The following is a 920554-nucleotide window of genomic DNA, read 5'->3' as shown; positions in this document are numbered from 1 at the left end:
GGCCGCAACCAGGTCCGAGCGCTCCGGTGCGGCCGGCTTCGCCGAACGCATCGGCGGCCTGCTGGACGACTTCCTCGATTTTGCGCTCGGTGCACCGCACTTGTACTCCTTCATGATCACGGAGCGCCGAGAGCAGGCGCGGCGGTTCCCGGAGGACTTCCGCGAAGGAGCCTCTCCCACGTTCACCCCGGTCGTGCGCGCCGTCGAGGACGGGATGCGCGAGGGCTACTTGCGCGACGACGACCCCTTCGAGGTCACGATCGCGATCACGGCGCAGGCGCAGGGGTTGGTGCAGCTGTACTTCGGCGGGCGCATCGACCTGTCCGAGTCGGCTTTCCGCGATCTGTGCCGACGCACCATGTGGCGCACGATCGGCGGCCTTCGCCAGTGAGCGGGTCAAGGGTTCGCGACGGGTCGTGCCGAGTCTCGACGAACAGCATTCGGCGCCCATAGCGCGCGAATGGAGAATTCGATGAAATCTGGGGGAACAACACCATGCGCAGGCAGACCGCACCAACAGAGCAGCCCGTCCGGGCCGCGTCCACGGGAACCGGCGATGCGAGTGCTGACGAGTCCGGGCTCGCAACGACCGGTCGAAGACGTCGATGGGGCCGAGTCGCGGTCGTCGCTGCCGTCGTACTGGTCGTGCTGCTGGTCGGCGGGACCTTCGGGGCCGGTTGGTACGTCAGCAGCCAGCAGCTCGAACCGAACCACTTCAAGAAGGGGCCGTCTGGACTGGTGCTCGGTTTCGGCACCGCACGCGGCGAGCCGACGGTGCTGCTGAGCGCGGCGGAGGGGACCGGCAAGCCCGGTGTCCATGCGCTGACCTGGAACGGCGGCGCGACGATGGTCGGCGACGTCGTGTCGCGCTCAGCCGGGCGCGTGCAGCGCCGGTTGTTGGGGGTGCCACCGCCGGTGGACGTGCAGGTGTCGGTCAAGCCGAAGGTCTACCCCTCCGACCCGCGTTCGTTGCTCGGGTTCCCGGCTGCACAAGTCAGCGTGCCGACCGAGCTGGGCCCGGCCCCGGCTTGGTTCGTGCCTGCCACCGGCCCGGCCGCGTCCACGTGGGTGATCGCGGTGCACGGCCAGCACGGTGATCCGTCGACGGCGATGACCGGGGTTCCGGCGATGCACCGCCTCGGCCTGCCGGTGCTGGCGATCTCCTACCGCAACGACATCGGTGCCCCCGCTTCGCCGGACGGGTTGCTGCACCTCGGGCAGTCCGAGTGGCGCGACGTCGACGCCGCGATCACGCACGCGCGGAAGATGGGCGCGCAGCGGGCGGTCCTGGACGGAGCATCGATGGGTGCAGCCGCCGTGCTGCAAACCCTGAAGCACTCGGCGCAAGCGGACGCGGTCGCCTCGGTGGTGCTGGATGCGCCCGCCCTGGACTACGAAGCGACCGGCTATCACGTGGGCGAGCAGATGGGAGCGCCCGCACCGGTGATCGCGGCGGCGAGCAAGATCATGGAATGGCGGGCCGGACTGGACTTCGACGAGCTCGACACGCTCGACAACCCACCCGCGATCAGGCCGCCGACGCTGCTCGTCCACGGTTCGGCGGACGAAGAACACCCGGTGGCCGGTTCGCGCGAGCTCGCCGATTCCGGGCCGCGGAAGCGTTGGCCGATCCAGTACGAGGAATTCCCCGGTGCCGGGCACACGCAGAGCTGGAACATCGATCCGGAGCGCTACGACCGGGTGCTGACGGATTTCCTGCGCCGCACAGCACTTCGAGGTTGAGCCGGTTGCGGGTAGGCAGCCGGTCCGGAAGTGGTCGCCGAGCAGTGACGCCTTGGCGCCTTCCGGCCGGTACTGCGGTTCCCCGGGGAGCCGTCCCGGACACCTCGCTTCGGGAAGCCCGGGCTTCGAGGAGACACGCCCGGAACCGGGACGGGGGCCGGGCGAAATGAAGGGGGCGCGCGGTCCAACGGGGACAGCTCCCGTTGGACCGCGCGACAAACGTGCATCGCCGCGGGGCGCGACTCGGCCGGACCGGGATGGATAGGAGTCTCTTGTCGTTGGCCCCGCTGGGAAATGCGTAAGGTGCTGGACCCGAGCGGTGCCCGGCTCGCGGATCCACCGCGGCGAAGGGCTGGTGAAGATGCGGAACAAGGGGAGACGGCGGCCGCCGACCGGATTGGCGCGGTGGATGTTCCGGCTGCCGATTCAGCTGTACCGGCTGGGGCTGGGCCGAGTGCTCGGGTCGCGGTTCATGCTGCTGACCCACACCGGGCGCGTGACGGGACGGCAACGGCAGGTGGTGGTCGAAGTCGTCGGCGGTGGCCCGCACGAGGGCAGCTACTTCGCGTGTTCCGGCTACGGGGAAAAATCCGCCTGGTACCGGAACGTGCTCGCGCAGCCGCAGGTGCGCATCCAGGTCGGCGACCGCCGCATGATCGCGGACGCCGAGCCGCTCGGTCCGCAGCAGGCGTCCGAGGTGATGGCCCGGTACGCGGCCCGGAACCCGCGCGCGGCGCGGGCGCTGTGCCGGTTCATGGGCTTCGATGTGGACGGCGGTGACGCGGATTTCCGCGCCGTGGGCCGGGAACTTCCGTTCGTCCGGTTCACGCCGCGGCCGTGACCGGAGCTGCGCCGGTGCTCAGAAGTCGTGCACGGCGTGGACCGCGTGCGGTGCCTGCGGGTGGTATCTGCGCAGGTGCACCCGGCGGGTGAGCCGGATGAGCGGGCGGATCAGCATTTCGATGCTGCCCAGCACGAACAGCCAGGTTCCCGCGTAGGTCAGGGCATCGGAGAAGAAGAACAGGCTGCCCACGACGAACCAGGTGCCGATCAGCAGGTCGTTGATGATGCTGACGACTTCGTAGCGGCGGTGGATCACCAGCTCGTCGCGGCCGATGTGCAGGACAACGGTCCCGGCTCCGCCGTCGTCGGTCGAGGTGGAAATGATCGCCTTCCTTTCGCCTGCACGGACGTCCTCGGGGAGCACATCATTCGACGATGTGTCGCAGATAAGCGGCGGGGTTGTCGAGGTAGCGGCGCCAGTGCCCGACGAGTTCGAGTTCCTCCCAGCCGGTGCGGTGGAATCCGTCCTCGCTCACCTCGACGATGTCGGCTTCCGGGGTGGCGGCCAGGATCGGGGAGTGGGTCGCGCACACCACCTGCGCCCCGCTGCGGCCGAGCTCGTGCATGAGCCCGACCAGTTGCAGGCACGAGGTGAAGCTCAACGCGGCTTCGGGCTCGTCCAGCACGTAGAAGCCGGGCTTGTCGAACATCGACCGGAACACCGCCAGGAACCCCTCGCCGTGGGACAGCTGCGCGGTGTCCTCCTCCCAGTACCCGTGGACTCCGCCGAGCTTCTCGGTCATCTGGAACGCGGTTTCGGCGCGCAGGAAGAACCCTTGCTTCTTGGTGCGCGGGCCGCCCAGCATCCGTGCGGCCGCGGCGGTCTTGTCCAGCGCCAGTACCGCGCCGAGCGGGGTCTTGGCAGCATCCGGTCGCCCGCGCAGGGCGGCCAGCCTGCCGCCATAGGAGTCCAGGCCGAAGCCTTCCGCGATCGCCTCGACGAGCGTCGACTTGCCGGAGCCGTTGTCGCCGACCAGGAAAGTCACCGGCTTGTGGAAGTCCAGCCCGTGCTCGGCGAGTGCGGCCACGCACGGCACGGTGAACGGCCACCGGTCGCGCTGCGCGCGGTCGGGCTGGTTCGCCTCCCGGATGAAGGCGCGTTCGACGAACACGGGACTCCTCGACGTCGTTGGCAGCACACCCGTCCGTCGCACGGCCACCGGCATACGACCGGCGCGACGGGATGCACGAGCGGGCCGGGCCGAGGATCGCACGCCGTGGTCGGCCGGATGGCGAAGTGGGCGCGCAACTCGCGGACAGCGCCGGGAAAACACGCGCGGGCGGACCTTCCCGCGGCCGAGGTCGGGGGCCGGTCGTCGTGGCGGCAGCTGCGCGGGCGGAAGCGGCACCGGCCGATGCGGATACCGTGACGTGCCAAGATGGTCCTATGGCCGAGCACCCGAACGCCGCAGCGCCGCACCGCGTTTGGCGGGGCGTGGACGCGTCGCAACGGCAGGCGCGGCGACGTGCGCAGCTGGTGGCCGCCGGGTTCGCGTTGATGGGTGGCGACGGGTCGAAATCCGTCACGATGCGCGGAGTCTGCCGCGAGGCGGGGCTGACGGAGCGGTACTTCTACGAGAACTTCGGCAACCGCGAGCAGCTGCTGGTCGCCGTGCTGGACGAGACTGTCGAGCAGGCCCGCCAAGTGCTGCTGGACGCCGCCGAGCAGGCGTCTTCCCAGCAGCTCGACACGGTGCGGTACCTGGTGAGCGCGTTCACCGAGTTCGTCACCTCCGACCCGCGGCGAGGCCGGGTGCTGTTCGTGGAATCGCTGGCGGCGCCCGAGGTGGCCCAGCGGGGGCTGCGGCTCGTGGAGGAGTTCACGTCGACGATCGCGGAGCTCGTGCGCGGCGCGGAGCTCGGTGCTGCGCGGGCGGACGAGCAGGACGTGCGGCTCAACGCCTCCGCGATCTTCGGTGCGCTGGCGCACCTCTACCAGGCGTGGCTGGAAAAGCGCGTCGTCGTCTCGCGCGAGCGGTTCGTGGAGCACGTGGCCCAGGTGATCGAGAACGTGGGCGGCGCCGCTTCGCAGGTCGGCTGAGCCATCCGCTCAGCGACGCTTTATTGACAGAGCGTTAATAGCCGCGGATGCTCTCCGGGTGCGATGAGCAGCACTCGGCGAGCTGGTCGGGTCGACGCTCACGCCTCGGTTTCGCATGCCGGATTCCTGTTGTGCCAGCGGGGAAGTTGCCACCGAGCAATGTTGACTTCGACTGATGTCAGAAATACCGTTCGCGATGACGTCGGACTTCAGGCGAGGAGGCGGGCGATGGTCGACGCTGGATCAGCGGACGGCAGCGCCGAGCGTCAACAGCGCCGCGTGGTGATCATCGGCGCCGGGTTCGGCGGGCTGGGCACGGCCGCGATGCTCAAGCGCGCCGGGATCGACGACTTCGTCCTGCTCGAACGGGCCGCGGAAGTCGGCGGCACGTGGGCGGTCAACACCTACCCGGGCGCGCAGTGCGACATCCCGTCGATCCTGTACTCGTTCTCGTTCGCGCCGAACCCGGACTGGAGCCGGCTCTACCCGCTGCAGCCGGAGATCAAGGCGTACCTCAACCGCTGCGCCGAAGAATTCGGCCTGCGCCCGCACCTGCGGTTCGGGCACGAAGTGCTCGAGGCCGCCTGGGACGACGACGCGCAGCACTGGACCGTCGTGACCGACCGGGGAACCTGGCAGGCGCAGGTGCTCGTCGGCGCCACCGGCCCCTTCAGCGAACCTTCCGTGCCCGAGCTGCCGGGCTTGGAGAACTTCCGGGGCGCCGTGTTCCACTCCGCGGCCTGGGACCACGAGCACGACCTCACCGGCGAGCGCGTCGCGATGATCGGTACCGGTGCGTCCGGGGTGCAGATCATTCCGCAGGTGCAGCCGGTGGCTCGCGCGCTGAAGGTCTTCCAGCGCACGCCCACCTGGATCATGCCGCACCCGGACCGCCGCATGACGCGCTTCGAGCAGCGGCTGTTCCGGCGTTTTCCCGCCGTGCAACGGATCGCGCGGGAATGCTTCGACCTGTTGCAGGAAGCGCTGGTGCCGGGCTTCGTGCACCGGCCCCGGCTGCTCAAGGGCATGGAATGGGTCGCCCGCGCGCACCTGCGCCGCCAGGTCCGCGATCGTGAGCTGCGGGCCAAGCTGCAGCCGTCCTACTCCTTCGGCTGCAAGCGGCCCACGTTCTCCAACGCCTACTACCCGGCGTTGACGCAGCCAAACACCGAGGTGGTCACGTCCGGAATCCGGCAGGTGCGGGAGAACGGGATCGTCACCGCCGACGGAACGCTGCACGAACTCGACGCGATCGTGCTGGGCACCGGGTTCCGGATGACCGACAACCCCGTTTTCGACCGGGTGCGGGGAAAGCACGGCCGCAGCTTGAACGAGGTGTGGCAGGGCGATGCGCAGGCTTACCTGGGCACGACGATCAGCGGGTTCCCCAACTTCTTCTTCCTGCTCGGGCCGAACTCCGTCGTCTACACCTCGCAGGTCGTGACGATCGAGGCGCAGGTCAACTACATCCTGAGCTGCCTGCGCCAGCTCCAGCGGCAACGACTGTCCAGTATGGACGTCCGGCCGGAGGTGCAGCGGTCCTTCGCCGACGAGGTCGAGCACCGGCTGCGCGGCTCGGTGTGGAACACCGGCGGATGCAGCAGCTACTACCTCACCGAGGCGGGGCGCAACTTCGTGTTCTACCCGGGATTCAACCGGGGCTTCCGCGCCCGGACGCGCGAGGCCGAACTGGCCGACTACCACACACGCAGCGCTGACCGGGCGAACCGGCACAGCGCGATCCCCTCGCAGCGAAGGACGTCATGATGTTCCGATTTCCCCGCATCGGCAGGAATCCGGTCGTCGATCCGCGCGGCGCTCGGCGCTACACCGAGGAAGCGCACGTGATCACGCCACGCGACGTCGAGTTCTCGTGGGACGGGGTGCCGATGCACTACATCCCCGGAGAACCGCTGGCCACGCACGTCATCAACTTCATGCACCTGGTACTGCCCGAGGGCGAGCGGGCCATGTCCAAGGCGCTGTCCGAGTCGCTGCCGCTGATCGAAGACGCGCGGCTGCACGAGGAAGTCGTCGGCTTCATCGGGCAGGAGGCCACGCACGCGTCCTCGCACGAAGGCGCGCGGGCGCACTTGGCCTCGATCGGACTGGACACCGAGCCGATGACGCGGAAGCTGGAGTGGATGGTCGACCACGTGCTCGGCGAACGGGAGCTCAAGGGCCGCGCCGAACACGCGTGGCTGTGCGAACGGCTCGGGTTGTTCGCGGCGCTGGAGCACTACACCGCGGTGATAGGCGAGTGGTTGCTGCACGCGAAAGTGTTGGAGCGCAAGGGAATGCACCCGACGATGCTGGACCTCGTCCGCTGGCACGGCGCCGAGGAGGTCGAGCACCGCAACGTCGCCTTCGACGCGTTCATGTACGTCGACGGCAGCTACGCACGGCGGGTCCGCACGGCGCTGCTGGCGAGTTTCACGCTGCTGGTGCTGCTGCTGTCCTCGCTGAACTACCTGTTCAAGAAGGACCCGTCGAAGAACAAGGGCCGCTTCTGGTTCCTGCAACTGCTCAGCGCCATGCGCCGCGGTGTGGTCCCGAACATCATGCTGTTCCTGACCGAGATCCCGAAGTACCTCGACCCGCGCTTCCACCCCTCGCAGCTCGGCAGCATGGACGCCGCGGTGCGTTACCTGACCCGGTCCCCGGCAGCCAACGCCGGTGGCACGGCCTCGTAGCGGTAGGCGGATCATGACCACGAGCACGCAGCAAGACCGCCCCGGGTTCGAGCCTTCGTGGGTGTTGCGGGCGGTGGGCGGATTCAGCACCGCCTACCGGCACCTGTTCGCCGCGAGCAGTGCCGCACCGCTCCTTTCGCGGCCGAAACCGGTGCGCCGCAGCGGATTCGACCTCGATCTCGTCATCGATCGAATACGTCCGGAAACCGCCGACGTCGTCAGCGTGCGACTGTCCGATCCGGACGGTGGTGCGCTGCCGAGCTGGGTTCCGGGAGCGCACATCGACGTCTTCCTGCCTTCCGGGAAGCAGCGGCAGTACTCGCTGTGCGGCGATCCCGCCGACCGGTTCGGCTACCGGATCGCGGTCCGCAGGCTCGCCGACGGCCTGGGCGGGTCGCGCGAGGTGCACGACGAGCTCGAACCGGGCGACCGCATCACGATTCGCGGGCCGCGCAACGCTTTCCGGCTGGTCGATGCGGAGTCGTACCTGTTCGTCGCGGGCGGCATCGGGATCACTCCGATCCTGCCGATGGTGCGGGAGTGCCACCGGCGCGGCTCGCCGTGGCGGATGGTCTACCTCGGACGGTCCCGGGAGAGCCTGCCGTTCCTGGACGAGCTGGCCGGATACGGCAGCGGGGTGGTCGACGTCCGCCCGGACGACGAGCACGGGCCGCCGGACATCACGGCGATCCTGCCCGAGGCGTTACCCGGCGCGGCGGTCTACCTGTGCGGACCGGCGCCGCTGATGACCACCGCCCGCGACCTGCTGCGCGAGATCAACCCGAGCGGTTCCTTGCACACCGAGCGGTTCTCCCCGTTGCCGGTGCGCGACGGCGTCCCGTTCGCGGTGCGCCTCGCGCGCAGCGGGATCGACGTGCAGGTGCCGCCGGACGAGTCCGCGCTGGCCGCGATCCGCCGCGAGCTGCCGGGTGTGCCCTACTCGTGCCAGCAGGGCTTCTGCGGCTCCTGCAAGGTCCGGGTGCTCGCCGGGGAGGTGGAGCACCGGGACAGGCTGCTGCCGGACGACGAGCGCGCGGATTCGATGCTGATCTGCGTGTCGCGTTCGGCGGGCGAGCAGCTCACCATCGACCTCTGATCAGCCGCGCCGTGGAAGGACCGGTTCCGCATGACCCGCTGGTACCCGCTAGCCGAATCCGATGACGATTTCCTGTGCTACGCCGAATTCCGCTTCGCGCACACCGTGGAAGTGCCGGTCGCGGCCGAGCACGTGTGGGCGGCGTTCAGCGCCGATGACGCGCTGGTGTCGTTCTCCCGGTCGATCACCGCAGCGGAGTGGACCTCACCGCGGCCGTTCGGGGTCGGCACCACCCGGACGGTGACGGTCGGGCACGGTGCCGCGTCGCTGCGGGAGCGGTTTTACCGCTGGGACGGGGAATCGCGGATGACGTTCACAGTGGACGCGGCGAATCGGCCGGGCTTGCGGCGGTTCGCCGAGGACGTCGCGCTCGAACCGATCGCCGGGGGCACGCGGTTCACCTGGACCTTCGCGGTGGAGCCAGGGCCCGGGCTCGCTCCGGTGCTGGCGGCGTCCCGGCCGCTGCTGCTCAAAGCGACGCGGGGCTTCGCCGAAGGGGCCGCTCGCCGGGCGGAATCCGGTGCGCGGGGAGGTGCGCGATGACGAGCGGAACCGTTGAGCGAACGTCGGGAAGAGCCCGGCTTGCGGCGACTCTCCGCGATCTCGGCGTCCCGTTGCCCGGCGGAACCTGCTACGACGTCGCCGGCAAGGTCGTCGTGATCACCGGCGGAGCGGACGGGATCGGTTTCGCCCTCGCCCGGATCCTGCACGACGAGCGCGCCGTGGTCGCGCTGGTGGACGTGGACGGCGCTGCCCTGGCCGCCGCCGAGCGCGCGTTGGGCGGGCGACGAGTCCTGACCGCCGTCGCCGACGTCCGCGACCGCGCCGCGATGGACGCCGCCGTGCGCGAGATCGCAACGGAGGCCGGGGGCATCGACGTGATCGTCGCCAACGCAGGCGTGACGCCACCGCCCGCGACGCTGCGCCAGATCGACCCGGCCGACTTCGACCGCGTGGTGGACATCAACCTGACCGGCGCGTTCAACACCGTCCGCCCGGCGATCGACGAGGTCATCGCCCGCCGGGGACACGTGGTGGTGGTCTCGTCGGCGGCGGCGTTCTCGCCCGCGCTCGGAGGTGCCGCGTACGTGCTGAGCAAAGCGGCCGTCGAGCAGCTCGGCCGGATTCTGCGCCTGGAACTCGCCGGGCACGGTGCCACCGCGGGAGTCGCCTACTTCGGCATCGTGGACACCCGCCTCGCGCGGTCCACACTGGACGAAGATGAACTGGGTGCGGAGCTGAACTCGCGGCTGCCATGGCCGCTGCGCCGCCGCATCACGCCGCAGCGCGCGGCGCGCTCGGTCGCTCGCGGGATCGCCCGGCGGGCCGGCAGCACCACGGTTCCCCGCTCCTGGCAGCCGTGGGGGCTGCTGCGCGGGCTGTTGAACGTGCTCATCGACGGTCAGCTCGTCACCGACCGGCGCAGCCACGCGTTCATCCGCGACCTGGAGGCCAGGACCGACCGGCAGGCGGCGAACTCGCCCGCGGATTCGGGAAAACCGTCATGACCCTCCGCGCGGTGCGGGTGACCAGCGCTGCATGACCGTCCGGATGCCGATCGGCGGCCGAGTCTCGGTCCGCTCCCGCGCACTCGCGGCGGTGCTGCGCCGGACGCTGCGGCCCCTGATCGAGCGGGCTCCGATCACCGCGGACAGCGTGCGGCGCGTCCGGTCGATCACCGGTGAGCTGGGGCCGCTGCTCGGGCCCGCCCCGCGCGGAACGCGGGTGCACCGGGTGCCCGAAATCCGCGCGGACCTGGTCCGCACGGGACGCGGCGCGCGGCGGGTGATCCTCTACGCCCACGGTGGCGGATTCGTGCTGGGTTCGTCCAAGCTCTGGCGCGCGCAGGTCGCGCGGCTGTCGTCACTGTCCGGGGCGCCGGTGCTGTCGGTGGACTACCGGACCGTGCCGGAACACCGCATGCAAGACGGTGTCGAGGATCGCCTCGACGCGTACCGATGGCTGCTCGAGCGCGGGTATTCCGGCGATGACGTGGTGCTGGCCGGGGATTCGGCCGGTGCGAACCTGGCCTTCGCGGTCGCCCTGCGCGCGCGGGAGCGGGGGCTGCCGCGCCCGGCTGCGATCGCCGCGACGTCGCCATGGCTCGATCTCGCGGGCAGCGGCCCTTCCTACGAAGCGAACCGGCTGCTCGATCCGTACCTGCCCGCCAGGGCCGCCGCCGAGGTGGCGCGGATGTGCGCTCGACGCGGAGCTGACCGACCCGCTGCTGTCGCCCCGCTACGCCGCCTTGCACGGGCTGCCGCCCGCACTGATCCAGGTCGGCTCGATCGACCTGCTCCGCAGCGACGGTGAAGTGATGGCGCACCGGTTGGGAAAGGCGGGCGTGCCGTGTGAACTGCAGGTGTGGAACGGGCAGATGCACGCCTTCACCTTGCTGGCGGGTGTGCTCCCGGAGGCGCGAGCGGCGCTGCGCGAACTGGGCGCCTTCGCCGCGCGGTGCACCGACCGGCCGGGCTGACGGTTCGTCCTGCCGCTCAGCCGGGCTCCTGCGAGGCCACCACGTTCGGAAAGGTCGTGACGAGCACGTGCAGGATCACGTCGGTCAGCAGCACGTGCAGATCGCTGCGCGAAAGCGCCCCGCGCACCAGCCATTCCCGCGATGCGGCGCGGATCATGCTGCCGTAGGAGCGGATGATCGCCCGCAGCGTCTCGCGGTTCTCGACGACCTCGGTCATCATCGCCGCTTCCAGCACGCGGTCGGCGGCGATCTCGTCGCCTTCCGCGAGGATCTCCTCGACCTCCGGGTCACGTCCCATGGCTTCCGGGCCGATCGCGGTCAGCCACATCTCCTTGTTGCGCTCCACCACGTCCAGCCACCGATCCACGCTGATGGCCAGGCGCTGCTCCATGCTGGTTTTGGGCAGGTGCTCGGTCACCGTCGCCGGGATGACCATCATCTGCCGGATCACTTCCAGGTACAGCCCGCGCTTGCCGCCGAAGTAGTGGTTGATCAGGCCGCGGGCGACGCCCGCCTCGTCGGCGAGGTCGGCGGTGGAGATCGAGGAGTAGGTGCCCGCACCGAACACCCGCCGCGCGGCGGCGAGGATCTCCGCTTTGCGCGCTTCCGGATCGAGGCGCCTGCGTGGTGCCGAGGACCGCACACTCATGCGCACCACCTTATCTTCAGCGGGTCAACGGTCTCATCCGGAAACGGCGCGGAAGCCGTGAATATCCGCTGCGACGTGGGAATCGAGTTGTTGGCGATCCGCCAATCAGCGGCCGTGCCCGCCGGTCGGCGCGGGATCAACTCGCGCGGGTCGTGGGAGCACCCTGCTGGACCCAGGGCAGGTGACTCGGCAGATCGCGCCCGACGGTTCCGGGGAAGTTAGGGGCGCGGCGTTCCAGGAACGACGCCGCACCCTCCACCGCGTCCTCGTTCGCCGGCAGCCCCCCGATCAGCCGGGAGTCGATCCGCGCCGACGCAGAAGTCCTTGCCCTCGCCGGTGAACACGACGGCGCGGACGTCCTCGTCCCGGTCCGCGTGGTCGAACGCGTCGGCCAGCTCGTCGGCCATGCCGGCGGTGTGAGCGTTGCGGGCGCGCGGGCGGTTCAGCGAGATCGTGGCGACCGGGCCGGTGCGCGCGTAGCTGATCTCTTCGCAGTGCTCCACTGGCGCACTTCTTCTCTTGCGGCGGCAAGCGTAGCCAGTGGTGAAATATTGACAAGTTGTCAATAATGTACCAACGCTGGGTCGTTGCCGCGATCCGTTGCGGCCCAAGGAAGTTCGGCCGCTCCCATCGGCTGGCTCGGATCGGTGTCGAGGCGAGCGCCCGATGCAATGACAGCGCCAGAAGAGACGCTCAACGCGGCGTTGTGCGAGGACGGCTCGCCGACCTGAACAGCCGTTACCCGAACTCTATTGACAGTGCGGCAACGGATCGTGAGGGTGGCGCAGGTCATACGTGGTGCCGTCCTGCGCGGCCGCGGGGCGGCCCCGGCCAGGTGGTGGTGACGGCGAAGGCGAAGGGGCCTGCGATGAGATCACTGGTGGCTCTCCGGCGACGCCTGCTCGGGCTGACCTTCGTCGCGTTCGTGGTGCTGATCCCGATGCTGTGCATCGCCGTCTACCGCGGTGCCTTCAGCCGCGATTCCGAGGTCGTGCTGCGCGCCGGATCGCTCGGGAACCAGATCCTGCCGCAGTCCAACGTCAAGGTCCGCGGCATGATCGTGGGCCAAGTCCGCGAGGTCGTCCCGGTCCCCGGCGGCGCGCAGCTGCGATTGGCGATCGCCCCGGACAAGATCAGCCGGATTCCCGCGAACGTCTCGGCGCAGCTGTTGCCCAGCACCCTGTTCGGCGAGCGGTACGTCGCGCTGCGGCCACCCGCGGACGAGTCGTCGCGGCCGCTGACCGCCGGTGACGTCATCGAGCAGGACCGCTCGAAGGCGTCGGTCGAACTGCAGCAGGTGCTCGCCGACACGATGCCCGTGCTGCAGGCGGTTCGTCCGCAGGACCTCGCGGTCACGCTCAACGGACTGAGCCAGGCGCTGGACGGCCGCGGCAGATCGGTTGGCGAGACGATTTCGGAGCTGAACCGGTACGTGGCCGGGCTGAACCCGTCGCTGCCGCAACTGCAGCAGAACCTGCGCGAAGCAGTGGGTGTCGCCGAAACCTACGAGCAGGCGGCGCCGGACGTCCTCGAAGGGCTCGGCGAGCTGAGCAGCACGGCCCGGACGCTGGTCGAACAGCGCGCGAACCTCAGCGCGCTGACCGGGCAGCTCACCGCGACATCCGAGGACACGACCGGTTTCCTCCAGGACAACTCCGAGAACCTGATCCGGATGAACGCCTCGGCCCGTCCCACGCTCGACGTGCTGGCGAAGTACGCGCCCGAGTACCCGTGCGTGTTCGCGCAGAGCGCCGGGATCATCCCCGAGGTCAACCGGGTGTTCGGGGTGGGCACCGCGGAGCCGGGTGTGCACATCACGCTGGAGGTCGTGCCCAACCGGGGCAAGTACGTGCCCAGCGATGCCGCGGTCTACGGCGACGAGCGCGGGCCGCGTTGCTACCCGATGGTGCGGGCGCCCCAATATCCGCCGGACGGCCCGGTGCAGGACGGCGCGTCGTCGCCGCCGCCTGCGCGGACCGGGGATCAGGGTGTGCTGCCGAGTTCCGATGCTTCCTCGTCCGCGAACTCGGGGACTTCCGGGGGCGCCGCGCCGGAGCTCGGGGTCGCCAACTCGCCGGCGGAGCGCGAGCTGATCGCCGCGATCGCGGCACCCCCGCAGGGCGCGGATGTGCCGCCGTGGTCGAGCCTGCTGCTCGGCCCGTTGTTCCGCGGCACCGAGATCACCGCCCGCTGAACCACCGTTGACCGGAGCCTGTCAGCTATCGAGCAACGGCGCTCATGACCGTCCGGGGTTCGAGGCCGCCGAGGAGCAACGGTTCGGCTGCCGCTCGCAGACGGCGGCGGAACCCGCCTCGTGATGGTTCGCAGCGAGGCGGGCTCGGAGCCGCCGGGGTCAGGGCAGGGTGCGGATGGTCAGGCCCGCGGTGCGGAGCCGTTCGAGCAGGGCCGAACCCATGGCGGTGGCGGCGGTGACCTGTCCCGCGGTGCTCGGCAGGTCGTCGAAGGCCAGGCACAGCGCGGATTCGGCGAGCATCTTCGCGGTTTCGTCGTAGCCCGGGTCGCCGCCGGCGAACTCGGTCTGCACCTGCTGCCCGCCGGCTTCGCCGGTGAAGCGCACCGAGAACCACGACTTCGCGCGGTCTTGCTCGGCCGGGCCGGTGCCGGGGGCGCGGACGGTGGCCAGCGCACGCCGCGCGGGCGGAATCTGCGCGAGCAGCCCGAGGGCTCCGAGCCCGGCGATCCCGCCGACCAGTACGGGAAGCCGCTTGACCGCGGCGTATTGCCGGTAGGTGAAGTCCGGCCCGTACTCGGGCAGCGCGGCAGCCGAGCGGGCGACGATCCGCGGGTCGAGCGTGGGCATCGGCGCCAGCCACATGCCGCTTCCGTGGTCGCGGCGCGGCGATCCGAGGGGCGTGTGGATCCGCCGGTTCTCGGGGCGGGTCTCGACGCGGCGGCGCTGTTTCGCGGCGTCGGCCATCTGGCGCGGCCGGGACAGCGCCGTCAGCACCGATGCGTAGGTGCCGCCGGAGAAGGACGCGTTGGTCCGGACCTGGCCGGTGATGGTGACGGGTCGCTCGGCGGGCAGCTGCCGCACTGTGTGGTAAACGCCCAGGTCGTAGGGGATCGAGTCGAACCCGCAGGCGTGCACGATCCGGGCGCCGTTGCGCACGGCGGTCTCGTGGTGCCGCAGGTACATCCGGTCGACGAACTCCGGCTCGCCGGTCAGGTCGACGTAGTCGGTTCCCGCTGCGGCACATGCGGCGACCAGCGGCTCGCCGTACTGCACGTACGGCCCAACGGTGGTGATCAGCACCCGGGTGCTCTCGGCGAGCTTGCGCAGGCCGGCCTCGTCGGTGCTGTCGGCGTGCAGCAGCGGGAGGTCCGCGCAAGCGGGATTCCGTTCGCTGAGCCGTTTCCGCACGTCAGCCAACTTGTTCTCGTTGCGGCCCGCGAGCGCCCAGCGGCATCCCGGCGGCACGGCTCCGGCGAGATACTCGGCCGTGAGCTCACCGGCGAACCCGGTGGCGCCCAGCAGCACCACGTCGTAGCTGCGTTCACTCGTCATCCGCTGGAGATCCTTCCCGTTCCCGACCGCGCTAGTCCTCGCAGCAGTGATCGTAACGGCGTTATAGCGCCGGTCTCCATCCCACCGCCGCACCGGACCCAGGCCCCAGGACGAGCGGCGCTCCGACCCGCACAGCGCGCCGCGCTGGTCGTCCCGCATCACGGTGGACCCGACTGCACAGCGGCGGCTGCACTAGCAGGTGGCGGCGAAGTCGCCAGCCCGTACTTCGGCAAGGCAACGCACGACTTCGCCGCGCGCAACGAGCGCATCCGGCTGATCGAAGGGCCGGAGCTCAAGCACCTGCTCAAGGAGCACCTCGACCTCGACGTGGTCATCGGCGCGAAGATCCCGAACCGGAAGAACTGACCGATGCCGCGTCGTAGCTGGGAGCGCGGGCCCGGCCGCTCGCGCTGATCAGACCGGCGTGAGTTCGCTTTCGGTGAGGTCGGTGTTGGCGAGCAGGTACTCGATGACCTGTTGCGGTTGGGCGGCGCGGGTGAGTACGGCCATGTTTCCGGTTTCGGGCCAATAGTTGTCGACGAGGGCGACCTCGAAGCCGTTGGCCAGACCCAGCAGGCAGATTTCGCGGCCCTCGTCGGGGTCGTCGTCGAAGGTGTACCGGAGGCGTTGCATGGCATCGGTGACCGACAGCTTCAGCGCGGCTACCGGGGGCGCATCGGTCAAGTCGCTCCACCGGTAATGCGGTAGGGCCCGCAGCGGTGGTTCAGTCCAGGGCCGTTGACGATCCATCTCGGCGACCACTTTGGACAGAAACATGCGCAGCGTCTCGTCGCTGTGCGGCTGCGGGATGTTGGCTCCCAGGTCCGCACCGTTGGCCACGGCGTACGCGAACGCGTCGTACTGCTCCTGCTGGGTCAGCGTGACGTAAGGCTCGGCGAGGAACCGCTGAGCTTCGCGGGCGGCCAGCTCATCGGTGAGCTCCTCAGCGAACTGCACGCAGTAGACGAGGCCGTCGACCGGTCGGCGCCAGGATTCGCCGGGCATGGATCTCCTTGAGCTGTTCCGTGGCGGGCTTCGCAGGGGCCTCGATGTCGACGTCGGGACCGAATACCCCGACACCGAAGCCGACCTCGGCGAGGCTACTGCTGACCGCGGCGGCCGTCCGTGCTTACCCGACCGGCATGAGTTCGTTTTCGGTGAGGTTGGTGTTGGCGAGCAGGTAATCGATGACGTGCTGGGGCTCGGTGTCGTGAGTGAGTACGGCCATGGCACCGGTTTCGGGCCAATAGTTTGCGACAAGGACGATCTCGGTTCCGGAGACGAGGGCGAGCGGGCAGATGTCGCGGCCATCGTCGGGCGCAGGGCGGAAGGGCTGGCGGAGGCGCTCCTCGGCTTTGAGGGGCGACATCGTCAGTCTCGCGACTGGGGTAGCGTCGGTGAAGTCGCTCCAACGGTTCAGCGGAAGAGGCTGCAGTGGGGGCGGAGTCCAGGGCCGTTGACGGTCCATTTCAGTCAGTACCTTGGACATGAACTCACGCAGGTCCTCTTCGGAATGGCTGGAGGCGGCGAAGCGTCCGAGGTCGTTGCCATTGGTTACGGCGTAGGTGAGCGCGTCGTACTGCTGTTGCTGGGTGAGGATGTCGACGGGATCCGCGAGCAGCCGGTGCGCGTGGTGGGCGGCCAGTTGGTCGGTGAGTTCGTCGGCGAACTGGACGGCGTAGGCGAGGCCGTCGGCCGGCGGGCGCCAGAACTCGCTGTTGTGCATACGTTCCTCCGTGTCTCCATTGTCCGCTCGGTGGTGTTATGCGCGGTCGATGATCCTGACGTCGGCGTCGGGGTCGAATTTGGCCTTGCGGTCGTTGAACAAGTGGCGCATGAAGTTCATGGTGGCTTCCTTGCCGGGCCGGTAGTGGCCGCTCGCGTTGCTGACGAAGTGCACCACGCCGTCTTTGACACCGAGCTCGCCCGCAGCGGCCACCGGCTCGCCTGCGGCGAGGCTGGAATGGTGGAACCGGCCGAGTTCTTGGCGGTTGGAGGCGAAGATGTCGCCGTTCTTGTCCATGACGAAGATCGCCCGGGGGTCGTTCTGCGAGTGCAGCGACATGCCGGTGGAGGTGTCGAACAGCTCGCCCTCTTGGCGCAGCAGCCCGTCGTCGCCGACGGTCAGCAATTTCTCTTGGCGTTCGGCGGGGCTGAGGTACTTCACCGGTATCTCACGCGCGGGGCCGGGCAAGTGCTCACCGACGTACTCGTCGCGCATCGGAATGGTCTCGAACTTCCCGGCGGCGTCTCCGGCGCCTTCCGCGACGTCGTCGGCTGCGCGGGCTGCATCGTCGGCGCCGCCCGCGACCTTCTCGGCGGGTTTGAACACCGACAGGGCGCTCTTGCCGAGTTTGGCCAACCTGCCGATAGGTATGACCGTCAAGGCGGTGTCGACCATTATCGAGGTGAGGCTGCCTTCGCCGGTCGCGGCGTAGACGGCTGCGTCGATGCCCAGCGCCGCAACGCCGGTGGCCGCGCCCACCGCCAGGAAGGCGGCGCCGACGGCGTTGCCGACCACGGGAATGGCCTGCAATGCGAGTCCGATGACGGTGGCCGCGGCCGAGACGACCTTCAGTGCCGAAGAGACGCTCTTGAGCACGTCCTTGTGCTCGCGGACGAAGTCCCGGCCCTGGCCGATGAGGTCGTAACCGGCCGGAGGTTCCTGGAACCGCATCCCCTTGGCCGAGTTGATGACCTTGCAGCAGCTCTCGGTGGCCGCGGTCATCTCGGAACGCAGACTGGTGGCCTTGTGCACCAGGGCGTCCCATTCGCGCTGGGCCGCGGCCAGCTCGGCCGAGGCGCCCGGGGCGGCGGACCGGTGGTGGCTCTGCGGTGCCGTCGGCGCGGGCTGGTTGCGGGCCTGGGCGTCGGCGAGCGCCTGCTGGTGCTGCTGCATCGCCTGCTGCTGCGCCCGGGCGTGGTGCTGATCGGCCGCCTGGGCATCGGCCAGCGAGTTCTTGGCCGCCTGCAAGCGTTCCCAGGCTGCGGGGGCTTGGTCGGCGACCGGCCGCATCCCGCCCTGCAGATCGGTCAGCTGGGACGCGAAGCCACCCAGCGCGGTGGCGACCTTGGTGAACGCCTCGCCGGTCACCCGCAGGTGCGGCGGGATCTCCGAGTCGACCTTCTCCCGGAACTGGTCGGCCTCCGGCCCGACGAACTGGCCGGTGTCCATCCCGGTGACGCGGTCGGCCGCGGCGGACGAGTTCTGCCCGAAGCGGCGGTAGGCCGCTTGTGCGGTGCGGATCGCTTCGGGGGAGCCGCCCATCCGGAACAGGTGCGCCGGAAACTCGGTGGCCACAGTAGTTCTCCAGATCTTCGCCGGAAACCGACAGCAGGGGCTCGACTCGACTCCGGCGGCGCGCACCGCCTTGCGGAGTCCGAGGGGGCGCGCCGTTATCCGCCGACGCCGAGGACCGCGAGCACGATCACGACCGCCACCACCAGCCCGGCGAGCGCGAGCCCGCCCCAGATCGCCGGGGTGGGGCGGCGCAGATCCGCCGGGGCGTAGCGCGACCCGTGCAGCAGCGCGGCCTTGGTCTGGCCGGCTCGCAGCGCGTGCGCCTGCAGGACGATCTTGCTGCGTTGATCAACCATGCTCGGCCTCCCCGGACGGCGAGCGGCGCTGGACCAGGGTGCCGAAGCCGCGGGCGACTCCCGGTGCCGACGGCTTGTCGACGGCCACGAAACCATCCCCCGCGGAGTCGGCGGAGTCGCTGCCGGACTCGGCGGGCGCGTCCGGGGTAGCGGTGAGCACGCTGTGCGCCATCGCGCTGATGACCTCGTAGGTCACCCGCTCCATCTCCGGCTGCGCCGTCGCCGAGGACAGCAGCAGCATCCACGTCGTGCCCGGCACGGGAAGGAAGATCTGGTAGTTCTGCATGCTCACCCGAGTGCGGAACCCGGGCGGGATCAGCGAGGACCGGTCCTGGGCGAGGATCGCCGCCCCGGTCCGGGTCTCCAGCAGCGTGGTGTCCGCGTTCTCCGGCAGCATGTCGCGCACCTGGTCCAGCCCCGCGGGCTTGTCGCCGGTGTCGTGCCAGAGCAGGTGCACCCCGGCGGAGCCGAGTTCGCCGGTGGAGAGCTTGCCGAACTGCATCACGCACAGGATCGTTCCCGCGCGCTGCGACTCGGCGACGATGTGCTCGATCCAGCCGAACACGGTGCGGCGCTCGGCGGCGGGCAGCTTGCGGCCGCCGAACTTGAAGTCGATGAGGCGCTCGGCCGAGACCCGCCACGTGGCCGGAGCGGTGTCGACCATCGCCCAGTCGGACGGGATGCCCACCGACCATTCGAACGGCGGGTGCGAGCTGTCGTGGTTGAGCGTCAGCTCGGCCCCCGGGAGCGGCCCGGCCATACCTGCGTGCCCTTTCTGCTGGTCCGTTCGCCGCGCGTGGTCGGCGGGCTTGATCGCGTTACTGCTTGCCGCCGCGGAACTTGGTGGCCAGCTCGGAGTCGGTCTGCTGGGCCAGCTGCCCGATCTGCTTGGTGAGCTTGCCGGTCTCGCCGAGCTTGCTCTCCAGGTCGAGCAGGCTGGAGTTCCACTCGTCCTGGAAGCCCTCGATGGCGGAGATGATGTTCGCGTGGTCCTCGCCGTCGAGTCCTTCGACGTCCCGGGCACCGTGGTGGTCCTGCTTGAGTTCCTCGTTGAGCGTGTCCAGCTCGGTGCCGAGCTTGGTCAGCTGCTCGTACGGATACTGCACGTACGTCACGGATGCCTCCTCTCCAGCGGTGATCGCGCCGAGTGCCGCACTGTACTGTAGGGCACGGTCGGCCTCGTCCGAGGCGGTTTCGGGTGAGTTCGTCGCAACAGGACCGATTCCTTCCGATCGCGACTCGCTCGACCGCGATGAACACCTGCGCGCGCCGCCGGACGGCGCAGTCGCGTTGCTCCGTTCAGCTCAATCTGCGGTGTGCGGGTACTTGATTCCCGGCGCGTGCCCGAGACTCCGAAGGCGAGTGCGGGCTCGGTAGCATCCGGGCCGCATTCGACGGGGCGACGATTCGCCGGGGGAGGCGACGACATGCTGGGGAAGGTCGCCGCTCCGGTGCGGGCGACGAAAGGGTGACGATGGGACCACAGCAGTCAGGGCCGCCCCATCGGCCGGAGGGCCAGTGGCGTCCGGCCGCGGGCGATGCGGCCACCCGTCGCGCGCCGCCGCAGGACGACAAGCGCAATGCTCCGCCCAACGGAAACGGTGCAGGTGGCGGAAACGGCGCAGGCAATTCGGGACCGGCGGCTCAGCGGCAGCCACCGCGCAGGCAGCAGGGCCCCACGCCGCCGTCGGGGCGCCCGCAGTCCGGGCCACATGCGGCAGGTCCGCAGCAGCGGTCGCCCGCCGGGGCGCCCCCTCCGCAGCAGACCGGTCCGCATCCTGCCGTTCCTGCGCATCGCACCGGTTCCCAGCCCGCGGTGCCGCGCACCGGGCCGCAGCCGATTCCGCCGCAGCACACGGGTCCGCAACCGATCCAGCCGCACAGCGGCCCCCAGCCTGTGCAGCCGCACAGCGGCTCCCAACCTGTGCAGCCGCACACTGGCCCCCAACCGGTCCAGCCGCGCACGGGCCCGCAACCCGTGCAGCCACGAGTTCCGCGACCGGCGACGGGCCCGCAGCCGGTCCAGCCCGGACCCGCGCCGTCCACACCGGACAAGTCGGGTGCAGCGAAGAAGTCCGATGTGGACAAACCAGCTGGCCGCCGCGGTCCGGGGCTCCTGCGGTTGGCGGCGCGCGCCTGCCTGCCCGCGCTCACGGTCGATGTGGACCGCCACCGCGCGGACCGCCGAATCCTCACCGGCGCCGGGCTCTCGGCCTCGATCGCGGTGCTCGGGGTCGGCGACGCCGCCGCGCGCGGCCATGTTTCGGCGCTGGTGGCGCACGCGCTGGCGGCCTACCAGGGTTCGCGCGTGCTGGCCTTCGACGCCGACACGCGTTCCGGAGCGCTGCGCTCCCGGCTGACGGAGTCCACTCAGGACTCGCTCAACCCCGTGCTGGCCGGGCTCGGTGTCCGGCAACGCGGTCCCCGCCCGGACCAGCCGCCCACGCACCGGTGGGCGCGTTCGCGGCTGACGCCCGGCAGCGAGATCGCGCTGATCGCCGCCGACCCGGCATCGCCCGGTCCCGAGCTGGGCGGCGGTGAGTACGGCTTCGCGCTGCCTTCGCTGCGGCGCTGGTGGCCGCTGATCGTCACCGACCTGCCCGCGCCGAGCGCGGGCGGTGCGACCGAACGCGGAGTCGTCGACGCGGACCGGGTCGTGCTGGTGGCCGACCAGGACTCGGCGGATCCGGCGATGCTGCGCCAGGCGTGGCAGTGGCTCAGCGGACTGCTCGGCGCGCAACGCGCGGCCGAGCGCGTGCTGGTGGCCGAACCGGCGCGGGGGAATCGAGCGAAACCGCACCACCGCGGTCTCGTGGGCGATAACGTGGAGATCGTGCCCGTTCCCGGAATGCCTGCATCGGCGCCGAGCGGGCCGGTGCTGACCTCGGCGACGGAGCCGAGCGTGGCCGCGGCGCAGCACGTGGCCGCGCGGTGCCTGGCGCCGGTGGCCGATGCCGCGGCCGTCGCGGGCTCGGATGCGTAAGCCGCTCGTGCGTCCAGGAAAGGATGGGTTCTCCAGATGAGCACCAAGTTTTCGGTAACCAACAACGCCGTCGGGCAGGCCGCGAGCAAGCTCGACGACGACGCCGCGCAGCTCGAACAGCTCGCGCAGCGGCTGTCCTCGGCGCTGGAGGAACTCATGCCGCACTGGAAGGGCCAGGGCGCGACGGCGTTCCAGCAGCCGAAGGAGCAGATCACCCAGGGCGCCAAGCAGTGCGCCACTGCTGCCCGGGCGCTGCAGGGCAAGGTCGCCCAGGCCGGGCAGTCCTACCAGACCGGGGAGCAGGACCAGGCTTCCCAGATCAAGAGCCAGGCCGCCGGTATGGACCCGGCGAAGTTCAACTTCTGACCGGCGTACGCGACCGACCGGAGCAGACCTCGAGGGAGATGCGATGACCAGTGGCGTGTTCGGATACGACGAATCGGCCGGGCAGGAGGCCGCCCAGGCCGTGCAGGGCGTGCTGGGCGAGATGCAGGCGCTGATGGACAAGATGCGCGGGGACATGAACCAGACCACGGCCAACTGGGAGGGCGACGAGTCCGGCCAGTACCAGGGGATCATGGGTCAGTTCAATTCCGGTGCGCAGCAGGTCAGCGGCGGGATTGAGCAGATCAAGTCGATGATCACGGGCACGACCGACGCGGTCGGTTCGATGCGCGGTCAGGTCCGCAAGGCCCTCGGCAGCTGACCGGTCGCGCGCCGCCGCGAAAACCCAATAGGCACAACGAAAAACGGACCCCGCGACGGTTTCGCCGCGGGGTCCGTTCTCGCGTTCCGCCTCAGATCAGGCTCTGCACCCAGGTGATGCCGCCGGCGGCCACGAACGCCAGCGGCGGGATGGCGACGACCGCGAGCGTGTCGAGGACGTTGAGCACGCGGCGCATCCGGGCCGCGGTCACGTCGTCGAGGCTCGTGCGGGCGGCGACGAGCAGGACCGCGGTCAGCACGACGAGGATGCCCAGCGCCACCCACGGGCCGACCGCGGGCAGGTTGATCGTGATGCCCAGCGCGGTGACCACGACCCCGAACACCGCCGCCAGCAGCAGCGGCAGCACGTGCGCCGCACGGGAGAACAACCGCGCGCGCAGTGCGAAGGCGGCCGCGGCCAGGAACGCCAGCACCACCGCCAGCGGCTCACCGGTGGTCGCCAGGCCGAATTCCACGACGCTGAGCACCACCGCGACCCCGGCCACCAGGCCGACGAGGATCCGGTGACCGTGGTGCACCGACTCGGTGATCTGGCCCCGCGCGGGGGAATTGCCGTCCTCGTGCGCGCGGGCCAGCCGCACCAGCGAGGACTGGCTCACCGCGAGCTGCGGCGCCAGCCCGAGCGCGAACAAGCCGAGCACGAGCAGGATTCCGCACACGGTGACCATCGGCAGCCCCGCGAGCAGCGACACGGACCCGATCGCGCCGAGCGCGAGCAGCGTGCAACCGGCGGCCACCACCGCCTGGATCTTGTTGTCGCTGATGAAGAACAACGCCAGCCCGATGCCCGCGGTCGTCAGCGCCAGCATGACTTGGCCCGCCGGGCTCAGCTGCAGCCCGGCGCCCAGCGCATAGCCGATCATCGCCCAGGACGGGACCGGCGCGGTGAGCATCAGGGTGTTCTCGCGCGCGGCGAACATCGCGGCGAACCCGAGCAGCGCGCCGAGCCCGGCGAGGGTGAGCTGGCCGAGCCAGTCGAGCGGGGCGAACGCGGCGATGAGGCCGAAGGCCAGCACGAGCAGCGCGGCGATGTTGGTCAGGCCGCGCTGCCGGACGGGGCCGTCCCATTCGTCGATGTCGGTGTCGAGGACGCCTTTGGTCTCTTCGACGACGTCCTCGGCCAGCAAGGGGTGCGAGCGGCCCTGGGCGGGAACCAGCCACAGCTGCGCCCCGTCCACGATCTGCGCGTCGGACAACGACCGTTCCGGCGGAATCTCCTGGTTCCCGAACGGTTTCGAAAGCGTCCAGCGGCGCGGGTCGGTGTTGGCGCCGAGGAGGCTGAAGCTGCGCGCCAGATCCGGCAGGTGCTGGATGATCGGGTCCTGCGAAGGCAGCGGAACATCGACCCGGCGATTGCTCTCGGGCTCTACCACCGTGACGCGCGTCATCGGCACACTCATCGGCATCCCCAGGAATGTAGGCGATCGTGACGTGGCGAGTGATCCACGGTCGATAGGGTATAGCCCGCATTAGGGCTGGAGGGAGTCGCCGTGACACAACGCCTTGTTCATCGGCCGCCGCGGTTACCGGTACCGCGGGTGGAACTGGAACCGGTGCAGGTGGCCGCGCCGCTGACGCTGCCGGGGCGCGCCGCAGGCGGCGGTGCGGGCAGCACGGTGATGTCGATCCTGATGCCGGTGGTCGGCGGCGGAGTCATGGTCGCCTCGCTGGCCGCCCGCGGCAACGCCCTCATGCGCGTGGCCGCGGTGTGCCTGTTCGTGGTGATGCTGCTCGGCACGGTGGCGATGGTGATCCACCGCAATTCCGGCAAGAACAAGGAACTGCAGCAGCAGCGGCAGCGCTATTCCGAGCACATCGCGGAGATCCGCGAGGTCATCCGCACCGCCCGCGCCGAACAACGCGCGGCCGCCGAACACGTGCATCCGGAGCCGTTGGCGCTGATCGACGTGGTGCACAACCCCGAGCGGCGGTGGGAACGCAATCGGCAGGCTCCCGACTTCCTGCTGGCCCGGCTGGGATCGGGCACCGACGCGCTCTGGCGCCCGGTGGAAGTCGGCTCGGTCGGTACGCAGCTGGCCAACCCGGACCCGATCACCCAGGCCGAGGCCGCCATGGTCACCGGCAGGCTGGCGCAGCTGACGAACATGCCGCTCGCGGTGCCGTGGCACGGAACCGTGTCGGTCGTCGGGATGCCGGAGCTGACCCGCGCCGCGCTGCGCGCGATGGTCGCCCAGGTCGCCGCGCTGCACGCGCCGAACGAGGTGCAGCTGGCGTGGGCGGTCGGGCGCAACGTCATCGGCGAGTTCGACTGGATCAAGTGGCTGCCGCACACGATCGACAGCTCGCAGTGGGACGGCACCGCCCCGCGCCGCCTCGTCGCCGACACCGCCTCCGGCCTGGTGGGGATGCTTCGCGGCGAACTGGACCGGCGCCTCAACGCGGCCTCCACCCGCAGCTGGGGCCAGACCCCGACGGTGCGCGGCCCGCACCTGGTGGTCATCACCGATCAGGTCTCCGCGGGCAGCGCCGAACTCTTCGCCGACAGCGGCGGCGTTTCGCTGGCGGACATCAAGGTGTCGCAGGTGGTGCTGGTGCCGGACCGGCGGCTCGAACCCGCGCACGTCGACGTCCGCGTCACCGTGGACGGCGACGCCGCCAGCGTCGAAGACCTCCGCCCGACGCCGAATCCGCACGACCCTGCCCAGGCCGGGCAGGCGGAACAGCAACGGCTGGCCGGGGCGCGGGAGGGCACGCTCGATCACGTCAGCGTTCCGGTGATGACCAGGCTCGCCCGGGAACTGTCGCCCTACCGCCTGGTCGCCGACGCCAACCAGTCCATGTCGGCGGACACCGGCGGCGACCTGCGGTCCCTTTTGGACATCGCGGACGAGGCCACGTTCGACGTCGGCAAGGCGTGGGCACCGCGCACCGAGGGCGAGTTCCTCAAAGTTCCTTTCGCGGTGGGCGATTCCGGCCGCCCGATCACCCTCGACATCAAGGAGGCCGCGCAAGGCGGGATGGGACCGCACGGGCTGTGCGTGGGCGCCACCGGCTCCGGCAAGAGCGAGTTCCTGCGCACCCTCGTGCTCGCGCTGGCCATGACCCATCCGCCCGAGCGGCTGAACATGATCCTGGTGGACTACAAGGGCGGCGCGACCTTCGCCGGGCTCGGCGAGCTGCCGCACACCAGCGCCATGGTCTCGAACCTCTCCGACGACATCGGCCTGGTGGACCGGCTGCACGACGCGGTCCTCGGCGAGATGACGCGCAGGCAACGCATCCTCGCCGATGCGGGATCGCTGGCCAGCTTGGTGGAATACCAGGAGAAGCGGGAAGCGGGCGAGGACCTCGAACCGCTGCCGAACCTGTTCATCGTCATCGACGAGTTCGGTGAGCTGCTCACCGCGAAGCCGGACTTCGTCGAGCTGTTCCTGCAGCTCGGCCGCATCGGCCGTTCGCTGGGCCTGCACCTGCTGCTGGCCTCGCAGCGGCTGGAGGAAGGCAAGATCAAAGGGCTCGAGTCCTACCTCTCGTACCGGATCGGGCTGCGCACCTTCAACGAGCAGGAATCCCGCACGGTGCTCGGCGTCCCGGACGCGTACCACCTGCCCAGCGCGCCGGGCAACGGCTACCTCGGCGCCGAGCACGGCCTGAGCGAACGCTGGAAGGCGCTCTACGTCTCCGGCGACTACCAGGCCCCTTCCGGCGTGGAAAGCGCCCAGGAAACCCCGCGGCTGGCGCCGTTCACCCCGTACAACGAAGCCCAAGCCTGGCTGAACCAGCACGCGCACCTGCAGCCGAAGACCGCGAAGATCGACCGCGACAAGCGCACCGTCTCCGAACCGACCGTGCTCGACGTCGTCGTCCAGCGCGTTTCGCAGCAGCCCGGTGCTCGCGCCAGGCAGGTCTGGCTGCCGCCGCTGCCCGCGACGATGGCGCTGTCGGCAGCGATCGGCCGCGTCGAACCGGACCGCACCTACGGGCTGTCCGCGGTCGACCGGCGGTGGCACGGTTCGCTGGCGATCCCGATGGGCACCGTCGACATCCCCGCCGAGCAGCGCCAGGAACCGCTGGTCGCCGACCTCGCCGCCAGCGGCGGGCACCTGGCGATCCTCGGTTCGCCGCAGAGCGGCAAATCCACCGCGCTGCGCACCCTGATCCTCGGCGGCGCGCTGACCCACACGCCCAGCGATCTGGCGTTCTACTGCGTCGATTTCGGCGGCGGCACGCTCAACGGCCTCGACCGGCTGCCGAACGTCGCCGGGGTCGCCGACCGCTTGGCGCCCGACCGGGTGCGCCGCACCATCAGCGAGATCGCCACGCTGCTCGGCGAGCGCGAAGCCATCTTCGCCGACTACCGCCTGGATTCCGTGCAGGCGATGCGCGATCAGCACCGCGCTGGCAAGCTCCCGGAGCTCACCAGCGCGGACATCTGCCTGGTGATCGACGGGTACCTGGCGCTGCGGCAGGACTTCGAGGACCTGCTGGAGGTGGTGCACGACATCGCCTCCCGCGGTGCCGGCTTCGGGGTGCACGTCGTGGTCACCGCGGGCCGCTGGACCGACCTGCGGATGCAGATCCAGTCGGTCATCGCGAACAAGCTGGAGCTGCGCCTGAACGATCCGCTGGACACCACGGTCAAGCGCAAGCTCGCCGAGAACATCAAGGTTCCCGGCCGCTGCCTGACCGACCGCGGACTGACCGGGCACATCGCGCTGCCCCGCATCGACGGCCACGCCGATCCGGCGACCATCACCGCGGGCGTGCAGCACGCGGTCGACGAGGTCGTGCGGCATTGGAGCGGCCCGGTCGCGACGCCGGTGCGGATGCTGCCGGAGCGGCTGGACCACCGTTCCTTCGCCGAACGCGCACCCGACCGCAAGGTGCTGCGCCTCGGGGTGGACGAGACCGAGCTGCGGCCCACCACCGTCGACCTCTTCGGCGACGACCCGCACCTGCTCGTCTTCGGCGACACCCAGGCCGGCAAGACTTCGCTGCTGCGCCTGATCGTCGAGGACTTCACGAGCCGCTACGGCAGCGACGAGGTCGTGTTCGCGCTGTTCGACCCGCGGCGCAGCATGTTGGAGGGCATCGACGACGAATACCTCGGCGGCTACGCGCACAACACCGCCGTGGCCGGCGGGCTGGCCGAAGGCATGGCCGGAGAACTCGCGAAACGGCTCCCGCCGGAGGACGTCACCGTTGAGCAGTTGCGCACCCGTTCCTGGTGGCGCGGCCCGGAGATCGTGGCGCTGGTCGACGACTACGACCTGCTCACCACCGGCGGCGCGAACCCGTTGGCGCCGTTCCTGCCGTACCTACAGCAGTCCCGTGACATCGGGTTCCACGTGGTTCTGTGCCGTCGCTCCAGCGGCTCCAGCCGCTCGTTGTACGAGCCGTTCGTGCAGGGTGTGAAGGAGTCCGGGGCGGCCGGTCTGCTGCTGTCCGGCGACCGCAGCGAGGGGAAGATGTGGCCGGAGGTCTACTTCAGCCAGCAGCCCGCCGGCCGCGGCACTCTGGTGCGCCGCGGTCGCAAACCGCTGCTCGTGCAAACGGCGTACGTGCCGCGCTCGGACGAGGAACCGGCGACGCCGCCCGGCGGAACTGCTGTCCCGCAAGGCTGATCGGGCTGGTCCGGTTGCCCGCCGGGGTGGTTTTCCGCAAGCGGCCCCGGCGGGCCCGGGTGGTGTCGTACACTCGCGCTGATCTGTCGTGATCACGGCTGGTAGTCGCGGGTGAACGCTGCGCGCCGGGCTGTTGTTCGTGCCGGGTCGCCGTTCGCGCCGAGGTGTCGGTGCGGGCTGGTCGCGGGAGTGGGTCTCGTGCGGTGGGGGTTGCGGTGGCGGATTTTCCGGGGCACTTGTTCTCGTTGGGTGGTTCGCCGGAGGCGATCGCGGGTTCGGCTCGGCGGTACGACCGGTTCGGCGGGTCGGCGTCGCATGCGGCGGAGCGGATCACGGGCATGGACACTGGTCAGTTCCAGGGTCCGGAGGCGGAGCAGTTCCGGGAGAAGATCGATTCGGAGTTGCCGCCGGATCTGCGGGTGACGGGCACGGCGTTCAGCCAGGTCGGCTCGGCGTTGTCCCGGTTTTCCTCGCGGTTGTCCGAGCTTCAGGGGCGGATGCGGCCGTTGGCGCAGCAGGCGCCTGGGTTGTGGGAGCAGCTCAAGGCCAGCGAGGGCCGTGTGGAGCGGGCGCGGTCCGCCGACCGGGCTCATGCGGACAAGGTCCGCGACGAACAAGCCCATGCTCCGGCGGGGCGTCCGCCACCGCCCGCAGCGCCGTATGAGTCGGACGCGGGGGATGCGTCGGCGGCGTTGTCGTCGGCTCGGGTGGCGTGGCAGGACTGCGTGGACAAGGCCAACGGTCTGCGCACGGAGATGACCGCTGCGGCCCGGGAGTGCACGAATCGCATCAACGAGGCCAAGGGGATGCGGTTCAAAGAGCCCCCGGCCAGCTACGACCTCATCGGCCAGGGACAGGACTTCATCCGCGAGAACAAGGACGTGCTCAAGGAGATCTCCTCGGCGCTGAAGGTCGTCTCGGGCGCGCTCGCGGTCGTGGGTCTGGTGTTGCAGGCGATCCCGGTGGTCGGCAACGCCGTCGGCGGCGCCTTCCTCATCGCCGCCGGCATCACCGGCGGCGCCGCCCTGGCCATCGACGCCGGTATCTACGCAGCCACCGGCGAAGGCAGTTTGACGTCGATCTTGGTGGATACGGCGTTAACGGTCATACCGTTCGGCCGAGTCGCCAAGCTCGGCGGAAAGCTGGTCGGCGCCGGCGGGAAACTGGCCAGTGCGGCGAAGGGCGCGGCTGCGGGAGCGGGCCGGCTCGGGCGGCAGCTGGGGGCGAAAGCCAAGTCGGTGATGCCGTGGGGGAAGAAGTCGTTCCGGATCGATCCGATCGATGTGGACAGCGGCCGGATGCTGCTGTCGCAGACCGACGTCGAGCTCGACGGTGTCCTGCCCCTGGTGCTGGGGCGCACGCACGTGTCGTCGCATCGGCACGGGTTGTTCTTCGGACCGAGCTGGTCGTCCACATTGGACCAGCGGGTGGAGGCCGACGACGACGGCGTGTACTTCGCCTCCGAAGACGGGCTGACGGTGCCGTATCCGCATCCCGGGCCGGGCGCGGCGGTGCTGCCGGTGGTGGGTCCTCGGTGGCCGCTGGAACGCTCGGACGACGGTGCTTATCTGATCACTGATCCGGATCGCGGTCGCACGCTGCGGTTCGTGCAGTACGACGCGTGCTGGCTGCTGTCCTCGATCACCGACCGCAACGGCAATCGGATCGAGGTCTCCTACGACGACACGGGCCTGCCGCAGGAGATCCGCCACAGCGGTGGCTACCGCATCCGCGTCGAGACCAAGGACCGTTTGGTCACGGGCCTGTACCTGTGCGACGCCGACAACGGTGCGGACGTGGCGCTGATGCGCTACGGCTACCGCGACGAGCGGCTGACCGAAGTGGTCAACGAGTCCGGGCAGCCGCTGCGGTTCGACTACGACGCCGCGGGCCAGATCACCGGGTGGACCGACCGCAACGGCGTGCAATACCGCTACACCTACGACGCCGAGGGCAGGTGCGTGCGCACCGACGGCTCGGACGGCTTCCTGAGCGGCACGATCACCTACGACACCGACCACGGCATCACCTACGTGACCGACTCGCTCGGACACCGCACCGCCTACCACCTCAACCACTCCGGCCAGGTCGTCCGGGAGGTCGACCCGCTCGGAGCCGAAACGGTCTCCGAGTGGGACGAGTTCGACCTGCTGCTGTCCCGCATCGACCCGCTGGGCCGCACGACCAGCTACGAGTACGACGAGCGCGGCAACCTGACCACGCTGCGCCGCCCGGACGGCGGCCTGGTCCGGCTCGATTACAACGAGCTGCGCCAGCCGATCATCGTGACCGCTCCGGATGGCACGGTCTCGCACCGGGAGTACGACGCCCGCGGCAACCTCGCGCGCACTGTGGATCCGGCGGGCGCGGCCACGACGTACGACTACGACGAGCGAGGGCGCCTGCTTCGCGTCACCGACGCGCTGGGCAACACTCGCCGCGTCGACACCGATGCCGCGGGCTTGCCGACCGCGATCACCGACCCGCTCGGCGCCACGACGCGCTATGAGCGGGACGCGTTCGGTCGAGTCACCGCGCTGTCGGACCCGGTCGGCGGGGTGACCCGCCTGGGCTGGACCGTTGATGGCAAACCCGCCTGGCGGACCCTGCCGGACGGGGCGACCGAGCGGTGGCTCTACGACGCCGAAGGCAACCTGCACACCCACATCGACCCGCTCGGGCAACGCACGAGCACCGAGGTGACCCATTTCGACCTGCCCGCGGCCGAAGTCCGCCCTGACGGCACGCGCTTGGCGTTCGGCTACGACACCGAACTACGCCTGACCAGCGTCACCAACGAGCAGGGCTTGGTGTGGCGTTACCAGTACGACGTGGCCGGAAATCTGGTCGCTGAGCACGACTTCAACGGTCGGACGCTGCGCTACCGCCACGACCCGGCAGGCCAACTCGTCGAGCGCACCAACGGCGCAGGCGAGACCACCACCTTCACCCGCGACCTGCTGGGCCAGGTCACCGAACGCCGCAACAGCGATGCCGTCGCCACCTTCTGCTACGACCAAGCCGGACGACTGCGCGAAGCCACCAACCCGCACGCGCGGGTGCTCTTCGACCGCGACCCGCTGGGCCGGGTGCTGGCCGAAACCATCAACGACCGCACCCTGACCTCCACCTATGACGCGCTGGGCCGTCGCACCCGGCGAGTGACTCCGTCCGGCGCGGCAAGCGACTGGGACTACGACCCGAACGGCAACCCGACCGCGCTGCACACCGCAGGCCGCACCCTCCACTTCGAACACGACGCAGCCGGGCGGGAGATCCAGCGCTCGCTCGGCGGCGAAGCGGTCCTGGCCCAGGAATGGGGTCTCAACGACCAGCTCATCTCCCAAGCTCTGACCGGTCGCGACGGTCGACGTACCCAGCAGCGTGCCTACAGCTACCGCGCCGACGGGTTCCTCTCCCGCATCGAGGACCAACTTGGCGGTACCCGTACCTTCGACCTCGACCAGGTCGGGCGCGTGACCACGGTCCACGGCTCCGGCTGGACCGAGCGCTACGCCTACGACGCGGCGGGCAACATCACCGAGGGGACGTGGCCGGCACCCACCGACTCGCCCGACTCCGAAGCGCTCGGCAACCGCGAGTACAACGGCACCCTCATCCGCCGCGCGGGCAAAGTCCGCTACGAGCACGACGCCCAAGGCCGCATGACCCTGCGCCAGCAAAAACGCCTCTCCGAAAAGCCCGCCACCTGGCACTACACCTGGGACGCCGACGACCGCATGACCGGCGTCACCACCCCCGACGGCACCCGCTGGCACTACCACTACGACCCGCTCGGCCGCCGCATCGCCAAGCACCGCCTCGACGCCGATGATGAGGTCGTGGAGCAGCTCGACTTCGCTTGGGACGGCTCCGCCCTGGCCGAGCAGACCCGCGCGGGCGGTGTTTCCGAAGACGCTGACCGTGGTGATGCTCGGGCCACGGTTTGGGACTACGCACCCGGTAGCTTCCGCCCGCTGACCCAGCGCGAACGCCCCCCACTGCGCGACGCCTCCCAGCCGTGGATCGACGAACAATTCCACGCCATCATCACCGACCTCGTCGGAACCCCCACCGAACTCATCAACGACCAAGGCGACATCGCCTGGACGCACCGCACCACACTGTGGGGACAGAACCTCGGCGAATCCCGCACCGGAACGTCCACCCCACTACGCTTCCCCGGCCAATACGCCGACCCCGAAACCGGCCTCAACTACAACTACTTCCGGCACTACGACCCGGATACCGGGCGCTACACTTCAACGGACCCGCTTGGACTCGACGCGGGACCCAACCCGCACGTTTATGTCGCCAACCCTTCCGGTCTGATCGATCCGCTAGGACTGCAGAGTTGTACCGGAATCGGCCTCGAACAAGCATCGAGCTTGGCGTTCAAAGCAGCCGAAAAGCCCCATGAAATATTTATCAAAAATAAGCATCTGTCAGATTTTGGCGGCCGGTACCGAAAGTTCGACACCACTGATCCGCAAGTCGCGCAGCAATGGGTCGCTGACGGGCTGAAAACACCGGACGCCATCTTCAAGCCAAATCAGGGCGATCCGGATTCGTTTCAGGTGTTCGCTGACTTGGGCAGGTCGATCGGCACCAAGGGCGAGTCCACTGTTAAGGTCCTTGTAAACTCCGACGGGGAAGTGTTCAATGCGTTCCCGGTGAAGAATATATGATGGTGCTCTCATGCGGATGTCGTTCCGGAACCTGAATGCCGAAGATCTCCGAACGGACAGATGGGCCGAAGTGTTGGTGCATGTAGAGGCTGAGTTTCATGTGGTTGATGCGGGCTGCGTGGTTTACTCCGAGCCGTACTTCCCGGTGGTGGATTTGGCACATGCACTTGCTCTGTGGTCGAGGAGCGGAGCGGACGACCGAGAAAACTTCGAGTTTGAGTCGATGTCGTTTGATGAGCGCGGGGCCGTACGGATCGAAAGGCTCGACGACAGGTGGCGCGTGGGATCTGCTTTCGAGCCCGACAAGTGGAGCGGGCTGCATACGCTGCGCGAGGTGGACGATTGCGTCAGCTTGTTCATCGAAGAGTTGCATTCAGCCGGCTTGCGTCAGTTGAACATGCGTTTGGAGCATTATATTTGATTTTGCGTCGTGCTTTTGATTCGCTTTCCGTGTCTGCGCAACCGATCGTCTCGAATCTCGCTTCGTAAGCGAACGCTAGGGAGCGAAAATTCGCTTGCCAATCTGACTCGGTCTTGCAGGCTGAAGTCGGTACCTGCGGATGATGCTGATGAAAGAGACAGGGGAGTCGCTTGGTGCATGTCAGTGTGGCGTGTTTGAGCGTCCGTGCTCGCGGTCCCGTCGGAGGTTCATAATGGTGGCCAGAGTGTTTCCGATGTGGCCCTCCAATGGACGGCTGATCGGTCTCAAGGACATTCTCCGGCTTGTTGGCGATAATTGCTGGGAGTGGCGGATTCATGATCTGGAGGGCACTGGTTCGTTGCCGTATGGCATGTCTTGGGACGAGTTCGACGAGAAGGTCGATGCAGTGCCCTACGTGCTGGCATGGTCCGACTTGGTGAACCTTGCCGACGGATTGGTTCAGGTGACGAACGGGGAGATCCGAGCTATTTGCGCAGGCGAGGAAACGGCGAGGATTGCAGCGTTCGATAGCAGCGAGTGGACGGTTGACCTTCGGGTGAATGAAGTTTGCGACTTCGAGGACCGACTTGATCGGCTGCTGGCAGATGCCGCGTAGGTGTATGCGAAATTGGTGGCTCGGAGTGTGTTGGGCGGCGTTAGGTGTTAGCGCGCTGACAACTGCGGGTCAGCACGAAGGTCGGCACCGGGAAACGGAAGTCGAAAGTGCCGGTGGGTACGCCCACGGCGTCCGGTCCGCAAAGAATACACGCGCCTACAGTTTCGTCAGCGCGTCGCCTTTGTGCATGGCGACGTGGGATGTTTTGTCGCTCTTGATCTCGTACTGCGGGTCGTCCGGGCTGCAGCGGCGCGTGTGGCCCTTGTATTCGACGTCTTCGGTGTGCTTCTCGATGATGACGCCCGAGACGTAGCCCGCTTCGGAATTCCATTCGACGTGGTCGCCGACTGAGAATCGGGGTGCCATCTCGACTCCTTCCCGCGTGATCCTGCAGCGAGTATGTGCGGGTCGACGCCGGTGTGCACGGCTGCGGTCAGCGTGGCCTGGCCTGCACCGCGAGCTGCTTGGCGGCGACCATGGTCTTGGCGTCGAAGAACTCGCCGCCGACCACGTCGATGTGCTGGTAGTGGTCGAACAGCCGGTTCAGCGCCACCTTCGCCTCCAGGCGGGCGAGTGGGGCGCCGATGCAGAAGTGAATTCCCTTGCCGAAGGACAGGTGCTTGTTCGGCTTGCGGTGGATGTCCACTGTGTCCGGTGCGTCGAAATGGCTCGCGTCGCGGTTGGCCGAGGCCAGCCACGGGAGAACCATGTAGTCCTGCGGGATCGGCACCCCGCCGATGGACAGCTCCCGCGTAGTGCGCCTGCCGACCATGGGGAACGGCGACCGATAGCGCAGGAACTCCTCGACGGCCTGCGGGATGAGCTCCCGGTCCGCGCGCAGTTGCCCGGCGATCTCGGGGTGCTCGTTCATGATCTGGATGCTGTTGCCCAGCAGCGCGGTGGTGGTGATGTGGCCCGCGATGAGCAGCAGTCCGGCGAACCCGATGATCTCTCCGTCGGTCAGCGCCCGTCCATCCGCCTCCGCCGCGGTGAGTTGACTGGTCAGATCGTCGACAGGGGCCGCGCGGCGAGCGCGGATGTGCCCGAGCAGGTACTCGTTCAGTTCCCGCATGGTCGGCTCGACCTGTGCGCGGGTGCGCTCCAGCTGCTCTTGGCTGAAGTCCCCGGCCTGCTGGGACAGCAGCGTGTCCGCCCATTTCCGGAACAGCGGGCGGTCGTCGGTCGGGATGCCCAGCAGCTCCGCGATCACGATCACCGGTAACGGGTAGGCCAGCGCGTCGACCAGGTCGAACTCGGTGCCCGCTGCCGCGAGCAGTCCGTCGGTGACCTCGGTGATCCGCGGTTGCAGCCCCGCGATCACCTTGGGGGTGAACGCCCTGCTGACGAGCCCGCGCAGCCGGTCGTGCCGCGGAGGGTCGAGGTTGATGAAGTTGCCTTCGGCGAAGACGTCGCCCTGCGTGCTCCGGGGCGCGAGCTCGTTGAGATCGGAGGAGAAGTCGCCGGTCTCGGTCAGCGCGGTGTAGACCTCCGGATAGCCGAACAGCTGCACGGTGCGGTTGTCGTGATCGACCTGCACCGCGGCTTCCTCCCGCGCGGAGCGCAACCACTCGTGCAGACCTTCGAAGGTGGTGGACGGCCTGGTCATGTCGGTCACTTCTTTCCGGTCGGGTGGTGGACGGACGTCGATGCATTGTCCTCGCACCCAGGGGGGTCGCATCAGTCTTAGGCCAGCACTAGGCTGCACAACCTATAGGTTTCGTCCATCTAGCCGAGAACTCAGGTTGTGACTGATCGACAGCTGCCGCAGTGGGTCTCCAGCATCCGCGAACCCGTGTGGCACATCCCCGTGTCGGGCGGTGAAGTCCCGCATGCGCACTGCGGGTGCGAGGTGCACGGCCCGGTCCACGCCCTTCGTGCCGAGATGCCGCCCGACGACGGCCGCCGCATCTGTCAGGTCTGTGCGGCCCGGGCCGGTCTCGCTTCGCTCGACTACCTGCCGACGCGGCGTCGACCGGCCTTCATCCGGGCATTGAGCGTCGCCGACCCACAACACTGAGCTCGGACGGCCGCGAACCCACCGGCGGTCCGAGCGGCGCGTAACGTCCGAGGCGCCCGGGTAGGCCCGGTGCATGACATCCACCCACTGCTCGTGCGGCTCCGGCCGAGGGACGGCCGGAGCCGTCGGTTTCGGTGTGGCCCTCGGGGTGGTGACCACGGTCGGCATCACGCTCGGCCGCAAGGCGGCGACGCTGGCCAAGATCGGCAAGGGGCATTCCGCGAAGCATCGGGCCCTCGACCTGGCGGCGGGCGTGCTGCAGCCGAAGTATCCGCTGGAGGCGATGAGCACCTACCTCAACGGCTTCCACATGTACGCCGATGAAATGGGCAGGCAGGTGCAGGCGTCGCACTTCTGCGTCCACCTGCGCCACGACCTGCACCAGTGCGTCATCTTCGACCGCAACGCGCCCGATGCCCGGCTGATCGGTATCGAGTACATCATCGGCGAGGACCGCTTCCGCGAACTGCCCGAAGACGAGAAGCGGCTGTGGCACAGCCACGACTACGAGGTCAAGTCCGGCATCCTGGCCGCTCCGGGAATTCCGGACATCGCGGAGAAAACCTACTTCGAAGATCTGGTCAGAACCTACGGGAAGACGTTCCACACCTGGCAGTACGATCGCGACGACTTCCCGTACGGGATTCCGCAATTGATGATGGCGTTCACCGCGGACGGGCAGGCCGACGAGGCGTCGATCCGCGACCGCGATCGCGCGCTCGGCATCTCCGCGCCCGGCAAGCGGCGCAACCGGGCCGACATCCCGACGCCGCAGGTGGCGCCGGGCGCGAACTCCTGGGAAAGCGGCCGGAGCGTGCAGACCCGGCTCGACGAGGTCGACTTCGAGCGGTAGTGCGGACGAGCCGCCGGGTTTAGCCGAAGGTGCACCGGGAAGGCCGTTGGGGAGTGCACGGTCTGCTTGAGGAGGAATCGATGCCACGACAGACCTCTCGGCGGCAACGCCGCAATCCGCGCGAACAGGAGTGGAGCGACAAGGCCGACCGCCAGTACGAGCACGTTGAAGCTTCCCAGGAGCAGCGCGGCGCCAGCCGCGGTCGTGCCGAGGAAATCGCGGCGCGCACGGTGAACAAGCAGCGCGCCCGCAGCGGTGAGGCGAGCCGGCAGAGCAAGACCTCGATGGAGGACATCCCCGCTCCGCGTCGCGGCGGGATCCGCTCCGGCAACCGGTACGGCCCCGGCGGGCGCACCAAGGCCCAGCTCTACGCCGACGCCAAGGCGCGTGGCATCAAGGGCCGCTCGAAGATGACCAAGGCCCAGCTCGAAGAGCAGCTCGCGCGGGCGTGAAGTTCGTGGGAGAAGTCGCCGCGCGGACTCCTTCCGGGCCGCGCGGTACCGCTGGTTAGACCGAAGGACCGCGCGATAAACGTGGGTCCACATGCTCGCCGGGCTGGCAGTGCAAACCGAAATACCGGCTGGACGCCGGATTCCTTGAGTAGCGGCTCATCCGGACGAAATGAGATTCCCGGCCGGGAACAGCACGAACTTGCCGGTCCAACGGTTCTGGTATCTCGGTGACGACGAATCGGCCTAACCGGCCCTGCGCATTGCGGACGAGTTTCCGCTGGCCACGACACCGACCGCACCGGCGCCGGCGGCGGGTTTCGGCCGATGTGGTCCGGGTATCGCGATACTGAATGACGACTGTCGTCTCGGGCGATACGGGGTGCTGACATGGCGGAGTTGGTCTCCGACTACCTACTGCGTCGGTTGCGGGAGTGGGGCGTCGAGAAGGTTTTCTCGTACGCCGGTGACGGGATCAACGGGATCCTCGCCGCGTGGCAGCGCGCGGGCGACGATCCCCGGTTCATCCAGGCGCGGCACGAGGAACTGGCCGCCTTCGAGGCCGTCGGCTACGCGAAGTTCTCCGGGGAGACCGGGGTGTGCATCGCTACCGGAGGGCCCGGTGCGGTGCACCTGCTCAACGGCCTCTACGACGCGAAGCTCGACCACGTTCCCGTCGTGGCGATCGTGGGTCAGCAGGGCAGCACCTCGCTGGGCGGTTCCTACCAGCAGGAGATCGACCTGAAGTCGCTGTACAAGGACGTGGCCAGCGAGTACGTCCAAGAGGTGACGGCGCCGCAGCAGCTGCCGAACGTGCTGGACCGGGCGATGCGCACGGCTCGCGCCCGGCGCACCGTGACCGCTGTGATCATTCCCGGGGACATCCAGGACCTGGAGTACACCGCTCCGTCGCACGCGTTCAAGATGGTGCCCTCCAGCCTCGGCCTGTCGGACTCGGTCGTGACACCGGGGCGAGCCGACCTCGACCACGCCGCCGAGATCCTCAACTCCGGCGAGCGGGTGGCCATGATGATCGGTCAGGGCGCGCACGGCGCCGTCGACGAGGTGGTCGAGGTGGCCGACGTGCTGGGTGCCGGTGTCGCGAAGGCGTTGCTGGGCAAGGACGTGCTCTCGGACGAGCTGCCGTACGTCACCGGAGCGTCCGGGCTGCTGGGCACCCGGCCGTCCTGGGAGTTGATGCGGGACTGCGACACGCTGCTGATGGTGGGCGCGAGCTTCCCCTACAGCCAGTTCCTGCCCGAGTACGGCCAGGCCAGGGCGGTGCAGATCGACATCGACCCGACCATGATCGGGATGCGCTATCCCTTCGAGGTGAACCTGCTAGGAGACGCGCGAGCGACGCTGCGCGAGCTGCTCGCGCGGTTGCACCGCAAGCAGGACCGCTCCTGGCGCGAGCAGGTCGAGGGCACCGTGCGCAGCTGGCGCAACGTCATGGAACGGCGGGCGGGCGTCGAAGCCGACCCGATCAACCCGGAGCGGGTCTTCCACGAACTCTCCCCGCTGCTGCCGGACGACTCCATCCTGACCTCGGATTCGGGCTCTGCGGCGAACTGGTACGCCCGGCACCTGATGATCCGCGGCGACATGCGCGCCTCGCTGTCGGGCACGTTGGCGACCATGGGCCCGGGCGCTCCCTACGCGACCGGAGCCAAGTTCGCGCATCCCGATCGCCCGGTGTTCGCACTGGTCGGCGACGGGGCGATGCAGATGAACGGGATCAACGAGCTGATCACCATCGCGCACTACTGGCGGGACTGGGACGACCCGCGGGTGATCGTCGGGGTGCTCAACAACCGCGACCTCAACCAGGTCACCTGGGAGCTGCGAGCGATGAGCGGTTCGCCGCAGTTCCTGCCTTCCCAGCGGTTGCCGGACTTCGACTACGCCAAGTACGCCGAGAGCCTGGGGCTGCGCGGGATCAAGGTCGACGAGCCCGGCGACATCGAGGGCGCGTGGCGACGTGCGCTGCAAGCCGACCGGCCTTGCCTGGTCGAGTTCGTCACCGACCCGGCCGTGCCGCCGATCCCGCCGCAGGCGAACTGGGACCAGATGGAGAACGTCGCTTCGGCGCTGCTCAAGGGCGATCCCGAGGCGTGGTCGGTGGTCGCGGAAGGCGCCAAGTCCAAGGCCCAGGAGATCATGCCGGGCCGTTCGAGCGGGCGCTGAGCGAGCGGACGCGCGGTGCGCGGTCGCGCACCGCGCCGCCGGAGACCGCGCACGGCCTCGAGGTCTTGGGGCCGAGGAGGCGAAATGGTAGCGACCGGACTACCCGGCGTGCCGCGGGTCGACGTCACGGCACTGGAAGATGCGCTGCGGACCACTGTGGACGCCGAGGTCCGGTTCGACGCGGGCTCGCGGGGCGCTTACTCGACCGACGGGTCGAATTACCGGCAGGTCCCGATCGGTGTGGTCGTCCCGCGGTCGGTCGAGGCCGGAGCGCAGGCGGTGCGCGTGTGCCGGGAGCACGACGCGCCCGTGCTCTCCCGCGGCGGCGGCACGAGCCTCGGCGGGCAATGCGCGAACGTCGCGATCGTGATCGACTGGACGAAGTACTGCAACGGCGTGGTTTCGGTCGATCCGTCCGGATATAGCTGCGTGGTCGAGCCCGGCATCGTTTACGACGAGCTCAACCGCGCCCTCGGGCCGCACCGGGAGAAGTTCGGGCCCGCGCCGGCGACGCACAGCCACTGCACGATCGGCGGCATGATCGGCAACAACTCGTGCGGCGCGAGCGCCCAGAAGTACGGCAAGACCGTCGACAACGTCCGGCGGCTGGAGATCCTGACCTACGACGGGTTGCGGTGCTGGGTGGGTCCGCTGACCGAGCGCGAACTCGAGGCCGTCATCGCCGAAGGAGGCCGGCGGGGCGAGCTGCACCGGCGGCTCCGGGACGTCCGCGACCGCTACCGGAACGAGATTCTGCAGCGATATCCGGACATTCCGCGCCGGGTGTCCGGGTACAACCTCGACTCGCTGGTGACCGGGGACGGCTTCAACGTCGCCGCGCTGCTGGTGGGCAGCGAGGGAACGCTCGCGACGGTGCTGCACGCCGAGATCGACCTGGTCCCGACCGTGCCGTGCACCGCGATGCTCGTGCTCGGCTACGCCGATGTCGCCGCCGCTGCCGATCACGTGCCGACGCTGCTGTCGCTCAGCGACCCGTTGCAGCTCGAAGCGGTCGGTGGCGAGCTGACGCATTTCATCCGCGAACAAGGGATGTTCCCCGGATCGCTCGCGTCGCTGCCGGAAGGATCGAGCTGGCTGTTCGTCCAAACAGGAGGGAACTCCGCGGACGAGGCCGACCGGCAGGTGACGCGCGTGCTGGAGGGAATCGGCAAGTCCACTGAGGACGCCGACGTCGCGGTCTCCGACGATCCCGAGCGCGAGTCGCAGATGCTCAAGGCCCGGGAGGCCGGGCTCGGTGCCACCGCGAACCCGCCGGACATGCCGGAAAGCTGGGAAGGCTGGGAGGATTCCGCGGTCCATCCCGAGCGGCTGGGCGACTACCTGCGCGATCTGCTCGCGCTGTTCCGCGAGTTCGACTACGAGCGCCCCGCGCTGTACGGCCACTTCGGACACGGATGCGTGCACATCCGCATCCCGTTCCGGCTCAAGAGCGGGCCGGGCGTGGCCCACTTCCGCGAGTTCGTGCGGCGGGCCTCGCACCTGGTCGTGTCCTACGGCGGGTCGTTGTCCGGGGAGCACGGTGACGGCCAGGCCCGCGGCGAGATGCTCAGCATCATGTTCGGCGATCCGGTGGTGCGGGCGTTCGCCGAAGTCAAGAACATCTTCGACCCGGCCAACCGGATGAACCCGGGCAAGGTCATCGCGCCGTACCGGGTGGACGAGAACCTCCGCCTCGGGCCGGATTACCGGCCCGAGCACTCCTCGACGTTCCTCGGATATCCCGATGACGACGCGAGTTTCCACCAGGCGGTGATGCGTTGCGTCGGGATCGGCAACTGCCGCAGCACGACGGGCGGCGTGATGTGCCCGTCGTACCGGGCCACCGGCGAAGAGGAGCATTCCACGCGCGGGCGCGCGCGGTTGCTCTTCGAGATGATGCAGGGCCACAGCGATTCGCCGATCAGCGACGGGTGGCGTTCCGAGGCCGTCAATGACTCGCTCGACCTGTGCCTGGCCTGCAAGGGGTGCAAGTCGGACTGCCCGACCGGTGTCGACATGGCCAGCTACAAGGCGGAGTTCCTCGCGCAGCACTACCGGCACCGGCCACGTCCGGCCGTGCACTACTCGCTGGGCTGGCTTCCCGCGCTGGCACAGGCCGCGCAATGGGCGCCCGGACCGGTCAACGCCGCCTTGCACGCACCCGGTGCGGCCCGGCTCGGCAAACGGCTCGCGGGCGTGACGCCGGAACGGGAAGCACCTCGGTTCGCCAGGGCGTGCTTCCAGCAGCAGTGGCGCCACCGGGACTCCGCCGAGCCGCGCCCCGGTGATTCCGACGCGGTGGTGCTGTGGCCGGACACCTTCACCAACCACTTCGAGCCGTGGATCGCGCGGGCGGCGGTGGGAGTGCTGGAGAGCGCGGGATTCCGCGTGGCGGTGCCGACGAAGCCGGTCTGCTGCGGCTTGACGTGGATCTCGACCGGTCAGCTGGACACGGCCCGGCGGGTGCTGCGACGCACCCTCCGGCTGCTGCGCCCTTGGCTCGAGGCAGGAACACCCGTGGTCGGGCTGGAACCGTCCTGCACCGCGGTTTTCCGTTCCGACACCCGCGAAATCCTGCCGCACGACGAAGACGCGCAACGGCTGCGGTCCCAATACAGCACGCTCGCCGAAGCGTTGCGCGCGCACGCCTCGCAGGACTGGCGACCGCCCGAGGTCGGTGCGAGCGCGGTCGTGCAACCGCACTGCCACCAGCACGCGGTGCTCGGATTCGCCGCGGATACCGCGATTCTGCAGCGGGCGTCCGTCGACGCGAACGTGCTCGACTCCGGTTGTTGCGGCCTGGCCGGGAACTTCGGGTACGAGCAGGGGCACTACGACGTGTCGATGGCGTGCGCGGAGCACTCCCTGCTGCCCACCTTGCGCGAGACCGATGCGGACACGCTGGTGCTGGCCGACGGGTTCAGCTGCCGGACGCAGATCGCACACGGCGGCAACCGGCGGGCGTTGCATCTCGCCGAGGTCCTCAGCGGCGAGTCAACTCCTCGATGAGCTGATCAGGCGGTGTTCTGCGCGACGTCACCGCCGACCGGGCTCAGCACCGCGACCAGGAATCCGGAGTCCCGGGCGAGCGGGCGCAAGTCCCAAGTGGACAACTTGAGGTCGGTGCCGAGCCCCGCTGCCGCGGCGTCGGCGAAGAACTCGTCGAAGTCGTATCCCCGGCCCGCCCCGAATCCGACCGCGAGCCGCCCTTCGGCCGTGAGGTGTTCGCGGAAGTTCGCCAGGACGGCGCCACGCGTTCCCGGCGCCAGGAACGGCAGCACGTTCCCGGCGCACACGATCACGTCGAACGGCGCGGTGATGCCGTGCCCGCGCAGCTCGAGTTCGGACAGGTCGCCGACGATCCAGCGCGGCCCGGGATGGTCCTGCTCGGCAGCCGCGATCAGCGCGGCGTCGACGTCGACCCCGACGACGTCGTGACCGGCCGCGGCCAGCGCGGCTCCGACCCGGCCGGGTCCGCAACCCGCGTCGAGGATGCGCGCGCCGCGCGGGGCCATGGCGTCGACCAGGCGCGCTTCACCGGCGAGGTCGTTGCCCGCGCGAGCCATGCCGCGGAGCCGGTCGATGTACCAGGCGGAGTGCCCGGGGTCGGCGGCGACCTTCTGCATCCAAAGACTTTGCTCGGCCATGACTCCATTGTCCTGCACCTGGACCGAGGTCCGTTGCTGCGGTCGCGCGCGAGGCGCCGGCCCCCGCTCAGGTCAGCTTGATCTGCCGGTTGACGTCCTTGTAGAGCAGGTACCGGAACTTGCCCGGTCCGCCCGCGTAGCAAGCCTGCGGGCAGAAGGCGCGCAGCCACATGAAGTCTCCCGCCTCCACCTCCACCCAGTCGCCGTTGAGCCGGTACACGGCCTTGCCTTCGAGCACGTAGATCCCGTGCTCCATCACGTGCGTCTCGGTGAACGGGATGACCGCGCCCGGCTCGAAGGTGACGATGTTGACGTGCATGTCGTGGGCGAGGTCGTCCGGGTCCACGAACCGCGTCGTGGCCCATGCTCCGTTGGTGTCGGGCATCGGCGTGGGCTGGATGTCCTGCTCCTGGACCGCGAACGCCGCGGGCGCGTAGCCCTCGAGCGGTTCGTAGGCCTTGCGGACCCACTGGAAGCTGGCTCGCTCGCCGGAATCGTTGGCCACCGACCAGTCGGCCCCGGCCGGGATGTAGGCGTATCCACCGGGGGTGAGGTCGTGCCGGGCTCCCTCGATGACCAGCCGCAGCTCGCCGCCGAGCACGAACACGACGGATTCGACGCCGCGCTCCGGTTCCGGCCGGGTGCTGCCGCCTCCCGGCGACACCTCGACGACGTACTGCGCGAACGTCGTCGAGAACCCTTGGATCGGCTTGGCGAGGATCCACGCCCGAGTGCCGTTCCACCCGGGAAGGTTGCTGGTGACGATGTCGCGCAGCACGCCGCGCGGGATGACCGTGTACGCCTCGGTGACCAGTGCGCGGTCGGTGAGCATGGTGGATTGGGACGGCAGGCCGCCCTCGGGGGCGAAGTAGGTCGGCTGGCTCAAGTGATCCCTTCCTCGCTGGGGGCGGATGCGGCCGCGGAACACGGGATACGTTCACGTATACACAACGGGCGCCGGACGAGGATAGGCAAAAGCAGCCGACTGCGGAAGGCGTCACGCGTCGAACGCCGATGAGCGCGCAGCGCGTCCGCGGAGTCGCCGAGCCGGTTTCGGCGGCGCTGTTGACGGCGATCAGGACGGTCGCTACGGTCTTCCGCATCCCAGCCGTATACTTCCATATTGCGGAAGTTCACATCGCTCGGTGTCGTAGTGCCGCCGATCGCTCCGTCGTGCCCCGCGCGCCTCGTCGCCCGGAGTCGCATGGACCGCGAGAGCGTCGCCCGATCCTGACTCAGCGGAGAGTCCAAATGCGTCGAATGACCGCCGCCCCGGGGGCAGCGCAGAACTCGGAGGCGGCTCGATGACCGCCACCGACAACGAAGCGAGCTGCACCCCGAGTCCCCGGTTGTACAGCTACGACCTGGCCCCGACCAAGAAGGACGGGCGCCGCTGGGGCGCGTACAACGTCTTCACGCTCTGGGCCAACGACGTGCACAGCCTCGGCAACTACGCGTTCGCGATCGGGCTGTTCGCACTCGGGCTGAACGTGTGGGGAATCCTGGCCGCGTTCCTGCTCGCCTCGGTGCTGCTGTTCCTGCTGCTGACGCTGTCCGGCTACATGGGGCACAAGGCCGGTGTGCCGTTCCCGGTCATGAGCCGCATCGCGTTCGGGACGAAGGGTGCGCAGATCCCGGCCGCGGTCCGCGGAATCGTCGCCATCGCCTGGTTCGGCATCCAGACCTACCTCGCGTCCTCGGTGCTCAACACCCTCCTGGTGGCGATGTTCCCCGCACTGCGGAAGCTGGAAGCGCACACGGTGCTGGGGCTGTCGCTGCTCGGCTGGCTCACCTTCCTCGTGCTCTGGCTCGTCCAAGTGCTCATCGTCAGCTACGGGATGCACGTGATCCGCAGGTACATGGCGGTCGCGGCACCGACGACGCTGATCACGATGTTCGGCCTGGCGGTGTGGATGTTCGCCCGCGCGGACTGGTCCATTTCGCCGTCCACCGCCGAGCCGCTCACCGGGGCGGCGATGTGGCTGCAGGTCCTGCAGGGCGCCGCGCTCTGGGTCGTGATCTACGGGACGTTCGTGCTGAACTTCTGCGACTTCACGCGCTCGGCCAAGAGCCGCCGCTCGATCGTGGGTGGCAACCTGGTCGGCATCCCGGTGAACATGCTCTTCTTCGCCACCATCGTCGTGGTCCTCAGCGGAGCGCAGTTCAAGCTGAACGGGCGGGTGATCACCAGCCCCGCCGACATCGTCCAGACGATTCCGAACACGTTCCTGCTGGCGGCCGCGTCGGTCGCGCTGGTGCTGCTGACGATCGCGGTGAACCTGCTCGCCAACTTCGTCGCGCCGATCTACGTGCTGGTGAACCTTTTCCCGCGGCGGCTGAACTTCCGCCGGGCAGGGCTGGTGAGCGCCGTCATCGGCATCGTCATCCTGCCTTGGAACCTCTACGACAACCCGGTGGTGGTGAACTACTTCCTCGGCGGCCTCGGCGCGCTGCTCGGACCGCTGTTCGGCGTGATCATGGCGGACTACTGGCTGCTGCGCAGGACCCGGGTGAACGTCCCGGACCTCTACACCGAGCAAGCCCAGGGCGAGTACCACTACCGGCGCGGATACAACCCGAAGGCGGTGTGGGCGTTCGTCCCGTCCGCGGCGATCGCCGTCGTGCTCGCGCTGGTGCCCGCCTTCGGCGCCGCATCCGGGTTCTCGTGGTTCATCGGTGCGGCGCTCGGGGCCGTCATCTACGCCGCCATCGGTGACCGCGATCCTGACGGGCGGGACGTGGACGGCGAGTCGATCGCCGTCGCGGCCGAGTGAGCGGCCCCGGCACGGGACTTCGCGAAAGGTGAATCGTGCGCATTCTCATCGTCAACGTCAACACGACTCCGTCGATCACCGAATCGATCGGTGCGCAGGCCGCCGGTGCGGCGGCTCCCGGCACCGAGATCGTCCCGCTGACGCCGCCGTTCGGCGCGGAATCGGTGGAGGGCAACTACGAGAGCTACCTCGCGGCGGTCGCCGTGATGGAAGCCGTCCGGGCCTACCCGGAACCGTTCGACGCCGTCATCCAGGCCGGCTACGGCGAGCACGGCCGGGAAGGCCTGCAGGAGTTGCTCGAGGTCCCGGTCGTGGACATCACCGAGGCCGCCGCGAGCACCGCCCAGTTCGTCGGCCGCACCTACTCGGTGGTGACCAGCCTGGACCGCACCGTTCCACTGATCGAGGACCGGCTGGCCGCCGCAGGGCTGAACAGCCGGTGCGCTTCCGTGCGCGCGAGCGGTCTGCCGGTGCTGGAACTCGACCGCGATCCCCGGGCCGCCGTCGAAGCCATCGCCCAGGAGGCGGTGCGCGCGGTGCAGGACGACCGGGCCGAGGTCGTCTGCCTGGGCTGCGGCGGCATGTCGGGCCTGGCCGAGCGAGTGATCGAACGCACCGGAGTGCCGGTCGTCGACGGGGTCACCGCGGCGGTGACGACCGCCGAATCCCTCATCCGCCTCGGGCTGACGACCTCGAAGGTGCGCACCTACGCACCTCCGCGGCCCAAGACGATGACCAACTGGCCGCCGCGCTGAGGCTGAGCGCGGCCCGGCTGGGGGAGGCGGCGAGCAGGCACCTGTGACCGAGCGGGTCGGGCCGGCCGCGTTCTGCTGCGAGGCCGGTCCGAACGGGACGGTCCTGTACGGCCCGGCCGGGGACGGGCCTGGTAGACATCGGGCATGACCTCTAACGACGGTTCGGTCGAGCCCGTGACGGTGTTCGTCTCGGACGCCTTGCAAGCTCGCCTGGACACCTACCGGGACGAACGCCGCACCGCTACGTCCGTGGTGTTCGAGGCGATCGAGGCGTTGGGCGATCGGTTGCCGGACGTGGTGCACGCCGCTCGCGCGATGATCAACTCGCCATCGGCCCGGGAGATCCACTACCTCGGCTCCGGGCCGGTGCTGATCCGGGTCCGGCCGGACGCGGCCCAGGCGGCCGAGCTGGCCAGGTTGTCCGACGAGGTCGGAATGCCGGTCGCGGGCTGGCTGCCGCCGTTGCTCAACGCGCACCTGCCGGGGCGCAAGGAACCCGAGAACATGCCGTGGCTCGTCCCGGTGCAGCAGTAGGAACCGTTGCACGGCGCCGGAGCCGCCCGGCGCCCTCAGCCGCTCAGCGATGGCTCAGGCGCTGCGGGAGTGAAGTTCGATGATGGTGCTGGACCGCCTGGTCAACGTCCTGGGTGGCTACGGCGTGCGGTTGTGCTGCTGTCCGCTTTCCCGGTCGACCGAGCTGCGGGGCGTGGTCCTGCAGGATTGCGCGGACGACCGTCCGGTGACCGGCGACGTCTACCTCGCCGTTGGCGCCGAGTCCGAGCTGCAGGCGATCCGGCGGGCGCAGGCCGCGCGGGCTTGCGTGGTGCTCGTCCGCGGTAGCGCGGAGCTGACCGAGGAGACGGTCTCGGCCGCCGAGCTCGCGGGGCTCGCCGTGATGCTGGTCGATCCCGCGGTGTCCTGGAGCGAGCTGGCGGGCGTGGTCTACGGCCTGGTGCTCGAAGGCCGCGAGACCGAGTCGGGGCGGGGGCCCACCGACTTGTTCGCGCTGGCCGACAGCCTCGCCGATGCGGTCGACGGCGCGGTCGTCATCGAAGACCGGTTGTCGTCGCTGCTGGCCTATTCGAGTTCGCACCACCAGGCCGACCCCGCGCGGCTGGCGACCATCGTGGAACGCCAAGCTCCGGCGCGGCTGCGCGAGCTGTTCGAGGTGCGCGGAGTGTTCGCCCACCTCGCGGTCTCGGACGAGCCGTTGTTCGTCGAGCCGGATCCGGCGCAGGGGCTCACCGGCCGGATGGTGGTGGCGGTCCGCGCGAATCGGGAGTTGCTCGGTTCGGTGTGGGTGGACTGCGGCGAGCCGCTGACCGGCGTGCGGCGCATGGCCCTGATCGAGGGTGCCCGCACGGTGTCGCTGCACCTGCTGCGCTCGCGCGCGAGCGCGGACCTGGAGAGGCAGGTCGAGTCGGACCTGGTGATGCGGTTGCTGGAAGGCACCGCTGCGGCCGCCGCGCTGGTCGGCAGGCTCGGGTTGCCGCCGGGGCCGCTGCGGGTGATCGCGATCCGCCCGAATGTCCTCGAGGACCACTCCGGCCTGCTGCTGGCGTTCGACCGGGCGACCGCGGGCTTCGGCTGGTCGCGACCGGGCCGCAGCGCGTTGTCCGGCAACACCCTCTACACCGTGCTTTCCAGCGAGGACGTCGCGACCGCGCGGGCTTGGGTGGCCGCGTTGCGCCGGGTGCTGCCGGATCAGGTCAGCGTTTGGGCCGGGATCAGCGGGATGGCGTCGGCGGCGGAACTCTCCGCGGCGCGCCAGGAAGCCGAGGAGTGCTTGGCGCTGCACCAAAGTCGCTCGACCGATGCGCAACCGCGGGCGTACGACGAATCGTGGGACGAAATCCTGCTGCACCGGCTGCGCGCGGCGGCCGCTGCCGGGCGCACGCCTGCGCGCGGTCCGGTCGCCGAATTGCGCTCGTACGACCGCGAACACCGGACCGCGTACGTGGCGACGCTGGCCGCGTGGCTGGACGCCCAAGGCGAACTCGCCGAAGCGGGGGAGCGCCTCGGGGTGCACGCGAACACGGTGCGCTATCGACTGCGCAGGATGGCCGAGGTGACCGCGCTCGACCTGCAGGACCCGCGCAAGCGGCTGGCCATGATGATCGACTTGGCGGCCCACGAGGCCTGATGCGGCCCTGTGCGAAACCGAAAAAGACCGCACCGTGAGCTGTAGCTGACGAACAATGCTCCGGTGCGGGGCCTGGTCCATCCTGAGAGCAACGAAATCTCCGCAGCGGCCGCGGTCGCCTCGAGCGCAGCAACGGCCCGGTCGTGCGGCGCAGGCACGCTGGGATGCCCGGTGCCGTTCGATGCTCGCCGGGCACTGCGAGCGGCCGCTGCATCGGAACACTGGAGTGATCATGGCCGATACCCAGCGCGCCTGGCTGACACCGCAAGCGCACGAGCGGCTCAGCGCCGAGCTCGCCGACCTGCTCGCGCCGGGCAACGGCGACACCGGAACGGGCGAGGACGGCTCGATCCCGGCTCAGCAGGAGCGGAAAGGCCGGATCAGGCAGATCCAGCACCTGCTGGCCTCCGCCGTCGTCGGCGAGGCGCCGCCGGACGACGGCATCGCCGAGCCGGGCATGGTGCTCACCGTCCGCTACGACGACGCCGGAGATGTCGAAACTTTCCTGCTGGGCACCCGCGAAGCCGAGCTCAACGACCTGGAGGTCTACTCGCCGGCCTCGCCGCTGGGAACCGCGCTGGGCGGTGCCCGGCGCGGTGAGCAGCGCTCGTACCAGGTGCCGGACGGCACCACGGTGCAAGTGACGCTGCTCGACGCCGTGCCGTACGGACGGCATGTGGAGCAGTCGATAGCGCAGTGACGACCTTCGGCTGCAACGCGCTCATGCGACTGGTGAAAGCGCCGCTCGTCCGGAGGGGTCATGCCGATTTGCGGCGGACGGCGCGCAGGTCGAACGCGGAACGTCCGCGCGATCCCGCTACCGCTGACAATTCGCTGAACCGCCTCTCATGTGCGCTTCAGTCGAACGTAATGCAAGCCGGTGAAGCTGTTCGTGCTCGCTTGGTGAGCAAGCTGATTTCGCCGCGCTCGGCAGCGATGTCCGAGTGCGGCGCCGGCGAATCGGGAGAGAAGTCTTGTTGAAAGCGATGCATTACCACCTGCTCGCCGCGGTGCTGGTACTGGCGGGAACGGGCGCGATCCTCAACGATCTCGCCTTCAGCCCGCAGGATCCGTCCATCTGGAACGAGCTCGGCATCGGGTTGCTGGTGTTCGGCCTGGTGGTGGCGAACTACCAGCTGAGCACGCGACTCGCGGAGCATGGGAAGACCGGCCGGTCCGGGACCGCCCGGCGTCGGACCGTCCAGCCGCATATCCCCCAGCCGCGCCGCTAGCGCTTTCCGGCGGTGGAAAGCGCATTCGAAGTGGCGCCCGTGCCACATCGGCGCGGGCGCCACCGAACTCCGATTCGGTGCCGGGTGGTCGCTACTTCTTGCAGTCCCAGCCATGGTGGTCATGCCGGCGGTGGCCGCCCCAGCCATGGCCACCGCCCCAGTGGTGGCCGCCCCAGCCGTGGCCGTTGCCCCAGCGGTGATCGCTGCCGTGGTGGCGGTTGCCGATGGACACGAACACGTTCTTCACGTTGCTCATGGTGGACACCTTTCCGCATTGCGTCGAGGTTTCTTCCCCGGGCCGAAGCAACGACCCGCCACGAGGGAACCTGTGATGCTCCGGGTGCGCCCAGAGGACTTTCGCCTCTGATGCATACCGTGCTCGACCATCGAGCGGTTTCTCGTCCGTCCGAGGGTTTCCGGGCGCATGTCGAAATCTCGCTACGTTCGCGCTGACCGCCACCACGCCCGCCGCCCCTTCGTTCGTAGCGCGGACTCCCTGTCGACCTCGCGGACTCGCCCGATGATGCGGACCTGCTCGACTCCGGGTTCAGGCATGACCGCTCGTCGTCGAGCCAGGCTCTCCGCGGCCGTGCGGACGCGGTCGATACTCTCGCGGACGTGCCAGACGCGGAATGCCCGGATCGACGCGCAACAAGTCGATATCGCGCGCATCTGGCGCTGCGAGGAATCGTCCGTACCCGCCATTCGGCATCAAGCGAGGCCAAATCGTGAAGGAATTCGAGGTCGTTCCGGTCGATCGCGAGCCGGCTCCGGTGATCTTCCTGGTGACCGGTGTGCCCGGCAGCGGCAAGTCGACCGTTGCGCGCGCACTCGCCCAGCGGTTCGCGCTCGGGGCGCACGTCGAGGTGGACAAGTTGCAGGAGTTCATCGTCTCGGGCGGGCGCTGGCCGGGCCCGGAGCCGGAGGAGGAACCGGATCGGCAGCTGTTCCTGCGCGCGCGCAACGCGGCGCTGCTGTCGGACAGTTTCGCCGGTGCCGGAGTCGTGCCGGTGATCGACGACGTCGTGGTGCTCAAGCCCCACCTGGATTTCTACCGCGAGTCGGTGCGCACCCGGGATCTGAAGCTGGCCGTGCTGGCGCCGGATCCCGCGGTGGCCGGTGAGCGCAATCGCGGGCGGGACAAGGTCCTCGTCGAGGACTGGTCCTTTCTGGACGAGGCGATGCGCGGTCAGATTCCCGGTGAGGGCGTCTGGGTGGACAACGCCGCGCTGACGGTGGAGCAGACGGTGGACGAGATCCTCGGCCGCAGCGGGGTCGCTACCGCGTGAGCGGGTCCGGCCGGAGTGGGCCGCCTCCGGTCGTCACCGTTCGTTTCCAAGCAGTCGGCTAGCCACACGTTCGAGTGAGTGCGTGTCATCGCCCGCGGACCTGCCGGTCTCCCCCGGCCAACGCACCCGGACTGCAAGGGGGACCGTGCCGATGACACCGAGCGGACCGTACGAGGGCGAAGTGCTGCACCTGTGGCTGACCGGCCAGATCGTGCAACTGCTCGACCAAGCCGGTGGCGATCCGGACCAGGCGTGCGCGGGCTTCGACGAGCTCGTCGCGCGATGGGGGCCGACGCCGATGGCACGGGCACTGTCCGAAGCCACGCGCCTCTACGACGACACCGTCGCCCCTTCCCGCCGATAGGAACCCGGCGGTCGACGTAGGCGGCCCGCGGCCGGCTCCGCGCCGCCGGTGCCTCCGACCGGCAGAACGGGGCCGGGGCCGCCTATCGTCGGGGCAGTTCCAACGCTCGGCGGTCCCGGTGCCGATCGCGCGGCGGGTACCCGCAACGGGTGCGCCGTGCGCCGCCGGCCGGGACGAGCCGTCGAGCCGCGAGGTATTGGCGAGTGGTGCAGCGGGGGGAATCGCCGGACGGGGAGGGCAGCGCCTCCCCGGAATCCCGCCTGCGGTTGTCGATCGGGCGGCGCCCGCGGGACCTGCTGCGAGTGCTGGTCGCCGGAGCGCTGCTGACGCTGAGCGTGCTGCTGGCGCTGGTGCCCGCCAACCCCGTCGAACTCGCGATCCTGCGGCAGCTGCAGCGGATTCCCGCGGTGCCCGGCCCGTTCTGGGTCGCGTTGAGCTGGTGCGGGTCCTGGGTGGCCATCGCCGTGGTCGCGGCGGTCGCGCTGTACTTCAAGAAGATCCGGGCGGGGCTGCTGTGCGGCGCGGCAGGCGCGGTGACCTGGGGGCTCGCCGAGGTGATCCAGTTCGTCCTCGGCCCCCGCCCGGTTTCCGCCGTTCCCGCTCCGCCGCCCGGCAGCGTCCCGTTCCCCGCTACCGAGGTGGCGGTCGTGGTGGCGCTGACGGTGGTCACCGGCCCGTACCTGGGGAGCGTGGCGAGGCGGATCGGCGGGGTGCTCAGCGTCCTGGTCGTGGTGGCCGTTCTGCACCTCGGGCTCTACCTGCCGCTGGGCGCGGCCGGGGGAGCGCTGCTGGGGTGGGGCACCGGGACGTTGTTCCACGTCCTGGCGGGCGCGCCCGGGCGCAAGGTCTCCGAACGGGTCGTGCAGCGCGAGCTGGAGCTGGCCGGGTGCGCGCCCGAATCGATCGTCGCCCTGCGCTACCGGCTGTTCGAGCCGCGCGAATTCGCCGTGCGCACCGCCGGCGGCGACACCCTCCGGGTCAAATCCGTGCGGCGGATGCGCAGGCGGGCCGGGCTGCTGCACGGGTTCCGGCGCTGGAACGCCTCACCCGATGCGCAGGAAGAACCGCGGCTGTCCACACCGCACCACGAGACCGAGCACGAGGCGTACGTCGGGCTGCTCGCCGAACGCTCCGGGGTGCGCACTCCCGCGGTCGTGCAGGTCTGCGACGCGAAGTTCGCGCCACCGCTGCTGGTGCTGCGGCACGTGGACGGCCGCAGACTCCCGGACCTCCCGCGCTCGGAGATCGACGACGAACTGCTGGACGCGATCTGGACGCAGCTGACCCTGCTGGCAGACGCGGGCATCGCGCACCACGATCTGCGGGCGAAGAACTTCCTCGTGGACGGCGAGGACCGCCCGTGGCTGCTCGGTTTCACCTTCAGCCACGCAGGGGCGGACGCGGCGCACCGGGCTCAGGACCTCGCGGACGCCTTGGTCTCGCTGGCTTCGGTCGTCGGCGTCGAGCGCACGGTGTCCTCCGCGGTCCGCGTGCTGCCCGCCGAACGGCTCGAGGCGGCGCTGGAACAACTCGGGCCGCTGAACGTGCCCCGCCGGATCAGCGCGCAGGCCCCGAAGGGGCGCTACCGGCTGGCCGCGCTGCGCGAAACGCTCGCGGACCGCACCGGAGTCGCGGTTCCTGGCCTGCGGTCACCGGTGCGGCCGGGCACCGTGATCGGCCTCCTGCTGATCGCCGCGGGCATCTACCTGCTGCTGCCGGAACTGTCCGGGATGGGCCGGGTGCTGGACGCGTTGCGCCGCGCCCACTGGGCATGGCTGGCGGTCGCGGTGCTCACCGGGCTGCTGGCGACCCTCATGTCGTCGATCTCCATGCTCGGCTCCAGCCCGAACGCCCTGCCGTTCTGGCGCACCCTCGCGGTCCAGGTCGCCGCCGGTTTCACCGGGCGCACGACGCCGAGCGGCGCGGGCTTCTTCGCCATCAACGTCGTGTTCATGGAACGCCTCGGGTTCCGCCGCTCGCTGGCGGTGGGCGTCACGATGCTCAACCAGGCCGCTGTCGGCGCGGTCGCCTTCGTGATCTGCGTGATCGGCCTGTTCAGCGGCGGGTTGTCCCGGGTCGTGCAGAACCTGCGGATTCCGACGAGCGCCCTGTTCGTGGCGCTGGGAGTGCTGGTCGTCGCGGTCGGTGTCGTGTTCGGGATGCCTGCCGTGCGCAAGCGGATCGTCGGGTCCGCGGTGGAGGTCGCCCGCGAGCTGTTCGCGGTGCTGCGGCATCCGGTGCGGGCGGCGCTGCTGTTCGGCGGGTCGCTCGGCTACCTCGTGGTCTCCGGCGCAGGGCTGGCCGCGTGCCTGGCGGCTGTCTCCGCGGATTTCTCCTGGGTGTCGGCGATCGTCGTGTTCGTCATCGGCAACACCCTCGGTCACCTCGCGCCGTCGCCGGGTGGGCTCGGAGCGGTCGAAGCCGTGCTGATCGCGGGCCTCGGGGCGATCGGTGTCCCGCCGACCGCGGCGGTGACCGGCGTGCTCACCTCGCGGCTGCTGACCTACTGGCTGCCCGTGCTGCCCGGCATCGCCATGTTCCGCTACTTGCAGCACCGCCACACCATCTGAGCTCGCCGCCGAAAGTTCAGGCGAACGCCACCAGGTTCAGGCGAACGCCAGCGCGAGCACCCGGGGCAGCTCCGCTTCCAGGCGTGCGATCTCGTCGTCCCGCCCGCTGAGCGAATGCCGCAGCCCGGACTGGAAAACGCCGTCGAACACGGCGTAGGCGGTGCCGCTGGACATCACCGGTTGCGCACCGGAAAGCTCGGCGTAGCGGGTGATCACCCGCCAGATCATCTCTTCCCGCCGCTTGTCGATCTCGCGCACGTCCTCGCGGAAGGACGCCTCGAACAGGCTTTGATTGCGCAGGTCGTACCAGAGCCGGTGCAGCGGCGCGTCCGCGCGCAGCGTTTCCAGGAACTTGGCGATGAATCCGTCGCGCAGCTGCGCGGCGCTGGTGGCGTTGTCGATCACCTCGTCGTACCTGGTGACGCACACGGCCTCGTACTGCCGGACCGCCTGGGTGACCAGGTCCTGCTTGTCCGCGAAGTAGTAGTGCAGCACCCCGTGCGAGAACTCGGAGTTGTGCGCGATCTCCCGCAGGCTCGTCCGCGCGTAGCCGAGGTCGGCCAGCGTGTGCAACGTCGCGACGGCGAGTTCCCGGCGCCGCGCCTCGAACTTGTCGACCTGGCGGCGGGCGATCCGCTGCTGCTTCGTCTCAGTGACTTCCTCGGGGACTTCCTCGGGGGCTTCGGTCACGTCCTCGTCCTGTCGCCGGCTGCGGTGCGCGCGATGCGGCTGCCGTGAACAGTGTATCGGCAGGCGTACCGATCTTGCTTGACGACTGTCCAACGAATCCTTGACGGCTGTCAAAGACGCTGTCTACGGTGCGATCCACACCGCACGGCCGATCTCGCGAGCCGTGCACGCAGCGATCTCAACGAGGAGATTCGGATGACCAGTTATGCCCTGACCGGCCGAAAAGCCCTGGTTACCGGGGGTGCGCGCGGATTGGGCGCGGGCATGGCCGATGCGCTGGCCAAGGCGGGCGCCGACGTCGTGATCGGCGACGTGCTCGAGGACGAGGGCAAGCAGACCGCGCAGTCGCTGCGCGACGCGGGCGCCACCGCGGAGTTCGTCGAGCTGGACGTCACCGACGAGGCGAGCTGGACCGAGGCGGTCCAAGGCGTGGTCCGCGAGATCGGCGGGTTCGACGTACTGGTGAACAACGCCGGCGTGGAGATCACCAGCCTGATCGTCGATCTCGATCCGGCCGACGTGCGCAAGATGCTCGAGGTCAACGTGCTCGGCACCGCGCTCGGGGTCAAGCACGGATTCCGGGCCATGCGTCCCGGAGGCGCGGCCGGGCGCGGCGGCGCGGTGATCAACATCGCGTCGGTGGCCGCGACGATCGCCTTCCCCGGCATCTCGCTGTACTCGGCGACGAAGTCGGGCATCGACCGGCTCACCCGCGTCGCCGCCGCGGAGTCCGGCAAGCTCGGCTACGGCGTCCGCGTCAACAGCATCTTCCCCGGTCTCACACCTACCGCGATGGGCAATCAGCTCGCGGCGGACTGCGCCGCGGCCGGTCTGTTCCCGTCCCCGGAAGCGGCCGCGCAAGCCGTCGTGGAGCAGACCCCGCAGGGACGCCTCGGGCAGGTCGACGACATGGCCGACGCCGTGGTCTTCCTCGCCTCCGACGCCGCGAAGTTCATCACCGGTGCGGGGCTGCCGGTCGACGGCGGCATGGGCATGTGACCGGTTCCGCGAAGCGAGTTTCACATAAGGAGTGTTTAGGAAGCGGTTTGCGTACTCCCTACGCGGCGTCGGCGCTGTCCTCGCCAGAAGACGCCTGAGAACCCGCCGGTGTTCGGCCTGAGTCCTCGCGCACCGCAAGCGGCTGACGCCGCTTCTTAAAAGAACCCAGTACGGAAGGAAGTTTTTCGTGGCCACTGACAAGCGCGTTGTCGTCTACGGCGCATCCGGCTACACCGGGCGGCTGATCTGCGAGTACCTGCGCGAGTACAACATCCCGTTCCTGGCCGCGGGCCGGAACCACCAGCGCGTCGCCGACGCCGTCGCCGCGGTGCCCGGCATCGAGACCGTCGAGTACGAGGTCGCCGAGGTCGAGCACACCGCAGCGGCGCTGGCCGAGCGGTTCCGGGGTGCCTCGGTCGTGCTCAACACCGTCGGCCCCTTCGCCCGCTACGGGCACGAGGTCGCGCAGGCGTGCCTGGACATCGGCGCGCACTACACCGACACCAACGGCGAGCAGAACTGGATGATCGACGCCGAGCAGCGCTGGGGCGCCGAGTTCGCCGCGCGGGGGCTGCTGCTCACCCCGGGGCTGGCGCAGATGTACAGCATCGGCGAGATCGCGGCCAACATCTGCCTGGAAACGCCCGGCCTGGACACCCTCGACATCGAGGTGTTCTGGAAGGGCTATCCCACGGTCGCCTCGACCAACACGATCCTCACCAACGCGGCGTTCGCCGAGGCGTACTACCTCGAGCAGAACGAATACGCGGCCTGGCCCGCGGAGGGGTGGCCCACCGAGTTGTCCGTTCCCGGCCAGCACGAGCTCGGTCTCGCGTTGCCGTGGGGCGGCACCTCGCATCCGGTGTGGTTCAAGAACGATCCGCGAGTGGCCAACGTGCGCGCGCTCGGCGGCGTGTTCAACCGCCCGCTGATGCAGGCCGTCCCGCAGATCGTCAGCTCCGCGCTGCAGCAGATGGAAGGCCTGTCCACGGCGGAGAAGTACCGGGTCATCGATGCGACATCGGCCGAGGTGCGCAGTGAGATGCCGCCGCGGGAGAACCCGCGCATCAACACCTCGCTCGACTCGGTCTACGCCTCGGGGCCGCTGGGCCGCGCGCACTGCGTGATCCACGGCAACTGCAACTACAAGCAGACCGCCCTGATGAACGTGCACGCGGCCGCGGAACTGCTGCAGCAGCCGCCGCGCAAGACCGGGTTCGCCTCCAGCTGCCAGGCCTTCGGGCACCGGGAGCTGCTGGGCACGCTGCGCGCGTTCGGCTTGGTGCTCGAGCCGATTCTGGAAGTCCACCAGTGATCCGGGTGCGCCGGCCGCCACGCGTGCCGGCCGGCGCACCGGCGACCCCCGTTTCGAGGTAGCGATGCAGCTGGCCGACTACTTGGACAAGGGCGCCTCCCTCGGAGGCGATCAGCCCTGCTTGACGACCAACGGTGAAACGCGCACCTATGCGCAGGTGCAGCAGCTGTCCCGGCGGATCGCGGGGGCGCTGCAAGGCTCCGGGATCGGCGAAGGCGACCGGGTGGCGGTGTTGTCGGCGAACGACCCGCTCGCGCTCACCTGCGTGTTCGGCGTTTCCCGCGCGGGAGCGGTGTGGTGCCCGGTCAATCCGCGCAACGAGGCGGCCGAGAACCGGCAGCTGCTGGAGATGTTCGGCTGCCGCTGCCTGTTCTTCCAGCAGAAGTTCGCCCCGCTCGTGGAGCGGATCCGCGGCGAGCTGCCGGAGCTGACCACCCTGGTGTGCCTCGACGGCGAAGCCGACGGCGCCGAGAGCTTCGACGCGTGGGTCGAACGCCACCAGCGGCAGCCGGCCGCGGTCTCGCGCACCGGCGATCAGCTCGCCATGCTCGCGGGAACCGGTGGCACGACGGGGAGGCCGAAGGGCGTTCGGCTGACCGGCACCAACATGGCGACCGCGACCGCGATGACGCTGGTGAGCTACCCGTTCGGCGAACGGCCGCGGTACCTCGCGCTCGCGCCGCTGACCCATTCCGCGGGTGTGCTCACCTTCCCGATCATGGCGCTCGGCGGCGAAGTCGTCATCATGCCGAGCCCGGACCTGGGCGAGTTCCTGCGGCTCGTCGAGCGGCACCGCATCACGCACGCGTTCCTGCCGCCGACGGTGATCTACGGGTTGCTGGAGCACCCCGATCTCGATTCGGCGGACCTGGAGTCGCTGCGGTGCCTCTGGTACGGCGCCGCTCCCATGTCTCCGGCGCGCCTGCGGGAGGCGCTGAGCAGGATCGGGCCGGTGCTCGGGCAGCTGTTCGGCCAGACCGAGGCGCCGAACATGATCTCGACGCTCGCCCCGGCCGAGCACTTCCGCCCGGACGGGTCGATCGCCACCGAACGGCTCACTTCGGCGGGGCGCCCGACCCCGCTGACCCAGGTCGCCGTGCTGGACGCGGCCGGCACCCCGCTGTCGAGGGGCCAGCGGGGCGAGGTCGTGGTGCGCGGGCCGCTGGTCATGGCGGGTTACCACAACGATCCCGAGGCCACTGCGGAGGTGAGCGAGCACGGGTGGCACCACACCGGCGACATCGGCTACCTGGACGAGGACGGCTTCCTCTACATCGTCGACCGCGCCAAGGACATGATCATCACCGGTGGGTTCAACGTGTACTCGGCCGAGGTGGAGCAAGCGCTGCTGGCGCACCCCGCGGTGCAGGACGCCGCGGTGGTCGGCCTGCCCGACGAGAAGTGGGGCGAGCAGGTGACGGCGGTCGTGCAGCTGCGCGCCGCGCAGCAGGCGACGCCGCACGAGCTGACGGCTTTCGTCAAGGAACGTCTCGGCAGCGTGAAGGCGCCGAAGCGGCTCGACATCTGGCCGGACCTGCCGCGGTCGAAGATCGGGAAGGTGCTCAAGCCCGACATCAAGAGCAGGCTCGGATCGGGCGGCTGACCGCCGACGCCGATGACCGCTGCTGCGGAATCTCCAGCAGCCGGCGGGGAAAGGCGGCGAGACGCTTCGCCGCGCAGCGCACCGGTGCCGACGGTGCCGGTGCGCTCCCGGCCCGCTACGCGTCGACTGCGGCTTCGAGTTCCCGCAACCGCGGCAGCGCCCGCTCGGTGAGCTGCCGACCGCGGACGTCGTGGCTGACCGAGAGGCTGTCCTTCCACAGTGAACGCCCGGCCATCGCACCACCTGCACCGTTGTCGACCGCGACCTTGACCTGGCCGACGAACGTTTCGTGGTCTACTCCGGCCGACAGCACCGCCCACGGCACCCCGGCGGCGGCTTCGGTCACCGCGGCGCACGCCTCGGCCGAGCCCGGGTACTGCAGCTTCAGCACCTTCGCTCCGCACTCCACGGCCAGCCGCGCGCCATCGGCGACCAGCTTCGGGAACGCGGCCGCGTAGGCTTCGTCCGACTCGTCGTCGAGCTGGTAGGTGAGCAGCTCGACGATCAGCAGCACGCCCTCGTCCGCGCACTCCCGCACCAGGTCGCGAATCTGCTGCGCCACCAACGATTCCGGGCCCTGGCGGTCCGGGCGGGTGTAGAAGAGCATCTTCGCGACATCGCCACCGAGGTCGCGGACGCGGCGCGCCGTCACGCCGTCCACGTAGCGCGTGTGGCGCAAGCCCTCGACGGTCTCGTAGCCGGACGCGTCCATGCCGACGACCAGGCCGGTGTCCCGCGCGAGCGTGCCGTCGTCGACCACGCCGGGCAGCGCGACCTCGGCGTCGAGCAGGATGGCAGGCGCCCGGTTGGCGAGGAACCGGACGAGGTCGGCCTTGGCCTGCGCCAGCTCACCGGCGCTGATGCCGGCCTCCGGTGCGTCCTTCATCGCGGCCTTCATGCCGTTGCGCTGGTCGGCGGCGACGATCAGCATCCGGCCCGCCGGGGTGGAGATCGTCGCCAGGCCCCGGCGTTCGGGCGTCGTCAGTGCGTTCATCGGTGTTCCTCCTGCGTTGCGGGTTCGGGTGCGGTCGGCCCGGGGAGATCAGGTCGGAGTCCGCGGGCCGGGTCTTCAGGCCGGGGTGCTCAGGCCGCGCGATCAGCCGGAAGCAGGCGCGAGGCGATCCGGGCGGCGCCGAACGCGGTCTCCTGCGAGCGTTCGGATGCGGAGATCCGCGGCAGCACGCGTTCCCGGGCGCGGCGGACGCTGCGCATGTCCGCCCAGCCGCCGGTGAGCGTCGCCGAGCTCGCGGGCGGCAGCTCGCGGTCGATCGCGGCGATCAGCTCGCTGATCTCGTCGTTGCTGTGCCGCAGGACCGCGCCGAAGATCTCGGCGGGCGTCGCGCCGTCGGTGCGCACGGTCAGCGCGAGCTCGCCGTCGTCGTTGCGGGCACCGGAGACCGAGAGCCCGCCCGCTGGCAGCGCGCCCTCGTAGGGCAGGTGCATCACGGCGGCGTCGAGCCGGTCGCGGCCCGCCCGGTCGGTGATGCCGGAGGTCTCCAGCGCACGCCGCAGCAGCAGCCCGGTCTTCACCCCGGCGACCAGCACGTGCTTGCCCGGCACGACGTGCCGGACCTCGTTGATGAGGTGCCCGGCCAGGCGGGCGCGGGCGGCGTAGCCGAGCGGGGCGTCGACCACCCGCAGCAGGACCTCCGCAGTGCCCATCGACACGTGGTACTGATCCGGCCGGATGGCGCCGCCGGCCTCGGCCGCCACTAGGTGGTCGTGACCGGCCACGGTGATCCGCGCACCGGCGACGGCGGCCGGGAATCGGTCCGCGACCGCGCCGAGATCCGTGCCCGCGGGTTCGATCGGCAGCAGCAGCTCGCGCGAGGCACCGAGCTCGGCGAGCATCGCGTCCCACGGTTCGCCGGTGTCCTGGTCGAGTAAGCCGGTGCGCGAGGTCAGCGACGCCTCCAGCGACGGCCTGCCGCCCAGCACGGTGGCGGCGAACTCGGGCAGGTTCAGCCAGCGGTGCCCGTGCGGCCGCAGCCCGCCGTCGCGCAGGTGCGCGAGCTTGGCCGCCGATGTCTGCGCGCCGAGGGGTAGTCCGGTCCGCCCGGCGAACTCGGCGCGGATCGGTTCGGGCAACGCCCGCACCTGCTCCGCGCCGCGCGGGTCGAACCAGGCGAACGCGGGGGCCGCGGCTCGTCCCGCCGCGTCGAGCAGCACACCGCTTTCGCCCATGCCCGCGATCGCGATCGCCTCGATCCGGCGGCCGGTGAGCCGGTCGGCCGCGCCCCGGACCAGCCGGTGCAGGGCGGTGACCAACCGCTCGGCCGGGAGGTCGGCGGTCCCGCCGGGTCCTGGACGCCAGGGTGTCGGGATCTCCTCGAGCACGAGCTCGGTCCCGTCCTCGTCGACGACGAGCATCTTGATCCCGGTGCTGCCGAGGTCGACGCCCGCCACGAGCCTGCCGCCCATCCGCCCGTCCTTCCGTCCGCGCATGACTCCGGTGTCATGTACGACTATGTCACCGGTGACTTGAGTGGTTATCATCGGGACCATGACGTGCTGCTGTCAAACGGATCCGCCGTGGTGATCGCGGTCGCGGGCCCCGCCGGGAGCGGGAAGTCCACGCTCGGCCGGACGCTCGCCGAGGCGCTCCGGCTACCGCTGCTGGACCTCGACACGCTCAGCACGCCGCTGCTGGATCGCCTGCACGGGCCGGTTTTCGACGAGCACTGGCTCACGCATCCGCGCGCGGACGACATCCGCGCGGCGCGCTACGCGGCCCTGCGGGCGACCGCCGCCGAAGTGATCTCGACCGCAGGCTCCGCCGTCCTCGCCGCTCCGTTCACCGCGGAACTCACCGGCGGTCCGGAGTGGACAGAGCTGGTGCGGTCCGTCGCGCCCGCAGAACTGCACCTGGTCCACCTGCAAGGCGATCCGGAGCTGTTCGCGGCTCGGCGCGCAGGCCGCGGGGCCGACCGGGACGCGCACCGGCCCAGCACCGCCGCGCCACCGTCGCCCGCGGTACCGCACATCGCGATCGACGCGGAGCTTTCCCCGGCGCAGCAACGATTCCGCGTCCTGCGCGCGCTCGACCACCGAACGCCGGCGGACCCTGAGTGAGCCGCCTCCGTCAGCTCGCGGGCGGGAAGCAGGACTCGCGCTCGACCAGGCCGACCGGCAGCACCGTCTTGCGGCGGAACCGCCGGTTCGGGTGCTCCAGCCGGTCGAACACCCGCCGGGCCGCGTGCTCGCCGAGCAGCGCGGGGTCCTGGTCCACGACCGTCAGCGCGGGCGTGAGCAGGTCGGCCATCGGGAAGTCGCCGAAGCCGACGAAGGCGAAGCGGCGATCGCGCAGCACCGGAGCGAGCACCATGCTGCTGCGGGCGTTGGAGGAGAAGATCGCGGTCGGCGGCGTGGGCAGCGCGGCCAGCCGCTGCACGATCTCCGCCGCTCCCGCGCGGTCCAGCGCGCCGAAGACCTCGTAATCCTCGCGGCGCGGCAGGCCGTGCGCCTGGAGCGCGCCCCGATAGCCGAGCAGCCGGTTGCGGCTGGTCTGCACCTCGGCGATGTCGGCGACGAAGGCGATCCGCTCGTGTCCCCGCGCGATCAGGTGCTGCACCGCCAGGTGCGCGCCGCCCTTGTCGTCCTCCAGGAACGAGTCGGCGGCCACGCCGACCGGGGCGCGGTCGACGAACACGATGGGCAGTCGGTCGCGCCAGCGGGCCAGGTAGGAGTTGTCGGTGGCGACCGGCGCGATGACCAGCCCGCTCAGCGACTGCCCGAGCAATTGCTGCACGAGATCGCCTTCGCGCTGCGACCCGTCGCCGGTGCTCGTGACCACTGTGGACATGCCGTGTTCGACCGCGACCCGGTTGACCGACTCGGCGACGGCTCCGAAGAACGGGTCGAGCATGTCGGGCACGACCACGCCGACGACCGGGGCGCGTCCGGTGCGGAACGTGGTCGCCACGGCGTTCGGCACGTAGTTGAGCTCGCGCAGCGCCAGTTCGACGCGCGTGCGGGTCTCGGGCAGCACGTGCTCGTCGTCGTTGAACACGCGCGACACCGTTTTCGCGCTCACTCCGGCGAGTGCGGCGACGTCTCGCATCGTGGTCATGGAACGGGCCGGACCTTTCGACGGATCACCGTGCGGTGCGCACGGGGTGCTTCGGCGCGCAGTCTATCCGCGCTCGGCGGCCGCGGTGTCCGACGCCCGCATCCGGCCTCCGGTGCTCAGCGCCGCGTCCCACGAACACACCGCCGTGACACCGGTGACTAGATGAAGCTTGACATCGGTGACATGGAGACGTCTACTCTGCGCGGACGGCTGCCGGCGCGCAGCAGCCGTCCGCCGGGCGTCGCGGCCCGGCCGATCGGCGCCGCGGATCGTGCTGCGGCAGGGGCGAAACTTGGGAGTCATCACGGATGAACGACAACGCCGTCGTTGAGAACCGGCGCCGGAGCCGGGGCGCAGGGGCAACGGTGATCGCGGCCTTCGGCGGGCTGCTGTTCGGCTACGACACCGGAATCATCTCCGCTGCGCTGCTCTACCTCGGGCCGGAGTTCGGGCTCGGCGACCAGTCCAAGGAGGTCGTGGTCGCCTCGCTGCTGGTCGGCGCGATCATCGGCGTCGCGGCGGGCGGCGCGATCATGGATCGCGTCGGCAGGCGCCGCACCCTGCTCGGGGTGGCGGTGCTGTTCCTGGTCGGCGCGGTCGCGTCCGGGACCGCGGGCGCGCTCGCGGTCCTGCTGGTGGCCCGGGTGCTGCTCGGGCTCGCGATCGGTGCCGCGTCGGTCGCCGTGCCCGCCTACATCGCCGAGATCGCACCCGCCGAACAGCGCGGGCGGCTGGTCTCGGTGAACCAGTTGATGATCTCCTCCGGCATCCTGATCTCCTACGTGACCGGCTACGCGCTGGCCGATGCGCAGGCATGGCGCTGGATGCTCGCCGTGGCGGCGGTGCCCGCGCTGGTCATGCTGATCGCGCTGCCGATGCTGCCGGAAAGCCCGCGCTGGCTGGTCGCGCAAGGCCGGGAGGACGAGGCACGCGCAGTGCTCTCGCGCGGGCGCGCCCGCGGCGCGGTCGACGCCGAGATCGCCGAGATCACCGCCGCGATGCGCGCGGAGAGCCGCTACAGCTTCCGCGACCTGCTCGGTTCGCGGTTCCGCCCGGGCATCGTGCTGGGCGTCGGCGTGGCCGCCACCAACCAGCTCGTCGGGGTCAACGCCGTCACGTACTACACGCCGACACTGCTCACCGACTCCGGATTCGGCGCGTCGGCGGCCATTCTGTCGTCGGTGGGTCTCGGCATCGCCAACGTGGTGTTCACGTTCGCGGGTCTGATGCTGGTCGACCGGATCGGGCGGCGGCCGCTGGTGCTCGGTGGTACGGGGCTGGTCGTGCTGTCGCTCGTGGTGATCGGTGCGGTGTATGCGTTCACCGATCTGCAGGGCGGGTGGGCCGCGGTGCTGCTGGCGTTCCTGATGATCTACCAGGCGTCCTTCTCGGCCAGCCTGGGCTTGGCGATGTGGCTGGTCAACAGCGAGGTCTTCCCGACAGAAGTGCGCGGGAAGGCGGGCAGCGCGGGCTTGGCGACGCACTGGATCCTGAACCTGCTCATCTCGGTGACGGTGTTGACGACCATCAACGCGATCACCCCGAGCGGCCTGTTCTGGCTCTACGCGGCGCTGGGCGGGCTGGGCCTGCTGTTCCTGCACCGGCGGTTGCCGGAAACCCGCGGTCGCACGCTGGAGCAGGTCGACGCGCAGCTCAACGGACGGCAACCGGTCGCAGGCTGAGCACCTTCGCGGGGATGGAGGGCGCAGCAGTGGTAGCGATCGCGGCGATCGGGTAGTCCGCCGGTGACGGCACGCCCGAGCAGACGGACGCGAGAGCGAGGGAAGGCGCAGCATGACCAAACGCGACGAAGCCCGGATCGACAAGGCCTTGCAAGGGCTCGAATTCCCCGCCACGCATGAACAGCTGATCGAGTTCGCGACCGACCGCGGGGCGGGCACGGAAACGGTCACCGCGCTCCGGGCGCTACCCGCCGGCCGCTATGCCAACAAGGAAGAGGTCATCGAGGCGGTTCCCCAGGAACCGGAAGGCGACGCGCCGGGCGGCACCGCCCGCGGCTGACCGCAGCGGGTCACCGGCCGCGGGTTCCCTGCTGCGCGGGGGCGGATGCGGCGAGCGAGTACATCAGCGGCAGGCGGGCCGATCCGCCGGGATAGCGGAAGCGGGCGTCGTCGGCGACGAGCGCGGCGTAGCGCTGGAACGGGATCGTGTCGTGTTCGTGGACGAACTCGATCCGCAATCCGGCACCGGCGACGGCGCTGATGACGTCGCCGAGGGTGTGGTGCCACTCGGTGGCGGTGTTGTGCGTCGTCTCGGCCTCCCAATCGGCGTACGAGCCGGGGGAGTCGTAGGTGCGCGCGCCGCGGGCGAAGTAGTCGCGCGCGGCGGTCGTACCGCGCTCGTCGTCGAGCACGTCGGTCAGCGGGTGGAACTCGGCGAGGTAGAGCCGCCCGCCCGGGCGCAGCAGGTCGGCCGCGGTGCGGGCCCAGCGCTCGATGTCGGGCAGCCACATCAGCGCACCGTTGCCGGTGTAGACGACGTCGAACGCGTTCATCCCCAGCGCGTCGGCCGCGTCGTAGACGTCGGCGGCCACGAATCGGGCGCGTTGGCCGAGGCCGAGTTCGACCGCGAGACCGGTCGCGGTCTCGGTGGCCGGTGCGGAGAAGTCCACGCCGGCCACGCGAGCGCCGCGACGTGCCCAGGACAGCGTGTCCAGACCGATGTGGCACTGCAGGTGAACCAGGTCGAGACCGGTGACGTCGCCGAGTTCGTCGAGCTGGAACCGGTCGATGTCCTCGTCTCCGGCGCGGAACCCGTCGAGGTCGTAGAAGGAACTGGCGGCGTTGATCGGGACCCGCTCGTCCCAGTGCTGCCGGTTGGTCTCGACCTGGTCGGGTGTGCTGGCGCTCATGCGCGGACCGTACAACCGCGCCGGATCATGCCCGCAAGCGAATTCCGCGCCGGTGCTCAAGCGGTCGTCGAATCACGCCAGAACATCTGGGTGAGGCCGCTGACGGTGTTCTGCATCTGCTGCAGGGCCTCGGGGATGCGTGCGCGGCCGAAGCGGTTCCGCGGCCCGTTGAGGGTGAGGATCGCCAGCAGGGTGCCCGCGCTGTCCCGGATCGGGCTGGACACCGACAGGAGCTCGGGCTCGAGCTCGTTGTCGATGATGGCGAAGCCCTGCTCGTAGACCTGCTCGAGTTCCTTGAGCAGCGCTTCGCGGTCGGTGATGGTGTGCTCGGTGAACGCTTCGAGCTCGTCGGGGATGGTCCGGCGCAGCGTCTCGATCGGCTTCTCGGCCAGCAGTACTTTGCCGGTGGAGCTGGCGTGCATGGGGTAGTGCTGGCCGACCAGGTTGCGGGCCAGCACGCCGACGACGTGCGAGCCCGCGGCCTCGGCGACCAGGTCGAGCCCGTCCTGCGAGTTGGGGACCGACAGCGTCACGGACTCGTTGAAGTTGTCCGCCAGTTCCTGCAGCAGCGGCTGCGCGTGCGCGACGAGACCGGCGTACGGGTCGGCGCGGCGGCCGAGGCGGGCGAGTTCCCAGCCGAGGACGTAGTTGGTGTCCACGCGGTCGACGAGCCCGCCCTTTTCCAGGCTGTGGAGCAGCCGGAAAGCGGTCGGCCTGCTCAGCCCCGCGGCTTTCGCGAGCGTGGTGGCGGTGGCGCCGGTGCGCGGTTGGGCGGCCAGTTCGCGGAGCAAGCTGACGGCCTTGGTCACCGACTTGTTGGCCATCTCGGTCGGCTCGGGCGCGTCGCCCATCGCGTTCCCGCCTCCTGCTGGTTCGGGCCGCAGCCCTGGACCTCCGGTGCGCAGAACAGTTTAACAGGGGCGTTCACAAAGTGGACGCGATGTCCCGCGTCGCCGGTCCGAGGCGGCCGCGAAGCGGTGTTCGGCCGAGGTAGGGGCGACGTCGGTTCGGCCGCGTGCACAGCTCGTGCACGAGCGGGCACAGCTCCGCTCGCGCGGTCCTGTCCAGCGGCGCTGGTTGTTTCGGAACCTCCACATGGCGGTTTAGTTAGTGAACGTTCTGTTTGGAAACGGGCCAAGCGTGCCGTGGCGATCGGCTCTAGTCAATGCATCGAAGCAGGTTTGAACGCTTGAGGTCGATACATGATCCCTGGCGCTTTCTCGGTCGCTCTGTTCACATGATGAACTTTCACACCCGGTTGAGTTCCCGGCGCGGGGCGGTCGGCACCGTGTGACGGCACAGCACAAGCATCTCCCGCCCGGGACCGGTACAGGGGGCGCGGCCATCCCGCGGGCGTTTCACCAGGGAAGGAACCAGCTGGTGACCACAACCAACGCAGTCGCGGACACCGCGCGCAGCCAGCCGGACAGGAGACGGTTCCTGATCCGGCTGACCGTCGTCGTAGCGGGCGGCATGTTCATCGACGGCTACATCCTCGGCATCGTCGGCACCGTGATCAGCGCGATCACCACCGACCTGAACATGTCGGTGTACGGCGAGGGGCTGATCGGTGCGGCCGCGCTGATCGGCATCTTCGCGGGCGGTCCGCTGGGCGGCTGGCTCGCGGACAAGTTCGGCCGCAAACCGATGTTCACCCTCGACCTGGCCATGTTCGTGGCCTGCTCGGTGCTGCAGTTCTTCGTCGACTCGAGCTGGCAGCTGTTCGTGGTGCGGCTGCTGATGGGCGTCGCGATCGGCGCGGAGTACTCCATCGGCTGGCCGCTGATGGCCGAGTTCGCGCCCGCGCGGCTGCGCGGCCGGTGCCTGTCGTTCGCCGAAGTCGCCTGGTACGTCGGGTTCGTCGTGGCCTTCGTCGTGGGCTGGGTGCTCACGACCTCGTTCGGCGCCGACTGGCGGATCGTGCTCGGCACCAGCACGGTGCCCGCGGTGATCTTGCTCTTCGGCAGGCTGGGCCTGCCGGAGTCACCGCGCTGGCTGATGAACAAGGGACGCGTCGCCGAAGCCGAGCAGATCGCCGACACCTGGATCGAGGATCGCTCCGACATCACCACCGAGCAGCAGCGCCGCGGCACGTTCGGGATGCTGTTCTCGGCGCAGCACTGGCGCGCGACGGCGTTCATCTCGATCTTCTGGTTCTGCACCGTGACGCCGTACTTCGCCATCGCGACGTTCTCGGCCAGCGTGCTGGAGCAGTACGGTCTCGGCGAGGACGGCCTGGTCGGCGCCATCGGGGTCAACGGTGTCGCGCTGGCCGGTGTCGTCGTTTCGTGCCTGCTCATCGAGCGCATCGGGCGCCGCAAGCTGACGATCCCGCAGCAGTGGGTGTGCGCGGTCGTGCTGGTGGTCATCGCGCTGTGGGCGTCGGCGCCGCCGACGATCGTGCTGGGCTGCTTCTTGGTCTTCGCGTTCGCCAATGCGATGTGCACCGCGCTCACCGGCGTGTATCCGGGCGAAGTGCTCCCGACCGAAGTCCGCGGGATCGGAACCGGCTTCGCGACGGCGGTCAGCCGCGTCGGCGCGGCGATCGGCACGTTCCTGTTCCCGTGGTCCATGCAGGACCTCGGCGGCGCGGCGACGATGCTCATCGCCGCCGGGGTCTGCGTCGCCGGTGCGCTGGTCTCGCAGGTGCTGGCTCCGGAAACGACCGGGCGCACGCTGGGCGAGATCTCCACGGAACAGCAGTAGCCGCGGGAAGGTGGCGCCCGGTGCCGGGCGCCACCTTCCCGGAACGGTGAGCGCTCGCGATCAGTGCCCGGCGGCGACCGCCGGGCGGGGCGCGAGCTTGCTGCCTGGGTGGTCGTCGCGCAGCCGCACGGTTCCGGGGCCGTGCAGCTTTTCGCGCAGGGTCTTGCCCTCGTACTCGGTCCACATCGCCTCGCGGCGCTGCAGCTCGGGCACGACGAGCTCGGCGAAATCGGCGATGTCCTGGTACTTCACCGCGTGGCCGAGGTTGAAGCCGTCGATGCCGGTCTGCTCGACCCAGCTGATCAGCTCGTCGGCCACGGTCTGCGGGGAGCCGACGATGGTGGGCCCGCTGCCGCCGATACCGATGAATTCGGCGATGTCGCGCGGGGTCCACTCCTTGTCCGGGTCCATCCGCGAGAACAGGTCGACCATGGTCTGCCCGGCGTCGGTCTTGACGTGCCGCAGCGGCACGTCCGGATCGAACCGGGACATGTCCAGCGCGGTCCAGCCGCTGTAGCGGGCCATCGCGCCGGAGTAGCTCACGAGCTTGCGGTACCGCTCGTACTTGGCGTGCGCCTGCTCGTCGGTCGGGGCGACGACGACGTTGAGCATCTGCAGCACCCGCAGCGATCCCGGATCCCGCCCGGCCTCGGCGGCCTGCGAGCGCAGCGCTTCGACCTGCCGCTCGAGCGCGGTCTTGGACAGCGCGTTGACGAACACGCCCTCGGCGTGCGCGGCGGCCAGCGCGCGGCCCTTCGACGATCCGCCCGCCTGGAAGATCACCGGGGTGCGCTGCGGCGAGGGTTCGCAGAGCGCGAAGCCGGGCACGTCGAAGTACTTGCCGTGGTGGTCGATGTCGTGCACGCGCTGCGGATCGGCCCACGTGCAGCGGTCCTTGTCGCGGACGACGGCGCCGTCCTCCCAGGAGTTCTCCCAGAGCTTGTAGCAGACCTCGAGGTGCTCGGCGGCCACGTCGTAGCGCTCGTCGTGCGGGGTCAGCTGCCCGTTGCCGAGGTTGCGCGCGGCGCTACCGGCGTAGGAGGTCACCAGGTTCCAGCCGATGCGGCCGTCGGTGAGGTGGTCGAGGGTGCTGAACTTCCGGGCCAGCGCGTAGGGGTGCTCGTAGCTGGTGGACCCGGTCAGGCCGAACCCGAGGTGCTCGGTGGCCGCGGCCATCGCCGAGACGACCAGGGACGGGTCGTTGGCGGGCAGCTGCGCGCCGTCGGCGAGCGCGCCTGCCGGGCTGCCCTGGTAGACGTCGTGGTAGCCGAGGTTGTCGGCGAAGAACACCCCGTCGAACCGGGCCTGTTCCAGCAGCTCGGCGTATTTCGTCCAGTAGTGGACGTCGCCGTAGCGGTGGCCCTGGTCGTCGTCGTGCCGCCACAGCCCCGCGGAGAGGTGTGCCGGGCCCTGGAAGTCGAAGGCGAACAGCCGGATGCGGCGAGACGGCATCGTTTGCTCCTGTTTCCGAAAGTGAAGGGAAAAGGTGGTCTAGTGCGGCGAGGCAGCCGCGCGCGCTGAGCGGCCGCGGCCCGAAGTCCACAGTGGATGGTGCGCCGATGTTGGCGGCGCCATCGGCGAGCGCAGTGATCAGACTCGGAGCTCGCGGTATCCGCCGAGCCGGCCGCGGTGGAACACCAGCGGCTCGCCGCCACCGGCGTCCAGGCGGCGCACTTCGGCGAGCACGATCACGTGGTCGCCGCCTTCCAGCTCCTGCACGGTCCTGCAGTCGATCCAGGCGTGCGCCCCGGCGATCAGCGGGTTGCCGTCGGCGGATCCGTGCCAGTCCACCGCGGCGAACTTGTCGCCCTGCTTGCTCGACATCGCGCCGCAGACGTCGTGCTGGCCGTCGGCGAGCACGCTGGCGCTGAAGTAGCCGGCCGCGCGGATCTTCGGCCAGCTGCTCGACGTGGTCGCGACGCTGAAGCTGACCAGCGGCGGATCCAGCGACAGCGATTGGAAGGTGCCGACCACGAGACCGGCGGGACTTCCGGTGGCGGGTTCGCGTCCGGCCACGACGACGACGCCGGTGGGCAGATGTCCCATGACGTCCCGGAAATGACGTGGCTCGATCGTTGGAGACGGCAAGGTCATGAGCGTTCCTCCCAGTCCAGGCTGCTGGAACCAGAGATCGTTTCGCCAATCTTTCGTCTTTGTCTTGTCAGCGGCGAAGCCGCTGAGCAGCGACCATGCAAGCAACCGGCACCGCCGCGGGTTCTCAGCGGCTTCCTCGCGAGGACAGCGATTTCGCCGCGTAGGGTGCTACGTCAGAAATCGATCCCGCAGCGAGGAAGCCGCTGAGGTTCCGCTACCGGCACCGCTACGCAAATCCTCTCTAAGAGAATTCGCGTCGATTTCGCGCGCTACGCGGGTGCCGCTTTCGATGGCGCCGTCGATGAATCCGGCCCACACGTTGGCGACGTCGCTGCTCGCGAAGTGCAGGACGCCTTCGGCGCGCTGCTGCTCGGCGAAGTACCGGGTGAGCTGGCCGGGCTGCTGCATCAGCCAGGTCTCCCGGGAATGCGGGTCGGACATCCAGTCGTGTCCGGTGACTTCCAGGACCTCCAGGTCGTCGCGCCAGACGCGCAGCGCGGCGCGGACGGCGTCGATGTCGTGCGGGGAGATCCGGCCGGCGTCGGCGCCGAAGGACACCAGCACGGCGTCGTGCTCGCCGAGGAATTCGGTGCGCACGACCGAAAGCGGGTGCGCGGCCGATGAGTAGGCGAAGAACGGCTTGATCGGCCCGCGCACGCGGATCCAGACCTTCACCCCCTTCGACGCCGTGCCCTCGGTGGTCGCCGCGCGCTTCGCGCGGCTCAGCGCGGGCGAGACGTCGAGTTCGCCGAGGATGTTCTGCGGCAGCGTCAGCACCACCCGGCGCGCGTCGATCCGCTCTCCGGCGGCGGTGGTCAGCACGGCGCCGTGCGCGTCGTGCTCGATCCGGCGCACTTCGGTGGAAGTGCGGATGTCCGCGGTGGTGTCGGCGGCGATCGACTCGACCAGCCGGCGGGTACCGGCCGCGAGCCGGAACACCGCCGACGCCTCGTGCATCAGGTGCCAGGAACCGCCCGTCGCGGCGGTCCAGCGCAGCGCGCTGGTGAACGCCCCGTCTTGCAGCGGGGCGTTGAAGTGCCCCACCCAGGCAGCTTCGTTGGCGCGGTACTGCTCGACCGGCAAGTTCAGCTCGTCGAGCTTGTCCTGGACGCTGAAACCGTCGACGGAGTCCAATTCCCCCGCGGACAGCGGGGAATCCGGCCGCGGGATCCAGCGCATCGTCTGGTCCAGCAGCCCGCGCATCCCCGGGTCGATCAGCTCCATGAAGCCGTCCAGCGAGCCGGTGCGGACCTCGTCGCCCGCCAGCCAGTAGGCCTGCTCGGGACGCGGCCCGCGGGTGACCTCCAGGCCGTAGCGGGTGACCTCGGACCACGCGTGCGGCTGCAGCCAGTGCAGCCAAGTGCCGCCGATCTCCAGATCGCGGCCGAGCCGGTGGTCGGTCCAGACGCGGCCGCCGAGGCGGTCGCGGGCTTCGAGCACGGTGACCCGCAGGCCTTTCCGGCCGAGTTCGCGGGCGGTGATCAGGCCGGCGATCCCGGCACCGACCACTACGACGTCTGCTTGCTCGGTCACGTGAGAGCACTCCCTCGCAGTCTTACGGGGACCGGCTGATTGCGGACCGGCTGGGACTTGCTGCTGGCGCCGAACTCGTCCGGCCGGTCCGGTGATCCGCACGAAGCGGGTGCACGAGCGATGGCGGCGCACGATCAGGATGACTCGACAACGAACAGTTCGTTCAATATACGAACACTATGGCCGATATTGTGGGCACGCCCGTCGACGTCGTCAAGGGGCTCGGCGGGTGGATTTTCGTAGGGACGATGGGGAAATCCTTGACGATGTCCAGCACCAGTGCCACTATCCGTGAACGTAACGTTCATTAAGTGAACGTCTTGCTCGGTATGTCGTCCGACGGTTCAGCGCGCACTCGTGCCCGACGGCGTGCGCGCACCGAGAGATAAGCGCGTGCAGGAGAAGATCGATGCCCAGCTCGAGCATTGCCGAAGCCCTCGCCGCCCTCGCGGCAGGCGGAAAGGTCCTGGTCGTCGACGACGAGGACCGGGAGAACGAAGGCGACCTGATCATGGCCGCCGAGCACGCGAGCACCGCCGAGGTCGCCTTCTTCCTGGAGCACACCTCGGGATTCCTGTGCGTGGCACTCGACGAGCGGCGGGCCGCCGAGCTCGAACTGGACCTCATGGTCCCGGCGGGCGACGAAAGCCACGGCACCGCGTTCCTCGTCAGCGTCGACTACCGGCACGGCACGAGCACGGGCATCAGCGCGGGCGACCGCTCGGCGACCATCCGCGCGCTCGCCGACCCCCGGCTCGCGCCTGCCGAGCTGGCTCGGCCCGGTCATGTCCTGCCATTGCGCGCCAAGCCCGGCGGGGTGCTGGAGCGGGTCGGGCACACCGAGGCCGGAGTCGACCTGTGCCGCGCGGCGGGGCTCAGCGGCGCGGCGCTGCTGTGCGAGATCGTCACGCCCGACCGCGAGCGGATGATGCGCCGTCCGGAGCTGGACGGGCTCGCCGCCGAGCACGACATCCCGATGATCTCGATCGCCGCGCTGGTCGATTGGATGCGCGACGGGCGAGGTGTCCGCCGCACCGGTCAGGCTTCGATTCCCACCGATATCGGGGAATTCCGCGCGATCACCTTCCGGGAGACCGGCGGGGTGGAGCACCTCGCGCTGGCGATGGGCGAGGTCGGCGGCGAGGACGTGCTCGTGCGGCTGCACAGCGAATGCCTCACCGGCGACCTGCTCGGCTCGCTGCGGTGCGACTGCGGCGCGCAGCTGCGCATGGCGATGGAGTCGATCGCAGCCGCCGGGCGCGGCATCGTCGTGTACTTGCGGGGGCACGAAGGCCGGGGGATCGGCCTCGGGCACAAGCTGCGCGCCTACGAACTCCAGCAGTACCAAGGCATGGACACGCTGGAGGCGAACCGGGCGCTCGGGCTGCCGGTCGACAGCCGCGACTACGTCCCGGCGGCCCGCCTGCTCGCCGAACTCGGCGTCGGATCGGTGCGGCTGCTGACCAACAACCCGGACAAGTGCCGCGCACTCCTGGAATGCGGCATCGACGTGCGCGAACGGATCCCGGTCGAGGTGGCGCCGAACGAGCACAACACCCGCTACCTCGCCGCCAAACGCGACCGGATGGGCCATTTGCTCCAGCAGCTCGCCTGAGCCTCCCGCCGGGAGCCGTCGGCTTTGCTGGCCGGACTGAGCGGATCAGCGATCGGCCGCTGCCGCGTGCAACTCGAGTTCGAGCACGAGCCGCTGCGCCGGGTCGCCCAGGTCGAGCGCGAAGAGTTCCTGCGCGCGGCGGAGCCGCTGGCGCAGCGTGTTCTGGTGGATGTGCAGGTCCGCGCTGGCGGCGCCGACATCGCCGAAGCGCCGCAGGTAGCAGCGCAGGGTGGCGGCGAACGCGGTGGAATGATCGCGGTCGTGGCCGGTGATGCGCTCGCCGTCCCCGCTGCGCAACAGCGGCTCGGCGCGGACGGAATCGACGAGTCGCTTGTGGACGAGTTCCACGCGCAGCTCGTCGGTCGTGTAGTGCCGCGGTGCCGCTCCGGAATCGCGAAGGTGCCCGAGAGCCACACTTCGCCGGAGAGGTGGTCGGGCAGCGCTTCCTGCGGCACCTGCCTGCGGTCCGGCAGGTTGGAGTAGGCGACGATCGTCTGACCGGTGTCCATGATCGCGATCGCGCCACCGGTCGCGGCGGCCGCCGAATTCGCCAGCACGAACAGATCACCGCCTGCCGCGGGCGCGGCATCGCCGCCCGGGTGCGTTGCGAGCAGGGTGGACATCAGCCGTTGGACACTGCTCCACGGCACGCGGTCGTCGATCGACACGACCGTGACGCCAGCGCGCCGTGCCCGGCCGAGGAAGTCGGCAGGTGCTCGCTCCCGGGCCTTGATCACGAGGACGCCCCGGGAATCGCTCGCGATGCGAACGGCGGAATCGCTCTCCGCGGCATCGCCGGTGTTCAAGCCGACGCCGAGCAGCAGGTGCCCCGGTCCGCCCGCTTCTCCCGCGTGCCGGTCGAGCAGTTCGACCCCGCGCACCGCCACGGTGTCGTCGCCGCTGACCGAAACTTGGACCACGTCGTGACGCAGTGCGCTGACCAGGTCGGAAAGCGGCAGTACCGGGCTCATCGTCGCGCACGTCCTCGGGCGTTCGACCTGGCAATGTCGATCCCGACGTTATCCGAACATCGATGATGTCCGGATCTACGTTGTTCCTGCGCGCACCGCCGGGCATGTTGGTTTCTCGGAAATCGCGGGCGGATCCGCGGACGACTCCCGGTCTCGAAGGAGGCGGCGATGACCGCTGTGCATCCCGGAACGATGGCGACCAAACCGATGAGCGAGGCGGAGTGGCAGGCCCGAGTAGAGCTCGCCGCCTGCTACCGGATCTTCGACCACCTGGGCTGGGTGGAGATGATCTTCAACCACATCACCGCGCGAGTTCCCGGCGAGCCGGGACACCTGCTGATCAACCCGTTCGGGCTGATGTACCACGAGGTGACCGCTTCGAGCCTCGTCAAGATCGACCTGGACGGCAACGTCCTGTCCGAATCGGACTGGCCGATCAACGAGGCCGGGCTGCTGATCCACTCCGTCATCCACGCCAACCGCCCGGACGCGCACTGCATCATGCACACCCACACCACCGCGGGCACCGGCGTGGCATGTCAGCGCGACGGCCTCGACCCGGACAACTTCTATTCCGCGCAGCTGCGCGACATGGTGGCTCACCACGACTTCGAGGGCATCACGGTCGACCCGGAGGAGAAGCCGCGGCTGGTCGCCGATCTCGGCGAGCGGAGCCTGATGATCTTGCGGAACCACGGGCTGCTCGCGCTCGGGCCGACCGTCCCGGCCGCCTTCGCGGCGTTGTGGACCCTGCAGCGCGGATGCGAGATCCAGCTCGCCGCGCAATCGGGCGGCCGTGCGCTGACCCCGGTCACCGAGGAGGCCGCGATCAGGTCGACGCGGGAGTCCTTCCAGCTGGGCGACCGCACCGAATCGGGGCAGCGCCTGTTCGACGCACTGCGGCGCAAGATCGACCGGATCGACCCCGGCTACGCCTGCTGACACCGCCGCTTCGCCGGTTCAACGACGACCTGACGATCGGATCCACCATGCCCGAGACCACCGCCACCGGTCGCGCGGAGCACCGCAGAATCGCCATCGCCGCCGCAGCCGGGACCACCATCGAATGGTACGACTTCTTCATCTACGCCCTTTGCGCCGGTCTCGTCTTCAACACCCAGTACTTCGCGGAACTCGGCGGGGACGCGCTGCTCGTGTCTTTCGCGACCATCGGGATCAGTTTCGTGTTCCGGCCGTTGGGAGCCGCCGCGGCCGGGCATCTCGGTGACCGGATCGGCAGGCGCGGGACGCTCATCTTCACGCTGCTGCTGATGGGCGGCTCCACCACGCTGATCGGCGTAATCCCGCCCAGCAGTTCCATCGGTGTCGCCGCTCCGATTCTGCTGGTGCTGCTGCGCATTCTGCAGGGCGTTTCCGCGGGAGGCGAATGGGGCGGAGCGGCATTGCTGGCCGTCGAGCACGCGCCGCGGAATCGGCGCGGGCTGTTCGGCGCTTACCCGCAGCTCGGTGCGCCCGCGGGGCTGCTGCTGTCCAACGGCGTGCTCGCCGCGGTCAGCGCCGCGACCTCGCAACAGCAATTCCTCGCCTGGGGATGGCGGATCCCGTTCCTGCTCAGCGTCGTGCTGATCGCGGTCGGCTGGTTGATCAGGGTGAAAGTCGCCGAAAGTCCCGTGTTCCGGCAGCTCCAGGACTCCGGCGGCCGGTCGCGCAGTCCGCTGGTGGCGGTCGTCCGGCGCAACTTCCCGATGCTCGTCGCGGGAGCACTGCTGTTCGCCGCGAACAACGCCGCCGGGTACATGACGACCGGGGGATACGTGCAGAGCTACGCGGTCAACACGCTGCGCCTGCCGCAGTCGGCCGTGCTCCTGGCGGTCATGGCCGGCGCTGTCGTGTGGCTGGTGACCACCTTGCTCGCGGGATGGCTTTCGGATCGACTCGGCAGGCTGGCGGTGTACCGGATCGGGTTCGGCATCCAATTGGTGTGGATGTTCCCGTTCTTCGCCCTGCTCGATTCCGGGAACATCGCGCTGCTGTTCCTCGCGCTCGTGCTCTACAGCGTCGGCCTCGGGCTCACCTATGGCCCGCAGGCGGCGCTCAACTCCGAAATGTTCCCCGCCTCCGTCCGCTACAGCGGTATCGCGCTCACTTACGCGACCGGTGCGGTGCTCGGCGGTGCATTCGCGCCCATGATCGCGCAAGCGCTGCAGTCCAGCACCGGTACGGTGCATTCCGTCGGTGCCTACCTCGCCGCTGTCACAGTGGTCGGTCTCGTCGTGGCTTGCGTCCTGAAAGACCGCTCCGGCATCCCCCTCACCCAAGAACGGCACGACACCGGATCGCACTCCGCTCACCCGGGCGGTGCTCGCGGCGGTGACCGAGCTCCGTGACGGTCCTGTGTGGACGGTTCGCGCCGTGCGCCGGTAACCCATGGGCGGGCCCGGCGACACGGCCGAACGGGTTCCGCTCGCAACGTGATCTTGGCCCCGGTCCGGAGATCGTTCATAGTGGCGGAGCAGCCGCAGTCGCGCCGAATTCGTCGCCGGTGAACGGAGCGTGCCGCCATGGAATCCGCGATCCCCCCGCACTTGGCGGACGAACGGACGCGGCCGGAGCGCAAGTCGGGCGCGTTCCGACCGCCGTATCCTTCGTTCTCGGCACGGTTCGACCCGTCGGTGCAGCAGGTCGTCATGGCGTACTTCGGGGTGCAGCACTCCGGAGCGAAACCGCCTGCGGTGGCCGAGTCCGCGCTGGCGCGGCTGGCAGGCACGGCGGCTTCGGCGCATCGCGAGCGGGCCCGGTACGTCGATGCGGCCGGCTACCGCACCACGGTGGAGATCCGGTATTGGACCGACCCGGCGGAGTACTCCGCATGGCTGGCGGACAACGACTTCTGGACCGCGGGACCGGCGAGCGAGCAGGCCGGGTTCTTCCTGGAAGTCGTGCAACCGAGCGTGCGGCGGTTCGAGACGCTGTTCTCCAATGATCGCCCGGAAGGCATCGCCGTCGCCGGTGCCGGGCTCAGCGGCGAGATCCGGGAGCACGGGTACTGGGGCGGTGCGCGCGACCGGATGCCGCTGGCGCAGGCGGATCCGCTCGCGCCTTCCGGGACGGTCTCGGCCCGGCGCGACGGCGACCGCGTCACGGTGGTGCCGAACAGCAACGTGTGCCTGATCCGCTCGGGCCAGGAGTGGACCGAGACCGACGGCGACGAACGCCGGATGTACCTCGAGGAGGTCGAACCCGCGCTCCGGGCGGGCATGGACTTCCTCCGCGACGAGGGCCTGGCGATCGGCTGCTACGCGAACCGGTACGCGCGGGTGCTAGCCGAGGACGGCAGCGAGACGGACAAGAGCTTCGGCCTGAGCTGGTGGCGCAGCCTCGGACACCTCGAAACCTGGGCCGAATCCCACCCGACGCACCTGGCCATCTTCCGGGCGGCGCTGAAGTACCTGGCCGCGATGGGGCAGGCGGCGAGATTGCGGCTGTACCACGAGGTCACGGTCGCGGAGCCGTCCTGGACGAGGTTCGAATACGTGGGCTGCCACTCCAGGACGGGATTGTTGCGGGCTGAGTCGTGACCGCGAGCGTCGCCGTCGCGACGGGCGCGCGACCCGAGCGGGAACGTCAGTCTTCGACCGCGCTCAGGCTCTGCCCGTTGCTGCAGAAGTCCAGCCCCCAGCGCTGCTCGCAGACGTACATCGTGCCGATGTCGTGGCCGGCCTCGCCGCTGCGGGTCGTGTAGTAGGTGCACCCGTCTCCCGGGCCGGTCCGGTCGTAGTAGTGGTAGCCGTTCTCCGCGGCACCGCTGAAGTGCACGTAAACGGCATGGCCGTCGTCCTCCCGATCGCAGACCCGGAAGTGGTCGTGCTCGCGGTCGGAGAACTGCGCGAAATCCGCGCCCTGTTCCTTCTTGTAGTAGTAGTCGTGCCGGTCAGCCTGCTCGGCCGTGTCCTCGGTCGTGAGCTCGAACGTCGGACCCGCGGAACCGACGAGCGCCGCGCCGAGAACGATCATCGCCGCGGCTCCGCTGACCAGCGAAATCCGCTTGATCATTGTGTTTTCGCCCCAGTCGAAATGAGCTCCCCGCAGTGTCGAGCGCAAGCGGGAATCGTCGATTCGCCGCCCGCTCGAACTCGGCTTGCGGGGCAAAACGTTAGTGGTGCCGCTCGGCCCGGCCAATGTGCACGCCGATCGATTTCGCGGCCCGATCGTGCAAGGTGCTCAGCGGGCTCGGGCGGCGGTGATGTCCAACGCGTGGGCGACGTCGTGGATGCCCGTTCCGATGGTCAGCAGGTCCAGGCCCAACGCGGTTTCGGCGGCGAGCAGGTGCGCGCGAACCGTGTTGCGGCTGATGTTCAACCGGCGCGCGGCCTGCTGGGCGTCGGCGTTGGCGTCGATCCAGCCTTGCAGCGTGCGGCGGTGCCGGGCTTGCAGCGGCCGGAGCAGCGATTCGGCCCAGGCGAAGGCAGCTTCGACGCGCATCAGCTCGTCGAGTGCCTGCGGTCGGTCGTCCACGTCGACGTCGACGCTGGAACCGCTCAGGGCCAGCGCCAGGTTGACGGTGGCTCGGGCGCGGACGTCGTCGAGATCCAGTCCCAGCGCCCCAGGTGCGCGGCGACGGTGTTGCGGCTGAGCCCGAGCAACCGCGCTACACCGGATCGGGGCAGGGTCATCAGCAGCCGGGTGATGTCCGCGCTGGTCTTCGGAACCGAGTCCAGCGGCTGCAGCAGCGTGCGGGCCCAGTTGAGCGCGGCCCGCTGCGGAAGGACGCCTTCCAGCCGAGATCGCCCGTGGTGGGAGGCCACGCGCTCGGTGGTGGCGCGCGCGGCGGCCAACGCGTGGACGGCCTGGCCGTAGGCCGCGGCCGTCGCGCTGAGCGGCTGAACGGCGCTGATGCCCAGCGCATAACCGCGATTGTCGCGAACCAGGCTGCGCAACAGCTCTGCCGTTTCCTCGCCGCGGGGATCGCGCTGCGCTTCGTTCTCGGCGACCAGGCAGATCAAGTGCTCATCGATGACCGGGCACTGCACCATCAGATCGCTGCCGTGGAAACCGGCGGGATCCTGGTGGAGCGCCGGGATCCGGTCCCGGTCGGCTTGCGGGCAACGCAACAAGTAGATGCGCAGGCCGCCTGCTTCGAGCAGCGGTGGGACGGCACCGCTGTTCATCCGGCGGGCCAGCACCGGCTCTCCCGCCAGCAGCGCGTGCAGCACGCCCAACCGCACCTGACGTGCCTTGTCCTGGTAGCCCCGGTGGGCCAGGTCGCCGTCTTCGGCGCGGCGCAGCAAGGTGAGGACGCTGCCGACGTGCGAGGTCAGCGAGATCGTCTCCGGCGTGGGCTTGGAAACCCCGGCCACCACGAGAACCGGGCGCGGCTCGGACGACCCGAGCGCTTCGCAATGCACGTGCAGCCGTTCGGCCTCGGTCGCGGCCGAGGCCAGCTGTCCACCGGCCATGCGCGCGAGCAGCGGAGCGAGCGGGGACAACACCTCGTGCGGGAAGCCGGTGGTGGACGACCGGACCGTGGTCGCGTCCTGGACCAGTGCGACCTGGGCACTCGTCTGCCGGCGCAGCCAGTCGAGAACCTTGCCCACGGTGTCCTCGAATCTCGCCTGCCGCCGCACCTCGCGGAGCAACCCGGCCAAGTCCGCATCCGCCACGGCCGTGCACCTCCCCGTGCCGATCGTTCTCCGCGTTCAGAGCCGGTCGGCCGCGCCGCAGCCCTGCCCGCGAGCGTCCGGCGGCGCCGCCGATCGCGGGCACAATAGCCAAGTTTTGCGGGCGCAGGCGCCGGTATCGGGCTCGATTCGCACGCGAGTTGGCTGCATCACGGCTTTTGGAGCAGTAGTGGGAGTGGCGGCACCGCAGAGTTCACCGCCGTTCGTGGGAGGGCGTCGCGAATTCGGCGGAAAACCGGGAATTGCACCGGTGCGCGCATGAAACATCGCGGGTGGCCGTCGACCCGGATACGGCTGACCGGCGGCCTTCCCGCGATGCTGCTCGCGCCCTCAACGAGCGTTTCGCCTTTCGGCGTGGTCGATCCCGGGGCGCGGTGCGTTGTTCTTGTCGTGCGAGTGCGATCTCGGCGCGGCCGGGACCGCGGCAGTCACGCCGGCTGGTACGTCAGGCAGTCGACGATGTCCCGCTGCAGACCGACCGTGATGCCGGGTGCTTGGCATTCCAGGTCGACGTTGTGCTCGCAGTTGGACATCGTGCACGCGCCGACACGGCCGGTGGCGGACGGATCGCCGCCGCGCTCGGCCGCGGTGGTGAAGGTGTCGCACCGGGCGTCGGACTGCTGTCCCACGGTGATGGCCAGCGCGTGGCAGGTGTGGTTGTTGTTGTAGGCGCACTTCTCGGCGGTGCATTCGGTGACGGCGGGCATTTGCATGGGTTCCTCCTCGTGGTGGGATCCGCTCACTGTGCACCTGAGCGGGCGCAGCTGCGACATCAACTTCGCCCGTGGCAAATGACGGCCGGGTGCGCAGCGTGGGCGCGCACCCGCCCGGTGTCGATCCACAGTGGATGGCGAGTGTCCGGATAGCAGGACCCTTGTCGGGCAGTGCTTATTCGTGCTGCCCCACGGAATCGCCGATCAGCCAGAACATCGGCGGCCACAGGCCCACGAACAGCGCGCGGCGCTCCGCGTTGCCGCGCGCGCTCTGATCCACCGTCTTGGCCCGGATCCACAGCCCGATGCACAGCGCTATCGAACCCATCGACAGCAGGTGGAAATGATCGCTGCGAAGCCCCGAGCGGTGCAGCAGCTTCACCATCATGGCGCCTCCGCGGTGTTTCTCGCCGTCGCTGCGGGTACGTCGAAAAGCGTAGTGGCACTCCGCTCGAAGCACAGGGGCTCGAAGCACAGGGGCCCGAAGCACAGGGGCCTAAGCGCAGGGGCCCGAACTGCAGGGGCCGAAGCGCAGGGTTCCGGTGCCCAGGGTTCCGGTGCACAGGGAAGTGGGTCCAGCGTTGATGCGTTCGGGAACCTTGGTGGCGCGGTGGTTGCTCGGCACCGCGCTGGTGTCGTGGCGCTACCTGTGGCAGATCACGCCGCTGCACCGCAGCGAGTGCCTGGGCCGGGTGCCGGACGACACGCCCCCGCCGCTGCCTGCGGAGTTGCACGACGACCGCCTGCAGACCGCCGACGAGGGAGTGGGGTCGTTCTACCACCGCCGGTTCCGCGTGGAAATCCTCGACGCCGTGCTCGGACCCGGTGCGCTGATGCGGCGGGTGGCGGGCGAGTTCCAGCGGTTCGTGCCGTCCGAGGTGGTCGGTGTGCGCATCGGCGAGCAGGTCAGCGGCCCGCTCAAGGCCGGTGACGAACTGGTCGTGGAGATGCCGGGGCCGTGGGACGGCCCGGTCCGCGTGGTTCATGCCGCGGACACGTGCCTGCGGCTGGCGACGCTGCGGGGACATCTGGAGGCGGGCCAGGTCGAGTTCCACGCCGCGCGCGACGGCGACGTGCTCACCTTCGAGGTCCAAGCGTGGGCGCGCCCGAGCACGCGGCTGGTGCGGTGGCTCTACAGCAGCGTGCGCTTGGCCAAGGAAGTGCAGCTCAACATGTGGGTGCGCTGCTGCCGAGCCGCGGCGCGCGAAGCCGGTGGCCACCCGCGCAACGGAGTGGTGATCGAAACCCGGCAACTGCCCGAGGACGTCCGCGTCCAGCCGGACACCGCGTGAACTCGTTCGCCGACCCGCAGCAGGAACGTTCGCGGAAATTCCGGCCGTGCGAGCCGGAACGTCCGCCACGCCGTGGCCCTTGCCGCGGGCCGGCGGGGTTCAGCAACCGAGCACGAACGGATCGCGAGCGGCCGATTCGTCGGTGTTGATCCACCCGTCTTGAGCCGGGTGCACTCGCGGACCGCTTCGGTGCGGGGACGCTGTGCTTGAACCCGGCACGCGGCGGCTTCGGGGACATCGCGCGGAAGGTGTTCACCGTCCCGATGTCCAAAGTGGACGACAGCCGGTGCGCGCGGGCGAGGTAGCGGGTCCGGCCCCGGGCCGCCAGGCCGTAGGGGAGTCGTTGGCGAGTTTGACGGCAGTACCTGTGGACCCGTTCCGCGGCGAGAACCGCCGAGCGCCCGCTCAGCCGGAAGTAGTCAGTGGCGCGCGGGTCCGGCGGCGTTCGCCGCTGCACCCGCGCTCCCATGTGGACAGTGCGCTGCGCCGCTCCGCGGCGGGCTCACCGCTTCGGGGGCGCGGCGTCGAGCACGGCGCTGAGCAGTCCGGGGAAGCGTTCGTCGAGTTCCCGCTCGCGCAGCCGGCTGGGGCGCGCGGTGCCCGCCAGCCGGGTCGAGACGATGCCGCTCTCGCGCAGGATGTGCATGTGGTGCGAGACGGTGGAGACCTTGATCGGCACGTCCAGCGCCGAGCAGGTGGATTCCCCCGCGGTTCGCAGGCTGCGCACGATCTGCAGGCGCGCCGGCTCGGCCAGCGCCTGCAGCACGACCCCGACGTCCAACTGCGCGAGGTCCGGCTGCGGCAGCCAGACTTCCTCGGATTCCGCCCTTGCGATGTCCATTGCCTCTTACGATACCCGTCGAAGCAGTATTACGATTAGCTTCGTAATAGTCGACATTCTTCGGAAGAGGGGGAAGGGTGACCCAGAGCGTTGCGGAAGCAGGCACGCGCTGGCGCGCCCACGCGCTGGTCCTGGCGTTCGGCACGTTCGCGGTCGGCACCGACGCTTACGTGATCGCGGGCGTGCTGCCGGAACTCGCGCACTCGCTGGACATCGGGGTCGCCGCCGCGGGACAGCTGGTCACGGTCTTCGCGATCGGCTACGCGGTGCTGTCGCCGGTGCTGGCCGCGTTGACCTCGCACTGGTCGCGGCGCACCGTGCTGCTGACCGCGCTGGTGCTGTTCGCGCTCGGCAACGTCGCCACCGCGCTCGCGCCCGGCTACGGTGCGGTGCTCGCGGCCCGGTTGCTCGCGGCGGCCGGCGCGGCGATGTACACCCCGAACGCCGCGGCTACCGCTGCGGCGCTGGCCGGTGCGGCCAAGCGTGGGCAGGCCTTCTCGATCGTCAACGTCGGCTTGTCGTCGTCGCTGGTGCTCGGTGCCCCGCTGGGAACGGCGATCGGGGCGCTGTGGGGGTGGCGGGCCACCATGTGGTTCCTCACCGCGCTCGCGGTGCTGATCTCGCCGATCATCGCGTGGCGGCTGCCTTCGGTGCAGCTGCCCGCCGCGGCGGGCCTGCGGCAGCGGTTCGCGCCGCTGGGAGATCGCCGGGTGCTCGGTGCGCTGGCCATCACGGTGATCGCGTTCGTCGGCATCTTCATCCCGTACACCTACATCAGCGTGGTGTACGCGCCGGTGATCGAAGGCAGGCAGAACCTGCTGACCGTGCTGCTGCTGGTGTTCGGCGTCGCGGGAACCGTCGGGAACCTCACCGCGGGGCACGTCGCCGATCGGCAGGGGCCGCGCCGGGTCGTCGTCGCGGTCGCGGTCCTGCTGGCCGTGGTGTTCGGGATCGCCGTCGTGGCACGGGAATCGCTGTGGGCCGCCATTCCGGTGATCGTGGTCTCCGGCCTGTTGTCCTGGTCGGTGCTCAGCCCTCAGCAGCACCGGGTGGTGGCGCTGCGGCCGGAGGCGTCCGCGCTGGTCGTCTCGCTCAACGCGGCGGCGGTCTACCTCGGGGTGTCGCTGTCCGGCGTGCTCGGTGCGGCCGGGCTGAACCTGCTGGGGCAGGCTGCGCTGCCGCTGCTCGGTTCGGCGTTCCTGATCGTGGCCGCGCTGCTGACCCTGGCCACCGGCAGGCCCCGCGAGCCCGAGACCGCCCAGCCGTCCCCGAGCGCGTCGGCGACCGGCAGCTGAACCGCGTCGCGCTGGACTTCCGGAGACCGGGCACATCTGGCGTTCACCGAACCGGTGCAGCCGTTCCGAGCCGAGCAGGGCAGCCGCGGCGCCGGTCGCCTGATGTCCAACGGCGACCCGCGCTCCTCGGAGCCGTCAGTCCCGTTCCGCGTGGTCGTGCGTTGCGCGTCCCGGTTCGCCGACGTCGAGCCGTCAGCGAACCGGTGGGTCGATCTCGCGCACGCACCGGGAAGAGCCGCGCCGGATTCCGCCGTTCCGTAACTGGCCGCGAGCGCTGACCGGATCAGGCCGGTGGTGCGAGGACGACCGCGGAGTTGTGCCCGCCCAGGCCCAGCGACGCCTTGACGGTGAGTCCCGGCTCCGCGGGTGTGGGCCCGTCCAGCAGCCGCGGGTGGCCGGACGCGACCGCAGGTGGCGCCGGGATGAGCCCGTGCTCGTAGCCGAGGGCGGTCGCGCTGATCTCGACCGCGGAGGCAGCGCCCATGCAATGACCCGCGAGCGGCTTCACCGAGTAGATCCCGGCTTCGGGGGAGAACAGCTCGTCGAAGACGGCTGCCTCGGCGCGGTCGCACTGCGCGGTGCCGGGTCCGTGGGCGTTGAGGTAGGCGACGTCGGCCCCGCGGACGCCGGAGTTCTCCAGCGCCTCGGAGAAGCAGCGGCTCACCTCGGTGTGCCCCGGGTCGACGGAGGTGACGTGGTGGGCGTCGTGCGACATCGCGCCACCGAGCAGGTCGGCGTAGGGGCGCGGTGAGCGCTTCGACAGCACCATGCCGACCGAGGCCTCGCCGATCACGAATCCCCGGCTGCCTTCCTGGAAGGGCCGGCAGGCGTCGAGCGGTTCGGCGTCGGTGATCGCGACCCCGAGGCGGTTGAAGTGCAGCACGTGCTCGGGGGTGGCCATCAGGTCGGTGTTGATGAACACGACGTCGTCCACCACTCCCGCATCCAGCCAGGCCTTCGCGGTCAGCAGGCCCGAGTTGCCCGCCGCGCACATCGCGGAGATGTTCATCGCCGGACCGTGGAAGCCGAACTCCTGCATGAACGTCGACATCGGGGTCGAGGGCATGAGGCCGAGGTAGTCGCGCACCCGCGCGTCCGATTCCTTGGCCGTGTAGAAGTCGTTCCACAGGTCGGTGTCGCCGAGCACCGTCGCGTGCAGCAGGCCGACGCGCCGTCCGGGCTCCCAGCCGCGGCTTTCGGCGTCGCTGATCGCTTCCCGGGCGGCGCCGCGCATGGCCCTGGCGAAGCGGCTCGGCCCGTCCGCCTCGTCCCCGCCGTCCGGAACACCGGCTACCCAGGCCGTCTCGTCGCGGCCGGGGCCGTGGCCGCCGGTGCGGGTGGCGGCCGGCTTGCTGCCCGCCAAGCCGTCCCAGAGGGCTTGGCGGCCCCATCCGTAGCCGGTCACCGCTCCGATTCCGCTGATTCCGCAGTGCTGCACGCTCATCGCCCTCCTGTCGGCGAGTCCTCGCCCACCGGGTCGTCGGCGGGCATCGCGCCCGGGGACCGTCTCGACGTCGGGTCGAACCGTACGGTGCCCGGCCACTCGGCAGCGTGAAGAAAAAACCGCGAGATCACTACCAAATGTGCTCGTCGTCGCTCATTCATAAACCCACAAAGACTAAGATCGTTCTCCAGTGAACATCCGCTATCGCTGTATGTGTTCAAATTCGCGGTCTTCCCGGGTATTCCGAAGATCGGGCCCCGGCTGCTGCGGCCGGTTGGCGCAATGGAATCGTGGGAGCCCCTGGGCCGATCGGGGCAGGACGAGCGACTTGCGCAGTGCGCCAGTTCGTCGTGGACTCGGGGAGTGTCCAGCCGTGCCGGGATGTCCCCGAAGTCGCAACTGGACTGATCATGGAATTCGATCCGCGCGCGAGCCGGTCCCCGGACGATCTCGACCAGCAATTCCTCGATCTCGCGCTCGCCGTGCACAACGCGGTCGGCTGGTCGATCGAGCACGCAGGCGCGGACGTGGCGTGGATGCCGGGCATGGACGAGCTGCTGGGAATGGCCGGTCGCGCCGAGCGCGACGTGCAGGCCCGGTTGCTGGAACTGCTCGAACCCTTCCGGGCAGGCGCGGACACGACCGCCCGGGGACAGGAGCTCGACCTGGAGCACCAGGTCTCCGGCCCGGACGGGGAAGTCCGGGTGCTGCACTTCCACGCCCGCCCGACGGGCCGGTCCGGCGGGCTGATCGGGCTCGTCCGGGACATCACCGCGCTGCACCGGGACAGGCGGGCGCTGGCCGATCTCGCCGGGCGCTACCGGCTGCTGGTCGAACTCAGCCCGGACGTGATCCTGGTGCACCAGCACGAGATCATCAGGTACGCCAACACGGCCGCGCGCACCATCCTCGGCGCCGACTCCAGCGAACAGCTCGTCGGGCGCGACCTCACCGACATCGTCGCCCCGGCCACCATCCCGGAGATGCGCGAGCGGATCCGGTCGCTGACCTACCCCGGTGCCGCCACCGCGCGGTCGCAAGCCGACCTGCGGCGCCTCGACGGCGTCCCGGTACCGGTGGAACTGGTATCGGTGCTGACCAGCTGGGAAGGCGCACCGGCGCTGCAGGTCGTCGCCCGCGACGTCACCGCGCAGAAGGCGGCCGAGGCCGCGCTGCGCTACCAGGCGGCGCTGGTGCAGCACGTCAACGACGCGATCATCGCGACGGATCGCCAAGGGCTGGTCACCAGCTGGAACCCCGCTGCCGAGGAGGTCTACGGGGTGACCGCGCAGCAGGCGCTGGGCAGGCACGTCGCCGAACTCGTCGGCGCACCCCTGCAACCCGCCGAGGTGCTCGCCATCGGCGGCGCCACCGAGACCCGGCACCGGCACAGCGACGGCTCCGCGCTCGTGATCCGGCTGTCGGCGGCCGAGATGGGCTCCGGATACGTGCTCGTGTGCGGCGACGAAACCGCGCGGCGGCGCGCCGAGCAGGACTTCGCCACCGTGGTCGACACGCTCGACGAGGGCGTCATCGTGGTGGGCCCGGACGGGATCGTCGAATCGGCCAATCCCGCGGCCGGGCGGGTGCTGGGCGCGGACCTCTCGGCGATCGTCGGCTCGCCCATCGATCCCTGGCGCCTGTTCGACGAGACCGGGACCGAGCTGCGGCCGGGCGAGAAACCGTCCCGGACGACTCAGCGCACGGGGCGACCGCAGCGCTGGCGCGTGCTGCGCCTGGAGCGCCCGGACGGGCGCTGGGCTTGGCTGGCGATGAACTCCCGCCCGCTGAGCCCGCTGGAGAACCCGCCGCACCGGGTGGTCACCTCGTTCACCGACATCACCGAGGCCCGGGCCAACCGGGAACGCCTGGAGTACGAGGCCAACCACGACCCGCTGACCGGGCTTGCGAACCGCACGCGGGTCCTGCAGCACCTGGCAGGGCCGCGGGAGCCGCTGCCGCTGGCCATGCTGTTCCTGGACCTGGACAACTTCAAGCGCATCAACGACTCCCTCGGCCACGCCACGGGCGACGAGGTGCTGCGGGTCGTCGGGGAGCGGCTGGTGCGCACCGCGCCCGACGAGGCTCTGGTCGGCAGGCTCGGCGGCGACGAGTTCGTCGTAGTGCACGGCGAAGGCGATGAGGCGGTGCTCGGCGAATTCGGCGACCGGCTGCTGGCGACGCTCACCGAGCCGATCCACGTGCAGGGCAGGCGACTGCACGTCGCCGGGAGCATCGGGGTGGTGGTCTCCCGGCCGGGCGATGCGCGCGTCGCCCAGGACGTCCTGCGCGATGCGGATGTCGCGATGTACCAGGCCAAAACGCGCGGCGGCGCCCGGTGCGCGTTCTTCGGCGTGGAGTTGCGGGAACGCGTGCAGCGCAACATGGCGCTGGAACAGGATCTCCGCCACGCCGTGGAGCAGGACCAGCTCTGGGTCGCCTACCAGCCCATCGTCGATGCGGCCAGCGGGCGCACGGCGGTCGTGGAAGCGCTGCTGCGCTGGGCGCATCCGGTGCACGGGACGGTCTCGCCGGGCGAGTTCATCCCGCTGGCCGAGGAAAGCGACCTGATCGACCACATCGGCGCGCACATGCTTCGCGTGGCGGCCCGCCAACTCGCCGCCGAACGCCGCCGCCACCGGATCGACCTGCGGCTGAACGTGAACCTCTCACCCCGCCAGCTCGAAGACCACCGGCTTCCCGAGCTCGTGCGGCAGGCGCTGGCCGAGTCCGGCCTGCCCGCGCACGCGCTGTGCTTCGAGATCACCGAGCACGCGCTCATCCACGACCCGGATGCGGCGAACCGGATGCTCAACGGCCTGCGCGAGCTGGGCGTGCGGCTGGCCATCGACGACTTCGGCACCGGCAACTCCTCGCTGGCACAGCTGTGGCGGCTGCCGGTGGACACCCTCAAGATCGACCGGTCGTTCGTGACCGAACTCGGCGAGTCCGATCGGCTCGGGGTCATCGTCACCAGCATCGTCGCCATGGCGCACGCGGTCGGTCTGGAGGTGGTGGGCGAAGGCGTCGAGACGCCTCGCCAGCTCCAGCTGCTGCGCGAACTCGGCTGCGATCAGGTGCAGGGCTTCTACCTGGGCAAGCCCGCGCCGCTCGCGGAACTCCTGCCCTGATCCGCGGTCACGACAGGAACCGCCGCACGATGCGGTTGCCGAATCCGTAGCGCACCAGCGAGTCGAGGTTGCGGACCACGCTGGGCGTGTAGGGGTACCAGATGTTCTCCTTCTTCAGCGGCCAACGGCTCAGCAGCAGCGGCTGGGGGTGGGTGAACCCGCGCAACGCGTCGGTGCCGTTGACCTGCCCGAGACCGCTGTCCTTGCGGCCGCCGAACGGGGCTTCGGTCACGCCATAGATCACGGCCGCGTCGTTGTGCACCACCGAGCCGGTCGTCAGGCGCGCCGCGATGTCCCTGGCCTTCGCCGTGCTCTTGGTGAACACGCTCCCGCCGAGGCCGTACGCGGTGTCGTTGGCCCGGCGGACCGCTTCCTCGTCGTCGCGCACGCGCATGATGGCCGCCACCGGCCCGAAGGTCTCCTCCCGCATGATGTCCATGTCGTGCGCAGCGCCGACGACGACCGTGGGCTGGAAGTACAGGCCCTCCGCGGACCCGCGCTCGCCGCCGACGGCGATGGTGGCGCCCTTCTCCCCGGCGTCCCGGACGTGCCGGGTGACCACGTCGAGCTGCTTGTCCGAGAACAGCGGGCCCATGTCCTTGTCGCCTGCGCCGTAGCTGATCGCTGCCGCTTTTTCCCGCACCAGGCGGATGAATTCGTCGGCGACCTCGTCTGCCACGTAGATCCGCTCGACGCTGAGGCAGACCTGACCGGTGTTGAACATCGACAGGTACACCGCGCCGTTGGCGGCTCGCTCCAGATCGGCGTCCGCGCAGACGATCATCGCGTCCTTGCCGCCCAGCTCCAGGGTGCACGGGATGAGCCGCTGCGCGCTGCGCGCCGCGATGGTGCGCCCGGTGGGCACGCTGCCGGTGAACGAGATCTTGTCGACCTGGCCGTCGACCAGTGCGGCGCCGGTCTCACCGTCGCCGTGCACGACCTGCACCAGGTCCTCGGGAACGCCGGCCGCGTGCAGGATCCGCACCGCCCACTCGGCCGATCGCGGAGTCATCTCCGAGGGTTTGAGCACCACCCCGTTGCCCGCCAGCAGCGCTTGAACCACGGGATTCAGCGACAGCACGAAGGGCGCGTTCCACGGCGTGATCACGCCGACCACGCCGAGCGGCTGGTAGTGGATCCGCAGCTTCTTCAGCGGGCGGATGTAACCGTGCACCTTGCGGCGCTCGTCGCGCAGGTCCCGGTGCGCCCGGCTGCTCCAGTGGTTGAGGAAGTCGCAGGCGGGCACGATCTCGATCGCGAGCGCTTCGGCGCGCGGCTTGCCGGTCTCGGCCTGCAACGTCGCGATGATCTCGTCGCGGCGCGCGACCAGTTCGTCGACGGCCGAGCGAACGATCGCGGCGCGTTCCTTGACCGGGCGGGCCGCCCAAGCGGCCTGCGCCGCCCGCGCGCGGCTGATCGCGTGGTCGACGTCGTCCTTGCTGCTGATGTCGAGTTCGCCGACGCACTGCTGGTCCACCGGACTGTCCAGGCGCAGGCGCCGGTGCCCGTCGGGTGCGCTGGGGAGCGGGTTCACGATGGCCATCGGCTTGCCTCCGGGGACGGCGCGTGCGGGCGGGTTCCGCCGCACGCGAGCTGGAGCCGCCAGCGGCTGCTGGCCTATATAACAGGTTCTAATTCAGCAGCGGTGTTCGCTGCACGAGCGGCGTCGTGGCATATCCGCGGACTGTAGAGGCGCGGGTACGGCAGTGCAAGGCTCGTTTCGCGGTCGTCCGGGTTTTCCGGTTCGGTTCAGATCGCCGCCGGATCGCGGTGCGGAGCGCGCGCTGCCCATGGACAGTCGTTAGAACGAGTTCTACTCTTCGTCGGGAGATCGCGTCGCTGCACGCGGACCGACGGAGAAGGGCGCCAAGATGTCTCAGGCTGACTACGTCGTGGTGGGCGCCGGCAGCGCGGGCTGCGCGGTCGCGCGCAGGCTCGCCGAGAGCGGATCATCCGTGGTCCTGGTCGAAGCGGGGCCGCGCGATGACCGGGGCCCGCTGAAGAGCCTGCTGAGCATCCCGGGCGCCATCGCGCCGCTGCAGTCGACCCCGCAGCTCAAGAAGCACTTCGACTGGGGCTACAAGTCGGTTCCGCAATCCGACGCGTGGCAGCGGGTGATCCCGCAGACCCGCGGTCGCGTGCTCGGCGGGTCCAGCTCGGTAAACGGCATGCTGTTCGTGCGCGGCAACCGCAAGAACTACGACGACTGGGCGGCCGACGGCTGCAAGGGCTGGTCCTACGACGACGTGCTGCCCGCGTTCAAACGGCTCGAGGACTGGGAGGGCGGCGAGTCCGAGCTCCGCGGCGGCGGTGGTCCCATCCGGGTCCGGAAGGTCCGCGAGCTGACCGGCGCCGCACGCGACTTCATGGACGCCGCCACCAGCCGCCTCGGCGTGCCGCGGATCGACGACTACAACGGCGAAAGCCAGGAAGGCATCGCGCCGTTCCAGCTCAGCGCCGATCGCGGCGTGCGCTACTCGTCGTCCAAGGGCTACTTGCACGACGACCGGCCGGGCAACCTGGTGGTGCTCACCGACGCCACCGTCGCCAAGGTGGTCTTCAGCGGTTCGCGTGCGACCGGCATCGAGGTCGCCGACAAGCGCGGCGACAAGAAGGTGATCAGCGCAGGCCGCGAGGTGGTGCTGTCGGCGGGCGTGTTCGGCTCCCCGCAGATCCTGATGCTCTCGGGCATCGGTCCTGCCGAGCACCTGCGCTCCCACGGCATCGAACCGCGCTCGGAGCTGCCGGTCGGCGACAACCTCCACGATCACCTGTTCGTTCCGGTGTCGTTCCGGATGGACTCGGCGCTGCGCAAACCGACCGCCTCCTACTTCGCCCGCGGCCTGCTGCGGGAGTGGTTCCGGCCGGGCTCGGGATGGGCTGCGGGCTCGCAGTTCGAGGCGTCCGGTTTCGTGCGCACCTCCTACGCCGGTTCGGTGCCCGACTTGCAGCTGCTGAGCCTGTACTGGGTTTACCCGATCCCGAACCAGGACTCCGACAAGATGGTCCGCCCGCCCACCAGCAAACCCGGGCAGAGCGTGTTCCCCACGCTGATCTATCCGCAAAGCCGCGGGACCGTCCGGCTGGGCAGCGCCGACCCGAAGGCGGCACCGCTGATCGATCCCGCGTACCTGAAGGAGCCGCAGGACACCGAGGTGCTGCTGGAAGGCGTCCGGATGGTGCGGGAGACGATGGCGGGTGTCGGGGACAGCCAGGGCGAGATCGGGCCGGGCGAGCAATACCGCGACGAGCAGGAGATGCGCCGGGCACTGCCCAACTTCGTGCACAGCGTGTACCACCCCGTCGGCACCTGCCGGATGGGCGCGGACGAGCGGGCGGTGGTCGGCCCGGACCTGAAGGTCCGCGGCGTCGAGGGGCTGCGGGTCGCCGACGCCTCGGTCATCCCCTCCATCACGGGTGGCAACACGAACGCCCCGTCGATCATGATCGGCGAGCGTTGCGCCGAGGAGATCCTGAGCTGACGTCCGCCGCAGGCGCGCCGCCTGCCTCCGGAAACGCGAAAGTGCCCGGCCCCACGAGCGGGACCGGGCACTTTCGCGTCGGCAGCGGGTGGCTCAGCTGCTTTCGCCCGCAGGTGGGCCGGCCCCGCCGGGACCGGCCACCACGCTGTCGAACCCCTCAGCCGCCCTGCTCGTCAGCTGCCGAGCCCTTAGCCGCCGAGCGAGTGCAGCGCGTCGAGACCGCCCACACCGGAATCGATCTCCACTTGGTCGTGCTCGCCACCCGAGCACAACATGATCGGGTCGTCGTTGGTGACGTCCAGCGCCGGCGTCCCGATCCCGCCGCCGTCGATGCACTCGTGGAAGTCCACGGCCCCGGCGGCCCCGGCCGATCCGAGCATGGCCGCGCCGACGAAACCCGCGGTGACAAGGATTTTCTTCGTGGTGAGCACTGTCGTTCTCCCTCCCCTAGGCGTACGACACCGTGCATCGGCAGACTCCCGGACACCGGGCTCGTCCGCCCGCCGGAATTCCCGCCCGGGCGAAGGACGCTCACCCACATCGCTGTTCGTCCACGTCGGACCGCCCCGCGACGGCCAGGTCGCTCAGCGCCCGCGCACGGGAGCGCCCCACGCGGTCTGCTCGCGCAGCTGCCGCTTCAGCAGCTTGCCGCCGGGGTTGCGCGGGAGCGGTTCGGTGCGCACGTGGACGTACTGCGGGATCTTGAAGTCCGCGAGCGAGGCGGCGAGGTGGTCCAGCACCGCGGGCACCGAAAGCCGCTCGTCCTCGGACGCGGCTACGACGACGGCGCCCACCTTCTCGCCGAGCACGTCGTCCGGTACGCCCACCACCGCGGCGTCGGCCACACCGGGCGCGCTGGCCAGCGCGTTCTCCACTTCGACGGAGTACACGTTCTCGCCGCCGCGGTTGATCATGTCCTTCGCGCGGTCGACGACGTGCACCAGCCCGTCCTCGTCGATGCGGGCGAGGTCGCCGCTGTGCAACCAGGAACCGGCGAACGTGCGGCCGGTCGCCTCCGGCTTGTTCCAGTACCCGGCGACGACGTTCGGCCCGCGGATGAGCAGCTCGCCCACACCGGCGGAATCCGGCTCGTGCAGCGCCAGATCGACCACGGGCGCGGCGAAGCCGACGGAATCGGTGTGCTCGGTCGCCCACTCGTGCGGCAGGTAGGTCGCGATCGAGGACGTCTCGGTGAGCCCGAAGCCGTTGCCCACGCGGGCCTGCGGGAACGCCGCCTTGATGCGCTCCACCAGCGAGGGCGCGATCGGCGATCCGCCGTAGCCGACGCGGGTCACCGCTCGCACGTCGAAATCCGCGAAGTCGGGCTGGCTCAGCGCCAGCGCGTAGATCGCGGGCACGCTGGTGAGCACGTTGATCCGCTCGTCGACGATCGTGCGCAGGAACGGCCGCACGTGGAACGCGGGCAGCACCACGGTGGTGCCGCCCAGCGCGATCTGGACGAGCAACTGGGTGTTGCAGCCGGTGACGTGGAACAGCGGCACCGAGATCAGGTTCCGCTGCCGCGGGCCTTCCGCCCGGTCGATCCCGTGCACCCGCAGCACGGTCTCCACATTGGACAGGAAGTTCTCGTGGGTGGTCATCGCCCCCTTCGGGAAGCCCGTCGTGCCGCTGGTGTAGAAGATCGCCGCCAGCTCGTCGATCTGCAGGTCACCGGCCGCGTACGGCTCGCCGTCCGGCAGCGGGGCTTCCGGGCGCAGCACGGTTTTGGCGCCGGAGTCCGCCAGCACGTAGTCGATCTCGGGCTGGGCGAAGCGGATGTTCACCGGCACCGCGACCGCCCCGGCGAGTTGCGTGCCGAGGAAACCGAGCACCCAGCCGACTCCGGCGGGCAGCAGGTTGGCGACCCGGTCACCGCGCTCGACGCCTGCCGCGCGCAGCCCGCCGGCCACCCGCGCCGCCCGGTCCCAGAGCTGCTGGTAGGTCAGCCGCTCGCCGTCGACCTCGACGAGGGCTTCCTGGCCGGGATGGTCGCGGACGGTGGCGCGGAACATCTCCACGAGCGAGGAGGGGAGGCCCGCGTAGTGGGCCACGCCCTGCTCGTCGCGGAACGTGCCGGAGGTGTCGAATGGTGCGGCGCCGCGCGGATGCGGGTCGATCGTGGTCACCTGCCGCTCTCCTTCCCCGCCTGCTCCCGGTTTTCGCCCGTTTTCCGTGATCGCCCGTTCTCGGTCGTCCGTTCTTGATCGCGGGAGCGTCGGCGCGGGTCTCGCATCGGGATCGTGCGGAGTCGCTGGTCGGTCCGCCCCGTGCCGGGGCGTCCTCGCTGATGTGCAGGTCGTGCCAGCCGGTACCTCGGGGCGATTAGATTTCACCGCGCGGGTGGCGTCAAGGCGCCGACCCCGTTGATCGTTCCAGCGGCCGTTCGGGTGCGTCGCGTTGATGTTGTCGACACCGTCCGATGATCGATGGTTAAATATCCGTTTCAGCGTTCTGATGAGTTCGAGTGCGGGCGCGAGATCCCGTCGGCTACTGGGTCTCGTCGGCTACTGGGGTGGAGCCGAGTTCCTCGGCTATCGATGATCGAGCGGGAGTTCCACGCTCTGATCTTGCAAGTGTATCCGGCGAATCCGGCATTCCCGGCCCGGCTTTCTCGGTCCCGGCTTTCTCGGTCCCGGCTTTCTCGATCTCGGCCTGCTCGATCCGCGTACCGCTTTCGCCGAAGAATGGATCATCATGGCACAACTGCACACCAGTCCCGAATTCGAGGCGCTGTCCGCCCGGCTCGACGACATCGCGCCGCTGCTGCAGGAGCAGGCCGCGGCGAGCGAGGAACTCGGCCGCCTCACCGACGAGGTCGCCGCGGCGTTGTGGGGCAGTGGCGCGTTCCTGACCAGCATTCCGCGGGAGCTCGGCGGCTACGAGTTCGCGCCGCGCCAGATCATCGACACCGTCGCGCGGGTCGCTTACGCGGACGCCTCGGCGGGCTGGGTGTTCATGGCGCTGCAGATGCTCACCGGCACGACGGCGGGCTTGCTGGGCCCGGCCGCGGCAGCCGAGTTGTTCCCCGATGCCCGCAACGGGCGGCACGCATTGTTCGCCGGGCAGGGGACCAAAATGGGGGATGCGGTTCGGGTGGACGGCGGTCACCGGATCAGCGGGCACTGGCATTTCGCCTCGGGCGTTTCGATGGCCAGCCACATCCACACCTCGGCGCGGTGCGCGGAAACGGGCGAGGCGTTCATCTTCGCGCTGCCGCTGGAACAGGTGACGCTCATCGACAATTGGGATGTGCTGGGCCTGCGCGCCACCGCGAGCATCGATTACGTCTGCGAGGACGTGTTCGTGCCCGACACCCACTCGCACGGAATCGCGACCACGGACGCGCGCCACGGCGGCGCGCTCTACCGCGTCGGCCTGTTGAACATGGCCTGCATCATCCACACCGGCTGGGCGCTCGGAGTCGGCAGGCGGCTGCTGGACGAGCTGCGCGAACTGGCCGCGAAGAAGTCCGGTGCACCGGGCGCGACGGTGGACACCGACCACTTCTACGCGGAGTACGCGCAGGCGGAGGCGAAGCTTCGCGCGGCGCGCGCGTGGGCGATGGAAGTGTGGGCGGGCAACGAGGACGCGCTCGACCGCGGCGGGATGCTGTCCACGGAGCAGGAAACGCTCAGCCGGCTCGCGCTGAGCAACGCGACCTGGTCGGCGCACGCGGTCGGGCAGACCGTGTACAAGTGGTCCGGTACCGCCGGGTTGCGAAGCGGCTCGCTGCAACGCTTCTTCCGCGATCTGCACGCCGGTACGCAGCACGTCACTTCCGGACCGCTCGTGCTGCAGAACTGCGGCAAGTGGTTGTCCGGCCTCGCGCCAGAGGGCCGCTGGGTCTTCCTCGACCTGCAGGAGCAGGGGTGAGCGGGCCGGCGGCGAGCATTGAGCGGGACCACCGGCTTTCGCTTTCCGGGTACCGGCCGATTTTGAGCAGATCGGTCAAAATTCGCCGAGTGTGCGCCGAAAAGCGCAACGGACTGGTTCTCGCCGACTCACCTTTTCGAGATGCCCATTGCGAAAGTGGCGGATGTACGGACCGGAATGCTCGTGCCACTCTGTCCGGCACTGCCGGTACCAGGGCCATGGTCCCAAGACCGCTGCACCGGCTCCGTGCGGAAAGGAAGTCCACATGGGGGAGTCGCACGACCTTCGCGGGCCCGGTGCGGTGCGCCCCGCTCCGGAGGTGATCGGCGGGGACGGTGCCTTCCGGAACCGGGCCTTCCGGAACCGGGCCTTCCGGGACCGGATCTTCCGGAACCGCTGCTTCCGGCCCGCTCGGCCGATAGCATCGCCGCCTCGGCATCGCCGCGGTGGGGGTCCGCAACAGCGCCGTCCCGGCCAGGAACGCGCGGGTTTCCGGCTTCTTCCTGCGGCAGAAGGGAAATGGTCATGGTAAGTGGGGATGCTGCGGAGAGATCCGGCGCGCAGCGGCTCAGCGGCCCGGTGCTGGTGGTGCTCGCATCGGTCATCGCGGCCTTCGGCGGTTTGCTGTTCGGTTACGACACCGGCGTCGTGGCGGCTGCGCTGCCGTTCATCACCGACGCCTTCGCGCTCGACGACACGATGAAGCAGGTGGTGACCGCCTCGCTGCTGGCAGGCGCCGTGGTCGGGGTGATCGCGGGCGGGGCGTTGTCCGACCGCTTCGGACGCCGCACGACCCTGCTGGGCGTGACCGTGCTCTACGCGCTGGCCACGGCCGCTTCCGCGATCGCACCGGCGACCGGGTTCCTGATCGGCGCGCGGTTCTTCCTCGGCGTCGCGATCGGCATCTCGTCGCTGGTGGTGCCGACCTACATCGCGGAGATGTCGCCGCCGAAGAACCGGGGCGCGCTGGTGTCCCTGCACCAGTTCATGGTCACCGTGGGCATCCTGATCGCCTACCTCGTGGGGTACGGCCTGGCCGGGGAAGCCAGCGGCTGGCGGTGGATGATCGGCGTGGCCATCGCACCCGCGGTGCTGATGTTCCTGGGCGTGCTGATCCTGCCCGAGAGCCCGCGCTGGCTCGTCGCGAACGGGGAGCAGGAGCGCGCTCGCGGCGTGCTGGCGCGGACCCGTCCGGCGGAACGCGTCGCCGACGAGCTCGCGGAGATCATCGAGACCGTCCGGGAGGAGGGGCGGATCACCTACCGGGAACTGCTCGGCCCGCGCTTCCGGCGGTGGATCTCGGTGGGTGTCGTGGCCGCGGGCGCGAGCCAGGTCGTCGGCGTCAACGCGATCATCTACTACGTCCCGACGATCCTGGAGGACGTCGGCGGGTATGGGAAGACCACCGCCATCGGCGTCTCCGTGGCGGTGGGCATCGTCAACGTGCTGTTCACGATCCCCGCGCTGCTGTGGATCGACCGGATGGGCCGCAGGGTGTGGATCCTCGGCGGCACCGTGGTGATCATCGTGGCGCTGGCCGCGCTCGGGGTGGTCTTCCTGTTCCCGTTGCAGAGCACCGGGACGTTCGTCGCGCTGCTGATCGTGCTGATGGTTTACGAGTCGGCGTTCGCGTGCAGCCTCGGGATCGCGATCTGGCTGGTGAACAGCGAGATCTTCCCGAACAACGTGCGCGGCAAGGCGGCGTCGTTCGGGATCGTCACGCACTGGGGCCTGAACCTCGTCGTGTCGCTGACGGTGCTCACCCTGATCAACTCGATCGGCGCGTCCGGGGTGTTCTGGCTCTACGGCGTGCTGGGCGTGCTGTGCTTGGTCTACCTCTACCGGTGGCTGCCGGAGACGAAGAACCGCACGTTGGAGGAGATCGAAAACGATCTCACCAAGACCGGGTAGGCCCAGGCGGACTGACCGGGTCAGCGCTCGTTGCGGCCGGCGGCTGTCGAGCCGCCGGCCGCTTCTCGTCCGCACCGCCTTTCCGATCCGTTTCGAGCGCCGTAATGCCTGATTTCTCGCGGCATCGCGGTGCCGGACCGCTCCGGCAGGGCCGAAGGCGTGATGGTGCTGCTGCAGCCCGACGAGGCGCAGCGCTCCGCGATGGTCACCGGCAAGGAGAAGCTGCTCAGCGAGATCGACGCCCGCATCCTCGAAGGCGTCGCCGCCGGGGAGTCCACCGTGCAGCTGGCCGCCGAGCTCTACCTCAGCCGCGGCGGCGTCGAGTACCACGTGACCACCCTGCTGCGGAAGCTGAAGGTCACCAACCGGCCGGCGCTGGTGTCCAAGGGCTACTCGATGGGCATCCTGGACGTCGGCCAGTGGCCACCGCGGGTGCTGCCGGAATATGTGAAGTGATCCGGGTGTGCCCATTACGCAGGAGGGTGCGGATTCGTGAAGGCGCGTGAAGAGGCGACGAGGTTGTGGCGGCGGCTCGGGCGGACGTTGGGCGGACGGGCGCCGGACGACCAACAGCCTGCCGATGAGCCCGGACCCGCGCAGCGGGAGCAGGTGCCTTCCGCGCGCACCATCGACGGCTCCGCGGTGCGCAAGGTGATCATCGCTTGCGACGCGGGAATGGGCAGCAGCGCGTTGGTCGCCGCCCAGCTCTCCGAGCAGCTCGGACCGCACCGGGTGGCCGTCGTGCACGCGTCCGTCGGGGACCTCCCGGCGGACGCCGATCTGGTGCTGTGCCAGGAAACCCTGCTGGAGCGGGTGCGCAGGGAGGACATCGGCGGGGCGGTGCTGCTGGGTTTCCGCAGCTTCCTCGGCGACCCGGTTTTCGACGAGGTGGCGCAGGCGGTGCGGGACGGCGGCCGCCTTGGCGGCTGAGCACCGGCCGCCCCGCCCGCGCTGTCCGATTGCGGGTGCGCAACTGTTCGGCCTGCGGCACCGACCTGAAGATCCTGTCGAACAACCCGGACAAGCTCCCCGCGGCGATGAGCGATCCCGGCAAGATGGCGATCGCGGTCGAGGAAGTGCTGCGAGCCGCCAAGGCGGGCAGCTCGATGCTGCCGCGCTACGCCACCGACGACGTCGAGGTCGGCGGCGTGACCATGCGCGCAGGGGACCTGGTGCTGCTGGACTTCACGCTGTCCAACTTCGACGAGGAAGCCTTCGACCGCCCGGAGGAGTTCGACACCACCCGCGCGCCGAACCCGCACCTGACGTTCGGGCACGGCATCTGGCACTGCATCGGCGCACCGCTGGCGCGGGTGGAGCTGCAGACGGCGTTCACCACGCTGTTCCGGCGGCTGCCGGACCTGCAGGTCGGGGTGCCCGCCGACGAACTGCGCCACGAGTCCGGGCAGCTTTCCGCGGGACTGCTGGAACTTCCGGTGACCTGGTGACCGGGCCCGTCCTCGCTCCGCGGACGTCGTAGTCGCCGGTGGCACCGCCGGTAGTCTGATTCGCGGATCTCGGCGATGCTTCGGCGTGGTCGAGTCGGGAGGTCGTCCGAACAGGAGATTGCTGTGCAGGTCATCATCGTCGGAGCGGGGATCGGCGGGCTGACCGCGGCGCTGCGGCTGCACCAAGAAGGCATCGATTGCGTCGTCTACGAGCAGAGCGAGCAGAGCGGGGAGCTGGGCGTCGGGATCAACGCGTTGCCGCACGCGGTCAAAGAGCTCGCCGAACTCGGTCTGCTCGACTCGCTGGACGAGATCGGGGTCCGTACCCGCGACCTGTACTACGCGCACCGGCTGGGCCCGGTGATCCTGCGCAAGCCGTGCGGGCTGGACGCCGGATTCACGCTTCCCCAGTTCTGCCTGCACCGGGGCAGGTTGCAGGGCATGTTGCTGCGGGCGGTCCGGGAACGGCTCGGCGCTGACGCGGTGCGGACCGGGCACCGGCTGACCGGCTTCGACCAGGACGCGAGTGAAGTCCGGGCGCACTTCGACCGGCGCGGTGCCGCGCCGGTCACCGTGCGCGGCGACGTCCTGGTCGCCGCCGACGGAATCCACTCGGCCGCGCGGTCCATCCTGTTCCCCGCGGAAGGAGCGCCGCGGTGGAACGGCGTCCTGATGTGGCGCGGCGCCACCGACTGGCCGGAGTTCGACGGCGGTCGTTCGATGATCGTCGCCGGTGGCACCGCGGCCAAGCTGGTGATCTACCCGATCGCGGAGGGCCGCAGCGCGGGCACCAAGCTCACCAACTGGGCGGTCTGCATCCGCACCGGGCAACCCGGTGCTGCGCCGCCGGAGCGGCAGGACTGGGCCAGACCCGGCGACCGGCGAGAACTGGCCCGGCACGTCGAGCGGTTCTGCTCGCCCGCGGTCGACCACGCCGGACTGGTCGAGGCCACCGAGGAGATCTTCGAGTTCCCGATGTGCGACCGCGATCCGCTGCCCGCCTGGTCGCATGGGCGGGTGACGTTGCTGGGCGACGCCGCCCACCCGATGTATCCGATGGGCTCCAACGGCGCCGGTCAGGCGATCCTCGACGCCACCGCTCTCGGCGGGCACCTGGCGCGGTGCTCCGACCCCACCGAGGCGCTGCTGGCCTACCAGGACGATCGCCTGGCGGCCACCAGCGAGGTGGTGCTGCGCAACCGCGAAGGCGGACCGGAGAACGTCATCGACGAGGTCGAACGTCGTGCGCCGCAGGGCTTTTCGCACATCGACGAGGTGATCGACGCGGCGGAGCTCGAGGCAGTCGTGGCCGGCTACGCCCGGGCGTCGGGTTCCTCGCAGCAGCAGGTGAACGAGCCCGGTCGGTGACCTCCCGGGCGCCGCAGGCGCCTTTCGCCCGACCGGCGCCGCAGGCGCCTTGCGCCGAACCGGTCGCTCAGGCGCCCTCCACCGAACCGGGCGGCAGGAAGTCGACGTCGTGCTGCGCCGACACCCGGACCACCTCGGCCGGGTCTTCGAGGTCGTGCAGCTTGTCGAACAGCTCCGCGAGCCGTCCCGCCGGGCTCACCCAGAACAGTCCGCGGGCGATGTTCTCGCTGCGGTTGTAGTAGGCGTGCGGGAGGCCCTTCGGCATCAGCACGGTGTCGCCGGGGCCCGCGGTCTCCCACTCGCCGTCGAGGTAGAGCGTGAACACGCCCTCCAGGATGTAGATGTGCTCGTCCTGGGTCGGATGCACGTGTGGCGGTACGCCGGTGCCCGGCGGGTCCAGCGTCTCGAACGCGAAGCTCGATTCGCTGGCCGCCTTCATGGAATAGGTGTGGCCGAGCACGTTCCACACCTTGTTCCGCATGCCCTCCCGGGCCGGCGTGATCCCCTTCGGCAGGGGACCGAGCACGATTTCGTCGCCGGTCATCACACTTCCTGAGCCGATGGTTCGTCGGCTACGCACTCTGCGCCATTTCGTTGCCCGTGTACAGCCGCCAACGGGTGATCACGGGTGTGCTCCACCCGGCCGATTCGCCGTGGAAATTGCGCGGTGCGTGTTCCGCTCGAGGTGGCGGGTGCGTACATTGATCTACTCTGCATACGTAGTCAGGATGGTGGGAGCGGGATCATGGTGGTGTCCAGGCGATCGTTCATGCTCGGGACCGGTGCGGCGCTCACGGGTGTGGCGCTGGCTCCGCACTCGGCGGGAGCCGCGCGCGGAGCATCCGGTGTGGACGGTCCTTCGTGGCTGGCCGACACCGTGCTGTACCAGATCTATCCGCAGAGCTTCGCCGACACCGACGGCAGCGGCATCGGCGATCTGCGCGGCATCATCGAACACCTCGATCACCTGCAATGGCTGGGAATCGGCGCGATCTGGGTCAACCCGGTGTTCCCCTCACCGCTGACCGACGCCGGTTACGACATCGCCGATTACACCGGTGTGCATCCGCGCTACGGCGACGAGGACGACGTCGTCCGGCTGGTCGAAGCCGCGCGCAGCCGCGGCATCCGGGTGCTGTTCGACCTCGTGGCCGGCCACACGTCCGACCAGCACGGCTGGTTCCTCGACTCGCTGCACGACGACACCGATCACCGCTACGTCTGGGCCACACCGGACCAGTTGCCCGACGACGGCACGCTCCCGGAGGATTTCGTCGCCTCGCCGGGCCCGCGCGCAGGTGCGTTCCTCAAGAACTACTACGACACCCAGCCCGCGATCAACTACGGCTACGCGCGCATGAACCCGGACGAGCCGTGGCGCCAGCCGGTCGACGCCGAAGGTCCGATGCGCAACCGCGCCGCGATCCGCGAGGTCATGGATCACTGGCTGCGGCTGGGGATCTCCGGGTTCCGCTGCGACTTGGCCGCCACCTTGGTCAAGGACGACCCCGGCTGGGTCGAGACCGGCAAGCTGTGGGGCGAGCTCTGCGAGTGGGTTCGCAGGCACCACCCGGACGCCGTGCTGATCTCCGAATGGGGCGATCCGGCCACGTCGGTGCCCGCGGGTTTCGACGCCGACTTCTACCTGCCGGTCAACGGTCCGGGCGACGGCGCACCGTGGAAGTCGTTGTGGCACGAGAACCCGTACTTCGGCGCCGAGGGCACCGGCACCGCGAAGATCTTCGTGGACGCCTGGACCGAGGCGACCGGGGACATCGGTCGCGGCCGCATCATGCTGCCGACCGCCAACCACGACAGCGCGAACCGGCTCAACGACGGCGTCCGCACCCCGGAGGAACTTCCCGCCGCGTTCGCGTTCCTGCTGACCTGGCCGACGATTCCCGCGATGTACTACGGCGAGGAGATCGGCATGCGGATGATCGAGGGCCTGCCCGATGTCGAAGGCAGCGCCGGACGCCAGCGCAACCGCACGCCGATGCAGTGGAACGCCGGGCCCAACGCCGGGTTCTCCGAGGCACCCGCCGAGGACCTCTACATCCCGATCGACCCGGACCCGGACCGGCCGACCGTCGAAGCGCAGCGCCGCGATCCGGGCTCGCTGCTGCACTTCGTCCGGCGGCTGCTGGCGTTGCGCAAGCGGTACCCCGAACTCGGCACGCAGGCCGACGTGCGGGTGTTCTCGGACGGCTATCCGCTGACCTACCTGCGCGGCGACCGGTTCCTGGTCACCGTCAACCCGCGCCGCGACCCCGCGACGATCACCGTTGCGGACGGCCGCGTGCAGGACGCCAGGCCCGTCGAGGACAGCGGTGTCCGCCTGGACGGCGAAGCGATGACCGTACCGGGATTCGGCTACGCGATCCTCGATCTGAACGGCTGACCGGATTCGTTGTGGTGCGCCCGCACCGAATCTTGACGGTACGGGGGCCGCGGGCTAACCTCCGACGAACTTCATACGTATGCACAATGTCCACCGGCGTCGTGACCCCTGGAGATGCCCATGTCAGTCGGAATGCCGGGCCCGCCAGCCCCCGCCCTCGCGGCAGACCAGCAGCAGGCGCCGGCGAAGATCCGCCGAGCGGTGTACGCGGGCGGCGTCGGCAACTTCGTCGAGCAGTTCGACTACGGGCTCTACGGCTACATGGCGCCGATGCTGGCCTCGTCGTTCTTCCCGGGCGGCAACAGCGCGGCGACGGTGATGAGCACCTACGCGGTCCTCGCCGTCGCCTGCGTGTTCCGCCCCCTCGGCGGAACGCTCGTCGGCCGCTGGGGCGACCGCGTCGGCCGGAAGAAGGCTCTGCTGTGGACGATCGTCATGATGGGCGTGTCCACCGCGCTGATCGGCGCCCTGCCGACCTACCAGCAGGTCGGCTTCCTGGCACCGCTGCTGCTGGTGCTCATCCGGACCTTCCAGGGGATGATCTCCGGCGGTGAGTACGTCGGCGCGGTCGCGTTCATCATGGAGTGGGCGAAGCCGCACCAGCGCACCTACTACACCTCGTACGCCTCGAACAGCTGCTTCCTCGGCATCCTCGGCGGCGCGGGCGTCGCGGCGCTGGTCAGCACCGCGTTCGAGCAGCCGGTGCTGGAATCCTGGGGCTGGCGGATCCCGTTCCTCGCGGTGCTGCCGCTGTCGCTGCTCGGGTTGTGGCTGCGCAGCCGCATCGAGGAGACGCCGGAATTCATGCGCGAGACCGAAGGCGGCACGAACATCGTCAAGGCGCCGGTGCGCGAGGCGCTGCGCGAGCAGTGGCGCCCGATCCTGGTGTTCTGCGGAGCCTCGATCATGCTGGCGATCCTGTCCTACACCTGGGTCACCTACTACCCGGAGTACCTGACCAGCAATGTCGGGCTCACCCGCTCGCAGGCGCTGCTGTCCAACCTCATCTCGGTGGCCGTGCTGATGCCGCTGCTTCCGCTGGCGGGCAAGCTCTCGGACCGGATCGGCCGCAAGCCGATGCTGATCATCGGTGCGCTGGCGTGCATCTTCCTCGTCCCGCTGGCGTTCGCCATCGGCGAGCAGGGCAGCTTCACCGCCGCGGTCGGCAGCCAGCTCGTCTACATCGTCCCGGAGTTCTTCCTCACCGGGATCGTGACGACGTGTTCGGCCGAGCTGTTTGCGACCCGCACCAGGTTCAGCGCGAGCGCGATCGCCTACAACAGCTCGTTCTCGATCTTCATGGGTGTCACGCCGTTCATCGCGGCGTTGCTGGTCGACGGGTTCGGCACGATCTACGCGGTGTGGGCCTACCTCGCCGCGGCGGCGGTGCTGGCGCTGGTGGTGGTCACGGTGTTCATGAAGGAGACGTACCGCAGCGAGCTCGGCGCGAACAAGTTCGCCTGAACCGGCCCGTGACCGGTCATCCGCGGCGGGTGGCGGGAGGCGCGTGGGTTCCTCTGCGCACGAGTTCCGGTGCGAAAGCCACGCGCCGCGCGGGATCGCCCGCGTCACCGGAGAGGCGTTCGACGAGCAGCCGGGCGGCGGCCCTGGCCATCTCTTGGAGGTCGTAGCGGATCGTGGTGAGCGAGAAGGCCTCCCAGGACGCCATCGGCAGATCGTCGAAGCCCACCAGCGTGAGCTCATCGGGAATGCGGACGCCCGCCCGCAACGCGGCGTTGTAGGCGCCGATGGCCACCACATCGTTGCCGCAGAACACGGCCGTGAGGTCCGGATCAGCGGCGAGGAGTTCGGAAAGTCCGAGGTAGCCGGTGTCGAAGTCGTAGGAACCGCGGCGGATCCGGGTCGCGGGCAACGCGATGTCGGCCTCGGCGAGCGCGTCCACGAAACCGGCCTCGCGATCCCGGCCGGAGCTGGTGTCGGTCGAGCCGCCCAGCAGCGCGACCCTGCGGTGCCCGAGCGCGATCAGTTCCTCGGCGGCGAGCCTGCCGCCGCGCTCGTTGTCGACCACTGCCGAGTCGGCGCCGTCGCGCCCGTCGACCCGGTTGAGGAACACGAACGGGATCTGCTTGCGCCGCAGCGCATCGGGGAGCTCGGAGCCACTGGTCGCGGTCGTCAGCACCGCGCCGTCGATGGAGTGGTCGAGCAGTCCCTCGGTGGCCAAGGCGTCGTCGGAACGTTCCGCCAGCAGCATCATGCGGTAGCCGCAGCGCTCCAGCTCGTCGTGCAGCGGACCGATCAGGTGCGGGTAGAACGGATTGGTCAAGTCGCTGACCAGCACGCCGATCCGGCGAGTGGTGTGCGTGGACAGGCTCCTGCCTGCCTCGCTCGGCACGTAGTTGAGGACCTGCGCGGCGTGGCGGACGCGGTCCTGCGTCGCCGCGGAAACCCGCGGATCACCGCGCAGCGCGCGCGAGACCGTCGCCTGGGACACGCCCGCGAACCTGGCGACGTCGTGACTCGTGATCGACATGGAACCTCCTGGAATACGGAGTCTAGTCGGCGTCATCGGTCGAGCTCTTGCACGGTGTTCGGCCCGGTCAGCACCCGGTTGGTCATTGACCGCCGCTCCGCCGTTGCGGTAGTACATACGTATTCATAGTTTTTGGTCGGAGGGAGCGGGGATGCAGCAGCAGCCGGTACGGGTCAGCGAGGCCGAGAGCGCGCGGCGGACGATCCGGCGCAGCGATTTCGTGTCGTGCGACCAGGCGTTCATCGACTGCCGCACACCGGGTTCGCAGCGCAAGGAGAACTACGCGATGATCGGGCCCGGGGTGTCGCAGAACTCCAAGCAGGTCATCAACCTCCGCGAGCCGCACGGCTACAACATCGGCGCGGCCGCGATGCCGCAAGGGGTCACCAACAACCTGCACCTGCACTTCACCGCCGAGGTGTTCCTGTGCTTCCGCGGCGAGTACCTGCTGCGCTGGGGTGCTGACGGGGACGAGGGGGAGCTCGTTCTCCGCGAGGGGGACATCGCCTCGATCCCGACCTGGATCTTCCGCGGCTTCACCAACATCGGACCGGACGACGGCTGGCTGTTCACCTCGCTCGGCCACGACGAGACCGGCGGCATCATCTGGGGCCCCACCGTGTTGCGGGACGCCGCCGGGCACGGGTTGCACCTGAGTGAGGACGGTCGGCTGATCGACACGGTCGCCGGGGGCCAGCCGCCGGACGACGTCGAGCTGGTGCGCCCGATGGCCGAGTCGGACATCGCGCGGCTGCGATCGTTCTCCGCCGAGAAGATGCGGCGGCGCGTGGTGACGCAGGACGACCTGGAGTGGTGCTCGAGGCCGTTCCTGGATTCGGTGGTCACCGGCGGCGGTGCGGAACTGGCGCTGGTGGTCGGCTTCGGCATGACCGAGAACCTCGACCAGGAACCGCGGATCTACAACCCGCACGGGCACAACATCGCCTGGCTGCGCGCCGAACCCGGTGCCGGGATGCTCGGGCACCGCATCGAGCAAACGCAGGTGCTCATGGTCAAGGAGGGCCGCTGGGAGGTCACCCTCAACGACCACGAGCCGGTCGCGGTCCAGCTCGGCGAATGGGACATGCTCTCGGTGCCGCCCGGCGCGTGGCGCAGCATCCGGAACACCGGGGACGACACCGGCAAGCTCGTGGTGATCAATTCCGGGGATGGACGGGTGCGCCTCGACTGGGACGAGGAAGTGGTCAAGGCCGCCGCCGATGCCGGGTACTCCATCGACCACAACGGCTACGTCGCGCCGTACGCGCTCGTGCCGCGCGCTCGTGGCTGACACGGCCGTGCTGGTGCCCGGGATGCTCTGCGATTCCGGGCTGTGGGCCGGGGTCGAGTCGCGGCTGGAACTGCCGGTCGTGCACGCGGAGCTGGACCGCCCGAGCGTCACCGGCATGGCCGAGCACGTGCTGTCCAGTGTGGATGGTCGAGTCGTGCTCGTCGGTCTGAGCCTCGGGGCAATCGTCGGGTTCGAGATCGCGCGACTGGCCCCGGAGCGGGTAGCCGGGTTCGCCGCGCTGGCCACGAACGCCGCCGCGCCCAGACCGGAGCAGCACGAAGGGTGGCGGCAGGCCGACCGGCGCACCGAAGCCGGAGAATTCGCTGCGGTCGTCGAGGAAATCCTGCCGACCATGTACGCCGGGCAGCGGCCGTCGCCGGAGTTGGCGCGGGAATTCCGGGAGATGGCCGAGCGGATCGGCCCGCGACGGTTCCGCACCCAGCTGGCCGGCCAATCCACCCGGACCGACGCACGCGCTGTGCTGCGCACGATCAATGTTCCGTCCCTTGTGGCCTGCGGTACCGAGGACGCCTTGTGCCCACCGCGGATCCATCGCGAAATCGCCGACCACCTCGGCGACACCGAATTGCACGTGGTGCCCGCGGCCGGGCACCTGTTTCCGCTCGAAGCGCCCGATACGACCGCCGGATTGCTCAACGGGCTGATCCGGCGGTGCACTTCACCGATCCTGACCGAGGAGAACGACTTTGCCCGAAGTGTTGAAGCGCCCGGCGCCGCAGCCGACGGCGACCGATGACTCCGCTCCGCATGACGAGGCCTTGCGCGAACGGGTCCGCACGATCATCGAGGACGTCCGCGCCCGCGGTGACGAAGCGGTGCGCGAGCATTCGCAGCTTTTCGACGGATGGGCCCCGGAGTCGTTCCGGCTGAGGCCGGACGAGATCGAGCGGATCGTCGCCACGGTCGGCGAGCAGGCGCTGGCCGACATCCGGTTCGTGCAGTCGCAGGTTCGTGCTTTCGCCGAGCACCAACGGGAATCGATGTGCGACATCGAGGTCGAGACGCTGCCGGGGGTGCGGCTGGGACATCGGCACGTCCCGATCGACGCGGTGGGCGCGTACGTGCCCGGTGGCCGCTACCCGCTGACCGCTTCGGCGCACATGACGATCGTGACCGCAAAAGTCGCCGGAGTGCCGCGGGTCGCGGCGGCGACTCCGCCGATTCGCGGCGAGATTCCGGCGCCGACGATCGCCGCCATGCACCTGGCCGGGGCGGACGAGATCTACCTGCTCGGCGGTGTGCAGGCGGTGGCCGCGCTGGCCGCAGGTACCGAGTCGATCGGGCCGGTGGACCTGCTGGCCGGGCCGGGCAACGCCTACGTCGCCGAGGCCAAGCGCCAGCTCTTCGGCGAGGTAGGCATCGACCTGTTCGCCGGGCCGACCGAGATCCTCGTCATCGCCGACGAGCACGCAGATCCGTTCGTGGTCGCGGTGGACCTGCTCTCGCAGGCCGAGCACGGCCCGGACTCACCCGCGGTGCTGATCACCACTTCGGCGACGCTCGCCGATGCGGTCATCGCCCACGTCGACGAGCTCCTTCCCGGGATGCCGACCGCCGACTTCGCCGGGCCCGCGTGGCGCGACCACGGTGCGGTGGTCGTGGTCGACTCGGTGGACGAGGCGTACGCGCTCGCCGACACCTACGCCAGCGAGCACGTCCAGGTGCTGACCGCCCAGCCGCGGCGCGCGCTCGACCGGATGCGCAACTACGGGGCGCTGTTCCTCGGCGAAGGCACGTGCGTGTCCTACGGGGACAAGGTCATCGGGACCAACCACGTGCTGCCGACCAAGGGCGCCGCGCGCTACACCGGTGGGCTTTGGGTGGGGAAGTACCTGAAGACGGTGACTTACCAGGAAGTGACCGACCAGGCGGCGAGCGCACAGCTGGGCGAGGTGTGCGGCCGGGCCGCTCGGGTCGAGCTGTTCGAGGGCCATGCCCGCTCCGGCGATGTGCGTGCCGCGAAGTACGGCGAGACCGCGCTGGAATGGACCGATCATGCCCGAAGCTGAACCCGCCGAGCGCACCGCGTTGGTCACCGGCGGCGGCAACGGGCTCGGCCGGGCGATGTGCCACGCCCTCTCGGCCGCCGGAGCCCGGGTGATCGTCGTCGGCAGGACCCGATCGGCGCTGGACGAGACGGTGGCCGGGATGTCCGGCGAGGGCGTCGCGGTGAACTGCGACGTCGCTGATCCGGACGCCGTGGCGGCGCTCGCCGAGCAGCTGGCGGGCGAGCACGTGTCGATCTTGGTGAACAACGCGGGGGTCGCAGGCCCGGTCGCGCCGCTCACCGAGATCGACCCCACCGAGTGGGATGCGGTGTTCGCCGCCAACGTGCGCGGGACGTACCTGATGTGCCGCGCCTTCCTGCCCGCCATGACAGAGCGGGGCGCGGGCGACGTGGTCAACATCGCCTCGGTGTCCGGGAAGCGTCCGCTGGCCCGGCGCACGCCTTACTGCGCCTCGAAGGCGGCGGTGCTGGGGCTGACCACCACGCTGGCCGCCGAGGTCGGCCCGCTCGGCGTCGCGGTCAACGCGCTCTCGCCGGGCCCGGTCGAAGGGCCGCGGATGGCGCGGAACTTCCGGCTGGAGGCGGAAAGGACCGGAAGAACCGCCGAACAGGCGGAGGAGGAGTTCGTCTCGCGCGCTGCTCTCGGCCGCATGGTGACCGAGGACGAAGTGGGTGCGGCGCTGGTGGCGATGCTGCGGATGCCGGGGTTGTGCGCCGCCGACATCGATCTTTCCGCGGGGATGGTGGGCCGATGAAACTGAAGTCGAAGCTGCGCGCGGGTTCCCGGCTGCGCGGGGGAATCCTGCGCCTACCGGCGGAGATGCTCGTGGAGCTGTCCGGGATCGCGAACCTGGACTACGTGCTCGTCGACTGCGAGCACGGCCCGGACGATCTGGTGCCGCTGCAGCAGCACATCGCGCTCGCGCAGGCGCACGGCCTACCGGTGCTCGTGCGGGTCGGGCGCGCGGATCCGAACCAGGTGCTGCGGGTGCTGGACCTCGGAGCCGACGGCATCGTCGTCCCGCACGTGGAAAGTGCGCGGGAGGCCGAAGAAGTCGTCCGGTCCGCGCACTACCCGCCGCGCGGGGAGCGCGGTTTCGCGACCTACAGCAGAGCGGGCCGGTACGGTGCGGTGACCGCGACGGAGCACCTGCGCAACGCCGAGGACGTGCTGGTGGTGGCGATGGTGGAGACTGCGGCCGGTGTCGAGAACACCGCCGAAATCGTTGCGGTGGAAGGAATCGACGCGGTATGGGTCGGCCCGGCCGACCTGGCGGTGTCGCTCGGGGTGCCGCCCGGTGATCAAGCCGTGCACCGGGCGACGGCCGAGGTACACCGGCAGGCGCGGGATGCTGGTGCGGCTGTGATGGCCATCGTTTCGAGCGCCGAAGCGGGAGCGGCCGGCGACGCCGACTTAGTGGTCTACAACCTCGCGCACATCCTGCTGGGAACCTTCCGCGCCCTTGCGGCGACCGAGGACACCGGGTCGGGCTGAGGTGGCCGCTCCGCCGGCCGGTCGGGGTGGCGAATCACCTCGGTCCCGCGCGGAGTCGGGTTGGACGGCTCGGTGGTTCAGTCCCGCGCCACCGGGCCGTACAACTCCGGGCGGCGGTCGGCGAACAGGTCGGCGTGCTCGGTGAGCCGCTTGTCCCGCGAAGCGCGCAGATCCAGGTCGGCGCAGGCGATTCCTTCGGCGTCGGCCTCCGCGCGCATCCACCCGTCGGGACCGATGATCCCGGTGCCTTCGGTCCAGTCGGTGCCGCGTTCGCTCCCGCTGCGGTCGCAGCAGGCGATGGCGAGGTGGTTCACGCGTGCGGCCGCCATCGCGATGATCACCTCGGGTGCGCGTTCCCGTTCGGGTCGCGGCACCCGCGGCCAATTCGTCGGCGCGGCGAGCAATTCCGCCCCGTCGAGGGCCAGCCGCCGGGTCAGCTCCGGGAATTCGAGGTCGTAGCAGATCAGCACCCCGATCCTGCCGTGCGCGGTGTCGAGCACCGGTGGCGCTTCGGCGCCCGGGGTGAACAGCAGCCGCTCCTCGTCCCACAGGTGCGTTTTGCGGTAGACCGCGACGAGTTCCCCGCGATCCAGCACCGCCGCGCTGTTGTAGAGCCGCCCGTCGTCGCCGAGCTCGCAGAACCCGCCGATCACGACGGCTTCCGGCGCCGCCCGGCCCCACTCGGCGAGCAGCGGATCGCTCGGCCGCAACGCCGCCGGGGTCGCCTCCGCCACCGAGCTGAGCCGGTAGCCGGAGGTCGCCAGTTCCGGGAGCACGATCACCTCGGCTCCGCGCGCGGCCGCCCCGCGCACGGCCGCCACCGACAACTCGCGGTTGTACGGCGGGTCGGCCACGCGCGGAGCCAGCTGCGCGCACAGCACCCGGGTCATCGCGGCCGACATGGATGCCGTACCGGAGCGGAGGTGCTCATCCCAGCAACGCCGCGGGCTCGTCGGTCAGCAGCTGGGCGAGCACGTCGAACTCGTTGAACAACGACCACTCCTCGACGATGCGCCCGCCCGAGAAGTACAGCTGCGACATGCCCCACAGCTGCGCTCGGCGCCCGGTCGGTGCACCGTACAGGCCGTAGCCGCGGTGCGTTCCCGCGCCGGACCAGCGGACCGAGACGCTGAACCCGTCGGCTTCGTTGCCCATCCAGTACACCTCGTCCACCGATACCCCGAGGTCCGGGAAGGTCGCCAGCAGCGAACGCGCCATGCCCCGCACATCGGACCGGTTGCGTCCGGTGCGGTTCGTGGTGCCGTGCCAGCGGACCGCGTCGGCGTACACCCGGTCGAACATGCTCAGGTCGCGACGGTTGTAGACGTTGTGGAACAGCGCCCGCACCGTCTGCTCCACGTCGAACCGGGCGCTCGGCAGCGGCATCGACTTCGGTTTGCGCCCGCCGGTCAGCCGCAGCGGCTCGCTGAACTGGCGCGCGGTCAGCGGAGCGATCCCGCCCTCGTTGCCGTAGGTGCGTGCCGCCTCGACCACGTTCACGCCGAGCTGCTGCAGTTTTGCCGCGGTGTTGTAGAGGACCCATTCCTCGTAGATCTCGTTCTCCCGCACCACGCAGTTCGCCATCACCCAGGTGTCGAGCTTGCGCCCGGTCGGCGGGCCCCAGCGCCACGGTCCGGTGTGGTGGCCGATGTTGATGGCGCGGTGCGAGGTGACGAAGCCCTGGTCCTCGTCACCCGCCCAGATCACGTCGTCGGCGTAGTGCCTGCAGTCCGGGAAGGCGTTGATCGACTGCATGGTTCCGTCGACGAGCTGCTCGACGCCGTAGGAGTAGCCGTTGTCGCCGTGCAGCCTGCATCCGGGGCTGTAGGTGTCGTAGATGTACCCGACGTCCTGGTCTTCCCAGATGCGGTGGGTGATCCGGACGATGTAGTCGACGATGTCGGTGTAGGTGTCCTCGAAACCGCGCATCGGCTGGCGGCGTTCCCCGGGTACGCGCCGGGGCTCGTCCGCGCCGTGCCCGGAGTCGACCCGGATGGCGTGGTCGGTCGGCATCGTCCGCGCAGGCGGGTGCATCGTTCCCTCCGGGGAGCCGCCCCGCTGCGGTGCGGAGGCCGGGACGACCTCCGTGTTCGGCTGGTCGGACTTGCCGCTCATCTAGCGCGTTCCCTTCTGGTAGCGGGCGGTGCGGATGGTGGCGGTGGCGCGGTGCGCGGCCATCCGCTCGTAATCGGAGATCACGTCGACGGCATCGGCCAGCAAGGGCGTCGCCTGCTCGGCGATCCGCTGGTAAGTCAGCGGTTTGAGGAACCGCGACACCGACAGGCCCGCGCTGTGCTTGGCGCCGCCCGCGGTGGGCAGCACGTGGTTGGTCCCGGCCATCCCCTTGTCGGAATAGGCCACCGTGCTCCACGGGCCGAGGAAGATCGAGCCGTAGTTGTGCAGCGCCCGGTGGTAGTGCTCGTCGTCGGCGGTGTGCACTTCGAGGTGTTCCGGCGCGAGGTCGTCCATCAGCGCCACGGCCGTCTCGGCGTCCGCGGCCCAGGTCACCGACCCGTGATCGCGCCACGCCGGGCCGGCGATCTCCTTCGTGGCGAGGGTTTCGAGCTGCCGCTGCACCTGTTCGATCACGGCCTCGCCGAGCTGCTCGGACGTGGTCACCAGTGCCGCGGGGGAGTTCACCCCGTGCTCGGCCTGGCCGAGCAGGTCCGCGGCGACCAGTTCCGGGTCGGCGGTCTCGTCGGCGAGCACGGCGACCTCGGACGGCCCTGCGAGCAGGTCGATGCCGACGGTGCCGAACAGCTGCCGCTTCGCCTCGGCCACGAAGGCGTTGCCCGCTCCTACCAGCACGTCCACCGGACGTTCGCCGAGCAGGCCGAACGCCATCGCGGCGAGTGCCTGGACCCCGCCGAGCACGTAGACCCGGTCGGCGCCGGAGAGGTGCGCGGAGTAGAGCACCGCCGGGTCCGGCGTGCCGTCCGGGCCGGGCGGCACGCACGCCAGCACCGTCCGCACTCCGGCGACCTTGGGCACCCCGACGGTCATGAACGCGCCCGCGGTCAGCGGGAACCGCCCGGCTGGCAGGTACGCGCCGACCCGCTGCACCGGCACGTACCGGTGCCCGGTGATCAGGCCGGGAGCCAGCTCGGTCTCGAAGTCGGTCAGGTGCGCGCGTTGTGCGCGGGCGAAGGCGCTGGTCCGTTCGGCGCCGAGCTCCAACGCCGCGCGGTGGTCCGCGGCTAGCCGGTCGCCGCTGCGCCGGATCGCCGCCGCGTCGAGTTCGACTTCGGCGCCAGTCCAGCCGTCGAGCTCGCTCGCGTAGCGGAGCACGGCGTCCATGCCGTCGCGTTCGATCGCGGCGAGCATCTCCGAGACCCGCTGCATCACCGCCGGGTCGCGTTGTGCGGCAGGGCCCTCGTGCGCCGGTGTCTTGAGCGGTCGGTACGAGCTACCGAGTTCCCTGAGCAGGGAGGGTGCGAAGCGCATGGCGGCGACCTTACGAACGGGCAAAGCACAGGACAAGATGATCGAAGCCTGTGCTCGGCATAGGATTTCCTTGTGACACTGAAGCAGTTGCAGGCGTTCCTGCTCGCCGCCCGGACCGGCTCGTTCACCGCTGCGGCGGCGGCCATGGGGGTCGCTCAGGCGTCGGTCTCGGAGTTGATCCGCAAGCTCGAGGACGATCACGCCACCCCGCTGTTCACCAGGGGAGCCCGGCGGCTGGTGCTCACCGCCGCAGGCGAGACGCTGCTGCCGTTCGCCGAGCAGGCCACGGCCGCCGCCGACGGCGGTGCGCAAGCGCTGCGTTCGGTGCGTTCCCTGGACGGCGGGGTCGCCACCTTCGGGCTGCTGCGCAACGCCGGCTACTACCTGCTCTCCGACCTCGCGCAGCGCTTCCACGACCGCTATCCCGATGTGCGCATCCGGCTGATCGGGCTGAACTCCGTCGAGGTGGCGGCCGCCGTCGCGGCGGGAACCGTGGAGGCCGGGCTGGTCGTGCTGCCCATCGACGACGAAGGTCTCGAAGTGACCCCGCTGCTGCGGGACGAGGTGTGCTACGCCACCGCCGATCCGGCCCGTGCGGAAGAGCCGCTGCGGATCGAGGACCTCGCGCAGGCCAAGCTGATCCTCTACGACGCGCACTACGGCTGGGCCGACCCGACGCGCCGCCAGCTCGCCGATCGCGCTCAGCTCGCGGGACTTCGGCTCGATCCGTGGATCGAGGTTGAGCACGTGGAATCGGCGCTGTCACTGGTGCAGCGCGGCGTCGGCGACACCGTCCTCGCTCGCGCGGTGGCGAACAGCGCGATGTGCCCGCCGAATCTGCACATGGTGGGCTTCCACGAGCCGCTCCACGACACCATCGCACTCGTGCGCAGGCGCTCCACCACGCTTTCCCCGGCCACCCGCGAACTCGCCGACCTCGCCCGGCGAATGCTCCCGCACCATCCAGCTGCGGAGCGGTGAGCCGAATTCGTCCACAAAGGACTAACTGCGGTGCGGCGCGCCGCTTCCTGTGTGGTGCGTGGCGCTGCGATGGTGGGCGACCGGCCGCGGGGGCGAGGCGTGCGACGGATCGGTGGCGTCCGGATGGCTCGATGGCGATCAGCTGGGCGGCGATCAGCTGGGCGAATCGGAAGGGGTTCATGAACTCCATGCTCCGGAGTCGAACCCGTGTTCGCCATAGCTGGATCAGGTGATCTTAAGGTCCATTGTGGACGGATGAAAGTCCTTGCTGTGCAAAGCTGAATTCGCTCGAAAAGGTGTGAATCCAGGATCGGCGGACGATCAGTCCTGCCGCACGGTGATCGCCTGCGCCGGGCAGATCCGCTCCGCCTGCGCCACCTCCCCGGCGAAGTCGTCGCCGGGACGGCTCTCCAGCGCCGTGACGATGCCGTCGTCGTCCTGGTCGAACACGTCCGGCGCGGACAGCACGCACTGCCCGGCGCCCACGCACCTGCCCCGGTCCACGCTGATCTCCACGTGCCTTCCTCCTGCTCACGGGTCCAACGACGGCGCTCACCAGCGGACCGGCAGCGAGTGCAGCCCGAACAGCACGCCGTCGTACTTGAATGGCAGTTCCTCCACCGGCGCGGCCAGCCGCAGCCCGGGAATCCGCTCGAACAACGCCCGGTAGGCGGCCTCCATCTCGCCGCGCACCAGGTTCTGCCCGAGGCACTGGTGCACGCCGTAGCCGAACGCGACGTGGTGCCGCGCCGCCTGCTCGGGATCGAACCGGTGCGGGCAGCCGAAAGCCGCTTCGTCGTGGTTCGCGGCCGCCACCAGCGGCACGATGCCCTCGCCCGCCTCGATCCGCTGCCCGCTGATCTCCAGGTCCTCGGTCGCCACCCGCAGCGCCACCAGGTCGGCGACCGAGTGCAGCCGCAGCAGCTCCTCGACGATCCCGTCGGCGCCGACCCACTCGGGGTGCATGAGCAGGGTGAGCACGCCGAGCGCGATGTTGTTCGCGGTGGTCTCGTGCCCGGCGATGAGCAGCAGCATGGAGACCCCGGAAAGCTCCGCGGCCGAGAGGTTCCCGCCCGCCAGCAGCCTGCTGATCAGGTCCGCGCCCGGCCGCTTCGCCTTGATCTTGATGAGCCGGTTGAGGTAGCGCAGCAGCTCCTTGGTCGCGGTCTCCCGCTGCTGATCGGTGGCGGTCGTGCTGACCAGCACCCGGGTCTTGGCCTCGAAGAAGTCCCGATCGGCCGCCGGCACCCCGAGCAGGCTGGAGATCACCAGCGAGGGGACCGGCAGTGCGAAGTCGGCGACCAGGTCCGCGTCCGGCCCGGCCGCCAGCATCGCATCGACCCGCTCGTCGACGATCTCCTCGATCGCCGGGCGCAGCGCCCGGATGCGGCGCACCGAGAACTCGGGGATCAGGGTCTTGCGGAACCGGTCGTGCTGCGGCGGGTCCAGCGCCACGAACCACCCGGGCATCGTGTCCGGCGATGGCACCCCGCCGGTGCGGCCGAGCAGGCTGGGAAAGCCGTCGTGATCCGGATTCGAGCTGACCCGCGGGTCGGTGAGCACCGCGCGCACGTCCTCGTGCCGGGTCACCAGCCACACCACCGCGCCGGTGGGCAGCCGGGACCGGACCAGGCCGGGCTGTTCGCGGAACCGGGCGTACTCCTCGGGCGGGAAGGACGCTCCGGGACGGCGCAGCGGGAAATCGACCGGTGTGCTCGCAGTCGTCATGTCGGCACTTCCCTCGAGCGAGTTGATCGTGCGTGGAACTCGCGCACCTTGCCGACGACGTGCTCCTGGTCCTCGGCGGTGAGCCCGGTGTGGGTGGGCAGGTACAGGCCGTCCGCGGCGAACCGGCTGGCGTTGAGCTCGGACCAGCCCGGGTCGCGGTACATCGGCTGCCTGCTCATCGGCTTGAAGAAGACCCTGGTCTCGATGCCCTCCTCGGCGAGGAACGCGCGGAGCCCGTCGCGGTCGCGCGTGCGCAGGTCGTACATCCACAGCACGTCCCGCCGTGGCAGCAGGGTGATGCCGTCGATGTCGCGCAAGCCCTCGTCGTAGCGCTTCTCGATCTCGTTGCGCGCGGCCAGGATCTCGTCCAGCTGCTCGGTCTGGCCCAGCGCGATCGCGGCTTGCACCGCGGTCATGCGGAAGTTGTAGGCGAGTTTCTTGTGCAGGAAGCTGTGATCGCTGGTGAACGCCATCCCGCGCAGGTGCGCCAGCTGCGCGGCCAGTCGCTCGTCGTCGGTGAGGCAGATGCCGCCCTCACCGGCGGTTATGATCTTGTTGGCGAACAGCGAGAAGCAGGCGATGTCGCCGACCGGCCGCACGCCGTGCGCCTCGGCGGAATCCTCCACCACGCGCAGGTTGTACTCGTGGGCCAGCTCCAGGATCGGGTCCATCGCGCAGCGCCTGCCGTAGATGTGCACCGGCATGATCGCCTTGGTGCGCGGCGTGATCCGTTCCTCGATCCGGGTGACGTCGATGTTGAGGTCGTCGGCGCAGTCCACGAACACCGGAGTGGCGCCGGTGTAGCTGACCGCCCAGGCGCTCGCGATCATCGTGAACTCCGGGACGATCACTTCGTCGCCGGGCCCGATGCCCAGCGCCCGCAGCGCGAGGGTGAGCGCGGTGGTGCCGGACGAGCAGGCGACGCCGTGCGCGGTGGCGTTGTACTCGGCGAACGCCTCCTCGAAGCGCCGCACGAACGGTCCCTGCGAGGAGATCCAGCCGTCGCCGACGGCCTGCGTGGCGTAGGTGAGCTCGTTGCCGTTGAGCCAAGGTTTGGAGACCGGCTGGCTGATGGCCATCTCAGATCCTCGCCCGTTCCTCGTCGCGCAGCGCGGGTAGCTCGAGCAGGAGTTCCGCAGCGGCTTCGCGACCACCGGCGTTCCGCAGCAGTTGTCCGAAAACCTCCGCCCGTTCGGTGAAACCGCGCTCGTCGAGCACCGTGGTCAGCTTGTCCAGCACGTCCTCGACGTCGAAGGTCTCCGGGTGATCGAGGGTGCGGCTAACGCCGAAGTCGTGCCCGCGCACCGCCTGGTCGTCGCAGTCCACCCACAGTGGACGCACCACCAGCGGTTTGCCGAAGTGCAGGCCCTCGTGGAAACCGTTGCCGCCGGCGTGGGTGAAGAACAGCTTCACGTGCTGGTGGGCCAGCACGTCCAACTGGGACGGAACCCAGTCCTCCACCCGCAGGTTCTGCGGCAGCTCGTCCGGCAACAGGTGTTGCTGCTCGGCCGGGAGCTTCCACAGCACGTGCGTGCCGCGGTCGGCGAGACGGCGGACGACTTCCAGCAGTGCGCGCACCTGCTCGGCGGTGAGGCGGGTGATCGTGCCGAATCCCATGTAGACGACGGAATCCCGTTCATCCAGCCACTGCGCGAGTCCCTCGTCGTCCGGCGCCTGCGGCAGCGGCGGCACCATCGTGCCGACCAGCCGCATGTGCGCGGGCACCGGGAACGGGTAGTCCAGCTCGGGGATCGAGTAGCACAGCACCATCTCGGCGCGTTCGATGCGGGACATGAACCCGGCCGCGTCGCCGGAGATGCCGAGCGAGTCGCGGACCCGCTGGTCCTCCGCGGCCCGCTCGCGCAGCTGCTTGGTCATGAACATCGCCAGCGTGCGGAACTTGAAGACCCGGTTGGCGATCCGCTGCCGCAGCGTCATCGCGTGCGGCAGCCCGGAGTGCGGCACCGGGAAGTCCGGCCCGGTGTAGGACTTCGCGAACGGCACGTGCGAGGTGAGCACGTTGCTCGGCATGAACGGCACGCCGAGCGTGAACGGGATGCCCTTGGTGATCGCCAGCTCGTAGCCGAAGTTGCACATGCTCTCCACGACCATGAGCGCCGGCGCGATCTCGTCGACGGCCTCTTCCAGCGCGCGGTACTTGGAAACCCGCGCACGGGGAGAGAAAGTGTGCCGGATGACCGCGGCGTGCGCCCTGAACCGGGAGCGCTGGGTGACCTCGCGGTAGGTCTCGTCGTCCCACGTCACCGCCGACATCTCCGGCACCACGTCGCCGAGGGGGACGAAGTGCACCGGGGTGCCTACGCCCGCGGCCTCGACCTGCTCGCGCCGGTTGTCGTCGGTGGCGAAGTACAGGTCCTCGACGCCGTTGCGGGACAGTTCCTCGGCCAGCACGAGCAGCGGGTTGAGCAGCCCGCTCTCCGGATAGCTGACGAACAGCACGGGCCGCCGGGTCGACGCCATGAACTTGAGCCCTTCGCGAGTCGGTCGTCCCGGTGCGGGGGACGTTGGCTGGCGGGGACTTTCTCCCACACCGCAACGAGGAGAATCCCTAGTTCACCGGTCGCGTTCCCGTGCCGCTCTAGGGAAAAGTACAGCGCTCGCCTGCATACCGTCTGCCACGACCGCCCGACCCGAGGCCGAAGGTGGTGCAGCGCATGACGATTCCAGAGCACGACCCGATCGCGGTGGTGTCGATGGCGTGCCGGTTCCCCGGTGCCGTCGGCTCGCCGGAGGAGTTGTGGCGGCTTGTCACGTCCGACGACACCGCGATGTCGCCGCTTCCCGCGGATCGGGGTTGGGACGTGGCGCAGCTGCGCGCCGCCGGTGTGCCGGAGGAGGGCGGATTCCTCAGCGGTGCGGCGGATTTCGACGCCGGGTTCTTCGGGATCTCGCCGCGCGAGGCGCTGGCGATGGACCCGCAGCAGCGGCTGCTGCTGGAGGTCGGCTGGGAGGCGCTGGAGCGCGCCGGGATGGATCCGCTCGGGTTGCGCGGCAGCCGGACCGGCGTGTTCGCCGGGGTGAACGGGCAGGACTACGCGGTGGCGGCGGCAGACTCCGGCGACGACCTGTCCGGGCATTCGGTCGCCGGGTTCGCCCCCGCGGTGGTCTCCGGGAGGCTGGCTTACTTCCTGGGTCTGGAAGGTCCTTCGATCACTGTGGACACCGCGTCCTCGTCTTCGTTGGTGGCAGTGCATTCCGCCGTGCGCGCGCTGCGGTCGGGGGAGTGCGACATGGCGTTGGCGGCCGGTGTGACGGTCATGTCGACGCCCGCGGCGTTCGTGGGCTACACGCGGCAAGGTGGTCTCGCGCCGGATTCGCGGTGCAGGCCGTTCGCGGACGGTGCGTGCGGGACCGCGTGGTCCGAAGGCGTCGGTGCAGTGCTGCTGGAACCGTTGTCGCGTGCGCGCGCCAGTGGGCACGAGGTACTGGCGCTCATCCGTGGTTCGGCGGTGAACTCCGACGGTGCCTCGCACGGGCTCACCGCCCCGAGCGAGCACGCGCAGCAGGCCGTCATCCGCGCCGCGCTCGCCGACGCCGATCTGTCCACACAGGACGTGGACGCGCTGGAGGCGCACGGAACCGGGACGCGGCTGGGCGACCCGGTGGAGGCGTCCGCGGTGCTGGCTACCTACGGGCAGGACCGCGAGACGCCGCTGCTGATGGGATCGGTCAAGGGCCACATCGGACACGCGCAGGCGGCCGCCGGCATGGCCGGGTTGATCAAAACGGTGCTGGCGATGCGGCACGGAACGCTGCCGGGCATTCGCGGGGTGCAGGACGTGACGCGGGCGGTCGACTGGAGCGCGGGCGCGGTCGAGGTGCTCACCGCCGAAGCGCCGTGGCCCGGCGCGGATCGCCCCAAGCGCGCGGCGATCTCATCGTTCGGCATCAGCGGGACGAACGCGCACGTGATCCTCGAAGAGGGCGTCGCGAGCGCCGCATCGGCGGAACCGGTGCGGACCGTGCCCTCCGTCGTGCCGATCCCGGTGTCCGGCCGGATCGAGGCGGCGCTGGAGCAGCAGATCACCCGCGCGCGCGAGCTGGCCGAGCAGCACGCGGCGGCGGACCTGGGATTGTCGTGCGCGACCCGCCGGACCGCGTTCGAGCACCGTGCGGTGCTGCTGGCCGACGAGGGCGACGCGGTCGAAACCGCGCGCGGAGTCGTCGACGATGGGCGGCTCGCGGTGGTGTTCTCCGGGCAGGGAGCCCAGCGGCTCGGGATGGGCCGGGAGCTGCACGCGCGGTTCCCGGTGTTCGCCGACGCCCTGGACGAGGTTCTGCGCGCGGTCGACGAGCACGTGGGCGGTTCGCTGCGGGACGTGATCTGGGGCGCGGACGCCGCGGAGCTGGAGCGCACCGAGCACACCCAGCCCGCGCTGTTCGCGATCGAGGTCGCGCTGCACCGGCTCGCCGAATCCTGCGGTGTGCGGCCGGATCTGCTCGCCGGGCATTCCGTCGGTGAGATCACTGCGGCGCACGTTTCGGGTGCGCTGCCGCTCGCGGACGCCGCGGCTCTGGTGTGCGCGCGGGGACGGCTCATGCAGGCGTTGCCCGCCGGTGGCGCGATGGCGGCGGTGCAGGCGTGCGAGGAGGACGTGGCGCCGCTGCTGGGCGACGAACTCGGCCTCGCCGCGATCAACGGTCCGTACTCCGTCGTGGTCTCCGGCACGGAACGAGCTGTCGATGCCGCTATGCGGCACTGCGCTGAGCAGGGTCGCAAAACCACGAGGCTCAGCGTCTCGCACGCGTTCCACTCCCCGCTGATGGAGCCGATGCTGGCGGAGTTCCGCGAGGTGCTGCGCGGCCTGCGGTTCGGCGAACCGGCGGTGCCGGTGGTGTCCAACCTGACAGGCAAGCTCGCCGAGCCCGGCGAACTGGCCGATCCGGAGCACTGGGTCAGCCACGTCCGCGAGGCGGTGCGCTTCGCCGACGGCATCCGCGCGCTGCGTGCCGAAGGCGTGACGACGTTCCTGGAGATCGGCCCGGACGGGGTGCTTTCCGGAATGGTCCGCGAGTCGTTGGACGGCCCGGCGACCGTGGTTCCTGCGCTGCGCCGCGACCGCGGTGAGGAGTCCGCCTGGATCGGCGCGCTGGCGCGGCTGCACGTCACCGGCACCGGGGTCGACTGGAACGCGGTGTTCGCCGGGACCGGTGCCCGCCCGGTGGCGCTGCCCACCTATCCGTTCCAGCGCGAGCGCTACTGGCCGAGCCCTGCGGGCGCGCGGCCGCAGGTTCCCGGAGCCGCCGCCGAGCAGCAGATCGCAGAGCCCGGCCTGGCCGAACGGCTCGCCGAGCTCCCGGAACCCAAGCGCCTCCCGCACCTGCTCGACCTGGTGCGCGCCGAAGCCGCCACCGTGCTCGGCCACCGCACCACCGATGCGATCGGCCCGGAGCGGGTGTTCAAGGACGCCGGTTTCGAGTCGCTGACCGGAGTGGAGCTGCGCGACCGGCTCGCCGCCGCGACCGGGCTGGCGCTGCCCAGCTCGCTGGTGTTCGACCGGCCCACCCCGCGCGCGGTCGCGGAGCTGCTGCACGACGAGCTGGCGGTGCCCGCCGCGGATCCCTTGGACGAGCTGGACCACCAGGTCGAGCGGCTGCTCGCGGACGCGGACTTCGCGCAGCGGCAGGAGATCGCCGCCCGCCTGGACCGCGTCGCCGCGCGGGCCCGCAGCGAGGCGGGAGCCGACGCGGACATCGCGCAGGCGCCGCTGGAGGAGCTGCTCGACCTCATCGACGACGAGTTCGTCGCTTGACCCACCGATGTGAGGACGGACCGGTGCAGGAAGACCAGCAGGAGAAAGTCGTCGACTACCTGCGGCGGGTGACCGCCGATCTCCGGGCCGCGCGACGGCGCATCGAGCAGCTGGAGGGCCGGGCGCGGGAGCCGATCGCGGTGGTCGGCATGGCCTGCCGCTACCCGGGCGGGGTGCGCGGGCCGGAGGACCTGTGGGAACTGGTCGACTCCGGCGGCGACGCGATCTCCGCGCCGCCCGCCGACCGCGGATGGGACTTGGCCGAGCTGGCCGGCGAAAGCACGACGACCTCCGGCGGTTTCCTGGCCGGTGCGGCGGAGTTCGACGCCGGCTTCTTCGGCATCTCGCCGCGCGAGGCCGAGGCGATGGATCCGCAGCAGCGGCTGCTGCTGGAAGTCGGCTGGGAGGCCGTGGAGCACGCGGCGATCTCCCCGGACGCGCTGCGCGGCTCGCGGACCGGCGTGTTCGTCGGCGCCTACCACTGGGGCCGCTCCCAGTCGCGCGCCGATGAGCTGCAAGGCCACACGATGACCGGCACCGCCTCCAGCGTGCTGTCCGGCCGGGTGGCCTATGCGCTGGGGCTGCGCGGCCCGGCGCTGACCGTGGACACCGCGTGCTCGTCGTCGCTGGTGGCGCTGCACTTGGCGGCCCGGTCGCTGCGTGCGGGGGAGTGCTCGCTGGCGTTGGCGGGCGGCGTGACGGTGCTGTCCGATCCGTCGCTGTTCGTGGAGTTCTCCCGGCAGGGCGGGCTGTCGCCGGACGGGCGTTGCAAGGCGTTCGCGGCGGAGGCCGACGGGACCGGCTGGGCCGAGGGAACCGGCGTCGTGGCGCTGGAACGGCTCTCGGACGCGCAGGCGAACGGGCATCGGGTGCTGGCGGTGCTGCGCGGCACGGCGGTGAACTCGGACGGCGCGTCGAACGGGCTCACCGCACCGAACGGCCCCGCGCAGCAACGCGTGATCGAGGAGGCGCTGCGCGGCGCGGAGCTCGAACCGTCCGATGTGGACGCGGTGGAGGCGCACGGCACGGGGACCAAGCTCGGCGACCCCATCGAGGCGCAGGCACTGCTGGCGGCGTACGGGCAGGACCGGGACCGGCCGCTGCGGCTGGGATCGCTGAAGTCGAACATCGGCCACACCCAGGCCGCCGCCGGGATCGGCGGGCTCATCAAGATGGTGCAGGCGATGCGCCACGGCGCTCTGCCGAAGACGTTGCACGCCGAGCAGCCGACGCCGCACGTGGACTGGTCCTCCGGCGCCGTGCAGCTGCTGACCGAGCAGGTCGCGTGGCCGCGCGGAGAACGTCCGCGGCGTGCGGCGGTGTCCTCGTTCGGTGTGAGCGGCACCAACGCGCACGCTGTGCTGGAGGAGGCGCCCGGCGAGCAGGCCGATGAGGCCGAGCGCCACGACGGCCCGGTCGTACCGTGGGTGCTCTGCGCCCGCGGTGAACCAGCTCTGCGCGGACAGGCCGAGCGGCTGCTGCACGCCGCGCGCGAACTCGACCCACGGGACGTCGCGCACTCGCTGGTGCGCACGCGCGCGCGTTTCGAGAATCGCGCCGTGGTGCTCGGCGCGGATCGCGCGGAGCTGCTGTCCGCGCTCGGCGCGGCCGCGGCGGGCGAGCCGCACTCCGGCGTCGTGACCGGTGAGTCCGATGTGGACGGCAAGACGGTCATGATGTTCCCAGGCCAAGGGGCGAACTGGCCGGGCATGGGCGCCGAACTGCTGGACTCCAGCCCGGTTTTCGCCGCGCGCATCGCCGAGTGCGAGCGGGCGCTGCGGGAGCACGTCGACTGGTCGCTCACCGATGTGCTGCGCCGGGTTCCCGGCTCACCCGACCCGGAGCGAGCCGATGTCATGCAGCCCGCGGCGTTCGCGGTGCAACTCGCGCTGGCCCGGCTCTGGCGCGCGCACGGGGTGCTGCCGGACGCGGTCGTCGGCCATTCGCAGGGTGAGGTCGCCGCGGCCGTGGTCGCGGGCGCGTTGTCGCTGGAGGACGGCGCCCAGGTCGTCGCGCTGCGCGCACGGGCACTGGCCCGCCGGCTATCCGGTACCGGCGGAATGCTGTCGATCCCGTTGCCCGCCGCGGAGGTGGAGCGGCTGGTGGAGGGGCGCGGCGTCGTGCTCGGCTCGATCAACGGGCCGCGCGCGGTCGCGGTCTCCGGCGCGAACACCGCGTTGGACGAGCTGTTCACCGAGCTCACCGAAGCCGGAGTGCGGGTCAGGCGCATCGCCATCGATTACGCCTCGCACTCCGCGCAGGTGGAGGTGCTGCACGACGACCTGCTGGCGGACCTGGCCGGGATCGACCCGCGGACTCCGGAAGTCCCGTTCTTCTCCACGGTCACCGGCGAATGGGTCGAGACCGCGGCTTTCGACGCCGAGTACTGGTACCGGAACCTGCGCAGCGCGGTGCTGTTCGCCCCGGCGATCGATGCCCTGCTCGAGCAGCAGCACCGGGCATTCATCGAGGTCAGCCCGCACTCGGTGCTGGTCGGCGGCGTGCAGGAGCTCATCGAGCAGCGCGGCGTGTCCGGGGTCGCCACCGGCACGCTGCGTCGCGGCCACGGCGGGCCGCAGCGGTTCGCGAGCTCGGTCGCCGCGGCGTTCGTCCGCGGTGTGGACGTGGACTGGACGGCGTGCACCGGCGGACGGGTCGTGCGGCTGCCCACCTACGCGTTCCAGCACGAGCGGTTCTGGACCGAGCCGGTCCGGGCGACCGAGGTGGTGGACGCGGATTTCTGGAACGCGGTGGAACGCCGGGACCTCGCCGCGCTGAGCAGCGGGCTGGACGTCGACCGCGGTTCGCTGGAAGCGGTGCTGCCCGCGCTGTCGACCTGGCGGGAGCGGCAGTGCGCCGCCTCGGCCGCCGATGAGTGGCGTTACGAGACCTCTTGGCGCCCGCTGTCCGCCGAGGGGAGCGCGCTGACCGGGCCGTGGTTGCTGATCACCACCGAGGACGCCGACGACAACGACGTGTTCGCCGCGTTGTCCCGGCAAGGAGCCGAAGTGCGCCGGGTGCTGCTCGACGAGAGCTGCACTGATCGCGAGGTGCTGGCCGGGCGGCTGGCGGATGCGGGTGAGCCCGCCGGAATCGTCTCCGCGCTGGCCTTCGCCGAGCAGCCGGGGCGGACGCACCCGGAGATCCCGCTCGGCCTCGCGCTCACCGTCGTCCTGGTGCAGGCGCTCGGCGATGCCGGAATCGACGCCCCGGCCTGGGCGCTGACCCGGCAGGCCGTGCGCACCGGACCCGGTGCGGGACTGCCGAACCCGGTGCAGGCACAAGTGCAGGCCGTGGCCTGGACCGCGGCCCTGGAGCACCCGCAGCGCTGGGGCGGCACGATCGACCTGCCCGCGCAGCTGGACCGGCGCGGCGCCGGGCTGCTGGCTGCGGCGCTGCGCGGCCGGGGCGGCGAGGACCAGCTGGCGATCCGGACCGAGCTGTTCGGCCGCCGGATCGTGCGCGCCGCGCCGCAGCCGGTGCGCGACTGGACTCCGCGCGGCACCGCGCTGATCACCGGAGGGACCGGGGCGATCGCGCCGGACCTGGCGCGCTGGCTGGCCGGGCAGGGCGCGGAGCACATCGTGCTCACTTCGCGGCGCGGCCTGGACGCCGAAGGAATGCCGGAGCTGGTCGCCGAGCTCGCCGAGCGAGGCACCACCGCCACCGTCGAAGCCTGCGACGTCACCGACCGCGAGGCCGTGGCGGCGCTGCTCCACCGGCTGCGCGCCGAAGGCCACGAGATCCGCACCGTCGTGCACGCCGCGGTCGTCATCGACCTGCACACGATCGAGAGCACGACGCTCCAGGACTTCATCAGCACCGTGCACGCCAAGGTCACCGGCGCGCGGCACTTGGACGAGCTGCTGGACGATGACGTCGACGCCTTCGTGCTCTACTCCTCGATCGCGGGCATGTGGGGCAGCCGGGCGCACGCGGCCTACGCGGCGGGCAACGCCTACCTCTCCGCGCTCGCCGAGAACCGTCGTGCACGCGGGGCCACCGCGATGTCGCTGCACTGGGGCAAATGGCCGGACTCGCCGGAGCTGGCCGAAGCCGACCGGCACGGTGTGCGCCGGACCGGCCTGCGCGTCCTCGACCCGGAGGTGGCGTTCACCGGACTGAAGCGGGCGTTGGACGCCGACGCCGGGGTGCTCGCGCTGACCGATGTGGACTGGGCGCCGTACCACCAGATCTTCACCGCATCCCGGGAATCGCGGCTGTTCGACGAGATTCCGGAGATCCGGGCGGCCGCGCCGCAGCAGGAACCGGATGCCGGCGGCTTCGCCGCGAGGATCCGCGCGATGTCCGCCGACGAGCGGCGCCGGACCCTGCTGGAGCTGGTGCGCGGGCAGGCCGCCGCGGTGCTCGGGCACACCGGCAGTTCGCAACCGGCCGAGCGGCGGGCGTTCCGCGAGCTCGGCTTCGACTCGGTCACCGCGGTCGAACTGCGCAATCGGCTGGTGCGCGCGACCGGCCGGACGCTGCCTACGACCGCGGTGTTCGACCACCCGTCCCCGGCGGCGCTGGCGGAGTTCCTGGACGGCGAGATCTCCGGGTCGCAGCGGGCCGCGGTCGCCCGCGCCAGCGCCGACCCGGACGAGCCGATCGCGATCGTCGGCATGGGCTGCCGGTTCCCGGGCGGGGCCACCACGCCGGAGCAGCTGTGGCGGCTGCTGCTGGACGGCACCGACGTGACCTCGCAAATGCCCGCTGATCGCGGGTGGGACGCCGACGGGCTCTACGACCCGGACCCCGAGCGGGCGGGTCGCACCTACTCGGTTCGCGGCGGATTCCTGGACGATCCGGCCGGTTTCGACGCGGGGTTCTTCGGGATCTCGCCACGCGAGGCGCAGGCGATGGACCCGCAGCAGCGACTATTGCTGGAAACCGGCTGGGAGGCGCTGGAGCGCGCCGGTATCGCTCCCGAGCGGCTGCGTGGCAGCGCGACCGGCACCTTCATCGGTGCCAGCCACCAGGGCTACAGCGCCAGTGCGTTCGGCATCGGCGACGGCACCGAGGGGCAGTTCATCACCGGCGCGGCGGCCAGCGTGCTCTCCGGCCGGATCGCCTACCTGCTCGGGCTCGGCGGCCCGGCCGTCACGGTGGACACCGCCTGCTCGGCCTCGCTGGTCGCGCTGCACCTCGCGGCGCAGTCGCTGCGCAGCGGGGAGAGCGAGCTGGCGCTGGCCGGAGGCTCGACGGTGCTGTCCGGACCGCAGGACTTCCTCGGGTTCAGCAGGCTCGGCGCGCTGTCGGTGGACGGCCGGTGCAAGGCGTTCGCCGATGGCGCGGACGGGATGAGCCTGGCCGAGGGCGTCGGCGTGGTGGTGCTGGAGCGGCTGTCGGACGCGCGCCGCAACGGGCATCCGGTGCTGGCGGTGCTGCGCGGCTCGGCGACGAACCAGGACGGTGCCTCCAACGGCCTCACCGCGCCGAACGGTCCCGCGCAGCAGCGGGTCATCCGCCAGGCGATGGCGAACGCCGGGCTCGGTCCGTCCGATGTGGACGCCGTCGAAGCGCACGGCACCGGCACCGCGCTGGGCGATCCGATCGAGGCGCAGGCGTTGCAGGCGACCTACGGCACCGGCCGGGACGAGCCGCTGCGGCTGGGTTCGCTGAAGTCCAACATCGGCCACACGCAGGCCACCGCCGGTATCGCGGGAGTCATCAAGATGGTGCTGGCGCTGCGGAACGGCACGTTGCCGAAGACGCTGCACGCGGAGACGCCGTCGGCGCACGTCGACTGGTCCGGTGGCGAGCTCGAGCTGCTCACGGCAGCCAGGCAGTGGCCGGAGTCCGACCGGCCGCGGCGGGCGGCGGTCTCGGCGTTCGGCATCAGCGGCACCAACGCGCACGTGATCCTGGAGCAGGCGGTACCGGACGAGCAGGAGCAGGCGGGGCCGGCGAGCGGGATCGCGCCGGTGCACGAGGTGCTGCCGTGGGCGCTGTCCGCCCGGTCCGAGGCCGCGTTGCGCGAGCAGGCGAGGCGGCTGCCGCTCGATGCGGACCCCGCCGAGACAGGCTGGGCGCTGCTGACGACGCGCGGAACCTTCGAGCACCGCGCCGTCGTCCTCGGGGCAGGCGAACCCGTGGCAGGCGAACCCGACGAAGGCCGGGAAGAATTCCGCGGCGGTCTCGCGGCGCTCGCCGCGGGCGCCGGCGCGGGGAACCTGGTGCAGGGCACCGATTGCGGCGGCACCGGCCCGGTTTTCGTGTTCCCCGGCCAGGGTTCGCAGTGGCCGGGCATGGGCCGCGAACTGCTGGCCACCTCTGCGGTCTTCGCCGCGAAGATCGACGACTGCGAGCGGGCACTGGCGCCGTTCGTGGACTTCTCGCTGCGCGCGGTGCTCTCCGGCGAGGTGCCCGAGGACGTCGCGGAGCGCGTGGACGTGGTGCAGCCCGCGCTGTTCGCGATGATGGTCGCTCTCACCGAGGTCTGGCGCGCGCACGGCACCGAGCCGCGTGCCGTCATCGGCCACTCGCAGGGGGAGATCGCCGCCGCGCACGTCGCCGGAGCATTGTCCCTTGAGGACGCAGCACGCGTGGTCGCGTTGCGCAGCAAGGCTTTGCTGGCCTTGGCCGGGCAGGGCGGAATGGTCTCGCTGGCGACGTCCGCCGAGCGGGCCGTGGAGCTGATCGAGCCGCACGAGGGCCGGATCGCGCTCGCCGCGGTCAACGGCCCGTCCGCGGTCGTCGTCTCGGGCGAGCCGGATGCGCTGGCCACGCTGATCGCCGAGTGCGAGGGTCGCGCCGTGCGCGCCCGCACGGTCGCGGTGGACTACGCCTCGCACGGCCCGCACGTCGAGCAGGCCCGGGAAGAACTCGCCGACACGCTCGCAGCGATCAGTCCGCGGCCGGCGACCGTCCCGTTCTACTCCACGGTGACCGGCCAGCGCATCGACACCGCGGAACTCACCGCCGACTACTGGTACACGAACCTGCGGAACACCGTGCGCATGGAGGAGGCCACCCGGGCGCTGCTGGGCGACGGGCACCGGGTCTTCGTGGAGACCAGCGCGCACCCGGTGCTGGCGAACGCGATCTCCGAGACGGTGGACGAGTCCTGTCCGGACCCGACTGCCGTGCTGGGCACGCTGCGCCGTGACGACGGTGGGCCGCGACGGCTGCTGCTGTCCCTGGCCGAGGCGTGGACGCACGGCGCTCCGGTGGACCTCACGACGCTGTTCACCGGTGATCCCGGTGGTGTGGTGGAACTGCCGACCTACCCGTTCCAGCACCGGCGCTATTGGCTCACCCCGCGCAAACCTTCCGGTGGCGAGTTGGACGCGGAGTTCTGGGAGCTGGTCGAGCGCGGCGAGTCCGGCCCGCTGGCCGAGCGGCTGGGCGTGGACGGCGCGGCGCTCGACGAGGTACTGCCCGCGCTGGCCGGGTGGCGGGAGCGATCGCGGCATCGCTCGACAGTGGACGCGCTGCGCTACCGGATCGGCTGGAGCCGCTTCGACGCGCCCGAACCGGTCGCGGGCACCTGGCTCGTCGCGGTGCCGGATTCGCACGGCGGGCGGGTCGCCGAGTTGGTGGACGCGCTCGGCGAGGGCACCGTGGTGCTGCCGGTGGGCGCGCAGCATCGCGACGAACTTGCCCTCGAACTGCGGAAATCCACCGAGGACAAGGAGATCGCAGGCGTAGTTTCGCTGCTCAGCGCCGTGGAACCGGGCCAATCACCGATCCCCGCGCAGCTGTCCGGGCCGCTGCGGCTGGTGCAGGCCGCGCTGGACGCGGACCTGGACGTTCCATTGTGGATGGTCACGCGCGGAGCGGTCGCGGTGGGCGGTGCGGACGTGGACCCGGAGCAGGCCGCGCTGTGGGGCCTCGGCCGCGTGGTCGCGTTGGAGCACCCGCAGCGCTGGGGCGGCTTGATCGACCTGCCCGACGCGGTCGATCCGACCGCGCTGCGCTGCGCCCTCGCCGGACCCGAGGACCAAGTCGCGGTCCGCGCGGACGGGCTGCACGGCCGCAGGCTCCGGCGCGCGGCTGCCGCCGGACGCGCGGAGTTCCAAGCCCGCGGGACCGTGCTGATCACCGGCGGCACCGGCGGAGTCGGCGGGTTCGTCGCCCGCTGGGCGGTCGAGCGCGGCGCCGAGCACGTGGTGCTCACCAGCCGCCGCGGCCCGCAGGCGCCCGGTGCCGATGAGCTGCGCGCGCAGCTGGAGCACCTCGGCGCGAAGGTCACGATCACCGCCTGCGACGCCGGGGACCGCGCACAGATCGCCAATTTGCTGGACGGGGTCGCCGACCTCACCGCGGTCTTCCACGTGGCCGGTGTCTCCGCAGGTGACGGCCCGGTCGCCGAACTCACCGACGAGCAGCTGGCGACGCTGCTGCGTTCGAAGCGGGATGCCGCTCGCCACCTGGACGAGCTCACCCGCGACCGTCAGCTGGACGCCTTCGTGCTGTTCTCGTCCGGCGCAGCGGCGTGGGGCAGCGGGAACCAGCCCGGCTACGCCGCCGCGAACGCCTACCTGGACGGGCTGGCCGAGCGCCGCCGCGCAGCCGGGCTACCCGCGACCTCGATCGCCTGGGGCACTTGGGGTGCCGCGGGCATGGCCGCCGACGAGCAAGTGCGCGAGCGGCTGCGGCGCCAGGGCGTGGCGGCGATGCGCCCGCAGCAAGCGCTGGACGCCATGGGAGTGTCCATCATGGACGGGTCCGCGAGCGCGGTGGTCGCCGAGATGGACTGGGAGAAGTTCGCGCCCAGCTTCACCGCCACCCGTCCGAGCCCGCTGCTGGCCGAACTTCCCGAGGCCGCCGAGGCACCGGCCGACGAACCCGAGTCCGAGGGCGGACTCCGCGAGCAGCTCGCCGAACTGTCCGCGGCCGAACGCTCCCGCGCCCTGCTGGATGTCGTGCGGCGCGAAGCCGCCGCGACGCTGGGCCACGCCGAGGCCGCGGACGTCCCCGCCGCGCGAGCTTTCAAGGACGTCGGTTTCGACTCGGTCACCGCCGTGCAGCTGCGCAACCGGCTGCGCACCACGACCGGACTGCCGCTGCCCGCGGCCGTCGTGTTCGACCACCCCACTCCGACGGCATTGGCGCAGCTGCTGGACAACGAGCTGTTCGGCGGTCCCGCGGATGAGGCGGACGCGGACCCGGACGCGCGGCTGCGCGAGGCGATCGGTTCGATCCCGCCGAGCAGGCTGCGCCGGGCCGGACTGCTGGAAATGGTGCTGGCACTGGCCGACGACGCCGAGCCCGCCGGGGGAGCCGAAACCGCAACCGCGGGTGATTCCGGGAACACGGGCGATTCGGGGAGCACGGGCGACTCCGGGAGCGGGTCGGACGGCGGCTCGATCGACGACATGGACGCCGAGAGCCTGCTGCGGCTGGCCACCGGCGGGAGCGACTGAGCCCCGAGCGACCGGGCCGGCCCGGTTACCGGACGAGGCGCAACTGAGATCAACGCAGCGAGATTGAGGCTGAGAACGATGACCGGCGCGAACAACGAGTACGTGGAAGCGCTCCGCGCCTCGCTGAAGGAGACCGAGCGGCTGCGCGAGCAGAACCAGCGGCTCGGCGAGCAGAACCGGCGGCTGGTGTCCGCCTCGGTCGAGCCGATCGCGGTGGTGGGCATGGGCTGCCGGTTCCCCGGCGGCGTGGTCACCCCCGAGCAGCTGTGGGAACTGGTCGAGCAGGCCCGCGACGCCGTCGGCCCGTTCCCGGCGGACCGCGGGTGGGACCTCGAACGCCTCGCGGAAGGCGGCAGCCTGGCCCTCGAGGGCGGTTTCCTGGACGGAATGGCGGATTTCGACGCCGGATTCTTCGGGATCTCCCCGCGCGAGGCGGTCGCGATGGACCCGCAGCAGCGGCTGCTGCTGGAGACCGCGTGGGAAGCGCTGGAACGCGCGGGCATCGACCCGGTAGCGCTGCGCGGCTCCGAAACCGGCGTGTTCATGGGCACCACCGGCCAGGACTACGGCAAGGTCATCGAGGGCTCCGGCGAGGACGCCGCGGTGTACTCCACTACCGGGCACGCGGCTTGCGTGCTCTCCGGTCGGTTGTCCTACCTGTTCGGACTCGAAGGCCCGGCGATCACAGTGGACACCGGCTGCTCGTCATCACTTGTCGCGCTGCACCAGGCGGTCGGCGCGCTGCGGGCCGGGGAGTGCTCGCTCGCACTGACCGGCGGCGCTTCGGTGATGGCGACCTCCGGCCCGTTCGAGGCGTTCACCTCGCAGAACGGGCTGGCTGCGGACGGCCGCTGCAAGCCGTACTCGGACGCGGCCGACGGCACCGGCTGGGGCGAGGGCGCGGGCGTGCTCGTGCTGGAACGGCTCTCGGACGCGCAGCGCGGCGGGCACCCGGTGCTCGCGGTGGTGCGGGGTTCGGCGATCAACCAGGACGGCGCGTCGAACGGGCTCACCGCGCCGAACGGTCCCTCGCAGCAGCGGGTGATCCGGGCGGCGCTGCGCAACGCGAACCTGGAGGCGTCCGATGTGGACGCCGTCGAGGGGCACGGGACCGGTACCACGCTCGGCGATCCGATCGAGGCGCAGGCGTTGCTGGCGACCTACGGGCAGGATCGCACGGACCCGCTGCTGCTGGGATCGGTGAAGTCCAACATCGGGCACACCCAGGCGGCGGCCGGGATCGCGGGCGTCATCAAAATGGTGCTGGCGATGCGGCACGGCGTGCTGCCGAAGAGCCTGCACGCGGAAGCTCCTTCTTCCAATGTGGACTGGAACTCGGGTGCGCTGGATCTGCTCATCGAAGCCACGGCGTGGCCTGCGGTGGAGCGCGCGCGGCGCGCGGGAGTGTCGTCGTTCGGCATCAGCGGCACCAACGCGCACGTGATCCTGGAGCAGGCCCCGGAGGTCGCCGACGAACCACGCGAGCAGTCGGTGACGCCGGGTGTGGTCGCGCTGCCGATTTCCGCGCGCAGCCCGGAAGCGCTGGCGGAGCACGTGCGCCGCGTGCAGGACTTCGCCGAGCAGCACCCCGGAATTCCCGCGATCGACCTCGCCCGCACGCTCGCCGCGGCACGCTCGGAGTTCGAGCACCGGACCGTGCTGCTCGCCGACGATTTCGGCGAACTCGCGACTGGACAAGCGGCCGATGAGTGCCCGACCGGATTTGTCTTCTCCGGTCAGGGATCGCAGCGGCTCGGCATGGGCCGCGAACTCGCCGCCCGCTTCCCGGTCTTCGCCGAGGCGTTGGACTCGGTGTGCGCGGAACTCGACCCGCAACTGCCTCGTCCGCTGCGGGAAGTGATGTGGGGTGGCGACCCCGACCTGCTGGAGCGCACCGAGTTCACCCAGCCCGCATTGTTCGCGGTCGAGGTGGCGCTGTTCCGGCTCGTGGAATCTTGGGGAGTGCGGCCGGATTACCTGGCCGGGCACTCCATCGGCGAGATCGCCGCCGCGCACGTCTCGGGCGTGCTGTCGCTGCCCGACGCGGCGAAGCTGGTCGTGGCGCGCGGCCGCTTGATGCAGGAGTTGCCCGCGGGCGGTGCGATGCTCGCCGTGCAGTCCACCGAGGACGAGGCAGCAGAGTTGATCGCGGGCCGCTCGGACATCGGGATCGCCGCGATCAACGGGCCGCGGTCGATAGTGCTTTCCGGCGCCGCCGACTCGCTCGATGAGATCGCGGCAGGCACCGAGCGCAAAACGCGCCGCCTCGCCGTCAGCCACGCCTTCCACTCGCCGCTGATGCATCCGATGCTGGCGGATTTCCGTTCCGTCCTGGTCGGATTGTCCTTCAACGAACTGCAAATCCCGATCGTGTCCACCGTGTCCGGACGGGAAGCCGACCTCGCCGAGCCGGAATACTGGCTGCGCCACGCCTCCGAGCCCGTCCGCTTCGCCGACGCGATCGGCACGCTGCACCGGCACGGTGTGCGCGCGCTGCTGGAACTCGGACCGGACGGGGTGTGCACCGCGATGGCCGCGGACAACACCGACATCCCAGCCGCTGCGCTGCTGCGCAAGGACCGCGACGAGGAACGCGCAGCGATCGAGGCGCTGGCCCGGCTGCACGTGGCCGGGGTGGCGATCCGCTGGGAAGCGACGCTGGAAGGCAGCGGCGCGCGGATCGCCGACCTGCCGACCTACCCCTTCCAGCGCCGGCGGTATTGGCCGCGGAGTTCCCGCGCCGCGTTCGCCGCGGACTCCGAGCACCCGCTGCTCGGGCAACGGGCCGAGCTGGCAGGCGGCGAGCACGTGTTCTCCGCCGAGCTGTCGGCGCGCACCCAGCCCTGGCTGGCCGAGCACGTCGTCGGCGGCCGGATCCTGTTCCCCGGCACCGGTTTCGCCGAGATCGCGCTGCGCGCCGCGGACGAGACCGGCTGCGGGCACGTGGCGGAGCTGGCGCTGGCCGCGCCGCTCGTGCTGCCCGCCGAGGGCGGGGTCCGGTTGCAGGTCCGAGTTGCGGCCGAGGACGACGGCGGGCGCCGGGCGCTGGAGGTGTTCTCCCGCGCGGACGAGCTGGGCGAGTGGACCCGGCACGCGAGCGGCTTGCTCGGTGCGGGCGAACCGGCCGGGGTCGCCCTGCCCGAGTGGCCGCCCGCGGCCGCGGAAGTCGACCTCGACGGCTGCTACGAACGGCTGCGCGACATGGGCTTCGACTACGGCCCCGCGTTCCGCGGACTGCGACGCGCTTGGCGCGGCGACGGCGAAGTCTTCGCCGAGGTCGCGCTGCCCGAGGACGTCGACGCGACCGCGTTCGGTCTGCACCCGGCGCTGCTGGACGCCGCGCAGCACGCCGCCGCGTTCGCCGACCTCGGCCCGATCAGCCGCGGCGGGTTGCCGTTCGCCTGGGAAGGGGTCGCGCTGCACGCGCCCGGGGCCGCGACCGTGCGCGCGCGGATCTCGCGGGTCGACGACGACGCGGTGTCGGTGGTCGTGGCGGACGCGCTGGGGCAGCCGGTCGCGAGCTTCGATTCCCTGCTGGCGCGGGAAGTTCCCAGCTCGGAACTCTCCAGCGCGGCGTTGCTGCGCGACGCGTTGTTCCGTCCGGAGTGGACACCGGTGCAGACCGGTACCGCCCCGGAAGCGGTGGCGGTGGCGGAACCGATCTCGGCGGGTTCGGCGGACCCGCCCGGTCTCGCCGAGTCGCTGCGCGCAACCGGGGCCGACGTGCACCACCTGACAGCGCAGCAGATCGCGTCGCAGGCCATAGCAGGACAGAGAGACGTTGTCGCGCGGGACGCCGTGCAGAAGATCTTCGACGGCCTCGACCGGCTCGCCGAGCTCCCGCCCGCGGTGATCGTGCCGCTGAGCGGTGGTCCCGGCGCCGACGCCGCGCACGAACTCACCGCGACCGCTCTGAACCTGGTGCAGCGCTGGCTCGCCGAAGAACCGCCCGCTCGCCTGGTCTTCGCCACCCCGCCCGCGGCCACCGACCCGGGCGCCGCCGCGGTGCACGGCCTCGTCCGCGTCGCCGAGACCGAGAACCCCGGCCGGTTCGGGCTGCTCCAGCTCGACGACCCGAGCCCGCGCGCGATCGCGGCAGCGCTCACCACCGGCGAGCACGACCTGCTCGCGCGCGGCGAGGACGTGCTGGCCGCCCGACTGGCCCGCGGTTACGCCGCCGAGCCCGTCGAGTGGAGCTCCGAAGGCACGGTGCTGATCACCGGTGGCACCGGCGGCCTCGGCGGCGCGCTGGCCCGCCACCTGGTCGTCGAGCGCGGCGTCCGGCACCTGCTGCTGGTCAGCCGCAGCGGACCGGCCGCCGACGGCGCCGACGAGCTGGTGGACGAACTGGCCGAGTCCGGTGCTGAGGCGACTGTGCGCGCCTGCGACGTCACCGACCGCGCCGCGCTCGCCGAGCTGATCGCGCAGATCCCCGCCGAGCGTCCGCTGCGCGCGGTCGTGCACACCGCCGGGATCGTCGACGACGGCGTGCTGACCGCGCTGGACGGCGCGCGGCTGGACGCGGTGCTGCGCCCGAAAGCCGACGCCGCCTGGCACCTGCACGAACTCACCCGCGAGCACCGGCTCGACGCCTTCCTGCTGTTCTCATCGGCGGCCGCGTCCTTCGGCAGCGCCGGGCAGGGCAACTACGCCGCGGGCAACGCCTACCTGGACGCGCTCGCCGAGCACCGCCGCGCGGCCGGGCTGCCCGCGACTTCGCTGGCCTGGGGGCCGTGGAGCAGCGCAGTCGGCATGACCTCCGCGCTGAGCGAGGTCGATGCGCAACGAGTCGCCCGCGCCGGGATGCCGTCGCTGGAACCGGATCAGGCGCTCGCGCTGTTCGACGCCGCGATCGGCGGCGAGCCGGTGCAGCTGCCGATGCGCCTGGATCTCGCGTCGCTGCGTTCGGCCGGTGCGGTCGCGCCGCTGCTGCGCGGGCTGGTCCGTGCACCGGTTCGCCGGGCCGCCGCCCGGTCGGCGGCCGCGGACGATCTCACCGCCCGGCTGTCGGGGCTCGCCCCGGAGGAACGGCGCGAGTCCATTTTGGAACTGGTGCGCGGCCGGATCGCCGTGGTGCTCGGGCATTCCGGTGCCTCCGCGGTCCCGGCGGCGCGGCAGTTCCAGGACCTCGGGTTCGATTCGCTGACCGCGGTGGAGTTGCGCAACGGGCTCAACGCGGACACCGGCCTGCGGCTGGCCGCGACGCTCGTCTTCGACCACCCGACACCGACAGCGCTGGCCGAGCACCTGCACGGCGAACTGTTCGGACGGGAGTCGCACAGCGGGCGGGAAAACGCACGCGTGCCCACTTCGGACGATCCGGTAGTGGTGGTCGGCATGGCTTGCCGCTACCCGGGTGGGGTGAACTCGCCGGAAGACTTGTGGCGGCTGGTCGCCGAAGGCGGCGACGGCATCACCGAATTCCCCGCAAACCGCGGCTGGGAACTCGACCGCCTCTACGATCCCGACCCGGATGCGCCCGGAACCACCTACGTGCGCGAAGGCGGATTCCTGCACGACGCGGGCGAATTCGACCCGGCCCTGTTCGGCATGAGCCCCCGGGAAGCGCTGGCGACCGACTCGCAGCAGCGGTTGCTGCTGGAGACCTCGTGGGAAGCGCTGGAGCGCGCCGGGTTCGACCCGCTCGCGCTGCAGGGCAGCGCCACCGGAGTGTTCGCCGGGGTGATGTACAACGACTACGGCACGCTGCTGCCGGGCGCGGAATTCGAGGACTACCGCGGCAACGGCAGCGCGCCGAGCGTCGCATCCGGCCGCGTCGCATACACCTTCGGCCTCGAAGGCCCTGCGGTCACGGTCGACACCGCGTGCTCCTCGTCGCTGGTGGCGATGCATTGGGCGGCGCAAGCGCTGCGGTCCGGCGAGTGCTCGATGGCGCTGGCCGGCGGCGTGACGGTGATGTCCACGCCGAGCACCTTCGTCGACTTCTCCCGGCAGCGCGGCCTCGCCGCCGACGGGCGCTGCAAGGCGTTCTCGGATGCCGCGGACGGCGTCGGCTGGTCCGAGGGCGTCGGGATGCTGGTGCTGGAGCGGATGTCCGATGCGCAGCGCAACGGGCACGAGATCCTGGGCGTGCTGAAGGGCGGCGCGGTCAACCAGGACGGTGCCTCCAACGGGCTCACCGCTCCGAACGGTCCTTCGCAGCAGCGGGTGATCCGGCAGGCCCTCGCGAACTCCGGACTGTCCACTCAGGACGTCGATGTGGTGGAGGCGCACGGCACCGGAACCACGCTGGGCGATCCGATCGAGGCGCAGGCGATCCTCGCCACCTACGGGCAGGACCGGGAACAGCCGCTGCTGCTGGGGACGGTGAAGTCCAACATCGGGCACACCCAGGCCGCCGCCGGTGTCGCAGGCGTGATCAAAATGATCCTCGCGATGCGGCACGGGGAGGTGCCGCGCAGCCTGCACGCCGAAACCCCGTCCTCGCACGTCGATTGGACGGCCGGAGCCGTCGAGCCGCTGCCCGAGACGACCGCCTGGCCGTCACCGGGGCGCCCGCGTCGCGCCGGGGTGTCCTCGTTCGGCATCAGCGGCACCAACGCGCACGTGATCTTGGAGCACCCGCCCGTTTCCGAGCCGCCGCCGGAGTCCGAAGTGGATGGTGTGCTGCCCTGGGCGCTCTCCGGCCACACGCCGCAGGCGTTGCGGGCGCAGGCTGCGCGGCTGCTCTGGCACGTGCAGGCGAAGCCGGAACTCGCCCGCGGCGACGTCGGGTTTTCGCTGGCCACCACCCGCTCTGCGTTCGAGCACCGCGCGGTCGTCGCCGCCGGGGACCGGGACGAGGCGCTGCGCGGGCTGGCCGCGCTGACCACCGGCGAATCCGATCCGCTGGCGATCGAGGGCGAAGCGGTCGACGGGCGGCTCGGTGTGCTGTTCACCGGGCAGGGATCGCAACGTCTCGGCATGGGAAGTGAGCTGCACTCCCGCTTCGCGGTGTTCGCCGAAGCCTTCGACGCCGCGCTGGACGCCATGGACCCGCACGTTTCCGCGCCACTGCGGGAGATCATCTGGGGCGAGGACGCCGAACGGTTGGAGCGCACCGAGTTCGCCCAGCCCGCGCTGTTCGCGGTCGAGGTGGCGTTGTTCCGGCTCGTGGAATCTTGGGGTGTGCGGCCGGACTACTTGGCCGGGCACTCCGTCGGTGAGATCGCAGCCGCGCACGTCGCGGGCGTCTTGTCCCTTGCGGACGCCGCGAAGCTGGTCGGCGCGCGCGGGCGGCTGATGCAGGCGCTGCCCGAGGGCGGCGCGATGGTCGCCGTGCAGGCCACCGAAGAAGAGGTCGCTGGGCTGCTGCCCGGCAGCCAGGGTTCGCTGGCCGCCGTGAACGCCCCGGGCTCGGTCGTCATCTCGGGTGCCGAAGCCGAGGTCGAGGCGGTGCTGGCGCAGTTCGCCGACCGCCGGACCGCGCGGCTGCGCGTCTCGCACGCCTTCCACTCGCCGCTGATGGAACCGATGACGGCCGAGTTCGCCGCGGTGCTGGAAGACGTCGAATTCGCAACCCCGCGAATCCCGGTCGTGTCCACGGTGACCGGCACGATCAACGACGAGATCGCCACCGCGGAATACTGGGTCCGGCACGTGCGCGAGACCGTGCGGTTCGCCGACGGCGTGCAGGCGATGCACGACCTCGGCGTGCGCACGTTCCTCGAAATCGGCCCGGACACGGTGCTCGCCCCGCTCGCCGAACTGCCGGACTCGGCCGCTTTCGGGTTGCTGCGCAAGGACGAGTCGCAAGAGCGGACCGCGGTCGAGGCGCTGGCCCGGCTGCACGTGCGCGGCATTCCGCTGGACTGGTCTGCGGTGTTCGGCACCGCACGACGCGTCGCGCTGCCCACCTACGCCTTCCAGCACGAGCTGTTCTGGCCCAGCCCGGCCACCGGCACCGGTGACGCCGTTGCGCTCGGCGTGCGCGCGGCCGGGCATCCGCTGCTGGGCGGCGCGGTCGAACTGGCGGAGTCGGGCGAGGTGCTGCTCACCGGCCGGTTGTCGCGCAACTCCGTGCCGTGGCTGGCCGAGCACGCGGTGCGCGGCTCCGTGCTGCTGCCCGGCACCGCGTTCGTCGAGCTGCTGATCCGAGCCGGTGACGAGGTCGGCTGCGACCGGATCGCGGACCTGGCGCTGGCCGCGCCGCTCGAACTGCCCGCGGCCGCGCCGGTGCAACTGCAGGTCCGGCTGGGCGCGCCGGAGAACGGCCGCCGCAGCGCGGACGTGCACGCGCGTCCGGAAGGTGACCCCGACGAGCCGTGGATCCGGCACGCCACCGGGACTCTCACCACCGGTTCCGGCGCGCTGCGCATCGAGGCGGTCTCCGGCGCTGTCTCGTCCGGGGAGGCCTCCGGCGCTGTGCCATCCGGGGCGGTCTCCGACGCCGTGTCATCCGGGGCGGTCTCCGACGCCGTGCCACCCGGGGCCGCTTCCGGCGGCGTGTCGTCCGGGGCCGGAGGCGGCGGATTCGCGGAATGGCCCCCATCCGGCGCGCGGCCGATCGACCTGGAGGGCTGCTACCCGGCGTTCGCCGAGTCCGGCTTCGAGTACGGCCCGTCGTTCCAGGGCCTCACCGCCGCGTGGCGGCGCGGCGATGAGCTGTTCGCCGAGGTCGAGCTACCCGAACAGGCCAGCGCGGACGCCGCGAGCTACGGCCTGCACCCGGCGCTGTTCGACGCCGCGCTGCACGTGACTTCGCAGCTGGGCCGGGAGCCGGGAGTGCCGTTCTCCTGGGACGGTGTGTCGCTGCACGCCACGGGCGCGAGCGCGCTGCGGGTGCGGATCACCCCGGACGGCTCCGACGCGGTAGCACTGTCGCTCGCGGACCCCTCCGGTGCACCGGTGGCCACAGTGGACTCCCTCACGCTGCGCGAACCCACCAGTGCCGGCACGAAGCAGGACCCGCTGTACCGGCTGGAGTGGAACCCGATCCCCGACGAGGCACCACGTCCGTTTGAAGCCACTGTGGATGGTGACGGTTTCGGCCTCCGGCACGCGCTGCACGCCGCGGGCATCCACGACGGCCCCGACGTGGTACTCGTTCCTGTTGCGCTGCAAGGGAAATCCGTTCCGGACGGCGTGCGATCGCTCACCGCCGCGGTGTTGCGCAAGATTCAGGCCAAGCCGGACGGGCAGCGGCTCGTCTTCGTCACCCGGCGAGCCACCGACCCGGAATCCGCCGACTGGGCCGCCTCCGCCGTGTGGGGCTTGGTGCGCACTGCCGAGCGGGAGAACCCCGGTGCGTTCGGGCTGCTCGACCTGGCCGGTGACGCGCCCGATCCGGAACTGCTGGCCCGTGCGCTGAGCAGCGGCGAACCACAGCTGCGGATGCGCGACGGCGAACTCTCGGCCGCCCGGTTGACCCGCGTGCCGGAGACCGTCGAGCCCGCCCGCTGGCACCCCGCCGAGCTGGTGCTCATCACCGGCGGAACCGGCGGCCTCGGCGCGGAGGTCGCGCGGCACCTGGTCAACGAGCGCGGCGTGCGGCGGCTGCTGCTGGTCAGCCGCAGTGGCGGGGAAGCGCCCGGCGTGGTGCCGCTGGTCGCCGAACTCACCGCGATGGACGCCGATGTGCAGGTCGCGGCCTGCGACGTCGCGCAGCGCGCCGAGGTCGCCGACCTGCTCGCCCGGTACGACGTCGGTGCCGTGGTGCACGCGGCGGGGGTGCTCGACGACGGCGTGCTCGAAACGCTCACCGAGGACCGGTTGTCCGCGGTGCTGCGGCCGAAGGTCGACGCGGCCTGGCACTTGCACGAACTCGCCGGGGAGCTGTCGGCGTTCGTGCTGTTCTCCTCACTGGCCGGGACGCTCGGCTCGGCCGCTCAGGGCAATTACGCCGCCGCCAACGCCTTCCTGGACGCGCTGGCCGCGCATCGTCGCGCGACCGGCCTGCCTGCGGTTTCGCTGGCTTGGGGCCCGTGGGCGAATTCCGCCGGAATGACCGGGAATCTCAGCGGTTCCGAGCGGGATCGGATGGAGCGGGCCGGGCTGCCGCCGCTCGCGATCGAGCAGGGACTGCGCATGTTCGACCGGGCCACCGGCGCGGCGGACGCGGTCGTCGTGCCCGCCCGACTGGACTTGGGCGCGCTGCGGGAACAGGACGGGCTCCCGGCGGTGTTGCGCGGCTTGGTGCGCGGGCGCACCAGGCGCGCCGGCGCAGGTGGCGCGGTGTCGCGAGCACTGGCCGATCGGCTCGGTGGGCTGTCCGAAGCCGAGCGGGCCGCCACGCTGCTGCAACTGGTACGCGGTCGGATCGCGCAGGTGCTCGGCCACACCGACGGTGCGGAAGTGCCTGCGCGGCGCGCTTTCCAGGAACTCGGATTCGACTCGCTGACCGCGGTGGAGCTGCGCAACGGCCTCAACGCGGACACCGGGCTGCAGCTGCCCGCGACGGTCGTGTTCGACCACCCGAACGCCGAGGAGCTGGCCCGGCATCTCGCCGCGGAGCTGTTCGGCGAGACCGGCGTGGTGCCCGCCGACGCGCTCGCGCCGGTCGCCGACGACCCGGTCGTGATCGTGGGCATGTCCTGCCGCTACCCGGGCGGGGTGAGCTCGCCCGAGGACCTGTGGCGGCTGGTCGCCGAGGGCGGTGACGCGATCACGGAGTTCCCCGCCGACCGCGGCTGGCAGCTCGACGAGCTCTACCACCCGGACCCGGACCACCGCGGCACCTCCTACACCCGCCACGGCGGATTCCTGCGCGACGCGGCGGAATTCGACCCGGGCTTCTTCGGCATGAGCCCGCGGGAAGCGGTCGCCACCGACGCGCAGCAACGCCTGCTGCTGGAGGCCTCCTGGGAGGCGGTCGAGCGCGCCGGGATGGACCCGAGCGCGCTGCGCGGCAGCCGCACCGGCGTGTTCGCCGGGGTGATGTACAACGACTACGGCACGCTGCTCGGCGGCGAGGAGTTCGAGGGCTACCAGGGCAGCGGCAGCGCGGGCAGCGTCGCCTCCGGCCGGGTGTCCTACACGTTCGGCTTCGAGGGACCGGCGGTCACGGTGGACACCGCGTGCTCGTCGTCGCTGGTCGGGATGCACTTGGCCGCGCAGGCGCTGCGGGCGGGGGAGTGCTCGCTCGCGCTCGCCGGCGGCGTCGCGGTGATGTCCACGCCGAGCACGTTCGTCGAATTCTCCCGCCAGCGCGGGCTTTCCCCGGACGGCCGCTGCCGCTCGTTCTCGGCGGATGCGGACGGCGTCGGCTGGTCCGAGGGCGTCGGCATGGTCGTGCTGGAGCGAATGTCCGACGCTCAGCGCAACGGGCATCGCGTGCTGGCGGTGCTGCGCGGCTCGGCGGTGAACCAGGACGGTGCGTCGAACGGGCTCACCGCGCCGAACGGGCCGTCGCAGCAGCGGGTGATCCGGCAGGCGTTGGCGAGCGCTGGTCTGTCCACTAAGGACGTGGATGCGGTCGAAGCGCACGGAACCGGTACCACGCTGGGTGATCCGATCGAGGCGCAGGCGCTGCTGGCGACCTACGGGCAGGACCGGGACACGCCGCTCATGCTGGGCTCGGTGAAGTCCAACATCGGCCACGCGCAGGCCGCGGCCGGGGTGGCGGGCGTGATCAAGATGGTCATGGCCATGCGGCATGGTCAGCTCCCGCGCACGCTGCACTCCGACGAGCCTTCGCCGCACGTCGACTGGGAATCCGGGCAGGTGCGGCTGCTCGCCGAGCACGCCCCTTGGCCGGAGCCGATCCAGCGGCGCCGCGCCGGGGTCTCGTCGTTCGGCATCAGCGGCACCAACGCGCACCTGATCCTGGAACAGCCGGACCCGGAACCGGAGCGTGCGGAACCGCCATTTTCGGTGGTGCCGTGGGTGCTCTCGGCGCGTTCCGAGGAGGCGCTGCGGGACCAGGCCGCGCAGCTGGCCGCGCACCTCAGCGATGAGCACCCGGCGGACATCTCGCGCTCGCTCGGCGTCCGCGCCGATTTCGAGCACCGAGCGGCGGTGCTGACCGATTCCACAGCGGACGGTGCCGACCTGCTGCGTGCGCTGGCCTCCGGCGAAGCCTCGGGTGTTGTGCGCGGGCATGCCGTGGAAGGCGGGCTCGGTTTCGTGTTCGCCGGTCAGGGTGCGCAGCGGCTCGGCATGGGCCGGGAGTTGTACGGGCGGTTCCCGGTGTTTGCGGAGGCTTTCGACGCGGCGGCTGCGGCGGTGGATGCGCATTTGGCGTTGCCGTTGCGGGAGGTCGTGTGGGGTGGAGACGCGGAGTCGTTGAACCGCACGGAGTTCGCTCAGCCCGCGTTGTTCGTGCTGGAAGTCGCCCTGTTCCGGCTCGTCGAGTCGTTCGGCGCCCGCCCGGACTGCTTGGCGGGGCACTCCATCGGCGAGATCGCGGCCGCGCATGTGGCGGGTGTGTTCTCGTTGGAGGATGCGGCGAAGCTGGTGACCGCTCGGGGCCGGTTGATGCAGGCGTTGCCGGAAGGCGGCGCGATGGCCGCGATCCGCGCGACGGAAGCCGAGGTCGCCGAGCAGCTGGCAGGGCGCTCCGACATCGGTGTCGCCGCGGTCAACGGCCCGTGCTCGGTCGTCGTGTCCGGCGCGGAGGATGCGGTCGCCGCGATCGAGTCGCGGTTCGAGCGGACGACGCGGCTGCGCGTCTCGCACGCCTTCCACTCGCCCTTGATGCAGCCGATGCTGGACGAATTCCGGGATGCGATCGCCGGAATCGCCTTCTCTGACGCAGAAATCCCGGTAGTGTCCACTGTGACCGGTTCCGCGGCGGACCTCGCTGACCCCGAGCACTGGGTCGAGCACGTCCGCCGCCCCGTCCGTTTCGCCGATGCCGTCCGCGAGCTGGTGGGCCGGGGCGTGCGCAGCATCGCCGAGATCGGTCCGGACGGCTCACTGGCCGCGCTGGCCGCCGAATCGTCCGGAACCGAAGCTGCGGACGGGTCGGGAGCGCTGGACGACACTGCCGCGATCGCCCTGCTGCGCAAGGACATCGGCGAAGACCGCGCCGTGCTGACCGGCCTGGCCGAGTTGCACTCCCGCGGCGTCGACGTCGACTTCGCGCCGCTGCTGGCCGGGACGCGGCAGGTCGACCTGCCGACCTATCCGTTCCAGCACCGCCGCTTCTGGCCGGAACCGGGCGGCCGGGCCGGGAACGTCCGGGCGGCCGGGCTGTCCGCAGCCGAACACCCCTTGCTCGGCGCCACAGTGGAGCGTGCCGACCAAGGCGGATTCCTGCTCTCCGGCAGGCTTTCCACGCACACCCACCCGTGGCTGGCCGAGCACGTGGTGCGCGGTGCGGTCGTGGTTCCCGGTACCGCGCTGGCCGACATCGCGCTGCGGGCCGGGGACGAGGCCGGGTGCGAGCACGTCGAGGAGCTGACGCTGGCCGCCCCGCTGGTGCTGCCCGACGACGATCCGGTGCACGTGCAGGTGTGGGTGGACGCACCGGACGGCACCGGGCGGCGCGCCGTCGCGATCTACTCCCGACCGGAGAGCGCCGAAGGCGGCCAGTGGCGCCATAACGCGGCCGGGACGCTGGGAACCGCCGGAAACACCGATGTCGTACTCGGCAGTTGGCCGCCGGAAGCGGAGCCGATCGACCTCGACGGAGCCTACGACCGGCTCGCCGCGGCCGGATTCGAGTACGGCACGGCGTTCCGCGGGCTGCGTGCGCTGTGGCGAGCCGACGGCGCGGTCTACGCCGAGGTCGGGCTGCCGGAGGGCACCGCGACCGAAGGCTTCGGCGTGCACCCGGCGCTGCTCGATGCGGGTGTGCAGGCTGCGGCGTGGCTCGGTGACCTCCCGACGGGCGCGCTGCCGTTCTCCTGGCGGGGCATGTCCGTGCACGCCACCGGAGCCGAAGCCCTGCGCGTGAAGATCACGCGCGCGGCCGAGGACGCGGTGTCGATCGCCGCGGCCGACGCCGCTGTGTCGATCGCCGCGGCCGACGCCGCGGGAAATCCGGTCGTGTCCGTCGAATCCCTGCTGCTGCGGGCGGATTCCGGGCAGCAGAGCGCCGATGCGGACTCGCTGTACTGGCTGAACTGGACCGATGCCGAGCCCGCCGAGCCGGTGCCCTCGATCGCGGTCTTGGGCGAGTCCTTCGGTGACTGGCCGGTGCACGCCGACCTCGCCTCGATCAGCGAGGTACCGGAGGTCGTGCTCGTCCCGATCCCCGCGACCGGTCCCGAGCCGGCCCGGGTGCACGAGCTGACCGCCCACGTGCTCGGGCTGCTCCAGCAGTGGCAGCGCGACGACCGCTTCGCCGACGCACGGCTGGTGTTCGTCACGGAACCGCTCCGTCCCGCCGGGCAAGCCGATCCCGCCACCGCGGCGGTGTGGGGTCTGGTGCGGGCCGCGCTCGCCGAACACCCCGGCGCGTTCGGCCTCGTCGGCCTCGACGGCACCGCCGACTCCCTCGCCGCGCTGCCCGAGGCGCTGGGCACGCCCGAGCCGCAGCTCATCCGCGCAGGCTCCCGCAGCGTCGGGCGCTTGGCGCGGATCACCGAGCAGCCGCGGCGGGTCGACTGGGCCTCGTGCGGCCGCGTGCTCATCACCGGCGGCACCGGCGGTCTCGGCGGCGCGCTGGCCCGCCACCTCGTCACCGCGCACGGTGTCCGCGAGCTGCTGCTGGTCAGCCGCAGCGGCGCCGCGGCCGCGGGGGCGCCGGAGCTGCTGGACGAGCTCGCCGGGCTTTCCGGAGACGCCGACGTGCGCGTGGCAGCCTGCGACGTCGCCGACCGCGACGCGCTGCGCGACCTGCTGGCCGACAACCCCGTCGGCGCGGTCGTGCACACCGCCGGAATCCTCGACGACGGCGTGCTCGACTCGCTGGACCCCGAGCGGCTTTCCGCCGTGCTGCGGCCGAAGGTGGACGCCGCCTGGAACCTGCACGAACTCGCCGGCGACCTTGCCGAGTTCGTGCTGTTCTCCTCCCTGGCAGGCACATTCGGCGCCGCGGGCCAGGGCAACTACGCCGCCGCCAACGCCTACCTCGATGCCCTCGCCGAGCATCGGCGCGCCGAGGGCAAGCCCGCGGTGTCGCTGGCCTGGGGTCCGTGGGTGGAGACCGGTGGCATGACGGGCACGCTGTCCGAGGCCGACCGGCTCAGGCTCGCGCGCTCCGGCATCCCACCGCTGTCGCACCAGCAGGGCCTCGCGTTGTTCGACGCGGCGCTGCGCAGCGGGCAGGCCGCGCCGCTGCCGGTGCGGTTCGACTTCTCGGTGCTGCGGGGGCAGCGCGACGTGCCCGACCTGCTGCGCGGGCTGGTTCGCGCACCGGCCCGGCGGCGCGCGGCGAACGTGGGTGCCACGAGCACGCTCGGCGACCGCCTCACCGCGATGGGTGCGGACGAGCGCGCGGTGCATCTGCTGGAGCTGGTGCGCGGTCAGGCCGCCGCGGTCCTCGGCCACACCGATTCGTCCGAAGTGGACTCCGACCTGGCGTTTCAGAACCTCGGATTCGACTCGCTCACCGCAGTCGAGCTGCGCAACCGGATCGCCGAGCAGACCGGTTTGCGGCTGCCCGCCACGCTGGTCTTCGACCACCCGACGGCGACCGCGCTGAGCACCCACCTGCTCGCCGAAATCCTCGGCGAGCGGCCGGAAACCACGCCGCAGCACGTGGCGCGCGAGGACGCCGGGGACGACCCGATCGTCATCGTCGGCATGGCCTGCCGCTACCCGGGCGGAGTGTCTTCGCCCGATGAGTTCTGGCAGCTCATCTCGGAGGGCGCGGACGCGATCTCCGGTTTCCCGTCCGACCGCGGCTGGGATCTCGACGCGCTCTACGACCCGGACCCCGACGCCGTCGGCACGTCGACCACCCGGCACGGCGGATTCCTGCACGACGCGGCGGAATTCGACCCGGCCTTCTTCGGAATGAGCCCGCGGGAGGCGCTGACCACCGACCCGCAGCAGCGGCTGCTGCTGGAGATCACCTGGGAGGCCGTGGAGCGCGCGGGGATCGATCCGGGATCGCTGCGCGGCAGCCCGACCGGGGTCTTCGCGGGCGTGATGTACAACGACTACAGCGAAACGCTCTCCGCCGACGAGCACGGCGGCTACCAAGGGCACGGCAGCGCGGGCAGCATCGCCTCCGGCCGAGTGTCCTATACGTTCGGCTTCGAGGGGCCGGCGGTCACAGTGGACACCGCGTGTTCGTCTTCGCTGGTGGCGATGCATTGGGCGGCGCAAGCGCTGCGGTCCGGCGAGTGCTCGCTGGCCTTGGCGGGGGGTGTTACCGTGATGGCGACACCGGCGGCGTTCGTGGAGTTCTCCCGGCAGCGCGGTCTTTCCCCGGACGGGCGCTGCAAGGCGTTCTCGGATTCCGCGGACGGTGTCGGCTGGTCCGAAGGTGTCGGGATGCTCGCGTTGGAACGGTTGTCGGATGCGCGCCGGAACGGGCACGAGGTGCTGGCGGTGCTGCGCGGCAGTGCGGTCAACCAGGACGGCGCCTCCAACGGGCTCACGGCGCCGAACGGGCCGTCGCAGCAGCGGGTGATCCGACAGGCGTTGTCCAGCGCGGGATTGTCCACTCAGGACGTCGACGTGGTGGAGGCGCACGGCACCGGAACCAAGCTCGGTGACCCGATCGAGGCCCAGGCGCTGCTGGCCACTTACGGGCAGGATCGCTCGCAACCGCTGCTGCTGGGTTCGGTGAAGTCGAACATCGGGCACACCCAGGCCGCCGCCGGTGTCGCCGGAGTCATCAAGATGATCCTGGCGATGCGGCACGGACAGCTCCCGCGCACGTTGCACGCTGCCAGCCCGTCGTCCGAAGTGGACTGGTCTGCCGGAGCGGTCGAGCTGCTGGCCGAGTCCTCCGCATGGCCGGAGGTTGATCGCCCGCGCCGGGCCGGGGTCTCATCGTTCGGCATCAGTGGCACCAACGTGCACACGATCATCGAACAGGCGCCCGCGGTCGAGCGCCCGGATTCCGAGCCCGAACCGCGGCCCGCTGCGCTGGTCCTGTCCGCCCGAACCCCGGAAGCGCTGCGCGCGCAGGCCCTCCGGCTGGCCGAGCACCTGCGCGGACGCGATTCCGCCCTCGGTGACCTCGGCTTCTCGCTGGCGACCACCCGGTCGCTCTTCGAGCACCGCGCAGCCGTGCACGCGCAGGACTCGGAGCAGGCGGCTGAAGCACTGACCGCACTGGCCGGAGGAACACCACATCCGGCCGTGGTCGAAAGCGGCCGCGGGACGGGTGAACTCGCCGCGCTGTTCACCGGTCAGGGCGCGCAGCGGCTCGGGATGGGCCGGGAGTTGTACGGGCGGTTCTCGGTGTTCGCGGAGGCTTTCGACGCAGCGGCCGCGGCGGTGGACGCCCATTCGGCGCTGCCGTTGCGGGAAGTCGTGTGGGGCGAGGACGCGGAGCCGTTGAACCGCACGGAGTTCGCTCAGCCCGCGTTGTTCGTGCTGGAAGTGGCCCTGTTCCGGCTCACGGAGCACTGGGGCGTGCGCCCGGCCTACCTCGCCGGGCACTCCATCGGCGAGATCGCGGCCGCGCACGTGGCGGGCGTGCTGTCGCTCGCGGACGCCGCGAAGCTGGTGACAGCCCGGGGACGGTTGATGCAGGCGTTGCCCGGCGGTGGCGCGATGACCGCGATCCGCGCAACTGAAGCCGAGGTCGCCGAGCAACTGGCAGGATACTCGGACGTCGGCATCGCCGCGATCAACGGGCCGCAATCGACCGTGATCTCCGGACCTGCCGAAGCGGTCGAAGAGATCGCCGCCCATTTCGCCGAGCAGGTGCGCAAGACGACCGCGCTGCGCGTCTCGCATGCCTTCCACTCGCCGCTGATGGACCCGGTGCTGGCCGACTTCCGCGACGTTCTCGCCGAAATCTCTTTCCACGAGCCGGAAATACCGATTGTCTCCACAGTGACCGGTGACCGGATCGCGGAGCTGGACGCCGACTACTGGGTCGAGCACGTCCGGCGCGAGGTGCGGTTCGCCGACGGTGTCCGGCGGCTCGCCGAACTCGGCGCGGACACCTTCCTGGAGATCGGTCCGGATGCGGTGCTCACCTCGCTGGCTCGCGAATCCACCGATGGCGCACTGATCCCGCTGCTGCGCGCCGATGAGCCGGAGGAATCCGTCGCGCTGCACGCGGCCGGGCAACTGCACGCCCGCGGCGTGCGCCCGGACTGGCGGCGGATGCTTCCGGACGCCCGCCCGGTCGAGCTGCCCACCTACCCGTTCCAGCGCCGCCGGTTCTGGCCGGAAGCCCCAGTGCGCTCCGGCGACGTAACTGCCGCGGGTATGCGCGCGGCCGGGCACCCGCTGCTCGGGGCCGCGGTGGAACTCGCCGACTCGGACGGGTTGCTGTTCACGAGCAGGCTCTCGCGGCGCACGCATCCGTGGCTGGCCGAGCACGTGGTCTCGGGCGCGGTGCTGGTGCCGGGCACGGCGCTGCTGGAGTTGGCGCTGCGCGCCGGAGCGGAATCCGGACACCCGCAGGTGGAGGAGTTGACGCTCGCCGCGCCGCTCGTGCTGCCCGAGCGAGGCGGGGTGCAGCTCCAAGTCCATGCCTCGTCCGAGGAATCCGGTGCCCGCACGCTGACCGTCCACTCGCGACACGACGATGCGCAGGAATGGACGCTGCACGCCACCGGCACGCTCGTCGCCGAGACTGCTGCGGCGGACGAAGTCGCGTGGCCGCCGACCGGAACCCCGCTGGACGTCGAAGGATGCTACGAGCGCTTCGCCGACCTCGGCTTCGAGTACGGCCCGCTGTTCCAGGGCTTGCGCGCCGCGTGGCAGGACGGCGACGAGCTGTTCGCGGAGGTCGACCTGCCCGACGAGGTCGATGCCGGCCGCTACGGGTTGCACCCGGCGCTGCTGGACTCCGCGCTGCACGCGGCGATGCTCACCGATGCCGAAGGTGGTGTCCCGTTCACGTGGGAGGGCGTGTCGCTGCACGCCACCGGCGCATCCGCGCTGCGCGTGCGACTGCGCCGGGCCGGTGAGGCGCTGAGCATCGCGCTGGTGGACGGTTCCGGAAACCCGGTCGCCACCATCCGCTCGCTGCGCACCCGCAAGCAGCAACCGTTGCACGGCACCGACTCGCTCTACCGTCCGGAGTGGACAGCGCTGCCGCAGCAGCCGGATCGTGCCGCGGCGCCGATCCTGGCCGGGGCCGACCCGTTCGGACTGGCCGACGTGCTCAAGGCGGGCGGTGTGCAGGTCGACGTGCGCACCGCGCCATCGGACGTGGACGAGGACCGGACCGTGCTGTGCTCGCTGCACGGCGACGATTCACCGGAGTCCGCGCACGAGCTGACGAACCAGGTGCGCGCAGCGCTCCAGAACTGGAGCGGCCCCGGCAGGCTCGTGTTCGCGATGCGGGACGATCTCGCCGCCGCGACCGCGGCCGGTCTGGTGCGCACCGGGGAGTCGGAGAATCCGGGCAACTTCGGCCTTCTGCACCTCGGCGCCGACGTCGAAGCGGATGCGTTGCTGCGGGCGCTGTCCTGCACCGAACCGGAAGCGTCCATCGTGGACGGAAAGGTGCGAGTCCGCCGCCTCGTGCGGGAGACCGCCGCGGAGCCGGTGAGTTGGGACGGCACCGTTCTCATCACCGGCGGCACCGGTGGTCTCGGCCGCCTCCTCGCCCGGCACCTCGCCGAGCGAGGAGTGCCGCGGCTGCTGCTGGCCGGTCGCCGGGGGCCGGAGGCGGAGGGCGCGGCCGAACTCGTCGCCGAACTGCAAGAACTCGGCTCACAAGCGTCCATCGTGGCCTGCGACGCCGCCGATCGAGAGCAGCTGGACCGAGTGCTCGCGGACATCCCGGCCGAGTTCCCGCTGCGAGCCGTGGTGCACAGCGCCGGAGTGCTCGACGACGGTGTGCTCGGCTCGCTCGACGCGGAGCGGACCTCGGCCGTGCTGCGACCGAAGGTCGACGCCGCGTGGAACCTGCACGAGGCGACGAAGGCCCTGGAACTGGACGGGTTCGTGCTGTTCTCCTCGGCCGCCGGGCTGTTCGGCACGGCCGGGCAGGGCAACTACGCGGCCGCGAACTCCTACCTCGACGCCCTCGCGCGGCACCGGCGTGCAGCCGGATCGCCCGCCGTTTCGCTGGCGTGGGGCGCATGGGACCAGGGGATGCTCGGTGGGGAGGAGTCCGAACGCATGAGTCGCGCCGGAACTCCGCCGCTGTCCGCAGTGGACGGTCTCGCGCTGTTCGACGCCGCGGTCGGATCAGCCGAGCCGGTGCTCGCCCCGGTGCGGTTGGACTCGGCCGCGCTGCGGGCCCGGGACGAGGTCCCATGGCTGCTGCGCGGACTGGTCCGCACCCCGGCCCGGCGCACCGCGGCGGGCGGAGACGATTTGGCGCAACGGCTCACCGGGATGGACGCGGCCCAGCGACGCGAGGCCCTGCTGGAACTGGTGCGCAAGGACGTCGCCGCGGTCCTCGGACACTCCGCGGGCGAGCCCGGGGCTGACGAGCAATGGGCGGTCCGGCCCGACGATGAGTTCAAATCGCTCGGCTTCGACTCCCTCACCGCGGTCGAGTTCCGCAACCGCCTCGGCACAGCCACCGGTCTCCGGTTGCCCGCGACGCTGCTGTTCGACCACCCGACCCCCGCCGAGCTGGTCGAGCACCTGCTCGCCGAACTCGCACCGGAGCAGGACTCGGCGACCGCACTGCTGTCCGAATTGGACCGATTGCAGCGGGTCTTCGAGGGTGTGCGGGTGGACGAGCAGCTGCACGAGCAGGTCACCGGCCGGCTCGAAGTCCTCCGGTCGAAGTGGCTGTCGCTGCGCGGCGACGACCCGGCTCCGGAACAGGACTTCGACTTCGACGAAGCCACCGACGACGCCATGTTCGACATGCTCGACAACGAACTCGGGCTGTCCTGACCGGCGGGACGACCGTGCCGTCCCGCCTGGCGGTCCTCGGTCAGTCCGCGTCCCAGCCGTAGCGGAGTTCGTACCCGCTGCCCGGCATCTTCATGTCGTTCACCTCGACCACGCGATCGCCGCTCCACGCGATTCGGCGAACGTGCAGTAGCGGCCCGCGCGCCATGTCGAGGGACTGCCGCTCGAGATCGCCGGCCATCGCGGCCGACACGATCTCTTCATAGCGGGTGGCGCCGTAGCCGAGGTCTTCGAGACGGGCAAGCGCACCGCCGGGCCCGGTATCGACCTTCTCCAGCGGCGTTCCTTCGGTGATCCTCCGCGGAAGCCGCGACGTCGCCAACATGACCGGTTGCCCATCGGCACGCATCACGCGGTCGCGCACGCAGACCTCGTCGGCCGGTTCGATGCCGAAGATCTCGGCGAAGTCGGCGGCCGGCTCGAACCAGACCCGCACCGATGACGACGGGGTGAAGCCTTGCGCGGCTGCGTCACCGAGGAAGGCGCTCTCGTTGCGCTCCCGCCGGGACTTGCTCAACCGCTCGCGCGAGTCCAGGCGCCGGACCACGCGCGGCGGACTGACGAACACGCCGATGCCGTGGCGCATCTGAACCTTGCCCTCGTCGCGCAACGCCGCAAGCGCTTGGCGAATCGTGCTGCGACTGGCCTCGAACCGCGCTATGAGCTCAGGTTCGCTCGGCAGCCGATCGCCCGCCGTCAGCTGAGAGTCGATCTCTGCGCGCAGAACGTCCGCGATCTCCTTGTGCCTCGCTGCTGCGCTCATCGGTACCTCTCACACGTGGGATTTGTCGTGCGTCCCCAATCGTCTCACTCGTTTGGTACTTGCCCATCCCGGGCGGTCAACGTAACGTCTTACTCGTCACAGACGAGTAAGACGAGCAATCGGTGCGCGGCTGTTGCGCAGTAGCGCTCACGCGACATCGATGGAGGGGGTGAGCGGTGCTGATTAACGAAGTGGTGCGGGTCCGGTATCGGCTTGGCTTGGTCGGCGAAGCGCGGCGGACGGTGCACGTCGCGACGGCGACACCGGGTGAGCTGTATCGGACGTTGTGCGAGCTGGTAATGCGCGCCGACGACGTAGAGGTGTTCGACCGGCCAGCGGGGGCGCCGTGCATGTTCTGCACCAGGGCGCTTGCACTGGGATCTGAGTCATCGGCCGGTCAGTGCGATGAGGTCGTGTTCGGCAGCACAGGCTGGGAAATCGCGCGATGAACAAGGATTTGCTGAATCTCGCGGTGATCGGACAGCTGGTGCTGTTGGAGATCTTGGTGCGGTCGGCCTCGGGGCTGGGTGATTCGTGGTGAACCACTACGCCTGGATCACCTCGGAGTGGTGTTCGTGGTGGCACGTGGTCGGTTGCTCGGCGCGAGGGAATGTCATCGTCGCTGCCTGCGGTCACCCGTTGGTCGGCCGCATGTCCCGCGTGCTCGTCCAGGCTCTGCCCCAGGACACCCGAGAAATCTGCCAAGCCTGCCTGTTTACGACGTGGAACAGCGACGAATCAGGGCCCGGATCATCGCGGATCGTCCCGCAACGGCCGTCGGACTGGAAGTCCGGCACGGCCGCCTGACCCGGTCTGCCGCCGGTTTCCCGAGCCCGGTGGCAGACCGCGCCCCGCCGGTGGCTCGCGTTCCCCCGGCCGCGAGTCCCGGCGGGGCATCCAATCGAAGAAGATCTCGAGAGCAAGGCCACGACCACGGCCGATTACGCCGATGGGGAGCCGATTTCCCCGTGAGCCGACGAAAACCGGCCCGCCGCGTGCAGGAGGGCGCGGCGGGCCGGGGCGGGGGACGAGCGGGGTTACAGCGGCTTGCGGAAGCCTCGGACGGCGATGCCTGCGCTGACGGCGGTGACGGCGATGCTGATGAGCAGGGACGGGCCGATCAGGTAGGTGCCGTCCAGGCCCAGCGCGACGGCGCGGGAAGCGTCCACGGCGTAGGTGAGCGGGTTGATGCGGGCGACGAACTCCAGCCAGTCCGGCAGTTCCTCGATCGGGACGAACGCGCTGGAGATGAACATCAGCGGCACCATCACCAGCACGCTGATGTTCTGCATCGGCTCGGTGCGCCGCAAGCAGGCCCCCATCGCGAGGAACGCCCAGCTCAGCGCGGTGCCGACGGCGAGGGTGAGCAGCGCGGACAGCAGCGTCCCGCCGAATCCGCCCGCGGGGGAGTAGCCGAGCACCGCCCAGGCCAGCACCAGGATCAGCGCCACCTGGATAGCGCTGCGGATCAAGTCGGAGGCGCTGCGCGCCAGCAGCAGCGCGCTCGGGATGATCGGCATCGAGCGCAGCCGGGCGACGATGCCGTTGCGCAGGTCCTCCACCAGCCCGATTCCGGTTTGCGAAGACGTCTGCACGACGTGGTTGACCAGCACCGCGGGCAGCAGGAAATCGAGGTACTCGGTGCCCGCGGGCAGTTTCGCGGCGAGCGCGAAGTTGGTGAAGATCTGGGTGAACACGAACAGCGTCATCACCGGCTGGATCAGGCCGATCAGCACCAGCCCGGGATCGCCGGCGAACGCGCGCAGCGATCGCTCGGTGAGCACGGCTATCTGGGTTGCGACGGAGCTGCCGTTCCATCTCGGCGCGGTCGTCGCGCCCGCTGCAACCGGTGCGGTCGCGGTCATTGTCGCTCCACTGTGGTCGGAGAGGTGGTGGTTCGGGAAGTACCGCGCGTTCCCGGCCGGTCGGGTCAGCCCGCGGTGCGCCGCGCCAGCGCCAGGTACACGTCGTCCAGCGTCGGCTCGCCGAACGCGAGCTCGGCGACGTCCACTCCGGCCTCGTCGAGCACCCGGATCACCGCCGCGGTGTCCCGGGAAGCCTCGATCGGCGTGATGATCGCGGTGCCGTCCCGGCCCACCGACGGGTCCATTCCCGCTCGCCGCAGCGCCGCGCACCCGGCCTCCGGGTCGCCGCCGTGCGGCGGGACGACGGTCACGGTGCGCTGCCCGACGCGTGCTTTGAGCTCCGCGGCGGAGCCGCTGGCGACGATCCGCCCGGCCGAGAGCACCGTGATCGTGTCCGCCAGCCGATCGGCCTCGTCCAGGTATTGCGTGGTCAGCAGGACGGTGGTGCCCTCGGCGACCAGCCCGGAGACGATCTCCCACATGGCTCGCCTGCTGGTCGGGTCCAGCCCGGTGGTCGGCTCGTCCAGGAAGATCACTTCGGGATTGCCGACCAGCGAAGCCGCCAGGTCCAGGCGCCTGCGCATCCCGCCCGAGTAGGTCCTGGCCTGCCGTCCGGACGCCTCGGTCAGGTCGAACGCGGTGAGCAGCTCGTCGGCGCGCGCCTTGGCCCGCGAGGTGTCCGCGCCGAGCAACCGGGCCAGCATGGTCAGGTTCTCCCGCCCGCTGAGCCGCTCGTCGACCGCGGCGAACTGGCCGGTCAGCCCGATCCGCTTGCGCACCTCCTTCGGCTGCGCCGCCACGTCGAACCCGGCGACGCGGGCGGTGCCCGAACCGGCCGGCTGCATCGCGGTCAGGATGTTCACCAGCGTCGTCTTGCCCGCACCGTTGTGCCCGAGCAGGCCGAGCACGCTGCCCTTCGGCACCTGCAGGCTCACCGACTCCAGCGCGGGCACCGAGCCGAACCGCTTGCCCACGTCGACGGCTTCGATCATCACCGCGTCCGGTTCCGGATCGAGCGCGGATCGGACGGTGCGGGCGGTCGTGAACACGGTCATGGGTCGGATTCCCCGTTTCTCGTCGTGTGTCCCAGCAAACCGGGTCGCCGCGAGGTGCAGCATGGGACAGTCCGAGTCCCGCACCAAGGGGCTTAACACCGGAAGACTCGTGGTACGACCAGATCGGCGTTCGGAATCCGCCCACGACACTAGTGATTCTGCCATTTGCGGCGGAATACGATGCGGCCATGCGAGTGCTGTTCGCGGTTTCCCCGTGGCCGGGTCACTACTTCCCGATGGTTCCGCTGGGATGGGCGTTGCAGGCCGCCGGGCACGAAGTTCGGGTGCTGTGCAACGAGTCCGATGTGGACCCGGTTGCGCGGGCCGGGATGACGCCCGTGCCGCGGCTGGCGAGCCTGGACCTGCTGCGCGGGGCGCGGCTGATCAACCTGCTCACGGCATTGCGCGGCGGCTGGCCGTACCCGGAGCCGCCGCTGCACCCGGACACCGCGGAGCCGGTCGACTTCGCAACGTTCGATTTCGCGGCGTGGCACGAGAAATTACGTCCGGAGATGCTCGCGAACGCCACCCGCAGCACCGACGCGGCCGTGGCCTTCGCCCGTGAATGGCGGCCGCAGCTCGTGGTGCACGACATGGAGAGCTTGGAAGGGCCGCTGGTCGCGAAGATGACCGGCGCACCCGACGTGCTCCAGCTGTGGGGCCCGTTCGGCACAGCCGACGATTACGGCGAGGCGCCGGACGGGCACGCACCGGTGGATACCAGTGCCGCCTTCGAGCGTTACGGCCTCGGCGAGATGGGGTTCCACCACATCGATCACGTGCTGGACCCGTGCCCGCCGCAGCTGCGGCCGTCTTACGAAGCTGCGGCCGTTCCGAGTCGCTACATCCCGTACAACGGTCCGGGCAGCGTTCCGGGCGATATCCCGCCGTGCGGCGGGAAACCGCGGGTGTGCGTGGTGTGGGGCCGCTCGGCGACCCGCACGTTCGGGCCTGTTGTGAACAAGATGTCTCAGGTCGTTCAGGCCGCGAACGCGGCGGGCGCGGAGGTGCTGCTGCTTTCCTCACCCGCCGACGCCGCGGCGGCCGGACCGTTGCCGGACGGTGTGATCGTGCGCTCCGACGTGCCGCTGAGCTTGGTGTTGCCGGAATGCGCTGCGGTGGCGCATTACGGCGGCGGGGGAGTGAGCATGACCTCGCTGGTGGCCGGAGTGCCGCAGCTCGCATTGCCGTGCGGGTACGACCAGCCGGTGATGGCCGGGCGGTTCAGCGCGGCCGGTGCCGGGCTGGACATTCCGAACCACGCGGCGGAGGTCGACGGGCTCAAGGCCGCTTTCGGTCGCCTGCTGGAGGAATCGTCGTTCACCGAATCCGCCCGCGAGCTCGCCGCGGCGGCCGCATCGCTGCCCGCACCGTCCGATGTGGTCGGCAAGTTGGAAGCCCTGGCGCGCGACTGAACCCTCAACCGCTGAAGACGACGGCGTCTTGCACGAAAGCGCTCAGGTAGCGGTCCAGGAGATCGTCTAGGTAGCCCGTACCGAAGTCGTGCGCGGCGAACTCGGGCACCAGCCTGCGCAACTTCGCGGTGTCGACCACAGTGCGCTCCGGCGGTCGGGGCACGGTGCGGCGCTCGGCGCGGACGTCCATCCGGGATTCGATACCGTCCACGATGTCCGGGACCGCGATCGGGCGGCCGGACGCGATATTCAAGACGTCATTGCGGATTCCCCGCCGCAGCAACACATCGAGTGTCGGTGCAACGTGCCGAACGTCCAGCAGGTCCCGGTATGCGCCCGGCTGCACGGCCACCGCGCCGGAGAGAACTCCGCGGGTCAACGCGGGTAGCAGCTGGTCCGGCTGCTGACCGGCACCGACGAGGTGGGTGAGCCGCAGGATCAGGTAGGGCGCGCCGGACAGCGCGCACACCCGCTCCAGCGCGAGCTTGTGCCGCCCGTAGACGGTGCGCGGGAAGACCGGGCCGTCCTCGGTGCCCGGCGAGCCCTCCGCGCCGTAGACCCCGGAAGAGGCGGTGGACAGGAACACCGCGGTGCGCCGCTGCTTCCGGCATCGCCGCAGCACGTCCGCGACGAGCTCCGCTTCCCGGTCGAAAGCGGCGAAGTCGGTGCTGGCCGCCGTGGAGACCCCGGCAGCGATCACGGTGACGTCCGGGTAGCGCGCACCGAAGTGCGGCGCGAGATGGCGGGCGAGGAAGCCGCGGCCGACGATCTCCACTTCAGGCCGCCTCGACCCGCACGGCGCGCTCGCGCACCTCGTCCACCAGCGCGGCCAACGCGTCCGCAGCCGCCACCCAGCGCTTTTCCTCCGGCGTGCGCTGTTGCACGGCTTGCGCGAACGAGCCAAGCGAGGTGCGGAACTGGTGCGCCGGCGGCAGCACGATCTCCTCGGCGTGGTCCTGCTCCTCGATGCGCAGGACCGGCTGGTGCTGCGGCGGCGGGGTGAACGCCCGATCGAGGCCGAGCCACGCCGTGCCGCCCCAGAGCGCGTAGCGGGCTCGGTAGCTGTGCTCGAAGCCGAACTCGAGGTTGGCGAAGACCCCGGAGTCCGCGGTCAGCAACACGTTTCCGGCCACGTCGACATCGGACGAAGCATCCATTCGCAGCGTCGCGCCCACCAGCGACAGCGACGGCCCGAGCAGCAGCAGCGCCGCCCGCAACGGGTACACGCCGACGTCGAGCAACGCGCCGCCACCGAGTTCGGCGGAATACCGGATGTCCTCGCCGGGCAGCGGCGGAATGCCGAACGTCGCGGTAAAAGTCCGAAGCGGACCGATGCGTCCCTGGTCGAGCAGTCGGCGAACGTGGTCGTGCACGGGATGGTGCAGGAAGGCGAAATTCTCCCGCAGCACGAGGCGCTTCTCGTCCGCTAGCGCGGTCAGCTCGCGAGTTGCCGCCGCGCTGCCGGTCAGCGGTTTCTCGCACAGCACGTGCTTACCTGCGTCCAGCGCGCGCCGCGTCCACTCGTGGTGCAGCGAATTCGGCAGCGAGAGGTAGATCGCGTCGATGTCCGGATCGGACACCAGCGACTCGTAATCCGTCGCTGTGGCACCGAATTCGGCGGCGAAGCGTTCGGCCTTCTCCCTGGTTCGGCTGGCGACCGCGGTGGTGACCAGCTCCGGCACCTCCGCGGCCGCGGGCAGGCTCCGGCGCCGGGCGATCGCCGAGCATCCGAGCACACCCAGCCGAACCGGGCTCATGACAGCCCCCGCAAGCAAGCGATCAGGCTGCGCGCCTGCACGTTGACGTAGTGGCTGTGCTTGAGCAGCTCGGTGAGCTGGTGCAGCGTGAGCCACCGGAAGTCCGGCAGATCGTCCGCGGTGCAACCGGGTTCCACCTCGATGATCTGGTACCGGTTCCGGGCCTGGTGGAACCGGCCGCCTTCCTCGGACAGCTCGGTGTCGAACAGCACCCGCTCGGCGGGCCGGTGCAGCACCGCGTCCAGGAACGGTGGCCGGTAGTCCACGCCCAGCCGGTCGTAGTTCTCCGGGGTGCACTGCACGGTCGGTGCCAGCTCCACGACGTCGAGGTAACCGGGTTCGACCCTGGCGTTGACCAGTGCGTGCAGCACGCCGTCCACTCGTTTGACCAGCAGCGCCACCATGCCGATGCCGTGCGGGCGCAGCAACGGCTGGGTCCAGCCGGTCACCTCGCGGCTGTTCGAGCGCACGTCCACGGCCACGATGCTGAAGAAGTTGTGCTCGTCGTGCCGGATCTCGTCCGGGGTGCGGCGCCAGCCGCGGACCGCGCCGAGCGGGATCAGGTCGGCGCGGACCTGGTGCTCGGCGTGCTGCGCCGTGATCCAGCTGCGCACCTCGGAGGTGGTGTGCAGGCTGCCCGCGGCCGGATCGCCGGAGCCGGTCAGCGCGGCGCCCAACGAGTCCGAAGCGGACCCCTCGGCGGCCCCCTCGAACCCGCCGGGAAAGCAGGAAAGGACCGTCCGCGCGTCCATGTTCACCAGGTTCTCCTCGGCGAGCAGCGCGTGCAGCTGCCCGAGCGTGACCCAGCGGAAGTCTTCGTGCTCCGGCAGCGGCTCGCGCACCTCCACGACCATGTTCCGGTTGCGCTTGCGGTAGAACCACGAACCCTGCTCGGACTGCAGCACGTCGGCGAGCACGTTGCGCTCCGGCGCGTCCCGGAAGTGCTCCAGGTACGGCACCGCGTTGCCGTCGTGCACCCGCTGATAGTTGCTGCGGGTGGCCTGCACGGTCGGCGACAGCTGGACGCCGTTGACGTTGCCGGGCTCGGTTTTCGCCTGCATCAGGCAGTGCAGCACGCCATCGATCTCGCGCACCAGGATGCCGAGGATGCCGATCTCCGGCTGGTTGATGATCGGCTGGGTCCAGCCGGTCACCGGACCGTGATCGCTGCGCACCCGCAACCCCTGGATGCGGAAGAACCGCCCGGAGTCGTGCGCGAGGTCGGCGGTGGCGTCGTCGAAGCGCCACCTGTGCAGGTCCGCGAACGGGATCCGCTCGACGTGGTGCAGCTGCGCGGCGCCGCGCTCGGCGATCCACGCGCGCAGCCGCGGCATCGGCACCGCGGCGTCCTGCACGGTGCGGGCCGAGCGCGCCAGCCGGTGCGGCAGCGTCGTGTCCGGTTTGCGCAGCAAACCGGTTCCAGCCGGAGGCGGCATGGGATCTCCTCAGCGCGGTCGGTGCCGGGGACCCCATACCTATCGCGGAAAAAGTAGGCGAAACCCCAATCCGCGCGCCCAGGCCGGGCGGCCTCGAAATTCGCGGACGGACTGATCGACTTGCACTAGAGTGGCGTGCCGGAGCACGAGACGCACGGACGCTCAGGAGGGAACCGATGCACGCCAAAGCCCAGCGAGTCGCCGACACGTTGGAAAACCTCGGTGTCCGCACCGAGGTCCGCGAACTCGACAGCAGCACCCGGACTTCCCAGGACGCGGCGGACTCGATCGGCACCACCGTCTCGCAGATCGCGAAGAGCCTGCTGTTCCTCGCCGGAGAACAGCCGGTGCTGGTGATCGCCTCCGGCACGAACCGGGTTTCGGTCGACGCGGTCGGCGAGCTGCTCGACGCCGAGCTTACCCAGCCGGACGCCAAGACGGTGAAGAAGCGGACCGGCTACAGCGTCGGCGGGGTTCCTCCGGTCGCGCAGAACGAACCGGCCACCGTGGTCATCGACGAGGACCTGTTCCGGTACGAGGTCGTATGGGCCGCCGCGGGCACGCCGAACGCGGTGTTCTCGGTGACTCCGGACGAGCTGCGGCGGGTCACCGGCGGCACGGTCGCCAAGGTCGCCGGGTAGGTCGGCAGCGGTGCGATCAGCAGAACGGCGGAGGGCATGACCGGCGCGCACGACGACCGGGTCCGGGAGCAGTTCCGGCTGCAGGCAGGCACGTTCACCGACACCGGCTTCGCCACCAGCGGCCTGGACTGGATCGTCGACCAGCTCGATCCGCGGGAGGGCGAACAGGCGCTGGACGTGGCCTGCGGCGCCGGGCACCTCGGCCGCGCGCTCGCGCCGCGGCTCGGGCACGTCAGCGCGATCGACCTGACGCCCGAGATGCTGGCGCAAGGCGACCGGCTGGCGCGGGCCGAGGGACTGCGCAACATCACCTTCGCCCGCGGCGACGCGACGGCCCTGCCCTGGCTGGACGCCCAGTTCGACCTGGTGGCCTGCCGCATCTCGCTGCACCAGGTCGCCGACCCGGCGGCGGTCGTGCGCGAGATGGCCCGCGTGGCCCGCGAAGGCGGCCGGATCGGCATCACCGACATGGTCCTCGAAGCTCCGGAACTCGCCGCGGAGAACACCCGCGTGGAGCGGTTGCGCGATCCGAGCCACAACCGCACCCGCACGGTCGAAGAGATCCACCGGATGCTCACCGAAGCCGGGGCCACCGTGGTGTCCACGACGACCAGGGACAACCCGCTCGACGTCGAAGACTGGATGTCGCGCAGCGGCACTCCCGAGCAGGACCGCGCCGAGATCCACCGCACCTTCGACGCCGAACTCGCAGGCGGCACGCCGACGGGCCTGCGCCCGCAAGGCCCCGCGGGCGACCGCACCCTCACGCACGTCTGGGGAACCGTCGTCGCGACGCGGTAGATCCGCGGAGCCTCACACAGCCGGAACCCCACGGGCTTCCCGCCGGAGTCGGCGCGCTGGTTCCGGTTCGCGATGCTGGCGCCGGGCGGTCGCTGCGGGCGACTCGTGCGGGGCGCCGTTCATTCGCATGTGACCGTGCGACGAATCCGAATATTTGCCATGAATGCTGAATATTTGCGCGCTATCTGATCGTGCCGGGCGGAGTGCGCACAATTGCGGGAATCGCTCGTCGGTAGCAGTTGCAGGACGGAGTTTTGGGCTCGAAATTAACCGCAACGGAGCAGCGGTAGCCTTTTCCGGTGATGGTGGTGGACCTTTCACCATCATCTGGATAATATGAGGAAGCCAATTCGGCATTCCACGAAAATCCGGAAGGGAGTGTTTTCATGGAGCTCATGGACGAATTCGAGGAGATCACCACGAAGGACACCGAGGCGGTGCCGATCAGCTCCTCGTCCTCCTTCGCCGTCGACGAGTCGGGCGACGACGAGGAATGACGGGCGCACGCGGCTGACGCGGGTCGCCGCAATGCCAGGGCTCCGCAGGCCGGGTGCGAACTCGGCCTGCGGTCTCCGAAACGCGCCGGCTTCTGCTCGGCTGATCAGGGCGTTGGGCCCTGTTGCCGAGTCTGCAGCGGGTGCGCAATCGTGGGCATCCCCTGATTCGGCGCGGCACTGGAGTCCGCACGGCACCGGAGCACGGCACCCGAGTCCGCACAGCACCGGATGAGGTGAAGGATTGAGCACGTCGCATTCGTCGATGGTTCCGCGCGCCGATGTGCGCTTCCGCTGGCACGGGCGCTATTTGTACGTGTGCAGCAGCAGCGGCGCGCTGCGCGTTCCGGTCGCCGCCCGGGAAACGGCCCCGGAAGCGGCTGAAAGGGGAGCGGCTGAAAGGGGAGCGGCGGGACCGGAGGTGCCGCGGGCCGGCGCAACGGCGGAGGTGGCGTGGTGGGAACTCCCGGAAAGCACCCTCGCCGGGCTCGCCGAACGCGGCTTGATGGTGCCCGCCGATCAACCGCTGCGCAGGCACCTCTCCTACGAGCCTCCGCGCGCGCAAGCCGGAGCGGTGCGGGTGCTGGGCGACGATCAGCTGAGCATCTCGATCGCATCGTCCCTGCGGAACAACGGGGTCGCGACGACCTGCGACGCGGCGGCCCGCGACGGGACTGCCCGCGACGCTACGGGCCGCGACGGGACGGACGGCCGCCCCGCGCAGGCTTGGGTGCTTCCGCTCGTCGCGCCGGAGGACGACCTGCGGGCCGTGACCGAACGCGCGCTCGGGAACCGGGCACCGATCGTCGTTTTCGCCTGCACACCGCGGAAACTCCACACCGCGGTGCTGCGCCCGCCGAGCACGGCGTGCCCGCTGTGCGTGGTCCGGCGGATCCGCGCGAACTGGCCCGGCCAGGACATCGCCGACGCGCCGCTGGAACTCCTGCTCGGCACCTGCTCGGAGCCCGGCTGGCCCAGCCACGACGCCATGATCGGGCTGGTGGCGCACACCGTGTTGCGCGCGGTAGGTGCCGGTACCGGCGATGGTGGCGATGCGGCCGAACTCGTCGAACTGGACTTGGATTCCTGGGCGAGCACGCGGCATCCCGCTCTGCACCTGCCGGGGTGTCCCGCCTGCGCTCGCGAGGTGCGCACGCCGCCCCAGCAGGACGGAACGGCGCCCGCGCTCGCCGCGAGCTGGCAGCGGATGCAGCGCGCCATCGACCCGCTCACCGGCATCTTCGCCTCGGTTCAGGACCGGCGCCCGGAGGGTTCGGAAACGACGCTGGCCAACACCGTCGGCGGCACGGAGACGGGGTGGTTCTCCGCGGTCTCGGCGTGGACGGTGAGCGGCTCGGCCAAGCACGATCCGCTGGAAGCACGCGTGTGCGCGCTGGGCGAGGGGCTGGAGCGCTACGCGGCGGGCATCTACGACCCGGACGACTTCGTGCGCGGCTCGTTGTCGGAGCTGGGCGCCGCCGCGGTGGATCCGCGCGAGCTGCCGCTGGGTTCACCGGCGGAATACCGCTCGTTCCGGCGTTTCGCGCCCTACCACCCGGAGCTGGTGATCGACTGGGTCGTGGGAGTCGACCTGAGCACCGGGCAACCGCGCTACGTGCCTGCAGGCACCGTTTACGTGCCCTACAAGGCGCCGAACCGCCGCGAACGCCTGTTGAATTCGGTCTCCACCGGGCTGGCCGCGGGTAGTACCCGCGACCAGGCGCTTCGCGGCGGGCTGCTCGAAGTGGTCGAACGCGATGCCTTCGCGGTCTACTGGTACAACCGGCTCCGCGCGCCCAGCCTCGACCTGGACGGCCTCCCGCCGGGTGCGGTGCGCACCGTGGCGGAACGGATGCGGCTGCGCGGTATCGAGGTCATCGCCAAGGACATCACGACGGACCTCGGCATCCCGACGATCCTGCTGCAGGGGCGGCTGACGACTCCGGAACGGCCGATCGTCCTGCACTCCAGCCGATCCGCGCTGGACACCGGCGAAGCGCTGCTCGGCGCCTGCGAGGAACTGGAACTCGGGTTCTGCCAGATCGACGGCCTGTTCCGGACCCGCGCGGTGCCCGAGGACGGCGTCACGTTGGGGCACATGTGGGACTTCTACCTCTACTACTGCCGCGCGGACCGCGCCGAACTGCTGGACTGGACGCGCGAGGGGCCGCTGCAGCAGGTGCCGCCGTCCCGGCGACCGAGTGAGTCCGATGTGGACGAAATCGTGGCGCGGCTGGCCGCGGCCGGTCATCGGCCCGTCGCCGTGGACATCACGCCGATCGACGTCGCCGAGTGCGGGGTGAGCGTCGTCCGCAGCATCGTTCCGGGGCTGCAGCCGGTGGTCTTCTCCCAGAAGTTCCGGCATCTCGGCGGCCGCCGCGTGTTCGAGGCACCGGTGCGGATGGGCCTGCGCGAGCAGCCGCTCGGCGAGCAGGAGCTCAACCCGCTGCCGCTGCCGATGGCGTGAGGACCCATGCCCTGCACACCGGAGGCGCCGCGCGTCGAACACTCGCTGTGCCGCGCGAACGCCCCCTATCGGATCGAGGTCGGCGGGGCGCTGACCGGCGCGGGTTTGGTGCGCGACAAGCACGTTCTGACGGTGTGGAGCGACCGGAGGTGGACGCTGCGCCGCGGCGCGGCAGCACCCGGCGGCCCACCGGTCGCGCGCCGATACCCGCAGGCTCTGGCGGCTCCGGCGCTGGAAGACGCCCACGTGCACCTGCACCCGGGAATGGCGCTGCCGGACTTCGTGGCCTACGGCATCTGCCGAATCCGGGACCTCGGTTCGACCGCGGGCACCGAGCACCCCGTGCCCGCCGCCCGGCATTGCGGAGACCCGATACCGGAGGTCGTGCTGGGCGGCCCGCTGCTGGACCGCCCGGGAGAACCTCGGCTGGACATCGCGACCCGATGGGAAAAAGCCGAGGAGTTGCCCGGCGTCGTCGAGGCGGCAGCAGCGCGCGGAGCCTCTTGGATCAAGCTGTACGCGCAGTTCCCGGAAGAGCTGATCGCAGCCGTGGTGCGCCGGGCACACGCCCGGAACCTCCGGGTGGCCGTGCATCCGGCTCCTGGTGGCGCACCGGCCGCGTTGCGCGCCGGGGTCGACGAGATCGAGCACGTCGCATGTCTGGCACCTCGCGGTGACGGCCGCGGCGGCGCGCACGCCCTGCACCGGCGGTGGGCGCAACGGGACGGTGACTCGTGGCCGCAGCTTCCCGCAGGGACGAGGTTGTGCCCCACCTTGGTGGTGCAGCACCGGTTGGCCGTAGAAGCCGCGGATTCCTGGAGTTTCGCCGGTGCCGATCCCGCGACCGCGGCTTTCTGGCGGCGGATGCCGCTGATCTCGCAACCGTGGACCGAGCGGCAGCTGCACCACTGCCGTGCGGCGGGCACCGAGATGTCGGCCGTCGTGGCGCGCCTGGCCGGGGAAGGAGTCCGGCTGGTGCCCGGCAGCGACACACCCAACCCCGGCGTGCTGCCCGGCCGGGGACTGTGGGAGGAGATGAACCTGCTCGTCGAAGCGGGTCTGGCACCGCTCGAGGTGTTCTCGGCGGCCGCCGCAGGCGGCGAACCGGGCACTGCCGCGCTGGGTGCTTCCGGCGACGAGCCGGTGACCCTGCTGCCGCTGACCTCGTTCACCGCCTTCCAGGAACACCGCCGCTACCCGATCGGGCCGGTGGTAGCGACCCTGCTTCGCGGCTGCCTGTTCGTGCCGCGCCCGGACCCGTCCGGCGAACCACTGCGAGGACTGCGATGAACAGGCGCTACCGGCGCAACCCGGACTTGATCCTGGAATGGGGCAGCGAGCACGACGGCGTCGTGCTGGTCGATTCCCGCACACTGCGGCGATTCGCGGTCAAGCGGACGTTGCTCGGAGTGCTCAACCGGATGTCGGCACCCGTGCTGCCCGGCGAACTCGCCCTCGAAGACGGGGCGGCGCCCGGCCCGCAGGAGACCGAGGCGCTGCTGGCGCGGCTCGCGGAGGCGGGCATCGTCGAACCGGTCGACGATGCGCAGGTCGTGGACGACCCGCCGAACCCGACGCCCCCGGAACTCGCGGTGCACGCACTCGCCGCGCGGGGCGGCATCGCCCGCTCCCGCCTCGACGAAGTCGACATCCCACCGGCTCGGCTGCGCCACCGCGAAGCGTCCGAGGTGATCCCGCTGCCCGCCGGCGAAGGGGACAGCCGGCCGCTGCGCGAGCTGCTCCGGTCGCGCACGAGCATCCGCGACTTCGCCGAGACCCCGGTCGGTTCAGCGGAACTGGGCCGATTCCTGGGCGATTCGGCGCGCGTGCGCGGATGGCTCGGACCGGACCGGTTGCAGGCCACTCGACGGCCGAGCGCTTCCGGCGGCGGCAGGCACAGCCTGGAGATCTACGTCCTCGCGCGCGCCGTGGCGGATCTGCCGCCCGGTGCGTACCACTACGACCCGTTCGCGCATCAGCTCGCCAAGTTGCAGCCATGGGACGCGGAGCTGGACGACCTGCAGCATCGGCTCATCTGCCGCCCCACGCTCACCGAGCACCCGCCGCCGGTGAGCATCTACCTCGCCGCGTACCACCAGCGCGTGCGGTGGAAGTACGGCGGCATGACGCTGAGCCTCATCTACCGCGACACCGGCTGCCTGCTGCAGACGATGTACCTGGTCGCCACCGATCTCGGACTCGCCCCGTGCGCCACCGCAGCGGTCGAACCGCAAGCGAGTCCCGAATTCCTGCGCCCCTACCGGGAGGACGTCGTGCACGTGGCGAACTTCGCGTTGGGAAACCCCGCCGATTCCGCGCCGACGAGTCCGGATTTCCGGCCACTGAACGGAGCACGCCCATGAAGATCCGGGAAACCGCGTCGCCGGGAGATCGCGAGTCCGAGCAGGGGAGCGCGGCCACCGCCGATGCGGCCGCAGGCCGGGGGCAGCTGCTCACGCTGTGCTACGGCTACCTCGCCTCGCGGATGCTGCACGCGGCGGTCCGCCTCCGGATCCCGGACGCGCTTGCCGACGAGCAGCTCAGCGTCGACGAGCTCGCCGCGCAGACCGAGACCCGGCCCGACGCGCTGCACCGATTGCTGCGCGGGCTGGAGCACATCGGGATCGTCGCCGAAGCACGACCCGCTCGTTTCGCCCTCACCCCCACCGGCGACCAACTGCGCTGCGAGGGTCCGGTCGCCTCGATGATCGAGCTGTTCTGCGCCGAACCCGTCTGGCGGGCGTGGGAATCCTTGGAACAGACCGTGCGAACCGGCCAAACCGGGTTCGCGCGCGAGTTCGGCGTCGACTTCTACGACTACTGCGACCGGGATCCGGCGTTGGCGTCCGCTGTCCGCGACGGGCTGGGCCAGGAGACGCTGGCGGTGGCACCGGCGCTGGCCGATGCCGTCGACTTCGCCCGGTTCGGCACCGTCGTGGACGTCGGCGGCGGCAACGGCGCGCTGCTGAACGCCGTGCTCGCACGCAATCCCGGCATCCGGGGCGTTCTCGTGGACACCGCTGCCGGGTGCGGGGCTGCCGTGTTCGCGGACGCCGGGCAGCGCTGCGAGCGGGTCATCGGCGACTTCTTCGGCGAGCTCCCGGCAGGCGGGGACGCCTACCTGCTCAAAAGCGTCATCCAGGACTGGGCGGACCGGCCCGCGTCGCAGATCCTGCGGGCCTGCCGACGCGCGATGCGCCCGCACGCCCGGCTGCTGCTGGTCGAAAACCTCGGTGACGCCCGGCCGCCTGCGGAATCGGACGTGCCGCTGCGCGACCTCATCCTGCTGACCACGTCGGGCGGCCGGGTGCGCACGGAGCCGGAATTCGCCGAACTGCTGGCCCGCTCGGGATTCCGGCTCGTGTCCGCCACCGCCGTCGACCGCAGTTACCACGTGCTGGAAGCCGCCGTGGCGGATCTCCCGGCCGATCCGGGGTGAGGCCGGATCGCGCGGAAGTTCCGCGGCGCAGGCCGCCGAACCTGCGCCGCACGAAGCAACGGCCAGCGCTCAGCCCGCGAAGCGGCGGACGCTGTTGACCTGACCCATGTACTCGACCTCTTCGACCGTGACGTCCTGGCCCTCGGTCGGCGCGTGCACGATCTTGCCGCCGCCGATGTAGATCCCGTTGTGGCTGCCCGAGCTGTAGAAGAAGATCACGTCACCGGGCTTCATCTCGCTCTTGGAGACCTTCTCGCCCGCCTGCATCTGTGCCTTCGTGCCACTGGGCAGCGAAACACCGGCCTGCTGGTAGGACCACTGCACGAGCCCGGAGCAGTCGAACTGGCTCGGCCCCTTGGCGCCGAAGACGTACGGCGAGCCCTGCTTGCCCAGCGCGGCGTTGGCCGCCTGGATGGCGACGCCGGCACCGCCCAGCAGTCCGACGTTGCTGCTGCCGCCGGACATCGATTCCTGCTCCTGCGCGCTGAGGCTGTTGTACTGCTGCTTGACCTTGGCGACCTGGGCGTCCGCTTCGCCCTTCTTGGCCGCGATCTCACCTTCCAGCCGGGCCGCGTCGGCCTCCGCCTGCGTGGCGCGGTTGCGCGCGTCCTGGGCCTGCTGCTCGGCGCCTTCGGCGCGGTGCGTGGCGCCGGACAAGGTCTGCACTGCCTTGTTGTTGTCCTTGCCCAGCGCGTCCAACGCCGAGGCGCGATCCAGGAAGTCGTTCGGCGACTCGCTGACCAGCAGCGCCGAAAGCTTGCTCATCCGGGCGCCCTGGTAGGACGCGCTGACCAGGCCGTCGACCTGCTGGCGGAACCGCTCCTCCTCGGCGCGCGCCTGCTCGGCGACGCGGCCGGCCTGTTCGGCTTCCGCGTTCGCGCGGTTGAGGTCGTCCTGGCGCTTGGCGTGATCGTCCTGCGCGCCCTTGTACGCCTCGGTCAGTTCCTCGGCCTTGCGCCCCAGGTCCCTGAGCTGCTTCTGGGCTTCCGATGCGTTGCCTGGCGGCTGCGCGATCGCCTGCGGGGTGGACACGCCGACGGTGGTGACGACCACCGTGGCGGCCAGGGCACCGCCCATCGAGCGCTTCAATCGGGACGACGACACTGAACGCACAAGACTCCTTTGCTGCTCCCACCGCCTCATCGACCCCCGACCGTCCGAGGCGCTATGCCCGAATGGCACCGAACCGGCCACGGTCCAACCGATTCGGCTCGATTCGCGTCCGCCACCTAATCGGTGACCGATCATCGCGAAGCCGCGCACAGGCTACGCAAACCGGTACCGCACGGTCCACAAGTGGGGGGTGTCGTGCCGCACAAATCGAGCTTTTCCGCTCGTGCGAGGCGGTTGTGAAGTTGCGGTGAGATCGGCGAGCGGTGCGCGGGCGATCACATTGCGGGAAACATTGGCGACGTTGTGCGATCAGCGAGATCCTTCCGCGGTGTCGAAGTGCTCATTGAGCGCGGCAGTCGGCAGTCGCTTTCCGGTCGGCGCATGGCGGGTAACCGGCGTCGCGCAGCATTCCCAAGGCGGGTTCCGCGGCCATGTACTGCTTGAATTTCCCGAGCAACGAGTCGGGGGAGACCGGTTCCGCGGTGTAGAGCTGCTCCACGGTCCAGAAGCGGTAGCGCGGAACGTTGTCCGGTTCGGGACGGGTCGCGTCGATCGGCACGACGGTGAGGTTCGCGTCCTCGGCGACTTCCCGGCCCGCGGCGCCGGCGTCGGCGTAACCGATCGCCCCTGGAGTGGTCCCGACCCTGTTCAGCAGGGCTTCGGTGTCGGCGGCCTGGCAGTGCACCGGTGCGTCCTGCCGGGACAGTTCGCGGCTGTCGCACATCGGCAGCGGTCCGCTCGAAGTGCCCGGGGCGATCTTGCGCTCGAACGTGCGGCGGGTGCCGGAAGAATCGTCCCGGTCCACGATCTTGATCGGGCCGGGGGAACCGCCGGCCACCTGACTCCAGTCGGTCTTCTCGCCGGAGAAGATGGCCCGCAGGTCGGCGGTGCTGATCTCGTGCACCCCGGCCTCGTTGTTCACCACGATCGCGTAAGTCACCAGGGCGACCGGTGCCGGCGGTTCGGACGCGGCGGTGTCCGCGGCCCGGCCGTCGGAGAACACCGCCCGGTCCGGAGCCGAATCGCTCCGCGCATTGCGCAGCGCGTCGAGTCCGTCGATGCTGCTGGTCGGGGCGACGTTTATTTTCGCACCGCTGCAGTCCTTCTCGTACTCGTCGGCGATCTCTTCGACGATCGGCAGGAACGCGCTGGAGCCGGTGATCTGGACTTCGCCGCTCGCGCAATGCGCGGGTTCGCGGGTGATCACGCCGAACAGCGAAGTGCCGATCAACGCTCCGGTGAGCAGCACGCTCAGCCCCACCGCCAGCCGGGTCCAGGTCAAGCGCGGCTGCGCCTTATCGTCCTTGAACCAGCCGTTCTCGATGCGGCCGTCGACGCGGATCGTCTTGGTGATCTCGCCCGCCGGCGCGTCCTCGGGCTCCTGCAGTACCACGACGAGCTTGAACTTCTCGTTGCGCCGCAACGAGAGCCGGGTCAGCCGGACCCCGTGCCACTGCGGTCCCAGCTCGGTCGCCGGGGTCTGCTGCGCCGGTTCGATCGAGCTGGACAGGCGGCGGGCGAGCCAGTCCCGCAGGGCGCGCAGGTTGTTGCCCGGTTCCCGCGGCTGCTCCCGCCGGTTCGCGGCCTCCGGTGCCGTCTCGTCGGAGAAGAAGACCAGGTTGTTCTTGGCGCGCTGGTGCAGGTCGTCGGTGCTGGCCTCGGAGATCCGCGCGTCCCACACCACGCGGCGGCCGAAGGTGCACGAGATCGGCGTCTCGAAGTCCTTGCGCTCGATGTCGAAGCTGCCGACGTTGCGGATCCGGATGATGGCCACGCTCATCCGGTCCACAGTGGTGGTCAGGTGCCGCAGTCGCGGGTCCGCTTCGGTGGAGGCGATGTCCTGCGGGATCGGGTTCAGGCCGATCTTCGAGTTGTAGAGCACCCGGTAGTCGATGCGTTTGCGCCGGATGACGAACCGGTCCGCCAGCGGCGCGGTGATCGTGATCAGAATCGCGAGCGCGATCGCGAGCGGGGTGCCGGGTTCGGCGACGATGCCGCCGAGTCCTGCCCACACACTGCCCATGTCCGTCGTCTCCTCGTGCGGCCGGTCGGCGACTCGACACTAGGAGCGATCACGGTGCGCACCGGGCGGATACGTCTGCCGTTCATCCGCTCTTCACCGGACGTCGGGTTCGCGAGGCCGGTCGAGGCGCATCGGGGCGGTCGCACTGCGACCAACGGAGCAGTGCAGCTCCGGGGGCTCGCCGAAGGCTTTCCGGTGAGCGACTCGAACCGTTCAGCCTTCGGCTTTGTAGCCGACCGCGGCGCAGACGACGGACTCGTCCGCGGTGTTGAACAACTTCTTGCCCGTTCCGGGGCTCGCGTCCTCGGGATGCCATTCCGGGGCCCAGGCCATCCCGGGCTCGATCAGCTCGAAGTCGCCGAACAGCGCGCGGGTCTCGTCCCAGCTCCGCAGCCGGACGGGATTGGCGGTCTGGTCGTAGCGCTGCACCAGCTGCAGGTACTCCGCGGCCCGCTGCGGCTGCGCACCGTCCACAGTGGCGTGTGAGATCGCCAGGTACGACCCGGCGGGCAGCAGGTCGCGGTACTGGACGAGCGCCTGCTCGACCTCGTCGTCGTCCGGCACGAAGTGCAGCACCGCGATCATCAGCAAGGCGATCGGTTCCGCCGGATCGACCACACCGGTGGCGCGCACCTGCTTCCACAGCGACTTCGGGGAGCGCAGATCGGCCTGCACCACGGCGTGCCGTTCCGGGTCGCCGTGCTTGTCGAGCAAGCGCTGCGAGTGCGCCACCGCGACGGGTTCGTAGTCGACGTAGACCACCCGGCTGTCCGGGGCGACCTCGTCGGCCACGTGGTGCACGTTGCCGACCGTGGGCACGCCCGAGCCGAGGTCGACGAACTGCCGCACACCGCGACCGACCAGGTGCCGCACGATGCGGTGCAGCAGGTAGCGGTTGGCCAGCGCGACCGGCCGCACGATCGGGAACACCTCGAGGATCGTCTTGCCGAACTCGCGGTCGATCGCGTAGTTCGCCTTGCCGCCGAGGTACCAGTCGTACATTCGCGCAGCGCTCGGACGTTCGAGATCGATATCGCGTCCTCCCGTGCCGGCAGGTGTGTTCTCGGCCGCCATCAACGCTCCTCGCCGCCCGACTTGATCAACGAGCCGAGTGTATCTAGCCGCACCACCCTGGCTGAACCACCGCTTGATCGCGCCGGTGTCGAGCGCGTACCTGGAACGGGGTGCAGGGCTGCCCTTTCGGGCAACGGGTTGTGTCCGTCGACGGCTATCGATTCCGTGCCGTTTCTGCTGCCATGCGGGAAAGCCCTCTGGCGGAAGGTCTTGATCCGGGACGGAGACGGGCGGATGTACGCACACGAGCAGGATCCAGGACGGCGGGACGTGACGACCCGATCGGCACGGCGAAACCCGGTGGAGGGGTCGGCACCGGGACTGCTCGCACTGCAACGCCTGGTGGGTAATGCCGCAGTCGCCGGATTGGTGCAGCGCACCGCCGTCGATCGGGCACTGGGTTCTTCGGGTGCGCCGATGGCCGGGCATGTTCGCGCGGACATGGAAAAACGGCTCGGTGCGGATTTCTCCGATGTCCGCGTGCACACCGGATCGGAGGCGGCGAGCGCCGCGCATTCGGTGCAGGCGAGAGCCTTCACCGCGGGTTCGCACATCGTTTTCGGCCGAGGCCATTACGACACCACGTCCGCAGTGGGCAAGCACGTACTGGCACACGAGCTGGCGCACGTCGTGCAGCAGCGCACCGGGCCGGTCTCCGGGACCGACACCGGTGACGGGATGAAAGTTTCCGATCCGGGCGACCCGGACGAGCGCGCCGCCGAGGCCGACGCCACGCGGGCGATGCGCGGCGATCCGGCACCGGAACGGGACGCCCGGACGGCCGGGCCGAATAGCGGCGGACCAGATGTCCTCCAGCGCGCCGTCGGTGCCGAGCTGGAGGAGAACCATTGGCGCGTCAAGGATGAAGCGGGCAAGCCGGTCCCGAAAGGCACTGCGTTGGTGCACCGTCCGTACTTTCAGCTGCAGGCCGAGTTCGGCGGGGCGGAACAGTCCAACATCGAGATGGTGACCAACCCGCCGGGCGTGGTGAATCGCAACGAGTGGGACAAGATGCTGAAAGGAATGATCGCGCTCAAAGACGAATTGCTGAAGCAGCGTCGCCAGTTCTCCGCGGGTGTGCTGAAAGGTGGTGTGGACGAGTATCAGCTGCTGCCAGCGGGAATTTTCTCGCCGAGTGTGCAGGTGACCGCCGGGGTACCGCTCGCGGCGATGCACCAGCTGTTCACCGAATTGGAGGGACTCGGGGTCAAGATCACGCCCCGGGGTGATGTTCCGCAACAGCGACGTCCGGAAGGTGAAGCGCAGCGTCTCGGACCTGTCGTCGAACCGAGCAAGGATCTGCTCGGCTTCATAAACCTGCTGGACAGCTACCTGGAACAGGGTGCTGTGGACGCGAGGCGGACCTTTCCCAAGGGCGTGTTCCCCGTGCTGGCGCGCACCGATTTCGCGGCGATGTTCGGGATGTTGCCCGAGGCGGAACGGAACGCAATCGCGGCCGATGTGGACGCCTGGGTGCGGTTGGTGGCGGAACGACCCGAGCTCAAGGATCCACTGGAAGAGGATCGGCTGCTGAACCAATGGTTCGACGACCCGATGGACGACAGCCGAGCCATGGAGATCACCACCACCAGGACCGAGTGGCTGACGGAAATGGTTCCGCGCGACGGCCGCCCGGGACGGGATCTGCTGACCGCGCACGGCAAACTGGGCCCGGACGATGCGGGGCTCACCGACAGGGAGAAGGCCGAGCGACTCGCGGCCGAGGTGCGCCAGGACGTCAACCCGAAGCGCCGGGACGTCATCCCGAAGATCGGCGAGGGCGTCGGTCAACGCCCGTCGACCGAGCCGATCCCCATCCCGGAAGAAGGGCACGAGCTGCGAAAGCTGATCGACGAACTTCGTGAACTGTATGCCGGGATGGGGGCGCTCAAAACCAGGACGGACCAGGTGAAATACACCGGAGCCCGCTCCATGACTCCTGCGGCCATCGTCGAAATCAGGCAGACCGGGTCGGGGAAGTGGGAGCACCAGCTCGAAACGGTCTACCAAGCGGTCGAGCACGCCATCTCGACCGGTGGCACTTACACCAACGAACTGACCGATGAGCAGCAGCGCTTGCGCAGGAGTGGTGAGCAGGAGCGGAAAGCGGCGACGAAGTCGCTGGCACACCGGATCAAGATCCGCGTCAAGGCTCTCCTGCAAGCTGCCCGGCCGGACAAGGCCGGAAAGCGGCCGGCCGGGCGAAACGGCTGATCGCGCCGCGCTGCGCCGGTTCGTCGTTGCGCCCGAGGTGACGCGACCGCACCAGACGCGGTAACCGATCATCGTGCAAGCCGAAGGGCCGTCCCCGGGTGGGAACGGCCCTTCGGCTTGTGGTCGATCGGTCCCGGATCAGCCGGTGAAGTCCTGGAGGATCTTGGTGAACTCGTACGGCTGCTGGTCGATGCTGCTGCAGGTTGGGGAGACGCCGCCGCCGGGGCAGCTGCCGTTGTCCCGGCCGGCGGACCAGAACGACAGCAGCCCGATCTTGTTGGTGTTCGCCCACTCGACGAGCTGCCTGGCGTTGTCCTGGGTGAAGACGTTGCCGTTGTAGTTGCGCCCGATCATCGGCGTCACGCCCAGCTTCGCCTTCAGGTCGGCGTCGCTGAGGTCCGGCCAGATGCCCTTCATCTGCTTGAGCGTGCTCTCCGCGGCGGCGATCACCGCGTCGCCCCATGGCTTGCTGGAGCCGAACTCCATCGCCATCGGGTTCACGGTGACGTCGACGCCGTGCGCGGCCGCGCTCTGGAGCACCTGCAGCGAATACGGGTCCACGCCGGTTTCGTCGCCCTGCACGCGCAGCGTGTAGCTGACCTCGGTGCCGCGTTCGGCCTGCAGCTTGGCCAGCGCCTCGTTGACGGTGTCCTGCGGGATGTTCGCCTCGACGTCGACGTCGAGGTGGTTCGAGCCGGTGGCGTCGAGGATCTGCTTGTAGGCGCCGAGCAGTTCGTCGGCGGTGCCGCAGACGCTCTCCAGGTACGGGCCCATCGCGCCACCGGTGGCGACGGCGACTTCGCCGCCTTGCGCCCGCAGCTGCTCGATCTGGCCGAGGACGGCGGGATCGTCCAGCGCCTTCTCACCGCCCCACATCGGGGTGCATCCGGCGGCGCTGCCGAGCACGAACGCCAGCGTGAAGGTCTTCTGCCCGGTGGCTTCGGCGATCTCGGGCAGGGTGGGCTTTTCCTGCGTGACGTCTACGTACGGCGCGGTTTTCAGCGCAACGGGCTCGGGTGCGGCGGGTTCGGGTGCGGCGGCGCTCGCGCCCGCGGTCAGCGGGAGCAGCGTCCCGGCGGCGAGCACCGCGAACAGCTTGGTGAACAGTTTCATGCTGGTTCTCCGGGGAATCGCGGGTGGGGGATCACTAGTACTGCTGGATCACTGGTACCGAGAAACGATCTTGGTGAATTCGTAGGGCTGCTGCTCGACGCTGCTGCACTTGCCGTCCGCCCAGCCGACGGGCTCGGTGCAGACCCGGTCCCGGTTCATCGACCAGTACGACAGCCGCCCGATCCGGTGCTGCTCGGCGTAATCCACCAGCGCGCGGAAGGTGTCCTGGGTGAACAGCTCGCTGGGCTGGTCGGTGTGGCCGTTCATCAGGATCACGCCGGTGCGCGCGTAGGCGGCCGCGTCGTCGAACTCGGGGTGCAGTTCGCGCAGCTGGCGGTGGAAGGCTTCGGCCACCGAGATCGCGCTGTTGGCCATGTCGTTGCCCGGACCGCCGTAGTCGAAGTCCATGATCTTGAACAGGTCGATCTCGGCGCCCATGTCCTTGGCCCGCTGGATCTCCGCCTTGCCCGCCTCGTTGAGCCCGACGCTGGTCATCGGCAGCGTCAGCGTCACGTGCAGGTCGGGATTGCGCTGCTTGAGGGTCTTGACGGCCGCGAAGCGCTTGGTCTCCCCGGGCACGTCGCCGAGGTCGTCGCCTTCGATGTCCAGGTCGATGTGCGTCAGCCCGTACTTGTCGATCACCTGCTGGTAGGCGTCGGCCAGCGCCGCCGCGTCCGGGCAGGCGGCACCGAGCTCGATGCCGTTGTAGCCGCCGAACGACACCGACACGTCGCCGCCCGTCTGGCGCACCGCGTCGACCTTCGCCTTGACCGCGGTGTCCGCGGCGACCTCCTGGCCGGGCTTGCCGTCCCAGGTGGGGGTGCAGCTGCCTGCGCCGGGTGCGAGGACGAAGGCGAAGACGAAGTCCTTCTGCCCGCTGGCCCGCATCGCTTCGCCGATGTCCTGCGGGTCGCTGTCCAGCGGCATGTAGTACGGCGCGGTGCGCAGGTCGCCCGGTGCGGCGGGCGCTGCCGTGGCCGGTGCTGCCGTGGCGGGCGCTGCGGTGGCGGGCGCTGCGGTGGCGGGCGCTGCGGTGAACGGCAGTGCGAGCACGCCTGCCAGCAGCGCCGCCCAGTGGATCGGTCTGTTCCTCACGGAAGTGCTCCCGTCTCCCGGCCCGGCCCATCGGACCCGGCGGTGGTGCGGTGCGGAGCCTCCGGCGCGCGGCGCGTTCGGCGCGGCTCGTGCGCTGCGGGTCTCCGCTGCGGGCTGGCAGGAACTTAGGTGGACTAGACCACTGAGTCAATGGATCACGACCGCATCCGGGTGAAGGTTCGGCCACCCTCCGCAGCCCGGCCGTCCTTCCGCGGCGTCCCGCTGCGCCACTCGTCCGACCGGGCGAGGTCGCTACCCGCGGCGGCGCGCGAGTGCTAGATACACGGCCATGACCCGATCAGTTCTGCGGCGCCGGCTGCGGGGCGCGGCGCTCGCGGTGGTGATCGTGCTCGGGCCGCTCGCGGCACCGGCGCACGGCGCCGAAAACCCGGCTGCCGCGAGCCACCCCGCCGCGAGCCACCCAGCCCCGAGCCACCCCGCCGCGGACCAAGTCGCCGCGGGCCGGGCCGTCGGCGAGCGGCCGCCGGAAGTCGTCGCGCTGCGCGACATCGACCCGACGATCGCCCAGGAGATCCGGTACGCGGGGTGGCACAACTTCACCGGCGCGCCGGTGCCCGGTTACCCGCGAGCCCCCCTCGGTTACCCGCAAGCCCCCCTCAGTGACCCGCAAGCAGAGTGCCTGCTGACGAGGCAGGCGGCCGAAGCCCTGCACGCCGCGCAGCAACAGCTGGTGCGCAGCGGCCACGGCCTCAAGGTCTACGACTGCTACCGGCCGCAGCGGGCGGTGGACCACTTCGTGCGGTGGGCCGCGGACTCCCGCGACCAGCGGATGAAGGCGGAGTTCTACCCGGCGGTGGACAAATCACGGCTGTTCGCCGACGGCTACATCGACGAGAAATCGGGCCACAGCAGGGCGAGCACGGTCGACCTCACGTTGGTCCGGCTGCCCGCCGCGCCGCAACGCCCCTACTTCCCGGGCGAACCGCTGACGCCGTGCACGGCTGCGCCGCAGCAGCGATTCCCGGACAACGGCGTGGAAACCGGTACCGGTTTCGATTGCTTCGACCCGCTGGCGCACACCGCCGATCCGCGGGTGAGCGAGCTCGCCAAGGCAAATCGGCAGCGGCTCAGCACGACCATGGAATCCGTCGGCATGGCGAACTATCCCAACGAGTGGTGGCACTTCACCCTGGCTGCCGAGCCGTTCCCGGACACCTACTTCGACTTCCCGATCTCCCGCGGCTGACCGGCGGTGAACGGACGGCTGAAGCACGGGCGTGCGGACGGCCCGGTCGACGCGGAATGCGGTCACCGTGCGGGATCGTGGCCCCAATTCATCAGCGAATGGCGCCAAGTCGTGTTCGTGATGTCGCCGGAGGGGCGTTGTGCGAGGTGGCGATTGATGTAGGCGCGCACTCGCCGCATGTGCGCCAGGTCGTCGTCGGTGTACTCGGAACGGTTCTTGCGCAGCAGCGCGACGATGCGCCTGCCGGACTCGTGGCCCTTGGTCTCGCCGTCGCCGCCGGGTTGGCCCGCGTTCTTCGATTCAGCACGGGCCAGCCACTGTTCGAGCTCCTTCGGAGTCATGTTCACGAGCCGCTCGAAGTCGGTGGCGACGTCCTGCTGTTGCCGGTTCATCCGGGACACGCTCCCTGGTGGCTCAACCTCTGCGGGTGATCTTGTCTAGCTGGCGCAGCACGGTCTTGCGCGCTTTGTGCTCGCGCTCGTGCCGGAGTGCCTGCTGCGCCTCGGGCGCGGTCAGCTTCCGCGCGCGCTGGGCCGCCTCGCGCGCGGAGAGCGCGTCCAGCTCGGCGACCTTGCGCGCGGACTTAGCCGCCTGCGGGTTCGGCGAATGCTGCTCACCGCGCCGCGACCCGGCCCGCTTGGTCCGCTGCGCTTCCCGGCGCTCGTGCGGTGCGAGTTCTTCCCACGCCTGTTCCGGGAGGTAGCGCTCGGTCCGGCCGTCGTGGCGCGCGTTCGCCGAGCCCGACTCGGTCATCCAGCGCTGCTCGGTCCACTCGGCCAGGTCCTGCTGCTGCGCGGTCGGCCGCTGCGGGTGCCGGTAGCCGCCGCCGTGCTTCTCGTACTCCTGGGTGAGCAGCTGGCTCTTGCGCGCCGACCACTGTCCCGGCGCCCCGCCCTTGTCGGCGGCCTTGAGCTCTTCCTTCAGCCGCTCCCGAAGCTCGGGGTGGGTGTAGTCGGCTTCGTAGGTCTTGCGGTCCTTTGCCATGTTCCCGGATACCCACCTCGGGCCGTCGGGTTCACGTCTCGCGGACCCGCTTGCGGTGGCTGGTGTCGCAGAAGGGGTAGTCCCTGCTGCGGCGGCACGCGCAGATCGCCACGGTGAACCGGTCGGAGTCGACCTCCGTGCCGTCGTCCAGCACCAGCCGCACCGGCCCCTCCACCAGCACCGGGCCGTTGCGCACGAGCGTGACGCGGCGTCGTTGCCCGCCCTCCGGGACGGGGTGTCGTTGCCCGCCCGCCGGGGCGGTGCGTTCAGTCCGTCCGGTCCCCACGGATCACCACCAGCTCCTCTTCCCGCTGCCCGGGCATGATCAATCCCGAGTCCTCGAACGCGGTTGCCCGATCGTGCAGCACCGGCCCGAAACCCTGGTTCCGCCGATCCACGACGGCGGCTTTCAGATCCGCGCGGTGCAGGCGTTGCAAGGTCGCGTCCGGATCGGCGAGGGCGGAGTGCACCATCAGCAACGTTCCACCGCGCGCCAGCAGTTCCGGCGCACGATCGCAAATCCGGTCGACCAGCTTCCGGCCGTCCGGGCCGCCGTCCCATGCCCGAGCGCGACGGCGGTCGGGCGCGGAAGGCACGTACGGCGGGTTGGCCAGCACCAGGTCGAACCGCTCCGGGTAGTGCAGCACCAGCGCGTCCCCCCGCCGCACCCGAACCGGCATCAGCAGCGCGTTGAGCCAGGCGGTGACGACCGCCCGGGCGGACACGTCTACCGCCGTCACGCGCGCGGCCCCACCGCGGACGGCCGCGACCGCCAGCGCCCCGGTGCCGGTGCCCACGTCCAGCACGTTGCTACCCGGGTGGATGCCCGCCTCGTCCAGCGCGTCCGTCAGCAGTCGGGTGTCGCCTTGCGGGCGGTAGACACCCGGCGGTTCGAGCAACTGCATAGCTCACGGGGTACCTGCCTCCGCCGCCGCGGAAACCGGGTTTCGCCCGCCGGTGGGGTGGTTATGCCGTTGGCCGATTCGTGCCGGACGCGGCGGAAGGAGCTACGGATGCGGACGCTCGGCGGGGACGATTCCGCGGAGCCGGGCCGCACCGTCGGGGTCGAAGAGGAGTTCCTGCTGGCCGATGCGCACACCGGTGCCCCGGCGGCGCGCGCCGGGGCGGTGCTGGGCGCGACCGGCCGGGACCTCGCGGGCGGAACCGTGCTCCAGCCGGAACTGTTCAGCAGCCAGGTGGAAACGGCCAGCGGAGTCTGCACCGCGCTGTCCGAGCTGGACGCACAGCTGGTCGCCGCCCGCGAGCGGCTCGCCGCGGCCGCGCGGCCCGCCGATCTGCGAGTGCTGGCGGCGGGCACGCCACCGTTGCCCGGATCCGCTCGACCGGCCGTTTCCGCCGGGGACCGCTTCGAGCGGGTCGCGCGCACCTACCGCGCCGCCGTTGCCGACTACCAGGCGTGCGGCCTGCACGTGCACGTCGGCCTGGCGGACCGGGAGCTGGCGGTCGCCGTGCTCAACCACCTGCGTCCCTGGCTTCCCGCGCTGCTGGCGCTGTCGGTGAACTCGCCGCTGCACCTCGGTTCGGACACCGGGTACGGGAGCTGGCGGATGGTGCAGCAGTCCCGCTTCCCCGGTTCCGGCGTGCCGCCGCAGCTGCGCTCGGCCGCCGACCACGACGAGCAGATCGCGAAGCTGGTGGACTGCGGCGTGCTGGTCGACCCGGCCCAGTCGTTCTGGCTGGCGCGGCCGTCCCCGCACCTGCCGACGATCGAGTTCCGGGTGGCCGACACCGCGATCACCGCGCGGGAAGCGGTCGCGCAGGCCGCGCTGTGCCGCGCCCTCGTGCGCACCGCGCTCGGCGAACTGCGCGCCGGCCGGGAGGCTCCGCCGGTTCGCGACCAGTTCGCGCGGGCCGCGGTGTGGTGCGCGGCCCGCGACGGCCTCGCCGGTTACGGCGTCCACGTGTCGCGGGAATGCCGGGTGCCCGCGCCCGATCTGGTGTCCGAGCTGATCGAGCGAGCGGCGCCCGCGCTGGCCGAGACCGGCGACCTGCAACGGGTGCGTTCGGTCGTGAGCGAGCTGGTCCGGCACGGCACCGGCGCGCAACGCCAGCGGGCCGCGGCCGCGGCGGGCGTTCCGGAGCTGCTGGACCTGCTGGCCGCGGGCGCCGATTCCCGCACCGAACGAGGAGCGCACGCATGACGGTCATGACCGATGCCCCCGCACTGCCCACTCCGCGCGGCCCGCTGTCGGCGGCCGTCGTCGACGCGCTCGGGCAGCCCCCGCCCGGCCCGGTGCTGCCGCTGCTTCAGGCGCGCACCGCGGAGCCGTTCGGCGACGACTTCGCCCTCGCCCTGCACACTTGCTACGAGCTGCACTACCGCGGTTTCCGGGACTCCAGCCCGGAATGGGAGTGGGAGCCGGGACTGCTCGGTTTCCGCCGCGAGCTCGAGCGCACCTTCCTGGACGCGCTGCGCGCCGCCACCGGCGGGTCCGACGACGTCTCCGGCGTGCTGGACGACCTGCTGGTGGAACCGGTGCCGGGCAACGGCGTTTCGCACTTCCTGCGGGACGAGGGCGAATGGTGGCAGCTGTGCGAGTACTTCGCGCACCGCTCGATCTACCACCTCAAAGAGGCCGACCCGCACGCCTGGGTCATCCCGCGGTTGCAGGGCCGGGCGAAGGCGGCGCTGGTGGCGGTGGAGTTCGACGAATTCGGCGGCGGGCACGGCGAACGGGTGCACGCGCGGCTGTTCGCCGATCTGCTGGCCGATGCCGGGTTGAACCCGGGCTACCTGCACTACCTGGACGATGTGCCCGCGCCGCAGATCGCACTGGTGAACCTGATGTCGATGTTGGGGCTGCACCGGGGATTGCGCGGCGCGCTCGTCGGCCACTTCAGCGCAGCGGAGATCACCACCGCCCCGAGCGCCCAGCGGCTCGCCGATGCGCTGCGCGGCCACGGCGCCGGGCGAGCGAGCGTGCACTTCTTCACCGAGCACGTCGAGGCCGATGCCGTGCACGAGCAGGTCATGCGCCGTGACGTGATCGGCGACCTGCTCGACCGCGAACCGGGCCTGGCCGCGGACGTGGTCTTCGGCATCGAGGCCACCGGCGTGCTGGAGGGCAGGCTCGCCGAATGCCTGCTGGGTGCTTGGCGGCGCGGCGAAAGCTCCCTGCGCCACCCGCTGCCCTGAGCGGGGCGGTCGCCAGAACCGTTGGGACGGAACGGATCCGGTCCACCCGCAATGTTCCGCCCACAATGTACTGAAGTGTTCGACGTCGTCACGCGAGCGGTGCGTGGGCCCATCCGACGGCGGTCTTCCGGCCGTCCTGGTTCTGCACCCAGACTTCGCTTTGCATGTGTCGTTGCCCGCGGTGCTCGACCGGGCCAAGGATCGCGCCGCGGGCGGTGACCTCGTCTTCGACGTAGAACGGGCAGATGAACTTCACCGACAGGTGCCCGCCGCCGATCCAGGTGCCGCTGTGGCGATGCAGGAAGGTGCGGCATTCACCGTCCGGGAAGGCGTGTCGAACCCGCGCCGGCGGCGTGCTCGTCGTGAGCTGCGAGCTTCCGCGGACGCGGGCGATCGTCGGTGACCGCCGCTATCTTCGAGTGCATGGCACTGTCTGCACAGGAACGAGAGCAATTCCTCGCCGAACCGCACACGGGATCGCTCGCGGTGGCGTGGACGAACGGTCGCGCGCCGATGACGGTCCCGATCTGGTACCACTACTCGCCCGGCGAGGAGCTTTGGATCAGCACCGGGGCGCAGTCGCGCAAGGCCGAAGCGATCCGCGCCGCGGGCCGGTTCAGCCTGCTGGCGCAGCGGATCGAACCGACCGTGCGCTACGTCTCGGTGGAAGGTCCGGTCACCCGGATCGAGGCGGGGAGCGAGGAAGCCTCCCGGCGCATGGCCGAGCGGTACCTGCCGCCGGAGGCGGCCGCGAACTTCGTGGAGTACGAGCGCACGGAGCTCGGTGAGCACGTGACCATCTACATGCGCCCGGAGCATTGGCTGTCGGCCGAGATGGGGTCGTTCTAGCAGGAAGTCCGGTGGCGGTCCCGCACGACCGCAGGCTCCGCCGCTCGCGAACCGGCCCGGAACGCGCGCTGATACCGGCCACAGTGGACACTCCGCGATCGGAGCGTCCACTGTGGCCGATTCATCGGCCGTCGCGGACCAGGGCAATGATTTCGGAATCAATTTGTTTGCGGCAGTGCTGGTTCAGTAAGCAACGATTATTGTTCGTGCGCCCGGCCGAGTTCGGCCGGGACGAACTTGCGCTCGTCATTCGTCGTTCGGAAGCGACCGCTCGTCGATCGGTATGCCCGCTCGTCGCAATCCTGCTCGATCCCGCAGCGAATTCAAGTTCAAGTAAGTTGACTGTCCCGCATCAGGACTGGATTAATCGCCGGTATCGGCGATTGCTGCATATTCCAAAGAAGCGTGTGCGGACGTTGTGCCGGGGAGAAGTGGTAGCGAGCGACAACTGATCAACTTATCGCAGGGGGCGTGTTCGCGCGCCTCCCGGAGCGCACAGCACCGGGCCGAGTCAGGGGTGCGAGCTCGGTCCGCCTCGGGTGAACCGCAACGGCGTGCCCGTTGCGTGCTCGCTGATGGAACCGGCGCCCGGGTGCTTTCGGGCGGAATTCGCGCGCTGCCGGAGCTTCTCGTTCCGCAGCGGTAGCCCATGTCCGCCCGTTCTGCCTGCATCGGACATCGTCCCCGCGATGTCCGGGCAGCGCTTCGGTTCTTCGGCGTTGTGCGGCCGGAACTCGAACTAGTCGGACGTGTGGACCGGTCCGGTCCGCGGAGAGGAACTGTAGATCCTTGTCGGAAAGGTCGGAAGGCGACGACGCCGCAGCGGAAGTGGCGTCGACGTCGAACCAGGTCGGCGACCACGTCGGTCTGGCGATGCAAGTCGGCGGCAGTATTTCCGGTGGTCTCACGATCAACACGGGCGGATCGTCGTCGGTTCGCCCGAGCACCGGAGACTCGTTGCCGATTCCCGCGCATTCCGCGGTGCCTCGCCCGGAGCTGCTCGACGAACTGATCGAGGCATTGCGTGGTGCCGCCGGAACCGAGCTGCCGACCGGCGTCACCGGGGACAGCGGGTTCGGCAAGACCACGCTGGCCACAATGGCGTGCCGCGACGCGCGGGTGGCCGAGTCGTTCCCCGACGGCGTGCTGTGGACGACGATCGGGTACGACGCCGCCGGGCCGGACCTGGCGACCAAGCTCAACGAGCTGTCCGAGCGGTTGTCCGGAAGCCGCCCGTCGTTCACCGGCCCGGACAAGGCCGGTGAACATCTCGGCAACCTCGTGGCGGACAAGCGCTGCCTGCTGGTGATCGACGACGTGTGGCGGCGTTCGCAGCTGGAACCGTTCGCGGCCGCGGGCACGAACTGCCGCAAGCTGGTCACCACCAGGTTCCCGGAGTTGCTGGCGCAGGGCGCCGCGCCGGTGACTGCCGGGGCGATGCAGCCGGACCAAGCTCAGGCCGTGTTGTGCGCGGGGTGGTCGACGCACCATCCGGATCAGGTGGATCCGCTGCTGGCCCGCACGCACGGGTGGCCGTTGATGCTGGCGCTGGCCAATCGTGCCGTGCACAAGTACGTCAACGGCGGGCGTTCGCTTTCCGATGCGGCGCGAAAAGTGGCCGATCGGCTCTCCCGCGGTGCGCAGGAGGTGGACCGCACGGCCGTGACGCAGCGCTGCGACACGGCCTCGGCCATGATCGAGCTGAACCTGTCCCTGCTCGGCGAGCAGCACCGGCAGCGGTGCTTCGACCTCGCGATCTTCCCCGGGGACGCGTTCATCCCGCCCGAGACGTTGCGGACGTACTGGGGTCGTGTCGCGGGCATGACCGCGGACGCGGTCGAGGATCTGCTCGCGCGGCTCGACGAGCTGGCCTTGGTGCAGCGGTGCTGGGTCGGCGACGCACCCGCCGTTCAGGTGCACGATGTCGTCGGTGACTACCTGCGCAAGCGGGTCGGCGCCGAGCTGCCCGAATACCACCGGGCCTTCCTGGGTTCGTTCCAGCCGAAATCGGCGGGGAAATCGGGATCGGGAGCCGCGGCGGTGTCGCCGGAATCCGATCCGTACCTGCGCGCGCAGGGCCATTTCCACCGCCGTGCGGCGGATCGGTCCCAGCCCGGAGTGCAGATCCCGGCGAGCTCCGCGCTGGCCCGGGAATCCGCGGGGCGCAAGGCGTCGCGCGGCCGCCGGGTGCGCCGGACGGTGTTGGTGGGCGTTCCGGCTGCCGTGGTGCTGTCCGCGGGAGTCGCGTTCGCCGCGCAGCTGGACGTCGGCCGCGACGGGACACCGGCCGAACCGCCGCCGGTGCGACAGATGCCGCCTGCGCAGATTCCCGGGCCGCCACCGGCCACGACGCCCAACCCGGCACCCACGCCGGAACCTCCAGCCGCCGCGGAGCCGCCACCGCAGGCACCGCCCGCATCGTCGGCCGAGTGCGACCGCCCCGACTGCGATCTCCCGGCCCGTTCGACGGCTCAGGCCGGGGACGGCAGCCTCGTCACGCTTGGGAGCGGCCCGGGCACGGTGCACCGATACGTGCAATCTTCCGCTGGAACGGCACCGGAACCGGACGGCGATCTCGGTGTGAGCGCTATGGCCGAAACCCGTCCGGTGCTCGTGCCGGACCGCAACGGAAGGCTGGTCGGGTTCGTGACCGACACGGCCGGGAGGCTGCTGTACAACCCGAACGTCGAGCCGGGCGTTCCGTCGCAGGCAGACGACTGGAAAGAGATCGCGACCGGCATGTCCGGCACGCCGGCGGCGGCCCAGGACCGTAGCGGGAACCTCGTGGTGATCACCAGGGACTCCGGCGGGAGCGTCTGGCGACTGGCGCAGAACGAGGGCTGGAAACGCAAGATGCTGGACGGAACGCTGACCGACGAGGACCCGAAGGTCCACCGGGACGATTCGGGCTTCTTGCGCGTGTTCGTGCTGGACAGGAGCCACTACATGCGCACATGGGCGCAGGAGGTCTCCGGCGACTTCAAGTTCCGGGAGCCTCTTCTCGGCAACGCCCAGCTGCACAGTCCACCGGCGGTGATGATGATCGACGACAGGCTGGTGCTGTTCGCGCTGGACGGCAATCGCGCCTTGCGGCAGCTGCCCGAGAGCCGGGACCTCGGCCCCAACCAGTGGCCGCAGGAGTGGTATCCCGTTCCCGAACTCCCAGGCGCCTACACCGGCCTGCCGATCGTGGCGTCCGACGAGTCCGGAGCCGTGAACATCTTCGTCCGCCACCAAGATGATCCGAGCCGGGTGTCCTACGCCCGCCTCGGAGGCATCCCGGACGAACTCGGCACGCGGATGCAACCGATGCTCTCCGCAACGCTCCAAGGCGGCGCGTTGGTCGCGCAAGGATGGCGCCCGGACGGGGCAGCCGTGGTCAGCGAGCCCCCTGGCTGAGCACCTGGGGTGCGGTCGCGGCACCATGACCGGTCCAAGCGCGGACGAACCTCCTGCGCGCTGACGGTCGCGGGCGACCCCCGGCGGCGGAAACCCGGGCCGTGAGCGGAAATTCGCTCACGGCCCGGATCGTCCATAGTGGAACAGAAGCCGCGTTCACCGGACGACCGGATCCGGTGGCCTGCCGACCGGCGCACAGTGCACCCGTGGAATCGTCTCAGCGCGTTCGCGGCCGTGGCGGAGGTTGCAAAGTAGGCGGTCTTCCCGTCCAAGTAGATGAGTTGCGGGCCTGCATCGTGCCGAACGCCCTGGAGATCAGCGCCTGGACTTCCTCGCTGACCGGGTACTCGGTAGCGGTGGCCGCCCAGGAAATCACCTGCGGTTGACCCGAACAGCGGCGACCGATCGACGTGGTGGGTTCACCGAACCGGGCCGGACATCGACTCCGAACGTTGGAACATTGATCGGGTCGCGCCGCCGAGCATGATCAACATGGTACTGTACGCGCCGGTAACGGCACGAACAGTATCGATCGAGCTGTGGACGGCCGGCATTCCGCTCTCCACGCGGCCGTTGGCGGTATCGGAGGTGGGGGAGATGGCCCGGAGCTGGGAGGCGGATCCTTCGTCGCCGCTCGCGCGGCGGCTGGGCAAATCCGCCCGGGAACTGGGAACCAGCGGCGACGACGACGGTTGCCCGGACGTCTGGGAACTGGCCAACGGCGATGTCGCCGTGATCGGCCGCGATCTCACCGGCGAGTACGCAGGCCGGTTGCCGGACGGGGCGATGGTGGCCGCCGACGAGCGGCTCGTGGTCGTGCCGCGCGCGACCTTGCTGGCCGCCAAGGAGGACATCCCCGATGCGTGAGCTGCTGCAAGCGGCGCGCGGTGCGCGGTTGCCGCTGAAGGACTACCAGGCGGACTTCCAGCAGCACTTCTGGCGGATCGGCGCGGCCGGGTTCTGGAAGCTGGAACGGCAGCAGACCTTCGCCGAACCCCGCAGCCCGAGCTGGCAGGCGTTCGCCCGCGGTGCGTGGGACGAGGCGATGCACCGCCTCGAAGACCAGCGCCCGGAAATCGCGGACTACTACCGCAGAATCGCCGAGGCCGGTTTCCGCACCAAGCGCGTCCGGGTGCTCGCCGAACCGCTCACGCCGTACCTGCGCTGGGAGCTGCAACTGCTGCGGTTGCGCAGCGAGTACGGCGCCGGAATGCGCGTGGTGCGCGAGGACCAGGTCGAGCGGTTCGAGGAATCCGGCCCGTTGCCGGAAGTTTGCACGCTCGGCGACGAAGTCATGTACGAGGTCCGCTACGACACCGATGGCGCGCTCGCGGGCGGAATCCGCTACCGCGACCCCGAACTGATCGCGCGCTGCCGCGGCTTCATCAGGGACCTCTACGACCGCGGGGAGGAGTTGGCCGCGTTCGCCGACCGCTCCGGGCTCGTACCGGGCGTGCGGTGACGTGACGGCTGTGCCGCGACGGGGGTGACCCGAGCAGATGGAGCAGGCGCACGGCCGGACGTCCCGGAACCGCTCGGAGATCTCCGGAGATGCTGCCGATGTCGTGCAGGCTGGACGCGTGTACGGCGACGTCCACTTCCACGGCGGCGACCGCGCGCCGGTCGACACGCCGCAGCAACTTCCCGGGAACGTGCGGAGTTTCGTCAACCGCGTCGCGGAGACGGGCGATCTCGACGCGGTCCTCGAGGACGCCGATCCTCCCGGGGTGGTCGTGATCACCGGCACCGCCGGGGTCGGCAAGACTTCGCTGGCGGTGCACTGGGCGCACCGGGTCCGGCACCGCTTCCCGCAGGGCCAGCTGTACGTGAACCTGCGCGGCTACGACCCGGGCGAGCCGGTGACCGCCGGGGAAGTGCTGGACCGCTTCCTGCGCGCGCTCGGCGTGCCGGCCGGGTCGATCCCGGCCGAGCCGGAGGATCGCGCCGCGCTCTACCGCTCCCGGCTGGCCGACCAGCGGATGCTGGTGCTGCTGGACAACGCGGGCTCGGTCGGACAGGTGCGGCCGCTACTGCCCGGGACCTCGGAGTGCCTGGTGATCGTGACCAGCCGCAGCCGGCTGTCCGGGCTGGTGGTGCGCAACGGTGCGCGGCGGGTCGACTTGGGCGTGCTCACCGCGGACGAGTCCGCCGAGCTGCTGCGCGAGCTCACCGCGAGCTACCGCGCGGCCGACGACCAGGCCGAACTGCTGGAGTTGGCGCGGCTGTGCGCCCGGTTGCCGCTGGCGTTGCGCATCGCCGCGGAACGCGCCGCCAGCAGACCGCTGATGAGCCTGGCGGACCTGATCTCCGACCTGCGCGACGAATCCTCGCTCTGGGACGCGCTCACCGCCGAGGACGACGAGGAATCCGACGCCGTGCGCACCGTCTTCGCCTGGTCCTACCGGGCGTTGCCGCAGGACGCGGCGCGGCTGTTCCGGCGGCTGGGGCTGCATCCCGGCCCGGAGTTCGGCACCGACGCCGCGGCCGCGCTGCTGGACGGCTCCACCGCGCAAGCCAAGCGGTTGCTGGACGTGCTGGTCGGCGCGCACTTGATCGACCAGCGTGCGCCGGGTCGCTACCAGCTCCACGACCTGCTGCGCGCCTACGCGGCCGACCAGGCGTTGCACGAGGAGTCCGAGCAGGACCGGTGGCTCGCCGTGCGGCGAGTGCTCGGCTGGTACGCGCGCTCGGCCGGTTCGGCGTTGGGCGTGATCTTCCCGCACGCCCGGCGCCCGGAGTTCGCGCCAGGGGACCGGATCGCATTCGACGACCGCACCCGTGCGCTGGAGTGGTACGGGGCGGAACGGGTGAACCTGGTCGCCGTGGTGCGGGCCGCGGCCGAGCACGGTGCGCACGAAACCTCCTGGCGACTGGCCGCGTTGCTGCGCAACGCGCACGCCAACCGCAACGAGTTCGACGACTGGTTCACCACCGCCCGGATCGGGCTGGCCTCGGCCGAGCAGATCGGTGACCGCTACGGCGCGGCGGAACTGCACGAGAGCCTCGGCAAAGCGCATCTGCAATGCCGCGGACTCGCCGACAGCGAGCGGCACCACCGGGCGGCGCTGGAGATCCGCCGGGAGATCGACGACCGGCCCGGCCTGCTCGCCTCGATCAATGCGCTGGGCCTGGTGGCGCTGCGCGCCCGGGAGCTGACCGAGGCCCGTGCGCGTTTCGAACGCTGCGCAGACCTGGCCCGGCAAGCGGGCGACGTCGGCTGGCAGGCATTGGCCGCGTGCAACCTCGGGGAGGTCCGGTGCGAACTCGGCGACATCCCGGCCGCCGCGGCGCAGCTGAACACCGCCCTGCGCAGGTACCGGGAACGCGGCGACCGCGCCCGGGAAGGCAACGCGCTGTTCCTGCTCAGCCGGGCGCAGCGCGAATCGGGCGACGCACCGGCCGCGCACTCGACGATCTCGGAAGCCCTCGCCCTCGCCGCGGAATTCGGCAACCGCATGTGGGAGGCGTACTGGCTGACCGAGCTGGCCCGGGTGCAGCGCGCGGTCGGAACACCTGGCGAGGCGCTGAGTTCCTACCAGCGCTCCTTGGTCCTGCAGCAACAGCTGGGCGACCGCAGCCGGGAAGCGATGGCGCTGCACGGCATCGGTGAGACCTACCGCGAACTCGGACGTTTCGGCGACGCCGCCGACTTCCACCGGCGCGCAGCAGCGATCCACCGGGAACTGGGCGACGACTGGCAGCTCGCTGCGGCCGCCGATGGTCTCGCAGCCGCCGCAGCAGCCGGTGGTGAGTCGGAGCGAGCGGTGGATTCCTGGCGGGAGGCCGCGGGCTGTCTGAGAGCTTTCGAGGACCCGGTCGCGATGGCGATGCGCGAGCGGGTCGCGCGCCGGATCCGCGATCACTCCGCGCAAGCGTAATCCGTTATCCACAATGGACCGTCCGCGCACTCGACCCGGACACCGTCGCCCGGAGTCGTGCGGGTGCGCAGGATCCGCACCTGCTTCCCGTTCAGCCGCGCGGTCGGGCTCCTTCGCATGAACCGGTTGGTGCGCACCTGGTTGTGGATGTCCGTGGCGCGGTTCGACCAGTCGACGACGGAGAAACCGGGCTCCAGGTATCCGGCCCGAGTGGCCGCCGACTCGTCCTGCGGTTCGCCCTGATCGCCTGCCGCGACCCGGCCCAACGCGGTGCCGAGCAGCTCCCGGACGACCGGTTCGATCCGTTCCCACAGCAGTTCCTGCGTCATCTCCTCGTCGAGGGGAATTCCGCTGCGTTGAGCCAGAATCGGCCCGGCGTCGAGCTGCTCCGTCATGCGGTGCACGGTCACGCCGATCGACGGATCGCCGTTGCGCAGCGCCCAGTGCACCGGCGCGGGACCGCGGTATCGCGGCAACGACGAGGGATGCACGTTGAGCGCGCCGTCCGGCAGGCTCCGCAACAGGTCTGCTGGAAGCGGCCAGTTGAACCCGTAGACCACCGCGAGATCCACCTGGTAGCCGCGCAGCGCGCCGGTCAATCCCGCGGCACTGCCGGGAACCAGGAAGTCGACGTCGCCGGGTATCGAGCCGAGCAGCTCACCGGCGGCCTTCCCGGTCCGCGCCCGCCCGGGCCGCTTCGCCGCGGTGTGCACGTAGGCGACGGGGGCGTAGCCGTGCTGTTCGCAGCATTCGTGCAGCGCGGCGAACTGTTCGGCACCGAACGAGAACAGCGCGGCACGCTTCGTGTCCGACATGCTGTTGATCATGGCACGGCGGCGGTGACCGGGAAATGACCGCCAGGTTCGCGAACGGTGCGGTGCGACCGCGCTCAGGGGCGCTTGCCGAGGCGCTTGGCGTGCTTGCAGTCGGGGCAGGTGACGCTGCCGTGGAAGGTCTTCGTCCGGTACGTGTGCTCCGGGAATGCCTTGCCGCACAGCGAGATCGCCCGGCTGTCCCAGATCGAGACGTTCGCGCGGTGGGTGATGCCGTCGTGCATGACCTCGGCTTGCATGAGCTTACCTCCCAGTGTTGCTTCCTTCTTCCGAGCTAATCCCTCCCCGATGGGACGCATATGAAATCACCGGCGGTAACTGGGAGGCAATGAATTTTCCCGTGTTGCTCCGTTGTGCGGTCGTGTTGCTGCGACGAACGGTTGGTCGTGTTCGGGCAGTCGAGGTTCTGCCCGTAGCCGTGCGGATTTCGGACTGCTCTATCCGAGTGTGATGACGCGGTGGACGCCGCCGACCGGGGAACGGCACCAGCCCTCGCCGGCGGTTCCGCAGTCAGCCTTGGTCAGGCGTCTTCGAGGATGTAATCGGCCGCGTGCCAAGCCAACGCCGTGACCGGCCCGTTGAGGTTGCCGGAAACCATGATCGGCAACACCGAGGCGTCCACTACGCGCAGCCCGGCCACACCGCGCACGCGCAGCCGCGAGTCGACCACGTCGTCATCGTTCGGCCCCATCGCGGCGGTCCCGCTCGCGTGGTAACCGCAAGCGCCGCCGAGCAACCCGGCGTCGATGATCTCCCGATCGGTCTGCACGTCGTCCCCGGGCGAGATCTCGTGCTCGATCCGCTGCGCGAGCGGCGCGGTGCCGAACAGCCCGCGAATCACGCGGAAGGCGGCCGCGGAGGTCGTTCGGTCGTGCTCGGTGCTGAAGTACCCCGGATCGATGTCCAGCGGTGCGTCCGGATCCGCCGAGGTGATGCGGACGCCGCCCGCGCTGTCCGGCCGCAGCAGGTAGGCGATGCACACCATCCCCGGCTCCTGCTCGAGCTGAATGCCCTTGCCGGGTTCGGGCGGCAGCATCGAGTACGGCGCGACTTGCAGCTGCGCGTCGGGGCGGGCGAGCTCGGGGCGGGTCTTGAAGAATCCGACGATGTCGAACGACGGCGCGGCCATCGGCCCGCCTCCGGTCGCCTGGTACTCGGTCATTGCCCGCTGCTGGGCCTCCGGCGTGTTCAGCAGCCGGTTGTACCCGATGTCCTCGGCGAGCCGGAACTGCGCGTAGAGCACGCGGTGCTCGCGCATCCGGGCGCCGACGTTCGGGCTTTCCGCGGCGATGCCGACCCCGGCGGCGCGCAGCGTCTCGCGATCACCGATTCCGGAGAGCTGAAGGATCTTCGGCGTGGCGAGCGCGCCGGAGGACAGGATCACCTCGCGGATGGCGCCGTATTCGACGGCCCGCCCGTCCTGCCTGGCTCGCACGCCGCACGCCCGGTCACCGTCGAGCACGACCCGATCGACGTCGGTGCGCAGCGCGACGGTCAGGTTCGGCCGGTTCATGACCGGGTGCAGGAACGCGGTCGCCGCACTGCACCTGCGGCCGTCGCGGATCGTGGCCATCGTGTAGCCGATGCGTTCCTCGTCGGTCTCGTTGAGGTCCCGCGCCCGCTGCCAGCCGAGTCGGGTACCGGCGGTGAGCACGTCCTCGAGCAGCGGGTCACCGCCTTCGGCGGTCGAGAGCTGCAGTGGGCCGCCCGCGCCGCGCGCTTCGGTGGCGCCGAGCGGGTTGTCCTCGATCGTGTTGAAGACCGGCAGCATCTCGTCCCAGCCCCACCCCGGGTTGCCGAGCTCGGCGATCGCGTCGTGGTCGGCGCGGTTGCCGCGGTTGTAGACCATGCCGTTGACCGAGCTGGACCCGCCGAGCGTCTTGCCCCGCACCCAGTGCTCGACCTGCCGGGCCGGTCCGAACGGGCGAGTCGGGTAGTGCCACGCGTTGCTGGGATCGCCGATGAGCTCGGCGAATCCGCGCGGCATGGCGATGAGCGGGTTCGCGTCCTGCTCGCCCGCCTCGATCAGCAGCACGCTGACATCGGGATCGGCGGAGAGGCGGTTGGCGAGCACGCAACCAGCTGTTCCGGCGCCGACGATGATGTAGTCGAACCGCGTCATGGAGGTGCTCCTTCCCGAGGCTGGTGCTCGGCTTCCAGTCCGGCGTGCGCCGAACGCGGGCGAAACCGCTGCGCGGGTGAATCCGGGCGTGGCGCGAAATCCGGGAAAATTCGTGCCGGGACCTGGCGCGTGCGCGTTCCTATGATGCTCTCGAACTTTCCTGGTCGTGCACACCTCGAAGAGGACTCATGCGGAAATCAGCTCGCTTGCTCGCCGGTACCCGCACGTCGTTCGGGCTCGCCGTGGCCTGCCATCGGGGGATTTGATGGTCGCCGGGACGTCGCTGCGGACCGCGCTGGCGGCGGTGGTGGCAGTGCTGCTCGCGCCCTCGGCCGCGGCAGCCGGGCCGGGAACCGTCGAAGATCCCGGCAAGAAGGGTGTCAGCGCGACCGATGTGTCCGGTGTGGACGAAGCGCTCGGCGACGCCGGTACGAGCTGGTTCTACGACTGGTCCGCCGATGAGCAGGGCATCGCAGCACCGGAGGGCACGGAATTCGTCCCGACGATCTGGGGCGCCGATGCGGTCAACCGGCAAGAGCTGGACGAGGCGAAGAATTCGGGCTCGACATTGCTGAGCTTCAACGAGCCGGACATGGCGGAGCAAGCGAACATGTCCGTCGAGCAGGCCCTCGATTTGTGGCCGCAGCTGCAGGAAACCGGGATGCGGCTGGGCGCACCCGCGGTGGCCACCGGTGCCGATCAGGAAGGCGGCTGGCTCGACCGGTTCATGCAGGGCGCGGCCGAACGCGGCTACCGGGTCGATTTCATCCCGCTGCACTGGTACGGCGCGGATTTCTCACCCGCGGCGACCGAGCAGCTGCGCAGCTACGTCCAAGCCGTTCAGGACCGCTACCGGAAACCGGTTTGGCTCACCGAATACGCGCTGATCGATTTCTCCGGCGCGACGCCGCGCTACCCGAGCCAGCAGCAGCAAACCGAGTTCGTCCGGAACTCCACCGCGATGCTCGAAGAACTGCCGTTCGTCGAGCGCTACGCCTGGTTCACGCTCTCCACCGAAACCAGCCCCACCGGCCTCTACGACGGCGTCCGGCCCAACCAGAGCGGCAACGCCTACCGCGAGGCCAGGAACACTGGCTAGTCCCGGCCGGGCGGCTACGCCCGTCCTCCCAGGTGTCGCGCGAGGAAGCGCTCCGCGGCGCGGAACATGGCGATCAGGTTCTCCGGGTTGACGAAGCTGTGGCCTTCGTCGGGGAAGACGAGGTAGTCCACATCGGCCTCGCGGGCGCGCAGCGCGTCGACGATCAGGTCCGATTCGGCTTGCACGACCCGGACGTCGTTGGCGCCCTGCACCACCATCAGCGGGGTGCGGATCTCGGGTATCCGGGTGATCGGGGAGCGGGCGAGCATGTCCGCTTCCTGCTGCGGGTCGCCGGGATCGCCGACGTAGCGGAACCAGTTGGCGATCAGGCCCGGTTTGGCGAATTCCGGCACCGTCCGCATGAAGTTGGCCAGGTTCGAGATGCCGACGTAGTCGATGGCCGCGGCGAACCGGTCCGGGGTGAAGGTGATGCCGACCAGGGAGGCGTAGCCGCCGTAGGAACCGCCGAAGATCGCGACGCGGTCCGGATCGGCGTAACCCCGCTCGACGGCCCAGTCGACGCCGTCGATCAGGTCGTCGTGCATCGCGCCCGCGAATTCCCCGATCGCGGCCCGCATGTGGGCCTTGCCGAAGCCGGTCGAGCCGCGGAAGTTCACCTGCAGCACGGCATAGCCGCGATTGGCCAGCAACTGCACGGCTTTGTCGCACCCCCACGAGTCCCGCGTCCACGGTCCACCGTGGACCATCAGGACCATCGGCAGTCCGGAGGGCTCGATCCCGACCGGCAGCGTCAGATAGGACGGCAGCGCCAGCCCGTCGCGCGCGGTGATCGTGACCGGGTGCATCGCGGCCAGCGAATCCGGGTCGAGGTGCGGGTAGGGGCGGAACAGCAGCCGGCATTCACCGGTGGCGTGGTCGTAGAACCAGGTCACACCGGGATCGCGGTCGCGGGTGAAGGAAACGATCCAGCGCAGGCCGTTCTCGTCCGAGGAGACCTCCGCGAGATCGCCATCGGAGAGCGGTTCGAGGTTCTTGAGCACCTCGGCGAAATCCGGATCGAAGGCGTGGATCACCTGGCGCTCGCCGAGATAGCGCGCGCCCAGCAGCTCGCCGGTGCCCCGTTGCCGGATCAGCGGCGAGGGCAGGGTCGGGAAGACGAACGCGCGCGTGTCGAGGTCGAAGGTCGGGTGGCTGTCGACCTCGGCCTCGGCGCCGGTGGCCAGGTCGAGCCGGACCAGGCGGGTCCGGTCGGTTCCCCGGTTGGATCCGATCCATGCCGCGGTTCCGTCCGGAGTGATCTCGAACGGGCAGACGCCCAACGGGTAGTCGTCGCCGTCGAAGGTCGTGATCCGGTGCGGTTGAGCGGTTTCACCGTCCCAGCGGGACAACTCGATGTCGCCGTCGGCGGTGTAGCGCAGTGCGAACAACTCGCGGCCCGCGGTGAGCCAGGACGCGACGTCGCCGGGATTCCGCGCCAGCAGCGTGAGCTCGCCGGTGGCGATGTCGAGTTCGTGCAGGTCGAATTCGGCGGCGTTGCGGGCGTTCAGGTGCAGGACGGCTTTCCCGGGACGCGCGGCGGGCTGTTCCAGCGCCAGGGTTCGCACGCCGGGAAACGGGGTCATGTCGACGGCCGGGGCGTCCGGGTCGTGCAGATCCACCCGGTGCACGTGCCAGTTCTCGTCGCCGCCCTCGTCCTGGGTGTAGAGCAGCCAGCGCGGTTCGTTCGTCCACTGGTAGCTGAGCACGCTGCGGGAATCGTCAGCGGTGACGCAGCGGGGTTGAGCACCGGAGTCGAGGTCTTGGACCCACACGTTGAGCCGGTCCCGCCACGGCGCCAAGTAGGCGATCCTCGTTCCGTCCGGCGAAATCGATGCGCCGGCACGTTCCGGTTGGCCGAAGAAGTCCTCGACCGGCCGCAGATCCGGCAGTGCCATGTCGTTCCTCTCGTTCGGTGACGCGCGGTGAGCCGTGCTCCACGAAAAGCCGTGCCGCTGCGGCACACTCAAGTGCGCGCAGCGTGATCTGCGGCACCTTTCGCGGTTTTGCACGGCCGTTGGCGTCTCCGGCCGGGAGGAGGGGACCGTGGAGCGAGCGGTTCGGACCGGGGTGCTCAGCCGAACTCGACGCCGACGGTGGTCAGCAGCGTGTAGACGCCGAGCAGTCCGATCGCCGCGCTGCTGATCACCAGGGCCGCGTTGAACGCGCGGCTTCCGCGCAGCCGCGGGTCGGTTTCGGTGTTGCGCAGGTACCACACCGCGACCACGACACCGACCAGGAACAGCGCTCCGGAGATCCCGCCGACCTGGACCATGACCACCGGTTCGGACAGCAGCAGGTAGGCCGCGCTCCAGGTGATCGGCAGGGCGACGGTGAAGATCCGCAGCCACCTCGTCCGGGCCCGCTGGTCCGTCCAGTCCAGCACGCCGAGCAGGGCCAGCGTGTTGGTCCACACTCGAGCCCAGGAGGGCAGCGAGGCCCACAGCGTCGAGCCGAGCACCGCGATCGCGCCGATCAGGAACAGCACGCCTGCCCAGTTTCCAAGGGTGTCGGTGTACATCCTGGACAGCGTGGTGAGCATCCCGTTGCCCTCGGGAACGAGGCCCTGCGGGTGCAGCACGGCCGCGCCCATGACGAAGAAGGCCAGCGTCGCCAGCGTGTAGACGACCCACGACAGCAGCGCGTCCCGGTACATCACCCGGATCCAGCCGTTGGCCCGCTTCGTGCGGGCATCGCTGCCGTCGGCCGGACCGGTCCAGCGCGCGTAGCCCTTCTCCAGGCACCAGTACTGGTAGGCGATGATCTCGTCGGACCCGATGCCGGTGATGCCGAACGCGGCGATCGCGACGCCCACCACCCCGGGCGGAATGCCGAATGAGAGTCCACTGAGGACATCCGAGGTCCCGTAGGCGAACGGCGTGAACGGCAACCCGGCGGCGATCACCACGGTGATCACCACGAAGATCGCGACCAGCGCGGCCGCACCCCGTTCGATCAGGGAGTAGTGGTTGGAGTAGAGCAGGACGATGGTCGCGGCGGCCAGCGCCACCGTCCACACCGCGAGCGAAGTCGTCCCCAGTGGATCGCCGCCCACCGGCGCCAGGATGCTGCACGCCGTGGCGGTCGCGCCGATGACGCCGCCCAGCTGGATCAGCTTGGCCACCGCCATGATCAGCCACAGCACGGTGATCCACCCGATCCGCCCGATCCGGGGCGCGACCTTGTTGCACCCGGTCATCACCGGCTGGCCGGTGGAGATCGTCCAGCGGGCGAGCTCGATCTGCACGGCGACCTTGACGAACGTGCTCACGATGATCAGCCACAGGATCGCGAATCCGGCCTCGGCGCCCAGCGCCGTGGTCGCGATCAGCTCGCCGGAGCCGACCACCGAGGCGCTCACGATCAACCCGGGACCGAAGAAGCGCAGGCTCGCCCGCCAGGTCCGGGGCGGTTCCCGGATCTCGTCGGCGGTCAGCGCGTAAGGATCTCGTTGCGTGTCAGGCGATTCCGCGTAGGTGGACATCACGAGCCTCCAGGCAGGGGAGAGGCGCCCGAGCCGGCGAGTGGCCTATTCCGCCGCTCAGCGGGATTCCGGTTTCACATGACGGTGCCGAGGTGCCACGGGACGAATTCCTCCTCGCCGTAGTCGAATTCCTCGCTCTTGGTGCGTTCGCCGGAGGCGACCCGCACCACGTGCTCGAAGATCTCGTCCCCGAGTTCGTCGATGGTGGTCGCGCCGTCGACGACGCCTCCGCAGTTGACGTCCATGTCTTCGCGCATGTGCTCGTACAGCGGGGTGTTCGTGGCGAGTTTGAGGCTCGGCACCGGGGTGCAGCCGAAGGCCGACCCGCGGCCGGTGGTGAAGCAGACGACGTTCGCGCCGCCCGCGACGATCCCGGTCACCGACACCGGGTCGTAGCCGGGCGTGTCCATGAAGACGAAACCGCGGCTGGTCACCGCAGCGGCGTAATCCACGACGTCCCGCAGCGTGGTGGTCCCGCCCTTCGCCACGGCACCGAGCGACTTCTCGAGGATCGTGGTGAGACCGCCCGCCTTGTTCCCGGGGGACGGGTTGTTGTCCATCGAGCCGCCGTTCCTCGCGGTGTAGTCCTGCCACCAAGCGATCTTGTCGAGCAGCTTCTCGCCGACCGCGCGGCTTTCGGCGCGACGGACCAGCATGTGCTCGGTGCCGTAGATTTCCGGTGTCTCACCGACGATTCCGGTGCCGCCCTGCGCGACGAGCCGGTCTACTGCCGCACCGAGCCCGGGATTGGCGGTGATACCGGAGTACGAGTCCGATCCGCCGCAGTTGGTGCCTAGCACCAGCTCGCTCACCGGCACGGTGCTGCGCCCCGCCTTGTTCGCCTCCGGCAGCATTTCGGTGAGCCGCGCGACGCCTTCGCGCACCGTTTTCGCGGTGCCGCCCAGTTCTTGGATCGTGGTGGTGACCACGGGCAGGTCCGCCCGCAGCGGCACGTCCCGGGTCAGCTGCACGATCTGGTTGTCCTCGCACCCGAGCCCCAGCACGAGGAATCCGGCGAAGTTGGGGTGGGTGAGGTAGCCGCGCATCACCCGCCGCAGCACCTCGATCCCTTCGCCGCCCGGCGCCATTCCGCATCCGGTGCCGTGGGTCAGCGCCACCACGCCGTCGACGTTGTCGAAGTCCTCGAGCGCTCCGGAGAACCGCACCTGCTGCGCGATCCGCTTGGCCGCGGTGGCCGAGCAGTTGACGCTGGTGAGCACGCCCAGGTAGTTGCGGGTGCCGACGCGCCCGTCCGAACGCACGTAGCCCTGGAAGGTGGTGCGTCGCGGCTCGGGGACCACGTCTTCCGCGCGCGCTTCGGCGGCGAACTCGTAATGCCGCTCGAACTCCCGGTATTCGAGGTTGTGCAGGTGGACGTGCTCGCCGGGCCGGATGTCGACCGCCGCGAAGCCGATCACCTGCCCGTAGCGGCGCACGGGCTCGCCAGCCGCGACCGAACGCACCGCGATCTTGTGCCCGCGCCGGACCTCCTCGCGGACGCTGATCAGCTGTCCACCTGCGCGGACTTCGAGTCCCTCGGCCAGATCGGACCCGGCGATCGCGACGTGGTCGGACTCGTGCAAGTGGACGACCGTCGGAGCTTCCGCTGTGGCAGCCATCGGCACTCCGTATTTCCACGGTACAGGGGTATTTCCGGAGGTATAGAGCCTTTTCGGAGGTACAGGCCTTTTCGGAGGTACAGGGGTCTTCCGGATCGGATGGGTGTCCCGCGATGTCGCCCGCTGTTCGGGGCGTCCGGGCTGTTCGGAGGTTCCGGGGTGGGTGGCGCTTCCCGGGCCGGAGCGGCGTTCCGGGTCTGTGTAGGCTGTGTCACGACCGGGTCGATCCGGAAACGCTAAGGTGGCGGCGACCGGGTGTCAACGTACCGAGCGGATTCTCCGCGCGGCCGAACGAGATCCGGGCTTCGCCTGCGCTTCTGCCCTGGCCGCGGAAGCGGTCACTTCCGGTCCACATCGGACACTGGAAGATCGCCGACGGGCGAGCATCCGACGGGTACGGCGCACCCGCCGCGTTACCGCTGTGGGCGGTTACCCGCCGCCGATTCCGTAGCGGATGAAGAACTCGTGCTCCACGTCCGGAGCGTTCAGGACGGAGCCGGGAACGGAATGGTCGGGCTGCTCGCCGCTGGTGTCGGCCAGCGGCACGTGCGGCGGCAACCCGGTCACGCGGACACGCTTGCCTGCGAGCTCGCAGTACTCGACCGGCGGGTCACCGGTCAGCTCGGCCACTTCGCGCTCGGCCTGCGCCGCGCAGACGGTGCAGGTCCCGTCCGCGTCGGCCGAAGCGCTGTCGCGGCCGCATTCCTGGCATCGCATGTTCTTACCGTAACCACTCCGTCGCGGCGCTGTCAGCGAAACCGCACGATATGGGCGTGCGGTAGGCATTCGTCCGCGCGCCCGATGGGACCGCCGGAGCGCGCTGCTGACTCGCCGCGCTGGAACGATCACCGCGCCCTGTTGGCGTGCCACATGGTGTGTTCGCGGCTGATCGCCGTTTCGGCGTCGACCACGGCGTCGGACCATTCCTGCTCGTCTAGGTCGTGCGAGAGCTGGTCGCGGACCGCCGCGAGTTCGTGCGAAGCCAGCACGTAAGCGGTCGCGGTCGAGTTGTGCTGGCGGGTGGAGTTCCACGCGGCCAGCGCCGAGACCAGTGCCGCCACGATTCCGGCGAGGTCGAAGTCGACGAGGCCGAAGGCCTTGGCCAGCGCGCCCGCGATACCCGCCACTTCCATGATCAACGTCAGGGTCCAGAAGATCCGCGCGCGCCGGTGGTGGTAAACCGCCTTGTCGGCGTACCAGTCCTGCTGGTCGCGCACCCGGAAGGTCAGGTACGCCTCCTTGCGCGCGGCCAGCGGGGCACTTCGCATCGCGCGCATCCGTTCGCTGATCGCCGGAGCCGTGCTCGGCTGCGGCGGAACCTCCGGCATGTTGCGTTGCAGGGCGCGGATGCGCTCGACGAACTCCTCGTCGGCCCGCTCGCCGTTGAACGGAGCGGCGGCCGCGACGTAGCGCCAGGTCAGGGTTTTCAGCGACTCCGCGAGAGCACGGCCTTCGTACCAGAGCTTGTCCGGCCGGTTCCCGGCCACGGCCAGCTCCACGGCCATCACGCCGATGAAGGCGAGTGCGGTCCCCACCGCGTACAGCTCGATCTCGGTGCCGACGGGAAGTTCGAACGCGGCGAAGACGGCAGCCGCGACGGTGAGCACCAGCCGGGCTCGAACGGCGCGCAGATAGCTGCGTTGCTGTGCCACCGAGACGGCATCCGCCGCCTGGAACAGCCCCGGGTAGTCCTGGGGTGCCAACGACTGCAACCGATCGGTGCTCGACATCCACGCTCCGCACATTGGGGAAGATTCAGTCGATCTCGCGGCGGGCGCGTTCGGAAAGCCGCCATTCGGGTGTAATCTGCAGCGCTGCGGATTTCGGCGGCGGTGTTCGCGCGCGAATATGCATAACGGCCGCTGGTGTGCGCCGAATTGTCGGGTTCATTGCGCCGACGTAATCGCGGTGATGGGCCCGGAGCCACCTGCAACATCGTCGGTCGATACTCTTCGGCCTCCACCGGCGGTGTGCGACGGATCCATAGAGACGGCGACGACGAAATCCGACGATAGGACGGAAATGGCAGAACGGGACCCTTCCCAATCGCCTGCTGCGCTCGAGCGGTCTCTACAACGTGGCAGACGGCTGGACAGGTGGGGCTCGGTCGCAGTGCTGGCGGGCGCTGTGTGCCTGCTGGCAGATTTCCAGCACGACTCGATCTGGCTGGGCGCACTGGAGTTTGTGGTCGGCTTCGCCTTGGTCGGTGTCGGAGTGTGGGCGCTGGTGCGCGGTCGCCGGCACTTGACGCCGGTGGTGCCCGGCCTTCGGTTCTTGCCCGCGGACGCGCGGGTCGTGCTGTATCTCCGGTCGTTCTCCGATGATCGAGGCTTCGCGCGGATGGGGGGAACGCGGATTCGCGACGTGTTGCAGTGGCCGCCGACACTGGCCGATCTCCGCACGGAGGAGCAGCAGGTCGCCCGCGGGGTCGCGGCGTTCGGCCGGATGGTCGCGCTCGGCAAGCCCTCGGATCAGCTACCGCAACCCGGTGCCGAGCGCAGCTACGTCGCCGACGAGCAGTGGCAGGACGAAGTGCTCACCGGGCTCGACCGGGCCGGCCTGGTCCTGCTGGCCGCCGGTCCGGGGAAGGGCCTGGAATGGGAAGTCGATCAGGTGGTGCGGCGTGATCCGGCTCGGCTGGTGATCCTCGTCAGCCGGGACCGGTCGCAGTACGCGCAGTTCCGGGAATCAGTGCACCAGTACTTTCCGAAAGGATTGCCGGACTATCCGCAGCCGCGGGCGCGGCACCGCCTGTTCCGGGGCCGGTACGTCCGTGCCGCGATCTGGTTCGATCCGGACTGGACACCGCACCTGGAAATGCTCGACGGCAAATATCCGCTCAGCGGCGCCGCCACCCGGACGCAGCACGCCTTGCCGCTCGCGTTGCGGCCGGTTTACGAACGGGCCGGTGTGCCGGTACCGCGCAAGAACAGGCCGACCAAGCCGCGGCCGAAGGAGGTGGTGCTGGGCGTTGTGCTGTTCGCTCTCCCGCTGCCCGCTCTCGTAGTGACGTTCTGCGTCCTTTTTTACAGCGCGGCCCTCGGGGTGGTGAAGTTCTTGGTCGGCCCCGGCGGTTCCAGCGGCGGAGGCGGCACCTACACCAGCAGTGGCCTGCTCGCGACCGGCAATCCCACCCTCGACTTCCTGATCATAACCCTGTTGGTCCTGCTGATCTGGCCGTTACCGGTGGCCTTGTGGATGCGCCGGGTTTTGCGCGGCGGGCCGGTGGCCATTCTGATGCTGCAAGTGGCCGGTATTTCGCAGGGAATCGCGCTGCTGGTGTCCGCGATACCGTTGGGAATTTTCTTTCTGATAGCCGGTGGTCTCGCGAGCTTGACGTTCGGTGTCGCGCCGCTCTGGCTCGGGATCAACACATTCGTGGTCAATCTCGCCGCCCCGCCCATCGCCACGCTCCTTTTCCTTCGCCGCGACGTTCGAGAATGGGCCGAATCGCGAACGTGACGGGCAACGAAAGGTTGCCGGTGTCGCACCGAGAGGAGCGCGACGTTCAGGTGGCGGCCAGCTTCACGGCCAATACCCGGCGCAGGTAATCCCGGTTGCGGGCGGAGACGCCGAGGCCGTCGCCGCCGTAGTGCTCGGTGCAGATCGGGCCGTCGAAACCGGCTTCCAGCGCGAGTTCCAGCGCTTTGCGGTAGTCGATGACGCCGCTTTCGACCGGGGCCGGTGAGGTGGCGTAAGCCCCGGTCGCGGGGTCGTGGTCGCGGTAGTAGTTCTTGATCTGCCAGTAGTTGGTGTAGGGCAGGGTCGGCACCAGCAGCTCCTCCCAGTGCGGCATCGGACGGTGCAGCCGCACCAGGTTGCCGATGTCCGGGTTGAGCCCGACGTTCGCCAGGCCGATGTCGCGCACCAGCCGGACCGCGCTTTCCGGCGTGCCGAGGAAGGTGTCCTCGTACATCTCCAGCGACAGCGCCACACCCCGGCCCGCGGCGCGCTGACCTGCGGCGCGGAACCGCCGCACGGCCAGTTCCCAAGCGCGTTCGTCCGCCGGGTCGTCGCCAGCGCCCGGCTGGTGCCAGAACCAGACCGCGGCGCGCTGCGCATCGGTCAGCGGCCGGTGCAGCCCGGCGCAGACCACTCCGGCGCCCAGCTCGGCCGCGGCGTCGATGCTGCGCAGCAGGTAGTCGAAGTTGGCGGCCCCGGTGTCCGGGTCGAGCACGCTGCGCCGGGTCACCGACAGCGCGGAGACGGCCAGCCGGCTTTCCTGCAGCGTGCGGGCGAACTCCTGGCGGCGCTGCGGGCTCAGGTCGGCCGGGCGCAGCCAGCTGTCGGTGAGGTCGAGGTGCTCGAACCCCTCGGCGGCGACCTCGCGCAGCACTCGTCCCCACTGCTGCGCGGGCAGATCCTGCACGGAGCGGCCGTCGCGGGTGGTGCCCGGGAATTGCAGGAGCGCGGCGCCGATCGGCCAGTCCTGAGCGGTGTGCGGCATGGTCCTCCGGCCTCGTGCGGGGAAAGCGTCGATCCAGATCCAACACCATATAGGATCTATGTTGGGCCCGGTAGGCTCGGCGAGTGCAGCCGTTTCGCTAGGATTCGGGTGCGATGACCAGTGATGACAACCGCGCGGCGGCCGTGCGCCCGCCCGCCCGCAAGCAGCCTGTGGTGGCGCGGCGCGCGCTGCGCGACGGCGTCTACGACGCGATCTTGGAGAAGCTGCTGGACGGCTCCACGCCGCCGGGCAGCTCGCTGGGCATCGACCCGCTGGCGCGTGAGCTGGAGGTCTCGCCGACTCCGGTGCGCGAAGCGCTGGTGCAGTTGGAGCACACCGGCCTGGTCTCGCGGGTGGCGCTGAAGGGCTATCGCGTCGCCGAGCCGATGACCGACGAGCAGCTGGCCGAGCTGTTCGACATGCGCAGCGTGCTGGAGACCGCCGCGGTCGAACGGGCCGCGGCCAACGCCGACGACCTCGTTCCGGAACTGCGGGTCGCGCACGCCCAGCACGTGCTGTGCGCGCACCGGGTGCGCAAGCTGCGCGGGCCGGGTGAGGAATCCGGTGCGGGGCCGGGCGATTTCGCGGATCTGCGCGAGTACTTCGCCGCGGACTGGGAGTTCCACCGCACGATCATCCGCGCTGCGGGCAACCGATTCCTGCTGCAGAGCGCGGACTCGCTGAGCGCGCACGTGCACCGGCTGCGCCAGACGGCCGACCGCGGCACGATCGACATCGATCAGGCCGTCGACGAGCACGCCGCGATCCTCGCCGCCTTCGAGTCCGGCGATCCGGAGCAGCCGAAGATCGCGATGCGCGAGCACCTGGCCGCGGTCGCCGGGCGGTCCCGCGCGGGCGGCTGAGCCGCAGGCACCCAGCGCTGGTCAAGCGGCGGGTCCGCGCTTTCGTCGGCCGGGGCTCAACTCCGGTCGGCGCGCGCCGGCGCATGAGCGGAGGCCGGCGGGCTTCGGCAGCGGTCCGCCCGGGCCGCTTCGGCCGTTTCCCTTGCCGCGGCTCTTGCCAAGAACCGCACGTGCACCTTAGCTTGCTCGCACATATCCAATAGGATCTCGGATCTGCGGCTCCGCATCATGCAGTCGCTGCGAGGTCCGTGCGGGACAGAAGGCTCTGACGATGAGGTCATCCCTGCGCTTGGCACTGGCGTTGGCCGGCGCCGTTTCGCTCGTCTCGGGGTGCTCGACGCTGAACGCGCGCCCCGCCGTCCCCGACGACTGGACTCCGCGCGGGTCGGTCTCCGCAGTGGTCGCGTTCGCGCCCGGCGGCGGCAGCGACCGGTCGGCGCGCGTGCTCGCGCAGGGGCTCAACGAGCTCGACGCGGGTTTCAACGTCAACGTCGAGAACAAGGAGGGCGGTTCCGGCGCGGTCGGGTGGGCGACCTTCCTGGCCGAGGAGGGCAACGGCAACGCGCTGCTGGTCGCCGAGACCGCGCTGAACACCCTGCCGCTGGTCTACGACGTGCCGTTCACCTATCGCGACTTCACCCCGCTGGTGATGTTCGCCGAGGACTCGCGCATCGTCGTCGCCCGCAAGGACACCCCGTACAACAGCTGCTCCGAGCTGGTGACCGCCGCCGGAAGCCGGTCCGTCAAGACCGGTTCCAGCGGCAAAACGGGAGCGGATGCCTTGGTCGTGGCGGAGTTCGAGCGCAACGGCGGGAAGTTCCCCGTCGTGCCCTACGGCTCCACCGGTGAAGTGATCACCGGGTTGCTCGGCGGGCAGATCGAGGCCGCTCCGGCCAGCGCTTCCTCGGCGAAGCCGTACTTGGAAAGCGGTGACCTCAAGGCGCTGTGCACGCTGAGCGGCGAGCGTTACGACGACCCCGTGCTCGGCTCGCTGCCCACTGCGCGGGAGCAGGGCCTCGACGCGCAAGTGACGATGTGGCGCGGGATTTTCGCTCCGGGCGGGATCGACGAGGTGCAGCGGGAGTACTGGATCGACGCGATCCACCGGGCGATGCGGTCGCAGGCTTATCGCGACTACCTGGCCGAGGACCTGCTCATTCCGGCGGATCTCGCGGGCGCGGACTTCGCCCGCTACCTCGACGAGTACGACCGGCGGATGCGCGAGGTGTTCCGATGAGCGACGTGCAGGACGTGCAGGCCCGGGGACGTCGTCCGGTGCTCGCCGCGCACCTCGTGCTCGCGGCGGTCGGTGCCGCGTTCTTCCTGGGATCGTTCGCCTATCCCTGGACCAATCCGGAGGACGGCACGATCGGCGCGGCGGTTTTGCCCCGCACGGCGGGGTTTCTGCTGCTGATCGTGGGACTCGGCCTGTGCAGGCAGGAGTTGCGGTCGGGTTCGGTGCTGGAAGGTGACGGCCACGTCGCGGCGGAAGCAGCGCATGATTCCGCGCAGCTGCGCGAAATTCGCCGCAAGCTGGTGTTGGTCACGGCCGGGATGTTCGCCGCAGCACTGCTGATTCCATTCCTCGGAATGCTGCCCGCGTTGGCATTGCTGACGTTGTTCCTGACCAAGTTCGTCGAGCGGTTGCGCTGGCGGACCTCGCTGGCGGCTGCGGTGGGCGTGCTCGCGGTCTCCTACGTGCTGTTCATCGTGGTGCTGCGGGTGCCGTTGCCGTTCGGCCTGCTGGATCCCAGCGTCTGGAGCGCGTCGTGATCGAGCACATCATCACCGGCTTCGGTGCGGCGCTGAGCGCGGAGAACCTGTTGTGGTGCTTCGTCGGCGTGCTGCTGGGCACGATCGTCGGCATCCTGCCGGGGCTGGGTTCGGCGACCGGGGTGGCGATCCTGATTCCGGTCACGCTGACCTTCGACCCGCTGACCGCGCTGATCATGCTCGCCGGGATCTACCACGGTTCGCAGTTCGGCGCGACGATCACCGCGATCCTGATCGCCACGCCGGGCGAGGCGTCCTCGGTGGTGTCCACTCTGGACGGCTATCGGATGGCGCGGCTGGGACGCGCCGGTCCGGCGCTGGCGATCTCCGCGCTCGGTGCGTTCGTGTCCGCGATGGTGTCGCTGGTGGCGCTCGCGGCCGTGGCGCCGGTGTTCGCCCGGCTGGCGCTGGACTTCGGGCCGCCGGAGATGCTGGCGGTGATGATCCTCGGGTTGTGCACCATCGTGGTGTTCTCGGGAAGAAACCTGTTGCTGGGCACCGGATTGGGCCTGGTCGGCGTGCTGATCGCCTGCATCGGCGTCGATGTCGGCTCCGGCACGCCCCGCTACACCTTCGGGCAGGTGCAGCTTTTCGGCGGGGTGCCCTACGTGGAGGTGATGATCGGCCTGTTCGCCATCGGTGAGCTGCTCAACCAGCTGCACATCGGCATGGCCGAGCCGATCCGCACCCGCTTCCGCGACCTGCTGCTGACCCGCGAGGACTTGCGCCGCGCCACTCCGGCCACGGCGCGCGGCACGGTGGTGGGATTCCTGCTCGGCTGCCTGCCCGGAGCCGGTACGACGCTGGCCTCGTTCATGGCGTACGGCGCGGAGAAGCGATTTTCCCGCAATCGCAAGAAACTCGGCACCGGCGCCATCGAAGGGGTGGTCGCTCCCGACGCCGCGACGAACGCCGCCTCCAACGCGAACTTCGTGCCAACGCTGGTTCTCGGCGTCCCTGGCGGTGCCACGACCGCGGTCTTGCTGGGTGCTTTCCTGATCTACGGCATCCAGCCGGGGCCGTTGTTGTTCGAGAACCAGCCGGTGCTGATCTGGGGCTTGCTGGCCTCGTTCTTCATCGGCAACCTGATCCTGCTGCTGTTGAACCTGCCGCTGGCGCCGGTGTTCGCGCAGCTGCTGCGGGTGCCGTACTCGATCCTGTATCCGCTGATCATCGTCACCAGCCTGGTCGGCGCGTACTCGGTGAAGAACAACATGCTCAGCGTGTGGATCGTGCTCGTGTTCGGCCTGGTCGGCTACGCCATGAAACGGCTGGGGATGCCGGTGGCGCCGCTGGTGCTCGGGCTGGTCATCGGACCGCTGTTCGAGAAGGCGCTGGTGCAGACCTCAGCGCTCGGTGAAGGGGACGTGCTCTCGCAGATCGCGGGCAGCGGCACCGCGCTGCTGGTGCTCGCCGTGGCCGCCGCGCTCGCACTCGGACCGGCGTTGACGCGGGCGTTGCGCGGGCGCGCGCCCGCGAGCGCCGAACAACAGGAGGAGAAGCAACCATGACCGCTGCCAGGCCGCGCGTCGCGGTGACCCTCGGAGATCCGGCCGGGATCGGTCCCGAGCTGATCGCCCGCCTGCTCGCCGATCCGGAAACCACCGCGGCCGCGGACATCGTGCTGATCTCCGACGAGGACGAGCTGAAGGTGGCAGGTGCGGATTCCGGCGCGCCCATCGCCTTCGCCACCGAGCCGGCCGACGGCTTGCCGCTGCTGCACGACAACGGCTCCGCCCGGCCGGTGCCGCGGTTCCGGCGCCGCGAGTCCACTGCGGAGGGTGGTCGCTGGGCGCTGGCGAACCTGCGCAGCGCTCTGGACATGGCCGGTCGCGGGGAGGTCGACGCGATCCTCTTCGCCCCGCTGAACAAGACTTCGCTGCACCTGGCGGGAATGACCGAGAACGACGAGCTGCGTTGGTTCGAGAAGGTGCTCGGCGTCGAGGGGTTCACCTCGGAGCTGAACGTGCTGCCCGGACTGTGGACCGCGCGGGTCACTTCGCACGTGTCGATCGGACAGGTCGCCGAAGGCGTCACTCGCGAAAACGTGGTGTCCGCGGGGCGGTTGCTGCACGAGGTACTGCTGGAGTCCAGTGTGGACGAGCCGCGGATCGGGGTGTGCGCGCTGAACCCGCACGCGGGCGAAGGCGGCAAGTTCGGCCGCCATGAGATCGAGATCATCGGGCCGGCGGTCGAAGACCTGGCGGGGGAGGGGATCGACGTCCGCGGCCCCTTCCCATCGGACACGATCTTCTTGCGTGCCAAGGAATTCGACGGAATCCTGACGATGTACCACGACCAGGGCCAGATCGCGATGAAGCTGCTCGGCTTCGACGGCGGGGTGACCATCGCGGGCGGCCTGCCGGTGCCGATCTGCACTCCGGCGCACGGCACGGCGTTCGACGTGGTCGGCGAAGGCGTGGCCAACACCGGATCGGTGCGCAACGCCTTCGACCTCGCGGTGCGGATCGGCGGCCGCAGGCGCGTCGGCTGACTCCGGACTACTTCCGCCTGCGTGCGGAGATGGCCGCGGCGGCATCGCCCATCGCGCCGAACAGCTCCGTGGCGTCCTCGACCAGCTGCTCGCGGCCGACTTCGAGCGCTCCGTCGGTCCAGGCCAGCAGGAGTTCGCTGAAACCGCCGACGAGTATCGAGCCGGTGAGCATCCCGACCTGCTCGCTCGCGGGCGCGTTGCGTCTGGCGCTGTCGGCCTGCACGTACCCGGCGATGCTGAAACCCGTCTCCAAGCGGCGGCGGTTGAGCTTTTCGTTGCCCAGCGCCTCCACGTACAGCACCCGCGCGCGCCGGTGGTCCTCGTCGACGAAGCGCACCGTCGTTTCCACCACAGCCCGCAGAGCCGCCCGCGGATCTTCGCCCACCGCCCGCACAGCAGTGGTGACTTCGGCGTGCAGCTCGGCGACGAGCTGGTCGTACAGGGCCACCACGAGGTCGTCGAGGTCGTCGAAGCTTTCGTAGAAGTAGCGCGGATTCAGCCGCGCGGACTGGCAGATCGCGCGCACCGAGGTGGCCGACCAGCCTTCGGTGCCCAGCAGTTCCAGGGCGGACGCCAGCAGCAGCGAGCGCCGTTCGGCCACCCGGTCGGCGGCGGGGACGCCCGCCCAGCGGGTCGGTTTCGGATGATCGTCGGAGGTTGGCAACGCCCGTAACCTTAACCTAGAGTCTGGAAACGGGCGTTACCAGAATGGCCGTGCGGCCCGCGCCCCGCACGGCCGCCCATTTCCCGCCTGCCGAGGGAGCCGCGATGCCGGAGCGCACAGTCGCTTGCCAGGGTGTTGATCTGCACGTCGTGGAGGAGGGCAGCGGGCCACCGGTGATCTTCGCGCACGGTTTCCCGGAACTCGCCCACTCCTGGCGCCACCAGCTGCCCGCGGTCGCCGCGGCCGGGTATCGGGCGGTGGCGCCCGATCAGCGCGGCTACGGCAAGACCTCGCGGCCGCACCGGATCGAGGACTACGACATCACGCACCTGGTCGGCGATCTCATCGCGCTGCTCGACGACCTCGGCGAGCAGAAGGCGATTTTCGTGGGCCACGACTGGGGATCGATGGTCGCGTGGCACACGGCGCTGCTGCATCCCGACCGCGTCGCGGGAGTGTGCGGGATGAGCGTGCCGTTCCAGCCGCGCACGCCCATTCCGCCGACCGAGGCGATGCGGGCGCGGTTCGCGGGCTCGTTCTTCTACATCCTGTACTTCCAGCAGCCCGGTGTCGCCGACGCCGACCTCGGCGCCGATCCGGAAAAGACGATGCGACGGCTGCTGTCGGGAGTCCACACCGACGTCGACTCCCCGGGTGGTCTGGTCTCCGCCGACGACGGGCGGGGATTCGTGGAGCGCTTCCCGGAACCCGCGGCGCTGCCGGATTGGCTCAGCCAGGCCGAATTCGACTTCTACGCCGCGGAGTTCCGCCGCACCGGCTTCACCGGCGGGCTCAACTGGTACCGCAACTTCGACCGGAACTGGGAACGCACGCCGCAGCTGGAAGGTGCCCGGGTCGAAGTGCCCAGCTTCTTCATCGGCGGCGCCGCAGACCCGGTGCTGGCCGGAGTTTCCCCGTCCACGCAGGAGCAGTGGCTCACCGACCACCGGGGCAACGTGCTCGTCGACGGTGCGGGCCACTGGGTCCAGCAGGAAGCACCGGACGAGGTCAACGCCGTCCTCCTGCGCTTCTTCGAATCCGTCAGACGCGACGAGGTGACCGCATGACCGATGGCAGGCCCCTGAACTTCGGCGTCTTCTACGCGCCCTTCCACCCCGTCGGGCAGGATCCCACGCTGGCACTGGAGTACGACCTGGAACGGGTCGAGGCGCTGGACCGCTTCGGCTTCGACGAGGCGTGGTTCGGCGAGCACCACTCCGGCGGCTACGAGATCATCGCATCGCCGGAGATCTTCATCGCCGCAGCCGCGCAACGCACCCGGCACATCAAGCTGGGCACCGGTGTGGTGTCGTTGCCGTACCACCACCCGTGGCTTCTGGCCGATCGGCTGGTCACCCTGGACCACCTCACCCGCGGCAGGCTGATCTTCGGTGCGGGACCGGGCGCGTTGCCGACCGACGCGCACATCATGGGCATCGATCCGGTCGATCAGCGCCGCATGATGGAGGAATCGCTGGAGACGATCCTCGCCCTGTTCCGCGGCGAGGAGCCGATCGACCGGCGTACCGACTGGTTCGAGCTCAACGAAGGGCGCTTGCAGGTGCGCCCGTACTCGTGGCCGCATCCGGAAGTGGCCGTGGCCGCGATGGTCTCGCCGTCCGGGCCACGGCTTGCGGGCAAGTACGGTGCTTCGCTGCTGTCGTTGTCGATGTCGGCAGCGAGCGAGGGTTTCGCCGCGATCGGCAAGGCCTGGGAGGTCGTCGAGGAGCAGGCGCAACTCGCCGGGCAACCGGCACCGGATCGGTCTACCTGGCGCGTGCTCGGCACGATGCACCTCGCCGAGACCAGGGACCAGGCCATCGAGGACTGCACCTACGGGCTGCCGGAGTTCGCGAACTACTTCGGCGGCGGAGCGGGTTTCGTCCCGCTGGCCGAGAACACCGGCGGCGAGCCGAAGTCGCGCCGCGAATTCGTCGCGGACTACGCCGAATCCGACAGCGTTGTCATCGGAACCCCCGACGACGCCATCGCCTACATCGAGCGCCTGCTGGAGCAGTCCGGCGGCTTCGGGACGTTCCTGCTGCTGGGTCACGACTGGGCCGCGCCGGACCGCACGATCAACTCCTACCGGCTGTTCGCCCAGTACGTCCTGCCGCATTTCAAGGGCCGGTTGGCCGCGCCGCGCGCGGCGCAGCAGTGGGCGGTGGACAAGCGCGATCAGCTCTTCGGCCGCGCGGGCCAGGCGATTGGCAACGCGATCGAGTCGCACGTGCGGGAGAAGGGCTGATGCGCGCCGCCGTGCTCAACGCGGGCCGGATCGCGGTCCGCGACGACGTCGCCGACCCGCGGCCCGGCCCCGGTCAGGTGCTGGCGCGGGTGCGGGCGTGCGGGATCTGCGGTTCCGACCTGCACTTCGCCCGGCACGGCGAGCGGATGCTCGCGCTCGGCAGGGAAATGGACGGTACGGGCGGCTCGGCCGATCTCGTCGAGCTCGACCGCGACGTCTACATGGGACACGAGTTCTCCGCCGAGGTGCTGGAATTCGGCCCGGACACGGAGGAATCCGCGCCGGTCGGCGCGCACGTGACCGCGATGCCGCTGCTCGCGGGTCCGGACGGTATCCAACCGATCGTCTACTCGAACAGCGTCAAAGGGGGCTACGGCGAGCAACTGCTGCTGTCCGCGCAATTGCTGCTCGAAGTCCCCAATGGACTTCCCGCGCACCACGCGGCGCTGACCGAGCCGATGGCGGTCGGGCTGCACGCGGTGAACAAATCCGGGATTCAGCAAGGCGAAGACGCGTTGGTGCTCGGCTGCGGACCGGTCGGGCTGGCGGTGATCGCGGCGCTGCGGGTGCGCGGCATCGAACCGATCGCGGCCGCCGACTTCTCGCCCGCGCGCCGGAACCTGGCCGCGACCATGGGAGCGCACCGGACGGTCGATCCCGGCGAGGAGACACCTTGGGGCACCGGCGATGGCCACCGGCCGCTCGTGGTGTTCGAGGCCGTCGGCGTGCCGGGGATGATCAACGACGTGCTGCGTTCCGCGCCGCGCGGGACGCGGGTGCTCGTGGTCGGCGTGTGCATGGAGGACGACACGATCAGCCCGTTCTTCGGGATCAGCAAGGAGATCAACGTCCAGTTCGCGCTGGGGTACGACCCGGCGGAGTTCGCGCGGTCGCTGCGTTCGATCGCCGAAGGGGAGATCGACGTGGCATCCCTGATCACCGCGCGGATACCGCTCGACGACATCGGCTGGGCCTTCGAAGCCCTCGACCGCCCGGAAGAACACTGCAAGATCATCGTGGAGCCGTGATGACAGACTGGACCGAGGTCGCGACCGGGCTGGCCGCGGAATTCGCCGAAACCGCCGCGGAAACCGACCGAAGTGGACAGTTCCCGGTGCGGAACATCGAGCGCATGAAAGAGGTCGGCTACCTCACCATCGCGGTGCCCGAGCAGTTCGGCGGCGGTGGGGCCGACCTCGCGACCGTCGCCGCGTGCCAGCGGATCCTCGCCGGCGGCTGCGCCTCCACGGCGCTGGCGGTCAACATGCACGTCTTCGGCCTCGGCTCCGCGGCCGAAGGCTGGTACGCCGGAGATCGCGGCGCCGAGCAGCTGTTCCAGATGGTCGCGGGCGGCACGATCGTCGGCGGCAGCCTGACCGATGCGGCCACCGGCCTGAACGTGCGCACCTCGGCGACACCGGCCAAGCCGGTCGACGGCGGCTACGTCATCTCCGGGCGCAAGTCGTTCTGCTCGCTGGCACCGGTGCTGAACTTCTTCTGGGGAACCGCGGCCGATACCGAGACCGGGAATCTGCTGCTGTTCGGCCTGAATCGGGACACGCCGGGCCTGAACTTCGTGGACACCTGGGACACGACGGCGATGCGCGGCACCGGTTCCTGGGACGTGGTCTTCGACGACGTCTTCGTGCCCCATGCGGCCGTGCAGCAGGATTTGGCCGCCAACGACGAAGAACTCGTCTGGGATGCCGCCAGGGAACGCGGATTCTCCTGGTTCGCCTTCACCATCGCCTCGATCTACCTAGGACTGGCCCGCACGGCCGTGCGCTTCTCCTACGACCGCGTCACCAGCCGGACCGTCACCGGTGCTTCGCTGCCGATGGCGCGCCAGCCCGCGCAGGTCTACGGCGCGGCCGAGATCGAACTGCTGCTGCGGCCCGCGGAGGCGCTGGTCGCCGACGGGCTGCATCGCCGCGCCGAGACCGGGGTGCTCAGCCCGGCCGACCTCAACACGATCAAGCACGTGGCCGTGAACGCGGCCGACGAAGCCGTGGACCGCTGCATTCGCATGGTCGGTGGCCAGGGCATTTTCCGGAAGCTGCCGCTGGAGCGGTACTACCGCGACGTGCGCGCGGGCCAGTTCCACCCGCCGAACAACGACGTCGCGCTGGAAACGATCGGCAAGGCCGCGCTGAACATCGATCCCGGCGCCGAGCCGCGCTGGCCAACGGACTGAGCGCCATCCGGGGTGTTCGGAGTGAACGGACCGCTGGTCCGGCTAGATTGGTCAAACGGTCCGTTCACTCGGACCCTGTTCGCGCGGTGCGACACCGGTAGGCCGACGCGCCGAAGCTGCATCCGGAGTGAACGGAACTCCGGTCCCACTGGATTGGTCGAACGGGCCGTTCGCTCAGGGACGTCCGATCGAGCGGGCAGGCCCGCTCCCGGATTCCTGGAGCGGGCCGATCACTCGGCGGGTGCCAAGCCTTCGGCGACGAGTCCGGCGTGGACGGCCTCGCCCAGCGCGGTGACCGCGCTCAACGGCCGGACCATGACGGTGAACTCCGAGATCAGGCCGTCGTCGTCGAGGTGGATCAGGTCGATGCCGTGGATCTGCTTGCCCGCGACGGTCGCCCGGAACACCAGCACGTGCGCGTCGGTGGCGTCGCCCGCATCGGTCTCCGCCGTGCCGCCGAGGTCGCCGACGTAGCGGAACTCCTCGAAGACCCGGTGCATGAGCACGCCGAACACGCCGAGGACCGTGCTGCGGCCCTCGAACGGCCGGAACTTGATCGGGCTGAACATCCGCGGTTCGGCCGCGAACAGCGGCTCCAGCGCGGCGACGTCGCGCTGCTGCACGGCGGTGCGGAAGGTGTCGATGGTGTCCACGCGGGGTCCTCGCTCGTCGGGATGATCAGGTGCGGCGCCGACGATACCTGCGGCGCGCACGACCTCGATCGACGTTCGGCCGCGGGTCCGGATGGCGGGCGCGGTTCCGGAGCCTGCCTTGACCTGGTGATCAGCGTCGAGAACGTGCCTAGGATGGTGTCACGATCAGCAACCGCAGCAGCCGCAAGATCGCAGCCGCGTCGTGCTCTCGCTGCGGTCCGGACGAAAGGAACACGGATGTCCACTCCGGACAGGCACGATCCGTCCACAGTCGACGAGCTGACCTGGGCGGTACACGGCGGCAACTCCTCCGACGCCTTCGGTGCGCTGCGCACTCCGCTGGTGGCGGCGAATTCCTACGTGCTGCCCGAGGACGCCTCGCAACTGAGCTGGTCGGACTCCAGCGAGCTGATCTACGCGCGCAACGGGCACATCAACCAGCGCGCGCTGGAGACCAAGCTCGCCGCGCTGGACGGTGGGGAAGAGGCGGTGGTCTTCGCCAGCGGCGTCGCCGCGCTGCACGCCATGTTCTTCACGCACCTGCGCAGCGGTGATCACGTGGTCGTGTCGGCAGTGGCCTACGAGGCGGTGCACCGGTTGTTCGCCGAGCTGCTGCCGGAGCGCTACGGCATCGAGGCGACGTTCGTGGAATCCACCGACCTCGACGCGGTGCGCGCGGCGATGCGCCCGGACACGCGACTGGTGCACGTCGAGACCATCGCGAATCCGACCACCGCGGTAACCGACATCGCCGCGGTCGCCGAGATCGCGCACGAGGGCGGTGCGCTGCTGAGCGTGGACGGCACGTTCACTCCGCCCCCGCTGTACCGGCCGCTGGCCGACGGCGCGGACGTGGTGATCCACTCGCTGACCAAGTTCATCAACGGCCACGGCGACGCGATGGGCGGCGCGGTGATCGGCTCGCACGAGCTGGTCGGCAAGATCCGCGGCGATGCGGGTGTGGACGTCGGCGGGGTGCTCGCGCCGTTCAACGCATGGTTGATCATGCGGGGTTCGGTCACGCTGCCGCTGCGGCTGCGCCAGCACCTCGCGAACGCGCAGCGGATCGCCGAGTTCCTGGCCGCCGAGCAGCGGATCGCCTTCGTCGCCTATCCCGGGCTGACCGACCATCCGCAGCACGAGCTGGCGAAGCGCCAGTTCGGCGACCGCGGCTACGGTGCGGTGCTTTCCTTCGCGCTGGAAGGCGATTCCGAGGTGCAGAACCGGTTCGTCAACGCACTGCGCGTGATCACGTCCGCGGTCTCGCTCGGGCACGACGAGACGCTGATCGTGCACGTCGCACCCGGCACGCGCGGCGGGGACAAGTACTACCCCGAACCGTTCCAGCGCTACGGGCACCTCCGGCTGGCGGTCGGCCTGGAGGAGCCGGGCGACCTGATCGCCGACATCCGCGCAGCGCTCGACACCGCACTGCCCGCTTGACCAACGGGAGAGTCATGCTCACCGGACTCAGCGCGTTCCCGCTCACCCCCATCACCGACGACGGCGTGGACGAGGAGGCGTTCGCCGCGCTCGTCGGGCGGCTCGCGGCCGCGCGCGTCGACTCGATCACCGCGCTCGGCTCCACCGGTTCCTACCCGTACCTCGACCGCGAGGAACGTGCCCACGTCGCGCGGCTTGCGGTCGAACACGCCGGGAACACCCCGGTGCTCGTCGGAATCGGCGCGCTGCGCACCCGCGGCGTCCTCGAACTCGCGGAGGACGCGCAGGCCGTCGGAGCTTCTGGAGTGCTGCTCGCGCCGGTGTCGTACCAAGCGCTGACCGCGGACGAGGTGTTCGGGCTCTACGAGGACGTCGCGGCCGAGCTGTCGGTGCCGCTCGTGGTCTACGACAACCCGGGCACCACGCACTTCACCTTCACCGACGAGCTCTACGCCCGCGTCGCCGAGCTCCCGAACGTCGCCTCGATCAAGATCCCCGGAGTCCCTGCCGATCCGGGCGACGCCGAGCGGCGCGTGTCGCGGCTCCGCGCGCTGCTGCCCGCGGTGACGATCGGGGTCAGCGGTGATCCGCTCGCCGCGACCGGGCTCAACGCCGGGTGCGACGCCTGGTACTCGGTGCTGGCCGGGACGGTGCCGGAACCTGCGCTGGCGATCACTCGCGCCGCCCGCGGCGGCGCTGCGGCGTCCGCGGCTGCGGAATCGGAGCGGCTTCGACCGCTGTGGGAGTTGTTCGCCCGCCACGGCAGCCTCCGCGTCGTCTCCGCGATCGCCGAGCACCTCGGGCTGGTCGGGCACCCGAACCTGCCCCGCCCGCTGCGCGGTCTTCCCGATGCGGACCGTGCCGCGGTCGCAGCGGTCGTCGACCGGCTTGAGCTGCGCTGAGCAACCGCAGCTCGACGGACGTGGGGCCATCGGCCGGGCTGAGCGCGTGGAGGTTCCGGCGGTTCGCCTGCGCGCGGTAGGCTCCGGCCGTGCAGCATGATCAGATTCGAGGCGCTGACCTGGCGTTTCAGCAGTCCGGCAGCGGTGACTGCGACCTCGTGCTGGTGCACGGCTTCCAGCACGACCACAGGGCGTGGAGCCCGCTGGTCGACCGGCTCGACCAGGAGCGATACCGGTTCACGCGGTTCGACCTGGTCGGCTGCGGCGCGAGCGGACGCCCGGCCACGCCGCAGCGCTGCACGATCGACGAGTACGCCGCCGACCTCACCGCGCTGTGCGACCGGCGCGGCATGGACCGGCCCGTCGTGATCGGGCACAGCCTGGGCGGCGTGATCGCGCTGACCGCCGCCTTGGAAGATCCTGAGCGGTTCGCCGGGATCGTGCTGGTCGCCCCGTCGTCGACCTCCGGCTTCGACTTCCTGCCCGATGAGGCCAGCTTCGAGGCGCTCGCGCATCCGACGCGGGAGCAGCAGCAAGCGTTCGCCCGCGCAGCGTTCCGCCGCCCACCGCCCGAGGAATACCTGCGCGACCTCATCAGCGCGGTCGAATCGGCGTCGCCGGAACACATGGAGGGCGCGGCCCACGCGATGCGGACGTTCACCCGCCAACCGGACCTCGCCGCCCTGGCAGCTCTGCCGACACTGCTGGTCTGCGGTGATCGCGACAAGCACATACCGCTGCGCAACCACCTCGCCACGCAGCAGGCCATCCCGCGCTGCGGTTTGCAGGTGTACTACGACATCGCGCACGTTCCGTTCGTCGAAACCCCCGACACCTGCGCGACCGACATCGAACGATTCCTCGCCACGATTCCGTGACCACCGGTTCGGGCCGGAGTCCGCTACGGTTGTGAAACCGAACATCCTGCTTGCCGGGGGAGTGGGCCATGAGGAGCACCGTGGGCTGGCAAGCCGACGGCGCCGGGACCGCGTTGCGGCGGGTTCCGCTCGCACGACGGGAACTGCGGGACGACGACGTCGCCGTGCGCGTGGACTACTGCGGCGTCTGCCATACCGATCTCCACGCCGTCCGCACCGGCAACGGCGAAGTGCCGGTCGTGCCCGGTCACGAGTTCACGGGAGTGGTGACCGACGTCGGGCGTGCGGTCACCCGATTCGCCGCCGGTGACGGGGTGGCCGTTGGCAACATCGTCGACTCGTGCGACGTATGCGCCATGTGCCGGGAAGGGCAGGAGAACTTCTGCCACGAGTTCCCGACCCTGACCTATGGCGGCACCGACCGCCACGACGGAACCACAACGATGGGGGCCTACTCCCGCGAGTACGTCGTCCGCGACCGCTTCGCCTACCCGCTTCCCACCGGGCTCGATCCCGCGTCCGCGGCTCCATTGCTGTGCGCGGGGATCACCGTCTGGGAGCCGCTGCGGGCCCTCGGTGTCGGGGAAGGCACCCGAGTCGCGGTGGCCGGGCTCGGCGGCCTCGGGCACCTCGCGGTCAAGCTCGCCGTCGCACTCGGGGCGCAGACCACGGTCATCAGCCGATCCGCCGACAAGGCTGACGACGCCCGCCGCCTGGGCGCCCACGACCTGATCGCGTCCACGGACCGACGAGGAATGACCGCGGCTCGGGACAGGTTCGACGTCGTCATCGACACTGTGGCCGTCCCGCACGACGTCGCCCCTTACCTCGGACTCGTGGCCCTGGACGGAACCCTCAGCCACCTCGGACACCTGGGCTCGGTCACCGTGCAGGCCACCGATCTGCTGATAGGACGCAAGAAGCTCAGCTCGGCGGGTAGCGGGGGCCGTCCCGCAACGGCCGCCATGCTCGAGTTCTGCGCCGAGCACGACGTCACCGCGGACATCGAACTCGTCCCCTCAACGCGCGTGCGCGAAGCTCTCGACCGCTTGGCGCGCAACGACGTCCGCTACCGCTTCGTGCTCGACATGGCCGATCTGACGTAGTCCATCGCGGAACACGCGTGCGCGGCCCCGTGCCAAGCTTGGGCACGGGGGCCGGTTTCGCATCACAAACCGGAGAATTTGGGTCTGTACCGCCCGAATCTCCTTCTGTAGCGCGGTTTCCCGACCGCGCCGACCGCGGCCTCACAAGCCGACCATCGACATCCCGGTGGCGTTGTAGCGGTCGCCCTGGACGCCGACCTGGGCGGCGAGGGCGTCGAGGTCGGCCACCTCGTCGGCGGACAGCGCGACCTGCGTGGCCGAGGCGTTCTCGTCGACCCGCTCGCGGCGGCGGGTGCCGGGGATCGGCACGATCCACGGCTGCTGGGCGAGCAGCCAGGCCAGCGCGATCTGGCCGGGCGTGGTCGCCTTCGCTTCGGCGAGGGTTCGGACGTGGGTCACCAGCGCCTCGTTGGCATCGATGTTGTCCGCCTCGAACCGCGGGATCGTGGTGCGGATGTCGCCGGCCGCGAACTCCGTCGAAGCGTTCACGGTGCCGGTGAGGAACCCCTTGCCGAGCGGGCTGAACGGGACGAACCCGATGCCGAGTTCGGCGCACGCGGGCAGCACCTCCGGCTCGGGATCGCGGGTCCACAGCGAGTACTCGCTCTGCACCGCCGTGACGGGGTGCACCGCGTGCGCCCGGCGGATCGTGCCCGCCCCGGCCTCGGAAAGTCCGAAGTGGCCGACCTTGCCCGCGTCCACCAGTTCGCCGACCGCGCCCGCGACGTCCTCGATCGGCACGTCCGGGTCGACGCGGTGCTGGTAGAACAGATCGATCCGGTCGATGCCGAGCCGTTGCAGGGATTCGTCGGCGACCCGCCGGATCTGCTCGGGCCGGGAGTTCGTCCCGTTCATCCGGCCGTCGGTGATGTTCCAGCCGAACTTGGTGGCCAGCACCACCTGCTCGCGAAGCGGTGCCAGCGCTTCGCCGACGAGCTGCTCGTTCACGTACGGGCCGTAGACCTCGGCGGTGTCGATGAAGTCGATGCCCGCTTGCTCGACGGCGTAGCGCAGCACCCCGATCATGTCGTCGCGATCACCGGGGTTGGGCCCGTAGCCCTGCGACATGCCCATGGCGCCGAGACCGACCGCGGACACTTCCAGTCCTTGGCCGAGCGTGCGTGTGTGCACCGGTTTCCTCCTGTGCTGATCTTGCGACGGGCCGAAAGCGCTCAGGCTTCGGGAACGTCGATGGCGAAGTTCTCGCGGTTGATGTCCTCTGGTGCCGGGCCGCCGCGGACACCGGTGTCGAGCGCGTCGATCGCGGCCAGCTGCCCCGCGGTCAGCTCGAAGTCGAACACGTCGAAGTTCTCCGCGATCCGCGACGGCGTCACCGACTTCGGGATGATCTGGCGGCCCTGCTGCAGGTGCCAGCGCAACATCACCTGCGCCGGGGTCTTGCCGTGCGCGGCGGCGATCTCGCCGATCGCGGGATCGGCGAGGGTGCTCTTCCCGTACTCGCCGAAGCCGGGGTAGAAGGTGATGCCGCCGATCGGCGACCAGGCTTGATTGCGGATGCCGCGCTCGTCGTCGTAGGCCAGCAGCTCGGACTGGCGGAAGTACGGGTGCACCTCGATCTGGTTGACCGCGGGCACGACCTGCGTCTCGGCCAGCAGCCGGTCGAGGTGGTGCGGCATGAAGTTCGAGACGCCGATCGCGCGGACCCGGCCGTCGGCGTGGAGCTTCTCCAGCGCGCGGTATGCCTGGACGGTCAGGTCGAACTCGCCGGGCAGCGGCTGGTGCAGGATCAGCAGGTCGAGCCGCTCGGTGCCGAGCTTGCCGGTGGCCTTGTCGAAGGCGTGCAGCGTCTCGTCGTAGCCGAAGTCGTTGATCCAGACCTTGGTCTCCAGGAAGACCTCGTCGCGGTCCAGGCCCGAGCGGCGGACCGCCTCGCCGACCTCCCGCTCGTTGCCGTACGCGGCCGCGGTGTCGATGAGCCGGTAGCCGGTCTCCAGCGCCGCCTGCACGGCCGCGGTGGTCTCTTCCGGCTCTGCTTGGTAGACGCCGAACCCGATGGCGGGCAGCACCACTTCGTTGTTCAGCGTGAGGTTCGGAATCGTCATGTCCTCGACGCTAAGCCCGCCACCACCGGCCCGGCAGTGTCCGCAGAGCCGGGTACCGGCAGTACCCCCGTGCCGCCGGGCGCGGGCTCAAGGGCGTCGCGGGCTCAAGGGGTATTGCCGGACCCTCCCTCCCGCGCGCGAGGTGCTTAACCTGGAGGTATGGGCCAGACGGAGCACCGCGCCGAGGTCCGCGAGTTCCTCAGCTCGCGGCGAGCGCGCATCACCCCCGAGCAGGCGGGGCTGCCCGCCTACGGGGGGAAACGCCGGGTCAAGGGCCTGCGCAGGGAAGAAGTCGCGATGCTCGCGGGCGTGTCCGTCGACTACTACGTGCGCATGGAGCGCGGCAACCTCTCGGGCGCTTCCGAGCCGGTGCTGGACGCGCTGGCCCGCGCCCTGCAGCTCGACGAGGCGGAACGGGACCACCTGTTCGCGCTCGCGCGGGCCTCGGGGCAGAGTCCGAAGCGCCGCCGCGCCTCGCCGACCAGCGTGCGGCCGACCGTTCAGCACGTGCTCGACGCGATCACCGAGGCCCCGGCGTGGGTGCGCAACGCGCGCCACGACATCGTCGCGATGAACCGGCTCGCCCGAGCGCTCTACTCACCGGTCCTGGAAGATCCGCGCCGCCCGGCCAACACCACGCGGTTCGTCTACCTGAACCCGGCCGCCCGCGACTTCTTCGTCGACTGGGACCTGATCGCCAACGACGGCGCGGCGATGCTGCGCCTGGAGGCGGGGCGCAATCCGCACGACAAGGAACTGATCGAGCTGGTCGGCGAGCTGTCCACGCGAAGCGAGGTGTTCCGCCAGCGCTGGGCATCGCACGACGTGCAGTTCCACCGCAGCGGGCAGAAGCGGCTGCACCATCCCGTCGTCGGCCAGCTCGACCTCGACTACGAGTCGATGGAACTGCCCTCCGAACCGGGCCTGACGCTCAACGTCTACACCACGCCGCCGGACACGCCCACCGCCGACGCCCTGAAGATGCTCGCGAGCTGGGCCGCGACTCAGGACCTGGTCGAGGACGCGCCCGGCGAGGACGGCTGAGCGGCGCCCGCTCGGGGCGGTGCCGTTACTCGGCGGCGGGCAGTGACTTGCGGACCACGTAAGGCAGCGTTCCGCCGTGCTCGAGGTAGCTGATCTCGCTGTGCGAGTCGAGGCGCAGCCGCAGCCGCAGTTCCCGAACCGCTCCGCCGAGCCGGGTGATCGTCATCGTGACCCGGTTCAGGCCCACTTCGAGTGCGTCCGGGACGTGCAGGTCGAGTTCGTCGCCGGGGTGGAAGCCGTGGTCGTCGGCGGATTCGCCGGGCTCGAACACCAGCGGAAGCACGCCCATGCCGATCAGGTTGCTGCGGTGGATCCGTTCGAAGTTCTCCGCCACCACCGCGCGCACGCCGAGCAGCGACTGGGCTTTCGCGGCCCAGTCCCGGCTGGATCCGGCGCCGTAGTTCCGGCCCGCGATCACTACGAGCGGGATTTCCGCGGCACGACAGGACATCGCGGCGTCGTAGACCGGGCTGACCTGCCCGGCCGAGTCCAGCGCGCGGCCGCCGGATCCGGATTCCTCGCGCAGCAGCAGGTTTTCGACGGCTCGGTTGGTGAACGCGCCGCGCAGCATGACTTCGTGGTTGCTGCGCCGGGTGGAGTACTGGTTGAGATCGCGCGGTCGAGTGCCGCGCTCGCGCAGGTACTCGCCCGCGGCGCTGTCCGCGGGGATCGCACCCGCGGGGGAGATGTGGTCGGTGGTGACGTCGTCCCCGAGCCACAGCAGGACCCGGCCGTTCCGGAACCCGAGCCCGGCCGGGGGAGTGCGGGAAAGTCCCGTCAGGTAGGGAGGTTTGCGGATGTAGGTGGAGTCCTCGTCCCACGAGAACCTGGTTCCCTCCGGCGCGGGCAAGGCGTGCCAGTGCTCGGTTCCGTCGCGGAGCTTCGCCGTGTTCGCGCGGAAGAGCTCCGGTTGCACGGAGTCGGCCACCACGCGCTGAACGTCCACATCGGACGGCCAAAGGTCCGCGAGGTGCACCGGATCCCCGTCGCGGTCGTGGCCGATCGGGGTGGTGGTGAAGTCGTGCAGCACCGACCCGGCCAGGGCGTAGGCGACCACCAGCGGCGGCGAGGCGAGGTAGGCCAGCGAGATCTTCGGGTTGATCCGCCCGGCGAAGTTGCGGTTTCCGGAAAGCACTGCGGCAGGCGTGAATCCTCGTTCGACCAATGTGTCCATATCGGACTGCAACGGCCCGGAGTTGCCGATGCAGGTCATGCAGCCGAATCCGGCGACGTGGAAACCGGTGTCGGCCAGCGCCGCGAGCAGTCCGGCCGCGTCGAGGTAGTCGCTGACGACGCGGGAGCCCGGTGACAGCGAGGTCTTCACCCACGGTTTGGCGCGCAGGCCGCGCTCGGCGGCACGCTGGGCCAGCAACCCTGCCTGCACCATCAGCGCCGGGTTCGCGGTGTTGGTGCAGCTGGTGATCGACGCGATCGCGACCGCGCCTGCGGGCACGGGTTCCGCCAAGGCCCTCGGTTGTTCGGAAAGCCCGAGTTGCCCAGCGGGTTCCTCGGAGCCGCCCGACGCGGTTTCCGGATTTCCCGCAGCCGCGCGGAAAGTGCCCGGCACGGCCGAAAGCGGGACGCGTTCGTGCGGCAGTCGCGGACCGGCCACGCTCGGTTCCACGGTGTCCAGGTCGATCGTGATCGTCTCGTCGTAGACCGGTTCCGGTTCGGCTCCGGTGCGGAACAATCCCTGCGCGCGCAGGTATTCGGCGACCACTTCGCGGTGCGCCGCGTCCCGGCCGGTGAGCGCGAGGTAGTCCAGCGCGTTCTGGTCGAACGGGAAGAACGCGCAGGTCGCGCCGTACTCCGGAGCCATGTTCGAGACCGCGGCGCGATCGGCCCAGCCGAGACCGGTCGCGCCGGGGCCGACGAACTCCACGAACTTGTCGATCACGCCGTGCGCGCGCAAGACCTCGGTCACCGTGAGCGCCAGGTCGGTGGCGGTCACGCCGCTGCGCAGCCTGCCGAGCAGCCGGACGCCCACCACGGTTGGGAACGGAACGACGACCGGTTCGCCGAGCATCGCGGCCTGCGCCTGCAATCCGCCCACGCCCCAGCCGACGACGCCGATCGAGTTGATCATCGGTGTGTGGCTGTCGGTGGCCACCAGCAGGTCCGGGTGCAGCAGCGGCGCATCTCCCGCCGGGTCGGTCCACACCACGCGCGCCAGCGACTCCATGTTGACCTGGTGGATGATCCCGGTCCCAGGCGGCACCACCCGGAAGTTCTCGATGCTGCGCTCGGCCCACCTGATGAACTCGTAGCGCTCGCGATTGCGCCGGAAGTCGATCAGCAGGTTGCGCTCGGCGGCGTCGGCGGTGCCGTACTCCTCGGCGATGACGGAGTGGTCGACGGTCAGGTCGACCGGGATGGCGGGTTGCAGCAGTGCCGGGTCACCGCCGAGGTCGGCGACGCCGTCGCGCATTCCGGCGAAGTCGGCGAGCGCGGGCAGGCACGTCGTGTCGTGCAGCATGATCCGGTTCGGGTGCAGCGGCACCTCGCAGTCGCCGCGGCGTTCGAGCGCGCGCCGCAGGACCGCCTCCAGCGAACCGGGGGCGCGGCGGGCGACGTTCTCCAGCAGCACGCGGATCGCGTAGGGCAGCGTGGCCAGCTCCCGCTCCGCGGCCAGCTCCAGCAGCGGAACGTACCGATACGCACGCTCTCCAACGGCAAGTTCAGCAGTCCGCGCAGCACCCATACAGCGATTGTACTAAACCGCTCACAAGTACAACACTCGCTGGAAGTGGCCGCCCCCGCGCCGACACGCCCGTACGCCACCCGAGCAGCCCAGGCGCATTCCGAGTGAACGGAACTTTGGTCCCACTAGATTGGTCGAACGGGCCGTTCACTCGGGAGTTCCGGCGCGGGTGGCGCGGCGCCGACACGCCCGCGCGTCGCGCGATCAGCGGGGGTGCGTTGGGAGTGAACGGAACTTTGGTCCCACTAGATTGGTCGAACGGGTCGTTCACTCGGATTGAGCGGCGGGGATTCGGGTTTTGAGCTCGCGGACCTCGTCGAGGTGCTCGTGCAGGAAGCGGGCCGCGGCCGCGTGGTCGCCGGTTTCCAGCAGATCGAGCAGTTCCAGGTGCTCCCTGGCCTGGCGGACCAGGCGTTGCCGGTCGGTCTGGTGCCGGTACTCGACGAGGCGGCGCACCCGGTTGACCCGGCAGACCGCGTCGAGCAGGTAGGCGTTGCCCGCGCAACCCACGATCATCTCGTGGAACTCGGCGTTGACGCGGAACAGCTCGCCGCGCGGCAGCAGCAGCGCGTCCCCGCGCAGCAACGATTCCTGCTGCTTGCGGTGCAGCGCGAACTTCTCCGCGTCGATCGCGAAACCCGGTTCGCGCACCGCCGCGGGCTCCACGATCATGCGGAAGCGGTAGCTCTGGTCGTGCGCCTGCGCGGTGGACAGCAGCTGCTGGAACGCCCAGCCGCGGCCCGGCCTGCGCCGGATCAGGTCCTCGCGCTCCATGCGCACCAGCACGCGATCGGCCTCCCGCGTCGTGAGGCCGTAGCGGCGGCGTACCTCGGCGGTGGTGAACTCGCCGGCGAACCGGCCGCTGAGGTAGTCGTCCCCGATCCGGAAGTAGGCGTCCTCCTCGTTGTCCGGCCCCGCGGAAAGGTCCACGTGGGCCAATTCGCCGGCGGCGCGGGTGAGGAAATACCCGCGGTTCGGTTCCTGCGCGACCAGCCCGAGTTCGGCGAGGTAGCCGAGCGCTTTGCGCACCGGCGACCGCGAGATGCCCAGTGCGTCGGCGACCCACTGCTCGCGCACGTGCGCGCCCCGGTCCAATTCGGAGCGTCGAATCAGGTCGACGACCTGCATCGCGATGCTTGGGGGCATGATCTCCTCGCCGATCTGGTCGCCGACCATGCTAATCGGGCGGCTCGGAAACCTGCGCCCGGTCAGGCGGCGGTTCGCCGCGAGCGCCACCGCAGCACGAGCGTGGCGAGCACGGCGACCGCCAGCACCGCGTACAAGCTCACCGCGATGGGACTGTCGAACAGCACGAGCACGTTGCCCTGGCCGACGGCCATCGCCCGGCGCAGCTCCTGCTCCGCCAGCGGCCCGAGGATGACGCCGATCAGCACCGGCGCCAGCGGAACACCGGTGCGGCGCAACAGGAAACTCAGCAGACCGACCAGGTAGACCAGCACGATGTCCGATACCGCCAGCTTCGACGCGTACGCGCCGAGCGTGGCGAACACGGCGATCGCGGCGTACAGGTAGTGCTGCGGGATGCTCAGCAGCTTCGCCCAGACCGGCGCGAACGGCAGGTTCAGCACCAGCAGCAGCACGTTGCCGATGAACAGGCTCGCCAGCAGCGCCCACACCAGCTCGCCCTCGTCCTGGAACAGCAGCGGCCCCGGCTGCATCCCGTACTGCTGGAAGGCACCGAGCATGATCGCGGTGGTGGCCGAGGTGGGCAGGCCCAGCCCGAGCAGCGGGACCAGCGACACCGCGGTGGTCGAGTTGTTCGCGGCCTCCGGCGCGGCGACGCCCTCGATCGCGCCCCGGCCGAACTCCGAACCGCCGCGGCGCCGCGCCAGCCTCCGTTCGTACCCGAGGGACAGGAACGTGGGGATTTCCGAGCCACCGGCCGGGATCGCGCCGAACGGCAAGCCCAGCGCGGTGCCGCGCATCCACGGCAGGAACGACCGGCGCACGTCTTTGCGGTCGAGCCAGGGCCGCCCGGTGTCGATGTCCTGCAGCCGCTGCCCGCTGCGGTTGCGCGCGGCGACGTGCAGGACTTCGCCGATGGCGAGCATTCCGACGGTCACCACGACGACGCTGATCCCGTCGAGCAGCGAACCGGATCCGAGCGTGTAGCGCGCCACGCCGGTCTGCGCGTCGATGCCGACCACGCCCAGCGCCAGGCCCAGCCCGAGCGCGGTCAGCCCGCGCACCGCCGAGTCGGCGACGACCGCCGCGGTGGCCGCGAACGCGAACAGCACCAGCGCGAAGTACTCCGCAGGCCCGAACCGCAGCGCGAAATCGACCAGGAACGGCGCGCAGAACACCACCGCGACGCAGGCGATCGTGCCGCCGACGAAGGAGCCGATCACCGAGGTCGCCAGCGCCTGCGGCGCACGGCCGCGGCGGCTCATCAGGAAGCCCTCGAAGGCCGTGGCCATCGACGAGGACTGCCCCGGCGTGTTCAGCAGGATCGCCGTGGTGGCGCCGCCGAACTGCCCGCCGAAGTACACCCCGGCGAGCATGATGAACGCGCCGGTCGGCTCCAGCCGGAAGGTCAGCGGGATCAGCATCGCCACCGCCATCGAGCTGCCCAGCCCCGGCAGCACCCCGACCGCCGTGCCCAGCACCACGCCGACGAAGCACAGCAGCAGGTTGACCGGCGTGAGCGCGTCGGCGAACCCGCTGAGCAGGAGGTTCCAGGCGTCCATCACAGCACCTCCGGCAGCAGGCCGACCGGCAGCGCGATGCCGAGCCCGGCGGTGAAGGCGAGCTGCACGGTGCACGAGAACACCGCTGCCACGCCCAGGTCGAACAGCGCCCGCGAACTGCCGAGCGCCCGCGCGACGCCCCAGAACAGCGCTGTTCCGGCGGGAATCCAGCCGAGCAGCAGGAGCACCACGAGGTGCACGGCCAAGGTGGCGACCACGAGTCCGAACGCGCGCCGGTCGAACGACGCCTCCGCGGCCGGTGCGCTGACCGTCGGCTTTCGCACCGCTTGAATGGTCAGGACGCAGCCCAGTGCGATCAGCAGGACGCCGACCGCGATCGGGAACCACTGCGGTCCCAGGTAGCCGACGTTGAGCGGCAACGGCAGCCGAAGTCCCTGCAGCACCAGGAAAAGCCCGGTCACGAGCACCAGTCCTGCGAGCACCCGGTCCGCCCGGGGCGAGTGCGGGTCGGCTGCCTCGTGCTGCCCGGTGCTTTCGTGCTGCGCACTGCCTTCGGTCTGCCCGGTGCCTTCGGTCTGCCCGGTGTCTTCGGGCCGCGCGGGTTCCTCGTGCTGCTCGCCGGAAGCGGTCGTCATGCCAGCCCCAACCTTTTGGTGATCTCCCGGATCCGCCCCGTCTCCGCCCGCAGGTAGCGGTCGTATGCCGGGCCGTCCACGAACGCGTCGATCCAGTTGTTGCGCCGCAACGCATCCCGCCACTGCGGGGTGGCGACCAGCTGCCGGGCGAACGCGCGCATGTCCTCGGCTTGCGCCGGTGTGATCCCCGGTGCGGCGGCCAGGCCGCGCCAGTTCGACAGCACGATGTCGATCCCGGTTTCCCGCAGGGTCGGCGCTCCGGGCAGATCGGCGGTGCGCTGCGGCGCGGAAACGCCCAGCACCCGCAATTCTCCGGCGGTGACCTGATCGCTGATCTCGTTCGTGTTCGCCACCCCGACGTCGAGGTGGCCGCCGAGCAGCGACGCCACCATCTCGCCGCCGCCGGAGTAGGCGATGTAGTTCAACCCCGCAGGCCCGACCCCGGCGGCGCTCGCGGCCGAGCCCGCCAGCAGGTGGTCCAGGCTGCCGATCGAACCGCCCCCGACGACCACGCCTCCCGGATCGGCCCGCCACCGGCCCATCAGGTCGTCGATGGTGCGCAGCGGGGAGTCGGCGGGAACGACGATCGCGTCGTAGTCCTCGCTGATCTTGGCGATCGGGGTGGTGTCGGCGACCTTGGCCGGCGAGCCGTTGATCTCGACGCCGCCGAGCATCGTCGTGCCGGTGAGCAGCAGCGTGTTCGGATCGCCGGGCTGGTTCACCAGCCGTGCCAGGCCGATCGTGCCGCCCGCGCCTTCCACGTTGAGGACTTCGCTCGCGGCGGTGAGGTCGTTGGCCTGCGCCGCGTTCTGCAGCTCGCGGGCGGTGGTGTCCCACCCGCCGCCGGGCGCAGCCGGAGCGATGATCTTGAGCTTGTCCCGCGCTCCCGCGCCGGTGCCTGCGGACTCGTGCGCCTCGGCGATGCCGGCGACCACCAGCACCAGGCTCAGCATGGTCACGACCGTGCGCAGCAGGATCTTGCGTGTGGTCACGGTGTCGACCTCCGTCCCGCGCGGCGGGCGCCGTCGGCCGGGCAACGATCGGCGGTGATCGCCATGGGTCTCCTACGCGCCGCTCCTGGTCGGCGCTCCGGTGGAGCGCCCCAGATGCAAGTTGTACTAAGTTGCGACTCGGTACAATAAGCATCGGGCGCGTGGCGGTCAACGGCCGGTGTACGCGAAGTGCTCCGGCGTTGGTCCGGGCTGCGGGTGGATCCCGGAAGCTGCGATCCCCGCGGAGGGCGCTGCTGTCTAGCTACGTTCGCGTTGCCCGATGTGGTCCGTTGGCAAAGCGCGCGATCCGCTGAACGGCGGTATCCACAATGTCTGTCCACTATGGATCGGCTGAATGGAAAAGCCGCCGCCCGCCCCGGTTTTTCGGCGCTAACACGACGCGGCCGCACCCGCGTACCGCGTCATCGGGAGCCGGTACCGGCTGGAGAGCAGCACATGTCGCGGTGCGATGGGGGACCGTGTGGTCGAATACCGACGAGTTGCTGCACCGCCCGGTGGCGGTCAAAGAGCTGAAGCTCTCGCCGGAGCTTCCCGCGGACGACGCCGCCGAACTCCAGGAAAGGCGCTTCGCGAAGCACGCGCGAGGGCCGTGCTGGCGCAACCCGACGTCTCACCGCCGCCGCGCCGATGACATCGCCTTCCTGAACTGGTTCCGGTTCCACCGCTGACCGCTCCAGGCGATCACCCGTTGCGGTGCGTCGTCGGGCCGAGGTGGTCCGAGCCGGGTATGACGTTGCGCGGAATCGCCGATCTCGACACCGCAAGCCGGCGATCCGGACGGAGGAAAGTCATGAACCGATCTCATCTCGTCGCCATCGGCGCGCTGGCGGCGCTCGGGTTCGCCGCGGCCGCGCCCGCGTTCGCCCAGGGTGAAGCGGCCCCCGGCGACATCGTGCATCGCGGCCAGATCGCGAGTGCGGCCGACGGCACCCGCTGGGTGCTGGACGGCGACACCGGGCCGCAGATCGACAGTGCGCAGCTGAAGAACCGGCCCGAGTACACCAGCCACAAGTGGATCATCTCCGATGCCGGTGGCGACCACGTGAGCATCAAGAACGCGAAGACGAACAAGTGCGCGGCCACCGAGCTCGTCGAGCCGGACTCGGCGGTGCAGGTGCGTCCGTGCCAGCAGCACGACGACCTGCAGAAGTGGAAGGTCGAACCGGGCGACGGCGGAACTCTGGTGATCACGCCGAAGAACGATCCGGCGCTGGCGGTTTCGGTCCGCGAGCTCAGCAAGCCCGGTGGGCGCAGTCCGCTCGTGCTGAAGGACCGCGCGAGTTCGGAAAAGTCCAGGGAAAGCCTGTTCACCCTGCCCTGATCGAACGCGCCGCCGCAGCGCAGCGGCCGAGAGGGTCTTCGCGAGGAACCACCCGCGAAGGCCCTCTTTTCTTGTCGCATGCACCCGAGGTGCTGCAGGTCGCGAGCGCGCCGGGGCGAGGATCGACCCCGGCGTCTGCACTCAGCAAGCCATAGTGCAAGAATGCACTCCGTGGCTGATGGTGCAAACCCGGGTTTCCAGCGTCGGATGCGCACGGCGCAACGGCTGACCACCGCAGCGCGCCGGCGCACCGCCGAGCAAGGCCTGCCCGGCTTCACCGTCGACGAGATCTGCGACGAGGCGGGCATCTCGCGGCGCACCTTCTTCAACTACTTCGCGTCCAAAGAGGACGCAGTGCTCGGCTTCACGACGCTGTGGGACCAGCACGAACTCGAGGAGCGGTTCGCCGCCGAGGGCGCGGGGAACGCGAGCGGGCACTCCGAGCGGTTGCCGGAGGACTACGCCGCGCTGATCGTCGCGCGCTGGACGGAGATCGGACTCACCCCGGAACACGTGGCCGACCTGGTCGCCGCGATCGACCGGGAACCCCGGTTGCTGTCCCGGTTGTTCGAGTCGCTGCGCGCCCGCGAGCGGGCCGACGTCGAGCTGGTGCAGCGCCGTGCGGGTCTGCCCGCGGGAGACCTCCGAGCCGAAGTCGTCGTGCAGGTGGTCAGCGCGCTCGGGGGCGCCTGCATGCGGGAGTTCCTCTGCCCCGGGAACTCCGACCCGTTGCGCACGATCATGGAACGTCGGCTGGGGGCCGCGCGGGGGGTCTTCGCGGGGGCGCTCGGCCAATCCGGAGGAATGACATGAGCGAACCCGACTCCGGCCCGAAGCTGCTGCTCACGCAGCGGCGGGTGTGGATCATCTTCAGCGCGCTGATCGCGGGGATGCTGCTGGCCAGCCTGGACCAGACCATCGTGTCCACCGCGATGCCGACCATCGTCGGCGATCTGGGCGGGGTCGAGCACCAGGCGTGGATCACCACCGCTTACCTGCTGGCCACCACGATCGTGATGCCGATCTACGGCAAGTTCGGCGACGTGCTCGGCAGGCGGCGGCTGTTCCTGGTCGCGATCGCGCTGTTCACGCTCGCCTCGATCGGCTGCGCCCTGGCCGGTGACTTCTGGACCTTCGTGACGTTCCGCGCCGCGCAGGGACTCGGGGGCGGCGGGCTGATGATCCTGTCGCAGGCGATCATCGCCGACATCGTCCCGGCCAGCGAACGCGGCAAGTACCTCGGCCCGCTCGGCGGCATCTTCGGGCTCGCTGCCGTGGGCGGTCCGCTGCTCGGCGGCTTCTTCGTCGACCACCTGTCCTGGCACTGGGCGTTCTACATCAACGTCCCGGTCGGCATCATCGCGTTCGCGATCACCTACTTCGCGTTGACGCTGCCCAACAAGCGAGCCACGCAGCCGTTGGACATCCCCGGTGTGGTGCTGCTGGCGGCGGCGACCACGAGCCTGATCTTCTTCACGGACTTCGGCGGCGACGCCGCGCACGGCTGGAGCGCGCCGGAAACCTGGATGTGGGGCGCCGGGCTGGTCGTGGCCGCGGGGCTGTTCGTGTTCGCGGAGTCGCGCGCGACGGACCCGATCATCCCGCTGTCGCTGTTCCGCAACCCGATCTTCATCAACGCCACCGCGATCGGGCTGGTGCTGGGGCTGAGCATGTTCTCCGCGCTCGGTTTCCTGCCGACGTTCCTGCAGATGTCCACCGGCACTTCGGCCGCGGTCTCCGGCATGGCGATGCTGCCGATGATGGCCGGGCTGATGCTCACCTCCATCGTCTCCGGCCGCCGGATCACCAAGACCGGGCGCTACAAGCTGTTCCCGATCCTCGGCACGATCGTCACCGGCATCGGCATGGTCGCCATGACGAGCCTGTCCGCCGAGACGCCCGTGTGGTTGCTGTGCGCGTTCCTGTTCGTGTTCGGCGCGGGCCTCGGGCTGATCATGCAGGTCGTCGTGCTGGTGGTGCAGAACTCGGTGAGCCCGTCCGTGATCGGCACCGCGACCAGCACGAACAACTACTTCCGCGAGGTCGGCGGGGCGCTGGGCACCTCGGTGTTCGGCACCATCTTCTCCACCCGGCTCACGGAGAACCTGAAGGTCATCTTCGCCGGTGCCGGAGCATCGCCGGAACAGGCGCAGAGCGCGGCGGGCTCGGTGGCCCCCAGCGCGCTGGAACAACTGCCCGCGCCGATCAAGGACGCCATCGTCGGCGCTTACGCCGACGCGCTGGCCCCGGTGTTCTGGTACCTGGTCCCGTTCATCGGCGTCGCGTTCCTGCTCGCGCTGCTGCTCAAGCAGATTCCGCTGTCGGAGGTCGCAGGCCTGGTCGCCCGCGGCGAGGCGATCGGCGGCGAGGAAGCCGAAGCCCTCGAAGCGGCCCGGCGCTCTTCCTGACGTGGCTTCGCGCGGGGTCTACTACGTCGTCGAGCCGGAAGTAGCGGGAGAGCTCGGGCCGGGAACGAGTTTCGATCGCAGCGTCAGTCCGGTCACGGTGACCCGCCTCGAACTCCGGTTCACGAACTGGCTGGGTGATGCCCTGGTGGAGAGCACTCCCTGCTTCATCGTCACCGCCGCGCTCGCGGAGCGGATCACCCGGGAAGGCTTGACGGGAGTGGCCTTCGACGCCGTGACCGTGACGCTCTCACCCGAAGGCGAAGAGCTGATCGACGAGTCGTTGCCGCAGTGGCTCTGGCTCAAGATCACCGGTTGGCCCGGTGCCTCCGACTTCGGCCGCAACGACGATTTGACGCTCGTCGTCTCCGAACGAGCGTTGTCCGTTCTGCAGGAGTCGGGGCTCGACAATGCCGTTGTGGTGTAGTCGTGCTCACTCGGTTCGTCCGCGTCTCGCCGGCCTCGGCTCAGCGCGACGCTTCAGGTTGCGGGGAGCTTTCCGTGGCCCGCGGCGCGGGCCGGAGCACAGCGGCGAGCTGGCGGGCCTGGGCGACCAGGTGGCCGCGGGAGTCCCAGAGCTCGAAGTCCTCTTCGTGGTAGCCGTCCGCGACGTGGTGGGTGGCCACCCGGCAGGCCAGCCATCCCGGTGCGGGCCAGCGGCGGACGTGGGTGTTCAGTTCCACGGTCGCCGAGCCCGCGACTCCGAGTTCGAGGACCACCGGCGCGGCGGCGTCGACGAGCAGCGGCAGGCTCATCGGATCGGCGTCGCGGCCACCGGCGAACGCGATCCAGAATTCGGCGTGCGGGACGGAGCTGGGCGATCCGCCGAACCATCCCGGCCGTACGGGGTATCGGAACTCGACCTGCTCGGTGATCGTCACCTCGGGCATCGGCGCATCCGCGAGCGGGTCGAGACATTCCCCGGGCGGCGGTAGATCGGGCATCGCGGACAGCTCCGCGCAAATGCCCGCGGCACCTGTGCGGTCGGTGAAGCTTGCGGTCGTGCGCACGATCTCGGTGCCGTCGGCGAGGATTCGGGCCTGGCCGGTGGATATCCGGCGGCCCCGGTTGGCCACCTCGGTGTGCACCTCGATCGGACCGGGACGGCCTCGGCGCAAGAAGAAGGTGGACACCACGAGCGGGTCCGGGTGGGGGAGCGCGGCGCGCAACGCGCTGAGGCTCACGGCCGCCGCGTACCCGCCGTTGATCACGCCGCCGAGCGCTTTCCAACGCGGCGAGAACCCGGCCTCGAACCGGCCCGGGGTACCGGTCGGTCGCACGCGGGTGTCGATGTCGAACGGATGCTCCGCAACAGTCATGCACCGAATTCTGAATCGGTGCGTGCGGCGGATCGATTACTTCCGAGGTAATCGAACCGGCGCATCGCGCGGTCTAGCATCATCGATGTGTCCGACTCGGTTGCCGAACGCGAAGCATCAGCCGGCCCGGGGGAGGTGTTGCGGGAATGGCGGGCGCGCCGGCGTCGCAGTCAGCTCGAACTCGCCATCTCGGCGGGAGTGTCGGCTCGGCACCTGAGCTTCGTCGAGACCGGCCGGTCGAGAGCCAGCCGTGAACTGCTGCTCACGCTCTCCGAGAGCCTGGAAGTGCCGCTGCGCGAACGCAACGCCCTGCTGCTCGCCGGCGGCTATGCACCGGTCTACACCGCGTCCGACCTGGATGACGAGCAGTTGCAGGCAATTCGTGCGGCCCTCGATCACCTGCTCACCGGGCACGAGCCCTATCCGGCGCTGGTCATTGACCGCTGGGGCGACATGCAGCTGAGCAATCGCGCGGTCGCGCCGCTGCTCGCCGGGGTCGACCCGGAGCTGCTCGCCCCGCCGGTGAACATCTTCCGCCTCAGCCTGCACCCAGCGGGACTGGCGCCGCGCATCCGCAACCTCGGCGCGTGGGCGGCCCACCTGATCGAACGCCTCGACCGGCTAACGCGCACGACCGGCGATGCGCGCCTCGCCGGACTGCTCTCCGAGATGCGCGGCTACGGCCCGCCCACCGTGGGCATGAACAGCCGACCTGAGCACGACGTACTGCTGCCGTTGCAGCTGGAGCACCCGTCCGGTGCGCTGAACCTGCACAGCACCGTGACGCACTTCGGCGCGCCGCACGACGTGAACCTCGCCGAACTCGCGGTCGAGTCGTTCTTCCCGGCCGACGAGGCGACCCGGCGAATTCTCGGCGAGCTGGCAGCCGGCACGACGGCCTGACGTTCCCATGGAGGGGGCGGGCTGTTGCGCGCTAATTCCCCGCGGAGCCCACGGATCGGGGTTCCTCCCGGTCGGGTTCGAGCAGGCGTGACAGGGAATGGCGGGCGTGGATGAACTCTTCGACCAAGCGGTGCGCGTCGGTTTGCAGGGCGCCGTAGATCGGCCATTGCCGCGGGCTGTCGAGCGTTTCGTCCCCGGCCTGTTCGGCGAGCTCGCGGTAAGCGCGTTCGGCCCGGGAAGTGGCGTCGTCGAGTTCGCGCAGTTGTGGCGTGTCGTCGGCGCTGTGCAACCGGCCGAGGTTTCGAGCCGCTTCGGCCGCTGCAGCGAGCAGTTCGGCGTAGCCGATGATGAACCGGTGGTGTGCCCGGTCCTGCGGGTGGTCGGTGGCGGCGGCGTTGTGCACGCCGCGCAGGCCGGAGCGCAGTTGCTCACCCGCGCGCTCCAGCGCGTTGAGGATCGTGCGGTGGCCGGCGAAGGAGGTGGAGTCCCGCATGAACAACCTGCGCGGGTTGAACCGCATGGTCTCGGCGGCGTGCTCGACGGTGGCGCGCGCCTGCGCCACCGACTCCGGCAACTGGTCGGCGCGGTGCTGCCACGCCTGCGCCGATTCCCGGTCCGGCACACCGCCGTGCAAGCCCTCCGACACGTCGGTGAGCAGGTCGCACAGCGAGTGGGCCAGTGAACCGATGCCGTGCTCGGCGCTGCGGTAGCGCATCGGCGGCACGATCACGAGATTGGTGAGCACTCCCAGCGCGCAACCCAGCAGCACCAGTCCGGCGATGCTGGCCAGCTGGAGATAGCTGGAGGAGAGCGCGGGTGACTGGGTGAACGACGAGTAGGCGAACAGCGCGGCCACCCCGACCTGCGGTCCCTGCTGGCCGAGTTTGCGCCAGCGCCCGAAAACCAGCGCGACCAGGATCAGTACCGCGAACGTCCACATCGCGGCACCGAGCGTGGGCGTGAGCACCCCGGCCAGGACCACGCCGGCCACCATCGCCGCGGCGTAGCGGGCGGACTGGTCCACCGACTGCGACACCGTCGCCTGCACCATCAGCAACGCGGTGAACGGGGCGAACGTCGCCGAAGGCGCGTGCAGCAGGTTGTTCGCGATCAGCCAGGCCACGGCTGCCGCGAACACGCTCTTCACGATCGACAACATCGCGTCGCGGTCCGGGCCGGCGTGGCCCAGACCTCGCCGCAGCGTGCCGATGAGGCGTTCGGCGCGTTCCTTCGCCCGGTGGACCGCGGTCCGTCCGGTCGTGTCGCCTCCGGTCATGGCTTCGCGTCGCCCTCGGAACATCGGGGCTCGGTTCGTGCGCACGGCGGGGCGATGCGGGTTTCGGTCCATCCGCACGCCAGTCCACTGTGGCCGGTCAGAACCAGTGGGCGCGGCCGCCGACCTTGGTGCCCATTCGGCCGAGCACGAACAGGACCAGGCCCGCGACGATCAGGATGCCGCCGATCGTGTAGAGGACGGGGACGCTCAGCACCAGGCCGAGGATCAGCAGGATGACACCTAGGGTGATCACGGGGATCTCCTCCAAGCGCAGTGGGGCAAGACCCTCTTCGCCTACCCGGTGATCCGGGATGTCAATCACTGGGTCGGCTGATGCGCGTGGTGCCGATCGCGACTGCGCTCGGTCCGTCGTGGCAGGGCGGCGGAAGCTCGGGTGCCGCGCGGCGGCGGAAGTTCCGGTGCCGCGCGGCGGCGGAAGTCTCGGTGACCGGCGCAGCGAACCCGAGTTATTCCACTGTGGATAGATGTCGGATCGAGCGTCAGCGGATGGTGAATCCGCCGTCCACCCGCAGGTCGGTGCCGTTGACCATGGCGGCCTCTTCGGTGGCGAGGTAGGCGACCGCGGCCGCGATCTCCGCCGGCTCGGCGAACCGGCCCGCCGGGATGTCCTCCCGGTGCGCCTCGCCAGCGGGGTTGTCCCAGGCGGCGCGGCCGAGCTCGGTGAGCACCACGGTCGGCGAAACCGCGTTGACGGTGACGCCGCTGCGCGCCCACTCGAAAGCCAGCGTCCGGGTCATGCCGAGGATTCCGGCCTTCGACGCGCTGTAGGCGACGTGCTGGTCCAGCGCGACGCTCGCGGCCTGCGAAGCGAGGTTGATGATCCGTCCGGAACCCTGCTCGACCATGCCGCGCCCGACCGCCTGGCACATCAGGAAACTCCCGGTCAGGTTGATGTCCAGCGTCGCGCGCCAGTCGTCCATGACGATGTCGGCGGCCGGTGCCAGCCGGGCGACACCGGCGGAGTTGACCAGCACGTCGATCCGGCCGTGCCGGTCGAGCACCTCCCGTACGCAGTCCTGCACCGAGTCCGGTTCGGAGACGTCCACCCGGTGCGCCGAAGCGCACGACTCCGGCAGGTCGGCGACGAGGTCGGCGCCCGCGACCGTGGCCCCGCGTTCGGCCAGCACGCGGGTGATCTCGGCGCCGATCCCGGACGCCGCACCGGTCACCAGGGCCACCTTCTGCGCAAGTTCAAACATGGCTGAGCCGTCCTTGTCCGTGGTTTCGGCCGCCGCGGCCGAAAACTCTGCTGTTCGCAACGGGGCTGCGCACAACGGAGCTGCGCACCGCCCGTCTTGCACCGGCGGAAACCGCCCTCCGCGCCGGGAGGGCGGTCCGCCGGTTCGGTGCCGTGGCACCGGTCGGCACCGGATGCGCCGCCCGCAGGGCGGTGCGGCGGGATCCGGTGCCGGACGCGGCGATCAGGCGGTTGCGGCGGCGGGCTTGCGCCGCCGGTTCTCGTCCTCCGGCACCTTGAGGAAACCGACCATCACGAAGGCGGCCGCGTAGAGCACCACGAACGCCCAGACCACGCTCACGTTGCCGAGGCCGACGGCCAGCACGACGGCGGGCACGGCCGAACCGAGGAACGCCGAACCGCCGGCCGCGGTGGTGTACATGGCCATCGCGGCGCCCTTGTAGTCCGGGGCGAGCGCGGGCATGATCGCGCCCATCGGCACGAACCCGGCCAGCAGCGCGCCGAACAGGCAGCCCGCGGCCGTGGCGGTCCAGAAGCCCCACGACGTTCCGGCGGGCACCCAGTGCGCCACGTACCACCAGGCCAGCAGCCCGACCGCGGAGCCGAACACGCCGAACCACTGCACGGTGCGCCGCCAGCCCCAGCGGTCGCCGATCGCCCCGAACACGGCGTTGACCAGGATGTTGGACGCGTAGACCAGCGTCGTCATGATCAGCCAGCGGGACTGGCCCCAGCCCAGCTCCTCGGCGATCACCGTCGGCAGGATGATGAACATGCCGTACTGCGGCGCGGTGTTGATCAACCGCACCAGGAAGCCCATCAGGATCTTCGGCCGGCGCACGGTCAGCTGCAGCCCGGCGGTGAGCACCGCGGCGGTCGAGTTGCCCGCCGGTGCGATGCGGCTGTCGCCGTGCGGCTCGCGCACCGCGAACTGGCCGAGCAGGAAACCGATCACCACCAGCGCGATGGAGGCCACCATCGCACCGGTCTCACCGGCGGTCCCGCCGCCGAAGGCCGGGATCATGCCCAGCGCGTACAGCGAGCCCAGCGTGGGCAGGCCGCCGGTGAACATGACGTAGAACCAGCCGACCGCCTTGCCGTTGCGCTCCACCGGCGTGACCACGTTGACCCAGACCAGGAACGCGAACGCGAACAGCGGGTAGCCGAAACCGCGCAGGAAGTAGGTGAGGAACACCAGGGGCAGGCTGCCCATGGCGAGGCTGGCGAGGAACAGCAGCTCGAAGACGATCCACACGGCGGCGCCCAGCTGCATCACCCGGCGCGGTCCCCACAGGTCGGCGAGCGCTCCCGACAAGTAGCTGCCGATCAGCGCGGCCAAGCTGTACATCGAGATGATGGTGCCGACGGTGGCGGTGCCGGAGCCCAGCACCTCGCCCATGTGCGGTTCGATGAAGTTCGTCTCGGTGCCGTTGCCGGTCATGAAGATCAGCACGGCGAGGAATCCCCAGCGCAGCGAGTGCGGGATGCCGATCCGGTCGAGGAAGGTCTCGCGGGCCGGACCGGTGGTGGTTGCGGTGTTCATCGTGTTCGTCCCCGTATTCACTTGTTGGGCAGGATCGAGACCTTCACGGACGCGCCCGAGGTGTCCGCGACCAGGTCCAGCGCCTGCTGGAACTCGCCCAGCCCGACCTGGTGGGTGCAGATCTGCTCGACCGGGATCTTGCCCTGCTCCAGCAGCTTGATCGCGGCGGGCCAGCAGTGCGGCCCGAGGTGCGCGCCGAGGACGTTGAGCTCCTTGTCGTCGGAGATGATCGACCAGTCGACCGTCACGTCCGAGCCGAACACCGAGTACTCCACGTACGTCCCGAGCTTGCGCAGCAGGTTCAGCCCCTGGCCGACCGCGGGAGTGGCACCGGTGCCCTCCAGGTAGACATCGGCCCCGTAGCCCTCGGTCAGCTCGGCGACGCGGGCGACCACGTCGTCCTTGGCGGGGTTGAACGTGACGTCGGCACCGCACTGGCGCCCCAGCTCGAGCTTGTCGTCGTCGAGGTCGAGCGCGACCAGGGTCATCGGGTTCTTCTGCCGGGCCCCGGCGATCAGGCCCAGGCCGATGGGACCGCAGCCCGCGACGACCACCACGTCGCCGAAGCTGATGCTCGCCCGCTCCACCGCGTGCAGCGCGCAGGACAGCGGCTCGGCGTACGCGGCGTGGTGCGGCTTGAGCTCGTGCGAGACCTTGTGCGCGCGCGCGTTGATCGGGACGAGCGTGTACTGCGCCATCGCGCCGTTGTAGTTGCGGAAGCCGAACATGTCGTGCGGCCCGCACATCCAGTACTGGCCGCGGCGGCAGTAGCGGCATTCCTCGCAGGGCACGATCTGCTCGCAGGCGATCCGGTCGCCGAGCTCCACCCCGTGGTGGTCCAGGCCCTTGCGGTCACCGGCCACGACGACCCCGACGAACTCGTGCCCGGGGATGACGCCCTTCTGCGCCCAGGCGGCGCGGTTGTCGTCGCCCCAGAACTTCGCCGCGCCGTGGTAGCACTTCAGATCGCTCGCGCAGACGCCGACCGCTTCCACCTCGATCAGCAGCTCGCCGTGATCGGGCGTGGGCACGTCCACCTCTTCGAGCCGGTAGTCCTCCGGGCCGTGCACGACTACCGCCTGCATCCGGCTGGGAATGGATTGCGGCACCTTTGCCTCCATTGCTGGTCAACTGTTGAAAAAACGGCCTGCGCTGCAACAACAGCGGACCGTAGGCTCGCACGACGTCGCAGGCACCGGGTGCCGAGGCCGCCGGTGCCGAGTCCCGCTGCCGTCCGGTGGAGGGCGGCTCACCCCGGACGTGACCAGCGAGAAGGCTGCTCGGCCCGGCAGCTCGCCGGCCGGGTGTCCCGGCCTGGCCCGGCCAGCAGCCACGCACCGATCTCCCTCACTCGATCAGCCCAACGTCAGGCGAAGTGCGGTAACCTTCCGTTCAATACCGCTCATACGTCAATAGGCGTCGCTCAAATGAGCGGTCACTCGGTAGGACGGGGGAGCACGTGGGACCGGAGCGCCAGATCCTCGCCGCGCTCGTCGCAACGCAGCACTACTTGAACAAGCAGACCAAGTCGCAGATCGCGGAAGATCTGTCGCTGTCCCGGTTCCAGGTGGCGCGGCTGCTGGAGGCGGCGCACTCGGAGGGCATCGTGCGCATCACCGTCGAGCTGCCCTCCGGCGTGGACGCCGACCTGTCCAACCGGCTGCGCAGGCACTTCGGCCTCAAGCGCGCGCTGGCGGTGTCGACTGCCGACGAGCCTGCCACCCGGCGCAAGCAGCTCGGCCAGGCCGCCGCCGACCTGCTCACCGACGTGGTGACCGAGGACGACTGCCTCGGCATCGCTTGGGGCCGCACGCTCAGCGCGATCCCCGGTGCGCTGAGCAAGCTGGCGACCTGCCCGATCGTCCAGCTGACCGGGGTCGCGGGCACGATCTCGGAAAACACGATGGAGCTGGTCCGCCAGATGTGCGCGGTCAACGGCGGGCACGCGAACCCGATCTACGCGCCGCTGGTGGTCGCCGACGCGGCCACGGCGCGCGGGCTGCGCGGGCAGGCCGGGATCTCCCGGGCGCTCGAACTGCACGGGATGGTGACCCGCGCGGTGGTCGGCGTCGGCAGCTGGGACCCGCCGGACTCGCAGCTGCACGATTCGCTGCGGGTGGAGGAGCGGCGCAAGCTCTCCGGCCGGGGAGTGCGGGCCGAGATCTGCGGGACGCTGCTCAACTCGGACGGCGAGGTCGTCGAGGGGCTGGAGGACCGCTGCATCGCCGTGCCGACCGCCCGGCTGCGCGAGATTCCCGAGGTGATCGCCGTCGGCGGCGGCAGTGCGAAGATCAAGGCGGTGCTCGCCGCGATCCGCTCCGGGTTGATCCACGGGCTGGTCACCGACGCCAGGGTCGCGGGCGAGCTGCTGGCGCTCGGTTGAGCGCGCCCGGCTGATCGGTGAGCGCCCGACCGGCCCCTGAGTCCCCGGCTGACTCCTGAGCGCCCGGATCAGTCCGTTGCGCGGGGTGGGCTCGTGCTGCCGCGCACCGTGAGTTCGGGAGTCAGCACGACGTCGGTGCTCGTGGCGCGTTGCTCGTCGAGGCGTTCGGTGCAGGAGCGGATGGCGAACTCCGCCATCCGCCCGGTGTCCTGGTGCACCGTAGTGAGGTCCACATAGGACAGACCGGCGCTGTGGCTGTCGTCGTAGCCGACCACGGAGATGTCGCCGGGGACGTGGACCCCGGCCCGCAGCAGCGTGGTGATCAAGCCGCCGGCGCACAGGTCGTTGCCCGCCAGGACCGCCGTGGGCAGGTCGCGCCTGCTGAGCAGTTCCCGTGCCGCGTCGGCTCCGGACTCCTCGGTGTAGTCGCCGGGCAGGACCTCGATGTGCGCGTCGAGCCCGTGCTCGCGCATGGCCGCGCGGTAGCCGTCGCGGCGTTGCGCGGCTCCCGGCAGCGTTCCGCCGTCGACGTGCGCGATCTTGCGGTGTCCGAGGCCGATGAGGTGGCCGACGGCCAGCCGAGCGCCTTCGGTGTCATCGGTGCGCACGCTGTCGATCCCGGCGGCGCCGGTGTGCTGGCCGATCTCGACCACGGGAATGCGCTCGGCGATCCGGCCGAGGTGCGCGGGCGCCTCCACGGCCAGCCCGATGAGGATCAGCGCTTCGCAGCGCAGTCCGAGCAGCTCGTCGACGGTGTGGCGCACGTTGCGGCTGGGCAGGATCGCGCTGAGCACGATGCTGTAGTCGAGCCGGGAAGCCGCGGCGTAGAGCGCTTCCACGACGTGCGGGTCCAGCGAATGCCCCAGCGTGAACAGCACGCCGAGCTGGCGGCTGCGGGCGCGGCGCAGCAGCTGGGCGGCGATGTCCGCGTGGAAACCGAGGTCTTCGGCGACGCGCAGGACGTGTTGCCTGGTGCGGGGGTTCGGCCCCGGCTTGTCGCCGAGGACCAGCGAGACGGTCTGGCGCGAGACACCCGCCTCGGCTGCGACATCGGCCATGGTGGGGCGCTTGCCACGGGCGGTGTTCCGGTCCTGCGGACCTGGCATTCCCGTTCCTCCTGGCTGACCCGTCCGACCGGCCGCTGCTGACTTGTCGCTCCGGACGGCCGCGCGGTCACCGGCAGGGTACTCGTCGCCGTTGCCGCGAGTGCTCGCGAGTCACATCACAGGGGCGTGGCTTGAAGGCCGCGCGGATCGAGTGGAACCCTGTATTTAGCACGTGCTAAAAGAGCTGCTCCCCGGTCGACCCCGATCGCCCGAGCGCCAGGGCGGGTGCCGCGTGGTCGGCCCGGTGTCGTGCCGCCGCTTCCCGATCTCATCCTGTCGTGAAAGGTCATGTTCTATGGCTCCGGCGTTGCTCGCGCTCGCCCTGGGCGCGTTCGCCATCGGCACCACCGAATTCGTGATCATGGGGCTGCTGCCGCAAGTGGCGGCAGGGCTGTCCATCCCGGTCGCCGACGCGGGGAACCTGGTCTCCGCCTACGCGCTCGGCGTCGTGCTCGGCGCACCGCTGCTCACGGCGTTGAGCACCCGGTTGCCGCGCAAGAACGCGCTGGTGCTGTTCCTGGGGATCTTCGCGCTCGGCAACCTCGCCACCGCGTTCGCGCCCGGATACGGGACCGTGTTCGCCGCACGGATGCTGGCGGGGCTCCCGCACGGCGCCTTCCTCGGCGCGGGAACCCTCGTCGCCGCGCACCTGGTGGGACCGGCGAAGCAGGCGACGGCGGTGGCGCGCGTGCTGCTCGGGCTGACCGTCGCCAACATCGTCGGCGTTCCCGGCGGCACGTTCCTGGGGCAGCTGTTCGGCTGGCGGTCGGCTTTCCTGGTGGTGGCCGCGATCGGCGCGCTGGCCGTGCTCGGAGTGCTGGCGTTCGTGCCGAGCGTGCCGATGCCGCAGGGGATCGGCCTCAAGCGCGAGCTGTCCGCCCTCGGCACGCGCCAGGTGGTGCTCGGCCTGGTCACCGGCGTGTTCGGCTTCGCGGGCGTGTTCGCGGTCTACAGCTACATCTCGCCGATGATGACCGGGCTCGCCGGGCTGCCCGAGTCCGCGGTGCCGGTGGTGCTGGCGCTGTTCGGCGTCGGCATGACCGCGGGCTCGCTCGTGGTGGGGCCGCTGGGCGATCGGGCGCTGCGGCCGACGATCTACGGTGCGCTGGCCACGCTGGCGGTCGTGCTGCTGGTGTTCAGCTTCGCCGTGCACACCGCGTGGTCGGCGGTGCTGATGACGGTGGTGCTGGGCGCGGCCGGGTTCGGCGTGACCGCCCCGCTGCAAGTGCTGATCATGCAGAAGGCGGGCAACGCGCCGACGATGGCCGCCGCCTCGAACCATTCGGCGTTCAACCTCGCCAACGCGGGCGGGGCGTGGCTCGGCGGCGTCGGGATCAGCGCCGGGTTCGGTTACACCTCGCCCGCGATCATCGGCGTGGTGCTCACGCTCGTGGGGCTCGCCTTCGCGCTGACCGCGGGCCGGATGGACCGTGGCGGTGCGTCGGCCGGCCCGCGGCTGGTGGCCAACCGCCAACGCCAGGGGTCCACCGAGGCGATCAGCGCCGCCGAGCGGGACTGACCGGCAGCACTTCGTTTCAGTACGATCTTTGGTCTTGTCTTGTCAGCGGCGTAGCCGCTGAGCAGTGGCTATGAAAGCAACCGGCACCGCGGCGGGTTCTCAGCGGCTTCCTCGCGAGGACAGCGATTTCGCCGCGTAGGGTGGCTACGTCAGAAATCGATCCCGGAGCGAGGAAGGCGCTGAGGTTCCGCTACCGGCACCGCCACGCAGACCTTTCTGGAAAAACTCCTTAGTGACGACCTAAAGACGGCTCGGGTCCCCCGCGAGCCGATGCCCGTAGATCGCGCTGCGGGCTGCGCGGGTGGATTTGCGCACGACCAGTTCCGCGGAGTAGCCGTGCTTGGCGAAGACGCCGTCGAGCCAGAACATGCCGTAGCCGTGCGCCTGGGTGAACAGCTGCTCCATCAGCTCCAGGGCGTCCTGCGGCGTGGCCGAAACCTCCAGGCAGCGCAGCAGGAACTGGTCGGTCAGCCGCCGGGTCTGCTCGTGCAGCTCGGCGTACCGGGGACCGTGCAGGCCGTCGGCGTAGATCAGGTGCATCCCGGCGCGGCGTTCGATCAGGTACTCGGTGTAGGCCCCGGCCGCGGCGGCGAGCGCGTCCGCGGCGTCCTCGTGCTGCTCGGCGGCGTGCTGCACGCGCTCGGTGAGCAGCTGGGCGGTCGTGGTGGCGACGGCGGCCAGCAGGCTCTCGCGTTCCGGGAAGTGCCGGTACGGCGCGCCGGGGCTGACGTTGGCCCGCCGGGCCGCCTCGGCGACCGAGAAACCGGCCACGCCCCGTTCGGCGATCAGCTCCAGCGAACTGCGCACGAGCGCGGCCCGCAGGTCGCCGTGGTGGTACTTGCCGCCCATGCCGTGGATCACGTCCTCCGGTCGGAATAAGTGGCCGTGCCGCTATGTATTGATGTAAGAGGGCTCTCACGCGAGCCCTTCGCAGAGCTGTTCCTTGGAGGGTTCATGAGCACGACCACGCACGCTATCGCCGCGCCGACGCCGGGGGCACCCCTCGCGCCGACGACGATCGCGCGACGTGATCTGCGTCCGGACGACGTATTGATCGACATCGCCTACGCGGGCATCTGCCACAGCGACATCCACCAGGCCAAGGGCGACTGGGGCGAGGGCATCTTCCCGATGGTGCCCGGCCACGAGATCGCCGGCGTGGTCGCCGCGGTCGGCTCGGACGTGACGAAGTACCAGGTCGGCGACCGGGTCGGCGTGGGCTGCATGGTCGACTCCTGCGGCGAGTGCGAGTACTGCCAGCAGGGCACCGAGCAGTTCTGCGTCCAGGGCAACGTGCAGACCTACAACGGCGTCGGCTTCGACGGCGAGAACACCTACGGCGGCTACAGCAAGCAGGTCGTGGTCAAGGACGCCTTCGTCTGCCGGATCCCGGACGGCATCGGGCTCGACGTCGCCGCTCCGCTGCTGTGCGCAGGCATCACCACCTACTCCCCGCTGCGCCAGTGGGGGGCCGCGCCCGGCAAGCGGGTCGCCGTGATCGGTCTCGGCGGGCTCGGGCACGTGGCGGTGAAGCTGGCCGCGGCGATGGGCGCCGAGGTGACGGTGCTCAGCCAGAGCCTCAAGAAGCAGGAGGACGGGCTCAAGCTCGGCGCGCAGGACTACTTCGCCACCGCCGACGAGTCGACCTTCGAGACCCTGCGCGGGCGCTTCGACCTGATCCTGAACACGGTCTCGGCGAACCTCCCGGTCGACTCCTACCTCGGGCTGCTGCGCGTCGGCGGCGCGATGGTCAACGTCGGTGCGCCTGGCGAACCGCTGTCCTACAACGCCTTCTCGCTGCTGGCGGGCAACAAGGTGCTGGCCGGATCGATGATCGGCGGGCTGCCGGAGACCCAGGAGATGCTGGATTTCTGCGCCGAGCACGGCATCGGCGCGGAGATCGAGCTGATCTCCGCCGACCAGGTCAACACCGCCTACGAGCGGGTCGAGAACAGCGACGTCCGCTACCGCTTCGTCATCGACACCGCCACCATCGGCGCGTGATTTTCGGAATATTTGAAGGGTTTGCGTAGCGGGGCGGGTGGCGGAACCTCAGGCGCCGTCTCGCTGCGGGATCGCCTCCTGACGTAGCGCCCTACGCGGCGTCGGCGCTGTCCTCGCGAGACGACGCCTGAGAACCCGCGGCGGTGCCGGTTGCTCAGGTGGTGGGCGCAAGCGGCTGCGCCGCTTCAAGAAACCCTCGTCGTCCCGGTGGGTGCTGCGCCGGGGCGACGAGGGTGCACGTCGCCGCTAACCGTTCACCCGGGAGCGCAGGCCGTCCAGCACGAGTTCGAGGCCCTGCTCGAAGTCGGACGCCCTGGCGGGTTCCCGGTCGATCGCCCCGGCGCTGGCGGCCTGCAGCGCGGTCTGCTCCTCCGCGGTGTGCCCGAACACGAGGTGCAGCAGGGCGCGAGTGGCGACGTCGACCACGTCCTGCGGAAGGCCACCGTCGCGCAGCGCCGCGCGCAGCTGGCCCGCGGGCTCGCCGGCGCCGAGCCCGAAGGTGTGCGCGGTGAGCACCACTTCGGCGCCGTCCCGGTAGGCGAGCATCGCGTCCCGCAGCTCGCCGCAGAGCTCGACCACGCGCCGGTCCCACTCCGCGGCCCGCCGCGGCCGCTTGCCCCGGGCCACGATCTCGTCGGCGACTGCGGTCAGCAGCGTCTGCTTGTTCGGCACGTGGTGGTACAGCGCGCTCGGTTGCACGCCGAGCTCGGTGGCGAGCCGGCGCATCGTCAGCGATTCCAGGCCGTATTCGTCCAGCACCGCGATCGCGCGGTCCACGACGTCGCTGCGGTGGTAGCGCACCCGAACCCTCCCCGGTTGACCGGTCGATCCCGCCATCCTACCCTGAACACCGTTCAGCTGAACGCTGTTCAGGTTGCTGTCCTCCGACACCGGGAGAAGCGATGCGCGCCACCTTCCAGCAGCTCGCCGATGGCGTCCTCGGCGGAACCCCCGCCACACCCGAAGATGCGCTCGCGGTGCTGCGTGCCGACGACGCCGAACTGATGTCCGTGGTGGCCGCGGCGGGCCGGCTGCGCCGCGCGCACTTCGGCAACACGGTGAAGGTGAACTACCTGGTCAACCTGAAATCCGGGATGTGCCCGGAGAACTGCAACTACTGCTCGCAGGCGCTCGGCTCGGACGCGCCGATCCTGAAGTACTCGTGGCTGTCCACCGACGAGGCGCTGCAGCAGGCCGGGGCCGGGTTGCAGGGCGGAGCGGGCCGGGTGTGCCTGGTCGCCTCCGGCCGCGGACCGTCCAATCGGGACATCGACAAGGTCACCGAGATGGTCGGCGCGCTCAAGGGCGAGCACCCCGATGTGGAGGTCTGCGCCTGCCTCGGCTTCCTGAAGGACGAGCAGGCCGAGCGCCTCAAGGAGTCCGGTGTGGACGCCTACAACCACAACATCAACACCGCCGAGAGCAACCACGCGAACATCGTGCAGACGCACACCTACGCCGACCGCGTGGACACCGTTGAGAAGGCGAAGGCAGCGGGCCTCTCGCCGTGCTCCGGTCTGATCGCCGGGCTGGGGGAGACCGACGAGCAGCTGGTCGAGGCGGTGTTCGCGTTGCGGGAGCTGGATTCCGACTCGATCCCGGTCAACTTCCTGATGCCGTTCGACGGCACCCCGTTCGAGAACACCTGGGAGCTCACGCCCGCGCACTGCGTGAAGATCCTGGCGATGGCGCGGTTCGTCTGCCCGGACCGGGAGGTGCGGATCGCGGGCGGCCGCGAGATGCACCTGCGCTCGCTGCAATCGATCGCGCTGCACGTCGCCAACTCGATCTTCCTCGGGGACTACCTCACCTCGGAGGGGCAGGAGGCCAAGGCGGACCTGGAGATGATCCGGGACAACGGTTTCGTCGTGCTCGGATCCGAGGAGGACTTGGCCCAGCGGTCCGCAGCTCCGGTCGATCCGGCGATCCGCCGCCGCGGGGCGGGCACCGCCGTGGTGCCCAACGCCTGACCGATGAACGGCTGGCCGCAGTGGTTCGCCGAGCGGCGCAGCGTGCGCGAGGACGCCGGTTTGCAGCGCACGTTGCGGCCGCGGGCGGCCGACGAAGACTTCATCGACCTCGCGGGCAACGACTACCTCGGGTTGAGCCGCCATCCCGAGGTATGCCGGGCGGCCGCGGACGCGGTACTGGAGTGGGGTGCGGGCGCCGGCGCCTCCCGCCTGGTCACCGGTACGACCACGCTGCACGCCGAGCTGGAGCGCGAACTCGCCGAGTTCACCGGACGCGAGGCTGCGCTGGTCTTCTCGACCGGATACCACGCCAACCTCTCCGCGGTGACCGCGCTGGCGGACAAGCAGACGCTGATCGTCTCCGACGCGCACGTGCACGCCTCGCTGATCGACGCGGCGCGGCTGTCCCGGGCGGCGATCGAGGTGGTTCCGCACAACGACGTCGCCGCGGTCCGGGCCGCAGTGGCCGAGGCCGGTGACCGGCGCGCGATCGTGCTGACCGAGTCGGTCTTCTCGGTGCTCGGCGACGCGGCGCCGCTCGCGGACCTGGCCGCGGTCTGCGCCGAGCACGACGCGCTGCTGGTCGTGGATGAGGCGCACGGGCTCGGTGTCGCCGGGCCCGGCGGTCGCGGGCTGGTGCATGCGCAGGGCCTGGCCGGGAATCCGCGGGTGGTGGTGACCGCGACGCTGTCCAAGTCGCTCGGCGCGATGGGCGGTGCGGCGCTCGGCTCGGTCGCGCTGATCGATCACGTCACGAACGTCGCCCGCCCGTTCATCTTCGACACCGGCCTGGCACCGGCTCCCGCCGCGGGTGCGCAGGCCGCGCTGCGCGTGCTGCGGGAGCGGCCGGACCTCCCGTCATGGATCCACCGGCGCAGTGGCGAGCTGGCCGAGCGGCTCGGCGTGCGGTCGTCGGCGGGCGCGGTGCTCTCGGTGCCGATGCCGTCGCCGCAGGTCGCGGTCGCCGCGCAGGCAGCGGCGCGCGCTCGCGGAGTCCGGGTGGGCTGCTTCCGGCCGCCGTCGGTGCCGGACGGGATCTCGCGACTGCGGATCACCACCCATGCCGGGCTGGACGAACAGGCCTGGTCGGACGCGGTCGAGGTGCTGGCGAGTATCGCCGACGAGCACCGGCGGTAGCCCGTACGTCCACAGTGGACGACTCGGGCGATTCCGCCGTGCCGGGTGTCGGACACCTGCGGCCGTCGCGGTTGTCGGCGACGCGCACCGGACGAACCGCCGCGGGGAACGGTCAGGAAACCCGGCGATGCGTGGAGATCACCCCGAATCGCCCGCCAGCCGCATCAGGATGCCGTCCTTGATCGCCGGTCGGGACGCCGCGACGAGCGTGAAGGTGGCCTCCCGCACCAGCCGCTGGCCGTGCGCGCCCGCCAGCAGCGCGGAACTGCCCGCGGCGGTGACGACCGCACCTGCCGCGCGCAACGCCAGCTCAGCGGCGTCGGCTCTGGCCGCCGCGATCGCGGAGTCGTCGCCGGAGGCGGTGCTTTCGGCGAAAGCGGCATCGAGCTGCTCGCGCACCGCGTCCCGCTCCGCCTCGAGCCGGTCGGCGGCCACCGGGCGCCCCGCCTCGGCGACCAGCCTGGTGCAGCGGCCCGCCAGCCCGAGCGGCATGGCGCCGTTGAGCCGCGCGCTCGCGGACTGCGCGGCCAGCACGTCGGCCAGCGGGACCTCGTCGAGCACCCGCTCGGTCGGCAGGTGGTAGCCGTCGAAGAACAGCCGCACGGTCGACGATGCCTGCGCTGCCACCAGAGTCAGCGGTTCGACCCGGATGCCGGTGGCGGGAGCGGCGTCGATGAGTCCGTCGACGACCATTTCGCCGTGCCGGGCCGACAGCCGCAGCACGTCCACCAGCCCCCAGCCGGTGACGAACGGCGCTTCGCCGTCGAGCCGGTAGCCGCCGTCGACCGGGGTGGCGTGCAGCCGCGGCGGCTGCGGGATCGCCCCGGCGAACGAGACACCGCCGCGCAACTTCCCGCGCACCGCATCGGCGAGGTGGCGTTCCCGCAGCTCCGAGCGGTCCGTGGTGGCCAGCCCGCGCACCACGCCTTGGTGCTGCGCCCAGGTGAACGCGGTCGCGAAGCAGCCACCGGCGAACGCCTCGAAGATCAGGGAACGCTCGGCGAGGGTGATCTCCGGCCCGCCGTGCTCGGCCGGAGCCGCCAGGCCGTAGAAGCCCTCCGCGGCGAGCAGGTCGAAATGCCTGCGCGGAACGACGCCCTCTGCCTCCACTGTGGACGCGTCCGGGAACAGCACGTCGTCGGCCAGGGCTTGCGCCCGCTGCACGGTAACCACGCAGCCGAGGTTAACCCGCCGCGGGCCGCCGTCGAGGCGTTCCGCATCGTGGCGTGGTGCGCGAAGTACCGGCAGGCGGGGCAAGCACCGGCAGGCACGGCTGCCCGCGCTCAGCGCTCGATGCGCTCCAACCGGAGCATCCGGGTGATCACCGCGTCCAGCTCGGCATCGTCGAAGATCTTCTTCCAGTCGTCCTTGACGATGCTCTCCCGGCCGTAGTCCATCGCGATCTTGCAGGCGTCCGAGAACGGGTTGTCGCCCTTGAGCGTGTTGGCCAGCGCGACCTGGGTGTGCCCCAGCAGCATCGCCCGCGCGGCGGGCTCCGGGACGCCGACGGTGTGCACCGTCTCGTGCAGCGCTTCCCGCAACAGGTCGCCGACCATGCAGGCCACCGTCTCCACCAGCGTGGGCTCCAGGTAGGCCAGCTGCTTGACGGTCACCCAGTGCACGTCGAGCACCGGCGCGTACATCGCGCGGATCACCGATTCCGCGACGGCCCGGTGCTGCTCGTCGCCGGACTCGATCGCGGCGACGACCTCCTGCGGCGCGGCGATGCCGCCGAAGGTGTCCGCCAGTTCCTCCGGAGTCTTGCGCTGCAGGAACACCGAGGGGTGGCACGGGTGCGCGACCACGTACGCGAGGTCGTCGCGCTCGGCGAGCAGGTTCGCGTACGCCGCGGCCGGATCCAGGGTGACCAGCACCGAGCCGGCCTTGAGCTGCGGAACGACCTGCTCGGAGACCGCGCCGAGCACCGTGTCCGGCACCGCCAGGATCACCACGTCGGCGTCCTTGATCGCGACCGCGGTCCCGGTCACCTCCCGGCCCGCGCCGGTGACCCGCTGCTGCCCGGCGGGGGAGTTCTCGCTGTAGCGCACGGTGTGCTCGGTGCGCTGCAGGTTGTCCGAAACCCGCATCCCCATCTTGCCGCCGGCCCCGATCACGGCGATGGTCAACTGCTCGGTCATGTCCGCTGCCTCCTCAACTGCTCCAGGTTGTGCGCGGTCCACTCGCGTTCGACCGCGCAGGTCGTGTGCGCATCGCCCTGCCAGGGCAGCCAGTGCTCGATGACCTCGTTGATGCCGCGGTCTTGCGGGCGCACCTGCCGCAGCAGGTGTTCGCGGTCCAGCAGCCCGTCGCCCAGCGGTGCGCCGATCAGCGAGAAGCCCACCCAGCCCGGCGACCGGACGAACTCGAAGTCCTTGACGTGCACGTTCCGCACGTGCGCGGCGGTGCTTTCCACCACCGACACCGGGTGTTCCAGCGCGGCGACCACGTTGGCCGGGTCGAGGCAGATGCCCAGGTGCGGATCGCCGACGCGCTCGACGAGCTCGACCAGCGTGCCGGTGGGCACCTGCTCGTAGGTCTCCAGCGCGATCGTGACGCCCGCGGCCGCGTACTCGGGCAATACCTCGCGGAGCCTGCGTTCGGCCTCGTCCAGGTCCGGCTTGTCGTCCGCGGTGTGCATCATCGAGCGCACCAGCCGCGCTCCCAGCAGCTCGGCGAGTTGCAGGAACCGCCGCAGGTGTTCGGGTTGCAGGCCGCGGGTGCCCAGTTCCAGTTCGACGCCGAGCCGGTCGGCGGTCGCGCGCACCGCCCGCAGCTGCTCGCCGGACATCGACTCCAGCGGCGGGTAGTCGCAGATCTGGAACAGCGACACCCCGTGCCGGGCGGTGTCGGCGAGCATGCCGGTCAGCGACAGCGGTTCCGGCGCGTGCTCGGACCACTGCCAGAAGTAGGCGTAGGTGCTCAGCCCGATCGTCATGGTGCGGACACCTCGTCCAGGATCTGCTCGAACGCCCGCGGATCGTGCGCGAAGCGGCCGAGGAACAACCCGTCCACCGAATCGCCCAGCGCGGTCAGCAGCCCCGGCTTGGCGCTGCCGCCGTAGATCACCCGGCTGCCGCTCAGCGCCGGGTCCGCCGCGACACCGGCGCGCAGCGCCGCGCAGACCTCGCCGATGAACTCCGGCGACGCGGGCTCGGCGGCGCCGATCGCCCACTGCGGCTCGTAGGCCACGACGATCGGGCCGAGCACGCCGTCCGAGCGGGCGGCGTGCAGCGCCGAGTCGAGCTGCGCACGGCAGGTCCGGATCGCCCGCGCCGGTTCGCCGCGGTCCTCCTCTCCCAGGCACAGCACCGGAGTCAGCCCGTTGCGCAGCGCGGCCGCGGTCTTGCCGGCGATCACCTGCTCGTCCTCGCCGAAGATCCGGCGCCGCTCTGCGTGGCCGACCTCCGCGTAGCGGCAGCCCATTTCGCGCAGCTCCGCACCGCTGACCTCGCCGGTGTAGGCCCCTTCGTCCTCCCAGAACAGGTCCTGGGCGCCGATGGCCACCGGCGTCTCCTGGCAGCGCTGCACGGCCGGGGCGAGCGCAGGGAACGACGGCAGCACGAACAGCTCGGCCGCCGACTCGCGCACCGCGGGGTGCCGCCCGGCGATCTCGGCGATCTCGGTGCAATACCGCAGCGTGCGCTGGTGGCCGAAGTACATCTTCAGGCTGGTGCCGATCAGCCGGGTCATCGGTCCTGCTCGCAATCGTGGTCGGCGATTTCCCGCGGTGCGCGGGCTTTTCCGTGCTCGGTGCTCACGCGCCCGCTCCCGCGCCGAGCTCGGCCTGCACCGAGCGAACGATCAGCGCCAGCGACACCGCACCCGGGTCGGGCGTGCCGACGCTCCGCTCCGCCAGCGGCCGGGCGCGGCCGAGAAGCGGGCGCAGCGAAGCGGTCGCCTCCGCTGCCTGTTGCGCAGCGGTCGCGGCCACCTCCGAAGCGGTGGTCAGCGACGATCCGGCGGCGAGCGCACGTTCCAGCTCATCGGCGAACGGCACCAGCGCGTCGACCATCGTCTTGTCGCCGAGCCGAGCCTGCCCGAGGCGGATCACCGCGTCCTTGGCGGCTCGTACACCTGCTGCGATGCTGTGCGCGGAGGGTGCGGACTCGTCGCCGAACTCGGCTCCCAGCGCGCGCAGCGCCACGCCCCACAGCGCTCCTGAAGTCCCGCCGGCCTGATCGGCCCACTCGTCGGCGGCCCGGCCGAGCAGGGTGCCCGCGCCCGCTCCGCCCGCGGCGGCTTCCCGCGCGGCCAGCACCGCGGCTTCCGCGCCGCGCTGCATCCCGATGCCGTGGTCGCCGTCGCCCGCGACCGCGTCGATCCGGCCCAGCTCCGCCGCATTGTCATCCACAGTGGACTTGACGGTCTCCAGCGCGGCCAGCACCCGCACCGCCGCGGCGCGGGATTCCGCCGAAGCGCGCGGAATCTCTTCGAGCTCCAGCACGGCCTGCGCGGACTGCGGACCGTCCTCGGCAGCCGGCAGCTTGCGGTAGGCGGGGGAGTCGGCGGGCGCGCGCCAGAACCGCTCCAGCTCGTCGTCCAGCCAGCACAGCGTGAGCGAGGCCCCGGCCATGTCGAAGCTGGTCACCAGCTCGCCGATCTCCGGTTCGACGACCACCAGCCCGGCTTCGGCCAGCAGTTCGGCCACCCGCCGGTAGACCACGAACAGCTCTTCGTACTTCACCGACCCGAGTCCGTTGAGCAGCACCGCGACCCGGCTGCCCGCGACCTGCCCGACATCCTCGGGCACTTCCGCGAGCACCTTCTGCACGAACAGCTCGGCCAGCCCGTCGGCGGTGGGGACCTCCTGCTCGTCGATGCCGGGCTCACCGTGGATTCCCATGCCCACGGCCATTTTCCCGTCGGCGACGGTGAACAGCGGCTGGTCCGCGCCGGGCATCGTGCACCCGCCGAAGGCCACGCCGAAGGAGCGGGTGCGGGCGTTGGCGTGCGCGGCGACCCGGGCGACCTCGTCGAGGTCGAAGCCTTCCTCGGCGGCAGCGGCGGCGGCCTTGAACACCACGAGGTCCCCGGCCACGCCGCGACGCCGGTCCACATCGGACGGTTCCGCGCTGGAGACGTCGTCGGTGACCACGACCGTGCGGCAGCCGATTCCGTCGCCGATCAGCCGCTGCTCGGCGAGCCCGAAGTGCAGCACGTCGCCCGCGTAGTTGCCGTAGCACAGCAGCACTCCGCCGCCGTTGTCCGCCGAGGCGGCCACCGAGTGGACCTGCCTGGCCGACGGCGAGGCGAACAGGTTGCCCATCGCCGCCCCGTGCGCCAGCCCAGGCCCGACCAGGCCGCCGAACGCGGGGTAGTGCCCGGAGCCGCCGCCGATCACCACGGCGACCCGGCCCGGCGGGGTCTGCCCGCGCCGGATCACTCCGCCGGAGACCTGGCGGAGCCGGTGCTGCTGGGCGGTCGCGAAGCCGTTCAGCATTTCCGCGGCGAACGCGCCCGGATCGTTGAACAGTCGTGTCATGGGTTCTCCTGCCGGTGTGACGATCGGTCGGCGGCCGTGCGGGTCTGCTCACCCGTCCGGTCTCCGCGGCCCAGCAATACCATCAGCACTGCCGAAAGCAGCAAGAATCCGCCCACGACGAACATCGGCAGCACGTAGGAGCCGGTCCAGTCGAACAGCGCGCCGGTGACGTAAGGCGCGACGAACCCGGCGAAGTTGCCGACGGTGTTGATCAGCGCGACGCCCGCGGCGGCGGCCATCCCGCCGAGGAACCGGGTCGGCAGCGTCCAGAAGTTCGGCAGCGCGGCGAAGATCGAGCACGCGGTGACCGTGATGACCGCGATGGTCAGCTCCGGCGAGCCCGCGAACAGCGCCAGCGGCACGCTGACCGCGCCGAGCAGCGCCGGTCCCCAGATGTGCCAGGGACGCAGACCGCGCCGGGTCACGTCCCGCGACCACAGGTAGAGCACCACGGCGGCGGGCAGGTAGGGCACCGCGGTGATCAAGCCTTCCTCGAACACGCCGAAGCTGGTGGAGAACCGCTGCTCGAACCGGCCGATGATCGCGGGCAGGAAGAACGCCAGCGTGTAGAGCCCGTAGATGAACCCGAAGTAGAGCATCGACAGCGCCCACACCCGGCCGTTGCGGAACACCGCGCGCACTCCGCCGCGGCCCGCGGGTTTCTCCTGCTGCTCGGCCGAAAGTTCCGAAGTCAGCCAGTCCTTCTCCGCGGCGGTGAGCCATTTCGCCTGCGCGGGGCTGTCGGCCAGGTAGAACCACGCGACCACGCCCAGCACGATCGCCGGGATCGCGACACCGAAGAACATGAACCGCCAGCCCTGCAGGCCGAACACACCCTGCTGCTGCATCAGGTAACCCGCCAGCGGCGCACCGAGCACCGTGGTCAGCGGCTGCGCCAGGTAGAACAGCGCCAGGATCCGGCTGCGGTAGCGGGCGGGCACCCACAGGCTCAGGAACAGCACCGCGCCCGGGAAGAACCCGGCCTCGGCCACACCGAGCAGAAAACGCAGCACCGCGAGCTGGGTGAAGTCCTGCACCCACGTGAACAGCAGCGCCACCGCGCCCCACGACACCATGATCCGGGCGAGCCAGCGGCGCGCCCCGACCTTCTGCAGGGCGATGTTGCTGGGCACTTCCAGCAGCAGGTAGCCGATGAAGAACACGCCGGAGGCGAAGCCGAACTGGGCCGCGGTCAGGCCGAGGTCGCTGCGCATCCCGTTCGGCGCGGCGAAGCTGATCGCCGTGCGGTCCAGGTAGTTGACGAAGAACATCAGCGCCACGAACGGCACCAGCCGGACCGCGACTTTGCGGATGGCCGCCTTTTCCACGCCCGGGCGGCGTTGCCGCGAGGTGGTCGAGGTGTCCACATTGACTCCTTGCTGCGGTGCGGGAACGTCCGGTGCTCGGCGGAGCGGGCGGAGCGGTCCGGGCGGCCGTGGTCTGGCGGCCGGAGTGGTCCGGGCGGGCCGGAGTGCGGGGCCGGGAATGCGGGATCCGGCGAGCGGCCCTCGCCGTGCGGCCAAGTATCGAAATCCAGCCGCCAACCTGTCAACCGGTTGACCAATTTCGCCGCGACGGATCTTGCTAGGCTCGGTCCCATGTCCACTCCGAACGGGTCCGAGGCCGCGGGCATCGGCGAAGCGCTGGGCAGCGTGCCCGCGGGTACCGCGGTCGGCGAGGTCGCCAAGCGGCTGCTCGACCTGTTCACCGCCGGGGACCTGCAACCCGGCACCCGGCTGCCGCCCGAGCGCAGCCTCGCCACCTCGCTCGGCGTGGGGCGCTCGGCGATCCGCGAAGCGTTGGCGGCGCTGGAGATCCTCGGCATCGTGGTGGTGCGCCCCGGCTCCGGGACGTATCTGCGCGGCAGCGCTTCGGAATTGCTGCCGCAGACGTTGAGCTGGGGATTGATGCTCGGGGAGCCGCGCACCCGCGAGCTCGTCGAGGTGCGCAACGGGCTGGAGGTGCTGGCCGTGCGCAGCGCGGCCGAGCGGTGCACCGCAGAGGACCTGGCCGACCTCGCCGCGCAGCTGGACGGGATGCGGCAGAACCTCACCGACTTGGCGAAGTTCGTCGAGGCCGACCGGCTGTTCCACCTGCGCATCGCGGTGGCTTCCGGCAACGTCGTGCTGCAGCAGCTGTTGCAGAACGTCCGCTCGCTGCTGCGGATCTGGGTCGAGCGCGCGCTGGCCGACCGGACGCACGCGGAACTCGCGCTGTCCGAACATCAGGGGATCTACGACGCACTGCGCGCAGGCGACGCCGACGCGGCCGCCGCCGCGATGAGCGCGCACATGGGCACCGCAGCCGGACGGCTGGCCGAGACCTTGGACCAGGACGGCTGAGCAGCGGCGCCGCTCGGTCACCGCTGAGCGGCTTCGCCGCTCAAGACCGGAATTCAGGCTCGGTGTCCACTGGGGACGAAACGGCGTGCCGCCGGGAGCCTCGGATCGAAGCTCCCGACGGCACGGGTGAACTCACTGCTGCAGCAGATCTTCCAGCATGATGGGGATGTTGCGGACGCGGATGCCGGTGGCGTTGTACACGGCGTTGGCCACCGCCGCCGCCATGCCGACGATGCCGATCTCGCCGACCCCGCGCGCTCCCAGGCTGTTCTGCAACGTGTCCGGGTATTGCACGAACTGCACGTCGACATCGGGGATGTCGGCGTTGACCGGCAGCAGGTAGCCGGCGAAGTCGCCGTTGGCGAACCGGCCGTCCGGCTCGATCTCCAGGCCCTCGTGCAGCGCCGCCGACACGCCCCAGATCATGCCGCCCGCGAGCTGGCTGCGCGCCGTCTGCTCGTTGATGATCCGGCCCGCGTCGAACACGCCGGTCATCCGCGAGACCCGCGCCTCCCGGGTCCACTTGTGCACCCGGACCTCGCAGAACTGCGCACCGAACGAGCTGAACGAGTGCTTGGTCAGCTCCTCGCCGGGCGTGGACGAGCCCGTCGCGGAGATCGATGAGCGGCCGACCGCGCGCAACAGCTCGCCGAAGGTCATGCTGCGGTCACCGGCGAGCAGCCTGCCCGCTTCGTAGACCACCTCCATGCCCTCGAAGGGCGAGCCCGGCGCCGCCGCCAGCTCGAGCAACGCGTCGGTCACCTCGGCGGCCGCGACCACGACGGCCGAACCGGCGCTGGCGGTCGCGGTCGAACCGCCGGACATGCCCCCGGGCGGCAGCGCCGAGTCGCCCAGCCGCGGCGTGATCAGCTCCTGCGGGATGTCCAGCGATTCGGCCCCCACCAGCGAAAGCACGGTCAGCAGGCCCGTTCCCGGGTCGGCTCCGCTGGTCGCGACTTCCGCCCGGTCGTCGGCGTGCAGCGTGATCCCGACCGTGGCGGGGAACCGGAGGGCCGGGAACATGGCGGTCGCCGTGCCCTGCCCGACGAGCCAGTCGCCGTCGCTGCGTTCCCCCGGCGGGCGGTGCTGCCAGCCGAACCGCCGCGCACCGGTGCGGAAGCACTCGTCCAGGTGCTTGCTGGACCACTGCAGGTCTTTTCCGGGCGGTGCCGCCGAGTTGTTCCGCAGCCGCAGCTCGATCGGGTCCATGCGCAGCGCGACGGCCAGCTCGTCGATCGCGCTTTCCAGCGCGAACGAGCCGGGGGCCTCGCCGGGTGCGCGCATGAACGTGGTCGGCGGGAGGTTCAGCGGCACGATCTTCTGGCTGATGGCCAGGTTCTGCGTCGCATACCACTCCCGCGAGGTGCCGTGCGAGGTCGGCTCCACGAACGACCGGTCCGCGGACGTGCTGCACGTCGAGTCGTGCAGCAGCGCGATGAGCGTGCCGTCCCGATCCGCGCCGAGGGCGATCCGCTGCACAGTGGCGGCGCGGCCGGCGGTCGCGGTGAAGACCTGCTCGCGGCTCAGCGCGGCCTTGACCGGCCTGCCGAGCGCCCGAGCCGCGGCCGCCGCCAGGAACGCCGGGGTCGAGGTGACTCCCTTGCCGCCGAAAGCCCCGCCCACGAACGGATTCACGGCCCGGACCGATGACGGGTCCGCTTCCAGCGCGTCGGCCACCTCGGCCGCTTGCAGGTGGGCGCCCTGGTTTCCACTGTAGACCGTCAAGCCATCGGAATCCCACAGCGCGACCGCGGAATGCGGCTCCATCGGGGCGTGGTTCTGCGTCGCGGTCCGATAGGTCGCGTCGACCACCACCGGGCTGCCGGCGAAAGCGTCCTCGATGGACTCGACGCCGTCCGCGAGAACGCTCAAGGAGGGCGGCGATCCGTCCATGGCGGGCGGTGCGTCCTCCGCGGTGGTGAGCCCTTCGTCCAGCGAGGTCCGCGCGGGCCGCCGGTGGTAGGAAACCTCGATGCGCATCGCCGCGTCGCGCGCCTGCTCGAAGCTCTCGGCGACCACGAACCCGATCGGCTGGCCGTAGTAGCTGACTTCCTTGTCCTGCAACGGAACCCAGATCTTGCCGGCGACCGACGAGGTCGGTGTGCGCAGCGGCAGCGGCTCGAACGGCGTGTACACGCCGAGCACTCCGGGGGAGCTGCTCGCTGCGGTGACGTCCATCGCCGCGATCTCCCCGTGCGCGATGGTGCTGACCACGACGTATCCGTGGGCCATGCCGGGGAAGTTGCGGTCGGTCCCGTAGTCGGCCCTGCCGGTGACTTTCAGCGGCGCGTCCAGCCGGTTGACCATCAGTGGCTCCCCTCGGTGAGTTCGAGCAGGGCGCGGACGACGGTCCGCCGCAGCAGCGGAACCTTGAAACCGTTCGACGCCAACGGGCGCGCGCCCTCGGTCGCCAGCGCAGCGGCGTCCTCAAAGGACTCCAACGTGGCGGGCGCGCCGCGCAACGCAGCTTCGACAGCGCTGAGCCGCCACGGCACGGTCGCCACACCGCCGACCGCGACCCGGGCGTCGGCGATCATCTCGTCCTGGACGTCCAGCGCCACCGCTGCCGAGCCCAGCGCGAACTCGTAGGACTGCCGGTCGCGCACCTTCACGTAGGTCGAACGGGAAGCCCAATCCAGCCGCGGAACCACGACCTCGGCGATCAGCTCACCGGGCCGCAGGTCGTTCTCCACCTCGGGCGAATCCCCCGGCAGGCGGTAGAAATCGGCCAGCTTGACGGTGCGCTCGCCCGCCTCGCTGATCAGCCGGAGCTCCGCGTCGAGCGCGGTGAACGCGACCGCGACGTCACTGGCGTGCGTCGCCACGCACGAGTCGCTGGTGCCCAGCACGGCGTGCATCCGGTTGGCGCCTTCGAGCGCGGGACAGCCGCTGCCCGGTTCCCGCTTGTTGCACGGCATTTCGACGTCGCGGAAGTACGTGCAGCGGGTGCGCTGCAGCAGATTCCCGCCGATGCTGGCCATGTTCCGCAACTGCTGCGAGGCGCTCAGCAGCAACGCTCGCGAGATCATCGGGTACACGCCGGGATGCGCCGCGACGTCGCTCATCCGCTCGAGCGCACCGATCCGCAGCCCGTCGGCGGTGTCGATGCCGCGCAGCGGCAGCGCGTTGATGTCCAGCACGTGGCGCGGTGCAAGAACATTGAGCTTCATCAGGTCGACCAGCGTGGTTCCGCCCGCGACCGGCGTTGCCGGTTGCGCGAGCGCGTCCTGCACGGTCTCCGGGGCGGTGAGTTCAACGGGGCGCATCGGCCTGCCTCGCTTGTTCGATCGCGGCGACGATGTTCGGGTAGGCCGCACAGCGGCACAGGTTGCCGGACATGAACTCGCGCACGTCCGGGACATCCTGCTCGACCGCGGCGGCGGCCGACATGACCTGCCCGGACGTGCAGAACCCGCACTGCAGGGCGTCCTGCTCCACGAACGCGCGCTGCACCGGATGCAGTTCGTCCCCAGTGGACAGTCCTTCCACGGTCGTCACGGGCTGGCGCACGGTGGCTGCCAGGGTCAGGCAGGACAGCACCGGACGGCCGCCGACGTGCACCGTGCAAGCGCCGCATTGCCCCCGGTCGCAGCCCTTCTTCGGGCCGGTGATGCCGAGGCGTTCCCGCAGCGCGTCCAGCAGCGTGACGCCGGGATCCACCTCCAGATGTTCCGTTCGATCGTTGATTTCGAGCGAGATGTCCAAAAGGTCTCTTCTCCGCAGCTACTTCGCGGCCGCGCGGCACGGGTCCGCGGGCCTTGCGGCACATTGGTGGGAGACGGCCACGCCGAGTCGGCGGCCAGGCAGTGCAGTGGATGTACAGAAGCGGATAATCATCCGCTATGTGAACCGAGACTAGCGGATTAGAATCCGCTTCGCAACGAAGGCGGCGCACCGGCTCCGGCGCGCGCCGCGACTCGCGGAGTACGGAGGAACGATGGGGACCGGCTCGGTCAACTCCCGGCGCGCGGACACCCGGCGCAACCACGAGTGCATTCTCAACGCGGCGGCCGAGTCGCTGGCCGAGTCGGGCGAGCTGTCGTTCAACACCATCGCCAAGCAGGCCGGTGTCGGCGTCGGCACGGTGTACCGGCACTTCAGCGCCCCGGAAGAGCTCATCCTCGCGGTCTACCAGCGCGAGGTCGACGCCCTGGTCGAAGTCGTGCCGAAACTGCTCGAAACGCACCCGCCGCAGCAGGCCTTCCGGGTGTGGACGACCGACCACCTGACCCATTACATGATGACCAAGCGGGGTCTCGTCGACGCGCTGCGCGCCGCGACCGCATCCCGCGGGGAGTTGCCCGCGAACACGCACCAGATGGTGCTCGGTGCGGTCGCCGAACTGCTGACGGCGAACATCGCGGCCGGGACGGTGCGCGCGGACCTCGATCCGGAGACGGTGTTCCGCGGGCTCGGCGGACTGCTTTTCCTCGATCCGAGCGGCGATTGGCGCAACCAGACCGAGAACCTCGTCGATCTGGTTTGGCGGGGGATGCGCCCGGACGAGGACGGCGCGCCCCGCTGATCTTTCGGCGGCTACGACGAACGACGGGCCGGGCGGTTGGAGAACCGCCCGGCCCGTCGCGTTGCTGTTTCCGGTCTTGCTGAATCGTGGTTGGTGCTTGCAGGTTCGGTGCTCAGCCGACCGCCAGGGCGGTGAAGAGCATTGCGATGGCCAGCACGCCACCGGCGATGATGATGATCAGGCTCGTCGTCTTGCTCATGGCCGCTCACCCTCCGGACCGCAGCGCGGCGCGCGCACTCGGGGCGACCCGCCCGGATGTGCCATGAACTGCGAAAATCGTTGAGGCGCGAAGAACGGCGCGGTGCGAATGAGACGTAGTTCGCACAACCCCACCCCCGCAGTTGAGGGGGCCGGCGCAGCGCGAGCGAAGCCCGTGCCGCGGGTTCGAGCGCAGGATCGCGCTCTCGCTCCCGCCGGACCGGCGCGCCGGTCGAGTGCGCGACGATGCGGGGAGAACGTTGCGACCAAGGAGGAACACGTGTCGGAGTTCGCCGGGCCGCGCCCGAACGTCCGCAGGAAGCTCCGCGAATCGCTCACCGACGCCGCACCGGTCGTCGCGCCGGGCGTCTACGACGGCATCACCGCGCGGCTGGCCGAGCAGGCGGGTTTCGGCGCCGTCTACCTCAGCGGGTTCGGGGTGGCCGCGTCGCTGCTGGGCAGGCCGGACATCGGGCTGGTGACCGCGACCGAAATGGCCGACACCGCCCGGCGGCTGTCCCAGGCCGTGGACGTGCCGCTGATCGCCGACGCGGACACCGGCTACGGCAACGCGCTCAACGTGGTGCGCACCGTGCACGACTATGAGCAGGCCGGGGTCGCCGCGATCCAGCTCGAGGACCAGGAGTCGCCGAAGCGCTGCGGCCACATGTCCGGCAAGAGCGTGCTCGACGTGGACGAGGCGTGCGCCAAGATCCGCGCCGCCGTCTCGGCGCGCACCGACCCGGACCTGCTGATCATCGCGCGCACCGACGCCGCCGCGGTGCACGGCCTGCCCGCGGCGATCGAGCGGGCCCGCCGGTTCGCCGCGGAAGGCGCGGACGTGCTGTTCGTCGAAGCTCCCCGCACCGTCGAGGACATCGAGACCGTGGCGCGCGAGCTGTCCGGGCACTGCTTGCTGTTCAACCGCGTGGAAGGCGGCAACACCGCCGAGATCCCGTTCTCGCGGCTGGCCGAACTCGGTTTCGGCGTGGTGATCTCGCCGGTCAGCGCCCTGTTGGCGGCGACACCGGCGATCCGCGGAATTTTCGAGACGTTCCGCGCGCAGCACTCGACGGATTCGCGGGACATGGAGACTTTCCAGGGATTCCTGGAGACGATCGGGTTGCCCGGCATCCGCGAGCAGGAGCAGCGGTTCAGCTCTTGAGCGGCTCGGCCGCGCGCTGGTCGGAACGACGCAGCGCGCTGCGTCGATCGCATCCGGTGGCGATCCCTCCTTTTCCGCGCGCGGACACCTTTGCGATCATGACCGGGTCGGCGCGCCAGGCGAACCGGGGACCCTGGGTGCGGACGGATTCGGAGGGGTAGCAGGTTGAGTCAGAACGCGGCCGACGATCACCGGACGGGCATCGATTCGACCGTGCCGCATTCGGCTCGGTTCTGGAACTACCTGCTCGGCGGCAAGGAGAACTACGAGGTCGACCGGGAGATCGGCGACTACGTCCGCGAGCACTTCCCGCGGATGGTCACCGTGGCCCGCGAATCCCGGTTGTTCCTCGGCCGCGCGGTGCGGTACGCGGTCGAGCAGGAGGGAATCCGCCAGTTCCTCGACGTCGGCACCGGCTTGCCGACGGCCGACAACACCCACGAGATCGCGCAGCGCTGCGCGCCCGATGCCCGGATCGTCTACGTGGACAACGATCCGCTCGTTCTCGTGCACGCCCGTGCGCTGCTGACCAGTTCCCCGGAGGGTGCGACGAACTACGTGCACGCCGACGTGCGCGAACCCGCGGTGATCCTCCGCGAAGCCGCCGCGACCCTGGATTTCGCGCAGCCGATCGGGCTGGTGCTGATGGGCGTGCTCGGCCACGTCGCCGACACCGATGAGGCCGCGAGGATCGTCGCGGAGCTGCTGGAAGCGTTGCCGCCGGGCAGCGTGCTCGTGCACTACGAGGGCACCGACACCCACGAGGAAATGGTCGCCGCCAACGACCAGTACGCGACCAGCGGCGCGATTCCTTACGTCGTGCGCACTCCCGATCAGGTCCGCGAGCTGTTCCGCGATCTCGAACTCGTCGAACCGGGCGTGGTTCCGGTGAGCCTGTGGCGCCCGGAGGTCGACGATCCGCGCGCGGACGTCGACGGCTACGGCGGCGTCGGCCGCAAACCGGAACCCGGGAACGACTAGTTGCGGGGCGCCCGGCGTTCCCTGGGCGCGGTACGACGCGCGGCCCTCTCGTGCGCTTGGCGAAGCAGCGAAATCGCGCCCTCTACGTATGTGCCCCGAGGCTCGCATCGTCGCCGCACTCATCGCCCAGCGCGCCCTGGCGCTGCTTCGCGCAGGCAGCACCATGTCCGAGATCATCGGTGGTCGCCAGCCCGCGCAACCGTGACCGGACGCGACGAAGCCGTCCATCCCTTGTGGTCGGTACCCCTCCTGACGTTTAGGCTGGCGAACGATGTTGCGGATCGATCACATCGCGCTCGGGGTGCAGAATCTGTTCGAGGGAGCCGAGCGGCTGCGGGCCGAGACGGGCCTCGGGGACCGCGAAGGCGGCTGGTTCCCGAACATCGGCGCGGCCAACCGCATCGCCGCGCTGGGTCCGCGGCAGTACCTCGAAGTGGAGAGCGTCATCGATGCGGTCACCGCCGAGCGCACCACAGGCGGGCGGTGGTTCCTCGACCAGCTCCGCGCAGGTGACGTGTTCCTCGGCTGGTGCGCGGGCGTGGACAGCCGCGAGGAACTGGACCGCTACGCCGAGTGGTTCGGCGTGCCGGTCGAAGAAACCGTGACCCGCGTGGCCGCGGACGGCTCGGTGCGCGGTTCGCCGCGAACGCCGAGCGCTCCGGAAGCGTGGCGCCGCGGACTGCCGAACGTGTTCCACATGGACCCGGACACGCACCCGGCGAACGACGCGCCGCACGGCCGGGAACCCGGCGGGATCGCGTGGATGGAGGTCGGCGGCACCGAGCGGGACATGCGCGAATGGCTCGGCTCCGGCGTCGACGATCTGCCGCTGCGGTTCAACCACCGCCCGCACGGGGTGTACGCGGTGGCGGTGCGCAGCTCGCCCGAGGAGCACGAGACCGTCATCCGCAGGCGCCCGGTGCTGCTCGGGCAATGATGACGGCGTGAATCCTCCGCGAGACCTCGCAGTTCGGTTACGGTTTCGGGCATGGATCACGACGCGGAGCTGGCCGCCCAAGTGGCGAACGCGGACTTCGACCGCGCCAACATCGCCCGGATGTACGACTACCACCTCGGCGGGTCGGCGAATTTCGCGGTGGATCGGGAAATGGCCGATCAAGCGCTGCGGATCGCGCCGACCGAGCGGGACTACTGCTGGGCCAACCGCGGATTCCTCGGCCGGGCCGTGCGGCATCTGGTGACCGAGGAAGGGATCGACCAGTTCCTCGACCTGGGTTCCGGCGTGCCGACCGTCGGCAACGTGCACGAGATCGCGCAGGAGCACAACCCGCGCGCCCGCGTGGCCTACGTGGACTGGGAGGTCATCGCCTGCCACCACGCCCGCTACCTGCTCGGCGAGAACGAGCAGGTGAGCGTCACCGAAGCCGACGCCTGCGACGTGGAGACGGTGCTCGACGCGCCGGGCGTGGCCGGACTGCTGGACTTCGACCGGCCGATCGCGGTGCTGGCCTTCGGGATCCTGGACATCATTCCCAGCCCCGACGGGGCGGCGCTGGTGACCCGCTACCGGGACAGGTGCGTGCCGGGAAGTGCGCTGGCGGTGTCCAACAACGCGCAGATCACGCGCACCGATGAGGAAGTCGCCGGGCTGCGCTACCTGCTGTCCTCGACTTCCACGCCGCAGCTGCACCTGCGCACACCGGAGGAGGTCGCCGCGCTGATGCCCGGCTACACCCTGCTCGAACCGGGCGTGGTGCCCGCTGCGAAGTGGCGGCCCGACGAGCCGGTCACCGAGGAAGAAGCCGCCCGCGGCAACGTCTACGGCGCGGTCGGCATCCTTCGGTAACCGCGCGGGTAGCGGCTGTCAGGGCTGTCGCTGGTCGGTGTCGATGTGGTCGTGGTGGCGGTCTTCGACGGCGCGCCGCTCGTGTTGCCGCGTGCGGTGCCTGCCCGGAGGTGCGGTGCGGTCGTTGGCGAGAACGACCGCCACCCACGGCAGCGCCCCGGTGACGATCACGATGGCCAGCGCCAGCCACCAGATGTGCGCGAGGAGTCCGGCGGCCGTGAAGCCCACCAGGTGCACCACCATCAGCACGGCGTAGACGCGCTTGCGGTGCCGCTGCTCTTCGTCGAACGACGGTTCGGCGTCGGTGATCAGCGCCGGGTCGTCCGATTGCCGTCCGCGTCGCATCGGCACCTCCCGCGTCGGTCGCCTCGTGGCGAGCCGCCGCGGGGCACCTGAGAGGCTTACCCGCGGCGGGGCGCGGGTTCACCCGCGCGGCGGCCCGAACTCGGCCCGTTTCAGACCGCGAAGACCTGCGAGTCGTCGGCGAACGCCTTGAACTCCAGGGCGTTGCCCGCCGGGTCGTGCAGGAACATCGTCCACTGCTCACCGGGCTGCCCCTCGAACCGCACGTAGGGCTCGATCACGAACTCGGTGCCCGCCGCGCGCAGCCGGTTCGCCAGCTCGTGGAACTCCGGGACGGTCAGCAGCAGGCCGAAGTGCGGCACCGGCACGTCGTGACCGTCGACCGGGTTGTGCACGGCCGAGCGGCGTTCGGGCGCCAGGTGCGTCACGAACTGGTGGCCGTGCAGGTTCCAGTCCACCCAGGTCTCCGCGCTGCGGCCTTGGTCCAGTCCGAGCACCTCGCCGTAGAAGTGGCGTGCCGCGGACAGGTCGTCGACGGGCATGGCCAGGTGGAAGCGGGGGATGGTGCTCATGGGTGTGCTGCCTTCCTGCGCGTGGGCGGGCGGTGGATCGCACAACGTCGGCGGGGAGTCGCCGACATCTCACGAAGACGCCGGGGACCGGCGCAGCGTCGAACCGCCCGGACCCTACGATGCTGCGCCGGTCCGCGGCCATCACTCCTGGTTCTGCCCGGTCAGCACGGCGTCTATCTCGTTCGTCAGCCGCGCCTTCCTGTCGGGTTCGAGGAAGCCGGCCTGCACTCCGTTGCGAGCAAGTGCGGCCAGGTCGGTGCGATCCAGGCCCATCCGGTTCGCGGTGCGGTACTCCTGGGTGAGGTCGGTGCCGAACATCGGCGGATCGTCGCTGTTGAGCGTGACCAGCAATCCCTCCCGCAACATGCGCGGCAGCGGATGATCCTGCAGACCGGCCACCGCACGAGTGCGCAGGTTGGAAGTCGGCGAGACGTCCAGCGGAATCCGATGTTCCCGCAGGTGCTCCAGCAGCGCGGGGTCGCTCATGCTGCCGATGCCGTGGCCGATCCGCTCGGCGCCCAGGTCGCGCAGTGCCGACCAGACCCGGTCCGGCCCGCCCGTTTCCCCGGCGTGCGGCAGGCTGCGCAGACCCGCGGCCCGCGCGCGCTGGAACAGCTCGGCGAACGGTTCCCGCGCCACTTCCAGCCCGCCGACGCTGAAACCGACAACACTAGTCGGACCGTGCTGCGGGCGCGGACGCTGCTGCGATCGGGTACTTGCCGTGCATGGAGAGTGCTGATCAGGATGGTTTCGCCGTGATCGCTACCTGGCGGGAGACGTCATCTTGGGAGCACTGACCGGAAAGATCGCACTCGTTACCGGAGCCGCCCGCGGTCAGGGCCGCTCGCACGCGACCCGGCTCGCGGAGGCCGGGGCCGACGTGATCGCGGTGGACCGCTGCGAAACCGTGCCGGAGATGCCGTACGCCATGCCGGTTCCGGACGACCTCGCGGAGACCGCGCGGCTGGTCCAGAACCACGATCGCCGGATCGTGACCGCTCAGGTGGACGTGCGCGATGGTGACGACCTGGCTTCCGTGGTGGCGAAGGGTGCCGCGGAACTGGGCGGTCTGGACATCGTGGTGGTCAACGCCGGGATTTCGACGGTCCTGGCGGCCGAGGGAACCTCGGACTCGCAGACCTGGAACACCATCGTCGCCACGAACATGACCGGCGTCTGGAACACCGTGGAAGCGGCTCTGCCGCCGCTGCGCGAAACCGGCCGCGGCGGGTCGATCATCATGACCGGATCGACCGCGAGCTTGAAGGGCCTGGTCGGCGCACCCGGCACTCCAGCGGTGCTGGCCTACACGGCGGCCAAGCACGGCGTGGTCGGCCTGATGAAGTCTTACGCGGTGGGGTTGGCGAAGGAGAGCATCCGGGTCAACACCGTGCATCCGTCCGGTGTGGACACTCCGATGCTGGAGAACGACTCGCTGCGCGAGTATTTCGCCGAGCATCCCGCGGACGCGGAGATGCTGCGCAACGCGCTGCCGGTCAAGATGCTGCAACCCGGCGACATCAGCGATGCCGTGCTGTGGCTGGCTTCGGACGCTTCCCGCTACGTCACCGGTGTGGGGTTGCCGGTGGATGCGGGGTTCCACGTCCTTTGAGCCCGGGTGGCACCGGCTGGAGGTGCGTTTCGTCCGCCATTGTGGACATTTCAGATATGTCGGGCGTACGACCGCGAGCGGACTGGCCCGGGATCGCATCGCCACCGGCGGGCGCCGATACCGTGTGGCCATGGACGAACGTGGTCAATGGCTCACCGATCGGCTCGTGCTGGTCACCGGCGGCGGGCGCGGCCTGGGCAGTTCGATCGCGCGGGCGTTCGCCGGGCAAGGCGCTCGTGTTGTGCTCAATTACCGGCGCAGCCGCGAACGGGCGGAGGCGCTCGCCGCGGAGATCGGCGACCGGGCGCTCGCGGTGCAGGCGGACGTCACCGACGAGCAGCAGGTGCACGCGATGTTCGAGACGATCGCGCAGCGTTTCGACCGGCCGGTGACGACGGTGGTCAACAACGCGCTCGCGGATTTCTCGTTCAACGGCGAATCCCGTTCGCACGCCGGGGAAATCGGCTGGGGCGAGTTCGACGCGCAGTTCCGCGGTTCCGTCAGCGGCGCGCTGCACACGACACGAGCAGCGTTGCCGCAGCTGCGCGCGCAGGGCACCGGGCAGATCATCAACATCGGCACGAACCTGTTCCAGCGCCCGGTCGTGCCGTATCACGACTACACGGCGGCCAAGGCCGCGCTGCTGTCGCTGACCCGGACGTTCGCGGCGGACCTCGGCCCGGACGGGATCACCGTGAACATGGTCTCCGGCGGCCTGCTGCGCACCACGGACGCCAGCGCGGACACCCCGGAGGAGGTCTTCGACGGAATCGCGCAGGCCACTCCGCTGCGCAGGGTGGTGACTCCGGAGGAGTTCGCCGATGCGGTGCTGTTCTTCGCCTCGCCGTGGGCGCGCGCGGTGTCCGGGCAGAACCTGGTCGTCGACGGCGGGCTCGTGAACGGCTGACGCGGCCGGTCGCCGCGATCCGCGCACGAGTCCGCACACATCGGATTCGCGGATTCGGTCGGCGGTGCAATGCTTTTCGCGGTGCACGTCCGCTGTGGACCGTCGAGACGGTCGGCCATCGGTGCCCGCAGTGCAGCGGCCCGTCATTCTCGGTTGCGGCGACCGATCCGGGCGAGCGCGGATTTCGATTCCGCCAGCACCCGGTACGCGCGGGACAGCGCGGCGTCCTGCTCGCACAGGTGGCGCAGGCTTTCCCGCACTCCGCTGGGCGCTTCCGGTCGTCCCAGCGCGCGTTCGGCCGTCGCCTCCAGCTCGGCATACCGTTCGGCCAGCCCGGCGAGGGCTTCGACGGCGACCTCGAGCACCTCGCCCTGCTCAGCCTGGTCGGGGTGCTGCGCCGGCCCGCCCGCGTCCGGCGCGGGCAGCAGCTCCTTCAGATCACCGACGACGTGGTAGCCGCGCCGGATCAGCTCGGCGACCATCCGGTCCGCCCGCTCGTGCACCCATTCCCGGTCCTCGTCCGGCAGTCGCAGCGGCGTGCGGGACGAGCGCTGCCCCAGGATCTCGGTGGCGATCCCGTACTTGACCACGCCGTCGTGCCCCGGCCAATCGATGCGGCCGTCGAGCTGCTGGTTGAGGCGGTGCACCAGCTCGGTCTCAGCCACCCCCAGCGACCGGTTCGGCCGCTCGACGGTGGCGTCGAACGCGGCGGGGTCGATCTCCAGCAGCTCGCAGAACCGCTCCCAGAGCAGCTCCGGCGGCTGCTCCGGCGGAACCGTGACCACGTGGACGCGTTCGGCAGGCACCTCGGCCGCCCACCTGCGCAGGATCGCGGGCAGGTCCTGGCGTTCCCAGAACAGCTCGCTGAGGTAGTGCGGTTCCGGGCCGCCGCGAACGCCCGCGACGAACTCGGCGAAGCTGAGCACGTGCCGGTTCTTGATGTCCTCCTGCCACACGGCCGGGATCTGCCGCGCCAGGTCGCGGGCGGTGCAGACCAGGTGCAGCTCGGCGAAGGCCAGGTCGGACACCGCCCGCTCGACGGCCGCCGGGTCGGCGGTGCAGAACAGTTCGTGCGAGAGCACCACCGTGCCCGGCCACTGCCGCGCGTCGTCGACGAGCCGCGCCCACGCGCCCGGCACGTTCTCGTCGAACCAGTCCTCCTGGAACTGGACTCCCTGCAGGTCCATCGACGCGTGGAAGTGCGCTTCCGGGACGTCGCCCGGGTAGCGCACGCCCGCCGCGGCCAAGGAGTCCTGGTTGCGCCAGAGGACGTCCTGGAGATAGGTGGTGCCCGTCTTCGGGGAACCCAGGTGCAAGTACACCCGGCGGCCGTCCTGAGTCATAGCGGCCCGACGATAACCAGCCGCCCCGACCGGTCCGCTCGCGGCTCGCGGAGGCTCAGCTCCGGTCACCCCGGGTTCGGGCCGCGCACCTCTCGGTTCGCAGCGAGACCAGCGGCGGCGGAGCAGGTAACCGGCGCGGGTGCTGCCGCCGCGTGCTCACCGCACCGGTGTCAGTGCAGCGGCGGGGTCACCGCGTCGGGCGCCGGTCGCTTTCCCGTTGCAGCGCGCGGAAGTCTTCGATCCACCCGTAGCTGCGCCCCGGCAGCCCGTCCGGCCCGGGTTGCACGGTTTTGGACGCGAACAGGCTGTTGAACAGCCACGGCTTCGAGTTCTTGTCCCAGTTGGTGACCATCGCGTCGTCCTGCGCGATGCCGTAGGTGGCCAGCGCGAGCTTGCCGGTGTCCCGGAACCGCTGCACCTGGTTGCGCAGGAAGTGCTTGTGGTTCTCGTACCAGGGGCTCATCGACAGGAAGTCGTTCCACTGCTGCTGCGGGAACCGCTTGTCGATCGCGGCGTCGACGACCTGCCACACCTTGGTGTCCGCCGGGAAGCCGTATTGCTTGGCGAACTTCCCGGAGACGGGCTGTTCCATCTGGTCCTCCCAGAACAGCACCAGCGAGAACTCGGTGGCCAGGAACTTCTGGTCGGGCCGCAGCTTCGGCAGCACGTAGTCGAGGTACTTCTGCACGTTCTCCGGCTTCGCCACGTGCGGGTGGATGTCGACGCCTTCGATGGCCGGTGTCTCGCGCACGAAGGTCATCCACCGCTCGGTGGCCGGGGTGTGCCATTCCGGCTCGTCGAGCCGGTTCAGCGCGCCCATGTACAGCCGGGTCTTGCAGTTCGGCCCGAACTCGCGATCGCGGTAGGAGATGACGTGCTCGGCGACCGCCTCGTAGAAGTTGTTGAGCTTCTCGTTCTTGTCCTGATCGCGGGTCTCGAAGAACGGCTCGTTGCCGATCGTCAGGATGTCCATCCGGTTCATCGCGGCGGGCAGCACCTTGTCCACCCTGGCCAGTTCCTCGTCCATCGCCGGGGTGCCGGGCTGCGGGATTTCCTTTTCGTGGTACTGGAACTTCAGCGACAGCAGCGTTCCGTAGCCCCGGTCGGCGGCCTCGAGAAGCTTGCTGATCTGGGGCTGCTTCGCCGGATCGTCCTTGTCGGCGTCGCGCATCGTGTAGAAGCCGCGCAGCCAGCTGGCTTCGACTTCCTGGAGTTCGGGGAAGGTGACGATCTCCGCGTCGCCGTTGAAGTTCGCGCCGAGCACGCCGTCCGGAGCGGCCGAGCCGGTGGGACGGGCTTGGGTGGCGTTCCGTTGTGCGGCCGGGGAACTGCAGCCGGCGATCCCGAGCGCTCCCGCAGCGCCCACGGCCCCGAGCAGCCCGCCCAGCCGGCGTCGCGAGATGGCTTTCGGCTCGCCCGGCCGAGACGAGTGTTCCGGTCGGTGCTGCTGCATGGGTTCCTCCGCGCGCTGTCGGCTGTGCGTACTCCTTCTCCGGAAGCTTCCCACCCGAGCACCGGTGACCCAGCGGTGCGCCACTTCTGCCGTCCGGTTCAGGGAATTCCCTTCGCTCGGTGGTTCAGCGCTGCTGCCGCGCGTGCGATCGGCGCACGACTCTGCGCAGCCTCGAAGTTCCCGATGGTGACCTGCGGAAAAGGGTTGTGATCAGGCGCGGGCGGCGCCTTCCGGCCACACGACGGTGAGGGGAATGCCGCGTTCGCGTGCGGCGTGCACGACGTCGCCGGTACCGCCGTGGCCACCGGCGGGCTGACCGTCCCAGACCGCGAGCATCTTGTCGACGGAGCTGAGGACGTGTTCGCTCGCGGCCATGTACGCGTCCCGGTTCGACTCGGCGAACGGCATGGTGTGCACCTCGGCCGCCTTCCCGAGCAACTCCTCGAAATCTGCCGCGTTGTCCGGTTTCACCTTGCGTGCGCGGTAATCGGCGGCGGGTAGCACGACTTCCAGCGAACCGCCCGCGTCGAGCACTGCCCGCGCGAACAGCTGATCGGCACCGCGCGCGAGGCAGCTCAGGCCGATCAGACCGGCGTCGTACCCCGCCAGCTCAACGTCCAGCACCTCGCGGACCAGGACACTTGTCGCAGGGGTGAGGTTCGTGTGGCCGGTGATTCCGATGCGCACGGTCGACACCTTTCGGTCGAGGGCTCGAGCAGAGATCAGCAGTACGGATCGTCCCAGTCGGCGTCAGAGGCCGAGCCAGGTGGCGAGTTCGGACAGGTCGGTGTTGCTGCGGCGGTGCAGGCTCAGCAGTACCGCGGTCGTTTCGCGTGTCATCGGGTGCAGGCGCGTTTGCTGGGGTGCGATGGAACGAGCGTGTTTGAGCGCGGTGAGGCTCTCGGCTCGGTTCCCGCTGTGCAGGTGAGCGCGGGCCAGGTCGATGTAGTGATGTCCGCGCCGGGAACGCGCCATTGTCGCCGGTGGCGTCCATGTCTCGGCGGCGGCCAGGGCTCCGGGATGGTCGCCGAGTTCCACCCTGGCCGCGGTTTCGTGCGTGGTCACGTTGGCGTGCCCGAATGTGAGTCCATAGTGGACTTGGTCCGGGCCGTTGAGCCGGTCCGCCAACGAGCGGGCGGTGCGCAGGTGTTCCTCGGTCCGGTCCAGATCGCCCGCGCGGGAAGCAAGCGTGACCGACCGCAGGTGCAAGCTGCCGTGCAGCGTGAGCTCGGCCGGAGTGAGCTCCGCGTGCTCGTCGCCGAGACCGCCTCGGGTCGTGTCCATCAGAGCCAGGCCATGGCGGTAATCACCGGCAGATTGGAACGACTGCGCACGAACCCAGTGGGCGAGCGCGACTGCCAGGTCGTCGCCGCTGCGCTCGGCAGCGGCGAGGAGTTTCGGTTCGATCGACTCGGCCAGATCCCGATAGCCGAGGCGGTGCACGACGTTATGCGCGGCGAAATAGCTGTGCAGCAACAGCAGATTCGCTCGTCGCCTGTCTGCCGAGGAGGAGTCCGACGCTGCGGCGGACACCTCTGCGAGCAGTGCGGGCAGGCGATCGAGGAGTTTGTGATATTCGGCGTCCTGGCGCAGCTTCGCTGTTTCGGCGACATCGGCGGCAAGCTCGTCGCAGGGCCTCGGTGCGATCTCGGCGGGGAACTCGGCCCTGCGCAACACCGTGCGGAGCTGTTCCACCGCGTCGTGCGTGCGCGCGTCCCGGCTACCGCCGTCGTCGTAGGGCTGGCCGGTCAGCTTCTCCACCGGCACCTGCAATGTGCGCGCGAGCAGCGCCAGCACCGCGTGCGTGGCCGGCCGATCACCGACTTCCAGCTTGCTGACCAGCGACTGCGATAGCCGCGCCTCGGTGGCGAGTTTCTGTTGCGTCCAGCCGAGTTCTTTGCGGCGCAGAGCGACGGCTGTCCCGGCGTGCGGTGTCGTGGCCTCCATGCGCGGCTCCCTCGTAGTGGTGCGGTGCGCTCAGGATCAGCGTGGCGAGCCCGGGTCGGGAGGGCAAGGCGCTGATCTGTGCAAGATCTGTGCAACTCCGGTTGATCGCAGCGATGCATACTGTACGTGTCCACCCTGACACGCTGAGTGCCGATCCTTTCAATGATGAAGTAACGACCAAGAGGAGGTGTCACAAAATCGGGTCGCCGCTGCCCCCGACCGGCGGCCCGCGCCTCGCCGGTCTCGCTCGCACCCCCGTAGGCGAGCGCCCCGGCGAGGCACCCAATCCCCGGCGCCCGCACCCCTCCCCGCGGTCGCCGGTCGGCCGGGCAGCGGACTCCCACTCCCACCGCTGCCCGGCCCCTCCCAAACCGAGCGAACGGACCGTTTGACCAATCTAGTGGGACCAAAGTTCCGCTCACTCCGAACGCACCCGCCGGACTTACCGAGTGAACGGACTGTTGGTCCAATCTAGTGGGACCGACGGTCCGCTCACTCCGGTCACGTGGTGCGAGGTTCGGAAGCGTCGGTGATGAACGCGATCGCGTCGATGCCGTCGAGGTCGGCTGCTGCGAGGGGGAAGTAGCCCGTTTCCGGCGGGATTCCGGCGCGGGCTTCGAGCGAGTGGTGCGAGAACGCCTCGCTCAGCGGTGCGGCCGGGAAGAGCGCTCTGTCCGGAGTGGACTTCGCCAGGACGCCTTCGGCGGTTTCCGCGGCGGGAGCGGTGATCCCCGACTCGCCGACCGTGCCGAGGTAAGAGGCGATCACGGCGTAGCCGGACCCGATCCGGGCCGCCGCGCCCGCGCCGGATCAACCACCGTGCAGCAAGACCGGGAACTCCTGCAGGTCGTTCTGCGTGAGCACGGGCTGGTTCTGCACCGCGGGCACTGCCGCGCGCAGCCGGGGAAACCGCTCGAACAGCGCGGGAAGTGCGATACCGGCCTCCATTCTGGACAGTCCCGCTCCTGGGCAGACGTGCGGGCCGTGACCGAAGGTCATGTGCCTGGCCGCATCGGCGCGGTCGATGCGGAACTCGTCCGCGTCCGGCCCGTGATGCCCGGTGTCCCGGCCGATCGCGCGATACGACAGCACGACTCCATCGCCTTCGCGGATCACCTCGCCACCGACTTCGATGTCCGCGGTGGCGAACCGCATCAGCAGGTGCGTGGTCGGCGTGTCCCAGCGCAGCGCCTCCTCGATCACCGCATCCCAGCCGATTTCGCCGGCCAGCACCATGCGCAGCTGATCGGGGTGGTCGAGCAGCGCCCGCACGGCGTTGAGGATCAGGCTGACCGTCGTCTCATGCCCCGCGCCCACCATCGCTTTGAGGTTGCCGAGCACTTCCTGCTCGGTGAGCGGTTCGCCGCCTTCCTCGGCCGTGATCAGCGCACTGGTGAGGTCGTCGGCGGGTTCGGCGGCACGCGCCCGCACCAACTCCAGGAAGATGTCGTCGAGTTCGGCGAAGACCGCCAGCCGCTCGTCCTGCGGCGTCAGCATCGAGAAGAACGCCTTGTAAAGCGTGTGCAGCCGAGCGCGCAGGTCGGCCGGAACGCCCATCAGCGCGCTGATCACCGCCATCGGCAACGGCTGCGCGAACAGCTCTTTGAGATCGACCGGGCCGTGCTCGCCCTGTGCGGCGAGTTCGTCGAGCAGCTCCCGGACGGTGCCGGCGATCAACGGCCGGATGTTCTCCAGCCGCCGCGGCGTCATCGCCTGCGCCGTCTTCGCGCGCAGTCGCCGGTGTTCCGCTCCGTCCACTGTGAACATCGAGCGCCCGGGGTCGATCATGCCGATCAGCGGCCAAGCACGGGTGACCGCACCGGTGCGCCACAGCTTCCACCGCCCGATGTCTTTGACCAGCCGCGGATCGGTGAGCAACCGCCTGGCTTCGGCGTGGCGGGTGACCGACCACGCGGGTACGCCGAGCAGCTCGACGCGCACCAGCGGACCGGCCGCGCGCAGCGCGCGGGTCTCGCCGTCGAGATCGCGCACCAACGGATCGATCACGATCGGATCGGTGCTGCTCGCCGGTCCATCGAACGGGTCTGACGCGGAAGATCTCATGATTCCCCCTCGGGCAGCGGACCCGCGAGGACGCTGGATCCGCGGCCATTCGACCGCGCCAACCGTAACGCCGGGCAAATCCGGGCGAGTGCGTTTTGCGGTTTTCGGCGGGAGTTCGTGGGCCGAGTGATCAACCGGTCGTATGTCGCGGCGTATCAACCTGCGCGCGACGTGGGATGCTGTGCGATATGGACGCGCGTGCTGTGAACGGGGCGAAGGAGCCGCGCTACTTGCAGATCGCCCGCGGCCTGGCGGGCGAGATCGCTCACCAGCGCTGGGCGGTCGGGGAGCGGATGCCGCCCGAGCCGGAGCTGGCGTCGTCGTACCAGGTCTCCCGCGAGACCCTGCGCAACGCGCTGCGCGAGCTGGAGTCGCGCGGCCTGGTCTCGCGGCGCAAGGGGGACGGAACCCGCGTCGAACGGTCCGCCCCGGCGCAGCGGTTCGACACCTCGCTGGGCAGCCTGGAGGAACTGACCCAGTACGGACGGGACGCGGTCCGGGAGATCACCGCCACGCAGCGGATCACCGTGGACAACGAACTGGCCGCGGTGACCGGGCTCGCTGCCGGTGCCGTCCGCACGCGGCTGACCACGCTGCGGCGGGCGCCGGACGGTTCGGCCGTTTCCTGGTCGCAGGTCTACCTCTCGCCGGACGACGCCGCGGCCATCGCCGACGACCTCGGCAGCAGCGCTCGGCTGATCAGCGATCTCGTGCAGGAACGCACCGGGCGATCCACCCACCGAGTCGTGCAGCAGGTTCGCGCCGTCGCGCTGCCGCACGAGCCTGCCGACGCGCTCGACCTGGAACCGGGCAGCCCCGGCCTGGAGTTCGTGCGCTGCTACTACGACCCGGACGGCGAGCTGTTCGAGGCGACCGTGGGCGTGCACCCCGCGGAGACGTTCAGCTACCGGACCACGCTCGTGCGGTCCGGCCCCTCCGCGTAACTCGCGGTCCGTCGGTTGACAACCGGCCCGACCGCACCGCAATGTGTCTAGACAGAAAATGTGTCTAGACACAGAGGGGTGTCGAGCATGGGATCAGCGGAGCAGCCGCCGCCGGACCGCCGCCCGAAACGCCGCTGGTACGCGGGAATCGGCAACCAGGTGCTGATCTCGATCGTGCTGGGGATCGCCGTCGGCGCGGCGTTTCCGCAGTTCTCGGCGAACCTGAAGGTCGTCGGGGACACCTTCCTGGATCTGATCAAGATCGGGGTCGCGCCGCTGGTGTTCCTCACCGTCGTCATGGGCATCACCGCGGCGGGCGATCTGAAGAAGGCGAGCCGGACCGGGCTGCTCGCACTGATCTACTTCGAGGTCGTTTCCACCGTCGCCCTGCTGCTCGGGCTGCTGGCGGGCAACCTCTCCGGCGTCGGCATCGGTGCCGGGGCGCTCCAGGGAGCGGGCGCGGCCGAGGAGGTCCCCTCCGGCGAAGGCGGCGACGAAGGGTTCCTCGCCACGGTCGTGCCGGACAACTTCGTCGGCGCGTTCAGCTCCGGCCATCTGCTGCAGGTCGTCGTGATCGCGGTGTTGCTCGGTATCGGGGTGCTGACGCTCGCGCCGCCGGTGCAGGCGCGGTTCACCGCGGGTCTGGAAACGGTCTCGGAAGGGTTTTTCGCGCTCATCAACGTGATCATGCGGCTCGCGCCGATCGGGACCTTCGGTGCGATCGCGTACTCGGTGGGCACCAACGGTTCGGCGATGCTGCTGGCGCTGGCCGAGCTGGTGGCGGAGTACTGGATCGTGGTGATCCTGTTCGTCCTGTTCGTGCTCGGCGGGATCTGCCTCGCGGCGGGGGTTAGCGTGCTGCGGCTGCTGCGGGCGGTGCGCACCGAGCTGACCCTGGTGCTCGGCACCGCCTCGTCCGAAGCCGGACTGCCTGGGCTGCTCAAGAAACTCCCGCGGATGGGCCTGTCCCGGCAGACGGTCGGCTTGGTGATGCCGACCGGATATGCGTTCAACCTGGACGGCACCTCGATCTACCTGGCGCTGTGCACGCTGTTCCTGGCCAACGCCTACGGCGTGCCGATGGGTGTGGAACAGCAGCTCGGGCTGCTGCTGATCATGCTGCTGACCTCGAAGGGCGCGGCCACGGTATCCGGCGGCACGTTCGTCGTCTTCGCCTCGACCGTGGCCGCCACCGGATACCTGCCGGTGGACGGGGTCGCGATCCTGTTCGGCGTCTACCGGGTGATGTCGATGGCCATTTCGGCCTGCAACACGTTCGGCAACGTCGTCGCCACCGTGGTCATCGCGCGGTTCAACGGCGACCTCGACCGCGCGCGGCTGCGCGAAGTCCTCGCCGATCCCGCCGTGCTCGACCGCGAAGCCGACGAGTCCGACCCCGCCGAACCGTCCGCGCGCACCACAGCCGCGACCTCTGGGAGTCCACAGTGAACAGCTCAGTCTTCGATTCCTTCCTCTACCGCGACATGTTCTCCACCGCCCAGATGCGCGAGGTCTTCAGCGACACCGCGTTCGTCGCGCGCATGACCGAAACGGAGGCCGCGCTCGCTCGAGCGCAGGCGAAGACCGGTGTCGTGCCGCACGAGGCCGCGCAGACCATCACCGACTCGGTCCTTCCGGATTCGCTCGACCACGAGCGGCTGCGCGTCGAGACCGGGAACGTCGGTTACCCGGTGCTGCCGCTGGTCACCCAGCTCGCCGAGCAGTGCGGCGAGGCCGGCGGCTACCTGCACTGGGGAGCGACCACTCAGGACATCATGGACACCGCCACGATGCTGCAATGCCGCGACGGGCTCGACCTGGTCGCGGCGGCCTTGGACCGGGTGCGCGCTGCGCTGCGCCGACTGGCCGCCGAGCACGCGGACACCGTCGCGGCCGGCCGCACGCATCTGCAGCACGCGCTGCCGGTGACGTTCGGATTCCGGGCCGCCGTCTGGGTTTCGGCGCTGGACCGGCACCGCGAACGGCTCGCGCAAGCACGCGAACGGGATCTCATGGTGCAGTTCGGCGGCGCTGCCGGAACCCTCGCATCGTTGGGCGACGGCCCCGAAGGACTCGCAGTGCGGTCCGCGCTCGCGACCGAGCTCGGGCTGCGCGACCCCGGGATCACCTGGCACGTCGCGCGCGACGGGCTCAACGAGATCGTCTCGCTGCTGGCCGCGATCGGCGGCTCGCTCGGCAAGATCGGGTGGGACGTGATGATGATGTGCTCCTCGGAGTTCGGCGAACTCGCCGAGCCGTTCGTGCCCGGCCGCGGCGCCAGCTCGACCATGCCGCAGAAGCGCAACCCGATCTCCAGCGAACTGCTGGTCGCCACCGCGAAACTGCTGCGGGACAAGGCTTCTTCGATGCTCGACGCGATGATGCAGGACTTCGAGCGGGCCACCGGCCCGTGGCACCTCGAATGGGCCGCCGTGCCGGAGGCCTTCCAACTCGCGGCTTCTTCGTTGCACCAGGCCGAATTCATGCTCGGCGGGCTCGAAGTGGACGTCGACCGGATGCGCGCCAACACTTCGCGCACCGGCGGCCTCATCGTGGCCGAGGCCGTCATGATGGCCGTCGCGCCCGTGCTCGGGCGGCAACGCGCGCACGAAGTGGTCTACGACGCTTGCCGCAACGCGATCGAGCGGGGCGACGACCTCGCCCGCGAGCTGCGCCACCATCCCGAACTCGTCGAGCAGCTCGGAGAGAACCGCATCGACGAGCTCTGCGACCCGGCCAACTACCTCGGCAGCGCCCGCGCCATGACCTTCGACGTCGTCGGCCGATCGGAGTGAACGGAGCACCGCAGCTCGGAGTGAGCGGACTGTTGGACCGGCTGGATTGGACGAACGGTCGAGTTACTCCTGGATGGAGCGTGCGCTGATCGGGTGATGTAGCTCAATTGTTCCACGCGGAACGCGCCGTCTACCGCAGAGTGCCACCAGTGCAGAGAGGAGCACAGTGGCACCAAGATTCCGAAGTCGTCCGGATGGCTCGAAATACCCTATAGGTGGCGGAGGCGGCGGAGGTGGCGCCGCAACAGTTGTCGCGGGCGGTGCAGCGTTGGCCATTTGGGCCGCCAGCAGCGGTGCCGGTGGTATCGGTGCAGGTGTCGGCGGAGGCGGTGGCACAGCGGCGTCGGCGATGTCGGCTGCTGAGTCGGCGGTCGTGCGCAACATCAGCAAGAACCTTTCCAAGGTCCGAAAAGACGTTCAGCGTGGCAAACCCGTACAGGCATGGCGTCGACTCGGTCTCCGGAAAGGAACCAGCAAGACGCGCGAGGCAGCTGAATGTGCGGTCTTCTCGTACGGGCGTGTGCAAGACTTCTTTACCCGGAACCCGTGCAGGGGGTTGCACCGCGTGCAGTTCCCCGTCAGCTACGACGGCGGTTCGGCATCCGTTCTGGTGTCCCGGGTGCAGATGCGCAACGCCACGCAAGCCCGGCAGTTCCGACGGCTGATCGACGAACACGGCAGTGGAGACGTCGAGCCGTTTCTGCCCGATGTGCAGTTCACCGGGGAGCATTACGACTCTGCGCGGGATCGCAGCGCGGTGTTCGTGGCGGAAGCCGAATCGGCTTCGGGTGATGTTCCCGATCAGGTCCTCGACTCTGTGGCCGAGGCCGCTGTCCTGTTGGCGCGGCGTGCTACCTGAGGTCCGCCAATCTTCGACGGTTCGTGTGTCGAAGCGGTGCTGTGCTGTGCACCCCGCTCAGCAGCCTCGCTCAGTTTCACCCGATGCGTGTGGAACCTGGTTGGTAGATCTGGAGTTCGCACCTCCGACGTACGAGGTTCCGCAGCGATTCCAAACTTCCGGTGATCGCGCCGGCGGTGCGGGCCTGCACGAGGATGTTGCCGAGGGCGGTGGCCTCGACCGGGCCTGCGATCACCGTTCGGCCGGTCCGATCGGCGGTGAGCCGGCACAGCAACGCGTTCTGCGAGCCGCCGCCGACGATGTGCACTGTGGACACACAACGGCCGGTGAGTCGTTCGACCTGGTCGATGGAGTGCGCGTAGGCCGCCGCGAGGCTTTCCAGGATGCAGCGCACGAATTCGCCGCGGGTTCCCGGAATCGGCAGGTCGTGCTCGGCCAGCCACGCCGCGATGCGCGAAGGCATGTCGCCCGGCGGCAGGAACCGCGCGTCGTCGGTGTCGAAGACGGGGACGGTTCCAGGCGGCACCTCGGCCGCCTCGGCCAGCAGTGGCTCCAGCTCGACCGACGGGTCGGTCCTGCGCCACTGCGCGACGGACTCGCTCAGCAGCCACAGCCCCATCACGTTGTGCAGGTAGCGGATCCGGTCGTCGACACCGCGCTCATTGGTGAACTTCGCGGCACGGCCCGCTTCGGACAGCACCGGCCGGTCCACCTCCACACCGACCAGCGACCAGGTACCGCACGAGATGTAGGCGAAATCCTCGCCTTCGGCGGGCACTGCCACGACCGCCGAGGCGGTGTCGTGCGAACCCACCGCGGTGACCGGCAGCGGCCGATCGGTGCCCAGCTGCGCCGAAATCTCCGGCGAGACCTCGCCGATCCGGTCTCCCGGCGAGACCAGCGGCGGCAGCAGGCCGTGCTCGACTCCGAGCCGGTCGGTCAGCTGCCGCGACCAGTCGCCGGTGCGCACGTCGAGCAAACCCGTCGTGGAAGCGTTCGTGCGTTCGGCGACCTGCTCCCCGGTGAGCCAGTAGGCGAGCAGGTCCGGGATCAGCAGCATCCGATCCGCCAGCGCCAGGAAACCCGAACGCCGGTCCGCGGCGAGCTGGAACGTGGTGTTGAACGGCAAGTGCTGCAAGCCGTTCAGCTCGTACAACTCCTGCGGAGAAACCAACTCGTGCACGGCATCGACCGCCGCGGCATTGCGGTCGTCCCGGTAGTGGTGCGGCTGGCCGAGCACGCGGCCGCCGCGCAGCAACGCGTAGTCCACTGCCCAGGAATCGATGGCCAGACCGGCCAAACTCGCTTCCCGCAACGCTGTCGCTAGCCCGTCGCACATGTCGCGGTACAGCTCCAGGACGTTCCAGTGCAGCCCGTCGCGGGTGCGCACCGGCCGGTTCGGGAACCGGGAGACGGTGCGCATCCGCAACTCGTCCGGGCCGACGTGGGCGAGCATCACCCGGCCGCTGGTGGCGCCGAGGTCGACCGCGGCCACCGCATCACTCATGCCGCCTCCTCATCAACGCAGGAACGCTGCCGCGACACCTGCGTCGACGGGCACGTGCAAACCGGTCGTATGGCTGAGATCCCCGCCCAGCAGGGCGAAAACCGCGTTCGCGACGTTTTCCGGCAGCACCTCCCGCTTGAGCAGCGTGCGCTGCGCGTAGAAGGCGCCCAGCTCGTCTTCCGGAACCCCGTACACCTTCGCCCGCTGCGCACCCCAGCCACCGGCGAAGATCCCGCTGCCGCGCACCACGCCGTCGGGATTGACCCCGTTGACCCGGATCGAGTGCGCGCCGAGTTCGGCGGCCAGCAGCCGGACCTGGTGTGCCTGGTCGGCCTTGGTGGCCGAGTAGGCGATGTTGTTCGGCCCGGCGAAAACGCCGTTCTTCGAGACGATGTAGACGATGTCGCCGCCGAGTTCCTGTTCGACGAGGACTTTCGCGGCCGCCCTGCTGACCAGGAACGAGCCCTTCGCCATCACGTCGTGTTGCAGGTCCCAGTCGGCCGCGGTCGTCTCCAGCAGCGGTTTCGACAGCGACAGCCCCGCGTTGTTGACCACCACGTCGAGTCCGCCGAAAGCCAGCACGGCCGCCTCGACCGCGGCCGCGACGGCGTCCTCGTCGGTCACGTCGGCGGCCACGCCCACGGCCACGTCCGCCGAACCGAGTTCGGCCGCTGCCTCCCGTGCCTTGGCTCGGTCGACGTCGGCGAGCACGACGTTGGCGCCGTCGCGGGCGAGTCGTGCGGCGGTGGCCTTGCCGATGCCGGAGGCGGCACCGGTGACCAGCGCGACCTTGGTCGCGAGCGGCTTCGGCGCCGGGCGCCGCTGGAGCTTCGCCTCTTCCAGGGCCCAGTACTCGATGCGGAACTTCTCGCGCTCGTCGATGGGGGAGTAGTGCGACAGCGCTTCCGCTCCGCGCATCACGTTGATCGCGTTGACGTAGAATTCCCCGGCCACGCGGGCGGTTTGCTTGTCCGCGCCGTGGCTGAACATGCCCACGCCGGGAATCAGCACGATCGCCGGGTCCGCGCCCCGCATCGGCGGTGAGTCCACAGTGGCGTGCCGCTGGTAGTAGGCCGCGTAGTCGGCGCGGTATCGCTCGTGCAGCTGCCTGAGCCGCTCGGCCGATTCCTCGATCGAAGCGTTCGGGGGCACGTCCAGCACCAGCGGTTTCACCTTGGTGCGCAGGAAGTGGTCCGGGCAGCTGGTGCCCAGCTCGGCCAGCCGGGGATGCTCGGAGCGAGCCAGGAATTCGAGCACTTCCGGACTGTCGGTGAAATGCCCGACCTGGCGCTTGTCGGTGCTGACCAGGCCGCGCAGCACGGGTGCCAGCGCGGCGGCTTTCTTGCGCCGTTCGGCTTCCGGCAGCGGCTCGTAGCCGTCGAGCACCGGGCCGAACGGCTCCGGCTTGCCGTGCTCGGCGATGTATTCGGCCGCGGTGTCGATGATCCACAGCGAATTGCGTTCGCATTCCTCGCTGGTGCCGCCCCACGCGGTGATCCCGTGTCCGCCCAGGACGGTGCCGATCGCGGCCGGGTTCCGCCGCTTGATCTCGGCGATGTCCTCGCCGAGCTGCCATCCGGGGCGGCGCCACGGAATCCACACCACCTTCTCGCCGAAGATCTCGCGGGTGAGTTCCGGCCCGTCGGCGGCGGTCGCGATGGCGATCCCGCTGTCCGGGTGCAGGTGGTCGACGTGGTCGGCCTCCACCAGCCCGTGCATCGCGGTGTCGATGGACGGCGCGGCTCCGCCCTTGCCGTGCAGGGTGTGGTCGAAGGCCGCGACCATCTCGTCCTCGCGGTCCACGCCCGGGTACACATCGGACAGTGCGCGCAGCCGGTCCAGTCGCAGCGCCGCGAGGCCGTTCTCGGTCAACGTCCCGAGATCACCGCCGGAACCCTTCACCCACAGCAGATCGACCGGCGCCGCGGTGACCGGGTCGATGTCCCGTCCCTTGGCCGAAGTGTTGCCGCCCGCGTAGTTGGTGTTCTTCGGGTCGGCCCCCAGCCGGTTGCTGCGGGCGATCAGTTCTTCCTTGACTGCCCTGGAATCCACGCGGTCGTCGTCCTTTCCTGCTCGGTCGTTCATCAAGCACCCCACCCGGCCTGCGCGCCGTCGGCGCGTTGCTCGGCCAAGTGCTGCTGGTGTCCGGATTCGGCGTAGGCGCGCAGCGGCTCGGCGGGCAGCCCGCGCGAGGCGCGCCATTGCGCGAGGGCCGGTCGCACATCGGTCTGGAAGGCGTCCATCAGCACCTCGTTCGCACCCAGAACATCGTGCTGTGCCTGCGCTTCGGCCAGCGCCGCGCGGTCGACCAGCAACGCGCGCGCGGTCATCTCCTGCACGTTGAGCACCGAGCGGATCTGCCCGGGGATCTTCTCCTCGATGTTGTGGCACTGGTCGAGCATGAAACGCACCGGCGAGTCCTCGTCGAGCCCGCCGCCCGCGACGACCTCGTGCAGGATCCGGAACAGCTGGAACGGATCGGCAGCGCCGACGATCAGGTCGTCGTCGGCGTAGAAGCGCGAGTTGAAGTCGAAGGAACCGAGCTTCCCCAGCCGCAGCAACTGCATCACGATGAACTCGATGTTCGTGCCCGGCGCGTGGTGCCCGGTGTCCAAGCACGTGAACGCCCGCTCGCCGAGCGCGCTGACCTGCACGAACGACGTTCCCCAGTCGGGCACGTCGGTGTGGTAGAAGGCCGGCTCGAAGAACTTGTACTCCAGCACGAGCCGCTGCTGCGCACCGAGCCGCCCGTAGATCTCGGCCAGCGACTCGGCGAGCCGGTCCTGCCGCGCGCGCAGCGAGTCCTGGCCCGGGTAGTTGGTGCCGTCGGCGAGCCAGATCTTCAGATCGGTCGAACCCGTGGCGTGCATGATGTCGATGCACCGGAAGTGGTGGTCGATCGCCTTGCGCCGCACCGCGGGATCGGAGTGCGTGAGGCTGCCGAACTTGTAGGCCTCGTCCTGGAACGTGTTGGAGTTGACCGTGCCCAGCGCGATGCCGAGTCCTTCCGCATGCGCCTTGAGCGCGGCGAAGTCGTCCACGTCGTCCCACGGGATGTGCAGCGCCACCTGCGGTGCCAGTCCGGTGAGTTCGTGCACCTTCGCGGCGTCGGCGATCTTCTCCTGCGGCGTGCGCGGCGTGCCGGGCGTGCCGAACACCTTGAACCTGGTGCCGGAGTTGCCGAACGCCCAGCTGGGCAGCTCGATGGACTGGCGAGCGAGGGTGTCGGTGATCTCGCCGAAACCAGCCGGGGTGGTCATTCTCGGTCTCCTTCGCTCGGGTCGTGCACATTGGACGCGAGTTGGTCTTCGAGGTGGAAGACCTCTTCGAGGATCGTGGCCGACCGGTCGGCGCGCCCGCCGATGAACAGCTCGGCCATGTGTTCCTCCCAGACCGCGGCGACCTGCGACGCCGCGAGGCGGGCGTCCGAGCGGTCCGCGGAGTCGGTTTCGTAGTAGCCGATCAGCAGGCCGTCGGGTCGCAGGAACAGCGAGTAGTTGCGCCGTCCGGACGCTTCGATGGCACGCAGCATCTCCGGCCAGACGGCCGCGTGCCTGCGCCGGTACTCGTCGAGGCGGTCCGGATCGACTCGCAACTGGAAGCAGACTCGGGGCATCAGGCCACCACCGAGTCCGATGTGGGCGCTGTTCCGTAGCGCTCCTGCTCGATCTGGCGCAGGCTCTTGCCCCGCGTGCGCGGAGTCCACAATGTACCGATGAGCAGCGATGCGGTCAGCAGCGCGAGGATGAGCAGTCCGAGCCCGTCCAGACCGATCCGCGTCAGCAGCACCGGGAACCACACGCTCAGCAGCCCGACCAGCACCCGCGCGGCCAGGAACAGCACTCCCTGCGCGCTGGCGCGATACCGGGTCGCGAACAGTTCGCTGGTCCACAGCCCGTAGAACGCCTGCGCGCCGACCCCGGCGGACACGCCCCAGCCGATGGCGAAGAACAGCAACGTGAAGGTGTTCGCGGGCGCGTAGATCAGCGCGGCCCAGGCGAGGATGCCGAGCGCGGCGCCGCCGCAATACAGCCATCGGCGGCTGACCCGGTCGGCGAGCAGCATGAACCCGAGGTAGGTGGCCGCGCTGGTGCAGCCCCACAGCAGGACTTGCAGCAGGTATTGCTCGGTCTCCGAGGTGACGCCTGCGGCGTCGTACACGCGCGGCTGGAAGATCCCGGCCTGCCCTGCGACGGCGTTCCACAGTGCATAGACGCCGAACAGGAACAGCAGCGCCGTCAGGTTCGCCTTCTTGCTGAACAGGCCGCGCAGGCTGCCCAGGAAGGACATCTGCGCGCCCGGTTCCTCGTTGCGGCTGCGCCAGATCTCGGACTCCGCCAGCCCGCGGCGCACCCACCAGGTCACGGCCGCGACCACGAACAGGTGCGCGAAGATCAACCGGCTGCCGAGCAGTCCGAGCGGGCCTACGAGCACGGCCAGCAGGTAGCCGATCATCGGCCCGATCGACCACGCCAGCTGTGCGGTACCGACGTGCGCGGCCCGCTGGTGGTCGGGGGCCTCCTCGGCGATGTAGGTCCACGACGCGGTCACGCCCGCACCGACCGCGATGCCGGTGAGCACGAACGCGGTCAGCAGCATCCCGTAGGAGACGGCGAACACCGCCAGCAGCACGCCAAGCATGTACAGCAGCAGGTCGTAGGTGTAGATGAACTTCCTGCCGTAGCGGTCGCAGAGCGGTCCGCCGATGGCCGCGCCGACCGCGGCGCCGAAGGCGTTGGCGCTGAGCGAGGCCAGCAGCCCGACCGCGAGGTCGTTCAGGCCGAACCGGTCCTGCCACAGGCTCAGGCTGGTGGCGATGGCGATGATCGAGCCCGCTTCGATGTAGTTCGACATGGCGACGGCGATGGTGGCCCGCCAGCCCGTCGTGCGCTTGCTGCCTGATCGGACCCCCATTGGTCCTCCTGTCCATCGGCCTTGATGTCGCAGGCGCCGGGTGGTGCTGCACGGTGGGTGAATCGTTTTAAATTGCGGCCCACCATAGGGGCAGGCGTTGCCGCCGACAAGACCCCGTTCTGCTCAGCGGTGAAACTCCCGTTATATGCCGGTAAGATCGATGTCACCGCGGGCTGCTTGGCCGCTGTGGGTGGGTTGCGGCTCGATGGCCCCGCGGGCATGTGCTGAGTTGATGTGTAACGGTTCAATCGGATGGATCGGAGTGGTCAGCAGGTGCGCGCGAAGGCGGCTCGGTGCCGGTCACCACGCGCGGTCGCTGACGCGGGCCGCAGTGGCGGGCCGGGGCGAGGCAGTCACGGGCCGGACGATGCAGCGACCGGCGAGCCGCGCGCCTCGCCGAACCCGTGCCGGTGGCTCGTTTTCCGGTGCCGGGATTTAAAATCCGGCGGATGACCGCATTCGATGATCTCGAGCACCTGGACACCTCCACGTTGCCGCCGCGCCAGCAGCGGATCCTGGTCGCGATCCGGGACTGGGTGGTGCGCTACGGATATTCGCCGAGCACCCGCGAGATCGGTGACGCGGTCGGTCTGCGCTCCTCGTCGTCGGTCTCGAAGCACCTGGCGAGCCTGGAGGAGAAGGGTTTCCTGCGCCGCGGCACCTCGGTGTCCCGGCCGATGGACGTGCGCGCTTTCCTGCACGAGCCGCGCGCGGCGGAACCGGCCGACGACTCGGTGACCGTGCCGGTGGTGGGCGACATCGCCGCGGGCGCGCCCATCGCGGCGGACGAGCACACCGACGACGTGCTGGCGCTGCCTCGCGAACTCGCCGGGCGCGGCACCGTGTTCGCGCTGCGCGTGCGCGGTGACTCGATGGTCGACGCGGCGATCTGCGACGGGGACATGGTCGTGGTGCGCCAGCAGCCCGAGGCGCATTCGGGCCAGATCGTCGCCGCCATGCTCGACGAGGAGGCGACGGTGAAGGTGTACCGCCGCCGCAACGGGCACGTCTTCCTGGAGCCGCGCAACGCGGACTACGACGTCATCGACGGTGACGAGGCCGTGGTCCTCGGCGTGGTCGTTTCGGTGTTGCGCAGCTTCTAGTTCCTCGGTGCCGCGAGTCCATAGTGGACCACGGCGCCGAGCTTCCCGATCATCGCCGCACTGGCGGCCGTCGGTAGCGTGGCCACCGGCAACGGCGACGGGAGGACACGATGGCGAAGCTCGATCTGCGCGTGCGGCTGCTCGGCCGGCTGATGAAGCTGCGGCCGGTGACGGACCTCGACGAGGCCCGCCTGCTCGAACTCCAGCAGAAGACGGTTCCGCGAAACGCCGCAACCGACCTGCTTTTCGGCGGAGTCGCCAACGGCGTGGTGCTGACCGATGGCACCGCCGAGGGCGAGACCGGCCGAATCGCGGTCCGCAGCTACCGGCCGCGCGGTGCCACGGGCGCACTGCCGCTGGTGGTGAACTACCACGGCGGCGGCTGGACGCTGGGTTCGCTGAGCCAGTCGGACTGGTTGTGCAGCCAGGTGTGCGCCGCCACCGGCGCGGTGGTCGTCTCGGTCGACTACCGGCTCGCGCCCAAGAACCGCTGGCCCGCGGCTCCGGAGGACTGCTACGCCGCACTGGTCGACCTGGTGGACCGGGCCGCCGAGTTCGGCGCGGATCCCGAGCGCGTCGCGGTGATGGGCGACAGCGCGGGCGGGAACCTCTCCGCGGTGGTCAGCTTGATGGCCCGGGACCGCTCCGGGCCGCGGATCTCGCATCAGGCGCTGATCTACCCGGGGGTCGACCTGACCCGCAGCAGCCCGTCGATCGATGAGAACGCCGACGCCCCGATCCTGAGCAAGGCCGACACCACCGTGTTCCGCGATCACTACCTCGGCGGTCAGGACCCGCGGCACCCTTATGCTTCGCCGCTGTTCGCGGACCTTTCCGGGCTGCCGCCCGCGCTCGTGCAGATCGCCGAGCACGATCCGATCCGCGACGACGGCGCGCGTTACGCCGCGGCGTTGCAGGAGGCCGGAGTGCCCACCCGGCTGACCGAGTACGTGGGGATGCCGCACGGCTACCTGTCGTTCCCGCGCCTGTGCCGATCGGCCCCGCAAGCCCTGGCCGAGATCTGCGCGCAGCAGCGGGCCGCGTTCGCCGGATAGTCGCCCGCCGCCGCGGATTCGGCGCAGCTGTCGCACGTGTCGCGCCCGCGACGAGCCACGCCGCGGGCGGGCTCGAAGCGGTTTAAATCAGCTGAATTAGATGCTACGGTGCAACTAAATGGCAGGCGCCGAACGCGGGTCCGCGAACGGCGGGCCGGTGCGACGAATTCAGCGAGGGGCGGCCGATGACCTCAGTGGAACCCAAGCGCTACCCGTTCAGCGAACCCGAACGGCTCGATCCCGAGCCGTTGTTCGCGGCGTTGCGCGCGCAGCAGCCGCTGATCCGCGTCCGGTTGCCCTACGGCGAGCCCGCGTGGCTGGCGACCCGCTACGACGACGTCAAGCTGGTGCTCGGCGATCCGCGGTTCTCCAGAGCGGCCGGGGTGGGCCGGGACGAACCGCGGATGCGGCCGCACCTCGGCGCCACCGGCAACATCCTGAGCAAGGACCCGCCGGAGCACAGCCGGCTGCGCAGGCTGGTGATGAAGGCGTTCACCCAGCGCAGGGTGGAGCGGTTGCGCCCGCGGGCGCAGGAGATCGCCGACGGTCTGGTCGATCGGATGGTCGCGGCCGGAACTCCCGCCGACCTGGTGGAGGACTTCGCGCTGCCGCTGCCGATCACCGTCATCTGCGAGCTGCTTGGCGTGCCGTTCGAGGACCGCGCCGATTTCCGCGTGTGGTCCGATGCCTTCTTGTCCACCACGAAGTTCACGCCCGAGCAGGTGCGGGAGTGCGTGGACCTGTTGCGCGAGTACATGACCGGCCTGATCGCCGAGCGCCGCGAGGAAGGCCGGGACGATCTGCTCAGCGCGCTGGTCGCCGCGCGCGACGAGGACGACCGGCTCTCCGAGGACGAGATGCTCTCGCTGGCGGAGTCGCTGCTGGTCGCGGGGCACGAGACCACTGCATCGCAGATCCCGAACTTCGTTTACGTGCTGCTGCGGCATCCCGACCAGCTCGCGCAGCTGCGCGCCGACCTGACCGCGGTACCGCGCGCCGTGGAGGAATTGATGCGCTTCGTCCCGCTCGGGGTTGGTGCGGGCACTCCGCGCTATGCCCTCGAAGACGTCGAACTCGGTGGCGTGACGGTGCACGCGGGTGAGCCGGTGCTGCCGACCACGACTTCGGCCAACCGCGACGAGTCGGTCTACACCGACCCCGAACGGCTCGACCTGGAGCGGGAGGCGCAAGCCAGCCACGTCGGTTTCGGGCACGGGCCGCACCACTGCCTCGGCGCGCCGTTGGCTCGGATGGAGTTGCAGGTCGCGCTGGACACGCTGCTGCGGCGGCTGCCCGGACTGCGGTTCGCCGGTTCCGAGGACGGAATCGAGTGGAAGAACGGGTTGTCCACCCGCGGTCCGGCGCACATGCCGGTCACGTGGGACGAGCACTAGGGCGTTTTCCCGGGCGTGCGGCTGGTGCTTCGCGGAGACGCGGCCGCCTGTCCGAAGCACGATCAGCAACGCCGGCGCAGCGTGCTCACCGGGTTAGCACGCCTGCATCCGCGAGCAGTTGGCGCGCTTCGGCCCGGCCGTCGAGGAGCCGGCTGGTGCGGCGCACCACGCGCCAGCCTTCCGGGCCGCGGCGCAGTTCCCAGCGGTTCGCGGTGGCGCGCAAGACCCGGAACGCCGCGCCGTGCTTGGTGATCAGCTGCGAGTGGCAGGTCGCGACCGCGTGATCGCCGTCGAGCACGACGTGCGGCAGTCCGGCGAAATGCGCGCAGCCGTCGGTGATCAGCCGTTGGTGCGCTCCGGAGCGAACCATCGCGGAAAGCTGGGCGTGCCCGTGCATTCCGCCGGTGTCGACGTCGTAGTCACCGTCGGCTTCCCACAGCCCGGCCACGGCTTCGGCGCTACCGCTGTCCACGAGCGGGCCGTAGGCGGCGATCAGCCGGGTGATCGCCGCTTCGTCCTCCAGCGCGCGCAACCTGCGCTCCAGCAGTTCGAGCCGTTGCACATCGGTCATCGTGTTCCGTCCGATCTCGCGTCGTCGAACGGGATTCCGCGTTCCCGGCCGATTTCGCGCAACGCGGCCAGCTGTTCGCAGTAGTGCTCCGCGGAAGCCGCGGTGATCCGCACACCGGCGACGGTCGCGCCGGCTTCGCGCAGCCGATCCAGTGCGCGGGCGGCCGATGCTGCGGCGCCGATCGGATCCAGCGCGCGGTTCGGGCCGAGCACGACGTCGAACCCGGCAGGAAGGTCGGCCCGCGCCAGCAGCGCCGAAATCTCCGCTAGCGGCAGGCCGAACGGCACCCACCCGTTGCCGTGGGTGAGCGCGCGCCGCAACGAGCGGCGGGTGCGCCCGCCGACCCACATCGGGACTTCGTCCTGCACCGCGTGCGGTTCGACCACCACGTCGTCGAAGTCGTAGAACTCGCCGTGGAACGCCACCTCGCGGGCCGAAAGGCAGGCGCGCAGCGCCCGCATCGCCTCGTCGGCCCGCGCGCCGCGGTCGTCGAACGGTGCACCGAGCAGGTCGAATTCCGCCCGCAGGCTGCCGACTCCGACGCCGAGCACGAGCCTGCCGCCGCTGAGGCGATCCAGCGTGCCGTAGCGCTTCGCGATGGCGAGCGGATGGTGGTAGCCGAGCACCACGACCTGAGTCGCCAGCCGGATGCGGCCGGTGTGCGCGGCGAGGTTGCCGAAGGTCGCCAGCGGGTCCCAGTAGGTGCCGCCGCGCTGCGCGGCGTCCTCGGCGGGAACCGCGACGTGCTCGCTGCAGGTGAGGTGGTGGAAGCCGAGGCGATCGGCGGTCGCCGCGATCAGGGCGAGCTGGTCGATGCCCGCCTCGCGCTCCCACTCGTCGTGCGAGCCGGGCAGTTGCACCACGACCGGCGTGACGATCCCGATCCGCACTGCCGACCTCCCTGAACACGCATGGAGAACGTGTTTCTACAACGGTGCACGTTCCGGCGCTTCGCGATGTCCCGTTCAGCGGGAGTTGCCCGCGCTGTGCGGGCTTTCTCGGCGCCGGTGACGCCTTCCTCCGCTCGCGGCGCGCTGTTAGGTTGGCTACCAGAATTCGTTTCAATTCCGGTTGGCTCGGGAGGTCGACGATGACCGCTGGCAGTTCCCCGACCGCGGCCGGTCCGCCGCACTCGATGGTCGAGCGGATGACGCTGATCATGGACACCTTCGACGGACGCAACCACCACCGGAGCCTGGAGGACATCGCGCGGTTCAGCGGGCTGCCCCGGTCGACGACGCACCGGATCCTCAACCAGCTCGCCGGGCTGGGATGGCTGGAGCACACGTCGTCCGGATACCGGCTCGGCAGGCGGGTGCTCGACCTCGCGGGGCCGGATGGCGAGCACGGTGCGATCCGCGAAGCCGCCGCGTCGGTGCTGCACGAACTGCAGACCCGCACCGGCATGGTGGTGCACTTGGCGGTGCTCGCCGGGCCGGAGGTGTGCTACCTGGACAAGGTCGGCGGTCCGGCCGCGGCCGCGGTGCCTTCGCGGGTCGGCGGCCGCGCGCCTGCGCACTCGACGGCGCTGGGCAAGGCGATGCTGGCGGTGCTGGAACCGGAACAGGTCGATTCCCGCGTGGCAGGCCGGATGACCCGGTTGACCAGCAGCACCATCGGTGACGCGGCAGGGCTGCACGCGGAGTTGAGCCGGATCCGGCAACGCCGCGGACTCGCCTACGAACGCGGGGAATGCGCTCCCGGCATCGCCTGCGTCGCGGCCACCGTGCACGGCCCCGACGGTTCGCTCGCGGCGTTGTCGGTCGTCGGCGGTCCGGCCGCGCCGCTCGAGGCGCTCGGCCCGCTGGTGCTGAGCGCGGCCCGCCGCGTTTCGCTGAACCTGGCCCCGGAACCGCCGAACCAGCGGCCGGCCGGTGTCCCGCAGCCCGCGGACCGGCTGATCGCCGCCCGCGAGCCGGGCGGCTCGGGCTGACCGGGGGCGCTCCCGCTGATCGGGACTGCGGCTCCGCCGCACGCGGGCGCGGCAATACCGTCCACCGGCAGGCGCGATGGGCTGAGGACGGGACATGGATCACGAGTCGACGGCGCGGGAACTGGCGACGGATCAGGGAGTGCTGCGCTACCACGAGGCGGGCGAGGGCCCGCCGCTGCTGTTGCTGCACGGTTCCGGTCCGGGCGTGACCGGCTGGCGGAACTTCCGCGGCAACCTCCCGCGTTTCGCGGAGCGATTCCGCTGCCTGGTGCTGGAATTCCCAGGTTTCGGCGTCAGCGACCCGACCGATCAGCACCCGATGCTCGCGGCCGGGGACGCGGTGCTGCGGTTCCTGGACGGGCTCGGGCTCGATCAGGTCGACGTGATCGGCAACTCCATGGGCGGGCTCGTCGCCACCCGGGTCGCCATCGCGGCTCCGGAGCGCGTCCGCAGGCTGGTGACCATCGGCGGCGTCGGCGCGCAACTGCTCAGTCCCGGGCCGGGCGAGGGGATCAAGCTGCTCGCGGAGTTCACCGACGAGCCGACCAGGGAGAAGCTGGTCCGCTGGCTGCGTTCGATGGTGCACGACCAGTCGCTGGTCACCGAGGAACTCGTCGAGCAGCGCTGGGCGCAGGCCACCGATCCGGACACGCTCGCCGCGGCCCGCCGGATGTACAGCAGCAAGGCGCTGGCCCGGCAGGCCGAGGCGATGGCCGCTTCGGACGCGCCGCCGTACTGGTCGCAGCTGCACAAGGTGCGCGCCAGGACGTTGCTGACGTGGGGCCGGGACGATCGGGTCAGCCCGCTGGACATGGCCCTGGTGCCGATGCGCACCATTCCGGCCGCCGAGCTGCACGTGTTCCCGGACTGCGGGCACTGGGTGATGATCGAGCAGCAGGAGGCGTTCGAAAGCGCCGTGCTGGCCTTCTTGGGCCGGGAGGACTGAAGGCGTCAGTCCGTTGTGGACGGACGGGGTCGTGCCCTGATTCCGCGCGGCACCGCCACCGGCGTGCATCGGCGATATCGCGCCGTAGCGCGGTTTCCGGCGGTGCCACGACGCGTGACATGACGGTCCTATGTGAATAGAAGGCCGGAAGTGGGAGGACATGGGCAATCAGGTGGTCGAGGCCGTCTCGGCTGCAGCGGACCGGATCCGCGAACAGGCTCCGCGCAACGAGGCCGCTGGCAAGCTGACCGGCGAAGCCACGGCCGCGTTGCGCGAGTGCGGCGTGATCCGGATGCTGCAGCCGCGCGAGCACGGCGGCATGGAAGCGCACCCGCGCGAGTTCGCCGAAGCGGTGCTGGCCATCGCCGCGCTGGACGGTTCGACCGGGTGGGTCGCCGGAATCGTCGGCGTGCACCCGTGGGAGATGGCGCTGGCCGATCCGGCTCTGCAGCAGGCCATCTGGGGCGCCGACCAGGACACCTGGATCGCCTCGCCGTACGCGCCGATGGGCGTGGCACGGCCCGTCGACGGCGGTTACGTCTTCAACGGGCGCTGGCAGTTCTCCTCCGGGACCGACCACTGCGACTGGATCTTCCTCGGCGGCCGCGTTGCGGAACCGGACGGCACGCTGCCCGAAGCGCCGGAACACCTGCACCTCGTCCTGCCGCGTGCGGACTACGAGATCGTCGAGGACTCGTGGGACGTGGTGGGGCTGCGCGGCACCGGCAGCAAGGACATCGTCGTCGCGGACGCGTTCGTCCCGGCGCAGCGCGTTATCCCCTTCCGCAAGCTCGTCGATGGCACCGCCGCGAGGGAGGCCGGACTGGCGAACCCCACCTACCACGTGCCGTTCTCCTGCGCGTTCCCGCTCGGCATCACCGCGGCGGTCGTCGGCATCGCGGAGGGCGCGCTCGAACACCACCTCGCCTACCAGCGCGGCCGCACCCAGATCACCGGGACCAGGATCAAGGACGATCCGTACGCGCTGACCGCCATCGGCGAAGCCGCCGCGGAGATCTCCGCGTCCCGGACCGCCGTGCTGGACAACGCTTCCCGGATGTACGACCTGGTCGCCGCTGGGCACGAAGTCACTTTCGAGCGGCGCGCGATCGGGCGCCGCGAGCAGGTGCAGGCGGCATGGCGCGCGGTGCGGGCGGTCGACGAGATCGTCGCGCGGTCCGGTGGGAACGCGATGCGGTCGGACAACCCGATGCAGCGCTTCTGGCGCGACGCGCACATGGGCCTGGCGCACGCGATCCACGCGCCCGGAGCGGTGCTGCACGCCTCGGCATTGGGGCAGCTGGGGCTGCAACCGCCTCCGGGCCCGTTGCGCAACATGATCTGACTGCGGACCGAGTGAACGGCCTGCTCGTCCAATCTATTGGGACGAACGGTCCGTTCACTCCAGGTGGAAGACGCCGCTCAGCCGCCGATCAGGCGCCGGGTCGCCTCGTGCGCGGCGAGGATCCGGTCCGCGCGGGGGAATTCGTTGCGTTTGCGCGCCGCCTGCTCGTTGCCACCCGCGATCCGCACCGGACCGTCCGCGAGGTGCTCGAGACCCTCCCGCGCCACGTCATCGGGTTCGGCGACGTCGAGTCCGGGCAGGTCCAAGCGCAACCCGGCGCGCTGCATCGCCGGTGTCCTCGTGACGCCGAGCACCAGCTCCAGCACGTGCACGTCGAACTCGCGCAGCTCCAGCCAGAGTCCTTCGGCGAAGACCCGGCCGAACGCCTTCACCGCGGAGTAGACGCTGATCTCGGCCTGGCCCATGAACCCGGCCATCGACCCGACCAGCAGGATTCCGCCGCGCCGCCGGTTCTTCATCGCCTCGCCGAAGTGCCGCGCCAGCGCGAGCTGCGCGGTGATGTTCAGGTCGATGACCTCGCGCGTGCGGTCCGGATCGCCGGTGACGAACTCGTGCCCGTAGGTGTTCGCGCCCGCGTTGAAGATCAGCAGGCCGACTTCGAGGTCATCGGTCGCGGCGCGGATCTCGTCCAGCGCGGCCGGGTCGAGCAGGTCGAGTTCGAGCGTGCGGGCCTCGGCTCCGGCGGCGCGCACCGCTTCGGCCGTGGCTCGCAGCGGTTCCGGTTTGCGGGCGATGAGCACGCTGTTGATGCCGGCATCGGCCAGTCGCCGCGCGAACGATTCGCCGACGCCTTCCGAACCTCCGGCGATGACGGCCCACGGGCCGTAGGTCGAGCGGTCCATTGCTTGCGCCTTTCGCCTGCTTCCGGTGTGCGGCCGTGCTCTTTCCGGTTGCGGAACATAAGTGCGCGCGCTCGCCGCCACCGACGCGATCTCGCTGGCCGGGACCGGTGCTCAGGTGCACGTGCCCGCAGGCGGCCGCCCGGCGCGGACCGCGTCCACGAACCGCTCGGCGTCCGGCAGGGACTCGGCCAGCACCTGCCGGTGCTCGGCACCGTCGTAGACCCGGTAGCTGACCTGCGCAGAACGGCGGCACAACATTCCGACGAGCTGATCCGTCCCCGGCTTGCCGACCAGCGCGTCGTCGGTGCCCTGCAGGACCAGCGTCGGTACGCCGAGGGCCAACCGGCTCGGATCCTGGCTGCGCAGGTACGCGGTGAGCGGACCGAGCTCGGCGTCGTCCCGGAACACCCGCTGGGGCCGCATCCGCGCCGCGGCCTCCCGGACGTCGTCCTGGCAGCCGGTGCGACCGACCTCGAGCAGCGGGCGGATCTCGTCGGCGACCAGCTCGTCCGCGGCGATGCCGGGGTCGGCCGCGACCGCGCCGAGCAGCAGCGGGGACAGGAACGGCAGCGCGGCGGTCACCTCCGGAGTTCCGGCCCGGGCGCGGAAGAACTCCGCGGTCCGGTCCACCTGGAAACCGCCGGGCGCGATCGCCACTGCGGCACGCAGCGGCACCTCCGAACGAACCCGTTCGGCGGCCGCGAACAGCGCCGCCTGGCCGCCTTGGCTGTGCCCCATCGCGAACCAGTCCGCGCCGATGCCGGGGTTCGCCCGCCGCGCGGCGCGCACGATGTCGACGACCGTGTTCGCCTCGCTCACGCCGTTGAGGTAGGGGTGCTCGCCGGGGGTACCGAGACCCTCGTAATCGGTCTGCACCACCGCGTAACCGGCCGCGACCCAGCGGTCCAGAACCTGGTCGACGAGTCCGACGTAGGAGTGCGCCGGTCCGCCAGGGCGGTCCGCGGACGGGGCGCAGGCATCCGCGGTGCCGGTGGTCCCGTGCGCCCAGCTGATCACCGGCCAGCCGCGCGGTGGTGGTGGCGCGGCGGGAACCGAGACCGTTCCCGTCACGGTGATCGGCTCGTCCCGCGCGTTCGCGGAGCCGTAGGTGATCAGCGCTTCACTGCGCGCGCTGGGCAGCCTTCGGTGGTCGAGCTCGACCGCGCTCGACAGGCTTCCCCGCGTCGGGGCGAGCTCCGGCTCCTGCCGGACACCTCCGGAGGAGCAGCCGGAGGCGGTCAAGCCGACCGCGAGCAGCGCGGTGAGCACGTGGTTCGCGACAGACCGGAGCATGCGGTCCTCCCGGGCCGGATTCGCTGCCGCCGAAGAAAACCGCGCCGCGGCGTCCCGGCGGCGGTCCGGTCCCACTCACCGGTACCGGCCCGGCCGGCGCCGGTCCGAGTCGGATACACATGGGCCGGACGAGGCGAACGGAGGGGTGCCAGTGCCGCGCATCGCCGAGGCGAGGACGGCTGCGGAGCCCAGCTCACCCGGCCAGGTCGAGCGGCGCGAGCGCATCCTGCGCGCCGCCGCGCACATCGGCGCGGAGAAGGGCCTCGAGCGGGTGCAGATGCACGAGGTGGCGAAGGACGCCGGGGTCGCCATCGGAACGCTCTACCGCTACTTCCCGTCCAAGACCCACCTGTTCACCGCGGTGATGGCCGACCGGGTCGAGCGCTTCGACGAGCGCACCCGGTCCGGTCCCGACCCGGCTGCCGAACCGGCGGAAGCGGTCGCGCAAGTCCTGGTCAGCGCCAGCCGGGAGCTGCTGCGCAAGCCAACGCTCGCGGTGGCCATGCTGCAGTCGTCGAACACCGCGAACGCCGCGACGGTGCCCGACGTCGGCCGGATCGACCGGACCTTCCGCGACCTGATCCTGCGGGTGCTGGGCATCCGGACGCCCACCGCGCAGGACATGGCGCTGGTGCGGTTGCTGCTGCAGCTCTGGTACGGCGTACTGCAGGCCAGCCTCAACGCGCGAGTGTCCATTGTGGACTCGGAGTCTGACATCCGGATGGGCGCCGAGCTGCTGCTGGCGCCGCGCTCGAACTCATGCGACCGGAACTGACCGCCCGCGGAGGCGAGACAGGAGGCCACGATGGGAGATCTCGACGGCAAGGTCGCGATCGTGACCGGCGCGGGCCAGGGCGTGGGCCAGGGGATCGCGTTGGCGCTGGCCGGCGCCGGTGCGTCCGTGGCCGTGCTGGGCCGCACGGAATCGAAGCTGGCGCGGACCTGCGAACTGGTGCGCGAACGCGGTGCGAACGCGGCGCCGTTCGGCTGCGACGTCACCGATCTGGACGCGATCCCGGGGCTCGTCGCGGACGTCGTTTCGGCCATGGGCGGCGTGGACATCCTGGTGAACAACGCTTACTCCGGCCACTTCGGACCGCTGCTGTCCATGAAGGACAACGACTTCCAGCGAGGATTCCGAAGTGGACCGTTCGCCACCTTCGCGTTCATGAAGGCGTGCCATCCGCACCTGGCCGAACGCGGCGGGAACATCATCAACCTGGTGACCTCCGCGATGGTGCGCTGGGATCCGTCGAACTACGGCGCCTACGCGGCGGCCAAGCAGGCGATCCGCTCGCTGACCCGCACCGCCGCCGCGGAGTGGGGACCGGACGGGATCCGGGTCAACTGCATCGCCCCGCACGCGCTGTCGCCGAGTCTGGAGGCGTGGGCCGAGGCGAGACCGGCCGAGGCGGCGGAATTCCGCAAGACGATCCCGCTGCGGTACGTCGGCGACTGCGAACAGGACATCGGCGAGGCAGTGGCGATGCTCGTCGGCCCGCAAGCTCGGTACCTGACCGGAGCCACCATCCCCCTCGACGGCGGCCAGGCGGATTTCTGAGCGCCTGCCTAGACGAAGTTCAAACCGCAGTCCGCACTCCCGGTCAGCAGGATCGCGACCCGGACCCGGCGGCGCTGCGGGCTAGCTTGGCGCGGCGTCCGCGCAACCGAACGGAGGTTCCCGAGTGAGCGAGCCGCAGTCCGCACCCGACCCGCTGCAACCCGCCCGGCTCGGCCCGGTGACGCTGCGGAACCGGGTGCTCAAGGCAGCCACTTTCGAAGGCAGGACGCCGAAATCGCTGGTGTCCGACGACCTGATCGAGTTCCACCGCCAGGTCGCGGCCGGGGGCGCCGGGATGACCACGGTCGCCTACTGCGCGGTGTCGCCGGACGGGCGCTCGGCCAAGCACCAGCTGTACTGGCGTCCCGAGGCGCTGCCGGGGCTGCGCCGCCTCACCGACGCGGTGCACGACGAAGGGGCCGCGGTGTCGGCCCAGCTCGGGCACGCCGGTCCGGTCGCACCGGCGTTGGAGCTCGGATCTCCGGCGCTGTCGGCGTCCCGCCGGCTGCACGCCGCGAGCATGAGCCTGACCAAGGCCGCCTCCGCCGCCGACATCGACCGGATCGCCAGGCAGCACGCCGAGGCGGCCGAGCAGGCGATCGAGTGCGGCTTCGACGCGGTGGAACTGCATTTCGGGCACAACTACTTCATCAGCTCGTTCCTGAGCCCGAACCTCAACCGCCGCAAGGATTCCTACGGCGGCGAACTGCGCAACCGGGCCCGTCCGGCGTTGCAGACCGCCCGCGCGGTGCGGGACGCGGTCGGGGACCGGATCGCGGTGCTGGCGAAGCTGAACATGGACGACGGGGCGCCCGGCGGGTTCTGGGTCGATGAGGCCGCGCAGGTCGCGCGCTGGCTGGAAGCCGACGGCAGCGTCGACGCGATCGAGCTCACCGCGGGCAGTTCGTTGCGCAACCCGATGTACCTGTTCCGCGGCGACGCGCCGCTGCAGGAGTTCGCCGGTGCGATGAAGCAGCCCGTCAAGCTCGGCGTGCAACTGGTCGGCAAGGCCCTCATCCGCAGCTACCCGTACGAAGATGCGTTCTTGCTGGAACAGGCCCGCCAGATCCGCGCTGCCGTCCGGCTGCCGCTGGTGCTGCTCGGCGGCATCACCAGTAAGGAAACCATGGACCTGGCGATGTCCGAGGGCTTCCAGTTCGTGGCGATGGCCCGCGCGCTGCTGCGCGAGCCGGACCTGATCAACCGAATTCAGGCGGGCGAACGCGACAAGTCGTTGTGCATCCACTGCAACAAATGCATGCCGACGATCTACCGGCGGACCCGCTGCGTGCTCGTGCCCGAGGGGTGAGCGGCCGATGGAACGGACGATCGCCGACCAGCTGTTGGCGCGGCAGGGCGACCGCAAGGCGGGGCTGCGCACCAGAGAGCGCACCTGGAGCTGGGACGAGGTCGTACAGGAGAGCGCGGCCCGGGCGGCCATCGCCCGCGAGTTCCGCGCCGACGGCCCGTTCCACATCGGCGTGCTGCTGGAGAACGTGCCGGAGCACATCTTCTGGCTCGGCGGTGCCGCACTGGCCGGAGCGACCATCGCCGGGATCAACCCGACGCACCGAGGTGCGGACCTGGAAGCTCAGGTCCGGCATGTCGACTGCCAGCTGATCATCACCGACCGGACCGGTTGGGACCGGCTGGCCGGGCTCGACATCGGCGTCCCGCCGGAGCGGTTCCTGCTGGTCGACGAGCCCGGGTACGGCGAACTCGTCACCGCGCACGCCGAACCGCCGCATGCCCACGACGGCGTCGACGAGTCCGCGCTGTTCCTGCTGCTGTTCACCTCCGGCACCACCGGGACCTCGAAAGCCGCGCGGTGCACGCAAGGACGGCTCACCCGCCTCGGCTACGCCACCGGCGAGAAGTACGGCGTCACGGCCGACGACGTCTGCTACTGCTGCATGCCGCTGTTCCACGGCAACGCGCTGATGGCGCTGTGGGCTCCGGCGCTGGCGGCGGGTTGCACCGTGTGCTTGACGCCGAAGTTCTCCGCTTCCCGGTTCATCGACGACGTCCGGTACTTCGGCATCACGTACTTCACCTACGTCGGAAAGTCCATCGCCTACCTGCTCGCGACACCCGAACGCGACGACGACGGCGACAACACGCTCACCCACGCCTTCGGCACCGAAGCGTCCCCGGAGGACCAGGCCGAGTTCGCCCGCCGCTTCGACTGCGTGCTCCAGGAGGGCTACGGCTCCAGCGAGGGCTCCGGGCACGTCCGCAACGATCCGGACGCGCCGCCGGATTCCCTGGGCAAGCCGTCCAGCGAAGCGGTGGCCGTGGTCGATCCGGACACGTTGGGCACCTGCCCGCCCGCCCGGCTGGACGAGTACGGGCGGCTGCGCAACCCGGGCGAGGCGATCGGGGAGATCGTCGACAAGGCGGCCGCCGCCCGGTTCGAGGGCTACTACAAGAACGAAACGGCCGATGCGCAGCGGGTCCGCAACGGCTGGTACTGGACCGGTGATCTCGGCTACCTCGACGAGCGCGGTTTCCTGTACTTCGCGGGCAGGCAGGGCGACTGGATCCGGGTCGACGGCGAGAACTTCTCCGCGCTGCTGGTGGAACGGGTGCTGCGGCGGCACCCGGACGTGGTGCTGGCCGCGGCGTTCGCGGTTCCCGATCCGCGCACCGGCGACCGGGCCATGGCGGCCGTCGAACTGCGCGGCGGTGCCGAGTTCGACCCGGTGGAATTCGCCGGTTTCCTCAGCGCGCAACCGGATTTGGGAATCAAGGCGGTGCCGCGGTTCCTCCGCGTCTCGACCGGACTCCCGACCACGGGATCGGACAAGCTGCGCAAGAACGTGCTGCGCGAGCGGGCCTGGCGGTGCGCGGACCGGGTGTACTGGTGGACCGGCCGGGGCGGCCCGGACTACAGCTTGATGAGCGACGAGGACAAGTCCGCGCTCGAAGCCGAGTTCGCCGCGCACGGGCGGCAGCGCGTGCTCCCCGCGGATTCCTGAGCACGCCCGCACGGGGCTCGGGAGCGGCGTTGACGCGTCGCTGCGGAGCCTGCCACACTTGATGCCAAATCGATCTCGGGCTGCAATCGAGCCACCCTGCGACCCAGCCAGGTCGTGGTGTCGGCCGATGGTCGAGAGGCGCTGCAACGGACCAAGTCCGCCACGCTCGACCACCGGTGCAGCCGGAAGGACGGTGAAGGGCGCCTCCGAGAGGAGGCGCCCTTTTCGCATTTCGGCCGACCGGTGTTGCCGCGGAAGCAGGGTCGCTTCTGCGAGCACTCGTTCGCTTTCCCGCGCACGGCGCGGAAGTCTTTCAAGCCATGCGCTCGTGGTGTGTGCGGCACCACGCGCCGTGGCGAACTCGCCGAGGAACGGAGCTGAAGAATCATGAGCGTTAATTTGCAGAAGGTCAATGGCCTCGATTTCGCCGTCGCTGATCTGGGACTGGCCGAGTCCGGTCGGCACCAGATCCGGCTGGCGGAGCATGAGATGCCGGGTTTGATGGCGACTCGCCGGGAGTATGCGGACTCGAAGCCGCTGAAGGGCGCGCGGATCGCAGGTTCGTTGCACATGACGGTGCAGACGGCGGTGCTCATCGAGACGCTGGTTGAGCTGGGCGCGGATGTGCGGTGGGTGTCGTGCAACATTTTCTCGACCCAGGACGAGGCCGCGGCGGCGGTCGTGGTCGGTGGCGGTACTGCGGACAAGCCTGCTGGTGTGCCGGTGTTCGCGTGGAAGGGTGAGACGCTCGAGGATTACTGGTGGTGCACCAACCAGCTCTGGGAGTTCGGCGGCGGCAAGCTCGCGAACATGATCCTGGACGATGGTGGTGACGCGACGCTGCTGGTGCACAAGGGTGTCGAGTTCGAGGCCGCGGGTGCGGTGCCGCAGCCGACTGAGGACGACCCGGACGAGTTCAAGGTCGTGCTGTCGACGCTGCGTAAGAGCCTGGAGCAGGATGCCCAGCGGTTCACGACGCTGGCGAAGGAGATCAAGGGCGTTACCGAGGAGACCACGACCGGTGTGCACAAGCTGGTCGAGTTGGTCAAGTCGGAGGAGCTGTTGTTCCCGGCGATCAATGTGAACGACTCGGTGACGAAGTCGAAGTTCGACAACAAGTACGGCTGCCGGCACTCGCTGGTCGATGGCATCAACCGCGCCACCGACGTGCTCATTGGTGGCAAGGTCGCGGTGATCGCCGGGTTCGGCGATGTCGGTAAGGGCTCGGCGGAGTCGCTGCGGGGCCAGGGTGCTCGGGTGATCGTCACCGAGATCGACCCGATCTGCGCGTTGCAGGCGGCGATGGAGGGCTACGAGGTCAAGACCTTGGACGAGGTCGTTGAGTTCGCGGACATCTTCATCACCACCACCGGGAACTTCGACATCATCACCGCTGAGCACATGAGCCGGATGAAGCATCAGGCGATCGTGGGCAATATCGGGCATTTCGACAACGAGATCGACATGGCGGGGTTGGAGAAGACTCCGGGTGTGCGGAAGGTCGAGATCAAGCCGCAGGTGCACGAGTTCACGTTCACCGATGGGCACTCGATCCTGGTGTTGTCCGAGGGCCGGTTGTTGAACCTGGGTAACGCGACCGGGCACCCGAGTTTCGTGATGTCGAACTCGTTCACGAACCAGACGCTGGCGCAGATCGAGTTGTGGACCAAGCCGGGTGAGTACGGCAAGGACGTGTACGTGCTGCCGAAGCTGCTGGACGAGAAGGTCGCCCGGCTGCACCTGGACGCGCTCGGGGTCAACCTCACCCGCATGACCAAGGCCCAGGCCGAGTACATCGGCGTCGACGTCAACGGGCCCTACAAACCCGAACACTACCGCTACTGATCCCGAGTGAACGGACTGTTCGTCCCACTAGATCGGTCACACGGTCCGTTCACTCGGCACGGTCGGCCACCGCCCGGAGCCGCAGCGCCCGGGCGGTGGCGGGCCGGAAACCCCAGCAACGCCGGTCGAGGAGGCGGCGGCCGGCGGGGCGCCGTCATCGGCCCAAGTGGGTCTCCTGGAAAACGCCCATCCGCAGCGCGTTGTGGTAGCGGCCCGCGGAGAAGAACTCCTCCTTCAGCTCGCCTTCCACGACGAATCCGAGCTTTTCGTAGACGCGGATCGCCTTGCGGTTCTCGGTGCTCACCAGCAGGTAGATCTTGTGCATGTTCAGCACCGAGAAGGCGTAGTCCAGCGCTCTGCGAGTCGCTTCGGTGGCCAGCCCGCGCCCCTGGTGATCCGGCGCGACGATGATCTGGAACTCCGCGTTGCGGTGGATGTAGTCGATCTCCACCAGTTCCACCAGACCGCCCCGCGCGCCGTCCACCTCGATCACGAACCGCCGCTCCCGCGTGTCGTGGATGTGCCGGGCGTAGATGTCCTGCAGCTCGACCAGCGCTTCGTACGGTTCCTCGAACCAGTAGGTCATGATCTGCGAGTTGTTCGTCAACCCGTGCACGAACGGCAGATCCTCGCGCTCCAGCGCGCGCAGTCGAAGCGTCATGGGTGCATCCTCACCGATGCCGCACCGGCCGACAAAGCAGGCGGAACGTCGCGGCTACGTACGATCCCACGAATGCGCATCGACCTGACCGCGCTGGTCGTCGACGACTACGACCGCGCCATCGAGTTCTTCGTCGACGCCCTCGGGTTCGAGCTCATCGAGGACAAGCCGTCGCTGACCAACGACGGTCGCCCGAAGCGGTGGGTCGTCGTCCGGCCGCCGGGAGCGGAAACCGGCGTCCTGCTCGCTCGCGCCGACGGCCACGAGCAGGCCGCCGCCGTCGGGCACCAATTCGCGGGCCGAGTCGGCCTGTTCCTGCGCGTGGACGACTTCGACGCCGCTCACGACCGGATGACCGCGGCAGGCGTCGAGTTCGTCACCGCCCCGCGCGCCGAATCCTACGGCCGCGTCGCCGTCTTTCTGGACATCGCGGGCAACCGGTGGGACCTGCTCGGTCCGGCCTGACAGCGCCCGCAGCCCCTAGCCCGCGGATCCGCCGCGCCCGTCTCCGCTGATCTTGCGGGAGTCGTGGGTCTGCGGATAGGAGAGCGGTTCGACTCTGATCAGCACCCGGTTCGCGCTGTTGAGCAGCCGATGCATCCGATCCGGCGCGGCCGGTTGGAGGCGGGCGCTGAACAGGGGGAGCACCGCGTCGAGCGTCTCGCGGTCGCGGTGCACCGCGGCGCGTCCCCGCACGCGGACCATCCGGCGGCCGGGCAGATCCGTGCCGAGACTGCTGATCACCAGGCCCACCCGCGGGTCGGACTCGGCGCCCACGACGTGCGCGCGGCCGGACACCGCGGTGAGCCAGAAGACCTCGTCGTGGAAGAGGTGGCTCATCGTCACGCCGCCCGGCCAGCCCTCCGCGTCCAGGAACAGGAAGGTGCATTCCCGCGCTGCCTCGAACAATTCCCGGCGCGCGGCCATGTCCAGCCGGGCCTGATCCATCCGCTCGAGGTCGTTCTCGCCCACAGCCATGCGCGGCAGTACACCGCACTGCGACCCGCGCAGACCACACCCGGCGGTTCACCGTTCGAGCCGCGAACCGCCGGAGTTCCCGCCCACGGCGATCGGGATCGTCCGCTCGGCCGGGAGGTCCAGCTCGCCGCTCATCCGCCGCTTCACCGGCAACGTCGAAGCAGCATCGGTGCCGCGAGCGCGCTCCGCCCGGGCCACCGGCAGACAGCAGGCGAAGGCGAGCGCACCTGCCGAGCCCATCAGGACGATCGACAGCGCCGGCGGGAAGACCGCCGCCATGGGACCGGCCAGCAGCGGCCCTGCGGACTGCCCGGCGAGCAGGAAGCTGTTGGCCGTGCCGATCAGACCGCTGCGGCGATCCGCGGGCGCGTGCCTGCTGACGTGGAAGAACAACGACTGGGCCAACCCGGCGAACGCGGCTCCCTGCACGAGCCGCAGCAGGGCCAGTCCCACCGCGCCGAGCGGAAGCGCCTGCGCCGCGATGCTCACCGCGCAGACACCGGAGGCGATGGTCAGCGCGCGCACCGGCCGCTGCGCCAGGTCGTTGTGGCGGCCCCACCAGAACGACCCGAGCAGCGTCGCGCCCCAGGTCAACGACTGGAACACGCCGACCCACATCCCGGCGCCGTCCGCCGGATAGCTCCGCTGGACGTGCTCGGCGAAAACCGGGATCAAGCCGTACACGCCGAAGTAGGCCGCCACCGCCGCCACCGCGAGCGGCAGAGCACCGGGTAGCCGACGGAACCCGCCGCGCGACGCGTGCCCGGTGCCGCGAACGGCGGGTTCGGCCGAGCGCGGTTCGCGCAGGCCCGCGGCGCACGCCACCGCGAGCAATCCCGCAATGGCCCCGACCGCGAGCATGAGCCCGCTGAGCCCGCCGGCGCCGACGAGGAAACCCCCGGCCAGCGGACCGATCAGCGATCCCGCGGCGGTAGCGCTGAACGACTTCCCCAGCGCGGCTCCCCGCTTGCCGCCCGGCGCGGCCGAGCCTGCGAACGCCTGGGCCGCTTCCACGACGCCACCCAGGCTCCCTTGCAGCAGTCGCCCGGCGACGAGCACCACCGGGTTCGCGGCCAGGGCCATGACCACCATCGACAGCGCCAGGCCCGCCAGGGCGCGAACCACCATCCAGTGCCGCCCGATCCGGTCGCCGAGCCTGCCCCACAGCGGGGTGGCCGCGGTCAGCGCCAGCGCCGGGGCCGCGATGGCGACTCCGGCCCAGGTCTGCACCTGCGCCGTGCCGGTCACGCCCATTCCCTCGATGTAGAACGGCATGATCGGCACCAGCATCATCAAACCGGCGGTGTTGGTGAACTGCCCTGCCCACAGCAGCGCGATGTTGCGCCGATGGCGGTGCTCGGCGGTGCTCACGGCGCCTCCGCCAGGTCGCTGCCGACGTCGTCGCGCAGCACTTGTTCGGCCCACGCGTCGTCGTAGACGGTGTCCAGGTAGCGCTCGCCCCGGTCGGGCAGCAGCGCGACCACCCGCGCCGACTCCGGCAGGCGGGGCAGCAGCCGGTCCAAGGCGGAGATCACCGCGCCGGAGGAACCGCCGCCCAGGACGCCTTCGGTCCGGACCAGCCGCCGGCATCCGGTGGTGCTGGCGGCGTCGCCGACGTGCAGGACCTCGTCGACCTCCGCGGCGTTGAGGATCTCCGGGACCCGGCTCGCGCCGAAGCCGGGGATGCGGCGGGTGCCGGGCTCCGCCCCGAAGATCACCGATCCGACGGCGTCCACCGCCACGACCCGCATCGCTGGATGGACCTCCCGCAGGCGGCGTGCGGTGCCCTGCAACGATCCCGTCGTCGAGACGGGGGCCACGAGGCAGTCGATCGGCCCGCTGACGGCGCTGAGGATCTCAGCTCCCACCGATTCGTAGTAGGCGCGCCAGTTGCGCTGGTTCGCGTACTGGTTGATCCAGACGACGCCGGGGTCCGCCTGCGCGTGCGCCCGCGCGCGGCGCACGCGGGTGTGCAGGTAGCCGCCCGCGTCGTCCGGCTCGGTGACCATGTCGACGTCGGCGCCGAACAGCTCCAGCAAGCGGAGGTTCGTCGTCGAGGTGTTGGGGTCGACCACGGCGGTGAACGAGAGCCCGTGCGTCCGGGCGGCCACGGCGAGCGCGATGCCGAGGTTGCCGGAGGTGCTCTCCACCAGCCGCATCCCCGGCACCAGGGTTCCCTCGCGCAGGCCCTGCTCGACGATGTAGCGGGCCGGGCGGTCCTTCATGCTTCCGCACGGGTTGAGCATTTCCAGCTTGGCGAGCACGTCTCGGCCCGGGAAGCATCGGCGCAGGCGCACCAGCGGGGTGGCGCCGACGCAGTCCAGAACGGAGTCGAATTCCACTGCGACACCCTCCCGGCCGCGCAGGTTCCGGCCGCGCGGCCGAATTCACGGGAAACACCGCCGCCCACACGCGGGGGCGGTGCACGAACGGAGAAATGCGGGACGCGGCCGTGCGGCGGCGAAGGCGCCGCACGGATCATCACCGGTGAAATGAGAAAAGCGCCGCGACCGCTCAGGGAATTCTCAGCTGGAATTCAGCGAACAGCGCAGCGCCGGGGCGCGAATCAGGTGCGCGACACGCCGAGGGAGATCAACAGGGGGAAGCCGGCCAGCGGCCGTCGCGGTCCGGTCGACCAGGACGACACCGGCCGCGATGAGCCGGGGCGCAGCAGGCCCGCCGCGACGATCAGCGCCAGAGCGAGCAATCCCAGCAGCTCTAGCTGCGAAGACTGGGACGGTGGCAGCGGGACGGCAACGTGCGAACCACCGACGGCGTGGCACACCGGGCCGGTGCCGGAGTGGTCGTCGTGCCCGTGCGCGGCGCCTGGTGAATGTGTGGAACCGGAGTCGTCCGCCGCCGCCGGCGCGGAAGCGGAAACGGCGGCCGCGTTCGCCACCGGACTCGCTTCGGCGTGCGGTGCGTGCGGCGGCAATGCGCACATCAGGAAAGCTGAAAGGGCGAACAGTACCAGCGGGGCGAACCGCCGCTGGGAAAACCTGATCCCTTTCCGCATGACGCCAGCCTAACAATGCCTTCTCCGATCACGGGCCGGGCATGGTGGTCGTCACTCGGCCGGGATTTCTCGGCGCACCTGCAACCGGCATTCCCGGCGTGCCGCGCGATCTCCCGGCGGGGGCGGCACGGTGGAACCGGCGCTCGCGCGGTTCGCGGCCGAACAGTCGCTCGGAATCCCGGCGGCCCGCTCGTGGTTGGCGCCCGGTGTGGACCGGCAACAACGAGGAGGCCCGAATGGCACGCGCTTCCGGCACCCCGTCGGACGGCTTCCGAGCTGACGCGGCTGGGACGCGTCCGGACCGCGCCCGCGGGCAGGTGACGGGATGGCCCGCGGTCGCGCTGGTGGCCGTGGCGTTCGGGGTCGCGATGCTCGGCACGACGCTGCCGACGCCGCTGTACCCGTTGTACGAGCAGCTGTTCGGGTTCGGCGGGCTGATGACGACCGTGGTGTTCGCGGTCTACGCCGCCGGGGTCATAGCGGGCCTGCTGCTGTTCGGGCACTGGTCGGACCAGGTGGGGCGGCGCCGGATGCTGGCTGCCGGACTGGTGCTCTCGGCGGTCTCGGCCCTGGTGTTCGTGCTGCACCCGGCCGTGGGCTGGCTGCTGGTGGGGCGGGTGATCTCCGGGTTGTCGGCCGGGATCTTCACCGGTACCGCGACGGCGACGATCGTCGACCTCGCGCCGGATCCGAAACGGGCCGGACTGGTCGCGGCGGCGGTCAACATGGGCGGGTTGGGCGCCGGGCCGCTGCTGGCGGGCGCGGTGTCGCAGTACTTGCCGCTGCCGCTGGTGATGCCGTTCGTCATGCAAGCGGCGTTGGTCTTGCTCGCACTGCTCGCACTCGTATTCGTGCCGGAGCCGGTGCGCCCGGTCGACCGTCCGCAGTTGCGGCCGCAGCGCGTCCAAGTGCCCGCCGAGATGCGCGGCGTGTTCATCCGCGCGGGCATCGCGGGATTCGCCGGGTTCGCGGTGCTGGGGCTGTTCACCGCGGTTTCCCCCTCGTTCCTGGGCGAACTGCTGGGGGAGCACAACCGCGCGTTGATCGGCGGTGTGGTGTTCGTGCTGTTCCTCGCGTCCACCGCGGGGCAAACGCTGTCACCGCGGCTGGGCGGGCAGCGCGCCTTGATCACCGGCTGCGGCGGGCTCATCGCCGGGATGGTCCTGGTCGGTTCGAGCCTGCCTGCGCGCTCGCTCGGCCTGCTGCTCACCGGCGCCGTCATCGCCGGGCTGGGGCAGGGGCTCAGCTTCCGCGCCGGACTGGGATCGGTCACCGCGGCCGGTCCCGCCGCGCGGCGCGGCGAGATCACCTCGAGCTTCTTCGTGCTGCTCTACGTCGGCATCGCCATCCCGGTGATCGGCGAGGGCGCCGCGTCCGAAGCGTTCGGGCTGATCCCGTCCGGCATCACCTTCGCCACTTTCGTGGCCGCACTAGCCGCGACCGCCGTCGTGCTGCTCACCCTGCGCGCCCGCGCGGACACTCCCTAGTCCCGGTGCGCGGTGCGCACAAGCGGCCACTCATATGAAATTCCGTGAGATTCCGCGCACCGATGCCGGATAGCCGCGATCGCCGTGTCAGGGTGTGGCCCCATGCGAGTGGAGCAGGTGGTCACGTCGATCGCTGCCGGACTGGCGATCATCGCCGTGGGCGTCGCCGGCTGGCAGCTGTGGCTGGCCCGCCGGGAGGCCCGGCAGGCGATGCAGCGCTCGGAGTCGATCCGCCGCATGGCCGCGGCTTCCGAGAGCAACGCCGAGAAGGCCGCCGAGGCGGCCCGCAACTCCCACACCCAGGCGGAACGGGCCTGGGAGCAGGTCAAGCACGCCCGCAGCCAGCTCGAAGAGGCGCGCCAGGAACGCCGCGCCAGCACGCAGGCCGAGCAGTGGGAATGGGCCTACGCGGTGACCATGAGCGCCCGCGAACTGCTCGACACCAGCAATGAGCTGGTCCGCGTCGCGCTGGACTCCGGGGTGGCGCCGCACTACCGGCTCGCCGCGGACCGGCACTACCACCAGTCCGCCCAGCGGTGGCAGGAAACGATGGTGAAGGCGGTGGCGCGCACCGGGCCGGACCTGGAGCTGCAGCAGCAAGTGATCACCTTCAGCACGGTGCACCAGCGGTTGCACGGCCACCTCGGAGTGCTCCTGCGCGCGATCGAAACCGGGTCGCTGGCCGAGGGGGACAAGCTCACCGACCAGGTCAACGGCTTGCGCAAGGAGCTCGGCAACGCGCATCGGCACTTGCAGCGCACCGTCAGCGCCAGCTTGGCGACGCCGGACACCCCGACGCAGCAGATCACCGCCGCGCGTTCGCAGCAGCCGTCGACCGAGCAGTCCTCAACCGGTCGGCCGCCGACCGGCCGGTCGCCGACAAGCCAGCCGTCGGCAAGCCAGCCCTCGACAAGCAGGACGACCGGCTAGAACGCCGACCGCTCAGCTCCCTGCGATGTCGACGACGACCCGGCCCCGGGTGCCGCCCTGCAAGATCTCGCCGGCCAGCCGCGGCACGTCGTCGAACGAGTGGACCGTGGTCGACTCGTCCAGCTGCTCCAGCGGCAGGTCCCGCTCCAGCCGCTGCCACGCCTTGGTGCGCACCGCGGTGGGGCACTGCACCGAGTCGACGCCGTGCAGTCCGATGCCGCGCAGGATGAACGGCATGACGCTGGCGGGCAGGTCGGTGCCGCCCGCCATCCCGCACGCCGCGACCGACCCGCGGTAGGAGGTCTGCGCGAGAACGTTGGCCAGCGTGCTGCCGCCGACGGTGTCCACCGCCGCCAGCCAGCGCTGCTTGTCCAGCGGCCGACCGGAACCCTCGGCCAGTTCCTCACGGTCCACGAAGGCGCTCGCGCCCAGTCGGCGCAGGTAGTCGTGCGCCTCCGGGCGGCCGGTGGCGGCCGTGACGCGGTGACCCAGGTTCGCCAGGATCGCGACGGCGACGCTGCCGACACCGCCTGCCGCGCCGGTGACGAGCACTTCGCCGTCGAGGTCGGGGGACAGGCCGGCTTCTTCGAGCTCCAGCACGCACAGCATCGCGGTCAGCCCGGCCGTGCCGATCGCCATCGTGCGCAGCTGCGTCAGGGCCTCCGGTTTGCGCACCAGCCAGTCCGAACGCACCCGCTGGCGCTCGGTGTACCCGCCGGGGTGGGTTTCGGACAGGCCGCAGCCGGTCAGCACGACCTCGTCGCCGGGCTCGAACTGCGGGGAGTCCGATGCGGACACGGTTCCGGCCAGGTCGATCCCGCAGACCATCGGGAACCGGCGGGCGATCTTGCCCTTGCCGGTGACGGCGAGCCCGTCCTTGTAGTTCAGCGAGGAGTACCGCACGTCGACCGTGACGTCACCGTCCGGCAGGTCGGTCTCGGAGAGTTCTTCGAACCGGGCCGGACCGTCGCCGTGCGAGACCAGAGCGCGATGGGTTGCCATGCCGCCGTTGTACCCTGGCGGCCGCGGCACCGCCAACACCGGCCACCGTGGACACGATGCTCCGCGCGGCCCGCGCGAGTTGATCGTAATAGCCTGCGAACGGTCAGTTCACACGATGCGATCGAGGAGGGGCAGCTGTGGCGAAGCCTCCGGTTCCCCAAGCGGTGAAAGAACTTCTGGAGAAGCCGAACCCCGCGGTCATCACCAGCGTGCGCCCGGACGGCCAGCCCGTCTCGGTGGCCACCTGGTACCTGTGGGTCGACGGCCGCGTGCTGGTCAACATGGACGAAGGCCGCAAGCGGCTGGACTACCTGCGCAGCGAGCCCCGCACGACGCTGACGGCGCTCGACTCCGACGACTGGTACACCCACATCAGCCTGCAGGGCCGGGTCGTCGAGCTGGTGGACGATCCCGACCTGTCGGACATCGACCGGATCGCCCGGCACTACACCGGGAACCAGTACCACGTGCGGGACCGCAACCGGATCAGCGCGTGGATCGAAGTCGACCGGTGGCACGGCTGGGGCTCGATGGAGAACAAGGACGTCGCGCACCACTAGGAGTCCGTTGACAGGGCTTGCGCAGCGACGCCGGTTGCTCGGGTGATCGCTGCTCAGCGGCTCCGCCGCTGACAAGAGCAAGACCAAGAAGTGAGCGGACCGCCGCCCCGGAGCGCGAGGTCCGCTCACTCGTCGCTGATCGGGTGTGTGCCCATGGCTGTGCGTGCGGTGCTGGTGACGCCGTTGTCCGGAGCGCTGGCGGAATACGGCCGGGCCGGCGCCGCGGGACTGCGGTTGTGGGCCGATCGGTTCGCCGATCCCGGGCCGGTGCGCCTCGCAGTCATCGATGCGCACCCCGATCCGCGGGCAGCCGTGCGGGAGGCCGAACAGCACGAGCCGGACCTGCTGTTCGGTCCGTACGGCAGCGGCCCGATGGCGAAGGTCGCGGCGGCGACCGAACTGCCGGTGTTCAACCACGGCGGCGCACGGTTGGAACCGCGGGAGCACGTGGTGAACGTTCTCGCACCCGCGGCGAGCTACTTCCGCGGGGCGTTGGAAGCGCTGCAGCGGGAAGATCCCGGGATTCGCCGTGTTTCGGTGCTGCACGGCGAAACCGGCTTCGGTCGCGGTGTCGGCCGGGGTGCCGAGAAGACCGCGGAACGGCTCGGTCTTGCCGTCGAGCGCGTTGCCCTGCCCGTCGAACCGCCCGACGCCGACGTGCTGCTGGTAGCCGGCCGGTTCGAGGAAGAACTCGCCGTTGCGCGCCGGCTTCGGCGGGGGAGATGGGCGGCTTTCGTCGGTGCCGGAGTCGATGAAGTCCTCGCGGAACTGGGAGATCGCCGGGAAGGACTTCTCGGCCCCGCGCAGTGGCTGCCGTCCGCCGCGCCCGAACCCGACGAGGGGCCGACAGCGGCGGAATTCGTTGCCGCGTACCGGAATTCGACCGGCACCGAGCCGCCTTACCCCGCGGCGCAAGCGTTCGCTTCGGGAATCATCGCCGCCCGCTGCTTGCGCGAGGCCGGTGTACCGGACCGTTCCGGGTTGCTGGCGGCGGCGCGAAGGCTCGACCGCACGACGCTGTTCGGCCGCTTCCGGCTCGATCCTGCGAGCGGGCGGCAAGTCGGGCACCGCGTGCTGACGGTGCAGTGGCAGGACGGCGAGCGGGTCGTGGTGTGGCCGCCGGAGCAGGCGCGCGCGACGCTGCGCCGGCCACGAGCTAGGTAGCCGGTTCGATCAGGCTGGAGATCGACGTGGCGACCGCGTCCAGCGCGTGCGTGTCCCGTGTGGACAGTGCGATCACGAACGCGCCCTGGATCAGCGCGAGGATGCTGTCGGCCAAGTCGCCGGTGCTGCTGTCGGTGCGCACGTCGCCGCGTTCGCGGCCGCCTTCGAGCAGGTCGACCAGCTGCTGCTTCCACTGCAGCAGCTGCTCGCCGAGCCGGGCGCGGAACGGCTCCGACGCCGCGGCGACCTCGGTGGACAGCTTTCCGGCGAGGCAGGCGCGCTGGTGGCCGGATTCGACGAACAGCTCCGCCATCTCGCCGAAGTAGCCGGTGATCCGCTCAGCGGTACGCAGCTCGTCGCGGGCGGACCAGCGCTCCAGCAGCTCGGCCTGGAACCGCCCGTAGCGGTCCAGCACGGCCTGCGCGAAGGCGTCCTTGGAACCGAAGTGGTGGTAGAAGGAGCCCTTCGGCACGCCGGACTCCGCCAGCAACGCGTCCACGCTGGTGCCGTGGAAACCGTTGGCGTAGAGCATCTTCATGCCCTGGCGCAGCAGTCGCTCCTTGTGCGACATCCCCGCCGTGCGCGTCGTGTTCATCCGGTCAGTCCTGTTCCTGGGGAAGCGAGCCTGCTCGGATCCTATCTGTTGACGGTTCCGTCTAGACGATTTAGTCTAGCGCCGCTTCCGATCGCTCGAACCCGCCGGGCAGCAGGCAGTTCCGCGCCCGGCCGCGAAACCCCGAAACACAGGAGCGGCAGTGCCCGACCAGGACGAGCCCGGCACCGTGACGATGCGGACCGAGGGCCGCATCGCGGTGATCACCGTTGAGAACGAGGCGAAGAAGAACTCCTACACGCCGGAGATGATCGAGCAGCTCAGCGCGCACCTGACCGCCTTCGACGAGGACGACGAGCTGTGGGCGGCGGTGTTCTGCTCGGCCGGTGAGCACACCACGGCCGGGCTGGACATGCCGAAGTTCTTCGGCCCGGACGCGACGGCGAAACCGCAGCGCGACGACATGGTCGACCCGTTCGGACTCGGCGAGCGGCGCTGCCGCAAACCCGTCATCGCCGTCGTGCAGGGCATCACCTACACCGTCGGCATCGAGATGATGCTGGCTGCCGACATCGTGGTGGCCGCCGACACCGCGCGGTTCCAGCAGCTCGAATCCCGCCGCGGCATCGCACCGCTGGGCGGTGCGCACTTCCGCTACCCCACCCGCACCGGATGGGGCAACGCGATGTACCACCTGATGCTCTGCGAGGAGTTCGACGCGCAGCGCGCGCGGGAGATCGGGTTCGTCCAGGAGGTCGTGCCGTACGGGCGGCACGTCGAGCGGGCCTTGGAACTCGCCGCCAAGATCTGCGAGAACGCGCCGATCGGAATCCGCGCGACGAAGCAGGCGGCGCGCACCTTCATCGACACCGCCGAAGAAGCCGCCATCGCCGAAATCCCCCGCATCCGCGGGCAGGTCTTCGACACCGAAGATTTCGGCGAAGGCATCAAGTCCTTTGTGGAGCGCAGGCCGGCGGAGTTCCGCGGCCGCTGAGCGCACGGCGGGTGCGGCGCAGGCGGGACGCCGCACCCGCTGCGATTCCTACACCGGCTCGGGTTCGGTCAGGGCGTCGATGCGAACGCCGTTGGCGGTGTTGCCCTCTCGTTCGATCATCACTTCGACCAGCACCGGCCTGCTGGTGGCCGCGGCCTCCGCGCGCGCCCACTCGATCGCCTCGGCCAGCTCGCCCGGCTCGTCGACCCGGCGGCCCGAGCAGCCGTAGGCTTCCATCACCTTGACGTTGTCCGTGCCGCGCTCGTCGTAGTGGATGTCCACTTCGGTGTTCATGCCGTAGCCTTCCTCGGCCATCCGGATCAGGCCCAGGTACTCGTTGTTGAGCATGATGAGCACGAACGGCAGCCGGTACTGGGCGGCGACGGCGAGTTCCTCCACCAGGAACTGGAACGAGTAGTCCCCGACGACCGCCACGACCTCGGCATCCGGCTCGGCGGATTTCACCCCGATCGCGGCCGGGATCTCCCAGCCGAGCGGGCCGGCCTGCCCGCACACCTGGTAGTGCCGTGGCCGGTGGGTGCGTTGGAACTGCCCGGACCAGATCTGGTAGAGCCCGATCGCGGTGACGAAGTAGGTCTCCGGACCGAAGATCTCGTTGATCTCCTTGAACACCCGCGGAGCCTTGATCGGGGTGGTGTCGTAATCCTCCGGCCGGGTCAGGGTCTTCTTCAACTCACCGATCCGGCCCAGCCACCGCGAGTAGTCCGGCTGCGCTTTTCGCCGCCGTGCCGCGGAGATCAACGCTCGCAGGAACAGCTCGGTGTCCGACACGACGCCGAGGTCCGGGCCGAACACCTTCCCGATCTGCGTCGGGTCGATGTCCACGTGGATGAACTCCCGCTGCCCGCGGTAGACCTCCAGCGCGCCGGTGTGCCGATCGCCGAACCGCGCACCCAGCGCCAGCACCAGGTCGGATTCCAGGAACGACTGGTTGCCGTAGCGCTGGCTGGTCTGGATCCCGGTCATCCCGGCGAAGCGCTCGTGATCCTCCGGGAACGAGCCCTTTCCCATCAGCGTGACCTGCACCGGAATCCCGAGCAGGTCGCTGAGTTCGCGAAGCTGCTCGTGCGCGTCGGCCAGCACCACTCCGCCGCCGGCCAGCAGCAGCGGACGCTGCGCCGCCAGCAGCATGTCCAAGGCGCGTTCCACCCGCGGCTGGTGCGGCTCGACGGGATGCGCGGGAAGCGGTGCGTCCAGCGCCGAATCCCACTCGATCTCCTGGCGCTGGACGTCCAGCGGCAGGTCGATCAGCACCGGGCCCGGTCGACCGCAGCGGGCCGTGCGGAACGCCTCGCGGAAGATCCACGGCGCCTGCGCGGCCTCTTTGACCTGCACCGACCACTTCGTGACGGGTTCGGCGACCGAGACGATGTCGACGGCTTGGAACGCCTCCTGGTGCAGCTTCGACGACACCGCCTGCCCGGTTATGCAGACCATCGGGATGGAGTCGGCCTGCGCGGTGTACAGCCCGGTGATCATGTTGGTGCCCGCCGGGCCGGACGTGCCGATGGCGGTGCCGACGCGGCCGTTGGTGCGCGCCCAGCCGTCGGCCATGTGCGTGGCGCCCTCTTCGTGCCGCACGATCAGGTGGTTAATGTCGCGGTGCTGCAGCGCCTGGTACAGCGGCAGGATGGCCGCCCCTGGACAGCCGAAGACGGTGTCCACGCCCTCGGACTCCAGCACGTCGGCGACGGCCTGCATGACAGGGACTTTCGGCATGGTGTAGAAACCCCTCTCGGGTGCGGTCCGCGCACCCAGGCCGGGTGCGGGTGCGGGTGCATCGGTGCTCGGAGCGGGTGGGGCGGTTCGGATGCTTGGCGGCGCTGGACCGCCCACTCGCGGCTGGATCGGCGCATCACTCCCGTCCGCTGAGGCGGGCGATCTGGCGCTGCAGCGCGGAGTGGTCGAGCGCGCCGTCGCCTTGCGCCAACGCCGCTGCCATCAGCTGCGCGGCGACGGCGGTCATCGGGGTGACCACGCCGCGTTCCCGTGCCGCGCTCTGCGCGATGCCGAGGTCCTTGTGGTGCAGTTCGACCCGGAATCCCGGCCCGAACTCGCGGTCGCGCATCTTCGCGTTCTTGGCCTCCAGCGCTTTGCTGCCCGCCAGTCCGCCGCCGAGCACGCGGAACGCCGATTCGGTGTCGACGTCGTGGGCTTCCAGGAACGTCAACGCTTCGGCGATCAGGCTCAGGTTGCCCGCGACGATCAGCTGGTTGGCGGCCTTGACGGTCTGCCCGGAACCTGCCGGTCCGACGTGGACGATCGTTTTGCCGACGATGTCGAGGACTTCCCGTGCGGCCGCGAAGTCCTCGGCCGACCCTCCGGCCATGATGGACAGCGCACCGTCGATCGCGCCCTGTTCACCGCCGCTTACCGGGGCGTCCAGCGCCCGGATTCCGCGTTCCGCGGCGGACTCGGCCACCTGCCGGGACACGTCGGGGCGAATGGTGCTGAAATCGATCAGCAGCGCGCCTTCGCGGGCGTGCGCGAGAACGCCGTCCGCGCCGAGCACGACCGCTTCGACGTCCGGGGAGTCCGGCAGCATCGTGGCCACGACATCGGCGTCCTGCACGGCTTCGGCCACCGACGCGGCCGCCTTGCCGCCCCGCTCGACCAAATGGTCCACTTTGGACTTGCTGCGGTTGTGGCCGATCACTTCGTGCCCGGCCGCGGCGAGGTTGGCCGCCATCGGGCCGCCCATGATGCCCAGTCCGACGAAACCGATCCTCATGCGTTGCCTCCGTTCAGCTCGTTGATCCAGTCGAAGCTCGCGGCGCTGGCGCCGCTGGGTTTGTACTCCAGTCCGATGTGGCCTCGGTAGCCGGTTCGGGACAGCGCGCGGAAGTAGTGCGCGAAATCGATCTCACCGGTGCCGGGTTCGTTGCGTCCCGGGGCGTCCGCGATCTGCACGTGCCCGATCGAGTCACCGCTGCGCTCGATCACCGCGGTCGCGTCGTCGCCGTTGACCACGAGGTGGTACAGGTCGAGCAACAACCGCAGATTGCCCACCGGACCGGCCCGGTGCACGCGGTCGATCACCGCCAGCGCGTCGGCCGCGGTCTTGAGCGGGTAAGCGGGTGTTCCGCTGACCGGCTCGATCAGCACGGTCGCGCCGATGCGCTCGGCCGCCCGCGCCGCCCGCACCAGGTTCTCGGTCGCGACTTCGTCCTGCTCGGCGGGTTTCGCCTCGTCGAGGCGGTTTCCGTACAGCGCGTTGAAGGCGCCGCAACCGAGGCGTTCGGCGATGCCGACGGCCACTTCGACGTTGTCGGCGAACTCGCCGGAGCGGGCGGGGTGCGAGAGCACGCCGCGCTCGCCGCCCGGCATGTCACCGGCGAAGAAGTTCAACCCGGTCAGCGACACCCCGGCCTGTTCGATCGCGCGCGCGAACCGGTCCACCTGGTGGTCGGAGGGCACCGGTTCCGGGAACGGCCACCAGAACTCGACCGCGTCGAACCCGGCGGCCTTGGCTGCCGCGGGGCGTTCGAGCAGGTCGAGTTCAGTGAACAGGATCGAGAGGTTGACGGTGTAGCGGCTGGGGTCCATCGGCCACCTGCCTTCATCATGTCGGGAGCGGGTTCCACGATCCGGCGTCCGCGGACTCCGCGGAGCGGAATCGCAGTCTATTTCACAATACGGAAATATACTTTCGTGTGTCGATAGATTAGCGACCCGAGTTTCGGTGGTCAATGACGCGCTGTGATCGCTCGCGGTGTCGGTCGCTGCCGATCTTCGAGTGCCGGTGGCTCGACGACGACCGTCCACAGTGGGCGCCCGATGGGCCGTCCGCGGACGCTAATGTCCGCGCGGCGCTGGTCGTCCGGGGAGCGGCGCCGCGCGGAACGGCCCGGCACGGCGTGCCAGCACACGGCCTTTACCTGCGAATGATTATATGCTTTTCTCGGTTCCATGCCGGGTTCGCGGAATGCCGAGGACACCACCATCGGAGGCTGGCTCACCGGCGCCGCCGGGCGTGCGCGCGACCGCGCGACACTGCTGGTCAACGGTGAAACCATCCGCTGCGGCGAGCTGGACGCGGCGGCCGAGCGACTGGCCGGCGGGTTCGCCGAGCTCGGCTTGCGACCGGGCGATCGCGTCTGCCTGATGATGCGCAGCAGCACCTCCGCGTTGCAGGTGTGGTTCGCCGCGGCGAAGGCGGGTCTGGTCGAGGTGCCGCTGAACGTCTCCAGCGGCCGGTACCTGCTCACCTACTTCCTCCGGCAAGCCGGCGCCAAAGCCGTGGTCTGCGACGCCGAGTTCGAGCCCCTGGTCGCGGAGTGCGCGGCGGAGGCGCCCGAGATCGTCCACATCGTCGTGCACGGCGAACCCGAAACCGGGCAGCGGCTCGCCGACCTGGCCGCGCGCTCCGCCGGGCCGCTGCCCGCGGTGCGGCCTACCGACCCGGCGGTCGTGCTCTACACCTCGGGCACGACCGGCCCGCCGAAAGGGGTCGTGCTGAGCCACCGCGCGAACATCAACCTGGCCAGGCACACCGTCGAGCTGCTCGGCTACACCGCGGCCGACCGGCTCTACAGCGTTTTCCCGCTGTTCCACAGCAATGCCCGCTACTGCAGCGTGATGGCCGCCATCGAGGCGGGCGCCGATCTGGTGCTGGACCGGCGGTTCTCGGCGAGCGGGTTCTGGGACATCTGCCGGGAGCACGGGATCACGGCGTTCAACTACCAGGGCGCGATGCTCAGCATCCTGCACAAGCAGCCGCCGCGGCCGGACGACGCCGACAATCCGGTGCGGCTGGCCTTCGGCGCGCCCTGCCCGCCGGAGATCTTCGCGGACTTCGAGCGCCGGTTCGGGCTGCGGCTCACCGAGATCTACGGCAGCACCGAGGTTTCCATCGTCACCGACATGCCACCAGGCAGGCGCAAGATCGGCACAGCCGGCAAGGAGTCGGCGAACTACCAGGTGGCGGTCGTCGATGAGCGCGACGAACCGGTTTCTTCCGGCACCGCAGGGGAAATCGTGGCCCGGCCGAAGAAGCCGGGGTGGATGTTCGACGGCTACCACGACATGCCCGAGGCGACCGCGAAAAGCTGGCGCAACCTGTGGTTCCACACCGGCGATCGCGGTTTCCTCGACGAGGACGGGTTCTTGGTGTTCCTCGACCGGCTCAAGGACACGATCCGGCGGCGTGGCGAGAACATCTCGACTTGGGAGGTCGAGCGGGTCGTCGCCGACCATCCCGCCGTGGCTCAGGCCGCGGCCTACGGCGTGCCGTCCGAACTGTCCGAAGAGGACGTGATGGTCGCGATCGTGGTGCGCAACGGGAAGCTGGTTGAACCGGCCGAGTTGCTGCGGCACTGCACGAGCGGCCTGACCGATTTCGCGGTTCCGCGCTACGTGCGCGTGCTCGACGAGCTGCCGATGACACCGAGCCAGCGGGTGGAGAAGTACAAGTTGCGCGAACAGGGCGTCACCGCCGATACGTGGGACCGGGAGAGCTCATGACCGACGAGCTGCTGCGCTTCACCCGCAACCAGAACGGGAACGTCCTGCTGTTGACGATGGATCGTCCCGAGAAGCTCAACGCCATGGACCGCACCTGGTTCCGCGAGCTGCGCGAGATCATGCAGGAGGCCGGGGTGGGCGACGACGTGCGCGCGATCGTGCTCACCGGATCCGGGCGGGCGTTCTCCGCGGGCGGGGACATCGACATGTTCCACGACCTCGCCGGCGACGTGGAAAAGGTGCGTCCGCACCTGAAATTCGTGTACGAAGCGTTCAACTCGGTGGAACGGTGCGCGGTTCCGGTGATCGCCGCGGTAAACGGTCTGGCCTACGGCGGCGGGACGGAGCTGGCGCTGGCCTGCGATGTCGTGCTGGCCGGCGAATCCGCGCGGTTCGCGTTCAAAGAACCGCACGTCGGACTCATGCCGGGTTACGGGATCGTGCGCGGGCCCGAAGTGATGGGGCGGCATTGGACGCGATACCTGGCTCTGTCCGGAAGGACCATCGACGCGCAACGTGCGGTGCGGGCGGGTCTGGTGCAGGAGGTCCACTCCGACGAGGCGCTGCTCGCCGAGGCGATGGGGCTGGCGGGCGAGATCGCGGCGAACTCACCGCTGTCGGCCCAAGTGGGGAAGTCGTTCATCAACCGCGACGCGGTCGGCGGCTTCGCCGAATCCACCGAGGCGACGGCGCTGCTGTTCGGCTCCGGCGAACACCGCGCGGCGGTCGAAGAATTCCGACGCGCAAGGGGTCGGTGAGACCTCTTCTGAGACGATGGAGCGAACGGACCGTTGGTCCCAATAGATTGGGCGAGCAGTCCGTTCACTCGGAACGACGCAACGATTGCTCAGAGCGCGAACCGCTCCCTGTCCTCGGCCGCGACGAGGTCCAGGTAGTCCGGGTGCTTGGCGATGAACCCCCGCACGAAAGCGCAGAACGGCTGGACCTTGAGGTTCCGCTGCCGCGCATCGTCCAGGGCGCCCCGGATCAGTTTGCTGCCGAGTCCTTGGCCGGAGTAGGCCGGGTCGATCTCGGTGTGCAGCAACGCCATGAGGTCCCGGTGCAGGTGGTATTCGACGTGCCCCGCGGCCGCGCCGTCGGCGGTGAGCTCGTAACGGGTGCGGTCGGGCTGGTCGTTCACCTCGGTGTGCACGGGACCTCCTCGGTTGCCGGATCGCGAGCTGCTGCGCCCCCATGGTGCTGCTCGGCGGCAGCGGAGGCCACCGGCTGTCAGGCGCATCACTCGGCTGCCTGCGACGCGTGATCAGCCCGTCAGCGGCGATGTCCAGGGGATGACGCGGGACGCCGGAGCGGCCGAGTTCCGGCCACCCCGGCCCCACGATCTTCGATCACGACAACCACGAGCCTGCGAGGGCTCAGTCCGCGATCCGGCACAGCGCGGCACCTTGCGCGATGGAGTCCCCGGCCGCGGCCTCCAGCCCGCTGACCGTTCCGCTCTTGTGCGCGGTGATGGAGTTCTCCATCTTCATCGCCTCGAGCACCAGCAGCAGATCACCGGTTTCCACCTGCTGGCCGTCCTCCGCGGCGATTTTGACGACGGTGCCCTGCATCGGCGCGGTGACCGAGTCGCCCGAGGGCTGGGTGCCCGAACCACGCCGCTTGCGCGCCGGAGCCGGTTTGGCGCGCTGGGCGGGGGGAGCCGGAGTCGCCGCGAAATCCGCGGGCAGCTTGACCTCCAGCCGCCGGCCGCCGACCTCGACGACGACCTCACGACCGTCCTGTGTGGACTCCGGAGCCTCCGGCGCGGGAGCCGGCGAGATCGTGTTGGCGAACTCGGTCTCGATCCAGCGGGTGTGCACGTCGAATCCGGATTCCGCGGTGAACGCGGGATCCCGCACCACGGCACGGTGAAACGGCAGCACCGTGGGGATTCCTTCGACCGTCACCTCCTCCAGAGCGCGGCGCGCCCGCTGCAGCGCCTGCGCGCGGGACGCGCCGGTGACGATGAGCTTCGCGAGCAGCGAGTCGAAGTTCCCGCCGATCGTGGTGCCCTCGTCGATGCCGCCGTCCACCCGGACACCCGGGCCGGACGGGGTGCGCAGGCGGGTCACCTTGCCGGGCGCGGGCATGAAGTCGCGTCCCGGATCCTCGCCGTTTATGCGGAATTCGATGGAGTGGCCGACCGGCTCCGGATCGGTGGTGTGCCGCAGCCGCTCGCCCTCGGCGATGCGGAACTGCTCGCGCACCAGGTCCAATCCGGTGGTCTCCTCGGAGACCGGGTGCTCGACCTGCAGCCGGGTGTTGACCTCCAGGAACGAGATCGTGCCGTCCTCGCCGACGAGGAATTCCACCGTGCCCGCGCCGGAGTAGTGCGCTTCGGCGCAGATCGCCCGCGCCGCCTGGTGAATCCGGTCGCGCTGCTCGCCGGTGAGGAACGGGGCCGGGGCCTCCTCGACGAGCTTCTGGTGCCGCCGCTGCAGGGTGCAGTCGCGGGTGCCGACCACGACCACGTTGCCGTGCTGGTCGGCCAGCACTTGGGCCTCCACGTGCCGCGGCCGGTCCAGGTAGCGCTCCACGAAGCACTCACCGCGGCCGAACGCAGAAGCGGCCTCGCGGAACGCGGACTCGTAGAGTTCGGGGATTTCTTCCAGCGTGCGCGCGACCTTCAGCCCGCGGCCACCGCCGCCGGATGCGGCCTTGATGGCGACCGGAAGACCGTGCTCGGTGGCGAACCGCACGACCTCGTCGGCGTCGGCCACCGGGTCCTTGGTGCCCGGCACCAGGGGCGCTCCCGCGCGGTCGGCGATGTGCCGCGCGGTGACCTTGTCGCCGAGGTCGCGGATCGCCTGCGGGGAGGGGCCGATCCACACCAGACCGGCGTCGAGCACGGCTTGGGCGAAATCGGCGTTCTCGGACAGGAATCCGTAACCGGGGTGCACCGCATCGGCACCGGAGCGCCGCGCGGCGTCGAGGACCTTCTCGAAGTCCAGGTAGCTGTCCGCGGCGGTCTGCCCGCCGAGGGCGAACGCCTCGTCGGCCAGCCGCACGAAAGGTGCTTCGGCGTCCGGCTCGGCGTAGACGGCCACGCTTGCGATCTCCTCGTCCTGGCAGGCGCGGACCACGCGCACCGCGATCTCGCCGCGGTTGGCGATCAGCACCTTCTTGAGCGCAGCGCTGGGCAGGTCAGCGCTGGACTGGTCGCTGTGAGGCATGTTCGTTCTGCTCCCGCAAGTAGTCGCCGAGCGGTGCTCGGTGTCGGAAACTCCCGCTGCGCGGTGTCGGAAATGCGCGAGGCGCGGTGTTTGATGTGCGCGTCGCGCGGTGTTTGATGCGCGCGTCCGCGCGGTGCATCCTCACCAGGAAGCGGGTGAGGGCGACCAGGCGTTCGGCGGCTGGTAGCCGAACACCTGCCAGCGCGCGGGGGTCGTGGGTCGTGGTTTCGCGGGCTCCGGCGCGGAACCGGCCGCCGCGCCCAGCGCGATCAGCGCCGCGGCGAGCTCGGGATCGTCCGGATTGCCGCGCAGTACCCGGAAGTTCTGCTCGTCGTGCATGTCGGTGTCCACTTCGGTCACATCGGCGGGATGCCGTGCCTGCGGTGCGGCAGGCTCGCCTTCTTGCGGCGCAGCATTTCCAGCGTGCGGGCCAGCACGTGCCTGGTCTCGGCCGGATCGATCACGTCGTCGACCAGGCCGCGCTCGGCCGCGTAGTAGGGGTGCATGAGTTCTTCGCGGTATTGCTCGGTGAGGTCGGCGCGCGCTTGCTCCGGATCCTCGGCCGCGGTGATCTCCTTGCGGAACACGATGTTGGCGGCGCCGTCCGCGCCCATCACGGCGATTTCGTTGCTGGGCCAGGTGAACGACACGTCGGCGCCGATGGAGCGCGAGTCCATCACGATGTACGCGCCGCCGTACGCCTTGCGCAGGATGACCTGCACGCGCGGAACGCTCGCGGAGCAGTAGGCGTAGAGCAACTTGGCTCCATGCCGGATGATTCCCTGGTGCTCCTGATCGGTGCCGGGAAGGAAGCCGGGCACGTCGACGAGCGTCACCAGCGGAATGCCGAACGCGTCGCAGGTGTGCACGAACCGCGCGGCCTTCTCGGACGCGTTGATGTCCAGCGCCCCGGCCAGCGTCTGCGGCTGGTTGGCGATCAGCCCGACGGGGTGCCCGTCGATGCGGGCGAACGCGCACAGCACGTTGTTCGCCCAGTGCTGGTGCACTTCGAGGTAGTCCCCGTCGTCGGCGACCTCGTCGAGCACCGCGCGCATGTCGTAGGAGCGGTTCGGTTCGGCGGGCACCAGCTCGGTCAGCGAGTCGTTGCGCCGGTCGGCGGGGTCGCCGCTGTCGCTCACCGGCGGCGTTTCCTGGTTGTTGGACGGCAGCAGCGAAACCAGGTACCGCACGTCCTCGAGGCATTCGCGCTCGTCGTCGTGCACGAACGCGGCCACTCCGGACCGGGTGGAGTGCACGTCGGCTCCGCCGAGCTCGTCGTGCGTGACCGCTTCGCCCGTGACGGCCTCCACCACCTCGGGACCGGTGATGAACATCTGCGAGATGTCCCGCACGATGAACACGAAATCCGTCAGCGCGGGGGAGTAGGCCGCGCCACCGGCGCACGGTCCGAGCATCACGCTGATCTGCGGGATCACCCCGGAAGCACGGACGTTGCGGCTGAAGATGCCGCCGTAGCCGGCCAGCGCCGTGACGCCCTCCTGGATCCGGGCGCCCGCGCCGTCGTTGAGGCTGATCAGCGGCGCACCCGCCGTCTCGGCCATGTCCATGATCTTGTGGATCTTCTGCGCGTGCGATTCACCGAGCGAGCCGCCGAAAACGCGGAAGTCGTGCGCGTAGACGAACACCGTGCGGTCGTCGATCTTGCCCCAACCGGTGATGACGCCGTCGGTGTGCGGGCGGTTGCGTTCCAGTCCGAAACCGGTGGCGCGGTGCCTGCGCAGTCCTTCGACCTCGACGAACGAATCAGCATCGAGCAGGGCCTCGATCCGTTCCCGGGCGGTGAGCTTGCCCTTGGCGTGCTGGCGCTCGGTGGCCTTCTCGCCAGGCCCGTCGTGGACGGTCCGGCGCTTTTCGTGCAGCTGGTCCACTCGGGAACGCATGTCCTGGGGGATGGACGTCTCCGGCGGTGCCGGAGTGCTGTCCTGGGCGTCGTTGACGCGGGTCATGGAAGAACTCTGCCAATCAGGGAAGCAGGGGCGATCATGGATGAGCGGCCGATCGAGGAGCGGCCGACATGTTGGCTCGACACCGTCCGATGAGGACCGATGCGATCGATTTGCTGCACCGTCCGGCACCCGCACCGGACATCGTCCGGGACGGGCGCCGAGCGGCGCGGATTTTCCGGCGGCGGAGGGAAACGAGGTGGTCAGCCTCCGCCAGGCGCCCCATTGCGCGGTCGTTGCGGCACCCGCGGTCCCGCGGATGCCGCGATCTCAGGCGGGGACCGGGGTTTCGCGGTCGGTGACCAGCTGGGCCCGCCGCTGCCCGTGCCCGCTCGCCTGCTCGAAGGCGTACCCGATCCGCAGCAGGTCGAGATCGCGCTGCGGCGGGCCGACCAGCTGCACGCCCATCGGAAGCCCGCTTTCGGTGAAACCGGCCGGTACCGACAGCGCGGGCAGGCCGGTGACCGAGACCCACGAGCACGAGCGCATCCAGTCGAGGTAGCTCTCCTGCGGGATTCCCGTGATGCGCTGCGGGAATTCCTGCGCGAGGTCGAACGGCGGAACCTGGCTCACCGGCAGCGCCAGCACGTCGTAGTGCTCGAAGAACGCCTGCATCGTGTGGAACAGCTTGGTGTGCAGCATCGCGGCCCTGCCGATGTCCGGCCCGCTGAGCCTGCGGCCGTGCTCGATGTTGCGCGCCAGGCTGGACTTGACGTGCTCGCGGTGCTTGTCGAACAGCTCGCCCAGGGTCATTTCCAGGCTCCAGGACCGCAGCACCTGGAACGCTTCGTCGGCGCCGGTGAAGTCCGGGCAGGTGTCGTCGACCTGGCAGCCCAGTTCCTCGAACACGGCCGCCTGGCGCTGCACCAGCTCGGCGGCCTCCGGCTCCACCGCCAATTCCCCGCCGAAGTCGGGGGAAACGGCGACGCGCAGTCCGCGAACATCGCTTTGCAGCGGCACGGCGAACTGCTCGCCCGGATCGTTCAGCGACTGCGGGCAGCGCTGGTCCGGCCCGGCGATCACGGACATCGCAAGCGCCACGTCGGACACCGAGCGGGCCATCGGCCCGTGCACGGTCAGCCGGTCCCAGCCGTACTTCGCGCGGATCGGCACCCGTCCCGGGGAGGGCCGGAACCCGACGACGTTGCAGAACGCCGCGGGGAACCGCAGCGAACCGCCCATGTCGCTGCCGTCGGCGAGGGGATGCATCCCGGCGGCGAGAGCGGCCGCGGCACCGCCGCTGCTCCCACCCGGCGTGCGGGTGAGGTCGTAGGGGTTGCGGGTCGGTCCGAACAACGGGTTGAACGTGTGCGCCCCGGCGGAGAACTCCGGGACGTTGGTCTTGCCGATGGTGATCGCGCCCGCGGCCCGCAACCGCTCGACGATCAGCTCGTCGCGCTTCGGGGTGCGGTCCCGCAGGATCGGCGAACCGGATGTCGTGCGGATCCCGGAGGTGGCGTGGGTGTCCTTGTGCGCGATGGGAATTCCGTGCAGCGGGCCCACTTCGGCCCCCGACGCGAGCTGATCGTCGGCGGCGCGGGCCTGCTCCATCGCCTGCTCGGCGACGAGGGTGACGATCGCGTTCACGTGCGGGTTGAGTTGCTCTACCTGGTCGAGGTGGCTTCGCACCACCTCGCGGGCGCTGAGCTCGCCGGACCGCACAGCGGCGGCGAGTTCACCCGCGGTTTGCCAGTGGACGGGGGTCATTGTTTCCTCCAGCGCAGCCGGCGACGGCCCGCGCGGCGGTGAGCGGGCTGGAGTCGGAGCGGACGACGTGAGCAACGCTAAAGACGAAATTTTGCGAAAAGTTGAACAGGGGGCGCACAGCGTCATAATCAGGACACCGCCGGACAATCGTGCGGTATCGCGACCTGCGAGGACAATCTTCCGCGCGGCATTGAGTGACTTCGACCACGCCCTATTGGGTGCACCGCGGAGAGTACTGGATTTCCGGCTGGATTCGGCTCGGATCAGTGCGCGGAAGCGTTCAGGTGCCTGGCCATTTCGAGTCCTGCGGTATGGGCGTGACCTGCTGCGATCGCTTCGGCGATGCGTGCGTGCTCGGCCGCGGCCGACCCGCTGCGGGGTTCGCAGGGCGGGCTTTCCGCGTATTCCGCGGCTTCCCGCGCGAAATCGGCCAGCAGCGGGTTGTGCGCCGCCTCGCGCACCGTTTCATGAAAATGTTCTAATATTCCTTGACCGTTCGCGGTCGCTGCCGGGTCAAGGCTCGCGAGATCGCTGTCACCGCGATTCCGCGCGGCGAGTTCGGCGAGCTTCACCTCCAATGCCCGGTGCGCCTCGACCGCGGTCTCCGCGGCGTCCCGACCCGTGCGCGGTTGCGCGCCCGCCGCGTCCAGGTCGGTCCGGAGGTAGGTGCCGTTGCCGTGGCACACCTGCACGACGCCCTCGGATTCCAGTGCCACGACGGCTTGTTTGACCGAAGCGCGGCTCACGCCCAGCAGTTCGGCGAGCCTGCGTTCCGGTGGCAGGCGATCGCCCGTGCGCAGCCCCTCCGCGGCGATGTGCTCGCGCAGTTGGGCCAGCACCTGCTCGTAGAGTCGGGAGCGGTTCACTTCGCGGAAAACGGTCGGCAAGTCGCACCTCGCTGGAGTCGGGCACTTCGGACGATCCCGAACTTAGACAGCCGAAGTGGCCGAGTGGCTGAACCAACTGTGACGCGCCGGTTAACAGAGCTCGCGCAAGGATGAGATCTGCCGCACAGGACGACGTCCTATGTGGACCGTCCGTGCGACCCGGTCGGGTGCGGAGCACGGCGCTGCTGGTGCCTCGCGCGGCGAGGTATTGCGGAGCACCGGCCGGATTCAGTGCAGCCGGTCGCTGTTGTCCAGGATGGCTGCGGAAAGCGCCGCGGCGGGCCCTTCGTCCGTGCCGTCACCACCCAGCAGCACGAATTCGACCTCTCCCGGATCGGGAAGCCGGGCGTGCGCGGGCAGCTGGCGCAATCCTTCCGGCACCAGGCTGCGAGCGTGCACCGCGACCCCCAGCCCGGCCAGTGCCGCGGCGCGCAATCCGCTGAAGCTCCCGCTGGTGCACGTGATCCGCCACGAAAGCCCTTGCCGTTCCAGCGTTTCCAGCGCCTGCGCGCGGGTGATGCTCGGCGGCGGGTACAGGATCAGCGGCACCGGCTCGCCCGGATCCAGCGACAGATCCTCGCGCCCGATCCACACCAGCGGTTCCCGCCACACCAGCCTGCCAACCGACTGCCCGGGGCGGCGCTTGCCGAAGACGAGGTCGAGCTCGTCGTTGTGCAGCTGCTCGTGCAGCGTGCCGCTCATCCCGACGGTCAGCTCCAGGTCGACCAGCCGGTGCGAACGCCGGAACTCGGCCAGGATCTCCGGCAGCTTGGACAGCACGAAGTCCTCCGAGGCGCCGAAGCGCAACCGCCCGCGCAGTTCGGAACCGGCGAAGTAGCTCGTCGCGCGCTCGTTGGCCGCGAGGATGCTGCGCGCGAAACCCACCATCGCCTCGCCGTCGGCGGTGAGCGCGACGGCGTGCGTGCTGCGGGTGAACAGCCGCCGGGACGCGACCTGCTCGAGCTTGCGGACGTGCTGGCTGACTGTGGATTGCCGCACACCGAGCCGCTGCGCGGCCTGGGTGAAACTCCGCGTCTGCGCCACCACGAGGAACGTCCTGAGCAGGGCCGGAGGGAACATCGACGGCCACGTTATCGCGCTTCGCGATAACCGTCACCACGGAAATCGTGGTTCACAGCCAACCGAGCGGTGGCTGAGACTCGCGGCGAGTCAACCCGTCCGGTGAGGAAGGCACATGAGCACGCTGCTGCGCCGTCTGCGCCCCGATCCCTACGTCCTCGCCTTGCTGGCCACCGTCGGCGTCGCCGCGCTGGTGCCCGCCAGCGGTGCGGGCGCGACCGTCGCCGACGGCGTCACCGACGTGGCCATCGCCGGGCTGTTCTTCCTCTACGGCGCGCGGCTTTCATCCCGCGCCGTCCTCGATGGACTCAAGCACTGGCGGCTGCACGTCGTGGTGTTCCTGTGCACCTTCGCACTGTTCCCGCTGCTCGGGCTCGGCGCGAACCTGCTGGTTCCGGTGGTGCTCACGCCCGCGCTCTACAGCGGTGTGCTGTTCCTGTGCACGCTTCCGTCCACTGTGCAGTCTTCGATCGCTTTCACCGCCACAGCGGGCGGGAACGTGGCGTCCGCGATCTGCTCGGCGTCACTGTCCAACATGGCCGGTATCGCGCTCACGCCGTTGCTCGTCGCACTGCTGATGGGTGGCGACGGCGGCGGGATCTCCGCGAGCTCGGTGCTGAGCCTGGTCTTCCAGCTGCTGCTGCCGTTCGTGGTGGGACACCTGTCGCGGCGCTGGATCGGCGACGGGATCGAGCGGCACAAGAAGGTGCTGAGCTACTACGACCGCGGCTCCATCCTGCTGATCGTCTACGTCGCGTTCAGCAAGAGCATGGCGGGCGGTATCTGGCAGCAGATCGGCGTGCTCCAGCTCGCGGCGCTGTTCGCGGTGATCGCGGTGCTGCTGACCGCGGTGCTGCTGATCACCAGGGGAGCCGCCCGCGTGCTCGGGTTCGACCGCGGCGACGAGAAGGCGATCGTGTTCTGCGGCTCGGTCAAGAGCCTCGCCACCGGGTTGCCCATCGCGAACGTGCTGTTCCCCAGCACCATGGTCGGGCTGGTCGTGCTGCCGGTGATGCTCTACCACCTGACGCAGCTGATCGTGTGCGCGGTGCTGGCGCAGCGGCAGGGCAGCGCCGCCGAGCCGCAGCGCGCGCCGGAACCCGAGGTCGCGGCCGCACGCTGAGCAGCCGCGCACCCGTGCTGCGCGTACCGGTGACGCTCCTTGCCAGCTCCGCGCGCTTCTCCGTAGCGTAATCGTCGTGAACTGGGCCACGGGGCGGTCCAGGTGTCTGTCGTTCCGCGGTGATCCCGTCGGCGCCCGCGACCCGATCCGCGGCACTCGACCACGGGCTCGACGAGGAGCACGATGATGACGACGCGAGCAGCCGAGCAAGCACCGGCACATCCGCTCGACCGCCTGCAACCGGCAGAAATCCGCACCGCCCGCGAGGTCCTGCGCGAAACCGGAGCCGCCGGAGCATCGACCCGCTTCGCCTACCTCGGCCTGGAGGAACCGCCGAAGGCCGACGTGCTGGCGTTCCGGGACGGCGACCCGGTACCGCGCCGCGTCAAGGCGCTGCTGCTGGATACCGGCACCGGCCGGGTCACCGACGCCGTGGTGGCGCTGCCGGATCGCGCGGTGGAATCGCTGCGCGAGGTGGACGTGGTCGCCGAAGGGCAGCCGCCGATCCTCGGCGAGGACCTCGCAGGTGTCGGCGAGATCGTCGCCGCCGACGAGCGGTGGACCTACGCGCTGGCCCGGCGCGGCATCACCGACACCGCGCAGGTGCGCGCCTGCCCGTTGTCCGCGGGCGTGTTCGACATCCCCGGCGAGCAAGGCCGCCGGATGGTGCGCGTGCTCAGCTTCCTGCAGCACCGCCCGGAGGATCACCCGTGGGCGCACCCGATCGACGGCCTGGTCGCCTACGTGGACCTGATCGAGCGCAAGGTCCTCGACGTGATCGACCACGCGCTCGTGCCGATCCCCGCCGAGGAGGGGAATTTCGACGATCCGGAGCAGACCGGGCCGGCCCGCACCGACCTGCGGCCGATCGAGATCAGCCAGCCGGAAGGACCCAGCTTCACCGTCTCCGGCGATGCGGTCAGCTGGCACGACTGGCGGTTCCGGATCGGCTTCGACGCCCGCGAAGGCTTGGTGCTGCACCAGATCCACTACCGGGACGGGGACCGGCTGCGGCCGATCGTGCACCGCGCGTCGATCGCCGAGATGGTCGTGCCCTACGGCGACCCGGGCCCGGTGCGGTTCTGGCAGAGCTACTTCGACGCCGGGGAGTACCTGCTCGGCAAGCAGGTGAACTCGCTGCGGCGCGGCTGCGACTGCCTCGGCGAGATCCGCTACTTCGACGTCACCGTCGCCGACGACCACGGCGAACCGCTGACCGTCGACAACGCGATCTGCCTGCACGAGGAGGACGCCGGGCTGCTGTGGAAGCACACCGACATCTTCACCGGTTCCAAGCAGGCGCGGCGGCAGCGCAGGCTGGTCATCTCCTTCTTCGCCACCATCGGCAACTACGACTACGGCTTCTACTGGTACCTCTACCTGGACGGCACGATCCAGTTGGAGGTCAAGTCGACCGGTGTCGTGTTCACCTCCGCTTACCCGGGGACTGCGGACCCGGGGGCTGCGGACCCGGGGGCTGCGTACCCGGGGGCTGCGTACCCGGACGGCGGGTATCCGTGGGCGAGCGAGCTCGCGCCGGGCCTCGGGGCGCCGTTCCACCAGCACCTGTTCGGCGCGCGGCTGGACATGATGGTGGACGGGCTGCGCAACGCCGTCGACGAGGTCGAGGTGCGGCGGGTGCCGATGAGCGCGGAGAACCCGCACGGCAACGGATTCACCCGCACCTCGACCCGGCTGGAGACGGAATCCGGGCGGATGGCCGACAATTCGGTCGCGCGGAGCTGGCGGGTGACGAACCCGGAAGTCACCAACCGGCTCGGCCGACCGGTCGGCTACGTGCTGCATCCGCAGGGGCAGCCGACGTTGCTGGCCGATGACGACTCCCCGAACGCGCGCCGGGCGGCGTTCGCGACCAAGCACCTGTGGGTGTCGCAGTACCGGGACGGACAGCGCTGGCCCGCGGGTGAGCACGTCAACCAGAACGCGGGCGGTGCCGGGGTTCCCGAGTACGTCGCCGCGGGCGAATCGATCGACGGTGCCGATCTGGTGCTGTGGCACACCTTCGGCACGACGCACTTCCCGCGCACCGAGGACTGGCCGGTGATGCCGATCGACACCTGCGGATTCACCTTGAAGCCCAACGGATTCTTCGACCGGAACCCCACGTTGGACGTTCCCGCACCGCCCTGCCACTGACCCTCCCACTGCCACGAGCCTGGAGCGAACGGCCTGTTCGCCCAATCTATTGGGACCAACGGTCCGTTCACTCCGGTATGAGTGCGCGGATCGAGCGGCGCCCGCGTGTGTCGGCCGAGTGCCCCTGATCGCGGAGTGAACGGCCTGTTCGTCCAATCTATTGGGACCAGCGGGCCGTTCACTCCGGGCGCAACGTGCTCGGAAACCGCGTACCCGGCGCGGTTAGGGTGGCGTGCCGGACACGCAGGGAGGGCATCACCGGATGGCACAGCAAGGCCCGCGGCTGCCGGGGGCGCGCAGCGGGGGAGCGGGCGAGCAGGCCGGGCACGGCGCCCGCGTCGAACAGGCGTCGCCGGACGAACGGCTGGTCGGCACCGCGATCTACGTCGACGGCCGGCGCGCGCACTCGCCGGAGTCGCTGGCCGAGACCAGTCGCGCGCTGGCGGACGAGGACGGCGCGATGGCCTGGGTCGGGCTCTACCGCCCCAGCGCCGAGGAACTGCAGGCCGCGGCCGAGGAGTTCGGGCTGCACGAACTCGCCGTCGAAGACGCCATCCTGGCCCACCAGCGGCCCAAGGTGGAACGCTACGACGAAACGCTGTTCGTGGTGCTGCGGCCCGCGCGCTACCTGGACGAGACCGAGCAGGTCGAACTCGGTGAGCTGCACCTGTTCATCGGCCCGGACTTCGTGCTGACCGTGCGGCACGGCCGCTCCCCGGACCTGTCCGCGGTGCGCGACCGCATGGAAGCAGCGCCGGAGCTGTTGCGCCGCGGGCCGCACGCGGTGCTCTACGCCGTGCTGGACGCCGTGGTCGACGACTACGCGCCGGTGGTGGAAGGCGTGCAGCACGACATCGACGAGATCGAAACGCAGGTGTTCGGTGGTGACCCGAACGCATCCCGGCGCACCTACCAGCTCTCCCGCGAAGTCATCGAGCTGCAGCGGGCCACCAGCCCGCTGCTGGGAATCCTGGAGGAAGTCGGCGCGAACTACGCCGAGCGCGACGCCGACGCGGAACTGCACCGCCGCTTGCGGGACGTGACCGACCACGCGACCACGGTCGCCGAGCGGGTCGGCGGCTTCCGGCAGATGATCTCCGACATCCTGTCGGTCAACGCCACGCTGGTCACCCAGGAGCAGAACGAGAAGATGAAGAGCCTCACCGAGGCCAGCTACGCGCAGAGCGAGCAAGTCAAGAGCATCTCCTCGTGGGCGGCGATCCTGTTCGCGCCGACGCTGGTCGGCACCGTCTACGGGATGAACTTCGACGCCATGCCCGAGCTGCACTGGAGCTTCGGTTACCCGATGGCGGTCGGGCTGATGATCGTCGTCTGCGTGCTGCTGTACGTGGTGTTCAAGCGGCGCGACTGGCTCTGAGGGCGTGCCGGGAAATCGCCGCCGTCAGCGGGAAATCGCGGTGCGGAACCAGTCGAGCGTGGTCTCCAGCGCGGTCACCAGCGGGGTCGGTCGCGTGCCGAAGGTCCGCTCGAACGCTCCCGAATCCATCACCTGGTGCTCGGTGTGCTGGTAGAACAGCTCGGCGTACTCGCCCATGAAGACCTCGTCGAACGGTCCGAACGGTTCGGGCTCGCGCAGCACGTGGACGTCGAGCGGGCGGCCCGCGAGCTTGCCGATGATCTCGTGCACCTCCCGCGTCGTGCTCGCCGGTGCGGTGGGCAGGTGCCAGACCTGCCCGTCCGATTCCGGGCGCTCGCCGAGCACGGCGAGGCCCGCGGCGACGTCGTCGATGAAGGTGTAGCTGTGCAGCAGGTCGAGGTCCCCGAAGCCCAGCACCCGGTCGCCGGTGAGCGCGGGCGGGAACGCGGTCGCCCCGAGCGTCGAGTTGAACACGCCGGGGCCGAAGAAGTCCGCTGACCGGCCCAGCGCGACCCGGACCCGGCCCGAGCGGTGCGCGGCGAGGTAGTTCTCGTCCAGTTCGGCGCGCATCCGGCCCTTGCGGGTGGTTGCGTTCATCGGGGTGCGCTCGGTCATCACCGCCCCGTCCGTTTCGCCGTACGGGTAGAGCGTGTCCAGCACGACGAGTCGCGCGTCCGCTTCGGCCGCGGCCGCCAGCACCGCGTCCTGGACCTTCGGCAGCACTTCGACCTGCCGGTGGTATTCGACGTTGACGCAGTGGTGCACGACGTCCGCGCCGTGCACGGCGGTCCGCAGCTCGGCGGCGTCGAGCACGTCCGCGCGCGCCCGCTCGACCCCTTCGGCGTCCGGGCCTGCGCCGCTGCGGTTGACCAGGCGGACGCGGTGACCGCGGCGGGCGAGTTCGCGGGCCAGCGCCGTTCCGGCCGGACCCGCTCCCAGCACGACGTGCAGCTGCTGCGGCATGGATGCTCCTTGTTATGGCGTGTCGCACTAGTTATGGACCGTAACTAAAGCTAGACTAGGTCGCGGAACGTGGCAAGGAGGAACATCTGTGGCCGAGGGCGCGACGACACCGCGGGACCGGTTCCGCGAGCAGACCAGGGGCGAGATCAAGGCGATCGCCCTGCGGCAGCTGTCCGAAGGCGGGATCGGCGCGATCGCGCTGACCCGGATAGCCAAGGAACTCGGCCTGTCCGGGCCCGCGCTCTACCGGTACTACGCCGGGCGGGACGAGCTGATCAGCGCGCTGGTCCGGGACGCCTACGACGACTTGGCCGCGGCCGTGTCCGCCCCTGCCGAGCCGGATTCGCCGCCGCGCGCCCGGTTGTTGCGGCTCGGACGCGCGTACCGGGCGTGGGCGCGCGAACAACCGCACCGCTACCTGCTGATCTTCGGGTCACCGCTGCCGGGCTACGCAGCGCCGCCGGACACCGTGGCCAACGCGCGCGCGGCGCTGGAACCGGTGGTGCGGGTGTTCGCCGCCGCGCGCCCCGATCAGCAGCCGCTCGTCGACCAGCTGCAACGGTGGAACGAGCGAGATCCCGCCGTGGCGGCCTGGACCGGTGCGCACGTCGAACCCGCAGCGGCCGGAGCCGCGCTGGCCGGTGCGGTCACCGCGCTGTCCCGCCTGCACGGCATCGTCGGGCTCGAAGTCAACGGCCAATTCGCCGGCATGGGGCACGATCCGGGCGAGCTGCTGGACGCCGAACTCGGGCTGCTCGCCGACACCTACCGGCTGCCGTGAGCGTCCCGGCCGGAGCGGGACTTCGGCTCAGGACCGTTCGGCGCGGCGCGGCTTCCGGGCGACGCCCGCCCAGACCAGGGACTCCGACGGGTCGTCGAAGCTGATCGCGGTCTGCCCGTCGCCGTGCTCCGGGCGCCACAGCGGGGTCCAGGTGGCTCCCGGCTCGGCGACCTCGAAGTCGCCGAAGAGCGCCTCGATCTCGCGGTGCGAGCGCCACAGCACCGGAGTGGCGGTGTGGTCGTACATCGCCGCGCACTCGGCCATTTCCGTTGCCAGCCCGTCCGGCACGTCGTCCGCGGTGCCGTGCGACAACGCCAGGTAGGAGCCGGGGGAGAGCAGTTCGCGGAACCGCTCGACGCAGGCGGGGCCGATGTCCTGGCCTTGATCGTCGAGCTGTTGCACGTGCAGCACCGCGATCATCAGCAGCGCGACGGGCTCGCGCAGCTTCAGGATTCCGGTGCCCGCCACGGCTTGCCACAGCTCGTCGGGTTCGCACAGGTCGGCGCGGAGCACGCCGTGCCGCCGCGGGTCACCGTTGCGCTCCAGCTCCAGTTCGGAGTGCGCGACGGCCACCTCCTCGTTGTCCACGTAGACCACCCGGGCCTCGACACCGGCGTCCGCGGCGATCTGGTGGGTGGCGCCCATCGTGGGCACGCCCGCGCCGACGTCGATGAACTGCCGAATTCCTTGGGACAGCAGGTAGCGCACCACGCGGTGCAGGAACAGCCGGTTGGCCTTCGCCACGGATTCGACGAACGGGAAGCGTTCCAGCGCGCGCCTGCCGAATTCGCGGTCCACCGCGTAATTGGCCTGCCCGCCCAGGTAGAAGTCGTAGACGCGCGCGACGTTGGGCTGGTGCGTATCGATCTTGCGTTGCCGGACCACGGGGATCTCCTCACCGAACGAGCACGCCGATCACGACCGAAGAACGCGAAGGCCAATGGTTACCACACGTGGCCGGAGGGCAGGTGACCGCCTACTGGCGGATCGTGCTCGCGGCGGGGCCGGAATCCGCGGTGCCCGGCGGTCCATCCGGCTCGCCGGGTCCCGGACTCAGAACACCTGTGGCCGTGGCTTGCGGGCGACGCCCGCCCAGCCGATGGACTCCGAAGGATCGCTGAACCCGAGGTCCGGCTCGCTGGAGTCGCCGTACTCCGGGCGCCACAGCGGGGTCCAGGTCATGCCCGGCTCGACCATCTCGAAGTTCCCGAACAGCGCCTCGATCTCGGCTTGCGAGCGCCAGATCACCGGGGTCGCGGTGTGGTCGTACATCGCCGCGAACTCGGCCATCTTGGTGGCGCGCCCGTCGGGAACCTGATCGTCGGTGCCGTGCGAGAGCGCGAGGTAGGAACCGGGCGAGATCAGCTCGCGCAACCGCGCGACCGAGGCCGGGCCGACATCGCGGCCGGCGTCGTCGAGCTGCTTGACGTGCAGCACTACCAGCAGCAGCACCGCGACCGGTTCGCGCAGCGTCACGATTCCGGAGGTGGCCACGGCCTGCCACAGCTCGTCCGGTTCGCGGAGGTCGGCGCGCACCACGGTGTGCCGCCGCGGGTCGCCGTCGCGCTCCAGCTCCAGCTTCGACTGCGCCACCGCGACGTCCTCGTTGTCGACGTAGACGACGCGTGCGCCACCGGCCTCGGCGGCGACCTGGTGCGTCGCACCCATCGTCGGCACGCCCGAGCCGATGTCGATGAACTGCCGGACGCCTTGGGACAGCAGGTAGCGCACCGTCCGGTGCAGGAACAGCCGATTCGCCTTCGCGACCGATTCGACGAACGGGAACCGCTGCAGCGCGCGCTTGCCGAACTCGCGGTCCACCGCGTAGTTCGCCGCCCCGCCCAGGAAGTAGTCGTAGACGCGGGCGACGTTGGGCTGCTGCGTGTCGCTGCTGCGCTGCCGGACCAACAGGGCTCCTCACCGCCCGGTGGCACCGGGTGTGGCTGAAGAAGTACTTGCCGTGTCGATCAAGGTGTACCACACCGTCCCACTTTGGAGGTAATCGGCTACGCTGGGTGGCTGTTCTGCGTGGGGAGCTCCCACCCGGCAGCCGTTCCGGTGCGGGTCGAGCTGACCGCGAGCAATGCCCTCGCCGCATCGGAACATGCGAAAACGGTGTTAGATCCGCATCCGGGCTCGTCCTAGTCTTCGATCCCGCCGGACGGTAGGCGGGCGAGGCGGCGCCGCCGGTTTCGCACCGGGAAGGACGACGATGTCTGATACCGAACCGAGGGTCAGCGCGAAAAATGGGGCAGGCGCGGGAAGTCCGGCCGGGCCCAGGGTGCCGACCCGGATGCTGGTGCTCGCGCTGATCTTCGTGATCACCACGGTGAATTACGCGGATCGCAGCAGCCTGTCGATCACCGGCAGCAGCGTGCAGGCCGATCTGGGCTTCAGCACCGTGCAGCTGGGCTACATCTTCTCGGCGTTCAGCTGGGCCTACGTGATCGCGCAACTGCCCGGCGGCGTGCTGCTCGACCGGTTCGGCGCGCGCCGGATCTACGGCCTGAGCCTCGTGCTGTGGACGTTGGTCACGCTCGCGGTGAGCCTCGTCGGGCTGATCACGACACCGGTGCTGGTGGCCGTGACGACCATCTTCGTGCTCCGGCTGCTGCTGGGCGCCTTCGAATCCCCGGCATTTCCCGCCAACGCGCGGGTGGCGACGACCTGGTTCCCGACCGCGGAGCGGGGCAGGGCCACGGCGGTGTTCAACTCCGCGCAGTACTTCGCCACCGCAGCGTTCGCGCCGGTCATGGGGTGGCTTACGCACCAGTTCGGCTGGCGCTGGGTGTTCGTGATGCTCGGTGCGCTGGGGCTGGTGCTGGCCGTGCTGTGGTTCCGGTGGATGGATTCGCCGCGGAACCATCCGCGCGTGAGCGCGAAGGAGCTGGGAACGATCCGCGACGGCGGCGGGCTCGTCGACCTTGATGAGGCGGGTGCGCGCGGCGCATCGCGGGAGGCGCTGAACTGGCGCAGCCTCGGGAAGATCTTCACCTTCCGCGGGCTGTGGGGCGTCTACATCACGCAGTACGCGATCAACGCGCTGACGTACTTCTTCATCACCTGGTTCCCGGTTTACTTGGTGCAGGGCCGCGGATTGTCGCTTCTCGAAGTCGGTTTCGTCGCGGCGCTCCCGGCGCTGTGCGGGTTCGGCGGCGGGCTGCTCGGCGGCTTCTTCTCGGACGCGTTGCTGCGTCGCGGGCTTTCGGTGACCGCCGCGCGCAAAATCCCTTCTGTGCTCGGGATGGTGCTGGCCACCAGCATCGGGCTGTGCAATCTCACCGACAGCAGCGCGCTGATCATCGCGCTGATGACGCTGGCGTTCTTCGGCAAGGGGCTCGGCGCGCTCGGCTGGGCGATCACCACCGACATCGCGCCGCCGGAGGCCGCGAGTTTCGTCGGCTCGACCATGAACGCGTTCGGCAACGCCGCGGGGATCGTCACGCCGATCGTCATCGGCTACACCGTGCAGGTCACCGGTTCCTTCCACACCGCGTTGTGGTTCGTGGCCGCGCACGGACTGCTCGCACTGGTCGGTTTCGCGGTGATGGGCCCGATCAAACGAATCCAGTTCGACGCGGACTGAGTAGTCCTCTGTGGAGGATCCGTTCGCTGAAGCGCCGCACACGTCACGAATGGAGCGACCATGAGCACGGGTTTCGACCGGATCAGCCGGGTGAAGATCTCGTCGATCACACTGCCGCTGCCGACCGCGATCTCCGACGCCAAGGTGCTCACCGGCAGGCAACGGCCGATGACCGAGGTCGCGATGCTGTTCGCCGAGATCAGCACCGACGACGGCGCGGAAGGCATCGGCTTCAGCTACTCCAAGCGCGCGGGCGGACCCGGCCAGTTCGCGCACGCGCGCGAGATCGCACCGGTGCTGCTGGACGAGGATCCCAGCGACATCGGCAAGATCTGGGACAAGCTCGTCTGGGCGGGCGCCTCGGTCGGGCGCAGCGGACTGGCGATCCAGGCGATCGCCGCCTTCGACGTCGCGCTGTGGGACCTCAAGGCCAAGCGCGCGGACTTGCCGCTGGGCAAACTCCTTGGGGCGCACAGGGATTCGGTGCGCTGCTACAACACATCGGGTGGATTTCTGCACGCGCCGATCGAAGAAGTCGTGGAACGCGCCGCGAGCTCGGTGCGCGACGGCATCGGCGGGATCAAGCTGAAAGTCGGGCACCCGGACGGCGCCGCGGACCTGGCCAGGGTCAGCGCGGTCCGGGAGAAGCTCGGCGATTCCGTCCCGCTGATGGTCGACGCGAACCAGCAGTGGGACCGGACCGCGGCGCGCCGGATGTGCCGGGCACTCGAACCGCTGGAACTGGTGTGGATCGAGGAACCGCTGGACGCCTACGACTCCGCGGGCCACCACGCGCTGGCGTCCACATTCGACACTCCGATCGCGACCGGCGAGATGCTGGCGAGCACCGCCGAGCACGCGGAGCTCATCCGGCTCGGCGGCGCCGACGTGGTGCAGCCGGACGCTCCCCGCATCGGCGGGATCTCGCGATTCCTGAAGGTCATGGCGCTGGCCGAGCAGCAGCACCTGCAACTCGCGCCGCACTTCGCGATGGAGATCCACGTGCACCTCGCCGCGGCGTATCCGCACGAACCGTGGGTGGAGCACTTCGAGTGGCTGGACCCGTTGTTCAACGAGCACTTGGAGATCTCCGACGGGCGGATGCACCTGTCCGCGCGTCCCGGACTCGGCGTGACGCTCAGCGATCAGGCCCGCGCCTGGACCGTCGCCGAGCACGAGGTCACCGGCTGATCACCCGGCAGCCGCAGCGATCCGGGCGGGCAACGGTCATTCGGGCAACAGCAGTCTTCCGACCGGCCGAAGTCACCCGGGCAGCCACCGGGGAGTCACGCTGGGCACCACGACTTCCCCGGTGCAGCGCCCGGATTCGTCCAGCAGCCAGCCCATCCGCTTGGCCACCCGCAGCACCAGCACCCGCTCGTTGATCGACAGCCGCGGCAGCTTCTCGGCCAGCAGCAGCTCCAGCCGCCGCAGATCGGCGGGCGAACGCGCCCACAGCTGGAAAAGCAGGTTCGCCTTGCCCACTGTGGACACGCACAGCCGCAGTTCGGCGAGGGTGCGCAACGAGCGCACCGTGCGGTCCAGTTCCGCGGCGGGCAGCTCGGCCAGGAAGATGCACGACATCGGCCACTGCGAACGGACCTGCGCCACGTCGCAGCGGAAGGACAGCTGCTCCGAGGCCAGCAACCTGCCGACCTGCCGCCGCACCGTGGCCGGATTGCGGTCGAGGACGCGCGCGATGTCGGCGGCGCTGCGCCGTCCATCGTGGATCAGCGCCTCGACCAGCGGCCAGTAGTGCTCCGGGAGCGAGGTGAACCCGTCGGTCCGCGGTGCGGCGGCCTGCAGCTCGGATCGCTGTGCCGGGTCGAGCGCGTCGAGCCGCCAGCGGCTGCCCTCCGCGTGCACCTTCGTCGCCAGGTGCGTGTCGACCCGCTGCACGCCCGGGATCCGCGGCAGCTCGTCGAGCGCGAACCGCGTCAGCGAGTCGTGGTCCGGAGTCAGCACGGTGATGATCAGGTCCCGGCCGCTGGCGGTCTCGTCGATCGTGGCCGCCCGCGGGTCGCGGCACAACGCGCCGATGACCTCGCTCCGCCGCTGCGGGGCGACGTCGAGCTCGACGAACGCGAGCGTGACCGTGCTCAGCTTCCCGCCCGCGTGCGCGGTGACCCACGCCGTTCCGCTGGAGCGCAGCCGTTCCCAGCGCGCGGCCAGCGTCGTCGCCGTCGAACCGAGCACGCGCGCGGCATCCGCCCAGCTCACCCGAGGTGCGACCTGCAGGGCGTGCAGCAGTGACAGGTCCTGCTCGTCCAGCAGCGGATGCACGAATCACCTCCAGCAGCGCTTCGCCGTGCACGAATCCTTCGATCTGTTCGACCGTTGTTCCCGCAGCAGCACACTGCCTGTCACCTCAGCACGCCGTGTCGCCGATCACTCCGCGGGGTCCGGTGCCCGGTGGTGCCCAGTGCGAGCCGGGGCTCGTCGAGCCCGGAGCTGCCGCCGCGATGGACGCCCGCAGCCGGGTGCCGGACCGCGAGGTCCCCGGCTGAAGTGAAAGCAGGTGCCGAAGTGACCGAGCCGAACCACCCACCGAACGGCGCCGCACCGGCGCCACCGGCCGTGCGCCGCAAAGCCGTGCTGGCGGCGTCGATCGGCAACTTCGTCGAATGGTTCGAGTTCACCCTCTACGGGTTCTTCGCCGCCGCCATCGCGGTGAACTTCTTCCCCGTCCCGGACGGGACGACCTCGCTGATCCCCACGTTCGCCGCGTTCGGCATCTCGTTCGTGCTGCGCCCGCTCGGCGCGCTGGTGTTCGGGCACTTCGGTGACCGGCTCGGCAGGCGCGGCACGCTCGCCGTGTCGCTGATCGGGATGTCGGCGGCCACCTTCGTGATCGGCGTGCTGCCGAACGCCGACGCCATCGGTGTGCTCGCGCCGATCCTGCTGATCGTGGCGCGGGTGGCGCAGGGGTTCTCCGCCGGTGGCGAGTTCGGCGGCGCGACGGCCTACATGGTCGAGTACGCGCCCGAGCACCGGAGGAACTTCTTCGGCAGCTGGCAGTTCTTCACCCAGATGCTGGCCGGGCTCGCCGGTTCCGCGGTCGGTGCTTCGCTGAGCGCGGTGCTCAGCGAGCAGGCCCTCAACGCGTGGGGCTGGCGGATTCCGTTCCTGCTCACGTTGCCGCTCGGCGTCATCGGCTTCTACCTGCGGCTGCGCCTGGACGAGACACCTCAGTTCAAGGCCGAGCAGGGCGGCGAACGGGGCGCGCCGCTGCCGACGGTGCTGCGCGACCACTGGCCGAACGTGCTGAAGGTGATCGGCTTGATGATCACCGGCACGACGTTCTTCTACATGGTGCAAGCGTTCTTCCCGGCGTTCCTGGTCGAGCAGGTCGGTCTCGCGCGCGGGCAGATGTTCGCCGCGATGATGATCGGTACCTGCGCGCAGCTGGTGCTGATCCCGCTGTGGGCGCTGTACGCGGACCGCATCGGGCGGCGCAGGCCGATGCTCGTCGGTTCGCTGGCCGTGCTGGTGGTGTGCGCGGTGCCCACGTACCTGCTGTTCCTGCACGGCACGTTCGGCTCGGCCGCGCTCGGTTACCTCGTGCTGGCCGTGGTGCTCGCGCCGATGACCGGGTGCTTGGCCACGGCGCTGGCCGAGAGCTTCCCGACCAGCGTGCGCTACAGCGGGCTCTCGGTCGCCTACAGCGTCTCCGTGTCGGTGTTCGGCGGCTTCACGCCGCTGATCCTGAGCGCGCTGGCCGCGAGCGGCCGGCTGGCACCCGCCTACTACCTGGTGGGGGCTGCGGTGCTGTCGCTGGTGGCCGCGCTGCTGCTGCCGGAGTCCGCGCAAAGCAGCGATCCGGCGTCGGATCGCGACGGCGCCGCGGTGTGATTTCGGGATTCTCAAGGGGAAAGGGGCCATGGTGTCCATAGTGGAGGATGCGCGCGAGATGTCCGGCGAGCTGGTGCGGCTGCGCCGCCGCCTGCACCGCGAACCGGAAGTCGGCCTGCAACTGCCGCGCACGCAGGACAGCGTGCTCGCCGAACTCGACGGGCTCGGCCTGGAAGTGCGCACGGGCGGGCAATGCACGTCGGTCACCGCGGTGCTGCGCGGCTCAGCGCAGTCACAGCGCACGGTCTTGCTGCGCGCCGACATGGACGCCTTGCCCGTCCACGAGCGCACCGGGCTCGACTACGCCTCGACGAACGGCGCGATGCACGCCTGCGGGCACGACCTGCACACTGCAATGCTCACCGGCGCGGCCCGGCTGCTCTCGCAGCACCGCGACCGGCTCGCCGGAGACGTGGTGCTGATGTTCCAGCCGGGCGAGGAGGGCTACGACGGCGCCGGGACGATGATCGACGAAGGAGTGCTCGACGCCGCCGGTCGCCGGGCCGACACCGCCTACGCCATGCACGTGTTCTCCTCCGCCGCTCCGCACGGGAAGTTCGTCAGCAGGCCCGGCGCGGCGCTGTCCGCATCGGACGAGCTGAAAGTGGTGGTTCGAGGCGCCGGCGGGCACGGTTCCGCACCGCACCGGGCGCACGACCCGGTTCCCGCGATGGCGGAGATGATCACCGGGCTGCAGACGATGGTGGGGCGGCGGTTCGACATCTTCGACCCGGTGGTGGTCACGGTCGGCACGGTGCGCGCGGGCACCGCGCACAACGTCATCCCGGACACCGCCGAGTTCGGCGCCACGGTGCGGTCGTTCTCCGCGGACGCCCGGGCGCGGGTCCGCGCGCTGACCGAGGAGTTGCTGCACGGCATCGCAGCCGCGCACGGCGTGACCGTGGACGTCGAGTTGGCCGAGGGCTATCCGGTCACGGTCACCGACGCCGCGGAAACCGGGTTCGTCGCCGCCACGATCGCCGAGCTGTTCGGCGACACCCGCTACGAGGAACTGGCCAACCCCCTCGGCGGTTCGGAGGACTTCTCGCGGGTGCTCCAGCACGTGCCGGGCGGCTTCGTGGGGCTCAGCGCGGTGCCGCCGGAGGCCGACCCCCGCACGGCGCCCTACAACCACAGCCCGCTGGCGGTCTACGACGACTCGGTGCTCGCCGAAGGCGCCGCGCTCTACGCCGAACTGGCCGTGCGGCGGCTGATGCTGCACGAGTAGGCCGGTCGACGTGCGCGCCGTCCCGGAGGCTCGGGTCGCTCGCACGGTTGATCGAAGCCGGATGTCAGGCCCGCAGGCAGCGGTCACTCCCGGAGGGGCGGGCGGGGGTGCGCTCCGCCGCGAACGACCCGGCGAAGAATTGCGGACGCCCGCGCTAATTATCGGGCGCTGCTCTTTTCGGATTCCCGGTGCGACTCGTCCGGGTGTAGCACCGCATCGGGTTTCTCCGCGCCATTCCCCGGTGTCCCGGCCGCTGTTACGGTCCGAAGTGCGGCGCATTTCGCAGTCGATTCCAGAGCATTGTCCGGACGCCGCATTGTTCGGGCGCCGCATCGTCCGGAAACAGCGCAGGCGCGCGCCGTTGAGGCGGCGGTTCGTCCGAGAGGCGGCAGCGATGGCTCGACCCGACCTGGCGGAAACCTCCGAACAACCCCCGATGGTCCCGCTGGAGCTCCTGCGCCGGGACGTGGACACCGTGCTGGAGCGGTTCATGGGCTCCTGCTCGGCACGCGCCCCCGATCCCGGCCTGCCGCCGCTGATCGAGGTCGTCCGGGACTTCCAGGCGGGCGGCAAACGGCTGCGCCCGCTGTTCTGCTGCGCCGGATTCGCCGCAGCGGGCGGGGATCCGCGCAGCGAGGTGGTGCTCGGCGTGGCAGCGGCGCTGGAGCTGTTCCACTCCTTCGCGTTGATCCACGACGACGTGATGGACGGTTCCGACCAGCGGCGCGGCAAACCGACCGTGCACCGCCGGTTCGGGGCGCAGGTGCCGGAGCAGCGTGGTGCACCGGGAGCTTCCGGCGCGGCACCGGCTCCGGTCGATGCCGGGTTCGGCGTCAACGTGGCGATCCTGCTCGGCGACGCGTGCCTGGTGTGGTCCGACGAGCTGTTGCACAGCGCGGGGATCCCGCAGCAGCGGTGGGCGGACGTGCGGCCGTTCGTGCAGGCCATGCGCACCGAACTCATCGCGGGGCAGTACCTGGACCTGGCGGGCGAGGGCGCGCTGGACCCGCTGGACCAGGCGTGGCGGGTGATCCGGCACAAGACCGCGGCCTACACCGTGGCCCGGCCGATGCAGATCGGCGCCGCGCTCGCCGGTGCGGACCGCGAGCTGCTGGCCCGCTGCGCGGAGTTCGGCTTCCTGCTCGGCACGGCGTTCCAGCTGCGCGACGACCTGCTCGGAGTGTTCGGCGACCCGGCCGTGACCGGGAAATCCAGGCTGGACGACTTGCGCGCGGGAAAGCCGACGGTGCTCATCGGACTCACGTGGCGGCGCGCCACCGAGCAGCAGCGCCGCACGATCCGGCGGCTGCACGGTGCGCCCGGGCTCGACGAGGAAGGGGCGGCGCAACTGCGCGGCATCATCGACGAAACCGGGGCGCACCGGGCGGTTCGCGAGCTGATCGAGCAGCGCACGGCCGAAGCGCTGGGTGTGCTCGGGCGAATGCCGGTGCGCCGGCCGGTGCGGGAAAGCCTCGCGGAACTCGCCGGGCAGGCCACCCGGCGGCAGCGCTGAACGCCGCCCGTTGCGCGAGTGCCACCACGCAATCGAAAACGAATGCAAGGAGGAGAACCGCAAATGGGCACCATCGACACTTTTCGCGACCTCGTCGGAAACATCGCCGACGATGCGAAAAAAGCGTTCGACGAACTCCTGGATCGGCGCTGCGACGATTGGGACGGGGATTACTGGGACGACCCGTGGGACTGCGATCCGTGGGACTGGGACGATCGGCCCGTGGATGATTGGCGCAGGGGTGATCGGCGCACCGGGAATCGGCGCGGCGACTACCGCCGCCGCGGCCAGCGCCGCGGCAGTCCCCGAGTGGTCGAGGCCGGCCGCTCGCACCCGGCCGTGGCCGAGCCGCGGCGCAGCCCGGAGGACGGGCTGCCGGACCAGATAAGGCAGCTCAACGACTCGGTCGACTCGTTGCGGGCTTCGCTGCAGCAGGCACCGGGCCCGGCCGCGCCCGAGCACCGGACCTGATGGGCCTGGACCGGCTGCGGCGAGTCGCCGGGGTGCTCGGTGCGCTGTGCCGCACCGAGCTCACCCGGACCGTGCACCGCGGAACCGGCGACGCGGCCCCGCACGAGCGCGCCCGCGAGGTCCGGCGGGCGCTGGAGGAGCTCGGCCCGTTCTACATCAAGCTCGGGCAGATGCTCTCCACCCGCCCGGACATCGTCTCCCGGACGATGATCGCCGAGCTGGAGAACCTGCACGACCACGTGCACCCGCTGCCGTTCTCGGATTTCGAGCCGGTGCTGGCCGCCGACCTGGGCAGCGAGTGGAAGGAGCAGTTCCGCGACTTCGACATCCTCGAACCCGTCGGCACCGCCTCGCTGGCGCAGGTCTACCGGGTCACGTTGCGCGACGGCTCGCCCGGCGTGGTCAAGATCCAGCGCCCGGATGTGGCCGCGACCGTGCTGGAGGACATGGCGCTGCTGCGGAAAGCGGCGCGCATCGTCGGCAAGGGAGCGCCGCGGTTCAACGCGGTCGTCGACATCGACGCGATGCTGGGCGTGCTGTTCGACGCGATGCGCCCGGAACTGGACTTCACCGCCGAGGCCGCGAACATGCGCGAAGCCCGCAAAGCCGTCCGCGACTTCCCGACGCTGGACGTGCCGAGGGTGGTGCAGGCGACCCGGCACGTGCTGGTGCAGACGCTGGCGCCGGGCCGGTCGGTGCGTGAGATCGCGCCCGAGGAACTTCCCGCGGCGCTGCGCAAAGCGATCGGCACGGACCTGCTGGCGTTGCAGTTCCGGGGTTTCTTCGTGAACCGCATGTTCCACGCCGACCCGCACCCGGGCAACATCTTCGTCGACGGCGAAGGCCGGGCCACGCTGATCGACTGGGGCATGGTCGGCCGGGTCGACCGCCGCACCAGCATGACGATCATGCTGGTGCTGTTGCACCTGGCGCGCAACGACGGGCACGGGCTGGCCAAGGCGTGGACCGAACTCGGCCACGCCACCGCCTGGGCGGACGTACCCGCGTTCGCCGCGGACATGGCCGCGCTGACGCCGCAGATCGCGGCGGCCTCGCTGTCCGAGCTGAACTTCGGCGTGACGCTGACCAGCGTGCTGCAGCAGTCCACCAAGCGCGGCATCAAGACCAACCCGGTGATCTCGGTGCTGGGCAAGTCGTTCGCCAACATGGAAGGCTCGGTGCGCTTCCTCGCCCCGGAACTGTCCATCACGGACGTGTTCCAGCAGCAATTGGCGCGGATGCTGGCCGAACTTGCCAAGGATGCACTGTCAGCGGGCAACGCCGCGCGCACGCTGGTGGAGCTGATGCTTGTCGCGGACACGCTCACGGAGCAGGCGCGCAGCGTCACCGGCGACCTGTCCGATCGGGAATTCACCTTCCACGTCAACCAGAACGCGCCCGCGCGGACCCCGCGTTCCACGAGGCTGCGCGACGGCTTGGCGGGCGCGGCGCTCGCCGCGCTGTGGGCGCGCCGCAACCGGTGATCGGAGTGAACGGCCCGCTGGTCCCACTAGATTGGACGAACAGTCCGTTCACTCGGAACGTTCCGGCGGGTGCGTTTGGAGTGAACGGAACTTTGGTCCCACTAGATTGGTCAAACGGTCCGTTCACTCGGGGCGAAAGGTTCCGGGGGCGGGCAGCGATGTTGGAGGAGAGCACCTGACGCGACAGGTGACGGGATGGCGGAAATCCAGCCGGTCATCACAGCAGACCGCTTGCGTCGAGGTAGGCCGTGCTGCTGACGGCGCCGCGGTGCGTGACACCAAAGACCGCGCCGCCGGGTACTTCACCACGACGAGCGGCCAGTGGACCGCGTTCGTCGAAGCCGTCAAAGACGGGCGCTTCGACGGCTGAACCTAGCGATGATCCCCGGCGGAACGCGACCGCCGGGGATCACGCATGAGGCGACCCCGCAACGCGGCCGACTAGTCGAGTTGCGTCCACCACCAGGCGATCGACGGGAAGGGCAGCGGCTCCGCGCGGCGCACCGCAGGAGAGTCCACAACGGACCCATTCAACCGCAGCCGTACGGCCGGAGTGATCCCGTCCGCGGCGTAGAGCACGGTGTACCGGGGAGTCCGCAGGCTCCAGTCGATGTTGGCGCGGATGCCGTGGGCGAGGCTGTCCAGGTAGATCCGCAACGGCTCGGAGGCGCCGCGGCGGACCTGCTCGCGCAACCGCAGGAACAGCAGCATCAGCCGGTCCCGGTAGGCGATCGCGGTCGCCTCGGCTTCCTGCACATCGGTGCCGGTGACGGTGCGCACCGCGTCGGTGAGGTTGTGCCCGTCCTGCTGGCCGAGCATTTCCTTGTGCCGGGAGACCCGGTCGTTGTCCAGCGCGGCCACCATCCAGAACAGTTCGGTCAGCGCCCGCACCGGCGCGGCGTGCAGTTCGGAACCGGGAATTTCGGCCGCGTTCGCGAATTCGAACATGGATTGGGTCGGCGGGCCGCCGCAGTCGTGCAGGCGGACGACGAAGAAGTCGTCGAGGGTCTTCGGTCCACCCGCGGCGCGTTGCGCGTTCTGCTGCACGACTCCGAACAACCACCTGCGGTGCGCGTTGATCCACCGTTCGGTCTGGGCCGGAGTCGCCAGCCGCCGGTAGGAATGCGCCAGATCGCAGAGCCCGAGCAGGTGCGGATCCCCGCGGCACAGCGATTCATCACCGGTGTCCAGGATGCGCAGCAGTCGCGCGGCCACCGGGATGAACCGGGTCGGGTCCGTGCAATTGCCGCCTTCGTCGCAATGCGCGTCGTCGAAGGAGAATCCCCAATACACCCAGTTCGCGGCGATCTGGTAGTGCTCGGTCACCGCGTTCGGCACCATTCCGCCGTAGAAATCGGCCGAGGTGGAGGCGTACCAGCGCTCCAGTTCGCCCGCGTTGCGCACCAGGCCGAGCCGCTGCGCCCACTGCCCGGAACGGCGGTGCACCGCGTCCTTGTCCGGGTGCATCACGGGTTCGATCGGGCAGAAGAAGGGCGGGATTTCGATGTGCTGCTCGGTCGGCCCGGCGTCGGGCTCCGCCGGTGCCGCGCTGCTCGTCCGCACGTCCATGTTCACCCCGAGATCGTCGTTGCGGCGGTTCACCTGGGAAAGCAGAGCCGGAGCGCCGGGTGGGGCCGGCGCTCCGGGCGGGCTCACGTCCGGGTCAGGTACAGGACGAGCCCGTAGGGCTGGTGCAGCCAGATCTGCTGTCCGGTGCCTTCCAGCCGCGAGTTGTCGAATTCCTGCGGACGGTATTCCGGGTTGACCACCACCCAAACCCGTTCGACCAGCCAGCCGGGGTACTCGCCGGCCGGGTGCATTCGGATGTAGGTGGGAAACCGCTCCAGGTCCTCGGTTTCCAGTTGCGGACGTCTGGGGTCTTTGTACTGGGCGTCGGTGACGTTGGCTCCTTCGCCGAGCACGAACCGGTCGGTCTCGCCGCGCCGGAAGTCGTCCCGGCCGGTGCTGAGCCCGAATTCGCGTCCGGCGATGCCGAGGTAGACATCGCTTCTGGTGTCCGCGTTCGCTGCGTCGGCGGTGGCGATGTTCGCTTCGATCCGGGTGATGGACGCCATGCTCGCCTCACTTCCTCTGCTCGTTCCGGCGCTCCCGCCGGGTTTTCGGAAACGGCGGAGTGTGCTGGTAGCGGAAATGTCCCGGGAACGGAATCGATTCTAAGGCTCGCGCGGCGGCGTCGGCACTGCGCTGAGCGGTTTACGCCCTTGACACTTTGGTGCGCTGGTGCCGAATTGTTCCCGATCGAGCTCGGGGTGTTCCGGTGGCGCGGAAAATTGCGGTTTCAGCGCGGTGCCGGCCAGGACTCCAGCGTGCGCCGGGTCTCGAAGCGCCGCAGCAGGCCGGTGCGCGGATCGCGGAATTCGAGCACGGACGCGAGCAACTGCAACGGGTCGGTGAAGTCGTCGTCGGCGCGGTCCCGGACCTGCGGGTAGAGGTCGTCGCCCGCGATCGGCACACCCAGCGCGGCCAGGTGCACCCGCAGCTGGTGGGTGCGTCCTGTCGTGGGCAGCAGCCGGTAGCGGCCCAGGCCGTCGCGGTGCTCGATGAGCTCCACGCGGGTTTCGCTGTTCGGCGGGCCAGGAACCTCTTGCGCCTGCAGCACACCGCGTTCTTTGACGATCCTGCTGCGCACCGTGCGCGGCAGCACCAGCTGTGGATCGTGCCGGGCCACGGCGAGGTATTCCTTGCGCACCGCCCGGTCCTGGAACAAGCCCTGGTACTCGCGCCGCGCATCGGGCCGGACGGTGAACAGCACCAGCCCGGCCGTCATCCGGTCCAGCCGGTGCGCCGGGCTCAGCTCCGGCAGCTCCAGCTCGCGGCGCAACCGCACCAGCGCGGTCTCGGTGATGTGCCCGCCGCGCGGGGTCGTCGCCAGGAAATGCGGCTTGTCCGCGACGAGGATGTCCGCGTCCCGGTGCAGCACCTCGACGGAGTGCGGAACGGGCGGTTCCGGCGCGGTTTCGCGCTGCATCCACAGCGAAGTGCGCGGCGCGAACGGGGTTTCGGCATCGACGAGCCCGCCCGGACCGGCGACCCGCTGCTCGCGCAGCATCCGATCGACCTCGGCTGCGGCGATGGGCAGCCGGTCGACGAGGTGGTCCCGCATGGTCGGCCACGTCCCGCCGTCCGGCGTGCGCAGCCGCACGGCGTCCAAGCCGTCCCGCTGCGGGAACGGGGAACGGGGTTTGCGTCGCATCGCTGCCCAGCTTATGAGCCCGTCTTTGAACTCGTTTTGGGTAGGTGCCCGGGTAGCGGAACCTCATGCGCCGGTGCTCGGGTTGCGTACGTGGCGGAAGCGGCTGACGCCGCTTGAAAAGGGCAAACACCCAGCGTCGAACTTGGGATCCAAGACCGGCGCCAAGGGCTCCTCGCAGACGCATCTGCGCAGGTGATAGCGGGCCCAGCGGCTCGTTGCGTGATCGACCACTTCGCGGACAGCGCCCGTTCGGCGCAACTCGCGCCCACGCTGTGGGACGGCTCGGGCGGCGATTGACGCCCGGCACCGGTGGCGCAAGAATCCTCGGCATGAGTTCTGGCCTGGTCGCTCGCTTGCACGTCGATCTGCGGCGGCACGCAAGCGCGATCTGTGCTCGCTGAGCCGGAACGCGGCCGCGCCCGTCGTCCTTTGTGGACTTCCGTGGCGGAGTGACCGAGCGGCTAGGTAAGGGCCTGCAAAGCCCTTCACGCGGGTTCGAATCCCGTCTCCGCCTCAAAAACCAGCCCGCACGTCCGTCCATTCCGGACAGGAATCGGTTGATCCTCGACGGACGCCCGATGCGCGTTCCAGGTCGAGCGCACCTGCCGCGGCCCGAAGCCGAGCAGCAGCGGGCTTTCCGGCCGCAGTCCCGCAATCGCCGGGCGCGCGGCTCGGTGGACCACATCGAAACTCCTGTGGAGGAGGCAGCGTTGACGCCGCTTTCGGTCCTGGACCTCGCACCGGTGTCCGCCGGGAGCACCGCTGCCGAGGCGCTGCACGACACCGTCGACCTCGCGCGGCACGTCGACCGCCTCGGATATCGACGCTTCTGGCTGGCAGAACACCACCTGGCGCCCGGGGTGGCATCGTCATCTCCCGCGGTGCTGATCGGCTCCGTGCTCGGCGCCACCGGCCGGATCCGGGTCGGCTCCGGTGCCGTGCTGCTCGGCCTGCACACGCCGCTGCGCGTCGCCGAGGACTTCGGCACCCTCGCGCACCTGCACCCGGATCGCGTCGACCTCGGCCTCGGGCGTTCCGGGCTGGCCAAGGCCGCCGAGCTGGCCACCGCACGACAAGGGGCGCCGCGACCGCTGGAATCCCGAGTGGTGGACGGTTTGCCGGTGCCGCGCGCGGCGCTGCGCCCGGGTTCGCGGGCGGCGGCCGAGCGGCTGGCCGCGCACTCCCGGCTGCTCGGCGCGAACGGCGGCGACGACGACTACGGCGAACAAGTCCGCGAAGTCCTCGCGTGGCTGGATGGCACGTTCCTCGACGGCGACGGGTTGCCCGCGCGGGCGGTGTCCGCGGAAGGCGCGTCGTTGCAGGTGTGGATCCTGGGTGCCAGCGCGGGCCAGAGCTCGCGGACGGCGGGTGAGCACGGGCTGCCGTTCGTCGCGAACTATCACACGGTACCGGGCGCGGTACTGGAAACCGCCGCCTCGTACCGGGAATCCTTCCGGCCTTCGGCCCAGCTGGCCGAGCCGTACCTGATCGTCTCGGCGGACGTGCTGGTCGCCGAGGACGATGCGACCGCGCGCCACCTCGCCGAACCCTTCGCGGAGTGGGTGCACGAGATCCGCTACGGCGAGGGCGCTCCGCCGTACTCGACGCCTGCGGATTCGGCGGGCCGTGGCTGGACCGAGGGCCAGCTGGAAGGGGTCGCCGACCGGTTGCAGACCCGCATCGTCGGCTCCCCGGAAACCGTCGTGGAACGGCTGGACGTGCTGCGCCGCGTCACCGGCGCGGACGAGCTGCTGATCACCACGATCACCCACGGGCACCGGGATCGGCTGCGGTCTTTCGAGCTGCTCGCCGAAGCCTGGGCGCAGCGCTGATCGGCCGCGGACTCGCCGGGCCGCGGGCAGGTGCCGCGGCTGTCAGCACAACGGCGAGATCGCCGTCGGGTAGGCGATCGTGGATGTCGCGCTGGTGATGTTCTCCGGCTCGTGCCGCGGCGGCCAGATCCCGCGCGCGAGCGCGTCGCCCCGGATCTCCTGGCGCGCCTTGAGGTCCGGGTACGGCCAGACGTGGGTGATGCGGGGTGCCCCGTCCAGCGCGAACATCGCCGTCGTCAGCGGATACATCCGGGTTCTTCGCGGTAGTGCGTCGTGCCATCCCGACATCGTGGGCGTCAGCCCGCCGATTCTGAGGTGGTAGGTGTGGAACTCGTAGACCCCGCCGAAGTGTCCGGTCTGGATCGGCGGCAGGTACGGGAACGGTGCGAACGTCTCGATGTGGAACCGTTCCAGGTGCGCCCCGATGCCGAACGGGTCGCCGGTGGTCAGCACCCGCTGCCGTTCTTGGGCGATCTGCTGGGCATCATCGAATTCCCGCAGCAGCAACAGGTCGCCGCCGTCCGCGCCGTGCTCGGTCTCCCAGCAGCCCAGCAGCCGTCCTCGGGTGCCGTCGCTGGTGTAGATTTCCAGCGCGGTGAGGGCGTCGGAAATCGCCCCCGGCTTCATCGACAGCGTGGTGAGTTCGTGGAGCTGCATCCGGTTCCTTCCTCGGACTGGCCGCGAGGTGTTCGCGCGGCGGCGCGCCGCGGTAGCGTACTGAGCGCGTCAATGATCCGTTGTGGACAGGTCCCGTTCAGTCGAACCTGAGACGATCTCAAATTTTGCGTTCGGCCGCGTCAGCCGCGGAAATGCCGTGGTGGTGCCGGTTTCGCGCGAATTCGCCCGAGCCGCCGAGCCGCTGTGCCGCCGATGTCCGTCCTCATCGGACAAGGGTTTTCCCTCGGTTTCGGCTAGCGGTGTTGCGCCGCCGCGGACAGATCCGGCACGACGTTGTCGATCAGGTGCGGAATCGCCAGCACACCCGGTTCGCGCAACGCCAGCCAGGAATCCGCGAGCACCGGCAGGTAACCGCCGCGCCGCACCACGTTCAGATTCCGGAAAACCGGGGAACTCTCCAGCTGCGGGCGCAGGGCCGGATCCGGGTAGGAAGTCAGCAGCACGTCGGTGTCCACTCGGTGCAGGCTTTCCGCGCTCAGCTGAGCGGAGAATCCTTTGCCCGGAAGATGTTGTGCGGCCGAGGCGAACCGCATTCCGAATTCTGCGAGCGTGCGGGCTGTGACGTCGCGCGGTGTGCGGATCACGCCGAGCCCGCCCGGGCTGTGCGCGAGCGTGATCGCGAACTCCGCGCCTGCCAACTGCGGGTGCGCCGCCGAAGCATCCCGGATTCGACGCTCCACATCGGACACCAGCTCGTCCGCTCGGACGGATTCGCCCAACGCTGCGCCGACCTGCCGCGTGGTGGCCTGCCAAGGTTCCTCGTCCGGCGCGGTTTCGAATGCCGTGGTCGGCGCGATCGCCGACAGCGCCGGGTATTCGCGGTCGATGTAGTAGTCGCTGCCCGCCAGGATCAGGTCCGGGTGCAAAGCGGCGACGGCTTCGGCCGAATATCCCTCGGAGGTCGGCCGCAGCGTCGTGGGGTGCCAGTCGGGACGCCGCTGCCACGGCGGCAATTCCGCCGACAACGGCAGTCCCACCCCTACTGGTCGCACGCCCAGCGCCAGCGCCGTGTCCACGTCGGCAGGACCGAGCGCGACCACTCGCGCCGGATGTCGCGGCACGAACGCCGTGCCTAGCCGATGCGCCACCGGAGTCCGCGGCTCGGCGGGCGGCGGAGCGGTCCCCGCGCACCCGCCGAGCAGGACCAGCAGCAGCAACACCGCCGCCACGCGTTTCGTTCCGGAGGGCTGAGCACGTCCCGCAGCGATCACGCGAGTAAGGCTACCCTTGCTCGCGGCTCGGGCGGGAGCGCCGGATTCCGGCCGAGCGGGCTCGTGCCGGTCGCTCGGCCGCAATCCCGCAGCGAGGAGCCGCCGCCATCGGCCACGCGATCTCCGGCCGGGAATCCTCAGCCCTGCACCGGTTCCAGCACGAACACCGGGATGACCCGCTCGGTCTTGGTCTGGTACTCGGCGTACTGCGGGAACGTCTCCACGGCCCGATCCCACCAGCGGGCGCGCTCGTCGCCTTCGGCCAGGTGCGCGCGGTACTCCCGCACGTCGGCGCCGTCCTGCAGCCGGACCAGCGGGTTCGCGCGCAGGTTGTGGTACCAGTTCGGGTTCTTCGGGGAGCCGCCGAGCGAGGCCACCGCGGCGTACCGCTCGCCGTCGCTCACCCGGATCACCGGTGACTTGCGGACCGCCCCGCTCTTGGCTCCCTCGGTGGTCAGCACGACGCACGGGTACCCGTTGATCGTGCGGCCCTCCGCGCCGCCGGTGGCCTCGTAGCGGGAGACCTGGTCGGCCACCCAGTCGAACGTGCTGGGGGCGTATTCGCCTTGGAAGGACATGCGGTTTCCTCCTGCCGATCGGTAGTGCCCGCGCAGCGGGTCCACAACCGGCAACGCCTGCGGGGCTGCGAACAATCCCGGCACGTCGGCGCGGTCCGGGACGGCGGGCCGAATTCTTTCGGCATCCATTGTGGACGGAACTGGTGCCGCGCGGAACGCACCGCCTTCGGCGAGTCGGCCCGAATGCGGAGCCGATCTCGCGGGGGTCGTCGGCCGCGCCACGTTTCCGGGAATCGATCTTGGTCGACGGTCACCGAATCATAGGTTACTGTGACACATGTGTGGATAGACGTCCTCCTGCTGGCGAATCTGGCCGAACAGCCGTGCCACGGATACGAACTCCGCAGGAGGGTCGAGCACAGCACCGGCTACGCCCTGTCCAACAACTCGCTGTACCCGGCGCTGCGACGATTCACCGAAGCCGGGGCCGTCACGCGCACCCAGGAGCCGCAAGAGGGCCGCCCGCCCCGGCACGTCTACGAACTCACCGACGTAGGGCGGGAATTGCTGCACGACATGCTCGCCGACCTGCCCGAGGAACTCGCGCGGGACGAGCCGGAGTTCATGTCGCGGCTGGCGTTCTTCGACTGGCTCACCCCGGACGAACGGCTGCGCGTGCTCGACGCGCGCCGCAGCGCCTTGAAGAACCGCCGCGAGCGGATCGCCGCGTTCTGCGCGCAGGCCGAGCCGGGCGGCTGGAGCCACGAGGCGCTGCGCGAGACGAGCCGCCGCATCCACGCCGAACTCGACTGGCTCGACCAGGTGCGCACCGGCGCGCCTGATGGTCCACCGCGAAAAGAGGAGATCGGATGACCGCGCCCGCCCTGCCGCAGCTACCTTTCGACCGTCCGAACGTGCTGGAACTGGCCCCGCTCTACGACGTGCTGCGGCGGCAGGCGCCGATCTCCCGGGTGCGCACGCCCGCCGGTGATCAAGCGTGGCTGGTGACCTCCTACGACGAGGCTCGGGTGCTGTTCGCCGACCCGCGGTTCGGCCGCTCGCACCCGGCGCCGGAGCGGGCCGCGCGGATCTCGAACGCCGCGATCATCAACGGGCCCACCGCCGACTACGACACCGAACGCGCCGAGCACACCCGGATGCGCAAGCTGCTCACGCCCGCGTTCTCCGCGAAGCGGATGCGGCTGCTGACCGATCACGTGCGGGAGATCGTGGACGAGCGCCTCGATGCGTTGCAGGCGGCGCACGACCGGGCACCGGGTGAACCGGTGGACCTGCACGAGCACCTGTCGTTCCCGCTGCCGGTCCGGGTGATCTGCGGCCTGCTCGGGGTGCCGTTCGCCGACCGCGAGTACTTCCACGGCCTGTCGGACCGGATGAACCGGATGAGTTCCGGTGACGACCCGCAGGACGCTGCGGAGGAGTTCCGCGCCTACATGGGCAGGCTCGCCGAGGCCAAGCGCGCCGAACCGGGCGAGGACGTGGTCTCCGACCTCGTGGCCGCGCAGCGGGACGACCCGGACTTCGACGACGCGGAGATGACGAAACTGGCCCGCGGGCTGCTGTTCGCCGGGCACGAGACCACGGTCAACCAGATCGACATCGGTGTGCTGATGCTGCTGACCGATCCGGCGCGGCGGGATGCGTTCGCCGCCGACCCGGAAGGTCTGGTGCAGCAGACCGTGGAGGAGATGCTGCGGTTGTCCGCGCCGGGTGGGCTCGGCCTGCTGCGGTACGCGCACGAGGACGTCGAGATCGGCGGTGTGACGATCGAGACCGGTGACGCGGTGGTGATCTCGCAGGCCGCGGCGAACCGGGACGCGGCGGTGTTCGCGGACGCGGAGGACTTCGACCCGTCGCGGCGGCCCAACACGCACCTGGCCTTCGGGCACGGCGCGCACTTCTGCATCGGTGCGAGCCTGGCCCGCACCGAGCTGCGGGTGGTGTTCACCGCGCTGTTCCAGCGCTTCCCGCAGCTGCGCCTCGGCGTCGGGCTGGACGAACTGGTGGTGCGCAGCGACCGCGTCACCGGGGGAGTCGAGGGGCTGCCCGTCACCTGGTGAGCACGCTGCGCGGGCGGACCGCTCGTCCCGATCGGACGAACGGTCCGCTCGCTGGTCAGCCGAGTTCGGTGAGCACCCGGTCGACGATGGTGTTGCGGGCGAGTCCGTAGCGTTCGTGCAACGTGGGCAGTGCGCCCGCGTCCAGGAACTCGTCCGGCAGCGAGATCGGTGCGACCCGGGTGCCGCGGCCGGCTTTGACCAGCTCGGCGGCCAGCGTCTCGAACAGCCCGCCGACCACGGTGTGGTTCTCCAGCGTGACCACCAGCCGGTCGCCCGCTGCTTCGGCGAGCACGGTCCCGGTGTCGAACGGTTTGATCGTGGGACTGTGCACGACCGCGACGTCGACGTTGTGCGCGGCCAGGTCCTCGGCTGCCTGCAGCGCCCGCATCGTCATCAGTCCACTTGAGACGAATACGACGTCGTTCCCGCCGCGCAGCACGGAAGCCTTGCCCAGCTGGAAGGTGTGGTCGTACTCGTCGAGCACGGTCGGCACCTTGCCGCGCAGCAGCCGCAGGTACGTCGGTCCCTGCGATGCGGCCAACTGCGGCACCGCCTGCTCGATGTCCACCGAGTCGCACGGGTCCACAATGGTCAGATTCGGCATCCCGCGGAAGATCGCGACGTCCTCGGTGGCCTGGTGGCTCGGCCCGTATCCGGTGGTCAAGCCGGGCAGGCCGCCGACGATGTTCACGTTCAGGTTCGGCTCGGCGATGTCCAGGCACAGGAAGTCGTAGGCGCGCCGGGACGCGAACACGCTGTAGGTGGAGGCGAACGGCACCAGGCCGACCTCGGCCATCCCGGCGGCCGTGCCGAACAGCAGCTGTTCGGCCATGCCCATCTGGAAGTACCGATCGGGGTGTGCCTCGGCGAACACGTGCATGTCGGTGTACTTGCCCAGGTCGGCGGTGAGCCCGACGATCCGCTGGTCGCGCTCGGCCGCGGCGGCCAGCGCGTGGCCGAACGGCGCCGGAGCGGTGCGCTGGTCGGCATCGGCGAACGACGCGATCATCGCCGAGGTGGTGAGGCGCTTCTTGGTGGGCGTGCTCATCGTGTCGTCGCTCCTTCGCCGTCGGTCAGCTGCTCGCGGCACTGTTGCCACTCGTGCTCGTCGATGCGCATGAAGTGCGCCTTCTCGCGGGTTTCCAGCAACGGGACGCCGCGTCCGATCCGCGTGTCGCAGAGGATCACCGACGGCCGCCCGCGCGAACTCGCCTGCTCCGCGGCGGCGTCGAACGCGGCAAGCAGCGCTTCGACGTCGTTGCCGTCCACGCGCTGGGTGAACCAGCCGCAGGCGGCCCACTTCTGCTCGGCGGGTTCGATGCCGAGCACGCCGGCGGTCTTCCCGTCGGCTTGCAGCGCGTTCATGTCCACCATCGCGGTCAGCGCGCCGAGTTCGTGGTGCGCGGCACCCATGGCGGCTTCCCAAGTGGAGCCCTCGTTCAGCTCCCCGTCGGAGAGGAAGTTGAACACCCGGGCCGGGTTGTCCTGGTGCCGCAGCCCGAGCGCCATCCCGACGGCCACGGTCAGCCCGTGCCCGAGGGAGCCGCCGGAGATCTCCATTCCGGGCGTGTAGGTCGCCATCCCGGACATCGGCAGCCGCGAGCCGTCCGAGCCGTAGGTCTCCAGTTCGTCCACCGGAACGGTTCCCACCTCGGCCAGCGCGGCGTACAGCGCGATCGCGTAATGCCCGGTGGACAGCAAGAAACGGTCGCGTTCGGACCAATGTGGATCGTCGGCTCGCAGCCGGAGCTGGTCGACGTAGCTGACCGCGAGCATGTCGGCGACGCCGAGCGCTTGGCCGACGTAGCCCTGCCCTTGCGCCTCGCCCATGTTGAGGATGTGGTGGCGCATCCGGTACGCGGCGGCGCGCACCCGCGCGGCCCGTTCCGCGAGTTCCGGACTCGCGGTAAGCGGCTGGTCCACTGTGGTCATGGTATTCCTTCCTCTTGTAGCGGAGTCGGAATTCGTTGCAGCGAGGCCGCAATCGGCGACCGGTCCGAATCCGGGCAGCACGACGCGGCGCGCCGTGCGGGCGCGGGGGAGTTCGCCGCTGTCAGCGGCCGGTCAGCGAGGACCACACCTCGAAATGGCGTCGCATGGCCGTTCGGGCGCCTTCGCCGTCGCGTTCCGAAACCGCGTCGACGATTCCGTAGTGGACGGTGTCGATGGCCCGGGTCTGGCCCGCTTTCAGGGTTTCCTGGCGGACCGCGGTGTGCCTGCGCTCGACCACCTCGTCGCGCAGCACGTGACCGAGCCCGTCGTGCAGCATCGTGAAGATCGGGTTGTCCACAATGACGAACAGGTGCCGGTGGAACTCCAGGTCCGCCTCCAGCGCCCGGTCGTCCGCACCGGCGGCGCTTGCCTGCACCATTTCGTCGACCAGACCGCGCAGCGTGTCGACGTCGTCGGCGGTGGCCTGCCGGGCGGCGGCCTCGGACATCGAGATCTCCAGCATTTCCCGGGCGGCGCGGAACTGGCCACCGCCGAGCTGGCCGAGTTCGCTGGAGAGGTCGAAGTACAGCTGCAGGAAGCTCGCGTCCGGCACGCCCAGGTAGGAGCCGCGGCCCTGGGTCCTGGTCAGGAACCCCATCGTCTCCAGCATGGACAGCTGTTCGCGCAGCGAGCCGCGGCTGATCTCCAGCGAGTCCACCAGCTCCCGCTCGGTCGGCAGCCGCAGGTTGCCGGTGCCGGGCTCCTGGTTCGCCTGCTCGGCGAGGCTGCGCACCAGATACGCGAGATCGACTCCCACCGGAACCTCCCAGGCCGACTTGGTAGGACCAATGCCGAAAACCTAGTTACCAGCCTGAGCGCCTGTCAACGCTTTGGTTAAACCTTTTCGTTCCCGGTCCGGACGACGACACGCCCGGCGCTCACCCGGACGGAGCGGACCGCGTGGAGCGAAGGACTCCTTCTACCGAACGGGCGACGAGGTCCTTCACTCCGAACCGGTGGGGGTGCGGCGCAGCGCGTCCGGGGTGAGGGAAGCGGGGGAGGTGTGGCCGCTGAGGCCGAGGGTCAGGTCGAACTCGGCGACTATGTCGGCGACCGCGTCGTGTGCGCCGTCCGCGCCGTTGACGGCGAGCCCGTACAGCTAGGGCCTGCCGACGGCGACCGCATCGGCACCCAGCGCGAGTGCTTTGAACACGTCGGCGCCGCCGCGGATGCCGCTGTCGAACAGCACCGTGAGCGCATCACCGACGACGGGCGCGATCTCGGCGAGCGCGTCCAGCGCGGCGATCGAGCCGTCCACCTGCCGCCCGCCGTGGTTGGACACCACGATTCCGTCCACTCCGGAGTCGGCCGCGCGCCGCGCGTCGTCCGGGTGCAGCACGCCCTTGAGCACGATCGGCAAGTCGGTGCGGTCCCGCAGCGTGGCGATGTCCGACCAGCCCAGGGACGGCCGCGAGTAGGTGTCCAAAAAGGTCTGAACTGCCGCCCGCGGTTCCGGTGAACGCAGATTTCCCAGCAGCGAGCCGGGAAAACGACGACTCATCGACAGCAATGCGCGGATAGCCGAGAGCGTGACCGAAACCGCTGAGCCACTGTCCTTTCCGGACTCGACCCGTTCGCGGATCATCTGCCGGAACCGCGGATCCGATGTGTACTGCGCGATCCCGCGTCCTTGGGCGAACGGCAGCGAACCGAGGTTGAGGTCCTGCGGCCGCCACCCGAGCAGCGTCGTGTCCAGCGTGACGACGATCGCCTCGGCGCCGCAGCGCTTCGCCCGGTACAGGAAGCTGTCGACCAGCTCCTCGTCGGTGCTCCAGTACAGCTGGAACCACCGCGGCGCGTCACCCATGGCAGCGGCGCACTGCTCCATCGGCGCGCAGGCCTGGCTGGAGAACACGTACGGCAGGCCGAGCCTTGCCGCGGCGGTGGCGATGCCGATGTCGGCGCTGGGATGCACCAGGTCCGCGGCGCCGATCGGGGCGAACAGGACCGGTGCGGGGACCCGGCGTCCGAACAGCTGCACGCTCAGGTCCCGCTCGGACACGTCGCGCAGCATCCGCGGCACGATCGACCACCGGTCGAAGGCGTCGCGGTTGGCGCGCATCGTCGCACCCGAGCCTGCGCCACCAGCGACGTAGGCCCAGCCCCGTGCCGTGGTCTTGCGCTTCGCGCGCCTGCTCAACGCGGCGAAGTCGGTGGGCACGGCCGGTCGTCGGCCGGAAACCCCGGCGCGGTAGATGGCCGACTGCCGGTCGCGGCCGTAACCCTGCGCGTCGGACATCTCGCAGCCCTCCCTGTCGATTTGCGGCACGACGATGTTCCGCTTTCGGGGCCCGATCATCGCCGCAGGAGCGCACCGCGTCCACACCGGGTCATTCGCCCGGCTCGCCGTACCAGCGCCACGAAGTCCGGCGCGGCAGCCCGGGCAGCTCGATCCGCCCGGTCGCCCACAACAGGCTCGGCCACGGCTCCGCTCCGGTGGACACGTCCGGGAACAACCGCTCCAGCACGAGCTCGCACAGCTCCGCGGGCGGATCCCAGTCGAGCCCGAGGCCGTGTGCCAGATCATCGGTGTGCACAAGGGTTTCCACGATTCCCATCGCTGCGAAACCGGCCGCGTCGGAGGCGCCGAAGATGTGGTGCGCGCGGACCTGCGGCGGCGTCGTGCGCACCATCGCGCTCAGCAGCGCCCCGCTCGCCTCGAGCGCCTGGAGGAGCCCGTCCGGTCCGGCACCGCGGTCGGCGTGCACGGCGTTCATCGGCCCGCCCGGGCGGCGTGCCGAGTACGAGAAGCCGATCAGGTCGTCCAGCGGGGGAGTCCGCGGGCCGAGCTGGGCCGCGTAGCCGAACAGGTCGTCGCCGAGGTGCTCGGCCGTCTCCCAGCAGTCCCATTCCAGCGCTCCGGCGGTTTCGCCCCAGGCGTCCGGCGGTGCCTGCCGCAGCAGGTCCACGGCGAGGTGCACGGCGCGGTCGAGGTGTTCAGCGGTGATGGTCGGCATGGCACGAACCTTGGCACCGACCGCGCGCCCGGGCTATTCCTTTTCGAGCCGGGCCAGGCCGCGGTACTGCGCATCGATCACTTCGGCGAGCCTGTTGAGCTGCCGCGCGAGCTGCCACCGCTCGTCCGGGCTGAATTCCGCGTAACCGGCGGCCTGCGCGCGGCGCTGGCGGGTGCGCAGCCGGTCCAGCTCCGCGGCTCCTTCGGGAGTGAGCCCGATCAGCACGCGTCGCTCGTCGTCCGGGCTGCGGCGGCGGGTGACGAAACCCTTGCCTTCGAGCTGCTTGAGCATCCGGGTCGCGGTCGGCAACGCGACGCCCGCCGCTACCGCGAGGTCGCCGACGGGCAGTTCGCCCTCGCCGGCCAGCGGCAGCACCAGTGCGAGCTGGGCGAGCGAGAGGCCGCCCGCGCCGGCGTTGGCGGCCCGCGCGCGGCGCATGGCCAGGAACAGCGCGTCGGTGGCCCGCGAGAGCTCGGATGTCCCGTCGTGCTCGGGATTTTGCGGCGCTTGCGACATGGCTGCTACCTTACCGGAAAGGTAGTTAGCAAGCTAAGTAATTCGGAGGAGACATGACCGGGCGCATCGATGTCCACCACCACGTCGTGCCGCCCCGCTACCGGCAGCGGCTCTCGCGCGCCGGCGTTTCCGCGGGCGGCCGCGGGATTCCGGAATGGAGTGCGGATGCCTCGCTGGAGCTGATGCAGCGCAACGGGATCGAGGCGGCCATCCTGTCGATCACCACTCCCGGCGTGGAGCCTTGGCTGAACGACGGCGCCCGCGAGTTCGCGCGCGAGCTCAACGAGTTCTGCGCCGGGCTGGCTGCGGAACATCCCGGACGCTTCGGATTCTGGGCCACGTTGACGTTGCCGGACGTGAACGGTGCGGTGCACGAGGCCGCCTACGCGCTGGACGAGCTGCACGCGGACGGAGTGGTGTTGCTTGCCAACAGCAACGGGACTTACCTCGGCGATCCGGAGTTCGACCCGTTGATGGCCGAATTGGACGCTCGTGCGGCTGTGGTGTTCGTGCACCCGTCCGCGCTGCCCGCCGAGCCCGTTCCCGGGGTTCCGCCCTATGCGGCGGATTTCCTGCTCGACACCACCCGGGCGGCGGTGAACCTGGCTGCCCGCGGCGTACCGCGCCGGTTCCCGAACCTCAAGATCATCTTGCCGCACGCGGGCGGGTTCCTGCCGTACGCGGCCGAACGCATCGCCGGTTCGCTCGCCCTCGACGATCCGAGCCGTGATGCCGGGCAGCTGTTGGCGGACCTGCGCGGCTTCTACTTCGACACCGCGCTGTCGGCCTCCGAGTACTCGCTTCCGGCGCTGACCCGGTTCGCCGAGCTCGGGCACGTGCTGTTCGGCAGCGATTTCCCCTACGCCACGGCAGAAATGGCGACCTGGTTCACCGGCAAGCTGGACGCCTGGGACGGAATCGACCACGCCGAAGTGGACCGGGTCAACGCCGGGCGGCTGTTGCCCCGGTTCGGTTGACGCCGGTTCCCGGACGTGCGCCCGGCGGTCAGAGCCAAGATCCCGGTCAGCAGAATACGATTCTCGGATGAAGAACAAGCCGCCGTACGCGCTCAGCTCCGTTGACAACGCGTTGCTGCTGCTGCAACTGCTGCGCGACCAAGGTGGACTCCGGGTCAGCGACGCGGCAGAAGAGCTCGGCATCGCCCGTTCCACGGCGCACCGGCTGCTTTCCATGCTGGTGTACCGCGATTTCGCGATCCAGGACGACAGCCGGACCTACGTTCCCGGCCCGGCGCTGGCGGCCGGCCGGGTCTCCGGGCGGCCGAACCAGCTCCTGCGCCGCGCGGTTCACCCGCACATGGACGCGCTGTGCGAGCGGGTGCAGGAGACGGTCAACCTGCTCGTGCGGGTCGGCACTCAGACAAGGTTCCTCGCCTCGGTCGAATCGACGCGGCTGCTGCACGTCGGCGATCGGCAGGGCGGAGTCCTGTCCGCACACCTTTCCTCCGGTGGCAAGGCGCTGCTCGCGGAACTGGCGCAGGACCAGCTCGAACAGCTCTACCGCAGGGAAGGGGATGCCGACCGGTTGTCCGAGAAGGACTGGAAAGCGCTGCTGCGGGAACTTCGCCTGGTGCGCAAGCAGGGTTACTCGATCAACCGGGACAAGACCGAGACCGGGGTGTCGGCGGTGGGCGCGGTGCTGCGCGATGCGTCGGGCGAGGCGGTGGCCGCGTTCTCGGTCTCAGTGCCCTCGGCCCGATTCGACGCGCAGCGGATTCCGCACCTCGTGCGGGAAATGCGTGCCGCTGTGGCGCGGGCCGAAACGGCGTTGCACAGCACCGAGTCGCGCTGAGTTCAGCGCGAGGCCGAACGGTCCCGCGCGGGCAGCCGGTCCACCGGCACCGGCTTGCCGAAGTAGTAGCCCTGCCCCTGGTCGCACCCGATGTCGCGCAGGATCTCCAGCTGCCGCGGGGTTTCCACGCCCTCGGCGACCACCGAGAGCCCGACCGCGTGCGCCATCGCCACGATGCTGGTCACGATCGCCTCCACGTCGTCGGACTCGCCGAGGTCGGTGATGAACGACCGGTCGATCTTGAGCGTGTCCAGCGGCAGCCGCCGCAACTGCGCCAGCGAGGAATACCCGGTGCCGAAGTCGTCGATCGCCAGGAACACGCCCAGCCCGCGCAGCGCCCGCAGCATCCGCACCGCCGAGGTCGCGTCCTGCATGAGCGCGTTCTCGGTGACCTCCAGGCACAGCGCGCCCGGGGGCAGCCCGGACTCCGCCAGCGCGGCCCGCACCTTCGACTGCAACCGCGGGTCGCCGAGCTGGCGCGGTGAGAGGTTCGCGTTCAGCTGCAGCGGACCGCCGTGCCGCTGGCGCAGCGCTGCGACCTCGCGGGTGACCGTGCGCAGCATGAACTCCCCGATGTTGTTGATCAGGTCGCTCTCCTCGGCCAGCGGGATGAACTCGCCGGGCGAGATCGTGCCGTGCTCCGGGTGGTCCCAGCGCAGCAGCCCCTCCACCGCGACCATCTCGCCGGTGCGCAGATCCACCACCGGCTGGTGCGCCACCCACAGCTGCTCGAGCGCGGCGGCATTGCGCAGATCCTGTTCCAGCAGCATGTGCCGCTGCACCCGCTCGCGGAGTTCCACGTCGAAGAACGCGTAGCGGCCGCGGCCCTCGGACTTGGCCCGGTACATCGCCACGTCGGCGTCGCGCAGCAGGTCCTGGGCGCTGCGGTCGTCCCCGGGCGCGGAAACGACGATGCCGACGCTGGCGTCCACGTGCAGCCGGATGCCCTCCACGTGCGTCGGCTCGGTGAGCGTGCGCAGCAGGTGCTCCGCCCGCACGCACCGCTGTTCGTCGTCGAGCTCTTCGTGCGTGGCGACCACGAACTCGTCCCCGCCGAGCCTGCCGACCAGATCGCCCTCGGAGGTGGCCCGCACCAGCCGCTGCCCGATGTTGCGCAGCACCTCGTCGCCGACGCCGTGGCCCAGCGAATCGTTGACGAGCTTGAAGTTGTCCAGGTCCACGAACAGCACCGTCATCGGGCGGGTGCGCGGATCGGCGCGGACGGTGGCCTCCAGGTGCTGCAGCACCATCGTGCGGTTCGCCAGCCCGGTCAGCGGGTCGTGCGTGGCCTCGTGCTCGAGCCGTTCGCGGGCCGCGCGGCTCTCGGTGATGTCGGTGAACGACACCAGCACCCGGTGCGGCGGCCTGTCGTCCGGGTTCAGCGCCCGGGCCGTGGTGGCCAGCCACACGCTGCTGCCGTCCCCCCGCTGCACCCGCACCACCCGCGAGTTCACCGGACGGCCGGTGCGCTGGGTGACCCGGGACGGGCGCTGGTCCAGCGGCACCACGCGGCCGGTCTCGTCGAACATCGGCCAGCTGGCCAGCTCCGACCCGACGAGCTCGGCGCGGTTCGTGCGCAGGATCCGCAGCGCCGCCGGATTGGCCGACTCGAAGGTTCCGTCCGGCCCGCCGACGAGCACCCCCTCGTCCAGCGCGTCGATGACCGTGGCGAAGTGCCGTTCGGCGCGGCGGCGCGCCGTCTCGTCCGCGCAGACCAGCACGAAGCCGTCGTCCATCTCGGCCACCGAGATCCGCACCCGCAGCGCGTGGCCGTCGACGTCGCGGTGCAGCGACTCCAGCACCCCGCCCTCGGCTCCCAGCAGGTCGGCGGGCCGCAGCGGGGCGCCGACCAGGTCGCCGACGTGCCTGCCGAACGCCTTGCCGGACGCCACCCCGTAGACCGCCTCGGCCGCCGGGTTCCAGCTGGTGACCACGCCCTCCCGATCGGTCGCGATGATCGCGTTGCTGACGTGCTGGACCAGTGCGGCCTGGTAGCGCAACGTGGCCTCGGCGGCCTTCTTGGTCGTGATGTCGCGCAGGATCACCTGCAGCGCCGGGTAGCCTTCCCAGCTGGTGCGCACCGAAACCAGCTCGACCGGGACGACTTTGCCGTCCTGGCGGGTCAGCTCGGCCTCCGATGGCTTGGTGCGGGAACCGGGCGCGGTCAGCCCACGGAGGCGTTCGTACATGGCGGTCAGCGAGCGCGGCCGCACGAACTCGGTGATCGGGCGTCCGATCAGCTCGTCGTAGCGCAAGCTGAGCATCTCCAGCGTGGAGGAGTTCGCGTAGCGCACCAGCCCGTCCTGGTGCACGCAGATCGCGTCCGGGCTCAGCTCCACCAGCAGCCGGTACCGGTCGGCCAGGTCGGTGAGGTTCTGCCGATCCTGGCGCGCCTTGGTGACGTCGCTGGCCACGCCGATCAGGTCAGCGCCGCGGTCGGCGCCCATGCGGCGCGCGTGGAAGCGCACGAACCGGGTCTCGCCGTTCGAGTCCTGCACCGGCTGCTCCAGTTCGAGGTCTTGCCAGGCATCGGTGGTGCGGGCCGAGAGCGTCAGCGGCTCCAGCAGCTGGTGCAGGCGGGTTCGCAGGTCTTCCACACCGGATCCGGGCACGCCGAGAAGGACGTCCATCCCGGACGTCCAGGCGGTTCTGCCGTCGGCGAACCGCAGCGACCACTGCACCGCACCGTGCGCGGCAAGCGCCAGGTCGAGGAACTCGTGATCCAGTCCGGCGCCGAGCGGTTCCGGATCAACGTCCATGAATCATCCAGTGCACGCCTTCCACATTGCTCGTCACCGTTGGTGGTGGCGCTCCGTCACTGATCACCGCCGGTGACATCCCAGAGTGTCAACTTACGCCGATGGCCGCCTCGCCCACAGTTTCCCATGCGCCCCACTCCGCGACTGTCCTGAGTGGTCGCCGGGAAATCACGGATGGCTCGCGAAGGCGGCCGTTCCGGACGGGACGTCCGGATTGGACCGTACGCGCGGTAGTGCGCTGCGGCGCCAGCGTGTCGATCAGATTGGTCTGTCCGAGCGAGAATCCGTGACGGTAGGTGCATGCTCTGCCCAATCGGCCCTTGAATGCTCACTCTAAAGAGGAGTCTCGATACTCCGCGATGACGGCATGTAGTTCGATCTCGATGCCTGGGAAGCATTCCTTGATCGGCGAGCTGTGGAATTCCGCGCCGCCGCGTGCCGGATCATTCCGCGGTCGATGAAACCGCGGACCGGCCAACCCGAGCGGTCCGGCGGAATCGACAAGATCGTACGACGAGAAAAGCGGATCATGTCCGGAGAAATGTGCATCGGCGGCACCGGCTACGACCGGGGAAGCGAGCCGCTCGGGGCGGTAGCGGGCGAGGTCGCCGCCCGCCGGATCCCCGGCCGCGGACCGGACCGGGGCCGCAAGGCCCGGGTGGCGCGCGTACCTCAGCCCGGGTCGGCGCGGGTGGGCACAACTCCGCCGCAGCGCCGGCCCCGCCTGCTCGGCGGGCGCAGTGAAGTCGCGGCGGTGGCACCACGTGACCGGCAGGCCGATGTCGGAACCGATCGACCGATCTGAGTCTTCGCAATACCCCGCAATGAAGATCACTCGTTCGTAGCTTCGACTGCTGGACGCTTGAATCGAAGATCGTCGGCGCAATACGCTCGGCCGGAACCGCGGTAGCTACCGCGAAAACATCGGAGGAGGCCGAGATGGTCGGTTCAGGAGCGCGCGGCCGCTGGATATTGACGGCGACGGCGGTCGGGCTGCTCGCTTTCGTTCCGTTCAGCACGGCTGCGGCCGAGAGCGCACCACGGGAACCCACGCAGCTCACGGAACGAGCGCCGGTGGGGGAGTGCCCGCAGAAGGACGGCCCGTTGCCGACGTACCTGCCGGATGACAGCGATCCCAATGCCTTCTACGCGTGCGACAAGGGAGTTCCGTACAAAAGCAACTGCCCGCCGAACCTCATCTGGGATCAAGACCTGGTGACGTGCGTTTACGAATGATTCGACGGTGCGCGGGATCGTCGACTGGCCCGGATCCAACCGGCCGGGCTCTGCGGCGGTGCCTTCTGGCCGGTTCCGGAAAGCGCGCCTTCGGAGGCACGAATTGTCGCCGACCGGCCCGCCGGGTTTCCCGCGCGGCCCGGTCACTCCACTGAGCAGGCGGCGACCTCGGCCAGGTATGCGGCTTTGCGCGGCTCGTCGAGGAAGGACGCGGTGAACGAGTTCGCGGCCAGCCCGCGCAGCTGCTCGCCGTCCACGCCCAATTCCCGCTGCACCGCGGCGAAGTTCTCCCCGACGTGACCGCCGAAGTACGCCGGGTCGTCCGAGTTGATCGTCACCAGCAGGTCCTCGGCCAGCAGCCGCGGCAAGGTGTGCACCTCCAGGCCGGGGAAGCAGCCGAGCCGGACGTTCGACAGCGGGCACACCGTCAGCGGCACCCGGTCCCGCCGCAGCCGCGCCACCAGCTCCGGATCTTCCAGCGCGCGGATGCCGTGGTCGATGCGCTCGGCGCCGAGCAGGTCCAGCGCTTCGGTCACGTACTCCGGCGGGCCTTCCTCGCCCGCGTGCGCGACCGCGCGCAGCCCGAGCGCGCGGGCGCGGCGGAAGACCTCGGTGAACTTCGACGGCGGGTGCCCGACCTCGGCCGAGTCCAGCCCCACGCCGATGATCCGGTCCAGGTGGGGCTCGGCCGCGCGCAGCACCTGCTCGGCCGACTCGGCGGACTCGTCGCGCAGGAAGCACAGGATCAACTCGGCGGACACGTCGCTGTCGGCGATGGCGCCGGTGAGCCCTTCGATCACGGTGCGCACCGGCACGCCCCGTTTGGTGTGCGCCTGCGGATCGAAGAAGATCTCGGCGTGCCGCACCCCATCTTCGGCGCATCGGCGCAGGTAGGCCGCCGCCAGATCGCGGAAGTCGGCTTCGGTGCGCAGCACCGCCATGTTCGCGTAGTAGATGTCCAGGAACGACTGGAGATCGCTGAAGCGGTACTTCGCGCGCAGCTGCTCGACCGAGGCGTGCGGCAGCGCGATGTCGTTGCGCCGCGCCAGCTCGAAGACCATCTCCGGTTCGAGGGTGCCCTCGATGTGCACGTGCAGTTCGGCCTTCGGCAAGGGAGTCGGCGCGTTCATCCGGCCGAGCATATAGCCGGGGCGCCGTCGATCGGCCCGACTCCGACGCGGCTCACACTGCTCGGCTGCGGTGCGCGGCGTCGATGACCCGGTGCAGGGAGCCGTTCAGCGCCTCCAGCTCGGAGACGTCCATGCCGAGCTGCTCGACCACCCGGTACGGGATTTCCTCCGCCTTCGCGCGCAGCGCCCGCCCGGCGTCGGTGAGTTCCGCGGTCAGCAGCCGCTCGTCGTCCGCGCTGCGCCTGCGGGTGAGGTACCCGACCGTCTCCAGCCGCTTGAGCAGCGGGGACAACGTTGCCGAGTCGGCCTGCAAGGTGTTGCTGAGGTCTTTGACCGAGCGCGGGGAGGACTCCCACAGCGCGAGCATGACGAGGTATTGCGGATGGGTCAGGTTGAGCGGTTCGAGCAGCGGCCGGTACAGCGCGATGACGCTGCGGGAGGCGACCGACAGCGCGAAGCAGACCTGCCGATCGAGCGCGAGGGGATCCTCGCCCAGGTCGACCTGCTCCATGCGGCACCGTCCTTCCTGCTCGCCGATCACCACGTTAGCATCGCACGCAGAACATTAGTGCATTAACGATTAGTGCCTTCGACGGCGGCAGCGCCTTCGACGGCGCTGCCGGGCTCGGCCCGCCGGTGCGATGGGAGCGGTGCGCGATGGGTGCGTCGAAGCGGGTTCGGCCCAACCCGGTGCTGTGGATCTGGTACGCCTACGGCGGCCGGTTGCCGCAGCGGTATTCCGAGTGGGTGTTGCACGACGTCAGCGCCCGCACGTGGATGGTGCGGCACGCGTTGCGCAGCCTCGTGCAGCTCTCCCCGGGCCTGCTGTTCCTGCTGATGCCCGGCCCGTTGTGGATCAAGGCGATGGCGTTGCTGGGCGGGGTGATCCTCGGGCTGTGGTACTCGCTGGCCTACGCCGAGTTCACCGTCGAACACCGGGCGCACAAGCAGGGATATCCGCTGGGCGCAGCCCGGCGGACGCGCGAAGAGGCGAAGGCGAAGCTGCGCGCCGAGCAGCACGAGCGCTACGCGGCGATTTACCGCGACAGCGAGCAGTAGTCCGCCGAACCCTCTTGCGCACGCACGTCCCGCATGATTCATGCTGGTTAACCGCCGTCCGCGGCCTCGGCAGGGCCGGACGGCGGTCCGCACCGAGGGTGCCCGGATCGCGCGGTGCGCGGCGGGCGGAGCACGAGAGGAAGGCAGCGAGATGACCACGACGCTCGGCACCTTGATCACCGCGATCGTCACCCCGTTCGACGAGGAGCTCAAGGTCGACGAGGAAGCCTTCGTCGCGTTGCTGCACCACCTGGTCGACAACGGTTCGGACGGCGTCGTGGTCTGCGGAACCACCGGTGAGGCGGCGACGCTGACCAACGCCGAGCACCTGCGGATGGTCGAACTGGCCTGCCAGGAACGCCCCGCGGGCTGCAGCGTGATCGCCTCCACCGGTTCCAACGACACAGCGCAGGCGTGCCGGATGACCCGGCAGGTCACCGAACTCGGCGCCGACGGCATCCTGTCGGTCACGCCGTACTACAACCGCCCCAACCGGCGCGGCCTGGTGCGGCACTTCAGCGAGGTCTCGCGGGCCACCGACAAGCCGGTGGTGCTCTACAACATCCCGTCGCGAACCGCCACGGACATGCCCAACGACCTGCTGGCCGAGCTCGCGCAGATCGAGCGGGTGGACTACGTCAAGCAGGCCAACGACGACAACCTCGCGCTGGTCGACGGGCTCGGGGTGTACGCGGGCAACAACGAGACCTTCGCCCGCACCCTCGACATGGGCGGAGCGGGCGGCATCGTGGTGGCCAGCCACGTCGCCGGGCCGCAGATGCGGCAGATGATCGTCGAGCCGCAGCGCCGCGCCGAGCTGGACGCCGCGCTCAAGCCGCTCTACTCGGCGCTTTCGGTGACCACCAACCCGATCCCGGTGAAGGCGGCGCTGAACCTGCTCGGGCACCGCGCGGGCGGCCTGCGGCTGCCGCTGGTCGAGGCGGACGAGGCCGAGACCGAGGTGGTGCGCGCCGCGCTCCTGGAAACGGGCCTGCTGGCCGGGGACTGACGATCAGTCCGGGCCCGCAGGCTCGGCGGGTCAGCAGGGACAGCGGGGCGGCCGGATCAGCAGGACCGGACGACCGGCAGGCCCGGGTGGCCGGCGGGACCGGGCGAACACCAGGGCGGCAGGACCAGCGCAGTCCGACGATCTGCGCGGCCGCCCTTTCGGCGGCGACCGCGCGGACCGCTCCGCTGAGCCGGACCGGCGATCCTCAGCGCGCCGCCTTGGCCGGTTCTGCAGCGGGCAGCACGAAGTCGTAGCCGGACTTCCGCCCGCGCGGCACCGAGACCCGCCCGGCCGCGGGCACCGCGCCGGGCGCGGAGGCCACCACCGTGACGAACCGGTCCGGCAGGTCGTGCACCTCGTAGCCGCCGTCGGCGTCGGTGTCCACCCGCGCGATCTGCTCACCGGCCGAGTCGGTCACGGTGACCACCGCGGAACCCGCGGCGGCTCCGCCCGCGTGGCTGATGGTGCCGACCAGCGTCCGGTGGTGCGCGGGCAGCGGCGGCTCGAAGGACGGGTCGACGACCGCGCCGCTGTCGTCCTTGTGCTCGTAGGAACCGGCGGAGTCCACCGCCTCCGGATCGTTCTCCGCGGCCCGCTGCGCCCGCAGCTGCGTGAAGATCACCAGCGTCACACCGATCAAGCACCACGCGGCCAGCCCGATGACGCCGGGCGCGACGCGTGCCCCGCCGAAGTACAGCACCCCGCGGATCGAGTCGACTGCCTGCCCGAGCGGCAGCAGCGGGTGCAGGTGCTGGAAGAACGTCGGCACCAGCTCCTTCGGGATGGCCCCGCCGCTGGAGGGCATGCTCAGCAGCACGAACAGCGTCATCGCCACGCCCGGGATGAACTGCTTGACCAGCGGCACCAGCCCGAACGCGGTCCAGGCGATGCCCTGGGTCAGCAGGAACCCGATCAGCATCACCAGCGGATTCGGCGGGATCACCCCGATGGTCGCGCCGAACGCGAAGCAGAACACCGCGGCGAACGCGCCCACTCCGACCAGCGACAGCAGCTTCTGGCGGGTGGTGAGTTCGGCGCGCAGCAGCACCATCACGGTGACGTAGGGCGGGATGTTCATCGCCATCAGCAGGTAGAACAGCCCGGTGCCCATCACGTCGCCGGCGGCGGTCGGGGCCAGGTCGTGCAGCGACAGCGCGTGCCCGCTCGCGGCGGCGACCGGCGCGAACATCTTCTGCAGGAACTGCATCAGCGCCGCGCCGTTGGCCTTGCCGTAGAACAGGTCGCCGGTCGCGGGGTCGTAGGCGGCGACCGCCTGCCGGTCGGTCACCGCTTGCCGGGCCTGTTCGGCGGTGTCCACGGCGCTGACGTCCACCCCGCCGGGCATGGCCTTGTCGAACGAGGCGCTCAGCTGCGTTGCGGTCTGCTCGCCGACCGCGACCACCGGCATGTCGTGCGGTGCGGGCGCGTGGAACGGCAGCAGGTAGAAGACCATGAACCCGACTACGAAGAAGATCGGGAACCACAACGCCGACGCCAGGGTGCGCGCCAGCGACGCCGGCTGCTCCTCGGACACTGCTCCTCCTTGTGCTCGTTCACGGCGCGCGGTTGGCGGCGCGCGAAGGCCGGCTCGGCGGCGGTGCCGGCGGCGGAATCCCCAGTGCAGAACTTCGCCGATCTTAGCATTATCTGCATCGGGTGCAATAATGCAGTCCTGCAAGTTGTTTGTCCGGTATGGGGTGAGTGCGACCGGAGCCGCGGGCTCGGCCGCAACTACCATGAACGGCCCGGCGTGCATCCGGTCGCGGCGGATCGTGAAGGGGAGCACCAGGATGTCCAGGACGACGGCGCCGAGCAGCGCCTCGCGCGCCTCCGGGGAAGCGCCCGGCGAGGGCCTGCGCGAACGCAAGAAGCGCGCCACCCGGCAAGCTCTGCAGCAGGCCGCGGTCAAGCTGTTCCGGGAACGCGGCCCGGCCGCGGTCACCGTCGAGGACATCTGCACGGCGGCGGAGGTCTCGCCGCGCACCTTCTTCAACTACTTCACCGCGAAGGAAGAGGTGCTGGTCCCGTGGGACCCGGCGACGGTCGCGGGCGCCCCGGAGCGCATCGTGGCCCGCCCGGCGGACGAGTCGCCGCTGCGGGTGCTGCAGGTGGTGCTCGACGACGCGCTCGACACCGCGATGGCGGGTCCGACCTGGCGCGATCAGGCGCTGGTGCTGCGCGATCATCCGGAACTGGTGAGCAGGGTAGCGCTGGCATCGCGGGACTTGGAATCCGCGCTGTGCGACGGGCTCGGGCAGCGGATCGGGACCGGTCCGGACGAGTACGTGCGGCTGCTGGCCGCGACGGCGGTCACCGCGCTGCGGGTCTCCATCCAGTGCTGGCAGCAGGCCGATGCGGACGCCATGCTGCGCGACTTCCTGCAACGCGTGTTCCAGCGGCTCGCCGACGGCCTGCAACCGTAACTCCCGCACGATCTTGGCGGAGTGAACGGCCCCCTCGCCCGATCTATTGGGACGAACGGTCCGTTCGCTCGAAAATGTCCCTCGGGCGGAGGCATCTGCTGGTCGCCTGCGTGTAGGCGCCGGCGGACGGATCTCTTGCCTGGCCGGATTGGTCGAATGGCCCGTGCGGTCCGGATGGGGCAGCGGGCGAGCGTTGGCCGGACCGGCCGCGGTACGACTGATCGGCGGAAACGTGCCGCCGTTTGCGCGGTTGATGCCCAGTGATGATCACATATGGTGATCAAGTTATGGGGATTCCGGGTGAACCGCGGCCGTCGGCGTTTCGATTGTCGCCCGGCCGCGTCGGCGCCGAACTCGGCGCGGGTGCCGTGGTGGCGGCGGTGGTGAGCTTGGCCGTGCAGCTGCCGATCGCCCGGCTCGGGCTCAGCGAGCCGACCGAGCTGCCGGAGGTCGCCGCGACCGCGACGGCGGCGTTGCTGCTGGCCGCGCTGTTCGGAGCCGTCGTGCTCAGCGGTTGCCGGGCGCCTGCCTGGGACGGCCTGCGCAGGAAGGCGCTGCGGTTGCGGCTGCCCGCCGCGTGGGTCGCGTTGTCGGCGCTGGCCACGACCGTTCTCGCCTGGCCGCTGGAACCGACGAAGCTCTTCTATGGCGGCACGTCCGTGGACCAGGCGTTCCGGCTGCAATACCTCACCAGGCTCACCGACTCGCCGGTGCTTTCGGACATGAACTACGCCGGGCTGCCGCCGTACTACCCGGCGGGCTGGTTCTGGCTCGGCGGGCGGTTCGCCGCGCTGACCGGGAATCCGGCGTGGGCCGCTTACAAACCTTTCGCTCTGCTGACCATCGCGGTCACCGCGGTCGCGGCGTTCACGTTGTGGAGCGTCGTGATGCGCAGGCGGGTGGCCGTGCTGCTGGCGATCGCCACCACGTTGAGCGGGTTCCTGCACGGATTCGACGAGCCCTACGCCTGGCCGTCCGCGGCGTTGCTGCCGCCGGTCGCGGTGGCGGCGTGGCGGGTGCTGCGGTGTCGGGAACACCGGCACCGGGCCGCGCTCGCGGGAATCGGGCTGTTCCTCGGCTTCACCGCGCTCACGTACACGCTCTACTTGGCCTTCTCGACGGTGTTGCTGATCGCGATGGCCGCGGTGCTCGTCGTGCGAAGAGCGAACAGGCCCGGCCCGTTGCTGCTGCGCTTGCTCGGGATCGGAGCCGTGGCCGGGCTGGTGGCGTTGCTGGTCTGGACGCCGTTCGTGCTGGCCAAGCTCGGCGGCGCGGAATCCGCCGGTGCGGCGAACAACTACCTCCCGGCGGAGTCCGTGCCGCCGTTCCCGTTCCTGCAGCCCACGCTGTTCGGCGCGCTTTGCCTGGCCGGTCTGTGCTGGCTCGTGCTGTCGTGCCGGCGCAACGCGGTGGCCGCCGCGCTGCTGGTGGTGACCGGTGTCGTCTACCTGTGGTTCGGGCTGTCCACACTGGCGATCGCCGCGCACACCACGTTGCTGGCGTTCCGGGTGACCACGGCGTTCAACGTCCTGCTGGCGGTGGCCGGAGTGCTCGGCCTGCTGGAACTGTTCCGCTGGGCCAGGTCGCGGCTGCCCGAGCGGTTCCGTGCGCAGGCGGTAGCGCTGGCGGTCCTGCTGGGACTGGCCGGATCGGTGAGCACCGTCGAGACCGCACTCGCCACCGAAGTGCACAGCGCCGCCCAGCCCGCCTACACCGATTACTACCCGACGGGCAGCAACGCCCAGCGCCAAGCCGACCCTGCCGCGGACGGTTCCTGGCACGACGAATTGCTCGGCGCATTGCGGGAAACCACGGGCCGCGCGCCGTCGGAGACGGTGCTGCTGAGCACCTACCACCCGATCAAGTCCTTCGCGCCGTTCCGCGGCTTCCAGCAGGAGACTCCGCACTACGCCAACCCCCTGGCGCGGTACGAGGAACGGGCCTCGGAGATCCGGGACTGGGCGTCCGCGCGCGATTCCGCGGAGCTGACCGCGAAGCTGCGCGGCAGCGGGTTCACTCCGCCCGATGCGTTCCTGCTGCGCCGCACACCCGATGGCCTGCACCTCACGCTCACCCACGACGCCTTCCCGCACCAACCCAACGTGCAGGTCTACGATGTGCGGTTCGACCCGGCGCTGTTCGACTCGCCGGGCTTCGCGCGCCGGGACGCAGGACCGTTCGCGGTGATCGCGACACGTTGATCTTTTCGGGGTGCGCTACGTGAAAGCACTCGACGATCAGGTTAGCCTTGCCTCAGAGAGTCGCGTGATGAGGAGGGGCTGATGACCCAAGCCAGGAAGAACCGGCCGGTGACCCGGCTGCGCGTGCTGCGCAAGGAACAACTCACGCCCCACATGATCCGGATCGTCGCCGGCGGGGACGGCCTGGCCAGCTTCGAGCCCAACGAGTTCACCGACGCCTACGTGAAGGTGTTGTTCCCGCGCCCGGACGTGATCTATCCGCAGCCGCTGGACATGGGCGTGATCCGCGCGGAGATGCCGCGCGAGCACTGGCCCGCGATGCGCAGCTACACCGTGCGCCACTACGACGAGCAGGCCGGTGAGCTCGCGCTGGATTTCGTGCACCACGGCGACAGCGGGCTGGCCGGGCCGTGGGCGGCGAACGCGCAGATCGGCGACGAGCTGCTGCTGTCCGGACCGGGCGGGGCCTACGCGCCGGACCCGGCGGCCGGTTGGCACCTGCTGGTCGGCGATGAGAGCGCGCTGCCCGCGATCGCGGCCTCCCTCGAAGCGATGCCGCCCGGCGCGACCGCGCGGGTGTTCCTGCTGGTCGACAACGCCGCGGAGCAGCAGACGCTGGCCACCAAGGCCGACGCCCAGGTCCGCTGGCTGTACCGCTCGGCGGGCGAGGACCTGGTGGACGCGGTGCAGACCGCCGAGTTCCCGGCCGGGGAGGTGCAGGCGTTCGTGCACGGTGAGGCGGGGTTCGTGCGCGTGCTGCGCCGCTACCTGCTCAACGAGTGCGGGGTGGGCAAGGAGCGGCTGTCGATCTCCGGCTACTGGCGGGAAGGCAAGACCGACGAGCAGTGGCGCGCGGAGAAGGCAGCCGAGAAGGCCGCCGACAAGACCTGACGAACATCGCCGCGGGGCCCGCGATCAGCCGCTGATCGCGGGCCCTTTTTGCGTTTCCGGCAGCGGATTCACCGCTCAGGGCGCAGCCGCGGGCACTGCGCCGGACGAGTAATCATGACGATCAATATAACGGTCAACGTTGACTTTCCGATCGGCGCCGCTGCACGGTGGCGGTGGCGTCGATCACATTCGCGGCGCGTCGTGGTCTTCTGGTCCTGGCTGCCTCTCGAGAAAGCAGGTGCCCCGCATGGCGAACACGTCACCGCGCGCCACCGAGCGGCTCGACGCCGTGATCGTCGGAGCCGGCTTCACCGGGCTGTACATGCTGCACAAGCTCCGCGAGTCGGGCCTGCGCGCCCGGATCTACGAGGCGGGTTCCGACGTCGGAGGAACCTGGTACTGGAACCGCTATCCGGGAGCGCGCTGCGACGTCGAGAGCATGGACTACTCCTACTCGTTCTCCCCGGAACTGGAGCAGGAGTGGAACTGGCAGGAGCGCTACCCCGCGCAGCCGGAGATCCTCGAATACCTGCGGCACGTCGCCGAACGCTTCGACCTGCGCCGGGACATCGTGTTCGACACCCGGGTGGCGGCCGCGCACTACGACGAGCCGAGCGCGACGTGGACGGTGTATCCGGAGCAGGGCGATCCCGAGCAGGGCGATCCGGTGCGCGCCACGTTCTGCGTGATGGCGACCGGCTGCCTGTCGGTCCCGCAGATCCCGGACATCCCCGGTCTCGACGAGTTCGCGGGACCGGTCTACTACACCGGCCGGTGGCCGCACCGCGAGATCGACTTCACCGGGCAGCGGGTCGGCATCATCGGCACCGGTTCTTCGGCGGTGCAGAGCATTCCCGTGCTCAGCGAGCAGGCCGCGCAGCTCACCGTCTTCCAGCGCACCCCCGCTTACACGGTGCCCGCGCGCAACCACCCGCTCGAACCGGAGGTGCAGCGCGAGATCAAGAAGAACTACCGCGAGCGCAGGCGGCTGGCGCGGCGCTCGCAAGCGGGCATGGTGCGCGAGGACACCGCGACGTGCGCCCTCGAAGTCGACGAGCAGGCCCGGCGCGCGGAGTACGAGCGGCGTTGGGAGATCGGCGGTCCGATGCTGCTCGGCGCCTACGCGGACCTGGCCAGCGACGCGGCGGCGAACGAGACCGCGGCGGAGTTCGTGCGGGAGAAGACCCGCGAACGGGTCGACGACCCGGACGTCGCCGAAGCGCTGACCCCGCGCAGCTATCCGTTGGGCACCAAGCGGATCTGCGTGGACATCGACTACCTCGAAACGTTCAACCGGGACAACGTGTCCCTTGTGGACTCGCGGGCGGAGCCGCTGCGGGCGATCACCGAGCGCGGGGTGCGCACCGCGGGCGGTGCGCACGAGTTCGACTCGCTGGTGCTGGCGACCGGTTTCGACGCGATGACCGGTGCGCTGACCAGGATCGACGTCCGCGGGCGGGATGGCGCGGAGCTGGCGGCGAAGTGGTCGGCCGGTCCGCGCACCTACCTCGGGCTGGGCGTGGCCGGGTTCCCGAACATGTTCCTGCTGGCCGGGCCGGGAAGCCCTTCGGTGCTCACGAACATGATCACTTCCATCGAGCAGCACGTGGAGTGGACCGCGCGCTGCATCGAGCACGTCCGAGCGGGCGGCTACGAGTCGATCGAGGCCACCGCTGCGGCCGAGGACGAGTGGGTCGCGCACGTCAACGAGGTGGCGGACGGAACCCTGTTCCCGCGCGGCAATTCCTGGTACCTCGGAGCGAACATCCCCGGCAAGGAGCGGGTCTTCATGCCCTACGCGGGCGGGTTCGCCACCTACGAGGACACCTGCGAACAGGTCGCCGCCGACGACTACCGCGGCTTCTTGCTCAAGTGAGCGCCTTCCCCGCCGGTTCCGAGTGAACGGCCTGCTCGTCCAATCTATTGGGACCAACGGTCCGTTCGCTCACGGTCCACCGCGCATAGGCACCCCGTGCTGACACCCCGACGCGCCACCCCAACTGGGCAGGTTGAGCCGAGTGAACGGCCTGTTCGTCCCACTAGATTGGTCAAACGGTCCGTTCGCTCGGTTCGGCAGTGGCGGGGACGGCGGGTGTCCGCGGGGTGGCGGAGCGTGGCGTGCCGGGGGTTACGGGCGCGGACCGTTGCCATCCGAGGTGCGGATTCTTAGCGTTGCCACGGCATCGTGCGCAGCCGGGATTCCGGCGGCGGTTGGGAGGCGTGGCATGGCGATGGTGATGAGGCGGCGCGGACAAAGTGCGGGCGGTCGCAGGACGGGCGAGCGCACGGCGGGCGGGCGCCGGTGAAGCCCTTCCACGCCCTGCTCGTGCTGCCGGTGATCGCACTGCTGGGCACCCCGTTCTTCCCGTTCGTCAACAGCGCAACCCCGTGGTTCGGCCTGCCGCCGGTGCTGGTGTGGGTGTGCGCCTGGTGCGTGCTGACCAGCCTGATCCTCGCGTTCGTGCTGCGCCGCGACGAGCGGTCCGGGCGGCTGGCGCCGGATGCGGAGGACGGCGCATGATCGTCACCGCGCTGGCCGGACTGTTGCTCATTGCGGTCATCGGCCTGCTGGGCAGGCGCGGCGGCGGGTTCGACCTGTCGTCCTGGACGGTCGGCGGGCGCCGGTTCGGGGCCGTGGCGACGTTCTTCCTGCAGGCCGGCGAGATCTTCACGACGTTCACGTTCCTCGGCATCTCCGGGGTGGTGCTCGGCGGCGGTGTCGCCGCGATGTACATGCCGTCGTACCTGGTGATCGGCTACGTCGGGATGTTCCTGGTCGGGCCGCTGGTGTGGCGGCTGGGCAAGCGGCACGGCTATCGAACCAACCCGGACATGCTGCGGCACCGGTTCGGCTCGCCGGTGCTCGGCGGGATCACCGCGGTGCTGTCGATCGTGTTCTTCATGCCGGTCATCCAGGTGCAGCTGATCGGGCTCGGCACGATCGTGTCGTTCATGACCGGCGATGAGACCACGGGCACGACGAGCATCGTCGTGGCGATGGTGCTGGTGCTGCTTTTCGTGGTGTGGTCCGGATTGCACGGCGTGGCCGCGACCTCCTACCTCAAAGACGTGCTCATGGTGCTCGCGCTGGTGATCATCGGGGCCGGTGTGCTGCTGGCGCGGCAGCCGGAGGGCGGGTTGTTCGCCTCGGTGCTCGGCGGCGCGCGCGAGCTGCTCACGATCCAGCCCGGCGGCGAGTACGGCACGGTCTGGTACGTCTCCAGCGTGCTGGTCAGCGGCGCCGGGTTCGGCTGCATGACGCTGCCTTCGAGCTGGCCCGCGGTGCTTTCCGGGAATTCGGCGCGGGCAGTGGCGTCCAACCACGTCTTCCTCCCGCTGTACACGGTGGCCGTGGCGATCCCGGTGCTGGTGGGCTTCTACGCGGTCACGGACGGGCGTTCCGCGGACGGCAACGCCGCACTGCTCGGCATGGCCCGGGAGACGTTGCCGCCGTGGCTGCTGGCCGTCGTGCTGATCGCGGGTGCCGCGTGCGCCATGGTGCCCGCCGCCGGCGGATTGATCTGCGTCGCGACGCTGGTGTCGAGCAACCTGGTGCCGAGCGGGATGCCTGCGGAGTCTCGGCTGCGGGCCAGCCGCGTCACCGCAGGGGTTGTTTCGGCGCTGGTGCTGGCCTTGACGCTCGGGCGCCCGGAGCTGATGGCGGACCTGTACCTGCTGACCTACAGCGGAATGATCCAGCTGGCACCGGCGAACCTGCTCACGCTGCGCGAGCGCGTGCCGGTGCGCGCCGGGGCGGTGCTGGCCGGAGTGATCGCGGGCGAGTGCGTGGTGCTGGCTTCGGCGGTGACCGGGGTGACGCTGTTCGGCGTCAGTTCCGGGCTGGTCGGTCTCGCGCTGAACGTGCTTGTGCTGGGCGCGGTTTCGGCCGTGCTGCGCCGGTCCACGCCGGAGGCTGCGCCCGAGGTGGTCCGCAGCGGCCGGTGAGCCGCCGATCCCGGCGAACCTGCTCCGGGGGCGACTCGTTGAAGCGGCGAGACCGCCGCGGCGCTGGTACCGCGGCGGAGCAGGGCGGCGGTACGCGGATCGGTTTTTAGCTGTGACGTGAGCGGCACTGGACCCCTACGGCTCCGGTAGCACGGCGAAAATCGTGCGGACGATTCACGACTTGCACGGGAGTGGCATGACGCTGACCGCGCTGCTGATCTTCGCCGGAACGCTGGCGCTGGTGATCTGGCGGCCGAAGGGGCTCGGCATCGGCTGGAGCGCGCTCGGCGGCGCTGCCGTGGCACTGGCGACGACCGTCGTCGGCTTCTCCGACGTGCCCACGGTGGTCGGGTTGGTGTGGAACGCCACCCTGGCGTTCGTCGCGATCGTGCTGGTGTCGCTGCTGCTCGACGAGTGCGGTTTCTTCGAGTGGGCCGCGCTGCACGTGGCGCGCTGGGGACGCGGCGGCGGGCGCCGGCTGTTCGTGCTGGTCGTGCTGCTGGGCGCGGTGATCTCGGCGGTGTTCGCCAACGACGGCGCCGCGCTGATCCTCACGCCGATCGTGCTGCGGGTGGTGCACGCGCTGCGGTTTCCGCCGCGGGCGGTGCTCGGGTTCGCGCTGGCGACCGGGTTCGTCGCCGACACCGGAAGCCTGCCGCTGGTGGTGTCGAACCTGGTCAACATCGTCTCGGCGGACTTCTTCGGCATCGGGTTCACCCGCTACGCGCTGGTGATGCTGCCGGTGGGGGTGGTGTCGGTGGCCGCGAGCCTGGCGGTGCTGTGGTGGTACTTCCGCCGCGACGTGCCGCAGCGCTACAGCACCGACGCGCTGGGCGAGCCGGCTTCGGCCATCAGCGACCGGCTCACCTTCCGGGCAGGCTGGGTGGTGCTGGTCCTGCTGCTGGTCGGTTACTTCGCCGCCGAACCGCTCGGGGTGCCGCTGTCGGCGGTGATCGGAGCGGGTGCGCTGGTGCTGCTGTCGGTCGCCGCCCGGTGGCCCGCATTCGCTTACGCCGCAACGGAATCCCGGCTGGTGCCGGCCAGCAGCCCCAGCAGTTCCGTCGGGCTCGGCGATTCCGGTGCTGCGCGGCGCATCCCGGTCGGCAAGGTGGTCCGGGAGGCGCCGTGGCAGATCGTGCTGTTCAGCGTCGGCATGTACCTGGTCGTTTACGGACTGCGCAACCAGGGACTCACCCGCGAACTTGCCGGGCTGTTCGGCTGGTTCGGCGCGCACGGGCTGCTCACCGCGGCGGTGGGCACCGGTGTCGTGGTGGCCGCGCTCGCTTCGGTGATGAACAACCTGCCGACGGTCCTGATCGCCGCGCTGGCGATCGGCGCGACCAGCGCACCGGGCCTGGCGCACGAGGCGATGGTGTACGCGAACGTCATCGGCTCCGACCTCGGGCCGAAGATCACGCCGATCGGCAGCCTCGCCACGTTGCTGTGGCTGCACGTGCTCGACCGGCACGGGGTGCGGATCGGATGGGGCCGCTACTTCCGCACCGGCATCGTGCTCACCGTGCCCGTACTGCTGGTGACGCTGTGCGCGCTCGCCGGCTGGCTCGCTCTGCTGGACGCCTAGGTAGGGGTCATAGACACCTGAGAACCCGCCGGTTGTCCGGCTGAGTCCCCGGGCGCCGCAAGCGGTTGCCGCTACTTCTCAAGCAGAACCCGCGGCAGCGCGCCGCTCGCTCAGCTGAGCTTGAAGTCCCCGTCGCCGGGCAGCAGGCGGTCCTCCATCGGCTGGCCGTGCTGGCCGTTCGAGGCGCGCCGCCGGTAGTTCGCCAGCGCATTGCCCAGCCGGTCCCGGGCGGCCCGCGCCACCGAGTCGTCGGCTCCGATTCCCACGTGGGCGCACACTGCCGCGGTCAGCTGTGGGCGCGCGTTGTCCAACTTCTCCTCCACGCCACCCAGTGTGCAGCCACCGGAAGCCGATCTTCGCAGCGGGCCGCCCGGAAGAGTTCCCCGTCACGCCGGGGAACTGCGCGCCTCGGCCGACCACTCGTGCAACATCTCCGCGGTGACGGGAACTCCCGGGAAGCGGGTCATCCGCTCGGCCGGGATCGCCCGCACGAGCTTGATCAGCTGCGGATCGGAGACCAGCTCGCCCATCATTCCGCCGCCGCCCAGCGCGGACAGCAGCCGCGGGCCGAGCACCGGGTGGTCCAGCCAGGTGCCGAGCTCCGAGCCCGGAGTCGGCACGCCCCGCACGGTTTCGCCGGTCAACTCGATGGTCGTGCGCAGCCGGATGTCCCGGGAGGAAGCGCCCGCGTGCAGCACGAACTCGCCGCCTTCCACGACCCACCGGCCCATCGAGGTGTGCCAGTAGGCGAACGCGCGGCTGCCGAGTTCGAGCGAAACCCGTTGGCTCGCACCGGGTTCCAACGCGACCTTGCGGAACGCCTTGAGCTCCTGCTCCGGCCGCTGCGCGGCGGAGACCGGGTCGCCGACGTAGAGCTGGGCGACCTCGGAGCCCGCCCGGCCGCCGGTGTTGGCGACGGTGAACTCCACGCGCACGCTCGGTTCCGGACCGTCGTCGAGGATCCGCACGTCCAGGTCGCGGTATTCGAACGAGGTGTAGGACAGGCCGTGGCCGAACGGGTAGCTCACGTCGAGCCCGCGCGCGTCGTACCAGCGGTAGCCGATCAGCGGCCCCTCGCCGTAGCGGACCGCGTCGAACTCTCCGGGGAAGTTGCCGAACGCGGGAGTGTCGGCGTAGCGCACCGGGATCGTCTCGGCGAGCTTGCCGGACGGGGTGACCGCGCCGGTGAGCACGTCGGCCAGCGCGGCACCGCCCGCTTGGCCGGGCAGCCAGCCGTGCAGCAGCGCCTTGGCGTGCTGCTGCCACGGATCGACCGTCACGACCGAGCCGCCTGCGAGCACCACCACGATCCGCTCCTGCACCTCGGCTACCGCGTGCAGCAGTTCGAGCTGCTCGGCTGGCAGGTCCAGGTGATCGCGGTCGAAGCCTTCGGACTCCGCGTCCGGCGGCAGGCCGAGGAACAGCACGGCGACATCGGCGCGCGCGGCCACCTCGACCGCCTCGGCGATGCCGTCGGAGCTGCCGGAATCGACGGAATAGCCGGGTGCGAACGGCACCTCGCCGGGCAGCGCCGCGCGCAGTGCGCTGAGCGCGTCGTCCAGCCGGGTCGGCACCACCTGGGAGCTCCCGGCGCCCTGGTAGCGCGGCGCCCGGGCCAGTTCGCCGAGCACCGCGACCGTGGAATCACCTTGCAGCGGAAGGATTCCGTCGTCGTTCTTGAGCAGCACGGCGCTGCCCGCGGCGGCTTCCCGGGCCAAGGCGTGGTGTTCGCCGGAGTCGTACTCGCCGCCCTCGCGCAGCGCCGGTCGCGTGCGCTCGACGAGCCGTAGCAGGCGCTGCACGGCGAGGTCGATCTCGTCCTCGCTGACAGTGCCCGCCTCGTAGGCGTTGCGCACCACCGCGCCGCCCAGTCCGCCGGAAGTCGGCATTTCCAGGTCGAGTCCGGCCCGCAGCGCGTCGTCGCGGCTGCTGACCGCGCCCCAGTCGGAGACCACGAGCCCGTCGAATCCCCACTCGCCGCGCAGCAGGTCGGTCAGCAGCCACCGGTTCTCGGAGGCGTAGACGCCGTTGATCCGGTTGTAGGAGGACATCACCGTCCACGGGCGGGCCGTGGTGACCACGTGCTCGAACGCGGTGAGGTAGATCTCGCGCAGGGTGCGCTCGTCGACCTCCGCGGAGATCGACATCCGCTCGGTCTCCTGGTTGTTCACCGCGAAGTGCTTCAGCGAGGTGCCCACGCCCTGCGCCTGCACGCCTTCGACCAGGGCGGCCGCCAGGTGCCCGGCCAGCAGCGGATCCTCGGCGAAGTACTCGAAGTTCCGCCCGCACAACGGCGTCCGCTTCATGTTCACGCCCGGGCCGAGCAGCACCGAAACCCCTTCGGCGCGGCATTCCCGGCCCAGCGCCGCACCTACCCGGCCGAGCAGGTCCACGTCCCAGGAGCAGGCCAGCGCGGCCGCGGTGGGGAAGCAGGTGGCGGGCACGCTGTCGCCGATGCCCAGGTGGTCGCCGCCTTCGGGCTGCTTGCGCAGGCCGTGCGGGCCGTCGGTGAGCGTGATCGACGGGATGCCGAGGCGGGGGAGTGATTCGGTGTGCCAGAAGTCCGAGCCGTCCAGCAGCGCGATCTTCTCGTCGAGCGTCAGCGCCGTGCTGTGGAACTCCTCGGCACTTGACGTGGTCATGGCGGCCTCCTCGCACGATCTCCGGTCGGCGCTCACGCGCCCGCTCCGTCCACTCCTACCTGAGATCGTCCCCGGTCGTCGCACCTCGCCGCCGCCCGCCGGGCCTGGTGGACGATCTTGGTGCGCAACGTCTCACGAGGGATTTCCCGAGCGGATGTTCGCTCCGGCGGCGCGGACCCAGCCGGATTCGCCCGAATCGTCGCAGGTCATCGCCCTGCTCGGGCTACACGTCGGTACCCAGCTCGTGCCCGGCTTCTGTCCAGGGGTCTAGCGCACTCCCGATCTAGTGTCGAGATGCGACGACCGGCGGTGCGAACGGCGGGTCGGATGAAGACGGGGGAGGCTTTCGCGTTGACCGACGGCTGGTGTCCGCAGTGGATGGTCCGGCTGCGGCGCACCGCGCCGAAGCGGCGCGGTGCGGTGGCGCAGGCCGTGCTGTTCACCGGGGTCGGCGGCCTGACCACCGGGATCAACGCGGTGCTGTACCTGTTGCTGCGCAACATCCTCGACACCGGACCCGCGAACCTGCTGTCGCTGCTGCTCACGACGCTCGGGTCCACCGCGGTGCACCGCCGCATGGTGTTCACCGGTATGCCGGTGCACAGGCTGCGGCTGCACCTGCAGAGCGCGGCGACGCTCGCTTTCTATTGCGTGTCCAGCACAGTTGCGCTGGCCCTGCTGCATCTGGCCGACGACGATCCCGGCAGCGTCGCCGAGGCCGCGGCGGTCGCCGCGATGAGCGTGTTCGGCGGCGTCAGCCGATTCGCGCTGCTGCGCCTCTGGGTCTTCCAGCGCACCCGCCGGGGGCGCGTGCGGAGTGAGCGGACCGCTCGACCGGTGAGAGCGGGCGAACGGTCCGCCGACCCGGATCGATCCTGCTGTTCGGGGAGCGGAGCCGGACCTTGACCGTACCGATCGGTACATCTACTGTCGGCCCTGTCGATGTACCGGTCGGTACAAGATCAGGGAGGTCGAGGTGACGGAGCACGAGCCGCAGGTCGCCATCGTCGGAGGCGGCATCGGCGGCCTGACCCTGGCCATGGCGCTGCGCGGGCGCGGAATCCGCGCCGAGGTGCACGAGCAGGCGCCCGAGCTGCGCGAAGTCGGCGCCGCGGTCGCGTTGTCGGCGAACGGGACGAAGCTGCTGCGGCGGCTCGGCGTGGGCGATCAGCTCGCGGAGTGCTCGGCGGAACCGACCGAGCTGATCTACCGGCACTGGCAGGACGGCAGGCGGCTGGCCGCGCATCCGGCGGGGAAGGATTACGAACGCCGCTTCGGCGCGCCCTTCTACGGGATCCACCGCGCCGACCTGCAGCGCGTTCTCGCCGGAGCCTGCGGGCCGCAGCAGGTGCGGCTGGGCAGCCGGATCACCGAGCTGACGCCGGGCGCCGACAAGGTCGGGTTGACCTTCGCCGACGGCAGCACGTCCGAGGCGGACCTGGTCGTCGGAGCGGACGGCGTGCACTCGCAGGTGCGGAGTCTCGTGACCACCGAGGACCCGGCCGTCTACTCCGGCACCAGCGGATTCCGCGGTCTCATCCCGGTTTCGGAGATGCCGCAGCTGCCGGACCCGGGCGCGATCCAGTACTGGACCGGACCGGGCGCGCACGTGCTGCACTACCCGATCGGCGACGGTTCCGTGGTCAACTTCCTCGCCGTGGTGGACGCGCCGCACGAGTGGACCTCGCCGACCTGGACCATGGCCACGTCCCGAGCGGAGATCGCCGAGTTCTTCGCGGGCTGGCACCCCGGTGTCGTCGAGATGGTCACCGCCACCACGCTGCACCAGCGCTGGGCGCTGTTCGGGCAAGAACCGCTGGGGCGGTGGAGCCGCGGCCGGATCACGCTGCTCGGCGATGCGGCGCACGCGATGCTGCCGCACCACGGGCAGGGCGCGAACCAGACGATCGAGGACGCGATCGCGCTCGCCGACCTGCTCGCCGGGCACACCGACCGGACCGCGGCGCTGGCCGCCTACGAACGGGTTCGCCGTGCGCGCACCCGCAATGTGCAACGCAGCTCGTGGGTCGCCTCGGAGCTGCTGCACCTGCCGGACGGTCCGCGCCGCGAAGCCCGCGACCGCGCCCTGAACTCAGAACTGCCCGCGATGCTGTCGTGGATCCACTCCCACGACGCCGGGATCCCCCCGCGACTTCCGGGGTGAGGGACTCCCGCACCGTCGTCGCGGCCCGCACGTGAAGAGCTCCGTCGGCCGAGTTGTCGGGGTGAAGTTCCCGCCGTTCCGGAAGAGCCCGATCAGTCCGGAAAGGACGGCGGGTCACTCGGCGAAAGCGTCGAGGAAGGCGTCGCGGGCGTCGGAAGAGGTGTGCTGCGGCCAAATCGCCTGCACCGGCACGTGCGCGGCGGGCTGCACCTCGACCACCCGGACCTGCCCGTCCGCGGCCGATCCCAGCGGTGCGGTGACGAACGCGACGTGGTCGGTGCCGAGCACGGCGGTCACCGGCGGCGTGCCCTGGATCGGGTTTCGATGCATCCGGGGTTCGAAACCGGCCCGCCTGCAGTGCTCGATCAGCAGATCCGTGTACGCGGACTGCCCGGGACGGCCCCACACCACGATCTGTTCCGCGTCTAGCTCGGACAGCTCGACCCGCTCGCGCCCGGCGAAGCGGTGCCCCGCGTCCACGGCAAGGTGCAGCCGCTGCTGGATGAGAGTGGTGCGCGTGAGCCCGTGCGCCGGAATCATCGCCCGGCACAGTCCCAGATCGAGCTCGCCCGCGAGCAAGTTGCCGGTCAACTCCTCCGGATAGCGCTGGTTGACCTGCGTGCCCAACTCGGGTCTGGCGTCGTGCGCCCTGCGCAGCAGGGCGGTGATCTCGTCGCCGGTGACGGCCGGGGTGTGCCCGATGCGCAGCAGTTCGGTCTCGCCGCGGCCGATGCGCCGGGCGCGCTGCAGCGCCGAACGCGCCACGCCGCGCAGCACCCGCGCGTCGTCGAGCAACGCCTGTCCGGCGGGCAGCACCGTGACTCCGCCGTGGTTCCGGCTCAGCAGATCGACCCCGACTTCGCGTTCCAGGGCGCGGATCGAGGTGGACAGCGCCTGCTGGGAGATGTGCAGCTTCGCGGCGGCGCGGGTGAAACCGCCTTCCTCCGCGACCGCAACGAGATGTTCCAGCTTGTGCAGGTCCACCGGTGCTTCCCCCTTTCGCCGCGCCGGACCATCATCCCGGCCGCGAAACGCGGGGCGGCGGGTGGCTCCCCGAACATCCGCCGCCCCGCTCGCGAGCTCACCGAGTGGTGTAGCCGCCGTTGGGGAACAGCGTCTGGCCGGTGAACCACCAGCCCTCGGTGGCCAGGAACTCGATGATCGGGGCGATGTCCTCGATCTGGGTGAGCTGGTTGCCGAGCCCCTGCGACTTGTGGAACTCGACCCGCTCCGGCGTTTCCTGCGGGTAGAAGAACGGGGTGTCCATCGGCCCGGGAGCCACGGTGTTCACCGAGATGCCCCGGTCGGCGAACTCCTTGGCGGCCGCGCGGGTGAAGTGCTCCAGCGGAGCCTTCCCGCCCGCGTAGGTGGAGTAGCCGTCGGTGAACGCCGCCAGCAGCGAAGTCCCCAGGCTGATGATCTTGCCGTTGTCGTTGATCCGGCGCCCGGCTTCCTGGATGAAGAAGTACGCCGCCTTGGCGTTGATGCCGAACATCCGGTCGTACTCTTCTTCGCTGGTCTCCAGGATCGGCTTGCGCAGCACCATCCCGGTCGTGTTCACCGCGACGTCGACGCCGCCGAAGGCGTCCACCGCGGTGTCGAACAACCGCCGCACCTCGCTGACCCGAGTCAGGTCACCCTGCACGGCGACCGCGTCGGTCCCGGCGTTCTTGACCGCCTGCACGGTCTTTTCCGCGTCGTCGGCGGAGGATTCGCTGTGGTAGTGCACGACGATCCGCGCGCCCGCGGCGGCCAGCGTGGTCGCCACCAGGCTGCCGAGGTTCTTGGCGCCGCCGCCGATCAGCGCTACTTTGCCTTGCAGATCCCGCTCGGCCATAGCCGCTCCCTTCAGGCGTCAATGCTGATCAGAGCCGCTTTTCCGACTCCGCGAGCGACCTTATGCGGGCGCCGCGGGCACTGGGAAACAGCAGTTCCGGGTGAGTCCACAAAAGACTTGGATACCCGGCGACCAAGCTCGGTACCGGACGCCATCGCAGCGGTGCTGCTAGTTCCGTCCGCTGTGGTCGGTCCCGGTGCCGGCGCGTGCACCCGCGGCGTCCGATCAGGCGCAGAGCATCTCAGCCGAGCACGACCCGGTCGACCGACTCCCGGGAGAACAGCTCGTCGGCGATCATGCAGCCGGTGCCGGCGATGCCGGCGTCCCCGCCCAGCGGCCCGCGCACGATCCGCAGGTCGCGCGTGGCCAGCGGGGTGGCGCACTGGTGGACGACCTCGCGGACGCCGGCCAGCAGGTGCTCCTCGGCCTCGGCCAGCGCGCCGCCGATCGCGACGACCGACGGGTTCAGCAGGTTCACCGCGTCGGCGACGGCTTGCCCCAGCACCCGGCCCGCGGTCCGGATCGCCTGCCGCGCTTCGAGGTCGCCGGTGCGGGCCAGCGCGGCGACGTCCTCCGCGGTGTGCACGTCCTTGCCGAGTTCGCGCAGGTCGCGCACCAGCGCCCAGCCGCCCGCGTAAGCCTCGACGCAACCTCGGTTCCCGCACCGGCACGGCGCCGAACCGGGCTCGCGCGCCGGGGTGTGCCCGAGGTCGCCTGCCGAGCCCTGCGCACCGCGGTGCACCGCACCCCCGAGCACCAGGCCGGAGCCGATGCCGGTGCTCGCCTTGATCATCAGCAGGTGCGGTTCGCCGGGCCAGCTCAGGCGGTGCTCGCCGAGCGCCATGCAGTTCACGTCGTTGTCCACGGTGACAGGGCAGTCGTACTCGGGAGCGAAGAACCGCGACACCTGGTAGCCGTCCCAGCCGGTCATGATCGGCGGGGACACCACGCGACCCGCCGCGAACTCGACCGGCCCGGGCACCCCGATGCCGATGCCCCGCACCGCGTCGCCGCCGTGGCCGAGTCCGCCCAGCATCTCCCGGAACTGCTCCGCGACCGTCCCGAGCACCGGCTCCGGTCCCTCGCCCACGTCCCGCTGCGCCGAGCGCGTGGCCAGCGGCGTGGCGGCGAGGTCGGTGATCGCGGTGTGCAGCCTCCGCCCGCCGATCGCGGCGGAGAGCAGCACACCGCCGTCGCGGTTGAGCCGGAACATCCCGGCCGGGCGCCCGCCCGTGGACTCCTCGGCGGTGACCTCCCGGATGTAGCCGGCGCGCACCAGCGCGTCGAGCCGTTGCGCCACGGTCGAGCGGGAAAGGCCGGTGCGGCGCATGAGCTGCGCGCGGGTGCTGGCCGCGTCGGTGCGGATCAGGTGCAGGATCGCGCCCGGCCCGGACGCGGCGGCGCGATCGATGGTGCGCGGCATCCGGCCTCCTTCCGCTGCTGACCCGCTCGTTCGGCAGCCGGAGCTTAACGCACCGAACGCGCTGCTTTTGCTTGAATATCAGTCATAAGTCGTTTAGGTTCTGCCTCGACCGGGACCGGCCGCGACCCGGGACCGCCGACCGCAGGAGGCGAACGTGACCGAACCACCCCGCAACCCGCTCGGCGTGCATGCGCTGGTGTGGGCGGGCGGCACCGATCCCGAGTCGCTGCTCGGCGCGATCCGCTCCACCGCGCGCGCCCGCTACGACCTGCTGGAAATCTCCTTGCACGACACCGAATCCATCGATGTCATCCGCACCAGGCAGGCCGCCGAGCAGACCGGGCTGGCGCTGGTGTGCTCCCGCGGGCTGGCGTTCGACGCGGACATCTCCTCGCCGGACCCCGAGGTCTCCGCGCGCGGCGAGCGGCTGCTGACCGATTCCGTGCGCATCGCGGGCGATCTCGGCGCGGAGTACTTCGCCGGTGCCCTCTACAGCGCGCTCGGCAAGTACGACCGGCCGCTGGATCCGCGCGGGCGCGAGCACGCCGTGGCCGGGCTCGGCAGGGTCGCCGGAGTCGCCGCGGACGCCGGGATCACGCTCGGGCTCGAAGTGGTCAACCGCTACGAGAGCAACGTGGTCAACACCGCCGAGCAGGGCCTCGCGCTGCTCGACGAGGTGGGTGCGGACAACCTCAAGCTGCACCTGGACACCTACCACATGAACATCGAAGAGGACGATCTGTCGCGGCCGGTGCGACGGGCCGGGGACCGCCTCGGGTACGTGCACATCGGGGAGAACCACCGCGGCTACCTCGGCTCCGGGCATCTGGACTTCACCGCGTTCTTCCACGCGCTGGCCGACATCGGCTACACCGGGCCGATCACGTTCGAAAGCTTCTCCTCCGCGGTGGTGGCGCCGGGCTTGTCGCACGACCTGGCGATCTGGCGGAACCTGTGGTCCGACAGCGCGGACCTGGCCGAGCACGCGCGCGAGTTCATGGCCAACAAGCTGCGCGCGGCGGGTCTGCGATGAGCGCGGGGGAGCAGGCCGCGCTGCAGCGCGCGGTGGAACTGGCCGGTGCGGGCGAGCGGCGGATCGTGGGCGTGGCCGGTCCGCCCGGCGCCGGCAAGTCGACGCTGGCGCAGCGGGTCGTCGCCGAGCTCGGGCCGGTCGCCGCCTACCTGCCGATGGACGGGTTCCACCTGTCCAACACCGAGCTGGAGCGGCTCGGCAGCCGCGAGCGCAAAGGCGCGATCGACACCTTCGACGGCGCGGGTTTCGTCTCGCTGCTGCGGCGGGTCCGCACCGAACCGGGCACCGTCTACGCGCCGACGTTCGACCGCTCCCTCGAAGAGCCCATCGCGGGCAGCATCCCGATCCCGGACTCCGCGCAGCTGGTCGTCGTCGAAGGCAACTACCTGCTCGTCGACAGCTCCCCGTGGTCGGAGATTCCCGCGCTGTGCGACGAGGTCTGGTACGCGGAGATGGATGAGGAGACGCGGCTGAACGGCCTCATCGCCCGGCACGTGCTGTTCGGCATGGCCCCGGACGAAGCCGAGGAATGGGCCATGGCCGTCGATCAGCGCAACGCCGAACTCGTCCAGGAAGGCAAGCACCGGGCGGATCTGGTGGTGCAGGTGGAGATCGCGCCGCAGCCGGAGCGGCGGTGAGCACCGCAGCGTTATCCGCCGCGGCGGCCGGGACGCTGCAGCTCAATGCCCTCGACTGGGGCATCCTGATCTTCTACTTCGGCATCGTCGTGGTGATCGGCGTGCTGGCGCGGCGCGCGGTGCGCACCAGCTCGGACTTCTTCCTGTCCGGGCGGTCGCTGCCCGCGTGGATCACCGGGCTGGCGTTCGTCTCGGCGAACCTCGGCGCGCTGGAGATCCTCGGCAACGCGGCCAACGGCGCCGAGTACGGCGTCGCGGCGGTGCACTTCTACTGGCTCGGCGCGATCCCGGCGATGGTGGTGCTCGGCGTCGTGCTGATGCCGTTCTACTACGACACCGGCGTGCACAGCGTTCCGGAATACCTGCGCAGGCGGTTCAACCGGCCGACGCACCTGCTCAACGCGGTGATCTTCGCGATCGCCCAGGTGCTGATCGCCGGGGTGAACCTGTTCGCGCTGGCACTGGTGATCCGCAGCCTGCTCGGCTGGCAGCTGTGGATCTCGATCGTGGTGTCGGCGGCGTTCGTGCTGACCTACATCACCCTCGGCGGGCTGTTCAGCGCAATCTACACCGAGGTGCTGCAGTTCTTCATCATCTTGGCGGGGCTGCTGCCGATCGTGGTGATCGGGCTGCACCAGGTCGGCGGGTTCGACGGGCTCTACGACCGGATCGCCGACCCGGCGCTGTTCCGCACCTGGGAAGGCACCGGGGTCGGCTCGTGGACCAACCCGCTCGGCGATTGGGTCGGGCTGGCGATGGGGGAGGGCTTCGTGCTCTCGTTCGGCTACTGGGCCACGAACTTCGCCGAGGTGCAGCGGACGCTGTCGGCCAAGGACCTCTCCGCGGCCCGGCGCACTCCGATCATCGGCGCCTTCCCGAAGATGTTCTTCCCGCTGCTGACGGTCGTGCCCGGCATGATCGCGCTGGTGCTGGTGCCGAAGCTGGGCGAACCCGGCGGCCCGTCCTACAACGACGCCATCCCGGAGCTGATGGGGCGGCTGCTGCCGAACGGGGTGCTCGGCGTCGCGCTGACCGGGCTGCTCGCGGCGTTCATGGCGGGCATGGCCGCGAACGTGAGCGGGTTCAACGCGGTGTTCACCTACGACCTGTGGAAGCCGTACGTGGTGCGCGGGCGCGACGACGGCTACTACCTCAAGGTCGGGCGGATCGTCACGGTCATCGGCATCGCGGTGAGCGTGGGCACCGCGTTCATCGCCGCCGGGTACAGCAACATCCAGGACTACATCCAGCTGCTTTTCTCGTACTTCAACTCGCCGCTGTTCGCGACGTTCATCATCGGGTTGTTCTGGAAGCGAACCACTCCGTGGGCAGCGTTCTGGGGCATCGTGACCGGCACGGCGGCCGCGGCCGGGATGCACTGGACGGCTTACTCCATCCCGTACTTCTACCCGGGCGGGGTGCTGGATCCGAGCGGCGAGACCATCAACGCGCAGATGGTCAACTTCTACAGCGCCATCGCGGCGTTCGTGGTCGACGCTGCGGTGATGGTGCTGGTCTCGCTGGTCACCCGGCCGAAACCGGACAGCGAGCTGACCGGTCTGGTGTGGGCGTTGCGGGACCGGCGGCCGCGGGAGCGCGCGGTGTGGTGGCAGTCCCCGGCCGTGCTGGGCTCGCTGGCGCTGGGGCTGGTCGTGCTGATGTCGGTCGGCCTGGTGCTCGTCTACTGAAGCGGAGGTGTGCGATGCCGAAGCGGCGGATCTTCGACCTGCGGGTGCTGATCGGCGCGGTGTTCGTGATCTACGGCATCGCGCTCGGCGTGGCCGGGTTGTTCGACGGTCCGGCGGATCTGGCGAAGTCGGGCGGCTTGCCGATCAACCTGTGGAACGGCGCGGGAATGCTCGCGCTGGGCGTTTTCTTCTTGCTGTGGGCCAGGTTCGGCCGCGGCGAGGGGCGCCCGGAGGACACCTCAGCGCAGTGATGCTCACAACCGCAGGTGCATCACGTGCAGGCCGACGTAACCCCGCGCGGGATCGTGGAACGCTTCCGGCACCGTCCCGATGATCTCGAATCCGAGGGACTCGTAGAGCCGGATCGCACCGGTGTTGGTCTCGGTGACCGCGTTGAACTGCATCGCCCGGAACCCGGCCGCCCGCGCCCAATCCAGGCTCTCCTCGCACAGCCGCCGCCCCACGCCGCGTCCGGCGTGGTCCGGGTCGACCATGTAGCTGGCGTTGGCCACGTGCGAGCCGGGGCCGTGCCGGTTCGGCTGCATGTGCGCGCTGCCCAGGATCGTGCCGCCGTCGGCGACGGCGACGGTCGCGCGGTCCGGGGCCGGGCTCAGCCAGGCCCGCCGGGCTTCGGCGCTGCTCATGTCGGGCGGGTAGGTGTAGGTCTCGGCCGCGGCGACGATGCGGTGGAAGAACGGCCAGATCAGCGGCCAGTCCTCGGCTGTTGCTTCCCGGATGAACATGTGCCGATCCTCGCACCGCCGGAATCACGATCCACTCCTGCGCTGGCAACGGCGGTTCGCCGCGCTGTTTCCAGTGAGTACCGAAAGTGACGACATCGTTACACTCCGGAGCAAGTGTTCTTGATCGGGGCTGGATGCTGCTCTTCGCGGCAAGCCTTCGGCCGGCTGGTCCGATGAGTTTTGCCACCGGCATCGGTCCACCCCCTGCGTAGGCACTTGTTCGACAGGGAGCGACGATGAATCTGCCCGAGATCGTTTCGCCGGAGCAGTGGCGCGCGGCGCGCGTGCGGCTGCTGGCGCAGGAGAAGGCCGCGACGAAGGCGCGCGACGCGCTCAACGCCGACCGCAGGCGGTTGCCGATGGTGCGGGTCGAGTCCGATTACCGGTTCCACGGTCCGGACGGTGAGCTGCGATTGCCCGACCTGTTCGACGGCCGCCGCCAGCTCGTCGTGTACCACTTCATGTTCGACCCGGAGTGGGACACCGGTTGCCCGAGCTGTTCGGCGTTCGTGGACCAGCTCGGCGACCTCACGCACCTGCGCGCCCGGGACACCAACCTCGTCGCGGTCTCCCGCGCGCCCTGGGAGAAGATCGAACCGTTCCAGCGCCGGATGGGCTGGACGGTGCCCTGGTACTCGTCGAACGGCACGCGGTTCAACCACGACTTCCACGTGACGCACGACGAGTCGGTGCGGCCGATCGAGTACAACTACCGCAGCAAGCAGGAACTCGACGAGGCCGGCGTCGGCTACTACCTCGGCGACTCGCAGCCGTTCGAGCTGCCCGGCCTGAGCGTGTTCCTGCGCGACGGGGACGCGGTGTTCCACACCTACTCGACCTACGCACGCGGCATGGACGGGCTCGGCAGCACCACGAGCCTGCTGGACCTGACCCCGCTCGGACGCCAGGAGGAGTGGGAGGAACCGAAGGGCCGCGCCACCGAATACGGCGCCCCGGCGGGCAGCGATCGAGTCCTTTACCACGACGAGTACTGACCCGGTGACCGTGCGCGCGACGCCGCCCAGGACTCAGGAAGGGGCGGCGTAACGCCCGTCGCAGCAGCCGGGTGGTTTCTTGACAAGACCTGATCCGCCTTGAAAGCTTGTCGCGCAGTCCATTGCGACGGTGCGCAGGAAGCCCGGTGCGAATCCGGCGCGGTCCCGCCACTGTGAATGGGGAGTTCCGTCCACTCGGGCCACTGCCGGTGCTCGGTGGGAAGGCCGGGCGGAGCGTCGATCCATGAGTCAGGAGACTGGCGCCGTCGCAGCAGATTCGACGGGGTCGCGGAGCCCCGGAGGAGGTTTCCCGTGCGCCCGAGCGCCGTTCCCGCACCTGGTACGTCTGCCGCCGTTCGACCGGCGTGAGCGCCGTGATCGGCCGCAGACGGCTGCTCGCCGCGGCCGCGGGCGCGTTCGCCGCGGTGCCGCTGGTTTCCTGCACCGGTTCGGGCGGGTCCGCGGGCCGGTTGCGCGTGGCGTTCCCCGCGGGCGGCACCACCGAATCCCTCGACCCGCACACCGGTTCGCTGTTCGTGGACCAGGCCAGGGCGAAAGCGCTGTTCGACACGCTGGTCGGCTACGCCGACGACATGAGCGTGGTCCCGCGGCTGGCCGAGTCGTGGGCACCGGACGCGACCGGAACCCGCTGGCGGATCCGGTTGCGCCCGGCGAAGTTCCACGATGGACGGCCGGTCACCGCCGATGACGTCCTCTACACCTACCGTCGCATCGCCGACCGCAGCACCGGCGCGCAGGCGCGCTCGCACTTCGCCGACGTCGATTTCGCCGCCAGCAAGGCGTTATCGGCGACCGAGCTGGAACTCGTGCTCGGCGGCCCGAACTTCGAGTTCCCCGCGGCGTGGGGCGCGCCGAGCACCGAGATCGTGCCCGCGGGGACCACTGACTTCAGGCAACCCGTCGGTTCCGGGCCGTTCCGGTTCGTGTCCTTCCAGCCGGGCGGCCCGGCCGTGTTCGCCCGCAACGAGCAGCACTGGTCCGGCCCGCCGGTGCCCGCCGAGCTGGAATTCGTGCCGGTGGAGGAGGAAAGCGCGCGGGTGACCGCGCTGCTTTCCGGGCAGGTGCACTACGCGCACGACGTGAGCGCCAACTCGGTTCGGCTGCTGGAGCAGGACGGGCGCGCGCGGGTCTTCTCCGAGCCGCACGGCACGATGCAGGCCGTTCTGCTCAAAGTGGACCGTCCGCCGTTCGCGGATCCACGGCTGGTGCAGGCGGTCCGTGCCGGGGTGGATCGGCGTGCGCTGGTGGACATCGCGTTGAGCGGGAAGGGCCGCGTCGGCAACGACCTGTTCGGCCTGGGTTTGCGCTATTACCCGCGTGATCTGCCGGAACCGGTGCGGGACGTGCAACTGGCGCGCTCGCTGGTGCGGCAGGCCGGGGCCGAGGGGCTGAGCTGGGAATTGCGCACCAGCACCGCAGATCCGTACTTCGAGTCCGCGGCGAGCTTGATCGGCCAGCAGCTCGGCGAGATCGGCATGACGGTCACGCCGCGGATGATGCCTTCGGAGACCTACTACTCGGACATCAAGAAGCAGGGCGTCGCCGCGCACAGCCGGACGGCCGCGCTTCCGCTGCCGACCTTCCTCGGTCAGCGCATGATCTCCACCGCAGGCAACAACAACTACACCGGCTACCGCAATCCCGAGTTCGACGCGCTCTACTACCGCGCACTGTCCACTGCGGACGAAAAGCGGCGCGCCGAGCTGCTCGCTTCGGCGCAGCGCCTCGCCCGGGAGCAGAGCGGGATGCTGGTGTGGGGCTTCAGCGGTTGGAACGTCGCGACCGCGGACGGCGTCACCGGTGTCCGGGCGGCGCCGCCGAATTCCCTGGACTGGGCGCGTTTCGACCGGGTGAGCCCGGGTTGAGCGCGCTCGCCGCACCCGGCAGGGGAGCGGTGCTGCTCGCAACCCGGCTGGGCATCGCGCTGGGCCAGATCGCGATCGTCGCGGTCGCCGTTTTCGCGCTGACCGCACTGCTTCCCGGCGACACCGCGGTGGTGTTGCTGGGCGAGCAGGCCGATTCCGGGCAGGTCGCCGCGCTGCGGGAACGGCTCGGTCTGGACGAGCCGCTGGGGCAGCGATTCCTTAGCTGGGCAGCCGGAATCCTGCACGGTGACCTCGGAACGTCGTTGCGCACCGGCATTCCGGTGGCGACCGAGCTCGGCCAGCGGGCGGCCACCACGCTGGTGCTGGCGTTGCTGACGCTGGCCGTCGTGCTGCCGCTGGCACTGTCCGCCGGTGTCCTCAGTGGACTTCGCGCTGGCACGAAGTTCGACCGGGCGGTGAACTTCGCGGTGGTGCTGCTGAACTCGGTGCCGGAGTTCGCCGTTGCGCTGCTGCTGGTCGGCGTGCTCTCGGTGCAAGCGGGCCTGTTGCCCGCCACCGCGGTCGGGTTGTCCGGCTGGTCGTTGCTGAGCGATCCCGCCGTGCTGGTGCTGCCGGTCGCCGTGCTGGTCGGCAAGCAGCTGTGCGCGCTGTCGCGGCAGGTCCGCACCGGCGTCGTCACCGCCGACGGATCCGAGTTCGCCACGCACGTGCGCCGCGCCGGGCTCTCCGAAAGCGCCGTCGTGCTGCGGCACGTGCTGCCGAACGCGGTCGGACCGGTGTTGCAGCAACTCGCGCGCACTGTGGACGGTCTGCTCGGCGGAGTCGTGGTGATCGAGGCGCTGTTCGCGCTGCCCGGCCTCGGATCGGGCTTCGTCGAGGCGGTCAAGGCCCGCGATCTTCCTGCGGTGCAAGGATATGCGCTGGTGTTCGCGGCCGTGACGATCGGTGTCAACCTCGTCACCGACCTCGCCGCCCGCCACTTCCGGGCGGAGACGCGATGAGGCCGGTGGCGAAAGCGGTGGGTTGGACGCTGGTGATCGTGCCGGTGCTGGCCGCGTTCTTCGGGCCGCTGCTGGTCGGCCCGGTGCGTTCCGAAAGCGCACCGCTGCTGCCGCCGGATGCGAGCCATCTGCTCGGCACCGACGTGCTCGGCCGCGACGTGCTCTCGCTCGCGTTGACCGGCGGCGGTTCGGTGCTGGCGCTGGCCGGAACCGCACTCGCACTGTCCTATGTGGTCGGAGTGCCGCTCGCGCTGGGCGCGGTCGGCCAGCCGCACCGCTGGATCGACCGCGCACTCACCCGCTCACTGGACCTGGTGCTGGCCATGCCGGGATTGCTGGTGCTGATGGTGCTGGCCGCGACCGGGCGGCGCACCGCGGCCGCGCTGATCATCGCCGTCGCGGTGCTGCAACTGCCCGCGGTGGTCCGGCTGGTGCGCGGCGCAGCGCTCACCGCGGGCCGCCGCGGCGCGGTGGAAGCGATGCGGATGCAGGGCGAATCCTGGTGGCGCATCCACTTCGGCTACATCGGACGCAGCGCGCTCGCGCCGATAGCCGTCGACGCGGGCAGCCGACTGAGCCTGGTGCTGTACCTGATCGCCTCGGCGAACTTCCTCGGACTCGGCCTGGACCCGGGCACCACGGACTGGGCGGTGCTGGTGGAGCGCAACCGCGAAGCCCTGTTCCTGCAACCGTGCGCGGTGCTGGTCCCAGCCGGCCTCCTGGTCGCCCTGTGCACCGGCACCAACCTCGTCGTCGACCAGCACATCGCGACCCGCCGCTCGACCCACCACCGGTCACGAATACCCCGGCATGGCGAGACCGTCCGCGCCGACTCGATGTAGTGCACGTGTCCGCGCCCGCACGTTGCGGATACGGACGCGAACGCGCGGTGGAACCGGACGAATCTCCGTGACCGAACACGGCCGATCGTGACCGCTGACACGGTGCGCAGGGCCGTTGCTCAGGTAGCTTGCTGGCCATGTCCGACGACGCGCCCGCCACCCCTGCCGAAGCCTACGACCTGCTGGTGCAGGGCAACCGCCGTTTCGTGGAAGCTTCCCCGCAGCACCCGAACCAGGACGCCGAGCTGCGCACCTCGCTGGCCTCCGGGCAGCGGCCGTTCGCGGTGCTGTTCGGCTGCTCCGACTCGCGGCTCGCCGCTGAGATCATCTTCGATCGGGGGCTGGGCGATCTGTTCGTGGTGCGCACGGCCGGGCACGTCGCCGGTGCCGAATCGCTGGGCAGCATCGAGTACGGGGTGAACGTGCTCGGCGCGCCGCTGGTGGTGGTGCTCGGGCACGACTCCTGCGGAGCCGTCACCGCCGCTTCGAACGCCTACACCGATGGCAACTCGCCGACCGGGTTCGTTCGCGACGTGGTCGAGCGGGTGTACCCGAGCGTGCTCAGCGCACGGGCGGCCGGGACCACCGAGGTCGACGAGATCGTGGACGAGCACATCCGCCAGACCGTCGACTTCCTCCCGGAACGCTCGGTGGCGCTGGCCGAGCGGGTGCGCGAGGGCAAGTGCGCGATCGTCGGCCTGTCCTACAAGCTCAGCGAAGGCACCGTCCGGCTCGTCGCCTCCCGCGGCCCGATCGGTGAACAAGCGGGCTGAGCGTGCACGGCCCCGGTGCGCCCATCCGGCGGCCGCTATCCGCGTCCGTTCGGGTTGAGTCCGCTTCCCGGTAGCAGCTTCGCGAAGCACCAGAAACAGTTCTCCGTCGAACGCGGGCGGCGTCCGGTGAACTCCAAGTCAGCCGTCGCCGAGCTCGCCGGAGCCGCTCACTCCGGTTCGTCGCGGAACCTGGCGGCCAGTTCGCCGCGGGAGCCGATGCCGAGCTTCCCGTAGATGCGGGTCAGGTGGTACTGCACCGTCTTCACCGACACGTAAAGCTCGACCGCGGCCTGCTTGTTGCTCATTCCCGCCGCGACCAGCCGCGCGACCGCGGTCTCCTGCGCGGTGAGTCCGGTGAGGTCGACCGCGCGGCGCGCGTGCATCCCGCCTGCCTTCAGCTCCCGCTCGCAGCGCTCGACGTATGCCCGCGCGCCCAGCTCGCGGTAGGCGTCGCGCGCCTGCGACAGCACGACGTCCGCCTCCCGCCGCTTCCCGGCGCGGCGCAGCGTCTGGCCGTAAGGGAACAGCACCCGAGCCCGCTCGTACGGCAGCGGCAGCGAGCCCAGGTTCTCCAACGCGGTGTCGAACGCACGCCGGGCCGCATCCAGGTCGCCGCGGGCTCCTTCGATCCGCCCGCGCACGTAGCCGAGGCGGGCCAGCGTCGAGTGGTGGCCGCGTTCGGCGGCGAGTTCTTCTTGCGGGCGCAGGAAATCCTCCGCCTCGTCGGCCCGGTTGGTCACGATCAGCGCGTTGGCGTACACGTCGTGCCACGGCCAGAAGCCGGGTTCGTCGATGCCGCGCAAGTCCACCAGCGGGCGCAGGTTGCGCAGCACCGACTCGTAGTCCGCGCGGGCCTCCGCGCATTGCGCCTGCGCCAGCGCCGCCGGAATGATCATCACTTCGTAGGTGTGCGCGCCGGTGGCCGAGTGCCGCAGGTGCTCGTAGGCCGCGTCCCAGTCGCCGCGCAGCGCGTTGACCTGCGCGCCCGTCCAGTGCACCAGCGGGCGCACCAGTTCGAGGCCCGCGTCCTCGAGGTGTGCCGCTGCCGCGTTGACGGTGCGCAGTGCCTCGTCCCAGTCGCCGAGCACGAAATCCGCGCGGGCCAGCCACGCCTGCGCCCACAGCGAGATGCGGGTCGATCCCTGCTGGTATTCGGTCGGCACCGCGCCTTGCAGCGCGCGCCGCGCGGCCAGCGGATCGTCTTGGGCGAGCTTGAGCCAGCCCTGCCCCATCTGCACCCGCTGGGCCTGCGCGCCCGCGCGGACCCGGCTCGACGCGCTTTCGTACGCGGACAACGCCTGCGGAATCCGGCCGGTCGCGGCGAGTCCGAGTCCGAGGATCGCCTCGGACTCCACCACCGCCGGATCGTCCCGAGTGGTCAGCCGAACCGCCCGGCGGCTCCAGCGCACCAGTTCCACGCCGTCCCAGTGCCCGAGCGCGTGCAGCACCCGGCGCTGGCAGACCAGTGCGGCGATGTGCGGATCGTCGTCCGGGTCGCAGCGCTGCCACGCGCTGGTCAGCAGCGCCTCCGCCTCGGCGGGGCGGCCTTGCATGATGCCGAGGTAGGCCAGCACCGCATCGCGCAGCGCGCTCGGCGCGAACCCCTCCATGGCCGGGGCCAACGCCTGCGCCCGCGGAATGTCGCCCGCACCGGCCAGCGCGTCGACCGCGCGCACCAGGCGTCGCTCGCGGTCGGCGGGCTCGGGGCTGAGCCGCCCGGCGTCGATCAGCGCGTCACCGGCCGCCGACCACGCGCCGCGATCCGCCTGCCGGTCGGCGAACGAGTCCAGCTCGGCGGCCAGCCCGGCGTCCGGGAACGGGGTGAGCGCGACCCGGTGCGCGAACAGCTCCTGCTCGTCGTCGACCACCCGGGTCGCCGCGCGGTGCGCTTCCTGCCGCCGCAGCGGTGTGAGTCCGGAGTAGACGCACGCGCGCACCAGCTCGGAGGAGAACCGCAACGTGCGCAGTCCGCTACCTTCCGCGGGCAGCAGCACACCCGCTCGCGTGGCCTCGTCCAGCGCCGCGATCGGTTGCCGCACACCGGAAAGCTCCGCCGCGCGCGCGAACGGCACGCTCACACCGAGCACCGCGGCCGCCTCGACCAACGTCCGCGTCGGCTCCGCCCAATCCCGCATGGTGCGCGCGATCCCGCTGATCAGCGCGCGTGGCGCGGGCAGGTTCGACGGCCAGCCGCGCCAAGTTTCCGGCGGCAGTTCGCGCAGGAGTGCGCGGATGTGGCCGGGATTTCCGCCGGTGTGCGCGGAAAGCCGCCGAGCCGTGGCGGGAGCGAGATCGACTCCGGCGTCGCGCAGCGCGAACTCGCGCACGTCCGAGGTGCTCATCGGGCCTATGTGGACGATGGACTGCCGTTGGTGCGCGAGGAAATCCCGTACTTGTGGCGAACTGTCCTGATCCTCGTCGGCGACCAGCAGGGTCAGCACCTGCTCACCGCTCATCCGCCGCTCCGCCGAGGCCAGCGCGCGCAGCGACTCCGGATCGGCCCAATGCGCGTCATCGACCAGCACGATCAGTGGTTGCCGCTGCGCCCAGGTCGCCAGCAGCCGGGTGCCTTCCTCGGCGGGGTCGCCGCCCGGCCGGTGCCCGGTGCCGCGCAGCAGGATCTCCAGCACGCCGAACGCCCGCGACTGCTCCCACTGGACACCGGAGGCCCGCAGCACCTGCACGTCTTCTTGATCGCGCAAGAAGTGCTCGACGACGGTGGTCTTGCCGGTGCCGGGCGGCCCGAGGACCAAGGTCAGCGACGGCTCGCCGGACCGCGCCTCGGCGAGCAGGCTGGCCAGCGCGCCGAGCTCCGCCCGGCGCCCGACGACGTCGTACTGCTCACCTGTCATCGCCTCACCATAAGCATCACCGCCGGGGTGCTGCGGCTAACCGTTGACGTGGATGGTGTGCACGAGCGTGAGGTCGGCCGGATGGATGATCATGCCGACTTCTTCTTCCTCCTCGCGGGCGGCAGCGGTGAGCACGTCTTCGCATCGAGGTTGCCGGAGGGCAGTCGACGGCCATCAAATGAGGGCTCCGGGCAGCCAGAACGAGCTGGACGCAAGCCTCGTGGTGGCCGGCGCACCCGGTGCACCGTGCGGCGGCAAATCCAGCAGGGCCGTGATGACGGCTTCGACCGTGCCTTGCTGCTGCCAGAGCGGATCGCTTCTCGGGTAGTCCTCGGCGCGAAACCGCGCCGCGACGGCCTCGGTCATGTGCCGGAACGTGTAGGTTTCGACGACACCGCCGCCCAGGCGTTGCGCATGTATCGCCGTCACAGCAACGCTTTCGCTCTCCCGCAGGTGCAGGAACCGGAATCCGGCCGCCACGCTTCGCCGGATGGCGTTGATGTGCGGTGCTTCCTCCTCGGCCGTCATCGGAGACCGTTCCCGGGGTGGATGGCGGCGGCCCTGCCAGAGGTCGGGGGAGATGGCGGGGCCGCCGCCACGTCCCTGCTCGATCCGGTTGCAGCAACCCGGGGAAGGAATCGAGCAGGGGGCTTGTGCGAGAGCAGTCGCCGAATCCGTCCGCGATGACCACGTCGCCGCGGTGGTGTCGACGAGGTCGGTTCCGGAGATGAGATACCGGCGCGGACGAGGACGTCGCACCGGGGGCAGCAAGGTCCAGGTGGCATCACCAGCGGTACCGGGGTCACCGTGCGACCGCACACGGCGCCAGGGTCAACATCGTCCTGGAATGCCCGCTCGAATGCGTCGTCGGTGATCGCGTGCTCGCACCGGTCCGATGCGCTGGTGAACCACGTGACGGACGGGTATTCGGTTCTCTGCGCCATTGTTCACCTTCTCCGTTCGGCTCCTCGGTGTCGCAGCACTACAGAACCGCAGTTCAGGCGGCCATTCCACCCCGATACCCGGTGATCTTGCGGGACACGCTTTCCCTGTTGGATCGGGAGGAAATGCGGCACGCTGGTGATCACATAGAGTCGCTGAGATCCACGGCGGAAGGGGGACCGATGCCAACCGCGATCCGCAGCGTGCGGCAGGAACAGCGGAACTTGTCGGCCGAGCTACGCGCCCAGTCGAAGACGTGGGCCGAGGTGGCGGCGGTGTTCGCCGAGCGCTATCACGTCAACATGCGCGCGGCGTTCCGCCTGGCGCACGGGTGGAGTCAGCGCGAAGCGGCCGACGTCTGGAACGAGCGTTGGCCCGCCGACCCCAAGACGTTCAAGAACTTCTCCTACTGGGAGCAGTGGCCGGCCGAAACCGGGCACGCCCCTTCCCTGGAGGTGCTGGGCAAGCTCGCCGAGCTCTACACCTGCCAGCTGTCCGACCTCGTCAGCGACGCCGCCGACTTCCGCTCGGCCGACACCGCTCACCAGCAGAACGAACAGCTCGCCGCCTTGCACAGCGCCGACGACACGGACGCCGCATTTCGCGACTTCGCGGTCCGGCTTGACCAGATCGATGTCCACGAGCTCGCTCGGATGACGGTGGCCCGGGCTCAGAAGGTCGAGCATTGCGGCAGCCGCCGGGCGTTGCTGCTCAAGATCAGCGCCGCACTGTCGATGGCCGCCATGGCGCCCTCACTAGCTCCCGAGGCCGATGCAGACCCAATGCCTATGACCTCCACTGTCGAGGGCGAGCTCTCCGGAATCTGGCACAGCCGGTACCGATATACGAGCACCGGCAGGGGGAAGACCTTCGACGGCGAGCACTACGTCCCACTGCGCCACGCCGGTGACCGGCTCGTCGGCGAGAGCCTGCCCGTCGAGAACGGTTCACGACTCCGACTCGACTTGGTGCCGAACGGCTCCGTGGTCACCGGCACATGGTCCGAGCGAACCTCGCCGACCGGCTATTACAGGGGCTCCGTCTACCACGGAGCACTCCAGCTCGTTCTCGACCCCATGGGCAAGACCATGCGTGGCAAATGGATCGGATTCGATCGGGAATTCACTGTAGACAGTGATGTCTGGGAGCTGAACTGGATGTGCGAGGACACCGGAAAGACCGCACAACGCGCCTACCACTTCAGGGCCTAGGCATCCGCGAGCCGTGACCGTGACGGACTGGGATTGCGCTCCCGAACCCGGTCACGGCCCGGCAGGAACCGCGGCCACCGGACCAAGCGTCGGCGGCCGACGCGCTATACGTCCGTTGTGGACAGATGGTCGCCGGATTTGCCGTTCGTTGCGGGGTTTTGCGGTTCGCGTCGGGTGAGTACCAAGGGGGTGTCCGCGGTGACGGCGACCGTGTGTTCCGAGTGGGCCGTGCGGGAGCCGTCGGCCGAGCGGATGGTCCAGCCGTCGGGGTCGTAGACGATCCGGTCGGTGGTGCGGGCGAACCAGGGCTCGAGCGCGAGCGTCAGTCCCGGCTGGAGCTTCGGGCCGCGGCCCGGCCGCCCCTTGTTGGGGATGTGCAGGTCCTCGTGCATGGTGCGGCCGATGCCGTGACCGCCGAACTCGGTGTTGACCGGGTAGCCGTGGTCGCGGGCCACCGCCCAGATCGCCGCCGAGATGTCGCCGAGCCGGTTTCCCGGGCGCGCGGCCTCGATCGCCGCTTCCAACGCCTCTTCGGTGGCGCGGATGATCCGCAGGTCTTCCGCGGCCGCGGTGCCGACGACGACCGTTCGGGCCGAGTCGGCCGCCCAGCCGTCGACGCGCAGGGCGAGGTCCGCTTTGAGCACGTCACCATCGCGCAGCGCGTAGTCGTGCGGCAGGCCGTGCAGCACGGCGTCGTTGACCGACAGGCAGATGACGTTGCGGAACGGCCCCTTGCCGAAAGACGGGGCGTAGTCCCAGTAGCACGACTCCGCGCCGCGCCGTTCGATCATGCCGCGGACGTGGTGCTCCAGGTCCATGAGGTTGACGCCCACGTCGGCGAGCCTGCCGACCTCGGAGAGCACCTCGGCGACGAAGCGCCCGGCCACGTGCATGTTCTCGATCTCCGCAGGCGTCTTCAGCTCGATCACGGATACCTCGCGTCCTGGTCGGTATAGTTATACCGCAACCTAACACTTGCCGGTAAAGTAATACCAGCCGTACCCTGAGCGCATGGTCCGCCACCCGCTCACACCGGAGCAGATCGAAGCAGGCAGGCGCCTCGGCGCCCTGCTTCGCCGCGCGCGAGCAGAACGCGACCCGGCCGAGGTCGCGCAGGCGGCGGGCATCTCGCCGGAAACCCTGCGCAAGATCGAGACCGGGCGGCTGCCGTCTCCCGGATTCGGCACGATCATCTGCCTCGGTGCAGCGCTCGACCTGCCGGTGCAGGAGTTGGCGGCCACTTGGCGCGGCAGCGACCTGCCGGTGGGAGCCGGGTAGTCGGCTGTCGTCGCGCCGAACCTCGGCTGCGATCGCCCGCGTCACCGCCGCGGGGCCGATGCGGTCCTGCCGATCTTACAGCTCTCGAACGGGCCGCCTCCCCGAAACGGCGCGCGACCGGACCGGCCGTGCGGTTTTCGCCGCCTTGGCGGGAAAACACCGCTGCGACCCGCCGCACCGCCTCATCCCAAGTCACCACCGGCGACCGGCAGCACCGTGCCGGTCAGGTAGGACGCCTCGTCGGAAGCCAGGAACAGCACCGCGGCGGCCTGCTCGTCGAGCGTGCCGTAGCGCTTCAGCAGCGAAGAATCCACGGTCTGGTCCACGACCTGCTGGTACCAGCCCTGTTCCCGAGCGCCGTCCGGGCCGGGTCCGCGCGGCACCTTGCGCGGCGGTGCCTCGGTGCCGCCAGGAGCGGTGGCCACGACCCGGATGCCGTGCTGAGCGGTCTCCATCGCCAGCGAAGCCGTGATCGCGTTGATCCCGCCCTTCGCCGCCGAGTAGGGCACCCGGTGCACACCGCGGGTGGCGACCGAGGAGACGTTCACGATCGTGCCGGAACCCTGCTCGATCAGCTGCGGCAGCACCGCCCGGCAGGTCCACAGCGTCGGCAGGAGCGAACGCCGGATCTCGGCTTCGATCTGATCGGGCTCGTAGTGCTCGTACGGCTTGGCCCAGATCGTGCCGCCCACGTTGTTGATCAGCAGGTCGATCCGCCCGTGCAGCTCGACCGCCTTCGCCGCGGCGGCCTCGGCCCCGGCGAACGTCTCCAGATCGGCCACCACGCCGTCCGCGCGCCTGCCGTCCGCGCGCAGCTTCTCGGCGCTTTCGTGCACCAGCTCCGAGCGGTCGACCAGCACCACCGCGGCTCCCTCGGCCGCCATCCGCTGCGCCACGGTCCAGCCGATGCCCTGCACGGCACCCGTGATCACCGCGGCCTTCTCGCCGAACCTGCCGTGGAATGCCGTCATCATGCCGCTCCCGCCGGGTTGAACTTCTCGTAGTGGAAGTGCGCCGGGGTGACGCCGCGCCCGGCGAGGTCCGAACGCACCGCCTCCACCATCGGCGGCGGCCCGCACAGGTAGACGTCCACGTCGCCGTCGGCGAGGTGCTCGGGGCCGACGAACTTGGTGACGTAGCCCTTGTTCGGGTGCTCGCTGGACTCCTCGGCCACGCAGGTCTCGAAGGTGAACTGCGGCAGCGCCTCGGCGTAGTCCTGCAACCGCTGCACCTCCACCAGGTCCTGGTCGGCGGTCACGCCGTAGACCAGGTGCACCGGATGTTCCAGGCCGGTCTCGCGCAGCTTCTCCAACATCGCCAGCAGCGGCGCCAGACCGGTCCCGCCGGCCAGCAGCAGCGCTCTGCGGTTGATCTCCCGCAGGAAGAACCCGCCCATCGGGCCGGTGAACTCGACGCGGTCGCCCGCGCGCGCCCGCGTCTTCAGGTATTCCGACATCGCGCCGCCCTCGGTGTAGCGGACGAGGAACGAGACCTGCTTGTCGTCCGGTCCGTTCGAGAACGAGTACGACCGCGAGCAGTCCGCGCCCGGCACGGCGACGTTGACGTACTGGCCCGGCAGGAACGACAGCGCATCCCGGTCGTCGAGCTCCAGGGTGAAACCGATGGTGCTGTCCGAGTGCAGCACCACGTCGGTGACGGTGGCCTGGTGCGTGGCCGCGCCGGTCTTCGCCGCCTCCGAGGTGCCGGCGATCTGCACGACCATGTCGCTGCGCGGCATCGCCTGGCACGCCAGCAGGTAACCCCGCTCGGCCTCCTCGTCGGTGAGGGCGTCCTCGATGTAGTCGCCGCCGTCGTAGTCACCCGACTCGCAGAACGACTTGCACGTCCCGCAAGCACCGTCGCGGCAATCCAGCGGGATGTTGATCCGCGCCTTGTACGAGGCGTCCGCGACGGTCTCGTGCGGCGCGCAAGTCACGAAGCGGGTGATCCCGTCCTCGAAGCTCAACGCGACCTGATGATTCATGGCAGCCTCCTGCCGGAGATCAAATGTGGTAGATGTCGACCACGTGGTGGATGTAGTCGTTCTTCAGGACCACTTTCTTCCTGGTGATCAGCGGTTCTTCCCCGGACATGTCCAAGGTGTAGAACGACGTGCCGAAATAGGTGTCGACGTTCTGGTACCGGTAGTACAAGGTGAACCAGTTGAACCGGATGTCCACCTCGTCGCCGCGGTCCTCCACCACTTCGACGTTGTTGATGTTGTGCCCGGTGCGCGGTTCCGGAATGCTCGTCGCCGCCGACCGGTCGGTGCGGATCCGGAAAACCCGGTCCTCCAGCCCGCCGCGGTTCGAGTAGTAGATCAGCGAGATCTCGGTCTGCGGATCCGTGGTGAGCGTGTCGTCGACGTCCCAGGCGGGCATCCAGAATTCGACGTCGGGGTGGTAGCACTCCAGCCACTTCTCGAATTCCCGGTCGTCGAGGTAGCGGGCCTCGCGGTACAGGAAGGCCTGGATTCGTTCCAGCTTGCTGGTCTGTTCGGCGATCGCGGTCATCTCTGCGGCCTCCCTCACTCGGCCCGGTCCACGGGCGACTTGCCGGCCATGCCGCGTTGCAGCGCGGTCTGCCAATAGCCGTGCTGCACCCGGTAGAGCCCTTCGTCTTCCGTGCGCACACCGCTGACCAGCGGTTTGATGCCGAGCTTGGCCGCGTCCTCGTCGGCGCCTTCGAGTTCGTGCGTGGCGCCGCGGCTCATGTCGTTCCACGGGGCATTGGTGGCCAGGTAGGTCTTCTGGCAGGAGCGGAACTCCTCCAAGTCGTCCGGGGTGGCCATGCCGGAGGCGTTGAAGAAGTCCTCGTACTGGCGGATCCGGTTCGCCCGCGCATCGGCGCTTTCGCCCTTCGGTGCGATGCAGTAGATCGTCACCTCGGTCTTGTCCACCGAAATGGGCCGGAAGTGGCGGATCTGCGAGCCGAACTGGTCCATCAGGTAGACGTTCGGGTACAGGCAGAGGTTCCGCGAATAGCCGATCATCCAATCGGCCTTGGCCTGGCCGAATTCGGCCACCAGCTCGTCGCGGCGCTCGTTGAGCGACCGGTTCGACGGATCGGCCCACTCGGTCCACAGCAGCAGGTGGCCGTGCTCGAAGGAGTAGAAGCCGCCCTTCTGCTTCGACCAGGTGCCCGCGTCCATGTTCTTGGTCTCGTTCGCCGACTCGCCGTTGGTGCGCCGGGCGGTGGTGGCCGCGTAGTTCCAGTGCGTCGCCGAGACGTGGTAGCCGTCCGCGCCGTTCTCGGCCTGCACCTTCCAATTCCCGTCGTAGGTGTAGCTGGACGCGCCGCGCAGCACCTCCAGGCCCTCCGGGGACTGGTCCACGATCATGTCGATGATCTTGGTGGCTTCGCCGAGGTGCTCGGTCAGCTCCAGCACGTCCGGGTTCAGGCTGCCGAACAGGAAACCGCGGTAGTTGCCGAACCGCGCCACCTTGGTCAGGTCGTGCGAGCCGTCGGTGTTGAACTGCTCCGGGTAGCCGGCGTCGCGCGGGTCCTTGACCTTGAGCAGCTTGCCGTCGTTGCGGTAGGTCCAGCCGTGGAACGGGCAGGTCAGCGTGGTGCGGTTGTCCGTCTTGCGGCGGCAGAGCATCGCGCCGCGATGGCTGCACGCGTTGATCAGGCAGTTCAGTTCGCCCTGCTTGTCCCGGGTGATCACCACCGGCTGGCGGCCGATGTAGGTGGTGAAGTAGTCGCCCGGATTCGGGATCTGGCTCTCGTGCGCCAGGTAGATCCAATTTCCTTCGAAGAGGTATTTCATCTCCATTTCGAAGATCTCTTCGTCGGTGAAGATGCTGCGGCGGGCGCGGTGCAGGCCGTTTTCCGGATCTTCGACCAGTGCGTCGTCCAGAACGGCTCGGGCATGTTCGGAAACTGCGGACATGATTCCTCCACTCTGAGGTTCGTGTTCGCCGGTGGCGGTCACTGTTGCACCGCGTGGCCTGCGTCACCCCAGGTGTTTTCCCAGGGTTGACCTAGGTGCCCTTCCATATGCGGTGCATATCAAACAACCTGGATTAAGTATTTGTCCGGCCCCAATGCGCCGACCTACGCTGGTTCGGCATGTGAACGGGGCCACAGCGGAGCGGAGGTGATCGCCGGTGGAAATCCGCCTCCTGCGCTATTTCGTCGCGGTGGCCGAGACCCGGCACTTCGGCCAGGCGGCGCAGCGGCTGCACATGGCGCAACCGCCGCTCTCGCAGGCGATCCGGCAGCTCGAGGCCGACCTCGGCGCCGAGCTGTTCGCCCGCACCACCCGCCGGGTCGATCTGACCGAGGCCGGGCAGGCGCTCTACACCGATGCGCTGCGAATCCTGCGCTCGCTGGACGATTCGGCGCGGCGGGTGCGGCGCATCGCGGGCGGCAGCCACGGGCTGCTGCGGGTGGGGCTGACCGGTTCGGCGGCCTACCGGCAGCTGCCGAAGCTGGCCGGGCTGATCAAGCGGGAACTGCCCGGGGTGGCGCTGGAGATCCACTCCGAGATGCTCACTCCCGCGCAGGAGGCTGCGCTGCTGGACACCAGCATCGACATCGGCCTGCTGCGCCCGCCGACCCGCGAGGACGGCATCAGCCACCGCACCGTTGCCACCGACCGGCTGGTGGCCGCGCTGCCGCAGGAGCACTGGCTGGCCGGCGAGTCCGTAGTGGGGGTCGGCGACCTGCGCGCCGAGCACTTCGTCATGTACTCGGGTTCCTCGGTGGTCAACGACGCGGTGGTGCGCAGCTGCCTGGCCGCCGGGTTCTATCCGCACCGCGAGCACGAGGTCGGCGAGACCTCGATCCTGCTGGCGCTGGTCGCCGCCGGGCTCGGCGTCGCGCTCGTGCCGGAGTCGGTGCGCTCGATCGCGCTGGAAGGCGTCGCGTTCGTGCCGGTGGGTGAGCCGGAGTCGGTGCGGATGGCGCTGGCCTGGCGCACCGGCGACGAGTCCCCGCTGCTGCGCAACCTGCTGTCCGTGCTCGACGAGCACGCCGTGTTCGGCATTGAGGAGGAACGTGAAGATCACCCGCATTGAGGCGATCCCGTACGCCATCCCTTACCGCAAGCCGTTGCGCTTCGCCAGCGGCGAGGTGCACGCCGCCGAACACGTGCTGGTGCGGGTGCACACCGACGCCGGAGTCATCGGCGTGGCCGAGGCGCCACCGCGTCCGTTCACCTACGGCGAGACGCAGCAGTCGATCATCGCGGTGGTGGACCGGATCTTCGCCCCCGAGCTGGTGGGCCTGAAGCTCACCGACCGCGAGGTGATGCACGCCCGGATGCACCGCACCGTCGGCAATCCGGCCGCGAAAGCGGCGATCGACATGGCCGTGTGGGACGCGCTGGGCCGCTGCCTGGACCTGCCGGTGACCGAACTGCTCGGCGGGTTCACCGACCACCTGCGGGTTTCGCACATGATCGGTTTCGCGCCGCCGGAGAAGATGGTCGCCGAAGCCGAGCAGGTCCGCTCCGACTACGGCATCACCACGTTCAAGGTCAAGGTCGGCAGGCGCCCCTACACGCTGGACGTGGCGGCATGCCGGGCGCTGCGCGAGCACTTCGGCGCCGACGTCGAGCTGTACGTGGACGGCAACCGGGGCTGGAGCGCCTCGGAATCCGCGCGGGCGCTGCGCGAGATGGACGACCTCGACCTGACGCTGGCCGAGGAGCTGTGCCCGGCCGACGACGTGCTCGGCAGGCGCTGGCTGGTGCAGCGCTGCCCGGTTCCGTTCGTGGCCGACGAAAGCGCGACGAACCCCGGTGAGGTCACCCGCGAACTGCTGGCGGGCTCGGCGAACGCGCTGAGCATCAAGACCGCGCGCACCGGTTTCACCACCTCGCACCGGATACTCGCGCAGGCCGAAGGGCTGGGCACCGAGGTGGTGCTGGGCAACCAGATCGACGGCCAGCTGGGCACGATGTGCAGCGTCGTGTTCGGCTCGGCCTTCGCGGCGACCGCGCGCCGCGCCGGGGAGCTGTCGAACTTCCTGGACATGAGCGACGACCTGCTCACCGAGCCGCTTCAGCTCCGGGACGGCACCTTGGCGGTGCGGTCCGGGCCCGGACTCGGCGTGCAGATCGATCCGGACAAGCTGGCCCGCTACCGCCAAGACTGAGCGCTACCGCGCTGGGCAAAGACTGAGCGCTACGGCGCTGGGCAAAGACTGAGCGCTACCGCGCAGCAATGGGCGGCGGCCAACAGAGAACCCGAGCACTGCAACCAATGAAGCAGGAGTGCGCAGCAATGACCGAACAACTCGCTCCCACCGCCGCCGGATCCGGCAACTCCGCCACCGAGCAGTTCCGCCAGAAGCAGCTCGCCGCCGACACCCCGCCGGAACGGGTCGATCAGCTCGCCACCGAGGTGATCACCGCGGTGCACGAGGTGATCCGCAAGCACAAGGTCACCTACGACGAGTACGACGCGTTGAAGTCCTGGCTGATCCGGGTCGGCGAGGACGGCGAGTGGCCGCTGTTCCTCGACGTGTGGATCGAGCACGTCGTCGAAGAGGTCGCCAACGAGAACCGCGAAGGCACCAAGGGCAGCATCGAAGGCCCCTACTACGTGCCGGACTCCCCGGAGTTCCGGGCCGAGACGACGCTGCCGATGCGCGACGACGAGGCGGGCACGCCGCTGCTGTTCCAGGGCCGGGTCAGCGCAGTCGACGGCACCCCGCTGCAGGACGCCCGGGTGGAGATGTGGCACGCCGACGACCACGGGCTCTACTCGCAGTACGCGCCGGGGATTCCGGAGTGGAACCTGCGCGGCACGGTGCTCACCGGCGACGACGGCGGCTTCAAGTTCCGCACCATCCAGCCGGCGCCGTACCAGATCCCGACCGACGGGGCGTGCGGCAAGCTGATCGCCGCCGCGGGCTGGCACGCCTGGCGCCCGGCGCACCTGCACCTGAAGGTCTCCGCGCCGGGATACCAGCTGATCACCTCGCAGCTGTACTTCGAGGGCGGCGAGTACGTGGAAAACGACATCGCCCAGGCGGTCAAGCCGGAGCTGATACTGCACCCGACCCCGGCCACCAGCGGCAACGAGGTCACCTACGATTTCGTCCTCGACCCGGCCTGAAACCGACGAGTTTTCCGAGTGAACGGCCTGTTCGTCCGGCTAGATTGGTCAAACGGTCCGTTCGCTCCCAGCCGATGCAGGAGAGGAGCACCCGGTGCTGTTCGCGGTGAACATGGACGTGCAGCTGCCCCCGGACATGGATCCGGAGGTCAAGGCCGACATCCTGGCCAGGGAGAAGGCGTACTCGCAGCAGCTGCAGCGGGACGGGTACTGGCCGCACATCTGGCGCTGCGCCGGGCAGTACTCGAACCTGAGCATTTTGGACGTCGAGGACAACGACAAGCTGCACGAGCTGATCTCGGGCCTGCCGCTGTTCCCGTACATGACGATCCGCGTCACGCCGCTGGCGCAGCACCCTTCGGACATCAACGCGCGCTGACTCCCGGGACCGTCCCGCCGCGCTGAATCCACTGTGGGAGCGCGTGGCGTCGTGCCGGGTGCTGGACGGATGCGGCATGATCATGTCCGGGAGGGATGGTCATGAACGCAAGCCGCGTCGTGCAGGCCGCGGCGGGTACCTACCTGGTCACCGGCAGCCAGACCAACTGGGTCATCCTCGTCGAGGACGACTCGGTGACGCTGATCGACGGCGGTTATCCGCGGGACGCGGACGCCGTGGAGGCGTCCGTGCACGAGGTCGGCCACCGGATGCGCGATGTGGAGGCGGTGCTGGTCACGCACGCGCACGTGGACCACATCGGTTCGTTGCCGTGGTTGAGCCGGAAGTACGGCATACCCGTGCACGCGGACCCGGTCGAGGTGGGCCACGTGCGCCGGGAGTACCTCCAGCAGGCCACGCCGAAGGACATCCTCGCCAACGCCTGGCGGCCGCGGGTGCTGCCGTGGGCGGCGCACGTGCTCGGTGCGGGAGCGTTGAAGCCGTGCGCGGTGCCCACGGCCGAACCGTTCCCGCGCCAGGGCGCGCTGGACCTTCCTGGGCGGCCGGTGCCGGTGTCCACGCACGGGCACACCTCCGGTCATTCGGCCTTCCACCTGCCGCACAACGGCGTGCTGATCAGCGGCGATGCGCTGATCACCGGGCACGGCACGTCCGGGGTGCGGGGACCGCAGATGCTGCTGCCGATGTTCCACCACGACCGGGCGCGCGCGTGGCAGGCGCTGGATTCGCTGGAGGAGCTCGAAGCCGACGTGATACTGCCCGGGCACGGTCCGATGTGGAACGAACCGCTCGGCAAAGCCCTCGGCAAGGCCAGGGAGAACGCCGCACGGCACCTCGGCTGACCACTGTGGACCGACATCGGCGATGTGCGTCCGGTGCGGACTCGTGCCGGCGCGAGCGCAGTGGGCGCCGGCGTCGGCGAGCACGACATTCCTAGTCGCGAGTCCACCGCGCACGGTGCTGAACACGAACGCGAGATGATGGACTAGGCGGTGAAGCGCAGCACCGGGAGCATCGCGTACTCGTCGGCTTCTTCCGGTGCACCGGTGCGGCATTCGGCGAGCCCGTTGTGCAGCGCCGCCTCGTCGATGCCCGTTCCGATCAGCACCAGACTGGTCCTACGCGGTTCACCTGCGGACCACGGTGTGCGCAGGAATCGCACGTAGTTGCCGACCGCGTGCAGGACGAACCGTTCGCGGTAGCCGGGGATTCCGAAGTGGACGTTTCCCTTGATCCGGTAGAGCCCGGCGGGCAGGTCGTCCAGAAAGGCCGCCAGCGCACGTGGATCCATCGGCTGCTCCGAGCTGAATTCCACGCTCTGGTAGGCGGAATGCGCGTGCTCGTGGCAGTTGTCGTGCTCCACGATGTCCGAAAAGGACAGTTGCCGCGGGATGTCGTCGCGCACCGGGCGCTGCGCACGGTCGAAGAGGAAGTCCGGGTCCACCCGGCCCTGCGAGGTCTCCAGCACCGGGGTGCCGGGTGCGTGCTCGGCCAAGCTCGCCCGCAGCTCGCCGAGTTCGGCGACCCGGTCGGTCTTGTTCAGCACCACCACGTCCGCGTACTGCAGGTGCTGGGCGAACTCCGGGTGCCGGGCGCGGGTCGCGTCGAACTCGGCGGCGTCGACGACCTCGACCAGCCCGCCGTAGGAAATGCCCGGCTCGGCGCTGCCCAGCAGCATCCGGATCAGCTCCCGCGGGTCGGCCAACCCGCTGCTTTCCACCACGATCACATCGACGTCGGCCTGCGCCAGCTTGGAAAGCATGGCGTCGAGTCCGCTGGAGTCGACCGCGCAGCACAGGCACCCGTTGCTCAGCGAGACCATCGAGTCGACCTGGCCCGCCACGCTCATCGCATCGATGTTGATGCTGCCGAAGTCGTTGACCACCACGCCGATCCGGGTGCCGCCCGCGGTCGCGAGCAGGTGGTTGAGCAGCGTCGTCTTGCCGGATCCGAGGAAGCCCGCGACGAGCACGACCGGTGTCCTGCCGGATGCCACTCGGCCCCCTTCCGTTGCACCGCCCGGCCCTGCCGGAATTCAACCAGACCAGGCAGGTGATCTTCGGCGAGGGCGACGTTTTCAGCATGTGACAACGCGTCTTGGTCCGGAAGGAGGTATCCGTGCAGCATGCTGGTTGCTCGCCCGGAGTGAGCCGGGACACAGCACGGAAGGACGTTCTCATGACTGCACAGGCACAGCCGCGGGTCGCACTGGTCACCGGCGCGGGGCAGGGGATCGGCCGGGCGATCGCGCTGCGCTTGGCCGCGGACGGACTGGACGTCGCGATCAACGACGTCGCGTCGAAGGCGGGCGCGCTCAAGGACCTCGCCGCCGAGATCGAAGCGACCGGCAGCCGCACCGCGACCGTCACCGCCGACGTGTCCCAGCCCGCCGAGGTGGACTCGATGGTCGGCCAGGTCGGCGAGCAGCTCGGCAAGCTCGACGTGATGGTGGCCAACGCGGGCATCGCGCACGTGAAGCCGCTGCTCGAAGTCACCCCCGAGGAGTTCGACCAGCTGATGTCGATCAACCTGCGCGGCGTGCACCTGTGCTACAACGCCGCGGCCCGGCGGATGATCGAGCAGGGCACCGGCGGCAAGATCATCGGAGCGTGTTCGATCGTGGGCTACCGGCCGTTCCCGCTGCTCGGGCCGTACTCGGCGTCGAAGTGGGCGGTGCGCGGGCTGACCCAGGCCGCGGCGATGGAGTGGTCCCAGCACGGCATCACCGTGAACGCCTACTGCCCCGGCATCGTCGGCACCGCGATGTGGGACCAGATCGACGAGAAGCTCGCCGAGAACGAGGGCCTGCGCAAGGGCCAGGCGATCGAGAAGTACTCCGAGATGATCCAGCTCGGCCGGGTCTCGGTGCCGGAGGACGTGGCGAAGTTCGTGTCCTACCTGGCTTCCCCGGACTCCGACTACATGACCGGGCAGTCGGTGATGATCGACGGCGGTGTCCAGTTCTCCTGATCCATTGGCGGTGGGGCGCTCGTCGCGGGGTGCCCCACCGCAGGATTGCCGAACAAGGAGTTCCCGAACGCGGAACCGCGCCCCGATCGTCGACGGCGCCGCGCCGGGCCGCCCGGAGGCGACCCGGCGGGCAACCGGACTCACTTCTGCGGCATCACGCGCTGCGGGCGGGTCCGCAGCGACTCCCCGCGCCTGCGGGCGAGGTACCAGCGCTGACCGCTCTCCATGTAGCGCATTCCCCGCCGCACCAGCGGAACCTGCGCCGCCCGGTGCAACTGGTACTGCCACGCGGGCTGGTAACCGTGCCGGCAGGCCATCGCGAACGCCACGTCCGCGGCGCTGCGGTCCAGGTACCGCTCGACCTGTTCGAACCACGCCATGCTGGTGCGCCCGGCGGCTTGCATGGTCCGCAGCACGTTGCGGCCCTGGTGGTCGAAATCGCGCATGCCGGTGTCCAGGTAATCGTGTTCGTGCAGCTTCTGCGCCAGCATGAGCCCGTCCATGATGGCCAGCCGGGTGCCGGACCCGATGGTGAAATGCGTGGTGTGCGCGGCGTCGCCGAGCAGCATCACGTTCTCGTGCCGCCACGTCCGGTTGAGCACCTGGATGAACCGCTGCCAGCTCGCCGGTTTCCCGCGCGAGCTGCTGACCAGCGAGTGCCCGTCCAACGGCCCCTCGAAGATCTTCTCCAGCAGCCGGATCGAATCCTCGCCCTCCATCGAGTCGAACCCCAGTGCGCGCCAGGTCGGTTCGGTGGTCTCCACGATGCAGGTGCTCACGCCCGCGCTGGACGGGTAGGCGTGGAACCAGATCCAGCCCGCCGAGGTCTGCTCGAACGCGAAGGTGAAGCGGTCGAAGACCTTGTCCGTGCCGAGCCAGATGTAGGGATTGCGCCCGGTGTCGACCTGCGTCCCGAACTCCTGCTCGTGCAGCGACCGGACCTTGCTGTTCGCGCCGTCGCAGCCGATGATCAGGTCGCTGTCGGCGAACTCGTCGAGGTCGGCAACCTCCCGGCGGTACTGGATGTCGACGCCGAGGTCGGTGGCGCGTTCGGCGAGCACGTCCAGCAGCGTCGCGCGGTTGACGCTCCACCCGTAGCCGCCCATGTATCCGATGTCCGAGCCGTTGAGCACGAGTTGCTGCTCCTGCCACAACGTGGAGGCGCCGCGGATCTGCTCGGCGCTCTCCGCGTCGTTGGAGTACAGCGCGTCCAGCAGGTTGTCCCAAAACACGACGCCCCAGCCGTAGGTGGCGCCGGGCGGGTCGCGCTCGATGATGGTGATCTCGTGTCCTGCGTCGCGCAGCTTCGCGGAAATCGCGAAGTACAACCCGGCGGGGCCGGCTCCGACACACGTGATCTTCATGGGCACCTCCAGGTCGATGTTCCTCAGTGCGCGCTCGTGCCGCCGTTGTGCTGCACGGACGCCCCGTGCACCACCTCCGTCGACGGGTGGTGCAGGTGGTACAGGTGCGCGTAGCCGTCGTTGCCTTCCAGCAGCTCGGAATGCGTGCCGAGCCCGGTGACCCGCCCGTGGTCCAGGTACAGGATCTTGTCCGCGTCGGTGACCGTGAGCAGGTTGTGCGAGATGACGATCGTGGTGCGCCCGGCCATCAGCCGGTTCAGCGGCGCGAGGATGCGTTGCGAGGCGTCCGCGTCGAGGCTCGCGGTCGGCTCGTCGAGCAGCAGGATCGGCGCGTCCCGGATCATCGCCCGCGCGATCGCGATGCGCTGGCGCTGGCCGCCGGACAGCAACCGGCCGCGCTGGCCGACCCGGGTGTCGTAGCCGTCGGGCAGTGCCTCGATGAACTCGTGCGCGTCGGCCGCGCGGGCGGCGCTCACCAAGGATTGGTGCGTGGCGCCGGGCCGCCCGGCCAGGATGTTCTCCCCGATCGTGCCGTCCAGCAGCAGCGTCTCCTGCAGCACGATGGCCATCTGCGCGCGCAGCTGCTTCGGGTCGAGCTCGCGCAGGTCGGTGCCGTCCAGCCGGATGCGGCCCCGGTCCGGATCGTAGAACCGCAGTAGCAGCTTGGTCAGCGTGGACTTGCCCGCACCGCTGGCGCCGACGATCGCGACTCGCTCGCCGGGGGCCGCGCTGACGCTGACGTCGGTGAGCACTTCGTCGGCGGTGTCCGGGTAGTGGAATCCGACCCGGTCGATGTCGAGGTTTCCGCGGACCCGTTTGAGTTCGTGCGGGCGCGCGGGCACGGGCACGTGCGGGCGCTGGTCGAACAGCTCCAGGATGCGTTCGGCGCTGGCGGCCGCACCGTAGACCACATTGGACAGCTGGCCGAGGTTGCTGACGGGGCTGTACATCTGCTGCAGGTAGACCAGGAACGCAAGCAGCCCGCCGAGGGTGATCGCGCCGGTGGACATCTCGTAGATGCCGACCCCGACGATGGACATGATCGCCACGACTTCGAGCAGGTCCACCAGCGGCTCGAACATGCCGCCGATCCGGGCCGCGGACAGTTCCGCGGACAGGCTGGAGCGGCTCTGCCGGGCGAACCGGCCCACTTCCGCGTCCTGCCTGCCGTACGCCTGGATCAGCGGGGCGTTGCCGAGGCTTTCCTCGGCGACCGTGCTGATCGAGCCGGTGCGCCCGGCGACTTCCCGGGACGCGGACCGGATGCGGTTGGCGAAGAACCGCGCGATCCACAGGAACAGCGGGGCCACCACCAGCGCCACCACCGCCAGGTGCCAGTTCAGGTAGAACAGCACTCCGGCGAACAGCACGATCTTGATCAGCGAGGCGGCGGTCTGGGTGATCCCGGACAGCACCAGGCTCTCGATGGAGGTGATGTCGGTGGTCAGCCTGCTCAGCGTGTCGCCGATCCGGCGGCGGTCGAAGAAGTCGACCGACAGCGTGTGCAGGTGGGTGAACACCCGGATCCGCAACCGGTTCAGGAAGTGCTCACCGATCCACACCGTCAGGTAGCTCTCGCCGAAACCGACCGCGCCGACCACGATCGTCAGCGCCGCGTAGGCCGCCGCGATGATGGGGAAGAGGCTGAAGTCGCGCGGTGTGAGCACGTTGTCGATGAGGACTTTGAACATCCAAATCGCCGCTGCGTCCAGCAGCGGCGAAACCAGCACCAGCCCCAGGCTCAGCAGCATCCAGCCGCGAAAGGGCTTGGCGTCGGGCCAGAACCTCCGGAAGACCTCACGAATCCCCATCGACGGTGCGGTCTCCACCAGACCGGCTTCTTCTGTGGACGGTGGAGCGAGCAACCACCGAACGGGTCCACGCACGTGCTACCTCCAGCGGACGGGGGATGGCGCCCGCGCCGAACGACGCGGGCGCCACCCGGAAATGACTTGGGTTGAGAGGCCGGCTACTTCCAGCCCCAGCCGCCCCAGCCGTGGCCGCCCCAGCCCCAGCCGTGGCCCCAGCCGTTGCCCCAGCCCCAGCCGTTGCCCCAGCCCCAGCCGTTGCCGTGCCGGCGGCGGTTGTTGATGTAGACGAATACGCTCTTCACATTGCTCATCGCGATGCACCTTTCTGCATTGCTGATTTTCCGGAGAAAGAACGTCTTTCCGCGGAACCCGGTGCGGTGTCGGATCCCCGCGGCACCGGAAACGTGCAACGCCCCCAGTGACGGGCTGACCCCGCTTTTCCCCGTGGTCGCGAGGAAGTGCTCCGCACCGGCCGAGGCCCGCCTCCGCGCTCCCGGGCCGGTCCCGGTGGCTTGGAGAACCGTCCCGAGCGCGCCCCCGCGTGACTCGGCCCCGCGTTCCTCCGGTGTTCTGTTCCGGGCCGGGTGCCCCCGTGTGGGCTGGAGCGACCCGACCCACAACGAGTAGACCGCACCGCGACGGGCGTGCCCAGAGGACTATCGGCCCTGATTCGCCGTGATCGCGGGGAAAATCTCCGGTGCACGCGCAGCGTGGTTATGCTCGGCGGCGACGAGCCGATCAGACGGGAGCGGTGATGGATCTGCGGCGGTGGACGGCACGCGCCTGGGACGAGGTGGAGCGCTGGCAGGCCGGGTTCGGCGGATTCGGCGAACATCCGTCCACTTCGGTCGCGGACGCGGAGTTCGCGGCCGCTTTCGGGGATCTGGTCGAACGGTTGCGCGAGAGCTACCCGTTCCACCACCCGCGGTATCAGGGACAGATGTTGAAGCCGCCGCACCCGGCGGCGATGGTCGGCTATCTCGCCGCGATGCGGATCAATCCGAACAATCACGCGCTGGACGGAGGCCCGGCGACGTCACGGATGGAGCAGGAGGCGACCGGCCTGCTCGGAGCGATGTTCGGAATGCCGAATGCGTTGGGCCACCTGACATCCAGCGGAACGATCGCCAATCTGGAGGCGTTGTTCGTGGCGCGGGAGACGCGTCCCGGAAGAGCCGTGGCGTTCAGCTCCGAGGCGCACTACACGCATTCCCGGATGTGCCGGCTGCTCGGGGTGCCTGCCGTGCAGGTTCCGGTGGATGCGGCCGGAAGGCTCGACGTGCCCGCGCTGGACGCTCTCATGTCCGAACAGGACATCGGGACGGTCGTGGTCACCGCCGGGTCCACGGCGCTCGGCGCGGTCGACCCGATCGACGAAGTCCTCGCGCTGCGCGAGAAGCACGACTTCCGGGTGCACGTGGACGCGGCCTACGGTGGATTCTTCGCGCTGATCGCCGACGACTCCTCGGCAGGGGTCTCAGCCGCCCCGTTCCGCGCGATCGCCGACTGCGATTCGGTCGTGGTGGACCCGCACAAGCACGGCCTGCAACCGTACGGCTGCGGCGCGGTCCTGTTCGCCGACCCCGAGGTGGCGCGGTTCTACCGGCACGATTCGCCCTACACCTACTTCACCACCGACGAGCCGCACTTGGGCGAGATCTCCTTGGAGTGCTCCAAATCCGGCGCCGCGGCCGCCGCGCTGTGGCTGACCTTCCAGGTGCTGCCGCCCACTCCGGACGGACTCGGCCAGGTGCTGCGCGCGAGCAGGCGCGCAGCGTTGCGCTGGTCCGAACTGCTCGCGGACTCCGCGGTGCTGTCGGCCTATCAACAACCTGAACTCGACATCGTCGGCTTGCTGCCGAATGCGGCGCACCTGTCCGAAGTGGACGTACTGGCCGAACGGGCCATGACCCGCGGAATGCAGGCACCCCCGCAGGAACAGCTGCACCTCGCCGTGCTGGAGGTCACCGCCGAAGATCTCGCCGCCCGCGGCCACGCGGTCCAGCGCGACGTGCCACGTGCGCGAATCCTGCGCAGCGTGCTGATGAAACCCGAGCACGAGTACTGGATCGAGCACAACCACCACGTCCTCGAACGGCTGCTCTTGTGACTCCGCAGGCAGCAGCCGGTCAGCTGTCGAACTCGAACGGCAGCGCGTCCGCGAGACCGAGCTCGACGCGTGCGGGGCCGGTGAGCGTGTGTTCTCCCGCAACTGGCAGCGCAGGATTCCGCGCAATTGCGTTCAGCGGAAAGGTGTGCGGGCGAAGTTGCACTCCGTGGTGAAAGGTCGGCATGGTGCGGAGTCGGCGGCGCGGTTCGCCGGCCGGAGGATGCCGACCGATTCGACCGTCCGATGACGGGACCAACCAGGGAGCGAGTCATGTCGCAGTCGTCGAACTCCACCGCGTATGGATTCATCGGCGCAGGTGAGATCACCGCCGCTATCGTCGAAGGGCTGCACGCCCAGGACGCTGAACCTCCCGCGGTCTTCCTCTCGCCGCGCGGTCACGCGGTCGCGGGCGAACTCGCCGCACGGTTCCCGGGGGTGCAGGTGTGTCAGAGCAATCAGGATGTTCTGGACCGCGCTACGTCGATCGTTCTCGCCGTGCCGCTGCCGGTGGCGCAGGACGTCCTGGAGCAGCTGTCGTTTCGCGCCGAACACGTGCTGCTGAGCGCGGTCGCCGGCCTGCGGCTGCATCAGCTGCGTGATTCGGCCGCACGAGCGGGAAGTCTGGTTCGGACGATCCCGCTGCCGCAGGCAGCGCACCGCCAGAGCCTGACCACTATCTACCCGGACGACACCGCCGCACGCGCGCTGTTCGAGCGGGTGGGTGGTGTCCTCGTCGCCGACGACGAGCAGAGCTTGGACGCTTTCGGCGCGGTGACCGCGACGTTCGCCGCGCATCTCGATTACCTCGCCACCATCGCCGACTGGTTGGCCGATCAGGGAATCGACCGCGCCACCGCGACCGGCTTCACCACGCACATCTTCGGTCAGCTGGGGATATCGTTGGCACAGCACGAAAACGCACTCGCGACGATGACCGGCAAGCACGCCACGCCGGGCGGCAACAACGAACGACTCATGGCCGAGTTGCGCAGCGAGGGGATGCCTGACGCTGTGCGCAGGGCCCTCGACCACGTCTTCGACCGGCTCCGCAGCTGATGCGTTCGATTCTCGTTCCGTATGGCGGACGTGTCGTCGACCGCTAGCGGCTGTCGTGGGTGGAGTTCTCCCAGTGCCGGACGGCATTGGTCAAGGAGTTCGTCCATTGGCTGAGGATGTCCCGGCCTTCGTCGGCGGTGGCGGCGGTGGGATCGCCGAGCACGCCGTTCGCGCTGACGGCTCGGACTCCGCCTTCGCGCAGGTGTGGCATCAGGTCGGGCAGGGCGGTCGTGTTGCCGGCGGAAGCCTGTCCGAAGTGGACGTTTTCGGGGTGCAGGGCGAGCATCACGGAGGTTTCGGTGTGCCCGGCGTGGCTGTCGTCCGCGCGGCCGGTCGGCGACCAGGTCAGGACGCTGCGTCCCTCGTAGTGCAGGAGTTCTTCGGCCGAGTGCAGTGCGGGCAGGTTGCCGCCGTGGCCGTTGACGACGACCACACCTGCGAAATGGTCGGCTGATCGCACGAGTTCGAGTAGTAGCAGGCGGAGGGCGTCGTGTCCGATGGAGAGCGTGCCGGGGAAGGCTGCGTGCTCGCCGCTGGCGCCGTAGGGGATCGCGGGACCGATCACGAGGTTGTTCCGTTCCGCCGCCAGCCGGTTGCAGAGTTCTGTTGCGATCGCGGTGTCGGTCCAAAGTGGAAGGTGCGGACCGTGTTGTTCGGTGGCACCCAGCGGAATCGCCAGCAGGGTTCGGTCGGTGAGTTCGGGCCAGCGGTGGCTCGCGAGTTCGCGGCTCACCGCAGCGAGCCTTCGGTGAACTGCGGCAGCAGGGGAGCGATCGTGCGTTCTCGCGCGCAGCCGGCCCAGACTCCTGCGGAGTAAGCCAGGTCGTCGAGCATTCGCAGGGCGAACCACGAGAACCCGCCGTGCTCCGCGCGGCACGCCTCCACCAGGCACGGCAGGAACGCGGCGAGTAGCACTGTTCGCGCCTTGCTGCTGCACAGCGCAGCGGGCAGCAACAACGGCCACCAAGCGCGTCGCAGTGCCTCGGCGAGCAGCCTCCCCGCGCCGAGGTGGCCGAAAGCGGCCAGCCGCAGGGATTCCGCGTCGGGCACGCCGCGCTCGCGGAGCTTGCGCGGTAGCAGTGCGGTGCTGACCGCTCCGACCGCGAGACCGATCCGCGGTCGTCCGGAAGCGATCAGTGCCCACGACGCCCCGCTCCACGCGGACATCCTGGCGCAGCTGAGCTTCCCGTGGTGGTGGCGGGACAGCGGTGCGGCCGAGGTGCCGTACTGGAAGCGCTGCCGCAGCCAGGATCTCAAGCCAGGTCTCGTCCGATGCCGAACCACGGATTCGGGCTCGTAACGCACAACGCCCCCGGATTCCAGCAGCCGCCATACCAGGTCGACGTCCTCGCCGTACCGCAGCGACTCGCGAAAGCCGCCGAGTTCCGCCAGTGCGCTGCGGCGGACCACGAGCGCTGCGCTGGGCACGTAGCTGACCCTGCTCATCGGCCGGACGAGGGCTCGGCGCGGTCCCATGTCCAAACTGGACCTGTCTGACTCGTACCGACCGAGGCTGGAATCGTCCGCCACACCGGTGATGCGCGGGGCTACTGCGAGCACCGCCGGGTCGGCGAATTGACGCAGGACGGGTTCGAGCCACCCCGCGGCTGGTTCCGCGTCGGCATCGACGAACGCGACCAGTTCGGTTTCGGCACGGCGCCAGCCGGTGTTGCGGGCGGCGGCGGGACCGCGCGGGTGTTCGTGGCGAGCGGTGGAATCCGGGATCGGCGAGGTGGATCCGTCGTCGACCACGATCCGGTTCGGGACGTCCGATGCGGCTCGGAGAGCGCGGCGCAGTCCGGCTCGATCATCTTTGACCGGGACGACGAGCGTGATGTCGTCTGCGGTCCAGGTCGTGTGGGCGGGTTCCGGATGCACCAGCCCGGATTCGAGCAACCGCCGCGCCAGCTTGCTCGCCGCGCCGGGTTCGACTAGTTCGCCGGAGATCCAGCGATCCACCAGCCGGGACCCGGCCGCGCCGAGCCGCAGCAGCCGCAGCGGAGATCCGCCCAGCAGCACTCGTCCGTCGCCGAGGCGCCGCAACGACGGGTCCGGGACCAGACGCGTTCCTGCGGGCAGGTCCGTGCTCACGCCGTGAATCCGCCGTCCGCGTGCACGACCGTTCCGGTGATCGCCGAGGAGTCCGGCGAGCACAGGAACGCCACCACGGCGGCCACTTCGTCGGGTTCCAGTATCCGCTCGGTGAGCTGGTGCCCGGCGAATTCATCCACATCGGACAGGTCGTACAGTCCCGCGCTCGCCTCCAGCATGTCGGTACGGGTCGAACCGGGGGAGACCGCGGTGGCGCACACTCCGGTACCGCGCAGATCCGTGGCCAGCCCGCGCACCAGTCCGACGACCGCGTGCTTGGCAGCGTTGTACGAGGTCAGGCGCCACAAGCCTTGATGCGCGGCGGCCGAAGCGAGTGCGACGAACCGTCCGGTCCGCGGCTCGGGTCGCCGCAACAGCGCGGGCACGGCCGCTTTCGCCAAGTTGGCCGATCCGTCCACGCCGACCGAGAACAACGCGTCCCATTCGCTCTCCCCGGCTTCCCAGAACGGTCGACCGCCTGCCATCAACGCCGCGGCGCCGACCGCCGCGTCGAGTCCGCCGAACCGCTGCTCAGCCAGCTCGACCGCTCGACGCAGCGCGTCCGGGTCCTGCACGTCGGCCGCCACGTCCACCACGGAACCCGGGAATTCGGCTACGAGTGCGCTCAATTGCTCTGGTGTCCCGAGTGGATAGTCCACGCGCGGGTCGTCGGCGCAGCGATCGAGGGCGACGACCCGCCAGCCGCTTCCTGCGAGTCGGCGCACCACCGCGGCGCCGATCCCACGTGCGGCGCCGGTCACCAGCGCGACCCTCGACTCACCCATCCAAGTATCCTTTGTCTCGAAGGAAAGAGAGCAGTTCCTCGGCCGCTTCCGCCGGATCGTCGGTGGTCACGATTCGTGGAGGTTCGCGTTGTTCGTGCGCGCCGGTGAGTTCGAGGACTCGTTGCCGCGCTTCGCTCCCGGCAGGTGGCGGGAGCTCCTTGGCGCGCGGACGGTAGCCCGATGCCGCTCGAACCCGTAGCGCTGCAGGTTCCGCTGCTACTTGATGCACCGGGATCTCGGCGGATCGAGCCGCCAGCGTGGCGGGCAGCGTCGCCGTGCGCAACCGGACGCCCGCCGGTTCGACCGAACACACCGCGGGGAGCGGTATGGCGAGCCGTTCCCGCCGACCGCGGTCGAGCCTGCGGACGCCCCGGAGCCTGCCGCCTTCGTCGGTGCCGGTGGTCTCCAGCGACACCAGTCCGAGGGCTTGCGCACACCTCATTTCCGACGCCAGAAACGCCGGTGTGGCACCGGTTCCGCGGTCGATCGAGTGGTCGCCGGTCAGCAGCACGTCCGGAACGCCGAACCGCGCACGGATGGCTCCGGCGAGCGATTTCGCCGTGCCCGCACCGGAATCGGCGGCCCGCTCGTCCGGTTCCGCGCCGGAGTCCACTCGAAGCACCTCGTTCGCCCCGCAGGACAAGGCTTCCCGCAGCACATCCTCGGCCGCTACCGGTGCCTGCGTCACCACGACGCACCGCCCGCCGGTGCGTTCCGCGAGCCGCAGACCCGACTCCAGCGCGGCATGATCCGCCGGGCTCGGGCCGGCCATTCGCGGGTCGGCGTGCACCTCACCGGACAGCGGCCGCACCGAGGCGTGCGCGTCGGTGCAGCGCATCGCGACCACGATCAGCACTCGCGCTCACCCCTTCCGGAACGCGACGCCGTAGCCGCCGGACGGGTACTCCCACGAGATCGCGCCGCTTTCGTCGCACACCTGGTAGCAGGTTCCGCACTCGAAGCACTGCTCGTAGTTGAACAGGATTCCGCCGTCGTCGGTCGGTACGAACAGGTTCGCCGGGCAGGCGTGCACGCAGGCGCGCGTCGTGCAGGAGCGGCACACGTCGGTGTCGACCACGATGTGCGGCTGCTCGGACACGCGGAAGTCCACATGCGACATGCGTTCCTCGAACGAGACGTCGCGGTAGCGTTCGGTCATCGCCGTCCTCCCGTCAGTGCTCAGCCGAACGAACGCAGGCCGGTGAGCGCATCCTTGGCCAGGTCGCGCACCCGCACTCCGTTGCGCTTCATGGACCGTCGCAGGAGCCTGCGCAGGCCCGGTTTCGGACGCGGGTTGTCCACTGTGAACATCCCTTCGACGAGGTCGCAGATCATGCCGGGATACTGCCGTTGCATCCGATCGGAGAGCACCAATCCGGGCGCGTCCCGCAGCTTCTTGTGGTCGCCGAGCACGAACGACTTCTCCAGCGACGTCCGATACCCGGCGAGCCCGGACGCCGACGTATCGCCGGCGGCCAACGCGCTCGCCGCGCTGCGTCCCGCGTACATCCCCGACCCGAGTGCGAAGTTCACGCCCTCCAACCAAATGCCCGCGGCAAGGCACATCCCGGCCGAGTCCCCGGCCAGCAGCAGTCCGTCCGCGGTCAACTTCGGCATCGTGCGATATCCGCCTTCGGGAATCAGGTGTGCGGAGTACTCGACCAGCTCGCCACCGCGGACGAGCGGCTCGATCGACGGATGTTCCTTGAGATCGGCCAGGATGGCCTCCGGACGCATCTTGGCCTTCGCGAGCCCGCGCAGCCCCAGGACGAGTCCGATGCTCACGGAGTCCGCGTTCGTGTAGAGGAAACCGCCGCCGGGAACACCTTTCGTCGCGCCGAGCATCTCGATGTCCACACCGTCCGAACCGGTGACGCCGAACCGCTCGTCGATGGTCGCCTTCGGCAGCGCCAGCGTCTCCTTCACACCGAGCGTCGTGTGATCGGCCTGGTCGCCGGTGAAACAACCTGCCTGCTTGCCCAGGAACGAGTTCACGCCGTCGCAGGCGATCACCACCCGCGCGGTCAAGTCGCCGTCCGGACGATCGGTGCGGATCCCGCGCACCTGGCCGTCCGACGTGCGCAGCAACGAAGAGGCCACAGTGGACGGGACCAGCACGGCGCCCGCTTCCTGCGCGTTCTCGGCCAGCCACGAATCGAATTCGGCGCGGAAGGTGGTGGCACCGTTGTAGGGCGCACGGCCCCAGTTCTGGGTGCGGAAGTCGACGGTCATCGAGCGATCGCCGCCCAGCAGCATGGTCTGCCTGCGGGTAACCCAGCGCTGCACCGGCATCCGGTCGTACCAGCCGGGCAGCAGTTCGTCGAGCACGCGCCCGTACACGACGCCGCCGTAGACGTTCTTGGAACCGGGGAACGGCCCGCGCTCGACCAGCGCCACCGAGCGGCCCGCGCGGGCGAGTTCGAGCGCGGCAGCGGAACCGGCGGGCCCGGCACCGACCACGATGGCGTCGAAGTCGTAGTCCTGCGGCTCGGAGATCGTGACCGCACCCGCGGCCGGTCCGGCACCGGACGCGTTGTTCTCAGGCATGGTGCTCCTGTCCGGCCGAGCGGTTGGCGAGTCTGCGCACCAGCTCCGCAAGCAGCGGTTGCGCGGGCGTTACCAGGCCGAGATCGGCCATCGCGGTCATCGGTGCGCTGGCGTCGGTGTTGATCGACACGGTGTGCCGCGGGTTGCCGAGGCCGCCGATGTGCTGCGCCGCACCGGAAACGCCGAAGGCGATGTATAGGTCGGGATCCGCGACGACTCCGGTCGTGCCGATCTGCCGTTCGTAGGGCGCCCAACCGGCATCGGTGACCACGCGGGTCGCGCCGACCGATGCGCGCAGTGCGTCAGCTAGTTCGCCGAGCACGGCGATCGCGTCCGGGCCGGACAGCTCGCCGCGCGCGAGCCCGGCTCCTGCGCCCAGGATTCTCGATGATTCGGCGAGGTCGGCCGTTGCGGGATCGGGTTCGAGGACCTCCAGGACTTCGGCGTCGGCGTGCTGCAACTCGACGTCCAATGTGGTTACTTCGCGGTCCCCCGAAAACGGCAATGCACCGCGCACACCGGGAACCAGAGTCGCAACGCAGGCGGGCGGAGTGTCGACCTGCACGCCGAGCCGACCGTCCCAGCGAACCAGATCGGTTCCTTCGGCGGTGAACCGCGTGGCACCGGCCAGCAGCGGCCGGTCCAGCTCGGCGGCGAGCCGGGGTGCGAGGTCGCGCCCGTCCGGGGACGCGGGAAGCAGAATCCGGGGAACATCGGTCAGCGGTGACGCCAACGCCTTGGCGAAGGCGCCAGCGGCGAACGGGCCCGCCTCGGCGCACCAGCCGCGGCGGATCGGCAGCTCGGCAACGGCTCCGGCGCAGCCCGTGCCGATCAAAACCGCTGCTCCGCCAGCTTCGGCGACGGCTTCATCACCGCCCACGGGCGGTATCCCGTCGCGCACCACGAGCACCGCGACCACATCGGACTCGATGCGGGTCATAGTCCCACCGCCACTCGATGCCCCTCGACGACGGCGGCGTGCGCGCGCCGCGGTGTGATGCAGTCACCTACCCGGTGCACCTCGAAGATGTCCGATTCGGACAGTTCGTGCCACAGCGCTTCCTCGGGCTCTTGATGCGTCGCGCACACCACCCAGTCGCACGGCACCTCGTCATTGCTGCCGGTGGTGTGCCGCAAGATCTGCAACCGGACACCTCCGGTGCTTTCGTCGGCCGCGGCGCCGAGGACCACTTCATCAGTGGTCTGCGCGATGCCCTTCTCCGCGGCGCGTGCGTTGAACGTCTCCATGTCCAGGGTGATCCCGAGGTCCTGGCCGACGACCATCCCGGAGGTCGTGATCCGCACCGAGCAGCCCCGATCGGCCAGCAGCTCGGCGACCGAGGTCGCCTGGTGGAACCCGAGGTCGTCGACCACGATCACCTGGCCGTCCGGCTCGGCGCGGCCCTCCAGCACGTCGCGCACGTCCACCACCCGATCGAGTCCACCGGCCCACCACGGGGCCTGCGGGCGGGCGCCGGTCGCCAGCACCACGACGTCGGGCCGCAGCTCGCTTATGCTCTGGCCGGTAGCGTCGACACCGGTGCGGACATCGACCCCGCGGCGATGGCACTCGGCCAGCGAATTCCGCACCACATCGAGGAATTCCGCCCGCTGCGGCACGCTCGCCGCCGCCGACACCTGTCCACCGGTGGTTTCCTGCCGTTCCAGCAGCGTCACCCGGTGCCCGCGCTGGGCCGCGGTCGCGGCGGCCTGCAACCCGGCAGGACCACCGCCGACGATCACCACCCGCTTGCCCGCGCCGGGCATCGGCAGCGGCACGCTCTCCTTGCCGGTGCGCGGATTCTCGATGCAGCCGAGCCAGCGGTTGAGCCCCATCCGGCCCACGCATTCCTGGTTGCAGGAGAGGCAAGTCCGGATGTCCGTAGCGTGTCCGGCGCGCGCTTTCGCCGCGAAGTCCGCGTCCGCGATCTGACCGCGCACCACGCCGATCAGATCGGAGTGGCCTTCGATCAGGGCGCGGTCGGCCTGCACGGGGTCCTTGAACCTGCCGACTCCGACCACCGGCAGGTCGACGGCCTTGCGCAGGGCGCTCGGGATGAACATGGCGTAACCGGGTGGGACGCTCATCGACGCCTCGATCATGTACAGAGTGGACGTCGCGACGCCGATCGAAGTGTTCACGTAATCCACCGCGCCGGTGGACTCCACCATTCGCGCGACTTCTACCGCTTCGTCGATCGTGGTGCCGCCTTCGATCAGCTCGTCCCCGCACAGCCGCACACCGAGCGCCAGATCCGGTCCGATGGCCTCGCGCACCGCTGCGACCAGCCGCAGCAGCAACCGGGCGCGATTGCGCAGCGAACCTCCGTACTCGTCCTCGCGGACGTTCGTGGTGGGCGACAGGAACCCCCGCACGATCGAGGAATGCGAGCACTGCAACTCGACACCGTCGAACCCGCCGGCCCGGCAATGTCCGGCGACCAGCGCGTAACCCGCCACGATCTCGTCTATTTCGGCGTGGCTGACGGCTTTCGGCACTTCCCGGAACATCGGGTCGGGCACGGCCGACGGCGCCCACACCGGCAGCCGCGAGTACATGCTGGACGCCTGGCCGCCGTTGTGGTTGAGCTGCGCGAAGATCGGGGTGCCGTGCGCGTGCACCGCCTCGGTGATCTTGCGGTAGCCGTCCACCGCCTCCGGGTGGAACCCGTGGATCAGCTTCTCGTAGGGCCAATCCGTCGGGTGCGTCGAATGTTCTTCGGTGATGATCAACCCGGCTCCGCCGGCCGCGCGCTCCGCGTAGTACGCCGCGTGCTGATCGCTCGGCAATCCGTTGCGCGCGTAGTTGGTGAGGTGCGCGGAGAACACGATCCGATTGCGCACCGTCACCGGGCCGAGCCGAAGGGGGGTGAACAGGTGCTTGTAGCGGCCGGATGCGCTCATGACGCCTCCACCAGAGCTCGGGGCCGCGCGAAGCTCAGCGCCGCACGCCGTCCTTCGAGGATCGCCTCGTGCGCGGTGCGCGGCGCGACGCGGTCCCCGGCAGTGCGGGCACGCTCCGGCGCGTCGCTGGAAACCGGAACCCGGTGACCACAGTGGATTACCGAATTCGCGGCGATGCTCCGGTGTTCTCCGGTGAACACGTCCTCGATGTCCGCCGCACCGCCCCGCACGGCACGCAGCAGGCTGCGCTTGGCCATCGTCACCCCCGCCCGTTGCAGTCGCGCGTTGGCGTCGGCCAGATCCCCGGTGAGCGCGAGTTGCGTTCCGATGACCTGGTCCTGACTGAGGATCGCCGTCTCGCGGCCGGTAGCGGCGAGCAATTCCGCAACGGCGACACCGGTCGCATCACCGACCGGGTCGAACACGGCCACCGGACCGCCGGGAACGGCCCGATCCAGGTCGCCGTCCCGAACCGCCCGCAGCAAGTCCACGACGTCGACCACGACCGCGCCCTCGCCGACTTGATACGGCCGCGGACCGGGCGATGAACCTGTGGCGAGCACCAGGTGTTGCGCTTCCATGTCGGCTTCCGCGCCGGTCGTGATCTCGACACCGAGACGCCGGACTTCACCGATGAGCCAGTCGACGAGTTTGCCGATCCGTTCCCGCGCGGGCAGGAATGCGGCCAGCGCCAGCATTCCGCCGAGCCGTTCGTCCCGTTCGACCAGGTGCACGGAATGCCCGCGCATCGCCAGGACTCGCGCCGCCTCGAGCCCGGCGGGCCCGCCGCCGGCGACGACGACCGGCTCACCGCCGCTGCCGGGGGAGACGTCGGTGTCGGTGGTCTCGTGCCCGCTGCGCGGTTCGCCGACGCAGCTGACCACCGGATTTCTGTTGTCCCGAACCCGGCACTTCTGGTTGGTCAACGTGCACGGGCGTACCCGGTCACGCTGCCCGGTGCGAATTTTGCCGACCAGCCCCGGATCCGCGATCTGCGCACGGGTCATCTCGACCAGATCGGCCGCACCTTCGTCCAGCGCGACTTGCGCCTGCTCGGCCTCGACGACCGAGCCTTGCAGCACGACCGGAGCGGCTCCGGCGACGGCTTCGCGGATCGCCCCGCACAGGGCGAAGTTGAACCCAGGCTCGGTATGCGAGTCCGGTGTCGTCGCCGACGCACCCATCGCGGACCCGCGCACCACGGCCAGATAGTCGACCTCGGCAGCGAGCGAGGCCGCGAACTCCTTGCCCTGATCTTCGGTGATCCCGGCCCACGGGGCGAGTTCGTCGCAGGACAGCCGCAGTCCCAGCAGCATCCCGGACCCCATCCGCGACCGGATCTCGCCGATTACTTCGCGCACCAGCAGCGCACGGTCTTGCCCGTAGGCGTCACCGCGCTGATTGGTCAGTCCGGAGAGGAACTGACGCAGCAGCGAGTACTGCCCGGCGTTCACTTCCACGCCGTCCACTCCGGACTCTGCGGCCAGTTCAGCTGCGTCGCCGAATCCTCCGATGAGTGCGCGAATCTCCCGCATCTCCATCGCCATCGGAAGCTCACGGCTTGCCACGTCGGCCACTCTGGACGGCGCCCACAACGCCGACTGCGAAAACGCCGAAGAACCCTGCGATCCCGCATGTCCGAGCCCGGCCAGCACGAGAGTCCCATGTGGATGGCAAGCATCAGCGACGGCTGACCATCCGCTCACGCACTCGGTGGCGAGCGGAGCGCGCTCGTAAGGATGGTCCGACTCGTGCACCGACGCGATCTCGGTGACCACGACACCGGCGCCACCGGAAGCGCGCTCGGCGTAATAGGCCGCGTGCGCACCGGATATCGCTCTGCCGTCGGCCAGGTTGGTCTCGTGCGGTCCGAACAGCACGCGGCTCGGCGCGGTCCGGCCGCCCAGCCCGATCGGTCCGGTTAGGCCGGTTCCGGCGTCGGGATCGGGCAGGTTCATGGTGGGAGCCGACTTCCTGGTCGCGTGACGCGTGCGCCACGGGTGAAAACGGTGGGAACCTGAAGCGTTCCGAACAGGACGCGCCGTCCGCTACGGCCGGAACCCCGCGAGCGGACTCGTGTCGCAGGCCCGATCCGGAATCCCCTCGGGTTCCGGCGGGCCCCAGCCGATGCCGACCGGCACCGGCCCGCCCTTCTTCTCCCGCGGCCGGGTCCGGTGCGAGTGGTCCTTGTCCGGCTTCGGCACGCCCGCGCCGACCCCGGCCAGCGCCCGTTCACCGTTGCCCTTCACGCACTCCGGATCCGGCCCGTCCAACGGCAACCCGGTGAAGAACTTCGCCGCCATGCACCCGCCCTGGCAAGCGTCGTAGGCCGAGCAGGAGGTGCAGGCGCCACCGGTCTGCGGCTCCCGGAGCCGCTCGAAGAGTTCGGATTCCCGCCACACGGAGCCGAATCCGCCGTCGTCGCGCACGTTCCCGGCGAGGAATTCCGAGTGGATCGCGAACGGGCAGGCGTAGACATCGCCGATCGGGTCGATCAGGCACACCACGCGCCCCGCCCCGCACAGGTTCAACCCGGGCAGCGGCGTGGATCCGAGCGCGTTGAGGTGGAAGAACGAGTCCCCGGTGAGCACGCCTTCGCCGTGCGCCACCAGCCAGTCGTAGATCTGGCGCTGCTGTTCGGCGGTCGGGTGCAGCTCGTCCCACACGTCGGCGCCGCGTCCGGACGGCCGCAGCCTGGTGAGCCGCAACTGCGCGTCGTAGGAGTCGGCGATCTCCTTGAACTGGTCGAGCTGGTCGATGTTCTCCCTGGTCAGCACCACACTGATCTTGAATCCGGAGAACCCCGCGGCACGCAGGTTGTCCATCGCGGCCAGCACGGTGTCGTACGATCCTTCGCCGCGCACCCGGTCGTTGACCTCAGCCGTCGCACCGTCCAGGGACAGCTGCACGTCGACGTAGTCGGTGTTCGCCAGCCACCGCGCCCGCTCCGGCCCGAGCCGCACGCCGTTGGTGGAGAACTTCACGCCGACCTGGTGGTCCACTGCGTACTCCACCAGTTCCCAGAAGTCCGATCGCACGGTCGGTTCGCCGCCACCGATGTTGACGTAGAAGACCTGCATCCGCTGCAGCTCGTCGATGACCGCTTTGCATTCCGCTGTGGACAGTTCGCGCGGATCGCGGCGCCCGGAGGCGGAAAGGCAGTGCACGCAGGACAGGTTGCACGCGTAGGTCAGCTCCCAGGTCAGGCAGATCGGGGAGTCCAGGCCGTGCTGGAAGTGCTCGACGAGTCGCATGGGTCTCCTTGCGTCCCGGCTGGTGGTGGGAGTCAGTCGCGCGGTGCGATGGTGCCCGCGCTGCACAGCCCGGCTAGGGCTTCGAGGTACTTCGGGTGCTGCTCGGCGGGCACCTCCGCCGCCGCGAGCGCGGAGTGCACATCGGGCTTGCCGTCCAATTCCTGAACCACGGCAACGAGTTCGAGCGTCTTCAGGAACGACAGCTTCCGGGTGCTGAAGTCGTAGACGAGCGCGCCGAACCGCTCCGGGCGCAGCGAGACGTTCGGGCTCAGCCGGTGCGGACGGCCGGGATCGAACCCGGCCGCCGCGCCGTGATCAGTAGACGCCGCACATGCCATCGATGGACACTTCCTCGACCAGCAAGTCGTCTTCGACGGTCTCCGGTGCGGGCTCGTCGGCCTGAGCTTCACTCATGGGATGCTCCTCGTTCGGTCACTGCGTTGTGACGGCGACCACGAACGATAACGACACCGAGTGTCAAAATGGAAGAGGTCATGTCCGCAGCAGCCCCGAAGCACCCGTCCGGAGCAACCCCGGGCCCGGGCCGGCGGCGCAGCACCAGCCCGCACGAGCTGGAACAGGTCGCGTTCGACCTGTTCGCAGGCGACGGTTTCGAGTACACCACGGTGGACCGGATCGCCCAGGCCGCGGGCATCGGGCGGCGCACCTTCTTCCGCTACTTCGACTCCAAGAACGACGTGGTCTGGGGCCGGTTCACCGAGCAGCTCGACCTGATGCGCCAGCGGTTCAGCGCCCGGCCCGCCGATGAGCCGCTGATGGATTCGGTGCGCGCCGTGGTCGTGGAGTTCAACCGGGTCGACGCCGCCGAGACCGAGCGGCACCGCAGGCGCCTGGAGCTGATCTTGCGGGTGCCTGCGCTGCAGGCCCACTCGACGCTGCGCTATGCGGAATGGCGCGCCGTGGTGGCGGAATTCGCCGCGCAGCGCCTCGGAATCGCCGAGTCGGCGCTGATTCCGCAGACCGTCGCCTACGCGGCGCTCGGTGCTGCGCTGGCCGCCTACGAGCGATGGTTGCAGGAACCCGGCATCGATCTGTGCTCCGTCCTCGACGACGCCTTGCGGCACTTGGCCGAGGGATTTTCCGCGGTGTGACGCCGGTCGGCAGGGCGCGCCGCAATGTCGGGGGTCCGGCGCGCCCTGCCCGCCTCCCTCGCGCAGCGCGCTGCGGAGGGGACAGCGGTGCAGCGAGCGGGAGGCGCCCCGGAATCGTGCGGTGGCGCGGAGGGAGAGTCCGCACGGTTCCGGGGAAGTTGCGAGAGCGGTCTGAGTGAGCCTGCCGTCGGTTCGGTCGAACCAGCCGCTCACTCGGTATTCGGGGCGGTCAGAAATGCGCCGCGGGCCAACGCGGATCGGGCTCGGCCGCCGGTGGATCGGATCCGGTCTGCAATGCGTGCCGCCCGGTCGGCTCGCCCGGCTCCTGCCTGTTGTGCAGGCTCACCCAGCACGCCGCGCACACCAGCGGTGACTGCGCCTCGTTGAGGGCCGCGAGTCGGCGGTGCACCACTCCGCGGAGCCGATGCCCGCACAGCATCGTCGGCGCCGGGCCTTGCGCGTCCATTCCTGCCACGTGCCACAAGGATTCCTTCGTCGAGGCCATGAAATCCAGCACGCGTCCGGCACTGCGCACGTTCCTGGTTCTTTCCGCATCGCCCATCTCCGCCTCCATTCGCCCGCCGGCCGTCAGGAAAGCTGAAATCGCTGGACTGTCGGTCCGGTCGGTTATGCTCGCTGTCGGATCTGCTGATTGCGGAAACCTAGCAATGCGCGGGCTTTCTGAGAAGTCGCAGGCAATGGCCGCCCGTTCAGCCCTTGCACGCGCACCGAAGCCGTCGAAGGAGGTCAGGGTGTCGAAATTCGCAGGTTCCCAGGCTCGGGCGATCGGAGCTGAGATACGGCGCAGTCGAGATTCACTCGGCTGGACGCTGGATCGCCTCGCCAACGCGACGGACATTTCCCGTTCGACATTGTCGAGAATCGAGACGGGAGTCCGCAGACCGGAAGTCGGCGAGGTCGCATCGGTACTGACGGCGCTGTCGGTCACCGGTCCCGTGAAGGACCGGCTGATCCGGTTGGCGGGGGAGGTGTCGGAGTCCTGGGTCGGGATAGGCGCGGCGATCGCGCAGCAGCAGAGCGCGATCGCCGCGTATGAGAAGGAAGCGCTCGCGATCTATGAGTTCCAGGTGTCGGTCGTCCCTGGCTTGCTGCAAACGCCCACCTACGCACGCGGTTTGATCAGCACATCACCGTTCGGCTCTGCGGAACGCGAGCGAGCTGTGTTCGCGCGAGTCGGGCGCCAGTCCGTGCTGACCCGAGCTGGCTTGCGGCAGTACAGCGCTTTCATCGATGAAGCCGCACTGCGACGTCACGTGACGCTGGACGCGCACACGATGGTCGAACAGCTCTCGGCACTGATCAGAATCGGAGGCGACGTCGGCAAGTCCGTTCGAGTGCTCCCGTTCTCCGCAGGTGCTTACTGGGGGTGCGAGGGCGCCTTCACCCGTTACGAGTTCGACGGCGGCCACAGCGTGGTCTACCAGGAGAACGCGGGTAGCGGCGTATTCATTGAAGACCAGTCGACCGAAGCTTATGAGAAAATTCTGAAGAACCTGGACAACGTCGCGCTGGATGCGCCAGAATCGAACGCATTGATTTCAAGCTACTTGGAGCGGTATGGAGATGGAATTTGATTTCCGCAAGAGCAGTCACAGCGGCGGCGGCAGTGGCACCTGCGTCGAAGTGGCGTCCAATGTTCCTGGGGTGCGTGCCGTGCGGGACAGCAAAGAACCAGAGGGTGCGCACCTGACTTTCGGCGGTGATCGATTCGGGTATTTCCTGACGTCACTGAAGAGCGGCCAGCTCGACCGCGAATAGAAGAGATCGCCCCGCGTCCGTGTGCCCCGGAGATCCTGCTCCGGGGTACACGCGCATCAGCTCTTAACCCTTGCTGGTTGATGTGTCAGGCGAGCGCCACTTCCGGGCGTGCACTGGTGTAGACGAGCACCTCGCCCCAGTCGCCGCCGACTCTCCAATGATCCTCGGAATATTTCAGAAAGTCGATGTTGCCCATGTCTTCTTCGCCCGCCGCGTCAGTGTTTGCCTGGAAATTCTTGCTGACCCATTCCAGGTGAGCCACATCTTTGAAGATGAGCGATCCGTCGACGTAGCAGTATTGTTCGTCAGGGCCGGGCTGGTGATAATCCGGGTGGTCTTCGGTGAGGACCAGGTCCAATCGGAATACAAGCTCACCGGTAGGGAAATCAATGTTCAGGACATAGCTGTCTTCGAGGTAGTACGAAGCCAAGGAGGGCAGTTCGGAGTAGTCCATCATCACCAGTCCCAGTCGATCGGCGTGTGGTTTCCGGGGCTTTTCCGCGTCACCGGTTCACCGTGCGGGTCGATCCTGGTCCCCTGATCGTTTCGCAGCTCCACGTGCGCGTGCCCGCTGCCGGGCGCGCGCCCACTCCCTGCTTTGAGCGTCATGCGAGTCACGCCGTTCTCGTCCACATACTTGGGTGGCCCGTCCGGTGTCTGAGTTTTCGTCCAGCCTTGCGCTGCAGCGTACTTGTCCAGGTCGCTGGCCCTGGGAGCAACGCCGCCGGAGAAGTAGTCGCTGAGGTTCGCCTCGACGGGGGGGATCCACCTTATTGGACGCGGTCGCGTCGTCGAGGTTTTTGGCGGTGGTTTCGGCGGCGTCGTCGGCTCCTTCGGTGGCGGCTTTGGCGCCCTTGCCGATGTGCTGCGCTGGCTGCCTACGAGCGATGGTTGCAGGAACCCGGCATCGATCTGTGCTCCGTCCTCGACGACGCCTTGCGGCACTTGGCCGAGGGATTTTCCGCGGTGTGACGCCGGTCGGCAGGGCGCGCCGCAATGTCGGGGGTCCGGCGCGCCCTGCCCGCCTCCCTCGCGCAGCGCGCTGCGGAGGGGACAGCGGTGCAGCGAGCGGGAGGCGCCCCGGAATCGTGCGGTGGCGAAGAGGAGGGATCGCCCCCGCGTCCGTGTGCCCCGGAGATCTTGCTCCGGGGCACACGTGCATCAACCCGTAACCAGCGCCCGGCGGTGCGCAGCGTAGGAATGCGTCATGCAGAAATAGATTGCTCGCTGTACGCCACGAGTGGCGCGTCAAACTGTTCCGTCTTCCGAGATGCCGATAACGAATCTAGACGACTGCTGCGCGGTCAAGGTCGTAGTAGGCGAGGTCATGCTGTTCGAAGAGCGATTCGAGCGCGAAGTACCCGTCGCGTTGCAAGTATTCGCGTTCGGTATCGGCGATCGGGATTCCGAGGAGCCAGTGTACGGTGAGTTCTCGGGAAGCTTCGACGGATCCGAGGTTTTCCCAGGGGAACGGTTCTACCCACAGTATGTGTTTGAGGGCGTCGGAGAGTCCGTATTCGCGGACGAGGTTCGGGAAGACCACACCGGGCGCGGCCAGCCAGCCCTCTTTGCTGACCTGAAAAGCGGCGGTGGCCAGCATGTTCGCGAACCCGTCAGCGCTGGTAGGTGACACTCCGGCGAGTTCGACCCGCACGTCGGCGTTGTCGAGCATGTTCGTGGCTTCGTGGACGCCGATCGTGCTGTAGGTGCGGAAACCCTTTTGTGGCGCGTCGTTGCAGGACAGGATGCCGACAGAGTGCGACTCGTCCTCGTCGTAGAACCGGTGCACGCTGGCGGTGCCGCCGAACACCTGGGCCGCGGTCTGAGCCAGGTGGCGGGATGCGCTGCTGGCTTTAGGGGCCGAGGAACTCATCGCTGGCATCCTCTCCCTGATGAGATCGGTTACTGGAGGGTAGTTCTGGTCGATAATGTAGCGGGTTGTTGTGCTCGTCGAGGAATTGCTTGCGCGAGATGCCCCGGTCGGCGGCGTCGGCGGCGTGCTTGCGGAACTCGTAGCCTTCGCGGTGGCCCATGTCCCACGGATTTTCTTTGCTCATGAACTGCCCGGTCACGGGGTCGCGCACCTGGCCAGTGGATGGCTCGACGGCATTATTCCATGTTTGCTCCCGCACTCCGGATCGGAATCCCGTAGGACGATTGTACCGGTTCGCCGTGTCAGCCGTGTCGCCGACGTTTTTGGCGGTGTTTTCGGCGGCTTCTTCGGAGATTTCGGAGCCTGTCTTGGCGGCTTTGAAACCTTTGCCGGCGAGTTTGCCGCCGGTGGCTCCCCATCCGGCGATGGGGATCATGGCGGCGGCTGAGAGGCCGGCGTTGAGGTGGTCGCCTTCGGCGGCGTACCAGGCGGCGTTGGTGCCGTCTGCGAGTTCGCCGATGCCGGGGATGAGGCCGCCGAGGTCGAGGGCGGTGTGGCCGAGGTTGGCGAGGGGGTTGCTGGTGTCTTCGGTGTGGCCCCAGGGCAGGCCGTGGTCGCTGCCTGCGGCGGCGGTGAGTTGGTCGGTCGTGTAGCCGTACTCACTGCGGGTGTGCTGTCCGTCAGCGTTGTCGGTGGTGTAGTGCTGGCCGCCGTACAACCCGGTGATGGTGTTGGCGCAGCGGCGTTGGGCTGCCATCCAGTCGGCGATGGCTTGGTTGACCGCGGCCATCAACTGGTTGTCGCGGTCGGTGAGGTTAGAGTCGTCGGTCCAGTCCTTGTCCGGCACTATGCCGGTCTTGGCCGACGCGGCCATCTCCGAGGTCGACGGTTTCTGGTTCTCGTAGGCGTGGATGTCGGCGACCAGCTGCTCGGCCTGGGCTTTCAAGTCGCGCAAGTGTTGTTGGATGGGGCGGACTTCGTCGGCGTAGCGCTGCAACGCCCCGGCCACGGCCTCGACGTCGCGGCCGATGTTGCCTGCGGTCTCGGTGACCGGCCGGGTGGCCTGCAACAACTGCTCGGATTCCGGCGCCAGGTAGGCGGGTGCCAAGCCTTGCCAGGTGGCATGCACATCCGCGCCGGTGTCAGCGAAACCCGTCCCGGCCGCGCGCAGTCCGTGCGCGTGGGCGGCGAGAGCATCCATGTTGCCGGGGATCTGCGGAATCCCACCGGGGTTGATCACCGCCGACCCCCGCCTGGCATGTGCTCTCGCGGATCCGGAGCGTTGCTTACGCCGCGTTGGGCGTTGAGGACCATGTCGTGATCACCCTGCAGATACGCTCCGACCGCCGTGGACGCGCCGCCGATCGCGGTTTGGATGCGGGAGAACACGAACTGCATATCCGGACCACGGGCCTCGGCGAACCCGGTTAGGGCTTGCCCGATGATCCCAGACGAGGCTTGCCCGGCCGCGCCCTCGATCTCCGAGCGCATCGCGGTCACATGCGAGTCGAACTCCGAGGCCGTACTCGCCGTGCGCGCGAGCACACCTCGAACCTGGTCCGGGTGAATGTCCCACTCCACGCTCGTAACCCCCTACGACACGACCAACCCCACCTGAACGCGCGAAGCGCGGTTCAGCCGATGCCCTGCACCGACGAGCGCGCCCGCGAGATCGCGGTGTTGGCGGAGTCGTCGTTGTGGGCCATGGTCTGCTTGAGCAGGTTGATGATCTGGCGGACTTCGGTGGCCGCGGACTTCCAGCGTTGCTCGACGTGGTGGTAGTCGTCGGAGACGCCGTCGGCCTGGAAGTCGGCCATGGCTGCGGCCACGGCCTGGTCGCGTTGCGAGATCACCGATTCCAGGCGTCCGATGATGCCTTGAATGTCGCCTTGGACGGATTGCGAGATGCCGGTGTCGAAGCTGCGCCGGTCCATGCTCATGACGATTCCCCCGGGTTCAGCGGGCGCCGAAGCGGGCCGCGTCGAAGTTGGCCGAGCCTTGGTTGGCCGAGGCGTTGTCGGCCATTTCGGTGTCGCCCTGGCCGAACGAGCGGTCCATGCCGGACTGCCCGCCCAAGATCGCCGACAGCGACCCGTTGAGCTCGCCGGTGATCTCGTCGGCCCGTGCCTTGAACGAGTCGAACGCGGCCCGTCCGGCCCCGTTGAACTTGCCTTCGAGGGGTTCCGCGGCGGCGATGAGCTGGCGGATCAACGCGCCCAGATCATCGCTGGAACCCTGCGTCTGCTTCGTCAACGCCGACAACGTCGACGACCCCATGTCGAACTTCATCGACGCCCACCCTCCAACGCGAGAACAACACACCTCGCGAGCACCATAACGATCTGGCACGACACCGTGGGCCGGTTGCGCCGACATCGAACTCGGTGCCGCCACTACGGCGGTGCAACGTCACCGAGAAAGAGCAACGTTCAGGCGGGCAGCGCGCCGATCTCGGGCGAACCGTTGCCGAAGGTCTTGTGCAGGTCGCGGTGCACGACGCGATCACCTGCGCGTTCCAGGTAGCGGCGTCCGCGCCTGGTCCGCCCGAGCAGGCCGGACTTGACCGAGTTCGCGGCGACGATGCCCGGCACCGCCCATGCCGGAGTCACCGGCAGCTGCAGGTCCCGCATGTCCCGTTTGCCGAGGAAGTAGCGCAACATGCTCAGCAACCGCAGCCGCGTGTACCGCCCGATCACTCCGCCGAACCTGCCGTGGTCCACGTCGAGCTGCCCCTCGACCAGCGCGGACGACAGCGCGGCACCCGCGGGCGTCTGCCCGTCCTGCACGCGCAGGATGTGGTAGTTGAACACGTTCTGCTCGCGTTCGGTGTCGAACAGCCAGTCCTCGTCGACACCCATCAGCCAGCCCACGTACTTCCACAGGTGCATCACCGCGCGCGACTCCTCGCCGGTCACGACCCAGCCGAGTGCACGCACGCCGAGCAGCAGCGTGCTGTTGAACAGGCCGAGGGTGGATGCCTGGTCGGTCTGGTTGATCGGCAGGCCCCAGCGCTGCACGTCCCACCGGCCGTTGCGCTCGAAGCGGTCGTTGACCAGGGCGTGCATCGCGCGGACGTGGACGGTGAGCTTGAATCCCTCGCCGTCGCGGTGCATCGCGCCGGGCTGAGTCACGGCGACGGCCCACTTCTTGGTCTCGCCGAGCCTGCGCAGCGCGGTGGAGCCGGTGAGACCACCGGTTTCCACCAGCAGGTCCGCGGGCCCGCCGAACCGGTAGCCGCCGATCAGCGCCAACTGCAGCAGCACGTCACCGGTGGTGCGGCCCATCCGGCGCACCGTGCGGGCGCCGCGTTCCAGCAGGTCGAAGTCGACCCAGTCGGGCACCTGATCGACCTCGGCGAAGAACTTCCGCAGCGGTTCGGGCGCGTCGGGCACGCTCTCGATGCCGTGCTCGAGCGCCTGGTGGAACTGCGCCATCCGCACGCGCTCGCCGTCGGCGCGGTCCCGCCGCATCGCCCGGACCAGCTGCGCGCCGAGTTCGTCGCGGCTGTACATCCGCCGGCCGATCCGGTCGATCAGGTCCTCGTCCAGCGAACGCACCCGCGCGACCAGCCGCAGAACGCGACCGATCCGCCTGCCGCGCTCGGGTGCGCCGAAGAACCGGCTCGGGTACGCCGCGGCGTCGTGCGCTGCCTGTGCCACCATGCTGAGGATGCTGACACGAATGATCATTCGCGTTCAATTCGCGTTGTGGGGACGCGGATGACGGCCCGGCCGCGCGGGCAGGTGCGCCGCGAACCGAGCCAGCAGCGCTCGCGCGCAATGGTCGAGCGCATCATCACCGCGGGGCACGCTGTGCTGCTGGAACACGGTTACGAGCGGGCCAGCACCGGGCGCATCGCAGCTGCGGCGGGCATCAGCCCGGGCTCGCTGTACCAGTACTTCCCGGACAAGCACGCGGTGCTGACGCAGGTGATCGACCGTTACACCGATCGGCTGCGGACTCGCGTTTCACGCGCGTTCGTGCACAACCTGTCGGCGCCCTCTCCGGCCGAGAGCGTGCGCGGCAGCGTGAACGCCCTGCTGGACGCCTTCGAGGCGAACGCGGGCCTGATCCGGGTGCTCTACGAACAGCTGCCGCCGACCGCGGACACCCACCGGGCCGATTTCAAGCACCGCATCGACGAGCTGGTCACCACGGCGCTGCTGCTGCACGACCGCGGACGCAGCGGCGAACCGATCGACGCGATCGCCTGGGTGCTGGTGCGCACGGTCGAGAACCTCACGATCAGCTACGTGCTGGACCCGCCGCCGCTCGGGCGCGAGACCGTGGTCGACGAACTCACCCGGCTCATCACCGGGTACCTCGCCGACCGGATCGGGCGCGCGGGATGATCAACCGTCCGATGTGCAACTGCGCAGAAAGGCCGACCATGCCGACGATTCCGGACCCCGAGGCCGTCGCGGGCGCGCTCGCGCGGCTGCGCGAGCGGACTCCGCTGGTGCATTCGCTGACCAATGTGGTCTCCGCGAACGTGCTCACCAACGCGTTGCTGGCGGCCGGAGCCACCAACGCGATCATCGATAATCCGCGCGAAGCCGGGGAATTCGCGCGGATCGCGGACGCCGTGCTGATCAACCTCGGAACCCCGGACGACGAGCAGGCCCGCGCGTTCACCGCGGCTGCGGAATCCGCGCACGCGGCCGGGCATCCGTGGGTGCTGGATCCCGTGGGCGTCGGCGGCCTGTCGTGGCGCACCGAACTCGCCGGTGGGCTGCTCGCGCATCGGCCGACGGCGATCCGCGGGAATCCTTCGGAGATCGCGGCCGTGGCGGGGTTGGAAAGCACCTCCCGCGGTGTCGACAGCGCTTCCGATGCGGCCGAGTCGGTACCGGCGGCACGAACGTTGCTGGAGGTCAGCGAAGTCGTTTCCGCGTCGGGGCCGATCGACTACATCACCGGGCGCACCGCGGACGGGATCGCGACGGCACGGGTGCACGGCGGCAGCGAGTGGCTGCCGAAGATCACCGCCACGGGGTGCGCGCTCGGAGCGCTCGGGGCGGCTTACCTCGCCGTGGCGGAGCCGTTCACCGGGATCGTGGCCGCACACGCGCACTTCTCGGTCGCCGCGGAGTTCGCCGAGCCGCACGCGAACGGACCGGGCACGTTCGTCCCGGCGTTCCTCGACGCGCTGGCGGCCGTCGGCCCGGACGACCTGCGCGCGCAGGCGCGGATCGACAGCGCCGAGCACTGATCGCAGCGAACGGACCGTTGGTCCCAATGGATTGGACGAACAGGCCGTTCACTCACGACTTCGGGCGGGTGTGCGCAGGTCACCGGTGTATGCGCGGCCAGGGCGCGGGAATGGGAAAAACGCGTTCGACCGGGTGCCACCGGATGGCAACCCCGCTCGGCGCGGCGGCGTCCTCCGGACGACGATGTTCGTGAGTTTGGAGGAAAGATGCGCTATTCCGGTCTGTTGTTGGCAGCCGCGCTGCCGCTCGCGGTCGCCGCGCCCGCGCAAGCAGCGGACGCCGGAACCGGGACGGTCTCGGGGAAGTACTTCATGGACCGCAACGGCGACGGGCAGCAGCAGGCGGACGAACCGGGTCCGCACGCCGGGTTCGTCGAACTGCTGACGACCGACGGCAGGCAGGTCGCGCACGGGAGTCCCGACGAGCAGGGATTCTACGAGTTCGGCGACGTCGCCCCGGGTGACTACCAGGTCCGGTTCAACGAGGGCGGGTTCCTGCCCACCACCCCGAACAACGTGCCGGTGAGCGTCCAGGACGGTGGCACCGCGCAGGCCGACTTCGGAATGCAGGGCGGGGAGATCTCCGGCATGGCGTGGGAGGACAGCAACGGCGACGGGCAGCGGCAGCAGGGCGAGCCGCCGATCGCCGGGGTGGAGATCACGAGCATCGACGGGGCGCAATACCGCGCCACCACCGGCGAAGACGGCACTTACCGCATCGCGGACGCTTGGATCAACAAGGATTACCGGCTGACCTTCCAGCCGCGCGAGGGCATGATGTTCGCGCCGCCGCGGGTCGGTGCGCCGGAGACCGACTCCGATGTGATCGACGCCGACGACGGCAGTGCCGAGGCGTCGGTCTGGGTCGGCAAGCCCGGTTTCATCATCAACGCGCACAACATCGACGCCGGTTACGTTCCGCCGCGCGGTTGAGCCGAATTCGCGCCGTTCGCGGCGCTGCCGGGGTGCGGGGGACGGTGGCGCGTGCGGGTGTTGCTCGCCCGCACGCGCCACCGCTTTGATCACTTGTACGGCTGCAAGGCCGCCTTGTCCGCATCGGACGCCGGGACGATCCGGATCGCGTGCCCGCCGCCGCGCGCGAGTTCGGCGCGCACGACGGTCCCGGCATGAACCAGGAACCGATCGACGCGGACCGCGTTCGGGTTGGTGTCCAAATCGGTCTCCGGCGCGTCCGCGTAGACGTGCGCGACGAAGGCTCCCGCACCGAGGAAGTGCAGCGGAACCTCCAGCGTCCGGGCCTGCTCGTCGGTCAGCGAGCCGACGAACCAGCTCTGCCCGCTGCGTCGCGCCATGGTGAGGAAGTCGCCGATTTCGCCCTGCACCACGCGGGTTTCGTCCCAGCTGACCGGAACTTCGCGCAGGAACTCGAATTCCGGCGTGCCCTCGTAGTGCTCCGGCACGTCCGAGAGCTGCTGAAGCCCGCTCAGCAGCACCGGGTACAGCGCGATCTGGTGCGCCCTGGTGGTGTGCACGCGGGTGCCGTCGTTGTCGCTTCCGTGGTCGTCGTCCGGGCTTTGCTCCGGGAACCAGGTGATGTCGAAGATCCCCGGCGTGTAGTCGAACGGACCGGCCAGCATGACCGTGAACGGCAGGATGAGGGTGTGCTCCGGCGGGTTGCCCTGCGACCAGGCGTCGTACTCGATGCCGCGCGCACCTTCGCGGGAGACGAAGTTCGGGAAGGTGCGCTCGATCCCGGTGCCCTTGATCGGCTCGTGCGCGTTGATCATCAGCCGGTGCTTCGCGGCCTTGTGGATCACGCGCTGGTAGTGGTTCACCATCGACTGGTCGTGGTGGTAGTGCGGCCCGATGTCCCCGGCGTAGCCGGTTTTCACGCCCGGCAGGCCCAGTTCCTCGTACAGCGCGAAGGCTTCGTCGATCTGCCGCTCGTAGTTGTCGATGCGGCCGCCGGTCTCGTTGTGCGCCAGGAAGTTCACCCCGCGCTCGCGGGCGTAGTCGACGACCCGGCGCAGGTCGAACTGGTCGTTGGGACGGACGAAGTCCTGGGCGCCGAAGTCGCCACCGGTCGTCCACCCCTTGTTCCAGCCTTCGGCCAGCACGTACGGAATCCCGTTCGCCGCGGCGAAATCGATGCACCGCATGGTGTTCTCGGTGGTGGCGCCGAGGTCCGGACCCTCGATCCAGGTGTTGCGTCCTTTGTGGATCTCCCACCACACGCCGACGAACTTGCCGGGCGCGATCCACGAGGTGTCCTCGATCGCGCAAGGCTCGTTGAGGTTGAGCACCAGCGGCGACTCGATCAGCTCCCCGGCGCTGCGCCCGAGCAGGAAAGCCCGCCACGGCGTGGGAAACGGGGCGCGCAGGATCGCCTTGCGGCGGCCCTCGCCCTTGCGCGGGACGAGCGCGCAACGCAGGCTCGGCCCGCCGTCGATCTTGGTCAGGGTCATCCCCGGGTAGTTGAACAGCGCGGCCTCGTGCACCGCCAGGTAGCAGTCCTCGGCGATCCGCACGGTCAGCGGCGTGGCCACGTCGCCGATGTGCTCGCCTTCCTCGTCCCGCGGCTCCTGCCACTCGTGCAGCCCGCCGGCCGCGGTCAGCGGAGTCTCGGTGTGCAGGTACTCCACCGAGTCGTAGTTCGCCGGGCTGGACCAGGCCGTGTGGTCGTCGGTGAAGCGGAACTCGGTGAGCTCGTCGAAGACCTCGAAGTCGCCCAGGTTGGGCTGCTGCGGGAACACGTAGCGGAACCCGGCACCGTCGTCGAAGACGCGGAATTCGATGTCCAGCAACCGGTCGGTCCCGGTCTCGCGCAACCGCACGACGGTGCTGTTGCAGTGGCTGCGCACTTCCGCGGCCGAGCCCCACGTCGGCTGCCACGTCTCGTCGAGCTCGTCGTGGTGGGTGCCCAGGAGTTCGGCCGAGTCGCCTAATCGCGAGCCGTCGCCCAACTCGAAACCCATGGCCGACCAGTCGAGCACCGTCCGGGCGCCGCTGGTGATCGAGTACTGCGGTTTTCCTTGCTGCAAGCGGAAGTGCGCCTGCACGAGCCCGCCGGGTGCGGCGGTCGTGATCGGCGCCCCGGACGCCTCCGCGGCCGTTGCGGGGCTCCAGCTGATCGCGGTCATCCCGGCGGCGATGCCCGCCGCCTTGCCGAACGTGCGCCGGTCGATCCGATACCTGGACATGCGACTCCTTCGTCGTTCCATCGGGAGGTCAACGTCGCGGCGGTTCGGCCGCGGGCACGGCCATCGCCGAAGGCACCAGCAGCACCGCGACCACCAGCAGCGAGCGCAGCGTGCCGAAGTGGTCGCCGAGGTAGCCGAGCAGCGGCGGCCCGGCCAGGAACGCGGTGTAGCCGATCGTGGAGACCACGCTGACCCGCGCGGCCGCGCGCTCCGGGTCGTCGGCGGCGGCGCTCATGCCGACCGGGAAGCCCAGCGAGGCACCCAGCCCCCAGATCGCCGCGCCCAGTACCGCCAGCGGCAGCCACGGCGCGAACACCACCAGCAGCACCCCGACCAGCGCGGTGGCCATGGTCGCCCAGATCACCGGCTGCCTGCCGAACCGGTCCAGCAGGCCGGTGCCGAGGGTGCGGCCCGCGGTCATCGCGCTCAGGAACACCGCGAAGCCGGCCGCGCCGAGCCAGGCAGGCGCGTCGTAGCCGTCCACCAGCGCCACCGCGAGCCAGTCGTTGGCGGTGCCTTCGGTCAGCGCAAGCGCCAGCACCATCAGCCCGATGACCAGCGTCCGCGGCTCGATCCACGCGCGCATCGACGGCCGGGAACCGGACTGCTGCTCGGAGTGCGCGGGCAGGAATCCCGGCGCGGCGCTCGCGGCCGAAGCGGCCGCGAAGATCGCGGCGATGATCAGGTGCACCCACAGCGGCACGCCGACGGCCGCCGCGGCCGCTCCGACCATCGCGCCCACGACGGTGCCGAAGCTGAACATGGCGTGGAACCGCGGCATGATCGTGCGCCCGAGCCCGTGCTCCACGGCCGCGCCCTCGACGTTCATCGCCACGTCCCACACGCCGATGCCCAGTCCGAACACCACCAGTCCCAGACCGGTGAGCCAGTACTGGCCTGCGGCCGCCGCGATCCCCGCCCCGGCGAGGCCGAACGCGTTGACCACCGCGGCGCCGGTGACGGTCGAGGTCGCACCGAACCGGCGGACCAGCGCACCCGCCAGCGGCATGGCAGCCAGCGAGCCCAGCGAGATGCCCAGCAGCAGTCCGCCGAGCTGGCCGGGCGCGATGCCCAGCGCGTCGCGCGCTTCGGGGATGCGCGCGGTCCAGCTCGCCATCGCGAACCCGTTGAAGGCGAACACGGCCGCGACCGCGTTGCGGGCGCGCAGGACGGTCGGCCGGGTGGCTCGGGATTGCACGGGCACAGACATCCCTCACGGATCGAAACGATTCGACCAAGATCCGGCCGATAGTATTCAGCCGGTCACCGCACCGGTCAAGGGAGAGCGCATGTCCCGTTCGCGAAGCCCTCGCCCGACGCTGTCGAGGGTCGCCGCGACCGCAGGCGTTTCGCAGTCGACGGCCTCGCTGGTGTTCTCCGGCGCGGGCCCGGTCTCGGCCGAGACCCGGCGCCGGGTGCTCGACGCCGCCGCCGAGGTCGGCTACACCGGGCCGAATCCGCTGGCGCGCTCGCTGCGGCAAGGTCGTTCCGGCATCGTCGGCGTGCTGATCGGGGAGCGGTTGCTCTACGCCTTCCGCGATCCCGTGGCGGTGGCGTTGCTGGACGGGCTCACCGAAGAACTCGCGCCCGCCGGTTTCGCGCTGCTGCTGCTCTCCGGCAGCAGCGGCCGGGTCGGTCCCTCACCGGAGCAGGTGGCGAGCACTCCGCTGGACGCCGTGGTCGTGGAAAGTTGCGGCGGGAGGGACGAGCCGGCGCTGACCGCGCTGCAGAACCGCGGTGTGCCGCTGGTCGTGGTGGAAGGCCCGCAGGTCCCGGACGTGCCCAGCGTGCACATCGACAACCACGGCGCCTCCGCCGAACTCACCCGGCACCTGCTGGAGCTCGGGCATCGCCGGATCAGCGTCGTGACGCTTCCGCTGCGCCAGCCCGGGATGCACAGCGGGTGGCTCACCGATGCGCACCAGGAACTGGCCAGCGCGCCCATCTGCCTGGACCGGTTGCGCGGCGTGGAGGAGGCGGCCGGGCGCCGCGTCCCGGCGTTCGAGGCGGGCAGCGGACTGATCGAGGACGGCTTGCGCGCCGGGCACGAAGTCCTCGCCGCCGAGCCGCGCCCGACCGCGGTCGTGGCGCAGAGCGACCTGCTCGCGGTCGGGGTCATCCAGGCCGCGCGGGAACGTGGCTTGCGGGTGCCGGAAGACCTCAGCGTGGTGGGCTTCGACGGGATCGACACCCCGTGGCTGTCGCCGCTGCGGCTGACCACGGTGGAACAGCCGATGACCGGCAAGGGCCGGGCCGCCGGGCGGATGGTCGTGGAGCTGCTCTCCGGCGCCGAACCTCCCGATGAACAGATGCCCACCACCGTGCGGCCGGGCTCCACCTCGGGCCCTGCACCACCCGCGTCTCGATGAGTGAACGGACTGTCGGTCCCAATAGATTGGACCAACGGTCCGTTCGCTCGTGAAGGAACCGGGGGCTCAGACGTTCTGCCGACGTACCGGCCGACACACCCGTGCATCGCTCGAACCGGGCGAAGTAGGCCGAGTGAACGGCCTGTTGGTCCGGCTAGATTGGACGAACGGTCCGTTCACTCGGGGAGAACGGGGTCGGGCCGCCGGTCAAGATCGTGTCGCGGAGCCGCCACGTGCGCCGACTACCCTCGCCAAGGAGCAACGCCTCCGCGGGAAAGGAGCACGAGCCGGTGCGCAAGGTGAAGGACCTCACCGGGCCCGGGATCACCGACCACTTCGGGATCGGGGGCACCGACCTGGGGGTGATGGAGGTCGCGCCGGACGGGCGGCTGGTGTCGGTGTTCGGCGACACCTTCGAGGCCGCCGGGGTCGGCGGGCCGGGCTGGCGCTCCCCGGTGGTGCTGTTCGGGGACGCGCGCACCGCGACGGCGGGCATCGGCTGGACCGGCTCGATCGGCCCGAAGCCCTACGCGGAGCAGGCGCTGCCGTACCAGCACGACACGATCATCCACGGGCGGCGGGTCACCACCGTGCTGCCGACCGACCTGATCACCATCGGCAACGAGATGTACCTGCACGTGATGGTGTGCGAAGGCATCGGCAACGTGCACTGGACCGAGATCCACCGCTCCACCGACAACGGCGAGAGCTGGCAGCACACCGGCGCGACCTGGCCCGGTGACCTGCACGGCGGGCTGTTCCAGATGCTGACCTGGGGACTCGGCGACGACGGCTGGGTCTACGCGTTCACCACCGGTTTCCGCCGCGACCAGGGGTTGATGCTGCACCGGGTGCCCGCGCAGCGGATCGCCGAGCCCGCCGCGTGGGAGGGCTGGGGCTTCCGGGACGGCGTGTGGGCCTGGGGCAACCCGCCGACGATCGCGCTCACCGGCGCGTACGGGGAGTTGTGCCTGCGGCCGCTGGGCGGGCGCTGGCTGCTGTCGTTCTTCGACGCGGGGAACTACCGGATCGACGTGATGAACCTCGACGTGCCGACGACGAACCTCTACGAGGCCCCGCGCGAAACGGCGCTGCACGGCACCTCGTGGTGGCGGGAGAACCACGGGCGCGGACGGGTCGCGCAGCTCTACGGCGCCTACATCGTTCCGGGGTCTACTTTGGACAATCTGCACCTGGTGGTGAGCCAGTGGAACACCAAGAAGAACTGGCCGTACAAGTCGATGCAGTTCGCCGGGAGCGCGCCCGCGGCGCGATGAGCTCGCGGTGATCGGCGGCCTCCGCGTCCGGGGCCGCCCTGCCGTCGCGGCCGCGTTGACGGCGGACGATCTGCTGCTCGGGCCGTCGGTTGTGCATGGAAGTCGCGCACCTGACGAGCAGGTGTGGTCGGATCGACTACCCAGAAAGTGATATCACTATGCTACGTTATAGCTAGTTGATCGCTACGGGAGGAGTGCCATGACCGACGTGCAGGAACGCGAGGTCGAAATGCCCGAACCGCCGGTGCGCGAACGTCCGGCGTTCGAGCTGTCCGGAGCGTTGATGGCCACGCTCGGCGTGGTGCTGCTGCTCGCCGGAGCCGGCGTCTTGGTCGTCGGCATGGGCCTGGAGAACGCACCGGTGTTGATCGCGGGCGCGGCGCTCCTGGTGATCGCGGCGGTGCTGCTGAGCGGCCTGATCGCCGTGGCTCCCGGTGAAGCGCGGGTGCTGCAATTCCTCGGCCGCTACACGGGAACCGTGCGCCGAACCGGGTTGTGCTGGGTGAACCCGTTCAGCAGCAAGACGAAGATCTCCACGCGGATCCGCAACCACGAGACCGCGGTGATGAAGGTCAACGACTCCGACGGCAATCCGATCGAGATCGCCGCGGTCGTGGTGTGGCAGGTCGCCGACACCGCCCAGGCGTCGTTCGCGGTGGACAGCTTCGTCGAGTTCGTCGAGACGCAGACCGAGACCGCGGTGCGGCACATCGCCACCAGCTACCCCTACGACGGCGACGGCGCGCACGGCTACTCGCTGCGGCAGAACGCCGACGAGATCACCGGGAAGCTCTCCGCGGAGATCGCCGCCCGGGTCGAGGCCGCCGGGGTGCAGGTCGTCGAATCCCGCCTCACCAACCTCGCCTACGCGCCGGAGATCGCGCAGGCAATGTTGCAGCGCCAGCAGGCGGGCGCGGTGGTCGCCGCGCGGCAGCAGATCGTGCAGGGCGCGGTCGGAATGGTCGATCTGGCGCTGCAGCGGCTGTCCGAGCAGGAGGTCGTCGAACTCGACGAGGAGCGCAAGGCGGCCATGGTCAGCAACCTGATGGTGGTGCTCTGCGGCGACACGCAGCCGGTGGTCAACACGGGCTCGCTCTACCACTGAGATCCTCCTCGTGGAGCCCGCACGAGCTTGTGCCGTGGCTCTCCGCGACTGCGGGGCCGGCTTGCGCCACCCATGCAATCCGGCATCACCGCGGGTTCTCAGGCGTCTTCGCGGAGGACAGCTCAGCCGGGCGCTGCTTGCGCCCGCAGCCTGAACCGACCACCTGCGCAAAACGAGCTACCGAGGTGTTCGTGGCCGAACGCAAGAGTTTCCTGCTGCGCCTGGATCCGGCGCTGCACGACGCATTGGCCCGCTGGGCGCAGGACGAGCTGCGCAGCACGAACGCGCAGATCGAGTTCCTGCTGCGGCGGGCGCTGGCCGACGCCGGGCGGCTGCCCGAGAACTCGGGAAAGCCCGCCCGGCGCGGCCGGCCGCGCAAGGACGCGCCGGAGTGATCAGTCCGGACTGATCAGTACAGGGTCTCCACGGCGGCCTTGGTGAACGGGATCATGTCGGTTGCGCGGTCTTGCAGGACCTTGTCCGCCCACTCCGGGTCGGCCAGCAGCGCGCGGCCGATCGCGACGAGGTCGAACTCGTCGCGCTCCATGCGTTCCAGCAGCCCTTCCACGCTGGCAACCCCGGCGCTCGAGCCGGCCAGCGACTCGGGCGTGAAGACGCTGTCGAGCCCGACCGAGCCGACCGTGATCACCGGTTTGCCGGTGACCTTCTTGGTCCACCCGGCGATGTTCAGGTCCGAGCCGGTGTCGGCGAACTCCGGCTCCCAGTAGCGGCGCCCGGAGGCGTGGAAGGCGTCCACCCCGGCTTCGGCCAGCGGGCTGAGCACCGCTTGCAGCTGCTCCGGGGTTTCGGCGAGCTTGGCGTCGTAGTTGTCCGACTTCCACTGCGAGAACCGCAGCACCACGGGGAAGTCCGCGGACACCTGCTCGCGGACCGCGGCCACGATGTCGGCGGCGAACTTGGTGCGCGAGACCGGGTCGCCGCCGAAGGAGTCGGTGCGCCGGTTGGTGCGCTCCCACAGGAACGCGTCGATCAGGTAGCCGTGCGCGCCGTGCAGTTCGACGCCGTCGAAGCCGATCCGCTCGGCTTCCCGCGCGGCGTCCGCGAACGCGGTGACGAGCTGGTCGATGTCGGACAGCGTGAGGGTGTCACCGGCACTGCTGCCGTCCAGGCCGATGCCGGACGGTCCGACGACGGGTGCTTCCGGGAACGGCGGCGCGCCCGCTCGGCGCTGCACGCCGACGTGCCACAGCTGCGGCATGATCTTGCCGCCCGCCGCGTGCACGTCCTGCACGACGCGGCTCCAGCCCGCGAGCTGCTGCTCGCCGTGGAAGCGGGGGATCTCGCCGCTGAAACCGGCGGAGGGGTGGTCCACGTAGGTCCCCTCGGTGATGATCAAGCCGGTGCCCGCGGCGGCGCGGCGGGCGTAGTAGGCCGCCACGTCTTCGCCCGCGACGCCGCCGGGGGAGAACATGCGGGTCATCGGCGCCATCACGATCCGGTTCGGCAATTCGGCCGAGCCCAGCGTGAACGGGCGGGCCAGGGCCTGTGCTGCGCGGGTGGTCAAGGCGGTCTCCTGCCGTGCGATCGAAGTGTGCACAACAAAGGTACATTTCATGAGCCGAAGTGTGACTGTGACGGTTGCTATTCTTGGTCGGGCGGCGTCGGGTACGCTTCGCGGCCGATCCGCGGGAGGGGTGTCGAACGTGCTGGACATCAGGTTCTCCAGCGCGCTGCAGGCGATGCTGGCGCTCGCGGTCGCGGCCGAAGAGGACTCCCCGGTGCTCAGCTCCGCCCAGCTCGCCGAGATGCTGGACACCAACCCCAGCTTGGTCCGCAAGATGCTGGCGCCGCTGGTGCACGACGGGCTCGTGGTGTGCACGAAGGGGCGCTCGGGCGGCAGCAGGCTCGCGCGCCCTGCCGAGGAGATCACGCTGGCCGAGATCTACCGGTGCGCCGTTGGCGACAAGCCGCTCTGGGCCTGCCGCCCGGAGGGTGAGCACGCGTGCCTGGTGACGGCGAATGCCGCCGAGTACTTCGCCGGACTGACCGCGGATGCCGAGCAGGCGGTGCTCGGCTCGCTCGGCGACCGCACGCTCGCCGGTGGGGTGCGGGAGCTGCGCAGGCTCGATCGGGGGCCGGAGCGGCAGGGCTGAGCCGTCTGTCCACAGTGGTCTTACCCGTGCCGTCGCGCGGACGCTTGCCCTGCGCGTGGTGAGGGCGCAGCGGCGGCGGTGCCGACACGCCGGGGTGTGTCGGCGACGATCCGCTCAGTGCTCCGCCCGCATTTCCATGCGCTGCACGAATGATCGTTCCGTTGCGGATTCACCGCCGCGCGGAGATCGGCCCGATCGTGCGGTGCTATGGCGAAAACCCGTCCAAGGCGACAAATCCGGTGATCATGCCGGTATAACGGGAGAAGCGGTCGCCACGCCGGACTCCCCGCGGATTCGGCGGTGCCCGCGCCCCTCCGCCGAACTGACCAGGACGGGAACCACCATGCAAGTGACCGAAGGCAGCCATATTCCGGTGGCGCTGACCGTCAACGGGACCGGCCACGACCTCGAACTCGACGCGCGGGTCACGCTGCTCGACGCGCTGCGCGACCGCCTCGGCCTGACCGGGACGAAGAAGGGCTGCGACCAGGGCGCGTGCGGTGCCTGCACGGTCGCGGTCGACGGCAACCGGGTGCTGGCCTGCCTGACCCTGGCCGCGCAGTGCGACGGCCGCGAAGTCCGCACCGTGGAAGGGCTGGGCGCGGGCGGTGCGCCGCATCCGGTGCAGGAAGCGTTCGTGCGCCACGACGCCTTCCAGTGCGGCTATTGCACTCCCGGGCAGGTCATGTCCGCGGTGTGCCTGCTGGAGGAAGGCCGCACCGGCTCGGACGAGGAGGTCCGCGAGCAGATGAGCGGCAACCTCTGCCGCTGCGGCGCCTACTCCGGCATCGTGGCCGCGATCCGGGAGGTGGCCGGCGATGCGTGAGTTCTCCTACCTGCGTCCGTCCAATGTGGACGAGGCGGTGGCCGTCGCGCAGGACGGCGACGCGGCCTACCTGGCGGGCGGGACCACTCAGCTGGACCTGATGAAGGACGGCGTGCTCGCGCCGGGCAAGCTCATCGACGTCTCCCGGCTCCCGCTGCGCGGCGTGCGCCGCGAGGGCGATGCGGTGCGGGTGGGCGCGATGACCACGATGGGCGAGCTCGCCGCCGACCCGCTGGTCGTCGAACGCGCGCCGGTCGTGTCCGAAGCGCTGTTGGCCAGTGCTTCGCCGCAGCTGCGGAACATGGCGACCATCGGCGGGAATCTGTTGCAGCGCACCCGTTGCCGCTACTTCCGCGACCCGGCGGTGAGCGCGTGCAACAAGCGCTCACCGGGCAGCGGCTGCGCCGCGGTCAGCGGCGGCGCGCGGATGCACGCCATCCTCGGTGCCGGGCCGGACTGCATCGCCGTGCACGGCTCGGACCTCGCCGTGGCGTTGACCGCGCTCGACGCGGCGGTGCGGGCGCACGGTCCGGAAGGCGAGCGGACCGTGCCGCTGACCGAGTTCTACCGCGAGCCGGGCGCGACGCCGGACGTGGAGACGGCGCTGCGCGACGGCGAGCTCATCACCGGTGTCGACCTCCCGCTGCCTGCGGCGGGCGTGCGGTCCGGTTACCTGAAGGTGCGCGACCGGGCTTCTTACGAGTTCGCGCTCACCTCGGCCGCGGTCGCGCTCACCCTGGACGGCAACGTGATCAGCGAGGCGCGCATCGCGCTCGGCGGTGTCGGCACGGTGCCGTGGCGGGCACGCGCGGCGGAGGACGCGCTGCGCGGCAAGGAGTCCACAACGGACAACTTCCGCGCCGCGGCGGAGGCCGCGGTCCGCGATCCGTTCACGGTCGCGGGCACCGAGTTCAAGGTCGAATTGGCCAAACGGACCCTCGTGCGCGCGCTGCGCACCGTGGCGGCGAGCTAGGAAGGCGTGCCATGACTGAGTTTTCCCGCCGCACGGCATTGCGCACGGGGGTGTTGGTGGCAGGTGCCGGAGCGCTCGCGCCCGGCGTGCTCGCCCCGGGCGCGGCTTCCACCGCGCTCGCCGAACCACCGGCGCCGCCCGAGCCGCCGCTGATCGGCACCGGGAGGGACCGGGTCGACGGCTCCCGGAAGGTCGCCGGTGCCGCGAACTACCCGAACGACGCGGCCGAACCGGGCACCGCGCACGCCGCGCTGGCCTGCGCCACCATCGCCGCGGGCCGGATCACCGCCATCGACACCGGCGAGGCCGCAGCCGCCCCCGGCGTCCTCGGCGTGTTCACGCACCGCAACGCGCCGAAACTGACACGCGCGGAAGGCGAGCCACCGGCACCGCTGCAGGACGACCGGATCCGGCACCACGGCCAATACCTCGCGGTCGTCGTCGCCGACACCCCCGAGCAGGCCACGGCCGCCGCGGGGTTGATCCACGTCGAATACGCCCCGGCCGACCCGGTGGTGGAGATCGACGACCCGGCCGCGGTCCGCGAACCCGCAGCCGAGGACGTGTCCCGCGGCGACGTTCCCGGCGCGCTGGCTCGCGCGGAAGTGCGCTACGAGGCCGAATTCACCACCCCGGCGAACACGCACAACCCGATGGGCCTGTTCAGCGCCGTCGTCAGGTGGGACGGCCCGCGGCTGACCGTGCACACCAACACCCAAGGCCCGTCGGCGATGAGCTCCTCGCTGGCCGCGGTGTTCGGGCTGGCGCCGGAAGCGGTCACGGTGCTGGCGCCGTACGTCGGCGGCGGGTTCGGTTCCGGGCTGCGGACCTGGCCGCACGTGAGCCTCGCCGCGCTAGCGGCGCGCGAGCTGCGGCGGCCGGTCAAACTCGTGCTCACCCGCCCGCAGATGTTCACCGGCGTCGGCCACCGCACCGGCACGGTGCAGCAGCTGCGGCTCGGCGCGAACCGGGACGGCGAGCTGCTGGCGATCGAGCACCGCTCGACCCAGACGGCCGCGGTGGACGACGACAACGCCGACTCGGTGACCGGGGTATCGGTGCACCGCTACGCCTGCGCGAACGTCTTCGCCGGTGAGCAGCGGGTGCGGCTGAACATTCCCGGCCCGTGCTCGATGCGCGCGCCCGGCGAGGCGCAGGGCGGTTTCGCGCTGGAATGCGCGATCGACGAACTGGCGCACCGGCTCGGCATGGATCCGATCGAGCTGCGGTTGCGCAACTTCGCCGAGAACGACCCGGAAAGCGGGTTGCCGTGGTCCAGCAACGGCCTGCGCGAGTGCTACCGGCGCGGTGCGGAGTTGTTCGGCTGGTCCGCGCGCCGCGCGGCACCCGGCTCGTCGCGCGACGGCGACTGGCTGATCGGGCACGGCGTGGCGGGCGCGTCCTTCCCCTGGTTCGGGCTGCCCTGCCGGGCCGAGGCGACGGTGCGCGCGGACGGTTCCGGCCTGGTGCGCAGTTCGACCACGGACATCGGCACGGGCACGCACACCGTGATGACCCAGCTGGCCGCGCAGCGCCTCGGCATCGCGGACGCGCGTTTCGAACTCGGCGACTCGCGGCTGCCGCAAGCCTCGCTGGCAGGCGGGTCCGGGCTGACCGGTTCATTGGGCGCCGCGGTCGACGCGGCGGTGCGCGGGGTGTGGCAGTCGCTGCTGGATCTGGTGGCCGACGACCCGGCATCGCCGCTGCGCGGGTTGCGGGCCGACCAGCTCACCGCCACCGACGGGCGGCTGCACGCGATCGGCGATCCGGCGCGCGGTGAGCCGTATTCGGCGATCCTGCGCAGGCACGACCGATCCGAGGTGACCGCGCCCGGCGCGTTCGACCCGTCGCAGCAGCAGGACGGGACGATGTCCCGCGCGGGAGCGTTCGGTGCGCAGTTCGTCGAGGTCCGGGTGGACGCCGACCTCGGGCTGATCCGGGTGGCGCGGATCGTCTCGGCCATCGACGGCGCGCGGATCGTGAACGAGAAGACCGCGCGCAGCCAGATCCTCGGTGGGGCGGTCGGCGGGCTGGGCATGGCGCTGTTCGAGGACACCGCCACCGACCCGGGCACGGGGCGGATCACCAACGCGACGCTGGCCGACTACCTGGTGCCGGTCAACGGCGACGTCCCGGACCACGAGGTGGTCTTCGCCGGAGCACCGGACCGGTTCAACCCGCTGGGCATCAAGGGCGTCGGCGAGGTCGGACTCACCGGCATCGCACCGGCGGTGGCGAACGCGGTGTTCAACGCGACCGGCAAGCGCATCCGCTCGCTGCCGATCACCCTGGACAAGCTCATGTGAGCGGGGACCGGCCCGGTCGCTCTCGTCGATGCGCCCTCGCCGATGTGGCAGCACCGGGCCGGATTCCGGTCATTCGCTCGGGTTGAACTCGATCTCGTCGGGTTTCGCCTTGCCGAGGTTGTCCTCGAAGGCCCCGTCGGAGATGCCCAGGCTGGCGGAGCCGAAGTCGGCGCCGGTGAGCTTGTCCCGGACCCCGTCGGGGAAGTTGTCCCAGCTCACCAGGTCCGGGTACTGCCAGGTGCCCTGGTGGTTCTCCGGCTGCTCGTCGGCATTGGCCAGCCGGAACGCGTGCGTGCTCGCACCGTCCTTGTGATAAACGATCTTGGGGTGGTTGCCTTCCCAGGACACCTGGTCGCGCGGGTAGGTGGAGTAGTCGCCGTGCGCCGAGGTCGAGACGTACTCGGGTTGCCCGTTGTTGACCCACACCACGACGTGCTCGATGTCGTGCCGGTGCCCGAAGGCGTCGACCCCTTCGACCGCCTGGTCCTTCTCGAAGTACAGGTCGTAGAGGTAGGCGCACCAGCCGTTGGTGTTGCACTTGGCGCGCACGTAGGAATTCGTGTTGTCCAAATCGGACTCGTCGTGGCAGTTGCCGTTGAGCGCACCGGACGGTTCGAGCCCTTCGGCGGGCGTGCCATCCGGTCCGATGGCGGGGGTGGGGTAGCAGCCGTCGCCGTCGTAGTCGAACGCAGGCTGGAATTCGCCGTCCGGGTCGGCGACGCTGCTCGGCAACGCCTGCGGTGGATCGGCCAGCGCCACCGACGGCGTGGCGAGCACCAGCACGCCGGCGCCGACCAGCGAACGGAAGGCGAAAGAAATCTTGGGTCGTCGTTTCGGACGCGCGCGGCGCTGCTGCGAGGTCATAACGAGGGGAACCTCCCTGTCGGGCCGGAGTGACCCGCCGCAGCATAATGGCCGGAACCGGAAATTCCAGGGTGCACTTCGGAATTTTCCGGGCGCATTCACGGGGGATTCACCGGTGGTGCCGTTCAGCGCACCTCAACGCATTCTGGGAATTGCGGGAAAAGCGGATTCACCGGCCGGCGGGGCGCCCGTCCGGGTCGATGATCGCGCGACCCACCGGCGAGCCCCACGCGCGCGTCCAGGCCATGTCGCCGCGGTCGAGTCCGGTGGCCGGGTTGTCGCGCTCGCGGCGGGTCAGCAGCCACTTCTCCGCGTCGTGCACGTGCTCGCCTTCCCGCACCGGGCACTTCGGCCCACCTGTCGATTTCCACCCACAGGTGATCTCCCAGTGCGGCGTGCGCGAAACGCGTGCGGCGCGGAAATTTGCGAACGGACTAGCCGGGTGGGGTTGATCCGTAGCGCTGCCGCTGCGTGGCTTCGGGATCGAGCAGTGGCGAGCGCGCCAGCAGCACGGTGCCGATCGCGATGAGCGCAGCTCCGGCCACCACGCCGATCAGGAACACCCCCTGCCTGGATTGCTCGCCGAACACCACCAGCCCCCACACCACGGAGGTCAGCGGGTTCATCAGCGTGAAGCCCGGCTGCGAGGCGGCGAGGTTGCCCGCCTGCAACGAGTTCTGCAGCAGGAAGAACGAGATCGGCGCGAGCACCGCCACCCCGTAGGTCTGCCACGTGGTCAAAAGCGGCGCACCCCGCTCCACGGCCGCACCGACACCGGCGATGAGCGAGGAGTTCAGCCCGAACGTGACGCCGGTGGCCACGCCCAGCATCGCGGCGCGGTGCTCGAGCCTGCTGCGATATCCGCCCACGACGAGCGCCGCGATGATCGCGGCCGTGATCGCGATGCCCAGCGCCCAGGTCCCCGCGGAAACCGCGGACGGATTGCCGCCGGTCGGCGACAGCGTGCCCACGAACAACGCCAGCCCGGCCGATTGCAGCAGGATCGCCCACAGCACCGCGCGGGGCAGCGGCGCGCGGAACACCCACGAGGCCAGCAGCAGGGTGAACGGCAGTTCGGTCACCAGCAGCGGCTGCACCAGCGAAATCCGGGACACCGAGATCGACACGGCGTGCAGCAGGAACCCGAAGATCATCGTGCAGATGCCGAGGAACCACACCGGGCGTCGTGCCAGGTCCCACATCATCTGCCAGGAGAACCCGGCGGATTCGGGCTCCTCCTTGGTGGCCCGCCGCTGCAACACGGACGCGGCGGCGTTGAGAAACGCCGCCACGACCATCAGCAGGACACCGAGCACGGTCCCGGGCTACCCACCACGCGAGGCGCTACCACCGCCTGCCGGTTTTCGGAGCCTCCCGGCGAGAGGATGACCAGTGAGCAACACCGCGCCCGCCGCGGCCGGAGCTCGTCGTGCCGCGCGCGAGCCGGCAGCTCAGCTCGCCCGGTCGGCTATGCGTTGTTCCAGTTCGGAGACCGTGTCCTCGAACGCAGCGTCGACCCGTTCGGTGTCACCGGTGGTGAGCAGGTCGGCGAACAGGCCCCGCATGCAGGCGAGCAGGGACGTCGCGGCGATCTGGGCTTGGGGCTCCGGATACCCGTGGCGGACCAGACCGGCCGCGATCAGGTCGGTCCGCCGCCGCATCGACGCAGCGATGGTCTTGGCCAGCGCCGGATCGCCGTACATGGCCTGGCCCGTGATCGCCAGGAACAACCGGACGTAGCGCCGGCCGCTTTCGGCGGTCGCCCTGCGCCAGATCACCCGCAGCGGGTCCGGGTCGCCGGGCGGCAGGTCGGGGACGGTGAGGATGTCGGCCAGCACGCGCTGCACGATCTCGGCCACGAGCCGGTCCTTGGACTCGAAGTGGTGCACCAGCGTCGCGTGGCTGACCCCGGCCGATTGCGCGACCTTGCGCAGCGACAGGTCGTCGAGGCCGTGGTCGAGCGCGTGCTCCGTGGCGGCGTCGAGCACCTCGCCGTACCGGTGCTGGAAGCGCAGCTTTCGGCCGTCCACGCGTTCGGTCATCCCGTCAGGCTAGTCGCCGGAAAACTAGATTGACCGATTGGTAGAGGCACTTTAGGCTCAGCCGGGTCCGGAGGTCCGGCGCCGGCAGCGCCCGGAATCCGGCGTGGCAGGGCGATCGGGCCCGGCGCGTTCCGGCTCGCTCGGCAGGCCAAGCGCAGTTCCGCAACGGACACATCCGCGCACCCGGCATCCCGGGCGCCTTCTGCGAAGGGCGACACATGACAACAGCGCTGTCCACGCATCCGTCCCGATTACGACGCGCACTGATCGTCACCACCGCCGTGCTGGGGCTGCTCACGAGCAGCGTCACGCTGGCCCGGGCCGCCGAGCCGGCCACCATCCACGGACCGGCGCCGACCGAGGAAAGCATCACCGCGCCGACCGGCCCGTTCGAGATCGACCGCGAGACCGTGCCGCGCAGCACCGTCGAGGGCTTCGGCGGCGGGACGATCTACTACCCGACCGACACCTCCGAGGGGACGTTCTCCGCGGTGACCATCGCCCCGGGGTACACCGCCGGCCAGGAGACCCTCGCCTGGCTCGGACCGCGACTGGCCTCGCAGGGGTTCGTGGTGTTCACCATCGACACGATCACGACGAGCGACCGGCCGGATGCCCGCGCCGAGCAGCTGGCGGCCTCGCTGGACTACCTCACCGGCAGCAGCGAGGTGCAGGATCGGATCGACCCGGCCCGGCTCGGCGTGATGGGCCATTCGATGGGCGGCGGCGGCGCGCTGCAGGCCGCGCTGGACGACCCCGGCCTCAAGGCGGCGATCCCGATGACGCCGTGGAACACGGTCAAGGACTTCTCCGGGGTGCGGACCCCGACGATGATCATCGGTGCGCAGAACGACACCGTCGCACCGGTCGCCCAGCACTCCGAGCCCTTCTACGAGAGCCTGCCGGACGACCCCGGCAAGGCCTACCTGGAACTGGCCGGGGCGAGCCACTTCGCACCCAACAGGGACGACACCAGGATCGCCAAGTCCAGCATCGCCTGGCTCAAGCGGTTCCTGGACGACGACACCCGCTACGACCGGTTCCTGTGCCCGCCGCCGCAGGATCCCGAGATCTCCGATTACCGGGCGACCTGTCCGTACTGACCCGGTCGGCCGCCGCGCGTTCCGGGTGCACCGATCGAACGGCTCCGGCGAGTGCGCAACAACCGGCCGCCGTTCGCCCGCACCGGCGTGCGGCGGCCGGTCGGCGCTCGTTCACCGGCCTGCACGGCCCCCGGCCGACCGGCTTCGCCGCGCTCGCGGGTGCGCCGCGGCGCCGGTTCGCGCGGATCGTCCTGTTCGGACACCCGTGCCGCGGGGCGACCGCCCGACCGGCAGGCACGCATGCCGAATTTCGTTTTGCCGCAAGGCATCGGAGGCCATCGGGTAGCGGTCGCCGGACGGTCCGGATCGCACGCGGCGGGACACCGCGTCGTGCCGTTGCCGGATCTGCGAGCGCGGGATGGCCGGAAGCACGAGATCGATCCGACCCAAAGTGCTACCCGCGGCGGCCGGTGAGTCGATCCGCCGGCCCGCACCGGCCGGTGATCATCGTGGTGTGGATGCAACGACCATTGCTTTGAACCGGAACTCCGTTCAACCGTCCCCGCCGACCGCCCGGCTCGTCGGGCTGGACGTGGCCCGCGCGCTCGCCGTGTTCGGCATGTTCGCGGCGCACACCATGTCGGGCGGCTGGTTGTTCAGCCTGGTCGAAGGCCGGGCGGCCGCGCTGTTCGCGGTGCTGACCGGCGTGTCGATCGCCCTGCTAAGCGGCGGTTCGCAGCCGTACACCGGGGACCGGATGCGGATGTCGCGGGTGCGCATCGCCGTGCGCGCGGTGCTGCTGTTCGTGCTCGGGTTGGCGCTGACCAGCCTGCAGACACCCGCGATGGTCATCCTGTCCTTCTACGGCGTGCTGTTCCTGGTCAGCATCCCGCTGTTGCGGGTGCGCAGTACCACCTTGGCGGTACTGGCCGCGGTGTTCGCGATCGGCGGCCCGTTGCTGTCGTTCGTGCTGCGCCAGGGCATCGAGACGAACATGATCGGCTACGTTCCCAGCTTCGGCGACTTCGGCTCGGGCACGGGACTTTGGACCCTGTTGCACAGTCTGCTGCTCACCGGTGCCTACCCGGTGCTGACCTGGTTGCCGTTCGTGCTGGTCGGGATGGCACTGGGCAGGCTCGACCTGCGTGCCGTGCGGGGCAGGATCGTGGTGCTCGGTGCGGGGCTCGGCGTGCTCGGGTACGGCGCTTCGTGGCTGGCGATGAACGTGTTCGGCGTCCGCGAATCGCTGCTGGCGATCCTTCCGCCCGGACTCCCGCCGCAGTTGCTGGACATCGTGATGAGCTCCAGCTACGGGCACGTGCCCACCACCAGCGCGTTGTGGTTGTTCTCCAGCGGTGCGCACAGCGGCACGCCGTTCGAGATCGTCGGTGCTTCGGGCGTGGCGATGGCGGTGCTCGGGCTGTGCCTGTTCGCCGAACGGCTGCGCGGGGCGTTGACGCCGTTGGCGTCGGTCGGTGCGCTCGCGCTGACTGCCTACGCCGGGCACCTGCTGGCGCTCAAGGCGTTCGGCGTGAAGCAGCTGCAGGAGGTGATGAGCAGCGGGTACAGCTACCTGCCGTGGCTGGTGCTGGTGGCCGTGACGCTGGTGTTCTGCACCGCGTGGCGCAAGCTGCTCGGGCGCGGCCCGCTGGAATGGGTGCTGCACCAGGCGTCGATCGCACCGGCGCGGATGTCGCGCAGCTGAACGGAGTTCCCCGCACGACCGAAAAGCAACGGCCGGAGAGCACATCGCTCTCCGGCCGTTCGTCGTGGAAAACCTGCGGCTTGCGGGGGTTCACGCCGGAACCCCGAGGGCCGGGCGGGCGAACCGCCTCAGAGCCCCTGGGCCAGCCGGTTCGCCAGCAGCGAGGTGAACTTCGCCGGGTCCTGCAGCTCGCCGCCCTCGGCCAGCAGCGCCATGCCGTGCACCAGCTGCGCGGTCTCGACCAGCTCGGGCTTGTCACCGTCCGAGTCGTAGGACGCCCGCAGCCCGCTCACCAGCGGGTGCGCCGGGTTCAGCTCCAGGATCCGCTTGACCGGCGGCAGCTGCTGCCCCATCGCCCGGTACATCTTCTCCAGCGTCGGCGTCATGTCGGTGGAGTCGCCGACGATGCAGGCCGGGGACGTGCTCAACCGGTGCGAGAGCCGGACTTCCTTGACCTCGTCCTGCAACGTGGTGCTCATCCAGGACAGCAGGTCGGCGAAGTCGTTGCGCTGCTGCTCGGCGTCCTCGGAGTTCTCGTCGAGGTCCACGTCGCCCTTGGTGACCGACTGGAACGGCTTGCCGTCGAACTCGGTGACCGACTCGACCCACATCTCGTCGACCGGGTCGGTCAGCAGCAGCACCTCCAGGCCCTTGTCCCGGAACGCCTCGATGTGCGGGGAGTTCTCCACCTTGTCCCGGGAAGCACCGGTGATGTAGTAGATGCTGTCCTGGCCCTCGGGCATCCGCTCGACGTATTCGCGCAGCGTCGTCTGCTCGCTGGCGTCCCTGGTCGATTCGAACGACGCGATGTCCAGGATCAGCTGCGCGTTGTCCGGGTCGTTGACCAGACCTTCCTTGAGCGCCTGGCCGAACTGGCCCCAGAACTTGCCGTACTTCTCCCGATCCGTCTCCTGCATCTCCTGGATGGTGGTCAGCACCCGCTTGACCAGCCGCCGCCGCATCATCTGGATCCGGCGGTCCTGCTGCAGGATCTCGCGGGAGACGTTCAGCGACAGGTCCTGCGCGTCGACCACGCCCTTGACGAAGCGCAGGTACTCCGGCATCAGCTCTTCGCAGTCGTCCATGATGAACACGCGCTTGACGTAGAGCTGCACGCCGCGCTTCTGGTCCCGCATGAACAGGTCGAACGGCGCGTTCGCCGGCAGGAACAGCAGCGCCTGGTACTCGAAGGTGCCTTCGGCCCGCAGGTGCACGGTCTCCAGCGGGTCGGCCCAGTCGTGGCTGATGTGCTTGTAGAACTCGGTGTATTCCTCCTGGGCGACCTCCTCCTTGGGGCGCGCCCACAGGGCCTTCATCGAGTTCACGGTCTGCAGCTCGCGAGTCGGCTCACCCTCGGCGCTGGGCTGCTCCACCTCCATCCGGATCGGCCAGGAGATGAAGTCCGAGTAGCGCTTGACGATCCGGGTCAGCGTCGCGGAGTCGGTGTAGTCCAGCAGCCGGTCGTCCTGGTCCTCCTGCTTGAGGTGCAGGGTGACCGAGGTGCCCTGCGGGGCGTCGTCGACCTGCTCGATGGTGTAGGTGTCCTCGCCGGTGGACTCCCAGCGGGTCGCGGCGTCCTCGCCCGCCTTGCGGGTCACCAGCGTGACCTTGTCGGCGACCATGAAGCTGGAGTAGAAGCCGAGCCCGAACTGCCCGATCAGCTCCTGGGCGTCCGCGGCGTCGGAGGTCTCGCCGAGCTTCTCCAGCAGTTCGGCGGTGCCCGACTTGGCGATGGTGCCGATCAGCTCGCGGACCTCGTCGCGCGACATCCCGATGCCGTTGTCCCGGACGGTCAGGGTGCGCTGCTCCCGGTCGGCTTCCAGCAGGACGTGCAGGTCCGAGGTGTCGACCGCCAGCTCCTTGTCCTGGAACGCGGACAGCCGCAGCTTGTCCAGCGCGTCCGAGGAGTTGGAGATCAGTTCCCGCAGGAAGACGTCCTTGTTCGAGTAGATCGCGTGGATCACCAGCTGGAGCAGCTTGCGCGACTCCGCTTGGAACTCGGCCGTCTCCACCTGTGTGCTCATTGAGTCCCCTCTCTGACCTGTGACTTCCCGGGATCTTGCAAACGGGGAGTGCTGCCTCGCCCCCGGCGGGCCAGGTTACTGACCGGGGAACATCTCGGATCCGGCCCCTCCGCAGATCCATCGGCGTCCACTGTGGAATGCGGGGTGCCGCGGGCGCGGCCGGCGGCTGTGATCTCGGACTCCGGATCACGCGCGCTCTTGGCAACACTGGGACGATTCGGGCAAAATCTGCATCCGAGGGGAGTACTTCACTAGGCAGGCCCGGTCAGTACGGACACCCGGCGGTGTTCCCGGGCGGCCGCCCGCCAGCGGGTGAAGGAGACCTCGGACCTTATTTCGAGGAGGCCCGTTGTCCCCGGTCCTGGCGCAGGCGCAGTCGATCGGCTCACCATCCCTGTGGGGCGTGAGCATCGTGGTGCTGCTGGTCCTGCTGGTGGCGGATTTCGTCGTGACCCGCCGCCCGCACGAGGTGCGGCTGCGCGAAGCGGTCGGCTGGTCGATCTTCTACCTGCTGCTTCCGGTGGTGTTCGGGCTCGGCCTGTGGGCCTGGTTCGGCGGCCCGCAGGCGCTGGAGTTCCTGACCGGCTTCGTGGTGGAGAAGTCGCTGTCGGTCGACAACCTGTTCGTGTTCATGCTGCTGCTGACCGGCTTCGCGGTGCCCGCCGCGTTGCAGCAGCGCGTCCTGCTCTACGGGATCGTCGGTGCGCTGGTGCTGCGCGGCGTGTTCATCGCTGCGGGCGCGGCGCTGCTGCAGGCCGGGACGTGGGCGTTCCTGGTGTTCGGCGCGATCCTGTTCCTCACCGCGGTGAAGATCATGCGGGAGGCGGTCAAGGGCTCGGACTTCGGCATCGAGGTCTCCGAGATGCGTTCGGTGCGGCTGTTGCGCAAGTGGATGCCGGTCACCGAGGACTACCGCGCGGCGAAGCTGACCGTGCGCGAAGGCGGCAGGCGCGCGCTGACGCCGCTGGCGGTCGTGGTGGTCGCGGTGTTCGCCACGGACGTGGTCTTCGCGGTCGACTCGGTTCCCGCCGTCTACGGCATCACCGAGGACCCGTACCTGGTGTTCACCACCAACGCCTTCGCGCTGCTGGGCCTGCGGGCGCTGTACTTCGTGCTGCACGCGGCGCTGGCCAAGCTCGCCCACCTCAACCACGGCTTGGCGATCATCCTCGGCTTCATCGGCGTGAAGCTGGTGCTGCACTGGGCGCACGGCGTCTGGCCCGCGGTGCCGGAGATCCCGACGCTGCTGTCGCTCGGCGTGATCATCGTGGTGCTGGCGACCGTGACGGTGACCAGCCTCGCCGTCCGCCGCCGCGAAGCGGCCTCCGACTCGCACTGAGCGAGGCGTCCGAGGTGCCCGGCTGCCGCCGTCCGCGCGCTGCCGGGCATCGGGCGTCGCCCCCGAGTCATGGCCGGACCTGTGCTGGAGCGGGTGTTCGTCGAACTCCGCTTCCGGCGTGGCCGTTGCGGCAGGTCAGCGGACGACCTCGACGGTGAGCTGCGGCTGCGGCGGCGTCGAGCAGGCCTGCTGCTCGTGCTCGACGAACATCGAGGCCGTGTCGCCGGGCGCGTAGACGCGCAGCCCGCGCACCGCCTGCGGCCGGCATTCGTCGGGGGAGTACATGCCGGACTTGGCGATGCTCAGCGGGCTCGAAGCCGACTCGCCCGGTTGCAGCGTGATCAGCTGTCCCTCGGATTTCGGGGCGCGTTCGGCGGGCTCGCCGATCTGCTGGCCGGAGTCCCCGGCGACGAACGAAACCCCGGGCGACCCCTGCAGCGTGCAGGCCCGCTCGCCGTTGTTGGTGAACCGCAGGTCGCTGTTGGTGTGCCCCATCCCGCTGTCGCCGCGGCTGAGCGAGACCTCCAGCTCGCCGGCCGTGCAGTTGTCCGGTTTCGCCGGAGCCTCCGGCTGCGAACCGCCGGCCTGCTGCTCCGCGCTCGTCGGTGCCTCGCCGCCCGAGGCCGGATCGCTCGGCGGGGCAGTGCTGCCCGGCGGCGGAGCGGGGCTCTGCTGCGCGCCCGGATTCGGCACCGCGGCCGGGATGTCGACCTGCCCGCCGTCCGGGGGCGCGCCGCATCCGGCCAGCGCGAATCCCGCGGCCAGCACTCCCGTCATCATCGCGGTACGCCCGATCATCGCGGTATGTCCAGCGATCCTGCGCATCTTGCCACCCCGTTCCGGTCCGTCCGTTCACTTCGTAGACGTATCGGCGGGTGCGGAGGTTGTGCGGCGGCGGCGATGTGACGTTCGCCAATACCGCGGCCGGATCCGCCGCAGGCGATGGTGCACTGTCGGCTGGTTCGGCGGGAAGGGAACGCATGATCACTTCAGAGCTGCGCGGTCGCACTGCGCTGATCGTCATCGACCGCGACGAGCGGCGCAACGCGCTCGACCTGCAGCACTGCGAGCAGCTGCGCGAAGCCGTCGAGTCCACAGTGGAAGAGGGGGCGCGGGCGCTGGTGCTTTCCGGCGGTGGCAGCACTTTCTGCGCCGGTGCCGACCTGGACGGGGTCTACGGCGAGACCTTCCGCGACGCGCTCTACGCCGCGCTGCAAGCGATCGTGCGGGCGCCGGTGCCGGTGATCGCCGCGGTGAACGGCCCGGCCGTGGGCGCGGGAACCCAGCTCGCGCTCGCGAGCGATCTGCGCGTGGCAGCGCCGGAGGCGTTCTTCTCGGTGCCGACGGCCAAGAACGGGCTCGCGGTGGATCCCTGGACGATCCGGCGGCTCGCGCTGCTGGCCGGTGGCGGACCGGCGCGTTCGATGCTGCTCGGTGCCGACCGGCTCGATGCGGCCACCGCGCACCAGCGCGGGATGGTGGACCGGCTCGGCGACCTCGACACGGCGCTGGCCTGGTCGGACGAGGTCGGCGCGATGGCTCCGCTGAGCCTGCGCTACGCCAAGGCGGTGCTCAACGACGGCCCGGACGCCGAGGCCCTGTACGACGCGTGCTGGTCCAGCGCGGACGCCGCGGAGGCAAGGCGCGCGCGGGAGCAGCGCCGCACTCCCGAATTCCGCGGCGAGTAGCCGCTCACCAGGACAGATAGCCCCCGTCCACCGGCACGTAGGCACCGGTCAGGAACGACGCGCCGGGGGAGAGCACGAACAGCACGGCCTGCGCGATCTCGTCCGGCGTGCCCAGCCGCCCGACGGGATGCGCGGTGGCGATCCGCTCGTAGGCGTCGCCGTTGTGCGCGGACAGCAGGGGAGTGTCGATGAAGCCCGGCCCGATCGCGTTCACCCGCACGCCCTGCTCGGCGTACTCCAGGGCCGCGGACTTGGTCAGCCCCACCACGCCGTGCTTGGCCGCGACGTAGGGCGAAGCGCCGCGCACGGCGACCGAACCGAGCACGCTGGCGATGTTCACGATCGAACCGCCGCGTTCGAGCATCGGCGGGATTTCCGCGCGCATGCTCAGGAAGACGCCGTCGAGGTTGACCGAGGTGACCTGCCGCCAGGTGGCAAGTCCGACTTCGGCGACCGGGGAGTCGTCCGGCACGCCGACGCCTGCGCTGTTGACCGCCAGGTCCAGCCTGCCGAAGTGCTCGACGGCGGCGCGGACCATCGCCTCGGCGCCTTCCTCGGAACCCACGTCGGCAGCGGTGGCCAGGGCGCGTTCGCCGAGTTCGCCCGCCAGCGCCGCTGCGGCCTCCGCGGACCGGTCCGCGATCACCACGCGGGCTCCGGCCGTCGACAGCGCACGGGCGCAGGCCGCGCCGATGCCGGAGGCGCCGCCGGTGACCAGGGCTACCTCGTCGGTGAGTTCCGGCGTCATCGCCGCTCCCTTCGACCCGGGCAATGATTATCATCATTAGTCGGCGATGGGGAGGTGTCAAGGTCGTCCGGCGGGCCGCTCGGCGCCGTGCCGCGAGGGGCTCGTGCATCCCGCGGGAAAATCACGGTGCGTGATCACACGAGTTCAAGATCACCCGTTTAACTGGTCCAGCGTCGAATCGCCGAAGTGGACCACGCGGCAGCCGTGGCCGCGCCTACCGTCGGGTGCATGACGAACTCCGCCCAGGACCGCGTGCCGGAACACGAGCCCCGCCTCAACATCAGGAAACTGGCGCCCGAGGTCTACCGCAGCGTCGCGCAACTGGAAGCCGCGGTCAGCAAGGGCGTCGACCCGACCGTGCTCGAGCTGGTCCGGATCCGCGCATCGCAGCTGAACCACTGCGCGTTCTGCCTGGACATGCACACCAAGGACGCGCTCGCCGCGGGCGAGTCGGTGCAGCGCATCGTGCAGCTGTCCGCGTGGGAGGAGTCCAAGCACTTCTACACGCCCAAGGAGATCGCCGCGATCGAGCTGACCGAGGCGGTCACCGTGCTCACCGAAGGCTTCGTTCCGGACGAGGTCTACGAGCGCGCGGCCGAGCACTACGACGAGACCGAGCTGGCGCACCTGATCGCGGCCATCGCCTCGATCAACGTCTGGAACCGGCTCAGCGTGACGGCGCGCAACGTGCCCGGGCACTACCATTCAGGTGGCAAATGACCGTTACCTGTCGCGGCGTTCGGGTCCGTGCCTTGGTGCCCGAGTTGTACCGCCACACCTCCGGGCGACGCGATCACCGCTGCACCGGCGGCAGTATCGTGCAGCGGAAAGCGCCGGGAACGTGAGGAGAAGGCGATGCTGTGGACCATCCTCGGATGGATCGTGTTCGGCCTGATCGCGGGCTTCATCGCCCGCGCGGTCGTGCCGGGCAAGGACGACATCGGGCTGCTGATGACCATCGTCCTGGGTGTGGTCGGCTCGGTGGTGGGCGGCTTCCTCGCCGGACTGCTCACCGTGGGCCTGCGTGGTTTCGAGCCGACGGGCTGGATCGGGTCGATCATCGGCGCGATCGTCGTGCTGGTGATCTACAACCAGGTGACCGGCCGCAAGCGCCGCGCGCGCGACTGATCATCGGCGGGGCGTGCGCGGGTGCTCCGCGCACGCCCCGCGCAATCGTCGAAGGAGTGTTCCGACATGGGTGAGCTCGCACCCTCGCACTGGCTGGTCGTCCTGGTCGTGGTCGCGCTGCTGTTCGGCTCGGCGAAGCTGCCGGAGATCGCGCGATCCCTGGGCCGTTCCGCCCGCATCCTCAAGGCCGAATCCCGCGGACTGCGCGAGGACGAGAACGCCGCGCAGCAGGACTCACCCGGCGCGCAGCAGACGTCCTGATCAGGACCGGCACCGGGCAGCGGTGCGCGGATCGGTGCGCACCCCGGATTTCCGGAGTGAACGGCCCGCTCGACGCCGGCCGAAAGTCCCGTCATCTCCGAATGAATCGGCGTGTCGGCACCGGGCCAGCCCCGCCGAACTTTCCGAGTGAACGGAACTTTGGTCCCACTAGATCGGGCGAAGAGGCCGTTCGCTCGGAGCCTTCGTCGCTGCGTCGGGTGGCGCGCGGGCGTGTCGGCCGATTCGGGAGCGAGATCCTAGGGGTTCGTCGCGAGCCCGCGGATGTCCGCGGGGCTCCAATGCCCGAGAGCGCCGGGACACCCCGCGAGGTAGCCGGCGGCCGTGTCCGCGTCCCAGCCCTGTCCGTCGCGTAGTCCGGCCAGCAGCATCCGCAGGTAAGCCGCCGACGGTGCCACCGGCGTCACCTCGGCGCTGGAGAACGGCGCGGTGAACGTCAGCACCGGATGACCGTCCAGGTCACCGACGCGCAGCAGCGTTTCGTAGCGGCCGGTCCCGAGCCTGCTGACGCCGGTGCGCAGCACTTCCCGCAGGTCGAGGTCGTCGCCCGGCTCGCGGTACATCTCCTGCGCCACCAGGTCGGCGAACTGCTCGCCGCTGACCAGGTACGCCCGCAGCGCGGCCGAGCCGGGCAGGGCTCGGTCGAGGAAGGCACGCCCGCCACCCCAGACCTGCGACTCGGTCGCGAAGTGGATCCCGCCCGGCACCTGATGGCCGGTGGTGCGCCGCGGCGGGCGCGGATCGCGGCAACCGGGGCAGCTGCGCCGTCCGCCGGGCGGCGTGCCGCCTTCGAGGTAGCAGCGCAGGCGTCCCGCGTCCATGTTCGAGCCGTAGCTGGCGTACCAAACCAGCTCGGGCTGCTCGCCGCGCATCGCCTCGGTGGTCCCGTGCATCCCTTGATGATCACAGCCCGGCGTGCCGCGCGGAAACCTCGCCGATCAGCACTGCTGCACCAGGTTCTGCAGCGCGCTGCGGGCGAACGGCATGTACGGCATGATCAAGAACGCCGGTCCGCGCGCGTTGAGCCAGGTCGTCGAGCCCTCTCCGGCCGCTTCCACACCGTGGTCCAGGTGCAACGTCAGCAGCCCGAAGCGCACGCTCCACGACCACTTCCGGTGCTGCTCGTCGACGTCGGTGACGGTGAAGTCCAGGCGGACCCCGCCGGCGGCGAACAGCCTGCCATCGGCGCCGGGCGCGATGCGGACCGCGTCGGTGTGGACCTCGGTGATCTGCGGTGCCCAGCCCGGCCAGCGGGCGGGATCGGCGTAGCGCTCCCACACCTCGTCCGGCGTCGCAGGGCCGGACGCTTCCGCGGTGGTCTCCATCGGCCCATCGTCGGCGACGGCGCGCGGCGCGGCCCGGCGGCTTCCGGTGAGCGCTTCCGGCCGGTTCCGCGCAAGACCTGGTCGGAGGTGCCGCGAAGCGCAGTGCGTGTCGTGCGCGGGACAGCCGGTCCGCCTGCGGTTCATCGCCGAGCGTATTGACTCCGAAGCTGACCCGCTCGTACCTTCATGCCGTCACAAGGTGGTCGTGCCGTGGAACGGCACAGAACGGCGGGCGACGATGGTGTTGGCGCTGGAGAACCTGACGGTCCTGGACCTCACGCAGGTCATGGCCGGTCCCTACTGCTGCCAGTTGCTCGGCGACCTCGGCGCCGACGTGCTCAAGGTCGAGCCGATCGGCGCGGGCGACGCCACCCGCCAAGCCACCGGGCACCGGCTGCCGAACGGCGAGAGCGCGGCGTTCCTGGCGGTGAACCGGAACAAGCGCAGCATCGCGCTGGACCTCAAGAGCGACGCGGGCAGGCAGGCCTTCTACGATCTGGCCCGCGACGCCGACGTCGTGGTGGAGAGCTTCCGGCCGGGCGTGGCGGCGCGGCTCGGCGTGGACTACGAGACGCTGAGCGGGCTCAACGATCAGCTCGTCTACGCCTCCGTGTCCGGTTTCGGCCAGACCGGCCCGTACGCGCAGCGCGCGGGCTACGACCTGATCGCGCAAGCCATGTCCGGGATCATGAGCGTCACCGGGGATCCGGACGGCCCGCCGGTGAAGGCCGGGGTGCCGGTCGCCGACCTGTCCGCCGGATTGTTTTGCGCGGTCGGCATCCTCAGCGCGTGCCTGTCCCGCGCGACGACCGGCCGCGGCCAAGCGGTGGACACTTCGCTCTACGACGCGGCACTGGCACTGTCCATTTGGGAGACATCGGAGCTTTGGGCCACCGGCGAGCCACCCGGCCGCCTCGGTTCCGCGCACCGCGTGAACGCGCCCTATCAGGCGCTTCCGGCTCGTGACGGCTACTTGACGATCGGCGCGAACAACGAGCGGCTGTGGCAGCGGTTGTGCAAGGTGCTGGGCCGCCTCGACCTGCTCGCCGACGAGCGGTTCACCACCAATACCGATCGCGTGCGCCGCCGCGACGAACTCGCCGGAGAACTCGGCCGCACGCTGCGCGAACGGGACCGGGACGAGTGGGTGCAGCTGCTGCTGGACGCGGGTGTGCCGGTCGGTCCGATTCGCGACTACGCCGAGTCCTGCGCCGATCCGCACACCGCGGCCCGCGAGATGGTCGTCGAGCTGGATCATCCGGCGGAGGGCCGGGTCCGCTCGCTCGGCGTCCCGGTGAAACTCACCGGCACACCGGCGGAAATCCGCCGCGTCGCGCCCGATCTGGGGCAGCACACCGACGAAGTTCTGCGATCGCTCGGCCGCACCGACGCCGAGATCGCCCGGATGCGCGCCGAAGGAGCCGCCGGATGACCGACCAGTTGCGCACCGAGTTCAACGGTGCCGTCGCCACCGCCACCTTCAACCGCCCGGCTGCGCGCAACGCCATGACGTGGGAGATGTACGACGGGCTCGCCGATTTCTGCGAGAGGGTCAACGCCGACGAAGCGGTCCGGGTTGTCGTTTTCCGCGGCGCGGGCGGGAAAGCGTTCGTTGCGGGCACGGACATCGCCCAGTTCCAGGACTTTCGCGGCGCCGCGGACGGACATGCCTACGAGCAGCGCATCGACGGCGTCCTGGACCAGGTGGAAGGGATCCGGGTGCCCACGATCGCCGTGGTGGACGGTTATGCGACCGGCGGCGGGTTGACCATCGCGGCCTGCTGCGACCTGCGGATCTGCTCGCCCGCGGCGAAGTTCGGGCTGCCGATCGCGCGCACGGTGGGCAACTGCCTGTCCATGCGGAACTACGCGCGGCTGGTGCAGCTGATCGGAGCGGGACGCGCCATGCACCTGATCTGCACCGCCGGGTTCGTCGAGGCCGAGCAGGCCGAACGCATCGGGCTCGCGTCCGAAGTGGTGCCCGAGTCCGAACTGGACGGCCGGATCGATGCGCTCTGCGAGCAGCTCGCCGCGCAGGCTCCGCTGACGATGCGGGCGAGCAAGCAGGCGATGCGGCGGCTGCGGGAGCATTCGTTGCCACCGGGCGACGATCTGATCGAGCTCTGCTACGGCAGCGAGGATTTCCGGGAAGGGGTCGGCGCTTTCGTGGACAAGCGCCGCCCGCAATGGCGCGGCCGGTGATCGGCGATGAGCGGGTCAGCGAGGTCGCACCGGGCGCCGGTAGCCGAGCGTGGCGCTGACCCGCTGGGCCGCTTCGATGACCAGCGGCCCGTAGCGGTCCCGCGCCTGTTCGGACATCCGGCCCGCGGGTGCGGACACGGACAGGCTCGCCACCGGCTCGCCGCTGGAGTCCAGGATGGCCGCGGCGACCGCGGCGATGTCCGCGCGCCATTCCCCGAAGTTCGAGGCGAAACCGCGCTGGGTCACGCCGTCGAGTTCGGCGAAGAACTCGTCCCAGTCCACAATGGTGCTCCCGGTGTAGCGCTGGAGCCGTTCCCCGATGATCGGCTGCACCTTCTCCCGCGGCATGGCCGCGAGGATCGCCTTGCCGTTCGAGGAGCCGTGCAGCGGGACGGTGCTGCCCAGCGGCAGCACCGCGCGGACCGGGTGGTCGGTCTCGACCCGCTCGATCAGCACGGCGTGCTCGCCTTCGCGGACCATGAGGTGCGCTGTTTCGCCGGTTTCGCGCCGCAGCTCGTGCAGGACCGCTGCTGCGGCGTCGCGCACGCTGATGTCCGAAATGGCGTGCTGGCCGACCTGGAACGCGCGGGTGGTCAGCACCCAGCGGGTCACGTCCGCGCCGTCCGGGCAGATCCAGCCCGCCGTCCACAGTGTCCGGAGAGCGCGTTGCACGGTGCTCTTGGGCAGCCCGAGCCTGCGGGCGAGTTCGCCGACGCCGGCCGGTTGGGTGTGCGCGACCTCTTCCAGCACGCGGAAAGCCGACAGCACGGTGCGCATTCCTTCGCTCACATCCTCAGCTTAGTGGCCGCCGGTGGCCCGGTCCGAAACCGGCGGACCGGGCCGGGCGCACGACCAGCACGGCGTGCCTCACAACCATCCGGGCAGGACGAACAGCGCGCAGGCCACCACCGGGGCGATGACGATCATGCTCATGCCCCAGGTCATCAGCTTCCGGAACACCCGGTCGCGCATCTCGGCCGGGCTGCTGGCGACCACCAGCGCGCCGCTGGTGGAGAACGGCGAGGAGTCCACCACCGACGAGGCCACGGTCAACGCGATGATCATCCCGATGGCGCCGACCTGGCCGGTGTGCAGGAACGGCACCGCCAGCGGGATGAGCGCGCCGAGGATGCCGGTGGTCGAGGCGAACGCGGACACCGCCGCGCCGATCAGGCAGATCACGAACGCTGCCAGCAGCGGAACGCCGATGCCTGCGACGCCGTCGCCGAGGAACTCGATGGTGCCGATCTCCTCCATCATGCTCACGTAGGTCACCACGCCGCAGATCAGCAGCACGGTCGGCCACGCGACCTCGCCGATGCACGCCTTGGTCGTCTGCGGCGAGATGATGCACAGCACGGTGGCGATGCTCAGCGACAGCAGTCCGACGTCGAATTCCAGCGCGAGCGCGCCGACGGCCAGCAGGACCAGGCCGGTGAGCGTGAGCGCGCGATTCGCGTTGAGCGTGGTGACTTGTGCGAGCGCACCGGTGGCCGGTTCGGCCGCGGTGGCCGTGGTGGTGCCGCCGGTTCCTCCGCTGGTCCCGGGTCCAGCCATTTCTCCGGAGCTTTCCGGAGACTCGGTGTCGACTTTCCGCCGCAGCAGTTCCCGGCCGCCGAACAGGAAGAAGACGAGCACGCTGAGCAACAGGTTGAAAACGAATTGGCTGCCCCACAGCAACGCCGGGTTGCTGGGCAGTCCGCTGCGTTCCACCACGCCGTTCGTGATGCTGCCGAAAATGCTGATCGGCGAGAAGCCGCCCGCGGTGGCGCCGTTGATGATCAGCAGGCCCATCAGCATCGGGTTGATCCGGTAGCGGGCGGCGAAGTTCAGCCCGATCGGGGCCATGATCGCGACCGCGCCCGGCACGACCGCGCCCACCATCGTCAGCAGGCTCGTCACCAGGAACATCACCCACGGAACCAGCGCGATGCGGCCGCGCACGGCGCGGACTCCGACGTGGATGAGCCAGTCGACGGTGCCGTTGCTCTTGGCGATGGCGAACAGCAGCGTGACCCCGACCAGCACGGTGAACAGGTCGCCGGGGAATCCGGAGAACAGGTCGTCGGCGCTTTCCCGCACCACGAAAGTGCCGATGAGGAATGCGCCCAGAAAAGCTACTGCGCCCATGTTCACCGAGCGCAGCGTGGCGATCAGGAAAATGAGTACGAGGCCGATGATGGAGACTACTTGTACGGACATGTGGCTCCTCGGTGCGAGGCAGTCGTCGGCTCGGGGACGGGAGCGGGAACTGAATTCATGAGGCGAATCCGTGGTCTCGTGCCGAGGAAGTATGGCCCCGGCCACATTTGACGTCAAGAGTTGCAGAACTGAATGAGGAGAATCCGATGGCGCAGCCGATCGGCAATCACTTCCTGCAAATTCCAGGCCCGACGAACGTTCCGGAGCGGGTGTTGCGCGCGATGTCCGCGCCCACCATCGATCACCGCGGCCCGGAGTTCGCCGAGCTGACCGGAGAGGTGCTGCAAGCGGTGCGGCCGGTCTTCGGCACCACCGGCCCGGTCGTGATCTACCCGTCGTCGGGGACCGGTGCGTGGGAGGCGGCGCTGGTCAACACGCTCAGCCCCGGAGACCGGGTGCTGGCGTTCGAGACCGGGCACTTCGCGGTGCTGTGGCGGGAGATGGCCGAGAAGTTGGGCCTGCGGGTGGATTTCGTGCCCGGCGATTGGCGGCATGGCGTCGATCCGGCCGTGGTCGCCGAACGGCTCGCCGGGGACTCCGCGCACGAGATCAAGGCGGTCTGCGCGGTGCACAACGAGACCTCCACCGGCGTGACCAGCCGGATCGCCGAGGTGCGGCGGGCGATGGACGAGGCAGCTCATCCGGCGCTGCTGCTGGTGGACACGATCTCCTCGCTCGGCTCGATCGACTACCGGCACGACGAGTGGGGCGTGGACGTCACGATCTCCTGCTCGCAGAAGGGCCTGATGCTGCCGCCGGGCCTCGGTTTCAACGCGGTGAGCGAGAAGGCGTTGCGGGCCGGCGAGAAGGCCGGTCTGCCGAGGTCCTATTGGGACTGGCAGCCGGTGTTGCAGGCGAATCGGCGGGGTTTCTTCCACAGCACACCGGCGACGAATCTCCTGTTCGGACTCCGGGAGGCGCTGCGGATGCTTGATGACGAGGGCTTGCCGCAGGTCTTCGAGCGCCACCGGCTGCACTCCGCGGCCACGCGCGCCGCCGTGCGCGCGTGGGGTCTGGAGACGTTGTGCCTGGACGAGCGCGAGCATTCACCGGCGCTGACGGCTGTTTTGCTACCCGGTGGTCATGATGCGGACAAGGTTCGCGAGTTGATCCTGCACCGGTTCAACATGTCGCTCGGCGCGGGCCTGGGCAAGGTCGCGGGCGACGTCTTCCGCATCGGGCACTTGGGCCACTTCAACGATGTATCGCTGGCCGGGACGCTCGCGGGTGTCCAGATGGGACTCGAGCTGGCCGGTGTTCCGATCGATCAGGGCGGTGTCGAGGAAGCCCTGCGAGTGCTGAAGGCGGCGTGATGAGCGAGCTGGAAAACAAGCTGCGGCGCGAAATCTCGGGAGAGATCGCGTTCGACGACTACACCCGGCACCTGTTCTCGCGCGACGCGAGTATGTACACGATCACGCCGCTGGGCGTGGTGTTCCCGCGGGACGCCGACGATGCGGCCGCCGCTGTCGCCGTCGCCCGTGAGCACGAAGTGCCGGTGGTGCCGCGCGGAGCGGGCACGAGCCTCGCCGGGCAGACCGTCGGTCCGGGACTCGTGCTGGACTTTTCCCGGCACATGAACAAGATCCTGGATCTCGACCCGGATTCGCGGACGGCTCGCGTGCAGATGGGCGTGGTGCAGGACCAGCTCAACCGGGCCGCCGCGCCGCACGGGCTGATGTTCGGCCCGGACACCTCGACGAGCAACCGCGCCACTCTGGGCGGGATGATCGGCAACAACTCCGCGGGCAGCGGGTCTGTGCGCTACGGCATGACGATCGATCACGTCCGCGAGCTGAGCGTGGTGCTCGCGGATGCCAGCAGGGCGCATCTCGGCCCGGTGGACGAAACCGAGCGGCAACGACGTGCAGCGGCCGGGACGCTGGAAGGCGCGCTGTACCGGGAACTTCCTCGGATCGTCGCGGAGAACAAGGACGCGATCGCCGGCGGCTACCCGGAGTTCTGGCGCCGCTCGGGCGGTTACCGGCTCGACCGGATATCCGCAGAACCGTTCGACCTCGCCGAGTTCGTCGTCGGCTCGGAGGGAACGCTGGTCGTGGCCACCGAGGCACTGGTGGACCTGGTGCCGAAACCGAAGCACACGGTGATCGCGGTCGGGCACTTCACCTCCACCCAGGCCGCGATCGAGGCGACCGAGGACGCGCTGAGCTTCGATCCGTCCGGTGTGGAGCTGATGGACCGTACGATCCTGGACCTGTCCCGGGAACGCATCGAGTACGCCTCGCTGAGCACGATCCTGGAAGGTGACCCGGATGCGCTGCTTTTCGTCAGCTTCACCGGTGACGACAAGGACGAGCTGACCGGACGGCTGCAACGGCTGAGTTCGTTGTGGCGCAAGCACGAGCACGGCTACCACACCCTTGAGGCGGTGACTCCGCAGCAGCAGTCGGCGTTGCTGAAGGTGCGCAAGGCCGGTCTCGGATTGCTGATGGCCGCCGGTTCCGGAACCCGCCGCCCGCTGGCGTTCGTGGAGGACACCGCGGTCGATCCCAAGCACCTCGCCGAGTACACCGCCAAGTTCGCGGAGATCTTGGACCGTTACGAGATGCAGGCCGGTTTCTACGGCCACTGCTCGGTGGGATGCCTGCACATCCGCCCGTTCGTCGACCTTGCGGAGCCGGGCGAGACGGAGAAGATGCGCGCCGTGGCCGAAGAGGTGAAATCGCTGGTGACGGCCTACGGCGGGGTGAACTCCAGCGAGCACGGCGACGGGCTGGCGCGCAGCGAGTTCAACCGCGAGATCTTCGGCGACGAGCTTTACGAGGCGATGTGCCGGGTCAAGCGACTCTTCGACCCGGCCGGAACGCTGAATCCCGGCAAGATCGTCGAGGCGCCGTCGATGACCGACAACCTGCGCGACGCGGCATTGCCGGAGCCGGGACCGTTCCGGCCGCGGTTGTCGTTCGAGGTGGTCGGCGGAATGCGCGGCTCGGCGGATCGGTGCATGAACATCGGGGTGTGCCGGAAGAGCACCAGCGGTGCGATGTGTCCGTCCTACATGGCCACCACGCGCGAAGAAGACTCGACGCGGGGGCGCGCCAACGCCCTGGTCAAGGCGCTGTCGGAGCCCGACCCGAAGGCGGCGTTGGGAGATGAGCGGCTGCACGAGGTGCTGGACCTGTGCCTGATGTGCAAGGCGTGCAAGAGCGAGTGCCCGCTGGGTGTGGACATGGCGAAGCTCAAGAGCGAAACGCTGTCGCACTACCACGACGAGCACGGGGTGCCGTTGCGTTCTCGCGTGTTCGGGTCGATCCGCGCGCTGAACAGGCTGGGATCGGCGACGGCTCCGCTGTCGAACCTGCCCGGCCGGATTCCGTTGCTGCGCAGGGCGATGCAGCGGCTGCTCGGCATCACGGCGAACCGGCCGCTGCCGCGGTTCGAGCGGCGCAACCTCGGCTCCTGGTTCCGCAAACGCGCGCGGCCCGAGTCCGCTCCCCGCGGCCCGATCCTGTTCCTGGCGGACTCGTTCACCACCTACACCGAACCGGCCATCGGCAAGGCCGCTGTCGACCTGCTGGAGCGAGCCGGTTACGAGGTCCGGCTGGTCACCGAGGGTTGCTGCGGCAGGTCGAGCCTGTCGAAAGGTCTCGTCGACGATGCGCAGCGCAAGGCGCAAGACCTGGTGTCGCGACTGTCCGATTCGGACGCGCCGATCGTCGGTTGCGAGCCTTCCTGCGTGCTCACCTTGCGGGACGAAACGCTGTCCATGCTGCCGGACTCCGGCGCGGCACGGGATGTTGCGGGCCGGGTGCGACAGCTCGAAGAAGTGCTGACCGAAGCCATCGACGCCGGAGACCTGGAGCTGTCGGCGGATTCCTGGCCCGCGGCGAGGAAAGTCGTCTTCCACGGGCACTGCCACCAGAAAGCTGAGGTCGGCACCTCGGCGACCGTCGAACTGCTGCGACGTATCCCCGGGGCCGAGGTGGTGGAGCTAGATGCCGGATGTTGCGGCATGGCGGGCTCTTTCGGTTTCGAGGCGGAGCACTACGAGCTGTCGATGACCGTGGGGTCCGACCGGTTGTTCCCGGCTGTCACGGCCGAACCTGCCACCACGATCGTCGCCGCCACCGGTGTCTCCTGCCGCCAGCAGATCGCGCACGGGACTCCGCGCGAGGCCCATCATCCGATCGAACTGCTGCGGGCCGCGTTGCGGGACTGAGTCCCTGTCGCTGCGTGTGCAGTCCGGCGTGCGGTCTTGCGGACTCGTGCCGCGGCGGACTGTCCGGTCCCGGCTCGTGGGCGGGCCGGGACCGGCGACCGGAGGCTCAGCGCGTCGCGTCGGTTTCGACTCGGCCCCTTCCGGCGAAGGCGGGTCCGGCGAGGAACCAGATTGCGGTCACGATTCCGAGCATCGACATCATGCTCCAATATGGATGTTGCGAGGCCTCCGCGGCCGACCCGGGCACGATGGAGCCGTCGATCGCCAACATCACCAGCAGCAGCGCGCAGGCGATCGCGGAGGCCAGCAGCACGCGCAGCCATTCCCGCCACAGCGCCAGAACTTCCGCCCGCGACCCCTTCGCGGGCTTGTCCGGCTTCGGGCCGCGGTTGAACCAGTACCGGAACCTGGCGTCGGCCCAGGAAATGGTGGCGTGGCCGAAGGCAACGGTGAATCCCAAGTAGACGGCCGCGAGGGCGTGCGCCTGCGTTGGTTCCGCACCGCGAGCCAGGTCGACGGCGACCAGTGCGACCAGCACGACGTCCACCAGCGGGACACAGCGCAGCAACCAGCTGCTCAGCCGTTCCTGCCGCGCGAGGTAGCGGGCGGCGAGACCGGCCACCAAGAACACCCAGAACGCCGCCTCAGCGGCGAAAATGGCTGCGATCATTGCGATTACTCCCCAGTTGTAGGTGTTCAGCGAGCGGCGCCGAACAGGTAGTGCTCCAGCAACTCGACGGCCTGCTGCCGGGTGAGCAGCGCCGGAGCGGTCAGCAGCTCGAAGGTCAGCCCGTCCACGAAGGCGTTGAGCCCGGCCGCCGCGTGTTCGTAGTCGGCATCGGGCGTGAGCTGGCCGAGTTCTCCCAAACCCCGCACGACGTGCCGCAGGAACTCGCGCACCTCGGCGGCTTGCTCCGCCACGACGGCCGCGAGGACCGGGTCGAACCGGGCGCGATGCACGAACTCCAGCCAAATGCTCAGCTCCCGGGCGGTGTCGTCGCGCAGCGGCATCAGTTCGCCGAGCATCGCGAGCACCCGTTGCCGCACGTCCGGCTCCTCGGCCGCCTGGCGCACCCGCTCGCTGACCCGGTCCGAGAGCGAGCGCAGCGCGAACTCGTGCAGTTCGGCCTGAGTGCCGAAGAAGTGCCGGACCGATCCGGTGGCCAGCCCCGATTCGGCCGCCACCTTCCGCACCGATGCCTCTTCCAGCCCACCGCGGTCCAACGTCCGCCACACCGCGTCGACGATGACCCGCCGCCGCGCCTCCTGATCGATCGTGCGCACCACCGCACCAAACTAACACACCTGTGTTAGCAACAGTGGCGCGTCCAACTTCGCCACAGTCGCGCGGGTCCTGTCCGAGTGAACGGACTGTTGGTCCCAATAGATTGGTCAAACGGTCCGTTCGCTCGGAGCTGGCGCTCGCTACGGAGCGGGGTTGGGTGGAGTGAACGGACTGTTGGTCCCAATAGATTGGTCAAACGGTCCGTTCGCTCAAGGTCGGGGGCGGGGCGGCGCCGGTGGGGGAGGGGAGCCGGCGCCGCCCCGGTTCAGGCGGCCGTCCTGGGAGGGGTGGTCGGCCACCGGATCTCGCCCGGTTGGGCCGGGCGTTCGGGGGAGTGTGGTTTCCGCGCCATGTCGGGGGATTCTTCAGCGGCGCGGACGCAGGCTCGGCATCGGAACCCGGTGGCGGGCGGGTTCTCGGCCAGCCGCCGATGCACCGGTCCGGTGACGAAATGCCCGCATGCGCAAGGTGCTCGGAACGTCTCGAACCGCTCCGGGACGAGGTGCCATGCCGACTCCAGCACCGAAGTCATCCACGTCCATCCGCGCGAAGTCATCGGGAATCCGCGCCTTCGTGGAACTTCTCGCACCGCGTGGCGTCCTCCGGCCCGAGGTACACCTGCGAGCAGTGGAAGCAGGTTCGCAATTTCCGTTGCACGAGCGTCCATTCGGCCATGACGTCTTCGGTGGCGCGGCGGTCCGCGAGCTGTTCCGGCGCCTGGTATCGCTGCAATTCCTGATCACCCGCTCGGTCGTTTTTCCTTGCTGTGGCGCGATAGTCACGTGGTAGAAGTGAGCGACGTGGTCGCTGCCGTTTCCCCGGCAGCAGTGATCTTCTTGGAAGCCCGAGGCCCGCAACAACGATGTTGCCGTGCGCGCAGCAGGTGAACATCGATGTCGAGCGGTCGCCGACGAACAGCGAGGAGCAACACTTGGCCGCGACCCCCAAAGCCCGCGCGCTCGGCCTGGCGGTGCGCAAGGAGCGCAACGACCGCAGCACGAGCCTGCGTGACCTGGCCGGCCGGATCGGCCGCCACTCCGGCGAAATCTCCCGCTGGGAGAACGGAGAACGCCCGCTGACGCCCGAACGCACCGCGCAGATCCTCAGCGCCCTCGGCGTCAGCGGCGATCGTTTCGACGAGATCATGTCCCTGGCGTACGAGGCGAAGAACCCGCCGTGGGTGGCGACGACACTGCCGGAGCGGGAGCGGCAGCTATCGGCTCTGATCGACTTCGAACAGCTGGCGAGCCGGATCATCGCGGTGTCGCCATTGCTGGTTCCTGGGCTCTTGCAGGTTCCGAGCTACGTCCGGGCGATCATGACAAGCGGTGTGAGCGTTCCGTTGAACGAGGTGTCGGCGAGAGTGGCGCTGCGGCTCGGCCGTCAAGAAGTCGTGACCCGCACTGACCCGGTGAACTTGGTGGTTTACCTCGGTGAAGCCGTCCTGCACCAGACCGTCGGTGACTCGACGGTCATGGGAGAGCAACTGCGGCACCTGGTTTCGATGCAACAGCGCCCTAACGTCGCCTTGCGACTGATCCCGTACCGGAGCGGTTGGAATCCTGCCTTGGACGGCGCCTTCACGCTGATCGAGTCTGGGTCCGCAGCTCCCATCGTTCAGATGGAGAACCGCCGGTCGACCTTGCTCGTGCATGAGGATGCGGACATCGAGGTTTACCGGCAGGCGGCTGATCAGCTAGACAAGTTGTCGTTTGCCCCCGAAAAGTCCACCCGGACGATCGCGGAGATGGCGCAGCGATGGGAGACAACCCGATGAGCAACTGCCAACGGTGGAGGAAATCCAGCCGCAGCCAGCAAGGCTCGGACTGCGTCGAGCTGTCCGACGACCTGCGCTACCTGCGCGACTCGAAGGACCCGGACGGCGCCACCTTGCGAGTCGACGTCGGAGCCTTCGTGGCCGCGGTGAAGCGCGGCCGCTTCGACCGGAAGTAGTCGGCTCGCTGGCGAGCCGGCATCCGGGCGTCAGAGCGTGCTTCGCTGTCATACCTTGCTGACACCCTGTCGCCGACGGAACACCGTCGGCGGCAGGGGGCAACGGTCATGAGCAGCGCGGTTGTCGCCGAACTTCTCGAAGAAGGCGGCGTGGAAGTTTCGGCGATCGATGACCGGGCCGCGATCGTCGAGGCGTTGCAGCGGGCCAACCGGGACCAGCCGAAGCAGGCCTGGACCTTCTTCGTGAACATCAGCGAGCGGCGCGCGCCGAAGTTGTCGGTCGGGCTCGACGGCGACCGCGGTGTGCTGACGTACTGGGACGGCCGCACTTCGTACCGTCCTGCCAACGGCTCCAACACCGAGCCGGTGGACTACTGGCGCGGCGGTCACCACGCTCAACTCGCCGAGTACAAGGAGATCTCGGCCGACCAGGTGCTGAGCGCCCTCGATGAGTTCCTGGCCAGCCGACGTCAGCCGACTTGTGTCGAATGGGTCGCTGATTGACCGACCGATTGAACAGGTTCGGAAGCGACCGTATCGGTGTGCGGTACTCGCTGGGCATGGACCAGCTCTCGTAGTTGCGTTGCAGCTGATCCCCTACCGCAGCAGGTGCCGTAGCGGGCGCGTCGGCCCGGCGGCTGACGGTGTTCCGTAGGCGATTTGCCAGCAGTCTGCTGTTGCCAACGCGCCCATCCGGGGCGGGCGCAACCACGAGCAGCGCGCCGGTGGCGACCGCGGCGCTGGCGCCGTTCGTAGCATTCGAGCTCCTGCGCGCGTTGCACACGCACTCGATAGCCCTGGTCGTGCCTGACGCGCTGATCATCGTGCTCGTGCTGCGCGAGTCCTTCACCCTGCGCGCTCAGCGGTGATCGGCGGAGTGAGCGGCGGGGCAGGTCATCGGACCGCCCGCGGATGGTGATATCCATGCGCGGCGGAAATGCCGCCGCCGTTCGCCGTGCGGGCCGATGGTGGTGCGCCAGGGAGGTTCTGATGGTTCGGGAGGCGGTCGCGCCGGCGGCCGATCCGCGGGATGCGGACGCGGTGCGCAGCAGCTCCGGATGGCACGCCCGGGTACCGCGGGCGGCGGCGGGTGCGCTGCTGCTGATCGCGCTGCTCAGCGTTGCCTCCGCGGTGGGGCTGGCGGTCACCGGCGGCATCCAGCCGGTCCGCCGGATCGTGGACGACTTCGTGTTCCCCGCACCGCCCAACCTCGCGTACGCCGCTTTCCTCGTGGTGCTCGCCGCGGCGCTGGAACGGCGCAAGCACGTCGCCTACCGCCTCCTGCTGCTCATCCTGGTGCTGCAAACGCTGGCCGATGCGCTCGTGGTCTTCCTGTGGAGCACCGATCAGGAATTGCTGGCCGAAGAAGTCGGCCGATATCGGGCGCCGGAGTGGGGCGGGTGGGTCTTCGCGGTCAACCTCGCAGTCAGCGTGGCCGTGTTCGCGGCGCTGCTGCTGGCGCGCGACGAGTTCTACGGCCGGACCAAGCGCGGCGGTGTGCGCCAGGGCCTATCGGTGTTCGCCCTGCTCGTCACCACGTCGGTCGGCCTGGGATTCGTGCTGGCGTGGCTGGCGCCCGGATCGCTGGAGAACCCGTGGGAGTGGTTGACCTGGACCGCTGAGCGGGTGCTGGGCGGGGCGGTGACCTTCGACATCGCCCGGGACGGGCACGCTCCCGCCTGGGTGAACCTGCTGCTCGGGCTGTTCGGCGCCGCCGCGCTGTTCACGGCGCTGTTGCTGATGCTGCGGGCCCAGCGGGTCGCCTCGGCGCTGAGCGAGGACGACGAGCGGCGGATCCGGACGCTGCTGGCGGAAAGCGGCGAACGCGACTCCCTCGGCTACTTCGCCACCCGCCGCGACAAGGCCGCGTTGTTCTCGCCCAGCGGCAAGGCCGCCATCACCTACCGGGAAGTCGCCGGGGTCTGCCTGGCCAGCGGTGACCCGCTGGGCGAACCGGAAGCGTGGCGCCCGGCCATCGACCGCTGGCTGGCGATGTGCCGCGAATACACCTGGGTACCGGCCGTGCTCGGCGTCAGCGAAGCGGGCGCCGCCGCCTACGCCCGCGCCGGGCTCAAGATCCTCCAGCTCGGCGACGAGGCGATCCTGCACACCGCGGAATTCAACCTCGACGGGCGGGACATGCGACCGGTGCGCCAGGCGGTCAACCGGGTGCGCCGCGCCGGGTACACCGCACGCATCCGCAGGCACTCCGACGTGCCGCAGCGGGAAATGGCCGAGGCGATGCGGCTCGCCCGCGAATGGCGGCACACCGACACCGAACGCGGCTTCTCGATGGCGCTCGGCCGCCTCGGCGACCCGGCCGACGGGGAATGCGTGCTGGTGGAAGCGCTGGACGCGGACCAGCGCCCGGTCGGCTTGTTGTCGCTGACCCCGTGGGGACGGCACGGGCTGTCGCTGGACCTGATGCGCCGCGAAGGCGGTTCGGACAACGGCGTCGTGGAGTTGATGGTCTGTTCGCTGATGCAGCAGGCGTGGTGGTTCGCCGTGGAGCGGGTGTCGCTGAACTTCGCGGTGTTCCGCTCGGCGTTCGACGAAGGCGCCCGGCTCGGCGCGGGACCGGTGTTGCAGGCTTGGCGCGGCCTGCTGCTGTTCTTCTCCCGCTGGTGGCAGCTCGAATCGCTGTACCGCGCGAACGTCAAGTACCAGCCGCGCTGGTCGCCTCGGTTCGTCGGCTTCTGCGAACGCCGCGAGCTGGCGCGGATCGGAGTCGCGTCGGTGATCGCGGAAGGTTTCCTGTCCGTGCCGGGTGCCGCACCCGTCGCCGCGCCCGAGGAGCCGTCCGGCGAGCATCGCCGCGTTCCGGCGCTTTCCGAACCGCGCCCGGATTCCGGGGACGTTCCGGAACAATCCCGGATGCGGCTGGACAAGGCCGACGACCTGCGCGCCCGGGGAATCGACCCGTACCCGGCCGGGATCACCCGAGCGGAATCCTGCCGCAGCCTGCTGGACCGCCACGGTGGCCTGGCCGCCGACAGCACCACCGGCGACCGGACTTCGTTGGCAGGGCGCGTGATGCTGCTGCGCGACCACGGCGGGGTGTGCTTCGCGAGCCTGCGCGACTTCTCCGGCGACGTGCAGGTGATGCTCACGGCCTCGGGCAGCGGCGACGCCTTGCGGACCTGGCGCGAGCAGGTGGACATCGGCGACCAGGTGTCGGTGACCGGTGACGTCGTGGCCTCCGCGCACGGCGAAGTGTCCCTGCTGGCAACGGAATGGACGATGGCCGGGAAGTGCCTGCACCCGCTGCCGAGCAAGCACCGGGGGCTCACCGACCAGGACGCCCGGGTTCGGCAGCGCTACCTCGACCTGGTCATGCGGCCGCAAGCGCGAGAAGCACTGCACGCGCGCAGCGCCACGCTGCACGCGGTGCGAGGCGCGCTCATCGGCGATGGCTTCCTCGAAGTGGAGACGCCGGTGCTGCAACCCGTGCACGGCGGCGCGAACGCGCGGCCGTTCAGCACCCGCAGCAATGCCTACGACATGCCGCTGTACCTGCGGATCGCGCCGGAGCTCTACCTCAAACGGCTCTGCGTCGGCGGCGTGGACAAACTCTTCGAGATCGGCCGCGTGTTCCGCAACGAAGGGGTTTCCTACCGGCACAATCCCGAATTCACGGTGCTGGAAGCTTATGCGGCGTTCGCCGACTACGGGACCGTGCGGGAGCTGTGCCGCCGGCTGGTGCAGGCCGCCGCGGAGGCGGTCAACGGTGCCCAGATCGCCCGCCGCGACGGGGATGTGGACCTCAGCGGGGAATGGCCCGTCATCACCGTCAACGAGGCGATCTCGAAGGCGCTCGGCGAAGAGATCACCATCGGCACACCGCTGGAGGATCTGCACCGGGCTTGTGCGGCGGCCGGTGTTCCCCACGACCCCGAATGGGACCGCGGAACCGTTGTGCACGAGGTTTACGAGCGGCTGGTGGAGCCCAGCACGCAGGAACCCACCTTCTACACGGATTTCCCCGCGGAGGTCGCGCCGCTGGCGCGCCCGCACCGCGCGGATCCGCGGCTGGCCGAGCGGTGGGACCTCGTCGCGTTCGGCGTCGAGCTGGGAACCGGGTATTCGGAGCTGACCGATCCCGTCGAGCAGCGCCGCAGGCTCACCGAGCAGTCCCGGCTCGCCGCGGGCGGGGACGCGGAGGCGATGGAGCTGGACGAGGACTTCCTGACCGCGCTGGAATACGCCATGCCGCCCACCGGTGGACTCGGACTCGGCATCGACCGGTTGATCATGCTGCTGACCGGGCGTTCCATCCGGGACACGCTGGCGTTCCCGCTGGCCAAACCTGTCGGGAGCTGAGCGCAGGCGGACGGGACCGCCGGTGGCCGCCCGTTCGCTTCCGCGTGCGACGCCGCGCCGAGGACGTTCGGCTCCGCCGGTTCGTCCGGTCGACTCGACCGTCCGTCCATTGAGGACTCGGCGGCGCGGTGGCGCGTTTTCTCCCTTAGCCCGGGATGGCTCCCGCTCAAGGCGCCGCAACGGGTACGAGCCGTGGAAGGGCCGACAAGGGATTCCCCGGTGCTCGTTGCGCTCAGCAGCGCTCGTGCGGCCGAAGCGGGCATGATGCGCGAAATCGATCGAACGAGGAGCCGCGGGGATGGACACACCCGGATTCCCCTCCGGAACGCTGGACGAAGACGGGTACCCGATCTGGTTGTCCGAAATGGCCGAAGAGGAGCCGAACGCGATTCTGCACCTGGTGCGGGACATGAGCCCGGACGAGGTCCTGCGGGTGTTGGAAGCCGATCCTTCCGCGGCGGTGCCGTGCACGTTGCCCGCGGAACGGCCGGAGGGCGTTTCGATGGCCAAGGCCGCTTTCGGCTCGGACTCCCGGGCGATGAGCGTGCTGCTGGCAGGCCGGATCGGCGGCTGGACGTTCGTGTACGACGACGCCGGGGCGACCGTCGCGATCGGCGGGCTGCCGATCCTCCGGCGCATCCTCGGAGCGGCCGCCCCCACGGAGGTGCCGGAGTCGGCCCCCGAAGGCGGCTGGGACGCCACCAGCGATCCCGCCGAGGTGCTCTCGGCCGCAGGCGGTCCGGCGATCACGCTGCACGAGTGCATCAACGGCTTGACCAGCCTCACCTACGCGGTGAACGGGCGGGCGGTGTTCCGCACCAATTCGGACGAAGTGGACGGACCGTTCGAGGACAAGCTGCCCGCAGAAGTCCGAGCGGCCGACGATGCCGCCGGAACCATCGCGGAACTCGCCTTCGAGCCCGGTGAACGCGACCCGAGCGCGGTCGCCCGCTTCGCCTGCGCCCTGGCGGGTGCGAGCTGGACCATGGCCGACCTGCGCGCCGCGCCGCTGCGGGTGGTCGAACTCCACTGAAGCCGCGCGACGGGTGCCGGATAGGACAGGCTGCTCCGCCGCCCCGGTCAGGCGAGCTGGACGTGGGCTTGGGCGTGCACGGTGTCGTGGCCGGTGAGCACGGTGAGATCGGCTGCGGTGCCCTCGGGTCGTCCGGTGACCAGCACCGGATCACCGGCGAACACGGGACGTTTCAGCCGGTAGTCCACTGAGGACACGCCACGCCCGGTGCGGCGCCGAGCCATCTCGGTCATCAGCAGCACCAGCAGCGGCCCGTGCACGACCAGCCCGGGATACGACTCGACCTCCCGCGCGTAAGGCGCGTCGTAGTGGATGCGGTGCGAATTCGCCGTCAGCGCGCTGAAGCGGAACAACCGGACGGGGTCACCGGTGAACGGTTCCTGCCAAGGGGCATCTGACTCGGCGGGCGAAACGTGGTGCTCCTGCGGGCTTTTCCCGCCGCTCTCGCCGGAGCGGTAGACGTAGTCCTGCTCCTCGACCAGCCGCAGCGCACCGTCCTGCCGGTACTCGTTGCGCACGGTCACGAACGCCATCTCACCGGAGCGTCCCTGCTTCACCGCGACGTTGTCCAAAGAGGACGTTCGTTGCGCGGGGCGACCGAGCACCAGGGGAGTCGACAGGGTGAGCCGCCCGCCCGCGAACATCCTCCTGCGGTCCGGAATCGGCGGCAGGAAGTGCCCTTCGAGCGGATGCCCGTCCGGGCCGAGCTCGCCGTGCCGCGCCCACTCCAGGAAGTAGATCCAGTGCCACAGCGCGGGAAGCTCGGACTCGTCGCCGAACTCGTCCGGCGTCTCCAGCACGGCCGCGAGCGCCCGCGCGGGTTCCGGCGGCATCGGATCCGATTCCGTCAGCGCCTCCGGGGGCCAGCCCGCCAAGTGTTCCTCAAGCACCGATGCTCCTCTCGTCCGGCGCCATCCTGCCCTCGTGCAGCTGTTCCAGCGACGTGCGCTTGGTCTCGACGCCGAACAGCGCCAGCGTCGCCGTCGCCACCAGCCAGCAACCCGAGATGAACACGAAAACCGCCGCATAGCCCAGCGACGGCGTCGTGTAGATCGTGGCGATCACCAGCGGTGCCACCACGTTCCCGATCCGGCCGAGCCCGTTGCCGAGCCCGGCACCGGCCGTGCGCAGGTGGGTGGGAAACACCTCGGGCGTGTAGGAGTACAGCACCGCGATGTAGGTCTGCGTCAACGCCGCGACCAGCACTCCGAACACCACGATCAGCGCGCTGTTGTCCGCGAGCCCGTAGCCCACGCCGAGCGCGGTCACGATCAGGCCGAGCACGGTCGCCATCTTCTTGCGCGAGAAGCGGTCGATGAACGGCCACGCCAGGAACGCGCCGGGCACGGCGCCGACCGTGGTCAACGCCGACATCGTGAGGCTCTTGGCGAAGTCCTGCCCGTGATCGGCCAGCAGCGTCGGGATCCACGACTGGAAACCGTAGAAGCCGACCAGCGCGAACAGCCACACCACCATCAGCGCGATCGTGTTGCGGCGCATCCCCGGGGCGAACAGGTCGGCCATCCTGGCTCGCGGTGGCTCTTCGGCGGGCTGTTGCTCGTTTCCGGTGTGCTCGGGCGCGAATCGGCGCACGATCGCCGCCGCCTCCTCGTAGCGGCCGCGGGTCAGCAGCCAGCGCGGCGATTCGGGCAGCCGCAGCAGCATCGGGATCAGCAGGAAACCCAAGGCGCCGAACAGGAACAGCAGTCGCCACGACTCGGGATGCGTGCCGGTCAGGCCGCGCGCGAGGAACGCGACGACCGGGATGCCGATCAGGCCGGTGCCCAGCGCGATCGACTGGAAGCGTCCGCGCTTCTCGGCGGGGGTGACCTCGGAGAGGTAGGTGATCGCCACGGTCGTCAGCGCGCCGAGCCCGATCCCGGTGGCGAACCGCGCCACCGCCATCAGCCCGACGCCGGTGACCAGCGCGTTCATCAGCGAACCCGCCGAGAACAGCACCACCGACCACAACATCCCGGCGCGGCGCCCGAGCAGGTCGGTGAGCCTGCCGCCGAGGATCGCGCCGACGGCCATTCCGGCGAACCCGACACCGGTCACCCACGCCACGTCGTGCACCGAGAAGTCGTGCGCGCGGCGGATCGCCGGGGCGGCGAACGCGAAGCTGTTCAGGTCGGCCAGATCGAAGAAGAACATCACGCTCACGGTCAGCAGCACCCGCCGGTGCAGCCTGCCGACGCGCGCACCGCTGAGCGCGGCGAGCAGGGGTGAACCGCTCATGGACACAGACCTCCATCAGGGAGCCCGCAAGAGGGGGAGAGCCGGGGCGGACGCCTCGGCGGAACGGCCGGATCGGATTTAGCCGTACAAAACGTTGCGTCAGTTTGTGATCGGGGTCGCCGGGTGTCAACCCATCGGGCCGGTTCGCCCGCTCCGGCGCCATCGACGTCGAGTGAACGGACTGTTGGCCCCAATAGATTGGTCAAACGGTCCGTTCGCTCCTGGAGTGGAGGGGTACGAGGGGTCCGCTCGCCGGGTCGCGGTGCGGCGTCGACCGCGCGGCATTGCACGGGCGGCGTTGACCTGGCGGCGCAATTGGCCGTACAAATGTGCTGTCGGGTTTCCCGGAGGCCGCCGCGGGTGGTCAGGATGGACGGCGAACATGACCAGCACCGCTGCAACCCTCGCCCGCTGGGCCGCGGAGTTCACCCCGGGCCCGGACGACCTCGAACTGGCGCGGCGTTCGCTGCTGGACACCGCCGCGGTCGCCCTCGCCGCCCGCGAGCATCCGCTGACCGGGATCGCGGCCGGCTTGCCGGACGCCGCGCGGTGGGCCGCGATCGGGCACGTGCTCGACTTCGACGACCTGCACATCGAGTCGACCACGCACATCAGCGTCGTCGTGGTCCCGGCCGTGCTGGCCGCGGGCGGGGGAGCGGACGCCTACCTCGCCGGGGCCGGAGTGATGGCGCGGCTCGGCGAACGGCTCGGGTGGCAGCACTACTCGGCCGGATGGCACGCGACCTGCACCGCCGGAGCGCCTGCCGCTGCGGTAGCGGCGGGCAGAGCGATGGGGTTGGACGCCGAGCGGTTGGCCACGGCGATGGCGCTGGCCGTTCCCGCGGCCGGTGGTGCGCAGAAAGCCTTTGGCACGCATGGGAAATCCCTGCAGGTCGGGTTCGCAGCGGAGGCCGGGGTCCGGGCGGCTGGGCTCGCCAGGGCGGGCGCGAGCGCGGACCCGGCTGCGCTGGACGACTGGCTCCGGCTGGTGGGCGGGCAACCCGGTGACCTCGCGTTGAACGGCCCGGCGGTGCCGGGTGGGCTGGCGATCAAGGTGTTCCCGTGCTGCTACGCGATGCAGCGCCCGATCGCCGCGCTGCGCGAGGTGCGCGGCGACATCCGGGGCGAAGTGCGGCGCGTGCGGGTTCGGACTCCGGAAGGGACCGTGCAGCCGCTGATCCACGACCGGCCGGGCACGGGGCTGCAAGGCAAATTCAGCATGCAGTACGCGGTGGCGACGGCGTTGCTCGACGACTACCCGGATTTCGCGTCGTTCAGCGACGAAGCGGTCGCGCGCCCGGAGGCGCAGAAGTTGTTGCGGCGCGTGGAAACCGCCTACCCGCCGGGTGCGGACGGGTTGCTGGCCGGCGCGGTCGACATCGAGGTCGAGCACGACGGCGAGCCGCTGCGCACCGAGCTGGTACACCCGCCGGGATCGCCGTCCCGGCCGCCGAATTCGGCTGAACTGGCGGAAAAGCTCAGCGCCTGCGGAGCCGCGGGCCTGCTCGACGGCGGGAACTGGAAGTCGGTGCGCGACCTGCTGGACCGGACGTTCCCGCGCCAAGGGGTGATCGACTGATGCGGCCGTTGGACGGCATCACCGTCGTGAGCATCGAGCAGGCGGTGGCCGCGCCGTTCGCCACCCGCCAGCTCGCCGACCTCGGCGCCCGCGTGATCAAGATCGAGCGGCCGGGGGACGGGGATTTCGCCCGCCGCTACGACGAATCCGTCGACGGGCAGGCCAGCTACTTCGTGTGGCTGAACCGGTCGAAGGAGTCGCTGGCGCTGGACCTCAAGGACCAGCGCGGACGCGCGGTGCTGGACGAACTGCTGGCCGGAGCGGACGTGTTCGTGCAGAACCTCGCTCCCGGCGCGGCCGCGCGGATGGGCCTGGACGCGGAAAGCCTGGACAACGGCAAGCTGATCGTCTGCGACGTCTCCGGGTTCGGCTCCAGCGGGTCCTGGTCGCAGCGCAAGGCCTACGACCTGCTGGTGCAGTGCCAGACCGGTCTGGTGTCGCTGACCGGCGGGGAGGAACCGGCGAAGGTCGGAGTGTCCATTGCGGACATTTCGGCGGGGATGTACGCGTACTCCGGGATTCTGAGCGCGCTGTACCTGCGGGCCACGACGGGCGAGGCCCGCTCGGTCGAGGTGTCGCTGTTCGACTCGCTCGCGGAGTGGGTGAGCCAGCCCGCGCACTTCACCCGGCACACCGGCACCCAGCCCCAGCGCGCCGGGGCCAGCCACCCGACGATCGCGCCGTACGGGCCGTTCACCGCGGCCGACGGCAAGCAGGTGCTGCTGGCGGTGCAGAACGATCGCGAGTGGGCGGCGCTGTGCGGGCGGTTTCTCGGTGACACGGGGTTGACCGGCGACGAACGGTTCGCGACGAACTCCGCGCGGGTCCGGCATCGCGATGAGCTCGACGGCATCATCGCGGACCGGTTCGCCTGCCTCGACTCCGAGGAAGCCGGCAAGCTGCTCGACGAGATCGGCATCGCCAACGCCGGGCTGAACTCGGTCGCGGAGTTCCTGCAGCACCCGGCGCTGACCGAACGCGGCCGCTGGCGCGACATCGGCATCCCCGGCTCGGTCGTGCCCGCGCTGCTGCCACCGGCCATCCTGTCCGGAGTGGAACCACGCATGGATCCCGTGCCGGACGTCGGTGACCACAGCGGCACGATCCTCGCCGAACTCGGCCGGAACCAAGAAGAGATCGGCGAACTCCGCGCGCAAGGCGTCATCTGAGAGGAAGCACCAAGTGAGCACTGTGGACATCCTGGACCGCGACGAGCAGCTGATCGTCGAAACCGTGCGCGAGTTCGTGGACAGGGACGTCAAGCCGGTCGTGCAAGAGCTGGAGCACGCCAACACCTATCCCGAGGCGCTCATCGAGCGGATGAAGGAACTGGGCATCTTCGGCCTCGCCATCCCGGAGGAGCACGGCGGCAACCCGGTGTCCACGCCGTGCTACGTGCTCATCACCGAGGAGCTGGCGCGCGGCTGGATGAGCCTGGCCGGTGCGATGGGCGGGCACACCGTGGTCTCCAAGCTGCTGCTGCACTTCGGCACCGAAGAGCAGAAAGCCAAGTACCTGCCGAAGATGGCCACCGGCGAGACCCGCGCGGCGATGGCGCTGACCGAGCCCGGCGGCGGTTCCGATCTTCAGGCCATGACCACCCATGCCCGCCGCGAAGGCGACGAGTACGTGGTCGACGGCGCCAAGACGTGGATCACGAACTCCCGGCGTTCCGGCCTGATCGCCTTGCTGTGCAAGACCGATCCGGCCGCTGAGCCCGCGCACAGGGGAATCTCCATCCTGCTGGCCGAGCACGGTCCCGGCCTGGAGGTTTCCCGCGACCTGCCGAAGCTCGGCTACAAGGGCGTGGAGAGCTGCGAACTGTCCTTCGTGGACTACCGCGCTCCGGCGGATGCGCTGCTCGGCGGGGTCGAAGGAAAAGGCTTCGGGCAGATGATGAAGGGCTTGGAAACCGGCCGCATCCAGGTCGCGTCGCGGGCGCTCGGCGTCGGCCGGGCCGCGCTCGAGGACGCGCTGCACTACGCGCAGGAACGGGAAAGCTTCGGCAAACCCATCTGGAAGCACCAGTCCATCGGCAACATGCTGGCCGACATGGCCACCAAACTCACCGCGGCGAGGCAGCTCACGCTGCACGCGGCCCGCGAGTCCGATGCGGACCGCCGGGTCGACATGGAAGCCGGGATGGCCAAGCTCTACGCCTCGGAGGCGGCGATGGAGATCGCCCTGAACGCGGTGCGGGTGCACGGCGGCTACGGCTACTCCACCGAGTTCGACGTGGAGCGCTACTTCCGCGACGCCCCGCTGATGATCGTCGGCGAAGGCACCAACGAGATCCAGCGCAACGTGATCGCCTCCCAACTGGTCTCCCGCGGCGGCCTGGACGCCTGAACGCTCGCCGTCCCGGACCCCGCCCGCCGGGCGTCGGCTACGGTCGGGACCTCAGCGGAAATGAGGTGCGGACGTGGGTGAGGCCAAGCAGAGCGCCTACGCGAAGCTCGCGCGAGAGCTTCGCGCGGCGATCCTGCGCCACGACTACCCGGACGGCGTGCGGCTGCCCACCGAGGCCGAGCTCGCCGAGAACCACCGGGTCAGCAGGCAGACCGTGCGCCGCGCCTTCCAGGACCTGGTCTCGGAAGGGATGGTGTACCGGGTTCCGGGGCGGGGCACCTTCGCCGCTCCGCGCGAAGAGCAGTACCTGCGCCAGTTCGGGTCGGTCGACGACCTCATGGGACTGTCGATCGACACCACGATGGAACTCGTCGCACCGCTGCGCAAAGAAGTCGCGCTGGACGCAGCTGGCAGGCTCCAGCTGCACACCGACCGGGTGCACACCCTCGCGTTCCTGCGGCTGCACGAGAACATCCCGTTCTGCCTGTCCACCGTCTACCTGCCGCCCGCGGTGGGCGGGCTGCTGGCGGACGTGCCGGAGCTGACCGAGGTGGGCGCGCGCAGCCGGTTCACCATCATCGGGCTGCTGGACGAGCGGATGAGCGATCCCATCGCGGAGGCCGAGCAGAGCATCACCGTCGGGCAGGCGTCCGCGGGCGCGGCGGAGCACCTCGGCTGCGAACCGGACCGCTCGCTGCTGCGCATCGACCGGATCTACCAGTCCACCGCAGGCCAGCCGGTGGAGCTGGCGGTGAGCTACTTCCTGCCGGAGCACTACTCGTACCGGGTGCGGTTGCGTCGCACGCTGCGCTGAACCGGGCGTTACCCTGGCGCCCATGGCTGATCACGTGCAGGTCGTGACGACGACGGACTCCGAGCAGGCCGCTGCCGAGCTGGCCCGCAGCATCGTGGACGCCCGCGTGGGGGCGTGCGTGCAGGTCGCGCAGATCCGCAGCTTCTACCGCTGGGACGACGCGGTGCAGGACGACCCGGAGTGGCAGCTGCAGGTCAAGACCTCCGCGGAACGGCTGGAGGCGCTGATCGAGCACATCCGGGCGAACCACTCCTACGACGTGCCGGAGGTCATCGCCACCCCGATCATCGGCGGCAACCGCGCCTACCTGACCTGGGTGGAGTCGGAAACCATGCAGTGAGCCGGAAATCGGCGAGGTCCTGCGGGCGCCTCGGCGCGGGGTGACATCATGGCGCGGTGAGCAGCCATGCAGAGCAGCCCGGCACCGAGCTCGACTCCGCCGCCTCGCCGACACCGCTGACGCTGTACCTGGTCAAACGCCTGGAGCTGGTGATCCGGGCACTGATGGACGATGTGCTGCGCCCGCTCGGGCTCACCACGTTGCAGTACACGGCGCTGACCGTGCTGGAGTCCAAGGGCGCGTTGTCGTCGGCGCAACTGGCCCGCCGTTCTTTCCTGCGGCCGCAGACGATGCACGAAATGGTGCTGGCGCTGGAGAAGCGCGGGCTGATCGCGCGCAGGCCGGACGAGAACAACCGGCGCGTGCTGCTGGCCACGCTCACCGACGACGGGCGCGAGCTGCTGACTCGCTGCGCGCCCGCCGTGCTGGAGCTGGAGAACGAACTGCTGGCCGGATTGGACAAGCGCCAGCGCGACGAGTTCCGCGAGACGCTGCGGCACGGCGTCGACACGCTCGGCGCGTTGTCCGAGGCCCGCCGCTGAGCCGCGCTCAGCCGCTCGGAAGTTTCGAGTGAACGGCCTGTTGGTCCGACTAGATTGGGCGAACGGTCCGTTCACTCTGGGAGAAACGGCTCGGGCGTGCCGCGGACATTGGCGCCCGACAGGCGCGTGAATCGCCGGATCGGCGCAACGCGACCGGTGAGGGCGCTGCGGGGTCAGTCGCCGAAGCGGTCGCGCACCTCGGACTTGCTGATCTTGCCGGAGCCGGTGCGGGGCAACGCCTCGGCGAACCGCACCGACTTCGGCACCTTGTAGCCGGCCAGCCGCCCGCGCAGGTGCGCCAGCAGCGCCGCGGCGTCGAAGTCCGCGCCCGGTGCGCGAACCACCACGGCGCGCACGGCTTCGCCCCACTTCTCGTCCGGAACACCGATCACCGCGCAGGATTCCACGCCGGGAAAATCGTGGACCTCGTTCTCCACCTCGGCCGGGTAGATGTTCTCCCCGCCGGAAATGATCAGGTCTTTGATGCGGTCGACGATGTAGACGTAACCGTCCTCGTCGACCTCGGCGACATCGCCGGAGCGGAATTCGCCGTCGCGCAACGCGATCGCGGTCTCTTCCGGCCGGTTCCAGTAGCCGCGCATCACGTTCGGCCCGCTGACCACCACTTCACCGCGCTCACCGGGCACCACGTCGCGTCCGGCGGCGTCGACGACGCGGACGCCGGTGAAGAACGACGGCACCCCGGCTGATCCGATCTTGCTGGTGGTGTGCTCGCGGTCCAGGAACAGCGCGCCCGGCGCCGCCTCGGTCATGCCGTAGCCCTGCGAGAAGCTCAAACCCCTTGCGAGGTAACGCTGAATCGTCGCGGTCGGCACCGGCGCACCGCCGCACAGCAGATGCCGCAGACTCGACAGGTCGGTCCCGGCCCATTCCTCGTGCGCCGCAAGGGCGTCGTACATCGCGGGCACGCCGAACATCAGCGTCACGCGGTCCCGCTCGATCGCCTCGAGCACCGCACCGGCGTCGAACGACGGGTGCAGCAGCACTTCGCCGCCTTTGAGCAGCGTCGGAAGGCAGACCATGCCCAGCGCGGCCGCGTGGAACAGCGGCGCGACGATCAGCGTGCGCTCGTCGGCGGTCAGGTCGTTCTCGACCAGCACGTTGTAGCTGTTCCAGGTCAGGTTTCCGTGCGTGAGCACCACACCCTTGGGGCGGCCGGTGCTGCCCGAGGTGTACATGATCAAGCAGGGATCGTCGAGCGTGACCGGCAGGTCCGGCGGCTCGGCCGCGTCCGCGGACGGCGTCGGCGCGTCGACCGGCATCGTGCGCAGCCGCTCGATGCCGAGCTGGGCCGCGGTTTCGGCTCGATCGGCGGTGTGGATCAGCGCCGAACAACCGGAATCCCGCACCACGTGGTCCACTTCGGACGCCGTGAAGCGGGAATTCACCGGCACGAACACCGCACCGAGCCGTCCGCAGGCGAACAACGTCGTAAGGAAGGCCGGATGGTTCGGGCCGAGGAAGGCCACCCGATCGCCGCTGCGCACACCTTTCTCGTGCAACCCGCGCGCGAGGTCGGCCACGCGTGCAGCGAACTCGGCATAGGTCAGGCGGAGATCACCGTAGCGGACGGCGATCCGGTGCGGAGTCATCCGAGCCCGCCGCGCGGGCCAGGAGCCGAGCCCTTGGTTGCGCAACCGCCTCACCTTCCGCCGAGTATCCTGAGTGGACGGTGTCCCCGCGGGTCCGGGCGCGCAGGGCGCCGCCGAGTCACTGCTGCGGGTCGAAAGAACTCAGACCCGGACGGTAGCTCTTGTCGTCCAGGAACTGCGACATGCCTTTGGCGCGGGCGCCTGCGCCGTCGGCGAACTGCGACTGGTCCAGTTTGGCGTAGAGGTAGTCCTCCGCCTGCTCCCACGGCATTTCGGCGCCGACCTTGAACCCGACCTTCGCCGCGTGCAGCACCACCTGGTTCATCCCGGCGAGCTTCAGCGCCAGCTCGCGGGTGCGCTCGCGCAGCCGCCCGGCCGGGACCGCCTCGTTGACCAGGCGCATCCGGGACGCCTCGCGTCCGTCGAAGGTTTCGCCGGTCATGATGTGGTACAGCGCGTCCCGCTGGCTGACGGTGGCGGCCAGCGCGCGGCTGACCACTCCGCCCGGCGGGATTCCCCAGTTCACCTCGGAAAGCCCGAACGTCGCGGCCTCGTCGGCGATCGCGAGGTCGCAGGCCACCAGTGGGGTGAACGCGCCGCCGAAGCACCAGCCGTTGACCATCGCGATGGTCGGTTTCGCCCAGTGCGCCAGGCGTTTCCACTGCCATTCCGCGCTGGCCCTGCGCACCCGCGCCTGCACCGCGACGCTGCCGGTCTCGTCGACCTCGCGGAAGTACTCCTTGAGGTCCATGCCCGCGGAGAACGACTCGCCGGCGCCGGTCAGCACGAGCACCTTGCAGCGCTCGTCGCCTTCCAGGGCGTCGAGCACGCGGATCATCTCGTCGTTGAGCGCCGGGTTCATCGCGTTGCGCTTGTCCGGGCGGTTCAGCGAGACCCAGGCGATCCCCTCGTCGAACTCGACCAGGACCGACTCGCCCCACGGCTGTTGCTCGTCCACCGGTGCCGCCACCTCAATTCGATCAGGGTTCCTGATGGCAGAGTGCCAAGGCGGGGGCGCACGGTCAACCCGGGGGAGGTTCAGATGTAGCGCTCGTCGCTGGCGCGCGGGCGGTTGCGGTAGCGGATCCACCGGCCGAGCACGGCGAGGACCAGGGCGATCGCGAGCAGCACCATCGCCACTATGAACAGGACGCCCATCGGTCCCGAACTCGCGCCGAGCGGTGCGGCCTGGGTGAGCGGCTGCGCGGTCTCGAGCGGAAGGTGCCACGGCATGATGTCGATCATGCACTAGGAGCTGTTCAGGGCTCGGTTCGGGTGGCTGAGTCCTCGGACGCCCGCAAGCAAGCAGAACCCAGCCCTCCGGGGCGGGCCGCTTGCCGGTTCGGATCCGGTGGGCAGCGCGGCGCGGATCCGCTCCGGGTAGTAGTCGCTGCGGCGTTCGCAGGAATTTCCGCGGCGAACGGCGGGATCCAGGTGTGCAAGGCGTCCGGTCCGTTGACGGTCCCGCTGTTATCGCTAACACTGCACTGCTACGCGACGAGGGGAGTCGATGTGGTGCAGCGATCCGGAGGTCCCGCCCGCCGGTCCGGCCACCAGCCGGTGCTGCACGACGTCGCCGAACTCGCCGGCGTCTCGCAGATGACGGTTTCGCGCGTGCTCAACGACACCGGCCCGGTCAAGCCCGATACCCGCAAGCGGGTGCTGGAAAGCGTGCAGCAGCTCGGGTACCGCCCGAACGCGCTCGCGCGGGGACTGGCCACCGGCCGCTCCCGCACGTTGGGGGTGGTGGCCCTGGACTCCGTGTTGCACGGACCGGCCAGCACGCTGCTGGGTGTGGAGAACGCCGCGCGCGAGGCCGGTTACGGGGTTTCGATCTCCAGCGTCAGCGATCCGGAGGACTCCGGCCGGGCCATCGATGTCCTTCGTGGACAGTGCGTGGCGGGGATCGTGGTGATCGCCCCGCACGTGCGGACCGCTCAGGCGCTGGCGGATGTTCCCGGTGATGTTCCGGTGGTCGCGGTCGCCGACACCGACCAGGCGCCGGTCCCGGTGGTCGCGGTGGATCAGCGCAGCGGAGCGCGGCTCGCGACCGAGCACCTCCTCGCGCTGGGACATCGCCCGGTCTGGCACGTCGCGGGCCCGGAAGGATGGCTGGAGACCGAGGCTCGCGAGCAGTCCTGGCGTGACGCGATGCGCGTGCGTGGAGTGCCGGAACCACCGGTACTGCGCGGAGACTGGAGCCCGCGCTCCGGTTACGAAGCGGGGCGGGAACTGGTCGCGCACGGCGGGGTCGACGCGGTGTTCGTCGCCAACGACCAGATGGCTCTGGGAGTTCTGCGCGCGATGGCTGAGGCGGGGCTTTCGGTTCCGCACGACGTGCGGGTGGTCGGGTTCGACGACGTTCCGGAAGCGGCCTACTTCTGCCCGCCGTTGACCACGGTTCGGCAGGATTTCCTCGCACTCGGGCGGAAAACCTTCGAGCAGATGTTGCTGCGGATGGAAGGCGGCCGGCCGGTGCGGCGTTCGATCGTGTCCGCCGAGCTGATCGTGCGCGACAGCACCGGACCCGGGAGGTGTTGAGCGGCACCGGATCCGCCAGGGGACAGACTTCGTCAACGACGCCGAGGGAAAACCGATGCACTTGCCCGACCCACCGTCCGTGGAAGTGTCCACGATGGCCGCCGACAGCCTGCGGCTGTCCATGAACTGGCTCGACAACCTCATCCTGGTCAGCTATTTCGCCGTGGTGCTGGGAATCGCCCTGGCCGCGCGGCGAAGTGTCCGCAACAGCCTGGACTTCTTCCTGTCCGGCCGGTCGCTGCCCGCGTGGGTGACCGGCCTGGCTTTCGTGTCGGCGAACCTCGGGGCGACCGAAATCCTCGGGATGGCCGCGAACGGCGCGCAGTACGGCGCTTACACGATCCACTGGTACCTGATCGGCGCGATCCCGGCGATGGTCTTCCTCGGCCTGGTGATGATGCCGTTCTACTACAACACGAAAGTCCGCAGCGTCCCGGAATTCCTGCTGCGCCGGTTCAGCTCGTCCTCGCACCTGCTGAGCGCGTCGCTGTTCGCCGTGGCGTCGGTGCTGATCGCCGGGGTGAACCTCTACGCGCTGGCGATCGTGCTGCGTGCGCTGCTCGGCTGGCCGCTGACGGTGTCCATTTTCACCGCGGGCCTGTTCGTGCTCGCCTACATCGTCATCGGCGGGCTGTCCTCGGCGATCTACAACGAGGTGCTGCAGTTCTTCGTCATCGTCGCCGCGCTGGTGCCGCTGACCGTGCTGGGCTTGGTGCGCATCGGCGGGGTCGGTGGACTGATCGAACGCGTCCAATCCGGTCCTGGGCCGGAATTCCTGACCGCGTGGGGCGGAACCGGATTCGGACAGGACAACCCGCTGGGCGCGAACTGGCTGACGATCACGATCGGGCTCGGCTTCGCGGTCTCGTTCGGCTACTGGACGACGAACTTCGCCGAGGTGCAGCGGTCGCTGTCGGCGCGCAACCTCTCGGCGGCGCGGCGGACTCCGCTGATCGCGGCGTTCCCGAAGATGTTCATCCCGCTGATCGTCGTGCTGCCCGGCATCATCGCGCTGCTGATCCACCCGCAGATCGGGCAGACCGGCGGGCACGACTACAACGACGCGATCCCGTTGCTGATGCGGGATTTGCTGCCGAACGGTGTGCTCGGACTCGCGGTCACCGGGCTGATGGCCTCGTTCATGGCAGGCATGGCCGCGAACGTTTCGAGCTTCAACACCGTGTTCACCACCGACATCTGGCGGCCGTACCTGAAGCCCGGGATGCCGGACGCGCACTACCTGCGGGTCGGTCGCGTGATCACCGCGGTCGGCGTGCTGGCCGGGATGGGCACTGCGTTCATCGCCGCGTCGTTCAGCAACATCATGAACTACCTGCAAACCCTGTTCTCGTTCTTCAACGTCCCGTTGTTCGCGACGTTCATCTTGGCGCTGTTCTGGAAGCGGATGACCGCCAAAGCGGGGTTCTGGGGCTTGCTCGCCGGAACCGTCGCACCGATCGCATTCTACGTCGCGTACAAGACCGGTTTCGTGGCGATCAGCACCGACCAGGGCGCGAACATGATCTCTTCGATCATCGCCTTCGCCGTGGACGTCGCGGTGAGCGTGCCGGTCGCGCTGGCCACCCGCCCGAAGCCGGCGTCCGAATTGGAGGGGCTGGTCTACACCCGCGAGGCCGCGCGCGACACCGGCGTCGCCGCACCCGGTGACGCCGCCTGGTACCGCCGTCCGGCGCTGCTGGGCTGGGGCGCGATCGTGCTCGCCGCGGCTTGTTACATCCCGTTCTCCTTGTGATCCGAGGGAAAGGCGGAACTCATGCAGGACCAGGACGATCCCGTCGAGGACGTCGCGGAACTGGAGCGGCGCTCCGGCACGGCCTCCCGGTTGTTCGACGTGCGCATGGTGATCGGCGGGCTTTTCGTGTTCTACGGTGCGCTGATCGGCGGCGCCGGGTTGTTCGCCGACGGTGCCGACATCAGCAAGGCGCAAGGCATCAACATCAACCTCTGGACCGGTGCGGCGATGCTGGCGTGCGGGCTGTTGTTCCTGCTGTGGCTGCGGTTGCGCCCCTTGCGGCTCGACGGCTGACCGGCGAGGACGACATGCGGAACACTTCGGACACCGTCCCCGAGGGGGCCTCGTGAGCGGCCGCGCGGTCGTCATCGACCGGCCGGGCGCGCTCCGCGTCGGTCGTGCCGAGCGGGTCGAGCCGGGGGCGGCAGAGGCCCTGATCCAGGTCGCCTACAGCGGAATCTGCGGTTCCGACCGCGAACTGTTCACCGGCGGAAGGCCGGACGGCCTGGTCCGGTACCCGGTGATTCCCGGCCACGAGTGGTCCGGCACCGTGCTGGCGGCCGGGTCCGAAGTGGACCCGAGCTATGTCGATCGGCGGGTGGTGGGCGAGGGGTTCCGCGGCTGCGGCGTGTGCGACGCCTGCCGTCGCGGCGAGAACAACCTCTGCGGCGACGGCTACGACGAGACGGGCTTCACCCGCCCCGGCGGGTGGGCGGACCAGCTGGTGCTGCCCGCGCGGCTGCTGCACCTGCTGCCTGCGGACGCTGACCTGCGCGCGGCGGCGGTGCTGGAACCCTCGGCCTGCGCAGCGGAAGCGTGCCTCCGGCTGGGCGCGGCCACGGGGGAGCGGGTGGCGGTGGTGGGCGGCGGCAGCCTCGGGCTCCTGGCGACGCAGCTGCTGTCGTGCTCGGGACCTGCCGAACTCGTTGTGGTTGAGCCGAAATCGTCTCGCGCCGAACTCGCGGTCGAGTGCGGTGCCACGAGCGTCATCACGCCGCGAGACGCACTGCAACGCGTCGGCCGCTTCGACGCCGTGCTGGAGGCCGCCGATGGCGCAGGAGCAGCGGACCTCGCCACTCGTCTCGCCCGGCGCGGTGGCCGCGTTGCGCTGACCGGTGTTCCATCCGCCGACGACTCGGTATCCTCGGCTCATCTGGTGACCTCGCAGATCACCGTCCACACGGTGTTCGGAGCTCCTTCGCGCGCGTGGACGCACGCGGTGCGCATGTTCTCCTGTGGACGCCTGGATCCGGGGTTGATCGTCAGCCACGAGTTCCCGCTCAACGAGGCCGCGACCGCACTGTCGGCGCTTCGCAACCCGCACTCCGATGTCGTGAAAGTACTGCTGAAACCCTGAAGTCCGCGTCGTAGGGGGCTGCGAGATGACACGCGTCGAGCAGGTGACCGAACCGTGCGCGCAACACGGCGAAGGCCCGGTGTGGCACCCCGCATGGCGCGGTCTGCGGTGGGTGGACATGCTCGCAGGCGACGTGCTCACGCTGCGCCGCGACGGTTCCGTGCAACGCGCGCACGTCGGTTCCGTCGTCGCAGCACTCCGGCCGAGGCGCAGCGGAGGCGCGGTTTTGGCGCTGGAACGGGGTTTCGCGCTGGCCGATGACTCGCTCACCGCGGTCGTGCCCATGGAAGACCTCTGGAGCGACACCGGTGTGCGGATGAACGACGGCGGCTGCGACCCGCAGGGCCGCTTCTACTGCGGCTCCATGGCCTACGACGAAGCCACCGGCCGCGGCCGACTGTACAGATTGGACACGTCCCGGAACGTGACGGTCGTGCTCTCCGGCGTCACCATCTCCAACGGACTCGCCTGGAGCCCGGACGGCAGAACCGCGTACTACGTGGACACTCCCACCCAACGCATCGACGCGATCGAGCACACCGCAGGGGATTTCTCCCGCCGCCGGACCTTGACCCACATCGACCCCGCGCTCGGCGCCCCGGACGGCCTCACGGTCGACGCAGGCGGCGACGTGTGGGTCGCCCTCTGGGGCGGCGGCGCCGTGCACCGCTACTCACCCCGCGGCGAACTCCTCGACGTCCTCAACATCCCCGTACCCCGCGTCACTTCCTGCACCTTCGGCGGCCCGTCCTGCACGGACCTCTACGTCACCACGTCCAGGCAGGCGACGGACCTCACCGCGCACCCGGAATCCGGCGCCCTTTTCGTCGCCCGCGGTGCCGGGCGGGGTCTGCCTGCACTGACCTTCGACGGTTGACCGGCCACCACCGCACCACGATGCGCGAAGGGGTGCAGTGGTGCCCGGCACCTCGGCCGCGTCCGGCTCATCCCGCCGGAGCGGTTTCCTCGGTCGCGTCCGCGGCGGCCGCGCCGTCCTCGCCGGCGAGCACGCGGTTCGCCCGCTGGCGGTCGAAGTCCTTCTCCCACTTGCCGATCACGATCGCGGCCACCGCGTTGCCCAGCACGTTGATGAACACCCGGCCCTCGTTCAGGATTCGGTCCACTCCGACGATCAACGCGAGTGCGCCGAGCGGCACGTGCCCGACCGCGGTGATCGTGCTGGCCAGCACGATGAACGCGCCACCGGCGATGCCCGCCGTGCCCTTGCTGGTCAGCATCATCACGCCGACCATCACCAGCTGCTGCTGCCAGCTCAGGTCGATGCCGACGGCCTGGGCGAGGAACAGCGAAGCCATCGTCAGGTAGATCGCCGAGCCGTCCAGGTTGAACGAGAAGCCGGACGGGATCACGATGCCCACCACCGGCCGCCCGATGCCGAGCACTTCCAGCTTGCGCACCAGCTGCGGCAGCACCGCCTCGCTGGAGCAGGTGCTCAGCGCGACCAGCAGCTCCTCCCGCAGGAATCGCATGAGGCCGAACAGGCTCAGCCCGCACACCCGCATGATCGCGCCGAGCACGATCAGCACGTAGCCCGCGCAGGTCGCGGTGAACACCAGGATCAGCAACCCGAGCTGCTGGAGGCTCTGCGCACCGTAGGTGCCGACCACCGCGGCCAGCGCTCCGAACGTGCCGATCGGCGCCAGCCGCATCACCCAGCCGACGATCCGGAACACGACCCCGGACAGCGCGGTGATGCCGTTGGTCAGCGGTTCGGCGGAGGCGCCGCCCAGGTTCAGCGCCGCGCCGAACACGATCGAAACCAGCAGTGCTCCGAGGATGTTGCTGCCGGTGATCGCGCCGAACAAGCTGTCCGGGATCATCTCAGCGATGAATGCGGTGAAGCCCGGCGGCTGCTCGGCCGCTTCGGCGGGCACCGAGCCCGCGTCCAGCGCGGACGGGTCCACGCCCATCCCCGCGCCGGGCTGGAAGACGTTGCCGACCACCAGACCGATCAGCATCGACACCAGCGACAGCACCAGGAAGTAGCCGATCGACTTCACTCCGATCCGGCCCGCCTTGCGCAGGCTGTCCATCGCGGCGATGCCGGTGGTGACCACGCAGAACACGACCGGCACCACGATCATCTTCACCAGTGCGATGAACCAGTCGTTCAGCGGCTTGAGCGCGTTGCCGACCTCGGGCAGCAGCAGCCCGACCGCGATGCCGAGCACCGCGCCGAGCACCACCTGGAACCACAGCTGGCGCAAGAGCCTGGTGAACCGCGACTTCGGTCCGCCGCGCTCGTTGGCTGAGGGCATCACAGGTTCTCCTGTTCACGTCGTTGTGCGTCGGGTGGAGTTCGGTGATCGCCTCAGTCGTGCAGCTTGCGCAGCACCTCGTAGAACGCGGCCTTGCGCTCCAAGCCGATGCCCGGGGTCTCGGTGAGCCCCACGTGCCCGTCGCGCACCACCGCGTCGTCGGCGAAACCGCCGGTCGGCTGGAACTCGCCGGGGTAGGACTCGTTCCCGCCGAGCTTGAGCGCGGCGGCGATGTGCAGCGAGAACTGGTGCCCGCCGTGCGGGATGCAGCGCCGCGAGGACCACCCGTGCTCGCGCAGCATCCGTTGCACACGCAGGTATTCGACGAGCCCGTAGCTCAGCGCGGGATCGACCTGGATGTAGTCCCGGTCGGGGCGCATCCCGCCGTAGCGCACCAGGTTCCGGGCGTCCTGCATCGAGAACAGGTTCTCGCCGGTGGCGATGGGGCCGCGGTAGTGCTCGGCGAGAGTGGCGTTGAGCCGGTAGTCCAGCGGGTCGCCGGCCTCCTCGTACCAGAACAGGCCGTAGGGTTCGAGCGCGCGGCCGTACTCCAGCGCCGTGTGCAGGTCGAACTTCCCGTTCACGTCGACGGCGAGCCGGGAACCGTCGCCGCCGAGGACGTCCAGCACCGCCTCGACGCGGCGAATGTCCTCGGCGAGGCTCGCGCCGCCGATCTTCATCTTCACCACGCGGTAGCCCTGGTCCAGGAAGCCGCGCATCTCGTCCTGCAGCTCGCGCAGCCCCTTGCCGGGCGCGTAGTAGCCGCCCGCGGCGTAGACGAACACCGACTCGTCGGGCGCCGAGCCGTCGCCGTAGCGGTCCGACAGCCAGCGGTACAGCGGCTGACCTGCGATCTTCGATGCGAGGTCGAACAGCGCCATGTCGAGTACGCCGACCGCGATCGAGCGTTCCCCGTGCCCGCCCGGTTTCTCGTTGCGCATCAGCACGTCCCACGCCCGCGACGGGTCGAGCTGACCGTCCGCGGCCAGCAGCGATGCCGGGTCGGCGGCGAGCAGCCGCGGAACCATCCGGCGTCGCAGGATCTCCCCGGCGCTGTAGCGGCCGTTGGAGTTGAAGCCGTAGCCCACGACGGGTTCCCCGTCGCGCACGACGTCGCTGACGACGGCCACGACCGAGGAGTCCATGGTGCTGAAGTCGATGAACGCGTTGCTCATCGCGGAGCTGATCGGGATGACGTCCTCGTGCACGGCGGTGATCTTCATGGGTTCCTTTCATAACTTATAAGATGTAGCGGGATGTTAGGCTCGGCGCGGACCACGGCACAAGACCCCGGCGCAGAGGCGAATCAGCGGTGACGGCACCGAACGTTTTCTCCAGCAAGAGCGATGTCGCCTATGCCGAACTCCGCTCCAAGGTGCTGACCGGCGAACTTTCCCCGGGCACGCGCCTGGCCCAGTACGACCTCGCCGCCGCGCTGGGCATGAGCATCACGCCGCTGCGCGAGGCGATCCGGCGGCTCTCCAGCGAAGGCCTCGTCTCGCTGGACGCGCACCGCGACGTCCGGGTGGCGCCGATGAACGCCACCGAGGCGCGCCAGCTGCTCGAGGTGCGCCTGTCGCTGGATCCCAGCGCCGTCGAACTCGCCGCCACCCGCCGCACCGACGACGACCTGGCAGCGATGCGCGACTCCGTCGCCCGGCTGCTGCCGGTGACCCGGCAGTGGGGCGAGGAAGCGCTCACCGCGCACCGGGAATTCCACCGCGCGCTGTACCGGGCTTCGCGCAACGACGTGCTGATCCGGATGCTCGACGACGTCTGGGACAAGTCCGACCGCTACCGGCGGATGGGGCTGGACCTCCCGCCCGGGCACGAGCCGCGTACCCGCGACCTCGACGAACACCACCAGCTGCTCGAACTGGTCCGCAGCGGAGACGGACCCGGCGCCGCCGCGCTGATGCGCGAGCACATCACGCAAAGCCTCACCGCGTCCGCCATCGATGCGCTCGAGGAGCACGCGGGCGGGGACGCAGGGTCGTGATCAGCCGGTCGCGACGGCCCGCACTTCGATCCCGCGCTTCTCCGCTGCTCGCAGCTGATCGCGCGGCGCGTTGTCATCCGTGATCAGCGTTCCATATCCGCTCAGATCCCCATGCGCGTACGTCGCCGTGCGGCCGAACTTGCCGCCGTCGACGGCCAGGACCGAGCGGCCGGCGGCGGCCACGAAGCCTTCCTTGTTCTCCGCGTACTCCCGCACCGGGTGGGACAACCCGCCATTGTGGACACACGTGGCGGTCAGGAAAGCGACGTCCACGCGGAAGCGGTCGAGCTGGCGCAGCACCTCGGGGCCCGCGCAGGACTCGAACTCGGGGTAGAAGCGGTCGCCGAGCAGCGTGACGGTCGCGGACTCGGACAGCAGGTAGCTCACCCGCAGCGAGTTCGTGACGACCTGCAGCTGCTCCACTTCGGACAGTGCCCGGACGAACGGGAAAAGCGTGCTGCCGCAGTCGATGAGCACGGTGTCGCCGGGTGCGACGAGGTCGAGCAGCGGCTCGGCGATGGCCGCCTTGAACTCCGCGTTGACGTGTTCGCGCAGGCGCAGCGAACTCTCCCGCTGCACGGTGCTGAACGCCGCCGCCACACCGCGCCGCTTCTGCAGCAGGTTGCGGGACTGGAGGTCGTCGAGGTCGCGGTGCGCCGTCATCACGCTGACTCCGAGGCGGTGCGCGAGCTCGTCGATGCGGACCTCGCCGACGCCGGTGACCAGGCGCAACGCCTCCTGTCGACGCTGCTCGACCTCGGCGGCCGACTTCCGGACCGGCATCGCGACCTCCCGACTGTGGAAACCACCAGAGTATCCCACAATTTGTGTGAAGATCTTGCTCAGATCTCGGGTCTTGTTGCAGGTTGTCCGTCACGAACCGGCCGCCGCCGGCGCGGGAACTCGCCGTCGCCGCGGTGACCAGCGGAAACCTGCTACGACCCGGGCACCGCTGCCCGTCAGGAGGTCCACGAACGTGGTGTCAACCGGCCACGAGCCGCCCGCGAACTTCTTCGACCGGATAGGCATCCCGCGCACCCTGCTGTGGGGCTACGTCGGGATGTTGCTGTTCATGATCGGTGACGGGGTGGAGACCAGCTACCTCTCCACCTACTTCAAAACCGAGTTCGGCTTCACCGAAGCCAGCGTGGGCGTCATTTTCACCACCTACGGCATCGCCGCCGCCGTGGGCGCGTTCCTGTCCGGCGGGCTCTCCGACCGGTGGGGGCCGCGCAAGGTCATGATGGCCGGCACCGCGATCTGGGCCGTCTGCCACGCGGTGCTGCTGGCGGTGGCCGTGCCGACCGGGAGCTACGTGCTGATCCTGATCACCTACGGGATCCGCGGCCTCGGCTACCCGCTGTTCGCCTACGGCTTCCTGGTGTGGGTCATGGCGGGAGCGCCGAAGCAGCAGATCAGCAAGGCGCTCGGCTGGTACTGGTTCTCGTTCACCATGGGATACCCGGTGCTGGGTTCCGGCGCGGTCTCGGTGCTGAAGCCGACCATCGGCTACTACCCGACGCTGTGGGTGTCGCTGCTGCTGATCCTGGTCGGCTCGGCGATCGTGTTCACGATGCTCAAGGAGCGTTCCGGCTACGAAGGACTCAGCCAAGGCGCCGAACGCGCGAGCGTCGTGCAGACCCTCGTCGGATGCGTCACGATCATGTTCGAGAAGCCGAAGGTCGGCATGGGCGCGCTGATGCGCCTGATCAACACCACTTCGCAGTTCGGCGTGTGGGTGTTCGTGCCGCTGTACCTGATCCAGGAAGTCGAGTTCGGCTCCGAGGAGTGGTCCACGCTCCTGATGATCATGATGGGCTCGAACCTGGTCGGCGTGGTCGTGCTCGGCGCGGTCGGCGACCGGTGGAGCGGGAGCCAGACCATCGTCTGGTTCGGCGGTGTGCTCGCCGCGGTCGCCTGCCTCGGGCTGTACTACGTGCCGGCCACGTTCGGGCACAACTACGCGCTGGTCGCGGTCGCGTGCGCGATCTTCGGGATCGGCATGGCCGGGTACGTCCCGCTGCCGCCGCTGATGACCATGCACGCGCCGAACCGCACCGGCCAGGTCATGTCCACCTACACGCTCGGCGCGGGCGCCAGCCAGGCACTCGGGCCGGCGATCGGGACGGCGTTCATCGGAATCCTCGGCATCCAAGGCGTGCTGTGGATCTACGCGGTGCTGCACCTGATCAGCGCCGGACTGGCGCTGGTCATCCGCACTTCCAGTGCCACTGAAGAGGAACTCGCCGCGGCGCCCAAGGACGCGGTCCCGGCGCACTGACGCCCGCGGGGGCCTGCCGCGCGCAGGCCCCCGTCAAGCCTTCTTCGCGGACACGCGCATCGAGATGTCGGCGGTGACGACGGCGTCGCCGGCGGCGTCCAGAATCCGCACCGGCACGACCCACTCCGCGGGCTGGTCGGAGAGTTCCGGAAGCTCCAGCTCGGCGACTCCGCGCAGGTCCGTTTTCGCTTTCGCGAGGTAGCGGACGGTCATTCCCGTGGGGATCCAGCGGTGCGAGCCGGGCAGGCTCGCCTCCATCAGCATCCCGGCCGCGACCTCGGCGAGATTGCACGCGGCGATCGCGTGGAACGTGCCGAGGTGGTTGTGCACCCGGCGGCGGTTGGCCGCGCGCACCTCGCAACGGCCCGGACGCATCTCGGTGATGTGCGGGCGGATGGTGCTGAAGTACGGCGCGCGTCGGCACACCGCCCAGGAGAACAACCGGGTTCCCAGCGGCTTCGGCTCCAGCTTGCGCCACATCTGCACGGTCGAGGACATCGCGGACTCCTTGGGACACCAGGCATTACCGGCGGGTAACTTATTCTGGCCGATGGCCGCCGGTCAACCGGTCGCAGTCCGGAGCGGGCCGATCACGGTCAGCGGGCGCGAGGAACGTCACCATGTCCGCGCGGTGGTATGTCCGGTTAGGGTGCTCGGCGAGCCAGTCGTGCCCACGTGGCCAGGGAATCCGGTCGGAAGCCGGAACTGACGCGCAGCGGTGGGGGTGATGGGCGGGGCGATGCCACTGGATCCGTTCCGGGAAGGCGGCCCCGTCCGGTGCGAACCCGAGTCCGAAGACCTGCTGGCTCCCCGGACCGCAGGCGGTGCCGGGTCGTGGCCGACCGGGCTTCGCGCATGGGCCCGGGGTGAGGATCGCAAAGCAGTGTTCGCTGTTCGCGCCCGCGCGTTGCGCGCCGGGCTGGTGGTGCTGGCCGCCGTTGTGCTCGCTTCCTGTTCCGCACCCGCTCCGAAAGAGGACGCCGGAGGCGGGAAAACGCTGCGCAACTGCGGAACCGACGTCACTGTGGACGGTCCGCCGCAGCGCGCGGTGAGCCTGAACCAGTCCACCACCGAGATCATGCTCTCGCTCGGGCTGGCCGACCGGATGGTGGGCACGGCGACCTGGACCGATCCGGTGGATCCGGCGTTGGCGCAGGCCAACGCGACGGTGCCGCGGCTCGCCGAGAACAATCCGTCGTACGAGGCGGTGCTGGGCACCGAGCCGGACATCGTGCTCGGGGCCTATCAAGCCGTGTTCACCGACGAAGGCGTCGCCGATCGCGAGCGGTTCGGCGAACTCGGCGTGCCCACATACCTGTCGCCGAGCAACTGCTTCCCGGAGGCCGCGCCGCTGGCCGAACCGGTCGAGCTCGACGACATCTACCGGGAAGTGCAGGAGATCGCCGACATCTTCGGCGTTCCGGAACGCGGGCGCGCGCTCACCACGCAGCTGCGCGAACGGGTGGCCGCCGCGCGGCAGCGGGTCGACCGGTTGGAGTCCACCAAGGACACATCGGTGCTGTTCTGGTTCGCCCGCACGGAATCGCCCTACGTGGCGGGATCCACCGGTGCACCGGCGATCATGGCCAGGGAGCTGGGCGTGCGCAACGCCTACGACGACGCGCGGTCGATGTGGCCGCAAGTGTCCTGGGAGGACATCCTCGCCCGCGATCCCGACCTGCTCGTGCTCGGCGACCTGACCCGCGGCGGAGAAGGCGACGGCCTTGCCGCGAAACGGGATTTCCTGCGCACCGACCCGGCGGTGTCCCGGCTGGCCGCGGTGCGCGACGGGCGGTCGATGGGCATGACCGGCACCGAGCTCAACGTCAGCATCCGCACTGTGCAAGGGATCGAGCGGCTCGCGGACAAACTCGTCGAACTGGACCGGCGTTGACGGCGAACCGGGCACCGGCGGCGGCCATCGTCCTCGCCGGAGTGCCGATCCTGTTGCTGTCGGCCGCGATCGCGGTGACGCTCGGGCCCGCGCAGCTCACCGTCGTGGACGTCGCCGGTGTGGTCGGCAGCAAGCTCGGGCTCGCCGAGACCGGCGTTTCCCGCATCGGGCAGGGCATCGTGTGGCAGCTGCGGTTGCCGCGCGCGGCGCTGGCCGCGATCTGCGGAGCCGGGCTCGGAGTCTGCGGGGCGGTACTGCAATCGTTGCTGCGCAACCCATTGGCCGATCCGTTCCTGTTAGGAGTGTCGGCGGGAGCCTCGACCGGGGCGGTCTCGGTGGTCGTGCTCGGTCTCGGGGCCGGGGCGGTCGGTCTCACCGCCGGGGCGTTCGCCGGGGCGCTGATCGCGTTCGCGCTGGTGATGTTGCTGGCGACGGCCGCAGGCGGCGCGGCCGGGCACGTGGTGCTGGCCGGAGTCGCCGGGACGCAGCTGTTCTCCGCGCTGACCTCGTACATCGTGATCACCTCCGCGGACGCCGACCAGACCCGCGGCGTGCTCTTCTGGCTGCTGGGCTCGCTTTCCGGTGCGCGCTGGGATGATGTGCTGCTGGCGGGCGTGGTGTGCGCGGTGTGCCTCGTGCTGTGCTTGGCGAAAGCGGGCTCGCTGGACGCCTTCGCGTTCGGCCAGGACGCCGCCGCCGCTCTCGGAGTCCACGTTGGACGGCTGCGGGCGCTGCTGCTGGTGGTGACCGCGCTGCTGGCCGCGACCTTGGTCGCAGCGGCGGGAGCGATCGGCTTCGTCGGGCTGGTGCTGCCGCAGGCGGCCCGGCTGCTGGTCGGACCGCGGCACCGCGCGCTGCTGCCGGTGACCGCGGTGCTCGGCGCGATCCTGCTGGTGTGGGTGGACGTGCTGGCCACCACGATCGCCGCGCCGCAGGAGGTTCCGGTCGGCGTGGTCACCGCATTGGTCGGGGTGCCTGCCTTCGCGGTCCTGCTGGTCCGGCGGGGGAGGGTGTCGTGAGCCCGACCGCGCGCGAGGTGTCGTGGACAGCCGGGGGCGCGCTCATCCTGGACGGGGTGAGCCTGCGCGCCGAACCGGGCAGCACGCTCGGGCTGCTCGGCCCGAACGGCTCCGGGAAATCCTCGCTGCTGCGGCTGCTGGCAGGGCTGCGCAGGCCCTCCGCCGGTGCGATCGACATCGACGGGCAAGCTATGGCGGCTTGGTCACGACGCGAGTTGGCGCGGCGGATCGCCGTGGTGGAACAGCAGGTGTCCACCGAGGTCGATCTGACCGTCGCCGAAGTCGTCGCGCTCGGCCGCACGCCGCATCGCGGCGGCTGGGGCGGCAGCGGGCCGCAGGACGCCGAGATCATCGCGCGCGCCCTGGCGCGCACCGGGCTGGACGGACTCGGACACCGCCGTTGGCACGGCCTTTCCGGCGGTGAGCGGCAGCGCGCCCAGATCGCGCGGGCGCTCGCGCAGGAACCGGTCGAGCTGCTGCTGGACGAGCCGACGAACCACCTCGACGTCGCCCACCAGCTCGAATTGCTCGCGCTGGTCCGGGAATTGCCGGTGACGGCGGTGATCGCGCTGCACGACCTCAACCTCGCGGGAATGTTCTGCGATGAACTGGTGGTGCTCGCAGGCGGCCGCGTGGTGGCGGCTGGGGCGCCGCGGGACGTGCTCACCGCCGAACTCGTCGGCGAGGTCTACGGCGTCCGATGCGAAGTGTCCGCTGTGGACGGGATACCGCATGTGCGGTTCATGCCGCCGGATCGGGGCGACGTGCGACCGTAGGGAGGCCGCGAGCTGACGGGCCCGGCGCTGGAGCCGGCGATTTCCGCGACGGTGCCCCACGGCGGATGGTGGTACAGCGGCGTGCGACGCATCAACGATCGAGCCGAGGAAACGAGCATCCGCCGCTGTGCCGGACCCGGGCGCGCCTCACTGCGTGCCGTGGATCAGCCCTTCCTGCGCCACCGAAGCCATCAGCGCCCCGGAGCGGGTGTAGAGCCGCCCCTGCGCGAGGCCGCGCAGCGGGCCGACCGCGGGGGAGTTCTTGGCGTACAGCAACCAATCGTCGAATCGAGCCGGTTCGTGGAACCACATCACGTGGTCCAGCGAAGTCATTCCCGCCACATCGGTGCGTCCGGTCGGCCCGAGCACCGCGGCGGCCAGCGTGAGATCGCTCAGGTAGGTCAGCACCGCGGTCGCCGGTCGCCCTTCGCCCTCGGTGGCGCGCAGCCGGAACCACAGATCTCCGGAGAACCGGTCCACGAGGTCCCCTGTGGACTGACCGGGAGCCGGTGCCCGGCGGAACTCGAACGGCTGCCAGGCGTTGAACCCGTTGGCGGTGTCCGGCCACTCCAGCGCCGGGCACTCCTCCGGCGCCAGCCGCTGCGGCATCGGCTCCTGGTACTCCAGCGCGGTCCGGTCGGTGGTGAACGAGCAGTCCAGCGACAGGATCGGTTTGCCGTGCTGCACCGCGGTCACCCGGCGGCGCCGGAACGTCGAGCCGTCGTGCAGCCGCTCGTTGCGGAACACCACCGGCACTCCGGTGATCCCGGGCCGCAGGAAGTACGAATGCAGCGAGTGCACTCGCGACGAATCGTCCACTGTGTTCGTCGCGGCGACCAGGGCTTGCGCCGCGACCTGCCCGCCGAACAGGCGCGGCGCCCCGGGCGGGGCGCAGGTGCTGCGGAACAGGTCGTCGTCGATCGTCTCCAGGCTGAGCACGTCGAGCAGCGTCTGGACCGTGAAGTCCTGCGTCGTCTCGGTCATCCGGGCCTCTCCGTGGCGTGCGGGTCCGCCGACCACCTTAAGCGGCGCACCGCGTCGCACCGGGTCAGGGCTTGAGGTTGACGCCGCGTGAAGCCTTAACGTGCAGGTCATCAGAGCACGGGAGGTGCGTGGTGGGGGAATGGGCGATTCAGGAGCTCGCCCGCGCGGCGGGCACGACCAGTCGCACGCTGCGCTACTACGGGGAGATCGGCCTGCTGCCCGCGACGCGCGTCGGCGCCAACGGGTACCGCTACTACGACGAGCAGGCCTTGGTGCGGCTGCAGCGAATTCTGCTGTTGCGTGAGTTGGGCATGGGGCTTTCGGCGATCGGTGAGGTGCTCGACGGCCAAGAGCCCGTACCGGCGCTGCACGATCACCTGCAACTGCTCCAGCAGGAGCGGGATCGGATCGAGCGGCAGATCGCCTCCGTGCGCTGCACCGTGCGCAAGCTCGAACGAGGGGAAGAACTCATGGCACAGGAAACGCTCGACGGCTTCGACCACACCCGCTACGAGGACGAGGTGGTGCGCCGCTGGGGCCGCCCGGCGTACGCGAGCGCCGACCGCTGGTGGCGTTCGCTCAGCGACGCCGAGAAGCGGGAATTCCAGCAGCAGGGCCGGGACATCGCCGGCGGCTTCCAGGAAGCGTTCGCCGCCGGCGAAGCCGCCGACGGCGCGCAGGCGCAGGAACTCGCGCACCGCCAGTACGAATGGGTCAGCACCGGCTGGGGCGGCAGGAGGCCGTCCCGCGAGGCGTTCGCCGGGCTGGGACAGCTGTACGTGGACGACCCGCGCTACGGCATGGGAAACCACGAGTGCGCGGCATTCATCCGCGCGGCGATGAGCCGCTACGCGGAGCGGAACCTGTAGCGGCTCAGGCCGGTTCCTCGGCCACGACGACGTCGACACCGCGGCTCAGGAACGGTGCGGTGGCCGCGGCGTCGGCGGCGGCGTCGGTGACCAGCGTCCAGCGTTCCGGCAGCCGCGCCCAGGCGTGGAACGGGTGGTGGCCGAGCTTCGCCGAGTGCACCAGCACGTACACCGCGTCGGCGCGCTCGGCCATCAGCTCCTTGAGCCGGGTCTGCTGCAGGTCGGCTTCGCAGATGCCCTGCTCGGCGGTGACCCCGTCGGCGCCGAGGAAGACCCGGTCGAAGGTCAACCGGCTCAGCGCGGCCTCGGTGAGCGGGCCGACGAAGCCCTGGCTCAGGTGCCGCAGCGTGCCGCCGAGGCATTCCACGTGCACCTCGTCGGCGCTGACCAGCTCCTGCAGCACGGTCAGGCCGGTGGTCACGACCGTCACGTCGCGGGCGTCGCGCAACTCGCGCGCCAAGGCGCCGGTGGTGGTGCCGGAATCCAGCAGCACCGTCTCACCGGGGAGGATCTGCCCGGCCGCCCACCTGGCGATGGCCTGCTTGGCCGCGAACGCCTCGCTGCTGCGCTGGCGCAGCGAGCTCTCCTGGTGCCCGGCGACCGCGATCGCGCCCCCGTAGGTGCGCGCGAGCCGCCCGGCGGATTCCAGCTGCGCCAGGTCGCGGCGGATCGTCGACGCGGTGACCCCGAACGTCGCGGACAGCTCGTCGACGCTGGTCAGCCCGGACGTGGTAGCCAGCCGCACGATGGCGGCGCGGCGATCCTGCGATCCGCGGGGCATCGTCGGTCCTCCTCGGGTCGATGTCGTCCTGCCAAGGATGGCGCAGGCGGCCGATCCGCCGCGGCTCGGGATCGGCGCGTCGTGCGGATGCGGTTCGGCTGCCGCAGCGCAGATCGGGTTTGCGAAGGTGCGCCAGCCGTTCGCGGTGCCTGCGGCTCACCAGACCGGCCAAGCGCTAAGCCGCGGCCGAGAGTTCGGCCGCCTGCCGCAGCGCTTCGGCCATGCTGCGCGGATCCGCCTTGCCAGTGCCCGCGATGTCGAAGGCCGTGCCGTGGTCCACCGACGTGCGGATCACCGGCAACCCGACGGTGATGTTGACCCCGGCTTCGATCCCGAGCACCTTCACCGGCCCGTGTCCCTGGTCGTGGTACATCGCCACGATCAGGTCGTAGTCCCCGCGCCCGGCCAGGAAGAACGCGGTGTCGGCGGGCAGCGGGCCGCGGGCGTCGATGCCGTCGGCGCGGAGCCGCTCCAGCGCGGGAACGATCTTGGTCTCTTCCTCGCCGTGGCCGAACAGGCCGTTCTCCCCGGCGTGCGGGTTGATCCCGCACACTCCGATGCGCGGGTGCGCGATCCCGGACCCGGTGATCGCCCGGTTCCCGCGCCGCACGGTCCGCTCGACCAGCCCGGGCTCGATCTTCGCGACCGCGTCGATCAGGCCGATGTGCGTGGTCACGTGCACGACCTTGACCGATGGTGTGGACAGCATCATGGACACCTCTTCGGTGCCGGTCAGGTGCGCGAGCAGTTCGGTGTGGCCGGGGAAGAGGTGCCCGGCGGCGTGCAGCGCCTCCTTGTTCAGCGGAGCGGTGCAGATCCCCTGCACCGCGTGGCGCGCGGCCAGCTCGGCGGCGACCCGGATGTACTGGTACGCGGCCTCGCCCGCGGCCGGTGACACCTCGCCCCACGCCAGGTCGGCGGGCAGCGGCCCGAGGTCGAGCACGTTGATCCGCCCCGGCTCGAAGACCGCGTCGTCGACCGAGTCCACCGCCACGACCCGTGCCTCGCGCCCGATGATCCGCGCGGCGGTGCGCAGCCGCTCGGCGTCGCCGACGACGATCGGGCGAGCGCGCGCCGAGGTCGCGTCGTCGAGCAGCGCACCGGCGATGACCTCGGGGCCGACGCCGGCGCCGTCGCCCATGGTGACGGCGATCAGGGGAGGGGTCATGTTCAGCCTTCCGTTGCGGGACGCAGGTGTTCGGCGATGCGCACGAGGCTGTCCGCATCGCCGAAGCTGCCGGGCCGGGTCACCACGGACGTGCCGCCGCGGGTGCGGCTGCGCACGGCGCCGTGGTGGATCTGGGTGAGTGGCACGAGCTCGTCCATGCCGAGCGCGTCGAGCACGCGGCGCGCGGTTTCGCCGCCGGTGAGCACGAGATCGACCGGGCGATCGGCGGATCTGACGGCGCGGGCGGCGGTTTCGGCGAGCCGCCGGACGATTTCGCGTGAGTGCGCGGGGTTCACGCCGTGCGGAGATTGCAAGGTCACCGCCACCGGGGAATGTCGCAACGCTCGCGCGATCCGGTCGGACTCGTCGTGTTGTGCGAGCAGGACGGGCACGTCGAGCGGGATCTGCTGCACGCCGCGTGTGGCCAGCCTGCGCACCTGTTCGGCGGAGGCGGCCTCGGCCGTGCCGATGACGAACAGCAGCCCGTGCGCGGAATCGGGTGCTTCGATGCCGTAGCCGTCCACTTCGGGCATTGCGCGGCCGAGTGCGGACGCGAGGCCGCCGGAGCCCGCGAGCCGGACTCCCGGCAGGTCTGCGCAGGCCGCGACGACGGCGTCCAGGTCGGCGTCGGTCTCCCCGTCGCACAACGGGATTTCGCCCGCTTCGAGACAGTCGCGCACCGTTTCGCGCAATCGGCCGGAGCGCACGACATCGAGCGTGATGACGCGGCAGCGCTGCGGGGCGAGCGCTTCGGCGATCGTGGCAGCCGGAGCGGCGGACTCGGCGGACCACTGACCGCTCCGGTGCAGCGGTCGTCCGTTGACGTGCAGCACTCCGTTGTGGACGGTGCGGCCCGCGGGCGGCAGCGCGGGAGCGAGCACTGTGGGGCGTGCCGCGGCGAGCATGGACCGCACGTTGCCGCGCAGCAGCGAGTCGATCTTCAGGAAAGCCTTCGCGGCCGGGCGCGCGGCGAGCGTTGCGTGAACCGAGCGTTCGGCTTCGGCGCCTGGCGCATTCCTGCAGTCCAGGTCTGCCACGGCGAGGGCCGGGCGTCCATCATGTTGCGTGTTGTGCGCAGCAAGCGGCTCGGTGCTCGCGGGTAGTTCGATCCGCGCGGAGCGACATCCCGGTAGCAGGGCCGCTGCGGCCTCGGCGGCACCGGAGAGGTCGTCGGCGATCGCGAGCACGTCCGCTCGGAAGACTGCTGCGGCGTCCGCCGGTTCAGTGTTTTCCGGCGAATATCGGGAAAAATCGGTGATCAGGGGAATTTCGGTGTGAGCGCTGTCGCCCATGTGCTTCCCCTTTCGGCTCTGTTGCGCGAGCAGTGGCCGGTGGTGTCTCCGGCGGCTCGGTCCGACCTCCGGGCCGCGCACTGTTTGCGCGAATCACGCTACGACAGTTGCGCACAACGCGCAATCATGCCAGAGTGCCTCGCGAAGCTCAGATATCCCGCAAAGCTCAGCGAGCACTGCGCGAAGTGCAGAGCACTGCGCGACCAAGAAGTGCAGAGCACTGCGTAGCTCGAAGTACTGCGTAGCGCGAAGTACTGCGTAGCGCGAAGTGCAGAGCACTGCGCGACCGAAGTGCTCTGCGTAGCACCGGCGATCGCCGAAGGCGTTGCCGGTGCCGTGTGCGGAAAGGTCAATGATGACCCGCTCTATGACGACGTGGTCCGGTGCGCAGGCGGTCTCCCGCCGCGGCCTGCTGCGCGCCGGTGCCGCCGCGGGCGGTCTCGGCGCGTTGGGGGCGCTCGGGGCCTGCGCGGGACCGACCGGCAGCCCGGGCGGGGACACGCTCGTCCTGGCGCTGAACCGTTCGCTGGTCTCGCTGGACAACAAGCTCAACCAGTTCGAGGCGGCGGTGACCGTGCAGCGCGCGGTGCGCCAAGCCCTCACCCGCATCGGCCCCGACCTGACCCCGCGGCCGGTGCTGGCCGAGCGGTTCGAACTCACCGCCCCGACCGAGTGGACGGTTCGGCTGCGCGCGGGAGTGCGCTATTCGGACGGAACTCCGGTCACCGTCGCCGATGTGGCCACGGCGCTGGAGATGTACCGGAGCGTCAACGGTTCGTTCCTCGCGACGTTCTTCCAGGAGTGGCCGGAGGTCGTCCCGCTCGATGCGCGGACTTTCCTGCTTCGCAGCAGGAATCCGCTGCCCACTCTGGACTACCTGATGGCGAACATCCTCATCACCCCGGCCGCGGCCAACCGGCCGGAGGAGTTGCAGGACGGCGTCGGCAGCGGCCCGTACGTGGTCACCGCCGCCAACCGCGGGACGGGGGATTACTCACTCGCCGCGAATCCGCGGTATTGGGGCACACCACCACGAACCCGCCGGGTCGAAGTCCGCTTCCTGCCGGAGGAATCGAACCGGGTGGTATCGCTGCGCAGCGGTGAGGTCGATGTGATCGACACGCTCTCGCCGGATTCGGCCGACCAGCTGCGCGGCTTATCGCAGGTGCGGATGCAGACCACCGGCGGAACCCGGATCAACCAGCTCTTCTACAACTTCCGGAAACCGGCGGGGCATCCGCTGTCGGACCCGCGGGTGCGGCGCGCGCTGACCTTCGCCATCGACGGGCGCCAGCTGGTCGACGACGTCTTCACCGGGTCGGTGGCGCAAGCGACCGGACCGGTGCCGGACACGCTGGCCGGAGCGGTGCGCACCGGCGAGTACGTCCACGACCCGCGGCGCGCCCGGGAAGAACTCGCCGCCGCCGGGGTGCGCGACGGTGAGCTGAAGCTGCGGATCATCTGGGAGACCGGGGAATTCCCCAACGACACCATGGTGATGGAAGCCGTGCTGCAGATGTTGCGGGATGTCGGCGTTCGCGCGGAGTTGCAGCAGTTCGAGCCGGGCGGCGACATTTCGCAGTGGCGCCAGGGGCGCGGCGGGGATTGGGACGTCATCGGGAACGGCTTCAGCACCCCCACCGCGCTGGCGGCCTCTGCGCTGCAGGGCATGTTCGGCAGCACACCGGAAGACGAACGCAGCCGGGACACCTACCAGGGATACGTGTTCCCGCACATCGCGGAACTCGTCCGCCGTGCAACGTCCGAAGTGGATCCACGGATGCGGCATGAGCTGGTGTCCCGTGCACAGCGCGAAGTGTGGAACACCTGGCCGTGCCTGTGGGCGTTCGTTCCGCGCGTCGTGCTGGCCCAGCGGGCGCGCGTGCAGGACCTGAGCCTGGAGCCGACGAACTCCTACGAACTCGCGGCGGCCGGGGTGAGCACACCGTGACCGGCTACTTGTTGCGCCGCATCGGACAGAGCGCGTTGACGGTGCTGCTGATGGTTTCCGTCGTGTTCGTGCTGATCCGGCTCGCGCCCGGAGACCCAGCCGCGGCCTACGCGGGACCGACCGCGAGCCCGGCGGAACTGGCGCAGGTGCGCGAGCAGTTCGGCCTCGACGATCCGATTCTTCAGCAGTATTGGGGATTCCTGCGTGGACTCGCGACCGGCGATCTCGGCACCTCCTACTCGTTCCAGGCACCGGCTTTCGACGTCGTGCTCTCCCGCGTTCCCTACACGACGACGCTGGCGTTCTCCGCGATCGCGGTGACGATGCTCGTCGCGGTGCCGCTGGGCGTGTGGATGGCCCGCCGTGCCGACAGCGGCCGCGAAGTGGGCGCGAACGTGCTGACCATCGCCGGGCAGTCGATGCCGGAGTTCTGGAGCGGCATCATGTTGTTGACGGTTTTCGCCGTGCTGCTGCCGGTGCTGCCCGCATCCGGGTTCACCACTTGGTCCGGCCTGGTGCTACCGACTCTGACCGCCGCGGTGCTGCAGATCGCGCTGATCTCGCGGCTGGTGCGCCGCGAGATGGCGGGCAACCTCACCGCGCCCTACCTGGTGGCGGCGCGCTCGCGCGGCATCGGCGAGCGCGGGCTGGTGTGGCGCTACGCCATCGCCAACTCGGCGATCCCGGTGCTGACGGCGCTGGGCACGAGGTTCGCTGCGATGCTCAACGGCGTCGTGGTCGTGGAGGTCGTGTTCGCCTGGCCCGGAGTCGGCTCGCTGGTGGTGCGGGCGTTGGAAACCCGCGACTACCCGCTGATCCAGGCGGCTGTGCTGGTCACCTCCGCGTTGGCGATCCTGGTGCAGCTGCTCGTCGACCTGGCCTACCCGCTGCTGGACCCGCGGGTGCGCCTGGGCAAGGCGGTGGCGGCATGAGCGAGTCCACATTGGAGCGTCCGAGCCGGGTCACCGCGCGGCAGCTGTCGCGGTCGTCGACTGCGCGCCGGGCCCGCGCGGCCGGAGCGAAGCTGTGGATCGGAGTGGTCTGCACGGTCCTGGTGGTACTGCCGGTGGCGCTGGCGAACGTGCTGCCGATTCCCGGGCCCAACGAGCAACACCTCGCAGAGCGCCGGTTGCCGCCGCTGGTGGGCGGCCACCTGTTCGGCACCGACCAGCTCGGCCGCGACCTGCTGGCGCGGGTGCTGCACGGCGGTCAGGTTTCGCTGCTGATCGGAGTGCTGGCCGTGGTGGTCTCCGGGCTGATCGGGATCGCGCTGGGCTCGCTGGCCGGGTTCTTCGGCGGCTGGATCGACGCGCTGGTCTCCCGCGCACTGGAAGCGCAAATGGCGTTGCCGCTGCTGATGATGCTGCTGCTGGTGATCGCGTTGTTCGGCCCGTCGGTGCCGGTGATCACTGCGGTGATCGCCGTCGCGCAATGGCCGGAAGTCGCGCGGCTCGCCCGCTCGCTGGTCGTGGTGGAGCGGGAGAAACCCTACGTGCAGGCGGCGCGGATGCTCGGCCTGCACCGGATTTCCGTGCTGCTGCGGCACGTTCTGCCGAACATCGTGCAGCAGGTGACGCTGGTCGTGCTGTTGCTGCTGGCGCAGGCGGTGCTGCTGGAGAGCTCGCTGAGCTACCTCGGCGCCGGTCCGCAGCGGCCGTTCGCCACCTGGGGCCGCATCATCTCCGATGGCCAGGACTACATCACCACCTCGTGGTGGATGGTCACGCTGCCCGGCCTGGTGATCGTGTTGCTGGTGGTCGGGGTGAACCTGCTCGGCGACGGCTTGCGCGACCGGGAACCGAAGGCACCGCGCGGAACGGGGTCGGATGATGCCTGAACTGCTCGAAGTGGACGATCTGCAAGTCGAGCTGATCACCGGGCGCGGCGTGGTCCGCGCGGTGGACGGCGTCTCGTTCGGCCTGTCCGCGGGCGAGACGGTGACGCTCATCGGCGAGTCCGGTTCGGGCAAGTCCACCACCGCGCTCGGCCTGCTGCGGCTGTTGCCGCCGGGTCTGGCGGTGCTTTCCGGACGGGCGTTGCTGCAGGGCCGGGACGTGGTTTCGGAACCGGATGCTGCTGCGTCGCTGCGCGGACGCGGAGTGTCGCTGATCCCGCAGGATCCGATGACCGCCCTGAGCCCGGTGCACACCGTCGGCAGCCAGCTCGCCGAAGCCGCCCGGCTGCTTGGTGCGTCCCGCCCGCAGGCCAAGCGGCGTGCGCGGGACCTGCTCGAGCAGGTGCGCATTCCGGAACCCGGCAGCCAGTTGCGGAAGTACCCGCACCAGCTTTCGGGCGGGATGCTGCAGCGGGTGCTGATCGCCATCGCGCTGGCCGGGGAACCCCGGCTGCTGGTGGCCGACGAGCCGACCAGCGCGCTGGACGTGACCGTGCAGGCCGGGGTGCTCGACCTGCTCATGGAGGTTCAGCAGGACACCGGTGCGGGCATCCTGATGATCACTCACGACCTCGGGGTGGCGCGGCTGGTATCCGATCGCATCCACGTGATGCGTCACGGCCGGTTCGTGGAAAGCGGCGAAGTGGAGCGGATCGTCGAGGACCCGGCCGAGGATTACACGCGCGCGCTGCTGGACGCGGTGCCGCGGTTGGGATCGTGGGACGGAGAGCGCCGATGACCGCAGCATTGCTCGAAGTGCAGGACCTCGTGGTCGAATTTCGCGCGCCCGGCGGGGTTTTCCGCGCGGTGGACGAGGTGGGCTTCGCGGTTCGGAAAGGCCGGACGCTGGGCATCGTCGGCGAGTCCGGTTCCGGCAAGTCCACCATCGCGCGCTCGCTGGTGCGGCTGAACACGCCGACTTCCGGGCGGATCCTGTTGGACGGCACGGACATCGCGGGTCTCGGGGAACGCAGGCTGCGGCCCCTGCGGCATCGCGTGCAGATGGTCTTCCAGGACCCGTACGGCTCGCTCGATCCGCACTTGAGCGCGGCGGAAATCGTCGGCGAACCGCTCAGGATCCGCGGCGTGCGCGGCAGGACCGAGCGCGACCGCCGGGCCGCGGAGTTCCTCGACCAGGTCGGATTGCCCAGCAGCGCACTGCACCGGCGACCGCACGAGTTCTCCGGCGGCCAGCGCCAGCGCGTCGGGATCGCGCGCGCTTTGGCGAGCCATCCCGAGGTGCTGGTGTGCGACGAGGCCACCAGCGCGCTGGACGTGTCCGTGCAGGCGCAGGTGCTCGCGCTGCTGCGGGAGTTGCAGCGCGAGCACGGCCTTACATACCTGGTGATCTCGCACAACCTCGGCGTGGTCCGGGAAATCACCGACGAAGTGCTGGTGCTGCGCCGAGGACGCGTCGTCGAGCACGGGCCGACCGAGCACGTCCTCAACAGCCCGCAACACCCCTACACCCGGGACTTGCGCAGTGCCGCGCTGGACCCGACCGCGATGCGCGGGCGCAAACCGCGCGATCTGCTCACGACCGAACGGAGAGTGCACGCATGACTTCCGAGAACCGCCTGGTGCTGGGCACCATGACGTTCGGGGACACAGTGGACGAATCCGGTGCGGCGCGGATGCTGGACGCGGCGCTGGAAGCGGGAATCACCAGTGTGGACACCGCGAACGGCTACGCGGGCGGGAAGACCGAGGAGATCCTGCGGGAGTTGCTGCCTGCGCGGCGGGAACGCATCGCGCTGGCGACCAAGGCCGGGATGCCGCATCCGGACGCCGGGGAGCACGCACCGCTGTCGGCGAAGGGGCTGCGCGCGAGCGTCGAAGGCAGCCTGCGCCGGTTGGGCGTGTCGCATGTGGACTTGTTCTACCTGCACCAACCGGACCGTTCGACCGCTCCGGAGGAGACGCTGGGCGCGGTCGCCGAACTCGTCGCCGAAGGCAAGATCGGCGAGCTGGGCGTGTCCAACTTCGCCGCCTGGCAGATCGCCGAACTCAACCACGCCGCCGACCGCACCGGCGCGCCGCGGCCGGTCGTCGCGCAGCAGCTCTACAACCTGCTGGCCCGGCGGATCGAAGCCGAATACGCCGAGTTCGCGGCGACGACCGGGCTGCGCACCATGGTCTACAACCCGCTGGGCGGCGGGCTGCTGACCGGGCGGCACCGCTTCGACCAGGCCCCGGCCGGTGGCCGGTTCGATGATTCGCGGCTGGCCGCGATGTACAAGAAGCGCTATTGGGACGCGTCGCTGTTCGAGGCGGTGGACCGGCTCTCGGCGATCGCCGGGGACGCGGGGCTGGAGCTGACCGAGCTTTCGCTGCGGTGGCTGCTGGACCGTCCCGCGACGGGATCGCTGCTGCTCGGCGGGTCCAAAGTGGAGCAGCTGCGAGCCAACATCGCGGCCGTGCAAGCCGGGCCGCTGCCCGCGGACGTGGTGCGTGCCTGCGACGAGGTCGGTGCCTGGCTCAACGGCCCGATGCCCGCGTACAACCGCTGAGCCGCTCAGCGCCGAACTCCGAGACCTCGACTCGATCCACAGCGTCCGATACGGACACAACGAACCGAAGGAGCAACATGATCGCCGCCGAGTTCGCCGCCAAGCTGCGCGGCCGGGAGAGAACCGTCGGCTACTGGGCGGTGCTGGACGCACCGGTCGCCACCGAGCGCATCGCACGCCTCGGGTACGACTACGTGGCCATCGACGGCCAGCACGGCCTGGTCGGCTACTCGGGCATCCGCGACGGGATGATGGCCATCGACGCCGGCGGCCGCTCGGCCGGGCTGGTGCGGGTGGAAGCCAACGACCTCACCGCGATCGGCCGGTCGCTGGACGCCGGTGCCGCCGGAGTGATCGTGCCGCTGATCGACACGGCCGAGGACGCCGCGGCTGCCGTGCACGCCACCCGCTACCCGCCGCGCGGCGGGCGCTCCTACGGCCCGATGCGCTCGGGGCTGCGGATCGGGCCGAAACCGGCTGATGCCGATGCGGCGACCGTCGTGCTCGCGATGATCGAGACGCCGAAGGGCTTGGCCAACGTCGAGGAGATCTGCGCGACGCCGGGCTTGGACGGTGTCTACGTTGGACCGTCGGACTTGTGCCTGGCCGTGGGCGGAGCGTTCCCCGGAGATCCGGCGGTCTCCGAGGCCTTCGAGGACGCGGTCGCCACCGTGCGCAAAGCCGCCGAAAAGGCCGGTGTCGCCGCGGGAATCCACACCGCCAACGGCGAACTCGCCGCGCGACGGCTCGCGGAGGGCTACACCTTCGCCAGCGTCGCATCCGACCTGGTGCACCTGGAACAAGTCGCCGCCGAACACCTGAAGGTGGCGGGCGAATGAGCGGGGATCGGCAGGAGGCGTTCCTGCCAGCACCGGACGTGCAGTCGCACGCGGCCAACCTGATGCCGCTGCCGGGCGGGGACCTCGGCTGCGCGTGGTTCTCCGGGACGCAGGAAGGCATGTCCGACATCGACGTGTGGTTTTCGCGCTACAGCGCGGGAAAATGGGCCGACCCCGTGCGGGTTTCCGACGACCCGGAGCGTTCCGAGCAGAACCCGGTGCTTTTCAACGCTCCCGGCGGCGAACTGTGGCTGCTCCACACCGCCCAGCACGCCGGAGACCAAGACACCGCCGAAGTCCGCGTGCGCACGTCCGGTGACGACGGCCGCACTTGGGGACCGGCCCGCACGCTGGTGCCTGCGTCGGCCGGTGGCGGGGTCTTCGTGCGCCAGCCCGTCGTCGTGCTGAATTCCGGACGCTGGCTGCTGCCGGTGTTCCGCTGCCCGCGACCGGCCACCGGCCGCTGGGTCGGCGACGACGACAGCAGCGCTGTGCTCGTCTCCGACGACGCCGGCCGGACCTGGACTGCGCATGAAGTCCCCGGCAGCACCGGCTGCGTGCACATGAACATCGTCGAACTGGCCGACCGGAGCCTGCTCGCGCTGTTCCGCCGCAGGCAGGCCGATCACATCCACCTGAGCCGATCCGCGGACGGAGCCTGCTGGAGCGAGCCGGAGCCGACCGAGTTGCCGAACAACAACTCCTCCATCCAGGCCGCCGGACTGCACGACGGTTCCGTGGCGCTGGTGTTCAACAACAGCAGCGCCGCCGACGCGACCGACCGCCGCACCTCGCTCTACGACGAGATCGACGGCGAGAGCGACGGCCAACCGCACCCGGGACCGGCGTTCTGGGGAGCGCCGCGCGCACCGCTGACCTTGGCGATCTCCAACGATGGCGGGAGGAGCTGGCCGGTGCGCCGCGACATCGAGACCGGCGACGGTCACTGCATGACCAACGACTCCCGCGACGGGCGCAACCGGGAGCTGTCCTACCCGTCGATCGCGCAGACCGCGGACGGGCAGCTGCACATCGCGTTCACCCACTTCCGCCGGGCGATCAAGCACGTGCGCTTGCACCCCGGCTGGGCCTCGGAGGCCGCATGACGATCTTGATCACCACTCCCACCTTCGGCCGGTTCTCCACCGAGCCGTGGCGGATCCTCGAAGCGGCCGGCGAAGTGTCCCGCCCGCATCCGGACAAGATCATGCCGCCGGAAGAGCTGCGCGAGCGCATCCCGCACGCCGAGGCGCTGATCGTCGGCATGGACGACATCGGCGCGGAACTTCTCGACACAGCACCGAAACTGCGCGTCGTGGCCAAGCACGGCGTCGGCGTGGACACCATCGATGTCGCCGCTGCGCGGAAGCGCGGTATCCGCGTGGTGTGCGCGCCCGGCAGCAACTCGCGGGCCGTGGCGGAGCTGGCGTTCGGGCTCATGCTCGCCGCCGCGCGCGGCATCGGCGGTTCGCACGCGGCGGTGCGCGAGGGCGGCTGGCCGAAGTTGTTCGGGCCGGAGTTGCACGGCCGCACGCTCGGCGTGCTCGGGTTCGGCCGCATCGGGCGGCTGCTGGCCGGGTACGCGAGCGCGTTCGGCATGGACGTCGTCGCGCACGATCCCTACTTGGACGCGGAATCGTTTGCAGCGCAGGGTGTTCGCGGCGTCTCCTTCCAGGAATGCGTGTCCGAAGTGGACTTCTTGAGCCTGCACCTGCCGGGCTCCCAGGACGGTCCGCTGCTGGACCGGGAGGACCTGGCATCGATGCGCCCGGGCGCGGTGCTGGTCAACACCGCCCGCGGCGGACTCGTCGACGAGTCCGCGCTGGCCGAGCTGCTCACCGATGGCCAGCTCGGCGCCGCCGGAATCGACGCCTTCTCCGTCGAACCACCGGCAGGCAACCCGCTGCTGACCGCCCCGAACGTCGTTCTCACATCGCACTTGGGCGCGTGCAGCCACCAGGCCAACCACAACATGGGCGCGCTGGTCGCCGAAGACGTGGCCCGCGTCCTGCACGGCGAGCCTCCCCTCCGCGAAGCCTGACCTGAGCCGAGTGAACGGACTGCTGGTCCCAATAGATTGGTCAAACGGTCCGTTCACTCGGAAAGCCGCCGGGGGAGAGAAAGGACCGACATGGCAACGACGACCGACCCGGACGCCGCGCCGGCGGATCCGTACGTGCTGCGGCCGGAAGACGCGCGGGAGGCGCCGACGACGTTCGGTGGACGGCTGCGGCACCTCGGTCCCGGCCTGGTGCTCTCCGCCGCGGTGGTCGGCTCCGGCGAGCTGATCGTGACCACCTCGCTCGGCGCCCGCGCGGGTTTCGCGCTGCTGTGGCTGGTGATCATCAGCGCCGCGGTGAAGGTCTGGGTGCAGATGGAGCTGGCCCGCTGGACCATCCTCACCGGCAAGACCGCGCTGCAGGGCTACCGCCAGGTCGGGCCGCGGATCGGGCCGGTGAGCTGGATCAACTGGTTGTGGATCGGCATGGACTTCAGCAAGATGCTGCAACGCGGCGGCATCATCGGCGGAGTCGCGGCCGCCTGCTCGATCCTGTGGCCGATCCACGGCGCGGCGCTGAGCTTCCCGTCGCTGCTGATCTGGACGGTGCTGGTCACCGCGGGACTGGTGCTGCTGCTGCGCAGCGGCCGCTACAGCGTCGTCGAGCGCAGCGCGGTCGCGGCGGTCGTCGTGTTCACCATCGCGACCGTTTCGCTGGCGCTGGCCCTGCCGCTGACACCGTTCGCGTACGGCCTCGCCGAGCTCGGCGAGGGACTGAGCCTGCAGGTACCCGCCGGAACGATCGGCATCGCCGTGTCGATGTTCGGCCTGACCGGAGTCGGCGCCGACGAGATGACCACCTACACCTACTGGTGCCTGGAGAAGGGCTACGCGCGCTGGACCGGGCCGGACGACGGCACCGAGCAGCGCGCCCGCCGCGCCGAAGGCTGGCTGCGCGTGATGCGGCTGGACGTGCTGGTCTCGTGGCTGGTGTGCACGCTGTGCACGCTCTCGTTCTACGTGATCGGCGCGTCGGTGCTGAATCCGCAGGGCTTGGTGCCCGAAGGCAACGACATGATCACCACGCTGTCCCGGATCTACACCGACACCTTGGGTTCGTGGGCGCAGTACCTGTTCCTGTTCGGCGCGATCGCCGTGCTCGGCTCGACCGCGATCGGATCGTCGGCGAGCGTGCCCCGGCTGTGGACCAACGCGCTCGGCCTGCTCGGCGTCATCGACTGGCACGACACCCGTGTCCGCCAGCGCACGGTCCGGCTGCTGACCACGGTGTTCCCGCCGTTGTGGGCGCTGTGCTACCTGTTCGTGCAGGAGCCGGTGCTGATGGTGCAGATCGGTGGGGTCGGCAGCGGGGTGTTCCTGCTCGCCGTGGTGGTCGCGGTGTGGCGGCTGCGCAGCACCGAAGTGGACCGGCGGTTCCGCGCCAATCCCTGGCTGACGGCGGCGCTGGTGGTCAGCAGCGCGGCGATCACGGTGCTCGGGATCTACACGGTGCTCGAGGTCTTCGGCATCAGCATCGGCGGCTGAGGCGACGGGCGAATTCGTGAGCGGGCACGCGACCTTGGACGCGGCGCAGGCCTGTGGTGTTCACTGTCGATGACCCGTTCGGCGGAAGGACCAGGTTGTTCACCACCAGACCGACCCTGCAAGGCACCCACGGCATGGCGGCCTCGACGCACTGGCTCGCCTCGGCCACCGCGATGGCGGTGCTGGAGGACGACGGCAACGCGTTCGACGCGGCGGTGGCCGCCGGTTTCGTGCTGCACGTGGTGGAACCGCACCTGAACGGTCCCGCGGGCGAGGTGCCGATCATCTTCGCGCCGGCAGGTGGCGAGCCGGTCGTGCTGTGCGGGCAAGGACCCGCCCCGGCGGGAGCGACGATCGAGCACTACCGGGGCCTCGGGCTCGATCTGGTGCCCGGCACCGGACCGCTGGCATCGGCGGTGCCCGGCGCGTTCGACGCCTGGCTGCTGCTGTTGCGCGACCACGGCACCAAAGAGCTCGCCGAACTGCTGAAGTACGCCATCGGCTACGCGGCTGGCGGCTACCCGGCGGTGGCGCGGATCGGGCAGACCATCGAGGTCGTGCAGGAGCTGTTCAAGACCGAATGGCACTCGTCGGCGCAGCTGTACCTGCCGGACGGCAAGCCACCCGCGCCCGGTGCGCTGCTGCGCAACCCGGCGCTGGCCGAAACGTGGCGCCGAGTCCTCGCCGAAGCCACCGGCCCCTCCCGCGAAGCCCGCATCGACGCCGCCCGGCGCGTGTGGCGCGAAGGATTCATCGCCGAAGAACTCGCCGGCGCCGCCGCGCAGTCCACCATGGACAGTTCAGGCGAGCGGCACGCCGGAACGCTCACCGGCGAGGACATCGCCGCGTTCACCGCTTCCTACGAGCAGCCGGTGAGCTACCAGCGGGACGGCTGGACGGTGTGCAAAGCCGGTCTGTGGAGCCAGGGCCCGGTGCTGTTGCAGCAGCTCGCGCTGCTGCCGGACGAACTCGACCCGGCGAGCCCGGAGTACCTGCACACGCTGATCGAAGGCACCAAGCTCGCGATGGCCGACCGCGAAGCCTGGTACGGCGACCGCACCGAGGTCACCATCGCCGAACTGCTCGACCCCGGCTACAACGCGAAGCGGCGCGCCCTGATCGGCGAAGAAGCCTCCCGCGAGCTGCGCCCCGGGCACCCCGGCGGCCGCGCCCCGCAGCTGAGCGAGCACGCGCACCGGGTCCGCTCCGGCCCGCTGGAGCTGACCGCCCCGGCCGGATCCGGTGAGCCCACCGTCGCGCGCACCGGCGAGACCCGCGGCGACACCTGCCACGTGGACGTCGTCGACCGCTGGGGCAACATGATCGCCGCGACGCCCAGCGGCGGCTGGCTGCACTCCAACCCGGTGATCCCCGCGCTGGGCTTCCCGCTCGGGACCCGGCTGCAGATGGCCTGGCTGGATCCGGGCCTGCCGAACTCGCTGAGTCCCGGAAAGCGGCCGCGCACGACGCTGTCCCCGTCGCTGGCGCTGCGCGGCGGCGAGCCGGTGCTGGCGTTCGGCACGCCCGGCGGCGACCAGCAGGACCAGTGGAGCACGCACTTCTTCCTCGCGGTCACCCAGCGCGATCGGGTGCGCGGCGGCTACGACCTGCAGGGCGCCATCGATGCGCCGAACTGGCACACCGAGAGCTTCCCCGGCTCGTTCTACCCGCGTGCGATGAAAGCGGGCGCGGTCACCGTCGAGTCCCGCATCGGCTCCTCGACGATCGACGAGCTGCGCCGCCGCGGGCACGACGTGACGGTGGGGGAGCCCTGGTCGGAAGGCAGGCTCAGCGCCGTGGCCCGCGATCCGGAGACCGGGTTGCTCTCCGCCGCGGCGAACCCGCGCGGGATGCAGGGGTACGCCGCCGGGCGGTGACGGGCGGTGCACGGCGGCGGCGGCATTGATCCGATCCGCCGAACCGGAACCGCAGGATGTCCGGATTTATATTCCGGAATTGCTCGCCGAGCGTGGCCGATCAATCGCGGAATCGCGCTGTCCCAAACCGTCGCGTTGACGACCGTTGTAACCGATGTCACAGTGGGAAAATCGTCTTCCGCGCGTGAGGTGAGGCCAATGCAGGCAGCATCCGCCCCCAGCAGCGTCCGCTTGTTGAAAACCGGTGTCATGGAGTGCGACCACACCTGGTTGCTGCTCAAGCCCGGCGAAACGATCACGAACCGCTCGAACACCGCCAAGCCCGCGCCGTGGGGCACCTGCCCGACGCACGCGGTGCTGGTCGAACACCCCGAGGGCCGGGTCCTGTGGGACACCGGGGTGCCGCAGGACTGGGAGTCCCGGTGGGCGCCCACCGGGCTGCAGGAATTCTTCCCGGTGCAGGCCGGAACCACTTATCTCACCGATTCGCTGGCCGCGTTGGAACTGACTCCCGAAGACATCGACGTGCTGGTGCTCTCGCACCTGCACTTCGATCACGCGGCGAATGCGAAATTGTTCGACAACGGCCGCACGAAAATCGTGGTGAACCGCAAGGAGCACGAAGGCGCGTTCGGATTCGACGGACCGTTCAAAGGCGCGCACCTGAAAGTCGATTACGCCGACATCGACTACACGCTGGTCGACGGCGACAGCGAGATCCTGCCCGGCGTCAACGTCATCGACACCCCCGGGCACACCTGGGGCACCATGTCGCTGCAGGTGGACCTGCCCGAGTCCGGCACCAAGCTGTTCACCTCCGACGCGGTGTACCTCTCGGAGAGCTGGGGCCCGCCGCCGATCGGCGCCGCCATCGTCTGGGACAGCGTGCGCTGGCTGGAATCGGTGGAGAAGCTGCGCGGCATCGCCGAGCGGACCGGCGCCGAAGTCATCTTCGGCCACGACGCCGCACAGGCCGAGAAATTGACGTTCGCGCCCGACGGCGAATACCGCTAGGAGCCGGAATGACCGAGTACCTGCACGAATCGGTGTTCACCTGGGGCGCGACCCCGCTGAAGTTCGGCGCGGGCGCGGCCGACGAGATCGGCTGGGACCTCGCGCAGCTCGGCGCGGAACGGGTGCTGGTGGTCACCGATCCGGCGATCGCCGCGTCCGGGGTGGCGCAGCGGGTGGTCGACGCGGCCAAGTCCGCGGGCCTGGTGGTCGACCTCTACGACCAGGTGCACGTGGAGCCGACCGATCGCAGCGTGCGCGCGGCCGTCGAGTACGCCTCGCAGTCCACATGGGACGCTTTCGTCGGGGTCGGGGGCGGCTCGTCGATCGACACCGCGAAGGCGATCAACCTGCTCACGACCTATCCGGCTGATCTCTACGACTACGTCAACGCCCCGATCGGCGGTGGCAAGGCACCGGACGGGCCGCTGAAGCCGCTGCTGGCGGTGCCGACCTCGGCGGGCACCGGCTCGGAAACGACGCCGGTGTGCATCATGGATCTGCTCGAGCACAAGGTGAAGTCGGGCATCAGCCATCCCCGGCTGCGCCCGACCACCGCGGTGATCGACCCGCTGCTGACGCTGTCGATGCCGCCGGAGGTCACCGCGGCCAGCGGGATGGACGTGCTCTGCCACGCGCTGGAGTCCTACACCGCGAAGCCGTTCCACAGCTTCCCGCGGCACAGCGCGGATACGCGGGTGGCCTACTGCGGCTCGAACCCGATCTCCGATGCCTGGGCCGAGCACGCGATGCGGCTGCTCGCGCGCTCGTTCCGGAAAGCCGTGCTCAACGGCGGCGACCTGGAAGCGCGCACGGACATGATGCTGGCCGCCACGTTCGCCGGAATGGGATTCGGCAACGCGGGCGTGCACATCCCGCACGCCTGCGCTTACCCGATCGCCGGGCAGGTGCAGGAGTACCGGCCTGCCAACTACCCGCAGGACGAAGCGCTGGTGCCGCACGGCGAGTCGGTGTCGCTGACCGCGCCCGCGGCGTTGCGCTACACCTTCCCGGCCGATCCGCAGCGGCACCTGCACGCCGCGGAAATGCTCGCACCGGCCGAGATTCCGGACGTGGCGCCGCGCGATCGACTGCCCGCGGTGCTGTCCGAGCTGATGCGCGACATCGGCACGCCGAACGGGATCGGCGCGGTCGGGTTCGGCGAATCCGACATCCCCGAGCTGGTCGCGGGCACGGTCAAGCAGCAGCGGCTGCTGGCCACCGCGCCGCGCGGTGTCGGCGAGGACGATCTCGCGGCGATCTTCCGCGACTCGATCCGGAACTGGTGAGCCCGATGCCGATCTACGACTATGCCTGCGAGTGCGGGCACCGGTTCGAGGCCCTGGTGCACGGGTCCGAACCGCGCTGCGATCGCTGCGGCTCGCAGCCGGATCGGCGCCCGTCCGCGGTCCGGCTCGGCGGCGTCGCCGACCCCGGTCCGAGCCGCGACGACGCGCCGAAGAGCTGGCGGTCCACCGGCCAGGGCGACCGGGACACCGTCCGGCACTGGCACGAACGGATGACCAGGCGCGAAGCCCTGGAGGAGAAGTACCCCGAACTGGCCGGGGATCGGCGCCCGGTGCTGGCGCACGAAGGCCGGTTCGCGAACGCGCCGCTGCGCGCGGGCGACCCGCTGCCGCCCCGCGGCGGCGAACACGACACCTGACCGCGCCGGTGTCGGGCAGCTTGCGCTGCGGCACTCATTGCTATGCAGACGACTTCGAGGGCTTCGCGACGGAGCCCCGAGCAGTTCCGAACGGTCCGGCGATCGCCGAGCCGGGCCGCGCGCCGAGTCAAAGGAGACAGCGTGAAGACCAAAGCCGCCGTGCTGACCGAACCCGGCAGGCCCTTCGAGGTCCTGGAACTCGACCTGGACGGTCCGGGGCCGGGCGAAGTGCTGATCAAGTACACCGCCGCCGGGCTGTGCCACTCCGACCTGCACCTGACCGACGGGGACCTGCCACCCCGGTTCCCGATCGTCGGTGGCCACGAAGGCGCCGGGATCATCGAGGAGGTCGGCCCCGGAGTCACCAAGGTCGCCCCCGGTGACCACGTGGTGTGCAGCTTCATCCCGAACTGCGGCACCTGCCGCTACTGCTCGACCGGCAGGCAGAGCATCTGCGACATGGGTGCCACGATCCTGCAGGGTTCCATGCCCGACGGCTCGTTCCGGTTCCACGGGCGGGACGGGGATTACGGCGCGATGTGCATGCTCGGCACGTTCTCCGAGCGGGCGACGATCTCGCAGCACTCGGTGGTCAAAGTGGACGATTGGCTGCCGCTGGAGACCGCGGTACTGGTCGGCTGCGGCGTTCCGTCCGGATGGGGAACCGCGGTCTACGCCGGAGGGGTGCAGGCGGGCGACACCGTGGTCGTCTACGGCATCGGCGGGCTCGGCGTGAACGCCGTGCAGGGCGCGGTGCAGGCCGGGGCGAAGTACATCGTCGTGGTCGACCCCGTGGAGTTCAAGCGGCAGACGGCGATGAAGTTCGGCGCCACCCACGCGTTCGCCGACGCCGACGAAGCCAAGGAGAAGGTCAACGAGCTCACCTGGGGCCAAGGCGCGGACCAAGCGCTGATCCTGGTGGGCACAGTGGACGAAACGGTGGTCTCGCAGGCCACGTCGACCATCGGCAAGGGCGGCACGGTAGTGATCACCGGCCTCGCCGATCCGCAGAAGCTCACGGTGCAGCTGTCCGGCACGGAGCTGACGTTGCAGCAGAAGACCATCAAGGGCACGCTGTTCGGCTCCGCGAACCCGCAGTACGACATCGTGAAGATGCTGCGGCTCTACGACGCCGGGCAGCTCAAGCTCGACGAGCTGATCACGACTCGGTACACCCTCGACCAGGTCAACGAGGGCTATCAAGACCTGCGCGACGGCAAGAACATCCGCGGCGTGGTCGTCATGGACTAGGAGCTGTTTAGGGAATGGTTTGCGTAGCGGGTCGGGTAGCGGAACCTCAGACGCCTTCTGGCTCCGGGATTTCATCCTGACGTAGCTCCCTACTCGGCGTCTGAACTGTCCTCGCCAGAAGACGTCTGAGAACCCGCCGGTGGTCCAGCTGAGTCCTCGGGCGGCGCAAGCGGCTGCCACCGCTTTTCAAACAGAACCTGGCCGTCCCGGCCGCTGTTCGGCCCGGTTCGTCCGTTGTGGACGGACCGGGCCGTTGCGTGCCGGCCACGCCGGGCAGTGTTCAGGCGTCCGGCGTGGACTTGCCGGCGAGCGGGCCGTCCCGGTGGGCGGAATCGCGCGTCCACATCGGACCGTCAGGGCAGTCCCGACTCGCGCAGCGTGATGTTGAGGCGTCCGCCCGCCATGCCGATTTCCGGTCCGGTTCCCGGGAAGGTCTTCGGCACGCCGTGGTAGGCGAGTCGGGAGCTGCCGCCGAACACGAACAGATCGCCGGAGCGCAGATCGACGTCCGTCCAGGGCTTGCCGCGGCCCTCGGTGTTGCCGAAGCGGAACGTGCAGGCGTCGCCGAGGCTCAGCGACACCACCGGCGCAAGGGTTCGTTCGTCGCGGTCCTGGTGCATGCCCATCCGCGCCTGGGCGTCGTAGAAGTTGACCAGCGCCACGTCCGGGTCGTAATCCGCGCCGACCCCGTAGGCGTCGGCGACCGCCTCCCGGCCGAGTGCTCCCAGCCAGCCCGGGAACGGCGTGACCGGCGAGCCGTCGCCGTCGTCCACGGTGCGCGAGTACCGGTACGGATACCAGTGCCACCCGAGGCAGACCGTGCGCACCGACATCACGCCCCCGCTCGGCAGCCGCGGTGAGCGCAGGCCCGCGCTCGCGGCCCATTCCCGGCACGCGCGGACGAGATCCCTCTGGGCATCGAGGCCCAGCCAGCCGGGCACGTGCACCGCGCCCGGTGCGATTTCGGCCCGTTCCCAGGGCATCAACGGCTCCACGCTGCCAGTGCAGCACGCTCCACCGGGGCCGGGCGACGCCCGGGGTAACGGCACGGCAAGAATCTGCGGAACACTCTTGATTCATTCCAGAAAATGGCTCAAACTGCTGCGCGTGCCAGCGACGACTGGAGACTTCGAGGGGATGTTGCGCGCAGCCGAGCTGCGCGTGACCCGGCCGCGGGTCGCGGTGCTGTGCGCGGTGCACGACCACCCGCACGCCGACACCGAATCCATCATCGGCGTGGTGCGCGGCGAGCTGCCCAAGGTTTCGCACCAAGCCGTTTACGACGTGCTGCGTGCGCTGACGACGGTAGGGCTGCTGCGCCGGATCCAGCCGATGGGTTCGGTGGCCCGCTACGAGGCGCGGGTCGGCGACAACCACCACCACGTCGTGTGCCGGTCGTGCGGCTCGATCGCCGACGTCGATTGCGCCGTGGGCGCGGCGCCCTGCCTGACCGAGTCCGATGCCCACGGCTTCACCATCGACGAGGCCGAGGTCATCTACTGGGGGCGCTGCCCGGCCTGCGCGGCCCGCTCGCTTGGCGAACAACCCAATGATCCCGAAAGGATTCCCGGTGACTGACAGCCCAGACGCCACCACCGGCGGTTGCCCGGTCGCGCAAGGCGATCGCCTTCCGCACCCGACCAGCGGTGACGGCAACAACTTCTGGTGGCCGAACCGGCTCAACCTGAAGATCCTGGCCAAGAACCCGGCCGTGACCGATCCGATGGGCGAGGACTTCGACTACGCCGCCGAGTTCAAGACGCTGGACCTGCCCGCCGTGAAGCGGGACATCGAGCAGGTGCTGACCACCTCGCAGGACTGGTGGCCGGCCGACCACGGGCACTACGGCCCGCTGATGATCCGGATGGCCTGGCACAGCGCGGGCACCTACCGGACCAGCGACGGCCGCGGCGGCGCCGACGGCGGTCAGCAGCGGTTCGCACCGCTGAACAGCTGGCCGGACAACGTCAGCCTGGACAAGGCGCGCAGGCTGCTGTGGCCGGTCAAGCAGAAGTACGGGCGCAAGATCTCCTGGGCCGACCTGCTGGTGCTGACCGGCAACGTGGCCCTGGAGTCGATGGGGCTGAAGACCTTCGGCTTCGCCGGTGGCCGGGTGGACTCGTTCGAGCCGGACGAGGACGTCTACTGGGGCTCCGAGACCACCTGGCTCGGCAGCGACCAGCGCATCTCCGGCGGCGAGCGGCGCGACCTGGAAAAGCCGCTGGGCGCGACGCACATGGGCCTGATCTACGTCAACCCGGAAGGCCCGGAGGGGCAGCCGGACCCGGTCGCGGCGGCCCGCGACATCCGCGAAACGTTCGGCCGGATGGCGATGAACGACGAGGAGACCGTCGCGCTGATCGCCGGCGGGCACACCTTCGGCAAGACCCACGGCGCCGCACCGGACTCGAACCTCGGCCCGAACACCGAGGCCGCCCCGCTGGAGGCGCAGGGCCTCGGCTGGAGCAACGGCTACGGCACCGGCAAGGGCGCCGACACGATCACCAGCGGCCTCGAGGTCACCTGGACCTCCACGCCGACCACCTGGAGCAACGGCTTCTGGGAGAACCTCTTCGGCTACGAGTGGGAGGTCTACCAGGGCCCGGGTGGCGCCTGGCAGTGGCGCCCGGCAGGCGGCGCGGGCGAGGGCACCGTCCCGCACGCGCACGACGCGTCGAAGAAGATCGCGCCGAACATGCTCACCACGGACGTGTCGCTGAAGGTCGACCCGATCTACGAGCCGATCTCGCGGCGCTTCTGGCAGAACCCGGACGAGTTCGCGGACGCCTTCGCGCGCGCCTGGTTCAAGCTGACCCACCGCGACATGGGGCCCGCCGACCGCTACCTCGGTGACGAGGTCCCGTCCGAGGTGATGATCTGGCAGGACCCGGTGCCCAAGCCCGAGCGCACGATCGGCACCGCGGAGATCGCCGAGCTCAAGCGCGCGATCGCCGAGTCCGGGCTGACCGTGCAGCAGCTGGTCTCCACCGCGTGGGCCGCCGCCTCGACCTATCGCGACAGCGACAAGCGCGGCGGCGCCAACGGCGGGCGCATCCGGCTGGAGCCGCAGCGCAGCTGGGAGGTCAACGAGCCGGAGCGGCTCGCGACCGTGATCAGCGCCCTGGAGCAGATCCAGCGCTCGTCCGGCACCGCCGTCTCGTTCGCGGACCTGGTCGTGCTCGGCGGCTGCGTCGGTGTCGAGCAGGCCGCCAAGGCCGCCGGGTTCGACGTCGAGGTTCCGTTCACCCCTGGCCGCGGCGACGCGACCGCGGAGCAGACCGACGTGGAGTCGTTCTCCCACCTCGAGCCTGCCGCCGACGGGTTCCGCAACTACCTCGGCAAGGGCGCCGCGCTGCCCGCGGAATACCTGCTGATCGACCGGGCGAACCTGCTCGCGCTGAGCGCGCCGGAGATGACCGTCCTGCTCGGCGGGCTGCGCGTGCTCGGTGCGAACCACGGGCAGTCGGCGCTGGGCGTGCTGACCGACAAGCCGGGCACGTTGAGCAACGACTTCTTCGTCAACCTGCTCGACATGGGCACGACGTGGCGGGCGGCCGACGAGTCCTCGGAGACCTTCGAGGCGATCGATGACGCGGGCCGGGTGAAGTGGACCGGTAGCCGGGTCGACCTGGTCTTCGGCTCGAACTCCGAGCTGCGGGCGGTCGCCGAGGTCTACGCGGCCGACGACGCGGCGGCGAAATTCGTCCGCGACTTCGTCGCGGCATGGGACAAGGTCATGAACTCGGACAGGTTCGACCTGGCCTGATTCCTTGTTGAAAGCCCATTTTTGAGGTTTGCGTAGCGGGTCAGGTGGCGGAACCTCAGCGGCTTCCTCGCTGCCCCTTGCCGATGTGACCGCGATTTCTGACGTAGGCCCCTACGCGGCGAAATCGCTGTCCTCGCGAGGAAGCCGCTGAGAACCCGCGGCGGTGCCGGTTGCTTGCATGGTCGCTGCTCAGCGGCTGCGCCGCTGACAAGATGAAGATCAAAAAACAAGATCAAAAAGGGGCCGCGCACCGGACTCCGCCCGCTTGGGCGGGGTCCGGTTGTGTTACCGGTGTGCGTGTGCGCAGAGCCGCCGGGCGCTGCGCAGTGCGGCGCGGCTGGAGTGCGGTGTCGGGGGGTCCCAGTAGATTCTGCGGCGGAGACCGAGTTCGTCAGGCACATGTGGAGGTCCGATGAGCACCGCCGAGAAGCCGTCGGACCAGTCGTCGGCCCGATCGTCGGCCCGGCCGCCGGTCCAGCACGTCGCCGACAGCCACGATCTGATCCGCGTGCACGGCGCGCGCGAGAACAACCTCGCCGACGTCAGCATCGAGCTGCCCAAGCGCAGGCTGACGGTGTTCACCGGGGTCTCCGGATCGGGCAAGAGCTCGCTGGTGTTCAGCACCATCGCCGCCGAGTCGCAGCGGATGATCAACGAGACCTACAGCGCCTTCCTGCAGGGCTTCATGCCCGCGTTGGCGCGGCCCGATGTCGACGTGCTCGACGGGCTCACCACCGCGATCATCGTCGACCAGCAGCGGATGGGCGCCGATCCGCGTTCCACGGTCGGCACCGCCACCGACACCGGCGCGCTGCTGCGGGTGCTGTTCAGCAGGCTCGGGCAGCCGCACATCGGCTCGCCGCAGGCGTTCTCGTTCAACGTCGCCTCGATGAGCGGGGCGGGCGCGATCACGCGGGAACGCGGCGGCAGGACCGTCAAGGAGCGGCAGAGCTTCAGCATCACCGGCGGCATGTGCCCGCGGTGCGAAGGCAGGGGAGCGGTCTCGGACATCGACCTCACCCAGCTCTACGACGACTCGAAGTCGCTGTCCGAGGGCGCGTTCACCATCCCCGGGTGGAAGTCGGACAACTTCTGGAACGTGCGGGTCTACGCCGAGTCGGGCCTGGTCGATCCGGACAAGCCGATCCGCGAGTACACCGCGCAAGAGCTGCACGACTTCCTGCACAAGGAGCCGATCAAGGTCAAGGTGGACGGGGTCAACCTGACCTACGAGGGCCTGCTCCCGAAGGTCCAGAAGTCGTTCCTGTCCAAGGACCCCGAGGCGATGCAGCCGCACATCCGGGCGTTCGTGCAGCGGGCGGTCACCTTCACCAGCTGTCCCGAGTGCGGCGGCACGCGGCTCAGCGAGGCCGCCCGCTCGTCCGAGATCGCCGGGATCAGCATCGCCGACGCCTGCGCGATGCAGATCAGCGACCTGGCGGACTGGGTCCGCGGTCTGGACGAGCCGTCGGTGGCACCGCTGCTCACCGCGTTGCGGGAAACCCTCGACGCATTCGTGGAGATCGGGCTGGGTTACCTCTCGCTGGACCGCTCCTCGGGCACGTTGTCCGGTGGCGAGGCGCAGCGCACCAAGATGATCCGCCACCTCGGTTCGGCGCTGACCGACGTCACCTACGTCTTCGACGAACCGACCATCGGCCTGCACCCGCACGACATCCGGCGGATGAACGATCTGCTGCTGCGCCTGCGGGACAAGGGCAACACGGTGCTGGTCGTCGAGCACGAGCCGGAGACGATCGCGATCGCCGACCACGTCGTCGACCTCGGCCCCGGCGCGGGTTCGGCGGGCGGCACCGTCTGCTTCGAGGGCACCGTTGCGGAATTGCGCGGCCGCGACACCGTCACCGGCCGCCACCTCGACGATCGGGCCCCGCTCAAGGAGCAGGTGCGCGAATCCACCGAAGCGGTGCAGATCCGCGGCGCGGCGCAGCACAACCTGCGCAACGTCGACGTCGACATCCCGCTCGGGGTGCTGTGCGTGGTCACCGGCGTTGCGGGCTCCGGGAAGAGTTCGCTGCTGCACGGGTCCATCCCGGCTTCGGCGGACGTGATCTCGGTCGATCAGGCCCCGATCCGCGGATCGCGGCGCAGCAACCCCGCGACCTACACCGGCCTGCTCGAACCGATCCGCAAGGCGTTCGCGAAGGCCAACGGCGTGAAACCGGCGCTGTTCAGCGCCAACTCCGAGGGCGCCTGCCCGGGCTGCAACGGTGCCGGAGTCGTCTACACCGACCTGGCGATGATGGCCGGTCTCGCCACCACCTGCGAGGAGTGCGAGGGCAAGCGGTTCCAGCCGTCGGTGCTGGAATACCGCTTCGGCGGGAGGGACATCAGCGAGGTGCTCGCGATGCAGGTGGCCGAGGCCGCGGAGTTCTTCGGCGCCGGCGAGGCGCGGATCCCGGCCGCGCACCAGATCCTGCAGCGGATGGCCGACACCGGACTCGGCTACCTCGGTCTCGGCCAGCCGCTGACCACGTTGTCCGGCGGCGAGCGGCAACGGCTCAAGCTGGCTACCCACCTGGCCGACAACGGCGGGGTGTACGTGCTCGACGAGCCGACCGCCGGGCTGCACCTCGCCGACGTCGAGCAGCTGCTCGGCCTGCTCGACCGGCTCGTCGACGCGGGCAAGTCGGTCATCGTCGTGGAGCACCACCAGGCGGTCATGGCGCACGCCGACTGGATCATCGACATCGGGCCGGGCGCGGGCCACGAGGGCGGCCGGGTCGTCTTCGAGGGCACCCCGGCCGAACTGGTCGCCGACCGCTCCACGCTCACCGGCGAACACCTCGCGGCCTACGTCGGCTGCTGAGCCGAACTCCGCCCGGACGTCCCCGCGGCCGTTGTTGATCCGCTGCCCCTCACGTCCAGCGCATCCTCAACTTGCTCGAAGCCCGACGAATCGCCTCCGATGTGGACGAAGAAGGTGCCGGGATGTCCGGTGGTCTTCAGTAGACCGTGATCGCTCCGGTGAGCACGGCGAATGCGATGTAGGCCAGCGAGGCGAGCAGCACCCACAGCAGGGCGAAGCGCTGGAAGTCGCCGAGTTCGCGCTTGATGAGCCCGAGCAGGACCCACAGCGGCGCGGAGGCCGGGCCGATGGAGTGCATCATCTGGCCGATCGCTCCGGCCCGGGCGATCTCGACCGGGGCGATGCCGTAGTGGCCGGCGGATTCGGCCAGCACCGGCAGGACGCCGAAGAAGTAGGCGTCGTTGGACATGAAGAAGCTCAGCGGCAGGCTGATCACGGCGGTGAATAGCGGGATCAGGTTGCCGAGCGAGTCGGGCACGATCGACAGCAGCGCGTCGGCCATGGCTTCGGTCATGCCGGTGTCGGTCATGATGCCGGTGAAGATCCCGGCGCCGAGCACGAGCATGACCACCGGCACGGCGTTGCCCGCGTGCTTCTTGATGACCTCGCCCTGGTCGGCCAGGCGCGGGTGGTTGACCAGCAGAGCGATGACGAACGCGACCATGAACAGGTTGACCAGCTCGGCGACCCCGGCGATCAGCAGCACCAGCAGCAGCACGGTCAGCCCGGCGTTGAACCAGGTCCGCCAGTCGCGGTTGTTCTCGTTGCGCTGCTGGGCGATTTCGGCGGCGAACTCGTCGATCACGGCCCGGTCGATGCGGTCGCGTTGGCCGCGGCCGAGCACCCAGGCGATCGCGACGATGGCCAGCGAGGTCAGCACCATCGGCGCGATCATGTGCGTGAAGTAGTCGGTGGAGTCCAGGTGCAGCACGCTGATCCCGCGGGTCGCCGCGCCGCCCCACGGGGTGGTGCCGGAGATGGTGCCCAGCGCCATCGTGGCAATGGTGGCGATCACCAGCGGGTTGATCCCCAGCCGCCGGTAGAGCGGTAAGAACGCGGAGCAGACGATCATGTAGCTGGTGGTGCCGTCGCCGTCGAGGGCGACCAGCAGCGCGAGGATCGCGGTGCCGACGCAGATGCGCACCGGGTCGCCCTTGGAGATCCGGATGATCGCCGTCGAGATCGGATCGAACAGCCGGGCATCCATCATCACGCCGAAATAGAGCACCGCGAACAGCAGCAGGATCGCCGTCGGCGCGACGATCTCCAGACCGTTGAGCATCATCTCGTCGAGATCGCCACCGAACCCGGCGGCCACGGCGAAGACGATGGGGGTGACCATGATGGCGACGAAAGCGGTCAGGTATCGGCGCATCACCAGCGCCATGAAGACGCCGAGCGTTGCGAATCCCAGGACGGCGAGCATCGTTGCTCCTTTGCTGCGCGAAACGGCCGCGGTGCGGGACGGGGCTCGCGCGCGCTGATCGGATCGGTGGGCGCCGGTGGCAGCGCGGGCTCAGGAGCCCGGCGCCGCGAGTTCCCCGGCCTGCTCCGGCGTGAGCGGCCGGGAACGCATTCCCCGCAGCAGCAGGAAAATCCGGGCGGTCTCTTCGAGTTCTTCGACGGCGTCGGCCGCCGCGGGGAGGTCCCGGCCTGCCACGACCGGGCCGTGGTTGGCCAGCAGCAACGCGTGGTGCCGCGCGGCGGTTCCTTCGACCAGCGGGCCGAGCCCGTCGTCACCGGGCGCGTGATAAGGAAGCAGCGGCAGGTGGCCCACCCGCATGGCGTAGTAGGCGGTCAGCGGTGGCAGCACGTCGTGCGGATCGACGTCGGCCAAGCAGGAAACCGCGACGGAGTGGGTGCTGTGCAGGTGGATCACCGCTGCGGCGGAGGGTCGTGCCCGGTACATCGCCGCGTGCAGGAAAGCCTCCTTGGACGGGCGCGGGCCGCTCAGGTGCGCGCCATCGAGGTCCAGTTCGGACAGTCCGGCCGGATCGAGGGCGCCCAGCGAAGCGCCGGTCGGAGTGAGCAGGATCCGGCCGTGGTGGCGAACGCTGATGTTGCCGGTACGCCCGAAGGTCAACCCGCGCTCGAAGAACGACGCTCCCAGCGCGGCGACGGCTGCCGCGGTGTCGCTCATGATCGCCCCTGTGCCGCACGCGTCAGCAGATCGGGGCGGCCGAAGTTGCCGGATTTCAGCAACAGCGCCACCGGCGGGTCACCGTCGTGCACGCACCACGGCACGCCCCGGTCGGCTTCACCGGTGACCGCGACCGCGGTCACGCCGAGGGCGTTGACCACGGCTCCCGAGGTTTCGCCGCCCGCGACGACGAGCCTTCGATACCCGAGTTGCACCGCGCTTCGCGCCAGTGCCGCCAGAATCCGTTCGTAGCTCGCGGAGTCCGATGTCCGTTCTTCCGGCGGCGCGGAGGAGTAGACCAGCAGCGGACCGCCGTCGGCGTGCTCGCGCAGCCAGTCGTCGGCCAGCTCGTGCAGGCGCTCGGGATCGGGGACGGCGCGCAGATCCAAGCGGTGCGCAGGCAGGTGTTCCCGCGCCCGGTCGACCTGCTCGAGCGTGGTGCGCGAGCAGCTGCCCGCGAGCACGAGCGCCGGTCCGGCCGGGATTTCCGGGGTATCGCGCGCTTTCGCCGACGCCTCCGCGCCGAGTGTCCCGGCCAACGCGTGCGCGAGCCCGGCCGCGCCGGTGAGCGTGGTCAGACCGGTGGCGGCGCGGGCGACGGTGCGCAGGTCCTCCTCGGTGAGTGCATCGGTCACCGCGTACCGCACGCCGCGATGGCGCATCGCCGCCAGCTCGCTGCGGACCGCATCGGCACCTCGGCGGACCACGGGCAACCCGACGAGCCCGACGCGGTGCGGGGTCTGCGCCCCCAGGACGCGCACGAGGTCGGAGTCGGTCATCGGGGTCAGCGGATGATCCCGCATCGGCGACTCCGACAACGGCACGTCACCGACGAACAGGTGTCCGTTGTGGACGGTTCGACCTTGGTCCGGAGTGGACGGGCACACCACGGTGAGCCGACTGCCGTCCGCGTCGAGCAACCCGTCCGCGACCACGCCGATGTTGCCCTGCGGCGTGGAGTCGAACGTGGAGCAGTACTTGAAGTAGACCCGATCCGCTCCGCGCCCGGCCATCCACGAGCGGACCTGAAGCGTTTCCGCGATCGCGGTGGTGGCGGGCGCGGTCCGCGTTTTCAGCGCGACCACGACGGCATCGCAGTCGGTCAGGTCCACGGCCGTCTCCGGGCGCCCGAACAACAGCGCGGTGCGCAGGCCACCGCGGCGCAGCGCTGCGGCGACATCGGCACCACCGGTGTAGTCGTCGGCTATGCATCCGAGCAGGCTCATGATCCAGCCCCCGCCGAGTCGCCCAGCAGGTGCGCCCGCAGCTCGCGAAGCCCGGGCGATGGCGTGCTGAGCACCTCCGCGTTCAACGTCGCGGCGAGTTCCCGCGCGTGCGGGCTCAGCGAATACTGGCCCAGCAGCACGAGATCCGCCGCTTGCAGGTGCGGTTTCGCCGCCCGCGCCAGGGAATCCACCGAGCCGGGCCGTGCGCGCTCGGCCACGATCTCCGTCCCGGTCGCCACCTCCGCGAGTCGCCGCGCGGAATCGGCCAGCGCGGATTCCAGCGGCGCGAGCAGGACCACCCGGCCACATCCGCGGCGGGCGACCTCGGCGAACGCGGCATCGTCGGAACCCCGCACCGGCACCGGCCAGAGCTGCCGGGCGAGCGCGGCGACCGGCCCGTACATCGAGCAGCTCAGCTGCACGGCTTCGGCGCCCCCGTCCACGGCGTGCCGGATCAGCGACAGCATCCGCAGCCGCAGCGCCCGGGTGAGGCCGCCCGCTTCGTCGGCTTCGCGGATCAGCCGGTCGTCCAGCAGGTGCCAGCTGTCGGCTTCCGGGAACTCCGCGCGCAACGCCGCGTCCGCCGGCTCGATCGAAGCGGGCGTGGCGTGCACGAACGCCACCAGCGGGCCGATCACGCCGCGGCTCCGCTGCGGATCGCGTCGGCGACCGACTCGGCGAACGCGGTGGTCCCGGCCGCCCCGCCCATGTCCGAGGTGCAGGTCCCGGCCGCGACCGTGCGCGCGACCCCGGACTCCAGCGCCGCGGCCGCCCGGCGCAGGCCTGCGTCGTCGTGGCGGTCGGCCAGCCAGTCCAGCAGCATCGCGCTGGAGAGCATCATCGCGATCGGGTTGGCGACGTCCCGGCCCGCGATGTCCGGAGCCGAGCCGTGCGCGGCCTGGGCCATGCCGTGCCGGTCGGAGACGTTGATCGACGGCGCGATGCCGAGCGACCCGGCCAGCTCGCCGGTGAGGTCGGAGAGGATGTCGCCGAACATGTTCTCGGTGACGAGCACGTCGAATTCCGGGGCGCGGCGCAGCAGGTGCACGGTCATCGCGTCGATGTGGAAGTCGTCGACGGCGACCTCGGGGTATTGCGCCGAGATCTCGCGGCAAACGTCCCGGAACAGCCCGGTGGTCAGCCGCAGCACGTTGGCCTTGTGCACGATGGTGAGCCGGTTGCGCCGGTTGCGCGCCAGCCGGAACGCGGCGTGCGCGATCCGCTCGACCGCTGCGCGGGTGATGATGCCGTGGGCGATGGCGACGTCCGGGGTCGGCATGAGCTCGCCGGTGCCCGCGTGGGTGTTGCGGTCGGCGTAGAACCCTTCGGTGTTCTCCCGCACGATGACCAGGTCGGTGCCGGGCACCATCGCCTTCGCGCCCTCGAACGCCTTGGCCGGGCGGATGTTGGCGTAGAGCCCGAAACGGGTGCGGATGGTGCCGCTCGGGTTGAGCCGGGACCGGTGCGGCTCGGGGTAGGCGGCGCTGTCGTGCGGCCCCAGCAGCCACGCGTCCAGCCCGTCGAGCGCTTCCAGCGTCGAGTCCGGCAGCGGCGTGCCGTGCTCGTCGATCGCGGCCCGGCCGAGCGGCAGCGGTTCCCATTGCACGCCCGGAATTCCGGCGGAGGTCATCGCCGCGTCGACCGCGCGCGTCGCCGCGGGCACGATCTCGGGGCCGATCCCGTCGCCTTCCAGCAGACCGAGCCGGTACGGACGGGCAGTCGGGGGTGCGCTCATCAACTCTCCTCGTGTGGCGGCGGATGGCGGACATCCTGGAGGTTATAACCTCGCTCGGTCAAGGGTTCGGTGATGCGGTGATCGAACGCCATGAACTGGAGGTATTCTCGAATCATCGTCTTATAACGACGCGTCGAAGCAAGTTTCGCCTGCTGACCGGGAGCGCGCGGCGGCGCGGTAGCTTATAGCCGGGAGGTGCGGCATGAGCGAACCGGCGTCGCCACTGATGACCAAGAGCGAGCTGGCTTACAACAGCGTCCGGGACAAGATCCTCTCGGGTGAGTTCGCGCCCGGATCGGTGCTCAACCAGGCCACGCTGGCGCGCACCATCGGCATCAGCACCACGCCGCTGCGCGAGGCGCTGCGCAGGCTCAAGGCCGAGCGGCTGGTGGAACTGGACGCGCACCGCGACGCCCGGGTCACCGAGCTCGATGCCGAAGAGGCCCGCGACCTGCTGGAGATCCGGCGTTCGCTGGACCCGCTGGCGGTGTCGCTGGCCGCGCAGCGGCGGACCAAGGCCGACGTCGCGGAGATCCGCGAGGCCGCGGTCGGGCTGCGCGCGTTGCCCACCGACTCCGGCCACCAGCCGATGCTGCACCACCGCCGGTTCCACGCCGCGATCTACCGGGCCTCGCACAACGACCTGCTGATCGAGACGCTGGACGGGTTGTGGGACAAGGCCGACCGGTACCGGCGGCTCGCCTTGGAGATCGATCGCGGTCCGCAAGCCCGCGCGAAGAAGGACGATGAGCACCGAGCGCTCGTCGAATGCGTCGTGGCCGGTGAGTCCGACGCCGCGGCCGAGGTGATGCGCGAGCACATCGACACCAGCCTGGGCGCCCAGGCCGCGCGCAGGCTGATGCGATCCGAGCAGTGACGCCGGTGCGCTAGCAGCGGAGTGGAACGGTTCGTCAGCCGCGAGGGCAGGCAGCGTTTCCCGCCCGTGCGGGATGGCTCACCGGTCGGTCGGTGCAGCGCTCCGGAACGAGTCGACCAATGTCCGGACCACCTCGCTGAGCTGCGCGCGCACTTGCTGATCAGCGATGCTTCCGTCGTCGCCGATCATCTCGCGGTGCACGGGAACCTTCGCGCACGCCGTGTCCACGATGTCCGCGCCCGCGTATTCGAGCACCGCGCGCAGCGTCGCCTCCGCGCCATGCCCGCGTCCGGGCGCGGCCGAGTTGATCCAGGCCATGGGTTTGCCGCCGGTCTCGGTGCCGCCGATCGTCCAGTCCAGCAAGTTCTTGAACGAGCCCGGCAGCGTTCCCGCGTACTCCGGGGTGCAGATCAGCACCGCAGCGGCTGCACCGATCGCCGCTCGCAGTTCGGCCACCGGAGCGGGCAGCGGATCGGCGTCGTCGTCGGGGTTGAAGTGCGGAAGCGCCGCCAGCCCCTCGTACCGCACGGTGCGCACCTGCGCTGGGGCCACTTCGTGGGCGGTGCGCAGCACGGCTTCATTGCTGGAACCGCTTCTGGTGCTTCCGGACAGCAGCAGGATCACTGGCGACGTAGTCATGCGTTCAAATTACTGCGCCCCGGCCGCGGAACACACCCGCCGGACGCGGTTTCCCGGCCGGGACCGTCCAACTAGGACACCAACGCGGCCCGGTTTCGCAGCAGGTCCCGATGATGTCCCGGCACGCACCGGCTGACCAGTGCGGAAGACTGCGCGCGGTGATACGGGCCACCTGGACCCGTCACCACCAGGTCGCCAACAGATACAATCCTGATATGTCAAGCGTTAGCACCTGCGGAAGCGGCCGCCCATCGGCGGACCCGTGCCTCCTTCCCATGCCGGGGCTGGAATGAACACTGCTGCAGGCGAACCGGAACAGGGCTCGATGGCGGACCGGGCCTACGCGGCGATCCGCGATCGGCTGATCATGCTCGACATCCCCCCGATGACGGCGATCGACGACGTGGCGCTGGCCGGCTCGCTCGACATCGGCCGCACCCCGGTCCGCGAAGCGCTGAAGCGGCTCGAGATCGATCGGCTCGTGGTGTCCTACCCGCGGCGCGGCACGTTCGCCACGGCCGTCGACATCACCGACCTCGCCTACATCTCCGAGCTGCGGGCGCAGCTGGAGCCGTTGGCGGCCCGCCGCGCCGCCGAATCCGCCGACGCCGCGCTGCTGGAGGAGTTCGTCGAGCTGGCCGACACGCTCGACGAGGTCGACGTGCGCTCGCTCAGCCGGGACGAACTGATGCGCTGGGACCTGCACGTGCACCGCGCCATCTACCACGCGTCGGGGAACCCGCACCTCGAGGACACGCTGGTGCGCTACGACAACCTGGCGACGCGGATCTTCTGCCTGTTCCTGGACCGGATGACGCATTTCGACCGCCACGTCGGGGAGCACTCCGGCTTGCTGCGGGCGATCGGCGAGCGGTCCGCGGATGAAGCCGAGCAGCTCGCTCGCGATCACGTGCTCGGCTTCGAGGAGGCCATCCGCGCGGTGGTCTGACGCGCGCCGGGCGACTCAGCCGCGAACTGCCAGTTTGCGGCGCCATCGGCCGAACGAGCGGGCGCGGTCGATGCCGAGCACGCCGACCGGAGAACCGGAGCCGTCGAGGTAGAGCGCGAGGAATTCGCCGGAGTCCAGGTCGCCTTCTTCGACCTGGACCGAGCAGTCCGCGGTGCGGTGCCCGGCGAACTGGATCTTGTGCCCGTACTGGTCGGACCAGAAGTAGGGGACCGCGTGATGCGCCGGGGGCGCGTGCTCGCGTCCGAGCAGTGCCGCGGCGGCGGCCGCCGGTTGCTGCAGCGCGTTCGTCCAGTGCTCCAGCCGCAGGGATTCCGCGGTATAGCTGCGGAACGAGTTGGCGCAGTCCCCGACGGCGGCGACTTCCGCAACGTTGGTGCGGCCGCTCTCGTCGGTGCGGACGCCGCCTGCCAGCGAGACACCCGATCCCGCGAGCCACTCGACGTTCGGCTCAGCGCCGATGCCGACCACCACCACGTCGGCGGGAAGTTCGCGGCCGTCCGCCAGGCGCACGGCCGTGACGCGGGATTCTCCCGCCAACTCGGCAAGTCCGGCTCCCAGGTGCATCCGCACGCCGTTGCGGGCGTGCAGCCGACCGCACACCGCGCCCATCTCGTCTCCCAGCGCTCGCTGCATGGGCACCGGGGCCGCTTCGACGATGTCCACTTCGCGCCCGAGCCCGGCTGCCGTGGAGGCGATCTCCGCTCCGATGAACCCGGCGCCGATGATCACCAGCCGTGCTCCGGCGGTGAGTTCTTCGCGCAGTGCCCGCGCATCGTCGAGGTTTCGCAGCGTTCGCACGCCCGCAGGGACCGAATCCGGCAGGGTCCGCGCTCGTGCCCCGGTGGCCACCACGACGGCATCGGTGGTGATGCGTTCCCCGTCGTCGAGCACGACCGCGCGTTCGGAGGTGTGCAGGGCTCGTGCGGTTCGGCCCAGCAGCCACTCGGCTTCGAGGTCGGAGTCGTCCGGCTCGATCAGCCGGATGTCGTCCTCGGAAGCGGTCCCCGCCAGGAACTCCTTCGACAGCGGTGGCCGGTCGTACGGTTCGTGCTGCTCGTCGCCGATGACGGCGATCCGTCCCTCGAATCCTTGCGCGCGCAGCGCACGGGTTGTCGCCAGGCCCGCGAGGGACGCCCCGACGACGGTGATGTGCTGCATCAACCCACCTCCTGCACAGCCGCGTCGGCCTTGGCGGGCTCGGAGACGTAGATCGAGCCGTCCTCGACGGCGACCTCGTGGGTCCGGACGGGCTTCTTCGCGGGCGGGCCGCTGGGCCGGCCGGTGCGCAGGTCGAAACAGGCGGCGTGCAGCGGACATTCGACCGCGCAGCCCTCGAGCCACCCGTCGGAGAGCGAGGCGTCCTGGTGCGTGCAGGTGTCGTCGATCGCGAACAGCTCACCGTCCACATTGAACACCGCGATCGGGACGTCGCCCGGAACGCGGACCGACTCCCCCGGCGGGAGGTCGGACAGCTCGCCCACGAAGATCATCGTACCTCCTGTTGCAGATGGCGGAACCCGTACTGCATTACGCAACCGACAGAATGCGGCTCGCTCCCGCGGTCGTCAACGGTGGAATTTCGGCGCCGATCCGGCGGATGCCGTTGCTGTGGCGAACGATTCGACGATCGCCTGCGGATGCCGGGCACGACTCGGCGCCGAGCGGCGCCCGGTGGCGAGGGGTCCGGCGACGGCTGCGCCGCTTCGCCGGCGGGGCGAGGTTCGCACCTGCCGGAGCGTTGACCTCGCTGTGCGGACTGACTTATCGTCCAGAGATATATCAACCGTCGAACCCGGCATCAAGGGTGATGAGGCTGCTGCGATCCCGGCGCGGTGCCGGGTGCTGCGGTTCGCATCCGGGGAGCCCGCATGAGCAACCAGCCCGGACGCCGTCGGCGTGGCGGAACCCCGCCCGTCGTGCAGCAGGAACGCACCGTGCACCGGGCGGTTGCGGCGGCATCGGTGGGGAACGTCGCCGAATGGTACGACTTCGGGATCTACTCCTACCTGGCCGCCGTGGTGCTGGACCGGGTGTTCTTCCCGGACGTCGGGCAGTGGGCCACCGTGTACACGCTCGGCGCGTTCGCCGCCGCGTTCCTGATGCGCCCGCTCGGCGGGTTCGTGTTCGGCCGCCTCGGCGACAAATTCGGTCGCACGAAGGTGCTTTCCACGACCGTGCTGCTGATGGCGGTCGCGACCGTGCTGCTCGGGCTGGTGCCGAGCTACGGTGCGGTCGGCATCGCGGCTCCGCTGCTGGTGCTGTTCGTGCGGATGCTGCAGGGCTTCTCGGCGGGTGGTGAGTACACCGGGGCGCTGACCCTGGTCGCCGAGTACGCCCCGGACCGGCGGCGGGGATTCTTCGGCAGCTGGCTCGAATTCTGCACGCTGACCGGGTATGCGCTCGGCGCGTCGGTGTGCGGCGTGGTGATCGCGGTGCTGCCGGAGAACGACCTGCTGGCGTGGGGTTGGCGGCTTCCGTTCATGCTCGCCCTGCCACTGGGCATCACCGGCCTCTACCTGCGGATGCGGCTCGAGGACACTCCCGCGTTCCGGCAGTTGATGCAGCGTTCGCCCGCGCTCTCGACGATGTCGGCTCGGCGGGCCGTGCACATCCTGGTGGTGCGTTACCGATCCGCCGCGCTGGTCGCGGCCGGGGTGATCGTCGCGTGGAACGTGACGAACTACGTGTTCACCAACTACATCCCCACGTACCTGGCCGGGACGCTCCCGCGCCACGGCGAGAGCGGCACCAGCGAGGCGCTGGCGACCGCGCTGCAAGTGGCCGTCATGGTGCTGATGCTCTGCGTGATCGTGTCGGTCGGGCGGCTCAGCGACCGCATCGGGCGAAAACCCTTGCTGATGACGGGAAGCATGGCCTTGATCTTCCTCGGGCTGCCCGCCGTGTGGTTGCTCCGGGAGGGGCTGGTGGGCCAGATCGTCGGCTTGCTGCTGATCGGGATGCCGCTGATGTGCTTCGCGGCGGTGTCGCCGTCGACGCTGCCCGCGCTGTTTCCCACGATGATCCGCTACAGCAGCCTGGCGGTCATCTTCAACGTTTCGGTGTCGCTGTTCGCGGGCACCGCACCGACGATCATCGAGGCCGCGGCGACGACGACCGGCAACCTCGACTGGCCGGGGTACTACCTCGTCGGCGCAGGTGTCGTCGGGCTGGTCAGCACCCATTTCCTGACCGAGCAGGCCGGGCGTCCGCTGGCGGGTGCCGCTCCGCTGACCTCCAGTTCGGAGTTGCCGCCACCGCCGTTGTCCGACGACGGTGTTCCGCTGGAACAACCGCGGCAGTAGTGCTTCGCGCGGCCCCGTGCGGACGGAGAAGGTCCGCACGGGGCCGCGCTTCCCGGCTCAACCGACCCGCTGGCGCACCCAGTCGTGGAACTCACCGATGTGGTGCTCGCTGGGAACCAGCACGCCGCCCCGCTCGTAGGAGCGGGAGTCCATCGACAGCTGGCACCGCTCGCACGCGTCGAAGTCCTGCTGGTTGACCCGGTGGAACAGCTCCACCGAACGATCGATGTCGGTGCCCGAGTCGACGACCTCCGGCAGGTACAGCCAGTCGCACCGGATGATCGTGCGGTCGACCGCGACCGGGAACATGCGGTGGAAAACCACGTGATCGGGAACCAGGTTGATGAACACCTGGGGCCGCACCGTGATCGCGTAGTAGCGCCGGTCCTGCTCCTCGTCCACGCCCGGGATCCGGTCGAGCCCTGCCGATCCGTCGACGGTGAAGCCCTCGATGTTCTCGCCGAATTCCGCGCCGTGGCCCACGAAGTACTGCGCGGCCAGGCCGTCGGCGAACTCCGGCAGCACTTCGGTCAGCTCCGGGTGGATCGTGGCGCAGTGGTAGCACTCCATGAAGTTCTCCACGACCTGCTTCCAGTTCGCCCGCACGTCGTACTCGATCCGCTTGCCGAGCTTGAGCTCCGCGACCTGGTAGCCGACGATCGCATCCGGTGTGCCCAGCCGGTTCGCTACGTCGCCGATGACGGTGTCCGCGAACGACGGCGGCTCATCGGCCAGGCACAACCAGACGTAACCGAGCCATTCGCGCACGTGCACCCGGTGCAGGCCGAACTCGCCGCGGTCGATGTCCGGCATCGAGGTCAGGTTCGGGGCGGAGACGAGCTTGCCGTCGAGCCCGTAGGTCCACGCGTGGTAGAGACATTGGAAGGATCGGCGCACCTCGCCCTGCTGCTCGGTGCACAGCCGCGCGCCGCGATGCCTGCACACGTTGAGGAAAGCGTTGATGGAGCCGTCCCTGGCCCGCGTGACGAGCACGCTTTCCCGTCCGATTTGGACGGTTTCGTACTGGCCGGGCCTGGCGAGGTCGGCGCCGAGCACGGCGCAGAACCAGCCCGCCTCGAAGATGGATTCCTGCTCGGCGCGGAAGATCGAAGGATCGGTGTAGTAGTGGCCCGCGAGCGTTTCCCGCAGGCTTTCCGGAAGGCTCGTGTCCTCGGCGGAGGCGGACAGCTCACCGGTCGTCATGGCAGTGCTCCTCGTTTCGGGAGAGGGGTCGCTCGGGAGAGGTGTCGCTCGGGTCAGATGTCGCTCGGGACGATGGGATCTCGCCGCGATGGCGCGGCGCGTTGCTCCCGGCGCAGCCGTGGAGCGGCCGGCGTGCGGCGGACGTTGCGGTGCTCGCGGGAGCGGAACGACGAATCCGCGCTGTTGCTCGTCGCGCAACCCTTTGCGCTATGCGCTACAGAATATCGCGATCGGGGCAGGTAGGTCGAGCGTCTGACGGGCCGGAATCCGTTGCGATCACTGGAAAACGACGGTGCTGTGCCCGTTGAGCAACAGGCGCCGCTCGCAATGCCAGCGGACCGCGCGCGATAGCGCGAGCGCCTCGGCATCGCGGCCTACCGTCTGCAGCGCGCGCGGATCGTGGGTGTGATCGATGCGGATCACCTCCTGCTCGATGATCGGCCCTTCGTCGAGATCCGGGGTCACGTAGTGCGCGGTCGCGCCGACGAGCTTGACCCCGCGGGAGTACGCCTGGTGGTAAGGCTTGGCGCCCTTGAATCCCGGCAGGAACGAGTGGTGGATGTTGATGGCGCGCCCGTGCAGCGCTTTGCAGGTCTGATCGGACAGCACCTGCATGTAGCGGGCGAGCACCACCAGTTCGGCGTCGTACTCGTCGACCACCCGCAACAACCTGGCCTCGGCCGCCGGCTTGTCGGCGGCGGTGACCGGGATGTGGATGAACGGCAGTCCCGCGGATTCGGCCATCGGGCGCAGATCGTCGTGATTGGACACCACCGCGACGATGTCCGCGCTGAGGCTGCCCGCGCGCCAGCGGTAGATCAGGTCGTTGAGGCAGTGGCCCAGTTTGGACACCATGACCAGGATCCGGGCGTTGCGGTTCGAGCTGAAGGCGAAGCTCATCTCGAAATCGGCGGCGACGGGTTCGAAACCGCGCGAAATCTCGTCGAGGTCGACCTCTTGCGCGGCGGTCACCTGGGTGCGCAGGAACAGCCGGCCGCGGACCGGGTCGTCGAACTGCCGGTACTCGCCGATGTCGCAGTCCTGCCCGTACAGGTAGGAACTGACCGCGCGGACGATGCCGGTGCGGTTCGGGCAGCTCAGCGTCAGGGTGAACGAGCGTGTCACGGGATTCCCCCAGAATTCCACGATTCAGCATTCCACGATGTTGAGCGCCAGCCCGCCGCGGGCGGTCTCCTTGTACTTGTCCTTCATGTCCGCTCCCGTCTCGCGCATCGTCTTGATCGCCTTGTCCAGCGAGACGTGGTGGCTGCCGTCGCCGCGCACCGCCATCCGGGCCGCGGTGATCGCCTTGACCGAGGCGACCGCGTTGCGCTCGATGCACGGGATCTGCACCAGACCGCCGACGGGATCGCAGGTCAGCCCGAGGTTGTGCTCGATACCTATTTCGGCGGCGTTCTCCACCTGGTCCGGCGTGCCGCCGATGACCTCGGCGAGTCCGGCCGCAGCCATCGAGCAGGCCGACCCGACCTCGCCCTGGCAGCCGACCTCGGCTCCGGATATCGACGCGTTCTCCTTGAACAGGACGCCGATCGCGCCCGCGGTGAGCAGGAACCGCACGGCCGCGTCGTCGGAGAACGACGGCAGGAACCGCTGGCCGTAGTGCAGCACGGCGGGCACGATTCCGGCGGCACCGTTGGTCGGTGCGGTCACCACGCGTCCGCCCGCGGCGTTCTCCTCGTTCACCGCCAGTGCGTAGAGGGTGACCCATTCCATCGCGTGCAGGGCATCGCTCTCGTCCGTTGCGGACTCCAAGCGCTTGTGCAATTCGCCCGCCCTGCGGCGGACTTTGAGCCCGCCGGGCAGCACCCCGCCGGCCCGGGTGCCGTGGTCGACGCAGTCCTGCATCACCGACCAGATGTGCAGCAGGCCGTCCCGGGTTTCCCGCTCGGTGCGCCAGGAAAGCTCGTTGGCCAGCATGATGTCGCTGATCCGCAGATCGGCGCGGGAGGCATGGCCGAGAAGTTCCTGTCCGGTGCGGAACGGGTAGCGCACCGGGGTGTCGTCCTCGGCCAGCACGGCTTGACCGGTTTCGTCCGCACCCAGCACGAAACCTCCGCCGACCGAGTAGTACTCGCGGCGGTCGAGTTCGCAGCCGTTGTCGTCGCGGGCGTGGAAGACCATCCCGTTGCTGTGGAACTCGAGCCGCTTGTTCCGGTGCAGCAGGACGTCCTCGTCGATGGAGAACGGAATCTTGTGCGCACCGCCGAGGCTGATGCGAGCGTCCTCGCGCACTGCTTGCACCTCGGATTCGGCGGCGACCGGATCGACCAGGTGCGGCTGCTCGCCGGACAACCCGAGCAGGACGGCCTTGACGCTGCCGTGGCCGTGCCCGGTCGCCCCGAGCGAGCCGAACAGCTCGCAGTGCACGGTGGCGACGCGGGGCAGGACTCCGGACTCGCGCAGCCGGTTCACGAACAGGTAGGCGGCCCGCATCGGACCGACAGTGTGCGAGCTGGACGGTCCGATGCCCACTTTGAACAGATCGAATACCGAGAGGCTCATGGGTGCTCCAGGTTCGCCGGCGGCGCGGATCACCGCCGGATGCGGTGCATTTCCGGGTCGACCAGCGGTTCGGCGGCGACGGTCGCGCGCACCCGGCGGTCGAAGTACTGGATGTGCACTCGGGTGCCGACCGTGGCCGCAGCGGGTAGCCAGGCGTAGGCGATCGGGGTGCCGAGCGTGTGCGAGAACGCCGCGGAGGTGACGTAGCCGGCCGGTTCACCGTCGAGGAAAACCGGCTCGGAGCCGAGCACGACGCTGCGTCCGTCATCGATCGTCAGGCACGACAACCGGCGGGTGACCGCGTGCTTGTCCAGCCGCGCGATCGCCTCGCGCCCTACGAAATCGCCCTTCTGCGGTCGCACGGCGAATCCGACCCCGGCTTCGTAGGGATTGTGCTCGGTGGTCATGTCCGCTCCCCACGCGCGATAGCCCTTCTCCAGCCGCAGGCTGTTGAACGCGGCCCGGCCTGCGGCCACGACACCGAGGTCGCGCCCGGCCGCGAACAGCACGTCCCAGAGCCGCTGGCCGTACTCGGCGCTGGTGTAGATCTCCCAGCCCAGCTCGCCGACGTAGGACACGCGCATCGCGGTGACCGGAATGCCCGCGATGTGCGCGGACTTGCAGCGGAAGAACTTCAAGGCCTCGTGCGAGAAGTCGTCCCGGCTCAACGGCTGGACCAGATCGCGCGCCAGCGGCCCCCACACACCGATGCAGCAGGTGCCGCCGGTGATGTCGCGAACCCGCACGCCGTCGTCGGCCGGTAGCTGGCGCCGCAAGTAGTCGAGGTCGAGGTTCCCGTTGGCACCGACCTGGAAAAGCTGCTCGCCGAGCCGTGCGACGGTCAGGTCGCTGCGCACCCCGCCCGCCTCGTCGAGCAGCAAGGTGTAGGTGACCGCGCCGACCGACTTGTCCATCTTGCCGGTGGTGAGCTCGTCCAGAAAGGACAGTGCGCCCGGCCCGCTGACCTCCAGCCGCTTGAGTGAGGTCATGTCGTACAGCGCCACGGCGGTGCGGGTCTTCCACGCCTCGACCGCGGCGATCGGGGAGTGGTACATCGCCGACCAGGCGTCCCGCGACGGCGGCTGCCACTCCATCGGCAGGTCCTTGACCAGCCCGGCGTTCGCCTCGTACCAGTGCGGCCGCTCCCACCCGTGCGATTCCAGGAAGAACGCGCCCAACTGCTGCTGACGCGCGTGGAACGGGCTCACCCGCAGGTCCCGCGGGGACAGCTTCGGCTGCAACGGGTGCTTCACGTCGTAGATCTCGACGAAGTTCCGCTGCGCCGTCTCTTCGACGTAGTCCGCAGCGGTCTCGATCTCGTCGAACCGGGCCGCGTCGCAGCCGTGCAGCTCGACCTGGCTGCGACCGTCGACCAGGAGCTGCGCAACGGACCGGGCCACGCCGCAGGAGTGCGTGACCCACACGGCCTCGGCGATCCAGAATCCCGCCACGTCCGGAGATTCGCCGACCAGCGGCCCGCCGTCGGGGGTGAACGAGAAGATCCCGTTGAACCCGGTCTCGATCTTCGCGGTCTCCAGCGCGGGCAACAGCCGCCTGCTGTGCTCCCAGGAATCGGCGAAGTCGTCTTCGGTGAACGGCAACATCGACGGCATGGAGGCTTCGGTGGGGGAGTCCTCCTCCGGCAGGTCGCTCAGCCGCGCGGGCATCGGGCGATGCGCGTAGGAACCGATCCCGAGGCGGTCGTTGTGCTCGCGGTAGTAGAGGTCGTGGTCCTGGTGGCGCAGGATCGGCAGCTGCGCCTCGGACCGCTCGTCGTTGCGGCCGACGAGTTCGGGCAGCTGATCAGTGCGCACGTACTGGTGCGCCATCGGCAGCAACGGGACGTTCATGCCCGCCATCTCGCCGATGGCCTGCCCCCAGAAACCGGCGCAGGACACGACGATGTCCGCGGGCACCTCGCCCTGGTCGGTTTCCACACCGGTGACGCGCCCGCCGTGCTGGCTGATGCCGAGCACGCGGGTCGATCCGCGGAACTCCGCGCCGCGTGATTCGGCCCGGCGGGCGAGCGCGACGACCGCCCGGGTCGACTTCGCCAGCCCGTCGTCAGGGGTGTGGAAGCCGCCGAGGATGCGATCCGGCTCCAGCAGCGGGTGCAGCTTGGCGCACTCCTCTGGCCCGATGACCGCACCGGAGACTCCCCACGAGGTGGCCCAGCCCTGCTTGCGGTGCAGATCGTCGAGCCGTTCCGGCGTGGTCGCGATCTCCAGGCCGCCGACCCGGTTGAAGCACCAGCCGCCGTCGACGTCGAGGCCGGCCAGCTTGTCGACGGTGTAGCCGGCGAACTCGGTCATCGTCTTCGATCCGCTGGTCTGGTAGACGAGACCGGGCGCGTGCGAGGTCGAGCCGCCGGTAAGCGGTAGCGGCCCCTGGTCGAGAACGGTGAGGCGGTGCCATCCGCGTTCGGTCAGCTCGTCGGCGAGGTTCGTACCGACGATCCCGGCTCCGATGATGACGACACGAGGCGTCGTGCTCATGCTGGTCTCCTAACGGGCGGCCGGTGCGGGCCGCTGCGAGGACGGTGCGTTCGGGCAGAGCCGCCGAGGCTCTTGGGCGGGGGCGGAGAAATGCGCTCGATGCGCGATGCCGGTGCTGATTGCTGCGAGCAGCCGCCGATTCGGGCGGCCGAGAACGAACCGGTTTGGCGCGGTGAAGTCGTCGCCGTCCGGTAGTTCCTGTCGGTCCGCGCTGCGGACGGTTGCAGGAACCGGAACTCAGACCGAGAACTGATATATCAACTGAGCAGCAAGGTAAGCAGTGGTCGCGCCGCGGTCAACACCCGCGGGGAAAACTGCTTCGATCCGCTGAGCGCCGGCGGGACGCCCGGCCCCAGTGCGCGCAGGTTCGTGCTCGCGACGGACCTGCGGGGCGCGCCAAGTCGGCGTTTTCCAGCCCCTTGACCACGCGGTTCGCGCTGCTAGGCTAAAAGCCCTCTGATATTTCAGTTGAATCTCACTCGTGCGGCGGTCTCGCGCCGCACGTTCGCTCTCCGCTGCCCGCTGCCGCTTTCCGGCACGGAAGGAGTCCTATGAGTCTGTCCAGTAACGACGGTTCCGCAGGCGGCACCGGCGATTCGCTGTCGGCGGTGGATCCGGAGGTGGCGGCCGCGGTCGGCGCTGAGTTGTCGCGGCAGCAGAGCACGCTGGAGATGATCGCGTCGGAGAACTTCGCGTCGCAGGCGGTGTTGCAGGCGCAGGGGTCGGTGCTGACGAACAAGTACGCCGAGGGTTATCCGGGCAAGCGGTATTACGGCGGTTGCGAGCACGTGGACGTCGTCGAGCAGTTGGCGATCGATCGGGCCAAGGAGCTCTTCGGCGCGTCGTTCGCGAACGTGCAGCCGCACTCGGGGGCGCAGGCCAATGCTGCGGCGATGTTCGCGCTGCTCAAGCCGGGTGACACGATCATGGGCCTGGACCTGGCGCATGGCGGGCACCTCACCCACGGGATGCGGATCAACTTCTCCGGCAAGCTCTACAACGTGGTGCCGTACCACGTCTCGGAGCAGGACCACCGGGTCGACATGGACGAACTCGCCCGCCTGGCCCGCGAGAACAAACCCCAGATGATCATCGCCGGGTGGTCGGCCTACCCGCGCCAGCTCGACTTCGCCCGGTTCCGCGAGATCGCCGACGAGGTCGGGGCGTACCTGATGGTCGACATGGCGCACTTCGCCGGGCTGGTCGCCGCGGGGCTGCACCCGAACCCGCTGCCGCACGCGCACGTGGTCACCACGACCACGCACAAAACCCTCGGCGGCCCGCGCGGCGGGGTGATCCTCTCCGCGGACGACGAGTTCACCAAGAAGTTCAACTCCGCGGTGTTCCCCGGCCAGCAAGGCGGCCCCCTCGAGCACGTGATCGCGGGCAAGGCGGTGCTGTTCAAAACCGCCCAGTCCCCCGAGTTCGCCGACCGGCAGCGCCGCACCATCGAAGGCGCCCAAGCCCTGGCCGAACGCCTCTGCGCCGACGACGCCCGCACCGCCGGGGTGCAGCTGGTCTCCGGCGGCACCGACGTGCACCTGGTGCTGGTCGACCTGCGCCACTCCGAACTCGACGGCAAGCAGGCCGAAGACCGCCTCCACGAGATCGGCATCACCGTCAACCGCAACGCCGTGCCAGGCGACCCGCGCCCGCCGATGGTGACCTCCGGACTCCGCGTGGGCACCTCCGCACTGGCCACCCGCGGATTCGGCAAGGCCGAGTTCACCGAAGTCGCCGACATCATCGCCGAAGCCCTCCAACCCGACCTCACCACCGAGACCACCACCGCACTCCGCGGCCGCGTCGAAGCACTCGCCAACGCACAACCCCTCTACCCGAACCTGAACGGGGGTTTCTGATGACGCCGCGCACCCCCGGCGCCGAGTTGCCCGAACACCCGGACCGGCTCTGGCGATCCCCGGAGCCGAAGTCGTCGTACGACGTGGTGATCGTCGGAGGTGGCGGGCACGGCCTGGCCACGGCCTACTACCTCGCGGTCAACCACGGCATCACCAACGTCGCAGTGCTGGAGAGCGGTTGGCTGGCGGGCGGGAACATGGCCCGCAACACGACGATCATCCGCTCGAACTACCTGTGGGATGAGAGCGCGGGCCTGTACGAGCACGCCTTGAAGTTGTGGGAGGGGTTGGCGGACGAGCTCGACTATCCGCTGCTGTTCTCCCAGCGCGGTGTGCTGAACCTGGCGCACTCGCTGCAAGAGGTGCGCGACAGCGTGCGACGGGTCGAGGCGAACAAGCTCAACGGCATCGACGCGGAATGGCTGGATCCCGGGCAGGTGGCCGATGTCTGCCCGATCCTGAACACCTCGCAAGAGCTGCGGTACCCGGTGCTCGGTGCGACGTGGCAGCCGCGGGCGGGGATCGCCAAGCACGATCACGTCGCTTGGGGTTTCGCTCGCGCGCTGGATCGCATGGGGGTGGATCTGGTGCAGAACTGCCGGGTCACCGGGTTCGAGACGGTCGGTGATCGGGTGGTGGGCGTGGCGACCACGCGCGGGCCGATCCGGGCCGGGAAGGTCGCGCTGGCTGCGGCCGGGAGCACCTCGGTGCTGGCCGACGAGTTGGGGCTGCGGTTGCCGATCCAGAGCCATCCGTTGCAGGCATTGGTCTCGGAACTGCTGGAGCCGGTGCATCCGACGGTGGTCATGTCCAACGCGGTGCACGTCTACGTTTCGCAGGCGCACAAGGGAGAACTCGTCCTCGGTGCCGGTGTGGACGCCTACAACTCCTACGGGCAGCGGGGGTCGTTCCACACCATCGAGCGGGAGCTGACCGCGGCCGTGGAGCTGTTCCCGATGTTCGCGCGAGCGCACGTGCTGCGCACTTGGGCCGGAGTCGTGGACGTGACACCGGACGCCTCGGCGATCATGGGCCGCACGCCGTTCGACGGCCTGTACGTCAATTGTGGTTGGGGTACCGGCGGATTCAAGGCCACGCCCGGAGTGGGCTGGTGCTACGCCCACACGATCGCCCACGACGAACCGCATCCGCTCAACGCCCCGTTCAGCCTGGAGCGCTTCACCACGGGCGCGCTGGTCGACGAGCACGGCGCGGCGGGCGTCGCGCACTGAAGGGTCAGCACTGTGGTCTTCGATTTTTGCCTTGTCAGCGGCGGAGCCGCTGAGCAGCGACCACCTGAGCAGCCGGCACCGCCGCGCAGATCCTTCCAAAGAAACCTTGAAGGAGACTCACCATGTTGCTGATTCCTTGCCCGTGGTGCGGGCCGCGCAATGAGACCGAGTTCCACTACGGCGGCCAGTCGGGCGTGCAGTACCCGGTCGATCCGGGCGCAGTGTCCGATGTGGACTGGGCGCTTTTCCTGTTCTACCGTGACAATCCGAAGGGCGTGTTCGCCGAGCGCTGGTCGCACCAGGCCGGTTGCCGCCGATGGTTCACGGTGCGCCGGGACACCGCCACCAACGAGATCCACGCCGACGAGCCGAGGACGGTGACGAGGTGAGCAACGAGTACAGGCTTGCCGAGGGCGGCCGCATCGACCGCGGCCGCACCGTTCGCTTCCGTTTCGACGGCCGTGACTACGAAGGCTACGAAGGCGACACGCTCGCCTCGGCCCTGCTGGCCAACGGCGTGCACCAGGTCGGTACCAGCATCCGCTACGGCCGACCGCGCGGGATCGTCGCCGCGGGCTCGGAAGAACCGAACGCGTTGGTGCAGATCGAAAAGCCGTTCCCGGAGCCGATGCTGCCCGCGACGACGGTCGAGCTGCGCGACGGGCTCGAAGCCATCGGGCTTCCCGGGCAGGGGCGACTGGCCACCGAGCCGGATCCCGCCCGCTACGACGCGATGCACGCCCAGTGCGACGTGCTCGTCGTCGGAGCCGGCCCCGCCGGCCTGTCGGCTGCGCTGAACGCGGCGCGCAGCGGGGCGCGGGTGATCATCGCGGACGCCGATGCGGAGTTCGGCGGCAGCCTGCTGGGAAACGGCGAAACCCTGGACAACGCTGCCGGAACCCGGTGGGTGCAGCGGGCGGTCGCGGAGCTCGACTCGTGCGAGGAGTTGCGAATGCTGCCGCGCACGACGGTGTTCGGCCACTACGACCAGAACTACTTGGTGGCCGTGGAGCACCGCGGCGACGACGCGCACAGCCGCCAGCGGATCTGGCGCATCCGCGCGGGAGAAGTGGTGCTGGCGACCGGTTCGCACGAGAGCCCGCTGGTGTTCGCGGGCAACGACCGTCCCGGCACGATGCTTGCCTCAGCGGCGCGGACGTACCTGCACCGGTACGGCGTGCTTCCGGGGCGGCGCGCGGTCGTGTTCACCACCAACGACAGCGCCTACGGGGCGGCCATCGACCTGCACGATGCCGGGGTCGAGATCGCCGCCATCGTCGACGCGCGGGAGGTCGTGTCGACCTACTGGGCTTCGTTGTGCATCGAGCGCGGAATCACCATCCGGCCGAGCGCGGCGGTGGTCGGAACATCCGGCAGCGAGCGGATTTCCAGCGTACATCTGACCAATGTGGACACCAGCGAGGACCGCCCGGCGCCCGTCCGGCAGGTCGTCGGTTGCGATCTGCTGCTGGCCTCCGGTGGATGGACGCCGGCCGTGCACCTGCACAGCCAATCCGGGGGAGAACTCCGCTACAGCCCGGAAATCGGTGCTTTCGTGCCCGAACAGGACGATCGCAGGGTGCGGTCGGCGGGTGCGGCGGCGGGCTCGTTCGCCACGGCCGACTGCCTGCACAGCGGTGCGCAAGCGGGTGTCGACGCGGCACGCGCCGCCGGTTTCGACGCGGAACCGGGCCGGGTTCCCGTCGCGAAGAATCCGCCCGTGCTGGCGGGCCGAGACGTGTGGTTGCTGCCGAGTCCGGCGGATTCCGAAGGGCACCACCAGTTCGTCGACCTCGCCCGGGACGCCACGGTCGCCGACATCCGCAAAGCCATCGGCGCCGGGATGGACTCGGTCGAGCACGTCAAGCGCTTCACCACGATCGGCACCGCGCACGACCAGGGCAAGACGTCGGGACCGCTGTCCACGGGGATCATCGCGGAGCTGCTCGGCAAGCGGTTCGCCGAAGTCGGGGCGACGACCTTCCGCGCTCCCTACACGCCGGTGACCTTCGCCGCGCTGGCCGGACGCGACAGAGGGGACCGCTACGACCCGATCCGCGTCACCGCCATGCACGACTGGCACGTCGAGCACAGCGCGCCCTTCGAGAACGTGGGGCAGTGGAAGCGCCCGTGGTACTACCCGCTGCCCGGGGAGCAGATGCAAACCGCGGTGCTGCGCGAATGCCGCGCGGTGCGCGGCGGTGTGGGCATCCAGGACGTGTCCACTTTGGGCAAGATCGACGTGCAGGGGCCGGATGCGGCCGAATTCCTGGATCTCGTCTACACGAACAAGATGAGCACCCTCAAGGTCGGCCGCATCCGGTACGGGGTGATGTGCACCGCCGACGGCATGGTCTTCGACGACGGCACCGTCACGCGCACCGGCGAGCACCGGTACCTGATCAGCACCACGTCCGGGAACGCCGCAGGCGTGCTGGAGTGGCTGGAGGACTGGCTGCAGACCGAGTGGACCAACCTGCAGGTGCACCTGACCTCGGTCACCGAGCACTGGGCGACCATCGCGCTGGCCGGGCCGGATTCGCGGGCGGTGCTGAGCCGCGTGGCCTCGGGCATCGAGCTGGACAACGACAGCTTCCCGTTCATGTCCTGGCGGGACGGGATCGTCGCGGGCCGGCGGGCGCGGGTGTGCCGGATCAGCTTCTCCGGCGAGCTCGCTTTCGAGATCAACGTTCCGCGGTGGTACGGGCGCGAGGTGTGGGAAGCGCTCTACGACGCGGGCGAACCCTTCAAGATCACCCCGTACGGCACCGAGACCATGCACGTCCTGCGTGCGGAGAAGGGTTTTCCCATCGTCGGGCAGGACACCGACGGCACGGTCACTCCGCACGACCTCGGGATGAGCTGGGCGGTGTCGAAGAAGAAGGACGACTTCCTCGGCAAGCGGTCCTTCAGCCGCAGCGACACCGCGCGCACCGACCGCAAGCACCTCGTGGGGCTGCTGCCGAAGAATCCCGACCTGGTGCTGCCGGAGGGCGCTGCGCTGGTCGGCAGCGCCGAGCTGCCGGAACCTCCGGTCCCGATGCTCGGGCACGTCACCTCCAGCTACCGCAGTGCAGCGCTCCGGACAGGTTTCTCGTTGGCACTGGTGAAAGGCGGGCGGGACCGGATCGGCGCCACCATCTACAGCCTCGTGGGCAACCGGCTCGTTCCGCTCGAAGTAACCGAACCCGTGTTGTACGACAAGGAAGGAGCGCGTCGCGATGGCTGAGCCCTACGGCGAATCCCCGTTGTCCGCCCGTGCGGGTACGCTCGCCCGGCATTCCGCGCCGGACGCGGTCCGCATCGCCGAGATCCCGTTCACCGCGCAGGTCGATCTGCGCGTGGACCCGAAAGGCCTCGCGGGCGGGCGGATCGGCACCGCGATCGGTGCGATGCTGCCGAACTTGCCGGGCAGCGTGGTTCGGACCGGTGACCTGCTGGTGCTCTGGCTGGGACCGGACGAATGGTTGCTGCTGGGCCGCGAAGGCACCGCCGAGTCCATGCAGGACACCTTGAGCACGGCGCTGGGCGACGAGCACGGAGCGGTGGTCGACGTCTCGGCGAACCGGACGATCATCGAAGTGTCCGGGCCGAGCGCCCGCGAAGTGCTGAACAAGGGATGCGCGCTCGACCTGCATCCGCGCAGCTTCGGGCCGGACCGTTGCGCGCAGACGTTGCTGGCGCGGGCGGGAGTGATCCTGATGTGCCGGGACGTTCGGCCGCCGAGCTACTGGCTGATCGTGCGCGCCTCGTTCGCCCGGTACGTCACCGACTGGCTGATCGACGCGGCCGCCGAGTACGTCGGGTGAACAACGATCCGCCAAGGACTGTCCGATAAGGACCGAACCGGTCGACCTCGAATTGGAGATTGTCGTGACCGAAGTGCGTGGCGTTGTGGCGACCGGGAAGGGCAAGCCGGTCGAAGTCACCACGATCCATGTCCCCGATCCAGGCCCCGGTGAGGCCGTCGTGCGCGTGCAGGCGTGCGGGGTCTGCCACACCGACCTGCATTACCGCGAAGGCGGCATCAACGACGAATTCCCGTTCCTGCTCGGGCACGAGGTCGCGGGAGTCGTCGACTCGGTCGGCGACGGCGTGCGGGACTTGGCGCCCGGCGACTTCGTCGTGCTCAACTGGCGCGCGGTGTGCGGTGTCTGCCGGGCTTGCCGCAGAGGCCGTCCGCAGTACTGCTTCGACACGCACAACGCGGCTGCGCCCATGACGCTCGCCGACGGCACGCCCCTTTCGCCCGCGCTGGGAATCGGCGGGTTCGCCGAGCGGACGCTTGTCCACTCCGGACAGTGCACCAAGGTCGCGCCGTCGGCGGAGCCCGCGGTGGTGGGTTTGCTGGGCTGCGGAGTGATGGCCGGGATCGGTGCGGCGGTCAACACCGGAAACGCCGGGCCCGGTGATTCGGTGGCGGTGATCGGCTGCGGCGGCGTCGGCGACGGCTCGATCGCCGGGGCTGCGATGGCGGGTGCTCGCCGGATCATCGCGGTGGACAAGGACCCGGTGAAGCTGGAATGGGCGCGCGAGTTCGGCGCGACGCACACCGTCAACGCCGCGGAGTCCGACACCGTGGAAGCTATCCGGGAACTCACCGGCGGCAACGGTGCCGACGTCGTCGTGGACGCGGTCGGCGTGCCGCAGACCTACACCCAGGCCTTCTACGCGCGCGACCTCGCGGGCACGGTCGTGCTGGTCGGCGTGCCCTCCCCCGAGATGCGGCTCGAACTCCCGCTGCTGGACGTGTTCGCCCGCGGCGGGGCGCTGAAGTCGAGCTGGTACGGGGACTGCCTGCCGGAACGGGACTTCCCGATGCTCGCGGAGTTGCACGAGCAGGGCAGGCTGCCGCTGGAGCGGTTCGTCACCGAGCGGATCGGGCTCGACGACGTGGAGTCGGCGTTCGAGAAGATGCACCGCGGCGAGGTGCTGCGTTCGGTGGTCACGTTCTGATGGGCGTGCGCATCGACCACACCACGACGACCGGGAAGTTCTGCCTGGACGGGGAGATCCACGAGGTCAGCAACAACGCGTGGGTCGTCGGCGACGAGCGCGAATGCGTCGTCATCGACGTCCCGCACGACGTCGACCGGATCCGTGAGCTGGTGGCGGGCCGCGCGGTGCGCGCGGTGCTGGCCACGCACGCGCACGATGATCACGTTCGCTGCGCACCGGACCTCGCCGAGGCCGTCGGAGCGGCGGTCTTCCTGCACCCGCACGATCTTCCGGTCTGGCGGCTGACCCACCCATACCAGGTCCCCGATCACCGGCTCGCCGACCGCCAGCAGATCGGCGTGGGGCGGGCGGCGTTGCAAGTCCTCCACACACCGGGACATTCGCCCGGTTCGGTCTGCCTGTACTGCCCGGACCTGGGTGTGGTGTTCACCGGCGACACGTTGTTCGCGGGCGGTCCGGGCGCCACCGGCCGGTCGTTCTCCGACTTCGGGGCGATCACCGCCTCGATCCGGGACCGGCTGCTGCCGCTGCCGGAACGGACCCGCGTGCACCCCGGGCACGGCGCGAGCACGACCATCGGCGAGGTCAGAGAGCACTTCGACGAGTGGGTCGCCCGCGGCTACTGAGCCGGGAACCGCGGGGATGCTGCCGGCTAGGTTCTGTTGAAGAAGCGGCGTCGGCCGCTTGCGGTGCCCGAGGACTCGGCCGACCACCGGCGGGGTTCTCGGGCGTCTTCTGGCGCGGACAGCGGCACTACGTCAGGAGGAGATCCCGGAGCCGTCAGCCGCCTGGGGTTCCGCTGCCCGACCACCTATCCAAACCGCTTCCCGAACACTCCTCAGTCCCCGGATGCCGCGTTGGACGGTGCCGGGGCGGTGGCCGCCGCCTGGCGCGGGTTCGTGCCGGTGAGCAGCAACAACAGCGCGCTTGCCGCAGCCAGGCAGCTCATCAGGACGAATCCGCTGGTGAACGTGCCGGTGCGGTCGACGACGAAGCCCATGATGGACGGCGCGATGATGCCCGCGAGGGCGAACGCCGCGTCGACGAACCCGGCCGCGCTGGCCGGTCGGCCGGGCGCGGCGTCGATGGCGGCGACGAACCAGATGCCCGCGGTGATGAAGCCGCAGCCGACGCCGATCGAGATGAAGATCAGCGCGACGGTCAGGCTCGAGGTGGTCAGCACGGGGACCAGCGCGGCGCCCGCGGCCAGCATCGCGCAGCCGATGATCGTCAAGCGGGTGCGGGGGTTGCCGGTGCGCGCGTAGCGGCGGTCGACCAGCACGCCGCCCAGCAGCGCGCCGAGCACACCGGCCGCCCACGGCGCGATGGAGAAGGCACCGACGCTTTCGATGCTCAGCCCGTGCGTGCGCTGGAAGTACTCGGGTAGCCAGTACATGAATCCCCAGAACATGAAGCCCCAGGAGAAGAAGCCGATCGCGACGAGCCAGAGGTTCCAGTTCGCCAGCAGGCCGCCCTGGTTCGCAACGCGCGGGAGTGCGTCGGAGGTGTTGCCCCGCCCGCCGGCGATGTGGGCGCGTTCGCGGTCACCTGCGTACGGGCTCTGGCCGGGAGTGTTGCGCAGCAGCCAGAAGGCGAGCAACGCCCACACCACGCCGACGCAGCCCATCACCCAGAACATGCCGCGCCAGCCGGTCAGGCCGATCAGCTGCGTCAGCAGCGGACCGCCGATCAGCAGGCTGCCGGACACCGCGACCCCGCCGATCAGGGACAGGGCGAGGCCCTGCTCGCGCGGCGGGAGCCAGCTGCTGACCAACCTGGTCGCGCCGGGCAGCGCGGGCGCCTCGCCGACGCCGAGGACCATGCGGATCAGCAGCAGTCCGGCGAACCCGCCCGCCAGCGGGATCAGCGCGGTGGCCAGCGAGAACAGCACGATGGCCGTCAGCAGCACGCGGCGCGGGCCGAACCGGTCCACCAGGAACCCCGACAGGAACGTGAACACCATGTACCCGACCGCGAACGCGCTGGAGATCGCGCCGTACTGGGTGGTGCTGATGCCGAATTCGTCCTGCAGCGGGCGGACCGCGAACGACACCGCGCTGCGGTCGATGTAGTTGATGACGATCAGCGAGACGACCAGTCCGATCGTGATCCAGCGAAAACGGGTGGTGGGCATGTCGTCGTCCCTCGGTCGTCAGTCGGTGAGCTGGTCGGTGAGCGTGCTGACCGCGGGCAGGTCGGCCAGGCCGTAGGTGAGTTCGGTGATCCGCTCGGCGCGCCGGCCGGTGACCGCGCGGGCGGCGTTGCGGCGGAACTTCGTGGCGAGTTCTTCCGCCGAGAGCGGGTTGCCGTCGCCACCGCGGTTGTGCGTGACGCGCTCGGTGAGTTCGGTTCCGTCGCGCAGCCGTGCGCGCAGCACCGCCGGGAATTGGTGCGGGAAGATCTCGTCGCACTCCGCGTCGGGGACGCAGGTGACCTTCGCGGCGAGCGCGAGTCGTTCCGGATCGGCGGCCGCGGCGTCGGTGAAGTCCTCGTGGAAAAGCCCTAGCCCGCCGCCGCCGAGCAACGCCGCCGCAACGGTGTAGGGGCCGGAGAAAGCGGCGTGGTAGCCGGATTTCGGGGCGGTCTTCTCCTCGCGCGGTTCGCCGATGGTGCGCAGGACCGCGGTCGGCGCGCCCAATTCGATGCTTTCGATCTCGTCCGGCGCCACGCCCCGCGCCCGCAACCGCAGCGCGGCGTCGACTCCGGCGTGGGTGAAGTGATTGCAGGGATACGGTTTGAAGAAGATGCCGGGCATTTCCCAGTGCTCGCCGAGTCCGTCGAGCAGCGCGTCGAGGTCGGCCTGGTCGCCGCAGAAGGCTTGCAGCAGGCCGAACCTGCCTTCCAGCACGGTCGGCGGACCGGTGATCCCGGTGCGCGCGAGGCCCGCTGCGGTCACCGCCGAATGCGCGGCCCAGCCGCAGTGCACCCGTTTGACCGTGCCGCCGGTGCGGTTCGCCTCCAGTAGCCCGGAACCCATGCTGGCCGCGACGCCGAGCGCGTCCGCGATGCCCTCTGCGTCCACATCGGACAACATCGCGGCGGCCGCGGCGCCACCGAGCGCGCCGCAGATGGCGGTGGCGTGCAGTCCCCGCTCGAAGAACACCGAGTTGCCCAATTCCCGGTCGTAGCCCGCCATTCCGACCCGGACGGTGATCTCGACACCGACGCCGACGGCGTCGAGCAGCTGCGCTCCGCTCGCCCCGCGCGACTCGGCGACGGCCAGCGCGGCGGGAACGACCGAGGCGGAAGGGTGCAACACCGACGGCAGGTGGGTGTCGTCGAAGTCGAGCGAGTGCGCCAGCGTTCCGTTCAGCAGCGCGGCGCTCGGCTCCGGCAGCCGCCCGCCGCCGATCGCGCTCGCGCGGCCCTGCCCGCCCCACTCACGGACCAGCGTTCCGACCGCGGCCGCCGGTGCTTCGGAGGTGGCGGCGAGGCTGTTGCCCAGCACGTCCAGCACCCTGCGGGCGGAGTCGTCGCGCAGCCGCTCGGGAAGTCCTCGCGCGCGCACCGAGGCCGCGAACTCGGCGAGGCGCTGAACCGGCGTCGTCATGCGCTCACCGCCGCCAGCGGGCGGATGGGCGAGCCGGTGCCGCCGGTGATGCGCAGCGGAGCGAGCAGGAACGCGAACTCCGCGATGCCCTGCTCTGCGAGGGATTCGAGGTTCAGGTGCTCCATGATGAAGATCCCGGACTCCACCAGCAGAACCCGGTGCACCGGAAGCAGCGAGTGCCCGGCACCTGCGGGTATCTGCTCGTAGGCGGTGGTGTCTGCGCCGGTGGCGACGATCCCGCGTGCGGCGAGCCACTGCGCCGCCTGTTCCGTCGCCCCGGGAACTCCCGTTTCCTTGCCCAGGTAAGCGGTCTGGTCGGTGAAGTTGCGCGCCCAGCCGGTGCGGATCAGCGCGACGTCGCCTTCGGCCGGCTCGACGTCCGCGCGCCGCGCGGCCGCCGCCAAATCCTCGGCGGTGACGCCATATCCGGCCGGCAGCGTCGGGACGTCGTGCACGGCGGCGACGTCGAGCAGCACGCCGCGCCGCAGCAGGCCCGGCAGGTTCTCGGCTCCGTGCGCGGAGAACGCGCCGCCCTGCTGGGCTTCGGCCGCGTCGATCCCGCCGTGCAGCTCACCGCGATGGCTCACGTGCGAGAGCGCGTCGATGTGGGTGCCGACGTGCCCGCCGGTGACGATGATCTCGTTGGCCGCGGAGCCGCCGTCGGCCCGCCGCATGTCGCCGTGGCGGCGGTTGAGCGTCATCCGGAACCCGGGATGGTTCGGTGAGCACGGCATTCCGGTGAAGAACGGCTGGCCGAGCTCGATCAGCCGGACTCCGCCCGCGATCGCCGCCAGCAGCGGGTCCTCTGTGGTCGTCATGGGGCGTGCCCTTCGTCGTTGTTCGTGCGTTCGGCGCTGTGGCGGTCTTGCCGGGCGGGCCCGTCCCGCTGGTCGGTCTGTACTTTGTGGACGGATTCGGCGTCGTTGCCGGTGCGCCTGCTGGTCCCTTCGCCGGTGATCGAAAGCAGCCACCTGGCCTGCTCGACGACCGCCGCGTCGACGAAACGTCCGGAGTGGTCGATCCACGCGGCTTCGTCGGTCACGCGCAGCGCGTCCACGAGGGACCGAGCTCGCGCGACTTCGTCCGGATCGGGTGCGCACGCTTCGTGCACCACGGGAATCTGCGCCGGATGCAGCACCGAACGCCCGAAGAATCCGGCTTTCCGGCCCGCTTCGGTGTCGGCGCGCAGGCCGTCCAGATCGCGGACGGCTGTCCACGCGCTCTGCACCGGGCTCGGCAACCCGGCCGCACGTGCCGCGACGACGATGCGCGAGCGCGGCCAGGTGAGCGACTCGACGCCGGGAACCCGCAGGTCCGCGGCGAGGTCGGCCTCGCCGAGCGAAATCCCCGCCACCAGCGGATGCGCGGTGGCCAGCGCGTATGCGTGCTCCACGCCGAACGCGGACTCCACCACGGGATGCACGGCCACGCCGAGCGCGTCGGCCACCCGGCCCAGCTCGCCGGGGTTCTCGCACTTGGGCACCCGCACGCCCGCGAGCGCGCCCGGAGCGGCCGCCAGCGCCGCGACGTCGGCCCGTCCGTGCGAACCGTCCGTGGCGTTGATCCGAACGTGCGCGCGGTGCCCGTCGGCGAGCGTGGCCAGCACCGCTCGGCGTGCCTCGTCTTTGGCCGCGGGGGCGACGGCGTCCTCCAGGTCGAGGATCACCTCGTCGGCGTCCGAGGCGAGTGCTTTGCCGATGCGCTCCGGCCGGTCACCCGGCACGTAGAGCCAGCTGCGCGCGGGTCTCATCGGATCACGCCCTTGTCCCGCAGCTCGTCCAGCGCCGCGCCGGTGACGTCGTAGCGTGCGAGCACTTCCTCGGTGTGCGCGCCGATGGGCGGACCGGTCGAGCTGATCTGACCCGGGGTTTCCGACAGCCGGAACAGCACGTTCTGCATCCGCACCGGCCCGAGCTCGTCGTCGGGCAGCGTCGCGATCGTGCCGAGCGCTTCGTACTGCGGGTCCTGCACGATGTCGGCCGCGGTGTAGATCGGGGCGATCGCGGCTTGCGCCTGCTCGAACGCCTCGATCACCTCCGCGCGATCGCGTTCGGCGATCCACGAGCCGACCGCTTCGTCGAGCTCGTCGGCGTGCTGCGCGCGCTCGGCCCCGCTCGCGAACCACGGCTGCTCGGCCAGATCCGGCCTGCCGACCAGCCGCACGACCCGTTCGGCGATCGACTGGGCGCTGGTGGAGATCGCGACCCAGCCGCCGTCGCGGGTCCGGTAGGTGTTGCGCGGCGCGTTGTTGTTGGAGCGGTTGCCGGTGCGTTCCTGCAGGACGCCGAGCTGGTCGTAGGCGATGATCTGCGGGCCCAGCAGGGTGAGGATCGGCTCGATGATCGCGAGGTCGACTACCTGGCCGCTGCCGGTGTGCTCGCGGGCGCGCAGCGCCGTGAGCACCGCGAACGAGGTGGCCAGTGCGGCGATCCCGTCGGCGAGGCCGAACGGCGGCAGCGTCGGCGGGCCGTCCGGCTCGCCGGTGATCGCGGCGAACCCGCTCATCGCCTCGGCCAGCGTCCCGAAGCCCGGTCGCTTCGCGTACGGCCCGGTCTGCCCGAAACCGGTCACGCGGGCCAGCACGATGCCCGGGTTGATCCGGCGCAGTTCCTCGTAGCCGAGCCCCCAGCGCTCCAGCGTTCCGGGACGGAAGTTCTCGATCACGACGTCGGCGTCGGCGACCATCCGGCGGAAGATCTCCTGCCCCTCCGGGGAACCGAGGTACAGCGTCATCGCCTGCTTGCCGCGGCCGAGCATCTTCCACCACAACCCGACGCCGTCGCGCTGCGCGCCGTGCCCGCGCACCGGATCGCCGTTCGGGTGCTCGATCTTGATGACCTCCGCGCCGTAGTCGGCGAGCATCGTGGCGGCCAGCGGCCCGGCGAACAGCGTCGCCGCATCGAGAACGCGAATCCCGGAGAGCGCATCCGCCATCGGCGCACCTGCCTTTCTGAGAGCCAATTTCGGGTCTGCGAGCGGCGAATCGGGCTCGATGCCGAGTGTTTCCCTGATGGGAACAAAGAGCGGCTTGCTTTCCGGTGGCGCTCTTGCCGCACAGGGACAAGCTCGCGCCGATCGCGCTGCAAGTCAAGAGCGGTCGACCGTTGACGCCGGTTCACCTGCGGTGTCAGGCTGCCCGCCAAGCGGTTCCCATTGTTTCTTCCAGGGGAACGACGGGAGGTCGAGGCGCATGGACGATCGGGTGGACGTCGTGATCGCGGGTGCGGGCGGCGGGCTGGCGGGCGCGCTGCGCGCGGCCGAGCACGGGCTGAGCGTGCTCGTGGTGGAGGCCGACGAGCACTTCCGCCGCGGCAACAACACCTCGATGTCCACGGCGATGTTCCCCGCAGCCGGATCGCGGTGGCAGACCGGAGCCGGTGTGCAGGACTCCCCGGAACGGTTCCTCGCCGACATCGCGGCCAAGACCGGCGGCCTGGCCGAACCCCGCCTCGCGCGCACGCTGGCCGCGGTCAGCGCGGAACTCGTCGAATGGCTCGCCGACGTCGTGGGGTTACCGCTGTCGCTGGTCACCGACTTCACCTATCCCGGCCATGCGGTGCCGCGCTGCCACTCGGTACCGGGACGTCACGGCTCGGCGGTGATCGACCACTTGGCGCGCGCGGCCGCCGGGCACTCCGATGTGGACATGCTCGTTCCCGCGCGGCTGGTCGACGTGCTGACCGAGGGCGGGCGGGTCCGCGCGGCGGTGGTGCGCTATCCGGACGGCGCCGAGGAGGAGATTCCGACGCGCGCGATCCTGTTGGCCACCAACGGTTTCGGCGCGGACGCGGAGCTCGTGCGGCGGCACCTGCCGGAGATCGCGGATGCGCTGTACCGGGGCGGTGACCACTCGCGGGGCGATGCGCTCCGGATCGGCGAGAAGCTCGGCGCCGCGACCGGCTATCTCGACGCCTACCAGGGCCACAGCGCGGTCGCCGCGGGCGCGGGCACGCTCGTCGGCTGGGCCGCGGTCGTGCAAGGCGCAATCCTGGTCGACAGCACCGGGCAGCGGTTCGGCGACGAGCTGCGCGGCTACTCCGAGTTCGCCGCGGAACTGGCCGCCCGGCCCGGCGGAACCGGCTGGATCGTGCTGGACGAGGCGGTTTTCCAGCGGTGCCAGGTTTTCCAGGACTTCCGCGACACGGTCGACTCGGGCGTCGTGGTGCGGTCCGGGGACGCGGCGGGACTCGCCCGCGCGACCGGCCTGCCGGAGCGCGAGCTGACCGGAGAACTGGCGAACACCGCGAAGTACGCGCGCGGCGAGCGGGCCGATCCGTTCGGCCGCACCAACTGGGATCACGCGCTGGTTCCCGAGTACGCGGCGGTGCGCGTGGTGCCCGCGCTGTTCCACACCCAAGGCGGGCTGCTGGTCGACGAGCACGCCGCGGTCGTCGACCGGCACGACCGGCCGATTCCCGGGCTGTACGCGGCCGGGGGAGCGGCAGCGGGGATCTCCGGGCACGGCGCGGCGGGCTATCTCGCGGGAAACGGCCTGCTACCCGCGTTCGGACTGTCCTATTTGGCCGCGGACGACATCGCCCGTCGCCGGGCGGCCCGACCGCAACAGGCTCAGTGAGGAGCAGGGATGGCGACAACCGAACTACTGGTCACCGACGTCCGGGTGGTGCGCCCGGAGGACCCCGACAACGACCGGCCCGACCTGGTCGACATCGCGGTCAACGACGGCAAGATCGTTCGCATCGCGCCGGGTCTGGCGCGCGACGATGTCGCGCGGGTCGTCGACGGGCGGGGGCTGCTGGCGTTTCCCGGCGTGGTCGACGCCCACCAGCACTGGGGCATCTACAACGACCTCGCCACCGACACCGCCTCGGAGAGCAGGGCCGGCGCCCAGGGCGGGGTCACCACGGCGCTGACCTACATGCGCACCGGGCAGTACTACCTGAACAAGGGAGGCGGCTACCGGGAATTCTTCCCCGAAGTGCTCTCGGCCGCCGAAGGCAACGCGCACGTGGACTACGGCTTCCACCTGGCGCCGATGATGACTCGGCACATCGAGGAAATCCCTTACCTGGTCGAGGAACACGGCGTCACGTCGTTCAAGATCTTCATGTTCTACGGCAGCCACGGTCTGCACGGGCGCTCGGGCAGCCAGAGCGACTTCCTGATGATCCCGCCCGAAGAGCGCTACGACCTCGCGCACTTCGAGTTCGTGATGCGCGGTGTGCAGCGAGCCCGCGAGGTCTTCACGGAGTACGCGCCGTACCTGTCGCTGTCGCTGCACTGCGAGACAGCGGAGATCATGACGGCGTACACCGAGCTGGTGGAGCAGGAGGGCGAGCTGTCCGGCCTGCGCGCCTACAGCGCCTCCCGCCCGCCGCACTCCGAAGGGCTCGCGGTCACCATCGCGTCCTACCTGGCGCACGAGACCGGGCTGGCGAACATCAACCTGCTGCACCTCTCCTCGGAAAAAGCGCTGGACGCGGCGCTGCGGATGGCGCGGACGTTCCCGCACGTGGATTTCCGCCGCGAGGTCACCGTCGGGCACTTGCTGGCCGATGTGGACAGTGCGAGCGGCATCGGTGGCAAGGTGAATCCGCCGCTGCGCGAGCGGGAAGACGTCGAGGCGCTGTGGGGCCACGTGCTCGCCGGTGAGGTGGACTGGATCGTCAGCGACCACGCCTGTTGCCGCGACGAGATGAAGTTCGGCGCCGAGCGCGACGACGTCTTCCTCGCCAAATCGGGCTTCGGCGGCGCGGAGTACCTGCTGCCCGGCCTGGTCGGCGAGGGCGCAAAGCGGGGCCTGTCACCGCAGCGGATCGCGAAGCTGACGGCGCAGAACCCGGCGCAGCGGTACGGATTGCTGCACAAGGGAACGCTGGCGGAGGGCTACGACGCCGATTTCGCCCTCGTGGACCCGAATGTGTCGTGGACGGTGCGGGCTGCCGAGTCGGAGTCCACTCAGGAGTACACGCCGTTCGAAGGTTTCCCGATGTCGGCGAAGGTCACCGACACCTTCGTGCGCGGCCACCACGTGTTCGCAGGCGGCAAGCTGCAGGACGAGCCGGTCGGCAGGTACCTGCGGCGCGGGCGCTGAAGCGGCTCAGCGCCCGCTCGCGGCGGGCGGAACCGCCCAGTTCCGGGCGATCTCCGCGGTGGCCGCGCGCACGAGCTCGCGGTAGCGCTCGATCTTGTCCGGGCTGAAGCGGTGCTCGGGACCGCAGACGCTGATCGCGCCGTGCACCTCGCCGTCCGGGCCGATCAGCGGCGCCGCGACCGACCCGGCACCCACCTGTCGCTCACCGAGCGACACCGCGACACCGTCCTCGGCGATCGCGGCCAGCTCGTCGCGCAGCGCCGCCCGGTCGGTCACGGTCCGCTCGGTGAGCGCGCCGAGCTCGCCGGAGAGCACCGCCGCACGCCGGTCCTCCGGCAGGTGCGCCAGAATCGCCTTGCCCGACGACCCGGCGTGCAGCGGGAACCGCCTGCCCGCCTCGACGGTCATCTTGATCTCGGCGCCGCTCTCGAACTGGTCGAGGTAGACCCGCTCGTCGCCGACCAGCCCGGACAGCGTCGTGGTCTCACCGGTCTCGTCGCGCAGTCGCCGCAGCACGGGCGCCGCGGCCGTGCGGGCGTCGGAGCGCCGCAGCGCGCTCGCCCCGAGCGCCACCGCAGCCGGGCCCAGCCGGTAACCGTCGGGGTCGGTCACCAGGACTTCGCGCGAGACCAGCGATTGCAGGATGCGGTAGACGACGGCTTTGGAGATGCCGAGTTCCCGGCCGATCGTGCTGACGCCGAGGTAGGTCCGGCCGCCGGTGAACAGCAGCAGCACGTCGGCGACCCGTGCGGCCGCCTCGGTGCCGGTGTTCACGGGCCCGTTGCTCATGGCTGCGGTGTTGTTCGGTGGCACGGCCAGCGTTTCTGTCAGGGGAACCGGACTCCGCCAGTATTCCAGCATGAAACGGGCTCGGATGTCGCGGGTTCTCGAAGGTCGTCGCACGATCCGTTCCGCTCGCCGGTAGCACGGACCGGGTCGGCGCTCCGGCCGGACGGCGCCGCTGTCGCCGACCGCGCCGGAGCCACCCGCGCGGACGGATCAGGTGGTGAGGACCATGCGGAACCGCGCCTCGTTGTTGATCATCTTCGCGTAGGCGTCCGGTGCCTGCTCCAGCGGCATGGTCTCGATCATCGACTGGACCCCGGTCAGCCTGCTGAACCGCAGCGTGTCCTCGGAATCCTTCGAGGTCCCGGAAGGATGGCCGACGACCGCGGCACCCGGCATGATCAACGAAGGTGCCTGCACCTGCAGCGGGTCGCTCGGCGCCCCGAGCACCAGCAACTGGCCCCGCGGCGCGAGCCCGGGCACGAGCGCGCTGACCGCCGCCCCGCTCGCAGCGGTGGCCAGCACGACCTGCGCGCCGCCGAGCGCGGCCAACTCCTCGGCCGGATCGGTGGCTTCGCTGTCGATGTGCCGGTGCGCGCCGAGCTGCCGGGCGAGGTCGGCCTTGCCGGTGCCGCGGGAGATCGCCACGACCTCCATGCCCATCCGCGCGGCGAACTGGATGCCCAGGTGCCCGAGCCCGCCGACGCCGAGCACGGCGACGCGGTCACCGGGACGGGCCGTGCTCTCGCGCAGCGCGTGGTAGGTCGTCACGCCCGCGCACAGCAGCGGCGCGGCCTCGACCGCGGACAGCTCCTCCGGAATCCGGGCCAGTGCGTCGGCGGAGACCACGACGTTGTCGGCGTAGCCGCCGTCGAAGGTGATGCCGGGGATCTTCCCGTTCGCGCAGGTGATGAAGTCGCCCCGGCGGCAGGAATCGCAGTGCAGGCAGGACCCGCCGAACCAGCCGATCCCCACCCGGTCGCCGCGCTGCCACGGACCGGTCACCGCGGGGCCGAGCTCGTCGATGATCCCCACGATCTCGTGACCGGGAATGATCGGGTACGGGGTGATGGGCAGCGCGCCTTCCTTGGCCCACATGTCGCTGTGGCAGACCCCGCAGGCTTGCACGCGCACCCGGACCTGGTCGTCGCGGACTTCGGGAACGTCGCGCTCGACGAGTTCCAGCGGACCTCCCGGTTCGGAGACCTGCACGGCTCGCATGATTGCTCCTCGTTGTTCGTCGTCGGTGTTCGCCCGGCCTCGTTCGCCCGGCCTCCCGGACACGGCTCCCCGCGGAGGCGTGCAACGTCCCGCGCCCGGGAGGCGGGTCCTGCTTCCGCTCAGGCCAGGGGAGCGGTCAGTTCCAGGTGGATCCCGTCGGGATCGCTGAACGAAAGGATCGACAGGCCCGAGTCCGGCAGGTCGATGACCTCCCCGTGCGAGATCTCCGCCGCGGCGAGCCGCTGGCGGGCGGTCACCAGGTCCTCCCGGGCTTCGACCTGGAAGCTGACGTGGTCCAGGCCGGTTTGCGCGGAATCGAACCGTTGTCCCGCGGGTGCCACCGGGCGCAGTCCGAACAGCTCTCCCGACGGGGTTCGGTACACGGTTCCGCCGTAGAACTGCTCCGGCGAGTCGTGCACGCCGGGCTCACCGGCCCGGTCCGATGCGTCGATCACCACCGGCCAGCCGAAAACGTGCTCGTAGAACGCCTTCGACCGCTCGATGTCGGTGACGGTCAAGCGCGCGTGGGCGATTCCGGAACTGCTGATCAAACTCAACGGCTGCGGTCTCCAATCCCTTGCGGGGGACGGTCACACGGTCGCGCGCAGCGTGACCTCGATGTTGCCGCGGGTCGCCTTGGAGTAGGGGCACACCTGGTGTGCGCCGTGCATCAGGTCGTCGGCCGTCTGCTGGTCCAGGCCCGGGAAGTGCCCGGTGAGCGTCGCGGTCACGCCGAAGCTGGTGTCGTCCGGGCCGATGCCGACCTCGGCGTCGATCGTCGCGTCGTCCGGGACCGCGGTGCCCTTGTCCTTGGCGGCCAGCCGCATCGCGCCGTGGAAGCAGGTGGCGTAGGCCGCGGCGAACAGCTGCTCGGGGTTGGTGCCCTCGCCGTTGCCGCCCATCGCCGACGGCATCCGCACCGGCGCGTCGATCCGGCCGTCCGACGAGCGCACCTGCCCGTCCCGGCCGCCGCCGCTGGAAGTGGCCGTCGCGGTGTAAACAATGCTCATGGTCGTCCTCCTGCGAAATGCGGGTACTGCCGGGCACCGGCGTCGATGAGCCGTCGCGGCTGCTCGCTCGTGCAGCGCGCCGGTCCGCCGATCCACGGCCTAACTTGTGCTCCAGGAACTGGTGCTCCAGGTGATCGCACACTATGTGTCGGCCTGCCTGCGCGCAACCACTCATGCCCGCACGGCCATCGGTCGCTCGTGCTCAGGGGTTGCCGGTGCGGGCGGCGACCACACCTCATGAGGCACCAAGGCCTGGGAGTCCAGGACATTGAGCTCCGGCCTCGCGAGGTCTAGCGTCAGGGGAATGACGACCTCGCAGGAACCGCGGCCCGCCGAGCCGGAGAACCCGGAGGGCCTGCAGCTGGACAACCAGCTGTGCTTCGCGCTCTACGCCGCCTCGCGGGCCGTCACCGAGCTGTACCGGCCGCTGCTCAACGAGCTCGGGGTGACGTATCCGCAGTACCTCGTGCTGCTGGTGCTGTGGGAACGCGACACCCGCCCGGTCAAGGATCTGACCGAGACGCTGCAGCTGGACTACGGAACCGTGTCACCGCTGCTGAAGCGGCTCGAAGCGCACGGGCTGGTCGAGCGGCGCCGCGCCAGCGACAACGAATCGCGGGTGCTGGTGAGCCTGACCGACGCCGGGTACGAACTGCGCTCGCGGCTCACCGGTGTCCCGCACGCCCTGCAGTGCGCCCTCGACCGCTTCGACGCGGAGGCGAACCGCGAACTGCTCGGCACCCTGCGCGAACTCACCGCCACCGCCCAGGCGGCGAGCCCGCTGACGACCGCGACGGTCGCGGGGCACGAGGCCGGCGAGTCCGACGAGTAGCTCGCGAGCTTCGCCGTGCGCCGTGATCGCTCGGCACCCGAGGTGAATCAGGTCACCGGATCACCCCGGCGCTTGACCATGCCGCGACGGCACGGTTTCGACTGGCACCGCCTCGGCGGATCGCGCCGGCGGCGACGTCTTCAGCGGCGCCTACGCGGAAATGAGGTGACGGTCGGTGGCCTGGAGCACCCGTGAACTCGCCGAGCTCGCCGGTACGAGCTTGCGGGCGGTGCGGCACTACCACGAGGTCGGCCTGCTGGCCGAGCCGGAGCGGCGCGCCAACGGCTACAAGCAGTACGGCGTCGCCCACCTGGTCCGGCTGTTGCGGATCAAGCGCTTGGTCGATCTAGGGTTCTCGCTGTCGCAGATCGCAGCCATGGGAGACACCGACGAGCACCCCGAGGACGCGCTGCGCACGCTCGACGCCGAACTCGCCGCGACCATCGAGCGGCTGCAACGGGCGCGGGTCGAACTCGGCGTCATCCTGCGCCGCTCGGCGCCAGCCGACCTGCCGCCCGAGTTCGCCCCGGCCACCGGGCTCTCCGATGCCGACCGCGGCTTCGTCACCGTCATGACCCGGGTGCTCGGACCCGGATACCTGCAGACCTACGCGGACATGCTGCAGGACCTGCCCGACGACCCCACGGACGCCGAGTTCAACGAGCTGCCCGCCGACGCCGACGAACCGACCCGCATCGCCTTGGCCGAGCGCTTGGTCCCGTACTTCCGCGAGCTACTGGCGAAGCACCCCGGCTTGGCCGAATCGCATTCCGACGCCCCGCACGGCCCGCAGTTCGTCGAGGAAACGATGGTCAAGGCCGTCGACGACCTCTACAATCCCGCCCAGGCCGACGTTTTGCGGCGCGCCCTGATCGGGCTCGGCAGCAAGCGGCAAGCCGACTCCGGCTGATCCGCGCGGTCGGACGACATGTGCCGGGCCCGGGACGACGGCTCGACGAGTCGCCCCGTTGTCCATCGACGGGGATGCCGCTGCTCAACGGGATGCGCCCGCAGCATCTTCCCTCGGAGCGCGACGTTGCTGCAGGCCTGCCGTCCCGGCACGAAGCAGGTGGTTCCCCGGCTGGTCGCGCGCACCCGCTGGGCGCCTTCGCGCGCATCCGCCACTCGCGGGTGGTCCGGAGCGGATCAACCGGGTTCGACGGCTGGGCTCCGGTGCCTGGCCTGGTCGATGAAGAACAGCATGATGGCCGCGAAGCACACCGCGCCTACCAGGAACGAGAACTGCAGCGACCCGCTCACGTCCGAGACCGCGCCTTGCACGGCCGGAATGATCGCGCCGCCGACGATGGCCATGACGAGGACGGCCCCGCCGGTCTCCTGGTAGCGCTTGTCCTCGATGGTGTCCAGGGTGCGTCCGAAGATCGTGGGCCAGCAGGGGCCCATGAGCAGGTTCGTGAGCACCACGCCCCAAACCGCCCAACCCACCGGGCCGAACGAGACGGCGGTCAGCACGACGGCGCCGATCGCTCCGTACGCGATCAGCACGTGCGAGGCGGAAAACCGGCTCATGAGGAAGTTCGCCGGGAACTTGCCGATGAAGAACGCGATGAAGCCGAAGATCATGTAGTCGGTGGCGCCGTGCTCGTTGAGCCCCGGCATCGTCTCCAGCGCCAGCCGGATCGTGAACGACCACACCGCGGTCTGCAGGCCGACGTACAAGAACTGCGCGGCGATGCCCTTCAGGAACATCGCATTGGTCGAGAGGTACTTCAGCGTCTCGCCGATCGAGGCTTGCGCCTTCTTCGACGCGGCCTCCGCGCTGGGGCGGCACCGCGGGTACTGGGTGATCGCGAACAGCACGAGCAGCACCACGAGCACGGCGAGGATGTACTTGTACGGCAACAGGGTCTGGCCCAGGAGCCGGTCTACGAGCTCTTGGCGTTCGGCGCCCTGCACGGACCGGATCTGCTGCTCGAGCGAGGCGGTGTCGTCGAAGACGAGGTACTTGCCCAGGATGATGCCCGCCAGGTTGCCCAGCGGCGTGAAGGTCTGGCTGATGTTGAGCCGCAGCGTCGAGGTCCGGCGCGGACCGAGCATCGAGCTGTAGGTGTTGGCCGAGGTCTCCAGGAAGCTCAGTCCCACCGCGATGGCGAAGATGGCCACCAGGAACATGCTGTAGGTGGCCATCTGCGAGGCGGGGAAGAACAGCCAGCAGCCCACGATGTAGAGCGCCAGCCCGGCCATCACCGCGGCTTTGTACGAGGTGTGCTTGATGAACCGCGATGCGGGGATCGCGATCAGGAAGTACCCGCCGTAGAACGCGCTCTGCACGAACGCCGCCGCGGCGTCGCTGAGCGTGAACACCGACTTGAACTGCGCGATGAGGACGTCGTTGAGCCCGGCGGCCGCGCCCCACATCGGGAACAGCAACGACAGCAGGATGAACTGGAAGTACGGGGTGCGGTCCAGATAGCCGTCGTCGAGCGAGCCGTCGAGCTCGCGTGCACTGCTTTTGATCAGCATGAACGTGGGTCCTCCTCGCGCAGCGGGCCGCATCATGCCACGAACAGGTAGAGACCAAAATGCTGGATTTCCGCGGGCGACGGGCAGTGATCGCGGGTATCGCTGCGTGCTCGGACTCGCGGTGTTCCTCGCGAACCGGATGGCTGGGTTGCCCTCGCGAGCCGGATTGCTCGGTGTTCCCGCGAGCCGGAAGCCCGGCGGGGGTGGCGAGTTCGCGCGCCGATCGACGATCATCCGGCTGTGGATTCATTCGACGCATACAGCGGAACCAGCGAACCGCAGCCGGACGTGCCGAACGCGGCGCGGATCTACGACTACGACCTCGGCGGCAACCACAACTTCGCCGTCGACCGGGCCGAGGCCGAGCGGATCCACGAGGTCGTGGGTTCGGGCCCGTACGTGGCGCGGGACAACCGCGGGTTCCTGCACCGGGCCGTGCGGTTCGCGCTGGAACGCGGCATCGACCAGTTCCTCGACCTGGGCTCGGGGATTCCCACGGTCGGCAACGTGCACGAGATCGCGCACCGCGGGAACCCGGCCGCTCAGGTGGTGTACGTGGACAACGAGCCCATCGCGGTCGCCCACACCCGGCAACTGCTGTCCGCGTGGGGCCTGCAGGACCGCGTCGCCCTGGTCGACGCCGATGTCCGCGATCCCGACGCGATCCTGTCCGCACCGGCGGTGCAGCGGCTCGACTTCTCCCGGCCCGTGGCGTTGCTGATGGTGGCGGTGCTGCACTACGTCGGCCACGAGCACGACCTCGCGTCGCTGGTCGGGCGCTACACGCGCGACCTCGCTCCGGGCAGCGTCGTGGCCGTCAGCCACGTCACCGCCGACGGGCAGGAGGAGCGGGCGGCCCGGATCACCGAGATGCTGGCGCGCACCACCACGCCGGCGACTTTCCGCGGTCATGACGAACTAGCCGGCCTGTTCTCCGCGCTCGATCTCGATCTCGTCGAGCCGGGCATCGTGTGGGCTTCGCAGTGGCGTCCGGACAGCCCTGTCGAGCATCCCGAGCGGTCGCACTGCTGGACCGGTGTCGGTGCCGTGCGCTGATCCGCCGCTGCTGCGCCCGGGTCGTCCCGGGCGACCGGCCGAAAGGAGGCGCGCATGAGCCCGGTCCGCGAACGGATCGACGAGTTGCTGACGCGGGCCCGACAGCGCGATCCCCGGCTGCGCGCCTACATCACGCTGTTGGACGAGCAGGCCCGGCAGCGCGCGGAAGAACTGGACGCCACCCCGGCGCACGCGCGCGGACCGCTGCACGGCACGGCCGTGGCCTTGAAGGACAACATCGACGTCGCCGGAGTGCCGAGCACGGCGGGCTCACCGCACCACGGCCGGACCGCCTCCTGCGACGCCACGGTGGTCCGATTGCTGCGCGAAGCGGGCGCGGTGATCGTCGGCAAGAACAACATGACCGAGTTCGCCATGGGCGTCACCGGCCGCAACGACGCCTTCGGTGACTGCCGAAACGCGCTCGACGACCGCCGCATCTCGGGCGGCTCCAGCAGCGGATCGTCCGTCGCGGTCGCGGCGGGCATCGCGGACGCGGCGCTCGGGACCGACACCGGCGGTTCCGGCCGCGTGCCCGCCGCGGTGAACGAGGTGGTGGGTCTGCGGCCCACGCTGGGACGGATGTCGAATCGCGGCGTGCTGCCGGTGAGCCCGTCGTTCGACACGGTCACGCCGATCGCCCCGGACGTGCGCACCGCCGCGGCGATGCTCGCCGCGCTCGACCACCTGGACGGCGACGGCACTTCGGTCGAAGGCAGCCGCACCCCGGTCGAAACGGCGCTCGACGACGGCCTCGCCGATCTGCGGGTAGGTGTGGCGACGGGTTTCTTCGCTGACGGGCTGGATTCCGGAGTGCGGGAGGTGCTGGCCGCGGCGGTCGCCTCGTTGCGCGAGCACGGAGCGCGGGTGCGGTCGCAGGAAGTGCCGGACGCCGAGCACGCGCAGGACCGGATGCTGGAGATCCTGTATCCCGAGGCCGCCGCACTGCACCGCGACCGGCTGCGCGATGCGCCCGGGACGATCGATCCCGACGTGCTCCGGCGGTTGCGCCTCGGTGCGGGCATTTCCGCCGGGCGGTCCGAAAAGGCGCGGCGGTGGCGGCAGCGGTTCCGGCAGCGCGTGGACGAGGTGTTCGCTTCGCAGGACGTCATCTTGACGCCGACACTGCCGACCGATGTGCCCGCCCGGGATTCGGTGGATCTCGCGGCATCGACCCGCGAAATCGCGCGGTACACCTACGTCTGGTCGATGTACGGCGGTCCGTCGATCACGGTGCCCTGCGGCAGGCACCCGGAATCCGGGATGCCGGTGGGCTTGCAGCTGGCCGCCGCGCCTTGGCGGGAACACGTGCTGCTGCGCGCGGCGGCGGGGCTCGAGCGGATCACTGCATCGACGTCGGCATGAGCGCTGCCGGTAGGCGGGGAGCGCGCCCGGCGGCTCAGGGCTTGCGGGCGACGCCGCTGAGGAACACCTTGTCCATCTGGGTCAGCGGGGCGGTCCGCGGGCCTTCCGGCCACCACTCGTGCAGCATCACCAGCCCGGGATCGACCAGCTCGAGCCCGTCCAGGAAGGCCGCGATCTCGGCGCGGTTGCGGAACCGGCCGGTGCCCGTGGTGCTGCCGGTCAACCGCTGCTGCATCTCCTTGGCGAAAGCGCTGTCCTCCGGCGATCCTCCGCCGTGTCCCAGAAGTGCCACATGGCGACGTAGGAGCCGGATGGCAACGCGTCCCGATAGGCCCGCATGATCTCGCCGGGGTTCTCGTCGTCGGCGAGGTGGTGCATCGTGCCGCTCTGCAGCAATGCGCAGGGGCGGTCGAAGTCGATGTGGCGGACGACCTCGGGGTGTGCGAGCAGCCGGTGCGGCTCGCGCAGGTCCGCTTCCACGACGGCTGATCATGCCTCGTCGCGAGGTTCGCCCGACGTCGAGCCGAGCTCGGTCGTCGAGGCCGGTCGCGTCGCAGCCGGAGGCGGGCTCGGCTAACACATGTGGCCCGCTTCACCGGCGCTCGGGCTTGAGTGTGCCGTTGCGGCACGGCTTCTCCTGGATCCACCACACCAACGGCCCGAGGGGGCAAGATCATGATCGACCAGCAGGAAACCCGCGAATCGCACCGCACCGAGCGGGCGCAGGCCAGCACACCGCAGACGCTGCTCGAGCAGATGGGCGGCCCGATGGGATTCGTCTACTCGACGCTGCCGGTCATCGTGTTCGTGGCGGCCAACGCGTTCCTGCCGCTGCCGGTGACGATCGGGATCTCGATCGCGGCCGGCGTAGCGCTGACCGGATTCCGGCTGCTGCGCGGGGAACGCTGGTCGTCCGCGGTCGGCGGGTTGCTGGGCCTGGCGGTCGCCGTCGGAGTCGTCGCGGCGACCGGCTCGGCGAAGGACTTCTTCGTCATCGGGATCTGGGCGGCGCTGGCGGGTTTCCTCGTCACCTTCGGTTCGGTGCTGGCGCGCCGGCCGCTGACCGGCGTGATCTGGAACGCGATGCACGGCGGTGAGCACGAGTGGCGCAGCGACAAGGGCGTGCTGCGCACGCACGACATCGCCACCGCCGCCGCGGCGCTGGTGTTCGGCGCCCGGTTCGTCGTGAAGGAATGGCTGTACCTGGCCGATTCCACGACCTGGCTGGCCGTGGCGAAGGTCGTGATGGGCACGCCGCTGACGGTGCTGGCCGCACTGGTCGTCGTCTGGTCGTTCCGGCGCACCACCAAGCGCCTCGTCGCGCAGCGGTGACCGTGCGGGTGCGCCGCCCCGTGCCGGGTGTGGTGGTGCCGGAGGTCAGTGGTGTGCTCGACGGCGAGCACGAACCGCAGCCGGAATCCGGTGCGGGCGAAGAGTTGACGACGTTGGTTTGCCAGGTGTGCGGATCGAGCGCGTTCAACGAGGACAGTCCGCACGAGTTCGCGGGCGGCCTGACCGAGCGGCTGATCTGCGAGGTGCGGGGCTCATCGCGTCCCGTGACGCCGGGCGGGGCGGGGGAGGCGGGCGGCCCCCGGCTCCCGCCGAAAACCCGTCCGCGGTGGGTGCTGACCCGTTCCGGACGCGAACCGACCTGCGACGACGGAGCTGAGCGGCGTCCGCCTCGCGCGCCTTTCCCAGTTTTGTGGCTGAATGTCGCCTGTCGCTTGCTTTTTCCGGCATCACCGAGCGGTAGCGTTGAATGCTGTTTAAATGTGGTGAATTGTGCTCCTTTTGGGGGTATCAAGGAAAGGTCTGGACCGAGCAGACTCTCGGAATCGATAACGAGAGGATGGCCGCCTTCCGAGGCGGTCCTGTTGTCCCCCTGGAGGTCCCCCACCATGGTTTCTCGCCGGCGGTTTCTCGGCTACTCCGCTGCCGCCCTGAGCTCCCCGTTCTGGGCGCAGGCGATCAGCGCGCCGTTCGCTTCGGCGGCGCCGGAGAGCCTGAAGTTCGTGCTGAAGAACGACTCCGGCGGTCCGGCGACCGCGTACATCGCCGGTTTCTCCGAGGCCGAGAACAAGGCCGTGTTCATCAAGCAGGACGGCACCCCGTTGTTCCCGGAGGCCGGCGGCACCGAGCCAGAGCCGGTGGGCCCGGAAGCGGGCATCCCGGTGGACGGCACCGTCGAGGTCACCGTCCCGCGGATGTACGGTGCGCGGGTCTACTTCGCCCTCAACGACACGCTGGAATTCCAGGTCGTGAAGGGCGCCGACGGTGCGACCTCGGTGGTGCACCCGAACTTCGTCTCCAATGAAGACCCGAACTTCGGCAAGGACTGGACGTTCGCGGAGTTCACCCTCAACGGCGAGCAGCTCTACGCCAACATCAGCTACGTCGACTTCGTCGCCGCACCGATCGGGCTGCACCTCAAGGCGCCCAGCGGCGACCAGGAAGTTCCGGGCATGCCCACCGGGGCGCTGGACAAGGTCGCCCAGGGCCTGCGCGACCAGGGCGAGAACTGGCCGAAACTGGTGCAGGAGGCCGACGGCAGGGTCGTGCGGGTGCTCAACCCGAACCACCGCGCGGCCGACTTCGAGGGGTACCTGGAGCCCTACGTCGACGAGGCGTACTCCAAGTACGCGGGTGAGTCGCTGTTCATCGACACCCAGCGCGAGGACATCGGCATCCTGGAAGGCAAGGTCGAGGGCGAGGAGCTGGTGTTCGGCGCCGAGCGGTTCGCCAAGCCGTCCTCAGTGGACATCTGGGGCTGCAACAGCGGCCCGTTCGCGAACAACCCGGACAGCGACTCGCAGGAACGGCTGGCGATCGTGCCGCGGCTGGCGGCGGCGTTCAACCGCACCACGCTGCTGATCAACCCGAACCAGCCGCACGAGGAGGACCCGGCGACCTTCTACAAGAACGACATCACCAACCACTACGCGCGCGTGGTGCACGAGAACCTGCCCGACGGCAAGGGCTACGCGTTCGCCTACGACGACGTGAGCTCGAACGCCGGCGAGGACCACAGCGGCAAGGTCAACGCGGGTGATCCCGAGGTGTTCACGCTAACCCTCGGCGCCATGCGCTGAGGCCGGTTCCGACGCACGGCGACCGATCCACGCGAGGTGTGGGTCGGTCGCCGTTGTGCCGCTCACTGTCCTGTTTGGATACGGAACCGCCCGCCGACCGTCCGGAAGACGAGCAGCAGTAGGCGACGTCCGACTTCCATCCTGCGGTGCGCTCAGGGCAGCGGTTGCGCGCTTTCGCGGCCGGTCATCTCGGCCACGGCCGCTTGCACGCTGCCGAAGGTCGGCACCACCCGGTGCCATCCGGCGGCCCGAAGAGCTCGTTCCACGCACACCGGACCGTCCACGATGCATACCGTCATCGAGCGGCCGTCGGCGACCCGGCACGCGTGGGCCAGCAGCTCCAGCCCGGCCACGCCCAGGAATCGCAATTCGGAAAGATCGAGGACGACGGTCTCGGCCCCCGAGGACAGCCGCGGCGCAAGAATTTCGTGCAGGCGCGGGGCAGTGGTGGTGTCCAGCTCACCGGCGATGCCGATCGCGATCGAGGTGCTGCTCGGGCACCCCACCCGCAACGCCAGGCCGTTCCCTGCACTCGTGTCGGCCGATGTGGCCGGTTCGGTGGACCCGCGCTGCGGTGCATCCGGCGCACCGGGAGCGAAAGCGGTCATGACTACCTCCTCGATGGCGAGGCAGCCGGCGAAGGATCAACAGGTCCCGCACGACATCCCTGTCCCGCCTGCTTCCGCGCAGCCGCGGGACAACAACCCCGGGCAAGGAACCGACGCGAACACTCCATCTGGCTGTCACGTTCGGTAATGCTTCGATTCAGGGCTGTCGGCTCAACCACGACCACCGTACAGGGCGAGCCCGGTGCGGTGAACTGCCAGGACGTCACACGGTGCGCGCCGCGCGACCGGACGTGGCGACTCCTCAGCCGGGTTTGCCGGAGCGCGGGCCCAGGGCATCCCGGGGGCGCCGAGCGGAGGTCGAGCAGGGAGCCTGCGCCCGATCGATGCGCATGATTCGCGCGGCCGGACCGGCCGCGCGGCATCTCGACCAGCCTTGGTGGCGGTAATGAGTACGAACGACTACGAACCGGACATGTTCCAACCGTGCGACGAATGGCAGGCGCTCATCGCGGACGCGCACGCCGCTGGGCAGTCAGCGGCCCGTCAGCTGGCCCTGCGGTCGTCGGCCCGGCACATCGGCCGCAGCGGCGGCATCGCAGTGCACGTCGAGCCGCTCGCTTCGCCGGTGGCGGCATGGCTGCACAGCACCGGGCGGGCTGCGATCACCGAGTCCCGCACCGGCGTGCTGGTGCCGATCACGGTTGCGGCGGCCGACCTGGCGCCTGCCGGGGACGCTGCGGAGAAGGCGCGCTCCTTGCTGGTCGCCGATGCCTACGCGGTCGCCTTCAGCGCCGTGCTGGCCGACGATGCCGGTGTGGCCACCGAGATCCGGATCGGGCCCCATGCCGTGGCGGTACCACCGCAGCGGTCCCGTGGTGCAGCGTCGGTTCCGGGACTGAAAATCGGTTGGGCAGCGGGAATCGGTTCGGGAGCGAGCGAACAGCGCGGCCGACCCGGCATGGCGCGCCACAAGTCCACAGTGGAACCTGTGCCGACTCGGTCCACTGTCGACAGAAGAACGTAATCGGCGTATCGACTTGTTCGCACAACGCACGTGATGCTTCTCCGTCCGCGGCGATCAGCGGGCGGGCAGCAGCGGACCGCTGTGGGCATCGTGCAGCTGGACCTGGCTCGCACCGGTAGGCAGCTGAGCCAGCCACACCTCGCCGGTGCCCGGCAGCAGCGCGGTCCGGACGTGCTGGAATCCCAGGCTCAGGTAGTACCGCTGGAGCGCCCGGTGGTCGCCCCAGGTGTCGCCGCGGATCCACGCCAGCCCTTCGCGCGCGCCGCGGTCCGCCATCCAATCCAGCAGCAACCGGCCCAGACCTGTTGCGCCGTAACGGCGTTTGACGACGAACCGGTCGGCGTAGACGGACTTCTCGCGGCGCTCGTGGTCGAACCAGAGATCCGGGTGCCCCTCGCCGCTGACGCGGATGCCGGCCGCCACCTCCGTTCCGGCGACTACCACGTAAAGACTTCCGGCCTCGTGGTCGGCTTCGGTCGCCGATGCGACGTCCCAGTGGGGCCAGTCGTCGAATCCGCGCCGCTGCAGGCGGTGTGCGCCGTCCTGACGCAGTTCGACCAGGCCGCGCAGATGGTGGGGCGCAGATTTGCAAACGGTCAGTGAATCCCGAGAATATGACATGCCATCCAACATGTTCGTATCGAGCCGCGAGTGCAGGTGGTCGGCGCCGGGCGCGGTAAGCAGCGCTTTTGCCGCTATATCCGGCCGCTGGAATGAATTTCCGGTGCAGAATACTTCGCCGGTCCGCAAGCGCGTGTACGTCCGTGCGGGTGAATTGCGCCGCCGACCTCTCCCGGTGCGATGTTCAGCGATGGACACTTCCGGTATTGCGGAAGACCTGACGCGGAGGGGTGCGACGGTTTGGTCCATCGAATGGCGATGACTGTTTGCGCACGCGGTCTGCTGGTGGAATCCGGAAACTGCCTATTGATAGAGAACCGCAACCGCGAGTTCGGGACCTGGTACGTGCTCCCGGGCGGCAAGCAGCGGCGGGGCGAACGACTGGACGAGGCCGCACGGCGGGAGTTCCGCGAGGAGACCGGGCTGCCGATCGTCGTGGGTCCGTTGTGGCACGTTTGGGAGTTCCTGCCCGAGCGCCACCCCCACCTCCGCAACAAGCGCCCTGATCAGCAGCTGCACGCCATCTTCCTGGTCGCGCGGCAGGACGCCCGGGCCGCTGCTCCCGCGCCCGAACGACCGGACACCGACCAGCGATCCCTGGCGTGGCTCCCGGTGGCCGATCTCGACCCCGATTCGCTCTATCCCAGCGGTCTCGCCGACCACCTGCGCGAACACGTGCCGATGCGCGCCGCGGACGCCGTGTACCTGGGTGACCTCCACTGACCCCACCTGCGGACGTCGCCGAGCCGGCAGGCTCGAACCAATCACCGCCGAGGAGGCACGAATGAGCACCAGCCCTGATCCGCTCGCCGCCCAGCTCGTCCTGTTCAGCGGCGGCCGGGACAGCACCTTGGTCGCCGCATCGCTCATGTTGCAGGGCATCCCCGTGCACCTGTTCAACGTCACCAGCGGGCACCCGGGGACCGCGTTGTTCCAACTCCGCGTCGACGAGCTGCGCGGGCGCTTCGGTGACCTCGTGCGCGAGGTCGCCGTCGAGGACATCAGCGGAAGCCTGCGCAGCATCGCGCTGGCCAACCTCGAAGACGACATCCTCACCCATCGCAAGAACCTGATCCTGCTCGGCGACAAGCTCGCGATGTACGTGCACGCCGTGGATTACTGCAGGCGCAACGACATCACGGTGATGAACGACGGGATCGCCCGCTACCAGCAGGATCTCGCCGAGCAGCGGGACGTGGCGCGGGTCTTCTTCGAGAACTTCACCGCTTCCTACGGGATGACCGGCTACAGTCCGATCTACGAGTACGCCAGCTCGGAGGACCTGGTCAAATACCGGCTGATGCAGCTGGGCCTGACCACGAAATCATTGGAGGAGAACGCCATGTTCGGCGACAGCTTCAGCTCTCCCTCCGACGACGTCGTGCTGGCCTACCTCAAGGAGAAGGAACCGCTGGCGCGGGAGATCGTCGAGTTCCTCGCCGGACGGCACCTGCCTGCCGCCGCCCTGCACGGTTGCTGAGGCTCGCGAGCTGATCGAGCTTCCGGCTGTCCGCAACGGACGGTCACCGGCAGGAAAAACCGATCCAGAGGGGGAAATCCGTGCGGGACTTCGCGGAGAGCAGCCGCCGCGAGCAAGCGGCGGCGTTCGACACCATCGGCGATGCCTACGACGCGGCCTTCGGGCAGCGGGAGGCGCAGCTGGCCGCAGGGGAGTGGCTGGCGGGCGCATTACCGCAGCGGGCGCGGGTGCTGGACCTCGGCTGCGGTACCGGGCTTCCCACGGCGGCTCAGCTCGTGGACGCCGGCTTCGACGTCACGGGAGTGGACATCTCCGCGGAGATGTTGCGGCTGGCCCGCGGCAACGTTCCCGAAGCCGACCTGCATCGGCGGGACATGCTGACGCTGCGACCGGACGGCGCGGACGGGCTGGGCCGGTTCGACGCGGCGACCGCCTTCTTCTCGCTGCTGATGCTCTCGCGCGCGGAGATCGCCGAAATGCTGGCCACCTTGGGCCGCCTGCTCGTCCCCGGCGGGCTGCTGGCGCTGTCCATGGTCGAGATGGATCAGGACTACCAGCAGGTTTCGTTCCTCGGCAGCGAAATCCGCGTCTCGGGCTACCCGCGGCAGGAGCTGAGCCGGATGCTCGAGCCAGCGGGGCTCACCATCCTCGAAGACCACGTGGTCGCCTACCAGCCCACCGACACGAGCACCGGGGCCGAGCCGGAGATGCAGCACTATCTGCGTTGCAGGCGCGACTAGGACGTGTTCGTGATCTCTCCAGCCGTCGACCTTCCCAGCGGGGCGCGGTCGGCGGAACAGGCGCGGTGGCGCGGAAATCCGTCCGGCCGAGCGAGATGCGCTGCCGACCTTCGTCCTGCAGGCCCTAGCCGCAGGAGGACTCCTGAACCGCGTCCTCGCGCGCGGCTTCCGGTTTCCGCGCCCGCCGCCTGCCCGCGGCGCGCGATCCGCCGAGCGCGGTGACCCACACCGTGACCAGGACCGCCGCGCATCCCGCGAGCTGCGTCGCGGTCGGAACCTCGTCCAGCACGACGGCTCCGAGCAGCGCCGCGCCGATCGGCTGCAACAGCAGCAGGGTCGACGACAGCGCCGGATCGAGCCGCGGCAGGCCGTAGCCGACGAGCAGCCAGCCGATCGCCTGGCCGAACAGGGCGACCAGCGCGAGGCACAACCACGACTCCGGGCCGAGGTCGAACGCGATCCCGGAGGTGGCGGTGCCGACGACACCGGACATCACCGCCGCCGCTGCCGTCGCCAGGAAGACGGGAGTCGCGAAGTGCCGAGGTGCCCGCACCCCGCAGCGCTGGCCGAAGTAGAGGTAACCGGAGTAGGCGAGCGCGGCCGCCAGCGACAGCAGCGTGCCGCGCACCGCGTTGCCACCCGCAGGCCCAGGCCCGACGACGCCGCCCGCCAGCGCCACCCCCACCAGCAGGATCGGGATCGCCGCGACGAACCGCCGTGCCGGCCGCACCCCGGCGACCGCCCACATGACCAGGGGGAACAGCACCACCTGCATGTTGACCAGCACGGTGGCGATTCCCGCGCCGACATCGGCGATGCTCACGTTCCACATCAGGTAGTCGATCCCGAGGAAAGACCCGCCCAGCAGCGCCATGCCCACGACGGGCAGCTCCGGGAGCCCGTGCCGCAGGACATCGCGGAGCACGAACGGAGCGAGCGGGATCAGCGCGAGCGCGCACCGGTAGAACGCGGCGGTCGGCGCCGAGACGTCGGCGAGCGTGATCAGCACCGCCGACACCGACAGCGACGCGGCTCCGAGCGCGACCCACAACGCGGGAACGCGGTTCGGGCTTGCGGCAGACGTCTTCCCCTCGTGCACAGTCACGCTTCCACCCTGACGACGCAGTCAGCGCAGCACAACTTAGTCTTTGTGCCGGTATTCGATTAGGTTGGGTTACATGTTGAACTGGGAGCGGCTCCGCGTCCTGGCCGCGATCGCCGAGCACGGCTCGATCGGAGCGGCCGCGGCGACCCTGCACGTCACCGGTCCCGCCGTCACGCAGCAGATCCGCAAGCTGGAGCGCGAGACCCGATCCGTGCTGCTCGAACCGGACGGCCGCGGCGTGCGGCTGACCACGGCCGGTCACCTCGCGGCGGAGGCGGCGCAGCGCGTCGCGCGCACCGTCAGCGAGACCGAGCACTCGCTGGCCACGTTGCACGGCCGCGTGGTGGGTCCGTTGCGGATCGGAGCCATCAACAGCACGTTCGGCCTGCTGCTCGGCCCGGCGTTGCGGCTGGTCGCCGAGCGGCACCCGGAACTGGCGCCGAGCGCGCGCAGCGGCGAGGCGGTCGACATGGTCCCGCTGCTGCGCAGCCGCGAGCTCGACGTCGTGCTCGTGGAGAACTGGTCCACGCTGCAAGTGCGGGTGCCGCCGCGCGTCCGGATGGAGCCGCTCGTGGTGCACGACGTGCACTTGGCCGTGAGCGCGCAGCACCCCTTGGCCGATTGCGAGACAGTCGCCCTCGATCAGCTGCACGACGAGCTGTGGACGGCGTGCAGACCCGGCACCGACCACCACGACGCGCAGAACCAAGCCATGCGGCGCTGCGGCATCGAACCGGAGGTCAGGTTCGTCGTGGACGACTTCCAGACGCAGATGACGCTGGTCGCGGGCGGGCTCGCCGTCACGCTGGTACCGCGGCCCGCGGTGGAGGGCTATCCCGGTGTGCGCCTCGTTCCGGTCACCCCGGCGCTGACCCGCACCATCGCGTTCGCCACGCGGGAAGGCGCCGTCCCGCCGGGAGTGGGAGCGCTGGCGGCCGCGCTGCACGAGGTCGCCGAGGAGGTTCCCGGGCGGCGTCCGTGATGCGCCGAAGGGTTCTCCATGGCAGAACAACCTGTTCCGGCAGGGCGTAGCGGACGCACGATGGAGGTTGTCAGCCCGCGGGCCCGGCGCCGTCCACCTTGGACGGCGGGGAGTCCGATGCGCGGAGGAGCCAGTTCAGTGCAGTTCTACCTCAACGGCTACAAGCCCGGGGATCCGTTCGTCGCGGAACCCCACCCGGCGCTGTCCGAACGTCCGGCGGGCCTGCCGGACACGGCCGACGTCGTGATCATCGGTGCCGGCCCGGCCGGGCTGCTGCTGGCGGCCCAGCTCGCCGAGTTCCCCGAGATCCACACCGTGCTCGTCGACCGGCGGGACGGGCCGCTCGAGGTCGGCCAGGCCGACGGCGTCGCGTGCCGCACGGTGGAGATCTTCGAGGCGTTCGGGTTGGCCGACCGGCTCATCCACGAGGGCTACCAGGTCAACGAGGTGACCTTCTGGCGGCCCGATCCGGCCGACGGCGCATCGATCACGCGCACCGGGCGGGTCGAAGACGTCGAGGACGACCTCTCCGAGATGCCGCACATGATCGTCAACCAGGCGCGGATGCTGACCTACCTGCGCGAGCACATGCGCCGCAGCGCCACCCGCGCCGAGCCGTTCCACGGCCTGCACGCCGGCGACGTGCAGGTCGACAACTCCGCCGAGCACCCGGTTACGGTTACGCTGCAGCACGTCGAAGGCGCCGAACCGACCGGCGAGACCTCGACGATCAACGCCCGCTACGTCGTCGGTTGCGACGGTTCGCGCAGCGCCACCAGGCAGGCCATCGGCCGCAGCCTCGAAGGCGATGCGACGAACCAGGTTTGGGGCGTGCTGGACGTTCTCGCCGTCACCGATTTCCCGGACATCCGGCTGAAATCCGTGATCAACTCGCGGGAGGGCGGCATCCTGGTCATCCCGCGCGAGGGCGGCCACCTCGTGCGGCTCTACATCGAGCTGGACAACGACCGCGACGCCGAGATGCTGCGAAATCGCAGTGTGACGCCGGAAAAGCTCGCCGCGGTGGCGAATCGGATCCTGCACCCGTACACCCTCGACGTGCAGCACGTGGGTTGGTGGGCGGTCTACGAGGTCGGACAGCGCCTCTGCGACCGCTTCGACGACGTCCCCGACGAGGCGGACGACGACAGGCTGCCCCGGGTTTTCATCGCGGGCGACGCCTGCCACACGCACAGCGCGAAGGCCGGGCAGGGCATGAACGTCTCGATGGCCGACGCCTGGAACCTCGGGTGGAAACTCGCGACCGTGCTGCGCGGGACCTCGCGCCCCGAGGTGTTGCGCACCTACTCCGAGGAGCGCCAACAGGTCGCGCAGGAACTCATCGATTTCGACCGCGAGTTCGCCGCGCTGTTCAGCGCCCGGCCGGACGGGCAGGACGCCGATCCGGCGCGGTTCCAGCGCTACTTCCGCGAGCAGGGCCGGTTCACCGCCGGGGTCGCGGTGCGCTACGAGTCGTCCGTGCTCACCGCGCTACCCGCTCATCAGGACTTGGCCGACGGCTTCCGGATCGGGACGCGGTTGCATTCCGCGCCGGTCGTGCGGCTGGCGGACGCGAAGCCGATGCACCTCGGCCACGCGGCCCGCGCGGACGGCGCCTGGCGCGCCTACGTGTTCGCGGATCGCGCGCACCCGGGCGGGTCCGGCTCCCGATTCCGCGCCCTGACCGGGTTTCTGGCCGCGGAGAACTCGCCGATCGCCCGGTTCACCCCGCCCGGCGCCGAGCCCGACTCGGTGATCGACGTCCGGGCGGTGCTCCAACAGGGGCATCGCGATGTCACCGTGGCGGACCTGCCGCCGGTCCTGCTGCCGCGGAAGGGGCCGTTCGGGCTCGTCGACTACGAGAAGGTCTTCTGCCCCGATCCGGCTGCCGACATCTTCGAGCTGCGCGGCGTGGACCGGGAACGCGGGGCCGTCGTGCTCGTCCGGCCGGACCAGTACGTCGCGAACGTGCTGCCGCTCGACGCGCACCAAGAACTGGTCGAGTTCCTCCGCGGATCACTGGTCGAGGCCGGACGCAGCACCTGATTTCCGCTCGTGCGGCGCGGTTTTCCGGGTTTTCCCGGAGCGGTGCCGCTAGCTTGCGGCGAGTTCCTGAGCAACCGGCACCGCGCACTGCCGCTACTCGGCGAGCGCTTCCTCCGCCGCAGGCACCGCTCGCGCCCGGTCCGCCTCGACCAGCCCGATCCGGGTCCGCCGGTCGAGGAGGTCCGCGGCGTCGAGCGCGCCTTCGTGCCGCACGGCGTAGCGCAGTTCGGCGGGCGTGACGTCGAGCCCGTCGACGGGTTCGAGCAACCGCGCGTCACCTTCCGCCTCCGCGACGACCGCAGCCGCTTCCGTGCCGTAGCGGGCGATCAACCGCGGCGAAGGGTCCACTCTGGACAGACCTGCGGGCGTCGCCGCGCCGATGAGCGGCAGGTTCCGGGTGCGGCACGGCCGAGCGGGCAGCTGCGCCGCGTCGACGGCGTCCTGCGCCATCTTCCGGTAGGTCGTCAGCTTGCCGCCCACCACGCTGATCGTCCCGTTCGACCCGGTCAGCACCGCGTGGTCGCGGGAGAGGTCCGAGCTCTCGCCCTCGCCGCCGCTGTCCAGCAGCGGACGCAGCCCGGAGTAGGTGCCCAGCACGTCGGTTTCGCGGATCGGCCGGGCCAGCGCGGAGTTGATCGTGTCGAGCAGGAACTCGACCTCGTGCGGGGAGGAGCTGGGAACGTCCGGGATCGGACCGTTCTGCTCCTCGTCGGTGAGCCCGACGTAGACCCTGCCGGAACCGGCGGGCAGGGCGAACACGAAGCGGTTCGTGGTCCCGGGCACCGGCACCGTCAGCCCCGCGTCCAGGCCGCCGAACGCCGAGTCGGGCACCACGAGGTGGGTACCCCTGCTCGGGCGCAATCGCAGCTCGGGCGTGACCTCGCCGGTCCACACGCCGGCCGCGTTGATCACCGCGCGCGCCTTGAGCTGCGTCGTCTCGCCGGTGCGCTGATCGCGCAGCACCGCACCGTCACCGGTGACCTGCTCGGCTGCGCAGCGGGTGAGCACCCGCGCACCGTAGGCCGCTGCGGTGCGCGCGAGCCCGACGACCAGCCGGGCGTCGTCGCAGAGCTGCCCATCCCAGGACAGCAGCCCGCCCCGCAGCCGGTCGGGCCGGACGGTGGGCACCATCCGCCGCACCTCGGCTCCGGAGGCGCGCCGCGGCGCGGGCAGGGTCGCGCTCGACGTGCCGGAGCCGCGGCGGAGCAGATCGCCCGCCAGGAACCCGAGCCCGGTGAGCGCCGCCTGCTTCGCCGCGACACCGGGAATCAGCGGTACGAGCTGCGGCAGCGCACGCACCAGGTGCGGCGCGGTGAGCGCCTCGTCGGCCACCATCACCCACCACCACGCGGTGGGGCTGGACCACCGGGAATGGATGGCCGACGAGGTCGGCGAACTCGGCCTGGAAGTGCTGCGCGCCGTGAAGTCCACTGTGGACCCATCCGGTGTGCTCAACCCCGGCAAGCTGATCCCGTGATCAGCGACGTCAGCCTGCTGGTCAATCCGAACTCCGGGCGATCCCGCGGTGCGGCCGCAGCACTGCGGGCACTGCGGTACCTGCGTGCCCGCGGGATTGCGGTGACCACGCTGATGGGCAAGGACGCGGCCGAGTCCGCGGCGCTGGCGCACCGGGCCGTCGCCGCGGGCACCGGCGCACTCGTGGCGTGCGGCGGTGACGGACTCGTCAACATCGCATTGCAGGCGGTGGCGGGAACTTCCACGCCGTTCGGAGTGATCCCGGCGGGAACCGGCAACGACCACGCGCGGATGCTGGGAATTCCGCGGCACGACCCCGTCGCCGCCGCCCGGGTGGTGGCGACCGGCGCGGTGCGCCCGATCGATCTGGGACGAGCCGGGGACCGCTGGTTCGGCACTGTTCTCGCGGGCGGTTTCGACGCCAAGGTCACCGAACGCACCAACCGGCTGCGGTGGCCGCGCGGCAAGCTGCGCTACAACCTCGCGGTGCTGATCGAACTCATCGCGCTGCGCCCCCGCGACTACGTGCTCGAACTGGACGACCGGCGGATGGCGGTGCCCGCGATGCTGGTGGCGGTCGGCAACGGTGCGACCTACGGCGGCGGGATGCGGATCTGCCCGCACGCGGACCAAACCGACGGCTTGCTCGACGTCACCGTCATCGAGCATCGGCGGCTCATCGAGCTCGTGCGCCTGCTGCCTGCGATCTACACCGGAGAACACGTCGAGCACCCGCAGGTGACGACTTATCGCGCCGTCCGCGTGCGACTGTCCACTACGGACATCGTCGGTCACGCCGACGGTGAACCGTTCGCGCCGCTGCCGGTCACCTGCGAATGCGTGCCCGCAGCCGCCCGCGCGATCGTGCCGGTGCCGGAGTGAATTCGTTGCGCATGAACGGTTTCCGCCAGGCGGTGCCGCACCGAGCTTGCCGGTGCGGCTTCACCCGGCCGCGTCCCGCAGGAATTCCTCGATGACTTCCGCGGTCCGCTCGGGAACCTCCTCGGCGGCGTAGTGGCCCGCGTCCGCGAACTCGATCAGGTCGAAGTGCGGGTACCACTGCCCGAACGTGGACCGGATCAGCTCGGCGTGCACGGCAGGATCGTTGCGGCCGATGAGCACCTTTACGGGCACCCGGGCGCCGTTGATCTCGGAGTGGAAGTCGGTGCTGGCCCAAGCTTCCAGATAAGCGGACACCGCCGGGACTTCGCTGTTGCGCACCGAGTGCTCGACCATGGCGTCCAGCTGCCGCGGTTCGAGCCTGCCGCCGGTGGTGAAGTCGATGATCTGGCGCCGCACCTCCGCGCTGTCCGCGGCCGAACGGAACAGTTCCCACGTGGCGTCGTCGAACGGTATGCCGCTCGCCGGAACCGGCGAGATGCCGAACATGGCGCGGACCCGCTCCGGCGCGTCGGCGTAGACCCGCTGCATCACGCTGCCACCCATGGAGTGGCCGAGCAGGCAGAAGCGTTCCAGCCCGAGCTCGTCGGCGAACTCCAGCACGTCCGCGGCCGCTTCCGCGATGGTGAAGCGGCCGGATGAACCGGCCCGTGAGCCGTACCCGCGGAAGTCCATGAAGTGGTAACCGAACTGCGAGTTCTCCAAGTGGGCCGCCAGCGGCTGCCACGCGGTCGCCGACCCGAACCACCCGTGCAGTCCGATGACGGCGCGCCCGTCGTTGCCGGAATCCTGAGACATTTCGTCCACGGCACCTCCATGTGCGTCCCGGTCCATACAATTGTTGCCGTGCGCACACCCGCTGGATAGGTGTTGAAGACATGCAGATCGATGAATCCAGCCCCAGCGAAAACGGCGGAACGGACAGCCGGACCGCCACCCAGTGCCCGTTCGCACAGCCACCACCGGTGCCGCCGGACGACGGCTGCTCCGCGCAGGCGCGCTCGTTCGACCCGTTCGGCGAGGACTACCAGCAGGACCCGCCGGGATCGCTGCGCTGGTCGCGCGCCGAAGAGCCGGTGTTCTACAGCCCTGTTCTGGGCTATTGGGTGGTCACCCGCTACGCGGACGTCAAGGCGATCTTCCAGGACAACATCCGGTTCTCCCCGTCGATCGCGCTGGAGAAGATCACGCCGGTCTCCGCGGAAGCCACCGAGGTGCTGCGCCGCCACGACTACGCCATGGCCCGCACGCTGGTGAACGAGGACGAACCGGCGCACATGCCGCGTCGCCGGGCGTTGATGGAGCCGTTCACCGCAGCCGCGCTGGCTCAGCAAGAGCCCGTGGTGCGCCGCCTGGTCCGCGAGCGCGTCGACCGCTTCATCGACACCGGCGAGGCGGACCTGGTCGACGAACTGCTCTACGAGGTTCCGCTGACGGTCGCGTTGCACTTTCTCGGCGTGCCCGAGGAGGACATGGACAAGCTCCGCGAGTACTCCGTGGCGCACACCGTCAACACCTGGGGACGGCCCACTCCCGAGCAGCAGGTCGCGGTGGCCGACACGGTCGGCAAGTTCTGGCAGTACGCGGGCGAGGTGCTGGAGAAGCTGCGCAAGGACCCGTCCGGACCGGGATGGATGCCCTACGCCATCCGGATGCAGCGGCGGCTGCCCGAGGTCATCACCGACTCCTACCTGCACTCGATCATGATGGCCGGGATCGTCGCCGCGCACGAGACCACCGCGCACGCCGCGGCGAACGCGTTCCGGCTGCTGCTGGAAAACCGCGGCGCGTGGCGGGAGATCTGCGCCGACCCCGCGCTCATCCCGAACACCGTGGAGGAATGCCTGCGCCATTCCGGTTCGGTCGCCGCCTGGCGCCGCATCACGACCGCGCGGACCCGGATCGGCGACGTGACCGTTCCCGAAGGCGCCAAGCTGCTGATCGTCAACTCCTCGGCCAACCACGACGAGCGGCACTTCCACGACCCCGACGAGGTGGACATCCGGCGGGAGAACGCGCGAGATCACCTCACCTTCGGCTACGGCAGCCACCAGTGCATGGGCAAGAACCTCGCCCGGATGGAACTGCAGATCTTCCTGGAGGAGATCACCACCCGGCTGCCGCACCTGGAACTCGTTCCCGATCAGCGGTTCCACTACCTGCCCAACACCTCCTTCCGCGGTCCGGAGCACGTCCGGGTGCGGTGGGATCCGCGAGACAACCCCGAGCGCGCGAATCCCGGAACGGCCCGCAATTCGCGGCCGGTGACGATCGGCGAACCGCCCCGGCGCACCATCACGCGGCCCGTCAAGGTGGAATCGATCGAGCAAGCCGCCGCGGGCATCGCGCGGATCACGCTCGTCGACACCAGGGCGGAACCGCTGCCTTCGTGGTCACCCGGCGCGCATGTGGACATCGAGCTGAACGGGATGTCCCGGCAGTACTCGTTGTGCGGCGATCCCGCGGACCGCACGCGGTACCAGATCGCGGTTTTCCGCGAACCCGGCGGCCGCGGAGGATCGGAGTACGTCCACGACCGGCTCCGCGTCGGCGACCAGCTGAACCTGCGCGGCCCCCGCAACAACTTCAAGCTCGAACCGGATGCCGGGCACTACGTGTTCATCGCGGGAGGCATCGGCATCACGCCGATCATCGCGATGGCCGATGCGGCGCTGCGCGCGGGCAGCGACTACGAAATCCACTACTGCGGCAGATCAGCCGGTGCCATGGTGCTGCTGGCCCGGCTCATCCGCGATCACGGGAATCGGCTCACCGTGCACTGCTCGGACCAGGGCGGGCGGTTGAACGTCGACGAACTGCTCGCCGATCCGCGCGAGGACACCCAGATCTACGCTTGCGGCCCGCAACGGCTGCTCGCCGCGCTCGAAACGGCGACCGCCCGTTGGCCGCAGAACGCTTTGCGCGTGGAGCGATTCGAGGCCGATCGGGGTGCGCTCGATCCCGCCCACGAGCACGCCTTCGACGTCGAACTCGCGGAATCCGGCCGCACCGTCCGAGTGGCCGCCGACCGCTCGGTGCTCGCCGCGCTGCGCGAGGCCGATGTCGACGTACCCAGCGATTGCGAGCAGGGCTTGTGCGGCACTTGCGAGCTGCCGGTGCGCGACGGCGAGGTCGATCACCGCGACCACGTGCTCACCCGGACCGAACGCCGCCGCAACGACAAGATGATGACGTGCTGCTCACGGGCCCGCGGCGCGAAGCTGACCCTCGAACTGTGAGAGCTCGCGGCTTTCCAAGCCCCTCGCGGCGAGCACGACCAACGGCCCGGTGTCGGTGATCTCGGCCGGTTCAGTGCGGGTGTTCATCGCGCCGCTGCGCAGCCCCGCGACCTACCGGGGCAGCCGGAGCACGGCTGTATACCGCGCTGCATTTCGGCATTGCATGTCAGCGGTGCGCAGCGATAGCTCCGCGCAGCGGACGCGGTTCAGCTCGCGTCCATGTCCCTGGACAGGTGCGCCAGGTGATGCGAGGTGGCCAGCGCGATCCACTTGTCCGCACGGCCGATCGGAATGGCCGGGTCCTCCCGGCAGGAGTACAGCTTCTCGTCACCCCAGGAGAAGCTCGGCCCGGCGAATTCCGGCCGCCGCACGAGTTCTTCGGCGACATCCCGGAAGAACCGCTCGGCAGCGCCGGTCGGCAAGGCGCGGCCGTTGCGGTCCGGGACGTGGCGTGCGAACGAGAGCACGCCTCCGGGGACGGTGTAGTGCAGGTAGGGGTTCGGGGCGCCCGAGCCCTTCTTCTTCGACCTCGGGACGGGGTGGACGACGCCGTAGTCGCCGTAGCGCAGGGAGCCGTCGCAGTCGGCCCGTGCGCTCTTCCAAAGCCGGATCTCGGTTCGTTCGCGGGTGCGCGTGTCGAAGCCGGTTCGCTCCTTCGGGATCGAGCCGCCCAGCACCGTGATCGACGCGCAGCCGTGGCGAGCGTTCAATCCGGTGATGTTCTTGCCCAGGGCCTCGACGCGGTGGTCCGGGACGGATGGCAGGTAGCCCTCGTCGAAGACCAGGTGCAGGTCCTCCACCCCGATTCGCAGCGCGGTGGCGATTCGCTCGATCCGCGCCCACGGCTCGACATCGGCCGGTGCTGCGCGTCGCGCGCGCACCACCACGGGACGGGGTTTGTGCTGGAGGAACTCGCGCATCGCGCGGAGTCGCCGGTCGTCGGCATCGGCCGCGACGACCGGGAGCAGGATCGGCTCGTCGTGGCCCGGAATCATCTCTTGGATGATCTCGTCGAGAACGCCGTCGAAATCGGTGAGCACCGGGGCGGGCGTGCTCGCGGCGGCATTACCGGCGGGCAGCCAGGTGGTGTCGAGCCATACCGGGTTGCCCTCCGCGACCGCGTCCACGGCGACGTTCAGGACCTGCTTGCCGATCGGGGCCTCCGGCAGCACGCCCGGCAGGAGTTCGATCATGACCTGGACGTGCGTGGCGGGTTCGTTGGACACGGCCTCCAGCTCGCCCGACTTGCTCTTGATCGCGAGCACCGGCCTGGTGGCAGGTCTCGGCACGCGGCAAGCACCCCCAACGCCGACGCCGGGCCCCGATCGCCCGTGCGGTTCCGCGGGTGGTTCGTTGTCGGGTCTTCCGCAGAATTGCAGTCGGTGGACGTCGGTGACCAGCGACTGAACGAGTGGTCGTCGGGTTCGGGTGCGCAGCGCCGGTGCGCAATGATGCCGTGCCTCAGCGGCGGGCCGCCCCGTTTCGGATCGGGGCGGCCCCGCGGACTCAGAGCACCTCGACGGACTCGAAGGTCTCCACCTGGTTCGAGGTGATGTTCCGGACCATGCCGCTGTTGCGCGCGTGCGCCTGCTTGAACGAATCGGAATCGACCCAGGCGCGGAAATGCGCTTCGGTGTCGAATTCGTTGATCGAGAGGTATGGCTCGCCGGCGGCGGCTGGGCGCAGCAGGGTGCTGCGCCGCAGGCCCGGAACTCCGGGCAGGTATTTGCGCATGTTGCCGGTGAACTGCTCCTCGAAATCCTGCGCTTTGTCCGGCGGCACGTGCAGCCGGTTGGTGGCGTAGAACATCGTCATTCTCCTTTGCGGGAGTGGGGAAATATGCCGGTCTGATCGTGCTGAGTCGCCGATTGGGAATTCGCGTGGCCGGGTCACCCGGGCGTCGACGCGGACTCGGCCCGTCCGCCGATCGCGCGGCCGTGCAAGTTGATGAACAGGAACACCAGGCCCGCGGTCAGCAGGATGTGCCCGAGCCCGGCGATTCCGGACACGGCCGCACCGGTCGTCCCGCCGAGAACGGTCGACGTGCCGTGGTAGACCAGAACACCGGTCGTGACGACCAGCCCCGCGTTGTAGAACCAGAAGAACGGGGCGAACCACCGGTTCGCGCTGAGTCGGAACGTCCGTTCCAGTACCAGCACGATGAGGAAGAACAGCATTCCCAGCGCGAGCAGGTGCGTGTGCACCACACTGAGCTGAGTTTCCCCGGTGAATCCGTGCGCCTTGGCGATTTCGCGGTAGTACACCCCGGCCACCAGACCGAGGATCATGTAGGTGAGTGCGGCGTAGTAGGATTTCTTCATCTCGTTTCCCGGATGTTCAGCGAGTGTGCAGGGCCGTCGCGGCCGTTTCCGGGGCGAACACGCGCCCGTCGACCACCTCCACGAGGTCGTCGACCTCGCCCAGGCACGCCCGGTCGTGGGTGACGAGCACGGTCGCGGCTCCCGTGCGGTGGGTCAGCTCGAGCAGCAGCTCGATCACGGCCGCTCCGCGCTCGTGATCGAGCGCGCTGGTGGGCTCGTCGACCAGCAGCACCGCCGGGTCGTTGGCCAGGGCTCGGGCGATGTTGACCCGCTGGCGCTGCCCGCCGGAGAGCTGGTGCGGACGGCGGTGCGCGTGGTCGGCCAGCCCGACCGCGTCGAGCAGTTCGCGGGCGTGCCCCCGCGCGGCGCGCGGGGAGCGGCCGTCGAGGTGCGCCATCACCTCGATCTGCTCGGCGGCGGTCAGCGAGTCCAGCAGGTTCGGCTGCTGGAAGATCATCCCGATGCGGCCGCGCCGCAGCGCCGCGCGCCCGGCCGCGCCGAGACCGGTGGCGGCGGTGCCGTCGATGACGACCGAGCCGGAGTCCGGCGTGATCAGGGTGGCGGCGACGGCCAGCAGGCTCGACTTGCCGGAACCGGACGGCCCGGCCACGGCGGTGACGGTGCCGCTGGGCACGTCGAGGGAAACCCGGTCCAGCGCGGTGATGTACCCGTCGCCGTCGGGGTAGGTCAGGGTGATGCCGGAAAGGTGCAGGCTCATGGGTCTGAGATCTCCTCGGAGGTCGGGATGCGCGGGTCAGCGGGAAGCGCCGAGCGCGATGAGCGGGTCGACCGCGGTGATGCGGCGCAGCGAGAGGGCGGCGCCGAGCGCGCCGAGCACGATCATCACCACGGCGGGCAGCAGCACGGTTCCCGCGTCGAGCACGAACGGCACGGTTCCCGCGGCCAGCGCTCCGAGACCGGCGGCGATCGCGGTGCCCAGCGCCGTGCCGCCGACCAGCAGGATCAAGGCCTGGCCCAGCGCGTCGCGCAGCAGATAGCCGGTGGTCGCGCCGAGCGCCTTGAGCACCGCGACGTCGCGGCTGCGCTGGATGGTCCAGACGGTGAAGAACGCTCCCACCACCAACGCGGCGATCACGAACAGGAACGCCTGCATCGTCTGCAGCGAAGCGTTCTCCGAGGAGTAGGACCCGATCGCCGCCAGCGAATCCGAACGCGACAGGGTGTGGGTGCCCAGCCGGGCGTCGGTCGCCGCCAGCGGAACCTGCCCGCTGGTGCTCAGCGCGACGACGGTGGCGTGCTCGTCGGAACCGCCGGGCGCGAGGCGCTGCCAATCGGCGAGGCCGGTCCAGATCACCGGCGTGTGGCTGAACGATGCGTCTCCGGCGACACCGCCGACTCGCAGCCGCTGGCCGTTGAGAGTCACTTCGTCGCCGGGACGCGCGTCGAGATCCTCGGCCGCGCCCGCGGACAGCACCGCCGATCCCGGCGCGATCTCCTGCGGCGCCACCGGAGCCCCGGGCTGCACGCCGAACACCGAGGCCGCGGCAGCGCGGTCACCCGCGTTGGCCTTGCCGGTGGTGATGCCCACCGGATCGGCGCGATCCACCCCGGGAACCGCCGCCCACTCCTGCCAGTCCCGTGCAGCGACGGCTGACTCGGTGAACGACGGGTCGTCGCCCTGCGCGGGCGCCGAGAAAGCGATGTGGTCGGCGGGCAGCTCCGCGATGGCGGAGGTGCTTTCCCTGCCCAGGCCCGCGGTGAGCCCGGACAGCATCCCGACCAGCAAGGTCATCAGCACCACGACGGTGCCCATGAGGGCGAATCGCCCCTTGGCGAAACGCAGGTCCCTCCACGCCACGAACACGATCTTCATCCACCTTCCGGGACGACGCTGATGAGTAGTGCGATTGCCTCGACCACGCTTCCAAGCCGGGCGGGCCGGGCAATCGCACGCGGGCATCGTTCGCGCAGTTCAGAAGGTGCGGCCGGAAATCAACCTTTCGGTTGATGCCGCCGGTCGCGCGGCGCCTACGGTGGGGGTGTTGTGCATCCAGAAACGTTGACCCGGCCGCTGCGGATCCTGCGGGTGTGCCTGCACCTGCTGATGGCCGCCCTGCTCGTGCTGGCCGCGCTGCGCGGCGCGCTGGGCGGTGCGCCCTACGCCACGGCGATCAGCCTCGCGGCGGTGGCGATGGGCGCGGTCTACGCGGCGGGCCCGGCGCTGCCGCGCATCCGCCGCTCACCGCGCGCCGCCGCCGGGTGGCTGGGGGTGCTGGCCATCGCCTGGCTGGTGCTGCTCGCGCTGACACCGGACGGCGTGTGGCTGGCGTTCCCGCTGTTCTTGCTGCAACTGCACCTGCTGCCGCTGCGCGCGGGGGTGAGCGCGGTCGCGGCGAGCACCCTGCTCGCGATCGGCGGGTTCGCCTGGCACGCGGGCCGGTTCAGCCCCGCGGCCGCGATCGGCCCGATCATCGGTGCCGCCGTCTCGGTCGCCACCGTGCTGGCCTACCAGGCGCTGTACCGCGAGAGCGAGCATCGGCGGCGGCTGCTCGACGAGCTGGAAACCGCGCGCAACGACCTCGCCGAAGCCGAACGAACCGCGGGTGTGCTCGAAGAGCGCGGGAGGCTGGCCCGCGAGATCCACGACACCCTCGCCCAAGGCCTGTCCAGCATCCAGCTGCTGCTGCGCGCCGCGGAACGCTCGCTGCCGGAGGGCGCCGCCGCGGAGCACGTCACCCGCGCCAGGCGGACCGCGCAGGACAACCTCGCCGAAGCGCGCCGCTTCGTGCACGACCTGACCCCGCCGGCCCTCGACGACGAGCCGCTGCCCGCGGCGTTGCGGCGGCTGTGCGCGAACACCACCGAGCGCGCGGGACTGCCCGTGGAGTTCCACCTCAGCGGCACGCCGATCACCGTCGCCACCCCGATCGAGGCCGCTCTGCTGCGCATCGCGCAATCCGCGGTGGCCAACACCGTCGCGCACGCGCGAGCGACGCACGTCGCGGTCACGCTCACGTACATGGACGACTCGATCACCCTCGACGTCCTCGACGACGGGACCGGTTTCGACCCGGCGGCCGCGGCCGCCGAGTCGGCTTCCGCTGAGTCCGGTTTCGGCCTGGCCGGGATGCGTGCGCGCACCGCGGACCTCGGCGGCACCCTGGCGGTCGAATCCGAGCCGGGTCGCGGGACCGCACTGGCCGCGGCTTTCCCGCTGCACGGCCGCAAGGAGGTGCCGCGGTGACCGAGCCGATCCGGCTGCTGCTGGCCGACGACCACCCCGTCGTGCGGGCGGGCCTGCGCGCGGTCCTGGACACCGAGCCCGACTTCGAGGTCACCGCCGAGGCCGACGACGCCGAACGCGCGATCGGACTCGCCGGAACGGTCGACGTGGTGCTGATGGACCTGCGGTTCGGCGCCGGAATGCACGGCAGCGACGCCACCGCCGCGATCACGGCCCGCCCGGAGCCGCCGCGGGTGCTCGTGCTGACCACCTACGACACCGACGCCGACATCCTCGCCGCCATCGAAGCCGGCGCCACCGGGTACCTGCTCAAGGACGCCCCGCCGGAGGAGCTGACCGCGGCCGTGCGCGCCGCCGCGGCGGGCCGCTCGGCACTCGCGCCGACGGTCGCCGACCGGCTCGTGCACCGCATGCGGCGACCCGGCACGTCGCTGTCGCGCCGCGAACTCGATGTGCTCCAGCTGCTCGCGGACGGCTTGTCGAACGCGGAGATCAGCCGCCGCCTGTACCTGAGCCAAGCCACCGTGAAGACGCACCTGGTGCACATCTACGACAAGCTCGGCGTCGAATCCCGCACCGCGGCCCTGGCCGCCGCGCAAGCGCGCGGGCTCATCCGCAGGTGAGGCCCGCGACGACCACGACTGCTAGCGCGAGCGTGCGGCATCTGGAACGCTACGACCGGTGATCTTGCCGTGTTCGATGGGAAGGAGCGATGACTTGACGTCCCAGTCGCCCGTGCCGGGATCGGTGGAAGCCGTGTGGGGACATCGCAGCTCCTCGTTCGCCGAACTGCTGCGCGGCTGCGCGCCGTACGCGCTGCCGCAAGCGGCCCCCGGCGCCGAGCAGGTGCACGGCACGACCATCTTCGCGGTGCGCTACCGGGACGGTGTGCTGGTCGCCGGTGACCGCCGGGCCACCATGGGCAACCTCATCGCGCAGCGCGATCTCCGCAAGCTCGAACCCGCCGATCACGCGTCCTGCCTCGCCTTCGCGGGCACCGTCGGAGTGGGCAAGGAGATGGTGCAGCTGTTCCAGGTGGAGCTGGAGCACTTCGAGAAGATCGAACACGCCGAACTCAGCTTCCCGGCCAAGGTCAACCGGGTATCGGCCATGGTCCGCGCGAACCTGCCGCAGCTCGAGCTGAACCTGGTGGCCACCCCGTTGTTCGCCGGCTGGGACCGGATACGGCAGCAGGCCCGGATCTACACCTTCGACATCACCGGCGCACCGGCGGAGGAGAAGTACTACGGCGGCGCCGGTTCGGGCTGGTTCTTCGCCAGGGGAGCGCTGAAGAAGCTGCACGATCCGGAGATGGACCGGGCGAGCGTCGTCCGGGTGGCGCTGCAAGCCTTGTTCGACGCGGCCGACGACGACAGCGCAACCGGAGGCCCGGACTCCGTCCGAGCCATCTACCCCACCCTCGCGCTGATCACCGCAGACGGCTACGAAGAGGTTCCGGCCGACGAGATCACTCCGCACCTGCCGAACTTGACCGTCTGAGGGCCTGCTGGTCGCCGTTGCGGAACGCGGCCCTGATCCGCTCGACATCGGCACCTTGCAGTCCCAGCAGATCCGCGGTCCGCCCCTCGGCCACCCAGTCGCGACCGCACAGCACGCTGCCGAGCCGGACGAACGAGTCGGTCAGCGGCAGCGACAAGCCGATCTGCTGCGCCAGCGAATTCCAGATGACCAGTCCGAACGGGATGTCCTCGGTGAAGTACCGGTGCGTGAGGGAGTCCGGCTCGGGGAAGGCCTGCCGTCCGTAGCCCTGCTCGATGCGCTCCACGTAGCTGCCCTCGGTCACCCCGTAGGAAGTCTCGAGGAAGTCCCAGAAGCTGCCCGCGGTCACGCCGAGCTCTCGCGCCAGCGCGAGCCGTTCCAGGTCCAGCTCGTGGATGACCTCGGCGACCCGCGGAGTGACGAGGGTGTGCTGGGCGAGTCCCGCGGCGTCCTCCACCGTCTTGATGTTCAGCACCGCCGGCGGGACGTGGTAGATCGCGTTGCAGTTGGCCAGTCCCACCGACAACGTGTCGCCGTCCCCGACGTACCGGTCACCGAAGTAGGGCCGGAGACGCTCGCGTGCCGCGTCGACCGATCCGCCGGGGATGCTCGCGAGGTGCACCGACTGCTTGATGGCGCCGACGTACACCTGCGCCGGACCGCGCAGCCGGCACGTGTAGAGGCTGGTCGCGGTCTCGGCGATCAGGCACGGTTTCCGCTCGCTGCGGGCGAAGTGCCGGGTCAGCTCGAGGCTGCTGCCGAGGGTGCTGGGCTGGAACAGGACGACCTGGCCGGGCTCCAGCAGCTCGGCGAGCTGTTCCGAGAGGCTCGCCTGCGCGAAGGCGGGTACCGCCACCACCACGACGTCCGCGCCGCGCACGGCTGCTGCGAGGTTCGTGGTCAGCAGACCGGGCAGCCCGTGCCCGGTGAGCTCGCCGGTCAGCTCGATCCCGCCGGCGGCGCGGACGGCGTCGAAATCCGCCTCCCACGGCGAGAACAGCCGGACGTCGTGCTCCAGCACCGCCATGTGCCCGGCGATCGCCTGGCCGACGTTGCCCGCCCCGACGATTGCGATCGTTCCCAACACTGGTTCCTTTCGAGAGAGCTTCCCGAGCGCGTCCCGCCCGGGTCCGTGCACCTGCGGACGAGCTAGCGGATGCCGACTCCGGGACCGAGCGGAATTCCCGCTCCGTACCAGAGCGCGAAGAACCCGCCCCACACCACGAGCACGACGACGGCGATGGGTGTCGTGAACGACAGCAGGGTGCCGACACCCGCGCCTTTGCGGAATTGCTGGACGAATCCGAGCGCGAGCACGAAGTAGCCGTTGAGCGGCGTGACGCAGTTCGTCACCGAGTCGCCGATCATGAAGGCGGCCATGGCGGCCTCCGGCCGCATGCCCAGGTACATCGTCATCGGGATCACGACCGGCGCCAGGATCGACCACATCGCCGAGCCGCTGGTGATCAAGATGTTCAGGCAGCTGATGCTCAGCACGATGATCAGCAGCAGCGCGAGGTGCGGGACCTGCAGCGACCGCAGCAACTCGGCGCCGTTGACGCTGATCACCGACCCGATGTTGGTCCATTCGAAATACGCGAGGAACTGCGCGACGGCGAAGAAGAGCACGAGCACCGGCACCAGGGACCGCACGCCCTCGGCCATCGCGGCCGGAACCTCGCCCAAGGACGGGATGGTGCGGGTGATGCGGCCGTAGACGATCCCCAGCAGGCCGAAGACCACCGAGATGAACACCGCGACGTTCTCGACGACCGGCGATTCGACGATGCTTCCGCCCTCGCCGCGGAACGGGGAACCGGGAAGCAGCATCGCGGCGATGCCCGCGGCGCAGACCAGGAACACGGCACCGGTCGTGCGCAGCGCGCGCAGCTGCGTCGCCGCCGTCTCGCCTTCGGGTGCGGCGCCGGTGGACTTGTTGAACAAGCCCTCCGCGGTGCGGAAATCCTGCTCAAGGGTGTCGGCGCCGAACTCGGGCCGATGCGCGAGCACCCGGTCGACGAGCAGCGCGATCGCGGCCGAGAGCACGATCGAGGACACCGCGGTGAAGTAGTAGGTCGCCAGCGGGGTGATCGTGTAGCCCGGGTCGACGATCCGCGCCGCCGCCATCGACAACGTGGATCGGATCGCGTCCTGCGGGGTGACCAGCGGGCTGGAGTTGAAGCCGACCGCGGTAGCGGCGTACGCGACCATCAGCCCGAGCACCGGGCTGCGTCCGGCGGTCCGGAAGGCGAGCGCACCCAGCGGGATCATGATCAGGTAGGCCGAGTCGCTCATCACGTGGGCGATCATCGAGCACAGCGCGATCGCGAAGGTCAGCCATCCCACCGGTAATCGGCGCACGGTGCCTTGCAGCAGCGCGGTGAGCAGCCCGCTGCGTTCGGCGACGCTCACCCCGAGCAGCACCACGACGATGGTCGCCAGCGGCGGGAACTCCGCGTAGTTGGTCAACGCCGACTCGATGGCGAATTTCGCGCCGTGCACGGAGAAGAGGTTGCGCACCGCGGCGGTCTCGCCGGTCGACGGCAGCGTGACCCGAACGTCCATCATGGACAGTGCTGCGCTCGCCGCACCCAGCACCAGGGACAGGATGACGAACAGCCAGAACGGGTGCGGGAGCTTGTTGCCCGCGCGTTCGAGCGCGCTCAGCGCCCGGAACAGGCGGTTGGTGCAGACGCCGGATCGCACATCGCCGGGTACTCGCATCATCTCTCCAAGCCCTGATCGGCCAGGGCAACCACCGCCACAGCGCCGGCCGGGGGAGCACCACCGCGTTGTGGATCCCTGTGATGTACACCGTGATATTTCACGGCGGATGCTAGAGTCGGCTCGCGAGGTGCGTCAACCCGACTTGATCGGGCGGGGAGTCAGTAGGAGCGGTAGGTGTGAGTCGGCAAGCCTCGATGTCCGAACGCGCGTACGCGTCGCTGAAACGGGACATCCTGCGGTGCAGGCTCCGGCCCGGCGAGGTCATCATGGACGGCCCGCTCGCCGAGCAGTACGGGATGAGCCGCACCCCGATCCGCGAGGCGATGAACGCACTGCGCCGCGAAGGGCTCGTGGTCGTGGTGCCCCGGCGCGGCACCTTCGTGAAGTCCGTCGACATCGGCGAGCTGCAGGACACCTACCACATGCGCACGCTCCTGGAGCCCGAGGCGGCCGTGCTCGCGTCCCAGCGATCGACCGCAGCCGAGCTGGACGCGCTCGAAGAGCTCAGCGACTCGACCGTCCGCGCAGCGGACGAACCGGCCGCGCGGCACGAAGCGAACCGGCTGTTCCACGTGCGCATCGCGGAACTGGGGCGCATTCCCCTGATGACGCAGACCATCAACGCGCTGCACGAAGAGATCGAGCGCTTCCTGAACCTGCAGGGCGCGCTCGGCCACCCGTACACCGCCACCAACCACCAGCGGCTCGTGGACATCATCCGCACCGACTCCGCCGACGAGATCCGCGCGGTCGTTCTCGCGGGAATCGAGAAGGCCCGCACGCACATGATCGAAACCTTGATCGCGAGACCCGACTCCGCAGGAACCCGCGCGGACTAGGACGTGCGCGCGCACGGTCGGCGGCGAAGGAACCTGGCGGGTCGGCGCGGTCAGGTTCTGGTCAGCGGGGTGCTGGCAGTACCCCGTTGAACGGTTCCTCCCACGCTCGCCTCGTGCGGGGTTGGGTGGAAAGCGGACATCGTGGAACCGGCGGACGGGCGTGGCTCGGTACGAGCGGTTCCCGGGTCGGCGGCCGCTCGGGTCACGCACTGGTCGTCGACGGCGCCCAGAGCACGTAGCCCGTCCGGCCGGAACCGGTATGCCCTGCGAGCACCAGCAGACAACGAAAGCGAGCACCTCGTGCAGATCACCCGAAGCAGCAGCATGGACACCCAGCAGGGGCCCGCGGACTGGTTCACCGGCGATGTCTACATCGACGCCGTCGCCGCACCGGCCGCCGGCTCCGCGTTCGGCGCCGCCAACGTGCATTTCACCCCGGGAGCGCGCACCGCGTGGCATACCCACCCGCACGGCCAGACGATCTTCGTCACCGAGGGCGTGGGACTGTGCCAGCGCGAAGGCGGCCCGGTCGAGACGGTGCATCCCGGCGACCGCGTGTTCTTCGAGCCGGGGGAGAACCACTGGCACGGCGCTGCCCCGAACCGGTTCATGGTGCACGTCGCCATGCAGCAGAACGACGAGTCCGGCAATCCCGTCACCTGGGGCAGGCACGTCACCGACGAGGAGTACGACGCCGCGCGCTAGCGCTGGGAGAACGCCTCGGAGCCTCCGCGAAGACATGAGCAGGTCGGCCGCGCGGTGCGGTTCCGAGGCGTTCCGCACCCGGAGCGGACCGCGTGACCGCCCTGCTCGCCTTCACCGCCGAACGTTTCACCGGGGCTCACTGCTGTCCGGCGAAGCGGGCCGGTGTCAGCGGCGGTAGGCCGGACCTGCCGATCAGGCGGTCCGGCCGGAACGGCGCCAGCGCCTCCGCGGGGTCGCCGGTGGTGATCTCTTGTGCCGCGAGCTTGCCGAGCAGTGGCCCGAGCGTGATGCCGCTGTGGGTGGCCATCGCGTAGATCCGTCCGCTGCCGCCGAGGAATCCGGCGACGGTGAGCCCGTCGGCGGGCATGGCTCGCTGGCCCACCCGCAAGGATTCCAACCCGGCGGCTTGCCCCAGCAGTTCGGTGAGCCTGCCGCGCAGCTCCTGCGCGTGTCGGCCGTTCACCGCCGGGGGCGCGGCCGGATCCGCGTCGGCGTCGAGATCCAGGCCTTGGACGACCAGCCGGCCGCCGCCGTCCGGGCGGACGTTGAGCTTCGGCGTGGTGAGCACCCGGTCCATCCGCACCGGCAGGGGGCTGGTGTAGCCGAGCAGACCGACGGTCGCCGAGCCCGCGGCGTCCGGTGCGGCCATCGGTATCCGGCAGCCCGCTGCGGCGCTCAGCTCCTCGGTCCACCGCCCCGCCGCGAGCACCACCGCGTCGGCTTCGGCGGTGCCGTCGGCCAGCTCGATCCGCACTCCTCGCTCCACTTCGGACAGACCGAGGACCTCGGCAGGACAGCGCAACCGCGCCCCGAGATCCCTTGCCTGGCCCCACAACCGCGCCAGCAGGAGTGCCGGTACGACGTGACCTTCGGTCGGGTAGTAGGCGATGTCCTCGATCCCGGCGGGAACCCGCAGGTCCGGGACCAGTTCGCGGGCGCGTCCGGGAGTGATCCAGCCGACCGGGTAGTCGCGGGCCGCGAGCTCGGCGACCGAAGCGGCGAGCCGCTCGGTTCCGGCCTCGTCGGCGGCCCACTCCAGGTTGCCGGTCCGCGCGAACCAGCGCCGGTGCGGTCCCGGATCCGCCGCGAGCGCCTCGTGCTCGGCCATCCCGGCGACGTTGAGATCGTGGTAAGCGCGCGGGTTCTTGTTGTGCGAGTTGGTCCAGGCGAACGAGGTTCCGGAGGTTCCGGCGAGGGCGCCGGACCGTTCGAACACGGTCACCTCGGCGCCGGCGAGGCTCAGCGAACGGGCGGCACTGGCGCCCAGCACTCCGAGTCCGATGACGGCGATCCGCATGCTCAGCTCCTCACTCCCGCGTGCGGGGTCTGGTCGCGGTCGGCGGGTGCGAGCATCGCCAATACCAGCAGCACCGCGGCCGAGGCGGCGATCCCGTACACCGCGTACGGAACGGTCGTGTCCGCCAGCTGGGCGGCCGCGCAGCCCGCGACCCCGGCGATCATGCTGGCGATCGCGGTCGCCGGTGTCAGCCGGCGTCGCCGGTGCAGCAGGTAGCCGAGGAAGATGGGCGCGGCCAGCGCCGCGGCCGAGTAGGCGTAGGTGGCCACCAGCCAGGTCAGCGCCTTGGGGAACACGATCGCCAGCACCGCGGCCAACAGGGATACCGCGACCGTGATCGTCCGCGACAGCCGCACGGTCCGGCGTTCGTCGTGCTCGCCGCCCACGATGTTGTGGTAGACGTCCCTGGTCAGGTTGGCGACCACGGATTGCAGGGCGGCGCCCGTGGTCGAGACGATCGTCGAGACCAGGAACGCGCCGAAGACCACCACCAGCCAGCTCGGCAGCCGGGTCAGCAGCCATCCGGCCGCGTCCTCCTCGTTGGTCAGACCCGGGTTCAGCGAGTGCACCGCGAGCCCGATGCATCCGGCGTAGACGCCGCCGATGAGCATCGTCAGCCCGGACAGCGCGAGCCCGCGCCGGGCGTCGGAGACCTTCTTGGTGGCGAACACGCGCTGGTAGTAGAGCTGGTTGGTCAGCGTGCCCGGCACGATCGCGGCGATCCAGAGCCAGAGCTGCTCCCCGCCGGCCGCGGTGAACCCGCCCCAGCCCCACAGCTGCCGCGGCACGGTCTCGGTGATCTGCCGCCAGCCGCCTGCCAGGTCGACCGCGTAGGCCGCGACGCCGAGCGACAGAACGATCATCAAGATGCCGAACACGAAGTCCGTCCAGGCCACCGACGTCATTCCGCCCGGCAGCACGAACAGCAGCGATGCCAGCATGATCACGACGATCAGCGCGGCGTCCGGCATCCCGGTCAGCCGGCCGAAAAGCTGGGCGAAGGCCACGAACTGGGTCGCCAGCCAGCCGAACGGCACCACCAGGGCGGCCAGCGCGGCGATGGCGGTGACCATCCGATGCCTGCCGAACAGCCGGGTCACGACGTCCGGAACGGTGGTGAACCGCTGCTGCCGCAGCCATTTGGCGATCAGCATCAACCCGAGGAAGCCGACCAGCACGCAGCCCTCGTAGGCGAAGACCGACCAGCCTGAGCGGTAGCCGATGCCGACGTGCGCGATGAGCACCCCGCCGCCGGTCGCGGTCGCGAACTGCGTGATGATCACTACGACCAGCGGCAGCGACTCGCCGGCCGACAGCCAGTCCTGCGCGGTCTTCGCCTTGCGTCCGAAGTGGACCGACATGGCCACTCCGAAACCGATCACCAGCAGGCTGGCGAGGACGACTCCGGCGATTTGGGCGGTGGAACCGGTGGGCACGGTTGCCTCCAGGGGTCCTGTGTGGACGGTTCTCAGTCCGCGCGGCGGCCGGGGTCCAGCGCGGTGATGTCGTGGCTGGCGGGTTCCCCGAGCGCCAGCTCGGCGCCGAGCTCGCCGAAGACCGGGGCGAGCTTGAAGCCGTGCCCGGAGAAGCCGGTCATGACGGTGGCGTTGCGGTGCCCGGGTAGCGGGCCCAGCAGGGCGTGCTCGTCCGGCGTGAAGCCCTCGGCGTAGGTGCCGATCCGCACCGGGTGCGGCACGACCCCGGGCAGCAGCCGCCGGGCGGCTTCCGAAGCCGCGCGGGCGTACTCCGGCTCGGCCGAACGGGGCAGCGCGGCCGGGTCGTGCAGGATCGGCCATCCGAGGTGATGCGGGATGATCTTGATGCCGACCCCGTCCAGCACCGGGAAGCAGGAGAACCCGGCTTCCCGGTGGCGGCGGATCGCGATCGGCAACCGGTCCGGCCGGTGCGCGGCGGTGTCGCGGGTCGCGAACCAGTACGCGGTGATCAACCGGATCTCGATGGGAAGCGTGCTCAGCGGGTCCAGCTGCCGCGCCCACGGGCCCGGGGCGAACACGACGTGGTCTACGTCGAAGTGCGTGGCACCGCTGGTGATTCGCCATCCCCGCGCGGTTTCGGCGACCTCGTCGACCCGGTGGTAGGGCAGGATCGACGCGCCCGCGAGCCCGGCCGCGTGCAGCGCTGCTTGCACCGCGGGTTCGGGCCGCAGCACGCCCGCCGCCGGATCGAACACCATGATCTCGTCGTCGTCGATCCGGTGCTGCGCGAAGCGCTGCCGAGCCGCCGCGGTGTCCAGGACCTCGTGGTCGAGGTCGTGCTCCTCGGCGCAGCGGCGCACGGCGCGGACATCGGCGTGCTCGCGCGGACCGATGGTGAGGCCTCCGCACATCGTCAGCAGCCGGGTGCCGGTGCTCAGTTCCAGCTCGCGCCACAGCGCGCCGGATCGCTGCAGCAGCGGCACGTAACCGGATCCCTCTTTGTAGAGGGTGCGGAAGATGCGGGACTCGCCGGCCGAGGCTCCGCGGTCGTGCCCCGGGGAAAGGGCGTCCAGGGCGATCACGTCGGCTCCGCGCCCGGCCAGGCGCCATGCCGTCATGGCGCCGATGACGCCGGTGCCGACCACCGCGACGCGTTGTGGGGTCATTGGTGGCTCCCATTCTTCGAGTGCGAGCGGAAAAGCCGTGCTGCGGGAGCAACGGCAGCAGGAATCGGCCGGGAAGCGCAGATCCCCGGGCGGACGCGAAGTCGTATCAGGTGGCCAGCACGGATTGCTCGACGAAGAACTCGACCAGGTCGGGCCGGATGATGTGCCACATGGCCTCGGCCAGCCCACCGCCGGTCAGCCAGGTCAACCGGCGCAACCGGATCACGGCCCGGCCCGGCTCGGTGCCGAAGCGGGCCGCGGTCGCCGCATCGAGCGGGATCGGGTCGACGTACACGCGCGACTTCGCCACCGGAATCCGGTTGCGGGCGAAGTAGTCGTGCACCGTGAGGTGTTCCAGGTTCTCGTCGAACAGGCGTGGTGCCAGCGAGAACGGGACGGCGGCGAGCTCGACTGCGATCGGGTTGTGCTCGACGTCGAACTTCAGCCGCCGCAATTGGTTCACCGGCGCGTCCCCGGTGATGCCGGGAAGGGCGACGTCGGCGTCCTCGGCGGGGATCACCATGGCCGAATCCACCGCGTGCGGTCCCGGAATCTCCGGGCCGTGCAGCGCCGGATGCACCATGCGCAGCAGGTTCTCCTGCCGTGCACCGTCGGCGACGAAAGTGCCGCGCCGCCGGTGGCGTTCCACCAGTCCGGCCCGGGACAGCTCGGTCAGCACCCGCTGCGCGGTGGCGCGGCCGACCGAGTACCGCTGCTGGAGTTCGGCCTCCGTGGGCAGCCGCGTACCCGGCGCCAGCGCACCGGACTGGATCTGCTGCTCCAGTTCGGTGCGGATGCGCAAGTACGCCGGGATCGCCACGAGCTGAACGTAGCCCGGCTGGAAATGCCGGTCAATATTCGATTTGATCGGTCAATTGAGGCGGAAATGAATGGCTCGGGCGGTCTTCGCCGAATTGCAGCGGGGGTGGTGGTCCGGACGGACCAAGGCGTCGCTTCCGGCGGCAGGAAGCAAGATGTCCAATGTGGACGAATACTGGTCAAAGCGCTCGGGTTCTTGGGAAATCTTGCCCGTGGAGCTCGGCAGTCGGACGGGCGCGGAGCGGAAGCAGCTCTTCCATCGCTACATCATCGGAGTGGAATGCGCGCGATCACCGCAACTTCCCTTCCTCGCCCGCTAACGTCGGACCGCCGTGCTCGATCTCGCCGGCTGGGGCGGAGGAACGGAGGGTGGTGTCGTGTTCGCCGAGCGCGTGCGGTGGAACGGTGTCGTTGTCGAGGTCGCAGGCCCGGACCCCGAGCCGGCGGATGATCGGCCGCCCGTCGTGCTGCTGCACGGCGGATGCCACGGCGCCTGGTGCTGGCGGCAATGGAGCTCGGTGCTGGCAGCGGCGGGATGGCGCACGTACGCGCCGAACTGGTTCGGCCGGTTCGGTTCGGCGCCGGTGGCCGATGCGCTCGGGCGTTCCTTGCGCAGTGTTGCCGACGCCGGCGGCGAACTGTCCAGGGTGCTCGATCGGTTGCGGCGCCCGGCGGTCCTCATTGGACACAGCATGGGCGGATTCGCCTGCCTCGACTGGGCGTGCCGGCACGGCAACGTGGCCGCGCTCGTGTTGGTGGCTCCCGTCGTGCCGCGGGGCTTCGGTGCCGAACCGATCCCGGTGCGGCCGCGTCCGGACCGCCTGTGGCGGCCGCCGGACGTCAGCACCGCCACCAGCATGTTCTTCGACCACCTGGATCTCGACGACGACGCGGGCCGGACCACCGCGCGGGCGTGGGCGCGAACACTGGTCGGCGAGTCCCCGGTCGCGGTCCTCGACGCGGTCCGGTTCCGGCTGCCGGTCGACGTCGATCCGTTGCGGTGCCCGGTGCGAATCGTCGCGGGGGAGCGGGATCCGCTCGTGCCCGTGTCGGCGTTGCGCGAACTCGCCGACCACGTTGGCGCGCACCTGAACGTGCTCGACTGCGGGCACGGCATACCCCTGCTTCCCGGCACAGCTGCTGCCGAGGCGACCGCGGCCTGGCTGAACGAGCAGTGCTAGCCGCGCCGCGCGGCCGAGGTTCCCCCGAATCGCTCGCCGATTGGTCCACTGAGGACTCTCGCGCGACTAGGCGGACTCGCCCGCCTGCGCCCGGGAGGTCTTGCGCCGCGGCATCGACAGGCGACGCAGCACTCGGACCCACCAGCTCCACCGGGCGCGTCGAGCGACGCCGTCGGTGAGGCGTTCCTCCGCACGATCGAGCAGGTCCTCCAGCAGAGCGTCGTGCAGCGGGCCGAAGACCAGGGGCCACGTCAAGAGCGCAGGACCACGCACTCGCATGGCGATCTTGTGCTGGAGCACCGTGCCGTCATGGTCGGGCAGCACGATGAACTCGTGGAAACCGTCGAACCCGTGCGGCCGGTCGAACCGGAACCGCACCCGCTGGCCGGGGACGTAGGCCACCACGTGGTAGCGGATCGGTCCGTGTCCTCCCGTCGCCCCGATGCCGAGCGGGCGGTCCAGGCGCAGGGCGGGCCAGATGTCGCCGGGCCACGTGGGATCTCCCTCGGCCGCGAGCGCGTCGAGCAGCGCACCCACTGCCTGCGGTTGGACCGTGAAGGTCCGTTCGTGCAGGTTCGCGACGCTCATGGCCTCACCGCCGCTCCGGACGGGAGCTGCAAGCGGTCATGATCGTCAGGTTATGGGAGATGGCTGGTGCGGTAAAGCGTCGTGCTGGGCTCGAGGGTCCGGACGCGCACGCCGTCCGGACGGTGATCTCGCCACAGGCGCACCGGGTGTCGTTCGGCCGCTCGGCCGGAGTGCGCACCGGCGACCGGCCGGGGAAACGGTGTTGCAAACCCGCGCGCAGCGGGGCAGCATGATCGGATCTCCCTGACGTCGGCTCGGCGAGGAGTTTCCCGTGATCCCGGTCGTCGAGTTCGCATTGGGCATCGCACTGCTGGTCTACAGCGCCGAGAAGCTCATCGGGTTCCTGGTCGGCGTGGCCAGCAGGTGGGCGGTCTCGCTGTTCCTCATCGCGGTCGTGTTCACCGGGATCGAGTTCGACGATCTGGCATTCGGCATCGTGCTCAACGTCGACGAACTGGAGCACGTGGCCCTGGGCACGGTGATCGGCACGACGATCGCGATGACGGGGATCGTGCTGGCGTTGGCAGCGCTGATCGCTCCGTGCCGCGTCGACGTTCCCAAGGATTACCTCGCGCTTTTCGTGGCAGGGCCGGTCGTGCTGTGGGCCCTGGCCTTGACCGGGGCGCTGACATCGGTCACGGGCATCGTGCTGCTGGTCCTGTTCGTGGCGTTCGTGTGCTGGATCGGCTATCGCGAATACACATCGCGACGCCCGGTGTTCCGCAACGCCGAGCTCTACGAGCAGGTCGAGAAGGTCGGCACCCGCACCGGTGCAGCGGCGACGCCAACCGCCGCAGCGGCCGAAAGCGACGATGCGGCGGACGACGCAGGGCCCTCCGGTTCCGGCGGACTCGCCCTCCCGAACGACCTGCGCGTCGACCAGGGCTTCGTGCAAGCCCGTCAACGGCCCCTGTGGGCCGGTCTCGCGCTCGCGGTGCTGGCGTTGGCCGGTCTCGTCGTCGGAGCCAGCATCGCGGGACAGGGCACCGACGGGATCCTCGACGAGTTCGGCATCGACGGCACCGTCTTCGGCGTCACGATCGCGACGCTGGTGCTCTCCCTCGAGGACCTCTTCCTCACCGTGGAGCCCGCACGCAGGGGCGCGCCGGAGATCGGCGTCGCCAACGTCATCGGCAGCATCGTGTTCTCGGTGACCGGCAAGCTCGGCATCGTGCTGCTGGTGGGCGGGGCCATCACGGTCAACGCGAACGTGCTGTCCTGGCACCTTCCCGTGCTGCTGGTGATGACGGTCCTCTCGGCGATCTTCCTGGCGACCGGGCGGTTGCGCCGCTGGCACGGGGCCGTTCTGCTCGCGCTCTACATCGGTTACTTCGTCATCAGCCTGATGGCCTTCGGTGAGGTTCCCCTGGACAGCGATTAGCCCGTCAACGCTGGTCTCGCGGATGCGGCCGCGGGGTGAGCTCGCCGCGGACGGTTTCCTCGCTCGCGTTGGCCGCACGTACCGCCTGATCGACGAGTTCGCGGTCCGGCGAGAGGTGGCAGACCGGGTCGGTGCGCGCGGCGTCGCCGGTGAGTTGGAACGCTTGGCAGCGGCAGCCGCCGAAGTCGACGTCGCGGCGCGAACAGCTCCGGCACGGCTCGGGCATCCAGTCCGTGCCGCGGAACGCCTCGAACAGCGGTGATTCCTGCCAGATCCGCGCCAACGGGCGCTCGCGCACGCTTTCCCGCGGCAGCGGCAACGATTGCGCTGCCGGGCAGGGCAGGGCGTCCCCGTTGGGCGCGATGGTGAGCTGGCGTTGCGCCCATCCGCCCATGCACGCCTTGGGGTACTGGCTGTAGTAGTCGGGCAGCACGTGGATGATTTCCATGTGCGGCAGGCGTTCCCGCTCGGATCGCACCACCTGTTCGGCCCGCTCGATCTGGCCGCGACCGGGCAGCAGCGCGTCCCGGTTGCGCCAGGCCCAGCCGTAGTACTGGGTGTTGGCGAGTTCCAGCCGGTCGGCGCCCAATTCCTCGGCCAGGCGCAGGATTTCGGCGATGCGGTCGATGTTCTGCCGGTGCAGCACCACGTTCACCGTCAGCGGCCATCCCAATTCCTTGACCATTCGTGCGGCATCGGCTTTGCGGGCGAAGGAGCGGGTGCCTGCGATTCGGTCGGAGGTGGCGGGTTCGTCGGCCTGCACGCTGATCTGCACGTGGTCGAGACCGGCCGCGCGCAGCTCTTCGGCGCGCCTGCGGGACAGTCCGAGCGCACTGGTGATCAGGTTCGTGTACATCCCGAGTTCGCTGCCGGTGCGCACGATCTCGACGATGTCGCGGCGCTGCAACGGTTCCCCGCCGGATAGGTGCAACTGCAGCACGCCGAGATCGCGCGCCTCGCGCAGCACGCGCTGCCAGTCCGCAGTGGACAGTTCATCGCGGTAGTCGGCCAGGTTGAGCGGGTTCGAGCAGTACGCGCAGTGCAGCGGACAGGCGTAGGTCAGCTCGGCCAGCAGGCCGAACGGGCTAGGCTTCATGTCGGTCATGGGCGGCCTCCACGCACCGCTTGGCGGCGAGCTGGTCGAGGAAGGCACGCACCTCGCCGGGCTCGACGCCTGCGAAGCGCGCCTGCAGTTCGGCGATCAGCTCGCCGATGTCCCGCCGCCCGTCGCAGAGCCGCAGGATGGCCGCGCCGGTCGGGTTGAGCACCAGCACCGATTCGGGGCCCAGCAGCACGTCCCGCGCGCGGACCTCGTCGAAGGTCAATCGCAGCCCGGTCGTCAGCTGCGGCCGGGCCGAGTCCGGCAGCCGGGCGGGCTCAGCCGGGGTGGGCTTGGTCGATGGCATCGAGCATGCTCCAGAGGACGTCGCACTTGAACGACAGCGCCGCCAGCGCCCGTTCTTGCTCCGCGGCCGAGCGGCACCGCTCGGTGGTCACCTGCAGGCCGTGCTCGGAGTCGCGCGGGGCCTGCTCCAGGCGGTTGCGGAAGTAGGCCAGGCCCTCGCGGTCGACCCAGGTGTAGTGCTGCTCGAACGCGGCGAGCCTGCGGCTCATCAGGTCCGGTGCGTACAGCTCGGTCAGCGAGGAAGCGACCGCCTCGGTCCACGGCCGGGTGCGGGCGAAGGTCACGTAGGCGTCGACGGCGAACCGCACCCCGGGCACGACGTGGCGCTCGTCGCGGACCTCTTCGCGGCTCAGGCCCACCGCCTCGGCCAGCCGCAGCCACGCTTCGATGCCGCCGGGCTCGTCCGCGGTCCCGTCGTGATCGAGGATTCGCCGGATCCAGCGGCGCCGCACCGCCGGATCGGGACAGTTCGACAGGATCGCCGCGTCCTTGATCGGGATGCATTCCTGGTAGTAGTAGCGGTTCGCCACCCAGCCGCGGATCTGCTCGCGGCTCAACCTGCCCTCGTTCATGCGCACGTGGAAGGGGTGCTGGTGGTGGTACCGCTGCGCGTGGGCGCGCAGCGCGGCCACGAATTCCTCGGTGCCTGCGGTAGTCCGCGATTCGTCGAGTGCCGTCACGGTCGGATCTGCACCTCTGTCCCGTCGGTGGCGATTTCGAACCCGAGCCGCTCGACCTCGCGCCGTTCGGGCGAGTCGTCCAGCAGCACCGGGTTGGTGTTGTTCAGGTGCACGTAGATCTTGCGCTCGATGGGCAGCTCGGCGAGCTGCTCCAGGCTGCCGCCGGGACCGCTCATCGGCAGGTGCCCCATCTCGCGGGAGGTCTTGCTCGCCAGGCCGAGCCGCGGCATTTCGTCGTCGCTGAAGCACGTCCCGTCGATGAACAGGCCGGTGCAGTCCCGCAGCTGTTCGCGCACCTGGCCGGTGATCTCCTGAACTCCGGGCAGGCAGACCGCGGCACGTCCGGAGCGTTCGTCGGTGAAGCGGTAGCCCACGACTCTGCCGGGGCCGCGATCAGGGCCGAAGCGGGACCGCTTGGTGGTGGGGACGTCGAACGCCCGGTAGCTCAGGCCGTTGCCGAGCGCCACGTCCTCGCCGGGCACGACCTCCCGCCACTTCACCGGGCAGTAGGCCTGCAACGTGGCCAGCAAGGAGTTGTCCGTGCGCAGCGTCTCGTGGACCGCGGCGGTGGCGTGCAGTTCCAGCGATTCGGCTTCGCGCAGCAGCAACAGGCCCAGCGCGTGATCCAGCTCGGCGTCGGTGAGCAGCACCCCTTGCAGCGGTGTCGCCCTGCCCGCGGTGGGCAGCAGCGCCGGTGACGCCTCGAGCTGGGCGCGCACGTCCGGCGATGCGTTGACCAGGAACCACTGCTCGTGGTCGGCGCTGATCGCGATCGATGACTGGGTGCGTCGCAGGCACGGCCGGGAACCGTCCCGCACCGCCCGGCAACCCGGGCATCCGCAGTTCCACTGCGGGAAACCGCCTCCCGCCGCCGAACCCAGCACTCGCACCAGCACGCCGACTCCTTGTGTCCACAGTTGATCGTGAGGTTGCGGTGACTCTCGCGGCTCCGGCGGCGAGGCGGCCACCGCGGGCACCGGCGGCCCGATGTCCGTGGTGGCCTCGAGAACGTTCGCCGGTTTCAGTCTTCGACCTGGGCGACGTACATCGTCACCTCGGCCGCGCAACCGATTTCCTCGAACCGGGGCGGCTCCCATTGCGGGGTTTCCGACTCCATGTCTGCACCCCCTTTCAGCTGCACGACAGCGCTGTGCCATAGGTGCTGTGTGTCACATCGACCATAGCCGAGGTGCACCGTGCTTGTAATGAGCAGCGCTCGTGTCGATCGCGCTGCTGCGGACCGGGAATCGAGTGCTCCGCGTGGCTCGGAGCTGTTGTGCGGCGCACGCGAGCACGCTCGCCGTGGGCGCACCCGCTCACCAGAACTTGATGTTGACGGCTTTGAGCCTGCGCCGGTGCAGTTGCGCGGTCTTCTCGATGGCATCGGGCGAGATCAGCTCTCCCCACGCGGAGGACGCCTGCTCGCCCGCCCGCAGCAGTTCCTCCATCTCGTCGTCGAGGATCTCGGCGTTCTGGATTACCCGCGAGCCGAACCCGATGTGCCAGCGCTCGTCGCGCAGGACCAGCTCCATGCCCTTGTGCAGCCCCGGCAGCTGCACCGACAGGTGCTCGAGCGCGTCGAGCATGGCGTGCTGGGCCGCCAGCAGGACCACGCCCTCGAGGATCATGTGGTAGAGCCCGACCGCGGGAACCAGCCCCGAGTGGTCGTCGGCGAGCTGCTTGGCGATGGCGGGCAGCCGCTTCTCGAACAGCTCCACGATCTCGGGGCTGACGTGCTCGCGCAGCACGTCGAGCCGGGCCGGGACGTCGGCTCCCGGGACGGCGGCCACTTCGGCCGCGACGCGGTCGAAGAACCGCGCGTGCCGCTTCTCGTCGCGCTCCTGCGCGCGGAAGGCCGCCGCCATCGACTCGTCGCCCGCGGCGACCTGGAACGAACCGAGCTCGCCCGCGACCGAGTTCTCACCGATGCAGAAGCCGGCCGTCAGTCCGAGCAGCTGGGTGCGCTCCGCGTCCCGCAATCGGGGCCACGCCTGGACGTCGGCGTCGAGGTCGAGGGCGAACTCGTCCCACTGCAGCGAATCGGCGAGGGTGACGAAGTGGTCGTACCCGGCGATCATTGATCAGCGTCCTCATGCATCGGGGCCTCATTGCATCGGGGGTCGCACTACATCGGGATCTGCTCGCCCGGCTCGAGCTCGCGGAAATCCGACTTCGTCGCCCCGCAGATCGGGCACATCCAGTCGTCGGGGATCTCCTCGAAGCGCGTCCCGGGCGGGATGCCGCCGTCTGGGTCGCCTTCTTCGGGGTCGTAAACCCAGCCGCAGAGCTCGCAGATCCATCTCCTGGTCTGCGGCTGCGCCAATGTTCGATCGGTGCTCATGCGCTCGCCGGTTCCCCGGGCAGCCGGGCGACCCCGCCGTCGTCGCGGCCGTGGAGTTGCACGGTGTCCCGTCCTCTCGAGTCGATCGGGACCTCGCGGGGCGTCGGTTCCGAGCCGACGCCCCGCTGCGGTCTTACTCCGGCAGTGCGAAGGAGAACAGCGCGTCGCCCGCCGAGCCCCCGAGCAGCCCGGGCAGGAAGCCCTCGATCCAGCCGCCCCAACCGGTCGGGACCGCGATGTACTGGCGGCCGTCGACGCTGTAGGTGGTCGGGCTGCTGTGGTGCCCGCTGCCGCACTGGAACTGCCACACCTTCTCGCCGGTCACGGCGTCCAGGGCGACGAACTCACCCGTGGGCAGTCCGGTGAACACCAGCCCGCCCGCCGTGGTCAGCACCGAGGCGCACATCGGGTACTCGTTGCGCCAGCGCCACTTCTCCTCGCCGGTGAGCGGGTCGATGGCGGCCACGTACCCGTAGTGGTCGTCGAGGTCCACGGCGACTCCCGCGCCCCAGTACGGGATGCTTTCCTTGAACTCGCGGCGTCGGCGGGTGGCGGTGGCCCCGACTTCCTGCACCGGCACGTAGATCAGCCCCGTCTGCGGGCTGTAGGCCATGTGCGTCCATTCCTTGCCTCCGGCCGGCCCCGGCCAGAAGTGCACCGGCACGCCTTCCGCGTCCGGGTAGACCTTGGCGGTGACCTCGCCTTCGGGGCTGATCTCGCCCCAGGTGATCCGGTCGACGAACGGGAACACCCGGACCAGCTCGCCGTTGACCGCGTCCAGGACGAAGAAGTAGCCGTTCTTGTCCGCGTGCGCGAGCAGCTTGCGCCCCTCGTGCTCGAACAGCAGGTTCTCCATCGTGGAGTCGTAGTCCCACAGGTCGTGCGGGGTGAACTGGTAATGCCAGCGGATCTCGCCGGTGTCGGCGTCCACGGCGACGACGCAGTCGGTGTAGAGGTTGTCGCCCGGACGCACGGCGCCGTCGAAGTCCGGTGCCGGGTTGCCGGTGCCCTGGTAGATCAGGTTCAGGTCCGGATCGTAGGTGGGGGTGACCCAGCAGTTGCCGCCGCCGCGTTGCCACGCCTCGCCGTCGGCGGGCCAGGTTTCGGATCCGGGCTCACCGGGCTTGGGGATCGTGTAGCAGCGCCAGCGGCGCTCCCCGGTGTGCGCGTCGAACGCGTCTAGGTTCCCGCGGGTGCCGAACTCCCCGCCCGAGCTGCCGACCAGAACCATGTCCTTGACCAGCAGCGGCGCCACGGTGCGGCTCTCCCCGGCGCGCACGTCGCCGATGGTCACGTCCCAGACGGGCTCGCCGGTCCGGGCGTCCAGCGCCACCAGGTGGGCGTTGAGCGTGGCGAGGTAGACCTTGCCGTGCCCCACGGCCACGCCGCGGTTGACGTTCCCGCAGCACAGCGAGACGTCGAAGGGGGAGGCGTGCTTGTAGCGCCAGAGCTCTTCGCCGGTCTCCGCATCCAGCGCCCAGACCTTCCCGTCCGGGCCGGACACGTACATGATGCCCTCCACGACGATGGGGGCGGCTTCGAAGGAGTAGGTCGACGCGCCGGAGTGCAGCCCCGTCGAACCGGCCTGGAACACCCACGCGGGAGAGAGGCTTTTGACGTTGTCCTTGCTGATCTGATCCAGGCTGCTGTAGCGCTGACCGTCGTAGGTGCCGTAGTAGGTCAGCCAGTTCTGCGGCTCCGACCGGGCGTTGCGCACGCGCTCGTAATCGACGTTCCCGGTGGCGGGCGCGCTGCCCTTGACGTTGCTGAGCGTCCCGAGCGGGACGGCCTGACCTGCATCGACGTAGTCGGTCATGATGTGCTCCTGTCTACGGGCGCGGCTGGGCGGGACGGTCGAGCCGGGCGTGCTTGGGGACGTCGCCGCTGACGACGATCGCGCCGGTGAGGCCGCGGCCTTCGTCGTTGCCGGTCGTGGAGCTGTACCAGTAGTAACCGGGCCCTTGCAGCCGGAGGTCGGCCGTGCCCTTGGAGTGGTTCACCAACCAAATGATCATGTTGTCGCCGTTGCTGGGCAGCACCGCGCAGTGCGTGTTCTTGTCGTCGTTGATGACCGTGAGCTCGAGGTCACCGCCGTGCGGCAGGATGATCGTCGCCGGGTCCCAGCACAGTTCGTCCTCCCGGATCCGGACCGTGGCGCGCATCCGGCCGTCCGGCCCCTCCTCGGCGTGCTCGACGTTCCCGGTGCCGAGCATCCGCCCCAGCGTCGCCTTGTTCTGGCCGCACAGGCCGGCTGCGGTCAATTCGGCTTGCCGATCGTCTGCAGTGGCCGTCATCGGTCCCACCTCCTGCTGTGCACGTGTGCGCCACACCCGTGATCACGCGTGCGCTTGATCTCGCTGCTCACGAAAACCGCCTCTCGTCGCCGAACCCAGCACGCCGATTCCGGAAAGCCGCGGCGGACTCGCTCGCCCGTGATCCCTGGTGTCCACACCGGAGCGTTGGTTCCCGGAACGTCAGCACCCGGCCGGACCGAAGTGGGCAGGCAGCCACCGCTCGTCTACGCCGAGCAGGAGCCGCGACCGTCCGTTCTCGGACAGCACAGGTCACTCGCCACCTCTCGAGCGTGCTGCGCATCACATCAACAATAACCCAGGGCAGCGAGGTTGTAATCAGGATCACTGCTGTGCCTTATTGCTGAACCGGCTCTCGATTGATCACGAGTTGCCGCCCGGTAGCCTGGACGTGGGAAGGCTCGCGCCTGGCGCGCTGCCCTTCGGTGGCGCCCCGCTTCGGTGGCGCCCCGCTTCGGTGGCGCCCCGCTTCGATGGCGCCCGGGCCCTCCGACGGCGTTCGGCCGCAGCCCGGCTTCCGCGGTCCCGGCGAGTCGTCCGAGCCGCGCGCGGCGCTGCCTACACTGCGGAGCACTCCCGCACGCCCGAGCCCCGACGGGAGAGCCGACGTGAACGCATTGAGCTGGGGCGAGTTGCTAGCGGGCACCGCCGGGTGCCTGGTGCTGGCCTGGGTCGCGCTCATCGCCGCGCTCGCGACCTCGAGCCCGAGCCGGGGCGTGCCGCGGGAGGCGGCGCGGTTGCTGCCCGACTCGCTGCGGCTGCTGCGGCGGCTGCTGGCCGACCGGGACGCCCCGCGTGGTGTTCGCTGGCGCGTCGGGCTGGTGCTGGGCTACCTCGCGCTGCCGATCGACCTCGTGCCCGACTTCATCCCGGTGCTCGGCTGGGCCGACGACGTCATCGTCGTCACGCTGGTGCTGCGCTCGCTCGTGCGCCGTGCGGGCGCGCCCGCGGTGCGCAGGCACTGGCCCGGGACCGATGACGGCTTCGCCGCGCTGTGCCGGCTCACCGGGCTGCGGGCGAACTCGGGCGTCACGGCCGCGGAGCGGTGACGCGAGCAACGTCAGCCCGGCAGGTCCTTCAGGGCGGTGTCGAGGATCGCGAGGCTGCGGTCGATCTCGGATTCGGTGGCGGTCAGCGGCGGAGCGATGCGGAACGTCCCGCCCATACCCGGCAGCTGCACGATGTTCATGTGCAAGCCGAGCTCGGCGCAGCGCCTGGTCACCGCGGCACCCATCTCATCGGCGTTCCTGGGCTCATCGGCGTTTCCGGGCGCGTCGGCGTTCCCGGCTGAATCGGGGTCGCCGGTCAGCTCCATCCCGATCAGCAGTCCGCGGCCGCGGACGTCCCCGATCACCTCGTGCCGCTCGCTGAGCTCGGCAAGTCCGCTGCGCAGCCGGTCGCCGAGTTCGCGGGCGCGAAGGTCCAGGCGGTCGCGGGCGAGCACGTCCAGGACCGCGTTCCCGACGGCGGCGGGCAGCGGGTCGTTGACGTGCGTGGTGAAGAACAGGAACCCGCGGTCGTGGGCTCGCTGCTCGATCTCGGCGCTGGTGAGCACCGCCGCCAACGGCAGCCCTGCGCCGAGGGTCTTGGACAGCGTGAGGATGTCCGGGACGACGCCATCGCGCTCGAACGCGTACCAGTCGCCGGTACGGCACAGCCCGGTCTGCGCCTCGTCCAGGATCAGCAACATGCCCCGCTCGTGGCACTTGTCCCGCAGCGCGGCCAGGTAGCCGGGCGGGAGGTCGACGACGCCACCGGAGCTCAGGATCGGCTCGACCAGGCAGGCCGCGAGGCTGCCGACCGACTGCGCATCGATCAGCTCGAAGCCGAAATCGAGCTGGCGGCGCCAGTCCAGGTTCCCATCGGCGTCGACGATGCCGGGCCGGAAGCTGTCCGGGACGGGCAGCGCGAAGTTGCCGCTGGCGCCGGGCCCGTAGCCGACGCGCCCGGCGCTGTAGGTGGCGCTCGCGGCGGCCTGCGTCATGCCGTGCCAGGAGCGGGCGAACGAGACGACCTCGTGCCCGCCGGTGACGAGCTTGGCCATCCGCAGGGCGGCCTCGTTCGCCTCGGCACCGGTCGTGAGCAGCACCGCCTTGTCCAGCGGTTCCGGCAGCGTCCCCGCCAGCCGCCGGGCCAGCTCGAGGACCGGGCGGCTGAGCATGCCGCTGTAGACGTGGTCCAGGCGGCCCACCTGCTCCCGGACCGTCGCGACGATCTCCGGGTGCGCGTGGCCGAGGATCGCGCTCATCTGCCCCGAGGTGAAGTCGAGCAGCTCGCGCCCGTCCTCGGTGAACACCGAACTGCCCGCGGCGCGATCGATGATTCCGGGGCTGAAGGCGCCGCCGCCCGAGTAGCGGATCAGGTGCCGTTGCACAGCGGTGTCGTCGGACATGGCCCCGACGCTACAAAGGGCGCCGTTCGGGCGTCCATCGCCGATCACGATCGTCCCGGATCCCTTACCGTGCGCTCATGGATCCGGGGCCGGACAGCGAAGCCTCCCACGCCAGGCGCAGCGCCCGCGTGGGACTGCAGACCGCCGTGATCGACAACAGCGCGGCGTTCGGTTTCTCCATCACGATCACCTCGTCGTACGGGGCGCTCAACCAGCTGGCACGAGCGCCGACGCTGCTCGACATCGCGGGATTCGCGCTGTGCGCGGTCGTGGCGTTCGCCGTTCTGCAGGCGTTGACCACCCACGGGTTCCGTCGCCACGCCGGCGCGGCGCCTCGATCGGTGGTCCTGCTGGGGACCGCATTGGACATCGTCTCGGTCGGTCTCGGGCTCGGGGCGGCGATGCTGGCCGCATTCGTGCTGCCCGCCGGGGTGGCGTGGCCGGTGGGTGGGTTCCTGGCCTCGCTGGTCTTCGCACTCAGCCAGGCGCTCGAGCTCATGCTCGCGGCTCGGCTGGAAAGGCTCCGCGGCGACCCGGAAGCGGAGCGAACGCAGGGCTGAGCGCGGCTCAGCTCTCCGCAGTGCGTCCGCTGAGGTGCCGCATGATGTGCTCGACGCAGGCCGCGACCGGCACCGCGAGGAAGGCGCCCAGCACGCCCAGCAGCGCGGACCCGATGGCGATGGCCACCAGGACCACGAACGCGGGCACGCGAACGATCTTGCCCATCACCACGGGTTGGATCACGTTGCCTTCGATCTGCTGCACGACCAGCACGACCACGAGCACCAGCACGGCGGTGAGCAGTCCGCGCTCGGCCGCCGCGACCAGCACCGCCAGCATTCCCGAGAGCACGGCCCCGAGGTAAGGCAGGAAAGCGCCCAGGTAGACCAGCACGGCCAGCGGCAGCGCCAGCGGAACGCCCAGCAGCGCCAGGCCGGCGCCGATGAACACCGCGTCGAACAGCGCGACGACGAGCAGCGCGCGGAAGTAGCGGCCGACGACCTGCCACAACCGCGCCAGCACCCGCCAAACCTCGTCCTGCCGCGCCGCGGGCAGCCAGCCGACCAGCGCAGCCGCGAGCCAACGCCCCTCGGCCAGGTAGAACAGCACCACCACCAGCAGCAGCACGACCGAGGACAACACCGTGGCCACGGTGCCGAGCGCGGCCGGGATCGAGCCGCCGCCGAAGAATTGCGTCGTGAGGCTTCCGACGATGGCCCGCACGTTCACACCCGGGCCGAAGAAGGGCGTGCGGGAGAGCACCCGGTCGAGCTGCTCGGTCGCCTGCCCCAGCGCGGAGGACAGCTGCGGGAGCTGCGCGACGAAGGCGGGCACCACGAGCCAGACGGCTGCCGCGATCACCGCGAGCCCGAGCACGACCGCGATCAGCGCGGCCAGCGGCCGCGGCACATGCAGCCGGCCGAGCAGGTTCACCAGCGGAGCCAGCGCGGCGGCGACGAACAGCGCCAGCAGCACCGGCACCACCACGACCGCGAGCTGCGAGACGACCAGCCAGGCGATGACGAGCACGCCGACTATGCCCAGCAATGCCCACGCCCTCCGGCCGAGCCGGACCACGGTCGATCGCTCCTCGTGCTGCTCACCGCCGCCCATCACGACGAGCTCACTTCCGCGAGTACGAGCGTGCGGGGCGACGTGGCCGCGTCACCGGCGCACGACCCCGGTCAGCGGCCACGTCGTTCTGCGACTCGCGGTTGGAGCACGGTGACCTCCCTGCTGCCGGACACGGAGGCGATGGTGCACCAAGGCGCATCAACGTGCTCGGTCGTCGCGAGGCCGGAAGGACTGACGACGAGGTGGCGCGAACGCTGACTCAGGCCCGGCATCGGCGGGGCCGGAGCAGGCCAGGCGCGAAGCGTCGGCGCGCGGGGGCCTGAGCAGTCAGGCCGACTGCCCTTGGAGACCGTACTGCGCTTCCGCGCTGGAACCGGGGACGCGCATCTCGAACGTCTCGGTGATGACGGTGTAGTCGAAGTAGCCCATGCGGGCGATCGGCTGGATGGTCCGGATGTCCAGCTTGCCGTCGTCGCCGATGACCGAGTCATCGACGTGGATGCGTTCGACTCGGGCGAAGACCACGTCGACGGTGCCGACGTTGCTCTCACCGGGCAGCCGCTGCGTGGACAGGTACCGGCATTCGAAGTGGCAAGGGCTTTCGGCGACCATCGGGCCGGGCGCCAGGTCCGCCTCGGAGCGGGTGACTCCCGCCCGGTCGAACTCGCTCTCGTGCTCGGCCAGCTCCATCGCGCTGATGTTGACGGCATCGCGCAGGTCCCAGGTGGCCATGTTCCAGACGAACCAGCCCGTCTGCTCGGCATTGCGGACGGTGTCCTTGCGGCGTCCGTCGGGGTACTGGTTGGCCGAGAACATGACCATCGGGGGATCGAAGGTCAGGTTCTGCCACTGGCTGTAGGGCGCGAGGTTCTCGGCGCCGTCGGTGCTGATGCTGGAGAGCCATCCGATGGGCCGGGGAACGGTGCAGCTCTTGAACGGCGAGTAAGGCAGCGGATTCTTCTCGGTCGAGGGGCTGTACTTCACAGGTGCTCCTTGTGCGTCGCCGGCCGGGCGGCCAGGTCACGGGCCGCCGGCAGTGGCCGCGTCCACGGTGCCGCGGCGAGGTCCGAGCGTAGTGCCGCCGTGATCGCCGCTCGTCCCGGCGCAAGCCGATCGCACGCGATGCGCGAGATGGCGAGGAATTTTGGCGAAAAGATTGTGAACAATCGTGTTCATAGTCTAGCTTGCCGGAGAGCCGATGAAGGACCTCGCGCTCGCGACGACTCGATGGAGGAGTGCCATGCCCGTCGACGCCGACGGCCCCGCCGCGCGCTCGCGCCGCCGCGGTTCGCAGACCGCGATCCCGTGCCTGTTCATGCGTGGCGGCACCTCGCGGGGACCGTTCTTCGACGAGCGGGCGCTGCCCGCGGACGTCACGACCCGCGACGCCGTGCTGCTCGCCGCACTCGGATCCCCCGACCAGCGGCAGATCGACGGAATCGGCGGAGCGCACCCGCTGACCAGCAAGCTCGGGATCGTGCGTCCGGGCACGCGGCCCGGGATCGACGTGGAGTGGACGTTCGGGCAGGCGCAGCCCGGCGGCAGCACCGTCGACGTGACGGCGAACTGCGGGAACATGCTCGCCGCGGTGCTGCCGTTCGCCATCGAGACCGGCATGGTCGTCCCGAGCGGCGACCGCACCACCGCGCGCGTGCTGACGCGCAACACCGGGATGGTCGCCGAGATCGCGGTCCGCACGCCCGCAGGTCCGGACGGGCAGCGGTACGTCGAATACGCCGGTGCTGCCCGCATCGACGGTGTTCCCGGGGGTGCCGCGCCGATCGAGGTCGGGTTCCTCGACACCGCGGGCTCGGTGGCAGGCGCGCTGCTGCCCACCGGGAACGTGCGGGACACCGTCGAAATCCCCGGGCTCGGGCCGGTGGACGTGACGCTGATCGACAACGGTCAGCCGCTGGTGATCGTCGAGGCCGCGCGACTGGGCCGCACCGGCTACGAGCCGCCCGCCGAGATCGACGGCGACGACGACCTCAAGGACGAGGTGGAGGCGCTGCGCCTGGTCTGCGGCGAGGTCATGGGCCTCGGCGACGTCACGGACAAGAACTACCCGAAGATGACCCTGGTGGCGCCGCCCCGGCACGGCGGCAGCTTGTCCACCCGGAGTCTCATCCCGCGGGTGGCGCACCAGTCCATCGGCGTGCTGGCGGCGGTCACCGCGGCGACCGCCTGCGTGCTCGACGGAAGCGTCGCCCACGACGTCGCCACCGGTCTGGTCGGCACTGAACCGACCGTCTCGGTGGAACATCCCTCGGGCGAGTTCAGCGTGACCCTCGGACTCGACTCCTCCGATCCGCCGCGCGTCGTGCGCTCGGCGCTGCTGCGCACCGCGCGCCTGCTGATGTCCGGCGACGTCCTCGTCCCGGCATCCCGCTGGACACCCCGCACGAAGGAGCAGTTCGCTTGATCATCGACGTGCACGGTCACTACACCACCGCCCCTGCGCCGCTCGGTCGCTGGCGCGAGGCCCAGGTCGCCGGGCTGACCGACCCGTCGCAGCGGCCCGATTCCGCAGGGCCGATCATCAGCGATGACGAGATCCGCGAGTCGGTCGAGCCGCATCAGCTGCGTCAGATGGACGAGCGCGGCATCGACGTGACCGTGTTCTCGCCGCGCGCCTCGTTCATGGCCCACCACATCGGTGACTTCGAGACTTCCTCGGCATGGGCGCGGATCTGCAACGACCTGTGCCACCGCGTCGCGGAGCTCTACCCCGAGCGCTTCGCGTTCGCCGCGATGCTTCCCCAGTCGCCCGGGTCGGACCCGGCGACCGTCGTGCCCGAGCTGGAACGTGCGGTGCGGGAGCTGGGCGCGGTCGCGGTGAACGTCAACCCCGATCCCTCCGGCGGGCACTGGACTTCGCCGCCGCTGACCGACCGGCACTGGTACCCGGTGTGGGACAAGCTCGCCGAGTTGGACGTGCCGGCCATGGTGCACGTGTCCACCAGTTGCAATCCGGCCTTCCACACCACCGGCGCGCACTACCTCAACGCCGACACCACCGCGTTCATGCAGCTGTTGCAGGGCGACCTGTTCACCGATTTTCCCGGGCTGCGGTTGGTGATCCCGCACGGGGGAGGCGGGGTTCCCTACCACTGGGGTCGATTCCGCGGTCTGGCACAGGCCTTGGACAAGCCGGAGCCCGAGGAAGCCTTGCTGGGCAACGTCTTCTTCGACACCTGCGTGTACCACCAACCCGGCATCGATCTCCTGCTCGACGTGATCCCGCACGAGTCCGTCCTGTTCGCCTCGGAGATGGTCGGCGCCGTTCGTGGCATCGACCCCCGCACCGGGCAGCACTTCGACGACACCCGCCGCTACGTCGAAAACGCCGGGCTCACCGAGGAATCCCGCGAAGCGGTCGAAGAGCGCAACGCGCGACGCGTCTACCCGCGGCTGGACGCGCGGTTGACCGCCCAGGGCCGGTCGACCACACAGGGCCGCTGAACCACTCACCACGAAGGAGGCACCGTGCACGAACTCGGAGTCGTTCACCGCACCATCGAGCGCGCCGATCGCGAGGCCGTCGAGGCCCTGTCGAGGTTCGGCGTGGCCACGGTGCACGAGGCCATGGGCCGAATCGGCTTGATGCGGCCGTACATCCGCCCCGTCTACCAGGGCGCGAAGCTCTGCGGCACGGCCGTCACCGTGCTGTTGCAACCGGGCGACAACTGGATGCTGCACGTCGCCGCCGAGCAGGTCCAGGACGGTGACGTGCTCGTGGCCGGCTGCACCACCGAGTGCGAGGACGGTTTCTTCGGCGAGCTGCTGGCCACCTCGCTGCGTGCCCGCGGTGCCGGTGGGCTGGTCATCGACGGCGGTTGCCGGGACACCGACGAGCTGCGCGAGATGGACTTCCCGGTGTTCTCCCGCGCCATCAACGCGAAGGGCACCGTGAAGGCCACTCTCGGCTCGGTCAACGTGCCCGTCGTGGTGGCCAACGCGCTGGTCAACCCGGGCGACGTGATCGTCGCCGACACCGACGGCGTCGTCGTGGTGCCCGCGGCCGAGGCGGCCGACGTCGCCAAGGCCGCGGCCGGGCGCGAGGACAGCGAGGCGGGCAAGCGCACCCGCTTCCAGGACGGCGTGCTCGGCCTGGACCTCTACGGCATGCGTCCCAAGCTGGCCGATCTGGGACTGACCTACCGCGACTGACGACCGATCGTCGCCTCGAATGCAACGACGCATGTCGTCCGCCCGGGCGGCAGGAGGAGATCGATGAGCACCGCGCCCGAAGTCACTCCCGGATGGCTGCCCTGGCACCCGGACCCCAGCAGCCCCACGTTCGTCCCGCCCGCCGGGGCCGTCGACGCGCACTGCCACGTTTTCGGCCCTGCCGCGCGGTTTCCGTTCGCCCCGGAGCGCAAGTACACGCCGGTGGACGGCACCAAGGAGAAGCTGTTCGGACTGCGCGATCACCTCGGCTTGGCGCGCAACGTCATCGTGCAGGCGACCTGCCACGGCAAGGACAACAGCGCCCTGCTCGACGCGCTGCGCGCCTCCGGCGGCTCCGCCCGCGGAGTGGCCACAGTGGACGCCGATGTGCCGCGGGAAGAGCTCGAGCGGCTGCATTCGGCGGGTGTGCGCGGTGTTCGCTTCAACTTCGTCAAGCGGCTGGTCGAGACCGTGCCGACGCGGGCGCTGGAGACCATCGCCGCGAAGATCGCCCCGCTGGGCTGGCACGCGGTCGTCTACTTCGAAGCCCCGGACCTGCCCGGGCTGGCGGAGTTCTTCCTGTCCCTGCCGGTCCCGCTGGTGGTGGACCACATGGGACGCCCCGACGTCGCGAAAGACCGCGACGGCCCGGAATTCGCCGAGTTCCTCGACTTCGTGGCGCGCAGCGGCGCGTGGGTGAAGGTTTCCTGCCCCGAACGCCTGTCCAAGACCGGCCCGCCCGCCCTCGGCGGCGAGCAGCACGCCTACGCAGACGTCGTCCCGTTCGCGCGCCGCGTCGTCGAGGTGTTCCCCGACCGGGTCCTGTGGGGCACCGACTGGCCGCACCCGAACCTGACCGACCACATGCCCGACGACGGTCGGCTGCTGGACCACGTCCCCCGGATCGCGGTCACCGCCCAGCAGCGGCAGGCGCTGCTCGTGGACAACCCGATGCGGCTGTACTGGCCGGACGAGCCCGCCTGAACCACCGGAGCGAACACCGGGCGACGAAGCCCACTCTTGCCATGAGGAGACCGCAGTGCAGCAGTCCGCTGATCGGGACGGGCCCGACCGGGTCGCGAACTCGGCCAACCGGCTGGACCGGTTACCGATCTCGAGGTTCCACAAGCGCACGATCGCCGCGCTGGCCTTCGCCTACTTCTTCGAGTTCGCCGACATCAACACCTTCGCCATCACCGCGCCCAAAGTGCGCCAGCAATGGGGCGCCGACGTCGAGCACATCGCCTACGTGACGTCGCTGTCGTTCGTCGGCATGTTCCTCGGCTCGGTGGTGGCCGGTGGGCTCGCCGACCGGCTCGGTCGAAAGCGGGCCCTGACGCTGACTACGACGTGGTTCTCGGTGTGGTCGTTGGCGACGGTGTTCGCCTGGGACATCGCGTCGATGGGCCTGTTCCGGATCCTGACCAGCGCCGGGCTCTCGGCGATGACCGTGGTCGCGGTCGTCTACCTCAACGAACTCTTCCCGCGGGCCCAGCGCGGGAAGTTCCAGGCGTACGTGATCATGATCGGGATCTGCGGGACCCCGGTCACGAACCTCATCGCCTCGGCGGTGGTCCCGCTCGGCGAGCACACCTGGCGCCTGGTCTACCTGTGGGGCGCTGCGGGTGTGCTGTTCCTGCTGTTCCTGCGCAACCTGGTCGAATCCCCGCAGTGGCTGGAATCCCGCGGCCGCCACGACGACGCGGAGGCGGTGCTGCGAGGACTGGAGGCCAAGGCGGCGGCGGAGCACGGAGAACTGCCCGCGGCCGTCGAGCCGGTCGGCGAGGCTCGCGCCGCCAAGCCCGGATCGGCCGTGCTCAGAGACCGGAAGTTCCTCTCGCGGACCGCGCTGCTTTCGGTGCTGTGGATCACCCAGACGATCGGGTTCTTCGGCTTCTCCTCGTGGGCTCCGACACTGCTGGCCGCCGAAGGCGTCAGCGTGGAGGACTCCGTCTTCTTCGTCGCGCTGACCACCGTCGGCGCACCGCTGGGGTCCTTGCTGGCCGCGCAGGTCACCGACCGGTTCGAGCGCAAGTGGTGCCTGGTCGTGTTCGGAACGGTCATCGCAGGTTCCGGCCTGTTGTACGGGTTGACCTTCGTCCCGGTGCTGGTCGTCGTCTTCGGCTTCACGGTCAACCTGTTCGAACGCGGCTACACGTCCCTGGCCTACGCCTACTCGCCCGAGCTCTACGACACCGAAGGCCGCTCGCTGGGCACCTCGATCTCCTACGGCCTGGGGCGGCTGTCTAACGCGGTCGGGCCGTTGATCATCGCCGCGCTCTACAGCGGATACGGGTACCGGACGGTCTTCGGCTTCATCGCAGGTACCTGGATCGTCGGCGCGCTCGCGCTGGCGCTGTTCGGTCCGGCCACCCGCAAGATCCGGCTGCAGGCCACGTCGCCGGAGCACGAGCGCGCCACCGATCGCTGATCCGAGGAGGACCTCATGCCCGCCATCGCCGTCCCGGAGAACCTCAGCACCCTCAAGCGGATGGTCGCCGACACGCCCACGCGTCCTCCGCTCGGCGACGTCGCCCATCTCGGCCACGCCCAGCTTTTCACGCCATGCCCCGCGGAAACGGTCGCGTTCTGCACCGACTTCCTCGGTCTGACGGTCACCGGCCAGGACGGTGCCCACACCTACCTTCGGACCTGGGACGACTACGAGCACCACAGCCTGGTCGTCACGCGCCGGGAGCGGTCCGGCATCGGCCGCACGGCGTTGCGCTGCTCCTCCGCCGAGGCGCTGCAACGCCGCAAGGCCGCCGTGGAAGCCACCGGCGCCTCCGGCGAATGGGTCCGGGACGAGCCCGGCATTGGTCCACTGTGGACCACCACGGACCCGGACGGCCACGAAATCGCGCTCTACCACGAAACGTCCTGGTACGAAGCGCCGCCCGAACTCGCCCCGGAGCTGAAGAACCAGCCGCAGGCCAAACCCGGCCGCGGTGTCGGCGTCCGGCGCCTGGACCACGTCAACTACCTCGCGGCGAACGTCGAGCAGGCCAGCGACTTCCTCATCGACGCGCTCGGCGCGCGACCCACCGAGCAGATCCGGCTGGACGACGGCAAGATCGCGGCCCGCTGGCAGACCTTCACCCAGAAGTCCTACGACCTCGTGCACACCGAGGATCGGACCGGTTCCGCGGGGCGGCTGCACCACATCGCGTTCGCCACCGACACCCGCGAGGACATCCTGCGCGCCGCCGACCTGGCCGTCGACACCGGTGTGTTCATCGAGACCGGACCGCACAAGCACGCCATCCAGCAGACGTTCTTCCTCTACGTCTACGAGCCGGGCGGCAACCGCATCGAGCTGTGCAACCCGCTGACCCGCCTGGTGCTGGCCCCCGACTGGCCGCTGATCACCTGGACCGCGAAGGAGCGCGAGAAGGGCCAGGCATGGGGCTTGCAGACCATCGAGTCCTTCCACACCCACGGCACGCCGCCGATCGACTAGGAGCTGTTCAGGAAATGGTTTGCGCAGCGGGTCGGGTAGTGGAACCCGCCGGTGGTCCGGCTGAGTCCTCGGGCGGCGCAAGCGGCTGCCGCCGCTTTTCAAACAGAACCCAGGGCCCGAGGTACCCACCATGACCAGATACCCGTCCCCGTCGGACTCAACGGCGTCCGCACCACCCAGCGCCGCCCGGCGGCGCATGATCGTCGTCGCCGTTTGCTGGGCCTTGGTCCTGCTCGACGGCATCGACACCTTCGTCTACGGCGCGACGTTGCCCGAGATGATCGGCGAGGGCCATCTCGGTCTCACCGACGCCACCGCGGGCGACATCGGCAGCTACACCACGTTCGGGATGCTCGTCGGCACGATCCTGTCCGGCACGGTCACCCGCTGGGTGGGGCGCCGCCCGGCGGTGTTCGCCTCGGTGATCGTGTTCACCGTGGCCACCCTCGGGTCCGGGCTGGCCACGAGCGCGGGCGTGTTCGGACTCTTCCGGCTGCTGTGCGGTTTCGGGCTCGGTGCGCTGCTGCCGATCGCGATCGCCTACGGCATGGAGTTCACCACCGGCGGCCGCAGAGCCCTGGCCACCGGCATCATCATGACCGCGCACCAGACGGGCGGTGCGATCGCTCCGCTCGTCGCGCTGGCGCTGGTCGACACAGCCGGGTGGCGGTGGGTGTTCATCGCAGGCGCGGTACCCGCGGTGGTCCTGCTGCCCGGGGCGATCAAGCTGCTGCCGGAATCCCCGGCCGTCTTGGCGGCTCGTGGCCGACCGGACGCCGCCGCGGCCGTCGAGGCGAGCTACGCCCTCGAGCCCGCGGCGCCCGCGTCCGCGCGCCCGGACCGGTTGGAGAGCCTGAAGGCGCTCTTCCGCGACCGGCAGTGGGCGACGACGTCGCTGTTCTGGCTCACCTCGTTCGCCGGCTTGATGCTGGTCTACGGGGTCGGGCAGTGGCTGCCGAAGATCATGGGCGATCTGGGCTACGAGACCGGCGACTCCCTGCTGTTCTCCACCGCGCTCAACGGCGGGGGCATCGTCGGCATGTTCGTGGCGGGCCGCCTCGCCGACGCCGTCGGGTCGCGCCGGATCGTCGTCATCTGGTTCGCGCTGACCGCGGTCTTCGTCTATCTGCTGGGTGCGCACCTTCCGGTCGCGCTGCTCTACGTCGTGGTGTTCTTCGCCGGACTGCTGCTGTTCAGCGGGCAGACCATGGTCTACGCGACCGTCGGTGCCCACCACGACGCGAGCGACCGCGACACCGCCCTGGGCTGGGTGGCAGGCGTGGGCCGGTTCGGCGCGGTCTTCGGGCCTTGGCTCGGTGGGACGCTGCTCGCCGCGGGCCACGCCGACTACGGCTTCGCCGCGTTCGCGGTGACGGGTCTGTTCGCGGCGGTGACGATGGCGCTGGCGACCGCCACGATCAGGTTGCGCCGTGCTGGAACTCGATGCCGGGCTTGAACCCGATTCGGATGTCGACATGTCGCGGGAGGTAGTTGTGCGCGTTGCGGTTCTCGGGATGGGGGAGGCAGGACGGTGCTACGCCGCCGACCTGCTCGCGGCCGGACATGCTGTGGTGGCCTTCGACCCGGCGGACGTGCCGTTCCCGGATGGCGTCGAGCGCGCCGAGTCCCCGGCGCGCGCCGCGTCCGGTGCCGGGCTGGTGATCTCGTTGACCGGCGCCCGATTCGCCGAAGACGCCGCCGGTCAGGTCGCCGAATCCGGCGCAGGCGTGTGCTTCGCCGACTTCAACAGCGCGGACGTGGCAACCAAGCGCGCCGTCGAGGCCGCACTGCCCGGCACCCCGGTCGCCGATGTGGCGGTGCTGGCGCCGGTCCCGCGCGCCGGTGCCCGCACGCCGCTGGTGGTCTCGGGCCCCGGTGCGGGGACGGTGGCCGAGGTGTTCGGACCCGCGGGTGCCGCGGTGGAGGTGCTCGACGCGGAAGTCGGTGCCGCGGCCGGGCGGAAGCTGCTGCGGAGCGTGTTCATGAAGGGCCTGGCCGCCACCGTGCTCGAGTCGGTCTCGGCCGCCGAGCGCGCGGGATGCGCGCAGTGGGCACGCGAGCAGATCGCGGCCGAGCTGGGCAGCGCCGAACTCGTGGACCGGCTCATCGACGGGAGCAGCCGGCACGCCGCTCGCCGGGTGCACGAGATGCGCGACTGCCGCTCGTACCTCGACGAGCTCGGCGCCGCCACCGATGTCTGCGACGCGACCATCACTTGGCTGCGGCGACTGACCGGTGACGCGCCCACCGCCTGAACGCCGCTGTTCGCGGTCCGCCCGGTGAGGACGGGCGCACCGGTCGTCCACCCGCCCGTTAGCATTGATGGACAAAATTGTTAGCAAAAATCGGTACGGGGTAGGGCAGTGACGACAGCGAAGCGCGACGCCGAGCAGCCGGCCGCACAGCCGCCGGTGGCCGACGTGATCCGCGAGGCCATCACCAGGGGTGACTTCGCGCCCAACCAGCGCTTGGTGGAGGCTGAACTCTCCGAGCAGTTCGACGCCAGCCGAGCGGCGGTGCGCAACGCGCTGGTGCAGCTGACCACCGAAGGGCTGGTCGAGCGCATCCAGAACCGCGGCGCCCGGGTGCGCGCGGTCTCGCTGGAGGAGGCCATCGAGATCACCGAGGTCCGCATGGCGGTCGAGGGCCTGTGCGCGGCGCGGGCCGCGGAACGCGCCACCGACGAGGACCGGTCGGAGCTGCGCGAGATCGGCGAGCAGATGCGGACCGCCGTCTCCGGCGGGGACGTGTGGGGCTACTCCGAGCTGAACAAGCGGCTGCACTCGCTGGTGCTGCGGGTCAGCGGGCAGCAGACCGCGCACGAGGTGCTCAGCAGGCTGCGCGGCCAGAACGTGCGCCACCAGTTCCGGTTGGCCATGCACCCGGGGCGCCCCTCCGTGTCGCTGCCCCAGCACGTGGCCATCATCGAGGCGATCTGCGCGACCGACCCGGCGGCAGCCGAGCAGGCGATGCGCGAGCACCTGCGCAGCGTCATCGACGCCCTTCCCGAGGTGCACCGGACGCGCACCACCGCGCTCTGAGCGGACCACCGCGAAAACGCGTTGCGCGTGGCGTGTTCGGCCGTCGAGGTCGCTTGCGATCGTGGTCATGAATGCGGTCGGTCGCCGGGCTCGGTAGTTAGGGTGGGCCGGTGGCTATTCGTGTTCCCCTTCAGGTCCGCAGCTACGAGCTGGACGCCCTCGGTCACGTCAACCACGCCGTGTACCACCAGTACGGCGAGGTGGCGCGAGTAGCCGGGTTCCGGGCGGCCGGTTGCGACTGGGACGGGCTGATCGAGAAGAACCTGGCCCCGGTGCTGCTGAGCACCACGGTGCACTTCCGGCAGGAGTTGCGGGTCGATGAGCGGTTCGAGGTGTCCTGCGAGGTGAGTTTCGGGGAGGGGAAGTCGTTCCACCTCGACTCGGTGGTCACCAAGGACAGTGGTGCGGTGTCGGCCGAGATCGGATGCGTTCTCGGTCTGATGGATCTGGACGCCCGGAAGCTCGTCGCGGACCCGAAGGCGGCGTTGGAGGCCGTCGGCTTCGACGCATCCGTGCTTTCGAAATAGTTGCGGAATAGAGCCAGTGGCAAAGACGAATTACGCACCCGGCATAGGAAAATCGTGTTCAGCGCTGGGTCGCATTGCCGCCGGGATTGTTGAACGTCGCGGTGCGTGGTGACCCCATTGGAGCAGCGCTCGCGCACGCACCGGAGCGGACGCGGCAACGACGTCCAACGTCAGAACGAGCGTCAGCGCCGTTTTCCGCGAGTATCCTGAGACCTATGGGTTTCGGAGTCCGCATCGGGCCACGACTCTTTCGCGTCCGAGTGAGCACGCGGGGGCTGGGGATCAGCAGTGGCGTCGGCCCATTCTCGGTCCATGCGAACTCCGGCTCAGGACCACGTGCTCGCCGTACGACGACGAGGCGCACGCCGAGCAGCAAAGCTCCCGCGGTTGACCGCGGCCCGGTCCACCTGCCCGGCGACACCACGACCACCGACCTGATCGGTGCCGGCGCTGAGCAACTTGTGCCCACCGGGGCCGACGAACTCGCAGCCCAGCTCAACCGCGCGCAGCGCTGGATCACCGGGTGGGGTTGGGCGACCGTCGTCTGCGCGTTCGTTTCCTTCGCCGTGCCGCTGTTTTTCATCCCGGCGGTGGCGGCGCTGGTCGTTGCTCTGGTCGGCTTCGCGCGGCGCCGCGTCGTGCTGCACTACGAGGTCGATTCGGACCTGACCAAGTGGTTCAACGACCTCGTCACCGGGTGGCCCGCGTTCGCCCGGACCGATGGCAAATGGCGGGTGCAGACGAGCACGCACCTCAACCGGACGCACGACCGGAAGACGAACGCCGGCGCCGGTGATCTCGTGTCGCGGCACGACCTGTCGTTTCCGACGAGGTTGCCGCTCGCGCTGAACGCGAACGTCGAAGTCCCCACGGTGCAGGCAAAGCGGCACAGCCTGCTGTTCCTGCCCGACAGGTTGCTGGTGAAGTCCGGTGGTCGCTGGAGCGACGTGGACTACAACCACCTCGATGTGACCGTGCGCCGGATCAGGTTCGTCGAAGAAGGCTCGATACCTCGCGATGGAGTGCGGCTCGGCGAAACGTGGCAGTACGCCAACGTGAAGGGCGGGCCGGACCGCCGCTTCAAGAACAACCGCCGCCTGCCGGTGATGAGCTATTCCGAAGTCACGCTGTCCTCATCCGGAGGACTCGGCTGGTCCTTGCAACTGTCGCGGCACGAGGCCGCGACGTGGTGGCAGCGGACTCTCCGCGCCCGTCCGCGAACGCCGTTGCTGACGAGCGCGCGGCTGGCGGACGCTGCGGTCTCTTCGGCTCTACCGGCACCTACGGCCGCAACGACGAACGCGGCCGAACCGGGGCCTCCAACGATCACCGCGCCACCCGCACCGGTCCGCCGACCGAAGTCCGCTGCCGGGAACGAGCACGTACCACCAGACCCGGCGGGTCGGCCGCTCGAACCGTGGGGGCGTCCCTGGAGCACGATCGAGGTCGCGGGCGAGTCCTTTCACGAGAAGGCCTTCGCGGCGCTGTTCGCCGGGGCGCCGGAGTACGAGGAGCCCGGCGGCTCCGAGTCGCGGGAAAAGGCAGTGCTGGTGCCCGACCCCGGCAACCCGCACGGTGCGGGGCATGCGGTGGCTGTCTTCGTGCGCCGGCACCACGTTGGTTACCTCCCGCACGAGAAGTCCGCTGGGTACTTCCCGCAGGTCTCGGTCAGCACCGCTCGAGGTTGCGCTGTGACGGTCGATGCGCGCGTGTGGGCCGCCGAGAACTACAACGGGAGCGGATTCCGGGCCCGCGTCACGCTTTTCGTCGCGGAAGCCGAGGACTTCGGCTACCCGGCGTCGATGCCCGGTGACGCCAACGCCGTGCTGCTGCCGTTCGGCAATGCGTTTCAGGTGACGGGCGAGGAAGAGCACGTCGACTTCCTGCTGCCGTATGCCGGGCAGGACGTCGCAGTGACCCTCCACGGCATCACGGTCGAGAAGGCGGGCAAGCCGCTGGACTTGGTGCAGGTCCGACTCGATGGGGAGCCGGTCGGGCGGTTCACCCCGGCGACCAGTGCCAAGGTCGGGCCGCTGGTGAGCAGCGTCGAGCGTGTCGGCGGGTTGCCGGTGGCGCGCGCGGCCGTCGTCGGCGAGCCCACGAAGGCCGATGTCACGGTGTACGTAGCGCGCGCCCGAGACGTGCCGCAGGACTGGTTCGACAGCCTGCGGCCGCTCGCCTGAATCCGTTGGGCGAACGCTGCTGATCGCCGCGGCAGGCTTCGGCGTTCGCATTTCTCAGCCGTTGTCGTTGGCGGCGACGGAGTGTTCGGGCGCCACGACGTAGTGCTAAGGCAGGCTCAGCTTGGCCGTGCGGCCGCTGTCTACCGTGTGGATCTGGCCGGCGATGAAACCGGCCTCGTCGGCGGCGAGGAAAGACACGAGTGCGGCCAGGCCGAACCGCCCGCTGACGCTCATGGCGGCGTAGCGCCAGGCGGGCTACGACGGCGATTCGAGCAGGGCGTGGGCCGTGGCGCGGAAGCAGCGGGCGGGCGGTGTGCCATAGTGCGCCGGTGCGTGATGTCCTGTTGGATTCCCCGGTCGTGGCGAGCGTGAAGGACGAGGCCGGGGCGCGCTCGGTCATCGACTCGGAACCAGGCGTGGTCTTCCTGCTCTGCGGCTCGATCTTGACGCTGCCGGACCTGGTCGACCGGCTGCGCGCGGCCGGGAAGGTCGTGCTGGTGAACGTGGACATGGTCGAGGGGCTGGAAAGCCGCGACGTCGCCGTGGAGTTCGTGGGCGAACGCACCCGGGCGGACGGGGTGCTCAGCAGCAAGGCGTCGATCGTCAAGGCGGCCCGGAAGCGCGGATTGCTTGCGGTGCACCGGTTCTTCCTCGTCGACTCGTTCTCGTACCACAACCTCGGCAAGCAGTTGGCGATCTCGCGGCCGGACTACATCGAAATCCTGCCCGGGTGCGTGCCGCGGGTGATCGAGTGGCTGCGCAACGACACCGACGTGCCGATCATCGCGGGCGGGCTGGTCTGCGACAAGAACGACGTGCTGGCCGCGCTGAGCGCGGGCGCGACCGCCATCGCCTCGTCCAATGTGGACGTTTGGTCGATGTAGGCAGGTTTCACCGCCCAGCGGTGGCCAGCCACGCGAACAGCGGGTCGGTGTGGCCGGGCAGTGCGCGGTACACCTCGCGCAGCCGCCGGTAATGCTCGTGCGCCTCCGGGTCGGGAACGAACTCGCTGCCATTGCGGACCATCGCCGCCACCGCCTCGTCGAAACCGGCGAAGAGGCCGAGCCCGACGCCTGCGCAGATCGCCGAGCCGAGCTCCGCCCCGCCTTGCGCACGCCGCGCGGGCCGGTCGAACGCGTCGGCGACGATCTGCACGAGCACGTCGGATCCGGCGCCACCGCCGGAGACCAGCACTCGCTCGAACTCCGCGCCCAGTTCGCCTGCCATGTCGCCCGCGTTGGCGCACATGGTCAGCGCGATCGCTTCGAGCACCGCCCGGTACATGTGGAACGGTCCCTGCCTGCCGTCGAATCCGAGGAACGCGCCCTTGCGGAACGGCGCGTCGACCGGGGCCAGCCAGTCCAGCACCGCGATCAGCCCGTCGGAACCGGCCGGTACGGTGGCCGCACCTTCGTTGAGCCAATCTTCGGAGCCGAGCAGGTCGCGCAGCCAGCTGACCGTCCACATGCCGCGGCGGATGCCGCGGCTCTCGTAGAGGTATTCGCGCGGGCGGCAGGCGAAGTTGGTCCAGAACGCCTCGGCGTCGGCAACGTTGCGCGTTCCGGTGGTCATGCCGGCGATGTAGGTGCCCATCGACAGCAGCACGCTGCGGTCGTCGGCGAGGCCGCTGCCGAGCGCCTCGGTCGCCTTGTCGTTGGCCGTGGCGAACACCGGCAGACCTTCCGGCAGCCCGGTGTGCGCGGCTGCTCGCGCGGTGACGGTGCCGAGCTTCTCGCCGGGCTGCACGAGCTCGAACAGCATCTCCCGCGGGATGTCGGGTGCTGCGACCCAGTCCCAGCTGTCGGTGTCGATCGGCCACACGCCCTGGTAGTTCGCCGCGGTGTCGCGGAACCGCCCGGTCATCCGCGCGGTGATGTAGCCGGAAGACGTGGTGACGTAGCGGACGTCCGGATTCACGTGCTGGTACGGCCGCGAAACGCGTTCGTCCATCCAACTCAGCACCGGCTGGGCGAGCGTGCCGTCGGCGCGCAACATGGCGCGGCAGAACCGGATCGTGCAGAGCCCGACGCCGCGGATCTGCTCCGGACCGCCTGCGAAGTCGCGCAGCGCCGCGCGGGTCGCGGCACCTACGGAATCCCACAGGTCGTCGTCCGGATGCTCGACGACACCGGGGCGCGGGGAATCGTTGGGGCGCAACGGAACGCGGGCCCGGGCGTGCACTGTGCCGCGCGTGTCGAACACGGCGACCTTGGTGCTCTGGGAGCCGTTGTCGATGCCGAGCAGGTAGTCCGCCATCACCGGTCTCCGGTGGGGAAGATGGTGCCCGGGTTCATGATTCCGTTGGGGTCGTAGGCGTCCTTGAGCTTGCGCAGCACCGGGTAGGCGCTGCCGTGCTCCTGCTCGGTCCACGGCGCGCGGTACTTCCCGATGCCGTGGTGGTGCACCATCGATCCGCCGCGGGCCAGCGTCTCCTCGACGATGATCGCGTTGAGCGGGACGTGGTACTCGATGATCTCCTCCCGCGGCTCGCAATTGATGCGGTAGTCGTAGACGAAGTACATGTTGGTGCCGGTCTGGTAGCTGTGCGAGGAGTGCCCGCCGAGCAGCGTGATGTCCGCGAAGCGCGGGAATTCCGCGGTGATCCGGGCGATGGCGGCCTCGTAGATGTCGCCGATCACCGACCAGTTGGCGGATACCTCCGTGGTGTAGCCGAGTCGCCGTTCGGCGAGCATGGTCCGCTGTTCGGCGCGGATCTTGTCCGGGCCCCAGTTCAGGTCGTCGAACCACTCGCGGATCAATTCCGGCTCGACGCGTTCGTGCGCGTGCTCGCGCACCACCCGGTCGATCTCCGCGCTGGTGGCCTCGGCGAGCCCGGCCGGTCCTTCGGCGAGGAAGACCGCGACGCACTTGCCGTCGGCGAAGTGCGCGAAGTGCTGGGCGGCGTCCTGCTCGGAGTAGACCCGCGCCACCGAAGGCCGGTAACCGGCGGTCACGATCTCGCGCAGGATCTCGATCCCGGTGCGAACGTCGTCGAGCAGGTAGCCGTGGAAGTGGTCGTTCTCCGGCCGGTGCGCGAACAACTTCACCGTGACCTCGGTGACGAAGCACAGCGCGCCCTCGTTGCCGATCACGACGTGGCGGATGTCCGGTCCCGCGGCGCGGCGCGGCACGTTCTTGATCCGGCTGATCGAGCCGTCCGGGAACACCGCTTCCAGGCCGACGACCATGTCCTCGATCCCGCCGTAGAGCGTGGAGAACTGGCCGATCGAGCGGGTGGCGACCAGCCCGCCCAGCTGCGCCTGCGGCTTGGATTGCGGCGAGTGCCCGGTGGTGAGCCCGAACTCGCGCACGCGCTGCTCCAACACTTGCAGCGGAGTGCCGCACTGGGCGGTGGCCTGCATGTCGACCGGATCGATGCGCACGATCTCGGCCATGCCGGACCCGTCCAGCACGACGGTCCGCTCGTGACTGGTTTCGAGCCCGCCCTCGGTTCCGGTGCGACCGGTGCGGGCGACGATGTTGACGCCGTGCTCGTTCGCGAACGCCAGGACCGCGGCCACCTGCTCGGCGCTGCCCGCGCGCACGATCGCCAGCGGTAGCGGCCCGTCGTAGATGCCGTGGACCGCGGTGTACTTCTTGAAGCGGTCGACGCTGGCCTCCCGCAGCAGCTGCTCGTCGGTGTCCACCCGCTGCGGGCCCGCGATCTCGCGCAGCTCGTCGATGATGGCGTTGTTGTCCACTTCGGTCTCCGTGCTCTCGGTGCTTCGGGTCATCGGGTGAGGTAGCCGCCGTCCACGCTCAGGACGTGCCCGTTGACGTAGTCGGAGACGCGGCTGGCGAGGAAGACCGTCGCGCCCATCAAGTCGCCCAGTTCGCCCCAACGTGCGGCGGGGATGTGCTCGAGCACCCGCTGGTTCTGCGCGGGGTCGGCCCGGGTCCGCTCGGTGAGCGGGGTGGCGAAGTATCCGGGTGCGATCGCGTTGCACTGGACGTTGTGCGCGCCGAGCTCGTCGCAGTAGGCCCTGGTGAAGCCGACGATGCCGTGCTTGGTAGCGGCGTAGGCCGGTGAGCTTTGGCCGCCGAGGAACGAGAACAGCGACGCGATGTTGATGATCTTGCCGCGGCCCTGCTGCGCCATGCGGCGCCCGGCGCACCAGCCGAGTTCGAACGGCGCGGTCAGGTTCAGCGCGATCATCGGGTCCCAGTGCTGCCTGCCGAACTCCGCGACCGGTGCGAGCTCGGCGATTCCTGCCGAGTTGACCAGTACGTCGACCGAGCCGAATGCGTCCACACAGGACTCCACGACCCGCTCGGGAGCACCCGGCCCGGTGAGGTCGATCTCCTGCGTCTCCAGACGAGCACCCGTTTCCTCGACCAGTTGCCGGGTCGTGCCGCCGTCGTCTGCGACGGTGGGCGCGAAGACGTTCGCGCCCGCTTTCGCGAGCGCCACCGTGAACGCCCGGCCGAGTCCCGTGTTGCCGCCCGTGACGATGGCGTTGCGGCCGCGCAGCGAGAACAGGTCGAGGGAGAAGTCCTGGATGTCCAACGAGAATCCTTTCCGTGCAGGAGCCGGGTCGGTCAGCGCACCGCGGCCGGCCGCGGCTGCGGTCCGGCGTCCGGCTCATGTCGCTGCACGCGCAGCGTCAGCGTGGTCAGCGCGATCCCCAGGACGGCGGCACCGGCCAGCACGCCGAACAAGATGCCGTAGCCGCCTTGCGCGGCCGTGCCCGTGCCGGGGTCGCCGATCCACCTGGCGACGAGACCGGGCAGGAACGCATCCGGCAGGTAGGCCAGTCCCGAGGCGAGGCCGATCACGCCGCCCCGCTGGTGCTCGGGGATGCGGGCCTCGGTCATGCTCGCCCAGTACACCCCGCGGCTGGCGAAGACCACGAGCGACAGCGCGAACATCAGCGCCACCGCGACCCACTTCAACCCTGATTCGCGCGGCAGGAACAGCAGCACGACCACGCACACCGCTGCTGCGACGAACGCCAGCCGCAGGAAGCGGGGAGTGGACCGGGTCACCTTGTCCACGCAGAACCCGCCGAGCGGCCCCGCGACGAACTGGAACACGTAGCTGCGCACGACGCCGAGCACGCCGATCATGGCGGCCGTGACGCCGAATTCGTGCTGCAGCAGCGGGGAGAAGTAGCCCAGCGTGGTGTAGAAGCAGTACATCAGCATGATCGATCCGCCGAGCAGCCAGGTGTACTTGTTCCGCGCGGCCGCGGCCAGATCGCGCACCGACAGGGCCGAACGTTCGCCGCTCGCGATGCCGTCGGCCGGGCCGCGCAGCGCGAGCCAGATCAGGCCCGCCAGCACCAGGCACAGCACGCCATAGGTCCCGATCAGCGCGCGCACCCCTGTTGCCGGGGCGAGCGCGGTCCCGATCAGCAACGCGGCGATCCCGCTGATCACCGTCGATGTGACGCCGCGGATCGCCTCCAGGAAGCCGAACAACCTGCCTTGCTGCGCGGAGGAACCGAACGAGCCGATCGCGCGCACCAGCGCCGGCCAATAGAGCGCCATCCCGGCGAAGGCCATGACGACGTGCGCGAGCAGCGCGGTGGCGTAGCCGGGCACGGCGATCAGCGCCAGGTCGGCGAGCCCGGTGATCGTCAGCGCCGTCGCGACGAGCGCACGCGGGGCGAACCGGTCGGCGAACCAGCCACCCGCGAAGTACATCACCGCGGCGACCGCGCCGAACACCGACATGATGTCGCCGTATTCCGGTCCGCTGAGTCCGAGCGCCTGATAGGTCGGTTCCAGGAAAACGAATCTGATGTAGGCCACCTGGAATATGACCCCGCCGGACGTGCACAGCAGCAGATAACTCAGCCGTCTCCGCACATCGCTCACCTGCCTCCACCTCGTTGTGGGGCCCTGCCGGGCACAAAAAAAGAGAACAGCATCCCCCGTGCTTCGAATGGGGTTACTGTTCTCTGGGTCTCTTAGTAACGTGGTTTTCAGTTGTGCTGTTCGCGGGAGCGTAGCCGCGGCCGGACGCGGGCGTCAAGACGCGCTGGTCCGGTTTTTCCGGGCTGTGGCGGCGATCGTGCGCGGGGCCGCGCCAGGGTCGAGCCGGGTGCTGGTCGGCGGGCGGTGCTGCGGGGAGGGCATTCGGCAAGGGCGGGCGGCGCCCGCCTCAACGTCCTATTGACACTCCGGGTAACCGATATCCACACTCTGCGCGGCCCCCGAGAAACGTGTTCCACATGTGGAACGAATGTCGTTCGAGTGGCCCCGTCTCAACGATTCCCGAGGAGTTGCTCGAATGGAAACTCGTGCCGCGGTCCTCGAAGAGACCGCCGCCCCGCTCGCATTCCGCACGCTCCGCCTGGACGAGCCCCGCCCGGGAGAAGTCGCGGTGCGGATCGCCGCGACCGGCGTGTGCGCCAGCGACGCGCACACGATCAGCGGGCGCATCCCGTCGCCGCTGCCCGCCGTCCTCGGCCACGAGGGGGCCGGCGTCGTCACCGCGGTCGGTGCCGGAGTCGGGCACGTCGAGGTCGGTGACCACGTCGCGCTGTGCTGGCTGCCCAGCTGCGGCCGGTGCCGCTACTGCCAAGCGGGCCGCCCGGTGCTGTGCACGGCCAGCGCGCCCGCGCTGCTGGCGGGCACCTTGCTGGACGGGACCGTCCGGATGCACGACGGCGAGCGCGACGTCCACCACTACTCGTTCCTGTCCACGTTCTCCGAGAACACGGTGGTTCCTGCCGCCAGTGCCATCAAAATCCCCGCAACGATCCCATTTCCGGTCGCCGCACTCGTCGGCTGCGGAGTGCTCACCGGTTACGGCGCCGTGGTGAACCGCGCCCGGGTGGCGCCGGGCGACGTGGTGCTCGTCTACGGCGCGGGCGGTGTCGGACTCAGCGCGATCATGGCAGCGCGGCTGTCCGGGGCGGACGAGATCGTGGTCGTCGAGCCGCACCCGGACAAGCGAGCGGGCGCCGTGCTGTTCGGAGCAACGCGCGTGCTGGCGCCGGAGGACGACGTGGTCGCCGAGGTGCACGGGCTCAACGGCGGCGCTGACGTGACCATCGACGCGGTCGGCAAGGAAGGCTTGCTGGAGCAGGCGTTCGACGCCACCGCACCGGGCGGCAGCGTGGTGTGCGTCGGTGTTCCCGCGGCCACGGCGTACGCGAGCGTTCCCGCCGCGCGCTTCGTGCGCGAGGAGAAGTACCTGACCGGCAGCCTCTACGGCTCCAGCCGCCCGGCCCAGGACATCCCGAAGCTGCTGAACCAGTTCGGCACCGGCAAGCTGCCGATCGACGAACTGATCTCGAAGACCTACCGCTTCGACGAGATCAACACCGCGTTCGCCGATCTGGCCACGGGTGCGAGCCGGCGCGGCGTCGTGCTCGTCGATGCGGAACTCGCCGGCCGATGAGCGCGCATCCGGCGCCGGGCGAGCGAGGGGAAGGCAACCGCAGCCCCGCCGTCGCGCAGGCCTTCGCGGTGCTCGACGTGCTCGCCGACGGGCAGCGAGGTCTGCGGTTGAGCGAGGTCGTGCAGCGAGTCGGCGCGCCGAAGAGCTCGGTGCACCGGCTGCTGGCGACGATGTGCGAGCTCGGCGTGGTCCGCAAAGCCGGGAACGGACGGTTCGTCGTCGGCCCGCGAATGGCCACCTACGCCGAACCCGACGGTGGCGAGGGGCCGCCGGCGAACTGACCCGTCCATCCGCTCGGCACCACTCGCACCGGAGACGCACGCCCTGCCGGTCTCCGGCGAACCACGGAAAGGAACCGGATCATGAGCACCGGAATCGACGGCCGCAGCTCCCAGGCGTGGGGCGGAACCAACCCGGACGGCGTGCACCTCAACGTGGTGCTCGCCGAACGCGGATCACCCACCGCAGCGATCATGACGGGCACGCTCGCGCGCCCCGCGGAAGGGTTCACCCCGATCCTCGTGTGCGTCGGCGAGGACCAGCCGTCGTACCGGACCGTGCGCCCACCGACGATCATGCTGAACAAGACCACATCGCCCACCGATGAGCACGTGAACCTGGTCTCGGGCGCCTGCCAGCTCGGCATCGCGCAAGGCGTGCTCGACTCCGTCGCCGACGGACTGCTCGCCGAGGATCATGACTCGCTGGTTTTCGCCGCGGTCTGGCTCGATCCGGCGGCCGAACGCGGAGACGCGGTGCGCCTGGCGACCCGCACCGCGATGCGCGCAGCCGTTCGGGAAGCTCTGCGAGGGCGCGCGGACGCCACCGATCTGATCGCCGCCCGGGACGAGCTCACGCACCCCTTCTACGTGCCCTGAATCGTGCGCCGGCACGAGAACCCATTGCTGTCAACGCAAACCTCGGCTGTCTCGCTTCGAGACAGCCGAGGTGAGCGGATTCGGACGACCGCGGCGGGCGGACTCGGCGGTTCCGCGGCCCGAGTGCGTCAAGCGGGGCCGAAGTTCCAAATGGCCCGTTCGGCGACGTCCGCCTTCGCGCTGAGACGGCCGTTCGTGCTGATGTCGACCTCGCCCATGTCCGGAAGGGCCGGGTCGGTGAGGACTTCCACCACGTAGGGCTTGCCCGCGCCGACCTCGCGAACCGCCTCGGCCAGCGCCTGCTCGAGGTCGCCCGCGTTTTCGATCAGACAGCCGTCGACACCGAAGCCCGCCGCCAGCTCCACGAACGACAGCTGGGGCTCTCCGTCGAGATGGAGGTACTCGGTCTTGCCGCTGGGATCCCAGTCGTAGGACTTCCGCAACACGTCCAAGCCGACCCGGAGCGTTTTGTACTGCTTGTTGTTCGTGATCAGGTACAGCACCGGGAGCTGGAACTTGACCGCGGTCCACCACGTGTTCAGGTAGAACAGTGCCGATCCGTCTCCGACCGCGTTGACCACGATGGGCGGCTTGTCGCCCGGCTCCGCCGCGCCCGCACCGGAGCGGATCACCGCGTCGGCGACACCGAGACTGGCTGGCATCGAGTAGCCCAGCGAGCCTCCTTCGGACGACATGTAGCTGCTCGGCGAATCGAAGGACAAACCCTGCTGGAAATCCGCGGTGTCCGAACACGCTTCGTTGATCAGGCGGACCGAGTGGTCGCGCAGCGCCGTGTTGAGCGCGTTCACGAGCATCGCGGGAGCGATGCCGGTGTCCGGGACCTCCTTCGCCCGCTGCTGGAAATCCTGCGCGAGCGACCGGTCTTCCTGCGCCAGCTGCTCGTTCAGGCCGTCCACGTGCCCCTTGTCGTACCCGGGATGGGCCCTGATCGCCGCGGTGATCTTGGGCAAGGCGTCCTTGATGTCGCCCAGCGGCGCCGCCGCCCCGTAGTGGTTCTTGCCGATCTGCCACGGATCGTTGTGCAGGTAGACCTGGGTCAGGTGCCCGGGGATCAGGGGGCCGTCATCCCAGTTGTAGATGACGAGCTGCGCCTGCGCGTTGAATCCGCACAAGAACACGGTGTCCCGCACCGTGTCCTGATCTTTGCGCCCGAGAACTTGCCGGACTTGTTGCTGCACGCTGGGCAGCTCGCCGCGCGCATGTGCCAGGTGGTGGGGATAGTTGAGGTGGCTGCTGGACTGCTCGTTGTACACCGGTGCGCCGATGGCCGTGGCCAAGTCCTGCAGTTCGTGCCACGCCTCGGCATCGCCGACACCGTCACCGGCGACGATTACCGGATACCGCGACTTGGCGAGGAGATCCGCGGCCTTGTCCAATTCGGACGGCTGTGCGTGGAATTCCCCAGCTATCCTGGTGAACCGGCCGCGCTGCGGATCGGCTCCCTGCTGCACCAGGAACTCCCACGGGATCGACAGGAAGACCGGCCCCATCGGAGGTGTGAGCGCGGTTTTCAGCGCGCGCTGCATGGCCATGCCGATCTCGTTCGGGCCGCGCACCTCGTAGGCCCACTTGGTGTACTGCTTGGCGACTTGAGCCAGGTCCGAGCCCAACAGCGGTTCCTGGATGAGGAGATTGCTGTTCTGCTGTCCGCACAGCACCACCAGCGGGATGTGCGACCGGAACGCGTTGAAGAGGTTCCCGATCGCGTGCCCGACTCCCGGCGTGACGTGCAATCCGACCGCACCGGGCACGACGTCGCCGGTCTCGGTCCGCCGGTGCCGCGCGTACCCCATGGCGGCGCCGAGGGCGATGTTCTCGTGCAGGCAGGGCACGTACTCGACGCGGTGCTCCGGAACGTCGGTGCCGTCGATGAGCGGGATCTCGTTGGTGCCGGGCACCCCGTAGAGCCGGTCGACACCGGCGGTCTTGAGGTAGTCGAAGATGATGTCCCGGCCGAGCCGGGGATTGTTCTCCTGCTCGATCGGGAGCCACTGGGTGTGCTGCTCGTGCTTGGCTTCGGTCACTGCGTTGTCCCCCTCGGGAATCGAGTCGTGAACCCCGGTCGTGCTGGGCGGCACTGGAATGGCAGGCGAAAGGTCGCGGCACCGGAGAATCCCCGCGCGTCGGTACAGCTCTCGCATTCCCCGAGCTGCCGGTGGCGGTGCACTCGGTTGCAGTCGGTATCCGCAATGCCGGCGAATCGAGCAAGCATCGGCGGATTTCGTCTCCCGACGACGAACGTTCGTCGTGTCGGCCCCCAGCCCGCTCACGCACGCCGACGATCCAACTTCAACGGCGATTCGAAGCTAGCAGGACTTCCGGGCGGTGTGGGCCGAATCGCGAAATCCGGCGATCGAGTACTCGCGGCTCACTGTCGATGCGACCGGCCCGCCGACCCTGAGCATTCCCGAAACGGGAATTTGAGTCCATAATGGAAAGTTGACGCTTTGCCGCTGCACGACGACTTCGCGTCCCGCCCGGAATCCCGCTGTTCGACGACGCCGGTGCCGGCGATCGCGCCGGCCGCGGCATCGAGCGGGTCAGTCGTAGATGACGTCGAGTCCGCGTCGCCTGAGATCGTCGAGGGTGTCCTGCATCGCCTGTAGCTGCTCGCGGGTGTGGCCGGTCCAGTTCTCGAGTTCACCGATGATGCGGACGGGTTCGCGGGTCCGATAGGAACGAGTGGGATTGCCGGGCAGCTTCTTGTCGGTGACGTTGGGGTCGTCCTCGATCGGGCCGGTGGGTTCCACCAGGTAGATGCGTCCGGGACCTGCGCCCGCGGCGAGTTCGGCTGCCCAGGTGGCGGCGTCGAGCGTCTCGGTCACGTAGACGTGGTTCATGACCCTGCCCGCCTCGAAGTTCGAAAGGCGGCCCGGCAGCAGCAGGTCGCCGACCGCGAGATCCGCCTTCGTGCCGTGCAGCAGAGCCCCGGACTCGTGAATCTCGAAGGGCGTGGGACCGGGCGTGGTGTCACGTCGACTTGCCATGAACAGCTCTCCGTTCGTGCCGCTCCGTTTGCGGACCCCGGACGCGGAGGGTGCCGCACGCCGCATCTCGCGCCATCAGTTGACCACGGTCGGCGCTGCGAGGTCATTCCGCGGCGCCCGGCCTGCGGTGAACGGCGAGGTCGTCGTCCGAGTGTGCAACGTTTGGCGGTCGGGGAATTCCACCCTGCTCGCGGACGCCGCGTCCGATCGGCCCGCCCGGCGTCAGTCCTCGAACTCGCCTCGCTCGGCGCGTTCGGCGAGCGAGGTCCAGAACCGCAGGGCGGCGTGCTCCATCTCAAGCCCGAGGCCGAGCGTGACCATGCGCCGCGAAATGGCCGGTTCGTCGCCGAAGCGCTGCTGCATCTGCTCGTACTCGGCGATGCGCGCCTGGTGCTGCTTGATCTGGTCCTGCGCGAGCCGCTCGACGTCGTCGGAGTCGGCGAGCTCGTTGAAGAAAAGCTTGATCTCGGCGATGTCGCGCAGCTCGAAGTGCTGGTCGGTGGGCTCGGCCAGCCATGAGCGCATGGCCGAGAGGCCGGTGTCGGTGATCGTGTAGGTGCGCCGGCGGCGCCCGTCGTCCTCCTCCTCGACCTCGAGCAGTCCCAGCTGTTCGAGCCGCTTGGGCTCGGAGTAGAGCTGGGCGTGCGGGAAGTGCCAGAAGTAGCCCACCGAGTGGCCGATGGCCCGCTTGAGGTCGTACGAGGTCGATGGCCCGCGCATCGCGATCATCCCCAGCACGACGTACGAGGTCGTGGAAAGCCGAACCGTTGACACGCTCCGAACCCTACCGTACGTTTCCAACCATCTGTTTCGGACGATTTGAAACGGATGATCTGCCTCGGGCTTGTTTCGCACCGGTGATATTGCGAGGACTGGGAATGGATCTCGGGAGAGTGTTGAGCTGGACCGCCGAGCGGTACCCCGCCGGCCGCGCGGTCGGCGGCGAGCGCTCGATGACCTACGCGGAGTGGGACGTCCACACCAGCCGGCTGGCTCGTGCCTTGGCCGCGCGCGGCGTCGGTCACGGGGACAGGGTCGTGTTCCTGCTCGCCGGTGGCGAACCGATGGCCTCGCTGCACCTGGCGGCGCAGAAGCTCGGAGCCGTCTCGGTTCCGCTGTCGTTCCGCTTCGGTGTCGACGAGCTCGCCTATTGCTTGTCGGACGCGGCGCCGAGGTTGGTGGTCACGGACGTGTCCACGGTCGAGAGGGCGTGCGAGGCGCTGCAGCGCACCGAGCCCCTGCCGCACGCGCACGTCGGGGAAGGCGCTCCGGCCGGTGTCGAGGAGCTGCTGGGATCCGCCGCTGCTCAGCCCGACGGCGCGATCGACGCACCGGTGCGCGACTCCGACACGAGCGTCATGCTCTACACCTCGGGCACCACCGGGAAGCCGAAAGGTGTTCCGCGCACGCACCGAGCGGAGTTCTACGCCGCCGTCGCGCACCTGCACCAGAGCCGGTCGGCTCCCTTCGAGACGACCCTCGGCGTGATGCCCATGTTCCACACGATGGGCCTGCGCACCCTGCTGGCCAGCGTGGTCAGCGCCGGGACCTGGGTCCCGCAGGTCCGGTTCGACGCCGAGGAATCGTTGGAGCTGATCACCCGGGAGCGCGTCTCCGCGCTGTACCTGGTGCCCACGATCTACTGGAGCCTGCTGGGAACGGGCCGGCTGGGGGAGACCGGCGTCCGCAAGCTCGCCTACGCCGGAGCCGCGATGACCCCGGCGCTGGCGGAACGGCTCGTCGCCGAACTCGAACCCGAGGTGCTGGTCAACCACTTCGGCAGCACCGAGATCTACACCTTCACCATCGGGCCGGACGTCGCGGCGAAACCGGGCTGCGCCGGGCGCCCCGGCGTGTTCACCCGGGTTCGCCTGGTCGACCCGCACCCGCGGGCCACCCCGGACGCGCTGGTCGGTGCCGGCGAGCAGGGCCAGATCGCGATCTCGATGGAGTCGCCGGAAGCCTTCACCGGGTACTGGAACCGGCCCGACGCGGATGCGAAATCCATCCGCGGCGGCTGGTACTTCCCGGGTGATCTCGCCGTCGCGGACGAGGACGGCGACCTGTGGGTGTCCGGACGCGTCGACAACATGATCAATTCGGGCGGCGAGAACATCTACCCCGACGAGATCGAGGACGCGCTGATCCGCTGCCCGGAGGTCGCCGACGTCGTGGTCGTCGGGATGCCGGACGACCGCTGGGGGCAGGCCGTCACCGCGTTCTTCGTCCCCGCAGCGGGGCTCACCCCGGAGGACGCCGCCGCCGCGCTGACCGGGTACATCCGCTCCGGGGCCGGGCTGCCGCCGCTGAAACGGCCCAAGAGGGTCGTCGCGGTCGCCGAGGTCCCGAAATCGGCGGTGGGCAAGATCTTGCGCCGCGAACTCACCGATGGGCGGTTCACGCCGCTGGCAGAGGTCTCCGCTGCTTCGATCGGATCGCGAAAGTGAGCACTTCGATGACGCCTGCGCGCACCACGGCACGCATCGAGGACCCCGCCCTGCTGACCGGGCGCGGCCGGTTCCTCGACGACCTCGACCCGCTGCCGGGCACGTTGACCGCGGCGATCGTGCGCAGCCCGCATCCGCACGCCCGCATCCGCGGCGTCGACCTCACCCGTGCTCGCGCGCACCCCGGTGTGGCGGCGGTGATCGGACCCGACGAGGTGCTGGAAGCGCTGAACCCGTTCCCGCTGTCGCTGAAGACGCCCATGTCGTACTACCCGACGGCGACCGATCGGGCGCGCTTCGTCGGCGAACCCGTCGCGGTCGTGGTCGCCGCCGACCGCTACGCCGCCGAGGACGCCGCCGAGCTGGTCTCCGTGGACTACGAGCCGCTGCCACCGGTCGTGGACGTCGACGCCGCGCTGCGCCCCGAGGCACCGCGACTGCACGACGCGGCCGACAGCAACGTCGCCACCGACCGCACGTTCCACTTCGGACCCGTGGACGAGCTCTTCGCCGCAGCCGATCACGTCGTCCGCGGCGAGTACCGATTTCCGCGCTATTCGTCGACACCGATGGAGTGCTACTCGGTGATCGCCGAGTGGCAGGACGAAGTGGACGGTCCGGCCATCGCCGCCTGGGCGAACTTCCACGGTCCGTTCTCCATGGTCCCGGTGATCGCGGGTTCGCTGGGCGTGCCGGCCTCTCGCGTGCGGCTGATGATCCCGGCGGACAACGGCGGCAGCTTCGGCATCAAGGCCGGGATCTACCCCTACGTGGTGCTGATGGCGCTGGCCAGCAAGCACGCCGGGCGCCCGGTGCGCTGGACGGAGGACCGCAGCGAACACCTGCTGGCCAGCTCAGCGGGTTCGGACCGGGCGATGCGCTTCGAAGCCGCGGTCAGCGCGGAAGGCCAGGTCCAGGCGTTGCGGGCGGATCTCGTCGACAACGTCGGCGCCTACCTGCGCCCGCCGGAACCGAGCACGCTCTACCGGTGCTTCGGAAACCTCACCGGCGCCTACGACGTCGAAGCCGTGCAGATCCGCTCGCGCGCGGTGGTGACCAACAAGACGCCGACCGGGCTCAACCGCGGTTTCGGGGGCCAGCAGCTCTACTTCGGGCTGGAGCGGCTGATGGACAAGATCGCCGCGACGTGCGGGATCGACGTCGCGGAGATCCGCCAGCGCAACCTGGTGCCCGCGGACGCGTTCCCGTACCGGACGGCGACCGGCGGCATCTACGACTCGGGCGACTATCCGCGGGCCTTGGACATGGCGTTGAAGAACGCCGACTACCCGGCGCTGCGGCAGCGCCAGCGGGAGGCGCGGGAGCGCGGCGAGCACTTCGGCATCGGGCTGGCCACCATCGTCGATCCGTCGGCGACCAACATCGGGTACGTCGGACTGGCCACTCCGGCCGACGAACGCCCGCCCGGGCGCGGAAAGTCGGGTTCCACCGAGCACGTGCGGGTCAGCGTCGACGTCAACGGGGTCGTCTCGGTCCTGCTGGGAACCGTCCCGCAGGGCCAGGGGCACGCCACCGTCGCGCAGCAGGTCGTGGCCGACAGGCTCGGACTGCCGCTGGAGAAGGTCCGACCGGTGGTGGAGATGGACACCGCCACCACTCCGTGGACGATCAGCTCCGGCAGCTACTCGTCGAGGTTCGCGCCGCTGCTGACCAGCGCGCTGGTCGAAGCGTGCGACCGGCTCGCCCGCACGATGCGGACGGCGGCCGGGTCGATGCTGGGGCTGGACCCCGAAGAGTTCGAATTCGCCGAAGGCCGGATCCGGCACCGCGACGACCACGCGAAGTCGGTGGACTTCCGCCACGCCGCCGGAGTGGTGCACTGGGACCCCGGCTCGTTGCCGGAGGGAACCTCGGCCCGGCTGTACGAGGAAGCCGCCTTCACACCACCGCAGGCCAAAGCGGCCAGCCGGGACGACCAGATCAACTCCAGCCTGTGCTACGGCTTCGTCGCCGAGCTCGTGGTCTGCCGCATCGACCCGCAGACCTACGAACTCACCCTGGAGCTGGTGTCCACAGTGCACGACGCGGGCACCATCCTGAACCCGGTGCTGCTGGAAGGGCAGGTCCACGGCGCGCTGGCGCACGCCATCGGCGGCGCGATGTACGAGGAGCTGCGCTACGCCGACAACGGCCAGCCCACCTCCGCGACGTTCATGGACTACTTGTGCCCGACCACCGCGGAGGTCGGCTACGAGCTGCGCAGCGACCACCTGGAAACGCCTTCGCCGCTGACCCGCCTCGGTGCCAAGGGCTGCGGCGAAGGCAGCTGCATGAGCCTGCCGGTGGCGATCGCCAACGCGGTCGCGGACGCGCTCGCGCCGTCCGGCGCCGACATCACCACGCTGCCGATTCACGGCGACGTGATCCACCGACTGCTCGCGGCGACAACGGACACCGCGGTGCTCGAAGGAACAGAAGGGGAGTACTGACGACATGGCCCTCACCGGAGGCGAGATCAAGCTGACCCGCGGCCACGACGGCCGGGTCGCGTACCTGACGCTGGACCACGGCAAGTACAACATCATCACCTGGGAGACCCGGCAGGTCATGGCCGACCGGTTCGCCGAGATCGACGCCGACGACGCCATCCAGGTCGTGGTCATCCGGGGCGAAGGCGAGCACTTCTCATCGGGCGGCGACATCGCGGGCTTCATGGAGGTCGACCCGGTCGACTTCACCGACCTCGGGCACAACGTGACCGCGCCCTCCCGCAGTTCCAAGGTCGTCATTTCCGCCGTCGACGGCTACTGCTTCGGCGTTGGGTTCGAACTCGCGCTGTCCTCGGACATCCGCGTGGCGACCGAACGAAGCCAGTTCGCGCTTCCGGAGATGAACCTCGGCATGATCCCGGGCTCCGGCGGAACGCAACGCCTCGCCCGGCTGATCGGGCTCTCCCGCGCCAAGTACCACGTGCTGACCGCGTCCCGGATCAACGCCGACGACGCCAAGGACTGGGGACTTCTCGCCGAGCTGGCCGCCGATCGAGCGGAGCTCGACGAGAAGGTCGAGCGGCTGGTGACCAAGCTGATCGGGTTCTCCCCGCTGGCCGCGCGCACTGCCAAGGAAGTTCTCGACCGCGGCGTCGACGCCCCGCTGTACAGCGGGATCGAGCTGGAGCGCAAGGCCTACGCGATGCTGCGCTCCAGCAAGGACTTCGCCGAAGGCGTCGCCGCGTTCGGCGAGAAGCGCACCCCGAAGTTCCAGGGGCGGTGAGGAGCTGGATGAAGGCCGCACCCTTCGCGTACGCGCGCCCCGCGGCGTTGTCCGACGCCGTTGCCGAACTCGTCGACGCAGACGGCGGCGGCAAGGTCATCGCCGGCGGGCAATCCCTGGTTCCGGTGCTGGCCATGCGGCTGGCGCGGCCGACGACCCTGGTGGACATCAACGCGGTCACCGGGCTCGACGCGCTGCGGGCAGTGGGCGACCGGCTGGAGGTCGGCGGCACCGTCCGGCAGCGTCGAGTGGAGCGCGCGCCCGAGTCCGCGCAGGTGCCGTTGCTGCGGCTCGCGCTGCCCTGGGTGGGGCACCGCGAACTGCGCAGCCGCGGCACGATCTGCGGGAGCCTGGCGCACGCCGATCCGGCCGCCGAGCTCCCGGCGGTCGCCTGCTGCCTGGACGCGGAGCTGACCCTGGCGGGCCCCGAGGGCGAACGCGCCGTTCGAGCCCGCGGGTTCTTCGACGGGGCGATGACGACCGCACTGCGCGCGGAGGACGTCCTGGCCGCGGTCTCCTTCCCGGCGGCCGGGCCGGGGGAGGGCTTCGGCTTCGCCGAGATCGCGCGCAGGCACGGTGACTTCGCGCTGGCCGGAGTAGCAACGCACGTCCGCGTCGATGACGGCGGCGGCGTGTCCGCCGCGACGATGACGGCTTTCGGAGTTTCCGACCGGCCCGTCACCCGTGACCTGACCGGCCTCGTCCGCACGGCCGGTGGCGACCAGTCCGAGCTGGCCGGTGCGCTCGACGACGTGGTGCGCGAGGTCGTCGACACCGACGGCGACGCGCACGCGTCGAACGGCTACCGCCGGCGCCTCCTGCGCGCGCTGGCGCCCCGCGAAACAGCCAAGGCATACCGCCGTGCGGTGCGCGGCACAGCGGAGGTGGAAGCATGACGAGCGCACGAGAACCCGTGCAGGAAGGCCTTCGACCGGTCCGCGCCGAAGCCGGCGAAACCGTCGAAGTGCGGTTCACGGTCAACGGCACACCCGCGGTGCTGAACCTCCCCGCCCGCGTCACGCTGGCGGACGCGCTGCGCGACCACCTGGGACTGACCGGAACCCACGTCGGCTGCGAGCACGGGGTCTGCGGGATGTGCACCGTGCTGGTCGACGGCGAAGCAGTCCGCGCCTGCCTGCTGTTCGCCTGTCAGCTCGACGGCTCCGAGGTCGTCACCGTCGAAGGGCTCGGGCGTCCGGACGACCTGCACCCGCTGCAGGAGTCCTTCGGGCGGAACCACGCCCTGCAATGCGGTTTCTGCACCCCGGGTTTCCTGCTCAGCTCCTACGACCTGCTCAGCAACGAACCCGAGGTCACCGACGAGGAGCTCCCCGCGGAGCTGTCCGGCGTGATCTGCCGCTGCACCGGCTACCGGAACATCATGACCGCCGTCTCCGAAACCCGCGCCGCGCACCCGGAGGGAATCCCCGAGCCGGGCAACTGCGCCCGGCGGGCGCTGGTCGGCCGCTCCGGCGGCCAGTCGGCCACGGTCACCGAGGAGAACGCAGAACCGTCGGGCGAACCTGCCGGGAACGTGGAGATCGTGCTCCCCGAGGGAGATCCGACGATCGCGGTGCAGGTGGACACCGCCTTGGAGCTGCCGTTCGATCAGGTGTGGCGGGTGCTCGACGACGTGCACGTGCTGGCGGGATGCCTTCCCGGCGCGGAGCTCACCGAGGAACTCGGCGACCAGCTCTACGCCGGACGCGCGCGAGTCGCGGTCGGACCCATCAAGCTCTCGTTCCACGGGGTCGCCCGGGTACTCGAACAGGACCGGGAAACCGGGACGATCCGCGTGCTCGCGCAGGGGCAGGACACCGGAGGGGCGCAAACCCAGGCCGACATCACGCTGCGGGCGCATGCGACCGCAGCGGGAACGGAACTCCGCGCCGACGCGGCCGTGTACCTGACCGGCCGCATCGCCCAGTTCGGCCGAGCGCTGGCAGGCGACATCAGCCGACGCATGTTCGAGCAGTTCGCCGACTCGGTCCGCCAGGCCGCCACCACCGGAGAAGCACCGCAGCGGTCCCACGCCGCGCCGAGCGCGCTGCGCATGATGCTCGGCACCCTGCTGGACCGGATCAAGCGAATCGGCCGTCTTCGCGGGAAGTGAGCCGAGGCGGGCGGTTGGCTCGAATTCCACGCTGTGGCAACGCGATCGGCTGCATGAGACCGCGGCTCGGCCGTGTCGTCCGAACGTCTGACAAGTATTCGGCGGAGGGCCCGGACGTCGGCGAGCACGCGCCGCGTAACGGTTCGGTCAACTCTCCCGCCTTGGGTTTTCGGCGCCCATGGACGAATGGTCTAGTTATTGGGCCAAACGCTCCTGAAGGAGGTTCGCCGATGAGCGTCCAGGGCGAATACCGGCTGAGCAGCACCCTCGGCCCGCGCGCCGTGACCTTCATGCCGATCGGCTTCCTGGTCGGTAACGGAGTCGGTCTGCCCGTGATGCGGTTGCGCCGCTCGCCGGCCCGGTGGGCCTCGCCGTAGCCGCCCAACTGATCGCCAGCAACCTCCCGTTGGTCGTCGAAGACGTCGGCGCCGCGGGCAAGCCACCTGGGGACGTGGGCTACGTGCTGCTCGCGATCGTCGTCCTGGCGCCGGGTCTCGGCGCGGTGCGAGCGCTGTTGGTCAAAGCTCGCGATCCCGCGGATTTCGCCCTGAGCGCACAGGAACTCGACCACGAACGACACCGGGAGTTCGATCCGATGAATCCGACTCGGTACGCGACTGCCGCCGCGGCGAGCCCGCTGATCGGGCTGACCGGTCGCCGGAAGAGCGCGGCGATCATGACGGCTCCGCGGGGATTCTCCGACGCGCCCATCGACGTCTACTTCGCCGAATTCGCCACGTCGGTACAGGGCGCAGGCGCGCTCGCGGTGCACCTGCCTCTCGACGGCGACGCGCGGGCGCTCGTGGCGCGACTCGACGGGCTCGTTCTGGTCGGCGGGGACGACGTCGACCCGCGCCGGTACGGCCAGGCGCCCGGTCCTTTCACGACGGTCGTGGATCCGGCCTGCGACCAGTTCGAGACCGACCTCGTCACCGCGGCACTGGAGCGGGACATCCCCATCCTCGGCGTTTGCCGGGGCCAGCAGATTCTCAACGTGGTGCTCGGGGGCACGCTGCAGCAGCATCTCGAGCTCGGGGAAGGCGAGTCGCACGGCTCCTACGCCTATCCGCGTGCGCACCGGGTCCACGACGTGGAGTTCACCGAGGGCAGCACGCACGCGGCCGTCTACGGCACGCGCACCAGAGTCAACTCCTTCCACCACCAGGCGGTCGACCGTCCCGGCGACGGGGTGACCGTCGTCGGCCGTGCCCCGGACGGCACCGCCGAGGCCATCGAGATCGCGGGCACGTCCGCGATCGGAGTGCAGTGGCATCCCGAGACCTTCGGCAACGACCCGATTTTCACCTGGCTCGCCCGCACCGCGTCCGCCAAGGCCGGGCTCACCCGCAACGACAACGCACAGGAGGTCGCACGATGAGCGAACGACATGCCGGCCGATCGGTCTTCATCACCGGCTCAGGCGGCGGTATCGGCCGGGAGACCGCGCTGCGCCTGGCGGGCGAGGGCGCGAGGATCATGGCGACCGACGTCAACGGCGACGCTGCCCGGGAAACCGCGGAACTCGTCGAGGCCGATGGCGGTACGGCGCTGTCCGCCGCCGTCGACGTGCGTGAGCGCTCCGGCATCCGGGCCGCCGCCGAGGCCGCGGCCGCGGCGTGGGGATCGCTCGACCTGCTCGTCAACAATGCGGGCTTGGTGACTCCGCACTCGCTGTCCGACCTCACCGACGACGCCTGGGACCTCGTGCTCGACGTCAACCTCAAGGGCCAGTTCCTGGTCGCGCAGGAGGTGGCCCCGCACCTCGATGCCGCCGGGGGCGGCGCGATCGTCAACCTCTCCACCGTCGAGGCGTCCGTGGTCGTGACCAGCGGCAGCACCGCGCAGCCGCATTACAACGCGAGCAAGGGCGGCGTACCCGCACTCACCAAGGCGCTCGCCGTCGAACTCGCCCCAAAGAACATCCGCGTCAACTGCGTCGCGCCGGGACCCATCGCGACGGACTTCTTCTCCTACGAGGACGTCACGAGCCCCGAGGCCATGGAGTTCCTGGGACAGCGCCTGCTCGTGCGCCGGGTCGGAACGCCGGCCGACGTGGCTTCGGCGATCTCGTGGCTGCTCTCGGACGAGGCGGCCTGGATCGACGGCATCGAATTGCCGGTGGACGGCGGGTGGTTGACGCGATGACCCCTCTCCTTGACCCGCGCCAGCTCGAAGGAGCGGGCATCCACACGGTGATCGTCGCGACCCCGGACCTGCAGGGCCGCCTGGTGGGACGGCGGGTTCCCGCGGAGCGCTTCCCCGGCATCCTGGAGTGCGGCGTCGAGATCTGCACCTGCGCGTGGGCCTGGGACGTCGAGCAGTCCTTCGACCTCATCGGCGCGGGCGTCCTCGCCGTCTGCAGCATGCACAACGGCGCACCCGACGTGGCGCTCATCCCCGACGTCGGCACGCTGCGCCGAGCCGCGTGGCTGCAGGGAGTCGCCATCTGCATGGCCGACCCCGTGTGGCCCACGACCGGCGAACCGCTCGACATCTCGCCGCGCGTGCTGCTCAAGAAGGAGCTCGCCAGGTACCGGGACATGGGCTACTCGCCGCAGGCCGGTACCGAGCTGGAGTTCTACCTGTTCGCGAACAACCCTCGTGCGCTGCGCAAGAGCGACTTTCGGGACGACCTGGACCCCACGACCCTCACGCCGAGCGACTTCATGATCCACGAGGGCAACGGCTACGAGCCCTTCTTCCAGAAGTTGCGTCGCGACCTGCGGGACAGCGGTATCGAGGTGGAGGCGGGGCAGTCCGAATGGGGAACCGGGCAGTGGGAGATGACCTTCGCCTACGGCGACCCGCTCGAGATGGCCGACCGGCACGCGCTCTACAAGCTCGCCGTGCGCGACAGCGCGGTGGCAGCGGGCATGTCGGTGACGTTCATGGCGCGCCCGCTCAACGACCAGCCCGGCTCGTCCTGCCACGTGCACCTTTCGCTGCTCGACGACGCGGGTGGGTCGGTCTTCTGGAACGCCGACGCCGAGCACCGCATGAGCGACACGCTGCGTTCGGCCGTCGCCGGGATGCTCGAGCACACCCCCGCGTTCATGGCCTGGTACGCGCCGACCGTCAACTCCTACCGGCGCACCAACTCACAGGAGATCGCGGGGTACGGCCGGACATGGGCGGTGCAGAACCGGTCGGTCTCAGCGCGGATCGTCGGGCACACGTCGTCCGCCCTGCGTGTGGAATACCGGATACCCGGCGCAGACACCAATCCCTATCTGACCCTGGGCGGGGTGCTCGCCTCCGCCCGCGACGGCATCGCACGTTCGGCGACACCGCCCGCGATGACGGTGGGCAACGCCTACGACGGGGAGATCGACGCGGCCATGCCCACGCAGCTCGCCGAGGCAGCCGAGATGTTCGCGACGTCCGATTTCGTCCGCCGGCTCATCGGTGAAGAGAACACATCGCACTTCCGCCACCTCGCCGAGTTGGAGTGGCGCGTCTACCAATCCACGGTGACGCAATGGGACCTGCAGCGCTATTTCGATCGGATCTGACGAGCATGACCTTTCCCTCCCCGTGCACCTGGATCGACGGCCGCGCCGAGCAGAGCCGCACCGACGACGGAGCATCGCTGCGCGACCCGAACACCGGCGCCGAACTCGCACCGAGTCGCTCGTCGTCGAGCGAGCAGATCGACCGGGCCGTCGGCGCCGCGGCCGGTGCACATGCCGACGGGCGCTGGTCCTCGCTCGGCGCCGAGAGGCGCGCACCGTTCCTGCGGGCCCTCGCCGACGGTCTGGACGCCCGTGCCGACGAGATCGCCCGCCTCGACGCGATCAACTCGGGCGTGCCGATCTCGGTGACCCGGCTGTTCGCGTCCAGCAACGGCGACACCGTGCGCTCCGCCGCGGACCGGGCGCTCGCGCTCGGCGACGCCGCGGCCCTGCCCGCGGACGGCCGGGACGTGCGCATCCACCGCGTGCCGTGGGGCCCCGCCGCCCTCCTGATGCCCTGGAACGCACCCTCGGCGATGGCCGTCAAGAAGCTCGGTTTCGCACTCGCGGCCGGCGCGAGCGCCGTCATGAAACCGTCACCGGCCTCGCCGTGGAGCGCGCTGCTCGTCGCGGAAGCGGCCGCCGAAGCGGGCATTCCCGACGGCGTCGTGAACCTGGTGCTCGGCGGCGCGGAGGCTGGATCCCGGCTCGTCGAGGACGAGCGGATCGCCGCGATCTCGATGACCGGCTCCACTCCGACCGGCCGCGCCATCGCGGCCGCCGCCGCACCCCGCTTCGCCAAGCTCCGCCTCGAGCTCGGCTCGAACAACCCGGCGATCGTGTTGCCGGACGCCGATGTCGAGGTCACCGCAAAGGCGCTCGCGGGCGGCGCCATGAAGCTCTCCGGCCAGTGGTGCGAGGCACCGCGGCGGGTCCTCGCGTCGCGCGCGGTGCGTGACAGGCTCGTCGAGGGGCTGCGCGCGGAACTCGCCACGCTGCGGATCGGTTCCAGCCTCGACGACACGACGACGCTCGGGCCCGTCGCCTTCGAGGGACGGCGGCAGCAGCTGACCGCGCAGCGCGATGTCCTCGCCGCCCGCGGCGCCACGATCGTCGAGACAGGCCCGACGCCCGACGAAGGCTTCTTCTTTCCCCCGACGCTCGCCGTCGGCGAAGCCGTCGAGCCGGACTCGGAGATCTTCGGCCCACTACTCACGATCGAGGCCTTCGACGAACCCGAGGATGCGGTGCGCCGCGCGAATTCCGGCCAGGTGGGACTCGCCGGATACGTCTTCTCCGAGGACATCGACGAGGCAGGTGCGCTCGGTGCCCGGCTCGTCGCCGGAGAGGTGAAGGTCAACGGGACGAGCGTGCTGGACATGTCGCCGCACTCGGCGCAGAGCTTCTTCGGCAGCTCCGGTATCGGGGGGCACGGGGACGCTGAACTGCTAGAGTTCTTCCTCGGCAAGAGGATCGTGGGAACCGACGCGCCCGGTCTTCCCCTCTGAGTCCGAGCGGGGTGCGAGCGTGACGAGCAAGCGGGCCGGTGACGTCTCAGCCGCCTCGGGAAGCCCGGCCGACTCGGCAGCGCAGGCCATCCCGGACACCTCGGCTGCAGCCACGTCGCCGCGGGCCATTTCCGGCTACCAGGCCATCGTCGATCATCTCCGGCGGGAGATGACGCTGGGACGTATCCGGCCCGGGGACCGTCTTCCCCCGGAGCGGCAGCTGGCCGAACAGCTCGGGGTCGCACGGGACACGCTGCGCCAGGCGCTGCGGATCCTGGAGGGCAGTGGGCAGATCGCCATCCGCCGCGGTGCCCGCGGTGGAGCGTTCGTGCAGGCCTCGATGGTCGAGGCGTGGCGGATCCGCCAGGACGTCCGCGAACGGGCGGGTGCCATCGTGGCGCTCGTCGAGTTCCGCGCCGTGATCGACAGCGCCGCGGCACGCTTCGCCGCCGAACGGCGCAGCGACGAGGACCTCGCCGCGATGGAACAGGCGCAGGCCGAGCTCGAAGCGTCCGAGGCGCTGCACGACTCCCGCAATGCGGACACGGCGTTCCACCTCGCGGTCGCGCGTGCTTCCGGGAACCACGAGCTCGCGGTCGCCGTCGAAGACGCCAGGGTCAAGATGTTCGCGCCGGTCGACCTCCTGGGTTTCCAGTTCCTCAAAGGGTCCTGCGTGCAGGGGCATGCGCTGGTGCTCGCCGCCGTCCGGGATCGAGACCCGGACCGAGCGGCGGTAGAGATGACCCGGCATCTCGCCGCGACCAGGGAGGAGTTCGAACTGCTCCTCACCGAGGAATTGTGACTAGCGGTGCGTATCGCAGTTCTTCGGATGGTTGCCGTGGCGCAGCCACATCAAGATCATCTCAGGTCGGCCGGCGTGTTGGGGGCTGTTGGTCGCGCACGTGCGTGGACGTTCGGCAGCGGGTGCCGATAGGTTGTCGATCAAGGAACTTTCCGGTGCGAGCCGGCCGGAAGTTCGCCCGCGCGACCCCGAACTCGGAGGATCGATGACCTCGGAAAGCCATCCCACCCCGCCGCCGACCGCCCAGATCAGCCGCCTGATGGCCGGTTTCCAGGTGTCGCAGGCGCTGTACGCGGTGGCGAAGCTGGATGTGCCGACCATGCTGGCGAACGACGGCCCGCTGCCGGTGAACGTGCTCGCCGAGCGCGCCGGAGCCGATCCGGGCGCGCTGCACCGGCTGATCCGATCCTTGACCCCGCTGGGCGTGTTCAGCAGCGAGGGGGACCGGGTCCGCGTCACGGAGCTGGGCGCGATCCTTTCCCGCGAGCACCCCTCGTCGATGTACAACGCGATCTGCTACTGGATGGAGACGCACTACCTCCCGTTCAGCGAGTTGCTCACCGCCGCGCGCACCGGCCGACCGGCAGCCGACGTCCACCTCGGCGAACCGTTCTTCGACTGGATCGCGGCCGATTCCGACCGCGCCGAGCTGCAGAACCGGGCGATGACGGAGTTCAGCTCGAGCCTGCGGACGGGCATGTTCGACGGCTACGTCCTGCCCGAGGGCAAGGTCGTCGCCGACATCGGCGGTGCCAGCGGCAACGTCCTGGCCGAGCTGCTGGGGGCGGACCCGGACCGGCTCGGGATCGTCTTCGACCTTCCGGCGATCGTGTCCGGCGCGCGGGACAGCCTGGCCCGCAACGGGTTGGCGGACCGGGTCGAGGTCGTCGCCGGCGACTTCTTCGAATCGGTTCCGACCGCCGATGTCTACGTGCTGTCCTACATCCTGCACGACTGGGACGACGAGTCGAGCCTGCGCATCCTCGGTTCGATCGCCGCGGCGGCCGATTCCGGGGCGCGGGTGCTGCTGCTCGAAGGCGTCGTTCCCGCGGACGACCTCCCGCACCTGAGCAAGATGATGGACCTGACCATGCTCGGGATGCTGACCGGTCAGGAGCGCAGCGCCGAGGAATACCGGGTGCTGCTCGACCGGGCCGGTTTCACCCTGGACCGCATCGTGGAAACCCCGACGCCGTACTCCATCGTCGAAGCCACGCTGCGCTGACGATCACCCGGCACCACGACCGCTGCGCCGCCTGGGGAGAACCAGGCGGCGCAGCGATTCCCGGGTCGGCGATTTCGGGCTGGTGACCGCCACCAGCACCGAGCCGGCCAGTGCGCGGATCTTCAGGCGCTGGCCCGCGTGCCAGCCGAGTGACCGGACCGACCCGCTCGGCTTGCCGAACCTGGATGTCACCAGGCAGCAGGCATGAATCGTCAGGGGCAGGGTGGGGTCGGAATTATGGCGCGCCGACCCAGTTCCATTCTCCGGACTCGACCATGGACAGATACTTCGGGATCGGAAGCGCTGTCGGTGGCAGGTGCGCGGGAGTGCCGTCCTTGGGGACGATGATGTTCCGCACCATCGGCAACTGGGTCGGATCATCCGTGTCGCTGTCGGCCAGGTCGAATGCCACGATCCATGCGTTGGGGACCTCGCCGATTCCTTCGATGACGATCGTGGACCCAACCGCATCGTCGCCGTAAACCTCCGCCAAAAATTGTTCAGCGGCGCGGTTGGCGTCGTCTTTCGAAACCATTCCAGCTGCACTCCTCAACCTGTCGCGCACCTACCGGTACGGCATGTATCCAATGCGGTCGACATTTTGTTCCAGCTCCGCGAGATTACCCGTTTGGCCATCAAGGAACTCCACCCCGTGCGGGCCGTGATGGACGTTGAACACGTGGGCCGTGGGCTTTATGAACAAGTCCGGGTTGCCCGGACGATTGATGTAGACCACACCACGTGATCCTGCACCGCGGGCGTGCATGTCCTTGATGATGTCATCATAGCTGGACACGTCCTGGAACCTGGCATTGGGATTGCCCAGTGCGGCCGGATCCGGCCACCGCGGGTTGTGCAACGGTGCGGTCGAGACCTCGACCCCGTTCAACCGATGTTCAACGGTGGCCACGTTGTTCGAGCAGTTCTCCACGTAGCCAGGTGTGCTCGCATTGAACCGAGGGGCATTGATGGCATTTTCGCCATTCATCCACGAGTGCTGATCACGGAGGAACCACCTCCTCATGGCCGGATTCGCCGAGCCTGCGTGGATCGCCGGTTCGGAAATGTGTGACGTGGGGCGTGCAAGAAAACGCCAGTCCTTGGCCATGCTGAAGGCAGCTTTGCCGAGTTTCGCCAACTTGCCTATGGGAATGACCGTCAACGCGGTGTCGACCAAAATTGAGGTGAGGCTGCCTTCGCCGGTGGCGGCGTAGATGCCGGCGTCGATGGCCAGCGCGGCGCCGCCGGTGATCCCGGCGGCCACTAGGAACGCTCCTCCGACGGCATTGCCGACCACCGGGATGGCCTGCAAGGCAAGGCCAACGACCGCGAGTCCCGCGGAGACGATCTTCAGGGCCTCGGAGATGTTTTTGAGAGCATCTTTGTTCTCCCGGATGAAATCCCGTCCCTGGCTGATCAGATCCAACGTGCCCGGGGGTTCCTGGAACCGCATTCCTTTGGCCTCTTCGATGCGGTTCGCGCATTCCTGAGCGGCGGCGCTCATCTCGGTACGCAGCCCATTGCCCGCGACCAGGGCACCGCGCGGAGCTCGACGGCCAGTTCTTCATCGGCGCTTTCGTCGTCATGATCCCGGTCGGGATCCTGGCCTCGGCGCGGCGGGAATACAACTGGTCCACACCGCGTCGTTGGTGGTGCGGGCTGGTGAGCAGGTCGGTGGCGTGGTGCGTTGTGGCCGTAGTACGTGCTGTTTCAGAGCCCTCTTGCGAATCCGGGTGGAACTAGGAGGTCGGACCGGCCGAGTTCGTGCACCGAGCGGTGTCCGAGCCCGAGCAGGGCGGAGTCGATCCCGCCGCGCAGGATGTCGAGTACGTTCTCGACACCCGCTTGCCCGTTGGCCGCCAGGCCCCAGAGGTAGGCGCGACCGATCATGACCGCCCGGGCGCCGAGTGCGAGCGCTTTGACGACATCGGTACCGCGCCGCACTCCGCCGTCGAGCAGCACTTCTACTTGATCGCCCACTGCGTCGGTGATCGCGGGTAGTGCGCGAATGCTCGCCGGTGTGCCGTCGAGGTTGTTGCCGCCGTGGTTGGACACGGAGATCGAGGTGACCCCTGCGTCCACGGCGCGCTTGGCATCATCGACCCGGCAGATGCCTTTGAGCATGAAGGGCCCGTCCCACTGCTTGCGCATCCAGGTGATGTCCTCCCAGCTCGGCGGCGGGGTGAACATCCAGGTGCCGTAGGCGCCGAAGAAGGTCGGCGCCGCATCGTCACCTTGCTGCATGTTCGGAACAGTCAGGTCGGGGATCTGGCGTCGCTTGGCGAACTCGGCGAACCAGCCGGGGTGCGTCAGCGCCTGCGGGGCGTACTTGAGCTTGGTGCGCAGGTTCATCCTCTCCGGGATCGCGGGGCTGCCCCAGTCCCGGCCGTGCGAGAAGGACCAGTCGGTGGTGGCGATCAGGCCGATCGCGCCGGCCTCGCGCGCACGCTGCATCCGCCGTTCGATGTCGTCGCGGCTGCCCACCCAATAGGTCTGGAAGAAGGTTTGCGGGTTGGCCCGGACGACTTCTTCGACGGGTTTGCTCGCGAATCCGCTCAGCCCCATGGCTGTACCGCGGGCGGCAGCGGCGCGCGCGACGGCCACTTCACCGTCCGGATGCACGGCTTGCACACCGGTGGGGGAGATGAGCACGGGCAACGAGAGCGACTGGCCCATCACCGTGGTGCCGAGGTCTCGTTGCCCGTAGAGATCCGCCGCGTGCGGCGCGAAACCCAGCTCCGTGAACGCCGCCTGGTTGTCTTCGAGCGTGCTGCCCTGCTCGGCACCGGCGATCAAGGCGCTGTAGACCGATGCCGGGAGGCGTTTTCGCGCGCGGCGCTGTGCTTCGGCGACCGTTTCGAACCAGCCTCTACCCATGGGCACTTCCTCTTTCACATCGGCGAACGGGGCGGGGCAGTCAGCGGGGCCGCTCAGGACAAGCCCGCGAGCGGGCTCTGGTCGCAGGCGCGGTCCGGACGCTGGCGCAGCCCGGGGAGTCCGAGCATCACCTGTTGTCGCTTGGCATTGGGTTTGGAGTGGTCCTGCGCCGGACGTGGTGCCTGTTGCGCGTCGACCCGGGCCAGCTCGGCCTCACCGTGGCCCTTGACGCACTCGGGATCGGGGCCGTCGAGGGGCAGGCCGGTGAAGAACTTCGCGGCCATGCAGCCACCTTGGCAGGCGTCGTAGGCGGAGCACGAGACGCACGCTCCGCCGGTCTGCGGACGTCGCAGGTCGTTGAGGAGCTCTGAATCCCGCCACACCGGCCCGAACCCCGCCTCGCGGATGTTGCCCGCGTGGAAAGCGTCGTGAATGGCGAATGGGCAGGCGTAGACGTCTCCGACCGGATCGATCAGGCACACGACCCGGCCCGCCCCGCACAGGTTCAGTCCGGGCAGCGGGTCCGATCCGAGGGCGTTGAGGTGGAAGAACGAGTCACCGGTGAGTACGTCCTCGCCGTGCGCCACCAACCAGTCGTAGAGCCGGCGCTGTTGCGCGGCGGTGGGGTGCAGTTCGTCCCACACGTCCGCGCCGCGTCCCGACGGGCGCAGGCGGGTGATGCGCAGCTGGGCGTCGAAGTGGTCGGCGATGCGCTTGAACTCGTCGAGCTGGCCGACGTTCTGGCTGGTCATCACCACCGAGATCTTGAACCCCCGCATCCCGGCGGCTGCGAGGTTCTCCATCGCCCGCATCGCGGTGGTGTACGAGCCCGGGCCGCGTACGGCGTCGTTGACTTCGGGTGTGGCGCCGTCCAGTGATATCTGCACGTCCACGTAGTCGGCCTCGGCCAGCCAGCGTGCCCGCTCCTGGGTGATGCGGTAGCCGTTGGTGGAGAACTTGATACCGACGTGATGGTCGACCGCGTACTCGACGAGTTCCCAGAAGTCCGGGCGCACGGTGGGTTCCCCACCGCCGATGTTGACGTAGAAGACCTGCATCCGCTCCAGCTCGTCGATCACGGACTTGATCTCGTCGGTGCCCAGCTCGTCCGGATCGCGGCGACCGGATGAGGACAGGCAGTGCGCGCAGGACAGGTTGCAGGCGTAGGTCCACTCCCAGGTCAGGCAGATCGGTGACGCCAACCCGGACTTGAACTGCTCGACGAGCGGCAGTACCTGCGAGGTGCCGCCGGTGCTGGTTTTCAGAGGTGCGTGCATAGCTGACCTTTCGACTGCGGTGGGGCGCGCTCAAGCGGGCACGATCATGCGCGCACCGGCCAATCCGGCCAGGGCGCGCAGGTAGCTCGCTCGCTCGGCGCCAGGCAGGTGGCTCACCGCGGATCGTGCGGAAGGATGCTGGTGCAGGTTCGTCACGAGTTCCACCAGCTGCGGTGTCTTCAGGAACGACAGCTTGCGGGTGCCGAAGTGGTACGCGAGCGCGCCGAAATGCTCCGCGCGGAGCGCTACGTCGGCACTGAGCCGGTAGGCGCGGTCCGGGTGGAACTCCGAGGAATCCTCCGGGACCGGAACCCCGGAGGAGCGGTCCTCAGTAGACACCGCACATCCCGTCGATCGAAACCTCCTCGACCAGCACGTCGTTCTCGATGTCCTCGGCGGGTGGTTGCTCGGCACTGTTCTGCTCACTCATCGGGCAATTCCTCCTGGTCGTGCTTTTCGCAGCGCGAAGCGGGGTGGAAAACGGAGCAGGTGCTGAAGTTAGTCGGCGCCGCGCAGCACGGTCGCCGTGCGAGCGGGCACGGATTTCCTGTCCGGTTGGTCAGGGTCGCAACCTGTCCCACTCGATACCAGAGGTGGATGGTCGCCGTCCGAGACGTGCGGTGCGGCTCGTTTCCTGCGGAGTGGACAACGATTTCCTGCCCACGTAGGCAGGATCCGTCCGGCCCGATCAGTCGTTCTTGCCTCGCCGAAGCGTCGGTTCGCCGCGCGACGTCTTCCGCTCGCCGCGCTGAAAGCCCTAGCGTCAGATTTCAGTGACGCCGATCACTTGGGTAGTCCGAACCGCGTGAACGCACGGTTCGGCAAAGCGCGGCGAGAGGAGATGCGAATGCAGGTCGAAGAGCTGTTCAAGCCCTTCCCGCTCAAGGAGTTCCACCCGGTTCCCCGAGCACTTCTAGGGCCTGGGTCGCACGAGATGATCGGCCCGGAAGCGCTGAAGATCGGGATGCGTCGCCCGCTCGTGATGACCTCTGGACTTCGCGGCACCGACATCGTGCACAAGATCTTCGAGTCGCTGAAGTACCACGGGCTCGATCCCGTGCTGTACGACCAGGTGGAGTCGAATCCCAAGGACTACAACGTCATGGATTCGGTGCAGCTCTACCAGGAGAACAAGTGCGACGGCTTCGTCTCCATCGGCGGTGGGTCCTCCCACGATGCTTGCAAGGGCGCGCGGATCTCGGTGGCGCACGACGGGCGGAACGTGAATGAATTCGAAGGGTTCAACAAGAGCGAGAATTCGAAGAACCCGCCGCACATCGCGGTGTCCACCACTGCAGGAACCGGCTCGGAGACCTCGTGGGCGTACGTGATCACGGATACGACCACTGACCCGGACAACCCGCACAAGTACGTCGCCTTCGACGACCACTCGGTGAGCACGCTGGCCATCGATGATCCGGTGCTGTACTACGACCTGCCGACGCACTTCAGCGCCCAGTGCGGTTTCGACGTGCTCGCGCACGCCTCCGAGCCCTACGTCGCCCGACTCGACTTCACCCCGTCGATGGGGCAGGCGCGGCACGCTGCCGAGCTCGTCGGCCAGCACCTGCGCACCGCCACGTGGAACGGTCAGAACCTGGCCGCCCGCGAAGGGATGATGTACGCGCAGTACATCGCGGGGCAGGCCTTCAACTCCGGCGGCCTCGGCGTGGTGCACTCGATCTCGCACGCGGTCAGCGCGTTCTACGACACCCACCACGGCCTGAACAACGCGATCGCACTGCCGCGCGTGTGGGCCTGGAACCTGCCGGTGGCCTACAAGCAGTACGCCAAGCTTGCCGAGGCGCTGGGCGTGGACACCCACGGAATGACGGACGTCAAGGCCGCGGACGCCGCAGTGGACGCCGCGATCCGGCTCCTGCGCGACGTGGGCATTCCGGAGAAGCTCACCGACATCACCCAGGACACCCACGAGAAGAACCGCCTCGGTCAGGGGCCCACGAAGTTCTACCAGAAGCGCACGGCGATCAAGGGCGACAAGGAAGACGTGGATCGCGTCTCCCGGCACATCCTCGGCGACAGCTGCACGCCGGGGAACCCCAAGGAGACGACGTTCGAGACCGTTCGCCCGGTCGTCGAGCACGCCTTCAACGGGGACCTGGAAGACCTGGTGAGCTGAGGTCGAGTCCTCCTCCGGTGCCCGCCCGCCGATGCGCGGGCGGGCACCGGCCAGTCGAAACCACGTGGAAAGGCGAGTCCGTGAATCCCACGCCGAGCTACGAATTCGACTCCGTCGAGCACACGATCAGCCGGCTGGCGGAGGTGGGTTACCTGGCCGACCGGAGGTTGGCGACCACCGTGTACCTGCTGACCCGGCTGATCAAACCGGTGCTGCTGGAAGGCCCGGCCGGCGTCGGCAAGACCGAGCTCGCCCACGCGCTGGCCGACAGCACCGGTCGCCGCGTGGTGCGGTTGCAGTGCTACGAGGGGCAGGACGAAAGCCGCGCCCTGTACGAGTGGGACTACGGCAAGCAGATGCTCTACACCCAGATGCTGCGCGAGAAGATCGGTGACATCGTCGAGAGCTCGACCGGCATCGCCGAGGCCATCGAGCAGATCGGTTCGCACGACGACGTGTTCTTCTCCGAGCGCTTCCTCTCCTCGCGCCCCCTGCTCGAAGCGATCCGCTCCGAGGCCCCGGTGGTCCTGCTCGTCGACGAGATCGACCGCGCCGACGAGGCGCTGGAGGCCGTGCTGCTGGAGGTCTTGGCCGAAGGCCAGATCTCGATACCCGAGATCGGAACCTTCGTCGCCCGCCACGCGCCGTACGTCGTGTTGACCTCCAACAACACCCGCGATCTGTCTGCGGCGTTGAAGAGGCGTTGCCTGCACCTGTTCCTCGACTATCCCGATGCCGATCGCGAACTGCAGATCATCCAGTCCAAGGGAACCGGCCTCGGCGACGCCGTCGCCGAGCACCTGGTGCAGGTCGTGCGCGGGCTCCGGGAACTCGACTTGCGCAAGCCGCCAAGCATCTCCGAGGCCATCGACTGGGCGCGCACGCTGGCGGTCCTCGGCATTTCCGAGCTCGGCACGGCCGAACTGGACGAGACGTTGTCGGTGGTCCTCAAGTACGACAAGGATCTCGCCCGAGCCCGCGAGCAGTTGGCGGCGCTCGTCCAGGGCGAGATCCCCGAACCCGCCTCGGTGCCGGCTCAAGTGGACGCCGCAACCGAACACGCGCCGGCTGATCGAGAGGGCCGGACGGTGCGCAGCGCCAAGGACCACCCCGGCAGGCACGGCCCCGGAACGTACGGCGAACGCAGCCAACCGGCCGTCGACGGGCAGCCCGCGCGGCCGCGGGTCAGCACCGGACAAGGGGAGCGGTCGTTCACCTCCAAGTTCCGCCGCCGCGGTTGAAGGAGCGGTCATGGAGTTCACGATCTTGCGTTTCGCTCGCTCGTTGCGCGCGCGGAACGTGCGCATATCGGTCTCCGAAGTCGTCGACGCGCTGCGCGCGCTGTGCGCCCCCGGGGTGTTGGCGCAGCGGCCGGCGTTCCGGGAAGCACTCCGGAGCGCCTTGATCAAGGATCACCGCGACGACCCGGTGTTCGACGAACTCTTCCACATCGTATTCGTCGAGGCGCCTGCCGCGGCCGTGAGCGAGGGACACGAAGGGCGATCCCAGGGCGGCGGTGAACCGCTGGAGGACTTCGTCCTCGGAGACGTCGAGCAGCGCCCACCACGGGCGGACATGGAAAGCCCGGACGCAGCGGTCGGTGATCTGTTCGACGACAACGACCTCGTCGAACGCTACAGCCCGCACCCGGAGCTCAACCCGATCAGCATGAGCTCCGATTCGGAAGACGAGCTCATGCTCTCCCAGGACGACGTGGCCAGCATCGGCAACAGCGATCACGTGCAGCTGGAGACCGACCGGATGGGCGGCACACCACCGCCCGGCCGGTTGTCCGCGGCCAACGCGCACCGCATCGACGCCGACCTCAGCGATCAGCAGCAGGACGCCCTGCTGGGATGGCTCAGCCCGCTCACCGACCCCACCAGTGCGCGCGACGATGGAGACCTCGATGACGCCGAGGAGTTGCGCGCCCGGCTGTCCGGGCTGTTGAACAACCTCCCGGAAGCGCTCGAGCAACACATCGCCCGCCTGCTGGCGGCCGGGCACTCCGCTTCCGAGGTCGATGATCCGTCCTGCTCGGACCACGTCGACCAAGGTGAGCGTGACGAACTCGAGCGATCACTCGACCAACTCGCCCGCAGCCTCCGCGGCGGGCTCACCAGCCGGCGCGTGGTTTCTCCGCGAGGACGCATCGACTCGGCGCGCACGATGCGTCGCAACATGCGCTTCGACGGCGTGCCGTTCCGGCCGGTCACCGTGCGGCGTCGCGAGGACAAGCCGCGGTTGGTGGTGCTCGCCGACGTGAGCCTGTCCGTGCGAGCCACCGCTCGGTTCACGCTCCACTTGGTGCACGGCTTGCAGAACCAGTTCCGCAAGGTTCGCAGCTTCGCGTTCGTGGCCGAAATCGTCGAGGTGACCGCGCTGTTCAGCGCGCACCCGGCCGAACACGCGCTCGGGCTCATCTTCGACGGGCACACCCTCGACGTCGACGCCGACTCCGACTACGGACGCGTCTTGGCCGACTTCCGCGCTGATTTCCGCGACGCGATCGACAGCCGCACCACGGTCGTGATCCTCGGGGATGGGCGCAACAACGGGCGTCCGGCCAATCTACCCGGGTTGAACGAGATTTCCCGGCACTGCAAGGAACTCATCTGGCTGACCCCGGAACCGCGGTACTCGTGGGGCCTCGGGGGCTGCGACCTGCCGCATTACGCCGAACACTGCGACCGGGTCCAAGTGGTGCGTGACCTGACCGGGCTGCGCCGCACGGCGGAGCGCATGGCCGCGGAGGTGACCGGCCGATGAACCAGCGAGCCGGTGGGCCGCTCGACACGCTCGGCCCTTCGACCCCGGGACGTTACGACGACGGGCTGGTCGAAGTCGTGCGCGGCGGAGACCACGATGCATCCGATGCGGTAACGGTGGCCCGCACGCGGCACTTCTGTCTGCACCGCAACGGGGACCGCCTCCGGATCGGTCACCGGATCCCACCGGAGCAGCTCGACAACGACCTCGCCGGACTGCTCCGCCACGAGTTGTTCGCCCCGGGTTGGCTCAGCAGCAGCGTCGACATCTTCGAGCGCGTGTTCACCGGCGTCGTCAAGACCACTGTGGACGATCCCGGGCGAGCCTGGTCGCTGTTCTACGACAACACCCTCGAGCACATCCGGCGGCTGTGGACCGCTGAACCGGGACCCCGCTGCTCCGCGATAGCGGAGATCGTTCCGGTCTACCGCCGCAGTCTGGAACTCGTGCCACCCGGGCGCGTTCTGGACGTCGGGTCCTGCTTCGGATTCCTGGCGATGCTGTTGGCCGCACGCGCCGGTACCGAGGTGATCGCCGCGGACATCGACCAGGGCAGCATCGATCTGCTGCGACGAATGGCGCGGCAGCGCCGCACGCCCGTCGGCACCCTCGTCTGCGACGCAGCCCGAATCCCGTTGCCGGACGGCGCCGTGGACACGGTGCTCGCCGTGCACCTGCTCGAACATCTCGAACCGGTCCATGGCGCCGCGGTCCTGGCCGAGGCACTTCGCCTCGCGCGGGAACGGGTGGTCATCGCCGTCCCGTTCGAGCCGGAGCCCACTGCGGCCTACGGCCACGTACGCACGTTCGACCTACCGGCGTTGGAAGAACTCGGCCGCGGCGCCGGAGCACATTTCCGGGTGGAGGAGCACCACGGCGGCTGGTTGGTCATCGATCGCCGCTGATGCGGCGTCGGTGGTCAGATCAATCCTTCTTTGCTCGCGGCGTAGACGGCCTCCGCTCGGCTGCACACGCTGAGCTTGCGCTTGACGTTGCGGGTGTGGAACTTCACCGTCGTCTCGGAGATGTGGAGCTGCTCACCGATCTCCCGGTTGTTCATACCGCGTGCGAGCAGCTGCAGCACCCCTAGCTCTCGGGGTGTCAGCTCAGGCGTGTCGTCCTGGTTGCTGATCGAGTGCGCCATCGCAGCTGCGGACCGCGAGTCGAACGCGCTCTCGTCGCGCGCGACCGCGCGGATGGACCGGACCAACTCGGTGGTGTCGACATCTTTGACCACGTAACCTCTCGCCCCCCGCCGAAGTGCCTCGATCACGAGGTTGTCTTCGAGGAAGGTCGTGAACACGAGCACGCCGATGTTGGGACGTGCGCGGATGAGTTCTTCGCACAACCGCAAGCCTTCGGTGGAGTCGCCGTAGGAGAGCTTCAGGTCGAGCAGGACGACGGTGGGGGCGTACCGCGTCACGGATGCCAGCGCTTCCTCGGCGCTGGAAGCCTCGCACACCACCGCCAGATCCGTTTCTCGCTCCAGCACGGCGCGAAGCCCTTGCCGGACGATGGCGTGGTCGTCGACCAGCATGATCCCCACGGTCTCCTCCTGCGAGCCCCGGGGCGGTTCGTGCCGCTGTGCTGCCTCAATCATCGGAAACCCTCCATGCCGGGGAAAGCGGGACATCCAGGTGCACCAACACGCCGCCGAGCTCCGCGCGTCGAATGCTCAGCGTGCCGCCCATCTCCTCGGCTCGGTGCACCATGTTCGCCAAACCGCAGTGGTATCCGCTGTGCTCATTGCCGGCGGAAAGCAGGTCGCGCTGCAGAACATCCGGGTCGCCGGTTCCGTCGTCGCCGACCGACAGCAGGACCCGATCGGGCCGGTACCGGAGAACGACCACGGCTTGATCGGCGTGGGCGTGCATCGCCGTGTTGAACAGCGCCTCGCCGGTCAGTCGCAGCATCGAGTGCTCGATCGCGGGCGGCAGTGCGATCGCGTCGCCTTCCACGCGCACCGCGACCTCCAACTCGGTGGGCAGGTGCACGTGCGAGAGTCGTTCCAGCAGCACCGGTAGCGACCCCGGGGCTTCGTCACTGGCGTTGTGCAGCGCGTAGATCGCCGATCGCAGCTGCGCGACGGCTTGCTGGGTGAGCTCCTTGGCCGGCTCCAGCCGTTGGGCAAGGGCCGGGGCAGGCGGCGGAAGGACCTCCAGCTCGGAACGGCAAACCTCGACGATCATTCCGGCGCTGAGCACGGCTTGCGTGACGCTGTCGTGCAGCTCCCTGGCGATGCGGTGGCGCTCTTCGTCGATCACTTGGCGTTGGATGGCCGCGGTCAGCTGTTGCTGAACGTGCTCCAGTTCCGCTTGCCGTTGAACGAGGTGTTCGGCTTGCCGGGACGCCTCTGCAGTGAGCTGGTCGGTGCGGCCCCGCAAGTGCGTCGCGGTCTGGAACAGATGCGAGTTGTACAGCGCCACCGCCGCTTGGTTGGCCAGCACGCGGATGATGGCCAGGTCCGTGTCGGCGAGCTGCACGTCCTCGCCCGCGAGCGCGACGATCCCGCCGACCGGTTCGTCGTCGAGCATCATCGGCGCGCGAACCAGTCCGTTGTTCAACGAGCAGGTGCCCAGTTCCCACGGGGAGGTGCGCACCATGGTCAAGTGATGGCGGATCGGCCGCGGCATGTCGTGCTGGTCGTCGATGAACGTCCCGTGGTGGTAGAGCAACTGGCTCGGCCGCATCCCGCTGAGCTGGCCGCCGGAGATCGCCAGCAGCAGCCACTGCGCCTGCAGGTGATCGGCCGCCGCGGTGACCACGGCTTCCACCAGCGCGCGCGGCCCTTCCGCGGACCGCACGAGTGCCTGCGAGATCTCGTCCAACGCGCGGACGGTGTGCGTCAGCCGTTCGTTCGAGCGCCGGTACTCCGGGTAGAACGAGTGCTTGCTCGAACGGACTCCGGTCAACTTCCCGAGCGCGGGCGATTCGGAGCGGTCCGGGTCGTGCATGGGGCCCTCACATGGCGGCGCGGAACAGCGCCACGGCCTGCTGCTGGTCCATGGTCCGGGGGTTGGTCGTCAAGCAAGCGTCCCGCATCGTCGTCCGGGCCAGGCTGGCGACGTTGTGCTCGCCGACTCCCAGCCCGCGCAGTCCTCGCGGCACGCCGAGCGAGTCGGCCAATTCGCGCACGCGGTCGGCGAGCAGCTCGGCGGCCTGGTCCGCCCGCACCCGGTCGATGTCGATCCCGGCTGCACGAGCCAGGGGCCCGTAGCGGACGGGGTCTTCCGCGGCGTTGAACCGGATGACGTGGGGCAGCAGGATGGCGTTGATCATTCCGTGCGGCGCGTCCAGGAGCCCTCCCACTTGGTGGCTCATCGCGTGGGTGGCGCCAAGGATCGCGTTGGTAAAGGCCATGCCGGCTTCCAAGGACCCTTGGGCCATCGCCGTTCGTGCCTGCATGTTCTGGGGATCGACGAGCGTGCGCAAGAGATTCTCGGTCACCAGGCTGACCGCGTGCAACGCGTGGTGATCGGTGAGCGGGTTGTGCGCACGGGAGACGTAGGACTCGACGGCGTGGGCAAGAGCGTCGAGGCCGGTGGCGGCGTTGAGCCACTCCGGCATCGTGGTCAGCAGAAGCGGGTCGACGATCGATATCTCGGGAACGAGGGTGCGGCTGATGATGGTCACCTTGGTCTCCTGGAAGGTGTCGGTGACCACGCAGAATTGGGAAACGTCGGCTCCCGTGCCGGAAGTCGAGGGCACCATCACAAGTGGTGGAATCGGCTTGACGACCTCGTCGACCCCTTCGTAATCGAGGATGTGGCCGCCGTTGCCGGACAGGATCGCGACGCCTTTGGCGGCGTCCACGCAGGAGCCACCCCCTACCGCGATGATCACGTCCGCACCGGAGTCGACGTACCGGTCGTATGCCGCCTGGACCTCGAAGTCCTTGGGATTGGGGGTCAGGTCGGACCACACAACGGGGTGCAGCCCGACCGACCTGAGCTGCTCGCACGCTCGATGCGCCCAGCCTGCCTCCACCACACCTGCGTCGGTCAGCAGGAATGGGTGCCGCGCTCCGAGGCGCCCCGCGCTGTGTCCGAGTTCCAACAGCGCGTTCTGGCCGAACACGATCTCGGGCGCATGAAACTTGGCGAGCTGTCCGCTCGCTGTCGTCGGCTCAGCCGGCACACGAGGTCCCGCCAGTTGCTCCGTCCCAGTCCAGTCGCCGTTGGAGCCTGGGCCCACGCCAACCCGGGGCATCAAGCGCTCGCGGTCTGGGACGGCTCGTCAGGTGAGGTCACTCGCACGAGCAGCTGCAGGTCGTAGTGCGTGGATCGGAGTACCTCGTTCGCCGCCGACAGTGTGCGTAGGCCGTCTTCGGAAAGCCCCCCGGCATCGGGGAAGTTCGGTTCCACCACGTAACGGTCCACAGCGGTTCTCCTCGGTGCACTAGCAGCGCTACGACAGTGACCTCGACAAGTCCCGACCGTAATCTGTCTCTCACGGGGACGTAACCTCCCCAGTCGATCGGGCCTGCACCTGTCCAACTGGGCAGGGACCGGAGCGCGGAACCGGAACTGCGGCGGTACGCGCCGTGGCTCATCTTGGGCACATCGAGAGTCGCAGCGCCGCTGCGAGTGCAGAAGTCATCCACAGTGGACACAGAGGTCGTCTGGGGCGGTCGGGGTGGTCGTTGTCGCACGTGGCGAGCTTCGTCCGCGGTCGCCACTTCGGTGGCGAGGTTTTCCGCGATTGAGCATGGAAATACCGGGCCGTCCCTGCATGTCGAAACCGCGGCAGCTGGCGTGAGCCCGGGGGTGCGTACTGATCGTCGGGAGAGGCTACGAGCGGCGATCGGTACTGATGACGAACGCCGGCCGGAGGTGGCCAGGGAGAGGCGTGCCGGTGAGCAGCCCATCGGTGAGCCAGTGGCACAGGTCGATCACGTCGGCCAATTCGTGCAACGGCCCCGCGACCACCACCTCGCCGCTCGCTCGGCGGGCGGCGTCGCACGGTTGCACGAGAACGAACGGCCCCGCCCCCGGCTGCGATGTCGTGCAGGCTGGGGTGCCGCTCGTCCGTGGCAGGAGTGCCAGCGGGCACCCACCGCTTCGGACCAGCACGCCGTGCTCGCATTGCCGGACGGCTAATCGGAGCGCTGCCAGCGGGTCGACACCCCCAGCCGGACAGGGATCAACCCCGCACGCCACCGCCGTGAATCCTTCCGTATGCCGCATGACGGAAGCTTATCGAAAATGGTTCTCATTCTCATCTCCCCTGCATCCGTGCCTGTGAAGTGCAGCGCGTGGGCTTGCGGTCGAGGTGTTGAGTTCGCCGTGCGACGGAGATGGCCACGTTCTTGGTCGTGCCGAACGGCGGGGCCCGCCAGATCATCGAGGGTGGTGGTCAGTGACGCCAGACCATGGGAGTGCGGTGGCGTGGAGGCCGGATGATGCGTCGGGGGTCCGTTTGTGGAGGGGCTTACGTGGGAGTGCGATGAGCGAGGAACACGCCGGGATCGAGGACAAGTTCGACGACGCCGAGTACCCGGCGTACACGATGGGGCGAGCGGCGGAGATGGTGGGTGCGACCCAGCCGTTCTTGCGTTCGCTGGAGGAATCGGGGTTGCTCGTCCCAGTGCGTTCCGGAGGCGGGCATCGGCGCTATTCGCGCGCGCAGCTGCGGCGGGCCGCGCGGGTGCGCGAGCTGGTGGATCAGGGCATGCCGGTGTGGGGAGCGTGCCGGATCATCGCCCTGGAAGACCAGCTGGCGCAGCTGCGCGCCACACCCGCGGACGGAGAAGGTTGACAACGCCTGCTCTTGCCGACATCACCATCCCATGCGCGGCCGGTTGTCTCGCGCTTGTGCTCGTCACCGGCCGCCAGTTGCCGAAAGGTCGGAGCAAAACCACCGGGTTCGACCATTGGCCAACGCGTGGCGGATCGCCGTCATTGGTGAGGGCGCGGTCAGCTACATCAGTGCCGAGCGCCCGCGAGCCTGGATCTCGACGACATCAGCGCCGACTACACCGGCGGCCTTCTGACGGCTCGTCACATGCCTGATCCTTTTCGAACGTTCTCCGGGAACAAAGTAGGGCGTCCTCGCTGAGGTTCGCTGCGTCGGCCGGTCAAATGGCGTGTTCGGACGCGGTGTGGGTCCAGTGCCACTCGCCGGGTTCGGGAACGCGGTGCAGGATGAAACCGGCGGCGCGTAGTGTCGCGGCAGTGGGGCTGTCGTCCACCTGTGTGCGTGCTGATACCGCGGAGAGGCCGACGCGTTCGGCGTGGTCGACGAGCAGTCGTGCCAGCGCCGTACCGATGCCGCGCCGTTGCCAGTCGTCGCGGACGAGTAGGGCCACATCTCCTTGCTCGCCTTCGTACACGAGGTTTCCCCACGCGATGATGTCGTCGCCGTCGAAGACCGCTAGTGCCCGGCCGACTCCCGGGGTGAGCAGACGCAGGATCTCGTCTTGATCGGGAGGGCCTGCGCGGTGGCGGCGGTGTCGGGACGCCGGTGAACATGCTCGGTAGAAGGCGAGGAGGTGGGCGTAGTCGCTGCGGTCCACCACTCGCGTTGGAAGTTCCCGGCCGGAACGTGTGCCGATCACGTCGGCGTGGGCGGGCGTGCGTTCCCACGAGCGCGCCGCCAGATCCGCTAGGCGCTGGGCCCGGGCCTGCTCGGCCGGTGTGAATTCCCCGTTGCTGCGGTGCACCCGGAACATTCCTCCACCGGGCGCGGGCACGGCGATTGTGTGCTGGTCCTCCTGGATGCGGACGTTCGGTTCGCACCAGTCCACCGCGACCTCGCCGAGTAGCACGGCCAGTCCACGCCGCAGTTCGGTCCGCCCGGTGACCAGTCCCGTGGCGACACTCAATGCCCGCGTCGGTATGTCATCAAGCTCGTGCACCTCAGCGCGCGCCACACGGACGCTGGTTCCTCCGGCAACCCGCACGGCCCGCAGGAGGTCGCGACGACGTACCCCGGATGGGGCGTGCAAGAGAATCTCGTCCACCGCACCTTCGGTGGTGGGGTGCACTTGCACGGTGCGGATGTCGGCGCCGAGAGCGGCAAGTGCGGCAGCGACTTCGGCCAACTGGCCGGGCGCATCGACCACGCCGGTGCGCACGCGCCACAGCACCGGTTTTCGGTCGGGTTCCGCTTCGCGTACCTCCAGCGGCCGCTGCGTCTCCGACGCTGTTGCCGGGGCCGCCCCACCACTCGATGCGCCGTTGCGGCTCGCCGCGCCGACGGTCACTGCGGCCAGCGCTGACAACGCGGCGCCGATGAGCGCTGTTGCGGTCCCGCCACCGGCCGCCGCCCACACGAGTCCGGTCATCCAGACGAGCACGCCCACGAAAACGTAGCAGCCCCGGCCGTGCGCTCGTACCCAGCGCACAAAGCCTGTCTGTCGCATCCAGCGCATGCTCCGAGGATCGCCCCTCCCCGTTTCCCTGGTTTGAGCTCGGTGTTGCACGCGAGTCACAACCTCCGTGCGGCTTACCGGAACGATCCGCAGGGACCGGCGAGAGCGGCGGGGACACGCGCCGCCTGGAGGGGTTGGCGGCTGACGGGGCCTGAGTGAAGGGCGGTTCTGTCGGCGGCAGAGTGGGACGAGTCGCTGCGCTCGGGATCGGCTTCCCACCGGGTTACTGGACGATCTTTCCACGACGAGGTTTTCGTCGCGCGAAAAAGCGATGATCGATCGACCGGTCATCATAAACGCCCCTTGTCGGCTATTCGTTATTTCCGCTTAGACGCCGGAATCGCGATCGTCCATAATTTATGCTGGTTGCAAGTTGAGGTTCGTCGCAAACCTCGGGCAGTTGAGGGCAGCGAAGTCCGAAGTGGACTCGGCGGTTCAGTGGGGCGGCGCCGATCGGTAACTTGGCCGGACTGCGAAAAGGGCGGTTCGGAATTGGAAGACGCTGCCCACCCCGTCGGCATTGGGCTTCACTCCCGGTCATCTGCTTGGCTGCGTCTCCGGCGAGCTGGGGTTGCGCGAGTTCCTGGAAGCCCAGGGACACGAGCTGGTCGTCACTTCCGACAAGGACGGTCCCGACTCCGTTTTCGAACGTGAGCTGCCCGGCGCGGAGGTCGTCATCTCCCAGCCGTTCTGGCCCGCTTACCTCACCGCCGAGCGGATCGCCAAGGCGCCGAAGCTGAAGCTGGCCCTGACAGCGGGAATCGGGTCGGATCACGTCGACTTGGATGCCGCGATCCGGGCCGGGGTCACGGTCGCCGAGGTGACCTACAGCAACAGCATCAGCGTCGCCGAGCACGCGGTCATGCAAATTTTGACCTTGGTGCGCAACTTCCTGCCCGCCCACGAGTGGGTGGTCAACGGTGGCTGGAACATCGCTGATGCCGCCTCCAGATCGTACGACCTGGAGGGCATGGATGTGGGAGTGATCGGCGCCGGTCGCATCGGCCAGGCCGTGCTGCGGAGATTGGCCCCGTTCGGCGTGCGGTTGCACTACTTCTCCCCGATGCGACTGCCGACGGATGTGGAACACGAGCTCGGGACGGCCTTCCATCCCGATGCGGGCTCGCTCGCTAGGTCGGTCGATGTCGTTTCATTGCACGCGCCGTTGCATCCGCAGACGTACCACCTGTTCGACCGCGAGATGATCAACTCGATGCGCCGCGGCTCGTACATCGTCAACACCGCACGAGCCGAGATCACAGTTCGAGACGACGTGGTCGAGGCATTGGAAAGCGGTCAACTGGCCGGCTACGCAGGGGATGTCTGGTACCCCCAGCCACCGGAGACCGACCACCCGTGGCGCTCGATGCCGCACCAAGCGATGACGCCGCACGTGTCGGGCACGACGCTGTCGGCGCAGGCCCGCTACGCCGCGGGTACGCGGGAGGTCCTCGAGGACTTCCTCGCCGGGCGCCACATCCGGGAGGCGTACCTGATCGTCGAAGGCGGCGAACTGGCCGGTACAGGCGCGAAATCGTATACCGCCGGTGCGGGCGTCGAGGCCGGTCGCGGCGCGTAGTCGGCGTACGACTTCGGAGAAATGCCGGTCCGGTTATTGGCGTAGGCGGCTCGCGACTGCGGGCAGGGCGCTTCCGTGCCAGGAGCGAAGGACGGGAAAATGACCGATCTGACTGTGCTTCCCCACTACGACATGGAGGCCTGAATGGGGTTGACCAGCTCGACCTCCCCGGGCGAGTACCCCGAGCAGCAACCGGTGCTGACTCCGCTGACCGAGTCGGCGGTGTTCCTGGTTCTGACGATCGACGACGGTGGCGAGTCCGCCGTGCGGGACCTGCTCGCCGACCTGGCCGGTTTGCAGCGTGCGGTCGGGTTCCGCTACCCGGAAGGTGGCCTGGCCTGCGTCGCGGGCATCGGATCGGCGGCCTGGGACCGGTTGTTCGCCGGTCCCAGACCTGCCGAGCTGCACCGGTTGCCCGAGTTCGAAGGACCCCGGCACCGGGCGGTTTCGACTCCCGGCGACGTGCTGCTGCACATCCGCGCGCGGCAGCTGTTCCTGTGCTTCGAACTCGCCGCACAGGTAATGGCTCGGCTGCGCGGCTCGGCCACGGTGGTCGACGAGGTGCACGGGTTCAAGTACTGGGATCAACGCGACTTGCTCGGCTTCGTCGACGGCACTGAGAACCCGAGCGGCGGGGCGGCTCGAGCGGCGGTGACGGTCACCGCCGAGCAGGACCCCGCGTTCGAGGGATCGAGTTACGTCGTCGTGCAGAAGTACCTGCACGACACCGGCGCCTGGAATGCGTTGTCGACCGAGGAGCAGGAACGGGTGATCGGGCGTACGAAGCTCGACGACATCGAGCTTGACGATGCCGCGAAGCCCCCGAACTCGCACATCGCTGTCAACACGGTCAACGGTCCGGACGGCGAGGAACTGCAGATCGTGCGCGACAACATGCCCTTCGGACGAGTCGGATCGAGCGAGTTCGGCACCTACTTCATCGGGTACGCGAGCGACCCGGCGGTCATCGAAACGATGCTGGACAAAATGTTCGTCGGCTCCGGGCCCGGAACGCACGACCGAATCCTGGACTTCTCCACGGCGGTCACCGGGTCGTTGTTCGTCGTGCCGACCGCCGATTTCCTCGCTGATCAGCCTCCGGTGCCGGAAGCCAGGCCCACGAACGAAGCCGACACGTCGTTGACGATCGGGGGTGCTTGACCGGCGCAGGTGCGTGAGCCCGGAGATCGGCCGAGTGCTCGTCCGCCATGGGGCGGCGAACCTGGGCAACGCGGGTTCGAGCACCGGCGGGGACGGCGAGGTCTCCTGCGGCGTACTCCGGATGCGGAGGCGTGGTCCGCGGCGGACCTTTTCCGCGTGCGCGGCCACCTCGATGCGGAGGCATTCACATGCTAGGTGAGATCGGCTTCGTGCTTGCGCTCGTCGGGGTCGTGGTGCTGGTCGGCAAGATCAGCGGACGGACGCAGCTGCCGGGCCGCGGTCCTGCTCACGGTGATCGGCCTCGTGTACGCCGCGCTACCGGGACCGAAGTTGCGGCTCGAGCCGGAAGTCGTGCTCGACGTGGTGCTGCCGCCGCTGCTCTACCACGCTGCGCCCAGCTCCAGCCTGTTGGCGGTGAGAAGCCGTCTCCGCGCTGTCATCAGCCTGTCGGTGCTGCTCGTGCTCGCAACGGCGTTCGCGGTGGGCGGGCTGGTGGCGTGGCTGGTGCCTGCGGTTCCGCTGGCCGCGGCGGTCGCGCTGGGAGCGGCGGTTGCGCCTCCGGACCCCGTCGCCTCGCTCGCGGTGGGACGGCGCGCGCGGCTGCCCGCGCGGTTGTCGACGTTGATCGAAGGCGAAGGTCTGCTCAACGACGCGACGGCGCTCACGGTGTACCAAGTCGCGGTAGCCGTCGCCGTCGGTGGTCAGTTCTCCTTCGGCGCTGCCACGGGCAGCTTCCTGCTGGCCGCACTGGGCGGACTGTCGGTCGGTGCGGCGGTGGCGTGGCTGGTGCACTGTCCCGGCTGTTGCTCACCGACCCGCTGTCGGTCAACGTGATCTCGTTGGCGACCGCCTTCGCCGCCTACGTCCTAGCTGAGCTGTGCCGGACGTCGGGGGCTCCTTGCCGTGGTCGTGGCCGGTCTGGTCATCGGGCACCAGAACCCGCGGCTGCAGACCGGCGCTAGCCGCCGCCGGCACGGCGACCGAGCGTGCCCCGGGCGTCGCGCAAGAGTGCGCAGACCCGGTGCAGCAACGATTTCCGTTGATAGATTCGAGTTATCGGAGCATCGAAAGTAGCTTTTGGACGCACTGGTCGAGATGTGTTGCACTTCGTTTCAGCAGAAGTTGCCCGTGCTGAGCATTCGATCGTTTCAAGGGATTTTCGACCGCCCGCTGCGCCCGCTACGAACCGGTCGTGGGCGCCGGTATCGGAACGGGCGCAGCGGCAACGGGTCGTGGAGGCGTTTTACTCGACGCCGCTGCCCGAGCGACGAGGAGGTGTGCTGTGCCGTCTTGGCGAGTGCGCGATTTCCATGGTGATGACCTGGACCAGGCGATCCACATCTGGGATCAGAGCCGGGAAGGCACCGAACCGGTGTTCTCGGCTGCCGAGGTGGTCTCGATCGCGCAGGCCGGGCATCCGGCGATGGTCGCGGTCGTGCAGCAGGACGTCGTCGGCATGGCGGCGGCCAAGGTGGAGGGCGAGCGGGCGTGGCTGGCGCTGTTCGCCCTCGACGCGCGGTGGCGCAACCGGGGCATCGGCAGCGCGCTGCTGGCTGAACTCGAAAAGCGGCTGCGCGCGCACGGGGTGCATCGCCAGCTTGGTGCCCGAAGGAGCCGCCGGGTCCAAGGCGATGATCAACTCGGGCTACCGGCCGCGCACCGACCTGACCTACTTCGAAAAGGTGGACGAGCTCGACCCAGCCGACTTCGACGTGCTGGAACACCTCGGCGGCGGCCTTCTCCCACCCGGCCGGTGGGACGCGCTGGCCGGGATGCGGCGGGAGAAGGACGTCATCGAACGCCGGGTCGTGCTGCCGATCGCCCATCCGGGGCCGGCGGAACGGCACGGTGTGCTGCCCCCGAAAGCCATCGTCCTGTTCGGACCTCCGGGTACCGGCAAGACCAGCTTCGCCAAGGCGGTCGCTTCCCGGCTGAACTGGCCGTTTGTGGAATTGTTCCCGTCCCGCTTGGCCGCTTCCTCACCGGACGGGTTGGCGGCTTCGCTGCGCGAGATCTTCGCGCAGCTGGAGGAGCTCGACGACCTCGTCCTGTTCATCGACGAGGTCGAAGAGATCGCTGGTACGCGTTCTGGCCCGGCAGCGGGTCCGGCCCATGGGGTGACCAATGAGTTGCTCAAGCTCATCCCGGGTTTCCGCGAACACGACCACCGCCTGCTGGTCTGCGCCACGAACTCCGTGAGCTCGTTGGATCACGCTTTCCTGCGGCCCGGCAGGTTCGACTACATCATCCCGGTCGGGCCACCGGATCCTCCCGCGCGGCGAGCGATCTGGTCGCGCTATCTCGGACCGGCGCGGGACAACGTCGACCTGGATCTGCTGGTGCAACGAACGGAACTGTTCACACCGGCCGACATCGAGTTCGCCGCGCGCCAGGGCGCCCAAGCCGCGTTCGAGCGCGACGTGCTGGAACACAGCGGTGAACTCGCTGTCACCACGGACTACCTGCAAGCGATCGCCGACGCCCGCCCGACGCTGAGCGCCGATGCCATCGCGACGTTTGAGCAGGATATCGACGCATATACCCGGCTGTAGGACGGCTGATCACGTGACGAAGTTGATCGTGCCGGCGATGGAAGAAATACGAACCTGCGCGGGTGGCATCTTCGGTTTTTCGGGCGCTGCTACTGGAAAAGTAGGCATCAATGGTGGGTGCAGGTGGCTGAAATGCGTTACCTTCGTTTGATCCTGGTGCTGCCCACGGGAGTGGCCCTCACGATTGCAATTGGCGCGCTGGTCCTACCGGGCGGGCAAGCGTCGGAATGGGTTCAGGTCGGATTGGGTGGCCTGTTCGTTGTGCTGATGCGGATGAAACACCGTCTCGATCAGAAGGTGCGGAATCTGAAATCGCATCTGCAGGGCGTCGTAGTGCGTTGTTCAGAAGGCACCGCGCTACCGGCGCACCCTGGTCGTGACATTGGTCGGGTCGAGGTCGGGAGTCGTCATTAGGTCGGTGACATGTGGCTTCGACGTGGTTCGCTCGCGACAGCTCGGTGTTGAATTATCGCGATCCGGCAACTGCGGCTACGCCGAGTACCTTGCACGTGTGTGTGGACGCCGTAGATTGGGCAGCGTGGAGTCGCTGGAGCATTCGTCATCATGAGTCGCGCGGGCATTCAGTGCGTTGGCGGTGGCGTGACGGTGGCTGATGCGATGTTGCATGCACCCAAGGTGTGCGGTTCGGCGACGACGGTTGCTCAGGCGCGCGAGATTTTTGAAGACGACCACGTGCACGCGGTGCTGGTCGTCGACGGTGGTCGGCTGCTGGCTGTGGTGGAGCGGCCGGACATCAGCTCGATGTCTCCGCAGGTTCCGGCCTGGTTGAGCGGGCGGTTGCAGGGGCGGGTCGTTCGTCCTGATGCTGATCTGGACGCTGCCTGGAGCGTGATGACCGCGAATCAGCGTCGGCGCCTGGCCGTCATCGATGACCAAGGCATGTTGCGTGGGTTGCTGTGTCTGAAACGCACGGGTCTCGGCTTCTGTTCCGATGCGGATGTCGAAGCACGTGCCAGCGAGCGTCGCGCGAATGCGACTGCCCTGCGGGCGGACCGGTAGTGCGCGCGTTTTCGCTGTGGTCGGGCCTGTTGTCTGCGCCGATCCGGTTCGTTGCGCGGTGCTAAATCACGACACTGGCGAGGGTGGCCGCGGTGGCGGACGCTAGCGCGGTGGCCCAGCCGTGTGGCCACAGTGGAGTGGAACCGAAGAAGGTGCTGACGCCCGGGGTCTGCACGGCGAGGGCCAAGGCTGCCGTGGACGCGAGTGCCGCGGCGGCTACGAGGGGAGTTCGACCTCGCAGCGCCAAGGTTTGGCCGAGCTGTGCGCCGATCAGTGCCACCAGCGCGACTGTGGCGCGTTCGGGCGGTGCCGGTCGCGCGGCCCCGCGAACCACGCCGCGCTCGCCGCGGCCTCCCAAGGCTGAAGTCTCCGGACACCCTCGGGCGGTTCAAGCCTTGAACGGCTTTCGCGCTGTCGCGATGATTTCGGTGGCCTCCGCCAGTCTGTACGTGTGTCATGCGGTCCGATGACCGCAGCGCAACCCGCAACTACTACGTTCGGAGAGAAGCTGTTGTCCGACACCACATGCCACATGTCGATCTCGCTCGACGGCTTCGTCGCCGGACCCGAGCAGAGCCGAGACGATCCGCTGGGCAAGCGCGGCCACGAGCTGCACGGTTGGCACATCGGCGACCCGCGCGCGACTGAAGCCGACAAGACGGCCGACAGGTGGCTGATGCGCCCGCGCGGCGCCTATGTCATGGGCCGAAACATGTTCGGGCCGATCCGAGGTGAGTGGAACGAGACGTGGGACGGATGGTGGGGACCCGAGCCCCCTTATCACGCCCCGGTGTTCGTGCTCACTCACTACGCCCACGAACCGATCGAGATGGAGGGCGGGACCACCTTCCACTTCGTCACCGAGGGCTTCGACACCGCTCACGCGCAGGCGCTCGAAACCGCCGACGGCAAGGGTGTGGACATCGCCGGTGGCGCTTCGACGGTTCGACAGGCACTCAACGCCGGCGTGATCGATGAACTCACCCTCGACATCGCACCCGTCCTGCTCGGCAGCGGCGAGCGCTTGTTCGAGGGCGTCGAGACCTTCGGTTTCGAGCCCGTCGAGGTGCTCCACTCGCCGCTGACCACCCATATCCGCTACCGCAAACGCGACGACGCCGATTGAGCAGCAACTGGGCCTTCGCGCGTCACGATCGAGGAACGGCGGATTCTGATCATCGTCGCCACACGGCGCTGATTTGATACGGGTCAGTCCAGCGGATGGCCGCAGCGATGCCGGTGGCCGCGCGGTGCGGGGGCGGGCGTCGCTGCGTGTCTCGCTGGAAACGGGGCACACCCGCAGCGACGCCTCAGCGGAATGTGCGCCGCAGCCAGCAGCTTCGGTATCCGTGGCCGCCGGCGACGTAATGAGCTTGCGGTTGTGCTGGGGCAGTTGCAGGAGACCGACGCCGGTGACATTCCGGTTGCGGTCAACGTCGGCAACCGGCTGGTGCTGCCGGTCTTGCACAGCGCCGTGCGCTTCCACCGCGGGCAGTCCTATCTTGAGCTGCGCGCCTCCGATCTTCCCGCCGAGTAGCCGGCATCCGTCCGAACAGGACTCAGGCGCGCCTGATCGCGGGGTGGTTGGTCACCGGCGCCGGTGGCGTGTAGCGTCCAGGGTGGTCGTTGTTTCTGGGTTCGTGTTTCGCGCATGCTCGCAGGATGTTGATGCGGGCGAGCTGCTGTCTTTGGTGTAGCTGGAGTTGAGCCGCCGTCTGAGATCCCCGGCCCGGGGCTGCCGCGCGGTGCGGTGTCCCGTGATTCCTCTAGCTCCCGAATGGAGACGTACATGACTCAGGGAACCGTGAAGTGGTTCAACTCGGAAAAGGGCTTCGGCTTCATCGCCCCGGACGAGGGCGGGCCGGACGTGTTCGTGCACTACTCGGCCATCGACGGCACGGGCTTCCGCACTCTCGAAGAGAACCAGCAGGTGAGCTTCGAGGTCAGCCAGGGCCCCAAGGGCGCCCAGGCGGACCTCGTCCGCGCCATTTGAGGTTGCGCTGTACCCTCCCCGGCTCGCGTGCTGCGCGGGCCGGGGACTGCGGTCCCGTCGGCACCGTTCCCGCATCCGCCTGCTGCGTGCGGTTGAGACGTGTCGATCGGAGTTACCGCAGCAACACCGGCGCCGCCGCGATGCCGCTGCCCCGCAGGGCGCGTGAGCAACCAGCTGGCCGCTACCTGTTGCACATCGGAACTTTTCTTTCCTAGTCGAGCCCAGGCCTGGTGCCACGGGCCGATACTCGGCTCGTCAACGCGCCCTGTGGCCTGCAGCAGCGACGCTTTCCGCGTCGGCGCCAGGCCGTGGGGACCTTCCACCATGCATTGGAGGCCCGGTGCGGGCCATCATCTCTCACCCGATCACGACCACGGCCACGTTCACAGTGGACGGTGACCTCGCCGGCCCGGAAATCACCCGGCGGGCCGAGCAGCTCTGGCCACATCTGCTGACCGCGCCATCGGCCACGCTCGTGGACCTGGCCGCGGCCGCCAGCGTCGATGTCGCTGGGGTCGACCTCTTCGCGTCCGCACGCACCTACGCAATCCACTGAGGACTCGCGCTTCGCCCCGTCAACGCGACGCCCTGCGTGCACAGCGTGCTGCACGCGGCCTTCGGCACCGACTTACTCCCGTCGGCTCCACGCGCTCACTGCGTGGCCCTCTGTCCTGAAAGGACTGACTCATGCCTCCTTCTTCCCCCGTTCACTCCAGCAGCCGGACTCGGAACGGCCCCGCCAGCGTCGATCGGCGCAGCACGCCGCAGCGTCCCGGCGCATGCCCGCCCGCCGGACATGGATCCAGCACGCTGAGGCCCGTCGCTCCCGTCGTGTTCCTCGAACCTGACCGGCCCCGCAGCACCCCGAGCCCTCGTCATCACCGGCAGGCAGACCGGAGCGACGGCACCATGCACCGGCTGCGCACCCCGTTCACCACCGATGATGACCGTGATCGGTGATCGACGGCACCACGTTCGTATCCTGGTGGCATGAGCGGAGCTCTGCCGACGCGCCCATGCTTCGATCAAGCCACGGTTGCGGGCCTGGGTTCGCCTGGCGAGCGCGATTTTCGCCGCCTCCGGGGCCGTACTCATCGTCCTGGTCCCAGCGGGCGGTCCACCGACAACGGTCGCGGCGGCGGTGTCACCCAACTGGGTGAAAGGACCGAGTGCTCCTGGTCGTAGCGGTCATTTGCGGCACCATGGGGCGCTCAACGCGCGGAGAGGAGAAGCGTCATGAGCGCACCCGCTGAGCACCCGCTTGAGACGCTGTACCACGCCCGCGATGCGCTTGAAGCGGCCGTCAATGCCGTACGCGAGCAGACAACCGCCCAGGTCAGCGACGAGCTGTGCTGCTACGCGGCAGTGGACACCTCAATCCTGTACGAGTTCCGGCACCTCGTGAGCGTGCTGATGACCAAGCTCGACACCAGCCGCCCGGCGGTGTATGCGGCACACGGCGAGATGCACGAGATCATCAACATGTTTGATCAGGTGATCGGGTATATCGAACGGCACCAGCCGACCATCGCCGCTCTACGCAAGACCGACGAAGCCAGGTGGCTCTCCCCGAAGGCCGGGCTACCGCTGTAGAGACATCCTCGCCGCCGGGGTCTGCTGCGTGTAGCGGACGGGGAGCTCGTTGACCCCGTTCAGCCAACCGGAGCGGGAGCCGCTTGGCCTCACGGGCACGGCGGAGGTCCGGGCCCGTGTCGGCGACGGCTTCGAAGAAGACGCATTGCTGCACATTCGGCTGGCCGGGCGCACGGCTGAGCTCATCCAACAAGAAGTTCAGCGATGATGGGCCTCCCTAGGCGTTGTATTTGTTCCATTTGCTGGCAGTGCAAAATCCGCCAGGTTCCGCAAAGTACTTTGATGGGTTTGTCGTCAGCGCTCCGATGCGATGAATTCGTCGACCAGCGCGGTTACCTCGCTGGCGGTCCCGATCAAGGCTGCGTGCATCATGCGCACCTGGAGGTCCTCCTGCCTGATCATGTAATCGAGGAAGGCCGCTTCCCGTGGTGGCCCTGCGTCTTTGAGTCGTCTGATGTCTTCGGCGTACTCGACGGTCCGCGGGTACGCGATCCGCAGGAGTTCGTGCAAGAGCGGCATGGGCGTGTGGCCAACGAGCCAGCCTCGGGTACGGGTCCTCCAGTCGGGTTCGAAGCTGATTTTCATTCGTCGGGCGGCGGCTCGGTACCTGGGTGCGTTGAATTCCTCCAGCTTCGCGTAGCCGACCCAGAACGGTCCCGAGTCGCATCCTCCGGCGCGGGCCGCGAGCAGGGTCATCGCGCTGCGGGCGAACTCTCGGTTGGCCAATTCGAGGCGGAACCCGTCGGCGAAGTCCGCGAACTTCATCTTCTTGCCTCCGATCGTGGTGTGCCCGGTCAGCCTGCGTCGATGACTTCGCGCGCGGCTCGGATGCCTGATTGCAATGCACCTTCGAAGTAGCCGATGTGTTCGGTGGCGGTTTCGGTGCCGGCCCAGTGGATCCGCCCGACGGGTTCACGGATGGTGTCGCCGTAGCCGGTCACGATGCCGGGTGGCATGTGGGCGCCGTAGCCGCCCTCGGCCCACTCGTCCCGGATCCAGTCGTAATCGACGTACTCGATCGGAGACGCGGCGTCTTCGCCGAAGTAGTGGACGAGGTCCTCGATGACGGCTTCGCGACGCTCGTCGACGCTCAGCTGGCTGTACTGCACTGCATGCTCGCCCTCGATGAGACCGACGAGCACCCCGACGCTCTCGTTCTGGAGCGTCTGGTCGAAGACGAGCGCCAGGGCGCGGTCGGTGCTCATGGCCGCGCCGCTCAACCCGCGGTGGCGCCAGAAGGGTGTCGGGTAGGCGATGTGCATCTTGATCACCGACCCCATCGGCATGCGTTGTTGCAGTCCGGCCCGCCGTACCGGCAGTGCGGGGCTGAAGGTGATGCGGTTGGTGACCGATGGCGGGGTAAAGTCGATTGCGGGTTTGCGCCTCGATGGTCCGCTCCAGCTCGCGAACCCTAGGCTCGAGCTCGCACTTTCCGCACCGTTTCCGCCGGCACGCCGGGAAGTCCATCGGAATCCACTTAGGACTGCGAACCGGCGTGCGCCAGGGCCTGCGCGGCCGCACGCAACAGGGGGCTGGGTCCGTACGGAGCCACACTGCGCCTCGGTGGCGGCGCATCGGCTCCTGTTGGGAGCGCGAGAACGGCGACGTCCGCGTTGTCGGTCCAGCAACGATGCTTGGCGGCTGCGTGTGCCAGCAGTTATGCAGCGTGCCAGGACTCGGAGGCGGCACTTGCCGTAGCAGGATGTCGGCTCGTTGGGAGAGGTTGTGGATGCGGCTGGCTTTGGCGCAGGTCGATACGGCGCTTGGTGATGTCGAGGCGAATTCCGGTGCTGCCGAGGCGGTCGTGCGGCAGGCGGCCGAGCGCGAGGTCGAACTCGTGGTCTTCCCGGAGCTGAGCTTGCACGGTTACGCGCTCGGGAAACTGCCCGATGACCGGTCGATCGCGGTGACCGATGATCGGGTTGCGCGGTTGTCGCGCTTCGGGCCGGACGTGCTCGTCGGCCTGCACGAGGACGGCCGTCTGCGGCGGTACAACTCGGCGACCTACTGCGCTGATGGCCACGTGCTGCACACCCATCGCAAGCTCTACTTGCCGAACTACTTGAGCTGGGAGGAGCGCAAGCACGCCAGCCCTGGGACGGCGCTGCGCGCCTACGAGACGCGGCACGCACGGATGGCGACGTTGGTCTGCAACGACGCCTGGCAGCCCGTATTGCCCTGGCTGGCCGCCCAAGACGGTGCGGAAGTGCTGTTGGTGCCGGCCAACAGCGCCTCCGGTGTGGCGCCCGGTGCCGTCGACACCGAGTCGTATTGGCGCGACTTGCTGCTGTTCATCGCGCGAATGCAGCAGTGCTGGGTGGTGTTCGTCAACAGGGTCGGTGACGAGGCAGGTGTTTCGTTCTGGGGCGGATCGAGGGTGCTCGATCCGTGGGGCGAGGTGGTCGCCGAGGCACCCCGCTGGGATTCCGCGCTGACCGTTGTCGACATCGAGGTGCAGGCGGCGCGGAGGCGGCGCCGAGAGATGCCGTTGTTGCAGGAGTCCCGGTTCGGCTTGGTGTCGCGGGAGGTCAACAGGTTGCTGGAGGAAGGCGCGGACTGATCGCCGCATTGCCGGGCGAGCAACGAGCGTTGTCAACGACCGGGTCGGGTCCCACAGTGGTCGGCGTGTTCGACCTCCATGTGCATGCCGCACCGGACGTGACGCCGCGCCGGGCCGATGACCGGGACGTGGTGGCCGCTTACGCGGCTGCGGGATTCACCGGTTGCGTCCTCAAAGGACACTACGAGTCTACGGTCGGGCGCGCGGTCGCAGCGGGCCGCGGGCAGCCGGTGCGCGTGTACGGCGGCATCGCGCTCAACCAGCACGTCGGTGGCGTCAATCCCGCTGCAGTGGCGGCATGCCTGGACGCAGGTGGCCGCTTCGTGTGGATGCCGACGGCCGATGCGCACACCCAGCGGTCGGCGAGATTGCCCAGCCTGTGCGGTACCCGTCCGGAGCTGTCGGGCCATAGCTACGCGCTCCCGCCGGTGGATCCGTCCACCGCTGACGACGCGCGGGCGATCTGCCGGCTGATCGCGGAAGCCGACGCGGTGCTGGCGACCGGCCACATCAGCGGGGACGAGGCGGCCTGGCTGGTTCCCACGGCCCGGCAGCAGGGGGTGCGCAGGATCCTGCTGACCCATCCGAGCTACACCGTGCCCGCCATGACGGCGTCGCAAGCGACGGCCCTGATCGCGCACGGGGCGCTCGCCGAGATCACGACGTTCCAGCTGCTGCACCAGACCGGGTGCACTCCGGAAATGCTGGCGGCGTTCGCCGACGAGGTCGGGCTGGCCAACGTGGTGCTGTCCTCGGACGCCGGCCAGCAGGACTCGCCGAATCCGCCCGAGGCATTGGAACTGCTCGTCGACGTGCTCACCGGGCAGGGCCTCGACCGCGGCGCGCTGCGTGCCTGCGCGGGCGAGCGGCCTGACGCACTGGTGAGCCGCTAGCACCATCGGCAGCTGACTTCCGCGCGGCCCGAGACCTGACATTCCCGCCACATCACCGGAATCAGCGAGATCGCTCCGCAACGGCGCACGCACGGCGTCGAACCCGGCGTGGTGCTCGACGAGGTTCGTCCAGCGATGCGACCGCGGGAAGGAATGGGCGGGAACCGCCTATCGGCTCCGGCCGGACGTCTCCTCGGACACTTCACTCCGAACTGGTGCGTGCGACATGCCGATCAGCGAGGAACTTGCCGTTGCTCGGGCAGCAACGATGGTTGCCCGCGCCACGTGCGGCTTTCACTATTCCGGCCATGAATCAGGAAAGCTCGTCCAGCGTTCACCGCGCGGCGGCCATCCTGGGGGTCTTGGGCTCGGTGGACGCTGCCGAACGGGGCAGCCTCGGAGTGGTCGAGATCGCCCGCCGCGTGCGGAGGGAGAAGACGCAGATCTCCCGTGCGTTGCGGGTGCTCGAAGAGACCGGGATGGTCGCTCGCGATCCCGAGACGCTCGGCTACCGGCTGGGCTGGCGGATGTTCACGATGGCCGCCCACGTCGGCCAGCAGCGGTTGTTGGCGGAGGCGCCGCCGGTGCTGCGCAGCGTCGTGTCGGTGACCAAGGAACGTGCGCACTTGACCGTGCTCGACGGCGACGGTGCGCTGACCGTGATGTCGGAGAGCCCGATGCGCGCCGTGCAGACGGCGGGCTGGGTGGGCCGGGTGACTCCGCTGCACACCACCTCGTCCGGCCGGGCGCTGCTGTTCGACCACGACGATGACGAGATCAGGGACCTGCTCGACGACGCCGTGTTCGACCGGGCGGGCCCACGCGCCCCGCAGGACGCCGAGGAAGTGATCTCCCGCGTGCGCGAGGCCCGCGCCCGCGGCTACGCCCTGGTGCACGAGGAGTTCGAAGAATGCCTCGTCGCCGCGGCCGCACCCGTGCGCGACTTCCGCAACCGCGTGGTCGCAGCGCTGAACGTTTCCGCGCCGAAGTTCCGCCTCGGCCGCGACCTAGACCGCGCCGGGCGCATCGTCCGCACTGCGGCAGGGCGGATCTCACGCGCGATGGCCGGTATCGAGTCGGCCTGCGATAAGACCACCGGCCAGGACATACCGGGCCGGTAACCCACCGACAAGGAGGAATCGTGATCTCCCGACCTCTGCCGTTCTTCAGCAGCGGCCTGCGCTTGGACGCTGACCTGCACCTGCCCGACGACGGCGGTGCGGGCGCCCCGTACCCGGTGGTCGTCCCGTCGTCCGGATTCCAGGGCTTGAAGGTCATCCACCCGGAGCGCTTCGCCCGCGCGCTCACACCTCGGGGCTATGCGGTGCTCGCTTTCGACTACCGCGGTTTCGGCTTCAGCGAAGGGGAACGTGGCAGGCTGATTCCGCAGGAGTGGGCCGAGGACCTGCGTGCCGCTGTCGACCGGGTGTCCGCTGTGGACGAACTCGACGCAGACCGGATCGGGCTGCTCGGCTGGGGCATGGGCGGCGGCGTCGTCGTCTCCGAAGCGGCCGAGGACCCGCGCGTCCGGGCCGTCGCGTCCGTCAACGCCATTGCCGACGGCGCCCGTTCCACTCGCGCCATGCACGACGAGCGGACGTGGAACAGCCTGCTGGAGCGGGTCATGGCCGATCGCGCACGTCGCACCGAACTCGGCCGTTCCGAGATCACTTCACCGTGGGACATCGTACGGCTTGACCTGGACGACAACACCGACGGCTACGTCGGCACGGAGCTCTACCGCGCCCCCGGCTTCGGTTCCGGCGTCACCCTGGAATCCGCCGACATGCTCCTGCGGTTCTCCCCTGAAGCGGTGGCGCACCGCATCGCCCCGCGCCCGCTGCTGGTGGTCCACGGCAGTACCAACGAACTGCACAAGCCCGAAGAGGCCCGCTCCCTCTACGCACATGCGGCTGAGCCCAAGCGGCTGGAACTCATCGACGACGCCGGACACACCGAGTTCATGTTCGACGAGCACCCGACCTTCTGCGGCCTCGTCGACCGGCTCGACGACTTCTTCGCCGACGCGCTCGACCGCGCGCCGGTGGGCTAGGCGAGCACCCGCGGCATGGGATTCCTCGAATATCTCGCCGGAAACTGGACGGAGGTCCTCGGGGCGACGACCGCGCACGCTGTGCTCGTCCTCGAAGGGCTCGGCCTGGCGGTGCTGATCGGAGTGCCGGTGGCGGTAGTGGTCTACCGCACCGACGCCCTGCGCGCCGCGGTGCTCGGCGCCACCGCGCTGCTGCTGACGATCCCCTCGTACGCGTTGTTCGGCCTGCTCATCGCACCGCTGGGGCTAGGCAACGCGCCGTCGATCGTCGCGCTCACCATGTACGCGCTGTTGCCGGTGGTGAGAAGACGCAGTTCAGCACCCAGCTCGCAGCGCTCACCACGCGCTCGGAACTCGTGCGGGCACATCCCGAAGTTGGCGAACTCGCCCGGAGAATCGGGCAGGAGCTCACCGAAGAGACGATGGTGGAACTGAACGGCATGGTCGACCTGCACGGCGCGAGCCCCGACCGAGCCGCACTGCACTTCCTGAACAGCCGCAGCTTCATCTGACCGATGCCCGCCGCCGTTTGGCCAGACAGGTCTGCTGCGGCCGAACCGGTCGACGATCGCTCGCCCTCCGAAGACATGGGCCGCGACGGGTGTTTCCAGCCGCACCGGGTACCAGTGTGGCGTCAGAGGATCGGCTCCCCGCCGGTGGCCGCGATGCGAGTGCCGGAAACGTAGCTGGACTCGTCGGCGGCGAGCAGGACGTAGGTGCCGGCGAGTTCAGCGGGTTGTCCGGGCGCCCCAGGGGAACGTCTTCACCGAAGTGCTCGACTTGCTCGGGTGGCATCGTCGCGGGAATCAGCGGCGTCCAGATCGGGCCGGGGGCGATGCTGTTCGTTCGGATGCCCCGTGGGCCGTAGAGCCGGGCGAGCCCGGCGGTGAAGTTGGCGATGCCCGCTTGGTGGTGTCGTAGGCCAGCAGCGTCGGTGGTGGCATGTCAGAGTTCACCGAGGTCGAATTGATGATCGACGCGCCTGGCCCCATGTGCGGCAGCGCCGCTTTGCACAGGTGAAACAACGCGCTGAGGTTGACCGCGAGGGTGTAGTCCCACTCCTCGTCGGGGACGTCTTCGAGCCGCGCGCGTCGTCTGGAACGCCGCGTTGTTGACCAGAACATCGATCCGGCCGAACGCGTCGACGGCGCGTTCGATGATGCTGCGGCAGTGCGCGGGCTCGGCGAGATCGCCGGGAACCAGCACCGACTTGCTGCCCGCCTCCTCGACCAGTCGTGCGGTGGACTCGGCGTCCTCGTGCTCGTCGAGGTAGGGCAGCAGCACGTCGGCGCCCTCGCGGGCGAAGGCGATCGCCACGGCACGCCCGATACCGCTGTCGCCGCCGGTGATGGCGGTGGCCTTGCCGATCAGCCGCACGGCACCGGTATAGGTCGTCTCACCGTGATCGGGAACCGGGGTCATCTCGCCCGTCAGACCGGGTGGTGTTTGCTGCTGCGAGGTTGTCCCATCACTGCCTCCAACCTGCGGCGCCCCGCACCCGCCGTACCCGGGCGGCTCGGGCGTGAACCCTCGCCCCGCCGCTGGTTCGCCGGGACGGCGACGCCGTGATCGGAGGTCTGGACGAGTACGACGGCGCTAGAAGGCGGATGGCGGCGAGGATCGTTTCCGCGCTACGGGCGGCTGGCAGCGCCGGCCGACCGGATTCAGGTTGTCCGTGATCTGATCACCGGCTGCGGGCTCGAAGAGCATGCGGTGCCGTCCGGGGGGCAGCGACGCATGCACGTGCCGACCGACGGCGACCGGGTCGTCCATGTTGTGGAGGGCATCGAAGATGGCGACCAACTCGTAGGTGCCGGGGGACTGATCGGCTCTGGCTACTATTCTTGGCGTGGCTGCGTTTTTCCGTTCCCGGCAGGAACGGCAGCCGTCCGGACGATCGGAAGCCGAACAGGTGGTGAAAGGCCTGGATCCGGGGAACGTCCCCGCTGCGCGCGCCACCGAGCACTGTGGACGGTCCGGCGATGTTGGCGGGCAAGCCGGATTCGCGCGCCTGGGGTGCGGACATGCAGTCCTCGTCCGGCACCGGAGTCGATTTGCGTCCATTCGTTCCGCACGTTCGTGCTCGTACGAATCAGAACGGCCCCAGCAGCCGGTTTCCCGCCGCCTGCGGGTCCGTGCTGGTGATGAAGTCGGTAACCGGACCAGAGCTTCCTCGTAGGTCATCCGGGCGGGGTCGGCCGTCCGCATTGCCGTCCAGGTCTGCTCGGCCTCGTCGTCGCTGAGCTTGACGATCTCGGTGCCGAGCCGGTACCGGTTCTTGCCGAGCGGGGCATCCAGTTGTGGTTGCGGGAGACGGATGGGCCGGTGGATCTAGCTGATCCGGAGCATCGGGCGTTGACGGTGTTGTTGGGTTCGCAGTCGCGGCGTGGGGTGGTGCGGTCGCGGTATCGGGTGTTGGCCGGCGATGCGGACGCAGGCGTGTGTGCAGGGGCGGTTTTTGGGTGGTCGGCCGCCGTATGGGTATCGGCTTGTGGATGCGGGTCCGCATCCGTTGGAGGCGCATGCGCGGTGGGGGCGTCGGTTGCGTCAGTTGGAGCCGAATCCGGTGACGGGGCCGTGGGTGCGGTGGATTTTTCAGCAGCGTGCGGTGGGGCGGAGCATTGCCGGCATTGCACGGGAGCTCAACGATCGTGGGGTGGTGTGTCCGTCGGGTGCTGATTCGCGGCGGAATCGGCATCGTTCGGGGCGGGCGTGGAGGACGCCGACGGTGGCCGGGATCTTGGAGAATCCGCGTTACACCGGCAGGCAGGTGTGGAACCGCACCGGCACGACCCAGAGCCTCGGGGCGGCTCGTCGTGCCGGCGGTACGGGCCGTCGGACGAACGCGGGGGAGTGGGCGGTGTCGGACGCGCCGGCGCATGCGGCGTTGGTGGACGAGGCGACGTTTCGTTCGGTGCGGGGCATCCGGGCGGCGAGGAGATCCCAGGACGGTGGGACCCGAAGGTATCGGCTGGCGGGGTTGGTGGTGTGTGGGGCGTGTGATCGGCGGTTCGATTCGCACTGGGCGCATAACTGCCCCGGTTACCGCTGCCGTCACGGCCGCACGAGCGCCCGGGCCGAGGCGCCGGGTCTGAAGAGCGTCTATGTCAGGGAGGAACACCTTCTCGACGGGCTGCGATCCCGGCTGCCGGAGGTCAGCGGCGCCGAGGAGGATGTGGTCAACTATCTTCGCGCGAACGGGTTGGTGATCGTCTACCTCGGTCCGGACTGGATACTCGAACAGCTCCAGCCCGAACCGGCACCCACAGCACCACCACTCAGCGGGACACAGCTGTCCCTACCAGGGTGCTGACCGACGCATCGGCCGGGTACCGCGAGGAACGCGGGCGTTGGCGAAATGCCGAGCGAGCACCAGGCAGGCAAGCTGCGAAAACAGCCCTAGACGCGACCGAGGCGAGACCGTAGCCTCGCCTCGGCTGATATCAAGGACCCCTACGCTACGAAAGATCAAACCCGTGGGGTAATTCTGTGTCCGAGGACGAAGTTGCGCGCCAACCACACGAATCGAGCTTCCGGAGGTCGGCTAAATGGAGGCGGTCCGCTCGGCTTGCCAAACCTGGATGTCACCAGGCAGCAGGCATGAATCGTCAGGGGCAGGGTGGGGTCGGAATTATGGCGCGCCGACCCAGTTCCATTCTCCGGACTCGACCATGGACAGGTACTTCGGGATCGGAAGCGCTGTAGGTGGCAGGTGTGCGGGAGTGCCGTCCTTGGGGACGATGATATTCCGCACCATTGGCAATTGGGTCGGATCATCCGTGTCGCTGTCGGCCAGGTCGAATGCCACGATCCATGCGTTGGGGACCTCGCCGATTCCTTCGATGACGATCGTGGACCCAACCGCATCGTCGCCGTAAACCTCCGCCAAAAATTGTTCAGCGGCGCGGTTGGCGTCGTCTTTCGAAACCATTCCAGCTGCACTCCTCAACCTGTCGCGCACCTACCGGTACGGCATGTATCCAATGCGGTCGACATTTTGTTCCAGCTCCGCGAGATTACCCGTTTGGCCATCAAGGAACTCCACCCCGTGCGGGCCGTGATGGACGTTGAACACGTGGGCCGTGGGCTTTATGAACAAGTCCGGGTTGCCCGGACGATTGATGTAGACCACACCACGTGATCCTGCACCGCGGGCGTGCATGTCCTTGATGATGTCATCATAGCTGGACACGTCCTGGAACCTGGCATTGGGATTGCCCAGTGCGGCCGGATCCGGCCACCGCGGGTTGTGCAACGGTGCGGTCGAGACCTCGACCCCGTTCAACCGATGTTCAACGGTGGCCACGTTGTTCGAGCAGTTCTCCACGTAGCCAGGTGTGCTCGCATTGAACCGAGGGGCATTGATGGCATTTTCGCCATTCATCCACGAGTGCTGATCACGGAGGAACCACCTCCTCATGGCCGGATTCGCCGAGCCTGCGTGGATCGCCGGTTCGGAAATGTGTGACGTGGGGCGTGCAAGAAAACGCCAGTCCTTGGCCATGCTGAAGGCAGCTTTGCCGAGTTTCGCCAACTTGCCTATGGGAATGACCGTCAACGCGGTGTCGACCAAAATTGAGGTGAGGCTGCCTTCGCCGGTGGCGGCGTAGATGCCGGCGTCGATGGCCAGCGCGGCGCCGCCGGTGATCCCGGCGGCCACTAGGAACGCTCCTCCGACGGCATTGCCGACCACCGGGATGGCCTGCAAGGCAAGGCCAACGACCGCGAGTCCCGCGGAGACGATCTTCAGGGCCTCGGAGATGTTTTTGAGAGCATCTTTGTTCTCCCGGATGAAATCCCGTCCCTGGCCGATCAGATCCAACGTGCCCGGGGGTTCCTGGAACCGCATTCCTTTGGCCTCTTCGATGCGGTTCGCGCATTCCTGAGCGGCGGCGCTCATCTCGGTACGCAGCCCATTGGCCTTGTTCACGCAGTCCTGCCACGCCGCACGGGCGGCGGATACGGCCGCCGACGCGGCGTCCGCGCCGGAGCTGTGGGGAGCTGCGGACGACGGGACCTGTCCGGCCGGGGCATGGGCCAGGTGTGCCTGGTTGGCGTCGTGCGCGCGCTGCAGGCGACCTTCGCTGGCCTTGACCTGATCCCAAAGTTCCGGCGCCCGCTGCGCCAGCGGGCGCATCGTGCTCTGCAGATCCGAAAGCCGCGAGGAAAAGGCGGTCAACGCCTGGCCGACCTGGCTGAAGGCAGTGCCGGTGGTCCGCAAATGCGGAGGCAGGTCCGAGCTGAGCTTCTCCCGGAACTGATCACCCTCCGGACCGACGAACTGACCGGTATCCATCCCGGTGATCCGGTCAGCGGCATGGGAGGCGTTCTGACCGAAACGCTCGTAGCGCTGGGCCGACGCGGCGATCGCCTCCGGAGATCCACCCAGCGAGAACAAGTGAGCCGGAAAATCGGACATCAAGACCTACCCCCACAGCACCGAACGAGCTGCGACGTGCCGACACCTCGTCACGGGCGGTACCGCGGCCAGCAGCGCTCGTGTGCGGCAACCACCCATGATCACAACAGATCATCATGAGTCTACGACACCGGCCGGATGCCCCTATACGGAACGAAAAATGCGGCCCCGGGGCAGACCACCGCACCTCGGTGGGGCGGGACCGCGGCTTGACGGACTTACCCGCGAGCCGTCCTATTCGACGACCGGACGATGGTGATCATCTTGACGGTGCCGACCAGTACGCCGAGGAATCCGACCTTGCGGGCGACGTAATCGGCGCGGCAGAGAAGGCGTCTGTCATGCGAAGACCGAGGCTTCCCGCAATCGGCCGTGGTGTGTTGCTCCGTTCCGGTGGTCCGTCCGCCGAGCGCGTCGATGCCTGACCAAGGTTGCGTCTCGTTGGCTGGATGTATGTCGAGCGGAGCGGAGCGTGAGCATGTCGAGTCGAGAGGACGGGAGGCGGGATGTCTTGGCGGGCTGGGTCGGTGCCCGCCCATGCACGCGTCGACGTGGCGGTGATCGGCGGTAATGGTCGGGTGGTGGCGGAGTACTTCGATGCTGGAATTTCCCGTCGTCGTGGTTGGTGGCAGCGTCCGCGGGCGACTGCGTTGCTGGCGGCGTTGCCGGATTCGGGGCGGAATTTCGATGCGGTGGTGATCGGTGAGTACGAGCGGGCGTTCTCTGGGGATCAGATGACTCGGTTGCTACCGGTGTTCGAGCGGCATGGTGTGGCGGAGAGGTTACCGGAGACAGAGGGCCCAGTTGATCTCGGAGACCCTGCGCATCGGGCGTTGTTGTTGATGTTGGGTAGTCAGTCGCAGCGCGAGGTTCTACGTGCTCGTCACCGGACTCTTGCGGCGATGCGTGCGCAGGCCGCTGGGCAGGGGCGGTATTTGGGTGGACGACCGCCTTATGGCTATCGGCTGGTGGAAGCGGGTGCGCATCCGAACCGTGTGCACGCGGGGTGGGGTCGTCGGTTGAGGCGGTTGGAGCCTGATCCGGCAACATCACCGTATGTGGTGCGGATGTTCTTCGAACGCCTGGCAGGTTCCAGTGTCGCGAGCATTGCCCGCGGGCTCAACGAGGAAGGGGTTCCATGCCCGGCTGAGGTCGATGCGGAACGCAATGCACACCGGGGTCGGCGATGGTGGACGTTGCGGACGGTGGCCTGCATCCTGGCCAACCCGCGGTACACGGGTCGGCAGGTGTGGAACAGGTACGGGACTGATCATGACCACTCCCGGCCGGTGCGCCGCCCGAACCCTGCGGCTGAGTGGACGATCTCCACACGGGTGACCCACCCTGCTTTGGTCACGGAGGCCGATTTCGTTGCCGCGCAATCGATCCGCGCGCCGCGCAAGGCGGGTGACGGCACGGTGCGGACGTATGCGTTGGCTGGCCTGGTGCGCTGTGGTGTGTGCGGGAGGCGGATGGACTCGCACTGGATAAACCGCCGGCCTGGTTACCGGTGTCGGCATGGGCACACCAGCAGTCGTCCGCGAACAGCCGACCAACCCAGGAGCCTTTACGTCCGTGAGGACCGCTTGCTGGATTGGCTCACCGCTCAATCAGCGCGCGCTCGGTTGAAGCGGTGATCCTTATGCGTGAAGCAGGTGAGACGATCACCTGCAGCGCCGCGACCTGGCAGCTCTGCGAGCCGCCGATCCTGGCAGCACACAGACGAATTACCCCATGAACCACACGGGTTCATGGGGTAATGACGTGTCCGAGGGGACTCAAGTCCCGCCGCGTGGCGGATCCGCGCAAAGCGCGTCTCCATGCCGCGATCGTAGCGTTTCGGTGCGCGGTGCTTTGCAAGGTCGTTTCGTCCGCTGGCGTGTGCACCCGCGACGCAACGGGCGTACCGCTTGCTCACCCGCGTAGCTTTCGGATTCAAGAGGTGTTGATCTCAAGCACGCTGTCGTCTTCGGCACTACCTCCCAGCACTGACCCACGCATCGATCACGAGGGTCTTTTGCTGGGATACGGCTGGGTATCGTCCGTGACGTAAGGTCATGAGCATGGCTTCTAGGCGTCCGGCAGGGGCTTCCAGCGAAGGCGTGCGCAAGAGCATGCAGGCCAACAAGGGGCGGGACACCAAGCCGGAGTTGGCGTTGAGGCGTGCCGTGCACGCGCTTGGGTTGCGCTACCGGGTATCGATGCGTCCGCTTCCCGCGATCCGTCGTACCGCCGACCTGTCCTTCAGCCGGGTCAAGGTCGCGGTGTTCATGGACGGTTGCTTCTGGCACGGCTGCCCGGAACATCACACGCAGTCGGCGACGAACTCCGAGTTCTGGGCGGAGAAGGTGCGACGCAACCGTGAGCGCGACCGGGAGACCGACCGGCTGTTGCTCGAGGCCGGCTGGTCGGTCCTCCGCATCTGGGAGCACGAGGATCCGCAGGCGGGTGCGGCCCGTATCGCGCATGAGGTGCGGTTGCGCCGGTGACCTTGTGAGAGGGGCGGTGGCCGGTAGATCGAGCGGAGCGAGTCGGTCCACGGGAACGGACCTATCCTCGCGGCACGCACGTCCACTGCGGTCTACGGCCGCAAGATTGATGTGAGTTGCGTGGGCGCGGTGGAAGAAGAACCGATTTCCTTCGCGCGCACTTGCTCGCCGGGCAGGTACCTGACCGCTTCTGCGTTCGTAACTGTCCTAAGAATTCTGGAGCATCCAGTGGCGTCGGGACATGGCGATCCTGTGGAAGCGCCAGGGATCTATTAGGACGGCATGGTGACGGGTTCGGCGGAAACGTCTTGCGTGTAGGCGTCGTTTCCGACTCTACCGGGTGTGTTATGAGTAATCGGTAGCTCGTTCGCGAGGGGCTTTTCCTTGGAGGTGCGTTTCCACTCGCCGTCGACGGTGGCGTCGAGGACTTCGTCGTCGACTTTGAATCCGAGCGCCGCGGCCAACACGTGGACGGCCAGACGCGGGGGGATGGCATTGCCGACTTGCTGTGCTTGGTCCTTACCTTGCCAAGGGTAATCCAGCGGGAAGGTCTGAAGCCTGCCCGCTTCGTGTACGTCGAACCGTTTGGCTTCCTGCCCGCCCTCGAATACCCGGTTGCGCAGGATCTTGCCGGTGACGGTGGCAGCGGGCATGGAGGAATCCCTGCGTCCCCGCTTCTTCGGGTCCCCGCCGGTTCCGTAGTTCGAGATCACTTCGAACGGTCGAGAGCGTTTCCGAAGTGCCTGGCCCATGCTGACCCACGGTTCCAACCCCCCGGCCGGAAGGTCAGAAGACGGGACTCCCTTGCGGTAGCGGGCGTGCGTTGGTTGAGGAAGCGTTACATGCCGATCGCGTGAGGCGATCAGGATCGCTCGTCTACGGGTCTGGGGGACGCCGAACTGTTCGGTGTTCAGCACGTCGTAGTCCGCGGAGTAACCGAGCCTCTTGAGGATACCGTGGTATTCTTTCCAAACAGGACGAACCGTCGGTACCTGCTCCAAGACGATGGTGTGAAACGGGTCTCCGTCCCGGTCCGCTTCCAGGATCCAGCGCAACGGCTCCAGGACCAAGGCGGTACGTTCGTCGGCCAGGCTCCGAAGGTCCTCTCCGACGCCGCACTCGTCATATTCCATCCGCATGGCGAACTTCTTCACCTGGTCCAGGGCCTTGCGACCCGCGCCCGAGCCCGCCACCGTGTAGGTCTGACACGGCGGACCACCGGCCAAGATGCCAGCACTCGGGTAATGTCCGGGGCTTAACTCGCGAACGTCCCCTGTCGGCGCCGTGGGCAGATTGGCGGCCTTCCTGGTCTTGCGGGCGGCCGGATCCCATTCGATGCCGTCCACATGCAGCCCCAGCCAGTGCGCCGCGACATCCAAACCGCCCGGACCTGCGAACAGGTCTACCACGTGAGCTGGGTCCCGTCGGGACGCTACCGGTTGATCGACCACGGCGACGATCTTAGCCGGCCCGCGTCGCGCGCGGATCGCGGGCACCGCGGCCAGCGGGTCGCGATGAACGATGAGCCGGGTGACGAGCTGGGACTTAGGTCGGCTGGCCTACCTGTACGGGGCCGTAGGATTCGGTCGTAGGTGCGTCGCGGCTCGATCGCCGGTAGCACGAATCGTTCTTCGCTGGGGAGCGTTCTATTGAAGTCGCACACTTGTCATCCATTCGGGGGTGTGTATGCATAGTTGCAGCTGCTCCATTGGAGTTAAGGGCGAAGTCGCGGGGGATGAAGCGGTGACCCTCGTTTCCAGCGCCCGGAGACTCGTCTACACTCCGCTCGCAGAAAGATCAACGCATCGTGTCTGTGGGGGCGGGGCCTCGTGAGTGATGAGTTCGACGGGCAATATGAGACGTTCCGGGCATTGCTGGAATCCTTCCCGCCAGCCGAAGCGCTGAAGAGGTTGCAACAATTAGGAATCGGCCATGATGTAGTCGACCGGATCAGAAGTAGACATGAAGCCCACTCTGTCGAAATTCGTGATATACCCGAAGCTCGTTCGGTCACGATGCTCAAGCACGATACCTGGTACCTTGGTCCTCAAGCGGGTGATAAGTGTTGGCCAGCATTGGAGAAGCTGCTCGCAAAGGGGATGTCCGCGGATGCGATTAGCAGTCTCGACGACTCGTCCTCCAAGATCGTCTCCTTGTTGAACCATCCCCGCGAGCGGTCCTTCAATTCCCGCGGCTTAGTCGTCGGTTACGTGCAGTCCGGTAAGACCACCAACTTCACCTCCGTGATGGCGAAAGCCGCCGATCGTGGGTACAAGCTGTTCATCGTGCTCGCGGGAATCCACAACGGGTTGCGCAGGCAGACGCAGTCTCGTTTGGTGCACCAGCTTGTCGAACCCAATCGAACGTTGTGGTCGCAGCTGACCGGACTCGATAAGGACTTTACCCCGCACGCCAACCCGGCATCTTACTTCGGGCACAGCAACCGAACCAGGATCCTGTGTGTGGTGAAGAAGAACAAGGCAGTGCTGCGGAAGTTGGCCGATTGGCTGGCCGCCGGCGTGGACCACTTGCAGGACTGCCCGGCGTTGATCATCGACGACGAGGCGGATCAGGCTTCGGTCGCTACCAAGTCGATCAATCCGTTGATCCTCGAAATCCTCACGAAGTTGCCGAAGGCGTCTTACGTCGGCTACACGGCCTCGCCTTTCGCAAATCTGCTGATCGACCCTTCCGTCGCGGAGGACCTGTACCCGCGCAATTTCGTGGTCAACCTTCCGAAACCGGCGGACTCGGACGGTTACTTCGGCACGGAGGTCCTGTTCGGCCGCGAGCCCGTCGACGGCGAGGATCCAGAGGACGTTCCCGGCGGGTACCGCATGATCCGGGATATACCTGACGACGACGTCGCCTTCGTTCGTCCTGCGAAATCGACGGAGGCCGACGATTTCGTCCCGACGATCACCAGCACCCTACGGAACGCGGTGCATTACTTCTGGCTGGTGACAGCGGCTCGCCGAGTTCGTGGCTCGGGGAACCCGCACAACACGATGCTTATCCATACCGATGTTCACACGAGCGTGCACAACAGCTTCCGGGCGCCGCTGGCGCACCTGGTGGAGAAGTTGAAATCCTCGTTGGATGATGGGGACGTGCAGTCCGAGCTAAAGGACCTCTGGGAGCAAGAGATCGCGCAGGTTCCCGCCGACGACTTCGGGGAGCAACCGGTGCCGTTCGAGAAGTTGCTGGCCGAGTTGCCCGGCGTGCTCGACGACTGCCGAATCATCATGGACAACTACGCCAGCGAAGACCGGCTCGACTACGAAAACGGGCCGGTCGTGGCCATCGTGGTCGGCGGCAACACTCTCTCGCGCGGTTTGACCCTCGAAGGACTGTCCGTCAGCTACTTCGTCCGCTCGGCTTCTGCCTACGACACCTTACTCCAGATGGGGCGGTGGTTCGGGTATCGCTCCGGTTACGCCGACCTGCCACGCATCTGGATGACCGATCAGCTGCAGAACTGGTTCCGGCACGTCGCGACCGTCGAGGCTGAGATGCGGCGTGACATCGAGGTCTACATGACCGAGGACGAAACCCCGCTCTCCTTCGCCGTTCGTCTCCGGTTGCACCCGCAGCTAAGGGTCACAGCCGCGGCTAAGATGGCGCCGGGGGTGCGCGCGGCGTCGGCGTACGGCGGCCAACGCGTGCAGACTAGGTATTTCAAGAAGGATGCGAACTGGTTGCGGGGGAACCAGGATGCGGCCAAGCGTTTGGTTGCAGCCGCTGTGCGCAGCTGCACGCGGCAGGAGGAGAGCGCCGGGCGTTTCATCTTCCGGGGCGTCCCGCACACTTACATGATCGATTTCCTCGAGGCGTACGACTTCCACACAGAGTCGCAGGAGTGCAATTCCGAGCTGTTGATCCAGTACATCGAGAAGCGCGTGCGCAAAGCGGGAGCGTTGGGCCGGTGGAACATCGCGATCGTCGGGAACACGATCGATTCACCGGACACTCCGCGAGCCTTCGAGTTCGCCCCGGATGTCGCCGTGGGCCGTGTGATCCGCTCCGGCTTGACCTCGGGCGAGCAGTCGTCTGTGGATATCAAGACACTGATGAGTCGTCGGGATGCCGCCGTCGACCTCGTTGGCGATGTGGGATCCATCAACGAGCGGACGATCGGAGACGAGAGGCGTAGGCAGTTGCCCAACACGGGGCTGCTCGTCTTATACGCGATCGACAAAGTCTCCGAGCCCACCCACAAGAGGGCAGAGAGGCCGGAGCGGAGGTACACGCTGAACCTCCCCGAGCACGCGATCGGAGTCGGACTCGTCTTCCCCAAACCCAGCACCGAGGACAGCCAGGTGGAGTGGGAGTGGAATTACGTGTCCGCCGACCTCTCCCGGGTGGAGCTGGAGGAGGAAGATCTCGATGCCCTCGAAGGAGGTTCGTGAGGTACGAGATTCCGCGAAGGTTCCTCGATGATCTTTGGGGGCAGGTTGGACACGCGGCGACCGACCGACGACCGGTCGGTACGCGCGTGGCCGAACTCCGGGTCCGCACCGGTAACAGCCCGCTCGCGGCCGCGGTGGATGACGAGCACTCGCTTGCTGATCCCGGAACGTCCGAAACGTATGTCCGGGCGGCCCACGCCAAAGCCGGTGAGGACTGGCGTCAAACTGCGGGAGCCGCGCAAGGACGAGCAGTTCGCCGAACAATCCGACCAAGGACAGTCGCCCGTTGATCTGGATTCGGCTCGAACGAACAGGTGTGGAAGGGAAAGCATGTTTGGACTGATCGAACGAGGGCTCAATGCTTGCGATGACCAGAGCGCCGTGTTGATCCTGTTGTTCGAGGCGGGATACTTCTCCGCGGACGAGGGTTCTCCATGGCTGACATGCGGAAGGGTCTTGGAGTCGAGCACTGTGGGTGAGGTGCCGTACATCGCTTACACGATCGACCTGTCCACTGAACCGCCTGCTCCGGTTCTCCCGAAAGGGATTGCCGCGTACGTGGAACGACTTGTCGCTGAGCCCGCATGACGCATCCGAGGTGGTATTCGCAGCCGTTCCCGCCCGAGGGTGCGAGCGCAGCCGAGGGGATTCGCAACCAGTTGGGACGCCCGAGCCTCGACCTGCTGACGATTCTGGTTCGGGAATCGGCGCAGAACAGCTGGGACGCCCGAAACTCCGATGACACCCCCGTCGATTACAGGATCGACCTGCGCACCATCGGCCCGGCGCACGCGAACGCATGGCGCGATCTGTTGCAATCGAACGCTCCGGACGACTCGCAGCTGCCGCTGCGGAAGTCGCTCCGCCGAGCTCAGATACGCACCATGTCCATTTCGGACCGTGGAACCCGCGGACTGGGAGGTCCGACCCGAGCGGACAGCGCGGCCGACAAGAGCCACGACTTCGTCTCATTCGTCCGCAACGTCGGCGAGCCTCGTGACAACGCGCTTGGAGGCGGGACGTACGGATTCGGCAAGGGTATCTTCTACTTGATATCCGGTGCGGGCACGGTGTTGCTACACACCCGCTGTCGAGTGGATGAAGGTCGATACGAGACCAGGCTCATTGCTTGTGCGCTGTGGAACAGCTACCTGGCTAAGGGGGAAGGCGTCGGCAAGCGCTACACCGGCAGGCACTGGTGGGGTGACACCGCGGGGGACGTCATCGACCCGTTGGTGGACGCCGCGGCCGAGGAAGTCGCTCGAAAGCTCGGTCTCGATTCCTTCGGGCCTGAAGAGACGGGCACGACGATCGTCATGATCGATCCTCGATTCGATGGTTCGGACTCCGACGCCGGAGGACGCACTCCCCGCGAGGTTGCCGACCACCTTGCCGAGACCATCACCTGGCAGCTTTGGCCGAAGATGCTCAACGGGCACGATGGCGCACCGCCGATGCGCTTCGGCGTCACGTGCGACGGGGTCGACTGCGAAGTGCCCGACCCACGCACCACCCGGCCACTGAACATGTTCGTCGCCGCGTACGAGAAGATGGCAGGCTCAGCCGGGGAAGTTCTCTCCTGCGGCAAGCCGAAACGACGCCTCGGTCGGCTCGGCCTGGAGAAACGGCACACGCCGCCGCTGGAACCGACAGAGGCATCGCGCGCGGCCGGCATCGAGAGCCAGTCGCACCACGTGTGTCTGATGCGCTCGGCCGAACTGGTCGTCACCTACCACGCAGGCCCCAAACCGCCGAGCGAGTTCCTGTCGTATGCGGGCGTCTTTCGTGCGAACAGCGAGCTCGACGACACGTACGCCAAGTCGGAACCACCCACTCACGATGCGTGGAACCACCAGTTCCTCGGCCACTCCGACGGGACCTTCGTGCGCACCACCTTCACAAGGATCAAGGAGTCGGTCGGCAGGCTGCTCGAACTCACCGGTACCACGCGCGGCGGATCCGCCAAGATGGCGCTCGGTGCGGCCAGCTCCGTGCTGTCCCCGCTCGTCGGCGGCTCATGGGGACTCGGTGGAGCCACGGCGTACGGACCTCCCGGTTCCACGAGAACGCCGCCGCGGACGCACACAGACCAGGGCGAGGAAGATGCGGACGAACTGGTCGAGCCGGTGGGATCGGCGAGGCCCGGATGCGCGCCTTTGACGGAACCCGCTGGAGGGCTGAAGCCTCACGAAGGTGGTGCGACCGGTAACTCGGGAGGCGGTGAGGTCGAGGGACCTGACGAGATGACGTCGAAACCGCGGCGGCGCCCACGACTCAAATACCTCGGCGAACCGTTCTTCGACGAACACGAAGGTGCGGCTGTACTGGTCCAAGAGTTTCGACTGCCGGTTCCGGGACCGCAGCAGGTGCACGTCAAACTCGGGGTTGCCATCGCGGGGGGCGAGGGCCGGGAGACTGAACCGCCTGTCGGAGCTGCGATGCCGGAACTGCTCGGGTGGAGCGATGGCGGCGCGGTGTCGTCCGACGAACCGGTGCTGGTGACCGAGGGCGATCCCGAACGATGTCTGCGGGTCCTGATCCGGCCGGCGCCGGACACCATGACCGAGATCGAACTGTCTGTAAAGGCGGTGCGGTCGTGAACCGTCGTGCCCTTCCGTACCGGTCGCCGTCGCAGGACCTCGTCACTCCCGAAGCCTGGCGGATGTCCACCCAGGACGGAGACGTCCCGTTACGGACCGAGCTGGCGAACTGGGACTACCTGATGGATTTGGACCTGCGTCGTACGGTGCGGGTGGAAGTCGATGCGGTCCGCTCCCAATCCGGATTGGGAGCGGATTCACGGTTGATGCTCTCCGCGGTGTGGACCTCGTCCGGCTCCAACCTGCGTGGACCAGGACATCGCGTCCCCCTAGAAGGGCCGGGTACCCGGGAGGTCGAGTTGCTGGTTCCTTTGCGTGGAACGGACCTCGGTGGGACCTTGTTGCTCGACACCGCGCTGGTGCTCGCGCACTGCGGGGAAGCACCGAGCCTGGCCTCACCCCGGCGAGCCGGATCAGTGCTGTGGAGCGACCGGCATGAGGTGCGTTTGCAGGGTGACGCTCCGCAATTTCCCATCGCCGTCATCGACTTCGCCCGCACCTCGTTTTCGGGCGATGCCGCGTGGCACCTGCAAATCGGCGACAACTTGGAGGGCGCCGCGATGGGCTCGCTGCTGTTGCTGGTCAATGAGCAGAACGCGGCGGCCGTCGCAGCGGTTGGGCGGGCCGAGCGGCCCGGGGAGACGGACCGACTCGTGCTCTCCGCGATTCGGGCGGACGTCACTCGCACCATGTTGGAGCACGCCTTGAGCTCGGAAGATTTTTACGATGGCGCGGCGTTCACCGATGAGACGTTGGGGGCGGCCTTGCAGGCCCTGTACCGACGTCTCTTCCCGGAGACATCGATCGAGGAGATGCGGCGCAGGCGGGAGCAGTATCCGAACTTCTTCGCATCCGATGTGCAACACGCGGTCAAGCTGTTCGAGGTGCCGTCATGAATCGCCTCTATCCTAGGTTGCTCAGCGGTCAGGCGAAGCCATTGTTCCAGGAGTACCGGCAGCTGAGCATCGACGAACTTGCTGGTCGCGTTCGCTCGTCCCACGAGTCCGCGGTCTTCACGGCGACGGGCGGTGATCGCGTGTCGGAGGAAGATCTGAAGAGTGTGCGTAGCAGGGTACTGGAGGTCGCGGAGAAGGCGGGCTTTCCGGAGCGAGCAGGACAGCGGGGAAACGCCGAGTTCGATCGGGAGTTGGCGGAAGTCCTGCACTGTCAGGCTGGTCTGACCCCGGCTGAGGCCGCGTCAGGTGATGTGTGGGCGTTTCTGGCTCTGATGGTGCTGCCAGATGTGGCGTTCTGGCGCTACCCCTCCCCACCCAGAGATCGCGTTCTGGGCACCGACTTGACCCGGCACGTGTTCGGACGTATGTGGTGGCGGGCTCAGCTCGTGTATACGCCCGACTCGCCGTCGCCGTACTCGGCCTTGGAGGGGTTGGGCGAGGCGGCCTTCGACCAGATCTACGCACGGCGGAAGGCTCTCGGGGGAAGCCCATATCTGGTGAAGGCGATCCTGCGGGTCTGGAGCGAGGTCGATTTCAGTGCTTTGAGGGGGCGCGCCACCGAGCGGGACGTGCTCCGCGACTTCTTGAAAAGGCTGTTGCGCTTGGCCCCCTTCGTGCTCTTCGAAGCACTCGATGAGGAACATCTGGACACCGAGCTCCGTACCGCTCTGCACGAGTCGATCATTGCGATGGTGGATTCGGCGGGAGAACGATCGAGGGGCATTCCAGGAATCGACGCGATATTCCCGGTCCGGAACGGTGACACGGGTACTCTGTCCGACGTGTTGGCGGAACAGACGGCTTGGCTCAGGCGCAAAATGTCGTTCTCGGGGGAGATCGCACCGAAAGAAGGATCGGATGCGGAGGAGTCGCGTGACTAGTCCGGTCGGGCTGCCAGAAATCGTGCTCATCACCGAGAGCTCGCCGTTTTTCGAAACTGATTCAAGATGAGGATGTTTGTGGTGCGGCTTCCGTGCCGCACCGTGCTGTGATGGGACTGCCCCGTGAAAAGAAGTGGACGCGCAGACGCTGCCGCGGCCGACCAGGACCTGCACCTTTCGTTCGACCCCCACACCATCGAGCATCTCGGGTCGAACATGTACTCGCGGCTGCCGAACGCGGTGGCCGAGCTAGTGGCCAACGCGTACGACGCGGACGCCACCCGGATCGTGGTTCGGGTGATCGGCACGGGCATTGAGCAGAAGATCGTGGTGGAGGACAACGGCCACGGCATGTCGCGAGCGGATGTCCGCGACAAGTACCTGCGAATCGGTCGGAATCGTCGCGGTCGAGGTGCCACGGGTAGATCGGAGAGCGGCCGTCGCACCGTGTCTGGCAAGAAGGGCCTAGGCAAGCTCGCGCTGTTTGGCATCGGCCATCGCGTCGTCGTGACCACGAGCCGCGTCGGCACAGGGGAACGACTCATCGTGACGATGGATTGGGACGACCTCATCGGTACGCATGACGGCGATTATCGACCGGACTCAACAACCGAGAGCGGCGAGGTGGCCGACCACGGTACGTCGGTGGAGGTCTCACGGCTCACTCGTGGGAGCGAGGTCTCGCCGTCGGACTTGGCGGAGAGTCTGTCCAGATTGTTCCAGTACAGCGACAGCGAGGTTGAGCTCGTGGTGGTGCGCCGGGACGGCCAGGAGTTGCCGGTGACCCGCGACCTTCGCCTGAACTCGGTAACGAGTGAATTCCGATGGCGCGTACCGGAAGATCTGGAAGCGAACCGCGAGGACTCGGTGGCCGTCGGTCTGACCGGAGCCGTCGTAGCAGCCGAGAAACCGCTGCCCACGCAGATGCGTGGAATAACCGTGTACACGAACGGGCGCTTGGCGAATGAGCCCGAGTTTTTCGGTGCGTCGGATTCGAGCTATGCATACGCCTACCTGACCGGATACGTCTCAGCCGACAGCCTGGACGCGATCACACCCGACGTGGTGGCCACTGACAGGCGAGCGGTCAACTGGGACCATCCCGACGCCGCTAGCATTCGTACGCAGCTCAAGCGGATGGTCGAGGAGATCGCACTCCACCGCAGGCGGCTGCGGGATGAGAAGAAGAAGAGGAACCTCGAAGCGGAGACGGGGGTCGATTCGGACACGTGGGTCGATACGGTTAAGGGCCCTGAACGACGTTCCCTCCGCGAGTTGATCAACATCATCGAGTCCGAGGACACCGACATGAGTGACGAGTCGCGGGGAAGGGCGGTAAAGAGCCTGAAGGGATTGGCCCCGCCGTACGCCGATCTTGTCTGGCGCCACCTGCACCCGAGCATCCAACAAGCGAGCGCACGTTACTTCAAGAACGAGGACTACCACCAAGCCCTCGTTGAAGGTTGCAAGGCATATGTTGCGGATCTGCGAGTTGTGGCCGACATGCGGAACGAGAGCGAGAGCTCGCTCTTCGGCAAGGCGCTCGGCGAGGGGAAGCCGGTCCAGTTCGCCCAGTCCTTCAGGGCAGGCGATCCTGCAATCTCGGGTGAATCGGCGAACAACCTGGAGAACGGGCAGCGGGATCTGGCTAAAGCGATCTGGTCTGCCTTCCGGAACCCACTCTCGCACGAGCCGCTGGAGACGATCAGAGAACTAGACGTCATTACTCACCACGACTGCTTGGATGCGTTGAGCCTCATGTCGCACCTGCGACGCAGGTTGGATGGTGCCCGACCGGTCGGAACCGAGTGAGGCGACCCGCTGACTGACCGAAGGTGTAGGCGCGGTCCTGTTCGACGCCTCCCGGGGAAGCGACGTTGGGATGTCTTGGTAGTTCGCGTTCGAACGTCGTTAGTAGATGAAGGTGCACGTCTCGTTGGTCGGGCGTATACGAGCTGAGCAAGGTGTTGATGAGCGACTGCGGCAGCGGGAGCAGGATGCGTCTGCGGGCTGGCTTTAACGCCTACACATGGGCCGTGCGACCCGGTGATCGGGGCAAGGGTGCTTTGCGGTTCGCGTTTCTATGGGCGCACGTCGACGGTGGAGCACCAGGATCCGAGGCGTCGAGGGAGGCTACGGAGTCTGTGATCGGTGTGCTGACTCTGTGCGTGGTGGTTGGGCTGAACGAGTGGTCGCGGTCTGCTTGGCGTCACTGGGGTTCTGGTCTTGTCGTCTCGCCGGAAACGTGGCGTCCGGTGGGGTGATCGGTGTGGCGGTGTTCGGGCAGCAGGATCTGCAGCAGGATCTGTTGGGGGAGTGGGCGGAGCGTTCCGGTCGTCGACCGGCGGGGTGTGTGTCTTCGGATGTTGATGGGTTGCGGTTTGCGTTCTATGGCCGTACGTCGACGTGTCGTCATCAGCATGGGGTGACGTCGGCGGCGTGGCAGCGGGATGCGGCGGAACACACGATTGGCGGGTATGGGGTGGTGGTTGCGGAGTATTTCGACGCTGGGTGTTCTCGGCGGGTGCCGTGGGCGCGGCGTCGGAGTGCGGCTGCACTGTTGGCGGCGATCGAGGCGGAGGATCGTGGGTTCGATGCGGTCGTCGTTGGTGAGTATGAGCGTGCGTTCACTGATGATCAGTTCGCTCGTTTGCTTCCGTTGTTCGAGCGTTGTGGTGTGCAGGTGTGGTTGCCGGAGGCGGGTGGGCGGTTCGACGCTGCTGATCCGCGGCATCAGGCGTTGATGACGATGTTGGGTGCTCAGTCGCAGCGTGAGGTGCTTTAGGTCCCGGCAGCGGGTGTTGGCGGCGATGTGCGCGCAAACCCGGGAGCAGGGTCGGTATCTCGGTGGTCGGCCGCCGTATGGGTATCGCCTCGTTGATGCTGGCCCGCATCCGAATCGGGCGCAGGCGCGGTGGGGTCGGCGACTGCATCGGGCTGGAGCCGGATCCCGGCACGGCACCGCATGTGCGGTGGATGTTCGCGCAGCGCCGGGCGGGCGTGAGCATCGCGGGTATCGCCCGGGCGCTCAATGATCGGCAGGTGCCGTGTCCGTCCGTGCTGGATCCGGGGCGGAATCCGCGTCGCTGTGGTCAGGGCTGGAGGGTTCCGACGGTGACCTCGATCCTATCCAACCCGCGGTATACGGGCCGTCAGGTGTGGAATCGGCAGCACACTCGCCGCGGCACCGGTGAGGAAGATCCGTCGCTGCAGGGGTGGAGCAGCCCGCAGCAGTGGGTGATCTCGAGTCGGCCGACGCATGCGGCGTTGGTCAGCGAGGCCGATTTCGTCGCCGTGCAACACATGCGAGCCACACGCGGCGCCGTATCCGGCAGCGCCCGCGTCTACCTGCTTGCGGGGCTGGTGCGGTGCGGGCTGTGTCGGCGTCGGATGGACTCGCACTGGGCGCACCGTCGTCCCGGGTATCGATGCCGTCATGGCATACCAGCACCCGGAACCGCCCGCCGGGTGAGCCGAAGAACCTCTATGTCCGCGAAGACCACCTGTTAGTAGAGGTGGCGGCCACGATGACGAACTCGGCCATGGCCTGTCCGGCGCCGCCGTCCGCGCGCGGTGCTGACGGACTCGCCCGGTTCCTGCGCGACAACAACATAGTCATCATCTACACCCAGGAAGGCCCGGTCGTGACAGCCGACCGAGCCTGACCAGCGACGAGGATGTCACTTTCCTATGGGGTAACAATGTGTCCGAGGGGCGAGTTGTGCACTGACCACACGGATCGAGTTGCCGGAGCCTGATTAGCGCAGTGCGCAAGCCTGGTGTCCCGCCTGTCCCGACGGCTGTGAACCGTTCGAGGGCTGGCGGGGCTGCCAGCCTCTCTGGCCTCGAGTTTGCCGGAGATGCCGGAGGGAAGTGAAGTCAGCGATGCTGCACGCTCCATCGTCGAGATGGAAGGCTCGTGGTACGCGTACGGGCTTCGCGTCGACTGCCGTTTCGCGCCCCTCGCTTTCCCTTCCTCGTGCGCGAACTCGTCTCCGAATGTGTGGCCACCCTGATCGCCCGCATCCCCCAATGGGCCGCCGAACTCGGCGGCACCCTCGGCATCGCCACCCCCCACGTGGTCGCTTCCGCGGTCACCCTCATCTCCCGCTGGGTCACCAAGATCACCGACCTGATCACGCAACTGACCCGCTCGCTGGAGAAACTCTCCCCGCTGCTGAGCAAACTCGGCACCATCTGGGACGACATCCACACCGCCCTCCGCCGAGCACTCCGCGGCGGCGACAGCCCCGCCCCCACCGGCTCCACCCACGCCAAAAACACCCCCGACACCCCCGACACCGGCCCCGGCGGCACCGAACCCGCCGACGCCGACACCCCCGGCGACACCACCGGGCCGGCTCCTGGCGCAGGTTCGCGGGGCAGGTCGGATCGCCAGGGTCCCGACGTTTCCGGGGACCGGGTCGGTGGGCAGCGCACCGACGGAAACCGCGGCTGTGACGGCAAGGGCGGTGACCCGGTCGATGCGGTTTCCGGGCAGGTGATCGCCAACGGGGTCGATGTCGACCTCCCCGGGCTGCTGCCTCTGGTGCTGCAGCGGGCCTACGCCTCCGGCTACGTGGGCGGGCGATTATGAAGGGCGGTTCCCGGAGGGAACCGCAAGCTCACCATCCCCGAGCTGCGCCGAGTGCGCGGCAGCCAGGCCTCGATGAAGGGCGGTTCCCAGAGGGAACCGCAATCACGGCCGGCGATCAGCGCGTGCACCCGCAGCCGAGGCAGGCCTCGATGAAGGGCGGTTCCCGGAGGGAACCGCAAGGTGATGCCGAGGGTGGCACCGAACGACTACGGATCGTAGTGCCTGGGCTTGGCGGCGAGGCGAGGATACATTCGCCCGAAACCGAGAGATCGACTGTACTCCCACGCATGTGCCGGGGCGGGCTAGGAGCCCCAAACTCCTAGGTTCTCTCCGCTGCACCGCACCGCGTGCTCACAACGAGGCCGTGCGAGTGTCCGGGTGGGAGTCAAGTCAAACCCCCACGAACGCAACGCCAGGTCACAGCCCGATCATCGGGAATACCGCAACATGCGTGCAACAAAACCCCTGCTCAACTCATTGACCAGGGGATCATCGCGTGTCCGAGGGGGACTCGGCCCCGTGCCAGTGGGAGGCATCCCCGAACCGAAGATTCGTCTCCATGCCTGCGACCTTACCGCCGACGTCGGCTCGGCCGAGGATCGAATCGAGTGATTGCGTCGCGGCCATCGTCCGGGATCGAGTTCGCGGCGGAGCGCGCCGGGGAACCAGGACGAGCGGACGTACCGTGTTCAATGGGTTTTCATGTGCCCCGCCGGATCTGCGGGGCCGTTGTGTGACCGGCGAACTTTTAACTCAGGTGTGGATCACGAAAGCTCCCACGTGTCCCGGGGCAGGTCGGCAAGATGGTCGATCTGGTGGCGCAGCGCGGTTTCGTTGGAGTGGGTGGTTGGCTTGGGCGGGCCCGACGGGAGGATTCCGAGTGAGGTCGGGAACGGGTCGGCATCGTCAAAGGCGCTCATGAGGTCGGCGGCGCGCTGGATGACGCTGGGCTCCGCTGAGCTGGAGGCCCGGGAGAGGACACCGTTGATGACCGTGGTGGCTACGGCGGGGTCGATGAGTCGGGTGTGGAAGACGGTCTGGTCGATGTCGCGCAGGTCCTCGTCGTGCGAGGCCCGAGCGGCCGAGGCCTCGCAGGCGATGTCGATGATGCGTTCCATCGGCAGGGCGCTCGGTCCAGCGGTGATCCAGTAGTCGCCGCGTGCTTCGGGATCGCGGGCGAGAGCGGCCAGGGCGGTGGCCACGGTGTCCCGAGGGACGAGGTCGACGCGGGTCCCGGGTGTGCACGGTAGGAAGGGGAGCTGGCCGGACAGGGCGAATCCGAGGAGGTAGTGGAACGCTTGCAAACGCGGGATGTCGCCCGTGCTCGAGTCACCGATCACGGTTGAGATGCGGGCGATGCTGGCAGGAAGGCCGGACTCGCGGACGAGGGTCTCGCCGGAGGCTTTGGTGGCTGCATACGCGTCGAAGGGCGTGCCATCGCCGGCTCGGTCGACGAACGCTGTCGAGCCGTGCACCAGGCGGGCCCCGGCGTCCTCGGCGAGCTGCACCACGTTGCCGGTGCCGATGACGTTGACCCGGTGGAGGTGCTTGTGCGAGGCGGAGAAGTTCACGGCCGCCGCGCAGTGCACCACCACGTCGACCCGGGCTGCGAGGTCGCGGTAGTCGGACGGGTGAAGGCCGAGCCAGGGCCGGGTCACGTCGCCGCGTACAGACGCGACGCCTACTGGTTTGTGGTGGGTGAGCGCGATGATGTCCTCGGACCCGTCGAATTCGCGCAGCAGGGCTGAGCCGACGGCGCCGGAAGCTCCGGTGATCAGGATCATGGTGTCCTCACGGTGGCGGAGTCCTCGTCCCAGCTGACGTGGTCGAGGCTGGTGATCTCGACGGTTCTCGGATGGACTCCGGCGGTTCGCGCGATGTGGTCCTTGGCGGCGATATGCGGCAGCCATTCTGAGGCGCGGGTGTCGGCGGGCAGGCCGTAGACGGTGTTGACGGTTCCCGGCAGCGCGTCCATCCGCTCGACGTCACGCCGGCGCAGGACGCCGTCCCGGCCGGTCAGCAGGAGCCGTGTGTCGGGAGTGCCGTCGCGTAGGAAGGCGCGGCGATCCGACCCGGAAACGGAGGACAGGTCGCCGATCGGGATGTGCATGAGCACGGTCCGGAACGCGACCAGCACGCGTTCTCCCCGGCACATCTGGATGTCAATCGCGACGAGGTCGTCCGGCACGACCCCGGCGGACCGGGCCTCGACTTCGATCTCGCCGGAGTCGGGCAGGGGATCGAACACCGCGAGGTGGCTGAGCCGGTGCGGGAACGCCAGCCTGCCGGGACCCACGGTCGGCTCCCACAGGTGTAGCTCATTGTGCGGGATGGTGTGCAGGGCGGCGTCCAACAGCCCTTGGTGCAGCACACCTCGGGGGACCGAGCCTCGTTCGGCATCGAGGATGCCGCTGGCCCCGCTGGAGCCGGTCTTCAGCGCCACGAGGTACTGGAAGTGCGGCCCATGGAAGAGATCAGCGTTCGCGTACGGGTCCGGAACGTCCGCGCAGTCCGCCAGCGGGGCGAAGCGGTCCGGGCGAGGCGGTGGTTCGAAGCCGACCTCAGCGGTGGCCACTGGTGCGAACCTCGAAAGCGTTCCTGCCTCGTGCCACACCGCGAGCTGTGCTCGCTGGCCGGTGCAGGTGGTGCGGAACCGGACCGGGCCGGGGGCGGGGACCCACCGCTGCATGCTCAGATCGCGCAGCATCCGCACCGGCCGGCCGTTGTGATCCGCGGCGGAGCTGGCGAGCAGGTCGGCCGTCGACATCAACGGCAGGGCGGGAACGGTCCAGGTGGGGCAGTGGTCGGTCAGCCACTCGTCCTCCCCGGGGTCGAGTGAGGTGTCTACAATGGACGGTGAAACGGGAGTGCCGGGAACTGCTCGAACCCGCAGGTGCGGCACGTGGTAGACCTTGCGGCCGTCCACCCACAACCACCCCTCGGTGTCCGCATGCCCGCCATTGGGGCCCAACTCAGCGTCGACTACATCCAGTTCGACGGTGACCAGCTCGTCGGAGGGCAGAACCTGCCCGCGATATTTCCAGGAAGCGGGTACGACAGGTTCGAAGTGGAACCCGTCACCGATCCCACGCTCGACCAAGTAGCAGGACAGCAGCTGGGACATCGCCTCGATGCCGAGCGATCCGGGCTGTACCGGGTCCCCGTAGAAGTGCGCCTTGAAGTACCAGGCGTCCGCACGGACGTCGCATCCGCCCGTAACCGCCCGAGCCCGGCAGGTCCGCCGTCCGGCCAGTAGGCGGTGAGTCGGTCGAGCATCAACAGCATCGGTCCGGGCAGGCGGGCCGAATGCCCGAAAAAGCGTGCGGGGCGCGACCGGAGATCGGTGCCGGGGTGGTCGCAGGGCGCAGCGTGGCGGGCGCGGTCCTCGTCTGTCACCGGCAAGCTGGTCCGGGTGGCCAGTTGCTCCGCGGGCACGACAGCGCAGACGGCGGTGCCTTCGAGCGCGACTGCGCCGTCGGCTTCGCAGCGGATCGCGGCCCAAGCCGAGCGAGCAGCCGCGCAAGCCGAGCTGGACAACACGCTGCTCAGGTCAACGGCGGCCACCGACCACAGGTCAACCGACCCAGTACGTTCCGGGATGCGCGGGGATCAGCGGCGCATGCTGGAGCGGCTCGTCTGGATGCGGGACGTGCATGACCAGCCGACCGGCGTTGGCGGGCGCATCATCGGGCACGCGGCGCACGGAAAAGGTGAACGCTCCGCGCGGGTCCCCGACGTTGATCGAGACGGTGACCGAGCCCTGCTCGGGCTCCGTGCGAATCGCAGCACCGTTGACCCACGCCAGCGGCACCCGCTGCGGGCGGTGCGGGCCGCGTACAACCTCCGCAGCCGCGTCATCGACGTCCGGATCGCCAACGGGCTCGGAGGCCTCGCACGCCCACTCGCCGCGTTCATCGACGTAACCGCCAGAGGTGTCGTAGACGGGAATGCCACACACCGAGCAACGGAATTCCGTGTCGTCGGCGGCGTTTTCCAGGTTGATCACCGAGTCGGCGTCGTCGTGATCGATGGAGATCATGTCACCATTGGCGGACAGCACGAACACAGCACACCTCACAAGGAAGATCGGAAGAACGGAAGCGACGAAGGGAGCGGCCGCACGCGGGGCGAGTGCGCATGTGCGCCCGGGGCCGGCCGCGCGCGGTCAGAAGCCGCAGACGAATCGGATGGATTTGCCGCAGGCCGGGCACTCGACATAGGCGCGGGAACGGTCGTCGAACGGCACGCGCACGAGGTCCGTCACGCTGTAGGTGTTGACGTCGGCGCTGTCCCACGCGTGCAGGTGCACGGTGTCGTTCGTGCTCCACCGGTGCCCCCGCGCACACTCGCCCTCAGCGTTCGAGTAGTCGGCCCAGTCGGTCATCTCGACGGCCGAGTGGTGCACGGTCGGCGCGACGTAGCGGCCGACCTCATCGGCCACCACGACCATCAAATCGCCCAGCGAGCCCGCCGAGAACACGACAAACCCGAAGTCGTCGGCGAGCAGGTGATCGGAGAAATTGAACAGGAAATGCGCGCCCAAAGCGCCCCGTCCCCATGCAACCCGGACGGCTCCTGGCCGGTACGGGCAACCGCCCACCCGATCAGTGCATCATCGTCTGCGTAGCGGTGACTATTCCTGTCCATCCACGCGCGCAGATCCTCAGTCAGCCCCGGGGCATAGGTGCCCCTGTCGTCGATCCACGCTTGCGTATCGACGCTCAGGTGACCGTCACCGCGACGCCAAGCCTCAACAGAAACCAGAGTCATGAGTATCCCTTTCGGGGTTTACCGCTGCGCGGGATAAACGGGGTGCCAATCCCATTTGATCCCTCGGTGATCAGCTTCTCGGAACTCCGTTTTTGCCCCCGTGTTCCGATGTATCTACCGTAACGCCGGCGATGCTTGGTGCCAAGTCGAAACTGCGGCGTTTTTCAAGATTTTTCGACATGCAGCCAGATCCCGCTGGAGTTTCGCTAGAATGTCTATTTCTGTCGATCAGGCATTAGGGGTGACACAGAGAGCAGCAATAGGAGAGCAAGTGGTGGCGCGGAAAGTGGGAAGTATTGCGATGAATCGGGAATTCGGAGCCCATGGGTCAATCCCGCCGTCTATTGTTGGCTAGTTGCTCTCCTCCTGCTCCCCGCCACAGTCGTCAACAAGTTCCCGTGGGGTGCCGAGGCTGGGTTGCCTCGACCGGCGGGCGAGTCCCACTTGTCCTGCAACAACAGCGCGCGCAGGGGTTTGCCGCTTAAGGTCTGGTGACCGGCCCAGTGAACAGCCCGGGGGCGCCCCGAAGAACGGACACGGATTCTGATCACCGCAAGGCGCACAGTCGGCGCCGCAACGAGCCATTATGTAACGTCGCTGGGGAACTTGCCGATGTGCAATTCTCCGTCGCCGGGATCGCTGTGCAGGAGCGTGCGTGTCGAGGCTGCCTCGCGCTAGTTTCCCGGTGACCTAGAGGTGATTCGTGTGGGGAGTGTGTCATTCTCGCGGGTCAGGATATCCGATACTGGTCTCCGGGCATTGTGGGGGCAGCCCTAGGCACTCTGCCGTCGAGAGGCCGTTGTGCACTGCGGCCAGAAGCCGGGAGGGTGCCGCTTGTCGTGGAGTGGCGCTCTGAGGTGAGGAATCGGGCGCGGGCTTCTGTGTCGTCTTTCAGGTCAGACGTGAGTGCAATCAGGCGGGAGTTCCCGGCCCGGGGAGCACGCAGGCGGCGTCTGACTCTTCGTCTCGTTGATAGCCAAACCCGGACTATTGATTCCTGCGGTGAAGTTCGGGGAAGCGATGCGCATGGTTGGAGGTAGCAGCGTCAGACCGGTTGGCTGCTGCGGCCACTTTTACGCCTGAACCCAATATGGCTTAGTGTCCTAACTCGCGCGGCAACATCGCCGAAATCATGACGTGCGCGACGAAACAGTCCCTTATTCTCGATGTCTTCGCTCGGAAACGACTGGCGGCTGGAATGGTTCTCGCAGCAGCGCCGCGGCACCCCCTCGATCCCCTGCAATTGGAGCACCCATGGCAATGAGCGATCGTCTCGAACCTCGAACTCACGACGCGGTCCGAAAACACTACTCTCCGGTGACCCGTGGCGTCACATCCGGTGACCGGGAGTGCGTTGGAGACCAGTTCACGAGGCAACGATGACCGTCACCGACACGCATTATCCGGTCGTGGTCGTCGGCGGTGGTCAGGCGGGCCTGTCGGCCAGCTACTGTTTGCGGGAGCGCGGGATCCGGCACGTGGTGCTCGAGGCGAACCGGCTCGGGCATGACTGGCGGACCCGCCGGTGGGAGTCGTTCTGCCTGGTCACGCCGAACTGGCAGTGCGCACTGCCCGGATTTCCGTACAAGGGGCCGGACCCGGACGGGTTCATGGTGCGCGACGAGATCGTGTCCTACCTCGAACGCTACGCCGAGCTCTTCGACCCGCCGCTGGTCGAAGGGGTGAAAGCGACCCGGTTGCGGCGCACCGATGCGGGCACGTTCGTGCTTGACACGACCGCGGGCAGGCTCAGCGCCGAGCAGGTCGTGGTCGCCACCGGTGCGTATCACGTGCCCAGCACCCCGCGCATCGCCGAACGGATCCCAGCCGGGATCACGCAACTGCACTCGGCGGACTACCATAGCTCCGAGGCGTTGCCACCGGGTGAGGTACTGGTGGTGGGCAGTGGTCAGTCCGGCGCACAGATCGCCGAAGACCTGCACCTGGCCGGGCGGCGCGTGCACCTGGCCGTCGGCAACGCTCCCCGGGTCGCGCGGTTCTACCGGGGCCGCGACTGCGTGGCGTGGCTGGAGGACATGGGCCACTACGCCAAGAGCATCGACGAGTTCGCCGATCCGGCTCAGGTGCGCGGCCGGGTCAACCACTACGTCACCGGCCGCGACGGCGGACGCGACATCGACCTGCGCGCCTTCGCCGCCGACGGGATGCGGCTCCACGGCCGGTTGGACGACATCCGCGGCGGCACGGCGAGCTTCGCCGGCGACCTGGCGTCCAACTTGGACCACGCGGACCAGGTGATGGAGTCCATCAAGGACGCCATCGACGCCCACATCGCCGCTCGCGGCATCGACGCTCCCGAAGAGCCGCGGTACGTGCCGGTGTGGGAGCCCGGACCGGAGCACCCGCGCGAGCTGGACCTCGCGGCGGCCGGGATCACCTCGGTCATCTTCGCCACCGGGTTCCGGCCGGACTACACCTGGATCGAGGTGCCGGTCTTCGACGGCCGGGGCTACCCCACGCACTGGCGCGGGGTGACCAGCGCTCCCGGCTTGTACTTCCTCGGGCTGCCCTGGCAGTACACCTGGGGCTCCGGGCGGATGGAGGGCGTCGGCCGGGACGCGCGCTACCTCGCCGAGCGCATCGACGCCGCGCGCCGGATCACCGACGTGTGCGGCACTTTGACCGGCCCGCCGCCGTCGCTGTCGGCCGAACCCCTGATGAGCTGAGGACCCCACGGTGACCAGACTGGTATTCGACGCCCACCGGCATCTCGGCGCGCTGCCCGCCCACCCCTTCTACGGCGGGCCCGCGGTCAACCCCGACACCACGGCTCGAGCCACGGTCGACGGGCTGCTGGCCGACCTCGACGCGGAGGGCACCGAACGGGCCCTGGTGCTGCCGAACTACGGCGTGCCGGACCCCGACGTCGCCTTCGCCCACAACGAACTCGTCCTCGAAGCCGCGCAGCGCGACGACCGGGTGCGCGCCGGGCTGTGGGTCTCGGCCCGGCCGGAGGACCGCGAGCGGACCGCGAAAGCGCTGGCCCTGGCGGGGGAGAGCGGCGTTCGTGCGCTGAAGCTGAGCTTCCTGCTCGGCGGCTCGCCCACCGCGCCGGAGTGCCTGCCGCAGCTGGACGAGATCTTCGCCGTCGCCGAACGCCACGGCCTGGTGGTGCACGTGCACACCTCGCCGGGCGCGGCCTCGGACATCGACCAGGTCGGCACGCTCGTCGACCGCTACGCCGACCGGGTGCGGGTGCACCTGGTGCACTTCGGCGGCGGGATGAGCGGCCACATCAAGCTCGTCGGGTCCCGGTTCTTCGACTGGATCACCGCGGGCAAGCACGTCTACACCGACCTCTCCTGGGCCATCGGGTTCGCCCCGCACTGGCTTGCTCGGGAGATCGAGCACCGCGGCATCGGTCACGACCGGGTGCTCTTCGCCAGCGACCAGCCGTGGGGCGACTTCCCCGGCGAGTACGCGCGGATGCGCGCCGCGGCAGGCGACGGCGAACTCGGCGAACTCGTGTTCCGCGAGACCTTCGCCGCGCTCTACGACTGACAACCCCGAAACCGGAGGAGACGAACCATGTCCGAGGCCGTTGATCTCACCGACGTCGAGCAGAAGTCCCGCGAGGAGATCCCGCACCCGTCGCTGCCGGAGGGCTCCAGCATCTACGGGTCGACCAAGGTCTTCCCCGACTACGAGGCGGAGAACGGCGAAACCTACTTCACCCTCGTGCACGGCATCGCGCACGAGTCGTCGGTGAGCTTCGTGGCCGTGCTGCAGGCGACCCGCGCGCTGCGCAAGGGATTCGAGTCGGCCGTCTACTTCTACGGGCCCGGCTCGCTGAACTGCCTGGCCACCCGCGGATTCCCGACCACGGGCAACTCCGCGTTCCCCGGTGAGCACAACATCAACAACCAGCTGAAGTCCTTTATCGCCGAAGGCGGCAAGGTGTACTGCTGCCGGTTCGGCCTGTCCCTGCACGGAGCCCGGGAGGAAGACCTCATCGAGGGCGTCATCCCGACCCACCCGCTGGACGTGCAGGACGCGATCATCCACTACGCCCGCAAGGGCGCGATCATCAACTCCACCTACCAGCTCTGAGGTTCCCCGCGTGCGCTGCGAGGCGGAACCCGGAGAGAGGCCGCCTCGCAGCGAGCGCCGACGTTTTCTCGTGGAGGTGTGTCGTGAGCGTTGGTACCGAACGGACACCCAACAGCACGGCCGTGGACGTGCGGATCACGACCCGTGCGGAGCTCGCTCTGCGCGGGATCCGGCTGGACGCCGAGGTGGCGCGGCCGGCGGGCGCGGGCCCCAGCGACGACGGGCACGTCCTCGTCGACGGCGCCAACGCCGCGCTGCCCACCAACCCCGCCAGCCCGTACTCGGTGCGCGACGGCCGGGTGTGGCTGGGCGAGGAGGACACCGGGGTCGAGCTCTTGCCGGTGCACCGGCCGAAGTTCTACGGCCTGACCACGGCGGACGGTGTCCGCTACGAGCAGATCGCCCGACTGCACGGTGCCGACGTGCTCGCCACGACGGTGGTGCAGACCTGCATCCGCTACGCCGAATCCGATCGCTGCCGGTTCTGCACCGTCGAGGAGTCCTTGCGCGATGGTGCGACGGTGGCGGCCAAGACCCCGGCGCAGCTGGCCGAGGTCGCCGAGGCCGCCGTCCGGCTCGACGGCGTGCGGCAGATGGTGATGACCACGGGCACCACCACCGGGCCCGACCGGGGCGCGCGCAACCTGGTGCGATCGGTGCGCGCGGTGCTGGAGGCCGTGCCGGGGCTGCCGATCCAGGTCCAGTGCGAACCACCCGGCGACCTGCGCTGGATCACCGAGCTCCGCGACGCCGGTGCCACCGCGATCGGCATCCACGTCGAGGCGCTGGACGAGCAGGTGCGGAAGCGCTGGATGCCCGGCAAGTCGCAGGTGCCCCTGGCTGAGTACGAAGCTGCCTGGGACGAGGCCGTGCGGGTGTTCGGCCACAATCGGGTCTCCACCTACCTGCTGGTCGGGCTGGGTGAAGACCCCGATGAGCTGATCGCCGGTGCGGCCGGGCTCATCGAGCGCGGGGTCTACCCGTTCGTCGTCCCGTTCCGGCCGATGGCGGGAACCCTCGCCGCCCGCGACGGGATCGCCGCGCCCAGCGGAGAGCTGCTGACCTACGTCAGCGAGGCGGTGGCGAGGCTGCTCCGCGACGCCGGGATGTCGGGTGCCGACCAGGGCGCGGGATGCGCGGCCTGCGGGGCCTGCTCGGTCCTGAAGACGGCGGGCGGGTGAGGACGTGATCGCCTACGAGGAGCTCCTCGCCCCGGTGGCCGGACAGGTTCCCGACGTCCTGTCGCTGCTCGGCGACCACGCGAGCCTGGCCCGGCGCCCGGCGTTCCGGATCGAACCGGCTGACGCCACGACGATGCCCGCCTACCGGCGACTGCGGCGCGAGGTTTTCGTGCAGGAGCAGGGCCTGTTCAACGGCACCGACCGGGACGAGCGCGACGATGACCCGCGCACCGTCGTCCTGGTCGCGCGCTCCGCCGAGGGTGCGGTGCTCGGCGGGGTGCGGCTCGGGCCGGCCACCGACGGTCCCGACATCGGCTGGTGGCAGGGCGGCCGGCTGGCGGTCGGCCGCGCCGCACGCGGTACCAGCGGCGTCGGGCCGGCTCTGGTGCGGGCCGCCTGCGCGCACGCTGAGAACGCGGGGGTGCTGCGGTTCGAAGCCACCGTGCAGCGGCGCAACGAACCGCTGTTCGCCCACCTCGGCTGGCATCGAGTACGCGAGGTCCGCACCGCCGGTGTCCCGCACGCGCTGATGCGCTGGCCGGTGAACCGGGTGCAGGACCTCGTCCAGACCACCAAAACCGCCCTGGGACCGCTCCTGACCACCGGACTCCCGGGAGACCTGGGCGGTGCCGGATTCGTGGGCGATGACGGTGCCCCGATTCCGGGCAGTGATCTGGTTGCAGCGTGCGACGCGATCGTGCCCTCGATGGTCGAGCGCGACCCGGACTGGGCGGGCTGGTGCTCGGTGCTGGTCAACGTCAACGACCTCGCGGCGATGGGTGCGGAACCGGTCGGCCTGCTCGACGCGATCGGCGCCCGCAACAGCTCCCACGCCACCCGCGTGCTCACGGGCATGCGCCGCGCCGCGCAGGCCTACAGCGGGATCCCGCTTCTCGGCGGGCACACACAACTCGACGTCCCGGCCGCACTGTCGGTCACCGCCCTCGGCCGCACCTCGCGACCGATACCCGGTGGTGGCGGCCGTCCCGGTCACAAAGTGCGGCTCACAGCGGATCTGGGAGGCCGATGGCGTCCCAACTACCCAGGGCGGCAGTGGGATTCGACCAGCCACCGGCGAACACCCGAATTGCGCGCCATGCTCGGTTCCGCAGCGTTGGCACAGCCCGCCGCGGCCAAGGACGTCTCGATGGCCGGGATCGCCGGAACCCTGGGCATGCTCGCCGAAGCCAGTGGCTGCGCCGCGGTGCTCGACGTCGCCGACATCCCACGCCCCGCCGCGGCCAACGTCGGCGACTGGCTCACCTGCTTCCCGGGATTCGCGATGCTCACCGCCGACGAACCGGGCACCGACCCGCCACCGGCGGGTCCGGCCACCAGTGCCGAGTGCGGTCGGCTCGTACCCGGGTCGGGAATCAGGCTGCGCTGGCCGGACGGAGAACTGACCGACGCGGTCACCGCGACAGTGACCGGATTGGGGAACGCATGACCACGATGCGCATGGCCGCCGTCGCCGCCGAGTTCGGCCGCGACCTGGAGCACGACTTCGTCCTCGTCGAGAAACTCATCGACAAGGCCCGCTCCGCCGGCGTCGAATTGCTTGCCCTGCCCGAAGCGTGCCTCGGGGGCTACCTGCTCACCCTTGACGGCGGCACCGACGACCCCGGCCCGTCCGCGCTGGAGCTGGACGGAGCCGCGATCCGTCGGCTGTCCACGCTCGCCGGGGACATGACGGTCATCGCCGGGTATTGCGAGCAGGACGGTGAGCGCCGATACAACAGCGCGGTGTGCGTCAGCGGTGACGGTGTGCTCGGCAACCACCGCAAGGTGCACCAGCCTCTGAGCGAGAACGCCAGCTACGACTCCGGCGAGACCTTCCGAGCCTTCGACACGCCAGTGGGTCGGCTGGGCATGCTGATCTGCTACGACAAAGCTTTCCCCGAGGCGGCCCGCGCCCTTGCCCTGGACGGCGCCGAGATCGGCGTGTGCGTGTCGGCGTGGCCGGGCTCGCGCACCAACGCCGCCGCCGACCTTGCCGAGGACAGATGGAAACGGCGCTTCGACCTGTTCGACCGGGCCCGAGCCCTGGAGAACCAGGTGGTGTGGCTATCGGCGAACCAGGCCGGAACCTTCGGTTCGCTACGCTTCGTCGCCAGCGCCAAGGTCGTCGAGCCGGGCGGCGACGTGCTCGCTGACACCGGAGTCGACGCCGGAATGGCGGTCGCCGACATCGACGTCAGTCGCGCCCTCGAAACCGCGCGCAAGCACATGGGCCACCTCCGCGACCGGCGACCCGACACCTACCCAGCAGAAATGCGCATCACATGAGCACAGTACGCATTGCCGCGGCCTCCGCCCACTTCGGGCGCGACCTGGATTTCGACCTGTCCCGCATCGCCAAGATCATCGATGACGCCCGCCGAGCTGAAGCCCGGCTGTTGGTGCTGCCCGACGCCGCTCTCGGCGGCTATCTGGCAGACCTGCGCCACCCTGACCCCACCGCCCTGCCCCCCGCGCTCAGCCCGGATGACCCGGTGATCGCGCAGGTCGCCGCGCTGGCCGCCGAGATGATCGTGTGCGTCGGCTACAGCGAGGACGGCGGCGACGCCCGCTACAATGCCGCGGTGTGCGTCACCGGTGACGGCGTGCTCGGCAGGCACCGCAAGGTCCACCTGCCCGCCGGCGAGGTCGCCGCCTACTCACCGGGAGAGTCGTTCGACGGCTTCGACACCCCGATCGGCCGGCTGGGCATGCTCATCGACTACGACAAAACCTTTCCCGAATCGGCGCGGTCACTGGCCCTCGACGGGACGGAAATCCTGTCGTGCCTGTCGGCGTGGCCGACGAGCATCACCAACCGTGCTCCCCGAATGGCCCAGGACCGCCAGGCCAAACTCTTCGACCTCTACGACCAAACCCGAGCCGCCGAGAACCAGGTCGTGCTCGCCTCGTCCAACCAAACCGGATCGCTGGGCGGCATGCGCTTCCTCGGCCAGGCCAAGGTCGTCGGGCCAGGCGGCGAGATCCTGGCCCGCACCTGGTCGAAAGCCGGCCTCGCCGTCGCTGAAGTCGATGTGAGCGCCGAGATCGACCGCGCACGACGGGTACTGCGGCACCTCGACGAGCGCCGACCGTTTGCCTATCGAGGGGGCGCAGAGTGAAGATCGCGCTGCTGAGTTACTCCACCAAACCCCGCGGCGGCGTCGTGCACACGCTCGCCTTGGCCGAAACGCTCGCCGGCGCCGGCGAAGACGTGACCGTCTGGAGCCTGGGTCGAGGCGGCGACACCGAATTCTTCCGGGCTGTCGACCCCGCGGTGCGGCTGCGGATTGTGCCCTTCCCCAACGGCCCGGCCACCGAAACCGTCGGCGAGCGCGTCCTGCGCTCCATCGACGTGCTCGGCGCCGCATTCACACCCGACGACTACGACGTCGTGCACGCCCAGGACTGCATCAGCGCCAACGCCGTCGGCAACTGCGTGCGAACCGTACACCACATCGACCACTTCACTACACCCGAACTCGCGGCCTGCCACGAACGCGCCATCACCACCCCGCACGCGCACATCTGTGTCTCACACGCCGTCGCCGACGAACTCGCCCAAGGCTGGGGAATCAAAGCCGAGGTCATTCCCAACGGCGTCGCCTACGCCCGCTTCGCCACCACACCCGAAACACAACGCCGACGCTGGAAGGACCAACTCGGCCGCTACGTCCTCACCGTCGGCGGAATCGAACCCCGCAAGGGTTCACTGGACCTGCTGGAGGCCCACGCACACCTGCGCGCGCAAGACCCCGACCTCTCGCTGGTCATCGCCGGCGGCGAGACCCTGTTCGACTACCGCGACTACCGACAGCGCTGGGAAGCGCGCGCGCAGGAACTCGACCTCGAACCCGTCATGCTCGGCCCTGTCGAAGACGACGAGCTACCCGCACTGGTCGCCTCCGCCGACGCGTTTGCCTTCCCCTCCACCAAGGAAGGATTTGGCCTGGCCGCGATGGAAGCACTGGCCGCCGGCACCCCGTTGGTCGTGCGAGACCTCCCGGTCTTGCGCGAGATATTCGGCAAAACCGCGCGATTCGCCGACAACCCGCGAACCTTCGCCACCGAACTCGTCCAGGCGATCAACGAGAACTCCCCCCAGCGCAAGCAAGCAGGTCGAGCCCTAGCAGCAGCACACACCTGGCAGGCAGCAGCCGAACAGCACATCGCCTTCTACCGAACCCTGATGTGAGCATGCCGTTTGTCGCGCGCGCAGAGACAGTCGGCTCGTGGCGTACCGGCACCTCGGCGCCTATGGTGTGTACGAGCTTGCTGGCGCGCTCCCTGCCGATTGACGTACGGAAGGCGAAACCAGCGCCCTTTTTGTCTTATTAAAGCACTAGGTCAGCTTGCTCTGGCCGATAGTGACTTCATCTCGGAGATCGAGTATGCCCATTCATAAACTGAAATTATGATCATGCGGTCGGAGTCGAGTGAGCGTGCCATAGGAGCTCAGTCGTGCCCTGAACTAGCGCTTGAAAGCGTCTCATGTGGCTTGTTTGGCCTTCGTTATGTTGCAGCAGTTTGCGCGACGGTGTGGCAAGTTCGAAGGTGCCGGCAGGGTTCGTAGCGGGTGATCAGGCGTCGGTAGCCGGCCAGCCAGGCGATGCTGCGTGCGCCCCAGGGCTTATGACTGGCGGAACTCAGCCTGAAGTGACCGGGCCAGCATCAGTGTGTTCGGGTGTGGACGTTCGCCGATGTCGGCGAGGGTTGTGGTCAGCAGCTCGACGGTGCGGCTGATGGCGTCGGTGAGGCCGAGTTCGGCTTGGGTGCGCATGATGTCGCGGTAGAGGTTCTCGTTGTGCGGGTCGAGGCTTCTGGCGTGTTCGAGGAGTGGGAGTCGCCGTTCGGGGTGCTGGCGGTGGGCGGCGGCCATTCCGCTGAGCGCGTCGACCGCGGTGCGGTGAGCGGCTTCGCGGGGGCCGTCGAGCCAGAGCGCCGAATGGCCGGCGGCGAGTTCACCGCGGTAGGTGCGCACGATCCGCTCCCACGCGGCGAGACGCTGTCGTTCGGTATCGGCGCGTCGTTGATCGCGCTCGGCAGACAGGAATTCCCAGTAGTCCACGGCGACGAGGTCGGGGTTGAGGGCGACGTGTTCGTCGTCGTGGCGGACGAGATCGCTGACCGGCTCACCGGTGGCTGCAGCGAGGCGTTTGTGTAGTTGCGAGACGGTGGCGTAGTAGGAGTTGTACCGGCGGTTTCCTCGTGCGTCGGGCCAGAGTGCTTCGCGGACGGCCTCGCGGTAGGTGCCGGTCGGGTGCAGTGCGAGGAACAGCAGCAGCGCCCGGTGCTTCGGGGCCAGCGCGGAGGTGAAGTCCTGCTCGGTGCCATCGGGTCGCTGCCAGGTCAGCGTCGGGGGCCCGAACACCGTCAACTGCGCAGGCGGAGCGGGCGTGCGCGCGAGCGCGTCGGCGGCGGTGGTCGTCTCCGCGGGTTCGTGCTCGGAGTCTTCGGTGGAGGTCACGGGGAGCTCGTCGTTGTGCGCGACCGAAGTGCCTTGTAGCGACGCTTCCGTCGGGAAGTCCTGCCCACCACAGGCCGGGCGCGGGCCGTGGATGCGTTCCTCGGCCGTAGACGGCTGCTCGGCGTGTTCCTCCGTTCCCACGACGGCGTCTCCGTGCTCGGTAGGTGTGGGCGGCTCGCTATCGGCCCTTGGCCGGATGGCGGCATTGTCGTCACCAGCCTCGCCGACGTGGGAGCGCGCAGGCGCGCTGAGGAAGGCAGGTCCGTTTGCAGGAGCTTCGGGTGGGAGTTCTTCGTCGCGGTGGTCCGGTGCGACCGGCAGCGAGTACACGGCTGGGAGCGTGCTCGTCGGCGGGTGGGGCACGCGGCGCCTGCGCCACCGGTAGGCCGCGGCGAGGGAGCCGGCGGCCGCGAGTCCCAGCACGATCCCGGCTTCGCCCCGGATCGGCGGTGCCTCGATGCCTGGCGTTGGGGATTCGGCGTGGGGTTCAGGATCCGGGGCCGGTGTCGAGGGAATGTGCTCGGGGCGCGGTGGGGGCTCTGCGGGGGTCTGCTGGCTCGGCTCGGCCAGAGGAGCCGGGGTGGGCGGGAGTGCCAGGCGCCAGCCGGGCATGAGGGTGTCGGGGTTGTGCAGTGCGGTGTGGCTGGGTGTGGATTGGGTGCGTCCGCGGTTGAGCGCGTAGATCTCCTGCCAGCGTTCGGGGTCGCCGAGGTGGTGTTCGGCGAGGCCGGCGAGGGTGTCGCCGGGGGTGACGGTGATCCACCGGGTGGGGGTGGGGAGGTGTGGTGGGTGCAGGTGGTCGGCGTCGGTGGGCATGTGGAGCCATTGCCCGGCGCGCAGGACTTGCGGGTGCGGGGTGAGGTGGGGGTTGAGCTCGGCGATCTCGCGCCACCGGGTGCCGTCGCCGAGGTGTGCGGCGGCGAGGGTCCAGAGGCTGTCGCCGCGGTGGACGTAGGCGGCGGGGCCGAGCAGGGACGGGTCGGGGTCGCGGTCCTCGTCGGTGGTGGCCCCAGCGGCAGGTGTGCTCGTGGGGGAGTCGTGCTGGGGCTGGTCGGGTTCGCGGGGTGCGCTGGTGGTGTTCTCGGTGGGCGGGGTGGAGGCGAGGCTGGGTGCGGCGGTGCCGGCGAGCGCGGTGGTGGTGACCACCGCGGTGATCCACCCGCGGAGCCCGCGCGGGCGGTGGATTCGGAGCCGGTGGGCGCCGTAGCGCACGACCGCGAGGGTGTCGGCGAGAAGGCAGCAGATCAGCACTGCCCACAGGCTCCAGAGCACGATCAGTCCGATGAGGACGATGATCTCGTCAGTGGGCAGTTGCAGCCGGATCTCGTGGTAGGCGGCGATCATCCAGTCGCGGAGGTCGGGCCAGGCGAGGCGGTCTCGCGGACCGATTCGGCGCCGGCGTTGATGACCTGTCCGGCTTCGTCGACCAGAGGCTGGAGCATGCCGGGGATGAACTCGCCGATGATCCCGAAGAAGCTGGGCGGGGCACCGAGCCCGCCGGCGCCTCCACCGGTGCTCGACAGGGTTTCGGAGACGTCGGTGAGGTTGCGCCGATGGGTCTCCAACTCGGTCGTGATCAGGCCGAATCCCTGCGTCACGTCCACGTCCTCCTGCTCTCGCAACTGCCGGTGACACGCGTGATCGTAGAGGTAACCTCTTCGGCGAGTCGCAAGTTTTCCGGTTGTGGCAGGCGAACTCGTGGCCAGGAGGGTGCAGAGATGTCCGGGGGTCCGGAGGAGATGCGGCAGCGCATCGACGCATGGGCGGCGCAGGTGCAGGCCAAGGCCGAGTTGTACCGGGCCCTGACCGCGGAGATGGACAAGATCACCGACAGAGGTGAGGCGGGCAACGGCGCGATCCGCGTGACCGTGGACCGCAACGGAGCCCCGGTGAACATCGAGCTGACCGACGATGTGCGCACGATGCGGCCGAACCACTTGGCCGGTGAGCTGATGACCGCCTTCCGCAAGGCGCAATCCACCCTCGGCGACCAGGTCGTCGGACTCATGCAGGAGAAGGTCCCCGACGACACCGCCAGCATCGCGGCGATGGCCGACAACTACGCCCGCCAGTTCCCGGCCGAACCCGACGAGGCCGCCGAGCCGTCCTCGCCGCCCCGCCACGCCGACGATGACGACGAGGACTTCTCCAGCCGCAGCTTCCTGCGCTGACCGGTGATGATGCGAGGCGGGGTGCCGCTGGTTCAGCCGTCGCTCGTAGACTTCAGCGACTGCCTCCGGCGCACAGGAGAACTGCCGATGCGCTGCGCAAGCACGGCTCCATGACACCTCGATAGCGCGTCCGCGGCCGGTTTCGTAGTCGTACCGGCAGAGGCAGACGCGCTTTACCTTCTCTACCGACGGCTACGTGGAGGCGAGCAGACCGGCCCACCTTCACGTGCGTGGAAAGCACACGCCCGCCACCTGGTCGTAGTCCCCGCTGGCCGGCCCACCTCCACGTGCGTGCCGACAACGGCCCACCTCCAGGTGCGCGGAGAGCACGAGCATCCGCACCGAGGTGGAGGTGGACTTCCTGCTCCCCGACGGGCTGGTGACCGGTGGGCGCTGGGTGCGCGGACTTCAGGGTGTCCGTGGCAGTCGTGGGAGAGGAACTTCATGTCTCCTGGGAGCCTGTTGGTGCCTGAGTGCGAGCCGGATGGTGGGACCGGTGCTGGCGGGGAATCGCTCGCGGTCACCGCGGAGTTCGCCGATGCCCTCGAGTTGGTTCCTGGTGTTGTCGTGCAGCAGGCGGGATGCCTCGGTCGTCGGCCGGCCCGCTGCCGGAATTCGGCGGAGTGCGGCGGGATCAGGTGTGTCCGTGGTTGTTCGACCGATGCTCTCCGGGTGCCGGTTGAGCGCTTCGGTTTCGGTGCGGACGTTGCGGTGGGGCAGGAGTGAGCGCCGGAAGCGGACCCGCTGAAGAGATCACCGTTCGCGTGCCCGACGAACTCCCGGTCCTGACAGCTCAATCGTGTCGGGCCTTGCTTGCCATACTGGTCGACATCACCGAGATCGAGGCCCCGGAACGGCCTCGGGAAGGAGGTGGGGGTGACTGCTGAAATCAGCGACGACCCGTGGGCCGTGCTCGACGAGCTGATGGGCGTCGAGGCCACCGAGCCCGCCGACCAGGCGATCGGCCCGGTCGCGTTTTACGGGCGCTGTTCGACCGAGGACAACCAGGATCCGGAGACGTTGCACTCCTGGCAGCTCGACACCGCGCGGAAGTTCGTCGAACCGCTCGGAGGGACCGTCAGCACCGAGTACTTCGACATCGGGCAATCCCGGTCGGTGCCGTGGGAACGCCGCCACGAGGCCAGCCGGTTGCTGGCGGCGTTGAAGAATCCGAATCGCGGTTGGGGCGCGGTGGTGTCGGCGAGGGCACCCGGTGCTGGTTCGGTAACCAGTTCTCGTTGATCGCGCCGAAGTTCGCCGCGCACGGCGTTGAGCTGTGGGTGCCGGAGTTGGGTGGGAAGTTCGACCCGCTGAACCCGTCGCACAAGATGTTGATGAGCGTGCTGGGCGGTATGAGCGAGTCGGAGCGCCAGCACGTGCAGGCTCGTGTTCGTGCCGCGATGGATGCGCAGGTTGTGAATGAGGGTCGGCCTCAGAGGGTGGTCGGGCGCCGTTCGGGTACGTCACTGTGGACGGTGGGCCGCACCCGAATCCGCGGAAGGCCGCGGAGGGCTACCGGTTGCGGGTGTTGGCCACTGATGAGGAGGCCGCTGCGGTGGTGCGGCGGATGTTCGCCGAGTACGTGGACGGCGTGGGGGACAGGGCTATCGCGAACGGGCTCAATCGCGATCGCATCCCGTGCCCGTCGGAGCGGCGGCCGGAGCAGAACCGGCATCGGATCGCGGACGGGTGGCAGGCCAGCACGGTCCGTGCGATCTTGGAGAACCCGCGCTACACGGGTTACGCGTTCTTCGGCCGGTGGACTCGGCAGGAGATGTTGATCGATCCGGATGACGTGGCGGCGGGCAGCGCGGTGCGGTTCCGGCGGTCCGCGCCTGATCGCGTCGTGAGGTCGCGGGAGCCGGCGCATCCCGAGATCATCTCGGTCGAGGAGTTCACCCGAGCCCAGCTGTTGCGGCGCTCGAAGGCTGCCGGAGGTCTCCAGACCGCTCGGAAGGCCGAGCGCAGCTGCCGGTCGACGAAGCACACCTACCTGTTCCGGGGACGTATCCGGTGCGCGTTGTGCGGACGCAAGATGGAGGCGAGCCCTCGGGCGCACGGCATGTACTACCGGTGCCCGGCCCGGACCCTCGCTCCGGGCTCGCCGGTGCTGGAATCGCATCCGCCTGCGGTCTACCTCCGGGAGGACCTCATCCGGGAGGCGGTCAACGGCTGGCTCGGGCGGCTGTTCGACCGCGAGAACATCGACGGGACGGTGGCCGCTCTGGTCGATTCGCAAGGCGGGCCGGGCAGCGGCCCGAGTGAGCAGGCCCGGTTGGAGCAGAAGCTCGCCGGCGTCGAGTCGCGGTTGAGCCGGTTCCACGCCGCGATCGAAGCGGGCGTCGACCCAGCTGCGATGGTTGAGGCGATCAACTCGGCCCAGAAGGAGCGAGCTGCGCTCAAAGCCGAACTGGAGCACGCGCCCACGCCCAGCACGCTCACCGACGCGGAGATCCACGCCATGATCGACTCGCTCGGTAACGTCGGCGCAGCGCTCTCGCAGGGGAGGCCGGAGCGGCTGGCGGACCTCTACGCGGCCGTCGACCTGCATATCCGCTACCAGCACGACGAGCACGCCGCCGACATACACATTCACCCGGCACGAGGCCGGGTGAATAGTGCGCGTGTCCGAGGACGGAGTTGCGCACTATCCACACGCCTCGAACTGCCGGAGCCCGAGTAGAAGCGTGGGCGAATCGACGTTGGCGGGTCTCTCTGCTGTACCTGTCGGTGTGGGAGCGGCCCGTAGACTGCAGCTTTAGCAGCGTCAGCCAGACCAACGACAGCAGCCGCTGTCCTGACTGTCCGGAGCCGCGGTCGACGGCGCCGCGGGAGCGTTCGAACGCGGTTGTGCAGTGGTCGTGGCCACCGGTGAAGTTGCCTAGTTTTGCCGAGTACCAGCCGACCTCGTTGAGCGCGTGCGAGCCGCTTACGTCGATCTGGAGCTCCTCGTAGAGCTTCAGCGCCCGCAACGAGTGCTTCAATGCACGGCGATCACGGAGGTCCTCAGCCAACTCCGTGAGCGGAATGTGCGGGTCAAGGACTGCACGACCGGCGGCGATGTCAACGCCAGCGGTAACCCCGCGCACCACGTCACCAGTTCTCGCGTGGCCCCAGTAGGTCGAGGCCCAGCCGGTCGACGAGATCCGCACGGTACACCACGACTCCGGAGTCACCTACGGCTCGCCGCGAGTGCACTCTGAGCTGCGCCAACGGGGCCACATGGTCAATACCAAGCGGGTCGAACTGACCTTTGTGGGCCGGAGACTCGCGTTGATGGGAGAGTGTTCGCCCCACCAAGATCACCTGGCAGCGGGCCACCTCTGTCGGCGTCACTTGGCGGGTCCGCAGCTACAATGATCGCCTGGCTAGGTATCCGAGCTGGGTGAGGTCCTGCGTGCTTGAGCCGGAAAGCACTCTTGCTGCCGTGCTGCGCACAACTGGGTTCTTCCGGGTGAGCCAGCTCGTGCCCGACGACCAGGACGTAATGACTGTCTCCGTCGGCACGAAGGTTGAGCAGGCACTCGATTTGATGCGGCGGCATAACTTCGATCAGCTTCCGGTCACCACAGTCGATGACAGGGTCATCGGCACGTTCACCCACCGTTCACTCGCTCGCGGGCTGCGTCACGTGCGTGCCCAGGACCACCCCATCGCTACGCCTGTGGACGATCTCGTCGAAGAACTGCGATTCGTGCGGGCTTCGCAGGACGTGAGCGAGGTCGTGGACTTTCTCGAGGCTGACCATGCAGTGCTGGTCGGAGACGAGGATCGGCTGCTAGCCGTCGTCACAACTGCAGACGTCAACCGTTTCTTGTGGCATAGGACGCGTCCATTTATGTTGTTGCAGGACATCGAACTGGCGATCCGCGGCCTGATGCGGTCTACGTGCGCAGCGAACGAACTCGCGGACTGCGTAACCGCTGGGCTCGCGTCTGATGCTCCGCAGGTCGGCAACGGACTGGAGGACCTAACCCTCAGCGAGTTGTTCTCCGTCCTACTGCACGGACCGAACTTCGGCCGGTTCTTCCGTTTAGCCTTCGGAGCCAATAGGGAACTGGTACGCACCACGCTTGTACCAGTCCAGGAAATCCGTAACAAGGTCTTCCACTTCCGCGACGAAATATCCGCAGAAGAACTGCAACAGCTGAGTGACGTCGCGCGATGGCTCCGACGCAAGACGATGATCCGAGGAGGTGACCGATGACCGCGCTGCGCCCTCACCAGCAGCAGCTCCTAAGCATCCTGCGGGAACACGACGCTCCTCGGTACGGGGTGGTGTCAGGACCCCCGGGTTCGGGGATGCGCCGCGTCTTAGAGCTCTACATCCGTGAGGTCGCCTCGGAGTCACTCGTCCTCGTGCTGTCGCCTCGCCGAGTGTTGGTGCAGCAATGGGTCGACCGGCTGCGCGGCGATAGCCTCGTGCCCGTCACGGACGTCACGGCAGAAGTCGCGCTCGACCTTCTCGAGAAACCCGCCACACGCCGAACAGGGGTTTTTGTCGCGACTTATGCAGCGACTCAGCACGGGCCAAGTAGTAGGGCGCTGTCGCAGCTAGACTTCGGGATAATCATACACGATGAGCCCCCAGCGGAACTCGACGCCGCTTTCGAGCGCTTGCACTTGCGCACCTCACGCGCGATCGCGGTCGTAAACTTTCCCCATCAACTCCGGTGGGGGCCTCAGTGGACGCAGCTTTGGACGATCAGCATCGAGAAACTTTTGGCAGACGGGTACCTCACCCCGATCGGGGTCCCCTTCACACCGGCCTCGGATGAGCGCGATTTGCGCGATAAGGCCATTTCCCTCCTTTCGGAGTCCGCCGCCCACAGTGAAGTCCCCTTCGCGTTGCGCAGCGACAGTCTTCCCGAGCTGCACGCGCAGCTGCGCTCCCTGGCCTCGGTTCAGCCAGGGCGCAACGAGTTCGCTGCACGCGCATGGGCACTCCTTGACCGCATCGAGGATTCACTCGGCGACGAAACCCGTCTAAAGGCTGTGCACGATGCCGTATCGGGCGCACTAAGGACAGGCGCTCGATGCATCGTACTCGCGGGAACCCCCACAGATGCCACATACATTGCTGGTCACCTCACGGACTGCGGCACGCCACCAAGCGCGGTTATCACCGCGAGCACTAGTCCCGCTGAGCGGCGCTCCTTGCTGGCCAGGCTCGCCCCCGGCGAGTGCTTGATCGCCACCCACGTCGTCAGCGAATCGGCCGATGGCTGGCCCATAGGCTCGAGGGTGATCCTTTGGCCATCGCCCTCAAACCGCTGGGTATTGGGGAAGCTGCTCGTCATTGCCCAGCGCACGCCCAGTCTTTCTGTTGTCGAACTCATCCAGGAGCGACCGGAGGAGGGTGAAGCCGACGAACAGTTCTTGACAGACCAATTGCGGGTGTTGGGGCCTGATCACCCTGACACGTTGAGTAGCCGCAACAACCTCGCGCGTTGGCGTGGAGAGGCTGGTGACCCAGCTGGAGCGGTCGTCGTGTTGGAGGAGTTGCTCGCTGACGAGCTGCGGGTGTTGGGGCCTGATCACCCTGACACGTTGAGTAGCCGCAACAACCTCGCGCGTTGGCGTGGAGAGGCTGGTGACCCAGCTGGAGCGGTCGTCGTGTTGGAGGAGTTGCTCGCTGACGAGCTGCGGGTGTTGGGGCCTGATCACCCTGACACGTTGAGTAGCCGCAACAACCTCGCGCGTTGGCGTGGAGAGGCTGGTGACCCAGCTGGAGCGGTCGTCGTGTTGGAGGAGTTGCTCGCTGACGAGCTGCGGGTGTTGGGGCCTGATCACCCTGACACGTTGAGTAGCCGCAACAACCTCGCGCGTTGGCGTGGAGAGGCTGGTGACCCAGCTGGAGCGGTCGTCGTGTTGGAGGAGTTGCTCGCTGACGAGCTGCGGGTGTTGGGGCCTGATCACCCTGACACGTTGAGTAGCCGCAACAACCTCGCGCGTTGGCGTGGAGAGGCTGGTGACCCAGCTGGAGCGGTCGTCGTGTTGGAGGAGTTGCTCGCTGACGAGCTGCGGGTGTTGGGGCCTGATCACCCTGACACGTTGAGCACCCGCAACGACCTCGCGCGTTGGAAACGGCGGTTGTCAGATGACGGGCCAGCTGTCTCTTGAAAACTCTGCAGGAACGGGTTCCTGTTCGTCGTCGGTGGGGAAAGTTGCGCGCTACTACACGGATCAGGATCCCCGATTAGGTCGTTGTACGGGCTCCCACGTACAGGGAGCTCTCCCGACGACCGTATTCCCTGGCACCCTGAACGCACGTTGCTGAGGTGCCACAGGGGCGTGACTGTCCGGCAGGCATCATCCGGCAGCGACGGTTGCGGCCAACGTCGCTTTCTACCCTGGTGAGCAAGCGTTTACGACGGTACTTCTACACCCGGGCTGTCCCACGATCTATCCTCTACGCATGACGCAGAGCGACAGCTTGGACCAGCTCGATGAGCAACTACTGGAGGAACGGAAAAAGGTTGACGTAGCAAACCACAATTTTTCGGCCCGTGAGCTGATCCGCATGATGGCGGAGGAAGAGCTCAATGTCGCCCCGACGTATCAGCGGAAGTTTCGATGGAACCTCGACAACGAGTCGACTTTTATCGAATCAGTTTTTCTTGGTCTACCTATCCCTCCTCTATTCGTAGCAACAAACGTTGGATTCCAGTGGGAAATAGTTGACGGCCTGCAGCGGCTTTCCACTCTAATGCATTTTATGGCTGTCGAGTCTTCTGACCTTTCCCTGATTAGTCGGACAGAACCGTTGCAGCTTGAAGGGCTGGACAAGCTCACGCAACTAAACGGTAAAAAGTTCAGCGATCTCCCGAAGAATCTTCGCGTCTATTTCGGTCGGCAGCCGCTTCAAGTTGTCTCTCTTACGGATAAAAGCGATCTCCAAATTCGTTTCGACTTGTTTGAGCGACTGAACAAGGGGTCTGTTTCTCTGTCGCCGCAAGAAGTTCGAGCTTGTGTTTATCGTGGTGAGTTTAATCAATTTATCGAAAACTTGTCTGTCGATCCGTCTCTAGGTGCTCTTCTAAAGCTGCAACAAGCTAAACAAAATGACGGAACCAAGGCCGAGCAAGTCTTGAAATTTTTCGCATATAAGAACGCAAGGGACAAATTTAATGGCAAGGTCGAAAAGTTTCTAAACGAATACATGGTAGCGGCCTCCAAAGAGTTCTCCTACGATGCTGAGGGCCAGTCTTTCCAAAAAGCGATCAGACGTCTTTATGAAATCTGCGATGGACCGTTCCTGCGCAAAAGCACGAACGTAACCCCGGTTGTGCAGTTTGAGGCGTGCATAGTAGCGATAGCTGAACTGCAGGAATCTGGGGTCCCGGTGATAATGCCAAACCCCGGTTGGACTGAAGATAATAAATTGAAAGATTCATCTACGGGGGCAACAAATACACGCGCTATGCTGACCAGTCGGATCGACCGTGCGAAAGAGATATTCAGTGGCCGCGCATGATGACCTCGTCCAAGAAATTGTTCAAGAACATAACAGATTTTCTCGTCGTGTCGACCAGTTGAAAATGTATATGCTACATTCGGCAACGCTTGCTCAGGGAAATTCTGACCACTGGATATTTGTTGAGCAAGAATCGCGTGGAGCGGCTGTGGTAGGCATATGTGCAGAGTTGGAACACCTAACTCGATTCGCGATAGGTTCTACACATAGTGAACTTAATTCCCTCAAAATATCCTACAAAGAGTTATCTCCATGCTTAAGGCAGCTTGCTGCACATGAGGTATTCGAGAGCCTCCGTGACCTCCGGGACCATAAAAAGATATGGGACCGACGCCGATTTGCAACCACTCTAGATGTCACTGACAGCATTATTCAATTGCCGGTAACAAAAGGTTCGATCCAGCCGCCGCTCGATGGAAAAACTCTGAAGCCGGAGCACTATTACAGGATCTGGGCGATTTACGGCTTGCCTAATGATACATTTCCTCAGGTGTCCTGGGGTGCTTCGCTTCAGAAAGCAGCACTCATGAGAAACGACATTGCTCATGGAAACCTTCCATTTGCGGAGATATTCAAACAAGCTGGATCTTCATCTCCTGAAGTCGAGCGATACGTCGATGAAGTAAGCGCATTTGCGCAGCATTTCACTGATACGTGGATAACTTATATTGCACAGCGCCAGTATCTAGTAAATTGATTCAAGAGGCTGACGCGGACGGGTATCGGGACGCTTGTCGCAGAAAGTCGCGATCCCCGTAAGTCAAGCGGTTCTCCCCTCGAATCTCGCCCAGGCGGGAACGATACCGATCCGATCTTGAGTGGCGGTCGCCAGCCTGCGACGTCACCTGATCAGCCCAACCATGACATTAGGCCGGGGATGTAGAGTATTTCTACAGCCCCGGCCATCGGTGACCACAGCGGGGAATTACTTATTCGTCTTCGTCGGCGTCGGTCTCGTGCTGGTCCGTGTCGTTCCTATGCCTGTTACGGGATGACTAACTTCGATAGAAACTGGGATCGGAGATACAGTTACCTCCTTTTCCGGGCGTTATGAGTCGGTTCGTGCACCATTCGCTCCTTCCGAAGCTTACGGGAATGGTTCGGCGGGTACGTTCCAGGCTCGGCGGTGACACCACCCGGCACGCTTCAGCAGAGGACGACCGGTGTCCCACTGCGGTTCGGTGCTGTCTCCGCGAGGGACAGCGCGACGCCCGATGAGAGGGGCGGTGACCTGCAGCTTCGGTCGCATGATGGCCGCGGGACGGCCCTTCGTGGGCTGTCCCGGCTGTCCCGAAACCGCGTGCTGAGGCCGCTGGCGACAGGCAGTTGGTGGGACGGGACAGCGTCCCGGCCATAGCGCGAAAGTGCGAGACGGCGGCTCGCTCGGCTCCGGAGGCCACCGCGTGCCGACAGGCGTGGCAAACGCCTCGTTGTAGGTTCCTGGCGTCGGCAAACGGAATTTCACCCAGTGTGCGGTGAACTCGGCCGGATAGACGGTGTCCGCACGCGGCGACCGGAAAAGTGCCCACCCATGCGCGAAGTACCAGATGCCACCGCGACTCCAGATCGCTGGCCATCCAGGCGTATTTGCGCAACATCACCGCTTCACCGCACGCCATGAGGCAATCCGTCACGGGCGGGCGGTGCAGCCACGCTGTCATTCGTTTCCGTCGCCGACGTGACGAGGAGCAGGCACGGGATGCACGGACCGTGCGGCGTCGCCTCGCCGGGTGCTGGCGTTGCCCCGGGTTCCGCGGTCGGCTCGACTGCGGTCGGGTCGAACTCGCGACGGCACCACGAGACCAGCCGTTCGTCACCGGCCGCGCGGGCGCAGTGCACGACGCGCTGAGACTCGCCGACGATTCCCCGCTTGTATTGGAACCACTGGACCGTGTCGGACATGGGCGATCTCCTCGGGAGGTTGACCGCGGGCGGAGCTGGGTGACGGGGGTTCCCGGCTCCGCCCGCGGTGGGGTCCGGCGACGGCATGAGGGAGGCGGAGTGCGCCGCGCCGGACGGCTTTGGACCTTGATTGCGTCGGTCCGTGTCAGACTGAAATCAGTGTGTCCGTGCTGATATCGGCCGGGAACGACCTCGGGGCGACTTACGGACGACACGAGGCGACCTCTGCGGGGAGGGGATCGGTGGTGTGGAGCTACCGGACGGTGCTCGAACAGCGGATACGGGAACGTCGGCAGACCTTGGACGAGTTCGCCGAGTACGCGGAGAACTTCGCGTGCGAGCACGGCGAGCCGGGAACGCTCGGCGTTCGGCACCTGCAACGGCTCGTGTCCGGGCGCGGACCTGGCGGAAAGCCGCTCGGACCTGTTCGGCCGGTGACGGCTCGGCTGTTAGAACGGATCTTCGGTGAACCGATCGGCACGTTGCTTGCCGAACCGGTCGAGTCGGCCAAGGCTGAAGGGCCGACGAGTTCGGCCGCGGCGCACGGCGGTAACGAACCGCCGGTTCAGAGCTCCCGCAGTCCCAACAGGGCCGCGAGGCCGTCTCAACCAGCACCACTTCGCAGCGACGCAAATCCGAGCGACTTCGGATCAGCGCTCGATTGGCTCGACGAACACGCCGGATGGTCGGCTGATGCCGCCAAGCACAAGGTGCGGTCTCGCCTCGCTCGGCTGAGCGCCGGTGAACTCCTGGATCGCAACGCGCGGCGATCCCGTGTGCGGCGAAGCGAAGTGGCCGATGCGCTCGCGGACTACTACGGGCAGTCCTCCGCGGACTGCGACATGTACAACGTGGTGTGCGACGGCAGCGACTTCCTGACCAGCATCGTCACGCGGCCGGAATGGGTGGATCTCGGCTGTCCGGTGGCTCCCGACCGTGATCTGTTGACGCTGGACGAACGCGAGCTCTCGACGGCCCGCGATGTCGACACCAAGCGCGCCGTTCACCGGCTGGCGGAAGTGGCTGCGTTGGACGTGCGGCTGACCAACGCGCCGCTCTACCGCCTCCAGGACGTCGATCTGACGAACGCGAGTATCAGCGGCTCGGTAGGGCTGATCCCGTTCGTCGAGTACGCGCTCACCGCAGACCTGCTCGAAGGCGAACTTCTCGACGCGATCAGCGCCGGACAGCCAATTCGACCGGGGCGGGTCTCTCTGCGGGACAAGTACCTGCCGGACCTTGCCGCCGTGTTGGATCTGCCCGAGCGGGTCTGTGCCGGTGGTGTTCTCGCGCTCTGTGCGATTGCGCGGCCGGCCGATCCGTACCGCGGCCCTGCGGACTTCGCGCTGCTGGTGCAGGAGCGCTCGGGCAGCGTGCTCAACGCATCCGGTCAGCTCGCCGTGATCCCGAAGGGCTTCCACCAGCCGTTGAAAGAACCCCGTGCGGAAACACGCATCGGCGCGACACTCCGGCGAGAGCTGGAAGCCGAGCTGTTCGGCCGGGCCGAAGTGGACAGCACCGCGGGCGAACCGCGTGTCGCAGCGCCGATGCATCGGACTCGGTTGTCCGAGCCGATGCGGTGGCTCTCGGACGAACCGGGTCGGTTGCGGATGGAGAGCACCGGGTTCGGCTTCAACCTGGTGAGCGGGAACTACGAGTTCGCAAGCCTGATCGTGATCGAGGACGAAGAGTTCTGGCGGAGGTACGGCGGCGCGGTCGAAGCCAACTGGGAGACTTCGGGGCTGCGGCTCTACTCCACACAGGACCGCGACCTGCTGAAACAGCTTGTTGCCGACGAATCATGGAGCAACGAAGGACTTTTCGCGCTGCTGCAGGGAATCCGCAGGCTCGGCGAGAGCGACGATACTCGGCTTGATCTGCCCACAGTGGAAGCAGCGTTTACGAAGTCGGCCAGCGGACGGTGATCACGACGGCGTCCGTCAGCGCCTCCCACCGGTGTTCGTGACCAGGACCCCACACCACATAATCACCTTGGCTCTCCAAGGTGGTGCTTGATTCCGCGAGGTCGAGCCGGAAGCGGCCCTGCACGAGCAGAAGCATCGTCGTGCGCTCGGCGTCGGAGGCCCACTCGGTGCGCTTCTCGCCGGGTTCGTGGATTCCCCACTTGACTTCGATGTCGGTGGAGTGGCGCACGTCCTGTTCGGGCATGAAGTGGCCGAGCAGCCAGCCTCGGGTTTCCTTGCCGTCCTCGGCGGCGTTCCCGCGATGCCAGTTGCCGCCCACTACTTCAGCTCCCATTCGATGCCCGGCAGGTCCACCCGGTCCCCGCCGAGGGCGGCCAAGCGTCGGAGCCCTTGCAGGAAGGCGAACAGTCCTTCGTTGCTCCACGCTACATCGCGCACGAGTTCGGCCAGGAAGTCGCCGTCGAGGCTGGAATACTGGTGCAGGCTGGATGCTTCCCAGTTGGCTTCGATCTGGCCGCCGAAGCGCTTCCAGAACTCTTCATCCTCGATCACGGTCAGACCGGCGAACTCGAAGTTGCCGCTGACCAGGTTCAAGCCGAAGCCGGTGCACTCCGTGCGCAAGCGGCCGGGTTCCTCCAGTAGCCAGCTCATCGGCTCGGTCAGCCTGCTCGGGTGCATCGGGTCGGCTTTGCGCTGATCGCCCACCGTGTTGTCGATCTCGTCGCGGCCGAACAGCTCCTCTTCCATCTCTCGGCGGAGAGTCGCACCGATCTGGGCTTCGGCGCGCACATCCGTCAACGGCTGGTGGAAGCCCTTCGGCGTGACCGCAAGGCGGCGAAAGGCGTTCAGCACGTGCCCGGAACGCTCCTGAACCAACAGCAGATAGTCGGCGTCGCCGCGGAACGGGCTTGCTGGCCGGGCGATTGCGCAGAGCGCGAGCGTGCCACCCGCGCACAACCGGGCAGGCAGGTCCAGGACCGATGATGCGTCGGGTAGGTGTCGATCCCGCAAGGGGAGCGCGCCCGGTTGCGCCGGAGTTCCTTCCGCGAGCGCGTCGACCAGCTCGGCTTCGAGCAGATCCATTGTCAGCGCGTACTCGACGAAACGGGTAACGCCGAGGGAGCCGCCGATCCGGCCGCCGTCGAAGTCGACCCCGAGCAGCTGATAGAGCGGCATGTCTACCAGCCGAACCCCCATCACCAGGGTCTCCGCCAGTCGCTCGACCGCTCGTGACGCCGCTTCCGCGTCCAACGAGACGTTGGCACCAGCATCGGGCGCAACGCGCAACCGATCGTGCGACGCGATCAGCGGGGTGTTGGGATCGAGCCAATCTGGGCTGGTCAAGATGCTCGTGGCGGCTTCGTGGTCGCCGTAGTTCGCGCTGTAGAGACCGTGTGCGCCGGGCCGGTCCCGGTAGTAGTCGCTGAGCGCGTGCGCGATGTCGCGTTGGTTCACGCGCCCGCGTTTGTTGCCGCGATCTTCCAACGAGCGTTCGTCGAGTGCGACCAGTCGTGCAGCGGTCTTTCGCCGCGCGGTTCCCGGCTCCCAACCAGCGTGTTGATCGACCCAGTCGAGGGCCGCGCTGATGTTCCGATCGCTGCTCAACCGCTGCTCGGCATCGGTGGTCGCCGGACCTGGCTCTGGCGGGTCCGTCGCCGGGGAATGTGCGGTGAGAGCAGCGAAGCGATCTTTTACCGGCGCCGATGCCTGGTCCAATGCCGTGTCGAGAAGCTGTTGCATCTCCGGTTTCGGTCGCATATCCGGCTTCTGATGCCACCCGGCCACGGTGCGGGTAGCTACTCCGAGATGCTCCGCGAATCCCTCGTTGCTGAGCCGTAAAGCCGCCTGCAATGCGCAGGCGGCGCTGCCCGTCCATCCGCTGGTCATGTCCATACGTCAGGGCTCCGGAATGGCGTTGTGCATTGGTTCTGCACCGGACGTGCACTGGAAGTGCGTCGCTGATGCATGGGGATCGAGCGCGATTCCGGATGAAATCAATGGCATGGAAATCAGCAGCTCCGAGGAATCGCTTCTACCGGTTCGGGCGGACATGCTCGACCACCGTTTTCAGGTCGGATTGCAAGTCGTCGAGACGCTCGGTGATCTCGATGAGGCGCTGTTCGACGGCCTCCAGGCGGGACCACATCGCATCGCCGCGTTCGGCCTCTCCTGGCAGCTCAGGAGGCGTGTAGCCGTGCAGCACGGCGTCCAAGTGCTGCGGCTGCCACCCGAGGGTGGTGGAGAGGGACTCCAGCGTCCGCGAGCTTCGCCGCCGCTCCACCGTGTGGTGCTGGATCTCGCGAACGATTGCCTGCGATACGCGGGACCGGTCCGCGAGTTCCCGTTGACGCCATCCGAGCGCGTTCACGCGCTCGTTGATGGCGGCGGCGACTGCCGCCCAATCTTCCGTCACCTATTCCTCCGCGCTCCGCCTCGGCGCCGAGGTTAACGGTTCTCCCTCCGCTCTCCACCCGTGACACCGCGCTTTTCGCGGAACGGGAACCTTCATGGCCACTGAAGCGCTGATTTCATCAACATACGGATGAAATCATTATCCCAAGGGGACTTTTCATGCATTCCGGAATTCGTGACGCCCAGCGGTCGGCCGTCTACACGATTCGCCAAACCGCTTCGATCCTCGGCGTCGAACCCTCCGCCGTCTCCCGCGCCATCCGAGTCGGCAGCCTCCGGGCCGTCCGGCAACGCGGGCGGCTGGTCGTCCCGGCCCGCTCGCTCGTGCGGCTGCTCGGGCAGCCCTCCGATTCCGGAGGTGGCCGGTGAACAGCCCGTTCAACGATCTGCGGCTGATCAGCATCGCTTGGCGACTGGACCGCCTGCGCTGGGTGGCGACCGCGGTACTTGTCGAGATCGTGCGCCGCGACGGCACCTGTATGTGGAGCGAGCCGCACGACGAACCGCCGTGGAGCGGCGAACAGCTCAGTGACCGGGAACTTGCCGAACGGCTCTGCGCGGGCTGCCCGGTTCAGGACGAGTGCTTGGAACTCGAACTCCGCACGGCGGGCGCGGACACGGTCGGCGTGTTCGGTGCCTTGCCCGAGGACGACCGGCGCGACCTGCTCATGCATTGGCAACAGCGCGGCGAACGCGCGCAGGGAGGTGACTGACCATGATGACCCAACTGACCCCGCTGGAGATCATGATCGGCGTCGCCGTGCTGGTCGCCCTGATCGGATTGCGTAGGGCGAGTGCGCGGGCCGCGCGGCGGGCGAGCGAGGCCGCGCGGACGGGGACACGGCTGATGTCACTGACCAGTCGAGTCCTAATCACCGCGACCGGGATCGTCGGTGTGCAGTGGCTCGTGATCAGCCACGCCGAGAACCGGGCGTTGCTGTGGGCAGTGCTCATCGTTCCGGCGATCATGGCTGCTTACGCCTTGACCAGGGCAATGACAGTCACGGTCGAGGAGCCGCGCCGGAAAGGCGGTCGGCGATGAACATGCGGGGAGCGGAGCGCGGGCGGTCGAGGCCGCCCGCCTCCACCGAAGCCGAAGCGGTGGAGCGGACTCGGATGCAGGTCGACCGGCTGTGCTGGACGGGAATCCTGCTCGGGCTCGCATTCACCATGACCAACGTTCAGAGCTTCGCGGCGGCGGGCGCGGCGATGTGGTCGCTGGCCTGGTGGGCCGCGTGGCTGCTCGATCCGATGGTCTCCCTGGTCCTGCTTGCGGTGCTGCGCGCCGAGCAGGTCACGGCCCGCTACGGCATCCGCACCGGTGGATGGGTTCGCGGCGCGAAGTGGTTCACGCTCGCGGCCACGTACGTCATGAACACCTGGGAAGCGTTCGCGGATGCCTCGGCGGCGCTGGCGGTGCTGCATTCCGTACCGCCGTTGGTGGTGTTCGTCGCCGCTGAGGCGGTGACGGATCTCCGGGACAAGCTGAGTGAGGCCGCGCGAGACATGGCGGTGAACGCTGACGAGCAAGCCGAAGCGGACATCGAACCTCCCGCGAACAAGCGGCGGGTGTCCTTCGACGAGTACCTGAGTCGGGCGCGGTCGGCCTGGCGGCCGGGCATCTCGGTCACGCCTGCGTGGGTCAGGCAAGTCACCGGTTGCTCCCGCGGCCTGTCCTCGCGGTTGGCGTCGACGCTAGCGGCCGAAGTGGACGGAAGCGAGGTCCACGCATGAGCACGAATCCGAACGAAGTGGAGCGGCACATCTTCGAGGCGGACATCGTGGACGACGAGTCGCCAATGCGGAAATCGGGATGGTGGCGCCGGTCCGCCGAGTGGTGGCGTCGTTCGTCGTGGGTGCCCGCCGCGCTCCGTTCCCGGCTGGCGTTCAGGGGCGCCGCTTTCGATGCCGCCGCGTTCACCGTGTACTCGCCGAAGTTGTTCCTCGGCGCGGTCTGGCGTGGTGCCGTGCTGGCCGCGCGTGCCTGGCGGCGTTGGGTGGGAGTGCGCGACTACCGGGACGCCGCCGAGCACTCCGAAAAGCTCGCTGACAAGTTCATCGAGATCCGTGAACTCACCTTGTTCCGGTGGAAGGTCACGGGAGCGGTGGCGCTGTTCGCCGCTGCCGTGCACCTGGTCCTCTGGGTCTGCTTTGGGTCGCTGGTTCTGTGGACCGCGGCAGGTGTCGCGGCTGTGACGCTGGCGATCGTGGGCCGCCGCAAGGAAGGCGCGCCGGGGCGCAAACCGGTTCTGTCGGGTCCGCGGTCGTTCGCGTGGACGATGGAGCCGCAAGTCCTGGTCGACGCCTTCCGGGACGCGAAGCTGATCGGCAAGGACGAGTCGCTGCGGTTGGTCGAGCGCGCGGCGCGGGCCGGGGACGGCTGGGCGATCACAGTGGACCTTCCGGCGACCCGGAAAGCCGCCGACGTGGTCAAGAATCGGGAGGCGCTTGCTTCCGCGCTGGCGGTGGATGAGGTTCAGCTCATCGTCGAGCGGGTCCGCGGGCGCGGCGGCCATGCCGGGCGGGTCTTCCTGTGGGTTGCCGATGAGGACCCTTACGCCGGACCACCCGTCCGGCTCCCGCTTCTCGATGCGGACTGGTGGGACGCCTGGCGGCCGATCCCGTTCGGGCTGGACGCCCGTAACCGGCGGGTCGACCTGCCGTTGGTGTGGACGTCGCTGCTCGTGGGCGCGATTCCACGTCAGGGCAAAACATCGGCGGCGCGGATTCCGGCCGCCGGGCTGGTCCTCGATCCGTACACCCGGCTCTACGTGTTCGACGGGAAGGGCGGAAAGGACTGGGAGGCTGCGGAAGCGGTCGCGCACCGGTTCGTCTGCGGCGACGAGGTCGAGCACACGACGGCCGTTCGTGATCACCTCGTCGAGTTGGTCGCAGAGGTTCAAAGTCGCTACTCCCGGATGTCCACATTGGATGACGAGATCTGCCCCGAGTCGAAGATTACCCCTGCCATATCGAGGGATTCGGCGCTCGGGATGCCGATCACTGCCGTGATCATCGATGAGGTACAGGTGTTCCTGGAGAACTCGGAACGCGAGGAAGTGGGCGGGCGCAAGACGACGCTCGGCGGCTACATCGCGGACTTGCTGACCTACCTGGCGCGGAAGGGACCGGCTGTCGGCATCGTGGTCATCCTGGCAACTCAGCGGCCGGACTCGAACACGATCCCGTCTCGGCTGCGCGCGGTTCTCGGCTCGCGGTTCGCGTTGCGGGTGATGGACTGGCGCGATTCCAACATCGTGCTCGGCGAGCAGATGAACACCCGCGGCTTCGACGCCTCCGCGCTGCTGACGCATCACAAGGGAGTGGGAATCCTCCGCCCGGACGGGGACACCGACGCCGGAGAGGAAGCCGTTGCGCTGACCGTGCGGACCTACTACATGGTCAACGCCGACTGGCGCAGCATCTGCGAGCGGGGCCGCGCGCTTCGGGAGGCGGCCGGGACGCTGACCGGTCACGCGAGCGGCGACGACGACCAGCAGGCGATCGACGAAACAGCCGTGGTCAAAGCACTCGACACAGGAACAGCCGCAACGCCCGAACCGGAGAACCTGCCCGAACCGTTGGCCGCGGTGTGCCACTACCTCGGCCCCGAACTCAACGACCGTGAGTTCGTGCCCACCGCGGAACTCGCCGACGCGCTCGACCTGGCTCCCGGAGTTTTCGCGCAGCAGATGGGCGACTTGGGGTGCCGTCCGACCCGCAACCGGATTCCTGCGGACGACGGCGAGACCCGGCGCGTTCGCGGCTACTTCACCGCGGAGATCCGCGCCGCGGTGGAACGGCTCGCGACTGATGAAATCGGCTCCGATGCGGACGGAGAGGACGATCAGGCGTGAGCAGGGGAGACGAGCGAGACGAGGCGATCACCGTCCACGTACCGGCAGAACTTCCCGAGCTGACCCCGCAGACCTGCCGCGCATTGCTTGCCATGCTGGTCGAACTGACGGACATCGAGGCCCCGGGCGGGGCCGCGAGAGGTGAACGACGTGACTGATGAAATCGGCTCGCACCCGCTGTCGGTGCTGGATGAGCTGCTCGGCGTCGAGGTGGCTGAGACCACGGGCGCGGGCATCGGGCCGGTTGCCTTCTACGGGCGCTGCTCGACCGAGGACAACCAGGACCCGGAGACCTCGCACGGCTGGCAGCTCGGGAACGCTCAGAAGTTCGTGGAACCTCTCGGCGGGGTCGTCGCCGCCGAGTACTTCGACGTGGGCCAATCCCGATCGGTGCCGTGGGAGCGCCGGGACGCTGCCTCGCAACTGCTCGGAGCGTTGAAGGACCCGAACCGGCGTTGGAACGCCGTAGTGGTCGGCGAAGGAACCCGGTGCTGGTTCGGCAACCAGTTCTCGCTGATCGCGCCGAAGTTCGATGCCTACGGGGTGGATCTGTGGGTGCCGGAGCTGGGCGGCAAATTCGACATGCGCAACCCGTCGCACAAGATGCTGATGAGCGTGCTCGGCGGCATGAGCGAGTCCGAGCGCCAACACGTGCAGGCTCGGGTCCGGGCGGCGATGGATGCACAGGTGCTTAACGAGGGTCGCCATCAGGGCGGCCGGGCGCCGTACGGGTACGTCACCGTGGACGGCGGTCCGCACCCGAACCCGGGCAAGGCCGCCGAGGGGCACCGGCTCAAAGTCCTTGCGGTCGACGACGCATCCGCCGATGTCGTCCGCGAAATTTTCCGGAGCTACCTGGATGGGATGGGTGACCGGGCGATTGCGAACCGGCTCAACCGGGATGGGGTTCCCTGCCCGTCGGCGAACCGGCCGGACCAGAACCGGCACCGGCTCGCCGACGGCTGGCAGGCGAGCACTGTTCGAGCGATTTTGGAGAACCCCCGCTACACCGGCTATGCGATCTTCGGGCGCTGGACCAAGCACGAAACTCTGATCGATCCTGATGACGTCGCGGCGGGCCATGTCACCCGGTTCCGTCGTTCCAGTCCTGATCGCATCGTGCGCTCCCGCGCACCGGCGCATCCGGAAATCGTGTCGGTCGAGGACTTCACGCAAGCCCAGCTTCGCCGCCGGTCCCGGTCGACGGGCGGCAACCGGGGAATCGCGAAGTTGGAACGCACCCGCACCAGTGGCTCCCGGCCGTACCTGCTGCGCGGTATGGCGCGTTGTGGGTTCTGCGGCCGCAAGATGCACGGAGCGGTGATCCGCAAGCGCGAGACCTACTACCGGTGCTTGGCGCGGTCGATCGCGCCAGGCTCCGAAGTCTTGGCCGAGCATCCGCGCACCGTGAATCTCCGCGAGGCCGATGTCCTGGAACCGCTCAACGCCTGGATCGGGCGCCTGTTCGCCCGCGAGAACGTCGACCGCACCGTCTCGGCGTTGCTCGACTCCCAAGCGGAGCCCGGTCAGGGGAGCGGCCCGAAAGAGGCGCTGCGGAAGCGGCTCGCCGACGCAACGACGCGGTTGCACCGCCTGCAATCGGCTGTCGAGGCCGGAGCCGACCCGGCGGCCCTGATCGACGCCATCAACACGGCACAAGCCGACCGAGCCGCCGCGCAAGCAGAACTGGACGGCACACCCGAGGCACACACGTTCAGCGATGGGGAGGTCTACGCCATGATCGATTCGCTCGGTGACGTAGGCGCCGCGTTGGCGGACGGGAAGCCGGAGAGATTGAGCAAGCTGTACGAGAGCCTGCAACTCTCCTTAAAGTACGAACCACACGCACGAGTCGTAGAAGCTACGATCTCGCCGCGTGTGGTTACCGCGCGTGTCCGAGGACGGAGTTGCCCAGTACGTCCACGCGCTCGGTGTGGAGACGACGATTGTGCTGGAGTGAGTGGCGCTACGACCTCGAGGAACAGAATTGAGCGCGCCGTTGGCCCGCGCTCAAGAGTCGCGGGTTCCGAATCCCGCCGTCCCGACAGGAAGGGCACACAAGGGGACTGCCCAGGCTTTGGTTGACATCTGATCTGTGAGGTTTGGCCTCGCTGGAAGGATGTCGTTATGCCCAAGCCGTACCCGCGTGAGTTCCGTGATGACGTGGTCGCTGTGGCCCGCCGGGGCGAGGCCCCGTTGAAGCAGGTCGCGAAGGATTTCGGGATCTCGGAGTCCTGCCTGACGAACTGGCTCAAGGCCGCCGATGCTGAGGACGGTCAGCGAGCCGGTGCCACTGCCAAGGATGACTCCGCTGAGCTGACCGAGCTGCGTAAGCGCAACCGGCTGCTGGAGCAGGAAAACGAGGTGCTGCGCAGGGCAGCGGCGTATCTCTCGCGCGATATCAACCCAAAATGATCTACCCGCTGGTCCGCGACCTTGCCGCCGCGCAGGCACCCATCCGGGTGCCGGTGGCGGTGACCTGCCGGGTCCTGGGGTTTTCACCCCAGGCCTACTACCAGTGGACAGCCCGCCCGGTATCGCAACGGGACTGGGACGATGCGCACCTGACCAACGCTGCCCTGGACCGACACGCTGAGGATCCCGGACTGGGCTACCGGCTGATCGCCGACGAGCTCCAGCAGGCTGGTCATCAGGCCAGCGAAAACCGCATCGGCCGGCTGTGCTCGCAGCAGGCCATCCGTTCGGTGCATGCCCGCAAGCGCCGCACCAGCCGCACGCCGGGCCCGCCGGTGCACGACGACCTCGTGGGACGTGACTTCACCGCCACGCGACCGGACGCGACATGGTTGACCGATATCACCGAGCACCCCACTGCTCGGATTCGAGTAGTCGTCGCAACACCAGCTGGGAGTGGTGTCGATGGCGGCGAGGAAGTACAGCCGGCAGCAGTGGGAACGGTTTTTTGAGCTGATCGACCGTGGTGGCACGGTGCGGGCGGCGGCCGAGGACGCGGGGGTGACACCAGCCGCGGCCTATACGTGGTTGCGCAAGGTCGGCCTGACGATGCGGCGAGCGAGTCCGCGCGTGTATTCGGAGGAGGACAAGGCCGAGTTCTTCCGTTTGCTCCGCGAGCGCGGCAATGTCTCGGCTGTGGCTCGTGAGCTCGGGTTTACGCGGGTGACCTGCTACAAGTGGGCTCACGAGGCGGGAATATTCACCAGCGAGTCGCGTCGGGTGCACCCGAGGCGCGAGGAGTTCCTGCGGTTGCGAGCCACGGGCTTGACGCGGGCGCAGGCAGCGAAGCGGGTCCGGGCCGACAAGCGGTCCGCAGCGGATTGGGACAAGGGCATCACGATCATCCACCGTGGACGGGTTTATCCCGACGGGCGCGTGGTGCGGTATCAGCAAGATCCGATACTGGCGGGTGTGACGACGGCACGCAAGGTCAACGTTCTTGGTGGTCAGCTCGATCTCGATCGCGTCGAGAAGGTCATTCATCCTCGGTACCTGAGTTTGCTGGAGCGCGAACGTTTGCATGATCTTCGCCGGTCCGGAGCTTCGATGCGGCAGATCGCGGCCGAACTCGGTCGCGCGCCCTCGACTGTCAGTCGCGAACTGCGGCGAAACGCGGCATCGTCGAGTGGGTATCTGCCGCATACGGCGCATCGAGCGTCGGTGCGGCGTCGTTTGCGGCCACGGCAGCCGAAACTCATCGCCAACCCCGAGTTGCAGACCTACGTGCAGGCGAGGTTGCAGCAGAAGTGGTCGCCGCAGCAGATCAGCCGACGGCTGGGCAAAGATTTCGACATGGTTCCGTCCATGCAGGTCAGCACTGAGACGATCTATCAGGCGATCTATGTCCATGCCCGCGGCACGCTGCAACGCGACCTCGCCGGCCACCTGCGCCGGGGACGCGCTGTCCGCAAACCCCGCCGAGATCCCCATCAGCGACGCCCCCGCTTCATCGATCCGATAACACCGATCACGATGCGGCCTCGCGTTGTCGAGACGAGGACCTCACCAGGGCATTGGGAAGGGGACTTGATCATCGGCGCGAACGGCAAGTCAGCGATCGCGACCCTGGTCGAGCGTTCCAGTCGCTACGTGATGCTTGCCCACCTCGGTGATGACCGCACCGCCGAGTCCGTTCGGGATAGCCTCATCACCACGATGTCTCCGCTCCCGGCCGCCTTACGAGGCACCTTGACCTGGGACCAGGGGGCCGAAATGGCCGAACACCGCGCTTTCGCATCAGCCACGAACATCGAGGTCTACTTCTGCGATCCGGGCTCCCCGTGGCAACGCGGCAGCAACGAGAACACGAACGGCCTGCTGCGCCAATACTTTCCGCGAAGTTCCGACCTACGCGTCCATGACGTGAACGCACTACGATCCGTGGCCGACGAGCTCAACGCCCGCCCCCGAGCAGCGCTCGGGTGGGACACACCAGCGGAACGTCTCAGTGCTTTACTGGACGCGTCATGACCTCGATCGTTGCGACAACCGCTGGAATCCAAGCTGAAGAGGGCAAGCTCTACCTGTGTGCGATCAAGGACTGCTATTCCGGCCGGATCGTCGGCTACTCGATGGGCCCGCGGATGACCGCCGAACTGGCCGTATCCGCACTGCGTCACGCCATCGCGCTGCGTTCACCTTCCGGCACAGTCGTACACAGCGACCGGGGAAGCCAGTTCCGCTCGAGCACGTTCGTTACCGCGCTCCGGGATGCCGGGCTGGCCGGCTCGATGGGACGCGTCGGCGCCTGCGGGGACAACGCCGCCATGGAGTCATTCTTCGCACTGCTGCAGAAGAACGTCCTCGACCGTCAGCGCTGGCACACCCGAAAAGACCTGCGCATCGCGATCGTGACCTGGATCGAGCGGACCTATCACCGACGCCGCCGACAACGCAGACTCTGCCGCCTCACCCCGATCGAGTTTGAAACCATCAACACCCCCGCACACGCAGCCTGAAAACCACCACCCGCATGTCAACCAAACTCGGGGCAGTCCCAAGAAGCCTCGAGAGGCGGTATGACCTGCTACGGCGAAAGGTCGAGGGGCTTCCGTGCTCAGGCGCGTGGGCGAGTCTGTCCGGCACGCCGTGGTCATGGTGGGTGTCGGTGTTCTATTCATCCGGGGTGTTTGCGGAGCGCCTTGAGTCCTTAAGCGTCACGTCCGGGAAGCAAGCGCATGGCGAGCACGGTTCCGCCCGGGTGGACCGACACCGGGCCACCTCACGAGTGGTCCCAGGAGTCGTTGGCCAGGTCGCGCGGTGTGAATAGAGCTCGCGGCGGTGCTGCTCCACTCGTCCGAGAGCGAGCAGTCGAACAGATCGGTCGCCACGCCGGAGAAAGCTTCCACACGGTCCTGTTCAGCCGGAAGACGTGGTCGGTGCCGGCGAAGGGGATCCCGAGGAGCGTGTGGTCCGCATCCTGCACGCTACCGGCGTCCGGGTGCGCGAAGCCGGTGCGTGCTGAAGACCAGGACACCGTCTCGTTCCAGGGGTCGATGTGCACTGCCTCCACGTGAGCCGACGTCGAGGCGAGTTGAACGTGGGAGTGCGCGGCGTTGCTGTGGTTGCCCTTGCGAGCAATCGGAAGCACCAGCGAAGGCGCTCCCGGTTTCCACAGCTCGGCGAAGAACCGCGGGCGGTATCGGTAGTTCTGGCGTGGTCCCTTCTCCCTACTGGTCAAGGCCCAACCGGCGCGCAACGCCGTGTCCGCAGGAACGATGGAGACGACGCGGCCCGGATGGCGCTGTGCCAGGACGCGCCAGGCCAGTGCTAGGGCGAAAGCGACGCCGAGCTCGTTCGACTGGTTGGCCTTGTAGAGGTCCGCCGTCTCCTCACGAGGTGCCGCGCGGCCTCACCGAGCACTGGGCGCTGAAGTGCAGCCAGACGCTGGCCGGCGAAACAGGTTCCTGCGTGAATCTTTGCGCTGAGGGCGACGTCGTCGCTATTGATCATCGGTGGTCGGTCCGGAGCAGAGTACGTCCGCATGGACACAAGGCGGAGTGGCAAAAACGGCTCCCGTAGTGGTTCTTGGTCGCAAACGTGCGATCCAAGGGGCACGTGAGGCAGGAAGGGCACGCGCAACGTCGCCAGTCTCCGGACACGATCACAGACCCCGATGTTCGACCACTGGTGCAGCCAGTGTGGGCCGCTGGTGCGGGCGGAGTGGCGGGGTGGGCGGGCTCGCCGCGAATCGATGCCAAGTTGCCAGCGGAAGAGTGGGCGGAGATCGGTCACTGGTGAAGGTTTCCGTGTTCGGCACCGAGCCAGCGTGCTTCTTCACGCAGCGGGTCAGCGCACTCCTCGTGCGTTGCGGCACGGTCGATGTTGGAGCTGTTGGTACTCAGACCAGGCAAGTCTTTGACTACCGTACGCGGCGCTGGCACTTCGGCTCTCGTGTCGGCGTTATGGCGGGTTGACGTCGGTCGCCATCGCACGATGACTCTTTCCCGAAGGTGAGCGAGTTTTCTGTTCGCCTTCGGCGTGTCCGGCCAGTGCAGTACAGTCGCCTCGATCTGTCGTGATCACGGGTGGCAGCGTGGGTGGGTCTGCGCCACCGCGCTACTGCTCGTGCAGTGATTTCGGTGCGCATCACCGTGGGTGGGGGCTCTCGTGGTTCGGGTGAGGGTTGGTCGCGATGGCGTATCTTTCGGAGCACTCGCTTTTGCTGGGCGGACTACCGGAAGCGCTCGCAGCCTCCGCTCGGCGGTGTGCGTTTCGGCGGGTCCGCCTCGCACACGGCCGAGCGGATCACTGGCATGAACACCGGCCGGTTTCAGGGGGAAGGTGGATCGGAGCCGCCACCGACCTGCCGGTGACCGGCACGGCTCTCGGTCAGATCGGATCGGCGTTGAGCCAGTTTTCGTCGCGGTGGTCGGAGTTGCAGGTCTGGTGCGGCCGTTGGCGCAGCAGGCGCGGGGTTTGTGGGGGCACATCCGGGTTGCCGCAGGCCCATCGAGACCAAGCTGAAGTCGGCGGAAGGCCGAAACGGGGATCGATACGGCGATGAGTGGCAGAACGGCATCTCCGAGCGGGTCCGTCGTCGACCGCGCGCTCGCTGCGATCGAACGGATCGCCAACCGGCTGCCCGAACCTTTCTTCCTGTTCGGAGCGTTGTACCTGGTGGTCGCCGGGGTGTCCACTGTGCTCGCTGCGGCTGGCGTCGAGGTGCGGGCGTTCGGTGAGACAAAGCCTCTTCGTGGTTTGTTCAGCGGTCCCGGTGTGGAGTTCCTGTTAACGAAGCTGGGTGCGAACTTCATCGGCTTTCCGCCGATGGAGACGGTTCTGACGATCATGCTGGGGGTCGGGCTCGCCGAGCGCAGCGGCTTGCTCACCGCACTGGTGCGGTGGGGTTTCAGGGGAGCACCGCGCTGGGCGGTGCCGTACGCGGTGAGCTTCGTGGGAATTTCGGCCAGCTTGATGGCTGACGCCGCGTTCATCATCGTTCCGCCGTTGGCGATGATGGTGTTCAAGGCCGCGGGACGGCATCCGGTGGCGGGGTTGCTGGGTGGTTTTGCCGCAGTGGGGGCGGGTATCGCGCTCGCGCCCGTCGTGATGACCATCGACGTCCTGTACGCGGGGATCACCAACCAGGTGAGCGAGTCCATGTCGATCGGCGGGTCGGTCGTCACCCCGGTGTCCAACTACTACTTCAGCCTCGCGTCGTCCTTGGTCCTCACCGTTGTTGCGGGAATGCTGATCGACCGGCTCATCGAGCCCCGCGTCGTCCGGGCGGGTGTTCCGCGAGATGAAACCGCGGCCACAGCGGATCCGACCCTCGATGACGTCGGGCTCGGCAAGCCGGAGCGGAGGGGACTCACGAGGGCTGCGGCGAGTTTCGCCTTGGTCGGGGTGCTCATGATCTCGTTGGCGCTCTGGCCCAACTCTCCGCTGCGCAACGCGGAGGGCGGTTTTCTGCCCGAGTCGCCGCTGTTGGATTCGGTCACCACGCTGCTGTTCCTGACCTTCGCAGTACCGGGAATCGTGTACGGGGCGGTAGTCGGCACGATCGCACGGGCAGCCGACGTGCCGAAAATGATGGCGGCGTCGCTCCGCGAGCTGTCGGGATTTCTGATCACGGCGTTCATGCTCGGGCAGCTCATCGCCCTGTTCAACTGGACGAACCTCGGGGGATGGATCGCGGTGTCGGGCGCTGATGCGATGCGCGCGTTCAGCTTTGACGGCTACCTGGCGTTGTTCGGGTTCGTGGTACTCGTCTCGCTGTTGAACCTGGTCATCGTTTCTGGGCCGGGGTTGTGGTCGATCACGGCAGCGGTTTTCGTGCCGATGTTCACGCTCATCGGCCTCGAACCCGGACTGGCGCAGGCCGCCTTTCGCGTAGGAGACTCGGCGACGCAGATCATTACGCCGATGAACCCGTACATGATCGTCGTTCTCGCTCAGCTGCGCCGCTACGAGCCGCAGGCGGGAATGGGGACATTGCTGGCTCGCATGCTCCCCTTCGTGGTGCCGTTCTGGGGGGTGTGGATGCTGGTTCTGGCCGTGTTCTACTTCGCCGACCTGCCGCTGGGTCCGGGCATGGAAGTCCACATCGGACGCTGATGTCGCCGTCGTCCGAGTACGTCGGCCACGGTAGACCGACACCGCCTGGGCCGTTCGCGGCGCGAGTGGTGATTCTCTGGCGGCGGTTGGTGTGGCCCGGCAAGTACGAGTGGAGCGGGACTGGGGTTGTCCGGCGGTCGCAGGTATGCCCTTGGCAGTGACCGGTACCCTGCGGCGGGTGCGGATGTACCTGTCTTCGTTCCGAGTGGGAAATCGTCCGGATGAGCTGTTGCGGCTGTCGGGTACTGCTCGGCCTCGGACCGCACTGATCCACAACGCGGACGACTACAAGTCCGAGGTGGACCGGGCGACGTCGCTGCGTCGGGAGTTGCACGAGCTCGACGATGTCGGCCTGGATCCGTTCGAGGTGGACCTGCGGCACTATTTCGGCGCGGAGCGGGAGCTGCGTGCGGTGTTGGGCGAAGTGGACGTGCTGTACGTGCGGGGCGGCAACGTTTTCGTGCTGCGCCGCGCGTTCCGGCATAGTGGTGCGGAACGAGTGGTGCCCGAACTGCTGTGCCGGGACGCGTTGGTCTACGCGGGCTACAGCGCGGGACCGAGCGTGCTCGGTCCGACTCTGCGCGGCGTCGAGGGCCATGTGGATGATCCGAGTTGCGTGCCCGCAGAGTACCCGGAGGAACCGCCGATTTTCGGCGGTCTGGGTGTACTGCCGTACGCGATCGCCCCGCATTTCGAATCGGACCATCCGGAGTCTGCTGAGATCGACCGGTCGATCCGGTACTTCATCACCCGCCACATCCCGTTCATCGCGTTGCGGGACGGTGAGGCGATCGTTGTCGAAGGGGACCGGCGTACGGTCGTCGGCTGAATTCCCCGGTTCTGGTGCTGGGTGAGCAGACTGCTTCCCCGTGTGTCGACAGGGCGACTGTGCCTTTTGCGGCACGGCTCCGACCGGAGTGGCCGAGGCACTTCCCGCGCTGGCGGAGTTCTTGCGCGCAGCCGGAAGGGTCACTGAACGTAGCGGAATACTGCGGAAAACCGTCCGTTCGGCTGCTGGAGTACGAGCGGCGAGTCGGAAATCCTCGACCGTGCACCGTTGGCGGTACAGCTCGCATCGGACATCGACGGAGCGATGCGGACAGCGGTCCGTGTGCGCCCAGTCGCCGATGTTCGGGGTGCTAGGTCGAACTGCTGCGCCTGGGGAGGGCTCTCGAGTGGCGAGATGTTGGTGATTCGCTATCCGGCGCAAATCCCGAGCTGGCGCATTGTCGGCGGCCCGGATCGGGCAGCGGCACCAATTTGAGCGTGCTGGCGCTGGACGGTCACCAGCGAACGAAGATGACGCAGGGATCCGCTCAGCAGACCCCGAACCGGTGGACGGTGCGCTGGCGGTAGAGCCCGCCTGGGTCCAGTCGTGCCGAGGGGTAGGCGGGCCGGTTGGGCGCGTCCGGCATCGCACCGGCCGTCAGGCAGATGCCGCCGCGGGGGAGGGCCGCGTAGTGGTCGCCGGTGTACACGCCGAGCGTCGGTTGGTCGGTGTGCACGCTCATCACTCGCCCGGTGGCCGGGTCCGTGAGTTCGGCGGCCGGGCCGGTGGCGTCGTCGAGCACGAAGCAGTTGTCCAGCGCGGCGCCTCCGAGTTGTCGTGCCCGGCGGTGGTCCAACCCGCTGTTCGCGACCGGGGGCGGCGGACCGGCCTGCGGGACGAAGTCGTCGTCGAACACCACCGCCCGGTCCGCGCGCACCGCGAGCACATGATCATCCACAGTGGATGCCCTGGAGAGGTTCCAGAAGGCGTGGTTGGTGAGCGAAACGATGGTGCTCGCGGTCGTCGTCGCGCGGTAGTCGAAGACGAGGGTGCCGTCCCCGGACACCCGGTAGCGGCATTCCGCCGTCACCGCTCCGGGATAGCCCTGCGCTCCGTCCGGGCTGTCCAGCCGCAACCGCAGCTGCAGTTCGTCGCCGTCCCGAGCGGCGTCGGCGGTCCAGACATACCGGTCGAAACCCAGCGGCCCACCGTGGATGTGCTGGCCCGCTTCGTTCGTGGCCAGCTCGTGCTCCACTCCGTCGAGCCGGAACCGACCATCCCGCACGGCGCGGCAGAAGCGTCCCATCACCGAGCCCAGGTACGGATTCGACCGCCTGCTCTCGTAGGAGGCCAGTTCCGGCAGCCGGAGAACCACGTTGTCGACCACGCCGTCGCGGTCCGGGACCTGGACCTCCACCAGGCTCGCGCCGTAGGTCCACACGGTCACCGCGAGGTCCGCCCCGGTGTCCATTGTGTACGCGTCGACTTGGGTGGGCGGCTGCCCGGCGTGCCCTGCCGTGATGCCAACGGTCTGCCGACGGATCTCCACGGAGCGCCATGCTAGCGGGCGGATGTGGCGATGCAGAAGGGTGAAGAATGCGAATACACGGTGATGCGGTCCGATTCGGAATTCATTCCGGTCAACAGTACTCCAGCTTTCCGGAGGCTCTGCAGCTGTGGCAGGAGGCGGAGGAACTCGGCTACGACTGGGTGTCACTGTTCGACCACTTCCGTCCACCTTTGGGCGGCCCGGGCGGGCCCTGCTTCGAGGGGCCGACGCTGCTGTCCGCGCTCGCCGCCCGTACCAGCCGGGTTCGTTGCGGGATGCTGGTGCTCGCGGCGCACAATCGCCACCCCGCGATGGTCGCTTCGATCGCGAGCACCTTGGATCATGTTTCCGGCGGGCGTCTGGAGCTCGGGCTCGGAGCCGGTGGAGCCGACCTCGCACACGAGCAGTACGGGTGGGGCGCTCCGAACGCGGGGACGCGGATGGACGTGCTCGACGAGACCTGCCGCATTGTGCGTGCCTTGACCACCGAGCGGGTCAGCGACATCGCCGGGGAGCACTTCCGGCTGGCAGGAGCGCATCTGGAACCGAAACCGGTGCAACGACGGCTACCGCTGGTGATCGGAGGCGCAGGGGAGCGGCGAACGCTACGGATCGTCGCCGAACACGCCGACGTCTGGAACAGCCTGCCGCCCGACCCGGCAGGGTACGAGCACAAGCTGGGTGTGCTCGACCGGCACTGCCGTGCCGCGGGCCGCGCCCCCGAGGAGATCCGCACCTCGATCACTTTCCGCGCGGTGCTCGGCGCCGACGTCGCCGAAGCGCGCCGGAACCGGGACGCGGTGTTGCGGCGCCTGCCCAGCGGGTCGCCGGACCGGCACGAGTACCTTTGCTTCGGGACGCCGAAGGACTGCGTGCGGGAACTGCGCCGCTATGCGGATCTCGGGGTGCGCGATTTCCTTCTCGGAGTCCGGCCGCCGATCGACTGGCGCACGGTGGAGCTGATGGCGACCGAGGTCGCTCCGGAGCTGCGCTAGCCGCCGGTCAGCGCGACCCGACTAGGGTCGGAGGAAGACCACCGGAGTCGGACAGCGCAGTGCGGTCTCGGACCCGGTTCCGCAGCGCCAGCGACCCGGCTGCCGACAACGAACCGAGCACCAGGCAGCAGGTCCACACCGCTGCGGGGCCCACTGCCCCGTACAGCAAGGATCCGCCGCCGGATCCCAGCAGCGCCGCTGCTCCCCAGCCCCAGCCGAGTACGGCTTGGTAGCGCCCCCGGGCAGCCGCCGGCGCGATGTCGGCGGCGAGAGCGGCGCTGTTGCCTGCGGTGCCGATTTCGCCCAAGGTCCATAACACGGTGCTGGCCCCGAATTGCCACGGTTCGTGAGCGAGCCCGGTCAGCGTCATCCCCAGGCCGATCATCGCGGCCGATACCGCGAGCACGTGCATCCGGTCGAAGCGGTCGAACCACGAGCTCAGGAACGGCTGCAGCAGCACGATCAGCACGCCGTTCATCGCGGCGAGCGAGCCGTAGACCGTCGTGGACAACCCGTCGTCGCGGATGGCCAGCGGGATCGTCACCTGCCACTGCTGGTAAACCGTGGCGAATCCGAGCGTGACCGCGGTCAGCGCCAGCAGCAGCGGATCGCGCAACGCCGTCCGGTAGCCGACCACCTCCGCGCGGCGGACCGGCCGGTGCGGCTCGTCGCGTAGGCCGATGGCGACCACCAAGGCCCCGAGGAGGCCGGTTACCACGTCGATCACGAACAGCATCCAGTAGCCGTGCGTGGCGAGGTACCCGGCCGCCATCCCCGCTGCGGAGAAGCCGAGGTTGATGGCCCAGAACAGCAGACCGTACGCCCGTGCCCGCTGTTCGACCGGAACCACGTCGGCCACCAGCGCGGCGGCTGCCGGCCGGTAGATCTCCGCGACCACCCCGAGCACGGTGGCGGAAGCGATCAGCGCGGGGAGGCTTCCGGCGATTCCGAGCGCCGTCATCGCTGCGCTGGTCGACAGCAGGGCGATCAGCATCGTGGGACGGCGACCGAAGCGGTCGGCGAGCGCGCCGCCGATCGGCTGGCTCACCAGCGATCCCGCCCCGTGCGCAGCGAGCACGAGTCCGATCTGCGCGGGTCCGAGCCCCCGGTCGTGGAGGTACAGCGCGAGGAAGGCCATAACCATACCGCCGAGCCGATTGACCAGCTGGCCGCAGAACAGCACCCAGAACCTGGCGGGAAGGCCGGCGAATCCGCGCCGAGCCGTCCCGTCCCCCGCGTGTGGACAGTTGTTTTCGGTGACTTGATTCGTGTTGTTGTTCTTCCCCCAGTTCATGCCTCCGGGAGTTTAACCACCGCGCCGGCACGCGGTGTCCGAACATGCCGAAATCGGTCGTCGACTCCCGGCGTCGCGCGGTTCAGCGCGCCACACCTCCTTGGAATGCGAGCATTCCCCGCCGCCGCGCCAGCTCGGCGGCCACCAGACCCGCGAACGCGTGGTACAGCAGCGGCGAGAGCTCTTCGCGCACGCCGTCGCCGGGCAGTGCCAGACCGATCGCGGCGTGCTGCAACGCCGGGTCCGCGGGTTCGCCGACCACGGCCACGCGGCGACCGAGCCCGGCCGCGCGTGCGGCGACTCGCTCGGCGTCGCAGCTGGCGCGACCGGGCACGCTGAGCAGTAGCACCGGCATGTCCGGCGGATCCGCGAAACGTTCGATGTGGCACCACTCTTCCAGGTCCTGTCCTACCGCGAACAGGCCTGCACCTTCGGTGAGCTTGGCCGCCGCGTACAGGGCGGTGCCCCGGTTCGGACCGCTGCCCAGCACGCACGCCGCCGTCGCGTCGCTGATCGCGTCCGCGAGCCGCGCGCAGGGTCCGGCGAGCGATCGCGGGACGGCTGCCAGCACGTCGGCGCAGCCCGCGAGATCCGACCGCGCTGCATCCAGCTCCGCAGCCGGTCCCCTGCCCGCCCGTCCCGCGTGCACGGCGAGCAGCAGAACGGACAGCAGCCCGGCTTGGTAGGTCCGGATGCCCGGTGAGGGTTGCGAATCCGGGAGTCTGCAGACGATGTCGTGATCGGCGACGCGGGTGATGTCGCTGCCGGGGGTGCAGGTTACGCCGAGCGTGCGTTGGCCGCGTTCGCGCGCTCGGTGCAGAGCGCGCAGCACGGGCTCGGTGCGGCCCGACGCGGATATGCCGACCACCAGGCCTGTCGGCCTGTCGGCGGGCGGCTCGTGCCGACGAGCGTAGTGGAGGTAGCGCAACGCGCTCATCGGCTCGCAGCGGAGACCGGCCAGTGCTTCGAACGCGGTTTGCGCGGCGCAGGCGGCGTGGTAGGAGTCGCCGCTGCCAACGAGCACGACCTCGTCGACGGCGGCCAGGTGCGCATCCGGCAGCGATGCGTCGACCATCGCGGGAACGGTTTCCAGCAGCAGCCCGAAATCCTCCGGCAACCGCGTCACCTGGTCCACGAGCACATCCGGTTCGACCGTCGGCACCTTCTCTCCTTACCGCCGCGAGCGCGACTTCACCGCAACGAATTGACCAGCTGCACGTAGGAGCGCACCCGCTCTGCATCCACGGATCCGCCCCAGCCACCCCGTTCCAGGCAGCCGCCGACGAAGGCGCCGTCCGCCTCGGCGAGCAGTCGGCACGCGTTCCCGTGGTCGGTCCCGCCTGCGAGGAGCAGCGGCATGTCCGGCACCGCTTCGCGCACGGTGGCGATCAGCTCCAGGGCGGTGTCCGCGTCCGCGTGGCTGACCGCCAGCGCGTTCGCTCCCACCTGCCGGGCGGCGGCGGCCACCGCACCCGCGTCCCGTTCGCCGCCGAACCAGCGGAAGTGCATGGTGTCCACTTCGGCGATCATCCGGACGTCCGCGGCACCGAGCTTGGTCCGGTATTCGGCGACCCGCAGCGGCTCGGCCTCGACCCAGCCGTGCTGGGTCAACGTCGCCCCCACCATGGCGGTGGCTCGGACGAAATCGGCGCCCACGACCTTGACCAGCGCGAGCGAGCTGATGAGGTCGTTCTGCATGATCTGCAGGCCGACCTCGAAGGCGGGGTCGGTGCGCATCCGCACGGCGTCGAGGATCAGCGACAGCGCGGCGATGCGCGCCGGATCGCTCTGCTGCCCCGTGGGATAAGCACCGTCCACGGTCTGCACCAGGCACCCGTCGGCTCCGCCCTGGTCCAGGGCGCGGGCTGATTCGACCGCGCGACGCAGGGTCTCGTCGAACGAGTCCGGCTCGTAGAACGGCGTTCCGGGCAGGGCGCGCAGATGCACCATGCCGTAGACGGCGCGGCGATTGCGGGGTGGTTCGAACTCAGTCACCGCTGCTCCTCCCGGTTCGCCACCTCGCCGAGGTTCCGATGCGGTCGATCCCCGCCGCGAGTTCCTCCCACCGCCGGGCTGTCGTGATCCGGCCGACGGAGCCGGACAGGCAGAAGTTCAGCACTCCCGGATAGACCGACACCCCGGTTTCCCGGAGCAGGTCCCGGAAGCAGCGGTACGAGTCCGACCAGCCGGATGGCTCGATGGTGGAGTTGATCGAATAGTGCGGCGGGAACACCGGCAGACCCGCCTCGGTCAGCCGAACCGTCGCGGCCCGGCGCAGGACCTCCAGGCTGTGCTGCCGCAGCTCCCGTTCCGCCCGGTAGTGGCGGTAGGCGTCGGCGAGCACTCGCGTGTCGAGCTCGTAGGACGGCTCGAACTCGGCCAGCTCGGCTTCTCCTGGCGTTTCCAGATCGAGGTTGCGCCACCGCTCCATGCGGGCAAGCACCTCGATGGCGGTGTAGAAGAACGACGGCGGGCCGCCGAAAACGGTGGAAGCGTACTCGTAGTACTCGGCGACGAATGCCGGATCGGCCACCAGCCAACCCGCCTTCAAACCGGGTGCGGACCAGGTCTTCGACAGGCTGGACACCCGCACGACGTTGCTCGCGGTGCGCGCCGCTGGACATCGCTGCAGCGGGCCGAGCCACTCGTGGCACTCGTCGAGCACGATCGTGGTGGACGGCGCGGCCGCAACGATCAACCTGGCCAGGTCCTCTTCATCGACCAGCGCGCCGGTCGGGTTGCCGACGGTCTGCAGCATCACCATCGGTGTGTCGGGCCGCAGCGCCTCGATCAGCGGATCGAGGCAGGTCGCGCCGTTGACCGAGGACACCGGCACGAGCTGCACACCGTGCCTGCGGGCGATCGTCTCGACCAGCGGGGGGTAATTGGGGATCGCGCACAGCGCGGGCGCGTCGGTCGACGAGCCGTGCAGCACGAAGTCCGCCAGGGAGCTGATCGCGAACGTCCCTCCGAGGGTGATCGCCACGTTGTCGACCGTGTACGGATGGCCGCCCATGCGCCAGTTCTCGTACTGCGCCACCGCGTCGCGCGCGTTGAACCTGCCGCGCGAATCGGAGTATCCGTACCAGTCGCGGTCCAGCGCGTAGCGCAGGCACTCCTTCACGGTCTGCGGCAGTCCCCACGCGACTTCGTCGACCGACCCACCGGAGAGGATGATCAGGTCGTCGCGCCGCAGATCGCCGTAGAGATCGTCGCGGAAGTACCAGTTGAACAGCTCCTTGACGAAGCGCACGGTCGTGGTCGACGCGAGCACCTCCGCGCCGTCGACGCCGCGTCGCTTGCGCGCGGAACGCCAGCGTTCGGCAAGCATCGGCCGGTGCGAATGGCCACCGAGTTCGGATTCGACCCTGCCGAGCCACAGATCGCGCAGTTCGAAGGGGTCTTCGGGATCGTTCGCCCGCTCGAACACCTCCAGCACTCGATCGTCCACGTGGTGCTCGAAGCTGGTCCGCACGTACGGTGCACGTGGTTCCCGGTCCGCGCTGCCCAGCGCGTCTTCGGAGACCGCGGTGGTGTGCGGTGCGGGGATGGAACGGAACAGTTGCATGTCGGTCGTCTCCAAGGACTGCGCACGGCGCGTGCCGGCGGGAACTGGCCGCCGTGTCAGTTGATGCGAAGGCGCTTGAGGTGCCTGGTGCGAACGGAACCGCCGTCGGACCCGGCCGTGCGGCCGTGGAACACGCGGGCGTTGTCGATGACGAGGAGCAGACCGCGGCTCCAGCGCACTCCGCGGATCCCGGTGGACTCGTCGTACATCGCCGCGAGCAGCGCGCGGATGGCCTCGTCGACCTCCGGCGGTTCGGTGTCCGCGGTGCACGTCCATTCCATCGTGCTGCCCAGGAAATCCCGGAAAGAGAAGATCGGCCGGTCGCCCTCGAACCGCAGGACCGCGTGGTCCTTGCCGCGATAGCTGGTCGCGGACAGCACTTCCCGCTGGCGCGGGCTGAGCCGATCTGCCACCTCCCGCATCGGCACCACGGTCGTCTGCGCGGCGCTCGTGTCGTCTCCGGGCTCGCAGCACATGAGCACGATGTAGCGCGGCTGCTCCGGTAGCAGGCGACCGCTGCCTTCGGTGTGCAGCGACAGGTAGTTCCGTGCGAACGGCTGCAGGTCGTTGTCGTCGGTGCGCTGGTAGCGGCTCACCAAGTTCAAGATCACCTCGTGCTCGACCTGTTCGCGCACGGCCGGAGCGGTCTCTGCCGCAGCGGTACCGAGCTCGGCCCCGAGCGCCAGGAACTCCTCGTCGGTCAGCGGGTGGTCGAATTGGACGGTGAGCATTCCGTTGGCGCGCAGCACTTCCAGCGGCTCACCGGCGAATGCGGCGACCGGGTCGCGGTTGGGCAGCGTGACGTCCGTCGGCGGAGCCGGTAGCGACTTCCCGGAGTCCAACAACCGTTGTCGGTGCCGAACGTGCGGATCGGAAGCGCGTTCCCGAAAAGCACCTCGGATCAACTGGGGCCTCACATTCCTCCGGTGCGCGGCCGGTGCAGTCACAGGGGTCGTTGCAGATGGATTCGCGGGACTCCGCTGCCGTTGCGCAGCAGTGGACCGTGCTGGACGAAGCCCAGCTCGCCGAGCAGCTCGTAGGTTCCCGTCAGCTCGGGGTTGGCTTCGCTGCGCAGCACATCGGCTCCAGCCGCCCGCGCCAGTTCGATCGCCTTGCGCACGCAGCGCATCCCCACACCGCGCGAGAGCACCTCGGGCGAGACCGCCAACCGGCTCAGGTACAGCGGGGAACGCGCCGGCGGGAGCTCCGCTTCGGCGAGATCGAAGGTCGGTTCCGCTCCCAGGGTGAACATGCCGACCGGGACGCCGTCGAAGCTCAGCACCCGCACCATCCCCGCGGCGACCTTGCGCCGGGTCGATTCCACTCGGCGGTCGGGTGCCGCGGAGCCGTACCGCTGGGCTTGGTGGCGGTCGCTCGTGCACAGCAGCGCGTGCACCGCCGCCGGGTCCTGCGCCGTTTCCCAAGCTTCAGCCATGGCTCAGCCGGGCGCGTCGAGGACGTCGAGCTCGTCGTGCGCGCCTTCCCGGCCGACCAGTTCCATGCGGTCGGACGATTCGAGCGGCATGTGCGGAACCCCGAAGGCGACGATCTCCAGCGGCTTGGAGACGGTGGGGTCGGTCTTGACCCCGTGCGCGTAGTTGGCGGGCACGTACACCGTGTCGCCATCACCCATTTCGTAGTCCACGCCGTCGACGTGGATGAAGCCGCGGGAGCTGAGCACATAGAGGATGTGCGCACCGGGGTGTGTGTGCAGCTCGAACTCCGAACCCGGCTGCATGATGAGCCGGTCGGCGCCGATGTTGACCGCGGCGTCGATGGTCTCCACCGCGCCCGCCACACCGAGAATGCCTTCGAGCGGCACTTCGTTCGAATCGACCAGCCCGACCTTGGGACCCGTTTTCAGGTTCTTGATATGTTTGCCGGGGGAGAATTGGTCGTCCATGTGCGGAATTCTCCTTGCTCTCAGCCGGAAAAGCGTGGCCGGCGCGCCCCAGTGAGCGGTTCCGGCGGTTTTCGCCGGCTGCGCTTCGCGTGCGTGTTGCGCCTGCGGCCGCGACCCGGACTATTGCTCGCGGACGAGAATGTCCAAAATATCGGCGAGCAGTGATTCCCCATTCCGGGGGTGGTGTCGCAGGCGGAGATGAGCTGCCCTCGTGTCTGTCACTGCCCAGCGTATCCGGTGCATTGTTGGGCGTTAATCCGCCAAATGGGTCAAGCGGGAATACCGCCGACCGATGCGTGCAAATCGCCCGTGCGGATATTCGGTGAAATGTGGGGACGTCGGTGGCAATGCGTTGCTGCGCGTTCGACCGGGTTCATCGCCAACTCCGTCCGCAGACTGCGCGCAGGTCCCATCGGGACGGATCGTGCAAGCCGGTCAACCAATCCGGGTGGACCTCGGCGCCCGTGGACCGGACCAGGAGGTTCGGCAGGTGCCAGTCCCGGGTGAGCCGGCCGGAAGGCTCGTCGTGCGCGAATCCGAGGCTCGGCAGCGACGAGCGCTGGTCCGCCCCGATGTCCCGGGTCCAGATGAGCACCGTGGTGCCCGGTAGCACTCCGGCGGCCGCTTCGACGAGGTCCAGCCAGACCCCGTCGTCGACGGCCTCGCACTCCACGATCGTCGTCGGCGTGTGCCCGTCGGTCGCGTCGACGCGGGTGCGGTGCCCGACCAGGTAACCGGCCAATCCGTCGGAGTGCGCCGTCAAGTAGAAGTAGTCGGCCAGTGGATTGCGGGCTCGCCAAGACAGGTACTCCGCGTCCCGCACGTGCCGGATGTGCGTCGCGCGCGCATTTCGTTCGGCCAACGCGCCGAACTCCCGGAAGAGGTCCGCTTCCGGGGTCGCCGTTGTGCGGATCCGGGCGCCCGAGCGCGGTGCGCGCAGCTCCCGCTCGCGAGCCTGCGCCCACAGCCGACCCGTCGCCGCACCATCCGAGCGTTCTGCGGTCGCGATCGCCCACGGCCCGACGCTCTGCCACCCCTGCATCACCATGATCGGAGCGGCGCGCTGGTCGCCGAAGTCGAGCAGCCACGGCACGCCGTCCGCTCGCAGCATCCCGGTCAGTTCGTCGAGCATCCTGCCGAACAGCGGGCCGCCGCGGTGGTCGGGGGCGACCACGGTATCCGCGATGCAGGGCAGGACGACGCGGTCGCCCCCGTGCTGCCAGCAGGCACCGAATCCGCCGACCATGCCGACCAGTTCGTCGCCTTCCCAAGCCAAGAGGAGGTACCGGTCGTTCAGGTACGGGTTCTGCGCGTACTTCCAGTCCAGGTAGGCCGCGTTGCCGTCCGGCCCGCCGCTCCACAGCAGCTGCTGGAATTCGACCACGGCGGAACGTGCGGACGGCTCGTAGCGAGATGTGCGGATGTCCATCGTCGCGACCTCCGGTCTTTCGTTCAGTCCGTCCCGGCGGGGTCCGGAGCATCGCGTTTGCGGTCCACGAAGTCCGCCATGCGCAGCATGGTCCGGAAATGTTCCCGGTCGAGGTCCGCCAACTCGATGCTGATCTCGAAATCCTCCTCGAGCAGGGCGAAGACCTGCATGAAACCCGCCGAGTCGAGCTGGCCGGAGGCGATCAGGTCGGAGTCCGCCGCCGCGTCTTCGATGAACAGGTTCTCGGCCAGGAGCTCTCGTATCCGGCCGACGGTCGAGGTTTCCTTCACCGTTGGCCACCTTCCTGGAACAGGTCCCGCAGGGCCTGGTGGTCGATCTTGCCGTTCTGGTTCCGGGGCATCGCTTCCAGCTCCTTCCAGCGCGCCGGGAGCATGTATGCGGGCAGCGATTCCGCGAGGCGCTTGCGCAACTCGGCCGGTCTCGCCGGCGGGCCGTCCTTCGGGACGTAGGCAGCACAGATCCGGTTCCGCTCGAACCCGCCCACGTGGACGCTGACCACTGCACTGTCGGCGAGGTCCTCGAACTCGTTGAGCGCCAGCGCGATCTCGTCGAGTTCGATGCGGTAGCCACGTGACTTGATCTGCCGGTCGGAGCGCCCGTGGAAGTGGTGGACGCCGCCCGCATCGACCCGTGCGAGATCACCGGTGCGGTACCAGCGCCGTCCCGACGACGGCGGATGCTGGACGAAGGACTGCTCGGTGGTCGCCGGGTCGTCCCAGTAACCCGGGGTGAGTCCGACTCCTCCGATGCACAGTTCACCGACTTCGCCGACACCGGCCGGTCGGCCGGTGGCCGACAGCACGAGGAGTTCCTCCCCGTCGATGGCCCTGCCCAGGGGGATCGGTTCCGCGCACTCCGCGATGTCGGCGACATCGTGCACGGTGCTGGCGATGGCGCCCTCGGTGGCCCCGTAGACGTTGGTGAAACCCACGTGCGGCAACCGCTCCATGAGATGTCGCAGGTCGGCGGGTGCCAGGGCGTCGCCGGCCCAGATGATCGTGCGCAGGGCGGGGAAGTCGTGCTGCCCGACGACGTTCCGCGCGACCATCGCGGTCAGCACCGACGGCACCGACAACCACCGGGTGAGCGCGGATTCCCGGATGAACTCGGCGAGCGAGTTCGGCAGCTGGTTGGCTTCGGCGGGCACCAGGTGCAGCTGCGCGCCCGCGCCGAAGGTGCTGAACGCATCCCACACGGACATGTCGAAGTGCAGCGGGGCGTGCCCGGACGTGCGGTCCTCCGGCAGCAGGCCGAAGTGCCGCACGGCCCAGTCGACGAAGTGCGCCGCGCTCGCGTGCGTGATCGGCACCCCCTTGGGGCGTCCGGTGGAGCCGGAGGTGAAGAAGATGTAGGCGAGGTCCTCCGGACTGCGACCGGCCACCGGTTCGGCGGAGGTGGCAGCCAGATCGCGCGCGCAGATGTGACCTCTGCCCTCGCCGAAGCCGGAGCCGATCCACCACGTGCGTGGACGGTCCGCGGATTCGAGCAACTGGAGGGTGGCTCCTGCGTGCTCCTGGTGGTGCTCGTGCGCCAGCAGAGCAGCGGTTCCGCAACGCCGCAGCACGTCGGCCAGCCGCAGCGCCGGACTGGCCGGGTCCAGCGGTACGTAGATCGCGCCGGCTTTGAGCACTCCGAGCAGGACGACGAGTGCCTCGGCGGAGCGCGGCAGCAGCATCGCGACCCGATCGCCTGCCCGGATGCCCCGCTCCCGCAGCAGGTTCGCGAACCTGCTGCTCCGGTCTTCCAGCTGCCCGTAGCTCGTGGTCGCGGCACCGTCCACCACGGCGATCGACTCGGGTCGCGCGGTGGCCTGCTGGGACACCGCCTGATCGAGCAAGTGGGGCATCATCCCTCCAACGGGTCGGCCGTGGCTGGGGCGCGGTCCCGGCGGAGCAGCGCCTGGTGCGGATCAGCCGGCACCGCCCACGTCGCTGACCAGGTGCGCGATCTCGGGTCGCCGCACCTTGCCGGTCGAGGTGCGCGGAACCGGGGAGGTTCGGACCAGTCGTCGAGGCAGGGCGAATTCCGGCAGCACCGCCCGCAGCGTCTCGAGGATGTCGGTGTCGGCGAGGTTGCCGTCGGCATCCACCACAGCTGCGACGGTTTCGCCGAGCAGTTCATCCGGAAGCGCGGCACAGGCCGCGTCCCGCACTCCCGGGACGTTGCGCAGCGCGCGGTCCAGCTCGTCCAGCGAGACGGACTCGCCACCGACCTTGGCCTGGTTCTTCAGCCTGCCGGTGATGGTGAACAGCGTCGCCCCGGTTTCCGGCTCGACCGTCGTGAAGCCGAGGTCCTGGGAGTGGAACCAGCCGCCGGCGAACGCCGCCGCCGTCGCCTCGTCGTTGTTCGCGTAACGGTCCATCACGTTGTGCCCCCGCATGCAGATCTCGCCTTGCTCGTCGTGCGCGGCGACGGAGCCGTCGGGCCGCAGCACGGCGACCTCGTTGCCGGGGAATGCGGCACCGACGGGAGGTATCTCGGATTCGAGCATGATCCGCCGGTAAGCGGGCTCCGACAACGCGGGGACGGTAGTGGAGAAGTTCGTGGTCTCGCTTAGCCCGTATGCCTGCACGACCCGGTGCCCGGTTCGTTCCAGGATTCGCTGAGCCGTGGTGGCGCTGAGCGGGGCTGCGGCGGTGACGAAGTAGCGGAGGTCCGGGGTGTGGTGCGGGCCGCGCCAGAACTCGGCCAGGGCGTCGAGGATGTTCGGTACCACGCTGGCGACCCTCGGGCGGTACTCATCGATCAGCTTCGGGTATCGGAAGACGTCGAAGGAGTGCGCCAGCACGGCATGCGCTCCCGAGATCACGGTGCCGAGGACGGTGAAGTGCATCCCGTTGACGTGGCAGATCGGCAGGCACCCGATAATGCGCTCACCGGGGCGCATGCCGTGCAGCGAGCGGACACCTTCGCCGTTGCTCACCACGTTGCGGTGCGATTGCGCTACCAGCTTGGAGGCCGCGGTCGAGCCCGACGTGCCGAAGTAGAGGGCGTCGTCCCCCGGATCCGGCTTCCGGTCCACTGCGGACGCCGGCCGGCTGAGTCCGGAGGGTTCGGGGATCTCGGTCGCGCGAGCCGACATCTCGGTCGCGGGAGCCGCGAGCAGTACTTCTGCGCCGATGGTCGACATCTGCTGCGCCGCACGGGCCGGCGGGTCGCTGGGATTGATCAGCAGCGTGCGGTACCCCGCGCGCAGCAGCGCCAGCGTAGCCAGCACCGAGATCGCGTCGTTCGCGGGCGCAAGGGCGACGGCGGAACCGGGAGCGATCCCGAGGCTTTCGCGCAACCAGCCGGCCAGGCGATGGCTGAGGTCGTCGGCTTCGGCGTAGCTTAGCCGACGGGTGCCGCCATCCCGTGCCACTGCGGATATGAACGGGTGCGTCCCCCGATCACGGGCGTGCTCCGCCAGGTAGGCGAGCACATCGGTGTGTCGTGCCGATCGCATGTCGAACGGTATGCCCCGGTAGGTGTGGGCGAGCGCCCGATCCGTCTCGCGCATTCGTGCCTCACCTCTACCCCTGCGCACGGTGGCGGATCGCGTCGACCGCGGCCGCCGTCGAGGCGACGCTGGCGAACGTCTCCGCGTTCATCGCGTCGGAAGGGAAGGTGATGGAGAATTGCGATTCTATCCGGGTGACGAGCCGGACCAGTTGCATTGACGACAGCCCCAGTTCAACGAGTTCCGCATCTGGGTCCAGCGAACCAGAGCCTGTCAGATTAGTCAATTCGGCAACAATTTCAGCGACAGCGGCAGCGGTTTCGTCCATGTGCGCTCCTGCTCGTCCTGGCTCGGGGGGGGGGGGGGGGTATGGCCGCGACGTCTGCTTTCGGCGACTGGTTGTGCTGAAAAACCGGAGCGCACCGAGGAAATGAGCCGACGCGCCTTTTGTCAATGACATGTGATGAGGGACACATGCAATCCGATGTCACGGTACGGTTGTGCGCGACAATTCCTGCTGAGCTTTTCGAGTGGTCGTGTTCCCAGATCGCCTCCGCGATGGGAAACGCCGGCCACGCTAGGTCGTCACCGGGGCCCACGTGCTGCACTCATCGCGTGGCGCGGCGGCTCGTTCCCGAGTTCGTCGCCGCGTTACTGCCTGCCTACTCGCTCACTCCGGCTCATTCGGTGCGGGCAGCTGGTGGCCTGACCGAGGAGGTGCCGGTGGAGTGGGGGAGGCGAAGCCTGCGCGTGCGCAGTCGGCCCGCACGTCGGCTGCGCCGGCTCCCGCAACTGTCCGGCCAACCTCCGCGGTGGTGCCGGTGGCTACGTTGCCTCGTGGTCGGTGGCCGTTCTCGTCCGGCACCGACAATCGCGACTGAGCGATGAGGCCTGCTCGTGGACCAACACGGCGAAATTGCCGAGCCGAGGCCGCACCGCTTCGTGCTGCCGCGCGGCGATTTACCTGATCGCCTACGACAGCTGGCAGGTGCGCGGAACCGGTTGAAGCAATGTGTCCGTCGACGAGGCCTTCGTCCTGGCGGACTGGGTGCGGGAGCAGGAGAAGTTCGACCGCGGCGTGCGGGCCTGTGAGGTGGGCGGGACCACCCGCTCTACGCCACCCCGTCCGGGCGATCTTCCCGGCCGCGATCAATGCAGGCACGCTGGCGATGGCGGAGGGCGCGTTGGCGGCCTTCGTGAACCACACCCGCGGCCGGGTGGCCGTAAACGGGACCGTGACGTCGGCTGATCCCGTCATTTGGCCGCCTCGGGTGATGTGGCCGAGGACATCGCGGCCAGCCGCACCCACTTCCCGGACGGCGGGAGACGCAACCCCCGGGGACGGCACGCAAGATGCACCACCGGACACGCCGTTCGACTGCCGCAGGCGTCCAGGAAGTCTCGGTGTGGTGAAGGTGCCCATGGTGTCGTGTCAGATCGTTATGGTGCTCGCGAGGTGTTTGTTCTCGCTTGGCGGGCCGTCGTGGCGATGCGGTTCGATATGGGGTCGTCGGCGTTGACGAAGCAGACGCAGGGTTCCAGTGATGATCTGGCGCATCGACACGCACGCCGACCGGAAACGGCAAGAACGCCACCGAACGCGCACCACACTGCACACCCGATTGACCGAGCTGGCCCGCAAGCAGGACAACCTCCTGCGGCAAGCCGAGGACGCCGATCCGGCTGATCCGTTCATCCAAGGACTGAAAAGCCGCTTCAACGAACTCGACGCTGAGGGTGACACCGTGCGTGAACGCCTCGCGGAACTCGATCAGCAAGATCGCTACGACCATGCCCCCGAACCGGGTCAAGTCGAGCTGCTAGAAGCGCTCCCGAAGCTGCAGGTGAACCTGCACCACGCGCCACCGCAGCTTCTGGGACGGCTGTTCGACCTGGTCCAGCTCACGATACGAGTGCACTACGCCACCGACGAGGCAACGGTCACGATGCGGCTACCCGGCGATGAGATCCTCGGCTTGCAGACACTCTCCGAAGGCCTCAACCAGGACGAAGACACCAGCATCTGCACAAAAGGCGCAGGTCGCAGTCAGTGTGCAACCTGTACGTGCCCCCGGGCTGGTTCGTGCAGGCCGCGCACGGAATCGCGTTCCGGCCGGGCGAGGACTGAGCATGTCGACGTGCACGCTGAGCCACTCGTGCTTTCGGTGAGGCTCCCGCTCGTGATGCAACGTCGCGGAACTCGGAAGTAGCGGCACAACGCCTTCGACGTCGTCGCGCTCGTTAGTTGGCTGTCGCTCGTGTCGAGTTCGTTCTTGAGCTCAGGCTGCTCGTATGGAGCCGGTTCGCCGTGCGGGTGGTCCGAATCGTGGATGAACCCGTGCGGGTCTTTGAGCTGGATCAGTGTGTCGAACCCGCTGCGTACGAGTCAGGGAGCCTTTCAGCGCCTCGGGCAGCGTTTTGACCTGTGTGGTCAGGCTCGCCCCGACGCTGGTGGCGTCCTTGCCGGGCGCCCGCGCGAGCATGACGAAGCGCGAGTGCCGCTCGACCAGGGTGGCAATGTGGCTGCTTTTCGCCCCGGTCAGCAAGTCTCCTTCCCAGTGACCAGGCGCGGCGCGGTCGTCGGCTTCGGCGGGACGCTGCCGGATCGAGACCGCCTCGGAAATATCGTCTCGTGCGACACGGACATACCCTCGGACGGTTCATAGTGGCGGGCAAGCCAGCCAGCGATTTGCTCGGGTGACCAGTCTTCGGCCAGCTTCGCCGCCGCCAGCTTGCACAGCGTGTCGTTGCGTTGCAGCAGACAGGGTTTACGGCGGCGCATGTTGTCCCACACCCGCTCGTCGGCGGCGGTGGCACGGTATGTGGCACGTCCGCCGTGCCGGTTGACCTCGCGGCTGATCGTGGACGGCCACCGCCGCAGCCGGCCCGCGATCGCGCGGAAGGACTCTGTGCGGGCCAGGCCACGAGAGATCTCCTCACGCTCGGTCAGTGTCAGTGCCCCCTCGGCGCGGGTGCGCACGGCCGGCACGATGCCGCCGCTGGCGGCCACCACCCCGTGAATCGAGCCGGCTATCTTGTCCAGCGCCCGGCCGATCTCGCTCAGCGACTGACCGTCCTTCCAACGCTGCCACACCTCGCGCTTCTGCTCGTCCGACAACCCTGGACGCCCGATCTTGGCCAATCGCAATACCTCCGGCACCACTTCTACCCCAGGTGTTGGTCGAAGCCGACCCGCGTCTTGAGCTTGATCGTCGCGACAGCGTCGGCGAGCGAAGCGCTCAACACGCCCTCGGTGTTGTCGGGGTCCCGAAGTGCTCCCCGCCCAGCCGACCGCACCGACGAGGCGTCGTCAACCGGTCGGTGTGGCGAACCAGAAGCCGAGTATCAGCAAGGTGACCGCGACGATCCACGCCTCGAACGCTGCGCGGGCAGGGGTCGGCGCAGCACGCAGCTCCATGAAATCGAGCATGACGAACCTAACTTTGAGTCCGGCGATCAGGAACGTGCCCAGCATGGCGACTGCCGGGCTGAAAACGTCCTTCGAGAACATCCAGGTGGATACGCAGGTCGCCACCACGAGGGCCACCCAGACGACCGTTGCGCGCTCGCGCATCAACCACATCGATTACCTCTGCAAGTACAGGAGCGGGAACAGGACGATCCAGAGCAGGTCCACCAAGTGCCAGAAGGACGCCACGCATTCCAGAACCGTGCTATCGCGGGGGAGAAAAACCGCCCGTCGCGTCCTTGTCCACACATACCCGAGCAAAGCGGTGCCGACTAGCACATGGAGTAGGTGGATACCGGTCAGCGCGAAGTACCACATGAAGAATCCGTTCGTGGCAGGGGTGATGCCGGCCGAGAACTTCTCCCCGTACTCGACGGACTTCGAGATGGCGAACAGCAGTCCGGTGAGTGCTCCTCCGAATAGCAGGCGGGGTGTGCCAGCCGAAACCCCTAGTTTGGCGGCTCGGACGGCGAGCGCCACCAGCCACGAGCTTGTGATTAAGAGGAGTGTGTCCGCACCGGCCAGGCTGAAGTTCAACGTTCGCCGTGCGGATTCGAACAGGGCCGGTTCGGCATAGCGATCCTTCATAAAGCTGAAGAACAGGAGCGCGAAGATGACGGCGTCGGCTCCGATGAACACCCAGACGCCGTCCACCCCGGGAAGACGTCCCCTCTTGTGCGGCTCGGTCACTGTCATCGTGCACGGTCCTCCGCTTTAGGCTGATGCTGCTCCGGTGCGAGGCTTGGGGTGGCCCGATGCTTCTGTCAGTAGAACCGCCCGGGCTGACCGCGGCAATCTCGTGATCACGATATTTTCGGATCTGCCCGGTGACATCTCCCGAAAGGCCGACCTTTCTTCCTCGTGGGAGTGGTGCGGTTCGTCTTCTGGGTTGCTTAAATGATCTTCCACAACGTCTTGTTTCGAAATTCGTTTTCCGTCGGCGTCTTCTTGGTAGGTGTATCCATGCAGGACACAGGTAGGATCAGCTCGCAGAAGATCGGACTCTGGTGTAACTGGATCTTCGTTGCGCTCACGATCGTCGGTTGGTTGGGCGTGGCTCACTTCTACGCGCCGGCGCCGGGGGACCTCGGGCTCGGTGGCACCAAGGTGTGGTTCAGCGAAACGCATCGGTGGGGAACGCTCATCGGTTGCACGTTGTTCTACATCGGCGCCGGTTTTCTGACACCGGGATCAATCCAGTTCGGCATCATGCTGGCGAAGGTCGAAGGGCGCCGACCGCTTTTCTCTTACACGACCGCCGTCTCCGGGGTGTTCATCTCGTTGATCGTCTTTTTCAACTGCTGCGCGTGGATCGTTGCCGCCTACCGGCCGGAGACTGGAGCTGATGTCATCCAGAGCTGGTACGACTGGGCTTGGATGGCCTTCTTGCTCGGCTGGATCTACCTCGCGGTTGAGATGGTCGCTTCCGGCTTGGTCGAACTCCAGGATCACCGGCCGAATCCCATGATCCCGCGTTGGCTGACGGGGCTCACCTTTGCCGGAGCGGCGTCATTGTTCTTCGCAGCTGGACCGGCCTTCTTTAAGAGCGGGCCGTTCGCCTACCACGGGCTGCTCGCGTTCTACCTTCCGGTCTTCGTCTGGGGTGCGTATCTGACGCTGACGACTTGGTACATGTTCAAGGAGCTCGAGCGCGAAGCTGCGGGGGTTTCGGCTGCGGACCGCGCGCCAGTTGGGTGAGCATGCCCTCACTGCCGACCGGCAGGTCTGCGCCCACGGGGCACGGTTCGCCGATGACGGACGCGCTCCGTGCGCCGTGGGCGGTCGTCAGGTCTGCGGTGGTTGGCCGGGGTTGGCGCTGAACCGCACCGATGGTGGGAAGTCGCTGTCTCCCATGCATTCGCCAAGCGCGTCCGCGTCGGCGCGGATCGATGGGTACATCGCGGCCAGCCGAGTCAGGTGCTCCGCGCTAGCAGGGTAGTGGTGCATCGTGACGATGCCGCGAATCAGCTCCGGGTCGATCATGGGTGCTCCGTGTCGTCGTGGGTCGCTTGGGGCGGAGTGCGCAGGTGCCAGTCGGTAGTGGCTTGATAGGCGTCGGCGACGCGGAGCACTTCGGCGTCGTTGAACGGGGCGGCGGCGAGCTGAAGGCCGAGCGGCAGACCCTCGGCGTTGAATCCCATTGGAACGGAGGCCGCCGGGTTGCCCACCGCGTTCCAGTACGGCGTGTACATGGCGGGCCACTTGGGTCCGAGGGCCACTTCGCCGGCATCGTCGAGCGAAACGGCTGCGATGCCCGCGGTCGGCATGACGACGACGTCCACCGAGGCGAACAGCTCGCGCAGCGCGAGCTGGGTGCGGCGTCGAACGCGTTGTGCCTGCACATAATCGACACCGGTGATGAACGGGGCCAGTCCGAAGACGCCGCGTGCGCCCTCGCTGAATTCCTCCCAGCGGTGGCGTAGGTTCTGCGCGTGATAAGCGCCGCCCTCGCTTATCAAGGTGATGATCGTGGCGGTGCAGGCTTCTTCGTAGTGCGGCAGCGCTACGCGTCGGGTTTCGGCTCCCAACCGTCGGAGCACTTCGACAGCGGTGTCGAAGCAGGCGGTCACGTCCGGGTCGCGGTGCTCGGCGGCGACGTCGGCCATCGCGGCGACACCGATCCGCAAACCTTGCAGATCGGTGCGCTCGTCGGCCGTTCGAGCGGAAAAACGGGGTCGTGGCGCGGAATCCGGATCCGACGCGTCGTGCCCGGACATCACTTCGAGCATCAGGGCGCAGTCATCGGCGGTTCGCGCCATCGGTCCGATGTGGTCGAGCGAGAACGCCAGCGGCACCAGGCGCGATTTCGGAACCCAGCCGAAAGTCGGCTTGAGCCCGGAGACGCCGCAGAAAGTGGCAGGCCACCGGATACTGGCCGCGGTGTCGGTGCCGACCGCGCCGAGGAACAGCCCGGCCGCGATCCCGCTCGCGTTGCCGGAGCTCGAACCGCCCGCGTACCTGCCGCGGTCCCACGGGTTACGGGGCATCGGGAACGGTTTGGTCGCGTCCGGCGTGCCGACCCCGAACTCCATCGTGGTCGTCTTGCCGAGGACGATGGCGCCCGCCTTCCGGAGTCGTGCGACGGCGCTGCCTTCCGCTCCGTCGCCCCACCTCGTGTCGAGGACGAGGCTTTGCGCGGTCGTCGCGCCGTCGCGGGTGGCCAGCAGATCCTTCACGGCGATCGGCACGCCGTGCAGGGCTCCGAGTGGGCCGCCCTGCGCGGCGAGTTGATCGGCGCGTTCGGCAGCAATGTAAGAGGACTCCCGGAACCGGCTGTTGTACACGCCGATCAACGGGTCCCACGTCTCCGCTGCGGCCCACGCCTGTTCGACAAGTTGCTGGCTGCTGGTCCGTTGCGTCGCTACCTGCTCGGCCGCGGAACGGAGGGTGTTGGGTGACATGGTGGACTCACTCCGTGCCGGTCGCAGGAACTCTGGCTAACGTGCTTCGTCGGTGCTGTCAGGGCGCAGTGGACGTTGGAGTTGTCGCAATGCCGTCGGTCCCGCACGTTTCTCGGACGCGCGTCCTACGCAGAAGCGCGAGCTCGTTGGAACCTGTGGAGCTCTCCAGCGTTTCCGGCCGGAGCGCGGGCTATCCACGCCGGGGTTCCTTCGTGACGCTCGACGTGACCGACCACGTGTTGAGCTCATCCCCGCCGTCGATCGTCAGCAGCTGCCCGGTCACCATGCCCGCGCTCGGCGAGGCGAAGAACGCGACGCCGTCGGCGATGTCAGCCGGATCGACGAACCCGTTGGGGAGGCGTCCGAGCCAGGCGTCCTGGACTTCCGATGGCATCGACAAAACACCGCTGCTGGACGTCATCCCGGGCAGGACAGCATTGGCTGTGATGCCGTTCCGAACGTTCTCCGCGGCCACGGTCTTGACCATCCCGATCAGCCCTGCCTTGGTCGTCGCGTAGGAGACTTGCGCCGGCATGCCTTGCGTGCCCGCAGTGCTGGAGATGAGCACGATGCGGCCGGAACCGCGCTCTCGCATACCTGCCAGACACGCCTGGAGCACGCGGAACGTGCCGGTGAGATTGACGTCGAGATCGCGCTGCCAGGACTCGTGGTCGAAGGTGTGCGCGGCGCCGAACCCCGTGGTGCGGGCGGCGTTTCCGACGTACACGTCGATCGGGCCGAAGTCCGGGAGGTCGGCCCGGGCGGTGTCGAGCTGCCAGGTGCAGCCGGGTTCCCTGTCGAGGGTGACCACCTCCATGCCGTCGGCTTCGAGACGGGCGACGATCGCGCGTCCGATGCCTCCTCGGCGGGCCGCTCCGGTCACGAGAGCTCTATATGCCATGGGAATGCCGCCGTCAGGGTCGGTTCGCGGAAGTCGCTCGACCGCTCGCGAACATGTCTTAGACATTGGACTGACCATAATAATGTTCAACGCAGCCGGGAGCCAGAGGCAAGGCGGCATACGGCGTTGATCACTAGCCCAGGTAGGCGCCCGCGCCCGACGTCGGCCCCGCCGCTGCATCGGCGGCGCCGTGGTGGCAGCGCGCCGGGGCTACGACGCTGCGCACGTTTGGACGCTCCTGCACCCCGCGAGTTCGCCGGCAAGTGTTGTCGATGGAAGCCCTTGCCCTGCGCGAATCGATCGGCGTCGTGGTTGAGATCGTGTGGTGGAACGTTCGCAGTCGATCACCTTCCTCGCGTCGGCAGCTGACGGGCAGGTTTGGAACCCGTGAACGAGCGTTATCGAGCGCATCTTCCTGTGAGGGGTCCCGTACGGATCGTCTCCAATGTTGCTGGCCCTTGTTGGGTGTTCACGGGAGTGTTCCGCATTCCTCGGAACGTCGTTGTGCCAGTTCATGGGCTTGCCCGGAGGGTGGTCGGACCCCGGCGTGCTGGCGAGCGTTCTCCCGGGAGGGCAGCTGCAAGCCGCGGTTGCCGTGCTTCGTGTCAAGGGGCAGCTGAGAACTTCCGTTTTGGTCTGTCCTTTATTATCGTATGCGAGATAGATCGGGGTGAGGGCCGGTGGGGAGCCCGCACGCGTGCACCAGATCAGGACGGGAGAAGTCAATGAGCAATCGAGTCGCCTTCGTGACCGGTGGTGCGCAAGGGATCGGTGAGGGGATCTCCAAGACCCTCGGTGCCCAGGGTTTCCGCGTCGCCGTGGCCGACCTCAACTTGCAGCGCGCGAAGGAGACTGCCGGGGCCATCACCAGCGGTGACGGCAAGGCGGTTCCGGTCGAGGTCGACGTGACCGACACGGGATCGGTCGAGTCCGCGCTCAAGACCGCGGCCGACGAGCTCGGGCCGGTCGAGATCGTGGTGAACAACGCGGGCTTCGACGACTTCATGAAGTTCGTCGACACCACCGAGGAGTTCTGGGACCGCATCCTGGAGGTCAACTTCAAGGGCGCGTTGCGGGTGGTCAAAACGGCGGTGCCCGGGATGATCGACCGCGGGTGGGGCCGGGTGGTCAACGTCGGTTCGGACGCGGGCCGGGTGGGGTCCTCGCTGGAGTCGGTGTACTCCGGGGCGAAGGGCGGGATCATCTCGTTCACCAAGACCCTCGCGCGCGAGGTGGCGACCAAGGGAATCACCGCCAACACCGTGTGCCCGGGTCCGACCGACACTCCCGCGCTTCGCAAGTTCGCGGACAGCTCCGGGCAGGACGCCGAGAAGGTCATCGGTGGGATGACCAAGGCGGTGCCGATGCGCCGGCTCGCAGAACCCGATGACATCGCCGCGGCGGTGGCCTTCTTCGCTTCGGACGCGGCCGGGTACGTCACCGGGCAGACGTTGTCGGTCAGCGGCGGCCTGACGATGGCGTGACGGTCACCCGGGCGTACTGAATCGGAGCGGAGGGACAAGGATTTGGCGGTGCAGGACGGCGCGTTGTGGCAGCCGGTGCAGCATTACGACGACATCGGCTACGAGCACAGCGGGGACGGAATCGCGAAGATCACCATTCGCCGCCCGGAGGTGCACAACGCCTTTCGCCCGCAAACGCTCGTCGAGATCTCCGACGCGCTGATGCACGCCAGGGAAGATCCCGACGTCGGCGTCATCATCCTGACCGGCGAGGGCACCGAGGCGTTCTGCTCCGGAGGGGATCAGCGGGTCCGCGGCGACACCGGATACCTCTCCGAACCGGGGGAAGATCGGGCGGTCGGCCGGTTCCACGTGACCGACCTGCAGGTCCAGGTCCGCCGGCTGCCGAAACCCGTCGTGGCGATGGTGGCCGGCTACGCGATCGGCGGCGGCAACGTGCTGCACCTGATCTGCGATCTGACCATCGCCGCCGACAACGCGCGCTTCGGCCAGACGGGACCGAAGGTCGGGTCGTTCGACGGTGGTTTCGGTGCCGGCCTGCTTGCCCAGCTGGTCGGATTCAAGCAGGCCAAGGAAATCTGGTTCCTGTGCCGCCAGTACGACGCGGCGACCGCTCGCGAGATGGGGCTGGTCAACACGGTGGTGCCGCTGGAGGACCTGGAACGCGAGACCATCGCGTGGTGCCGCGGGATGTTGGAGCTCTCGCCGTTCGCGCTGCGCCTGATGAAGGCTAGCTTCCACGCCGCCGAAGACGGGTTGTCCGGTGTCCAGCAGCTCGCCCACGACGCAAACCTGCTGTTCTACGCCACGGACGAGGCCCGGGAAGGACGAGAGGCGTTCAAGGAGAAGCGCCCTCCGGAATTCGGGCGGTTCCCACGGCGGGCCTGACTCTGTAGGCAACTCAGGAAAGAGGTTTGGTGCGATGGCTGAAACCAGCGGATCCGCCGTGGTGTGGCGCAAGGAGGGCGACGCCGTCCTGCACATCACCCTGAACCGGTCTCCGGCGAACGCGCTCGGGCCCGCGATCATCGACGGCATCAACGGCGCGCTGGACGAGGCGGACGCCGACGAGGCAGTGCAGGTCGTCGTCGTTTCCTCGGCGGTGCAAGGGTTCTTCGCCGCCGGCGCGGACATCAAGCATATGTCTTCAGTGGACGCGGAGTCGTTCACCGCGTATGGGGATGCGTTGCGTGAGGCGCTGGACCGACTCGCCGTGCCCGAGCGGATCAGCATCGCCGCAGTGGACGGCGTGGCCCTGGGCGGCGGTTTGGAGCTCGCGATGGCGTGCACCATGCGGGTGGGCGGTGCAGCTGCGCGATTCGGGCTCCCGGAGGTCAAGCTCGGGCTCATCCCGGGCGCCGGCGGGACTCAGCGGTTGCCGCGCCTGGTCGGTCGCGGCCGCGCCCTCGACATCATGCTCACTGCCCGCCAGGTGCCCGCCGACGAGGCGCACGCGATCGGGCTGATCGACCGACTCGCCGCGGCAGGCGAGGCGGAGCGGGACGCATTGGCGTTGGCCGAGCAGCTGCGCGGCCCGTCGCTGCCGGCGCAGCAGGCGGTGGTCCGCACCGTCGATGCGTCCTTCGACGTGCCGTTGCGCGAGGGGATGGCCTACGAGGTGTCCCAGATCCAGGGGTTGTTCGAGCACGGCGAGGCCAAGGAAGGCATCACGGCCTTCCTCGAGAAGCGTCCGCCAGAGTTTGCCTGACCGCCAGCAGATCGGTGCGGCCGACCGCACCGAACGGACTCGCCGCGCACGATCCGCACCCCGCAACGCGGGTGTGCGCGGCGAGATCCGCTCGCGAATACATGCGGTAGACGCCGAACGGGAAGAGGTATCCACCATGTACGGAGCGACCATTTTCAGCGCCGGTTACGGCCCGGAACGTTTCCGGCGGGCGGCCGAACTCGCCGTGGAGGCAGAACGGGCCGGATTCGATACCGTGTGGACTGGAGAGCTCTACAACCGCTCGGCGACCGTGCCGATGGCGACCCTGGCATCGGCGACCGAGAACGTCCGGATCGGTTCCAACATCGCCTATGGCGTCGGCCGGTCACCGCTGATGTGGACTGCCGAAGCGCGCGATCTGGAGGAGCTTTCCGGCGGGCGGATCATCCTGGGCCTGGGCAACGGGACCCCGAAGATGATGGAGCACTGGCACGGCGTGAGCGGCGAAAGCCCGGCGGTGCGGATGGAAGAGCTCGTCGAGGTGCTGCGCAAGCTCTGGAAGCTGCACGAGGGACCGGTCGACCACGACGGACGCTTCTACACGGTGCACGTGAGCCCGACCAGCGACGTACCGCCGCCATACCGGGACCGGTTGCCGATCTGGATCGCCGGAGTCAACCCGCGCATGGTCCAGGCGGCCGGCAAGGTCGCCGATGGGCTGGTCGGGCACCCGATGTTCACCGGCAGGTACATCGACGAGCTCGTCCGCCCGGCGCTGGAGAAGGGGACCGCGCGCGCAGCGCGCTCGTCGAGCGAGATCACCTTGAAGGGCATCCTGATGTGCTCGGTGGACGAGGACGAGCAGGCCGCCCGCCGACAGCTGGCGTATGCGATCGGGCAGTACGCGCCGTCCCGCGTCTACGACCGGCTCTTCGAGATGCACGGGTGGGCCGAGGAGCAACTGGCGATCCGCGAGGCTGCGCGCCGCGGTGACGTCGATGCGCTGGTGGCGGCCGTGCCCGACGAGGCCATCGACGAGATCGGCGTTGCGTGCACGCCGGACCAGCTCTCCGAACGGGTGGCCCGGCACGCCGCGCACTACGACCACGTCAACCTCGTCGTGCCGCCGTGGGGGTTGAGCCCGGAGGCGGCCGAGGACTCGACCCGGACGATCATCGAGGGGATGCGCAAGGGCCTCGGGCATCGAGCGGCGTGAGCCGGAGCGGACCACGAGCGCGCATCGGGAAAGAGGCGACGGCCATGGAAACGCCGACGTTCGACCAGGTGATGGAGCTGCCGACGCTCGTGGAAGCCGTCGTGCAGCCCGACTTCATCGACATCAACGGGCACATGAACGTGCGTCATTACCTGGAGCTGAACGCGGACGGCACGACGGTGGTCTGCGAGCGGGTCGGGATCGACGACGACTACCGGGCCAAGCGGCGCATGGGTGTGTTCACCTCCGAACACCACATCCGCTACTACAGCGAACTCCACCTGGGCGAGAAGCTCTCGGTGCACCCGGTCGTGCTCGACCGCAACGAGAAAGTCGTGCACATGATGGCCTACCTGCTGGACCAGACCCACCGGCGGTTGTCCAACACCCTCGAATTGATGCTGGTGCACGTCGACCTCGACACCCGCCGGACTGTGCCGATGCCTGCGGAGATCGCGGACGGATTCGACCGGTTCATCGCCGAACGCGAGGCACTGCCGTGGAAAGCGCCGGTATGCGGGGTCATGGGCGTGCGTCGGTAGCGGTACGCGAGGTGGATCCACTCGTCGTTCTCGACCGGAGGCTCGACTCGGGTGCTGCGCAAATCATCGGAGAGGGAGCGAGAAATGCAGGATGCGGTGCTGGTGGCTGGGGCGCGGACGCCCATCGGGCGATTCCTCGGCGGGCTGGCTGAGCTAGCGGCCCCCGAACTCGGTGCCGTCGCGGTTCGGGAAGCGCTAACCCGCGCACGCGTAGAACCGTCCGAAGTGGACTCCGTGGTGCTCGGCAACGTCGTGCAGGCGGGCAACGGCGCCAACCCGGCGCGCATCGCGGCCGTCGAGGCCGGGGTGCCGATGTCGGCTCCCGCCACGACCGTCAACAAGCTCTGCCTGTCCGGACTGGCGACGGTGGCGCAGGCGGCCCAGCTCATCGCGGTCGGCCAGTGCGAAGTTGTGGTGGCCGGCGGGATGGAGTCGATGTCCAACGCCCCGCACCTGCTCCGGCTGCGCGAAGGGTGCAAGTTCGGCACCCGCGATATTCCGGACTCGCTCGAGAACGATGCGCTGACCTGCGCCTTCGACTCAGTCCCGATGGGCGCGGCGACCGAGCGCTACCAGGCGGGACTGGAGATCTCCCGCACCGATCAGGACACCTTCGCCGCCGAATCGCACTCCCGCGCCGCGCGCGCGACGGAGAGCGGCCACCTGGCCGAGGAGATCGTCCCGGTCCCCGCGCGGAAGGGGACCGTGGAGTACGACGAGGGAATCCGGCCGGGCACCACCGCGGACAAGCTCGCCAGGTTGCGGCCGGCGTTCTCGGCCGAGGGCACGATCACGGCCGGCTCGTCGTCGCCGCTCTCGGACGGCGCGTGCGCAGTGGTGGTGATGAGCAAGCGACGGGCATCGGAGCTCGGGGTCGACTGGCTCGCCGAACTCGGCGCCTACGGGACGGTCGCCGGCCCGGACCCATCACTGCTGCTGCAACCCGCCGGCGCGATCCGTGACGCGCTGCGGAGGGACGGTTCCACAGCTGTTGACGAGCTCGACTTGGTGGAGATCAACGAGGCATTCGCCGGGGTTCCGCTCGCCTCGACCCGCGAGTTGGAGCTCGATCCGCCGCGGGTCAACGTCAACGGCGGTGCCATCGCGCTGGGCCATCCGGTCGGCATGAGCGGCGCTCGGCTGGTCCTGTCGATCGCGCACGAGCTGCGGCGGCGCGGTGGCGGAATCGGTGCGGCAGCCTTGTGCGGTGGCGGCGGTCAGGGCGATGCCTTGCTCGTGCGGGCTCGGGGCTGACGTCGCTGCGGCGGGCGTGCATCGTGCTGTCCTACGAAGAACTCCTCGAACAGCATTCCGCCGAGCTGCGGTTGAGCAGGCTCGTCGGCGGCAGGGGAGGGCTGTCGGCGATCGTGCGCGCGGGCGCCGAGTTGACCGGCAAGGTCACCGCGCTGTTCGACTTGCACGATCGCCTGATCGCCCGCGCCGGACCGGAAGGATTCAAGCGGGCTTCGGTCCCACCGGTCGCGCGGAGCCGCGCGGCAGTTCCCGCCGCGGCCGAGGCACGGAAACCGGTTGTCGTTCCCGCTGACCCGGTGGCGCAACTGTACCGACGTCAACTCCTCGGCGAGATCTTCGTCGACGACGCGGTGGTCGGATGGCTGGTCGTGCTGGAGCATCCGACCCCGTTGCGCGCGATCGACGCGTTCCTCGCGATGCGCATGGCGGAGCATCTGGGGCGCGAGTTCCTGGTGCAACGGCGAATCGCCAGCGTCGCCTGGAACGCGCGCGCGTCGCTGGCCCGGCAACTGTTGCGTGGGACCTGCGATCAACAGGATCTGCGCAGCAGCGGGGAATACCTCGGAGTCGACATCAGCGCGCGGCGCGTGCTCGCCTACGTCCTCGACCGCGATCGCGAGGACGTCGACGACGAGCAGCTGGCTGTCGACCTCGAACATCAGCTCCGCCTGGACGTGCTGGCCGTACGGGGGTCGGAAGGAACCGTGCTGCTGGTCGAAGCGCCGCGCGAAACCAACCCGATGTCGACGGTCGCGCACGTGAAGACGGCCCTGAACGCGGTCACCTCCCGACTGCCCGGGAATCGGATCGCGGGCGTCTCGTCGGTGAGCGAACCGTCGCGCCTGCGGCGGGCTTATCGGGAGGCGCGGGAGGTCGCGCATTGCATCGACCGGTTCGTGCCCGCCTCGTCGCAACGCCGCGTGCTCGCCGTCGATGATCTGGGGCCGGCGAGGCTGTTCCTGGCCAACAGCGACGCGGAGTCGGTGCGCGGCTACGTTGACGACGTGCTCGGTCCCCTGCTGGCCGGCGATCCGCGCGGGACGAACCACCTGCTGACCTTGCAGAAGTACTTCGACACCGGGCGCAGCGTGCGCGCGGCGGCGGCACGGCTCGGAGTCCACGAGAACACGGTCCGGCTGCGGTTCGAGCGCATGCACGATCTCACCGGGTTGAACGTGCTCGGCAACGCCAGTGATCAGCTAAGCGTCCAGACCGCGTTGCTGGTCGTCCGCCTGCAGGGCCATCCAGCCGTCTCCGTGATCGATCCGGCGGCGGCCGAGTGCCGTCCGGAGACCGCATGACCAGCCGTGAACGTGCCGTGGCGCGTTCGACCTGACATCGCCAGAACGGAGCGGACCTGATGCGCGCATTCGTCATAAACGAGCTTTCCGGACCCGAAGCCGGCGCGATCACCGAGATTCCCGCACCGGAAGGGGCGCATCCGTGGACCGAAGGGCAACGGCTGCTCATCGAAGTGCACGCGGCCGGAGTCTCGCTCCCGGACCTGCTGCAAACCCGCGGGATGTACCAGCATGCGCAGCCCGTGCCGTACGTCGCGGGCGGAGAGGTCGCTGGAGTGGTTCGGGAGGCTCCGCCGGGATCCTCGTTCGTTCCGGGCGACCGAGTCGCCGGGCTGACGGTGTTCGGTGCGTTGGCCGAATACGCCCTCGCCCTGCCGGACTACACCATCAAGCTGCCGTCCCATGTGGACTTCGGCGCCGGTGCGGCACTGTACCTCAACTACGCGACCGCGTGGTTTTCCCTGTATCGCGCTGGATTCGTGGCGCATGATGTCGTACTGGTCCACGGCGCCTCGGGCGGAGTCGGCACGGCGACGTTGCAGCTGGTCCGGGCGCGCGGCGGTGTGCCGGTCGCAGTGGTCTCCAGCGAGGTGAAGGCGCAAGCGGCGCGGGAGGCGGGGGCGAAACACGTTCTGCTCAGCAGTGGCCCTTGGGCGCAGCAGGCCAAGGAGCTCACCGGCGGCCGAGGAGCGCAGGTGGTGGTCGATCCGGTCGGCGGAGACCGCGTCACGGATTCGCTGCGTTCGTTGGACGTGGGCGGCAGGTTGGCGGTGGTCGGGTTCGCCGCTGGCGAGATTCCCGAGATCAAGCTCAACCGGTTGTTGCTGCGGGACCTCAGCGTGGTCGGCGTCGCGTTGGAACCGTACGCGCGCCGCTACCCGGACGTGCTCCGGACGCTGACGGCCGAACTCGAGAACATGGCCGCACAAGGCCAGGTCTGTCCCTTGGTCGGCCATCGGCTTCCGATGGAGCAGGCCGCAGAGGCGCTTTCGCTGATCGATCGGAGGAGAGCGGTGGGCAAGGTGATCGTCGACATCCGAGACGACTCGGGTGCCTGAGGTTCCGCTGCACCCACGACGCGCTCGCTAGAGCAGCAGCACACCGCCGTCGACAGGCAGGCTCACGCCGGTGATGTAGGACGAGGCGTCGCTGGCGAGGAACACGGCCGCGGCGGCCACGTCCGCTGGGTCACCGATCCTGCCGATCGGTATCCGCGCGTCGATGACCTTCCGCTGGTAGTTCTCGCTGTAGTGCGCGGTGGCCTCGGACGGGAAAACGCCCGGCAACAGCGCGTTCACGCGGATGCCCTGCTCGCCCCATTGGGCGGCGAGATCCCGAGTCAGGCCGAGCACTCCGGATTTGGCCGCGCTGTAGCCCGCCGCGGGCATCTTCGCGGTGGTCACCGCCATCACGCTGGAGATGTTGACCACCGAGCTGCCCGGCTGCATCACTCGCCCGCACGCCTGCGCCATCCAGTATGCACCGTTGAGATTGATGTCCACGACCGACCGGAAGTGCTGCGGTGGATCCTGTTGTGCGGGGTGGTACTCCCCGCCGTAGCCGGCGTTGTTCACCAGAACGTCCACGCGGCCGAACCGCTCGATCGCCGCGGCCACGAGCGCGTCGCAGCTGTCGGGTTCGGTGACGTCGGTGGGAGCCGCGATCGCCGCGGCACCGGTGTCCTCGATAGCCGCGCGCGTTCGCTCCAGGTGCTCGGTGCGTCGCGCCCCGAGCGCCACGCTGGCACCTGCCTGCGCCATGCCGTGCGCGAAGGCAACACCCAGCCCGGATGATGCACCGGTCACGACCGCGACCTTCCCGTCGAGCCGGAACCGGTGCAGCAGCTCGTTCGGCGTGTTGGTTCGATCGTTCATGCCACGCTTGTAACACTGTGGGAGCGCTCGGCCGAAGCAGTTGGTGCGTTGCCGGTGTGGAGCTCTCCAGTGCCGGTGCCGCGGAACGTTTGTGCGCGTGGCTTACCGCGCGAATCGTGGCCGTGTGGCTGAACTCGATGAGACGGACCTGCTCGCCAGGGCCGACGCGGCGGCTCAGCGGCACTGGCCCTGCGCCAGGGTGGGCGGGCTGCGCCGACTGCACGGTGGTGTGTCCAGCTTGACCCTGGCCGCGGACTTGGACCTGCCGGGAGCGCCGCTGCAGCAGATCGTGCTGAAGGTCGCGCCGCCTGGGCTCGCACCGGTCCGGAACCGCGACGTGCTGCGCCAGGCACGGATCTTGCGGTCCCTAAGCGCCGCCGGAGCGGTCGTCCCGCCGGTTCTGTTCGAAGATGCGGGCACACCGCCGTTCTTCGCCATGCACCACGTCCGCGGAGACGCCTTCGAGCCCTGCCTGGACGTGGCGAACGACCCTCCGTGCCGGGCTGTCGTCGATGCGCGGGCCCGAACGGCTGCGCGCATGTTGGCCGACCTGCAATCCTTGGAACTCGCTGCTCTCGGCGTTGCTGACGAGCCCGTGGTGCCCATCGCCGCAGAGCTGGACCGTTGGGCGCGCCTGCTCAGCACCGTGGACCCCGAGATCTGCCCGGGGCACGCGCAGTTGCACGAGAAGCTTGTGGCCGAAATCCCGGATCGCTGCGCACATCCGACGCTGGTGCACGGGGACTACCGCCTGGCCAACATGCTGTTCGATGGGCCGGAACTGACGGCAGTCATCGACTGGGAGATTTGGTCGATCGGCGATCCCCGGATCGACTTGGCGTGGCTGCTCATGCACACCGATCCGGTACACGCGTTCGCGGAATCCAGGGGTCCGGCGAACTCGGCGGCAGGAGCCGGTATGCCCGGAGTTCATCAACTGCTGGCGGAGTACCGCGCGATTCGCGCCGTCGAACTGCCCGCTATGGACTGGTTCCTGGCGCACAGCTACTACAAGACGGCCTCGACGATCGCCGCGCTGGTCAAGCGCAACCGGAAGGCTGCGCATCCCGACCCGTCTCTCGAAGTCGCCGCGCGAACCCTGCCGGACCTGATCGAACGCGGGCGCGCAGTGCTGGCGCGTGCCGATCAGTGGAAGTAGGCGATCACCGCGGTAGCCGCGCACGCGGGCTTGTCCTGCCCCGCTATCTCAAAGGTCTCCTCGATGGTGAACTTCGTCCCGCCCGAGATGTCGTCGGCGCGGCTCAGGGTCGCGCGCATCCGGATCCGCGAACCGACCGGCACGGGCGCGACGAAACGGACCCGTTCATACCCGTAGTTCAGGCCGAACGGACCTTCCCGCAAGGAATAGATCTCGTAGAGGAACTTCGGCCCCAAGGACAGCACGTAGAGACCGTGCGCGATGGTCGAACCGAGCCCCGCCCGCACCGCGTGCTCGTGGTCGATGTGGATGGCCTCGAAGTCGTCGGTGGCGCGCGCGAACGCGGTGATTCGTTGCTGATCGATCTCGTGCCACCCGCTCGTGCCCAGCTCCCGTCCGACGAGGGAACGTAGCTCTGCGATTCCGTTCAGATCCAGCACGGCCGGCAGCAGAGCACGCACCGGTGTCCCGCTTCGACCGGACGCGCAGTCCACGATGTCGAAGTCGACAGCGCACCTGGTCGCTGCGCTCTTGCGAACCCCGAACCCCGCCATACGCTCGGCCGCCGCCCACCAGTGGAAAGCCCGCGGTGGCAACGGAAGGAGTGCAGCCGATGGAGTGGTCCGTTCCTGTTGAGATCGCGGGGTTCATCGACGAGCTCGACGCATTCATCACCGCCGAGATCAAGCCGCTCGAACTGCACAACCCGGAGTTCTTCGACCACCGCAGGGAATTCTCGCGCACCGACGTCGAGCGCGGCGGCATCCCGACCGCGCAGTGGCGCGAGCTGATGGCCGAGGCCCGCAGGCGCGCGGACGCGGCGGGCTTCTACCGCTTCCCGCTCCCGCCCGCGCTGGGCGGACGCGACGGCAGCAACGTCGCGATGGCGGCGATCCGGGAGCATCTGGCCTGGCTCGGCCCCGGCCTGCACGCCGAGCTCTCGCACGAGGCATCGGTGGTCGCCAACTTGCCGCTTGCCTTGGTGCTGCACGAGTTCGGCACTGCCGAACAACGCCAGGAGTACCTCGGGCCGTTGGTGGACGGGGAGATCGAGCTGGCTTTCGGGCTTACCGAGCCCGCTCACGGTAGCGATGCCACACATCTGGAAACCACCGCCCGCAAGGACGGCGACAGTTGGGTGATCGACGGTGCCAAGCGGTTCAACAGCGTGGTCGACGTGGCCACCGCGGACCTCGTCTTCGCCCGTACTTCCGGGCAGGACGGCAAAGCCGACGGTATCACCGCGTTCTTAGTTCCCACCGATACGGCCGGGTTCGACATCCCGTACTACCACTGGACTTTCAACATGCCCACCGATCACGCCGAGGTGCGTCTCAGCGGTGTCCGCGTGCCCGAGACCGCGGTGGTGGGCGAGGTCGGCAAGGGGCTGGATTGCGCGCAGCTATTCGTCCACGAAAACCGCCTCCGGCAGGCCGCCTCGTCGCTCGGCGCCGCCCAATTCTGCATCGACGAGAGTGTCCGCTACGCGCAGGAACGCGTCGTGTTCGGCAAACCCCTGCACGAACACCAGGGCGTGCAGTGGCAGCTGGTGGAGTTGCAGACCGAGGCCGAGCTGGTGCGCAACAGCGTCCAGAAGACCGCGTGGCTGATGGACCGGCACGGCAAAACCTCGGCCTCCGGCCGGGTCGCGATGGTCAATTACCGGGCCAACCAGCTGGCATGCTCGGCGGCCGATCGCGCGATGCAGGTGCACGGCGGTGTCGGCTACACGCGGCACAAGCCCTTCGAGCACATCTACCGCCACCACCGCCGCTACCGGTTGACCGAGGGCACGGACGAGCTGCAGATGCGGCGCATCGCGGCCGAGATGTTCGATTTCAAGTCGCGCCGCGACTCGACGGCCCGGTGACGCCTGACGGCGGAGCGAACCTCGTCAGCGCTGCTACAAAGCCAGTGGAGCGCATTGGGGTCTTGTGCGACCATCCGCGGAGTCGTATGGTCTAAAGGTCGGACCGTGAACGGAGGGTGGTTCTGCATGGCGGGTGAACTGGTCCGGTACGAGCTCGATGAGCACGGCGTGGCCGTAGTGACCCTCGACGATCCGGACACGCGCAACGCGCTCAGCGATGAACTCCTCGACGAGCTCTTGGACGCATTGCACGCGGCGAAGGCCGACGACGGCGTCCGCGTCGTCGTGCTGGCCTCCTCACACGAGCGTGTCTTCTCCGCCGGCGGCAACCTCAAGGCGTTCGCCGATGACCGTCCCGCGGTGACCAAGTACGCCGGGCTTTACCGGTTCCCGCGCCTGTTCAAGCTCATCGGCGGACTCGGCAAGCCGGTGCTCTGCGCGGCCGGCGGCGACGTGCTGGCCGGGGCCTTCGGGCTGGCGTTGGCATGCGATCTGGTGGTGACCAAGGAGTCGGCGCGGTTCGGCTGCCCGGAGATCAACGTGGGCGCCTTCCCATTCATGATCTCCGCGCTGATCTACCGCAACGTCGACCGCATGAAGGCCAACGAGCTGATGATACTCGGCGACAAGATCACCGCGGCGGAGGCCCGTGAACTGGGGATCGTCAACAAGGTCGTTCCGGACGAGGAGTTCGACGGAGCGGTCCGCGACTGGGCGCGTCGGATCGCGGTGAAATCACCGCTGCTGATGAAGCTCGGCAAGGACGCCATCAACAGCACTCGGGACCTATCCCTCGACGCGGCCCTGGACCACCTGCAGGGGCAGCTCGCGCTCGCGTTCACCACCGAAGATCTGACCGAGGGCGTACGCGCCTTCCGCGAGAAGCGCGAGCCGGTGTGGTCCCGGCGGTGACCGCGGCTTCGCAGCCTGAAGACCTCGCCGTTGCCGGGATGGGCACACGGGGCCTCCGCCCGGCTTTCGCACACCGTTACCGCGACAGTGGACGAAATCCCGGGAGCAGCCGATGAAGTGCTTGGACACCGACTACGAAACCCTCCTACTCACCGAACCATCCCCGGGCGTCGTCGTGGTCGCGCTCAACCGGCCGGATCGGTCCAACGCAATGACCGACACCATGTTCGCCGAGCTTGAGCACGCCGCGCTGGGACTCGACGCCGAGGACGACTGCCGGGTCGTGATCGTGACCGGCACCGGCGCGAACTTCTGCGTCGGCTACGACCTCGCCGACGCGGACGAGCTGCCTGGCCTCGGCGCGATGGAGATGCTCGACCAGCAGGAACGCGCCGCGCGCGCCCTGCTGGCCATCCGGTCGCTGCGGGTACCGGTGATCGCCGCAGTTGAGGGCGCCGCCGCGGGCGGTGGACTTGCGCTCGCCCTCGCGGCGGACATCCGGCTCGGCTCGTCGACTGCGAAGTTCAACGCGGCCTTCGTCCGTATCGGGCTGTCCGCTGGAGATCTCGGTACCTCCTGGTTGCTTACCCGACTGGTCGGTCCGGCCGCGGCCGGCGACATCTGCTTCACCGGTCGACTCGTGCGCGCCGCCGAAGCCGCCGAGATCGGACTGATCAACCGCCTCAGCGAGGACGGCGCGCTGGACGATGCGCTGGAGCTCGCCGAGTCGATCGTGGCCAACTCGCCGGGCGGCGTGCAGCTGTCCAAGCGCGCGCTGCAGGCGAACATGGAGGTCTCCTCGTACGCCGCCGCGCTGGAGCTGGAGAACCGCGGACAGGCGTTGCTGACCCGCGGCGCCGACATGCCCGAGGCGCTGACGGCATTCAAGGAGAAGCGCGCACCCGTGTTCACCGGCCAGTGATCAGACCACGTTCTTGAGGGGAGGAGCGGCTGATGGCTGCTCTCGACGTTCCGGAGCTCGAAACGCTCAGCCTCGAGCTCGTTGATGAGGACATCGCGGTGCTGCGGATGAACCGTCCCGACCGCATGAATTCGCAGACCGTGCAGATGTTCGCCGAGTACGGCAAAGCCGCGCACGCGTTGCGCGACAGCGGTCTGCGCGCCCTCATCCTCACCGGCACCGGTGAGCGCGCGTTCTGCGCGGGATTCGACCTCGACGAGATCGAGGTCATCACCACTATGGGAGTCCGGGAGTTCTTGAAGTTCCAGGAGACCGCCACCGGCGGAATCCAAGCCATCCGGCACCTGCCGTTCCCGGTCATCGCGGCGGTGCATGGGCCTGCGACCGGCGGCGGACTGGCGCTCGCGCTCGCTGCGGATATCCGGCTCGCGGCGCCGACCGCGAAGTTCAGCGCCGCCTTCGTCAAGGTCGGCCTCTCGGTCGGGGAGCTGGGCACTTCCTACAACCTCACCCGCATCGTCGGGCCCGCGAAGGCGGCCGAGATCGGTTTCACCGCACGGCTCGTCGACGCTGCGGAAGCGGGCCGGATCGGCCTGGTCAACCGGGTGGTTCCGGGTGGCGAACTGTTCGACGAAGCGGTGCGGACCGCGCGCATGATCGCGTCCAACTCCGCGGCCGGCGTGCGCATGTCCAAGCGCGCCATCCAGCGCAACCAGGAGATCGGCTCCTACTCGGCGGCGCTGGAACTGGAGAACCGCGGACAGGCGCTGCTGACCCGCACCGAGGACATGCCCGAGGCGCTCGCGGCCGTGAAGGACAAACGCGCGCCGCGGTTCACGGGCAGGTGAGGTCCGGAATGGTATGGGAGTGGACACCGGAAACCCTCGATGTGCTCACTGGTTTCCTGCGCGTGCGCGGTTTGTGCGATGGCCCTGTCGACACCAAGCGCATCGGTGACGGGCACTCGAACCTGACTTACCTCGTCAGCGATGGCACGCGCCGGTTGGTTCTCCGCCGCCCGCCACCACCACCGATCCCGCCGGGCGCGCACGACATGCTCCGGGAAGCCCGGCTCATCGGGGCCCTCGACGCCACCGACGTGCCAGTACCGGGCGTTCTCGCCACGGCGGAGGCCCACGAGGTGCTCGACGTCCCGCTCTATGTGATGAGCCTCATGGAGGGGCCCGTGGTGACCACCGAGACGCCCAGCCCACTGGACACCCGGCAGGCGCGGCGGGAAGTCGGCGAGTCTCTGATCGACACGCTCGCCGACCTGCACGCGGTCGACTGGCACGCGGTCGGGCTCGCCGACCTCGGCAAGCCGGAAGGTTTCAACCAGCGCCACCTGCGCCGGATGGGTCGCCTGATCGCCGACGAGGACGGCTGCCCACCACCGCACTTCGAGGCCATCTACAGCTGGCTCGACGCGCACGTGCCGCCGGAGTCCGGGCACACGGTCGTGCACAACGACTTCCGCATCGGCAACGTCGTGCTGGCCCCGGAGCGGCCTGGCCGTGTCGCCGCGGTGCTGGATTGGGAGCTGGCCACCATCGGCGATCCGCTGTTCGACGTGGGCTATTTCCTCGCGTCCGTACCGGAGCGCGGGACGCCGATGACGCCCACCGCGGAATTCGGCACCGCCATGTGCGAAGACGGCTACCCGTCGCGGCAGGAACTCGCCGACCGCTACGCCGCCCGCACGGGTCGTGATCTGTCCGGTTTGGACTGGTACACCGCGCTGGCGCTGTGGAAGCTGGCCGTACTTTACGAGTACGGCCGCCGCCGGGCGGTGCAGGGGACCGGGGACGAGTACTACGCGGACCCGGGTCTGGTGCGCTCCTTCCTGGAAGCCGCGCACCGCACCGCGGGGCTCGAACCTCCGCAGGTTCCCGCCTCGGGCGAGGTACAGGGGACGCGCTGAGCCGCTCCGCGACTGAGCCGAGGAGTAGAACAAGTCGCGTTCCCGGACGGCCGGTCGCGAACACGCAACATCGCAGGATTTCCCAGACGGAAGGCGGCGAGAGATGGCGACGCGAGGGATCACGGTGCTCGCGGGAGGAGTGCGGGACACGCAGGCGGTCGCGGTGCGCGCGGAAGCGGCCGGTTTCGACGCGGCCTGGTCGGGTGAGTTCCTGAACCGCTCGGCGGTCGTCTCGGTCGCGGCGATGGCCGCGGGAACCGAGCGCATCGGCGTCGGCTCGTCGATCGCCTACGCGGTCGGCCGGTCGCCGCTGGTGCTGGCCAACGACGCGAAGTTCCTCGACGAGATGAGCGGTGGCCGGTTCACCCTCGGCCTGGGCACCGGAACCCGCAAGATGATGCAGGCGTGGCACGGAGTCACCGATCCGGACGGCCCCGCCACCCGCATGGAAGAACTCGTCCCGCTGCTGCGGCGCCTGTGGCGGCTGCATGAAGGACCGGTCCGGCACGACGGACGCTTCTACAACGTCGACATCACGCCCACGGCCGACATCGCCGCCCCGCTGCGGCCGAACCTCCCGATCTACACCGCGGGCGTGAACTCCCGCATGGTGGAGGTCGCCGGCCGGGTCTCCGACGGGTTGATCTGCCATCCCACCCTGACCGATCGCTACCTGGACGACGTGGTCCGCCCGGCGATCGCCCGCGGCGCGGACAGGAACGGTCGTTCCCCGCAGGACGTCGCGCTCAAGGGCGTGATCATCTGCTCGATCTCCGACGACCCGCAGCAGGCACGGCGCGAGGCCGCGGCCCAGATCGCGTTCTACGTCGCGCCGAAGTCCTACGGGCCGGTGATGGAGGCGGCCGGCTTCGGCGCAGAGGCCGCCGCGATCCAAGACGCCTTCCGAAACCACGACAACGAAGCGATGATCGCCGCAGTCTCGGACCGGATGCTCGCGGAGATGGCAGTGTGCGGCACGGCCGACGAGGTGCGCGAGGCCCTGCCGGCGCTGGAGAAGCGCTACGACCACGCGGCGCTGTACTCGCCGAGTTTCACGCTCTCATCGGAGCGGGTCGCGGAGAACACCGCCGCCATCATCGAGACTTTCGGGAGCCACTGAGCGACGACTCGGTGCCCCGATCGCGGCCCGAAGCGCACCGCCAACTCCGTTGCGGTGCGCCGCTTTCCGCTCAGGATTCGAGCGTGGCCAGCCCCGCGCGGACGAAATCGGTCACCGCATCAGCGAGATCCGGCTGCCGCGTGGTGGTCTTCGGCCAGTAGGCGATGGAGAAGATCACGCTCAGGCAAGCGTGCGCGCCGGTGGCGATCTTCGCCTGCGACGCGCTCGGGAAGCACCGTCCGATGGTCGTCTCCCAGCGCCCGACGTACTGGCGCCGCCTGCGTGCGAAGTGGCGCTTCCACGGGTCGACCAGGGAGCGGTCCTCCCGTTGGTAGACGTTGACCAGGTGCCGGTGGTCGACGGCGAAACGCACGTGGTGCCGGATCAACCGCTCCAGGTCTTGCTCGGGGTCCTCGTGCACCGGCGCGGTCGCGCTCAGTAGTTCGTCGAGGGCTTCGTTGAACAGCGTCGCCAGGATCTCGTCCTTGCCGGAGAAGCTCCGGTAGAGCGCAGGGCCGCTCAGCCCGGCGCGCGTGCCCAACTCGTCAACGCTGGCGCCGTGGAACCCCTTCTCGAAGAAGACCGCGGCTGCCGAATCAAGGATCTTCCGGTCCCTGTCCACCCTGCGGAACCTACCACAACTGTGTGAACGTACGTTATCATCGTGGTCACACCGACCGCAGCGGAGCGGGCGTCGACGAAGGGCGCGGAATCGTGCGCGCGAAATTCCGGTACGGGGACGCCGGTGGCGGGAACACCCGCAAGCGGGCTGAGCTGCTCGACCGGGGACGGCGGTTGCTCAGGACAGTGGAACAGCTCTCCGGGCAGCGGCCGGAGGAACCTCATGATCTGCAAGGGATGGAAACCATCCTGGTGGTCGTGGTCGGGCAGCTCGCCGAAGAGATGGCCACCGGGAAGCCGACCTCCCCCATCGGCGCCGCCTTGGCCGAGGCGCACGCGTTGCGTTTCGAACTGCGCGATTTCCTGGCTCACGAGCGAAACCGGCGGCTCGCCGCAGTCGAATCCGGGCTCGGCCGGCTCCGCGAACTCCAGGACCCGGATCAGTTGCTGGGGCAGGTGTGCGAGGTGGTGGCCCGCAGTTGCGGATTCCACCGGGTGATGCTCTCCCGCGTCGAAGGCGCGCTGTGGCGCCCGCACAAGTCCTACGCCATCGGTAGCCGGGATGCGGAACGTACGTTCGCCGAGTGGCTGCGGGCCACCCCGGAGGTTCCGCTGGAGGACATGCCGCTGGAGACCGAGATGGTCCGCCGCCGCGAACCCGCGCTCATCACCGATCCCGCCCACGACCCGCGGGTGTACCGGCCGATGCTTGACGCCTCCGCGATGAACTCCTACGTCGCCGCCCCGATCATGCCGACCGGTCGTGTGATCGGCTTCCTGCATGCGGACTGCATGCGCGGGTCGGTCACCGCTGCGGACCGCGACGTGCTGTGGTCCTTCGCGGTCGGTTTCGGGCAGATCTTCGAACGCGCGGTGCTGCTGGCGCGTTTGCGGGAACAGCGCGACCAGGTGCGCTCGGCGTTGCAGGCGGTCGAGGAGGTGCTCGACGGTCTCGCCTCGGCGGAGGTCGAGCTCAGCGGCCACGACGCCGGCACGGCGGCCCGCCGGTCCGAGCCTCCGGTGCTAGAGTCCTCGCTGACCGGCCGCGAGCTGGAAGTGCTGGCGCTGATGGCCACGGGTGCGACGAACGTCCGCATCGCCGAGGAACTGGTGATCGCCAGCGGCACGGTCAAGTCCCACGTCAAGCGCATCCTGCGCAAGCTGGGCGCGGACAACCGCGCGGAGGCGATCTCGCAGTACCTGCGCCGGACGATGTAGCCCGGCATCGGTTCAACCGGTGTTGATCGCGGCGCGGGCCCGCAGCACGATGTCCTCGTCGCGGACTGCGGCGAGCTGCACTTCGGCGATTCCGTCGTCGACCGACAGCACCTGGCCGGAGAACGACAGCGTGTCCCCGAGGAACACCGGCGCAGCGAAGCGCACCTCGTACTCGCGCAGGTGCTCCACCCCGGCCCAGTCGGTCAGCCACGCCGCCAACATGCCGGCGTGCATCTGCCCCATCGCCAGCACACCGGAGAACCCGGCGGAGCGGGCGAATTCGGGGTCGTGGTGCAGCGGGTTGAAATCGCCGCCCGCACCGGCGAAGCGCACGACATCGGTCTGCGTCACCGGACCGACCTTTCGCGTCGGGAGTTCCGCGCCGGGCTCTGTCGCGACGGGTGCTCTCACTGCTGATCTCCTCGCTCGATCAACGTTTCCCGGAGCACGACTACCGGATGGTCGTCGGCGTCGAGGTATTCGGTCTCCAGAGTCACGAACCGCATCCCCTTCTTGCGGGCATCGTCGGCGACCCGGCGGGCACCGCGGAGAGTGTCGCCGGCCAGCGGCGGCCGGTGGTAGGTCCACTTCACCGAGCCCACCACGACCCGCTCGAAGGCCAAGCCGAGCTTCGCGACGAAGGCGGCCTGGTCCCGGTAATGGCCGGCGACCACGACGTGCGTAGCCGTGGCCGGGGCAGCGGCGAAACCGGCTGCGCGCGCGGCACCGAGGTCGGTGTGGACCGGGTCCGCGGCGCCGGTCGCCCGGGCGAACTCGCGGATCTTGCCCCGTTCGACGTCGAAGGCGACCTCGTCCAGCGGCTCTGCCGTCATCGTCGAAAGCCCTCCTGCTCGCGACACCCTCCCATTTTGGTCTGTCCTATAATACCATTCGACCGTTCACGGATGAAGGGTTCGTTCATGGAGCTCGCAGACTCTCCCGCGGAGGCCCGGTTCCGGGGCGAGGTCAGGAAGTGGTTGGCCGCCGCGCTGCCGCAGCTGCCCTGGCCGGAACCGCCGGATCTGGAAGGCAAGGCGCCGTTCTGGCGGCAGTGGCAGCAGATGCTCTTCGACGCCGGGTACGCGGGGCTGTACTGGCCGGAGGAGTGCGGCGGAGGTGGCGTCGACGAGAAGCTGCGGGCGATCTTCAACGAGGAGACCGACCGGGCCGGAGCGCCGGAACGCCTCAACATCATCGGGGAGGACTTCGCCGGCCCCACCATCATCGACTTCGGCACCGATGCGCAGAAGCAGCGCTTCCTGCACCCGATCCTCACCGGCGAAGAGATCTGGTGTCAGCTGTTCTCCGAGCCGGAATCGGGATCGGACCTGGCGTCGCTGCGCACCACCGCGACCAAGGTCGACGGCGGTTGGCGGATCCAGGGCCAGAAGATCTGGACCAGCCGGGCCCAACTCGCCGCGCACGCGATCTTGCTGGCACGCACCGGCGGCGGCCCGCGACACAAGGGGATCACGTACTTCCTGCTGCCAATGGACAGCGACGGCATCACGGTGCGCCCGCTGGCACACATGCTCGGCGAAGCCGAGTTCAACGAGGTGTTCCTCGACGACGTCTTCGTCCCGGACGAACTCGTCGTCGGCGAGGTCGACGGCGGCTGGCGCGTGGCGATGGGCACGCTGTCCTACGAGCGGGTCGCGATCGCGACCGGCCGAGTCAACACCAAGCGCGCAGTGGACGACATCATCGGAGACATCGCCGCGCGCACGGGGGAGGACGGACGTCCACTGGGGACTGATCCGCAGCTGCGCGAACAGGTGGCCGACCTCTACGGCCGTGCGTTGACGCACTACCTGATCGGCCAGCGGGTGATCACGCAAGCCGCCGAGGGCGGGCCGCCCGGACCGGCCGCGTCGATCGGCAAGTTGTACTTCTGCCCGCTCGTGGAGGACCTGGCGGACTTCCGGCTGTCCCTGGACTCGCTCGGTGGTCAGTTCGACCTCGACGACGAGCAGGTCGGCGACTCCCGGTGGCTGCGGTTGACGAACCAAGCGCGCGGCACCGCGATCGCAGGCGGATCGACCTTCATCCAGCGCAACATCGTCGCCGAGCGGATGCTCGGCATGCCGAGGAGCTGACGTGTACACCTGGAAGCCCACCGACGACTACGTGGACAACGCCAACGTCACGCGGTTGGCGCGAGCGCACGGGATCGGGTCCATCGATGAGTTGCGTGCGCGGTCGGTGGCCGACATCGGCTGGTACTGGGACGCCGTGGTGCAGGACCTGGGGCTGCCGTTCCGCCGACCGTACTCGGACGTCGTGGACACCACCGCCGGCATCGAGCACCCTGACTGGTTCCCGGGCGGGGCGCTGAACATCGCCGATGCCTGCCTCGGCCGGTGGGTGAGCGAGGCGCCGGAGCGAGCGGCCGTGGTGCACGAAGCCGAGGACGGCACGACCCGCACGCTGACCTTCCGCGAGCTGGAGGAGCAGGTCGAACGGGTGGCCGCCGGGCTGCACGGGCTCGGCGTCGGGCGCGGTGACGCCGTCGGCCTTTACCTGCCGATGAATCCGGAGGCGGTCATCGCCTGCTATGCGGTGGCTCGGCTGGGTGCGGTGCTGGTGCCGCTGTTCTCCGGTTTCGCACCGGCCGCGATCGCAGCCCGGTTGCAGGACGCCGACGCGAAGGTCGTCATCGTCGCCGACGGCACGGTCCGGCGCCGTCGCGAGGTGGCGATGAAGCCGCTGCTCGACGAGGCGGTGGAAAGCTGCCCGACGGTGCAGCACGTCGTGCTCGTCGGAAACCTCGGCGCAGTACCGGAAACGTCCACCGGGCGGGATGTGCGCTGGTCGGAGCTGCCCGGTGGGCAAGCCGGTGCGGCAGAAGCGATGAGCACCACCGAGACGCTGCTGCTGGCCTACACCTCCGGGACCACCGGACGGCCGAAGGGCGCGGTGCACACCCATGCGGGCTTCCTGGTCAAGACGGCCAGCGAGGTCGCCTACGCCTTCGATGTCGGCCCGGGCGGGGTGTTCTGCTGGGTGACCGACATGGGCTGGATCATGGGACCGCTGTCCATCTTCGGCACGCATGCCAACGGTGCGACGCTGCTGCTTTACGAGGGTTCTCCGGACGTTCCGGGAAATGACCGGCTGTGGCAGCTGACCGAACGCCACCGGGTGACCATGCTGGGCGTGTCGCCGACTCTGATCCGTTCCCTGCGCACGGGGCAGGAGCCGCCACACGAGCGCTACGACCTGTCTTCGGTGCACGCGCTGGGCTCCACCGGCGAGCCGTGGGACCCGGATTCCTACGAGTGGCTCGCCGGAACCGTGTTCGCTGGCCAGGTGCCGATCATCAACTTCTCCGGCGGGACTGAGGTCGGCGGCTCGTTCCTGTCGCCCTACCCGGTCGAGCCGATCCGCAGCTGCTCGCTCGGTGGCCCGTCGCTGGGGATGGACGTCGACGTGGTCGACGACGCCGGCCGGTCGGTGCGCGGGCAGGTGGGCGAGCTGGTCTGCCGCCAGCCGTGGCCGGCGATGACGCGCGGCGTGTGGAAGGACGACGCGCGTTACCTGGAGGAGTACTGGTCGACGTTCCCGGGTATGTGGCGGCACGGCGACTTCGCGCTGGTCGAGGAAGGTCAGTGGTACATCCGCGGGCGCTCCGACGACGTCATGAACATCGCAGGCAAGCGGCTGGCGCCGGCTGAGGTGGAGGCGGTGCTGACCGCGCACCCGGCGGTGTCGGAGGCGGCCGCGGTCGGCGTTCCCGATCCGAAGAAGGGCGAGTCGGTGTGGGCGTTCTGGGTGCCCGCCTCCGGAGCCGCCGAGGACGTCTCGGACCGGTTGCGGGAGATGGTCGCCCAAGAGCTGGGGAAGCCGTTCGCGCCCAGCGCGGTGCACCGGGTCGGCCAGTTGCCCAAGACTCGCTCGGCGAAGATCCTCCGCCGCGCGATTCGCGCCGTGGCGCTGGATCAGGACCCCGGTGACCTCTCCGGCACCGAGAACGTCGAAGCGATCGACGAGATCCGGAAAGCAGCAGAGGGCTGACGATGCCCCTTCGCGGAACGCCGCCCGGCACCGTCCCGGGCGGCGTTCCTGCTTTCCGAGGCGGTGTTGCGGGACACGTCACATACCCGGGCATTTGGTTCAAGGGTCTGACCTAAAGTATGGTTTGCGTCGGAACCGGTCGTAGCGCAGCCGCGGGGACTCCGTGGAACTCCGGGAGGAGCGGGAATGCGGTGGACATTGACCGAAGACCAGGAGCTGTTCCGGGACTCCTTCCGGGGCTGGCTCGAGCGGTTCGCCTCGACCGAGGCGGTGCGCGGGTGGCTGGACTCCGGCGATCCCTCCGACTTCGAGCGGCGGTTCGTCGATGAGGGCTGGTTCGCCATCGGCTCACCGGAGGAACGCGGCGGCCAGGGCGGTGGTTTGGTCGAGCTGGCGCTCGCGGCCGAACAGCTGGGCGGCAGCGCGGCTCCCTCGGCGGCATGGGCTGCCGCGGTGGTGGCCGCGCCCCTGCTCGGCGGGGCTCCTGACCTTGCCGCCCGGTCCCTCGGTTCGGGCGAATTCGCCGTGCTCGCGGTGAATTCCGACCGGCCCTTGGACGCAGGTGGCGCGTTGACGCGCGTCGGCGGGACCGTGCCGAACGTGCTCGGCGCGGACCGGGCGAGGCGGTTCCTCGTGCCCGTACGCGACGACGGGAGGCTTTCGCTGACCGTCGTGGACGCGACGGAGGTGGAGCTGGTGCACCGCAGGCTGCTCGACCGCAGCCGATCCGTCGCGGACGTCGTCGTTCCGGATTTGGCGCGGTATGACGGGATCGAGCTCGCCGACGAGCACCTCACCGACGCCGCTCTGCGAGCGGCCGTTCTGGTGGCCGCGGACAGCCTCGGTGCTGCGGAACGGATGCTGACGATGGCGGTGGACTACAGCAAGCAGCGGCACCAGTTCGGCGTTCCGATCGGCTCGTTCCAGGCCGTCAAGCACGCCGCCGCCACCATGCTCGTGTCCGTCGAATCGGCGCGCTCGCTCATCTACTACGCCGCCGCCTCCGTCGATCAACGGCACGACGACGCCGCGCTGCACGCTGCGGCAGCCAAGGCCCAGGCGTGCGCGGGCGCCGAGCGCGCCGCCGACAGCGCGCTGACCATGCACGGGGCGATCGGCTACACCTGGGAGCACGACCTCCACCTGTTCTACAAGCGCGCGAAGCTCGACCTGCGGCTGTTCGGTTCACCGAAGGCGTGGAACGAGCGCCTGGCCGCGGCCCTGCCGCTGGTGCCGGCGGCCTAGTGCGCTCTTGCTCATTTCGGCTTTGACGGCGGGAGATTCGCTATGTGCTCGAAGCTGACCGGACACGCGGCGCACTCGCGCCGGAACCGCACGAGGCAGGTGGGCACGTGATCGACTTGTCACCCCACATCGGTCCCGGCACCGGTGTTTGGTGGAGCCAGGCCGGTGCCGAGCCCACCCCGCTCGTGCACGCGCTGCTGGACCAAGCCGACGAAATCGGTCCTGTGTGGGCGTTCTGCGGATTGAGCTGGGACCAGCGGCTGGTGCAGGAATTGCCCCGCAGCGTGTCCTTGTCCTCCTACGGCGCCCTCGGCCAGCTGCGCCGCCTCAGCCGGGCTGGACGGCTCGACGTTGTGCCTTGCCACTACTCCGCGCTGCCGCGGCTGTTCGCGGAGGGCGCGCTGCCCGTGGACGTCGGATTGGTCCAGGTGTCCCGACCTGATGCCGACGGCACCTGCTCACTCGGGATCGGGGTCGACTACATCGCCGACGCAATCGCCCACACCCCGGTGCTGATCGCCGAGGTCAACGAGAAGATGCCGGCCACCACCGGCACTCCGCGCATTCCGCTGGAACGCTTCGCCGCCGTGGTCGAGACCGACCGCCCGATCGGCGAAGCACCCGCTCGAGCACCCGACGACGTCGAGCAGGCGATCGCGCGGAACGTGGCCGAGCTGGTCGAGGACGGTGACACCCTGCAGATGGGTGTGGGCTCGTTGCCCGCGGCCGTGCTCGACCTCCTCTCCGGGCACCAGGACCTTGGCTTCCACACCGGGATGATCTCTGACGGGGTGCTGCGGCTGGTGGAGAAGGGCGTGCTCACCGGTGCGCGCAAGGAGATCGACCCCGGCCTCATCGTCACCGGTGCCGCGCTGGGCAGCTCCGAACTCTACGACCGCCTCGGGGACCTGCCCGTCGAGTTCCGCCCGGCCAGCTACACGCACTCGCCGGCCACGCTGTCCCGGCTGCGGTCGTTGGTGTCGATCAACTCCGCCATCGAGGTCGACCTCACCGGCCAAGTGTGCGCCGAGCGGCGGCGCGGGGACTACATCGGCGCGGTCGGCGGGCAGGTCGACTTCTCGCGCGCCGCGGCGCTCACGGGCGCGCGGTCGATCATCACGCTCCGGGCGACTTCAAATGGGGACTCCACGATCGTCGCGTCGCCCGGCGGACCTGTCACCACCGGGCGGTCCGATGTGGACTTCGTCGTCACCGAACACGGTACGGCGGACCTCCGTGGCTGCGACCTGCCGCAGCGGGCGCGCCGGTTGACGGCGATCGCGGCGCCCGAGCACAGGGACGAGCTGACGAGCGCCGCCGTGCAGTGAGTCCGACTTCTTTGCGGCCATCCTGTTGGCGCCACGGCGTTGTTCTTGGAACCGTGGAACGCGAAGCGCTCCGGTGGAGTGGTGTGCGTGGCCGTAGAAGCTGTGCGACGTCGTTTGGGAGTGCGGGCAGCATTGGCGTATATGTTCCTGCGTTTGCTAGAAAGGTCGAACCCTTTACTATTGTTATGGTCTGTCTAACTTGTCCGGCGGCGATGGTGGTAGGTCGGCGCCAGCTGTTGCTGATCATGACGTTGGTGACGCCGGTATGGAGGCGGGTCGCGGGCGGCTTATCGCCGGTTGCGGTGGCGGGCGATGGTAGTTGAAATAGATCAGTCAGCGGGATCGCGGTCTTCGACCTGATGCCGAGCTCGATCGGGATTTCCCGCGCCACCTCGGACAGGATCGTCTTCCTTGGTTCGGAAGATTCCGCTACAGCGGGTGGGCGCCGTCCGAGCGGTCCGGTTGGTCCGTGGGGGCCGCCCAAGGTGCGCGACGCGCGCGGCGGCGAGGAGGATCAAGCTCCGAGAGCGGAAACCGCGTGAAGCTCCGTCCTGGGCCGTTGCACAAGGACGAAGGCGCTTTCACTTCCGGAAGTCCCGGAGCTGAAAGCGCCTTCGCTCATACGACACCAAGTGATCAGAGGTGCAGGCTCCTTCCGATGATCTCGCGCTGGATCTCGTTGGTGCCGCCGTAAATAGGCGGCGCGAGTGCTTTCCGCACCTGCCCCTCCATTCCGTATTCCCGGGCGTAGCCGTAGCCGCCCATCAGCTGCATGGCTTCCAACGCCGTCTGCTTGGCGACTTCTGTGCACTTGAGCTTCGCCATCGAGCCCTCGCGCACCAGCTGCTCCTCCTCGCCGGAGTCAATGCGCTCGGCGACCTCGTACACGAACGACCGGGAACAGGCGATGTCCGTGGCGAGATCGGCGAGCTTGTGGCGGACGGCCTGGAAGCTGCTGATCGGACGCCCGAACTGCTCGCGCTGCCGCACGTACTCGAGCACGTCGTCGAGCGAGCGCTGCGCCGCGCCCACCGACATCGCGGCGATGATCAGCCGCTCCACGCTGAGCCCGCGCATGAGGTGATTCCAGGCCCGGCCGACCTGCCCGACGACGTTCGCCGCCGGTACGTGCACGTCGGTGAAGAACAGGTCGTTGACCGTGTGCGCTTCCATCGTTTCGATGGCCCGGATCTCCAGACCGGTCGCGTCGGTCGGCACGACCAGCAGCGTCAACCCGTCGTGCTTGTCGTTCTCGACCGACGTGCGGGTCAACACCAGCAGATGATCGGCCACGTGCGCGGCCGAGGTCCAGGTCTTCTGGCCGTTGAGCACGTAGCCGTCGCCGTCGCGAACGGCCTTCAGCTGTGCCGAGCCCAGGTCGGAACCCGCACCGGGCTCGGACAGCGCGATCGCTTCCAGGCGGCCGCGACACAGCCCGCCCAAGACTTCCTGCTTCTGCTGCTCGGTGCCGTGCCGCAGGTAGGTCTGCGCCACTGTGAGACCGGTGGAATAGGCGGTGATGGGCGCCAGCCCGCGCGAGGTCGCCTCAAGGAAGAGGCATTCCTCGACCATGCCGGCGCCCGCACCGCCGTACTGCTCCGGGATGGACACACCGAGCCAACCGAGGTCGGCCAACTTGGCCAGGATCTGGGGGCTGTTTGCCAACGTGCCCCCGTCGGTGAGCGCATCCCGCTGTTGGAGAGTGCTGCACTCGTCGGTGCAGAAATCGCGGATCGCCTCGGTGAACCGCCGCTGCTCGTCGGTGAGTCGCATCGGCAGTGAACGTTGGCGGTCAGGCGCCGCGGTAGGCGGAGAAGTCCGGGCTGCGCTTCTCGTTGAAGGCATTGATGCCTTCCAGCGCCTCGGCGGATTCGCCGAAGGTCTTGAGGTAGGAGTACGCCAGCGAGCCGACACTGGCGAAGTGCTCGGTGTCGGTGTTGAACGACTGCTTGAGCACCTTGAGCGCTGTCGGCGACAGCGCGAGGATCTCGTCGGCCCAGGAGCGCACCTCGGAGTGCAGGTCGGCGAGGGGAACCACCTCGTTCACCAACCCCCACCGCTCCGCCTTCTCGGCGCTGTAGCGGCGGCACAGGAACCACACCTCGCGTGCGCGCTTCTCCCCGAGCACGCGCGCCAGGTACGCGCTGCCGAAGCCGGCGTCGAAGGAACCGACGCGCGGGCCGTTCTGCCCGAATACCGCGGTGTCGGCGGCGATCGTCAGGTCGCACAGCACGTGTAGGACGTGCCCGCCGCCGATGGCGAAGCCGTTTACTGCGGCGATCACCGGCTTCGGTACGTCCCGGATGACCCGGTGCAGGGCATCGACCTCGAACAGGCCGGAGTCGGAAGGGCCGTAGTCCCCGGTCTCGGCGCGCTGTTTCTGGTCACCTCCGGCGCAGAACGCCTTCTCTCCTGCACCCGTCAGGCAGATGACGCCGACGTCCTTGCTCGCCCACGCCAGCTTGAACGCCTTGACCAGCTCATCGACGGTCTGCGCGCGGAAGGAGTTGAACCGGCTCGGGCGGTCGATGGTGATCCAGGCCAGCCCGTTGTCGACCTTGTAATCGATGTCGGCGAAATCGTGCATGGTCGCGACGACCTTTCACGCTCGGGGAAGTGGTGAGTGAGCGCCCGTTGGCAAAGCGCTGCGGTCGTTCGAAGGTAGGTCGCGATAACGTGCGTTATCAAGACAGTAGTGCTGGTTCGGCATGCGCTCGGACCTGATTTACCCACAAGGGGAGAAGCGGCTACTCCCTCCGGGGTGGTTGCGGTGGGTCGGCTGGCGTCTCGGCGAACGGTAGCGAGGTGTGCGCGGAGTAAGGCGACGGTGTGCGCACACGGGATTTTTGCGCAGGTGGTGCAGGACACACCGCGTTCGGGCTTGAAGTCGCCCGGTTCCTCGTCGAGCATGTCAATCGAGTTAATAGGACGACCAAGTAAATTCCGTCGTGCTGTCATGCCTACCGGTGTGTGAGGGATCGTTCCGCCCGCACGCCCCGCCAGAAGCCACGCCCGAGGAGGATTGATGAGCGAGTACCAGACCATCGAGGTCGAGCGCACCGGCAGGGTCGCCACGATCCGGCTGAACCGGCCGGGCGCGCTGAACGCGTTGAACCTCCAGCTGATGCGGGAGGTCACCGAGCAAGCGACCGAACTCGACCGGGACGATCAGGTCGGCTGCATCCTGCTGACCGGCTCGTCCAAGGCGTTCGCGGCCGGTGCCGACATCAAGGAGATGCAAACGCAGTCCTACATGGACGTCTACCTCAGTGACTGGTTCGCCGGGTGGGACCGGCTCGCTGCGGTGCGCAAGCCGCTGGTGGCGGCTGTGTCCGGCTATGCGCTCGGCGGCGGTTGTGAGCTGGCCATGCTGTGCGACGTGATCATCGCAGCCGAGAGCGCGAAGTTCGGGCAGCCGGAGATCAAGCTGGGCGTGATCCCGGGCATCGGCGGCTCGCAGCGGCTTACCCGCGCTATAGGCAAGGCCAAGGCGATGGAGATGTGCTTGACCGGGCGGATGATGGGTGCGGCGGAGGCCGAGCGCAGCGGACTTGTCGCCCGGGTAGTGGCCGATGAGGCGTTGCTCGGCGACGCGATGGAGACCGCTGAAACCGTGGCGGGCATGTCGGCCCCGGTGACGATGATGGTCAAGGAAAGCGTGAACCGGGCTTTCGAGACCACCTTGGCCGAAGGAGTCCGCTTCGAACGGCGCACGTTCCACGCGACTTTCGCGACCGAGGACCAGAAGGAAGGCATGGCGGCCTTCGTGGACAAGCGGCAGCCGTCGTTCTCGCACCGCTGACCGCCGTGAACGAACCGGCAGCGTCGCCGGAGAGGGGGAGGCCGCGAGCATGAGTGCTCTGCAGCTGGTCCTGGGCCTGATCTGCCTGGCCGTGACGGCCGTCGCGGTGGTGATGGTCGTGCGGACAGTGCGGCGGATGATCTCGTCGATCCGCCTCGGACAACCGGACCCGAGCAGGCGCGGCCCGTTCGGGGCTCGGTTCGGGAACATGCTCACAGAGATCGTGGGCCACACGAAGATGCTCAAGTGGGGTCATGTCGGTGTGGCCCATTGGTTCGTGATGGTCGGTTTCGGCGGGCTGAGCTTGAGCGTGCTGGAGGCGTACTTCGAGGTCTTCGTACCGGCCTTCGAGACGCCGCTTTTGAGTTGGTTCGGGCCGTGGAACCTGATCGTGGAGCTGCTGGGCATCAGCACCGTGATCGGTGGGTTCTGGCTGATCGCGGTGCGCCAGCTCAACCACCCGCGCCGCGCGGGGCGGGTGTCGCGGTTCCAGGGGTCGAACTTCGGGCAGGCGTACTTCGTCGAGGCCGTGGTGGTGCTGGAAGGTTTCGGCATCATGGGCCTGCGGGCGTTCAAGGAGTCGTCCGGGCTGTTCGAGGCACCGCTGTGGTCCTCGCCGCTGACCTACGCGATCGGCAGCGTGCTGCCCGCCAGCACCGCGGCCGTCTCGGTCTTCGCCGGGTTCAAGATCCTCTCCGCGATGATCTGGGTGATCGTGATCGCCCGGAACATCACCATGGGCGTGGCCTGGCACCGGTTCACCGCGTTCTTCAACATCTACTTCAAGCGCGAGCTCGGCGACGCCCCCGCGCTGGGCGCGCTGCAGCCGATGATGTCCGGCGGCAAGGAACTCGACTTCGAAGAAGCCGACCCGGACACCGACGTGTTCGGCGCCGGGCAGGTCGAGGACTTCAAGTGGAAGGGCTGGCTGGACTTCACCACCTGCACCGAGTGCGGCCGGTGCCAGTCGCAGTGCCCGGCGTGGAACACCGCCAAGCCGCTCTCGCCGAAGCTGCTGATCACCTCGCTGCGCGAGCACGCCTATGCGAAGGCGCCGTACCTGCAGGCCGGTGGCAAGCGGGACATGGCCGGTGACGAGGTCGGCATCACCGGCGACGGCGCGGACGAGAAGCTCGCCGGGATCGACGCGCTCGCGCTGGCCGAGGCGGACCGGCCGCTGGTCGGCGGGCCGGAAGAGGCCGGGGTGATCGACCCCGAGGTGCTGTGGGCGTGCACCAACTGCGGTGCCTGCGTGGAGCAGTGCCCGGTGGACATCGAGCACGTGGACCACATCGTCGACATGCGCCGCTACCAGGTGCTGATCGAGTCGAACTTCCCCACCGAGCTCGGCGGGATGTTCAAGAACCTGGAGAACAAGGGCAACCCGTGGGGCCAGAACGCCAAGGACCGGCTGGCCTGGACCGAGGAGCTGGACTTCGAGGTCCCGGTCTTCGACGGTGAGCTCGAAGACGACGTCGAGTACGTGTTCTGGGTCGGCTGCGCGGGCGCCTTCGAGGACCGCGCCAAGAAGACCACCCGCGCGGTCGCGGAGCTGCTGCACCTGGCCGACGTGAAGTACACCGTGCTCGGCGGCGAGGAGACCTGCACCGGTGACCCGGCGCGGCGCGCGGGCAACGAGTTCCTGTTCCAGATGCTCGCCCAGCAGAACGTCGAGACGCTGAACTCGGTGTTCGAGAACCGCGAACCGGGCAAGCGCAAGATCGTCGCGACCTGCGCGCACTGCTTCAACAGCCTCGCCAACGAGTACTCGCAGCTCGGCGGGAACTTCGAGGTCGTGCACCACACCCAGCTGCTGAACAAGCTGGTGCGGGAGAAGCGGCTCACCCCGGTGGCCCCGGTCGCCGAGGACGTCACCTACCACGACCCCTGCTTCCTGGGCAGGCACAACAAGGTCTACACCCCGCCGCGGGACCTGGTCGGCGCTTCCGGCGCGAACTTCCGGGAGATGCCGCGGCACGGCGACCGCTCGATGTGCTGCGGCGCAGGCGGTGCGCGGATGTGGATGGAAGAGCGCATCGGCAAGCGCATCAACGTCGACCGCGTGGACGAGGCGCTGGGCACCGCGCCGCAGAAGATCGCCACCGGCTGCCCGTTCTGCCGCGTCATGCTCACCGACGGGCTGACCTCCCGGCAGAACGAGCAGGCCGCCTCCGAGGACGTCGAAGTCCTCGACGTGGCGCAACTGCTGCTCTCCAGCGTCAAACGCGGCACACCGCCCACTGAGGACGGAGGCACCATCGCGGAGCGCGATCCGGGCGTTCCGCGCTGAACCGGGAGGCGCCACTTGTGCGGCGCAACACCGCGAGCGTGTTGCTCCCGGTGGGCTGGGATCGATCAGTCGTCGACCGGGATCTCCACACGCTCGTCGGTTTCCAGCACCGCCTTGGCGTAGGAGTGCACGTGCCGGTTCATCCGGCGCACCGCGGCATCCGGATTGCCTTGGCGGATCGCGGTCGTGATGGACTTGTGCGCCCTGGCGGTGACCTTGCGGACATCCGCGTCGACGAACGCCTCGTTCTCGGTTGCGGTGTAGATCGCCTTGGACAACGCGATCATCAGGGCTTCGAGCAGCTCGTTGTGGCTGGCGGTGGCCACGCCGATGTGCCAGTCGATGTTGGCGTTGAGGAAGTCCGAGAGGTTCCCGTCGGCCGCCTCCAACGCCTTGTTCGCCTCGTCCAGCGCGGTCAGCTCCTCGTCGGTCCGGTTCTGCGCAGCGAGCCGGGCGCAGACGGGCTCGATGGCCTCGCGCGTTTGCAGCAGGTCCGCCAGGCGCAGCTGGCGTCCCCGGATCAGCAGGCTCATTGACGTCGCGACCGAGTCCTGGCTCGGTCGTTGCACGAACGCGCCACCGGCGCGGCCGGACTTGATGCGCACTAGGCCCTGGACTTCGAGGATGCGCAGCGCCTCGCGGACCGTGCTGCGGCTCATCTGGGTCTGGGTGACCAGGTCCCGTTCCGGCGGCAGCTGGGTGTCCTCGACGAACTCCCCGCTGAGAATACGCTCGCGCAACTCCTCGGCGAGCACGTCGGAAGCCTTCGGCACTTCCATCGGCGCCAGCCGTACTGCCGAGCGAGCGCCCTTGGGTGAGTCAGCCACCTGGATCTCCCGATTTTGGTCGGATATTATGGTTGATTTTAACATTCGCGGGTTAGTTCGTGGACGTCCGGTCGGACGTGTCCAGCTGCTTGCCGGTGCAACATCTCCCGCTAAGGCTCGGTGCCAGCTCACACCTTCCTTGTCTCCACGGGTTCGGCCGCCCGGTGTGCCCGTGGTGCCGACCTCTTCTTCTCTCTCCTGTTGCCCTGAAGCTCTTCCGTTTTTGGACTGACCTTTGTAATAGTTGGAGCATGTTGGCGTGATGCGGGGCACGCCAGGTGACGCTCAGGCGAAGTGACGGGTAGGTGCCCATGACGCTCATGACCGTGCATGACCGCTACAGCGAGGACGAGATCCGCGACCATTACGCCGCCGGTGTTTGGCGCGATGAGCGGCTGTTCGACGTGGTCGAGCAACACGCGGCCGAACGGGCGGAGGGTCTGTTCGGCTCCGACTCGACCACCTCGTGCACCTACAGCGAGTTGCGGGACGCAGCCGTGCGGCTGGCGTCCGGACTGGTGCGCCGGGGGATCGGGCCCGGTGACCGGGTCGCGGTGCAGTTGCCCAACTGGACGGAGTTTTTCGCGATCGCCACGGCGGTCGCGCGGGCCGGTGCGGTCCTGGTGCCGATCATGCCGATTTATCGCCGGGACGAAGTCGCCTACATCGTCGAGAGCGCCGGCGTGAAGGCGGCGTTCACAGCCGGCGAGCACCGGGGCTTCGACCACGCGGGACTGTTCGTCGATCTGGCGGATGCGCACGAATTCTTGGATACGGTGGTTGTCGTCCGGGCCGAAGAGGTTCCCGCGGGTGCCGTCGCGTACCGGGACCTGGTTGCCGAACCGGCTGCCTCGGAGGCGGAGCTCGGGCCGGGTGCGTCGCCGGACGATCCGTTCACGATCATGTTCAGCTCCGGCACGACCGCCCGGCCCAAAGGCTGCGTGCACACCTTCAACACCATGTGTGCCGGTGCCCGGTTGCTCGGCCAGGGGTGGCGCTACACAGCCGATGACGTCCAATTCGGACCGTCGCCGGTCACGCACACCACAGGGTTCGTCACCAGCTACCTGATGCCGCTGGTCCACGGCGCGTCTTCGCACCTGATGGAGAAGTGGGAACCGCGCGAGGGTCTGGAGCGGATCGCGAAGTTCGGCTGCACGGCCGCGGTGACCGCGACTACGTTCCTACAGGCGTTGATCGACGTCTACGACCCGGCCGTGCATGACGCGCGGAGCATGCGGTTCTGGACGTCGGCCGGGGCGCCGGTTCCGGCCAGCATGGTCGAGTCCGCCCGGCAGGTGCTGCCGAACATGCATGTCTTCAGTCTCTACGGCAGGACCGAGGGCATCACCACGACGATGTGCACCGTTGATGACGACCCGTCCCGCTCGCTCACCTCGGATGGTCGCGCGCTGCCGCATCAGGAGGTGCGGATCGTGGGGCCGGAAGGGGAGGAATTGCCACCGGGGCAGGAAGGCGACATCGCCTACCGCGGGGCGATGAACTGCCTCGGGTACCTCGACCAGCCAGAGGAGACCGCGGCCAACTACACCAGCGACGGCTTCCACCGCTCCGGCGATCTGGGCGTGATGGACCAGGACGGGTTCGTGCGGGTCACCGGCCGACTCAAGGACATCATCATTCGTGGTGGGTTGAACATCAGCGTTCGGCAGGTCGAGGACCTGCTGGCGGCGCATCCCGGCGTCCACGAGATCGCCTGCGTGGGCATGCCCGATGCGCGGCTGGGCGAGAAGATGTGCGCCTACCTGGTTCCGGCCGACCCGGCGAATCCGCCTGCGTTCGACGAGATCAAGACCTACCTGCTGGGCGAGGGCTTGGCGATCCAGAAGGTGCCGGAGCGGTTGGAGGTCGTCGAGGCGATGCCGACCACTGCGACCGGCAAGATCCAGAAGCACCTGCTGCGCGCCGACATCAAGGACAAGCTTCAGGAATGAGCTGACCGCGGGCGGCGGTCGGGGAGCCGGGGGCCGCGGGGGTTCGAGGTCCGGGGTGGCCGACCTGGAGCTTCCCGGGAAGTACGGGACTTCGCGCTTCCGGACGCCGTCTATGGGAAGGGAATTCGGTTTCGAGGTCCGAAGTGGACCGCTGCGTCAGCGCACATCGAAGGAGGGCGCGTTCGTGCACCAGGCAAGCACGGGTGAGGAGACATCCGGGCCACTGGCCGGCATGAAGGTCATCGAGATCGGCAGCATCGGCCCAGGCCCGTTCTGCGCGATGATGCTCGCCGACCTCGGCGCCGACATCATCCGGGTGGACCGCGTCGCAGGCGCCGAGCTGGTCGGTCCCAGCGCCGACTTCCGCACCGAGGTGCTCAACCGAGGACGCAGATCGGTGGGGATCGACCTCAAGGATGCGGCCGGTCGCGAGCTCGTGCTCGGCCTGGTCGAACGAGCCGATGCGCTCATCGAGGGCTTCCGGCCAGGAGTGGCCGAACGGCTCGGCATCGGCCCGCAGGAGTGCTCCGAGCGCAATCCGCGGCTGGTCTACGGGAGGATGACCGGATTCGGGCAGGAAGGTCCGTTGGCGCGCACTGTCGGGCACGACCTCAACTACGTCGCGCAGAGCGGTGTGCTCTCGCTGATCGGCCGCGCGGGGCAGCCGCCGACACCGCCGTTGAGCCTGGTGGGCGACTTCGGCGGTGGCGGGATGGTGCTCGCGCTGGGCATCCTCGCCGCGTTGTGGGAGACGCGGCGGTCCGGTGCGGGGCAGGTCATCGACGCGGCGATGTGCGACGGAGCGGCGCTGCTCGGGGCCGCCTTCCACGGGTTCGCCCGCACCGGCGCGTGGAACCCGGCTCGCGGCACCAACCTGGTCGACTCCGGAGCGCCGTTCTACGACGTGTACCTGACCGCGGACGAGCGCTGGATCGCGGTCGCGGCACTCGAACCGCGCTTCTACGCCGAGCTGCTGGCCGTGCTGGGATTCGACGCCGCGTCGCTACCGGAGCAGCACGACCGATCCCAGTGGCCGAGGCTCAAGGAGCTGTTCGCCGACGCGATCCGCGCCCGCACGCGCGACGAGTGGGTCGAAGCGGCGCGTGGCCGCGATGCCTGCCTGACCGCCGTGCTGGACGTGGAGGAAGCAGCCGAGGACGAGCACAACCGCGCGCGCGGCGGCTTCGTCGAGGTCGACGGGTTGACCCAACCCGCGCCCGCGCCGCGATTCAGCCGGACCCCGGCGCGCGTCGACTCACCACCGCCGCTACCCGGCGAGCACACCAGGTCGGCGCTGGCCGACTGGGGCGTTTCCCAGGACGCGGTGGCGTCGCTGGTCGAGGCCGGCGTGCTCAGCTCGATCTCGGAACCGACTCCGTCGTCGGCGGACGCGGACCGCTTAGAACCGTGACCACCTCGGTGCTCCGGAGCAGAAAGTCGTCGGCGGTCGGGCTGCCCGCGCCGATTCGAAGCAGGAGACCGGATACCGGTCGGAAGGAGAACCGATGAGCGAGGAATTCCACGACGACCTGGTCGAACCCGGCGCGACGGGCGTGCCCGAGCGGTTCTTCGACCGCTTCATGTTCAACCTCCATCCGACCTGGGAGACCGCACCGTCGGTGATCACGGGGTTCGGGCACTACCCGGCAAAGGACGTCGCCGACGGCTTCGCGATCGTCACCACGGACACCGAGCAGCGCAACGTCCGGTTCTCCACCGAACTCAGCGCCACGGGAGGACGAGGCGCCGGCCCGCTGCGGTTCGAGGTGCTCGAGCCGAACCGGGCTTGGCGGCTCCGGCTCGCCCCCAACCCGACCGGCATGGAGTACGACGTGATCTGGCGGGCGCGCACCCCGTACTGGCTCGGGGATGTGGCGGTGAACAACGCCGACGCGGCGACGACCGACTTCGAACACCTCGTGCAGTCCGGGCGCTACGAAGGCACGCTGCTGCTCGACGGCGAGGTGCACCGGGTCAACGGCTGGTACGGCCAGCGGGACCGGTCCCGGGGCGTGCGGAACCTCTCGGGAGGCCAGGGGATGCACGCGTGGTTCCAGGCGCAGTTCCCGGACCGCTCGGTCAGCCTCCTGCTGGTCGAGGACCGCGGCGGCGGACGACTGCTGCTGGAAGGTGCGGTGCTGCACGAGCACGGCGTCCTCGACGCCGTCGTCGACGTCCGGCACGACCTCCGCTTCGACGGGCTCGACCTGCGTGACGGCACCGTGGAAGTGGTGACCAAGCGCGGCACGACATACCTGATCGACGTGGACGCCACGGCCGGTGGCGGCTTCATGGCGGGTGGCGGGTACGGCGGGCACCACGGGCGCCGGATGGGCCGGGACCACCTGGAGCACGACACCTACCCGCTGGATGGGTCGGTCCACCAGCGGACCCTCGACTCGCCGTTGACCGACCGGCTGGCGTCCTACCGCTGGAACGGGGTTCGCGGCACGGGGATCTTCGAATTCGCGCTCAGCCGCAGCACGTCCTACACATACCGCCCGACCCTCGCCTGAGACCAGCGAGGACGGAGGAGCGAGCCGGCTGGGCAGGCCCGCTCCTCCGAGGACGGGATCAAAGCATGGAGCTGCCGCCGTTGACGCTGATCGTCTGCCCGGTCACGTAGGACGCCTCTTCCGCGGCGACGAACGCGACCGCCGCGGCGACCTCGGCCACCGTCCCCGGACGGCCCATCGGGATCGTGGACCTGATCTGCGCGAAAAACTCCGCCATGTCGCGACGTTCCGCCTCGGGGGCGGCCACGATCCGGGCATCCGCCTCCGGAGTGCTGATCCACGCCGGCGCGACGGTGTTCACCGTGATACCCCGCTCGGCGTACTCGCGTGCGAGGCCGGTGGCGAACGCGTGCACCCCGCCCTTCGCGGCGTTGTACACCGCGTGCCGGTAGAGGCCGTTGCGCACCGATTCCGCACCGATGTTGACGATCCTTCCGTACCCGGCCCCGGACATGATCGGCAGCACGGCCAGCGTGCAGTGCAGCGTCGTCCAGAGGTTCCGGTCGATCGTCGCTCGCACCGTGTCTTCGGTGTGTTCGGGGGTCGGCAGGATCACGCCGCCGCCGGCGCAGTTGACCAGAATGTCCAGGCGTCCGGCCGTTTCCGCGGCGGTCGCGATCAGCCGTTCGGCGTCCGCGCGTTCGCTGAGATCCCCGGAGACGGTCCGGATCCGGCCCTGTCGGTCCGATGCCAGCTCGACCGCCGCGGTCCGCAACCGGTCCGTATCGACATCGCCCAGCACGAGTGTGGCGCCCTCGTCGGCCAGTCGCGCCGCGATCCCGAAACCGATGGGGCTGGCGCCACCGGTGACGACGGCGACGCGGCCGGTGAACCGCTCAGCTCTCACCAGCGGACTCCTCGGTCAGCACGTAGACCTTCCCGGCCTCCACGGTCGTGGGGTAGCGGCGCAGGGCGACCGTGGCGGGGAAGCACAACGCCGTTCCGTCGCGAATGTCGAACTTCGCGTTGTGCAGCGTGCAGGTGACCTCGAAGCCGCACAGTTCGCCTTCCTCACCCAACGACCACTCCTCGTGCGTGCACATGTCCGCGGTGGCGTAGAATTGCCCGTCGACGCGGTAGACGGCGATCGCCTCGCCACTGTCGGGCTCGACCGTCATCGACTCTCCGTCGGCGAGTTCGTCGGCCTCGCACGCGAGAACCCGGTCCGAAACCGCGCTCGGCTCGCTCATCGGTAAATCCTCCTGGTGTGGACGCGCGCCGTTCGTCACAGGACGAACGAGATCTTGCCCTGGGGAGCGAGGCGGTCGTGGGCCAGCACCGCCTTCTTGCGCCGGATCTTGAACCCGTCCGCGCCCGGCACCAGGGCGTAGTAGTAGTGGCCGGCGTACTGGTCGAACTTTCCGGCCTTCATGCGGGAGACGAGGAAGCTCGCCGACACCGACACGGCATCCGGACCGCGGTCGAGGATGCGGACGTTGCCGACGATGCGACTGGTCTGCGAGTGCGGGAACTCTGCGTGCGCCTCCGGCTTCTTGAGGCGGATCACGCGCTGTTCCAGCATCGTCCGCCGGTCGTGGATCAACGACCAGGTCTGACCCGGATCGGACGCGGGCGCGTCGGTGGCCGGCGCCTCGTAGGTGCAGTCGAGGGTGAACAGCTCGACCCACTCCTCCAGGCGCCATTCGTCGAGTAGCGCGGACTCCAGGAACAAGAAGTCCTCGACCTCGCTGCGGGTCACGGTCGCGGCGTTCGGGGTGGCAGCGGTCATGTCAGGCTCCCTGGGGTGTGCGGGTGTCGAACGGGACGAACTCGTCGACCTCGCGAGGCAACCGCTCGCCGGTCATCAGCGCGTTCCACTGCCGCCACCAGGCGCGCATCTGGAGTTCGTCGTTGGCCGCCGGGCGGGCCTTGCCCAGGCCTTTGGAGATGTCGGACCAGCGCACCTCGTTGCGCGCGGTGAATCCGCGCTGCGCCTGTTCGAGCGCCTCGACGTCGTCGGGGGTGGCCAGCCCGGCCGGTCCCCAGAACGTGAGCGCGTTGTCGATGCGGTACTGCAGGGATTCGCCGTCGAGGCCGCGGGGCGCGATGTGCCAGCTGGTGACTTCGGTGCGGTCGGGCGCGACCGGCATGATCGTGCGCAGGATCATGCCGAAGTTCAGGTCGATCAGCACGAAGTTGGGGAAGAAGATGCTGTTGCGCGCCAGGTCGAACACCGCGGTGGCGTAGGACTCGCCGCATCGCTGGACCGCTTTCTCCCGCAGCTCGGCCAAGTTGCGCACGACGTTCTCGTTGGCCAGCGGAAGGCCGTTGCCCGGGTAGATCAGCGTGGCGTGCCCGTTGTCGAACTCGGTTCCCAGCCCGGCCGGTGGCACGCCGTTGGTGTCGGCATCGCCGAGCATCGGCGGGGTCTGCCCGAGTTCCATCATCATCTCGAAGTAGGTGTGGTGCACCGATTTCGCGTGGTAGCCGTCCACGCTGTTCTCGACCAGCAGCTTCCAGTTGGCGTGCAGTTCGTAGTTGTGCGTGCCGGTGAGCACCTCGATGCCGTCCTCGGACTGGTCCACGGCCAGGTCCAGCAGGTATGTCGCGGTACCCAGCCAGCTACGCAGATCCGGGGCGTCGCCGGAAAAGTTCACGAACCAGAAGCCGCGGTAGGACTCGATGCGCGGCGTGTGCAGACCGCCGTACACGTCGGCCGGTGATGCGGCGTAGTCCTCCGCGGACGGGACGTTCACCAGCTCGCCCGAATTGCGGTAGGCCCACCCGTGGTAGAAGCAGGTGAAGATCTTCGCCTTCCCGGCCGGATGCCGGCAGACCGATGCGCCGCGGTGCAGGCAGGTGTTGAGCAGCACCCGGACCTCGCCGCGCCGGTCGCGGTTGAAGATGATCGACCGGCCGCCCACGTCGCGGGTGCGGAAATCGTTGCGCTCCGGGAGCTCGGATTCGTGGCCGACGTACAACCAGGACGGGCCGAACAGCAGCTCGCGTTCCCGTTCGAAGACCTCCTGCGAGGTGAACACCTCGCGGTCGACCTGGAACAGCGAGTCCTTGCGATTGTCGATCACGAGAGGATCAGGCATGCCCGTCTCCGTTTCAGTGCGGCCTTCGTTGCCCACACCCGGAACCTCCGGGAGGCCGGGGGAGAAGCCCAGGCTAGGAATCGCCGCTGCAGCTTGGTGACCTGGTTCCGGCCGCTGGAACCGCTGTTCCTGGGTCCGGCAGCAGATGGCTAACGTCCGGGTCGAGCGAAACCCGACGTGCCGCCATTCCGGCACCGCTGCGGCCACCCGCGAACGGAGCACCGATGCGCATCGTCGATCACCACGAACCCGACGGGCCGGACAAGATCCTGCACATCCGGTCGGCCGGCTGCGACATCAACATCATCGTGGGCACGCACGATCCCAATGGGATTCCGTTCACGACCGTCGAGGTGCTCCCGCACGAACCTGACGAAGACGGGACGAATTGGTGGCACCTGGGCACATCCAGCGTCGTCGTCATGCCGGAATCGCACGTCGCACCGACACCGCGGGGAACCCAGAACGGAGCAGAACGACGATGAGTCGATTCCTCGGCCTCGGCATGACGCACTACCCGTTGCTAGCTGGCACGGACGAGCACATGGCCGGATTGCTCAGGTGGACGTTGCAGGACCCCGATATCCCCGAGCGCGAGAAGGACCCGGCGAGCTGGCCGGCGTCCATGCGCGCGGAGTGGGGCGCGGACCAGGGGCGTTCCGCAGCGGCCGGGCACCGCGCCGACCTGCTGGGCGGTCTCACGCGGTGCCGCGCCGCTCTCGACGAGTTCGCCCCAGACGTGGTCGTGGTGTGGGGTGACGACCAGTACGAGAACTTCCGCGAAGAGGTCGTGCCACCGTTCTGCGTGCTCGCCTACGACGACCTGGAGGTGCCGGCGTTCGAGGTGATGAACGAGCGCGGCAGCCCGAACGCCTGGGGACTGCCCGACGACTTCCGCATCACTCTCCGCGGCGACTCCGCGATCGCCCGCAGGCTCGCCGACGGGCTCATCAACGACGGCGTCGACATGGCCTACTCGTACCGCAAGCGGGATGGAGCGCACTTCCCGCACGCCATCCTGAACACCCAGCTGTTCCTGGACTACGACCACGCGGGAGCGCGATTCCCGTACCGGCTGCTGCCGATCACGGTGAATTGCTACGGCGAGCACGCCATCGCGCGCAAGGGCGGCTTGGCCCGGTTCGCCGACATCTCCAGCGAGGAGCTCGACCCATCCGGCCCGAGCCCGGCCCGCTGCGTCGAGGTGGGACGGGCGATCGCGCGGCACTTCGCCGGGAACGACGAGCGGGTCGCGTTCATCGCCTCGTCGAGCTGGTCGCACGCCTTCCTGACCGACGCCCTCTGGCACATCCGGCCGGACACCGCCGCCGACCGACGGCTCTACCAACTGATGGTCGAGGGCCGCTTCGACGACCTCGCCGCGGTGAGCGGGCGCGACGTCGTGGCGGCCGGCCAGCACGAAATGCTGAACTGGTTCTGCTTGTTCGGCGCCGTGCAGGAACTCGGCTTGCAGCGGCGCTGGTCGACGATGGTGACCACAGACGTGTTCAACTCGAACAAGCCGTTCGGGATCTTCTCCTGAGACGTCGTTTCAGTAGGGTCTTTGTCTGGTCAGCGGCGGAGCCCGCTCCAGCAACGACCTGTAAGCAACCGGCACCGCCACGCAGACCACTCGGAAGCGACTCCTGAGCGGACAGGCGCTCACAGCCGACCCGGGAACCAGTCCTCGTGGCCGTCGGCCAGCACCTTCGCATTGTCCGTGGCGACCCGGTCCGCTGTCACGCGCACAGCATCGATGAGTGCCCGGTCGCTGTTGCGTTCTCCGGCCGTCGAGGACACCGACAACGCCCCCACCGCGCGGCCGCGGATCAGCAGCGGCGCGGCCAGGCAGCAAACGTCGGGGTGCGATTCACCGCGCGCACCGGCGAACCGGTTCCGCTGAACCTCGGCCAGTTCGGCGCGGAACTCCGCGGCATCCGTGATCGTGTTCGGCGCGACCGCGTGCAACGGGCCTGCCAACGCGGAGTCGACCTCATCTGGTGGAGCGAACGCCAACAACGCTTTGCCCAGTGCTGTGGCGTGCGCGGGCAGGTCCGTGCCGGGGTCGGCCGACGGCAGCTCGTGCCCCGGCACCATCATCCGCTCGACGAACACCACCCGATCGCCCCGCAGCGTGGCCATGTGCACGTGCCGACGAGACCAGTGGTGCAGCGCACCCAGGTGTGGCAGCGCCGACTGCCGCAGGCTTTCGATCGGCATCGCCGAAGCGAACCGCCGCAGCGGCAAGCCGACCTTGAACCCCGCGCAATGCGGCTCGATCACACCGAGCTCGGTCAGCCGACCGAGCAAGCGGTGAACCGTGGATTTCGGCAGACCGCTCGCGCACGCGATCTCGGTGAGAGTGAGGACCCGGTGGTCGGGCCCGAACGCCCCCAGCACGTCGAACGCTTTGGACAGGATCGAAGTGGGAGGGGATTCCTGCTTCTGCTCGTGCATCGTGGTCACGGCGCACCTCCTTGTGCTGCCCGCCGTCGTGCAAACCCGCGCACGAGCGCGGGCCGTACGGCGCCGATCGGGACCATGGAGAGCTTAACCCGATCGCGCCCGCCAGGTCTTTCCTTGCGCCGCACGGGTTTCGGTTCCGGCCACTGAAACATCAGCCCCGCCGCGGCGCGGATGTCTTTAGCGTCGCGGCCACGATTCCTCCGAACCGCAGGGATGCTGTCCATGCCCGAGCTCACGGCCGTCGATGTGCACGCGCACCATTTCGGCCTCGACGCGGGAGAAGTCCCGGCCCGACACGATGCCGACGCTCCCCGGCTCGTGATCGACGGAGACGGGGGCGGGCGGATCATGCGCGGTGACAGGACGTTCCGGGCCGTCGAGCCGGTGCTGTGGGACGTGAATCTGCGCTTGGCGGAGATGGACCGGGCTGGGCTCTCCCACCAGGTCGTCTCACCCGTCCCGGTCGTCATGGAGCACGCGGCCGGCGCGGATCCGGAATGCGCGCGCAGCACCAACGACTCGATCGCGGAGGCGTGCGAGCAGTCCGGTGGGCGTCTACTCGGACTGGGATGCCTGCCGCTGGGCGACATCGACGCCGCTATCGCGGAACTCCGGCGGTGCCGGGAGATCGGCCTGCACGGGGTCGAAGTCGGAACCCGGATCGGCGAGCTCGACTTGGACGCCCCGGATCTCGAGCGGTTCTGGGATGCCTGCGATGCCACGGCATCGGCGGTGTTCGTGCACCCGGTGCAGGGCGGACGGGACGTGGTTCGCCGGGCCGGAGCTCCGTACGACCTCGGTCTGGGAATGCTGACCGACACGGCCATCGCAGCGTCGGCGCTGGTGTTCGGGGGAGTCTTGGCCGAACGCGAGCAACTGCGCGTCGTGCTCGCGCACGGCTGCGGAACGTTCCCATGGGCGTACCCACGGTTGCGGCTCGCAGCAAACCTGACCGGCGACACCGCGGACCGGGACCGGTTGGCGCGCCGGTTGTTCGTGGACACCCTCGTTTTCGACGACGAGCACCTGGGGCTGCTCGTGCACCGGTTCGGTGCCGACCGGTTGGTCTTGGGCAGCGATGCGCCGTTCTTCCCGGACCAGATGGCGAAATCGATGAACTCGGTGCGGGCGGCACAGCAGACCGGCGTGCTCCCCGAGCACGTCGATCCGTCCTTCCTGGCCCGCAATGCCGCTGAACTGCTGGGGCTCGCCACCGATCCCCTCGAACTAGCTGCGAAGGAGCACGCTGATGGCGTTAACCAGTGAGAATCTCGTCGAAACACCGGGCATGGCGAGCCGATGGGTGCGTCTCGCCAACGGTGCACGGGCCCACTACATGACCTCGGGTGACACGGGTCCTGCCGTGGTACTGCTGCACGGCGGCCTGCCGGGATCGTCGGGCCTGGCCGGGTGGCGGTTCATGGCGTCCTACCTGGGGGAGCGCGGATTCCGGGTTTACTGCCCCGACATGCCGGCGTTCGGCCTGTCCGACCCGAGGCCGGAGCACTGGCCGCGGGGCATGGAGGACTTCGTCGACTTCATCCACGACTTCGCCGACGCGCTGTGCCTGGACCGCTTTCACCTGGCGGGCAACTCGATGGGTTGCATGAACACGGTGAACTACACCGTGGCGCACCCGGAGCGGGTGCTGAGCTTCGCGCTCATCGCCGGCGATGTCGGCGACGTCGTCCCGGAGGAGATCAAGCCGCCGCAGGGGCAGTTCCACATGACCGCCTACGACGGCACCCGCGAAGGAATGCGGTCCATGATGGAGGCGATCATCCACCGGCCCGAGGCGGTCAGCGACGACCTCGTCGAAATGCGCTACTTGTCGGCCGCCGAGCGGTTGGAGGCCCACCAGCAGTTCTGGCCCACGCTGTTGCAGTACCGCCACATCGTCCCGTGGACTGACCAGAACCGGGCCGCGCGGCTGGCGACCAAGGGGCGCCTGGACCGGCTGGAGATCCCCGGGATCTACCTCTACGGCAGGCAGGACATCCTGACCCCGGTCGAGTGGGGGCACGTCCAGGAGGACCACCTGCCCAACGTGCAGTTCTTCTACCCCGACGACTGCGGCCACCAGGGCCAGACGGACCGGCCGGACCTGTTCAACCCGGTCTTCCACGAGTTCTTCGCGCACGGAACCGTGCCGGGAGAGCTGGCCGACGAAGCTGGCGTCTCCGACCGGCGCCCCGAGCTGCCCCTGATCAAACGCGGCTGATCCGCCGCATCGAGACGAACCGAGGGAATTGTGCCCGAGCTGACCGGAATCGAGGCGGCGGCCGAGCGTCTGCTGGACGCCGCCAAGACCCGCGTGCCGTGCGCGCCCGTCCGCGACCTACTGCCCGACGCGGCGGCGACCACGGCCTACGCCGTCCAATCAATGCTGACTCGGCACCGGAGCGACCGTGGCGGGCGAATCGTCGGCCGCAAAATCGGCCTGACCTCCCCGGCGGTCCAGCAGCAGCTGGGGGTCGAGCAGCCCGACTTCGGTGTCCTGTTCGACGACATGGCTGTGCCTGCCGGAACCGCTGTGGACACCGCCCGGTTGCTGCAACCGCGGATCGAGGCGGAGATCGCGTTGGTGCTCGGCACCGACCTCGACGGCCCGCACATCGATCTCGCCTCGGCGCGCGAGGCCGTCGCGGGGACGGTGCCTGCCCTGGAAATCGTGGACAGCCGGATCGCGGGGTGGGACATCAGCTTCTCCGACACCGTCGCGGACAACGCTTCCAGCGGAATGTTCGTCCTCGGCGGGACCCAGTTCGACTTCGCCGGCGCGGATCTGCGGGAAGTGGAGATGACCATGGTCGATGGTCAGGGCCGGACGGTCAGCAGCGGAAGCGGGGCGGCCTGCCTCGGCGACCCGCTGAACGCGCTGCTGTGGCTGGCCCGCACCTGCTACGAACTCGGGATGTCGTTGCGCAGCGGGGAGATCGTGCTGTCCGGAGCCCTCGGACCGATGGTGCCCGTCAGCGCCGGGACGTCCTTCTCCGCCACGTTGAGCGGGCTCGGGACCGTCACCGCAGAATTCTCCGGGAACGCAGGGGGAGCAACGTGAAGACCAAGGTCGCGATCATCGGCTCCGGCAACATCGGAACCGACCTCCTGATCAAGGTGATCAGGCTGTCCGATTCCCTCGACATGGGGGTGATGGTGGGAGTCGATCCCACCTCGGACGGGCTCGCCCGCGCGCGTCGGCTCGGCGTCGCCACGACGGATCGTGGCGTGGAGGGACTGCTCGGTATGCCCGAGTTCGCCGACGTGGACGTCGTCTTCGATGCCACCTCGGCAACGGCCCACGAGCGGAACTCGGCGCTGCTGGAACCCCACGGGAAGCTGCTGGTCGACCTCACGCCCGCAGCGATCGGGCCGTTCGTGGTCCCGGCCGTGAACCTGGACGCGCACCGAACCGCCACCAACGTGAACATGGTGACCTGCGGTGGGCAGGCGACGATTCCCGTGGTCGCAGCGGTTTCCCGAGTCGCACCGGTCCGCTACGCCGAGATCGTCGCCTCGATCGCCTCGAAATCGGCGGGGCCCGGCACCCGCGCGAACATCGACGAGTTCACCGAAACGACCGCGAAGGCGATCGAGGTCGTCGGCGGCGCGGACCGTGGCAAGGCGATCATCGTCCTGAACCCGGCCGAACCGCCGATGATCATGCGCGACACGGTTTTGTGCCTGGCGGGCGACGGCGACCCCGAACTGATCCGGGACAGCGTCGAGCGGACCGTCGCCGAGGTTTCCAGCTACGTGCCCGGCTACCGGCTCAAGCAGCAGGTGCAGATCACGCCCGTCGCCGCGGACGAGCCGCTGGGCACGCTGATCGACGCCGCGCCGCGCCCGAGCTGGAAGGTCTCGGTATTCCTCGCCGTGGAGGGCGCGGCGCACTACCTACCCGCCTACGCGGGCAACTTGGACATCATGACCTCGGCCGCACTGCGCACGGCCGAGCAGCTCGCCGCGAACGCGGCCCGGCAGCGCGTCGAGGTGGACACGTGAGCACACCGCACCAGAGCACGCCCCCTCTGTACATCCAGGACGTCACGTTGCGGGACGGTATGCACGCGATCCGGCACCGACTGGCCCCGGACAGGGTGCGCGCGATCGCGGCCGCGTTGGAGTCCGCGGGCGTCGACGCCATCGAGGTGGCCCACGGCGACGGCTTGGCCGGCGGGAGCGTCACCTATGGCCCCGGGAGCAACACGGACTGGGAGTGGATCTCCGCCGCGGCGGAGGTCGTCAACCGGGCGGTGCTGACCACGTTGCTGCTGCCGGGAATCGGGACCGTCAAGGAACTCGAACGCGCCCACGAGCTCGGCGTGCGCTCGGTGCGGGTGGCCACGCACGCCACCGAAGCGGACATCGCCGCCCAGCACATCGGCAAGGCCCGCGATCTCGGCATGGACGTGTCCGGCTTCCTCATGATGTCGCACATGGCCTCGCCGACAGAGCTGGCGAAGCAGGCCGTGCAGCTGGAGTCCGCGGGCGCGCGCTGCGTGTACGTCACCGACTCCGGTGGTCGACTGACGATGCGGGACGTGCGGGAACGGATTCGCGCGTACCGCGACGTGCTCGACGACGCCACCGAGATCGGCATCCACGCTCACGAAAACCTGTCGTTGTCCGTGGCCAATTCGGTGGTGGCGGTGGAAGAGGGCGTGACCCGGGTGGACGCCTCGCTGGCGGGGCACGGCGCCGGCGCGGGCAACTGTCCGCTCGAAGCGTTCGTGGCGGTTGCCGACCTGCACGGCTGGCAGCACGGCTGCGACCTGTTCGCCTTGCAGGACGCCGCCGACGACATCGTCCGCCCGTTGCAGGACCGCGCAGTGCGGGTAGACCGGGAGACGCTGACTCTCGGGTACGCGGGGGTGTATTCGAGCTTCCTGCGCCACGCTGAGCGCGCCGCTGCCGAGCACGGGCTGGACACCCGACAGATCCTGGTGGAGGTCGGTCGGCGAGGTCTGGTCGGCGGCCAGGAGGACATGATCGCGGACATCGCCCTGGAACTGACCGCCGACTCGCCGCGCTAGAACACCACGCTGCCGCGCTCGAGCACGTCCTTGGCGATGATCCGCTTCTGGATCTCGGCGGTCCCGTCCGCGACCAGGTACGCCATGACGTCGCGGTAGCGCTGCTGCAACGGGAACTCGGTGGAGTAGCCGAGGTTGCCGTGGATCTTCATGGCGGCCTCCACGGCGTCCTTCGCGGCGACCGGGGGCCACCACTTGCTCATGGAGGCCAGCGACGTGTGCGGCTGCTCTTGCTCGCGCATCCACAGGGCGTGGTAGCACATCCATCGCGCGGCTTCGAGGTACGTCGCGTGCTCCGCGAGGGGGAACGAGACTCCCTGGTTTTCGGCGATGGGTTTGCCGAATGCGTGGCGCTGGGTCGCGTAGGCGGCCGCTTCGTCCAGGCTCACCTGCGCGGCCCCCAGGCACATCAGGCCCAGCGCTGCGCGGCTGAAGTCGAAGTGGCTCATCACCGCCTGGAAACCCGTGCCCGGCTCGCCGACGAGGTGGCTCGCCGGCACGAAAACGTCGTCGAGGTGGATGGAACCCCACCCGAGCGGCAGACAGCCCATGCCCGGCATGTGGTGCACGGCGGCGCCCGCGGAATCGAGCGGGACCAGGTAGCAGCTCACTCCGGACGAACGTGTGCTGCCGGGATCGCGCGCGTAGATCAGCGCGGCGGAAGCGTTGCAGGCCCAGGAAATGGCGGTCTTCTCACCGCTGAGGCGCCACCCGCCGGAGACCGGACGGGCCACTGTGGACATCGCAGCGGCATCCGAACCGGAACCGGGCTCGGTGAGCGCGATCGCGACCGTCTCCCGCCCTTCGATCATGGGCGGCAGGTAGCGTTCCTGCACCGCCTCGTCCGCGTGCAGGAGCTGGGAGGCGATGAGGCCGGTCTGCACCGGCGCCGAAGCCAGGTTCACATCGCCGTAGGCCAGCGTTTCGGTCGCCAAGCCCAGCATGATCGGGTCTTCCTGACCGGTGCCCCCGAACTTTTCGGGCAGCCCGATGCCCAGCACGCCGAGCTCGCCGAGCCGGCGCAGGACGTCGAACGGGAACGTCGTGGACGCGGCGCGGTCGCGGTAGCCCGGCAGCAGGTTCCTGCGGGTGAAGTCGGCGAGCGTCCGCTGGAAGTCTTGCTGTTCTTCGGTGAAAGCGAACGAAACCATGCGAGTCTGCCTCTCGGTCGGGGTTCCGGGCTGTGCGGCGGAATTCGCGGTCAGATGACTTCGCGCCGCCGGAGGTCGGCGATGGCGGCCACGGAGTAGCCGAGCTCGCCGAGGAGCGCGTCGGTGTGGGCGCCGAGTTCGGGCACCGGACCGGCCGGGTACTGCTTGCCCCGCTCCTGGATCACCTGTCGCAAGGTGTTCACGGGCCCGACCGGAGAGTCCACCTCGACCCACCTGTCGCGGGCGGTGAACTGCGGGTGGTCGGCCGCTTCGGCGAGGCCGTTCACCCGTGCGTTGGCAATCTGGGCTTCGTCGAGCAGTTGCAGCAACGTCGCGGTGCCGAGTCGGGACGTCGCGTCATTCACCAGCGCGTCCACCCGGGCGCGATGCTGCGCCCGCGCGATCGTGGTCGCGGTGCTCGGATCGTCCACCAGTGCGGGTGATTGCAGCACGGTGCGCGCGAACCGCGCCCACTCGCGGTCGTTCTGCACGCCGATCACGACTTGATCCCCGTCCGCGGTCTCGAAAGCCCCGTACGGGACCAAGGAGGGGTGACCGATGTTGACGCGCTCGGGCGGTGCCCCGTTGTGCTGGGTGTAGTAAATGTGGTTGGCGATCCAGTCGGTGAGCGCGTCGAGCATCGCGACCTCGACGACCGTTCCCTGCCCGGTGCGTTCGCGCTGGTACAGCGCCATGAGCACGGCGGAGTACATGTGCATGCCGCTGGCGACGTCGGCGGCCGAGAAGCCGGGTTTGACCATCGTGTCTTCGGTTCCGGTCGCGGCCACGACTCCGGACTCGCACTGCACCAGCGCGTCGTAGGCCCGCCGTCCGGAGTAGGGGCCGGGGTCGCCGTAGCCGGAGTTCGACACGACGATCAGCCGCGGGTGCAGGGTCCGAAGGTCTTCGTCTCCGAAGCCCATGCGGTCGACCGCGCCCGGGCTGAGGTTTTGGATGAACACATCGGCCTCGGCGAGCAGCGCGTGCAGCACCTCGCGCCCCTCGGGCTGCTTGAGATCGGCGGTGATCGATTCCTTGCCCCGGCCGGTCCACAGGAACACGCTCGATAGCCCGCCGCGGACCACGTCGTCGTAGTGCCGCGCGAAATCCCCGCCGTCGCGGCGTTCGACCTTGATGACGCGCGCGCCCAGATCGGCGAGCTGCCGCGTGGCTATCGGGACGGCGACGGCGTGCTCGAGCGCCACGACCATCACGCCGTGCAGCGGACCGGGTTCGGAACTCGCGCTGTGGGTGTCTCGACGATCAGCCATCGATCGGGGCCTTCCTGTTCGCTGGTGCTGCGTTTCCCGCGCCGAAAACCTGCGAGTTCCGGCCGCTGGTTCCGGCATAGCAGCGGCAGTAGCGACGATGCCGAGCGGAGTTCGCGGTGCGCCGCGAACTCCGGTGAGGACGCGCAGCCTGAACCCCGCGAGAGGTGGTGCTTAGTCGCCGATGGCGTCAGCGCAGGTCAAGGCTGTGCGCGGAGCGGGCGACACCGCGCGCAGTGACCTCGAACCGCACGCCGTTCTCATATCGGATCGACAGCCCTATATGGGGTCGGTCGGACCATAAGACCATAGTCGATCGCCCGTCAAGATTCAGGCCGACTGAGCCTGCCGTCCGGCGCGCGATCCACGCCTGACCTGCGACGGCTTTTCCGCAGGTGCTGGGGAAGTCCGGGGTCAGGTGAGGTGTTGCGAGATCTCTGCGGCGGCTTCCGACAGCGCCGCGGCGATCTCGTCGAGCAGCGGGTTGACGCGAGGGCTCGGCCCGCCGACCGCGATGCACGCCACCAATTTGCCCCGCTCGGTCAACCCGATCGCCGCGGCGCTGAGGTCGGGGAACGTGTCACCGCGGTTGAAGGCCACTCCGCGCTCGCGCACGGCTGCCAGCTCCGCGGACAACTCCTTGCGGCGCTGGGGAACCGAGATGCGTGCGAGCAGGTAGTCGTCGAGCTGCTCCGGAGTCCGTTCGGCGAGGTGCAGCTTCATCATCGACGACGGGTTCTCGAAGTGCCGCCGCACCTTCGGCGGCGAATACCGGATGGCCTGGGTCGACTCGATGGTGTCGAGGTAGACCAGCGTCTCGCCGGTCATCGACCCGAGCATGACCGTTTCGTCGAACTGGCGGTGCAGCTTCTCCATCGGGGCGCGGGCCATGTCGACCACGGTCGGGCGCGCTGCGGCAGCCACGGTCGTCATCGCAGGCCCCAAGGTGTACCGGCCGTCCCGTTCGGCGAGGTAACCGACCGCGACCAGCCCTTTTACCAGGCCGTGGACGGACGACTTCGGCGCGTTGAGAAGTTCGCGCAGCGTCCCGAGGCGCAGGCCGTCAGGGGCGGCGGCCGCGGCCTCCAGGATGGCCGCGACCCGGGTCACGGTCCGGTGCTCGGGGCTTCGCGTTCCGGGAGGGTCGGCGCGGTGTGCGCGTGTGGGCGGCACGTGAGCCTCCGTCGTCCGTCTCATGTCCGCGGTTGTCCGCGGTTGCTGGTTCACATTATCGGACAACCGATCATATTGAGGACCCTAAGCAACACCAAGCACTTGTGTTTTGGTCAGTCCTTTATTACTTTTAGGCTTATTGGTAGGCGGGTGCCGGGCACACCTGGTCCGAGCGGAGGTACGAGCCCCGCGACTCGACCCGAGCCCGGACTCTCGACGAGTTAGGGCGTGGGACTGTTGAACGTTGTCGTGCTGGTCAAGCAGGTTCCGGACACCTACTCCGAACGCAGGTTGACCGAGACGGATCACGCACTGGACCGCGAGTCGGTCGACGCGGTCCTGGACGAGATCAACGAGCGCGCCGTGGAAGCGGCGCTGCAGATCGTCGAATCGCACGGGGGAGAGGTCACCGCGGTCTGCATGGGGCCCGACCGCGCGACCGATGCGATCCGCAAGGCGCTGTCCATGGGCGCACACAAGGCGGTCCACCTCTCCGACGAGGCGTTGCGGGGAACCGACGCACCGGCGACCGCTCGGGCGTTGGCGAAGGTGATTGGCACGCTGGAGGCGGTCGACCTGATCATCGCAGGCAACGAGGCCACCGACGGCCGGAGTGGGGCGGTGCCAGCGATGCTCGCGGAGCTGCTGGGGTGGCCACAGCTCACCCATGCCCGCAGCGTCGAACTCGACGGGTCAACCGTGCGCGCTGCCCGCGAGACCGACGCCGGGGTGCTGCAACTGGAAGCGGAACTGCCGGCGGTGCTCTCGGTGACGGAGAAGATCAACGAGCCGCGCTACCCGTCGTTCAAGGGGATCATGGCGGCGAAGAAGAAGCCGTTGTCCGTGCTGGCGCTGGCGGATGCGGGCATCGACGCCGCTGAGGTGGGTACCGCTCACGCCGGCTCCCGGGTCCTCGCCGCCGCACCCCGCCCGCCGAAGCCGGCCGGGCAGAAGCTCGACGACGCCGGTGATGGCGGCACTCGGATCGCGGAGTACCTGGCAGCGCAGAAGCTGGTCTGAAATCCGGGCCGCACGAGGAGGAGCGCAGTAATGTCCGAAGTTCTAGTCCTCGTCGACCACGTCGACGGCGAGGTCAAGAAGGTCACGGCCGAGTTGCTGACCGCGGCTCGCCGGCTCGGCGAGCCATCCGCGGTAGTCGTCGGCGAACCCGGGGTGGCGGCGAAGGTAGCTGATGCGCTCACCGCGCACGGAACCGCGAAGATCTACGCGGCCGAATCGCCCGAGGCAGCACGGTTGTTGCTGGTTCCGGAGGTCGACGTCCTCGCGGAGTTGGTCGCCACGCGCGAGCCGTCGGCGGTGCTCGTCCCCGCGTCGGTCGACGGCAAGGAGATCGCGGGCCGCTTGGCCGTGCGTCTGGGTTCCGGGCTGCTGTCGGAAGTCGTGGACCTCGGACCCGAGGGCGTCGCGTCGCATTCGCTGTTCGGCGGCGCGTACCTGGCCGAGGCCGAGGTGACCGCGGGAGTGTCCGTGCTCTCGGTGCTGCCGGGCAGCATCGAGCCCGTGGACGAACCATCCAGTCCGATCACGGAAGAGGTGGCCATCGGCGTTGCCGGCAAGGCGGCGCGGATCACGGGGCGCCAACCCGCGGAGGCGGGGGAGCGCCCGGACCTGGCCGAGGCGCCGGTGGTCGTCTCCGGCGGCCGGGGCGTCGGTTCGGCGGAGTCGTTCGAGGTGGTCGAGCAGCTGGCGGATTCGCTGGGTGCCGCTGTCGGGGCCTCGCGCGCGGCCGTGGATTCCGGGTACTACCCGGCGCAGTTCCAGGTCGGGCAGACCGGCAAGACCGTCTCGCCGAACCTATACGTCGCGCTGGGCATTTCCGGGGCGATCCAGCACCGGGCCGGGATGCAGACCTCGAAGACGATCGTGGCCGTGAACAAGGATCCGGAGGCGCCGATTTTCGAGATCGCCGACTTCGGGATCGTGGGTGACCTCTTCCAGGTCGCTCCACAACTGACGGGCGCGGTCGCCGAGCTGAAGAGCTGAACGGTGGTGCGTGATGACGTGGCGGCTGTGCGCATGCCTGTGCAACGAGGTCGGGCACCACGGAATCTGTCAGGAGATGGCCGATTCCCAGTGCATCCAGTCCAACTCGGCGTGGCAGCTGTTCGTTCCGGGGGAGCTCTGCCGCGCCTGCTACGCGGATGTGCGTCGGCGGCTGAACGCCTCTGCCATCCGCAACCGCGGGATCGTCTCCCCGGTGGTACGCCGATGATGTGAACCTGCACCCGAGGCGGGGGAAGGGCTTGTAGCCCTTCCCCCGTTTCGCGTCCGAGGACGTGCGAAGCACGAAACTGGGCGCCACCGCGACGGTGGCGCCCAGTTCGGAATCGAGGCGCGCCTTTAGACGACCCCGCCGTCCTGGAGCTTTTGCTTGATGTCGTCGCGCAGCACGTGCTTCTGCACCTTGCCGGTCGCCGTCAGCGGAAGTTCCTCGACCAGCTCGAGGCGTTCCGGAAGCTTCGGGGTCGCGACTCTCCGCCCGCGCAGGTAGGACACGATCGACTCCAACGACGGCCGGTCCGCCGGCTCGGCCGGCACGACGTACACGCAGACCTTTTCGCCCAGCCGGGCATCGGGCATCGCCACCACGGCGACGTTGGCGACCAACGGGTGCTCCGCGAGGAGCTCTTCCAGCTCGCGGGCGCTGATGTTCAACCCGCCCCGGATGACGATGTCCTTCGAGCGACCGGTGACCCGGACGTACCCGTCCTGGTCCATGTACCCGAGGTCCCCGGAGCGGGAGTATCCGTCCGGTGTGAACAGGGCCGCGGTCTGCTCGGGGTCGCGGAAGTACTCGATCATGTGGCTGGGGCCCTTGTAGGCGATGTCGCCCTCCGTGCCGCGGGGAACCTCCTCCCCGCGGTCGTCGACGACCTGCACGCTCGCCCCGGCGGATTTCACGGCCGCCCCGTCCGAGGTCGCAGATCGCTCCGGCGCGTCGTCGACAGTGCACATGGTCGTCAGGAAGTTCTCGGAACGGCCGTAGAGGCTCAGGATCCGGCAGCCGCCGAGCATCTCCTCAGCGCGGTGCACGACCGATGCCGGTACCGGAGCGCCCGCGCACACCCACATGCGCATGCTGCTCGGATCGTGCTGGTCGGGGTTATAGACGTTCAGCAGCATCTCCAGGAACGCGGTCGCGGTGACCGCGGAGGTGCAGCCGTACTCAGCGATTCGCCGCATCGCCGCATTCGGTTCCCAGGCGTCCATCAGGTGCGATGCGGCACCGCTCTGCAGTGGGAGCAACATGCTGGTGACCAGGCCGGTCGAGTGCGTGATCGGCGACGGTCCGAATTGGACGTCGGATTCGCGGTAATCCAGGCTGCGCGCGATGGCCGCACTGCTGGCGCGAACCGTGTTGAGGGTGTGAAAGCAGCCCTTCGGGCGCGAAGTCGTCCCCGAGGTGTAGACGATCAGGAATCCGTCGTCGGGCGAGGGGTGCGGGCCGAGTTCCGGATCCTCGCCGGCGACCTGATCGGAGACGACCAGCTCCTCGAGCGGAATGCACCGGCCGTCCGTGCCGGTGCTGCGCACCGAGATGATCTCCTGGAGTTCCGGGCACCTCGAGCGGAGCCGGGAGTACATCTCCACGTATCCGAAGTTCTTGAACTGCTCGCAGGTGATCGCCGCTTTCGCGCCGGAGTGGGTGAGCAGGTACTCGACCTCGTCCTCGCGGAAGATCGGCATGATCGGCACGAGGATGCCGCCGATGCGGCCCAGCGCCGTGGCGATCAGCGTGAACTCGCTCCAGTTGGGCAGTTGGACGGCCACCCGGTCGCCCGGGCGGATCCCGAGGCGGCGGAGGCCGAGCGCCAGCCGCGCGCCGCGGTCGCGGAGGTCGCGGAAGGTCAGGTTCGTCGTCCCGTCGGACGCGAAGATCTTGTCCGGGCGCACTTGCGCCTGCGCTTCGACGAGGTCGAACAGGTTCGCGTCCTGCCAGAAACCGGCTCGGTAGAAGCGTTTCGCGTCTTCGTCGGTGTACCGGTCCTGAACTGTCGCCGTTGGCAGCATGGGAACACTCTTTCGGACTTGACAGCACCCTGCGGAAAGCTCGAACAAGCTAAAAATAATATGGTCAGACCAAAATTTCAATCGGTCGGCTCGGCCAACCTGCTGCGTGCGCAGCAGGGGTCTGCCGTCGTACCCGCGGCGAGCTTCGCTGAACGTGCCGTCGGATCCCAGGTCGCGGGCACAACAACACCCCTTGGGAAGGCGAAAAATCTCTCGCAGGGGTGAGGCGCGGCACCCCCTGCGCGATCAGACTTGGGCCAGCGGGGCGGAAGAACGGCATCCAGGGCGGAACGGCCAAGGCCTAACTGCAGACGCATGCCGGGGAAAGCGGCTCTGGCCGCAGCGCGGCACCGCGAGACCGAACGCCGCAAGATCCCGTGCGGCTACCGCCATTCGGGCCTTCGGCCGGTCCGGCCGTTCGTTGCGGATGCGGTCCGCAGCATCCGCGTACTGGACCCGCTGTGCACAAAACGACAGGCGCAAGGAGTGCGGATGGACAAGCTGGTCTACGACAAGCTGTACATCGGCGGCGAGTGGGTAGCACCGCAGTCGACCGACACGATCGAACCGGTCTCGGCCAGCACCGAGGAGCTCCTCGGGAAGGTGCCGCACGCCGGTGAGGCCGACGTCGACCGTGCGGTGACGTCCGCCCGAGCGGCGTTCGACGACCCCTCAGGGTGGGCGCACTGGCCAGCCTCGCGCCGGGCGGAGGTCATGCGCCGCTTCGCGGCATCGCTGGAGAGTCGTGCCGAGGAGATGGTGCGCCGCATCAGCGGCCAGAACGGGATGCCGGTGGCGATCGGGCAACAGCTGGAGGCTGTTTTCCCCGCCATGCTGCTGCGGTACTACGCCGACCTCGCCGAGGGCACGGAGGTGGAAGAGCGTCGTCCCGGCCTCCTCGGCGGCACCACGCTGGTGCGGCGCGAGCCGATCGGGGTGGTCGGCGCGATCGTGCCGTGGAACTTCCCGCAGTCGCTGGCCTTCTTCAAGATCGCCCCGGCGATGGCCGCCGGGTGCACGGTGGTCATGAAGCCGTCCCCGGAGACGGTGTTGGACAGCTACCTGATGGCGGAGGCAGCCGAGGAAGCCGGCGTGCCGCCGGGTGTGCTCAGCATCGTGCCCGGTGGCCGGGAGATCGGTGCATACATAGTCGAGCACCCGAAGGTCGACAAGATCGGGTTCACCGGGTCTACCGTGGCGGGGCGCGCCATCGCGCAGCGCTGCGGGGAGTTGCTGCGGCCCGTCACGCTGGAGCTGGGCGGCAAGTCGGCGGCGATCGTCCTGGAGGACGCGGACCTGGCGTCCAATGTGGAGAATCTGTTCAGCGCGTGTCTGATGAACAACGGGCAGACTTGCTACGCGGGCACTCGGATCCTCGCGCCGCGCAAGCGATACGACGAGGTCGTGGACATCTTCACCCAGCTGGCCTCGTCGTTGAGCGTGGGCGATGCGCTCGACCCGGCGACCCAGATCGGTCCGATGGCCACCGCCAAGCAGCGCGAGCGGGTCGAGGGCTACATCGCCAAGGGCAAGCACGAGGGCGCGCGGATCACCACTGGCGGCGGGCGGCCGAACGATCTCGGCAAGGGCTGGTTCGTCGAACCGACCATCCTGGCCGACGTGGACAATCGGACCACCGTCGCCCAGGAGGAGATCTTCGGCCCGGTGCTGAGCGTGATCCCGTACGACGATGTCGACGGTGCCGTGCAACTGGCCAACGAGGTCGATTACGGGCTCGGTGGCTCGGTGTTCACCGGCGACCCGGCGAAGGGGCTCGACGTCGCCCGCCGGGTGCAGACCGGGACCATCGGCATCAACGCCTACCTGCCCGACCCCACGGCGCCGTTCGGCGGGATCAAGGGCAGCGGGATGGGGCGCGAGCTCGGTCCGGAAGGGCTGGCGGCCTATCATCGGATCCAATCGGTGTACCTGGATAGCTCGCAGTAGTTCGAGCGCGCGAGGAGCGCTCGGCCGGTTCGCCGGTCGGGCGCTCCTTCGTGTCTGGGACGAAATGTCCCGCACTGCCGGGGAAATGCACGGGCGGGTCGTGCTGCCTGCGGCGAACTCGTTGGGAACGAGGGATTCTGGCGCGCGCCGTCATGACGCCTTCGCCGAACACGGCCTCGTTCGAAGACCGCGCACATGGCGCTGCGACACAGGCTTGTTTGCTCCGTCACCGCGCTGGCACGCGACTGATGCACCCGGTGAGTCACGCATGTTTTCGCGCGCGTGCGCCGAAAACGCCCCAAACCAAGTCCTACGCGGACAGATTCGTTGGGCCGGGACGTCTGCGTCGCGGCGTTGCACGCCATGTCGTCGCGCGTCGCCGGGATGGATTCGGGGTGCGCTACCGGCAGGAGTGAATTCTGTTCGGAGGCGCGAAAAACGGAGGCGCCGACCGGTGTGCCCCCACCGGTCGGCGCCTCCGCCTCCCTTTTCCCGCCAGCTGGTCAGTCGTGCACGAGCACGATCTTGATCGCCTCGCCCTCGTGCTGTGCCGCCACCGCCTCGTTGATCGCGGAGAACGGCTTCTTGGTGATGAGCTTGTCGAACGGGAACCGGCCCGCCGCGTGCAGTTCCAGCAACAGCGGGATGAACGTGTCCGGATCGCTGTCGCCCTCGACGATTCCGACCACCCGGGTGCCGGTCACCTGCGTCTGAATGAGGCTCAGCGGCAGTGCCGCGGCCGGGTCGGCCGGTACGCCCAGCAGCCCGATCGCGCCGCGCTGTCCCAGCGATAGCACGGCCTGCTCGATCACGGGCACTTGTGCCGTGGTGTCCACCGCGTACTCCACGCCTTCGGGGGCGACGGCCCGCACCATTTCGGACAACGTGCCCTCAGCCGGGTCGATCACATGCGTGGCACCGAGTTCGCGCGCCAGCTCGCGCCGTTGCCCCATGGGTTCGGCGACGATGATCGTGCGCAGACCGCGGGCCGCCGCACCCAGGACGGCCGACAGCCCGACCGAACCCCCGCCGAGCACCAGCACCGACGAGCCGGGCTCGCAGTCCAGCGAGTTCATCACCGCACCGGCGCCCGTCTGGACCCCGCACCCGAGCGGACCGACGAGTTCCAGCGGCGCGCTGTCGGGCACCTTCACAACGTTTCGTTCGTGGGCGATGGCGTGGGTGGCCAACGAGGACTGCCCGAAGAAGTTGCTGCCGATCTGCTCCTGACCGCGGCTCAGCGCGCTGCTGCCGTCGAAGCGCTGACCACCGAAGTTGGCGGCCATGAACTGCTCGCAGTAGGCGGGCGCGTCCTTCTTGCACTGGACACAGGCACCGCAGCTGTTGAAGCTGACCGCGACCTTGTCGCCCTTGCCGACCTTCGTGACCGACGAGCCGACCTCGACCACCACACCGCTCGCCTCGTGCCCCAGCACGCCGGGGAACGGGAACGGCAGGTGCCCCTCCTTCACCGCGATGTCGGTGTGGCACAGGCCGGCACCGACGACCTCGACGAGGACCTCATCGCCCGCGGGTTCTCCCAGCGACACCTCTTGCGGGGTGAAATCGCCACCCGCCTGGTCCACCACTGCCGCAGTGATCTGCATCGTGCACTCCTTGATCTGTTCGGCTGCGGGTCAGCCGTCGTTGTCGAGGGCTGTGACCTGGACTCCGTCGCAGGCGTCGCTGACGATGAGCTGGCAGGAGAGCCGGGAGTTGGACTGCGCTCCCTCGGCGAACTCCAGCAACTCGTTCTCCTCGTCGGAGGGTTCGTCGAAGAAGTCCCACCACTGCTCGTCGAGATGGACGTGGCAGGTCGCGCATGAGCAGCTGCCGCCGCATTCGGCGACGATGCCGGGAAGGTTGTTGCGGACCGACCCGTCCATCACGCTCTGCCCGACGGGTACGTCGACCTCGTTCGTGCTGCCGTCCGGCAGGACGTAGACGACCTTGGGCACGGTTTTCCTCCTGTCATTGCGAAACGGCGCTCCGGAGCGGGACCTCCGGGTCCGCGAGCTTGGCGGGGTCGATACGGGCGCCGTTGGCGATGAGCTTGCGCGCCGCCATGAATTCGGCCGCCGCGTTGGCCGACTCGACGCAGGACACGACCCCGCCTTCGTGGTGGAAGAGTGCGAACTTGCCGGCCGTGGGATCGCCTCGGCACAGCACGTCCGCCGAGCCGGGCAGGCCGGCGATCTTGAGTTTCAGATCGAACTGGTCCGACCAGAACCACGGCACCTCGGGTCTGGGCTGCCGCGTGTTCAAGATGATCGATGCGGCCTGCTTCGCCTGCTCCACGGCGCTCGGGATGCTCTCCATCCGGACCGGATCGGGGCGGCCGGGCAACGGCCTGCGGGTCACGTCGCCGATCGCCAGCACTGCCGGATCGCTGGTGCGCGTCATCGAGTCGACCAGGATGCCGCCGGCGCAGACCAGCCCGGCCTCTTCTGCGAGCCGATCCCGCGGAACCGCCCCGACCCCGACGAGCACGGACCCACACGGAATTTCGGTGCCGTCGGAGAGGACCACCCCGCGGACGCTGCCGTGCTTCTCGGCCAGTTCGATCACTTGGGCGCCGGTGCGAACGTCCGTGCCGTTCCGCTGGTGGTACTCGGTCAGGATCTCCGACAGAGACGTGCTCGCGACCCGCGCGAGGATCCGGGATTCGCGTTCCACAACGGTGGCTTCGTCGCCGCGGGCGCGCGCCGCAGCGGCGACCTCCAGACCGACGTAGCCGCCGCCGACGACGACGATTCCGCCGTCGCGCTGCACTGCCGCGCGCAGTTGCCGCGCATCCGCGAGGGTGCGCAGCTCGAGCACGCCTTCGAGGTCGCCACCCGGTACCGGGATCGCTCGCGGCGCCGCGCCAGTGGCGAGCACGAGCACGTCGTAGTCGACGGACCGCCCGGAGGAGGTGACCACTCGCCGTGCGTCGCGATCCAGCGAGACGACCTCCTCACCGAGGCGGAGGTCGATGTCCTGCTCCCCGTAGAAGGCGAAATCCCGCAGCCACTGCTCCAACCCGTCGTCGTCGAAGCTCTTCGACAACGGCGGCCGGTGGTACGGCGGGTCGGGTTCCTCGCCGATCAGTACGACCTCGCCGGTGAAGCCCCCTTGGCGCAACAGCCCGGTGAGGGTGCCACCTGCGTGGCCACCTCCGACGATCACCACACGGCGATCGTCGGAGGTGCTGCCGGTCCCTTGGCTCATCGCAGGACGAGGTTGACGGGCAGGTTCTTCAGGCCACCGACGAAGTTGGTCTGCACGAGCTTGCGCTCGCCGGTGACCTCGACGCGCTCGATGCGCGGTAGCAGCTCCTCGAACATGATGCGCAGCTCCTGCTTGGCGAGGTGCTGGCCGACGCACATGTGCGGGCCGTAGCCGAAGGCGATGTGCTTGTTCGGCCGACGGTCGATGTTGAAGGTCTCCGGGTCGTTGAAGATGTCGGCGTCCTGGTTGGCCGACTGGTACAGCAGTGCGAACCGGTCGCCCGGTTTGATCTGCCGACCGCGCAGCTCGTACTCCTGGGTGGCCTGACGGGTGAACTGCTTGACCGGCGAGGCCCAGCGGAGCGACTCGTTGACCAGGTGTGGGATCAGCTTCGGGTCCTCCTGCACACGCCGGAGCTGGTCCGGGTGGTGCGCGAGCGCTTCGATCGCGCTGGACAGGGTGCTCGACGTCGTGTCGTGCCCTGCCGTGGCGATGGCGATGAACCAGCCGTAGGCGATTTCCTTGGCGAAGAACTCGCCGTCCTCCTGCCGCGCGTTCGCGATGATGGTCGCCAGGTCGTCCTCCGGCGTGGCCCGCCGGTCTTCGACGAGCCGGTCGAAGTAGGCGTAGAAGTCCTGGATGGCCGCGGCGAACTGCTGCGCCGCGGCTTCCGGCGTCGTCGGGGCCACGTCCTGACGAGCCGCGTCAGGGTCTGCTGCGCCGAAGAAGTCCTGGGTGAGGCCCATCATCCGAGGCTCGTCCTCAACCGGGACGCCGAACAGGCTCATGATGACGTGCAGCGGGAAGTACAGCGCGAAGTCCTTGACGAAATCGATTTCGTTGGTACCGGACCGCAACCCCTTCGCGATCGCCTCCTGGGCTAGCGTGCGGATGGTGTCTTCCCACTTCTTCAACGTCGCAGGGCGGAACCATTCTGCGGCGATGTCGCGGACGAGCGTGTGTTCCGGCGGGTCGAGGAAGGTGACGGTCTCGAGGACTCGCAGACTGCCGTTGTTGATGGACTTCGTGAACTCGTCGCCCGCCTGATTGGTCAGGATGGGGTTGTGCGAGCCCGGCTCTTCACCACCGCCGCTGGTGAAGATGTCCGGCTGGCGCTCGATCTCCATGATGTCGGCGTGCTTGGTCACCAGGTAGACCGGGTCGAAGCCCTCCACGGTGACTTTGGCGAGCGGGTTGTTCTCCCGCAGCCACCGGTACGCCTCGAAGAGGCGAGTCTCGTCGCGGTGGCCTTCGGGCAGTACGACCTGGTTAGCGATTTCGTCCGGAATAGGAGTGAGGTTCGTTTCCTCGGTGGTGGTCATACGTGCTCCCGGATTATGCGTGCGCTGGGGGAAATCGTTCGGGGTATCCGGCACCGCCGGATCGGAATGCAGTCTCCTGTCGCCAGGACGTGTGCTGCATCACCCCTGGGTGAGAGATTCCTACCCCGCTCGGGTCCTCTGGGAGAGCTCAACCGTGCACACCGAGTCCGCGGAGCGGCGGCATCGCGGCCAGCGCACCCGGGCGCCGATTTTCGGGCGACAGCACCGTGGTTCGCTGCGGCGGTGCTCCAAGCCGGTCAGTGGCTCATGGCGTGGTAGCGCGCCACGGCCTGCGCTCTGTTCTCCGCGCCGAGCTTGCGGAGGATGCTCTTCACGTGCGTCTTGACGGTGCCTTCGGAGACGAACAGCTGGGTGGCGATCTCGGCATTGCGCTCGCCGGTCGCGAGGCGCGCGAGCACCTCCAGTTCGCGTCGCGTCAGCTCCGGCAGCGGTGGCGTTGAATCTGATTTCCCCGCCGAGCCCGCCACGTCGGGAGAGCCCTGACGCGCAACCAGAGGAGCGCCAGAGTCGGATTCGGCGAATACGTCGACCGCATCGGCGGCTGCGCGCGTCTCCACACGCAACCGGTGCTGCAAGGCGTTGAGCCGCTCGTAGCACGACGTCCGCTCGAACACGAAGCCCAGCCCTTCCGCGAACAGGCCCAGCACTTCGCGGGCGAGTTCGTCGACGCCGCCCGGGCTCGCGCTGTCATCGGCGTGCAGGAGTCCGATGACCCGGTTGTTCACCACTACCGGTGCCGAGACGTAGGCCCTGGTCTGTATGAGGGTTTTGAGTTCGCGATGCACCTCGGGACGCGCCTGCGCGTCCCGGACGAGCACTGGCACGCGTCTGCGGAAGACGTGGCCTTCCGGGACGTTGCGATCCAGGATGCCCGGTGCGGCGGTACCTACCTCGATCATCGATTCCGCCAGGACGGCGTCGGCGTCCGCGTGGGCGGACTGCGCGATCCACCTGTCCCCTTCGATGTGGGAGAGCAGGGTCCGGTCGTAGCCGAGCTGACCGACGATCTTGGGCACGATCTGGACCAGCTGCTGCACCGAGGCGGCCGAATGCATCTGCCGCAGCGCGTCGTTGACGTCGGTCACCGCCGTGGCGCGGTTGGCCAGGTGCGCCTCGCTGATCGCGTCGCGCACCGCGCTGATCTGGACCAGCAGGTCGATCAGTTGCTGCCGCTGCGCGGCGTCGTCCGGCTGCGCGGCGATCCGCTTGGTCACAATCCGGTCCGCGGCGTTGATCGCGTGGACCGCGTTGTGCATGTCGAGGCCACCGTCGGGGATGAGCCCGGGAGCGCGGGTCAGGTCGCCGGCTGCGGACAGCACCTCGCGTGCCTGCCGCAGGGGTTCTTCTAGTGCTGCGGAGATCCTGCGTTCTTGCGCACTCCCGCGGTCATAGCGTTGAACAGCGCTGTTCACGGCCGGCTCCTCTCTATCGGGCGGCTGCTCGGGGCGGGCTCGACGCGTGCTCCGGGCAGCTCGGACCGGGTCGGTGGCGGACGGATTGTGACCTACGACGCCACGAATGGGTGGCGATCGCGTCGAAGTTCTCCATTCCGGGAGAGGAAGCCACCCCCAGCGGGGGATGGCGGTCGCTGGACCGCTCGCCATAGCGGTGGAGAATGGCCCAGCCGCGGTTCGGTATTGCTCGTGCATCGACGTCCTTGTCGTCGGGCAGTTATGGACCTACCCTTTTAAAGGTCTGACCGAGAGGGGTTTCGAGTGTATGCAGCGGTCCTGCGCGAGTTCGGTCCCGCGCGCAATCTCCGGTGCGAAGACGTCGACGAGCCGACGGCCCGGCCCGGCTGGGTGACTGTCCGTCTGCGGGCCGGTGCGCTCAACTGGCACGACGTGCTCGTCCGCCAGGGCAAGTACGGATCGAAGCTGCCGCACGTCCCCGGTGCGGACGGGGCGGGCACCAGGCTCGACACCGGCGAGGAAGTCGTCGTCCTCCCGTCCTTGTGGTGGGGCGACGACGAGAGCGCTCCGGCTCCGGGATGGGAGATCCTCGGTGATCACCACGCCGGTACCTACGCGGAGCTGGTCACCGTGCCTGTTGATTGCGTGCGTCCCAAACCGCAGGGGCTGAACTGGCGCGAGGCGGCTGCGCTGCCGTTGGTGGGGCTCACGACCCATCGCGCGCTGTTCGCCCGTGGCCGCCTCTGCAAGGACGAATCCCTCCTGGTCCTCGGTGCCGGTGGCGGTGTCGCGACGATGGCCGTGCAACTCGCAGCGGCGACCGGTGCGAAGGTCGTGGTCACGTCCTCCTCGCGGGACAAGGTCGACAATGCGCGCGAGCTCGGCGCAGAAGGCGGCGTGCGCTACACCGACGACGACTGGTGGGAACAGGCCAAGCAGCTGTCGCCAGGTGGGCTCGGTTTTGACGTGGTACTGGATCCCGTGGGCAGTTGGCAGGAGGCCGTGCACGCGCTACGGCCGGGTGGACGGCTCGTGGTGTTGGGCGCATCGCGGCGCTCGGACGCGGTGCTCGACGTGCGGCACTTCTACTTCGGCCAGTACGACCTGCTCGGCACGACCATGGGAAGCCCGCGGGACTTCGACGGACTTCTGTCCCTTGTGGATGGTGGTGTGGTAGGGGCGCCGGTGGTCGATCGGGCGTTTCCGCTCGACCAGGCCGCTGAGGCGCATGAATACCTGGAGCGCGGCGGCGGGTTCGGCAAGATCGTCCTCGACTACGAGTGACCTCGCCGAGGCGGACGTCGGAAGTGTGGCATCCGGTTTTATTTTGGTCAGTCCTTTAGTAAGATTGATCCAAACCCTCAACGGGGCGAGTGGGAGATCTGCTGTGGACTTTGAGTTGACCGAGGATCAAGCGACGATCCGCAACGCGGTCGCCGAGCTGGCCGGCAAGTTCAGCGACCAGTACTGGCTGGAGAAGGACGCGGCGCACGAGTTCCCGACCGAGTTCTACGACGCGTTCGCCCGCGGCGGGTGGCTGGGCATCACCACGCCCGAGGAGTACGGCGGGCACGGATACGGGATCACCGAGGCGTCGCTGTTGCTGGAAGAGGTCTCCGCGTCCGGCGGCGGGATGAACGCGGCCAGCTCGATGCATCTGTCCATCTTCGGGCTGCACCCGGTGATCGTGCACGGTTCGGAGGACCTGAAGCGCCGCAACCTCCCGCGCATCGTCAACGGGGAGCTGCATGCGTGCTTCGGCGTCACCGAGCCGGAGGCCGGACTGGACACCACCAAGATCACCACGTTCGCGCGCCGCGACGGCGACCACTACGTGGTCAACGGCCGCAAGGTGTGGATCTCCAAGGCCCGCGAGTCCGAGAAGGTCCTGCTGCTGACGCGCACGACCAAGTTCGAGGACGCGGAGAAGAAGACCGACGGCCTCACGCTGTTCTTCACCGACCTCGACCGTGACCGCGTGGACATCCGGCCGATCGACAAGATGGGACGCAACGCGGTCAGCTCCAACGAGCTGTTCATCGACGAACTCCGCATCCCGGTCGAAGATCGCGTCGGAGAAGAGGGCAAGGGCTTCAAGTACATCTTGGACGGTCTGAACCCGGAGCGGATGCTGGTCGCCGCCGAAGCGCTCGGACTCGGCCGGGCGGCGCTGCGCAAGGCCGCGCAGTACGGCAACGAGCGGGAGGTGTTCGGGCGCCCGATCGGCATGAACCAGGGGCTCCAGTTCCCGCTGGCCGACTCGCTGGCCCGACTGGACGCCGCGGAACTGGCGCTGCGCAAGGCGACCTGGCTCTACGACAACGGAAAACCCTGCGGCCGCGAGGCGAACACCGCGAAGTACCTCTGCGCCGACGCGGGTTACCAGGCGGCCGACCGGGCATTGCAGACGCACGGCGGCATGGGGTACTCGGAGGAGTACCACGTCTCCCGGTACTTCCGGGAGGCTCGCCTGCTGCGGATCGCTCCGCTCAGCCAGGAGATGGTCCTGAACTACCTCGGTTCGCACGTCCTCGGCCTTCCCAGGAGTTACTGATGTTCGATCTCAACGACCGGGCCGCCCTGGTCACCGGCGCGGGCGGCGGCATCGGCGCCGCGGTGGCGGAGGCGTTCGCGCACGCGGGTGCGCGCGTGCTCGTCTCCGACGTCGACGAGCAGGCGGCCAAGGACGTCGCGGAACGGATCGGCGAATCAGGCGGTATCGCGGAATACGCCGCGCTGGACGTCCGCGACGCGGCGGCAGCCGCCGAAGTCGCCGAGCGCGCGGCAGGGTTGGGCGGCGGCACGCTGCACATACTGGTCAACAACGCCGGTGCGATTTCCCCGGCGATGTTCCCGGACCTGGAGGAAGAGGCGTTCCGCCGCATCGTCGACATCCACCTGATGGGCAGCTACACCTGTAGCAAAGCGGCGCTGCCGCATCTGGCCGAGGACGGGCGGGGACGGATCATCAACGTCACTTCCGCCGCCGGGTTGCAGGGAACCATCGGCCAGGCCAACTACGGTGCGGCCAAGGCCGGGATCATCGGGCTGACCAAGTCGCTCGCGCGGGAGCTCGCGCGCAGGCAGGTCACGGTGAATGCGCTCGCCCCGCTGGCCGCCACGGCGATGACCGAGAACATCCGCAGCAACGAGAAGCTCGCGGCCAAGACCCTCGCGCGGATCCCTCTCGGCCGCTGGGCGGAGCCCGCCGAAATCGCGGGGTCCTTCGTGTTCATGGCCTCGGACGCGGCCGGGTACATCACGGGCCAGGTGCTGCCCGTCGACGGCGGGACGGTGATCTGATGAGCCGTCCGCGCACGGGCCCGATGCAGAGCGCAGGCCGGGAGGTCGTGCTCGCCGAAGCCGTCCGGACGCCGATGGGCAAGGGCCACCCGGAGAAGGGCTGGTATCGCGACACGCATCCGAACGAGATGCTCGCGGCCTGCTATGACGAACTGCTCGCCCGCGCTGACCTGCGTGCCACCGAGGTCGAGGACCTGGTCATCGGCTGCACCGCCCCGTTCGGCGAACAATCCCGCAACATCGGCCGCAACGCATGGCTGCAAGCCGGCCATCCGCCGGAGGTCCCCGCGGTCACCCTCGACCGCCGTTGCGGTTCGGCGCAGACCGCGGCCGAGATGGGCGCCGGGCTCGTCGGGTCCGGTACCCACGACATCGTGATCGCCGGCGGGGTCGAGCACATGGGGCGGGTGCCGATCAACTCGCCGGGCGAGATCTCCAAGCTCTACGGCGATCCCTGGCCGGCCGAGCTGCGCGAGCAGTATTCCTTCGTGCACCAGGGCGAAAGCGCGGAACTCATCGCCGAGCAGTGGGCGATCGAACGCGCCGAGATGGATGAGTTCGCGGTGCGTTCCCATCGGCTGGCCGCGCAGGCGAACTCCGAAGGCCGATTCGACGCCGAGATAGTCCCGATGGAGCTGGTCGGCGAGACACGCCGCAATGATCAGGGAATCCGCCCGGATACCGAACTCGCTGCGCTGGCACAGCTGAAAACCCCGTTCCGCGCGGAGAACGGGCGGATCACGGCCGGAACCTCCTCACAGATCTCGGACGGCGCTGCCGCGGTCCTGCTGACCTCCCGGACGGCCGCGAACGAGTTCGAGCTCGACGCACGCGCCCGGGTGCTCGACCAGACCACGGTCGGCGTCGACCCGATCATCATGCTCACCGGCCCGATCCCAGCCACCCGCAAGCTGCTCGACCGCAACGGCTTGAGCATCGACGACATCGACCTGATCGAGATCAACGAGGCGTTCGCCTCGGTGGTGCTGGCCTGGGAGCGGGAGTTCAAGCCGGACATGGACCGCGTCAACGTCAACGGCGGCGCGATCGCCCTCGGCCATCCGGTGGGCGCTACCGGGGCGCGGTTGATGGCCACGCTCGTCGCCGAGATGGAACGGCGCGACGTCGAACTCGGGCTGGTCACCATGTGCTGCGGTGGCGGCCTCGGAACCGCGACGCTGATCGAGCGCGCCGGCTGACTCTCCGACTTCGACAAGCGACCAGAAGGGAGCGGCAGCGATGAGCCACCGCCCGTCCGCCGTGCACATCCGGGAAGTCGGTCCCCGCGACGGCTTCCAGAACGAACCGGAGCACATCCCCACCGAGGACAAGGTCCGGCTGATCAACGAATTGGGCCACACCGGGCTGGAGCGCATCGAAGTGGCGAGCTTCGTGCGCCCGGACCTCATCCCGCAGCTGTCCGACGGTGCCGAGGTGTTGCGCCGCGTGGACGTGCCCGACGACGTCAAGCTCATGGTCCTCATCCCCAACAACAAGGGGCTCGACAACGCGCTGAAGGTGCGCGAGACGTTCCACGAGGCGGCGATCTTCGTCAGCGCCTCGGAAACGCACAACAAGAAGAACGTCAACCGCACCGTGCGCGAGTCTATGGACGAAAACACCGTCGTGGCGCGGCGAATCCGAGAGGAAGGGCTTGGTTGCGCCGCGGTCATCGCCACCTCGTTCGGCTGCCCCTACGAGGGCGAGGTGAACATGGATGCGGTCCTCGAGCTCGCGGAACGCTTCGCGGAAGCCGGCGCGACCGAGATCGGGTTCGGCGACACGACCGGCATGGCCAATCCCGGGTATGCCAACGAATTCTTCACCGCCGCGTTGCAACGGTTGCGGGATGTCGAGGTCACCGCGCACTTCCACAACACCCGCGGGCAGGGTCTGGCCAACGCCTTCGCCGCGCTGGAGGCGGGGTGCAACAGCTTCGAGTCGAGCTTCGGGGAACTCGGCGGCTGCCCGGTCCCGCCGGGATCCACCGGCAACATTGCGACCGAGGACCTGGTGAGCATGTTCCACGAGATGGGCGTGGACACCGGGGTGTCGCTGCCCACGGCCATCGAGGCTGCGCGCTCGGCGCAGTCGGTACTCGGTCGCAAGCTCACGAGCCATTCGATCGTCGCCGGGCCGGTGGAGTGGGCCTCCAACACCGGTTGATCGCGCTGGGGATCGAAAACCACCGATCCGATTCATCACCCGCGGGATAGCAGCAGCACTGCTCGTGGCCTTCCGTCGAGCCGGAACAATTCCGACAGCGTGCCTGAAACCGCTCGGCGACCGAATCGATCTGCCATCGGCGATGGTCGGGTAGGTGCGGCCGGAACGGTTCTGCTCGATCGCGATATTGAATCTCATCCGGTTCGCCCGGACGATCCGAATCTTCTTCTTGGGCCGGCGCCCCGCTTTCCGCGGGGCGCCGGCCCTTTTCGCGTCGTCCCGGCGGCGGCAGCGGGAGCTGCTACAACCAGCTGCAACGCACCGGAGATCCGTGTCCGAAGGGGGGACGACTCCACCCCTTGGGGAGGACGTTGTGCGGCGGTGCGGTCGGTAATTTCTCCCGGGTGAACAGCGCCACTCCCGGAAAATCGGGGGTATGCGCCGGGAAACGGCCGTCTCGTGCCTTGGGGTGAGGACATGTCTCTCGTGATGGAGTCAGCGATCCCCGAAGAATCGTCGGCAGACCGCGAATATCGGCTGGCGACCGGCGAATTCCGGGATCAGCCGGGATCCACGGAGCGGTCGTTCGCGTTGGTCCGTGCCGTGCAGCGCGGGGACACCGAGGCCTTCGGAACGCTATACGCCTGGCACTACGACGACGTGCGCTGCTACCTGCAGCGCCTGCTCGGTGACCTGGACGTGGCCGAGGACTTCGCCAGCGAAACGTTCGTCCGCGCGCTGGCCTCGATCGACCGGTTCGGGTATGCAGGCAGCGGATTTCCGGCGTGGTTGACCACGATCGCGCGCAACGTGGCAGTCGACTTCTTGCGCTCCCGGAGATCCCGGGAGGTGTGCCTGGACCCGCTGCCCGAACCACCGGAAAGCGGTGGCGCGGAGCGGGAAGCGATCTACTCGCTCGGTGCCGCGCACGTGCGCAGCGGTGTCGAACGGCTTCCCGCCAACCAGCGGGAGTGCGTCCGCTTGCGCTTCCTGCAAGGCAGGACGGTCGCCGAGACCGCGGAAACGTTGGGGCGCAGTCCTGCCGCGATCCGCCAGCTGCAACGCCGCGCGATCCGCGGCCTGGCGAACCTGTTGGACGCGGAATGGCTGCGGTCGTGAACGGGGAAAGGCGCGGAGCCGCTGAGCACCTCGGTGTGGCCGGAGCCGTGCGAAGTCGGACGAGACCGTGGATACAGCGCGGTCGTCGCAGACATTCCAGGGAGCGCAAGTGAGCGAAACCGCGCAGTCGAAGGCGGCGCCGGACAAGACGGCGGCGGCGCGCCGGCCGCAGCGGAAGTGGCTGCGCGGCGCCGAGAAACCACTGGTGCAGGCGGGGGAAATCGTCCAACTGCTGATCGCCGTGGTGTGGTCGGCGATTCGGCATCCCGTCGGTTACTGGGGTGCCGTCCGAGATCAGATGTTCAGCCTGCTGAAGCTGTGCTGGGTGCCGATGGCGGTGTCCACAACGGCCTTCGGGCTGGCGGCGCCGGGTTTGCAGGGCGGCAACATCTTCCTGATCTTCGGGATCCCGGAACGGCTCGGCGCGTTCTTCATCATGGCCAGCGTCCGGGAGTTCGCCCCGTGGATCAACGCGATGGTGGTCGCCGGTGTGGTGGGCACCGCCATGACCGCGGATCTCGGGGCGCGGCGCATCCGCGAAGAGATCGACGCGATGGAAGTGCTGGGCGTCGACCCCGTCCGGGACCTGATCGTGCCGCGAGTGCTCGCCGTGGCGATCATGACCGGCTTCATGGATCTGGTGGCCTTGGTGTTCGGCATCGTCGGCGGTTACATCGCCGCGATCTTCGTGCTGGGTGCGGACAATGCGGCCTTCTTCGCCAGCTTCTTCGACAACGCCACCACGCCCGACATCTGGGGCAGCGTGGCCAAGACGACGATCTTCGGCGTCATCATCGGCGTGGTCTGCTGCTACAAGGGCCTGCACGTCCAGGGCGGTCCGATCGGCGTCGGCCGCGCCGTCAACCAGGCCGTGGTCTCCGCGTTCGCGGCGATCTGGGTCGTCAATTACCTGTTCACGACCATTCTGCTCGGGCTCCACCCCGAGATGCAGGTGTACCGCTGAGGAGTTGGGCATGTCGACCAGGGATGGCCAGGACCGGCCGGCGGAATCGGGCTCGCGGGCGCCGAAATCGCAACCCGTGCACGTTACGCCTGCCGCCGTGCGGGCCAAGATTCGCGACGCGGTCAGCACCGGTGGGGAGATCGCGCGGTTCAGCGGTAAGACTGTCCGGACGTTGCCCGACGTACGCCACTACTTCACCGAGATCTTTCACCAAGCAGGCATTCTGATCCTATCCAGCGGTCTGATCATTTGGTTCATGCAGTTCGTGATGGGGTCGGTATGCGGGCTGGAAGCCAGCTACACGCTCAAGCAGATCGGTGCTCCGCTCTACAGTGGAGTGTTCAACACCTATTGCGGCACAAGGGAAATGGCCCCCTACATGTGGGGCTACATCTTCGCCGCGAAGGTCGGCTGCGGTCTGGTGGCCGAGATCGGCTCGATGCGCATCGCCGAAGAGGTAGACGCGATGGAGGTCATGGGCGTCCGATCCCGCAGTTATCTGGTGGGAACCCGGATCCTGGCCACCTGGATCGCGATGCCGCTGCTGTTCATCGTCGGTCTCGGTTTGATGTACCTGTCGATGTACCTGGTCACCGTGCTGCAGCTCGGCGGTGTCTCGCCGGGCGGTTACCTGTACACCTTCTGGCTCTACCAGAACCCCGTCGATTTCCTGGGATCGCTGTCGAAGGCGGTCGCGATGGGGACCGTGGTGGTCTTCGTCGGTTGCTACTACGGCTACACGGCGCGCGGCGGCCCTGTCGGGGTCGGGAACAACACCGCCAAATCGATGATGCTGTCCATGGTGCTCATCCATGTCGTGGGGCTGCTGGGAACACAGCTGTTCTGGGGCCTCAACCCGAACGCTCCGATCGCGAACTGACGCACGCCCGACGATGTCGAAGGAGATCGCGTGAACACGCCGACCGACCTCAGCATGCTCCCGACCGAGCGCATCCCGCCTGATCAGTCCATGCCTGCGGATCCAGAGGCGCCGATGCACCCCATGGTGGTGCGCGGGCTTCGCAAGTCCTTCGGCGAGTCGCACATCCTGCGCAACCTGACGCTGGAGTTCGCCGACAACGCCATCACCACCGTGCTCGGCCCATCAGGTACCGGCAAGAGCGTGCTGATCAAGCACTTGGTCGGGCTGCTGGAACCGGACGACGGCGAAGTGCTCATCTTCGGCAAGAACATCTGGAACATCAGCGAGTCCGAGCGCTACGAGCTGCGCAGGAACTTCGGCGTGCTGTTCCAGGACGGCGCGCTGTTCGGCTCCATGAACATCTACGACAACGTGGCCTTCCCGTTGCGCAAGCACACCGACCTCTCGGAGAAAGAGGTCGAGGACATCGTCATGGAACGGATCGTCGAGGTCGGCTTGGAAGCGGCGCTGGCGAAGACACCCAGCGAGATTTCCGGTGGCATGAAAAAGCGCGCTGGGTTCGCCCGCGCGCTGGTGATGGAGCCGAAGATCGTACTGTTCGACGAGCCCGACTCCGGTCTCGACCCGGTGCGTACCAGCCTGCTGTGCGACCTGATCCTCAAAATGCACGCCAGGCACCAGGGGACCTACCTGGTGGTCACGCACGACATCCGCAGCGCCCGCAAGGTCAGCGACTACGTGGGACTGATCTGGAAAGGCGAGGTGGTGCATTACGGGGCGGCCGACGAGGCGTTCGCCTCGCAGGACCCGTTCGTGCGGCAGTTCCTCGCCGGCGAGTCGGCCGGCCCGTTGGGAATGGACTGATCGCGATGAAGCGGTTGCTGCTCGTAGGGGCCGCGGTGGTCCTCGTCGCCGCAGTGGGCGGCGTGGCACTGCTGACCGCCGGCCGCGATCACCACGTGAGCGTGGTGCTCGGCTCGGCCAGCAAGGTGGTCCCGGGCGGGACGGTGATGATCGGCGGCTTCGAGGGCGGCCAGGTCGCCGACATCCAGGTGCGCGACGGCAAGGCCGTGCTCGACCTCGCGCTGGACGACGACCACGCCCCGCTGCACTCCGGCGCGCAAGTCCTGGTCGAGTGGAAGGCGACGCTCGGTGAGCGCCGCGTGGAGATCCAGGACGGGCCCGAGACGAACCCGGAGATCCCCGAAGGCGGGATGATCCCGGGCAAGCAGGCCAAGCCGGTTGAGCTGGACGAGGTCCTGAACGCGCTCGATGTTCCCACCCGCGAGCACTTGGCTTCCCTGGTCGGCCAGCTGGACAAGACGGTCAGCGGGAACGAGGCCGATGCCAACGCGACGCTGCGGACGGCGGGGCCCGCGCTGGAGTCGCTCGGGCAAGTGATGCAGGGCCTGGGCAGCGACGGTGAGTCGATCAAGGGGCTGGTGACCCAGCTCAACGGCATGGTCGGGACGCTGTCCGAACGCGACGCCGACGTCCGCCAGATCGTCGACAAGCTCAACCGGACCACGAACGCGGTGGCCGGGCAGCGCGAGCACCTCGGCGAAGCGGTGCGCGCGCTACCGCACACATTGGACACCGCGAAGGGGACGCTCGACGACGTGCCCGAGGTCGCGGACAAGACCATTCCGTTGCTGCACGACCTCCGGCCGGCCACGCAGCAGTTGCCGGCGGTGGCTGACCACCTCAACCCGGTCCTGCGGGACCTGCGGCCGACGGTCGACCGGCTCGGCCCGACGTTGACCGCAGCGGATTCGCTGCTCGACCGCACACCGGGCTTGCTGGACACCGCGCACGCCACCGTTCCGGCGCTGACCGGGACGGCGGATTACCTCACGCCCGCGTTGAACCACCTGCGGCCCTACACGCCCGAACTCGCGGGATGGCTCTCGTCGTGGACGTCGAACTCGGCCAACTACGACTCCAATGGACACTTCGTGCGCTTCCTGCTTCAAGAGGGCGCGACCACGTTGGGCGACAGCCCCGGCATCGTGCCACCTGGCGTCCAGGACAACCGGTATCCGCTGCCCGGTGAGAACGGCGGCCAGCCGTGGAAGGACGCGTGGGGAGGTGGGCTTCGATGAGCCGCACGAACCCGGCTCGGAAGACCCCGGTACTGCGGATCACCGCCGTCGCCCTCGTCGCGATGGTGAGCCTGGGGGCCAGCGCCTGGGGCATGGCCAACGAACCTGAGCGCCCTCGGTCCGTGATCGCCGAGTTCGCCGACGCGAGCCCGCTGCTACCGGGCAACGACGTCAAGCTCAACGGGGTCAAGGTCGGCGAGGTCTCCTCGATATCCGTCCACAACGGACACGCCGATGTCTCCATGACCCTGCAGCCGGAGGCATTCCCGATGCACTCGGACGCGAGTGCGTCGGTCCGACCGGTGAGCTTGCTCGGCGAGCGCTTCGTCGAGTTGAAGCGCGGTTCCACGTCGGCCCCGGCTCTCGGCGCGGGCGACGTGATCCCCGTGTCCCGAACGGGGCAGAACACCGACCTGGACCAGGTCCTCAACGTCCTCGACGACGGCACAGGCGAATCCCTCGCCGCGCTGGTGACGGTGCTGGGGCAGGGGATGCAGGGCAACGGGCGCAACACCGCCGACACCATCAAGGCGCTCGCCCCGGCGATGACCGACGCCGAGGGAATGGCCCGGGTGCTCAACGAGCAGAACGCCACGCTCAACCACCTGGTGGACACCGTGACTCCGGTGGCCCAGTCGCTGGCGGCGGACAACGGGCGCACCCTCGACGGACTGGTCGACTCCGCGAACGAGACCCTCGGCACGACGACCGCGCGGCAGGAGGCGCTACGCGCCACGGTCGCCGAACTGCCCGACACGCTGGAGCAGGCCCGGTCCACGTTCGCGACCTTGGCAGGCACGGCCCGCACGACCACCCCGACGCTGCGGGAGATCCGGCCCGCTACGGACAATCTCGCCGAGATCAGCCAGGAGATCACCCGCTTCTCCGACGCCGCCGACCCGGCGCTCGCGCGCGCCCAGCCGGTGCTGGACCGGGCCCAGTCGCTGCTCGACGAAGCACGTCCGGTCGCCGAACAGCTGCACGCCGCCGGGCCCCCGCTGCGCGCGGTCGCCGGCTCGGCCCGGCCGCTGGCCGAGCAGCTGGGCGGGAATTTCAACAACGTCATGAATTTCGTCCGTGGCTGGGCCTTGTCGACCAACGGGTCGGACGGCATCGCACACTACTTCCGCGCGCTCACGATCGTCACCCCCGAGATCGCGACCGGATCGGTGCCGGCACCCGTCGCACAGGCCGTTCCGCACCTACCGGACATTCCGCCACCACCGGGCTTGGGCGGCCCGCCGAACCCGGGGGGCGGCCCGCCGCCGAACCTGGGCGGACTGCTGTCGCCCGAGACTCAGCCCGGCAGCGGAGTCACCGGACTGACACCTGATCAAGAGGGCGGCGCACTCGACTTTCTGCTGGGAGGCAACTGATGGCGCAGAGCAGCAGCAGGTCGCGCCGAAGGCGCTCGATGCTGGCCGGGACGGCGCTGCTGGCGGTGTTGGCCTGCGCGGTCCTGATCGCGCTGACCGCCAGCACCGGCCTGCCATGGCAGCAGGTCACCAGGGTCAAGGCATCGTTCGCCGACGTCGGTTCGCTGCGGGCGGGCGACGACGTCCGGCTCGGGAACGTTCGCGCCGGGCAGGTGGCCTCGGTCGAACTAGCCGGCGACCGTCCGGTGGTGACCATGCTCCTGGAAGGAGATCGGAAGGTCTTCCGGGACGCGAGCTCCGCTGTGGTCGCCAGGTCGGCGCTCGGGCAGAAGTTCGTCGAGCTGAACCCCGGCACCGCCGGTTCCGGACCGCTCCCGCCGGGTGCGGTCATCGCGAGCGGGCCCGGGGACGGCGCGCAGGACATCTCCGATCTGCTCGAGGTGCTGGACGAGCCGACCAGGAACGCGCTCGGGTCGACCCTGCGCGAGACCGGTGGCGGGGCCATCGGTCACTCCCAGGACATGCACGATTCGCTCTCGACGCTGCCGGGGACGTTGGGTGGCCTCGGGGAGGTGTCCCGGGCGCTGAACGCGAACTCCGGCACCGACCTGACCCGGCTGCTGCACACCGCCGACGACGTGGCCACCTCTTTCCAGGGCAGGCAGCAGCAACTCGGCGAACTGGCCGGACACGCGGACAACACCCTGCAAGCGGCCAATGTGGATGGTGGCAAGCCGCTGGCCGACTCGTTGGAGCGGGCGCCGGGAACCCTCGGCCAGGTGCGTACAGCACTGCACGACCTCCGCGGCCCGCTGCACGACACGGGCGTGGCAGCCGCACAGCTGCGTCCCGGCGCCGAAGCGATCGGCGAGGCGACGCCCGACGTCCGCGGGGTGCTCCGCGAGGGCACGCAGCCGCTGGAGAAGGTGCCCGGGATCGCGGCCCCGGCCGAGTCCGCGGTGCGGGCGCTGACCGGCACGCTGCACGACGCGCGTCCGCTGGCTCCGCGGCTGACCAAGGCGCTCACGTCGGCGCAACAACCGCTGCGCGATATCGCGCCGTATTCCAGCGACATCAACATGTTCTTCAGCAACTTCGCGAGCGCGATGCAGTACGGCGACGCCGCCGGGCACTACCTGCGGATCTACCCTCCGGTGGGGCCCGAGACGGCGACCGGTCTGGCTCCGGTGGAGGACCCGACGGTCTCGCGCGACGCCTACCCGGCCCCGGGCGAGATCACCCATCAGCGGGAGGCCGGTGTGCTCGGTGAACGGAAGGGGCGCTGATCGTGGTGGCGAAAATCCGTCTGTTCGGCCGCAAGGACGGTCGCCGGAGCCGGATGTCCGCGGTGCGGCTGGGAACCGTGCTCATCGTGTGCACATTGCTGGCCGGCGCGGCGCTGTTCAACAAGGACGCGATCATCACGACGCTGCGCCCCGGGGAGACCGTCCAGATCCACTTCGCCCGCAACTACCGGCTCCAGCCGTACTTCAGCAAGGTAAAGGTGTCGTTCGTGCCGGTCGGGGTCGTCAGCGATGTCGAGGAGCAGCCCGACGGTTCCGCGATGGTCAGCGTCAAGATCTACCCGGGCGTGGATCGCAAGCTGAAATCCCGGCCGAGCGCGCAGATCCGGCCCACGACCCTGCTGGGCGGAAACTACTTCATCGACCTCGTCCCCGGCGGGCCACCGGGAACCTTCTCCGGGACGATCCCCACCGAGCGGACCGGAACGCCGGTGGAACTCGACAAGATCACCAGGACGTTGCAGCCGCCCGCACTGGACGGATTGCGGCATTCCGTCGGGAACCTGGACGAGACGCTGCGCAACGGCGGCCGGGACTCGATCGACCGGTTGCTGGTCGACGCTCCCGGCACGCTCGGCCCGGCCGGTGAGGTGCTGGACGCCGCGCGCGGTCACAACCCGCGGACGGACCTGACCGGACTGGTGCAGGGACTGGAGACGTCCGCGGCCGAGCTGAACCGCAGGGAAGGCCAACTCGGGTCCATCGTGGACGGAGCGCGTGACACGGGGAAGGTGCTCGGCGATCACAGCGAAGACCTGTCGACCGCGGTCGCCGGCCTGCCCGAGACGTTGCACTCCGCCGACAACGGGCTGCGCCGCCTGGACACCAGCCTCGGCAAGCTGCGGGACACCGCCGACGTCGCGCGGCCCGTGGCCGGCGAGTTGGACGACGCCTTGCAGGAGCTGGACCCGGTGTTGGTGAAGGCCGAGCCGTTCGTGAGCGGGCTCAACGAGGTACTCGTCGACGCGCAGCCGGCGGTGCAAGGGCTGGTGCCTGCCAGTTCGGGGCTCGACGCGACGCTGTCGGACCTGAAGGGGCCCGTCCTCGACCGGATCAACGGGCCGGTGAAGCAGTTCCTGCTCAACGACTACAAGGGCGAAGGTCCGTACGCGAACTCCAACACGGACCGGCCGATGTACGAGGAGGTCGCCGGTGCGGTGACGAACCTGAACAAGGTCTCCTCCCACGTTGACGAGAACGGCCACACGGTGGCGATCCAGGTCGGCGTCGGCGCGGGCAGCGTGGGCCGGGCGCCGGTCAACGTCGAGGCGGTGCTGGACGGATTGTTCCAGCGACTCAAGCAGTACGAGCAGGGGGGACGATGAGCCAGCGAGCCGGCCGTCTGCGGCGCGGTTGGGAACGGGTTCGTACCGAGCCGGGGCTGTGGCGCAACGTCGCGGTGCTGACAGCTCTGATCCTCGTGGCCACCCTCACCGGTGGCTACGTGCTGAGCCAGCAGCGGGTCGAGTGGCCGTGGGAATCCCGGTTCGTGTTCCAGGCGACCTTCCAGGACACGCCGGGGGTGAGTCCCGGCAACGGGCAGGAGGTCCGCGTCGCCGGCGCCACGGTCGGGACCATCGACGCGGCGGACGTCGACGAGCGGGGGCTGGCGCGGCTGACCTTGTCGATCTCCCCGAACATCGAGGTCCACCGCAACGCGACGGTGGTGCTGCGGCCGAAGAGCCCGCTCAACGAGATGTACGTGGAGCTCAATCCAGGCGGACCGCCGGCCGCGCGCCTCCCAGAGGACGGGGTGCTCCCGCCCGGGAACTCGCAGCGCCCGATCCAGATCGACGAGGCGCTCGGGCACCTGGACTCCGGTGCCCGCGACTCGTTGGGGGCGCTGCTGTCGGAGTCCGATGTGGCCCTCGCCGGGGCGCCGCAGAACCTCCCAGGCGGTCTCGCGGCGACCGACAAGGTCGTGCAACGGCTCAAGCCGGTCGTCGAGGCGTTGCGCGCTCGACGCGAATCGTTGCGCGAACTGGTCACGGCGCTTTCGCAGATCTCGCAGGCGGTCGGCAAGGACGGTGCCCGGCTCGGCGAGCTCGCCGGGTCGCTGGACGCGACGTTGAACGCGCTGGGCGACCAGGACGACGACCTGCGCAACGCGGTGGCGCAGCTGCCGGACTTCTCCCGGCAGCTGCGGGACGCCACGACCGAGGTGCAGGCGCTCAGCGGCCAGCTCGACCCGGCGCTGGACAACCTCAAGAACGCCGCGGGGACATTGCCCGGAGCGCTGAACCGGCTCTCCGGCACCGTCGATCAGGTCGGAGAGACGGTCGATTCCGGCATGCCGGTGGTCGAGAAGGCGGCCCCGGTGGTGCGTGACCTGCGCCCGTTCGTGCGGGATCTCAATCCGGCGCTGCCGGACTTGAAGGCGGTCACAGGCCAACTGGACCGGGTCACCCGGATGCTCGTTCCGAGCCTGACCGACCTCGGCGCATTCATGATCAACACGCGCTCGCTGACCAGCTTGGAGGACGCCAACGGCGGCATCCTGCGCGGCTTCCTGGTGGTCGCTCCGCAGATGGTCCCCGGCGACCCGCTCCGATCCCTGTCCACACCGGCCGAGCAGTACCGGTTCCCGCAGTAGGTGGCATCGATGAAGATCTCCCACTCGGCGCTGCCGAGAATCCGGCTGTCGATCCTGATCACCTTCATGCTCTTGTGCGCGGTGATCTTCGGGTTCCTGTGGGTCAACTCCGGTGGTCGCCTGCCACTGGTGACCCGTGACGGTTACCGGGTCGGCCTCACCGTGCCGAAGGCATCGAACCTGGTGCAGAACTCCGACGTCATGATCGCCGGCGTGCGGGTCGGCAAGGTGGCCGGCGTCCACCCGCAGGGCGGAGGGGCGCACGTGACCATGCAGCTGGTTGAGAAAGCCCCGTTGCACAAGGGCGCTTCGGTCCAGGTGCGGGAAAAGACGCTGATCAACGAAACGTACCTGGAGATCGCCGACGGGCATGGACCGCCGTTGTCCACCGGGAGCGAGCTGCCGCCCGGCGCGGGCAAGCCGCCGGTCGAGCTCGACGACGTGCTGCGCACGCTCGACCCTGGAACCCGGCAGGCGCTCGCCTCCAGCGTGCGGTCGCTGGGCATGGCCACCGCCGACAACCGGTCCTCAGTGGACCGTACGTTGAGCGGGCTCGGCGACCTCGGACGCAACGGTCATGACGCGGTCACCGCGCTGGCGGCGCAGTCCGGGGATCTGCGCCAGCTGACCGCCAACACAACGACGCTGCTGGTCGCGCTCGACTCCCGGCAGGGACAGATCGCCGACCTGGTGGACAACACCAACCGGCTCGCGGCCGTGACCGACAGCAACTCCGCGCAGATCGAGCAGGTCGTGCGCGACCTGCCGGGGGTGCTCGACTCGGCGCAGGCGGCGACGAAGAGCCTGCGTCCGCTGTCCGGTGCGTTGCAGCCGATCGCCGCGGACCTGCGCACCGCGGCGCCGGGCCTCAGCCAGGCGGTGCGCGAACTGCCGCAGACTTCTGCGTCGTTGCGCGGACTGCTGCCCACGCTCGACAGCGCCCTCGGCAAAGCGAACCCGACACTGAAGCGGGTTCCGCCGGTGGCCGCGGACGCCAGCGGGCTGGTGCCGCCGCTGCAGGCGGACCTCAACCACCTCAACCCGATGCTGGCCTACCTGGAGCCCTACGGGCCGGACATCGCGCACATGCTTGTCAACTGGGGCGCCTCGATGAACGGAGGCAACACCGAAGGCAAGGCGCTGCGCCTGCTTCCAGTGCTGAGTCCCCAGACCGTCACCGGGAACCCCGTGGACACCAACGTGGGGCCGCTCAAGCGCCGCAATCCGTACACGGCTCCCGGCCAGGCCAACGACCCGGGTGTCTGGGAGGGCACGTACCCCCGCGTTGAGGAGGAACAGCCGCCCCGATGATGGAACGGCACGAAAGCCAGGACCGTCCCGCAGCGGACGAGGGCTCGTCCCGTGAGCTCCGAGCGCGCTTGCGACGCGGCATCTCCCCGCGGCGATGGACCAGACGGGGCGTGCTGACCGCGATCGCGGCTGGACTCGTCGCGGTCTTCGCCGCCACCGGACTCGCCCAGGTCAGCATCCAGACCTCGGTGACGTCCTTCCTGCCGACCCAGGATCCCGCCGTGTCCACTATGGACAAGAAGGCCGGATCTTTCGGCGGGGACCCGATCGTGGTGCACCTGCGGTCCCAACATCCCGGGGAACTGCTGGGGCCCGGGCACCTGAACAAACTCGTGCGGCTGGAGGGCGAGTTGTCCGGGCTGCCGGACGTGTCGAGCGTCTACGGACCCGGCACGACGCTCAATCAGCTCGCCGGGCGCGCCCAGGACTTCCTCGCTGAGCTGACCGGCCGCAGGGATGCCGAACGCGCCAAGGCCATGGCGGTCGCTCGGGACAGCGGAGCCGACCGGCAGGAGGCCGCTGCGGAGGGGGAGCGCGCCGTCGCCGAGTTCGACCGGCGCTACGGCCCGCTGCTGGTCCAGGGGATGCCGGCGGGACTTCCGACACTGCAGAACCCGAACTTCGTGAACTCGGTGATCTTCGCCGAGAACGGGGTGCGTCCGCAGTGGCAGTTCATCGTGCCGTCCCCGGATTCCGCCGCGGTGCTCGTCCGGCCGCGCGAAGGGATGGATGCCGACGCGACCCAGCGGCTCGTCGACAACGTCCACCGGGCGGTCTCACAGGTCGACGTCGGTGCGCGTGAGACGACGGTCTCGGGGGTGCCGGTGCTGGCTTCCGCGCTGAGCTCCCAGGTCGCTCGGGAAGTGCCGCTGATCGGCGGGCTCGCGGTGCTCGCCGTCGGCGCGTGCTTCCTGCTGGTGCCCTGGACCCGGTGGCGGCGCAGATTACTGCCGGTGATCACGACGCTCATCGCGATCGCCCTGACGCTGGCGGTGTTCGGCTGGGCGGGGCGGCCGTTGTCGCTCGGCGTCGTGGCGTTCCTATCGGTGCTGCTGGGTGTCGGTTCCTACTACCCGACGTACTTCGCCCAGCACGCGCGCAGCCGGGTAGTACTCGTGGTGGCCGGTGGCAGTGCGGCCAGCTTCGCCACATTGCTGCTGTCGCCGCTGCCGTTCGTACGCGACCTGGGCATGACCTTGGCCGTGGGTGTGTTCTTCTCGGCAGGGGTGGGGATGCTGCTCGTGCGCCGGTTCTTCCCGGATTCCGGAGCCCGAGATTCCGGTGCTGGGACCGGAAAGTCGCCACCGCGGTCCGGAGCCCGTCCGGCGCGGAGCTGGGTGGTGACCGGCGTGGCATCCGTGTGCGTGGCCGGCGTCGGGTGGACCGCGCTGCCGAGCATGCCGCTGGAAGCCAACATCGAGCACTTCGCCGCCGGACTGCCTGCCTACCAGGACGCGCGCCAAGTCGAGCAGGACGTGGGCTCCTCCGGCGAGGTCGACGTCGTGCTGCGCGGGCCGGACGTCACCTCTCCCGAGGCGATGGAATGGATGCAGCGAACCCAGGCACTGATCGTGACCGAGCACGGCGACAGCATGCAGCCGGTGCTCTCCCTGCCCGCCCTGCTGTCGTTCCTGGGCCAAGGGGCCAGCGGCGAGCAGATCGCCTCCGGAATGCGGATGCTGCCGCCCTATCTCGCCGGTGCGGTAGCGCGGGACGACCACCGCGGCGCCGTGATGATCTACGGGGTCCGGATGGACGACCTCGGCGAGCTCAAGGCGCTGCGCGACGACGTTCAGCGCCTGCTGCCTCCGCCGCCGAGCGGATATCAGGCGGAGCTGACCGGACTCCCCGTAGTGGCGGTGCGCGGGCAGGAGCTGGTCTCCGAGGGCCGCGTCGTGGGCAACGTCCTCGGCATCCTCGGCGCAGGCGCCGTGCTGGCGCTCGGACTACGCCGCCGCTCGGACGCGCTGCGCGCGGTAGTGGCCGGTGCGATGGCCACCGGCATCGGGTTCTTCGGCCTGTGGGCGCTGGACATCGCACTGAGCCCGATCACGGTCGCGCTCGGGTCGCTGACCGCTGCGGTGGGATGCGAGTTCACGGTGCTGCTCGCCGACTCCGTGCGCACCGGAAATCGCGGTCTGCGCCGGTCGATCGCGCTGGCGACCAGCACGTCGGCCGTCGGGTACGCCGTGCTCGCATTCTCCGATCTCGCCGCCATCCGGGAGTTCGGCCTGCTGCTGGCCGCGGCAGTGCTGATCTCGCTCGGATCCGCGGCGTGCGTGGTGTGGCTGACCACCGGGCGGGAACGTCCGCAACAGCCGGTGGACGGGGACATGCAGCGACATGTTCCAGATCTTGCACGCACAGCACAGGGAGTCGACTGATGGAGTCCAAACAGAACCAGGAGCTCGACGAGGCGGACCCCGGTGCAGAAGACGCTCCGGCGGTCGATTCCTCCGGCGAGGTCTCCGAGAACTCATCCGTCGATGCGGACGGCGAAACCGGGCCGGACATACCGGAGGACTCGCAGGAAGCAGGGTTCGGGCAGCGATGGCGACGGCGGCTGGCTGCCCCCCGCGCCCGCAAGGTGCTTGCCGCGTGCGCGATCCTGCTGCTCGCGCTCGGCGGTGGTGGCTACTTCTGGCTCCGCGCCGGGACGTTGCCGGACGGGGTGGCGTTGCGGGTGAACGATCGTGACGTCACCGTCGAGCAGTTCGAAGGCAAGGTCCGCACGATGAAGGCGCTGTACGGCGTGCAGCAGCCCAGCGATCCGGCCGACCAGGCCGAATTCCGCCGCATGACCGCGAAGAGCTATGCTCTGCAACTGGTGCTAGAACAGGCCGGGCGGGAGCGCAACGTGGTCGTCCCGGACAAGGCCGCGCGCGATGTCCTCGATCGGTACATCACCGAGCAGGCCGGCGAAGGCGCCCAGGCGCGCGCCAAGTTCGTCGAAGCCTTGGGCAACGCCGGTACCTCGGAACCTGACGTGGTGGCCGAGATCAAGCGAATGCTGCAGGTGAACCGGCTGTTCGAGCAGACCACGAAGGGCAGCACCGTCACCGACGAGGATGTGCGCCGCGCGTTCCCGGAGCGGAAGGAATCGCTCGGCACACCGGAAACGCGGGACCTGCGCAACATCGTCGTCCGCGCCCGCGAGGACGCCGACCGGGTGCTGACCCGGTTGCGCGCGGGTGAGCCCTTCGAAGCGGTGGCCGCCGACGTGAGCCTGGACGGGCAGACCAGGGCCGCGGGCGGCCAGCTGGGCAAACTGGAAGCGGCGCAGCTGGAAGACGGCTATGCCAAGGCCGCTTTCCAGACGCCGCAGGGCGTTCCGTTCGGTCCGGTGCAGACTCAGCACGGGTGGAATGTGGGCGAAGTGCTGGGCGTGCACCCGCCGGTTCCGGCCGTGTTCGAGCAGGTGCGCGACCAGCTCAAGCAGCAGCTCACCTACGAGAAGACGATGGACCGCTGGCAGAAGTGGCTCGGCGACCGGCTCCGCGCGGCCGACGTGTCCTACGCCGATGACTACCGGCCGGCCGACCCGGACTCGCCGCCGGAGGTCGCGCCGGGGAAGCCGGACACCGGTCGGCAGCCGCCGGCGCCGAAGTGAGGAGAGCGATATGTGGTGGACCTCGGTGACGCAGCTCGTCCTGGGTGCGGCGGTGTTCCTCATCGGTTGGTGGGGGCGGCGCAATGCCGACGAGCTCGTCGCCAGGTCCCGCGCGGGCGCGAGCAGCACGGAGCCCACCGCGGAATCCCGGCAATGGCGGGTGATTCGACGCGGTGGGCTCGTGTGCCAGATGGTGGGCGCCTTCTTCGCAGCGCTCAGCGCACTGCCGCTGCTATGAGGTGCGAAGCGCCGCGAACGGATCAGACGTCGCTGCGGTAGAACCGCGATACGGCTTCGGCGCGGTTCGCCGCACCCAGCTTGCGCAGGATGTGTTTGACATGGGACTTGACGGTTCCTTCGGAGACGATCAGGTTGCTCGCGATGCGCGCGTTGGTGTGCCCGATCGCCATCAGCCGGAATACGTCCTGTTCGCGGTGGGTGAGCAGGGACCGGACGCTGTCGGTCTCGTCTGCCGGTGGGGAAGCGGTGCGTGGCACCCGCGCGGCGTTGGGGGCGGTGTCGGTTCCGGCGTTCAACCGGATATCGGAGTCGGCGAACTCGTCGACGATGTCGTTGACCCGCGCCGTGTGTTCCTGGAGCTGATTCCGCAGCGTGCGCAGGCGATCGTGCAGCACGGTCCGCTCGACGGCGTAGCCGATGCCTTCCGCGAACATCCCCAGAACTTCGCGGTGGAAGTCTTCCACCCGCATCGAATCGGTGGCTTCGTCGGCGTGCAGCAACCCGATCGCGTCGGTGCCGGACATCACCGGCGCGGCCACGTACGCCTTGGTCCGCGTGACGTCCTTGAGCTCGGGATGGATGCGCGGATTCGACTGCGCATCGGGGATGAGGATCGACTGGCGTCTGCGGAGCATCTCGGCTTCGGGCAGTACGTGCGTCAGCTGCCGCGGGTTGGCGCTGCCGGCTGAGACCATCGCTTCGGCGAGTTTCGGATCCTCTTGCACGAACGCAGCGCGGGCGACCCACCGCGAGTCGTCGATGCGCGAGACAAGCGCCCGTCGGAAGCCGAACCCGTGGATCTCCTCGGGGATGCGATCCACCAGCTGGTCAAGCGTCTGCGCGCTCCGCAAGCGTTGTAGCGCACGCTGGACCTCCATGATCGAACGGGTGCGCTCGTTGAACAGGGAGTCGCGCAGGAACACTTGCATCTGGTGCAGGCGGATCGTCAGCGCCACCAAGCGCTGCGCGGCGTCCGCCGGTCCGGTGGCCAGTTGTGCCAGCCGTTCGGAAGCTGCTCGTTCGGCCCCCGCCAGTGCCCGCAGTGCGGTTCGGTGGTCGAAGTCGGCCCCTGGGCCGGTCGACCCCAAGTCGGTCCCGGTAAGCCTGCTCGCGAGCCGGAGGATCTCGGGAACTCGTTCCAGCTCTTGGCGAGGGTCGACGGGCGTGAGCACGGGTGTCCGCGTCGCCGTCGGCAGCGAGCTGCCGGTGTCCGGCCACGCCGTGGTGGTCTCGTTCATGGCCATCTCCTCGTTGAGTGGCTGTGGTCGTCGGCGGGCCCGCCGGGTGCCGAGGTGGGCGGGGAGTCTAACTCCTGCATCCGCCAGAACGGTTGCTCTGAACGGTCACACCCGGTGAGCCCCGGATGCACGAGGGTCGGCCGTCGCGTGGACTCGGCGCGGGAACGCGGTATCCGGAACGCCCCGCCGCTGTCCGGCGGGCGCACCGAGTCACGCCGGAGCGATGTGGTGCGCTCCGAGATCCGTGCTTGAGCGATGACCGAACTTCGTCCGCAGCGATTGCAAGGGCATCCCTTCCGGCAGGTCGTGCGCGGTTCGCCGCGAGTCGATGCCCGCGCGGTGACAGCTTGCTCCCGCGCGCTTTCTCCTGGTGAGTGGTGGATTTCGGGGCTGGCACCGCTCAGGGCTTCCCCGTTGGAAGGTTTCAGTGTCAGGTTCCGGGTGAACATCGCATGGCGCGGTTCGGCGACCATGCCAGCGAATGCGGCTTCTGGTTAACTTTGGGCTAAATGTAGTAAATAACAGACCAAAATGCAAGGTGCTTGCCGGGTACGGAGAGCACTTAGCGCCTCCTGCGACGAACCCTGGTCGCCGACCGGCGACCATCCGGATCTACCCCTGTTCGGCGGTGCAAACACTCCCCAAGGAAGAGGTGCACGACCGCAGCCCCGCGGAGCATCGGTACCCGAGCGACGACGAGCCGCCATGGCGGCGGAGGGGAGTTGGCGAGATGGACCGTTCCGGTGGGGAGCAGAACCCGGGCAGCCGACGCAGGAACCGTGCTCGGCGCCGGCTGAACGGTCCTGCCCTCGCGCTGGTGGGCGTTCTGGTCGCCAGCGGCAGCGCGGGATCGGCGGTGACCTCAGCAGAGAGGGATCCGGACGGGTCGTCCGCAGACGGGGGAGTGGCCGGCATCCGGACCTCCTCGCGGCCTGCTGCGCCCTGGCACTCGAAGCAGGAGCAGGTGCAACCGCGACCCGTCGCGCAGCGATCCGTCCTGACCCCGCAGGATGCCGCTCCGAAGTACGGTATCCCGGCGACCGCGCTGGACGCCTACCGCCGCGCCGAGGCCGTGAGCGCGCGGACCGCCCCGGGCTGCCATCTCGACTGGGCGGTGCTGGCCGGGATCGGCAAGGTGGAATCGGGCCACGCCAACGATGGCGACCTCGCCGCGAACGGCGACCTCCTAAACGACGTATATGGTCCGGCGCTCGACGGATCGCCGAACCGGGCCGCGATCCGCGACGGTGCCGGTTGGATGCGCGCGGCAGGCCCGATGCAGTTCCTTCCGTCCACTTGGGACAAATGGGAGGCGGACGGGAATGCCGACGGACGCGCCGATCCGCAAAACATGTACGACTCCGCGTTGGCAGCCGGGCGCTACCTCTGCGGTGCCGGACGAAATCTGCATGACGGTGCCGACCTTCAGCAGGCCATTCTCACCTACAACCACTCCGCGGATTACGTCGACCTGGTGCTGTCGTGGGCGCGGTCGTATCACAACGGTGGCGGTCCGATACCGGACAGTCCCGGTTCCGTGGCGGAGAACAGCAGGGCCAGCGGCGGTGTTCCGCAGTCACCGGACATCGCCGCGCCCGAACAGCCACCCGCGTCGGAGCCGCCGCCCGCGCCGACACCGAGTCCTCGGCCGCAACCTCCGGAGGACGGCGGCTCCGACGAGCCGCCCGCACCGGCGCGGCCCGCGCCCGAGCCGCCGAAAAAACCGCTCCTGCCGGAGCCGGTGCACAACGTCTTGCCGCCCCCGGTGCGCGATCAGCTCCGCCCGGTCGAGGACGGGCTGGCGCGCACGATCCACACTCCGCTCTCAGCGCTGACGCCGAAACACGAGCGGTGAACCCGACTTGGTCCTTTGGGACGTTCCTGCGCCTCGTTCTCCGGAAACCCGCCCGCACCGATCAGGGAGCAACATGGGAAATCTCGACGAGGACGTCCTCGCCGGTCTCGAGGAATTCGTCTACCGCGCCGACCTCGATCAGCCGCTCGACATCGGCACGGGCCCGTTCGGGAACAGAATGTTCTTCGGCCTGGTAGGTGGCCGCGTCGACGGTGCGGATCTGCATGCCGATGTTCTCGGAGGAGGCGACTGGGTCCTCATCGGGCCGGACGGTTTCGGGCGGATCGACGTGCGCGGACAGTGGCGCACCGACGATGGTGCGGCCGTCTACGTCCAGTACACCGGCCTGATCGAGATGAACGAAGCCGTGGCAGCAGCGCTCCAGAGCAGTGCGGCGACCGACTACGACTCCCAGTACTTCTGGGTCACGCTCCGGTTCGAGACCGGCGACCAGCGCTATTCCTGGCTGCACCGGTACGTGCACGTGGCGCGCGGCCGACTGGCCGGTGGAGCGATCGAATTTACCGTGTTCCGCCTTGGGTGACGACCACTTCGGCTCTCAAGGCGGCCGAGGCTCGCGTTCCGTTTGTCGCCCGCGTACTCGACGGCGCGCCAGCTCCTGACATCGACCTTCCAGGGGATCGACGAGGCGCGCAATTACGACTTGGCGTTACTGGTGAACTGAGCCGCTCGATTCCTCTCTGCTCGGATTGCTCGTCGAATTAGGCGTTGGGTGAGAGTTCGGGCGCGGGTGGAACCGATGGCGAAGTTTGCGTCGGAGGGCGTCGGCAGAGATCGATCGGCGTTTCAGGTTCTATTTTAGGCATCGAGGAGGTTTGCTTTTCCGAAATGCATCATTGGTTTTGCTTCCGCTAGGGTGGAATTCTTTCTTTTCGTGCGTTGCCGTGGTGAGTAGGCCGTCGACGACGACGCCAAAGGTGGCGCGATGGTGTAGTCGGCGCCGAACCGCACAGCGAACTCGCGGCCGTGTCGGTAGGAAACATATGCGCCCGTGGCAACGAGGAGTGCAGCCACGTAGCGACCGGGTGGGGAGGCTTTGCGGTAGTTGGCGCAGTGTTCACTGGTCTTCACCCGCGTTGTGGCGACGTCCGTGCGGTCGGCCGCGGAGTGTGATGCCGCGTTCGTGGAGGCGTTGGCGCACGGTTGCGCGGGCGACATCCATGCGTTCGGCAATCCGGTTCGTCGACCACCCTTGGTTGTACAGCCTGACGGCGTTGTCGACCTGCTCGACGGACAGGCCGCGCCTGCGCATGGCGACGCCGTGGCGATGCAGGATGGCACTGACGGTGCGGCGTTCGATGCCGAACTGGTCGCCTAGCTCGTAGACGGTGGCGCCTGACCGGTAGCCGTTGATCAGCCGCTGTACTTCGTCGTCATCGAGCTGCCGAGCACGGCCCGGTCTGCGCCTGTTCGGTGGCGGTTCGGTGGGTGCGTCCAGTCCCGGCAGCTTCCTCTGCAGCGATTCCAGCGCTGTGACCTGATGTTTCGGGTTGTAATAAGTTCCCTCAACCTCGACATCGCTTTGGGCGCGGACACGCGCAGCATCCGTTGCAATGCTTCGCGTTTGGTCATCTCGGTGGCTGAGCGTCCGGGTTCGACGTACTCGTCGACGACGGTGACGCCCAAGTCCTGGTAGAATGTTATGACGCTGGGGATGCGACGTTTCGGTTTTCTCGCTTTTCGGTCAGGCGGCTTCTCGTGTGTTCCTGGGTGGTTTGCTGAGCAGACGGTGTCTGAAGATGTCGTGGTAATCCGGACGCAAGTCGATTCCTTGGAAAAATCGGCCCAACTGTCGAGCGGCGAGTCCGGTGGTCCCGGCGCCGGAGAACGGGTCGAGGACGATTCCTCCTTCGGGGCATCCGGCTGCAATGCAGCGTAGTGGCACATCAATGGGAAAGGGTGCGCAGTGCGCTTCCCGGAGTGGCCTGGTAGACATCGACCACACGTCGCCTGGGTTTTTCCCTTTGGCTCGTGGGGTCCAGTGCATTTTTATCGTGTTGTCCTTGTTGCCTCCGTAGCGTTGTTTACGGCTGAGTGGACGATCAGATGTGTACGGTTCCCGTATCGCGTCGAGGTCGAAGTAGTAGTGCTGTTGCTTCGTTAGCAGGAAAATCATTTCGTAGCGGCACGACATTCGATCTTGCACGGATTCGGGCATTGCGTTGGGTTTGTGCCATGCGATCGCGTTGCGAATGATCCATCCCTCCTGTTGGAGAGCGAAAGCGACTCGCCAAGGGATTCCGACCAGGCTCTTGTGTGCGATGCCCGAGGTGGGGCGATAAGCTGGTTGTCGGAAATTGGCTGGACTGGAACGGATATAGCCGTCGCTGTTCGAGCTGTAGCCGTCGCCAAGGTTGAGCCACGCAGTGCCCGTGGGAGAGAGAGCTCGCCATACTTCGGAGAATGTGTGCAGAAGTCGGTCCACGTACTCGTCCGGAGTCGGTTCGTGTCCGTATTGCTGGTCGTGACAGACGGCGCCGCAACGTCGACACCGTTTGATCTCTGTTCGTGCCGAGTCGGTGGGGCAGGTTGCTTTCGGTGATCGGCGCTGATGTGGGGTGCTGCCGAGCGTGTGCTGGCAGTGCGGGTTTCCCCCAGCCCACATGCCGGTGCCATAGTCGCGAAGACCCCAGTAGGGCGGGGAGGTCACCACACAGTCCACCGAAGCGCTCGGCATCGATGCCATGACTTCAAGCGTGTCGCCGACGTACAGTTCGGTGGTCTCGTCGTTGTAGTAAAGACTGGTCACGCGATACCTCGCTCTGGAATTTCTTCGCGGTGGGCGGCTGCGGGGAGTTGGAAAACGAGCACGTCAAGATGAGCCGAGATGGCGGTGATGCGGCCGTGAATATCAATACTTTCTGGGAGGTGTCCCACGCGGCTGCCGATTCTCGGGTGCACTCGGTTTCCTCGAATGGGCGCGGTCAGGGCGATGCAGTGCTCGGCGGGGATGAGCCCGATCGTGTCGGCGGCGTCGTGGATCTTGCCGGGCAGGTCGAGCAGCCGGCCATGACGGTGCCAGGGGCGGCAGGGGATGACGAGGTGGTGCCCGCCGGGGCAGACCCAGTCGGCAATCCGGCCAGCGCTGCGGCCCGCGACAACAGCCCCGAGTGGGCGGCTCGCGCCTTGTGCTGATCGCTACTGTGCGTGAGTACGACGATGGTTCCGGCCGGGGTGAGCAGCGGTGTCCAGTCGGCCATCGCGAAGGGGGGCCGCCGAGCGGTCGGGCCAGCCCGCGATGATCAACTCGAAGCTGTCGGAACCCGGACCGGGCGACTTGTCGAGCGGGTGCTGGTCGGTCGGGTTGGTGACCGGCTCGGCTAGGTGTATTGCCCTGTGAGGTTGTGAATGCGTTGGGCTGGTGTGTGGCCGTTGAGGGAGGTGTGGGCGCGGTGGTGGTTGTAGGTGTGTAGCCAGGGGTCGAAGGCGTTGCGGCGTTGGGTTTCGGAGGTGTAGGGCCTGGCGTAGGCCCATTCGTCGAGCAGGGTGCGGTGGAAGCGTTCGACTTTGCCGTTGGTCTGGGGCCGGTAGGGGCGGGTGCGCTTGTGGCTGATTCCGGCCGTGGCCAGGGTGTTGCGCCAGAGGTGGGACCGGTAGCAGGAGCCGTTGTCGGTCAGGACTCGGTGCACGGTGATACCGGCGGTGATGAAGAAGGCGTGGGCGCGGTGCCAGAACGCGGTGGCGGTCTCGCGAGTCTCGTCGGGCCGGATCTCGGTGTAGGCCAGGCGGGAATGGTCGTCGAGCGCGGTGTGCAGGTAGGAGTGCCCGATCGCGGGTTTTTTCCCGCCGGCTCGGCGGGTCGGGGTGTTGGTGCGCTGACTGTTGCGTTTCCCGGTTCTCAGGCCGTGCACTCTGCTGCCGCCGCCGTCGGGGATGTTGCCCAGTTTTTTGATGTCGACGTGGATCAAGTCTCCGGGCGTGGTGTGTTCGTAGCGGCGGATCACCCTGCCGGTGGCCCGGTCCAGCTGAGCGAGCCGGGCGATGCGGTAGCGCCGCAGCACGCGGTGCACCGTGGCCGGGTTGAACCCGAGTAGGTAACCGATCCGGGCTGGCCCCCACCGGCGCAGCACACGAACTTTGATGATCCGCCGCTCGGCCCGGACCGAAAGACGCCGGGGGCTGCGTCGCGGCCGCGACGACCGATCCGCCATGCCCTCCTGTCCCCGGACGCGGTACCGATCGGCCCAGCGCTTGGCCGTGCCCACCGCGACCTGAAACCGCTCGGCCGCTCGCGCCAACGGCCAGCCCTCGTCGACAACACACCGAGCCAGCCGCAACCGGCCCGTCTCAGTCAGTGGCGCGTTACGGTGACACACAAGGACCTCCATCGTTCGGTGCGTGATGTGGTGATCCACACCGAACCTGGGGGTCCTTCCTATTCCAAGATCATCCAACCGCATGTTCCAAATTCACAACCTCCCGAGGCACTACAGCTAGGTCGCCGGGTCCGGATCCGGACCCCCGGGCGCCTGGCAGACTCCCGCGCGCCGTGGCGGGCTCATGATTGCCGTGATCGCCGTGATCGCCGTGATCGCGGTGGTCGCGGTGGTCGGGTGTGGCGGTCGTGCCGCGGCCGAGTCGGAGGACGGACTCCACGAGCCGGTCCCGGCGTCTCCGGTTCGAACCCGTCGCGGGGGCCTCGCCGTCGGCGAGCATGATCCGGTCGCCGGGCGCGGTGTAGGTCCTGGTGATCATCGAGACCGTAGCGGTGACGATCTCGTCGGCGTCCGCGACGGGGCCGACGAGGCACAGCCGCACCGTCGCCGGCACCGGTGGGCCGCCGGGTTCACGGCGTGGTGCGCGAACCGACCCGACGAAGGGGTCCGGTCCGTGGCCATCGGGGGTGTCAAGAGACGGTAGCTCCAGGATCGGGAGGGCAGGCATCGCGTGCTCCGGTGATCGGTCGGTCGTGCCAAGGACACCCCTGAAGTCCGCGAAAACGGCCCCGATCGGTCACCGCCGGGCCAAGCGTTTTCTCGCCATCCCTCAACCGGAACCGAGACCCGGTGTTACTGGCGTCTTTGGTTTCCCCACGACGTTTGTCGATCTCGCCATGGGCCGATGAAGATCGACAGTCGCGGCGGTTGGAAGGGTGTCAACGGTCCCGTGTGACCGTGTTCAAGATCGCTCCGGAAAACTCTCAAGATCCTTTCTCTTGCTTTATCTATCCGCCCGGTTGAGGCGCCAGCAACGGAACAGTTTCTGACTAACGTCGCAGCGCACAGGGTTGCTGTTCATCTCAAGCGTGGTCTCGAGGTTGATCTGAAGATGATCTTTCGTTCTGAAACAAGAAGATCAGTTTAGTGTCTTCTTAGTGCGGAGCCGTGCGCTGCGCTGTTCTGCGCCTGGCCCTCTCGGCGGCGTCATTGACCGCCGTTCGAGAGGAGTCGAGCCATGGCTGCCCCTACTCCCTGCGAGCACGAAGAGTGGCCACGCAATCCGCTGGATGCTGCCCGGAATGCCTTCGGGTGGCTGACTGCGGGGGATCACCCGGTGGCTGTGGATGGCCACGGGTTCGACCACCTTCCGGACCGGATCATCCCGGTCGACGAACTCCGGAACCTGCTGCTGTCCCGCGGCTGCCCCCGCCGGGTGTGGGACCAGGTCTGGACGCATGTGATCAGCCGTGCCCGCGTCGAGGGCAGTACCTGGACGATCACCGCGGTCGGTTTGGCGCTGCCGATGTTGACCTCCCTGGCGGCGCGGTTGACCGAGCGCTACGCCGACGACCCCAGCGACATCCATGCCGAGGTGCTGCGTGGGTTCCTCGACGGGCTGCAGGCGCTGGATCTCACCGAGGGGCGGATCACCATCCGGCTGCGGTGGGCCGCTTACCGTGCCGGGCATCGGGCGCTGCTGGACGGGATGGATGGGCCGACGCCGAAGCCGCCGGGGGTCGGATTCAGCGAGCCCAAGCCCCCATCCGGGCATCCCGATCTGGTCTTGGCTCGCGCGGTCGAAGCCGGAGTCCTGACTCGGACCGAGGCCGACCTGATCACCGCGACCCGTCTGGAAGCCGTAGAGCTAGCTGACTGGCCGCACCGCCCCGGGCTGACCTACGAGGGACTGCGCAGCATCCGCCGACGGGCCGAGAACCGACTCGTCTCCTGGCTCGGGGAGTCCGCAGTGAGCCCTGGCGACAGTGACCCGACTGGCGATACCGCCGCGGCGCGAGTACCTCCCGGCGAGCGGATCGAGCACTCAGCGCAGTCGCGGAGCGTAGCGAAAAAAGTCGGCGGCACTGCGACCGATCAGGCCCCGAATTCCGGACTTCAGGGACGCGGATGAGCCCTAGCCGTTACGCGCTCCCGCTGCCTCGCACGCGCCGTCTGGAGGTCTCTCTGATGCGCTGTTCGTTTACGACCTGCCTGCGTCGACACGGTGCTCGACGGGTGCTGGTGGTCGCCGGGCTGGCCGCGGCCGGTCTGCTGGCGATCTCGATGCCCGCGGTGGCCGAGACCACCCACGTGCTCGCGCTGGCCCGCACGATCGACGACGTCTTGAACAACATCCGCAACTGGCTCATGGGCATCCTCGCCCTGCTGGCCACGGTTTTTCTCACCATCGGCGGCGTCCGCTATGTGCTGGCGGGCGGTGATCCCGGCGAGGTCGAGAAAGCGAAGCAGTCGTTCAAGTCCGCCGGGTTCGGCTACGGGCTGGCGGCGCTGGCTCCGCTGGTCGTGGAGATCCTGCGCGGCATCGTGGGGGCCTGACAATGCAGGCCACCGCACCCTGCACCCCAGGGGCGGGCCGTCTGGGCCGCATCGCGACCGCGGTGGCTGCCCTGCTCGTACTCGTCGTGACGGCGGGGTTGGCCTTGCCCGGTGCCGCTAGCGCCCAGCACGATCCGCCATTGCCGGCGCCGTCCCTCCCCGTTCCCGCACCATCTCCGGTGCCGTGCCAGGGGCCGAATTGCCTTCCCCAACCCGTTCCGGTGCCTCCGGCGAACCAGCAGCCCGGAAATCAATCGAACCCCGACCAAGCCCCGGCCCCGGAGTCCTCGTGCGGGATCACCGATATTCCGGCGTGCGTGTCGGATGCGATTGAGTCGTTCTTCCGCGATTTGGTGACTCCGGGGTTGAACAGTTTGCTGGACTTGCTGGCGGAGTCGTTCCTGGTGACGCCGCAGCTGGACCAGATACCGGTGATGGGGCAGATCTGGGCGAACTCGCAGCAGATCGTCCTCGCGGTGTATGCGACGCTCATTGTGGTGGCGGGCATCGTTGTCATGGCCCATGAAACGCTGCAGACCCGGCATTCGATCAAGGAAATTCTGCCTCGTGTGATCGTCGGGTTTATTGCTGCGAACCTGTCGCTGTTCGCGGGTGGCAAGGTGATCGAGATCGGCAATGCGCTGTCGCGGTCGATTCTCGGTGACCAGGTGAGTCCGGACGTGGCGGGCCGGGCGATGCGCGACACATTGATGAATGATCTGGATGGCGGGGGGTTGCTCGTCCTTTTTATCGCGCTGGCGTTGGTCATCATGCTTGTCGTGGTGTTGCTGACCTACATCGTGCGCATCACGCTGACCATCATTTTGCTGGCGGCTGCGCCCATCCTGCTCATGTGTCACGCGCTACCGCACACCGAAGGGATCGCTTTCTGGTGGTGGAAAGCTTTCGCCGGAGTCATGGTCATTCAAGTTGCTCAATCACTCGCGCTGGTCGCGGCGATCAAGTTGTTCTTCTGGCCCGGCGGCATCGCGCTTTTCGGTTAACAGCAAGGGAGATGTGCTGTGATCCAGTTCCTCGTCGCACTCGCCTTGTGCTATGTCCTCATCAAGATCCCGTTCTGGGTTCTCGGGTCGATCCGAAGCGGCGGTGGTCGTTCCTTCATCGGCGGTCTTGTGCGGGGGTTTCTTGCCTATAAGACGTTCGGCCTGCTCGGTGGCAAGGGCGGTGGCGGCGGAAAAGCCTCGCGTTCCCGCGGCGGTGAGAAATCAGCGGTCCCGCCGGACCCGTATGCCAAGACGCGGGCCAACGCCGACGGGCAGTACATGTTGCCGCTGAACGTTAAACGGGTCCGCAAACCCCGCGGGCCGAAACCGCCTCCCGAGCGGCCGCAGAAGCAGACGAAGGACCCCGACCAGTTGGAGTTGCCGCTGGATGGGGAGTGGCCGGAGAACAAGCCCCGTCGTGGTCGTGATGGTCAGTACGAGCTTCCGTTCGATCTGCCGCGACGGCCTAAACCGAAGCGGCAGAAGCCGGTGCCGGACGAGCCTCGTGAGCCGAAGAACGACCCGAACCAGACGAAGTTGCCCCGCGACGGGGAGTGGCCCGAGAACAAACCTCGCCGTGGTCGTGATGGTCAGTACGAGCTTCCGTTCGATCTGCCGCGACGGCCTAAACCGAAGCGGCAGAAGCCGGTGCCGGACGAGCCTCGTGAGCCGAAGAACGACCCGAACCAGACGACGTTGCCGCGGGACGGCCAGTGGCCGGAGAACCGGCCGAAGCGAGGTCGGGACGGGCAGTACCAGCTTCCGCTGAACGTGCACCGCACGCGCAAGCCCACCCGCAGTCGGCAGAGCCAACCGCCGCCGCAGCCGCGGCGGCGGCAACCGCGGTCCCGGCAACAGGAATTGCCCATGGACCTACCGCAGGACGACCCGAACGGAGGTGAGCATCGATGAGCGTGCGGATCCCCGCCGACGTCGACCGCGAGGACCGGATCTTGGCGGGCTTCACCGCCCGGCAAGTCGCGGTGATGGCGGTGACCGGCTTGGTGCTCTACGGCGGTTGGCACGCCACCCGCGCGGTGGTGCCGGTGATCGCCTACGTCGCCGTTGCGATCCCGGTCGGAGTCGCGGTCACGGCACTGGTGGTGGTGCGCCGCGACGGAGTGGCTCTGGACCGGCTGCTGCTGGCCGCTGTGCGACAGCGGCTGCAGCCGCGGCGCCGGGTCGCGGCCGGGCAGCCTGTCGCCGAGGTGCCGGAGTGGCTGGCGCAGGTGTCCCACGGGCACGACGACGTCGCCGCGGGCGAGTTCGACCTGCCCGCCCAGGGAGTCGGCGAGGCCGGTCTGGTCGATCTCGGCGACGACGGCGTCGCTGTGGTGGCGGCGTGCTCGACGGTGAACTTCGCGCTGCGGACCCCGGCCGAGCAAGACGCGCTGACCGCGGCCTTCGGCCGGTGGCTGCACAGTCTCGGCGCGGGTGTGCAGATCCTCGTGCGCGCCCAGCGTCTCGATCTGTCCGGCCAGATCGGCGAGCTTCGCGAGCGTGCGGCCGGGTTGCCGCATCCGGCGTTGGAAGCCGCGGCGCTGGATCACGCCGAGTACCTGGCCCAGCTCGGCGAGCAGGCGGACCTGCTGCGCCGTCAGATCCTGCTCGTGGTCCGCGACCCGGTCCGCGCGGCCGGTCAGGACTCGCTGATCCGCTCCCGTCGCGGCGCCCGCTCGCGCAACGAGGCTCAGCCCTCGGACACGGCTCGGAAAGCCGCGGCGGCCCGGCTGGTGCGGCGGATGAGCGAGGCCACCGACCTGCTCGCACCCGCGGGCATCGCCGTGACCCCGCTGGACGCCGCCCAGGCCACGGCGGTGCTGGCCACCGCCACTAATCCCGACAGTCCGCTGCCGCCGTGGGCGGGGATGGCCGGTGCCGACGAGGTCATCACCAACCCCGCCGGCCCGGACCCGGGCCTCGATACCGAGGAGGACTTCGCGTGATCACCAAAAGGCGTCGCGAGCGACCCGCGTCGGCGAGTGCGTTCGCGCCGGAGGCAATCGAGGTGCATCCGCGGCATCTGCAGGTCGGCGGTGACTGGGTCGCCTCGTTCGCCGCGGCCGGCTATCCCCGCGAGGTGCATCCCGGGTGGCTGCAACCGTTGTTGACCTACCCGGGCCGGTTGGACGTGTCGCTGCACATCGACCCGATCGACCCGCGCATCGCCGCGGACCGGCTACGCAAGCAGCTCGGCAAACTCGAATCCGGCCGGCGGCACTCCGCGGCGCACGGCCGGTTGCAGGACCCGGAGGTCGAGGCGGCCACCGAGGACGCCTACGACCTGTCCGACCGGCTCGCCCGCGGCGAAGGACGCCTGTTCCGGCTCGGGCTGTACCTGACGGTGCACGCCGCCTCGGAAGAGGAACTGATCGAGGAGGTCGACGCGTTGCGCGCGGTGACCGCGTCGCTGCTCATCGACGCCAAACCCACCACCTACCGGTCCCTGCAGGGCTGGATCACCGCGTTGCCGATGGGCCTGGACCAGATCGGCATGACCCGCACCTTCGACACCGCGGCGTTGAGCGCGGCGTTCCCGTTCACCAGCCCGGACCTGCCACCGCCGGATCCGACGTCGGCGTCGACCGCGGCCGGGGTGCTCTACGGCTGGAACCTCGGCTCCCAAGGGCTGGTGCACTGGGATCGGTTCGCCTGCGAGAACTACAACTCGGTCATCCTCGGCCGCTCCGGAGCGGGCAAGTCCTACCTGGTCAAACTCGAAGCGCTGCGCAGCCTGTACCGGGACGTCGAGATCGCGATCATCGACCCCGAAGACGAATACGCCCGGATGGCCGGCGCGGTCGGCGGCACCTACTTCCCCCTCGGTGCGGAGGGCATCCACCTCAACCCCCTCGACGTGCCGATCCACACCCGCCCGGATGGGCGCCGCTCCGCACCCGCCGATGCGCTCACCCGCCGCAGCCTGTTCCTGCACACCCTGCTGCCTGTCCTGTTCGGACAATCCCTGTCCGCCGATGAACGGGCCGTGCTGGACCGCGCGGTCACTACGACCTACCAGCAGGCCGGGATCACCGACGATGCCCGCACCTGGAGCCGGCCCGCACCGCTGCTGGGCGACCTGCGCGCCACGCTCGCGCACCTCGGCGGTGACACCGCGAGCGAGCTGGCGAGTCGGTTGCAGCCGTTCACCGACGGGGCCTTCCGCGGGCTGTTCGACGGGCCCACGACCGCACCACCACAGGGGCACCTGCTGGTGTTCTCCTTGCGACACCTGCCCGACGAACTCAAACCCGCCGGCACCCTGCTGACCCTGGACGTGGTGTGGCGCCAAGTGTCCAACCCCGCTATCCGGCGCCCCCGGTTGTGCGTGGTCGATGAGGCCTGGCTGCTCATGCAGCAACAGGCCGGGGCCGAGTTCCTGTGGCGCATGGCCAAATCCGCCCGCAAACACTGGACCGGGCTGACCGTGGCGACCCAGGACGTCGGCGACGTGCTGGGCACTGATCTCGGCAAAGCCATCATCGCCAACGCCGCCACCCAAATCCTGCTACGCCAAGCACCCCAAGCCATCGACGACATCGTGCGCACCTTCGCTCTGTCCGAAGGCGAACGGCAATTCCTGCTCTCGGCCGATACGGGCCAAGGCTTGCTGGCGGCCGGGACGCAGCGGGTCGCCCTGCACGCCATCGCCTCCGACAGGGAACACGACCTGATCACGACCGATCCGGCCGAACTCGCCTCTTTCACCGATGCCACCGCAGAGACCGGAGCGGGCGCTGATCCCGCCGGTTCCCACGACCTTCTGCTCGACTGACCACCCCGGGAGGAACCTTCGTGCTTGTCCCGCCCCTCGAACCCGGCCACGAGCCCAGCGCCGACCTCGTCGGGCCGCTGCTGCAGGACCTTCCGCCGGTCGTCGGCCTCCTGCTCGGCGCCCTCGCCGCGATCTGCATCGGCTGCGCGGTGATCATGGCCCTCGGCTCCCTGCTCGCGACCACCCTCGTACTCGGCGTGCGCACCCTCGGCCGTGCCTGCGCGCGGTACCTCCGGCGCAGGCGCCCCGCCGCATCGGCCGAACACCACACGCACGAGGACCAAGCCTCGGTCGCCGACCTGGACCGCTACCGACACGACCGCCACAGCACGCCCGACACGGCGGCCAACCGGCCGGACGAACCCGCGTAACACCGGACACACCCCTCTTCGCGAGTCCTCAATGGACAGGTCGCTTCTCTGATCGTTCTCTTTCTTGGTGAAGGACACGTATGTCTTCGTCTGCTCACGTGCCCACCGGTTCTTCTCCCGGCGGGCGCCCGCGTCGGTTGCTGACGCAGAACCGGGAAATGCGCGCGATCGGCGTGCACAACTGGTCGCTGCCCGCCTGGGCCGGACGCTTGCCCGATGGGCGCACCTACAACACCTGCCCGGCGGCGGGGATCTGCCGCCACGTCTGCTACGCCCGATTCGGCACCTACACATGGCCTGCGGTGCGGGCCAAGCACGAGTCGAACCTGCGGTTCGTGCTCGACGACCTGGCCGGGTGGGAACAGGCCGTACTCGCCGAGCTAGCCGCACCGAAATTCCGCGGCGGCTGGATCCGCATCCACGACGCCGGCGACTTCTTCAGCGACGACTACCTCCGCGCCTGGCTACGGATCATGCGCACACGCCCGGACACCAACTTCTACGCCTACACCAAGGAAATCCGGAGATTCAAAGCGCTCGTGGAGCCGGACCCGCCGGAGAACTTCCTCTGGGTCTACTCCTACGGCGGCACTCAGGACGCACTGCTGGACCCCGCGGTGGACCGGGTGGCCGATGTCTTCCCCGGTGAGGACGCCATTCACGAGGCGGGCTGGTCATCGCAGGACGCCTCGGACCTGCTCGCGGTCCTCGGGCCCCACTTGGTGGGCATCCCGGCGAACAACATCCCGCACTTCCTGAAACGGCTGGCCGGGCGGCGGTTTTCCGAGTGGCAGGCCGACCTCGACGCGCACCGCCGCACGGGCGGCCAGGCCACGGTCCGCTCGATCACCAACGCCCCATCAGCCCGCACTCGCCGTGGCCCGGACTCCGAGGACCACGCGGCTTGAACACACCGAGCCCGACCGCTTCTGCCCGGCCAGCAAGGAGATTTCCGCACGATGAACATCGCAGAGTCGTCTCTCGTGAACAGTCCACTGAGGAGAGTGCTGACCGATCCGTGGGGTGCGATTCAGCACGTGCTGGACCAGGCGTGGTCCTGGCTGCAGACCTGGGGACTGATCGCGCTGCCCACGGTAGTACTCGGAGCCGCAGGCTTGGTTCTCCTGCGGCGCTGGTGGTTCCTGCGTTGCCAGGATGCGTTGCACGAACGGTCACGGGTGATCACCGTTCTGGCACCGCCCACGGTCGACCCAGGTGGAGCCGAGGCGGTGTGGTCGAACCTGATCGGACTGGTGCGCCCCAGGGTGCAGCGCCTGATGACCGGGCAGCCGCATCTGGCGTGGGAGTACGTCTTCGGCCATGACGGAGTGCAGCTGCGGCTATGGGTGCCGGGCACGGTCCCGCCCGGGATGGTGGAACGTGCCATCGAAGCGGCCTGGCCCGGATCCCACACCCGCACCGCCGAGGCCGACCCGCCGGTGCCCACGGCGCCAAGTGCGGGACGCCGTCAGCTGGTGACCGGCGGCACGCTGCGGTTGGCCAGGTCGGAGGCGCTGCCGATTCGCACCGGCTTCGACGCCGACCCGATCCGTGCCCTGTTGGGCGCTCCAGTGGGACTCGGCATCAACGACACCGTGGCCGTGCAGGTCCTCGCCCGCCCGGTCACCGGGCGCCGGGTCAAACAGGCCCGACGCGCCGCCCGCCACCTCAACGCCGGGCGCTCCGCCCGCCTGGTGGGTCGCCTGCTCGACCTGGTCACCCCGGGCCCATCGGGCACGAAGCCGTCGAGCAGCCAGCCGACGCTGGACCCGCAAACGTCGTTGGAGTTCCAGGCGCAGAACCGCGCCATCGTCGCCAAACAACGCGGCCCGCAGTGGGACACGCTGATCCGGTACGCGGTCACGACCACGGTGCCGATCGAGACCCCCAAGGAGCAGACCACGCGGGTGCGCGAGCAAGCACGCGGCCGTGCCCACGCCATCGCCGGCACGTTCTCCGGATTCACCGAGCACAACCACTACCGCCGCCAACGCCTGCGCCACCCCGTGCGCGCCTTGTCTCGTCGGCGCCTGCGACGGGGTGACTTGCTATCCGTGCCGGAACTGGCGGGCATCGCCCACCTGCCGACCGATGAGGGATTGCCAGGCGTGGCCCGCGCCGGGGCGCGGGCGGTCCCGCCTCCGCCGAACACGCCCACCGAAGGCGCGCTGATCCGCCCGGTCGGCGTCTCGGATACCGGCCACGCCCGCCCGGTCGGGCTGCAGGTCTCCGATTCCCGGCACCACCTGCACATCCTCGGCGCCACCGGGTCGGGGAAGTCCACGATGCTCGCGCGGATGATCCTCGCCGACGCCGAACACGGCCGCGGCGCGGTGGTCATCGACCCCAAAGGCGATCTGATCACCGACCTGCTGCAACGCATGCCCGAGCACGCCGCGCACAAGGTCGTGCTGTTCGACTCCGACTCCCGCGGACCAACCCCGTGCCTGAATCCCCTGGAAGGGCCGAAAGAATCCGCAGTGGACAACCTCGTGTCGGTGTTCTCCCGCGTTTTCTCCTCAGCCTGGGGCCCACGCACCGAGGACATCCTCCGCGCCGGGTGCCTGACCCTGCGAGCCGTCTCCGACACACCCACCCTGGCGACGTTGCCGCAGCTGCTCACCGACCCCGCAACCCGGGCGCGGCACCGCGACCGGGTAGCGGCTGATCCGACCCTGCGCGGGTTCTGGGAATGGTATGAGCAACTCTCCGATGCCTCGCGGTCCCAGGCGACCGCGCCGCTGCTGAACAAGCTCCGCGCGTTCCTGCTGCGCCCGTTCGTGGTCAAGGCCATCACCGCCGGGCCATCCACAGTGGACCTAACCAGCACGCTGGACGGCGGACTGTGCCTGGTGCGCATCCCCAAAGGCAGCCTCGGCGAAGACACTACCCGACTGCTCGGATCACTGATCGTCGCCCGCGTCTGGCAAGCCACCACCGCCCGCGCAGCCCTGCCGCAGCGGGAACGCCGCGACGCCGGGCTCTACGTCGACGAGGCGCACAACTTCCTGAATCTGCCCTACGCGATGGAGGACATGCTCGCCGAAGCCCGCGGCTACCGGCTGAGTATGGCCTTGGCCCACCAGCACTTGGGACAACTTCCCAAAGATCTCAAGGAAGGTATCTCCACCAACGCCCGCAGCAAGATCTTCTTCAGCGCCTCGCCAGAAGATGCTCGCGAGCTGTCCCGCCACACCACACCACGCATCTCCGAGCACGACCTCGCACACCTCGACGTCTACCACGCCGCCGCGCGCCTGGTCGTCGGCGGCGCGGAAACCCAGCCGTGCACGGTAACCACCCAACCACTGCCGACGGCCATCCCCGGGCGTTCCCGGACGGTGCGCGAAGCCGCCGCCGCCCACACCCGTCCGCTGGACGCCCGCAGCGACGACACCGGCGAGCAGCCGGAAACCACCGGCACAGACCCGCGCCGCGCGGTCTGACCCCGCACCCGAGTGCGGTCCTTCCTCGACAGGAGATCGCCGTCGCTTCCTCCCGTCCACTGAGGAAAGAGGAACGAGTTTGTTCGCGAATCATCAGCAGCGCGATATGCGCACCCCGATCCCGCAGCGACCGAGCCTGCGCTTCGCGGCCTCCGCCGAGCACCAAACCCAGGTCGCCGCCCACCTCACCAGCCGCGACCGGTGGCTGGCCCGCATCGTGGCCGAACACCGCGTGCTGCCCTCGCCGCAGATCGCCGCGATCGCCTTCGGCTCGCGCCGCTCGGCCAACCACCGGCTGCAGAAGCTGTATGCCTGGCGGGTGCTGGACCGCTTCCAGCCCTACATCGGCCGCGGCCGCGCCCCCATGTACTACGTCCTCGACACCACCGGAGCCCACCTACTCGCCCACGAAGACGGCCTCGACCCCACAGACCTGAAATTCCGCCCCGAACGCTCCGTCGGCATCGCCAACAGCCTGCGGCTGGCCCACCTGCAGGGCGTCAACAACTTCTTCACCGCCCTGCTAGCCGAGGCTGTGGCCGAGGCCAGCACCGAGCGCGCGCTGACCGCGTGGTGGTCCGAAACCCGCTGTGCCCGCCACTTCGGCGACCACGTCCGCCCCGACGGCTACGGACGCTGGCACGAAGCAGGCCGTGACATCGAATGGTTCCTCGAATGGGACACCGGCAGCTACCAACTGGCCCGCTTCGTCGCGAAACTCCCCGGCTACACCAAGCTATCCACCGCGACTCACATCATCACCCCGCTGCTCGCGGTCTTCGCCACCGCCGCCCGCGAAACCCACGCGCGAGCACACCTCGCCGAACATAGGCGCACTGATGCCCGGCAGCGCGACCTGCCGATCGCCACCACCACCGCCGAACATCTCCGCGCCGCAGGGAGCCCCACCGAAGCGGTGTGGCTGCCTCTGCATCACACCGAGCCCGGTCGCCACCGGCTGATCAGCCTGCTCTCGGCCTGGCCCCAGCTCGAAGCACCGACCAGCTCCACCGACACCACCAGCTCCACCACCGAGCCGAGTCCCGTGGCCCGCTTGAGCCCGCCGGCACCGATGCCGCCGTGGCAGACCAACGACCTGACCTGGAACCCGAGGTGATCCCGGCACGGTCAAACTCGCAGCCACCGTGATCGGCGCGATCACCGCTTTGACCGTCATCATCACCGCTGCTGTGGCCGGAGTCGTCTCCGCGCTCATCGGCGGCAACTCCGCAGTTGGCGGTGCACCCAGCCCGTCGCACTCTCCGACATCCCCGCCGACTACCTCACCCTGTATCAGCAGGCAGCCGGAGAATGCCCCATGTTGGACTGGGCGGTGCTTGCGGCCATTGGCAAGGTCGAAACCAACCACGGCCGCCTCAACGCACCAGGCGTCCACAGTGGAGCCAATTCCGCAGGCGCGCAGGTTATCTCTAGGTCGCTGGCGGTATGAGGCATGTGGGGTTTCTGGGCGACGCGCGCTGCTTGCCAGTGGCGTATCCGCAAGCTGTTAGGCACGTGTCCGTGCGGTTTCGGCGTCTCTCGAACCGCACCATCTCGTGTCTGACACATGGCTCGCTCTCCCGCGAGGTCTCGCAGCGTCCGCGACGCGCGTCAACGCCCGCTTTCCGCCCACGGGCATCCAATGCCCAGCATCGCGGTGCACGGGTCGGCAGTCATCGTCCTGCTCTCGTTGTCCCCGGAGTGCGTCATGTTCGCAAAGATCGGCATCGCCGTCGGCGTGTGCTTGTCGTTATTCGTCGTCGTGATTGCTGCTGCAGTCGGCGCCGTTGTCTCGATGTTTGCCGGTGGAGCTGGCTCGGCGACGTGCGCTCCGGCTGAGGCTGAGTTTGGAGTGATGGCTGGCTACGAGCGTGAGCAACTCAGCAGCGCCGCCACGATCGTCGCGGTCGGACAGCAGATGAACGTCCCGCAGCAAGGCTGGGTCGTGGCCCTGGCCACCGCGATCCAGGAGTCCGGGCTGCGCAACCTCGACCACGGTGACCGCGACAGCCTCGGACTGTTCCAGCAACGCCCGTCACAAGGCTGGGGCAGCTCGGAACAGATCATGAACCCTGCCTACAGCGCCTCGCAGTTCTACCGGCACCTGCTGGCCGTGCCCGGCTGGCGACAGATGAGCCTCAACGAGGCCGCACAGACCGTCCAGCACTCCGGTGTCCCTGATGCCTACGGACGCCACGAGCCCGCAGCACGCCAACTCCTCGGACTTGTCCACGGCGTTGCCTGCACAGGTTCACCGACCGGAACCTGGACCGTCCCCGCCGAAGGAACATGCACCTCGGGCTTTGGCGCGCGAGCGGGAGCATTCCACCGTGGACAGGACATCGCCGCGCCCAGCGGGACTCCCATCCGCGCAGCCAATAGCGGCACAGTGATCGACTCCGGCCCTGCCACCGGCTACGGACTCTGGGTACGCATCCAACACCCCGGCGGCGTCATCACCACCTACGGGCACAACCACCACAACCACGTCCACATTGGCCAGTCGGTACAGCCGCAGGAGATCATCGCGGAGGTCGGCAACCGCGGCGAGTCCACCGGCCCCCACCTGCATTTCCAGATCGAAGCCAACGGACAGGCCATCGATCCTGTCGCGTTCTACCGGCAGCAGTCAGCACCACAGCTGTGTGGCCCGTCTCAGTAAGGGGTCCGTAATCGGCCGGGCACTCCCTGGCTTCTGGTGACGAGGCGATGTTCGCTGATGGCGATGCCGTCTCGACAAAGTTCCCGCACCTAGGCAGCGTGGCATTCGTGAATGATGAGCCGCGCTTCTGAGGTAGATAACGTGTTCAACGTACCCGGCTGCGGCCGAGCAAGGGAGAGTTCGTGACCAGGGGAGAGATCAACGCGTTAGAGCCGACGATGCTGCCGTTGGGCGAGGTCAACCTCGTCGATCGCGGTGCCGGTCCTGCGCTGTTGCTCCTGCACGGCAACGGCCGCACGTGGCAGGACTGGCGGCCTCAATTCCAGACGCTGACCGATCGGTTGCGGCTCATCGCCTACGACCAGCGTGGGTTCGGCCAGTCGACTCTCAACGAGGACCTACTCTCGCTCGTCCAGCTCGCTGACGACGCCGCCGAGGTTCTCAATCAGCTGGGCGTCGAGCACGCGTACGTCGCAGGGATCTCGATGGGCGCCCAGGTCGCGCAGATCCTGGCACGCCGCTACCCCCACCGTGTCGACGGGATCATCCTCGGAGGATCGCCGTACCTGGCCGAGGACTTCGAGCCCCCGCAGGACAACGAGGCGATCGCCGATCTCGAGTCCATGAGCGACGAGCAACTGCTGGACTACGTCGAGGTGTCGCTCTCCCGGCTCAAGCAAGGCAGTTCGACGTCAGAGGCTGAACGGAACGCCCTATTCGAGCAGTTCAAGGAGATGCGGGGTGACCCGATCGTGAAACGTCTGTCGCAACGTCGATTCTGCCCGGAAGACCTGACCATCCTGCAGGAGTACGAGAAAGTCAAAGCCCCTGCCCTGATCCTGCACGGCGAGGCAGACACGCTTCCCGCTGAGGGAGCCACCCGAATGAGCGAGCGCATCCCCACAGCGCAACTCGTCGTGATTCCGGGTGGCCAGCACATCTCCAACATGGAACCGACATCCGCACTCTTCGACGAGGCGGTCGCAAGCTTCGTCGCGACGCGTCCGTGACGGTGTGCGGCACGTCCTCACGGATCTCAGTAACCGAACCCCCACCGCACATCCTTCACCGTGGTGTCCACTGGCCGCCGCGGCCACGACCAGCGGTGTCTCACATAGGTGGTGCGGAAAGATTCTCAGTGAGGGGTGGCTGACCGTTGCACTCCTGGACCTGTCGGCTAGCCGTGGCACCACGGAGCCCAGGTCGACCGTGGGTGCTCAATCCACGTACCTCACGTGACTGAATCAGGTACAAGTCTGTCGCCAGCCGCTTTCGCGCACACCTCTAGATAACGGCGGGGCCGATGCAGTTCCTGCCGGCGACCTTCGCGGGCTACACCGAGCCCGTGCCACCGGACGGGAGCCACCCGCCGAGCCCGTATGACCCGGTCAACGCGATCTACGCCGCTTCCCGCTATCTGTGCGATTCCGGCGCGCGGGACGGGCACGATGCCTACGGCGCGATCTTCGCCTACAACAGGGCGGACTGGTACGTCCGCAAAGTCCTTGACCAAGCCCAGGCATACCGGGCCGCGGCACCCCCGGCGGGAGGCTGGGTCGTGCCCGTCGAGGGGCGATGCAGTTCAGGATTCGGTTCCCGGGGCGGGGAGTTCCATGCAGGCCAGGATCTCGCCGCCGCCATCGGGACACCCATCGTGGCGGCCAGCGGCGGCACCGTGCTGGATGCCGGGCCCGCCAGCGGGTACGGGCTCTGGGTCCGGGTCCAGCACCCTGACGGGGTGGTGAGCACCTACGGGCACAACCACCGCAACCTCGTCCACCCCGGCCAGCCCATACATGCGGGACAGCCGATCGCCGAGGTCGGCAACCGTGGTCAATCCAGCGGTCCCCACGTGCACTTTCAACTCGAGCAGACCGGCGAAGCGATCGACCCTGCCGCCTTCTATCGGGGCGGAGGGCTGATGTTGTGCCGCTGACCCGATGTGCCGAGATCTTGTCCCTGCGCGGGCAAAATCGTTGGTCGGCGGGCTGTGGTTGCGTGACACTGCCCGGGTGGCGGAACACGAGATCGTCGGGCGCGGCTCGATGGGCAGGCTGTGGATCGTCGACGACACGGTGCGTCGCGAGCGCGGCCCGCACAGCGACGCGGTCGCGGCGTTGCTCCGGCACCTGGAGCGTCGCGAATATCCCTATTCGCCGCGGTACCTCGGCATCGACGACCAAGGGCGCGATGTGCTGACCCGGGTGCCCGGTGTGCCGGTACCGACGTTGCGAGGCGATTCCCAGCTCATCGAGGTCGGACAAGCCATTGCCAGCCTCGCCGAGGCCGTCCGTGATTTCCGCACTCCACCCGGTGCGACCTGGCGCAATCCGGAAGGCTGGCCGCTACACGGGGACACGGTGATCCACAACGACATCGCTCCCTGGAACATGCTCGAAGTCGACCAGCGGCTGTCCGGGCTGGTCGACTTCGACTCCGCCCGTCCGGGCCGCGCGATCGAGGACGTGGCCTACGCCGCCTGGCACATGGTCCCGCTGCACGACGAACCGATGGGCGACGGCGCTGCCCCACCATCGTCGTCGGAGCGTCCCCGGCGGTTGAAAATCTTCGCCGAGGCATGTCGAATCGAGCAGGCGCAGCGAGTCGGTTTGCTCGACGAGGTGGCTCGAGTCCAAGTCAACCAAGCCGCCCGGGTCGCCGCTGGCGCACTCGGCCACAATCCGGAAACCGCGCGTCACTGGAACAGCGGGCGGTTCACCGTCAACATCGCCCGCTCACTGCTCTGGCTCGACCAGCACCGCAACGCCCTGGAACAAGCACTGAGCTGAACAAGAGCTGGTCTCAGCTTGACCAGCATGCGAAGCATCAACCACGCCGACTGATACGTCGACAAGGTGCTCGTCCAAGCGGAGCGTTACCGCGCTGCGGTCAGCACGCCACCGGCCTCGGCGGGCGGTTGGGCGGTTCCCGCGGCGGGCCGGTGCACTTCCGGGTTCGGCCCGCGAGACGGGGACTTCCACCAGGGGCAAGACCTCGCCGCCGATCGGCACACCGATCATGGCCGCGGCCGACGGCACCGTGCTCGACGCAGGACCCGCCAGCGGCTACGACCTCTGGGACCGCGTGCAGCACCCAAACGGCACGATCACGACCTACGGGCACAACCACACCAACCACGTCACCCCGGGCCAACCGGTCCGCGCCGGGCAGCCGATCGCCGAGGTCGGCAACCGCGGCCAGTCCACCGGCCCGCACCTGCACTTCCAGATCGACACCGGCGGTGGTCCGGTCGATCCGGTGGCCTTCTATGAGCAGCGCGGGCTGCGGTTTTGTCGTTGACAAGGGGCCGCGCTGCTAAGCAGTTGGGCGGTCACGGAATGCCGCCGATATCGGGTTTTGACTCAGCAGGGTTACAGCCCCAGACCCGACTCACCCACCGTTCCTTCCCAGTACAGGAATCTCAAGTGGACTGGTTGTCGCCGGTTGACTCGGTGATTTGGGTATCGCGGTACCACTGTCCCCATTGGTCGAGTTGGTCGGCGATGGTTTCGAGGCTGCGGCCGGTAGTGGTCAGTGAGTATTCGACCTTGGGCGGTACCTCGCGGTAGACGGTTCGGACGAGCAAACCGTCGGCCTCGAGTTCGCGCAGCTGCCGGGTCAGCATGCGCTGGGTAATGCTGGGCAGGAGACGCCTCAGTTCTCCGAAGCGGCGTGGCTCGGCGAAGAGGTAGTTGAGGATGACTAGCTTCCACTTACCACCGAGCACGGTCATGGCCACCTCGATGGTGCAGTAGTCCGGCATCTGCTCGATGTCTTCACGCATGGCCTCTTTCCTTCCCCGTACCGTCGTGCCCTGCATAGGTATATGAAATGGCACTACGTCACAGAAAAGACCGTACTTGTTACAGATGAGGGTGGCTGGCGAGTCTTGCCTCTGTGAGTACTGAACCCACGTCTCAAACGAGCAGTACGCCCGCGCCCGGAGTTGTCGCGTCGCTACGACGGTGGGCGGTTCTGGGGGTGTTGTGTGCCAGCCTGCTGTTGGTCGGCATCGACCTGACCGTGCTCCACGTCGCGGTGCCCACGATCAGTCGCCAGCTGCTGCCGGGTACGGCTCAGCTGTTGTGGATCGTCGATATCTATCCGTTGACGGTGGCGGCTCTGCTCGTCACGTTCGGCACCCTCGCGGACCGGTGGGGCCGCAAGCGCCTGGTACTGGGCGGGTTTGTCGTGTTCGGGCTCGCCTCGGTTGGCGCGGCGGCCTCGGCCACTGCGGTACAGCTCATCCTGGCGCGGGCGGCGCTGGGCATCGGGGCGGCCATGATGATGGCCGCGACCGTGGCCATCATCCGCAACGTGTTCGTCGACCAGCGTGAACGCGCCCTCGCGCTCGGGTTGTGGACCTCGGCCAACAGTGTCGGTGCCGCTCTCGGTCCGGTGCTGGGAGGGCTGCTGTTGAAGTGTTCCCGCTTGAGCGGACACTGGATTATGCCGCGGTCAGGGTGAGCTTGGCAAATTCGTCTTTTACTCGCCCGGATCCGAGCCGGTACGCCACGCGGCTCAGCACGCCTTCACGGAAGGCATGGCGACCGCATCAATCGCAGCCGCCACCGTATTGATCACCACTGCTGTCGTATCCGCAGTACGTCTCTCCAGCACAGCGAGCTGAGCCGTAGAGGTCCCAACGCCCGTTAAAAAGTCTCGAATACAAGCTCAGGATTCGGTTTCCGGGGCGGGGGATTCCGTGCAGGCCAGGATCTCGCCGCCGCCATCGGGACACCCATAGTGGCGGCCAGCGGCGGCACCGTGCTGGATGCCGGGCTCGCCAGCGGGTACGGGCTGTGGGTACGCATCCAGCATCCCGATGGGCTGGTGAGCACCTACGGGCCCAACCACCGCAACCTCGTCCACCCCGTACATGCGGGACAGTCGATCGCTGAGGTCGGCAACCGCGGCAAATCCACCGGCCCACATCTGCACTTCCAGCTCGACGAAACCAGTGAACCGATCGACCCCGCCGCGTTTTACCAGCAGCAAGACTTGGCGCTGTGCAACTGATCCGAGCAGAACCGACGCGGTCTGCCTGCGCACCACTCGCTATCGGTTCAGACGTCGTGCTGATGAGGTTCCATGCCTGGTGTTGAACGCCCAGTCGTGGACCGTTGAGCAGCCGTGCCGGACCATCGCGCATCTCCGCTAGAGTGCCGAACCGATGGTCACTGACGGGGAGGCAGCATGGCACGTAAAGTGATCATGGACGTGGACACCGGAACCGACGATGCCGTGGCGATCATGTTCGCAGCGCTGCATCCCGAGCTCGACCTCCTGGGTGTGACCACAGTCAACGGCAACGTGCCGCTCACCAACACGACGGACAACACCCTGCGGGTCCTCGACTGGATCGGACACCTTGAGATCCCAGTCTTCGCGGGGCTAGCGCGCCCCATCGCACGGACCGGTTTCCCCGCATCACAGCACTTCGAGTCGGACGGCGACGATGATCCACACGGTAGCGCCCTGGACATCCCTGCGCCGCACAGCAAAGCCCAGGACAGAGGCGCAGTGGAGTACCTGATTGACACCCTGCGGACGGAGGACGAACCCATCACGTTGGTCGCGGTCGGACCACTCAGCAACATCGCCACCGCACTCGCGCTCGACCCGGCGCTGACCGGCCGTGTGGAAGAGATCGTCATCATGGGCGGCGGCCACACATCCACGAACGTGACGGCGTCGGCAGAGTTCAACATCTGGGCCGATCCCGAAGCCGCCGCGATGGTCTTCGCGGCCGGATTCCCACGGCTGACCCTCGTCACCCTTGACGCGACACATCGCGCCGTGATCACACGCGACGCCTGCCGCAAGCTCGACGCGCTCGGCAGTCCTGCTGGAACCGCCGCCGCGCGGTTCATCGACCGGCGGATCGACGCCTACGCCGGTACTGGTGTCGACGGGGCGGCACCGGTGCACGACGTGGTCTGCACTGCATACCTGGTCCAGCCCAACGTGGTTACGACGCGCTCCGTACCCGTTGCCGTCGAGACCACGGGCCCGCTAACCGTGGGGCGAACCGTTCTGGACACCCGATCCGACACTGCCGCGGTCCGGAACGCCCACGTCGCCCTCAACGCAGACCCGACCATCCTGACAGCCCTACTGACCAAGACCTTCGCTTGAAGCCGCGAGCTTCGCGCACAACCACCCGCCGATCCCGCCCGGGCCATCGGGACGTTGAACGCCCATCCCACAGTGACTACGACCCGAGCACCTTTGGCAGCGATCGGCCAGGTCGATGGCCGGAACCATTACCCGGAACGTCCCCGCGAACGCGAACTTTGTGCTCAGTTCCTATTTTCATTCAGAAGGTCGGCTTTGGGTCACATGTTTGGGAACGTATGCATGTGGCCGTTTACATGTGATCACCACGTTCGCGTAGTCTCATATGGCTCCTTGAGAGTGCTCGTTCGTGTTAGCAGAAGGCTTCTTCATCCAACGCGCTGACAATCTTAACTAGCTGTCGCGCTTGCACGTAGACTGCGTCGAATACGTCGTACCCGAGGCTTGAACGAGCAGCGCTCGGGGGTGGGCACAGTAGTGCTTATTGGATCACCCCGCACTCCTGGGCGATCCAGGGACGCCGAGTCAACAAAGCGGTCAACTCGTTGCGAGACCACAGAACAATGTCCGGACGCTTGGCCATGTCGTTGTGGTCGTTGACCCAACGCACTGCGTCTTGGGTGAAATGGCCGGTGGTGGCAACGATAAGCCCACGAACCGGCACCCCTTCCCACAATGGGATTTTCGCGTGCACCAAATCTGCGATGTCCGAAGCGTTGACCCCGCGCTTCGGGCGGTGCCTTCCCTGGACGATTACCCGCTCGCGTCTCGGCTCAGTCAATTCGTCGCGAATGACGCGGTAGGCTTCCACATCCAATCCGCTATCAGGTGCATTCACGGACATCAAACGTCTGACATGTTCATACGAACCGGACTCCTCCAACAGGCGGGTGAGCAGGTATTCGAAACTGTCCGGGTCGAGCTGTGACCAATCGAACTGGACACGGGTTATGGTATCCACCGGCTCGGGCGTTAAGCCGACCAATTGGGGATCGGATGCTGTGATGCCAAGCCCTCTCGGTGCTTCGGCGAGGACATCGGCACCACCAGGGGCGCCGTGGCGGTTGCGGGTACCGCTGTGGCTGCCGTGGCGCCTGTGCCACCACCACCGTCGCAGCTGCAAACGAATCCAGGCTGGCACGACTCCGAACACCAGCGCGAAAGTCAGCGGGAGCATCACAAGTTCGCCCCATCCCGCCGGCGGCTGCGGCTCTGGAGGATCGAGCAGTGTTCCGATCCCTGCGACAACCCACACGGCTGCTAGCCAGACGATCCAGTCACGCCACAAGGGCGCGTCGAACAAACGGAGCACGGCATTCCGCCGCTTGGGGCGCGGTGGCGGCGGTCCCGCATACCCGGTGTTCGTGTCATCGGCCATGTATTCATGATGCATCGGTCGCCCGCACGGCGACACCACCCCAGCCGGGGAGCAGCAGAAACACTGCGCTGTTTCGGCGGTAAACAGCTAGGACGGATGGGCCTAGCGAGTCAGAGCCAGCTGGACGAGAAGCGCGATTCTGCCCTCCGCCTGAGAACAGAAGTAGCGCCTATCTCAGTGTCCTAGCAGAGGTGATCAAGCGTTTCAGGATTCCCGCGAGGACGGCGTCGAAAATTGGTAAGTCCAAATCGTCAACCTTGTCAACGAGGCGATCGCGCATAGCTGCTTTGACAACGACTCCGGGCCGACTGCTGCGCGCCTTTTTGATTCAGTCCCATTCAGCAGTCACGGGTCGCTAGTGCTGCTCCGCGCGTTACCCGGACGCCTCGGCGAGTCGGCGGCGCTGAATGGTCTCGCACCGGTCAGGCCTGGTCCTCATTGTTCGAGCGGTCGTCGTCGACAAACTCGGTGAGGCGTTGGGCGTTGCGGACGGCGTTGATCATTAGCTTGTCCCGGCGGATCGTCTCGGACAGTTGCAGGCTTTCGGCGCGTTGTGCTTCGGCGCGGTGCGCCCAGTCGCCTTCGGTCAGCGTGTTGGCCACGCACAGCACGATGCGGGGGCCGAGTTGCCACAGCAGGCTGTTGATCGCGCAGGCGGCGATGGCCAGGTCGTCGATGTCGGCGCCGTACCACGTCACGGTCGCGGGGTCTCGGCCGTGTTCGCGCATCGCTTGGGCGGCGGCTCGGAGGAGTCCGCCGGTGCCCACGGCGGGATCGCAGACCGAGCTGCCCTCGTCGGGCACGGTCATCCGCGCCAGCATGTCCGCGACCGGCGCGGGGGTGTAGATCTGGGCGTTGGCTTTGCCGGCCGTGTCGGATTTGAGCAGGCTGAGCACGACGCCTAAATGATGTCTCGTAACTGATCTTGTGGTTGGTGTGGTGCGGGGTTGCTTCAGCCGGTGAGGGCGAGGTTGCGGAGATGGGCGATTCCGGAGGCGGTGTCGGCGAGGGTGGCCGCGGCGCGTCGGTAGTCGCGGAGGATTTTCCAGGTCTTCATGCCTGCCAGGGCGTGCTCGACGCGGGCGCGGATCTGGCGGTGCTCGCCGTTGATTTTTTCCTGCCATGGCGGCAAATCGTGGTCGCCAGGGTGATTCCGGTAGGGCATGATCACCCCATGGTTGCCGCGGTAGCCGCCGTCGGCCATCACCGGGCGAGCAGCCAATTTCTGGTCCATGCCGGATTCCCGGTAGGCGGTGGTGTCGTTGCGGTTGCCGGGTTGCGGCTCGCTGGTGGCGATGACCAGGCGACTGTCAGCATCGATCGCGACCTGCAGGTTCGTGGAGTACCGGTAGTTCTTCGACGGCGCGGCCACTCGCCGGTCGCGGGTGGGTACCAGGGTGCCGTCCACGATCGCGACCTGATCGGTGCGGCGCTTGCGCACCGGGGCCAGCGCCAGCAACGGGCCGAGGGAGTCGATCACACGGTGGGCAGCCGCGTGCGAGATTCCGAACAGCGGGCCGATCTGGCGCATCGTCAGGTTCGTGCGCCAGTACACCGCCACCAGCAACACCCGGTCCTCCAGCCGCAGCCTCCACTGCCGACCCGGACGTCCATCCGCGATCGCCTCCCCACCACGGGCAGCGACCGTGCCCACCAGCTTCCGGAACTGCCGTGGTTCCAACCCCGTGAACGGGGCAATCCACTCCGACCCAGCCGCCGAGATCACCTGCATCCACCCATGATCAACGATCAGCACACGACCACAACCACCGGGTTACGAGACAACGTTTAGCAGGTCGGTGTCGAAACGGCGGTCGGTGCCTGTGAGTTCGAGCTGCCCTTCGTGCAGGGCGGCATCGCCGGTGCGCTTCGCGGCCTGCTGCAACGCGGGTTGAGGGTCTTCGAAAACCCACTGCATGAGCGGATAGACCAGGTGCATTATGTCCGGACGGGCATTGACCAGCGCGGTGTAGATGTCCCGCAGAGTGCCGGTGAAGTCCCGGGGCTTTGCGCGTGCAGCTGTTCGGCGAGGTCGGGGCCGTCCGCGTTGCGTTGGCCGACGAGGGACAACGCGGCCACGACTGACAAAGCCACATCGCGGCGGCCCGAGTGGTTGGCCTTGCTGAATGCCGTGTCGACGGCTTCAGCGATGGCGACGGCGTGCTGAGCGGGGTCGCGAGGCGCGCGCCGGTGTCTGGTGGATTGGCTCACGTGTCTGCCCTCGTGGTTGTGCGGCGGTGGTGCCCGGCGCTTTTCTGCATCGGGCACAGGTGTGCCCGATGAGGAATGCGCCCGAGATGAAGGAAGGAGAATTCAGAAACGAATGCGTAGGTGTGTTACGTCCCGTTTCGGGCGAGTTCTTTATTCGTTGTACAGTTGATCGGTGACGATGAACATGTCGCCTGGGTGCATGGCGCCTGTCTTGTGGGTGCACGGTGTGCACCAGTCGAATCGCCGGTCTTCTGGATCGCAGGGGTTGGACCAGTTGCAGGACTGGGCGATCGATTCCAGCTCGGCCGAGATCGCGTCCAGTTCGTCTGGCTGTCCGTGATGGACCTTGAGATGGATGATCGGTTCTGCCGTCGTCTCGCCCGTGTCGACGTCGGCGGAGAAGGCCGCATCGGGGCGGTTTAGTCGCGTCGTGGCCGCGCCCATGATCCAAGCTGCAAGACAGGGCATGTCGAGCCCGTGCGTACGGGCGTAGTCGGTGCCATAGACACGATTCACCGGCTGCTCGGTCACGACGCCGCCGGCGAGGGTCAACCAATACCACTGGGGGTAGTCCGTGGCGATCCAGTGGAACCACTGGCCGTCGTCGAAAGCGTAGACGTTGCAGCGATCTTCGTGCGGTATCCAGTCGGCGCGACCAGCCGTGGCCTCGGGGACCGCAGCTTTTCCGAATGTCGGAGCGAACGTGTCGAATCCAGCCACGTCCCAGGCCAGAGCGAACCGTGTGAAGAGGTCGCGAACGTCGGCCGCTGCGGTGGATGCCAGCAGTTGCCGTCCGATGGGAAAGCGCGCCATGTCGTCGGGGACGACGAAACCGCCGAACGCGCCCAGCGGTTGGGCGTCTGCGCCGCGGCCGAGGGCGAACAGTGTGTTTGGGCGTGTGATGTCGGTGTGCATGGGTATCGACCCTTTCTTCGGGAATCGGCAACGGGCAGCCAAGAGACGACCGCAGCGCCGCGATCCGAGACCGCGGAGTCGGAGCGGCTTGCCTGGGAGTTCGGTCGCAGTGGCGACGCGAGCGTCACGAGAAGGCCGAACATACGAGGGCCGACGGACCCACCCGAAGGGTGTTCGCACGGTCCGCCGGCCTGCCGCAACCCTGTGAAAGGGCTGCCATCCCCGAGGGGAGGCGCGGCTAGGGTAGCTCACTGAGCCACCGCGGAGGCCTGTACCGCTCGCGCTGTGTCGTTCGTTGTGGTTCTGGTCAGCAGGGGTGCGGCCGAGACCGGGCAACCGCTTTTCCGGCCCCGTCGTCGGCGGCCGGTGTCGTTGTTGCGGGTAAGCAAGCCCGGACGGGGCGCCCGGGTAGGCCGCGAGCGCCCCTGCAGGCTCAGCCGACCCAGTAGGTTCCGGTGTGGTCGGTGGTCAGCTCGGCGTGCGGCAGGGGTTCACCCGGGTACGGGGTGTGCATGATCAGTCGGCCGCCGTTGGCGGGTGCGTCGTCGGGGATGCGGCGCACGGTGAAGGCGAATGCGCCGCGCGGGTCGCCGACGCTGATGGTGACCGTGATCGAGTCCTCGTCGGGCTCGGTGCGGATCGTGGCGCCGTTGGCCCACCACAGCGTCACACGCTGCGGACGGTGCGGCCCTTCACCGGTCTCCGGCTCGGTGCCGTCGTCGTCAGAATCCGCATCGGGGATGTAGGCCGTGCACACCGCCGAGCCGGATTCGTCGGTGTAGCCGCACGCATCCTCGTACAGAGCTTCGCCGCATGTTTCGCAGCGCCATTCGGTGTCCTCGGCGTTGTCGAACGTGATCACGGAGGAGTCACCGTCGTAGTCGGTGGAGACCATCTCGCCGTTGGCAGACAGCACGAACACAGCACACCTCGCAGAAACAAAGATCAACAGTGATGGAGGGGTGCGCGACCGGCCGCCGCGGCAGCAGCCCGAAAGGCTGGCGCGGCCGGCCGCGCGGCGAGTTCAGAAGCGGCAGGAGAACCGCACGGACTTCCCGCAGGACGGGCACGCGACGTAGGCGCGCGCCTGGTCACCGAACGGCACCCGGATCAGGGTCAGCACGCGGTAGGTGTCCACGTCCGCGCTATCCCACGGATGTAGATGCACGGTGTCGTTCGTGCTCCATCGGTGCCCGTTGATGCACTCGCCCTCGGCGTTCGAGTAGTCCGCCCAATCGGTGGTGTCGTCCACAGTGGAGCGGTACACCGTCGGTGCTTCGTAGCGGCCCCCTTCGCCGCTGACGGTGATCATCAGGTCTCCGAGCTGCATGGCCGCGAGCACGACGAACCCGAGATCATCGACCAGATGATCGGCGAAGTTGAACAAGTTGTGATGCCACATCTCGCCATCACCGTGCAGCCCGGCGGGAGGTGTGCCGGTGCGGTCGGTGATCCATTCGGTGAGCACCTCGTCAGTCGGCCACCGGTGGTCACCGGCGTCCATCCACTCCCGCAGGTCCTCGGTCAAATCCGCGGCGTACTCGCCGCGATCGTTAATCCATTCCTGCGTGTCCACGGTCAGATACCCGTCACCGTGTGACCACGCTTCGACAGACACATGAGTCATGAGAATGCCTTTCACTGATTGCGGATGCGGACGTAGCGGGGTGCGAATCCCTGCCCGCGATTTTCTTCCTGCTCGGACGTTCATAGGGTTCTTTCCCTGTGTTCGGATATCTCTACTTTAACGCCGGCGCCAAGCGGGCACAACCTCAAGTCAAGATTTTCCCGAGTTCGTTGTGAATGGTGCGATCTGTTCTTTGTGGGAGTGTGACCAGCGCGGATGTTCATGCCCAAGGGGAAGTGCGAAGTCGCGAAGAGCTTACGATTCTGTGTTGTGGTGAAGCATCCCATTTCAGGGCAAAGAGTTGGATTTGGAAATGGAATAAAAAGCGACATGGAAAGTGGTATTGCACGCCCTGTCCTCCCTTCGGTTGCTGGCGATGCCTTTTCCCTTCAGTCGTCAGCAAGTTCCCGTGGGGTACCGAGGCTGGGGAGGTTCGGGAAGGGCCAGCGGCGCGCTGACCTGCAACAAGGTGGCGCGAGGGGGCTTCCTGCTTAACGGGTCGATGAGCGAGCGCATGAGTGGGCGCATGAGCAGGTCGATGACCGAGCACGCGGCGCCAGGGGCCGACGCAGCGGTGGCACGCGAGGGTGCGAGGCGGAACCGCAGTTCGATGGGGCCGTGTCCGCGTTGGCGGGGCCCGGCGGCAACAGCGTCCGTCGGTGCGGGCGGTGGGAGAGCGTGGGCCGCACGAGAACGCAGGTTTTCTGCGGGTTAGTGTGCGACTGTCAGGTTACCAGTAATGCGCGGTTGCCAGGCATTGTCAGGCGTCTCTCGGTTTCTCCCGTCGAGGGACGCTGTTGTCTGCTCGACCCTTCGCACCGAGGGTGGCACGGCCTATTGGGCCGGTGGAATCGTGGCGGTTGTCGGTGGGTTCTGGAGCGTCCGGGCGAGGGTGAGGGTCGTGGGGTCCGGGCGCAATCCGAGGTCGGCGAGCGCGGTGGTGAGCAGCTGGAGGGTGCGGGGGATGGCGTCGGTGAGGCCGAGGTCGGCCTGGGTGCGGATGATGGCGCGGTAGAGATTTTCGTTGTCGGGGTCCAGATGGCGGGCGTGTTCGAGGAATTGAAGGCCTCGGTGAGGGTCGTGGTCGCGGTAATGGGCGGCGAGGTTGGTCAGAGCATCGACGGTGGTGCGGTGGGCGGCTTCGCGGGGCGCGTCGAGCCAGAGCGCTGAGAATCCGGCGGCGAGTTCGCCGCGGTAGACGCTGCTGATGCGGGACCAGGCCGTGAGTCGTTGCTGGTGGCTGGTGGCGCGGTGTTGGTCGTGTTCGGCCTGGGCGTGGTCCCAGTAGTCGACGGCGACGAATTCGGGGTTGAGGGTGATGTGTTCGCCGTGCTGATGGATCAGCTCGGTGGCTTGGTTGTGGGTAGCGGCGGTGAGGCTGGCGCGGATTTGGGACAGCGCGGCGTAGAAGGCGTTGTAGGGGCGGCGTCCCCGCGCGTCGGGCCAGAGGGCGTCGCGCACTGCGTCGCGGGAGGTGCCGCGGGGGTGCAGGGCGAGGAACACCAGCAGTGCGTGGTGTTTCGGTGCGAGCACGGTGGTGAGGTCCTCAGTGGTGCCGTGTGGGTTGTGCCAGCTCAGGGTGGGCGGGCCGAACACGGTGAGCTGTAAGGGGCTGGTCCGGGCATCGGTGTCGTCGCGGGTGGAATCCGCGGGGTTCTGCGGAAGTGCGCCCGCGGCGGGCTCGTCGTGCGCGTCGCGGGCCGGCGTCGTATCGGACAACAGCGTGAAGCGCGCGGAGCCGGTTCCGGGCTCGTGCTGTTCGGGAATGCCCTCCTGCTGTTCGCGGTCTGCGGGATCGCCGCTCGTGGCTTCAACGGAAAGGGTGGTGTCGGGACTGCTGGACTCGGTGCTGGTCGAGTCGTTCCCGTCATCGGTGCTCGCGGCTGGTGCGGTGTCGGTGAGGACGTGGAGCAGGTCGCGGGTGTCGGTGGCACCGAGGTGGAACAGCTGGGCGCCGCGGAGCTCGGCGAAGGCCGGATCGCTGGCGGTGACAATCCCGTCGGCGCGCACCCGCACGGTGTGCCCCGACGGCCAGTCGCCGAGTAGAAGGCCCGCGACACCGGCATCGGCGGCGAGCAGATCGGCAAGGTCGTCGTCGGGGTGATCGAGACGGGTGACGAGCACGACCTCGCAGCCGGCGCCGGCGGGAGCGTTGCGGTGCGCGAGCGTGGCGTGCGCCTCGGAAAGGTCGGTGGTGATGTGCAGCCGAGGTGCGGTGGCGGGTTCCTCGCCGAGCAGGGCCAGTGCGTCGAGGCGGGGTAGGACCACGGTGATGGTGGTGGTGGCCAGCAGGTGCACCAACAGGGCGCGGACGGCGGCTTCGGCGCCGGGGCCGGTCACGCCGAGCCCCCGCAGGGTGGCGAGATCGAGCGCGTGTGCGCGCCCGTCGCGAACACCGATCTGCACTGCGGTCTCCGCCGTGGGGCAGGTAGCGGGATCGGTGCCGTCTTCGGTCGCGGTCCTGTCCGGGTCGGTCGTGGTGGGAAGGAGGACGGGTTCGGTGGTGGCAGGTTCGTCGTCGCTGCCGCGGGCGTGGTCGTCGGCCAGGCGCAGCGCGCGGACCGCCGGACCTGGCTCGGCGGGTGGGGTGCGGTCGCCGCTGCCGGGCGTGTAGGTGCGGCGCCGACCTCGGCGGTGCAGGTACATGCCGACCGCGACGGCGGCGGCCAAGCCGGTGGCGACCAGCCCGCTGGTCGGAAGCATGATCGCCGGGCCGGACGCATCCTGCGGTGCGCGAGCGGTGTCCTGCCCTGACGGTGCTGCCGGCGGGGGCATGGGCTCGGGTGTGGCCGGTACGGCGGCGGGTGGTTGTTGGGGCGACATCGGTTCCCACTCGAGCGATCCCAGGACGGCGCCTTCGGTGACGCCGTCGGCGTCGAGGTTGCGGGGCTCGGTGGGTGGGATTGCGAGGCGCCAGCCGGGCATGAGGAAGCCGGGTCTGCGCAGGGTGCGGTCGGTGTCTTGGGTGCGGCCGCGGTTGAGCTCGAAGATCTCCTGCCAGCGGTCGGGGTCGTCGAGGTGGTGGTGGGCGAGGCGGGAGAGGGTGTCGCCGTCGGCGACGGTGATCCACCGGACTCCGTCCGGCAGCGGTGCGGGGTCGACGTTCACCGCGTCGTCGGGCAGGCGGAGCCAGTCGCCGGCGCGGAGGACGTGGGGTTCGGGGGACAGGTATGGGTTGAGGTCGGTGATCTCGCGCCACCGGGTGCCGTCGCCGAGGTGGATTGTCGCGATTTCCCACAGCGAATCGCCGCGGTGAGTCCGCAGCCAGAGCCCGGAGGCGGACGGGCCGGAGTCGAACCCGTCCGCCTCCGGGACGGCCCGCACCGGAGCATGGTGCGCGCCGCTGGGGTGGCGAGGAGCACTGGCCGCCACCGGACTGTGGGGAAGAGCCGAGGCGATGCTGGGGCTGGCGGTGCCGACGAGGACGGTGCTGGTGACCAGGGCGGTGATCCAGCCGCGGACGCCGTCGGGTCCGTTGGCGCGCAGGCGGTGGGCGCCGTAGCGCAGCAGGCGCAGGGTGTCGGCGGCCAGGCAGCAGAGCATCACCGTCCACGTGATCCACAGGGCCAGGAGGCAGGTCGCCAGCAGGAGTCCGTTGGTGCCGAGGCTGAGGCGGATTTCGTGGTAGGTCGCTACTGCCCACGTGCGGAGGTCGGCGGGTTCGACAGCGCCGAGGAATCCGGAGTGCAGGGGTGGCCAGGTCACGTGGGGCCAGTCGGTCCACCGTGTCCAGAGCACCAGCACGGCGGGCATGACGGTGACCAGTAGGAGGATGCCGAGCACGGCGGGCAGGCGGCGCAGCACGGCGCGGATCATGGGGCGAGTCCTGGGTTGCTGGTGCCGATGCCGAGTGCGGCGGTGGCGTGGCCGGTGACCTGGTGGCTGGTGCCGAGCAGGCCGATGGCGGCGGGTTCGGAGTGCTGCACCGAAACCCGCACGGTGCGGCCCTCGAGGGTGATCTCGCCGCGGTGCTTGCTGGCGGCCAGTGTGGACTGTGCGGCGCGGCGGGCGTGGCGGGTATCGACGGTGATGCTCGTGGCACGGGTGTCCAGCGCGGTCAGCGCGGCGCGGGCGGCTTCGGCGGCGACCGCGTCGGCGCGGGCCAGCGCGCGCATCCGGTCGGCGCCGTCGACGACGAGCGCGAGCACCAGCAGCAGACAGGGCAGCAGCACGGCCACCAGCAGGCTGATCGAGCCGCGGTCGCGTGGGTGCGGCGTGGTGGTCATGTGCGCTCCCGGTACGGGTCCAGGGGACTGGCGAAGCTGCTCGAGAGCGGCACACGACCCGGTAGGCCGGGTAGCGCGAGATCAGCCAGTGGTACGGTGCAGGAGGCGGTCACGGTCACGGTGCCCGGTTGTCCCGGCGCGGTCGCGAAGCCACTGGTGTCCACAGTGGTCTGTCGCTGGGCGCAGCGCAGGCCGTTCTGGCCGAGAGTGTGGTCGGCGGCGCGCTGCGCGGCGGTCTGTGCGGCGGGGGCGGTGCGGGTCAGGGTGGCGGCGCGGGCGGCTGCGGCGGTGGCGGTGTCCAGCGCCGCGTGTGCGGTCACGATCCGTGCTCCGGCGATGACCAGGGCCAGCACCAGCAGCACGACCGGCGTCAGCACGGCTAGTTCGAGACTGGCCGATCCCTGTTCGCGCGCGTGGGTGTTCATGGGGTGCCTCCGGGTGTGGTGAAGGCTTCGCGGGTGGCGCTGGCGGTCTGGGACAGCCGGAACTCCAGGCCCGGGATCGGCAGCAGGTGCGGCGCGGTCGCGGAGACCTCGACGACGACGTTGCCGCTGGTGGTCGACACGGTGGCGACGGGGTCGGTGGCGGCGTTCGGTGCGCGGGTGAGGAATGCGGAAGCGGCCTGTTGTCCGGCTTCGGGGGTGGCGTGCAGGGTGCGGGCGGCTTGCAGGCCGGTGGCGGCGGCGTGCAGGCACAGGGTGCGGGTGTGCCACCACAATCCGGCCTGCACGACCGAGACCAGCAGCGCGAGCGCGAGACCGATGAGCACAGCGGTTTCCACGGTCTCCGAACCTCGCTCCGCAGTGAGGTGTCTGGTGTGGACAGTCATAGGTCGTGTCCTTAGTGGATTTGGCCTTGGAATTTGTGCACGACGGCGGCGATCACCCCGGCCAGGCCGAGGGCGAGACCGAGCACCAACGCGGTCATCACGGCTTTTTCCACGGTTTCGGAACCGCGGTCATCGACCATGAGGCGTCGCTCCCGGTTCTGGACGTGGTCGATGGCGTCGGTGAGTGCCCAGGCCAGGGGAAGCAGCAGGGTCCAGGCGGTGCGGGCGAGACGTGCGGAGGTGGTGCGCAAGGTGTGCATGCCGGGTTCCTTTCGGAGTTAGCTGTTCAGGAGTGCGGCGGTGGTCGGGTACAGCAGCAGGCCGAGGAAGGCGAGCATCAGCAACGCGACCGGGATGGTGAGTTGCTCGCTGCGTGCGTTCGCTGTGGTGGTGTCGTCGGCCAGGGCGGCGTGGCGCAGCGAGGTGGCTTTGGTGTGCAGGCTGGTGGCGATGGCGGCGCCGTCGGCGGCGGTGTCGGCGAGGTCGGCGACGTCGACCAGTTCCGGCACTCGCAGCCGGGTGCCGAGCTCGCGGAGTGCGTCCCAGGGGGTGTGGCCGAGCCGGTGCGCCTGCAGCACCGTGGTGCGGATGCGGAGGAGTAGCGGGTGGTCGCTGGTTTCGGCGGCTTCGCGCAGCGCTGGGGTGGCGGCACGTCCGGCGCGGCGTTCTTGGGCGACGAGGTCGAGATAGACCGCCAGCACCCGCCGATACGCATCCCTGCGCTGGGCGGCGGCCTCGCGGAGTTGGAAGTACGGCAGCATCCCGCCCGCCGCGGCGCCGACGAGGCCGCACGCGAGCGCTACCGCAGCGGGAAGCATCTCGGCAGCCAGCCCGAGTGCGCCGAGCACGGCTCCGGTCGCGAGGCCGAGTGCGGCCGCGCGCAGGCGGCGGGTGAGGTAGTGCTCGGGTGCGAGTTCCAGCAGGTCCAGGTCCGGCTCGGGGAGCCCGAGCCACGGGTGCCGCGCTCGGCGGGCATGGGCGGCGAGCCGGGCGGCGGCGACGCCGCCCGGACCCGTAGCGGCCCGCGGTGCGGCGCGGGTGGTGCGGTGCAGCGCGGCGGCGAGATCGAGCCGGCCGACAGGAACGGTAGCGACGAGTCCGGCGGCGAGCCCGGTGCCTGCCAGCACGCCGAGCATGGTTCCGAGCGCGATCATGCGGTTTCCCTTCGCCGGGTGATGAGGTAGCGCTGAGCAGGCGGCGGGGTCGTGAGGCGGTGCATCCACGTGATCGCTCCGGCTGCGAGCAGCGCGATCACGGCGAGCGCGCCTTGCCCGGCCGCGGTGGCGAACGGGGCGAGGTAGTGCCCGGCGAAGGCCACGAGCCCGGCGAGCATCACCAGGGTGATGCCGATCAGGCAGCGCACGGTGGTGCGGGGTTTGGCCCGGTCGGCTTCGACTTGGCGCCGGGCGGTGATTTCCCGGGCTTGGGCGTCGGCGTGGTGGTGCAGGAGGTCGGCGAGGCCGCGGCCGCCGGCGCGTAGCCGTAGCAGCAGGGCGAGCACGACCGCGTCGACGGCGGGGTCGGCGAGGTCGTCGGCGAAGGCGCGCAGCGCTGTTTCGGTGCCGTGGGTGCGCAGCCGGTGCGCGAGGCGCTGCACGGGTGTGGTCAACGGTTCCGGCGCGGTGGCGGCCGAGCGGGTGATCGCCTGCGAGAGGCCTCCGGCGCCGGAGGCGAGCAGGTCACCGAGTCGTCGGGTCCAGGTCGCGAGTGCTTCGGCGCGGGCGATGGCCTCGGTCGCCGCGCTCGGCGCGAGCACGCGCGGCAGGCCCACGGCCGCGGCGGCGACGATCAACATGGCCACCGGCCACCCGGTCGCCCACCACGCACCGGCACCCAGTAGAAGCCCGGCAGTGCCGAGGCGCAGCCCTCGGTGGGACCACGTCCTCGGCGAGGTCGCTCGACGCTGCGGCACTCCGGTGCGGCCGGCGAGCACGAGCAGGATCGCGACGGCGAGTGCGAGCCCGCACGCTCCGGCGGTGAGCAGATCGGGGCTCATCGGTGCTCACCGCCCCAGGCGCGTGCGGGCAGGTCGAACACCCCGGCATCGAGCCCGGTCGCGACGAGCCGCTCCAGCAGCTCAGGGCTCGGCGGGCCGACCGGGATCGGGTGCCGTTGACCGGGGGCGGTGGCGAACAGCGGAGTGAGATCGGGGGCTTCGGCGTCGCCGACGGGGCCGACTTCCACGATCTCCCCGACGGTGCGGTGTCGGCCGTCAGGTTGGTCGTGGCGGGTGACGTGCACGATCACATCCAGCGCCGAGGCGGTCCACCGGTGCGCCGCGGCGATCGGCAAGGGCGGGTCGGCCAGCTGGCCGAGCGCGGCGATGCGATCCGGCACGGCCCGGGCGGAGGTGGCGTGCAGGGTGCCCATCCCGCCGGCGGCCCCGTTGCCCAAGGCCCGCATCATGGCGGTGATCTCCCCGGCACGGACCTCACCGACGATCACTCGCGATGGCGAGTGCCGCAGGGCTTGTTTGAGCAGATCGTCGAGGGTGATCTCTCCGGTGCCTTCGGCGCCGGCGGTGCGCGATTCCAACGCGGTGACCAGCGGGTGCCGCCCGTGGTCGAGGTGCAGGCCGAGTTCGTAGTCGTCCTCGACGGTGACCACATGCTCCGGCGCGGGGATCTCCTGGCACAACGCTCGCAACAGCGTGGTTTTCCCGGCATACGGCCCGCCGGTGACCAGCAGGTTCAGTCCCGCGGCCACGGCCGCGGACAAGAACTGCTGCAGCCGGGCGTCGAGGGTGCCGTTCGCGCGCAGATCCTCCAGGGCGGCGTGGGCGAGCCGGTGGCGCCGGATCGCCACCCGTGGCCGGTCGCAGAGTTCGCGCACCGCCGCGATCCGCGCGCCGAGCGGGCCTCCGGCGGGGATGCGGATGTTCGCGATCGGATGGGCCGGGGAGAACTCCCGCGACGTGCGCCCGGCGCGGGCGAACAGTTCCCCGAGCAGATCCAGCAGCGCTTCGTCGGAGTCGGCCACCGGGTGCGGCCAGCGGGCGGTGGTGCCGTCTGCGGTGTTCACCAGCACGTGGTCGTGGCCGTGGACGTGGATGTTCTCGATGGCGTCACGGTCCAGCACCGCGGCGAGTCCGCCGAGCCCGGCCAGCCCGCCATGCACAGCCCGGATGAGGCGCCGTTCGACAGCTTCGGGCATGGGTGGCCGTCC

The 920554-nt window shown here is 69.3% G+C and carries 822 protein-coding genes, 1 tRNA gene, 12 pseudogenes and 2 riboswitches (2 of these 837 running past the window's edge); of the genes and pseudogenes, 462 read left to right on the top strand and 373 right to left on the bottom strand.

From position 1 onward, the window contains the following. From V1457_RS27785 to V1457_RS27775, 3 genes are all read left to right on the top strand, one after another. Positions 1–391, top strand: partial view of a TetR/AcrR family transcriptional regulator gene (locus V1457_RS27785; protein ID WP_338597970.1) — the 3' portion only. Its footprint begins 344 nt before the window's first position; 391 of the gene's 735 nt are visible here — the last part of the coding sequence; its start codon lies beyond the left edge, outside the window; its stop codon occupies positions 389–391. 104 nt (positions 392–495) lie between these two features. Continuing rightward, positions 496–1743, top strand: a complete 1248-nt coding sequence (locus tag V1457_RS27780) for a S9 family peptidase (protein WP_200071766.1) — start codon at positions 496–498, stop codon at positions 1741–1743. Positions 1744–2062: 319 nt separating this feature from the next. After that, entirely contained in the window at positions 2063–2584 is a 522-nt protein-coding gene (locus tag V1457_RS27775; protein ID WP_307850178.1) for a nitroreductase family deazaflavin-dependent oxidoreductase, read from the top strand. Between the two features lie 18 nt (positions 2585–2602). Here V1457_RS27775 and V1457_RS27770 read toward each other — a convergent pair whose 3' ends face one another. Then, positions 2603–2950, bottom strand: coding sequence for a YrhK family protein (locus tag V1457_RS27770; protein WP_407074730.1), 348 nt, complete (start codon positions 2948–2950; stop codon positions 2603–2605). Between the two features lies 1 nt (position 2951). After that, on the bottom strand, positions 2952–3698 hold the full coding sequence (locus tag V1457_RS27765; RefSeq protein WP_295145978.1) for an ATP-binding cassette domain-containing protein: 747 nt from the start codon (positions 3696–3698) through the stop codon (positions 2952–2954). A gap of 275 nt (positions 3699–3973) precedes the next feature. Between V1457_RS27765 and V1457_RS27760 the strand changes: the two genes are divergently transcribed. From V1457_RS27760 to V1457_RS27730, 7 genes and pseudogenes are all read left to right on the top strand, one after another. After that, on the top strand, positions 3974–4627 hold the full coding sequence (locus V1457_RS27760) for a TetR/AcrR family transcriptional regulator (protein ID WP_338597966.1): 654 nt from the start codon (positions 3974–3976) through the stop codon (positions 4625–4627). 228 nt (positions 4628–4855) lie between these two features. Beyond that, entirely contained in the window at positions 4856–6394 is a 1539-nt protein-coding gene (locus V1457_RS27755; protein ID WP_338597964.1) for an NAD(P)/FAD-dependent oxidoreductase, read from the top strand. Next, positions 6394–7320, top strand: a complete 927-nt coding sequence (locus V1457_RS27750; protein ID WP_338597962.1) for a metal-dependent hydrolase — start codon at positions 6394–6396, stop codon at positions 7318–7320. Before V1457_RS27755 ends, V1457_RS27750 begins: the two co-directional genes overlap by 1 nt. A 13-nt stretch (positions 7321–7333) precedes the next feature. Continuing rightward, entirely contained in the window at positions 7334–8416 is a 1083-nt protein-coding gene (locus tag V1457_RS27745; protein WP_338597960.1) for a PDR/VanB family oxidoreductase, read from the top strand. 30 nt (positions 8417–8446) lie between these two features. Further along, positions 8447–8959, top strand: coding sequence for an SRPBCC family protein (locus V1457_RS27740; protein ID WP_200071759.1), 513 nt, complete (start codon positions 8447–8449; stop codon positions 8957–8959). Beyond that, a complete protein-coding gene (locus V1457_RS27735) occupies positions 8956–9924 on the top strand; it encodes a short-chain dehydrogenase/reductase (RefSeq protein WP_200071758.1) in 969 nt (322 codons plus the stop codon). Before V1457_RS27740 ends, V1457_RS27735 begins: the two co-directional genes overlap by 4 nt. Positions 9925–9955: 31 nt before the next feature. After that, positions 9956–10895, top strand: a pseudogene (locus tag V1457_RS27730) (alpha/beta hydrolase). Positions 10896–10911: 16 nt separating this feature from the next. Here V1457_RS27730 and V1457_RS27720 read toward each other — a convergent pair. Both V1457_RS27720 and V1457_RS27715 read right to left on the bottom strand, forming a co-directional pair. After that, positions 10912–11544, bottom strand: a complete 633-nt coding sequence (locus tag V1457_RS27720) for a TetR/AcrR family transcriptional regulator (protein ID WP_200071756.1) — start codon at positions 11542–11544, stop codon at positions 10912–10914. 302 nt (positions 11545–11846) lie between these two features. After that, a pseudogene (locus V1457_RS27715) lies at positions 11847–12047 on the bottom strand (enoyl-CoA hydratase-related protein); the annotation flags it as partial. A 365-nt stretch (positions 12048–12412) separates the two neighbouring features. On the opposite strand from V1457_RS27715, the gene V1457_RS27710 reads away from it, so the two are divergent. Then, positions 12413–13738, top strand: coding sequence for an MCE family protein (locus V1457_RS27710; protein ID WP_338597954.1), 1326 nt, complete (start codon positions 12413–12415; stop codon positions 13736–13738). Between the two features lie 159 nt (positions 13739–13897). On the opposite strand, the gene V1457_RS27705 is transcribed toward V1457_RS27710, so the two are convergent. The 7 genes from V1457_RS27705 to V1457_RS27675 form a co-directional block, all read right to left on the bottom strand. Then, positions 13898–15070, bottom strand: coding sequence for a trans-acting enoyl reductase family protein (locus V1457_RS27705; RefSeq protein ID WP_295141041.1), 1173 nt, complete (start codon positions 15068–15070; stop codon positions 13898–13900). A gap of 414 nt (positions 15071–15484) precedes the next feature. After that, entirely contained in the window at positions 15485–16075 is a 591-nt protein-coding gene (locus tag V1457_RS27700) for a hypothetical protein (protein WP_338597951.1), read from the bottom strand. A gap of 124 nt (positions 16076–16199) precedes the next feature. Further along, positions 16200–16796, bottom strand: coding sequence for a hypothetical protein (locus V1457_RS27695; protein ID WP_338597950.1), 597 nt, complete (start codon positions 16794–16796; stop codon positions 16200–16202). Between the two features lie 36 nt (positions 16797–16832). Continuing rightward, positions 16833–18371, bottom strand: coding sequence for a hypothetical protein (locus tag V1457_RS27690; protein ID WP_338597949.1), 1539 nt, complete (start codon positions 18369–18371; stop codon positions 16833–16835). 95 nt (positions 18372–18466) lie between these two features. Continuing rightward, positions 18467–18667 carry a hypothetical protein gene (locus tag V1457_RS27685; RefSeq protein WP_200071748.1) on the bottom strand — a complete coding sequence of 67 codons (201 nt, stop codon included), beginning with the start codon at positions 18665–18667 and terminating at the stop codon, positions 18467–18469. Then, complete coding sequence (locus V1457_RS27680) at positions 18660–19427, bottom strand: hypothetical protein (RefSeq protein ID WP_200071747.1); 768 nt, start codon at positions 19425–19427, stop codon at positions 18660–18662. The genes V1457_RS27685 and V1457_RS27680 overlap by 8 nt, the downstream gene beginning before the upstream one ends. A gap of 58 nt (positions 19428–19485) precedes the next feature. Beyond that, the gene (locus V1457_RS27675; protein WP_200071746.1) at positions 19486–19782 is read right to left on the bottom strand and encodes a WXG100 family type VII secretion target; all 297 of its coding nucleotides are present in this window, start codon (positions 19780–19782) and stop codon (positions 19486–19488) included. Between the two features lie 965 nt (positions 19783–20747). Here V1457_RS27675 and V1457_RS27670 point away from each other — a divergent pair. The 3 genes from V1457_RS27670 to V1457_RS27660 are packed head-to-tail and all read left to right on the top strand — an operon-like array spanning position 20748 to position 22356. Continuing rightward, positions 20748–21650, top strand: coding sequence for a hypothetical protein (locus V1457_RS27670; RefSeq protein ID WP_338597946.1), 903 nt, complete (start codon positions 20748–20750; stop codon positions 21648–21650). A gap of 36 nt (positions 21651–21686) precedes the next feature. Further along, a complete protein-coding gene (locus V1457_RS27665) occupies positions 21687–22016 on the top strand; it encodes a WXG100 family type VII secretion target (protein ID WP_200071744.1) in 330 nt (109 codons plus the stop codon). 43 nt (positions 22017–22059) lie between these two features. Then, positions 22060–22356, top strand: coding sequence for a WXG100 family type VII secretion target (locus V1457_RS27660; protein WP_200071743.1), 297 nt, complete (start codon positions 22060–22062; stop codon positions 22354–22356). 91 nt (positions 22357–22447) lie between these two features. Here the strand turns inward: V1457_RS27660 and eccD are convergent, their stop codons facing one another. Then, complete coding sequence (gene eccD / locus V1457_RS27655) at positions 22448–23764, bottom strand: type VII secretion integral membrane protein EccD (RefSeq protein WP_233627897.1); 1317 nt, start codon at positions 23762–23764, stop codon at positions 22448–22450. 150 nt (positions 23765–23914) lie between these two features. Here eccD and eccCb point away from each other — a divergent pair, with 150 nt between their 5' ends. The 4 genes from eccCb (at position 23915) to V1457_RS27635 (ending at position 33686) form a co-directional block, all read left to right on the top strand. Beyond that, positions 23915–27961 carry a type VII secretion protein EccCb gene (gene eccCb / locus V1457_RS27650; RefSeq protein WP_338597944.1) on the top strand — a complete coding sequence of 1349 codons (4047 nt, stop codon included), beginning with the start codon at positions 23915–23917 and terminating at the stop codon, positions 27959–27961. A 164-nt stretch (positions 27962–28125) separates the two neighbouring features. Further along, entirely contained in the window at positions 28126–32649 is a 4524-nt protein-coding gene (locus V1457_RS27645) for an RHS repeat-associated core domain-containing protein (protein WP_338597943.1), read from the top strand. Between the two features lie 10 nt (positions 32650–32659). Next, on the top strand, positions 32660–33070 hold the full coding sequence (locus V1457_RS27640) for a hypothetical protein (RefSeq protein ID WP_338597941.1): 411 nt from the start codon (positions 32660–32662) through the stop codon (positions 33068–33070). Positions 33071–33302: 232 nt separating this feature from the next. Then, on the top strand, positions 33303–33686 hold the full coding sequence (locus V1457_RS27635; RefSeq protein WP_338597939.1) for a hypothetical protein: 384 nt from the start codon (positions 33303–33305) through the stop codon (positions 33684–33686). A 156-nt stretch (positions 33687–33842) separates the two neighbouring features. Here V1457_RS27635 and V1457_RS27630 read toward each other — a convergent pair whose 3' ends face one another. Continuing rightward, on the bottom strand, positions 33843–34052 hold the full coding sequence (locus V1457_RS27630) for a DUF2945 domain-containing protein (RefSeq protein WP_338597938.1): 210 nt from the start codon (positions 34050–34052) through the stop codon (positions 33843–33845). A 67-nt stretch (positions 34053–34119) separates the two neighbouring features. Then, positions 34120–35292: a cytochrome P450 gene (locus V1457_RS27625; RefSeq protein ID WP_200071734.1), complete on the bottom strand. Its 1173-nt coding sequence runs from the start codon at positions 35290–35292 to the stop codon at positions 34120–34122. A gap of 484 nt (positions 35293–35776) precedes the next feature. Between V1457_RS27625 and V1457_RS27620 the strand changes: the two genes are divergently transcribed. The 4 genes from V1457_RS27620 (at position 35777) to V1457_RS27605 (ending at position 42201) form a co-directional block, all read left to right on the top strand. Continuing rightward, positions 35777–36556, top strand: coding sequence for an OBAP family protein (locus tag V1457_RS27620; protein ID WP_338597937.1), 780 nt, complete (start codon positions 35777–35779; stop codon positions 36554–36556). Positions 36557–36636: 80 nt separating this feature from the next. Next, positions 36637–37008 carry a plasmid stabilization protein gene (locus V1457_RS27615; protein WP_200071732.1) on the top strand — a complete coding sequence of 124 codons (372 nt, stop codon included), beginning with the start codon at positions 36637–36639 and terminating at the stop codon, positions 37006–37008. A gap of 387 nt (positions 37009–37395) precedes the next feature. Further along, entirely contained in the window at positions 37396–39192 is a 1797-nt protein-coding gene (locus V1457_RS27610) for a thiamine pyrophosphate-requiring protein (protein ID WP_200071731.1), read from the top strand. Between the two features lie 84 nt (positions 39193–39276). Continuing rightward, positions 39277–42201, top strand: coding sequence for an FAD-linked oxidase C-terminal domain-containing protein (locus V1457_RS27605; RefSeq protein WP_338597934.1), 2925 nt, complete (start codon positions 39277–39279; stop codon positions 42199–42201). A 5-nt stretch (positions 42202–42206) separates the two neighbouring features. Here V1457_RS27605 and V1457_RS27600 read toward each other — a convergent pair whose 3' ends face one another. Both V1457_RS27600 and V1457_RS27595 read right to left on the bottom strand, forming a co-directional pair. After that, positions 42207–42839 (bottom strand): class I SAM-dependent methyltransferase, encoded by a 633-nt coding sequence (locus tag V1457_RS27600; RefSeq protein ID WP_338597932.1) that lies wholly within the window; start codon positions 42837–42839, stop codon positions 42207–42209. Between the two features lie 67 nt (positions 42840–42906). Beyond that, positions 42907–43725, bottom strand: coding sequence for a bifunctional allantoicase/(S)-ureidoglycine aminohydrolase (locus V1457_RS27595; protein WP_338597931.1), 819 nt, complete (start codon positions 43723–43725; stop codon positions 42907–42909). A 418-nt stretch (positions 43726–44143) separates the two neighbouring features. On the opposite strand from V1457_RS27595, the gene V1457_RS27590 reads away from it, so the two are divergent. From V1457_RS27590 to V1457_RS27565, 6 genes are all read left to right on the top strand, one after another. Beyond that, on the top strand, positions 44144–45613 hold the full coding sequence (locus tag V1457_RS27590; protein ID WP_338597929.1) for an NCS1 family nucleobase:cation symporter-1: 1470 nt from the start codon (positions 44144–44146) through the stop codon (positions 45611–45613). A 35-nt stretch (positions 45614–45648) separates the two neighbouring features. Then, entirely contained in the window at positions 45649–46368 is a 720-nt protein-coding gene (locus tag V1457_RS27585; RefSeq protein WP_338597927.1) for an aspartate/glutamate racemase family protein, read from the top strand. Between the two features lie 144 nt (positions 46369–46512). After that, a complete protein-coding gene (locus tag V1457_RS27580; RefSeq protein ID WP_338597925.1) occupies positions 46513–46902 on the top strand; it encodes a hypothetical protein in 390 nt (129 codons plus the stop codon). Positions 46903–46981: 79 nt separating this feature from the next. Further along, positions 46982–48511 carry a helix-turn-helix domain-containing protein gene (locus V1457_RS27575; RefSeq protein ID WP_338597924.1) on the top strand — a complete coding sequence of 510 codons (1530 nt, stop codon included), beginning with the start codon at positions 46982–46984 and terminating at the stop codon, positions 48509–48511. A gap of 232 nt (positions 48512–48743) precedes the next feature. Next, positions 48744–49211, top strand: a complete 468-nt coding sequence (locus tag V1457_RS27570) for a GreA/GreB family elongation factor (RefSeq protein WP_338597923.1) — start codon at positions 48744–48746, stop codon at positions 49209–49211. Between the two features lie 277 nt (positions 49212–49488). Beyond that, positions 49489–49743, top strand: coding sequence for a hypothetical protein (locus V1457_RS27565; protein ID WP_200071723.1), 255 nt, complete (start codon positions 49489–49491; stop codon positions 49741–49743). A 91-nt stretch (positions 49744–49834) separates the two neighbouring features. Here V1457_RS27565 and V1457_RS27560 read toward each other — a convergent pair whose 3' ends face one another. Further along, the gene (locus V1457_RS27560; protein ID WP_200071722.1) at positions 49835–49999 is read right to left on the bottom strand and encodes a hypothetical protein; all 165 of its coding nucleotides are present in this window, start codon (positions 49997–49999) and stop codon (positions 49835–49837) included. 472 nt (positions 50000–50471) lie between these two features. On the opposite strand from V1457_RS27560, the gene V1457_RS27555 reads away from it, so the two are divergent. The 3 genes from V1457_RS27555 (at position 50472) to V1457_RS27545 (ending at position 53966) form a co-directional block, all read left to right on the top strand. Continuing rightward, entirely contained in the window at positions 50472–51032 is a 561-nt protein-coding gene (locus tag V1457_RS27555; protein WP_338597921.1) for an AAA family ATPase, read from the top strand. Positions 51033–51183: 151 nt separating this feature from the next. Further along, positions 51184–51396, top strand: a complete 213-nt coding sequence (locus tag V1457_RS27550) for a hypothetical protein (RefSeq protein WP_200071719.1) — start codon at positions 51184–51186, stop codon at positions 51394–51396. Between the two features lie 203 nt (positions 51397–51599). After that, a complete protein-coding gene (locus V1457_RS27545; protein ID WP_338597919.1) occupies positions 51600–53966 on the top strand; it encodes a lysylphosphatidylglycerol synthase transmembrane domain-containing protein in 2367 nt (788 codons plus the stop codon). A gap of 36 nt (positions 53967–54002) precedes the next feature. Here the strand turns inward: V1457_RS27545 and V1457_RS27540 are convergent, their stop codons facing one another. Then, entirely contained in the window at positions 54003–54656 is a 654-nt protein-coding gene (locus tag V1457_RS27540) for a TetR/AcrR family transcriptional regulator (RefSeq protein WP_338597917.1), read from the bottom strand. A gap of 195 nt (positions 54657–54851) precedes the next feature. Here V1457_RS27540 and V1457_RS27535 point away from each other — a divergent pair, with 195 nt between their 5' ends. From V1457_RS27535 to V1457_RS27525, 3 genes are all read left to right on the top strand, one after another. Continuing rightward, complete coding sequence (locus V1457_RS27535) at positions 54852–55655, top strand: SDR family NAD(P)-dependent oxidoreductase (protein WP_200071717.1); 804 nt, start codon at positions 54852–54854, stop codon at positions 55653–55655. 187 nt (positions 55656–55842) lie between these two features. Next, positions 55843–56970 (top strand): DUF5938 domain-containing protein, encoded by a 1128-nt coding sequence (locus tag V1457_RS27530; protein ID WP_200071716.1) that lies wholly within the window; start codon positions 55843–55845, stop codon positions 56968–56970. A gap of 64 nt (positions 56971–57034) precedes the next feature. Next, positions 57035–58573 (top strand): long-chain fatty acid--CoA ligase, encoded by a 1539-nt coding sequence (locus V1457_RS27525; RefSeq protein ID WP_295142382.1) that lies wholly within the window; start codon positions 57035–57037, stop codon positions 58571–58573. 115 nt (positions 58574–58688) lie between these two features. Here V1457_RS27525 and V1457_RS27520 read toward each other — a convergent pair whose 3' ends face one another. Beyond that, positions 58689–59567, bottom strand: coding sequence for a tagatose-bisphosphate aldolase (locus V1457_RS27520; protein WP_200071714.1), 879 nt, complete (start codon positions 59565–59567; stop codon positions 58689–58691). A gap of 89 nt (positions 59568–59656) precedes the next feature. Further along, on the bottom strand, positions 59657–61018 hold the full coding sequence (locus V1457_RS27515) for an FGGY family carbohydrate kinase (RefSeq protein WP_338597913.1): 1362 nt from the start codon (positions 61016–61018) through the stop codon (positions 59657–59659). A gap of 87 nt (positions 61019–61105) precedes the next feature. Here V1457_RS27515 and V1457_RS27510 point away from each other — a divergent pair, with 87 nt between their 5' ends. Next, entirely contained in the window at positions 61106–61645 is a 540-nt protein-coding gene (locus tag V1457_RS27510; RefSeq protein ID WP_338597911.1) for an AAA family ATPase, read from the top strand. 10 nt (positions 61646–61655) lie between these two features. Here the strand turns inward: V1457_RS27510 and V1457_RS27505 are convergent, their stop codons facing one another. Beyond that, positions 61656–62642, bottom strand: a complete 987-nt coding sequence (locus V1457_RS27505) for a LacI family DNA-binding transcriptional regulator (protein ID WP_200071713.1) — start codon at positions 62640–62642, stop codon at positions 61656–61658. Between the two features lie 308 nt (positions 62643–62950). On the opposite strand from V1457_RS27505, the gene V1457_RS27500 reads away from it, so the two are divergent. Together V1457_RS27500 and V1457_RS27495 are read left to right on the top strand one after the other, a co-directional pair. Then, complete coding sequence (locus tag V1457_RS27500; RefSeq protein WP_338597909.1) at positions 62951–64324, top strand: sugar porter family MFS transporter; 1374 nt, start codon at positions 62951–62953, stop codon at positions 64322–64324. Between the two features lie 112 nt (positions 64325–64436). Further along, positions 64437–64664: a DUF2795 domain-containing protein gene (locus V1457_RS27495; protein WP_338597907.1), complete on the top strand. Its 228-nt coding sequence runs from the start codon at positions 64437–64439 to the stop codon at positions 64662–64664. 10 nt (positions 64665–64674) lie between these two features. Here the strand turns inward: V1457_RS27495 and V1457_RS27490 are convergent, their stop codons facing one another. Both V1457_RS27490 and V1457_RS27485 read right to left on the bottom strand, forming a co-directional pair. Further along, positions 64675–65514 carry a methyltransferase domain-containing protein gene (locus tag V1457_RS27490; protein WP_338597905.1) on the bottom strand — a complete coding sequence of 280 codons (840 nt, stop codon included), beginning with the start codon at positions 65512–65514 and terminating at the stop codon, positions 64675–64677. A gap of 56 nt (positions 65515–65570) precedes the next feature. Further along, complete coding sequence (locus V1457_RS27485; RefSeq protein WP_295141710.1) at positions 65571–66365, bottom strand: IclR family transcriptional regulator; 795 nt, start codon at positions 66363–66365, stop codon at positions 65571–65573. Between the two features lie 529 nt (positions 66366–66894). Between V1457_RS27485 and V1457_RS27480 the strand changes: the two genes are divergently transcribed. Next, positions 66895–68220 (top strand): MFS transporter, encoded by a 1326-nt coding sequence (locus V1457_RS27480; protein WP_295141707.1) that lies wholly within the window; start codon positions 66895–66897, stop codon positions 68218–68220. 60 nt (positions 68221–68280) lie between these two features. Here the strand turns inward: V1457_RS27480 and V1457_RS27475 are convergent, their stop codons facing one another. The 3 genes from V1457_RS27475 to V1457_RS27465 all read right to left on the bottom strand — a co-directional run bounded on the left by V1457_RS27475 (position 68281) and on the right by V1457_RS27465 (position 71847). After that, positions 68281–69672: an LLM class flavin-dependent oxidoreductase gene (locus V1457_RS27475; protein WP_338597902.1), complete on the bottom strand. Its 1392-nt coding sequence runs from the start codon at positions 69670–69672 to the stop codon at positions 68281–68283. A gap of 138 nt (positions 69673–69810) precedes the next feature. After that, positions 69811–70314, bottom strand: coding sequence for a flavin reductase family protein (locus tag V1457_RS27470; RefSeq protein ID WP_338597900.1), 504 nt, complete (start codon positions 70312–70314; stop codon positions 69811–69813). A 168-nt stretch (positions 70315–70482) separates the two neighbouring features. After that, the gene (locus tag V1457_RS27465; RefSeq protein ID WP_338597898.1) at positions 70483–71847 is read right to left on the bottom strand and encodes an NAD(P)/FAD-dependent oxidoreductase; all 1365 of its coding nucleotides are present in this window, start codon (positions 71845–71847) and stop codon (positions 70483–70485) included. Between the two features lie 409 nt (positions 71848–72256). On the opposite strand from V1457_RS27465, the gene ribA reads away from it, so the two are divergent. Continuing rightward, on the top strand, positions 72257–73462 hold the full coding sequence (gene ribA / locus V1457_RS27460) for a GTP cyclohydrolase II (protein ID WP_338597896.1): 1206 nt from the start codon (positions 72257–72259) through the stop codon (positions 73460–73462). A 45-nt stretch (positions 73463–73507) separates the two neighbouring features. Here the strand turns inward: ribA and V1457_RS27455 are convergent, their stop codons facing one another. Next, a complete protein-coding gene (locus tag V1457_RS27455) occupies positions 73508–73876 on the bottom strand; it encodes a helix-turn-helix domain-containing protein (protein ID WP_295141695.1) in 369 nt (122 codons plus the stop codon). Between the two features lie 14 nt (positions 73877–73890). Here V1457_RS27455 and V1457_RS27450 point away from each other — a divergent pair, with 14 nt between their 5' ends. From V1457_RS27450 to V1457_RS27435, 4 genes are all read left to right on the top strand, one after another. Next, a complete protein-coding gene (locus V1457_RS27450) occupies positions 73891–74499 on the top strand; it encodes a hypothetical protein (protein ID WP_233627890.1) in 609 nt (202 codons plus the stop codon). A 102-nt stretch (positions 74500–74601) separates the two neighbouring features. After that, a complete protein-coding gene (locus V1457_RS27445; protein ID WP_338597893.1) occupies positions 74602–75375 on the top strand; it encodes a class II aldolase/adducin family protein in 774 nt (257 codons plus the stop codon). A gap of 47 nt (positions 75376–75422) precedes the next feature. Then, positions 75423–76781, top strand: coding sequence for an MFS transporter (locus V1457_RS27440; RefSeq protein ID WP_338597891.1), 1359 nt, complete (start codon positions 75423–75425; stop codon positions 76779–76781). Between the two features lie 174 nt (positions 76782–76955). Beyond that, on the top strand, positions 76956–77972 hold the full coding sequence (locus V1457_RS27435; protein WP_295141687.1) for a phenylacetaldoxime dehydratase family protein: 1017 nt from the start codon (positions 76956–76958) through the stop codon (positions 77970–77972). A 46-nt stretch (positions 77973–78018) separates the two neighbouring features. Here the strand turns inward: V1457_RS27435 and V1457_RS27430 are convergent, their stop codons facing one another. From V1457_RS27430 to V1457_RS27410, 5 genes are all read right to left on the bottom strand, one after another. Next, positions 78019–78447: a hypothetical protein gene (locus tag V1457_RS27430; protein WP_338597888.1), complete on the bottom strand. Its 429-nt coding sequence runs from the start codon at positions 78445–78447 to the stop codon at positions 78019–78021. A 168-nt stretch (positions 78448–78615) separates the two neighbouring features. Further along, entirely contained in the window at positions 78616–78909 is a 294-nt protein-coding gene (locus V1457_RS27425; protein ID WP_338597886.1) for a helix-turn-helix domain-containing protein, read from the bottom strand. A 23-nt stretch (positions 78910–78932) separates the two neighbouring features. After that, positions 78933–80054, bottom strand: a complete 1122-nt coding sequence (locus V1457_RS27420; protein ID WP_338597885.1) for a hypothetical protein — start codon at positions 80052–80054, stop codon at positions 78933–78935. A gap of 446 nt (positions 80055–80500) precedes the next feature. Beyond that, the gene (locus V1457_RS27415; RefSeq protein WP_200071680.1) at positions 80501–80785 is read right to left on the bottom strand and encodes a DUF1540 domain-containing protein; all 285 of its coding nucleotides are present in this window, start codon (positions 80783–80785) and stop codon (positions 80501–80503) included. 175 nt (positions 80786–80960) lie between these two features. Next, positions 80961–81173 carry a hypothetical protein gene (locus tag V1457_RS27410; RefSeq protein WP_200071679.1) on the bottom strand — a complete coding sequence of 71 codons (213 nt, stop codon included), beginning with the start codon at positions 81171–81173 and terminating at the stop codon, positions 80961–80963. 214 nt (positions 81174–81387) lie between these two features. Here V1457_RS27410 and V1457_RS27405 point away from each other — a divergent pair, with 214 nt between their 5' ends. Further along, complete coding sequence (locus V1457_RS27405; protein ID WP_338597883.1) at positions 81388–82077, top strand: DUF1990 family protein; 690 nt, start codon at positions 81388–81390, stop codon at positions 82075–82077. Positions 82078–82579: 502 nt separating this feature from the next. Here the strand turns inward: V1457_RS27405 and V1457_RS27400 are convergent. After that, a complete protein-coding gene (locus V1457_RS27400; protein ID WP_338597881.1) occupies positions 82580–82918 on the bottom strand; it encodes a helix-turn-helix domain-containing protein in 339 nt (112 codons plus the stop codon). 77 nt (positions 82919–82995) lie between these two features. Here V1457_RS27400 and V1457_RS27395 point away from each other — a divergent pair, with 77 nt between their 5' ends. After that, positions 82996–84213 carry an MFS transporter gene (locus V1457_RS27395; RefSeq protein ID WP_338597879.1) on the top strand — a complete coding sequence of 406 codons (1218 nt, stop codon included), beginning with the start codon at positions 82996–82998 and terminating at the stop codon, positions 84211–84213. Between the two features lie 283 nt (positions 84214–84496). Here V1457_RS27395 and V1457_RS27390 read toward each other — a convergent pair whose 3' ends face one another. Then, a complete protein-coding gene (locus V1457_RS27390) occupies positions 84497–85657 on the bottom strand; it encodes a beta-ketoacyl synthase N-terminal-like domain-containing protein (RefSeq protein WP_338597877.1) in 1161 nt (386 codons plus the stop codon). A gap of 410 nt (positions 85658–86067) precedes the next feature. Between V1457_RS27390 and V1457_RS27385 the strand changes: the two genes are divergently transcribed. Continuing rightward, positions 86068–88788, top strand: a complete 2721-nt coding sequence (locus V1457_RS27385) for an EAL domain-containing protein (protein WP_338597875.1) — start codon at positions 86068–86070, stop codon at positions 88786–88788. A gap of 7 nt (positions 88789–88795) precedes the next feature. Here the strand turns inward: V1457_RS27385 and V1457_RS27380 are convergent, their stop codons facing one another. Beyond that, positions 88796–90331 (bottom strand): aldehyde dehydrogenase family protein, encoded by a 1536-nt coding sequence (locus V1457_RS27380; protein WP_338597874.1) that lies wholly within the window; start codon positions 90329–90331, stop codon positions 88796–88798. Positions 90332–90659: 328 nt separating this feature from the next. Here V1457_RS27380 and V1457_RS27375 point away from each other — a divergent pair, with 328 nt between their 5' ends. Continuing rightward, the gene (locus V1457_RS27375; protein ID WP_338597872.1) at positions 90660–92270 is read left to right on the top strand and encodes an FAD-dependent oxidoreductase; all 1611 of its coding nucleotides are present in this window, start codon (positions 90660–90662) and stop codon (positions 92268–92270) included. A 188-nt stretch (positions 92271–92458) separates the two neighbouring features. On the opposite strand, the gene V1457_RS27370 is transcribed toward V1457_RS27375, so the two are convergent. Both V1457_RS27370 and V1457_RS27365 read right to left on the bottom strand, forming a co-directional pair. Next, on the bottom strand, positions 92459–92701 hold the full coding sequence (locus tag V1457_RS27370) for a hypothetical protein (protein ID WP_295143518.1): 243 nt from the start codon (positions 92699–92701) through the stop codon (positions 92459–92461). A 153-nt stretch (positions 92702–92854) separates the two neighbouring features. Further along, positions 92855–94396: an AMP-binding protein gene (locus V1457_RS27365; protein ID WP_338597871.1), complete on the bottom strand. Its 1542-nt coding sequence runs from the start codon at positions 94394–94396 to the stop codon at positions 92855–92857. Between the two features lie 568 nt (positions 94397–94964). Between V1457_RS27365 and V1457_RS27360 the strand changes: the two genes are divergently transcribed. The 6 genes from V1457_RS27360 (at position 94965) to V1457_RS27335 (ending at position 100870) form a co-directional block, all read left to right on the top strand. Beyond that, a complete protein-coding gene (locus V1457_RS27360) occupies positions 94965–96143 on the top strand; it encodes an acyl-CoA dehydrogenase (protein ID WP_338597870.1) in 1179 nt (392 codons plus the stop codon). Positions 96144–96668: 525 nt separating this feature from the next. Continuing rightward, a complete protein-coding gene (locus V1457_RS27355) occupies positions 96669–98054 on the top strand; it encodes a sugar porter family MFS transporter (protein WP_338597869.1) in 1386 nt (461 codons plus the stop codon). A gap of 129 nt (positions 98055–98183) precedes the next feature. Continuing rightward, complete coding sequence (locus tag V1457_RS27350) at positions 98184–98510, top strand: helix-turn-helix transcriptional regulator (RefSeq protein WP_307850170.1); 327 nt, start codon at positions 98184–98186, stop codon at positions 98508–98510. Positions 98511–98546: 36 nt separating this feature from the next. After that, positions 98547–98984, top strand: a complete 438-nt coding sequence (locus V1457_RS27345; protein ID WP_338597867.1) for a hypothetical protein — start codon at positions 98547–98549, stop codon at positions 98982–98984. A 35-nt stretch (positions 98985–99019) separates the two neighbouring features. Further along, positions 99020–99502: a cytochrome P450 gene (locus tag V1457_RS27340; protein ID WP_338597865.1), complete on the top strand. Its 483-nt coding sequence runs from the start codon at positions 99020–99022 to the stop codon at positions 99500–99502. A gap of 123 nt (positions 99503–99625) precedes the next feature. Next, positions 99626–100870, top strand: coding sequence for a flavin-dependent oxidoreductase (locus tag V1457_RS27335; RefSeq protein WP_338597864.1), 1245 nt, complete (start codon positions 99626–99628; stop codon positions 100868–100870). Positions 100871–100937: 67 nt separating this feature from the next. On the opposite strand, the gene V1457_RS27330 is transcribed toward V1457_RS27335, so the two are convergent. Further along, positions 100938–101414: a cupin domain-containing protein gene (locus V1457_RS27330; protein WP_200071666.1), complete on the bottom strand. Its 477-nt coding sequence runs from the start codon at positions 101412–101414 to the stop codon at positions 100938–100940. 201 nt (positions 101415–101615) lie between these two features. Here V1457_RS27330 and V1457_RS27325 point away from each other — a divergent pair, with 201 nt between their 5' ends. Together V1457_RS27325 and V1457_RS27320 are read left to right on the top strand one after the other, a co-directional pair. Continuing rightward, positions 101616–103271, top strand: coding sequence for an alpha-amylase family glycosyl hydrolase (locus V1457_RS27325; RefSeq protein WP_338597862.1), 1656 nt, complete (start codon positions 101616–101618; stop codon positions 103269–103271). A 120-nt stretch (positions 103272–103391) separates the two neighbouring features. Further along, positions 103392–104735, top strand: coding sequence for an MFS transporter (locus V1457_RS27320; RefSeq protein WP_338597860.1), 1344 nt, complete (start codon positions 103392–103394; stop codon positions 104733–104735). Between the two features lie 16 nt (positions 104736–104751). Here the strand turns inward: V1457_RS27320 and V1457_RS27315 are convergent, their stop codons facing one another. Further along, positions 104752–105762 (bottom strand): LacI family DNA-binding transcriptional regulator, encoded by a 1011-nt coding sequence (locus tag V1457_RS27315; RefSeq protein WP_200071664.1) that lies wholly within the window; start codon positions 105760–105762, stop codon positions 104752–104754. Between the two features lie 151 nt (positions 105763–105913). On the opposite strand from V1457_RS27315, the gene V1457_RS27310 reads away from it, so the two are divergent. The 5 genes from V1457_RS27310 to V1457_RS27290 are packed head-to-tail and all read left to right on the top strand — an operon-like array spanning position 105914 to position 110577. Then, positions 105914–107053: a cupin domain-containing protein gene (locus tag V1457_RS27310; protein WP_338597858.1), complete on the top strand. Its 1140-nt coding sequence runs from the start codon at positions 105914–105916 to the stop codon at positions 107051–107053. Then, positions 107046–107810 carry an alpha/beta fold hydrolase gene (locus tag V1457_RS27305; RefSeq protein ID WP_295141881.1) on the top strand — a complete coding sequence of 255 codons (765 nt, stop codon included), beginning with the start codon at positions 107046–107048 and terminating at the stop codon, positions 107808–107810. The genes V1457_RS27310 and V1457_RS27305 overlap by 8 nt, the downstream gene beginning before the upstream one ends. After that, the gene (gene hisD / locus V1457_RS27300; protein ID WP_338605133.1) at positions 107770–109083 is read left to right on the top strand and encodes a histidinol dehydrogenase; all 1314 of its coding nucleotides are present in this window, start codon (positions 107770–107772) and stop codon (positions 109081–109083) included. Before V1457_RS27305 ends, hisD (V1457_RS27300) begins: the two co-directional genes overlap by 41 nt. Continuing rightward, a complete protein-coding gene (locus V1457_RS27295) occupies positions 109070–109837 on the top strand; it encodes an SDR family oxidoreductase (RefSeq protein WP_338597855.1) in 768 nt (255 codons plus the stop codon). Before hisD (V1457_RS27300) ends, V1457_RS27295 begins: the two co-directional genes overlap by 14 nt. Next, the gene (locus V1457_RS27290) at positions 109834–110577 is read left to right on the top strand and encodes an aldolase/citrate lyase family protein (protein ID WP_338597853.1); all 744 of its coding nucleotides are present in this window, start codon (positions 109834–109836) and stop codon (positions 110575–110577) included. The genes V1457_RS27295 and V1457_RS27290 overlap by 4 nt, the downstream gene beginning before the upstream one ends. 77 nt (positions 110578–110654) lie before the next feature. Here V1457_RS27290 and V1457_RS27285 read toward each other — a convergent pair whose 3' ends face one another. From V1457_RS27285 to hisD (V1457_RS27275), 3 genes are read right to left on the bottom strand one after another with little or no spacing between them, the layout of a single operon-like run. After that, the gene (locus V1457_RS27285) at positions 110655–111479 is read right to left on the bottom strand and encodes a nitrilase-related carbon-nitrogen hydrolase (protein ID WP_338597851.1); all 825 of its coding nucleotides are present in this window, start codon (positions 111477–111479) and stop codon (positions 110655–110657) included. A gap of 25 nt (positions 111480–111504) precedes the next feature. Continuing rightward, positions 111505–112692 (bottom strand): ester cyclase, encoded by a 1188-nt coding sequence (locus V1457_RS27280; protein WP_338597849.1) that lies wholly within the window; start codon positions 112690–112692, stop codon positions 111505–111507. Beyond that, a complete protein-coding gene (gene hisD / locus V1457_RS27275) occupies positions 112693–114021 on the bottom strand; it encodes a histidinol dehydrogenase (protein ID WP_338597848.1) in 1329 nt (442 codons plus the stop codon). It lies immediately after the preceding gene. Between the two features lie 72 nt (positions 114022–114093). Between hisD (V1457_RS27275) and V1457_RS27270 the strand changes: the two genes are divergently transcribed. Beyond that, the gene (locus V1457_RS27270; RefSeq protein ID WP_295150566.1) at positions 114094–115002 is read left to right on the top strand and encodes a LysR family transcriptional regulator; all 909 of its coding nucleotides are present in this window, start codon (positions 114094–114096) and stop codon (positions 115000–115002) included. 321 nt (positions 115003–115323) lie between these two features. Here the strand turns inward: V1457_RS27270 and V1457_RS27265 are convergent, their stop codons facing one another. The 4 genes from V1457_RS27265 to V1457_RS27250 are packed head-to-tail and all read right to left on the bottom strand — an operon-like array spanning position 115324 to position 119211. Continuing rightward, entirely contained in the window at positions 115324–115518 is a 195-nt protein-coding gene (locus V1457_RS27265) for a ferredoxin (RefSeq protein ID WP_338597846.1), read from the bottom strand. Positions 115519–115554: 36 nt separating this feature from the next. Then, positions 115555–116730 carry a cytochrome P450 gene (locus tag V1457_RS27260; protein WP_338597844.1) on the bottom strand — a complete coding sequence of 392 codons (1176 nt, stop codon included), beginning with the start codon at positions 116728–116730 and terminating at the stop codon, positions 115555–115557. After that, positions 116727–117809 carry a DegT/DnrJ/EryC1/StrS family aminotransferase gene (locus V1457_RS27255; RefSeq protein ID WP_338597843.1) on the bottom strand — a complete coding sequence of 361 codons (1083 nt, stop codon included), beginning with the start codon at positions 117807–117809 and terminating at the stop codon, positions 116727–116729. The genes V1457_RS27260 and V1457_RS27255 overlap by 4 nt, the downstream gene beginning before the upstream one ends. A gap of 1 nt (position 117810) precedes the next feature. Further along, positions 117811–119211 carry a glycosyltransferase gene (locus tag V1457_RS27250; protein ID WP_338597841.1) on the bottom strand — a complete coding sequence of 467 codons (1401 nt, stop codon included), beginning with the start codon at positions 119209–119211 and terminating at the stop codon, positions 117811–117813. A 194-nt stretch (positions 119212–119405) separates the two neighbouring features. On the opposite strand from V1457_RS27250, the pseudogene V1457_RS27245 reads away from it, so the two are divergent. From V1457_RS27245 to V1457_RS27235, 3 genes and pseudogenes are all read left to right on the top strand, one after another. Continuing rightward, positions 119406–121856: pseudogene (locus tag V1457_RS27245) on the top strand (type I polyketide synthase); the annotation flags it as partial. Beyond that, positions 121829–131872, top strand: coding sequence for a type I polyketide synthase (locus tag V1457_RS27240; RefSeq protein ID WP_407074798.1), 10044 nt, complete (start codon positions 121829–121831; stop codon positions 131870–131872). The pseudogene V1457_RS27245 and the gene V1457_RS27240, both read left to right, overlap by 28 nt. A gap of 78 nt (positions 131873–131950) precedes the next feature. Beyond that, positions 131951–152698, top strand: coding sequence for an SDR family NAD(P)-dependent oxidoreductase (locus V1457_RS27235; RefSeq protein WP_338597837.1), 20748 nt, complete (start codon positions 131951–131953; stop codon positions 152696–152698). Positions 152699–152738: 40 nt separating this feature from the next. On the opposite strand, the gene V1457_RS27230 is transcribed toward V1457_RS27235, so the two are convergent. Continuing rightward, positions 152739–153479 (bottom strand): GntR family transcriptional regulator, encoded by a 741-nt coding sequence (locus V1457_RS27230; RefSeq protein ID WP_338597835.1) that lies wholly within the window; start codon positions 153477–153479, stop codon positions 152739–152741. Between the two features lie 176 nt (positions 153480–153655). Between V1457_RS27230 and V1457_RS27225 the strand changes: the two genes are divergently transcribed. Further along, positions 153656–153928 carry a hypothetical protein gene (locus tag V1457_RS27225; RefSeq protein WP_338597833.1) on the top strand — a complete coding sequence of 91 codons (273 nt, stop codon included), beginning with the start codon at positions 153656–153658 and terminating at the stop codon, positions 153926–153928. Positions 153929–154516: 588 nt separating this feature from the next. Here the strand turns inward: V1457_RS27225 and V1457_RS27220 are convergent. Both V1457_RS27220 and V1457_RS27215 read right to left on the bottom strand, forming a co-directional pair. Then, on the bottom strand, positions 154517–155344 hold the full coding sequence (locus V1457_RS27220) for an ABC transporter permease (protein ID WP_338597831.1): 828 nt from the start codon (positions 155342–155344) through the stop codon (positions 154517–154519). A gap of 65 nt (positions 155345–155409) precedes the next feature. After that, a complete protein-coding gene (locus V1457_RS27215; protein ID WP_338597829.1) occupies positions 155410–156399 on the bottom strand; it encodes an ATP-binding cassette domain-containing protein in 990 nt (329 codons plus the stop codon). Between the two features lie 188 nt (positions 156400–156587). Between V1457_RS27215 and V1457_RS27210 the strand changes: the two genes are divergently transcribed. Then, the gene (locus tag V1457_RS27210; RefSeq protein WP_338597828.1) at positions 156588–157814 is read left to right on the top strand and encodes a nucleotide disphospho-sugar-binding domain-containing protein; all 1227 of its coding nucleotides are present in this window, start codon (positions 156588–156590) and stop codon (positions 157812–157814) included. Positions 157815–157818: 4 nt separating this feature from the next. Here V1457_RS27210 and V1457_RS27205 read toward each other — a convergent pair whose 3' ends face one another. From V1457_RS27205 to V1457_RS27195, 3 genes are read right to left on the bottom strand one after another with little or no spacing between them, the layout of a single operon-like run. After that, positions 157819–158589, bottom strand: coding sequence for an NAD-dependent epimerase/dehydratase family protein (locus V1457_RS27205; protein WP_338597827.1), 771 nt, complete (start codon positions 158587–158589; stop codon positions 157819–157821). A 1-nt stretch (position 158590) separates the two neighbouring features. Next, positions 158591–159571: a Gfo/Idh/MocA family oxidoreductase gene (locus tag V1457_RS27200; RefSeq protein ID WP_338597826.1), complete on the bottom strand. Its 981-nt coding sequence runs from the start codon at positions 159569–159571 to the stop codon at positions 158591–158593. Further along, positions 159568–161007 carry an NDP-hexose 2,3-dehydratase family protein gene (locus V1457_RS27195; protein ID WP_338597824.1) on the bottom strand — a complete coding sequence of 480 codons (1440 nt, stop codon included), beginning with the start codon at positions 161005–161007 and terminating at the stop codon, positions 159568–159570. The genes V1457_RS27200 and V1457_RS27195 overlap by 4 nt, the downstream gene beginning before the upstream one ends. Positions 161008–161183: 176 nt before the next feature. Here V1457_RS27195 and V1457_RS27190 point away from each other — a divergent pair, with 176 nt between their 5' ends. The 6 genes from V1457_RS27190 (at position 161184) to V1457_RS27165 (ending at position 168849) form a co-directional block, all read left to right on the top strand. After that, the gene (locus V1457_RS27190) at positions 161184–161648 is read left to right on the top strand and encodes a YbaK/EbsC family protein (protein ID WP_338597823.1); all 465 of its coding nucleotides are present in this window, start codon (positions 161184–161186) and stop codon (positions 161646–161648) included. Positions 161649–161684: 36 nt separating this feature from the next. After that, positions 161685–162449 (top strand): class I SAM-dependent methyltransferase, encoded by a 765-nt coding sequence (locus tag V1457_RS27185; RefSeq protein WP_295142479.1) that lies wholly within the window; start codon positions 161685–161687, stop codon positions 162447–162449. Positions 162450–163187: 738 nt separating this feature from the next. Next, entirely contained in the window at positions 163188–165410 is a 2223-nt protein-coding gene (locus V1457_RS27180; RefSeq protein WP_338597820.1) for a YcaO-like family protein, read from the top strand. Between the two features lie 6 nt (positions 165411–165416). After that, positions 165417–166700 (top strand): hypothetical protein, encoded by a 1284-nt coding sequence (locus tag V1457_RS27175; RefSeq protein ID WP_338597818.1) that lies wholly within the window; start codon positions 165417–165419, stop codon positions 166698–166700. Further along, positions 166697–167773, top strand: coding sequence for a SagB family peptide dehydrogenase (locus V1457_RS27170; RefSeq protein ID WP_338597816.1), 1077 nt, complete (start codon positions 166697–166699; stop codon positions 167771–167773). The genes V1457_RS27175 and V1457_RS27170 overlap by 4 nt, the downstream gene beginning before the upstream one ends. Beyond that, the gene (locus V1457_RS27165; protein ID WP_338597815.1) at positions 167770–168849 is read left to right on the top strand and encodes a methyltransferase; all 1080 of its coding nucleotides are present in this window, start codon (positions 167770–167772) and stop codon (positions 168847–168849) included. Before V1457_RS27170 ends, V1457_RS27165 begins: the two co-directional genes overlap by 4 nt. Positions 168850–168918: 69 nt before the next feature. On the opposite strand, the gene V1457_RS27160 is transcribed toward V1457_RS27165, so the two are convergent. The 3 genes from V1457_RS27160 to V1457_RS27150 all read right to left on the bottom strand — a co-directional run bounded on the left by V1457_RS27160 (position 168919) and on the right by V1457_RS27150 (position 173059). Continuing rightward, a complete protein-coding gene (locus V1457_RS27160; RefSeq protein WP_338597814.1) occupies positions 168919–169953 on the bottom strand; it encodes an NlpC/P60 family protein in 1035 nt (344 codons plus the stop codon). 349 nt (positions 169954–170302) lie between these two features. Then, positions 170303–171985 (bottom strand): substrate-binding domain-containing protein, encoded by a 1683-nt coding sequence (locus V1457_RS27155; RefSeq protein ID WP_338597812.1) that lies wholly within the window; start codon positions 171983–171985, stop codon positions 170303–170305. A gap of 213 nt (positions 171986–172198) precedes the next feature. Continuing rightward, positions 172199–173059 (bottom strand): SAM-dependent methyltransferase, encoded by an 861-nt coding sequence (locus tag V1457_RS27150; protein WP_338597811.1) that lies wholly within the window; start codon positions 173057–173059, stop codon positions 172199–172201. Between the two features lie 369 nt (positions 173060–173428). Here V1457_RS27150 and V1457_RS27145 point away from each other — a divergent pair, with 369 nt between their 5' ends. Continuing rightward, positions 173429–175273, top strand: a complete 1845-nt coding sequence (locus V1457_RS27145) for a DUF4157 domain-containing protein (RefSeq protein WP_338605131.1) — start codon at positions 173429–173431, stop codon at positions 175271–175273. A gap of 138 nt (positions 175274–175411) precedes the next feature. Here the strand turns inward: V1457_RS27145 and V1457_RS27140 are convergent, their stop codons facing one another. Together V1457_RS27140 and V1457_RS27135 are read right to left on the bottom strand one after the other, a co-directional pair. Beyond that, positions 175412–176386: a chitinase gene (locus V1457_RS27140; protein WP_338597810.1), complete on the bottom strand. Its 975-nt coding sequence runs from the start codon at positions 176384–176386 to the stop codon at positions 175412–175414. A 48-nt stretch (positions 176387–176434) separates the two neighbouring features. Beyond that, entirely contained in the window at positions 176435–177481 is a 1047-nt protein-coding gene (locus V1457_RS27135) for a chitinase (RefSeq protein ID WP_338597809.1), read from the bottom strand. A gap of 289 nt (positions 177482–177770) precedes the next feature. Here V1457_RS27135 and V1457_RS27130 point away from each other — a divergent pair, with 289 nt between their 5' ends. Further along, complete coding sequence (locus V1457_RS27130; RefSeq protein ID WP_338597807.1) at positions 177771–178688, top strand: M15 family metallopeptidase; 918 nt, start codon at positions 177771–177773, stop codon at positions 178686–178688. A gap of 62 nt (positions 178689–178750) precedes the next feature. Here V1457_RS27130 and V1457_RS27125 read toward each other — a convergent pair whose 3' ends face one another. From V1457_RS27125 to V1457_RS27110, 4 genes are all read right to left on the bottom strand, one after another. Continuing rightward, positions 178751–179080 carry a DUF3140 domain-containing protein gene (locus V1457_RS27125; protein WP_338597805.1) on the bottom strand — a complete coding sequence of 110 codons (330 nt, stop codon included), beginning with the start codon at positions 179078–179080 and terminating at the stop codon, positions 178751–178753. Positions 179081–179102: 22 nt separating this feature from the next. Further along, positions 179103–179672, bottom strand: coding sequence for a hypothetical protein (locus V1457_RS27120; protein ID WP_338597803.1), 570 nt, complete (start codon positions 179670–179672; stop codon positions 179103–179105). Between the two features lie 31 nt (positions 179673–179703). Then, the gene (locus V1457_RS27115) at positions 179704–179868 is read right to left on the bottom strand and encodes a CDGSH iron-sulfur domain-containing protein (protein WP_307850184.1); all 165 of its coding nucleotides are present in this window, start codon (positions 179866–179868) and stop codon (positions 179704–179706) included. A gap of 70 nt (positions 179869–179938) precedes the next feature. Beyond that, complete coding sequence (locus tag V1457_RS27110; RefSeq protein WP_338597800.1) at positions 179939–180577, bottom strand: HemK2/MTQ2 family protein methyltransferase; 639 nt, start codon at positions 180575–180577, stop codon at positions 179939–179941. Between the two features lie 108 nt (positions 180578–180685). Here V1457_RS27110 and V1457_RS27105 point away from each other — a divergent pair, with 108 nt between their 5' ends. Both V1457_RS27105 and V1457_RS27100 read left to right on the top strand, forming a co-directional pair. Next, on the top strand, positions 180686–181834 hold the full coding sequence (locus tag V1457_RS27105) for a glutamate--cysteine ligase (RefSeq protein ID WP_338597798.1): 1149 nt from the start codon (positions 180686–180688) through the stop codon (positions 181832–181834). Further along, positions 181831–182829 (top strand): iron-containing redox enzyme family protein, encoded by a 999-nt coding sequence (locus tag V1457_RS27100; protein WP_338597796.1) that lies wholly within the window; start codon positions 181831–181833, stop codon positions 182827–182829. Before V1457_RS27105 ends, V1457_RS27100 begins: the two co-directional genes overlap by 4 nt. Before the next feature lie 88 nt (positions 182830–182917). Here V1457_RS27100 and V1457_RS27095 read toward each other — a convergent pair whose 3' ends face one another. Next, positions 182918–183085 carry a hypothetical protein gene (locus V1457_RS27095; RefSeq protein ID WP_338597794.1) on the bottom strand — a complete coding sequence of 56 codons (168 nt, stop codon included), beginning with the start codon at positions 183083–183085 and terminating at the stop codon, positions 182918–182920. Between the two features lie 167 nt (positions 183086–183252). Here V1457_RS27095 and V1457_RS27090 point away from each other — a divergent pair, with 167 nt between their 5' ends. The 5 genes from V1457_RS27090 to V1457_RS27070 all read left to right on the top strand — a co-directional run bounded on the left by V1457_RS27090 (position 183253) and on the right by V1457_RS27070 (position 190955). Further along, complete coding sequence (locus V1457_RS27090; RefSeq protein ID WP_200071642.1) at positions 183253–183678, top strand: pyridoxamine 5'-phosphate oxidase family protein; 426 nt, start codon at positions 183253–183255, stop codon at positions 183676–183678. Positions 183679–184467: 789 nt separating this feature from the next. Continuing rightward, positions 184468–187077 (top strand): NB-ARC domain-containing protein, encoded by a 2610-nt coding sequence (locus V1457_RS27085; protein ID WP_338597793.1) that lies wholly within the window; start codon positions 184468–184470, stop codon positions 187075–187077. A gap of 597 nt (positions 187078–187674) precedes the next feature. Next, positions 187675–187944 carry a hypothetical protein gene (locus V1457_RS27080; protein WP_200071640.1) on the top strand — a complete coding sequence of 90 codons (270 nt, stop codon included), beginning with the start codon at positions 187675–187677 and terminating at the stop codon, positions 187942–187944. Further along, positions 187937–188539 carry a DUF6879 family protein gene (locus tag V1457_RS27075; protein WP_200071639.1) on the top strand — a complete coding sequence of 201 codons (603 nt, stop codon included), beginning with the start codon at positions 187937–187939 and terminating at the stop codon, positions 188537–188539. The genes V1457_RS27080 and V1457_RS27075 overlap by 8 nt, the downstream gene beginning before the upstream one ends. Positions 188540–188657: 118 nt before the next feature. Continuing rightward, positions 188658–190955, top strand: coding sequence for a tetratricopeptide repeat protein (locus tag V1457_RS27070; protein WP_338597790.1), 2298 nt, complete (start codon positions 188658–188660; stop codon positions 190953–190955). Here V1457_RS27070 and V1457_RS27065 read toward each other — a convergent pair. From V1457_RS27065 to V1457_RS27055, 3 genes are all read right to left on the bottom strand, one after another. Continuing rightward, positions 190937–191770 carry a methionyl-tRNA formyltransferase gene (locus V1457_RS27065; protein WP_295141990.1) on the bottom strand — a complete coding sequence of 278 codons (834 nt, stop codon included), beginning with the start codon at positions 191768–191770 and terminating at the stop codon, positions 190937–190939. The genes V1457_RS27070 and V1457_RS27065 overlap by 19 nt on opposite strands. A gap of 74 nt (positions 191771–191844) precedes the next feature. Further along, a complete protein-coding gene (locus tag V1457_RS27060) occupies positions 191845–192027 on the bottom strand; it encodes a hypothetical protein (protein ID WP_200071636.1) in 183 nt (60 codons plus the stop codon). 281 nt (positions 192028–192308) lie between these two features. After that, positions 192309–193910, bottom strand: coding sequence for a GMC family oxidoreductase N-terminal domain-containing protein (locus tag V1457_RS27055; protein ID WP_338597788.1), 1602 nt, complete (start codon positions 193908–193910; stop codon positions 192309–192311). Between the two features lie 265 nt (positions 193911–194175). Here V1457_RS27055 and V1457_RS27050 point away from each other — a divergent pair, with 265 nt between their 5' ends. After that, positions 194176–195009 carry a glycoside hydrolase family protein gene (locus tag V1457_RS27050; RefSeq protein WP_338597787.1) on the top strand — a complete coding sequence of 278 codons (834 nt, stop codon included), beginning with the start codon at positions 194176–194178 and terminating at the stop codon, positions 195007–195009. A 14-nt stretch (positions 195010–195023) separates the two neighbouring features. Here the strand turns inward: V1457_RS27050 and V1457_RS27045 are convergent, their stop codons facing one another. From V1457_RS27045 to V1457_RS27025, 5 genes are all read right to left on the bottom strand, one after another. After that, positions 195024–196904, bottom strand: a complete 1881-nt coding sequence (locus V1457_RS27045; RefSeq protein WP_338597785.1) for a S9 family peptidase — start codon at positions 196902–196904, stop codon at positions 195024–195026. 176 nt (positions 196905–197080) lie between these two features. Then, positions 197081–198490 (bottom strand): Nramp family divalent metal transporter, encoded by a 1410-nt coding sequence (locus tag V1457_RS27040; protein ID WP_338597783.1) that lies wholly within the window; start codon positions 198488–198490, stop codon positions 197081–197083. A 74-nt stretch (positions 198491–198564) separates the two neighbouring features. Next, positions 198565–200109, bottom strand: coding sequence for an altronate dehydratase family protein (locus V1457_RS27035; protein WP_338597781.1), 1545 nt, complete (start codon positions 200107–200109; stop codon positions 198565–198567). Positions 200110–200538: 429 nt separating this feature from the next. Then, complete coding sequence (locus tag V1457_RS27030) at positions 200539–200826, bottom strand: hypothetical protein (RefSeq protein WP_200071630.1); 288 nt, start codon at positions 200824–200826, stop codon at positions 200539–200541. Between the two features lie 128 nt (positions 200827–200954). Beyond that, positions 200955–201839: a DUF4231 domain-containing protein gene (locus V1457_RS27025; RefSeq protein ID WP_338597780.1), complete on the bottom strand. Its 885-nt coding sequence runs from the start codon at positions 201837–201839 to the stop codon at positions 200955–200957. Positions 201840–202131: 292 nt separating this feature from the next. Between V1457_RS27025 and V1457_RS27020 the strand changes: the two genes are divergently transcribed. Then, positions 202132–203571 carry a hypothetical protein gene (locus V1457_RS27020; RefSeq protein WP_338597778.1) on the top strand — a complete coding sequence of 480 codons (1440 nt, stop codon included), beginning with the start codon at positions 202132–202134 and terminating at the stop codon, positions 203569–203571. 46 nt (positions 203572–203617) lie between these two features. Here V1457_RS27020 and V1457_RS27015 read toward each other — a convergent pair whose 3' ends face one another. After that, the gene (locus V1457_RS27015) at positions 203618–204556 is read right to left on the bottom strand and encodes a sugar phosphate isomerase/epimerase family protein (RefSeq protein ID WP_338597776.1); all 939 of its coding nucleotides are present in this window, start codon (positions 204554–204556) and stop codon (positions 203618–203620) included. 113 nt (positions 204557–204669) lie between these two features. Here V1457_RS27015 and V1457_RS27010 point away from each other — a divergent pair, with 113 nt between their 5' ends. The 5 genes from V1457_RS27010 to V1457_RS26990 all read left to right on the top strand — a co-directional run bounded on the left by V1457_RS27010 (position 204670) and on the right by V1457_RS26990 (position 209686). Continuing rightward, entirely contained in the window at positions 204670–205419 is a 750-nt protein-coding gene (locus V1457_RS27010; protein ID WP_200071626.1) for a GntR family transcriptional regulator, read from the top strand. Positions 205420–205690: 271 nt separating this feature from the next. After that, positions 205691–206656 (top strand): tripartite tricarboxylate transporter substrate binding protein, encoded by a 966-nt coding sequence (locus V1457_RS27005; protein WP_338597774.1) that lies wholly within the window; start codon positions 205691–205693, stop codon positions 206654–206656. Next, positions 206653–207192 carry a tripartite tricarboxylate transporter TctB family protein gene (locus V1457_RS27000; protein WP_338597772.1) on the top strand — a complete coding sequence of 180 codons (540 nt, stop codon included), beginning with the start codon at positions 206653–206655 and terminating at the stop codon, positions 207190–207192. Before V1457_RS27005 ends, V1457_RS27000 begins: the two co-directional genes overlap by 4 nt. Next, positions 207189–208703, top strand: coding sequence for a tripartite tricarboxylate transporter permease (locus tag V1457_RS26995; RefSeq protein ID WP_338597770.1), 1515 nt, complete (start codon positions 207189–207191; stop codon positions 208701–208703). The genes V1457_RS27000 and V1457_RS26995 overlap by 4 nt, the downstream gene beginning before the upstream one ends. Next, the gene (locus tag V1457_RS26990) at positions 208700–209686 is read left to right on the top strand and encodes a 4-hydroxythreonine-4-phosphate dehydrogenase PdxA (protein ID WP_338597768.1); all 987 of its coding nucleotides are present in this window, start codon (positions 208700–208702) and stop codon (positions 209684–209686) included. Before V1457_RS26995 ends, V1457_RS26990 begins: the two co-directional genes overlap by 4 nt. Positions 209687–209693: 7 nt before the next feature. Here V1457_RS26990 and V1457_RS26985 read toward each other — a convergent pair whose 3' ends face one another. Continuing rightward, complete coding sequence (locus V1457_RS26985; RefSeq protein WP_338597766.1) at positions 209694–210350, bottom strand: TetR family transcriptional regulator; 657 nt, start codon at positions 210348–210350, stop codon at positions 209694–209696. Positions 210351–210454: 104 nt separating this feature from the next. Here V1457_RS26985 and V1457_RS26980 point away from each other — a divergent pair, with 104 nt between their 5' ends. The 4 genes from V1457_RS26980 to V1457_RS26965 are packed head-to-tail and all read left to right on the top strand — an operon-like array spanning position 210455 to position 214792. Beyond that, a complete protein-coding gene (locus V1457_RS26980; RefSeq protein WP_338597764.1) occupies positions 210455–211417 on the top strand; it encodes an alpha/beta hydrolase in 963 nt (320 codons plus the stop codon). Continuing rightward, positions 211414–212598 carry an LLM class flavin-dependent oxidoreductase gene (locus V1457_RS26975; RefSeq protein ID WP_338597762.1) on the top strand — a complete coding sequence of 395 codons (1185 nt, stop codon included), beginning with the start codon at positions 211414–211416 and terminating at the stop codon, positions 212596–212598. The genes V1457_RS26980 and V1457_RS26975 overlap by 4 nt, the downstream gene beginning before the upstream one ends. Next, a complete protein-coding gene (locus V1457_RS26970) occupies positions 212598–213626 on the top strand; it encodes a zinc-binding dehydrogenase (RefSeq protein WP_338597760.1) in 1029 nt (342 codons plus the stop codon). Before V1457_RS26975 ends, V1457_RS26970 begins: the two co-directional genes overlap by 1 nt. After that, on the top strand, positions 213626–214792 hold the full coding sequence (locus V1457_RS26965) for an acyl-CoA dehydrogenase family protein (RefSeq protein ID WP_338597758.1): 1167 nt from the start codon (positions 213626–213628) through the stop codon (positions 214790–214792). Before V1457_RS26970 ends, V1457_RS26965 begins: the two co-directional genes overlap by 1 nt. Positions 214793–215022: 230 nt before the next feature. Here V1457_RS26965 and V1457_RS26960 read toward each other — a convergent pair whose 3' ends face one another. Continuing rightward, the gene (locus tag V1457_RS26960) at positions 215023–215445 is read right to left on the bottom strand and encodes a nuclear transport factor 2 family protein (RefSeq protein ID WP_200071617.1); all 423 of its coding nucleotides are present in this window, start codon (positions 215443–215445) and stop codon (positions 215023–215025) included. 237 nt (positions 215446–215682) lie between these two features. On the opposite strand from V1457_RS26960, the gene V1457_RS26955 reads away from it, so the two are divergent. The 4 genes from V1457_RS26955 (at position 215683) to V1457_RS26940 (ending at position 219774) form a co-directional block, all read left to right on the top strand. After that, on the top strand, positions 215683–216888 hold the full coding sequence (locus V1457_RS26955; protein ID WP_200071616.1) for a PLP-dependent aspartate aminotransferase family protein: 1206 nt from the start codon (positions 215683–215685) through the stop codon (positions 216886–216888). Then, positions 216885–217790, top strand: coding sequence for a dihydrodipicolinate synthase family protein (locus V1457_RS26950; RefSeq protein ID WP_338597755.1), 906 nt, complete (start codon positions 216885–216887; stop codon positions 217788–217790). The genes V1457_RS26955 and V1457_RS26950 overlap by 4 nt, the downstream gene beginning before the upstream one ends. An 89-nt stretch (positions 217791–217879) precedes the next feature. Next, on the top strand, positions 217880–218668 hold the full coding sequence (locus tag V1457_RS26945) for an alpha/beta hydrolase (protein WP_338597753.1): 789 nt from the start codon (positions 217880–217882) through the stop codon (positions 218666–218668). A 68-nt stretch (positions 218669–218736) separates the two neighbouring features. Then, entirely contained in the window at positions 218737–219774 is a 1038-nt protein-coding gene (locus V1457_RS26940; protein ID WP_338597750.1) for an NAD(P)-dependent alcohol dehydrogenase, read from the top strand. 141 nt (positions 219775–219915) lie between these two features. Here V1457_RS26940 and V1457_RS26935 read toward each other — a convergent pair whose 3' ends face one another. Together V1457_RS26935 and V1457_RS26930 are read right to left on the bottom strand one after the other, a co-directional pair. Further along, the gene (locus V1457_RS26935) at positions 219916–220905 is read right to left on the bottom strand and encodes an aldo/keto reductase (RefSeq protein ID WP_338597748.1); all 990 of its coding nucleotides are present in this window, start codon (positions 220903–220905) and stop codon (positions 219916–219918) included. Between the two features lie 41 nt (positions 220906–220946). After that, positions 220947–221837: an aldo/keto reductase gene (locus tag V1457_RS26930; protein WP_338597746.1), complete on the bottom strand. Its 891-nt coding sequence runs from the start codon at positions 221835–221837 to the stop codon at positions 220947–220949. 159 nt (positions 221838–221996) lie between these two features. Between V1457_RS26930 and V1457_RS26925 the strand changes: the two genes are divergently transcribed. Further along, positions 221997–222881, top strand: a complete 885-nt coding sequence (locus tag V1457_RS26925; protein ID WP_295141255.1) for a helix-turn-helix transcriptional regulator — start codon at positions 221997–221999, stop codon at positions 222879–222881. Positions 222882–222906: 25 nt separating this feature from the next. On the opposite strand, the gene acnA is transcribed toward V1457_RS26925, so the two are convergent. The 5 genes from acnA to V1457_RS26900 form a co-directional block, all read right to left on the bottom strand. Beyond that, positions 222907–225582, bottom strand: coding sequence for an aconitate hydratase AcnA (gene acnA / locus V1457_RS26920; RefSeq protein ID WP_338597743.1), 2676 nt, complete (start codon positions 225580–225582; stop codon positions 222907–222909). 267 nt (positions 225583–225849) lie between these two features. Next, positions 225850–226728, bottom strand: a complete 879-nt coding sequence (locus tag V1457_RS26915) for an FCD domain-containing protein (RefSeq protein WP_295141261.1) — start codon at positions 226726–226728, stop codon at positions 225850–225852. Positions 226729–226790: 62 nt separating this feature from the next. Continuing rightward, a complete protein-coding gene (locus V1457_RS26910; RefSeq protein WP_338597740.1) occupies positions 226791–228290 on the bottom strand; it encodes a tripartite tricarboxylate transporter permease in 1500 nt (499 codons plus the stop codon). Beyond that, positions 228290–228886, bottom strand: coding sequence for a tripartite tricarboxylate transporter TctB family protein (locus V1457_RS26905; RefSeq protein ID WP_338597738.1), 597 nt, complete (start codon positions 228884–228886; stop codon positions 228290–228292). The genes V1457_RS26910 and V1457_RS26905 overlap by 1 nt, the downstream gene beginning before the upstream one ends. Continuing rightward, entirely contained in the window at positions 228883–229878 is a 996-nt protein-coding gene (locus V1457_RS26900) for a tripartite tricarboxylate transporter substrate-binding protein (protein WP_338597736.1), read from the bottom strand. The genes V1457_RS26905 and V1457_RS26900 overlap by 4 nt, the downstream gene beginning before the upstream one ends. A 479-nt stretch (positions 229879–230357) precedes the next feature. Between V1457_RS26900 and V1457_RS26895 the strand changes: the two genes are divergently transcribed. From V1457_RS26895 to V1457_RS26875, 5 genes are all read left to right on the top strand, one after another. Continuing rightward, positions 230358–230567, top strand: a complete 210-nt coding sequence (locus tag V1457_RS26895; protein ID WP_338597734.1) for a hypothetical protein — start codon at positions 230358–230360, stop codon at positions 230565–230567. A gap of 122 nt (positions 230568–230689) precedes the next feature. After that, entirely contained in the window at positions 230690–231220 is a 531-nt protein-coding gene (locus tag V1457_RS26890) for an RICIN domain-containing protein (RefSeq protein ID WP_338597733.1), read from the top strand. 171 nt (positions 231221–231391) lie between these two features. Further along, positions 231392–232033 carry a TetR/AcrR family transcriptional regulator gene (locus tag V1457_RS26885; RefSeq protein WP_338597731.1) on the top strand — a complete coding sequence of 214 codons (642 nt, stop codon included), beginning with the start codon at positions 231392–231394 and terminating at the stop codon, positions 232031–232033. Beyond that, the gene (locus tag V1457_RS26880) at positions 232030–233628 is read left to right on the top strand and encodes an MDR family MFS transporter (protein WP_338597730.1); all 1599 of its coding nucleotides are present in this window, start codon (positions 232030–232032) and stop codon (positions 233626–233628) included. The genes V1457_RS26885 and V1457_RS26880 overlap by 4 nt, the downstream gene beginning before the upstream one ends. 1 nt (position 233629) lies before the next feature. Further along, on the top strand, positions 233630–234052 hold the full coding sequence (locus V1457_RS26875) for a hypothetical protein (RefSeq protein ID WP_295143872.1): 423 nt from the start codon (positions 233630–233632) through the stop codon (positions 234050–234052). Between the two features lie 40 nt (positions 234053–234092). On the opposite strand, the gene V1457_RS26870 is transcribed toward V1457_RS26875, so the two are convergent. Continuing rightward, positions 234093–234944, bottom strand: coding sequence for a thioesterase family protein (locus V1457_RS26870; protein ID WP_295143870.1), 852 nt, complete (start codon positions 234942–234944; stop codon positions 234093–234095). 87 nt (positions 234945–235031) lie between these two features. Here V1457_RS26870 and V1457_RS26865 point away from each other — a divergent pair, with 87 nt between their 5' ends. Further along, positions 235032–235847, top strand: coding sequence for a helix-turn-helix domain-containing protein (locus V1457_RS26865; protein ID WP_338597727.1), 816 nt, complete (start codon positions 235032–235034; stop codon positions 235845–235847). A 31-nt stretch (positions 235848–235878) separates the two neighbouring features. Here V1457_RS26865 and V1457_RS26860 read toward each other — a convergent pair whose 3' ends face one another. The 5 genes from V1457_RS26860 to V1457_RS26840 form a co-directional block, all read right to left on the bottom strand. Next, positions 235879–237123: an aromatic acid exporter family protein gene (locus V1457_RS26860; RefSeq protein ID WP_338597726.1), complete on the bottom strand. Its 1245-nt coding sequence runs from the start codon at positions 237121–237123 to the stop codon at positions 235879–235881. 97 nt (positions 237124–237220) lie between these two features. Continuing rightward, positions 237221–237376: a DUF6131 family protein gene (locus V1457_RS26855; protein WP_200071604.1), complete on the bottom strand. Its 156-nt coding sequence runs from the start codon at positions 237374–237376 to the stop codon at positions 237221–237223. A gap of 247 nt (positions 237377–237623) precedes the next feature. Further along, positions 237624–238343 (bottom strand): GolD/DthD family dehydrogenase, encoded by a 720-nt coding sequence (locus V1457_RS26850; RefSeq protein WP_295143859.1) that lies wholly within the window; start codon positions 238341–238343, stop codon positions 237624–237626. A gap of 222 nt (positions 238344–238565) precedes the next feature. Next, positions 238566–239885 carry an RbtT/DalT/CsbX family MFS transporter gene (locus V1457_RS26845; RefSeq protein ID WP_200071602.1) on the bottom strand — a complete coding sequence of 440 codons (1320 nt, stop codon included), beginning with the start codon at positions 239883–239885 and terminating at the stop codon, positions 238566–238568. 17 nt (positions 239886–239902) lie between these two features. Continuing rightward, entirely contained in the window at positions 239903–240994 is a 1092-nt protein-coding gene (locus tag V1457_RS26840) for an alcohol dehydrogenase catalytic domain-containing protein (RefSeq protein WP_200071601.1), read from the bottom strand. 350 nt (positions 240995–241344) lie between these two features. On the opposite strand from V1457_RS26840, the gene V1457_RS26835 reads away from it, so the two are divergent. Next, the gene (locus tag V1457_RS26835; RefSeq protein WP_200071600.1) at positions 241345–242268 is read left to right on the top strand and encodes a sugar-binding transcriptional regulator; all 924 of its coding nucleotides are present in this window, start codon (positions 241345–241347) and stop codon (positions 242266–242268) included. A gap of 68 nt (positions 242269–242336) precedes the next feature. Here the strand turns inward: V1457_RS26835 and V1457_RS26830 are convergent, their stop codons facing one another. Next, positions 242337–243374, bottom strand: coding sequence for a LacI family DNA-binding transcriptional regulator (locus V1457_RS26830; protein WP_338597722.1), 1038 nt, complete (start codon positions 243372–243374; stop codon positions 242337–242339). A 295-nt stretch (positions 243375–243669) separates the two neighbouring features. Here V1457_RS26830 and V1457_RS26825 point away from each other — a divergent pair, with 295 nt between their 5' ends. Next, positions 243670–244893, top strand: coding sequence for an MFS transporter (locus tag V1457_RS26825; protein ID WP_338597721.1), 1224 nt, complete (start codon positions 243670–243672; stop codon positions 244891–244893). 240 nt (positions 244894–245133) lie between these two features. Here V1457_RS26825 and V1457_RS26820 read toward each other — a convergent pair whose 3' ends face one another. Next, the gene (locus V1457_RS26820; protein WP_338597719.1) at positions 245134–245742 is read right to left on the bottom strand and encodes a TetR/AcrR family transcriptional regulator; all 609 of its coding nucleotides are present in this window, start codon (positions 245740–245742) and stop codon (positions 245134–245136) included. Positions 245743–245847: 105 nt separating this feature from the next. Between V1457_RS26820 and V1457_RS26815 the strand changes: the two genes are divergently transcribed. Next, entirely contained in the window at positions 245848–246897 is a 1050-nt protein-coding gene (locus tag V1457_RS26815; RefSeq protein WP_200071597.1) for an NAD(P)-dependent alcohol dehydrogenase, read from the top strand. A gap of 246 nt (positions 246898–247143) precedes the next feature. Here V1457_RS26815 and V1457_RS26810 read toward each other — a convergent pair whose 3' ends face one another. Continuing rightward, positions 247144–247698 (bottom strand): TetR/AcrR family transcriptional regulator C-terminal domain-containing protein, encoded by a 555-nt coding sequence (locus V1457_RS26810; RefSeq protein WP_295141308.1) that lies wholly within the window; start codon positions 247696–247698, stop codon positions 247144–247146. A 101-nt stretch (positions 247699–247799) separates the two neighbouring features. Between V1457_RS26810 and bioB the strand changes: the two genes are divergently transcribed. Together bioB and V1457_RS26800 are read left to right on the top strand one after the other, a co-directional pair. Then, positions 247800–248867: a biotin synthase BioB gene (bioB, locus tag V1457_RS26805; protein ID WP_295141305.1), complete on the top strand. Its 1068-nt coding sequence runs from the start codon at positions 247800–247802 to the stop codon at positions 248865–248867. Between the two features lie 3 nt (positions 248868–248870). Further along, positions 248871–250004, top strand: a complete 1134-nt coding sequence (locus tag V1457_RS26800) for an 8-amino-7-oxononanoate synthase (RefSeq protein WP_338597716.1) — start codon at positions 248871–248873, stop codon at positions 250002–250004. 138 nt (positions 250005–250142) lie between these two features. On the opposite strand, the gene V1457_RS26795 is transcribed toward V1457_RS26800, so the two are convergent. From V1457_RS26795 to V1457_RS26770, 6 genes are all read right to left on the bottom strand, one after another. Next, positions 250143–251177 (bottom strand): acyl-CoA dehydrogenase family protein, encoded by a 1035-nt coding sequence (locus V1457_RS26795; protein WP_338597714.1) that lies wholly within the window; start codon positions 251175–251177, stop codon positions 250143–250145. 110 nt (positions 251178–251287) lie between these two features. Further along, positions 251288–252142, bottom strand: coding sequence for a phosphogluconate dehydrogenase C-terminal domain-containing protein (locus V1457_RS26790; RefSeq protein WP_338597712.1), 855 nt, complete (start codon positions 252140–252142; stop codon positions 251288–251290). Further along, a complete protein-coding gene (locus V1457_RS26785; protein ID WP_338597711.1) occupies positions 252139–252939 on the bottom strand; it encodes a TIM barrel protein in 801 nt (266 codons plus the stop codon). Before V1457_RS26785 ends, V1457_RS26790 begins: the two co-directional genes overlap by 4 nt. Then, entirely contained in the window at positions 252936–253694 is a 759-nt protein-coding gene (locus tag V1457_RS26780) for a triose-phosphate isomerase family protein (protein ID WP_233627878.1), read from the bottom strand. Before V1457_RS26780 ends, V1457_RS26785 begins: the two co-directional genes overlap by 4 nt. 64 nt (positions 253695–253758) lie before the next feature. Continuing rightward, positions 253759–255486 (bottom strand): dihydroxyacetone kinase family protein, encoded by a 1728-nt coding sequence (locus V1457_RS26775; RefSeq protein ID WP_338597709.1) that lies wholly within the window; start codon positions 255484–255486, stop codon positions 253759–253761. Further along, positions 255483–256853, bottom strand: a complete 1371-nt coding sequence (locus V1457_RS26770; protein WP_307850163.1) for an MFS transporter — start codon at positions 256851–256853, stop codon at positions 255483–255485. Before V1457_RS26770 ends, V1457_RS26775 begins: the two co-directional genes overlap by 4 nt. A 231-nt stretch (positions 256854–257084) precedes the next feature. Here V1457_RS26770 and V1457_RS26765 point away from each other — a divergent pair, with 231 nt between their 5' ends. Beyond that, positions 257085–257828, top strand: coding sequence for a FadR/GntR family transcriptional regulator (locus tag V1457_RS26765; protein ID WP_200071588.1), 744 nt, complete (start codon positions 257085–257087; stop codon positions 257826–257828). A gap of 132 nt (positions 257829–257960) precedes the next feature. Here the strand turns inward: V1457_RS26765 and V1457_RS26760 are convergent, their stop codons facing one another. From V1457_RS26760 to V1457_RS26750, 3 genes are read right to left on the bottom strand one after another with little or no spacing between them, the layout of a single operon-like run. Beyond that, positions 257961–260135 (bottom strand): xanthine dehydrogenase family protein molybdopterin-binding subunit, encoded by a 2175-nt coding sequence (locus V1457_RS26760; protein WP_338597706.1) that lies wholly within the window; start codon positions 260133–260135, stop codon positions 257961–257963. Next, entirely contained in the window at positions 260135–261094 is a 960-nt protein-coding gene (locus V1457_RS26755) for a xanthine dehydrogenase family protein subunit M (protein WP_338597705.1), read from the bottom strand. The genes V1457_RS26760 and V1457_RS26755 overlap by 1 nt, the downstream gene beginning before the upstream one ends. After that, positions 261081–261533 carry a (2Fe-2S)-binding protein gene (locus V1457_RS26750; protein ID WP_200071585.1) on the bottom strand — a complete coding sequence of 151 codons (453 nt, stop codon included), beginning with the start codon at positions 261531–261533 and terminating at the stop codon, positions 261081–261083. The genes V1457_RS26755 and V1457_RS26750 overlap by 14 nt, the downstream gene beginning before the upstream one ends. A 232-nt stretch (positions 261534–261765) precedes the next feature. Between V1457_RS26750 and V1457_RS26745 the strand changes: the two genes are divergently transcribed. The 5 genes from V1457_RS26745 (at position 261766) to V1457_RS26725 (ending at position 266504) form a co-directional block, all read left to right on the top strand. Next, a complete protein-coding gene (locus tag V1457_RS26745) occupies positions 261766–262353 on the top strand; it encodes a TetR/AcrR family transcriptional regulator (RefSeq protein WP_295144939.1) in 588 nt (195 codons plus the stop codon). 478 nt (positions 262354–262831) lie between these two features. Next, positions 262832–263716, top strand: coding sequence for an oxaloacetate decarboxylase (locus tag V1457_RS26740; RefSeq protein ID WP_295144936.1), 885 nt, complete (start codon positions 262832–262834; stop codon positions 263714–263716). 165 nt (positions 263717–263881) lie between these two features. After that, on the top strand, positions 263882–264697 hold the full coding sequence (locus V1457_RS26735) for an SAM-dependent methyltransferase (RefSeq protein WP_200071582.1): 816 nt from the start codon (positions 263882–263884) through the stop codon (positions 264695–264697). A gap of 271 nt (positions 264698–264968) precedes the next feature. Then, entirely contained in the window at positions 264969–265634 is a 666-nt protein-coding gene (locus V1457_RS26730) for a VOC family protein (RefSeq protein ID WP_200071581.1), read from the top strand. A 51-nt stretch (positions 265635–265685) separates the two neighbouring features. Beyond that, positions 265686–266504, top strand: coding sequence for an SAM-dependent methyltransferase (locus V1457_RS26725; protein WP_200071580.1), 819 nt, complete (start codon positions 265686–265688; stop codon positions 266502–266504). Positions 266505–266522: 18 nt separating this feature from the next. Here the strand turns inward: V1457_RS26725 and V1457_RS26720 are convergent, their stop codons facing one another. The 3 genes and pseudogenes from V1457_RS26720 to V1457_RS26710 form a co-directional block, all read right to left on the bottom strand. Next, positions 266523–266849, bottom strand: a complete 327-nt coding sequence (locus V1457_RS26720) for a DUF3099 domain-containing protein (RefSeq protein WP_338597699.1) — start codon at positions 266847–266849, stop codon at positions 266523–266525. Positions 266850–266959: 110 nt separating this feature from the next. Next, entirely contained in the window at positions 266960–267379 is a 420-nt protein-coding gene (locus V1457_RS26715; RefSeq protein WP_200071578.1) for a VOC family protein, read from the bottom strand. A 141-nt stretch (positions 267380–267520) separates the two neighbouring features. Then, positions 267521–268054, bottom strand: a pseudogene (locus tag V1457_RS26710) (adenosine deaminase); the annotation flags it as partial. Between the two features lie 109 nt (positions 268055–268163). Here V1457_RS26710 and V1457_RS26705 point away from each other — a divergent pair. Together V1457_RS26705 and V1457_RS26700 are read left to right on the top strand one after the other, a co-directional pair. Next, positions 268164–268991: a mycofactocin-coupled SDR family oxidoreductase gene (locus tag V1457_RS26705; RefSeq protein WP_338597697.1), complete on the top strand. Its 828-nt coding sequence runs from the start codon at positions 268164–268166 to the stop codon at positions 268989–268991. 130 nt (positions 268992–269121) lie between these two features. Beyond that, the gene (locus V1457_RS26700; RefSeq protein WP_200071575.1) at positions 269122–269898 is read left to right on the top strand and encodes a 3-oxoacyl-ACP reductase; all 777 of its coding nucleotides are present in this window, start codon (positions 269122–269124) and stop codon (positions 269896–269898) included. A 143-nt stretch (positions 269899–270041) separates the two neighbouring features. Here V1457_RS26700 and V1457_RS26695 read toward each other — a convergent pair whose 3' ends face one another. From V1457_RS26695 to V1457_RS26670, 6 genes are all read right to left on the bottom strand, one after another. Beyond that, a complete protein-coding gene (locus V1457_RS26695) occupies positions 270042–271241 on the bottom strand; it encodes a hypothetical protein (RefSeq protein ID WP_200071574.1) in 1200 nt (399 codons plus the stop codon). A 187-nt stretch (positions 271242–271428) separates the two neighbouring features. Then, positions 271429–272694 carry a hypothetical protein gene (locus V1457_RS26690; protein ID WP_233627877.1) on the bottom strand — a complete coding sequence of 422 codons (1266 nt, stop codon included), beginning with the start codon at positions 272692–272694 and terminating at the stop codon, positions 271429–271431. Between the two features lie 210 nt (positions 272695–272904). Beyond that, the gene (locus tag V1457_RS26685; RefSeq protein ID WP_338597694.1) at positions 272905–273381 is read right to left on the bottom strand and encodes a hypothetical protein; all 477 of its coding nucleotides are present in this window, start codon (positions 273379–273381) and stop codon (positions 272905–272907) included. 63 nt (positions 273382–273444) lie between these two features. Further along, positions 273445–274641 carry a helix-turn-helix transcriptional regulator gene (locus V1457_RS26680; RefSeq protein WP_338597692.1) on the bottom strand — a complete coding sequence of 399 codons (1197 nt, stop codon included), beginning with the start codon at positions 274639–274641 and terminating at the stop codon, positions 273445–273447. Between the two features lie 501 nt (positions 274642–275142). Further along, positions 275143–275409: a hypothetical protein gene (locus tag V1457_RS26675; protein WP_338597690.1), complete on the bottom strand. Its 267-nt coding sequence runs from the start codon at positions 275407–275409 to the stop codon at positions 275143–275145. A 42-nt stretch (positions 275410–275451) separates the two neighbouring features. Further along, positions 275452–276648, bottom strand: a complete 1197-nt coding sequence (locus V1457_RS26670; RefSeq protein WP_200071569.1) for a cytochrome P450 — start codon at positions 276646–276648, stop codon at positions 275452–275454. A gap of 245 nt (positions 276649–276893) precedes the next feature. On the opposite strand from V1457_RS26670, the gene V1457_RS26665 reads away from it, so the two are divergent. The 4 genes from V1457_RS26665 (at position 276894) to V1457_RS26650 (ending at position 281303) form a co-directional block, all read left to right on the top strand. Beyond that, the gene (locus V1457_RS26665; RefSeq protein WP_338597688.1) at positions 276894–277649 is read left to right on the top strand and encodes a GntR family transcriptional regulator; all 756 of its coding nucleotides are present in this window, start codon (positions 276894–276896) and stop codon (positions 277647–277649) included. A gap of 87 nt (positions 277650–277736) precedes the next feature. Beyond that, entirely contained in the window at positions 277737–279098 is a 1362-nt protein-coding gene (locus V1457_RS26660) for a cation:dicarboxylate symporter family transporter (RefSeq protein ID WP_338597686.1), read from the top strand. Then, positions 279095–280444 (top strand): adenylosuccinate lyase family protein, encoded by a 1350-nt coding sequence (locus V1457_RS26655; RefSeq protein WP_338597685.1) that lies wholly within the window; start codon positions 279095–279097, stop codon positions 280442–280444. Before V1457_RS26660 ends, V1457_RS26655 begins: the two co-directional genes overlap by 4 nt. Before the next feature lie 268 nt (positions 280445–280712). Further along, positions 280713–281303: a hypothetical protein gene (locus V1457_RS26650; protein WP_338597683.1), complete on the top strand. Its 591-nt coding sequence runs from the start codon at positions 280713–280715 to the stop codon at positions 281301–281303. Between the two features lie 76 nt (positions 281304–281379). On the opposite strand, the gene V1457_RS26645 is transcribed toward V1457_RS26650, so the two are convergent. Genes V1457_RS26645 through V1457_RS26625 form a run of 5 tightly spaced genes read right to left on the bottom strand, consistent with a single transcriptional unit; the run spans position 281380 to position 287724 of the window. Further along, a complete protein-coding gene (locus V1457_RS26645; RefSeq protein ID WP_338597681.1) occupies positions 281380–282810 on the bottom strand; it encodes a rhamnulokinase family protein in 1431 nt (476 codons plus the stop codon). Positions 282811–282822: 12 nt separating this feature from the next. After that, on the bottom strand, positions 282823–284862 hold the full coding sequence (locus tag V1457_RS26640; protein ID WP_338597679.1) for a bifunctional aldolase/short-chain dehydrogenase: 2040 nt from the start codon (positions 284860–284862) through the stop codon (positions 282823–282825). Between the two features lie 32 nt (positions 284863–284894). Then, positions 284895–286070 carry an L-rhamnose isomerase gene (gene rhaI, locus V1457_RS26635; protein WP_338597677.1) on the bottom strand — a complete coding sequence of 392 codons (1176 nt, stop codon included), beginning with the start codon at positions 286068–286070 and terminating at the stop codon, positions 284895–284897. Beyond that, complete coding sequence (locus V1457_RS26630; RefSeq protein WP_200071562.1) at positions 286067–286426, bottom strand: L-rhamnose mutarotase; 360 nt, start codon at positions 286424–286426, stop codon at positions 286067–286069. The genes rhaI and V1457_RS26630 overlap by 4 nt, the downstream gene beginning before the upstream one ends. Beyond that, on the bottom strand, positions 286426–287724 hold the full coding sequence (locus V1457_RS26625) for an MFS transporter (protein ID WP_338597674.1): 1299 nt from the start codon (positions 287722–287724) through the stop codon (positions 286426–286428). Before V1457_RS26625 ends, V1457_RS26630 begins: the two co-directional genes overlap by 1 nt. A 449-nt stretch (positions 287725–288173) precedes the next feature. Between V1457_RS26625 and lexA the strand changes: the two genes are divergently transcribed. The 3 genes from lexA to V1457_RS26610 all read left to right on the top strand — a co-directional run bounded on the left by lexA (position 288174) and on the right by V1457_RS26610 (position 291276). Continuing rightward, positions 288174–288827: a transcriptional repressor LexA gene (gene lexA, locus V1457_RS26620; protein ID WP_200071560.1), complete on the top strand. Its 654-nt coding sequence runs from the start codon at positions 288174–288176 to the stop codon at positions 288825–288827. 110 nt (positions 288828–288937) lie between these two features. After that, complete coding sequence (locus tag V1457_RS26615) at positions 288938–289882, top strand: alpha/beta hydrolase (RefSeq protein WP_338597672.1); 945 nt, start codon at positions 288938–288940, stop codon at positions 289880–289882. 185 nt (positions 289883–290067) lie between these two features. Then, positions 290068–291276, top strand: a complete 1209-nt coding sequence (locus V1457_RS26610; RefSeq protein ID WP_295145061.1) for a cytochrome P450 — start codon at positions 290068–290070, stop codon at positions 291274–291276. Positions 291277–291361: 85 nt separating this feature from the next. On the opposite strand, the gene V1457_RS26605 is transcribed toward V1457_RS26610, so the two are convergent. Beyond that, entirely contained in the window at positions 291362–291847 is a 486-nt protein-coding gene (locus V1457_RS26605) for a nuclear transport factor 2 family protein (protein ID WP_295145065.1), read from the bottom strand. Continuing rightward, positions 291844–292737, bottom strand: a complete 894-nt coding sequence (locus tag V1457_RS26600) for an LLM class F420-dependent oxidoreductase (RefSeq protein ID WP_338597669.1) — start codon at positions 292735–292737, stop codon at positions 291844–291846. The genes V1457_RS26605 and V1457_RS26600 overlap by 4 nt, the downstream gene beginning before the upstream one ends. A gap of 200 nt (positions 292738–292937) precedes the next feature. Here V1457_RS26600 and V1457_RS26595 point away from each other — a divergent pair, with 200 nt between their 5' ends. From V1457_RS26595 to V1457_RS26585, 3 genes are all read left to right on the top strand, one after another. After that, entirely contained in the window at positions 292938–293780 is an 843-nt protein-coding gene (locus V1457_RS26595; protein WP_338597667.1) for an IclR family transcriptional regulator, read from the top strand. 94 nt (positions 293781–293874) lie between these two features. Then, the gene (locus tag V1457_RS26590; protein WP_295141167.1) at positions 293875–294726 is read left to right on the top strand and encodes an alpha/beta fold hydrolase; all 852 of its coding nucleotides are present in this window, start codon (positions 293875–293877) and stop codon (positions 294724–294726) included. Positions 294727–294886: 160 nt separating this feature from the next. Then, entirely contained in the window at positions 294887–296071 is a 1185-nt protein-coding gene (locus V1457_RS26585; protein ID WP_338597664.1) for an acyl-CoA dehydrogenase family protein, read from the top strand. Positions 296072–296148: 77 nt separating this feature from the next. Here the strand turns inward: V1457_RS26585 and V1457_RS26580 are convergent, their stop codons facing one another. Together V1457_RS26580 and V1457_RS26575 are read right to left on the bottom strand one after the other, a co-directional pair. Continuing rightward, on the bottom strand, positions 296149–296934 hold the full coding sequence (locus tag V1457_RS26580; protein ID WP_338597662.1) for an SDR family NAD(P)-dependent oxidoreductase: 786 nt from the start codon (positions 296932–296934) through the stop codon (positions 296149–296151). A gap of 111 nt (positions 296935–297045) precedes the next feature. Further along, the gene (locus tag V1457_RS26575) at positions 297046–298227 is read right to left on the bottom strand and encodes a serine aminopeptidase domain-containing protein (RefSeq protein ID WP_338597661.1); all 1182 of its coding nucleotides are present in this window, start codon (positions 298225–298227) and stop codon (positions 297046–297048) included. Positions 298228–298378: 151 nt separating this feature from the next. Between V1457_RS26575 and V1457_RS26570 the strand changes: the two genes are divergently transcribed. From V1457_RS26570 to ahcY, 5 genes are all read left to right on the top strand, one after another. Then, positions 298379–299002 (top strand): TetR family transcriptional regulator, encoded by a 624-nt coding sequence (locus V1457_RS26570; RefSeq protein WP_338597659.1) that lies wholly within the window; start codon positions 298379–298381, stop codon positions 299000–299002. 30 nt (positions 299003–299032) lie between these two features. Beyond that, positions 299033–299788, top strand: a complete 756-nt coding sequence (locus tag V1457_RS26565; protein WP_338597657.1) for an SDR family oxidoreductase — start codon at positions 299033–299035, stop codon at positions 299786–299788. 124 nt (positions 299789–299912) lie between these two features. Continuing rightward, on the top strand, positions 299913–301097 hold the full coding sequence (locus V1457_RS26560; RefSeq protein ID WP_200071548.1) for an NADH:flavin oxidoreductase: 1185 nt from the start codon (positions 299913–299915) through the stop codon (positions 301095–301097). Positions 301098–301104: 7 nt separating this feature from the next. After that, positions 301105–302766, top strand: a complete 1662-nt coding sequence (locus V1457_RS26555) for an AMP-binding protein (protein ID WP_338597652.1) — start codon at positions 301105–301107, stop codon at positions 302764–302766. 387 nt (positions 302767–303153) lie between these two features. Next, the gene (ahcY, locus tag V1457_RS26550; protein ID WP_338597650.1) at positions 303154–304611 is read left to right on the top strand and encodes an adenosylhomocysteinase; all 1458 of its coding nucleotides are present in this window, start codon (positions 303154–303156) and stop codon (positions 304609–304611) included. Positions 304612–304765: 154 nt separating this feature from the next. Here the strand turns inward: ahcY and speG are convergent, their stop codons facing one another. Then, positions 304766–305272 carry a spermidine N1-acetyltransferase gene (speG, locus tag V1457_RS26545; protein WP_200072160.1) on the bottom strand — a complete coding sequence of 169 codons (507 nt, stop codon included), beginning with the start codon at positions 305270–305272 and terminating at the stop codon, positions 304766–304768. A gap of 72 nt (positions 305273–305344) precedes the next feature. On the opposite strand from speG, the gene V1457_RS26540 reads away from it, so the two are divergent. After that, positions 305345–305737, top strand: coding sequence for a VOC family protein (locus V1457_RS26540; RefSeq protein WP_338597647.1), 393 nt, complete (start codon positions 305345–305347; stop codon positions 305735–305737). A gap of 15 nt (positions 305738–305752) precedes the next feature. On the opposite strand, the gene V1457_RS26535 is transcribed toward V1457_RS26540, so the two are convergent. The 4 genes from V1457_RS26535 to V1457_RS26520 all read right to left on the bottom strand — a co-directional run bounded on the left by V1457_RS26535 (position 305753) and on the right by V1457_RS26520 (position 309266). Continuing rightward, on the bottom strand, positions 305753–306250 hold the full coding sequence (locus tag V1457_RS26535; RefSeq protein ID WP_338597646.1) for a pyridoxamine 5'-phosphate oxidase family protein: 498 nt from the start codon (positions 306248–306250) through the stop codon (positions 305753–305755). 48 nt (positions 306251–306298) lie between these two features. Further along, complete coding sequence (locus V1457_RS26530) at positions 306299–307621, bottom strand: MFS transporter (protein ID WP_338597644.1); 1323 nt, start codon at positions 307619–307621, stop codon at positions 306299–306301. After that, positions 307618–308592 (bottom strand): 2,3-diaminopropionate biosynthesis protein SbnA, encoded by a 975-nt coding sequence (sbnA, locus tag V1457_RS26525; protein ID WP_338597642.1) that lies wholly within the window; start codon positions 308590–308592, stop codon positions 307618–307620. Before sbnA ends, V1457_RS26530 begins: the two co-directional genes overlap by 4 nt. A 224-nt stretch (positions 308593–308816) precedes the next feature. Continuing rightward, the gene (locus V1457_RS26520; RefSeq protein WP_338597640.1) at positions 308817–309266 is read right to left on the bottom strand and encodes a hypothetical protein; all 450 of its coding nucleotides are present in this window, start codon (positions 309264–309266) and stop codon (positions 308817–308819) included. Between the two features lie 236 nt (positions 309267–309502). Here V1457_RS26520 and V1457_RS26515 point away from each other — a divergent pair, with 236 nt between their 5' ends. Together V1457_RS26515 and V1457_RS26510 are read left to right on the top strand one after the other, a co-directional pair. After that, complete coding sequence (locus V1457_RS26515; protein ID WP_338597639.1) at positions 309503–310753, top strand: MFS transporter; 1251 nt, start codon at positions 309503–309505, stop codon at positions 310751–310753. A 102-nt stretch (positions 310754–310855) separates the two neighbouring features. Beyond that, positions 310856–311683 carry a hypothetical protein gene (locus V1457_RS26510; protein WP_338597638.1) on the top strand — a complete coding sequence of 276 codons (828 nt, stop codon included), beginning with the start codon at positions 310856–310858 and terminating at the stop codon, positions 311681–311683. 12 nt (positions 311684–311695) lie between these two features. On the opposite strand, the gene V1457_RS26505 is transcribed toward V1457_RS26510, so the two are convergent. Further along, on the bottom strand, positions 311696–312685 hold the full coding sequence (locus V1457_RS26505) for an MDR family oxidoreductase (protein WP_338597637.1): 990 nt from the start codon (positions 312683–312685) through the stop codon (positions 311696–311698). Positions 312686–312822: 137 nt separating this feature from the next. Here V1457_RS26505 and V1457_RS26500 point away from each other — a divergent pair, with 137 nt between their 5' ends. Together V1457_RS26500 and V1457_RS26495 are read left to right on the top strand one after the other, a co-directional pair. Beyond that, positions 312823–313245, top strand: coding sequence for a TIGR03618 family F420-dependent PPOX class oxidoreductase (locus tag V1457_RS26500; RefSeq protein ID WP_295145252.1), 423 nt, complete (start codon positions 312823–312825; stop codon positions 313243–313245). Positions 313246–313398: 153 nt separating this feature from the next. Continuing rightward, a complete protein-coding gene (locus V1457_RS26495; RefSeq protein ID WP_200072169.1) occupies positions 313399–314409 on the top strand; it encodes an ABC transporter substrate-binding protein in 1011 nt (336 codons plus the stop codon). Here the strand turns inward: V1457_RS26495 and V1457_RS26490 are convergent. Next, entirely contained in the window at positions 314402–315004 is a 603-nt protein-coding gene (locus tag V1457_RS26490; RefSeq protein ID WP_200072170.1) for a TetR/AcrR family transcriptional regulator, read from the bottom strand. The genes V1457_RS26495 and V1457_RS26490 overlap by 8 nt on opposite strands. A 160-nt stretch (positions 315005–315164) precedes the next feature. Between V1457_RS26490 and V1457_RS26485 the strand changes: the two genes are divergently transcribed. Beyond that, positions 315165–315956 (top strand): crotonase/enoyl-CoA hydratase family protein, encoded by a 792-nt coding sequence (locus V1457_RS26485; RefSeq protein WP_338597633.1) that lies wholly within the window; start codon positions 315165–315167, stop codon positions 315954–315956. A 48-nt stretch (positions 315957–316004) separates the two neighbouring features. Here the strand turns inward: V1457_RS26485 and gcl are convergent, their stop codons facing one another. The 3 genes from gcl to V1457_RS26470 all read right to left on the bottom strand — a co-directional run bounded on the left by gcl (position 316005) and on the right by V1457_RS26470 (position 319523). Then, complete coding sequence (gene gcl / locus V1457_RS26480) at positions 316005–317696, bottom strand: glyoxylate carboligase (RefSeq protein WP_338597631.1); 1692 nt, start codon at positions 317694–317696, stop codon at positions 316005–316007. 136 nt (positions 317697–317832) lie between these two features. Beyond that, entirely contained in the window at positions 317833–318708 is an 876-nt protein-coding gene (locus V1457_RS26475) for a 2-hydroxy-3-oxopropionate reductase (protein ID WP_407074729.1), read from the bottom strand. After that, a complete protein-coding gene (locus V1457_RS26470; RefSeq protein ID WP_338597629.1) occupies positions 318705–319523 on the bottom strand; it encodes a TIM barrel protein in 819 nt (272 codons plus the stop codon). The genes V1457_RS26475 and V1457_RS26470 overlap by 4 nt, the downstream gene beginning before the upstream one ends. Before the next feature lie 363 nt (positions 319524–319886). Between V1457_RS26470 and V1457_RS26465 the strand changes: the two genes are divergently transcribed. After that, positions 319887–321440, top strand: a complete 1554-nt coding sequence (locus V1457_RS26465) for an AMP-binding protein (protein ID WP_338597627.1) — start codon at positions 319887–319889, stop codon at positions 321438–321440. After that, positions 321437–322198 carry an enoyl-CoA hydratase/isomerase family protein gene (locus V1457_RS26460; protein WP_338597626.1) on the top strand — a complete coding sequence of 254 codons (762 nt, stop codon included), beginning with the start codon at positions 321437–321439 and terminating at the stop codon, positions 322196–322198. Before V1457_RS26465 ends, V1457_RS26460 begins: the two co-directional genes overlap by 4 nt. Positions 322199–322287: 89 nt before the next feature. Here V1457_RS26460 and V1457_RS26455 read toward each other — a convergent pair whose 3' ends face one another. From V1457_RS26455 to V1457_RS26425, 7 genes are all read right to left on the bottom strand, one after another. Continuing rightward, the gene (locus V1457_RS26455; RefSeq protein ID WP_295145278.1) at positions 322288–322593 is read right to left on the bottom strand and encodes a GNAT family N-acetyltransferase; all 306 of its coding nucleotides are present in this window, start codon (positions 322591–322593) and stop codon (positions 322288–322290) included. Between the two features lie 223 nt (positions 322594–322816). Next, positions 322817–324613, bottom strand: a complete 1797-nt coding sequence (locus tag V1457_RS26450) for an acetyl/propionyl/methylcrotonyl-CoA carboxylase subunit alpha (RefSeq protein WP_338597624.1) — start codon at positions 324611–324613, stop codon at positions 322817–322819. A gap of 141 nt (positions 324614–324754) precedes the next feature. After that, positions 324755–324973: an acyl-CoA carboxylase epsilon subunit gene (locus V1457_RS26445; RefSeq protein ID WP_295145283.1), complete on the bottom strand. Its 219-nt coding sequence runs from the start codon at positions 324971–324973 to the stop codon at positions 324755–324757. Next, positions 324970–326580, bottom strand: coding sequence for an acyl-CoA carboxylase subunit beta (locus V1457_RS26440; RefSeq protein ID WP_338597623.1), 1611 nt, complete (start codon positions 326578–326580; stop codon positions 324970–324972). The genes V1457_RS26445 and V1457_RS26440 overlap by 4 nt, the downstream gene beginning before the upstream one ends. 267 nt (positions 326581–326847) lie before the next feature. Beyond that, entirely contained in the window at positions 326848–328284 is a 1437-nt protein-coding gene (locus V1457_RS26435) for an amidase (protein ID WP_338597621.1), read from the bottom strand. Positions 328285–328547: 263 nt separating this feature from the next. Beyond that, the gene (locus tag V1457_RS26430) at positions 328548–329150 is read right to left on the bottom strand and encodes a GntR family transcriptional regulator (RefSeq protein WP_338597620.1); all 603 of its coding nucleotides are present in this window, start codon (positions 329148–329150) and stop codon (positions 328548–328550) included. A gap of 249 nt (positions 329151–329399) precedes the next feature. Continuing rightward, a complete protein-coding gene (locus V1457_RS26425) occupies positions 329400–330251 on the bottom strand; it encodes a LysR substrate-binding domain-containing protein (protein ID WP_338597618.1) in 852 nt (283 codons plus the stop codon). Positions 330252–330366: 115 nt separating this feature from the next. Between V1457_RS26425 and V1457_RS26420 the strand changes: the two genes are divergently transcribed. The 3 genes from V1457_RS26420 to V1457_RS26410 all read left to right on the top strand — a co-directional run bounded on the left by V1457_RS26420 (position 330367) and on the right by V1457_RS26410 (position 334909). Beyond that, positions 330367–331374 carry a bile acid:sodium symporter family protein gene (locus tag V1457_RS26420; protein ID WP_295147579.1) on the top strand — a complete coding sequence of 336 codons (1008 nt, stop codon included), beginning with the start codon at positions 330367–330369 and terminating at the stop codon, positions 331372–331374. A gap of 186 nt (positions 331375–331560) precedes the next feature. Beyond that, entirely contained in the window at positions 331561–333531 is a 1971-nt protein-coding gene (locus V1457_RS26415; RefSeq protein WP_338597616.1) for a primary-amine oxidase, read from the top strand. Between the two features lie 262 nt (positions 333532–333793). Beyond that, positions 333794–334909, top strand: coding sequence for a magnesium and cobalt transport protein CorA (locus V1457_RS26410; RefSeq protein WP_338597614.1), 1116 nt, complete (start codon positions 333794–333796; stop codon positions 334907–334909). Positions 334910–334933: 24 nt separating this feature from the next. Here V1457_RS26410 and V1457_RS26405 read toward each other — a convergent pair whose 3' ends face one another. Further along, the gene (locus tag V1457_RS26405) at positions 334934–335872 is read right to left on the bottom strand and encodes an NAD-dependent epimerase/dehydratase family protein (RefSeq protein ID WP_338597612.1); all 939 of its coding nucleotides are present in this window, start codon (positions 335870–335872) and stop codon (positions 334934–334936) included. Positions 335873–335960: 88 nt separating this feature from the next. Between V1457_RS26405 and V1457_RS26400 the strand changes: the two genes are divergently transcribed. Further along, on the top strand, positions 335961–336653 hold the full coding sequence (locus tag V1457_RS26400) for a TetR/AcrR family transcriptional regulator (protein WP_338597610.1): 693 nt from the start codon (positions 335961–335963) through the stop codon (positions 336651–336653). 27 nt (positions 336654–336680) lie between these two features. Here the strand turns inward: V1457_RS26400 and V1457_RS26395 are convergent, their stop codons facing one another. Both V1457_RS26395 and V1457_RS26390 read right to left on the bottom strand, forming a co-directional pair. Beyond that, complete coding sequence (locus V1457_RS26395; RefSeq protein ID WP_295146246.1) at positions 336681–337538, bottom strand: SAM-dependent methyltransferase; 858 nt, start codon at positions 337536–337538, stop codon at positions 336681–336683. Between the two features lie 168 nt (positions 337539–337706). Next, positions 337707–338561: an SAM-dependent methyltransferase gene (locus V1457_RS26390; protein ID WP_338597607.1), complete on the bottom strand. Its 855-nt coding sequence runs from the start codon at positions 338559–338561 to the stop codon at positions 337707–337709. 304 nt (positions 338562–338865) lie between these two features. Between V1457_RS26390 and V1457_RS26385 the strand changes: the two genes are divergently transcribed. Both V1457_RS26385 and V1457_RS26380 read left to right on the top strand, forming a co-directional pair. Further along, positions 338866–340239: an MFS transporter gene (locus tag V1457_RS26385; protein WP_338597605.1), complete on the top strand. Its 1374-nt coding sequence runs from the start codon at positions 338866–338868 to the stop codon at positions 340237–340239. Between the two features lie 60 nt (positions 340240–340299). After that, on the top strand, positions 340300–341430 hold the full coding sequence (locus V1457_RS26380) for an L-talarate/galactarate dehydratase (protein ID WP_200072187.1): 1131 nt from the start codon (positions 340300–340302) through the stop codon (positions 341428–341430). Between the two features lie 72 nt (positions 341431–341502). Here V1457_RS26380 and V1457_RS26375 read toward each other — a convergent pair whose 3' ends face one another. Then, on the bottom strand, positions 341503–342522 hold the full coding sequence (locus tag V1457_RS26375; RefSeq protein ID WP_338597603.1) for an Lrp/AsnC family transcriptional regulator: 1020 nt from the start codon (positions 342520–342522) through the stop codon (positions 341503–341505). A 243-nt stretch (positions 342523–342765) separates the two neighbouring features. Here V1457_RS26375 and V1457_RS26370 point away from each other — a divergent pair, with 243 nt between their 5' ends. From V1457_RS26370 to V1457_RS26345, 6 genes are all read left to right on the top strand, one after another. After that, positions 342766–344091 (top strand): MFS transporter, encoded by a 1326-nt coding sequence (locus tag V1457_RS26370; RefSeq protein ID WP_338597601.1) that lies wholly within the window; start codon positions 342766–342768, stop codon positions 344089–344091. Positions 344092–344122: 31 nt separating this feature from the next. Continuing rightward, positions 344123–345319 carry a M20 family metallopeptidase gene (locus V1457_RS26365; RefSeq protein ID WP_338605126.1) on the top strand — a complete coding sequence of 399 codons (1197 nt, stop codon included), beginning with the start codon at positions 344123–344125 and terminating at the stop codon, positions 345317–345319. 394 nt (positions 345320–345713) lie between these two features. Continuing rightward, positions 345714–346832, top strand: a complete 1119-nt coding sequence (locus V1457_RS26360; protein ID WP_200072191.1) for a polyprenyl synthetase family protein — start codon at positions 345714–345716, stop codon at positions 346830–346832. Between the two features lie 63 nt (positions 346833–346895). Continuing rightward, the gene (locus V1457_RS26355; RefSeq protein ID WP_338597598.1) at positions 346896–347303 is read left to right on the top strand and encodes a hypothetical protein; all 408 of its coding nucleotides are present in this window, start codon (positions 346896–346898) and stop codon (positions 347301–347303) included. Further along, complete coding sequence (locus tag V1457_RS26350) at positions 347303–348787, top strand: AarF/UbiB family protein (RefSeq protein ID WP_338597596.1); 1485 nt, start codon at positions 347303–347305, stop codon at positions 348785–348787. The genes V1457_RS26355 and V1457_RS26350 overlap by 1 nt, the downstream gene beginning before the upstream one ends. A 175-nt stretch (positions 348788–348962) precedes the next feature. Further along, entirely contained in the window at positions 348963–349157 is a 195-nt protein-coding gene (locus V1457_RS26345; protein ID WP_338605124.1) for a DUF397 domain-containing protein, read from the top strand. Positions 349158–349228: 71 nt separating this feature from the next. On the opposite strand, the gene V1457_RS26340 is transcribed toward V1457_RS26345, so the two are convergent. The 3 genes from V1457_RS26340 to V1457_RS26330 form a co-directional block, all read right to left on the bottom strand. Continuing rightward, positions 349229–350389, bottom strand: coding sequence for a terpene synthase family protein (locus tag V1457_RS26340; protein WP_338597594.1), 1161 nt, complete (start codon positions 350387–350389; stop codon positions 349229–349231). Positions 350390–350439: 50 nt separating this feature from the next. Beyond that, positions 350440–350862 (bottom strand): hypothetical protein, encoded by a 423-nt coding sequence (locus tag V1457_RS26335; protein ID WP_338597593.1) that lies wholly within the window; start codon positions 350860–350862, stop codon positions 350440–350442. A gap of 224 nt (positions 350863–351086) precedes the next feature. Continuing rightward, positions 351087–352001, bottom strand: coding sequence for a pseudouridine synthase (locus V1457_RS26330; RefSeq protein WP_200072197.1), 915 nt, complete (start codon positions 351999–352001; stop codon positions 351087–351089). Positions 352002–352330: 329 nt separating this feature from the next. Here V1457_RS26330 and V1457_RS30700 point away from each other — a divergent pair, with 329 nt between their 5' ends. The 3 genes from V1457_RS30700 to V1457_RS26320 all read left to right on the top strand — a co-directional run bounded on the left by V1457_RS30700 (position 352331) and on the right by V1457_RS26320 (position 353833). Then, positions 352331–352402 carry a putative leader peptide gene (locus tag V1457_RS30700; protein ID WP_367269089.1) on the top strand — a complete coding sequence of 24 codons (72 nt, stop codon included), beginning with the start codon at positions 352331–352333 and terminating at the stop codon, positions 352400–352402. Positions 352403–352444: 42 nt separating this feature from the next. Next, positions 352445–352515 (top strand) — tRNA-Cys (locus tag V1457_RS26325). A 64-nt stretch (positions 352516–352579) separates the two neighbouring features. Beyond that, complete coding sequence (locus V1457_RS26320; RefSeq protein WP_200072198.1) at positions 352580–353833, top strand: MsnO8 family LLM class oxidoreductase; 1254 nt, start codon at positions 352580–352582, stop codon at positions 353831–353833. A 42-nt stretch (positions 353834–353875) separates the two neighbouring features. On the opposite strand, the gene V1457_RS26315 is transcribed toward V1457_RS26320, so the two are convergent. From V1457_RS26315 to V1457_RS26305, 3 genes are all read right to left on the bottom strand, one after another. Then, complete coding sequence (locus tag V1457_RS26315) at positions 353876–354490, bottom strand: NIPSNAP family protein (protein ID WP_200072199.1); 615 nt, start codon at positions 354488–354490, stop codon at positions 353876–353878. Between the two features lie 254 nt (positions 354491–354744). Next, positions 354745–355680 (bottom strand): iron-siderophore ABC transporter substrate-binding protein, encoded by a 936-nt coding sequence (locus V1457_RS26310; protein ID WP_338597589.1) that lies wholly within the window; start codon positions 355678–355680, stop codon positions 354745–354747. 179 nt (positions 355681–355859) lie between these two features. Then, positions 355860–356300 (bottom strand): nitroreductase family deazaflavin-dependent oxidoreductase, encoded by a 441-nt coding sequence (locus V1457_RS26305; RefSeq protein ID WP_295139330.1) that lies wholly within the window; start codon positions 356298–356300, stop codon positions 355860–355862. Positions 356301–356579: 279 nt separating this feature from the next. Here V1457_RS26305 and V1457_RS26300 point away from each other — a divergent pair, with 279 nt between their 5' ends. Together V1457_RS26300 and V1457_RS26295 are read left to right on the top strand one after the other, a co-directional pair. Then, positions 356580–357113: a PadR family transcriptional regulator gene (locus V1457_RS26300; RefSeq protein WP_200072202.1), complete on the top strand. Its 534-nt coding sequence runs from the start codon at positions 356580–356582 to the stop codon at positions 357111–357113. Then, positions 357110–358321: a cytochrome P450 gene (locus V1457_RS26295; RefSeq protein ID WP_200072203.1), complete on the top strand. Its 1212-nt coding sequence runs from the start codon at positions 357110–357112 to the stop codon at positions 358319–358321. The genes V1457_RS26300 and V1457_RS26295 overlap by 4 nt, the downstream gene beginning before the upstream one ends. Positions 358322–358376: 55 nt before the next feature. On the opposite strand, the gene V1457_RS26290 is transcribed toward V1457_RS26295, so the two are convergent. The 6 genes and pseudogenes from V1457_RS26290 to V1457_RS26265 form a co-directional block, all read right to left on the bottom strand. Continuing rightward, entirely contained in the window at positions 358377–359369 is a 993-nt protein-coding gene (locus tag V1457_RS26290; protein ID WP_338597585.1) for a transketolase C-terminal domain-containing protein, read from the bottom strand. After that, the gene (locus V1457_RS26285; RefSeq protein ID WP_200072205.1) at positions 359366–360253 is read right to left on the bottom strand and encodes a transketolase; all 888 of its coding nucleotides are present in this window, start codon (positions 360251–360253) and stop codon (positions 359366–359368) included. The genes V1457_RS26290 and V1457_RS26285 overlap by 4 nt, the downstream gene beginning before the upstream one ends. A 121-nt stretch (positions 360254–360374) precedes the next feature. Beyond that, positions 360375–361070: a FadR/GntR family transcriptional regulator gene (locus V1457_RS26280; RefSeq protein ID WP_200072206.1), complete on the bottom strand. Its 696-nt coding sequence runs from the start codon at positions 361068–361070 to the stop codon at positions 360375–360377. A gap of 186 nt (positions 361071–361256) precedes the next feature. Continuing rightward, positions 361257–362552: pseudogene (locus tag V1457_RS26275) on the bottom strand (lactate 2-monooxygenase). Between the two features lie 91 nt (positions 362553–362643). Further along, on the bottom strand, positions 362644–363270 hold the full coding sequence (locus V1457_RS26270) for a maleylpyruvate isomerase N-terminal domain-containing protein (protein ID WP_338597583.1): 627 nt from the start codon (positions 363268–363270) through the stop codon (positions 362644–362646). 33 nt (positions 363271–363303) lie between these two features. Next, positions 363304–363786, bottom strand: a complete 483-nt coding sequence (locus V1457_RS26265; protein WP_200072207.1) for a MarR family winged helix-turn-helix transcriptional regulator — start codon at positions 363784–363786, stop codon at positions 363304–363306. 53 nt (positions 363787–363839) lie between these two features. Here V1457_RS26265 and V1457_RS26260 point away from each other — a divergent pair, with 53 nt between their 5' ends. Both V1457_RS26260 and V1457_RS26255 read left to right on the top strand, forming a co-directional pair. Then, on the top strand, positions 363840–364763 hold the full coding sequence (locus V1457_RS26260) for an amidohydrolase family protein (RefSeq protein WP_338597580.1): 924 nt from the start codon (positions 363840–363842) through the stop codon (positions 364761–364763). A gap of 67 nt (positions 364764–364830) precedes the next feature. Beyond that, the gene (locus tag V1457_RS26255; protein ID WP_338597578.1) at positions 364831–365598 is read left to right on the top strand and encodes an IclR family transcriptional regulator; all 768 of its coding nucleotides are present in this window, start codon (positions 364831–364833) and stop codon (positions 365596–365598) included. 2 nt (positions 365599–365600) lie between these two features. On the opposite strand, the gene V1457_RS26250 is transcribed toward V1457_RS26255, so the two are convergent. Next, positions 365601–368357, bottom strand: coding sequence for an EAL domain-containing protein (locus tag V1457_RS26250; RefSeq protein ID WP_338597576.1), 2757 nt, complete (start codon positions 368355–368357; stop codon positions 365601–365603). 328 nt (positions 368358–368685) lie between these two features. Next, a complete protein-coding gene (locus V1457_RS26245) occupies positions 368686–369192 on the bottom strand; it encodes a hypothetical protein (protein WP_338597575.1) in 507 nt (168 codons plus the stop codon). 104 nt (positions 369193–369296) lie between these two features. Here V1457_RS26245 and V1457_RS26240 point away from each other — a divergent pair, with 104 nt between their 5' ends. Further along, positions 369297–369593: a carbohydrate-binding module family 14 protein gene (locus V1457_RS26240; protein WP_338597573.1), complete on the top strand. Its 297-nt coding sequence runs from the start codon at positions 369297–369299 to the stop codon at positions 369591–369593. Positions 369594–369736: 143 nt separating this feature from the next. On the opposite strand, the gene V1457_RS26235 is transcribed toward V1457_RS26240, so the two are convergent. Continuing rightward, a complete protein-coding gene (locus tag V1457_RS26235) occupies positions 369737–370723 on the bottom strand; it encodes an adenosine deaminase (protein WP_338597571.1) in 987 nt (328 codons plus the stop codon). Positions 370724–370775: 52 nt separating this feature from the next. Further along, entirely contained in the window at positions 370776–371234 is a 459-nt protein-coding gene (locus tag V1457_RS26230; RefSeq protein WP_295150950.1) for a MarR family winged helix-turn-helix transcriptional regulator, read from the bottom strand. A 146-nt stretch (positions 371235–371380) separates the two neighbouring features. Between V1457_RS26230 and V1457_RS26225 the strand changes: the two genes are divergently transcribed. Both V1457_RS26225 and dapA read left to right on the top strand, forming a co-directional pair. Beyond that, on the top strand, positions 371381–371782 hold the full coding sequence (locus tag V1457_RS26225) for a DUF5313 family protein (RefSeq protein WP_338597568.1): 402 nt from the start codon (positions 371381–371383) through the stop codon (positions 371780–371782). A 151-nt stretch (positions 371783–371933) separates the two neighbouring features. After that, positions 371934–372791, top strand: coding sequence for a 4-hydroxy-tetrahydrodipicolinate synthase (gene dapA, locus V1457_RS26220; protein ID WP_338597566.1), 858 nt, complete (start codon positions 371934–371936; stop codon positions 372789–372791). Between the two features lie 205 nt (positions 372792–372996). Here the strand turns inward: dapA and V1457_RS26215 are convergent, their stop codons facing one another. After that, positions 372997–374325, bottom strand: a complete 1329-nt coding sequence (locus V1457_RS26215) for a carboxypeptidase regulatory-like domain-containing protein (RefSeq protein WP_338597564.1) — start codon at positions 374323–374325, stop codon at positions 372997–372999. Positions 374326–374581: 256 nt separating this feature from the next. On the opposite strand from V1457_RS26215, the gene V1457_RS26210 reads away from it, so the two are divergent. From V1457_RS26210 to V1457_RS26180, 7 genes are all read left to right on the top strand, one after another. Continuing rightward, positions 374582–375214, top strand: a complete 633-nt coding sequence (locus V1457_RS26210; RefSeq protein WP_338597562.1) for a TetR/AcrR family transcriptional regulator — start codon at positions 374582–374584, stop codon at positions 375212–375214. A 326-nt stretch (positions 375215–375540) separates the two neighbouring features. Next, entirely contained in the window at positions 375541–377415 is a 1875-nt protein-coding gene (locus V1457_RS26205; protein ID WP_338597560.1) for an arabinofuranosyltransferase, read from the top strand. Positions 377416–377496: 81 nt separating this feature from the next. Continuing rightward, entirely contained in the window at positions 377497–378306 is an 810-nt protein-coding gene (locus tag V1457_RS26200) for a siderophore-interacting protein (RefSeq protein ID WP_338597558.1), read from the top strand. A gap of 247 nt (positions 378307–378553) precedes the next feature. Further along, the gene (locus V1457_RS26195) at positions 378554–380182 is read left to right on the top strand and encodes an NAD(P)/FAD-dependent oxidoreductase (RefSeq protein ID WP_200072221.1); all 1629 of its coding nucleotides are present in this window, start codon (positions 378554–378556) and stop codon (positions 380180–380182) included. Positions 380183–380608: 426 nt separating this feature from the next. Continuing rightward, positions 380609–380827, top strand: coding sequence for a DUF3311 domain-containing protein (locus V1457_RS26190; RefSeq protein ID WP_200072384.1), 219 nt, complete (start codon positions 380609–380611; stop codon positions 380825–380827). Beyond that, complete coding sequence (locus V1457_RS26185) at positions 380824–382251, top strand: sodium:solute symporter family protein (RefSeq protein WP_338597556.1); 1428 nt, start codon at positions 380824–380826, stop codon at positions 382249–382251. Before V1457_RS26190 ends, V1457_RS26185 begins: the two co-directional genes overlap by 4 nt. A 196-nt stretch (positions 382252–382447) precedes the next feature. Beyond that, complete coding sequence (locus V1457_RS26180; protein ID WP_338597554.1) at positions 382448–383833, top strand: arsenic transporter; 1386 nt, start codon at positions 382448–382450, stop codon at positions 383831–383833. 110 nt (positions 383834–383943) lie between these two features. Here the strand turns inward: V1457_RS26180 and V1457_RS26175 are convergent, their stop codons facing one another. Together V1457_RS26175 and V1457_RS26170 are read right to left on the bottom strand one after the other, a co-directional pair. Further along, a complete protein-coding gene (locus V1457_RS26175; RefSeq protein ID WP_200072407.1) occupies positions 383944–384156 on the bottom strand; it encodes a hypothetical protein in 213 nt (70 codons plus the stop codon). A 63-nt stretch (positions 384157–384219) separates the two neighbouring features. Next, the gene (locus V1457_RS26170; protein WP_338597552.1) at positions 384220–386475 is read right to left on the bottom strand and encodes a glycoside hydrolase family 3 C-terminal domain-containing protein; all 2256 of its coding nucleotides are present in this window, start codon (positions 386473–386475) and stop codon (positions 384220–384222) included. 327 nt (positions 386476–386802) lie between these two features. Between V1457_RS26170 and V1457_RS26165 the strand changes: the two genes are divergently transcribed. After that, positions 386803–387381: a GtrA family protein gene (locus V1457_RS26165; RefSeq protein ID WP_338597551.1), complete on the top strand. Its 579-nt coding sequence runs from the start codon at positions 386803–386805 to the stop codon at positions 387379–387381. Between the two features lie 70 nt (positions 387382–387451). Then, the gene (locus tag V1457_RS26160; RefSeq protein WP_295149817.1) at positions 387452–388639 is read left to right on the top strand and encodes an FAD-dependent monooxygenase; all 1188 of its coding nucleotides are present in this window, start codon (positions 387452–387454) and stop codon (positions 388637–388639) included. Positions 388640–388753: 114 nt separating this feature from the next. On the opposite strand, the gene V1457_RS26155 is transcribed toward V1457_RS26160, so the two are convergent. The 3 genes from V1457_RS26155 to V1457_RS26145 all read right to left on the bottom strand — a co-directional run bounded on the left by V1457_RS26155 (position 388754) and on the right by V1457_RS26145 (position 391899). Next, entirely contained in the window at positions 388754–389623 is an 870-nt protein-coding gene (locus V1457_RS26155) for a LysR family transcriptional regulator (protein ID WP_200072226.1), read from the bottom strand. 97 nt (positions 389624–389720) lie between these two features. Further along, positions 389721–390476 carry an SDR family oxidoreductase gene (locus V1457_RS26150; protein WP_200072227.1) on the bottom strand — a complete coding sequence of 252 codons (756 nt, stop codon included), beginning with the start codon at positions 390474–390476 and terminating at the stop codon, positions 389721–389723. Positions 390477–390717: 241 nt separating this feature from the next. Further along, positions 390718–391899 carry an ROK family transcriptional regulator gene (locus V1457_RS26145; protein WP_338597547.1) on the bottom strand — a complete coding sequence of 394 codons (1182 nt, stop codon included), beginning with the start codon at positions 391897–391899 and terminating at the stop codon, positions 390718–390720. Positions 391900–392053: 154 nt separating this feature from the next. Between V1457_RS26145 and V1457_RS26140 the strand changes: the two genes are divergently transcribed. From V1457_RS26140 to V1457_RS26125, 4 genes are read left to right on the top strand one after another with little or no spacing between them, the layout of a single operon-like run. Then, entirely contained in the window at positions 392054–392932 is an 879-nt protein-coding gene (locus V1457_RS26140) for a sugar phosphate isomerase/epimerase family protein (RefSeq protein ID WP_338597545.1), read from the top strand. Next, positions 392929–393570: a nucleoside/nucleotide kinase family protein gene (locus tag V1457_RS26135; RefSeq protein WP_200072230.1), complete on the top strand. Its 642-nt coding sequence runs from the start codon at positions 392929–392931 to the stop codon at positions 393568–393570. The genes V1457_RS26140 and V1457_RS26135 overlap by 4 nt, the downstream gene beginning before the upstream one ends. Next, positions 393567–395258, top strand: coding sequence for a sodium:solute symporter family protein (locus V1457_RS26130; protein ID WP_338597542.1), 1692 nt, complete (start codon positions 393567–393569; stop codon positions 395256–395258). The genes V1457_RS26135 and V1457_RS26130 overlap by 4 nt, the downstream gene beginning before the upstream one ends. A 14-nt stretch (positions 395259–395272) precedes the next feature. Beyond that, positions 395273–395509, top strand: a complete 237-nt coding sequence (locus tag V1457_RS26125) for a hypothetical protein (RefSeq protein WP_338597540.1) — start codon at positions 395273–395275, stop codon at positions 395507–395509. 3 nt (positions 395510–395512) lie between these two features. Here V1457_RS26125 and V1457_RS26120 read toward each other — a convergent pair whose 3' ends face one another. Then, the gene (locus V1457_RS26120; RefSeq protein ID WP_200072233.1) at positions 395513–396001 is read right to left on the bottom strand and encodes a GNAT family N-acetyltransferase; all 489 of its coding nucleotides are present in this window, start codon (positions 395999–396001) and stop codon (positions 395513–395515) included. A 236-nt stretch (positions 396002–396237) separates the two neighbouring features. Here V1457_RS26120 and V1457_RS26115 point away from each other — a divergent pair, with 236 nt between their 5' ends. The 5 genes from V1457_RS26115 to V1457_RS26095 all read left to right on the top strand — a co-directional run bounded on the left by V1457_RS26115 (position 396238) and on the right by V1457_RS26095 (position 401459). Continuing rightward, the gene (locus V1457_RS26115; RefSeq protein ID WP_200072234.1) at positions 396238–396996 is read left to right on the top strand and encodes a DUF899 domain-containing protein; all 759 of its coding nucleotides are present in this window, start codon (positions 396238–396240) and stop codon (positions 396994–396996) included. Positions 396997–397089: 93 nt separating this feature from the next. Continuing rightward, positions 397090–397277: riboswitch (cobalamin riboswitch) on the top strand. Positions 397278–397361: 84 nt separating this feature from the next. After that, on the top strand, positions 397362–398882 hold the full coding sequence (locus V1457_RS26110; RefSeq protein WP_338597537.1) for an ABC transporter substrate-binding protein: 1521 nt from the start codon (positions 397362–397364) through the stop codon (positions 398880–398882). Beyond that, entirely contained in the window at positions 398879–399844 is a 966-nt protein-coding gene (locus V1457_RS26105) for an ABC transporter permease (RefSeq protein ID WP_338597535.1), read from the top strand. The genes V1457_RS26110 and V1457_RS26105 overlap by 4 nt, the downstream gene beginning before the upstream one ends. Beyond that, a complete protein-coding gene (locus V1457_RS26100; protein ID WP_338597533.1) occupies positions 399841–400686 on the top strand; it encodes an ABC transporter permease subunit in 846 nt (281 codons plus the stop codon). Before V1457_RS26105 ends, V1457_RS26100 begins: the two co-directional genes overlap by 4 nt. Before the next feature lie 137 nt (positions 400687–400823). Beyond that, complete coding sequence (locus V1457_RS26095) at positions 400824–401459, top strand: carbonic anhydrase (RefSeq protein WP_200072238.1); 636 nt, start codon at positions 400824–400826, stop codon at positions 401457–401459. A gap of 167 nt (positions 401460–401626) precedes the next feature. On the opposite strand, the gene V1457_RS26090 is transcribed toward V1457_RS26095, so the two are convergent. Together V1457_RS26090 and V1457_RS26080 are read right to left on the bottom strand one after the other, a co-directional pair. Further along, complete coding sequence (locus V1457_RS26090; RefSeq protein ID WP_338597529.1) at positions 401627–404311, bottom strand: AAA family ATPase; 2685 nt, start codon at positions 404309–404311, stop codon at positions 401627–401629. A 174-nt stretch (positions 404312–404485) separates the two neighbouring features. After that, complete coding sequence (locus V1457_RS26080; RefSeq protein WP_338597527.1) at positions 404486–404839, bottom strand: hypothetical protein; 354 nt, start codon at positions 404837–404839, stop codon at positions 404486–404488. A 596-nt stretch (positions 404840–405435) separates the two neighbouring features. Here V1457_RS26080 and V1457_RS26075 point away from each other — a divergent pair. Then, positions 405436–406464, top strand: coding sequence for a helix-turn-helix transcriptional regulator (locus V1457_RS26075; RefSeq protein ID WP_338597525.1), 1029 nt, complete (start codon positions 405436–405438; stop codon positions 406462–406464). Positions 406465–406568: 104 nt separating this feature from the next. Here the strand turns inward: V1457_RS26075 and map are convergent, their stop codons facing one another. Then, on the bottom strand, positions 406569–407393 hold the full coding sequence (map, locus tag V1457_RS26070) for a type I methionyl aminopeptidase (RefSeq protein ID WP_338597523.1): 825 nt from the start codon (positions 407391–407393) through the stop codon (positions 406569–406571). Between the two features lie 82 nt (positions 407394–407475). Between map and V1457_RS26065 the strand changes: the two genes are divergently transcribed. After that, positions 407476–407742, top strand: a complete 267-nt coding sequence (locus tag V1457_RS26065) for a helix-turn-helix transcriptional regulator (protein ID WP_200072242.1) — start codon at positions 407476–407478, stop codon at positions 407740–407742. Positions 407743–407924: 182 nt separating this feature from the next. Here V1457_RS26065 and V1457_RS26060 read toward each other — a convergent pair whose 3' ends face one another. The 4 genes from V1457_RS26060 to benA are packed head-to-tail and all read right to left on the bottom strand — an operon-like array spanning position 407925 to position 411634. Beyond that, positions 407925–408713: a 1,6-dihydroxycyclohexa-2,4-diene-1-carboxylate dehydrogenase gene (locus tag V1457_RS26060; RefSeq protein ID WP_295140120.1), complete on the bottom strand. Its 789-nt coding sequence runs from the start codon at positions 408711–408713 to the stop codon at positions 407925–407927. After that, positions 408713–409726, bottom strand: coding sequence for a benzoate 1,2-dioxygenase electron transfer component BenC (gene benC / locus V1457_RS26055; RefSeq protein WP_338597520.1), 1014 nt, complete (start codon positions 409724–409726; stop codon positions 408713–408715). Before benC ends, V1457_RS26060 begins: the two co-directional genes overlap by 1 nt. A 19-nt stretch (positions 409727–409745) precedes the next feature. Then, positions 409746–410255: a benzoate 1,2-dioxygenase small subunit gene (benB, locus tag V1457_RS26050; RefSeq protein ID WP_200072243.1), complete on the bottom strand. Its 510-nt coding sequence runs from the start codon at positions 410253–410255 to the stop codon at positions 409746–409748. 14 nt (positions 410256–410269) lie between these two features. Beyond that, on the bottom strand, positions 410270–411634 hold the full coding sequence (gene benA / locus V1457_RS26045; RefSeq protein WP_200072244.1) for a benzoate 1,2-dioxygenase large subunit: 1365 nt from the start codon (positions 411632–411634) through the stop codon (positions 410270–410272). 217 nt (positions 411635–411851) lie between these two features. Between benA and V1457_RS26040 the strand changes: the two genes are divergently transcribed. The 5 genes from V1457_RS26040 to V1457_RS26020 all read left to right on the top strand — a co-directional run bounded on the left by V1457_RS26040 (position 411852) and on the right by V1457_RS26020 (position 416051). Next, complete coding sequence (locus tag V1457_RS26040; RefSeq protein WP_338597516.1) at positions 411852–412763, top strand: LysR substrate-binding domain-containing protein; 912 nt, start codon at positions 411852–411854, stop codon at positions 412761–412763. Continuing rightward, positions 412744–413844, top strand: a complete 1101-nt coding sequence (locus tag V1457_RS26035; protein ID WP_338597515.1) for an enolase C-terminal domain-like protein — start codon at positions 412744–412746, stop codon at positions 413842–413844. The genes V1457_RS26040 and V1457_RS26035 overlap by 20 nt, the downstream gene beginning before the upstream one ends. A gap of 128 nt (positions 413845–413972) precedes the next feature. Continuing rightward, positions 413973–414809 carry a catechol 1,2-dioxygenase gene (gene catA, locus V1457_RS26030; RefSeq protein WP_200072247.1) on the top strand — a complete coding sequence of 279 codons (837 nt, stop codon included), beginning with the start codon at positions 413973–413975 and terminating at the stop codon, positions 414807–414809. Between the two features lie 94 nt (positions 414810–414903). Further along, entirely contained in the window at positions 414904–415188 is a 285-nt protein-coding gene (catC, locus tag V1457_RS26025) for a muconolactone Delta-isomerase (protein WP_338597512.1), read from the top strand. Between the two features lie 101 nt (positions 415189–415289). Beyond that, a complete protein-coding gene (locus V1457_RS26020) occupies positions 415290–416051 on the top strand; it encodes an MBL fold metallo-hydrolase (RefSeq protein ID WP_200072249.1) in 762 nt (253 codons plus the stop codon). Between the two features lie 143 nt (positions 416052–416194). Here the strand turns inward: V1457_RS26020 and V1457_RS26015 are convergent, their stop codons facing one another. Further along, positions 416195–417205, bottom strand: coding sequence for a GTP-binding protein (locus V1457_RS26015; protein ID WP_338597509.1), 1011 nt, complete (start codon positions 417203–417205; stop codon positions 416195–416197). A gap of 182 nt (positions 417206–417387) precedes the next feature. Between V1457_RS26015 and V1457_RS26010 the strand changes: the two genes are divergently transcribed. Further along, on the top strand, positions 417388–418179 hold the full coding sequence (locus V1457_RS26010; protein WP_338597507.1) for an acetoin reductase: 792 nt from the start codon (positions 417388–417390) through the stop codon (positions 418177–418179). A gap of 140 nt (positions 418180–418319) precedes the next feature. On the opposite strand, the gene V1457_RS26005 is transcribed toward V1457_RS26010, so the two are convergent. The 3 genes from V1457_RS26005 to V1457_RS25995 all read right to left on the bottom strand — a co-directional run bounded on the left by V1457_RS26005 (position 418320) and on the right by V1457_RS25995 (position 421665). Further along, on the bottom strand, positions 418320–419543 hold the full coding sequence (locus tag V1457_RS26005) for an FAD-dependent monooxygenase (protein ID WP_338597505.1): 1224 nt from the start codon (positions 419541–419543) through the stop codon (positions 418320–418322). Positions 419544–419566: 23 nt separating this feature from the next. Further along, the gene (locus tag V1457_RS26000; RefSeq protein ID WP_338597503.1) at positions 419567–421372 is read right to left on the bottom strand and encodes an ABC transporter ATP-binding protein; all 1806 of its coding nucleotides are present in this window, start codon (positions 421370–421372) and stop codon (positions 419567–419569) included. 140 nt (positions 421373–421512) lie between these two features. Continuing rightward, entirely contained in the window at positions 421513–421665 is a 153-nt protein-coding gene (locus V1457_RS25995; protein WP_200072254.1) for a hypothetical protein, read from the bottom strand. A gap of 443 nt (positions 421666–422108) precedes the next feature. Here V1457_RS25995 and V1457_RS25990 point away from each other — a divergent pair, with 443 nt between their 5' ends. Then, the gene (locus tag V1457_RS25990) at positions 422109–423464 is read left to right on the top strand and encodes an aminotransferase class I/II-fold pyridoxal phosphate-dependent enzyme (protein WP_338597500.1); all 1356 of its coding nucleotides are present in this window, start codon (positions 422109–422111) and stop codon (positions 423462–423464) included. A 126-nt stretch (positions 423465–423590) separates the two neighbouring features. Then, positions 423591–424520, top strand: a complete 930-nt coding sequence (locus V1457_RS25985) for an NAD(P)-binding domain-containing protein (protein ID WP_338597498.1) — start codon at positions 423591–423593, stop codon at positions 424518–424520. 43 nt (positions 424521–424563) lie between these two features. Here the strand turns inward: V1457_RS25985 and mftE are convergent, their stop codons facing one another. The 12 genes from mftE to mftA (V1457_RS25925) form a co-directional block, all read right to left on the bottom strand. Continuing rightward, positions 424564–425253: a mycofactocin biosynthesis peptidyl-dipeptidase MftE gene (mftE, locus tag V1457_RS25980; RefSeq protein WP_338597496.1), complete on the bottom strand. Its 690-nt coding sequence runs from the start codon at positions 425251–425253 to the stop codon at positions 424564–424566. Beyond that, a complete protein-coding gene (gene mftF / locus V1457_RS25975; protein WP_338597494.1) occupies positions 425250–426611 on the bottom strand; it encodes a mycofactocin biosynthesis glycosyltransferase MftF in 1362 nt (453 codons plus the stop codon). The genes mftE and mftF overlap by 4 nt, the downstream gene beginning before the upstream one ends. After that, the gene (locus tag V1457_RS25970) at positions 426608–427396 is read right to left on the bottom strand and encodes a mycofactocin-coupled SDR family oxidoreductase (protein WP_338597492.1); all 789 of its coding nucleotides are present in this window, start codon (positions 427394–427396) and stop codon (positions 426608–426610) included. Before V1457_RS25970 ends, mftF begins: the two co-directional genes overlap by 4 nt. Then, the gene (locus V1457_RS25965) at positions 427389–428252 is read right to left on the bottom strand and encodes a mycofactocin-associated electron transfer flavoprotein beta subunit (RefSeq protein ID WP_338597490.1); all 864 of its coding nucleotides are present in this window, start codon (positions 428250–428252) and stop codon (positions 427389–427391) included. The genes V1457_RS25970 and V1457_RS25965 overlap by 8 nt, the downstream gene beginning before the upstream one ends. 6 nt (positions 428253–428258) lie before the next feature. Then, positions 428259–428555, bottom strand: coding sequence for a ferredoxin family protein (locus V1457_RS25960; protein ID WP_200072261.1), 297 nt, complete (start codon positions 428553–428555; stop codon positions 428259–428261). Positions 428556–428575: 20 nt separating this feature from the next. Next, positions 428576–429943, bottom strand: a complete 1368-nt coding sequence (locus V1457_RS25955) for an FAD-dependent oxidoreductase (protein ID WP_338597489.1) — start codon at positions 429941–429943, stop codon at positions 428576–428578. Continuing rightward, a complete protein-coding gene (locus V1457_RS25950) occupies positions 429936–430883 on the bottom strand; it encodes a mycofactocin-associated electron transfer flavoprotein alpha subunit (RefSeq protein ID WP_338597487.1) in 948 nt (315 codons plus the stop codon). Before V1457_RS25950 ends, V1457_RS25955 begins: the two co-directional genes overlap by 8 nt. After that, positions 430880–432847, bottom strand: coding sequence for a mycofactocin system FadH/OYE family oxidoreductase 2 (locus V1457_RS25945; RefSeq protein ID WP_200072264.1), 1968 nt, complete (start codon positions 432845–432847; stop codon positions 430880–430882). The genes V1457_RS25950 and V1457_RS25945 overlap by 4 nt, the downstream gene beginning before the upstream one ends. Beyond that, a complete protein-coding gene (locus tag V1457_RS25940) occupies positions 432844–434805 on the bottom strand; it encodes a mycofactocin system FadH/OYE family oxidoreductase 1 (protein ID WP_338597486.1) in 1962 nt (653 codons plus the stop codon). Before V1457_RS25940 ends, V1457_RS25945 begins: the two co-directional genes overlap by 4 nt. A 90-nt stretch (positions 434806–434895) precedes the next feature. Further along, positions 434896–436101, bottom strand: coding sequence for a mycofactocin radical SAM maturase (gene mftC / locus V1457_RS25935; protein ID WP_200072266.1), 1206 nt, complete (start codon positions 436099–436101; stop codon positions 434896–434898). A gap of 32 nt (positions 436102–436133) precedes the next feature. Further along, positions 436134–436439, bottom strand: coding sequence for a mycofactocin biosynthesis chaperone MftB (gene mftB / locus V1457_RS25930; RefSeq protein ID WP_200072267.1), 306 nt, complete (start codon positions 436437–436439; stop codon positions 436134–436136). After that, positions 436417–436515: a mycofactocin precursor MftA gene (gene mftA / locus V1457_RS25925; protein ID WP_200072268.1), complete on the bottom strand. Its 99-nt coding sequence runs from the start codon at positions 436513–436515 to the stop codon at positions 436417–436419. Before mftA (V1457_RS25925) ends, mftB (V1457_RS25930) begins: the two co-directional genes overlap by 23 nt. Positions 436516–436595: 80 nt before the next feature. On the opposite strand from mftA (V1457_RS25925), the gene mftR reads away from it, so the two are divergent. After that, positions 436596–437213 carry a mycofactocin system transcriptional regulator gene (gene mftR / locus V1457_RS25920; RefSeq protein WP_338597481.1) on the top strand — a complete coding sequence of 206 codons (618 nt, stop codon included), beginning with the start codon at positions 436596–436598 and terminating at the stop codon, positions 437211–437213. Between the two features lie 229 nt (positions 437214–437442). On the opposite strand, the gene V1457_RS25915 is transcribed toward mftR, so the two are convergent. Beyond that, positions 437443–437718 carry a hypothetical protein gene (locus tag V1457_RS25915; protein ID WP_338597479.1) on the bottom strand — a complete coding sequence of 92 codons (276 nt, stop codon included), beginning with the start codon at positions 437716–437718 and terminating at the stop codon, positions 437443–437445. Here V1457_RS25915 and V1457_RS25910 point away from each other — a divergent pair. Both V1457_RS25910 and V1457_RS25905 read left to right on the top strand, forming a co-directional pair. Next, complete coding sequence (locus V1457_RS25910) at positions 437717–438808, top strand: helix-turn-helix transcriptional regulator (RefSeq protein WP_338597477.1); 1092 nt, start codon at positions 437717–437719, stop codon at positions 438806–438808. The two genes, V1457_RS25915 and V1457_RS25910, sit on opposite strands and share 2 nt — an antisense overlap. Next, positions 438792–438992 carry a DUF397 domain-containing protein gene (locus V1457_RS25905; RefSeq protein ID WP_338597475.1) on the top strand — a complete coding sequence of 67 codons (201 nt, stop codon included), beginning with the start codon at positions 438792–438794 and terminating at the stop codon, positions 438990–438992. Before V1457_RS25910 ends, V1457_RS25905 begins: the two co-directional genes overlap by 17 nt. A gap of 85 nt (positions 438993–439077) precedes the next feature. On the opposite strand, the gene V1457_RS25900 is transcribed toward V1457_RS25905, so the two are convergent. Further along, positions 439078–439452 (bottom strand): hypothetical protein, encoded by a 375-nt coding sequence (locus V1457_RS25900; RefSeq protein ID WP_338597472.1) that lies wholly within the window; start codon positions 439450–439452, stop codon positions 439078–439080. A gap of 20 nt (positions 439453–439472) precedes the next feature. Here V1457_RS25900 and V1457_RS30695 point away from each other — a divergent pair, with 20 nt between their 5' ends. Then, a complete protein-coding gene (locus V1457_RS30695) occupies positions 439473–439964 on the top strand; it encodes a hypothetical protein (RefSeq protein ID WP_407074728.1) in 492 nt (163 codons plus the stop codon). A gap of 313 nt (positions 439965–440277) precedes the next feature. Here the strand turns inward: V1457_RS30695 and V1457_RS25890 are convergent, their stop codons facing one another. The 6 genes from V1457_RS25890 to V1457_RS25865 all read right to left on the bottom strand — a co-directional run bounded on the left by V1457_RS25890 (position 440278) and on the right by V1457_RS25865 (position 444527). After that, entirely contained in the window at positions 440278–440865 is a 588-nt protein-coding gene (locus tag V1457_RS25890) for a suppressor of fused domain protein (RefSeq protein ID WP_338597470.1), read from the bottom strand. Then, complete coding sequence (locus V1457_RS25885) at positions 440846–442105, bottom strand: GH-E family nuclease (RefSeq protein ID WP_338597468.1); 1260 nt, start codon at positions 442103–442105, stop codon at positions 440846–440848. Before V1457_RS25885 ends, V1457_RS25890 begins: the two co-directional genes overlap by 20 nt. Beyond that, positions 442102–442446: a DUF6507 family protein gene (locus V1457_RS25880; RefSeq protein ID WP_338597466.1), complete on the bottom strand. Its 345-nt coding sequence runs from the start codon at positions 442444–442446 to the stop codon at positions 442102–442104. The genes V1457_RS25885 and V1457_RS25880 overlap by 4 nt, the downstream gene beginning before the upstream one ends. A 53-nt stretch (positions 442447–442499) precedes the next feature. Continuing rightward, the gene (locus tag V1457_RS25875; RefSeq protein WP_338597464.1) at positions 442500–442805 is read right to left on the bottom strand and encodes a pore-forming ESAT-6 family protein; all 306 of its coding nucleotides are present in this window, start codon (positions 442803–442805) and stop codon (positions 442500–442502) included. 16 nt (positions 442806–442821) lie between these two features. Then, complete coding sequence (locus V1457_RS25870; protein ID WP_338597462.1) at positions 442822–443154, bottom strand: hypothetical protein; 333 nt, start codon at positions 443152–443154, stop codon at positions 442822–442824. A gap of 140 nt (positions 443155–443294) precedes the next feature. After that, positions 443295–444527 (bottom strand): oxygenase MpaB family protein, encoded by a 1233-nt coding sequence (locus tag V1457_RS25865; protein ID WP_295145323.1) that lies wholly within the window; start codon positions 444525–444527, stop codon positions 443295–443297. A gap of 57 nt (positions 444528–444584) precedes the next feature. Between V1457_RS25865 and V1457_RS25860 the strand changes: the two genes are divergently transcribed. From V1457_RS25860 to V1457_RS25850, 3 genes are all read left to right on the top strand, one after another. Further along, a complete protein-coding gene (locus V1457_RS25860; protein ID WP_295145326.1) occupies positions 444585–445217 on the top strand; it encodes a TetR/AcrR family transcriptional regulator in 633 nt (210 codons plus the stop codon). 38 nt (positions 445218–445255) lie between these two features. Further along, positions 445256–446077 (top strand): hydroxyethylthiazole kinase, encoded by an 822-nt coding sequence (thiM, locus tag V1457_RS25855; protein ID WP_338597459.1) that lies wholly within the window; start codon positions 445256–445258, stop codon positions 446075–446077. 207 nt (positions 446078–446284) lie between these two features. Continuing rightward, on the top strand, positions 446285–447010 hold the full coding sequence (locus V1457_RS25850; RefSeq protein WP_200072279.1) for an SdrD B-like domain-containing protein: 726 nt from the start codon (positions 446285–446287) through the stop codon (positions 447008–447010). A gap of 89 nt (positions 447011–447099) precedes the next feature. Here V1457_RS25850 and V1457_RS25845 read toward each other — a convergent pair whose 3' ends face one another. Both V1457_RS25845 and V1457_RS25840 read right to left on the bottom strand, forming a co-directional pair. Then, positions 447100–449238 carry a glycoside hydrolase family 97 protein gene (locus V1457_RS25845; RefSeq protein ID WP_338597458.1) on the bottom strand — a complete coding sequence of 713 codons (2139 nt, stop codon included), beginning with the start codon at positions 449236–449238 and terminating at the stop codon, positions 447100–447102. A 28-nt stretch (positions 449239–449266) separates the two neighbouring features. Then, on the bottom strand, positions 449267–450442 hold the full coding sequence (locus tag V1457_RS25840) for an MFS transporter (protein WP_338597457.1): 1176 nt from the start codon (positions 450440–450442) through the stop codon (positions 449267–449269). Positions 450443–450527: 85 nt separating this feature from the next. On the opposite strand from V1457_RS25840, the gene V1457_RS25835 reads away from it, so the two are divergent. The 4 genes from V1457_RS25835 (at position 450528) to V1457_RS25820 (ending at position 454384) form a co-directional block, all read left to right on the top strand. Further along, positions 450528–451607, top strand: coding sequence for a LacI family DNA-binding transcriptional regulator (locus tag V1457_RS25835; protein WP_338597456.1), 1080 nt, complete (start codon positions 450528–450530; stop codon positions 451605–451607). A 290-nt stretch (positions 451608–451897) separates the two neighbouring features. Continuing rightward, positions 451898–452884, top strand: coding sequence for a DUF4185 domain-containing protein (locus V1457_RS25830; protein ID WP_338597455.1), 987 nt, complete (start codon positions 451898–451900; stop codon positions 452882–452884). Between the two features lie 199 nt (positions 452885–453083). Continuing rightward, positions 453084–453989 carry an SPFH domain-containing protein gene (locus V1457_RS25825; RefSeq protein WP_338597454.1) on the top strand — a complete coding sequence of 302 codons (906 nt, stop codon included), beginning with the start codon at positions 453084–453086 and terminating at the stop codon, positions 453987–453989. Between the two features lie 191 nt (positions 453990–454180). Continuing rightward, complete coding sequence (locus V1457_RS25820; RefSeq protein WP_338597452.1) at positions 454181–454384, top strand: hypothetical protein; 204 nt, start codon at positions 454181–454183, stop codon at positions 454382–454384. A gap of 14 nt (positions 454385–454398) precedes the next feature. Here the strand turns inward: V1457_RS25820 and V1457_RS25815 are convergent, their stop codons facing one another. Next, the gene (locus tag V1457_RS25815; RefSeq protein ID WP_233628066.1) at positions 454399–455514 is read right to left on the bottom strand and encodes an NADH:flavin oxidoreductase; all 1116 of its coding nucleotides are present in this window, start codon (positions 455512–455514) and stop codon (positions 454399–454401) included. A 130-nt stretch (positions 455515–455644) separates the two neighbouring features. On the opposite strand from V1457_RS25815, the gene V1457_RS25810 reads away from it, so the two are divergent. The 4 genes from V1457_RS25810 (at position 455645) to V1457_RS25795 (ending at position 460208) form a co-directional block, all read left to right on the top strand. Then, positions 455645–456103 carry an Rrf2 family transcriptional regulator gene (locus V1457_RS25810; RefSeq protein ID WP_307850215.1) on the top strand — a complete coding sequence of 153 codons (459 nt, stop codon included), beginning with the start codon at positions 455645–455647 and terminating at the stop codon, positions 456101–456103. Between the two features lie 343 nt (positions 456104–456446). Next, positions 456447–456929 carry a (2Fe-2S)-binding protein gene (locus V1457_RS25805; protein ID WP_338597450.1) on the top strand — a complete coding sequence of 161 codons (483 nt, stop codon included), beginning with the start codon at positions 456447–456449 and terminating at the stop codon, positions 456927–456929. Continuing rightward, entirely contained in the window at positions 456922–457902 is a 981-nt protein-coding gene (locus tag V1457_RS25800; protein WP_200072289.1) for a xanthine dehydrogenase family protein subunit M, read from the top strand. The genes V1457_RS25805 and V1457_RS25800 overlap by 8 nt, the downstream gene beginning before the upstream one ends. Before the next feature lie 11 nt (positions 457903–457913). Further along, the gene (locus V1457_RS25795) at positions 457914–460208 is read left to right on the top strand and encodes a xanthine dehydrogenase family protein molybdopterin-binding subunit (RefSeq protein WP_338597449.1); all 2295 of its coding nucleotides are present in this window, start codon (positions 457914–457916) and stop codon (positions 460206–460208) included. A 69-nt stretch (positions 460209–460277) separates the two neighbouring features. Here the strand turns inward: V1457_RS25795 and V1457_RS25790 are convergent, their stop codons facing one another. From V1457_RS25790 to V1457_RS25775, 4 genes are all read right to left on the bottom strand, one after another. Further along, positions 460278–461072, bottom strand: coding sequence for an NPP1 family protein (locus tag V1457_RS25790; RefSeq protein ID WP_338597448.1), 795 nt, complete (start codon positions 461070–461072; stop codon positions 460278–460280). A gap of 169 nt (positions 461073–461241) precedes the next feature. Continuing rightward, on the bottom strand, positions 461242–461412 hold the full coding sequence (locus tag V1457_RS25785) for a hypothetical protein (protein WP_338597446.1): 171 nt from the start codon (positions 461410–461412) through the stop codon (positions 461242–461244). Positions 461413–461506: 94 nt separating this feature from the next. Next, positions 461507–462388 (bottom strand): DMT family transporter, encoded by an 882-nt coding sequence (locus V1457_RS25780; RefSeq protein WP_338597445.1) that lies wholly within the window; start codon positions 462386–462388, stop codon positions 461507–461509. A gap of 135 nt (positions 462389–462523) precedes the next feature. After that, the gene (locus V1457_RS25775) at positions 462524–463114 is read right to left on the bottom strand and encodes a helix-turn-helix domain-containing protein (protein ID WP_338597443.1); all 591 of its coding nucleotides are present in this window, start codon (positions 463112–463114) and stop codon (positions 462524–462526) included. A gap of 218 nt (positions 463115–463332) precedes the next feature. Between V1457_RS25775 and V1457_RS25770 the strand changes: the two genes are divergently transcribed. Beyond that, a complete protein-coding gene (locus V1457_RS25770; RefSeq protein WP_338597442.1) occupies positions 463333–464217 on the top strand; it encodes a dienelactone hydrolase family protein in 885 nt (294 codons plus the stop codon). A gap of 475 nt (positions 464218–464692) precedes the next feature. Beyond that, the gene (locus tag V1457_RS25765; RefSeq protein ID WP_338597440.1) at positions 464693–465862 is read left to right on the top strand and encodes a DUF418 domain-containing protein; all 1170 of its coding nucleotides are present in this window, start codon (positions 464693–464695) and stop codon (positions 465860–465862) included. A 128-nt stretch (positions 465863–465990) separates the two neighbouring features. Here V1457_RS25765 and htpG read toward each other — a convergent pair whose 3' ends face one another. Beyond that, positions 465991–467886 carry a molecular chaperone HtpG gene (htpG, locus tag V1457_RS25760; RefSeq protein ID WP_295149448.1) on the bottom strand — a complete coding sequence of 632 codons (1896 nt, stop codon included), beginning with the start codon at positions 467884–467886 and terminating at the stop codon, positions 465991–465993. Positions 467887–468235: 349 nt separating this feature from the next. On the opposite strand from htpG, the gene V1457_RS25755 reads away from it, so the two are divergent. Next, the gene (locus tag V1457_RS25755; protein ID WP_338597436.1) at positions 468236–469225 is read left to right on the top strand and encodes a TerC/Alx family metal homeostasis membrane protein; all 990 of its coding nucleotides are present in this window, start codon (positions 468236–468238) and stop codon (positions 469223–469225) included. A 135-nt stretch (positions 469226–469360) separates the two neighbouring features. Here the strand turns inward: V1457_RS25755 and V1457_RS25750 are convergent, their stop codons facing one another. After that, positions 469361–470050, bottom strand: a complete 690-nt coding sequence (locus V1457_RS25750) for a DUF4232 domain-containing protein (RefSeq protein ID WP_338597434.1) — start codon at positions 470048–470050, stop codon at positions 469361–469363. Positions 470051–470205: 155 nt separating this feature from the next. On the opposite strand from V1457_RS25750, the gene V1457_RS25745 reads away from it, so the two are divergent. Next, on the top strand, positions 470206–470913 hold the full coding sequence (locus tag V1457_RS25745; RefSeq protein ID WP_200072299.1) for an enoyl-CoA hydratase: 708 nt from the start codon (positions 470206–470208) through the stop codon (positions 470911–470913). A 4-nt stretch (positions 470914–470917) separates the two neighbouring features. On the opposite strand, the gene V1457_RS25740 is transcribed toward V1457_RS25745, so the two are convergent. Continuing rightward, positions 470918–471661, bottom strand: a complete 744-nt coding sequence (locus V1457_RS25740) for an SDR family NAD(P)-dependent oxidoreductase (protein WP_338597432.1) — start codon at positions 471659–471661, stop codon at positions 470918–470920. A 228-nt stretch (positions 471662–471889) separates the two neighbouring features. Between V1457_RS25740 and V1457_RS25735 the strand changes: the two genes are divergently transcribed. The 3 genes from V1457_RS25735 (at position 471890) to tatA (ending at position 473050) form a co-directional block, all read left to right on the top strand. Beyond that, positions 471890–472381 carry a carboxymuconolactone decarboxylase family protein gene (locus V1457_RS25735; protein WP_200072301.1) on the top strand — a complete coding sequence of 164 codons (492 nt, stop codon included), beginning with the start codon at positions 471890–471892 and terminating at the stop codon, positions 472379–472381. Between the two features lie 135 nt (positions 472382–472516). After that, on the top strand, positions 472517–472789 hold the full coding sequence (locus V1457_RS25730; protein WP_200072302.1) for a GlsB/YeaQ/YmgE family stress response membrane protein: 273 nt from the start codon (positions 472517–472519) through the stop codon (positions 472787–472789). Between the two features lie 66 nt (positions 472790–472855). Beyond that, positions 472856–473050, top strand: coding sequence for a Sec-independent protein translocase subunit TatA (gene tatA / locus V1457_RS25725; protein WP_200072303.1), 195 nt, complete (start codon positions 472856–472858; stop codon positions 473048–473050). 257 nt (positions 473051–473307) lie between these two features. Here the strand turns inward: tatA and V1457_RS25720 are convergent, their stop codons facing one another. Next, complete coding sequence (locus tag V1457_RS25720) at positions 473308–473961, bottom strand: histone deacetylase (RefSeq protein WP_338597429.1); 654 nt, start codon at positions 473959–473961, stop codon at positions 473308–473310. Positions 473962–474006: 45 nt separating this feature from the next. Continuing rightward, positions 474007–474393 carry an SRPBCC family protein gene (locus tag V1457_RS25715; protein ID WP_338597427.1) on the bottom strand — a complete coding sequence of 129 codons (387 nt, stop codon included), beginning with the start codon at positions 474391–474393 and terminating at the stop codon, positions 474007–474009. Positions 474394–474598: 205 nt separating this feature from the next. Between V1457_RS25715 and V1457_RS25710 the strand changes: the two genes are divergently transcribed. Beyond that, entirely contained in the window at positions 474599–475825 is a 1227-nt protein-coding gene (locus tag V1457_RS25710; protein WP_338597426.1) for a CoA transferase, read from the top strand. Continuing rightward, entirely contained in the window at positions 475822–476595 is a 774-nt protein-coding gene (locus V1457_RS25705) for an enoyl-CoA hydratase/isomerase family protein (protein ID WP_338597424.1), read from the top strand. Before V1457_RS25710 ends, V1457_RS25705 begins: the two co-directional genes overlap by 4 nt. Before the next feature lie 15 nt (positions 476596–476610). On the opposite strand, the gene V1457_RS25700 is transcribed toward V1457_RS25705, so the two are convergent. Beyond that, positions 476611–477384: an IclR family transcriptional regulator gene (locus V1457_RS25700; protein WP_338597422.1), complete on the bottom strand. Its 774-nt coding sequence runs from the start codon at positions 477382–477384 to the stop codon at positions 476611–476613. A 78-nt stretch (positions 477385–477462) separates the two neighbouring features. Continuing rightward, entirely contained in the window at positions 477463–478797 is a 1335-nt protein-coding gene (locus tag V1457_RS25695; RefSeq protein WP_338597420.1) for an SLC13 family permease, read from the bottom strand. A gap of 146 nt (positions 478798–478943) precedes the next feature. On the opposite strand from V1457_RS25695, the gene V1457_RS25690 reads away from it, so the two are divergent. Together V1457_RS25690 and V1457_RS25685 are read left to right on the top strand one after the other, a co-directional pair. After that, a complete protein-coding gene (locus V1457_RS25690; RefSeq protein WP_338597419.1) occupies positions 478944–480110 on the top strand; it encodes an aminotransferase class V-fold PLP-dependent enzyme in 1167 nt (388 codons plus the stop codon). Further along, positions 480110–482977: an FAD-linked oxidase C-terminal domain-containing protein gene (locus tag V1457_RS25685; protein ID WP_338597418.1), complete on the top strand. Its 2868-nt coding sequence runs from the start codon at positions 480110–480112 to the stop codon at positions 482975–482977. Before V1457_RS25690 ends, V1457_RS25685 begins: the two co-directional genes overlap by 1 nt. Before the next feature lie 106 nt (positions 482978–483083). Here the strand turns inward: V1457_RS25685 and V1457_RS25680 are convergent, their stop codons facing one another. From V1457_RS25680 to V1457_RS25670, 3 genes are all read right to left on the bottom strand, one after another. Beyond that, complete coding sequence (locus V1457_RS25680; protein WP_338597417.1) at positions 483084–483647, bottom strand: hypothetical protein; 564 nt, start codon at positions 483645–483647, stop codon at positions 483084–483086. Between the two features lie 26 nt (positions 483648–483673). Next, positions 483674–484264 (bottom strand): TetR family transcriptional regulator C-terminal domain-containing protein, encoded by a 591-nt coding sequence (locus tag V1457_RS25675; RefSeq protein ID WP_338597416.1) that lies wholly within the window; start codon positions 484262–484264, stop codon positions 483674–483676. Between the two features lie 550 nt (positions 484265–484814). Next, positions 484815–484994 (bottom strand): hypothetical protein, encoded by a 180-nt coding sequence (locus V1457_RS25670; protein WP_295143590.1) that lies wholly within the window; start codon positions 484992–484994, stop codon positions 484815–484817. A gap of 151 nt (positions 484995–485145) precedes the next feature. On the opposite strand from V1457_RS25670, the gene V1457_RS25665 reads away from it, so the two are divergent. From V1457_RS25665 to V1457_RS25640, 6 genes are all read left to right on the top strand, one after another. Beyond that, positions 485146–486039: a helix-turn-helix transcriptional regulator gene (locus V1457_RS25665; protein WP_338597414.1), complete on the top strand. Its 894-nt coding sequence runs from the start codon at positions 485146–485148 to the stop codon at positions 486037–486039. Continuing rightward, a complete protein-coding gene (locus tag V1457_RS25660; RefSeq protein WP_338597412.1) occupies positions 486036–486215 on the top strand; it encodes a DUF397 domain-containing protein in 180 nt (59 codons plus the stop codon). The genes V1457_RS25665 and V1457_RS25660 overlap by 4 nt, the downstream gene beginning before the upstream one ends. A gap of 108 nt (positions 486216–486323) precedes the next feature. Further along, on the top strand, positions 486324–486719 hold the full coding sequence (locus tag V1457_RS25655; RefSeq protein ID WP_338597411.1) for an Imm1 family immunity protein: 396 nt from the start codon (positions 486324–486326) through the stop codon (positions 486717–486719). Between the two features lie 173 nt (positions 486720–486892). After that, the gene (locus V1457_RS25650) at positions 486893–487084 is read left to right on the top strand and encodes a hypothetical protein (RefSeq protein ID WP_338597409.1); all 192 of its coding nucleotides are present in this window, start codon (positions 486893–486895) and stop codon (positions 487082–487084) included. Positions 487085–487205: 121 nt separating this feature from the next. Beyond that, entirely contained in the window at positions 487206–490535 is a 3330-nt protein-coding gene (gene lysX / locus V1457_RS25645) for a bifunctional lysylphosphatidylglycerol synthetase/lysine--tRNA ligase LysX (RefSeq protein ID WP_338597407.1), read from the top strand. A gap of 298 nt (positions 490536–490833) precedes the next feature. Beyond that, a complete protein-coding gene (locus V1457_RS25640; RefSeq protein WP_338597405.1) occupies positions 490834–491568 on the top strand; it encodes a hypothetical protein in 735 nt (244 codons plus the stop codon). Positions 491569–491615: 47 nt separating this feature from the next. On the opposite strand, the gene V1457_RS25635 is transcribed toward V1457_RS25640, so the two are convergent. After that, positions 491616–492458 carry a MaoC family dehydratase N-terminal domain-containing protein gene (locus V1457_RS25635; RefSeq protein ID WP_338597403.1) on the bottom strand — a complete coding sequence of 281 codons (843 nt, stop codon included), beginning with the start codon at positions 492456–492458 and terminating at the stop codon, positions 491616–491618. Further along, positions 492451–493806, bottom strand: coding sequence for an MFS transporter (locus V1457_RS25630; RefSeq protein WP_338597401.1), 1356 nt, complete (start codon positions 493804–493806; stop codon positions 492451–492453). Before V1457_RS25630 ends, V1457_RS25635 begins: the two co-directional genes overlap by 8 nt. A gap of 382 nt (positions 493807–494188) precedes the next feature. On the opposite strand from V1457_RS25630, the gene V1457_RS25625 reads away from it, so the two are divergent. The 6 genes from V1457_RS25625 to V1457_RS25600 all read left to right on the top strand — a co-directional run bounded on the left by V1457_RS25625 (position 494189) and on the right by V1457_RS25600 (position 499430). Then, positions 494189–495385: an MmgE/PrpD family protein gene (locus tag V1457_RS25625; RefSeq protein ID WP_338597400.1), complete on the top strand. Its 1197-nt coding sequence runs from the start codon at positions 494189–494191 to the stop codon at positions 495383–495385. Continuing rightward, positions 495385–496554, top strand: a complete 1170-nt coding sequence (locus tag V1457_RS25620) for a CaiB/BaiF CoA transferase family protein (protein WP_407074727.1) — start codon at positions 495385–495387, stop codon at positions 496552–496554. Before V1457_RS25625 ends, V1457_RS25620 begins: the two co-directional genes overlap by 1 nt. Positions 496555–496567: 13 nt before the next feature. Continuing rightward, the gene (locus tag V1457_RS25615; protein ID WP_407074726.1) at positions 496568–497734 is read left to right on the top strand and encodes an acyl-CoA dehydrogenase family protein; all 1167 of its coding nucleotides are present in this window, start codon (positions 496568–496570) and stop codon (positions 497732–497734) included. A gap of 73 nt (positions 497735–497807) precedes the next feature. Further along, a complete protein-coding gene (locus tag V1457_RS25610; protein ID WP_338597399.1) occupies positions 497808–498548 on the top strand; it encodes a GntR family transcriptional regulator in 741 nt (246 codons plus the stop codon). Between the two features lie 22 nt (positions 498549–498570). Further along, the gene (cutA, locus tag V1457_RS25605; protein WP_338597398.1) at positions 498571–498888 is read left to right on the top strand and encodes a divalent-cation tolerance protein CutA; all 318 of its coding nucleotides are present in this window, start codon (positions 498571–498573) and stop codon (positions 498886–498888) included. A gap of 56 nt (positions 498889–498944) precedes the next feature. Further along, a complete protein-coding gene (locus tag V1457_RS25600) occupies positions 498945–499430 on the top strand; it encodes a MarR family transcriptional regulator (RefSeq protein WP_338597396.1) in 486 nt (161 codons plus the stop codon). Positions 499431–499603: 173 nt separating this feature from the next. On the opposite strand, the gene V1457_RS25595 is transcribed toward V1457_RS25600, so the two are convergent. From V1457_RS25595 to V1457_RS25585, 3 genes are all read right to left on the bottom strand, one after another. Continuing rightward, complete coding sequence (locus tag V1457_RS25595; protein WP_407074725.1) at positions 499604–501097, bottom strand: acyl-CoA synthetase; 1494 nt, start codon at positions 501095–501097, stop codon at positions 499604–499606. A gap of 64 nt (positions 501098–501161) precedes the next feature. Beyond that, entirely contained in the window at positions 501162–502001 is an 840-nt protein-coding gene (locus V1457_RS25590; protein WP_295141204.1) for a p-hydroxycinnamoyl CoA hydratase/lyase, read from the bottom strand. Between the two features lie 80 nt (positions 502002–502081). Further along, a complete protein-coding gene (locus V1457_RS25585; protein ID WP_200072327.1) occupies positions 502082–502276 on the bottom strand; it encodes a hypothetical protein in 195 nt (64 codons plus the stop codon). 279 nt (positions 502277–502555) lie between these two features. Here V1457_RS25585 and V1457_RS25580 point away from each other — a divergent pair, with 279 nt between their 5' ends. From V1457_RS25580 to V1457_RS25560, 5 genes are read left to right on the top strand one after another with little or no spacing between them, the layout of a single operon-like run. After that, positions 502556–503584, top strand: coding sequence for a LacI family DNA-binding transcriptional regulator (locus V1457_RS25580; RefSeq protein ID WP_338597393.1), 1029 nt, complete (start codon positions 502556–502558; stop codon positions 503582–503584). A 55-nt stretch (positions 503585–503639) separates the two neighbouring features. After that, positions 503640–505337: a sodium:solute symporter family protein gene (locus V1457_RS25575; RefSeq protein ID WP_407074724.1), complete on the top strand. Its 1698-nt coding sequence runs from the start codon at positions 503640–503642 to the stop codon at positions 505335–505337. A gap of 21 nt (positions 505338–505358) precedes the next feature. Continuing rightward, the gene (locus V1457_RS25570) at positions 505359–505631 is read left to right on the top strand and encodes a hypothetical protein (RefSeq protein ID WP_200072329.1); all 273 of its coding nucleotides are present in this window, start codon (positions 505359–505361) and stop codon (positions 505629–505631) included. Between the two features lie 52 nt (positions 505632–505683). Then, positions 505684–506694 (top strand): alcohol dehydrogenase catalytic domain-containing protein, encoded by a 1011-nt coding sequence (locus V1457_RS25565; RefSeq protein WP_338597392.1) that lies wholly within the window; start codon positions 505684–505686, stop codon positions 506692–506694. A 25-nt stretch (positions 506695–506719) separates the two neighbouring features. Next, positions 506720–507571: an SMP-30/gluconolactonase/LRE family protein gene (locus V1457_RS25560; protein WP_338597391.1), complete on the top strand. Its 852-nt coding sequence runs from the start codon at positions 506720–506722 to the stop codon at positions 507569–507571. Positions 507572–507638: 67 nt separating this feature from the next. On the opposite strand, the gene V1457_RS25555 is transcribed toward V1457_RS25560, so the two are convergent. Beyond that, entirely contained in the window at positions 507639–508973 is a 1335-nt protein-coding gene (locus V1457_RS25555) for a cation:dicarboxylate symporter family transporter (protein ID WP_338597389.1), read from the bottom strand. A 53-nt stretch (positions 508974–509026) separates the two neighbouring features. Continuing rightward, positions 509027–510196, bottom strand: coding sequence for an enolase C-terminal domain-like protein (locus tag V1457_RS25550; protein ID WP_338597387.1), 1170 nt, complete (start codon positions 510194–510196; stop codon positions 509027–509029). Between the two features lie 89 nt (positions 510197–510285). On the opposite strand from V1457_RS25550, the gene V1457_RS25545 reads away from it, so the two are divergent. Next, on the top strand, positions 510286–510972 hold the full coding sequence (locus V1457_RS25545) for a GntR family transcriptional regulator (protein WP_338597386.1): 687 nt from the start codon (positions 510286–510288) through the stop codon (positions 510970–510972). On the opposite strand, the gene V1457_RS25540 is transcribed toward V1457_RS25545, so the two are convergent. Continuing rightward, positions 510973–511755, bottom strand: coding sequence for a DeoR/GlpR family DNA-binding transcription regulator (locus V1457_RS25540; protein WP_338597384.1), 783 nt, complete (start codon positions 511753–511755; stop codon positions 510973–510975). A gap of 193 nt (positions 511756–511948) precedes the next feature. Here V1457_RS25540 and V1457_RS25535 point away from each other — a divergent pair, with 193 nt between their 5' ends. Beyond that, positions 511949–513253, top strand: coding sequence for an MFS transporter (locus V1457_RS25535; RefSeq protein WP_338597383.1), 1305 nt, complete (start codon positions 511949–511951; stop codon positions 513251–513253). A gap of 33 nt (positions 513254–513286) precedes the next feature. On the opposite strand, the gene V1457_RS25530 is transcribed toward V1457_RS25535, so the two are convergent. Continuing rightward, positions 513287–513751: a hotdog fold domain-containing protein gene (locus V1457_RS25530; protein ID WP_338597381.1), complete on the bottom strand. Its 465-nt coding sequence runs from the start codon at positions 513749–513751 to the stop codon at positions 513287–513289. A gap of 147 nt (positions 513752–513898) precedes the next feature. Further along, a riboswitch (cobalamin riboswitch) is annotated at positions 513899–514075 on the top strand. 61 nt (positions 514076–514136) lie between these two features. On the opposite strand from V1457_RS25530, the gene V1457_RS25525 reads away from it, so the two are divergent. Genes V1457_RS25525 through V1457_RS25515 form a run of 3 tightly spaced genes read left to right on the top strand, consistent with a single transcriptional unit; the run spans position 514137 to position 516942 of the window. Further along, complete coding sequence (locus tag V1457_RS25525; protein WP_338597379.1) at positions 514137–515147, top strand: ABC transporter substrate-binding protein; 1011 nt, start codon at positions 514137–514139, stop codon at positions 515145–515147. Next, positions 515144–516166 carry an iron chelate uptake ABC transporter family permease subunit gene (locus V1457_RS25520; protein ID WP_338597377.1) on the top strand — a complete coding sequence of 341 codons (1023 nt, stop codon included), beginning with the start codon at positions 515144–515146 and terminating at the stop codon, positions 516164–516166. Before V1457_RS25525 ends, V1457_RS25520 begins: the two co-directional genes overlap by 4 nt. Beyond that, positions 516163–516942, top strand: a complete 780-nt coding sequence (locus V1457_RS25515; RefSeq protein WP_338597375.1) for an ABC transporter ATP-binding protein — start codon at positions 516163–516165, stop codon at positions 516940–516942. The genes V1457_RS25520 and V1457_RS25515 overlap by 4 nt, the downstream gene beginning before the upstream one ends. 147 nt (positions 516943–517089) lie before the next feature. Here V1457_RS25515 and V1457_RS25510 read toward each other — a convergent pair whose 3' ends face one another. After that, positions 517090–517926: an acyl-CoA thioesterase II gene (locus V1457_RS25510; RefSeq protein WP_233628072.1), complete on the bottom strand. Its 837-nt coding sequence runs from the start codon at positions 517924–517926 to the stop codon at positions 517090–517092. A 131-nt stretch (positions 517927–518057) separates the two neighbouring features. Between V1457_RS25510 and V1457_RS25505 the strand changes: the two genes are divergently transcribed. Beyond that, the gene (locus V1457_RS25505) at positions 518058–518795 is read left to right on the top strand and encodes a MerR family transcriptional regulator (RefSeq protein WP_295146838.1); all 738 of its coding nucleotides are present in this window, start codon (positions 518058–518060) and stop codon (positions 518793–518795) included. A gap of 4 nt (positions 518796–518799) precedes the next feature. Here V1457_RS25505 and V1457_RS25500 read toward each other — a convergent pair whose 3' ends face one another. The 3 genes from V1457_RS25500 to V1457_RS25490 all read right to left on the bottom strand — a co-directional run bounded on the left by V1457_RS25500 (position 518800) and on the right by V1457_RS25490 (position 522036). Next, positions 518800–519576 (bottom strand): DeoR/GlpR family DNA-binding transcription regulator, encoded by a 777-nt coding sequence (locus V1457_RS25500; RefSeq protein WP_200072347.1) that lies wholly within the window; start codon positions 519574–519576, stop codon positions 518800–518802. Positions 519577–519751: 175 nt separating this feature from the next. Continuing rightward, a complete protein-coding gene (pdxA, locus tag V1457_RS25495) occupies positions 519752–520744 on the bottom strand; it encodes a 4-hydroxythreonine-4-phosphate dehydrogenase PdxA (RefSeq protein WP_338597372.1) in 993 nt (330 codons plus the stop codon). Between the two features lie 2 nt (positions 520745–520746). Continuing rightward, positions 520747–522036: a four-carbon acid sugar kinase family protein gene (locus tag V1457_RS25490; protein WP_338597371.1), complete on the bottom strand. Its 1290-nt coding sequence runs from the start codon at positions 522034–522036 to the stop codon at positions 520747–520749. A 367-nt stretch (positions 522037–522403) separates the two neighbouring features. Here V1457_RS25490 and V1457_RS25485 point away from each other — a divergent pair, with 367 nt between their 5' ends. The 15 genes from V1457_RS25485 (at position 522404) to V1457_RS25415 (ending at position 538579) form a co-directional block, all read left to right on the top strand. Continuing rightward, positions 522404–523987, top strand: a complete 1584-nt coding sequence (locus tag V1457_RS25485) for an ABC transporter substrate-binding protein (RefSeq protein WP_200072403.1) — start codon at positions 522404–522406, stop codon at positions 523985–523987. Then, positions 523984–524919 (top strand): ABC transporter permease, encoded by a 936-nt coding sequence (locus tag V1457_RS25480; RefSeq protein ID WP_200072349.1) that lies wholly within the window; start codon positions 523984–523986, stop codon positions 524917–524919. Before V1457_RS25485 ends, V1457_RS25480 begins: the two co-directional genes overlap by 4 nt. Next, the gene (locus V1457_RS25475; protein ID WP_338597369.1) at positions 524916–525824 is read left to right on the top strand and encodes an ABC transporter permease; all 909 of its coding nucleotides are present in this window, start codon (positions 524916–524918) and stop codon (positions 525822–525824) included. Before V1457_RS25480 ends, V1457_RS25475 begins: the two co-directional genes overlap by 4 nt. Continuing rightward, positions 525817–526620, top strand: a complete 804-nt coding sequence (locus tag V1457_RS25470; protein WP_338597367.1) for an ABC transporter ATP-binding protein — start codon at positions 525817–525819, stop codon at positions 526618–526620. Before V1457_RS25475 ends, V1457_RS25470 begins: the two co-directional genes overlap by 8 nt. Then, positions 526617–527444, top strand: coding sequence for an ABC transporter ATP-binding protein (locus V1457_RS25465; protein WP_338597365.1), 828 nt, complete (start codon positions 526617–526619; stop codon positions 527442–527444). Before V1457_RS25470 ends, V1457_RS25465 begins: the two co-directional genes overlap by 4 nt. Further along, positions 527441–528391: an aldo/keto reductase gene (locus tag V1457_RS25460; RefSeq protein ID WP_338597363.1), complete on the top strand. Its 951-nt coding sequence runs from the start codon at positions 527441–527443 to the stop codon at positions 528389–528391. The genes V1457_RS25465 and V1457_RS25460 overlap by 4 nt, the downstream gene beginning before the upstream one ends. A 77-nt stretch (positions 528392–528468) precedes the next feature. Further along, positions 528469–529230 (top strand): aldolase/citrate lyase family protein, encoded by a 762-nt coding sequence (locus V1457_RS25455; RefSeq protein WP_338597361.1) that lies wholly within the window; start codon positions 528469–528471, stop codon positions 529228–529230. Beyond that, positions 529227–530336: an exo-alpha-sialidase gene (locus V1457_RS25450; RefSeq protein ID WP_338597360.1), complete on the top strand. Its 1110-nt coding sequence runs from the start codon at positions 529227–529229 to the stop codon at positions 530334–530336. The genes V1457_RS25455 and V1457_RS25450 overlap by 4 nt, the downstream gene beginning before the upstream one ends. Then, positions 530333–531271: a phosphoglycerate dehydrogenase gene (locus tag V1457_RS25445; protein ID WP_338597358.1), complete on the top strand. Its 939-nt coding sequence runs from the start codon at positions 530333–530335 to the stop codon at positions 531269–531271. The genes V1457_RS25450 and V1457_RS25445 overlap by 4 nt, the downstream gene beginning before the upstream one ends. Positions 531272–531361: 90 nt before the next feature. Next, on the top strand, positions 531362–532774 hold the full coding sequence (locus V1457_RS25440) for an Nramp family divalent metal transporter (protein WP_295142513.1): 1413 nt from the start codon (positions 531362–531364) through the stop codon (positions 532772–532774). 95 nt (positions 532775–532869) lie between these two features. Then, on the top strand, positions 532870–534651 hold the full coding sequence (locus V1457_RS25435) for a gamma-glutamyltransferase (RefSeq protein ID WP_338597356.1): 1782 nt from the start codon (positions 532870–532872) through the stop codon (positions 534649–534651). A 198-nt stretch (positions 534652–534849) separates the two neighbouring features. After that, positions 534850–535665 (top strand): N-acyl homoserine lactonase family protein, encoded by an 816-nt coding sequence (locus tag V1457_RS25430; protein WP_200072356.1) that lies wholly within the window; start codon positions 534850–534852, stop codon positions 535663–535665. Positions 535666–535673: 8 nt separating this feature from the next. Continuing rightward, complete coding sequence (locus V1457_RS25425) at positions 535674–536951, top strand: hydroxyacid-oxoacid transhydrogenase (RefSeq protein ID WP_295147940.1); 1278 nt, start codon at positions 535674–535676, stop codon at positions 536949–536951. Between the two features lie 5 nt (positions 536952–536956). Further along, positions 536957–537328, top strand: a complete 372-nt coding sequence (locus V1457_RS25420; protein ID WP_200072358.1) for a zinc ribbon domain-containing protein — start codon at positions 536957–536959, stop codon at positions 537326–537328. Positions 537329–537469: 141 nt separating this feature from the next. Continuing rightward, positions 537470–538579: an NDMA-dependent alcohol dehydrogenase gene (locus V1457_RS25415; protein WP_295141961.1), complete on the top strand. Its 1110-nt coding sequence runs from the start codon at positions 537470–537472 to the stop codon at positions 538577–538579. A gap of 353 nt (positions 538580–538932) precedes the next feature. On the opposite strand, the gene V1457_RS25410 is transcribed toward V1457_RS25415, so the two are convergent. Then, entirely contained in the window at positions 538933–539562 is a 630-nt protein-coding gene (locus V1457_RS25410; protein WP_407074723.1) for an alpha-ketoglutarate-dependent dioxygenase AlkB family protein, read from the bottom strand. A 154-nt stretch (positions 539563–539716) separates the two neighbouring features. Here V1457_RS25410 and V1457_RS25405 point away from each other — a divergent pair, with 154 nt between their 5' ends. The 3 genes from V1457_RS25405 (at position 539717) to V1457_RS25395 (ending at position 545175) form a co-directional block, all read left to right on the top strand. Continuing rightward, the gene (locus V1457_RS25405) at positions 539717–540157 is read left to right on the top strand and encodes a Fur family transcriptional regulator (RefSeq protein WP_200072405.1); all 441 of its coding nucleotides are present in this window, start codon (positions 539717–539719) and stop codon (positions 540155–540157) included. Then, complete coding sequence (gene katG / locus V1457_RS25400) at positions 540150–542345, top strand: catalase/peroxidase HPI (protein ID WP_295146937.1); 2196 nt, start codon at positions 540150–540152, stop codon at positions 542343–542345. Before V1457_RS25405 ends, katG begins: the two co-directional genes overlap by 8 nt. Before the next feature lie 412 nt (positions 542346–542757). After that, positions 542758–545175, top strand: coding sequence for an excinuclease ABC subunit UvrA (locus tag V1457_RS25395; protein ID WP_338597353.1), 2418 nt, complete (start codon positions 542758–542760; stop codon positions 545173–545175). 136 nt (positions 545176–545311) lie between these two features. On the opposite strand, the gene V1457_RS25390 is transcribed toward V1457_RS25395, so the two are convergent. From V1457_RS25390 to V1457_RS25370, 5 genes are all read right to left on the bottom strand, one after another. Continuing rightward, positions 545312–546601 (bottom strand): CitMHS family transporter, encoded by a 1290-nt coding sequence (locus tag V1457_RS25390; protein WP_295146944.1) that lies wholly within the window; start codon positions 546599–546601, stop codon positions 545312–545314. A 90-nt stretch (positions 546602–546691) separates the two neighbouring features. Then, a complete protein-coding gene (gene otnC, locus V1457_RS25385; RefSeq protein WP_200072364.1) occupies positions 546692–547315 on the bottom strand; it encodes a 3-oxo-tetronate 4-phosphate decarboxylase in 624 nt (207 codons plus the stop codon). Further along, positions 547312–548541, bottom strand: coding sequence for a 3-oxo-tetronate kinase (gene otnK / locus V1457_RS25380; RefSeq protein ID WP_338597350.1), 1230 nt, complete (start codon positions 548539–548541; stop codon positions 547312–547314). Before otnK ends, otnC begins: the two co-directional genes overlap by 4 nt. Further along, entirely contained in the window at positions 548538–549179 is a 642-nt protein-coding gene (locus V1457_RS25375) for an aspartate/glutamate racemase family protein (protein ID WP_200072365.1), read from the bottom strand. The genes otnK and V1457_RS25375 overlap by 4 nt, the downstream gene beginning before the upstream one ends. Continuing rightward, a complete protein-coding gene (locus V1457_RS25370; protein ID WP_338597347.1) occupies positions 549176–550276 on the bottom strand; it encodes an isocitrate/isopropylmalate family dehydrogenase in 1101 nt (366 codons plus the stop codon). The genes V1457_RS25375 and V1457_RS25370 overlap by 4 nt, the downstream gene beginning before the upstream one ends. A 202-nt stretch (positions 550277–550478) precedes the next feature. Here V1457_RS25370 and V1457_RS25365 point away from each other — a divergent pair, with 202 nt between their 5' ends. Beyond that, the gene (locus V1457_RS25365) at positions 550479–551153 is read left to right on the top strand and encodes a GntR family transcriptional regulator (protein ID WP_200072367.1); all 675 of its coding nucleotides are present in this window, start codon (positions 550479–550481) and stop codon (positions 551151–551153) included. Between the two features lie 78 nt (positions 551154–551231). Here V1457_RS25365 and V1457_RS25360 read toward each other — a convergent pair whose 3' ends face one another. Next, the gene (locus tag V1457_RS25360; protein WP_200072368.1) at positions 551232–551792 is read right to left on the bottom strand and encodes an NADPH-dependent FMN reductase; all 561 of its coding nucleotides are present in this window, start codon (positions 551790–551792) and stop codon (positions 551232–551234) included. A gap of 289 nt (positions 551793–552081) precedes the next feature. Here V1457_RS25360 and V1457_RS25355 point away from each other — a divergent pair, with 289 nt between their 5' ends. Further along, a complete protein-coding gene (locus tag V1457_RS25355) occupies positions 552082–552741 on the top strand; it encodes a GntR family transcriptional regulator (RefSeq protein WP_200072369.1) in 660 nt (219 codons plus the stop codon). Between the two features lie 15 nt (positions 552742–552756). On the opposite strand, the gene V1457_RS25350 is transcribed toward V1457_RS25355, so the two are convergent. Both V1457_RS25350 and V1457_RS25345 read right to left on the bottom strand, forming a co-directional pair. Then, positions 552757–553920 carry an FAD-dependent oxidoreductase gene (locus V1457_RS25350; protein ID WP_338597345.1) on the bottom strand — a complete coding sequence of 388 codons (1164 nt, stop codon included), beginning with the start codon at positions 553918–553920 and terminating at the stop codon, positions 552757–552759. Then, a complete protein-coding gene (locus V1457_RS25345) occupies positions 553920–554252 on the bottom strand; it encodes a bifunctional 3-phenylpropionate/cinnamic acid dioxygenase ferredoxin subunit (protein ID WP_200072371.1) in 333 nt (110 codons plus the stop codon). Before V1457_RS25345 ends, V1457_RS25350 begins: the two co-directional genes overlap by 1 nt. Before the next feature lie 378 nt (positions 554253–554630). Here V1457_RS25345 and V1457_RS25340 point away from each other — a divergent pair, with 378 nt between their 5' ends. Next, positions 554631–556064, top strand: a complete 1434-nt coding sequence (locus V1457_RS25340; protein WP_338597342.1) for an MFS transporter — start codon at positions 554631–554633, stop codon at positions 556062–556064. A 57-nt stretch (positions 556065–556121) separates the two neighbouring features. Here V1457_RS25340 and V1457_RS25335 read toward each other — a convergent pair whose 3' ends face one another. The 4 genes from V1457_RS25335 to V1457_RS25320 form a co-directional block, all read right to left on the bottom strand. Beyond that, a complete protein-coding gene (locus tag V1457_RS25335; protein WP_338597340.1) occupies positions 556122–557267 on the bottom strand; it encodes an aromatic ring-hydroxylating dioxygenase subunit alpha in 1146 nt (381 codons plus the stop codon). A gap of 276 nt (positions 557268–557543) precedes the next feature. Next, entirely contained in the window at positions 557544–558392 is an 849-nt protein-coding gene (gene purU / locus V1457_RS25330; protein WP_338597338.1) for a formyltetrahydrofolate deformylase, read from the bottom strand. Positions 558393–558416: 24 nt separating this feature from the next. Continuing rightward, on the bottom strand, positions 558417–559790 hold the full coding sequence (locus tag V1457_RS25325; RefSeq protein WP_338597337.1) for an L-serine ammonia-lyase: 1374 nt from the start codon (positions 559788–559790) through the stop codon (positions 558417–558419). A gap of 29 nt (positions 559791–559819) precedes the next feature. Beyond that, positions 559820–562285 carry an FAD-dependent oxidoreductase gene (locus tag V1457_RS25320; protein ID WP_338597335.1) on the bottom strand — a complete coding sequence of 822 codons (2466 nt, stop codon included), beginning with the start codon at positions 562283–562285 and terminating at the stop codon, positions 559820–559822. 551 nt (positions 562286–562836) lie between these two features. Here V1457_RS25320 and glyA point away from each other — a divergent pair. The 7 genes from glyA (at position 562837) to V1457_RS25285 (ending at position 570964) form a co-directional block, all read left to right on the top strand. After that, entirely contained in the window at positions 562837–564147 is a 1311-nt protein-coding gene (gene glyA, locus V1457_RS25315) for a serine hydroxymethyltransferase (protein ID WP_338597333.1), read from the top strand. Further along, complete coding sequence (locus V1457_RS25310) at positions 564147–565379, top strand: sarcosine oxidase subunit beta family protein (RefSeq protein ID WP_200072913.1); 1233 nt, start codon at positions 564147–564149, stop codon at positions 565377–565379. The genes glyA and V1457_RS25310 overlap by 1 nt, the downstream gene beginning before the upstream one ends. Positions 565380–565501: 122 nt before the next feature. Further along, positions 565502–565768, top strand: coding sequence for a sarcosine oxidase subunit delta (locus V1457_RS25305; protein ID WP_338597330.1), 267 nt, complete (start codon positions 565502–565504; stop codon positions 565766–565768). Then, entirely contained in the window at positions 565765–568608 is a 2844-nt protein-coding gene (locus V1457_RS25300) for a 2Fe-2S iron-sulfur cluster-binding protein (RefSeq protein WP_338597328.1), read from the top strand. The genes V1457_RS25305 and V1457_RS25300 overlap by 4 nt, the downstream gene beginning before the upstream one ends. Further along, complete coding sequence (locus tag V1457_RS25295) at positions 568601–569188, top strand: sarcosine oxidase subunit gamma family protein (RefSeq protein WP_338597326.1); 588 nt, start codon at positions 568601–568603, stop codon at positions 569186–569188. Before V1457_RS25300 ends, V1457_RS25295 begins: the two co-directional genes overlap by 8 nt. 64 nt (positions 569189–569252) lie before the next feature. Next, entirely contained in the window at positions 569253–570335 is a 1083-nt protein-coding gene (locus V1457_RS25290; RefSeq protein WP_338597325.1) for an S-(hydroxymethyl)mycothiol dehydrogenase, read from the top strand. Beyond that, on the top strand, positions 570335–570964 hold the full coding sequence (locus V1457_RS25285; protein WP_295139461.1) for an MBL fold metallo-hydrolase: 630 nt from the start codon (positions 570335–570337) through the stop codon (positions 570962–570964). Before V1457_RS25290 ends, V1457_RS25285 begins: the two co-directional genes overlap by 1 nt. Positions 570965–571176: 212 nt before the next feature. Here the strand turns inward: V1457_RS25285 and V1457_RS25280 are convergent, their stop codons facing one another. Genes V1457_RS25280 through V1457_RS25260 form a run of 5 tightly spaced genes read right to left on the bottom strand, consistent with a single transcriptional unit; the run spans position 571177 to position 576822 of the window. Further along, positions 571177–572472, bottom strand: a complete 1296-nt coding sequence (locus V1457_RS25280) for an MFS transporter (protein ID WP_338597322.1) — start codon at positions 572470–572472, stop codon at positions 571177–571179. 18 nt (positions 572473–572490) lie between these two features. Next, positions 572491–573888, bottom strand: coding sequence for an MmgE/PrpD family protein (locus tag V1457_RS25275; protein ID WP_200072906.1), 1398 nt, complete (start codon positions 573886–573888; stop codon positions 572491–572493). Continuing rightward, positions 573885–574706 carry a cyclase family protein gene (locus V1457_RS25270; protein WP_338597319.1) on the bottom strand — a complete coding sequence of 274 codons (822 nt, stop codon included), beginning with the start codon at positions 574704–574706 and terminating at the stop codon, positions 573885–573887. The genes V1457_RS25275 and V1457_RS25270 overlap by 4 nt, the downstream gene beginning before the upstream one ends. Next, positions 574703–575638, bottom strand: a complete 936-nt coding sequence (locus V1457_RS25265; protein WP_338597317.1) for a CoA ester lyase — start codon at positions 575636–575638, stop codon at positions 574703–574705. Before V1457_RS25265 ends, V1457_RS25270 begins: the two co-directional genes overlap by 4 nt. Next, entirely contained in the window at positions 575635–576822 is a 1188-nt protein-coding gene (locus V1457_RS25260; protein WP_338597315.1) for a CoA transferase, read from the bottom strand. Before V1457_RS25260 ends, V1457_RS25265 begins: the two co-directional genes overlap by 4 nt. Before the next feature lie 256 nt (positions 576823–577078). Here V1457_RS25260 and V1457_RS25255 point away from each other — a divergent pair, with 256 nt between their 5' ends. After that, a complete protein-coding gene (locus V1457_RS25255) occupies positions 577079–578464 on the top strand; it encodes an FAD-binding protein (RefSeq protein ID WP_338597314.1) in 1386 nt (461 codons plus the stop codon). A gap of 9 nt (positions 578465–578473) precedes the next feature. Beyond that, entirely contained in the window at positions 578474–579943 is a 1470-nt protein-coding gene (locus tag V1457_RS25250; RefSeq protein ID WP_338597312.1) for a dihydroorotase family protein, read from the top strand. 6 nt (positions 579944–579949) lie between these two features. Here the strand turns inward: V1457_RS25250 and V1457_RS25245 are convergent, their stop codons facing one another. The 4 genes from V1457_RS25245 to V1457_RS25230 all read right to left on the bottom strand — a co-directional run bounded on the left by V1457_RS25245 (position 579950) and on the right by V1457_RS25230 (position 582960). Next, the gene (locus tag V1457_RS25245) at positions 579950–580732 is read right to left on the bottom strand and encodes an IclR family transcriptional regulator (protein ID WP_338597310.1); all 783 of its coding nucleotides are present in this window, start codon (positions 580730–580732) and stop codon (positions 579950–579952) included. A gap of 210 nt (positions 580733–580942) precedes the next feature. After that, positions 580943–581950, bottom strand: coding sequence for an alcohol dehydrogenase (locus V1457_RS25240; protein ID WP_200072900.1), 1008 nt, complete (start codon positions 581948–581950; stop codon positions 580943–580945). Between the two features lie 119 nt (positions 581951–582069). After that, on the bottom strand, positions 582070–582507 hold the full coding sequence (locus tag V1457_RS25235) for a VOC family protein (RefSeq protein ID WP_338597308.1): 438 nt from the start codon (positions 582505–582507) through the stop codon (positions 582070–582072). 33 nt (positions 582508–582540) lie between these two features. Continuing rightward, positions 582541–582960 carry an organic hydroperoxide resistance protein gene (locus tag V1457_RS25230; protein ID WP_200072898.1) on the bottom strand — a complete coding sequence of 140 codons (420 nt, stop codon included), beginning with the start codon at positions 582958–582960 and terminating at the stop codon, positions 582541–582543. Positions 582961–583264: 304 nt separating this feature from the next. On the opposite strand from V1457_RS25230, the gene V1457_RS25225 reads away from it, so the two are divergent. Continuing rightward, positions 583265–583792, top strand: coding sequence for a MarR family winged helix-turn-helix transcriptional regulator (locus V1457_RS25225; RefSeq protein ID WP_200072897.1), 528 nt, complete (start codon positions 583265–583267; stop codon positions 583790–583792). A gap of 175 nt (positions 583793–583967) precedes the next feature. Beyond that, positions 583968–584702 (top strand): MerR family transcriptional regulator, encoded by a 735-nt coding sequence (locus V1457_RS25220; RefSeq protein WP_338597306.1) that lies wholly within the window; start codon positions 583968–583970, stop codon positions 584700–584702. A 236-nt stretch (positions 584703–584938) separates the two neighbouring features. Here the strand turns inward: V1457_RS25220 and fucP are convergent, their stop codons facing one another. Further along, the gene (fucP, locus tag V1457_RS25215; protein WP_295150653.1) at positions 584939–586276 is read right to left on the bottom strand and encodes an L-fucose:H+ symporter permease; all 1338 of its coding nucleotides are present in this window, start codon (positions 586274–586276) and stop codon (positions 584939–584941) included. A 240-nt stretch (positions 586277–586516) separates the two neighbouring features. Here fucP and V1457_RS25210 point away from each other — a divergent pair, with 240 nt between their 5' ends. Both V1457_RS25210 and V1457_RS25205 read left to right on the top strand, forming a co-directional pair. Continuing rightward, positions 586517–587332, top strand: a complete 816-nt coding sequence (locus V1457_RS25210; RefSeq protein WP_338597303.1) for an SAM-dependent methyltransferase — start codon at positions 586517–586519, stop codon at positions 587330–587332. Positions 587333–587386: 54 nt separating this feature from the next. Continuing rightward, on the top strand, positions 587387–588697 hold the full coding sequence (locus tag V1457_RS25205; protein ID WP_338597302.1) for an amidase: 1311 nt from the start codon (positions 587387–587389) through the stop codon (positions 588695–588697). Between the two features lie 34 nt (positions 588698–588731). On the opposite strand, the gene V1457_RS25200 is transcribed toward V1457_RS25205, so the two are convergent. Then, positions 588732–588932 carry an SAM-dependent methyltransferase gene (locus tag V1457_RS25200; RefSeq protein WP_255520958.1) on the bottom strand — a complete coding sequence of 67 codons (201 nt, stop codon included), beginning with the start codon at positions 588930–588932 and terminating at the stop codon, positions 588732–588734. Next, the gene (locus V1457_RS25195; RefSeq protein WP_338597300.1) at positions 588917–589177 is read right to left on the bottom strand and encodes an SAM-dependent methyltransferase; all 261 of its coding nucleotides are present in this window, start codon (positions 589175–589177) and stop codon (positions 588917–588919) included. The genes V1457_RS25200 and V1457_RS25195 overlap by 16 nt, the downstream gene beginning before the upstream one ends. A gap of 195 nt (positions 589178–589372) precedes the next feature. Between V1457_RS25195 and V1457_RS25190 the strand changes: the two genes are divergently transcribed. Together V1457_RS25190 and V1457_RS25185 are read left to right on the top strand one after the other, a co-directional pair. Then, a complete protein-coding gene (locus V1457_RS25190) occupies positions 589373–590029 on the top strand; it encodes a DUF3159 domain-containing protein (protein ID WP_200072892.1) in 657 nt (218 codons plus the stop codon). Between the two features lie 566 nt (positions 590030–590595). Continuing rightward, positions 590596–591786, top strand: a complete 1191-nt coding sequence (locus tag V1457_RS25185; RefSeq protein ID WP_338597298.1) for a beta-1,3-glucanase family protein — start codon at positions 590596–590598, stop codon at positions 591784–591786. A 152-nt stretch (positions 591787–591938) separates the two neighbouring features. On the opposite strand, the gene V1457_RS25180 is transcribed toward V1457_RS25185, so the two are convergent. After that, a complete protein-coding gene (locus V1457_RS25180) occupies positions 591939–592394 on the bottom strand; it encodes an STAS domain-containing protein (RefSeq protein ID WP_295150635.1) in 456 nt (151 codons plus the stop codon). 406 nt (positions 592395–592800) lie between these two features. On the opposite strand from V1457_RS25180, the gene V1457_RS25175 reads away from it, so the two are divergent. Next, positions 592801–593379: a hypothetical protein gene (locus V1457_RS25175; protein WP_338597297.1), complete on the top strand. Its 579-nt coding sequence runs from the start codon at positions 592801–592803 to the stop codon at positions 593377–593379. A 54-nt stretch (positions 593380–593433) separates the two neighbouring features. Here V1457_RS25175 and V1457_RS25170 read toward each other — a convergent pair whose 3' ends face one another. Then, positions 593434–594198: a GNAT family N-acetyltransferase gene (locus V1457_RS25170; protein ID WP_338597296.1), complete on the bottom strand. Its 765-nt coding sequence runs from the start codon at positions 594196–594198 to the stop codon at positions 593434–593436. A 60-nt stretch (positions 594199–594258) separates the two neighbouring features. Between V1457_RS25170 and V1457_RS25165 the strand changes: the two genes are divergently transcribed. From V1457_RS25165 to V1457_RS25155, 3 genes are all read left to right on the top strand, one after another. Then, positions 594259–594723: an NUDIX domain-containing protein gene (locus V1457_RS25165; RefSeq protein ID WP_295150627.1), complete on the top strand. Its 465-nt coding sequence runs from the start codon at positions 594259–594261 to the stop codon at positions 594721–594723. 61 nt (positions 594724–594784) lie between these two features. Continuing rightward, positions 594785–595480, top strand: coding sequence for a hypothetical protein (locus V1457_RS25160; protein WP_338597295.1), 696 nt, complete (start codon positions 594785–594787; stop codon positions 595478–595480). Between the two features lie 80 nt (positions 595481–595560). Further along, a complete protein-coding gene (locus V1457_RS25155; RefSeq protein ID WP_338597294.1) occupies positions 595561–596220 on the top strand; it encodes a class I SAM-dependent methyltransferase in 660 nt (219 codons plus the stop codon). Positions 596221–596344: 124 nt separating this feature from the next. Here V1457_RS25155 and V1457_RS25150 read toward each other — a convergent pair whose 3' ends face one another. After that, positions 596345–597325, bottom strand: coding sequence for a DMT family transporter (locus tag V1457_RS25150; RefSeq protein ID WP_338597292.1), 981 nt, complete (start codon positions 597323–597325; stop codon positions 596345–596347). A 73-nt stretch (positions 597326–597398) separates the two neighbouring features. Between V1457_RS25150 and V1457_RS25145 the strand changes: the two genes are divergently transcribed. Together V1457_RS25145 and V1457_RS25140 are read left to right on the top strand one after the other, a co-directional pair. Then, complete coding sequence (locus V1457_RS25145) at positions 597399–598307, top strand: LysR family transcriptional regulator (RefSeq protein WP_338597290.1); 909 nt, start codon at positions 597399–597401, stop codon at positions 598305–598307. 138 nt (positions 598308–598445) lie between these two features. After that, on the top strand, positions 598446–600353 hold the full coding sequence (locus V1457_RS25140; protein ID WP_338597288.1) for an FAD-dependent monooxygenase: 1908 nt from the start codon (positions 598446–598448) through the stop codon (positions 600351–600353). Positions 600354–600446: 93 nt separating this feature from the next. Here V1457_RS25140 and V1457_RS25135 read toward each other — a convergent pair whose 3' ends face one another. Then, positions 600447–601688: a glycerol-3-phosphate dehydrogenase/oxidase gene (locus V1457_RS25135; RefSeq protein WP_338597286.1), complete on the bottom strand. Its 1242-nt coding sequence runs from the start codon at positions 601686–601688 to the stop codon at positions 600447–600449. On the opposite strand from V1457_RS25135, the pseudogene V1457_RS25130 reads away from it, so the two are divergent. Both V1457_RS25130 and V1457_RS25125 read left to right on the top strand, forming a co-directional pair. Next, positions 601684–601830: pseudogene (locus tag V1457_RS25130) on the top strand (FAD-linked oxidase C-terminal domain-containing protein); the annotation flags it as partial. The gene V1457_RS25135 and the pseudogene V1457_RS25130 sit on opposite strands and share 5 nt — an antisense overlap. Then, the gene (locus V1457_RS25125) at positions 601827–602711 is read left to right on the top strand and encodes a diacylglycerol kinase (protein WP_338597284.1); all 885 of its coding nucleotides are present in this window, start codon (positions 601827–601829) and stop codon (positions 602709–602711) included. The pseudogene V1457_RS25130 and the gene V1457_RS25125, both read left to right, overlap by 4 nt. Positions 602712–602771: 60 nt before the next feature. Here the strand turns inward: V1457_RS25125 and V1457_RS25120 are convergent, their stop codons facing one another. Continuing rightward, a complete protein-coding gene (locus V1457_RS25120) occupies positions 602772–603527 on the bottom strand; it encodes an alpha/beta hydrolase (RefSeq protein ID WP_338605117.1) in 756 nt (251 codons plus the stop codon). A gap of 80 nt (positions 603528–603607) precedes the next feature. Between V1457_RS25120 and V1457_RS25115 the strand changes: the two genes are divergently transcribed. Next, complete coding sequence (locus tag V1457_RS25115) at positions 603608–605968, top strand: cytochrome P450/oxidoreductase (RefSeq protein WP_338597282.1); 2361 nt, start codon at positions 603608–603610, stop codon at positions 605966–605968. Positions 605969–606174: 206 nt separating this feature from the next. Here the strand turns inward: V1457_RS25115 and V1457_RS25110 are convergent, their stop codons facing one another. The 5 genes from V1457_RS25110 to V1457_RS25090 all read right to left on the bottom strand — a co-directional run bounded on the left by V1457_RS25110 (position 606175) and on the right by V1457_RS25090 (position 610114). Then, a complete protein-coding gene (locus tag V1457_RS25110; RefSeq protein ID WP_338597280.1) occupies positions 606175–607257 on the bottom strand; it encodes a beta family protein in 1083 nt (360 codons plus the stop codon). A 217-nt stretch (positions 607258–607474) separates the two neighbouring features. Next, positions 607475–607777: an antibiotic biosynthesis monooxygenase gene (locus tag V1457_RS25105; protein ID WP_200072875.1), complete on the bottom strand. Its 303-nt coding sequence runs from the start codon at positions 607775–607777 to the stop codon at positions 607475–607477. Between the two features lie 80 nt (positions 607778–607857). Then, positions 607858–608289 carry a DUF2871 domain-containing protein gene (locus tag V1457_RS25100; RefSeq protein WP_200072874.1) on the bottom strand — a complete coding sequence of 144 codons (432 nt, stop codon included), beginning with the start codon at positions 608287–608289 and terminating at the stop codon, positions 607858–607860. A gap of 16 nt (positions 608290–608305) precedes the next feature. After that, positions 608306–609007 carry an ABC transporter ATP-binding protein gene (locus V1457_RS25095; RefSeq protein WP_338597276.1) on the bottom strand — a complete coding sequence of 234 codons (702 nt, stop codon included), beginning with the start codon at positions 609005–609007 and terminating at the stop codon, positions 608306–608308. A gap of 36 nt (positions 609008–609043) precedes the next feature. Continuing rightward, entirely contained in the window at positions 609044–610114 is a 1071-nt protein-coding gene (locus tag V1457_RS25090) for an ABC transporter permease (protein WP_338605115.1), read from the bottom strand. Positions 610115–610309: 195 nt separating this feature from the next. Here V1457_RS25090 and V1457_RS25085 point away from each other — a divergent pair, with 195 nt between their 5' ends. From V1457_RS25085 to prcB, 3 genes are all read left to right on the top strand, one after another. Continuing rightward, positions 610310–611494, top strand: coding sequence for a sensor histidine kinase (locus tag V1457_RS25085; protein WP_407074722.1), 1185 nt, complete (start codon positions 610310–610312; stop codon positions 611492–611494). After that, a complete protein-coding gene (locus V1457_RS25080; protein WP_338597274.1) occupies positions 611491–612117 on the top strand; it encodes a response regulator transcription factor in 627 nt (208 codons plus the stop codon). The genes V1457_RS25085 and V1457_RS25080 overlap by 4 nt, the downstream gene beginning before the upstream one ends. A gap of 94 nt (positions 612118–612211) precedes the next feature. Continuing rightward, complete coding sequence (prcB, locus tag V1457_RS25075; protein ID WP_338597272.1) at positions 612212–612994, top strand: proteasome subunit beta; 783 nt, start codon at positions 612212–612214, stop codon at positions 612992–612994. On the opposite strand, the gene V1457_RS25070 is transcribed toward prcB, so the two are convergent. Beyond that, positions 612963–614078: an NAD/NADP octopine/nopaline dehydrogenase family protein gene (locus tag V1457_RS25070; RefSeq protein ID WP_338597270.1), complete on the bottom strand. Its 1116-nt coding sequence runs from the start codon at positions 614076–614078 to the stop codon at positions 612963–612965. The two genes, prcB and V1457_RS25070, sit on opposite strands and share 32 nt — an antisense overlap. A gap of 65 nt (positions 614079–614143) precedes the next feature. Continuing rightward, entirely contained in the window at positions 614144–615718 is a 1575-nt protein-coding gene (locus V1457_RS25065) for an AbgT family transporter (RefSeq protein ID WP_338597269.1), read from the bottom strand. Positions 615719–615897: 179 nt separating this feature from the next. Here V1457_RS25065 and V1457_RS25060 point away from each other — a divergent pair, with 179 nt between their 5' ends. Beyond that, positions 615898–616560 carry a GntR family transcriptional regulator gene (locus tag V1457_RS25060; RefSeq protein WP_200072868.1) on the top strand — a complete coding sequence of 221 codons (663 nt, stop codon included), beginning with the start codon at positions 615898–615900 and terminating at the stop codon, positions 616558–616560. Between the two features lie 300 nt (positions 616561–616860). After that, on the top strand, positions 616861–617265 hold the full coding sequence (locus V1457_RS25055) for a cupin domain-containing protein (RefSeq protein WP_200072867.1): 405 nt from the start codon (positions 616861–616863) through the stop codon (positions 617263–617265). A gap of 136 nt (positions 617266–617401) precedes the next feature. On the opposite strand, the gene V1457_RS25050 is transcribed toward V1457_RS25055, so the two are convergent. From V1457_RS25050 to V1457_RS25035, 4 genes are all read right to left on the bottom strand, one after another. Further along, complete coding sequence (locus tag V1457_RS25050; RefSeq protein ID WP_200072866.1) at positions 617402–618562, bottom strand: FAD-binding oxidoreductase; 1161 nt, start codon at positions 618560–618562, stop codon at positions 617402–617404. Positions 618563–618564: 2 nt separating this feature from the next. Beyond that, positions 618565–619998 carry a sodium:solute symporter family protein gene (locus tag V1457_RS25045; RefSeq protein ID WP_338597266.1) on the bottom strand — a complete coding sequence of 478 codons (1434 nt, stop codon included), beginning with the start codon at positions 619996–619998 and terminating at the stop codon, positions 618565–618567. Positions 619999–620030: 32 nt separating this feature from the next. Next, positions 620031–621164, bottom strand: coding sequence for an N-methyl-L-tryptophan oxidase (solA, locus tag V1457_RS25040; RefSeq protein WP_338597265.1), 1134 nt, complete (start codon positions 621162–621164; stop codon positions 620031–620033). 106 nt (positions 621165–621270) lie between these two features. Then, on the bottom strand, positions 621271–621984 hold the full coding sequence (locus tag V1457_RS25035; protein ID WP_200072863.1) for a GntR family transcriptional regulator: 714 nt from the start codon (positions 621982–621984) through the stop codon (positions 621271–621273). A gap of 331 nt (positions 621985–622315) precedes the next feature. On the opposite strand from V1457_RS25035, the gene V1457_RS25030 reads away from it, so the two are divergent. Further along, positions 622316–623164: an alpha/beta fold hydrolase gene (locus tag V1457_RS25030; protein WP_338597263.1), complete on the top strand. Its 849-nt coding sequence runs from the start codon at positions 622316–622318 to the stop codon at positions 623162–623164. 66 nt (positions 623165–623230) lie between these two features. On the opposite strand, the gene V1457_RS25025 is transcribed toward V1457_RS25030, so the two are convergent. Further along, positions 623231–623752, bottom strand: coding sequence for an SRPBCC family protein (locus V1457_RS25025; protein ID WP_338597262.1), 522 nt, complete (start codon positions 623750–623752; stop codon positions 623231–623233). Between the two features lie 271 nt (positions 623753–624023). Here V1457_RS25025 and V1457_RS25020 point away from each other — a divergent pair, with 271 nt between their 5' ends. After that, positions 624024–625133: a sodium:calcium antiporter gene (locus V1457_RS25020; RefSeq protein WP_200072860.1), complete on the top strand. Its 1110-nt coding sequence runs from the start codon at positions 624024–624026 to the stop codon at positions 625131–625133. Between the two features lie 4 nt (positions 625134–625137). Here V1457_RS25020 and pqqE read toward each other — a convergent pair whose 3' ends face one another. The 9 genes from pqqE to V1457_RS24975 form a co-directional block, all read right to left on the bottom strand. After that, complete coding sequence (gene pqqE, locus V1457_RS25015; protein ID WP_407074797.1) at positions 625138–626229, bottom strand: pyrroloquinoline quinone biosynthesis protein PqqE; 1092 nt, start codon at positions 626227–626229, stop codon at positions 625138–625140. After that, positions 626219–626539 (bottom strand): pyrroloquinoline quinone biosynthesis peptide chaperone PqqD, encoded by a 321-nt coding sequence (gene pqqD / locus V1457_RS25010; RefSeq protein WP_295147460.1) that lies wholly within the window; start codon positions 626537–626539, stop codon positions 626219–626221. Before pqqD ends, pqqE begins: the two co-directional genes overlap by 11 nt. After that, the gene (gene pqqC, locus V1457_RS25005; RefSeq protein WP_338597258.1) at positions 626511–627218 is read right to left on the bottom strand and encodes a pyrroloquinoline-quinone synthase PqqC; all 708 of its coding nucleotides are present in this window, start codon (positions 627216–627218) and stop codon (positions 626511–626513) included. Before pqqC ends, pqqD begins: the two co-directional genes overlap by 29 nt. Further along, entirely contained in the window at positions 627215–628114 is a 900-nt protein-coding gene (gene pqqB, locus V1457_RS25000) for a pyrroloquinoline quinone biosynthesis protein PqqB (RefSeq protein ID WP_338597257.1), read from the bottom strand. The genes pqqC and pqqB overlap by 4 nt, the downstream gene beginning before the upstream one ends. Before the next feature lie 125 nt (positions 628115–628239). Beyond that, a complete protein-coding gene (gene pqqA / locus V1457_RS24995; protein WP_200072856.1) occupies positions 628240–628335 on the bottom strand; it encodes a pyrroloquinoline quinone precursor peptide PqqA in 96 nt (31 codons plus the stop codon). Between the two features lie 199 nt (positions 628336–628534). Continuing rightward, positions 628535–629296, bottom strand: a complete 762-nt coding sequence (locus tag V1457_RS24990) for a ribonucleotide-diphosphate reductase subunit beta (protein WP_200072855.1) — start codon at positions 629294–629296, stop codon at positions 628535–628537. 47 nt (positions 629297–629343) lie between these two features. Further along, positions 629344–629559, bottom strand: coding sequence for a rubredoxin (gene rd / locus V1457_RS24985; protein ID WP_200072854.1), 216 nt, complete (start codon positions 629557–629559; stop codon positions 629344–629346). A gap of 133 nt (positions 629560–629692) precedes the next feature. Then, positions 629693–631375 carry a PQQ-dependent dehydrogenase, methanol/ethanol family gene (locus V1457_RS24980; RefSeq protein ID WP_295147483.1) on the bottom strand — a complete coding sequence of 561 codons (1683 nt, stop codon included), beginning with the start codon at positions 631373–631375 and terminating at the stop codon, positions 629693–629695. 13 nt (positions 631376–631388) lie between these two features. Then, positions 631389–631853: an MSMEG_3727 family PQQ-associated protein gene (locus V1457_RS24975; protein ID WP_200072852.1), complete on the bottom strand. Its 465-nt coding sequence runs from the start codon at positions 631851–631853 to the stop codon at positions 631389–631391. A 626-nt stretch (positions 631854–632479) separates the two neighbouring features. Between V1457_RS24975 and V1457_RS24970 the strand changes: the two genes are divergently transcribed. Beyond that, positions 632480–632920 carry a DUF1232 domain-containing protein gene (locus V1457_RS24970; RefSeq protein WP_338597255.1) on the top strand — a complete coding sequence of 147 codons (441 nt, stop codon included), beginning with the start codon at positions 632480–632482 and terminating at the stop codon, positions 632918–632920. An 11-nt stretch (positions 632921–632931) separates the two neighbouring features. Here the strand turns inward: V1457_RS24970 and V1457_RS24965 are convergent, their stop codons facing one another. Beyond that, positions 632932–634263: an aspartate aminotransferase family protein gene (locus V1457_RS24965; protein ID WP_338597254.1), complete on the bottom strand. Its 1332-nt coding sequence runs from the start codon at positions 634261–634263 to the stop codon at positions 632932–632934. Positions 634264–634340: 77 nt separating this feature from the next. On the opposite strand from V1457_RS24965, the gene V1457_RS24960 reads away from it, so the two are divergent. After that, positions 634341–634823 (top strand): hypothetical protein, encoded by a 483-nt coding sequence (locus V1457_RS24960; RefSeq protein ID WP_295142456.1) that lies wholly within the window; start codon positions 634341–634343, stop codon positions 634821–634823. 7 nt (positions 634824–634830) lie between these two features. Here V1457_RS24960 and V1457_RS24955 read toward each other — a convergent pair whose 3' ends face one another. Then, on the bottom strand, positions 634831–635877 hold the full coding sequence (locus V1457_RS24955; protein WP_338597252.1) for an AI-2E family transporter: 1047 nt from the start codon (positions 635875–635877) through the stop codon (positions 634831–634833). A gap of 288 nt (positions 635878–636165) precedes the next feature. Further along, positions 636166–636822, bottom strand: a complete 657-nt coding sequence (locus V1457_RS24950; protein WP_338597250.1) for a flavin reductase family protein — start codon at positions 636820–636822, stop codon at positions 636166–636168. A 256-nt stretch (positions 636823–637078) separates the two neighbouring features. Here V1457_RS24950 and V1457_RS24945 point away from each other — a divergent pair, with 256 nt between their 5' ends. The 11 genes from V1457_RS24945 to V1457_RS24895 all read left to right on the top strand — a co-directional run bounded on the left by V1457_RS24945 (position 637079) and on the right by V1457_RS24895 (position 649219). Then, on the top strand, positions 637079–638260 hold the full coding sequence (locus V1457_RS24945; RefSeq protein WP_338597249.1) for a 4-oxalomesaconate tautomerase: 1182 nt from the start codon (positions 637079–637081) through the stop codon (positions 638258–638260). Then, positions 638257–639300 carry an amidohydrolase family protein gene (locus tag V1457_RS24940; protein WP_338597248.1) on the top strand — a complete coding sequence of 348 codons (1044 nt, stop codon included), beginning with the start codon at positions 638257–638259 and terminating at the stop codon, positions 639298–639300. Before V1457_RS24945 ends, V1457_RS24940 begins: the two co-directional genes overlap by 4 nt. 24 nt (positions 639301–639324) lie before the next feature. Continuing rightward, the gene (gene ligK, locus V1457_RS24935; RefSeq protein WP_338597247.1) at positions 639325–640008 is read left to right on the top strand and encodes a 4-carboxy-4-hydroxy-2-oxoadipate aldolase/oxaloacetate decarboxylase; all 684 of its coding nucleotides are present in this window, start codon (positions 639325–639327) and stop codon (positions 640006–640008) included. Positions 640009–640071: 63 nt separating this feature from the next. After that, the gene (locus V1457_RS24930) at positions 640072–640992 is read left to right on the top strand and encodes an amidohydrolase family protein (protein ID WP_338597245.1); all 921 of its coding nucleotides are present in this window, start codon (positions 640072–640074) and stop codon (positions 640990–640992) included. A 55-nt stretch (positions 640993–641047) separates the two neighbouring features. Further along, positions 641048–642439 carry an MFS transporter gene (locus V1457_RS24925; protein ID WP_295151298.1) on the top strand — a complete coding sequence of 464 codons (1392 nt, stop codon included), beginning with the start codon at positions 641048–641050 and terminating at the stop codon, positions 642437–642439. A 15-nt stretch (positions 642440–642454) separates the two neighbouring features. Further along, positions 642455–643468 carry a VOC family protein gene (locus tag V1457_RS24920; RefSeq protein ID WP_295151296.1) on the top strand — a complete coding sequence of 338 codons (1014 nt, stop codon included), beginning with the start codon at positions 642455–642457 and terminating at the stop codon, positions 643466–643468. A 130-nt stretch (positions 643469–643598) separates the two neighbouring features. Next, positions 643599–644924 (top strand): MFS transporter, encoded by a 1326-nt coding sequence (locus tag V1457_RS24915; protein WP_338597241.1) that lies wholly within the window; start codon positions 643599–643601, stop codon positions 644922–644924. A 58-nt stretch (positions 644925–644982) separates the two neighbouring features. Further along, complete coding sequence (locus V1457_RS24910; RefSeq protein WP_338597239.1) at positions 644983–645723, top strand: DUF1932 domain-containing protein; 741 nt, start codon at positions 644983–644985, stop codon at positions 645721–645723. A 108-nt stretch (positions 645724–645831) separates the two neighbouring features. Then, positions 645832–646509, top strand: a complete 678-nt coding sequence (locus tag V1457_RS24905) for a GntR family transcriptional regulator (RefSeq protein WP_200072839.1) — start codon at positions 645832–645834, stop codon at positions 646507–646509. A 110-nt stretch (positions 646510–646619) separates the two neighbouring features. Beyond that, a complete protein-coding gene (locus V1457_RS24900) occupies positions 646620–647036 on the top strand; it encodes a thioesterase family protein (protein ID WP_200072838.1) in 417 nt (138 codons plus the stop codon). A gap of 461 nt (positions 647037–647497) precedes the next feature. After that, positions 647498–649219, top strand: coding sequence for a hypothetical protein (locus V1457_RS24895; protein WP_338597237.1), 1722 nt, complete (start codon positions 647498–647500; stop codon positions 649217–649219). Positions 649220–649324: 105 nt separating this feature from the next. Here the strand turns inward: V1457_RS24895 and V1457_RS24890 are convergent, their stop codons facing one another. Further along, complete coding sequence (locus tag V1457_RS24890; protein ID WP_338597236.1) at positions 649325–649453, bottom strand: hypothetical protein; 129 nt, start codon at positions 649451–649453, stop codon at positions 649325–649327. Positions 649454–649548: 95 nt separating this feature from the next. Between V1457_RS24890 and V1457_RS24885 the strand changes: the two genes are divergently transcribed. Further along, complete coding sequence (locus V1457_RS24885) at positions 649549–650103, top strand: glycerol-3-phosphate responsive antiterminator (RefSeq protein WP_295149007.1); 555 nt, start codon at positions 649549–649551, stop codon at positions 650101–650103. Between the two features lie 7 nt (positions 650104–650110). On the opposite strand, the gene V1457_RS24880 is transcribed toward V1457_RS24885, so the two are convergent. Genes V1457_RS24880 through V1457_RS24865 form a run of 4 tightly spaced genes read right to left on the bottom strand, consistent with a single transcriptional unit; the run spans position 650111 to position 655039 of the window. After that, positions 650111–651475 (bottom strand): FGGY family carbohydrate kinase, encoded by a 1365-nt coding sequence (locus tag V1457_RS24880; RefSeq protein ID WP_338597235.1) that lies wholly within the window; start codon positions 651473–651475, stop codon positions 650111–650113. Beyond that, positions 651475–652953 carry an FAD-binding oxidoreductase gene (locus V1457_RS24875; RefSeq protein WP_338597234.1) on the bottom strand — a complete coding sequence of 493 codons (1479 nt, stop codon included), beginning with the start codon at positions 652951–652953 and terminating at the stop codon, positions 651475–651477. Before V1457_RS24875 ends, V1457_RS24880 begins: the two co-directional genes overlap by 1 nt. Further along, entirely contained in the window at positions 652950–653726 is a 777-nt protein-coding gene (locus tag V1457_RS24870; protein ID WP_338597233.1) for an SDR family oxidoreductase, read from the bottom strand. Before V1457_RS24870 ends, V1457_RS24875 begins: the two co-directional genes overlap by 4 nt. A gap of 32 nt (positions 653727–653758) precedes the next feature. Further along, a complete protein-coding gene (locus V1457_RS24865; RefSeq protein WP_338597231.1) occupies positions 653759–655039 on the bottom strand; it encodes an MFS transporter in 1281 nt (426 codons plus the stop codon). A gap of 415 nt (positions 655040–655454) precedes the next feature. On the opposite strand from V1457_RS24865, the gene V1457_RS24860 reads away from it, so the two are divergent. The 3 genes from V1457_RS24860 (at position 655455) to V1457_RS24850 (ending at position 657448) form a co-directional block, all read left to right on the top strand. Further along, positions 655455–656570, top strand: a complete 1116-nt coding sequence (locus tag V1457_RS24860) for a Zn-dependent alcohol dehydrogenase (protein ID WP_338597229.1) — start codon at positions 655455–655457, stop codon at positions 656568–656570. Beyond that, positions 656567–656851, top strand: a complete 285-nt coding sequence (locus tag V1457_RS24855) for a helix-turn-helix domain-containing protein (RefSeq protein WP_295142642.1) — start codon at positions 656567–656569, stop codon at positions 656849–656851. The genes V1457_RS24860 and V1457_RS24855 overlap by 4 nt, the downstream gene beginning before the upstream one ends. Positions 656852–656932: 81 nt before the next feature. After that, a complete protein-coding gene (locus V1457_RS24850) occupies positions 656933–657448 on the top strand; it encodes a formaldehyde-activating enzyme (RefSeq protein ID WP_338597225.1) in 516 nt (171 codons plus the stop codon). 128 nt (positions 657449–657576) lie between these two features. On the opposite strand, the gene V1457_RS24845 is transcribed toward V1457_RS24850, so the two are convergent. The 3 genes from V1457_RS24845 to V1457_RS24835 all read right to left on the bottom strand — a co-directional run bounded on the left by V1457_RS24845 (position 657577) and on the right by V1457_RS24835 (position 661230). Next, positions 657577–659493, bottom strand: coding sequence for a thiamine pyrophosphate-binding protein (locus V1457_RS24845; protein WP_338597223.1), 1917 nt, complete (start codon positions 659491–659493; stop codon positions 657577–657579). Positions 659494–660009: 516 nt separating this feature from the next. Beyond that, on the bottom strand, positions 660010–660456 hold the full coding sequence (arr, locus tag V1457_RS24840) for an NAD(+)--rifampin ADP-ribosyltransferase (protein ID WP_200072827.1): 447 nt from the start codon (positions 660454–660456) through the stop codon (positions 660010–660012). 222 nt (positions 660457–660678) lie between these two features. After that, a complete protein-coding gene (locus V1457_RS24835) occupies positions 660679–661230 on the bottom strand; it encodes a PadR family transcriptional regulator (protein ID WP_295142633.1) in 552 nt (183 codons plus the stop codon). Between the two features lie 104 nt (positions 661231–661334). Between V1457_RS24835 and V1457_RS24830 the strand changes: the two genes are divergently transcribed. The 12 genes from V1457_RS24830 to V1457_RS24775 all read left to right on the top strand — a co-directional run bounded on the left by V1457_RS24830 (position 661335) and on the right by V1457_RS24775 (position 675237). After that, positions 661335–662903: a class I adenylate-forming enzyme family protein gene (locus tag V1457_RS24830; RefSeq protein ID WP_338597220.1), complete on the top strand. Its 1569-nt coding sequence runs from the start codon at positions 661335–661337 to the stop codon at positions 662901–662903. Beyond that, positions 662900–665353, top strand: a complete 2454-nt coding sequence (locus V1457_RS24825) for a xanthine dehydrogenase family protein molybdopterin-binding subunit (protein ID WP_338597219.1) — start codon at positions 662900–662902, stop codon at positions 665351–665353. The genes V1457_RS24830 and V1457_RS24825 overlap by 4 nt, the downstream gene beginning before the upstream one ends. 4 nt (positions 665354–665357) lie before the next feature. Further along, the gene (locus tag V1457_RS24820) at positions 665358–666137 is read left to right on the top strand and encodes an enoyl-CoA hydratase/isomerase family protein (protein ID WP_338597218.1); all 780 of its coding nucleotides are present in this window, start codon (positions 665358–665360) and stop codon (positions 666135–666137) included. 8 nt (positions 666138–666145) lie between these two features. Beyond that, positions 666146–667033, top strand: a complete 888-nt coding sequence (locus V1457_RS24815) for an FAD binding domain-containing protein (RefSeq protein ID WP_338597216.1) — start codon at positions 666146–666148, stop codon at positions 667031–667033. Continuing rightward, positions 667030–668250, top strand: coding sequence for a 2Fe-2S iron-sulfur cluster-binding protein (locus V1457_RS24810; RefSeq protein WP_200072823.1), 1221 nt, complete (start codon positions 667030–667032; stop codon positions 668248–668250). Before V1457_RS24815 ends, V1457_RS24810 begins: the two co-directional genes overlap by 4 nt. 230 nt (positions 668251–668480) lie before the next feature. Beyond that, positions 668481–668627, top strand: a complete 147-nt coding sequence (locus tag V1457_RS24805) for a hypothetical protein (protein ID WP_200072822.1) — start codon at positions 668481–668483, stop codon at positions 668625–668627. Positions 668628–668656: 29 nt separating this feature from the next. Next, entirely contained in the window at positions 668657–669628 is a 972-nt protein-coding gene (locus tag V1457_RS24800) for a gamma-glutamyl-gamma-aminobutyrate hydrolase family protein (protein ID WP_338597214.1), read from the top strand. Next, positions 669625–670395: an SDR family NAD(P)-dependent oxidoreductase gene (locus V1457_RS24795; protein WP_338597212.1), complete on the top strand. Its 771-nt coding sequence runs from the start codon at positions 669625–669627 to the stop codon at positions 670393–670395. Before V1457_RS24800 ends, V1457_RS24795 begins: the two co-directional genes overlap by 4 nt. Next, on the top strand, positions 670392–671762 hold the full coding sequence (locus V1457_RS24790; protein WP_338597211.1) for a glutamine synthetase family protein: 1371 nt from the start codon (positions 670392–670394) through the stop codon (positions 671760–671762). The genes V1457_RS24795 and V1457_RS24790 overlap by 4 nt, the downstream gene beginning before the upstream one ends. Before the next feature lie 5 nt (positions 671763–671767). Continuing rightward, a complete protein-coding gene (locus tag V1457_RS24785; protein ID WP_338597210.1) occupies positions 671768–673210 on the top strand; it encodes an aldehyde dehydrogenase family protein in 1443 nt (480 codons plus the stop codon). A gap of 19 nt (positions 673211–673229) precedes the next feature. Continuing rightward, the gene (locus V1457_RS24780; protein WP_200072817.1) at positions 673230–674012 is read left to right on the top strand and encodes a FadR/GntR family transcriptional regulator; all 783 of its coding nucleotides are present in this window, start codon (positions 673230–673232) and stop codon (positions 674010–674012) included. 205 nt (positions 674013–674217) lie between these two features. Continuing rightward, positions 674218–675237, top strand: a complete 1020-nt coding sequence (locus tag V1457_RS24775; protein ID WP_200072816.1) for a methyltransferase — start codon at positions 674218–674220, stop codon at positions 675235–675237. Positions 675238–675240: 3 nt separating this feature from the next. Here V1457_RS24775 and V1457_RS24770 read toward each other — a convergent pair whose 3' ends face one another. The 7 genes from V1457_RS24770 to mftA (V1457_RS24740) all read right to left on the bottom strand — a co-directional run bounded on the left by V1457_RS24770 (position 675241) and on the right by mftA (V1457_RS24740) (position 679821). Then, on the bottom strand, positions 675241–675429 hold the full coding sequence (locus V1457_RS24770) for a hypothetical protein (protein WP_338597208.1): 189 nt from the start codon (positions 675427–675429) through the stop codon (positions 675241–675243). A gap of 43 nt (positions 675430–675472) precedes the next feature. Further along, complete coding sequence (locus V1457_RS24765) at positions 675473–675772, bottom strand: YrhB domain-containing protein (RefSeq protein WP_200072583.1); 300 nt, start codon at positions 675770–675772, stop codon at positions 675473–675475. 30 nt (positions 675773–675802) lie between these two features. Further along, positions 675803–676741: a toxin glutamine deamidase domain-containing protein gene (locus tag V1457_RS24760; protein ID WP_338597207.1), complete on the bottom strand. Its 939-nt coding sequence runs from the start codon at positions 676739–676741 to the stop codon at positions 675803–675805. Positions 676742–676947: 206 nt separating this feature from the next. Then, the gene (mftD, locus tag V1457_RS24755) at positions 676948–678114 is read right to left on the bottom strand and encodes a pre-mycofactocin synthase MftD (RefSeq protein WP_338597205.1); all 1167 of its coding nucleotides are present in this window, start codon (positions 678112–678114) and stop codon (positions 676948–676950) included. A 53-nt stretch (positions 678115–678167) separates the two neighbouring features. After that, entirely contained in the window at positions 678168–679346 is a 1179-nt protein-coding gene (gene mftC, locus V1457_RS24750; protein WP_338605111.1) for a mycofactocin radical SAM maturase, read from the bottom strand. 75 nt (positions 679347–679421) lie between these two features. Then, positions 679422–679730 (bottom strand): mycofactocin biosynthesis chaperone MftB, encoded by a 309-nt coding sequence (gene mftB, locus V1457_RS24745; RefSeq protein WP_200072926.1) that lies wholly within the window; start codon positions 679728–679730, stop codon positions 679422–679424. Continuing rightward, a complete protein-coding gene (gene mftA, locus V1457_RS24740; protein ID WP_338597203.1) occupies positions 679720–679821 on the bottom strand; it encodes a mycofactocin precursor MftA in 102 nt (33 codons plus the stop codon). Before mftA (V1457_RS24740) ends, mftB (V1457_RS24745) begins: the two co-directional genes overlap by 11 nt. Positions 679822–680238: 417 nt before the next feature. On the opposite strand from mftA (V1457_RS24740), the gene mdo reads away from it, so the two are divergent. From mdo to mftM, 4 genes are all read left to right on the top strand, one after another. Next, on the top strand, positions 680239–681531 hold the full coding sequence (mdo, locus tag V1457_RS24735; protein ID WP_200072811.1) for an NDMA-dependent methanol dehydrogenase: 1293 nt from the start codon (positions 680239–680241) through the stop codon (positions 681529–681531). A gap of 80 nt (positions 681532–681611) precedes the next feature. Then, the gene (locus V1457_RS24730) at positions 681612–682772 is read left to right on the top strand and encodes a MoxR family ATPase (RefSeq protein ID WP_338597202.1); all 1161 of its coding nucleotides are present in this window, start codon (positions 681612–681614) and stop codon (positions 682770–682772) included. A gap of 10 nt (positions 682773–682782) precedes the next feature. Then, positions 682783–684300 (top strand): VWA domain-containing protein, encoded by a 1518-nt coding sequence (locus V1457_RS24725; protein WP_338597201.1) that lies wholly within the window; start codon positions 682783–682785, stop codon positions 684298–684300. Further along, positions 684297–685205 (top strand): mycofactocin oligosaccharide methyltransferase MftM, encoded by a 909-nt coding sequence (gene mftM / locus V1457_RS24720; RefSeq protein ID WP_200072808.1) that lies wholly within the window; start codon positions 684297–684299, stop codon positions 685203–685205. The genes V1457_RS24725 and mftM overlap by 4 nt, the downstream gene beginning before the upstream one ends. A 14-nt stretch (positions 685206–685219) precedes the next feature. On the opposite strand, the gene V1457_RS24715 is transcribed toward mftM, so the two are convergent. From V1457_RS24715 to V1457_RS24700, 4 genes are all read right to left on the bottom strand, one after another. Continuing rightward, positions 685220–685900, bottom strand: coding sequence for a MadR family response regulator transcription factor (locus V1457_RS24715; RefSeq protein WP_200072807.1), 681 nt, complete (start codon positions 685898–685900; stop codon positions 685220–685222). Then, complete coding sequence (locus V1457_RS24710; protein WP_338597200.1) at positions 685893–687254, bottom strand: MadS family sensor histidine kinase; 1362 nt, start codon at positions 687252–687254, stop codon at positions 685893–685895. The genes V1457_RS24715 and V1457_RS24710 overlap by 8 nt, the downstream gene beginning before the upstream one ends. A 7-nt stretch (positions 687255–687261) precedes the next feature. Continuing rightward, positions 687262–688437, bottom strand: coding sequence for an iron-containing alcohol dehydrogenase (locus tag V1457_RS24705; protein WP_407074721.1), 1176 nt, complete (start codon positions 688435–688437; stop codon positions 687262–687264). 71 nt (positions 688438–688508) lie between these two features. After that, positions 688509–688679, bottom strand: coding sequence for a hypothetical protein (locus V1457_RS24700; RefSeq protein ID WP_200072804.1), 171 nt, complete (start codon positions 688677–688679; stop codon positions 688509–688511). Positions 688680–689745: 1066 nt separating this feature from the next. On the opposite strand from V1457_RS24700, the gene V1457_RS24695 reads away from it, so the two are divergent. After that, positions 689746–690057, top strand: a complete 312-nt coding sequence (locus V1457_RS24695) for a helix-turn-helix domain-containing protein (RefSeq protein WP_200072803.1) — start codon at positions 689746–689748, stop codon at positions 690055–690057. Positions 690058–690376: 319 nt separating this feature from the next. Here V1457_RS24695 and V1457_RS24690 read toward each other — a convergent pair whose 3' ends face one another. After that, positions 690377–691732: a GNAT family N-acetyltransferase gene (locus V1457_RS24690; protein WP_338597197.1), complete on the bottom strand. Its 1356-nt coding sequence runs from the start codon at positions 691730–691732 to the stop codon at positions 690377–690379. Positions 691733–692174: 442 nt separating this feature from the next. Here V1457_RS24690 and V1457_RS24685 point away from each other — a divergent pair, with 442 nt between their 5' ends. From V1457_RS24685 to V1457_RS24655, 7 genes and pseudogenes are all read left to right on the top strand, one after another. After that, positions 692175–693251, top strand: a complete 1077-nt coding sequence (locus tag V1457_RS24685) for an NAD-dependent formate dehydrogenase (protein WP_338605109.1) — start codon at positions 692175–692177, stop codon at positions 693249–693251. Positions 693252–693395: 144 nt separating this feature from the next. Continuing rightward, on the top strand, positions 693396–694412 hold the full coding sequence (locus V1457_RS24680) for a Dyp-type peroxidase (RefSeq protein ID WP_338597195.1): 1017 nt from the start codon (positions 693396–693398) through the stop codon (positions 694410–694412). Positions 694413–694703: 291 nt separating this feature from the next. Continuing rightward, positions 694704–695246, top strand: a complete 543-nt coding sequence (locus tag V1457_RS24675) for a cation:proton antiporter (protein ID WP_338597194.1) — start codon at positions 694704–694706, stop codon at positions 695244–695246. A gap of 589 nt (positions 695247–695835) precedes the next feature. Further along, positions 695836–695955, top strand: a pseudogene (locus tag V1457_RS24670) (GNAT family N-acetyltransferase); the annotation flags it as partial. 58 nt (positions 695956–696013) lie between these two features. After that, the gene (locus V1457_RS24665) at positions 696014–696964 is read left to right on the top strand and encodes an ATP-binding protein (RefSeq protein WP_338597193.1); all 951 of its coding nucleotides are present in this window, start codon (positions 696014–696016) and stop codon (positions 696962–696964) included. Positions 696965–697081: 117 nt separating this feature from the next. Next, the gene (locus V1457_RS24660) at positions 697082–697378 is read left to right on the top strand and encodes a hypothetical protein (protein ID WP_338597191.1); all 297 of its coding nucleotides are present in this window, start codon (positions 697082–697084) and stop codon (positions 697376–697378) included. 150 nt (positions 697379–697528) lie between these two features. Next, complete coding sequence (locus V1457_RS24655) at positions 697529–697984, top strand: CBS domain-containing protein (RefSeq protein WP_338597190.1); 456 nt, start codon at positions 697529–697531, stop codon at positions 697982–697984. 61 nt (positions 697985–698045) lie between these two features. Here V1457_RS24655 and V1457_RS30690 read toward each other — a convergent pair whose 3' ends face one another. Beyond that, positions 698046–698318, bottom strand: coding sequence for a cation transporting ATPase C-terminal domain-containing protein (locus V1457_RS30690; RefSeq protein WP_407074796.1), 273 nt, complete (start codon positions 698316–698318; stop codon positions 698046–698048). Between the two features lie 198 nt (positions 698319–698516). Here V1457_RS30690 and V1457_RS24650 point away from each other — a divergent pair, with 198 nt between their 5' ends. From V1457_RS24650 to V1457_RS24625, 6 genes are all read left to right on the top strand, one after another. Further along, complete coding sequence (locus tag V1457_RS24650) at positions 698517–699110, top strand: dihydrofolate reductase family protein (RefSeq protein ID WP_338597187.1); 594 nt, start codon at positions 698517–698519, stop codon at positions 699108–699110. Positions 699111–699365: 255 nt separating this feature from the next. Further along, positions 699366–699521, top strand: coding sequence for a hypothetical protein (locus V1457_RS24645; RefSeq protein WP_338597185.1), 156 nt, complete (start codon positions 699366–699368; stop codon positions 699519–699521). A 252-nt stretch (positions 699522–699773) separates the two neighbouring features. Next, positions 699774–699977: a cold-shock protein gene (locus V1457_RS24640; RefSeq protein ID WP_200072795.1), complete on the top strand. Its 204-nt coding sequence runs from the start codon at positions 699774–699776 to the stop codon at positions 699975–699977. Positions 699978–700317: 340 nt separating this feature from the next. Beyond that, entirely contained in the window at positions 700318–700533 is a 216-nt protein-coding gene (locus V1457_RS24635) for a hypothetical protein (protein WP_338597183.1), read from the top strand. 680 nt (positions 700534–701213) lie between these two features. Further along, the gene (locus V1457_RS24630) at positions 701214–701570 is read left to right on the top strand and encodes a hypothetical protein (protein ID WP_200072793.1); all 357 of its coding nucleotides are present in this window, start codon (positions 701214–701216) and stop codon (positions 701568–701570) included. 49 nt (positions 701571–701619) lie between these two features. Continuing rightward, positions 701620–701778, top strand: coding sequence for a hypothetical protein (locus V1457_RS24625; protein WP_338597181.1), 159 nt, complete (start codon positions 701620–701622; stop codon positions 701776–701778). 86 nt (positions 701779–701864) lie between these two features. Here V1457_RS24625 and V1457_RS24620 read toward each other — a convergent pair whose 3' ends face one another. Together V1457_RS24620 and V1457_RS24615 are read right to left on the bottom strand one after the other, a co-directional pair. Further along, positions 701865–702335 carry a hypothetical protein gene (locus V1457_RS24620; RefSeq protein ID WP_338597180.1) on the bottom strand — a complete coding sequence of 157 codons (471 nt, stop codon included), beginning with the start codon at positions 702333–702335 and terminating at the stop codon, positions 701865–701867. A 29-nt stretch (positions 702336–702364) separates the two neighbouring features. Next, on the bottom strand, positions 702365–703198 hold the full coding sequence (locus V1457_RS24615) for an FAD-dependent oxidoreductase (protein WP_338597178.1): 834 nt from the start codon (positions 703196–703198) through the stop codon (positions 702365–702367). A 101-nt stretch (positions 703199–703299) separates the two neighbouring features. On the opposite strand from V1457_RS24615, the gene V1457_RS24610 reads away from it, so the two are divergent. From V1457_RS24610 to V1457_RS24590, 5 genes are all read left to right on the top strand, one after another. Further along, entirely contained in the window at positions 703300–704130 is an 831-nt protein-coding gene (locus tag V1457_RS24610) for a nitrilase-related carbon-nitrogen hydrolase (RefSeq protein WP_338605107.1), read from the top strand. A 65-nt stretch (positions 704131–704195) separates the two neighbouring features. Beyond that, on the top strand, positions 704196–705023 hold the full coding sequence (locus tag V1457_RS24605; RefSeq protein WP_295149809.1) for a DUF6282 family protein: 828 nt from the start codon (positions 704196–704198) through the stop codon (positions 705021–705023). Between the two features lie 308 nt (positions 705024–705331). Further along, the gene (locus V1457_RS24600; protein ID WP_338597175.1) at positions 705332–706144 is read left to right on the top strand and encodes an IclR family transcriptional regulator; all 813 of its coding nucleotides are present in this window, start codon (positions 705332–705334) and stop codon (positions 706142–706144) included. A 20-nt stretch (positions 706145–706164) separates the two neighbouring features. Continuing rightward, positions 706165–707076 (top strand): alpha/beta hydrolase, encoded by a 912-nt coding sequence (locus V1457_RS24595; protein WP_338597173.1) that lies wholly within the window; start codon positions 706165–706167, stop codon positions 707074–707076. Continuing rightward, on the top strand, positions 707010–707588 hold the full coding sequence (locus V1457_RS24590) for a glycine betaine ABC transporter substrate-binding protein (protein ID WP_338605105.1): 579 nt from the start codon (positions 707010–707012) through the stop codon (positions 707586–707588). The genes V1457_RS24595 and V1457_RS24590 overlap by 67 nt, the downstream gene beginning before the upstream one ends. Before the next feature lie 122 nt (positions 707589–707710). On the opposite strand, the pseudogene V1457_RS24585 reads toward V1457_RS24590, so the two are convergent. After that, positions 707711–708498: pseudogene (locus V1457_RS24585) on the bottom strand (SDR family oxidoreductase). 1003 nt (positions 708499–709501) lie between these two features. Between V1457_RS24585 and V1457_RS24580 the strand changes: the two are divergent. Then, on the top strand, positions 709502–710389 hold the full coding sequence (locus V1457_RS24580; protein ID WP_338597171.1) for a recombinase family protein: 888 nt from the start codon (positions 709502–709504) through the stop codon (positions 710387–710389). Between the two features lie 318 nt (positions 710390–710707). Here V1457_RS24580 and V1457_RS24575 read toward each other — a convergent pair whose 3' ends face one another. Then, complete coding sequence (locus V1457_RS24575) at positions 710708–711007, bottom strand: YrhB domain-containing protein (protein ID WP_200072583.1); 300 nt, start codon at positions 711005–711007, stop codon at positions 710708–710710. Positions 711008–711037: 30 nt separating this feature from the next. Continuing rightward, the gene (locus V1457_RS24570) at positions 711038–712495 is read right to left on the bottom strand and encodes a toxin glutamine deamidase domain-containing protein (RefSeq protein WP_338597169.1); all 1458 of its coding nucleotides are present in this window, start codon (positions 712493–712495) and stop codon (positions 711038–711040) included. Between the two features lie 506 nt (positions 712496–713001). Here V1457_RS24570 and V1457_RS24565 point away from each other — a divergent pair. Then, positions 713002–714132 (top strand): recombinase family protein, encoded by a 1131-nt coding sequence (locus V1457_RS24565; RefSeq protein WP_200072581.1) that lies wholly within the window; start codon positions 713002–713004, stop codon positions 714130–714132. 426 nt (positions 714133–714558) lie between these two features. Next, positions 714559–714984 (top strand): very short patch repair endonuclease, encoded by a 426-nt coding sequence (locus V1457_RS24560; RefSeq protein WP_338597167.1) that lies wholly within the window; start codon positions 714559–714561, stop codon positions 714982–714984. 272 nt (positions 714985–715256) lie between these two features. On the opposite strand, the gene V1457_RS24555 is transcribed toward V1457_RS24560, so the two are convergent. Next, positions 715257–716435, bottom strand: a complete 1179-nt coding sequence (locus tag V1457_RS24555; RefSeq protein ID WP_338597166.1) for a DNA cytosine methyltransferase — start codon at positions 716433–716435, stop codon at positions 715257–715259. A gap of 378 nt (positions 716436–716813) precedes the next feature. On the opposite strand from V1457_RS24555, the gene V1457_RS24550 reads away from it, so the two are divergent. The 10 genes from V1457_RS24550 to V1457_RS24505 all read left to right on the top strand — a co-directional run bounded on the left by V1457_RS24550 (position 716814) and on the right by V1457_RS24505 (position 728427). Continuing rightward, positions 716814–719393, top strand: a complete 2580-nt coding sequence (locus V1457_RS24550; protein ID WP_338597165.1) for a Z1 domain-containing protein — start codon at positions 716814–716816, stop codon at positions 719391–719393. Positions 719394–719546: 153 nt separating this feature from the next. Next, complete coding sequence (locus V1457_RS24545; RefSeq protein ID WP_338597164.1) at positions 719547–719981, top strand: hypothetical protein; 435 nt, start codon at positions 719547–719549, stop codon at positions 719979–719981. Continuing rightward, complete coding sequence (locus V1457_RS24540; protein ID WP_338597163.1) at positions 719978–721993, top strand: hypothetical protein; 2016 nt, start codon at positions 719978–719980, stop codon at positions 721991–721993. Before V1457_RS24545 ends, V1457_RS24540 begins: the two co-directional genes overlap by 4 nt. After that, on the top strand, positions 721990–722889 hold the full coding sequence (locus tag V1457_RS24535; protein WP_338597162.1) for a hypothetical protein: 900 nt from the start codon (positions 721990–721992) through the stop codon (positions 722887–722889). The genes V1457_RS24540 and V1457_RS24535 overlap by 4 nt, the downstream gene beginning before the upstream one ends. Next, positions 722886–723830: a DUF6339 family protein gene (locus V1457_RS24530; protein WP_338597161.1), complete on the top strand. Its 945-nt coding sequence runs from the start codon at positions 722886–722888 to the stop codon at positions 723828–723830. Before V1457_RS24535 ends, V1457_RS24530 begins: the two co-directional genes overlap by 4 nt. Positions 723831–723953: 123 nt before the next feature. Next, a complete protein-coding gene (locus V1457_RS24525; protein ID WP_338597159.1) occupies positions 723954–725642 on the top strand; it encodes a TIGR02391 family protein in 1689 nt (562 codons plus the stop codon). Positions 725643–726099: 457 nt separating this feature from the next. After that, on the top strand, positions 726100–726615 hold the full coding sequence (locus V1457_RS24520) for a recombinase family protein (protein WP_338597158.1): 516 nt from the start codon (positions 726100–726102) through the stop codon (positions 726613–726615). Between the two features lie 77 nt (positions 726616–726692). Beyond that, the gene (locus V1457_RS24515) at positions 726693–727340 is read left to right on the top strand and encodes a recombinase family protein (protein WP_338597157.1); all 648 of its coding nucleotides are present in this window, start codon (positions 726693–726695) and stop codon (positions 727338–727340) included. Between the two features lie 17 nt (positions 727341–727357). Further along, positions 727358–727495, top strand: a complete 138-nt coding sequence (locus tag V1457_RS24510; RefSeq protein WP_338597156.1) for a hypothetical protein — start codon at positions 727358–727360, stop codon at positions 727493–727495. A gap of 338 nt (positions 727496–727833) precedes the next feature. Further along, positions 727834–728427 (top strand): DUF6531 domain-containing protein, encoded by a 594-nt coding sequence (locus tag V1457_RS24505; RefSeq protein ID WP_338597154.1) that lies wholly within the window; start codon positions 727834–727836, stop codon positions 728425–728427. Positions 728428–729191: 764 nt separating this feature from the next. Here the strand turns inward: V1457_RS24505 and V1457_RS24500 are convergent. The 4 genes from V1457_RS24500 to V1457_RS24485 form a co-directional block, all read right to left on the bottom strand. Beyond that, positions 729192–730211 (bottom strand): SDR family oxidoreductase, encoded by a 1020-nt coding sequence (locus V1457_RS24500; RefSeq protein ID WP_338597153.1) that lies wholly within the window; start codon positions 730209–730211, stop codon positions 729192–729194. Continuing rightward, on the bottom strand, positions 730208–731929 hold the full coding sequence (locus V1457_RS24495; RefSeq protein ID WP_338605103.1) for a hypothetical protein: 1722 nt from the start codon (positions 731927–731929) through the stop codon (positions 730208–730210). The genes V1457_RS24500 and V1457_RS24495 overlap by 4 nt, the downstream gene beginning before the upstream one ends. A gap of 72 nt (positions 731930–732001) precedes the next feature. After that, positions 732002–732493 (bottom strand): hypothetical protein, encoded by a 492-nt coding sequence (locus V1457_RS24490; protein ID WP_338597152.1) that lies wholly within the window; start codon positions 732491–732493, stop codon positions 732002–732004. A 99-nt stretch (positions 732494–732592) separates the two neighbouring features. Continuing rightward, positions 732593–732970, bottom strand: coding sequence for a hypothetical protein (locus tag V1457_RS24485; protein ID WP_338597151.1), 378 nt, complete (start codon positions 732968–732970; stop codon positions 732593–732595). Between the two features lie 1606 nt (positions 732971–734576). Here V1457_RS24485 and V1457_RS24480 point away from each other — a divergent pair. The 8 genes from V1457_RS24480 to V1457_RS24445 all read left to right on the top strand — a co-directional run bounded on the left by V1457_RS24480 (position 734577) and on the right by V1457_RS24445 (position 742641). Next, positions 734577–735884 carry an MSMEG_0569 family flavin-dependent oxidoreductase gene (locus tag V1457_RS24480; protein WP_338597150.1) on the top strand — a complete coding sequence of 436 codons (1308 nt, stop codon included), beginning with the start codon at positions 734577–734579 and terminating at the stop codon, positions 735882–735884. 10 nt (positions 735885–735894) lie between these two features. Next, entirely contained in the window at positions 735895–736719 is an 825-nt protein-coding gene (locus tag V1457_RS24475) for an amidohydrolase family protein (protein WP_217649799.1), read from the top strand. 27 nt (positions 736720–736746) lie between these two features. After that, positions 736747–737268, top strand: coding sequence for an MSMEG_0572/Sll0783 family nitrogen starvation response protein (locus tag V1457_RS24470; RefSeq protein WP_338597148.1), 522 nt, complete (start codon positions 736747–736749; stop codon positions 737266–737268). Positions 737269–737351: 83 nt separating this feature from the next. Beyond that, positions 737352–738449, top strand: coding sequence for an MSMEG_0568 family radical SAM protein (locus tag V1457_RS24465; RefSeq protein ID WP_338597146.1), 1098 nt, complete (start codon positions 737352–737354; stop codon positions 738447–738449). A 4-nt stretch (positions 738450–738453) separates the two neighbouring features. Further along, a complete protein-coding gene (locus V1457_RS24460; RefSeq protein ID WP_338597145.1) occupies positions 738454–739896 on the top strand; it encodes an MSMEG_0567/sll0787 family protein in 1443 nt (480 codons plus the stop codon). Continuing rightward, positions 739893–740735 (top strand): carbon-nitrogen hydrolase family protein, encoded by an 843-nt coding sequence (locus V1457_RS24455; RefSeq protein ID WP_338597143.1) that lies wholly within the window; start codon positions 739893–739895, stop codon positions 740733–740735. Before V1457_RS24460 ends, V1457_RS24455 begins: the two co-directional genes overlap by 4 nt. Beyond that, positions 740732–741568, top strand: a complete 837-nt coding sequence (locus V1457_RS24450; protein WP_338597142.1) for a carbon-nitrogen hydrolase family protein — start codon at positions 740732–740734, stop codon at positions 741566–741568. Before V1457_RS24455 ends, V1457_RS24450 begins: the two co-directional genes overlap by 4 nt. Then, positions 741565–742641, top strand: a complete 1077-nt coding sequence (locus V1457_RS24445; protein ID WP_338597141.1) for an MSMEG_0565 family glycosyltransferase — start codon at positions 741565–741567, stop codon at positions 742639–742641. The genes V1457_RS24450 and V1457_RS24445 overlap by 4 nt, the downstream gene beginning before the upstream one ends. A 435-nt stretch (positions 742642–743076) precedes the next feature. On the opposite strand, the gene V1457_RS24440 is transcribed toward V1457_RS24445, so the two are convergent. Beyond that, positions 743077–745257 carry a LysM peptidoglycan-binding domain-containing protein gene (locus V1457_RS24440; RefSeq protein ID WP_338597139.1) on the bottom strand — a complete coding sequence of 727 codons (2181 nt, stop codon included), beginning with the start codon at positions 745255–745257 and terminating at the stop codon, positions 743077–743079. Continuing rightward, positions 745254–745517 (bottom strand): hypothetical protein, encoded by a 264-nt coding sequence (locus V1457_RS24435; protein ID WP_338597138.1) that lies wholly within the window; start codon positions 745515–745517, stop codon positions 745254–745256. The genes V1457_RS24440 and V1457_RS24435 overlap by 4 nt, the downstream gene beginning before the upstream one ends. 114 nt (positions 745518–745631) lie before the next feature. Here V1457_RS24435 and V1457_RS24430 point away from each other — a divergent pair, with 114 nt between their 5' ends. The 9 genes and pseudogenes from V1457_RS24430 to V1457_RS30680 form a co-directional block, all read left to right on the top strand. Further along, the gene (locus V1457_RS24430; RefSeq protein WP_338597137.1) at positions 745632–746084 is read left to right on the top strand and encodes a YbaB/EbfC family nucleoid-associated protein; all 453 of its coding nucleotides are present in this window, start codon (positions 745632–745634) and stop codon (positions 746082–746084) included. Positions 746085–746960: 876 nt separating this feature from the next. Then, positions 746961–747326, top strand: a complete 366-nt coding sequence (locus V1457_RS24425) for a hypothetical protein (RefSeq protein ID WP_338597136.1) — start codon at positions 746961–746963, stop codon at positions 747324–747326. A 226-nt stretch (positions 747327–747552) separates the two neighbouring features. Further along, positions 747553–748767 carry a recombinase family protein gene (locus V1457_RS24420; protein ID WP_338597134.1) on the top strand — a complete coding sequence of 405 codons (1215 nt, stop codon included), beginning with the start codon at positions 747553–747555 and terminating at the stop codon, positions 748765–748767. Positions 748768–749228: 461 nt separating this feature from the next. After that, a complete protein-coding gene (locus tag V1457_RS30685; RefSeq protein ID WP_407074795.1) occupies positions 749229–749444 on the top strand; it encodes an IS3 family transposase in 216 nt (71 codons plus the stop codon). A 37-nt stretch (positions 749445–749481) separates the two neighbouring features. Further along, positions 749482–750291 (top strand): CBS domain-containing protein, encoded by an 810-nt coding sequence (locus tag V1457_RS24415; RefSeq protein WP_338597132.1) that lies wholly within the window; start codon positions 749482–749484, stop codon positions 750289–750291. Beyond that, positions 750288–752207: a tetratricopeptide repeat protein gene (locus V1457_RS24410; RefSeq protein ID WP_338597130.1), complete on the top strand. Its 1920-nt coding sequence runs from the start codon at positions 750288–750290 to the stop codon at positions 752205–752207. Before V1457_RS24415 ends, V1457_RS24410 begins: the two co-directional genes overlap by 4 nt. Before the next feature lie 295 nt (positions 752208–752502). After that, positions 752503–753561 (top strand): DUF262 domain-containing protein, encoded by a 1059-nt coding sequence (locus tag V1457_RS24405; protein WP_338597129.1) that lies wholly within the window; start codon positions 752503–752505, stop codon positions 753559–753561. After that, on the top strand, positions 753548–754258 hold the full coding sequence (locus V1457_RS24400; RefSeq protein ID WP_338597127.1) for a HEPN domain-containing protein: 711 nt from the start codon (positions 753548–753550) through the stop codon (positions 754256–754258). Before V1457_RS24405 ends, V1457_RS24400 begins: the two co-directional genes overlap by 14 nt. 611 nt (positions 754259–754869) lie before the next feature. Next, positions 754870–755040 (top strand): annotated as a pseudogene (locus tag V1457_RS30680) (hypothetical protein); the annotation flags it as partial. Positions 755041–755166: 126 nt separating this feature from the next. Here V1457_RS30680 and V1457_RS24395 read toward each other — a convergent pair. After that, the gene (locus tag V1457_RS24395) at positions 755167–755463 is read right to left on the bottom strand and encodes a hypothetical protein (RefSeq protein WP_338597126.1); all 297 of its coding nucleotides are present in this window, start codon (positions 755461–755463) and stop codon (positions 755167–755169) included. An 851-nt stretch (positions 755464–756314) separates the two neighbouring features. On the opposite strand from V1457_RS24395, the gene V1457_RS24390 reads away from it, so the two are divergent. Continuing rightward, complete coding sequence (locus V1457_RS24390; protein ID WP_338597124.1) at positions 756315–757388, top strand: transcriptional regulator; 1074 nt, start codon at positions 756315–756317, stop codon at positions 757386–757388. On the opposite strand, the gene V1457_RS24385 is transcribed toward V1457_RS24390, so the two are convergent. The 3 genes from V1457_RS24385 to V1457_RS24375 all read right to left on the bottom strand — a co-directional run bounded on the left by V1457_RS24385 (position 757363) and on the right by V1457_RS24375 (position 759801). Continuing rightward, entirely contained in the window at positions 757363–757722 is a 360-nt protein-coding gene (locus tag V1457_RS24385; RefSeq protein WP_338597122.1) for a signal peptidase I, read from the bottom strand. The two genes, V1457_RS24390 and V1457_RS24385, sit on opposite strands and share 26 nt — an antisense overlap. After that, positions 757707–759281, bottom strand: a complete 1575-nt coding sequence (locus V1457_RS24380; RefSeq protein ID WP_338597120.1) for a transcriptional regulator — start codon at positions 759279–759281, stop codon at positions 757707–757709. The genes V1457_RS24385 and V1457_RS24380 overlap by 16 nt, the downstream gene beginning before the upstream one ends. A gap of 139 nt (positions 759282–759420) precedes the next feature. Beyond that, positions 759421–759801, bottom strand: coding sequence for an XRE family transcriptional regulator (locus tag V1457_RS24375; RefSeq protein WP_338597118.1), 381 nt, complete (start codon positions 759799–759801; stop codon positions 759421–759423). Positions 759802–759959: 158 nt separating this feature from the next. Between V1457_RS24375 and V1457_RS24370 the strand changes: the two genes are divergently transcribed. The 12 genes and pseudogenes from V1457_RS24370 to V1457_RS24315 all read left to right on the top strand — a co-directional run bounded on the left by V1457_RS24370 (position 759960) and on the right by V1457_RS24315 (position 773021). Beyond that, entirely contained in the window at positions 759960–760169 is a 210-nt protein-coding gene (locus V1457_RS24370) for a helix-turn-helix domain-containing protein (RefSeq protein ID WP_338597116.1), read from the top strand. Further along, entirely contained in the window at positions 760166–760513 is a 348-nt protein-coding gene (locus V1457_RS24365) for a WhiB family transcriptional regulator (RefSeq protein ID WP_338597114.1), read from the top strand. The genes V1457_RS24370 and V1457_RS24365 overlap by 4 nt, the downstream gene beginning before the upstream one ends. A 2-nt stretch (positions 760514–760515) precedes the next feature. Then, on the top strand, positions 760516–760842 hold the full coding sequence (locus tag V1457_RS24360) for a hypothetical protein (protein WP_338597111.1): 327 nt from the start codon (positions 760516–760518) through the stop codon (positions 760840–760842). Positions 760843–760844: 2 nt separating this feature from the next. Continuing rightward, complete coding sequence (locus V1457_RS24355) at positions 760845–761534, top strand: hypothetical protein (protein WP_338605101.1); 690 nt, start codon at positions 760845–760847, stop codon at positions 761532–761534. Beyond that, positions 761531–763657: a cell division protein FtsK gene (locus V1457_RS24350; protein WP_338597109.1), complete on the top strand. Its 2127-nt coding sequence runs from the start codon at positions 761531–761533 to the stop codon at positions 763655–763657. The genes V1457_RS24355 and V1457_RS24350 overlap by 4 nt, the downstream gene beginning before the upstream one ends. After that, positions 763654–763815: a hypothetical protein gene (locus V1457_RS24345; RefSeq protein WP_338597107.1), complete on the top strand. Its 162-nt coding sequence runs from the start codon at positions 763654–763656 to the stop codon at positions 763813–763815. Before V1457_RS24350 ends, V1457_RS24345 begins: the two co-directional genes overlap by 4 nt. Further along, positions 763808–765742, top strand: a complete 1935-nt coding sequence (locus V1457_RS24340; protein ID WP_338597105.1) for a recombinase family protein — start codon at positions 763808–763810, stop codon at positions 765740–765742. The genes V1457_RS24345 and V1457_RS24340 overlap by 8 nt, the downstream gene beginning before the upstream one ends. A 42-nt stretch (positions 765743–765784) precedes the next feature. Next, a pseudogene (locus tag V1457_RS24335) lies at positions 765785–766491 on the top strand (transposase); the annotation flags it as partial. A gap of 406 nt (positions 766492–766897) precedes the next feature. Beyond that, positions 766898–768103 carry an IS30 family transposase gene (locus V1457_RS24330; RefSeq protein ID WP_338605099.1) on the top strand — a complete coding sequence of 402 codons (1206 nt, stop codon included), beginning with the start codon at positions 766898–766900 and terminating at the stop codon, positions 768101–768103. Positions 768104–768138: 35 nt separating this feature from the next. Further along, positions 768139–768591, top strand: a pseudogene (locus tag V1457_RS24325) (transposase); the annotation flags it as partial. Between the two features lie 2044 nt (positions 768592–770635). Beyond that, complete coding sequence (locus V1457_RS24320) at positions 770636–772192, top strand: AbgT family transporter (protein WP_338597103.1); 1557 nt, start codon at positions 770636–770638, stop codon at positions 772190–772192. A 157-nt stretch (positions 772193–772349) separates the two neighbouring features. Further along, positions 772350–773021 carry a Type 1 glutamine amidotransferase-like domain-containing protein gene (locus V1457_RS24315; RefSeq protein ID WP_338597101.1) on the top strand — a complete coding sequence of 224 codons (672 nt, stop codon included), beginning with the start codon at positions 772350–772352 and terminating at the stop codon, positions 773019–773021. 487 nt (positions 773022–773508) lie between these two features. Here V1457_RS24315 and V1457_RS24310 read toward each other — a convergent pair whose 3' ends face one another. Then, the gene (locus V1457_RS24310) at positions 773509–774510 is read right to left on the bottom strand and encodes an aldose epimerase family protein (protein WP_338597099.1); all 1002 of its coding nucleotides are present in this window, start codon (positions 774508–774510) and stop codon (positions 773509–773511) included. 47 nt (positions 774511–774557) lie between these two features. Between V1457_RS24310 and V1457_RS24305 the strand changes: the two genes are divergently transcribed. After that, positions 774558–775505, top strand: coding sequence for an LLM class flavin-dependent oxidoreductase (locus V1457_RS24305; protein WP_338597097.1), 948 nt, complete (start codon positions 774558–774560; stop codon positions 775503–775505). Positions 775506–775512: 7 nt separating this feature from the next. Here V1457_RS24305 and V1457_RS24300 read toward each other — a convergent pair whose 3' ends face one another. The 12 genes from V1457_RS24300 to V1457_RS24245 all read right to left on the bottom strand — a co-directional run bounded on the left by V1457_RS24300 (position 775513) and on the right by V1457_RS24245 (position 787487). Continuing rightward, a complete protein-coding gene (locus tag V1457_RS24300; RefSeq protein ID WP_338597095.1) occupies positions 775513–776799 on the bottom strand; it encodes an MFS transporter in 1287 nt (428 codons plus the stop codon). A gap of 82 nt (positions 776800–776881) precedes the next feature. Next, positions 776882–777961: an SIS domain-containing protein gene (locus tag V1457_RS24295; RefSeq protein WP_338597094.1), complete on the bottom strand. Its 1080-nt coding sequence runs from the start codon at positions 777959–777961 to the stop codon at positions 776882–776884. Between the two features lie 29 nt (positions 777962–777990). Next, positions 777991–778794, bottom strand: a complete 804-nt coding sequence (locus V1457_RS24290; RefSeq protein ID WP_338597092.1) for a BtpA/SgcQ family protein — start codon at positions 778792–778794, stop codon at positions 777991–777993. After that, positions 778787–780367 (bottom strand): aminotransferase class I/II-fold pyridoxal phosphate-dependent enzyme, encoded by a 1581-nt coding sequence (locus V1457_RS24285; protein WP_338597090.1) that lies wholly within the window; start codon positions 780365–780367, stop codon positions 778787–778789. Before V1457_RS24285 ends, V1457_RS24290 begins: the two co-directional genes overlap by 8 nt. A gap of 56 nt (positions 780368–780423) precedes the next feature. Further along, positions 780424–781212 (bottom strand): TauD/TfdA family dioxygenase, encoded by a 789-nt coding sequence (locus V1457_RS24280; RefSeq protein ID WP_338597088.1) that lies wholly within the window; start codon positions 781210–781212, stop codon positions 780424–780426. Between the two features lie 98 nt (positions 781213–781310). Beyond that, on the bottom strand, positions 781311–781802 hold the full coding sequence (locus tag V1457_RS24275; RefSeq protein WP_338597087.1) for a GNAT family N-acetyltransferase: 492 nt from the start codon (positions 781800–781802) through the stop codon (positions 781311–781313). A gap of 3 nt (positions 781803–781805) precedes the next feature. Beyond that, entirely contained in the window at positions 781806–782270 is a 465-nt protein-coding gene (locus tag V1457_RS24270) for a cupin domain-containing protein (RefSeq protein WP_338597086.1), read from the bottom strand. A 373-nt stretch (positions 782271–782643) separates the two neighbouring features. Next, positions 782644–783699, bottom strand: coding sequence for a GNAT family N-acetyltransferase (locus V1457_RS24265; protein WP_338597085.1), 1056 nt, complete (start codon positions 783697–783699; stop codon positions 782644–782646). A 23-nt stretch (positions 783700–783722) separates the two neighbouring features. Next, positions 783723–783989: an acyl carrier protein gene (locus tag V1457_RS24260; RefSeq protein WP_338597084.1), complete on the bottom strand. Its 267-nt coding sequence runs from the start codon at positions 783987–783989 to the stop codon at positions 783723–783725. Continuing rightward, positions 783986–785566 (bottom strand): amino acid adenylation domain-containing protein, encoded by a 1581-nt coding sequence (locus V1457_RS24255; RefSeq protein ID WP_338597083.1) that lies wholly within the window; start codon positions 785564–785566, stop codon positions 783986–783988. Before V1457_RS24255 ends, V1457_RS24260 begins: the two co-directional genes overlap by 4 nt. A 63-nt stretch (positions 785567–785629) precedes the next feature. Then, entirely contained in the window at positions 785630–787219 is a 1590-nt protein-coding gene (locus V1457_RS24250) for a class I adenylate-forming enzyme family protein (RefSeq protein WP_338597082.1), read from the bottom strand. Between the two features lie 13 nt (positions 787220–787232). Next, the gene (locus V1457_RS24245; RefSeq protein WP_338597080.1) at positions 787233–787487 is read right to left on the bottom strand and encodes an acyl carrier protein; all 255 of its coding nucleotides are present in this window, start codon (positions 787485–787487) and stop codon (positions 787233–787235) included. Positions 787488–788703: 1216 nt separating this feature from the next. Between V1457_RS24245 and V1457_RS24240 the strand changes: the two genes are divergently transcribed. Next, complete coding sequence (locus tag V1457_RS24240; protein ID WP_338597078.1) at positions 788704–789369, top strand: hypothetical protein; 666 nt, start codon at positions 788704–788706, stop codon at positions 789367–789369. A 329-nt stretch (positions 789370–789698) separates the two neighbouring features. On the opposite strand, the gene V1457_RS24235 is transcribed toward V1457_RS24240, so the two are convergent. From V1457_RS24235 to V1457_RS24225, 3 genes are all read right to left on the bottom strand, one after another. Beyond that, the gene (locus V1457_RS24235) at positions 789699–790301 is read right to left on the bottom strand and encodes a helix-turn-helix domain-containing protein (protein WP_338597076.1); all 603 of its coding nucleotides are present in this window, start codon (positions 790299–790301) and stop codon (positions 789699–789701) included. Positions 790302–790469: 168 nt separating this feature from the next. After that, positions 790470–790742 (bottom strand): cytochrome C oxidase subunit IV family protein, encoded by a 273-nt coding sequence (locus tag V1457_RS24230; protein WP_338597073.1) that lies wholly within the window; start codon positions 790740–790742, stop codon positions 790470–790472. Positions 790743–790745: 3 nt separating this feature from the next. After that, positions 790746–791324 (bottom strand): cytochrome c oxidase subunit 3, encoded by a 579-nt coding sequence (locus V1457_RS24225; protein WP_338597071.1) that lies wholly within the window; start codon positions 791322–791324, stop codon positions 790746–790748. 201 nt (positions 791325–791525) lie between these two features. Between V1457_RS24225 and V1457_RS24220 the strand changes: the two genes are divergently transcribed. After that, positions 791526–792326 carry a hypothetical protein gene (locus V1457_RS24220; RefSeq protein ID WP_338597069.1) on the top strand — a complete coding sequence of 267 codons (801 nt, stop codon included), beginning with the start codon at positions 791526–791528 and terminating at the stop codon, positions 792324–792326. Between the two features lie 87 nt (positions 792327–792413). On the opposite strand, the gene V1457_RS24215 is transcribed toward V1457_RS24220, so the two are convergent. The 3 genes from V1457_RS24215 to V1457_RS24205 form a co-directional block, all read right to left on the bottom strand. Beyond that, a complete protein-coding gene (locus V1457_RS24215) occupies positions 792414–792611 on the bottom strand; it encodes a hypothetical protein (protein WP_338597067.1) in 198 nt (65 codons plus the stop codon). Next, positions 792608–794029, bottom strand: coding sequence for an amidase (locus V1457_RS24210; protein WP_338597065.1), 1422 nt, complete (start codon positions 794027–794029; stop codon positions 792608–792610). Before V1457_RS24210 ends, V1457_RS24215 begins: the two co-directional genes overlap by 4 nt. 190 nt (positions 794030–794219) lie before the next feature. Continuing rightward, on the bottom strand, positions 794220–794912 hold the full coding sequence (locus V1457_RS24205) for an SDR family NAD(P)-dependent oxidoreductase (protein ID WP_338597063.1): 693 nt from the start codon (positions 794910–794912) through the stop codon (positions 794220–794222). Between the two features lie 743 nt (positions 794913–795655). On the opposite strand from V1457_RS24205, the gene V1457_RS24200 reads away from it, so the two are divergent. From V1457_RS24200 to V1457_RS24165, 8 genes are all read left to right on the top strand, one after another. Then, positions 795656–796414 carry an SDR family NAD(P)-dependent oxidoreductase gene (locus V1457_RS24200; protein ID WP_338597061.1) on the top strand — a complete coding sequence of 253 codons (759 nt, stop codon included), beginning with the start codon at positions 795656–795658 and terminating at the stop codon, positions 796412–796414. Between the two features lie 48 nt (positions 796415–796462). Next, on the top strand, positions 796463–797302 hold the full coding sequence (menB, locus tag V1457_RS24195; RefSeq protein ID WP_407074719.1) for a 1,4-dihydroxy-2-naphthoyl-CoA synthase: 840 nt from the start codon (positions 796463–796465) through the stop codon (positions 797300–797302). A 34-nt stretch (positions 797303–797336) separates the two neighbouring features. Further along, on the top strand, positions 797337–798122 hold the full coding sequence (locus tag V1457_RS24190) for an enoyl-CoA hydratase-related protein (protein WP_338597059.1): 786 nt from the start codon (positions 797337–797339) through the stop codon (positions 798120–798122). A gap of 136 nt (positions 798123–798258) precedes the next feature. After that, positions 798259–799299: an LLM class flavin-dependent oxidoreductase gene (locus tag V1457_RS24185; RefSeq protein WP_338597058.1), complete on the top strand. Its 1041-nt coding sequence runs from the start codon at positions 798259–798261 to the stop codon at positions 799297–799299. A 44-nt stretch (positions 799300–799343) separates the two neighbouring features. Then, entirely contained in the window at positions 799344–799841 is a 498-nt protein-coding gene (locus V1457_RS24180) for a thioesterase family protein (protein ID WP_338597056.1), read from the top strand. Between the two features lie 84 nt (positions 799842–799925). After that, on the top strand, positions 799926–801095 hold the full coding sequence (locus tag V1457_RS24175; RefSeq protein ID WP_338597055.1) for an acetyl-CoA C-acyltransferase: 1170 nt from the start codon (positions 799926–799928) through the stop codon (positions 801093–801095). 23 nt (positions 801096–801118) lie between these two features. After that, entirely contained in the window at positions 801119–802396 is a 1278-nt protein-coding gene (locus V1457_RS24170; RefSeq protein WP_338597054.1) for a helix-turn-helix domain-containing protein, read from the top strand. 59 nt (positions 802397–802455) lie between these two features. Then, positions 802456–803454, top strand: a complete 999-nt coding sequence (locus V1457_RS24165) for an NADPH:quinone oxidoreductase family protein (RefSeq protein WP_338597053.1) — start codon at positions 802456–802458, stop codon at positions 803452–803454. 27 nt (positions 803455–803481) lie between these two features. On the opposite strand, the gene V1457_RS24160 is transcribed toward V1457_RS24165, so the two are convergent. Then, positions 803482–804270, bottom strand: coding sequence for a glucose 1-dehydrogenase (locus V1457_RS24160; RefSeq protein WP_338597052.1), 789 nt, complete (start codon positions 804268–804270; stop codon positions 803482–803484). A gap of 124 nt (positions 804271–804394) precedes the next feature. Between V1457_RS24160 and V1457_RS24155 the strand changes: the two genes are divergently transcribed. Further along, on the top strand, positions 804395–805429 hold the full coding sequence (locus V1457_RS24155; protein WP_338597051.1) for a phosphotransferase family protein: 1035 nt from the start codon (positions 804395–804397) through the stop codon (positions 805427–805429). Here the strand turns inward: V1457_RS24155 and V1457_RS24150 are convergent. Beyond that, a complete protein-coding gene (locus tag V1457_RS24150) occupies positions 805417–805890 on the bottom strand; it encodes a MaoC family dehydratase (protein ID WP_200073079.1) in 474 nt (157 codons plus the stop codon). The genes V1457_RS24155 and V1457_RS24150 overlap by 13 nt on opposite strands. 152 nt (positions 805891–806042) lie before the next feature. On the opposite strand from V1457_RS24150, the gene V1457_RS24145 reads away from it, so the two are divergent. The 6 genes from V1457_RS24145 (at position 806043) to V1457_RS24120 (ending at position 812174) form a co-directional block, all read left to right on the top strand. Beyond that, positions 806043–807299, top strand: coding sequence for an acyl-CoA dehydrogenase family protein (locus V1457_RS24145; protein WP_338597050.1), 1257 nt, complete (start codon positions 806043–806045; stop codon positions 807297–807299). Between the two features lie 126 nt (positions 807300–807425). Further along, positions 807426–808211 carry an enoyl-CoA hydratase/isomerase family protein gene (locus V1457_RS24140; RefSeq protein ID WP_338597048.1) on the top strand — a complete coding sequence of 262 codons (786 nt, stop codon included), beginning with the start codon at positions 807426–807428 and terminating at the stop codon, positions 808209–808211. Between the two features lie 112 nt (positions 808212–808323). Next, a complete protein-coding gene (locus V1457_RS24135; RefSeq protein WP_338597047.1) occupies positions 808324–809133 on the top strand; it encodes an enoyl-CoA hydratase-related protein in 810 nt (269 codons plus the stop codon). A gap of 32 nt (positions 809134–809165) precedes the next feature. Beyond that, positions 809166–809981 carry an enoyl-CoA hydratase-related protein gene (locus V1457_RS24130; RefSeq protein ID WP_338597045.1) on the top strand — a complete coding sequence of 272 codons (816 nt, stop codon included), beginning with the start codon at positions 809166–809168 and terminating at the stop codon, positions 809979–809981. Between the two features lie 8 nt (positions 809982–809989). Beyond that, positions 809990–811054, top strand: a complete 1065-nt coding sequence (locus tag V1457_RS24125) for a phosphotransferase family protein (RefSeq protein WP_338597044.1) — start codon at positions 809990–809992, stop codon at positions 811052–811054. 103 nt (positions 811055–811157) lie between these two features. Then, positions 811158–812174 (top strand): LLM class flavin-dependent oxidoreductase, encoded by a 1017-nt coding sequence (locus V1457_RS24120; protein WP_200073073.1) that lies wholly within the window; start codon positions 811158–811160, stop codon positions 812172–812174. A 70-nt stretch (positions 812175–812244) separates the two neighbouring features. On the opposite strand, the gene V1457_RS24115 is transcribed toward V1457_RS24120, so the two are convergent. After that, complete coding sequence (locus V1457_RS24115) at positions 812245–812796, bottom strand: TetR/AcrR family transcriptional regulator (protein WP_200073072.1); 552 nt, start codon at positions 812794–812796, stop codon at positions 812245–812247. A 23-nt stretch (positions 812797–812819) separates the two neighbouring features. Here V1457_RS24115 and V1457_RS24110 point away from each other — a divergent pair, with 23 nt between their 5' ends. Continuing rightward, entirely contained in the window at positions 812820–814013 is a 1194-nt protein-coding gene (locus V1457_RS24110) for a LuxR C-terminal-related transcriptional regulator (protein ID WP_307850293.1), read from the top strand. A gap of 12 nt (positions 814014–814025) precedes the next feature. Here V1457_RS24110 and V1457_RS24105 read toward each other — a convergent pair whose 3' ends face one another. Together V1457_RS24105 and V1457_RS24100 are read right to left on the bottom strand one after the other, a co-directional pair. Further along, positions 814026–814424 (bottom strand): MaoC/PaaZ C-terminal domain-containing protein, encoded by a 399-nt coding sequence (locus V1457_RS24105; protein WP_338597042.1) that lies wholly within the window; start codon positions 814422–814424, stop codon positions 814026–814028. Then, positions 814421–814846: a MaoC family dehydratase N-terminal domain-containing protein gene (locus V1457_RS24100; RefSeq protein WP_338597040.1), complete on the bottom strand. Its 426-nt coding sequence runs from the start codon at positions 814844–814846 to the stop codon at positions 814421–814423. The genes V1457_RS24105 and V1457_RS24100 overlap by 4 nt, the downstream gene beginning before the upstream one ends. An 87-nt stretch (positions 814847–814933) precedes the next feature. Here V1457_RS24100 and V1457_RS24095 point away from each other — a divergent pair, with 87 nt between their 5' ends. The 4 genes from V1457_RS24095 (at position 814934) to V1457_RS24080 (ending at position 820600) form a co-directional block, all read left to right on the top strand. Continuing rightward, positions 814934–816109, top strand: a complete 1176-nt coding sequence (locus V1457_RS24095) for an acyl-CoA dehydrogenase family protein (protein ID WP_200073069.1) — start codon at positions 814934–814936, stop codon at positions 816107–816109. 1 nt (position 816110) lies between these two features. Then, complete coding sequence (locus V1457_RS24090; RefSeq protein WP_338597037.1) at positions 816111–818027, top strand: AMP-binding protein; 1917 nt, start codon at positions 816111–816113, stop codon at positions 818025–818027. Positions 818028–818213: 186 nt separating this feature from the next. Further along, positions 818214–819272 (top strand): acyl-CoA dehydrogenase family protein, encoded by a 1059-nt coding sequence (locus V1457_RS24085; protein ID WP_338597035.1) that lies wholly within the window; start codon positions 818214–818216, stop codon positions 819270–819272. 107 nt (positions 819273–819379) lie between these two features. Then, positions 819380–820600, top strand: coding sequence for an acetyl-CoA hydrolase/transferase C-terminal domain-containing protein (locus V1457_RS24080; protein ID WP_338597033.1), 1221 nt, complete (start codon positions 819380–819382; stop codon positions 820598–820600). A 636-nt stretch (positions 820601–821236) separates the two neighbouring features. On the opposite strand, the gene V1457_RS24075 is transcribed toward V1457_RS24080, so the two are convergent. Further along, positions 821237–822373: an acyl-CoA dehydrogenase family protein gene (locus V1457_RS24075; RefSeq protein ID WP_338597031.1), complete on the bottom strand. Its 1137-nt coding sequence runs from the start codon at positions 822371–822373 to the stop codon at positions 821237–821239. A gap of 19 nt (positions 822374–822392) precedes the next feature. Beyond that, positions 822393–823187, bottom strand: a complete 795-nt coding sequence (locus tag V1457_RS24070; RefSeq protein ID WP_200073060.1) for an enoyl-CoA hydratase-related protein — start codon at positions 823185–823187, stop codon at positions 822393–822395. Positions 823188–823625: 438 nt separating this feature from the next. Between V1457_RS24070 and V1457_RS24065 the strand changes: the two genes are divergently transcribed. Then, positions 823626–824402, top strand: a complete 777-nt coding sequence (locus tag V1457_RS24065; RefSeq protein ID WP_338597028.1) for an enoyl-CoA hydratase — start codon at positions 823626–823628, stop codon at positions 824400–824402. Positions 824403–824451: 49 nt separating this feature from the next. Beyond that, positions 824452–826692 carry a (Fe-S)-binding protein gene (locus V1457_RS24060; protein ID WP_338597025.1) on the top strand — a complete coding sequence of 747 codons (2241 nt, stop codon included), beginning with the start codon at positions 824452–824454 and terminating at the stop codon, positions 826690–826692. Positions 826693–826757: 65 nt separating this feature from the next. Here the strand turns inward: V1457_RS24060 and V1457_RS24055 are convergent, their stop codons facing one another. Further along, complete coding sequence (locus tag V1457_RS24055; protein ID WP_338597023.1) at positions 826758–827519, bottom strand: FadR/GntR family transcriptional regulator; 762 nt, start codon at positions 827517–827519, stop codon at positions 826758–826760. Between the two features lie 320 nt (positions 827520–827839). Here V1457_RS24055 and V1457_RS24050 point away from each other — a divergent pair, with 320 nt between their 5' ends. From V1457_RS24050 to V1457_RS24040, 3 genes are all read left to right on the top strand, one after another. Next, complete coding sequence (locus V1457_RS24050; RefSeq protein ID WP_338597021.1) at positions 827840–829474, top strand: AMP-binding protein; 1635 nt, start codon at positions 827840–827842, stop codon at positions 829472–829474. Between the two features lie 232 nt (positions 829475–829706). Continuing rightward, positions 829707–830885: a CaiB/BaiF CoA-transferase family protein gene (locus V1457_RS24045; RefSeq protein ID WP_338605095.1), complete on the top strand. Its 1179-nt coding sequence runs from the start codon at positions 829707–829709 to the stop codon at positions 830883–830885. A 94-nt stretch (positions 830886–830979) separates the two neighbouring features. Then, positions 830980–831990 (top strand): hypothetical protein, encoded by a 1011-nt coding sequence (locus tag V1457_RS24040; RefSeq protein WP_338597020.1) that lies wholly within the window; start codon positions 830980–830982, stop codon positions 831988–831990. 58 nt (positions 831991–832048) lie between these two features. Here the strand turns inward: V1457_RS24040 and V1457_RS24035 are convergent, their stop codons facing one another. Genes V1457_RS24035 through V1457_RS24020 form a run of 4 tightly spaced genes read right to left on the bottom strand, consistent with a single transcriptional unit; the run spans position 832049 to position 835031 of the window. After that, positions 832049–832837 carry an SDR family oxidoreductase gene (locus V1457_RS24035; RefSeq protein ID WP_338597018.1) on the bottom strand — a complete coding sequence of 263 codons (789 nt, stop codon included), beginning with the start codon at positions 832835–832837 and terminating at the stop codon, positions 832049–832051. Continuing rightward, the gene (locus V1457_RS24030) at positions 832827–833180 is read right to left on the bottom strand and encodes a non-heme iron oxygenase ferredoxin subunit (protein ID WP_338597016.1); all 354 of its coding nucleotides are present in this window, start codon (positions 833178–833180) and stop codon (positions 832827–832829) included. Before V1457_RS24030 ends, V1457_RS24035 begins: the two co-directional genes overlap by 11 nt. A 35-nt stretch (positions 833181–833215) precedes the next feature. Further along, the gene (locus V1457_RS24025) at positions 833216–833719 is read right to left on the bottom strand and encodes an aromatic-ring-hydroxylating dioxygenase subunit beta (RefSeq protein ID WP_338597014.1); all 504 of its coding nucleotides are present in this window, start codon (positions 833717–833719) and stop codon (positions 833216–833218) included. A gap of 1 nt (position 833720) precedes the next feature. Further along, positions 833721–835031: an aromatic ring-hydroxylating dioxygenase subunit alpha gene (locus tag V1457_RS24020; protein ID WP_338597012.1), complete on the bottom strand. Its 1311-nt coding sequence runs from the start codon at positions 835029–835031 to the stop codon at positions 833721–833723. Between the two features lie 224 nt (positions 835032–835255). On the opposite strand from V1457_RS24020, the gene V1457_RS24015 reads away from it, so the two are divergent. Both V1457_RS24015 and V1457_RS24010 read left to right on the top strand, forming a co-directional pair. Then, positions 835256–835516 carry a hypothetical protein gene (locus V1457_RS24015; RefSeq protein WP_338597010.1) on the top strand — a complete coding sequence of 87 codons (261 nt, stop codon included), beginning with the start codon at positions 835256–835258 and terminating at the stop codon, positions 835514–835516. Next, on the top strand, positions 835513–836574 hold the full coding sequence (locus V1457_RS24010; protein ID WP_338597008.1) for an extradiol ring-cleavage dioxygenase: 1062 nt from the start codon (positions 835513–835515) through the stop codon (positions 836572–836574). The genes V1457_RS24015 and V1457_RS24010 overlap by 4 nt, the downstream gene beginning before the upstream one ends. A gap of 119 nt (positions 836575–836693) precedes the next feature. Here the strand turns inward: V1457_RS24010 and V1457_RS24005 are convergent, their stop codons facing one another. Then, on the bottom strand, positions 836694–837488 hold the full coding sequence (locus tag V1457_RS24005; protein ID WP_338605093.1) for an IclR family transcriptional regulator: 795 nt from the start codon (positions 837486–837488) through the stop codon (positions 836694–836696). Positions 837489–837719: 231 nt separating this feature from the next. Between V1457_RS24005 and V1457_RS24000 the strand changes: the two genes are divergently transcribed. The 5 genes from V1457_RS24000 to dmpG are packed head-to-tail and all read left to right on the top strand — an operon-like array spanning position 837720 to position 842533. Then, on the top strand, positions 837720–838763 hold the full coding sequence (locus V1457_RS24000; RefSeq protein WP_338597006.1) for an amidohydrolase family protein: 1044 nt from the start codon (positions 837720–837722) through the stop codon (positions 838761–838763). Continuing rightward, the gene (locus V1457_RS23995) at positions 838747–839718 is read left to right on the top strand and encodes an alpha/beta hydrolase (RefSeq protein ID WP_338597004.1); all 972 of its coding nucleotides are present in this window, start codon (positions 838747–838749) and stop codon (positions 839716–839718) included. Before V1457_RS24000 ends, V1457_RS23995 begins: the two co-directional genes overlap by 17 nt. Before the next feature lie 30 nt (positions 839719–839748). Next, a complete protein-coding gene (locus V1457_RS23990) occupies positions 839749–840558 on the top strand; it encodes a fumarylacetoacetate hydrolase family protein (RefSeq protein ID WP_338597002.1) in 810 nt (269 codons plus the stop codon). Beyond that, positions 840555–841502: an acetaldehyde dehydrogenase (acetylating) gene (locus tag V1457_RS23985; RefSeq protein WP_338597000.1), complete on the top strand. Its 948-nt coding sequence runs from the start codon at positions 840555–840557 to the stop codon at positions 841500–841502. The genes V1457_RS23990 and V1457_RS23985 overlap by 4 nt, the downstream gene beginning before the upstream one ends. Next, on the top strand, positions 841499–842533 hold the full coding sequence (gene dmpG / locus V1457_RS23980) for a 4-hydroxy-2-oxovalerate aldolase (RefSeq protein WP_338596998.1): 1035 nt from the start codon (positions 841499–841501) through the stop codon (positions 842531–842533). Before V1457_RS23985 ends, dmpG begins: the two co-directional genes overlap by 4 nt. On the opposite strand, the gene V1457_RS23975 is transcribed toward dmpG, so the two are convergent. From V1457_RS23975 to V1457_RS23965, 3 genes are all read right to left on the bottom strand, one after another. Next, a complete protein-coding gene (locus tag V1457_RS23975) occupies positions 842530–843684 on the bottom strand; it encodes an acyl-CoA dehydrogenase family protein (protein WP_200073498.1) in 1155 nt (384 codons plus the stop codon). The genes dmpG and V1457_RS23975 overlap by 4 nt on opposite strands. A 50-nt stretch (positions 843685–843734) precedes the next feature. Further along, complete coding sequence (locus V1457_RS23970; protein WP_338596996.1) at positions 843735–844955, bottom strand: CaiB/BaiF CoA-transferase family protein; 1221 nt, start codon at positions 844953–844955, stop codon at positions 843735–843737. 411 nt (positions 844956–845366) lie between these two features. Next, on the bottom strand, positions 845367–846062 hold the full coding sequence (locus V1457_RS23965; protein ID WP_338596994.1) for an IclR family transcriptional regulator C-terminal domain-containing protein: 696 nt from the start codon (positions 846060–846062) through the stop codon (positions 845367–845369). Between the two features lie 297 nt (positions 846063–846359). Between V1457_RS23965 and V1457_RS23960 the strand changes: the two genes are divergently transcribed. Both V1457_RS23960 and V1457_RS23955 read left to right on the top strand, forming a co-directional pair. Further along, complete coding sequence (locus V1457_RS23960; protein WP_200073518.1) at positions 846360–847145, top strand: electron transfer flavoprotein subunit beta/FixA family protein; 786 nt, start codon at positions 846360–846362, stop codon at positions 847143–847145. A 30-nt stretch (positions 847146–847175) separates the two neighbouring features. Continuing rightward, the gene (locus V1457_RS23955; RefSeq protein WP_338596993.1) at positions 847176–848129 is read left to right on the top strand and encodes an electron transfer flavoprotein subunit alpha/FixB family protein; all 954 of its coding nucleotides are present in this window, start codon (positions 847176–847178) and stop codon (positions 848127–848129) included. A gap of 357 nt (positions 848130–848486) precedes the next feature. Here V1457_RS23955 and V1457_RS23950 read toward each other — a convergent pair whose 3' ends face one another. Then, positions 848487–850157 (bottom strand): AMP-binding protein, encoded by a 1671-nt coding sequence (locus V1457_RS23950; RefSeq protein WP_200073494.1) that lies wholly within the window; start codon positions 850155–850157, stop codon positions 848487–848489. A 492-nt stretch (positions 850158–850649) separates the two neighbouring features. Between V1457_RS23950 and V1457_RS23945 the strand changes: the two genes are divergently transcribed. Then, positions 850650–852104 (top strand): aldehyde dehydrogenase, encoded by a 1455-nt coding sequence (locus V1457_RS23945; protein ID WP_200073493.1) that lies wholly within the window; start codon positions 850650–850652, stop codon positions 852102–852104. A 503-nt stretch (positions 852105–852607) separates the two neighbouring features. Here V1457_RS23945 and V1457_RS23940 read toward each other — a convergent pair. The 5 genes from V1457_RS23940 to V1457_RS30675 all read right to left on the bottom strand — a co-directional run bounded on the left by V1457_RS23940 (position 852608) and on the right by V1457_RS30675 (position 858306). Further along, positions 852608–853711 (bottom strand): NAD(P)-dependent alcohol dehydrogenase, encoded by a 1104-nt coding sequence (locus V1457_RS23940; protein WP_200073492.1) that lies wholly within the window; start codon positions 853709–853711, stop codon positions 852608–852610. A 30-nt stretch (positions 853712–853741) separates the two neighbouring features. Next, positions 853742–854062, bottom strand: a complete 321-nt coding sequence (locus V1457_RS23935) for a 2Fe-2S iron-sulfur cluster-binding protein (protein ID WP_200073491.1) — start codon at positions 854060–854062, stop codon at positions 853742–853744. 13 nt (positions 854063–854075) lie between these two features. Next, positions 854076–855314 (bottom strand): NAD(P)/FAD-dependent oxidoreductase, encoded by a 1239-nt coding sequence (locus V1457_RS23930; protein ID WP_233628650.1) that lies wholly within the window; start codon positions 855312–855314, stop codon positions 854076–854078. Next, positions 855311–856636 carry a cytochrome P450 gene (locus tag V1457_RS23925; protein ID WP_338596990.1) on the bottom strand — a complete coding sequence of 442 codons (1326 nt, stop codon included), beginning with the start codon at positions 856634–856636 and terminating at the stop codon, positions 855311–855313. Before V1457_RS23925 ends, V1457_RS23930 begins: the two co-directional genes overlap by 4 nt. 257 nt (positions 856637–856893) lie before the next feature. Beyond that, on the bottom strand, positions 856894–858306 hold the full coding sequence (locus tag V1457_RS30675) for a LuxR C-terminal-related transcriptional regulator (protein ID WP_407074718.1): 1413 nt from the start codon (positions 858304–858306) through the stop codon (positions 856894–856896). 153 nt (positions 858307–858459) lie between these two features. On the opposite strand from V1457_RS30675, the gene V1457_RS23910 reads away from it, so the two are divergent. From V1457_RS23910 to V1457_RS23825, 18 genes are all read left to right on the top strand, one after another. Continuing rightward, the gene (locus tag V1457_RS23910) at positions 858460–859353 is read left to right on the top strand and encodes a zinc-binding dehydrogenase (protein ID WP_338596988.1); all 894 of its coding nucleotides are present in this window, start codon (positions 858460–858462) and stop codon (positions 859351–859353) included. Between the two features lie 103 nt (positions 859354–859456). Beyond that, complete coding sequence (locus V1457_RS23905; protein ID WP_200073488.1) at positions 859457–860623, top strand: acyl-CoA dehydrogenase family protein; 1167 nt, start codon at positions 859457–859459, stop codon at positions 860621–860623. Further along, the gene (locus tag V1457_RS23900) at positions 860623–861372 is read left to right on the top strand and encodes an SDR family NAD(P)-dependent oxidoreductase (RefSeq protein WP_338596986.1); all 750 of its coding nucleotides are present in this window, start codon (positions 860623–860625) and stop codon (positions 861370–861372) included. The genes V1457_RS23905 and V1457_RS23900 overlap by 1 nt, the downstream gene beginning before the upstream one ends. Continuing rightward, the gene (locus V1457_RS23895) at positions 861372–862571 is read left to right on the top strand and encodes a thiolase family protein (RefSeq protein ID WP_338596985.1); all 1200 of its coding nucleotides are present in this window, start codon (positions 861372–861374) and stop codon (positions 862569–862571) included. The genes V1457_RS23900 and V1457_RS23895 overlap by 1 nt, the downstream gene beginning before the upstream one ends. A 40-nt stretch (positions 862572–862611) precedes the next feature. Continuing rightward, entirely contained in the window at positions 862612–863538 is a 927-nt protein-coding gene (locus V1457_RS23890; RefSeq protein WP_338596983.1) for a hydroxymethylglutaryl-CoA lyase, read from the top strand. A 477-nt stretch (positions 863539–864015) separates the two neighbouring features. Further along, the gene (locus V1457_RS23885; protein WP_338596981.1) at positions 864016–864657 is read left to right on the top strand and encodes a sigma-70 family RNA polymerase sigma factor; all 642 of its coding nucleotides are present in this window, start codon (positions 864016–864018) and stop codon (positions 864655–864657) included. 109 nt (positions 864658–864766) lie between these two features. Then, positions 864767–865621: an ABC transporter permease gene (locus tag V1457_RS23880; RefSeq protein ID WP_307850331.1), complete on the top strand. Its 855-nt coding sequence runs from the start codon at positions 864767–864769 to the stop codon at positions 865619–865621. 10 nt (positions 865622–865631) lie between these two features. After that, entirely contained in the window at positions 865632–866501 is an 870-nt protein-coding gene (locus V1457_RS23875; protein ID WP_338596980.1) for an ABC transporter permease, read from the top strand. A 90-nt stretch (positions 866502–866591) separates the two neighbouring features. Then, on the top strand, positions 866592–867368 hold the full coding sequence (locus V1457_RS23870; protein ID WP_233628747.1) for an ABC transporter ATP-binding protein: 777 nt from the start codon (positions 866592–866594) through the stop codon (positions 867366–867368). A 5-nt stretch (positions 867369–867373) separates the two neighbouring features. Further along, positions 867374–868606, top strand: coding sequence for an MCE family protein (locus tag V1457_RS23865; RefSeq protein WP_338596979.1), 1233 nt, complete (start codon positions 867374–867376; stop codon positions 868604–868606). Then, positions 868603–869982, top strand: a complete 1380-nt coding sequence (locus V1457_RS23860) for an MlaD family protein (protein ID WP_338596977.1) — start codon at positions 868603–868605, stop codon at positions 869980–869982. Before V1457_RS23865 ends, V1457_RS23860 begins: the two co-directional genes overlap by 4 nt. Beyond that, positions 869982–871268 (top strand): MlaD family protein, encoded by a 1287-nt coding sequence (locus V1457_RS23855; protein WP_338596976.1) that lies wholly within the window; start codon positions 869982–869984, stop codon positions 871266–871268. Before V1457_RS23860 ends, V1457_RS23855 begins: the two co-directional genes overlap by 1 nt. Positions 871269–871273: 5 nt before the next feature. Further along, complete coding sequence (locus tag V1457_RS23850) at positions 871274–872611, top strand: MlaD family protein (RefSeq protein WP_338596975.1); 1338 nt, start codon at positions 871274–871276, stop codon at positions 872609–872611. Next, the gene (locus V1457_RS23845; RefSeq protein ID WP_338596973.1) at positions 872608–873879 is read left to right on the top strand and encodes an MlaD family protein; all 1272 of its coding nucleotides are present in this window, start codon (positions 872608–872610) and stop codon (positions 873877–873879) included. Before V1457_RS23850 ends, V1457_RS23845 begins: the two co-directional genes overlap by 4 nt. 9 nt (positions 873880–873888) lie before the next feature. After that, complete coding sequence (locus V1457_RS23840) at positions 873889–875190, top strand: MlaD family protein (RefSeq protein WP_338596972.1); 1302 nt, start codon at positions 873889–873891, stop codon at positions 875188–875190. Positions 875191–875300: 110 nt separating this feature from the next. After that, a complete protein-coding gene (locus tag V1457_RS23835) occupies positions 875301–877574 on the top strand; it encodes an RND transporter (RefSeq protein ID WP_338596970.1) in 2274 nt (757 codons plus the stop codon). Beyond that, a complete protein-coding gene (locus tag V1457_RS23830) occupies positions 877574–878800 on the top strand; it encodes a peptidyl-prolyl cis-trans isomerase (RefSeq protein WP_338596969.1) in 1227 nt (408 codons plus the stop codon). The genes V1457_RS23835 and V1457_RS23830 overlap by 1 nt, the downstream gene beginning before the upstream one ends. Before the next feature lie 25 nt (positions 878801–878825). Then, on the top strand, positions 878826–879038 hold the full coding sequence (locus V1457_RS23825; protein ID WP_338596968.1) for a hypothetical protein: 213 nt from the start codon (positions 878826–878828) through the stop codon (positions 879036–879038). 22 nt (positions 879039–879060) lie between these two features. Here the strand turns inward: V1457_RS23825 and V1457_RS23820 are convergent, their stop codons facing one another. Beyond that, a complete protein-coding gene (locus V1457_RS23820) occupies positions 879061–880278 on the bottom strand; it encodes a LuxR C-terminal-related transcriptional regulator (RefSeq protein ID WP_338596967.1) in 1218 nt (405 codons plus the stop codon). A 964-nt stretch (positions 880279–881242) separates the two neighbouring features. On the opposite strand from V1457_RS23820, the gene V1457_RS23815 reads away from it, so the two are divergent. Further along, a complete protein-coding gene (locus V1457_RS23815) occupies positions 881243–882133 on the top strand; it encodes a lytic transglycosylase domain-containing protein (protein ID WP_338596965.1) in 891 nt (296 codons plus the stop codon). Between the two features lie 73 nt (positions 882134–882206). Next, positions 882207–882677, top strand: coding sequence for a DUF3237 domain-containing protein (locus V1457_RS23810; protein ID WP_338596963.1), 471 nt, complete (start codon positions 882207–882209; stop codon positions 882675–882677). A 534-nt stretch (positions 882678–883211) separates the two neighbouring features. Here V1457_RS23810 and V1457_RS23805 read toward each other — a convergent pair. Both V1457_RS23805 and V1457_RS23800 read right to left on the bottom strand, forming a co-directional pair. Further along, positions 883212–883406, bottom strand: coding sequence for a helix-turn-helix domain-containing protein (locus V1457_RS23805; protein WP_338596961.1), 195 nt, complete (start codon positions 883404–883406; stop codon positions 883212–883214). A 432-nt stretch (positions 883407–883838) separates the two neighbouring features. Next, a complete protein-coding gene (locus tag V1457_RS23800; RefSeq protein ID WP_338596960.1) occupies positions 883839–884903 on the bottom strand; it encodes a site-specific DNA-methyltransferase in 1065 nt (354 codons plus the stop codon). A gap of 47 nt (positions 884904–884950) precedes the next feature. On the opposite strand from V1457_RS23800, the gene V1457_RS23795 reads away from it, so the two are divergent. Next, positions 884951–885289, top strand: coding sequence for a hypothetical protein (locus tag V1457_RS23795; protein ID WP_338596959.1), 339 nt, complete (start codon positions 884951–884953; stop codon positions 885287–885289). 185 nt (positions 885290–885474) lie between these two features. Here the strand turns inward: V1457_RS23795 and V1457_RS23790 are convergent, their stop codons facing one another. Continuing rightward, positions 885475–886470: an IS481 family transposase gene (locus V1457_RS23790; protein WP_338605090.1), complete on the bottom strand. Its 996-nt coding sequence runs from the start codon at positions 886468–886470 to the stop codon at positions 885475–885477. A 1177-nt stretch (positions 886471–887647) separates the two neighbouring features. On the opposite strand from V1457_RS23790, the gene V1457_RS23785 reads away from it, so the two are divergent. The 15 genes from V1457_RS23785 (at position 887648) to V1457_RS23715 (ending at position 903425) form a co-directional block, all read left to right on the top strand. Next, complete coding sequence (locus V1457_RS23785; RefSeq protein ID WP_338596958.1) at positions 887648–888442, top strand: hypothetical protein; 795 nt, start codon at positions 887648–887650, stop codon at positions 888440–888442. A gap of 56 nt (positions 888443–888498) precedes the next feature. After that, the gene (locus tag V1457_RS23780; protein ID WP_407074717.1) at positions 888499–888867 is read left to right on the top strand and encodes a pilin; all 369 of its coding nucleotides are present in this window, start codon (positions 888499–888501) and stop codon (positions 888865–888867) included. 62 nt (positions 888868–888929) lie between these two features. Beyond that, positions 888930–889871: a hypothetical protein gene (locus V1457_RS23775; RefSeq protein WP_338596957.1), complete on the top strand. Its 942-nt coding sequence runs from the start codon at positions 888930–888932 to the stop codon at positions 889869–889871. An 18-nt stretch (positions 889872–889889) separates the two neighbouring features. Continuing rightward, positions 889890–890783 carry a hypothetical protein gene (locus V1457_RS23770; protein WP_338596955.1) on the top strand — a complete coding sequence of 298 codons (894 nt, stop codon included), beginning with the start codon at positions 889890–889892 and terminating at the stop codon, positions 890781–890783. After that, positions 890780–891817, top strand: a complete 1038-nt coding sequence (locus tag V1457_RS23765; RefSeq protein WP_338596953.1) for a PrgI family protein — start codon at positions 890780–890782, stop codon at positions 891815–891817. The genes V1457_RS23770 and V1457_RS23765 overlap by 4 nt, the downstream gene beginning before the upstream one ends. Continuing rightward, the gene (locus tag V1457_RS23760) at positions 891814–893646 is read left to right on the top strand and encodes a helicase HerA domain-containing protein (protein WP_338596951.1); all 1833 of its coding nucleotides are present in this window, start codon (positions 891814–891816) and stop codon (positions 893644–893646) included. The genes V1457_RS23765 and V1457_RS23760 overlap by 4 nt, the downstream gene beginning before the upstream one ends. A 20-nt stretch (positions 893647–893666) precedes the next feature. Continuing rightward, the gene (locus tag V1457_RS23755) at positions 893667–894017 is read left to right on the top strand and encodes a hypothetical protein (protein WP_338596950.1); all 351 of its coding nucleotides are present in this window, start codon (positions 893667–893669) and stop codon (positions 894015–894017) included. Between the two features lie 80 nt (positions 894018–894097). Next, positions 894098–894925, top strand: a complete 828-nt coding sequence (locus V1457_RS23750) for a GP88 family protein (RefSeq protein ID WP_338596948.1) — start codon at positions 894098–894100, stop codon at positions 894923–894925. 51 nt (positions 894926–894976) lie between these two features. Further along, on the top strand, positions 894977–897463 hold the full coding sequence (locus tag V1457_RS23745; protein ID WP_338596947.1) for a type IV secretion system DNA-binding domain-containing protein: 2487 nt from the start codon (positions 894977–894979) through the stop codon (positions 897461–897463). A 106-nt stretch (positions 897464–897569) separates the two neighbouring features. Then, complete coding sequence (locus V1457_RS23740; RefSeq protein WP_338596945.1) at positions 897570–898580, top strand: replication-relaxation family protein; 1011 nt, start codon at positions 897570–897572, stop codon at positions 898578–898580. A 525-nt stretch (positions 898581–899105) separates the two neighbouring features. Continuing rightward, a complete protein-coding gene (locus V1457_RS23735; protein WP_338596944.1) occupies positions 899106–900125 on the top strand; it encodes a M23 family metallopeptidase in 1020 nt (339 codons plus the stop codon). 182 nt (positions 900126–900307) lie between these two features. Further along, entirely contained in the window at positions 900308–901135 is an 828-nt protein-coding gene (locus V1457_RS23730; RefSeq protein WP_338596943.1) for an alpha/beta hydrolase, read from the top strand. A gap of 293 nt (positions 901136–901428) precedes the next feature. Next, entirely contained in the window at positions 901429–902061 is a 633-nt protein-coding gene (locus tag V1457_RS23725; RefSeq protein ID WP_338596941.1) for a M23 family metallopeptidase, read from the top strand. Positions 902062–902137: 76 nt separating this feature from the next. Then, positions 902138–902914 carry a phosphotransferase gene (locus V1457_RS23720; RefSeq protein WP_338596939.1) on the top strand — a complete coding sequence of 259 codons (777 nt, stop codon included), beginning with the start codon at positions 902138–902140 and terminating at the stop codon, positions 902912–902914. Positions 902915–903143: 229 nt separating this feature from the next. Then, entirely contained in the window at positions 903144–903425 is a 282-nt protein-coding gene (locus tag V1457_RS23715) for a M23 family metallopeptidase (protein ID WP_338596937.1), read from the top strand. 121 nt (positions 903426–903546) lie between these two features. Here V1457_RS23715 and V1457_RS23710 read toward each other — a convergent pair whose 3' ends face one another. Further along, positions 903547–903909, bottom strand: coding sequence for a helix-turn-helix domain-containing protein (locus tag V1457_RS23710; RefSeq protein ID WP_338596936.1), 363 nt, complete (start codon positions 903907–903909; stop codon positions 903547–903549). 113 nt (positions 903910–904022) lie between these two features. On the opposite strand from V1457_RS23710, the gene V1457_RS23705 reads away from it, so the two are divergent. The 3 genes and pseudogenes from V1457_RS23705 to V1457_RS23695 all read left to right on the top strand — a co-directional run bounded on the left by V1457_RS23705 (position 904023) and on the right by V1457_RS23695 (position 906263). Beyond that, positions 904023–904592 carry an MFS transporter gene (locus V1457_RS23705; RefSeq protein WP_338596933.1) on the top strand — a complete coding sequence of 190 codons (570 nt, stop codon included), beginning with the start codon at positions 904023–904025 and terminating at the stop codon, positions 904590–904592. Positions 904593–904841: 249 nt separating this feature from the next. Next, positions 904842–905144 (top strand): annotated as a pseudogene (locus V1457_RS23700) (M23 family metallopeptidase); the annotation flags it as partial. Positions 905145–905321: 177 nt separating this feature from the next. Further along, the gene (locus V1457_RS23695) at positions 905322–906263 is read left to right on the top strand and encodes a nucleoside hydrolase (RefSeq protein ID WP_338596932.1); all 942 of its coding nucleotides are present in this window, start codon (positions 905322–905324) and stop codon (positions 906261–906263) included. A gap of 421 nt (positions 906264–906684) precedes the next feature. Here V1457_RS23695 and V1457_RS23690 read toward each other — a convergent pair whose 3' ends face one another. The 15 genes from V1457_RS23690 to V1457_RS23620 all read right to left on the bottom strand — a co-directional run. Beyond that, on the bottom strand, positions 906685–907581 hold the full coding sequence (locus V1457_RS23690) for a restriction endonuclease (protein ID WP_338596930.1): 897 nt from the start codon (positions 907579–907581) through the stop codon (positions 906685–906687). A 422-nt stretch (positions 907582–908003) separates the two neighbouring features. After that, positions 908004–908477, bottom strand: coding sequence for an N-6 DNA methylase (locus V1457_RS23685; protein ID WP_338596929.1), 474 nt, complete (start codon positions 908475–908477; stop codon positions 908004–908006). Between the two features lie 56 nt (positions 908478–908533). Then, positions 908534–909313, bottom strand: coding sequence for a transposase family protein (locus V1457_RS23680; protein WP_338596291.1), 780 nt, complete (start codon positions 909311–909313; stop codon positions 908534–908536). A 42-nt stretch (positions 909314–909355) separates the two neighbouring features. Next, complete coding sequence (locus V1457_RS23675) at positions 909356–909520, bottom strand: hypothetical protein (RefSeq protein ID WP_338596928.1); 165 nt, start codon at positions 909518–909520, stop codon at positions 909356–909358. Between the two features lie 422 nt (positions 909521–909942). After that, positions 909943–910707 (bottom strand): hypothetical protein, encoded by a 765-nt coding sequence (locus tag V1457_RS23670; protein WP_338596927.1) that lies wholly within the window; start codon positions 910705–910707, stop codon positions 909943–909945. 433 nt (positions 910708–911140) lie between these two features. Further along, on the bottom strand, positions 911141–911623 hold the full coding sequence (locus V1457_RS23665) for a hypothetical protein (protein WP_338596925.1): 483 nt from the start codon (positions 911621–911623) through the stop codon (positions 911141–911143). 108 nt (positions 911624–911731) lie between these two features. Further along, positions 911732–912334 (bottom strand): hypothetical protein, encoded by a 603-nt coding sequence (locus V1457_RS23660; RefSeq protein WP_338596923.1) that lies wholly within the window; start codon positions 912332–912334, stop codon positions 911732–911734. A gap of 834 nt (positions 912335–913168) precedes the next feature. Continuing rightward, a complete protein-coding gene (locus V1457_RS23655; protein ID WP_338596922.1) occupies positions 913169–916150 on the bottom strand; it encodes a LysM peptidoglycan-binding domain-containing protein in 2982 nt (993 codons plus the stop codon). After that, positions 916147–916560 (bottom strand): hypothetical protein, encoded by a 414-nt coding sequence (locus tag V1457_RS23650; RefSeq protein WP_338596920.1) that lies wholly within the window; start codon positions 916558–916560, stop codon positions 916147–916149. The genes V1457_RS23655 and V1457_RS23650 overlap by 4 nt, the downstream gene beginning before the upstream one ends. Further along, positions 916557–916985, bottom strand: a complete 429-nt coding sequence (locus tag V1457_RS23645) for a TadE/TadG family type IV pilus assembly protein (RefSeq protein ID WP_338596918.1) — start codon at positions 916983–916985, stop codon at positions 916557–916559. The genes V1457_RS23650 and V1457_RS23645 overlap by 4 nt, the downstream gene beginning before the upstream one ends. After that, positions 916982–917341, bottom strand: coding sequence for a pilus assembly protein TadE (locus V1457_RS23640; protein WP_338596916.1), 360 nt, complete (start codon positions 917339–917341; stop codon positions 916982–916984). Before V1457_RS23640 ends, V1457_RS23645 begins: the two co-directional genes overlap by 4 nt. A 59-nt stretch (positions 917342–917400) precedes the next feature. Further along, a complete protein-coding gene (locus V1457_RS23635; RefSeq protein ID WP_338596914.1) occupies positions 917401–917649 on the bottom strand; it encodes a hypothetical protein in 249 nt (82 codons plus the stop codon). Positions 917650–917667: 18 nt separating this feature from the next. After that, entirely contained in the window at positions 917668–918543 is an 876-nt protein-coding gene (locus V1457_RS23630) for a pilus assembly protein TadB (RefSeq protein ID WP_338596913.1), read from the bottom strand. After that, positions 918540–919385: a type II secretion system F family protein gene (locus tag V1457_RS23625; RefSeq protein ID WP_338596911.1), complete on the bottom strand. Its 846-nt coding sequence runs from the start codon at positions 919383–919385 to the stop codon at positions 918540–918542. The genes V1457_RS23630 and V1457_RS23625 overlap by 4 nt, the downstream gene beginning before the upstream one ends. Next, positions 919382–920554: the 3' portion of a CpaF/VirB11 family protein gene (locus V1457_RS23620; protein ID WP_338596910.1), read on the bottom strand. It continues 171 nt past the right edge of the window; the window shows 1173 of its 1344 coding nt (coding positions 172–1344); its start codon lies off the right edge, out of view; its stop codon occupies positions 919382–919384. Before V1457_RS23620 ends, V1457_RS23625 begins: the two co-directional genes overlap by 4 nt.

Source organism: Saccharopolyspora sp. SCSIO 74807 (genome assembly GCF_037023755.1).
GTDB classification, from domain to species: Bacteria; Actinomycetota; Actinomycetes; order Mycobacteriales; family Pseudonocardiaceae; genus Saccharopolyspora_C; species Saccharopolyspora_C galaxeae.
This window is presented reverse-complemented; position numbering and strand designations above follow the sequence as displayed.

Coding starts and splice junctions, on each gene's coding strand:
- V1457_RS27780 (WP_200071766.1), top strand. CDS start 496: ATGCGCAGGCAGACCGCACCAACAGAGCAGCCCGTCCGGGCCGCGTCC.
- V1457_RS27760 (WP_338597966.1), top strand. CDS start 3,974: ATGGCCGAGCACCCGAACGCCGCAGCGCCGCACCGCGTTTGGCGGGGC.
- V1457_RS27755 (WP_338597964.1), top strand. CDS start 4,856: ATGGTCGACGCTGGATCAGCGGACGGCAGCGCCGAGCGTCAACAGCGC.
- V1457_RS27750 (WP_338597962.1), top strand. CDS start 6,394: ATGTTCCGATTTCCCCGCATCGGCAGGAATCCGGTCGTCGATCCGCGC.
- V1457_RS27745 (WP_338597960.1), top strand. CDS start 7,334: ATGACCACGAGCACGCAGCAAGACCGCCCCGGGTTCGAGCCTTCGTGG.
- V1457_RS27740 (WP_200071759.1), top strand. CDS start 8,447: ATGACCCGCTGGTACCCGCTAGCCGAATCCGATGACGATTTCCTGTGC.
- V1457_RS27735 (WP_200071758.1), top strand. CDS start 8,956: ATGACGAGCGGAACCGTTGAGCGAACGTCGGGAAGAGCCCGGCTTGCG.
- V1457_RS27720 (WP_200071756.1), bottom strand. CDS start 11,544: ATGAGTGTGCGGTCCTCGGCACCACGCAGGCGCCTCGATCCGGAAGCG.
- V1457_RS27710 (WP_338597954.1), top strand. CDS start 12,413: ATGAGATCACTGGTGGCTCTCCGGCGACGCCTGCTCGGGCTGACCTTC.
- V1457_RS27705 (WP_295141041.1), bottom strand. CDS start 15,070: ATGACGAGTGAACGCAGCTACGACGTGGTGCTGCTGGGCGCCACCGGG.
- V1457_RS27700 (WP_338597951.1), bottom strand. CDS start 16,075: ATGCCCGGCGAATCCTGGCGCCGACCGGTCGACGGCCTCGTCTACTGC.
- V1457_RS27695 (WP_338597950.1), bottom strand. CDS start 16,796: ATGCACAACAGCGAGTTCTGGCGCCCGCCGGCCGACGGCCTCGCCTAC.
- V1457_RS27685 (WP_200071748.1), bottom strand. CDS start 18,667: ATGGTTGATCAACGCAGCAAGATCGTCCTGCAGGCGCACGCGCTGCGA.
- V1457_RS27680 (WP_200071747.1), bottom strand. CDS start 19,427: ATGGCCGGGCCGCTCCCGGGGGCCGAGCTGACGCTCAACCACGACAGC.
- V1457_RS27665 (WP_200071744.1), top strand. CDS start 21,687: ATGAGCACCAAGTTTTCGGTAACCAACAACGCCGTCGGGCAGGCCGCG.
- V1457_RS27660 (WP_200071743.1), top strand. CDS start 22,060: ATGACCAGTGGCGTGTTCGGATACGACGAATCGGCCGGGCAGGAGGCC.
- eccD (WP_233627897.1), bottom strand. CDS start 23,764: ATGACGCGCGTCACGGTGGTAGAGCCCGAGAGCAATCGCCGGGTCGAT.
- V1457_RS27640 (WP_338597941.1), top strand. CDS start 32,660: ATGCGGATGTCGTTCCGGAACCTGAATGCCGAAGATCTCCGAACGGAC.
- V1457_RS27635 (WP_338597939.1), top strand. CDS start 33,303: ATGGTGGCCAGAGTGTTTCCGATGTGGCCCTCCAATGGACGGCTGATC.
- V1457_RS27630 (WP_338597938.1), bottom strand. CDS start 34,052: ATGGCACCCCGATTCTCAGTCGGCGACCACGTCGAATGGAATTCCGAA.
- V1457_RS27625 (WP_200071734.1), bottom strand. CDS start 35,292: ATGACCAGGCCGTCCACCACCTTCGAAGGTCTGCACGAGTGGTTGCGC.
- V1457_RS27620 (WP_338597937.1), top strand. CDS start 35,777: ATGACATCCACCCACTGCTCGTGCGGCTCCGGCCGAGGGACGGCCGGA.
- V1457_RS27615 (WP_200071732.1), top strand. CDS start 36,637: ATGCCACGACAGACCTCTCGGCGGCAACGCCGCAATCCGCGCGAACAG.
- V1457_RS27610 (WP_200071731.1), top strand. CDS start 37,396: ATGGCGGAGTTGGTCTCCGACTACCTACTGCGTCGGTTGCGGGAGTGG.
- V1457_RS27605 (WP_338597934.1), top strand. CDS start 39,277: ATGGTAGCGACCGGACTACCCGGCGTGCCGCGGGTCGACGTCACGGCA.
- V1457_RS27600 (WP_338597932.1), bottom strand. CDS start 42,839: ATGGCCGAGCAAAGTCTTTGGATGCAGAAGGTCGCCGCCGACCCCGGG.
- V1457_RS27590 (WP_338597929.1), top strand. CDS start 44,144: ATGACCGCCACCGACAACGAAGCGAGCTGCACCCCGAGTCCCCGGTTG.
- V1457_RS27580 (WP_338597925.1), top strand. CDS start 46,513: ATGACCTCTAACGACGGTTCGGTCGAGCCCGTGACGGTGTTCGTCTCG.
- V1457_RS27575 (WP_338597924.1), top strand. CDS start 46,982: ATGATGGTGCTGGACCGCCTGGTCAACGTCCTGGGTGGCTACGGCGTG.
- V1457_RS27570 (WP_338597923.1), top strand. CDS start 48,744: ATGGCCGATACCCAGCGCGCCTGGCTGACACCGCAAGCGCACGAGCGG.
- V1457_RS27560 (WP_200071722.1), bottom strand. CDS start 49,999: ATGAGCAACGTGAAGAACGTGTTCGTGTCCATCGGCAACCGCCACCAC.
- V1457_RS27550 (WP_200071719.1), top strand. CDS start 51,184: ATGACACCGAGCGGACCGTACGAGGGCGAAGTGCTGCACCTGTGGCTG.
- V1457_RS27535 (WP_200071717.1), top strand. CDS start 54,852: ATGACCAGTTATGCCCTGACCGGCCGAAAAGCCCTGGTTACCGGGGGT.
- V1457_RS27525 (WP_295142382.1), top strand. CDS start 57,035: ATGCAGCTGGCCGACTACTTGGACAAGGGCGCCTCCCTCGGAGGCGAT.
- V1457_RS27520 (WP_200071714.1), bottom strand. CDS start 59,567: ATGAACGCACTGACGACGCCCGAACGCCGGGGCCTGGCGACGATCTCC.
- V1457_RS27515 (WP_338597913.1), bottom strand. CDS start 61,018: ATGCGCGGACGGAAGGACGGGCGGATGGGCGGCAGGCTCGTGGCGGGC.
- V1457_RS27505 (WP_200071713.1), bottom strand. CDS start 62,642: ATGACCACGATGCGAGACGTCGCCGCACTCGCCGGAGTGAGCGCGAAA.
- V1457_RS27500 (WP_338597909.1), top strand. CDS start 62,951: ATGAACGACAACGCCGTCGTTGAGAACCGGCGCCGGAGCCGGGGCGCA.
- V1457_RS27495 (WP_338597907.1), top strand. CDS start 64,437: ATGACCAAACGCGACGAAGCCCGGATCGACAAGGCCTTGCAAGGGCTC.
- V1457_RS27490 (WP_338597905.1), bottom strand. CDS start 65,514: ATGAGCGCCAGCACACCCGACCAGGTCGAGACCAACCGGCAGCACTGG.
- V1457_RS27485 (WP_295141710.1), bottom strand. CDS start 66,365: ATGGGCGACGCGCCCGAGCCGACCGAGATGGCCAACAAGTCGGTGACC.
- V1457_RS27475 (WP_338597902.1), bottom strand. CDS start 69,672: ATGCCGTCTCGCCGCATCCGGCTGTTCGCCTTCGACTTCCAGGGCCCG.
- V1457_RS27470 (WP_338597900.1), bottom strand. CDS start 70,314: ATGACCTTGCCGTCTCCAACGATCGAGCCACGTCATTTCCGGGACGTC.
- ribA (WP_338597896.1), top strand. CDS start 72,257: ATGCCCAGCTCGAGCATTGCCGAAGCCCTCGCCGCCCTCGCGGCAGGC.
- V1457_RS27445 (WP_338597893.1), top strand. CDS start 74,602: ATGACCGCTGTGCATCCCGGAACGATGGCGACCAAACCGATGAGCGAG.
- V1457_RS27440 (WP_338597891.1), top strand. CDS start 75,423: ATGCCCGAGACCACCGCCACCGGTCGCGCGGAGCACCGCAGAATCGCC.
- V1457_RS27435 (WP_295141687.1), top strand. CDS start 76,956: ATGGAATCCGCGATCCCCCCGCACTTGGCGGACGAACGGACGCGGCCG.
- V1457_RS27430 (WP_338597888.1), bottom strand. CDS start 78,447: ATGATCAAGCGGATTTCGCTGGTCAGCGGAGCCGCGGCGATGATCGTT.
- V1457_RS27415 (WP_200071680.1), bottom strand. CDS start 80,785: ATGCAAATGCCCGCCGTCACCGAATGCACCGCCGAGAAGTGCGCCTAC.
- V1457_RS27410 (WP_200071679.1), bottom strand. CDS start 81,173: ATGATGGTGAAGCTGCTGCACCGCTCGGGGCTTCGCAGCGATCATTTC.
- V1457_RS27400 (WP_338597881.1), bottom strand. CDS start 82,918: ATGGACATCGCAAGGGCGGAATCCGAGGAAGTCTGGCTGCCGCAGCCG.
- V1457_RS27390 (WP_338597877.1), bottom strand. CDS start 85,657: ATGAGCGTGCAGCACTGCGGAATCAGCGGAATCGGAGCGGTGACCGGC.
- V1457_RS27385 (WP_338597875.1), top strand. CDS start 86,068: ATGGAATTCGATCCGCGCGCGAGCCGGTCCCCGGACGATCTCGACCAG.
- V1457_RS27380 (WP_338597874.1), bottom strand. CDS start 90,331: ATGGCCATCGTGAACCCGCTCCCCAGCGCACCCGACGGGCACCGGCGC.
- V1457_RS27375 (WP_338597872.1), top strand. CDS start 90,660: ATGTCTCAGGCTGACTACGTCGTGGTGGGCGCCGGCAGCGCGGGCTGC.
- V1457_RS27360 (WP_338597870.1), top strand. CDS start 94,965: ATGGCACAACTGCACACCAGTCCCGAATTCGAGGCGCTGTCCGCCCGG.
- V1457_RS27355 (WP_338597869.1), top strand. CDS start 96,669: ATGGTAAGTGGGGATGCTGCGGAGAGATCCGGCGCGCAGCGGCTCAGC.
- V1457_RS27330 (WP_200071666.1), bottom strand. CDS start 101,414: ATGACCGGCGACGAAATCGTGCTCGGTCCCCTGCCGAAGGGGATCACG.
- V1457_RS27325 (WP_338597862.1), top strand. CDS start 101,616: ATGGTGGTGTCCAGGCGATCGTTCATGCTCGGGACCGGTGCGGCGCTC.
- V1457_RS27320 (WP_338597860.1), top strand. CDS start 103,392: ATGTCAGTCGGAATGCCGGGCCCGCCAGCCCCCGCCCTCGCGGCAGAC.
- V1457_RS27315 (WP_200071664.1), bottom strand. CDS start 105,762: ATGTCGATCACGAGTCACGACGTCGCCAGGTTCGCGGGCGTGTCCCAG.
- V1457_RS27310 (WP_338597858.1), top strand. CDS start 105,914: ATGCAGCAGCAGCCGGTACGGGTCAGCGAGGCCGAGAGCGCGCGGCGG.
- V1457_RS27295 (WP_338597855.1), top strand. CDS start 109,070: ATGCCCGAAGCTGAACCCGCCGAGCGCACCGCGTTGGTCACCGGCGGC.
- V1457_RS27290 (WP_338597853.1), top strand. CDS start 109,834: ATGAAACTGAAGTCGAAGCTGCGCGCGGGTTCCCGGCTGCGCGGGGGA.
- V1457_RS27285 (WP_338597851.1), bottom strand. CDS start 111,479: ATGTCGGCCGCGATGACCCGGGTGCTGTGCGCGCAGCTGGCTCCGCGC.
- V1457_RS27280 (WP_338597849.1), bottom strand. CDS start 112,692: ATGAGCGGCAAGTCCGACCAGCCGAACACGGAGGTCGTCCCGGCCTCC.
- hisD (WP_338597848.1), bottom strand. CDS start 114,021: ATGCGCTTCGCACCCTCCCTGCTCAGGGAACTCGGTAGCTCGTACCGA.
- V1457_RS27260 (WP_338597844.1), bottom strand. CDS start 116,730: ATGACGACTGCGAGCACACCGGTCGATTTCCCGCTGCGCCGTCCCGGA.
- V1457_RS27255 (WP_338597843.1), bottom strand. CDS start 117,809: ATGGCCATCAGCCAGCCGGTCTCCAAACCTTGGCTCAACGGCAACGAG.
- V1457_RS27250 (WP_338597841.1), bottom strand. CDS start 119,211: ATGGCGTCGACCCGGCGGCCCGTGCTGTTCGTCAGCTATCCGGAGAGC.
- V1457_RS27235 (WP_338597837.1), top strand. CDS start 131,951: ATGACCGGCGCGAACAACGAGTACGTGGAAGCGCTCCGCGCCTCGCTG.
- V1457_RS27230 (WP_338597835.1), bottom strand. CDS start 153,479: ATGAGCGCAGCAGCGAGGCACAAGGAGATCGCGGACGTTCTGCGCGCA.
- V1457_RS27220 (WP_338597831.1), bottom strand. CDS start 155,344: ATGACCGCGACCGCACCGGTTGCAGCGGGCGCGACGACCGCGCCGAGA.
- V1457_RS27215 (WP_338597829.1), bottom strand. CDS start 156,399: ATGACCGTGTTCACGACCGCCCGCACCGTCCGATCCGCGCTCGATCCG.
- V1457_RS27210 (WP_338597828.1), top strand. CDS start 156,588: ATGCGAGTGCTGTTCGCGGTTTCCCCGTGGCCGGGTCACTACTTCCCG.
- V1457_RS27200 (WP_338597826.1), bottom strand. CDS start 159,571: ATGAGCCCGGTTCGGCTGGGTGTGCTCGGATGCTCGGCGATCGCCCGG.
- V1457_RS27195 (WP_338597824.1), bottom strand. CDS start 161,007: ATGCCGCCTCCGGCTGGAACCGGTTTGCTGCGCAAACCGGACACGACG.
- V1457_RS27190 (WP_338597823.1), top strand. CDS start 161,184: ATGCACGCCAAAGCCCAGCGAGTCGCCGACACGTTGGAAAACCTCGGT.
- V1457_RS27185 (WP_295142479.1), top strand. CDS start 161,685: ATGACCGGCGCGCACGACGACCGGGTCCGGGAGCAGTTCCGGCTGCAG.
- V1457_RS27175 (WP_338597818.1), top strand. CDS start 165,417: ATGCCCTGCACACCGGAGGCGCCGCGCGTCGAACACTCGCTGTGCCGC.
- V1457_RS27170 (WP_338597816.1), top strand. CDS start 166,697: ATGAACAGGCGCTACCGGCGCAACCCGGACTTGATCCTGGAATGGGGC.
- V1457_RS27165 (WP_338597815.1), top strand. CDS start 167,770: ATGAAGATCCGGGAAACCGCGTCGCCGGGAGATCGCGAGTCCGAGCAG.
- V1457_RS27155 (WP_338597812.1), bottom strand. CDS start 171,985: ATGGGCAGTGTGTGGGCAGGACTCGGCGGCATCGTCGCCGAACCCGGC.
- V1457_RS27150 (WP_338597811.1), bottom strand. CDS start 173,059: ATGGCGGCCGAGAACACACCTGCCGGCACGGGAGGACGCGATATCGAT.
- V1457_RS27140 (WP_338597810.1), bottom strand. CDS start 176,386: ATGAAACTGTTCACCAAGCTGTTCGCGGTGCTCGCCGCCGGGACGCTG.
- V1457_RS27130 (WP_338597807.1), top strand. CDS start 177,771: ATGACCCGATCAGTTCTGCGGCGCCGGCTGCGGGGCGCGGCGCTCGCG.
- V1457_RS27125 (WP_338597805.1), bottom strand. CDS start 179,080: ATGAACCGGCAACAGCAGGACGTCGCCACCGACTTCGAGCGGCTCGTG.
- V1457_RS27120 (WP_338597803.1), bottom strand. CDS start 179,672: ATGGCAAAGGACCGCAAGACCTACGAAGCCGACTACACCCACCCCGAG.
- V1457_RS27110 (WP_338597800.1), bottom strand. CDS start 180,577: ATGCAGTTGCTCGAACCGCCGGGTGTCTACCGCCCGCAAGGCGACACC.
- V1457_RS27105 (WP_338597798.1), top strand. CDS start 180,686: ATGCGGACGCTCGGCGGGGACGATTCCGCGGAGCCGGGCCGCACCGTC.
- V1457_RS27100 (WP_338597796.1), top strand. CDS start 181,831: ATGACGGTCATGACCGATGCCCCCGCACTGCCCACTCCGCGCGGCCCG.
- V1457_RS27090 (WP_200071642.1), top strand. CDS start 183,253: ATGGCACTGTCTGCACAGGAACGAGAGCAATTCCTCGCCGAACCGCAC.
- V1457_RS27080 (WP_200071640.1), top strand. CDS start 187,675: ATGGCCCGGAGCTGGGAGGCGGATCCTTCGTCGCCGCTCGCGCGGCGG.
- V1457_RS27075 (WP_200071639.1), top strand. CDS start 187,937: ATGCGTGAGCTGCTGCAAGCGGCGCGCGGTGCGCGGTTGCCGCTGAAG.
- V1457_RS27065 (WP_295141990.1), bottom strand. CDS start 191,770: ATGTCGGACACGAAGCGTGCCGCGCTGTTCTCGTTCGGTGCCGAACAG.
- V1457_RS27060 (WP_200071636.1), bottom strand. CDS start 192,027: ATGCAAGCCGAGGTCATGCACGACGGCATCACCCACCGCGCGAACGTC.
- V1457_RS27055 (WP_338597788.1), bottom strand. CDS start 193,910: ATGACGCGGTTCGACTACATCATCGTCGGCGCCGGAACAGCTGGTTGC.
- V1457_RS27050 (WP_338597787.1), top strand. CDS start 194,176: ATGGTCGCCGGGACGTCGCTGCGGACCGCGCTGGCGGCGGTGGTGGCA.
- V1457_RS27045 (WP_338597785.1), bottom strand. CDS start 196,904: ATGGCACTGCCGGATCTGCGGCCGGTCGAGGACTTCTTCGGCCAACCG.
- V1457_RS27040 (WP_338597783.1), bottom strand. CDS start 198,490: ATGTCCACCTACGCGGAATCGCCTGACACGCAACGAGATCCTTACGCG.
- V1457_RS27035 (WP_338597781.1), bottom strand. CDS start 200,109: ATGGCTGCCACAGCGGAAGCTCCGACGGTCGTCCACTTGCACGAGTCC.
- V1457_RS27030 (WP_200071630.1), bottom strand. CDS start 200,826: ATGCGATGCCAGGAATGCGGCCGCGACAGCGCTTCGGCCGACGCGGAC.
- V1457_RS27025 (WP_338597780.1), bottom strand. CDS start 201,839: ATGTCGAGCACCGATCGGTTGCAGTCGTTGGCACCCCAGGACTACCCG.
- V1457_RS27020 (WP_338597778.1), top strand. CDS start 202,132: ATGGCAGAACGGGACCCTTCCCAATCGCCTGCTGCGCTCGAGCGGTCT.
- V1457_RS27015 (WP_338597776.1), bottom strand. CDS start 204,556: ATGCCGCACACCGCTCAGGACTGGCCGATCGGCGCCGCGCTCCTGCAA.
- V1457_RS27010 (WP_200071626.1), top strand. CDS start 204,670: ATGACCAGTGATGACAACCGCGCGGCGGCCGTGCGCCCGCCCGCCCGC.
- V1457_RS27005 (WP_338597774.1), top strand. CDS start 205,691: ATGAGGTCATCCCTGCGCTTGGCACTGGCGTTGGCCGGCGCCGTTTCG.
- V1457_RS27000 (WP_338597772.1), top strand. CDS start 206,653: ATGAGCGACGTGCAGGACGTGCAGGCCCGGGGACGTCGTCCGGTGCTC.
- V1457_RS26990 (WP_338597768.1), top strand. CDS start 208,700: ATGACCGCTGCCAGGCCGCGCGTCGCGGTGACCCTCGGAGATCCGGCC.
- V1457_RS26980 (WP_338597764.1), top strand. CDS start 210,455: ATGCCGGAGCGCACAGTCGCTTGCCAGGGTGTTGATCTGCACGTCGTG.
- V1457_RS26975 (WP_338597762.1), top strand. CDS start 211,414: ATGACCGATGGCAGGCCCCTGAACTTCGGCGTCTTCTACGCGCCCTTC.
- V1457_RS26970 (WP_338597760.1), top strand. CDS start 212,598: ATGCGCGCCGCCGTGCTCAACGCGGGCCGGATCGCGGTCCGCGACGAC.
- V1457_RS26965 (WP_338597758.1), top strand. CDS start 213,626: ATGACAGACTGGACCGAGGTCGCGACCGGGCTGGCCGCGGAATTCGCC.
- V1457_RS26955 (WP_200071616.1), top strand. CDS start 215,683: ATGTCCACTCCGGACAGGCACGATCCGTCCACAGTCGACGAGCTGACC.
- V1457_RS26940 (WP_338597750.1), top strand. CDS start 218,737: ATGAGGAGCACCGTGGGCTGGCAAGCCGACGGCGCCGGGACCGCGTTG.
- V1457_RS26930 (WP_338597746.1), bottom strand. CDS start 221,837: ATGACGATTCCGAACCTCACGCTGAACAACGAAGTGGTGCTGCCCGCC.
- V1457_RS26925 (WP_295141255.1), top strand. CDS start 221,997: ATGGGCCAGACGGAGCACCGCGCCGAGGTCCGCGAGTTCCTCAGCTCG.
- acnA (WP_338597743.1), bottom strand. CDS start 225,582: ATGGGTGCTGCGCGGACTGCTGAACTTGCCGTTGGAGAGCGTGCGTAT.
- V1457_RS26915 (WP_295141261.1), bottom strand. CDS start 226,728: ATGCCCCCAAGCATCGCGATGCAGGTCGTCGACCTGATTCGACGCTCC.
- V1457_RS26910 (WP_338597740.1), bottom strand. CDS start 228,290: ATGGACGCCTGGAACCTCCTGCTCAGCGGGTTCGCCGACGCGCTCACG.
- V1457_RS26905 (WP_338597738.1), bottom strand. CDS start 228,886: ATGACGACCGCTTCCGGCGAGCAGCACGAGGAACCCGCGCGGCCCGAA.
- V1457_RS26890 (WP_338597733.1), top strand. CDS start 230,690: ATGAACCGATCTCATCTCGTCGCCATCGGCGCGCTGGCGGCGCTCGGG.
- V1457_RS26880 (WP_338597730.1), top strand. CDS start 232,030: ATGAGCGAACCCGACTCCGGCCCGAAGCTGCTGCTCACGCAGCGGCGG.
- V1457_RS26870 (WP_295143870.1), bottom strand. CDS start 234,944: ATGACTGTTGCGGAGCATCCGTTCGACATCGACACCCGCGTGCGACCG.
- V1457_RS26860 (WP_338597726.1), bottom strand. CDS start 237,123: ATGACCGGAGGCGACACGACCGGACGGACCGCGGTCCACCGGGCGAAG.
- V1457_RS26850 (WP_295143859.1), bottom strand. CDS start 238,343: ATGTTTGAACTTGCGCAGAAGGTGGCCCTGGTGACCGGTGCGGCGTCC.
- V1457_RS26845 (WP_200071602.1), bottom strand. CDS start 239,885: ATGAACACCGCAACCACCACCGGTCCGGCCCGCGAGACCTTCCTCGAC.
- V1457_RS26830 (WP_338597722.1), bottom strand. CDS start 243,374: ATGCCAGGTCCGCAGGACCGGAACACCGCCCGTGGCAAGCGCCCCACC.
- V1457_RS26825 (WP_338597721.1), top strand. CDS start 243,670: ATGGCTCCGGCGTTGCTCGCGCTCGCCCTGGGCGCGTTCGCCATCGGC.
- V1457_RS26820 (WP_338597719.1), bottom strand. CDS start 245,742: ATGGGCGGCAAGTACCACCACGGCGACCTGCGGGCCGCGCTCGTGCGC.
- V1457_RS26815 (WP_200071597.1), top strand. CDS start 245,848: ATGAGCACGACCACGCACGCTATCGCCGCGCCGACGCCGGGGGCACCC.
- bioB (WP_295141305.1), top strand. CDS start 247,800: ATGCGCGCCACCTTCCAGCAGCTCGCCGATGGCGTCCTCGGCGGAACC.
- V1457_RS26800 (WP_338597716.1), top strand. CDS start 248,871: ATGAACGGCTGGCCGCAGTGGTTCGCCGAGCGGCGCAGCGTGCGCGAG.
- V1457_RS26790 (WP_338597712.1), bottom strand. CDS start 252,142: ATGACCGAGCAGTTGACCATCGCCGTGATCGGGGCCGGCGGCAAGATG.
- V1457_RS26785 (WP_338597711.1), bottom strand. CDS start 252,939: ATGACGATCGGGCTGAGCACCTACGCCTACTTCTGGCAGTGGTCCGAG.
- V1457_RS26780 (WP_233627878.1), bottom strand. CDS start 253,694: ATGACCCGGCTGATCGGCACCAGCCTGAAGATGTACTTCGGCCACCAG.
- V1457_RS26775 (WP_338597709.1), bottom strand. CDS start 255,486: ATGACACGACTGTTCAACGATCCGGGCGCGTTCGCCGCGGAAATGCTG.
- V1457_RS26765 (WP_200071588.1), top strand. CDS start 257,085: ATGTCCACTCCGAACGGGTCCGAGGCCGCGGGCATCGGCGAAGCGCTG.
- V1457_RS26760 (WP_338597706.1), bottom strand. CDS start 260,135: ATGGTCAACCGGCTGGACGCGCCGCTGAAAGTCACCGGCAGGGCCGAC.
- V1457_RS26755 (WP_338597705.1), bottom strand. CDS start 261,094: ATGCGCCCCGTTGAACTCACCGCCCCGGAGACCGTGCAGGACGCGCTC.
- V1457_RS26745 (WP_295144939.1), top strand. CDS start 261,766: ATGGGGACCGGCTCGGTCAACTCCCGGCGCGCGGACACCCGGCGCAAC.
- V1457_RS26730 (WP_200071581.1), top strand. CDS start 264,969: ATGTTGCGGATCGATCACATCGCGCTCGGGGTGCAGAATCTGTTCGAG.
- V1457_RS26725 (WP_200071580.1), top strand. CDS start 265,686: ATGGATCACGACGCGGAGCTGGCCGCCCAAGTGGCGAACGCGGACTTC.
- V1457_RS26720 (WP_338597699.1), bottom strand. CDS start 266,849: ATGCGACGCGGACGGCAATCGGACGACCCGGCGCTGATCACCGACGCC.
- V1457_RS26715 (WP_200071578.1), bottom strand. CDS start 267,379: ATGAGCACCATCCCCCGCTTCCACCTGGCCATGCCCGTCGACGACCTG.
- V1457_RS26700 (WP_200071575.1), top strand. CDS start 269,122: ATGGACGAACGTGGTCAATGGCTCACCGATCGGCTCGTGCTGGTCACC.
- V1457_RS26695 (WP_200071574.1), bottom strand. CDS start 271,241: ATGACTCAGGACGGCCGCCGGGTGTACTTGCACCTGGGTTCCCCGAAG.
- V1457_RS26690 (WP_233627877.1), bottom strand. CDS start 272,694: ATGCAGCAGCACCGACCGGAACACTCGTCTCGGCCGGGCGAGCCGAAA.
- V1457_RS26680 (WP_338597692.1), bottom strand. CDS start 274,641: ATGGAGGCCACGACACCGCACGCCGGGACAGCCGTCGCTCTGCGCCGC.
- V1457_RS26665 (WP_338597688.1), top strand. CDS start 276,894: ATGGACGCGCGTGCTGTGAACGGGGCGAAGGAGCCGCGCTACTTGCAG.
- V1457_RS26660 (WP_338597686.1), top strand. CDS start 277,737: ATGGGATCAGCGGAGCAGCCGCCGCCGGACCGCCGCCCGAAACGCCGC.
- V1457_RS26645 (WP_338597681.1), bottom strand. CDS start 282,810: ATGAGTGATGCGGTGGCCGCGGTCGACCTCGGCGCCACCAGCGGCCGG.
- rhaI (WP_338597677.1), bottom strand. CDS start 286,070: ATGACCACCCCGGCTGGTTTCGGCGAGATCACCGACACCCTCGCTCGC.
- V1457_RS26630 (WP_200071562.1), bottom strand. CDS start 286,426: ATGCCCCGAGTCTGCTTCCAGTTGCGAGTCGATCCGGACCGCCTCGAC.
- V1457_RS26625 (WP_338597674.1), bottom strand. CDS start 287,724: ATGGGGGTCCGATCAGGCAGCAAGCGCACGACGGGCTGGCGGGCCACC.
- lexA (WP_200071560.1), top strand. CDS start 288,174: ATGACCGCATTCGATGATCTCGAGCACCTGGACACCTCCACGTTGCCG.
- V1457_RS26615 (WP_338597672.1), top strand. CDS start 288,938: ATGGCGAAGCTCGATCTGCGCGTGCGGCTGCTCGGCCGGCTGATGAAG.
- V1457_RS26610 (WP_295145061.1), top strand. CDS start 290,068: ATGACCTCAGTGGAACCCAAGCGCTACCCGTTCAGCGAACCCGAACGG.
- V1457_RS26605 (WP_295145065.1), bottom strand. CDS start 291,847: ATGACCGATGTGCAACGGCTCGAACTGCTGGAGCGCAGGTTGCGCGCG.
- V1457_RS26595 (WP_338597667.1), top strand. CDS start 292,938: ATGACCGCTGGCAGTTCCCCGACCGCGGCCGGTCCGCCGCACTCGATG.
- V1457_RS26590 (WP_295141167.1), top strand. CDS start 293,875: ATGGATCACGAGTCGACGGCGCGGGAACTGGCGACGGATCAGGGAGTG.
- V1457_RS26585 (WP_338597664.1), top strand. CDS start 294,887: ATGGGCAATCAGGTGGTCGAGGCCGTCTCGGCTGCAGCGGACCGGATC.
- V1457_RS26580 (WP_338597662.1), bottom strand. CDS start 296,934: ATGGACCGCTCGACCTACGGCCCGTGGGCCGTCATCGCCGGAGGTTCG.
- V1457_RS26575 (WP_338597661.1), bottom strand. CDS start 298,227: ATGCTCCGGTCTGTCGCGAACCACGTGCTCACCGCGCTGCTCGCGGTC.
- V1457_RS26565 (WP_338597657.1), top strand. CDS start 299,033: ATGGGAGATCTCGACGGCAAGGTCGCGATCGTGACCGGCGCGGGCCAG.
- V1457_RS26555 (WP_338597652.1), top strand. CDS start 301,105: ATGGAACGGACGATCGCCGACCAGCTGTTGGCGCGGCAGGGCGACCGC.
- ahcY (WP_338597650.1), top strand. CDS start 303,154: ATGAGCGTTAATTTGCAGAAGGTCAATGGCCTCGATTTCGCCGTCGCT.
- speG (WP_200072160.1), bottom strand. CDS start 305,272: ATGACGCTTCGACTGCGCGCGCTGGAGCGCGAGGATCTGCCGTTCGTG.
- V1457_RS26540 (WP_338597647.1), top strand. CDS start 305,345: ATGCGCATCGACCTGACCGCGCTGGTCGTCGACGACTACGACCGCGCC.
- V1457_RS26535 (WP_338597646.1), bottom strand. CDS start 306,250: ATGGCTGTGGGCGAGAACGACCTCGAGCGGATGGATCAGGCCCGGCTG.
- V1457_RS26520 (WP_338597640.1), bottom strand. CDS start 309,266: ATGCGGAAAGGGATCAGGTTTTCCCAGCGGCGGTTCGCCCCGCTGGTA.
- V1457_RS26515 (WP_338597639.1), top strand. CDS start 309,503: ATGGCACGCGCTTCCGGCACCCCGTCGGACGGCTTCCGAGCTGACGCG.
- V1457_RS26510 (WP_338597638.1), top strand. CDS start 310,856: ATGCGAGTGGAGCAGGTGGTCACGTCGATCGCTGCCGGACTGGCGATC.
- V1457_RS26505 (WP_338597637.1), bottom strand. CDS start 312,685: ATGGCAACCCATCGCGCTCTGGTCTCGCACGGCGACGGTCCGGCCCGG.
- V1457_RS26495 (WP_200072169.1), top strand. CDS start 313,399: ATGGCTGTGCGTGCGGTGCTGGTGACGCCGTTGTCCGGAGCGCTGGCG.
- V1457_RS26490 (WP_200072170.1), bottom strand. CDS start 315,004: ATGAACACGACGCGCACGGCGGGGATGTCGCACAAGGAGCGACTGCTG.
- gcl (WP_338597631.1), bottom strand. CDS start 317,696: ATGCCGAAAGTCCCTGTCATGCAGGCCGTCGCCGACGTGCTGGAGTCC.
- V1457_RS26475 (WP_407074729.1), bottom strand. CDS start 318,708: ATGAGGATCGGTTTCGTCGGACTGGGCATCATGGGCGGCCCGATGGCG.
- V1457_RS26470 (WP_338597629.1), bottom strand. CDS start 319,523: ATGGACCCCAGCCGCTACACCGTCAACCTCTCGATCCTGTTCACTGAA.
- V1457_RS26465 (WP_338597627.1), top strand. CDS start 319,887: ATGCCGGGTTCGCGGAATGCCGAGGACACCACCATCGGAGGCTGGCTC.
- V1457_RS26460 (WP_338597626.1), top strand. CDS start 321,437: ATGACCGACGAGCTGCTGCGCTTCACCCGCAACCAGAACGGGAACGTC.
- V1457_RS26450 (WP_338597624.1), bottom strand. CDS start 324,613: ATGCCTCACAGCGACCAGTCCAGCGCTGACCTGCCCAGCGCTGCGCTC.
- V1457_RS26440 (WP_338597623.1), bottom strand. CDS start 326,580: ATGACCCGCGTCAACGACGCCCAGGACAGCACTCCGGCACCGCCGGAG.
- V1457_RS26435 (WP_338597621.1), bottom strand. CDS start 328,284: ATGACCCCCGTCCACTGGCAAACCGCGGGTGAACTCGCCGCCGCTGTG.
- V1457_RS26425 (WP_338597618.1), bottom strand. CDS start 330,251: ATGTTCCCTCCGGCCCTGCTCAGGACGTTCCTCGTGGTGGCGCAGACG.
- V1457_RS26420 (WP_295147579.1), top strand. CDS start 330,367: ATGAGCACGCTGCTGCGCCGTCTGCGCCCCGATCCCTACGTCCTCGCC.
- V1457_RS26415 (WP_338597616.1), top strand. CDS start 331,561: ATGACGACGCGAGCAGCCGAGCAAGCACCGGCACATCCGCTCGACCGC.
- V1457_RS26410 (WP_338597614.1), top strand. CDS start 333,794: ATGGCACAGCAAGGCCCGCGGCTGCCGGGGGCGCGCAGCGGGGGAGCG.
- V1457_RS26405 (WP_338597612.1), bottom strand. CDS start 335,872: ATGCCGCAGCAGCTGCACGTCGTGCTGGGAGCGGGTCCGGCCGGAACG.
- V1457_RS26385 (WP_338597605.1), top strand. CDS start 338,866: ATGTCTGATACCGAACCGAGGGTCAGCGCGAAAAATGGGGCAGGCGCG.
- V1457_RS26380 (WP_200072187.1), top strand. CDS start 340,300: ATGAGCACGGGTTTCGACCGGATCAGCCGGGTGAAGATCTCGTCGATC.
- V1457_RS26360 (WP_200072191.1), top strand. CDS start 345,714: ATGGCTCGACCCGACCTGGCGGAAACCTCCGAACAACCCCCGATGGTC.
- V1457_RS26355 (WP_338597598.1), top strand. CDS start 346,896: ATGGGCACCATCGACACTTTTCGCGACCTCGTCGGAAACATCGCCGAC.
- V1457_RS26350 (WP_338597596.1), top strand. CDS start 347,303: ATGGGCCTGGACCGGCTGCGGCGAGTCGCCGGGGTGCTCGGTGCGCTG.
- V1457_RS26335 (WP_338597593.1), bottom strand. CDS start 350,862: ATGGCGTCCATCACCCGGATCGAAGCGAACATCGCCACCGCCGACGCA.
- V1457_RS26330 (WP_200072197.1), bottom strand. CDS start 352,001: ATGCGACGCAAACCCCGTTCCCCGTTCCCGCAGCGGGACGGCTTGGAC.
- V1457_RS26320 (WP_200072198.1), top strand. CDS start 352,580: ATGCGCGTTCCAGGTCGAGCGCACCTGCCGCGGCCCGAAGCCGAGCAG.
- V1457_RS26315 (WP_200072199.1), bottom strand. CDS start 354,490: ATGCAGCTCCACGAACTCACCACGCTGTCGATGAAGCCGGGGGCGATT.
- V1457_RS26305 (WP_295139330.1), bottom strand. CDS start 356,300: ATGTCCTTCCAAGGCGAATACGCCCCCAGCACGTTCGACTGGGTGGCC.
- V1457_RS26295 (WP_200072203.1), top strand. CDS start 357,110: ATGACCGCGCCCGCCCTGCCGCAGCTACCTTTCGACCGTCCGAACGTG.
- V1457_RS26290 (WP_338597585.1), bottom strand. CDS start 359,369: ATGAGCACGCCCACCAAGAAGCGCCTCACCACCTCGGCGATGATCGCG.
- V1457_RS26285 (WP_200072205.1), bottom strand. CDS start 360,253: ATGACCACAGTGGACCAGCCGCTTACCGCGAGTCCGGAACTCGCGGAA.
- V1457_RS26270 (WP_338597583.1), bottom strand. CDS start 363,270: ATGCCGACCATCACCGCTGAACACCTCGACCGCGCCGTGCACCTCGCC.
- V1457_RS26265 (WP_200072207.1), bottom strand. CDS start 363,786: ATGTCGCAAGCGCCGCAAAATCCCGAGCACGACGGGACATCCGAGCTC.
- V1457_RS26260 (WP_338597580.1), top strand. CDS start 363,840: ATGACCGGGCGCATCGATGTCCACCACCACGTCGTGCCGCCCCGCTAC.
- V1457_RS26255 (WP_338597578.1), top strand. CDS start 364,831: ATGAAGAACAAGCCGCCGTACGCGCTCAGCTCCGTTGACAACGCGTTG.
- V1457_RS26250 (WP_338597576.1), bottom strand. CDS start 368,357: ATGGACGTTGATCCGGAACCGCTCGGCGCCGGACTGGATCACGAGTTC.
- V1457_RS26240 (WP_338597573.1), top strand. CDS start 369,297: ATGGTCGGTTCAGGAGCGCGCGGCCGCTGGATATTGACGGCGACGGCG.
- V1457_RS26235 (WP_338597571.1), bottom strand. CDS start 370,723: ATGAACGCGCCGACTCCCTTGCCGAAGGCCGAACTGCACGTGCACATC.
- V1457_RS26230 (WP_295150950.1), bottom strand. CDS start 371,234: ATGGAGCAGGTCGACCTGGGCGAGGATCCCCTCGCGCTCGATCGGCAG.
- V1457_RS26225 (WP_338597568.1), top strand. CDS start 371,381: ATGGGTGCGTCGAAGCGGGTTCGGCCCAACCCGGTGCTGTGGATCTGG.
- dapA (WP_338597566.1), top strand. CDS start 371,934: ATGACCACGACGCTCGGCACCTTGATCACCGCGATCGTCACCCCGTTC.
- V1457_RS26210 (WP_338597562.1), top strand. CDS start 374,582: ATGTCCAGGACGACGGCGCCGAGCAGCGCCTCGCGCGCCTCCGGGGAA.
- V1457_RS26200 (WP_338597558.1), top strand. CDS start 377,497: ATGACCCAAGCCAGGAAGAACCGGCCGGTGACCCGGCTGCGCGTGCTG.
- V1457_RS26195 (WP_200072221.1), top strand. CDS start 378,554: ATGGCGAACACGTCACCGCGCGCCACCGAGCGGCTCGACGCCGTGATC.
- V1457_RS26185 (WP_338597556.1), top strand. CDS start 380,824: ATGATCGTCACCGCGCTGGCCGGACTGTTGCTCATTGCGGTCATCGGC.
- V1457_RS26180 (WP_338597554.1), top strand. CDS start 382,448: ATGACGCTGACCGCGCTGCTGATCTTCGCCGGAACGCTGGCGCTGGTG.
- V1457_RS26170 (WP_338597552.1), bottom strand. CDS start 386,475: ATGACCACGTCAAGTGCCGAGGAGTTCCACAGCACGGCGCTGACGCTC.
- V1457_RS26165 (WP_338597551.1), top strand. CDS start 386,803: ATGAAGACGGGGGAGGCTTTCGCGTTGACCGACGGCTGGTGTCCGCAG.
- V1457_RS26150 (WP_200072227.1), bottom strand. CDS start 390,476: ATGGCCGAGCGGGATCTGCAAGGCAAAGTAGCGCTGATCGGCGGCGGC.
- V1457_RS26145 (WP_338597547.1), bottom strand. CDS start 391,899: ATGCCGCGCACCATCGATCGCGCCGCCGCGTCCGGGCCGGGCGCGATC.
- V1457_RS26135 (WP_200072230.1), top strand. CDS start 392,929: ATGAGCGCGGGGGAGCAGGCCGCGCTGCAGCGCGCGGTGGAACTGGCC.
- V1457_RS26125 (WP_338597540.1), top strand. CDS start 395,273: ATGCCGAAGCGGCGGATCTTCGACCTGCGGGTGCTGATCGGCGCGGTG.
- V1457_RS26120 (WP_200072233.1), bottom strand. CDS start 396,001: ATGTTCATCCGGGAAGCAACAGCCGAGGACTGGCCGCTGATCTGGCCG.
- V1457_RS26115 (WP_200072234.1), top strand. CDS start 396,238: ATGAATCTGCCCGAGATCGTTTCGCCGGAGCAGTGGCGCGCGGCGCGC.
- V1457_RS26100 (WP_338597533.1), top strand. CDS start 399,841: ATGAGGCCGGTGGCGAAAGCGGTGGGTTGGACGCTGGTGATCGTGCCG.
- V1457_RS26095 (WP_200072238.1), top strand. CDS start 400,824: ATGTCCGACGACGCGCCCGCCACCCCTGCCGAAGCCTACGACCTGCTG.
- V1457_RS26090 (WP_338597529.1), bottom strand. CDS start 404,311: ATGACAGGTGAGCAGTACGACGTCGTCGGGCGCCGGGCGGAGCTCGGC.
- V1457_RS26080 (WP_338597527.1), bottom strand. CDS start 404,839: ATGACGGCCGAGGAGGAAGCACCGCACATCAACGCCATCCGGCGAAGC.
- V1457_RS26075 (WP_338597525.1), top strand. CDS start 405,436: ATGCCAACCGCGATCCGCAGCGTGCGGCAGGAACAGCGGAACTTGTCG.
- V1457_RS26065 (WP_200072242.1), top strand. CDS start 407,476: ATGGTCCGCCACCCGCTCACACCGGAGCAGATCGAAGCAGGCAGGCGC.
- V1457_RS26060 (WP_295140120.1), bottom strand. CDS start 408,713: ATGACGGCATTCCACGGCAGGTTCGGCGAGAAGGCCGCGGTGATCACG.
- benC (WP_338597520.1), bottom strand. CDS start 409,726: ATGAATCATCAGGTCGCGTTGAGCTTCGAGGACGGGATCACCCGCTTC.
- benB (WP_200072243.1), bottom strand. CDS start 410,255: ATGACCGCGATCGCCGAACAGACCAGCAAGCTGGAACGAATCCAGGCC.
- benA (WP_200072244.1), bottom strand. CDS start 411,634: ATGTCCGCAGTTTCCGAACATGCCCGAGCCGTTCTGGACGACGCACTG.
- catA (WP_200072247.1), top strand. CDS start 413,973: ATGACCGAACAACTCGCTCCCACCGCCGCCGGATCCGGCAACTCCGCC.
- V1457_RS26020 (WP_200072249.1), top strand. CDS start 415,290: ATGAACGCAAGCCGCGTCGTGCAGGCCGCGGCGGGTACCTACCTGGTC.
- V1457_RS26010 (WP_338597507.1), top strand. CDS start 417,388: ATGACTGCACAGGCACAGCCGCGGGTCGCACTGGTCACCGGCGCGGGG.
- V1457_RS26005 (WP_338597505.1), bottom strand. CDS start 419,543: ATGAAGATCACGTGTGTCGGAGCCGGCCCCGCCGGGTTGTACTTCGCG.
- V1457_RS25995 (WP_200072254.1), bottom strand. CDS start 421,665: ATGAGCAATGTGAAGAGCGTATTCGTCTACATCAACAACCGCCGCCGG.
- V1457_RS25990 (WP_338597500.1), top strand. CDS start 422,109: ATGGATCTGCGGCGGTGGACGGCACGCGCCTGGGACGAGGTGGAGCGC.
- V1457_RS25970 (WP_338597492.1), bottom strand. CDS start 427,396: ATGGGTGAGTCGAGGGTCGCGCTGGTGACCGGCGCCGCACGTGGGATC.
- V1457_RS25960 (WP_200072261.1), bottom strand. CDS start 428,555: ATGACCGAACGCTACCGCGACGTCTCGTTCGAGGAACGCATGTCGCAT.
- V1457_RS25955 (WP_338597489.1), bottom strand. CDS start 429,943: ATGCCTGAGAACAACGCGTCCGGTGCCGGACCGGCCGCGGGTGCGGTC.
- V1457_RS25950 (WP_338597487.1), bottom strand. CDS start 430,883: ATGACCCGCATCGAGTCCGATGTGGTCGCGGTGCTCGTGGTGCGCGAC.
- V1457_RS25945 (WP_200072264.1), bottom strand. CDS start 432,847: ATGAGCGCATCCGGCCGCTACAAGCACCTGTTCACCCCCCTTCGGCTC.
- V1457_RS25940 (WP_338597486.1), bottom strand. CDS start 434,805: ATGAACCTGCCCGATCCCGACGCCGGAACCGGCCTAACCGGACCGATC.
- mftC (WP_200072266.1), bottom strand. CDS start 436,101: ATGCGACTCGTCGAGCACTTCCAGCACGGCCTGGACTCCCCGATCTGC.
- mftB (WP_200072267.1), bottom strand. CDS start 436,439: ATGGCATGTGCGGCGTCTACTGATCACGGCGCGGCGGCCGGGTTCGAT.
- mftA (WP_200072268.1), bottom strand. CDS start 436,515: ATGAGTGAAGCTCAGGCCGACGAGCCCGCACCGGAGACCGTCGAAGAC.
- mftR (WP_338597481.1), top strand. CDS start 436,596: ATGTCCGCAGCAGCCCCGAAGCACCCGTCCGGAGCAACCCCGGGCCCG.
- V1457_RS25910 (WP_338597477.1), top strand. CDS start 437,717: ATGAAATCCAGCACGCGTCCGGCACTGCGCACGTTCCTGGTTCTTTCC.
- V1457_RS25915 (WP_338597479.1), bottom strand. CDS start 437,718: ATGGCCTCGACGAAGGAATCCTTGTGGCACGTGGCAGGAATGGACGCG.
- V1457_RS25905 (WP_338597475.1), top strand. CDS start 438,792: ATGGAGATGGAATTTGATTTCCGCAAGAGCAGTCACAGCGGCGGCGGC.
- V1457_RS25890 (WP_338597470.1), bottom strand. CDS start 440,865: ATGAGTTCCTCGGCCCCTAAAGCCAGCAGCGCATCCCGCCACCTGGCT.
- V1457_RS25875 (WP_338597464.1), bottom strand. CDS start 442,805: ATGAGCATGGACCGGCGCAGCTTCGACACCGGCATCTCGCAATCCGTC.
- V1457_RS25870 (WP_338597462.1), bottom strand. CDS start 443,154: ATGAAGTTCGACATGGGGTCGTCGACGTTGTCGGCGTTGACGAAGCAG.
- V1457_RS25865 (WP_295145323.1), bottom strand. CDS start 444,527: ATGGTGGCACAGGCAGCGCACGACGCCGCGGCGTACCCGAGCCGGTTC.
- V1457_RS25860 (WP_295145326.1), top strand. CDS start 444,585: ATGACGGCCCGGCCGCGCGGGCAGGTGCGCCGCGAACCGAGCCAGCAG.
- thiM (WP_338597459.1), top strand. CDS start 445,256: ATGCCGACGATTCCGGACCCCGAGGCCGTCGCGGGCGCGCTCGCGCGG.
- V1457_RS25850 (WP_200072279.1), top strand. CDS start 446,285: ATGCGCTATTCCGGTCTGTTGTTGGCAGCCGCGCTGCCGCTCGCGGTC.
- V1457_RS25845 (WP_338597458.1), bottom strand. CDS start 449,238: ATGTCCAGGTATCGGATCGACCGGCGCACGTTCGGCAAGGCGGCGGGC.
- V1457_RS25835 (WP_338597456.1), top strand. CDS start 450,528: ATGTCCCGTTCGCGAAGCCCTCGCCCGACGCTGTCGAGGGTCGCCGCG.
- V1457_RS25825 (WP_338597454.1), top strand. CDS start 453,084: ATGACCGACGTGCAGGAACGCGAGGTCGAAATGCCCGAACCGCCGGTG.
- V1457_RS25805 (WP_338597450.1), top strand. CDS start 456,447: ATGCAAGTGACCGAAGGCAGCCATATTCCGGTGGCGCTGACCGTCAAC.
- V1457_RS25800 (WP_200072289.1), top strand. CDS start 456,922: ATGCGTGAGTTCTCCTACCTGCGTCCGTCCAATGTGGACGAGGCGGTG.
- V1457_RS25795 (WP_338597449.1), top strand. CDS start 457,914: ATGACTGAGTTTTCCCGCCGCACGGCATTGCGCACGGGGGTGTTGGTG.
- V1457_RS25790 (WP_338597448.1), bottom strand. CDS start 461,072: ATGACCTCGCAGCAGCGCCGCGCGCGTCCGAAACGACGACCCAAGATT.
- V1457_RS25775 (WP_338597443.1), bottom strand. CDS start 463,114: ATGACCGAACGCGTGGACGGCCGAAAGCTGCGCTTCCAGCACCGGTAC.
- V1457_RS25770 (WP_338597442.1), top strand. CDS start 463,333: ATGACAACAGCGCTGTCCACGCATCCGTCCCGATTACGACGCGCACTG.
- htpG (WP_295149448.1), bottom strand. CDS start 467,886: ATGAGCACACAGGTGGAGACGGCCGAGTTCCAAGCGGAGTCGCGCAAG.
- V1457_RS25750 (WP_338597434.1), bottom strand. CDS start 470,050: ATGCGCAGGATCGCTGGACATACCGCGATGATCGGGCGTACCGCGATG.
- V1457_RS25745 (WP_200072299.1), top strand. CDS start 470,206: ATGATCACTTCAGAGCTGCGCGGTCGCACTGCGCTGATCGTCATCGAC.
- V1457_RS25740 (WP_338597432.1), bottom strand. CDS start 471,661: ATGACGCCGGAACTCACCGACGAGGTAGCCCTGGTCACCGGCGGCGCC.
- V1457_RS25735 (WP_200072301.1), top strand. CDS start 471,890: ATGACGAACTCCGCCCAGGACCGCGTGCCGGAACACGAGCCCCGCCTC.
- V1457_RS25730 (WP_200072302.1), top strand. CDS start 472,517: ATGCTGTGGACCATCCTCGGATGGATCGTGTTCGGCCTGATCGCGGGC.
- tatA (WP_200072303.1), top strand. CDS start 472,856: ATGGGTGAGCTCGCACCCTCGCACTGGCTGGTCGTCCTGGTCGTGGTC.
- V1457_RS25720 (WP_338597429.1), bottom strand. CDS start 473,961: ATGCACGGGACCACCGAGGCGATGCGCGGCGAGCAGCCCGAGCTGGTT.
- V1457_RS25715 (WP_338597427.1), bottom strand. CDS start 474,393: ATGGAGACCACCGCGGAAGCGTCCGGCCCTGCGACGCCGGACGAGGTG.
- V1457_RS25705 (WP_338597424.1), top strand. CDS start 475,822: ATGACCGACCAGTTGCGCACCGAGTTCAACGGTGCCGTCGCCACCGCC.
- V1457_RS25695 (WP_338597420.1), bottom strand. CDS start 478,797: ATGTCCGTACAAGTAGTCTCCATCATCGGCCTCGTACTCATTTTCCTG.
- V1457_RS25690 (WP_338597419.1), top strand. CDS start 478,944: ATGGCGCAGCCGATCGGCAATCACTTCCTGCAAATTCCAGGCCCGACG.
- V1457_RS25685 (WP_338597418.1), top strand. CDS start 480,110: ATGAGCGAGCTGGAAAACAAGCTGCGGCGCGAAATCTCGGGAGAGATC.
- V1457_RS25680 (WP_338597417.1), bottom strand. CDS start 483,647: ATGATCGCAGCCATTTTCGCCGCTGAGGCGGCGTTCTGGGTGTTCTTG.
- V1457_RS25660 (WP_338597412.1), top strand. CDS start 486,036: ATGAGCAACTGCCAACGGTGGAGGAAATCCAGCCGCAGCCAGCAAGGC.
- V1457_RS25655 (WP_338597411.1), top strand. CDS start 486,324: ATGAGCAGCGCGGTTGTCGCCGAACTTCTCGAAGAAGGCGGCGTGGAA.
- lysX (WP_338597407.1), top strand. CDS start 487,206: ATGGTTCGGGAGGCGGTCGCGCCGGCGGCCGATCCGCGGGATGCGGAC.
- V1457_RS25640 (WP_338597405.1), top strand. CDS start 490,834: ATGGACACACCCGGATTCCCCTCCGGAACGCTGGACGAAGACGGGTAC.
- V1457_RS25630 (WP_338597401.1), bottom strand. CDS start 493,806: ATGAGCGGTTCACCCCTGCTCGCCGCGCTCAGCGGTGCGCGCGTCGGC.
- V1457_RS25625 (WP_338597400.1), top strand. CDS start 494,189: ATGACCAGCACCGCTGCAACCCTCGCCCGCTGGGCCGCGGAGTTCACC.
- V1457_RS25620 (WP_407074727.1), top strand. CDS start 495,385: ATGCGGCCGTTGGACGGCATCACCGTCGTGAGCATCGAGCAGGCGGTG.
- cutA (WP_338597398.1), top strand. CDS start 498,571: ATGGCTGATCACGTGCAGGTCGTGACGACGACGGACTCCGAGCAGGCC.
- V1457_RS25585 (WP_200072327.1), bottom strand. CDS start 502,276: ATGCCGTGGCACCTTCCGCTCGAGACCGCGCAGCCGCTCACCCAGGCC.
- V1457_RS25575 (WP_407074724.1), top strand. CDS start 503,640: ATGCACTTGCCCGACCCACCGTCCGTGGAAGTGTCCACGATGGCCGCC.
- V1457_RS25570 (WP_200072329.1), top strand. CDS start 505,359: ATGCAGGACCAGGACGATCCCGTCGAGGACGTCGCGGAACTGGAGCGG.
- V1457_RS25560 (WP_338597391.1), top strand. CDS start 506,720: ATGACACGCGTCGAGCAGGTGACCGAACCGTGCGCGCAACACGGCGAA.
- V1457_RS25555 (WP_338597389.1), bottom strand. CDS start 508,973: ATGCCCTCAGCCAACGAGCGCGGCGGACCGAAGTCGCGGTTCACCAGG.
- V1457_RS25550 (WP_338597387.1), bottom strand. CDS start 510,196: ATGAAGATCACCGCCGTGCACGAGGACGTCATCCCGATCAGCTCCGCG.
- V1457_RS25540 (WP_338597384.1), bottom strand. CDS start 511,755: ATGCCGGTCCGGAAGTCGGCCGCCGAGGTCGAGCAGCGTCGACAGGAG.
- V1457_RS25530 (WP_338597381.1), bottom strand. CDS start 513,751: ATGTCCTCGACCGTGCAGATGTGGCGCAAGCTGGAGCCGAAGCCGCTG.
- V1457_RS25510 (WP_233628072.1), bottom strand. CDS start 517,926: ATGACCGAGACGACGCAGGACTTCACGGTCCAGACGCTGCTCGACGTG.
- V1457_RS25500 (WP_200072347.1), bottom strand. CDS start 519,576: ATGCCCCGCGGATCGCAGGATCGCCGCGCCGCCATCGTGCGGCTGGCT.
- pdxA (WP_338597372.1), bottom strand. CDS start 520,744: ATGACCCCTCCCCTGATCGCCGTCACCATGGGCGACGGCGCCGGCGTC.
- V1457_RS25490 (WP_338597371.1), bottom strand. CDS start 522,036: ATGGGCGACAGCGCTCACACCGAAATTCCCCTGATCACCGATTTTTCC.
- V1457_RS25485 (WP_200072403.1), top strand. CDS start 522,404: ATGACGACGTGGTCCGGTGCGCAGGCGGTCTCCCGCCGCGGCCTGCTG.
- V1457_RS25475 (WP_338597369.1), top strand. CDS start 524,916: ATGAGCGAGTCCACATTGGAGCGTCCGAGCCGGGTCACCGCGCGGCAG.
- V1457_RS25470 (WP_338597367.1), top strand. CDS start 525,817: ATGCCTGAACTGCTCGAAGTGGACGATCTGCAAGTCGAGCTGATCACC.
- V1457_RS25465 (WP_338597365.1), top strand. CDS start 526,617: ATGACCGCAGCATTGCTCGAAGTGCAGGACCTCGTGGTCGAATTTCGC.
- V1457_RS25460 (WP_338597363.1), top strand. CDS start 527,441: ATGACTTCCGAGAACCGCCTGGTGCTGGGCACCATGACGTTCGGGGAC.
- V1457_RS25455 (WP_338597361.1), top strand. CDS start 528,469: ATGATCGCCGCCGAGTTCGCCGCCAAGCTGCGCGGCCGGGAGAGAACC.
- V1457_RS25450 (WP_338597360.1), top strand. CDS start 529,227: ATGAGCGGGGATCGGCAGGAGGCGTTCCTGCCAGCACCGGACGTGCAG.
- V1457_RS25445 (WP_338597358.1), top strand. CDS start 530,333: ATGACGATCTTGATCACCACTCCCACCTTCGGCCGGTTCTCCACCGAG.
- V1457_RS25440 (WP_295142513.1), top strand. CDS start 531,362: ATGGCAACGACGACCGACCCGGACGCCGCGCCGGCGGATCCGTACGTG.
- V1457_RS25430 (WP_200072356.1), top strand. CDS start 534,850: ATGCAGGCAGCATCCGCCCCCAGCAGCGTCCGCTTGTTGAAAACCGGT.
- V1457_RS25425 (WP_295147940.1), top strand. CDS start 535,674: ATGACCGAGTACCTGCACGAATCGGTGTTCACCTGGGGCGCGACCCCG.
- V1457_RS25420 (WP_200072358.1), top strand. CDS start 536,957: ATGCCGATCTACGACTATGCCTGCGAGTGCGGGCACCGGTTCGAGGCC.
- V1457_RS25410 (WP_407074723.1), bottom strand. CDS start 539,562: ATGCCCTGGGAACGGGCCGAAATCGCACCGGGCGCGGTGCACGTGCCC.
- V1457_RS25405 (WP_200072405.1), top strand. CDS start 539,717: ATGTTGCGCGCAGCCGAGCTGCGCGTGACCCGGCCGCGGGTCGCGGTG.
- V1457_RS25395 (WP_338597353.1), top strand. CDS start 542,758: ATGAGCACCGCCGAGAAGCCGTCGGACCAGTCGTCGGCCCGATCGTCG.
- V1457_RS25390 (WP_295146944.1), bottom strand. CDS start 546,601: ATGCTCGCCGTCCTGGGATTCGCAACGCTCGGCGTCTTCATGGCGCTG.
- otnC (WP_200072364.1), bottom strand. CDS start 547,315: ATGAGCGACACCGCGGCAGCCGTCGCCGCGCTGGGAGCGTCGTTCTTC.
- otnK (WP_338597350.1), bottom strand. CDS start 548,541: ATGAGCCTGCTCGGATGCATAGCCGACGACTACACCGGTGGTGCCGAT.
- V1457_RS25370 (WP_338597347.1), bottom strand. CDS start 550,276: ATGAGCGCACCCCCGACTGCCCGTCCGTACCGGCTCGGTCTGCTGGAA.
- V1457_RS25365 (WP_200072367.1), top strand. CDS start 550,479: ATGAGCGAACCGGCGTCGCCACTGATGACCAAGAGCGAGCTGGCTTAC.
- V1457_RS25360 (WP_200072368.1), bottom strand. CDS start 551,792: ATGACTACGTCGCCAGTGATCCTGCTGCTGTCCGGAAGCACCAGAAGC.
- V1457_RS25355 (WP_200072369.1), top strand. CDS start 552,082: ATGAACACTGCTGCAGGCGAACCGGAACAGGGCTCGATGGCGGACCGG.
- V1457_RS25350 (WP_338597345.1), bottom strand. CDS start 553,920: ATGCAGCACATCACCGTCGTCGGGGCGTCCCTCGCGGGCCTGGCGACA.
- V1457_RS25345 (WP_200072371.1), bottom strand. CDS start 554,252: ATGATCTTCGTGGGCGAGCTGTCCGACCTCCCGCCGGGGGAGTCGGTC.
- V1457_RS25340 (WP_338597342.1), top strand. CDS start 554,631: ATGAGCAACCAGCCCGGACGCCGTCGGCGTGGCGGAACCCCGCCCGTC.
- V1457_RS25335 (WP_338597340.1), bottom strand. CDS start 557,267: ATGACGACCGGTGAGCTGTCCGCCTCCGCCGAGGACACGAGCCTTCCG.
- V1457_RS25325 (WP_338597337.1), bottom strand. CDS start 559,790: ATGAGCCTCTCGGTATTCGATCTGTTCAAAGTGGGCATCGGACCGTCC.
- V1457_RS25320 (WP_338597335.1), bottom strand. CDS start 562,285: ATGAGCACGACGCCTCGTGTCGTCATCATCGGAGCCGGGATCGTCGGT.
- glyA (WP_338597333.1), top strand. CDS start 562,837: ATGAGTCTGTCCAGTAACGACGGTTCCGCAGGCGGCACCGGCGATTCG.
- V1457_RS25310 (WP_200072913.1), top strand. CDS start 564,147: ATGACGCCGCGCACCCCCGGCGCCGAGTTGCCCGAACACCCGGACCGG.
- V1457_RS25305 (WP_338597330.1), top strand. CDS start 565,502: ATGTTGCTGATTCCTTGCCCGTGGTGCGGGCCGCGCAATGAGACCGAG.
- V1457_RS25295 (WP_338597326.1), top strand. CDS start 568,601: ATGGCTGAGCCCTACGGCGAATCCCCGTTGTCCGCCCGTGCGGGTACG.
- V1457_RS25285 (WP_295139461.1), top strand. CDS start 570,335: ATGGGCGTGCGCATCGACCACACCACGACGACCGGGAAGTTCTGCCTG.
- V1457_RS25280 (WP_338597322.1), bottom strand. CDS start 572,472: ATGCCCACCACCCGTTTTCGCTGGATCACGATCGGACTGGTCGTCTCG.
- V1457_RS25275 (WP_200072906.1), bottom strand. CDS start 573,888: ATGACGACGCCGGTTCAGCGCCTCGCCGAGTTCGCGGCCTCGGTGCGC.
- V1457_RS25270 (WP_338597319.1), bottom strand. CDS start 574,706: ATGACGACCACAGAGGACCCGCTGCTGGCGGCGATCGCGGGCGGAGTC.
- V1457_RS25265 (WP_338597317.1), bottom strand. CDS start 575,638: ATGAGACCCGCGCGCAGCTGGCTCTACGTGCCGGGTGACCGGCCGGAG.
- V1457_RS25260 (WP_338597315.1), bottom strand. CDS start 576,822: ATGGCGGATGCGCTCTCCGGGATTCGCGTTCTCGATGCGGCGACGCTG.
- V1457_RS25255 (WP_338597314.1), top strand. CDS start 577,079: ATGGACGATCGGGTGGACGTCGTGATCGCGGGTGCGGGCGGCGGGCTG.
- V1457_RS25250 (WP_338597312.1), top strand. CDS start 578,474: ATGGCGACAACCGAACTACTGGTCACCGACGTCCGGGTGGTGCGCCCG.
- V1457_RS25245 (WP_338597310.1), bottom strand. CDS start 580,732: ATGAGCAACGGGCCCGTGAACACCGGCACCGAGGCGGCCGCACGGGTC.
- V1457_RS25240 (WP_200072900.1), bottom strand. CDS start 581,950: ATGCGAGCCGTGCAGGTCTCCGAACCGGGAGGTCCGCTGGAACTCGTC.
- V1457_RS25230 (WP_200072898.1), bottom strand. CDS start 582,960: ATGAGCATTGTTTACACCGCGACGGCCACTTCCAGCGGCGGCGGCCGG.
- V1457_RS25225 (WP_200072897.1), top strand. CDS start 583,265: ATGACGACCTCGCAGGAACCGCGGCCCGCCGAGCCGGAGAACCCGGAG.
- fucP (WP_295150653.1), bottom strand. CDS start 586,276: ATGCTGATCAAAAGCAGTGCACGCGAGCTCGACGGCTCGCTCGACGAC.
- V1457_RS25205 (WP_338597302.1), top strand. CDS start 587,387: ATGAGCCCGGTCCGCGAACGGATCGACGAGTTGCTGACGCGGGCCCGA.
- V1457_RS25200 (WP_255520958.1), bottom strand. CDS start 588,932: ATGCAGCAGCGGTTGACCGGCAGCACCACGGGCACCGGCCGGTTCCGC.
- V1457_RS25190 (WP_200072892.1), top strand. CDS start 589,373: ATGATCGACCAGCAGGAAACCCGCGAATCGCACCGCACCGAGCGGGCG.
- V1457_RS25185 (WP_338597298.1), top strand. CDS start 590,596: ATGGTTTCTCGCCGGCGGTTTCTCGGCTACTCCGCTGCCGCCCTGAGC.
- V1457_RS25180 (WP_295150635.1), bottom strand. CDS start 592,394: ATGACCGCTTTCGCTCCCGGTGCGCCGGATGCACCGCAGCGCGGGTCC.
- V1457_RS25175 (WP_338597297.1), top strand. CDS start 592,801: ATGAGTACGAACGACTACGAACCGGACATGTTCCAACCGTGCGACGAA.
- V1457_RS25165 (WP_295150627.1), top strand. CDS start 594,259: ATGACTGTTTGCGCACGCGGTCTGCTGGTGGAATCCGGAAACTGCCTA.
- V1457_RS25160 (WP_338597295.1), top strand. CDS start 594,785: ATGAGCACCAGCCCTGATCCGCTCGCCGCCCAGCTCGTCCTGTTCAGC.
- V1457_RS25145 (WP_338597290.1), top strand. CDS start 597,399: ATGTTGAACTGGGAGCGGCTCCGCGTCCTGGCCGCGATCGCCGAGCAC.
- V1457_RS25135 (WP_338597286.1), bottom strand. CDS start 601,688: ATGGTGGCCGACGAGGCGCTCACCGCGCCGCACCTGGTGCGTGCGCTG.
- V1457_RS25120 (WP_338605117.1), bottom strand. CDS start 603,527: ATGTCTCAGGATTCCGGCAACGACGGGCGCGCCGTCATCGGACTGCAC.
- V1457_RS25115 (WP_338597282.1), top strand. CDS start 603,608: ATGCAGATCGATGAATCCAGCCCCAGCGAAAACGGCGGAACGGACAGC.
- V1457_RS25105 (WP_200072875.1), bottom strand. CDS start 607,777: ATGTTCTACGCCACCAACCGGCTGCACGTGCCGCCGGACAAAGCGCAG.
- V1457_RS25100 (WP_200072874.1), bottom strand. CDS start 608,289: ATGAAGAAATCCTACTACGCCGCACTCACCTACATGATCCTCGGTCTG.
- V1457_RS25095 (WP_338597276.1), bottom strand. CDS start 609,007: ATGAGCCTGCACCTTTCCGGCATCACCCTGACCTACCCCGACGGCGAC.
- V1457_RS25065 (WP_338597269.1), bottom strand. CDS start 615,718: ATGCGAGTACCCGGCGATGTGCGATCCGGCGTCTGCACCAACCGCCTG.
- V1457_RS25050 (WP_200072866.1), bottom strand. CDS start 618,562: ATGCGGATCGCCGTCATCGGACTCGGAGTGCTGGGCGCCAGTGCCGCC.
- solA (WP_338597265.1), bottom strand. CDS start 621,164: ATGACCCCACAACGCGTCGCGGTGGTCGGCACCGGCGTCATCGGCGCC.
- V1457_RS25025 (WP_338597262.1), bottom strand. CDS start 623,752: ATGAGCGTCGCGAACCTGCACGAACGGACCTTCACGGTCCAACCGCAG.
- pqqE (WP_407074797.1), bottom strand. CDS start 626,229: ATGAAGCCTAGCCCGTTCGGCCTGCTGGCCGAGCTGACCTACGCCTGT.
- pqqD (WP_295147460.1), bottom strand. CDS start 626,539: ATGCCATCGACCAAGCCCACCCCGGCTGAGCCCGCCCGGCTGCCGGAC.
- pqqA (WP_200072856.1), bottom strand. CDS start 628,335: ATGGAGTCGGAAACCCCGCAATGGGAGCCGCCCCGGTTCGAGGAAATC.
- V1457_RS24990 (WP_200072855.1), bottom strand. CDS start 629,296: ATGATCGCCGGGTACGACCACTTCGTCACCCTCGCCGATTCGCTGCAG.
- rd (WP_200072854.1), bottom strand. CDS start 629,559: ATGAGCACCGATCGAACATTGGCGCAGCCGCAGACCAGGAGATGGATC.
- V1457_RS24980 (WP_295147483.1), bottom strand. CDS start 631,375: ATGACCGACTACGTCGATGCAGGTCAGGCCGTCCCGCTCGGGACGCTC.
- V1457_RS24975 (WP_200072852.1), bottom strand. CDS start 631,853: ATGACGGCCACTGCAGACGATCGGCAAGCCGAATTGACCGCAGCCGGC.
- V1457_RS24965 (WP_338597254.1), bottom strand. CDS start 634,263: ATGTCCGACGACACCGCTGTGCAACGGCACCTGATCCGCTACTCGGGC.
- V1457_RS24960 (WP_295142456.1), top strand. CDS start 634,341: ATGGATCCGGGGCCGGACAGCGAAGCCTCCCACGCCAGGCGCAGCGCC.
- V1457_RS24955 (WP_338597252.1), bottom strand. CDS start 635,877: ATGGGCGGCGGTGAGCAGCACGAGGAGCGATCGACCGTGGTCCGGCTC.
- V1457_RS24945 (WP_338597249.1), top strand. CDS start 637,079: ATGCCCGTCGACGCCGACGGCCCCGCCGCGCGCTCGCGCCGCCGCGGT.
- V1457_RS24930 (WP_338597245.1), top strand. CDS start 640,072: ATGAGCACCGCGCCCGAAGTCACTCCCGGATGGCTGCCCTGGCACCCG.
- V1457_RS24920 (WP_295151296.1), top strand. CDS start 642,455: ATGCCCGCCATCGCCGTCCCGGAGAACCTCAGCACCCTCAAGCGGATG.
- V1457_RS24915 (WP_338597241.1), top strand. CDS start 643,599: ATGACCAGATACCCGTCCCCGTCGGACTCAACGGCGTCCGCACCACCC.
- V1457_RS24910 (WP_338597239.1), top strand. CDS start 644,983: ATGGGGGAGGCAGGACGGTGCTACGCCGCCGACCTGCTCGCGGCCGGA.
- V1457_RS24890 (WP_338597236.1), bottom strand. CDS start 649,453: ATGAGCGTCAGCGGGCGGTTCGGCCTGGCCGCACTCGTGTCTTTCCTC.
- V1457_RS24880 (WP_338597235.1), bottom strand. CDS start 651,475: ATGGCGGACTACCTGCTCGGCATCGACAACGGCTCCCAGAGCACCAAG.
- V1457_RS24875 (WP_338597234.1), bottom strand. CDS start 652,953: ATGACCCGAAGCACCGAGAGCACGGAGACCGAAGTGGACAACAACGCC.
- V1457_RS24860 (WP_338597229.1), top strand. CDS start 655,455: ATGGAAACTCGTGCCGCGGTCCTCGAAGAGACCGCCGCCCCGCTCGCA.
- V1457_RS24855 (WP_295142642.1), top strand. CDS start 656,567: ATGAGCGCGCATCCGGCGCCGGGCGAGCGAGGGGAAGGCAACCGCAGC.
- V1457_RS24850 (WP_338597225.1), top strand. CDS start 656,933: ATGAGCACCGGAATCGACGGCCGCAGCTCCCAGGCGTGGGGCGGAACC.
- arr (WP_200072827.1), bottom strand. CDS start 660,456: ATGGCAAGTCGACGTGACACCACGCCCGGTCCCACGCCCTTCGAGATT.
- V1457_RS24830 (WP_338597220.1), top strand. CDS start 661,335: ATGGATCTCGGGAGAGTGTTGAGCTGGACCGCCGAGCGGTACCCCGCC.
- V1457_RS24820 (WP_338597218.1), top strand. CDS start 665,358: ATGGCCCTCACCGGAGGCGAGATCAAGCTGACCCGCGGCCACGACGGC.
- V1457_RS24815 (WP_338597216.1), top strand. CDS start 666,146: ATGAAGGCCGCACCCTTCGCGTACGCGCGCCCCGCGGCGTTGTCCGAC.
- V1457_RS24810 (WP_200072823.1), top strand. CDS start 667,030: ATGACGAGCGCACGAGAACCCGTGCAGGAAGGCCTTCGACCGGTCCGC.
- V1457_RS24805 (WP_200072822.1), top strand. CDS start 668,481: ATGAGCGTCCAGGGCGAATACCGGCTGAGCAGCACCCTCGGCCCGCGC.
- V1457_RS24795 (WP_338597212.1), top strand. CDS start 669,625: ATGAGCGAACGACATGCCGGCCGATCGGTCTTCATCACCGGCTCAGGC.
- V1457_RS24790 (WP_338597211.1), top strand. CDS start 670,392: ATGACCCCTCTCCTTGACCCGCGCCAGCTCGAAGGAGCGGGCATCCAC.
- V1457_RS24785 (WP_338597210.1), top strand. CDS start 671,768: ATGACCTTTCCCTCCCCGTGCACCTGGATCGACGGCCGCGCCGAGCAG.
- V1457_RS24775 (WP_200072816.1), top strand. CDS start 674,218: ATGACCTCGGAAAGCCATCCCACCCCGCCGCCGACCGCCCAGATCAGC.
- V1457_RS24765 (WP_200072583.1), bottom strand. CDS start 675,772: ATGGTTTCGAAAGACGACGCCAACCGCGCCGCTGAACAATTTTTGGCG.
- V1457_RS24760 (WP_338597207.1), bottom strand. CDS start 676,741: ATGAGCGCCGCCGCTCAGGAATGCGCGAACCGCATCGAAGAGGCCAAA.
- mftD (WP_338597205.1), bottom strand. CDS start 678,114: ATGGGTAGAGGCTGGTTCGAAACGGTCGCCGAAGCACAGCGCCGCGCG.
- mftA (WP_338597203.1), bottom strand. CDS start 679,821: ATGAGTGAGCAGAACAGTGCCGAGCAACCACCCGCCGAGGACATCGAG.
- mdo (WP_200072811.1), top strand. CDS start 680,239: ATGCAGGTCGAAGAGCTGTTCAAGCCCTTCCCGCTCAAGGAGTTCCAC.
- V1457_RS24725 (WP_338597201.1), top strand. CDS start 682,783: ATGGAGTTCACGATCTTGCGTTTCGCTCGCTCGTTGCGCGCGCGGAAC.
- mftM (WP_200072808.1), top strand. CDS start 684,297: ATGAACCAGCGAGCCGGTGGGCCGCTCGACACGCTCGGCCCTTCGACC.
- V1457_RS24715 (WP_200072807.1), bottom strand. CDS start 685,900: ATGATTGAGGCAGCACAGCGGCACGAACCGCCCCGGGGCTCGCAGGAG.
- V1457_RS24710 (WP_338597200.1), bottom strand. CDS start 687,254: ATGCACGACCCGGACCGCTCCGAATCGCCCGCGCTCGGGAAGTTGACC.
- V1457_RS24695 (WP_200072803.1), top strand. CDS start 689,746: ATGAGCGAGGAACACGCCGGGATCGAGGACAAGTTCGACGACGCCGAG.
- V1457_RS24680 (WP_338597195.1), top strand. CDS start 693,396: ATGGGGTTGACCAGCTCGACCTCCCCGGGCGAGTACCCCGAGCAGCAA.
- V1457_RS24655 (WP_338597190.1), top strand. CDS start 697,529: ATGAGTCGCGCGGGCATTCAGTGCGTTGGCGGTGGCGTGACGGTGGCT.
- V1457_RS24650 (WP_338597187.1), top strand. CDS start 698,517: ATGTCGATCTCGCTCGACGGCTTCGTCGCCGGACCCGAGCAGAGCCGA.
- V1457_RS24640 (WP_200072795.1), top strand. CDS start 699,774: ATGACTCAGGGAACCGTGAAGTGGTTCAACTCGGAAAAGGGCTTCGGC.
- V1457_RS24630 (WP_200072793.1), top strand. CDS start 701,214: ATGAGCGCACCCGCTGAGCACCCGCTTGAGACGCTGTACCACGCCCGC.
- V1457_RS24620 (WP_338597180.1), bottom strand. CDS start 702,335: ATGAAGTTCGCGGACTTCGCCGACGGGTTCCGCCTCGAATTGGCCAAC.
- V1457_RS24610 (WP_338605107.1), top strand. CDS start 703,300: ATGCGGCTGGCTTTGGCGCAGGTCGATACGGCGCTTGGTGATGTCGAG.
- V1457_RS24600 (WP_338597175.1), top strand. CDS start 705,332: ATGAATCAGGAAAGCTCGTCCAGCGTTCACCGCGCGGCGGCCATCCTG.
- V1457_RS24580 (WP_338597171.1), top strand. CDS start 709,502: ATGCGGACGCAGGCGTGTGTGCAGGGGCGGTTTTTGGGTGGTCGGCCG.
- V1457_RS24575 (WP_200072583.1), bottom strand. CDS start 711,007: ATGGTTTCGAAAGACGACGCCAACCGCGCCGCTGAACAATTTTTGGCG.
- V1457_RS24570 (WP_338597169.1), bottom strand. CDS start 712,495: ATGTCCGATTTTCCGGCTCACTTGTTCTCGCTGGGTGGATCTCCGGAG.
- V1457_RS24565 (WP_200072581.1), top strand. CDS start 713,002: ATGTCTTGGCGGGCTGGGTCGGTGCCCGCCCATGCACGCGTCGACGTG.
- V1457_RS24560 (WP_338597167.1), top strand. CDS start 714,559: ATGGCTTCTAGGCGTCCGGCAGGGGCTTCCAGCGAAGGCGTGCGCAAG.
- V1457_RS24540 (WP_338597163.1), top strand. CDS start 719,978: ATGACGCATCCGAGGTGGTATTCGCAGCCGTTCCCGCCCGAGGGTGCG.
- V1457_RS24530 (WP_338597161.1), top strand. CDS start 722,886: ATGAATCGCCTCTATCCTAGGTTGCTCAGCGGTCAGGCGAAGCCATTG.
- V1457_RS24515 (WP_338597157.1), top strand. CDS start 726,693: ATGGGTATCGCCTCGTTGATGCTGGCCCGCATCCGAATCGGGCGCAGG.
- V1457_RS24510 (WP_338597156.1), top strand. CDS start 727,358: ATGACGAACTCGGCCATGGCCTGTCCGGCGCCGCCGTCCGCGCGCGGT.
- V1457_RS24500 (WP_338597153.1), bottom strand. CDS start 730,211: ATGATCCTGATCACCGGAGCTTCCGGCGCCGTCGGCTCAGCCCTGCTG.
- V1457_RS24480 (WP_338597150.1), top strand. CDS start 734,577: ATGACCGTCACCGACACGCATTATCCGGTCGTGGTCGTCGGCGGTGGT.
- V1457_RS24470 (WP_338597148.1), top strand. CDS start 736,747: ATGTCCGAGGCCGTTGATCTCACCGACGTCGAGCAGAAGTCCCGCGAG.
- V1457_RS24455 (WP_338597143.1), top strand. CDS start 739,893: ATGACCACGATGCGCATGGCCGCCGTCGCCGCCGAGTTCGGCCGCGAC.
- V1457_RS24450 (WP_338597142.1), top strand. CDS start 740,732: ATGAGCACAGTACGCATTGCCGCGGCCTCCGCCCACTTCGGGCGCGAC.
- V1457_RS24440 (WP_338597139.1), bottom strand. CDS start 745,257: ATGATCGCCGCCTACCACGAGATCCGGCTGCAACTGCCCACTGACGAG.
- V1457_RS24430 (WP_338597137.1), top strand. CDS start 745,632: ATGTCCGGGGGTCCGGAGGAGATGCGGCAGCGCATCGACGCATGGGCG.
- V1457_RS24410 (WP_338597130.1), top strand. CDS start 750,288: ATGACCGCGCTGCGCCCTCACCAGCAGCAGCTCCTAAGCATCCTGCGG.
- V1457_RS24405 (WP_338597129.1), top strand. CDS start 752,503: ATGACGCAGAGCGACAGCTTGGACCAGCTCGATGAGCAACTACTGGAG.
- V1457_RS24395 (WP_338597126.1), bottom strand. CDS start 755,463: ATGTCCGACACGGTCCAGTGGTTCCAATACAAGCGGGGAATCGTCGGC.
- V1457_RS24385 (WP_338597122.1), bottom strand. CDS start 757,722: ATGGGAGCTGAAGTAGTGGGCGGCAACTGGCATCGCGGGAACGCCGCC.
- V1457_RS24380 (WP_338597120.1), bottom strand. CDS start 759,281: ATGGACATGACCAGCGGATGGACGGGCAGCGCCGCCTGCGCATTGCAG.
- V1457_RS24370 (WP_338597116.1), top strand. CDS start 759,960: ATGCATTCCGGAATTCGTGACGCCCAGCGGTCGGCCGTCTACACGATT.
- V1457_RS24360 (WP_338597111.1), top strand. CDS start 760,516: ATGATGACCCAACTGACCCCGCTGGAGATCATGATCGGCGTCGCCGTG.
- V1457_RS24355 (WP_338605101.1), top strand. CDS start 760,845: ATGCGGGGAGCGGAGCGCGGGCGGTCGAGGCCGCCCGCCTCCACCGAA.
- V1457_RS24350 (WP_338597109.1), top strand. CDS start 761,531: ATGAGCACGAATCCGAACGAAGTGGAGCGGCACATCTTCGAGGCGGAC.
- V1457_RS24320 (WP_338597103.1), top strand. CDS start 770,636: ATGAGTGGCAGAACGGCATCTCCGAGCGGGTCCGTCGTCGACCGCGCG.
- V1457_RS24305 (WP_338597097.1), top strand. CDS start 774,558: ATGCGAATACACGGTGATGCGGTCCGATTCGGAATTCATTCCGGTCAA.
- V1457_RS24300 (WP_338597095.1), bottom strand. CDS start 776,799: ATGAACTGGGGGAAGAACAACAACACGAATCAAGTCACCGAAAACAAC.
- V1457_RS24285 (WP_338597090.1), bottom strand. CDS start 780,367: ATGCAACTGTTCCGTTCCATCCCCGCACCGCACACCACCGCGGTCTCC.
- V1457_RS24275 (WP_338597087.1), bottom strand. CDS start 781,802: ATGGCTGAAGCTTGGGAAACGGCGCAGGACCCGGCGGCGGTGCACGCG.
- V1457_RS24270 (WP_338597086.1), bottom strand. CDS start 782,270: ATGGACGACCAATTCTCCCCCGGCAAACATATCAAGAACCTGAAAACG.
- V1457_RS24265 (WP_338597085.1), bottom strand. CDS start 783,699: ATGGACATCCGCACATCTCGCTACGAGCCGTCCGCACGTTCCGCCGTG.
- V1457_RS24255 (WP_338597083.1), bottom strand. CDS start 785,566: ATGCCCCACTTGCTCGATCAGGCGGTGTCCCAGCAGGCCACCGCGCGA.
- V1457_RS24250 (WP_338597082.1), bottom strand. CDS start 787,219: ATGCGCGAGACGGATCGGGCGCTCGCCCACACCTACCGGGGCATACCG.
- V1457_RS24245 (WP_338597080.1), bottom strand. CDS start 787,487: ATGGACGAAACCGCTGCCGCTGTCGCTGAAATTGTTGCCGAATTGACT.
- V1457_RS24240 (WP_338597078.1), top strand. CDS start 788,704: ATGATCTGGCGCATCGACACGCACGCCGACCGGAAACGGCAAGAACGC.
- V1457_RS24230 (WP_338597073.1), bottom strand. CDS start 790,742: ATGTGGTTGATGCGCGAGCGCGCAACGGTCGTCTGGGTGGCCCTCGTG.
- V1457_RS24225 (WP_338597071.1), bottom strand. CDS start 791,324: ATGACAGTGACCGAGCCGCACAAGAGGGGACGTCTTCCCGGGGTGGAC.
- V1457_RS24220 (WP_338597069.1), top strand. CDS start 791,526: ATGATCTTCCACAACGTCTTGTTTCGAAATTCGTTTTCCGTCGGCGTC.
- V1457_RS24215 (WP_338597067.1), bottom strand. CDS start 792,611: ATGATCGACCCGGAGCTGATTCGCGGCATCGTCACGATGCACCACTAC.
- V1457_RS24210 (WP_338597065.1), bottom strand. CDS start 794,029: ATGTCACCCAACACCCTCCGTTCCGCGGCCGAGCAGGTAGCGACGCAA.
- V1457_RS24200 (WP_338597061.1), top strand. CDS start 795,656: ATGAGCAATCGAGTCGCCTTCGTGACCGGTGGTGCGCAAGGGATCGGT.
- V1457_RS24190 (WP_338597059.1), top strand. CDS start 797,337: ATGGCTGAAACCAGCGGATCCGCCGTGGTGTGGCGCAAGGAGGGCGAC.
- V1457_RS24185 (WP_338597058.1), top strand. CDS start 798,259: ATGTACGGAGCGACCATTTTCAGCGCCGGTTACGGCCCGGAACGTTTC.
- V1457_RS24180 (WP_338597056.1), top strand. CDS start 799,344: ATGGAAACGCCGACGTTCGACCAGGTGATGGAGCTGCCGACGCTCGTG.
- V1457_RS24175 (WP_338597055.1), top strand. CDS start 799,926: ATGCAGGATGCGGTGCTGGTGGCTGGGGCGCGGACGCCCATCGGGCGA.
- V1457_RS24165 (WP_338597053.1), top strand. CDS start 802,456: ATGCGCGCATTCGTCATAAACGAGCTTTCCGGACCCGAAGCCGGCGCG.
- V1457_RS24160 (WP_338597052.1), bottom strand. CDS start 804,270: ATGAACGATCGAACCAACACGCCGAACGAGCTGCTGCACCGGTTCCGG.
- V1457_RS24145 (WP_338597050.1), top strand. CDS start 806,043: ATGGAGTGGTCCGTTCCTGTTGAGATCGCGGGGTTCATCGACGAGCTC.
- V1457_RS24140 (WP_338597048.1), top strand. CDS start 807,426: ATGGCGGGTGAACTGGTCCGGTACGAGCTCGATGAGCACGGCGTGGCC.
- V1457_RS24135 (WP_338597047.1), top strand. CDS start 808,324: ATGAAGTGCTTGGACACCGACTACGAAACCCTCCTACTCACCGAACCA.
- V1457_RS24130 (WP_338597045.1), top strand. CDS start 809,166: ATGGCTGCTCTCGACGTTCCGGAGCTCGAAACGCTCAGCCTCGAGCTC.
- V1457_RS24125 (WP_338597044.1), top strand. CDS start 809,990: ATGGTATGGGAGTGGACACCGGAAACCCTCGATGTGCTCACTGGTTTC.
- V1457_RS24120 (WP_200073073.1), top strand. CDS start 811,158: ATGGCGACGCGAGGGATCACGGTGCTCGCGGGAGGAGTGCGGGACACG.
- V1457_RS24100 (WP_338597040.1), bottom strand. CDS start 814,846: ATGACGGCAGAGCCGCTGGACGAGGTCGCCTTCGACGTCGAACGGGGC.
- V1457_RS24095 (WP_200073069.1), top strand. CDS start 814,934: ATGGAGCTCGCAGACTCTCCCGCGGAGGCCCGGTTCCGGGGCGAGGTC.
- V1457_RS24085 (WP_338597035.1), top strand. CDS start 818,214: ATGCGGTGGACATTGACCGAAGACCAGGAGCTGTTCCGGGACTCCTTC.
- V1457_RS24075 (WP_338597031.1), bottom strand. CDS start 822,373: ATGCGACTCACCGACGAGCAGCGGCGGTTCACCGAGGCGATCCGCGAT.
- V1457_RS24070 (WP_200073060.1), bottom strand. CDS start 823,187: ATGCACGATTTCGCCGACATCGATTACAAGGTCGACAACGGGCTGGCC.
- V1457_RS24065 (WP_338597028.1), top strand. CDS start 823,626: ATGAGCGAGTACCAGACCATCGAGGTCGAGCGCACCGGCAGGGTCGCC.
- V1457_RS24060 (WP_338597025.1), top strand. CDS start 824,452: ATGAGTGCTCTGCAGCTGGTCCTGGGCCTGATCTGCCTGGCCGTGACG.
- V1457_RS24050 (WP_338597021.1), top strand. CDS start 827,840: ATGACCGTGCATGACCGCTACAGCGAGGACGAGATCCGCGACCATTAC.
- V1457_RS24045 (WP_338605095.1), top strand. CDS start 829,707: ATGAAGGTCATCGAGATCGGCAGCATCGGCCCAGGCCCGTTCTGCGCG.
- V1457_RS24040 (WP_338597020.1), top strand. CDS start 830,980: ATGAGCGAGGAATTCCACGACGACCTGGTCGAACCCGGCGCGACGGGC.
- V1457_RS24030 (WP_338597016.1), bottom strand. CDS start 833,180: ATGAGCGAGCCGAGCGCGGTTTCGGACCGGGTTCTCGCGTGCGAGGCC.
- V1457_RS24025 (WP_338597014.1), bottom strand. CDS start 833,719: ATGACCGCTGCCACCCCGAACGCCGCGACCGTGACCCGCAGCGAGGTC.
- V1457_RS24020 (WP_338597012.1), bottom strand. CDS start 835,031: ATGCCTGATCCTCTCGTGATCGACAATCGCAAGGACTCGCTGTTCCAG.
- V1457_RS24015 (WP_338597010.1), top strand. CDS start 835,256: ATGCGCATCGTCGATCACCACGAACCCGACGGGCCGGACAAGATCCTG.
- V1457_RS24010 (WP_338597008.1), top strand. CDS start 835,513: ATGAGTCGATTCCTCGGCCTCGGCATGACGCACTACCCGTTGCTAGCT.
- V1457_RS24005 (WP_338605093.1), bottom strand. CDS start 837,488: ATGCACGAGCAGAAGCAGGAATCCCCTCCCACTTCGATCCTGTCCAAA.
- V1457_RS24000 (WP_338597006.1), top strand. CDS start 837,720: ATGCCCGAGCTCACGGCCGTCGATGTGCACGCGCACCATTTCGGCCTC.
- V1457_RS23995 (WP_338597004.1), top strand. CDS start 838,747: ATGGCGTTAACCAGTGAGAATCTCGTCGAAACACCGGGCATGGCGAGC.
- V1457_RS23975 (WP_200073498.1), bottom strand. CDS start 843,684: ATGGTTTCGTTCGCTTTCACCGAAGAACAGCAAGACTTCCAGCGGACG.
- V1457_RS23970 (WP_338596996.1), bottom strand. CDS start 844,955: ATGGCTGATCGTCGAGACACCCACAGCGCGAGTTCCGAACCCGGTCCG.
- V1457_RS23955 (WP_338596993.1), top strand. CDS start 847,176: ATGTCCGAAGTTCTAGTCCTCGTCGACCACGTCGACGGCGAGGTCAAG.
- V1457_RS23950 (WP_200073494.1), bottom strand. CDS start 850,157: ATGCTGCCAACGGCGACAGTTCAGGACCGGTACACCGACGAAGACGCG.
- V1457_RS23945 (WP_200073493.1), top strand. CDS start 850,650: ATGGACAAGCTGGTCTACGACAAGCTGTACATCGGCGGCGAGTGGGTA.
- V1457_RS23940 (WP_200073492.1), bottom strand. CDS start 853,711: ATGCAGATCACTGCGGCAGTGGTGGACCAGGCGGGTGGCGATTTCACC.
- V1457_RS23930 (WP_233628650.1), bottom strand. CDS start 855,314: ATGAGCCAAGGGACCGGCAGCACCTCCGACGATCGCCGTGTGGTGATC.
- V1457_RS23925 (WP_338596990.1), bottom strand. CDS start 856,636: ATGACCACCACCGAGGAAACGAACCTCACTCCTATTCCGGACGAAATC.
- V1457_RS30675 (WP_407074718.1), bottom strand. CDS start 858,306: ATGCACGAGCAATACCGAACCGCGGCTGGGCCATTCTCCACCGCTATG.
- V1457_RS23900 (WP_338596986.1), top strand. CDS start 860,623: ATGTTCGATCTCAACGACCGGGCCGCCCTGGTCACCGGCGCGGGCGGC.
- V1457_RS23895 (WP_338596985.1), top strand. CDS start 861,372: ATGAGCCGTCCGCGCACGGGCCCGATGCAGAGCGCAGGCCGGGAGGTC.
- V1457_RS23890 (WP_338596983.1), top strand. CDS start 862,612: ATGAGCCACCGCCCGTCCGCCGTGCACATCCGGGAAGTCGGTCCCCGC.
- V1457_RS23885 (WP_338596981.1), top strand. CDS start 864,016: ATGTCTCTCGTGATGGAGTCAGCGATCCCCGAAGAATCGTCGGCAGAC.
- V1457_RS23875 (WP_338596980.1), top strand. CDS start 865,632: ATGTCGACCAGGGATGGCCAGGACCGGCCGGCGGAATCGGGCTCGCGG.
- V1457_RS23870 (WP_233628747.1), top strand. CDS start 866,592: ATGCCTGCGGATCCAGAGGCGCCGATGCACCCCATGGTGGTGCGCGGG.
- V1457_RS23865 (WP_338596979.1), top strand. CDS start 867,374: ATGAAGCGGTTGCTGCTCGTAGGGGCCGCGGTGGTCCTCGTCGCCGCA.
- V1457_RS23860 (WP_338596977.1), top strand. CDS start 868,603: ATGAGCCGCACGAACCCGGCTCGGAAGACCCCGGTACTGCGGATCACC.
- V1457_RS23855 (WP_338596976.1), top strand. CDS start 869,982: ATGGCGCAGAGCAGCAGCAGGTCGCGCCGAAGGCGCTCGATGCTGGCC.
- V1457_RS23845 (WP_338596973.1), top strand. CDS start 872,608: ATGAGCCAGCGAGCCGGCCGTCTGCGGCGCGGTTGGGAACGGGTTCGT.
- V1457_RS23840 (WP_338596972.1), top strand. CDS start 873,889: ATGAAGATCTCCCACTCGGCGCTGCCGAGAATCCGGCTGTCGATCCTG.
- V1457_RS23830 (WP_338596969.1), top strand. CDS start 877,574: ATGGAGTCCAAACAGAACCAGGAGCTCGACGAGGCGGACCCCGGTGCA.
- V1457_RS23820 (WP_338596967.1), bottom strand. CDS start 880,278: ATGAACGAGACCACCACGGCGTGGCCGGACACCGGCAGCTCGCTGCCG.
- V1457_RS23810 (WP_338596963.1), top strand. CDS start 882,207: ATGGGAAATCTCGACGAGGACGTCCTCGCCGGTCTCGAGGAATTCGTC.
- V1457_RS23805 (WP_338596961.1), bottom strand. CDS start 883,406: ATGCGCAGGCGCGGCCTGTCCGTCGAGCAGGTCGACAACGCCGTCAGG.
- V1457_RS23780 (WP_407074717.1), top strand. CDS start 888,499: ATGCGCTGTTCGTTTACGACCTGCCTGCGTCGACACGGTGCTCGACGG.
- V1457_RS23765 (WP_338596953.1), top strand. CDS start 890,780: ATGAGCGTGCGGATCCCCGCCGACGTCGACCGCGAGGACCGGATCTTG.
- V1457_RS23750 (WP_338596948.1), top strand. CDS start 894,098: ATGTCTTCGTCTGCTCACGTGCCCACCGGTTCTTCTCCCGGCGGGCGC.
- V1457_RS23745 (WP_338596947.1), top strand. CDS start 894,977: ATGAACATCGCAGAGTCGTCTCTCGTGAACAGTCCACTGAGGAGAGTG.
- V1457_RS23740 (WP_338596945.1), top strand. CDS start 897,570: ATGCGCACCCCGATCCCGCAGCGACCGAGCCTGCGCTTCGCGGCCTCC.
- V1457_RS23735 (WP_338596944.1), top strand. CDS start 899,106: ATGCCCAGCATCGCGGTGCACGGGTCGGCAGTCATCGTCCTGCTCTCG.
- V1457_RS23725 (WP_338596941.1), top strand. CDS start 901,429: ATGCAGTTCCTGCCGGCGACCTTCGCGGGCTACACCGAGCCCGTGCCA.
- V1457_RS23715 (WP_338596937.1), top strand. CDS start 903,144: ATGGCCGCGGCCGACGGCACCGTGCTCGACGCAGGACCCGCCAGCGGC.
- V1457_RS23710 (WP_338596936.1), bottom strand. CDS start 903,909: ATGCGTGAAGACATCGAGCAGATGCCGGACTACTGCACCATCGAGGTG.
- V1457_RS23695 (WP_338596932.1), top strand. CDS start 905,322: ATGGCACGTAAAGTGATCATGGACGTGGACACCGGAACCGACGATGCC.
- V1457_RS23690 (WP_338596930.1), bottom strand. CDS start 907,581: ATGGCCGATGACACGAACACCGGGTATGCGGGACCGCCGCCACCGCGC.
- V1457_RS23680 (WP_338596291.1), bottom strand. CDS start 909,313: ATGCAGGTGATCTCGGCGGCTGGGTCGGAGTGGATTGCCCCGTTCACG.
- V1457_RS23675 (WP_338596928.1), bottom strand. CDS start 909,520: ATGCACCTGGTCTATCCGCTCATGCAGTGGGTTTTCGAAGACCCTCAA.
- V1457_RS23670 (WP_338596927.1), bottom strand. CDS start 910,707: ATGCACACCGACATCACACGCCCAAACACACTGTTCGCCCTCGGCCGC.
- V1457_RS23660 (WP_338596923.1), bottom strand. CDS start 912,334: ATGACTCATGTGTCTGTCGAAGCGTGGTCACACGGTGACGGGTATCTG.
- V1457_RS23655 (WP_338596922.1), bottom strand. CDS start 916,150: ATGATCCGCGCCGTGCTGCGCCGCCTGCCCGCCGTGCTCGGCATCCTC.
- V1457_RS23650 (WP_338596920.1), bottom strand. CDS start 916,560: ATGACCACCACGCCGCACCCACGCGACCGCGGCTCGATCAGCCTGCTG.
- V1457_RS23645 (WP_338596918.1), bottom strand. CDS start 916,985: ATGAACACCCACGCGCGCGAACAGGGATCGGCCAGTCTCGAACTAGCC.
- V1457_RS23635 (WP_338596914.1), bottom strand. CDS start 917,649: ATGCACACCTTGCGCACCACCTCCGCACGTCTCGCCCGCACCGCCTGG.
- V1457_RS23630 (WP_338596913.1), bottom strand. CDS start 918,543: ATGATCGCGCTCGGAACCATGCTCGGCGTGCTGGCAGGCACCGGGCTC.
- V1457_RS23625 (WP_338596911.1), bottom strand. CDS start 919,385: ATGAGCCCCGATCTGCTCACCGCCGGAGCGTGCGGGCTCGCACTCGCC.